Here is a 922,746-nt window from a genome sequence, read left to right as displayed (position 1 = left end):
CGCACTTGCCGTTGGACACCGACACCCGCATCGCGACCGCCGTCGCGCGAGGGGCGGGGACGAGTCTGCACGCCCGCCTCGGGCAGGAGTGGTTGGTCGCGCCGGCCATCGCCTACGGCGCCAGCGGCGAGCACCAAAGTTTCTCCGGAACGATCTCCATCGGCACCGATGCCCTGACAATGCTGCTGGTCGAGTACGGCAGGTCGGCTGCGTCCTGGGTCCAGCGTCTGGTGTTCGTCAACGGCCACGGCGGCAATGTCAGCGCGCTGCACACCGCGGCCGCGCAGTTGCGTGCCGAAGGCCGCGACGCCTCGTGGTGCCCGTGCATCGCCGTCGGTGGTGACGCCCACGCCGGCCACACCGAAACATCGGTGTTGCTGCATATCTCGCCGGGCGATGTGCGGACCGACCGGTGGCTCGCCGGCAACCGGTCGCCGCTGCCCGAACTACTGCCGTCGATGCGCCGCGGCGGAGTCGAGGCGGTCAGCCCCGTCGGCGTGCTGGGCGACCCGACCACCGCGACCGCGGCCGAGGGCAAGCGCATCTTCTCCGAGATGGTCGACGACTGTGTGCGTCGCGTCGGCCGGTGGTCACCCGACCCCGGCGGGATGCTGACATGAGTCAGCCCCGATTGCCGGACGGATTCGCCGTCCAGGTCGATCGCCGTGTCCGAGTGCTCGGCGATGGCTCTGCCCTGCTCGGGGGCTCGCCGACCCGGCTGCTCAAGTTGGCTCCCGCGGCCCAGGGCATGCTGTCGGACGGCCGACTGAAGGTACGCGACGACATCAGCGCTCAATTGGCCCGCACCCTGCTGGACGCCACGGTGGCGCATCCACGGCCGGCCGGCGGCCCGTCCCACCGCGACGTGACTGTGGTAATCCCGGTGCGGGACAACATTTCTGGTGTACGGCGCTTGCTCAGTCAACTGCGCGGACTGCGGGTCATCGTGGTGGACGACGGTTCGGCGTTCCCCGTCACGCCGGACGACCTGGCCGGCGCGCATTGCGACATCGAGGTGCTCCGGCACACCCGCAGCAAGGGCCCGGCGGCGGCGCGCAACACCGGCCTGGCGGCCTGCACCACCGCATTCGTCGCCTTCCTGGACTCCGACGTCTCGCCGCGCCGGGGCTGGCTCGAGGCCCTGCTCGGCCATTTCTGCGACCCCACCGTCGCCCTGGTCGCCCCGCGCATCATCGGCCTGGCGCACAGCGAGAACCTGGTGGCCCGCTATGAGGCGGTGCACTCGTCACTGGACCTCGGACAGCGCGAGGCGCCGGTGTTACCCCACAGCACGGTGTCCTACGTGCCCAGCGCGGCGATCATCTGCCGACGCTCGGCCATCACGGAAGTCGGCGGGTTCGACGAGAGCATGCAGTCCGGCGAGGACGTCGACCTGTGCTGGCGGTTGATCGAGGCCGGTGCTCGCCTGCGTTACGAGCCGATCGCGCTGGTCGCTCACGACCACCGCATTCAATTGCGAGACTGGCTGGCGCGCAAGGCATTCTACGGTGGTTCGGCGGCTCCGCTATCGGTGCGCCATCCGGACAAGACGGCCCCGGTGGTGATCTCAGGCTGGGCGCTGATGGCCTGGATACTCATGGCCGTCGGGACCAGCCTGTCCCAGCTGGCCTCGATCGTGGTCGCGCTGCTGACCGGTCGCCGGATCGCCAAGGCCATGCGCGGGGCCGAGACCTCGCTCGGCGACGTTGCGGTGATAGCGACCCGCGGCTTGTGGTCGGCGGCCTTGCAACTGGCCTCGGCGCTGTGCCGGCACTACTGGCCGCTGGCATTGCTCGCGGCTCTCACCTCGCGCCACTGCAGACGGGTCCTGGTGGTCGCGGCCGTCATGGACGGCGTGGTGGACTGGCTGCGCCGCCGGGACGGCAGCGGCGATGATGCGGAGCCGATCGGGCTGCTGACCTATCTGTTGCTCAAGCGCGTGGACGACCTGGCCTACGGCCTCGGTCTGTGGTGGGGCGTGCTGCGCGAGCGCAACCTTCGTGCACTCAAACCGCAGATCCGGACCTAGCCCCGCCTTGACCGCAGCCGCCTCGCACAGCGATGTGCTGATCGTTGGCGCCGGCAGTGCTGGATCGGTTGTCGCCGAACGCCTTTCCGCTGATCCCAGCCGCACGGTGACGGTCATCGAGGCGGGCCCCGACCCGTCCGAACCGGGCTTGCTGGCCCAGACCGCCAATGGTTTGCAGCTGCCGATCGGGGCCGGCAGCCCGCTGGTCCAGCGATACGAGACCCAGCTCACCGATCGGCCGGTTCGCCTGGCGCCTATCGTGCGGGGGGCGGCCGTCGGCGGCTCGGGTGCAATCAACGGCGGTTACTTCTGCCGCGGTCTGCCGCGAGATTTCGACCGGACCGCGATTGACGGCTGGGCCTGGTCCGACGTCGTCGACCACTTCCGCGCCATCGAGACCGACCTTGATTTCACCGGTCCCGCACACGGCGACAAAGGGCCCATCCGCGTCCGCCGTACTCGTGAAATGACAGGTGTCACAGAGGCTTTCGTATCCGCCGCGCAGCGGGCCGGGTTCGGATGGATCGCCGACCTCAACGACTGCGGGCCCCGGCCGGTTTCGGGTGTGGGAGCTGTCCCGCTCAACATCGTCGACGGTGTGCGCATCGGATCGGGTGCCGGATATCTGATCCCGGCCCTGCAGCGACCAAACCTGACGTTGCTGGCGCGCACCCAGGCCATGGAATTGCGTTTCGATGGGGCCTGCGCGGTGGGTGTCGACGCGCTCGGTCCGCAGGGCCCGATCAGCCTCAGTGCCGATCGAATCGTGTTGTGCAGCGGTGCAATTCAATCAGCTCATCTGCTCATGCTGTCCGGGGTCGGCGACGAGGCAATGTTGCGGGCTGCGGGCGTGCCGGTGGTGGCGCCCCTTCCGGTCGGCAGGTATTGCAGCGATCACCCCGAATGGGTGTTGCCGACCAACTGGACGGTCGCCACCGGACGGCCGGTGCTCGAGGTGGTGCTCAGCACCGACGACATCGAGATCAGGCCATACACCGGCGGCTTCGTCGCGATGACCGGCGACGGCACCCCGGGGCATCCCGACTGGCCGCACATCGGGGTGGCACTGATGCAGCCGCGAGCGCGGGGGCGCATCACCCTGCTCTCGCCGGATCCCGGTGTGCCGCCGCGCATTGAGCACCACTACGACAGTGAACCTGACGATGTCGCTGCGTTGCGCCGGGGCAGCGAACTGGCTCGCGAACTCGCTGGTGCGGCGACACATGTCGGGTCACCGCAGTGGGCGACGTCGCAACACCTGTGTGCCAGTGCCCCGATGGGCGTCGACGGCGACCCCCGGGCCGTCGTCGATCATCGGTGCCGGGTGCGCGGGATCGAGAACTTGTGGGTGATCGACGGCTCCATTCTGCCGAACATCACCAGCCGCGGACCGCATGCGACGATCGTGATGCTCGGCCATCGCGCCGCGCAATTCGTTGGCTGAGCGGTTTTTTCGGTCCGCTATCCGCGACCGGAGCGTATCCGGCGGATAAGGCGCAGCTGCTCGCCGTCACGGCCGGGAGCCCACAGCCCGATCAAAATCGCTGCCACGCCGACGATCACGGCCATCGCGATCGTGGAAGCATGCATGGCCGTCAGGAATGCGGCCTTGCTGACCTCGGCGAGCTTGGCGCCTTGCGGTCCCAGCTTGCCGGCCACCTCGACCGCCTTGGCCAGCGAGTCGGTGGCCGGGCCGCGGACGGCCGCGGGGAAGGCCGCCAACATCGGGGTAAGTTGGTGAGAATACTGGCCGGCCAGCACCGAACCGGCCACGGCGATGCCCAGCGCCCCACCCATCTCGCGTGAGGTGTCGTTGACGGCCGAAGCGACTCCCTGCTTTTCGTCTGGGACGGCGCCCATGATCGCTGAAGTGGTTGGTGCCGTGCATATTCCGATGCCGGTGGCGAGAATCAGTGTGGGCCAGGTGAAGTCGGCATAGGTCGAGTGCAGGCCCAGGCTGCAGACGCAGCCAAAGCCGATCGCCATCAGCAGCGTGCCGATGAACAGCACGAGTCGCAGGCCTAGTTTCGGGACATACCAGAACGACAGCGCCGAGAAGATGCCCAAGGGCACCATGAACGGGGCGAAGGCGATCGCGGTCTTCAACGGCGAGTAGCCCATGATCTGCTGGACGTACTGCATGCCGATATAAAAGAAGCCGAATGTGGCGCCGAACAGGATCACGATCGTGGCCACCCCGGTGGCGAAAAAGGGATCGCCAAACAGCCGTACGTCGAGAAGCGGGAATCTCCTACGCAATTCGACGACACCGAACACCGCCGCGATCACCACGCCAGCGGCAATGCCGCCCCAGACCAGGGGATCGCTCCAGCCCCGATCGGGTGCTTCCAGAATCGCGGCCACCGCGATCGCGACGGCCGCACCGATCAGCATCGCGCCGAGCGAATCGATTCGGGGAGCGGTCTTGTCGCGCGAGGGCGCGACGGTGCACGCCAAGACGAAGATCACCAGGCCCGCGATGCTCAGTGACCAGAAGATCGCGTGCCAATCCCAAAAGCGAAGCAGCAGGCCAGAACCGATCAGCCCGAACACACCGCCGGAGCCGGCGGTGCCGGCCCAGATGCCGACGGCCTTCATCCGCTCGTCTTTCGGATAGGCCACGGTCAGCAGCGACAGCGTCGCGGGCATCACGAACGCGGCGCCGATCCCCGCGATCGCGCGTCCCACGATGATCTGCACGGGGTCGTGCAATAGCGCCGGGGCCGCGGAGCCGAGCGCGAAAATCAGCAACCCGATGAGCAGCGCCCCCCGCCGGCCGTAGCGGTCGCCGAGCGCGCCGGCGGGCAGCAGCAGGCAGGCCAGCGCGACGGTGTACCCATCGACGATCCAGTTCAGTTGCGACTGCGTTGCCGAGGTGGCCACCGCGAGGTCGCCGAGTGCGGTGTTCAGCGCCGTCATCGATGCGACCACCAGCGCCACGCCCATGCAAGCCACGGCCAGCGTCCAAGCTCGCGCTCTGGGGCTATCGCCGATGCTCACCTGATCAGTACGCTGGTCAGGCTGAACGAGAATATCGACCATAAGAGGCGCCTCCTTTGGGCGGCGTACAAGATTTGAGACCAATGGTCTTGTAGGTAGACCGATAGTCTCGTTTCCAAACCGGGAGGTGGGTCACAATCGCCGAGGCGAGTACGGATCCGCGGCCGGCGCGCTCACGGGCGCGTTTGCTGGAAGCGGCCGCCACGCTGCTGCGTGCTGGGGGTCCCAGTGCGGTGACCGTCGATGCGGTCACGCGTACCGCCAACGTTGCGAGGGCGACCCTGTATCGCCACTTCCCGAGCGGAAATGACCTGCTGGCAGCGGCGTTCAACAGCCTGATCCCGCCGTCGCCGACACCGCCGGCCGAGGGCACGCTGCGCGATCGGCTGGTCGCGCTGGTGCTGGAGCAGGCCGAGAATGTGGCCCAGGCGCCTGCTCTTATGACGGCGATGTCCTGGTTGTCGCTGGGCCGCGATCTGGACGGCTTGCCCGAACCACGTCATGCCCGCTCTGCGGACAGCACCTCGATCACCACACTGCGCGAACGCATTGCCCAGCAGTACGCGGCCCCATTCGACGAGCTGTTCGACAGCCCGGAAGCGGCCGAATTGGGCGAAGTAGACCGATCCCGGGCCATCGCCCTGCTGATCGGGCCGGTGGTGCTGGGTCGGTTGTCCACCCTGCCGGACTTCGACTACCGGGAGTGTGCGCTCGCGGCCGTCGACGGGTTTTTGCACGTGCAGCGCGCCCAGGGCAGGGCTGCCGCGGCGACGATCGAATCGGCGGGTGCCTGAGGGGCCTGAAGTGGCGCGCTGACCAGTGCAAACACGGTCGCGCAAAACCGTGCCGCCGGTGTTTGCGGTAGTGGGTCAGTTTGAAAAGGTCAGTTTGAATGTTGACGCTTGAAAGACGCTCCCGTCGCCGAAGTGTTGGTGGGCCACGCGCGGTAACGAAAGCAATTCGTCCGTGTTGCAACACTCCGAAAATCGACACACTGGCCGCTTCTGCGACCATTAAGCTGCGGCGTATGGCGAAGACCGGGACGGGGCGCGTCTACGGTGTCCGATTCATCCCACCGGCGCAAATGGGCCTCTTCGGGAGCCCGACTGAGGCGTTGATCGCGAGACTGAGTCCCGGCAACCGAGTCACCCGTCGTGGTCGGGACTGGATTATCGGCCGCACGCAAACCGACGGTGGCGTGCTATCGGGGCGCCTCGGATTCGTGGCGGACGGTGCCGTAACTGAGGTTTGGGACGAAGGGGCGAAGGATTTTAGGGATGAAACCACCCAGCGAGGAGTAACTACGACGTTCGCCGTCAATATTGATCGGCTAACCGCTTTCATACAAGAGCGCACCCACATACCTATAAATTCTGCTATTACGGCTCTAGAGGAGATATTAAATGAGGGCCGCACTCAAAAAGATCTCCGCTGGTCTATTGAGAGCCGAAAGGGCACGCAGAGCCTACAGCGCTGGCTAGAGACTGTTGATAAGGTAACCGCAGTGCGCCTTACGGTTAGAAAGCCCAATCCGAGATGGCAAGACGCAAGGAATCTCCAAAAGATTATGGAGAACGCTGAGGCCGAGATCGCCAATATTGAACTTGAGAACCAGAATGGCATCGACATTAATTCTGACTTCATATCTGAAACCCAGAGTCATATTGATCGAGGTTACGGTGACGGCCGGTATGAGGGCGTTAGGACCGATGACGACGGCACCCACAAAACATCCTTCAGCACTCGCGTCGGTACCGAGGAGTTACATGATGAGGCACCGACAACTGAGTCCGGCGAGGTCGACGAGAGCGTCCTGAGGTCACGCCTAGCGGACGAGACCCAAAGCGAGGAGACTGGGGATGATGGTTGATCCGATCCCCGACCAGTATCCGCAACCAAACTGGCGAAAGACAGCCTGGTATAACGCCGTAGCCACGTCAGTTGGTTCTATCGTTCTGTCATGGGATTTTTGGCTGGGAATTATAGTAGGTACTGCAATAGCTGCGGGACCCACGTATAGTCCGCGTGTTGCCGATGCAACAGCCGCCATTCTAGGTGGGGTATCAGCCGTCGCGGCGACTCTAACATCCCTCGTCTTAATGGCAATGACGATTTTGGTGGGCGTCTTCGGTCCCGCCTACGTCAGGCTATTGAACCAATTACCTAGAGGATTACGGGGGGCTATTCGACCTTATCTAATTGTAATTGTGGTGTCAGTCTTCACTAGCTTGGCCGCACTGGCCCTTTGCATACTTTGGCCGCTAGTGTTAAAGCTCCCTCATGGAGCCGTCTGGGCACTTACTGCCGTGCCTTTTATCGGATTTGCATATGCCCTATTCGGCTGCGTGCAGGTCGTGGAACAACTAATTTCTCACGTCGAGAATAACAACAAAGCCAATCAACTTTCTGAGGCCAGAAATGCCGCCGAAAGAAAACGCGCGGCGGGCTGAGCTTGAGTCAGCCTTAGTCCAAAAGTCCCGCGATGTCGCGGCAGGTCCAGACCTGATTGGCAACTCCTGCGGCCATCGCAGGAGTCGTCTTACGGCCGTCGTTGGCCTTGGTGAGGGTTTGGTGGGGCCGCGCGAAGTTGTAGTACATGTAGTGCAAAGACACCGCATGGGCTAGGTTTTCTACTTTTTTGCTGAAGCCGTTGGATAGGCGGGTGAATCGGCGCATGCCCATTCGCATGGTGAGGTTTTGGCGCTCCACGTACGACGTGGAGACCTTATCCATGTCGGGATTGCCGTTGACCCTCCGAATGTCGATCCCGGTGCAGATGGCGGGGCTGTAGCGGCGTTCGTTGAACTCGGTGTCGGGGGACTCGTAGATCTTGTGCAGCTGCGCGTAGTCGATGTCCCCATGAAACGTCTTTTCCACCGCGTTCACGTACAGCCGTAGACCGTCGGTGGTGAGCTGCACGCGGTTGGAGAGCCGAGAAGCCAAATCCCGTATGAACACTTCAGCATCTTCGGCGGTGCGCTCACCCACCAACCAGGAGGGGACAAGTTTGGTGTCGGCGCAGATCGCCGTCCACGTCCACACGTCCCCGTAACCGAACTCCCCCTGGTGCTCATCGGGAATGTTCTTCTGCTTGCTGTAACAGAAGGACCAGATCTCGTCGGCCTGAATTGTGGTGCAGGGCAAGTCAAATAGCGCTGCGGCCTGGTATTCGCCGCAGGCACCGCCCAGCTCCACCAACAGTTTCGTGACGGTGTTCTTCGCGGCGCCGGTCACCCGCACCGTGGCGCGGATACTCATGCCCTCACACAAGCAGGACACGATCTGTGCCCGCTTGTCGGTGGAGAGCCGGTTAACCATACTGACCATTATGCTTGACCGATACCTGCAGCACAATAGATAACCTGCATATACTGCAGGTTATCTGTGAACCTGCATCACCTGCATGATATTGTGAAACCTGCACCCCCTGCGGGAAGCGGTTCCGCCAGCTGGCTCACGGTGCGCTTGGAGGAAACATAATGGTCAGCGACCTGGACCGCGTTCTGGCAATCCACAAGTCTGTCGTGGAAGACGGCTACACCCGAGCTGGAACCCCTCGCTATCGCACCTACGCGGTCTCAACCCTGCGTGGGGGCGTCGGTAAGTCGACGTTGTCCTTCAACCTCGCTCACGAATTGGCCAAGAAGCGGTCGTTGCTAGTCGCCGACCTCTGCGCCCAGTGCAATATGACCGAGGCGCTAATGCGCGACGAAGAAGAGCCGCCCGTCAATATCGTTCACGCTCTGCAGCCGGTGCTATTGGGTCCAGCATTCGGGACACCCCCAGCCGACGTCTCTTACCGGGTATCGAAGTACTGCGACTCGTTCAAGGCGGTCAAGCCGACGTGGGTCATCCCCGGTTCACCCGAGATGTTCGCGTTCCCGTCAACGCTGTATCAGCAACTCCAGATCGCGAATGCCCAAAGCAACCCGAAGGCCGTCAGCGCGTTGCTCGACTCGCTGAAGGTCGTCTTAGAAGGGCAGGCGAACGAACTCGGGGTTGAGGGAATCCTTCTCGACACCAGTCCCTTCTACGCCGGGGGCACACACCTTGCTTGGTGTGCTGCCGACGCGGTCGTCATCCCGGTTCGGGTGGATGAACACTCAATTGCCTCACTTGAGTTGACCCTGGAGTTGCTGTCGAACCCCAAAAAGGATTTTGAGACCTGGAACCGACGTGCCGGAGGTCGTTCTGCACCCCGCGTGGCCGCCGTGGTGATGACGATGGTGGGCTCCAAGAGCCAGATGCAGTCCACCCCCGACCGGGCATCTCGCATGTACATCGAGCGCGCGCTCTCCGTTGCGAACCGATACCCGAAGCTATTCGATGGCGACCCGACCGAATCCTTCGTGGTCACCGACGACTTCGTATCATCAGGCCGTATCAGCGGGGCCAAGAGCATTCCAATTTCAGAACTCAAGATTGGGAAGTTCCACACTGTTGATGGGAAGCGTCTTCAGGTCAACGGGTCGGTGACCAGGTATCAGCGGGAGCTGACCTACTTGGCCAGCGTCATTTAGTCGACCACCTAGACCGAGCAGCCCTCCGGGCTATCTCTGAGCGCTGTTCCGCCGTCAGTTTCTTCGCTCTTGCCCTTCCGCCCTTCAGGCCCCCCTTACGGCCCAACGCAACCGCAGCCGGGTCTTTTTCGGCAGTGACGTCCTGCACGAGTCGTGCAATACCCGCGAGTGCTTTCGTCTTGTCTGGGTCGAGCCAGGACAGGGATGGCAGCTCAGCGCACAGGCCGACCCATTCGTTGTCTTCGGCCGACCACTCCACCCGATACGTATACCTATCGGGTGTCTGCTCGGTGGCATCGTTAACGATGGACGCGGCCAGTGAGTTAAGGTCGCGTGGACGCTTTCTTGACCGGTCAGGCATGCCAACCATCATCCCACCAGAGCAGCCCAACCGGTAAATTACATGCCGTCAAACTGACCCACTACCGTGTTTGCCCGAGATTTGGTCAAACCCGCGATCTAAGGCATACTGTTCGGGTTGCCTTGCGCCGGGCTTGTGCCTGGTTGGGCATACGACCAGCGCCCAAACGGGCGCGTCCGGTCCCATCCTTGAACGCGACTAATTGTGGCCGCGAACGAGGCTGCGTAAGGGTGACACACCCGACCGCGGGTGCCGGTGGACCACGACAGGTAAACAGCGGCGCAGTATCCGGCGTGACGCTCGATCGGCCCGACACGGGCCGAGTCGAACGAGCGCGCCGGGGGCACCAGGCCCGGAACCCGGGCCTCAACAGGAGTGAAGGTAGGAGAAGCGTGGCGGGACAGAAGATCCGCATCAGGCTTAAGGCCTACGACCATGAGGCTATTGACGCGTCGGCGCGCAAGATCGTCGAGACCGTCGTCCGTACAGGTGCCAGCGTCGTAGGTCCGGTGCCGCTGCCGACCGAGAAGAACGTGTATTGCGTCATCCGCTCTCCGCATAAGTACAAGGACTCGCGGGAGCACTTCGAGATGCGGACACACAAGCGGTTGATCGACATCCTCGATCCCACGCCGAAGACCGTTGACGCGTTGATGCGCATCGATCTTCCGGCCAGTGTCGACGTCAACATCCAGTAGGAGATCCAGAACTCATGGCAAGAAAAGGCATTCTGGGTACCAAGCTGGGCATGACGCAGGTGTTCGACGAGAACAACCGGATCGTGCCGGTGACTGTGGTCAAGGCTGGACCCAACGTGGTGACGCGTATCCGCACCCCGGAGACTGACGGCTACAGCGCCGTGCAGTTGGCCTACGGCGAGATCAGTCCGCGCAAGGTCAACAAGCCGGTGACCGGCCAGTACGCGGCCGCCGGTGTGAACCCTCGTCGTCACCTCGCCGAATTCCGGCTGGACAACCCCGACGCGGCCGCCGAATACGAGGTCGGCCAGGAGCTGACGGCCGAGATTTTCGCCGACGGCAGCTACGTCGACGTGACCGGTACCTCCAAGGGCAAGGGCTTCGCGGGCACCATGAAGCGCCACGGCTTCCGCGGCCAGGGCGCCAGCCACGGTGCTCAGGCAGTGCATCGCCGTCCCGGCTCGATCGGCGGCTGCGCCACTCCCGCGCGCGTGTTCAAGGGCACGCGGATGTCCGGCCGCATGGGTAGCGACCGGGTGACCGTGCAGAACCTGTTGGTGCACAAGGTCGATACCGAGAACGGCGTGCTGTTGATCAAGGGTGCGGTCCCCGGCCGCACCGGTGGACTCGTGGTGGTCCGCAGCGCGGTCAAACGAGGTGAAAAGTAATGGCAGTCAAGACATTAAAGATCGAGGTCAAGACACCGGACGGCAAGGTCGACGGCTCCGTCGAGCTGCCCGCCGAGTTGTTCGATGCGCCGGCCAACATCGCGTTGATGCACCAGGTGGTTACCGCGCAGCGCGCGGCGGCCCGGCAGGGAACGCACTCGACCAAGACTCGCGGTGAGGTCAGCGGCGGTGGCCGCAAGCCGTACCGGCAGAAGGGAACCGGACGCGCCCGGCAGGGTTCGACGCGGGCTCCCCAGTTCACCGGTGGTGGCGTCGTGCACGGCCCCCAGCCGCGCGACTACTCCCAGCGCACGCCCAAGAAGATGATCGCGGCCGCATTGCGCGGCGCGCTGTCCGACCGGGCACGCAACGGACGCATCCACGCGATCACCGAGCTGGTGTCGGGTCAGACCCCGTCCACCAAGAGCGCCAAGGCTTTTCTGGACACGCTGACCGATCGCAAGCAGGTGCTGGTCGTCATCGGCCGCAGCGACGCGGCCGGCGAGAAGAGCGTGCGCAACATCCCCGGTGTGCACATCCTGGCGCCCGACCAGCTCAACACCTATGACGTGTTGCGTTCGGACGACGTGGTGTTCAGCGTCGAGGCACTCAACGCCTACATCGCCGCGCACACCGGCGCCGGCACGGCTAGCACCGAGGAGGTTTCGGCCTGATGGCGACCGTGACTGACCCCCGCGACATCATCCTGGCTCCGGTCATCTCAGAGAAGTCCTACGGGCTGCTCGACAACAACGTGTACACCTTCGTGGTGCGCCCCGATTCGAACAAGACGCAGATCAAGATCGCCGTCGAGAAGATCTTTTCCGTCAAGGTCGAATCGGTGAACACGGCGAATCGGCAGGGTAAGCGCAAGCGCACCCGGAGCGGATTCGGCAAGCGCAAAGGCACCAAGCGCGCGATCGTCACGTTGGCGCCGGGTAGCAAGCCAATCGACCTTTTCGGAGCACCGGCCTAGCCGGGCGCGAGAGAGAGATTTGATCAGACATGGCAATTCGTAAGTACAAGCCGACGACCCCGGGTCGTCGCGGCTCGAGCGTCTCCGACTTCGCCGAGATCACTCGGTCGGAGCCGGAGAAGTCGCTGGTGCGCCCGTTGCACAGCAAGGGTGGGCGCAATGCCCACGGGCGCATCACTACTCGTCACCAGGGTGGTGGCCACAAGCGCGCCTACCGGGTGATCGACTTCCGCCGCAACGACAAAGACGGCGTCAACGCCAAGGTCGCGCACATCGAGTACGACCCCAACCGGACCGCCAACATCGCGCTGCTCCACTTCCTGGACGGCGAGAAGCGCTACATCGTTGCCCCGCTTGGGCTCTCGCAGGGTGATGTGGTGGAGTCGGGCGCCAACGCCGACATCAAGCCGGGCAACAACCTGCCGCTGCGCAACATCCCGGCCGGTACGTTGGTGCATGCCGTGGAGCTGCGACCGGGCGGTGGCGCCAAGCTCGCGCGCTCGGCCGGGTCGAGTATCCAGTTGCTCGGTAAAGAAGGCACCTACGCGTCGCTGCGTATGCCCAGCGGTGAAATCCGCCGCGTCGATGTCCGTTGCCGCGCCACGGTCGGCGAGGTCGGCAACGCCGAGCAGGCAAACATCAACTGGGGCAAGGCCGGTCGTATGCGGTGGAAGGGCAAGCGCCCGTCCGTCCGTGGTGTCGTGATGAACCCGGTGGACCACCCGCACGGCGGTGGTGAGGGTAAGACCTCTGGTGGCCGTCACCCGGTCAGCCCGTGGGGCAAGCCGGAGGGCCGCACCCGGCACCCGAACAAAGCGAGTAACAAGCTCATCGTCCGGCGCCGGCGCACCGGCAAGAAGCACGGTCGCTAGGAAGTCGAGGAATAGTAGATGCCACGCAGTCTGAAAAAGGGACCGTTCGTCGACGACCACCTGCTCAAGAAGGTGGACGTGCAGAACGAGAAGAACAGCAAGCAGGTCATCAAGACCTGGTCGCGTCGTTCGACGATCATTCCGGACTTCATCGGCCACACCTTTGCGGTGCACGACGGGCGCAAGCACGTCCCGGTCTTCGTCACCGAGGCGATGGTCGGGCACAAGCTCGGTGAGTTCGCCCCGACGCGCACCTTCAAGGGGCACATCAAGGACGACCGAAAGGCCAAACGGCGATGAGCGCCACCACTACTGAATTTCCGTCGGCGACGGCCGTAGCACGGTTTGTGCGGGTGTCGCCGACAAAGGCACGCCGGGTCATCGACCTGGTGCGTGGTAAGTCGGTGACCGACGCGCTGGACATCCTGCGCTGGGCCCCGCAGGCCGCGAGCGAGCCGGTCGCCAAGGTGATCGCCAGCGCGGCGGCCAACGCGCAGAACAACAATGGGCTTGACCCGGCGACCCTCGTAGTCGCCACCGTCTACGCGGACGGTGGTCCGACCGCCAAGCGCATTCGACCGCGCGCCCAGGGCCGCGCGTTCCGGATCCGCAAGCGCACCAGCCACATCACCGTCGTGGTGGAAAGCCGTCCGGCCAAGGACCAGCGGTCGGCCAAGTCGGCCAGGACACGTCGCGCCGAGGGTAGCAAGGCCGCCGCGAAAGCGCCGGCGAAGAAGGCCCCGGCAGCCAAGAAGGCTCCTGCCAAGACGGCCGCCAAAAAGGCGCCCGCCACAACGTCTGAGACTTCTGAAGCGAAGGGAGGCTCAGACTAGTGGGCCAGAAGATCAATCCGCATGGGTTCCGGCTGGGCATCACCACCGACTGGAAGTCGCGCTGGTACGCCGACAAGCAGTATGCCGACTACGTCAAGGAAGATGTCGCGATCCGGCGGCTGCTGTCCACCGGCCTCGAGCGCGCCGGGATCGCCGACGTTGAGATCGAGCGCACCCGGGATCGGGTTCGGGTCGACATCCACACCGCCCGTCCCGGCATCGTCATCGGGCGCCGCGGCACCGAGGCCGACCGGATCCGTGCGGACCTGGAGAAGCTGACCGGCAAGCAGGTCCAGCTCAACATTCTCGAGGTGAAAAACCCTGAGTCGCAAGCACAATTGGTGGCCCAGGGTGTCGCCGAGCAGTTGAGCAACCGCGTGGCGTTCCGCCGCGCGATGCGCAAGGCCATCCAGTCGGCGATGCGCCAGCCCAACGTCAAGGGCATTCGGGTGCAGTGCTCGGGCCGCCTCGGCGGCGCCGAGATGAGCCGCTCGGAGTTCTACCGTGAGGGCCGCGTGCCGCTGCACACCCTGCGTGCCGACATCGACTACGGCCTCTACGAGGCCAAGACCACCTTCGGCCGGATCGGTGTGAAGGTGTGGATTTACAAGGGCGACATCGTCGGCGGCAAGCGCGAATTGGCGGCCGCCGCGCCGGCGGGCGCCGAGCGTCCGCGTCGCGAGCGTCCGTCGGGCACCCGTCCGCGCCGCAGCGGCGCTTCGGGTACCACGGCAACCAGCACCGAGGCTGGACGGGCCGCGGGTGCCGAGGAAGCCGCCGCACCGCCGGCCGACGCTGCGCCCGCAGTGGAACCGCAGAGCACGGAGAGCTGAATCATGTTGATTCCCCGCAGAGTTAAACACCGTAAGCAGCACCACCCCCGCCAGCGTGGCATCGCCAGTGGCGGCACGGAGGTGAACTTCGGCGACTACGGGATCCAGGCCCTCGAGCACGCCTACGTCACCAACCGGCAGATCGAGTCCGCGCGTATCGCCATCAACCGGCACATCAAGCGTGGCGGCAAGGTGTGGATCAACGTCTTCCCGGACCGCCCGTTGACCAAGAAGCCCGCCGAAACCCGGATGGGTTCGGGTAAGGGCTCACCAGAGTGGTGGGTGGTCAACGTCAAGCCGGGTCGGGTGCTGTTCGAGCTGAGCTACCCCAACGAGCAGACCGCCCGCGAGGCGCTGACCCGGGCTATCCACAAGTTGCCGATCAAGGCACGCATCATCACCCGAGAGGATCAGTTCTGATGGCAGTGGGCATTTCGCCTGGCGAACTGCGTGAGCTCACCGACGAAGAGCTGACCGAACGCCTGCGCGAATCCAAAGAGGAGCTGTTCAACCTTCGGTTCCAGATGGCGACCGGACAGCTCAACAACAACCGTCGGCTGCGCACGGTGCGTCAGGAGATCGCGCGTGTATACACCGTCCTGCGGGAACGGGAACTCGGTTTGGCTTCCGGGCCAGACGGTAAGGAATTGTGATGACAGAAGCCAAGAAGGCAGCGCCGAAAGCCGCGCCCAAGGGTGACGCTGGGTCAAAGGACAAGGGCCCCAAGAACACTCCGGCCAATCCGAAGACGCGTGGTCGTCGCAAGACGCGCATCGGCTATGTGGTGAGCGACAAGATGGAAAAGACCATCGTGGTCGAGCTCGAAGACCGTATGCGTCACGCGCTGTACGGCAAGATCATCCGGACCACCAAGAAGGTCAAGGCGCACGACGAGGACAGCACGGCCGGGGTCGGCGACCGCGTCTCGCTGATGGAGACGCGGCCGATGTCGGCGACCAAGCGCTGGCGGCTCGTCGAGATCCTGGAGAAGGCGAAGTAAAAGCCAGGTAGTCACCAAGCAACGGCAAAACGCCCGAGACCCTACGGTCTCGGGCGTCTTGCTTTGCCGAGCTGGGGCACCGCCCGCTTGCGGGGGAGCCGCCACCGCGAAAAAAGATCGGAATTTTCGCAGTGGCGCTACGCTCGGCGCATGTCCCCTGAATTCAAAGGCAAGATCGAGCTGGATATCCGCGATTCCGAGCCGGACTGGGGTCCGTACGCGGCGCCGACCGCGCCGGAGAATGCGCCGAATGTCCTCTACCTGGTCTGGGACGACACCGGCATCGCAACCTGGGACTGCTTCGGCGGCTTAGTCGAGATGCCCGCGATGACGCGGATTGCCGAGCGCGGGATACGGCTGTCGCAGTTCCACACGACCGCACTGTGCTCGCCGACCAGGGCGTCGCTGTTGACCGGTCGCAACGCCACCACGGTGGGCATGGCCACCATCGAGGAATTCACCGACGGTTTCCCCAACTGCAACGGGCGCATTCCGGCCGACACCGCGCTGCTTTCCGAAGCGCTCAACGAACGCGGCTACAACACCTACTGCGTCGGCAAGTGGCACCTGACGCCACTCGAAGAATCCAGCATGGCCTCGACCAAACGGCACTGGCCGACCTCGCGTGGCTTCGAGAGGTTCTACGGATTCCTGGGCGGTGAGACCGACCAGTGGTACCCCGACCTGGTCTACGACAACCACCCGGTGAACCCGCCGGGCACACCCGAGGACGGCTACCACCTGTCAAAGGACCTCGCCGACAAGACCATCGAATTCATCCGTGACGCCAAGGTGATCGCGCCCGACAAGCCGTGGTTCAGCTACGTGTGCCCCGGCGCAGGGCACGCGCCGCACCACGTCTTCAAGGAGTGGGCCGACAAGTACGCCGGCACGTTCGACATGGGCTACGAGCGCTACCGCGAGATCGTGCTGGAAAAGCAGAAGGCGTTGGGGATCGTCCCGGCCGACACCGAATTGTCGCCCGTCAACCCGTATTTGGATGTCAAGGGACCGAACGGCGAACCCTGGCCGATGCAGGACACCGTGCGGCCGTGGGAGTCGCTCAACGACGAAGAGAAGAAGCTGTTTTCCCGGATGGCCGAGGTGTTCGCCGGCTTCCTGAGCTACACCGATGCGCAGATCGGCCGCATCCTGGACTATCTCGAGGAGTCCGGCCAGCTGGACGACACCATCATCGTGGTGATCTCCGACAACGGCGCCAGCGGTGAGGGCGGTCCCAACGGGTCGGTGAACGAGGGCAAGTTCTTCAACGGCTATATCGACACCGTCGAAGAGAGCATGAAGCTCTTCGACCACCTCGGCGGGCCGCAGACCTACAACCATTACCCGATCGGCTGGGCGATGGCCTTCAACACGCCCTACAAGCTGTACAAGCGCTACGCCTCGCACGAGGGTGGCATCGCTGACACCGCAATCGTCTCCTGGCCCAACGGGATTGCCGCACACGGCGAGGTCCGCGACACCTATGTCAACGTCGCCGACATCACCCCGACGGTGTATGACCTGCTGAACATGACCCCACCGGAAACCGTGAAGGGCATTCCGCAGAAGCCGCTTGACGGCGTGAGTTTCAAAGCGGCCCTTGCCGATTCAAATGCCAAGACCGGCAAGCAAACCCAGTTCTACACGATGCTCGGCACGCGCGGGATCTGGCATCAGGGCTGGTTCGCCAACACCGTGCACGCCGCCTCGCCGGCGGGCTGGTCGCATTTCGACACCGATCGCTGGGAACTCTTTCACATCGAGTCCGACCGCAGTCAGTGCCACGACCTGGCCGCCGAGCAGCCCGAGAAGCTCGAGGAGCTCAAGGCACTGTGGTTCTCCGAAGCCGCCAAGTACAACGGACTACCGCTGGGCGATCTCAACATGATGGAAACGCTGACCAGGTTCCGGCCCTATTTGGTCGGCGAACGGGAAAGCTACGTCTACTATCCCGATTGCGCTGACGTCGGGATCGGTGCCGCGGTCGAGATTCGCGGCCGCTCGTTCGCGTTGCTGGCCGACGTGACCGTGGATACCACGGGCGCCGAAGGCGTGCTGTACAAGCAGGGCGGTGCCCACGGTGGGTACGTGTTGTTCATCCAGGACGGACGCCTGCATTTCGTCTACAACTTCCTCGGCGAACGCCAGCAGCTGGTTTCGTCGTCGGCTGCGGTCCCGTTGGGCAGACACCTGTTCGGCGTTCGTTATTCGCTGAAGGGCACGGTGCCGGGCAGCCACACGCCGCTCGGTGACGTCACCCTCTATATCGACGACGACATGGTCGGCACGCTCGCCGATGTGACCAGCCACCCGGGGACGTTCGGGTTGGCGGGCGCAGGCATCACCGTCGGACGCAATGGCGGGTCCGGGGTGTCCAGCCGCTATAAAGCCCCGTTCACGTTCACCGGCGGGACCATCGCCAAAGTCACCGTCGACGTGTCCGGGCGCCCCTATGAAGACGTGGAATCCGAACTTGCGCTTGCCTTCTCGCGTGACTGAGCTCTGTGAACGCAACTCTGGCCCGCGGTAGCTTCGGCGCCGCGGGCCGACGCGGGGGAGATATTGTGCCGGACAATAGGCGCCGGAAAACCGCACCGAACTGCTAGCGTTTCGGGTTGGCTAGGAATTGTTGGTTCTACTGATGGTGGGGAGGCCCCATGACAACCGAAGCTCCGCCAGTGCCGCCGACGCCCGATTCGCGAGGACGACGCATCGCGATTGCCTTCGGGGTCATTGTGGCCGTCATCGTCATCTACGTCTTGTCCCTGATAGCCGTGCATCTGCTGGCCAAGTCGGCGCCCCCGCTGCCCGCCGTGGACTTCAGCAAAATCGAGGCCGACGACAGCGTTGTGTCGGTCCACATCGAGAAGCTGGACACCGTCGCCAACCGCCTGACGGTGAATGTCCTTGTATACCCTAAGGATTCGCTGTACGACAAGAACTTCGGCGTGCTGACCACCGACGCGGCCGTACGGTTGTATCCCGAGAACGACCTGGGCGACCTGCAGTACCCGGTGGGAAAGGCGCCGGCGCAGGTGAGCACCACCATCGAGGCACGTGGTGACCCGGGCAACTGGCCGTTCGACTCCTACAAGACGGATGTGCTCGCCGCCGATGTGTTCACCGGGTCCGGGCCGTCCAAGGAAAAGACGTTTGCGCGTGTCGAAATAACGGGAAAGTTGGACGGCTGGGACGCCAGTGCCACTCGGGTCCACGACCCGGAGGATGCCAACCCTGATTCTCTGGACAACGTGGTCATCACGTTGCACCGGTCCAAGGGGCCGCTGATCTTCGACCTCGGCATCATCCTGGTCCTTGTCGCCTTGCCCGCGCTGGCGTTGTGGGTGGCCATTCCCATGGCGTTGGGCAGGACATCGTTCGTCCCGCCGTTCATAACCTGGTACGGCGCAATGGTGTTCGCCATCGTCCCGCTGCGAAATATCCTGCCCGGCTCCCCGCCGCCTGGCTCGTGGATCGACCAGGCCGTGGTGCTGTGGGTGCTGATAGCGCTGGTGACAGCGATGGCCCTGTTCGTGTACGCCTGGTGGCGAAATCGGGATCGGAAATCGCCGAAAAAGACCTAACCTAGCCGGTCAACCCATTCGTTCCCGGCGTGGCGGTCATGGTGTCGATGGCGCCGAAGACTCGCGACTGGAAGTCCGGCGGCAACGGGATGTAGCCGTGCTTGTCGAGGTCAGCCTGGCCTGGGCCGACGGCTGCCTGAAGGAACGCCTTTACCGCCGGGCCGACGTCGGCGCTGGGGTATTTCGAGCAGACGATCTCGTAGGTGACCATGACAATGGGATAGACGTCGGGCTGGCTGGGGTTGTAGAACCCGGACAGGTCGAGCACGAGATCGTTGCCCTTGCCGATGATCTTGGCGTTGCTGATGGTCTTGCCGACCGTGTCGGCGCCAATGCGCACCGGGCGCAACGATTTACGGCTTGCCGACGTTTTGATCTGGGCGGCGAATAGGTTCTGCTGCAAGGCGAATGAGTATTCGTTGTAACTGATCGCGCCCTCGGTGTTCTTCACCTCGGCCGCGGTTCCCTGGTTGCCGTGAGCGCCCGTGCCCACGCCGCCGGCGAAGATCTTGCCGGTGCCCTTGTCCCATGCCCCGCCGGATGCGGCCTGCAAGTAGGCCTGGAAGTTTGCGCTGGTGCCGGACGGGTCCTCGCGGTAGACCACATGAATGTTCTCCGGCGGCATCGATGCGTTGAGCGCGGTGATGGCCGGGTCGTCCCAGCGCGTGATGCTGCCGTTGAAGATCCCGGCCAGCGTCGCCGCGTCGAGCACCAGGTTGTCGACGGCGTTGAGGTTGTAGGTGATGGCGATGGGCCCGAAGACCACGGGCAGATTCCAGGCGTCGTTTCCGCCGCATCGCTGCTTGGCGGCGGCGTATTGCTCATCGGTGAGCGGGATGTCCGATCCGGCGAAATCGGTCTTGCCGGCCAGGAAGTCGTTGACTCCGGCGCCGGAACCGTTGGGGGTGTAGGTGATGGATTGTTTTCCCTTGCACGCCTTGTTGAAGGCGGCGATGAACTCGGTCATCGCGTTGGCTTGGGCGCTCGAGCCGCTCGCGGTGATGGCTTGCTTTCCGCCGCAGTCCACTCTCGATCCGCTGGCATAGGCCAGGGTCGTGTGTGGCTTGCTGCATCCCGATAGCACCAGAGCGGCCGCTGTCAGCACGCTGATGGCGGCAGCAGCTCGATTGCGCTTCACGGTAATTGCCTCCTCGAAAACAACAGACGGTGGAAGGATGCGGCGTTTGTGATCGTCGTGCTCAGCGGCGGCCAGCTCAGCCCGGGCAGGCGATGCGGGGGTGCACTTACTCTCCGGCGGCGTAGCAATGGGGCATGTAGGGGTGCACGGCCACGAAGGCCATGATGGCGTCCGGCGTCGGCGGTGAGGTCGGTGTCGGGGCGCAAGTCACCCCGATTTCGCCACATGTCGACATTTACAGCTACCGAGGAGGCGCGCAAACAAACATCAGATGAACTGGAATTGACTCGTACCGTCGCATCGGCTCAAAGATTGCGGAAATGCTGATGTCACCGCACGATCTGCAGGGGTTCATTACGATCTGAATTCGTGGCGTTTCCGATTAGCTGGAATTGCCCAGCGAATGCTCGTCCGCCTTTCTTGTCCGCGACGGAGGTTGCACGATGACGGTTGAGACCCCGCCTACACACGCCGCCCCGCCGCCCAAAAAGCGATCAGGCTTGCTAGTCGGTATCGGCGTTCTCGTCGCTTTCATCGTCGTCTACGGCTTGTCGTTGTTCGGCTTTCATGTGCTGGGCGAGTCGGCGGCGCCCCTTAAGGCCCCGGATCTCAACGCGGCCGACGACACCGTTGTGCTGATACGCCTCGATGAGCTCAAGACCGTCGCCAATCGTCTTGCGGTGAAGGTGCTGGTGTACCCGAAGGAAGAGATGTGGGACTCGCGCCTGGACGTCTTGAAACAGGACACCGCGGTGCGTATGGATCCGCCGAACGACCTGGGGGACTTGGTCTATCCGGCGGGGAAGTCGCCCGCACAGGTGGCCACCACGGTCGACGCCCACGGTGACCCCGAGATCTGGCCCTTCGACTCCTACAAGACCGACACCCTCTCGGCCGACGTGCTCGTCGGGTCCGGCGACGACCGCAAATACAAACCCGCGCGCGTCGAGGTGGCCGGGAAATTGGAAGGCTGGGACGTCAGCGTTCAGCGGGTCGGCGAAGGCGGTCAAGAGGCGGGCGGCGGCGACAGCGTGATCATCACTCTGCACAGGTCCAAGGCCCCGCTGATCTTCGATCTGGGAATCTGCCTGGTCCTCTTCGCCCTGGCCGCCCTGGCGTTGGCGGTCGTCATTCCGATGGCGACCGGTAAGCGGAAGTTGGTGCCTCCGTTCGGCGGGTGGTTCGCCGCCCTGCTGTTCGCGGTCATCCCCATCCGCAACTTCCTGCCGGGGGCCCCACCGCCGGGTGCCTGGATCGACCAAGCGCTGGTGATCTGGGTGCTGATCGCCCTCGTCACGGCGATGGTGATGTACATGCGCGCGTGGTACAAGAAATCGGATTAGCGCGCGTCGGGTAAGTCGGGTCAAGGCGACCGGGTTCCCGACAGCGGGCGCGTCATACCCTGAAGTGGTGCTCACTGAGCTGATTGACCTGCCTAGTGGCTCATTCCGGATGGGCTCGACAAGCTTCTACCCGGAAGAGGCGCCGGTCCACACCGTGGCCGTGGGTTGTATTGCGGTGGAACGACATCCGGTGACCAACGCGCAGTTCGCCGAATTCGTTGCCGCCACAGGCTATGTCACGACCGCCGAGCAACCGATTGACCCTGCGCTGTATCCGGGAGTCGATCCCAGTGATCTGCGTGCCGGCGCTTTGGTCTTTCGCCCGACGCCGGGCCCGGTCGACCTGCGTGACTGGCGACAGTGGTGGGGTTGGGTGCCCGGCGCGAGTTGGCGTCATCCGTTCGGGCCGGACAGCGATGTCGCGGACAGGGGTGACCATCCCGTCGTGCAGGTCGCCTATCCCGACGCCGCGGCCTACGCGCGCTGGGCCGGGCGGCGATTGCCGACCGAGGCCGAATGGGAGTATGCCGCCCGGGGCGGCAGCGCGACGACGTATTCCTGGGGCGACGACGTCGCACCCGGCGGCCGGTTGATGGCCAACACGTGGCAGGGCAGGTTCCCGTACCGCAACGACGGCGCGCTCGGCTGGGTGGGCACGTCGCCGGTGGGGACGTTTCCGCCGAACGGTTTCGGGCTGCTCGACATGATCGGCAACGTGTGGGAGTGGACCGCCACCGAGTTCTCCGCCCATCACCGCCTCGACCAGCCACCGAAAGCCTGCTGCACACCGTCGGGGCCCGCCGATCCCGCCGTCAGACAGGCGTTGAAGGGCGGTTCGCACTTGTGCGCCCCGGAGTACTGCCACCGCTACCGTCCGGCCGCGCGTTCGCCCCAATCGCAGGACAGCGCGACTACCCACATCGGGTTTCGTTGCGTGGCGAGTCGGGAGCCGGATTAGCCATGCGACGACGCTTGCTGGTCGGTATGGACGCGGAACAGGCGTCCTGCGTGAACGCCGCCTGACCAGCAAGTGACGGAAGTCCCTCGACGGGGGTCGCGGCACCCGGTGTTCGCTAACATCTGACCCCGTGGCGCTTCGACAAGCTCGGTTCCCCCTGCGGTCCCGCGAAAGCGGATGATGACCACTGACACTTCGGAGCTACCGCCTCCGCCGCCGCCGGAGGAAGAGCCGCCGCCGCCGCCCCCGGAGGAGCCGGGGCCCACGACACGCTTCGGGCGCTTTCAGGCCGCTTTCAACCGCCGCAGAAAACGCATCTCGATCACGTTGGGTGTGGTCATCTTGGTGGCCGGCGCTTACGCCCTGTCCCTATTCGCCGTCCACTACCTGCAGAGATCCGCGGGGCCACTCCCGCCACTGGACTTGAGCGAAGGCAAGGGCAACTACACGATCGTTCAGCTGCGGCTCGATGAGCTGAAGACCACCGCAAACCGCCTCCAAGTGGATGTGCTGGTCTATCCGCCGGATTCGGTATACGACAACCGCTTCGACGTGTTGGCCAAAGACGTGGCGGTGCGCCTGTATCCCACCAGCGACCTCGGCGACCTGATATTCCCGATCGGAAAGGCGCCGGCGCAACTCCAAACCAAAATCGAGGCGCACGGCGACCCCGGTAACTGGCCATTCGACCAGTACAAAACCGAAAAAATCTCGGCCGATGCGTTCATCGGAGCCGGCGACGGTCGCAGAAAGTACCCGGGCCGCGTCGAGGTGACCGGAGCGATGGAAGGCTGGGACGTCGCCGTCTCCCGCGTTACCGACGCCGGTGAACCCGCGCCCGCGAGCGATGACGACGCCGGCCTAATCATCACCCTGAAGCGAGCCAAGGGTCCGCTGGTCTTCGACATCGCCATCATCATCGTCCTCATCGCCTTGCCGACTTTGGCGCTGCTGGTGGCCATTCCGATGGTGCTGGGCCGGAGGAAGTTCGTGCCCCCGTTCGGAACCTGGTATGCCGCGATGCTGTTTGCCGTCGTCCCGCTGCGAAATTTCCTGCCCGGTTCACCGCCGCCGGGCTCATGGATCGACCAAGCCGTCGTCCAGTGGGTGCTGATCGGGCTCGGGACGGCCATGACTTTGTACATCATCTCCTGGATCCGGCAAGGAGACTGACTTTCGCGGCAGCGATGTCATCGCCGTGTTAACACCGCGTAGCGGTGCTGTTTTATCCCAGGTCAGCAAACTCCGCCGTTGCTAGCATCTGGCTCCGTGACGCTGCACCGGGACCTGGCCACGTCGGGGGCATATGTGCCTGCCGAGACGGGTCCCGAATTGGACCTTGCCGGGGCGCTGGGGGCGCCGGCGGATCCGCCCACGGCGGCCCCGCCCGGTTTGCCACCGGCTCCGCCGGAACCCGAGCCGCAGGGTAAGCCGAAGCGTCGACGACACGTCGTGCTCGATGTCTGCATCGTGCTCGGCGTCGTCATGGCCTACTGCCTGTCGCTGCTCGGCTATCACCTGCTGGCCAGCGAGCCGCGCATGCCCGAACCCGAATTGAGCACCGCCGACGGCACCGTGGTGTTGGTGCGCCTCGAGCAGCTTCACACCGTGGCGAATCGCCTCGATGTGAAGGTGCTGGTGATGCCCGACGACTCGCTGCTCAACAAACGGCTCAACGTGTTGAGCACCGACACGTCGGTGCGGTTCTTCCCGCAGAACGACCTGGGAGATCTGCAATACCCGGTGGGGAAGTTGCCTGCGCAGGTGTCGACCACCATCGAAGCCCACGGCGACCCGGGCGACTGGCCGTTCGACTCCTACACGACCGACCTGATTCAGGCGGACGTCCTTGTTGGGTCGGGCGATAACCGTCAATACACATTCGGCCGGGTGGAAGTGACTGGGTCGCTGGAAGGCTGGGACGTCGAGCTCACTCGGGTTGCCCGCAACAAGAACGACCCCGATCGTCCCGACAACGTCATCATCACCCTGCACCGGGCCAGGGGTCCGCTGGTCTTCGACCTCGGCATCTGCCTGGTCCTGATTACGCTGCCGACGTTGGCGTTGTTCGTGGCCATTCAGATGCTGACGGGCCGCAGGCAGTTCCTGCCGCCGTTTGCCACCTGGTATGCCGCGATGCTGTTCGCCGTCGTGCCGCTGCGAAATATCCTTCCCGGCGCCCCGCCACCCGGTTCGTGGATCGACCAGGCCGTGGTGATCTGGGTGCTGATCGGGCTGGCCGCCGCGCTGGTCCTCTACATCATCGCGTGGTACCGAAACAGCAGCTGAGCGCGGCGGCGGTCGGCGTCAAAAGTTCAAGCCGGAGAACATGATTCGGCCCGGGTCGTACTTTTGCCGGACCGCGGTCAGCCGGGACAGGTTCGGTCCGAAGTACCGCGACGCCGGTTGGTTCGCCTCGATGTAGTTCACGTAACCACCAACCGAATACGGTTGCACCGCTTGGTGAGCGCTGGCGAGCCAGGTGGTCGCCGCGCCCACATCGCCCGTTTCGACGTACCACTGCACCAGCGCGGACTGCCGGCGCCACGGAAAGGCGGTGGCCCCCGGTGCCACAGTGGCAAGCGCGCCGTCCATGGCGTGCATGATCGCCAGCATGCGACCCGCGCCGCGAGGAAAAGCGTTGACCGCCGCCGCGATGCCCTGAGCCGCGCCCGCGTTGAAGGTTCCGAAGACATCCGATCCGCCGACATATCCGAGCGGCGACGGATTGAGATTGTTGACGGCCAGGTACCGCACCAGGTCCAGATAGTTCATCGTGTGGCTGTCGGTTCCGCTGGGTTGCATCCCGACGGCCGACGTGATGGCGTTCGCCACGCTGCCGCCCGACCCGGCCGGGCAGGTCGCCATGATGCGGCAGTGTGTTCCCATCGGTTCGGTCGTGCTGTCCGCGAGCGCCCAGCTGTTGCGGTCGGCGGTGCGCAGCCAGTTCTGCCAACCCATCAAGACCTGCGCGAAGGCCTGCTGCGGGTAGTTGAGGTTCACCACGTCGACGTCATGGGTCGGAAACGTCGCAAAGGTCAGCGAGGTGGTCACCCCGAAGTTGCCGCCACCGCCACCGCGCAGCCCCCAGAACAGGTCGGGGTTGTTGGCGGCGGACGCGGTGACCGCCTGGCCGTTGGGTAGCACCACCTGCGCCGACGTCAGTTGGTCGCAGAGCAGGCCCGCATGCCGCGACTGGGCGCCCAACCCGCCGCCCAGCGCGTGGCCTGCGGCCCCGACCGACGGGCAGGTTCCGGTCGGGATGCCACGGCCGGCCGCCGCCAGCTCCTGATGTATCGCATACAAAGGGGTCGCGGGCGTGACCGTGACCTGTCCGCTGGCGGCGTCGTATGTGACGCCCCCGGGCAACTGACGGAGGTCGATGACCATGGTTCCGTTCGCCGTGGACCCACCTATATAGGAGTGCCCCCCACTGCGCGGAGCGACCTTGAGGTTGTGCGCGGCGGCGAAGGCCATCGCCTTTTGCACGTCGGCCGCCGACGTCGGAGTGACGATCGCCGCCGGCGTCGAGCCGTTGTAGTTGGTGTTGAAGACCTGCTTGGCCGCCCCGAACTGCCCGTTGTCCGGCAGTATCACCTGCCCGCTGATGGCGGTGGAAAGTCCGCCCCAGCCCGAGGCAGGCGGATCGGCGGCGGCGCGCCCCGTCCCGAACACTGCCCCGGTGGCCAACGCGCCCGCGGCGGCGCGCAAGAACGCCTGCCGCGAGATACCTCCCGCCCGCTCCCGCGGTACCACCATGCCCGCATTGTGTGCCCATCTGGCGGCGGAATTCGCGGTGCCGCACGCCGTGTCGCGTAACGATTAGCCAACGACCGATCCGGCCTGGCCAAGGGGCGCGTCGGGGTAGTGAGGCCGGTTGAAATATTTTCACCAAACCGATCACCTCGGGCGTAGTGTCGAAGCATCACGAAGACGGCACCCCGCGGCAATGGAAGACCCGATCAGCACGAGAACCTGCGCCGCCGGGTGCCGTTTCTCATCGGCGAGCGAAGCGATGTCGCGGTTGGTCCACACGCAGTTGGAGACGCCGGCCGCCATTGCAGGGGTTGTTTCAAACTGACCCACTACCGGGGCCACTACCGGGGCCGACGCGAATTTGGCTCTGCGCAGGTCTTGACCTAGACTCTGGGGGTTGCCTTGGGCAGACCTCGGCCGGTATATGCACCACCATCGGCCCCGCGTGCTCTTCGGTGACAAAGACCGCGCACGTCAGGTTTTTTTGGTGGGTACTGCACGTAGCAGTGCGCAGCGAAGTGAGTCCTCCTGCCGTGCACACGTGAACCAGTTCAGGAGACCAGGTGATTCAGCAGGAATCGCGGCTGAAGGTTGCCGACAACACCGGTGCCAAGGAGATCTTGTGCATCCGGGTGCTCGGTGGTTCGTCGCGACGCTACGCCGGCATCGGTGATGTCATCGTCGCCACCGTCAAGGACGCCATCCCCGGTGGCAACGTCAAGCGTGGTGACGTCGTCAAGGCCGTGGTCGTGCGCACCGTCAAGGAGCGCAGGCGTCCCGACGGCAGCTACATCAAATTCGACGAAAACGCCGCGGTGATCATCAAGCCCGACAACGACCCGCGTGGGACCCGCATCTTCGGGCCGGTCGGGCGCGAACTGCGTGAGAAGCGATTCATGAAGATCATCTCGCTCGCCCCGGAGGTGTTGTAGGTGAAGGTCAAGAAGGACGACACCGTGCTGGTGATCGCCGGTAAGGACAAGGGCGCCAAAGGCAAAGTGCTGAAGGTGTACCCGGAGCGCAATCGCGTGCTGGTCCAGGGCGTCAACTCGATCAAGAAGCACACCGCCGCCTCGCAGAACCAGCGTGGGGCCCAGTCGGGCGGGATCGTCACTCAGGAAGCCCCGATCGACGCCTCCAACGTGATGGTGGTCGATTCGGACGGCAAGCCCACCCGAGTCGGCTACCGGCTCGATGAGGAGACCGGCAAGCGAGTCCGCGTCTCCAAGCGCAATGGCAAGGACATCTGATGAGTACTGCAGAGAAGGTTCAGCCGCGCCTTAAAGAGCGGTACCGCAACGAGATTCGGGATGCGCTGAACAACGAGTTCAGCTACGGCAACGTGATGCAGATCCCGACCGTGGTGAAGGTCGTGGTCAACATGGGTGTCGGCGACGCCGCCCGTGACGCCAAGCTGATCAACGGCGCCGTCAGCGACCTGGCGGCGATCACCGGGCAACGACCCGAGATCCGCAAGGCCCGCAAGTCCATCGCGCAGTTCAAGCTGCGTGAGGGCATGCCGATCGGCGCCCGGGTCACGCTGCGCGGCGACCGCATGTGGGAATTCCTCGACCGGCTGACTTCGATTGCGCTGCCACGTATTCGCGACTTCCGCGGGCTTTCGCCCAAGCAGTTCGATGGCGTCGGCAACTACACCTTCGGGCTGGCCGAGCAGTCGGTGTTCCACGAGATCGACGTGGACAAGATCGACCGGGTCCGTGGCATGGACATCAACGTCGTCACCTCGGCGACGAACGACGACGAAGGGCGAGCGCTGTTGCGGGCCCTTGGCTTTCCGTTCAAGGAGAACTGAGTAGATGGCGAAGAAGGCACTCGTTAACAAGGCCGCGCGCAAGCCCAAGTTCGCGGTGCGCGGCTACACCCGCTGCAACAGGTGCGGTCGTCCGCGCGCGGTGTTCCGCAAGTTCGGGCTGTGCAGGATCTGCCTGCGCGAGATGGCGCACGCGGGCGAGCTGCCCGGCGTGCAGAAGAGCAGTTGGTAACAGGCCCCAGGACATCACCCCTACCAGATAAAGGTGCGCGGCAGGCCTCCCAAGAGAAATTGGACCGGGGAACCACCGCGAGGAAGGTAACAGACCTGTCATGACAATGACGGACCCGATCGCAGACTTCTTGACACGTCTGCGCAACGCCAACTCGGCGTATCACGACGAGGTGAGCTTGCCTCACTCAAAACTGAAGGCCAACATCGCTGCGATCCTCAAGAGCGAGGGCTACATCAGCGACTTCCGGACCGAAGACGCTCGCGTCGGCAAGTCGCTGATCGTCCAGCTCAAGTACGGGCCGAGCCGGGAGCGCAGCATTGCCGGTCTGCGGCGCGTCTCCAAGCCCGGTTTGCGGGTGTACGCGAAGTCCACCGGCCTGCCGCGGGTTCTCGGCGGCCTGGGCGTCGCGATCATCTCGACCTCCTCGGGCCTGCTGACCGACCGTCAGGCCGCCAGGCAGGGCGTGGGCGGCGAAGTCCTCGCGTACGTGTGGTGAGGGGATAAGTCATGTCGCGTATTGGTAAGCAACCTGTTCCGATTCCGTCCGGAGTCGACGTAACGATCGACGGCCAGAATGTCTCCGTCAAGGGGCCCAAGGGCACCCTGGAGTTGACGGTCGCCGAGCCGATCACGTTGGCGCGCAACGAAGATGGCGCGATCGTGGTCAACCGTCCCAACGACGAGCGGCTGAACCGGTCGTTGCACGGGCTCTCGCGCACCCTGGTGTCCAACCTGGTCACCGGCGTGACGGAGGGCTACACCACCAAGATGGAGATCTTCGGCGTCGGTTACCGCGTGCAGCTCAAGGGTTCCAACCTGGAGTTCGCACTCGGGTACAGCCACCCCGTGCTGATCGAGGCGCCGGACGGCATCACGTTCGCGGTCCAGTCGCCGACGAAGTTCACCATCACGGGAATCGACAAGCAGAAGGTCGGCCAGATCTCGGCAAACATCCGCCGTCTGCGCCGCCCGGACCCGTACAAGGGCAAGGGCGTGCGCTACGAGGGTGAGCAGATCCGCCGCAAGGTCGGAAAGACAGGTAAGTAGTCATGGCGCAAGCAAAAGCTGACACCGCCGAGCGCAAGCCGGTGGGACAGAGCGTATCGGCAACCCGCCGGGTATCCCGGCTGCGCAGGCACGCACGGCTGCGCAAGAAGATCGCGGGCACCTCGCAGCGCCCGCGGCTGGTCGTGAACCGCTCGGCGCGGCACATCCACGTGCAGCTGGTCAACGACGAGAACGGCACCACGGTGGCCGCGGCGTCGTCGATCGAGGCCGACGTGCGTGGCCTGGATGGTGACAAGAAAGCCCACAGCGTGCGGGTCGGTCAATTGATCGCCGAGCGGGCCAAGGCCGCCGGCATCGACAGCGTGGTATTCGACCGCGGGGGATACACCTACGGCGGACGGATCGCGGCACTGGCCGACGCCGCCCGCGAGAACGGATTGAGTTTCTGATGGTTACTGGAAGGACCGCATAATGGCGGAGCAGTCGGCGGGGTCGCAGGGCGGCTCCGACAGTCGTGACAGCCGCGGTGACCGCGGCGGCGACCGCGATGGCCGCGGCCGGCGGGACGGCGGCGGAGGACGTGGCCGCGACCGCGACGGCGACAAGAGCAACTACCTAGAGCGCGTCGTTGCCATCAACCGCGTCTCCAAGGTGGTCAAGGGTGGTCGGCGATTCAGCTTCACCGCGCTGGTCATCGTCGGCGACGGCAACGGCATGGTCGGTGTCGGCTACGGCAAGGCCAAGGAAGTCCCCGCCGCGATCGCCAAGGGTGTCGAGGAGGCACGCAAGGGCTTCTTCCGCGTGCCGCTGATCGGTGGCACCATTACCCACCCGGTGCAGGGTGAGGCGGCCGCCGGTGTGGTGCTGTTGCGTCCGGCCAGCGCGGGTACCGGTGTGATCGCCGGTGGTGCGGCCCGCGCGGTGCTGGAATGCGCTGGCGTGCATGACATTCTGGCCAAATCGCTGGGCAGCGACAACGCGATCAACGTGGTGCATGCCACCGTCGCGGCGCTCAAGCTGCTGCAGCGACCCGAGGAAGTGGCGGCGCGACGCGGGCTGCCGATCGAGGATGTCGCCCCGGCCGGGATGCTCAAGGCGCGACGCGAGAGCGAAGCGCTGGCTGCTGCGGCGGCAAGAGAGGCGACAGCACAGTCATGAGCGATCTGAAGATCACCCAGGTGCGCAGCACGATCGGCGCTCGCTGGAAGCAGCGCGAGAGCCTACGCACCCTGGGATTGCGGCGGATTCGCCACTCGGTGATCCGTGCGGACAACCCACAGACCCGCGGCCTGATCGCTGTGGTGAGCCACCTCGTCGAGGTGGAGCCCGCCGAGGCGGCCGCTGGAGGTAAGACCAAATGACGATCAAACTGCACGACCTGAAGCCGGCCCCCGGTTCGAAGAAGGCGCGCACCCGCGTCGGTCGCGGTGAGGGCTCCAAGGGCAAGACCGCGGGCCGTGGCACCAAGGGCACCAAGGCGCGCAAGAACGTGCCGGTGACCTTCGAGGGTGGGCAGATGCCGATCCACATGCGGCTGCCCAAGCTCAAGGGATTCCGCAACCGGTTCCGTACCGAATACGAGGTCGTCAACGTCGGTGACATCAGCCGGCTGTTCCCGCAGGGCGGTGCCATCGGTGTCGACGAACTGGTCGCCAAGGGCGCGGTTCGGAAGAACTCGTTGGTCAAGGTCCTCGGCGATGGCGACCTGACCGTCAAGGTCGAGGTGTCCGCGCACAAGTTCAGCGGCAGCGCGCGCGAGAAGATCACCGCCGCCGGTGGTTCGGCTACCGAGCTGTCCTAGCGTAAGCAGAAGCAAAAGCCCCCGCGCGCATCGCGTGTCGGGGGCTTTTTGCGTCGTTTGGGTGCTAGCCCAGCTGCGGAATGACCTCTGCGGCAAGGCGTTCCATCTGCTCGCGGTTCTCGGGGACGTCGGTGCCGACGGGATTGAGCAGCAGCATCTCGGCGCCGGCGTCGATGACTTCGCGTAGCCCGCGGACGACATCGTCGGGCGTGCCCGACACCGGTACGGCCTCGATGCCGGGAATCACGTTGGCGTAGATGCGATGCAGCCCGTCGAGGACCCGTTCACGGGCGCGTGCCGCGTTGTCGTCGACCATCAGGTAGACGCGCTTTCCGATGGTGAAGTGTGTCGGGTCCTTCTGCTGTTTGTCGAGCTCGCGGCGCACGGTGGCGGCCGCCCCGGCGAAGTGCTCGGTGGTCGACGAGCCCGCGCCCAGGAACGAATCGCCGAGGCGCACCGCCCTGGCCAAGGCCTTCGGGGCCAGGCCGCCGAACCAGATCGGCGGGTGCGGTCGCTGCACCGGCTTCGGGTTGGAGCCCAAGCCGTCGACGTCCCGGTACCGGCCGTGGAACGTCACCGTGGGCTCGTCCGACCATGCCGCTTTCATCAGCTCGAGGCCCTCGGTGAAATACGAGATGAAGTGCTCTTTGTCCACCCCGAAGGCGGCGAATTGGCGACCACCGCCGCCGGGCGCCACACCGACGTCGAGCCGTCCATGGCTGATCCGGTCGACGGCGGTCACGGATTGGGCCAGCTGCAGCGGCTCGTGCAGCGATGTCACCAGCACCGCGACGCCGAGGCGCAGCCGCTTGGTGAAGGCGGCGCAGTAGGCCAGTAGCTCCAGCGGGGCCAGCAGCGGCGCCGTGCCGACGGACTGCTCGAGCAGCCAACCGCCCTCGAAGCCGAGCTCCTCGGCACGCTCTAGGTACGAGCGCAGACCGTCGCCGTCAAAATCGGTGTAATCGAACTGAGGGATCGCGATCGAAAACCTCACGCAACCACCCTACGGCGGCGAATCGGTACGCTGCACAGCATGTTCGCCTTTCTGCCTTCCCTTCCCGGTGTCGACGACATCCGCGCTCTGGCCGGTCGTGTCGATACCGTTCGCCACCACGGTGTGCCCGACGGCTGCGTGCTCGAATTCAGCCTGCGTTCGGTGCCGCCCGAGACGACGGGCTTTGACCCGCTGGCGATCATCACCGGGGGTGGCCGTCCGTTGGCGCTGCGCCAGGCGGTCGCCGCATTGCATCGCGCCGCCGACGACCCGCGGGTTGCCGGGCTGATCGCGCGCGTCCAGATGCAGGCGTCGCCGGCCGCGGCGGTTCAGGAACTCCGCGAGGCGATCGCGGCCTTCACCGCCGTCAAGCCGTCGCTGGCCTGGGCCGAGACCTACCCGGGCACGCTGTCCTACTACCTGGCTTCGGCGTTCGGTGAGGTCTGGATGCAGCCCGCCGGAAGTGTCGGGCTGGTCGGATTCGCCAGCAACGCCACCTTCCTGCGCGGCGCGCTCGACAAGGCGGGGATCGAAGCGCAATTCGTGGCGCGAGGCGAATACAAGTCAGCGGCAAACCTATTCACCGAGGATGGCTTCACCGACTCCCACCGGGAGGCGGTGACCCGGATGTTGGAAAGCCTGCAAGCACAGGTATGGCAATCGATCGCGGAGTCCCGCGACATCGACCCCGCTGCGCTCGATGGGCTGGCGGATAAGGCGCCGCTGTTGCGCGATGAGGCGGTCGCGTCCGGACTGGTCGACCGGATCGGCTTCCGCGACGAAGCCCACGCGCGGATCGCGGAAATGGTCGGTGTGGAAGATGTTTCAGACGACTCCGAGGACACGCCGCCGCGGCTCAATCTGACGCGGTACGCGGGCGCGTCGCGGCCGCGCCTGGCGCCGCCCGTGCCGTCGCTTCCCGGCCGCAAACCCAAGCCCACGCTGGCTGTCGTCACCGTCGAAGGGCCCATCGTCAACGGCCGGGGCGGGCCACAGTTCCCGCCGTTGGGAAACTCGTCGGCCGGCGGTGACACGATCGCCGCGGCGCTGCGGGAGGCCGCCGCTGACGATGCAGTGTCCGCCATCGTGCTGCGCATCGAGAGCCCCGGCGGTTCGGTCACCGCGTCGGAGACCATCTGGCGCGAGGTGGTCCGCGCCCGTGACCGCGGCAAACCGGTGGTGGCTTCGATGGGTTCGGTCGCCGCCTCGGGCGGCTACTACGTCGCGATGGCAGCGGACGCGATCGTGGCCAACGCGGCCACCATCACCGGTTCGATCGGTGTCATCACCGGGAAGCTGGTGGTGCGGGATCTGAAGGAGCGGCTGGGTGTCGCGTCAGATACCGTGCGCACCAACGTCAACGCCGACGCCTGGTCGATCGACGCGCCGTTCACGCCGCAGCAGCGTGCCGACCGTGAGGCCGAAGCGGATCTCATCTACGACGACTTCGTCCAACGCGTCGCGCAGGGCCGCAACCTGACCGCCGAGGCGGTGGATGCCGTTGCGCGAGGCCGGATCTGGACCGGCGCCGACGCCCTGGAGCGTGGTCTGGTCGATGAACTCGGCGGCCTGCGTGCCGCAGTGCGCCGCGCCAAAGTGCTGGCCGGCCTGGACGAGGGCACCGAGGTGAGCATCGTCAGCTTCCCGGGCTCCTCACTGCTGGACATGGTGCGTCCGCGTGGGTCGTCGCAACCGGCTGCCGCGTCGATGCCGGACGCGCTTGGCGCCCTGCTCGGCCGCTCGGTCGCCGCGATGCTGAACAACGTCGAGCAGACACTCAGCGGTGTCAGCGCGCTGTGGCTGGGGGAGTTCCGCTTCTAGCCTGTGGCGACCCTCCCCCGCAAGCGGGAGGTACCCCCATTCGCCCGGCTACGCCGCGCTTGCGATCGCCACTAGCCGGTGAGCCGGCCGCTGATGAAGATGATCTCGCCGAGCGGGTCGTCACGTTCCGGGGCGGGCGGATCGATGCCGTTGCGCTCGAACAACTCTGTTCGCGTCACGCCTTCGGCGTGCCATCCCGTGTTCCGGAGATAGTCGACGACGTGGTTGCGCTCGCCGGCGTACACCAGTGATGCCATGTCGATGTCCACGCCGTGGTCGCGGAAGGAACTGGACATCTCCCGTACCCGGTCGGCGTCGAAATCGATGATGCCGGGCACGAATTCGGTGGCGATCGTGCTGCCAGGGGCGCTCAACGCGGTGATGTTGTCGAACAGCCGGTCTTGAGCTTCGGCCGGCAGGTAGATCAGCAGGCCTTCGGCCAACCACGCCGTCGGAGCCGCCGTGTCCAGGCCGGCGCCGCGTAGCGCCGTCGGCCAGTCCGCGCGCAGATCGATGGGGATGGTGCGCCGGGCGGCGATGGGCTCGGCGCCTATGCCGGCCAGTGTGCTGGTCTTGAACTCGATCACCTGCGGCTGGTCGATCTCGTAGACCACCGTCCCGGCGGGCCACGGCAACCGGTAGGCCCGCGAGTCCAATCCCGACGCGAGGATCACCACTTGACGGACGCCCGTGCCGGTGGCGTCGGTCAGGTAGTCATCGAAATACTTCGTGCGCACCGCCATGCCGTCGGTCATTGCTTGCAGCCGCGCCGGAGTGGCGTTCTCGATCCCGTCGAAATCGATCTCGCCGTCCATCATCTTGATGAAGAAATCCACCCCGACAGCGCGCACCAGCGGCTCGGCGAACGGATCGCTGATCAGCCCCCGCGGATCCTTGGTCGCCATAGCCCGCCCGGCCGCGACCATGGTTGCGGTCGCGCCCACGCTGGACGCCAGATCCCAGTCATCGTCGTGCGAGCGTGCCACCACCACACCCTATCGAAGGGTGGCCTCCACGTAACTCATGTCGCCGAAGGCGCCCGCGAACTCGTCCTCGGGGAACTCAAACCCGTTGCGGGCATATAGCTCCCTGGCGGGATGGGCCGTGACCTCCCAGCCGTGGGTGCCGAGATAGTCGACGACGACGCTGCGCTCGCCCTGATAGAACAGCTCGGACGCGTCGAGGTTGAAACCGAAGCTGCGCCACCGCTCGGTGATGCGTTGCAACCGCTCGTCGGTGAAGGCATTCGGGTCGGGCACGTGTTCGGTGGCCAGCCGGCTACCCGGCGCGGACAGCGCGGCGATGTGGTCGAACAGCCGGTCCTGAGCCTCGGGCGGCAGGTAGGGCAGCAGCCCTTCGGCACTCCACGCGGTCGGCTGCGTGGGGTCGAATCCGCCCTCGCGTAGCGCGGCGGGCCAGTCGTCGCGCAGGTCGATGGCGATCGTTCGGCGCTGGGCGGTCGGGATGGCGCCGAGGTCGGCCAGGGTGTCGGTCTTGAACGCGATCACCTCGGGTTGGTCGATCTCGTAGACCACCGTGCCGGCCGGCCACTGCAGTCGGTAGGCCCTGGTGTCGAGTCCGGAGGCCAGGATGACCGCCTGACGGACACCGTCTTTGCCAGCGCCGGTGAAGAAGTCGTCGAAGAACCGCGTCCGCACCGTCATCTGGTGAATCCGCGTGGTGCGGTTCATCAGCGCGTCGTCCTCGAAATTCACCTCGCCGTCGATGATCCGGACGAAGATGTCCAATCCCACCGCCCGCACCAGTGGATCGGCCCACGGATCGTCGAGTAAGGCATCGGGGCCCTGCGAGGCCACCGCGCGGGAGGCGGCGACCATGGTGGCCGTCGCTCCCACACTGTGCGCCAATCCCCAGCTGTCGCCGTCGGTTCGTCCCGTCGTCATGCGCCTAGCTCCTATTTCGCGTCGGTGTCCAGAGTGCCGCTGCTGTACAGCATCTCACCCATGCGCAGGTCGTCGTCGGTCAGCGGCGCAAGTCCGTTGGCCTCGAACAACTCTCGAATGCTGACGTCGTCCATCTGCCAACCGCGGTCGCTCAGGTAGGGCGACGCCTCGTTGCGGTCACCCAAGTACACCAGCCCCGCCATATCGAGGTCGAAGCCGTGGGCACGCCAGCGCTCGGCGATGGTCTGCATGCGTTCGGCGAGCAGTTCCTCGTCGCCGGGCTCGGGGTTGGGCGCGCTTTCGGTGGCGATCCGGCTACCCGGGGCGCTGAGTTCGGTGATGGTGTCCAGCAGCCGGTCCTGCGCGTCCGGGGGCAGGTAGCCGAGTAGGCCCTCGGCGCTCCACGAGGTCGGCTGGTTCGGATCGAATCCGGCGGTGCGCAGTGCGGTGGGCCAGTCGTCGCGCAGGTCGACGGCCACCACGCGCCGATCGGCGGTGGGAGCGGCGCCGAGCTCGGCCAGCGTGCGGGTCTTGAATTCGATGACCTGCGGCTGGTCCACCTCGTAGACGACGGTCCCGGCCGGCCAGGCCAACCGGTAAGCGCGGGCATCCAGTCCCGACGCCAGAATCACGGCCTGCTTGATGCCGGCCTGCGCCGCCGCCAGGAAGAATTCGTCGAAGAACTTGGTACGCACGGCCATGTTGTCGGCCATGCGGGACATGGCGCCGGCAGACCCCGTCGCGCCATCGTGCACGTCGTTGAGTTCGCTGGTGTCGATTTCCCCGCTGGCCAACCGGCTGAGCAGGTCGACGCCGACCGCCCGGACCAACGGTTCGGCGTATTGGTCGTTGATCAACGGGCGATCCGCGCGGGACGCGACGGCGCGGGCGGCCGCGACCATGGTGGCGGTCACCCCGACGCTGGATGCCAGGTCCCAGGTGTCGCCCTCGTAGCGGGTTGAGCTGGTGGTAGTCATTTCGGTTCCCCCAAATCGGAAGTAGTTAGTACAGCTTAGCTAATACTTAGCCAATATAACAAGCTTCCACCACAGTACGCTTCCGCGAATTCGCGCCAACCTTGTCAAACGGCATACGCGGCCTCGGGTAAACGGGTGCTGATGAAGGGTTCTTCCGGGCGGGGTTGGGGCCGCGCTCCGCTGAGGAGTCAGGCCGTCAAAGCGCCCGGGGACCCGGTGATGGGCAAGTCAATCGGGGTGATGACGCCGGGCTTCGCGTCGCAGAGGAACGGTATGGCGTTGACCGCGGCGACGGCGGTGCTGGCCATCAACACGGTCATGATGTCCTGTCCGGGTTCGCCGAATCGGATCGTCGCGTCGACACGCGGTTCGCCTTCGATCACCACGCTGAAACCCTTCGGGTCGGTCCACTGCGGGTCGAGTGCGTCGTCGCTCATGGTCCAGCAGATGGCCAACTCGATCACGGGGCGGCCGCTGCGGTGACCGCGGTAGGTGCGGCGCTGGCCTCCGACGGTTCCAGCGGCGTAATCGACCCAGCCCAGATTCACGTCCTGGGTCAGCACGGCGGACTCGACAAACGCATCCTTGGAGTCGAGCTCGGTCCCCAGCATGGTGGCGATCATGTCCAGCGTCTCGAAGTAGCCGAGGCCGTATCGTTGTGTCTCCGGGTCGATTTGCGTGATCCGCTGGCGGGGCGGCTTGCCGAATCCGAGCACCTTCCACACGTCCTGCACGGGGTAGGTGGTGCAGTCCAGCGTTTCGACGAGCTTGACGCTGCGCACCTGTGAGCACGCGCCGGTGAGGAAGCCCGCGGCGACGTTGGCGAAGCCGGGCTCGAATCCGGTCCCCAGAAAGGTCGCGCCGCCCTCTCGTCCGGCCGCCTCGAGCGCCGCGAGCTCGGCCGGATGGTGGCTGCCGGTCACGAAGTCTCCGGTGGTGACCACGTTGATGCCGCTGCGCAGCAACCGCTCCACCAAGTCGAAATCGATGGCGCGCGGCATGTAGTTCACGCAGTCCGGCGCCAGTTCGATCAGCGCGTCGACGTCGTCCGTCGCGGCGACCCCGATCGGGGCCCGGCCGACCAGCGCCCCCGCGTCCTGCCCCACCTTGTCGGGCCCGAAGGCGTGGACGCCCACCACGTCGAAGACGTCGCGGTCGAGCAGGATGCCGAGCGCCTTCTTGCCGATGTTGCCGGTTGACCACTGCACCACGCGGTAGCGCTCCACGCGCCTCACCACCTTCCGGCTGCCCCGAGGTTTGACAGTGTACGACGAACGCTGTTTGAATCAGAACTCTGTTCGAATTCGACTGTCGTTCGAAACGTGAGGTATCCGGTGGAGAAAATGGCCAGTGCGCCAGTGCTGCGATACGGGGCGCTGGACCGGGCGCATCTGACGAAGCATCTGCTGCAACTGGCCACGCGGGTGGGCGTTAGCCGGGTGACGATGCGTGAGTTGGCCGCCGAGGCGGGCACGGCGGCCTCGTCGGTGTATTACCACGTCCGGGACAAGCGCGAACTGCTCGATCTGCTCATCGAATCGGTGCTCGCGCAGATCGAGGTGCCGCAAGAGGGCGGCTGGGAAGCGCGCCTGGTCGAGCTCTACATGAACGCATGGAAGGTTCTGGTGGCAGTGCCGGGCATCGCGGTACTGCTGCAAGAACATCCGCACACCTTTGCGGCCACGGAGATGGATCGCGCCACCCGGGGCATCCTGCGCGAATCCGGTTTGCGGAAGCAGCATTTCGATGCGGCCCATGCCACGCTCTACATCCATCTGCTGGGTTCGGTGCAGCTCGCGCACAATCTCCACGCCGGCGCAGCCGCGCACCGGCCCAGCGACACGACATTCGCGTACGGGCTGCGCTTGATCCTGGCGGGGCTGTTGCAGGAGATCGGGGAAGAATCTTGACCGACACGACGATCGACCTCGCCGAGCCGGCGATGTGGGCATCGCGGTTTCCCGACGACTTGTTCGCCGAGCTGCGGTCCCGCACGCCGGTATTCCACCAGCGGCTCACCGATGAGGTGAAATCCGTTGTGGGACGGGAATTCTGGGTGTGCACCAAGCATGAGGACGTCGCGCGGGTGCACCGCGACTACGAGACGTTCACGGCGACCCGCGGGCCGTTGATTCAGGACGTGCCGCTGTTCGACGTCTATCCCGCGATCGTCAGTCTGGACCCGCCGGATCACACGGTGCGCCGCAGGCTCATCACGCGGGCGTTCACGCCGCGCGCGGTGGCCAAGCTCGAAGACGGGATCCGTGACCGGGCCAAGACGATGGCCGCGGCCCTGCTGGAATCCGGCGGTGGTGAATTCGTTGACCTGGCAGCGGGATTGCCGATCTCGGTGATCGGCGACATCGTCGGGATCCCCGAGGCGGACCGGCCGCACGTGTTCGGGCTGATCGAGAAGGTGCTGAAAACCGCGGGCGCGCAGATGTCGCTGCCCGAAGGAGACGACGTGATGCCGTTCCTGGAGTTGTTTGCCTACGCCAGCTCGCTGACCGCCGAGAAACGCGAACACCCCGTCGACGACATCTGGAGCGCGCTGTGCACCGCGGAGATCACCGAAGAGTCGGGGGAGAGCTACCTGCTGCCGTCCAACGAGCTCGAGATCTTCTTCTTCATTCTCGGGCTGGCAGGTGCAGATACGACGCGAAATGCGTTGTGCGACGGCATCCGTGCCTTCGTCGCCAATCCGGATCAGATCGCCGCATATCGGTCCGGCCCGGACGCGCGGCGCACGGCGGTCGAAGAGGTGATCCGCTACTCGACGCCCATCATGTTCTGGGTGCGCGGGGCGACCAAAGACGTGACGCTGGGCGGTGAGCTGATCCCGGCGGGAGCGCGCGTCGTAACCATGCTGCGCTCGGCCAATCGCGACGAGGACGTCTTCGCCGACCCCTTCCGGTTCGACATCCGCCGCGACCCCAACCCGCACCAGTCGTTCGGCGGGGGAGGCGCCCACCACTGCCTGGGCGCCATGCTGGCACGCGCTGAGGTCCGGGCCGCGCTCGACGAGATCTTGCTGAACACCAAGACCATTGAGATCGGCGAGCCGACGATGACGCTGCCCCACCTGGGCAACAACATGACCGTCTACGATTCGCTGCCGGTCAGTCTCGACTAGAGGCGCTCGAGGCCCAACCAGTCGTCGACGTCGAAGCAGTCGGCGCTGGCGCGAATCGACGCCCCGCCGTGGCCGGGATAGTGCGCGGGAATGACGGCGGCCTTGGCTTGTGCGGCCTCGCCGAAGATCCGGCGGCGGGTGACCGCGGCGGCATCGGCGTCCACGTCGAAGGCGCACGGCTCTGCGGGTCGCCGCAGCTGCAGTGGGCTGTGGGTGAGATCGCCGACGAAGACCGCCGGCTCACCCGCGTCCAGCCATAGCACCGAGGAACCCGGCGTGTGCCCGGCGGCGGGCCGAAGCCGCAGCGAGTCACTGATCTGATAGTCGTCCGACCATCCGACGAGCTGCCCGGCTTCCTCGACCGGAGCGACGCTGTCGGCGAACACCAACTGGTCGCCGCGCTGTTGGGCCGCTTCCTCCTCGGTCCGCGGCTCTTGCGATGCGGCCGGTCCGCCAGGATGAAAGTAGCGGTAGTCGGCGGAGGGCAGCACGTACCGTGCGTTGGGAAACGTCGGGACCCAGGCGTCGCCGCGCAGCATGGTGTTCCAGCCGACGTGGTCGGAGTGGACGTGGGTGTTGACCACCACGTCCACGGCGTTGCGGTCGACCCCCGCCGACCGCAACGCGTCGAGGTACCCGGTGTTCAAGTGATCCAGCGCCGGCATGTGTGGCCGATCTCGGTCGTTGCCGACGCCGGTGTCGACGACGACTGTCAGGCCGTCGACCTCGACGACCCAGCTCTGGACCGCGATGCGCCACTCGTCGGTGTCGGGGTTGAAGAAGTCCGGCACCAGCAGGTCGGCGTTGTCGTGCCACCCCGACGCGGGGGTGCGGGGAAAGAACTTGGTTCCAAGGCTGAATTGGAACTCGACGACGCGCGCCACACTCGCGCGACCTAGCGCAACCCTGTCCATCACTACATGGGGTTCGCGCGCAGATAGCCGTACACGCCGGCGAAATTCCGGTTCACGTCCTCGGGAATGGGCACTGGGCCACCGAGAGCCCTTGCCCCCCAGACGATTTGGGCGGTGCGCTCGACCAGCGCGGTGATGTGCAAGACCTTGTCGGGCCGTGACCCGACCGCGACCAGGCCATGGTTGGCGATCAGGGCGGCGCCCCGGCCCTCCAGTGCCTTGACCGCGTTGGCGCCGACGTCGGGCGTGCCGGACGCCGCGTAGTCGGCGCACCGGATGTCGCCACCGCAGTAGACCGCGAACTCGTCGATGCAGGCCGGGATGGGCTGGTGCGAGATGGCGAACATGGTCGCCCACACGGGGTGACTGTGGATGACGCTGCCGATGTCGTCGAATGCGGAAAAGCAGGCCAGGTGCAGCTGCATCTCCGACGACGGGTGCCTGCCGTCTTTGGCCTGCAGCACCGCACCTTCCGGGTCGACCAACACGAGGTCGTCGAGTTCCATGTCGGCGTAGTCGACCGACGATGGCGTGATGACGATGTTGCCGTCGGAACGCCGCGCCGAGAGGTTGCCCGCGGTCCCCTCGACGAGGCCGCGGCGCAGCATTTCCTTGGCGGCGCCCAGCACCGCGGTCTCCGGGTCGGGGACGGATTTCACGGACGTCATGGGGCCAGCACCTCCGGGTTGACGATATGGGCGGGTGTGTTGCCGGATAGCAACGCTTCCAGATCGTCGGCGACCATCTGAGCCTGCCGCGCCTCAGTGTCCCAGGTAGCCCCCCCGATATGCGGAGTCAGGACGACATTGGGCATACCCACCAGCGGGTGATCGGTCGGCAGCCATTCGCCGACGAAGTGGTCCAGGCCGGCCGCGGCCACCTTGCCGGAGCGCAGGGCGTCGACGAGCGCGTCGGTGTCGTGTAGCTGCGCGCGGGCGGTATTGAGGAAGACCGCGCCGTCGCGCATGGCCGCGAACTGCTTGGCGCCGATCATCCCCGCGGTGTCCCCGGTGACCGGTGCGTGCAGGGAGACGACGTCGGCCTCGGCCAGCAGCTCGTCGAGGCTGTGCTCGGCCTCGTCGTGGTACGGGTCGTAGGCGATGACCCGCAGGCCCAGTCCGGTCAGCCGCCACCGCAGCGCGCGACCGACGGCGCCCAGGCCCACCAGACCGGCGGTGCGTCCGGCGATCTCGGCACCGCGGAACCGCTGATACGGAATGCTGCCGTCACGAAACATGTTGCCGCTGCGCACATCCGAGTCCGCGGTTACCAGATGACGGGTGACCGCCAACAGCAGGGCGACGGCCATCTCGGCCACCGCATCGGCGTTGCGGCCCGGTGTGTTCAGCACCGGAATGCCGGCCTCGGTGGCTCCGGCGATGTCGACGTTGTTCGGGTCGCCGCGGGTCGACGCGATCGCGCGCAGGCCCAGATCGAACACCGGCGCCCGCACCGCATCGCTTTCCACCACGACGACGTCGGCGGCTTCGGCGCTGATCCGTTCGGCCAACTGCTCGGCGCTGTAGATCCGCAGCGGACTCTGGTCGATCCAGGGGTCGTAGACGACGTCGGCCAACTCCCGGAGTTTGGCGAACCCGGGTCCGCGCAAGGGGGCTGTCACCAGGGCGCGCGGTCTTGAGGTCACGACCCTCAATGCTGGCGTACGGTGACGCCCGTGTCACGTAGCGACGTCACAATCGGCATCGACATCGGCACCACCGCGGTCAAAGCGGTAGTCGCGGCCGAGGACGGGCGCGTGGCCGCACGGGTCCGGATTCCCCACCAGCTGCGGGTGCCCACCCCCAACCGGTTGGAACATGACGCCGACCAGGCGTGGCGGCGAGGTCCGCTGACGGCCCTGCACCAGCTGGCTCCCGGGCCCGAGGTTCGCGCGGTGGCGGTATCGGCAATGGTCCCGTCGCTGACCGCCGTCGACGCGGGTGGCAACGTCGTCACGCCGGGGCTGCTGTACGGCGACGAGCGCGGGCGGGTGGCCGGCAATCAACCGTTTCCCGCGCTGGGTGAGGCAGCCGAGTTCCTGCGCTGGACCGCCGCCGAGGCGCCCGGGGCCGCCGGATACTGGCCGGCACCGGCGGTCGCCAATCACGCTCTGGCGGGGGAGGCGGTGATCGACATCGCCACGGCCGCCACGTCGTATCCCCTCTTCGACGGGACCGGCTGGAACGCCGAGCAGTGCGCCGGCCACGGCGCGGCCGTCGCGCAGATGCCGCGGGTGGAAACCATCGGGGCGGTCGCCGGGCAGGTGCACCAATCCGACGCGGCGCTGGCGACCGGGGCGATCGACGCGCTGTGCGAGCAGATGGTGGCGGGGGCCGACCGCGACGGCGACGTCCTGGTGATGTGCGGCACCACCCTGATCGTGTGGACCACCATCGCCGAGGCGCGACAGGTTCCCGGCCTCTGGACGATCCCACACACGACGGCAGGCAAGAGTCAGATCGGCGGCGCCAGCAACGCCGGCGGCCTGTTCCTCGGCTGGGTGGACCGCGTGATCGGGCCGGGCGACCCAGCGGCGGTCGATCCGCGCCGGGTACCCGTCTGGTCGCCCTACATTCGCGGGGAGCGCACCCCGTTTCACGACCCCGACCGCCGGGCCGCGCTGGACGGTCTTGACCTCACCCACGACGCCGCCTCGCTGCGGCGGGCCGCCTACGAAGCGTCCGGCTTCGTGGTCCGTCAGCTCATCGAACTTAGCGGCACTCCGGTGACGCGCATCGTGGCCACCGGCGGCGGCACCCGGCTACGGCCGTGGATGCAGGCCATCGCCGACGCGACGGGCCGGCCGGTCCAGGTGTCGGCGGTCGCCGAGGGTGCCGCGCTGGGCGCGGCGTTTCTGGCCCGAATGGCGGCGGGCCTGGAGACGACGATCGATGACGCGGCGCGCTGGGCCCGTACCGAATGCATCGTCGATCCCGACCCCACCTGGGCGGGCGCGGTCGACGACCGGTACCGGCGCTTTCTCGAGCTGGGACGGCGGTGATCCGGGCCAGCCGGCGCACTTGGCCGCTTCGCGTTCTAGTCTTGTGCAATGACTGACCACGACCGCAAAGCTGCCCGCAGAGAGATCGCAGATGCCCTGCTGAAAGCTCTCGAACGCCGGCATGAAGTACTCGACCTCATCGTGGAGGCCGACAACGGGCCCGCCGCGGTTGAGGCGATCGGCGGTTTGCTCGGCACGTCGCACGTGGGCGCCGAAGCGGTGCTGGGTCTCTCCTTCGATCTGCTCACCAAGGATTCGCGACGGAAAATCCAGGCTGAGCTCGAAGACTTGAACAAGCAGCTCAGCTTCACTCTTGGCGAGCGGCCCGCGAGTTCGGGCGACAGCCTGGAGCTCCGGGCGTTTTCCGCCGAGGAAGACCGCGACATCTTCGCCGTCCGCACTCAGGACATGGGTGCCGCCGGCGACGGATCCGGTGGCCCGGCAGGCAATCTCGACGACGAGATCCGGTCCGCGCTGGGACGCGTCGACGACGAAGAGGCCGCGTGGTTTGTGGCGATCGACTCGGGCCAGAAGGTCGGGATGGTGTTCGGCGAACTGGACCGCGGCGAGGTGCAGGTGCGCATCTGGATCCACCCCGACCACCGCAAACGGGGCTATGGCACCGCCGCGCTGCGCAAGTCGCGCTCGGAGATGGCGTGGTGTTTCCCTGCCGCGCCGTTGGTGGTCCGGACGCCGGCGGCCAAACCCAGCTGAGCGCTACCGCAGGACGGCAATCACCGAGACGTGGTTCTCCAGCGCCTTGAGGCCTTCGCCCGGCGGCACGGGTAAGCCGGCCTTGGCGAACTGGTCGGCCCGGGTACGCGCCGTGATCTCCCAGCCGGCCGCGCTCAGGTAGTCGGCAGCCGGCGTGCGTTCACCGTGATAGACGAGCGCGGACACGTCGGTGTCGAAGCCGAATTGCCCCCAGCGCTTGGCCATCGCCTTCGCGCGTTTCTCGAGCAGGGGCATGCCGTCGCGGTGGTATTCGGTGGCCAGCCGGCTACCCGGTGCGCTCAGCGTCGTGATGGCGTCGAACAATCGGTCCTGCGCCTCGGGAGGCAGGTACATCAGCAGGCCTTCGGCACTCCACGCCGCGGGCTTCGTCTCGTCAAAACCGGCTTGCCGCAACGCGTTTAGCCAGTCGTCGCGCAGATCAACCGCAACGGTCCGGCGCTCCGCGGTGGGTTGGGCGCCCAAGTTCGACAACGCGGTGGTCTTGAACTCGATGACCGCCGGTTGGTCGACTTCGTAGACGACGGTGCCCTGCGGCCAGGCCAGCCGGTAGGGGCGCGAGTCCAGGCCGGAGGCCAGGATCACCACCTGGCGGATACCGGCCGCGGTGGCGTCGGTGAAGAAGTCGTCGAAATACCGGGTGCGTACGGCCATCATGTTGACCATCCGCTGCAGGTTGAATTCCACGTCGGGGTCCGCGTCGGGGTCGAGACCGCCGCTCTCGTCGGTGATTTCGCCGTCGAGCACCTTGATGAAGAAATCGGCACCCACCGCACGAACCAGCGGGTCGGCGAACGGATCGTCGATCAGGGCGCCTGCTTGCTTGCCGGCCAGGGCCCGGCAGGCCGCGACCCAGGTCGCGGTCGCCCCCACGCTCGAGGCCAGATCCCAAGTGTCTTGGTCGGTACGTGTCATGCCCATACTCCTACGCTAACGTCGCGGTTAGGTATTTGATGTCGCCGAAGGCGACCATGGATGGTTCGGTAGGGAACTCAAAACCATTGTGCGCGTACATCTCTGGTGTGCCGCGCACCGTGGTTTGCCAACCTCGGTCTCCGAGGTAGGCCGCTACGTCGTTGCGCTCGCCGGTGTAGACGAGATCGGACCAGTTGAGATTCAGTCCCATCCGGCGCCAGCGTTCGCTCATCTCGCGACCCCGCTTTTCGACGCGGTCGCGCATGTCGGGGACATAGCCGGTGCCGATGCGGCTGCCGGGAGCCGATAGCGCGGTGATGTTGTCGAACAGCCGGTCCTGGGCGTCCGGAGGCAGGTAGCCGAGCAGCCCTTCGGCGATCCAGGCCGTCGGCTGCGTCGAGTCGAATCCATTGCCGCGCAACGCACCAACCCAGTCGTCGCGCAGATCAATCGCGACCGGCCGCCGATCAACGGTCGGGGCCGCGCCGAGGTCGGCCAGCGTGCGGGTCTTGAACTCGATCACCTGCGGCTGGTCGATCTCGTAGAGCACGGTTCCGGCCGGCCAGGGTAGCCGGTAGGCGCGGGTGTCCAGACCCGACGCCAGGATGACACCCTGGCGCACACCGGCTTCGACGGCCTCGAGGAAGAATGTGTCGAAGAATCGGGTGCGCACGGCCATGCCTTCGCTGAGCCGTTGCGGCGTGAAGGCAGGATCGTCGTCGGACACCTCGACCTCGCCGTTCATCATCCGGATGAACGCATCGACGCCGACAGCGTTGACCAACGGCTCGGCGAACGGGTCGTCGATCAACGGGTTCGGGCCCTTGGACGCCATCGCCCGGCGGGCCGCGACAGCGGTAGCGGTGGCGCCGACGCTGGACGCCAAATCCCAGCTGTCGCCGTCACATCGCTTGGTATCGATGTTTCCCTCGGTCATGGCAGCATTCCTATCCAAGCTTTGCGGACACGGCGACGATGTTGCGCAGCTGGGCCAGCGAATCGTCGTCGGGGAAGACGCGGCCGTATTCGCCGAACAGTTCGCGGCGCGGCCGGGTGTGCACCTGCCAGCCGCGACCGGTCAGGTAGTCGACGACATTGCTGCGATCGCCGTCGAAGAACAGCCCGGACAGGTCGATGTCGCAGCCGATGTTCGACCATCGGTCGTTGAACTGCTTCGCGCGTTCCGACATCGTGGTGTCGGACTCGGGGTGGTATTCGGTGGCCAATTGGCTCCCGGTGGCGGACAGCTCGGTGATGTTGTCGAAGAGCCGGTCCTGCGCCTCGGGCGGCAGGTACATCAGCAGGCCTTCGGCACTCCACGCGGTGGGTTGGGTGACGTCAAATCCGCTGCTGCGCAACGCCGCCGGCCAGTCCTCCCGCAGATCGATGCTGACGGTGCGCCGTTCGGCGGCCGGGGCAGCGCCCAGGCTCGACATCGTGGAGGTCTTGAACTCGATGACTTGTGGCTGATCGACTTCGTACACCACGCTGCCGTTGGGCCAGGACAGCCGGTAGGCGCGCGCGTCGAGGCCGGCGGCCAGAATCACCGATTGGCGCACACCGTCGCGGGCCGCGTTGAGGAAGAAGTCGTCGAAGAAGCGGGTGCGTACCGCGATCGAATCGGTCTCGAGCTGCAAGTCGCGTTCGCCACCGTCGGGCGTTTCGGATGCGGCGATTTCGCCGTCGACCACGCGGCGGAAGAACTCCAGCCCGACCGCCCGTACCAAGGGCGCGGCGAAGGGGTCGTTGATGATCGGATTGGCGTCGTTGCTGGCGACCGCGCGGGCGGCGGCGACCATGGTGGCGGTGGCGCCGACGCTGGAGGCCAGATCCCAACTGTCCTGGTCAGTGCGTGTCATAGTGCTCCTCGATGAGTTCGGCCGAAACATAGATGACCTCGCCGAAGGGATGCGTCGTCGTCGTTGAGCGGCAGCAACCCGTGGGCGCCCAGTTTTTCGATACTTAGCAAATGCAACGAGCGATCAGAACTCTACGCCGTGTGGCTATGGACTCGCTGTGTGTTTTCTCCGCCGATTCAAAGGGCCTGGATGACGGCCCTTATAAGGACTTACCCGGGCCAGCTGTTAGTCTCGTACACGATTTGACGCGCGACGCCGTTCGTCCTGGCCTGCGGGAGTTGGGCGCGTGACGCAGGATGACCCACGGTTGCGCAGGAGGAAGAGTGCTTTCGGCTTTCATCTCATCGCTGCGGACAGCTGATCTGAGACGGAAGATCCTTTTCACGCTCGGCATCATCGTGCTGTACCGGCTCGGTGCCGCTTTGCCGTCCCCGGGCGTGAACTTCCCGAATGTTCAGCAGTGCATCAAAGAGGCCAGCGGCGGCGAGGCCGGCCAGATCTACTCGCTGATCAACCTGTTCTCCGGTGGCGCTCTGCTCAAGCTCACGGTGTTCGCCGTCGGGGTGATGCCCTACATCACCGCCAGCATCATCGTGCAGTTGCTCACCGTGGTCATTCCACGCTTCGAGGAGTTGCGCAAGGAGGGCCAGTCAGGCCAGGCCAAGATGACGCAGTACACGCGTTATCTGGCCATTGCCCTGGCGGTCCTGCAGGCCACCAGCATCGTGGCGCTGGCGGCCAACGGCGGGTTGCTACAGGGCTGCTCGCTGGAGATCATCGCCGACCAGAGCATCTTCACCCTTGTCGTCATCGTCCTGGTGATGACCTCCGGTGCGGCGCTGGTCATGTGGATGGGTGAGTTGATCACCGAACGCGGCATCGGCAACGGGATGTCCCTGCTGATCTTCGTGGGCATCGCTGCGCGCATTCCGTCCGAAGGAAAATCCATCCTGGACAGCCGCGGTGGCATCGTCTTCGCGGCGGTCTGCCTGGCCGCGCTAGCCATCATCGTCGGCGTGGTCTTCGTCGAGCAGGGCCAGCGGCGTATCCCCGTGCAATACGCCAAGCGCATGGTGGGTCGCCGCATGTACGGCGGAACCTCCACGTATCTGCCGCTAAAGGTCAACCAGGCCGGTGTTATCCCCGTCATTTTCGCCTCGTCGCTGATCTACATTCCGCACCTGATCACCCAGCTGGTGCGCAGCGGCAGCGGCGGCGTGGGCAACAGCTGGTGGGACAAGTTCGTCGGGAGCTATTTGTCGGACCCGAGCGATCCCGTCTACATCGGCATCTACTTCGGGCTGATCATCTTCTTCACGTACTTCTACGTGTCGATCACGTTCAATCCCGACGAGCGTGCCGACGAAATGAAGAAATTCGGCGGCTTTATTCCCGGCATTCGGCCCGGAAAACCGACCGCCGACTATCTGCGTTACGTGCTCAGCAGAATCACGTTGCCGGGCTCGATCTACCTGGGTGCGATTTCCGTGTTGCCCAACCTGTTCCTGCAGATCGGCAACGGTGGAGCGGTCCAGAACTTGCCATTTGGCGGTACTGCGGTTCTGATCATGATTGGCGTCGGTTTGGATACCGTCAAACAGATCGAGAGCCAGCTGATGCAGCGCAACTACGAAGGGTTCCTCAAGTGAGAGTCGTATTGCTGGGACCGCCCGGAGCGGGCAAGGGCACGCAGGCCGAAAAGCTCGAAGAAAAGCTGGACATCCCGCAGATCTCCACCGGCGACCTATTCCGGAGCAACATCGGCGAGGGCACAGAATTGGGCCTGGAGGCCAAGCGCTACCTGGATGCCGGCGACCTGGTTCCCGCGGAGCTGACCAATCAGCTCGTCGACGACCGCTTGAACGACGCTGACGTGGCCGAGGGCTTCATCCTGGACGGATATCCGCGCTCGGTCGAGCAGGCCAAGGCGCTGGACGCCATGCTGGAGCGCCGCGGGCTGCGGCTTGACGCGGTGCTGGAGTTTCGGGTGTCCGAAGACGAGTTGTTCGCACGGCTCAAGGGACGCGGTCGTGCCGACGACACCGACGACGTCATCCGCAACCGGATGAAGGTTTACCGCGAGGAGACCGCACCCCTGCTGGAGTACTACCGCGACGAGTTGAAGACGGTCGACGCGGTGGGCTCGCTGGACGAGGTGTTCTCCCGCGCGCTGCACGCACTGGGCAAGTAACCATGCGCCCCCTGGCGCGGCTGCGGAGTCGCCGAGTCGTGCCGCAGCGCAGCGCTGCAGAACTCGACGCCATGGCCGCGGCCGGCGCCGTCGTCGCCAGTGCGCTGCAAGCGGTTCACGCCGCCGCGGTCGCCGGCACCTCTACCCTGAGCCTCGACCACATCGCCGAGTCGGTGATCCGCGAGGCCGGCGCGACGCCGTCGTTCCTGGGCTACCACGGTTATCCGGCGTCGATCTGCGCTTCCGTGAACGAGCGGGTCGTGCACGGCATCCCTTCCGCCGCAGAGATTCTCGCGCCCGGCGACCTGGTCTCCATTGACTGCGGCGCGGTGCTGGACGGCTGGCACGGTGACGCGGCGATCACGTTCGGGGTCGACGCGCTGGATCCGGCGGACGACGCGCTGTGCGCGGCGACCAGGGAATCGCTGGAGGCCGGCATCGCGGCAATGATCCCGGGTAATCGGCTGACCGACGTCGCGCACGCCATCGAGACGGGTACGCGCGCGGCCGAGGTCCGCTACGGGCGCGCGTTCGGAATCGTGCAGGGTTACGGGGGACACGGCATCGGCCGGCACATGCACATGGACCCGTTTTTGCCGAACGAGGGCTCCCCGGGCCGGGGCCCGCTGCTGGCCCCCGGGTCGGTGCTGGCCATCGAACCGATGCTGACACTCGGCAGGGGTAAAACGGTGGTCCTCGACGACGAGTGGACGGTCACCACCACTGACGGGTCGCGCGCGGCACACTGGGAGCACACCGTCGCGGTCACCGAATCCGGGCCGCGCATCCTGACGGTCAATTAACGCTTGAACTAAACACCTACTCGACTCGTTTCAGTAGACGGGAGGTGATCGAGTGGCTCGTGTTGCCGACGCCGCGGCTAGCGAAGCCGCTCTGATGAAGGCGCTCTACGACGAACATGCCGCGGTGCTGTGGCGCTACGCGCTGCGGTTGACCGGCGATGCCAGTCATGCCGAGGACGTCGTCCAGGAGACCTTGCTGCGCGCATGGCAGCACCCGGAGGTCATCGGAGACACCGAGCGCTCGGCGCGCGCGTGGCTGTTCACCGTCGCCCGCAACATGATCATCGACGATCGGCGCAGCGCGCGGTACCGGAATGTGGTGGCCTCGACTGACGAGGCGGGCACACCCGAGCAGGCCACGCCCGACGAGGTCAATTCGGCGCTGGACAAGTTGTTGATCGCCGATGCGATGACGCAGCTGTCGGCCGAACATCGGGCCGTGGTCGAGCGGGCCTACTACCGAGGGTGGACCACCGCGCAAACTGCCGTCGACCTCGGGATCGCCGAGGGAACCGTGAAGTCGCGATTACACTACGCCGTGCGCGCCTTGCGGCTCACTCTGCAGGAACTTGGGGTTACCCGATGACGGCCAAGCACCCATCCGGGTGCCTATCGGGTCCGAATGCTTGAAGGGTGAATGGAGATGGATGAAATGAGGACGCTACGAGGCGCTGGGCCGCCCGGCGACAACGAGGCTTTTGGTCTGATCATGGGAGATAACCACCGCTACGCGATGTGGGATGCCGCATACGTACTGGGGTCGTTGTCGGCCAGCGACCGCCGCGAGTTCGAGCTGCACCTTTCCGGATGCCCGCAATGCCGGGAGGCCGTCGCTGAGCTCAGTGGCGTGCCGGCCCTGCTGTCGCAGCTTGACCGCGAAGAAGTGGCGGCGATCGACCGGTCCGCCGGCACCGCCGGGTCGCTGCCGGAAGCCCCGGCGATGTCACCGGAGTTGTTGCCGACGCTGTTGGCGAAGGTGGCCTGGCGCCGGCGCCGCACCCGCATCGTCACCTGGGTGGCATCGTCGGCCGCGGCCGTGGTGCTCGCGGTCGGCGTGTTCGTCGGTGTGCAGGGCTATTTTTCGCCGCCCGCCCAGCAGGTCACCGCGACCGCTCAACCGATGTCACAGGTGGGCACCACGCTGCTCACCTCGGACGTGGCGCTGTCCAGCCAGCACTGGGGAACGTCGATCAACCTCAAGTGTGTCTGCTTGGCTCCGCTGAACGCGCACCACGACACGCTGGCGATGGTGGTCGTGGGCCGCGACGGCAGCCAAACCCGGCTCGCGACGTGGGTGGCCGAGCCCGGCCACACCGCAACACCCGCTGGGAGCATCTCGACGCCGGTCGACCAGATTGCCGCAGTACAGGTGGTCGCCGCGGACACGGGTCAGGTGCTGCTGCAGCGTTCGCTGTAAGCAGCTTTCACTCGCCGCGTAGCCAGCTGTGGAATCGATGGTCCGGGTCGTAGCTCGACCGCACTTTGTCCAGACGCGCCATGTTCGCATCCGTGGTGAACGGAGCCGGTCGCCGGCACAGGTTCTCGTCGGCGAGCGAGATGCCGGTCGAAAGGTGTGACATCGCAGCCATATTGGACCCGGCCCAGTCGCGGTACCGTTCATCGTCGGCCGGATCCCGCCAGGCCGTGTACAGGGCCAGATAGATCTCGTCCTCCAGGCCGTAGACCAAGTCCGCGCGATGTGCGGATGGCTTCCAGCCGGTGAGAATGAACTGCGATGGATGCGGGGGCATCGTTTTGACGATTTCGCGGATTCCCGGCAGCAGTTCGTCGGCGGACGCCGAGGTGAACATGTTGTCGACGACATAGCGGTAGCCCTGCGGGTAGTTGCCCATCACGGCGGCATACCAATTGGCCAAAGTCGTTGGGGCATAGGGCAGGCTGGTGATCGCCCGATCGACCACCGGGCAGCTGCCCAGGGCGGCAAGGGCTTTCGCCGCTTCTTCCTCCGAATCGGCGAACACTGGTGAGGCCACGGTGATGACCGGATCCTCGATCCCCGCCGCCGGTACGCCACGGGTGGTGACCAATTGCAGCTCGACCCGGTCGTCGATCTCGGGACCGATTGCGCGCGCCCAGCTGAACACCTCGTCGGCCACCTCGATCGGGTACATGTACAGGCACATGCCCAACGCCCTGGGGCGCTGGTAAATTCGCACGGTGAACGACGTGACCACGCCGAAGAACCCCGGTCCCGAGCCACGCGCTGCCCAGTACAGATCGGGGTGGTTGTCGGCGTCGCAGTAGACGCGTTCACCGTCGGCGGTGACGACGTCCAGCCCGAGCACGCTCTCACATGCCGGTCCGACCGCGTTGCTGTTCCAGCCGTAGCCGCCTTGCAGTAGATAGCCGCCGAGTCGAATCCCTTCGCAGTGGCCGGCCGGGAAGAAGAGCCCTTGTGCGTCCAGCTCGAGCGCGAAATCGCTGGCACACTTGCCCGGACCGACGTGCGCGATCATCCGATCCGTGTCCACCTCGCAGTGATCGAGGCGGCCGACGTCGAGCAGCAGTCCACCGTCGCGCAGATGACTGGCCGTCCAACTGCGCCCGCCTGAACACACCCCGACATGATGGCCGTTGTCCCGCGCATAGCCGATGGCCGCGACAATCTCGGCGGTGTCGACGGCTTGCATGATCGTATCGGGAAAGCGTTGCGGCACAAGGCCGTTCCACACTGTGCTGCGGCGGGCCGCTTCGTATCCGTCCGCACCGCGGACGAAGATCCGTTCGGTTGGCAGTAAAACCATTGATCTCCCCAGACTTTCGTTGCGTCGGTGCTTAACCGGATGCCTTCTCGCCGATGTGGGCCACCACGGCTGCGTGACCGGTGACCGAGGCGGCCTCCAGGTAGGCCGCGACCTCGCGCGCTAACGGCTTGGCGTGCAGCCGGATTGCTCGCAGCGGGCCATTGGGCGGGATGCCGTACCCGAGCGCAAACATCCCGTCGGCGACCTGCGAAGCGAAGCCACCGCGTGGATTGCCCTGCTGATCAAGCACTCCCAGGTGGCCTACCAGGCCGTCGAGGTCCGTGCTGAATCCGGTAGCGGCGATGATCGCATCGGGTGTGACGGACGCGCCGTCGGCGAGGATCACGTGGTTGGAGTCGACGGCTTCCACCGCGGCGACCACCTCGATGCGCCCGGCCCGCACGGCGTCGACCAGCTCGTCGGCCAGAGTGGGGATGCGGCCGCGCTGTTCCACCGACGCCTTCAAGCCCAGTGGCGGCCGGTCAAAGCCGTAGCCCGACAGGTCACCCCAGAGCAACCTGTTGAGGCGCGCGATGACCGGATCGACGGCGCGCGCCGGGACCCGCGCGAACATCTCCAGAAATATGTCCGACGGGAACCCGCCCATCGCTCGCCGAACCAGGTGCGGCGGCGTGCGGACCGCCAGCCAGACCTTGCGCGCGCCGTTGTCGGCCAGCGCCACCGCGATGTCGGCGGCCGAGTTGCCCGCGCCGACCACCAGGACGTCGCGGCCCCGGAAGGGCCAGGCATTGCTGAAGTCGCCGGAGTGGACCAGCTCCCCGGTGAAGTGATCCACGCCCGGCCAGGCAGGGATCGTGGGCGTGGCATACCTCCCGGTCGCCAGAACGATGGCCCGTGCCCTGACTTCGCCCGACGACGTGTCCAGGCGCCACCCGTCCCCGGTACGGTCGACGCGGTTGACCTCGCAGCCAAGCCGCAGCGTGATGTTCTGTCGCCGCACGTAGCTGTCGAAGTAGCGGACCATGTCTTCCTTGGTGGGCCAGCGGCCGGCGCCCAGTGGAATCCGTTGTCCGGGGAGATGCGACAAGAAGCCGCTCGTGTTCAGGCGGAAATCGTCGTAGCGAGTCCGCCACGCAACCGCGGGTACCTCGGCCCGGTCGATGACAAGAGTCGGGATCCGGTGGCCGTGTTCGAGCTCGCGCGCCACAGACAGGCCCGACGGACCCGCCCCGATGATCGCAACGTCGGGGCGGACGGGCAGGGTGCCGACAACGGGCTGGAAATCGCTCAATTCAGGCGGTGACTTTCTGTGCACGGGTCCAGCCGGTAACACGATTCATCCCCGCGTGTGGTTCACCCGATCGGCGATTTGGCTTCGGTGAACCCAACGCGGTTGCCGTCCGTGTACCTGATATTGCGACCGATCGGCTCTGTTACGGCCCGAGGTGGGGGACACATCCTCTTGCGGGGTGAGCTGGCAAACAGAATTAGGTGAGTACATGCCTGGGAAGCACCGGGTGGTCGACCATATCGTCGGGCACCTCGCAGCGGTGGGAGTCGACCACATATTCGGCGTCGACGGTGCCAACATCGAGGACATTTACGATGCCGCATATTTCCGGTCGGACATCACCGCCGTATTGGCCAAGCACGAATTCTCCGCCGCCACCATGGCCGACGGGTACAGCCGCGGTGGAGCCGGCCTGGGAGTGGTCGCGGCGACATCGGGTGGCGGCGCCCTGAATCTTGTTCCCGGCCTGGGGGAGTCGTTCACCAGCCGGGTGCCGGTGCTGGCCCTGGTGGGCCAGCCAGCCACCACGATGGATGGCCGCGGCAGCTTTCAGGACACCAGCGGCCGCAATGGCTCACTGAACGCCGAGGCGCTGTTCGCGGAAGTGTCGGTGTTCTGCCGTCGGGTGCTGAACCCCGCCGACATCGTCTCGGCATTGGCCGATGCGATCGCGGCGGCCCAGGCCGGCGGCCCCGCGGTATTGTTGCTGCCCAAGGACATTCAGCAGTCCGAGCTGACCACCGACGGCTGTACGGACGGTATCGAACGTAAGCGATTCGTCGGCAATCCGCATCCGATAGCCCGTGCGCTGCAACGAGCCGTGGGCCCGGTGACGATCATCGCGGGCGAGCAGGTGGCCCGCGACGATGCGCGCGCCGAGCTGGCGTCGCTGCGTGCGGTCCTGCGCGCGCGGGTGGCATGTGTGCCCGACGCCAAGGATGCTGCCGGCACACCGGGTTTCGGCTCGTCGTCGTCGCTCGGGGTCACCGGCATCATGGGTCACCCGAGTGTGGTGGACGCGGTGGCGGACAGCGCGGTCTGCCTGGTGGTGGGCACGCGACTAGCGGTCACCGCGCGCGGCGGCCTCGATGATGCGCTGGCCGCGGTGCAGACGATCTCGATCGGGTCCGCGCCGCCGTATCTCGCCTGCACGCACGTGCACACCGAGGATCTTCGGGCGTCGCTGCGCATGCTGACCAGTGCGCTGACCGCGCATCCGCTCCCGACCGGCATCACGGTGCCCGACTCGCTCGCGCAAACCCCGCTGAAGCCACCGGCGTTCACCGGGCCGGGCGTGCGCTATCGCGACGCCATCACGGCGCTCGACGCGATACTGCCTCCCGGCGTCGACGTCGTCGTCGACGCCGGCAATACCGGCGCGGCAGCGATCCATCAGCTGCCGGTGCGGCGCGGGGGCCGTTTCCTGGTCGCGCTCGGGATGGGTGGCATGGGGTACAGCTTCGGCGCCGGCATCGGAATGGCGTTCGCCCGCGCCAAGGACCGTGGACCGCGTCGGCGCGTCGTGGTAATCGCCGGCGACGGCGCGTTCTTCATGCACGGCATGGAAGTTCACACCGCCGTGCAGTACCGGCTCCCGGTGACGTTCGTGCTGTTCAATAACAACGCCCACGCCATGTGTGTGACCCGCGAGCAGTTGTACTACGACGATCGATACAGCTACAACCGCTTTGCGCCGAGCCGGCTCGGCGCCGGCCTGGCGGCGATGTTTCCCGGGCTGGAATCCGTCGACGTCACCGACGCCGGCGGCCTGGCCGCCGCTTTGCGCGCGTCGCTGGAAGTCGAGGGTCCGTCGGTGCTCAGTATCGAGTGTGATGCCGACGAAATCCCGCCATTTGCACCATTTTTGAGCATTCTGTCAACACATGAAGCCGTCAATCAAGAGATCACAACCTCGGAGGAGAACCACTACCATGTCGCTGCCAGCGCTTGACGATATCCACGGCCATACCGGCACCACCAAGCCGATCGATGGAGTGGTGCGTATCGAGACCGCGCCACTGGAAGAGACCGCGCCGATGTTCATGGCGAAGATGCGGTCGGTGTACCCGCACGACGAAGTCTACGGAAATTACTGCACGGTCAACGATTACGTGGACTGCCCGCCGGACGAATTGTTCGAATATCTAGCCGACACCCGAAGCCTCGAGGAGTGGACCTACACGCTGCGCGGCTTCACGCCCACCGACGAGCCCGGGCTCTGGCTGGCCTACGACCGGCTGCTTCTCGACACCGAGATCTACACCCGCACGGTCGCCAACGCCGAGGCTCGTACCATCGATTACCACTGCGCCTGGGACCAGGGCAAGCACCTGTGGATGATCTATCTGATGCGGGTCCTCGACGCGCAGGTGATGTTGAACAAGCCGGGTTCTGTTGTGCTGTGGACTAATTGCCGTCATCCGTTCTACGACCAGAACCCGTACCCGGAGGCCGGACCGGCGGAGCGCACCGGGTGGGTCGGCGACTTCTGGGACCTCTTCGGCGCCGGTCATGCGCTGGAGCTCAACAACCTCAAGACGATCGCCGAATACCGGCATCGCAACGGCCTGCCCGTCAAGCCGGATTGGATGAAGTGACGTCATGCTGAGCCAAATCAGTCTGGTCGACGTGTCGACCTACCTTCCCGGCGAGCCGATCGGCGCGGAGTATTACGCAGACTCCGCCGGATCCGACGAGCTGCGGGACAACCTGATGTTCCGCGCGCCCAAGTTCCGCCACCATGTCGGGCCCGACGAAACCGCGACCGACATGGTCGAGCGGGCCGCGCAGGGGCTGATCGAACGGCATGGCCGCGAGGCCGTCGAAAACGTGGACGTGTTGATCACCCACGCCCAGATGCCGGACATGCCGTTCTACGGCGGTGGCGGCAGCATCGCCCACCGCTTGGGCATGCGCCCGTCCTGGGTGCTGGACCTGCACAACGGCGGATGTGCGGCATTTGTGCTGGCGCTCAACGTCGCTCGTAAACTACTGACCTCGGGTGAGGGAAGCACCGCGCTGATCGCGATCGCGCAGAACGCCGCGGGCCAGATCTTCGATCAACCGGGAGTACGCCGCAAGGCGCAGGCCGCGATCCCCGGCGACGGCGCCGCCGTGGGCCTGGTCACGCTCGCAGACCGATCACCGGTGCTCGATATCGAATGCCGCACCTACGGCGAATACGCGGGCGACATGACGCTGGCCGTCGACCCACCCCGCAAGTGGTGGCAGCCCGGGCCCGGGGAGGGCTCCATCGGCTTCACCGAGACCAAGATCGCCAAGGTGCTGGCCCGGGGCAACCGCCAGGTGCCCGAAGTGGCACTCGCGGTCTGCGACCGGATCGGCTTGGCCTCCAAGGACATTGACCTGCTGGTCACCAATCAGCCGAACCGGGTGTTCCTGCGCAACTGGCGCGAGGCGCTCGACGTTCCGCAGGAACGCCATCGCGACACCTATGAGGACTGCGGCAACCTGTTCGGCGCCGGTATCCCGATCAACCTGGACCGCGCGATCTGCGAGGGCCAGGTCAAGACCGGCGATGTCGTGATGATGGCGGCCTTCGCGCATGCCGGTGATTTCGCCGGCGCGGCAGCATTCCGCTGGGGAGGACGGGGCTGATGACCGAGGTCGCGCACGCCAGTTCGGCCACCGACGAGGTTCTCGGGTCGTTGCCGCAGGCAGTCGATCCCTTCGCCTTGTCGCTCAATGAGAACCCCTACCCACCGCTGCCGGGGGTGCGGGCAGCCTTGATCCGAGCCATCGACGCGGCCAACCGCTATCCGGAGTTTCTGCCCGGCAGGCTGCGACGGCTGGTGGCGGCCCGCGCCGGGGTCGATGAGGAACAGGTCGTGCTCGGCCTGGGGGCGTCCGGCGTCGTGATGCAGGTGCTGCATGCGTTGACGCGACCCGGCGAACGGATCGTGCTGAGCCGTCCCACATTCGACGGCTACCCGATCTTCGCCGAGATGGCCAGGCTGAGTCCGGTCACCGTCCCGCTCGACGCGTTCGGCCGGCACGACTTCGCGGCGATGGCCGAGGCCGCCGCTGATGCGAGCGTCGTCGTGCTGTGCCGCCCGCACAACCCGACGGGTACGTTCGAGGCCCTCACGGATGTCGAGCGGTTCCTCACGCAGGTGCCCCACGACACCGTCGTCGTGCTCGACGAGGCCTACATCGAGTTCGTCGCCCCCGTGCATCGCAACGAAGGCGCCGAGCTGATCCGCCGTTTTCCGAACGTCGTCGTGGTGCGGACCTTCTCCAAGGCGTATGGCCTGGCGGGGCTGCGCATCGGATACGGGTTCGCGGCACCGGAGCTGGCCGAGCGGATATGGACCATGCAGTTGCCGTTCGGCATGAGCGACAGCAGCGCGGTGGCGGTCGCCGCCTCGTATGACGCGGAAAATCAGCTCCAGCAACGCATTCGGCACATCACGGGGGAGCGCAGCTACCTGCGCCGGCGCCTGCGGGTGATGGGTGTGGCCACCTTGGACTCGCACGCGAATTTCGTGTATCTCCCGGCGGCCGGTCGGCCCTGGTGCGAGGTCTTCGCCGACACTGGGCCGCAGGTGCGCCACTACCCCGACGGCGGTGCGCGGATCACGATCGGCAGCCGCGCGTCGACGCGAGCGGTCATAGCGGCAGTGGCAAAATCACGCCGCTGACCCACTCGTGCCGCCGGTGCGGTATGAAAAGGGCGTGGCTGCCTCTGGAAAACCCGACCCGATCGCCGCGGCGCGGACCAATTGGGAGCGTGCCGGGTGGGGCGATGTATCGCAGGGCATGGTCGCGGTGACGTCGGTGATGCGGGCACATCAGATCCTGCTGGGCCGAGTCGAGACCGCGCTACGCCCCTACGACTTGAGTTTTTCCCGCTTCGAGTTGCTGCGGCTGCTGGCGTTCAGCCGCAGCGGTGCGTTGCCGATCACCAAGGCCTCCGACCGGCTGCAGGTGCACGTCACCAGCGTCACGCACGCGATTCGGCGGCTGGAGGCCGACGGCCTCGTTCAGCGGGTGCCGCACCCCACCGATGGACGTACGACGCTGGTGCAGATCACCGACCTCGGCCGGTCCACCGTCGAGGACGCCACCGTGACCCTCAACGAGCAGGTATTCGCCGATATCGGGATGGGCGCGGGCGAAGCGCGGGCCTTGGTGTCGTCCATTGACACCTTGCGGCGCAACGCCGGCGACTTCTGAGGGCTCCGGCAAAATATGCAAACGCTCCGGATGCCAACTGCATCGGCCCCCGTTCAGCCGCGCAGCGCCTCGATCACCGCGCTGAAGTCCAAGGCGCCGTGCTCGGCGGCGAACTTGGCGTAGATCTCGGCGGCATGCGTGCCCAGCGGTGCGGACGAGCCGGTCGAGTTCACCGCATCCATCGCCAGGCCGAGGTCCTTGTTCATCAGCGCGGTCGCAAAGCCCGGCTTGAAGTCGTTGTTGGCCGGCGACGTCGGAACCGGGCCCGGCACAGGGCAATTGGTGTGTACCGCCCAGCAATTGCCGGTCGCCCCGGTAATGACGTCGAACAGCGACTGCGCCGACAGCCCGAGTTTTTCGGCGAGCACGAACGCCTCACCGACCGCGATCTGCTGGACCGCGAGCACCATGTTGTTGCACACCTTGGCGGCTTGCCCGGCCCCCGCCGCGCCACAGTGAATGATCTTGCCCGCCATAGGTTCTAGCACCGGCCGTGCGCGCTCCACCGCGTCGTCGTCGCCGCCGACCATGAACGCGAGTGTCCCTGCCACCGCGCCCTTCACCCCGCCGGAGACCGGGGCGTCCAGCTGCGAAACACCATGCGACTGCGCCAGCGCGTGCACCTCGCGGGCGTCGTCGACCGAGATCGTCGAGCTGTCGATGAACAGCGCACCCGCGATCGCGGCAGGCAACACCTCGGCGTAGCAGCGTCTGACGATGTCGCCGTTCGGCAGCATCGTGATGACCACATCGGCCTTGGCGACGGCATCGGGGGCCGTGTCGAAAACCTCGATGCCGCTGGACTCCGCGGCCGCCACCGCGGCGGGCACCGGGTCGAACCCGCGCACGCTGTGGCCGGCGGTGACCAGGTTCGCCGACATGGGGCCGCCCATGTTGCCCAATCCCAGGAACGCAATCTGGGTCATCTGTGAGCCCTTTCTACACGCTGGCTTGAGCAGCCCTGAGCCGCGCGGCCTCGGCGCGGCCGATGACCACCCGCATGATTTCGTTGGTGCCTTCCAGAATTCGATGCACCCGCAGGTCGCGGACGATCTTTTCCAGACCATACTCGCGCAGATAGCCGTAGCCGCCGTGCAACTGCAGGGCCTTATCGGCCACGTCGAAGCAGGTGTCGGTGACGTAGCGTTTGGCCATCGCGCACAGCTCGACCTTGTCGGGGTGGTCGGCGTCCAGGGCACTCGCCGCGCGCCACAACATCATTCGCGAGGTTTCCAGCCCGGTGGCCATGTCGGCCAGCGTGAACCGGATGGTCGGCTCGTCGAGCAGCGACGAGCCGAATGCGTGGCGCTCCCGCACGTAGGATCCGGCCTTGTCGAAGGCGGACTGCGCGCCGCCGAGCGAGCACGCCGCGATGTTGAGCCGACCGCCGTTGAGGCCCTTCATCGCGATGCCAAAGCCGGCGCCTTCGCCGTCCGCGCCGCCCAGCATCGCGTCGGCGGGCACCCGCACGCCCTCCAGGATCACCTGCGCGGTGGGTTGGGCATGCCAGCCCATCTTCTCCTCGGGCACACCGAAACTCAGACCCTGCGTGCCCTTTTCGACGATGAACGCCGAGATGCCGCGGGGGCCGTCACCACCGGTGCGCGCCATCACCACGTAGACGTCGGAGGCTCCCGCACCGGAGATGAACTGCTTGACCCCATCCAGGACGTAGTCCGAGCCGTGCTTGACCGCGCGGGTGCTCAAGGCGCCCGCGTCGGATCCGGCGTTCGGCTCGGTCAGGCAGTAGCTGGCGATGACATCCATCGGCGCCAGCCGCGGAATCCAGGCCTTGCGTTGTTCGTCGGTGCCGAAGGTGTCGATCATCCATGCGCACATGTTGTGGATGGACAGGAATGCGGCGGTCGTGGGGTCGGCAATGGCCAACTGTTCAAAAATCCGGACCCCGTCCAGCCGGCGCAGCCCGCTGCCGCCGACGTCGTCGCGGCAATAGATCGCCGCCATGCCGAGTTCGGCGGCCTCGCGCAACACGTCGGTCGGAAAGTGGTGGGCCGCTTCCCATTCCAGCGCATACGGGGCTATCCGTTTGGCCGCGAAGGCGGCTGCCGTCTCGGTGATGACCCGTTCGTCGTCGTTCAGGGCAAACAATTCCATTAAGCCGCCGACCTAATCCATCGTCGGGATGACGAATTCGGCGCCCTCTTTGATGCCGGACGGCCACCGCGACGTCACGGTCTTGGTCTTGGTGTAGAACATGATCGACGACGGACCGTGCTGGTTGAGGTCGCCGAAGCCGGACCGCTTCCAGCCGCCGAAGGTGTGATAGGCCACCGGGACCGGGATCGGCACGTTGACGCCGACCATGCCGACCTGCACCCGCGACACGAAGTCGCGGGCGGCGTCGCCGTCGCGGGTGAAAACCGCTACGCCGTTGCCGTATTCGTGCTCGGAAGGCAGCCGCAACGCCTCTTCGTAGTCGTGTGCCCGCACGATGCACAACACCGGCCCGAATATCTCGTCGGTGTAGATCGACATGTCGGTGGTCACATGATCGAACAGGGTCGGCCCGATGAAGAAGCCGCCCTCCAGGCTCGCGTCGCCGTAGGCCAGGTCATCGCTGCGGCGCTCGCGGCCGTCGATCACGATCTCGGCGCCCGCCGCGACACCCTGATCGATGTAGTTGCGCACCCGGGCCACGGCGGCCTCGGTGACCAAGGGGCCGTAGTCGGCCTTGGGGTCCAGGCTGTGTCCCACTCGCAGGTTGTTGATCCGCTCAATCAGCCTGGCGCGCAACCGGTCCGCGGTTTGCTCACCGACGGGTACCGCGACGCTGATCGCCATGCAGCGCTCGCCGGCGCTGCCGTACCCGGCCCCGATCAGCGCGTCGACGGCCTGGTCGAGATCCGCGTCGGGCATCACGATCATGTGGTTTTTGGCGCCGCCGAAGCACTGCGACCGTTTGCCGTGGGCCGCGGCCGTCTCATAGATGTACTGGGCGATGTCGGAGCTGCCGACGAAACCGACGGCCTGGATGTCGGGGTGGTGCAGGATCGCGTCGACGGCTTCCTTGTCGCCGTGCACGACCTGGAAAACGCCCGGCGGCAGACCGGCCTCGAGGAAGAGTTCGGCCAGCCGCACCGGAACGGACGGGTCGCGCTCACTTGGCTTCAGCACGAACGCATTTCCACAGGCCAGCGCGGGCCCGGCCTTCCACAGCGGGATCATCGCCGGGAAGTTGAACGGGGTGATGCCTGCGACCACACCTAGCGGCTGCCGCAGCGAGTAGACGTCGATGCCCGGGCCGGCGCCCTCGCTGTACTCACCCTTGAGCAGATGCGGGATGCCGAGGCAGAACTCGATCACCTCGATGCCGCGTTGGATGTCGCCGCGCGCGTCGGGCACGGTCTTGCCGTGCTCGATCGACAGCAGCTCGGCCAGCTCGTCGCTGTTGTCGTTGACCAGCTCGATGAATCGCATCAACACGCGGGCGCGGCGCTGCGGATTCCACGCGGCCCAGCCCTTTTGCGCCTCGACGGCCGAGGCCACCGCCGCGTCGACGTCGGCCGACGAGGCCATCGCGACCTTCGCCTGCACCTCACCGGTGCTGGGGTTGAAGACGTCCGCGGTACGGCTGGACTGGCCGGTGGTGCGCTTCCCGTCGATGAAGTGCGGGATCTGTGTGGTCATGGGGGTCCTCGAGGGCGCGAAAAATGAGCGGCTTGGTTACTTGCATATCCTAGTAACCGGGTCGCGACGTTCGCAAGGTGGGTGTCGCGGCAGCCGATGGCCCCAATCGCGGGGGCCCGATGTCAACTGGCGGTAGGTCGCAACGGCGGCATCACGTAGGCGGTGGTGTCGGATTCGCAGGTTGGCTCCGGTGCGCCCCGGTAGCGGATCTGGTTGCCCCCGGCCCGTTTCGCCTCGTACATCGCGGCATCGGCGGCGGCGACCAGGAGTTCGATCATCGGCCGGGCGTATTGCTCGTCGCCTCTTGTCAGGTGCATGCCGGCAACACCGATGCTGGCGGTCACCGTCCAGGGGGTCGCGGCAACGGCCGCGAGCATCTTCTCGGCGGTCTCGCGGACACTAGCGGCGTCGCCCACCTCGGCGATCAGGAACTCCTCGCCGCCAACGCGTGCGACAACCGAGTTGACTCGGCTGGCCCGGCGCAGGTTGTCGGCCACCGAGATCAGGATCTGATCCCCAACCGCGTGGCCGTGTTCGTCGTTGAGCTTCTTGAAGCCGTCCAGATCGAGCATGACCACGGCGAACGGCACGGGCCGGTCGGCGCCGCCCGGAATCGCGGCCACCGCCGAGCGGTAGAAGCCACGCCGGTTATGCAACCCGGTAAGCGGATCGGTGTGCGACATCATGGCGTCGAGCGTCAGCAGGCGCAGCAGCACGTGGCCGGCGAACGGGACCGCAAGCACCGCGATCGCCACGCCGAGCGCATGACCGGACGCCAGCGCGGGGTCGCCCGCCAGCCCCACTCGCACCGCCGAAAACACCATCGTGAAGGTGGCGTTGAGCATGGTCAGCAGCAGCAGTCGGCTGGAGTGAAACAGCGCCACGTACCCGGCCACCGGAGCGAACGTCGTGCAGGCGAACAGTCCGGTGACCGGAGTGCCCGCGACCACGCAGGCGATTGTCACACCAAGATTGCAGCCCAGGACGAACAACTCTGATTGGGTGTGGGTAGGCCAACGGATCAGCCACAGCGTCGCCATCGCCGCGCACAGCACGGTGATCGTGATAGCGCCGATGGTCCCCACCCGCCCGTGCGGTCCCGACGGGCTCCACAGCATCAGGATCGGCACCACGGCGAACACGCCGGTGATCGACGCGATCATCGACCGGGCGAACGGTTGAAGTCCACGCCCCGCAAGGTATTCCGACAACCACAGGTACTGGTCGGGTTGCTGCCACGACTGCCGGGCCCACGCCACGGTGCCTCCGGACAAAGTCATATGCGCTGATCACGCACCAACCGATAGCGATCCACGCATCGGGGCCGCCGCATACCAAAGCGCATACTATAACGGGCTCGACAACTCGGCGAACGCACCGATCTCGTCGGTACTTCGCCGCTTTTTACGGCCGAGTTTCTTCGCGCTCGTCGAGGATTAGCCTGTAGCCGGTATGCACAGCATCGAGGCCGACTACCTGGTCGTCGGCGCGGGTGCCATGGGAATGGCGTTCGTCGACACGCTGGTGTCCGAGACACCGGCGAGCGTGGTGCTGGTCGACCGCAATCACCAGCCCGGCGGCCACTGGACCACCGCCTACCCCTTCGTCCGGCTGCATCAGCCCTCCGCCTTCTACGGCGTCAACTCGCTGAGCCTGGGCAGCGACGCGATCGACCAAGTCGGCTACAACGTGGGGCTCTACGAGTTGGCGACCGGCGCGGAGGTCTGCGCCTACTACGACCGCGTCATGCGTCAGCGGCTGCTGCCGACCGGGCGGGTCAGCTATTTCCCGATGAGCGAATACGTGGGTGCGGGCCGCTTCGCCACGCTGGCGGGCACCGAGTACACCGTGACGGCGCGCCGCGTCGTCGACGCCACCTACATGCGGGTGACGGTTCCTTCGATGCGCCCGCCGCCCTACCGGGTCGCGCCCGGCATCGGCTGCATCACACCCAACGACCTGCCACGCGCGGCCGCACCCGACCGCTACGTCATTGTCGGGGCCGGCAAGACCGGCATCGACACCTGCCTGTGGCTGCTGGGCCACGGAGTCTCCCCGGACCGGCTGACCTGGGTCGTGCCCCGCGACTCCTGGCTGCTGGATCGCGCAACGATTCAGCCGGGAGCGGTGTTCGCCGACCGCGTCAGAGCCACCTTTGCCGCACAACTGCGGGCCGTCAGGGACGCGCAGTCGGTCGACGATCTGTTCGCGCGCCTGGAAGAAGCCGGTGCCCTGCTGCGGATCAATCCGGCGATCCGCCCCACCATGTACCGCTGCGCGACGGTCACCCGCCTCGAACTCGAGCAGCTGCGCCGCATCAGCGACGTGGTGCGCATGGGCCACTTGCTGGGTATCGAAGCCGACCAGATGGTCCTCGACGGCGGTGCGGTGGCGATCCACGGCACCGCGCTGTTTGTCGACTGCACCGCCGATGGTGCCGAAAAGTTGCCCGCTACAAGCATTTTCGATGGCGAACGCATCACGCTGCAAAGCGTGCGGGGGTGCCAGCAGATCTTCAGCGCCGCCCTGATCGCCCACGTCGAAACGGCGTACCCGGACGACGCGGCGAAGAATCGGCTCTGTGTGCCGTTGCCGCACCCCGACACCGACGTGGACTGGTTGCGCCTTGCGCTGGCCGACTACCGCAATCAGCTGCGCTTTCTCGACGACCCCGAGCTGACGGCGTGGCTGTCCTCGGTGCGTCTGGATGTCTTCAGCCATCTGCTGGCGCCGGTATCGGCGAAACCCCGGGTGCAAGAACGGATACTGGGCATCACCAAAAAAGCGCTCGCGGCAACTGCCGCAAAACTCGACGAGATGATGCCCGATGAAGCCTTCCTCGCCGCACCCTGACGCCACGTGTAACCCCGGCTCCTATTAATCGGCGAGGGAGGCACGTGATCGCACGCAACGAACCCGGCAACCCGCGACCCCTGCGCGCGGTGCCTAACAGTGGAGATGAGCACGGCTACACCGACTGGGAAGCGGTGTATGAGGATAACGCTGCCTGGGTATACCGCACGCTGTTCGCGCGCGTCGGCAATCAGGCAGACGCCGAAGATCTCACCGCCGAGGTCTTCCTCGCCGCGCTGCGCCCGCTGCGCCTGACGGCGAGCGTGGGCGAGGTGCGGGCATACCTTCGGGCCACGGCACGAACAGTGCTGGCCGCGCATTGGCGCGAGACCTTGGGCCGGGAGATAACCTCGATCGACGACGACATCGAACAACCACCGGAGAGCGAGGAAGCGATCAGCACCGCGCCCCAGCGTGTCGCCCACGTCCTCGACACTCTGCCCGACCGCTATCGACAAATACTGGAATTGCGTTTCCTGCAAGGTAATTCGATCAAGGAGTCGGCTGCCGAACTTGGGATAAGCGTCGCCAACGCCAAGGTGCTACAGCATCGCGCGCTGCGATTGGCGGCGCAGGTCAACGATGGGGGCCAGTCATGAACGCGCGAGGATTGCGCCGCTACGTCGACGATCTGCTCCGGGGTCGCCGCCCCAAGGCGTTTGCGCCCGACGATTTCGAGGCCGCACAGATCCGCACCGCGATCGAGCTGCGCGCCGCCGGGCAGGGGGCCGAAGCCCCGCGCGAAGAATTTCTCGACGACCTGCACCGGCGTCTAGCCGAACAAATGGGCGGCGCACCGCGAAAGCCGGTGGCAGCGCCCAACGCCACCCGCCGCCAGGTCATCGTCGGCACCTCGGCAGCAGCGGCGGCCGCCGTCACCGCGGTGTCCATCGATAGAGCGGTGACGGGAAGTCAGACCGACGCGCCGGCGGTCGCAGGGGAGCTTAAGCCCAACGAGGGCAGCTGGCAGCGTGTCGCGGCGAGCTCGCAGGTCCCGGACGGTCTGATGCATCCCTTCGACCTGGGGTCGGTCAGCGGATTCGTCCGCCGCATCGACGGCAAACCCCAGGCCGTGTCCGGGGTGTGTACCCATCAAGGCTGCCGGCTGTGGTTTGACGCACCCGACGACAGGTTGCGGTGCCCGTGCCACTCGACTTCGTTCGCGCCCACCGGCGAGGTGATCACGCATCAATTGCCGATCGCACCGAAGCCGTTGCCCAGCTTGATGGTTCGAGAGGTCAACGGCGTAATCGAGGTGTTCGCCCCGCCGCGCCCCGACCAGCCGGCCTAGGACGTGTAACCCACCCCGCTATCTCTTGGCATGACTATCGCCATGCTTCGACGATCTCTAGTTGCGTTGTTGGCCGCGGGTGCGCTCGGGCTCGCGGGGTGTTCGAGTCCGCGGCCCTCGGCAACACATCCCTCGGTAACCTTCGGGCCCGACACCACGACGCCGTCGGGGACCGCAACTGCGGCACCGGTGAGCGGCAACCTCATCACCATCGACGGCTTCGCGTTCGCCCCCGCCACGGTGACCGTCAGCGCCGGCAGCACGGTCACCTGGACCAACCGCGACGAGGAACCCCACACGGTGGTGGCGAACGACGGTTCATTCCACTCGCCCGGAATGGGGACCGGGGCCACCTTCTCGCACACCTTTTCCGCCGCAGGGACATTCGACTATGTCTGCTCGATTCACCCGATGATGCACGGCACCGTGGTGGTGACGGGATGAATAGCGCCAGCGACAATGCAGAACGAAGTGATGAGGAGTGGCGCTCATGAACAATGAGCCCGGCGGGATGAGTCGCCGGCAGCTGATCCGGCACACGGCCTGGTTCGGCGCGGCGGTCGGATTCGCCGTGGCCGGCGGCGAGGTCATTTCACATGTCGCCGACGCCGCGGCGGCCAACAAGGCTGTCGGCCGGCCCACGCTGCGCTTCGCTCAGGTCAGCGACAGCCACATCGGCTTCACCGGCGCCCCCAACCCGGACGTCTCCGGCACGTTCAGCCATGCGATCGATCAGATCAACAACTTGGGCTACACACCGGATTTCGTCATCCACACCGGCGACCTCACCCACCTGTCCACCCCCGAACAATTCGATCAGGTCAAGCAGATGATGACCGGATTGAAGACGCCACACGTGTTCACCGTGCCTGGTGAGCACGACTCGGTCGACGACGGCGGGCAGAAGTACCGAAAGGTCTTCGGCGCCGGGTCCGTTGGTGACGGGTGGTACAGCTTCGACATCGCCGGGGTGCACGTGATCGCCCTGGTGAATACGCTGAACCTGCACAAGCTCGGACATCTCGGCGTCGACCAGCTCGAGTTCGTCAAGAAGGACGTGGCGGGGCTGTCCAGCGATACCCCCATCATCGTCTTCAGCCACATCCCGTTGTTCGCGATGTATCCGGACTGGGGCTGGGGCACCGACGACGCCGTCGAAGCCCTTGGCTACCTGCGTCGGTTCGCGTCCGTCACGTGTATCAACGGGCATGTGCACCAACTGTTTTCCAAGACCGAAGGCAACGTCTCCTTCTACAGCGGGACGACCACCGCCTACCCGCTGCCCCATCCCGGCGACGGGCCCGCGCCCAAGCCGGTCACCCTGCCGGCTGGCAAGCTCCACGACGCGCTCGGCATCCGCGAGGTCAGCTACACCAAAGGCCAGGCCGCGCTGGCATTGAAAGAACAGAGGCTGCAATGACTTTGACGAACATCTTGGTACGGGCCGGGTTCGCCGTGTCGCTGATCGTCAGCGCCGGCAGCCATGCCTATCTGTATATCCACGGCTACCAACACATCCCGAGTATCGGCACTTCCTTCCTGATTCAGGCCAGTGCCTCGTTCGCGTTGGCGCTGCTGATCGCGCTGGGCGGTCCCGACTGGCTTCGCTGGGCGGCCGCCGCGATCGCCGGCGGTTCCCTGGTCGCCTTTGTCGCGTCGAGGACCGTCGGAATCTTCGGCTTTTCCGAAACAGGTTGGCAACCTTCGCCGTATGCGGCGCTCAGCGTAGGCGCTGAAATGCTGACCGTGCTGCTGTGGGCAGGCCTAGTCGCCAACGCCAGACGTATCAAACGAGGGCCGTCGTATGAGACGAGACTTCAGCGCGATCGCATGCTTCTCGACCAGGAACCAGCTCAGCGCGGCCAGCGGCAGGGTGGCTAGTGCCGCAACGGGAAAGAACACCAACGGATGCAGAACGCCCAGCCCACACACGATCAGCAACTGCTGCATCGGAAACGCGTAGATGTAGACGCCGTAGGACAGATCGGTGCGCAATCTGAGCCGCTTGTCGTGGAGGAGGGCACCCGACACCAGGATGGCATATGCCAGCGGAATGGCCGCGAACACACGGTAATTCGGCGACCAGTTGGCGGCCAGCACGATGACCGCGCTCACCGCGACCAGCGACCACCGAGCCGGAATCACGTGTTGGTACTGATGCAGTAGCGCTCCAGCCAGAAACATCACCGCAAAGCGCGCACCGATCGCAGCGGGAGTCCACAGTTGGGTGAAGCCATGCCACGGCGTGACCAACACCGAGCAGGCCAGCATCAGCACCATCAGGGTGGGAAGAAGCCACCGGCGACGCAGCAGGCCGGCGACGCCGAAACCGGCAACGGCGATGTAGCAGAGCAACTCAGGGATGAGGGTCCAGATCGAACCGTTCCACGCGCCAGGAAACGGGACGCCGCGTGGTGTTCCGTCGATACCCGAGTAGAGAACGTTCAATAGGGCGTTGTTCAGCACATACTGGATCGGCTTGCCGGACGTCAGCAGATGGCTGACCGAACCGCCCTGAACCGCGACGCTGATCGGAGCGATGACAAACGCGGTGACCGCCACGCAGACCCACAGCCCGGGAAAGATCCGAAGCCCACGGGCCACGAAGTAGTCACGCAGCCGTGGGTTCTTGAGCCAACTCGAGGTGATGAGGAATCCCGAGATCGCGAAGAACCCGTCGACGAACACCTGGCTGAGGAATTGGTAGCCCGCCGCGAAGGGCACGTGGCGCCCGGTCAGCGGGAAGGAATGCCACAGGATGACTCCCGTTGCCAGCACCAATCGCCAGGCGTTCAGTGCGTTGTTTCGGGGGTCGAACGCGTGTCCGAGTTTCATCTGACCCTGTCTGTCGGCCCCGCCGCGCCCTCCTAGCGTTGGTGCGCGTTCACGAAGCGTTTTCATGGCGGAGGCAAAAAGGCACGCTAGCAAGTGATGCCCGGAAGCCGGACGGCAGTGGGGTCAGCTAACTCCGGAAGCGTCCCGATCATCCTTCGGGTCAGCCAGTCCCGGCGCCATGATGATGATCTTCGGATCAGACGACTCCGACGACCCTTCGATCGCCGCCGGCTGTGTTGCTGCCGACGGTTTTCGCAGGAGACGAGCCTTCAAAGACAGGGCGGGCTTCTCCACCAGGAACCAGCTCAATGCGGCCAGCGGCAGGGTGGCGATCGTCGCAACGGGAAAGAACGCAAGCGGTGTCAAAGCGCCGACCCCGCAAACGATCAGCAACTGCTGCGTCGGGAATGCGTAGATGTATACGCCGTAGGACAGATCGGTCCGCAACCTCAAGCGCTTGTTGTGGACCAGCGAACCCGACACGATGATGGCGTACGCCAGCGGAATGGCCCCGATGACGCGGTAGTCGGGCATCAGGCTGGCCCCAGCCACGATGGCCAGGCTCACCGCAACGAGTGACCAGCGAGCCGGAATCACGTCGCGGAACTGGTTCAGCAGGGCACCAGCGACGAACATCATGGCGAAGCGCGCGACAGCCTGCTGGATCGTCCATGCCCCGGGGAATGTCATGGGCGGTAACAGCGCCGCCGAAACCGCCGCCAGCACCATCAACGTGGGAAGAAACCAGCGCCGAGTGAGGAGTCCGGCGAGGCCGAAACCCGCAACAGCGATGTAGCAGAACATCTCCCATATCAGGGTCCACAGAGAGATGTTCCAGGCGCCCGGAGAGGGAACGCCGGTCGGTGTTCCGCCAACGTCGGGCTTGAGTATCAGCAGCGCACTGTTCATCAGGACGTACTCGAAAGGCGCCTTGGATGACAGCAGCTTGGTAGCCGAGCCACCCTGAATCGCCACGCTGAGCGGAGCGATGACAAACGCGGTCACCACCAGGCAGGCGTAGAAGCCGGGGAAGATGCGCAGGGCCCGAGCCGCGGAGTAGTCACGGACGCGTGGATGGCGAATCCAGCTTGCGGTGACGAGGAATCCGGAGACCGCAAAAAACCCGTCGACTCCGAGGGAGAAAAGAAGCTGGCGGACCGGTTCGTACGACACGGAACGGCCGGTGAGCGGGAAGGAGTGCCACAGAATCACCTCGGCCGCCAGGGCCAACCGCCAGGCATTCAGCGCGTTGTTGCGCGGATCGAACACGTCTCCGAGTTTCATCGACGGCCACCTGTCGTTCAGACTGCGCTGTCGCGCCATCCTAACTTCGGTGAACCCTCACGAACAGACTTCGGCCGAATGTGCTGGCTTACCGCGGAACACAGACGCCGGCCACGCCGGCTCAGCCGACTCCAGAAGCATCACGATCGTCTTCCGCCGGGTTGGCGGTCGTCACCGGCTCCGGTGTTGCTGCAGCCTTCCGGACGAAACGGGCTTTCAGCGACATGGCGTGCTTCTCGATCAAAAACCAGCTCAGTGCCGCCAACGGCAGGGTGGCCAACGCTGAAAGGGGAAAGAACACAAACGGATTCAGGTGGGCAAGCCCGCAGATCACCAGCAGCTGCTGAGTCGGAAACGCGTAAATGTATGCGCCGTAGGACAGGTCATTCCGCAACGTCAACCGCTTGTGGTGGACCAGGGCACCCGACACGATGACGGCGTATGCCAGTGGAATGGCACCGACAATGCGGTAATCCGGCAGCAGGCCGGACGCTGCCACGATGACCACGCTCACCGCGACGAGTGACCATCGAGCGGGGATCACATTGATGAACTGATGCGCCAGCGCTCCCGCCAGAAACATGATGGCGAAGCGTGAAGCGGCCTGCGCGGGTGTGATCGTCTCGGGGCTGGGAGGTGGCAATTGCGCCGCCCAGTACACCGCCAGCACCATCAAGATGGGAAGAAGCCATTGGCGGCGGAGAAGTCCGACGACGCCGAGACCGGCAACGAGGATGTAGCAGAACACTTCCCAGATCAGGGTCCACAGCGAACCATTCCAGTAGCCGGGAAACGGAACCCCTTGGGGCGTTCCGCCGATGTCGGGCTGCAAGATCATCACCGCGATGTTCTTCAAGACGAACTGGGCCGACGGGCCCGAAAGTATCAGCTTGGACGCTTGGCCACCCTGAATCGCCACACCGATGGGGGCCATGACAAACGCGGTGACGATCAGGCAGATGTAGAACCCAGGCAGGATGCGCAGAGCTCGAGCGGTGCAATATTGTCGCAGTCGCGGATGGCGAAGCCAACTCGCGGTGATGAGAAATCCCGAGATCGCAAAGAACGCGTCCACCCCGGCTTCGCCAATGAGCTGGTGCGCCGGCGCGAACGATATGTTGCGGCCGGTAAGCGGGAACGAATGCCAGAGGATTACCTCGGCCGCCAGCGCCAATCGCCATGCGTTCAGCGCGTTGTTGCGCGGATCGAATACCTGCCCGAGTTTCATCGGCCCCCTGCCTGTCGTCGACGCGCCGCGCTGTCGGGCCATCGTAGCGTCAGAGCACACGTCGGACGGGCGGTTTGTGCGAGCGCGCAGGGCCGGCGCCGCGGCTCTAGGGGCAGGTCACGTCGATCGTGAAGGGCTTTTGGGCCTGCTTCTTTCCCATGTTGTCGGTGCCGTTGGCAACCCCGGTGATGTGGTAGGTGTTGCCGTTCTTCGTTGCGCTGGCGTTCTCGCCCGGCACGCCCTCATTGAAGTTGTAGTTCAGGCCATTGACGTCGCCAAGCCCGACGAGATGGACAACCGAAGCGTCTTGCTCAAGAGCGGCGATGACCCCAATGAATGGCTGTCCGATGGCGATGGAGAACTTGCCGTCTTTCGAATTGCAGTCCACCGGATCTGTGACGGGCATCTGCTGGCCGTCGAGCGTAACCTTCGCCGGCGGGGTGGCCGGTGCCGGTGCGGCCGGCGGGGTGGCGGCGCCCGGGCTGCCGCTTGCACTTGACGGCGCTGCCGAACTGGACGACGTAGGCGCGGGTGTTTTGGTGCCGCTCGAGCAGCCCGCCACACTCGCGATCGCGGTGGCAGCGGCGACGGCGATCAACAGCTCACGGTTCAACCGATATCTCCTTTGTTCGCGCTGAGCCCGTTGACGAAGGCCTGGGACTCCTCCCACGTGGGCAGCAGGCCCGACGCGCGTACTTCGTCGAAGCTGGGGGCCGCCGCGTCGCGGTCTGACAAGCTGGGCGCGGCGCCGTCGACCAGCGGCCACTCGATGGCCAGTGCCGGGTCCGTCGCGCAGATGGTGTGTTCGCGCTGCGGGTCGTATTCCGCTGAGCAGAGGTACATCACCGTCGAATTATCTTGCAGCGCAAGAAATCCGTGACCCAAGCCTTCGGAGATGTAGATCGTACGGCGGTCGGAGTCGTCGAGCAGGACGGAGTCCCACTGGCCGAATGTTGGTGAGCCCAACCGAATGTCGACAACGACATCGAAGACCGCACCTCGCACGCAGGTCACATACTTGGCCTGGCTCGGCGGTACCTGAGCGAAGTGCAGGCCACGCAGCACCCCGGCCGACGACACCGAGCAGTTGGCTTGCCGCACGTCGAGCCGATGGCCCGCAAAGGAGCTGAAGCCGCGGTCGGTCAGCCATTCGAAAAACATTCCGCGGGAATCGCCATGGACCGTGGGGGTGATTTCCCAGGCACCGGGGATGGCAAGTTCGCGAACCTTCATCTCACTGACCACGTTCCTCGTAGCGGGCCTCAGCCGCGTCCTTCAAAGGACGCCACCAGGATTCGTTGGCACGATACCAGTCGATGGTTTCGCGCAAACCCTCGTCGAAGTCGGTGTGCTTTGGGGCCCAGCATAATTCGTCGTAGAGCAGCGACGGGTCGATGGCGTACCGCAAATCGTGTCCGACGCGGTCGGTGACGTGGTCGAAGTCGTCGGGGTCGCGACCCATCATCTTCAACACCGTGCGCAGCACGGTCAGGTTGTCGCGTTCGCCCTCGGCACTGATCAAGTAGGTTTGCCCGATCTCGCCCTTGTCCAGGATTCGCCACACCGCACTGTTGTGATCGTCGACGTGAATCCAGTCGCGCACGTTGGCGCCACTGCCATACAGCTTGGGGCGCCGGCCGGTCAGCACGTTGGTGATCTGGCGGGGGATGAACTTCTCGATGTGCTGATACGGCCCGTAGTTGTTGGAGCAATTGGAGATGGTCGCGCGCACTCCGTAGGACCGCACCCAGGCCCGGACCAGCATGTCGGAAGCCGCCTTGGTCGCGGAGTACGGGCTCGACGGGTTGTAGGGCGTCGACTCGGTGAACCGCTGCGGATCACCGAGCTCCAGGTCGCCGTAGACCTCGTCGGTCGAGATGTGGTGCAGCCGCACGCCGCGGCGCCGCACGGCTTCCAGGATGGTGTACGTCCCAACCACGTTGGTGTGCAGAAACGGCCCGGGGTCGTTCAGCGCGTTGTCCACGTGACTTTCGGCGGCGAAATGCACCACCGCGTCCGACTCGGCTACCAGCTGAGCAACCAGGTCCACATCGGCGATGTCGCCTTCGACCAGCCGGATGGCGGTGTCGACACCGGCCAGCGATTCGCGCCGCCCCGCGTAGGTCAGGGCATCGAGCACCGTCACGGAAACGTCGGGACGCTCCCGCACGGTGCTGTGGACGAAATTGGCGCCGATGAATCCGGCGCCGCCGGTGACCAGCAGACGCATGCGTCAAACCCTAACCGAGCCGAGCGGTCAGCTTGAGGGAGTTAGCCCTAGTGGACCCGCCAGTTCGCTCAGCGTAGGCAACAGCGTGTCTTCGTCATAGCCGCCGAGCACCTGGATCGCCACGTGGTCCGCGCCGGCCTGGATGTGTTCGTCCAATCGTTTGGCGATGTCTTCGGCGGTGCCGTAGGCGACCACCGCGTCGATCAGCTTGTCGCTGCCGGGCGTGCGCACGTCGTCTTCGGTGAACCCCAGCCGCAGCCAGTTGTTCACGTAGTTACTCAAGCCCAGGTAGTGCTGGACGACGCCGCGGCCGGCTTCGCGCGCCTTCGCGCGGTCGGTGGTGAGCACCACCTTGTGTTCGGGCGCCAGGAACACCGAGTTGCCCACCTGTTCGCGCGCCTTGGCGGTGTGTTCCGGAGTGGTCAGATACGGATGGGCGCCCGCACTGCGTTCGGCCGACAGCGCCAGCACCTTGGGTCCCAGCGCCGCGAGCACCCGCCTGCTGGTCGGCACCAGCGCGGCATCGAGCTCGTCGAGGTAGTCGACCAGTGCGGTGTACGGCTTGACGTACTCCTGGGTGTGTTCCGGGTGGCCCACTCCGATACCGAGCAAAAACCTTCCGGGATAAGCGCTTTCGATGCGCTGAAAGGATTCGGCGACGGGCGCTGCCGCTGCCGACCAGATGTTGACGATCCCGGTGGCCAGTTGCAGTGAGTTGGTCTGCGCCAGGGCGGGCTCCACCCAGGCCAGCTCGGCGTCGGGCGATCCGCCGACCCAGGCCGCACGGTAGCCGAGCGATTCGATCTTCGCGGCCAGCTCCGGTGCGATGGAACGAGTGGCCAGCCACGCGCCATAGCGGCCCAGGTCGGGCTTGAGTGAAACTGCGTCGGTCATCCAGATCCCCCCTACGCGGTTGCTTACGAGCGGTTCAGTCCAAGCGGCCCCGCGAGTTCAGCCAGCGCCGAGACCAGGTTTTCATCTTTGGTCAGGACCTGCACGGGTACATGGTCGGCCCCGGCGGCGACGTGCTCGTTCAGCCGTGCGGCGATCTGGTCCACCGTGCCATAGGCCACCACCGCGTCGATCAGGCGGTCGCTGCCCGGTCGGACCACTTCGTCCTCACCGAAGCCCAGCCGCTTCCAGCTGTTGCGGTAATTGGCCAGGTTGAAATAGATGTCGAGCGCCCGGCGGCCCACCTCGCGGGCCTGCGCGGCGTCGGTAGTGAGCACCACCTTGTGCTCGGGCGCCAGGAATGCCGACGGGCTCATCAGCTCGCGGGCACGGGCGGTGTGCTCGGGTGTGGTGAGGTACGGGTGCGCTCCGGCGCTGCGCTGCGCGGAAAGCTCCAGCACCCGCGGGCCCAGCGCCGCCACCACGCGCCGGTTGGCGGGCACGCCCAATTCGTCGAGCTGGTCCAGGTACTCCACCAGCGCGTCGTACGGCTTGCGGTATTCGCTGATCGCCTCGCGATGCCCGACGCCGATACCCAGCAGGAAGCGGCCCGGGTAGGCCTTGTCGATTCGGTGGAACGACTCGGCCACCGGCTTGGCCGCGGCCGTCCAAATGTTCACGATGCCGGTGGCCACCTGCAATGTGCTCGTCGCCTCCAGGATGGGCTCCACCCAGGCCAGCTCGGCGGGCGGGGAGCCGCCCACCCAGACGGCTCCGTAGCCCAGGGACTCAATTTCTTTGGCTTGCTGGGGCGTGACGCCCCGTCCGAACGATCCGAACCGGCCGAGATTGGGTTTGCTTGACGCGGAGTCGGTCATGACGTCTCCAACCGGTCGGGTGGTGTCGCTATTCCGCGGCGGCGGCATCCTCGTCCGCGTCGATGTCGACGGCGGTGACGTCGACGACGGGCGGCTCCAGCGGCAGCAGCACGATGAACCGGGTGTCGCCGGGCACCGACTCGACCCGGATGTCGCCGCGATGCTTCTTGACGACGATGTTGAACGCCAGATCAAGCCCCAGTCCGGTGCCTTCGCCGAACGGTTTGGTGGTGAAGAACGGCTCGAAGATGTGCTCACGGATGTCCGCGGGGATTCCCGGCCCGGTGTCGCAGATCTCGACGCGGGCCATGTTGTCGCCGTAGCGGCAGGTGCGCACGGTCAGCGTGCCGCCTTTATCGCGCATCGCGGCGAGGGCGTTGTCGATGATGTTCGTCCACACTTGGTTGAGATCGGCTGGATAGCAGGGGATTTCGGGAAGGGATCGGTCGAAGTCCTTCACCAGGGTGATGGCGGGAGTGTCCTTGTCGGCGTCCTTGTTGCCGTCCTTGGTCAACCGGTCGGCGAACATCACCAGCGTGCTGTGCAGCAGGTCGTGCACGTTGGCGACCTGGAACGGGGCCCGGTCCATCTGCGAATACTGCTTGGCGTCGGCGACCAGGGCCGAAATCCGTTTGCTCGCTTCCAGAATCTGATTTATCAGCAGCTCGCTTTCGATGGTGTAGTCGATCCATCGGATCGCCTGCTCCAACGAGCCCGCCGCGAGCTCTTCGCTGACCGCGGAAATCCGCTCCAGCCAGTCGGTGTCGATGCCACCCTCGACGAACGTCGGCGCGATGTCCCACCCGCCGTCGATGCCGTGGTCGTCCAGCCAGTCGCCGACGGCGTCCTCGCGATCGGAGGTCTCGAGCGCGCTCAGGTGCAGCGACGCCGATTTGGCGACCTGCTCGGCGACCCGCTCCTGCAGCCGCACCAGGGCGCTCAACACCTCCGGTGTGATGGTGCCGTCGGCCAGCATCGCCAGCTTGTGGCGCATGCCGGCGACCCGGCCGCGCAAATCGGCCGCAGCCCGGGAGATGGCCGCCGCGGGATTGTTCAGCTGATGGGTCAGCCCGGCCGATAGCCGGCCCAGCGCCAGCAGTTTCTCCCGGTTGTCGATGATGCGGCGCGTCCGGTCGGTGCCGACGGCGATGCCGTCGAGCAGGTGGACGGCCATCGGGAACTGGTCGCGCATGAACTGGGCGAACACCGGCGCGTCCATCACAAAGAACCGCGACGGCTTGGTCACGTGGACCGACGCGTCGTAGCTCTTCTGGTTTCCGCCGGTGAACGCGCGCCACGCCCCGCAATACACGCCGCGCTGCGAGGTGCGGTTGGTTTCGATGTCCTGACCGCCGGAGAGCTTCGACATCATCAGCTCACCGTCGATGAGGACGTAGAAGCACGTCGCGGGTTCGCCTTCGACGCAGATCGGACCGGGTTCGTACTGCTGGATATGCCCGTTCGTGCAGAGCACCGCCAGCTGCTCGTCGCTGAGCGCCTCGAACAAAAACAGGCTGCGCAGCTCGTCGGGTTCACATGGGGTGGTGGCGGTCATGGCCCTTCCTAGCTCTCGGCCAGATACCGGTGAACCAGCATCACGGCCATCGATCCTTCACCGACGGCGGCGGCGACGCGTTTGGCCGACTCCGACCGAACGTCGCCGGTGGCGAACACGCCCGGTACGCTGGTCTCCAGGTGGTGGGGCGGGCGGTCCAGCGTCCAGCCGCACACGTTGCGCAGGTCCGGCCCGGTGAGGATGAAGCCGTGGGCGTCGCGGGCGAGCACCCCGTCCAGCCACTCGGTGCGCGGTGCGGCCCCGATGAAGATGAACATCCGGGCGCAGGTCACTTCCTCGGTGTCGCCGGTCCGGTTGTTGACCAGGGTCAGCTTCTCCAGGTGCCCATCTCCGGTCGCCCGCCGCACTTCGGTGCAGGTACGCACGGTGATCTTCGGGTTCTGCTCGATCTGCTGGATCAGGTAGTACGACATCGACGCTTCCAGCGAGGGACCCCGCACGACGATGGTCACCGAGTTGGCTTCGCGGGACAGATACATCGCGGCCTGGCCGGCCGAATTGGCCCCGCCGACCACGTAGACCTCTTCGTCTTTGCAGTCCGACGCGACGGAGACCGCGGCCCCGTAATAGACGCCGCAACCGGTCAGCTCGTGACACCCGTCGGCTTCGAGGTTTCGGTAGGCGACACCGGTGGCCAAGATGACCGCGTGCGCGTCGATGGAGCCGCCGTCGGCGAACCGTATGGTGCGCTTGGATCCGTTGATTTCCAGCGCGGTCGCCGCGCGGGCCGTGATCAGCTCGGCGCCGAACTTCTCGGCCTGCCTGCGCGCACGCTCGGCCAGCTGCCCGCCCGACACCCCGTCGGGAAAGCCCAGGTAGTTCTCGATCCGTGAGCTCTGGCCGGCCTGCCCGCCGGTCGCGGTGCGCTCGATGAGCACCGTGCGCAGCCCCTCGGAGGCGCCGTAGACGGCGGCGGCCAGGCCCGCGGGGCCGCCACCGATGACGATCAGGTCGTAGAACTCCTGCGACGGCGTGCTGGCCAGGCCCAGCTTGTCGGCCAGCTGGGCGTCGGTGGGTTCGATCAGGGGATCGCCCTGCTCGGTGATGACGATCGGTAGCCGTCTGCCGTCCTCGCCCGCGGCCTGCAGCAGCTGCTCACCGGCCGGCTCGTCGGCCATGAACCAGGTGTAGTAGAGGCCGTTGCGGGCCAGGAAGTCGCGGACCTGCCAGGACCGCGCCGACCAGCGGTGCCCGATCACCTTGGTGTGCGGGATGGCGTGCTGGGGCGCCGCCCGCCAGGCTTCCAGCAGCGCATCGACGACGGGGTAGAGCTTTTCCTCCGGCGGATCCCACGGCTTGAGCAGGTAGTGATCGAGGTCGACGACGTTGATCGCGTCGATCGCGGCGTGGGTGTCGGCGTAGGCCGTCAGCAGGACCCGCCGCGCCGCCGGATAGAGGTCCATCGCCTGCTCGAGGAACTCGATGCCCGTCATCTGCGGCATCCGGTAGTCGGCGATCAGGGTCGCGACCGCTTCGCCCCGCAGCTTGAGCTGCTTGAGGGTCTCCAGGGCCTCGGGACCCGATTCCGCGCGCACGATGCGGTGGTCCTCGCCGTAGTGGCGCCGCAGGTCCCGGGCCACCGCGCGCGACACCGCGGGATCGTCGTCAACGGTCATCATCACGGGTTTGCGCGACTGCGCATCGGGACGTGTCATCGGCGTCAAGTATGCGCTTGTCAGAAGCCGTATGGTGGGTCGAGGTGGCGGCCTCGGTTCCTCTGCAAGCGATTTTGGCCAGGGCCCTCCGACCAGGTATCGTTGACCAACGGTGCGTTATCCGCGCCGGCTTTCGCGTGCCCTGTCCCTAGGAATTTCCTGTCACCGGCTCACGTTTCAAGGTCGGTGTGAATGGTGCGCCGATCCGGGCGCGATTGGGATCGAAACTAAACGACGAGGATTTGACGAGAAGCATGGCCAAGAAGGACGGCGCCATCGAGGTCGAGGGCCGCGTGGTCGAGCCCCTGCCCAATGCGATGTTCCGCATTGAGCTGGAGAACGGCCACAAGGTGCTTGCCCACATCAGCGGCAAGATGCGGCAGCACTACATCCGCATCCTGCCCGAGGACCGGGTGGTGGTGGAGTTGTCTCCCTACGACCTGTCCCGGGGCCGCATTGTGTACCGCTATAAGTAACGACAAGCCCGAACCATAAACCTACGAGTAGACAGAACAGGATCGAGACAGCCGTGAAGGTGAACCCGAGCGTCAAGCCAATCTGCGACAAGTGCAGGGTGATCCGTCGGCATGGGCGGGTCATGGTGATCTGCTCCGATCCACGCCACAAGCAGCGCCAGGGCTAACAGTCCCGGTCGGTTCGACACAACTGAATGCAGACCTCCCAGCACCAATGAGCGGATAGGCCGTTCATCCACGCCCGGACGGAGGCCGGGCCCCGGCAATACGCCGGGAACGGACTGGGAAAAGACCTCCGCATGAGATAAGAGGAAACGCCACCTATGGCACGACTAGTAGGCGTCGATCTGCCGCGCGATAAGCGCATGGAGATCGCGCTCACGTACATCTTCGGGGTCGGACGCACCCGTTCCAACGAGATCCTGGCAGCTACGGGCATCGACAAGGACCTGCGCACCAAGGACCTGACCGACGACCAGCTGACCCACCTGCGCGATTACATCGAAGCCAACCTCAAGATCGAGGGTGACCTGCGCCGTGAGGTGCAGGCCGACATCCGCCGCAAGATCGAGATCGGCTGCTACCAGGGCCTGCGGCACCGCCGCGGCCTGCCGGTGCGTGGCCAGCGCACAAAGACCAACGCGCGTACCCGCAAGGGCCCCAAGCGCACCATCGCAGGCAAGAAGAAGGCCAGGTAACTCATGCCACCCGCCAAGAAGGCAGCATCCGCTGCCCCCAAGAAGGGGCAGAAGACCCGTCGCCGGGAAAAGAAGAACATCCCGCACGGTGCCGCGCACATCAAGAGCACGTTCAACAACACGATCGTGACGATCACCGACCCGCAGGGCAACGTCATCGCCTGGGCGTCGTCGGGTCACGTCGGCTTCAAGGGCTCGCGCAAGTCGACGCCGTTCGCCGCGCAGCTGGCTGCCGAGAACGCCGCACGCAAGGCCCAGGAGCACGGCGTGCGCAAGGTCGACGTGTTCGTGAAGGGCCCGGGCTCGGGCCGCGAGACCGCGATCCGGTCGCTGCAGGCCGCAGGCCTGGAGGTCGGCGCGATCTCTGACGTCACCCCGCAGCCGCACAACGGCTGCCGTCCGCCCAAGCGCAGAAGGGTCTAGGTAGGAAGAAATGGCTCGTTACACCGGACCCATGACGCGCAAGTCGCGTCGGCTGCGCACCGACCTCGTCGGTGGCGACCAGGCTTTCGAAAAGCGCCCTTACCCGCCCGGCCAGCACGGCCGCGCGCGGATCAAGGAGAGCGAATACCTGATGCAGCTGCAGGAGAAGCAGAAGGCCCGCTTCACCTACGGCGTCATGGAAAAGCAGTTCCGCCGCTACTACGAAGAGGCAGTGCGCCAACCCGGCAAGACCGGTGAGGAGCTGCTGCGCATCCTGGAAAGCCGGCTCGACAATGTCGTGTACCGCGCTGGGTTGGCACGCACCCGCCGGATGGCTCGCCAGTTGGTCAGCCACGGGCACTTCAGCGTCAACGGCGTGCACGTCGATGTCCCCAGCTACCGGGTGTCGCAGTACGACATCATCGACGTGCGGGACGGCTCGCTGAACACGGTGCCGTTCCAGATCGCGCGCGAGACGTCGGGCGACCGCCCGCTGCCGGGCTGGATTCAGGTGGTCGGGGAGCGGCAGCGCATCCTGATCCACCAACTGCCCGAGCGAGCGCAGATCGACGTGCCGCTCACCGAGCAGCTGATCGTCGAGTACTACTCGAAGTAAAGACTTCCGGGCCGGCATCCGCCGGAACGGAACACTTAACGGCATCAAATAGCGGGTGCCGAGAAGGAGATAGAGAAACACCATGCTGATCTCTCAGCGACCCACACTGTCCGAGGAAATCCTTACCGACAGCCGGTCCCAGTTCGTCATCGAACCGCTGGAGCCCGGATTCGGTTACACCCTGGGTAATTCGCTGCGGCGCACGCTGCTGTCGTCGATCCCCGGCGCGGCCGTCACCAGCATTCGCATCGATGGCGTGCTGCACGAGTTCACCACCGTGCCCGGCGTCAAAGAAGATGTCACCGCGATCATCTTGAACCTCAAGGGTCTGGTCGTGTCGTCCGAAGAGGACGAGCCGGTCACCATGTACCTGCGCAAGCAGGGTCCGGGCGAGGTCACCGCGGGCGACATCGTGCCGCCGGCCGGTGTCACCGTGCACAACCCCGGCATGCACATCGCGACGCTGAACGACAAGGGCAAGCTCGAGGTCGAGCTGGTCGTCGAGCGCGGCCGTGGCTACGTGCCTGCCGTGCAGAACCGGGCCTCGGGTGCCGAAATCGGCCGTATCCCAGTCGATTCCATCTACTCGCCGGTGCTGAAGGTCACCTACAAGGTGGACGCGACCCGTGTCGAGCAGCGCACCGACTTCGACAAGCTGATCCTGGACGTGGAGACCAAGAGCTCGATCGGCCCGCGCGACGCGCTGGCATCGGCCGGCAAGACCCTGGTCGAATTGTTCGGTCTGGCACGCGAACTCAACGTCGAGGCCGAAGGCATCGAGATCGGGCCGTCGCCCGCCGAGGCCGACCACATCGCGTCGTTCGCACTGCCGATCGACGATCTGGATCTGACCGTGCGGTCCTACAACTGCCTCAAGCGCGAGGGTGTGCACACCGTCGGCGAGCTGGTCAGCCGCACCGAGTCCGACCTGCTCGACATCCGCAACTTCGGCCAGAAGTCGATCGACGAGGTCAAGGTCAAGCTCCACCAGCTGGGTCTGTCGCTCAAGGACAGCCCGCCGAGCTTCGACCCGTCCGAGGTCGCGGGCTACGACGTCGCCACCGGCACCTGGTCCACCGAGGGCGCCTACGACGACGCCGACTACGCCGAAACCGAACAGCTCTAACCGAATTCCGTCCCGGTCCTACCTGATACGGGGACCGGCCCCATTGAGGAGAAGTCGCAATGCCCAAGCCCACCAAGGGCCCTCGCCTCGGCGGGTCGTCTTCGCATCAGAAGGCTCTTCTGGCCAACCTGGCCACGTCGCTGTTCGAGCACGACCGGATCAAGACGACCGAGCCGAAGGCGCGCGCGCTGCGGCCCTACGCGGAGAAGCTGATCACGCACGCGAAAAAGGGCACGCTGCACAACCGTCGAGAGGTTCTGAAGAAGATCCGCGACAAGGACGTCGTGCACAAGCTGTTCGAGGAGATCGGGCCGTTCTTCGCCGACCGCGAGGGCGGATACACCCGCATCATCAAGGTCGAGGCGCGTAAGGGCGACAACGCCCCCATGGCCGTGATCGAGCTGGTGCAGGAAAAGACGGTGACGTCGGAGGCCGAGCGGGCTCGCCGGGTCAAGGCTTCGAAGAAGGCGCCCGAGAAGGCAGAGGCACCCGCGGCGGCCGAAGAGGCCGCGCCCGAGGAAGCCGAAGCCGAAGAGGCCACGACCGAGGAGGCCGTGGCCGAAGAGCCCACCGCCACCGAGGAAGTCGAGGCCGAGGAGCCCAAGGCTGAGGCCGCCGACGAGGGTGACGACGCCACCGAGAAGTAGCGAAGACGTCCGTCTTAGGCTCGATATTGCTTACGACGGAACCGATTTCGCGGGCTGGGCAACTCAGGCCGGGCAGCGCACTGTCGCCGGCGTCATCGATGACGCGCTGACGACGGTCTTTCGCACGCCGGTACGGCTATGGGCGGCCGGGCGCACCGACACGGGAGTGCATGCCACCGGGCAGGTCGCCCACGTCGATGTGCCCGCCGCCGCCTTGCCGAATGCCTACCCGCGCTCGCCGCGGCCCGGTGAGCCGGAATTCCTGCCGCTGGTGCGCCGGCTTGGCCGGTTTCTGCCCGCCGACGTCCGGGTGGTCGATATCCGCCGCGCCCCAGCGGATTTCGATGCGCGGTTTTCGGCGCTGCGCCGTCATTACGAGTACCGATTGTCGACGGCGCCCTACGGGGTCGAGCCGCAGCGGGCGCGCTACATCGCCGCCTGGCCGCGGGATCTGGACGTCGACGCGATACGCGCCGCGTCACGAGAGCTGTTGGGATTGAACGACTTCGCCGCGTTCTGCCGTCACCGTGACGGCGCCACCACCATCCGGGATCTGCAGCGGCTGGACTGGTCACGCGAGGGCGATCTGATTACCGCCCACGTCACCGCCGACGCGTTCTGCTGGCAGATGGTGCGATCACTGGTCGGGGCGCTGCTGGCGGTGGGGGAGCAGCGGCGCAGCCCAAAGTGGTGTCGCGAATTACTCACGGCGACAGGACGTTCCAGCGATTTTGCGGCCGCACCCGCGCACGGCTTGACGTTGGTCGGGGTGGACTATCCACCCGACGACGAACTTGCCGCGCGGATTGTGATCACCCGGGATTTGCGGACGCGCGACTAGAGCCTGCTGGCGGCGAAGGTGGCCGCCTGCTCCACCAGCCCGGAGCTCAGGTACGAGGGCTGCAGGTGCGAGGGCCAGGCTCATCCGCTCGAACAGATCGGGTCACCGGGGGCGCACTGGTCGATCGTCTTGCCGGCGAAGGCGGGACTGAATTCGGGCACCGGCCCCAGGACGCGCCGGGTGCCGTTCCCGAACAGTGCGACCGCAGCGACGTGTTGGTCGGCGCCCGGCGGCAGCGGATTGTTGAAGCCGAATCCGGGATTGGCCAGCGCGACCACCAGGTCGGCCGAGATAGCGCCCAGCGAATAGCCGCCGAGCACCTCCCGGGTGTTCGGGCAATGCTTGGCCATGGATTGCACGTGGGCGCTCATGTCGCTGGCGCCCTTGGTCGGATCGACATCGGCGGGGTAGTCGACCCCATAGGCACCGACCGGCACTTGCACCTTGCTTTGCAGCGCCGAGACGAAGGCACTGCCGATATAGCCGACGCCCGGCGGTTCCTCCCGGCCGCGCGCGAAGACCACTTCGGCGGCCGGGCATGACGCCGACGCCGCCGGAATCGATGGCGTGGACAACGGAACGATTTCTAGTGTCGCGGCGAGCAGGATGGCAGCCGCGAAACCAAACGGTCGAACCCCCATCAACCGATAATAAAACGCTCCCGGAGCTGGTCAGCGGGTCGCTGCGGACGATCCTGGCAGGTCAGCGGGGCGTTGCGGGGAATGGGCGTTATCCGATTGATGCCCGCACGTCACTGAAGAGCCGCAACCAGCCCGGGTGCCGGGGTCGGGGTCGCGGCCGCCGCGGTCGGCGACACGGGCGTCGCGGGCGACGCCGGTACCGCAGGCGATCCGGGCGACGCCGGGCCGTGAATCGACGGGATCTGGTCGGGTGTCGTCACGCTGTTGCCCGGTGTCTGCGAGGCGTTGCCCGGCGTCTGCGGGCCGAACCCCTGAATCGGCGGCGTGTATCCGGGCACCTGCTGGCCGGAGCCGCCCATCAGCTTGGGAGCAACGAAGGCCGCGGCCTGGGTGGTGTACACGGGGACGTAGCCCTCGGTGTGCCCGCTCCACTCGTTGCCCTCGCCCGCGTGGCAGATCGGGTCGTTGGGGTTGCAATAGTCGGCGGCCTTGGATCCCAGCATGGCGCTCTGGGTGGGCAGCGACCCGCCGGCGCGGTCGGCCACGTCACCGAAGGTCACGACGGCGGCGATGTTGTTGGCGTACTGCGGCGGCAGCGTGCTGCCGAAGTTGATGCCGCCGATCGGGACGCCGGCGACGATGTCCATCACGGTCGCGCCCTGCGAGTAGCCGCCCAGCACGATCTTGGTGTTGGGGCACGTTTCCACGCTCTTCTTGACGCGGTCGATGGTGTCGTTGGCGCCGTCACCGCCGTGCAGCTGCAGCTTGCTGGCGGCGTAGTTCACCCCGTAGGGCAGGATGTTCAATCCGGTCTGCTGGCGCAGCGAGTCGACGAAGGAGTCGCCGACCTTGCCCAGGCCGGCCGGCTCGTTGGTGCCCCGGGCGAAGATCACTTCGGCGTCGGGGCAGTCGAAGGCGTGTGCGACCGGCGTGTTGACGAGTAGGCCGGCCCCGGTGACCAGCGCGGACGCGCCCAGGCCAACCCAGCGAGCGGCTGACCGCACGCTGCCCGCCCGAGGGGTAGGTACGCGGTGTGAAATCACGGGCCAATTTTACCCACTATCAGCGGGAACGAAACTTCTGAAGTTGTGGATGGGCGACCTTAGGTTGGCGTCGCTCGGCCTACCGTGAGCACGATCGGTTCGCGAATCGTGGAGGTGTCAATGTCGCGTCAGCCGACGACGTGGCTGCAGGTCAGCGGCTACCGATTCCTGCTGCGTCGCGTCGAATGTGCGTTGCTTCGGGGCGACACGTGCCCGTCGGGCCAGCCCCTGCGGGCGCGGACGGCGCCCCTGATGATCGGATGTGCGCTGGCCGCCATCGCAGTGGTTGGCAGTGCTTTGCTTGCTTTACTGCGGGGAGAAGCAGAGCTCGATCATGCGCAGATCGTGATGGGCAAACAAACCGGAGCGCTGTATGTGCGGGTCGGTGACACCTGGCATCCAGTGCTGAACCTGCCCTCGGCGCGATTGATCGCGGGGACATCGGCAAACCCCCAGCCCGTGCCAGAGTCCGCATTGAGCCGGACGAAACGCGGCCCGCTACTGGGTATTCCGGGTGCTCCGCAGTTCATCGGTCCGCTGTTGTCGGGCGACGACTCGGTTTGGACGATGTGCGACACGGGCGACGCTGCGGCTACGACCGTCATCGTCGGAGCCCTTGAACGAGCGTCGGTCCGTCGCCTGGCCGACGAGCAGGCCATCCTGGCGGCATCGGGCCCGGGTTCGCCGACGTACCTGCTCTATAACGGGCAACGGGCCGTCGTCGACCTGGCGGATCCCGCCGTAGTGCGCGCGCTGCGGCTCGAGGGACGCAGGCCGCAGGTCGTCTCCCCGCTATTGCTGAACGCCCTTCCGGAGGCCACGCCGATCACGACGCCACGAATTCGCGGGGCCGGCGACAAAGCAACCGTGTTGCCCGGAATTCCGGTCGGTAGCGTGCTGCGGATCGCGGGCGGCGATGGTGACGAGTATTACGCCGTTCTGGCCACCGGGTCCAGCGCATCGGCCGGGTCGCCGCGGACCTGTTGCGTTTCAGCGACGCGCACGGCACAGCCGGCATTGTCACGGTGGCGCCCGATGTCATCCGCGATACTGCGGTCGTCAACACGCTGCCCGTAGCGACCTTCCCCGCCCACGCTCCGACATCGCTGATCGCCGATGGTGCCCTGTGCGCGACGTGGGTCCCCGGGGCGTCCGGGTATTCCGGCGTCACGTTGCAGACCGGCGCCCTCCCGCCGGTGCCCGGTGGACGGGCGCCGGTGATGTTGTCGCAAGCCGACGGCCATGGTCCTGCGCTAGACGCGGTCTATCTGCCCCCGGGCAGGAGCGCCTACGTGCGGGCGGAAGGCCACGTCGGCGCGCGGTACCTCATTGTCGACACCGGGGTGCGGTTCGCGATTCATGACGACGACGCGGCGCGTGATCTCGGTCTGCCACCGGCGGTGACTGCGATCCCCTTGCCGCTCCTGGCGGCACTGCCGGCGGGACCCGAACTCAGCAAGGCAAACGCGTCAGTCGCCCGGGACACGGTCGCGACGGCTCGCTAGCCGAGGCTTGGCTGCGCCTACGAGCAGCACTGCCAGCAGAGCGACCACGCAGACAGCCGCGCCGCGCAGCGCAGTGTCGCGGCCGGGGGAGTCCGGCGGTCGTGGCGGCGGCGGCGCGGCGGGCGGAACTGGAACGTTCGGCGGCGTGGGGGTGTCAGCAGCTGGCATCGAGTCGGTGCTGACCGCGGCGAGGACATTCACTGCACCGTTGCCGACGAACGGATCCCATCCGCCGGGCGGGTGATGCGCGGTCGACTCGATGCGTTGCATGACCTGCCGCGCGGACAAGGCCGGGAACCGGGCCCGGATCAGCGCGGCGAGGCCGCTGACAATCGGTGCGGCGAAGCTGGTCCCAGACAACGGCGCCGATCCAAGCGACGTCATCCCTTCGCCGGTGGCGGCGACGTCCACCCACGGACCCGCGAGGGTGAATGCCGACCTCGCCCCGTCGGCGTTCACCGAACCGACAGTCAAGACGTAGTCGTCGTACCAGGCCGGGCTGACCGCTACTGAAGCGGTCTGCCAGGTCGCGTCCGCTCGCTGTGGCGGACACTGCCCCGCTCCGCCCGTGTTGCCGGCCGCCGCGACGATGACTGCGTTCTTCACGTCAACCGCATAGGCCAGCGCGGCACCAAGGGCTCGATCATCCGGTGCCGATGCCACCGGAACGCACGCAACCGACGAAATGTTGATCACCGATGCGCCCAGATCGGCGGCCGTCCGGACCGCTCTGGCCATCGTGTCGACATCACCCACCCCGGCACTCGACGTGCCGCCGGCGAGGCCGAATTTCGGGCTGGACTGGCGGATGCTGATCAGGGTGACGTCGGGCGCGACGCCGCTGAAGCCATCGGAATCCGGTGCAGCAGCGACGATTCCGGCCACCAGGGTGCCATGCGCGTCGCAATCCTGCGTGCCGTCGCCATTGAATACGTAGTCCCCGCCGGGTACCAGGGCCGGCAGTCTGCGATGTCGCGAAACACCGGTGTCGATGATCGCGACTCGTTGGCCCGCGCCGCGGGAGAGCTGCCACACCCGTGGCAGATCGAGATTGGCGAGCTGATTGCGACCCGTGCCCGAGTCGTCGGCCACCACAGCGCAGACATCGCGCTGCACGGTCGGCCGCGGGGGCGCGGGCAAGGCCGGCTTGGGCAGCCACCTGTCGTCGATCTCCGGTGGTGAAACCGCATGCGCCAGTGGGATTCCGAACTGGGACAACGCGGTAAGCGCCGATATCGCCAGCGCATGCGCCATGCGCGTCGCGGTCAACGCCATGTCGGATACAGGCCACGGACGGCGTCGTAGCAGCCGCACACCCAACAGGTCAGAGGCACCACCGCGACCAGTGCCACACACTCCAGCAGGTCGATGCTTCGCCGCATCAGGGGTGAAAGCGTCAGTGCAGGAACGACGAAGCCCAGCAGGGCCGCGAGAGCGACCGTCGTCGCGGTCGCCGCGGCGATCCAGGGTGCACGTTGCGGGGCACTGAGTGCCGCGAGGCCCAATGTTGTTCCAATGGTGACGACGCCACCGACAACGCAGGGCAGCGTTCGGCGATCGATGAAATTCGCGCGTAGCAACAAGACGACACCGGTCACGGCCGCAAAGGCGATGCCATCGAACTTCGGTGTTCCCGCCAGCGCGGTAACCATGGAACCCGCCGCCGCAGAGGCCGAGAAGGCCGCGAGCAGGCTCGTCAGCCACGCGTCGGCGCGCGTCGCTCGCGCTGCCCACGCGTCGGTGCGGGGCTCGAAGGTATCCAGTTCCGGTGCGGCTGGAAGTCTGGGAGCCAACCCGGCCAAGATGATCGACAGCCGCGCCGCTGCCCCCAGCAGGCCCAGTGATATCAGGGCGGTCACCGAGCTGATGGCCCGGGGTGGGGCGCCGGTCACGACGCCGGCCAGTGCAGCGAGAGCGACGAGCACGGCGAAGCATGCGAACGAGGTGAATATGACTGCGCCACAGCCGGATATACGCATCGCGAGTGTCGATGTGACGGCGGCCGCCATGGCGGCGAGTAGTAGATGAGGCCCACCGGGAGCGCCCGGCACCATGAGAAATGCTGCCAGCGAGGCGAATACCGTGGCGATCAGGCCCAGTGTCAGTCCGGCGCACGAATCGTGATAGGTGCGGTGTGCGAACGTCGCGAACATCAGCGCGACCAGGCCGGCCAGCCCGGCGATGCCTGCGGCAACATGCTGTGTGTTGTTGGGGACAAAGGAATCTCGAATCAGCGCCAAGCCGCCGATGACGGTCAGGCAGCCGGCGGCCAGCGCGCCGCTAAGCCGGGCGGCTTGACGAGCCCCGGTCCGACTTGGGGTTCGGGCATTCAGTGCCGCCGACACCGCGTCTGCCGGGTCGTCGTAACGGGCGACGGGTACCGGCGCCCGCCCGTGGCTGAGGATCAGCACGTCCCCATCTCGGATACCGTTCTGCGCTAACGTCATCGACCTGTGCAATGCGGATGTACCGGGGCGGGAAAGTTGATAACGCCTCGCAGTCAGATTATCGGGGCTCTGGGTGCCGCGGCTTTGTACCAGGTCAACAATGGGCGGCACCAGGGCGGCGACGGGTATCTGCGACGGGAGCGCCACATCGACGACGGCGCTGCCGGCATAAATCGAGACGCGGCGGAGTCCCGAATCGGATACAGGCAAAGTTGATCCCTTCAAGCTCGGGTTATCGGCACGCTAATGGCCCTTCGGTCCAGCGGTATTCGGCTGTCCACAGGTGAGTTGCTGGTGCGCCCGGCGCTACCTACCGTGATCAGCGGGTGGAGGGCAAGATGACTCAGGGAGACGTGCCTGCGGTGCGGCGGCCGCCTGCACGGGTGGCGGGTGCGGAGATCGCCGTGGCCGCACCGCCCGAGTTGGCGCCCTCGTCATCGCCGGGCTTGTTGGTGCGCCTGTTGCCGCTCGTCATGTCGGTCGCGACTCTGGGTATTACGGCGGTGGTCTTTTTCTCCGGGTCGGACGCGACTCGCAATCCCACGTTTCTGGTCTTCCCGTTGATGATGGTGGTCTCGATGGTGCTGACCGTGATGAGTGGACGCGGTCAGCGACGGGGGCGTGGTATCTACGACGATCGAGTCGACTATCTCGGGTACCTCAATCGCCTGCGTAAGACGGTGATGGAAACGGTTGCGGCGCAGCGTTCATCGCTCGAGTGGAGCCATTGTGAACCGGATACGTTGTGGACGCTGGTCGGCGGCCCGCGGACGTGGGAGCGGCGAGCCGCCGGCGCCGATTTTGGCCGCGCCCGCGTAGGCCGTGGGGCCCAACCGCTGGCGCGGCGTCTGGTGCCACCGGAGATCGTGGCCGCGGAGCGTTGTGACCCGGTCACTGTGGTGGCCATGCGTCGGTTCATTCGCACCCACGCCGCGATCGACGCTGTGCCGATCACGATCTGCCTACCTGAGATCGGGCTCGTGGTGATCGATGGCGAAGCGGATGTGGTGCGCGGGCTGCTGCGGGCCATGATCTGCCAGCTGGCGGTGCTGCACCCGCCGGATCAGCTGCTCATCGCCGGCGTGATCGGAGATCGCCGACAGGCCGATTGGGATTGGCTGAAATGGCTTCCACACAACCAACACCCGACTGCCACCGATTCCGTCGGGCCTGTGCGCATGGTGTATGGCAACCCGGTGCAGATGCACCGCGCGCTTGACGGTGCCGGTCTGCCATATCTGGTAGTGATTTCCGACGTCGACGAGGAGGTCGAATTCGACAGCGGGGTGGCGATTTCGCGCATGACAGTGCTGCGGGCCGGCGTCGGGGGCTCGCCCGTGACGCTCAGATATGGCGGTGAAACACAGCCGCTGGGGTGCCCGGACCACCTAGACACTCTTGACGCGCTGATATGTGCGCGCCGACTCGCCGCGCACCGCGTCAACGCGGCGAGTCCGTACCCGCACTCCGACGCGGGATGGGCAAGCCTGATCGGTGTCGAGGACATTGCACGGTTCGATCCAATCAAGTTGTGGGACAGCCTAGATCACGACAGTCGACTTCGCGTTCCCATCGGAACCAGTGACGTCGGCGCGCCGGTCGAACTGGATATCAAAGAGCCCGCTGAAGGCGGTATGGGGCCACACGGGCTCTGCGTAGGCGCCACCGGGTCGGGCAAGTCGGAGCTTTTGCGCACCGTGGCGTTGGGCATGATCGCGAGCAACTCCCCGGAAGTGCTCAACCTTCTTCTCATCGACTTCAAAGGCGGTGCGACATTTCTCGACTTGGCGCCCGCGCCGCACGTCGCGGCCGTCATCACTAACCTGGCCGAGGAAGCGCCGCTGGTTGCCCGGATGCGAGATGCGCTTGCCGGCGAGTTGAACCGTCGCCAACAGCTGCTGCGGACGGCAGGCTGCGTCAGCGTTGCGCGATACCAGCATGCGCGCCGGGCCGGAAAGCAATTGGCCGCCTTACCGACGTTGTTCATCATCGTCGATGAGTTCTCCGAATTGCTCAGCCAGCATCCCGATTTCGCGGACATGTTCGTGGCGATCGGTCGGCTCGGCCGCTCGCTGGGCATGCACCTGCTGTTGGCCAGCCAGCGGCTCGACGAGGGCAGGCTGAGAGGGCTGGAATCCCACCTGTCCTATCGGCTCTGTCTGAAGACCCTGTCCGCCAGCGAATCACGGACGGTGTTGGGCACCGCCGATGCCTTCGAGCTCCCCGGCACGCCGGGGGTGGGCTTTCTTCGGTCAGGCAGCGGCGAGCTAGTCCGCTTCCGGGCCGCATTTGCTTCCGAGCCGTTGCGGACCCATGCACCGACCGGTGCGGCGGCGCTCGGCGGGGCGCCACTGCCATGTGTGCAGCCGTTCACGGCTGGGGTCGTCGGACCGGTCACGGGACCCATCGACGTCGCGGGAGTGCCGGACCGAAGCGTCCTGCGAGCGGTCGTCGAAAGGCTGGCCGGGCAGGGGCCGGCTGCCTATCCGGTCTGGCTGCCGCCGCTCAGCGCAGCCCCGCCACTCGATCGCCTGCTGAGCGATACCGAGACCGCGCGGTCCGGCTTGACTGTGCCCCTCGGCGTCGTTGACCGTCCTTTCGAGCAATGCCGAACACCGTTAATCGTCGATTTATCCAGCGCTGCTGGCAATCTCGCTGTCGTGGGTGCGCCGCAAGCGGGCAAGTCGACGGCGCTGCGCACACTGATCACGGCGCTGGCTGCCACGCACGATCCAGGTCGCGTGCAGTTCTATTGCCTGGACTTCGGCGGTGGGACACTGGCGTCGATAGGCACCCTGCCACACGTCGGGGCCGTTGCGGGCCGTGCCGAGCCGCGACTTGTTGGTCGAATCGTCACTGAGCTCGAATCGATCGTGCGAACCCGCGAGGCTAGGTACCGTGATCACGGCGTCCATTCGATTGCACAGTATCGTCAGCTGCGCATCGACCGAACCGACGTTGCGGACGAGGATCCTTTCGGTGATGTCTTTCTCGTCATCGATGGCTGGGGAAGCCTCCGCCACGAGTTCGGCGAGCTCGAGGAATCGATTATATCCCTTGCTGCCCAAGGGCTTTCGTTCGGCGTTCACGTCGTCTTGTCGGCCTCGCGCTGGGCGGACATCAGGCCAGCGCTGAGGGACCAGATCGGCACGCGCATCGAATTGCGACTCGGCGACCCGACCGACTCTGAAGTTGACCGCAAACGGGCGCATGAAGTGCCGCACAACCGACCTGGGCGCGGACTGTCCCGCGACGGCCTGCACATGGTTCTTTCCCTACCCCTGGCGGGAGACGAGCCATGGCGCGATCACGGTGCCTTAGTTGCGCCTCCCATACCGTTGCTGTCCACGCATGTGGATCACGAGGCCGTCGTCCGCCAGGCGGGCACGGATTTGAGCGCTCAGATCCTGCTCGGTCTCGAAGAGCGCCGACTGCAGCCGCTCGCAGTGGATTTCGAGCGGGAGTCGCATCTGCTGATCCTCGGCGACAACGAGTGCGGAAAGACCGCAACGCTGCGCACTCTGTGCCGCGAGATCATGCGGACGAAGACCGCCGCGCAGGCTCAGCTGTTGGTAGTGGATTTTCGGCGCTCCCTGCTTGGGGTGGTCGAGTCGAAGCATCTGGGTGGCTACGCCATGTCGCCGGCCGGACTGGCAGTAGTGCTTCCGGATCTGCGAGAACTGCTGAACCGGAGGATGCCTCCTGTGGACGCGAGCCAGACACAGCTGCGCAGCAGGTCCTGGTGGTCGGGGCCGGATGTCTTTGTGGTCGTCGACGATTACGACTTAGTCGTCGCCCCGGCGGGCAACCCACTTGGCGTTCTGCTCGAATACCTGCCTTATGCAAGGGATCTGGGATTGCACCTCATCATTGCGCGACGTAGTGGTGGGGCGGCGCGCGCCTTGTTCGAGCCGCTGTTGGCGGGACTGCGTGACTTTGGTTGCCTGGGACTAATGATGAGCGGCCGGCCCGATGAGGGCGTGCTTATGGGCTCGGGCCGCCCGGCGCGGTTGCCGCCGGGACGTGGCGTTTTCCTCACTCGTACTGGTGAAGAGCAGCTGGTGCAGGTGGGATGGTGTCCGGATTCATGAGCGCTCATCGCGCGATTATCGAAGCCGGCCCCGGCGTGATTCGCCGAATATGCTGTAGCGCAGACGCAAACGCTGATCTCGACACCGAGATCCTTGACGCTGCTTTGGCTGGCGTCGATGACCCCGTGGCATTGGTCGGCGAGCGTCCGGTCGCCGTCGATTCGCTGTGGAGGGCTGCGCTGCGGTCGCTGGCCTGCGCGAGGCAGGGCGCGCTCATCGTCCATCCATCGTGGTGGTCGTCGTCGCGAGTCGGTGTCGTCACCGCGGGCGCGAAGGGCCTGTCTGGTGGGGTCTTAGTGCGGCCGCGATCGTGGCTGTTGGCGCACGCGTCCAAAGCCGATCGTGAGGTCATCGTGGTAGAGATCGCCGAGCGGTTGGTGGCGATCGTCGGTACCGAGATTGTTGCCATACCCCGCACGAAGGAACCACGTCACCTCGCCATGGAGATCGTCAGGGTAATCGACGAGATGTGTTCCGATGCAACGGCTGTCGTGCTGGTCGATGCGGCGGCCGCGATTCCCGGGGGCTCGGTGCTTGCGACCTTGATCGCCCGCGCGGTGCGCGATAGCGGGCAGTCCGTCATGGAAATCGATGAGCCCCGGCTGTCGCGGGTGGCGGTGTCGGCGCAGTCGACTCTGACCGAAGTTGGTGAGACGCAGCCGGCCGCCCCGCCGGGCCCGTCGCGAATCTGGAAGTTGAGGGGGTTGGCGGCCGCCGCTGTCGTCCTCGTGGCGGCAGTGCCGGTGGCAGTCGGAGTGGGTCACCCTAGTGTCGCACCCGCGACCGGCGTGCCGACGACATTTCTGGTGGAAGGGCGCGTGGCGCTGGCGGTCCCGGCGAACTGGACCGTTCAGCGGGTCTTGGCCGGGCCGGGATCGGCGCGAGTGCAAGTGACGTCACCGACCGACGCCGAGGCGGCCTTGCATGTCACGCAATCGCCGGTTGCTCCTGACGAGACGTTGAGCGCGACCGCTGAGCGGTTAAGGCGTGCGATCGGTTCCGAGCACGACGGTGTGTTTGTCGATTTCAACCCGTCCGGGTTCAGCGCAGGGCGGCCCGCGGTGACCTACCGGGAAGTCCGCGCCAACCATCAGGTGCGCTGGACGGTGATAGTCGATGGGCCAGTCCGGATCAGCGTCGGGTGTCAGAGCCGGCCCGGCGCCGGCGATGCGATTCGCACCGTGTGCGAGCAAGCGGTGCGGTCCGCCCACGCGATCGGATGAGGATCGGAAGAAATCGAACGGAACCAAATCGGCCGAGCCGCAGTCGTACTTGATATCAGCACGAAAGGAGATCGAGTGAGTACTCCAATGGGCGCGGACACACTGTCCACCGACTTTGACCTGATGCGCGCGGTCGCGGGCACGACCGACACGCGCAACGAGGAAATCCGGGCGATGTTGCAGGCGTTCATCGGCCGCATGAGTAGCGTGCCGTCGTCGGTGTGGGGTGGACTCGCGGCCGAGCGGTTCAAGGACGTGGTCGACCGCTGGAACGCCGAGTCGACGAGGCTCTACCACGTCCTGCATTCGATTGCCGAAACCATTCGGCACAACGAGGCCACGCTTCAGGAAGCCGGCCAGGTACACGCACACCAAATCGCCGCAGCTGGCGGGAACCTGTGATCGAGAGGTACTTCTGTGGACCCGGCGCTTTCATACAACTTCGGCGAAATCGAGAACTCCGTTCGACAAGAGATCCACACGACGTCGGCTCGTTTCAACGCCGCTCTAGACGAGCTGAGATCGCAAATTGCCCCGCTACAGCAGCTATGGACCCGCGAAGCGGCGGCCGCCTACCAGGTCGAACAGGTCAAGTGGCACCAGGCTGCGACAGCGCTGAACGAGATCCTGATTGACCTGGGAAACGCGGTGCGCGACGGCGCGGAAGAGGTAGCGAACGCCGATCGCCGTGCGGCAGGCATCTGGGCGCGGTAGCCACCAGATAACAAGCTCTGTGTTGGTCCCGACGGAAGGAGAGCCGCGGGACCAACACAGTTAATCTTGATGGACCTACAGGTTGGGATAGGAGGTGGCCCGCATGACAGTCGCACAAGACCGCGGCGCTTACGGCGAACCGCCCGCCAGGCTGCAGGCAGACCAATCGGCCGAGTTTCACGTAGCTGCCCCGCATCCTGGCGCCGTATTCGTCAAGGTCGTCGATGCCGATGGCTCAATCCACCTGCTGCCATGGGAGACCTTGGACGACGCCGAGAAGGCGATGTTGCGTGACGCTCGGCTACGCGAGGAAACCCTTGAGGCGTTGGATGCGTTTCAGTCTGGCGAAGGCGTTTCGTCTGACTGGTTGTTCGACAGCGACGAGTGAGTGGATCGCGACCTTCGCAGGTGACGTTAAGTCCCGGCGTGGACTCCTGGTGACGAATGGCTAGAGATCAACCGGCACTTGGGCGCGAAGTTCAAAAAGGTCAAGAAGGCCATTAAAAACATGCGTGACGTGGGTCCCGCATATCCCGGCTTTCATTACATGCGATGAAGCACCTGGCAGCTCACGACGGAAGGAAGATTTGGAATTCATACGTCGAGAGCCGGACGCCGAGCGCTTGGCGCATGTACTGGATTTACGACGACGACGGCGGAATCTACGTGCTGTCCATCGGGCCACATGATCATCACCCTGGCGGGGATTCCGGCTGACTCTTGGCCTGTGGAGTCAAACCCCGCTCACCACCACCCACGCACGCGTTTTGACCTGCGGGGATGAGCGTCGGTATGCTGCTCCGTTGGCGTGCGGTACGCCAGGGCTCGGGTCAATGTCGGTCGCCGAGATCACCCTCACCGCGAACGCCTGACCGGCACCCGGCTAGCACCGGGATCCAACCCGAGAGAAAGAAAAGGTAAGCGCTGTGCCCACCTATGCTCCCAAGGCGGGTGACACCACGAGGTCGTGGTACGTCATCGACGCCACGGACGTGGTGCTTGGCCGCCTTGCCGTTGCGGCAGCCACCCTGTTGCGCGGCAAGCACAAGCCGACGTTCGCTCCCAATGTCGATGGCGGGGATTACGTCATCGTCATCAATGCCGAGAAAGTTTCCCTCAGCGGCGACAAACTGCGGAACAAGCTCGCTTACAGGCACTCGGGCTATCCCGGCGGTCTGCACAGCCGGACGATCGGTGAGCTGCTGGAAAAGCACCCCACCCGCGTTGTCGAGAACGCGATCGTCGGCATGCTTCCGCACAACAAGCTGAGCCGTCAGATCCAGCGCAAGCTGCACATTTACGCAGGTCCGACGCACCCCCACAGCGCCCAGCAGCCCGTCCCGTTCGAGATCAAGCAGGTGGCCCAGTGACCGAAACAACCGAGGCAGCCGTCGAGGTTGCAGACGTCGAGACCGCAGACGTCGAGACCCCTGTCGTCGAGGTTGCCGACGTCGAGACCCCCGTCGAGGAGGCTCCGGCAGCCAAGCCCGCCGAGTCCTTCGTGTTCGAGCGGCCGATCCAGACCGTCGGCCGCCGCAAGGAGGCCGTGGTGCGGGTGCGCCTGGTGCCCGGCACCGGCAAGTTCGACCTCAACGGTCGCAGCCTGGAGGCCTACTTCCCGAACAAGGTGCACCAGCAGCTCATCAAGGCTGCGCTGGTCACCGTCGATCGGCTGGAAAGCTTCGACATCTTCGCGCTCCTGCACGGCGGCGGGCCCTCGGGCCAGGCCGGCGCGCTGCGCCTGGGCATCGCCCGGGCCCTGATCGTGGCCTTCCCGGACGACCGGCCCGCGCTGAAGAAGGCCGGCTTCCTCACCCGTGACCCGCGCGCCGTCGAGCGCAAGAAGTACGGCCTGAAGAAAGCCCGCAAGGCGCCTCAGTACAGCAAGCGCTGATCAACCATCACTTTCTGGCCGCGACCGCGCACTCTTCGGCGTGTCGTCGCACAAATGTGCGCGGTTGCGGTCACAAAGGAACGGGCATGGTTATGTCCGGAACCGCCAACTGTGAGAGGTTTGTTCGATGGGTCGACTATTCGGCACCGATGGTGTCCGCGGAGTCGCCAATCGCGAATTGACCGCTGAGCTGGCGTTGGCGCTTGGTTCCGCCGCGGCGCGCAGGCTCGCGGATGCCCGGAAACCGGGTCGACGGGTCGCCGTGATCGGCCGCGATCCGCGTGCCAGCGGCGAAATGCTGCAGGCCGCGGTGATCGCCGGGCTGACCAGTGAAGGCGTTGACGCGCTGCGCGTCGGCGTGCTGCCCACCCCGGCGGTGGCCTACCTGACCCGCGCCTACGACGCCGACTTCGGCGTGATGATCTCGGCGTCGCACAACCCGATGCCCGATAACGGCATCAAGATCTTCGGCCCGGGCGGCCACAAACTCGACGACGGCACCGAAGACCAGATCGAGGATCTGGTCGCGGCCGGCCCGGGGTTGCGCCCGGTGGGTGCCGAGATCGGCCGGGTGATCAACGCCGAGGATGCCGCCGAGCGCTACCTGCACCACGTGAGCAGGGCCGGCACGCTACGGCTGCACGGCCTGACCGTCGTCGTCGACTGCGCCCACGGCGCGGCCTTCTCGGCGGCGCCGCGCGCCTACCGCGCCGCCGGTGCGCAGGTCATCGAGATCAACGCCGAACCCAACGGCCTCAACATCAACGACAACTGCGGGTCCACCCACCTGGATTCGCTGCGCGCCGCGGTGCTCGCCCACGGCGCCGACCTCGGCCTGGCCCACGACGGGGACGCCGACCGCTGCCTGGCGCTGGACGCCACCGGCGAACTCGTCGACGGCGACGCGATCATGGTCGTACTCGCGCTCGCCATGCAAGAGGCCGGTGAGCTCAATTCCAACACGCTGGTGACCACGGTGATGAGCAACCTCGGGCTGCACCTGGCGATGCGCTCGGCTGGAGTTACGGTGCGCACCACCGGAGTTGGCGACCGCTACGTCCTCGAGGAGCTGCGTTCGGGCGACTACAGCCTGGGCGGCGAGCAGTCCGGCCACATCGTGCTGCCCGCGTTGGGCTCCACCGGCGACGGCATTGTCACCGGCCTGCGATTGATGACACGTATGGTGCAAACCGGATCGTCGTTGGCCGAGCTCGCCTCGACCATGCGGCCGATGCCGCAGGTGCTGATCAATGTCGAGGTCGCCGACAAGGCCACCGCCGCCGCCGCGCCCTCGGTGCGGACCGCCGTCGAGGCGGCCGAGGCCGAATTGGGCGATACCGGCCGAATCCTGTTGCGCCCCTCGGGAACTGAGCCGATGATTCGCGTCATGGTGGAGGCGCCCGAAGAAGACGTCGCGCAGCAGGTGGCCAATCAAGTCGCCGCGGTGGTCAGCGACCAGCGCTGATCGTCTTGCTGGAACCCCGGCGCCAGGTTCGGCGTCGGATTAGGCATGAGATTCGAAAGTCGAGCACGACACACCACCTCCGGCTCTACCGGGGTCGACGTCGCTGCAGTACACCGGGTTGCCGACCAGTTCAGCGCCGCAGCCGAACTCATCAACGCCGCGGTGGGCGATCACCTGGCGCGGCTGAGTTTCAGCGGCGCGAACGCGGGCCGGGCGTACACCGCGCGTGGTGACGCGTTACGCAACGAGCTGGAGCGGCTGGCAACGCTGTTGACTCAGTGGTCGCGGGCTTCGGTCGACATCGCCGACGCTCTTCGTGCCGGCGCCGACCGCTACGCCGATGCCGAGCTGTATGCCGCCGCACGGATCGCCTGACCGTGGCCGACCGGTTGGATGCGACCCAGCGGCTCGCCGAGGCCAGCGTTGCCGTCGAGCACACGCAGACCTACGTACGGGCGTGCCAGGCGCTCGGCTACGCGAACCCCGAATTGACTTCGCGCCCTTCGCAAATCCGCGAGTGGTTCGGCAGCGAAGACGGCCTTGACCTTCTGGCGCTGGACCGCGACTGTGCAGAGCTGCGGGCAGCGGGCGACGCGATCGCCGAGGGCCTGCGCATTCAACGGGCCCAAGCCACCCAGCTGGCAGCGGCCTGGACGGGGCCCGGCGGTGAGGCCGCGGACCGGTTTCTGCAGCGCCATTGTGATGCCGCGAACATGGTGGCCACCGAGGTGCGTGCCGCCGCCCAGCGGTGCGAGTCGCTGCGCGACAACCTGTGGTATCTGCTCGACGCGAAGGTCGCGACCACCATCGCCATCGACGACCGAACCCAGGCGAAGCGGGCGGTGTGGCTGGCCGCCGCGGCCGAGGCGACAAGCGGAACGGCGCCGGGTTCGACGGCCGAGCAGATCGTCGGCCAACAGGTAATGCCCTACGTGGACAACGATATTCGCAACGACTGGCTGGCGGTGATGCGTTCTTCGCAGGCCAATTTCGCGACGTCCTACGACATGGTCATCGACAGGATGGCAGCCGTGCCTGCCGTCCACTTCGAATCCCCGGGCGATCTTGGACCTGGCTTGCCACCACTGCCGGCGTCGCCGGAGGTGCCCGGTGCGTCGCCGGCGGGGGGGGGCAGCCAGGGCCCAAAACCCCCGCGGGGTCGGAGGGGGCGGGGGGGGCGGCGGCCCCCCCCTCCCGGGCCCCGGTGTGGGGCGGCGCGCGACAGGGCCGCGGAGGAAGCAACCCCCCCACCCACGCGCGCGGGCCCTGCCCGCAGCGCCGACTCCGGACGTGGGGTCCGCGCTCGGTGACGCCTCGGCCCTCCCCGCCGGCGCGGGAGGTCTCGGCGGTCTGGGGGACATGGGTGCCGGGTCGGGCCTGGGCGGACTGGGCGGGCTCGCCGGCCGCATTGTCGACGCGATGACCGGCCTGCTGGGTTCGGCGGCCGACGGGCGCAGCGATCCGGCGGGGCTCGACGATTCCTCGGATGGCAAGGATCCCTTCGATGACACCACAGCTGACGACGATCCCTTCCGCCCCGACGACGAGCACGATGACGATGGCACTGAAGATGTCCACGAAGGCGCTGACGATGCACAGGAGGCCCGACCGGTCGACGACCCCCCGCCTGCCGACGTACCGCCCCCCGTCGATGCCCCGACGCCGCCCGTCGACACGCCGCCACCGCCGGATGGGGCGGCGCTTGACGTGCCTGCTCCTGCCGCCGCGCCGGCCGGGGAACCCGCGCCACCGGTCAGCGGGTCAACGCCGTGTGAGATTGCCGCAGAACAGCTTCCGCAAGCAGGGCAGTGATGGGCTCAGGCGGGCCGCAGCGCCAGCACCTCCTCGACGAAGCGCAGGGCTTCGCCCGTGTCGGTCGCGGCAGGGCTTGCCAATAGCGTGGTCACCCCGGCCTCGGCGAAGGCGGCCAGGCGTTCGGCGACGAAACCACGCGGGCCGACGAGCGACATCGCGCGCACCAATTCGTCGGGCACCAAGTCGATCGCCTCACGCTTGTGGCCGGACAGGTACAGCTCCTGGATGCGGTCCGCGACCTCGCCGTAGCCGTAACGTGTCGCCAGGTTGTGATAGAAGTTGCGGCCCTTGGCGCCCATGCCGCCGATATAGAGCGCCAGCTGCGGCTTGACCCAGGCCAGCCGCTCCTCGACGTTGTCGCCGATGGCCACTGACGCGTGCACCATGATGTCCAGCGGCCCCAGCGCGGGATCCCGCTTGGCCTTACCGGCGGCCAGCGCCTCACCCCATACGGTGTGTGCCTTCTCGGGATGGAAGAAGACCGGCTGCCAGCCCTCGGCGATCTCGGCGGTGAGCTCGACGTTCTGTGGGCCCAGGGCCGCGATCGTAATCGGAATACGCTCGCGCACAGGATGATTGATGAGTTGCAGCGGCTTGCCCAGCCCTGTCCCACGCTCCGCGGGCAACGGCAGCTGATAGTACTTGCCGTCGTATTGCACCCGCTCCCGGCGCCACACCTTTCGGCAGATCTCCACGATCTCGCGGGTGCGACCGATCGGGGCGTCGAACGCGACGCCGTGGAATCCCTCCATCACCTGTGGCCCGGACGTGCCGATTCCGAGACGGAAGCGGCCGTCGGACACGAAGTCCAAACCCGCGGCGGTCATCGCCAGCAGCGACGGTGTGCGGATATAGATGGGGAACACCCCCGAGGCCAGCTCGACGGTGCTGGTCTTGGCTGCCAGATAGCCGAGCTGGCTGACGGCATCGAAGGAATACGCCTCGGCCACCACCGCGATGTCGATGCCGACCTTCTCGAGCTCGACGATGCGGTCCACGCCCTCTTTGAAGCCGCCCGAATAATCCAGAGCGATCCCGATTCTCATCCACGACAGATACCACGCCGACCAATGCGCTCCGCGGCTGGGCGCTAGTGGGCGCCGCCCGACGGAGTCGCCGGTTGGCCCAGGGATGCCGCCGCCATGATGTGGTCCCGCAACCATCGCGACGGGCGATCCCCGTCGAGGCGTCGGTGCCACCTCAATTCGACTGTCACCATGGGCAAGTCGAGCGGAATCTCGTGCCATCGCACCGGAACCTGACGATCGACCAGGTGTCGCGCGAGGACGCCCGGGACCAGGGCGATGACATCGTCTTCGAGCGCGAGCAGGGCGGCGACCGCGTGGGTGGAGACGACGGCGATGACCCGACGCGAGCGCCCCATCCGTTCCAGCGCATCGTCGATCAAGCTCGGAGCGCGGGCTCGCGCCGGGGCGATCTGCGGATAGCGGCAGAACTGCTCGACGGTCAGCCGGCGGGCGCGCCCCAATCGCGAGTGCGCGGACACCACCGCGACATACCGTTCGCTGTACAACGCCGCAACCTTGACATCGGGGGCGGGTGGCTCGGCCAGGCCGATGTCGAGGTCGATGGATCCGTTGCGCAGCGCGTCGGGATGGTCCGAGTCGTCGGGCACGAAGCGAAGACGGATGCCAGGGGCTTCGCCCGCGATGCGACCGATCAGCCGGGGCGCCAACACCGGAGCCAGGCCGTCGTTGATGCGCACCGTGAACGACCGCCGCCACGTGGGCGGTTCGCCCTCGGAGGTGTCCGTCAGAAGCTCGGCCGCGCCTTCCAGCAGTGCCCTGACCCGCCCCGCCGATCGCAGTGCGAACGGCGTCGGCACGAGTCCGCGCCCGGCCCGCACCATGATCGGGTCGTCCATCGCGCGGCGCAGCCGGCCGAGGGCCCGGCTGGTCGCGGGCACTGAAAGATGCAGGCGCTCAGCGGCTCCCGACACACTGCCGGTGTCCATCAACGCGTCGAAGACCCGCAGCAGGTTCAGATCGAGGTTGTCGCTCACCACACACCGCCCCACCAGAGTTGCATCTCGCGCAAAGTATATGTGCGGTTTTTGCAGTAGACATCAGTGGTCGCGCACGTTTAGCTCGTATCAATGACGCGCCTCGTCATGACGAGCGAAAGGAGCGACGATGCCCACCACACTTTTGGACACTTTCACCAAGCAGGTAATGCGGCGCACGACACCGTACTTCCCGCACCAGCTGGCATTCATGCTCGACAGTCCGGTCCACCGCGCGCTGTCGAATCCTCCGCGCGTCGCCGAGCAGCTTGACCTGACCGGGTCGGAATGTGTTCTGGAACTGGGACCCGGGCCGGGACTTTTCAGCGTCGAGATCGCTCGCCGGATTCCCGACGGCCGGCTCGAACAGTTCGACCTGCAACCCGAAATGCTCGACAAGGCCCGGCGCAAGCTTGAAGGCGCCGGATGCCGCAACGTAGGCTTTCACTCCGGCGAGGCAAGCGAAGGACTTCCCTTCGCCGACAACACCTTTGACCGGGCTTTCCTCTCCGCGGTGATCGGTGAGGTTCCGGACAAGGCGGCATGCCTGGCGTCGGTGCACCGCGTGCTCAAGCCCGGTGGACTACTGATATTCGCCGAGCGCTTCCCCGACCCCGACCGGCTCAGTGTCGCGGAGCTGCGTCGTCTCGCTGAGCCCGCTGGCTTCGAATTCCTTGATACACAAGGCAATATCTGGCAGGACGTCGTCCGGTTCACCCGGCGCTGACCGCTACTTCAGCAGCGCGACGATCTTGTCTTCCAACGCGATCGGTTCGGCCTCGGGGTCGGGCCGGTCGGTCTTGGGCAGATGCACGTCCGGATCGGCGAACTCCCGATAGGTCTTGTCGCCGCCGAGCGTGTAGAGCAGGTAGCCGGTCACCAGCGCCCGAACCGATCGCTGGGTGCGGCGATGCGGGCCGGGCAGCCCGATCGCCTGCGTGAGCCGCCGGCCCTCCACCAAGCCGCCCGGTTGGGCTTTGCTGACGATGCGGAGAGTGGCCGTCTGCCACGCTCGCGCCAGCGCCAGCGCGTTGGAATTCAGCGTCTTGGGATCGCCGGACGCGGTCAGGATCAACCCCGGCACCTTCAGCGTCGCGGCCGGCTGCTCGGCCGGGGGACTGGTGACGGCCGGAAACATCGAGACCGCCGCGGCCAGCCTGCTCGGCATGCCGGCCGCGGCGAACACGGCGGCCGAGGCCCCGAAACCGTGCCCGATCACGCCGAGCTTGGCGTGGTGCACGCTGATCTTGCCCGGCCCCAGCCGCACGCCCGCGACGATGTCCAGGGCGGTGCCCAGGTCGGAGGCCAGGGTGAGCACCGACGGCGCCAGGCCCCGCTCGGTGTCGGGGGCGCCGGCCACGATGCCCCACGACGCCAGATGCTCCAGCAGACCCGAATAGCGGGCGGAACCGGACAGCCAGTCGTGCCCGAACGCCACGCCGGGCAGATTCAGCCCGGCTTCGGGGGTGTAGACCACCCCCGGCAGCCCGGCAAAGGCCAGGTCACCCCGCAAAACCTTGTGCGGTCCACGGCGGCTGAGGGCGGCGACAAGTTTGCGGATGCGGGCCACCCGTCGACGTTAGCGCAACCCCTTCGGCCCCGGCCGTGTGCTCAGGGCGACAATTTGGGGCAAATCCCGCCCTGAGCGCACGCTCGGCGCCGTTTCAGCACGCCACCGGCATCGCGGGTCGTCAGGCCGCGGGTCCGGCTGCATTATTCTGGTCAGAATGTGCGGAATCGTCGGCTACGTCGGGCAGGCCCCTGCCTGCCGCGTCGTCGTGGACGCGCTGCGCCGGATGGAGTACCGCGGCTACGACTCGTCGGGCATCGCGCTGGTCGATGGGAGCGGCAGACTTACCGTATGTCGCCGCGCCGGCCGGCTGGACAACCTGGAGCGGGCGATCGCCGAGATGCCGCCGGGCTCGCTGGACGGCACCACCGGCGTCGGCCACACCCGCTGGGCCACCCACGGGCGCCCCACCGACCGCAACGCCCACCCGCATCGCGACGCCGCCGGCAAGATCGCGGTCGTCCACAACGGCATCATCGAGAACTACGTCGTCCTGCGTCACGAGCTGGAGCAGGCCGGCGTGGAGTTTGCCAGCGACACCGACACCGAGGTCGCCGTACACCTGGTCGCACAGGCGTACCGCCACGGCGAGACGGCCGGTGATTTCCCCGCGTCCGTGCTGTCCGTGCTGCGCCGGCTCGAGGGCCATTTCACGCTGGTGTTCGCCAATGCCGATGCCCCCGGCACCATCGTGGCCGCCCGCCGGTCGACCCCGCTGGTGGTCGGCATCGGTGACGGCGAGATGTTCGTCGCCTCCGATGTGGCCGCGTTCATCCCGCACACCCGCGAGGCCGTCGAACTCGGCCAGGATCAATGCGTGGTGCTCACCGCCGACAGCTACCGCATCACCGACTTCGACGGCAACGAAGACGTCGAATACCGCGAGTTCCATATTGATTGGGACCTGGCCGCCGCCGAGAAGGGTGGCTACGAGTACTTCATGCTCAAAGAGATCGCCGAGCAGCCCGCCGCGGTCGGCGATACCCTGCTCGGCCATTTCGTCGACGGCCGGATCGTGCTGGACGAACAGCGGTTGAGCGACCAGGAGCTGCGCGAGGTCGACAAGGTGTTCGTGGTCGCCTGCGGCACCGCATACCACTCCGGGCTGCTGGCGAAGTATGCGATCGAGCACTGGACGCGGCTTCCGGTAGAAGTGGAGCTCGCCAGCGAATTCCGCTACCGGGACCCGGTTTTGGACCGCAGCACGCTGGTGGTGGCGATCTCCCAGTCCGGTGAAACCGCGGACACCCTGGAAGCGGTACGGCACGCCAAGGCGCAAAAGGCCAAGGTCTTGGCGATCTGCAACACCAACGGCTCGCAGATCCCGCGCGAGTGCGACGCAGTGCTCTACACCCGCGCCGGGCCGGAGATCGGCGTGGCCTCGACCAAGACGTTCCTGGCCCAGATCACCGCCAACTACCTGGTCGGCCTTGCGCTGGCGCAGGCCCGCGGCACCAAGTACCCGGACGAGGTCGAGCGCGAATACCGTGAGCTGGAAGCGATGCCGGACCTGGTGGCCCGGGTGCTCGCGAACATCGAACCCGTGGCCGCCCTGGCTAATCGGTTCGCCAAATCCTCGACCGTGCTGTTCCTGGGCCGCCATGTCGGTTATCCCGTGGCGCTGGAGGGTGCGCTCAAGCTCAAGGAACTGGCCTACATGCACGCCGAGGGCTTCGCCGCCGGCGAACTCAAACACGGACCGATCGCATTGATCGAAGACGGTCTGCCGGTCATCGTCGTCATGCCGTCACCCAAGGGCTCGGCTACACTGCACGCGAAGCTGATGTCCAACATCCGTGAGATTCAGACTCGTGGCGCGGTGACCATCGTGATTGCTGAGGAGGGCGACGACACAGTGCGCCCCTATGCCGATCACTTGATCGAAATACCCTCGGTGTCAACGCTTTTGCAGCCTCTGCTGTCGACCATCCCGCTGCAGGTATTCGCGGCGTCGGTGGCGCAGGCGCGCGGTTACGACGTCGACAAGCCACGGAATCTGGCCAAGTCCGTCACCGTGGAGTAGCCCATGCGCATGAGGCTGGGAGTCTTTGGTCTTGTGCTTTTCATCGGTGCCTACGTCACTTCGATCGTCTTGTACGCGCAGAGCGGTATGGGTCACGCGCGTGAAATCAGCGGAATCGGCCCGAAATCGGCCGACTGGACTGAGGTGACTGTCGACGTCGAAGAAATTCAGTCGAAAAGCAGCCTGCTTCAGGCCAACCTCAACATCACACCCGCGCCGCAGATGTTGGATCCGCTAACCCATGCCCTCAAGGAAGACTTCACCCTGGTGGCCTCGTCGGTGTTGACGACCGGCAAGCGGACCTGGCGGAAGGGCACCGTGGTCGATGTCGTCCGCATCTCGGGGGCACTCGACGGCGACGTCGCTAATTGGCCCTTCGATCGCTACCACACGGGTCCGATCGATATCGCAGTATTTTCCGGCGCCGACCAGATAGCCCAACCGGTGACAATTACGTTGGTCGACCGGCTGCTCGGCTGGAAAATCCAGGTCAATCACCTCGGCACGGGTGAGCACAGTCCCTACCAGCTGATCTTGTACCGATCGCCCAGCACGGTGGCGTTCGGTGTGCTCATCCTCGGCGTATTCATCGCGCTGGCCGCCTTGGCCTTCTTCGTGGCGTTCCAGACGGTTCGCGGCCGGCGACGATTCCAGCCGCCGATGACGACGTGGTATGCGGCAATGCTGTTTGCGATCATGCCGCTGCGCACCGCGCTTCCCGACGCGCCGCCATCCGGATGCTGGATTGATGTGACGATCGTGCTCTGGGTGATCGTCGTGCTGGTGATCTCGATGGTGCTTTACATCTATTGCTGGTGGCTGCATCTGAAGCCCGAACCGGCCAAGCCGACCTGACACGTTTGCCGAACGAGCGCGGAGCGACGTCAAGCATGCGAAGGTGGACGCCGTGGCGGATGGACCGGTGGCGAGGCGGGTGCGCGGCATGGCGCTCGCGATCGTGCATTTTGTCAGCGGCGCGCCCCTGACCTACGGCTGGCTGCTCGTCCTGACGATCACCACGGTCGTCCAAAATGAACTTCCCGGGCGGCAATTGCACTCGATGCTGATGCACCGTTCCACCAACATTCACGAACTCGGCAGAGATCCACTCGACGTGCTGTTCTCCAGCCTGCTGTGGATCGACGGCCGGAGCCTGGAGCCGTACCTGCTGTTGTTCACGTTGTTTCTTGCGCCGGCCGAACACTGGCTTGGCCACTTGCGTTGGCTCACTGTGGGATTGACCGCCCACATTCTCGCCACCTATATCAGCGAAGGCATCCTCTACTTTGCGATCGAAAAACACGACGCATCGGAAAGGCTGGTTCATGCCCGCGATATCGGGGTCAGCTACTTCCTCGTCGGCCTGATGGCTGTGCTCACGTACCACATCGCGCGGCCGTGGCGCTGGGGCTATATCGGGGTACTGTTCGTCATCTTCGGGTTTCCGCTGATCACGATGGACCGTGTGGAGCTGAACTTCACCGCGATCGGTCACTTCGCCTCACTCCTCATCGGCCTCTGCTTCTACCCGATGGCCCAAGAACGTAAACGTCCACCGTGGAACCCGGCGAGGATCAAAGGCACTGTCCAGCGAGTTTTTTCCCGCCAGCGGGCAACCTGACACACGCCCTCCTGCGCGGGGCGAGGGTGTGGTCGAGGTCGCACCCAAAGCGCTGCTACCGTCGGAAGCAATCGACCGGACCACGCCACGTCGGCGTATTGGTCCACACACGGTTCTCACGCAGTGTCGCGGTACTCGGGATGTCGCTGCAGAGCATGGAGGGCTGAGGTAATGGGGCACCAGGTGCGCGAGCTCTACGGCGCGTCGCTGTCCCCTGACGCCACCGCGTTCGCTCACCTTGTCGAGGACGGCGGCTATCCCCGGGCGGTCCAGCGCTTCTTGCGAGGCTGGCGGGCCACCTCTTCGCGGGATGTGGAGCTTCCGGTCGAGGGTCCGGTCTCCCGCGTCATCCACTCCGCGGACGGTCAGTGGCTCGCGTGCGAGGTGGCGCTCGACGGGAGCGGATCGCGCAGCCAAATCTGGGTCGTCACCACCGATCCCGATGACCGCATGGCCCGGCGCATCGACCACGAAGAGGCCGGGACCGCCGAGCTCATCGCGTGGGACGGCACCCTGGTGGCGGCGATCCTGACCGGCGAGGACGGGGTGGGGCGGTCGTGCCTGATCGATCCGGCCGACGGCCGTCACACCGTGCTGGACCGCCGCTCCGGTGGCCGACTGGTCGACGCCTGGGCCGGGGCGGCGCTGATCAGGGTGGGGCCGCGCGGCTACCACGAAATGATCATGATGTTCGGACAGACCGAAATAGGTTTGCTCCCTTCAGATCCCGGCTCCACGACCGCCGAAGGCATCATCCTCGACGACCACCAGCCCCGACGCCTGCGCTTCGGGCTCACCGGTGAGCAGACCAAGCTGTACTACCCGGGGACCGGTGCCGACGGATACGTGCGGGCGCTGATCCGCAGCGACAACGGCTGTGAGTACGCCCGGCTGCTGGAAGTGACGGTCACGCTGGACGGCATCACGTATTTCGTGGTGGCCGAGCGCCCCGACTGTGAGCTCGCCGAGTTCGCCGTCAGTGACGACCTATCCACTGTCGCATTGCTGTGGAACCTGCAGGGGCGCAGTGAGTTACAGATTCTCGAGTACACCGATTACACGCTGTCCGAGCCGATTCCGCTGCCCGGGCCGGTCGCCAGCGAGCTGTCCATCAGTGCGGGCGGTTCGATGGTCGCGATGACCGTCGAGGGGCCAGACTTGCCGCGAACCGTGGAGTTGGTCGACCCGCGTGCGCGGGAATGGCAGCGCATCGACACCGAACGTGAGCAGGGTGCGGCGATCCCCGGCATCTTCGCCGAGTCGCTGACTATTACGGCGCGCGACGGGCTGAGCCTGAACGCCTGGCTGTACCGCCCGATCAACGCCGGCGCCTCGGCGGGCGCGGCCATTTTCCTGCACGGTGGTCCGGAAGGGCAGGCGCGGCCCGGATACAACGACATCTTCTCGCGGCTGGTCGAAGACGGGATCAGTGTGATCACGCCAAATGTCCGCGGCTCCGGGGGTTTTGGGCGAACATTCGTGCACGCCGACGACAAGGAAAAGCGGTTCGCCGCCATCGACGATGTCGCCGACTGTGCGCGCTTCCTGGTGGACAACGGCCTCGCCGAGCCGCATCGCATCGCATGCGCGGGCTGGTCGTACGGCGGCTACCTGACGCTGGCGTCCCTGACGTTTTATCCCGGTCTGTTCGCGGCGGGCATCAGCATCTGCGGGATGAGCGACCTGAGCACGTTCTACCGCAACACCGAACCCTGGATCGCCGACTCCGCGTATCCCGAATACGGGCATCCCATCGGCGACCGCGAACTGCTCGAGTCGTTGTCACCCCTGCTGCGGGCCCACGCGCTGGTAGCGCCTTTGTTGGTGGTGCATGGGGCCCACGACACCAATGTGCCGGTCAGCGAATCAGAACAAATCGTCGACGCACTACGCGAACTCGGTCGCGAGGTGCGCTATCTGCTGTTCGGCAACGACGGACACGGCATCATCAAGCGCGAGAACCGCGCCGTGCTGGCCGCGGCGATGAGCGAGTGGATGATCAGGGCGTTCGACGCCGCGGAAGGTCTCGGGCTCGATCGCGCCGCGTCTAGTTCCGGATAGCGGTGACGTAGTGCAGCGAGGCGAGTGTCGCCGTGCGGTCACCGGTGACGGCCGGCAACGAAAGACCATAGGCGCCAGCCAATTCCGGCACACTGGTGGCGGTCGTCGCCCAGCCGTGGGTGTCCAGATACTCGACCACGTCGTTGCGGTCACCGGCGTACCACAGGTCGGTCATCTCGATGTCGAAGCCGTGGTCTCGCCACTGGTCGGTGACCTCACGCATCCGATCGGCCATCGTCTGCACGGCGTCACCGGCGCCCTGCAAGTTCTCGGTGGCCAACTGACTTCCCGCCGGGCTTAGCGCAGAGATGTTGTCCAGCAACCGATCCTGAGCATCGGGCGGCAAGAACGGCAGTAGGCCCTCGGCGCTCCACGCGGTCGGCTGGGCGGGGTCATAGCCCGCGGCGCGCAGCGCGGCCGGCCAGTCGTGGCGAAGATCGACCGGGACGGCCCGCCGATCGGCGGTGGGGGCGGCGCCGAGTTCGGTCAGCGTCGAGGTTTTGAACTCGATGACCTTCGCCTGGTCGATCTCGAAGACCGTGGTTCCGGCGGGCCAGGGCAGTCGGTAGGCCCGCGCATCCAACCCCGAGGCCAAAATCACCGCCTGGCGGATGCCCGCGTCAGCCGCGGCCAGGAAGAACTCGTCGAAAAACCGGGTGCGCACGCCCATCATGGCGCCCATGCGCTGCATGCCGAAGTCGCCGTTGTCGTCGACATGCGCGGGATCCAGTTCGCCGCTGGCGAGACGGGTGAAGAAATTCACGCCGACCGCGCGGACCAACGGCTCGGCGAAGGGGTCGGAGATCAGGGGGTTGGGTCCCCGGCTGGCCAGCGCGCGCCCGACCGCTACGCCGGTCGCGGTCGCTCCCACGCTGTTGCTGAGGTCCCAGGTGTCATCGTCTGTGCGTGCCATGAAATCGAATCTACGGACGGCTCCTTAACGTGCGCTGTGCGTAATGACAGCCGGGCATGGAATCCTGACTGTGATGCGGCATTACTACTCCGTAGACGCGATCCGCGACGCCGAAGCGCCGCTACTGGCGAGCCTGCCCGACGGCGCGCTGATGAGAAGGGCGGCCTATGGGCTTGCCACCGAGATCATCGGCGAGCTGACTGCCCGCAGCGGCGGGGTCGCCGGCCGCCGGGTGTGTGCCGTTGTCGGCTCGGGCGACAACGGCGGCGACGCGTTGTGGGCGACCACGTTTGTGCGCCGTCGCGGCGCCGTGGCCGAGGCGATACTGCTCAACCCGGACCACACCCACCGCAAGGGTCTGGCGGCGTTCCGCAAGGCAGGCGGCCGCGTCGTCGAGCGTGTCTCGCCGGGCACCGATCTCGTCATCGACGGGGTGGTGGGCATCTCCGGCTCGGGTCCGCTGCGACCGGCGGCGGCCGAGGTGTTCGCGGCGGTCGATGATGCCGGCATCCCAGTGGTGGCCGTCGACACTCCCAGCGGCATCGACGTGGCCACCGGCGCCATCAGCGGCCCCGCCGTGCACGCCGCGCTGACCGTTACCTTCGGCGGGCTCAAGCCCGTGCATGCACTCGCCGACTGCGGCAACGTCAGGCTGATCGACATCGGCCTGGACCTGCCGGCGACGGACATGCTGGGCTTCGAGGCCGGCGACGTCGCGGCGCGCTGGCCGGTGCCCGGCCCGCATGACGACAAGTACACCCAGGGTGTCACCGGTGTGATGGCCGGTTCGTCGACGTATCCGGGTGCCGCCGTGCTGTGCACCGGGGCCGCGGTGGCGGCCACCTCCGGCATGGTTCGCTACGCCGGCAGCGCGCACAGCGAGGTCCTCGCGCGCTGGCCCGAGGTCATCGCGGCGCCGACCCCGGCCGCGGCCGGACGGGTGCAGGCCTGGGTGGTGGGCCCCGGGTTGGGCACCGACGACAAGGGTGCCGCTGCGCTGTGGTTCGCGCTCGGCACCGATCTGCCGGTATTGGTGGACGCCGACGGGCTGACCATCCTGGCGGCGCACCCCGACCTGGTGGCCAACCGCGCCGCCCCGACGCTGCTGACGCCGCACGCCGGTGAATTCACCCGGCTGGCCGGGCATCCGCCCGGGGACGACCGGGTCGGTGCCACCCGCAAGCTGGCCGACGCGCTCGGCGCGACCGTGCTGCTCAAGGGCAACGTCACCGTCATCGCCGACCCCGGCGGCCCCGTGTACCTGAACCCGGCCGGGCAGTCCTGGGCGGCCACGGCCGGATCCGGCGATGTGCTGTCCGGCATGATCGGCGCACTGCTGGCCGCGGGGCTCCCGGCGGCCGAGGCCGCCGCGGCCGGCGCCTTCGTGCACGCGCACGCGGCCGCGCTGTCGGCCGCCGACCCCGGCCCCGGCGAGGCGCCCACCTCCGCGTCGCGCATCGTCCCGCACATTCGAGCCGCCCTGGCCGCCCTGTAGCCCCAAGCCGTCCAACGAAAGGATCCATCGTGACCCTGAGCCATCCGTCCGTGCCCACTCACTCGATCGCGCCCGCCTACACCGGCCGCATGTTCACCACCCCGGTGCCCGCGCTGCGGCTGCCCGAGGAGTCGATGGACCCCGACGCCGCGTACCGCTTCATCCACGACGAGCTGATGCTGGACGGCAGTTCGCGGCTGAACCTCGCGACCTTCGTCACCACCTGGATGGATCCCCAGGCGGACAGGCTGATGGCCGAGACGTTCGACAAGAACATGATCGACAAGGACGAATATCCGTTGACCGCGGCCATCGAGCAGCGCTGCGTGTGCATGGTGGCCGATCTGTTCCACGCCGAGCACCTCAGCGACGCAGACCCGTCCAGCGCCATCGGGGCGTCCACCATCGGGTCCAGTGAGGCAGTCATGCTGGGCGGGCTCGCCCTGAAATGGCGCTGGCGCGCCAAGGTGGGCAAAGGCTGGGAAAAGCGCACCCCGAACCTGGTGATGGGCTCCAATGTCCAGGTCGTGTGGGAGAAGTTCTGTCGCTACTTCGATGTGGAACCGCGGTATTTGCCGATGGAGGAGGGGCGCTACGTCATCACTCCCGAGCAGGTCGTCGCCGCCGTCGACGAGGACACCATCGGCGTGGTGGGGATCCTGGGCACGACCTACACCGGTGAACTCGAACCCATCGCCGAGATCTGCGCCGCGCTGGACAAACTGGCAGCAGAGGGTGGCGTGGACGTTCCGGTGCATGTGGACGCCGCCAGCGGCGGCTTCGTGGTGCCGTTCCTGCACCCCGAACTCAAATGGGACTTCCGGCTGCCCCGGGTGGTGTCGATCAATGTCAGCGGGCACAAATACGGCCTGACCTACCCCGGTATTGGCTTCGTGGTGTGGCGCAGCAAGGAGTACCTGCCCGAGGACCTGGTCTTCCGGGTGAACTACCTGGGTGGTGACATGCCGACCTTCACGTTGAACTTCTCAAGGGCGGGCAACCAGGTGATCGGCCAGTACTACAACTTCCTGCGGCTGGGCCGTGAGGGCTACACGCAGGTCATGCAGAGTTTGTCGTCGACCGCCCGCTGGCTTGCTGAACAACTGCGCGAAGCCGACCACTGTGAGCTGATCTCGGACGGTTCGGCGATCCCCGTCGTCGCCTTCCGGCTCGCGCGTGGCCTGGGCTATACCGAGTTCGACGTCTCCCACGAGCTGCGTGGGTACGGCTGGCAAGTGCCGGCCTACACCATGCCCGACAACGCCACCAACGTCTCGGTGCTGCGCATCGTCGTGCGCGAAGGGCTCTCCGCCGACCTGGCCCGGGCCCTGCACGACGACGCCCGTAGCTCGCTGGCATCGCTGGACAAACTCAAGCCCGGCGGCCACTACAAGGCGGAGCACTTCGCGCACTAGGTGTCGCATCCGCCACTGTCGGGCGCTATCGGGGATGACCGTCGTGGTGCCCGCCTCCGAGCGACGATGTATGCGCCGCCCGCTTGACATTCGTCCCGGCTGTGGTGATTTGTCGCTCGGAGGCGGGCACACTGTGGGTTTCACGACGCCGGGGCGGGTGTGGCAGTTGGGGCACAAGGGGCACCGCTGAGGCTCGGCTCAGCGCCCGTTGGATCGGAATGCCGGAACGGTTCTGGGACAATGGCGGCCGTGCCCGTTACGCCAACATCCCTGACGCCCGGCGTCCTCGCCGAGGCCGTGGTGGACCTCGGCGCGATCGCCCACAACGTGCGGGTGCTTGCTGAGCACGCCGGTGCCGCACAGGTGATGGCGGTCGTCAAGGCCGACGGCTACGGCCACGGGGCCACCGAGGTCGCCCGTGCCGCCCTGGCCGCTGGGGCGGCCGAGTTGGGTGTCGCCACCGTCGCCGAGGCGCTGGCGCTGCGCGCCGACGGCATCACGGCGCCGGCGCTGGCCTGGCTGCATGCTCCCGGCACCGATTTCGGGCCGGCGCTGCTGGCCGACGTGGAGATCGCGGTGTCCTCGGTGCGCCAACTCGACGAGGTCCTGGACGCGGTGCACCGGACCGGCCGCACAGCGACAGTGACGCTCAAGGTCGATACGGGGCTGAACCGCAATGGCGTCCCCGCCGCGCAATACCCGGTGATGCTGACTGCGTTGCGCCAGGCCGTCGCCGAGAACGCCATCCGACTGCGAGGTCTGATGTCGCATCTGGTCTTCGCCGACCAGCCGGGCAATGCCATCAACGACGTTCAGGCCCAACGGTTTACCGACATGTTGACTCATGCGCGCGATCAGGGCGTGCGGTTCGAGATCGCCCACCTGTCGAATTCATCGGCGACGATGTCACGCCCCGACCTGGCCTTCGATATGGTCCGGCCCGGCATCGCGGTATACGGCCTGAGTCCCGTTCCCGAGCGCGGTGACATGGGACTGACACCGGCGATGACGGTGAAATGTGCTGTCGCGCTTTTGAAGTCGATTCGTGCCGGTGAGAGCGTCTCGTATGCGCACACCTGGACCGCCGAGCGCGATACCACCGTGGCGCTGATGCCGATCGGATACGCCGACGGCGTCTTCCGGTCACTGGGCGGGCGGCTGGACGTACTGATCAACGGCAGGCGGCGGCCCGGTGTCGGCCGGATCTGCATGGACCAATTTCTCGTCGACCTCGGTCCCGGGCAGATCGATGTGGCCGAAGGCGACGAGACGATCCTGTTCGGTCCGGGCACCCGGGGCGAACCCACCGCCCAGGACTGGGCCGACCTGATCGGCACCATCCACTACGAAGTGGTGACCAGTCCTCGGGGGCGTATCACCAGAACGTATCGCGAGGCCGAAACCGTTGATCGATAACAAGACTCGCAAGCGCCACTGGGGTAGGGCGTGGCTTGCGGGAGGGGCGGGGCTGACGGCGGTCGCCACCATCGTCGCGGCCTCGCTCCGCCGGTCCGTCACCCAGCGCGCCGTAGGAGTCGAAGACCCTTACGCCGACGAGGATTTCGAGCGGATGGACAGCGACCGGGCCTACGTGGTGACCACCCCCGACGGGGTGTCGTTGGCGGTGCGCGAATACGGCCCCTTGGACGCGCAGGTGACCGTGGTCTTCATCCATGGATTCTGCCTGCGTATGGGCGCCTTCTACTTTCAGCGCAAGCGGCTGGCCGAGAAGTGGGGACCGCGGGTGCGCATGGTCCTCTACGACCAGCGCGGGCACGGGCGATCCGGCGAAGCCTCACCCGAGACCTACACGCTGACGCAGCTGGGTCGGGACCTTCAGAGCGTGCTGATCCGGGTCGCGCCGCGCTCGGTGGTCGTGTTGGTCGGCCACTCGATGGGCGGCATGACGGTGTTGTCGCACGCCCGCCAGTTCCCCGAGCAGTACGGGCACCGGATCGTCGGTGCGGCCCTGATCTCGACGGCTGCCGAAGGGGTCACTCGCTCGCCGCTGGGTGAGATACTGAAAAACCCTGCGGTAGAAGCATTCCGATTCACCGCGCGCTCCGCGCCCAAACTGATGCACCGCGGCCGTAACGTGTCGCGGTCACTGATCGGCCCGGTGCTGCGGGCGGCGTCGTACAGCGATCTGCAGGTCAGCCGCAGCCTCGATGCCTTCTCGCAGCGCATGATGAACGGGACCCCGATCCCCACCCTGCTGGGCTTCTTAAACGCCTTGGAAGTGCACGACGAAACGGCCGGGCTGTGGACCCTGGTGAAGATCCCGACCTTGATCGCATGCGGTGACCACGACCTGATCACACCGGACGAATACTCGCGGAAGATGGCCGCATCGCTGCCGCTGTCGGAGTTGGTCATCGTCACCGGGGCCAGCCACCTGGCGCTGCTGGACAAGCCCGAAGCCATCAACGACGGGCTGGTCCGGCTGGTCCACCGGGCAGTGCCCGGCAAGATGGGTCTGGCGGCACGCCGGATTCGGGAACGGTTGCGCCGCCATGCCTGAGAGGTCGGGTACCGCGACCTGCGAGCGCGTCGAGGACACCGTCGCGCTGGGATCCACGCTGGCTCAGCAGCTGCGCGCCGGCGACGTGGTGGTGCTCTCCGGTCCTCTCGGCGCGGGAAAGACGGTGTTGGCCAAGGGAATTGCCGACGCCATGGACGTCGACGGACCGGTCACCTCGCCGACGTATGTGCTGGCCCGGGTGCATCCGCCGCGGCGGCCCGGCGCCCCAGCGATGATTCACGTCGACGTCTACCGGCTGTTGGACCACCGAGATGCCGATCTGCTGGGCGAGCTCGACTCGCTCGACCTCGAGACCGACCTCGAGGATGCGGTCGTGGTGGTGGAATGGGGCGAGGGCCTCGCCGAACGACTCTCCGAGCGCCACCTCGACATTCGCCTGGAGCGGGTCAGCCAGTCCGACGTGCGGATCGCGACCTGGAAGTGGAACTGCTCGTGAGTCTGATCCTCGCCCTCGACACCTCCACCCCGGCGGTGACCGCCGGGGTGGTCCGGCTGCCCGACCACACGATCCTGGCCGAACGGGTCACCGTCGACGCGCGGGCACACGCCGAACGGCTGACCCCGAACGTGTTGGCCGCGCTCGCCGATGCGGGGCTGACGATGGCCGACCTCGACGCTGTCGTCGTCGGCTGCGGTCCCGGCCCGTTCACCGGACTGCGCGCTGGCATGGCGACCGCCGCCGCTTACGGTCACGCGCTGGATATTCCGGTGCACGGGGTGTGCAGCCTGGACGCCATCGGTGTGCGAACGACGGGCGACACCCTGGTGGTCACCGACGCCCGCCGGCGCGAAATCTATTGGGCCCGATACCTTGACGGGGTCCGTACCGACGGCCCGGCGGTCGACGCGCCCGCCGACGTCGACCCCGGCACGGCGCGGGCGGTCGCCGGATCCCCCGAGCACGCGGCGTTGTTCGACCTGCCAATCCGAGAACCCGTCTACCCGACACCGGCCGGCCTGGTCGCCGCGGTACCCGACTGGTCGGCGCGTCCGCAGCCGTTGGTGGCGCTGTATCTGCGCCGGCCCGATGCCAAACCATTGGCGGCGCAACAATGACCGCCCCGGAGCCGGTCACCATTGGCGCACTGACATCCGGGGACGCCGAGCGATGTGCGGAGCTCGAGGCGCAGTTGTTCGACGGTGACGATCCGTGGCCGGCGGTGGCGTTTGAACGCGAATTGGCAAGTGCTCATAACCATTACGTGGGCGCGCGCACCGCGGAGAAGTTAGTGGGTTACGCCGGCATCTCCAGGCTGGGCCGTACACCGCCGTTTGAGTACGAGGTGCACACCATTGGCGTCGACCCGGCCTACCAGGGCCACGGCATCGGCCGCCGGCTGCTCGACGAGCTACTGGGATTCGCCGAAGGCGGTGTCGTGTACCTGGAGGTCCGCACCGATAACGAGGCGGCGATCGCCCTATATCGCAGTGTGGGTTTCGAGCAGATCGGCCTGCGCAAGCGGTACTACCGGGTCAGCGGTGCCGACGCCTACACGATGCGGCGGGCGGGGGCACCTCCCGCTTGCGGGGGAGCGCTATGACGAACATCCTGGCGATCGAAACATCCTGCGACGAAACGGGAGTCGGCATCGCGCGGCTTGACGCCGACGGCAGCGTGACGCTGCTGGCCGACGAGGTGGCCTCCAGCGTCGACGAGCATGTCCGGTTCGGTGGCGTGGTACCCGAAATCGCATCCCGCGCCCACCTGGAGGCGCTCGGTCCGGCGATGCGCCGCGCCCTGGCCGCCGCCGGCCTGGACCGGCCCGACATCGTCGCGGCCACCATCGGGCCCGGCCTGGCGGGCGCCTTGTTGGTGGGAGTTGCTGCGGCCAAAGCATATTCGGCCGCCTGGGGAGTTCCCTTCTATGCCGTCAACCACCTGGGCGGGCACCTGGCCGCCGACGTGTACGAACACGGTGCGCTGCCCGAGTGCGTGGCGCTGCTGGTATCCGGCGGGCATACCCACCTGCTGCATGTGCGTTCACTCGGCGAGCCGATCGTCGAGCTGGGCAGTACCGTCGACGACGCCGCGGGCGAGGCCTACGACAAGGTGGCCCGGCTGTTGGGGCTGGGCTATCCGGGCGGCAGGGTGCTCGACGAGCTGGCCCGCACCGGTGACCGCGAGGCCATCGCGTTCCCGCGCGGCATGACCGGGCCGGCCGACGACCCGTACGCGTTCAGCTTCTCCGGGCTCAAGACCGCCGTCGCCCGCTATGTGGAAAGCAACCCGGACGCCGCCCGCCTTGCCAAGGCCGATATCGCCGCGGGGTTCCAGGAAGCGGTCGCCGACGTGCTGACCAAGAAGGCGGTGCGTGCCGCGGCCGCCCTGGGTGTTTCGACGCTGCTGATCGCGGGGGGAGTGGCCGCCAACTCGCGACTGCGCGAGCTGGCGACCCAGCGTTGCGCCGACGCGGGGCTGACCGTGCGCATCCCCCGGCCGGGGCTGTGCACCGACAATGGGGGCATGATCGCGTCGTTTGCCGCGCACCTGGTTGCCGCCGGGGCGGTGCCCTCGCCGCTGGATGTGCCCAGCGACCCGGGCCTGCCCGTGGTAAAAGCCCAGGTGGGCTGAGCTCAGAGCGTAATTCTGAGGGAAGCAGCGGGGTGGTCTTGAGTGCTAGCACTCGCATGTATAGAGTGCTAGGTGGCAATCGGCCAAGCCCTGTGTCGGCTCCCGCGACGACGGCGCTCGGGCACGGTCGGATGCCGAATCATCTGATAATCGGGCGGTTCGGGGGAAGCCTCGGACCGGCCGCCAACTCCGGCCCGGGGGATACCCGGGCCCGATCCAAACAGTGGAGGCTCCAATCGTGGCGAAGGTGAAGATCAAGCCACTCGAGGACAAGATTCTCGTGCAGGCCAACGAGGCCGAGACCACGACCGCGTCCGGTCTGGTTATTCCTGACACCGCCAAGGAGAAGCCGCAAGAAGGCACTGTCGTCGCAGTCGGCCCCGGCCGCTGGGACGAGGATGGCGCTAAGCGGATCCCCGTCGACGTGTCCGAGGGTGACACCGTCATCTACAGCAAGTACGGCGGCACCGAGATCAAGTACAACGGCGAGGAGTACCTGATCCTGTCGGCACGCGACGTGCTGGCTGTCGTTTCCAAGTAAACAACCGTGTTCCGCCCCGGCGATCCCCGTGTGAAGACGCGGGTGATTTCCGGGGCGGCACGCGTTTTGCCCCACCTAAAGGAGCCTGATGAGCAAGTTGATTGAGTACGACGAAACCGCGCGTCGTGGCATCGAGGCGGGCGTGAACAAGCTCGCCGACGCGGTCCGGGTGACGCTGGGGCCGCGCGGCCGGCATGTGGTGCTGGCCAAAGCCTTCGGCGGACCGACCGTCACCAACGATGGCGTCACCGTCGCACGTGAGATCGACCTGGAAGACCCGTTCGAGAACCTGGGTGCCCAGCTGGTGAAGTCGGTCGCGACCAAGACCAACGACGTTGCCGGCGACGGCACCACCACCGCGACCGTACTGGCCCAGGCGCTGATCAAGAGCGGCCTGCGCCAGGTGGCTGCGGGCGCCAACCCCATTGCCTTGGGGGTCGGCATCAGCAGGGCCGCCGACGCCGTGTCCGAGGCGCTGCTGGCGGCGGCCATCCCGGTGAAGGGCAAGAAGGGCATTGCCCAGGTGGCCACGGTCTCCTCGCGTGACGAGGTGATCGGTGAGTTGGTCGGCGAAGCGATGTCCAAGGTAGGCACCGACGGCGTGGTCAGCGTCGAGGAATCCTCAACGATGAACACCGAGCTGGAGTTCACCGAGGGCGTCGGCTTCGACAAGGGTTTCCTGTCGGCGTATTTCGTGACGGATTTCGACTCCCAGGAAGCCGTGCTCGATGACCCGCTGATCCTGTTGCACCAGGAGAAGATCAGCTCGCTGCCCGACCTGCTGCCGATCCTCGAGAAGGTCGCCGAATCCGGCAAGCCGCTGCTGATCATCGCCGAGGACATCGAGGGCGAGGCGCTGGCCACGCTGGTGGTCAACTCCATCCGCAAGACGCTCAAGGCTGTCGCGGTCAAGTCGCCGTTCTTCGGCGACCGGCGTAAGGCCTTCCTCGAAGACCTGGCGATCGTGACGGGTGGCCAGGTGGTCAACCCCGACGCGGGCCTGGTGTTGCGCGAAGCCGGCCTCGATGTCTTGGGCTCGGCCCGTCGCGTGGTGGTCAGCAAGGACGACACCATCATCGTCGAGGGCGGCGGCAAGAAGGACGCGGTGGAAAAGCGCGTCAAGCAGCTGCGAGCCGAGATCGAGAACACCGACTCGGAGTGGGACCGCGAAAAACTGCAGGAGCGGGTGGCCAAGCTGGCCGGCGGCGTGGCCGTCATCAAGGTCGGGGCCGCCACCGAGACCGCGCTCAAGGAGCGCAAGGAAAGCGTCGAGGACGCCGTCGCGGCAGCCAAGGCGGCTGTCGAAGAGGGCATCGTCACGGGCGGCGGATCGGCACTCATCCAGGCCGGAAAGGTGTTGGAGAAGCTGCGTGAGTCGCTCAAGGGCGACGAGGCTACGGGCGTCGATGTGTTCGCCGACGCTCTCTCCGCGCCGCTGTACTGGATCGCTTCCAACGCCGGGCTCGACGGTGCGGTCGCGATCAGCAAGGTCCGTGAGCTGCCGTTAGGGCACGGATTGAACGCGGCCACGCTGAAGTACGGCGACTTGGTTGCCGAGGGTGTCATCGACCCGGTCAAGGTCACCCGGTCGGCGGTGGTAAACGCGGCGTCGGTGGCCCGGATGGTGCTCACCACCGAGACGGCGATCGTGGAAAAGCCCGCCGAGCAAGAGGACGACCACGGGCACGGACACCACCACCACTAGGTCAAGCGGTTACGAAACACCCCCGGCCGGATGGTCGGGGGTGTTCTCGTCAGCGGCTTGGTCTCAGTCCCGCTGGTACGACGCGTTTCGCAGGGCGGGTCGATTTAGACGGTTACGTCGCGGAGCCCGACGGCAAAGCGCACGCCCGAGCAGTTGTAGCACCCCACACACCCGATGCAGTTTGTGCAGCCGAAGCAACCCAGGCACGCGATACAACGCTTGCATAATGCACACGCCACACATGCGACACTCCCAGCGACCGCGAGTGACATTGCGGTGACGATACTTCCGGCGACGGCGGCGCTGCCGGCTGTGGCGATTGATCCTGCCACGGCGGTACTGGCGACTGTCGCGACCGAGCCAACCACGCCGGCACTGGCCACGGTTGCCGCCGATCCGGTCACCGCGGTGCTGGCCACGGTAGCCATCGACGCAGCTACCGCGGTGCTGGCAGTCGTGGCTTTGGAGACGACGATACTGTCGTCGGCGTCAAGGGATTTGACCATTTCGTTCACTTTCGGTCAGGGTGCGCCGGGTTTCTCGCCGTTGTCGACATCTGTACGGCGCCGTCGCGTGCTGAGGCCGTTACTCGTCAAGGCATGACACTAGCGTCGTCTTCGTCCGCGGATACTGACCTAAGACCCTTTGCTTGATGACCTTGTCCTGGTTCCGGCCGGCTTGTGCCGACGCGAGGATGGTGACGTGTCCATAGTCAAGGAGCCGACATGATCGATTACCAGTTGGACAAACCCCACTCGATCCTTCGGGTGCGGCCTGAATCATCGCTCGATAAAAGCGACTTCGCTGAACTTGCCAAAGTCGTCGACCCCGAGATCGAGGCAGGCGGTGCTCTCGCCGGCCTCATCATCGACGCGCCGCACTTTCCGGGGTGGGACAGCTTCGGGGCGCTGGTGACTCACATGAAGTTCGTGCGCGATCACCACAAGCATGTCAAGAAGATCGCGGTCGTAACCGACTCACACCTCGGCGATTTCGCCGAGCATCTGGGCTCACATTTCATCGCAGCAGACATCCGCCACTTTCCTGCCGGTCAGATCGAGCAGGCCCAAAACTGGATCATTGGCGACGAGTAGTGCGCCAACTGACAACTAAGTAGTGCCCAAAAGAAACACCCCCGCGAAGTTGCCGGGGGTGTTTCTTTTGGGAACGGTAGCGAACGCAAGAGTGGCCCTGGATCCGAGATACGTGCTGCCCGGAAGGCATCGATAGCCAACGCTTATCGACTCTTCGCAAACCCGTATTGGACGAGCGGTGGACCGGCCCGGCATGGTTGCAGCAGAGGAGCTTTCGGTCAGCAAGCCAGGAGAAGAGACTGTGGATTTCATTTTTCAGGATGAGGCCTTCAAGTTTGAGACGTTGCGTGCCGCTGGATTCGCCGGCGATGCCGGCGCAGACCTGGGCGAAGTGATTGTCACGACGGCTCAGATCCCTGAGGGTGACGAGGATGCGTGGACGGTGGCCTGGCGCTCAATCGCCGAACGTATCGCGCAAAGGGGCGAGGCCTCATTGGAGGTGGGGGACGGCGTCAGTGCGCGGGAGGCGTTCTTGAGGGCGTCGAGCTACTACCGATCGGCCGAGTTCTATCGGCGCAAAGACCCACTGAACGACCCTCAAGTGCTCGAGCTGTCGCGACTGTCCAAGGAATTCTTGGTCAAAGCGGGCGCTTTGATGGATGGCCCATTTGCCGAAGTGACCATTCCGTACCCGGACGGTGAGATGCCGGGCTACCTGTTCCTCGTCGACGACAGCGGGCAACCGCGGCCGACCGTGATCTACACCAACGGCTTCGATTCCACGCGCGAGGAGAGCTACTTCGTCATCGGTGCCGCAGCGCTACGGCGCGGCTACAACTTCCTCGCCTACGACGGACCCGGTCAGGGCGCGATGATCCGGGAGGCGAAGGTGCCCTACCGTCCGGATTGGGAAAATGTCCTTGGGCCAGTCGTCGACTACGCGATGACTGTTCCTGAAATCGATAACGACAAGATCGTCCATTTCGGCTACAGCCTCGGTGGTTATCTGGTGGCGCGGTATGCGGCCCATGACCATCGGTCGGCGGCGATCGTCTGCAACGACGGCATGACGACCTTCTATGCGTCTTACCCGCCGATTCCGGCGGACGTGCTGCGCCTCATTGAGGAGGAGCGCGACGACGAAGCGATTCCGTTACTCGAGGCCATGGCGAAGGACGACACCAACGCCCGCTGGGGATTGCAGAACGGAGTCTGGGTCAACGGGGTGGCAAACTTCGCGGAATACGTCCGCAGCACCGCCGACTACACGTTGACCGACAGCGACATTCACAAAATTCAGACGCCGGTCCTGCTGCTTGAGGGAGAAGACGACACGGTGTTTGCGGGCCAGGCCGCCCACGTCGCAGGCGAATTGCGGGCACCGCACGAACACGTCGTCATGCACAGTGCGGACGGTGCCGGTGCACACTGCCACGAAGGTGCGATGTATCTGCTACACCAGACGATCTTCAACTACCTGGCCAAGGCACTCGGCTGATCAGTCATCGCGATGGTCGTCGGCTGACTCTCGGTCGCGATCAACTCTCGATGCCGGCACTGCCCTCGAGCTTCGCGAGGAAGTGCTCGACCATCGCAAGCGTGTTCTGGTGGCCGGTCGAGACTCCGAGGGAGTCCTCCATCACCATCACCCGGGATACGGCCGCGATCACGACGCTCAACGCATTTCGGCCGTGAGGGCTGTGACGTCGGGGTCGCTGCTCACTTCCCACAGGGCGCGTAATGGCTTGGGCGAAGCCAGCGCTCGCGCGAACGCGTCCCGGCTGCGGGTGGTTGCCTGGCGGACGAGGGCCGACAACAGGTCGTCCATCGACGCGAAGTAGTAGTGCACCAGTTGCGCACCCACCACCTCGGATTTCTCGCCGCGTGCGGGCCTTCCGCGAGCCTCTTGGGGACTGTACAGTCGCTCAGCGGTGCTGTACAGGCGTTCAGCACCGCCTATACGATCGTCTAGAACCGTTGTCTGGAGGCGCGTGATTCCGCCAATCTGCCAGTGCGCGAACGTGATTGCGGGTCCACCGCCGGCCATGGCCGGCCATTCAACCAAGCAATAAACAGGAGGACGACGCAGTGACCGGACAATTGCGGGACATCAGGGAGTTCAGCGACGACCCGGATGCGTATCGGGACGAGCTGTACCGGCGGTGGACGGGCCTGCTGAGCTACCGCTACATCGGCCGGCGCCATTCGACGATGAATGTCGGCGAAGTAGACGACACGGTGACGATCCGTCGGGATATGCGCAACGAAGCGGGCGGAATCATGGTGGCGCCATTGGCGATTTCCTCACCTGAGGGATGCCAGACCGACCTTGTGGCCGTGCCGAACCCGGTGATCGCGTCGGTGCAGATCATCGATCCGGGCTACGACGTCAAGCGCATCGAAATCGTCGACTCGGGCAATGTGCACCAGGGCCGGATGATGGGCTATGGCCGGTGCAAGATCGTCGACGCCGACAACCCCGACCGGGTGATCGCTTTCAACGAGGGCCAGGGCGCGATCATCGGGACCCCGCCGGAAGGCCTTGACAGGATGGATGTTTCGGGGACCGATCTGATTATCGAGGACTCCCCGGAGCTGCCCCCCTTATGGGAAGCCTTCGGTGCATCCAAACGACCGGACGGCAGCTGGACGTTGCCCGCGCTGAGCGCCGAGCTGGCATCCCCGGACGCGGCTCTGCACATCGGCCCGCAGCACGTCGTCCTTGAAACCGCGGCGATCGACCTCGCCGCGGAGGCGACGGGAACCCGGAAGATACAGGTCGTGAGCTGGCACGTGATGTTCATGTCGCGGGGCAAGGTCGGCCCATTCCGGGTGGCGGGTACCGCCCACACGTCCGGATCGGGGAAGGTCGGCGTCCGGATGCTCCTGCACGACGAGGGCAATGGCGACAAGGCAGTCACGTCCGCCGCAGCGGTTTTCGACATCATCGGCTGAACCGACCTCGCCGGAATCGGCGACTCGCTCCACACCCGTTCACGGCGTTATGAAATCACCCCGGCTTCGCCAATAATCGCAGCTCAAGCGCCCATGGGCGTTTAGCATCGCGCCATGGACCGTATCTGGCAGTGGACGTGGGATCGGTACAGCGCGCGATACTCGTGGGCGGTTTTCGTCGTCGGGCTGCCCTTGATACTGACGACCTTCCTCTTCTGGTCGGTTCTGATCATGGCTGTACAGGGGGGCGGTCGGTACGTCGAGGCGGCCGCCGTTGCCGCCGTCGCCGCGCTGGCGTCGTGGTACGTGACGGTGCTTCCCGGTATCGGCCGCAGTCGCCTGGTGGAGCGGTGGGCGGCCGGTCGGGAGGTCGATCGGGCGAGCGCACTGGACGCCACCTACGCCTGGACCCGGGGATCGGTTGTCCGAGCGGTGGTGTTCAACGCCGTCTGGACCGCCCTGATGTCGATTGTTGTCGGCGCAATCGCCGGCGCGAGGGGGTCGCCACTGGTCCAGTACGGGGTCCTGGGCGCCCTGGTAGGAATGGCCGTCCAGGCAACCGGTGTGCACAGCATCGCGGAAGCAGGGGTGCGGCCGGCCAGAATCGCGATCGCCGGTGGCACGGCGATTGGGGATGACCTGCCCCGCTCTCGTCCGACCTTCGCAATGTGGTCGGGTGTGGCCCTAGTGGCGAGCTCGTTCCTCTTCGCTGTCGACGGCGCCATGGTGACCGCGGCCGTATTCCGTTGGACCCGTGCGGAACCGATGCTCTTTGCAGTGATCGGGTGCGCGTTGGCGGTGGGCTTCGGGATGCCCATGACCGTCGGTGCCGCGCTCGCACCATCGCTGCGGCCGATTCGCGATCTCGCCGAGGGCACCGAACGTGTCGCGGCCGGCGACTACAGCCGGCGCCTTCCGGTCGTCCAGGACGACGACCTCGGAGCCCTGGCGGCGTCGTTCAACCGGATGCAGGCGGGTTTGGCTGAGCGGCAACGACTTCAGGTCGCGTTCGGCAGCTACGTCGACCCGGGCCTGGCGGCACGCCTGATCGAGCAGGACGACCATGTCTTCACCGGCGAGCGCCGCGAGGTGACCGTGATGTTCGTCGACATCCGCGACTTCACCCCGTTCGCCGAATCCAACTCCGCCGAGGACACCGTCGCCCGGCTCAACGCTCTCTTCGAAATCGTGGTGCCCGCCGTCGTCGAGGCCGGCGGACATGTCAACAAGTTTCTCGGCGATGGCGCTCTTGCCGTGTTCGGCGCGCCCAACGACCTCGCCGATCATGCCGACGCGGCGGTGACCGCGGCGGTGTTGATTCAACGCCTCGTCGCCGAGCGGTTCTTCGGCGAGTTTCGGATCGGCATCGGGGTCAACACCGGCAAGGTGATCGCCGGCACCATCGGTGGGGGAGGCAAGCTCGAGTTCACCCTCATCGGCGACACCGTCAACGTCGCGGCCCGCGTCGAGCAACTCACCAAGACCACCGGTGACGCAATCCTGCTCACCCAGCAGACGGTCGACGCCCTGGAGTCCGGACTGCCCGGGCTCATCGACCGTGGATCGCATGCGCTGAAAGGTAAGTCCGCCGCCGTGCAGGTCTTCGGCCTCGACCCCGCGGTGGGTGCTACCGCATCGACGTGGTGATGTGCACCTCCGAGGTCAGCGTCTGATGAACGGGGCAACGATCGGCGATGTACCGCAGCCGTTGCCGCTGATCGTCATCGAGATCGCCGACGATTTCGAGGTCGCGATCGATATGGTCGATCCATCCCTTGGTGGTCTCGCAGTCGGCGCAGTCCTGAGCGTGAATCCGCGAGTGCCGCAACGTTACTCGAACCCGTTCCAGCGGCCAGCCTTTGCGGTCGGCATACATGCGCACGGTCATCGAGGTACACGCGCCGAGCGCAGCCAGTAGCAGATCGTAGGGGGTTGGCCCCGCGTCGTCGCCGATCGGCTTGGGCTCGTCGGCGACCAATTGGTGGCGCCCGGCGGTGATCTGTTGTGTATAGGTCCCGGATCCTGCTCCGGTCACGGTGACCGTGCCCTCCGGCGACGCCCCGTCCTGGTCGGTCTGCTGGTTTGTCATGCAGTTCTCCTTGGCGGTGTGCGGCCGTCGGTACCAGGCTATCGAGGGCTGACTGCCAAGCGATACCGTCGAAGACACCAACGATGGAGGTGCGCATGTCCGGGCAGATCCCGCTGGTCGACTATCTGGTGCTCAACGACGGTCAACCGCACTTGGTCGCGCGGGAATGCGTCAACTGCGCAGCCCGGTTCTTCGACCGACGTAACGCATGTGCCAACTGCTTTGCCACCGAATTCGCGACCGTCCCGATCGCGACCGAGGGCACGGTGCGCGCCTTCACCATCGTGACCTTCGCAGCACCCGGGATTCCGACGCCGTTCGTGGCGGCGGTGGTCGACTGCGACGGCACCCAGGTTCGCGCCAACCTGATCAACGTCGAACCCGATCCCCAGCACGTCTTCGACGGCATGGAGGTCCGTCTTGCCACCCAATCGATTGGCACCGACTCCGCGGGCACGGAGGCGGTCGGGTTCGGCTTCGAACCCGCCTCTGCAACGAAGGAGTCCTGATGAGCGCGAGTGACGAGGTCTGGATCCTCGGCATCCAGATGACCAAGTTCGGCAAGCATCCCGACCTCGACACGATCGACCTGGCCGCCGAGGCCGCCATGGGTGCGCTGTCGGACGCGGGCGTCACGATGGCGGACATCGGGGTGATCGCCGCGGGCAATCTGATGAACGCGAGTGCCGGTATCGGCCAACAACTTCAGAAGCAGATCGGCCAGACCGGCATCCCGGTGTACAACGTCGCGAATGCCTGCGCGACCGGTGCCACCGCGCTGCGCACCGCGATCATGGCCGTCAAGGCCGGTGAGGTGGACTACGGCCTGGCGGTTGGTGTCGAGAAGCTCGCGGGTGCCGGCCTCCTCGCGGGTGGGGCCAAGAAGAAGGACGCGGACACTTGGACACCGGCGGGCCGCTACGGTGCGGTCGCGGGCATCGACGGCAGGATAGGCACCGAGACGATGCCGGGCGTCTTCGCCCAGATCGGCGTCGAATACGGCCACAAGTACGGCGGCACCAGCTTCGAGTTGTTCGCCAAGATCAGCGAGAAAAATCATGCCCACTCCACGCTGAATCCCCTTGCGTCATACCAAAAACGATTCACCCTCGAGCAGATCATGAACGACGTCATGATCGCGTACCCGAACACGCGCCCGATGTGCTCGGCGAACTGCGATGGTGCCGCGGCCGCCGTCGTGTGCAGTGGCGAGACGCTGAAGTCGCTGTCGCTCGAGCAGCGCAGGCGAGCCGTGAAGGTGTCGGCGTCGGTCCTGACGACCGACCCCTACGAAGAAGGCTGCCAGGTGTTGCCGAACGTCAACACGCTCACCCGAAAGGCCGCCACCATCGCCTACGAGCAGGCGGGCATCGGACCGGCCGACCTCGATCTCGTCGAGTTGCACGATTGCTTCGCCACCGCCGAGTTGGTGCACTACGACAACTTGATGCTGTGCGAAGAGGGCGGCGCCGCGGACTTCTTCAACTCGGGTGCGACCTGGCGTGACGGCTCGACCCCGGTGAACGTCTCGGGCGGGCTGGAGTCCAAGGGCCATCCCATCGCGGCCACCGGCATCGCTAACGTGTGGGAGATCTGTCACCACCTCCGCGGCGAGGCGGGGGACCGCCAGATACAGGACGCGAAAGTTGGCCTGGCCCATGTCATCGGACTCGGTTCCGCGTGCGGCGTGCACGTCCTGGAGAAGTCGACGGCATAGGCTATCGCGGTAGTTCGTGGCATCACGTCCCGTGGGGGTGTTCTGTTGCGGCAGTTCAAGTTTGCGGGGTCACGCCCCGGGCTCAGTGCCCGGCGGAGGTGAGCTGGTGATCCGCCTCGAGCAGCATCCACCCGCTCAGCTGTATCGAGAGATCGCGGCTCTGGTTCGGCGGTGACGCGAGCGAAGAGCCCGCGAGCTGGGGAAAGGTTTCCAGACCTGCCGGCGCGGTGACCGGGCGGGTCCAATCCGCACCGAACAGCGGCAGCCCGTCCACCTCGGCGCGGTTGTCCCAGGCCGCCCGCGCGGAGGCGTGCACGAGCCGGGCGGCGGTGGTGTCACCCAGGGCCAGCGCGGTCTGAGCGAGATACCTGGCGAGGATGCCCATGAACAGCCCGGAGTCGTTCCCGGCGCCCCCGGCGATCACGCCCGCGTCGGCGAGCCTGTCGGCGGTACCGGCGACCAGCGCCGCCGCGCGGTCACGATGGCTCGAATCGTTTGTGCGCAGCGCCAATTCGGCCTCCAGCCCAATGGCCACGCCCTGACAGTAGGTCAGCAGGGAGTGGTCCACCCGCCCGCTGGGTTCGTGCACGCCGTCGAAGATGAGGCCGCTTTCGGTGTCGCGCAGCCGGGTGTTCAGGAAATCGGCGAGTCGTTCGGCGCGGGACAGCTTGCCCAGGCGCGCCATCGCGATGCCGGCCGGACCGATCGCGGAGGTGCTGTAGTAATCTTTGCCGATCTTCCAGGGCACCGCGCCGACGGCCGGGTTCCAGCCGTCGAGCAGGGCGGTCCGCAGCTTCGGAACGGCATCGTCGAACCGGACGCCGAGGAGCCTGTCGGCGCGTTCGAGCGCCAGCACCAGCCACGACATGTCGTCGCAGTAGCCGTTGGTCCAGCCGCTGAGATTGCGGGTGTGAATGCCGCGCGCGATGGCGCCGATCCGGTCGATGCGTTCGGGGGTGCGTGCGCGGTACGCGGCATCCACCGCGCAGTCCAGCAGGTGGGCCTGCCACCAGTAACACCAGCGCCCCAGCAACAAATGGTCGAACAGAGACGACGGCCAGTGCAGCGTGCCCAGTTGCATCCCCGACTGCCACCAGAGCGTGTGCACGTGCCGCTCCATGACCGCCCGCTCCGCCAGGTCCGCCCGCTCCCTGAGCGCCACCGGGCCGAGGGACGACTTTGCTGTCATCGCCACCGCCTGGGTCGGCTGGTTCACCGCGGCGAGCGCGATGGCGCCCGCGACCGCTGAAAACACACCGCGTCGGCTGATCCCCTTGTTCGGGCGATCCATCCGCTCGAGCTCCCCTTTGCTGAACAACGATCGCCGGCCGGAAACCGTACAGCTGGATTTTATTCCGACATCAACGAAATCCTAAAAAATCAGAAAACCGGGCGCGTCCTGCCGGACGTTGAGTCTGTGAACGACGACTCAAGAGAGAGGTCTGCCAACAGACGCCGAACCGGATGCCGAGAGGGATGCCGACTCAGACGACTGATCGCTCCGATGTCTCAAATGTGACCACATCTGAGACAAATACGCTGGAAACTCCCCACGTAGAGGCTCTAGAGGTCACAACGTCTCGTAAGTCCGTTGACCGAACCCCGTGAATTGGTGCACGACAAACGAGAGTCGTCGACGGGTACGGCGGTCAGCTTAGCGGTTGACTTTTCGTGACCGCCGACAGCCCGCAAGTCGTGGTGTCTCGAATCTAGAGAAATTGGGCGGCTCATGTCTCGTCTCGACGAAATGTTGATCCAGCCCGGACTACCCGTCGGGTGTTTGGAGTTCGGTCGCCGGCATCTGTTGGGTCGCCGCCCACGACGCTAGTAGCGCTAAGCCGTCGGCGGTCGGCGTGCCCGCGGCAGCGGTGTAGACGTTGAGGAGCAGATTGGGTTCGTCGGGCAGTTCCAGGGACTCGACGTCGAGTTCGAGTTGGCCCACGACCGGATGGTGCACCCGCTTGCGGCCGGACCGGTGCAGCCGCACGTCCTGAGATGCCCATCGCTGCCGGAATAGGTCACTGCACGTTGACAATTCGCCGACTAGGGCGATGAGCTTTTCGTCGTGCGGGTTGCGGCCCGCTTCCATGCGTAGCTTTGCGGCCACGTCACTGGCGATTCGGTCGTAGTCGACAAAGAAATCTTTGGCCGCCTCGGGAGCTAGATAGACGAACCGCGCTGTGTTCGCGGGCCGTCGCGGGTCGGCCAGCACCGGTGAGAACAGCGCGCGGGCGAGCTGATTCATGGCGAGCACGTCATAACGTCCGTTACAGATCCAGGCCGGCGCATCGGAGATGGCGTCGAGCACCTGCAGCAGTGTCGAGCGCACCGTTACGGCCGCCGGCTTGTGCCGGCGTGGATTGCTGGGCGCCCCGGATTGGCGTGCGAGATGAAACAGGTGATCGCGCTCCGCTTCGTCGAGTTGTAGGGCAGAGGCCAACGCCTCGAGCACGCCGTCGGAGGCGCCAGCGAGGCTGCCGCGCTCCATGCGCACGTAGTAGTCGACCGATACCCCTGCCAGTAGCGCTACCTCTTCACGACGCAGACCTTTGACCCGACGGTTGCGGCCGTAGGCGGTCAGGCCCGCCTGCTCAGGGGCGATGCGGGCGCGACGCGAGCTGAGAAAGTCCCGGATCTCGGTGCGTAGATCCATCGTTGCCATCCCCTCACCGTAGGCGCGTCGCGCTGGCAAAGGGGAGGTACTGCTGGTACCCCGACGACCAGCGTTGCCTGACCTCGCCGGTGTCCCCCATCAGCAGCCTGGGTCACCGGCTGGTGAGTGGTGAAGCTCCGCACCGATGCTAAGTACCCGATGCGGTCGTGGCGATGCCGCCGTCGACCGGGACGATGGCGCCCGTGAGGTAGGAACCAGCCCGGCTGGCCAGGAACACGGCGATACCCGCCATGTCGTCGTCGCGGCCGAGCCGGCGCAGAGGGGCCGACTCGGTGATCGCGTCGCGCATCGCATCGAGCGTGGATGCCATCATCTGCGACGGGAACACTCCCGGCGCTACCGCGTTCACCGTGACGTGCTGAGGGCCCAATTCTCTGGCAAGCACTCTGGTGAGTTGATGGAGTGCCGCTTTGCTGCTGGCGTACGAGTAGTTGGGCGACTGGGCGACGTGGATAGCGGCGATGCTGCCGATGTTAATGATCCGCGCGGGATCATCGGCTGTACCCGCTCTGCGGAGTGCGGGCAGCAGCGCCTGCACCAGCCAAAACGGCGACTTGAGGTTGAGGTCGATCACGGTGTCCCAGGCCTCCTCTGGGAACGTCGCCAGCGGCTCGCGCCACATCGCTCCCGCATTGTTAACCAGAATGTTCAAGCGTTCCGAGTTCAACGTCACGAGGTTGGCGAGGCGCTGACACTCGTCGTGCCTGGACAGGTCGGCGGGGATCGCCTGGACCTCACCGAATTTCGACAGCTGCTGCTGCGCCTCCGCGCACGCGTCCGTACTGCGTGAGCTGATGACGACGCGGGCGCCTGCCTGCAGAAGGCCGCGCGCTATCATCAGCCCGATGCCCCTGGTGCCACCAGTGACCAGCGCGCACTTTCCACTTAGATCGAAAAGGCCTGTGTGCGATGTGAATTGGTCGTTTGCCATCTTAACCAGATTGGCAGGCGCGTTGGACCCCCGGGAGACCCTGGCGATACAGGTACTGCGAGAGCCACCCTTGAATCCACACGGCCGAATCCCAGCCGAGGCGGGCGAAGGGAACGCCCCAAGCGGCCGCGACTTCCTCTAGTCGCCGCGTCCACTTTCGCGGACGCAACGCAGTCAACGGATGACCCCCGAATCGAACCTTCGTCTCATTCCTAGAAAGCGAGACATGCCGAATCTGCCCGCTCCCTGGCACTGTTCGCGCAGCTGGAACTGTCTCGTATCTTGTCTCGCACCGCGCGTCTCGAATCCCTGCTCCGGGCAGGGCGGTGAGACTGATCGCTTGAGTTCCCTTGTGATGTGGAGATTTCTGCCCGCGGAAGTCCAGCAGGCGGATGGTCTGCAAAGTTGACCATAAGAGCCGCCGCGGGTGGGTTGGCTCCGTCTGCTGCCTGATTCCAGGGTTAAGCTGCCCGCGTGAAGCGAGTCGCGGCGGTTGCCGCTCTGGGAGTGGCCGTGGCGGGCGTGCGACGTTATGCGGCCGCACGGGATGCCATGGCTGCCGTGGCGCCCGATCTTCGCAGTCCGCTGATGCCGTTCTTCCCCACTACGTGGCGCGCTTGGCAACTTCCGCTCTTCCGCCTGGCCGGGCGGGTTCGCACGCCGGCAGGACGCGGCGTCACGGTGACCGAGCGCCGCGTCGGGGAGCCCGTCGTTCGGGTGCTCATCACCACGCCGACCGAGGGCCAGGGGCCGCGAGCCGGTGTGCTGTGGATTCACGGCGGGGGCTTTATCATTGGTACACCGCAAATGGAGCAGTCCGGAACAGCCCGACTAGCAAGGGATCTCGGCGTCGTCACCGTCTCACCGGATTACCGGTTGGCGCCCGAATATCCGTTCCCGGCCGCGCTCGACGACTGCATGGCCACCCTGCGGTGGATGCGCGCCAACGCCGACGAGTTGGGCATCGACCCGGATCGCATTGCGGTCATGGGGGCCAGTGCCGGCGGTGGCCTGTCCGCTGCCGTCGCCCAGCGCAGCCACGATGAGGGAATTCCGTTGCGGGCGCAGGTCCTCGTCTATCCGATGCTCGATGACCGGACGGTGCTGCGTGAGGACCACGCCGGACGCGGCCGGTTCATGTGGACGCCCTCATCCAACCGGTTCGGCTGGACGTCTTACCTGGGCCACGCGCCCCGGAGATCGGATGCGCCGCAGTACTCGGCACCGGCTCGCCGGGACGATCTGACCGGCCTGCCCCCGGCGTGGATCGGGGTCGGCGAGCTGGACTTGTTCTACGACGAGGATGTCGACTACGCCGAGAGGCTGAAGGCGAGCGGGGTGCCGTGCACGCTCGTCACCGTTCCCGGGATGTATCACGGGGGGGACGTATCCGGGGAGAAATCATTGTTGCTGAAGGACTTTCACCCGAGCGCGCAGGCCCATTTGCGCACGTATATCTAGCGCTTCGCGATCAACGGTCGGTCGTAGGACGGGTCCGTCGCGTCGCGCTGGGTGGTCCGCATCCCGGCCTGCATCGCGATGATCTCCTCGGTGAGCTGTGAGTCGGCCTCGGTGATGAATTCCACGACGCATACGCGATCGGCGATTGCCCAGCGGCCGTCACGCCGCTCGAGGCGGTCCACGTAGCGGCCACCCGAAATCGTCATGTGGTTGGCCGGTTCGCGATCGGTTCCGACAAACAAGTAGTAGGTCTCGGCGTGGGCCACGTCGCCGTCGATGTCCACGCTGTGGTTGAGCAGGTAATGCTGATGACGGGTCTGGGTGCTGTGGTAGGCGAGTGCCCAGTCGATGAAATCGTCGACCACACCGACGAATCCGACGTGATCGTCGACGGCGCCGTCGTGATAGGCCGACCGCAGCAGCACGCGGTCGGCGCGATCTATGCCGCGCGCGTATCGCTGCATGCAGTCATAGATCTCAGCCCGGTCGGTGAGCCGCTGGATCTGCTCGCGTAATTCGGTGTCCACGTTCTCATCTCGTTGACGGCGATCGAACCTGGACTCTACGATGGAACAGATATTTGGTCAACCATGGTTCCCGGAGGTCGCGCGTGGCGAACGGCGCACCGGCTGATCGGCTAGCGGCCCTTGGCATGCTGGCGTCCGCGCTCGCCGGACGCCCCACGGCCGTCGCCGCGCAGCAACCGGATGCGCCGGTGTGGACCGATGGTCAGACGATATTCGTCGATCCGGCGCGCATCAGCCTGAAAGCCGTTGCCGTGCAAGCATCTTTGGTCGCGGCGGGCAGCCTGGACCCCGACATCGTGCGTCGCCTCGGCCGTCATCCCCGGGTGGCGCGGCGTTATCTGGCCGTCGAGGGGCATCGCGCACTGGTCAGCAACGCCGATGTGCTGCCGAGCGTCCTGGCCACGGTGGCCGATCCCGACATCGCCGCCCGCACTGACTCGCCCGCCGCGTCGTTGCGCCTGGCCTCCGGACCCTCGGCGATCGACGAGCCGCCGCCCGAATTCGGCGTCATCCGTGCCGGCAAGATCCTGGCCGCAATTGCCCAGGCCGCTCGACACGCAGACCAGGAGCAGTCCGCCCACATTCCCCGCAGTCGACGTGCACGGGAATTGGAAGAACTGGACGACGGCGAGGTTGACGACAGCGACGACCCCGACCTGTTCACCAGCCCCGTCGGTGGTGGCGGTTTCATCGGCAAATGGCTGAAGAAGATGCTGTCGTCGGCCCGCAAGACCGGTAGTGGAGGCGGGCCGCCCGGCGCCGACAGCCCAACACACCGAACCAATTCGTCGCGTCGCGGCGCGGGGGCCGTGCGATCGCTGGCCTCCGCATCCAGCGAGGAGGTCGACGCCCCGGCAGTCGACGGCTTTGTCTATCCGGAATGGGACGTCCGCCGCAGGGCCTATCGGCCGCATTGGTGCACCGTGCGTGAGGTCGAGCCGACGATCAAGCAAACAGCCACCCAGGGGATCGACGATGCCATCGGCCTGCGGCGGCCGCTGGCGCGGCTCGGGATGGCGCTGCATCGTCGCCACCGCCAGTCCCAGGGCGACGACATCGATATCGACGCCGCCGTGGAAGCCCACGTCGAGAGGCTGGCCGGGTCCGTACCGGACGAGGCGGTGTACATCGACAGCCTCCGGCGCAGGCGCGATCTGTCGGTGCTGCTGTTGTTGGACGTCTCGGGTTCGGCGGCGGAGCCCGGCACCCTGGGGCGCACCGTCCACGAGCAACAGCGTGCGGTGGTCGCCGACCTGACGGTTGCCCTGCACGATTTGGGGGACCGGGTGGCGCTCTACGCGTATTACTCGCAGGGCCGCGCCGCGGTGAACATGTTGCCGATCAAGCGGTTCGACGACCACGTGAACGCCCGCTTCATCCGGCGGCTCAACAGCTTGGAGCCCGGCGCCTACTCGCGGCTGGGTGCGGCGATCCGCCATGGCTCGGCGGTATTGGAGACACATGGCGGTACCTCACGACGGTTGATGGTGGTGCTGTCCGACGGGCTGGCCTACGACCACGGCTACGAGCGCGCCTACGGCGCCGCCGATGCCCGCCGCGCGTTGACCGAGGCCCGGCGCCGGGGGACGGGATGTGTGTGCCTGACCGTCGGCGCGGGCACCGACTTGGAGTCGCTGCGCCGAGTTTTCGGCAGCACAGCACACGCGACCGTGGCACACCCGGACCAACTCGCTGGCGTGATCGGGCCGTTGTTCCGTTCCGCGCTCCGCTCGGCTGAGGTGCGAAGACGGGTGTCCTGACGCCGCCGCGGACCTCGCCGGACGCTTGAAACAAATATCTGTTCCGGTTAGGCTCCACTGACCGCAGTGCCGCGGGGGAAGAGAAGGGTAGCGATGGCCGACGAGCCCATGCTCGCTGAGCAGAACGGCGCGATCCCGGTAGCGGAAACAGCCCGTCCCTTCTACCAAGCAGTGGGTAACGAGGAGGCCGTCTTCAAGGCGGCCCATCGGCAGGGCCTTTCCCTGCTGCTCAAGGGACCGACCGGCTGCGGCAAGACGCGCTTCGTCGAGGCGATGGCCCACGATCTGGGCCGACCGCTGATCACCGTCGCCTGCCACGACGACCTCACCACCGCGGACCTGGTCGGCCGGTATCTGCTGCGCGGCAGCGAGACGGTGTGGGTCGACGGCCCGCTCACCCGGGCGGTCCGGGAGGGCGCGATCTGCTATCTCGACGAGGTGGTGGAGGCGCGCCAGGACACGACGGTGGTGCTGCATCCTCTGGCAGACCATCGGCGGCAGCTGCCGATCGAACGGCTCGGAGTGACGCTGGACGCGGCCCCGGGATTCGGCCTAGTGGTGTCGTACAACCCCGGCTACCAAAGCGTGCTGAAGGACCTCAAGGACTCGACGCGCCAGCGCATGGTCGCCATCGAATTCGGCTTTCCGGCAACCGAAGTCGAAGAGAAGATCGTCGTCTACGAAGCCGGCGTGAATCCGGCCACGGCGGCCGAACTGGTCCGGCTCGCCCACGCGATCCGTCGCCTGGAAACCGGCGGGCTGCGTGAGGTCGCCTCCACCCGCGTGCTGATCGCCGCGGGCAGGCTCATCGTCGAGGGCCTGAGCATGCGCGAGGCGGCCAGGGCCGCGATCACCGGACCCCTCACCGACGACGGCGCGGTGGGGCGCAGCCTCAACGAGATGATCGACGTCTACCTGCCCGAGCTGGACGGGGCCCGATGATTGACGCCGCAAAGCACCCCGAGCTAGGGTCTGAACAAATATTAGGTCGACCGGCGGGCCACTGCGGCTAACTCGCGTTTCCCTTGGAGGTCAGATGTCCTACGAAAGCACCGCCGAGCCGATCAAGGTCGGCTACCTGATGGACTTCAGGTTGCCGCCCGGCTTTCCCGAAGATCTGTTCGCCTCTTTCACCCAGACTTTCGACCTCATTTTCGAAGAGGCGGTCGCGCAGGGCCTAATGGACCGTCCCGTGCAGATGGTCTATCGCGAAGTGGAGGGTCTGCCCAAGGGTTCGGTCAAGGCGGTGATCGACGCGTACGCAGAACTGGTCGACGAGGGCTGCCTCGTGGTGTTCGGTCCGAACATCACCGATAACTGCGTTCCGTTGCGTGAAGCGATCGAGGAGCGTTTCAAGGTTCCGGCGATCAGCGTGACCGGGACCGACGACTGGTTGGGGGAGTGGACCTTCGCATTCCCCCAGGGATCCATGACCGATGAGCCGATCTTCCTGGCCGATCTGATCGCCAAACGAGAACTCGCCGAGATCGGTGTGCTGGTCGAACAGAGCCTCATCGGTGAGAGCTACCTGAAGAACCTGCGAAGTGCCTGTCGGCGCAAGAACATTCGGATCGTGGCGGAAGTTGCCATCGCCCAGACGGCTCAGGACATCAACGCTGCAGTGCATACGCTGCACGAGGCAAAGGCCGAGGCGATTGTCCACCTGGGATTCGGATTCGGCATCGTCTTCATCAACCCGGCGCTCCAGTCCCTCGGCTGGGACCCGCCCCGCTTCACCACCACCGCATGGCAGAACGCATGGGTTAACCCCATCATGTGGAACGCGTTCATGGGCTGGACCGGTGTCGACCAGTACGACGAAGCGAATCAGATCGGGCAGGACTTCCTCGACACCTACGCGAAGAAGTACAACGGCAGTCGCCCCGAATTTTGCGTGACCGTCGTCAACCGCGACGTCGCCGCCACACTTGTGCGGGCATTCACCGACTCCCATCCACTTAGCCCGCGCGGCGTCAAAGAGGCGCTGGAGCGGGTCAAAATGTTGCCCGCCGCTTCCGGCGCCCCCGGTACCCGGGTGTCCTTCGGCAAATGGACCCGCCGCGCGTGGATGGGCGCGGGTTACTTGGTGGCCCGAACTCTGGATGCCGACGGCATCAACTCCCACCTGGTCGATCGATTCGGCGAGTGAGGCACACACCATGAGTACCGACCAATCGCTACCGGTAACCCACGACAGCACTCCGGAATCCGCGCCGCGCAGCGCAAAGCGCGGCTGGGGCGGCTGGGTCGCCGGGGCCGCCCTGGCGGCCTTCACCGTCTTCTTCATCGCGAACTGCCGTGTCGCCCTCGACCCGCGGGTCGCCAACCCCAATGTCCAGGGCCGGCCGCGCCCGGTGAAATTCCTCTTTGGGCTGGACTACATCACGTTCCTGCACATCTCGACCATCATCATGCTGCTGGTGCTGCTGGTGGTGTTCATCCGGGGCTGGCGACGCAATCCGGGCAGCCCGGTGATGCTGATGTTCCTGTGCACCACCCTGATCGTGTGGCAGGACCCGATCATGAACTGGTCCCCATTCGCCGTCTACAACCCCGATCTCATCCACTGGCCGGAGTCGTGGCCGCTGGTGTCGCTGTCACCAACCGTGGAGCCGTTCGTCGTATTCGGCTACGTCACTTTCTATTTCGGCCCTTACTTCCCGGCGATCGCGATCCTGCGCAAGCTGCAGGCCAGGCGCGGGCCGCAGGCGTTCGTCTCGCGACACCCGTTGTGGAGCCTGGGTCTGCTAACGCTGGTAATCGGGTTTATCTTTGACGCGTGGCTGGAGATCCAGCTTGTGCACGCCGGCATGTACATCTACTCGCAGGTGATTCCGTGGGGTTCGGTGTTCACCGGCAGCACCTTTCAGTTCCCGCTGATCTGGGAGTCGCTCTCGGTGACCTTCGTGATGATCCCGGCGGCGATACTCTGCTATCGCGACGACACCGGTAAATCGGTCGCGGAGAAGCTGACAGCGAAAGCCAGGATCATCCCGAGGCGGCCGGTGCTGGGCACCTTCCTGGTGATGTTCGCCATCATGAACGTGTCGTACTTCGCCTACGGCGCGTGGTTCTGGGCGATCAAAATGAGCCACGCGGCGACCTCCGTTGCCTGCCCGTGGCCCTATCCGGAGGCCAAAGTCTATGACCCGCAAGGGTTTTACGAGAAGGCGGGCGCCCAGGGGCCGTATTCCGTCGGCATCTGGTCGACCTGGGCGAGCGGTGAACCCAACGGACGGCCGCATGTCGAGCCGCCTCCGGAGGGTGTAGGCGCCTGCGCAACCCCGAGCCCGCATGGGTGAGCCCCGCAGCGTTGTCATCACCGGCGCGTCCCGCGGCCTCGGCTTCGCCTCGGCGGTTCGGCTCTACCGCGAGGGGTGGCGGGTGGTCGCGGCCATGCGCACTCCCGATAAGGCGATGCCGCTGCTGCGTGCGGCGGCCGGCTCCGCTGAGGACGACGGCCGGTTGGTCGGTGTTCAACTCGACCTGTTGGACTCGGCGTCAATCACCGCCGCCGCCAAGGCAATTGAAGACGCCGTGGGCGCGCCCTACGCACTGGTGCACAACGCTGGAATCTCCGCCGCCGGCATGGTGGAGGAGACCGACATGACCCTGTGGCAGAACATGTACACCACCAGCGTGTTGGGGCCGGTCGTACTCACCCAGGCGCTGCTGCCCGCGATGCGGGCCGCGGGCGAGGGGCGCATCGTGCTGGTGTCCAGCGCCGCCGGGGTGCGCGGTCAGCCGGCGACCGCGCCGTACTCGGCGGCAAAAGGCGCGTTGGAGCGCTGGGGCGAGTCGATGGCGTGCGAGATCGCGCCGTTCGGTCTCGGCGTCACCGTGTTGGTCGCGGGCATGTACGACACCGAGATCATCACCGACGCCGGTACCACCGACGATCGCGATTTCGCCGGCCCGTACGCCCGGCTGCACAACACCATGAACAGCCGCGGCCGGGCCGCGATGAAGTTGGCTCGGCCAGCCGAACGGTTCACCGGGGGATTGCTCAAGGCCCTGGACGACACCGGCTCGTTCCGGCGTCGAGGTGTGGGGCCGGATGCGTCGATGTTGTTGGTGTCCAACCGAATTCTTCCGGCCATCGGGATGCATCACATGTCCCGGATTATCTTGGGCATACCCAAGCAGGGATCGATGCGCGACGGGGCGTGGCCGCTGACACTTAACCAACGGGCGATGGTGTTGGTCGCGCGGATTCTGCCACAGCCGGTATTGCAACGCTTAGCATCGCTGGCGGCCAAGCGCCGCAAGGGAACTGACGGGGAGTAAGGGGTTAGACATGGAACAGCTTTTCGACGACCTGGAGGATTTCGGCGCCTTCGACGACGCGATCTCCGGCGACGTGCGTGATCCGTACACCGAGCTGGCCCGGCTGCGTCACGAAGAACCGGTGCAGCGCCTCGAGACCTCCGGAGCGCTTCCGCACGAGGAATCGCTGCCGATGTTCATCGTGTACCGGCACGAGGATGTCCAGCAGATGCTGCGCGACAACGAGACGTTCTCGTCGGCGGCCGTCATCGCTGCGTTCGGCCCGGTCCTCGGTGAAGGCGTGATGCTCGGCATGGACGAGCCCATCCACGGCCGCTTGCGTTCGCTGGTATCGAAGGCGTTCACGCAGAAGTCGTTGGCGCGCTGGCAGGACGAGTTGGTCGGACGGGTGGCGAACAGCCTGATCGACAAGTTCGCGCCCAATGGCAAGGCGGACCTGGTGAAGGAGTTCACCTTCGACTACCCGAGCCAGATCATTGCGGGCCTGCTGGGCCTGCCGCAGGAGGACTACCCGCAGTTCCAGCGCTGGTCGATCTCGCTGCTGAGCTGGTTGATGAACCCCGAACGCGGGCTTGCGGCCTCGGCCGCGCTGTGCGAATACTTCGCCCCGATCCTCGAGGCTCGCCGCGCCGAGCCGAAGGACGATCTGATCAGTGCGCTCGGTGCGGCCGAGATCGACGGGCAGAAGCTCGCGGACGAGGAGATCTTCTCGTTCCTGCGGCTGCTGCTGCCCGCCGGCGTGGAGACGACCTACCGGTCGCTGGGCAGCCTGCTGTTGGCGCTGTTGTCGGACCCGGCGCAATTGGCGGCTATCCGGGCCGATCGGTCGCTGCTTCCGCAGGCCATCGAGGAGGGCGTGCGCTGGGAGCCGCCGCTGCTGACGATCACCCGGGTGGCGACCCGCGACACCGAACTCGGTGGAGTGGCAATTCCGGCCGGCGCCACGGTGATGCCGATGCTGGGTTCGGCCAACCGGCAAGAGGATCGCTATCCCGATCCGAATACGTTCGACATCCACCGGGAGGCTAGGGCGAATCTCGGTTGGGGGCACGGCGTCCACGTGTGCCTCGGCATGCACCTGGCTCGCCTCGAAATGCGCACGGCCATAAACCTTCTGCTGGACCGGTTGCCCAATCTGCGGCTGGACCCCGACGGCGATGACCCGCACATCCGCGGACAGGTGTTCCGGTCGCCGACCTCGGTGCCGGTGCTGTTCGACCCGCAGTAACTCGGCGTCGCGGTCGGCGTCGCCGGAACAAACGTTAGGTGTTGTCGCTCGAAAACCTGGACAACATGGAACCGTTCATCGCCAATTGGTGGGGTACGGCAACCGCCGCGACCACCTAGGCGGAACGACGGATGCCGCGGGCGCGGCCGATGTCACCCTTGAGCAGCAGGTCGCGCTCGGATTCAGACAGTCCGCCCCAAACTCCGTAGGGCTCACCGACTTCGAGCGCATGGGAACGGCACGCCTCGATCACCGGGCAACGCCGGCACATCTCTTTGGCGCGCTGTTCACGCTGCATGCGGGCGCGGCCACGTTCGCCGTCTGGGTGAAAGAACATCGATGAGTCGACGCCGCGGCACAGTCCTTGCAACTGCCAGTTCCAGATGTCGGCGTTGGGACCAGGTAGCTGCTCAGGTTGTGGCATGGCTAGTTCCCTCTCTGCACGGCGCGCCCTAAGGTTTGCGTAGTGAGTGTGCATCCGATTTGGGGTGACGTCACCGATGACTACCCGTCATTGCTAGAACTTAAGTGCGACGGTGAATTTCAGTCAATAGGCGTTTAGACCGACAAAGTATGTACCGGCCGGAAGAGAATTAACTCCGCGTTCATCTGCTACGCATTTCGCGTACGAGAAGGGTGCTACCAGGCACTTGACCAAACTGAGATTTCCCAGCTCAGGACGTACGGGGTCGAGGGGGCCATTTTGTGCAGGGCCAGTGGTGATTAACATTTCAGTAACACGGACACTACGAACTGTTTACTACTATCAGTGTGATTGAAACTCGTCACACTTTTGAGATTGAGCGGACGCTGGCCGCCGCCGCGTTCGGAAACCAACCCGAAAGTTGGCCGCTACCGGGCGCGACGACCCGGAACCAGTTATGGCTGCGAGCCGTTGCCGCGGGCGGGCAGGGCCGTTACGGCAGCGCCTACCGTGACCTGGCCGAGCTGCGCCGCGGTGCGCGAGCCGGCCGGTTGCTCTCACTGGCCCACAGCACTCACGGATCGTTCCTGCGCCAACTCGGCTGGCACGCGCTGGCCCGGCGCTGGGACGGTCGTGCCCTGGCGCTGGCCGGCGCCGACCCCGAGGCCCGTGCCGATGCGCTGATCGGGCTGGCGGCCGACGCGCTGGGGGTCGGCCGCTTCGCCGCGGCGTCGACCTTGCTGGCCCGGGCGGACGCGGAGCTGGTGCGGGCAGACGCGGAGCCGGTCCCGGACCGGCTCCCGGTGCGCCGTCGGTGGGTCGGCGCGGAATTGGCCATGGCCACCGGAGACGGTCCCACGGCTGTCCGTCATGCCACCGAGGCGGTGCAGCTGGCCACGGCGATGGGTGTCGCCTCGGCGCGCCACGGCGTCAAGAGCGAGGTGGTGCTCGCCGCCGCGCTGTGCAGTGCGGGTCAGGTTGACCGCGCCCGGACAGTCGCCGAGGCCGCCCTGGACGCCACCGACCGCCACGGGCTGATTCCGCTTCGTTGGGCGCTGTCCTGCTTGCTGATCGATATCACTAGCGTCACGTTTTCAGCACGGAAGTTGTCCGAACTTCGCGATATCTCCGCAGGCCAGGTGCGGCGCGCCGGGGGAACGTGGCGTAACGCTTGAAACGGCCTCTGGCCGTTATTGTCATTGCGTGAGTTAGCCCGTGATGTGCCCGGTTCGTAACGTTGGAGATACCGCAGTCGATGACAATTCAAGCGGAACGTCTCGACGCTGTGGTTGCTGAGGCCGTAGCGGGAGACCGAAACGCACTACGGGAGGTGCTGGAAACCATCCGTCCGATTGTCGTGCGATATTGCCGAGCGCGTGTCGGCACAGTCGATCGGGGTGGCTTGTCGGCCGACGACGTGGCTCAGGAGGTGTGCTTGGCGACTCTGACGGCGCTGCCGCGCTACAAGGATCGCGGTCGTCCCTTTATGGCGTTCCTGTACGGCATCGCGGCGCACAAGGTGGCCGACGCCCATCGGGCCGCCGGTCGCGACCTTGCCTTCCCGGCCGAGTCGGTGCCCGAGCGCTGGTCGACCGACGCCGGCCCGGAGCAACGGGCCATCCAATCCGATTCGGCCAGCCGCATGAGCGAACTGCTCGAGATCCTGCCCGCCAAGCAGCGCGAGATCCTGATCCTGCGCGTGGTGGTCGGCCTGTCGGCCGAGGAGACCGCCGCCGCCGTCGGCGCAACCGCCGGAGCTGTTCGGGTTGCCCAGCACCGTGCCTTGTCACGGCTGAAGTCCGAGATCGTCGCGGCGGGTGACTATGCCTGACTTCACGCTCCCCGACGGGCCCGCTCTGGACGAGTTCGCCCGCACCGATCTGCTGCTCGACGCGCTGGGTCAACGCGAGCCAATCGACGTCGACGACCCCAGCGAGGACATGCTGGCCGGCCTGCTCGCCGACTGGCGCGACGACTTGCGCTGGCCACCGGCCAGCGCACTGGTGTCCCCGGAAGAAGCCGTCGCCGCGCTGCGCGCCGGACTCGAGGAGCGCCGCCACGGCCGTCGCGGCCTGGCGATGGTCGGATCGGTGGCAGCAACGCTGTTGGTGCTCAGCGGGTTTGGGGCCATGGTGGTGGAGGCGCGTCCGGGCGGGACGCTGTACGGCCTGCACGCGATGTTCTTCGACGAGCCGCGGGTCAACCAGAACCAGATCATGTTGTCCGCCAAGGCCGATTTGGCCAAGGTGCAGGAATTGATCGACCAGGGCCAGTGGAGCCAGGCGCAGAATCAGCTCAACGAAGTCAGCAGCTCGCTGCAGTCCATGGACGCAAGCACCGGCCGCAACGACCTGATGGACGAGGTGAACCTGCTGCACACCAAGGTTCAGTCGCGCAACCCGAACGCGACGCTGCCGGCTCCGGTCGCTACGCCTTCGGCGCCGGTCGCCTCACCGCCGGCGGCGCCACCCGCTCCGTCCGCGTTGCCTCCGAAAGCGGCCACACCCGCGCCGGCCAGCCCACCGGCAGCCGCGCCTACTCCGTCACCGACCAAGCACCACCATCACGGCCAGCCACCGCCGCCGACCGCACCGGGTCAGTGACGCCAGTGAAATCCGTCGGCGTCTGAGGTCGCCTCGTTGAGCGAGGCATCGGCGTATCCCCGGCAGTAATCCCACGTGACATAGGCGTCCGGCTCGGGATCGTAGGCAGGCTCGTGCGGGCGGACGGTGCCGTCGATCAGCAGTTGCAGCAGATTTGCCCGCAGCATGTCCCAGTCGTGATAGTGGTCCTGCTGGCACTCGTCGCAACACACCACAAGTCCGCGAATTCCCTTGTGCGCCAACAGAGCTTCGTAGACGGCAAGATCGGCCAGGTCGGCCTCGACTGCCATCCGCTCCTGTTGATCCAGGGGTTGTCCCGGCTCGACAGCTTCCAGCGCGGCCGACGGATCGCATGGGTCGTCGGCAAAGGGGTCGGGCGGCAAACCCGGCGGGAGGTGATCACGCACGCCCATAGCCTACGCAAGCGGGTCGTGATAACGCCAGCAGAGAAGTGCCGCGCCGCGCGGGAACGCGGCGCGCCACAAGCAAGCGGGCGTGCGCATTCGGCGAGCCGATAGGATGGGCTTCTCACTCCAAGCATTCGTATGGAGGGCTTCACCGATGTCGCGTGGCACGTCCCACTTAGAAGAAAGCTCCGACCTGGTCGGCAGCCCCTACATGCGCAACGCGCCCGTCTCCGGCCTGGTCGACGATCCGGTGCCGACCGGGGGCGACGACCCGCACAAGGTGGCCATGCTGGGGCTGACATTCGACGACGTGCTGCTGCTGCCGGCGGCGTCCGACGTGGTGCCCGCGACCGCGGACACCTCCAGCCAGCTCACCAAGAAGATCCGGCTCAAAGTGCCACTGGTCAGCTCGGCGATGGACACCGTCACCGAGTCGCGGATGGCGATCGCGATGGCCCGCGCGGGCGGCATGGGAGTGCTGCACCGCAACCTGCCGGTCGCCGAACAGGCCGGGCAGGTGGAGATGGTGAAGCGCTCCGAGGCGGGAATGGTCACCGACCCGGTCACCTGCCGCCCGGACAACACGTTGGCCCAGGTTGAAGCGCTGTGCGCCCGGTTCAGGATTTCCGGATTGCCGGTGGTCGACGAGGCCGGGGCGCTGGTCGGCATCATCACCAACCGCGATCTGCGCTTCGAGGTCGACCAGACCCGGCAGGTCGCCGAGGTGATGACCAAAGCCCCTCTGATCACCGCCCGCGAGGGTGTGTCCGCCGACGCCGCGCTGGGACTGCTGCGCCGCAACAAGATCGAGAAACTCCCCATCATCGACGGCCACGGCCGGCTGACCGGGCTGATCACCGTCAAAGACTTCGTCAAGACCGAGCAACACCCACTGGCCACCAAGGACAGCGACGGCCGGCTGCTGGTCGGCGCGGCCGTCGGCGTCGGCGGCGACGCCTGGGTGCGCGCGATGATGCTGGTCGACGCCGGGGCCGACGTGCTGATCGTGGACACCGCGCACGCGCACAACCGGCTGGTCCTCGACATGGTCGGCAAACTCAAAGCCGAGGTCGGCGACCGCGTCGAGGTGATCGGCGGCAACGTCGCCACCCGATCGGCCGCCGCGGCCCTGGTCGACGCCGGGGCCGACGCGGTCAAGGTCGGGGTGGGCCCGGGGTCGATCTGCACGACCCGGGTCGTCGCCGGTGTCGGCGCACCTCAGATCACGGCGATTCTGGAGGCCGTCGCGGTGTGTGCACCCGCGGGCGTGCCGGTGATCGCCGACGGGGGATTGCAGTACTCCGGCGACATCGCCAAGGCGCTGGCGGCCGGTGCGTCGACGGCCATGCTGGGCTCGTTGCTGGCCGGCACCGCCGAGGCGCCCGGCGACACGATCTTCGTCAACGGCAAGCAGTTCAAGAGCTACCGCGGCATGGGGTCGCTGGGCGCCATGGCGGGCCGGGCCGGGGCGAAGTCGTACTCCAAGGACCGCTACTTTGCCGACGACGCGCTCTCCGAGGACAAGTTGGTGCCCGAGGGCATCGAGGGCCGGGTCCCTTATCGCGGCCCGCTGTCGTCGGTGATCCACCAGCTGACCGGCGGCCTGCGCGCCGCCATGGGATACACCGGCTCGCCGACGATCGAGGTGTTGCAGCAGGCGCAGTTCGTCCGTATCACCGCGGCCGGGCTCAAAGAAAGCCATCCGCACGACGTCGCGATGACGGTCGAAGCGCCGAACTACTACGCCCGGTGAACAGCGAGCTGGCAATGGTCGAGATCGGGATGGGCAGAGTCGCCCGTCGTACCTTCGAACTGAGCGAGATCAGTATCGTGCCGTCCCGGCGCACCCGCTCGTCGCAGGACGTGTCGACGACCTGGCAGCTGGACGCCTACCGGTTCGAGATTCCGGTGGTGGCCCACCCGACGGACGCCCTGGTGTCGCCGGAGTTCGCGATCGAGCTGGGGCGGCTCGGCGGGCTGGGCGTGCTCAACGGCGAGGGGCTGATCGGCAGGCACGCCGACGTCGGGGCCAAGATCGCGCAGCTGCTCGAGGCCGCCGAAAAAGAGCCCGAACCCTCGGCGTCGATTCGCCTGCTGCAGGAGCTGCACGCCGCGCCGCTGAACCCCGACCTGCTGGGCGCCGCGGTCGCCCGCATCCGCGAGGCGGGGGTAACCACCGCGGTGCGGGTCAGCCCGCAAAACGCCCAGGCGCTCACACCGGTGCTGCTGCAGGCCGGCATCGACCTGCTGGTCATTCAGGGCACCATCGTCTCCGCTGAACGCGTGGACAGTCACGGCGAACCGCTGAACCTGAAGACCTTCATCTCCGAGCTCGACGTCCCGGTGGTCGCCGGCGGCGTGCTCGACCACCGCACCGCGCTACACCTGATGCGCACCGGTGCCGCCGGCGTCATCGTCGGCTACGGCTCCACCCGGGGCGTGACCACCAGCGACGAGGTGCTGGGCATCAGCGTGCCGATGGCCACCGCGATCGCCGACGCCGCCGCCGCGCGCCGCGAATACCTCGACGAGACCGGTGGCCGCTACGTGCACGTGCTGGCCGACGGTGACATCCACACGTCCGGCGAGCTGGCCAAGGCCATCGCCTGCGGCGCCGACGCGGTGGTGCTGGGCACGCCGCTGGCCGAAAGCGCCGAGGCGCTCGGTGACGGGTGGTTCTGGCCGACTGCGGCCGCGCACCCGTCGCTGCCTCGCGGTGCGCTGCTGCAGATCGCGGTCGGCGAACGCCCGCCGCTCGAGCAGATCCTCAACGGTCCGTCCGATGACCCGTTCGGCAGCCTCAACCTGGTCGGCGGTCTGCGCCGGTCGATGGCCAAGGCCGGGTACTGCGACCTCAAGGAATTCCAGAAGGTCGGCCTGACCGTCGGCAGCTGAGCTTCGCGCTCGAGGGCCACTGGCTTGTTACCGGCGAGTAAGGCCATACTGGTTCCATGCAGCCAGATTTCGACGTCCTGATTATCGGTTCGGGTTTCGGCGGCAGTGTCAGCGCGCTGCGCCTGACCGAAAAGGGTTACCGGGTAGGCGTATTGGAGGCCGGGCGCCGCTTCTCCGACGAGGACTTCGCGAAGACGTCGTGGGATCTGCGCAAGTTCCTGTGGGCGCCGCGGCTGGGCTGCTTCGGGATTCAGCGCATCCACCCGCTGCGCGATGTGCTGATCCTGGCCGGCGCCGGTGTGGGCGGTGGCTCACTGAACTATGCGAACACGCTGTACGTGCCGCCGGAGCCGTTCTTCAAAGACCCGCAGTGGTCGCATATCACCGACTGGCGTTCCGAGCTGATGCCGCACTACGAGCAGGCGAAGCGGATGCTCGGCGTCGTCACGAATCCGACCTTCACCGACGCGGACCGCATCATGAAGGAGGTCGCCGACGATATGGGCTGCGGCGACACCTTTGTGCCCACCCCGGTCGGCGTGTTCTTCGGCCCCGACGGCACCAAGGCGCCTGGCCAGACGGTGCCCGATCCGTACTTCGGCGGCGTCGGGCCCGAGCGCACCGGTTGCCTGGAGTGCGGCTCCTGTATGACCGGCTGCCGGTACGGCGCCAAGAACACGCTGCTGAAAAACTACCTGGGACTGGCGGAATCTGCTGGTGCACAAGTGATTCCGATGACAACGGTGAAGAGTTTCGAGCAGCGCCCCGATGGGTTATGGCAGGTGCGCACCGTGCGCACCGGCAGCTGGCTGCGTCGAGATCGGCGCACATTCACCGCGTCGTACGTGATCCTGGCCGCCGGCACCTGGGGGACCCAGCACCTGCTGTTCAAGATGCGGGACAAGGGCCGGCTGCCTCGCCTGTCGAAGCGGTTGGGCGTGCTGACGCGGACCAACTCCGAATCGATCGTGGGCGCCGGGCGATTGAAGGTCTCGCCGGACCTGGATCTGACGCATGGGGTGGCGATCACGTCGTCGATCCACCCGACGTCGGACACCCACATCGAGCCGTGCCGATACGGCAAGGGCTCCAACGCGATGGGGCTGCTGCAGACCTTGATGACCGACGGCCCCGGACCGCAGGGCACGGACGTGCCGCGGTGGAGGCAGTTACTGGACGCCGGCGGCGAGGACCCGGCCAAGATGCTGCGGCTGCTCAATCCGCGTCAGTGGAGCGAGCGCACGATGATCGCGCTGGTGATGCAGCACCTGGACAACTCGATCACCACCTTCACCAAGCGCGGCAAGTTGGGCATCCGCTGGTTCTCCAGCAAGCAGGGTCACGGCGAGCCGAACCCGAGCTGGATCCCGGTCGGTAACGAGGTCACCCGGCGCATCGCCGAGAAGATCGACGGTGTGGCCGGCGGGACCTGGGGTGAGTTGTTCAACATGCCGCTGACCGCGCACTTCCTCGGCGGTGCGGTGATCGGCGACAGCCCCGAGCGCGGGGTCATCGACCCGTATCACCGGGTGTACGGCTACCCGACGCTGTTGGTGGTGGACGGCGCGTCGATCTCGGCGAACCTGGGCGTCAACCCGTCGCTGTCCATCACCGCGCAGGCGGAGCGGGCGGCCTCGCTGTGGCCGAACAAGGGCGAGATCGACGAACGGCCGCTGCAGGGTGACACCTACCGGCGGCTGGCGCCGATCACGCCAGCGCACCCGGTGGTACCCCTCGATGCACCGGGTGCGCTGCGTTGGCTGCCGATCGATCCGGTCAGCTCCGCGAGTTGACCCCTCGTCAGCTCGCCAGCGCTTCCAGCGGCGCGCCGGACAGCACCCGGCTGCGTTCGCCGTGCACGTTGACCGGCACATCGCCCACCAGCGTGACGCGGCGCATCAGCCGCGGCTCGTTGTCGTAGTCGTCGACGGCCCGGTGCTGGGTCGCTCTGTTGTCCCAGATGGCGACGTCGCCGGCTGCCCAGTTCCAGCGAATGGTGTTCTCCGGCATGGTGATTCGGCGTTGCAGCAATTCGTGCAGCACGGCTGACTCGTGGCCGTCCAGGCCGACGAAGTTGCGCACGAAGTCGCCGAGGAGCAGGGTGTGTTCGCCGGTCTCCGGGTGCACCCGCACCACCGGGTGTTCGGTGCGGAAGTCCGGCTTCTCGAACACCTGCCGGAAGGCTGCCTCGGCGTCGGTCAACAAAGCCTGGGCTTCCGCGGTCACGTAGTCGTAGCGGTTGCTGTGCACCGCCCACAGGTTCTCGACCAGGGACTTGAGCGGCGCGGGCAGCTCGTCGTACGCCGCGACCGTCGAGGCCCACAGCGTCGAGCCGCCGTAGCTGGGCAGGATCACCGCACGAAGGATCGAGGCCGCCGGGTAGTTCGCGGCAAAGGTGACATCGGTGTGCCATCGGTTGGCCTTGCCGAATTCGGAGTTGATCGGCGTGATGACCGGTGCGTCCGGCATGGCCATCATGGTCGCCGGGTGGCCGACCGGGATGCCCAGCAGCCCGGCGAACGCCAGCTGCCCCGCGTCGTCGAGCTGATCCTGATCGCGGAAGAAGATCACCTTGTGGGTCAGCAACGCCTGGTGGATCTGCTCGATGGTGTCTGGGTTCAGGCCACCTCCGAGGCGCACTCCATCGATGCGGGCGCCGATGCGGCTGCCCAGCTTGGTGACGGTTACGGAGTCGGTCATTTTTGTATTCCTTTGCGTGAAAGCCGTGTAGTCAACTGACTACATCCGTTAGTGTAGACACATGACTACAGCTTCGGCAAGTGCCTCCCGCGGTTCGATTCCCACCGGGCGCGAAGAGGTGGTCGCGGCGATCCTGTCTGCCGCCACCGACCTCTTCGCGGAGCGCGGTCCGGCCGCGACGTCGATCCGCGACATCGCCGCTCGATCGAAGGTCAACCACGGGCTGGTCTTCCGGCATTTCGGCACCAAGGACCAGCTCGTCGGTGCGGTGCTGGAAAATCTGGGTACGAGCCTGACCGAACTGCTGAACTCTGGCGCTTCGTCGGACCTGGTCGATCAGGCGCTTGACCTGCAGATGCGGGTCATGGCCCGCACACTGCTCGACGGGTATCCGGCCGCGCAGCTGCAAAAGCGGTTCCCGAACATCGCGACCCTGATCGACTGGGTGCGACCGGTCCATGGCGACGACGTGAGTGCACGGATCGCGGTCGCCAACGGCCTTGCGCTGCAATTCGGGTGGCGGCTATTCGCGCCGATCCTGCGTTCGGCGACCGGGCTCGACGAACTGACCGACGACGAAATACGCGAGATCGTCCGCGCCGAAGTGGCGCGGATCCTCAATCCGGCTGATCCCGCGTAGGGGCTTAGCGGTGTGTCCCTGCGGCTAACGCCCGCCGGTGCATCGGCTCGCGACCTGGCGGCTGCGGCGGTGGCGGCAGCAGCGGCGTGCGTTTGCGCACCGCGATGGTCTTCGGCGCCTCGGTGCTCAGCTCCACGTTGTCGCCGGCGTGGCGGATCAGCAGCTTGCCGCCGGGCCCGTCGCGCACCGTGTAGGTGACGTCCGAGTGGTTGGCGTCCACGGTCACCCGGAAATCACGCCACCGCAGCCGGAATCGCAGTCGCGTAATGCCATCGGGCAGTTGAGGATCCAGCGACAGGATGCCCTCGTCGTCGCGCAGGCCGCCGAAGCCGTTGACGATCGCCATCCACGCGCCGGCCAGGGAGGCCATGTGCAGCCCGTCACGGGTGTTGCTGTGCAGATCGCGCAGGTCGATCAGCGCGGCCTCGTAGGCATAGTCGTGGGCCAGCTCCAGGTGCCCGACGTCGGCGCACATCACCGCCTGGGTGCAGGCAGACAGCGACGAGTCGCGCACCATGCGGCGCTCGTAGTAGTCGACGTTGCGGGCTTTCTGCTCGGGCGTGAACGCGTGACTTTGCCACTGCATCGCCAGCACCAGGTCGGCCTGCTTGATCACCTGCGTCGGGTACAGGCGGACGTAGGCCTCGTGCAACAGCAGCGGATATTTGTTGTTCTTCTCGAAATCCCACTCCGCGAACTTGGTGAAGCCTTCGCACTGCTGGTGCACGCCGAGTTCCTCGTCGTACGGGATGTTGACGGCGTCGGCGGCGTCACGCCACGCGGACGTCTCCTCGGAGGTGACGCCCATCGCGAGGGCCGACTCCGGGTGGCGGTTGCAGGCCTCGGCGGCGGTGATCAGGTTGTGCGCGGCCATCAGGTTCGTGAACACGTTGTCGCGGACGATCGCGGTGTATTCGTCGGGCCCGGTGATCCCCTCGATGTGCCAGACACCGTGGCGATCGTGGTGCCCCAGCGACATCCACAGCCGCGCGGTCTCGATCAGCACCGTGATGCCGACCTCTTCTTCGAGGGTGTGGTCGTCGGTGACGACGCGGTAGCGCTCGAAGGCCATCGCGATGTCGGCGTTGATGTGAAACGCCGCCGTGCCGGCCGGCCAATAGGCCGAACACTCCTGACCGCGGATCGTCCGCCACGGGAAGCTGGCGCCTTTGAGGCCGAGTTCGGCCGCCCGGTCCCTGGCCAGGTCGAGGGTCGACGCGCGCCAGCGCAGTGCGTCCGCGACCGCGTGCGGCAACGTGTAGGTGAGCACCGGCAGCACATAGCCCTCGGTGTCCCAGAAGGCGTGGCCGTCGTAGCCCGTTCCGGTCAGCCCTTTGCTGGGGATCGCCCGGCGCTCGGCGCGGGCGCTGGCCTGCACCAGGTGAAACAGCCCGAACCGCACCGCCTGCTGGGATTCCGAGTCGCCCTCGACCTCAACGTCGGCGTTCTCCCAGAAGTCGTCGAGGTATTCGCGCTGGGCCTTCAGCAGCCCCTCCCACCCGCTGTAGCGGGCGCTGTGCAGTGCTGCGGCGACCTGGTCGCGCAGCGAGGGCCGCGAGCGCTGGCTGGACCAGCCGTACGCGAGGTATTTGACGATGCGCAGCTTCTGCCCTGGGCGCAGCCCGCAGATGACGGTGGTCCTGGCCAGATCGGGACGCGCGTCGGTGCTGACCTCGACACGACCCGGCACCTCGACCTCGTGATCCATCCCCGCGGCCATCATCAGAGCGCTGGCCCTGGTCCGGTGCATGAGCACCGCACCCCGCTCCAGGGCTTCGTGCTCGACGGCCTCAAGCGGGTTGTCCAGGATGGCGGACACCCGCGGGTCGGCCGAGGTCTGTGGCTGGTCCTCGTTGGTGACCAACTCGGACTGCACGGTCACCCGGACGAACTCGCCGACCGCCTCCACGACGTACTCGATGGCGGCGACACTGCGATTGGCCAGCGACACCAGCCGGGTCGAAGTCACCTTGACTTCCTTGCCCACCGGCGAGCGCCAGTGCGCGATCCGCGTCAGGGTTCCGGCTCGCATGTCGAGACACCGCTCGTGGGAGACCAGGTTGCCGTACCGGACATCGAAGGGTTCGTCCTCGACGAACAGGCGAAAGATTTTGCCGTTGGTGACGTCGACGACGGTCTGACCGGCTTCGGGATACCCGTAGCCCGCCTCGGCGTAGGGCAGCGGCCGGATTTCGTAGAAGGAGTTCAGATAGGTGCCGGGCAGGCCGTGCGGCTCGCCCTCGTCGAGGTTGCCGCGCAATCCGATGTGCCCGTTGGACAACGCGAACAGCGATTCCGACTGGGCGATGAGGTTGAGGTCGAGCCGGGTCTCGCGGACCGCCCACGGTTCGACCGGGAAGGCTTCCTGCGTGATCATGCCTGCAGCAATTCGGCGAGATCGGTCACCACGACGTCGGCGCCGTGCTTGAGGAGATCTTCGGCCTGGCCCACCCGGTCGACACCCACCACATAGCCGAAGTTGCCGGCATGGCCTGCTGCCACACCCGACAGCGCGTCCTCGAACACGGCGGCCGCGTCGGGGGCGACGTCGAGCAGCTGCGCCCCCCGCAGGAACGAGTCGGGGGCGGGCTTGCCGGGTATGTGCTCTTCGCGCAGCGTGTTGCCGTCCACCCGCTGCTGGATGAACCGGTCCAGACCGGTGATCTTGAGTACCTCGGGGGTGTTGGCGCTGGCCGACACTACGGCAATACCCAGACCCGCCGCCGAGGCCGCCTCCAGGTAGCGTCGCGATCCGTCGAATACCTCGACGCCGTCTTTCTCAAGGACCTTCTGGAACATCTCGTTCTTGCGGTTGCCCAGGCCGTAGATGGTATCGGCGTCACCGGAATCGTCGGGACCACCTTCGGGCAGCTCGATTCCCCGGCTCTGCAGGAACGACCGCACCCCGTCTTCGCGTTTCTTGCCGTCCACGTACTTTCGGTAGTCCGCGGCGGCATCGAACGGGACGAACTTCTCGCCGCTGCGCGTCGCCCGTTCGGACAGGAAGGCGTCGAACGTCGCCTTCCAGGCCTTGGTATGCACGCTTGCGGTATCGGTGAGCACGCCGTCGAGGTCGAACAGGCAGGCGCGCACCTTCTCTGGCAGACCCAGCACAGCGGATCCTCACTTGTTGGAGTGGTCGGGCGTTACCACTTCACCATGCTTGCCGGTGTGCCGCCAGCGAACCGCGCGATGTTTAACTCGCCCGAGCGATCCCCTGGATAACCCGCAGTCGTCCGTCCGCCAGCGCCCCGGTCAGATTTTCGGCTTTGCGGCCGAAGTCGGTGACGAAGTTGTGCAGACCCAGCGGGTTAGGGGGCTGGGCGAGAATGACTTGCATGACCGCGGTCGCCTGCTCGGTGAGATCGTTCCAGTGTTCGATTGCGAATCCGGATGACTCGATAACGCCGCGCAACTCGTCGGGAGCGACCAGATGGCTGCGTGCGGGTTCGTCGGCCCAGGGCAGGGGATAGTCGAGTCGGCCAGACCCGCCAATTGTGATGTCCCACAAGGCAAGCCGCCCGCCGTCGACCAGCACCCGGCGCGACTCGCGGTACAGGCGCGTCTTGTCGGCGATGTTCATCTGCACATGCTGGCTGACGGCGATGTCGAAAACTCGGTCAGCGAAGGGGAGTTCGGTGACATCTGCCTGCTGAACGGAGATCCGGCCGTCCAAACCGACGAGTCGATTGAGCCAGCGGTGCGTCTCGCAATATTCGTCCGTCAGATCCACGGCGTTGACCGTGCACCCGAAGCGCTCCGCGATGTAGCGCGCGGTGCCGCCGATTCCGCTGCCTGCGTCGAGCACCGCGCTGTCACCGGCGATCTCGGCCAAGTCCACCAGCTGACTTGTGGCGATGCGGCCCATGGTGTGGAAGTCCTCCAGCAGCCCCAGATCCGCGGGTTCGAGGTGGTCGAGGTCCTTTCCGGCCGCGATCAAGGCCTGTTCGATGTTGCGCCGGGACAACCCGGTCGCGTATTGGTTCGCGATTGCGTTGTTCATGCGGGGATCCTCTCGATGTGTTCGGTCTGCCACTGCACGGATTGGCCCGAAAGCTGGGGATGCGCGGGCCGGGGATGTTGCTGGAGTCGGTCGAACCGATCCAGCCGGTGCATCGGTACCAGCCCGGTCAACGTGAAGTTCACGATTTGCCGGATGAAATTGACTGCGGTGCGCCGGGATTCGGGCCCGGTGACGTAGCGGCGCGCGATCGTCAGGAAGTCTTCGGGTTCGACACCCGCGACATCATGGACGTGCGTTGTCGGGCCACCTACTGCAAAGGTTCCCAGGGGATACTCGGGCAGGTAGTGGCGCAGACTGGATTCGAAATACAGGTCGGTGCCGAGTCGTTTGGCGTTGACCCGGATGGCGCGCATGAACATCCACGGGGGTATGTCGATGTGGCGCACGCGCCGGCCCAACGCCTCACCAAGCGCGTCCGCAATCTCGGGACCGGATAATAGCGCCGGTCCCGTCGGACGGTAGGCGCGACCGTCGTGACGGTGTGGGTCGAGCAGTGCGCCGACCGCCACCCGAGCGATGTCCTCATTGGAGGGCGGCGCATTTCGGCCCGACCCCGTCGGCGTCGGCATGATTCCCAGTTGGGCGGCCATTGGGACCAGCTGCAGATAATTGTCGGCGAAGTAGCCGGGATCGACCGCGACATGGGCGGTGTCGGGCAGCAGTTCGAAGAGCTTGTCGGTCAGCCAGGCGTGCCGCGTCATCAGCGACGGATGCTCGGGACTGGCCAGCCATTGTCCCAGCGCCACTACGGCTTCCACGCCTGAGCGCCGCGCCGCCACGGCAAATGCGACTGCACTGTCGAGGGCATGCGGGTGGTAAGGAGGGTTGAAGTACAGCCGGTCGACCCCGTCCATTGCAGCTTGAACCTGCTGGATGTCAAACATGTCGGCGACGACGATCTCGGCCCCTAGGCTCCGCAATCGTGCGCTGCGGGCGTCGTCGCGATGGACCATGGCCCTGATGGGCACGCCCCTTTCCAGCAGTTGGGCAGCGACCGCGCTCCCGATCTTGCCGGTGGCGCCGGTTACCAAAATGCGATTATTCATCGGGTTTCCCTTTCCAATAGCTCCCAGTTGATCTCCGAGACGTTTGCTTCGCGCCCCGCCCGGGCGGGCAGTAGCCAGGCGACGACGACCGCTGCGCCCAAGGCGATTGCGGCGCACACCAACGATCCGACTTGCAGGCCGTCGAGGAAGGCGCCATTGACGGCTTCGCGGACCGGGGGGACCCGTTCTGCCGGCAGATGCGCGATCACGCTGTGCGCCAATGCCATTGATCGCCCCATGGCCGCGTGAACATCCACGGGCAGGCTCGCCAGGCTGGCCGCCGAGCCGATACCGCTGCTGTACACCGATGCGAAGACGCTGCCCACGATCGCGACGCCCAGGGTGCCGCCGAATTCGCGCGTGGTGTCGTTGACGGCTGAGCCGATGCCGGCCTTGTCGGCGTCCAAGGATCCCATGATCGCTTCGGTGGCCGGCGCTATCGTCAGCCCGAGGCCGCCGCCGAGCAACAACATCTGCGTTGCGATCTGGCTATAGGGCGTGGCCGCATCCGCTGTGGAGGCCCACGCCAGGCCGGCCGCGAACACGGCCAGGCCGCCGGCGGCGACGGCGGTGGTGCCGACCCATTGCACGAGTCGGGGGCCGAGGATGCTGGCCAACGCGATCGAAATGGCGACCGGCAGTAATCGCACGCCGCTCTGAAATGCTGTGTAGTTCTTGATGAATTGGAAGTACTGGGTGATCACGAAAATAAATCCGAATAGCGTCAGAAAGCTCGCGGTCACTGCCAGGCTGCCGCCGGAGAACCTACGGTTGGCGAACACCGAGATGTCCAACATGGGATGGGTGCTGCGTCGCTCCCACAGCGCGAACCCGACGAGAACGACGGCGGCCAGGGTGAAGCCGGTCGTGGCCCGGGTGCTGGTCCAGCCCCACGAGGGCGCTTCGATGACGGTGTAGACCAGCGCAGTGATGCCGATCGCGGACAGGATGAAGCCGGGGACGTCGATCCGGGGGGCGGCGGGATCGCGGGAGGTGGGGACGAACAGGACCCCGCCGATGATGGCCACCATCGCGATCGGAATGTTCACCATGAAGATCGCGCCCCACCAGAAGTGTTCGAGCAACCAGCCACCGCTGATCGGTCCGACCGCCACGCCGACGCCGACCATTGCCGCCCATAGTCCGATCGCCTTGGCGCGGGGTATCGGTTCGGTGAAGATGTTGGTGATCAGCCCCAGCGTGGTCGGGAAGATCACCGCGGCGCCCACGCCCATGGCAGCACGTCCGGCGATGAGTGCATCCGCCGAATTCACTTGCGCCGCAACGCCCGAAGTGATGGCGAAGAGTGCCAGTCCAAGGCTGAGTGAGCCCCGCCTGCCGTACCGGTCGCTAAGGCTGCCGACCGACAGTAGCAGGCCGGACATGACCAGGGTGTAGGCGTCGACGATCCATTGCAGCTGCGCGGTGTCGGCATTCAGCTCGCGCGACAACGTAGGAAGGGCGACGTTGACGATGGTCGCATCGACACTGATGACGAAGACGCTGAGGCAGATGACGGCGAGCGCAGGAATCGGGTGATTGCGGAACACGGGGTCACGGGTACGCATAGACAAGACGCTAAAGCTAGTAGACAAATAAATCAAGTAACTGATGGAAAAACATGTCTGCTCTTGGTAAAGTGGTGTGATGCCGACCCGCCGGACCTACGACCAGAACTGCCCGATCGCGCGTGGGCTCGACGTTCTGGGTGAGCGGTGGACACTGCTGATCCTGCGCGAGCTGGTCGGTGGTTCCCGTCGCTACGGTGATCTGCGCGCCGAACTGCCCGGCATCGCAACCAATTTGCTCGCGCAACGACTCAAAGAGCTACAGGACGATGGGCTGGTCGATCGGGCCGACCTGCCCGCACCGATAGGGCGCACCGTCTACACGCTCAGCGACCTGGGCTGGCAGCGGGTGCTGCCCATCCTGCAGAACCTCGCCTGGTTCGGCGTCGACCGGCTCGATCCGATCGACGAAAGCTCGGTATCACCGTTGAACGGGTTTCTGGCCGGGATCCTGCTGGGTTTCGACCGGGTGAGTGCGACCGGGTTGGAGATGACCTGCCGGATCGAGATCGACGGCCGCCGTTTCGAGTTCGCGATTACCCAGGGTCGGCTCGGGCGTGCGAACAACCAACCTTCGGTAACGATTACCGCCAGCGCGGCAGATCTGGTCAACGCCCGCCTGGGGGCCACCGAAGCCAAGCGCAAGGCCGCCCTGCGTCGCATCCACTTCGACGGCGACCAGCGTGACATCGAGGCCCTGCGTGCGGTGTTTGGGCTCCACTAGACTCGGTGGCCGTGACCGAACCCGCTGACCTCGACCACTCCGGACCGGCTGACCGGCCAGTGTTGGTGGTCGACTTCGGTGCGCAGTATGCGCAGTTGATCGCCCGTCGCGTGCGAGAAGCCCGGGTGTTCTCCGAGGTGATCCCCCATACCGCCTCCGTCGAAGAGATCAAGGCCCGCGACCCGTTGGCGGTCGTGCTGTCCGGTGGCCCGGCCAGTGTCTACGCCGAAGGTGCCCCGCAACTGGATCCGGCGCTGTTCGACCTCGGCATCCCGGTGTTCGGCATCTGCTACGGGTTTCAGGCGATGGCTCAGGCGCTGGGCGGGACCGTCGCCCACACCGGCACCAGTGAGTACGGCCGAACTGAGCTGAAAGTCGTTGGCGGCGAGCTGCATTCGGGCTTGCCCGCGATCCAGCCGGTCTGGATGAGTCACGGCGACGCGGTGACCGCCGCGCCGGACGGATTCGAGGTGGTGGCCAGCAGCCCGGGTGCGGCGGTGGCCGGCTTCGAGAACCGTGAGCGACGGCTGGCCGGGGTGCAGTATCACCCGGAGGTGATGCACAGCCCGCACGGGCAGCAGGTGCTCAGCCGGTTTCTGCATGACTTCGCCGGGCTGGGTGCCGAGTGGACGCCCGCCAACATCGCCGAGGCGCTGGTCGAGCAGGTGCGTGCCCAGATCGGCGATGGCCATGCGATTTGCGGACTGTCCGGCGGCGTGGACTCCGCGGTGGCCGCGGCACTGGTGCAGCGGGCCATCGGCGACCGGCTGACGTGTGTGTTCGTCGACCACGGGCTGCTGCGCGCCGGCGAGCGGTCGCAGGTGCAGCGCGATTTCGTCGCCGCGACCGGCGCCAACCTGGTCACCGTCGACGCCGAGCAGACCTTCCTCGACGCTCTCTCGGGTGTGACCAACCCCGAGGGCAAGCGCAAGATCATCGGCCGCCAGTTCATCCGGGCCTTCGAGGGCGCGGTGCGAGACATCGTGGGCGAGGACGGGGTGGGCGTCGAATTCCTGGTGCAGGGCACGCTCTATCCCGACGTGGTGGAGTCCGGCGGGGGCAGCGGCACCGCGAACATCAAGAGCCACCACAACGTCGGCGGTCTGCCCGACGACCTGAAGTTCAAGCTCGTTGAGCCGCTGCGGCTGCTGTTCAAGGACGAGGTGCGTGCCGTCGGCCGGGAGTTGGGTCTTCCGGAGGACATCGTTGCGCGCCAACCGTTTCCGGGCCCGGGCCTGGGTATCCGGATCGTCGGCGAGGTCACCGCGAAGCGGCTGGACACGTTGCGGCGCGCCGACTCGATCGCGCGCGAGGAGCTGACGGCGGCGGGCCTGGACAACCAGATCTGGCAGTGCCCGGTGGTGTTGCTCGGCGAGGTCCGCTCGGTCGGTGTGCAGGGCGACAACCGCACCTACGGGCATCCGATCGTGCTGCGGCCGGTGTCCAGCGAGGACGCGATGACCGCCGACTGGACCCGGGTGCCCTACGACGTGCTCGAGCGCATCTCCACCCGGATCACCAACGAGGTGGCCGAGGTCAATCGGGTGGTGCTGGACATCACCAGCAAACCGCCCGGCACCATCGAGTGGGAGTAGCCCGGCGACTCTGCGGCCGGCGTAACGGCCGCGCGTAGTGACCAGGAAAATACTGCCCAAAAGGCACCACCAGCCCCAGCAGCACCGAGCGCATAAAGCCGCCTCTCACGTTGCTTGACGGTTGTCGGAGGGTGGGTGTTTACTCCACAACATATCGAACATACTTTCGAATAGAGGCTCATCATGACTGCGGCTTTTGCCTCCGATCAGCGCCAGGAAAACCGCGCTGAGCAGCTGGAATCGCTGCGCCGCAAGATGGATGCGATGTCGCAGAAGCCCGTCGCTCCCGCCGCGGACCTGCTGCCGGAATCGGAAGCCCAGCTGCCGGTCCCGCAGTGGCTGGCGGAAGCTCTGCCGGCTCCGCTGCCGCGGGGGACGGTGGCGGTGCTGGCCGGGGCCCGGTCGCTGCTGCTGGGCATGGTGGCCGCGGTGACGGCGGCCGGGGGCAACGTGGCAATCGTCGGCCAGCCGGATATCGGACTGTTGGCCGCAGTGGAGATGGGGGCGGATCTGAGCCGGCTCGCGGTGATACCGGATGCCGGGACCGATCCGGTGGAGGTGGCCGCGGTGCTCGTCGACGGCATGGACTTGGTGGTGCTGGGCCTGGGCGGGCGCCGGGTGCCGCCGACGCGGGCCCGGGCGGTGGTGGCGCGCGCCCGGCTGAAAGGTTGCACCGTGCTGGTCACCGATGGCGACTGGCAAGGGGTGCCGACCCGGCTGGAGGCCCGGGTCTGCGGCTACGAGATCACGGCAGGTAGCCGGGGTGCACCCGTCTGCGGATTCGGGCGAATCAGCGGGGTGCGGTTGCAGGTCAGCGGGGTGTGTGCGGGCCGACGGGTGGTTGCCCGGGCGCGAACGGGGTGAAGTCGGGTGGCGTCTTTCAGTACTGGTTCCCGGGTGCTGGCGATCTGGTGCATGGACTGGCCGGCGGTCGCGGCGGCCACGGCCGCGGGCCTGCCCGCGACGGCCCCGGTCGCGGTCACGCTGGCCAACCGGGTGATCGCCTGCTCGTCGGCGGCCCGGGCGGTCGGAGTGCGGCGGGGGTTGCGACGCCGGGAGGCGGCGGCCCGTTGCCCGCAACTGCATGTCACGACCGCCGACGCCGACCGTGACGCCCGCTTCTTCGAGGGCGTGATCGCGGCGGTGGACGATCTGGTGCCCCGCGCCGAGGTGCTGCGGCCTGGGCTCCTGGTGTTGCCGGTACGCGGGGTCGCCCGGTATTTCGGGTCGGAGACCGACGCCGCCGAGCGGCTGATCGACGCGGTGGCCGCGGCGGGCGCCGAGTGTCAGGTCGGGATTGCCGACCAGCTGTCCACCGCGGTCTTCGCTGCGCGTGCGGGCCGGGTCGTCCAGCCGGGCGGCGACGCACGGTTTCTATCGGTGCTGTCGATCCGGCAGCTTGCCACCGAGCCGAGTCTGTCCGGCCCTGGGCGAGAAGAACTGGCGGATCTGTTGTGGCGGATGGGGATTCGCACCATCGGACAGTTTGCCGCCCTCTCGGCGACCGACGTGGCCTCCAGGTTCGGCGCTGACGGGGTAGCCGCGCACCGCCTCGCCCGCGGCCAGCCCGAGCGGGGACCGTCCGGGCGAGAGCTGCCGCCGGAGCTCGAGGCCGTGCTGGATTGCGATCCGCCGATCGACCGGGTCGATGCCGCGGCATTCGCCGGGCGCTCACTGGCCGGCACATTGCACCAGATGCTGATGTCCACCGGAGTGGGCTGCACCCGGCTGGCTATCCACGCCGTCACCGCCAACGGCGAAGAGCGCAGCCGGGTATGGCGATGCGCCGAGCCCCTGACCGAGGAGGCCACCGCCGACCGGGTGCGCTGGCAACTGGATGGCTGGCTGAGCAATCGGACCAGCCAGGGTCGCCCCACCGCGCCGGTGACGTTGCTTCGGCTGCGGGCAGTGGAGGTGGTGTCCGCCGAGGCGTTACAACTGCCGCTATGGGGTGGCATGGGGGAGGAGGACAGGCTGCGGGCCCGCCGGGCGCTGGTGCGGGTGCAGGGCCTGCTCGGACCGGAGGCGGTGCAGGTGCCGGTGCTGTCCGGCGGTCGCGGGCCCGCCGAACGCATCACGCTGACCCCGTTGGGCGACGAGCCGGTGCCGCACGCCGATCCTGGTCAGCCCTGGCCCGGCCAGCTGCCCGAGCCGTCGCCGGCTGTGCTGCTCGACGATCCAGTGGAATTGCTTGACGCCCAAGGAAATCCGATACGAGTGACCAGCCGTGGAATGTTCTCCGCCGACCCGGCGCGACTGGTAGCCCGCGGTCGCGACGATCCGCTGCGCTGGTGGACCGGGCCTTGGCCCGTCGACGAGCGCTGGTGGGACCCGGGCCTCAGGAAGGGCCGCACCGCCCGCGCCCAGGTGCTGCTGGAAAGCGAGCGCGCATTGTTGCTGTGCTACCGGCAGCGGCGGTGGTATCTGGAAGGAAGCTACGAGTGATCGCCCAGTCGGCGTGCGAAGGGTCCGACCCGTTCGATGAACCGGTCGAAGAACGCCGCCGGATCGACGTCAATGCCGATGTGCGCATTGGGTTCTCGGTGCAGTGACCAGTCGGTGACGGTCATGCCGCGGGTCAGCGTGCCGGTCAGCTCGACCTCCACGGTCGCCGGGCGGGTCACGACGAGTCCTGGGTCCAGCGCGACCGCGGCGGCTAACGGGTCGTGCATGTGCGCCACATACCCATGGCCGTTGTCGTAGTAGCCCTCCAAGTAGAACCGCGTCGCGTCTTCGATCACCTGAATCAATGCATTGGACGCCGCCGACCGGGTGCCGCGCTCGTCATGCAGGCTCAGCACCGTTGTCGTCGACCCGGCGACCGCGGCCAGCTGGGTCAGGATTTCCGGCGTCAAAGCAACGGTGCGAGTCAGGTTCAAGCCGCACAGGATCGGAAGTTGCTGATGTTCATGCGTTTTCCCTGACCAAGCGGTGAGCACCTCGGCGGCCGCCTCGGGGTCGACGCTGATGTTCCATTCGGCTACCGGCGTGGTGTTGCCGCGGTGGTCGTAGGAGCCGCCCATGATCACCAACCGGCGCAACAGCGTTGGCAGGGCAGGCTCGGCGCGCAGGGCCAGTGCCAGATTGGTCAGCGGGCCGGTGGCCACGCCGATCAGCTCGCCCGGATAACGTTGCGCGGCTCGCACCCAGGCTGCTGCGGAGTCGTAGTCGGTAAGCCGGCGATCGCTCGGCGGCAGCTCGGCATACCCCATGCCCCGGGGGCCGTGCACCCTCGATGGGGCGCGCAACGGCCCGGTCAAGGTTTCCTCGGAACCCTTCGACACCGGGATGTCGGGGAATCCGCACAGTTCGAGCAGGCCCAGATTGTTCTCGCAAACCTGTTCTACCGCAACGTTTCCAGTGGTCGAGGCGATGCCAACCACGTCGGCCTCGGGGCTGGCCAGCAGGTACATCAGGGCCAGCGCATCGTCCACGCCGGTGTCGACGTCGACGAAGACGGGGTTCACCAGTGCACTCCGGGCACCAGTCGTACCAGCCGTTTGACGGGCCGTGGTGTGCGGATACCGCCGGTGACGGCACGGACAGGCCGCCTCGGCCGGCGCCCCGAGGCTGGCGGTGTCGAAGCCGGCGGCGTCGCGGCCGGTTCGGGCGAAATGCCTCGCGCAGCAGCCGAATCGGGATAACCGAGATACAGCTGATGCAGAATCCGCCGGGACAACTTCGGCGTGAAATGGTTACCGGCCTCAGCGAGTGTGCCCAACGGGGTATCGATGCGGGCCGGTTTTTCGACGAGCCCGCGCACCACCATCGCCGCCGCGCGCTCGGGGCTGATCGGCGGCACCGGGTTGAGTCGTTGCGAGGGCACAATCATCGGCGTCTTGACCAGTGGCATGTGGATGTTGGTGAACGTGATGTGGTCGGACAGCGTCTCGGCGGCGACCACTTCGGAGAACGCGTCCAGTGCCGCCTTGGTGGGCAGATACGAGCTGTATTGCGGATTGCGGGCCAGCACCCCGGCACTGGACACGTTGACGACGTGGCCGAACCGGCGCTCGCGCCAGTGCGGCAGCAGCGCCAGCACCATGCGCACCGCGCCGAAGTAGTTGACCGCCATCACCCGCTCATAGTCGTGCAGCCGGTCGGTGGAGTTGACCACCGAGCGGCGGATCGACCGGCCGGCGTTGTTCACCAGGTAATCGACATGGCCGAAGCGGCCAAGGATGTCCTTGATGGTGTGCTCCACCGAATCCGAATCGGTGACATCGCAGGTAAAGGCATACGCCTGGCCGCCGTTCGCGCGGATCTCGGCGACCAGCTGGTCGAGCGCGCCGCCGGTGCGGGCCAGCGCGAACACGGTCGCGCCGCGCTCGGCGATGGCGATCGCCGACGCGCGGCCGATGCCGCTGGACGCGCCGGTGATGATGACGTGCCGGTGCTGCAGCGGGCCCGAAGGATCGTCGCGACGAGCACGATCGGGGTCGAGGTGCTCGGCCCAGTACCGCCACAGCTTTGGCGCATAGTCGGCGAACTCCGGAACGGCCGCAATGCCGTTGTCCTGCAGTATCTTTCGCGTCTCATCGCTGATGAAGGTGGGGGCCAGCTCGACGAGGTCCAACACCTCGACGGGAATGCCCAGCTGAGTGACGGCCATGTTGCGCAGCACCTTGGCCCGCCCGCTGACCTTGAGCACCGGGGCGGCCATCGAGCGGGGCAGCGACCCGCGCGGCGCGGGCAGCCCGGCCTCCTTGGCGACGCCGCGGTAAATGCCGCGCAGCCCAATGCTTTTCGGCGCGGTCAGATGGAACGCCCGCCCGTCGCTGCCCTCGGCGTGCATCAGCGCGACGATCGCTTCGACAACGTAGTCGACCGGGACGATATTGGTGCGCCCGGTGTCGGGCAGCAGCATCGGGGTCAGCGACGGCAACACGGCCAGCTTGGCCAGCACGCCGAAGAAGTAGTACGGGCCATCGATCTTGTCCATCTCGCCGGTGCGCGAGTCGCCCACCACCACCGCCGGGCGGTAGATGCGGTGACGCAGCCCGGGCGTCGAGCGCACCAGTAACTCGGCTTCGAACTTGGTCTGGTGGTACGGCGTGGGCAGCTGCTGGCCGACATCGAAGTCGTCCTCGGTGTACTCGCCGGGGAAGTCGCCCGCCACGGCGATCGACGACACATGATGCATCGTGGCGTCCAGCCGCTGGGCCAGCGCGATGACGGCGCGGGTGCCTTCGACGTTGGCGGCCCGCTGTTCGGCCTCACCGACGGTGATGTCGTAGATCGCCGCGCAGTGCACCAAGTGGTCCACGTCGCCGAGCCCGGCGAGGGTCTCGTCGGTCAGGTCGTGGCCGGGCAGCTCACCGACCAGCGGCCTCGCGCGTTCACCCCACTCGGCGGCGAGCTGCTCGAAGCGCCCCAGCGACTGGCGGCGGACCAGGACCCACACCTCGGCGTCCGGCCGGGTCGCTAGCAGCTGAGAGACGACGCGGCGACCAATAAACCCGGTACCGCCGGTAACGACATAGCGCATTGCGCCATGGTATAGGTCAGCCGGCGAAGTTGCGGATCCCGTCCCATTCCTCCAGCGTCCAGCCGGTCATCGGGTTTCCGCTGATCACCACCCGGCCGGTGTTGGGCAGCGGATGGCTGCTCAACAGGCTGTCCTTGGCGTTCTTCGTGTTGAGCAACGTCCAGTATTCGATCGCGAATTTGTGCGAGAACAGCACCGGATTGCGGTTGCCGCTGTCGTATACCTTCTGGATGGCCGCGGTGAACTGGTCGTTGAATTGTTTGCCGGTGACTGACCCGGGGATGCTGTCCTGCAGGTCGCCGTTGAGCCAGTCGGCCGGCGCCACCAGATACGTCAATGGCGCCTGGGCGTCCGGCCTGCCATCGAACCAGCCCGCGCTGATCTCCTGGATGCCCTGCAGCACCTCTACGTGCTTGCCGAGTTCAGCGGCCAACGGAGCGGCGGTTTGCTGGGCGCGGACCATGGTGGAGGCGTAGATGCCGTCGTAGTCGCTGCGTCCAATGTGGTGCGCGAGGTCTTCGGCCTGCCCTTTGCCCTGCTGGCTCAGGCCGGGACCCGGCACCTCGGTGTTGATGATCCCGCTGGCGTTCGCCTCCGACTCCGCGTGCCGGATGAACGTCAGTGTGATGCTGCGCGCCTGCGGAGATCCGCCGCAGGCGCCGACGATCACCGTTGCGGCCAGCACCGCCGCTGCCTTCCAGGTCACGCTGCGCTTCCCCATGGCGATAGCCTGCCCTGCCGACGGCCTCGGGGGAAGGGCTTGCAATGGTTGGGGGGAGAAAAAGCTTCAATCTTGCAATCGAGAGGAGACTCGGATGGCGATTGACCCGAGTGCCGTCGGCGCGGTGACCGAGCCGATGTTGTTCGAATGGACCGATCGGGACACGCTGCTGTACGCGCTCGGTGTTGGTGCTGGCCTCGATGACCTGTCGTTTACCACCGAGAACAGCCACGACATCGATCAGCAGGTGTTGCCGACCTACGCGGTGATCTGCTGCCCGGCCTTCGGGGCGGCGGGCAAGATCGGAAAGTTCAACTGGGCCATGCTGTTACACGGCTCGCAAGGCATCCGTCTGCACGCGCCCCTGCCGCCCGCGGGCAAGCTCTCGGTGGTCACCGAGGTTACCGACATTCAGGACAAGGGTGAGGGCAAGAATGCGGTCGTCATGCTGCGCGGCCGCGGCACCGACCCGGAGTCGGGGACGTTGATCGCCGAGACCTCGACCACCTTCGTCGTCCGGGGTGCGGGCGGATTCGGCGGTCAGCCGGGCCAGCGGCCGATCGCGCCTGAGATCCCGGACCGCGAGCCCGACGCCCGGGTCGCGCTGCCCACCCGCGCGGATCAGGCGCTGATCTACCGGCTTTCCGGTGACCGCAACCCGCTGCACAGCGATCCCTGGTTCGCCAGGGAGCTGGCCGGATTCCCCAAGCCGATCCTGCACGGGCTGTGCAGCTACGGCGTCGCGGGCCGCGCCCTGGTCGCCGAACTGGGTAAGGGCCTGGCGGCCAACGTCACCTCGATCGATTCGCGTTTCAGTTCGCCGGTGTTCCCCGGCGAGACGTTGACCACGCTGATCTGGCGCACCGAGCTGGGCAAGGCGGTGTTCCGCACCGAGGCGGCCTCTGGCGCCGAAGGCGCTTCAGACGAGGCTGCCCGGGTGGTGCTCGACGACGGCGTGGTCGAGTACGTCGAGGGCTAGAGGGCCTGCGCGAGCCGGCGGGCCAGCCGGTCGGTGAACTCGGCGGCTCGCGCCGGGCTCTCCAGCGCGAACTGCGCCGCGGTGGCCCGGTCGCCATCGTCGTTGTGCCGCACCAGGATTGGGATGCCAGCAAGGTCGCCTTCGCGTACCGCGTCGAATGCGTCCTCGTCGGTGATGTCGTCGCCCAGATAGATCGGCACCAGCGACTCGGCTTTCGCCTGCTGAAGGTGGTCGATGACCCAGTGCAGCGTTTTCCCCTTGTCCCAGTCGATATCGGGGCGCAGCTCGATGACCTCGCGGCCGGTGGTCACCCGAAGCGCGTCGCGCTGCCCGGCCGCCCGAACCGCGGCGGCCACGTCACCGACGCGGTTGCGCGCGGCGTTGCGGTAGTGCACGGCGACGCCAAACCGCTTGTGCTCCACCACGACACCGGGGATCGACCCGAGCTGCTCGCGCAGCTGGGCGGCGGCTTGCTCGAGCACCGGTATGGCCGCCGCCGCGGCGTCGTTCTGGTGGTGTGTTCCGTCGGGTGCGGTCAGCTCGAAGCCGTGACTGCCTGCATACCAGATGCCGGGCAGCCCCACCCGCTTGCTCACATCGGCCAGGTCTCGGCCGGACAGCACCGCGACTGGGCACTGCGCGGCCAGCTGCCGCAGCGCCTCGTCCGCGCCCGCGACCAACCGCGCCGAGCCCGGATCGTTGACGATGTCGGACAGGGTGCCGTCGAAGTCGAAGAAGACGGCCGGCCGGCCGGCGGGCAGGCCGTCGTCGAGGGCCCGCAACGCATCCGGGAGCTGCGACATCCGTCGGTCCCCGGTGCGCACCGTGACCTCGCCGGGGTCGGCGACCACCGCGTCGGCGCCGAGGCGACGCAGTTCGTCGCCGCGTCCCGTGGAATCCACGCCGATGACCAACGCGAAGCCCGCCTCGCGTGCCGCCGTGACACCGGCCGCGTCGGTCGCGATGACCACGCTGCGGCCCGCCCGCGTCCCGAGGGCGTCGGCCGCCTCGATCAGGTCCTGGCGGTTGCCACTCGACGCGACGACGCCGACAAGCACACCCGCCTGCTGCAGGCGCGCGATCAGTGGTTGTGCCGAGTCCGCGTGCTCGAGCAGCACCGCGTCATGGCGGCGCGGATCAACGGTGTCCGGGTTGCCCACCACCCAACCCTCTCACGGTGAGCAACACCGCCGGGTGGGGTCAGTGCGCTTTCGCGGGCGCCGACGGGTGGGCGCGCGCAATGCCGCGGGCAGCCCGCTTGCGGCGGTCCTTGGTGAACAGCAGCACCGAGTCGTCGCTGAGCGCTACCAGCCGCGCCATCTCGCGCTGGATGCCGGCGGCGAGCAGCGAGAGTTCGGGTGCGGCGTCATAGTCGGTGGTGATGCCGAACACCAGCTCGTCGCCGTAGGTGAGCACCGCGACCCCGCTGGACAGCTGCGACGCCGTCGGTGGAATCGGCAGCAACCGCTTCACGGTCTTGCCCATCAGACCCAGCCGGGAGTGCGGCCCGGGCCCGTTGGTGGCCAGCGTGACGATGCCGGGTTGCGGAAGCCGACTCATCACTAGCTGAATTGCCTTAGCGCACAACATCACCGGTGGCAGGCTCGTCGCCAGGTCCAGGATCGCCGCGGACTGGCGTTGGTTGTCCTGGCGCGGACGGCTCAACCTGCTGTGCACGGTTCGCAGTCGCTGCACCGGATCGTCGTGTTCGACCGGGAGATACGGCAGCTTGACCGAGATTCGGTCGTCGGCTTTCTCCAGAATGCGCAGCGAACCCGCGTGCGGTTGTTCGCCACGGTGCAGCAACACATTCCGGAAGCCCTCGGTGATCACGGCGAGCGCGACGTCGTTGGTCGTCACCCCGAACTTGGCGCACACGTCCTCGACGGCGGCGCGGGGAACGCGCACCGCGTGGTAGCGCCGCATGGTCGCCGCGTCACCGGTCGACGACGGCCGCGCGACCGGCCACATGGCCGAAGCCACGGTGTTGGTGACCGTGCTGGCCACCGCTGAAGCACTCCGTAGCGTGTCGGCCCAACTCCGCTTCGGGGCTTCCGGCGATGAATCACGCTCATTACCAACGTGGTTGGCGAACATCTCGGCGTCGGAGTCGTCGCAGAGCCTGGCGAGCAGCTGGGCCGCGGAGGTGCCGTCGGCGAGGTGGTGGTGGATCTTCATCAGGATCGCCCACTGGTTGCCCTTCAGGCCCTCGATGATCCAGCACTCCCACAGCGGGCGGTCCAGCTGCAGGGGACGCTCCAGGGCTTGAGCGATGACCCCCGACAGCTCGGGGTCGTCACCCGGGCGGGGAATCGTCACCTGGCGTACATGGTGGTCCAGGTCGAATGCCGGGTCGTCGATCCATTGCTGGGCACCGTTGAGCGGGTGGGTCCGCATGACCTGGGCACACCGCGGTATCGATGAGATCCGTTCTGCTAGAAACCTTTTCAGGCGCTCAAAGTCTGGAGCGGCGCCGTCGACGACCGCCACCGCCCCGATCGCCAGGCCGGCCTGCCGATCGGAGTCTGTGTTGAGGAAGCCGGTATCCCGTGTCGTGTTCAGCTGTGCCACTGTTCGTCCCCGCCCGTATGTTGCCCCTGTACCAGTATCCGCTGCAGCCCCCCGCTGGCGATAGGTCTCGTGACGTTAAGAACCTGTTTAGAAGTTGACGAGCTCTTTAACAACATCTTTCACAGCCGCGCGCCAAATCGAACATACTTTCGATAGACTGTGGGGGTGGGTTTCAGCAACGAGCCGCGGAGTTGGGCGGAGATGGAGCGGCTGCTCGACGGTAAGCCGCGCCGTGCCGGCGCATCCGTTGCTGCTGCCGAACCGCCGCAAGACGTTCCCTGGTCGCGCAAGCGGGAAATCTACTCACCGCCGCAGACCGGCGCGAAGATCGGGTCGTCCGTCGCGTATGCCGAACTGCATGCGCATTCGGCGTACAGCTTCCTCGACGGGGCCAGTACACCCGAGGAGCTGGTCGAAGAGGCGGCCCGGCTGGATCTGCGCGCGCTGGCGCTGACCGACCACAACGGCCTGTATGGGGCGGTGCGGTTCGCCGAAGCGGCCGCCGAACTCGACGTGCGTACCGTGTTCGGCGCTGAGCTGTCGCTGGGATCGCAGGCCCGTACCGAGCAGCCGGATCCGCCGGGGCCGCATCTGCTGGTGCTGGCCCGCGGCCCGGAGGGCTACCGGCGGTTGTCGCGGCAGCCGGCCGCCCCGCACCTGGCCGGTGGCGAGAAGGGCAAGCCGCGCTTCGACCTCGACACGCTGACCGAGGCCGGGGGTGGCCATTGGCACGTCCTGACCGGATGCCGCAAAGGACATGTCCGCCAAGCCCTTTCCGATGGCGGCCCGGATGCCGCTCAGCGGGCGCTGGCCGATCTGGTGGACCGGTTCACCGCCGCCCGGGTCAGCATCGAGTTGACCCATCACGGTCATCCGCACGACGACGAGCGCAACGCCATGCTCGCCGCCCTCGCGCCGCGCTTCGGTGTCGGCGTCGTCGCCACCACCGGAGCGCACTTCGCCCACCCGTCGCGACGCCGGCTGGCCATGGCGATGGGCGCTATCCGGGCCCGCCAGTCGCTGGATTCGGCCGCGGGCTGGCTGGCCCCGCTGGGTGGCTCGCACCTGCGGTCCGGCGAGGAGATGGCCCGGCTGTTCGCGCAGCGGCCCGACGCCGTGACCGCGGCGGCCGAGCTCGGCGAGCAGTGTGCGTTCGGGCTGGCGCTCATCGCGCCACAGCTGCCGCCGTTCGACGTGCCCGACGGGCACACCGAGGACAGCTGGCTGCGGCAGCTGACGATGACGGGTGCGCGCGACCGCTACGGATCGGCCGGCGGCGCGCCACGGGCGTACGCCCAGATCGAGCACGAGCTGAAAACCATTGCTCAACTGAGGTTTCCGGGCTATTTCCTGGTGGTCCACGATATCGCCCGATTCTGCCGGGACAGCAACATCTTGTGCCAGGGCAGGGGATCGGCGGCCAACTCCGCGGTCTGCTATGCCCTGGGCGTCACCGCGGTCGATCCGGTGGCCAACGAGCTGTTGTTCGAGCGCTTCTTGTCGCCGGCGCGCGATGGCCCACCCGACATCGACATGGACATCGAATCGGACCAGCGCGAAAAAGTCATCCAGTATGTCTACGACAAGTACGGTCGCGACTATGCCGCCCAGGTCGCCAACGTCATCACCTATCGCGGCCGAATCGCGGTGCGCGACATGGCCCGCGCCCTGGGCTTCTCGCAGGGGCAGCAGGACGCGTGGAGCAAGCAGATCGGCCACTGGAACGGGCTTGGCCCCAACTCGAATGACCCGGCACCCGACATTGAGGGCATTCCCGAGCAGGTGATCGACCTGGCCACCCAGATCCGGAACCTGCCGCGGCACATGGGCATCCATTCCGGCGGCATGGTCATCTGCGACCGCCCGATCGCCGACGTGTGCCCGGTGGAATGGGCGCGCATGGAGAACCGCAGCGTCCTGCAATGGGACAAAGACGACTGCGCGGCAATCGGTTTGGTGAAGTTCGACCTGCTCGGGCTCGGCATGCTCTCGGCGCTGCACTATGCGATCGACCTGCTGGCCGAGCACAAGGGCATCGAGGTGGACCTGGCCAAGCTCGACCTCTCCGAGCCCGCGGTATACGAGATGCTGGCGCGCGCCGATTCTGTCGGCGTGTTCCAGGTGGAATCGCGGGCGCAGATGGCCACCCTGCCCAGGCTCAAGCCCCGGGTGTTCTACGACCTGGTGGTCGAGGTCGCGCTGATCCGTCCCGGGCCCATCCAGGGCGGATCGGTGCACCCTTACATCCGGCGGCGCAACGGTATCGACCCGGTCACCTACGACCACCCCTCGATGGAATCGGCGCTGCGAAAAACGCTGGGGGTGCCGCTTTTTCAGGAGCAGCTGATGCAGCTGGCGGTGGACTGCGCCGGCTTCTCTGCCGCCGAGGCCGATCAGTTGCGGCGTGCCATGGGATCCAAGCGCTCGACCGAACGGATGCGCCGGCTGCGCGGCCGGTTCTACGACGGCATGCGCGAACTGCACGGCGCCACCGACGAGGTGATCGACCGGACCTACGAGAAGCTGGAGGCCTTCGCCAATTTCGGCTTCCCGGAAAGCCATGCGCTGTCCTTCGCGTCGCTGGTGTTCTATTCGTCGTGGTTCAAGCTGCATCACCCGGCCGCGTTCTGCGCGGCGCTGTTGCGCGCCCAGCCGATGGGCTTCTATTCGCCGCAGTCGCTGGTGGCCGACGCGCGCAGGCACGGCGTGCTGGTGCACGGCCCGGACGTCAACGCCAGCCTGGCGCACGCCACGTTGGAGGATTCCGGAACCCAGGTCCGCCTGGGGCTCGGCGCTGTCCGGCATATCGGCGACGACCTCGCCGAGCGGCTGGTCGACGAGCGAAAAGCAAACGGCCCCTTCATATCCCTGCTTGATCTGACCACCCGGCTGCGACTGTCCGTGCCGCAGACCGAAGCCCTTGCGACGGCAGGCGCGCTGGGCTGCTTCGGCATGTCGCGGCGAGAGGGGCTGTGGGCGGCCGGGGCCGCGGCCACCCAACGACCGGACCGGCTCCCCGGCGTGGGGTCGTCGTCGCATATCCCGGCGCTGCCGGGAATGAGCGAGCTGGAGCTGGCCGCCGCCGACGTGTGGGCCACCGGCGTCTCCCCGGACAGCTATCCGACCCAGTTCCTGCGGGCCGACCTGGATGCGCTGGGGGTGGTGCCTGCGGGCGCGCTCGGATCGGTGCCCGACGGGGACCGGGTGCTGATCGCCGGGGCGGTGACCCATCGGCAGCGACCCGGCACGGCGCAGGGGGTGACGTTCGTCAACCTCGAGGACGAGACCGGAATGGTCAACGTGCTCTGCACGCCGGGAGTGTGGGCGCGACACCGGAAGCTGGCGAACACCGCGCCGGCGTTGTTGATTCGCGGGCAGCTGCAAAACGCCAGTGGCGCAATCACTGTCGTGGCCGAGCGGCTGGGCCGCATTTCCCTGGCCGTCGGCTCGAAGTCCCGCGACTTCCGCTGAGCGGGTGTTCTATGCGCCTGGCGTGGTCCAGACTTTGGTCGGGGTGATCGCCAACCGGGTGCTAAACGCGTCCATCGAGATCCCCTCGGCCGACTCCAATTCCTTGGCGAGCTCGCCGTACTTCGCCCAGTAGGGTTCGTCGTCCTTGCAATTCACGTCGGATGCGTCGACGGTCGCGGTCCCGCCGATGACGATGATGCCGCCGCCGTTGCCGTCCGAATCCAGGTTCAGGCTCACTGCGGGGTGCGCCTTGATGTGGGTGACCTTGGCGGCCTGCGGCATGGAGTACACCGTCAGCCTGGTGCCGTCGAAGTAGAACCAGACCAGCCGGGGCACCGGCTGTCCCGATTTGGCGACGGTGGTCAGCCACCCGAAGTTGTCCGTCTTGAGCCTGCTGGAAACCTCTTGTGTCAGTTCGATGCCCATAGCTGCGAATGTAGCCTCCATTCATGACCCTCAACCTGTCCGTCGACGAAGTTCTTTCCACCACCCGCTCGGTCCGCAAGCGCCTCGACTTCGACAAGCCGGTCGGCCGCGAGGTGTTGATGGAATGCCTCGATCTGGCGTTGCAGGCCCCCACCGGTTCCAACGCGCAGGGCTGGCAGTGGCTGTTCATCGAGGACGCCGACAAGAAGAAGGCCATCGCCGACATCTACCTCGAGCGCGCCCGGCCCTACCTCAGCACGCCGAAGCCCGCCTACCCCGACGGCGACACCCGCGGTGAGCGAATGCCCAAGGTCGTCGATTCGGCGATGTACCTCGCCGAGCACATGCACGAGGCGCCGGTGCTGTTGGTCCCCTGCATCGAAGGCCGCGAAGACAAGACGCCGTTGGGTGGGGTGTCGTTCTGGGCATCGCTGTTCCCGGCGGTGTGGAGCTTCTGCCTGGCGCTACGCGCCCGCGGACTGGGCTCCTGCTGGACGACGCTGCACCTGGTCAACGACGGCGAGCGCGCAGCCGCCGAGATCCTCGGCATTCCCTACGAGAAGTACAGCCAGGGCGGATTGTTCCCGATCGCCTACACCAAGGGCACGGACTTCAAGCCGGCCACGCGGCTGCCGGCCGAAAAGCTGACGCACTGGAACACCTGGTAGCGCCGAACTACACACCCTCTGGGTAGCCGTGCTGCCGCCAGGCCTCGTAGATCGCGATCGCCGCGGCGTTGGACAAATTCAGTGAGCGCCGGCCCGGCAGCATCGGGATGCGGACCTGCTCGGTGATGTGGGCGTCGGACAGGGTTTCCGCGTCCAGCCCATCGGGTTCCGGACCGAACATCAGCACGTCGCCGGCCTGGTAGGCGACGTCGGCGTACGACGTCGATGCGTGTGCGGTGAAGGCGATTACCCGCGCCGGAGCCAGGGCCTCCCACGCAGCCTGCAGCGACGCGTGGACGGTGACCGACGCCAGGTCGTGGTAGTCCAATCCCGCCCGTCGCAGCTTGGGTTCGGACAAATCGAAGCCCAACGGCTCAACGAGATGTAACTCCGCGCCGGTGGCCGCGGCCGTCCGGATGGCGTTGCCGGTATTGGGCGGAATGCGCGGCGACACGAACATCAGTTTGAACACAACGCGATAATGGTCGCATGGTCGAGCAGAGCATCTGGATGCGCAAGGTTGCCGCCGATCCGGGACATTCGGACTGGTACATCGAACGCTTCCGTGCCATGGCCCGCGCCGGCGACGACCTGGCCGGCGAGGCTCGCTTGGTGGACGCCATGGCGCCCCGCGGCGCGCGCATCCTCGATGCCGGCTGCGGCCCCGGCCGGTTGGGCGGATATCTGGCCACCGTCGGTCACCACGTGGTCGGTGTCGACGTCGACCCCGCGCTCATCGCCGCGGCCAGGCAGGACTATCCCGGCCCGCGGTGGCTGGTCGGCGACCTCGCCGAGCTGGACCTGCCCGCGCGCGGCATCGTCGAACCATTCGACGTCATCGTCTCCGCCGGCAACGTCATGGCGTTCCTGGCGCCGAGCACCCGGGGCATGGTGCTGAACCGGCTACGTGCCCATGTCGCTGACGACGGTCGAGTGGCGATCGGCTTCGGCGCCGGCCGCGACTATGGGTTCGCCGAGTTTCTCGGCAACGCGGCGGATGCGGGGTTCGCACCCGATCTGCTGCTCTCGACCTGGGATCTGCGACCGTTCGCCGACGACTCCGACTTCCTCGTCGCGATCCTTCGGCCGGCATAGCATCCTCAGGCAACTCTTCTGGTGACCAGGGCCGCGGGCTGTCATACTCGTCGGATTGCCAGGCAATGTACCGCGCGCCCGTCCGCGCCGCGCGGGGGGAAATAAAGCAGGAAGTTCCATGAGCGTCTCGTTTCTTTCAGCGCCTCTTTCAGCGCCGAGTTTGCGCGCAAGCGCGGGCTCGGTCAGATGACCATGTTCACCAGCCCGGCCGATCCGGCCGAGGCGCCCGCACCCCAATTTCATCCCAAGCGCCCGCCGGCCTGGTCGCTGAGCAACTGGCCGGTCCGCTGGAAAGTCCTCGCGATTGTGCTGGTGCCGCTGATTCTCGCGTCCATATTCGGTGGACTGCGGATCAACGGCGCAATGGCCAACTCCAGCGGTCTGCGGGTGGCCGCTGCCCGCGCCGACCTGCTGCCGGCGATCACCAAATACATGTCGGCGTTGGACGTGGCATTGCTGGCGGATTCCACCGGCCGCGACGTCGACGGGGCGAAGCAGAACTACGAGGCCCGCAAGGGTGAGCTGCAAAGGCGCCTGGACGACACCGACGTCATCCCCGACGTCCGCTCAGGAGTGAGTTCCGTGCTCGGGGGCGGCCAGGCGCTCCTGGACAAGGTGTCCGACAACAGCATTGGCGTGCGGGAGCGGGTGACGACATACGCCCCGCTGCTGCTGACGGCCGAGGATGTGATCAACGCGTCGGTACGCGTCGACGACGAGAAAATCCGCGCGCAGGCGCAGGGTTTGAGCAGGGCGGTCGGGGCCCGCGGGCAGATGACGATGCAGGAGATCCTGATCACCCGCGGCGCCGATCTCCCCGAGCCGCAGTTGCGCACCGCGATGATCACCCTGGCCGGCACCGAACCGTCGACCCTGTTCGGGATGAGCGAAGTGCTCGGCGTCGGCTCGACGGAAGCCAAGACGCTGCAGCAGCAAATGGTGACCCGGATGGCGATCATGTCCGATCCGGCCAGCGTGCTCGTCGACAACCCGGACCTGCTGCGCTCCATACAGACCACCGACGGGATCGCCGAACAGGTCATCGACAACGCCACGACGTCGGTGACCAAGTCGGTGCAGGCCCAGGCCACTGATCGGCGCGACGCCGCGGTGCTCGACGCCGTGCTGGTGCTGGGCGCCATCGTGATCGCTCTGGCCATCGTGTTGCTGGTGGCGCGGGCGCTGGTCGTGCCGCTGCGGGTGCTGCGCGACGGCGCGCTCAAGGTGGCCCACACCGACCTCGAGGAAGAGGTTGCCCGGGTCAAAGCCGGTGGCGCCGAACCGATTCCGGATCCGCTTCCGGTGTATACCACCGAGGAGATCGGTCAGGTCGCCCACGCGGTCGACGAGCTGCACAGCCAGGCCCTGCTGCTGGCCGGCGACGAGGCCCGGCTGCGGCTGCTGGTCAACGACATGTTCGAGACCATGTCGCGGCGCAGCAGATCGCTGGTCGACCAGCAGTTGTCGCTGATCGACGGGCTGGAGCGCAACGAGGAAGATCCCGAGCGGCTGGACAGCCTCTTCCGGCTGGATCACCTCGCCGCCCGGCTGCGCCGCAACAGTGCCAACCTGCTGGTGCTGGCGGGTGCACAGCTGGCGCGCGATCAGCGCCAGCCGGTGGGGTTGTCGACCGTGCTCAACGCAGCCGTCTCCGAGGTCGAGGATTACCGCCGGGTCGAGATCGGCGACCTGCCGGACTGCAGGCTGGTCGGTGCGGTGGCCGGCGGGGCCATCCACCTGTTCGCCGAGCTGATCGACAACGCCCTGCGCTATTCGCCGCCGACCACTCCCGTCCGCATCTCGGCCAGACGCGGCGGCGACGGTTCCATTGTGCTGCGGATCGCCGACTCCGGCCTGGGCATGAACGAGGCCGACCGGCGCATCGCCAACAAGCGGCTGCAGGACGGCGGCGAGATCAGCCCTGAAAACGCCCGCCACATGGGTCTTTTCGTGGTCGGCCGGATCGCCGCCCAGCACGGCATCCGGGTGGGGCTGCGCGCCGCGGCACCGGATGAAGCGGGCTCCGGTACGACCGCCGAGGTCTACCTGCCCACGTCGGTGCTCGAGGCTACGGACGCGGGGGCCCCGCAGCGCCGGGTCGGGGCGGTGTCGTCGCCGAGTGCCAAACTTGCCAGTGCGATCCCGGGACGCGAGGCGGGCGCGATCCCGACAGCCGAGGTCGCCGAACAGCGTGCGGCGCCGCAACCGGCGAACCGCAACGGATCGGGCGCGGCGGTGCCGCCGGTCACCTTGTTGCCGCGCCGCAATCCGGGTTCCAGCGGGATCGCCGCCGTTCCTGACGAGCCGGCCGCGCAACTGCCGAAGCGGCCCCGGCGTGAGCTGGCCACCCCCTGGTCGCAGGGCCAGAACAGGCCGGCCCCGAATGGCCCACCGCCGGCCCCTGCCCCCAAGGCCCCGTCGCCGGCTCTGAATCGCGCCCCGAAACCGGCGCCGCCACGGGCAGTGTCGGACACATCGGCATTCTTTGCCGCCAGGCCGCGCGCCGCCAAGCCCGCCAGCCCGGACGACGACGTCATCTACCGTCGGATGCTCACCGAAATGATGGGCGACCCGCACGACTTGGTGAACAGCCCCGACCTGGATTGGCAGTCGGTGTGGGATCGCGGTTGGTCGTTGGCCGCCGAGGCCGAGGACAAGCCCGTCGCGGCGCACACCGCCGACTTCGGTCTGCCGGTGCGCGCCCCGGGGGCCCGGCTGGTGCCGGGGACGGCCAGCGGAAGTGATTCCCCCGAACAGGCCCACCACGCCGCGGACGACGCGGCGGCCCTCGTAGCATCGAATGGGCGACCGCCACAGCACGCGGCTGGGACGCGCGATCCCGATGCGGTTCGCGAATCGTTCAGCAACCATTTCGGCGGCGTGCGCAGCGGACGCTCGCAGGCCCGCCACATCAAGCAAGGACCCGATCAGTAATGACTTCTCCCGGCAGCACACTGGACTGGCTGGTGACGAAGTTCGCCCGCGAGGTCCCCGGGGTCGCGCACGCATTGCTGGTGTCCGTCGACGGTCTGCCGATTGCCGCCAGCGAGCAGCTGCCACGGGAGCGGGCCGATCAGCTGGCCGCGGTGGCCTCCGGGCTGGCCAGCCTCGCGAGCGGCGCGGCGCAGCTGTTCGAGGGTGGGCAGGTGCTGCAGTCGGTGGTCGAGATGCAAAACGGCTATCTGCTGTTGATGCGGGTCGGCGATGGGTCGCATCTGGCCACCCTCGCGGTGCCGTCATGCGACATCGGTCAGATCGGCTACGAGATGGCCATCCTCGTCGAACGGGTGGGCGGCGTGGTGCAATCCTCCCGCCGCTCAGCATCCACTCGTTCGTGAGCCGCGATGGACGAACGCGAGCCCTGGCCGCCCTCCCGTGAAGCGAGCCTGGTGCGCCCGTACACCCTCACGGCCGGACGGACCGACACGGCCGTCGACATCCCGCTGGAAGCCCCGGTTCAGACGTTGCAGCCCGGGCTCGCCCATCGGTGGCCGGTCAACGATGCGAGAGGCAAGATCATCCGCCTGTGTGTCGAAAGCCCGTCGGTCGCCGAGATCTCGGCGCGCCTGGACCTGCCCGTCGGAGTCGCCCGCGTCCTCGTCGGCGATCTGGTGCTCTCGGGCTACCTTCGGGTGCATCGAACGTTGACCGAGCAGTCGACCCGTGATGAGCGCCACGAACTCATAGGAAGGACGCTGCGTGGCTTACGCGCACTCTGACGCGGGGCCCACCGCCTCGACGAAGATCGTCATCGCGGGCGGGTTCGGCGCCGGCAAAACCACGTTCGTCGGGGCGGTATCGGAGATCATGCCGCTGCGCACCGAGGAGATGGTCACCGACGCCTCGGCCGGCGTCGACATGCTCGAGGCCACGCCGCACAAGCGGACCACCACCGTCGCGATGGACTTCGGCCGCATCACCCTGGACAAGGACCTGGTGCTCTACCTGTTCGGTACGCCGGGGCAGCGCCGGTTCTGGTTCATGTGGGACGACCTGGTGCGCGGGGCCATCGGCGCGATCGTCCTGGTGGACTGCCGTCGGCTGCAGGACAGCTTCGCCGCCGTCGACTTCTTCGAGCACCGCAACCTGCCGTTCCTGGTCGCGGTGAACGAATTCGACGGTGCGCCAAGGTATCCCGTCGGCGCGGTGCGCGAAGCCCTCACCTTGCCCGCGCACATTCCGGTGATCAACGTCGACGCCAGGGACCGCCGCTCGGCGACCGACGCGCTGATCGCGGTGAGCGAATACGCGCTGCAGAGCCTGACGGCCTGACCGACGTTGCAGCCCTGGGTCGACTGTGAGTTCTCGGGCCGCGATTTCCGCGACGAGGACATGAGCCGGCTGGTCACCGAGCGGGCCGTATTCAGTGAATGCGATTTCAGCGGCGTCAACCTGGCCGAGTCCCGGCACAGCGGATCGGCGTTTCGTAACTGCAAGTTCGAACGAACACTCCTGTGGCACAGCACTTTTGCGCAGTGCAGCATGTTGGGTTCGGTGTTCGTCGGTTGCCGAATGCGCCCGATGACGTTCGACGAGGTCGACTTCACGCTTGCGGTGCTCGGCGGCAACGACCTGCGCGGCATCGACCTCAGCGGGTGCCGGCTGCGGGAGGCCAGCCTGGTGGAGACCGACCTGCGCAAGGCCGTGCTGCGCGGCGCCGACCTGTCCGGTGCGCGAACCACCGGAATCAAGCTGGATGACGCGGATCTGCGTGGGGCGAAGGTGGATTCGGCGTTGTGGCGTTCGGCCTCGCTGGCGGGCACCCGGGTGGACGTCGGTCAGGCCACGGCCTTCGCGTTGGCGTACGGCCTGCGCCTGGACAGCAGCCCGGACTAGGCCGTTGAGCGCTGCCGTTAGCGCTTGAGCCGGATGCGCCACCACACGATGCCGGTGTAGATGACCGACAGCGCGGCGAGCATGCCCATGTCCAGCAGCCACGCACTCTGCGTGTGGGCCCAATGGCTGTCCTTGGGGCCGACGGGCACCAGCATGCGCAGGTTGATCGTTGACGCCGACGCCGCATAGCCCCAGCGCGACGGCATCACCCAGGACAGTTGGTCGAGGAAGACGCGGCCGGTGACCGGGATGAGGCCGCCGGCAAGCACCAGCTGCAGCATCAGCGACACCACCAGCAGCGGCATGATCTGCTCGTTGGAGCGGGCCAGCGCCGACAGCACCATGCCGAGGATCGCCGAGGCCACACAGGTCGCTGCGACCGTGACGTAGAGCTCGAGGCTGGAGTTGCCGAGCAGCACCGCCGGCTGACTGGGCGCGCCCTTGCCGATCAGCACGATGCCCGTCGCAATCGCCGACTGAACGATCGCGAACGCGCAGAACACCGTGGTCTTGGCGCCCAGGTAGGCCCAGGTCGACAGGCCGACGGCCTGTTCTCGGCGGAAGATGGGCCGTTCGCCGATCAGATCGCGGATGGTCAGCGCGGTCCCCATGAAGACGGCGGCGATGGACAGCAGCGTCAGGATCTGCGCGGCTTCGTCCGGCGTCTCACTGCCCGGATCGGCCATGCCGAACCCGGCGTTGCCGGGCACGGTCAGCGACAGCGCACCCATGATGAACGGCAGCAGCGCCAGGAACGCGAAGTAGCCGCGGTCGGAGACGACGAGCCGCATCTGACGGCGTGCGATCGTGGAGAACTGGCGGCCCAGGTGGGTGTGCGCCGGGGCGCCCAGATCGCCGGGTATCTCGGCCTGCGCCGGTGGTGGGGGCTGCTTGTGGGCCAGGAAGCGGCGGTTGGCCTCGTCGGGGTCGGCGCCCACCTTGCCGAAGATCTCGGCCCAGTTGGTGGTCCCCATGACCTCGCCGATCTGATCGGGTGCGCCCAGGAAGGCCGTTTTCCCGCCGGGCGCCATCAGCAGCACCTGGTCGCAGACGTCGAGGTGGGTCAGCGAGTGCGTGACGACCAGAACGACGCGGCCGGCGTCGGCGAGCTGGCGCAGCATCGTCATGACTTGCAGGTCCAGCGCCGGGTCCAGGCCCGAGGTCGGCTCGTCGAGGATCAGCAGCGACGGTCCGGTGAGCAGCTCGAGGGCCACCGACGCGCGTTTGCGCTGCCCGCCGGAGAGTTTCTCCACCCGGGTGTTCGCGTGCTCGGTCAGGCCCAGCTCCTCGAGCACCTGGGCGACGACCTGCTCGCGGTCGGCCTTGCTGGTGTCCGGCGGCAGCCGCAGCTCGGCCGCGTAACCCAGCGCCTGGTTGACGGTCAGCTGGCGGTGCACGACGTCGTCCTGCGGGACCATCCCGATCCTGGTCCGCATCGTCGCGTACTCGGTGTGGATGTTGTGGCCCTCGAAGGTGACCGCTCCGCCGGTGGGCGTGGTGTATCCGGCGATCAGCCGCGACAGCGTGGACTTGCCGGCGCCGGACCCGCCGATGATGGCGGTCAGCGTGCCGGGCCGGGCGCTCATCGCGACCTTGTCGAGCAGCTTCTTGCCGGGGACGGCGAAGTCGACGTCGCGTACCTCGAGGCCGCCGGTGCGGGTGGCCACCACCTGGCGGCGCACCAGCGTGCCGGCGGTGAACACCAGGTCGACGTTGCCGATCGTGACCACGTCGCCGTCGGACAGCAGCGTGTTGTCCACCCGCTTGCCGTTGACGAAGGTCCCGTTGATGCTGCCGGCGTCGCGGAGCTCGGTGCCCTTGGCCGACGGAACCATGACCGCGTGGTGACGCGACGCCAGCACGTCGTGGATGACGATGTCGTTGTCGAGCTCGCGGCCGATGCGGGCTCGGGTGGTCGGGGCTTGCACCTGCATGGGCGCCGTGCCCGGGACCCCGGGCTTGCCGGCGCTCTGCGGGACCGCCTGCGTCTCGGCGCTGGGCCGGATGAGCGGGACCGCCGTGGTGCGCAACGCGTCGACGCCCTGCGGTGGTGGTGCGGGCGGCTGTCCGGCCGGCGGTGGGTGCCGGGGTGGCGGCGGTGGAGCGGCGCGGGGAGGCTGCTGCGGCGGACGCACCGGCTGCGGGGCCGGCGCGATCGTCGGGATCGCCACCGTCGGCCGTTGACCGACCGTGCCCTGATGGCGTCCGACATCGAAGATCAGCCGCGGCCCCTCGGGCGAGCCGACGTTGAGGCCCTGGCCGTCATGGATGTCGATCCCGGGCACCCGCTGGCCGTTGACGTAGATCCCGCTGTGAGTGTGGTTGTCGACCGCGATCCAGCGGCCGTGGTCGAAGCGCAGCAGCACGTGCGCGCGGGCGACAGCGGGGTGCGCGACGCGCACGTCGGCGTGCAGGTCGCTGCCGACGACCACGTCCTGGCCGGGTGCGAAGCTGGCCTGCTGACGGTTCGACCGAACCGTCAGCACCGGCTGCGCGGGACTGTTCATCGTCTCTTCAGCCGGATCTTCCACCACACGATGAAGCTGTAGACGACGCAGAGCACGCCGAGCATCGCCATGTCGAACAGCCATGCGCTCTTGGTGTGATTCCAGTGCTGATCTTTCGGGTCGGTCGGACCGGGTATCAGCCGGTGGGTGTCGATGGTCGACGCCGACGCCGCGAAGCCCCAGCGGGCCGGCGTGGCCCAGGACAGCTGGTCGAGCACGAGCCGGTTGGTCACCCAGATCATGCCGCCGGAGAACACCAGCTGGCTCATGATCGACACCACCAGCATCGGCATGATCTGGTCTTGCGATTGGGCCAACGCCGACAGCGCCATGCCGAGCAGCGCGGCGCCCACACACGTCGCGGCCACGGTGACGAACAGTTCGAAGTCGACGTTGCCCAGTATCACGGCCTTGGAGATCGGCTGGCCCCAGCCGACGATCGAGATGGCCGTCGCGATCGCCGCCTGGACGATCGCGAACACGGAGAACACCACGATCTTGGCGGCCATATAGGCCGCCGTCGACAGTCCGACCGCCTGTTCGCGGCGGAAGATGGGGCGTTCGCCAATGAGGTCGCGAATGGTCAGCGCGGTGCCCATGAAGACCGCGCCGACGTTGAGCATGACCAGAATCTGGTCGGGCTGGGCGGGGTTGTTGCCCAGCGGATCTGACATGCCGTACCCGCTGTTGCCGCGCACGGTCAGCGTCAGGATGCCGATGAGGAACGGCAGCAGCGCCAGAAACACCGTGTAGCCGCGATCGGAGATGACCAGCCGGATCTGGCGACGCGCGATCGTGGAGAACTGGCGGCGTACGTCGGCGTGTACCGGTTCGCCCAAGTCCGCGGCGGGGCTGTGTTCGGACGGTACCTGTGGCAGGTGCTGCTGGTTTTCCTCCCGGAAGCGGCGGTTGGCCTCGTCCGGGTCGGCGCCGACCTTGGCGAAGATGTCGGCCCAGTTGGTGGTGCCCATTGCCGCGCCGATCTGACTCGGCGGGCCCAGGAACGCCGTCTTGCCTCCTGGCGCCACCAGCAGCAGCTGATCGCAGATGTCGAGGTAGGACACCGAGTGCGTGACGACCAGGACCACGCGGCCCGCGTCGGCGAGCTGGCGCAGCATCATCATCACCTGACGGTCCAGCGCCGGGTCCAGGCCGGTGGTCGGCTCGTCGAGGATCAGCAGCGACGGTCCGGTGAGAAGTTCGAGGGCCACCGAGGCGCGCTTGCGCTGGCCGCCCGACAGCTTGTCGACGCGCGTGTCGGCGTGCTTGGTCAGCTCGAGTTCCTCGAGCACCTGGGCGACGATCTGCTCGCGGTCGGCCTTGCTGGTGTCGGGCGGTAGCCGCAGTTCGGCGGCGTAACCCAGCGCCTGGTTGACGGTCAGCTGGCGGTGCACGACGTCGTCCTGGGGGACCATCCCGATCCTGCTGCGCAACGACGCGTACTCGGTGTGGATGTTGTGGCCCTCGAAGGTCACCGAGCCGGACGTGGGGCTGGTGTATCCGGCGATCAGCCGGGACAGCGTGGTCTTACCCGCACCCGACCCGCCGATGATCGCGGTCAGCGTCCCGGGCCGCGCGGTCAGCGAGATGTGGTCGAGCAGTTGCTTTCCGCCTTCGACGGTGAAGCAGACCGAGTTCACCTCTAGCCCGCCGGTGCGCGTCGCCGCCTCGGTGCGGCGGATCAGCGTGCCATTGGTGAAGACCAGGTCGACGTTTCCGATGGTGACCACGTCGCCCTCGGTCAGCACCGCGGACCCGACCCGGACACCGTTGACGAAGGTTCCGTTGACGCTGTGCGCGTCGCGGATCTCGGTGCCCAGCTGTGTCTCGGTCAAAAATGCGTGATGGCGTGACGCCAGGACGTCCTGGATGACGATGTCGTTGTCGGTGGCGCGGCCGATCGTCTGGGCGCCTTTTGGTTTCTGCATCGCCCCGGACCGAGAAGGCAGCAGCGCCTGGAACATCTTGGTCGCCAGGTTTGACACCTCGGAGGGCTTGGCCTCCACGGGCGACATCTGCGTGTTCGGTGCCGCGTGCGTGGTTCCCACGGCCGGCCTGGGTGGCGGCGGCTGGAAGTTCGACGGCGCGCTGGGCGGATAGGCGGGCGGCCTGCCCCCGCCGCTGATGCTGGTGGGATACACCGGCTGTCCGGGTGGGCCCCCAGCCGGCGGCGGGGCGTTGCGGGCGGGCCCCCAGCCGGGCGGCGCCACCGGCACGGGCTGACCCGATGCCTGCGAGGCCGGCCATGCCGTTCCCGACGGCGCGGCCGCCACCGGGATGCCCATCGACTCGGTCTGCGGTGGCCGCCCGGCCATTCCCTGGTGGCGTCCGACCTCGAACGTCAGCAGCGGGCCGTCGGGATTGCCGATGTTGATGCTCTGGCCGTCGTGGATGTCCACGACCGGCACCTTGCGCCCGTTGGCGAAAGTCCCGTTGAGCGAACCGTTGTCGATCGCCAGCCACCTGCCCTGGTCGAACCGCAGCAACAGGTGAGCCCGGGAAATCAGCGGATGCGTGATGCGCATGTCGGCCCGGAGGTCGCGTCCGATCACCACGTCATGACCTGCTGCGAAGGTACGTTCCGACCCGTCATGGCGAACGGTGAGCGCCGGCGGGGCTGGTGCAGTCATTGCGACAACTCTAGCTCGTAGACGGCTCGCACTATTTGCAACTATTACGGCACGTCGGGTCGGCTACGCGACCGAGTCGGGCGCTCCCGTGACGACGCACCGGGTGCGGGTGTAGATGGTCGGCATACACCGATTGCAGTGTGTACACGCCGAATGCACGGTGCTGTCGGCAGCGATGCGATTGATCAGGTCGGGTTCGGCCAGCAGCGCCCGGGCCATCGCGACGAATTGGAAGCCCTCGGCCATCGCCAGATCCATCGTGTCCCGCTGGGTGATCCCGCCGAGCAGGATCAGCGGCATCGACAGCTCGGCGCGGAATAGCTTGGCATCGCGCAAAAGATAGGCCTCGCGGTAGGGATATTCGCGCAGGAACTTGGTGCCCGTCATCCGCATTCCCCAGCTCAGCGGCGGCTTGAAGGCACCGGCGAACTCCTTGAGCGGTGCGTCGCCGCGGAACAGATACATCGGGTTGACCAGCGAGCTGCCCGCGGTGAGTTCAATCGCGTCGAGTCCGCCGTCTTCCTCCAGCCACTTGGCGGTGATCAGTGACTCTTCGGTGCTGATGCCGGCGCGCACGCCGTCGGCCATGTTCAGCTTGGCGGTGACCGCGATGGGCGTGCCCTCTTTTTCGACGGCCCGGCGCACGGCCATCACCATGCCGCGGGCGAGCTTGGCCCGGTTCTCCAGCGATCCGCCGAATTCGTCGTCGCGCCTATTGATCAGCGGAGAGAGGAACGCACTCGCCAAATAGTTGTGGCCCAAATGGATTTCGACGGCGTCGAAGCCGGCTTCGATGGCCAGCCGGGCCGCGTTGACATGCCCGGCGATGACGTCGTCGATGTCGTCGCGGGTGGCCTTCCTGGCGAACCGCATTCCGATCGGGTTGAAAAACCGCACCGGCGCCAGGGCGGTGGCCTTGTTGGACTTGGCATTGGCCACCGGGCCGGCGTGGCCGATCTGCGCGCTGACCGCCGCGCCTTCGGCGTGGATGGCATCGGTGAGCTTGCGTAATCCCGGCACCGCCTCCGGACGCATCCAGAGTCCGTTGCCCTCGGTGCGGCCGCCGGGGGAGACCGCGCAGTAGGCGACGGTCGTCATGCCCACCCCGCCCGCGGCGGGCAGTCGGTGGTATTCGATCAGGTCGTCGGTCACCAACGCGTCGACCGTACGTGCTTCGAATGTCGCGGCCTTGATGATCCGGTTGCGCAAGGTGATCGGTCCCAGCTTGGCCGGGCTGAACACGTCGGGGGGACTGGGCTGGTCACCGGGCATGTGAGGAGCCTACTGGCGATCGCAAGCGCAGCGAAGCTGGGCGCGGCGGGTCGCCAGCATCGGCACTGGCGTGGACATGCCAGACTGGGAGACGTGGGCGCAATCACGCTGGACGGCAAGGCCACCCGCGACGAGATCTTCGTCGATCTGACGCAACGGGTGTCGGCACTGACCGCATCGGGCCGCACACCCGGGCTGGGCACCATCCTGGTCGGCGACGATCCGGGGTCGCAGGCCTATGTCCGCGGCAAGCACGCCGACTGCGCGAAGGTCGGCATCACGTCGATCCGGCGCGACCTGCCCGCCGACATCAGCGCGGCGACCCTCAACGAGACCATCGACGAGCTCAACGCCAATCCCGAGTGCACCGGCTACATCGTGCAGTTGCCACTGCCCAAGCACCTCGACGAGAACGCGGCGCTGCAGCGGGTCGACCCGGACAAGGACGCCGACGGGCTGCACCCGACCAACCTGGGCCGGCTGGTGCTCATGGACCCGGCCCCGCTGCCGTGCACGCCGCGCGGCATCGTCCACTTGTTGCGGCGCTACGACGTCGAGATCGCCGGGGCGCACGTCGTGATCATCGGCCGCGGCGTCACGGTCGGTCGCCCGTTGGGCCTGTTGCTGACCCGGCGCTCCGAGAACGCCACAGTAACGTTGTGCCACACCGGAACTCGTGATCTACCCGAGTTGACCCGGCAGGCCGACATCATCGTCGCCGGCGTGGGCGTGCCGCACCTGCTCACCGCCGACATGGTGCGGCCCGGTGCCGCGGTCATCGACGTCGGCGTCAGCCGGGTGGACGGCAAGCTCACCGGCGACGTGCATCCCGACGTGTGGGACGTCGCCGGCCACATCTCGCCGAACCCCGGTGGCGTCGGCCCGCTGACTCGGGCGTTCCTGCTGACCAACGTTGTTGAGCTGGCCGAAAAGCAGTGAGCCTGGCGCGAACCGCGGCGAAAGCCCAGTGGCCGATCCTGACTGTCGGGCTGATCTTCGCTGCGGCTTTCGTCTTGGTGGGAGCCAACTTCTGGCGTCGTGGGTCGCTCCTGATCGGCATCGGTGTGGGCGTGGCAGCGGCGTTGCGGTTGCTGCTACCCGAGGAGCGGGCCGGCCTTCTGGCCGTGCGTAGCAAGGGCATCGACTTCATGACCACCGCGGTGGTCGGCGCATCGATGGTCTACATCGCCTGGACCATCGACCCGCTGGGTACGGGCTAGATTCCCGGGCCGGTTATTTGCGGTAGTCCGGGCGCTGCGCCGCCTTGCATACCCGGCATGGCTCCGCGAGGCATCATGGTGGTGGCGCCGGGCATACCGGACATGTTGCCGCTGGTCAGGTTTGCCATCGCATCCGGGCAGTAGGACTGAATCGCGATCGTGGTGAACGTCCGAGCCATCGCCGGTGACATACCCCGCCGCCTGACGCTCATCACCGCCCCGGCGAAGCTGGCACCGGGCTGGGCGAGCATCGGGCAGATCGATTCACCCACGGCCATGGCGTTTCCAGGCTGGCCAAAGTCGATGCCGGCGTGGTTCAACGCGTCGATGAAGTTGTCGTCCGCGTTCGCGTCTGCCTCGGCCGGAGCGGCGAAGGCCGAGGCCACGGTGAGCAGTGCGGCGGCTGCCGCCAACAACCGAATGGTCAACGGTTGATGGCGGAACAGCCTGACCCAGCTTTGAGCACATGCGAGCGCTTTCATGACAGCTTCCCCCTCTGTCGCGGAGTGCTCTCAGCGCACTCAAATCCCTCTAGAAACCTTGGGCTATGGCTGTCACATTTACGACACGGTGGGATAAAGGTTTGCCACCTATGCGTTTCGTGGGCGCGACGCACCTGAGATATCGGTTATTAGTCCGCAACCGTTTCGAGCCGGTGCCCGATTAATCGTCGCCACACTGTGATCTGACACGTACCGCGGCGCAGAGATTTTCGGGTACGAAATGGGTCAGAATCCGGCGCATGACGACGAATCGCGGCCGTCCGTCCGAGCACGGGATTTCGCGCCAGACCTTTCTGCGCGGCGCCGTCGGTGTGTTGGCGACCGGGGCGATGTTCGGCACGAGTCGGGCATCCGCGGACCCGGCTGCGGCCACTGCCGGCTGGAACGGTTTGGCGTCGACCATCGGCGGAAGGGTCCTGTTGCCCGCCAGCGGCGCCCAGTTCTCTTCGGGCAAGCAAGTTTTCAACTCGCTCTACAACAACTCCACTCCAGCGGCGATAGTGACGGTCGCGTCGCAGGCCGACGTGCAAAAGGCGATCTCGTTCGCCACCGCCAACAACCTCAAGATCGCTCCGCGCGGCGGCGGGCACTCCTACATCGGGGCCTCGAGTGCCAACGGCACCATGGTGATCGATCTGCGCGGGCTGCCCGGCGCAGTCAATGTGGACGGCGGCAACGTCACGGTCACTCCAGCGACGAATCTGTATGCGGTACAACAAGCTTTAGCCGGCGCGGGCCGCGCGATCCCGACTGGCAGTTGCCCCACCGTCGGCATCGGGGGGCTGACACTGGGTGGTGGGATAGGGGCCGATTCCCGCCATGCAGGCCTGGCCTGCGATGCGCTGCAGTCGGCGACGGTCGTGTTGCCCAGCGGCGAGGTGGTCACCGCATCCGCGAATGATCATCCCGATCTTTTCTGGGCACTTCGCGGTGGCGGCGGTGGCAATTTCGGCGTGACGACCTCGATGACGTTCGGGACCTTCGCCACCGGCGACACTGACGTGGTGCGAATCAACTTCGCGCCGTCTTCGGCGGTTCAGGTGCTGATGGGCTGGCAGTCCTGGCTCAACGGCGCCGACCGAAACAGCTGGGCCATGGTCGATCTCGCCGTCGGCGCCGGTCAGCCCGACTGCCACATCCTGGCCACCTGCCCCGCCGGTAGCGCCGCGGGGGTAACGGACGCGATCAAGACCGCTGTCGGCCTGCAGCCCACCGCCGTGCAGAACAAGACGATGAACCGGATCGACCTGGTGACGTATCTGGCGGGTGGCAGCCCGACCGCATCGGCCCGCGGCTTCGTGGCAGGCTCGGATGTGATCTCGACGGTGAATTCCGCTGCCGCGCACGCCATTGCCACCGCAATCGGGCAGTGGCCGGCCAGCGGCGGCAAGGCGTCGCTGCTCGTGGATCCGTTGGGTGGTGCCGTGGCCGACGTCGCCCCCGCGGATTCGGCCTTTCCGTGGCGCACGCAGTCCGCGGTGCTGCAGTGGTATGTCGAGCCGGCCGCCAATCAAGTGACGGCCGCGACACAGTGGCTGAACTCGGCGCATCAAGCGGTACAACAATTTTCGTCCGGTGGATATGTCAACTACCTGGAGGCCAACGCGCCGGCATCCCGCTACTTCGGCTCGAATCTGACGCAGCTGACCAGCGTCCGGAAGAAGTACGATCCCAACCGGGTGATGTACTCCGGCCTGAACTTCTAGCCGCCGGCTGCCTCGACGGTGGCGCCCCGGCTTCGGCTTCGGACTCGGCTTCGGACTCGGCTTCAAAAAACTTGCGCCACAATAGTTTCAGCAGTAACAACACACCGATTTTTGTCGGTGGGTGCCCGTAGTTTTGCGGTATGAGTACCGGGGAGGTCGGGGACCGCGAGGCGATCACGGCGGCCGTCGATGCGCTCAACGCCGCGGTCGACACCGTGGTAGCACTGAATGTGGATGCGCTGACCACCCCGGAACACCTCGTCCTGTTGGAGAGTATCGAAGCAGTGCGCCGCCGCCTACCGGCCGCCGAGCACGCGTCGATCAATCACCTTGCCCGTCAGGCCACTCCAGAGGAACTGGGCGGCAGGCTCTCCCATGCACTGGCCGAGTGGATGCTGATCAGCCGCGCCGAGGCCGCCCGCCGGGTCCGGGAGGCGGCCGACTTAGGTGAGCGGCACGGGCTCACCGGTGAGCCGCTGCCGCCGATGATGGCGGCCACCGCCGCGGCCCAACGAGCCGGAGCACTGGGTGCCGGGCAGGTCGCCGTGATCCGACGGTTCTGCCACCAGTTGCCCGGCTGGGTGGATGTCGCCACTCGCGAGAGCGCCGAAACACAACTGGCCAAGCGGGGCAAGCAGTTTCGGCCCGAACAGCTGGCCGGGCTGGCCGATCGGCTCGCCGACTGCCTGAACCCGGACGGGATGTATACCGACGAGGACCGGGCGCGGCGGCGGGGCCTGACGCTGGGCAAGCAGGAGGCCGATGGCATGTCGGCGCTGCGCGGCTGGCTCACACCGGAGGCCCGCGCGACTGTGGAGGCGGTGCTGGCCAAACTCGCGGCGCCCGGCATGTGCAATCCGTACGACGACACGGCGTGTGTGGACGGCGCTCCCACCGAACAGGCCATCGAGCATGACACCCGCAGTGTCGCCCAGCGCCAGCACGACGGTCTCAACGCCGCTTTGCGTGCCACACTTGCCAGCGGAAAACTCAGACAGCACAACGGGTTACCGGCGTCGATCGTGGTCACCACCACCCTGGCTGACCTTGAAGCCGCAGCCGGGACCGCCCTCACCGGCGGCGGCACACCGTCTTGCCGATGAACGATGTAATCCGACTGGCTCGCCATGCTCACCACTACCTCGCCGTTTTCGACAACGGCAAGCCGTTGGCGCTGTATCACACCAAACGGCTCGCCTCATCCGGACAGCGAATTGTCCTGTACGCCAAGGATCGCGGTTGTTCGGCCCCTGGCTGTGGTGTCGGCGGATACTACTGCGAAGTTCACCATGTCACCGACTACGCACACTGCGGGACCACCGGCATCGACAACCTGACCTTCGCTTGCGGACCCCATCATCGACTGCTGCGGCCCGGCGGGTGGACCACGCGAAATCGCGCCAACGGCGACACCGAATGGATTCCGCCGCCGCACCTAGATCGGGGACAGCCGAGGAGCAATACGATGCATCATCCCGAAAAGTTGTTGCGCTACTTGGGCGAACCGGAAGACGGCGACTAACGCTCAGGCAGGCAATCCGGCCTTGATAGCCGCGTCTTGTTTCCGGGCGATATCGAGAACGAAGTCCGGTTTCAGCGGATCGTTGCCCGGGTTGAAGAACTCGATTTGAACAAAGGCCCTGCCCTCGCTGAACACCAGCCTCGCTCTTTGCTTGGAGCCGTCGGAGTTGGTCCCCGTTGCCATCACGCCGCCAGTGCCCACGTCGGCCGGAGTGGCCGTTCCTCCGACAAGTGTGAACCCCATCTGGGGGTTCGCAATATTCGGTGCGACCTGATCGTGCTCCTGTGCGGCCGCGGTGGCGTCCGGATAGACGTGGATCACGACGTCGATTTCACGAGTGGGGCCATTAACGTCGACAGAGGCGCTGGCAAACGTAGCGGTGACTCCCGCCGGGTTGTCACTCGGCTTCGACGACGCGAGAGTGAAGGTGTCGCCTGGCACGACGATGTCAGAGGGCTTGATCAGCAGGTTGCTGTAGTCCGAGGGCTGCGCGGCACCGCTGCTCGTGTCGGTGCCGATGTCGGTGCCGATGTCGATGCCGACGACGCGGGGGAGGTCGACGTCGATGACGACGTTGTCGACGTTGGGCTTGACGATTTGGTACTTGCGCACCCGGTAGCCGTCAAGCCAAATACCAGGATGCTCGCCCCCAGGCCGGTTGCCATCGTCGATGCCTTCACCATTGGCCCCTTTGCTGGGTGGTCGCGCTCTGTACGCGTCTGCGCACGATAGCGGACTGCGGAGCCCGTGGGAAATCAACCGCTCCGTTAGCCGTCCAGCGTCGCGCGGATGCAGACCGTGACGTACGGCATGGCCAGGCCGGTCGAATTCGCCAGCGCCGGATGGGTGGCCAGCAATTCGCGGACCTGATCCAGCGTTCTGGTGCGCACCTCGGCCGGCGACGTGATGCAGTAGCTGCGCGAGGCCACCAGGTCGATCAGTGCTTGCGGCGTCAGGTAATTGGTCCACTCGACTTGGTGGCGCTGCCGCTCGGCGAAAGGCGGCGGCAGCTCGACGTCGAAGCGTCGGCCGTCGCCGTCGCTGCCGATGATCTGGCCCAGTTCGCGGACCCAGCCCAGCCGCTCGTCGCGGGTGTTCCATACCAGGCCAAGTCGCCCACCGGGCCGCAGCACCCGGGCAACCTCGGGGATCGCCCTTTCGGGGTCCACCCAGTGCCAGGCCTGGGCGACCAGCACGGCGTCAACGCTGTTGTCCTCCAACGGAATCTCTTCGGCGGTGCCCAAGAGCGCACGGGTCTCGGGAAGTGAGGTGCGCAGCAGCTCGAGCATGTCGGGAATCGGGTCGACGGCCACCACGTCCAGGCCGCGTTCGACCAGACGGGTCGTCAGCTTTCCGGTGCCGGCACCTAGATCGAGCACCTTGCGGGCCCCTCTGGGCAGCAACCAGTCGATCGCTTCGGGCGGATACGACGGGCGGCCACGCTCATAGGCGGCCGCCGCCGAGCCGAACGATAAGGAGGCTTCGTCTTGCGAGCGGATCACCGTTGACACGCGCCTTCATCCTCGCCCGTCTCGGAGGCCAATTGCAGTGTCTTGCGGATCAACTCGCCCACCGCCCCGGTTTCCACCAGGAAGCCGTCATGCCCGCAGATGGAGTCGACGACCTGTAGCTCCGCGCAGCCCGGCAGCAGCTCGGCCAGCTCCTCTTGCAAGCGCAGCGGGTAGAGCCGGTCGGAGGTAATGCCGCCGACCACCGCCGGTACCGGGCAACCGCGCAGCGCCTTATGGATCCCGCCACGGCCACGGCCGACGTCGTGGCTGCTGAGTGTCTCGGTCAATGTGACGTAGCTGCCTGCGTCGAATCGGGCCACGATCTTGTCGCCCTGGTACTCCAAGTAGCTCTGCACCGCGTAACGACCGCCGCTGGCGGTGTTCTCGTCGCCCTGGCCGTCGTTGGCGAATCGGTTGTCCAGCTCGAGCTCGCCGCGGTAAGTCAGGTGGGCGAAGCGCCGCGCGATCGCGAGCCCGGCATCGGGCCGGCGCCCGGTGTCGTGATAGTCGCCGCCCTGCCAATCCGGGTCGGCCTTGATCGCGGCGATCTGGGTGGACTGGGTGCCGATCTGGTCTGCCGTGGCGCGGGCACCGACCGCCAGCAGCAGCCCGGCCCGAACCCGGTCGGGGTGGCCGACCATCCACTCCAACGCTCGTGCGCCGCCCATGGACCCACCAACGACAGCGGCGACCTGATTAATTCCCAGCGCCTGCAGCGCCGCGATGTCGGCCTGCACCTGATCCCGCACCGTGATCAGAGGAAACCTTGAGCCCCAAGGTTTTCCGTCCCGGGCGCGCGAGCTGGGGCCGGTGGAACCACGGCAACCGCCCAGCACATTGGTGGCCACCGCGCACCAGCGATTGGTGTCGATCGGCGCCCCCGGCCCGGCCACGCCGTCCCACCAGCCGGGTGTCGGATGCCCGGGACCGGCCGCCCCGGTGATGTGTGAATCGCCGGTAAGTGCATGCAATACCACCACCACGTTGTCGCGCGCGGGCGACAGCTCACCCCAGCGCTGTACGGCGATACAGACGTCGTCGATCACCGCGCCGCTCTCGGTGGTCAGCGAGCCGATGTCGACCAGGCCGATTTCGCCTTCGGCGGGCAGCGTTTGGGTGGGCACGTCGGAGATCGTCATGTTCAGGAACCTCAGAACGCCGCCACGCTATGCGGATCACCACTGAACTTGCGGGCCGCCGCGAAACCGAGCTCCAGGTCGCCCAGGATGTCGTCGATGCCCTCGATGCCGACGGCCAGCCGCACCAGACCCGGGCTGACACCGGTGGTCAGCTGCTCCTCGGGGGACAGCTGCGCGTGGGTGGTCGACGCCGGGTGGATCACCAGCGACCGCACGTCGCCGATGTTGGCGACGTGGCTGTGCAGTTGCAGCGCGTTCACGAACGCCTTGCCGGCCTCGACGCCGCCGGCCAGCTCGAACGCCAGTACGGCACCGGTTCCCTTGGGCGCCAGCTTCTTTGCCCGCTCGTGCCACGGCGAGCTGGGCAGCCCGGCGTAGTTGACCGACAGCACGCCGTCGTGGCCGGCCAGGAACTCCGCGACCCGCTGCGCATTGGCGACGTGACGCTCGATCCGCAGGCTCAGCGTCTCGAGGCCTTGGGCCACCAGGAACGCGTTGAACGGCGACGCCGCCGAGCCGTAGTCGCGTAGCAGTTGCACCCGCGCCTTGAGGGCATAGGCCGGCGGGCCCAGCTCGGCGAAGACCACGCCGTGGTAGCTGGGGTCGGGCGTGGTGAAGCCGGGGAAGCGGCCCTGTGTCCAGTCGAACGTGCCGCCGTCGACGATGACTCCGGCGATCGCGGCGCCGTGCCCACCCAGGTACTTGGTGGCCGAGTGCACCACGATGTCGGCGCCCTGCGTGAAGGGCTGGATCAGGTACGGCGTAGCGATGGTGTTGTCGACGATCAGCGGGACGCCGTTGGCGTGGGCGACGCCCGAGACTCCGGGGGTGTCCAGCACGTCGATCTGCGGGTTCGAGATGGTCTCGGCGAAAAACGCCTTGGTGTTCGGCCGGACCGCGGCCTGCCAGGAGTCCAGGTCGTCGGGGTCCTCGACAAAGCTCACCTCGATGCCGAGCTTCGGCAGCGAGTAGTGGAACAGGTTGTACGTACCGCCGTAGAGCCGCGGACTGGAAACAATGTGATCTCCGACACCCGCAAGATTCAGTATGGCGAATGTCTCAGCGGCTTGTCCCGAGCTCAGAAACAGTGCGGCCACGCCGCCTTCGAGCGCGGCGATGCGCTGTTCGACGACGTCGGTGGTCGGGTTCCCGATCCGGGTGTAGATGTTGCCCGGGACCTCGAGCCCGAAGAGGGCGGCGGCATGTGTGGTGTCGTCAAATGTGTACGAGGTGGTCTGGTAGATCGGCAGGGCGCGCGCGTTGGTCGCGGAGTCCGGTTGCTGGCCGGCATGCACCTGCTTGGTTTCGAATGACCAGTTCGCGGTCGGATCGGTGTCGTTTTCGGCTGGTGAATCGACGTTGTCAGAGGTCACGAGAGTGGCTTTCTGCTGGAGGAAGGGGGCACTGCGGTCTCGCCGCGAGTTAGCGGCGACACACGAGGGTGCCCGAAAGGGTGTGCAAAGGGAGTAGGTGATCGCGCATCACGTTTCCCTGTCTACTCAGGGGCCCGTCATGGCGGACCCGCGCTTGCCGGATAGCCGGTTGTGGCTACTCAACCTGGTCATCACCCGGGGCACCCCACCGCGGTTGGAGGGTTGCCGGCCAGCAAGCCGGGGCTTGATGCTGGCGCTCATGACCAATAAGAAGACTATCTTACTGTGCCGACCCGGTGCCAACGAACGTCGTTTACATGCAGGTCGACGCCTGCTCAAAGACCCTTGCTAACGTGGCAGCGAAGACCGCTTGAGCCCCCAATTTCTGACTTGCTGACGCCGGGAGAGCAACCGTGAGCGCCGAACAGCCGACTGTTATCTACACGCTGACCGACGAGGCGCCGCTGCTGGCGACGTACGCCTTCCTGCCGATCGTGCGCGCCTTCGCCGAGCCCGCGGGCATCGAGATCAAGACCAGTGACATCTCGGTGGCCGCCCGGATCCTCGCCGAGTTCCCCGAGGACCTGACCGACGAGCAGCGGGTGCCCGACAACCTGGCTGAACTGGGCAAGCTGACGAAGCTGGCCGACACCAACATCATCAAGCTGCCGAACGTCAGCGCCTCGGTGCCCCAGCTGATCGCCGCTGTCAAGGAACTGCAGGACAAGGGATTCAAGATTCCGGACTATCCGCAGAGTCCGAAGACCGACGCGGACAGGGAAATCCGCGACCGCTACGCCAAATGTCTCGGCAGCGCAGTCAACCCGGTACTGCGGCAAGGTAATTCGGACCGCCGCGCGCCCAACGCGGTAAAGGAGTACGCGCGCAAGCATCCCCACAGCATGAGCGAGTGGTCGCAGGCGTCGCGCACGCACGTCGCGACCATGAAGCACGGTGACTTCTACCACGGTGAGAAGTCGATGACGGTCGACCGCGCCCGCAACGTGAAGATGGAGCTGGAGACCAAGAGCGGCAAGACGATCGTGCTCAAGCCCATGGTGTCGCTGCGTGACGGCGACATCATCGACAGCATGTTCATGAGCCGCAAGGCCCTCTGCGAGTTCTACGAAGCAGAGATGCAGGACGCCTACGAGACGGGCGTGATGTTCTCGCTACACGTCAAGGCCACGATGATGAAGGTCTCCCACCCGATCGTCTTCGGGCATGCCGTCAAGATCTTCTACAAGGACGCCTTCGCCAAGCATCAGGAGCTGTTCGACGAGCTCGGCGTCAACGTGAACAACGGATTGGTCGATCTGTACACCAAGATCGAGTCGCTGCCGGCGTCGCTGCACGACGAGATCATCCGCGACCTGCACGCCTGCCACGAACACCGCCCCGAGCTGGCCATGGTCGATTCGGCCAAGGGCATCACCAACTTTCACTCGCCCAGCGACGTGATCGTGGATGCGTCGATGCCGGCGATGATCCGCGCCGGCGGCAAGATGTGGGGCGCCGACGGGCGGCAGAAGGACACCAAGGCCGTCAACCCCGAGTCGACGTTCTCCCGCATCTACCAAGAGATCATCAACTTCTGTAAGACGCACGGGCAATTCGATCCGACCACGATGGGCACAGTGCCCAACGTCGGCCTGATGGCCCAGCAGGCCGAAGAGTACGGCTCGCACGACAAGACGTTCGAGATCCCCGAGGACGGCGTCGCCAACATCGTCGATCTCGACACCGGGGAGGTCCTGCTGACGCAGAACGTCGAAGAGGGCGACATCTGGCGCATGCCCATCGTGCGGGACGAGCCGATCCGCGACTGGGTCAAGCTGGCGGTCACGCGGGCCCGCAACTCGGGCATGCCGGTGGTGTTCTGGCTGGACCAGGAGCGTCCGCACGAGAGCGAACTGCGCAAGAAGGTCAACACCTACCTCGCCGATCACGACACCGAGGGCCTCGACATCTCGATCATGTCGCAGGAGCGGGCCATGCGGCACACGATCGAGCGCGCGATGCGCGGCCAGGACACCATTGCCGCCACCGGCAACATCCTGCGGGACTACCTCACCGACCTGTTCCCGATCCTCGAGCTGGGCACCAGCGCCAAGATGCTGTCCATCGTGCCGTTGATGGCCGGCGGCGGAATGTACGAAACCGGCGCGGGCGGTTCGGCGCCCAAGCACGTCCACCAGCTCGTCGAGGAGAACCATCTGCGCTGGGATTCCCTCGGCGAATTCCTGGCCCTGGGTGCATGTTTCGAAGACCTCGGCATCAAAACCGATAACGAGCGCGCCAAGATTTTAGGCAAGACGCTGGACGCGGCGATCGGAAAGTTGTTGGACAACAACAAGAGCCCGTCGCGCAAGACCGGTGAACTCGATAACCGCGGCAGCCAGTTCTACCTGGCGCTGTACTGGGCCTCAGAACTCGCTACGCAAACCGAAGACGACGAGTTGCGCAAGCACTTTGCCGCGCTGGCCGATGCGCTGCGTGAGAACGAAGACACCATCGTGGCCGAACTCGCCGAGGTGCAGGGCGAAGCGGTCGACATCGGCGGCTACTATCAGCCGGACAGCGAGAAGACGACGGCGATCATGCGGCCGAGCAAGACGTTCAATGAGGCGCTAGCAGCTTCGGAAGGCTAGGCTTCGCAGGGACGCTGCAACAAGGAAGTCGGACGCCGATGTCCAACGAACCCAAGATCAAAGTCAAGGGCCCCGTGGTCGAGCTCGACGGCGACGAGATGACCCGCGTCATCTGGAAGCTGATCAAGGACATGTTGATCCTTCCGCACCTCGACATCCATTTGGACTATTACGACCTGGGCATCGAGCACCGCGACCGCACCGACGATCAGGTGACTTTCGACGCGGCCTATGCCATCAAGAAGCACGGCGTGGGCGTCAAGTGCGCGACGATCACCCCCGACGAGGCCCGTGTCCACGAGTTCAACCTGAAGAAGATGTGGCTCTCGCCGAACGGGACGATTCGAAACATCCTGGGCGGCACGATTTTCCGTGAGCCGATTGTCATCTCCAACGTCCCGCGGCTGGTTCCGGGCTGGACCAAGCCGATCGTGATCGGCCGTCACGCATTCGGTGACCAGTACCGGGCGACCAACTTCAAAGTCGACCAACCCGGCACCGTCGCAATAACTTTCACCCCCGCCGATGGCAGCGAGCCGATCGTGCACGAGATGGTGTCCATTCCCGAGCACGGTGGCGTCGTCATGGGGATGTACAACTTCAAGGATTCCATCCAGGACTTCGCGCGGGCCTCGTTCGCCTACGGCCTCAACGCCAAATGGCCGGTGTACCTGTCGACGAAGAACACCATCCTCAAGGCCTACGACGGCATGTTCAAGGACGAGTTCCAGCGCATCTACGACGAGGAGTTCAAGGAGCGCTTCGTTGCCGAAGGCCTGACCTACGAGCACCGGCTGATCGACGACATGGTGGCCGCCTGCCTGAAGTGGGAGGGCGGCTACGTGTGGGCCTGCAAGAACTACGACGGCGACGTGCAGTCGGACACCGTCGCGCAGGGCTACGGTTCGCTGGGGCTGATGACGTCGGTGCTGATGACGGCCGACGGCAAGACGGTCGAGGCCGAAGCCGCACACGGCACCGTCACCCGCCACTACCGGCAGTATCAGGCCGGCAAGCCGACTTCAACCAACCCGATCGCGTCGATCTTCGCCTGGACGCGAGGACTGCAGCATCGGGGCAAGCTGGACAACACACCCCAGGTCATCGAGTTCGCCCAGAAGCTGGAAGATGTCGTCATCGCCACGGTCGAGAGCGGCAAGATGACCAAGGACCTCGCCATATTGATCGGTCCGGATCAGCCGTGGCAGCAGAGCGAGGAATTCCTCGGCTCGATCGCCGAGAACCTGGACAAAGCGCTGGCGCAGGCCTGACTAGCCGGCGGATTGCTGCGGGCGCGAGTCCGTCCGGCTGCACTCGTCGATGAAGCCGGTGATCACCTCGGTGATGCGTTCCGGTGCCTCGAACATCGGTACGTGCCCCACGCCGTCGAGCTCGGTGACTCGGTGGCCTTCCGGCAGGTGGTGGGTGAAGTGTCGGCTGAACCTAGGCGCGGGGATGACCCGGTCCTTTCCGCAGACGACCAGATGCGCCGGAACAGCGTTGAGCGCGAGGTCGCGCAGGCCGTGCAGCAACAACGCCTTGACCAGGAGCTGGAAGTAGGCAGGGCAGTGCGCCACGTCGTCGATGATGCCGCTGAGTTTGCGCTCGCTGACCCCTTCCGGCGATGCGCTGAGCGCATAGGTGGCCAATGGGCGGCTGAACGGCAACTGCAGCACCCGCGGACCGAGTAGATAAGCGAACACCAGCAGCGGGATACCCAGCAGGAATTTGCCGATCACCTCGAACTTGGCCGGGCTCCATCGCGTCCATCCGCCGGCCGGGGCGATGCCGGTAACGCTGCGGGCCCGACCGCGCCGCTCGAGCTCGAAGGCGACCCAGCCGCCCAGCGAGTTGCCGACAATGTGGGCGGTTTTCCAGCCCAGCTCGTCCATTTGCCTCTCAACGTGGTCGGCCAGCACCGCGGAGCTGAGAAACCAGGTGCCGGCCGACGGCCCGCCGTTGTGACCGGCCATGGTCGGGGCGAACACCTCGTAACGGCCGGTGTCGGCCAGCTGCTGGGCGACGTCCTCCCAGACCGCCTGGGAGAGCAGGAACGGATGCAGCAGCAACACCGGCTCTCCGGAACCAAGGTGGATCGGCGCGCGAGTCATCATGTAGCCGACATTAAAGGTGGTACCGCCGGTACCGCAAGCAAGGGCGCGACGGGGGAACCGGGCGTGAAAAGATCGGGGCATCATGAGCACCGCTACCCGACCCAGCCGGATTTTCTCCGGCGTGCAGCCCACGTCTGACTCCCTTCATCTCGGTAACGCGCTGGGCGCCATCACCCAGTGGGTGGCTCTGCAAGACGACCATGACGCTTTTTTCTGCGTCGTCGACCTGCACGCCATCACCGTTGCGCAGGATCCCGAGGCGCTGCGACACCGGACGCTGGTGACGGCCGCGCAATACCTGGCGCTGGGCATCGATCCGAACCGCAGCACCGTGTTCGTGCAGAGCCACGTGGCCGCCCACACCCAGCTGGCGTGGGTGCTGGGTTGCTTCACCGGCTTCGGGCAGGCGTCGAGGATGACGCAGTTCAAGGACAAGTCGCAGCGCCAGGGGAGCGACTCCACCACCGTCGGGCTGTTCACCTATCCGGTGTTGCAGGCCGCCGACGTGCTGGCCTACGACACCGATCTGGTGCCCGTCGGCGAAGACCAGCGCCAGCATCTCGAGTTGGCCCGCGACATCGCCGAGCGCTTCAACGCCCGATTCCCGGACACCTTCGTGGTGCCCGACATGCTGATTCCCAAGGCCACCGCGAAGATCTACGACCTGCAGGACCCGACGTCGAAGATGAGCAAATCGGCGGCGACCGACGCCGGGCTGATCAACCTGCTCGACGCTCCGGCGGTGTCCGCCAAGAAGATTCGCTCGGCCGTCACCGACAGCGAGCGCGAGATCCGGTTTGACATCGAGGTCAAGCCGGGCGTCTCGAACCTGCTGACCATCCAGTCGGCGGTCACCGGGACCGACATCGACAAGCTCGTCGACGGCTACGCCGGACGCGGCTACGGGGACTTGAAGAAGGACACCGCCGAGGCCGTGGTCGAGTTCGTGACCCCCATCAAGGCCCGAGTGGACGAATTGACGGCCGATCTCAGCGAATTGGAGACTGTACTGGCCGCCGGAGCCGAGCGGGCGGACGAGGTGGCCGGGAAAACGGTCGCACGGGTCTACGATCGGCTGGGATTCCTTCCGCGACGGAGGTAGGGCGTTCATGACCGAGCCGGCCAAGCCAGGAATCTTTGCTCGGCTGCGTGCCCGGTTCGGCTGGCTCGACCATGTGGTGCGCGCGTACCAGCGCTTCGACGGTCGCAACGGCAGCTTCTTTGCCGCCGGTCTGACCTACTACACGATCTTCGCGCTATTCCCTTTGCTGATGGTCAGTTTCGCGGTGGTCGGATTCATGCTGTCCCGGGATCCCCCACTGCTGGGCACGATCGACAACCACATCCGGACCTCGGTGAGCGGCGCGCTGGGGCAGCAGTTGATCGACCTGATGAACTCGGCGATCAATGCCCGGGCGTCGATCGGAGCCATCGGTCTGGTGACCGCCGCCTGGGGAGGTCTCAGCTGGATGTCGCATCTGCGCGCCGCCATGACTGAGATGTGGTGGATGCAGCATCTGGATTCACCGGGTTTCGTGCGCAACAAGCTATCCGATTTGTTCGCGATGCTGGGAACGTTCGTGGTGATCGTGGCCACCCTCGCGCTGTCCGCGCTCGGCTCCGCCGCGCCGATGCGGGCGATACTGAGATGGCTTGGAATACCCGATTTTTCGGTGTTCGGCGTGGTGTTCCGCCTTATTTCGATAGTGGTGTCGCTGCTGGTGTCGTGGATGTTGTTCTCCTGGATGATCGGCAGGCTGCCGCGGCAGAAGGTCAACCTGGCCAGCTCGATGCGGGCCGGGTTGCTGGCGGCGATCGGCTTCGAGCTGTTCAAGCAGGTGGCGTCGATCTATTTGCGGGCGGTGCTGCGCAGTCCGGCGGGCGCCACCTTCGGGCCGGTGCTGGGCTTGATGGTGTTCTCCTACGTCACCGCCTACCTCGTGCTCTTCGCCGCCGCGTGGGCCGCGACCGCGTCCACCGATCCGCGCGACACGCCCGTCGCGCCGCCGGCGCCCGCGATCATCGCCCCGCGGGTTCAGGTGGACGAGGGACTCAGTACCCGTCAGACCCTGACCGCGATGGTCACGGGAGCCGTTGGCGCGCTGGCGTTTTCCCGGTTGGCGCGCCGGCGGCGCTAACGCCAGGTGCCCCGCTCCATGACGGCCCCGACCCGCAAATCCCGATCCAGCACAACCAAATTGGCGTCGTAGTCGGCGCGCAGCCGGCCGGCATGCCGCAGGCGCAGCGCCCGCGCCGGGGTTGCCGAGGTCATCTGCACGGCGGTGGCCAGCGACGCATCGGGGTCGGAGCCGAGCGCGACGAGATTGCGGAACAACGTGTCCATGGTGGCCGTGCTGCCGGCGATCGTCGACGCTCCGCGCACCCGCGCCACGCCGGACACCACGTCGATCCCCACGGTGCCGAGCTGGAAAGCCCCGTCCGCGCAGCCGGCCGCCGCGATGGCGTCGGTGATCGCCGCGACGCGGCCCGGCCCCGCGGCACGGATGACCGCCGCGACGACGGCGGGGTGGACGTGCACGCCGTCGGCGATGAGTTCGACGATGACGCCCGGGTCCTCGAGCAGTGCGAGTGCAGGGCCCGGCTCGCGGTGGTCCAGCGGCGCCATGGCGTTGAACAGATGGGTGCCGACCGTAGCGCCCAACGCCATCGCCCGCTTGGTCTGCTCGTAGGTCGCATCGGTATGCCCAATGGCGACAACGACATTCGCGTCGACAAACCGCCGAATCGCGTCGTCGCTGCCGGGCAGTTCGGGGGCCAGCGTGACCATGCGGATCGCGCCGTCGCCGGCGGTCAGGACGTCGTCGATCTCGGCGGGGTCGGGATCACGCATCAGGGTATGGTCGTGCGCACCGCAGCGGGCCCGGCTCAGCCACGGCCCCTCCAGGTGGATGCCCGCGATGCGGCCCCGCCTGGTCGCATCAGCGAGTGCCCGCACGCCGGCCAGCAGCTCCGCGGGAGCGGCGGTGACCAGACTGGCAAGCGTCGTGGTGGTGCCGTGGCGGAGGTGAAACGCCGCTGCCTCGCCGATCTGGCCGGCTTCCATGTACGAGGCACCGCCACCGCCGTGCACGTGCATGTCGATAAACCCAGGCACCACAACGCAATCCGGGAAATCGTTGTCGACCGGGCCGGGTGGCGCGCCGGGCCCGCAGTCGACGATGCGGCGGTGCGATGTCCGCAGCCACCCCGGCCGGCGGATCTGCCCGTCGAGAACCACGGGGCCCGCGCCGATCAGGGCCATCGACCGCCGGTCTCCCAGAAGAGCCTGATGTCTTCGAGCTGACGGCCCTTGGTCTCGGGCGCGTACCGGTAGACCACGACGAATGCCACCACCGCGAAGAGGCCGAATACCGCGAAAGCGCCTGCGCCGCCCAGGGAATGCAGAATCGTCAAGAAGACCGCGGCGACGATCGCGTTGGCGATCAGGTTGGCGGTGAGCATGGTGCTCGACCCGATGGACCGCAGCCGGGTCGGGAAACTCTCGCTGGCGTATACCCAACCCAGGGAGCCGAAACCCGCGGTATAGCCGAAGATGAAGAGCAGCACGCCGGCGAACCCGAGGACCGGGCCGCCGGGATCGCTGGCGAAAACGGCCATCAGCACGATGTCGGCGGCGATCATCATGGCGATGCCGGACAACAGGATTGGGCGCCGGCCAATGCGGTCGACGAGTCCCAGCGCGGTGCCCACCGCGGCCAAACCGGCGACCTGAACCAGCGCGGGCAGCCCCAGCAGCGCGAAATTGCCGGTGAAGCCCATTGCCTGAAATATTCGTGGGCTGTAGTAGATGATCGCGTTGATCCCGGTGATCTGGGCCAGGAAGCCCAGCGCGATCACAAAGCTGGTGGCGCGCGAATACGGCGGTCGCAGCATCTCGGAAAAGCCGCCGCTCCCTTCGTTCACTGCTTGGCCGATCTCGGCCAGCTCCGCGTCGGCGTTCGCGCCGGGCTCCACGCGCAGCAGGGCCCGGCGGGCGTCGTCGACCCTTTCCTTCAACAAATACCAGCGCGCCGTGTCGGGCAGCCCAATCAGCAACGGCAGCAGCAGTATTGCGGGCGCGGCGGCCAGCCCCAGCATCCACCGCCAGCTGTGGGTGCCGGCCAGCAGATAGCCCGTGAGGTAGCCAATGATGAGTCCGGTGACGATCGTCAGTTGATAGGTGGTCAGCAGCGCCCCGCGCGTCGCCGCCGGAGCCGATTCGGCCACGTAGACCGGGACGACCACCACCGTCACGCCGATGGTCAGACCCAGCAGGAATCGCGCCGTCAACAGCATCGGCAGCGAGACCGAGAGTGCGCCCAGCAGCGCGAAGACCGCGTAGCAGATGGCGATGAGCACCATGGACTTCTTGCGCCCGATCGCGTTCGCGAGTACGCCGGCGGCAAGTGCTCCGGCGATCTGACCGATCACGGCCATTGTCGTCAGCAGTTCTTGTTGGCTGGTCGAGAGTCCGAACTCCTCGGTGACGAACAGCTGCGCGCCGGCGATGATGGAAAGGTCATACCCATAGATGAGGCCGAGGCTCGCGCCAGTCAGCCCAACGCGAGATGACCCGCTCAGCTGACCGGTTGCAGTCATCCGGGTGAGTTTACGGTCGCGGTCCGGCGCTCTTGTCCCCCGATCGGGGGACACGCAATTCAACCTGCGGTGGCCGATCGGCGGATGTTATTAACTCGTCACCATCCATAGATTCTTTTGTTATGCCCGTCACGTTGCTGCCCACCATCGCACCGCAGCCAAACGTGTTCGGGCGCCTACTTTCCCAGGGCACCTTCTACAACGCGGGCATGCAACTCAGCAACGGCTCCGTGGTGCTGCCGTTCATCTGCGCACACCAGGGCCTCACTGTGGTGGCCGCGCTGCTGTTTCCGGCCTACAGCCTCGGCGATATCGTCGGCAATTCGCTGTCCCCGGTGGTGCTGCAGCGAGTGGGTCACCGCCCGCACCTGCTGCTGGCAGCGATAGCGGCGACCGTGGGCGCACTGATTCTGTGCGACGCGGTCATCCCCTGGAACAGCGGGCTTGTCGCGGCCGTGTTCCTGCTGACCTGCGGGGCAGTCGGGGTTCTCCTCGGGATTTCCGGCGTCGCCTACCCCGACATGATCTCCAGCAAGCTGTCCGCGGCGCGGCGCGGGGAGTTGCTCCTGTTCCAGGGCGCCATCGGTTCGGTGCTGGCCACGGTTGTCACGCTGTTCGTCGTGCCGGTGCTGGCCCACGGCAACGAGATGACGTATCGCCGCGACCTGCTGTGGCTGGGTGCGGTCGGGCTGATCGTCTCGGCCATCGCGGCGCTGTCCGTCGGCCCGGTGCGGTCCGCCTCGAAGACCGCGCGGATGTCGATGCGGGACACCTACCGGCAGGGGTTTGCGATCGCGCGCTCCCAGCCGTGGTTTCGCCGCTATGTGATCGCCTGCCTGTTATTCACTCCGGTCACCCTGGGCACCACGTTCTACGCCCTGCGCACCGCGCACCAGAGCCACAGCTTGCATGTGTTGGTGATCCTGTCGAGCGTCGGACTGGTTTTCGGGTCGCCGCTGTGGCGCAAGGTCTACCGCCGCTTCGGGGTGCGCGGCATGATGCTGGGCAGCGGCCTGCTCAGTGTTACCGCCGCGACCTTGACCCTGACGGCCGAATCGTCGGGCCAGTGGTACCACATCTGGGCATACGGCACGGTGTTCCTCCTGGCGACCGTGGCCGGCCAGGCCGTCTATGCCGCGGCGATTTCGTGGATCAGCGTGGTCGCCGACGAATCGCACCGTGGGACGTTGATCGCGTTCAGCTCGACGCTGGTCGCCGTCGAGGCCATGCTGCTGGCAGGAGTGCTCGGTGGCCTCGCTCAGAACCACGCCACGATCTGGCCGGATGTCTTTGTCTTGGTCCTGGCCATCGGCGCCACGTTGGCCTCGCTGGGCGCCCCCGCATCAGAGCCGACCGTCGGTGAGTCGCCTAGGGCTGTAACGATTCTGGCGACTTTTCGGCGGGTGTCAGCAGCAGGGCGCGCACCAGGCGTCGTGGCCCAGACGGCCTGAGCATCTGACTGGCCGGGCGGGGTCGTACCCGTTGCGGCCACCAGAACCAGCGCCCGAGCAGGGCGGCGATCGACGGCGTCATGAAGGCGCGCACGATCAGCGTGTCGAACAGCAGGCCCAACCCGATGGTGGTGCCGATCTGGCCGATGATCCGCAGATCGCTGAAGATGAAGAGGGACATGGTCACTGCGAACACCATGCCGGCGGCCGTCACCACCCCGCCGGTGCCAGCCATCGCGCGGATGATCCCGGTATTCAAACCGGCGCCGATTTCCTCCTTGAGCCGCGAGATCAGCAGCAGGTTGTAGTCCGATCCCACGGCCAAGAGCAGGATCACCGACATCGCCATCACCAGCCAGTACAAATCAACGCCGAGAATGTCCTGCCAGACGAGCACGGACAGCCCGAAGGAGGAGCCCAGCGAAACCAGCACCGTACCAACGATCACCGCGGCGGCAACCAGGCTTCGGGTCACGATCATCATGATGATCAGGATGAGACTGATCGCGGCGACGCCCGCGATCAGCAGGTCGTAGAGGGCGCCCTCCTGGATGTCGCGGTACGTCGACGCGGTGCCGCCCATGGAAATCGCGGCGCCCTGTAGCGGAGTTCCCTTGATCGCTTCCTTCGCCGCCTGCTGGATCGGCTCGACGTGAGCGATGCCCTCGGGCGTTGACGGCAGCCCGTCGAGGGCGATGATGAAGCGGGCCGCCTTGCCATCCGGAGACAGGAACATCTTCAATCCCCGCTTGAAATCCGGGTTCTCGAAAGCCGACTGCGGCAGATAGAACGAATCGTCAACCTGAGCTGCGTCGAAGACCCGGCCCATGGCGCCGGGGTCCTTGCTGTTCATCTCCTGCTCTTTATAGAAAGACAGAAGCGTGCCGTGCCAGACGACCATCATGTCGCGCATGATCGTCATCGTCGAAATCATCGGCAGCATTTGTGCGCGCATCTCCGGCAGGAGCCGGATGAGGACATCCAAATCCTTGACGAGATATTCCAATTTCTCGCTCAACTGGTCGATGCTGTCGAACGTGTCGAAGATCGACCGTATCGCCCAACAGGCGGGGATGTCGTAGCAATGTTTTTCCCAGTAGAAGTAGCCACGAACCGGCCGAAGGAAATCCGACAAGTCCGCAAGGTGATCCCTTATCGAGTCGGTGATATTCGACATGCCATGCGTGAGGTGATCCATGTCGACCGTGTTGTCGACGATTTCGCCCATCAGGTCGTACATGTGATGCATCGTGTCGATCGAGACATCCATGGCCCGCACCTGCACCAGCATGTCGTCCAAACGATCCTTCATGAATTCCATGTGTTCGGCATTCGAGATGCCTTGCATACTCATGATGAACGGAATCGACGTGTGCTTGATGGACGTTCCCAGCGGTCGGGTTATCGCCTTTACCTGTGCGATTCCGGGGGTGTGAAAGATCGCTTTGGCGACCTTGTCCAACACCAGCATGTCGACCGGAGTGCGCATGTCGTGGTCGGTCTCGAGCAACAGCACGTCGGGGTTCAACCGGGCCTGCGAAAAGTGCCGGGCCGCGGCCCTATCCCCGACATTGGACGGCATGCTCGCCGGCATGAATCTGCGCAGATCGTAAGTCGTGCGGTAGGTCGGCAAGGCCAACAGGCCGACGAACGCCACGACGCAGGTTGCCGCGAGCACCGGGCCGGGCCAGCGAACGATCGCGGTTCCGATCCGGCGCCACCGCCGGGTCGCCATCCTCCGCTTGGGTTCGAAGAGCCCGAAGAAGCTGGCGACGGTCAGCACGGCCGGCCCCAGCGTGAGCGCGGCGAGGACCGCGATCAACATGCCGGCCGCGCAGGGCGGGCCGAGCGAATTGAAGTACGGCAGCCGGGCAAAGCTGAGACACAACATGGCCCCGGCGATGGTCAGACCGGAGCCCAGAATCACATGGGCGGTGCCGTGAAACATGGCGAAGAATGCGCCTTCTCGATCCTTGCCCGCGTAGCGCGCCTCGTGGTACCGGCCGAGCATGAATATCGCATAGTCCGTGCTGGCGGCGATGGCCAGCAGCGTGAGCAGATTGACGGCGAAGGTCGAAAGGCCAAAGACGTTGTGGTAGGCCAGGAATGAGACGACGCCGCGAATTGCCCCCAGCTCAACCCCGACCATGACGAGGACGAGGAGCATGGTGACGACGGACCGGTAGATGAAGAGCAGCATCAGCGAGATCACCACGCCGGTAATCAGGGTGACCCTCGCGATGCTTTTGTCTCCCGCCTCGGATTCATCGGCGATCATTGCCGTCGAACCGGTTACGTAAGCTTTGATCCCGCTCGGCGCCGGCGTGGTGTCCACGATGTGCCGTACGGCGTAAACCGAGTTGTAGGCCGCGGTTTCGCTTTTGCCGGCGAGATACACCACGGCATACGCGGCCTTGTCGTCCGGGCTTTGCGATCCCGCCGCGGTCAGCGGATCGCTCCAGAAGTCCTGGATGTGCGCGACGTGCTGGGTATCGGCCGAAAGCCGCCGCACCAACTCGGCATAGAAGCGGTGGGCGTCTTCGCCGAGTGGTTTGTTGTCTTCGAGCACGATCGTGGCCGCGTTGTCGGAATCGAACTCCCTGAACACCTGACCCACGCGCCTGATCGCCTGGATCGACGCGCCGCCCGCGGGGCTCATGGAAACCGAGTGCGCCTTGCCGACCGCTTCCAGTTGCGGGATGCCGAGATTGAGGAGCGCGACGACCCCGAGCCATAGCAGGACAATCGGCACCGCAAACCGGCGAATCATTCTTGGCAATAACGGTGGACTGGAAGCCGGCGGGGCGTCTGCTTCGCTCATCCGCCCTGCACTTCGCAGAAGGTCAGGGCTTTCGGCCCGGTCTCGGATCTTTCGTCTTTGGTTGCGCCGTTCACGGCGATTCGGCAGCCGATCACGCCGCCGTCGCTCTGCGCCAAAAGGTTGACGGTGACCGAAGTCAGTGTCGTCGGCACCGTCTGCGACCACGGCAAGGGAACATTTTCCAAACGCTGCACGCGCGCGTCGGGATCCAAATAGGCGATCTTTGCGGTCGCGGCGGGGCCGAAGACCTCGTATGTCACCTTTTTCGGGTCGAACGGCGGAACGTCGCGATCGGCCTTGACCCTGACGGCGGGATGGCCGTGAACGCCGAACATGCTGTGGAGCCGATAAATACCGAACCCTGCGACGCTGGCTATGGCGATGACGGCTATCAGCAACCACATTCGTTTCACGACTCGGGTGACCGAAATCATCTCTACCCCCCGTGCGGTGTCACCGGGTCGCAATAGCAATGTGATGTTTCGCTGCGTTAGCGAGTTAATGCGTTAGCGAGTTAAACGGTACAGCCGATGCGCTAATGCATCAGGTTTTCCAGCTAATCGTTATATGGCGCGACGGTTCATTGAACGCGCGGCCAGGATCAAACTGAATACGACGATGGCGCCGATGATGCCCACGCCCACCCGAACCGGCAACGCCTCGGCCGACGGGATGAGTGGTGCGGCCTGGGCCCCGTTGCCCTGCCGGTCGGCGGCGCTGTCCTGCTTGGGCGCCAGCGACGGGTCGGGCGCGATCAGTGTGCCGACCTGAGTGCCCTGCGTGGTGCCGAAGCCGTAGTCCAGCAGGTGCGCCGCCTGTTCCCACGGCGCGATGGGCTGCCGGGTCCCGTGCATCAGCACGGCCACCAGCCGGCGTCCGTTGCGGTTGGCCGCGCCCACGAATGTCTGGCCGGCGTCGTCGGTGTAACCGGTCTTACCGCCCAGTGCCCCCGGATACCGGTAGAGCAGCTGATTGTCGTTTTCCAGTTGATAGCCGGGGTGGTCGCCGTGGCCGGGGAAGTCGAAGGTCCGGGTCGCGACGATGCCGGCGAAAGTCGGGTTCTGCCAGGCATATCGGTAGAACAGGCCGATGTCGTAGGCGGAGGTGCTCATGCCCGGCCCGTCGAGACCCGACGGTGTCGCCACCCGAGTGTCCTTGCCGCCCAGTTTGGCGGCGAGCACGTTGATCTTCTCGACGGCCTGCTGCATTCCGCCGAGCTGCATGGCCAGCGCGTGCGCCGCGTCGTTGCCGGAATGCATGAGTAGCCCGTGCAGGAGCTGGTTGACGGTGTAGGTCCCGCCGTCGTCCACGCCGACCTTGGTGCCCTCGGCGGCGGCGTCCTCGGCGGTTCCGACGACCGATTTGTTCAGCGGCAGGGCGTTGATGGATGCCATCGCGACGAGCACCTTGATGATGCTGGCGGGGCGGTGACGGCCGTGCGGGTCACGGGCGGCGATGACGGCGCCGCTGTCGAGATCGGCCACCACCCAGGCCTCGGCGGAGACGTCGCCCGGCACCGGCGGCGTGTCGGGCGCGGTGATGATGCCGCAGCCGGACAGCGCGTCGCCGCCCACCGGTTTCGCGGGCACGGCCAGCGGCATGGGCGGGTCGCCGGCCTGCGGGACCTCCGACGAGTCCACCGCGGGCGGAGTATTCACCTGATACGGGCAACCCGGGGCCCCCGCGTTCGGGCCGGGGCTGGGCTCGGCGGCCGCTCGGGGAATTCCGAGCGTAACCGGGGCCGCGGCCAAAAAAAGAGCCGCTGCCAGGCAGGATGCGGAACGTAGGGCGCTCATGTTGAGTGCAGACTAGGCGATTGGGCGGCTGATTTCCGGGAGCCGCGCTGTGACTGGTGGGGCACAAGTTACAAGTTCGGCTGCGCGCGCGGTGGCCGCCCCGACCCCCTACACTGGCGGCTATTCCAAAAAATGGGTTGTGGTCGAAGCTGCGCGGCTCCCGCGATGCTGCCGGTGGTGGCGGTCCGCGGTCGCTGGAACAACTGGTCAGACAGGCGGAAAAGGCGACGACGGTGAAGCGCGCCGGTACCGAGCAGGTGCTGGCCGAGCTCAAGTTGCACCGCGAGACCACGCCCGATCTCGAGTTGCAGTCCGCGCTCGCCTGGCTGTGCAACGCGTTGACCCGGCTGGCCAAGAACTCGTCCGCGGCGCACTCCCGCGAGGTGTTGATGGCGGCCGACGCCGTCAAGCGCGCCACCGGCTAGAGGGCGGCCACGTCGGCAGCTAGAGCCGCTCGGACTCCTTGGCGAGCACGTCGCGCAGGATCGATTCGATGGTGTCGAACTCGGCCTGACCGCTGATCAGCGGCGGCGCCAACTGGACGACGGAATCGCCGCGATCGTCGGTGCGGCAATACAACCCGGCCTCGAACAGCCCCGACGACACCCGGCCCAGCAGTCCGCTGCGCTCGGTGTCGGTGAAGGTCTGTTTGGTCACTCTGTCCTTGACCAGCTCGACGCCGTAGAAGTACCCCTCGCCGCGCACGTCGCCGACGATGGGCAGGTCGTACAGCTTCTCCAGGGTGGCGCGGAATTTCGGCGCGTTGGCCTTGACGTGGTCGTTGAGACCCTCGCGCTCGAAGATGTCCAGGTTGGCCAGCCCGACGGCGGCCGAAACCGGATGGCCGCCAAAGGTATACCCGTGCGGGAACATTGTGGCGCCGTCGTTGAATGGCTCGAACAGTTTCTCGCTGGCGATCATCGCGCCGATCGGTGAATAGCCCGACGTCATCCCCTTGGCGCAGGTGATCATGTCGGGCACGTAGCCGACGTCGTCACAGGCGAACATCGACCCGATGCGGCCGAACGCGCAGATCACCTCGTCGGAGACCAGTAGCACGTCGTAGGCGTCGCAGATCTCCCGAACCCGCTCGAAATAGCCTGGGGGAGCGGGGATGCTGCCGCCGGCGTTCTGCACCGGTTCCAGGAACACCGCGGCCACGGTCGAGGGGCCCTCGAACTCGATCGCCTCGGCAACCCGGTCGGCGGCCCACTGCCCGAAGGCCTTCGCGTCGGTTCCGAACGGCTCGGGGGCACGGTAGAAGTTGGTGTTGGGCACCCGGAAGCCGCCGGGCGTCACGGGTTCGAACGGCTCCTTGAACCGCGGCAGCCCGGTGATCGCCAGCGCGCCCTGAGTGGTCCCGTGGTAGGCGATCGCCCGCGAAATCACCTTGTGTTTCCCGGGTTTGCCGGTGAGCTTGAAGTACTGCTTGGCGACCTTCCACGCGGTCTCGACGGCCTCGGTGCCGCCGGTGGTGAAGAACACCCGGTTCAGATCGCCCGGGGCGTAATGCGCCAGGCGCTCGGCGAGCTCGATCGCGGTGGGGGTGGCGTATCCCCAGAGCGGGAAGAACGCCAACGTGCTCGCCTGCCGGGCCGCGACCTCGGCGAGCTCGGTACGGCCGTGGCCCACCTGCACGGTGAACAGCCCGGACAGCCCGTCCAGGTAGCTCTTGCCGCGGTCGTCGTAGATGGTGACACCCTCGCCGCGGGTGATGACCGGCGGCGTGAACTGCGGACCGTGCCGGGTGAAATGCAGCCACAGGTGTTCTGTCATGGTGTTTGCGAGCGTAACGCTAGTCTCAAGCCATGACCTCAACGCAGGTCACCGAATTCGAAGCGCTGCGGCCGCATCTGATGTCGGTTGCCTATCGGCTGACCGGCACGGTGGCCGATGCCGAAGACATCGTCCAGGAAGCCTGGCTGCGCTGGAACACCGCCGGGGACCGCGGGCCGATCGCCGACCTGCGCGCCTGGCTGACCACCGTGGTGAGCCGGCTGGGACTGGATCGGTTGCGGTCGGCGGCGCACCGCCGCGAGACCTACACCGGCAATTGGTTGCCCGAGCCGGTGGTGACCGCGTTCCCAGGCTCTCAAGGCACCGACCCGCTGTCGGCCGTGGTGGCCCGCGAGGACGCCCGGTTCGCGGCGATGGTGGTGCTGGAACGGCTGTCGCCCGACCAGCGGGTGGCGTTCGTGTTGCACGACGGATTCTCGGTGCCGTTCGCCGAAGTCGCCGAGGTGCTCGGCACCAATGAGACCGCCGCCCGGCAGCTGGCCTCGCGGGCGCGCAAGGCCGTGGCGGCCGAGCCGGCGCCGCAGCCCGACCCGTCACACAACGAGGTGGTCGGCAAGTTGATGGCCGCCATGGCGTCTGGCGACCTGGCCGCCGTGGTGGCGCTGCTGCATCCGGACGTGCGGTTGACCGGTGATGCGAACGGCAAGGCACCCACGGCAATCAACGTCATCAACGGGGCGGACAAGGTGGCGCGGTTCATGCTCGGCCTGGCCCAGCGCTACGGTCCGGCGATGTTCACCTCGTATCAGCTCGGGCTGGTCAACGGTGAACTCGGCGGCTACACCGCGGGCTTCCCCGCCAGCGATGGGCATCGGGAGATGATGCCGCGGATCATGGCGATGACCGTGCGCGACGGAAAGGTCTGTGCCCTATGGGATATCGCCAACCCCGACAAATTCACCGGTTCCCCGCTGAATAGCTGACGCCCGGTGGGCGGCGGCCCCTACGCGGTGGTCCACGGAATCCGGCACGTTTCACCGGAATTGAAGCCCTGCTCGGCGATGCCCAACGCGGTGTTCATCCGGGCCCGCATGTTCTCCAGCCCGATCTGATAGGTCAGCTCGAGCACTCCGGCATCGCCGAAGCGGGCTTTCAGGTCGGCCACCTGTTCGTCGGTGACGGTGTGCGGATCGGTGGTCATCGCGTCGGCGTAGGCGATGGCGGCGCGCTCGTCGTCGGTGAATGCCGTTGAGGTGGGGTAATTATCGATGTCCTGCAGCCGCTGGATGTCGAGGCCGTCGAGGCGCTGCAGCATGGCCCCGAAGTCGACACACCACGAGCAGCCGATCGCCCGCGCGGTCCAGAACACCGCGAGTTCGCGCACGCTGGCCGGCAGCGTCCGTGACGCCCGCTCGATCATGGTCTCGTGCACGGCGCTGGCGATCATCAGCCGGCGATGATGTGCGGCAACCGCGAACGGTTCGGGGACTTGGCCGTAGCGACGCTGGGCGATCCGATAGATCACCCGCGTCAGCAGGCCGGCGCGCTTCGGGGGCAGGGGCTCGATACGGGTTGTTGATGTCATACCCCTGAAGACGGGACAGGGCCTCCATACGTGACGACCCGGCTCCAAGAATCCGTTGAGAATCCGCCAAGGCCCGGGCGGAAGCCTCGGGTGCCGTGACCAATTACCTCGCTCTGACCGAACTGCCCCGACTCAACGACGTCGACCTCTGGTTCCAGACCCAGGTCTTGATCGCCGACTCGCGGGTAGACCAAATGCGGATCCGCGTCGCGGTCGAATCCGTGTTCGCCGCCCATCCGGGTCTAGGCACCATGTTCGAGCCGTTCTGCGAGAAGTGGATGACGCGGCCGGGGGGCGGCTGGGGCTGGGCGGTGGAGCCGCCGGGCGTATCGGTCCCGGATGTGATTTCGCGGCACCGGGCCAGCTTCGATATGAGCACCGGTCGCTTGTTCGCGGTGTCCCTGCTACCCGGTGACCCCGACCGGGTGGTGCTCACCGCCAGCTACCTGGGCGCCGACCCGGTGTCGTGGCGGGCCATCGTCGACGAGCTGACGACCGCGTACCAAGGCGGTGTGCTGACCCCGGCGATGTGAGCCGCCCGCCTAGCGCGAGAACATCAACGCGCGCTTGACTTCCTGGATCGCCTTGGTGACCTCGATGCCGCGCGGGCAGCCCTCGGTGCAGTTGAACGTGGTGCGGCAGCGCCACACGCCGTCGACCTCATTGAGGATGTCGAGGCGCTCGCCGGCGGCCTCGTCGCGGCTGTCGAAGATGAACCGGTGCGCGTTGACGATCGCCGCCGGACCGTAGTAACTGCCCTCATTCCAGAACACCGGGCAGCTGGTGGTGCAGCACGCGCACAGGATGCACTTGGTGGTGTCGTCGTAGCGGGCGCGGTCGGCCGGGCTCTGAATCCGTTCGCGCGTCGGGGGATTGCCGCTGGTGATCAGGTACGGCTTCACCGCCCGGTAGGCGTCGAAGAAGGGCTCCATGTTGACCACCAGGTCCTTCTCCACCGGCAGTCCGCGGATCGGTTCGACCGTGATGGTCAGCGCCTTGCCCGCCTTGCCCTTTGTCGGGGCCGGCAGCAGGTCGCGCATCAGTACCTTGCAGGCGAGCCGGTTGACCCCGTTGATGCGCATCGCGTCCGACCCGCACACACCGTGAGCGCACGATCGGCGGAAGGTGAGCGTGCCGTCGAGATAACCCTTGACGTAGATGAGCAGGTTGAGCAACCTGTCACTGGGCAGGCACGGTACCCGAAAGCTTTGCCAGCCACCGGTTTTCGCGTATGCATTGGGGTTATCCGGGTTGAACCGGGCGATCTTGAGGGTCACCATCACCGCGCCGTCGGGGATCGGCGGCAGTGGAGGATCCTGCGTCGCCCGTTCTGTCTCGACGGTCATCAGTATTTCCGCTCCTTGGGTTCGTACCGGGTCTGTACGACGGGCTTGAAGTCCAGATGGATGTCGCTGAGCAGATCGGTGCCCTGCTTGTAGGCCATGGTGTGGCGCATGTAGTTGACGTCGTCGCGATTCGGGTAGTCCTCGCGGGCGTGGCCACCGCGGGACTCCTTGCGGTTCAACGCGCCGACCACAGTGACTTCGGCCAGCTCCAGCAAGAAGCCCAGCTCGATCGCTTCCAGCAGGTCGCTGTTGAATCGCTTTCCCTTGTCGTGCACGGTGATTCGGGAATACCGCTCCTTGAGGGCGTGGATGTCGGTGAGCGCCTGCTTGAGCGTCTCCTCGGTGCGGAACACCGCGGCGTTGTTGTCCATCGTCTGCTGCAGCGCGCCACGAATGTCGGCGACGCGCTCGTTGCCGTTCTCGGAGAGGATGTCGCCCACCCAGCCGACCACCATCGCGGCGGGATCGGGCGGCATGTCGACGAAGTCATGGCCCCGGGCGTAGCTGGCCGCGGCGATGCCGGCCCGGCGGCCGAACACGTTGATGTCCAGCAGCGAGTTGGTGCCCAGCCGGTTGGCTCCATGCACCGACACGCACGCGCACTCCCCGGCCGCGTACAGGCCGGGCACGGTAGAAGTGTTGTCCCGCAACACTTGTCCGGTGACCGTGGTCGGGATGCCGCCCATCACGTAGTGACAGGTCGGGTAGACCGGGACCAGCTCTTTGACCGGGTCCACACCCAGGTAGGTGCGGGCGAACTCGGTGATGTCGGGCAGCTTGGCTTCCAGCACATCCGCGCCGAGGTGGCGCACGTCGATGTAGACGTAGTCCTTGTGCGGGCCGGCGCCGCGGCCTTCGAGCACCTCGAGCACCATCGAGCGGGCGACGATGTCGCGCGGGGCCAGGTCGACGATCGTCGGCGCGTAGCGCTCCATGAAGCGCTCGCCCTCGCCGTTGAGCAACCGGCCACCCTCGCCGCGCACCGCCTCGGAGATCAGGATGCCCAGGCCAGCCAGGCCGGTCGGATGGAATTGGTGAAACTCCATGTCCTCCAACGGAAGTCCCTTGCGGAAAACGATACCGATGCCGTCGCCGGTCAGCGTGTGGGCGTTGGAGGTGGTTTTGTACATCCGGCCCGAACCGCCGGTGGCGAGCACGATGGCCTTGGCGTGGAAGACGTGAATCTGGCCGGTGGCCAGCTCGTAGGCGACCACTCCGGTGGCGACCGGGCCGGTCGGCGTCTGGGTGAGCGCGAGGTCCAGCGCGTAGAACTCGTTGAAGAACTCCACGTCGTGCTTGACGCAGTTTTGGTAGAGCGTCTGCAGGATCATGTGCCCGGTGCGGTCGGCCGCGTAGCACGCCCGCCGGACCGGGGCCTTGCCGTGATCGCGGGTGTGGCCGCCGAAGCGGCGCTGGTCGATGCGGCCTTCCGGGGTGCGGTTGAACGGCATCCCCATCTTTTCCAGGTCGAGGACGGCGTCGATGGCCTCCTTGCACATGATCTCCACGGCGTCCTGGTCGGCGAGGTAGTCGCCGCCCTTGACGGTGTCGAAGGTGTGCCATTCCCAGTTGTCGTCTTCGACGTTGGCCAGCGCGGCGCACATGCCGCCCTGCGCGGCGCCGGTGTGGCTGCGGGTGGGGTAGAGCTTGGTCAACACCGCGGTACGAACCCGCGGGCCCGCTTCCACCGCTGCCCGCATCCCGGCGCCGCCGGCGCCGACGATCACGACGTCATATCGGTGTTGCTGGATCAACTCCGTCGCCTCCTGCGAATCAAGAAATGTTGGGGTCGAAGGTCACCAGCACGTAGGTGCCCAGCACCAGGGTGAAGCCCATCGACAGCAGCAGCAGGCTGTTGAGCCAGAACCGCGTGCTGTCCCTGCGGCTGTAGTCGTCGATGATGGTGCGCAGGCCGTTGCCGCCGTGCAATTGCGCCAGCCACAGCAGCGCCAAATCCCAGAATTGCCAGAACGGCGAGGCCCACCGCTGCGCGACGAAGTTGAAGTCGATGCGGTACACGCCGTTGTCCCACATCAGCATGATGAACAGGTGCCCTAACGCCAGGACCACCAGCGCGACACCGGAAAACCGCATGAACAGCCAGGCGAACTTCTCGAAATTGGGGATGCCGGCCCGGCGCCGCGGTGAACGAGGATTGTCCAGGCTGGCGGGGCGGTCGTGGAAGCGCTGTTTGACCGGGGCCGCCTCGCCTCTTTGGTTTCGGGAGCCGAGCTGAAGGTCGGGGCTGCTCATCGGAAGTGCTCCCACATGTGGATCCCGGTGACCACGCCGGCCGGGACGATGAGCAGCAGGAAGACCGTGCCGACAATCCAGAGCATCAGCCGCTGGTAACGGGGCCCCTGTGACCAGAAGTCGATGAGGATGATCCGGGTCCCGTTGAGCGCATGGAACAGCACCGCGGCCACCAGGCCGAACTCCATCAGGCCGACGAGCGGGGTCTTGTAGTCGCCCACCACCGCGTTGTAGGTCTGCGGGCTCACCCGCAACATCGCGGCGTCCAGCACGTGGACGAACAGGAAGAAGAAGATCGTCGCGCCGCTGATGCGGTGCAGCACCCACGCCCACATGCCGGGGTCGCCCCGATACAGGGTCCGAGGTGGCCGCCGTTTGTTTGCGGCTTTGCGCGCACCTGCCGCCGGATCCGCGGTTGTCGCCTGTGTACTCACCGGTTCTCACCGCCTTCGTGGAATCTAAAGCCGGGCAACCGAGCTTAGCCCCGCAACGGAGGAGACGGTAGGAGCCCAAATGCGATTCGCGCCGCCGACGTCGTGACAGAGTTAGGGGTGGCTTTATAAGGTCGGCCCATCGGCGATCGGGGTTGCGGTATGCCTGATATTGATTGGAATATGCTGCGGGACAAAGCAATACAAGCAGCATCGGGGGCGTATGCGCCGTATTCGCGCTTCCCGGTGGGTGCGGCCGCGCTGGTCGACGACGGCCGTGTCGTCGTCGGCTGCAATGTGGAGAATGTCTCATATGGCCTAGGTCTCTGTGCCGAGTGCGGTGTGGTCTGCGCCCTGCACACGAGCGGCGGCGGCCGGCTGGTGGCCCTGGTCTGCGTCGGTGGACGGGGGGCGGGGTTGATGCCGTGTGGACGGTGCCGTCAGGTGCTGCTCGAACACGGCGGCCCCGAGCTACTGATCGACCATCCCGACGGCCCGCGCCGCCTCGACGAACTACTGCCCGACGCGTTCAGCGCCGACGACCTTGCCCGGGAACGCCCTTGACCGACTTAGCATTCGACGCGCCGACGGTGATCAGGACCAAGCGCGACGGCGGCCGGCTCTCCGATGCCGCGATCGACTGGATCATCGCCGCCTACACCGACGGCCATGTTGCCGACGAGCAGATGTCGGCGTTGCTCATGGCGATCTTTCTGCGTGGCATGGACCGCGGCGAGATCGCCAGGTGGACCTCGGCGATGGTGGCTTCCGGCGAACGGATGGATTTCAGCGATCTGCGCTCGGGCGGCACGCCGTTGGTCACCGTGGACAAGCACTCCACCGGTGGGGTGGGAGACAAAACCACCCTGGTGCTGATCCCCGTCGTCGCCGCCTGCGGCGCCGCGGTGCCCAAGGCATCCGGCCGGGGGCTGGGGCACACCGGCGGCACTCTGGACAAGCTGGAGTGCATCCCGGGCTTCACCGTCGAGCTGTCCAACCAGCGAGTGCGCCAACAACTGTGCGACATCGGCGCGGCGATCTTCGCCGCCGGCCAGCTCGCGGCCGCGGACAAGAAGCTCTACGCGCTGCGCGACATCACCGCCACCGTCGAATCCCTGCCATTGATCGCCAGCTCGATCATGAGCAAGAAGCTGGCCGAGGGCATCGGTGCGCTGGTGCTCGACGTGAAGGTCGGCGCCGGGGCGCTGTTGGAGTCCGAGGCGAAGTGCCGCGAGCTGGCCCACACCATGGTCGAGTTGGGGACGGTGAGCGGGGTGCCCACCCGCGCGCTGCTGACGGACATGAACTGCCCCCTCGGCTCGGCCGTCGGCAACGCCCTCGAGGTTGCCGAGGCCCTGGACGTGCTGGGCGGCGGCGGGCCGCCCGATGTCGTGGAGCTGACGCTGGGGCTGGCCGGCGAGATGCTCGAACTGGCCGGGCTCGACGCCCGCGATCCCGCGCAGACCCTGCGCGACGGGTCCGCCATGGACCGATTCCGCCAGCTGGTCGCGGCGCAGGGCGGTGACTTGTCGGTACCGTTGCCGATCGGTGCGCACTCCGAGACCGTGACCGCGACCCGGGGCGGCACAATGGGCGATATCGACGCGATGGCAGTGGGGCTGGCAGGTTGGCGGCTCGGCGCGGGCAGGACCCGGCCGGGCGAAAAGGTCCAATGCGGCGCGGGCGTCCGAATACACCGACGTCCCGGCGAACCGGTCGCGCCCGGGCAGCCGTTGTTCACCCTCTACACAGACACCCCGGAACGCTTCGGGGCGGCGATGGCAGAGCTCGACGGCGGCTGGAGCGTCGCCGACGAGCCTCCGTCGCCGAGGCCGCTGATTATCGATCGGATCACAACATGACCGCCCCGCTGACCCTGCAGCAGATCAGGCAGGCTCCCAAGGCCCTGTTGCACGACCACCTGGACGGCGGTCTGCGGCCGTCCACCGTGCTCGACATCGCCGGTCAGGTCGGCTACGACGGCCTGCCCGCCACCGACGCCGACGAGCTGGCGACCTGGTTTCGCACCCGGTCGCACAGCGGCTCACTGGAGCGGTATCTGGAGCCGTTTTCGCACACCGTCGCGGTGATGCAGACACCCGATGCGCTCTATCGCGTCGGCTACGAGTGCGTGGAGGACCTGGCGGCCGATTCGGTGGTCTACGCCGAGGTGCGGTTCGCCCCCGAGCTGCATATCGATCGCGGGCTGTCGTTCGACGCCATCGTCGATGCCGTGCTGGAGGGCTTCGCCGCCGGCGAGAAGGCCGCGGCGGCCGCGGGCCGTCCCATCAAGGCGCGTCTGCTGGTCACCGCGATGCGGCACGCGGCGGTGTCGCGCAGGATCGCCGAGCTGGCAATTCGCTTCCGGGACAAGGGAGTCGTCGGTTTCGACATCGCGGGGGCCGAGGCGGGCAACCCGCCGACGCGGCACCTGGACGCATTCGAGTACATGCGAGACCACAACGCGCGCTTCACTATTCATGCGGGCGAGGCGTTTGGGCTGCCCTCCATCCACGAGGCGATCGCGTTCTGCGGCGCTGACCGTCTGGGCCATGGGGTGCGCATCGTCGACGACATCGAGGTGGTCGAAGGCCGCGGGGTCCGGCTGGGCAGGCTGGCATCCATCCTGCGCGACAAGCGAATTCCGTTGGAGCTGTGTCCCAGCTCCAACGTGCAGACCGGTGCGGTGAACAGCATCGCCGAGCACCCCTTCGACCTGCTGGCCAGGGCGCGCTTCCGGGTGACGGTCAACACCGACAACCGGTTGATGAGCGACACCTTTATGAGCCGCGAAATGCACCGACTGGTCGAGGCGTTCGGCTACGGATGGAGTGACCTCGAGCGGTTCACCATCAACGCGATGAAGTCGGCGTTCATCCCATTCGACGAGCGGCTGGCCATCATCGACGAGGTCATCAAGCCGCGCTACGCGGTATTGATCGGCTAGAAGGACGCGCCCCGCGAGCTGACTGTCGAGACTCAAACACGCAGGGCACCCGTCCCGACCTGTACGGGCCTATCGCAGACCCCCGACCGCGCGGTATTGCAGGTCTTGCACGTAGGGGGTTTCGGTGACGTCGGCATTGGACCGCGCGGTCGCGACCACGACGCCGTCGCGCTGCATTACGACCGAGAACGACCCGAGACTCAACGGGAAAATGCACATCCCTCGGCCGGCCGGGACAGTGCACGAATGGGTATCCGCCGCCGCTGTGATGACGACCTGCGACGGCGCCGTCGCAAACGCCACTACTTCGATGGTGTCGCAGGGCGGCACGCTGGTCGGTACCACGTGCATCAGCAGGGTTTCGGGGTACACCGGACAGGCGCTCACCGGTTGGTCTCGGTACGTGACAAACAGCGCGTCACGGACGATGGGGGGCGGTTGGCCGAACTTGAACCGAACGATGTCATAGGCATTCATGTCCAGGATGCGCCAACCGTGAGCCACCGACGGCGCCATGGCGGTCGATTCGGCGTAGTCGTTCCAAGTGATCAGCTGCACCCACTCGGCATGCTCCTGGTCTGCGAGCTGCCACGCCAGTCTGTTTGTCAAACCGTTGGCCGCTTCCTCGAAGGTTCCGCTTCGCGGCCGGCTGTCCTGGAAGGCCACCGGCTGCATCCACAGTTTTCCGAGTTGATGCACTCGCCGAATGACGTCCACTGCAGAACCGGCGCCGACGTGGTCAACCGTCATGGCATCTGGGTTCCGACCCCCCCACATGCTGAGTCCGTAGCTGAAGGGAGCGAATCTCTCCGGGTTGTCGGCCACGTTGAGAAACGTCGGCACGAAGGCGACTGCGACGTTGAACTTGTCGCGAAGAATGTCGAGAGCGCTCACCCACCACGCCGGCGGTTGCCGCTCAGCGGCGAAGGCACCCAGGACGACCCGGTCATCCGGGAGATGAAACGCGCCCGGCGCCCTCAGAAGCGGTGCGACATCGGCCGCGAAGTCTGCGGCGGACATCGCCCCCGAGGGTCCTGTGAAATCAGCCGTGATCAGAATCGCAAAATTTCCCACCGCCGCCGTGGCCTGCAGTATCCGATCAACGACATTGGACGCGGCGCGGGGGTCAATGACATCGACCGCGAATCCGTCGATACCCACACTTTTCGCTTGTCCGATCTCAGTTTCCAGATCCGCCAGCTGCCAATCGGGCCCATCGATATGGGCCCGGGGGAGCGGCCTATCCCTCAGAAATCCGCCGTACGCGGCGTGCGAACCGTTTTCGCCATGCACAGTGAGGTATTGGGTTGCGTAATAGTCTTGGTCCCCGTCTTTGTTGTCTATCGATATCGGCATGCTCGGCATGTAATGCGCGAAGACTTTGCCCGGGCTACTCGACACGACCATGTTGAATGGTAGATAGGGCGTGACAACTGTCGCCAGCATAGTGATTGGACGGGTGTAGAGCGGTGTCAATAGTGGACTCATGTTCGCGCCAAGAAACACCAGGGCCACCCAGGCGGTAAGATGCCGAATCGAAAAATGCGCAGTCACGTTTGTGGTTCCTTTATTAGGACCCTCACCTACGCAGCTACGCTCGCAATCCGCGCGTGGGCACACCCGAGCCGGCGGTTATCGAAGCTGAATCGCTGTAATAGAGCCGTCAAAACACTAAGCAGATAATTGCGGCCCCGTCTAGGGCCATTGGGCATCGGGACCCGGGGACAACTCGGGACCCGTGACAAAACGCTTGTGTCAGCCGGTGGTAGCGATCGCCGGTGAAAACATCAGGAAAGGTTTCCGGCTCAGTCGTTGATGTGTGTCGGCGGGTCGGCGAAGCCGAGGTCCCCGGGGTTCTGGCCAGGACCCATCGAATCGCAGCGCCTCTCGGGCGCCAGGAACGAACTGGCGCCGCTAGGTATCCAGTGGGTGAATGCCACGCAGCGTTGCCAGGTGCCGTCGGGCTGGACGGGTCCGTCGCACTTGCTCAGAACGGGTCCTCCGTACAAGCAGCCGGCGCCGGCCGGCGGCGCCGAGGTGATCAGCCCTGCGGCCATCAGCACGGCGGCCAGTCCTGCGACCACGCAGCGTTTCATCGTTGCCTCCCGTCGCAACGCGCCAGCCAGTACCAATGACGCTACCGCTTATGTGACCGGCTTTTGCCGCGTTTGCGGTGCTTAGTCGGAGCGCGAAGGCGCGCACCGCGATCCCGTCTGGTTCCGGTGCCGAAGTCGTTGTGCTCAAGCGCTTTCGCCGCTGTGTCGATTCCAGCGACCTAACTAAGGTTGCGTGGGGGGAGGCGCAACCGCTTTACCCGCCATGCAATCTTGAAGCTCCGGACTACCCGGGGCGAAATCGAAGCCGCAGTTGCACTCACGAACTTGCTGGGGTTTGGGGAGCGTATTGCAATAGTCGGTGCCAGCCGAGGCCGATGGTGCGCTCCACATGACACCAGCGGCCAACGTTGTCGCTGCAACGCCGACCGTGGCCCTCAAGACTCTCGTCTTCATGTTGGGATTCCTTATCTCTATCTCTCTGGAAGATCTCTCTGGAAGACGACGGCACTCTGTCGCTGCTGGTTACAGCAGGGCCGGCTTTGTGGCACTACGCTAACCCGCGCTGCCCGATTTTTCTCTCGCTCGGTGCCTCGGCAAAGCCATTTCAGGTGGGGCTTTGGCCTGCACGGTACGACCTAGCCGCCGAACAGCGGCGAATCGACGGCCAGCCCGATCGCCCGCACCGTGCTGGCCAAATGAGTCTGTACGGCATGTAGAACTCGTTGCTCATCGCCGTTGCACAGGGCTTCGGCGATCTCCCGGTGCTCGTCCATGATCGTCGTCGGCCGATGGGGATCGCGCAGCGCCGATTCGCCGATCATCCGCATCTGGCGGTCGCGCAATGTCGAGTAGAAACTCGACAAGATCGCGTTGCCCGATTCCTCGAGGGTGATGGCGTGGAAGGCGCGGTCGGACTCCAGAAATTCCCGCCAGTCGCCGGCGGCCGCCGCCTCGTGCTGCCGTCTCAGTTCACCGGAGAGACGCTCGAACACCACGGCGCAGGCGGGCCCACCGCGACCGACCACCTTGCCGACGGCGAACTGCTCCAGCACCAGTCGGGCCTCGATGACCGCGCGCACCTCGCCGGGCGAGACCGGGACCACCAGGGCGCCGCGCTGCGGGTACAGCCGCAGCAGCCCGTCGGCCTCCAGCCGCAGGAACGCTTCGCGCACCGGGGTGCGCGACATCCCCAGCGCCGCGGCGACGTCGCCCTCACTGATCAGCTCCCCGCCGGGGAATGCGCCGGTCAGCACCTGGGTCTTGACATAGTCGAGCGCACGGTCCTTGGCTGTAGCCGGTCGTGAGTTCTTTACCGCCACGTCACTCACCTCTGGTAGCTCAGTCGTATCTCAAGTGTGTCCATGACGCTACACCGGCGCACCCCACCTGCGGGATTGACACTTAGATACAAGATAGATACTATTTAAACACCAGATCCGCTCAGCCTGAGGAGATGCGATGTCCACCAACCTGGATCCGACGATTCCCGCCCCGATGACCAATGTGGCCGAGTACGGATTCGAGGGCCGATTCGTGGACTGGGCCGACGACGCCCGCTACTTCGAGTACTCGAAAGCCGCCAACCCGATCGGTTCGGGATTCGCGCCGCAGGTGCCGGTCACCCAGTTCGGCCCCGACGTCTACATGGACCAGCCGACCGGCGTGCTGCCGCTTGATCTGTCCGCAGACCTGGGCATCAAGTCCGGCCCGGCGACCAGCCCCGCGCTGTTGGCAAACTTCGTCCGGATCCGCGCCGGTGAGCAGATCGACACCGCCCCCAACGCCACCTCGCAGCTGTACTACGTGCTCTACGGGCGGGGCTTCGCCGCGGTCAACGGCCGGCTGGTGCAGTGGGAGAAGGGCGATTTCCTCACGCTGCCGGCCGGCGCCCGCTCGGTGTTCTACGCCGACGCCGAAGCCGCGATGTACTGGGTGCACGACGAGCCGCTGATGCGCTACCTCGGCGCCGAGGCCCGTGAGCCACGGTTTCGGGCCACCAAGTTCCGCCGCACGGATGCGGTCGCCAAATTGGAGGAGATCGCATCGCGCCCCGGCGCCAACGACAAGAGCAGGGTCAGCGTGCTGCTGGCCAACGAGAACCAGGAGCAGACGCTGACCATCACCCACGTCCTGTGGGCCATGTTCGGTGTGCTGCCCCCGAACCAGGAGCAGCGCCCACACCGGCACCAGTCGGTGGCCTTGGATTTGATCCTCGACGCGCCACCGAGCGGCTGTTATTCATTGCTGGGCACCCGCCTCGACGAGCGCGGCAACATCGTCGACCCGATCCGGGTGGACTGGCAGGCCGGCGGTGCCTTCACCACGCCTCCGGGCATGTGGCACGCCCACTTCAACGAGACCGATCAGCCCGCACACCTCATCCCGGTTCAGGACGCGGGGCTGCAGACCCATCTGCGCAGCCTCGACATCAAATTCACTGAGCGCCGCGATCTCGTCGCCGGCTAACGGGTGGCGACGGTCCATGCACCGCAAACGTTTGACGCATAGTGTGGCTGGTCATGAAGTTGCCCCTGCTGGGCCCGGTGTCGCTGACCGGCTTCCAGAACGCCTGGTTCTTTTTGTTCCTGCTGGTCGTGCTGCTGCTGATCGGTCTCTACGTGGTGCAGCAGTTCGCCCGGCGCAGGCGCGTGCTGCGGTTCGCCAACATGGAGGTGCTCGAGCGCGTCGCGCCGCGCAATCCCAGCAAGTGGCGCCACGTCCCGACGATCCTGCTTGCCACGTCGCTGGTGTTGCTGACCACGGCGATGGCCGGGCCGACAACCGACATCCGGATTCCGCTCAACCGCGCGGTGGTGATGCTGGTCATCGACATCTCGGAATCCATGGCCTCGACCGATGTCGCCCCGAACCGGCTGGCCGCCGCGCAGGAGGCGGGTAAGCAATTCGCCGACGAGCTGACGCCGGCGATCAACCTGGGGTTGGTCGCGTTCGCGGCCAACGCGACACTGCTGGTCGCCCCGACGACGAACCGCGCCGCGGTCAAAGCGGCGATCGACGGCCTGCAGCCGGCGCCGAAAACCGCGACCGGCGAAGGCATCTTCACCGCGCTGCAGGCGATCGCCACGGTCGGCGCGGTGATGGGCGGTGGCGACGGGCCCCCGCCGGCGCGCATCGTGCTGGAATCCGACGGCGCCGAAAACGTGCCGCTGGACCCCAACGCCCCGCAGGGGGCGTTCACCGCGGCCCGCGCGGCCAAGGCCGAGGGCGTGCAGATCTCGACGATCTCCTTCGGTACACCCGACGGCACCGTCGTGTATCAGGGCGCGACGATTCCGGTTCCGGTCGACGACCAGACCCTGCAGGAGATCTGCAAGATCACCGACGGCGAGGCGTTCCACGCCGACAGCCTGGAGTCGCTGAAAAACGTCTACGGCACGCTGCAGCGCCAGATCGGCTACGAAACCGTGAAGGGCGACGCGAGCCTGGCCTGGATGCTGCTTGGCGCGGTGGTGCTGTCCGGCGCCGTCTTGGCTGGTCTGTTCCTGAACCGCAGGCTGCCCGCCTGAGCGTTACGGCCCGCTGCTAGGTGGGCAGCCGCCGGTTGATCAACAGCGCCAGCCCCGCGGCGATCACGGCCGTGATCACGGCAAGGCGCAGCCACCCCGAACTGCCGGGCCCGGGCACCGTGCGATACCCGATCTCGTTCTGGATGGCGTCGTAATCCTTGTTGAGCTCGCCCAGGTTGGTCGCCGTGTAGGACTGCCCACCGGACAGCTTGGCGATGGTCCGCATCTGGTCCGTCGAGACCGGAACGTTGATGTGCGCCCCGTCCAGGACGATGCTGCCGCTCGGGGTGCCGAACGAGATCGTCGAGATGGGCACACCCTGATCCTTGGCCAGCCGCGAGGCCGTGTAGGCGCCGTCATGCGGATCGTTGGGATTCGTCGGCTTGTTCTCGCCGCCGTCGGACAGCAGCACGATGCGCGCGGGCGGCGGGGTGTCCCCACCCGTCAGCCCCGCGGCTTCGATCGCATGCAGCGCGGTGAAGATCGCTTCGCCGGTCGCCGTGCCGTCGGCGAAGTCCAGCTTGGTGAGGGCGTCGATGGTCGCCTGGTGCTGCGGGGTCGGCGGCACCAGCAGGTACGGCGTCCCGGCGAACCCGACGAGCCCCAGGTTGACGCCCGGCGTCAGTTGATTCGCAAACTGGCTGGCCGCCTGCTCGGCCGCCTTGAGCCGGTTGGGCTCGACGTCGGTGGCCCGCATGGAGTGCGACATGTCGATCACCAGCATGATGACGGCGCGATTGCGCGGGATGCGCATGTCGTGGGTCGGGGTGCCCAGCGCGATTGTCAACAGGGCCAGGCCGAGCACCGACACCGCGATCGGAATGTGCCGCCAGAACGGCTGCGGCACCTCTGCCTCGGTGAAGCGGCGCAGGCGGCCGCGGCGGCGCAGCTGGACGACGACGTAAAGGGCGAGCAGGGCCAGCGGGATCAACCCGAACAGCAACAAGCCCGGACGTTGGAACCCGTAGAGCGGGAGTGGGCCGATGCCGGGCAGCGACACTCGACTCACCTCTCCTTCTGGCCGCCCCTTGACCGCAGGCGGGTAGCCGCCAGTAAAGGGGAGTCTTGGTAGCCCGTCAAACTCTCCTGGACAGCGCGAGCCGCCGCGCTATTCGCGCCGCAGCCGTGAGTCCACGAACTGCTCCAGCTTCTCCCATTCGCGCACCGCGGCCGAATACGGCGCGGTGGGTTTGCCGACCGAGTCGGGCTCGAGGACGTAGGACACCAGCTTGCCCAGCGGCCGGCCCGGTTCGAGCGCCTTGTCGATCGTGCTCTCCTCCGAGTAGTCGCCGATGTCGCGGAGCAGCTCGACAGCGAGATCGAGTTGGTCGCGGTCCACCGCGTCCGGGCCTTCGGCGAAGTCGTCGGCCAGCCCGCTGAGCACGTAGATGTTCTCGTCGGTGATGTCGATGGCCAGGGAACCGTCGGTCGCGGCGGTACGGATGTCGTCGTAGGTGCTCAGGTCGGACAAGTCGTGGTCGTGCTCGTCGGCGAGGTAGCGCGCCAGCGAGCGCTCGGAGGTGAATACGCTGATCCGCCCGTTGCGGCCCAGGAAAATCGGCCGGTCGTCGAGGTAGCAGCGCAGCGTGTAGAACGTTCCGGAACTGCTCAGGATCCGGATCGGGTCGATGCCGACCGCCAGCCAGAAGTCCTCGTCGCCGCCCAGCACCACGGTGTCGCCGGGCGCGCGGGCCTCCTCTTCCTCCTCGTCGTCGGAGTCGTCTTCGTCCTCGTCTTCGTCCTCGTCCTCGTCTTCGTCCTCGTCGGAGTCGCTCTCGACGTCCCCGTCGGCCTCGTCTTCGGCGTCGTCGGAGTCCTCGGTCTCCTCGGCGGAGTCCGAGGCCTCGTCTTCGGGCTCTTCACGCTCTTCGGCCAGTTCGTCGGCGGCCTTGGCCGACGCGTCCTCGTCGACCTCGGGGGTGCTGATGATGTCATCGACCGCCTTGAGCACGTCGTCCCAGCTTCGGTTGATCACCTCGCCGATCGCATTCCAGCGTTTGCCACCGGCTCTTCCGGCGAACTGCGCGCTGCCGCCGGACACCGTGCCCAGGGTGGGGTTGCCGTTGAAGAACTTCGACACCGCAGGCAGCTCGCAGACGGATCCGATCGACGACACGATCGCCAGCACGCCCGCCAGCGCATTCACCGACTCCTCGGTCGGCTTCTCCGACGCCAACTCCTCGACGGCGACCAGATCGAACTCCTGGTCCGCGGTGGGCTTGAAGGTGTGCGCGTGGGCCGCGGTCAGATCCTGCCACGCCGGGTGGTCGACCAGATCGTTGTCGGAGCCGGAACGCACGAACGCGACCAGGTCCGCGATCGTCTCGAAGGCGTACAGGTCTTCGTCGCGGCCCAGGAACGCCTCCCATTCGTCGCCGGCATCACGCCAGCGCGGGGCCCACACCGTGTAGCGGTCACCGGCGGACAAGCTCAGGCGGATCGGCACGAGGTCAGCAGCCATGCGGCACAGAATAGCGACGACCGGCGCAGCTGCCGGGCCCGGCTATCGAACCTATGGTGCCCAGATGGTGGCGATCGGGGCAGCGTTGGCCGCATTGCCCGTCTTCGGAAGCCCGTACATCTGCTCGAGGGTGGACAGCACGCTGTAGTGGTTGATCTGCTCGGGGTAGGTTCCCGGCTGCACATGGGCGCCGTAGATCATGGTCGCGATCTGGTTGCGGCTGCTGTCGTCATCCTCGTCCCACGTCACGATCAGCAAACTGTTGTTGGCCACCGCCCAGTTGGCGTAGCCGGACATGTTGCGGCTCAGCCAGGCGTCGGCCTGCGCGATCGAACCGTCGTGCATGTTGTCGTCGTTGTTCGGAATGACGAACGAGACGGTCGGCAGGTTGGCGTAGTCGCCCATCGGAAAAGCGGAGAACGGAAGCGAATTCGCCGGCGGCACATTGGCGAAGTTGGCCCACGGCACGTGTTTGCGGGCGTACTTGCCCGCGCTGCACGCCGGTGAGCCGGCCGCGGGCAGGTCTTCGGCGTAACCGGCGAATGTGTATCCGGCAGAAAGCAATTCCGATCCCAGGTTGGGGGTGTTGCCGCCGTTGACGGGGCACGAGTCCCTGGTCACTCCGAGGGTGGTGCCCGCGAAGAGCGCGAGATAGTTCGGCTCGCTGGGGTGTGTCTCGGCGAACGACTGAGTCATGTTCGCGCCGTGGGTGGCCAGCGCGTTCATGAACGGTGCCGCGCTGTTGCCCAGGATGTTGCCCCGGTTCTCTTCCACCACGATCACCACGTGCGCGGGGCGGGGAAGCGCGGCGGCGGCAAGGTCCACCTGCGGAGTCAACGGGGTGGCAACCAGTGCGGTCAGGGCCGCCGCCCCGGCCAGCATCAGGGCCCGGTACACGCCGCTGATCAGCCTCCTCCGACTTCGAATTTCGTGGAACACGCGAGGGAGCCTATGAGCGGGCGCCGGGCGCCGACGGTAGGCGCGCAAGCGTGTCAGGCGGGCTTTAGCCAAAAGAACTCCGATTGTTATATACGCTCAAAATCCATGGATGTGCGTGTGATCGACCACCCGCTGGCCGTGTCGTTGCTGACCGTGTTGCGCGACAAACGCACCGACAACCCCTCGTTTAGGGCCGCACTGCGCGATCTGACACTGGTTCTGGTCTACGAGGCCACCCGGGATGCGGCCCGCGAGACATTTCCGATCCGCACCCCCCTGGCCGAGACGCTCGGCGTCCGGCTGGCCAAACCGCCACTGTTGGTCCCGGTGCTGCGGGCCGGCCTGGGCATGGTCGACCAAGCTCTTGCGCTGCTCCCGGAGGCCCAGGTCGGCTTCGTCGGCGTCGCGCGCGACGAAGAGAGTCACCTGCCCAGCGGATACCTGGCGTCATTACCCGACGACCTGAGCTCGACGCCGGTCCTGGTGTTAGACCCCATGCTCGCGACCGGTGGATCGATGAAGCACACCGTCGGCCTGCTGCACCAACACGGAGCGACCGAAATCACTGTGCTCTGCGCGGTGGCTGCGCCGGAAGGCATTGCGGCACTTGAGAAATCGGCGCCCAATGTCCGACTTTTCACCGTGGCGGTCGATGACGGGCTCAATGACATTGCTTATATCGTGCCGGGTCTCGGCGATGCGGGCGACCGCCAGTACGGTCCGCGCTAGCTCACCAGCGTTGCACCGCGGTGAACAATCTCGCACGCAACTCGTTAGCGCGGCGCCGAGCACGGTTCAGCCCCTGGCCAGCTGCGCACCGAATCTCCAAGTAGCACTTGACCTTCGGCTCGGTCCCGGAAGCCCGTACCACCACCCTGGCCAACGTGTCGTCGTCTCCTCCGGTGAAGATCAGCGCGTCGGCGATGTCGGTGACGGTCGCCGGGAATCCCACCAGCTCGCTCGGCGGCGCGGCCCGCAGAGCCCGCATGATCTCGGCGGCCTCGTCGGCGTTCCTGACCCGGCGCGACACCGCCGCAACGTCGTGTACGCCGTATCGGCGGGCGAGTTCGTTGAGCATGTCGGGCACCGACCGCCCCTGGTCTTTCAGCGCGGCCACCAGATCGCACATCAGTACCGCGGCGCTGATGCCGTCCTTGTCGCGCACCGCGATGGGATCGACGCAATAGCCGATCGCCTCCTCGTAGGCGTACACCAGCGTGCGGTTGGGCACGGTCGAATCGGCCCGCGCGAGCCACTTGAAACCGGTGAGGGTTTCGACGTGCACGGCTCCGTAATGCGCCGCGATCGCCGGGAGCATCCGGGAGGACGCCACGCTGCTGGCCACCACGGCGGCCTCCGGGTTTTTGCTTCGCGACAGAATGTAATCGCCCAGCAGCCAACCCGTTTCGTCGCCGGACAACATCCGCCATCCCGACGGGGTGGGGATGCCCACCGCACAGCGGTCGGCGTCGGGGTCCAGCGCGATCGCGACATCGGCCTCTATCTCGGCGGCCAGGGTGAGCAACTGGTCGGTGGCGCCGGGCTCTTCGGGGTTCGGCAGCGCGACGGTGGGGAAGTCGGGATCCGGCGCGAACTGGGCGCCGACGCTGTGCACGGCGCCGAAGCCGGCGATGCGCAGCGTCTCTTCGGCCACCGCGCCGCCGACCCCATGCAGCGGAGTCAGCGCGACCCGCACCGAGCCGGACGAAAGACGCACCTCGGCCGCCCGGTCGATGTAGTAGCCCACCAACCTGGCGTCGACGGGCTTGACGGGCTTGCGGGCGATCTGGTCAGCGAAAGGAGCTGCGGCCATTGCGGTTTCGACCTCATGGTCGGTGGGGGAGATGATCTGCATGCCGCCGTCGGCGTACACCTTGTAACCGTTGTCGGTGGCCGGATTGTGTGAGGCTGTGATCTGGATCCCGGCGGCGGCGCCGGTGTGGCGCACCGCGAACGCCACCACCGGCGTCGGCACCGGGCCGGGCAGCAGCGATACCGAAAAACCTTCGGCAGCAAGGATTTCTGCCGTCACCGTGGCGAAGACCGCCGAGCCGTGCCGGGCGTCGCGGCCGACGATCACCTGCGCACCGGCCAGGCCGCGGCCTTTGAGCACCTGGGCGACCGCCCAGGTGGCGCGCGACACCACCGCGACGTTCATCGCGTCCGGCCCGGCGCGCACCGGACCGCGCAACCCCGCCGTCCCGAAGGACAGTGGACGGGCGAACCGCGCCGCCAACTCGTCGGGCGTACACGCGGCCAGCTCGGCCGCGGTCCTCGGGTCCGGGTCGTGCGCTATCCAATCCTGTTGCCGCACACTAAATCCTTTCGACGACCGAGGACAGCAGGGCACCGATTCGGGCCGCTGACGTGGCTCCGGCGGCGACCACCTCGGCGTGGCTCAGCGGCTCCCCGGTGATCCCGGCGGCCAGATTCGTGACCAGCGATATGCCCAGCACCTCGGCGCCGGCCGCCCGGGCCGCGATCGTCTCGTGCACCGTCGACATGCCGACCAGATCGGCACCCAGCAAGCGCAGCATCCGGATCTCCGCAGGCGTCTCGTAGTGCGGGCCGGGCAGGCCCGCGTAGACGCCTTCGGCCAGCTCCGGATCGGCCTCGCGTGCCAGCCGCCGCAGCCTTGCGGCATAGGCGTCGGTCAGGTCGACGAACTGCGCGCCCACCAACGGTGAGCGTGCCGTGAGGTTCAGCTGGTCGCTGATCAGCACCGGCTGGCCGACGGCCAGGTCCGGCCGCAGCCCACCGGCCGCGTTGGTCAGCACGACAATGCGTGCGCCGGCCGCACAGGCCGTGCGCACGGGGTGCACGACGTGGCGCAGGTCGTGGCCTTCATAGGCGTGCACCCGGCCGACCAGCACCAGCACCAGATGTGCGCCGATGCGCATGGACAACAGCTCACCGGGATGGCCGACCGCACTCGGCGGTGCGAAGCCGGGCAGTTCGGCCTGCGGCAATGTGGCGGTCGGTGAGCCCAGCGCCGCGACGGCCGGTGACCATCCCGAACCGAGAACGATGGCGATGTCGTGCGTCTGGACCCCGGTTCGCTCACCGATGACCCGGGCCGCCTGGCGCGCGAGTTCGCCCGGATCGGGCAGGGGTTGGGACACAGAAGAGGAGCTTAGCTCCGCTATGTGTCAAGATCGGCCGCATGGGTTTTGCAAGGTGGCCGATTGTCGGCCCGGTCGTTGCATTGATGGCTTTGGTGACTGCGGTCGTTGGCGGCCCCGCGCCGACGGCGCGCGCCGACTGTCCCGCTGTCCAACTGATCTTCGCGCGCGGTACCAACGAGCCGCCCGGCTTGGGGGTCGTCGGGGATGCGCTGTTCGCCGCGCTGCAGCCCGCCCTGGGCGGGCGCAACCTCGACAACTACGCGGTGAACTATCCGGCCAGCTACAACTTCCTGCAGACGGGCGACGGCGCCAACGACGCTCGCGATCACATCGCGGCGATGGTCGACCAGTGCCCGGGCACCCAGCTGATCCTCGGCGGCTTCTCACAGGGCGCCGCCGCGGTCTCGATGCTGGCCGGGGTGCCGCCGCTGGGCAACACCGTCGGCGACTTCGGGTCTGCCCCGGCGCTGGACCCCGGCCTGGCGAGCAAGATCAGGGCCGTCGCGGTGTTCGGCAACCCCGGCAACCGGTTCAACACCCCGCTCTCGACGGCGGGGCAGTTCGCCGGGCGTGCCATCGACCTGTGCAGCCCCGGCGACCCGGTCTGCGTCGTCGGCGGACGGGACCGGGACGCGCACCACGACTACTCGGTGCCGCCCTACCCCGGGCAGGCGGCGGGATTCATCGCCGGACGGGTGTAGTCGTCGCCGTCGCGGTCATCCGCGGCGCCGGTCGGTGAGATACTGCGAGGATGCCCACACTCACCGCTTTGGACCGCGTCGAGGACGCGGTAAGGCGGCGTGGTGCCGATCTTGTCGAGTTGTCGCATGCCATCCACGCCGAGCCTGAGCTGGCCTTCGCCGAGCATCGCAGCTGCGCCAAGGCGCAGGCCCTGGTGGCCGAGCGCGGCTTCGAGATCACCGAGCACGCCGGCGGTCTGGACACCGCCTTCCGGGCCGACTTCGGCAGCGGACCGCTGGTGGTCGGGATCTGCGCCGAGTACGACGCGTTGCCCGAGATCGGGCACGCCTGCGGCCACAACATCATCGCCGCGTCCGCGGTCGGGACCGCGCTGGCGCTGGCGGAGGTGGCCGACGAGCAGGGCCTGACGGTGGCGCTGGTGGGCACCCCCGCCGAGGAGGCCGGTGGCGGTAAGGAACTGCTGCTGCGCGCCGGGGTGTTCGACGACATCGCGGCGGCGGTGATGGTGCACCCCGGGCCGACGGACATCGCCGCGGCCCGCTCACTGGCGTTGTCCGAAGCGGTCGTGCAATACCGCGGCAAGGAGTCCCACGCCGCCGTCGCGCCGTATCTGGGGATCAATGCCGCCGACGCCGTGACCGTCGCGCAGGTGGCCATCGGGCTGCTGCGCCAGCAACTGGCGCCGGGGCAGATGATGCACGGCATCGTCACCGTCGGCGGGCAGGCGGTCAATGTCATCCCCGGGCACGCGACGCTGCAGTACGCGATGCGGGCAATCGAATCGGATTCGCTGCGAGAGCTGGAGGGCAGGATGTACGCGTGCTTCGCCGCGGGTGCGCTGGCCACCGGCTGCGAGTACGAAATCGACGAGCCCGCACCGGCATACGCGGAGCTCAGGCCCGACCCGTGGCTGGCCGAGGTCTGCCGCAGCGAGATGCAGCGGCTCGGGCGACAGCCGGTGGGGCCCGAGGTCGAGGCCGGGCTGCCGATGGGCAGCACCGATATGGGCAACGTGACGCAGGTGCTGCCGGGGATCCATCCGATCATCGGGGTCGATGCCGGCGGGGCCACCGTCCACCAGCGCGGGTTCGCCGCGGCCGCCGCGAGTCCCAGCGGCGACCGCGCGGTGCTCGACGGCGCGATCATGCTGGCGCGCACGGTGGTCGGCCTCGCCTCGACGCCCGAGCAACGCGACCGGGTACTGGCCGCCTACGAACGGCGGGCCGGCGCATGAGCCTCGCCGCCCACGCCGACGCCTGGTTGGCCGCCCATTACGAAGATCTGGTCGACTGGCGCCGGCATATCCACCGCTACCCGGAGCTCGGCCGCCAGGAATACGCCACTACCCAGTTCGTCGCCGAGCGGTTGGCCGATGCCGGCCTGAACCCGAAGGTGCTGCCGGCCGGTACCGGGCTCACCTGTGATTTCGGGCCGGACGACGAGCCCAGGGTTGCGCTGCGGGCCGACATGGATGCGCTACCGATGGCCGAGCGGACCGGCGCACCCTACGCGTCGACAATGCCGAACGTTGCGCATGCCTGCGGGCATGACGCGCACACGGCGATCCTGCTGGGCACCGCGCTGACGTTGGCTTCGGTGCCCGAGCTGCCGGTCGGGGTGCGGTTGATCTTCCAGGCCGCGGAGGAACTGATGCCGGGCGGCGCGATCGACGCCATTGCCGCCGGGGCATTGACCGGTGTGTCGCGGATTTTCGCCATGCACTGCGACCCGCGGCTGGAGGTGGGCAAGGTCGCGGTCCGGCAAGGCCCCATCACGTCGGCGGCCGATCAGCTGGAGATCACGCTGTATTCGCCCGGCGGGCACACCTCGCGGCCGCACCTGACCGCCGACCTGGTCTACGGTCTGGGCACCCTGATCACCGGGCTGCCCGGCGTGCTGTCCCGCCGCATCGATCCGCGCAACAGCACCGTGCTGGTGTGGGGTGCGGTCAACGCCGGTGTGGCCCCCAACGCCATTCCGCAGACCGGTGTGCTGGCCGGGACCGTGCGCACCGCCAGCCGGCAGACCTGGATCTCCCTCGAGGAGATCATCCGCGGATCCGTGACCGGGCTGCTCTCACCGCTGGAGATCGAACACACGCTGCAATACCGGCGCGGCGTGCCGCCGGTGGTCAACGAAGAGGTCTCGACCCACATCCTCACCCACGCGATCGAGGCCGTCAGCCCCGATGCGCTGGCCGACACCCGGCAGTCCGGCGGCGGCGAGGACTTCTCCTGGTACCTGGAGGAGATTCCCGGCGCCATGGCGCGGTTGGGCGTGTGGTCGGGCCAGGGTCAGCAGCTGGACCTGCACCAGCCGACCTTCGACCTCGACGAACGGGCCCTGGCGGTCGGACTGCGCGTCATGGTCAACGTCATCGAGCAGTCGGCGCACGCGGCCCATCAGTCCTGAGCGGACGTCCCCGGGCCGATGTTACGGGCCGGGCGGGTCCGCAGGTCGTGGACGTAATCGGCTGGGGCGCCGGCGATTTCGGCGGCGTCCGCCATGACACCCAGATACCGCGCCGACGGCAGTCCGCCCTCCCAGGCGTCCAGCACGTACAGCCACGCCAGCACCGGATCGGTGTCGGTGTCCGACGACAGCCGCTGCACCCGGCATCTGATCTTTTTGTGGACGCCGAACTCCGAGCCCTCCCACTGATCCAGGTTCATCTCGTCGGCCGGCGTCATGTCGTAGAGCACGACGAACACCTTGGCCAGCGGGTCCTCGACGACGGTGGCCAGTGCCCCTTCCCAGCCGATGTCCTCGCCGCCGAAGGTCAGTCGCCACCCCGGCAACCAGCCGGTTCCCGCCATCGGCGAGTGGGGTGCACGCTGCATCATCTGGTCGGGATGCATGTTCGACCCGTAGGCAGCGTAGAGCGGCACGGGGAAAGCTTAAACGCCGGACGCGCACCCGACCCCCAGGCTGGCGCTCGCCGCGCTGCGCCGGGGGTCCGGCTCCCGCTAGGTTAGGGCTGTGGTGACCCGCATCGTGATCCTCGGTGGAGGCCCTGCCGGTTACGAAGCCGCCCTGGTGGCCGCCACCTCCCATCCCGACACGACCCGCGTGACCGTGATCGAGGCCGAAGGCGCCGGCGGCGCCGCTGTGCTGGACGACTGCGTGCCGTCCAAGACGTTCATCGCCTCGACCTGGCTGCGCACCGAACTGCGCCGGGCGCCGCGGCTGGGGTTCGATATCGACATCGACGACGCGAAGATCTCGCTGCCGCGGATCCATGCCCGGGTCAAGCTGTTGGCCACGCAGCAGTCCGCCGATATCGCCGCCCAGCTGCGCAGCGAGGGTGTGACGTTGGTCGCAGGGCGCGGCGAGCTGGTTGACTCCACTCCCGGCCTGGCGCATCACCGGGTGCGGGCGACCGCCGCCGACGGCAGCACCACCGAGTACGACGCCGACGTGGTGCTGATCGCCACCGGGGCCAGCCCGCGCATCCTGCCGTCGGCAAAGCCCGACGGTGAGCGCATCCTCACCTGGCGCCAGCTCTACGACCTCGAGGCGCTGCCCGAGCACCTCATCGTGGTGGGCTCCGGGGTCACCGGTGCGGAGTTCGTGCACGCCTACACCGAGCTGGGTGTGCCGGTGACCGTGGCGGCCAGCCGCGACCGGGTGCTGCCCTACGAGGATGCCGACGCCGCACTGGTCCTGGAAGAGGCGTTCGCCGAGCGCGGCGTCGAACTCGTGAAGAACGCCCGCGCCGAATCGGTCGTCCGCACCGACAGCGGAGTGCTGGTGACGATGACCGACGGCCGCACCGTCGAGGGCAGCCACGCCCTGATGACCATCGGATCGGTCCCCAACACCAGCGGCCTTGGCCTGGAACGCGTCGGGATCGAGCTGGGCCGCGGCAATTACCTGACCGTGGACCGGGTGTCGCGGACCTCGGTGCCCGGCATCTACGCCGCCGGCGACTGCACGGGTCTGCTTCCGCTGGCGTCGGTCGCGGCCATGCAGGGGCGGATCGCGATGTATCACGCGCTGGGCGAGGGGGTCAGCCCCATCCGGTTGCGCACCGTCGCCGCGACGGTGTTCACCCGGCCCGAGATCGCCGCCGTCGGAGTGCCGCAATCGATGATCGACGACGGCTCGGTGCCGGCCCGCACGGTCACGCTACCGCTGCGGACCAATGCCAGGGCCAAGATGTCGGGCCTGCGGCAGGGCTTCGTGAAGATGTTCTGCCGCAAATCAACCGGCGTGGTGATCGGCGGCGTAGTGGTGGCGCCGATCGCGTCCGAGCTGATCTTGCCGATCGCCGTCGCCGTGCAAAACCGCATCACCGTCAACGAGTTGGCGCAGACGCTGTCGGTCTATCCGTCGCTGTCCGGATCGATCACCGAGGCCGCTCGCCGCCTGATGGCGCACGACGATCTGGACTAGCGTTTCCCCTGTGAGGAGGTCCTGAGAGTGACTGATCCGATTTCCATCTTGGGCCCGGAACAACGCGCGGCGGCCTGGGAGCGACTCGGCACCGAGCAGTTCGACGTCGTCGTCATCGGCGGTGGTGTGGTGGGTTCCGGGTGCGCGCTGGATGCGGCCACCCGCGGCCTCAAGGTGGCGTTGGTCGAAGCTCGTGATCTCGCTTCGGGTACGTCGAGCCGCTCGTCGAAGATGTTCCACGGCGGGCTGCGTTACCTCGAGCAACTCGAATTCGGGCTGGTACGCGAGGCGCTGCACGAGCGTGAGCTTTCGCTGACCCGGCTGGCGCCCCATCTGGTCAAGCCGATGCCGTTCCTGTTTCCGCTCACCCATCGGTGGTGGGAGCGCCCTTACACCGCCGCGGGCATCTTCCTCTACGACAGCCTTGGCGGCGCGAAATCCGTTCCGGCGCAAAAGCATTTGACCCGCGCGGGCGCGCTGCGGCTGAGCCCCGGGCTGAAGCGCAGTTCGTTGATCGGCGGAATCCGCTACTACGACACCGTCGTTGACGACGCCAGGCACACCATGACGGTCGCGCGCACCGCGGCGCACTACGGCGCGGTGCTGCGCTGTTCCACCCAGGTGGTGGCGTTGCTGCGTGAGGGCGACCGGGTGATCGGCGTGCGGGTGCGTGACTCCGAGGACGGCTCGATCACCGAGGTCCGCGGCCACGTGGTGGTGAATGCGACCGGGGTCTGGACCGACGAAATCCAGGCATTGTCCAAGCAGCGCGGCCGGTTTCAGGTCCGCGCGTCAAAGGGCGTGCACGTCGTCGTGCCGCGCGACCGCATCGTCAGCGACGTCGCGATCATCCTGCGCACCGCGAAGTCGGTGATGTTCGTCATCCCGTGGGGCAGCCACTGGATCATCGGCACCACCGACACGGACTGGAATCTCGACCTGGCCCATCCCGCGGCCACCAAGGCCGACATCGACTACATCCTCACCACCGTCAACACCGTGCTGGCCACGCCGTTGACGCACGCCGACATCGACGGGGTGTACGCGGGGCTGCGGCCGCTGCTGGCCGGGGAGAGCGAGGAAACCTCGAAGCTGTCCCGGGAACACGCCGTCGCGGTGCCCGCGCCGGGTCTGGTCGCCATCGCCGGCGGGAAGTACACCACCTACCGGGTGATGGCCGCCGACGCGATCGACACCGCGGTGCAGTTCATCCCGGCCCGGGTCGCGCCGTCGATCACCGAGAAGGTGAGCCTGCTGGGCGCCGACGGCTACTTCGCGCTGATCAACCAGGTCGAGCACGTCGGCGAAATGGTCGGCCTGCACCCGTACCGGGTGCGCCATCTGCTGGACCGCTACGGGTCGCTGATGGACGACGTGCTGGCCCTGGCGGCCGACCGGCCCGAGCTGCTGACCCCGATCAAGGAGGCGCCGGGTTACCTGAAAGTCGAAGCCCTGTATGCCGTTTCCGCCGAGGGGGCGTTGCATCTGGAGGACATCCTGGCCCGGCGCATGCGGATCTCCATCGAGTATTCGCACCGCGGCGTCGACTGCGCCCGGGAGGTGGCCGAGGTCGTCGCTCCGGTGCTCGGCTGGACGGCCGAGGACGTCAGTCGAGAGGTCGCCAACTACACCGCGCGGGTGGAGGCCGAGATCCTGTCACAGGCTCAGCCCGACGACGTGTCGGCCGACGAGTTGCGCGCCAGCGCGCCCGAGGCGCGCGCCGAGATACTCGAGCCGGTACCGCTGACTTGAGCGGGAAATGAGACCCGCGCCGCTTCCGGTTCGCGACGGATTAGGGCCCGCCCGGGTGCGGCTACACGGCGGGCCGGTGCTGGCCGAGCTGACCGCCCGATTCGGCGAGCCGGCCCGGGCCAAGGTGCTGACCGGGGAAGTCGTCGACGCCGACGGCGTGGCGGTCGATGACGCGACGGTGCTGCCCGCCGGGTCCAGCGTGTATCTCTACCGCGATCTGCCGGAAGAAGTGCCCGTCCCGTTTGAAATCCCGGTGCTGCATCGAGACGCCGACATCGTGGTGGTCGACAAGCCGCATTTTCTTGCCACCATGCCGCGTGGGCGCCACGTCGCCCAGACCGCGCTGGTGCGGCTGCGCGTTCAACTGGACCTGCCCGAGCTCAGCCCGGCCCACCGGCTCGACCGGCTGACCGCGGGCGTGTTGCTGTTCACCACCCGACGCGAGCTGCGCGGCGCCTACCAGACGCTGTTCGCCCGGGGCGTGGTGCACAAGACCTACCTGGCGCGTGCCGCCGTCGACCCGGCGTGCGCGCTGCCGCGAGTGGTTCGCAGCCGCATCGTCAAGCGCCGCGGCCACCTGCAGGCCGTCAGCGAGCCCGGCGCGCCCAACGCCGAGACGTTGGTGGAACTAGTCTCCCCGGACGGCGTGTACCGGCTGACGCCAGGCACTGGGCGCACGCATCAACTACGGCTGCACATGGCATCGCTCGGTCTGCCGATTTACGGAGACCCGTTGTACCCCAGTGTGATTGACGTACCCGTCGACGACTTCAGCACTCCGCTGCAATTGCTCGCGCAGCGCATCGCGTTCGACGACCCGATCTCCGGGGCGCGTCGCGAGTTCGTCAGTTGCCGGCGGCTACCTCAGGAGTTCTGCGGCGGCGGCGACGGCTGATCCCCGGGAGACGGCGGCGGAGCCGTCGGCAGGGACCTGACGTCGGGCATGAACTGCGGGCAGTACGCCTTGATCGCCGCGCCGACGAAGAAGCCGGTGTCGTAGTCGGGCAGGCCACTGCTGTTCTCGACGTCTTGTTCCACGTTGGTCAAATTCATGCCCGTGTCGAGGTACTCGCAGACCTTGCGGCCCGCCGCGATCGCGGCCGGGGTGGACGTGTGGTTGATGTCGTCCTTCTTCAGCAGGGCCAAGAACTTGTCGTCGCTCGCGTCGGCGCGCGCGACTGGGGCGGTTGCGAGCAGGCCGAATAGGCCCGCGAGGGATATCACGCTGGCAGCGGCCAGCGACAGCACGGCGCCGTGCTTGTTGTGGATACGGGTACTAGTCATTCCGATACTCCCGTGAAACAAAATTGCGGCCGTTTAATGACATTAAAGTCCGCGCTGGACGTGACCAAAAGGTTAATTCTCGGGGGGATTTAATGAACGCCGAGATTGCTACTAACGCAACTTGACGCTGGGTTGTGCGAGCCGTCACTCTTGACCCGCCCTTCCCGTTGGATCCGAAAGCCCGATCGGTAATTTTGACGCCCATGCCGTACCGACGATGGCTATCGCTGGCCGTGCTGGCGGCGTGTCTGGCCGGCTGTGGCATGCGGCATGTATCGGCGGCCGCGCCTCGCGATCTGTCCGGGACGTTTCGTTCCGGGAGCATGAACCGGACCTACACGATGCATCTGCCACACGGCGATCCCGTCGGCCTGGTGCTCAGTTTGCACGGCGGCGGCGGCACCGGAAACGGACAGCGCGGGCTGACCGACTTCGACGCCGTCGCCGACGCTCACAACCTGCTGGTGGTCTATCCCGACGGCTACGACAAGAGCTGGGCCGACGGGCGCGGGGCGTCGCCGGCCGACCGCCACCACATCGACGATGTCGGCTTCCTGGCGGCACTGGCCGCCAAGCTGCAGAACGACTACAACATCGCCCCCGGACACGTCTTCGTCACCGGAATGTCCAACGGCGGGTTCATGTCCAACAGATTGGGCTGCGATCGCGCGGATGTGTTCTCAGCGATCGCGCCGGTGGCCGGCACCCTGGGTGTGGGCGTGGCGTGCAAGCCGTCGCGGCCGGTGTCGGTCTGGGAGGCGCACGGCACCGCCGATCCGCTGGTGCCGTACAAGGGTGGAGCCGTGCGCGGTCGCGGCGGCCTGAGCCATTCCATCTCGGCCACCGCCATGGTGGACATCTGGCGATCGGCCGATGGATGCCATGGCAACCCGACGTCACAGGTGCTGTCCAACGTCGGCGACGGCACCGTCGTGCATCGCTTCGATTCCACCGACTGCGCGGCGTCCACCGAAGTGGTTTTCTACCAGGTCGACAACGGCGGGCATACCTGGCCGGGTGGCAAGCAGTACCTGCCGAAGGCGATCATCGGGCCCACCACACGTGCGCTGGACGGCTCGGAAGCCATCGCACAGTTTTTCCTTGCGCACGCCCGCGACTAGGCTGCGGGGGAGATTTGAAATTGCGCCATCGAAGCGGAATGTTCCAGGGTATTTTTCGGCTAACTGAACGCAATGTGCCAAAAGTTTTCCCACGATCGCCAATGTGAGATGCCATGGATTTCATAGCATTGCCACCCGAGGTCACCTCGGCGCTGATCTACGCCGGACCGGGCGCGGGGTCTCTGGTCGAAGCTGCCGCTGCGTGGCAAGACCTCACCACCAACCTGGAAGACACCGCGGAGATTTATCGCTCGGTGCTGGCCTCGCTGGCCGGGTCCTGGCATGGTGCGTCCGCGTTGGCGATGGCTCAGGCCGCCGCGCCCTACGTGGTGTGGTTGAACACCACCGCGGTGCAGACCCAGCAGACGGCCGCCGCGGCCGAGGTCGCCGCCGCGGCATTCAGTTCCACCCAGGCATCCGTGGTTCATCCCTCGGTGGTGCTGGCCAACCGGACCCGGCTGATGCAGTTGTTGGCTACCAACGTGTTTGGGATCAACCTGCCCGCGATCGCCGAGACCGAGCAGGAATACCAGGCGATGTGGGCCAACAACTCGGCGGCGATGGTTCGCTACCAGGCGACCTCGCAACAGGCCACGACGCAGATGACGCAGTTCGCGTCGCCGTCGGCGACCACCAACCCGACGGGGACGGCCGCACAGACCAAGGCGGTGTCCAACGCCACCGGGTCCGCGACCACCAATGCGGTCTCCAACGCTCCGAATGCGTCCAGTAACGCACCCCTCGCCGCCGCCTCCAATCCGATCAACGTCGGTGTCGCGGACCCCACGACGGGTTACATCGGGTTGGCGAATCAGTACGCCAACCAGTTCATTTCGTCCGGGTTCCCGATCAACATGCTCAGCTATATTGCGCAGAACACCCAGGCTCAGGCGTTCCAGGGGTTGGGCGAGATCGGCAAGGGGCTGTCCGAGGGCGAAGCATCGCTAGGCGGTGCGGTGGCCAGGTTGGCCAGCACGGTCGGGGCGGCACCCGCGCCCACGGCGGCGCTGGGCAACGCACTCACAGTGGGCAAGTTGTCGGTGCCCCCCGCGGTGGTGGGGCTGTTGCCCGCGGCGCCGGCGCCGGCGGTACAACTCGCGTCGGCGGCATCGCCGCTGCCCGCGGCCCCCGCCGGGTTCCCCATGCTGCCGCCGCTGATGCCGCCGCCGGTGTCGCCGGGCAGCGGTTGGCGTAAACGCAAACCGAACCAGTACGACGACCTCGAGGTCGGCAAGGAGCTCAAGGGCTCGGTGGTACAACCGCCGCCGTCGGCGGGCTGAGCGGTCCGCTCAGCGCAGGTAGTTGCCTGTCAAGACTGCGGGCGCGTAGTTGCTGGACGGAAGATTGCGCCGGGCTTGGTTGGCGTGCAAGTCTTCCAGACCACGCTGGATTCCCAGATTCATCTGGTCCCAGACGGCGATGTCGCCGTCCAAACCCGGTTGCTCGCAGCTGCAGCTGAGGTTGCCGAAGACGCTGGGGTCGGCACTGGCGGGGCTTGCTGTACTCACCGCGGCGCCGCAGACGAGCGCGGCGGTGAAAAGTTTCGTGATAACTCTGCTCATGGTTGAGGACCGACTGTACGAGCAGGGATTGCAGATCGCGTTGCGCCACGATTAACGGCAGGTTACCCGCTGTTCCTGGGGCAGAACGCGGCGACGCTGACGCCGACCAAGTACCCGGCTTTATAGCTGTCCAGGTTGCTGTTCTGCATGACTTCCTGCGCGACGTCGGGCTTCTGTCTGCCGAGGTCAAGCTCGTCGCAGACCTGATGCCCGGCGACGATCGCCGATTGCGGCGAGTCGAAATTGATGCCGTGGGATTTCAGTGCCGCCAGGAATTTGTCGTCGACCGCGTCGGCGCGCGCGGTCCCAATTCCGGCCCCCGCCAGCCCCAGCAGCGCCACGACCAGGGCAAAGCCGTGGGCGAACGCGCTTCGTTGGGCCGTCATCTTGCGATCATCGCATGTCGGCAACCGTCGTGGTGAAAACCTTCGGGCATCCGAAAGCCCTGTTCACTCAGACTTGGCACGCCGGGCACCAGTACGCCACCCGCTCGGCGGTGTCGTCGTAGGCGATGCGGGTGCCGCAGCGACGGCAAGTCTGGCCGGCTCGTCCGTAGACCCACAGCTGCCGGCCCGCGCGGGTGTCGCCGGTGGTGCAGCGGTTCCAGCGAAACCGGTTGATCCACAACATGTCGCGGGCGCGCGAGACCAGGCGCCGCGGATCGCTGATCGCGCTCACCGGCGCGGTGGGCAGATGTCCAGTGACGAAACACAATTCATTGCAATAGACATTGCCGACCCCGGCCAGCACCCGTTGGTCCAACAGCGCCTCGGCGATGGGCCGGTCCGGCTGCGCGGCCAGATTCGCGGCGGCCGTATCGGCGTCCCAATCCGGGCCGAGCAGATCGGGACCCAGGTGCGCCACGGCATCGGCGTCATGACCGCGGTCGAGGATCTCCAGCACCCCAAGGTCGACCCCGACGGCGCGAATGGTGTCTGCTTCCAAGATGATTCGCGCGCGATGATCGACCGGTACCGGACGCTTGCCGACCCGCCAGCTGCCGTCCATTTTCAGATGGGAATGAATGCTGGCCCGCCCCACTCGCATGAACAAATGCTTTCCGCGGCTGAACACCTCGTCGACCGTCTGCCCGGTGAGGTCGACGGTGGCAAATTGCGGGACCCGGATATCGCAGCGGGTCAGGGTGAGCCCGGCGAGATGGTCGCGCAGCGTGGCGGCGGTGTGCCAGACGGTGTCGCCCTCAGGCATCGTTCACCGAAGCCGCATTCCGCGCGGAGTGCGCATAAAGCCGGCCTCGGACAACGCCGCGGTGACCGGACTCGGCCCACCGGCCGACGGCTGCAGGGCCGGCACCCCGTCGATGCGCTCGACCAGGATGGCGGCGACGCGTCCCGCCCCGACCAGGTCGGCCAGCGCCACGGCGGCGCTGTGCTGGGCCGCGGGGTCGTCGGTGAAGGTCAGCAACGACCGTCCACCCCGCTCGAGGAACCAGGCCAGTTCGCCGTCCACCAGCACGACGAGCGCGCCGGCCTTGCGGCCCGGGCGGGCGCCGGGGCTCTCGGCGCTGGAGGCCGGCCAGGACAAAGCCGCGCCGTAGGGGTTGGCCGGATCGGCGGCGGCCAGCACGACGGCGGAGTACTCGGGTCGCTCCGGATCTACCCCGTCGAGGTAGCTGCGCAGCCGGTCGACGGTGGATGCGACCGCGAACTGGGCGCCGCCCAACGACTCGACGAAGTAGCCCCGCTGACACCGGCCGGCCTCCTCGAAGGTGCTCAGCACCTTATAGAGGGTGGCGAAGCCGCCCGGCACGCCTTCGGAGCCCACCGCGCCCCTGGTCAGCACGCCGTGCCGGTTCAACAGCAGCTCGGCCTGGTAGTGGGCCCGCACGGTGGAATCCGGCTCTGGGGTAGGCAGGGCTGACCATCGCCCCGCCACGGTCGGGTCGACGCTGCGGTGCTGGGCGTGCGCGACGCTGTAGCGGCTCAGCCGCGGCGGCCGGCGTCCCCGGTGTGCCGGGGCGGAGCGCCTGCGGCTGCCGGTGCCGGCCAGGGCGGCACGCACCGGAGCGAACGTGTCTCCGGTGACCCAGCCGGCCCAGATCAGTTCCCACAGCGCGTCTTTGAGCCCGGCATCGGAGAGGTCACCGGGCGTCAGCTGGCGGAAGAAGTACCCGCCGCCGCCGGCCAGCGTGTCCAGGATCGCCCGATGCGTGTCGGTGAAATCGATCTCGGTGGGTGTGCCGAGCGTCAACGGCGCGGAATCGCTTGCGTGCAGCGCGATCCAGCCGTCGCTGCCCGAGATCGACCCGGCGCCCGACCAGGTGACCTCCCCGGTCGCCAGCAGCTCGTCGAGCATGGCGGGTGAATAGTCCCGGACCCGCGGCGAGAGCACCAGCGGTTCGAGGGCCGATGCCGGGATTCGTACGCCGGCCAGCTGATCGATGACCGACATCAGTCCGTCCAGCCCCGCGTGGCCGGACGAGATTCCGTGCCAGGCCGGCAGGAAGCGGCCGTAGGCGGCGGTGCTCACCGGCTCGACCTGAGCCCGCAGCGCCGCCAGCGAGCGGCGCCGCAGGATGCGCAGGACGTCCGCGTCGCACCACTGCTCGGCCCCGGGCCCGCCCGTCGTCTCGGCGACGAAATCGCCGCGCACCAGCCGGCCTCCTGAAGTTCCGGGGCCGGCCAATCGGCCCAGCACGTCGGCCGTCACCCGCAGGCCCAGGCCGAAACGGGTCGCGGCGTCGGCCGTCGTGAACGGCGTGCGCGTGCGGGCGTAGCGGCCCAGCAGCTCGCCCAGCGGGTCGGCGACCTGCTCGGTGTAGGCGGTCGGCACGCCCACCGGAACCGCTACCCCGACCCCGTCACGCAGCCGGCCGATGTCCTCGATGGCCACCCACCAGCTGCGCCCGGCGAACGACACGGTCAGCGCGCGCCTGGCGGCGCGCAGCCCTTCCAGCCAGCCGCCGACATCGGCGACAGCGGCCCGGGCCGCCACTTCCTCTTCGGTCAGCGGGCCCAGCAGCCGCAGCAGGTCGGCGACCGCCTCGGCGTCGCGCGCGGCCCGGTCGGCCGACAGGTGCTGCAGCTGGCGGCCGGTGGCGGCGATGACGTCCGGGTCGAGCAGCTCGCGCAGCTCGACCCGGCCGAGCAGTTCGGCCAGCAGCGTGCTGTCCAGCGACAGCGCGGCGGCGCGGCGTTCGGCCAGCGGTGTGTCGCCCTCGTACATGAACGCGCCGACATAGCCGAACAGCAGCGAGGCCGCGAAGGGGGACGGCCGGGTTGTCTCGGTCTCGAGCACCCGAATCCGGCGCGTGGCGATGCCGGACATCAGCTCGGCCAGGGCGGGGACGTCGTAGACGTCCTGCAGGCATTCGCGGATGGTCTCCAGCACCACAGGGAAATCGGGATACCTGCGGGCCACCTCCAGCAGCTGCGCGGCGCGCTGGCGCTGCTGCCACAGCGGCGAGCGACGGCCGGGCTGACGGCGGGGCAGCAGCAGCGCGCGGGCCGCGCACTCCCGGAATCGCGACGCGAACAGCGCCGAACCGCCCACTTCGGCGGTGACGATGGGGTCGATCTCGTCGGCCTCGAAGACGAACAACTCGGCGCCCGGCGGAGCGTCTTCCAGGGTGTCGGGCAGCCGCACCACGATGCCGTCGTCGGAGGCGGTCGGCTTCTCGTCGATTCCGTAGCGTTCGAGCAGTCGGCGACCCACCGCCAGCGCGAGCGGTCCGTGCACCCGCAGCCCATACGGCGAGTGCAGAATCACCCGCCAATCGCCGAGTTCGTCGCGGAACCGCTCCACCAACAGCGTGCTGTCGGTGGGTACCACCCCGGCCGTGGTTCGCTGCTCTTCGAGCAACCCCCACAGGTTGTCAACCGCATATGCGTCGAAACCCAAAGCCGCACAACGCTTGTCGAATGCGTCACGGTCAAGGCTGGACAGCTCCCCGGTGAACGCGCCCAGTGCGGCGCCCAGCTCGGCGGGACGGCCTGCGTCGTCGCCGCGCCAAAACGGCAGCCGGGCCGGCTGGCCGGGCGCGGGGATCACCAGCACCCGGTCGTGGGTGATCTCGGTGATTCGCCAACTGGTGGCACCCAGCGAGATCACGTCGCCGGGGCGCGATTCGTAGACCATCTCTTCGTCCAGTTCGCCTACCCGCGAGGGCTTTTCGGCCTCGGTGGCCAGGTACACGGTGAACTGCCCGCGGTCGGGGATGGCGCCGCCGGAGGTCACCGCCAGCCGTTGCGCGCCGGGCCGCGCGGTCAGCGTGCCTGCGTCACGGTCGTACACCAAACGTGGTCGCAACTCGGCGAATTCGGTGGACGGGTACTTGCCGCTCAGCAGATCCAGGGTGGCCTCGTAGACGCTGCGGGGCAGCGTCGCGAACGGGGCGGCTCGCCGCACGGTGTCGAACCATCGGTCGGCGTCGAGTGGCCCCAGCGCGGCCGCCGCCACGGTCTGCTGGGCCAGGATGTCGAGCGGGTTGGCCGGCACCCGCATCGTCTCGATCTGGCCGGCCAGCATGCGTTGCACCGTCACCGCGCAGCCGATCAGGTCGGTGCGGTGCTTGGGGAACAGCACGCCACGCGAGACCTCGCCGACCTGGTGGCCGGCCCGGCCGATGCGCTGCAGGCCGCTGGCCACCGACGGCGGCGCCTCGACCTGGATCACCAGATCGACGGCGCCCATGTCGATACCCAGTTCCAGGCTCGACGTCGCCACCACCGCCTTGAGCAGGCCGCGCTTGAGGTCCTCTTCGACCAGGGCGCGCTGCTCCTTGCTGACCGAACCGTGGTGGGCGCGCGCCAATACCGGATCGGCGCCCAGCGTCTGGCCGCTGCCCATGATGTGTGCCGGCGCCCCACCCGGCACCTGCGGGTTGGCGTCCAGCGACGTCGCGGTGCCGCAACGCTCGGCGTGAATCTCGTTGAGCCGTGCGGTCAGTCGCTCTGCCAGTCGTCGCGAATTGGCGAAAACGATTGTCGAGCCGTGCGCTTCGATCAGGTCGACCAGCCGCGCCTCGACGTCGGGCCAGATGCTGTTGTTCGCCAGGTTGGCCATATCGGGAACCGGCACTTGCACGCTGAGCTCAAAGGACTTGGCCGACTGCGGGGCCACGATGGTGGTCGGGGCCTGGCCGGACAGGAAGCGCGCCAGCTCCTCGGGCGGACGAACCGTCGCCGACAGCCCGATGCGCTGTGCGGGCCGGTCCCCGCGGAGCTCTTGTGACAGATCCTGGAGGCGCTCGAGCGACAGGGCCAGGTGCGCGCCGCGCTTGCCGCCGGCGATGGCGTGGATCTCGTCGACGATCACCGTCTGCACGCCGGTCAGGGTCTCGCGCGCGGCCGAGGTCAGCATCAGGAACAGCGATTCCGGGGTGGTGATCAGCACGTCGGGTGGATGGGCGATGAGCTGGCGGCGCTGCGCGGGCGGGGTGTCCCCGGAACGCACCCCGACGCTGATCTCGGGCGGCGGCAGGCCGCGGCGCTCGGCGATGCGGGTGAGCCCGGCCAGCGGGGTGCGCAGGTTGCGCTCGACGTCGACGGCCAGCGCCTTGAGCGGCGACACGTAGAGCACGCGGGTGCCGGCGGGACGGTCGGCGGTACGGGCCAGGCTGTCCAGCGCCCACAAGAAGGCGGCCAGCGTCTTGCCCGAACCGGTCGGCGCGATGACCAGCGTGTTGTTGCCGTCGGCGATCGCATCCCAGGCCGCGCCCTGCGCGGCGGTCGGCGCGGGGAAGGTGCTGGTGAACCACTCACGGGTGACCGCGCTGAACCGGCCCAGCGCGTCGCCGGACCCAGCGGGGGACTCGGCAGGTTTGCGGCTCACCTAGCCATGGTGCCAATAGCCACCGACACAATGTCGAGCAGCGTCGAGCGACGGCCGCCGGCTACTGCGGTTGGTGCCTTGCGGTCGCCATCGCGTGGGACAGTTCGGCCGGGATCTCGGGCATCCGGGTGATCGCGTCCAGCAGCGTGTGCGCGCACGCGTCGGCCATCCGCTCGGCGTTGGTGGTCGGGTCGATGATGCGCTGGCGGCACAGCTCGAAGGTGAACGCGATCCAGCCGTTGATGATGACCCGCAGGTCCCGCTCGACATCGGCTTCCAGCGCCTTCTGCCCGGGAACCTTGGCTACCACCTCGTTGATCCGCGTCATGATGAGCTCGAGCTGGCGGTTCTTGGCGTCGTCCTCGACCCCCAGCAGAACCGGGTCGGATCGGCCCAGGCCGACGTAGGCCGCCCAGGCGGCCTCCGGGTTCTGCTCGTGGTAGGCCATGTAGGCCAGCACGCCCATCCGCGCCTCTTCGAACATGGTCAGGCCGGTGACGGGCTCCTTGTTGGTGGCCTCGTAGAGGCGGTCGGCCTCGTCCTTGACCACCGCGGCGAAGAACGCGCGCTTGTCCGGGAAGTAGTGATACATCAGGGCGCGGGAGACCCCGGCCCGCTCGGCTATCTCGTCGATGCGGACCTCGTCGTAGGGTCGTTTCCCAAAGACCTCTGCCCCCAAAGCGAGCAGCTCGGCGCGTCGGTCCTCGGGAGACAGACGCCTTCTGGCTGTCGGCATGTGACAGATATTACTCACGTCGATTAAGACGAACGCCAGCCCGCGTTCATCCGAACTCCACGCCTTGGGCCAGTGGTAATTCGTTGGAATAATTGACGGTGTTGGTACTTCGGCGCATGTAGGCCTTCCATGCGTCCGAACCGGATTCCCGTCCGCCGCCGGTTTCCTTCTCGCCGCCGAACGCGCCACCGATCTCCGCGCCCGACGTGCCGATGTTCACATTGGCGATGCCGCAATCTGATTCGGCGAGGAAGCGCTCGGCCTCCCGCAGGTCGTTGGTGAAGATCGCCGACGAAAGTCCTTGTGGCACATCATTGTTGAGCGCGATCGCCTCGTCCAGGTCGTCGTAGGTCAGCACATACAGGATCGGCGCGAATGTTTCGGCCGCGACGATGTCGGTCTGTGTGGGCATCCGGACCACGGCGGGCGCCACATAGTAGGCGCCGGGATGGTCTGCGGCTCCGGGGTGTTGGCGGTCGCCGCCAGCCACCTCGCCGCCCTCGGCGCGCGCCTGCTCCAACGCGCCCACCATGTCCCGGTAAGCGGTCTCGTGAATGAGCGGCCCGATCAGCGTTCCCGGCGTCGAGGGGTCGCCAACCGGCAGTTGCCGGCACGCGGCGGCCACGCGCTGCGCGACCTCGTCGGCCACCGAGCGATGCACGATCAGCCGGCGCAGGCTGGTGCAGCGCTGACCCGCCGTGCCCGCCGCGGCGAACACGATGGCCCGCACCGCGAGGTCCAGGTCGGCCGACGGCGTCACGATCGCCGCGTTGTTGCCGCCCAGCTCCAGCAGCACCCGCCCGAAGCGCGCGGCGACGCGGGGACCGACCTGGCGGCCCATCCGCACCGAGCCGGTCGCGGACAACAGCTCGATCCGGGCGTCGTCGACCAGACGCTCGCCCAGGTCGCGGTCGCCCAGCACCAGGCCGCTCACCCCGGGCGGTGCGCCGACGTCGGCGGCGGCCCGCTCGATCAGCGCCTGGCAGGCCAGCGCCGTCAACGGCGTCAGCTCCGAGGGCTTCCACACCACGGTGTCGCCGCACACCAGTGCGATCGCGGTGTTCCACGCCCAGACCGCCACCGGGAAGTTGAACGCGGTGATCACTCCGACGACACCGAGCGGGTGCCAGGTCTCGAGGAGCCGATGCGCCGGGCGCTCCGACGCGATGGTCCGCCCGTAGAGCTGGCGGGACAGACCGACGGCGAACTGGCAGATGTCGATCATCTCCTGCACTTCGCCCAGCGCTTCGGAGGTGATCTTGCCGACCTCCACGGTGACCAGCGTCGCGAGGTCGGCCTTGTGCGCGGTGAGCAGCTCGCCGAGGCGCGCCACCAGCGCGCCGCGCACCGGGGCCGGAGTTTTACGCCACACCGAAAACGCCTGGGCGGCAAGGGCGATCGTGTGATCGGCTTGCTCGGGCGTGGCCTGCTCGACGGTGAACAGGACCTCGCCGGTGATCGGTGTGCTGGCGGGCAGTCCGTGCCCGCCCGGCTCGCCGAGGGCGGCGCCGGCCGTGTCGTTTGGGTGGATGGCCTTCAGCGCGTGACGTACCCGGGCGCGCAAGTCGTCGGTGTTCACCGCGATGCCTCCTCGGCGAGCGCTGCGTAGAGCGCGTAGGGGTCGTGAATATCGTGCCCGATCGCGCCGGCCAGCCATTGCGCGTCGTAACCGGAATCGTCGGCTCCATCCGAAGCTCGGGTATCACGATCCAGGTTGGACCGGAAAATACCCGCCGCCGACGCCGGCAGGAAGTCTTCGTAGACGATGGGCGCCGTGGGATCTCCGCCGCGGTAGTAGGCCAGCCCTTGGGCCGCCATCTCCTGGTCGGTCGACGGGAAGTAGTCGCCCCAATCGCGGGCCGGGTCATCGGATGCCATCGCGGCGTCGTAGCACTGGCGGCCGCGCGGGGTCAGCGCGACGCCGCGCGCCTCGACCTCACCGAAGCGCACCCGCAGGGTTCCCGAGCTCAGGCCGCCGTCCCTGCCGCGGAACAGGCAGGCCTCGTCGAGGGCGCGAAATGATGTCTGGCGCAACAGGACTGCGGGCCCATCGGTGCGGGGCGGGCCCTGGATGGCGTCGATCATGGTGATGCCGCGCTCGGCCATCCGCCGGTACAGCTCGTCGATGTCCAGGACGCGCGGCGTCAGGTGGTTGATGTGGGTGGAGCCGACCCCGGCGATGTCGGCGGCCACCGCCGACACGCGGGACAACTCGTCGTACCAGGATTTGTTGATCGGCTCGCGCGACAGCGCGAAGGCGGTCACAGCGGCCGCGACGAAAGCATGCGCCTCCTCGGCATCGCAGGCGCCTTCGGCGGCGATGATCCGGGCCCGGGCGAGCAGCGCGGGGTCGAACAGCTGGCGGCGCGCCAGGAAGGTCTGTACCCGGCTACTCAGATCGGGATTGAAGTAGCGCGGATCGCGGGTGGCCAGCATCGAGGTGAACACCCGAAAAGGGTTGCGCGCCAACTCGGTTGCGTCGACCGGGCGAAAGGCGGTCGACACCACGGGAATGGGGGAGCGCGCCGTTCGCAGGTCGTAGAAGCCGACCGGCAGCATGCCGAACGCGGCGAACAGGTCGGCGACGGCGGCCAACTCGGCCGGGCTGCCCACCCGGATGGCGCCGTGTCGTTCCGCGGTGACCCGCGCCACCGAGCCGAGGCGCTCGGCACCCGGATTGGCGGCCACGTAGTCGGAATTGACCTGCTGGGTTACCTCGACCAGCGTGCCGTAGGCGGGCACCTCGCCGGCATACATGGCCGACAGCCCGGCGGCGAATTGGGCACGCAGCTGCCAGGTGACCAGCCGCTTGGTCCGGCTCACGGTGCGGCCTGCCTGAGATAGTCTCCGCCCATGAGTGACGCGCTCGACGACATCGACCGGATCCTGGTGCGCCAGCTGGTCGCCGACGGGCGCGCGACGCTGGCCGAACTTGCGGCGAGCGCCGGGCTGTCGGTCTCGGCGGTCCAGTCAAGAGTGCGCCGGCTGGAGGCGCGCGGCGTGGTGTCGGGATATTCCGCGCGGGTCAAGCCCGAGGCGGTCGGGCACCTGTTGTCGGCGTTCGTGGCCATCACTCCTCTTGATCCCTCTCAGCCCGATGATGCGCCCACCCGTCTGGAACACATCGAGGAGATCGAGGCGTGCCACTCGGTGGCCGGCGAGGAAAGCTACGTCCTGCTGGTGCGTGTGGAGTCGGCCCGGGCGCTCGAAGACTTGCTGCAACGGATCCGGACAGCGGCCAACGTCCAGACCCGCAGTACCATCATCCTCAACACTTTTTACAGTGACAGGCAATACATACCATAATGTTTCCTGTGTTAACGTCATGATTCCGTAAAAACTACGGTATCGTGGACGGCATGACTGCTGTTCTGTCGGAAGTCCACGCGGTCCGTGAGGTGCTGTCCCGCAGCATGCTGGTCGACGGCTTCGACCTGGTGCTGGACCTGCCCAGGTCGAGCGGTTCGTATCTGGTCGACGCCCGGGACGGCCGGCGCTACCTCGATATGTTCACCTTCTTCGCCTCCTCGGCGCTGGGGATGAACCATCCGGCGCTCGCCGACGACGACGAATTCCGCGCCGAGCTCGTGGCCGCCGCGCTGAACAAGCCGAGCAACGCCGACGTCTACACCGTGGCGATGGCCGGCTTCGTCGAGACGTTCGCCCGCGTGCTGGGCGACCCCGAGCTGCCGCATCTGTTTTTCGTCGACGGCGGCGCACTGGGGGTGGAGAACGCGCTCAAGGTCGCCTTCGACTGGAAGAGTCGGCACAACGAGAAGCGCGGCATCGACCCCGAACTCGGCACCCGGGTGCTGCACCTGCGCGGCGCGTTCCATGGACGTAGCGGCTACACGCTGTCGCTGACCAACACCAAGCCGGTCACCGTGGCCCGCTTCCCGAAGTTCGACTGGCCGCGCATCGACGCGCCCTTCGTCCGGCCGGGCGCCGACGAGCGGGCCATGCAGGCGCTGGAAGCCGAGTCGTTGCGCCAGGCCCGCGCGGCATTCGAGGCGTATCCGAACGACATCGCCTGCTTCATCGCCGAGCCGATCCAGGGCGAGGGTGGCGACCGGCACTTCCGGCCGCAATTCTTCGCGGCGATGCGCGAGCTGTGCGACGAATACCACGCCCTGCTGATCTTCGACGAAGTGCAGACCGGCTGCGGATCGACCGGAACCGCTTGGGCCTACCAGCAATTGGGTGTGCAACCCGATGTAGTGGCGTTCGGCAAGAAGACACAGGTGTGCGGCGTGATGGCCGGCCGGCGGGTCGACGAGGTCGACGACAACGTTTTCGCCGTCTCGTCGCGGATCAACTCGACGTGGGGCGGCAACCTGACCGACATGGTGCGTGCGCGCCGCATTCTCGAGGTGATCGAGGCCGACGAACTGTTCGACCGCGCCGCCGAACACGGACACCACCTGCGCGCCCGGCTCGACGAGCTGGCCCAGGACTTCCCGGCGCGGGTGCTCGATCCGCGCGGGCGCGGGCTGATGTGTGCGTTCAGCCTGCCCACCAGCGCCGAGCGCGACGAGTTGATCGGCCGGCTGTGGCAGAGCGGCGTGATTGTGCTGCCCGCCGGGAACGAGGGCGTTCGGTTTCGTCCCGCGCTGACCGTTTCCCGCGCCGAAATCGACATCGCAATTTCTGCTGTCCGTTCCGCTTTGATGGCCGCGGCCTAGGGTATCCAATTGAAAATTCGATAACCGGTAACTAATGCGACGCAGCGAACGAAATGTTCAGTGCGGTCAATTAGCCGGAATATGAGGTTCACCGATGCCGAAAGCAGATGAGCGGTCGCGTGGCGACCACCTGGGCCAGGAAGACAGTGAGGTCCGCGCGGCCATCCGCTTTGCGATGCTCGCCGCGATCACGGGTGTGGGATTCATCATCGTGGCGGCGCTGTGGGTCAGCACGTGTCCCGGCACGGGCGTCGACACGGCGGCCTGCGGCACGCCGCAGCGGATATTGCTGGCGTTCGGCGGTCCACTGATCCTGCTGGCGGCCGGGCTTTGGGCGTTCGTGCGCACCTACCGCGTCTGGCGCGACGAGGGCACGTGGTGGGGATGGCATGGCGCGGGCTGGTTTTTGTTGACGCTCATGATCATGACCGTCTCCCTGGGCGTTGCGCCGATTGCCGGCCCGGCGCTTGGGCTGTGACGGGTCTGGCTAACGCGGTCGGACAGTTCTACCGTGGATGGTGACGATCTCCGTTAGGAGCAGCCATGGGAGACACCTACCACGACCCCGTCGACCATCTGCGAACCACGCGTCCACTCGCCGGCGAATCGCTGATCGACGTCCTGCACTGGCCCGGCTACCTCTTGGTGGTGGCGGGCGTGGTCGGAGTCTGCGCGAGCCTGGCGGCGTTCGGCAGCGGACATCAACACGAGGGCATGACCGCGGGCGTGACGGCGGTCGTGGTCACGGTGGCTGGCCTGGTGTGGCTGGCCGTTGAGCACCGGCGAATACGCGCAATCTTCGAGCGATGGTCCGCCGAGCATCCCGAAATACCGAGGCAGCGGCCGGCAAGTTAATTCGGGGGTTATCCACTTGGATCTGTGGGTATCAGGTCTAAACCATGGCCAGTGCTGTCGATATTCGCGCGTTAGCGTGCTGCGCTCATCATGGGAAACGGAATCACCTAGGGCCCGCAGTACCTAGCGACAACCAGAGCGACAGTATGATCAGCGAAATCCCGACAATCACCGCCACGCGCGGGAGCGCGCGCGTCCGGGTTGGGTTATGTCAGGTTCATGTCGGGCGCGGATTACTCGGCGGCGATCATGAGTAAACGGCTCGAAAGTAACGTCCGAGGCGCGCTCCAAAGCGAGGAGTAGTGTGAGTCAAACATTGCCGGGAGACCATATGACGGATGCCGGAGTGCCCGGTAATAATCACCAACGCGGGCATCGCGCTGTTGAATTGCACGTCGCTGCGCGGCTGGAGAATTTGGCAATGCTGCGCACGCTGGTCGGTGCGATCGGCACGTTCGAAGACTTGGATTTCGATGCCGTCGCGGACTTACGGCTCGCCGTGGACGAGGTGTGCACCCGGTTGATCCGGTCGGCTACCCCCGACGCGATGCTGGCCGTCGTGGTCGACCCGCGAGCGGACGTCTTGATCGTCGAGGCTTCCGCGGAATGCGAGACCCATGATGTGGTGGCGCCCGGCAGTTTCAGCTGGCATGTCCTGACGTCACTGGCCGACGATGTCCAGACCTTCCAGGATGGTCGCGACCCCAAGGAAACCGGCAGCCTCTTCGGCATCAGGCTGACGGCGCGACGGGCGGCAACCAGCAGGTGACAGCGCAAGCTGCCGGTGCTTCGAGTTCGCGCCCAAACGAATACGCCGACGTTCCGGCGATGTTCCGCGAGCTGGCCAGCGTCGACGGCCATTCGCCGGAGTTCCAGCGCCAGCGGGACAAGATCGTGGAGCGCTGCCTGCCGCTGGCCGATCACATCGCCCGCCGCTTCGAGGGCCGGGGCGAGCCGCGCGACGACCTGGTTCAGGTTGCGCGGGTCGGATTGGTCAACGCCGTGGCGCGCTTCGACGTCGACGCTGGATCGGACTTCGTGTCGTTCGCGGTGCCCACGATCATGGGCGAGGTCCGCAGGCACTTCCGCGACAACAGCTGGTCGGTCAAGGTTCCCCGGCGGCTCAAGGAACTGCATCTGCGGCTGGGCACCGCCACCGCCGAGCTGTCCCAGCGGCTGGGCCGGGCGCCCACGGCAACCGAACTCGCCGAAGAACTGGACATGGACCGCGCCGAAGTTGTCGAGGGTCTGGTGGCGGGCAGCTCCTACAACACCCTGTCCATCGACAGCGGTAGCGGCAGCGCCGAAGACGACGACGCCCGGGCGATCGCCGACACATTGGGCGATGTGGATGCCAGTCTGGATCGGATCGAGGACCGCGAGGCGTTACGTCCGTTGCTCGAAGGACTGCCCGAGCGGGAGCGAATGGTGTTGGTGCTCAGGTTCTTTGATTCGATGACACAGACGCAGATCGCCGACCGGGTCGGCATCTCGCAGATGCACGTGTCGCGGCTGCTGGCGAAGTCGCTAACGCGCCTGCGGGACCAGCTGGAGTAGCGGGCGCTGGTAGCCCTTGGCCCAGCCCGCCGCCTTGAGCAGCGGCTCGTCCAGCTCATCGGTGACCGGCAGAGTGCCGTCGGGGTCGCAGACCCGCAAGAGCCGCCACACCGCCGCGCTGGGCGCCATCGCCCAATGCACCTGGGCGAAAGAGCACGCCACATTGATTCGATGTAATGCCGAAAAGCCGGCAGTACCAATGAATTCCAGGCCGCGCAGGTCGAGGATCACCCGCTTGGTGCGGCTGACATTGCGCTGAACATAGCTGGCGAGCTGATCGGAGTTCGCGGCGTCGAGTTCACCGTCGGCGGTGATAACGGTGCCCGACGCGTGCCATTGCACGCTGAATTGGGCGGTGCGGCATTGCTGCCAAGATTGAGCCACAGACATTGCTTGTCTCCCTCACATCGAGGATTCGTGTCGTGGATGACGTCACATACCTAACGATGCTGAAAGTTCGGGAGTTCACTTTCGGCGGCGCAGACGTGATCCGGACGGCTGTGAACTCAACCTGTCTCGAACCCTACTCGTGCTCGGGCCGGGGCGACAGCGTTTGCTAGCTGATTCCCAGAAACGGGCAGCTATTTGATCTCGGCGAGCACGGTGCCCTGGGTGATGGCGGCGCCTGCTTCCACCGCGAGGCCGGTGATGGTGCCGTCCTTGTGCGCGGTGACCGGGTTCTCCATCTTCATCGCCTCCAGGACCACCACGAGGTCACCCGCGGCGACCTGCTGGCCTTCCTCGACCGCGACCTTGACCACGGTGCCCTGCATGGGCGCGGTGACCGCGTCACCGGACGCCGCTGCGCCGCCGTGCGAGCCACGCTGCCGCGGCTTGGGCTTCTTGCGGATGACGCCGGGAGCGTCGCCACCGCCGCCGCCCGAGAGCGCCAGATCGCCGGGCAGCGAAACCTCGACCCGGCGGCCGTCGACCTCGACGACCACCTTCTGCCGCGGCTGGGCATCCTGGTCGTCGAGGGGCTCACCGGCGGTGAAGGGCTCAACGGTGTTGTTCCACTCGGTCTCGATCCAGCGGGTGTGTACCGAGAAGCTGTCGCCGTCGCCGATGAAGGCGGGGTCGGACACCACGGCGCGGTGGAACGGGATGACCGTGGCCAGGCCTTCGATGTGGAATTCGTCCAGGGCCCGCCGGGAGCGCGCGAGCGCCTCCTCGCGGGTGGCGCCGTACACGATCAGCTTGGACAGCATCGAGTCGAACTGGCCGCCGATCACCGAACCGGCCTCGACACCGGAGTCCAGCCGGACGCCGGGTCCGGTGGGGATGTCATACCGGGTGACCGGACCGGGCGCCGGCAAAAAGCCGCGTCCGGCGTCCTCGCCGTTGATCCGGAACTCGATGGCGTGCCCCCGCGGTGTCGGGTCCTCGGTGAGGTCGAGCTTTTCGCCGTTGGCGATCTTGAACTGTTGCAGCACCAGGTCGATGCCGGCGGTCTCCTCGGTAACCGGGTGTTCGACCTGCAGACGCGTGTTGACCTCGAGGAAGGAGATCAGGCCGTCCTGGCCGACCAGGTATTCGACGGTGCCGGCCCCGTAGTAGTGGGCCTCCTTGCAGATGCGCTTGGCGGACTCGTGGATCTCCTTGCGCTGCGCGTCGGTCAGGAACGGCGCGGGCGCCTCCTCGACCAGCTTCTGGAAGCGGCGCTGCAGCGAGCAGTCACGGGTGCCGGCGACGATGACGTTGCCGTGCTGGTCGGCGATCACCTGGGCCTCGACGTGGCGCGGCTTGTCCAGGTAGCGCTCGACGAAGCATTCGCCGCGGCCGAACGCCGCGACCGCCTCGCGGGTGGCCGACTCGAACAGCTCGGGGATCTCCTCGAGGGTGCGGGCCACCTTCATGCCGCGGCCGCCGCCGCCGAACGCCGCCTTGATGGCGATCGGCACGCCGTACTCCTCGGCGAAGGCGACCACCTCGTCAGCGTCCTTGACCGGGTCGGGGGTGCCGGGCACCAGCGGCGCCTGCGCGCGGGCGGCGATGTGGCGGGCGGTGACCTTGTCGCCGAGGTCGCGGATGGACTGCGGGCTGGGCCCAATCCAGATCAGGTTGGCGTCGAGGACCGCCTGGGCGAAGTCGGCGTTCTCCGACAGGAAGCCGTAGCCGGGGTGGATGGCGTTGGCGCCGGACTTCGCGGCGGCGTCGAGGATCTTGCCGAAGTCCAGGTAGGACTCGGCGGAGGTCTGACCGCCCAGGGCGAACGCCTCGTCGGCCAACCGCACGTGTGGTGCGTCGGCGTCGGGCTCGGCGTACACCGCCACGCTGGACAGGCCCGCATCGCGGGCCGCCCGGATCACCCGGACGGCGATCTCGCCGCGGTTGGCGATGAGCACCTTGGCGATCCTTGAGCTGGCGTGACTGGCCACTGCGCCTCCTGTGGGAATCGACGTTCTCAATCTCAGAGATGTCTCTAAGAGAATTTCTTACAAGTCTTGTCGGGGGAAGTTTAGGCGGCGCGCCGAGAGCGCCGATACCCGGTCCCAGTCAACCCGTCTCGGGCACAGAAGGTTGACGAGTGACAACCGTAGCCGCGAGTTTCGCTCAGCTAACGGTCATGTGCGCCGGGCAACGCACATCAGGCTCAGTGCACCCGCTGGGGTGCTACTGCCGATACCTGAGAGCAGTTGGCCTATGCGAATCTGCATCGGCGGCCGGCCCATCTCGCCGTCCAGGGCTGCGGCGCCTACGCGATGACTGTGCGGATAAGTGCGCACCTCAAACCCCAGCGGTTCCAGCGTCTCGAGAAACCATTCCCTCGACACCCCGTCGCCGGGTTTGTGGTGCAGCTCGGTGCGAAGCGCCCATGTTCCCTCATCTCCGACGGCGCTATGGCCTCCTCTTTCCAACGCTCGGTAGATCGGTCGCCGCAATTCCCATAGTAATTTGCCGAAACCGCGGAAATTCCATGCAGAGCGCTGCGGATCATGGTCAGTGACCAGGTATCCGCCGGGTTTCACGAGGCGGGCGCCTTCCCTTAAAGCAGCGGTCATGTCGTCTATATGATGAAGGGATCCGTTGAGAACAACCAAGTCGGCAAAAGCGTTTCTGAATGGTAGGTCCTGTGCGTCAGCCAGAAGCGGCAGGTAGCCCTGAGTCTTGGCGATTCGCAGACTTCCCTCTGCGACATCGACCCCGATAAGAACGTCAGGTCTGGTGCCGACGCAGGCGAAGAGATTGCCTGGACCGCAACCGATATCAACGACGACGCGGTCGTCCCAGCTTCCGGCCGCCGCCAGCCAGCGGTCCCTCAGCTCCGGGTACCGGTGTACATGGCGAAGCCAGCTATCCGCCCATTTCGGGTGACCGAAATAGTACGCGTTGGCTTCTATCCCCGGTGAGGTTCTTGAAAGTCGTACGCGTGCAATCCCGTCGACCTCCTCTACCTCGATCTCATCCCTCAAGAAAGTTGTAATCGCCTCAACTTCGTTCAAGGATTTCGTCAACGCCCACCTCGGTTGCTGTCAATCACGGTGAAATCCTAGACGGTTGCTAGCGAACCCAGGTCACTGTTCAATTAAAATCAACGCGTGTCTTAAGCACAGCCAGGGGATTTCTTGTTGACTTCGCCGGCGCTCGATTCGTCCGCGGCTGATACCCGGTCCCTCTCAACCCGTCTCGCGCAAACGCCTCTTGATGCGGGCCAGCATCGCCGACATGCCGCGTAGCCGCAGCGGGCTGATCAAAGCGGCCAGACCGAGCTCGCTGTAGAAATCCTCGGGCACCGCCAGGATGTCGGCGGCGGATTGCTCGTCGAGGCCGGCGGCCAGGATCGAGGCGAAGCCGCGGGTGGTCGGCGCTTCGGCGGGCGCGCTGAAATACAACCGAACCCGGTTCGGGTCATGCGCGTCGACATGTAGAAACAGCGGCGACTGGCACTCGGGAACGGGCTCCATCGCCGCTTCGGCGAGGTCATCGGGCAGCGCAGGCAGGTCGTCGGCGAATTCCAGCAACAGCTTCAGCTTGTCCTGGCCCTGGACTTCGGCGAAGTCGGACACCACCTCGGCCAAGGGGGCGGGCAGGGTCATCAGGCCGGTACTGCTCCCGGGCTCTCGCCCGCGACGATGGGCACGCGCACGGTGTTGCCCCACTCGGTCCACGAACCGTCGTAGTTCCGCACGTCCGGCTTGCCGAGCAGGTGGGTGAGCACGAACCAGGTGTGGCTGGAGCGCTCGCCGATGCGGCAGTAGACCACGGTCTTGTCGTCGGGGCCTAGGAAGCTGTACAGCTCGTCGAGTTCCGCGCGGCTGCGGAATCGGCTGCTCTCGTCGACCGCCTTGCCCCACGGAATCGACCGAGCGGTGGGGATGTGGCCGGCGCGCAGCGCGCCCTCTTCGGGATAGTCGGGCATGTGGGTGCGCTTGCCGGTGTATTCGTCGGGCGAGCGGACGTCGATCAGCGGCTGACTGCCCAGGATGGCCAGCACGTCGTCCTTGAAGGCGCGGATCGGTGCGTCGTTGCGCGCGACAACGGGGTAGCCACTCGACGTCTTGGTCGGGACCTCGAGGGTGGTGTCGCGCCGTTCGGCAAGCCAGAGGTCGCGTCCACCGTTGAGCAGCCGCACGTCGGGGTGGCCGAACAACGTGAAGACCCACAGCGCATAGGCGGCCCACCAGTTGCTCTTGTCGCCGTAGATCACCACGGTGTCGTCGCGGGCAATGCCTTTGCGGTCCATCAGTTCGGCAAACTGTTCGCCGTTGATGTAGTCGCGCACCCTCGGGTCGTTGAGGTCGGTGTGCCAGTCGATCTTGACCGCGCCCGGAATATGGCCGACGTCGTAGAGCAAGACGTCTTCGTCGGACTCGACGATCACCAGGCCGGGTGAGCCCAGGTGGCCCGACAACCAGTCGGCGGTGACCAATCGTTCGGGGTGGGCGTAACCGGCGAGGGTGGGGCTGGGATCCGGGGGGAGCGGCACGGACCGAGCCTACCGTGAGGGCGCGAAGCGGTGCCCGCCGTGACTAGTGCTGCGCCCACAGTGCGTTGACGGATAGTCCGACGTCGCTCAGCAGTCGTCGCAGCAGCGGCAGGCTCAGTCCGACGACGTTCGAGGGATCGCCCTCGATCCCGTCGACGAACCAGCCGCCCAGCCCGTCCAGGGTGAATGCCCCGGCGACGTGCAGAGGCTCGCCGGTGGCAACGTAGGCTTGCAGATCCGCGTCCGTTGGCTTAGTGAAATGCACTGTGGTACAGGCTGATTCGACCCGCTGATGGGTGATTGCACCGTCGCGCAGGCGCTGCACGCAGTGCCCGGTGTGGAGCAGGCCCGAGCGGCCGCCCATCACGCGCCACTGGCCCGCCGCGGCGTCGGCCGATCCCGGTTTGCCGCACAGCCGGCCGTCGATTTCGAGCATCGAATCACAGCCAACGACAACGCAATCGGCCGCGACAGCGGGCTGCAGAACGCCTGCCACCTGCTCGGCCTTGGCCCGGGCCAGCGCGCACACCACCTCGCCCGTCGAAGCCAGCGGCCCCAGGCCGGCGATGAGCGCGTCCTCGTCGACGCCGGAGACCACGACCAGCGGATCGATACCGGCCCCGCGCAGCACCCTGCGGCGACCGGACGAGGCCGAACCCAGCACCAGCCGGGTCATCGGTGCATGTGTACGCGTTCCTGCAAGGTAATTCGCTGATAGTTGCTGATCGCGTAGCGCAGCCTGTCGACCGGAAGCCCCCAGCGGGTGCTCTCCTGTTGCGGGGCCGGGAGCGCAGCGCCGGCGCTGCCCAGAACGACGACCAGCGCGGCCAGCTCCGCGTCGGTGGGGCGCCCCTTGAGGATCTTGATGTGGGGCGCCTGCGGCTGCTGCGGCTCTTCGGTCGTGGGAGTTTCGTCGCTCATAGGGGTATGTTCCCGTGCTTCTTCGGCGGCAGATGCGAGATCTTGCGCTCCAGCAGCCGCAGCGCGGTGGCGATGTAGCCCCGGGTGTGCGACGGCGGGATCACCGCGTCGACGTAGCCGCGCTCGGCGGCGACGTACGGGTTGACGAGGGTGTCCTCGTACTCCTGCTGCAGCTGCAACCGCAGCTCGTCGACGTCCTTGCCCTCCTTGGCGGCCTCCTTGAGCTGCTGGCGGTAGACGAAGCCGACCGCACCGGAGGCGCCCATCACCGCGATCTGCGCGGTCGGCCAGGCGATGTTGACGTCGCAGCCCATGTCCTTGGAGCCCATGACGCAGTAGGCGCCGCCGTAGGCCTTGCGGGTGATGACCGTGATCTTCGGGACGGTGGCCTCGCCGTAGGCGAACAGCAGCTTGGCGCCGCGGCGGATGATGCCGTTGTATTCCTGGCCGGTGCCGGGCAGGAAGCCGGGCACGTCGACCAGCATGACGACCGGGATGTTGAAGCAGTCGCAGGTCCGCACGAAGCGGGCCGCCTTCTCCGAGGCGTTGATGTCCAGGCAGCCGGCGAACTGCGTGGGCTGGTTGGCCACGATCCCGACCGGCCGGCCGTCGATGCGGCCGAATCCGACGACGATGTTCTGCGCGTAACCCGCCTGGATCTCCAGGAATTCGTCGTCGTCGAGGATTCGGGTGATCACCTCGTGCATGTCGTACGGCTGGTTGGGCGAGTCCGGGATCAGGGTGTCCAGCTCGAGGTCCTCGTCGGTCAGGTTGTCCTCGATGGACCCTTCGGGCACCGGCTCGGCGTAACGCGGCGGATCGGTGAAGTTGTTGGGCGGCAGGTAGCCCAGCAGGTCGCGCACCCATTCGAAGGCGTCCTGCTCGCCGGACGCGACGTAGTGCAGGGTGCCCGACTTGGCCATGTGGGTATGGGCCCCGCCGAGTTCCTCCATGGTGACGTCCTCGCCGGTGACGGTCTTGATGACATCGGGTCCGGTGATGAACATCTGGCTGGTCTGGTCGACCATCACCACGAAGTCGGTCAGGGCGGGAGAGTACACGTGCCCACCCGCGGCGGCCCCCATGATCAGCGAGATCTGCGGGATGACGCCCGACGCCAGGATGTTGTTGCGAAAGATGCGGCTGTAGAGGCCCAGCGAGACGACACCCTCCTGGATCCGCGCGCCCGCCCCGTCGTTGATGCCGATCAGCGGGCGGCCGGTCTTGATCGCCAGCTCCTGGATCTTGACGATCTTCTCGCCGTACACCTCGCCCAGGCTGCCGCCGAAGACCGTGGCGTCCTGGCTGAAGATGCAGACGTCGCGGCCGTCGATGGTGCCGTAGCCGGTGATCACGCCGTCGCCGAGCGGGCGGTTGTTCTCCAGCCCGAAGTTGGAGCTGCGGTGCTTGGCCAGCGCGTCGAGCTCGACGAACGAATCGTCGTCCAGCAGCGCAAGAATGCGCTCGCGGGCGGTCAGCTTGCCCTTGGCATGCACCTTCTCGACGGCCTCTTCGCCCACCGGATGCAGCGCCTCTTCGCGGCGCTTGTGCAGCTCGGCCAGCTTGCCCGCGGTGGTGTGGATGTCGATGGTGTGCTCGGCGGCGGGCTCCGCGGTGTGGTCGGTAACGCTTGTCATGGGAGTCGATGTTACGGGCGCGGATAGTCTCAGTCGTCTATGGGCAGCCTTGGAGTCGACTTGGGTCCTTCAATTCAATGGAGCGAGGAGCACGACGTTCTCGTCGCGGGATCGGGCGGCGGCGGGGTCGCCGGTGCCTACACCGCGGCGCGCGAAGGCCTCGATGTGCTGTTGGTCGAGGCGACCGACAAATTCGGCGGCACGACCGCCTACTCCGGCGGGGGCGGGGTCTGGTTCCCCTGCAATCCCGTGCTGATCCGTGCGGGCTCCGACGACACCATCGAGGATGCGCTCACCTACTACCGCGCCGTCGTCGGAGACCGGACACCACGCGAACTGCAGGAGGCGTTCGTCCGGGGCGGCGCGCCGTTGATCGAGTACCTGGAGCAGGATCCGGACATCAAATTCGTGCCGCTGCCGTGGCCCGACTACTACGGCAAGGCGCCGAAGGCGCGCCTGGACGGTCAGCGCCACATCGCCGCGAAGCCGTTGAAGGTGGCCGCCGCTCCCGAACTGCGCGACGCGATCCGCGGGCCGCTGGACACCGATCGGCTCGGGGCCGACACGCCCGCCGATTACTACCTCGGGGGCCGCGCGCTGATCGCGCGATTCCTCAAGGCCATCGGGCAGTATCCGAACGCGTCACTACGGCGCGACACGGCGCTGGTCGAGCTGGTGCGCTCGGACGGCCCCGACAAGCGGGTGATCGGGGCGATCGTGGAGAGCGGGGGCGAGCGCCGCGCGATCCGCACCCGCCTGGGCGTGCTGCTGGCCGCCGGCGGCTTCGAAGGCAACGACGAGTTGCGCCGCGCGTACGGGGTGCCGGGAGTGGCGCGAGACACCATGGGCGGCCCGGGAAGTCGTGGTCTGGCGCTGCAGGCCGGCATCGCCGTGGGCGCGGACACCGACCTGCTGGATCAGGCCTGGTGGTCACCGGGCATGACCCATCCCGACGGCCGTTCCGCGTTTGCGCTGTGGTTCACCGGCGGCATCTTCGTCAATCAGAACGGGGAGCGGTTCGTCAACGAGTCACGGGCCTACGACCGGGCCGGTCGCGAGATCATCGCGCAGCTGCAGGACGGGTCAATGACGTTGCCGTACTGGATGATCTACGACGACAAGGAAGGTGAGGTGCCGCCCGTCAAGGCGGCCAACGTGTCGATCGTCGAGACCGAGAAGTACGTCGCCGCCGGCCTGTGGCACACCGCGGACACCCTCGAGGAACTGGCCGCCAAGATCGGGGTACCTCCGGCAAATCTGGTGGCAACGGTGTTGCGGTTCAACGGTTTTGCCGCCTGCGGTGGCGACGAGGATTTCGGCCGGGGCGACGAGGCCTTCGACCGGGCTTTCTCGGCGGGCGCCTCGCCGCTGGTGGCAATCGACTCGCCGCCGTATCACGCCGCGGCGTTCGGCCTGTCCGACCTGGGCACCAAGGGGGGCTTGCGCACCGACGCCGCGGCGCGGGTACTCGACACGGCCGGCAACCCCATCAGCGGGCTGTACGCGGCGGGCAACACGATGGCCGCGCCCAGCGGCACCGCGTATCCGGCCGGTGGCAATCCGATCGGGACCAGCATGCTGTTCAGCCACGTGGCCGTGCTGGACATGCGGGCCCGGCGAAGCTCCTAGGCCGGCCGGTGATGGACCGCGACGACCTCAGGACGCCACTGGACGCTGCCGCCCTGCGAGCCGAGTTGATCGGCACCGGACTGGGCTGGCGCCGGCTCGACATCGTCGAGCAAACCGGTTCCACCAACGCCGATTTGATGGCCCGCGCGGCCGCGGGAACCGACATCGCCGGGGCGGTGCTCATCGCCGAGCATCAGACCGCCGGTCGCGGCCGGCACGGCCGCACCTGGTCGGCCGCCCCGCGCGCGCAGATCACCATGTCGGTCGGGGTGAGTGTCGTCGACGTGCCGACCGAAGGCTGGGGCTGGTTGCCGCTGGCGACCGGTGTGGCGGTCGTCGACGCGCTGGCGCCACTGCTTGACGGCAGCGGGATCGAGGCCGGCCTCAAGTGGCCCAACGACGTGTTGGCCGGCCCGCCGGACGCCCCGGGCAAGCTGGCCGGCATTCTCGCCGAGGTGGTCCGCCCGTTTGTGGTAATTGGCTTGGGGCTCAACGTAACTCAAGCGCCCGACGGCGTCGGGGCGACCTCGCTGCTCGACCTCGGGGTCGCCGCCCCCGACCGCGGCCGGCTGGTGGTGCGGCTGCTGCGTGAACTCGGGGACCGCGTCGTCGCGTGGCGGGCGGCGCGCGGTGCGGACTGGCAGCTCGCGGCCGACTACCGGGCCCGCAGCCTGACCATCGGCAAACGCGTACGCGCGCAGCTGCCCGGGAACTCCGAAGTCGTCGGCATCGCAAGCGGTGTCGACGACCAGGGCAGGCTCTGCGTGGAGACCGACGGCGAAACCGTCGTGGTTTCGGCTGGTGACGTCGTTCATCTGCGCGGCTAAGGTCGCGACCATGAGTTATCCCGATAACGCCCTGGCGGCCGGCGAGCAGATCGTCATACACCGCCACCCACACTGGAAGCGCTTGATCTGGCCCGTCGTGGTGTTCATCTCAGCGACCGGCCTGGCGGCGTTCGGCTCCGGCTACCTCAACTCCACGCATTGGGAGCAGCTCGCCAAGAACATCATCTACGGCGTCATCTGGGGAATCTGGCTCGTGGTGATCGGCTGGCTGACGCTGTGGCCGTTGCTGACCTGGCTGACCACCCATTTCGTCGTCACCAACCGGCGGGTGATGTTTCGGCACGGCGTGCTGACCCGCAGCGGCATCGACATTCCGCTGGCGCGGATCAACAGCGTGGAATTCCGGGACAAGCTGACCGAGCGGATGTTTCGCACCGGGACGCTGATTATCGAGTCGGCGTCACAAGATCCGTTGGAGTTCTACAACATTCCGCGACTGCGCGAGGTGCACTCGCTGCTGTATCACGAAGTCTTCGACACCCTGGGTTCCGAGGAATCGCCGAGCTGACCCGACCGGCTGGCCCGGTTGCGCCAGGCGCGCAGCAGCGTGACGTTGCCGCGCTCGATCTCGTCTTCGAAGACTTCGGCGATTCCGCCGGCGGTAAGCGCGGATTCCAGCACCTCGTCCGCGACGGGTGCCAGCTGGTCGGGGAACACCCAGCGCCGGAACGCCCAGAACCGGAACGCCATCTGCAGCAGGTTGCCGATGACGTAGGCGGAAATGAAGTCAGCGACGTTCTCCACGGTCAGCGAGACCGTCGGGACCCGCAGTCCGAAGACATAGCTGGAGACCCACAGCGGCGCCATGCTCAGCAGCACGCCCACGCCGCTGAACGCGAAGAACAGCAGCGCCTCGTGGTGGCGTTCGCGGCCGCCCCGGTCGCGGAAGCTCCATTCCCGGTTCAGCACGTAGGACGCGATCACCGCGACGATTCCGGCGATTACCTTGGCCGTCACCGGCTTGGGCTCGAGAATCGTCAGCTTCAGCGTGTAGAAAATCGCCGAGTCAATAACGAAGGTAGTGCCGCCCACGATGGCGAATTTGATGAATTCGTGATGGCGTTGCGCATAGGGCTGAAAGATCCCGGGCAAACGCGCGATGGTGGCATCGGCGAAGGACACAAGACGTGAGTGTACGTTCGCACGCAAAAATGGCGCAAAATGGTACATAACAATTTTGTGTCGGTGCCTGGTCAACACACCTTTCGATGCGGGTTTTGGGGCGGCATTGTTCGCCGTGACACCATGATGGCCGTGCCGAGTACACCCAGCCCGCCGCCCGCAAGCGGGAGGTGCCCCCAGGTGGCGATGGTCGGCGGCGGCCAGCTCGCCCGGATGACGCATCAGGCCGCGATCGCGCTGGGTCAGAACCTGCGGGTGCTGGCCCTCGCCGACGACGAGCCGGCGGCCCAGGTCACCCCCAATGTGGTGATCGGTTCGCACACCGATCTGGAGGATTTGCGCCGGGTTGCGGCCGGGGCCGACGTGCTGACGTTCGACCACGAGCACGTCCCGACCGATCTGCTGGAGAAGCTGGTCGCCGAGGGGGTCAACGTGGCGCCGCCGCCGCAGGCGCTGGTGCACGCCCAGGACAAGCTGGTGATGCGGCGGCGGCTCGAGGAGCTGGGCGCCGCGGTGCCGCGCTATGCGGCCATCCAGAGCGCGGCCGACGTCGACGCCTTCGCGGCGCGGGTGGACGGACCGATCGTGGTCAAGGCCGCCCGCGGCGGCTACGACGGCAAGGGGGTGCAGCTCGCCCGCGACGTGGGCCACGCCCGCGAGATCGTCGAGGCCTATCTGGCCTCTCGGGTGCCGGTGCTGGTCGAGGAACGCGTGGCGCTGCGCCGCGAATTGTCGGCGCTGGTGGCGCGCTCGCCGTTCGGTCAGGGCGCGGCGTGGCCGGTGGTCGAGACGGTGCAGGCCGACGGGATCTGCGTGCAGGTGATCGCCCCGGCGCCCGAGCTGCCCCAGGAGTCCGCCGCCGCCGCACAGCAGCTGGCGCTGCGACTTGCCGCCGAACTCGGCGTGGTGGGTGTGCTCGCGGTCGAGTTGTTCGAGACCCGCGACGGCGCCCTGCTCGTCAACGAGCTCGCCATGCGGCCCCACAACTCCGGGCACTGGACCATGGACGGCGCCCGCACCAGCCAATTCGAACAGCATCTGCGTGCGGTGCTGGACTATCCGCTCGGCGGCACCGATGCCGTCGTGCCGGTGACCGTGATGGCCAACGTGCTGGGCGCCGCGCAGCAGCCCGCGATGACCCTGGACGAGCGGCTGCACCATCTCTACGCACGCATGCCCGACGCCCGGGTCCACCTGTACGGCAAGGGCGAGCGACCGGGGAGGAAAATTGGCCACGTCAACTTCCTCGGCACCTCCGCCGACCTGGAAAGCCCGGCGAAGCTGCGTGAACGCGCCGCGCTAGCGGCAGACTGGTTGGCACATGGGCAGTGGACGGACGGATGGGATCCACATGGCTGATACCCCCCGCGTCGGCGTGATCATGGGCAGCGACAGTGACTGGGCGGTGATGCAGGACGCCGCCGCCGCGCTGGCCGAATTCGACGTGCCGGCCGAGGTCCGGGTGGTCTCGGCGCATCGCACCCCGGGGGTGATGTTCGACTACGCCCGCGGCGCGGCCGATCGCGGCCTCGAGGTGATCATCGCCGGTGCCGGCGGCGCGGCCCACCTGCCCGGCATGGTCGCCGCGGCGACGCCGCTACCGGTGATCGGCGTACCGGTGCCACTGGGACGGCTGGACGGCCTGGACTCCCTGCTGTCGATCGTGCAGATGCCCGCGGGCGTGCCGGTGGCCACGGTCTCGATCGGCGGCGCACGCAACGCCGGCCTGCTGGCGGTGCGCATGCTCGGCTCGTCCGACCCGGCGCTGCGCGCCCGGATCGTCGCCTTCCAGGACGAGCTGGCCGAGACGGTGCGGGCCAAGGATGCGGCCCTGCAACAGCTCCAGGGTAAAGTTACCGGCGAGTAACAGAAGATTAGGAGGCTCGCGAGATGGCTGGATGGGCCGGAAACCCCACGTTTGATGTGTTCAAGCTGCCGGAGGAACACGACGAATTGCGCGCCGCGATTCGCGCGCTGGCGGAAAAGGAGATCGCCCCCCACGCGGCCGAAGTCGACGAGAAGTCGCGCTTCCCGCAGGAGGCGCTCGACGCGCTGAACGCGTCGGGCTTCAACGCGGTGCATGTGCCGGAGGAGTACGGCGGTCAGGGCGCCGACTCCGTCGCGGCGTGCATCGTCATCGAAGAGGTCGCGCGCGTGGACGCGTCGGCCTCGCTGATCCCCGCGGTGAACAAGCTGGGCACCATGGGCCTGATCCTGCGCGGCTCCGAGGAGTTGAAGAAGCAGGTCCTGCCGTCGATCGCCGACGGCACCGCGATGGCGTCCTACGCGCTGAGCGAGCGGGAAGCCGGCAGCGACGCGGCCGCGATGAAGACCCGGGCCAAGGCCGACGGCGACGGCTGGATTCTCAACGGCGCCAAGTGCTGGATCACCAACGGCGGCAAGTCGAGTTGGTACACCGTGATGGCGGTGACCGACCCCGACAAGGGCGCCAACGGCATCTCGTCGTTCATGGTGCACATCGACGACGAGGGCTTCACCGTCGGCCCGAAGGAGCGCAAGCTCGGGATCAAGGGTTCGCCCACCACCGAGCTGTACTTCGAGGACTGCCGCATCCCCGGCGACCGGATCATCGGTGAGCCCGGCACCGGCTTCAAAACCGCGCTGGCCACGCTGGACCACACCCGCCCGACGATCGGCGCCCAGGCCGTGGGCATCGCCCAGGGCGCGGTCGACGCCGCCATCGCCTACACCAAGGACCGCAAGCAGTTCGGCCAGGCGATCAGCGACTTCCAGGGTGTGCAGTTCATGCTGGCCGACATGGCGATGAAGGTGGAGGCGGCGCGCCTGATGGTCTACAGCGCGGCCGCCCGGGCCGAGCGCGGGGAAGGCAACCTCGGGTTCATCTCGGCCGCCTCCAAGTGTTTTGCCTCCGACGTCGCAATGGAGGTCACCACCGACGCCGTGCAGCTGTTCGGCGGCGCCGGCTACACCATCGACTTCCCCGTCGAGCGGATGATGCGTGACGCCAAGATCACCCAGATCTACGAGGGCACCAACCAGATTCAGCGTGTGGTGATGTCGCGGGCGCTGCTGCGCTGATCCGCGTTCCTTCGGCACCCGGTGGCAAAAAACACCTGCCCGCCGAATAAGATTGGCTGTTGCAACTAAGCTCACGCCAAACTCAAACCATTCGGGATGGTAGCGGGCATGCGTAGGGCTTCGATCGGCGCTGCGGCCAAGTGGTCGGAGCGCCGTCCACTGAGCAAAGCCCTTATCGCGCCCAGGGGGTGTTAAGTGAAGGACGTGGCTCTCCGCGGACGCCCGCTTGGAACCAACGCCAGTGCGTAGCCCGGTGACGTCGGTGGCCAACCGGCAGGCGTTGTCGCTGCTGCTGGTCGAGGACGACCGGGCCGACGCGGTCCTGGTGGAAGAGCTGATCGCCGAGGCGGTCGACGACATCCGCGTGGTGTGGGCGCAGTCGATAGCCCACGCCGAGCGCGAACTGTCCACCACAAGGCCCGACTGCGTGCTGTTGGACCTCAACCTGCCCGATGCCAGCGGCATGGACGCGCTGGACCGCATTGCGAAACACGATGTGACCGTCCCCATCGTCGTGCTGACCGGGCTCAACGACGAGTACTTCGGGGCGTCCGCGGTCGCGGCCGGTGCGCAGGATTACCTGGTCAAGGGCCGGGTCGAACCCGAGATGCTGCGGCGGGCGGTGCTGTACGCGATCGAGCGCAAGCGGGTCGAGCTCATTGCCGCTGACCTGCACACCAGCCAGCTCCGAGCACGCGAGAACGCGTTGCTCGAACGTGGCCTGCTGCCCTCGCCGCTGCTGCTGGACAACCCGGGCGTCGAGATCGTCGCCAGGTACCGGCCAAGCCGGGTCGACGCGCTGCTGTGCGGCGACTTCTACGACGTCGTGCAAACGCCGGACCGGGTGGTGCACGTTCTCAACGGTGACGTCGCGGGACACGGCCCCGACGAGGCGGCGTTGGGCGCGGCACTGCGGATCGCATGGCGCGCGCTCACTTTCGCCGGGGTGCGCGGCACCGAACTGATGCGTCAGCTCGAACGGATGCTGCGCGCGGAACGGACCGATACCGGGATCTTCGCGACCGTACTGAGCCTGGAGATCCCGGCGGACGGCCCGCGCATCACCGCGATCCGGGCCGGCCACCCCGGGATGTTGCGGCACCACGGTGCGGCGGTCGAATGGATCGAGCCGCCGGCCGGGCCTGCTCTGGGTCTGCGCGCCGACGACTGGCCGGTGTGCGAGCTGGAATTGCCGGTGGGACAAGGACTTCTGCTGCTCACCGACGGACTGTTCGAGGGATATTGTGGGCCCGGTAACGCGCGTCTGGGCGAGGACGGGCTGCTCGAACTGGCCCGTGCGCACGCGGATCTGGCCGGTCCGGAGTTCGTCGACGCGCTGATCGACGGCGCCGAGAAGCTCGCTCAGCCCCGCGGGGGACTCACCGACGACATCGCCGTGGTGCGCGTGGAACGGACCGCCACATGACCAACCACATGCATTCGCTGCGCCGCGCCAAGCTGACCGTGCGCGGCTGGCTGGCCCTGACGCTGTTCGGCATGGGCGTGCTGGTGCTGGCGGGCGCCCTGGTGGGCGCGGCGCTGCTGAATCGCACCGACGCGGAGTCGCGCAGTCTGAGCCAGCAGATTCAGCCGGCGCGGGTGGCCGCAACTCAATTGCAGGCGGCGTTGCGCGACCAGGAAACAGGCGTCCGCGGCTACCTCATCGCCGCCGACCGGCAGTTCCTCACGCCCTACTACGACGGGCAACAAGCCGAACATGCGGCGGCCGAAGACATCCGGCGGCTCGTCGGTGGGCGCCCGGAGCTGATCGCCGATCTGGATGCGATCGAGCGAGCGTCGTCGGCATGGCGGTCGACGTACGCCGAGCCGCTCATCGCGAGCGTGAGCCCCAACGCACCCGCCGTGGTGAGCGGCGAGATCGCCGATCGCGGCAAGGCTGAATTCGACCATCTGCGTGGGCTTTTCGACACGCAGAACGTGGATTTGGCCGCAGCGTCCGTGCACGCGAAGAACCAGGTCAACAACATCAACGGCTGGCGCGACCGGGTGCTCGGCTCGATCGTGCTGCTCTTCTTCGGCATGGCCATTCTGCTGGGCTTCCTGACGCGGGCCGCGATCACCGTTCCGCTGACGGCACTGGCCGCGTCCTGCCGCCGGATCACCGACGGCAACTTCGCCGAAACCATCTCAATTCCGCGTCGGCCCAGGGATATTCACGAAATGGCGATCGACGTGGAGAACATGCGCCAGCGGCTGGTGTCGTCGCTGGAGATCTCGCGGGCGGCCGAGGCGCGGCTGGACGCCCAGACCGTCGAGCTGAGCCGTTCCAACGCCGAACTCGAGCAGTTCGCCTATGTCGCTTCCCACGACCTGCAGGAGCCCCTGCGCAAGGTCGCGTCGTTCTGCCAGCTGCTGGAGAAGCGGTACGGCGATAAGCTCGACGAACGCGGCCTCGAGTACATCAATTTCGCGGTCGACGGCGCCAAACGCATGCAGGTGCTGATCAACGATTTGCTCAGTTTCTCCCGCGTGGGCCGGGTGAACAGCAAGCAGGCCGAGGTCGACCTGGACGCCACGCTGGATGCGGCCGTGGCCAATCTCGCTGCCGCGATCGAGGAGTCGGACGCCGAGGTGGTCCGGCCACCGCAACCGCTGCCCCGCGTCATCGGCGACTCCACCCTGTTGACGATGTTGTGGCAGAACCTGATCGGCAATGCCATCAAGTTCCGCCACGTCGATCGCTCGCCACGGATCGTCATCGACTGTCAACGCAGCAACGATGGTCACACATGGTTATTCACGTTGTCGGACAACGGAATCGGCATCGCCGAGGAGTTCACCGACAAGGTTTTCGTCATCTTTCAGCGCTTGCACGGTCGCGAGGTGTATCCCGGGACCGGCGTGGGACTGGCGCTGGTGAAGAAGATCATCGAGTACCACGACGGGTCCGTCCGGATCGACACCCGTTACACCGATGGAACCCGGTTCGAATTCACCCTGCCCATCGCTGTGCCGACCGACCACCAAGCCACCCTGGAAGGAGCCCATCAATGACACCAGCCGGCCGAGCGATCGAGATCCTGCTTGTCGAAGACGACCCCGGCGACGAGCTCATCACCCGGGAGGCATTGGAGCACAACAAGTTCCAGAACAGGCTGCATGTCGCGCACGACGGGGAGGAAGGCCTGGACTTCCTGTACCGCCGCAACGGGTTCGAGGACGCGCCACGGCCCGATCTCATCCTGCTCGACTTGAACCTGCCGAAATACGACGGCCGGCAGCTGCTGGAAAAGATCAAGTCCGACGCCGACCTCGCGCGCATCCCGGTCGTCGTGCTCACCACCTCCTCGGCCGAGGAGGACATCCTGCGCAGCTATAGGTTGCACGCGAACGCCTATGTCGCCAAGCCGGTCGATCTCGACCAATTCATCAGTGCGGTCCGGCAGATCGACGAATTCTTCCTTCAGGTCGTGCGGCTTCCCGGCGTCTGAAACACCGACGTGATCAGCCGCCCGGCGGCAATCAGCAGCAGCAGAAAGACGATCAGCAGGAACGCCGCGTCGTAGGACAAGTCCTGCGCCGACTTCGACGGCAGGTTGTAGAACGTCCAGATCGGATACGTCAGATAGCCGACCGGTGATCCGGTGAGTTGTCCCGTCGGCAGCGACGCCGACCAGCCCGCGGTGTAGAGCATCGGTGCCGTCTCGCTGACCGCCAGCGCCAGGGCCACCAGCATGCCGGTGACGATCCCGGGAAGCGCGGGCTTCAGGACGATCTTGCGCAGCGTCCAGTTGACCGGAAGCCCGAGTGCCTCCGCTCCTTCCCGGTAGGACGTCGGGACCTGATGCAGCGCCGACTCGGTGGCCTTGGTGATGTACGGAATGCTCATCACCGACAGCACCAATACCCCGGCCGCCAGTGAGAAGCCCCAGCCGAAGTCCACCACGAGTGCGAGGTAGCCGACATAGCCGAGCACGATGGCGGGGACACCGGCCAGCACCTCGTAGGCGCCCCGCAGAATCGATCGTGTTCTGCCCGTGGCGAATTCGGACAGATAAATCCCGGCCAGCACGCTCACGGTGCCGCCGACCAACAACACCCCGAGGCCGAGCACCACCGTCCCGACGATGGCGTTGCGGAGGCCGCCGCCGTTGCCCTGGCTGTCCTGCACCAGCACGCTGAAATGGAACACCGGCAGGGCGCGGCCGACCACGCCGATCAGCATCCACAGCGTCGGGATGATCACCACCGCCAGCCCGGCGAAGCAGCACACCCAGAACGCCACGTCGACCGTCCTGCGCCGGGCCGCGACCGACCACATGTCACACCCCTCGCCCGACGGGTAGGGCAACACCAGAGGCCCGGCGCACCAGCAGGCGGGCGGCCACATTGGTCGCCACGGTGATCACCAACAGCACCAGGCTCACTTCCGCCAGCGTCTTGACCGCGAAGTTCGACGAATCGGTCAACGCCGAATCCAGTTGCGACACCACGGTGGCGGCGATGGTGGTCATCGTCGAGTAGATATTGGTGGGCATCGCACCCAACTCCGCGCCAGAGACCATGGCGACGGCCATCGTCTCGCCCAGCGCACGCCCGAGCCCCAGCACCACGGCGCCGACGATGCCGCTGGACACCCACGGCAGGGTGACCCTGCGTGCGCACTCCCAATCCGACATCCCCAGCGCGGTCGCGCCCTCGCGGGGCAGCGAAGGCACCTGGCGGATCAGGTCGCGGCAGGTGCTGGCGATGATCGGGATGATCATCACCGCCAGCACCAGGCCGGACACCAGCATGCCCTCGCCGTTTCCCGTGTTGCCACGAAAGTAGTTGAGTACCGGCACGTTCGGCGCATTACGGGCGATGACCGGTGCGACGCGGTGGGCGATGATCGGCCCGAATGTCATTGCGCCCCAGAGCCCGACGACGACGCTCGGGATGCCGGCGAGCAATTCGAGCACCACCCCGACGGCCGAGGCGAGCCGTCGGGGCAACCGCTGCGCGATCACGAAGGCCGCGCCAACCGACACCGGCACCGCGACAATCAGCGCGATCGCCGAACTCGCCAGGGTGCCGACGATCAACGGCAGCGCCCCGTAGTCGGCGCCGATCGGATGTGCGACGCCGTGGCTGACCACCGTGTCGCCGTAGGTGTTGCCCGGATTCCACGCGGTGCCGGTGAAGAAGTGCGGCCCATTGACTTTGATCGCGCCCGCCGCTTCGATGAGCAGCACTCCCAACACGAACACCAGCACGAGCAGCGGGAGCACCGCGGCCACCGCGCCGGCCCACCGCACCAGGCGGGGCGAATAGCCGGTCACCGCTCAGCTGGCGATCTTGGCGATCTGGCTGTCGGACAGCTTCTCCACCGCGGCGGGCAGCGGCTGGAAGTGGAACTGGTCCAAGAACTGGCGGCCGCTGCCGTCGGCGACCGTCCAGTGCAGGAAGGCCTGAATCGTTTGCGCGACGGCGGGATCCTTCTGATTGCTGTACACGACCGCGTACTCGTAATTCACGATCGGGTATCCGTTGGCGGCGGGCCCGTTGATCAGCGAGATCACCTCGTCCGCCGGAGTCTGCGGGGCGAAGCTCGCGGCTTCGGCCTGCACGCTCTGGGCGTCGGGCAGCAGGTAATTGCCCGAGGCGTTGCCCAATTCGGCTTCGCCCAAGCCCTTCTGGGTGGCCTGGTCGAGGTAGCTGGTGCCGATGTAGGCGACGCAGCCGGGGGTTTGCGCACAGCCGGTGACCATGCCGCCGGCGCCGTTTTCGCCCAGTGCGCCGGACACCGCGGGGAAGTCGACGGTGGTGTTGTAGCCGGGCGAGCGGCCCCAGCCGTCGGGATCCTGCTTGGACAGATACTGGGTGAACACGAAGGTGTCGCCGGATCCGTCGGACCGGTGCAGCGGAACCACCGGTGTGGCAGGCAGATTCACCCCGGGGTTGAGCGCCGCGATCTGCGGGTCGTTCCAGGATTTGATGGTGCCCTGATACATCGCCGCCAACACTTTGCCGTTGAGCTTGAGGTGTTCGGTGACGCCGGGCAGGTTGTAGTTGACCTGTTCGGCGGAGATCGCCAGGGCGATGTTCATCAGGCCCTGGTGCGACGACAGGTCACCCGCGGACAGATAGGCACCGGAGGCGCCGATGTTGACCGCCCCCGCCGCGGCCTGGGAGATCCCGGCACCCGATCCGGTGCTTCCGGTGGTGATCGAGATGTTGGGATATTTCGCGTTGTACGCCGGAGCCCACAGGTTCATCAACGGATACAGCTCGGTGGCACCGGTTTCGGACAACGCGACCTTGGACGTCGCGGGCGACGTGGCCGGATTACCCGACGTGGTTCCGGTGCCCGTCGAACCGCCCGTCGAGGTCGACCCGCAGGCGGCCGCGGCCAGCAGCACCGGCACCGCGACGGTCAGCACTCGCAAACGAATCTTCATGGAGTATTACCTTTCTCGTCCCCCGAGTGGCCTGCGGTCGCCGAACAGCCCCGAAACGTACCGGGCGGTTTCGGGCTGTTGTGGTGAAAAGAACAACTGCTCGGTGGGCCCTTCCTCGACGAGCCTGCCGTCGAAGAACAAGGCGGTGCGGTCCCCGATCCGGGCGGCCTGGGCGAGATCGTGAGTCACCATGATCACCGTGAGTCGACCGGTAAGGGATCGGATGAGGTCTTCGATCTTCTCGGTGGTGGCCGGGTCCAGCGAGGAGGTGGGCTCGTCGAGCAGCAGCACCTCCGGATTCACCGCGAGGGCACGGGCCAGGCACAGCAACTGCTGCTGACCACCGGAGAGCCGGAACGGCGAATCGCCGAGCCGGTCCTTCACGGCATCCCATAGGCCCACCTCGACCAGCCGGGCCTCGGCCACGCCTTTGAGATGCTTGCGCGGCACCATCTTGTGGGCGCGCACACCGGCGACCACGTTGTCGACGATCGACATCGGAAACGGATTCGGGCGCTGGAACAGCATGCCGACCCTGCGCCGAAACTCCATCAGGTCGCCGCGGCTGAAGATGCTCTGTCCGCCCAACAACACGTCGCCCTGGTGGCGGTAGCCAAATACCTTGTCGTTCATGCGGTTCAGGGTGCGCAGGAAAGTAGTCTTGCCCGAGCCGGTCGGTCCCAGCAAGGTGGTCACCGTGCGCTCGGAAAAGTCCAGGCTCACGTCGCGCAGCACAGTGCTGTCGGCGAAGCTCAGGGTCAGGTTTAGCGCTCGCATGGCGAAAGCCGTTACGTCAGTAGTGGTCTGGTCGTCGAGCCGTTCTGGGGTGGTCAACACTCCATCAAGCTACGTCGCGAAACCCGGTTAATCGCCGCGCGCAGCCAACCTCTGGATATCTTCAAAGCGTCCGCTCACCCTGCGCCCATCTTCGGCGATCGGAGCCATTCTCTGATTTTCCTCAGAGGCGTCGCTCATCGTCCGCCCAGGTTTCCTGGCTTCGATACCAACGGGGGCTGGCGAGAGGAGTTCGGCGTGAAGCGCAACCGAGCCGGTGTCACCTTGAGTCTCGTGGCCGTCTGTGCCCTGGCGTTGTCGGCATGCGGCGGCAGCACCCACGCCTCGTCCTCAGGATCTGGCCCCGCGCCGTCGGCGGTGCAATGCGGCGGCAAGAAGCAGCTCAAGGGTAGCGGTGCCACCGCGCAAGAAAACGCGATGGAACAGTTCGTGTACGCCTACGTCCGGTCGTGCCCGGGATACACGCTGGACTACAACGCCAACGGCTCCGGTGCCGGGGTAACCGATTTCGCCAACAACGTCAGCGATCTCGCGGGGTCCGGCGATCCGCTCGACCCCACCAAGGGTCAGGTCGACCGTGCGACGCAGCGGTGCGGCTCGCCGGCGTGGGATCTGCCGACGGTCTTCGAGCCGATCGCGATCACCTACAACATCAGCGGCGTGAACACGCTGAAGCTCGACGCTCCCACGCTCGCAAGGCTTTTCAACGGTGCCATCAACAGGTGGGACGACCCGGCGATCAAGGCGCTCAACCCGGGCACCAATCTGCCGTCGGTGCCCATCCACGTCTTCTTCCGCAGTGACCAATCCGGCGACACTTCCAACTTCCAGCAATACCTCGTCGCCGCGTCGGGCGGCGCCTGGGGCAAGGGCGCCGGCCAGGCGTTCAACGGCGGCGTCGGCGACGGCGGCGTCGGGGACAACGGCACCTCGGCGGAAGTCCAGAACACCGACGGGTCGATCACCTACAACGAGTGGTCGTTCGGGGTGGGCCGCCAGCTGAGCATGGCCCAGATCATCACCCCGGCCGGCCCGGATGCGGTGGCTATCAGCACCGACTCGGTCAGCAAGACACTGGCCGGCGTCAGCTTCAAGGGTCAGGGCAACGACCTGGTGGTCGACACATCGTCGTTCTACAAGCCGACACAAGCCGGCGCGTATCCCATCGTGGAGCCGACCTACGAGATCGTCTGCTCGAAGTATCCCGATGCGGCGACCGGCACGGCCGTTAAAGCGTTCATGCAGGCCGCAATTGGGCCGGGCCAGGTCGGCTTGGACCAATACGGATCGATTCCGTTGCCCAGCTCCTTGCAATCGAAAATCGCCACCGCAGTCAATGCGATTTCGTAGTCGCCGAAGAGTTTTCGAAGGGAGCGTGGACGGTGAACGAAACCATGTCGCGAGTAGGAACCCGGTTCGGGCCGTATCAGTTGAAGCGGCTGTTGGGCAGTGGCGGAATGGGCGAGGTCTATCAGGCCGAGGACACGCGTAAGCACCGGGTCGTCGCACTGAAGCTCATCTCGCGAGAGTTCTCCACCGACGCCACATTTCGCGCTCGGATGCAGCGCGAGGCGGACACCGCGGGGCGGTTGACCGAACCACACATCGTGCCCATCCACGACTACGGTGACATCGACGGCCAGTTCTATGTCGAGATGCGGATGATCGACGGGACCTCGTTGCGCAGCCTGCTCACCAATTACGGCCCGCTGGCCCCGGCGCGAACGGTGGCCATCGTCGACCAGATCGCGGCCGCCCTGGACGCCGCGCACGCCAACGGCATCACCCACCGCGACGTCAAACCGGAGAACATCCTGCTGACCGACGACGACTTCGCCTATCTGCTGGATTTCGGCATCGCGCGTGCCGCCACCGACCCGGGCCTGACCCAGAGCGGAATCGCCATCGGGACCTACAACTACATGGCCCCGGAGCGGTTCACCGGCGATGAAGTGACCTACCGCTCCGATATCTACGCGCTGGCCTGCGTGCTGGGCGAATGTCTCACCGGCGCACCGCCTTACCGCGCCGACAGCGTCGAGCGGCTGATCGCCGCGCACCTGCTCGAGCCGGTGCCGCGGCCCAGCGAGCTGCGCCCGGGCCGCGTGCCGCGTGCGCTGGATCAGGTGATCGGCAAGGGCATGGCGAAAAATCCGGTCGACCGCTTTTTCACCGCAGGCGATCTGGCCGCGGCGGCCCACGAGGCGCTCACCGAACCCCACCAGTACCAGGAAGCCACGATCCTGCGGCAAGGCCAGGATGCGCGGATACTGAACGGCGACACCATGGTCCGGCCGTTGTTCTGGGAGGAAGACGGGGGCGGTTGGCGACGCACCGGGCCGCCGGTCCCGCCGGTGTCGCGCCCGCCGTCCGGCCCGCAATCGCTGGCGCCCCAACCGGATTTCGCGCGCACCGATGACCGCAAGCGCAGGCGGTGGCTGCTCACCGGCGCTGCCGTGCTGTTGGTGATCGCCGCCGTCGCTACCACCGGGTACCTGCAGACACGGCCGTCGGCGGCAGCCAAGCAGCCGACTTCGGGTCAAACAGTGTTGCCGTTCAACGGGATTGACTTCCGCCTGTCTCCGGGCGGGGTGGCGCTGGACAAGGCCGGCGATGTGTACGTCACCAGTGAGGGCATGTACGGCCGGGTGGTCGAGCTGCCGCCCGGGTCGAGCAGCCCGACGGTGCTGCCGTTCAGCGGGCTCTACCAGCCGCAGGGGCTTGCGGTGGATAGCGCGGGCACCGTCTACGTCGCCGATTTCAACAACCGGGTGGTGAAGCTGGCGGCCGGGTCGAGTGCCCAGGCCGTGCTGCCGTTCAGCGGCCTCAACTATCCCGAAGGTGTGGCTGTCGACGGGCAGGGCAGCGTGTATGTCGCCGATCGCGGCAACAGCCGGGTGGTGAAGCTGGCGGCCGGGTCGAGCACCCAGACCGTGCTGCCGTTCAGCGGGCTCAAGAATCCCGACGGTGTGGCGGTGGACCCGGCGGGCAACGTCTTCGTTACCGACACCGACAACGACCGGGGAGTGATGTTGCCGGCCGGGTCCAGCGCCCAGACCGTGCTCCCCTTCGGCAGCGTCTCGGCGCCGTGGGGCATCGCGGGCGACAACGCCGGCGACGTGTTCGTCACCGAACACGACGGCAATCAGGTGCTGAAGCTGCCGGCCGGGTCGAACACTCCCACGGCGCTGCCGCTGACCGGACTCAACACCCCCTTGGGGGTGACGGTGGATGCCGCCGGGAGCATCTATGTCGCCGACCGCGGCAACGACCGGACCGTGAAGCTGGCACCCTGAGATCTCCCGCTCAGGAAGCGGTTTCGCGCTCGGCGGCCAGGAGGTCGTTGTGCTCGCCCAGCGCGGGCGGGGGAGCGGGGACCACCGCGTCGAAGCTGCCGTAGGTCGCCGGCGTGCGGATCACCGTGACGGCATCGGTGCCACTGCCGACCTTCAGGGCGAGGTCGTTCTCCGCGAACAGCGGGGTATCGACGACCTGCTTCCAGTTGTAGGCAAGGGTTGCCATCAGGCCGCCCTCGTGCAGCAGCTCAACCCATTCGGCGGCGGTCTTGGCGGCCAGCGCCTTCTCGAGCTCCTCGGTCAGTTCGTGGTAGTTGAGGGCCCGCGCGCGCTGGTCGATGAACCGCTCGTCGGTCAGCATGTCGGGCCGGCCGATGATCTCGCACAGCTTTTTCCAGTGCTTGGGCACGTACGCGGACAGCACGAGGTATCCGTCGGAGGCCCTGAACGCGTCCGACGGTTGGGTGGCGAATCCAACTCCCTTGCGCTTCTTCGTGTTTGGTGCGGCATCAGTTTTCGGCTTGGGCGCCTCACTGGGCTTGTTCAGGTGAATCGTGAGCTGGCTGGCCTGCAAGCTGACCGCGACGTCATACATCGCGACCCGCACGACGTCGCCCTCGCCGTGGCGCTCGCGGTTGAGCAGTGCGGCCAACACGGCCTGGGCCAGCACATGGCCGCTGGCGGCGTCGACGAGCTGGAACGGAATGATCTGCGGTTTGCCGGTCGGGGTGGGCATCCCGCTGGTCATGCCCGACTCGGCCGCGACCATCAGGTCGACACCCGGCCTGCTGCCGTGCGGTCCGTTGCCGCCGTAGGCCGACAGCCGCGCGTAGATCAGCTTCGGGTTGCGCGCCCGCAGGACGTCGGGGCCCAGCCCCATCCGCTCCATGACCCCGGGCCGAAACCCTTCCAGCACAACGTCAGCGGTGTCGGCGAGTCGCAGGATCTGTTCCTTGATTTCGGGGTCGGTGAGGTCCGCCATCACCGACTTCTTGCCCCGGTTGTGCGGCAGAAACAGCGTGGCCAGCGGCGGGCGTCCGGGCAGGACGGCGGTGATGTGCCGGGCCGCCTCGCCGTTGGGTGCCTCGATCTTGATGACCTCGGCACCCAGGTCGGCCAGCACCTGGCCGGCCATCGGTCCGGCGATGTTCTGGGTGAAATCGAGTACCCGGAATCCGTCAGCTGGCTTGGCGGGCTTGCCATTTGGCGTGTCAGGCATAGGTGGGCCTTCCTTCAGTCTGCCTTGCGCAAAACCGCGGTGCAGTAGTAGTTCTTGCCGAACGGGGCTTCTTCGTCGCCGGGTTGCAGCGGTAGTCCATTGTCGGCCATCAGCTGGTTGAGTGGGGTGCGAACCGGCTGCCAGCCGCGGTCGGCCAAATAGGTTGCGGCGTCGTTGCGATCGCCCGGAAAGCCGAGATCGTCCAGTGCGACATCGAGCCCGGCGTCCTGCCACTTCCTGGTGGCCTCGTTCAAGGCGTCCCCGCTGGTCCCCGAATTGATGAACACCTCGGCGACCACTTGGCTGCCGTCGGCGGACAGTTCGGTGATCTTGTCCAGCAACCGATCCTGGGCCTCCGGAGGCAAAAACCCGAGCAGGCCCTCGGCGGCCCATGCCGCCGGCCGGCCGGTGTCGAAGCCCGCCCCGAGCAGCGCTGCCGGCCAATCGTCGCGCAGGTCGACGGGGACGGCCCGGACGTCGGCGGTGGGTTGGGCGCCGAGTGCGGTGATGGTGGCGGTCTTGAATTCGATGACCTGCGGCTGGTCTATCTCGAACACCGTCGTGCCCGGCGCCCAGGGCAGCCGGTAGCCGCGGGCGTCGAGCCCGGAGGCCAAGATCACCACCTGGCGGATGCCCGCGTCCGCCGCCGCGGCGAAGAAGGCGTCGATGTAGCGGGTGCGGGCGGCCAACATATCGGTCATCCGCCGCATGCCCCACGGGGCGCCCGGGACGTCGACCTGATCGGCGTCGAGTTCGCCGGCGGCCCATCGGGTGAAGAAGTCGACGCCGACGGCGCGCACCAGCGGCTCGGCGAACCGGTCATCGATCAGCGCGTCCCGGGTGGCCCGGGCCCGTCCGGCGGCCACCATCGTCGCGGTGGCTCCCACGCTGGTCGCCAGATCCCAGCTGTCGTTGTCGGTGCGCCCCATCCGTGGTCCCCTCTCTCGATCCGGTACTGGTTAGACACAGTAACGAGCGAATATTCGAGTGTCCGAGGCGGTGACCAAAGACCCCCGTGACGAGGGCGTTGCGCCCTTATCAATGAGTGCGACCCGGGGCAGCATCGGTGTGTGACGAACACTGTGCAGGCGGTGGCTAAGCCAATCAGACGCCTCGGATTGGAAGCCTGGTCGCTACTGCAGTTCGCGCGGTCCGGTGGGTTGCGGCTGGTCCGAGCCGGTCGAATGTTCGAGGTGCTCCGCGCACTCGAGCGCTACGGCCTGTTGGGGGCGGCGACGGCGATCACCGCCGCCCGAGACCACGACGGAGTGGCGCTGATCGACGAGCGCGGCGCGCTGAGTTTCGGCGATCTGGACATCCGGACCAACGCGTTGGCCAACGAATGGCGCCGGCGCGGGCTTGGTCCGGGTGCTCGTGTCGCGATCTTGGCCGCAAACCACCGGGGTTTCCTGGAAGCGGTCTACGGTGCCGCCAAATCCGGCGCCGGGGTCGTGCTGCTCAACACCGGTTTCGGCAGTGCGCAACTGGCCGACATGGTTGCTCGCGAAGGCGTCGACTTACTTGTTTACGACGACGAATACAGCACCACTGTCGCAGACGTCTGCCCGCGGTTGGGACGGTTTCGGGCCTGGACCCAGACACCCGGCCCTGACACACTCGACGCTCTGATCCAACATGGCGATACCTCCCCGCCGCCCAATTCCGGTGGCCGGCCCAAGATCGTCATTCTGACAAGCGGAACGACGGGAGTTCCGAAGGGCGCAGCGCGCTCGGAGCCGTACTCGCTGATACCGGTTGGGAGCCTGCTTGGGAAGGTGCCTTTTCGAGGCCGCGAAGTCACCGAATGCTGTGTGCCACTGTTTCATTCGTTGGGTTTTAGTCATGCGATGATGGCGATGGTGCTGGGCTCGACGTTGGTGCTACACCGCAAGTTCGATGCCGAGCAGACCTTGGCCAGCGTGGCCGCGCATCGGGCCAGTGCCATGATCGTCGTGCCGATCATGCTTCAGCGCATTCTGGATCTGGGTCCGGCAGCCCTCGCCGAGCACGACTTGTCGGCATTGCGCATCGTGTTCGTCGGCGGATCCCAGCTGGGCGCCGCAGTGGCCACGCGTGCGCTCGCAGCATTGGGGCCGATGGTCTACAACATGTACGGGTCCACCGAGGTCGCCTACGCCAGCATCGCGACGCCAGCCGATCTGACCGTCGAGCCGGGATGCGTCGGGGGAGTCGTGCCCGGGTCGGTCGTCAAAGTTTTCACCGAGGACCGGCATGAGGCTCCCCCGGGAATACCGGGAAGGATCTTCGTCGGCAACGTGCTGGCCTTCGAGGGATACACCGGTGGTGGCACCAAGGAATCGATTGAGGACCTGATGGCCACCGGCGACGTGGGCCATTTCGATCGGGCCGGCCGGCTGTTCATCGACGGGCGCGACGACGAAATGATCGTCTCCGGGGGCGAGAACGTGTTCCCGGGTGAGGTCGAAGAGGCACTCGCCCATCATCCGGACATTCGCGATGTTGCGGTCGTCGGCGTCAGCGACGAGGAGTTCGGTCAGCGGCTGCGAAGCTTTATCGTCGTGCGACCCGGCGCGTCGCTGACCGAGCATGACGTCAAGGAGTATGTCCGAAATCGGTTGGCCCGCTTCAAGATTCCGCGTGATGTGGTGTTCGTCGACGCGCTGCCCCGCAACGCGGGGGGCAAGGTGCTCAAACGGTTGCTGAAGAGCCAATCAATCCAAGACCAGGCGGGGGTGTGACATGGCCCGATCTCACCTCGGCACGATGACCGCGTCAAGTGCGCGGGGACCCGAAGCGCGCACCGTGACGGTGCCAGGTGGAAGCTGGCGCGCCGAACCCGCTACGGCGCCTTGGCCATCGGAAGGCACGGCCGTTCCGGCGACCACGACCAGCACACCACCGCTTGCCACCGTGAAAGTTGTGGTGGCGCCAGGATCCAGCCGCAGCCGGTAGACGAGCCAGCGCGAGGTGTGCTTCTCGACGCGCAATCCTGGTGCGCGGCCAATCCGACGCGGCGCTGGATGGCCGGTTGGTAGTTCGATCCCGATCATCCGGATAGGCCCAGAATTCGACCGGTGCGCGTGCACGCGGTGGATCAGCGGAAAGGCCTTGTGCGGCTGCAGGATCACGGTACCTGCGGGCACTCGCAGCCAGCCACGCGTCAGACGGGTTGCCAGCAGCCGCAGTTGGCTCAGCAGTGCGGTCGAACGTCCCAGAGATGTCCGGCTGCGCTGACGGCCTGGCTCTTGCGATCGGAACCGCCCGCCGGAGGTGATGACGTACACGGTGTCGCGGTCGTGTCGGTGAAACAAGGTCGCCGTGCCTGGATCGATGGTGACCTCGTAGACCCTGGCGCGGTCGGTGCGGAACTGTTCAACGTGATTCGGCTCGACCGAAACGTCGACCCACTCGATTCCGATCTCGCCGTTCTGATTCCCGTCGCACACCGTCGACACCTGCACCATCCGTGAGATTGCCAAGCCCGTGAAAGACCAAGTTACCGGGTTGAACACAGATCTATTACTGCCGAGTGTCGACGAGTCTGAGCATGCCGCAACGGCCCTACCATCGCCGAATGCAGACGATGACCTTGCTTGTCGAGCCGACTCCTACCCTGGTGCGCGACCCCGGATGGCGGCGCAGCGCCGACTGGGCGCGGCGGCTGGCGTGGATCAGCCTGACCGTCGTGCTCGTCGAAAGTGTTGTCGGCCTGTGGCAGGGCCTGGCGGTGGGATCGGTCGCGCTGACCGGGTGGGCGCTCGGCGGCGCGGCCGAGGCATTGGCCAGCGCGATGGTGGTGTGGCGCTTCAGTGGCACCCGGACGCTCTCCGCGACGGCCGAGCGACGCGCGCAACGCGGTGTGGCGCTGTCGTTTTGGTTGACCGCCCCCTACATCGCCGCCGAATCCGTCCGCGATCTCCTCGAGGGGCGCCATGCGCACGTCTCGGCGATCGGTATCTGGTTGACGGCCATTGGGTTGATGCTGATGCCGCTGCTGGGCTGGGCCAATCACCGGCTGGGCGCGACCCTGCACTCTGAGGCCACCGCCGGGGAGGGAACGCAGAACTACCTGTGCGCCCTACAGGCGGCCGGGGTGCTGACCGGGCTGACGATCACGGCCAGCTGGTCGGGTGGTTGGTGGGTCGACCCGGCGATCGGCCTGGCCATCGCCGGCCTCGCCGTCGCCGAGGGCATCCGGTCCTGGCGCGGCCAGCAGTGCTGCTGCTAAGGGATGGGCAGGTCCGGGCAGGCGAGTGCGTAGTCGATGTCCGGCGACACCCACACACTCCACTGCTCGGCGCTCATGTTCGCCGTCAACTTGGCGCATAGTGCTTCGGCGCCACCGCCGGGCGCCCTGCGGTGGACGGCATCCCAGAGCCGCACGGTGTGGTCCTGGCCGGCGCTGACCAGCCGCTGCCCGTCCGGGCTGAACGCCACCCCGTGCACCGCGTCGGTATGCCCGATCAGCACCTCGGCGGTCGGGCCGTCCCAGATGCGCACGGTGCCGTCGTAGCTGGAGCTGGCGACACGCGTGCCGTCGGGACTGAACGCCACACCGCACACCACGCTGGTGTGCCCGGTCAGCGGCGCGCCCAGCGGCCGCCCGGTGGCGGCATCGGCCAGCCGCACGGTCTGATCGCGGCTGCCACTGGCCACCCGGGCGCCGTCGGGGCTGAACACCACCACCCACACCGTGTCGGTGTGCTCGGTCAGGGGGGCGCCGGCGGGCTTGCCGCTGGCGGCGTCCCACAGCCGCACCGTCTTGTCACCCCCCGCACTGGCCAGCCGGTGTCCGTCGGGACTGAACGCCACGCCGTACACCACGCCGGTGTGCCCCCTGAGGGGCTCGTTGACCTGCTGCCCGGTGGCGACGTCCCAGATTCGTACCGTCCGGTCGTCGCCGGCGCTGGCCAGCCGGTGTCCGTCGGGACTGAACGCCACGGCGTAGATCACGCCGGTGTGCCCCGTCAGCGGTCTACCGATCGGCTCCCCGGTGGTCCCATCCCACAATCGCACCGTCTTGTCGCCGCCGCCGCTGGCCAGCAGCCGCCCGTCGGGGCTGTACGCCACACAATGAACCCTGGTGGTGTGGCCGGTGAGTGGCTCGCCGACCGGCCGGCCGGTAACCGCATCCCAGACGCGTACCGTCCTGTCGTCGGCGGCGGCGGCAAAGCGCTGCCCGTCGGGACGAAACGTCAAGCCGAGCAAGGGTTTACCAGCGTCCATGATCTTGAGGGTGCGGGGTCGCAATGCCAATGCGTGCGAGATGGCTTCGTCGTCGGGTTCGGATGAAATGGCCCGGGCCGCGAGCAGCTGCTGGAAGGCCCGCGCATCGCCACCCGGAATCGTCTGGGCCATCATCGCTTTCGCCTCGGCGACGAGCCGGCGCGCCACCAGGTCGCGAAAGCGTTGCCGTTCAGCCTGCAGCCTGCCGTCCTGGCGTTGCCGGGAGGCGGCGAGGTACTCGGTGGCGACGTCGAGCCGTTCGGCGAATCCTGGCTTTGCAGAGACTGTTTCGGCCACCGCGAGGCGTGCCCCCTCCAATAGCCAGGATTCGTCGCGACCGTTGCGCTCCCACGCCGCGGTCGCACGTTCGAGATCGGCTGCCACGAGCAGGCTTTGGCGTTCCTCCTGCAGCCATCCGACCAGTTGATCCCACTGGCGCAGCAAGCTTTCCAGGGCGACTTCGAGCACCACCTCGCTATGGCGCCGGTCGCGCACCAGCAGCCGCTTCTCCACGAAAGCATCGATCAGCTTTCGGCTTTCGGCGGGCAGCTCGGATTGCAGCGCCACCCGGCGCATGGGCCGGTCGTTGTCGGGGTTGATGGAGGCCAGCCACGGGATGAACGCCGAGCGCAGCAGTTCCAACGCGGCATCGGGATCGTGATAGCCCTCTTCGAGGATCTCCTCGATCTGGTTGTTCACCACGTTGGGCATGCCGCCCATGGACTCGTAGTCGTCCAGGGTGATTTCTTCTGCGGTGCCGTAATCGGTGTAGAGCCGCTGCAGGGTGAGCGCGAGCAGCGGCAGGGTGTCGGCGCCCGCGCCGGCCTCGGCGACAAGCCGGTCGATCAGATCGTCGGCGATGGCGAGTCGGTTGCCTGCCTCGGACGCGCGCGCGGCCGGTCCCTTGATCGCGGCCGGAAATTGGTGGTGTGGCATCGTTTTCAGCTCGTTGAACAGCTCGGTGCCGATGCCGTCAAGCGCGGGATGGTTCTGCATCGCCTCGTAGCGGTCGGTGCGGATCGTCGCGGCGACGATCAGCCCGACGTCGTTGGTGTTGATGCCGGCGATGACCGCTGTGAGCACGTCGAGAAAGCCGTCCGCTTCCTCGGCGGCCTGGGCGGAGGCGGATTCGGCGGAGAATAGTTCCTCCGCCTGATCCAACGGCAGCACCAAGGTCGGGGGCGCGGCGTTGCGGTGCGGGTTCCCGGTGACGATCTGCGCCTGCCGTTGCGCGGCGGCGGTGCGCACCGCGACCAACAACTCCTGGACCCGCTCGTGGTCTCGTTCTCGGCAGATCTTCTTGATCTCGCCCAGTGGCGGCGAATTCGGCAACTTCAGCGCCCGGCACGCCGAGTGGATGGCCGCGGCCAAACCGCGATCGCCGGTCATCGCATTGCGCGCCGGGCGCACGGTCCCCAGCACGACAAAGTTGCGGTCGTCGCGCTGCAGGCGGGGGATCAGGCCGGCCCGCAGGAAGGACGACTTACCGCTGCCCGACGGACCGAGCACCACGAACAGCGACTTCACGCCGGAGAACCGCATCTTGCGCAGCTCGTCGGTGCCGCGCATGATCGCCGCGTCCCGCCCGAAAAACACGCCGGCGTCGATGTCTTCGAACGGCTCCCAGCCGCGATACGGCGACCGCAATGGGTCGCTGTGCGGCGGCCAGACGAAGTTCTCCGGCCCGATTCCGGTCCCCTCGATCGCCTTTTTCAGCTGATCCAGCGCCGCGGCGTTGAAGAGCACCGGCGTGCCGGACGCCGTGATCTCGGTCTTCGGGCCGGGCGCGAACAGATCGCAGCGCTGCCACTCCGCGGTGATGTCGGAGTCGCCGGTGTCTTCGATCCGGGCGACCAGGATCTGTTTTCCCAACGTCTCCGCGGTGCGGTATTCCGTCTTGCACTCGGGCGAACTTCCCCAGGAGTGGGAGACCAGGCAGATCACCGCCTCGCAGCGCTGATTTGCCTGACGCAGCGCGTCCTTCCACCGCTGACCCGGCGCCAGCCCGGTGTCTTCGGCGATGTCGAGGAAGATCTCGTCGACCAGTTCGGGGCGCTGGTCGATCAACCACTGCCGCAACGCCCTCGCTTGCGCGTTGTCCTTGCTCGAATGGCTGAGGAATATCCGCGTCACGGGCTCATTGTGCAGGAGTTGATCAGTTGAGGCGATACCGGATCAGCCGGGAGCTGTTGGCTACCACCGCAACTGACGAGGCGTTATGCAGGATCGCGGCCAGCACGGGGGACAGCGCCCCGCCCGCGCCGATGAGCAGCCCGACGGCGTTGACCGCGATGGACATGCCGTAGTTCTCCCGGATGACGTCGACCGCCCTGGCGCCCAAGTCCCGGACGTCGAGCAGCCGATGCAGATCGTCGTTGGTCAGCGCCACATCGGCGGTCTCGACGGCGACATCGGTGCCGGCCAATCCCATCGCGATCCCGATGTCCGCGGCCGCCAGCGCCGGCGCGTCGTTGATGCCGTCGCCGACCATGCCGACGATGTAGCCCTCGCTTTGCAGCTCGCGCACCGCCGCGAGTTTGTCCTCCGGCATCACCTCGGCGCGCCACTCGTCGATCCCGAGTTCGGCGGCGACGACGCCGGCGATGTCCGGGTGGTCTCCGGTGAGCATGACGATCCGGCGAATTCCGTTGTCCCGCAACTGCGTGAGCACCTCGGCCGCCTCGGGCCGCACTTCGTCGCGCAGGCTGATCAGCCCCACCAGGGTGCCGTCCACCGCGAGCAGCAGCGGTGTCTCCGCCTGGCGCCGCAGCTTGTCGACCCACTCCTGCGCCTTCTTCGACACCTTGACCTTTTCGGCGCGCAGCAGGGACGGGCTGCCCAGCAACAGGGTGCGACCGTCGGCCCACGTCCGCATGCCCAACCCCACCAGCACCTCGCACTCCTCGTGCGGCGGGATGGTGATGTGCCGCTCCTCGGTCGACCGGATCACCGCCTCGGCCAGCGGGTGTCGCGAGTGGATCTCCGAACTGGCCGCATATGCCAGTACCTGCTCGGGCTCCCAATCCTTATGCATGGCAACGATATTCGTCACCACCGGGCGACCGACCGTCAGGGTTCCGGTCTTGTCGAACACGATCGCGTCGACCCGGCCCGCCTGCTCCAGGTGCGACCCGCCCTTGATCAGGATGCCGCGGCGAGCGCCGTTGCCGATCGCGGCGCTGATCGCGGTCGGGGTGGCCAGTCCCACCGCGCAGGGGCACGCGATCAGCAGCATGGTCATGGCGCGCCGCACGTCGCCGGTGATCGCCAGCGTGATCGCGGAGACGATGAACGAGGTGGGAACGAAACGGCGAGAGAAGTTTTCGCCGACCGTCTGGATCGGCGCGCGGTCGTGATGCGCCTCCTCGACCCGGGCGATGATGCGGCCGATGGTCGTCTGGTTGCCGACCGCCTCGGCGCGCACCACCAGGCGCCCGCGCTCCACCACCGAACCGGCGTGCACGTGCGCCCCGACCGTGATGCTGACCGGCAGATTCTCACCGGTGATCGCGGATTGGTTGACGATGGCCTCGCCGTCGACCACCAAGCCGTCGACCGGGATCGCGACGTGGTCGTGCACCACCACCTCGTCGCCGATCTCCACCGTGTCGATCGGCACCTGGATCTCGGTGCCGGCCTGCGGGCCGTCAGTCAGCCGGATCCAGGCCGTGTCCTGGTTGCCGCGCAGCAGTTCCGAGATGGCGCGCCGGGTCCGTCGCAACGTCAGATCCTGTAGGTACTCACCGATATTCAGCAGCCACAGCACGGTGAGCGCGACGACGTTCTCGCGCAGGATGAGGCTGGCCACCGTCGCGGCCGAGACCAGGGCATCGGTGCCGGCCTTGCCCGACCGCAGCGAGCGCAGCGCGCCGCGCAGAAACGGATAGCCGGTGAAGATGGTGGCGCCGGTCGCGACCATCCGGCCACTGGGGCCGAGCAGCGGCGGGCGTGCGAACACGTAGCGCCGCACCCCGAGCAGCGCCAGCGCCGCGCCGCCGATCACCATGCGCAGCACATCGGTGTTGCGGATCTCCGACGAATGCGGGGCGCGGGCGGGAATCAGCTCGGCGGCCACGTGTGCGGCGCCGCCGATCGCCGCCAGTACCTCGGCGCGATCGCATCGCCGGGGCGAATACCAGACGACGACGGATCCGGTGCGCGGGTAGGCGTGCACGGCGCGCACGCCGTCGCACTTGGCGACGGCCTCTTCGACCGCGACGGCGCGACGCGAGTCGCAGCGCACCCACCCGACCGACACCCGCATGCGTCCGGCCGCATCCGAAATCAGGTTCAGGGCAGAATCATCGGGCACATCGACGTCGGGGACCAGGGCGAGGGTCATGCCGGGCGATCAGTGTTCGTGGTCGTGCACGTCGGTGACGGCCGGGGTGGGGGCCTCCTCACCGATCCGCTCCCGGGCTTCGGCCATCACATCGGCGATCTTCAGCCTTGCCGACTCCGCGGCCTCCTCGGCCTTACGGGTTCCGCGCAGTCCGAGTTCGGCGCCCTTGACAGCGGTCTCGTGTAGCGGCGCCTTGGCCGCAGCCTTGCGCACCACCTCGTAGGCCGTCACGCCAACCAGGCCCGTGACTACCGTCGTCGCCGCCTTCGCCAACAACCCATACACCGCCATGGTGTGAAACCTTTCTCCCAGTTCGTCGGAGCGTCAACCCTTAATGGCAATCGTTATCATTAGGCCGGCGACCCCCGTGGTCGGAGCGCCAACCAACGCTGAGCCGACGTTAACATTGCTATATTGCGATATCAACATGGATTTCGCCTGCCCGCAATGGTGTCGGCCAGTCGGAGTAATGTCGAACGCATGTTCGAATCGAGGTCGGCGCGACCGCTCCCACCGGAGACGATCTCCCGGTTGGAGGAAGTGCTCGAGCGCTGGCGGCTGCGGGAGCCGACGGTGGAGTCCGCTGCGTGGATGGAGCAGATCGCCACGGCGGTACGGATCGAGAACCGGGCAGTGGCCGCCCAGTTGGTGGCGATCGGGCAGTTGTTCGCATACCGCTGCGCGTCGAGTTCCGCGACCGACGACTGGGCGGTCGACACGGAAGCGGCCGTGTCCGCTGAGGTGTCCGCGGGCTTGCGGATCAGTCACGGGTTGGCCGCCGACCGATTGCGCGTCGCCCGCGCGATGCGTGAACGGCTGCCCCAGACCGCCGAGGTTTTCGTCGCCGGAGACATTGATTACCACGCGTTTGCCACGATCGTGTCGCGCACGGATCTGATTGTCGACACCGATGCGTTGGCCCGGACCGATGAGTTGGTAGCGGTCAATGTGGTGCGCTGGCCTTCGCTGACGCGGGGTCGGCTGTCGGGCAAGATCGACGGCATCGTGGCCCACGTGGACGCCGATGCGGTGCGCCGGCGCAAGGAACGCCACGTGGATCGGGAGGTCTGGATCGGGTCCGACGCCGACGGGATTTCCCAGATCATGGGCAGCCTGTTCACCGTCGACGCCCACGCCCTGGACACCCGGCTGAACGCGCTGGCGGCCACGCCATGTGCCCACGACCCCCGCACCACCGAACAGCGCCGCGCCGATGCGCTGGGGGCCTTGGCCGCCGGCGCCGATCGGCTGGGCTGCCGCTGCGGGCGAGCTGATTGTGCAGCGGGCAAGCGGCCCGCGCCCTCGCCGGTCACCATTCACGTCATTGCTACCCAGGACACCCTCATCGGCGCCGCGACAGCACCGGCCTGCGAGATCCGCGCCGACGGGTTGATTACTGCCGAACTCGTTGCCGAACTGGCGAAATCGGCCAAACTGGTCCCGCTGACCCACCCCGGCTACGCCCCACCGGAGCAGGGCTACACCCCGTCGAAGGCGCTGGCCGACTTTGTGCGCGCCCGCGACCTGACCTGTCGCTGGCCTGGCTGCGATGTCCCCGCCTTCGACTGCGATATCGACCATACGATCCCGCACGCGCAGGGCGGAAAAACCCACGCGGCCAACCTCAAGTGCTATTGCCGCACGCATCATTTAACAAAGACTTTTTGGGGCTGGCGCGAGCAGCAACTAGCCGACGGCACGCTGATCCTGACCTCCCCGGCCGGACACACTTACGTCACCGTCCCCGGCAGCGCCCTGCTTTTCCCCAGCCTGTGCTACGCCGTGGGCGGCATGCCCGCGCCCGCAACCGACCCACCTCAGGATTACTGCGCTGAACGCAGCGCCATGATGCCCAAACGCCGCCGCACTCGCAGTCAAGACCGCGCCTACCGTGTAGCCGCCGAACGCCGGCGAAACCGCGAAGCGCCCCCCGCGCGCACCGGACCCGCCCCGCCCTCCGTTCTCTTAGAGGACCCGCCACCCTTTTAGAGGACCTGCGTGACCTTCTCGGTCTCGATGCGGCGTTGCAGCGCCGACGGATCGGGGTTGGCGACCTGCACCAGCGAGCCGCCGACGGACATGGCCGCCAGCAGGCCGTCGATCAATTCGTCGGGGCCGGGCCACGAAGCGGTCGATAGCACCCGATCGTTGGCCGTCAATCCCTTTGCCGCCGAGGACTTTTCGCAGTCGGCCAGTACGTGCTCCACCGATCGGCCGGCCAGCGCCGGACCGGGCTGTCGTTCGGCGATGATCTGGTCGCCGTGCACCCGCACCGCGGTGGCGTAGTCCGTCACACCGATCGGCAGGCCGGGCACGCCGCGGCCGAACGGATCCAGCGACAACACCGCCACCTCGCCGCCGGGTTCGACGACCGAGTCCGCCTCGTCGAGTCGCGCCGCGGTGCACAGCGCCATGTCGACGGGGCCGGCCGCGTCAAGCACGACCTCGGCGCCGATCCACCACACCCCGAACAGCACCGCCGCGGTCTGCCAGTGCGCCGGCAGCAGGATGCCCACCCGGCTGGCCGGGCCCGCGCCCAGCTCGTCGCGTAACAGGTTCCCGGTCTTGGCGGCCCAATTGGCCAGTGTCACCGCGGACAACTCGATGCGTTCGCCGGTGGCGTCGTCGTAGTAGGTGATGCGCGGGCCGACCGGGTCGGCACGCAGCATCGGATCCAGGATCGCCCCGGAAAGAGTGTGAGCCACGATGGAAGTTAGTTTATGCACTCCGGTTTGTCGGAGCCCGCGGTGAGGATCGGTGACGGCGCCGGGACATTCGGGTCGGCGGCAACGCTCGACCCGGCACTGGCCGCCCGGGCGGGCACGATCGACCCGGTGCCGGACAGGCCGGAGCCCGGCCCGGTGTAGTCGCTGGCCAGCACCACCCGCACCGTTCCCGGCGCCAGCGAGGTGTCCGGAACGACCGGCAACCCGCCCAGTTCCTTGGAGACTTCCTGGGCGCCGAGGTCATCGGACTTGGCGGCGCGCACCTGGCTGGTCTTCACGTGGGTGCCGTCGCTATTGCCGACGGGCCCGGGCGTGAATCCCTTGGCGCTCAACACCTCTGACACCGCAGCAGCCAGACCGTTGATGTCGGTGTCGTTGACCACGCTGGTGGTGGTCTTGGCGGGGGAGTAGGCCAGCTGCTCGGTCTTCCCCTCGGCCTGATCGTTGAGCAGGCCGCCGACCCAGTCCTGCACCTGATGCGGGTCCACCCGGACCACGCTCAGCATCCCGTCGTCGCTCCAGCCGGCGCCGTCGAGCACCGGAATGGTGGCGAAGGCGACCTTGCCGCCGGCCAGCTTGGACAGCTGCTGGACGAAATCCATGACGTCCCAACCTGAGGAGATCACCACCGAACGCTGGACGGCGGACTCCAGCCGCTTGAGTGTGGCAGGACTGGACAACGTCTTGCCGGAGATGATCCGGTGCGCCAACGACGCCATCACCACCTGCTGGCGGACCACCCGGTCCAGGTCGCCGCGGGGCAGGTCGTGGCGCTGGCGCACGAAGCTGAGCGCCTCCGGACCGTTGAGCTTTTGCTGTCCGGCCGGGAAGTCGGCACCCGACATCGGTTCGAACACCGGCTCTTTGAGGCAGACGTCGACGCCGCCGAGCGCGTCGGTGATCAGGGAGAAACCGAGCAGCCCGATCTCGGCGTAATGGTCGACGGTGACGCCGGTGAGGTCGGCGACGGTCTTGATCAGGGCATCGCGGCCGGCCTCGGTGCCCTGGGCCGCCGCGTCCTCGGCGGAATCGCCGGCCTTGACCAAGCTGGTCCGCTTGGCCTCGCGGGTCTGGCCGTAGACGCCGTTGATTTTGGTCTTGCCCAGGCCGGGCGCCGCGACGTAGGAATCCCGCGGGATCGAGATCGCGGTCGCCGACTTTCCGTTGTTCGGTATCCGGACCAGGATGATGGTGTCGGTATTGGTCGCTTCCTCGTCGCCTGCCTTGAGGGTGGCCAGTTCCTCGGGCGTCAGCGGGTTGCCGTGCGCGTCGGTGCGGCTGTCGACACCGACCAGCAGGATGTCGATCGCGCCGTCGTCGCCGCCCTTGCCCAGCGAGGCGGCGGACATGTGGAAGATGCCGTCCTCGAATCCTCGGACGTTGCGCCATGCCATGCCGGTGCCGAAAACGACGACCACAGCGAGCACAGTGGCAACCACACGAACCACACGTTGCACAGGCATCACACTAGGTTACTTGCGAATCAGCCGCTTCTCGGGTAGCCGGCGGCGGCGTGCCTGGGGCATGCCAGACTCGAACCATGTCGGGCAGGATCGTGATCACCGGAGCAGGCGGGCAGCTCGGGAGCTGTTTGGCAGCGCAAGCCACTGATCAGGGGCGTGACGTACTGGCGCTGACGTCGTCGCAGTGGAACATCACCGATCCGGCCGCGGCCGAATCGATCGTCAAAAGTGGCGATGTGGTGATCAACTGCGCCGCGTACACCAACGTCGACGGCGCCGAAAGCGACGAAGAGGCCGCCTACGCGGTCAACGCCGCGGGCCCCGAACACATCGCGCGCTCCTGCGCCCGCGCCGGCGCCCAGCTGCTGCACGTCTCCACCGACTACGTGTTCGACGCGCAACCCGGTGCCGCACCGCATCCCTTCGAACCCAGCGATCCCACCACCCCCGTGGGCGTCTACGGCCACAGCAAGCGCGCCGGCGAAGAGGCAGTGCTGGCCGCGCTGCCGGACGCCGGCCAGGGCATCGTGGTGCGCACCGCCTGGGTCTACACCGGCGGCACCGGCAAGGACTTCGTCGCCGTGATGCAGCGGCTGGCCGCGGGCGAGAACCCGGTGGACGTGGTCGACGACCAGACCGGCTCGCCGACCTACGTCGCCGATCTGGCCGCCGCGCTGCTGCAGATCGCCGACGACCGGGTGCCCGGCCCCATCCTGCACGCCGCCAATGAGGGTGCGGTCTCCCGATTCGAGCAAGCCCGTGCCGTGTTCGAAGAATGCGGTGCCGACCCGGCGCGGGTGCGGCCGGTCAGCAGCGCACACAATCCGCGGCCCGCGCCGCGGCCGAGCTACTCCGCGTTGTCCAGCCGGGAGTCGGCGGCGGCGGGCATGACACCGCTGAGGCCATGGCGTGCTGCGCTTGTCGCCGCCCTAGCCGCATCTGGCCGGGTTGCTTCACCCGATCGACCGATACCCTCTTCGCGTGGCTGACGTTCTGCCGGTCGTGACGGTGACGTTCTCGCCGGGACCTCACCTAGAGCGTTTCCTGGCCTCGCTGTCGCTGGCCACCGAGCGCCCGGTCAGTGTTCTATTGGCGGATAACGGATCTACCGACGGCACCCCGCAGGAAGCCCTGGAGCGCTATTCCAACGTGCGGCTTTTCGACACCGGGGCCAACCTCGGCTACGGCACCGCGGTGAATCGGGCGGTGCGTCATCTCTGTGACAGCGGGGGAGTCGACGACTGGTTGATCGTGGCCAACCCCGACGTGCAGTGGGGCCCCGGCAGCATCGACGCGCTGCTGGAGGCCGCCGCCAGGTGGCCGCACGCGGGGGCGCTGGGCCCACTGATCCGCGACCCCGACGGGTCGGTCTATCCGTCAGCGCGTCACCTGCCCAGCCTGGTCCGCGGTGGCATGCATGCGGTGGTCGGACCGTTCTGGAAGCGCAATCCCTGGACGGCCGCCTATCGCCAGGAGCGGGTCGAACCCAGCGAACGCCCGGTCGGCTGGTTGTCCGGATCGTGTCTGCTGTTGCGCCGGTCGGCCTTCGATCAAGTGGGCGGATTCGACGAGCGCTACTTCATGTATATGGAAGACGTCGACCTCGGCGACCGGCTCGGCAAGGCGGGCTGGCTGTCGGTCTACGTCCCGACGGCCGAAGTCCTGCACCACCGGGGGCACTCCACCGGGAACGATCCGGAAAGCCACCTGGCCGCCCATCACAGGAGCACGTACATTTTTCTCGCCGATCGCAATGCCGGATTGTGGCGAGCTCCGCTGCGCTGGACGCTGCGGGGATCGCTGGCGGTGCGTTCGGCGCTGATGGTGCGCAATGCGCGGCGCAAACGTTTGGGCAAGTTCGCAGAAGGGCGGCGCTGAGTTGGCAACTCCCCCAGTCGATGCGGTGATCCTGGTCGGCGGCAAGGGCACCCGGTTGCGGCCGTTGACGCTGTCGGCGCCCAAGCCGATGCTGCCGACCGCCGGGGTGCCCTTCCTCACCCACCTCCTGTCGCGGATTGCCGCGGCCGGCATCGAGCACGTGATCCTGTCCACGTCGTATCAGGCCGCGGTGTTCGAGGCGGAGTTCGGCGACGGGTCGCAGCTGGGTCTGGACATCGAGTACGTCACCGAGCAGGAGCCGCTGGGCACCGGCGGCGGTATCGCCAACGTCTCCGACCAGCTGCGCCACGACACCGTCATGGTGTTCAACGGCGATGTGCTGTCCGGCGCCGACCTGGGCCAGCTGCTGGAATTCCACCACGCCAAGCAGGCCGACGTGACCCTGCACCTGGTGCGCGTCGGTGACCCCCGCGCGTTCGGCTGCGTGCCCACCGAGGACGGTCGGGTCACCGCGTTTCTGGAGAAGACCGAGGATCCGCCCACCGACCAGATCAACGCCGGCGCTTATGTCTTCGAGCGCAAGATCATCGACAGGATTCCGCGGGGCCGCGCGGTGTCGGTGGAGCGCGAGGTATTCCCGGCGCTGCTGGCCGACGACGGCGTCAAGGTCTGCGGCTACGTCGACGCCACGTACTGGCGCGACATGGGCACACCCGAGGACTTCGTCCGCGGCTCGGCCGACCTGGTGCGCGGCATCGCGCCGTCGCCGGCCCTGGGTGGGCACCGCGGCGAGCAGCTGGTGCACGACAGCGCGGCGGTATCGCCCGGTGCGCTGTTGATCGGTGGCACCGTGGTCGGGCGTGGTGCCGAGATCGGGCCGGGTGTCCGGCTGGACGGCGCGGTGATCTTCGACGGCGTCAAGATCGAGGCCGGCAGCGTGATCGAGCGCTCCATCATCGGGTTCGGTGTCCGGATCGGGCCGCGGGCGCTGATTCGCGACGGCGTGATCGGCGACGGCGCCGACATCGGAGCGCGCTGCGAGCTGCTGCGCGGCGCGCGGGTATGGCCCGGCGTCTCGATTCCCGACGGCGGCATCCGCTACTCGTCCGACGTTTAAGTCCCCGGCAAGCGGCTGGGGGCACCTCCCGCTTGCGGGGGAGTGCCCCCAGCTCAGCCCATCGCGAGGGCCCGGGCGACCAGGTGGACCAGCCCGTGGTCGGCGCCGTCGGGCAACGCGTCGGCCGGCCACCATCGCAGATCCTCCGACTCGTCGCTGATGGCGATCTGCGCGCCCGGCGGGGCGTGCGCGACGAATTGCATGTCGAGATGACGGGTCGGCACGCCCAGCGAGCAGGTGACCGGATGGACGTGCACCGCAGCGAGTTCGGGCGCCAGGCGCAGACCGTGAATGCCGGACTCCTCGGTGGCTTCGCGCAAGGCCGCGGCCGCGACGTCGGGGTCGTCGTCGTCGCAATGCCCGCCCAGCTGCACCCAGCGGCGGAACCGGCGATGCAATGTCAGCAGCACCCGGGTACCGCCGGCGTCGAGCACCAGCGCCGAGGCGGTGACGTGGCCCGGCACGCAGTCGCGGGCGCAGGAGTCGTCGCGTCCGTGCACGAAGGCCAGCACCGCGTGGCGCAACGAGTCCTGCGCCGGGTCGGGTGCCGTCCAGTCGGTGAGCGTCGTGAGCACCGAGTCCCGGACGCTCATCGGGATCCGCGCCTGGTCCGGCGGCCGCGCAGCGTTACCCACGCGGCCCGGCACTGCGCCACGACGTCGGGCGAGAAGCCCAGCCCCTCGATCAGCACCTGACGGTCGACGAGGTCGAGGGCCTTCTCGATTTCGTTGGCCTTCAACAGCAAATCGACGTTGCAGGCGAGTTCGGCGCCGGCATGCCTCGGTGGGGGAATGGGCAGCTGCTCGGCTTCCCGCGGTTCCAGCTCCAAGATGCCCCCACCATAGCTGCGGCCCATGATCTCGGTGAAGGCGAACGTCGCGCTGTTGTGGAACACCGCGGCCAGCGCGCTCGGATCGATGTCGTGGCGCAGCCGGACTCGGTGCACGGTGTCGGTGCTGGTGGCCGCGGCCGCGTTGACGGTCAGCCGGGGTGCGAGGTGAATCTGGCGCAGCAGAAACAGGTTTGGTATCCACAGCGACGGCGTGCTCCACCACGGCTTTCTGATGGAGCACTTGTAGCCGCGGTGCACTCCCGCGGCCGCACCGGCGTCGATGTGTGCGAGCAGTGCGGGGTCCGTCGGCTCCGGCGGCGCGTCGAGCAGCCAGGTTCGCTGCCCGGCCGCGAGATCGCTTGTGCGACAGTCGATGTCGTAGATCAGACCGCACAGTTGATTACTGCGCGAGACGAGCGGGACGCAGTGTTGCCGCAGCCCGAGTTCGCGGGCCTGGGCGTCGGTGAAGGTGAAGAAGCTGTTGCGGCCCGTCACGATGCCGACGTCGACGTCGGCGATCGCCCCGAGCCGGGTCAGGGCGCCGGATGCCTTGAGGCCGCGCAGCAGCTCGATCGACGAGGGATCCAGGAAGTACTTGGTCCACTTCTCGTTCTCGTGCAGCAGCGCGGGCGCCGACTCGACGTCGAGATCCGCGGCCGCCAGCGCGCCGGCGTCGGTGAGGTGGACGGTGCGAATCCGCGCCGGGCCCGCACCGACCACGCCGCAGAACAACACGACCTCCTGCAGGATGCCGTCGAAGACCAACCGCTCGAACGTGACGAGGGTGATCTCGCGGAATCGGGCGAGCAGATAGTCACGCAGCTGTGCGGCGTAGCCGACTTGCAGCAATTCGGCGGGCAGCACCAGGCCCACTCGGCCGCCGTCGCGCACCAGCATCGTGCTCGCGACGACGAAAGGGACCCAGGCGTTGGTCAACTTGCTGGGCCGCAGCCCCGCGCGCCGCATCAGCTCCAGCGCCGGCTCGCGCTGCTCGGCTGCCCAGTTGCCGAAGCGGATGTAGGGCGGGTTGCCCGCGACCCCGTCCCAGCACGCGGCCTCGGTACGGCCCAGCCAGGTGAACAGGTTCTCGGCGTCGACCGGTGCGAACTGCCTGGCAATGTCGGCTTCGCGCGCCGCCAGCTCCACGCCGCGGATCTGAGAACTCAGGGCGGCCAGCTCGCGCAGGATCCGGCCGTCGCCGCAGGACGGCTCGACGATGCGGGGTCCGGCCCGGCGAACCCAGTCGGCCAGGAATCGGGCCACCGGCGCCGGGGTGTAATAGCCGCCGCGCGCCTTGTCCGCCGACGCCGCAGCCTTGCCCGCGAACGTCTTCACCGGCCTGATTATCCCCCTCGCCGGGCGGCTCACTTGCGGATCAGCAAATCCCCGGCATCGGCGGGGTCGCGGAGGCCGGGCGGGCCCGATTCTGCGGAGGCGTAGCCGATGGCGATGGCGCCCAACGGCTCCCAATCGGCCGGCAGGTCGAGCTCGGCGCGGACCAGATCGGCGGCAAAGATCGTCGAGCCGATCCAGCAGCTGCCCACGCCCCGCACGGCCAGTCCGACCAGCAGCGCCTGAACGGCCGCCCCGACGGCGACGGTGAACATGGTGTGCTCGGCCTCGGTGCGCGCGGCGTCGGGATAACTGTGTGCGCCGTCGAGGACCAGCATCGGGATGACGACCTCGGGTGCGTCGTAGAGGATCTGGCCGCGCGCCACCCGGCGTTCCACCGAGTCGGCCGTGCGGCCGTCACCGGCGAGGTCGGAACGCCACTGCTCTTTCATGCGATCCAGCAGCCGGGTCCGGGTGGCCCGCGTCTGCAGCCACACGAACCGCACCGGCCGGGTGTGGTGCGGGGCGGGTGCGGTGAGGGCCTCGGCGATGGCGCCCTCGATCAGCTCGGGCGCCACCGGCTCGTCGCTGAATCGGCGTACCGATCGGCGCAACAGCTGGGCTTGGCGGCGGCCCATCTCGATGGCCTCGGCGGTGCCGAGCCAGAACAGGTCCTCGGTGCCCGGGCGCAGAAGTTGCCGGGCCGTCGTGCCGTCGTCGACGACGGCAAGCCCGCGCACCACGGCCACCGGCATCGCGGTGAGTTTGCCCTTGACCAGATCGGCGGCCGCGGCGACCTCGTCGGCGACCGCGATCTCGGTGACCACCAACTCGTTGCCGTGCGCGTCGATGGCACCCGAATAGCCATGCAGCACAGCAAGACCGGCCGAGCCGACCGCGGCATCGATCTGGCCGTTGCGCCAGGCCCGGCCCATGGTGTCGGTGATGACGACGGCGACCTCGACGCCGAGGCGCTCGCGCAGCGCGGTGCGCAACGCCGCAGCGCTGCCGTCAGGATCGACGGGCAGCAGCGCCAATTCGGTCCGGCCGACGTTGGAGCCGTCGACACCGGCGGCGGCCTGCACCAGCCCGATCCGGTTCTCGGTGATCAAGGTCCGGCCCTTGCGGGCCAGCACCCGCACCGCCTCGTCGTCGACCAGCTTGCGGCGCAGCTCGTCGCGTTCCTCGGGATCCTCCGGCGCCGCCACCAGCCGGCCCTCGCATTTACTCACCACCTTGCTGGTGACGACCACGACGTCGCCGTCGCGCAGCCAGGGCAACGCCGCGGCAAGGGCGGCTCCCAGATCGTCGCCGGGCCGGAATTCGGGAAGCCCGGCGACGGGCAGGATCTCGATCCGCGCGGCCGCGCCGTGCTCAGTCACGGGGTCACGCCCGCAATCTCCAGACCGGCACGCACCATTTCGGCCGTCGCCTTCGGGTCGGTCATCAACAGCGGGACCGAGCGCACCGCCACCCCGTCGATGTCGGCGTGATCGCCCTCGTGCACCAGCCAGCCATCCAATATCCCGGTGCCCCGCCGCGCTCCGAAATGCCTGCCGACCGCCTCGGCGGTGGACTCGACGCCCACCACCTTGAGGCATTCATCGGCCATGCCACGCAACGGCTTTCCACCGATGATCGGTGAGTAGCCGATGACCGGCGCATCCGCCGAGCGCAGCGCGCCGCGAATGCCGGGCACGGCCAGGATGGCGCCGACGCTGACGATCGGGTTGGACGGTGCCAGGAAGATGACATCGGCGTCGGCGATGGCCGCAACGGCTTCGGTTGCCGCGCTGGCCTTTTCGGCACCGACGAAGGCGAAGCTGTGCGTCGGCACCTGGGCCCGGTAGCGCACCCACCACTCCTGGAAGTGGATCGCCCGACGGCTGTCGTCGGCCGGATCGGTGATCACCACATGTGTTTCGCAGCGGTCGTCGCTGGCCGGCACCAACCGTGCGCCCGGTTGCCAACGGTCACACAGCGCGGTGGTGATCTGCGACAGCGGGTAGCCCGCGTGCAGCATCTGGGTGCGCACCAGGTGGGTGCCGAGGTCGCGGTCGCCGAGCTGGAACCAGTCGGGTTGTACGCCGTAGCGCGCCAATTCTTCTTTGGCATGCCAGGTTTCGTCGCGGTGGCCCCAACCCCGTTCTGGATCGACTCCTCCACCTAAGGTATACATGCAGGTGTCCAAATCCGGGCAGACGCGTAGCCCGTGGATCCACGCATCGTCGCCAATGTTGACGACGGCAGTCAGCTGATGATCGGCGTCTGCATCTGTCCGGGCGTTGAACTGCCCGAGGCCGAACAACTCCTGGACCCCCAGCAGGAAGCGGGCGCCGCCGACCCCACCGACCAAAACGGTGACCTTCACATCGCCTGACAGTACCGGCCCACGACACTGCAACTGCGGGGCCCTTTTTGACCACGGAAGTGAGGAGATTTGCGGAGCTGTGATCGACACGCCGAAAGCCCGTTACAACGGAAACGCCGAAAAATGGTCACGAGATGATATGGAAATGCCCCATAGCGCTTGACCCGGCTGGTCAACCCGTGTCTAATCACATCAGTGTCATTTCCCGGTTAGCCGGCCGGTTCCGGTGTCGCAGACCGAGATTCGATCACTTGTTCGAATTGTCGGTTACATCAGAACAGTGGGCAGTACTCACTCTCTCAAACTCAAGCTGAGGAGGCGGACGAAGCATGTCTTATGAGCACCTTCGGGGCGTTATGACAAGCACACCGCACACCATTATTGGTTCCGCGCCGGCGCCAATTGCCCGGCCGCACTTGACGGTGGTTCCTGATGCGCCAGTCGCATTCGAACCCGAACCGTTACCTGAGGTCGAGGTCACTCCCGACCAATGGCAGGACCGTGCGCTCTGCGCGCAAACGGATCCCGAGGCCTTCTTCCCGGAGAAGGGCGGGTCCACTCGCGAGGCCAAGAAGATCTGCCTGGGCTGCGAGGTACGTCATGAGTGCCTCGACTACGCCTTGGCGCACGACGAGCGCTTCGGCATTTGGGGCGGGCTTTCCGAACGGGAACGCCGTCGCCTCAAACGCGGCATCATCTGATCTGCCAAGCCCGTCTTGGGCTATTCGTCGTCGATCGTCGGGTCGATGACCGAGGGCTCGACGTCCAGGTAGATGGCGACCTGAGCCACCAGGATCTCGTGCAACAACTCGCCGAGTTCGACTGTGTCTTTCGCCCGTCGCTCGATGGGCTTGCGGAACAACACAATTCGGGCCCGAGTGGCGTTTCCGCGGACGTCCACGCCGGCCGGCATCAAACGGGCCAGCGCGATGGGACCGTCGGCGACGACCTCCGGGGGCCACTGCACACTGTCGGGGTCCTTGGCGGCGATGCGGGGGATCTCGTCGACCGCCACGTCGAGTTCGGAGACCCGGCTTTGCCAGCGCCGCTCGATGGGTTCGTAGGCCTCGAGCACCGCCATGTCGAAGCGCTCGGCCCGGCTGCGCCATCCCGGAACCGTCGGAGGCAACAACGGGCCGCGCATGTCGCGGCCGCGCCGGGCCGCGCGGTGCGACGCCGAGCGGCCACCGGACTGGCCACCGGGCCAGCCGCTGCCCGGGGAGCTGCGCGAATCGGCCACGCGCCGATGGTAACGGTTGAACATCGTGGGATGATCGGTTGCGCGTGTCCGGCGCTTCGGCGGCGTTTCCGCAAGATAACCTTTCGCTCGTGAACGTTCCCCGTCGCTGCTGCCGGCCCGGGTGTCCGCATTACGCCGTAGCGACCTTGACGTTCGTCTACTCGGACTCGACGGCAGTCGTAGGTCCACTCGCCACGGTGCGGGAGCCGCATTCGTGGGACCTTTGTGTCAACCACGCCGGCCGAATCACCGCACCGCGCGGGTGGGAACTCGTGCGCCACGCCGGCCCCCTGAATTCTGAGCCGACCAATCCCGATGAAGACGACCTGGTCGCGCTGGCCGACGCCGTGCGCGAGGGCGGCTCGGGCAATGGCGGCGGCGTGCCGTATCGCGGCGGAACGGGCACCCCGCTGAACGGGTTTGCTGACCCGCACATCCACCACACCGGGCCGCACGCGACGGCGCCGAGCAGCGAGCTGTTTGCGCCGCCCCCGGCGCAACGGTCCGGACGCCGCCGCGGGCATCTTCGGGTGCTGCCCGATCCCTCCGAGTAGCGGCTGAGTAGCGGCCGGGCCCGGTTGGGCAAACTGTCTGGCTCCCTGGATCCACCGGGCCGATAGGCTGACGTCGGAGAGGCAAGAATCCATGGCGTCAGGAGTATCCAGCATGTCCCGGTCCGCCGAGGCCGTCCACCGAGTCATCAAGGCGTATGACGTGCGTGGGCTGGTTGGCGACGAGATCGACGAGTCGTTCGTCGCCGACGTCGGGGCCGCCTTCGCGAAGCTGATGCGCGCCGAGGGTGCGCGATCGGTGGTGATCGGCTACGACATGCGGGACAGTTCGCCGACGCTCGCCGCCGCCTTCGCGGCCGGGGTGACCGCTCAGGGCCTCGACGTGGTGCGCATCGGGCTGGCGTCCACCGATCAGCTGTACTTCGCCGCGGGGCTGCTGGACTGCCCGGGCGCGATGTTCACCGCAAGCCACAACCCCGCGGCCTACAACGGCATCAAGTTGTGCCGGGCCGGGGCCAAACCCGTCGGCGCCGACACGGGGCTGAAGGTGATCAGCGACGACCTGATCGCCGGGGTCGCTTCGTATGACGGGCCGGCGGGCAGCGTCAGCGACCGCGACGTGCTGGGCGACTACGGCGAGTTCCTGCGGTCGCTGGTGTCGACCTCCGGACTGCGTCCGCTGCGGGTTGCCGTCGACGCGGGCAACGGCATGGCCGGTCACACCGCGCCTGCCGTGCTCGGTCCCATCGGCGCGGTCACGTTATTGCCGTTGTACTTCGAGCTCGACGGCTCGTTTCCCAATCACGAGGCCAACCCGCTGGACCCGGAAAACCTCGTGGATCTGCAAGCCTTTGTGCTCGAGACCGGCGCCGATATCGGCCTGGCTTTCGACGGTGACGCCGACCGGTGCTTCGTGGTCGACGAACGCGGATTGCCGGTCTCGCCGTCGACGGTCACCAGCCTGGTGGCGGCTCGCGAACTCGGCCGCGAAATCGGCGCCACCGTCATCTACAACGTGATCACGTCTCGGGCGGTGCCCGAACTGGTTGTCGAGCGCGGCGGTACGCCGCTGCGCTCGCGGGTCGGGCACTCCTATATCAAGGCGCTGATGGCCGACACCGGTGCGATCTTCGGTGGCGAACATTCCGCGCACTATTACTTCCGCGACTTCTGGGGAGCCGATTCCGGCATGCTGGCCGCCCTGCATGTCCTGGCCGCGCTCGGCGAGCAGGAGCGGCCGCTGTCTGAGCTGACCGCGGACTACCAACGCTACGAATCGTCCGGCGAGATCAACTTCACGGTGGCTGACGCCTCGGAGTGTGTGGACGCGGTGCTGAAGTCGTTCGGCAGCCGCATCCACTCCATCGATCACCTGGACGGCGTCACGGTCGATTTGGGCGATGGCAGCTGGTTCAACCTGCGCAGCTCCAACACCGAGCCGCTGCTGCGGCTCAACGCCGAGGGGCGCACCACCGAGGACGTGGACGCGGTGGTGGCCCAGGTCAGTGCCGAGATCTCCGCTGCGGCAACGCCCGAAGGGGCCGTTTCGTGAACACCACCCGGGCGATCGACCTGGAAGACACCGACGGCCTGCTCGCCGCCGATCGCGACGGCCTGCTGCGGGCCGCGTCGTCGGCCGGGGCGCAGGTGCGCGCCATCGCCGCCGCCGTCGACGAGGGCGCACTGGATTCGGTGCGCACCGATGGCCGCGCCCGCAGCGTGATCTGGGTGGCGGGCCGGGGGACCGCCGAGACGGCCGGGGCCATGCTGGCCGCGACCCTGGGCAGCTCGGCGTCGGCGCCGATCGCGGTGGTCAGCGAGGCGCCGCCGTGGGTGGGTCCGCTCGACGTGGTGATCGTCGCGGCCGACGACCCGGGCGATCCCGCCGTCGTCGGAGCCGCCGCGACCGGGGTGCGCCGCGGCGCACGGGTCGTCGTCGTCGCGCCGTTCGAGGGACCGCTGCGTGACACCACGGCCGGACGTGTCGCGGTGCTGGCGCCGCGACTGTGGGTCCCCGACGACTTCGGGTTGTGCCGCTACCTGGCCGCCGGCCTGGCCATCGTGGCGGCCGTGGACCCGAGGCTGAGTATCGACCTGGCGGCGCTGGCCGACGAGCTGGACGAAGAGGCGCTGCGCAACAGCGCCGGCCGCGACCTGTTCACCAACCCGGCCAAGTCGATTGCCGAACGCCTGTCCGACCACCGGGTGGCGCTCACCGGCGACTGCGCCGCGACGCTGGCGGTGGCGCGGCACGGCAGTTCGATCCTGTTGCGGATCGCCCATCAGGTGGTGGCCGCCACCGGGCTGGCGGATGCGGTGGTGGCGCTGCGCTCGCCGTCCGGGTTCGGCTCATCGTCGGTCGATCCTCTCTTTCACGACGAGGAGATCGACGGGCCGCTGCCCGACCGGCTGCGGGTGCTGGCGCTCACCCTGACCGGCGACCGCACGGTCGCGGCCGCGCGGGTGGCCGGGCTGGACGACGTTTATCTCGTCACCGCCGAGGATGTACCGGACGCGCTCACCGCACCCGGCGACGGCTCTACCGCGCCGCGCACGCCGACCGGTGCGGCGCCCGCCGAACAGCAACTGGCAGTATTGGCCGTTCGGCTGGAGATGGCCGCCGTTTACTTGCGACTGGTGCGGGGATAGATAGTCAAGTGGAACTGCTTCGCGGAGCCTTGCGGACCTACGCCTGGGGATCGCGTACCACAATCGCCGAATTCACCGGGCGTCCGGTGCCGGCCGCCCACCCCGAGGCCGAACTCTGGTTCGGCGCACACCCGGCAGACCCCGCCTGGCTGGAAACCGAGCACGGCGAAACCTCACTGCTGCAGGCAGTGACCGACGACCCGGAGGGCCAGCTCGGCTCGGTGTCGCGCGCCCGGTTCGGCGATGTGCTGCCGTTCCTGGTCAAGGTGCTGGCCGCCGACGAGCCACTGTCGCTGCAGGCCCACCCCAGTGCCGCCCAGGCCGTCGAGGGCTACCTGCGCGAGGAGAAGCTGGGCATTCCGGTCAACTCGCCGGTGCGCAACTACCGCGACACGTCGCACAAGCCCGAATTGCTGGTGGCACTGCAGACTTTCGAGGCGTTGGCCGGATTTCGTCAGGCGTCGCGCACCACGGAATTGCTTCGGGCGCTGGCGGTTTCGGACCTCGACCCCTTCATCGAACTGCTCAGCGACCAGTCCGACGCCGACGGGCTGCGTGCGCTGTTCACCACCTGGATCACCGCCCCGCAACCCGACATCGACGTGCTGGTGTCCGCCGTGATCGACGGCGCCATCCAGTACGTCAGTTCCGGCGCAACGGAATTCGTGGCGGAGGCCAAGACAGTACTGGAGCTCGGCGAGCGCTATCCCGGCGACGCCGGTGTGCTGGCGGCGTTGTTGCTCAACCGAATCACCTTGGCTCCAGGCGAGGCGATATTCCTGCCGGCTGGCAACCTGCACACCTATCTGCGTGGTTTCGCGGTTGAGGTTATGGCCAACTCCGACAACGTATTACGTGGCGGCCTGACGCCCAAGCACGTCGATGTGCCCGAGCTGTTGCGGGTGCTGGACTTCGCGCCCACCGCGGAATCCCAACTGCGGTCGCCGGTTCGCCACGAGGGGCTCGGCCTCATCTACGAGACCCCGGCCGACGAATTCGCGGTCGCGGTGCTGACCATCGACGGAGAGCATCTCGGGCATGAGGTCGACGCGCCGTCGAGTCATGAGGGGCCGCAGATCTTGTTGTGCACCGAGGGTTCGACGACGGTGCACGGCAAATCCGGGTCGCTGACGCTCGAGCACGGCATGGCCGCGTGGGTGCCCGCCGACGACGGCCCGATCCGGCTCCTCGCGCGTGAGCCCGTCAAGCTGTTCAGGGCGACCGTAGGGCTGTGACCGCGGCCCCGCGGCGCTCCCGGCGTTGGCGCAGCCACATCCGCATGTTGTGCGCGATGGCGCGGCCGATGATGCGCGGCGGCGGGACCATATACAGGCTGTCCAGCAGTGAGAAGCGCCGCAGAAACCATTCGGCCAGCACCGATTCGGATTCAGCGGCCCCGAGGAATTGGTCGAACAACGCCCCGGACGGTCGCCACCACCAGGGCATCTGCTCAGTGCGAGCGTGATGGAAGCTGGTGTCGCCGATGGCGTTCATCGTCCACACCGGAAAAGTGGTCTTGGCGGTGGCGCGGTTGACCTCGGCGACCACGTCGTCGGCGCCGGACCGCAGCGCGCGCCGCAGATGACCGGCCTGTAGCGCCGTCATCGTCATGCCTTGGCCGAACGTGGGGTTGAAGCTGACCACCGCGTCACCGAGCGGCAGGATCCCGGCCGGGAAGCTGTCTAGCTTGTCGTAGCGGCGCCACTTACTGGCGGGGAACGCGTGGAAGGCCGGTTCGCCGACGGGCTCGGCCTGCGCCAGCGCGTCGGCGAAATGCGACGGCAGGAGCTGGTCGGCGAGCGCGACCATGTCGCCAAAGGTCGTCGGCGGCTTGGCGTCGGCCACTCCGAAGGTGGTCAGCACCCAGGTGCCGTCCTCGTAACACAGCATGCCCAGCCCCAGCGACTGGTCGTGCGAGGCGCCCGCGACGACCACCCTCTCCTGGATCAGGCCGTCGGGGATGCGGAAGTAGTGCGTGGCGTAGTTGATGCCGATGTCCAGGGTTTGTTCGGTCGGGCGCGGATATCCCCACTGCGTCAACCAGACCGGGAGCCGGGTGCCGCGACCCGCCGCGTCGACAATGAAATCGGCGGAGACGAACTCCGGGTCACCGGGCGGGTCGGCGGGATCCAGCAACACACCGGTCACCCGCCGCCGCAGCGGGTCGAAAGCCGGTTCGGCGACGCTGCGCCGCTGGATCGCGACGTTGCCGATGGCCTGCACGCGTTTGCGGATCTGCCACTCCAAATGCGGCCGACTGGGCACGTACGCGGTGAACTCGTCGCGCAGGGTCTGTCCGGTCCCCAGCACATGGCCCGCGGCGCCGAGGTGGATGCAGTCCGGCCGATTCTCCAGGATCGGCACGCCCGCGGCCACCATGTCCTTGAGCAGGCCGGGAAAGAGCTCCTCGAATTCCATGGCTCCGCGGGCCATCAGCATGTGCAGGTGCCGGTCCTGGGGGACCGTCGCACGGTTCGCCGCGGTGCCGGGCAACTCGTCGCGCTCGTACACGCTGACCTGCGAATAGCTGTCCGAAAGCACCCGAGCGGCACACAAGCCGGCGATGCTGGCGCCGATGACAACGGCATGGCGACGAGAGTTTTCCTTGCCAGGCATGCGCGCAGAGTACCCAGTACTGTGCGGTCCAACGGGCTGCCAAACGGTTCATGAAGGGGCTGGGGATGGCCAATCGATGGCGCACGAAATCTGTTGAACAGTCCATCGACGACACCGATGAGCCGGAGACCCGGCTGCGCAAGGATTTGGCCTGGTGGGACCTTGTGGTGTTCGGTGTCGCGGTGGTGATCGGTGCCGGCATCTTCACGGTGACCGCGTCGACCACCGGCGATATCACGGGTCCCGCGATCTGGATCTCGTTCGTGATCGCCGCGGTCACCTGCGCGCTGGCCGCGCTGTGTTACGCGGAATTCGCCTCGACGCTGCCGGTCGCGGGCAGTGCCTACACCTTCTCCTACGCGACGTTCGGCGAATTCCTGGCCTGGATCATCGGCTGGAACCTGCTGCTCGAGTTGGCGATCGGTGCGGCCGTGGTGTCCAAGGGCTGGTCGAGCTACCTCGGCACGGTCTTCGGATTCGCCGGGGGGACAACGAAATTGGGACCGATCGACTTCGACTGGGGCGCGCTGCTGATCGTCTGGGTGGTGTCCACGCTGATCGCCTTCGGCACCAAGGTGTCGTCGAGATTTTCCGCGGTGATCACCGGCATCAAGGTGTCGGTGGTGATTCTGGTCGTGGTGGTAGGGGCGTTCTACATCAAACGCGCCAACTACTCGCCGTTCATCCCGAAGCCCGAGGTGGGTCGTGGCGTATCCGGCCTCAACCAGTCGGTGCTGTCGCTGCTGACCGGGGCGCACAGCAGCAGCTACGGCTGGTACGGCGTCCTGGCGGGCGCGTCGATCGTGTTCTTCGCTTTCATCGGGTTCGACATCGTGGCGACCATGGCGGAGGAGACCAAGCAACCGCAGCGCGACGTTCCGAAGGGGATTCTGGTGTCGTTGGCCATCGTGACCGTCCTGTACGTCGCGGTCTCGGTGGTGCTGTCCGGAATGGTGTCCTACACCCAGCTCAAGACCCTCCCCGGCGGGAAGCCGGCGAACCTGGCCACGGCGTTCGCCGCGAACGGGATCCATTGGGCCAGCCAGGTCATTGCGATCGGGGCGCTGGCCGGGCTGACCACCGTGGTGATGGTGCTGATGCTCGGGCAGTGCCGGGTGCTGTTCGCGATGGCGCGCGACGGGTTGTTGCCGCGGCAGCTGGCCAAGACCGGCGCCCGCGGCACGCCGATCCGGATCACCGTGCTGGTGGCGGCGGTGGTGGCCGCGACCGCCGCGGTGTTCCCGATCAACAAGCTCGAGGAAATGGTCAACGTGGGAACGCTGTTCGCCTTCGTCCTGGTGTCCGCCGGAGTCATCGTGTTGCGACGGACCCGTCCGGACCTGCCGCGTGGGTTCCGCGCCCCGTGGGTGCCTGCGCTTCCGATCGCCTCGATCGCCGCCTGTGTGTGGTTGATGATCAACCTCACCGCGCTGACCTGGGTGCGATTCGCCGTCTGGATCGTGGTCGGGACCCTGATCTACCTCGGCTACGGCTACCGGCACTCGAAGCAGGGCCAACGGGACGCGAGCCGGACGATCTAAACCAGCAACTTTACAAAAGTACATCTTTTGTCTAGACAGGAGACGCAAAGCTCGATATTGTCCAAAGCATGACCACATTCAGACCTGCCGTTGTCGGTGAAGAAGTCGTTGCTCCCGCCGCTTGGCGAGACAAGAAACGTCGCCTCTGGCTGATGGGGCTGATCGCCCCGACCGCGCTGTTCGTGATGCTGCCGTTGATCTGGGGGATGAACCAGCTGGGCTGGCACGCCGCTGCGCAGGTGCCGCTGTGGATCGGGCCGATCCTGCTCTACGTCCTGCTGCCGATTCTCGACCTGCGATTCGGGCCCGACGGGCAGAACCCGCCGGACGAGGTGATGGAGCGGCTGGAAAACGACAAGTACTACCGGTACTGCACCTACATCTACATTCCGTTCCAGTACCTGAGCGTGATCTTGGGCGCCTACCTGTTCACCGCCTCGAACCTGAACTGGCTCGGCTTCGAGGGCGGCCTGGGCTGGGCGGGAAAGCTCGGCCTGGCGCTGTCGGTCGGCGTGCTCGGCGGCGTCGGCATCAACACCGCGCACGAGATGGGGCACAAGAAGGATGCGCTGGAGCGGTGGCTGTCCAAGATCACCCTGGCGCAGACCTGCTACGGGCACTTCTACATCGAGCACAACCGCGGCCATCACGTCCGCGTCGCCACCCCGGAGGACCCGGCGTCGTCGCGGTTCGGTGAGACCTTCTGGGAGTTCTTGCCGCGCAGCGTGTTTGGCAGCCTGCGCTCGTCACTGCGGCTGGAGGCACAGCGCATCCGCAGGCAGGGCACCAGCCCGTGGAACCCCAAGACATATCTGTCCAACGACGTGCTCAACGCCTGGCTGATATCGGCGGTGTTCTGGGGTGTGCTGATCGCGGTGTTCGGGCCGGCCCTGATCCCGTTCGTCATCATCCAGGCCGTCTTCGGCTTCTCGCTCTTGGAGGCCGTCAACTACCTGGAGCACTACGGGCTGCTGAGGCAGCAGAACGCCAACGGCCGCTACGAGCGCTGCACGCCGGTGCACAGCTGGAACTCCGATCACGTAGTGACCAACCTGTTCCTCTACCACCTGCAGCGACACAGTGATCACCACGCCAACCCCACCCGGCGGTATCAGACGCTGCGCAGCATGGAAGGCGCGCCCAACCTGCCGAGTGGATACGCGTCGATGATCTCGCTGACCTACTTCCCGCCGCTGTGGCGCAAGGTGATGGACCACCGCGTGCTCGCCCACTACGACGGCGACATCACCCGGGTCAACCTGCAGCCACGGCTGCGCAGCAAGATGCTGGCCCGCTACGGAGCCGAACGGTGATGGCCGCCTACCACTGCCCGGTCTGCGACTACGTCTACGACGAAGCCAAAGGCGATGCCAGAGAAGGCTTTCCGGCCGGGACGCGGTGGGCCCAGATTCCCGAGGACTGGTGCTGCCCGGACTGCTCGGTGCGCGAGAAACTCGATTTCGAAATCCTAGGAGCGAACCGATGAATGACTTCAAGCTCTTCCAATGCGTGCAGTGCGGCTTCGAATACGACGAGGCCAAGGGCTGGCCGGAAGACGGCATCGACCCCGGCACCCGGTGGGACGACATCCCCGACGACTGGAGCTGCCCGGACTGCGGCGCGGCGAAATCCGACTTCGACATGGTGGAGATCGCACGGTCGTGATCAGCACCGATAACGTGGCGAAAGCGGCTATTCTCGCGCCTGTGGAGCGGATTCCTTATGCCGAGGCGTCGCGGGTCCTGCTCCGCGACTCGGTGCTGGACGCGATGCGCGAGCTGCTGCTGACTCGGGATTGGTCCGCCATCACGTTGTCCGACGTGGCCCGCGCGGCAGGCATCAGCCGGCAGACCATCTACAACGAGTTCGGCTCACGGCAAGGTCTGGCACAGGGTTACGCCCTGCGCCTGGCCGACCGCCTGGTGGACGCGATCCACGCCGCATTGGACGCCAACGTCGGCAACTTCTTTGAAGCCTTCCTGGCGGGCTTTCGGTCTTTTTTCGCCCAGTCGGCGTCGGACCCGCTGGTGATCTCGCTGCTCAGCGGCGTCGCCAAGCCCGACCTGCTGCAGCTCATCACCACCGACAGCGCGCCCATCATCACCCGCGCCTCGGCCCGGCTGAGCTTGGCATTGACCTCCACCTGGGTGGCCACCAGCGACGAGGACGCCGGAGTGCTGGCGCGCGCCATCGTGCGGCTGGCGCTGAGTTACGTATCGATGCCGCCGGAAGCCGATCACGACGTCGCGCGGGATCTGGCCCGGCTGATGACGCCCTTCGCGGAGCGTCACGGCGTCATCAACGTCCCCTGACCTGGCGAGCTTAAGGCCGCCTACTACAGTGGCGGAAGAGCGTACCCAAGCTAACTAAAGCTGGGTAGCCCGCTCAATTTGAGCCCCCATGAGCCGAAGAGGATTGATACACGCCATGACCACGACCGAAAAGGCGCTGACCCCCGACGTTGTTAACGGCATCGACTTCAAGGTCGCCGACCTGTCGCTGGCGGAATTCGGCCGCAAGGAACTCGACCTCGCCGAGTACGAGATGCCCGGCCTGATGTCGCTGCGCCGCGAGTACGCCGAAGTGCAACCGCTGAAGGGCGCCCGCATTTCGGGTTCGCTGCACATGACCGTGCAGACCGCGGTGCTGATCGAGACCCTGACCTCACTGGGCGCCGAGGTCCGCTGGGCGTCCTGCAACATCTTCTCCACCCAGGACCACGCGGCCGCGGCCGTCGTTGTCGGCAAGCACGGCACGCCGGAAAAGCCGCAGGGTGTCCCGGTGTTCGCCTGGAAGGGCGAGACGCTCGAGGAGTACTGGTGGGCGGCCGAGCAGATGCTGACCTGGCCCGGCGAACCGGCCAACATGATCCTCGACGACGGCGGTGACGCCACCATGATGGTGCTGCGCGGCGCGCAGTACGAGAAGGCCGGTGTGGTGCCGCCCGCCGAGGACGACGACTCCGCGGAGTGGAAAGTCTTCCTGAGCGTTCTGCGCACCCGCTTCGAGACCGACAAGACCAAGTGGACCAAGATCTCCGAGTCGGTCAAGGGCGTCACCGAGGAGACCACCACCGGCGTGCTGCGGCTCTACCAGTTCGCCGCGGCCGGCGACCTGGCCTTCCCGGCGATCAACGTCAACGACTCGGTCACCAAGTCGAAGTTCGACAACAAGTACGGCACCCGGCACTCGCTGATCGACGGCATCAACCGCGGCACCGACGCGCTGATCGGCGGCAAGAAGGTCCTGATCTGCGGCTACGGCGACGTCGGCAAGGGCTGCGCGGAGGCGGTGAAGGGCCAGGGGGCCCGGGTCGTCGTCACCGAGATCGACCCGATCAACGCGCTGCAGGCGCTGATGGAGGGCTTCGACGTCGTGACGGTCGAGCAGGCCATCGCCGACGCGGACATCGTCGTGACCTCGACCGGCAACAAGGACATCATCTCGCTCGAGCACATGAAGGCGATGAAGGACCACGCCATCCTGGGCAACATCGGCCACTTCGACAACGAGATCGACATGGCCGCGCTGGAGCGCTCCGGCGCGACAAAGCTCAACATCAAGCCGCAGGTCGACCTGTGGACCTTCGGCGATACCGGCAAGTCGATCATCGTGCTGTCCGAGGGCCGGCTGCTGAACCTGGGTAACGCCACCGGGCACCCCTCCTTCGTGATGAGCAACAGCTTCGCGAACCAGACCATCGCCCAGATCGAGCTGTGGACCAAAAACGACGAGTACGACAACGAGGTGTACCGGCTGCCCAAGCACCTCGACGAGAAGGTGGCCCGCATCCACGTCGAGGCGCTGGGGGGCACGCTCACCAAGCTGACCAAGGAGCAGGCCGAATACCTCGGCATCGACGTCGAGGGCCCGTACAAGCCGGACCACTACCGCTACTGATCCCCCACATGCGTGCCGAGCGCGGCGCGGGCTCGATAGGCTGGCGCCGTGCTGATCGCGATCGAAGGCGTCGACGGCGCCGGTAAGCGCACGTTGTCCGAGGGCCTGCGCAAGGCCTTCGAAGCCGCCGGGAAGTCGGTGGTCACGCTGGCCTTCCCGCGCTACGGGCAATCAGTGACCGCCGACGTCGCGGCCGAGGCGCTGCACGGCGAGCACGGGGATCTGTCGTCGTCGGTGTACGCGATGGCGATGCTCTTCGCGCTCGACCGGGCCGCGGCCGTCGGGGACATCGCGCGGCTCACCCGCGACCACGACGTCGTGATTCTCGATCGCTATGTCGCCTCCAACGCGGCCTACAGCGCCGCCCGCCTGCACCAGGGTGCGGCGGGGGAGGCAGCTGGCTGGGGGCGGGCCCTGGAATTCCAGCGGCTGGGGGTGCCCGCACCGGACTGGCAGATACTGCTGAACGTGACGGCCGAGCTCGCCGGGCAGCGGGCCCGCGACCGCGCCGAGACCGAGCCGGGGCGGGCGCGGGACAGCTACGAACGCGATGACGGACTGCAGCAGCGCACCGGCGCGGTGTACGCGGAGCTTGCCGCCGCGGGCTGGGGCGGGCAATGGTTGGTGGTCGACGCGGACGTCGATCCCGGCCGCCTAGCCGCCATTTTGACCTCCGAATAGGCCGCGAATAGGCCGCGAATAGCACAAATTTGTCACGATTTGGCCCTATCGAGTAAGAAACGCCCGTGTGGTGCGCCGGTTTTGTCCCGATCTGGTGACACCATGGTCCTCATGAGGCAAAGAATTTTGGTCGTGGACGACGATGCGTCGCTCGCGGAGATGCTGACCATCGTTCTTCGTGGGGAGGGCTTCGACACCGCGGTGATCGGTGACGGCACGCAGGCCCTGACCGCGGTGCGCGAACTGCGGCCCGACTTGGTGCTCCTGGACCTGATGCTGCCCGGCATGAATGGCATCGATGTCTGCCGGGTGCTGCGGTCGGACTCCGGCGTTCCCATCGTGATGCTGACCGCCAAGACCGACACCGTTGACGTGGTGCTGGGCCTGGAGTCGGGCGCCGACGACTACATCATGAAGCCGTTCAAGCCGAAGGAGCTGGTCGCGCGGGTGCGCGCGCGCCTGCGGCGCAATGACGACGAGCCCGCCGAGATGTTGTCCATCGCCGACGTCGAGATCGACGTCCCGGCGCACAAGGTCACCCGCAACGGCGAGCAGATCTCCCTGACACCGCTGGAGTTCGACCTTCTGGTCGCGCTGGCACGCAAACCACGCCAGGTGTTTACTCGAGATGTGCTGCTCGAACAGGTGTGGGGATACCGTCACCCAGCGGATACGCGCTTGGTGAATGTGCACGTCCAGCGTCTGCGGGCCAAGGTCGAGAAAGACCCTGAGAACCCGACCGTGGTTTTGACCGTTCGAGGAGTGGGATACAAGGCCGGACCTCCGTGATCTGGAGCCCGCGGCGACGCAGTCGAAGTCGCTGGGGGCGCTCGGGCCCCTTGCCACGGGGCATGGGAGCGCTGAGTCGCACCCTAAGCGTTCTCTGGCGCCGCTCGCTCCAACTGCGCGTCGTGGCGCTCACTCTCGGATTGTCCTTGGCAGTAATCTTGGCGCTCGGCTTCGTGCTGACCAGCCAGGTCACCAATCGCGTGCTTGACGTCAAGGTCAAGGCGGCCATCGAGCAGATCGACCGGGCGCGCACCACCGTCGGGGGGATCGTCAACGGTGAGGAAACGCGCTCGCTGGACAGCAGTCTCCAGCTGGCCCGCAACACATTGACCTCGAAAACCGACACGGCCTCGGGTGCCGGTCTTGCCGGCGCGTTCGACGCCGCGCTGATGGTGCCGGGCGACGGCCCGCGCGCCGCGACCACGGCCGGGCCCGTCGACCAGGTGCCAAATGCCTTGCGCGGCTTCGTCAAAGCCGGCCAGGCCGCCTACCAATACGGCACCGTGCATACCGACGGCTTCTCCGGTCCGGCGCTCATCGTCGGCACCCCGACCTCGTCGCAGGTGGCCAACCTGGAGCTGTACCTGATCTTCCCGCTGAAGAACGAGCAGGCCACCATCACGCTGGTGCGCGGCACGATGATCACCGGTGGCGCGGTGCTGCTCGTGCTGCTGGCCGGGATCGCATTGCTGGTATCCCGGCAGGTTGTCGTCCCGGTGCGGTCGGCGTCCCGGATCGCCGAACGCTTCGCCGAGGGCCACCTGTCCGAGCGGATGCCGGTGCGCGGCGAGGACGACATGGCCCGGCTGGCGGTGTCGTTCAACGACATGGCCGAGAGCTTGTCGCGCCAGATCACCCAGCTCGAGGAGTTCGGTAACCTGCAGCGCCGGTTCACCTCCGATGTCAGCCACGAACTTCGCACGCCGCTGACCACCGTGCGGATGGCCGCGGACTTGATCTACGACCACAGTTCCGAGCTCGACCCCGCGCTGCAGCGCTCGACCGAGCTGATGGTCAACGAGCTGGACCGCTTCGAGTCGCTGCTGAGCGACCTGCTGGAGATCTCGCGCCACGACGCCGGTGTGGCCGAATTGTCGGTTGAGGCAGTCGATTTGCGCACGACGGTGCAGAGCGCGCTGAGCAACGTGGGTCACCTGGCCGAAGACGCCGGCATCGAGCTGCGGGTGGACATGCCCGGCGAGGGAGTGATCGCCGAGGTTGATCCGCGCCGGGTGGAGCGCATCCTGCGCAACCTGATCGCCAACGCCATCGACCACGCCGAGCACAAGCCGGTCCGGATCCGGATGGGCGCCGACGAGGACACCGTCGCGGTGACCGTCCGCGACTACGGCGTTGGGCTGCGGCCCGGCGAGGAAAAGCTCGTGTTCAGCCGGTTCTGGCGCTCGGACCCGTCGCGGGTGCGGCGCTCCGGCGGCACCGGCCTGGGCCTGGCGATCAGCGTCGAGGACGCGCGACTGCACCAGGGACGGCTGGAGGCGTGGGGCGAACCCGGCGAGGGCGCCTGCTTCCGGCTGACCCTTCCGCTGATCCGCGGTCACAAAGTCACCACCAGCCCGTTGCCCATGAAGCCGGTTCCTCAGCCGGCCCAGCCGGTCGCGGAACCGCTTGAGCCGGAACGCAAAGAACGTCCGCGCAATCGCGAGCCGGCCGAGCGGAGCGGCTGATGCGCAGACTGCTCGCGGCGCTGCTGTCGTTGGCGGTGTTGTTGGTGGGCTGTGCCGGGGTGCCCAGCTCATCGGCACCGCAAGCCATTGGCACCGTCGACCGCCCCGCCCCGTCGAATCTGCCCAAGCCGACCCCGGGCATGGATCCCGACGTGCTGTTGCGCGAATTCCTCAAGGCCACAGCCGATCCCGCCAACCGGCACCTGGCGGCGCGGCAATTCCTCACGCAGTCGGCGTCCAACGCCTGGGACGACGCCGGTAGTTCGCTGCTCATCGACCATGTGGTATTCGTGGAAACCCGTGCAGCCGAACGTGTTTCGGCGACCATGCGAGCGGATATCCTGGGCTCGCTCTCCGACGTGGGGGTGTTCGAGACGGCCGAAGGCGTGCTGCCCGATCCGGGTCCCATCGAGCTGGTCAAGACGTCCGGCGGCTGGCGAATCGATCGGCTGCCCAACGGAGTCTTCTTGGACTGGCAGCAGTTTCAGGCCACCTACAAACGCAACACGCTGTATTTCGCCGATCCGACCGGTAAGACGGTGGTTCCCGACCCGCGTTATGTGGCGGTCGCCGATCACGATCAGCTGGCCACCGAGCTGGTGTCCAAGATGTTGGCCGGGCCGCGGCCTGAGATGGCGCACACGGTGCGTAACCTGCTCGCTCCGCCGCTGCGGCTGCGCGGCCCGGTGACGCGGGCCGACGGCGGCAAGAACGGGATCGGACGCGGCTATGGCGGTGCGCGCATCGATCTGGAGAAACTGTCCACCACCGATCCACATAGCCGGCAATTGCTTGCCGCACAGATCATTTGGACGCTGGCCAGATCCGACATCCGGGGTCCGTATGTGATCAACGCCGACGGGGCGCCGCTGGACGACAGGTTCGCCGACGGGTGGACCACCTCCGACGTTGCGGCGACCGACCCTGGCGTGGCCGACGGCGCGGGCGCGGGGCTGCATGCCCTGGTGAACGGGTCGCTGGTCGGCCTGGACGGGCAGCGAACGGCGTTGGTGCCCGGGGCATTTGGGCGGATGGGTGATCAGACCGGTGCCGCGCTGTCCCGCAGCGGGCGCCAGGTCGCATCCGTGGTGACGTTGCACCGCGGTGCACCGGACATGGCCGAGTCGCTCTGGATCGGCGATCTCGGGGGTGAGGCGGTTCAGTCCGCCGACGGTCACAGCTTGTCGCGTCCCAGCTGGTCGCTGGACGACGTGGTCTGGGTGGTCGTCGACGGCAACAACGTCCTGCGGGCGATTCAGGAACCGGCGTCCGGCCAACCCGCCCGCATTCCAGTGGACTCCGGCGCGGTGTCCGGCCGCTTCCCCGGGCCGATCACCGACCTGCAGTTGTCCCGGGACGGCACGCGTGCGGCCATGGTGATCGGTGGCGAGGTGATCCTGACCGGGGTGGAACAGACTCCGGGCGGGCAGTACGCGCTCACCTACCCCCGACGGTTGGGTTTCGGGCTGGGCAACACGGTGGTGTCGTTGTACTGGCGAACCGGCGACGACATCGCGGTGACCCGTAACGACACCACCCATCCGGTGTCGTACGTGAACCTGGACGGGGTGAACTCCGATGCGCCGGCCCACGGTCTGCAGATTCCGCTTACGGCCATTGCGGCCAGCCCGTCGACGGTCTACGTCGCCGCTCCGCAAGGGCTGCTGCAGTATTCGGCGGGTGCGGCGGAAAGCCAGCAGAGCTGGTCGGATGTGCCGGGCTTGATGACGGGCGGGGCGCTGCCGGTGTTGCCGGGCTGAGCGCCCAACAGTTCCTGTCACCCCCGCCCGCGAGACTGGCAGCGTGCTCGATCTGGTTCTCCCGCTGGAATGCGGCGGCTGCGGCGCGCCGGCGACTCGCTGGTGTGACGCCTGCGCCACGGAACTGGTTGTGCGGCCCGACGAGCCGCACCTGATCAGCCCGCGCATCGACCCGGGGGTGCCGGTGTTCGCGCTCGGCCGCTACGCGGGCGCCCGGCGTCAGGCGATCCTGGCGCTCAAGGAGCACGGTCGCGGCGACCTCGTCACGCCGCTGGCGGGTGCGCTGGCCACCGGGATGCACCGGCTGCTGAGCTGGGGCATGGTCGACACCCCACTGACCATCGTGCCCGCGCCCACCCGACGGCTCGCAGCGCGGCGACGCGGCGGCGACCCCGTCACCCGCATCGCAACGGTCGCCGTCGCGGGGCATCCGGACATCGGCGTGGTTCAGGCGCTGCGGATGAGAGCGCTGGCCCGCGACTCGGTCGGCCTGGGTAGCGCCGCCCGCGAACACAACATCGCGGGCCGGGTGGTGCTGCGGCGCCAGCGACCGCATACCGACGTCGTGATCGTCGACGACATCGTCACGACCGGGGCGACGGCACGCGAGTCGGCCCGAATGCTGCGCGCCGCCGGTCTGCGGGTGGCGGGGGTGTTGGCCGTCGCGGCCGCCTGAGCCGTCGCGAACCTCAGGGAAAGCCATGAAGTTGCGTAGAGGATGTGAAGAACTCGCAACGGGTCGACCAAATTGGTGGCACCGCGAGGCGAACACGAGCTAACGTCGAGAACAACCTTCAACGTCTCCAGTCGCGATTCCAGGTTGAGACGCATTACGCGGAGGAGGTGAGAATTCGACACCTTGCACCGGCGGGCTGCCTGCGGCGGCGACCACTCTTGCGAACCGTTCTCCAACCCCGTCGGCGCGTCTCGTAGAAAGCCGGCACGCAGGGCGCGTGTGACGTGAAGAAAAGGAACGAGTTGTCACGTATGTCAAGGCTAACCGTGGATTCCGATCAGATTCTGGAACAACCGCCCGTCGCAATCGATGCGCAGGAACCGACCGCCACCGCCGAGATCGTCTTCAAGGGCCGCAACGTCGAGATTCCGGATCACTTCCGCATCTACGTGTCGCAGAAACTCGCGCGCGCGGAGCGGTTCGACAGGACCATCTACTTGTTCGACGTCGAACTCAAGCACGAACGCAACCGTCGCCAACGTAAGTCCTGTCAGCGCGTCGAGATCACCGCGCGGGGCCGCGGGCCGGTAGTCCGCGGCGAAGCCTGCGCCGACAGCTTTTACGCCGCTCTCGAGTCCGCAGTGGTCAGGCTGGAAAGCCGGCTGCGGCGCGGCAAGGACCGCCGCAAAGTCCATTACGGCGAAAAGACCCCGGTCTCCCTGGCCGAGGCCACCGCGATCGCCCCGCCGCCGGAGAAGTCGTTCAACAACGCCGACACCGTCGAGCCCCATCAGCCCGACGACCCGGATTCGGCGGACAACGACCACGAGCCAGGACGGGTGGTGCGGACCAAGGAACACCAGGCGACACCGATGTCGGTGGACGACGCGCTCTACGAGATGGAGCTGGTCGGGCATGACTTCTTTTTGTTCTATGACAAGCACACCGAACGGCCGTCCGTCGTCTATCGAAGGCATGCCTACGATTACGGGCTGATCAGGCTCTCCTGACGCTCTCCTGACGCACTCCCGGCGATCGGGGGCCTTCACGGGGTTGTCACCTACCATGGGAGTCGCTTTATAGAAGAAGACTCCTACCAATTGGGGACATAGCTGTGCTGTCGAAGTTGCTGCGCCTTGGTGAAGGTCGCATGGTCAAGCGCCTCAGAAAAGTGGCGGACTATGTGAACACGTTGTCCGACGACGTCGAGAAACTCACCGACGCGGAACTGCGGGCCAAAACCGACGAGTTCCGCAAGCGCCTGGACGACGGCGAGGACCTTGACGATCTGCTGCCCGAGGCCTTCGCCGTGGCCCGCGAAGCGGCCTGGCGGGTGCTCGACCAGCGCCCCTTCGACGTCCAGGTGATGGGTGCCGCCGCCCTGCACCTGGGCAACGTCGCCGAGATGAAGACCGGTGAGGGTAAGACCCTGACCTGCGTGTTGCCCGCCTACCTCAACGCGCTGGCGGGTAAGGGCGTGCACGTCGTGACCGTCAACGACTACCTGGCCAAACGTGACAGCGAGTGGATGGGCCGCGTGCACCGCTTCCTCGGCCTGGAGGTCGGCGTCATCCTCGCGCAGATGACGCCCGAGCAGCGTCGCGTCGCCTACAACGCCGACGTCACCTACGGCACCAACAACGAGTTCGGCTTCGACTACCTGCGCGACAACATGGCCCACTCGCTCGATGACCTGGTCCAGCGCGGACACAACTTCGCCGTCGTCGACGAGGTCGACTCCATCCTGATCGACGAGGCCCGTACTCCGCTGATCATCTCCGGTCCCGCCGACGGCGCGTCCAACTGGTACCTCGAGTTCGCGCGCATCGCACCGCTGATGGAAAAAGACCTGCACTACGAGGTCGACCTGCGCAAGCGCACGGTCGGCGTGCACGAAAAGGGCGTGGAGTTCGTCGAAGATCAGCTGGGCATCGACAACCTCTACGAGGCCGCCAACTCGCCGCTGGTCAGCTACCTCAACAACGCGCTGAAGGCCAAAGAGCTGTTCAACCGCGACAAGGACTACATCGTCCGCGACGGCGAGGTGCTCATCGTCGATGAGTTCACCGGCCGTGTGCTGATCGGCCGCCGCTACAACGAGGGCATGCACCAGGCCATCGAGGCCAAGGAGCACGTCGAGATCAAGGCCGAGAACCAGACGCTGGCCACCATCACCCTGCAGAACTACTTTCGGCTCTACGACAAGCTCGCGGGCATGACCGGTACCGCCCAGACCGAGGCCGCCGAGCTGCACGAGATCTACAAGCTCGGTGTGGTGAGCATCCCCACCAACAAGGACATGATCCGCACCGACCAGTCCGACCTCATCTACAAGACCGAAGAGGCCAAGTACATCGCGGTCGTCGACGACGTCGCCGAACGTTACGAAAAGGGCCAGCCGGTCCTGATCGGTACCACCAGCGTCGAACGGTCGGAGTACCTGTCGCGCCAGTTCACCAAGCGCCGCATCCCGCACAACGTGCTCAACGCCAAGTACCACGAGCAAGAGGCGGCGATCATCGCCGAGGCGGGTCGGCGCGGCGGCGTCACCGTGGCGACCAACATGGCCGGCCGCGGGACCGACATCGTGTTGGGCGGCAACGTCGACTTCCTCACCGACCTGCGGCTGCGCGCCCGCGGCCTCGACCCGGTGGAGACCCCCGAAGAGTACGAAGCGGCCTGGCACGAGGAATTGCCGAAGGTCAAGGACGAGGCCGGCGCGGAGGCCACCGAGGTGATCGAGGCCGGCGGCCTCTACGTGCTGGGCACCGAACGGCACGAGTCGCGACGCATCGACAACCAGCTGCGCGGTCGTTCCGGCCGGCAGGGTGACCCCGGCGAGTCGCGCTTCTACCTATCGCTGGGCGACGAGCTGATGCGGCGGTTCAACGGCGCCGCGCTGGAGTCGCTGCTGACCCGGCTGAACCTGCCCGACGATGTGCCGATCGAGGCCAAGATGGTCACCCGGGCGATCAAGAGCGCCCAGACCCAGGTCGAGCAGCAGAACTTCGAGGTCCGTAAGAACGTCCTGAAATACGACGAGGTGATGAACCAGCAGCGCAAGGTGATCTATGCCGAGCGTCGCCGCATCCTCGAGGGCGAGGATCTGCAGAAGCAGGCCACCGACATGCTGACCGACGTCATCACCGCTTATGTCGACGGTGCCACCAGCGAGGGCTACGCCGAGGATTGGGATCTGGACGCGTTGTGGTCGGCGCTCAAGACGCTGTACCCGGTCGGGATCGACCACGAGTCGTTGACCCGGCAGGACGCGGACTCCGAGCGCGACGAGCTCACCCGCGAGGAATTGCTCGAAGCGCTGGTGAAAGACGCCGAAAACGCTTACGCCGCAAGGGAAGCTCAGCTCGAAGAGCTGGCGGGGGAAGGCGCGATGCGCCAGCTGGAGCGCAATGTACTGCTCAACGTCATCGACCGCAAATGGCGTGAGCACCTCTACGAGATGGACTACCTCAAGGAGGGCATCGGGCTGCGCGCGATGGCGCAGCGCGATCCGTTGGTCGAGTACCAGCGCGAGGGCTACGACATGTTCATGGCCATGCTCGAGGGCCTGAAGGAGGAGTCGGTCGGCTTCTTGTTCAACGTCAGCGTGGAGGCGGTGCCCACTCCCCAGGTGGCGCCGGTGCAGGCGCCCGAAGGGCTGGCCGAGTTCACGGCGGCGGCCGCCGCGGGTGCGCAGCAGGGCGAGGCGCCCACCGCCGTGCGCGAAGAGGCGCCAAGTACGTTGCGTGCCAAGGGCATTGACAACGATGCGCCGGCCCTGACGTATTCCGGTCCGTCCGAGGACGGCTCGGCGCAGTTGCAGCGCAACGGCGGCGGCGCGGACAAGACACCGGCCGGCGTACCCGCCGGTGGCAGCCGCCGCGAGCGCCGCGCGGCCGCACGCCAGCAGGGTCGGGGAGCCAAGCCGCCGAAATCGGTTAAACGGCGCTAACTTTCGACCAGCCCGGCGATCCTGTCCAGGGTGGCCCGCATGCCGTCCGCGGTCCGCTGTGGCATCGAGCCGCTGATGACCATCCGCTTGTTCTTCTCCTGCGACACGTCCCAGGTTTCGCGGACCAGCGTGCCGCCGTCGGTGGCCGCAAGTTCGTAACGCCAGACGCGGCCACCGACCAGACCGCCCAGCCCGTAGGTTTGCCAGGCGATGCGATGGTCCGGCTCGTACTCGATGACGGTGTTGGTGGTGCGGTAGGGGAGGAACAGCGTCTCCTTGCGGCCGCGCATGGCCATCCCGAATGTCGAACCCTTCTCGAGTGGGACCGACTTCTCGGTGGCGTGATTGACCGACTCCGAACCGTCGAAGCTGGCGTGTTTGCCCGCATCGGCCAAGAGCGCGAAAATCTGGTCCGCCGGCGCCTTGATGACCCGCTCGACGCTGAGGGTGTCTCCGTCCATGCGGCAACACTATCGCTGCGGTAGCCACGGTCAACCGATGTGCAGGGCAACCACCTGCCATCGGGCTCCGTTGCCTGCGTGCAGTTTCTCCACGCGACAGGCGATGGCGTGCATCCGGTCCCCGCGGCTGTAGCAGCCGAATATTTCGGCCGCCGTCTCGTGGTCGCGGTGTCCGACAGGCTGCAACCGCATCCGGCGCAGCACCGCGACGCCTTCGTGCGCGGCGGCCTGGACGCACCTTGCGCTTGTGGGGGAGCCGCTGACCGACAGCACGGCGTCGACCAGGCCGGCTACCAGCAGTGGTCGCAGCTGGCTTGCCGGGCGGCGGCGATCGATGACCTCGAGCACCCGTCGCAACGCGGCGTCGGCGAAGATCGCCGCTTGGCGCATCGGTGCGGACAACACCGGCACCGTCGCTGTCGGTCCGTCGACGCGTCGTCCGACGTAGGGCCGGCGCGGCGCTCGGGAATTCCGGCGTTGCGATATGGCCTGCGCTGCCTGTCGGCACGGGCCGACGTTTCGTGGCACATCCCGGGTCGGCGGCTCATACTCGACAACGGGCTCGACGGCGAATGCATCGCGGCCAGGTGGGCTCACGGCGGGGCTGACGGTCAATGCTCACTCTCCATGTAGTCGCGGGAAAACCGGTATTCGCTGGAAAACCGGACTGCTGGAGAGTGGCAGACGATTGATTCTGAATTGCCGGTCGTGATTGCACAATTCGCGCTCGCGCTTACCCACACAGTGCTTCGCCCGGTCACGACGATTACGGTGGTCCAGAACAGCGGAGGACCTGACGATCGACGAGGAGGCCAGGGCCGCAATGGTGACCCGGTTGTCCACATCGGACGCGGCGTTTTACGGTCTGGAGAACTCCGCCACCCCGATGTACGTCGGCTCGCTGTCGATCCTGCGCCGTCCTCGCAACGGCCTGAGCTACGAGACATTGCTTGCCACCGTCGAGCAGCGGCTTCCCCAGATACCGCGTTACCGGCAGAAGGTGCGCGGCATCGGGGTCGGTATCGCAAGGCCGGTCTGGATCGACGACAGCGACTTCGACATCACCTATCACGTGCGGCGCTCGGCGTTGCCGTCGCCGGGCAGCGACGAGCAGCTGCACGAGTTGATTGCCCGGCTGGCCGCACGGCCGCTGGACAAGACTCGGCCGCTGTGGGAGATGTACCTGGTCGAGGGCCTGGCCAAGAACCGTGTCGCCCTCTACACCAAATCGCACCAGGCGCTGATCAACGGGATGACCGCGCTGGAGATCGGCCACGTCATCGCCGACCGGACGCGGCATCCACCGCCGTTCCCCGAGGACATCTGGGTGCCGGAGCGCGACCCCGGCAACACCCGGTTGCTGCTAGGCGCGCTCACCGACTGGATGGTGGGGCCGGGCACCCAGCTGCAGGCCCTCGGCTCGGCGCTGGCCGGGGCGGCGACCAACGCCGGTGAGCTGCTCGACGTGGGTCGCCGGGTGCTCAACATCGCGCGCACCGCGGCGCGTGGTACCGCGCCCAGCAGCCCGCTCAACGCCAGGGTCTCGCGGCATCGGCGGTTCACCGTCGCCAGCGGCAGTCTCGCGGACTACCGCGCGGTACGCGCCCGCTATGAATGCGACATCAACGACGTGGTGCTGGCTGTGGTGGCCGGCGCGTTGAGCAACTGGCTGATGTCGCGTGGGGAGGGGGTGGCACAAAGTGCCACGGTCCGCGCGATGGCGCCGCTGTCGGTGTACGCCGAAGGCCAACACGACTCGACCGGTCCCGGTCAGATGATCAGTCAGGTGACGCCGTTCCTGGTTGACCTGCCGGTGGGGGAGGCGAACCCGGTCGTGCGGCTGTCGCAGATCGCGCACGCCACCGAATCGATCCCCGCGGCCGCGCGGCTGGTCGACGCCAGGACCATCGTCACGTTGTCGGGTTTTGCGCCACCTACCTTGCACGCCATGGGAATTCGGGTAGCCACCAGCTTCTCCGCGCGATTGTTCAACCTGTTGATCACCAACGCGCCGGGCGCTCAGTCACAGATGTACATCGCCGGCACCAAATTGCTGGAGACCTACGCCGTACCACCGCTGCTGCACAATCAGGCGCTGGCGATCAGCGTGACCTCCTATAACGGCATGCTGTATTTCGGCATCAACGCTGACCGCGATGCGATGAGCGACGTCGATCTGCTGCCCGCGCTGCTGGCCCAATCGCTCGAAGAACTGCTCGAAGCTTCTCGTTAACTTTCGCCGCGTCAAAAAGACTGCCTACGTATACCATTCGTTGTTGTGAGTACCCCCAGCAGCAACGGCGAGTCAACGAAGCCGAAGAAGAGCAAAACCAAACCGTCCGCAGGTAAGCTCTCGGCCGCGGTCTATGGAGCCGAATTATTCCGTTTGCAAACGGAATTCGTGAAATTGCAGGAGTGGGTGCGGGCCACCGGTGCCCGCCTGGTGGTGATCTTCGAGGGCCGCGACGCCGCAGGCAAGGGCGGTGCGATCAAACGGATCACCGAATACCTCAGCCCCCGCGTCGCCCAAATCGCCGCGTTGCCGGCGCCGAGCGATCGCGAACGCGGCCAGTGGTACTACCAGCGCTACATTCAGCATCTGCCCGCCAAGGGAGAGATCGTGCTGTTCGATCGGTCGTGGTACAACCGCGCGGGCGTCGAGAAGGTGATGGGATTCTGTACGCCGCAAGAGTATGTGCTGTTTTTGCGGCAGACGCCGATATTCGAGCAGATGCTGATCGACGACGGCATCCTGCTGCGCAAATACTGGTTCTCCGTCTCCGACAGCGAACAGCTCCGCAGATTCAGGTCGCGCCTGAAGGACCCTGTGCGGCAATGGAAGCTGAGCCCGATGGACATGGAATCGGTGTATCGGTGGGAGGACTATTCGCGCGCCAAGGACGAGATGATGGTGCACACCGATACCACTACCAGCCCGTGGTTTGTCGTGGAATCCGACCTCAAGAAGAACGCGCGGCTCAACATGATGGCCCATCTGCTGTCTTCCATCGACTACCACGAGGTCGAGCGGCCGAAAGTCAAGCTGCCGCGGCACCCGATCGTCAGTGGTAACTACCAGCGGCCACCGCGGGAGCTGTCGCACTACGTCGACGACTATGCGGCCACGTTGATCGGATGACGCAGGTCTACATCCCTGCCACTCTGGCGATGTTGCAGCAGCTCGTCACCGATGGCTCGTGGCTGCCGGTCAACGGGACCGCGTTCGCGGTGACGCCGACGTTGCGCGAGGCCTATGCCGAGGGCGATGACGACGAACTCGCCGACGTGGCGCTGCGCGAGGCGGCGCTGGCGTCGCTGCGGCTACTGGCGGCCCAGGCCGAAGAGGCAGACGACACGCCGCGGCCGCGACGCGCGGTGGTGTCCGCCGAGGTGGGCGACGTCGCCTTCCGTCCCGACCTGGACGATGCCGTGGTCAGGCTCGCCGCACCGGTGGCGATCGATCAGGTGATCGCCGCGTACGTCGACACCGCCGGCGCCGAGGAGGCGGTGGCGAAGGCGATCGAGGTCATCGATGCCGCTGACCTGGGCGACGAGGACGCCGACCTGGTTGTTGGCGACGCTCAGGACCACGACCTCGCCTGGTATGCGAACCAGGAGCTGCCCTTCCTGCTCGAGCTGCTGTAGGCGGCCCCGGCCCGCCGACGTACCGGCAAATGTGACGCAATCCGGGCCCTGGCCTCTGGATACGCGGCAGTAACCTACGGTACCGTAGCCTTGAGTGGGAGGGGCCGCCAATGGTCCCGAAATCGGGCGGAAGCTAAACGCCGCGTATGAGCAGGAGCTTCCAATGGGTAAGAAATACGAATCAATAACCGCGCACCTCGCCGAAACCAAGCGCCCCACAGTCGTCGGGGCGGACCGGCACCCCGGCTGGCACGCGCTGCGCAAGATAGCCGCACGCATCACCACGCCGCTGTTGCCGGACGACTACCTGCATCTGGCCAACCCGTTGTGGTCTGCGCGGGAATTGCGGGGCCGCATCGTGCGGGTTCGCCGCGAGACCGAAGACTCCGCGACCCTGGTGATCAAGCCGGGCTGGGGGTTCAGCTTCGATTACGAGCCGGGCCAGTACATCGGGATCGGGTTGCTGGTCGACGGACGCTGGCGCTGGCGGTCCTATTCGCTGACTTCGAGCCCCGTCGCACGGTCGGGCTCCGGTCCCGAGCGCACGGTGACCATCAGCGTCAAAGCGATGCCGGAGGGCTTCCTGTCCACTCACCTGGTGGACGGTGTCGAGCCGGGCACGATCGTGCGGCTGGCCGCCCCCCAGGGCAACTTCGTACTGCCCGACCCGGCGCCGCCGTCGATTCTGTTCCTCACCGCGGGATCGGGGATCACTCCGGTGATGTCGATGTTGCGAACGCTGGTGCGCCGCAACCAAATCGGTGACGTCATGCATGTGCATTCGGCGCCCACCGAAGCGGACATGATGTTCGGCGCGGAGTTGACCACATTGGCCTCCGTCCACGCCGGCTATCGGTTGCAGGTACGCGAGACCCGCGCGCAAGGCCGGCTCGACCTGGCCCGGCTCGACGACGAGGTGCCGGATTGGCGCGAACGCCAGACCTGGGCCTGCGGGCCAGAGGGCATGCTCACGCAGGCCGAACAGGTGTGGTCGTCGGCGGGAATCAACGATCGACTGCACCTCGAGCGCTTCGCGGTGAGCAAGGCCGCACCCGCGGGGGCCGGCGGCGCGGTCACCTTTGGCCGGAGCGGGCGGACGGTCACCGCCGATGCCGCGACGTCGCTGATGGACGCTGGCGAAGGTGCCGGGGTGCAGATGCCGTACGGGTGCCGGATGGGCATTTGCCAGTCGTGCGTCGTCCCGCTGGTGGCAGGCCACGTCCGTGACCTCCGAACGGGCCAGGAACACGAGCCCGGAACGAGGGTGCAGACCTGTGTGTCGGCCGCCTCGGGCGATTGCACCCTCGACATCTAAAGGCTACTCACAGGTAACCTACGGCGTCGTAGGTTACGATAGCGTAGGTATTGACCGGAGAACGACCGCATAGGGAGGACGACGATGGCAGTCACAGACGTCGACGTATTCACCCATCTGACGGACGCCGACATCGAGAGCCTGGGCGTTGAGCTGGATGCCATCCGCCAGGACATTGAAGACTCGCGTGGCGAGCGCGACTCTCGCTACATCCGTCGCACCATCGCAGCCCAGCGCGCACTGGAGGTGAGCGGCCGGCTGCTGCTGGCCGCCAGTTCGCGGCGATCGGCCTGGTGGGCTGGGACGGTGACATTGGGCGTGGCCAAGATCATCGAAAACATGGAGATCGGCCACAACGTCATGCACGGCCAGTGGGACTGGATGAACGACCCCGAGATTCACTCCTCGTCGTGGGAGTGGGACATGAGCGGGTCGTCCAAGCACTGGCGCTACACGCACAACTTCGTGCACCACAAGTACACCAACATCCTCGGGATGGACGACGATGTCGGCTACGGCATGCTGCGCGTCACCCGCGATCAGCGCTGGAAGAAATACAACCTCTTCAACGTGGTGTGGAACACGTTGCTGGCCCTTGGTTTTGAATGGGGTGTCGGCCTGCAGCACGTGGAAATCGGCAGGATGCTGAAGAAGCGGATGGATCAGGACGACGCCAGGGAGCGCACCGAAGAGTTCCTGGCCAAGGCCGGTCGTCAAGTGCTCAAGGATTATGTCGCGTTCCCGGCGCTGACCTCGCTGTCGCCGGGTGCGACCTACACGTCGACGTTGAAGGCCAACGCGGTGGCCAACGTGATCCGCAACGTGTGGGCCAACGCGGTGATCTTCTGCGGCCATTTCCCCGATGGCGCAGAGAAATTCACCAAGACCGACATGGTCGGCGAGACGAAGGGCGAGTGGTACCTGCGCCAGATGCTGGGCAGCGCCAACTTCGAAGGCGGCTGGCTGCTGCGGTTCATGAGCGGCAACCTGTGCCACCAGATTGAACATCACCTGTACCCCGACCTGCCGAGTAACCGGCTCCATGAGATCTCGGTGCGGGTGCGCGCATTGTGCGACAAGTACGACTTGCCTTACACCACAGGGCCATTCCTGGTGCAGTACGGCAAGACGTGGCGCACCATCGCCAAGCTCTCGGTGCCGAACAAGTACTTGCTCGACAACGCCGACAACGCGCCGGAGACCCGCAGCGAGCGGATGTTCGCCGAACTGGGAACCGATTTCGCCGGCACCGACCCGGCGACCGGGCGGCGGCGCGGGCTCAAGACCGCCATCGCCACGGTGCGTGGTTGGCGGCGACGCAAGAAAGCCGCGGCGGCGGCCGGGCGCACTGAGGGCGACCTCGCCGCGTAGCCGGTCTGAGTAGCGTTGCCGCGCTAAGGATTTTGGTGCGCGGGGGTGCTGCAGCCCCGGGTTAGGCTAACTCCCGGTGACGTCGAGGCGTCATCGAAGAGGCGTTTAGGTGACCTGTGACCGACGTTGGCGATTCGCTAGTTGCCGGTGCGCAGGTGTGATGAAATTTCAGCGACGATGGTCGCCAGCTCCTTTCGTCATGCCCGATTGCAGCGAGGAGATGATCCGCCATGCCAGGTTCGCTGAGGGTGGTCCACCAAGAACTCCTAGACCGAGCGAACAAGCTGGAGCAACCGCTCCCGGCCTGGCCAACCCAAAACCCCCAGCCGCCGTGCGCCCTTGGTCTGGTTCGGACGCCGGCCACAGATCTGGGCATCGCCGCTGACCAGATGCGGAAGATGCTTGGTTATGCGCAAGCGGGGTGGAAAACGCTGGCGGAGGCGCTGCGGAACGCTGCCTTTGCCTACGAGCTTGCGGACGAGGAGAGCGCGGCGGCCATTGGGAACGAAACGTCCGTGCCGCAGGCGGTCGTGCCCAGGCTCGCGAATGGGGACTTCGGACCCACAATGCTTGGCGACCGTCCCGTTCTCACCGAGCATCATGACCTGCCAGTCGAATTCGTGACTGTCGAACAAGCAGCGTTGGAACTCGAGCAAGGCGATCAGGGCGTGTCGTTGACTCGCTTTGCGAGAGAGTGGCAGGGGTACGAGTCCGCGTTGCGGAACGCCTGCGACCGGTTCGACCGATTTCGAGAATGGGAAGGCGACGACATTGTCGGCGCGTGCAAGAAGGTTGAGGACATTTTCGCCCTGCAGTCAGATTGGCTGACCAGCATGGCGCTAGTGTGCCGGCAGATTTCTCAACGGGCAGAGGGGATCGTGCGGGCGCATAAGGTGGCCGTCGACAAACATGTTCCCGGGGGGGATTTTAAGGCTGACGGTGTTATCCAATTCAAATACAAAACCTTTGTAGAATTGGATGCCTTCATGCAGGCGCATTGGAACGATCAGACGCGGCAGCAATGGTTTAAAAGGTTTTATACGGGCGTGACGAAGGATTCGGCGGAGATACTCGAGGCATACCGGCAATCTGTAGTCAGTGGGGGGCCGATACAGCCAACGGCGCCCCCGAACGTGGGGAAAGCCGCCGACGTGGTCCCCAAGCCGATGCCCCCGAAACCATTCGTACCGTCCCCCGACGACTACTGGCAGTGGGAGGAGGACGAGAGAAAGCGGAAAGAACAAGAGGAATTGGAAAAAAAGCAGGAAAAGAATTTGCGCCCCCCGCCGAGACCGCCAGACCCCAAGCCCGAACCCGAACCTGGTCCGACACCCGATGGCTCCGGAAGCGGAATGCCGATGATGCCGTCAATGCCGTCGATGCCGTCGATGCCGTCGACCCCCCAGGCGGGTGACCCACAGCTGGCCGATGCCCTGAAAGACCTGAAAGGCCAAGGAGCGCCGAAGCTGTCGAGCGGCGGGGGGGTCAAGCCGGCGTCATTCGGCGGGGCTGGTGTGCCGGGCGCGCCATTGCAGTCCTGGGGCGATGACGGCGCGACGGCTAAGGCCGCCGCGGCGGGCGCCGGATCCGGAAATCTGGGCCGTGGCGTCCCGGGCGTCGGCGGCGTGACGGGCGGCGGCATGGGTGGCGGCGGCCTTCCGGCCGGGGGTGCGAAGGATGCCGGTAAGGGCAAGCGCGTGCAGGGGGAAGAAGACGAGTCGCTCTACACCGAAGAGCGGGCGTGGACCGAGGGCGTCATTGGTTTGCGCAGCGCTAAGGACGTGCCCAAGCCGTAGACGGGTGAGATCCTCCAGGTAGGCTCGCCGACCCGATCGGCGCGTGCGGCGTTTTTTGAGGAGCAGGCGATGGGGTTGGCGCGGCCCACGGGTGATTATGCCGAGCAGATGCTCGCCCCGGAAGGGTGGCCCGAGGCCGGCGAGGACGCCAATTATGAGCGGGCCGAACGGTACATGCACGTGCTGCGACAGGTCGCCGACGTGTCCGACCACTGCCGCCGTGAGCAGCTCGACATTTTCGACGGCGGCGTTTGGACAGGTGGCGCCGCCACCGCCGCCGACCGCCAGTTGGGGACAGGCGTCGATGCGTTGACGGCGCTGTTAGAAGGTCTGGCGACCGTGATCACCTGGCACCGGCATATCGCCGGCTCGATTCTGCAAGCCAAATTCGACATCATCGACAACGTCGAGGCTGCTCACGAGCAAATCCACGCCGTGCAGAAAAATGCCAAGCTGACCGCCGACCAACGGGCCTCCGCGATCGCGGCGGTGGTTACCGCAACGCGGGGCGCAAATTCCGACGTCGTCGTCATGACCGCCGCACGGATCCTGGGAACTAAGGCATGGAAACCGCCAGACAGCGCGCTTCAGGACTTGCTGGACCAGAAGCTGCCACCTCCGGACGAATCCTCGCCTGTCCCAACGACTCCCGGAGATGACGTCCCGTCGGCGACCGATCCCGCGCAACCGGGGCCGAAGGTTCCGCCGCTTAGTGGACCTGCCGTCCCGCCGGTTGCTGCGCCGGAGGCTCCTAAGGGTGTATTGCCGTTGAATCCGGGGGTTCCTGCCTGGACGCCGGGCTCGCCTGTCGGCGTGCCCAGCCCGGCGGGGCCGGGCATGGGGACGAAAAGTCCGGCGACGCAGCGCAATTCGGCTGCTTCCACGCCATCGGAAGATTCGCGTGATGGCGACGCAGGCCCAGCTGCTCAGCCTTTGTCGGACGGGCACTCGCCGGGCGTTGGGGTGCAAGATGATTCACCTCGGGTGGCGCCCGCCAGTGCGACTGGCATGCCGGCGATGCCGATGGCGCCGCGCCCGGGCGCGCCGGGGCCCGGGGCCGTCGGCGCCCCGACCGTGCACCCCTGGCCCCCCGGCAAGGCGCCTGCGGACCCCCCGCTCACGGGGCGCCATCCCCGCGCGCAGCCCTACGGTCGGGCCCCCGCCGGGCGCCGCCCGCGTTCCCGCGCGGAGCGAGGCCGCCGCCCGCCGGGGCTCGACCGATCGGTCTCAACCAGGGGAAGGCGCTGCGGCAGCGGTGATTCCAGTGTCGCCTGCCAGGGCCGAACGCGACGCGATTGCCGAGGCCGCCAGGTCTGATGCCGCGCGCCGACGCGGTGCCGATCCGATGCAATCGGCGCGGCGCCTCGCGGCGGCGCTGAACGCGCCAGTCGACGACGAGGAGCCGGACCTCGGGTTCTTCTGGGTCACCGGACTGACCACCGACGGCGCGATCGTGGTGGCCAACAGCTATGGGTTGGCCTACATCCCGGATGGGGTGCAGTTGCCCGAACAGGTGCATATGGCCACGGCGGACAAGGCGATTTCTGCCGGCGAGCGGGCGAGCTGGGTCACCTACCCGGCACTGGCCGTGCAGGGGTGGGCGGTTCACCACAACGTCAAGTTGCGCGCGCTGATCGCTACTGCGGAGCAGCTGGCCGATTCCAATCCGGATGTGGCCAAGATTTTGCTGCAAGTCGATGACATCCCCGACAGCGGGGAGATGGTCGGCCGGTCTCGACTGGCGGTGGCGGATCCAGCGACCGCCGAGCGGCTGGCGCAGACCCCGGATGTGCATCTGCTCGCCGTGCTGCCGCCACCGCCGGCGGATGCCGCCCCGCCCGCTGATCAGCGCTTCAGACTGTGGCTGCCGGTGATGAAAACCATGGCCTACGACGATCCCCGTCGCCAGACGCCGCACCTGCAGGCTTTTCATGCCTACGTCGCTCACGCTCAGGAACTCGCCGGCAACGACGCTTACACGGCAGCCGACCCGGCTGCACAGCGCCGGGCCGTCGATGGCTGGCTGTACTGGAAACATCTCGCCGGTTTACACCAAGCCGCGCTGGCCGAAGTCTCGGTGGGGAAGGGCGCACCGATACGCGGCATGACTTAGGTGGTCGGGGCAGGTGGCAATGCCAGCTGCTCGCCACCGAATTGGGCGGCGTAGGCATTGACGGCTTCGACATAGGTTCGTTCCTGCGGCTTCTCCTGCACGAGAAGACGCGGAACTTCCGACTGAGTCTTGTTGCACATGTTGACACCGGCACACGACAGGGCGTCGAGCGTGGTGGCAAGCGTGTCGGTCGCCTTCTGCAGATTGGCCAACACCTTCGCGTTGTAGCAGCCGTACAACCGGGGAATGTTGACCAAGCGTGCGTCCGCTCGAATCTCGGCGGCCAGGGCCCCTGCCGCATCGGCGACCCGCTGAGAATCGCCCGACTGGACCGCCGTCAGGTACGTCGAGATCGTCGCCTTGAGCTGCTTTGCCATCCCGGTCGCGTACTGCTCCCGGTACGAGTCTGGCGACGCACCATTTTGACCGGACTGGCCCGCGCAGGTCTCATTGCCCGAAATCGTGGTGACCACGCCCGAGGATGACGAACCCGAGGGCGTCCCCGAGGAGCCGCACGCGGCAAGGACCATCGCAACACCCAACACAGCCACACCGCCGACCGCACGGCGCCTCGATGCGTGAGTCTGCGAACTCACTTCACTCAACGTCCCCCCTTACCTGCCTGGCGTAGGTTATCCGGCCGCGGGTGTGCTCGCAGCGCTTTGGCCAGTGAACGCTCGAGTTCCCTGGTCGGCGGGGTGCTTGTGTTGGAAGATGATCCGTGGGCTGGTAGTAGTCAGTGATGCGGTCACGACGATCGGGCCAGATCCGGCGCATCCGCGAATGGCTGTCGCTGTGCTCCGCGATCGCGTTGATCCCATGGACTGTCTACCTGGGACTGACCCTGCCGCAGAACTACAACGCGCAGCATTGGTGGTTGACCTGGGTCGGCTTCGATCTGTTGCTGGTGGCGTTAATGGTGGCGACCGCGGTGCTCGGCTTCATCCGTCACCACCTGCTGACGTTGTTTGCGTTCGCGACCGGCGTTCTGCTCGTGTGCGATGCCTGGTTCGACGTGCTGACCGCTAAGCGTGGCGACATCGTTGTGTCGGTATTGACCGCCGCACTGGGCGAGTTGCCGCTTGCCACGGTGCTGATCATCGGCTCCTTGCGCATCGCGCGTCTGCAGGTTTTCCCGTCCGCCCGGGTGTGGTGGCCGTTCCCCGAGCGCCGCCGGGTGGGCTGAGCGCCACACGGGTCAAGCGCAGGGAAGGCGTCCCATCGCCAATAGATCCAGCTGCCAGAAATTCTCAAATACGTTGCGTGCGTTGGACTCAACGTCGGCGAGTTCGGTACCCGATGCCCGGGCCACACGTCGGGTGATTTCTCGAATCGTCCGGCGTCCGTCGATAAGATGGGCGAACGGCAATTGCACTGCGCTCAGCGGCATCCTTGCGTGCGGCATCACGACGTCGCTGCCGGAGACGCCACACCCCGCTCGCATGGTGGGGATGTAGTCGAGGGCTTCCACTTTGTCGAAGTCGATGGCGTAGTTCTCGGTCGGGCGGTCGGGACGGCATGCCACGAAATAGTGGCATTTCGTCGAGGCCTGAAGGCGTTCCATCAACGACCATGTCTCGACGTGCGGCAGGGCCTTCAGGGCCCACGACAGCCTGTCGGGCAGCGCGAAACCTTGGTGCGGGTAATACCCCGACTTGAAAAACCATTCCTGAAACACGAGCCCCGACGACGCGATCAGGTCCAGGCATTCCTCGACCGAATAACTGCGCTGGCGCGCATGCAGAAACGTATCCACCACCCCGGCATCAGAATTCAAGTCCCAGGCGTACTTCACATAGCTCTTGACCGGGTGGTCCGCCGGTAGGACGGCGATGGTTTCCCTGATCGCCTGCGCCGACGAGATGTCTTGGCTCAGGCCCAATTCGCTGAATACGGAGGCCAGCAAGTCGACGCCGATGCGCCCGTACTTTCCGTAGACCATCGCGCTCACGACACCATCCCGGCGGAGGCATCCGGCCATTGCCGCCATTCCTTGACTCGGGTCGGTCAAGTGATGCAGCACTCCGGTCGATACGACGAGATCGAAGTCGAGTCCCAAGGTTGCGAGCTCTTCGATCGGGAGTAGTTGCAGTTCAAGGTTTTTCAGATCGTGCTTGTCTTTCAGGTACTGATGGTGGTCCAACGATGGTTGGCTGACGTCGGTGCCGACGACTTTGGCCGACGGGTTGGTGAAGGCAAAGCAGGCCGCCTGATTGGTGCCGCATCCGGCGACGAGAATGTCCATGTCCTGGTTGTATTCGCGATCGGGCCAGTAAATTCGATGGGCGTGCACTGGGTCGATCCAGGAGAAATTATTGGCGCTCCACTCGGCGAGATCGTCGATCGGCACCGGGTAGGCCCACCGATGATACTGACGCGCAACCACATCGTCACGTGGAGCCAACTGGGCCACCCCTCGCTCAGGCCGCTGAAAAAGCGGCGATTTCCGGCCATGCGGCCGGATCCTGCAGCAAGAAGAGGTGGCCGCTGTTCTCGTAGACGCGCAGTGTGGCGTCAGTGACCCTGTCATCGCGACCGACGCGTTCATAGTGCAGCGCGACCCCGTTAGCCGTCGGCATGAACGGGGACAATACCAGCGCGCCGCACCGCGTTCGGCGACGGTTTCGTGCTCCACGCAGGCTCTGCAGCATTTACCCTTGACGTCATGGGTGATGTTTGCGCGCAGGATTGCGAGTGCTGCGCGACAGCCAGCCAGCCCGGTCGCCACAACGCCGAGTGGGTAGCGGCCGCACGCTGGGCACGCCGCCTCGCCTGGTTCAGCCTGGTTTGGATGTGCGTGGAGGGCGCGGTCGGTCTGTGGCAGGGAATCGTCGCCGGATCAATCTCACTGATCGGCTGGGCACTCGGGAGTGCGGTCGAAGGCTTGGCGAGTGTGATTGTCGTGTGGCGGTTTACGGGTTCGCGCACGCTGTCGGAACATGCGGAGCGCCTGGCACAGCGTGGTGTCGCCATTTCCTTTTGGCTGATCGCTCCCTACATCGCTGTCGAATCGGTCCGTCACCTGCTTACCGCCAGGCAGCCCGAACCGGCGGTCGTCGGGATCTTGCTGACCGCTGCGGCGCTGTTGTTGATGCCGATACTGGGCAGGGCGAAGACGAGGCTGGGTGCGCGGCTCGGCTCGGCAGCCACCAAAGGTGAAGGGACACAGAACTATCTGTGCGCCGCCCAGTCCGCTGCTGTGCTGGTCACACTGGCCGTCATCGCTGTCTGGCCGGGCGGCTGGTGGCTGGATCCAGCGATCGGACTCGTCATCGCCGCCGTTGCGACCCGGGAAGGCTTTGAAGCCTGGCGCGGCCAGGAATGTGGTTGCTAGGCCGGGTTAGCTGCCAGGATGCGTGCATACGCCACATGGGAACGGACTTCTCGCGAAATGGCAGTGACGCCGTCGCGAGGTCGGTGAAGCGTTACCTGATCAAGGGCAGCAGGTCGGATCGAGCACGGTGCATAAGGCAGTGAGCGATTCGTGTCGCGGACGATGGTAAACATTCATGCCGCGTCGTTCGGACTCCACGAAGCCTGCCCGCCGCAACTGCGATAGGTGATGACTCACAGTCGACTCGCTCAGGCCAACCGCTTGCGCCAAGTCGCAATTGCAGACCTCACCCGCATCCGAGCTAAACAGCAACGAGACCAGCTTGACCCGTATCGGGTCGGCCAATGCCTTGAGCCGCAGTGCAATCTCCAAGGCTGCCTCGTCGGCGATGGGACCGGCAGCCACGGGCGAGCAACACACCGGGGCTGAGACATCCACCACGGGCAACGTCTTGGGCATGTTCACCATCTTGCCACAAAGCATTGACTTATATCGAAAAGGTGGCAACATCGAGGTCGTCGGAAGTTCGACATAAGTCGCAAAGGTTAGGAGGGCTCGTCTTGTCACGCGCTCAACTCGCGCTCAACGTGGACGACCTGGACGAGGCGATTGCGTTCTATTCGAAATTGTTCAACGCGCCGCCCGCGAAGGTCAGAGCAGGCTATGCGAATTTCGCGGTCGCCGATCCGCCACTGAAGCTCGTGCTCATCGAAAACCGCGGCCACGGAGGCACTCTCAATCACCTTGGCGTGGAGGTCGAGTCCAGCGAAGCAGTGCATGCCGAGATCGCCCGGCTCACTGATGAAGGCATGTTCACCGAAGAAGAAATCGGAACGACGTGTTGTTTCGCTACCCAGGACAAGGTGTGGGTGACCGCGCCTGGCGGCGAGCGCTGGGAGGTCTACGCAGTACTTGCCGATTCCGAAACATTTTCGTGAGGGAGGCGGTGCGGCAAGACGTACATCCGGTTGTCGTCGAGAAGCTTTCGGTTTTGGACCGGCTCCTGCCGGTCTGGATCGGCACTGCGATGGCTGCCGGATTGCTCCTGGGTCGCCTCATCCCCGGCATCGACGATGTGTTGAATCACGTTCAGCTGGACGGTATTTCGATACCCATCGCGGTTGGATTGCTCGTCATGATGTATCCGGTTCTGGCCAAGGTTCGCTACGACCGGATCGGCACCGTCACCGGGGATCGCAAGCTACTGCTGTCCTCGCTGTTGCTGAACTGGGTGCTCGGCCCCGCCGTCATGTTCGCCCTGGCCTGGCTGCTGCTGGCTGACCTACCCGAGTACCGCACCGGCCTGATCATTGTCGGCCTGGCGCGCTGCATCGCCATGGTCATCATCTGGAACGACCTCGCGTGCGGAGACCGCGAGGCCGCAGCGGTCCTGGTCGCCCTCAACTCGCTATTCCAGGTCGCCATGTTCGCCGTCCTGGGCTGGTTCTACCTGTCCGTATTGCCCGGCTGGCTCGGCCTCGAACGGACCACCATCCATACCTCGCCGTGGCAGATCGCCAAATCAGTACTGATCTTCCTTGGCATTCCCTTGCTCGCCGGCTATCTGTCGCGACGGCTCGGCGAGAAGGCCAAGGGGCGTGCTTGGTACGAGACGGCGTTCCTACCCAAGATCGGCCCTTGGGCACTCTACGGGTTGCTGTTCACCATCGTCATCCTCTTCGCTCTGCAGGGCGACCAGATCACGCATCGCCCCCTCGATGTCGTCCGCATTGCGCTGCCGCTGCTGGCCTACTTCGCCACCATGTGGACGGGCGGTTACCTACTTGGGTGGGCGCTAGGGCTCGGATACCCACGCACCACCACGCTGGCGTTCACCGCTGCCGGCAACAACTTCGAGCTTGCCATCGCCGTCGCTATCGCGACCTACGGCGCAACCTCGGGACAAGCACTCGCCGGTGTCGTCGGCCCGCTCATCGAAGTACCGGTACTCGTCGGCTTGGTCTATGTCTCCCTAGCCATCCGACGTCGAATCGCTTACGTGGCAACGTCTACCGGAGCAACCAATGACTAAACCTGCCGTGTTGTTCCTCTGTACCCACAACGCGGGTCGGTCACAGATGGCCATGGGGTTCTTCCGGCACCTGGCAGGGGAACGGGCCAACGTCTACTCGGGTGGCTCCGAACCCGCTGACCGAATTAACCCCGCAGCTGTCGCGGCGATGGTCGAGAAGGGCATCGACATCGCTGCCGAGCAACCCAAGCAGTGGACCATGGACATGCTCGAAACCGTCGACGTGGTGATCATGATGGGGTGCGGCGATTCCTGCCCGGTAGTGCCCGGACGCCGCTACGAGGACTGGGTTCTGCCCGATCCGGCGGGACAAACACTCGACGCGGTGCGACCGATCCGCGATGAAATCGAACGCCGGGTGCGAAATCTGTTGGACCGCTTAGGGGTTGAGACTGCTAACTCAGCCGCTCGATGATGGTGGCGTCGGCCATGCTGCCGCCCTCACACAGGCGCTGACGGGGGGGCTTGGCAGAAAGTGTTGTCGCCTGATCAGGTGGGTGTCTATACAGAAGAATGTCGAATCAAATGGTGGGGGATGTTGCCCGGCGCTGAGCCTGAGCGTCGTTGATCTGGACGAAGGTGTTTCTCATGCAGATGCTGGCCTACCTAGCTGCCGCGCTGGTCGCTGTGTGGGGCATAGCCCATGCTGTACCGACCAAAAAGGTGGTGGCCAGTTTCGCGCCGATCACGGCGCACAATCGCCGTATTCTCACCCAAGAGTGGCTGGCCGAGTCCTTGACGATGTGGGGTATGGCCGCCCTGGTGGTCGCGGTCACCGCGACTGCGGCTGACATCCAAGTCACCGCCATCGTCTATCGCGGCGTAGCCGCGTTACTTGTATGCCTCGCGGTGCTCACAATTTTCACGGGCGCTCGAACTCCGATTGTGTGGTTCAAGGTCTGTCCTGTGCTGCTCGCCACGTCTGCGGCTTTGCTCCTGGTGGCCAGCATCCCGGCGACGTAGCGTGCAAGCTAGACGACGGGATTGCGTGCTGCGGAGAACCTTTCAAGCTGCACAGGCGGTCCGCCCACGGGCGGTGGCGGTACCACACTGGCCACCCCGTCTATCACAGTCATGACGGTTGAGGTTCGCCGGTTGAAGTTCAGGGTGCCGTGCTGGAAGTTTTGCACGATCCACTCCGGTTCCTCGATCTCGGCGCTGGTCGGCAGGCCCAGCTCGCCGCGCTCGTAGCGCAGCGTGGCCCAGGCCTCGTAGATCCTGCCGGTGAGCGGCTGGGCGCCGGTGGCCGGTGACCAATAGATCGCGCCATTGGCGAAGACGACGTAGCGGATCGAATCACCACTGGGCGCTTCGGGTGACGTGGGTGCGCCGAGCCTGCCTGTCATGCCGCCCATCGCCTGCCAGCGGGCGTAGATGGCTCCGCCCTGCATCGACTCCGCCAAATCCTGTGCGTTGGGCACTTGCTTGAACCGGGCAGCGATATCGCGAATCCGCTCCATGAAGGCATACCCGGCGTTGCCCGGACAGGCGGTGTCGCCGACGTCACGATGGGCGAAGATGCTCGGCAAGGTCGGGGTGGCACCTTGCGGGAAACGCGTGTTGGGGCCGCCGGCGGAAGTCAGCACGACGGTGCCGTTGGGGTTGACCGTGTCCATCGCGAGCCGCCATCCCAGCAGCTGGCCGACCGCCCGCAACTGCTCGGGCGTGGGGGGCGCCTGGCTCAAATCGCCGATCATGCACACCGCCCAGGTGTCGGTGTTGAAACCGCCAGTGTGGATGCCCTCGACCGGTTTGGTGATCCCGCCGAACCTGCCTTCGAAAATCTGCCCGTACTTGTCAACCAACGCGTTGTAACCAATGTCGCCCCAGCCGTGTGTCAACGTGTGGCACTCGTAGATCGAGCGCACGATGGCCGCCGAGTCGGTCGGCGCATAGCCGTTGCCGGTCGCAGAGTGGTGCACGATCCCAGCCCTAATTCCGTTGCCGCAGCGCGGTATTCCACGCCGAATCGACTCATCGGCACCCCACCCGGCGCGGCTGATGATGTTGACCGGGTGGCCCGGCGCCACCGCCGATGCCGATAGGGCGGGGTCCGCGGGTGCGCGCGCCGGGCCAACGAGAACCTCCGCGGCCATCCCCAAACCGAGGACAATCGGCGCGGCCGCAGCGTATTTCAGCACAGCACGCCGGGAAGCCGGCGGCCTGCAGCCGCAGCGATATCGCACCGCGACACCGTAACGGGCGTCGGGTCGAACAAAGATTCGCCGCGCCGTTGCCGAAATGACTTTATCTCGTGCCCATTTCGAATTGCGCACCGGCGGGCACCGCGGCAGGCTGCGACTCCGCCTAGCCCAGCCGCTCGATGATGGTGGCGTTGGCCATGCTGCCGCCCGCGCACATCGTCTGCAGCGCATAGCGACTGCCGCGCTGTTCGAGAGCGTTGACCAAGCTGGTCATGATGCGGGCACCGCTGGCCTATTTCGACAGTCGACGTGGGCTTCCCTCTACCGTCGGCCTACTCGCACTGCTCGTCTCACAACTAAAGGTTTGAGAGTGATCGTTTCCTGTCTCAGAACATGCCCGCGATCTCCATGAGGGGTTGACCGGACCCCGCGATTTGGTCCACGATAAATGAGAGTCATTAAAAGATACGGCGCTGGCTTAGCGGGCCGCAAAGCCGGCTTTTTGACCCGCCTCTGCGGCAAGGCACAGCGTCCTCGATGTATAGAAAAGAAACTGAAACCTAGCTGCAGGCAGTTGACACGGGTAAAGACGTCAAAGCGCGTTGGTAATGAGCGGGCCCGCCACGCGATACTGGTCGGAAACCTCAGCGGGTCGTTGAGGCCGCGCCAACGAGAGGTCGACCAGCTCCAATGGCACCACGATCTGGCTCCTGGGTGCCCCAGACCCATCTTCAAGACACTGGAAATTCGATGTGTCGTGTTGACGTAAGAGGGCAGGGATGAGTTCACCGACCGGGACCGACGCTTTTCCGGTATTCGATGACGGCCAACTTGCGCGGTTGCGTGACTATGCTTCAGCGGCGCACGTCGAAGTCGGTCAGCTGTTGTTTGAAGCTGGCCAGGCCAGTTATGACCTGGTCGTTCTGGAGAGCGCCACCGTCGAAACCTTTCGCGAGGGCAGCGGCGAACACAGCGAAGCGATACTGGCGCGTCTGGGTCCAGGCCAGTTCTTAGGTGAGCTCAACTTGCTGACTGGACAGGCGACTTATTTGAGCACTCGGGTGGTCGAAGCAGGCGCGATACTTCAGATCAACCCTGCGCGATTCCGCGAGCTAATGGACCGCGACACCGAGCTGTCGGATTTTATTCTTCGCGCTCTGCTGGCCCGTCGTCAGCGCCTGCGCACCGGTGAGGCCGCACGCAGTGTGGAGCTCATTGGCAGCGCTTTTTCTGCGCCAACGATGACGTTGCGTACATGGCTGGCGCGCCTGCAGGTGCCACACACATTTACCGACACCGATACGGCCGAAGGTGCAGCGATTGCAGAGGCGCTCGCGATAACGGCCGATGATCTGCCGGTATTCCTTACGCCGAGAACGACTCTGCGGCGCGCTACGGCTCTGTCAGCGTCCCAAGAACTGGGTTTGGCCTATCAGCCCACGCCAGGTGGGCGGGGCGGAGTCATACGTGATTTGGTCATCGTCGGTGGTGGCCCTGCTGGATTGGCCGCGGCGGTCTACGGCGCGTCGGAGGGTTTAGATTCGCTGCTGCTGGAGGCAGTTGCAATTGGCGGTCAAGCCGCGGCTAGCTCTCGCATTGAGAATTACTTGGGGTTTACGTCCGGCATCAGCGGGGCTGAGCTAACCGGGCGCGCCACCATCCAGGCGCAAAAGTTCGGTGCCCAACTCAACAGCCCGAGCGCAGTGGTTGCGATTAATACCCGCGCCAACGGGCTCAGCGTGAAACTTTCCGACGGCAACGACGTAGCCGCCCGTGCGGTGATAATAGCGACGGGGGCGCGTTATCGCACCTTGCCGCTGCCCCGCTGGCAAGAATTCGAGGGCGCCGGAATTTACTATGCGGCAACGGAATTAGAGGTGCGGCTGGTTGCTCCACACCCGGTGGCAGTGGTTGGTGGGGCGAACTCGGCTGGTCAAGCCGCGCTCTTTTTAGCTGCAGCGGGCAGCATTGTCGAGCTGATCGTGCGCGGCGCGGACATACGCAAAGATATGTCCGCCTATCTCGCCGACCGCATCAGCGCCAACCCGCTGATCAACGTTCGCCTTCGCAGTGAAGTCAGCGCGCTGATCGGCGAGCAGCACCTCAGCGAGATCACTGTCAGCCAGAACGCCGGTGCAACGACCGAGACGCTGCCCTGCCGGGCGCTATTTAGCTTCATTGGCGCCGTACCCCCTACGGACTGGCTGGATGGAATCTATCTAGATGACCACGGATTCATCCCAACCGACGCTGGGTTACCAGAGGCCGCGCTGACCGCTACCTGGCCTCACCTGGGCCGACGCCCGCTGCCATTTGAGACCTCGGCGCCGGGCGTCTTCGCCGTCGGCGATGTGCGAGCGGGATCGATGAAACGCGTCGCTGCTGCTGTCGGCGAAGGCGCCAGCGCTGTGCGCTCGGTGCATCAAGTCCTAGCCACGCTGGGCCCGCGTGCCAAGCCATGACCGGAATCGCTGCAACGGCGAATTTCTGAACGTCTCATCCAAGGCAGCTGAATGACCGGACGCGAATCGTTTCAGCTGGGGCGCCGGGCAGACTGTGCGCCAACCCGTTTCGCAACCGAATCGTGCTCCAGCCGGCGTGACAGCTCATGAAAGAAGTCGAACGTGCTCGCACCGCTTGACTCGATTAGCTTGTCATGCATGGAAATGCGGCAGCTCGAGGCGTTTACGATAGTGGCCACCGAGCTGCACTTTGGGCGAGCCGCACAACGGCTCCACATGGGCCAGCCCACGCTCAGTGAGTTGGTGCAGCGGTTGGAGCGAGAGGTCGGTACCCCGCTGCTGACGCGCACCACAAGACGCGTCGCATTGACCGGTGCCGTGGCCTGAGATGACACCGGTACCGATCAGTCGCCGCCGCGCGCTCATACTGGGTGGGATCGGTGCCGTCGCGGCCACCGCAGTCGCGATTGACTCCGTGGCCAGCCATGCAGGCTCCGGGACGGAACGGTGGTCCCCGGCTGATACCGGCAATCAGCTGAATCAGCCGGCGATGGTGGACAGCAAAGACGGGCGCCTGGAGCTGGAGCTCATCGCTGCAGCCGGGGTCCGCCTGGCCGGTCGGGACACTCACGCGCTGGGTTTCAACGACAGCTCGCCGGGGCCGACGCTGCGGGTACGTCCAGGCGACGAGCTAGCCGTGCGCTTGACCAACCGTCTCGATAAACCGACCAATTTGCACACTCACGGGCTGCGAGTGTCCCCGCTGGGCAACAGCGACAACCCGTTCCTGCGCGTCGATCCAGGAACTTCATTCGACTATCTGATCCAGATTCCGCCGGATCATCCGGCCGGCACGTTTTGGTATCACCCGCACCATCACGGCATGGTCGCTGACCAAATCTTCGGCGGGTTGGTCGGTGCGCTATTGATCGACCCATCCCCGGGGCAAGCGCCTGCGCTCGATGTGACCGCCGACCACGTACTGATGGTCACCGACATCACCCTGGCTGATGATGGCACGGTTGCCGCACCCAGCGCGATGGATCGTGATCGTGGACGCGAAGGCGAGGTGGTGTTGATCAATGGCCAACATTGCCCGACCATCCCCGCTGACCCCGGTGGGATGCAGCGTTGGCGGTTCATCAACGGTTGCGTATCGCGGGTGCTGGCGATCCGTCTGCAGGGCCACCAACTGTTTCAGATCGCTCGTGACGGCACTTATTTGCCGGCTCCTGCGCCTAAAAACGAGGTGCTGCTTGGGCCCGGTAACCGCGTCGATGTCCTTGTGCGCCCCACCGCCCCCGGTCGCTACCAACTCAGTGCCCGCGCTTACCAACGCGGCAGCATGGGATCGATGACCATCACGAGTGGGTTCGCAGGGCTCGCCACGATGGACGTTTCCCAGATACCGGTCACTCAACCCCTCACGCCGCTGCCTGACGCGCTGCCGGTCGAAACGCCAACCATGGGGGCAGTGACCGCTCAGCGTCAAACTATCTTCGCCATGACCACTGGTGCGGATGCGGGTGCGATGGGCGGTGGGATGGACGGCGCCAACGACGCGGGGGCCACAGTTTTCACCATCGACGGCCGCACTTTTGACTCTGCGCGCGACGACCAGACCGTCGCGCTGGGGGCCATCGAGGAATGGACCGTCATCAACACCACCCCTATGGCACACCCGTTTCATCTGCATGTATGGCCGTTCACCGTCTTGGCGAGCAGCGATGGGACCTCGCCGATCGGCACACCTCAAGACGTTGTCTTGGTCCCGCCCCAGGGCTGGGTGCGGCTGCGAATCCCATTCACCACCTTTCCCGGCCGCAGCGTCTACCACTGCCACGTACTCGACCACGAAGATTTAGGCATGATGGCCACAGTCAACGTCCATCCCTAAAACGCGCAGCACCTTGATCGGCACCGCCGCTATCTAGGGTGCGCCCGTCGGTGGTGGAGTCGCATTGGAAGTCCACCGCCCACACGCGATTGGGCGCATCGACAATTAGGCCAGGCGGCGCGGTCGAACTGCCGCGGCGCTTTCGCCGTCGACGCTGCGGTACACGTAGTCCCTCATCGCGCCAAAGCCGTTGAACCTTTTTGTGATTCACGATCCAGCCCTCACGACGGGCATCGTGATAAGCGGGCCGGAACCCCCGGCGGGGGTGATCCTTGGCATAGGCACGCAGCCAGTCCCGCAGCGCGGCGTCGGGGTCCTCAGATGTCATCGAGGTGGGCTCGTGGCGTTGAGTGCCGCGTGTTGCCCGGACACCAGCAGCCGCGCGGGCTACCATTTCGCGTTCGAGGATTGCGGATCGTTCTTGAACTGATCCCTCATGGGAGGCAGGGCAAGACCGGCCACGGCCCTGCAAAGAAATCGACCGATGTGTCTGTCTCGTTACGAAAGAACTGAGACGATGCTCGTCCGATTCGGGGCTAGCACTAGAGCGAGAGCCCCCGAACGTGATAAGGCCCGGGCTCTATTTCCCGACCTAGCCCAGCCGCCCGATGATGGTGGCGTTGGCCATGCCGGCGCCCGCGCACATGATGCGATCGGGGTCTCTCGTCATGGGTGTGTGACCAGATACGTTTCGTTGTCCAACTCGGCAGTGAGTTCTTCGACATTGAAGGGCCGGTCGAGTCGTTCGCGCAATTCCTTAGGGTCAATGAGGAGCGTGATTTCGGCGGTTTGTCGGGCGAAGAGTCGCCCGATGTACGGGTAGATGCGGCGCATGATCGCCCGTTCTGCGGATGAGCAGCGCGACGCGCAGTACCCGACGTGGCCGATCTCGTCGGTAAGGATTTCGCTGTAGAGCAATTCGATGCGCTCGGAGACTTCGGGTTCGTCGGCGAATAATTTCATGCCGACGCGGCGCAGCTCGTCGAACATGATGCACCCAGCCATTTCCGATGCTCCGACGAACGTGAAGTTGAGCCGGTCGGGGAGAAAGACTGCGGTCTTGACGAACTGTCGCATCACGAAGGGCGGCGGAACCACTTGGAACGTCAGGTCGAACACTTCGAGCGCATAGGCGAGCAATCGGGTGTGGTAGTGCTCTTCGAGTTCGAGGTACACGTTCTCGGGTGGCACGTTCTCGTCGCTGTTGAGCCCGTAGGTTTCACCTAGTCCGACACCAAAGCGTTCTGCTTGATTCAGCTTCGCGGTGGCGAGCAGGAACAGCATCTTCTGGTCTAGGCCGGGTTCGGGACGCCGGCGACGTAGGTTGCGCAGGAATTTTGTTCGGTCGGCGGGATGGGCTGATCGGACAGGATTGGCTTCGATCGTCTGGAAGAACTCTTCGCGGTTGGCTAATCTTCGGTTGAGCAGGTCGGCCTCGCCATCTCGTCTAGCCAAGAACTCCCGGTAGCCTTCGATGCTTGTGCGGTTCATGGCTTCTCCATTCCTTTGACAATCGTGATCACGTAGCGATGTAGCAGTTCGGCGTCGTGTGCTCCGGTTGCCAGCAACGCGAATAGCCCGGTGAGAAAGAAGGTCGCGAGTTCCGCAGGATCAGCATCCGCGCGGACTCGGCCTCCGTCTTGCGCCTGGCCAATCACGCCGATGAGAAACTCCGCAAGCGGGTGCTGCGCCAACTCGTCTTCGACCGGACGCGATGAGGAGAAATGCAGACCAAGCATGTCGCGGAAAGTCAATGTCCCTAAGCGGATTTCAGCGCCAAGGACCTGAGACACCAGCCGAGATAGCACTGTCACCAAATCGCCCCGGGCGTGCCCGAGTTCGCTGATGATCCTGGTCTCCTCGATGCGCTCTAGCTCCACGAGGACGTGCTCTTTCGTCGGGAAATGGAAATAGAACGTCCCTCGCACTACGCGCGCGGCAGCGGCAATCGCACTAACGTCTGCTGCGGCCAATCCGCGCTGTGCGATCTCCGCCAATGCGGCGTCGAACAGCCGTGCCCGGGTTTCAAGTCGTCGGACCTCGCGGACGCTCCCGACTGGTGATTCAGCCATTTCGAGAGGTCTGCGTTGACTTCATGAACGCACGGTACGGCAACCTGCTGACGGCCGTCAATGACGGCTGTCAACGACTCGATCCCGCGCCCTGGCGCGCAACGCGGGAATCGGCTCTGCACCCGAGCAAGGCGCGGCCGGTGAGGCGTTCAACGCCTTGCTCAACGGAGTGAGATAATTGTTCTTTGACTCGAAGCCGATCGGCTCGCACAGATTAGGAGGCCACGACCCGGTATGAACGTCGGTGCTGGGAAGTGGTCGACAGTCTGGGCAGCCTTGCTGTCCGCCGCCGCGCTGCTTTCCGCAGCGCCAGCATCAGCAGATCAAACCGATGATGCGTTCGTCGCGGCTCTGGTAAAGCGCGGGATCGTCATTCATGACCGCAACAACGCGATTGCGATGGCTCACGCGGCGTGCGACGCATTCGATGAAAGCGAAAACTCAAACCGTCTGGCCATGCGGGTGATGAACGAAACCGATCTCTCGCTGAAACAATCCGGCTACTTCGTCGGCGTTTCCGTGGCCGCTTACTGCCCGCAGTACAAAGGGCATACCGACGATTCGCTGAACTGGCTGAACCCGGGCACGGTCCCGCAAATGTGAGCGTAAAGACCGGCAATTCAGGGGTGGGCGCTACAAGGGACGAGGGCGCTAATGTCTTCGCCTTGAAGGAGTTTCACGGTCAGCGATACGTCGAAGTAATCCGTCCAGCGGGTGATCTTCCCATCGTCGCCGACTACGAAGGTACCCATCACTGGGACTGCCGGCTTGCTGCCGTCCGGTGCCTGGATGTAGTCGAGGCGCTCGGTCAGCACCACTGGTCCGTCGCTGGCCATGTTCACGATTTCAAAGGCGTAGGCGTCGGGGAACATTGCGAACTGCGCCGCCATGTTCTCAACAATGGCATTCACGCCGTCGGACGCTGGCATGCCGACATTCTGATAGACAGCGTTGTCGGCAATCAGCGGTCGCAGCGCCTCTGCGTCGCGTCCCGCCATCAGTGCGCAGAACCTACGGACGACATCAACAGGTGCAGACATATCGCGGAACCTCCACGTCAGGCTGAATGAATGGGTATCACCTACAGAGTGTATGTGACATTCGGACTGTATGTGACCTACGCCCTGTGTGCAATAGGCTGGCGCAGTGGCGCTTGATGATGAGCCCCTAGACACGAAAGCGCGCCGGGCTGCGCAGGCAGAAGCCACTCGTGCTGCGCTCGTTGCTGCCGCGCGACGGCTGTTTGTCGAAAAGGGCTATCACCGCACGGGCACCGAAGAAGTAGTTGCAGAGGCTGGCGTCGGCACCCGTGGTGCGCTCTATCACCACTTCGCGGATAAGCAGGCGCTATTCGAAGCGGCGTTCCTCGCGGTCGAAGAGGACCTGGTCATCGAAGCCGCAAAAAACCTTGCCGACCCTGCGGACGGCGCGCTAAACCAATTGCGGCAGGGCCTAATTGGCTTTCTGGATGCGTCGCTCACTCCTCATGTTCAGCGGATATTGCTTATCGACGGGCCAGCCGTCCTCGGTTGGGTCAAGTGGCGTGAATTGGAAAGCCGCTACGGACTTGGAGCCATTCGCGCCATGCTTGAACGTGCCATCGACGAAGGCGACCTTGCGGCGAATCAGCCCACTGACGCTTTGGCGCACCTCCTACTCGCCGCTGCCGACGAAGCCGCCCTCTTCATCGCAAACGCACCCGATCAACTTGTAGCGCGCGATCAAGGAGTGCGGGCGCTGAACGCCCTGCTCGACGGGCTTCGAGTCAAATAGTGCGATCAACGATCAACAGAACACCCCCACGCATCAAGGCGCGGGGGCTCTGTGTTCCTGTGTTGACTCTTACTAGCCCAAACGCTCGATGATGGTGGCGTTGGCCATGCCGCCGCCCTCACACATCGTCTGCAGGGCGTAGCGTCCGCCGCGCTGCTCTAACGCGTTGACCATGGTGGTCATGATGCGGGCACCGCTGGCACCAAGCGGGTGGCCGATAGCGATGGCCCCACCGTTGACATTGGTCTTGGTCAGGTCGGCGCCCGTGTCATGAGCCCAGGCCAGCACCACGGGGGCGAACGCCTCGTTCACCTCGAACAGGTCGATGTCGGCGAGCGTCAAACCGGAACGCTGCAACACTTTTTCGGTGGCCGGAATGACCCCGGTCAGCATGTACAGCGGGTCGGAGCCCACGACGGTCGTGGTGTGAATCCGCGCCAGCGGGCGCAGGCCCAGCTTCTTGGCGGTCTCGCTGGTGGTGATCAGCACCGCCGCGCTGCCGTCCGACAGCGGCGACGAGTTACCCGGCGTGATCTCCCAATTGATCTGGGGGAAGCGCTCTTTGGCCGCTTCGCTGTAGAAGGCCGGCTGTAATGCGGCCAGCGTCTCGACCGTGGTGGCGGGCCGGATGATCTCGTCGGTTTCCAGTCCGGCGATCGGGATCAGCTCGTTGTCGAACAGCCCGTCCTTGGTGGCGCGGGCGGCCTTGTTGTGGCTCTCGGCGGAGAACTCGTCGAGCTGGGTGCGGGTGAAGCCCCACTTGGCGGCGATCAACTCGGCGCTGATCCCCTGAGGCACCAGGCCGTCGGGGTAGCGCAGGGTCATGTCCTGGCCCATCGGGTTGCTACCCGGCTGCACCTGGCTGCCCATCGGGACCCGGCTCATCGACTCGACCCCGCCGGCGATCACGAGGTCGTACGCACCGGCCAGCACGCCTTGGGCGGCGAAGCTGATGGCCTGCTGGCTGCTGCCGCATTGCCGGTCGATGGCGACGCCGGGGACGGACTCGGGGAATCCCGCGCCCAGCAGCGCGTTGCGGGCGATGTTGGCGGCCTGGTCGTTGACCTGGGTCACCGCGCCGGCAATCACGTCGTCGACCTGCGCCGGGTCCACACCGGTGCGTGCCACCAGTTCGCGGAGGCTGTGCGCCAGCAAGTCGGCCGGCAGCACGTCGTGCAGCGCCCCGCTGGCCTTGCCCTTGCCGATCGGGGTGCGCACTGCGCCGACGATGACGGCGTCGCGGCCTTGGTAACTGGTCATGGCTCCTCCTCGAGTCCACTCCTGAGCTAACACTGGGTAGTCCTAGCTATACCCAGGTAAACATCTAGGTATATTGAAAGCAACCCAGACGGGGAGGTGATTTAGATGACATTTCTGCAAGGCGCGCTGGTCGACCGCGACAAATGGTCCGCGGTCGGTGAGTGTGCGATCGAAAAGACCATGGCGGCCGTCGGCACCAAATCCGCAATGCTGATCATGCGCGAGGCCTACTACGGCACCACCCGGTTCGACGACTTCGCCCGCCGGGTGGGCATCACCAAGGCGGCCACCTCGGCGCGACTGACCGAACTGGTCGACCTCGGCCTGCTGACCCGGCGACCCTACCGCGAACCCGGGCAGCGCAGCCGCGACGAATATGTGCTTACCGACGCGGGCATCGACTTCATGCCCGTGGTCTGGGCGATGTTCGAGTGGGGGAGACGCCATCTGCCCGGCCGCAACCGGCTACGCCTCACACATCAGGGCTGCGGCGCCGAGGCGACCGTCGAAATCCGTTGCGCCGAAGGGCACCTCGTGCCGCCCGATGAACTCGGTGTGCGGCTGGCTAAGTCTCCCTGAGCGCCGCAAGTAGCCGCCGGGCCGCGGCGACGCGACCAGCGCCAGGCCCGGTCAGCGCGTCCAGCGCGCACCCGGGGTCGGCCGGCGGACCCATGTGCCCGCAGCCACGCGGGCAGTCCTTCGCGGCCTCGGCCAGATCGGCGAAGGCCGCGAGTACGTCGTCGGGCTGAATGTGGGCCAACCCGAACGAGCGAATGCCCGGGGTGTCGATCACCCAGCCGGAACCCGGCAGCGAGTCGCCCAGCGGCCCGCCTAGTGGCAAAGCCACCGACTGTGTCGAGGTGTGCCGCCCCCTACCGATGCTGTCGACCACGCCGACGGCCCGATCAGCCTCGGGCACAAGACGATTCACCAACGTTGACTTGCCGACACCGGAATGCCCGAGTAGCACGGTGATCTTGCCGGGCAGCAACTCGGCCACCGCGAGCAGGGGATCGTCGACACCCGCGGCCACCACCGTCAGGTCCAGATCCACAAACTGCTCGGCGAACGGCTCCGGCGGTGCCAGGTCCGTCTTGGTCAGGCACAGAATCGGCGTCAGGCCGCCCGCGTAGGCGGCGATCAGCGTCCGGTCGACCAGGCCGGTGCGCGGCGGCGGATCGGCGAGCGCCACCACGATCAGCAATTGGTCGGCGTTGGCGACCACCACCCGTTCGGTGGGGTCGGTGTCATCGGCGGTGCGCCGCAACACCGTTCGTCGCGGACCTCGGCGCACGATGCGGGCCAGGGTGTCGTGGCGACCGGACAGATCGCCGACGATGTCGACATCGTCGCCGACGACGATCGGCGTGCGGCCCAGCTCGCGGGCTCGCATGGCGGTGACGCGGCGATCGGGGCGGCCCCCTAGGACGCACCCCCAACGGCCGCGGTCGACACTGACCACCATGGCGGACTCCGCATCGGCGTGTTGCGGACGCGTCTTGGTCCGGGGCCGCGTCCCTTTACCGGACCGGACTTTGACGTCGGATTCGTCGTAGTCGCCCGGCCTCAAACGCTGGACTCCAGCATGCCCGCCCACAGCTGCGGGAATTCCGGCAGCGTCTTGCTGGTGGCGCCGATGTCGTCGACCTCGACACCGTCGACGCGCAGCCCGATGATGGCCCCGGCCATCGCCATCCGGTGGTCGGCGTACGCGCGCCAGACGCCGGCGCGCAACGGCGTCGCGATGATCACCAGACCGTCGGGCGTCTCCTGGCAGTCGCCGCCCAGGCGGTTGATCTCGGCGCTCAGCGCGGCCAGTCGATCGGTCTCGTGGCCGCGCAGGTGGGCGATGCCGGACAGGCGCGACACGGATCCCGTCGTCGCCAGCGCCGCCAGCGCCGCCACCGACGGCGTGAGCTCACCGACATCGCGCAGGTCGACGTCAAAGCCGCCGTAATCCGCGGAGCCGCGCACCTCAAGAGATGAAGCATCCTGTGTGACAACGGCGTTCAGCTTGCCCAGCACGCTCAGGATGTCTTCGGAGGGTTGCACACTCGTCGTCGGCCAACCGGTGATGCGGACGGCCCCGCCGGTGACCACTGCGGCCGCCAGGAAGGGCACCGCGTTGGTCAGATCGGGTTCTACATCCCAGTGCCGGGCCTCGACCTTGCCGGCCCGCACCTGCCAACGGTTGGGCACCGAATCGTCGACGTCGACGCCGGCCTGCCGCAGCATCTCCACCGTCATCGCGATGTGCGGCGCCGACGGCACCGTCGAACCGGTGTGTTGCACGGTCAGCCCATCGGTGAACGACGCACCGCACAGCAGCAGGCCCGAGACGAACTGCGACGACGCCGACGCGTCGATGGACACGGTGCCGCCGGCGAGCGACCCCTTGCCGTGGACCCGGAAGGGCAGACCCGTGCCGTCGATGACCACGCCCAGGTCGCGCAGCGCGTCCAGCAGCGGCGCGATCGGCCGGGCCCGGGCTTGCTCGTCGCCGTCGAACGCGACCACCGATTCGGCCAGCGCCGCGAGCGGCGGCACAAAACGCAACACCGTTCCAGCCAGACCGGTGTCCACCGTTGCGTCGGCATCCGGCGCGATCCCACCGCTGACCGTCAGGTCGGACCCGGCTCCATCGACGCGTAGGCCCAGGGTGCGCAGCGCTCCGATCATCAAATCGGTGTCCCGGCTGCGCAGCGCGCCACGGATCGTCGAGGTGCCACTGCCCTGTGCGGCCGCCAGCGCGGCCAGCACCAGCGTCCGGTTGGTCTGCGACTTCGAGCCAGGAACGGACACGGTCGCGTGCACCGGTTGCGATGTCCTTGGGGCCGCCCACGTACTCACCCGTCCATCATTGCCTGTCGCCGTCTTCTGCCACCATGGGAGATATGTGTGGACGGTTTGCGGTGACGACCGATCCGGCCCTGCTGGCCCAGAAGATCAAGGCGATCGACGAGGCCACCGAGGCCGCTCCCAATGCCGGGGCCCCCAACTACAACGTGGCCCCGACCACGACAGTCGCGACCGTGGTCAGTCGGCATTCCGACCCGGACGACGAGCCGACCAGGCGGGTGCGGCTCATGCGTTGGGGTTTGATCCCGCCGTGGGTCAAGCCCGGTCCCGACGGCGCGCCGGACAACAAGGGTCCGCTGCTGATCAACGCCCGGGCCGACAAGGTGGCCACCTCGCCGGCGTTTCGCGGCTCGGCCAGGAACAAGCGGTGCCTGGTGCCGATGGACGGCTGGTATGAATGGCGGCCCAACGCCGACGGCGCGGCGGGGAAGAAGACCGCCAAGACCCCGTTCTTCATGCACCGCGGCGACGGCGACACGCTGTTCATGGCCGGGCTGTGGTCGGTGTGGAAGCCGAGTAAGGATGCCGACCCGCTGCTCAGCTGCACGATCATCACCACCGATGCCGTGGGAGAGCTGGCCGAGATCCACGACCGGATGCCGCTGATTTTGGCCGAGCCCGACTGGGACTCCTGGCTGAATCCCGATGCCGCACTCGATGCCGAGCTGTTGGCCCGCGCGCCGGATGTGCGTGACGTCGAGATTCGTGAGATCTCCACGCTCGTCAACAGTGTGCGCAACAATGGGCCCGAGCTGCTTGAGCCCGCCAAACCAGAGCCGGAGCAGATCACGCTGCTATAGCGCGTCTCCGTCGCCATCAAGCAGCAGTTCCTCGGGGTGGTGGAAGGCATTGGTGCGTGGTTGGCCCCGGTCCAAGTGCGGGGGCGGGATCCATTCGGTATCACCGTTGGCGCGCTTTCGGGTGGTCCAGCCGGTTGGTCTCAGCATTCGGTGGTGGGGGCCGCAGGCGAAGGTGAGATCGTCGACGTCGGTGGTGTGGCAGTGCGCATAGTCGGTGACATGGTGCACTTCGCAGTAGAACCCGGGCAGGTTGCATCCGGGTGCCGAGCAGCCGCGGTCCTTGGCGTACAAGACAATTCGTTGGCCGGGTGAAGCCAGGCGTTTGGTGTGATGCAGCGCCACGGCTTTGCCCTTGTCGAAAACGGCCAAGTAGTGGTGCGCGTGGCGAGCCAGGCGGATGACATCGCTGATCGGCAGGCGCGTGCCCCCGCCGGTGACTCCACTTCCGGCTGCTGCCTCCAGGTCTTCCAACGAGGTGGTGACGATGATCGAAGCCGGTAGCCCGTTGTGCTGGCCCAGCTCGCCTGAGGCGAGCACGGCGCGGAGGGCGGCGTTGAGGCCGTCGTGCTGGCGCTGGGCGGAGCTGCGGGAATCACGGTCGATGGCGTCCTGGGTGGGCGCGCCGTCCACGCACGGGGTGTCGTCGGTGGGGTTGCACATGCCGGGCGCGGCCAGCTTGGCCCACACCGCTTCAAGGGTGGCGCGTAGCTCGGGCGTGATCCAACCGCGTAGCGCCGACATCCCGTTGGTTTCTTGGTTGCCCAGGGTCAATCCGCGTCGGCGGGCGCGGTCGTCGTCGGTGTAGCTGCCGTCGGGGTTGAGGCAGTCGGTGAGTCGGTTGGCCAGCTGCGCGAGTTGGTCAGGCCGATACTGCGAGCCCAGCCGGGCGAGTTGGGCTTCGGCGTGCTCGCGGGTGTCGAGGTCGATGAAACCCGGCAGCTGATGGCAGAAGCGGCGGATGACGGAAACGTGCCCGGCGCCTAGGCGGCCCGCGCGCTGTGCTGCTGCGGTGGCCGGCAGCATCGGCGGTAGGGGCTCGCCCGTGAGCCCGCAACGTTCGCCGAGATCGCTGGCCTCGCGGACTCGCCGGGCGGCTTCAGCGCGCGTGATGAGGGTCCATTCGGCCACCGCATGCGACAGTGTGCCGCCGAGTTCCTCGGGCGTGGCTTCGCGGGCGAGCTTGTTGATCAGTGCATGTTCGCCCGTGGGTAACCGCCGCCGCGCCCGTTCGTAGCGTTGCAACAACGGCAAGAGCTCGGGCGTGGTCAACATCTCGATATCGAATCCGACCACAGTGTCCACCGCGGCATCGAAGGCATCGAAAGCCGCCACCAATGCCTCCCGATCGGGAACTGCGGCTGAACTCATACCGCCAAGCTATCCGCACCCACCGACAAAAAGCCGCGCTCAGAAGCTACTGAAACCACAGTGACACAAGTGATTTCGGGTGGGAGAGTTGCGCGCCGCCAGCAGTGACACAGGTGAATTCAGGCTGCACCGCGAGCCACGAAATCCGGTGTTTGTCTACGAACGACAACCCAGCGCAATTTTTTGTCACATCGCGACGGCGGCACGGCAACCGCGGAGACTTAGCATGCGTATGTGACTGGCTCGTACACGTACACCTTCGAAGACATCCAGCATCGCCCGGTCGCGGTGGTCGGCGCCGGGACCCTGGGGCGCCGGATCGCCCTGATGTTCGCCACCCGCGGTGGACCGGTGCGAATCTATGCCCGGCGGCCCGAGCAACTGGCCGAGGCGAGCGATTATGTCTCCCAAACCCTTCCGCGGGTCCTCGAGCAGCGCGGCTCCGGTCAGGCCGGCGTCGTGACCGGTGTTGCGACACTCGAAGAAGCGCTCGACGACGCCTGGCTCGTCGTTGAATCCGTCCCGGAACGGCTCGACATCAAGATTCCGCTGTGGGGACAGATCGACCACTTGGCGCAGCCGGGCACCATCTTCGCGACCAACTCGTCGTCGTACCCGTCACGGTTGATGGCCGAAAACGTCAGCGACAAAAGCCGTTTGTGCAACATGCATTTCTACATGCCACCGGAGCTCAACGCGATCGACCTGATGTCCGACGGTGAAACCGACCGGGGCCTGCTCGACACCCTGCTGAGGGTGCTGCCCGAATTCGGCGTGCATCCCTTCGAAGCGCGCAAGGAATGCACCGGCTTCATCTTCAACCGGATCTGGGCCGCCATCAAGCGTGAGGCGCTGGCCGTCGTCGCCGAGGGCGTGGCCCGTCCCGAGGATGTCGACGGGATGTTCACGATCAACTTGGGTGTGCCGGCCGGCCCATTTCGAATGATGGACCTTGTCGGCCTCGACGTGGTGCTCGACATTGAGAACCACTACGCGGCCGAGTTCCCGCACCTACCGGAAAACGTACGAGAGTTGTTGCAGGCCTATGTCGATGCCGGCAAGCTCGGCATCAAAACCGGCGAGGGTTTCTATTCGTACTAGTTGCTCAGAACGAGCTTCCAGTTGCCGTTGACGTTGCGATCCGGGACGCACCAGAAGTTGTTCCAGTTTCCCGGTGTGGAGGCTCTGACGCCCGGGCCCGCGTCCTGGCAGGCCTGGCGAGTCTGGTAGTTGCCCTCGGTCTGAATCGTGTCGGCGTTGCTGACGCCAACTCCGGTCGTCATTAACCCCGCGAAAGCCAACAGGCCAGCGGCGAGAGATCGCTTCATGTGCATCCAATCCTCAAAGTGATCCAGCGTCGGCAATAAGGGTAGGTGCAGTCGCGCAGCTACACCGGCGTTTTCGTCGGACGCTTAAGTTCGCTGAGCTTGCAGCGACACCGCGGTGGCGACGGCCTCCAGCAAACGGGCGAGTTGCCCGGCGTCGTTGATGGTGCGGTCGCCGCCGATCAGCCGCGTGAACACGCCCGCGATGAAGGTGGTCACCGCCGTCGTCTGGGCGTCGAGCAGGGCGGGGTCGTCGGTGCCCGGCTGCAGGTGGGCGGTGGCCTCGTGGGTCATGGTGTTGATCCGGGCGCCGAAGGCCTGCGAAGTCGCAGCGAGATCGGGGTCGCGCACCGCCGCCAGCAACAACTCGTGGCGCGCGCGGTTCAGCATCAGCCCGGTTCCGTCGGCCTGCATCATGACGAGCTCGGCCAGATGCGCGAACGGCGACAGGGGATCCCGCGGCTCGTCGATCACCGACTGAAGATTGGTGACGTCGATCTCGGCGATGCGCGTGCCGACACCGCGCAGCAGGGCCGCGCGGGTGCGGTAGTAGTACGACGTCGTGCCCTCGGGCACCCTCGCGCAACGATCCACCCGTCCGTGCGTCAGACCGCGGGATCCGTGTTCGGCCAGCACCTGGATGGCGGCGTCGCACAGTTCGCGCCGGCGTTCGTCGCCGTTGCGTTTCCGGGTGACGTTTCGGGCAGTCATGATCAGCGGAGGACGGTTCCGCCGTCGATGTTGAGGACCTGACCGTTGATCCAGGCGCCCTCGTCGGAGAGCAGGAAGGCGACCAGCGAGGCGATGTCAGCGGGGTAGCCGACGCGCTGTCCGCGGATGCGTTTCAGCGCGCCCGCCTCCAGCTCGGGCCACTGGGGGACCGCGCGGATGGCATCGGTCGCGGTAAAGCCCGGCGCCACGGCGTTGCAGCGGATGCCCTCCTTGCCCCATCTCGAGGCGACATGCCGGGTCAGTGCGCCGATTCCGGCCTTCGCGGTGGCATAAGCCGGCCGCGCGGGCTCGCCCTGGAACGCCGCCGCCGAGGACATGTTGACGATCACCCCGCCGCCGCGAGCGAGCATTTTCGGGATGGCGTATTTCATGGCGGCCACGTAACCGCGCAGGTTGACCGCCATCACCCGGTCCCACACGTCGAAGTCGATATCGACCACGTCGGTGTCGGCTCGGATCGTGCTCATGTCGGCCCCGACGTTGAACATCAGGTCGATGCCGTCGAAAGTCGTTGCGGCGGTATCGATCAGGGCAGAAACCGACGCGGGCTCGGCCAGGTCGAAGACGACGTGCGTCGCCGTGCCCCCGCCCGCGGTGATCCGCGCAGCCGTTTGCGCTGCGGCGTCGGCGGCGACGTCGCCGATGACGACACGGCAGCCCTCGTCGCCGAGGCGCGCCGCCGTCGCGGCACCGATCCCGGTGGCGCCGCCCACCACGAGGGCAACCTTGTCTCTCAGACCCTGCAATCCCATGGTTATTGACTTTACCTCTAGAACTGTAGAGGATCCCCAGTCATGGCTGGCATTCATCGGGAGCGTCCCGGAGCCGCCGACCTGGCGGCGGCGACCGACACGTCGGCGATACCGCTGGGCAATCACATCTGGATGTCGCCCGGCGTCTCCAACTCCTACGCGGTCGCGACCGACGAGGGGCGGGTCATCGTCAACAGCGGGCTGGTCTTCGAAGGCCCGCTGCACCGGAACGCTTTTGCCGAGGTGGCCGGCCCGACGCGGGCCATCCTCGTCACGCAGGGGCATGCCGATCATTGGGGCGGGGTCAACTCGCTGCGCGACGCCGACACCGAGATCGTGATGCACCGCAACTACCGATACTGGCGAGACGACAACGAACGACTCATGGGCTATCGCGTGCCCAAGACATCGTTTGCCTTCCAGAAGTTCTCCGACGCGGTGCTCGAGCATTTCAAGACGATCGATCCCGCGACCATCGACTTCTCCTTCCCCGAACCGACCACGACATTCGATCACGGCCACGAGCTGACGGTCGGCGGACGCACCTTCGAGCTGGCCTGGACGCCGGGCGGTGAGACCACCGACGCCGTCGTGGTGTGGCTGCCCGAGGATCGAATCCTGTTCAGCGGTAACCTGTTCGGACCGTTATTCGGCCACGTTCCGAATTTGATGACCATCCGCGGTGACCGCTATCGCGACCCGATTCTCTACATCGAGTCGCTCAACACCGTGCTGGCCTACGGTCCGCGGGAACTGATCACCGGCCACTTCGCGCCCATCGAGGGCGCCGACCGCATCGCCGAGGAAGTCACCGCGATGCGCGACGCCATGCAGGCCGTGCACGAGCGCACCGTCGAGCTGATGAATTCCGGCGTCGATGTCTACACGGCGATGCGTGAGGTCACCGTGCCCCAGCATCTCGACGTCGGCGAGGGCTACGGCCAGACCTCGTGGAATGTGCGAGCGATCTGGGAGATGTACGCGGGCTGGTTTCAGCACCGCTCCACCACCGAGTTATACGGTGTTGCAGCCGATTCCGTCGTGTCCGACGTGGTCAGCGCCGCCGGGGCCGATGCGCTGGTCGAGGCGGCGCGAGCTCGCCTGGATGCCGGGCAGCCCGTGCAGGCGCTGCACCTGACCGACCTCGTCCTGGCCGCCGAACCCCAGCATTGCGCGGCGCGTGCGACGGCCGCCGACGCCCACGAGGCGCTGCTCGCCGACACCGGCAACTTCTGGAAAAGGGCCTGGCTCAACAAATCAATCAACGAATTGAGGGCGCACGAATGAACTCCGTCAGTTTTGACTTCGCCGGCGCCAACGTGCTGGTGACCGGCGGCACCAGCGGTATCGGTCACGGCATCGCCACCGCGTTCGCCAAGGCCGGCGCCGCGGTCACGGTGACCGGCACCCGTGGATCAACCGCCGATTACTCCGACGTCGAACTCGGCGCGTTCTCCTACCGGCAGTGCCAGATCCAAGATCCCGAATCCGTCGACGCGCTGGCGGGCTCGCTCGGCGAACTCGACATCTTGGTCAACAACGCGGGCGGCCCGTATCCCGCGGGCGACGAATACGACCCTGACGGCTACGTCGCGTCGGTGACGCAGAACATGTTGGGCCCCATGCGGTTAACCATGCGCTGCCATGAGCGGCTGGCAGCCAGCCAGGCCCCCGGCGGCGCGAGTGTGGTCACCGTTGTCTCGATGTCCGCGTTCCGCTCGGCGATCTTCGTCCCCGGGTACGGCTCGTCGAAGATGGGGCTGCTCTCGCTGACGATGAACCTCTCCCGACGATGGGCCAACGACGGAATCCGGGTCAACGCCATCGCGCCCGGGCTGATCGACACCCGAATGACGCACCCGGCCATGGGAATTCCCGAGGTGATGGACGTCGAGATCGGCTTCCACACCCCGTTGGGCAGACCAGGGACACCGCAGGACTGCGCGGGCGCGGCGCTGTTCTTGTGTACCGAAGCCGCCTCGTACATCACCGGCGCCACCATCGCCGTCGACGGCGGATACCTGACGGTCTAGGTGCCTGACATGAGCGAATTCGACGGCGCGCCAACCGCGGACGACATCTTCAAGCTGGCCGCCCAGCGCACCGGGGTGAGCGAGATCGACTCCGACTCGTGGCGCGACGGGCTGACGCTCATGCTCGACGAGCTCAACAATTCGCCGGTGTTTACCGCGTTCGGTCGCGAACGTGTGCTGGGCGACGCCACCGACGCGCTGGGGCGGCGCATGCAGGTGCATGCCTACATTCAGGCTCACCCCGAGGTGCTCGACGCGCCCGTCGAGCGGCCGCTGATCGTGCTCGGCATGCCGCGCACCGGGACCACGGTGATCAGCTACCTACTCGACCAGGACCCGGCACGCCGATCGCTGCTGCACTGGCAGTGCGTGGACCCGATACCGCCGGCCACCACCGAGACGCTGCGCACCGATCCGCGTTGCCTGGCCCTGCTCGAGGAGCAGCGCAAGATCGTGGACATGGTCAAGCAGGCGAAAATGCCGCTGCCGCACTGGGAAGACGCCGACGGCCCGACCGAGGACATGTTCATCCACAACCAGGACTTCAAGGGCCTGTCCTGGGACTCTTTCCTCCCGACGGATCGCTACGCGCGCTGGCTCTTCGACGAGACCGACTTGAGCAGCACCTACGAATACCAGAAGCGTTATCTGCAAGTCCTGCAATCGAAAGCGCCCGGCACCTGGAGCCTGAAGATGCCGTCGCATTCGGTACACATCGAAGCGCTGCTGAAGGTGTTCCCCGATGCGCGATTGATCTGGGCGCACCGCGACCCGTACAAGGCGACGGGCTCGCTGTGCAACCTGTGGCGGCTGCCGCAAAGCCTGGTGATGAACACCGAGATGCTGGACCAGACGGAAATGGGTAACGCCGCGATGTGGCAGATGAGCTACCACGTCGACCGGCCACTGCGCGCCCGCGACCGCATCGGGGACGACCGCTTCTTCCACATGTACTACCACGAGATGATGCGCGACCCGATGGACGTGATGCACCGCATCTACGAATGGACCGACGAGCCGCTGACTGCCGAAACCGAAGGGCGCATGCGCAATTGGCTCGCCGAGCATCCGCAGGATCTGTTCGCGCTCAACACCTACCGGCTCGACGAATACGGTCTTTCGGTCGAAAAACTCAAGCCGGTGTTCGCCGAATACCTCGATACCTTCGCCATCGAATTGGAGGGCACGCCGTGAAAGCCTCCATGAAAGCAGCCACAGTCACCGGCCCGGGCAAGGCCGAAGTCCTGGATGCCGACCGCCCGCAGGCCGGTCCCCGCGACGTGCTCGTCCGGATGCGCGCGTGTGGCATCTGCGGCTCCGACGCGTTCTACATCACCATCGGCGGCGTCCCGCCACGCCAAGGGCACACGCCGCTCGGTCACGAACCCGCGGGTGAAGTCGTCGAGGTCGGCGCGAACGTCGCCGGCATCGCCGTGGGCGATCACGTCGTCATCAATCCCATGGCCGCCCCCAGCGGCATCATCGGCAACGGGGGAGCCGCCGGGGCCCTCGCCGACTACCTGCTGATCGAAAACGCGGTTAGGGGAACAAGTCTCGAGGTCATTCCCGATTACGTCCCGTGGGAGGTCGCCGCACTCAACGAGCCGATGGCCGTCGCACGCCACGGGGCGAACCAGTGCAGGCCCACACCGTCGGACAAGGTCGCCATTTTCGGTGCGGGCCCGATCGGGCTGGGCGCGACGCTGGCCTTCAAATCCCTTGGTGTCAAACATGTCGTGGTCATCGATCTCATCTCCTCCCGCCTGGACAAGGCGCTGAAAATCGGGGCGGATGCCGTCATCAACTCCGCCGATGAGGATGTCGTCAAGCGGCTGGTCGACCTGCACGGCGAGGGGGAGTCGAGGTTTGGCGGCAAGGCCGGCACCGACATCTACCTGGACGCCGCCGGAGTGCCTGCCGTCATCAACACCGCGCTCGCCGCCGCGCAGCGGGGCGCCACCCTCGGAATCGTCGGGGTGCACAAGGAGCCGGTGCCCGTCGAGTTCATCAACGTGATGAGCCACGAGATCACCATCGTCGGCAGCATGGGCTACCCCGACGAAATCTTCCAGGTGACTGCCGATCTCGTCGCGAACTGGGAGAAATACGCGCTGATCGTCAGCCATACCATCGGATTCGACAACATCGGCGAAGCGCTCGACCTCGCCAGCACGCCGGGTGCCGCCGACAAGGTCGTGGTGACCTTCTAACCGCGCTAACCGCGCGCGAGGTGAGCGAGCGCGAGATTGGCGGCGTTGGCGCCGCACATGCCGTGCGCGCCCGGACCGGGCGGGGTGGCCGCCGAGCAGATGTACATGCCGGCCACGCCAATGGTGTACGGCGACAGCGTGATTCGGGGTCCGAACGTGAGCTGGCGGATGTCCTTGGCCCCGGTCATGATGTCGCCGCCGACATAGTTCGCGTTGTAGGTGGCCATCTGCGTCGTCGAACGAACGGCGTGGCCGACGATGCGGTCCCGGAAGCCGGGCGCGAAGCGCTCGATCTGGGCGGTGATCGCCTCGGTCGCGTCGCCGGCGTAGCCGTTGGGGACGTGCGCGTAGCTCCACACCGGATGCGTAGTGCCCACCGACCGTTGCGGGTCGGCCAGATACTGCTGACCCACCAACACGAACGGGCGCTCCGGCATGCGGCCGGCGTGGACGTCCCGCTCGGTCGCGGCAAGCTCGGAGAAGGTCCCGGCCACATGCACGGTGCCGGCACGATGCGCGTCCGGGTTCGTCCACGGCACACCGCCCTCTACGGCGAAGTCGACCTTGAACGCGCCGGGACCACGCCGGAACCTGGTGAAGGCACGAGAAACCCGGCGCGGCAGACGATCACCGAGGATCCCGGCAACCGCGCTCGGCGCCAGATCGAACATCGTGACGTCCGCGGGCGGCAGCTGCGATGCACTCTGCACCCGCACGCCGGTCTCGACCTTGCCGCCCAGGTCGGTCAGCAGCGTGACCATGGCGTCGGCGATCGCCTGCGAACCACCCGCGGCCACCGGCCAACCGTGCCGATGTCCCGCGGCGATGATGCCCATCCCGATCGCCGACGTCATCGGGTAGTGCAGCGGCCGGAAGGCATGGGCCGCAACACCTCCGAACAACGCCCGGCCCTGCTCGGTGCGGAACACGCGGGCGAAAGTCGACGCGGGAAGCACTGTGGGAGCACCGAACCGGGCCAGCTTGAGCGGATGATGTGGTAGCCGCAGTAGTGGCCCCATGATGTCCTCGCTGAGCGTGTCGAACTCGGACGCCGGGTAGCCGAATGCCAGCCCCCACCGTGCTCCATCGCGACCGAGGCCGGCGGCGGTCTGCTCCACCGAGCGGTGCAGCACCCCGGCACTGCCGTCGTCGAGGGGGTGCACGCAATCGATTTCCGGCCACCGCCAGGACAATCCGTACCGCTGCAGGTCGAAGTGCCGCATGAACTGCGAGCCGACGGCCATCGGGTGAATCGCCGAGCAGTGGTCGTGGAGCAGCCCCGGCAGGATCGCTTCGCTGCTGCGGGTGCCACCGCCGATGTGGTCTGCGGCCTCGACCACAGTGACCTGCACGCCGTTGGCGGCCAGCGAGATGGCGGCAGCGAGCCCGTTGGGCCCGCTGCCCACCACGACTGCGGTACTCATGCCAGCGCTCCGTACTTGTTACCGCCGCGCAGCGACCAGATCACGCTAGTGGGGATGGGGCCGTTGGGGAGCCAGGGCTGTTCGGACACCGCATCGGCCACCTTCCAGGTACCGCGCTCGGTCACCCCGAGCGCAGCGTCGATCAACTGGTAATGCTGAACACCGCTGCCAAAGGCCTCCGACTCCACCCAGGCGATGACGCACTCGCCCGGCTCGAACGCTGCTTGACGTTGCACGGCGCGGATCAAGTCTTCATTGTGCAGGTGTCCGTCGCCGAAGTTGAATCCGATCAGTGAGTTGCACACGAACTCACCTTCTCGCACGGTGCGGGTGTCGATGTCGGGCAGGTGGCTGATCAGCAGCGAGAACAGGCCACGGCCCTGGCTGTGCATGCTGCGCCACGCGATGGTCTTCTGCAGGGTGATCTCGGCCCAGGTGGGCTCGTAGCCGGCCGCGACGAACTGGTCGATCTGGTTGGACGCGGTGCGGGTGACCCGATCGAGCTTCCGCTCGGCGCCGGGGGCGAACGTCCACACCGCCGAGGCCCAGTTGCCGGCGTATTGCCGCATCGAGGGCAGGAACGAGACCTTGTCGGGTCGCAGGTTGCCCAGGATCGGGTAGAACAGCAGCCCCGCGGCGATCACCAGGGCCAGCCAGGGCGGCGTCATGTTCCACGGGGCGTATCCGTTCCAGTTCGGGAAGCCCAGAAACAGGAAGACCGTGGTGTAGGCGAAGACGACGTTCCATTCCAGGGGCACCGCCAGCGGGAAGGTCGAGATGATGAACAGGTGGAAGCCCACCATCAGCAGCACCGCGGCCAACGTCACCCACTTGTTCGTCGACAAGAGCAGGATCAGCGGGGCAGCGATCTCGACCGTGGTGCCGTTGACGTGTGCCATGAAGTCCGCCAGTCGAGAAGGCCGCATGTCCCGTCCGAAGTCGCGGTAGTGAGCCCGGCGCACCCATTTGGGGGCGAATATCGTATTGCTGACCATCGGCGGAATGACGTTGGAGAAGTGCTTGCCGAACTTCGAGAAGCCCGCGCCCACCCAGACGACCACGATCAGCATCTTCAGCGCAATGATCATGTTGGCGAACGGCAGCACGGCGAAGAAGAAAAGCGCCGGCACGTACTGCTCGCCGCGAGCACCCAGGAAGATGGTCTTGTCCCGCAGGCCGATCAGCGTCAGCAGAGCGATCGGGGCGATCAGCAGGACGGGGTTCACCAGACCAGACATGTTGTACGGCAACGCTTTCGACAGCGATTCGCTGTGCGCGCCCGGCGACAGCAGGGCCATGGCCAAGCTCGCCAGCAGCGCCAGATAGACGCCGACGTCGAACCAGGTGCGGCGGTCACCCGCCGTGCCCGGCACCCACTTCCATGGCCGCAGCCGGATGGTGCCCGGTCGGGCCCAGAACAGGATGCCCCCGGTCATCGGCTTGACCTTGCCGGCCAACGGGCCCCAGGAGCCGGCCACGCCGATGGTCTCGAGGAGCACGGTCCACAGGATGACCTTCTGATAGACGATCGGTTGGTTCCACCATTCGTTCACATGCCAGAAGGCGGGCAGCCCCGATGTCGCTGTCGCAACGGTGATGCCGCCGATCGCGAAGAACACGACCAGCTTCACGATGTAAATGGCGTGAATCATCTTCGGTGAGCCGAAGCCGCTTTCGGCCCAATCGATGGCGAGGATCCGCATTCGTTCCATCAGTGGCTTCGTCAGGAAGGTATCCGGATCGACATCGGGGAGATACGGCTTGGTGAACCCCATGGTCTTGGCTCCTTTGGCATTTTGCTGAGGTCGGTCGAGAGCTGGCGACAACATTAGGAATCGCGCCCGAGACAACACAGTGGTCAATCGACAAAGCCGCTGGCCGGAGTTATCGCCAGAAGACAACTCGGGCGTCTAACGTCATTGAGATGAAGAAATCGCACCTCGACGCCGATGTCGAGGTAAGCGGTTGCGTCGCCGAGGTCGCCAAACGATTGCACGATCGGTTGGCCGAGGTGTCGGGCGCGCTTCTGCGTTCGCTGCAGGATCAAATCCCCGAGCTGCGCGGTGACGCAGCACTTTTGGCGTTACTCGGGACCAGCGTCGAAGGCAATGTGGACACGATCCTGCACGCGCTGCGCTACGACATCGCGGTCGAGCGGGTTGAGGCCCCCACAGCGGCACTGGAGTACGCCCGCCGGCTGGCGCAGCACGGGGTGCCGGTCAACGCCTTGGTCCGCGCCTACCGGCTCGGTCAGCGGCAAATGAACGAGCTGGTGTTCGCCGAGTTGCGGAGGGTCGAGATCCCGGAGTCGCTGCGGGTAGCGGTGATCGAGGCCATCACCGGCACGATGTTCGAATACATCGACTGGATGTCGCAGCAGGTCGTGACCGTCTACGAAGACGAACGCGAGCGATGGCTGGAGAACCAGAACAGTCTTCGCGCCCTGCGGGTGCGTGAGATCCTGGCCGCGAACAAGGCCACCGATGTCGATGCGGCGACAACGGCGATCCGCTACCCGTTGCGATGGCACCACCTTGGTCTGGTCATGTGGTATCCGCATCTCGGTCCCGAAGGTGACGAACTCCCCCGGCTGCAAAGGTTTCTCCGGGATTTGGCCGAAGCCGTCGACGCTTCCGCGAGCCCGCTGTTCGTGGCCGCCGATCAAAGCTGCGCCTGGGCGTGGTTGCCGTATCGCACGTCGGTGACCGACGCGACCGCGAGAGTTCGGCGGTTCACCCAGAAGCGACCCGATTCGCCGAGCGTGGCGATCGGGACCGTGGCACCCGGCGTCGATGGTTTTCGTCGCTCGCATCGCCGGGCCGAGGAAGCCCGTGGTGTTGCGATCGTGAGCCAGCAAGCGAATTCGTCTGCGGCAACGGTGATTGCCGCGGACGATCCGGGGTTATCCGTGGTGGCGCGTTTGGGTGGCGATGTGGCCGCCACCCGCGATTGGGTGGCCGTCGTGCTGGGCGACCTGGCCAGCGATAACGAGAGCGACGCTCGGCTGCGCGACACGCTGCGGGTGTATTTGGCGTGTGGCTGCGGCTACAAGTTGGCGGCCGAAGAACTCAACCTGCATTTCAATTCCGTGAAGTATCGAGTCGGTCGGGCGGTCGCCCGGCGGGGCCGGGAGATCGCCGCCGATCGGCTCGACGTCGAACTGGCACTGCTCGCCTGCCACTGGTACGGAACCGCGGTTCTGCAGCCCAGCGCAGGTCAGGCAGCCGCGGGGGCGGCCAGGCGGTCCGGCTGAATCGTCGGTCGCCAGTCTCGGATGACGTGCACGGCGTGAATGATCGCCGGGATGAGCACCGGGGTCAGCACGATGAGCAGATAGGTCATGATCACCATCATCGAATCGAACATAGTTGCACCTGCTTTGAGTCGGGTTTATCTGCGGCACTTGATGATTCGAGTCTTCGACAATCGATTCATCAGGTTCGCCGCAAAAACTACCGGCGCAATGTCGCGGTGGTCATGTCCGGAACCGACCAAGTCCTGCCGCGAGCTTGTCTTCGGGAGACAAACCGTCGCTAGGGACCGGCGTTTGGGGCGCGTATCAGGCTAATTCCACCCGCATTGTTCGAAATTCCCGTCTGCGATGCGCAATTGTGTCGCTGCGGACATTCTCTCTCCACCGATGCTGGCTAATGATATTGAGATGACTAATCGCGAGGAGACCGTTTTCGAAGGTCCACTGCAGCAGCTTGCCCGCAGCGCATGGCAACTGCTCCTTCTCATCGGCATCCTGGCCGTCGGGCTGGGTGTCGCGGTACTGGCCTGGCCAGGCAAGACGCTGGCGGTGGCGGGTGTCCTGTTCGGCATCTACCTGGTGGTGTCCGGGGTCGGATACGTGTTTGCCGCTTTCGGCACGCACGCGGGCGTCGCCATGCGAGTGCTGACATTCATCGGCGGCATCATCTCGGTGGTGCTCGGGTTTTTCTGCTTCCGCGACGAACTCGAGTCGATCATGCTGTTGGGGATATGGATCGGCATCAGCTGGTTGTTCCGCGGGTTTACCCTGCTGGGGGCCGCACTGTCGTTCGATCACCTGCCCGCTCGCGGCTGGCAGGCGTTTTCCGGGGTGATCATCGTGATCGGCGGCGCGGTACTGATCACGTCCCCGCTGGGCTCGATCGCCGTCCTGGCCCTGGTCGCCGGCTGCTGGCTGATCGCGATCGGCGTCGTCGACGTCATCACGGCCTTCCAGGTTCGCAACCGGGCCAAGGCGTCGGCTTAGGGCAGGCGCCGCTCGACTTCGAAAGCCAGGCAGAGCTCGGCGATGTCCTGGGGCCGCGACAGTGAGCGGCCGGTCAACTCCTCAACACGGTGCAGCCGATGGCGCACCGTGTTGGGGTGACAGAAGATCTTCGCCGCGGACTCGTTGGCGGAACCACCCGCCTCTACCCAGGCCCGGAAGGTATCGAGCAGAACGATGCGTTCCTCGGCCGGCAGCGTGTCCAGTGGCCCGAACACCGACGACCTGATCTTCGCCATGGCCTCGGGGGCGCTGACCGCGGCGACGGCAAGGGGTGTCTCGTCGAAGACGGCGACGAGTGCGTCGCCCAGGGGCTTGCCCGTCACCGCCAGCCTGGCGCATCGCAGCGCGTCGCTGGTTTCCGCCAGTTCCTGAAATGGCGGACTGATACCAACTCTGGCTGCGGCGGCGTGGCCGAGCACGTCGACAAGCGTGCCGAGGCTGTCGTGTGTCGCGGAGACTTTCAGATGGACGATGCCGACCTGTAGGTCGGGCAGCAGCCGCCAGGCCGAGCGGATGTCACGCGCGGACAGCTTGCTTTCGATTGTGGGGAGCCCGAGCTTTCCGATCGCGGGTAGCTCCGCAGCCACGACGACGTAGGGCCCCGAGGTGGGTAGCCGCAGCAGATCAGCTGCCTCCCAAAGGCTTTGGCTATCAGTGATTCGGTGGGATAGCAGCGCTTCCACCAACGCCGAACGCTCCTCTTCCCGCTCGACGATCTGCGCCGTCAATTGCTGACGATAGGCGGCGCTCATCGCCTGGGTGAAGGTTTCCTGCGCGAGGAATACCTGTGCGGTGGCGTCCAGTATCGAGTCGGTGGGAATCGCGGCGGCCCTCGCCGCGGCGATGGTCTGCTCCCACATGAATCGGAAGCCGATCCGGTAGGCGGTCATCACCGCGGGCAGCGGCACACCGGCCAGGGCGCGTGTGGTGCCGGTGTGCTCGGCAGGCGACACGTCGACGTCGGCATTGCCGGCGAGCGAATCGAAAATGAAGGTCACATTCGCCACGCAACTTTCGGCGACTTGTTCCCTGGTGACGACGGCGCCGTCGCGATAGGCATCGATCTGCCGGCAGAGCAGGTCAGCCATCGCTTCGCCCAACTTCGGGGCGCGCGCCAGCATCAGCTTCCCCAGTTCGGCGACGTGGGGATCAGCTGCGACGCCACGCCGGACGCCGTCGGTTCTCGATGCCACGCTCATGAAGAAACCCTATTCCTGAAATTGCCTGGTGTGGGCGTTCACACCGAAACAGTCTTTGCGTTGTTTTCCGCGACATTGTGGGACGCCGGGGGCAGGAATGACGATAGAAGCAGCAGAAAAAAGGCATTTCCGAAAGGCCCGCCCATGACCGCCCTGAGCGCCAATCTTGTTGCATCAAAAGAACGCAATCCCGATCACGTAGCGCTGCGCTGCGACGGTTTGCAATTCAGCTTCGCCGAGCTGCACGACGCGGCCGCCCGGGTGGCGACGCTGCTGGAGCAGGCCGGCATCGAGCCGGGCGATCGGGTGGGGATCATGTTGCCCAACACACCGGCGTTCGCCATCGCCTACTACGGCATCATGTACCGCGGCGCCGTGGCGGTTCCGATGAACCCGCTGCTCAAGTCCCGCGAGGTGTCCTTCTACCTGTCCAACAGCGGCGCCAGGGCGTTGTTCGCGGCACCGGCCTTCGCCGACGAGGCCACCGCGGGCGCCGCCGACGCCAGGGCGCGCTGCTGGCTCGTCGACGATGCACGGCTGATGAAGATGATCGCCGGCCTGCCCGCCCAGGATTCCCCGGTAGACCGCGACGACGACGACGTCGCGGTCATCCTGCACACGTCGGGCACCACCGGAAAACCCAAGGGCGCCATGCTCACTCACGCAAATCTGGGCCGCAACGCCGAGGTGGCCGTCCGCACCCTCGTCGAGACCGGACCCGACGACGTCGTGATGGGCTGCCTGCCGTTGTTCCACGTCTTCGGCTTGACCTGCGGGCTCAACGGGGCCGTCCTCGCGGGCGCGACGTTGACGCTCATCGCGCGGTTCGATCCGCGCAAGGCTCTCGAGGTGATCGAGCGCGACGGCGTCACCGTGTTCGAAGGCGTGCCGACGATGTACTCGGCGCTGCTCAGCGTGGCGGACCAGGCCGCTCCCGACGCGACACGAAGCTTGCGGACCTGCGTGTCCGGCGGCGCGGCGCTGCCGGTACAGGTCCTCACCGATTTCGAAAAGGCGTTCGGCTGCGCCGTTCTCGAGGGCTATGGGCTCTCCGAGAGTTCTCCGGCGGCCGCGTTCAACCATCCGCATCGGCCGCGTAAGGCGGGTTCGATCGGCACGCCGATCGAGGGTGTCGAGATGCGGGTGGTCGACCTGGACGGGGTTGAGGTCCCGCAGGGTGCTGCCGGTGAAATCCAGATCCGCGGCCACAACGTGATGAAGGGCTACTGGAACCTGCCCGACGCGACGGCGGCCACGATCACGCCGGACGGCTGGCTGGCCACCGGAGACGTCGGCCGCGTCGACGAGGACGGCTACTTCTACATCGTCGACCGCACCAAGGACCTGATCATTCGCGGCGGGTACAACGTGTATCCCCGCGAGATCGAGGAGGTGCTCTACGAGCACCCGGCGGTGGCCGAGGCCGCCGTCATCGGCATCCCGCACGACGCGCTCGGCGAGGAAGTCGGTGCCGCAGTCGCGCTGAAGAAGGGCGCCGCCGTCACCGCCGACGAGCTACGCGATTACCTCAAGGCCCGGGTAGCCGCCTACAAGTATCCGCGCCTGGTCTGGTTGGTCGATGCGCTGCCCAAGGGGCCGACCGGCAAACTGCTGAAGCGCGAAATCACCGTTCCCACAAGCGAAAGCACACGATGACCATGGCCAAGGCCTTGAACTCCGCCAACACCGTGGCCAAAGCCGACGAGCTGGCCGCGCCGCTCGACCTGCTGCTGACCAGCGCCACCAAGCCGTTCGCCAGCCGAATGATGCCGAACGCCACGTGGGCTCGCTTCGGCGCTGGCCTCGCCCAGCATCCCGGTGCCGTGGCCGGCCGGGCCGGCACGTTCACGCGCGAGCTCGGCGACATCGCCCTTGGCAAGTCGCACCGGGTCCCGGCGCGCGCGGACAAGCGGTTCTCCGATCCCGCGTGGCAGGAGAATCCGTTGCTGCACCGAATCATGCAGGCGTATCTGGCCGGCACCGAGGCCGCCGAAGGGTTGCTCGCCGACGCCGGGCTGGATTGGCGCGACGGCGAGAAGATGCGGTTCGTGATGGACAACGTCGTCGAGGGGTTGGCGCCGTCCAACAATCCGTTGATCAGTCCGCTCGGGTGGAAGGCGCTGATCGACACCGGCGGACTGAGCGCGGTGCGCGGGGCCAAAGCCTTTGCCCGGGATATGCTTTCGAAGCCGCGTGTGCCGGCGATGGTCGAGCCCGACGCATTCACGGTGGGGGAGACGGTCGCTATCACCAAAGGTGCGGTGGTGCTGCAGACGTCGATGTTCGAACTGATTCAGTATGTGCCGCAGACACCCAAGGTGCAGACCGTTCCGCTGATCATGGTGCCGCCGGTGATCAACAAGTACTACATCATGGACATCGCCCCCGGGCGCAGCATGATCGAGTACTTCGTGCAGCAGGGTCAGCAGGTGTTCGCAATTTCCTGGCGCAACCCGCAGGCGCGGCATCGTGATTGGGGGTTCGACGCCTACGGCGGTGCGATCGTGGAGGCGATGGACGCGGTTGAGAAAATCACCGGGACCGATAGCACTCATCTGTTGGCCACCTGCTCGGGCGGCATCCTCGCCGCGATGACCGCGGCCCATTTGGCCGAGATCGGCGAGGGCGATCGAATCGCGGGGCTCGCCCTGGCGGTCACCGTGCTGGACGAGACCCGGGCCGGCTTTGCGGCGGCGGCGATGAGCGACCGTGCGGCGCAGGCGGCGATACGTGTCTCGGGCCGCAAGGGCTACCTGGACGGACGCGACATGGCGGAGATGTTCGCCTGGCTGCGGCCCACCGACCTGGTGTGGCGGTATGTGGTGAACAACTATGTGCAGGGCCGCAAGCCGGCGCCGTTCGACGTGCTGTTCTGGAACGCCGACACCACTCGGATGGCCGCCGCCCTGCACCGCGACATGGTGCTACTGGGGCTGAACAACGAGTTGATCACTCCAGGCGCGGTCAGCATGCTGGGCAGCCCCGTCGATCTGGGCAAGATCACCTCCGACGCCTATGTGATCGGCGGGGTCGCCGACCACATTTCCCCGTGGCAGGCCACCTATCGCAGCGCGCGACTGCTCGGCAGCAAGGACAATCGCTACGTGCTGTCCACCAGCGGGCACATTGCCGCACTGGTGAACCCGCCCGGAAACCCCAAGGCGTCGTACCGGACTGGGCCGGTGGACGCGGAGACCCCCGAACAGTGGCTCGATTCGGCGGAGAAATCCGCCGACTCCTGGTGGCCGGACTACGTGGCGTGGCTCGCCGAGCGCAGCGGCCCCGAGGTCGACGCCCCGAAAACCCTTGGCTCCGAAGACCTGCCGCCGCTCGGCCCGGCGCCGGGCAGTTACGTGATGGAGAAGTGAGCGATGATGCGTCGCACGGTCGCAGCGATTAAACCGGTGAGCGCGGTCGGCGAAGTACGCTACATCACGACGGGTGGTCAGCGGATCCGCGTGAACGTCCGGGAGGGAGTTGGCGTGCCGCTGGTGCTCTGCAACGGCATCGGGGCCAGCCTGGAAGTGCTTGATCCGCTGGTAGAAAACCTGAAGTGCCCAGTCATCAGGTTCGACGTCCCCGGCACCGGAGGATCGCCCACATCCATTGCCCCCTATGGGTTTCCGTACCTCGCCTGGGTCCTCGGCCGCGCATTGTCGAAACTGGGAATCGGTGTGGTGGACGTGCTCGGGCTGTCCTGGGGTGGCGCCCTGGCCCAGCAGTTCGCCTTCCAAAATCCGCGCCGATGCCGGCGCCTGGTGCTGGTGGCGACGGGTACCGGCGCGCTGATGGTGCCTGCGCATCCGCGGGTGCTGGCGAAAATGCTTACCCCGCATAGATTCTCGGACCCGGACTATGCCGCGTCCATTGCCGGCGAGCTCTACGGTGGCACCGTCCGGTCCCACGGCGAAGACGTCGCGCGGCTGTTCGTGCGGCAGTTGCACGCCGGGTCGAAGATGGGCTACCTGCACCAATTGCTCGCCGGTGCAATCTGGACCAGCCTGTTCGCGCTGCCCGCGGTGCGTCAGCAGACGTTGATCGTGGCGGGCACGGATGATCCGATCATCCCGGTGATCAACGCGCGCATCATGAATGCGTTGCTGCCTCATTCGCGGCTACATCTGCATTCGGGTGGACATATCGACCTCGTGCACAACGCCGACGGGCTGGCCCCCGTCATCGAGGGGTTCCTGACCGAGCCCGGGGAAAGGCCATGAGCAACGGCGATATTCACGGTATCGACACGTTGGATTTCTGACGAAGGCGTCTTGCACCGAGCTGTTCGGCGGCAACGAAATCCTGTTGGCGCACAACGTCGGTTGTTTCGTCGCCGACGCCGCGGCGATCTACTCCTTTGCTGGAGGTGGGATCGGTGGACGGGCGTCGACGGTGTCTGCGCTGATCGTCGGGGTGGCGGACGGGTTCCAGGCGCCTTGTGTACGGTCGATCCAGTTCGCTGAGGCGCTCACGAATGTGTCGGTTAGGCTGTAGGGACGGCGCTACGTTGATCGAACTCGAACGCCCGCCGCGAAAATAATAAATCTCACTCAAGAAGGTTGTGCTTTGTCCTCAACGGGGAGCAAGAACTCTGGCCTGGAGCCACATTTCGAGGACGTGCAGGCGCATTACGACCTGTCCGACGACTTTTTCGCGCTTTTCCTGGATCCGACGCGCACCTACAGTTGCGCCTATTTCGAGCGCGACGACATGACGCTCGAAGAGGCGCAATACGCCAAGGTCGACCTGTCGCTGGGCAAGCTCGGGCTCGAACCAGGCATGACGTTGCTCGACGTCGGCTGCGGTTGGGGCACCACGATTGTGCGCGCGATCGAGCGCTACGACGTGAACGTCGTCGGCCTGACCCTGAGCCGCAATCAGCAGGCGCACGTCCAGCAACGCCTGGACCAGCATCCGTCCGAGCGGACCAAGCGGGTGCTGCTGCAGGGCTGGGAGCAGTTCGACGAAAAAGTTGACCGCATCGTGTCGATCGGCGCCTTCGAGCACTTCGGGCGCGACCGGTACAGCGACTTCTTCAAGATGGCTTACGAGGCGCTTCCCGCCGACGGCGTGATGCTGCTGCACAGCATCATCCGGCCCAGCGATGATGAGTTTGCCGAGCGCGGACTGCCCATCACCATGACCAAGCTGCGGTTCATGAAGTTCATCTTGGACGAGATCTTCCCCGGCGGAGACCTGCCCAGCGCGAAGACCGTTGAAGAACATGCGCAAGGCGGTGGTTTCGCCGTCAAGCGTGTGCAGCAGCTGCGCTTGCACTACGCGCGCACCCTCGACAACTGGTCGGCGGCGCTCGAGGCGCACCGCGATGAGGCCATCGCGATTCAATCCGAAGAGGTTTACGACCGGTACATGAAGTACCTGACGGGCTGCGCCGAACTCTTCCGCGAGGGCTACACGGACGTCGCGCAGTTCACCCTCGCCAAGGGCTGACTACGGGCCGGCGTAGCCCGGCGGGTTGACGCCCTCCACCCAGAAGTCTTCGCCGAGTTGGGAACCCGGTATGCAGTCGTATACCGACAGGTCGGTGACGCCGGAGTCGACCAGCACGTCCTCGCACAGCAAGCTGTTGCCGGTGAACTCGCGGGCGGGCTTGTTGAGGACGACGTAAGCCGCGTCGGAATAGATCTCCGGCTTGCGGGCCCGCCCCATCGCCTCGTCGCCGCCGAGCAGGTTCTGCACCGCGGCGGTGGCCACCAGCGTGCGCGGCCACAAGGTGTTGGAGGCGATGCCCTCGTCGCGCATCTCTTCGGCGATCCCCAGCGCACACAACGTCATACCGAACTTCGCCATCATGTAGGCCGTCGGCTTGAGCCACTTGCTGTCCAGCAGCACCGGTGGCGACAACGTCAGGACGTGCGGGTTCTCCCGGCCCTTCATGTGTGCCAGGCACGCCCGCGACACGGCATACGTGCCGCGCACCTGGATGCCGTTCATCAAGTCGAACCGTTTCATCGGCACCTCGGCGATGGATCCCAGGTTGATCGCCGACGCATTGTTGACGCAGATGTCGATGCCGCCGAATTGTTCGACCGCCTTGGCCACCGCCGACTCGACGGAATCCGGGTCGCGGACGTCCCCGACGATCGGCAGCGCCTGGCCGCCCGCTTCCTCGAGTTCCTTGGCGGCGGTGTACACCGTGCCCGGCAGCTTCGGGTGCGGCTCGGCCGTCTTGGCGATCAGGGCAATGTTGGCCCCGTCTTGCGCAGCGCGTTTGGCGATAGCCAGGCCAATGCCGCGACTGGCACCCGAGATGAACATGGTCTTTCCTTTGAGAGACATGGCGCCACACTAACGCCCGGCTCGAACCGCCGGAAATAGCAGGTCGGCTCGTGCTGTTGATTCAGTCGTCTCTGATGCGGTGTGAGCGGACCCGGGCAAAGCCCGTCGGTCCCAGCCTCTAGATTGGGAGGAGGGAGTCGGGTGTCAACGGCGACGATCCTGTTGGACAAAGAGCGGGTAGATCGCTTCTTTGGGAGTGCGATGTTGCCAATGGTGCTGACCGGCGACACCGCCACAGAAGGGACCGGGTTAATCGAGATGGCTGACATCGACGGGGTGACCGGTTCAGACGGCGCCGACCTCGAGGCGCCCGCGGCTGAGTTGCCGAAGGAGAGCGACGCGGAGCTGACCGCGCGGTTCGAGCGCGATGCGATTCCCCTGCTAGATCAGCTTTATGGCGGCGCGCTGCGGATGACGCGCAATCCCGCCGATGCCGAGGACCTGCTGCAGGAAACCATGGTGAAGGCCTACGCGGGTTTTCGCTCATTCCGGGCCGGCACCAACCTCAAGGCGTGGCTGTACCGGATCTTGACCAACACCTACATCAACAGCTACCGGAAGAAGCAGCGCCAACCTGCGGAATACCCGACGGAAGCAATCACCGACTGGCAGCTTGCGGCCAACGCTGAGCACTCGTCGACCGGGCTGCGTTCGGCTGAGGTCGAGGCACTCGAGGCGCTGCCGGACACCGAAATCAAGGCCGCCCTGCAGGCGCTGCCCGAAGAGTTCCGGATGGCGGTCTACTACGCCGATGTCGAGGGTTTCCCGTACAAGGAGATCGCCGAGATCATGGACACGCCGATCGGGACGGTAATGTCTCGGCTGCACCGCGGCCGCCGGCAGCTGCGTGCACTGTTGGAAGGCGTGGCCAAGGACCGCGGCTTCATCAGAGGCGAGCAGGCGCAGGAGGAGGTGTCGTCATGAGCGAGCTTTCGCCCGATGACCCCTCGACGGGTGCCGAACCACTCACGAAGGCCGAGTGTGCCGAACTGATCGCCGAGGTATGGACGCTGCTCGACGGTGAATGCACCCCCGAGACGCGGCAAAAGCTCAAGCAGCACCTCGACGAATGCCCACCTTGTCTGCGGATCTTCGGGATCGAGGAGCAGTTCAAGGCCCTGATAGCCACCAAGTGCAGCGGCGACAGGGCGCCCGAGGGTCTGCGGGAGCGGCTGCAGCTCGAGATTCGCCGCACCACCATCATCCGCGACGTGCAGTAAAAGGGCCCCGCGCGAGCGGGGCTACCAGCGACTAGGCGTTGGGCCGCTTGCCGTGGTTGGCCTTGTTGTACTTGCGGTCACGCTTCTTCCGGCCACGCTTGGCCATATGAGGTTCCTCCGTCGTTCGTCATGATCCGGGCGTAAGCGCCCGTCGTTGCCGTCAATTCTCTCATGTCTTCCACGGCGCGTTTCACATGCCGCTGGCCGCTGTCGGTTCTCCTGTTGTGGTTCGATATACATGAGCCTGACGAAAAGCCTGGACCAGCAGCCAGCATGCGATGTGGTCGAAACGAGTGGGGTGAAGATGGCCGAGGATGTCCGAGCCGAGATTGTGGCCAGCGTGCTCGAAGTCGTTGTCAATGAGGGCGACGAGGTCGGCAAGGGCGACATCGTGGTGCTGCTGGAGTCCATGAAGATGGAAATCCCCGTCCTGGCCGAGGTCGGCGGCACCGTGAGCAAAGTGAGCGTCGCGGTCGGCGACGTCATCCAGGCCGGCGACCTCATCGCCGTCATCAGCTAGCCGTCAGACGGTTCGGACCTCCCGCCGGGGGACAACGCGGAAGTGATTGATGTCCACTCTCGGTGACCTTCTTGCCGAACACACGATGCTGCCGGGCAACGCGGTGGACCATCTGCATGCGGTGGTCGGGGAGTGGCAGCTGCTGGCAGATCTGTCCTTTGCCGACTACCTGATGTGGGTCTGCCGCGACGACAACGTGCTGGTGTGTGTGGCGCAATGCCGCCCGACCACCGCGCCCACGGTTTTGCAGACCGACTCGGTGGGCAGTGTCGTGGCCGCCGACCGGCTGGCACTGGTCGCCGAGACCTTCGCTACCGGCACCGCGCAGCGCGAAAGCGCTGGCAGCCAAGAACATTCGTGGCAACTGCCCGGGCCGCATGTGGCGGCCTCCCCGGTCCGTTATGGCGACCAGGTGGTGGCGGTGCTCACCCAGCACCAGACCACGCTGGCGGCTCACGAGCACTCAGGTCACCTGGAGACCGCCTACCGGGCGTGCGCCAGCGACCTCGTCCACATGTTGTCCGAGGGCACCTTTCCCGACGTGCGCGATGTGGCCATGTCGCGCTCCACGCCACGGGTGGGCGACGGTTTCATCCGCCTCGACGTCGACGGTGTGGTCGTCTACGCCAGCCCCAATGCGCTGTCCGCCTACCACCGCATGGGCCTGACCAGCGAGCTGGAGGGCCACAACCTCGTCGACATCACGCGGCCGCTGATCTCCGACTCCTTCGAGGCCCAGGAGGTGGCCGAGCACATCCAGGACCTGCTGGCGGGCGGCAAGAGCATGCGGATGGAGGTCGATGCCGGCGGGGCCACGGTGCTGCTTCGGACGTTGCCGCTGGTGGTCAACGGCTCCAGCGCGGGGGCGGCGATCCTGATCCGCGACGTGACCGAGGTGAAGCGGCGCGACCGAGCCCTGATGTCCAAGGACGCCACCATCCGGGAGATCCACCACCGGGTGAAGAACAACCTGCAAACGGTCGCGGCACTGCTGCGCCTGCAGGCGCGCCGCACCGCCAACGCCGAAGGTCGCGAAGCGCTGACCGAATCGGTGCGCCGGGTGTCGTCGATCGCCCTGGTCCACGACGCCTTGTCGATGTCGGTGGACGAGCAGGTCAATCTCGACGAGGTCATCGACCGGATCGTGCCGATCATGAACGATGTGGCCTCGGTCGATAGACCGATCCGGATCAACCGGGTCGGCGATCTTGGGGTGCTCGACTCCGATCGCGCGACGGCACTGGTCATGGTGATCACCGAGCTCGTGCAGAACGCGATCGAGCATGCGTTTGATCCGGCCGCCCGTGAAGGGTCGGTCACCATTCGCGCCGAGCGTTCGGCGCGCTGGCTCGACGTCGTGGTGCACGACGACGGGCGTGGACTGCCCGAGGGATTCAGTCTGGAGAAATCCGACAGCCTGGGTCTGCAGATCGTGCGGACGCTGGTGGCGGCGGAGCTCGACGGCACGCTGGGCATGCGGGAGGCGCCCCGCGGCGGCACTGACGTGGTGCTACGTGTGCCGATCGGCCGTCGGGCCCGGTTGCTGCTCTAACACCGGACGTAACAGTGCGGCCCCGACGATTGTCGGGGCCGCACTGTTACGGAGGCTGGGGTCAGACTCCGCTGCGAGCCTTTGTCCGGGCGTTGCGACGCTTCAATGCACGCCGCTCGTCTTCACTCATGCCGCCCCAGACGCCCGAGTCCTGTCCGGTATTCAGAGCCCAGCCAAGGCACTCCGTGGTCACCGCACACCGATTGCAGACCAGTTTCGCGTCAGCGATCTGCGCAAGCGCGGGCCCACTATTCCCCACCGGGAAGAACAGCTCCGGGTCCTCGTCGCGACACACCGCCCTGTGGCGCCAATCCATAAGTCCTTACTCCTCACTATGTGCGCAGCATCGCGCACTGGCGTTTTTTCTTCGGCTCTTTAACGCTTGCACGAGTAAGGGTCGTCAGTACCCTTACGAATTTCCTGCATGCAACCTTTCGATCGTTTCACAGGCTCAACAGATGTCAATAGCGTGCGTTAGCTCGTGTGCTATCTCACTTTGATCAACCCGTAGCCGAGCCCTCATACCGTTGTACTACACTCGCGGGCTACTTTCGACCGAAAATTTTGTGCGATAGGTCGCTCGTATTTTAATTTTCGCAGTTCAGAGAGTTTTTTGCTGGGGTGGGGCCGCTACCGCAAGCGCATTGCGAACAGAACGGAACGTCATGGTTTCGCGCAGGCCGAGGTATTCCCCGTCGAACTGAGTCGCCACCGGTGCCCCGGGCGAGGAGATCCGCAGGCAGGCCGCGTCGTCGTCCCGGATCAGCTGCTTGGCTTGCGGATTCGGCCGCTTCGAAAGGATCTGGCTCAGCAGGCGCAGCGTCGGAATCGTCTTCATGCCGGTGACGGCGAACACTCCAAGGCCCGACTCGAAGCTGCAGCCGGGGTTGGTCACCATCGGCCGGTTGTCGCTGTAGGTCCAGGGCCGGGTGTTGGACACCCAGGCGAAGTGCACGCCGGGGATAGGCTCGCTGCCGGGCAGCTCCAGGATCAGCGACGGTTCGCGCCGGGCGAAGCCGATCGTGATGGGAATGGCCACCCGCCAATAGCGCAGCGGGTTGACCTTCACACCCTTGTTGCGCAGCGCTTCGACTCCCGCCACCACCTCCGCGTCGACGCCCATGCCCGCGTTGATCACGGCCCAATGCTCGCCGCAGTCGATCAGGCTGATGCGCCGCCAGGCCTGGTGACGGCGGTAGTCGTCGATCAATTGGATGAGCTGGTTGGTGGCCGCGACCGGATCCCGCGAGATGCCCAGCGCCCTCGCGAGCACGTTGGCCGAGCCGCCGGGCACTACCGCGACCGCGGGGATGTTTCCCGGCGGCGGCGCCGAACCGGGGTGGCCCAGCAGGCCGTTGACCACCCCGCTCACTGTGCCGTCACCGCCGTGCACGACGACGAGGTCCACCCCGTTCGCGGCGGCCGCCTGCCCGAGTTCGTGACCGTGGCCGCGATGGTTGGTGTGTTCGACGGTGAGGTCAAGGCGGCTCTTGAGGGCATGTGCCAGAAGGTCGCGCCCCGCCGGTGTGGTCGACGTGGCCGTTGGGTTCACGATCAGCACCGCGCGCATGATGCACGAGCTTATGCGGGGCGCCTAAGCCTCCGCTGTGGGGGAACCGCCGGGTTCGCGGGCAAGCGTGGGCTCCTGACTACGCTGACGCTGTGACACTGCCCGCCCCATCCACCGTGCGCGGCGCGGGATTGATCGTCGCGGTGCAGGGTGCCGCCGCGCTGGTGATGGCCGCGGTGCTGGTGGTGCGGGCGATCGCCGGGGCCGACCAGCACGTGGTCAACGGCCTGGGCACGGCGGTCTGGTTCGTCGTGGTCGGCGGCGTAGTACTGGCCGCCGGACGCGCGCTGACTCTCGGAAAGCGCTGGGGCCGCGGACTGGCCGTGTTCGCTCAGCTGCTGCTGCTACCGGTGGCCTGGTACCTCACGACGGGTTCGCACCGGCCGGTCTTCGGGATTCCGCTGGGCGCCGTGGCGCTGACGGTGTTGATCCTGCTGTTCAGCCCCGCGGCCCTGCGCTGGGCCGGCGGCGATCAGCGCGGTCCGGCCAGCTCGGCCAACGGCGGGCCGGACAGCCGGTAGGTGGTCCACTCCCGTTGCGGCTGCGCGCCGACGCCGTCGTAGAGCGCGATGGCTTTGGAGTTCCAGTTCAACACCGCCCACGACAACCGCGTGTAGCCGCCGTCGACGCATTCGGCTGCCAGCTCCGCCAGCAGTGCGCGGGCCAGGCCGCGACGGCGAAACCTGTTCCGTACGAACAAGTCTTCGAGGTAGATGCCCGCGACACCGTCCCAGGTGGAAAAGCTGAGAAACCACAACGCCATCGCCGCGATCTCGCCGTCAACCTCGGCGACGTGTCCGAATATTGTCGGAGAATCGGCGAAAAGCGCTGTCAGGATTTGCTTTTCGGTGACAGTGCATTGTTCGGGCGCACGTTCGAATTCGGCCAGCCCGTGAATCATGTCGGTGATATCCGCGGCGTCTTCGGGTCTGGCGCGGCGGATGTTCATTGCTGCACCCCCAGCGCATTCAGAATGGTCGTGAATTTCGTTGTCGTTTCGTCGACTTCGTCGTCGGGATCGGATTCGGCGACGATGCCGCCACCGGCGTGCGCCAGGGCGGTGCGACGATCCGCCGACAGCTGTGCACAGCGGATGGACACGACCCAGCGGCCATCGCCGTTGGCGTCGCACCAGCCCACCGCCCCGGCGTAGAAACCGCGGTCGCCTTCCAGTTCGGCGATGAGCTCGGACGCGGCCTCGGCCGGCACCCCCCCGACCGCTGGGGTGGGATGCAGGGCCAACGCCAGATCGATTGCAGTAGTTGATGTTTCGCGCAGTCTACCGCTGATCGGTGTGCAAAGATGCCAGACCGCGGCGGTGCGGCTCAGTTGTGGCTCGGCCGCAATGGTCAGGTCGTCGCACAGCGGTTCCAGGGCGGCCCGCATGGCGTCGATCACCAGCTGATGCTCGTGGCGGTCCTTGGCCGAGGCGGCCAATGCGGCCCCGTTGGCGGTATCGAGTTCGGGGTCGACGGCGCGCGGGGCCGAACCGGCGAACGGCTGGCAGATCACGCGGTCGCCGGAGCGTGCGACCAGAAGCTCAGGGCTGGCGCCGATCAGGGCCGCACCCGCATAGTCGTCGCCCGCGGCGGTCAGGTCGACGAGATACCCGTAGGCGGCCGGATCCGCCGCGACGAGCCGCCGCAGTACGACGCGGGCGTCCAGCGCGGCATCGGCGGACAATCGCAACGCGCGGGCCAGCACCACTTTGCTCAGCGTGGTGCCGGGTGATCTGAGTTGGTCGCGGGCCCGGCTGATTCGGGTGCGGTAATCGGCCAGTGGCGGGACGGCGGCCGTGATGCGCACCGTCGGCAGCGGGCCCGTCGGCCAGTCGGGCAGCGCGTCGGGGCGCTGCACCGCGCCGGGCACCAGCAGGGCTGCGGGTTTATCCAGATCGAAAGGCAACGCGCCCAAGACAATTGGAGCCGAACCCGAGCGCAGTGCGGCCTGCGCCGCGCGCACGTCGCAGTAGCGAGCCTGCACCCCGTCGGCGATCAGAGTGCCGGCAGCGCCGCTCAGCGCAAACGGCGGTTCGGCGATGGTCACCCGGGTGTCATCGCCTGCGGAAGGCCGGTCAATCCGAGTGCAGCGAGCTGTCGCACGCCATGCTCGAACCCGCATACGGCGATCGAGCCGGCGAGCATCCAGAAGCGGCTGCCCTCGACGAGCGGCAGCTCGACCCAGCGCGTAATGATCGAGCGGGAAAAGTGGCTATGGCCCACGAATATCACGTCGCGCGAGGCCACGTGCTCTAACGCCAGTGCGACCGCCCGATCGGCGCGATCGCTGACTTGCGCCACACTCTCGCCCCCGGGGCAGCCGTGGGTCCAGACCAGCCAGTCAGGAACCGATTCCTGGATCTGCGGGGTCGTCAATCCCTCGTAGGAACCGTAATCCCACTCAGCAAGCAGTGGAGATACCTCATCGACGCTCAGCCCGGCCAACTTGGCTGTGGTCAGGGCACGAATTCGCGGGCTGCTCATCACCAGCGGGTCGGTGAGTGCCAGTTCACGCAGTACATGCCCGGCCAGCTCGGCCTGAAGCCGACCCGTATCGGTCAGTTCGATGTCGGTGCGGCCGGTGTGCTGGCCCGATTTCGACCACTCGGTCTCGCCATGGCGCAGAAGTACCAGTCGGTGTTTGTGCAAGCCCATGCCCGGTGATTCTGCCCGAGACTCGCCTGCCCGTCGCCCTTACTCCCCGCGGGGAACGTGCCAGGATGGCAAGTGTGAGCAAGTTCCGGGTACTGGCGGTGGCCAACCAGAAGGGCGGCGTCGCCAAGACCACGACGGTCGCCTCGCTGGGCGCGGCGATGGCGGAAAGCGGCAAGCGAGTGCTGCTGGTCGATCTCGATCCGCAGGGTTGTTTGACCTTTTCGCTTGGCCACGACCCGGACAAGCTGCCGGTGTCGGTGCACGAGGTGCTGCTCGGCGACATCGAGCCGAACGCCGCGCTGATCACCACCGTCGAGGGAATGACGTTGCTGCCGGCCAACATTGACCTGGCGGGCGCTGAGGCAATGCTGCTGATGCGGGCCGGCCGCGAGTATGCGCTCAAACGCGCGCTGGCCAAGGTGGCCGATCAGTTCGACGTGGCCATCCTCGACTGCCCGCCGTCGCTGGGTGTGCTGACCCTCAACGGGCTGACGGCTGCCGACGAAGTCATCGTGCCGCTGCAGTGCGAGACGCTGGCGCACCGGGGCGTGGGCCAATTCCTGCGCACGGTCTCCGATGTCCAGCAGATCACCAACCCGGATCTGCGGCTGCTGGGCGCATTGCCGACGCTGTACGACGCCCGCACCACCCACACCCGCGATGTGCTCGTCGACGTTGCCGACCGCTACGGTCTGCCGGTGCTCGCCCCGCCGATCCCTCGCACGGTGCGCTTCGCCGAGGCCAGCGCTTCGGGTTCGTCGGTCCTGGCCGGGCGAAAGAACAAGGGCGCGGTCGCCTACTCCCAGCTGGCCCAGGCGTTGCTCAAGCATTGGAAGTCGGGCAAGCCGCTGCCGACGTACACCGTCGAGGCCTGACCGCCCGCTTTTTTCAGCCCAGCGCCACCACGGTGTCGCCCCGCTGCTCGAACACCCGCGAACCCGAAACGGCGGGAACCACCGGCTCGGTGCTGGGCGCTCGATTGACCGAGATGTAGCGCTCGTTGGCGCCGTTGACCGGGTCGTAGACCCCAATCGCCCCGGTCACCGGAATGAGCAGCTTGCCCGCCATCATCACGCCGGGTCCCAGCGGGGCCGTCGTCTCGCCGGCGGCGATGGTGTAGCGCAGCGTGAGGCTGCTCGCGTCGAAGACCAGCACCGAATCACCGGTCCACCAGGTCACCAGGTTGCCCGCCTGCGACACGACCGCCGAACCGGACGGCGGCTTGGGCAGCAGCGTGCTCGACACCGTGGTGCCGGTCTCGTCGATCACGTCGACCCGGGGCTGCGGCAGCGGCACGTACACGGCGGTGGTGTTCTCCCGCACCACTAGCACGCGGGCGCCCGAATTCGCTGCGACCCCTGGCTCGGACACCGCGTGTTGTTGGGGCTCGTCGTCTTCCTTGCCCGGGCGCAACAGCACCAGCTTCAGATCGTCGGTGTTGCCGCAGCTTTCCAGCACCGAAACCGTCGACGAGCTGGCCGCCGCGGAGATGAGCCGGCATCCCGAGTGCAGTCCGCGCGACGACGGTTTCACCCGGGCGTCGGTTTCGCCGTAGGCCAGCATCCGGACCATGTCCGAGCGCCACAGCTCCAGGCGTGTGTCGCCGACCGACAACACCGTGGTGCCGTCGGAGGAGAGACGCACCCGCGGGTCCGCGTAGCTGCTGCGAGCGGGCCCGCGCCGGCCGGTGGATCCGTCGATGGTGCTGACCTGGCCGCAGCCGCGGTCGTCCTTGTACACCGCGACGGCGTAGTGATAGAGCCAGGACAGCCCGCACAGGTCGGTGTCGCGGGCGTAGCTCCAGCGCGTCTGGCCCGTACCCGGGTCGCGGCCGTCCACCTCGCGGCCGATGCCGGTGGCGATCGTCCCGAGCACCACGACCGGCGCCCTGCTGGCCGGGCTGGCGGCCGTCCACAATTGCCTGAGGCTCGCCGGCACCTCCCGGGCCGGAGCCGGGTTGGGCGCCGGCACCGCGGCGGGGCGGCTGATGGTGGCCCGGGCGTCGCTCGTCCACCAGATCAGTGACGCCGCTGCGGCGACGACAAGAGCGATCGCCGCGGCGGCCACCAGGTCACCCCTGGTACGGCGTTCGGGCTTGACCATGCGCCAGCGTGGACTCAGTTGGAAGGCGCGGAGGCGGCGGTGCTCTCAGTCGGCTTGCGGCGACGGCGGCGACGCCGGTTGGTCGCGCCGTTGGTGGCCCCGTTAGTGGCCCCGTTGTTGGTCGGAGCACCCGGGCCCGCGTCGGTGGCGGCTTCACCGTTGGTGCCCGCGGGCGCGGCGCCTGCGGGGTGTCCGGAGACGGGCTGGCCGCCGCGCGTACGCCGCCGGTTGCCGGAGCGGTTACGCGCCGGCTTCTGGCCATCGGAGGAGCTCCTGCTCTCGTTCTCGCGGCGCTTCACCGGCGACTTACGTGCCGCGCCGACCGTGCCGGTTGCCTCGGGCGGGATGCCCAGCTCGGCGTACAGGTGCGGGGAGTTTGAGTACGTCTCGACCGGATCGGGGTTGTTCAGGCCAAGCGCCTTGTCGATCATCGTCCAGCGGGGCAGCTCGTCCCAGTCGACCAGGGTGACCGCGATGCCGGTCTTGCCGGCACGGCCGGTGCGGCCAATGCGGTGCACATAGGCCTGCTCGTCCTCGGGGATCTGGTAGTTGATGACGTGGGTGATGTCGTCGATGTCGATGCCGCGGGCGGCGACGTCGGTGGCCACCAGCACGTCGACCTCGCCGCTGCGGAACGCCTTGAGCGCCTTCTCTCGGGCGATCTGACCCAGGTCGCCGTGCACGGCGCCCACCTTGAAGCCGCGCTCGGCGAGCTCGTCGGCGACCTTCTGGGCGGTGCGCTTGGTGCGGGTGAAGATCATCGTCGCGCCGCGGCCCTCGGCCTGCAGCACGCGGGTGACCATTTCGACCTTGTCCAGCGCGTGGGCGCGGAAGGCGAACTGCTCGGTCGTGTCGTGCGTGGCGGACGATTGCGGGGCCTCGGCGCGGATGTGCGTCGGCTGATTCATGAAGGTCCGGGCCAACGTGATGATGGGGCCCGGCATGGTCGCTGAGAAGAGCATCGCCTGACGCTCGACGGGGATCTGGCGCAGGATGCGCTCGATGTCCGGCAAGAAGCCCAGGTCGAGCATCTCGTCGGCCTCGTCGAGCACCAGCACCGAAAGCCCGCCCAGTTGCAGGTGACCCTGCTGCGACAGGTCCAGCAGCCGGCCGGGTGTGCCCACCACGACATCGGCGCCGGTCTGCAGCGCCTCGATCTGCGGCTCGTAGGCCCGTCCGCCGTAAATGGAGACCACGGCCAACGGCCGCGTGCGGCCTTCCGCTGTTCCAGCGGTCAGGTATTTGGCGGCGGTGGCCAGGTCCTCGGTGACCTGCAGGCACAGCTCACGGGTGGGCACCACGATCAGGGCCCGCGGTGCGCCGGTGAGCGGTCGCGCGTCGGCGTCGGTGGTGATGCGCTGCAGCAGCGGCACGCCGAACCCGAAGGTCTTGCCCATGCCGGTGCGGGCCTGGCCGATCACGTCGTCGCCGGCCAGCGCCAGCGGCAGGGTCAGTTCTTGGATGGCAAACGGATGCTCGATGCCCTTTTCGGTCAGTGCGCGGACTATTTCGTCGCGGACTCCGAGGTCGGCAAATGTCGTTTGGGGGATGGTTTCAGTCGCGCTTGTCAGTTCGGTCATATGGGAGTGGGGTGCCTTTCGGTGACGGTATTCGGGTGTATGACGGTGTTCTCTGTCACGGTCACGCGCGCACTGAGTGCCGACTCCGAATACGTCGCCGAGTCGCAGGCCCCAAGTCTTTTGGTGGGCCCGCTGTGCACGCACATTTCGCTGATAGCGGCGGCGGTAGCAGAAATACAGCCACTATCTATCTGCATGATAGCTGGTCGACAGCTGAGGCCCATCTTCTTCCAGGTGCGCCGACTAGAGTGATGCCCATGACTTCGGCCTCCTCCGCGGACCGGGTGGACGACTCACCAGCCTCACGCCTGACGGCGGACCATCCGGGTGTCAACGAGCTGTTCGCGGTGCTCGCCTACGGCGAGGTAGCCGCGTTCTACCGGCTGACCGACGAGGCGCGGATGGCCCCTGACCTGCGGGGACGGATCTCGATGGCGAGTATGGCCGCCGCCGAGATGCAGCACTACGAGGTGCTGCACGACGCGTTGGAAAAGCGTGGCGTCGACGTGGTCTCGGCCATGTCGAGATACGTGTCGACGCTGGAGAACTACCACCGGCTCACCATGCCGAGCACCTGGCTCGAAGCGTTGGTGAAGACCTATGTCGGTGACGCGCTGGCCGCCGATCTGTATCTCGAGATCGCCGACGGGCTGCCCGACGAGATCGCCGATGTGGTGCGGGCGGCGCTGTCGGAGACCGGGCACTCGCAGTTCGTCGTCGCCGAGGTGCGCGCCGCGGTGACCTCGAGCGGCAAACAGCGCAGCCGGTTGGCGCTGTGGTCGCGCCGGCTGTTCGGCGAGGCGATCACCCAGGCCCAATATCTGCTGGCCGACCACGACGAACTGGTCGATCTGGTGGTGTCGGGGGCCGGCGGGCTGGGCCCGCTGAGCGCGTTCTTCGACAGATTGCAGCAGACACACGACCGCAGGATGCGCGAACTCGGCCTCAGCTGACTGGTTGCGCCGCTGGTCTCAGCGGGTGCAGGTCGCCATCGTCGTGTTGTTGGTCGACGCCACGACCACCTGGCCCTGGGCGTTGACGACCGAGCAGTTCAGATGGCTGTAGATGCTGGTCGCGATCACGGATTGGGTCGTGACGCCCGGGTTGAGCACCACTTCCTTGGTCCAGGGCAGCGCGACGTTGAACTCCGTCTTCGGGTAGCCCTGGGCGTCGGTGTAGACGACGGTCACGAAATCCATCAGCTGCTTGGTCCCGGCCACGCTGTAGATGACCGTGCTCGGATTCAGTGCCGCCGTCGGCGGTAGGGCGGCGGGCGGCAGCGCTGTCGGCGGCAATGCCAGGGGCGGCGCGGCCCTGGGCGGCAGGTAGGTGGGCAGCGGCGCGGGGGTGATCATTCCCGGCGGCGCGGCGCCGGGTGTCAGCGTGGTGACCGTCTCGGGCGGCAGCTGCGGTGCAGGTGAGGTACCAGGAGCCGGGCTGGTCGACGCGCGGGGCGCGCTGGTGGTCGCGGGCGCGGAGGTCACCGGCCGGGGTCCCACTGTGGCTTTCGTCGACGCGCTGTCGCCGGAGTTGATGACCACGGCGGTGGCGACGGCGCCGACGGCGATGACGGCGCCGATGACCGCGGCGACCGGACGCCAGCGGGGGTCGGTCGGCCAGGCGAGTTCGCCGTAGCCGTCGTCGTACTCGGCTCCGTCGTAGTCGTCGTCGGGGTAGTCCTCGTCGTAGCCGCGGACTAGGCCGTCGAGATCGTGAAGTGTGTTACTGATGGTGCCGATGCTACGGATGCGAAAGCTGCGGATCGGGGCGCGCGCGACCATGTTGACCCAGCTGGGAGCGAATCGTTACCGACCGACAACCTGGGTTTCGCTTAACGCGAAGCCCGCGGGGCCCAGCTGCGTCAGCCGGGGCCGCACGCGTCCACTAGCCTGCTGCTGACGCGTCTGGAACGAAACACGAATGGAAGGGGCCCCGGTGGAGGTCAAGATCGGTATCACGGACAGCCCACGCGAGCTGGCCTTTTCCAGCGCGCAGACGCCCGGTGAGGTCGAAGAACTCGTGTCCGCCGCGCTGGGGGGAAGCTCGAATCTGCTCAGCCTGAACGACGACAAGGGCCGTCGCTTCCTGGTCAACACGGCCAAGATCGCCTATGTCGAGATCGGCGTCGCCGACGGCCGCCGGGTGGGCTTCGGCATCGGCGCGGGCGCGGACGCCAAGGCTGGCGGTAAAGGCGCTAAGGGCGAGTAAGCGGCACGTGTGACAGCCCGCCCCAGGCGAATGCGACGGTGCCGTCGACGGCGTCCGACTTGGAAATCGGACGATCGGAGTCCAGCCAGTACCTGGCGCAGTCGACGCTGATGCCGACCAGCCCGACCGCGATCATCCGGGCGCGGTGGGGGTCCAACCCGGAGTCCGCGCTGATCAGGTCGAATACCGCGTCGATGCACGATTCGGTGGCGACCCGTACCTGCGCGGCGACCTCGGGCTCGGTGACGTAGTCGTTCTCGAAGATCAGCCGGTAGCCCTGGCTGTCGTGCTCGATGAAGTCGAAGAACGCCTGGACCGCGGCGTGCAACCGCCGCCGGTTGTCGGTGGTGGTGCGCAGCGCCTTCTGCACACCGGAGACCAGGTTCTCGACGTGCCGGTTGAGCACCGCCAGATACAGTTCTAGCTTGCTCGAAAAGTGTTGGTAAAGAACGGGTTTGCTAACCCCGGCGCGTTCGGCGATCTCGTCCATGCCGGCGGCGTGGTAGCCATGGTCGACGAAGACGTCGCTGGCCACGATGAGCAACTGGCCACGGCGCTCGTCGCGGGGCAGCCGATTGCCCCGCCGGTTCGCGTTCGCCATGCCGTCGGCCGGCCGACCACCGGCACGCCGGGGCGCTGCCTTGGCGACATCGCTCATCGAGTCCTCATCTATTCGTGGCGACTGACCGCCGATCCCGTCGGAGTAAGCCGCGCTCGTCGCAACGACATTACTACCCGCCATGTGTTCGCGACCGGCATCGGCGTCGCTGGCGAAAAGGGTGTCGTGCGCTGCACGCTCGGGCGCGCCAGGGGCGCCCGCACTGCGAGCTGTGCAATCCTGGGGCAATGACGTCCGACGGACCCGTGCGCGGCACCGGACGAGCTCCCGCCCTGCACGACCAGTGGCGAGAACCACTTCGGGCCCTGCGCGACCCGATCGCCCGCGACGCCGGACGGGTCCGGGCCGACCGGGACCGGCCGCGGCAATGGCGCAAGCAGACATGGCTGGGCCGGTTCATCTCCACCTATGGCTGGCGTGCCTACGCGTTGCCCGTGCTGGTGGCCCTCACTTCGGTGGTGCTCTATCAGACGGTGACCGGCACCAGCACGACGAAACCGGCCGCAAGCCAGCCCATTCAGGGCCCGCCGGTGATCGGTGCGGTGGGCACGTCGATCCTCGACGCACCGCCTCGCGGGCTTGCCACGTTCGACGCCAATCTGCCGGCCGGGACGCTGCCCGACGGCGGTCCCTTCACCGAAGCTGGCGACAAGACCTGGCATGTCGTGCCGGGTACCACGCCGCAGGTCGGTCGGGGTACCGCGAAGGTGTTTCACTACACCGTCGAGGTGGAAAACGGCCTGGACCCCTCGATGTTCGGCGGCGACAACGCATTCGCCTCGATGGTCGACCAGACGTTGGCCAATCCCAAGGGCTGGACCCACAATCCGCAATTCGCCTTCGTCCGGATCGACGACGGCAAGCCCGACTTCCGTATCTCGCTGGTGTCCCCGGTGACGGTGCGCGAGGGGTGTGGCTATGAATTCCGGCTGGAAACCTCCTGCTACAACCCGGTATTCGGCCCGGACAAGCAGGCGCGGGTGATCATCAACGAGGCACGCTGGGTGCGCGGAGCCATGCCCTTCCAAGGCGACGTCGGGTCGTACCGGCAGTACGCGATCAACCACGAGGTCGGCCACGCCATCGGCTATGTGCGCCACGAGCCGTGCGACCAGCAGGATGGCCTGGCGCCGGTGATGATGCAACAGACCTTCTCCACCTCCAACGACGACGCCGCCAAATTCGACCCCGCGGACGTCAAGGCCGACGGCAAAACGTGCCGGTTCAACCCCTGGCCGTATCCGATCGCCTGAACCTGCGTTGAGCTGATCGCCACTAAACCGGACAATTGCGGTGATGGAAGTCCACGACGCGTCAGACCTCGGATCGCGGTTGCCGCCGCTCGTCGAGCCGGCCGCCGAGCTGACGCGCGATGAGGTGGCCCGCTACAGCCGGCACCTGGTCATCCCGGACCTCGGGGTAGACGGGCAGAAGCGGCTGAAGAACGCCCGGGTGCTGGTGATCGGCGCCGGCGGGCTGGGCGCGCCGACACTGCTGTACCTGGCCGCGGCCGGCGTCGGCACCATCGGCATCGTCGACTTCGACATCGTCGACGAGTCGAACCTGCAGCGCCAGATCATCCACGGCACCGCGGACGTCGGACGGTCCAAGGCGCAGTCCGCGCGCGACTCGATCGTCGCGATCAACCCGCTGGTCGAGGTGCGACTGCACGAGTTCCGGCTGGACGCGGGCAATGCCGTCGCGCTGTTCGGGCACTACGACCTGATCGTCGACGGCACCGACAATTTCGCCACCCGGTATCTGGTCAACGACGCTGCCGTGCTGGCGGGCAAGCCGTATGTCTGGGGGTCGATCTACCGGTTCGAGGGCCAGGTCTCGGTGTTCTGGGACGACGCGCCCGGCGGCCGCGGGCTGAACTACCGCGACCTGTACCCGGAGCCACCGCCACCGGGCGCGGTCCCGTCCTGCGCCGAAGGCGGCGTGCTCGGCATCGTCTGCGCGTCCATCGCGTCGGTGATGGGAACCGAGGTGATCAAACTGATCACCGGCATCGGTGAATCACTGCTGGGCCGGCTGATGATCTACGACGCGCTCGCGATGAGCTACCGCACGATCACCGTCCGCAAGGACAGATCCGCGCCCGAGATCGCCGGGCTTGTCGACTACGAGGAGTTCTGCGGCGCGGTGTCCGGGGACGTCGCCGGCGGTTCCACGATCACCCCGCGGGAGTTGCGCGCGTTGCTGGACTCCGGCAGGAAGCTGGCCCTGATCGACGTGCGCGAGCCGGTGGAGTGGGACATCAACCACATCGACGGCGCCCAGCTGATCCCGCAGTCGTCGATCAACTCGGGCGAGGGGCTGGCAAAGCTTCCGCACGACCGCACGGCGGTGCTGTACTGCAAGACGGGGGTGCGTTCGGCCGAGGCGCTGGCCGCGCTGAAGAAGGCCGGATTCTCCGATGTTGTGCACTTGCAGGGCGGAATCGTCGCGTGGGCCCAACAGATGCAACCCGACATGGTGATGTACTAACCCGATACCCCCGGTGGGCTCCACTACGCTAACCCGTGTGAGTGTCGAGCCGCCGCCGGAGCACGTGCTAGCGGCGTTCGGTTTGGCCGGGGTGAAACCCGTCTTGCTGGGCGCCAGCTGGGAAGGTGGTTGGCGATGCGGCGAAGTCGTTTTGTCGACCGTCGCCGACCATGCCCGTGCTGCGTGGTCGGCGCGAGTACGCGAGACGTTGTTCGTCGACGGGGTGCGGCTGGCTCGTCCGGTCCGCTCGACCGACGGGCGCTATGTGGTCTCCGGCTGGCGGGCGGACACGTTTGTCGCCGGGACGCCGGAACCCCGCCACGATGAGGTCGTCTCGGCGGCGGTGCGGCTGCACGAGGCCACCGGCAAACTGGAACGCCCGCGATTCCTGACCCAGGGGCCCACGACGCCGTGGTCGGACGTCGATGTGTTCATCGCCGCCGACCGGTCCGCGTGGGAAGAGCGGCCGCTGGCATCGGTGCCGCCGGGCGCACGGACCGCCCCGCCGCCGGCGGACGGTCAGCGATCCGTCGAGCTGATCAACCAGCTGGCCACGTTGCGCAAGCCAACCAAGAGCCCCAACCAGCTGGTGCACGGAGATCTTTACGGCACAGTGCTTTTCATCGGCACCGCCGCGCCGGGGATCACCGACATCACGCCCTACTGGCGGCCCGCCTCGTGGGCCGCCGGCGTGGTCGTCGTCGACGCGCTGTCCTGGGGAGAGGCCGACGACGGGCTCATCGAACGGTGGAACGCGCTGCCGGAATGGCCGCAGATGTTGTTGCGCGCGTTGATGTTTCGCTTAGCTGTGCATGCGCTGCACCCGCGCTCGACCGCCGACGCATTCCCGGGGCTGGCGCGCACCGCGGCCTTGGTTCGGCTGGTCCTCTAGGTCTTTGGTGTCGGGTCTTTGGTGTCGGGTCTTTGGTGTCGCCGACATCGACGCCACCGTGACGACACGCCGAAACGGCCGTCGATAACGTCGATTTCGGTGCAGGCCGGCGCGCTCACTGAGGAAACTCGTAGCGAACCTCGCTCAGCGCGATCCTGCCGTCGACGGCCAGCACACCCTCGGCGCGCAACAGTTCCAGTTGCCGGGTGGTCAAATGGCGCGCCGGGCGCCCGGATGCGGTGATCACCCGGTGCCAGGGCAGGTCCGAGGAGTCGGTGCGCATGATCCATCCGACGATCCGCGGGCTGGAAAGCCCTGCGACAGCGGCGATGTCGCCGTAGGTGGAGACTCGGCCCGACGGGATGGCCGCCACCAGCGAGCGCACCCGTTCTACCTGCTGCTCGGTCACCTGCGCCACGGTCAGCCCACCTTCAGCTGCTTGCGGATCAGCGCGGCGACCTCGGTAGGCATTGCCGCCGGCACCATGTGGTTGCACTCGAAACTCAAGAACTCGAAATCGGCGCCCAGTCGTTGCTGCAACCCGGCGACGAGGTGGTCGCTGACGTAGGGCGGCGACGTCCACGCGGCGCGCACCAGGGTGGTGGGCGTCCCCGCCGGGGGCAGCACGGTGGCGCGGGCCAGCTCACTCCAATAGGACATCATCGCCGGCACGCTGAGGCGCCAGCCGTACCGCCCGCTCGGCAGCTCGACCAAGTGCTCGTCGAGTTCGGCGTCGAGCACGGCGGGATCCACGTCCGCCCACGAGCCCGTCGCCTTTTCCGCGCGGGCCTCCGCGGGATCGGGATAGTCGGGGGAGGACAACATTCCGTTGGCGATGTCGCGCATCCACCCGCCATCCAGGCCGATCGCCGGGTCGAGCAACAGCAGCCCCGCCACCCGGTCGGGCCGTGCCGCGGCCAGATGCATGGCCACCCCGCCCCCGAACGAGTGGCCGACGACCAGCACCGGCGCCTCGGCCTCGTCGTCGAGCAATGCGCCCAGCGCCGCGACATTGGCGTCGATGGTCCACGGCGCGGCCCACGACGACCTGCCGTGGCCGAGCAGATCGGGCGCGGCGATGGTGATTTCGGGCAGATAGTCGGCCAGCTGCTGCCAACGCTGGCCGTGGCCGGTCAGTCCGTGCAGAGCGAGCATCCGCACCGGGCCGGGCGGACCGTAGCGGTGGACGTTCAGGTCGATGCTCACGCGTCGATGATGCCAGGGCGGGCCGACGTCACGCCTCCGCGCCGGATTTGTCAGACCCTCGTGATTGCATGCCCCCATGTCGTACACCTGGGGCACCGAGGCAGATGCGCTTCTGCTGCCGGGCGTCCGCGGCGTGGTGCGCATCCTTGGCGGTCCCGGTACCGGAAAGAGCAGCCTATTGGTCGACGCCGCCGTCGCACAGATCACCGGCGGTATAGATCCGAAATCGGTTCTGCTGCTTACCGGTTCGGGCCGGATTCCGACTCGGGCGCGCAGTGCCCTGACGACGGCGTTGCTGCGATCGCAGGCCTGCGACGCCTGCCCGGCCGCTGTGCGCGAGCCGTTGGTGCGCACCGTGCACAGCTACGCGTATGCGGTGTTGCGGCGGGCCGGCGAGCGCGCCGGCGATGCACCGCCGCGGCTGGTCACCAGCGCCGAACAGGACGCCATCATCCGGGAGCTGCTGGCCGGTGATCTCGAAGACGGGCCCGCTGCGGCGGTCGCGTGGCCGAAACATCTCCTGCCGGCCCTGACCACCGCGGGGTTCGCCGCCGAACTGCGAAACTTGTTGGCGCGCTGCGCCGAACGCGGTGTGGACGCCCAGGAGCTGGAGCGGCTGGGCCGTCGCTCGCGCCGGCCGGAGTGGACCGCCGCCGGTCAATTCGCGCGCCAGTACGAGCAGGTGATGCTGCTGAGGGCCGCGGTGGGCACGGCGGCGCCGCAGGCGACCACGCCCGCGCTGGGTGCCGCCGAACTCGTGGGTGCGGCGTTGGAGGCGTTCGCGGTCGATCCCGAACTGCTGGCCGCCGAGCGTGCCCGCGTGCGGGTGTTGTTGATCGACGACGCTCAGCAACTCGACCCGCAGGCGGCCCGGCTGGTCCGGGTGCTGGCCGCGGGCGCCGAACTCGCGCTGGTCGCCGGTGACCCCAACCAGGCGGTGTTCGGGTTCCGCGGCGGCGAGCCCGCCGGGTTGTTGGATGGCGATTCACCGTCGGTGACGTTGACGGCGTCGCACCGGTGCGCGCCCGCGGTGGCCCGCGCCGTCAGCGGCATCGCGCGCCGCCTGCCCGGCGCTAACAGCGGTAGACACGTCGACGGCACCGGCGCCGACGAGGGATCGGTGACGGTGCGCCGGGCCGCGTCGGCGCACGCCGAGGCCGCGATGATCGCCGACACGCTACGCCGTGCCCACCTCGTCGACGGCGTGCCGTGGTCGCAGATGGCGGTCATCGTCCGGTCCGTGCCGCGGGCGGGGGCCCGGCTGCCCCGGGTGTTGGCGGCCGCCGGGGTCCCGGTCGCCGTTCCCGCCGTCAGCGGTCCGCTGGTCGAGGAGCCCGCGGCGCGGGCGTTGCTGACGGTTCTGGCGGCGACCGCCGACGGGCTCGACCGCGACCAGGCGCTGGCGCTGCTGACCGGGCCCATCGGCCGCCTCGACCCGGTCTCGCTGCGACAGCTGCGCCGGACGCTGCTGCGCGCCAAACCCGTTGACGCGCCAGACGATTTCGGTGCCCTGCTGGTGGCGGCCGTGTCGCGGGGCACGCCGGGTGCGCAGTTTCGCCCGCTGCAGCGAGTGCAAGCGGTCCTGGGCGCGGCAGCCCGCTGCCACGTCGAGGGCCAGGATCCCCGCTACACCCTGTGGGCGGCGTGGCAGCGGTCCGGCCTACAGCGCCGCTGGCTCACCGCGATCGAGCGCGGCGGCCCCGCGGGCGTCCAGGCCGCCCGCGACCTCGAGGCGGTCACCGCGCTGTTCGACATCACCGATCACTACGTGTCGCGCACGCAGGGCGCGTCGCTGCGCGGACTCGTCGAACACGTCGCGGCCCTGCAGCTGCCGGGCGTCAACCGCGGTCCGGCGTCGACGGCAGACCAAGTCCAGGTGATCAGTGCCCACGCCGCCCTGGGCCACGAATGGGATCTGGTGGTCATCGCAGGCTTGCAGGATGGGTTGTGGCCCAACATGATTCCGCGCGGGGGTGTACTGGGCACCCAGCGACTGCTCGACGTGCTCGACGGCGTAGCCAAGGACGCCTCGGTGCGCGCGCCGCTGCTGGCCGAGGAGCGCAGGCTGCTGATCGCGGCGATGGGCCGGGCCCGGCGCCGGCTGCTGGTGACCGCGATCGACAGCGACACCGGCGGCCCTGGGCTGGAGGCCGCATTGCCGTCGCCGTTCTTCGACGAGATCGCGCAGTGGGCCGACACCGATCCCGATCTCGAAGGAGCGCAGCCGGTTTCAGCACCTCGAGTGCTGTCGTCGGCGGCGCTGGTCGGGCGGTTGCGCGGTGTCGTCTGCGCCCCGGACGGCGCGGTGGACGAGGTCGCCCGCCGCCACGCCGCAACACAATTGGCGCGGTTGGCCGATGCGGGTGTGCCGGGCGCCAACCCCGAAGCGTGGCACGGTCTGATCCCGGTCAGCACCAGCGACCCGCTCTGCGGCGGCGACGATCCGGTCACCTTGACGCCGTCGACCCTGCAGACCCTCAACGACTGCCCGCTGCGCTGGCTGATCGAACGGCACGGCGGGACCAACCCCCGAGATCTGCGTTCGACCCTTGGCTCGTTGTTGCACGCGCTGATCGCCGAGTCGGCCAGAAGCGAAGCCCAGCTGCTGGCCGAGCTGGACCGCGCCTGGGAACACCTGCCGTTCGACGCGCGCTGGCATGCCGCCAACGAACACGCCCGGCACCGCGCCATGGTCGAGGCGTTCGTCGATTGGCGCGCCCAGACCCGCGCCCAACTGACCGAGGTCGGGGTGGAAGTCGGGGTCGACGGTGTCCTGGCAACGTCGCGGGAGGACGGCGGCGAGGTCCGGCTGCGCGGCCGGGTCGACCGGCTGGAACGGGATGGGGCCGGGCGGCTGGTGATCGTCGACGTCAAGACCGGCAAAACCCCGGTCAGCAAGGACGACGCCCAGCAACACGCGCAGCTGGCGATGTATCAACTGGCGGTGGCCGAAGGCATGATCGACGCCGCCTCGCCCGGGGCGGAGCCCGGTGGCGCGCGGCTGGTGTACATCGGCAAGACCGGGGCAGCGGGCGTCACCGAACGCGAGCAGGATCCGTTGACACCGGCCGCCCGCGACGAATGGCGCGACGCCGTCCGGCGCGCGGCCGACGCGACGACCGGGCCGCAGTTCATCGCCCGTCGCAATGACGGTTGCACGCACTGCCCGATCCGGCCGTCCTGCCCGGCCCATGCCGACGGGGCCGCACGGTGACTCCGCGCTACAGCCCCACCGAATTAGCCCGTGCGCTGGGTGTTTTCCCGCCCACCGACGAGCAGGCCGCCGTCATTGCCGCGCCGCCGGGGCCGCTGGTCGTGATCGCCGGAGCCGGAGCGGGCAAAACCGAGACGATGGCCGCGCGGGTGGTGTGGCTCGTCGCCAACGGATACGCCGATCCCGGGCAGGTGCTGGGTTTGACCTTCACCCGCAAGGCCGCCGGCCAGCTGCTGCGCCGGGTTCGGTCCCGGCTGGCCCGGCTGGCCGGCATCGGGTTGGGCGGCGCCGCGGCCCCCGAACCGGGCGCCGAAACTGCAGGCGCCCCGGTGGTCAGCACCTACCACGCCTTTGCCGGGTCGTTGCTGCGGGACTACGGGCTGCTGTTGCCGGTCGAGCCGGACACCCGACTGCTCAGCGAAACCGAGTTGTGGCAGTTGGCCTTCGACGTAGTCAATCGGTACGACGGACAGCTGTGCACCGAGAAGAACCCGGCCGCGATCACCTCGATGCTGCTGCGATTGTGGGGCCAGCTCGCCGAGCACCTGGTGGACACCGGCCAGCTCCGCGACACCCACGTGGAGCTGGAGCGGCTGGTGCATACCCTGCCGGCGGGTCCCTACCAGCGCGATCGCGGCCCCAGCCAGTGGCTGCAGCGACTGCTGGCCGCCCAGACCGAGCGTACCGAGCTGGTGCCGCTGCTCGACGCGCTCAATCAGCGGATGCACGCGCTCAAAGTCATGGACTTCGGTATGCAAATGGCTTCTGCGGCAAGGCTTGCGGAGACCTTCCCGCAAGTGGGACAGGACCTGCGGGGCCGCTACCGGGTGGTGCTGCTCGACGAGTACCAGGACACCGGCCATGCCCAGCGAGTCGCCTTGTCGGCACTGTTCGGTGGTGGCGTCGATGACGGGTTGGCGCTGACGGCCGTCGGAGATCCGATTCAGTCGATCTACGGCTGGCGCGGCGCCTCGGCCACGAACCTGCCGCGGTTCACCACGGACTTCCCCCGATCCGACGGCACTCCCGCGCCGGTCCTGGAGCTGCGCACCAGCTGGCGCAATCCGCCGCGCACCCTGCACGTAGCCAACGCGATCTCCGCCGAGGCGCGGCGGCGCTCCGTCACGGTGCACGCGTTGCGCCCGCGCCCGGATGCCCCGCCCGGCACCGTCCGCTGTGCGTTACTCGTGGATGCGCGCGCCGAGCGTGAGTGGATCGCCGATCACCTGCACGGGCATTACCAGCGGGCCCGCGCCGAGGGGGTCAGTCCGCCCACCGCCGCGGTGCTGGTGCGCCGCAACGCCGATGCCGCACCCATCGCCGATGCGCTGCGCGCCCGCGGTATCCCGGTCGAGGTCGTCGGTCTGGCCGGCCTGCTGTCGATCCCCGAGGTCGCCGACGTCGTGGCCATGCTGCGCCTGGTCGCCGACCCGACGGCAGGTGCCGCGGCGATGCGGGTGCTGACCGGTCCACGCTGGCGCCTCGGTGGGCGCGATATCGCCGCCCTGTGGCAGCGCGCGGTGGCCCTTGCCGGCCGGCAACGCCGCGACGAAGCGCCCTCGCCCGAGTCGATCGCGATAGCCGCAGGTCCGGATGCTGATACCGCGTGTCTGGCCGACGCGATCAGCGATCCCGGTTCGGCCGCCGCGTATTCGGTTGCGGGATATGGGCGGATCACCGCGTTGGCCGCCGAGATCAGTGCACTGCGCGGCCATCTCGGCCACGCCCTGCCCGACCTGGTGGCCGAGGTGCGTCGCGTGCTGGGCGTCGACTGTGAAGCCCGGGCCGCAGCGGGGGTCTCCGCGGGCTGGGGCGGCGCCGAGCACCTCGACGCCTTCGCCGACGTGGCCGCCGGCTACGCCGAACGAACAACGGCCGCGGCCAGTGCGATGGACGTACCCGCGGCGGCCTCGGTGCTGGGGCTGCTGGCCTACCTGGATGCTGCCGACGCCGTCGAGAGCGGTTTGCCGCCGGCCACGTTGACCGTCGCCCGGGATCGGGTCCAGGTGCTCACCGTGCATTCCGCGAAAGGCCTGGAGTGGGAGGTGGTGGCGGTCGCGCATCTGTCGGGCGGGGTGTTCCCGTCCACCGCGTCGCGCAGCAGCTGGCTCAGCGACGCCGCCGAACTGCCGCCGCTGCTGCGCGGCGACCGGTCCTCGGCAGGCTCCCTCGGTGTCCCGGTGCTGGACACCTCGGATGTCACCAACCGAAAGCAGCTGTCGGACAAGATCGCCGAGCATCGCCGCCAGCTCGAGCAGCGCCGTATCGACGAGGAACGCCGGCTGCTGTACGTGGGAATAACCCGGGCCGAGGACACGCTGCTGGTGTCCGGCCATCACTGGGGCGCCACCGGGATCAAGCCGCGGGGGCCGTCGGATTTCCTCTGTGAACTCAAAGGCATCATCGACCGGTCGACCGCCGCCGGTGATCCCTGCGGGGTGGTGGAGCAGTGGGCGTCCACGCCCGCTGACGGCGAGCGAAACCCACTGCGCGACAACATTATCGAGGCAGTATGGCCAGCGGATCCGCTGTCGACACGGCGCGGCGATGTCGAACGCGGGGCAGCGCTGGTGGCCCAGGCGATGACGGACCACCGGATGACGGACCACCGGATGACGGACCAGGCGATGACGGACCAGGCGATGACGGCCGGCACGGACGGCGCCGACACCGACGTCGAGGGCTGGGCCGCCGATGTCGACGCCTTGCTGGCCGAGCGCGCGCGGTCGGCCCAGCCGGTCGCCCGCGCTTTGCCCAGCCAGTTGTCCGTCAGCGGCCTGGTGGATCTGGCGCGCGACCCGGCGGGCGCGGCGCAGCGGTTGATGCATCGGCTGCCAGCCCGTCCCGACCCACACGCGTTGCTGGGCAACGCTTTTCACGAGTGGGTTCAGCAGTTCTACGGGACGGAGTGGCTGTTCGACCTCAGCGACCTGCCCGGCGCGGTGGATTCGGATGTCGGCGACACCCGGGAATTGGCCGCGCTGCAGGAGGCATTCACCGCATCGCGATGGGCCGCCCGCACACCCGTCGCCGTCGAGGTGCCCTTCGAGATGCCCATCGGCGACACCGTGGTGCGGGGCCGCATCGACGCGGTGTTCGCCGACCCCGACGGGGGCGCCACCGTGGTGGACTGGAAAACCGGTGAGCCTCCGCACGGGCCGGAAGCAATGCGGCAGGCCGCCGTCCAGCTCGCCGTCTACCGGTTGGCGTGGTCCGCCTTGACCGGGTGTCCGCACTCGTCGGTGCGTACCGCCTTCCACTACGTGCGAACCGGGACCACCGTCATCCCCGAGGAACTGCCCGACGCCACCGAGTTGGCCGGGCTGTTGGCCCGCTCGGACGATGGCCGCGATGTCGCCGTCTGATGCGCCTAGGGCCGTTGATCGTGGTTACATGTGAGGCGTGCGGTGCGTTGAGCCGATGACGGGTGACTGTGCCCAAGGGTAGGTTGCGGCAACTCCGGGGCCTCGACGAGACGTTGGCCGCACAGCCGGGCCACCTGCTGGTCGGGGTGCTGCGCATCCCCGAAAACCTCGGCAGCCCCATCCGCGTCGTCGCGCGCCGGTTCACCATCGCGCTGCTCCTGTTGTTCGCCGCCACGCTCGTTGTGTACCTGGACCGCAACGGCTACCGCGACGTGCGGGGCGAGCGGCTGACCTTCCTGGACTGCCTTTACTTCTCGGCGGTGTCGTTGTCGACGACCGGCTACGGCGACATCACCCCGTACACCGAGGCCGCGCGCCTGGTGAACACCGTGATCTTCACCCCGCTGCGGATCGCGTTCCTGGTGGTGTTGGTCGGCACGACGCTCGAGCTGCTCTCCGAGCGATCCCGGCAGGGGTGGAAGATCCAGCGTTGGAGGAACAAAGTGCGTAACCACACCATCGTGATCGGCTACGGCACCAAGGGGAAAAGAGCTGTCGAGGCCAGGGTCAGCGATGAGGCCGCCGTGGGCGAGATCGTCGTCGTCGACACCGATCGAGGCGCCCTCGAGCACGCCGCGACGGCCGGACTGGTTACCGTGCATGGCGACGCCACCAAGTCTGACGTACTGCGACTGGCCGGCGCCCAGCACGCCTCGTCGATCATCGTCGCCACGAACCGCGACGACACCGCCGTCCTGGTGACGTTGACGGCGCGCGAGCTCGCCCCCAAGGCCAGGATCGTGGCGTCCATCCGTGAGGCCGAGAATTCGCATCTGCTGCAGCAATCGGGTGCGGATTCGGTGGTCGTTTCCTCGGAGACCGCCGGGCGGTTGCTCGGCCTGGCGACCACCACTCCCACTGTCGTGGAGATGATCGAGGACCTGCTGACTCCGGACGAGGGTCTGGCCATCGCCGAGCGCGAGGTGGAGCAGTCCGAAGTCGGTGGTTCCCCGCGGCACCTGCGCGACATCGTGCTGGGCGTGGTGCGTGACGGCCGGCTGCTGCGCATCGGTGCACCCGAGGTGGATGCCATCGAGGCGACCGATCGGCTGCTCTACATCCGAAACGCGGGACACTAGTGGACTTTCGACTGCAGAGCGTTCCGCTGCTTTCTCGTGTCGGTGCCGACCGCGCCGATCAGCTGCGCACCGACGTCGACGCAGCCACCACCGGCTGGGCGGATGCGGCTCTGCTGCGGGTGGATTCGCGCAACCAGGTGTTGGTCGCCGACGGTCGAGTGGTGCTCGGCGCCGCGGCCGATCACGCCGAGAAGCCGCCACCGGACGCGGTATTCCTGGGTCGCATCGAGGGCGGGCAGCATGTGTGGGCCATCCGCGGAGCGCTGCAAGCGCCCGACGATCCGGACGCGCGGGCCGAGGTGGTCAACCTGCGCAGCCTGGGCCCCATCTTCGACGACACCAGCAGTCAACTCATGTCTTCGGCTGTGGCGCTGTTGAATTGGCATGACAGCGCCCGGTTCAGCGCGGTCGACGGGTCGCCGACGAAATCCGCCAGGGCGGGCTGGTCGCGAGTCAACCCGGTCACGGGTCACGAGGAGTTTCCGCGCATCGACCCGGCGGTGATCTGTCTGGTCCACGACGGCGGCGACCGTGCGGTGCTGGCGCGTCAAGCGGTGTGGCCCGAGCGGATGTTCTCGCTGCTGGCCGGATTCGTCGAAGCCGGTGAGTCTTTCGAAGTGTGTGTCGTCCGCGAAATCCGCGAGGAGATCGGGTTGACCGTGCGAGACGTTCGCTATCTGGGCAGCCAGCCGTGGCCGTTTCCGCGCTCGCTGATGGTCGGCTTCCACGCCCTTGGCGATCCGGATGAGGAGTTCGCGTTCAACGACGGCGAAATCGCCGAGGCGTCGTGGTTCACCCGCGCCGAAGTGCGCGCGGCGCTGGATGCCGGCGATTGGTCGAGCTCGGCGGAGTCGAAACTGCTTCTGCCCGGGTCGATTTCGATCGCCCGGGTGATCATCGAATCCTGGGCGGCGGCCGGCTGAGGCGCTACTTGATGCGATCGGTGATCGTCTGCAAGATGGTGTCGGCGATCTGGTTCGATGCTTCAAGACCCAGCACGCCGACCGAGACGAGTACCGCGGCTTTTGCGCGGTAGAGGTGGCACCACTGAAGGTCGGTGATCCGCAAGGTTGCGGAATCCGGCTTGTCCAGCGTGAACTCGTAGTTCGGATTGTGCAACGCAACACAGGCTTGTAGCGACGACTCCAGCTTATGGAATGCGGCCTGGGCCTTGTCCGAGCTCGGGTAGCGGGCAACTGCCTGGCTGACTTCGTTAACCATCGAGTTTCCGCCTGGATCTATGTCATCGGTAACCCCCTTGTAGCCCGCGCTGCGAAAGTCTGACCAGCCACCACCGAACGTGAGGTCGTTGTATCCCACCGCACGGCACGGCTCAGGCGCGGCCGGGTCCGCGGGTGGCGGCTTATGCAAGTGCGCTTCTATGTGTGGCGCGAAATCTTCGGCCGCGGCGATTCGCCGGACATCTTCGACGCTGACGATCATGTCATCGAGGCGTTGGGCATGGACCACGTTCGACTTGTTGGTGTATGTATAGGAGCACGCCGACATCAACACCGCGCAGCAGACGACCGCGGCGGATCGCAGACTCGATGCCATATCTCGTATCGTAGAGCGGTTAAGACGCTTTGCTGCGCACTAACTTTCGGCGGCGTGGTTAGCCGGTGACCTCGGCCAGTTTGGCTTTCACCTCGGCCGCACTCGGATTGGTCAACGTCGAGCCGTCGGAGAACTTCACCGTGGGAACCGTCCGGTTGCCACCGTTTGCCTTGCTGACGAAATCCGCCGCCGCAGCGTCGTGTTCGATGTCGACCGCCTCGTAGGCGATCCCGTTGGATTTGAGCACCGTCATGAGCCGGTGGCAGTAACCACACCAGGACGTCGTGTACACGGTGATCGGAGCATTGGCCATAGTCGCTAAACGTAGTCGAGCAACGACGCATTCCACGCTGCGGGTGCCCGCCCGCGTGGCGGGGAGGGCCGCGACACGCTCGGCAAGCCGACGCGCCCGGGTTTGTCGGTGAGCGCTGCCAAGATGGACGCCATGCCGATGGTCGCCGACCCGTTGACCGCCGGACTGGACGACGAGCAGCTCGAAGCCGTGCTCGCTGCGCGCGGACCGGTCTGCGTGCTGGCCGGCGCTGGCACGGGCAAGACGCGCACCATCACACACCGCATTGCCCACCTCGTCGCCAGTGGTCATGTCGCGGCGGGCCAGGTGCTGGCGGTCACCTTTACCCAGCGCGCGGCGGGCGAGATGCGCTCGCGGCTGCGCCTGCTCGACGCCACTGTGCAAGCGGGCGTCGGCGCGGTGCAGGCCCTCACCTTCCACGCGGCAGCGCACCGACAGCTGCGCTATTTCTGGCCGCGGGTGGTCGGGGAGACCGGGTGGCAGCTGTTGGACAGCAAGTTCGCCGTCGTGGCCCGGGCGGCCAGCCGGACCAGGCTCAACGTCGGCACCGACGACGTGCGCGACCTGGCCGGCGAAATCGAATGGGCCAAGGCATCGTTGATCAGCCCCGAGCAGTACCCGAGCGCGGTGGCCGCCGCCGGCCGCGACATCCCGATGGACGCCGCGAAGATCGCCGACATCTACACGGCCTACGAGGCACTCAAGGTCCGCGACGAATCGGTCACGCTGCTCGACTTCGATGACCTGCTGCTGCACACCGCGGCCGCGATCGAAAACGACGCCGCGGTGGCCGAGGAGTTCCGGGATCGCTACCGCTGCTTCGTCGTCGACGAGTACCAAGACGTCACCCCGCTGCAGCAGCGGGTGCTCTCGGCGTGGCTGGGCGATCGAGACGACCTGACCGTCGTCGGCGACGCCAACCAGACCATCTACTCGTTCACCGGCGCCTCGCCTCGGTTCCTGCTCGACTTCTCCCGGCAATTCCCCGACGCAACGGTGGTGCGTCTGGAGCGCGACTACCGGTCCACCCCGCAGGTGGTGTCACTGGCCAACCAGGTGATCGCCGCGGCGCGTGGCCGGGTCGCCGGCAGCAAGCTGCAGCTGTCGGGCCAGCGCGCGCCCGGTCCGGCGCCGTCGTTCCATGAGCATCCCGACGAAACGGCCGAGGCCGCCGCGGTCGCGAAGGCGATCGCGCGGCTCATCGAATCCGGCACCGCGCCATCGGAAATCGCGGTGCTCTACCGCGTCAACGCGCAGTCCGAAATCTACGAAGAAGCGTTGACCGAGGCGGGCATCGCCTATCAGGTCCGCGGCGGCGAGGGTTTCTTCAATCGCCAAGAAATCAAGCAGGCATTGCTGGCCCTGCAGCGCGCCGCCGAACGCGGTGCCGAGGGCCCGTTGCCCGAGCTGGTTCGGGAAATCCTGGAGCCCCTCGGGTTGACGGCCTCCGAACCCGTCGGCACCCGGGCGCGGGAGCGCTGGGAGGCATTGACCGCGCTGGCCGGGTTGGTCGACGACGAAGTGGCGCAACGTCCGCAGCTGGACTTTCTAGGACTGGTCACCGAGCTGCGAAACCGAGCCGACGCCCGCCATCCACCCGTGGTGCAGGGCGTTACGCTGGCCTCACTGCACGCCGCCAAAGGACTTGAGTGGGACGCGGTGTTCCTGGTCGGATTGGCCGACGGCACGCTCCCCATCTCGCACGCCCTGGCGCACGGCGCCGAGAGCGAGCCCGTCGAAGAGGAGCGTCGACTGCTCTACGTCGGAATCACAAGGGCCCGAATGCATTTGGCGCTCAGCTGGGCGCTGTCGCGGAGTCCTGGCGGACGGCAGAGCCGCAAGCCGTCGCGATTCCTCAACGGCATCGCACCGCAGACGCGCGCCGACCCGGCGCCGACCAAAGCCCGCCGCGGCCGGGGCGCCAAGACGCGGTGCCGGATCTGCAACCACGATCTGACGACTCCGGCGGCGATCATGCTTGGACGGTGTGAGACGTGCTCGGCCGACATCGACGAGGGGTTGTTGACCCGGCTCAAGGCCTGGCGGCTCGACGTCGCCAAGGAGCAGAAGGTGCCTGCCTATGTCGTCTTCACCGACAACACCCTGATCGCGATCGCCGAGCTGCTTCCCGACGACGAGGCGGCCCTGATCGCGATCCCGGGCATCGGTGCCCGCAAGCTCGAGCAGTACGGCCCCGATGTGTTGGACCTGGTTCGCGCGCGCTGACGGCAAACGCGCAGGTCAGAAAATCGTTTGTCTCCACCTGGGGCTACCCTTTACTCTCGAAGTATCCATTTGGCGTGCCGGCGGGAGCTGGCGTGCGCAGGCGTGAGGAGGTGGCCGCGATGATCGACACCGTCTTTGGTGTACGCGTGGCCGGCACGGTGCTGACCGTGGCAACCGCCCATGCCGCCCACGCCGCCGTGCCGGCGGCCGCGCGTAAGCATCGCGCCGCCGCCGCGACTGACGCGTCCGTGGATTGGGGTCTCACCTAACTACCCCGCTACACCACATGGCCACGGACCCGAAGTCACAAGGATCCGTGGCCACAGTTTTTGGGTCTTCAGTTTTTCGAAGCCCGCTACCTGGTCCGGATCACCGCAGAAGGACACCCAACCAGGAAGCAGGTGCGCAGTTCATGTCGGCATCGACAGTCCCTAGACAGACGCGGCCGGTGTTGCCGTGCCACGTCGGCGATCCCAACCTGTGGTTCGCCGAGACCCCCGCCGACCTGGAACGGGCCAAGGCCCTCTGCGCGAGCTGCCCGGTCCGTCGGCGCTGCCTGGCCGACGCGCTCGAACGCGCCGAACCCTGGGGCGTGTGGGGCGGCGAGATCATCGAGCAGGGCTCGGTGTTGGCCTACAAACGCCCGCGCGGACGGCCCCGCAAGGACGGGATAGCCGCCTGATGGGACTAAGCCGCCTGACGGGATAGCCACCTGATGGGACTAAAGAGCCGCGGCGTCGGGCTCGGCGAATCCGGGGACGAGTTCTTCGGACAGCCTCTTGATCGGCACATGCGCGTCGAGCTGGCAGAGGATCGCGGCCACCGACATGATCACCCGCATCGGGATCACCAGCTTGGGTGGTAGGTCCATCTGCCGGGCCGTCCTGATCTGCGACACCGATTTGTCGATCTCCACAGTGCTCAGCTTCTGCAGCCACTTACGGGTGTAGTGGAAGACATCGACCTCGATCGGCTCGACGTACTGGCGCAGCATCTCGTCGATGTCGCGCACGGACACCTGCCCGCCCTTCTGGATGAACCCGGCCTTCTCCATCGTCGGCAGCAGCAGGTCGTAGTTCTTGTCGCGGGCCAGCCGAATCATCATCCCGAGCTCGGTCGGCAAACCACCGGGCAGCGGCGCCACGGCCCCGAAGTCGATGACGCCCATCTTGTCGTCGGGCATCAACATGAAGTTGCCGGGATGGGCGTCACCGTGCAGCATCTGCAACCGCTGCGGCGCGTCGAAGGTGAGCTCGAGGAGCCGGGTGCCGATCAGGTCGCGTTGGTCGGGGGTGCCATCGCGGATGATCTCGGCCATCGGCACGCCCTCGATCCACTCCTGGATCACCACCTTGGGCGCGCTGGCAACGACCTTGGGCACGGTGAAGTGGGGGTGGTCGCGATACGCCTTGGCGAACGCACGCTGGTTGTCGGCCTCTAGCCGGTAATCGAGCTCCATCTCGGTGCGCTCGATCAGCTCGTCGACCACGCCTTCGACGTCGGCGCCCGGTGAGAGCTGCTTGAACACCCCGACCAGCCGCTGCATGGTCTTGAGGTCGGCGCGCAGGGCCTCGTCGGCTCCCGGGTACTGGATCTTGACGGCCACTTCGCGGCCGTCCGACCAGATCGCCTTGTGCACCTGGCCGATGCTGGCCGAGGCCACCGGGGTGTCGTCGAAAGAGGTGAAGCGGCCGCGCCACTTGGTGCCCAGCTGCGCGTCGAGCACCCGGTGCACCTTCTCGGCGGCCAGCGGCGGGGCGTCCTTCTGCAGTTTGGTCAGCGCGTCGCGGTAGGGCTCGCCGAACTCGTCGGGAATCGCGGCTTCCATCACCGACAGGGCCTGGCCGACCTTCATCGCGCCGCCCTTGAGCTCGCCCAGCACGGTGAACAGCTGGTTGGCCGCCTTCTCCAGCAGCTCAGCCTGCACTTCGTCCTTTGACTTGCCGGTCAGCCGCTTGCCGAAGCCCAACGCTGCCCGGCCGGCGAAGCCGACCGGAATGCTGGCCAGCTTGGCGTTGCGCGCTGCCCGCCCCCGTTTGATGTCTGACACAACCCCCATCATCCACGACCGGTGGTCAGTCGCGGGATTGATCTGGGTAACAGTGGACCTCAGCAGGAGCACGACGGGTGCCTCGTCCACTGCCGGGCGACGATGGTGCCACTCCTGAGGTCGAACTCCAGAGTGGCGTTGAGTGCCTGCGGCGGCCCGGGATCGGGCACCTCCTGTTGACCGCGCACCGCGGCGATGACCCGGTTGATCTGGCTGAGCGCCAATGCCGCGGTCGCCAGCACGGTGGCCCGGTCGGCCACGCCGACGGTCTCGCGCAGCTGGGCGGCGATGGCAGGCCACGCGGCATCGCGGTCGCTGCGATGTAGATCCGCACAACCCAGGCACGAGGTCACTCCTGGTATGACGAGTGGCCCGACTAGTCCGGTGCCGTCGCGTACCCGCACGGCCAGATGCGGGACGCCCTGGCTGTGCAGGTCGCGGACCAGGCGCGGGTCGGCGATGAGGTAGTCGGCCAGCACCACCAAATCCACGCCGCCGCGGGAGATCGCGGCGTGCGGTTGGCTGCTGTGTGCGATGCGGGCCCCCGAGCAGCGCAGCGACTCGACGAGCAGGTCCGACAGCGGGCCGCGGCCGTGCACCCGAATCGAGGCCGCCCGGCCGCCGGCTTGGCGGCGGCCGCGTGTCGCGACGCCCGCGCTGACCAGCCGGGCGACGAGGTGCGTCAGGCCGTCGGCGTCGCGCAAGCCGCGATCGATGGCTTGTCGCTGCAGTTCGCCGATCGCCATCGGTGATCGCATCGACCGCAACAGCGTGGCCAACTCCGTTGCGGGCAGGCCGCCCGGTGGACGGACCAGCACGGCCCGGCGTGGATCCCAGCCCACTTGCACCGCGCCGTCGGGCCGCAGCAGCACCGGCAGCGCCGGGTCCAGCGCATATAGGGACGGCGTGGGCTGCGCCATCCCAGCACTGTGCCACGGCCGTCACGCAGGGTGATTCAGCTGTCCACAGGGCCGACAGCACCTTCGCGGGGCCCGCCATCGGCGTCGCGCTCGAACTCGGCGATCCCGCTGGTGTCGCCGCCGATGACGCGGTCGATGGACGCGGCCGGATCGTCGAGATCCTCCGAATCGGGCAGTAGGTCAGGGTCCTGCCACATCGCATCGCGGGCATCGACACCGGCCTGGGTCACGCCGTTCTCGGCGATTGCACCGGGTGCCGGAACGCCGTCGAGGATCATGAGCCCGGACGTTGCCGTCAACCTTGAACTGGCCGTGACCGTCAGTGTTATTCAGCCGGTGCGGGCGCCGGTGCGGGCGGCGGTGGACACGGCCGTGCGTAACGCCATGCCATGATCGTTCCTATTGGCGCGTGCGTATTTACTGGTCCGAACGTGTATCCACAGGGCCAGTTGCGCGTTTCGCCGGGATCGTTCGGGTCCGGATCGGCGTGCGCGATTCCCGCACCGAACGCGAGGGCCACTAGCGCCGATCCTGCAGCGATGATCGGTCGTTTGCGCATTGCCTTCACCTCGATCTTTCGTCGGCGGCCAGCATCGCGTTCCTGGCCTGGTGCATCGGGCCGATGCGATCGACCTTTGCGCGCGATTACCCACGCTGCCCGTCGACTTTGCAACGATGCCGTGAACAGCGCGCAAATTATGTTGTGAGCGCTAGCGTTTCGTTGTTCGAGCCGACCGCGACGGCGGCAGCTTGCTGGGCCGGGGGTGAGGATGTCACGGCGTTGGGATTCCCGGTTGCGGTTGCAATCTCACGGATCGGACGGCTGCTTCCTGCTGTCCGCCGGATGCGATCGACGCGTGCCGGGCGTCACTTGACCGGCAGCGCCGGGTCCAGCATATACAGGGACGTGGCCGGCAGGAGTCCTGACGGTGCCACGCCTCGTGGGTCGGCCTGTGCGGTTATCCACAGAACCGCCGAAACCTCGGCCGGCCCTGCCGCGAGGTTGCGGCAGAGCGCTCTTCCCGCAGCACCGCAGATTGTTCACTGGTGGTTCTGGCGGACTCAGGGACAATGAGGCCACGACCGCTTTCGCGGGCTGGTAAAGAGAGGATTCACCATGGCTGAGCAGAGGCAGCTGGCCGAGCTGCATGACATCGCTGCCAAGGAGCTAATACAGCTCATCGAGCTGGTCCTCCACGCCGGCCCTGACGACGATCACGCAAAGCTCGAGGCTGCCAAGCGTTATATTTCGGCGATCTCCGACTACGGCCTGACCCGCAGCGAGCACGACGATGCGTCCCGCCATGATCCCGAGGGGCTGCTATGAGCGCACACAATCTGGCTGCGCAGGCTGATGTCGTGGGTCATTCCCGCTATTTTTACGCAGGCATCGGGTAAGCCCCGACGGCTGGACGCCGCCCTGTTAGTCGGCGGCGTAAGCGAATCCCTCTCGCTCTCAAGCCTCAAGGGATGTGACGTTCTAGGCGTAGCAGCACGGCGCGTGGATAACCCCGGCGAACCGGCGGCTGCCGTTCCCTGCGGCCGAGGTGCAGACCTGCGATAGTGTTCCCGGGCTCGTCGATGTCGTGGTTGTGGGGTCGTCCGACAGACAGCGGAAAGCTAGCAGGGAGGGTCGATGAAAACTCGTGTGGGTCTTGCCGTGCCGGTAATGCTGTTCGCAGCAGCGTGCGGGTCGACCTCGACGAGTGGTTCGTCCAGCCCGGGGGGCATCGCGACCGAGCCGGCGACGTCCGCCGTGACGCTGTCGGAGACCGGTTCCAACAATCTCTTCCCGATGATGGAGGTGTGGGCGCGCACCTACGAGCTGAATCACCCGAACGTGACAATCAATACCCAGAGCGCCCTATCCGGGGTCGGGGTCGCCAGGGCCGCCGACGGCACGGTGAATATCGGCGCCTCCGGCGCCTACCTGTCCGACGCTGATACGGCCGCACATCCGGGCCTGATGAACATCGCGATGGCCATTTCCTCGGTGCGGGTGGACTACAACCTGCCTGGTCTCACCGACCATCTCAAGCTCAACGGCAAGGTGCTGGCAGCCATGTACCAGGGATCCGTCAAAGCCTGGAACGACCCGCAAATCACGGCCCTCAACCCGGGCATAGACCTGCCGGCCACCCCGGTGATCCCGCTGCACCGTTCCGACGGTCCGAGCAGTGACACCTTCGAGTTCACCCAATATCTGTCCAGGCAAGACCCTGACGGGTGGGGCAAGGCGCCCGGCTTTGGCACCCGAGTCGACTTTCCCGCGACTCAGGGCGCCGTCGGGGTGAGCGGCGTCGCGGGCCAGGCCGGCATGTTGGGCGGCTGTGCGCATTCCCTGGGCTGCGTCGCCTATATCGGTACCCGCTTCAACGACGACGCGGCGCAGCAGGGACTGGGCGAAGCCCAGTTGTGCAACGCCGCCGGCAATTACGAGCTGCCCGACGCCCAAAGCGTTGATGCCGCGGCCGCGGGCTTGGCCACGCAAACCCCTGCGAATGAGGCGATTTCGCTGGTCAACAGTCCTGCCGCTGACGGGTACCCGATCATCAACTACGAGTACGCGATCGTCTACAGCAAGCAGAAGGATCCAGCGACGGCACAGACGATGCAGGCCTTTCTGCACTGGGCGGTGAACGGCGGGAGCACCGCACGGTTCATGCAGAAGCCGCACATCTTCGTCCGGCCGCTGCCGAAGGCGGTGTCGGTGTTGTCCGACGCTCAGATCGCCAAGATCACCAACTAGCCAAGGAGTGACCCTTTGGTGGACGAGCCGGTGCGCGGCGGCCGCGGCCGACCGTTCGGCCGCAGCAAGGCGATCAGGCTCGCTGCGCTCGCGCCACCCGCGGTCGCTCTCGTCGTCATCGCCGGGTGTCAGTCGCACCAGTCCGCGCCGTCGTCCCCGCCCCCGGCCGCACCGACGCAGACTCAGCTGCCGTTCCCCGGCCTGATAGGTCCCAAAGGGCTGGCGGTCGATGCCGCCGGCGACGTCTACGTCACCGACAGCAGCACCAATCCGGTGATCAAGCTGCCGGCGGGATCGGATGCCGCGGTCAAGTTGCCCTTCATCGGCCTGAAGGATCCCGTGGGGGTCGCGGTGGACTCCGCCGGCGACGTCTACATCACCGACAACAAGGCCAACAAGGTGGTCGAATTGCCGGCTGGGTCGAACGCCCAGGTAGAGCTGCCGTTTCCCGGCCTGAAGATGCCGTTTGGCATAGCGGTGGACGGCGCCGGCAACCTCTACGTGGCCGACTACAGTCCACGGGTGCTCGAACTGCCGCCCGGGTCGAACACTCCGGTCGCGCTGCCGTTCGTCGGCCTGAAGGATCCCGTGGGGGTCACCGTGGACGCCGCGGGCAACGTCTACGTCACCGACTGCGACGTCAGCGACAACACCAACAACCGGGTGCTCAAACTGTCTGCCGGGTCGGGTACCCAGGTCGAGCTGCCGTTCACCGGCCTGAAAAACCCCAAGGATGTGGCGGTGGACTCCGCCGGCAATGTCTACGTCGCCGATGGGGACATCATCGTCGGCGGCGGCGCCAGGGCGGTGTTCAAACTTCCGGTCGGCTCGAATACCCCGGTTGAGCTGCCGTTCGTCGGCCTGAAGGATCCCCTGGGAGTGGCGGTGGACTCCGCGGGCGACGTCTACGTGACCGACAACAGCAACGGCCGGGTGCTCAAGCTTCCGGCGAAGTAGCGGTTTCTTTGATGGGAACCTCCTGTCACCGCCCGGCTCTTATCCCTCACAGCGTCCCTTCGCCCGCGATACTGATGCCCTGGCGGTGTTTCATTGTTGCGAGCCAGAGGAGTGATGGTTGGTGGACGAGCCGACGTGCACCGGCAACACCGGTTGCTGTTCGGGCGCTACGTGCTGAGCCGGGTGCTGGGTCGCCGAGAGACGACTCTCGCCGCGCTTGCACCGATTGCTGCCGCCCTCACCGTCATCGCCGGGTGTCATGCGTCGCCACAGGCGGCGTCATCAGCGTCGCCATCGCAGGTCGAGCTCCCCTTCCGCGGCCTGGTCGGTCCCAAAGGGTTGGCGGTGGACGCTGCTGGCGACGTCTACGTCATCAACGACGGCAGTAGTCGGTTGCTCAAATTGCCTGCGGGGTCGGACGTCTCGGTCGGGGTTCCGCTTACCGGCCTGAAAGATCCGTTGGGGTTGGCGGTGGGCACCGGCGGCAACGTCTATGTGTCGGACAACAGCGATAATCGGGTGTACGAACTGCCGGCCGGGGCGAACACCCCGATCGAGCTGCCGTTCACCGGCCTGAAACTGCCCTTCGGCATGGCGGTGGACGCCGCCGGCGACGTCTACGTCACCGACTACACGCCCCGGGTACTGAAATTGCCGGCCGGGTCGAACACCCCGGTGGAGCTGCCGTTCACCGGCCTCAAAGATCCCCTGGGGACGGCGGTGAACGCCAACGGAGACGTCTACGTCACCGACTGCGACGTCCCGGACGGTAGGGACAGCCGGGTGCTCAAGCTGCCTGCCGGGTCCGCTGCCGCGGTCGAGCTGCCCTTCAATGGGCTGAGTTGTCCCAAGGGGGTAGTGGTGGACTCCGCCGGCGATGTCTACGTCGCCGACGTTGGCGGCAGCGTCGGTCGGGTATTCAAATTGCCGGCCGGTTCGAATACTCCGGTTGAGCTGTCCTTCCCGGGCCTGAAAACTCCGCTGGGGATAGCCGTGGACGCCGCCGGCAATGTCTACGTCACCGACAACACCAATAACCGGGTGCTCAAACTGCCGGCGAAATAGCGGCCCGGTCGGCTAGGCAGAGCCGTCTGAGCCCGGGTCTTCCTGCTCGAGGCGGGCGATGGCCTCGTCGATCCCGCTGGTGTCGCCGCCGATGATGCGGTCGATGAAGGAGGCCGGCTCGTCGAGGTCGTCGGCGCCGGGCAGCAGATCCGGGTGCTGCCAGACGGCATCGCGGGCGTCGACACCGGCGGCGTCGGTCAGCCGCTGCCACAGATCGGCGGCTTCGCGCAGCTTGCGCGGCCGCAGCTCCAGCCCGACCAGCGTCGCGAAGGTCTGCTCCGCGGGGCCGCCGCTGGCGCGGCGCCTGCGCAGCGTCTCGCTGAGCGCGGCCGCGCCCGGTATCCGGTCGCCCAGGGCCTCGTTGACCACGACCTGCACCCAGCCTTCGATCAATGCCAGGAATGTCTCGAGCCGTTCCAGCGCCTGGGTCTGCGCCGGGGTGGCCTGAGGCTCGAATACACCTTGCCCGAGCAGGTTTTCGATGGCCGCCGGATCCGACAGCGTCGCCGGGTTGAAGTCGCGTGCCAGCTCCTCGATCCCACTCATGTCGATCTTCATGCCGCTGGCGTAGGCCTCGACGGCGCCCAGTAGCTGACTGGACAGCCACGGGACGTGGCTGAACAGCCGGTGGTGGGCCGCCTCACGGGCGGCCAGGAAAGTCAGGATTTCGCTGCGCGGCTGCTCGAGTCCGGTCGCGAAGGATTCGACCGCGTCCGGCATCAGCGCGGCCACCCCCTTGGGCCCCAGCGGCAGGCCGATGTCGGTCGAGGTCAGCACCTCGCGGGACAACCGCCCCAGCGCCTGGCCGAGCTGCGAGCCGAACGCCATGCCGCCCATCTGCGACATCATCGCCAGCAGCGGGCCCGCCATGCCCTTGGCCTCTTCGGGCAGCGACGACGCCCACACTGTCGAAATCTGCTGGGCCATCGGATCGCACAGCCGTTTCCAGGTCTCCAGGGTGTTGTCGACCCAGTCGCTGGGGGTCCAGCCCACCGCCCTGGTGGTGCCCGCAGGCAGCGCGGTGACGCCGTCCAACCAGGTGTCGGCCAGGTGAACGGCATCGCCGATCGCCGAAGTCGTCGTGGCTGGCACCGGAGCGACGAAACCGATCGAGCTGGACGCGACTTGGCGGGCCAGTTCGTAGTTGACCGGTCCCGACGCTGAGCCGCCGGCCGTCGTCGTACCCGCGTTGCTGAACATCTGCCCGAGCTGAGTGAAGATCTGCCCCAGGTCGCCCACGCCGAAATTCCCGCCCATGCCGAACGGATTTGACGCGCCCGAGCCGGACTCGGGATCTTCCCCGTGCTTGTCGCGGTCAGGGCCATCTCCCGAGGAGAAGCCGAAAGGCAGGTCAGACATACCCTCAACGGTACCGACCGGGGGAACAGAAAGCGCGATCCCGCCCCATGCTTGTAGCTGAACGAGACGGAATTGCGTCCGTCTAGTGTAAGCGGCGTGAACAGGCGGATTCTGACCTTGATGGTCGCGCTGGTGCCGATCCTGGTCTTCGGCGTGCTGCTCGCGGTGGTGACGGTGCCGTTTGTATCGCTGGGTCCCGGCCCGACTTTCGACACGCTCGGTGAGGTCGACGGTAAGGAGGTCGTCGCGATCGCAGGCACCCAAACTCATCCGACCACAGGGCATCTCAACATGACGACGGTGTCCCAACGCGACGATCTGACGCTGGGTGAAGCGCTGACGTTGTGGCTGTCAGGACAGGAACAGCTGGTTCCGCGCGACCTCATCTACCCTCCGGGCAAGTCGCGTGACGACGTCGACAAGTCCAACAACGCCGACTTCAAACAGTCCGAGGACAGCGCCGCGTACGCCGCCCTGGGATACCTGAACTACGCGCCCGCGGTGACCGTCGCGACGGTCACCGACCCCGGACCGTCGGCAGGCCAGCTGAAGCCGGGCGACGCCATCGACGCGGTCAATGGCACCCCGACCAGCAATGTCGAGCAGTTCACCGGATTGCTGAAAAACACCAAGCCCGGCCAGGTGGTGACGATCGACTTCCGCCGCAAGAACGAGCCGGCCGGCGTCGCACAGATCACGCTGGGCACCAACAAGGATCGCGACTACGGCTTCATGGGGGTCGCGGTGCTCGACGCGCCCTGGGCGCCGTTCGTCGTGGACTTCAACCTCGCCAATGTCGGCGGGCCCTCGGCCGGACTGATGTTCAGCCTGGCCGTCGTCGACAAGCTCACCACCGGCGGCCTGGCCGGGTCGATGTTCATCGCGGGAACAGGCACCATCTCGTCCGACGGCAAGGTGGGACAGATCGGCGGCATCACCCACAAGATGGTCGCCGCCCACGCCGCCGGTGCCACGGTGTTCCTGGTACCCGCCAAGAACTGCTATGAGGCAAACTCGGACAACCCGTCCGGTTTGCGGCTGGTGAAGGTCGAGACGCTCAGCCAGGCGGTGGACGCGTTGCACGCGGTCACCGCCGGCGGCCAGCCACCAAGCTGCTAGCCCGCCTTTCGGCGTGCTGCGATGCGTACAGTTGTGACCGTCCAGGAAAATCTGCGAGGAGCGTAGCCAGTGGGGATGCGGCCCACCGCAAGAATGCCGAAGCTGACTCGTCGCAGCCGGATTCTCATCTTGATCGCACTGGGTGTGATCGCTTTGCTGCTCGCCGGACCGCGAATGGTCGACGCCTACGTCGACTGGCTCTGGTTCGGCGAGCTCGGTTACCGCTCGGTGTTCACCACCGTGCTGGTCACCCGGATCGTGGTGTTCCTGGTCGCCGGTGTGCTGGTCGGCGGCATCGTGTTCGCCGGCCTGGCGCTGGCCTATCGCACTCGTCCGGTGTTCGTCCCGAGCAACGACAACGATCCCGTGGCGCGGTATCGCAGTGTCGTGGTGTCGCGGCTGCGCACGGTGGGCGTCGGGATCCCCGCGGCGATCGGCCTGCTGTCCGGCGTCGTCGCCCAGAGCTACTGGGTTCGCATCCAGCTGTTCTTGCATGGCGGCGACTTCGGGATCAAAGATCCGCAGTTCGGCAAAGACCTCGGCTTCTACGCCTTCGAGCTGCCCTTCTACCGGCTGGTGCTCAGCTACGTCTTCGTCGCGGTGTTCCTGGCCTTTGTGGCGAACGTGTTGTCGCACTACATCTTCGGCGGTATCCGGCTGTCCGGCCGCACCGGCGCGCTGAGCCGCTCGGCCCGCGTTCAGCTGGTGAGCCTGCTCGGCACGCTGGTGCTGCTCAAGGCCGCTGCTTACTGGCTGGACCGCTACGAGCTGCTCTCGCACACCCGCGGCGGCAAGCCGTTCACCGGCGCCGGGTACACCGACATCAACGCGGTGCTGCCGGCGAAGCTGATTCTGGTGGCGATCGCGGTGATCTGCGCTGCCGCGGTGTTTTCCGCGGTCGCGTTGCGGGACTTGAGGATCCCCGCCATCGGGCTGGTGCTGCTGCTGCTGTCCTCGCTGATCGTGGGCGCCGGCTGGCCGTTGGTCGTCGAGCAGATCAGCGTGCGCCCCAATGCGGCGCAAAAGGAAAGCGAGTACATCAGCCGAAGCATCACCGCGACCCGGCAGGCCTACGGCCTGACGTCGGATGTGGTGACCTATCGCAACTACACCGGCGACGGGCAGGCCACCGCCCAGCAGGTCGCGGCCGACCGCGCGACCACTTCCAACATCCGGTTGCTCGACCCCACGATCATCAGCCCGGCGTTCACCCAGTTTCAGCAGGGCAAGAACTTCTACTACTTTCCCGACCAGCTCTCCATCGACCGTTACGTCGACCACAACGGCGCGTTGCGCGACTACGTCGTCGCGGCCCGTGAACTCAACCCGGACCGGCTGATCGACAACCAGCGCGACTGGATCAACCGCCACACCGTCTACACCCACGGCAACGGATTCATTGCCTCGCCGGCCAATACCGTGCGCGGCATCGCCAACGACCCCACCCAGAACGGTGGCTACCCGGAGTTTCTGGCCAACGTCGTCGGGGCCAATGGCAGCGTGGTCTCCGACGGGCCTGCGCCGCTGGACCAGCCGCGCATCTACTACGGCCCCGTCATCTCCAATACCTCCGCCGACTACGCGATCGTCGGAAAGAACGGCGCCGACCGTGAATACGACTACGAGACCAACACCGAGACCAAGAACTACACCTACACCGGGTCCGGGGGAGTCTCGGTCGGCGACTGGTTATCCCGCAGCGTGTTCGCGGCCAAGTTTGCTGAGCGAAACTTCCTGTTTTCTAACGTGATTGGCTCCAACAGCAAAATTCTGTTCAACCGTGATCCGGCGGCGCGGGTGGAGGCGGTGGCGCCGTGGCTGACGACCGACAGCTCGGTCTACCCGGCGATCGTCAACAAGCGGTTGGTTTGGATCGTCGACGGCTACACCACATTGGACAACTACCCGTATTCGGAGCTCACGTCGTTGGAATCGGCGACTGCCGACTCCACCGAGGTGGCGTTCAATCACCTGGGGCCCGACAAGCAGGTCTCCTACATCCGCAACTCGGTGAAGGCCACCGTCGACGCCTACGACGGCACCGTGTCGCTGTACGCGCAGGACGAATCAGATCCGGTGCTGAAGGCCTGGATGTCGGTGTTCCCGGGGACGGTCAAGCCCAAGAGTGACATCACCCCCGAACTCGCCGACCACCTGCGGTATCCGGAGGATCTGTTCAAGGTGCAGCGGATGCTGCTGGCCAAGTATCACGTCAACGACCCGGTGACCTTCTTCTCCACCTCCGATTTCTGGGATGTGCCGCTGGACCCGAATCCGACCGCCAGCAGCTACCAGCCGCCTTATTACATCGTCGCGAAAAATATTGCTAAACAAGATAATTCGTCGTCATACCAATTGACTAGCGCGATGAACAGGTTCAAGCGCGATTATCTGGCGGCCTACATCAGCGCCAGCTCTGACCCCTCGACCTACGGCAGGATCACCGTTTTGACCATCCCGGGCCAGGTCAATGGTCCGAAGCTGGCCAACAACGCGATCACCACCGATCCGGCGGTCTCCCAGGACCTCGGCGTGATCGGCCGGGACAACCAAAACCGTATCCGCTGGGGCAATTTGCTCACGCTGCCGGTGGCCCAGGGCGGCCTGCTCTACGTCGAACCCGTCTATGCCTCCCCGGGCGCCAGCGACGCCGCATCGTCGTACCCGCGGTTGATCCGGGTGGCGATGATGTACAACGACAAGATCGGGTACGGCCCCACCGTGGGTGATGCGCTGACCGGATTGTTCGGGCCCGGCGCGGGCGCGGCCGCAACGGGGATAGTTCCCACCGATGCCGGTGCGCCGCAGACCCCGCCCGCCAGCCCGCCCACGCCGGCGTCCGGGCCGCCCGGATCACCGCCGCCGACGGCCCTGCCGCCGGCTCCGGACGGTTCGGTGACATTGTCCCCGGCTAAAGCCGCTGCGCTGCAAGATATTCAGGCTGCGCTCGGCGCAGCTAAGGATGCGCAGAAGAAGGGTGACTTCGCCGGCTACGGTGCCGCGCTGCAGCGACTCGACGACGCGATCACCAAGTACAACAACGCCAAGTAGCTCAGGCGTACGCCGTCCGGAACCGATCCCGATAGGCCTTCGGGCTGATGCCCAGGTGGTTGACGAACACGCGTCTCAGCGTTTCGGCGCTGCCGAAGCCGGCCATGCCCGCAGTCTCGCCTACGGTCCGGCCGGATTCGAGTGCACCACGGGCGCAGTCGATTCGAACCAGCTCGACGTAGCGCGCCGGACTCATCCCCAGCTCGGACTGAAACAGCCGGGTCAGCTGACGTGTGCTCAAAGATGCCCGCGCCGCAAGGATTTTCACACTGTGGTTCGCGGCTGGATCGGCCGCGACCGCCTCGGTGGCCGCGCGCAGCGGCGACTGCGGCGGTGGATCGGCTTCGAGCAACACCGAGAATTGCGACTGACCCCCTGCGCGTCTGAGGTAGACGACCAACCACCGGGCCACATCGCGGACCAGCGTTGTCCCGTAATCCATTTCGACCAACGCCAGTGCCAGGTCGATGCCCGACGACACCCCGGCGGAGGTGAAGACATCGCCGTCGCGGACGAAGATGGCGTCCGGCTCCACCGCGATATCCGGGAAGGCCCGGGCGAACAACCGGGCATCGTGCCAGTGCGTGGTCGCGCGCCTGCCGCGCAGCAACCCGGCCTGCGCGAGGACGAACGATCCCGTACAGATGGACGCCATCCGCCGGGTCCGTGCCGAAATCGATCGGACGGCCTCGACGAGCGCGGGCTCAACCGCCCGCCTCGGGAGGTCGTCGCTGCCGGCCACCAGCACGGTATCGGCGGCATCAATGGACGAGATGCTGTCGGTGACGCCCAATCGCGTCCCGATCGAGGTTGTCACGTCACACCCATCCACCGACGCGATCTTGAGCTGGTAGTCGGCGCCGAACCGGTTCGCTTCGGCGAAGACTTCACCCGCTCCCGCGACGTCTAACAACGTCACCCCGTCGAAGACTACGATTACCACCACCCGCGAACGCGCTCCGGCTTCAGTCACAGAGTCATTGTGTCGCTTTCTGTGGAAATGACGGCTCAAACGACCAGGGTCGGATTGCCTACGCCTCGGCAAACTAATAGCAACCCCGCACAACCGAGGAGGCGACATCATGACCAGTCAGTCCGTCGGCACCATCGCCGACATCGAAATCCCCGACACACCACTGGTTCGTGCCATCACCGAATACATCCGCGACGCCGAAGACGACCTGCTGTTCGACCATTCCCGCCGGGTGTTCCTGTTCGGCGCGCTGCAGGGCCGTCGCCGTGGCCTGCAGCCGGATCTCGAACTGCTCTACGCCGCGGCGATGTTCCACGACCTGGGCCTCACCGAGCGCTACGGCACCTCGCAACTGCGCTTCGAGGTGGACAGCGCCAACGCGGCGCGGGAGTTCCTGCTGGAGCGTGGTGTCGATCAGGCCGACGCGAACAAGGTGTGGCTGGGCATCGCTTTGCACACCACTCCCGGCGTTCCCGAATTCCTGGAGCCCGAAATCGCTTTGGTGACAGCGGGTGTCGAGACCGACGTGCTCGGCATCGGCCGCGACGACCTGTCGGCCGAGGCCCTCGCGGCGGTCACCGCCGCCCACCCGCGCCCCGACTTCAAAAACCGGATCCTTGCCGCGTTCAACGACGGTATGAAGCACCGGCCGCACAGCACCTTTGGCACCGTCAACGCCGACGTACTGCAGCACTTCGACCCGGAATTCGTTCGCGACAACTTCGTCGAGATCATCCGCACCAACACCTGGCCCGAATAGCGTTCGCCGCCAGGCAAATCCACTATCCAAGGGAGTTCAACATGACAATCTCATTGTCCGCCAACCGTCGTGACGCCGACGAAGTCGCGATGTTTCACCGTCCAGCCGGCTTCTTCGAGGACTTACAAACCGTCCTCGTCGACCTGATCGAGTTACACCTGCAAGCCAAGCAAGCGCATTGGAACGTCGTCGGGATGAATTTCCGCGACCTGCATTTGCAGCTCGACAGCATCGTCGACACCGCGCGTGAGGCCAGTGACACGATCGCCGAACGAATGCGTGCGCTGGATGCCGTTCCCGACGGGCGCTCGGACACCGTCGTTGCGGCAACAACCGTTCCCGCCCTGCCGGCAGGATTGATCGGCGTGAGGCAGATGGTCCAGATGATCACCAACCGGATCTACGCGGTGGTTGGCACCATGCGGACGGTGCACGATGGAATCGACGCCGCCGATCCGTCGACCGCCGATCTGCTGCACGGGATCATTGATGCCCTGGAAAAAGGGGCTGGCTGCTCAAATCGGAGAACGGCGCCGCCTAGGCCGTGCCATGCGACCCTCCACGGGCTAAGGAGGGACGTCAGATGACCGGCATCGGGGTTCGGGGTGGTGCAAGCCCGGCGAGGGCGATTCTGTGGCCCTCCCGGGCTTTGTGGCGGTGTTCAAGCCGCTACGGACTCAACCCCAACTTCGCACTGAACCGGCGCTTGCACGCCGCTGACTGGGCGATTTGGTCGCGCTGACACCGGTTCGGTAACCTGGCATTCACCGACGCGGGGTGGAGCAGCTCGGTAGCTCGCTGGGCTCATAACCCAGAGGTCGCAGGTTCGAATCCTGTCCCCGCTACTAGCGGGAATGGCCCTCGGAGGAGACTCCGGGGGCCATTTCTATCCGAGATGGACACGTGTTTGGACACATCAGGCGTACTAAATATCTAGGAGTCGTCTTCGTCCGCCGGATGCTGTCCGTCGCCGATAAGGAATGCGGCCGCCCGCTCTGCGGCGTCGCGGTCATCGTTTCGCAGAACATGCGCATAGGTCTGCAGGAAGAATCCAACGTTGGCGTTTCCGATCCGCTCCCCCATCGGATCCGCTCCAATCTCACCCATGAAGTCGCTCATTTCGCCGCCGAACACGAACTGTCCGACGTCTGGATGGACGACGATGGGCATTGCGGCGCAGCATCCGCCGACCAAGAAACCGAAGCCGCCGAACTCGCCGGCGCCCTATTGATTCCCGCCGACACGCGATTGCCGGCGGCAGCGTCGAGGCGCTCGCCGCGCAATACCAGGTCAGCACCGCCATGGCCAGGTGGCGTATCGGCGTCTCCGGCGGCCCGACGATCGCAAAGCGATCACGCAACAAGCCCCGGCGCTGAACCATGCGTGGCCAGGTACTCGGTCGAACGTCATGGGCCGTGCTCTTCCACGGCAACATCTAAGACTCCGGCCCGAGCCAATCTCACCGCAGTCACCGAACCACCTTGCCCGGCTAATGCCTACCCGGGCAACTGCGGACGCAGCAGGCTGACTCGTGTCTGAAACGGGAGTTCCTCAGACACTAGGTAGTGCGTTTGCAACTTGGCGGGTTGGCCACGGATTTGGACACGGAACACAGTGAAAGCGGTGGGAACGAGCGGGACGGGGCGAGATGGCTTAGATGACTGATCGTCGCTGAGCTGCAGCCATGGGAACGAGCGCATCGGAGGAGACTCCGGGGGCAATTTCTGTCCGAGATGGCCATGTCTCTGCCAAGGGCACCAGCACGAGCGGGAAGGTGTCGTTCACCGCGACCGGAATCTATGTCCGGGTGGGGTTCGAGCACTTCGATGGTTTCGGCACTTTGGCGACGCCGGCGGACGAGCTCAAGAAGAAACTCGCGAAAGAAAGTGGTCGCGGTTGACATCAGTGTTGACGTTCCAGCACCGATGGGTAGTACCGGGAGGAAGCGTCTAGACGCACACCCGGCCGCCATTATTTTACGGATAATGCAGATTATCCATAAAATGTGCCGGAATCTGCTGGCGGACAGCATGATTGACCCAGTTGGAGCGTCACAATGACGTATTGACGCTTACTGTGTGTGCACCGCCGGTGCCGCCGGGCCACCTTGGATACCCGTGACTGCGAATCCCCCCCGCGGGAGAGGTGCTCACGTCGCGAATAATCACAGGAAGGTACTCACGTTAGATGTCGTTGAAATCGACTGCGGGTCAATTGATTAGAGTAGTAGCGCGTTAGTACCGTCGTCGAACAATGATCGAGTCGGTGCACCTACCTATTCAAAGCCGAGCTGCCAGAAGCGAACCCTATGTCGCGCATGAGTGGGTCTAGCCTCATTGTTTGTGGTGCGGCGCGTGGGCCTCAGGTTGGCCCTTGGTCTGCACCGCAACGATTGGCGGACATGTGATATGCCCATGGGGATGCTCGCGTCGCCCGTAATCACGGCGGCGCCTTGAGCTTTCGGCCCTGAGCCAAGCACGCTGTGGGCCTGCTGGCGAGACGGTTGCGAGTCCCCGGCGATCAGCGCGGTGACGTTTGTGTCGGGCTAACCCGGTATCCGGCGAGGTGTCCGAGCGCCATGTCGAGGGCCAGCTCGACGGGGCGAGCGCTGCGGTTGATCTGGGCCATGAGGAGTCCGCCCTGCAGTGCGCTCATCATCGTCAACGCGAGCTCGTCCGGGTCGGCTTCTGCGACGAGTTCGCCGTTGTCGCGCATGACGGTGAAACCCGCAGATAGGTAGGACTGCCATTCAGCGAAGGACTGCGCGAGCTCGAGCCGCGCAGATTCTGATCGCTCGGCGAGTTCGCCCACGAACGAACCCAGTGGACAGCCTCCGACACCTTGTGTCACGCGGGTCACGGTCACGACTTGACCGCACCAGCGCTCCAACCCGTCCCATGTCGTGACGCCGCTTAGGCTCGGCTCCTGCTGGCTGATGATGCGGTCGAGCTCGGCCTTGATCACTTCGGTGATGAGCGCGTCTTTGTCGGCGAAGTAGTGATAAAGCTGCGACTTGCTCGTGCCGCTGGCAGTCATGACGGCGTCCAAGCTCGTCCCGGCGACCCCGCGCTCCCGTAACAATGTGATGGCTTCATCGACGATGCGGGCTTTGGTTACCGTTCCGCGGGGCGTGTGCCGGGCGGTCGGTCGACCATCCTGTGACGTCACTGGCGGAGGCTATCCGAATTGGGGTTGTCAGTCCACTTCTCAACCAGCATGCTCCTGAGTAGTCAACGAGCCACCGTGGAAGGACCCCGTTGTCGCGACTCAACTACCGCCTGCCGTTCGCTGCGGTCGGCGCCGATGCCAACGCCGATCGGCATCATTCGCCGCTGACGGGCCTCGTCGTGCACCAGCTGGGACGGAGCATCGCGCCGGGTACTCGAGCGGGTCCATTCGGTCTATTCCCGACGACCGGGTCGGTCTCATCAGGGATCTGACAGGAGCAACCACACGCGCGGTCGAACACCGAGCGGCATCTCGCTCCGTCGAGACTGCGGCACAAAGCATTACGTGATGACGCAACTCGTCAGGCAGTTGCCAGCAATCAAGACGAGCTGACCCTAGCAACGACACCTGCTTACCCTCCGGATCGGGCCCGGACACCCGATGGCGACCGGCGTCGAATGCACCGCGGGCCTCCACTTTGGCCGGGCTACCAATCCACCCCCCACATCTCGACGACGGAGGTGAGCGACTTCATGTCTGTCCCGCAGCAGCCGCGGCATGACACGCTCTTCGAGCCGACGTCCATCGGAGATGTCGCGCTCGGTAATCGCGTCGCCTTGGCGCCGATGTCCCGGGTGAGCGCGTATCCGCATCTCCCAAGGCAAGGTCTCCGACAACCATCATCGGTGGGCTGGCGGCGAGGACGACGCGGCCGCCATCTTCACCGCGCTGTCCGGCACCGGCATCGACTACATCCACACCACCGAATACCGTGCTCTGGCACCGGCTTTCGGCGACGCCGGCCCAACGCTGGCCAAGCTTGCCAAACAATACAGCGGGCTATCGGTCATCGCCAACGGCCACCTGGACGAACCCCGCGACGCCGCCATCCTCATCGACTCCGGCACCGCCGATGTCGTCGCCCTGGCCAAACCCGCGCTGGCCAACCGGGACTGGCCACGCCGCGTGCGAACGGACCAACCACTCGCCCCCGACCTGCCCGCCGCCCTGCTAGGGCCCGTCGCGACCGTCAAAGACTGGGAGCTCGCCGAGACCCCCACCGCTTTTCGCCAGGCGCGTTCAGGAAACCCCTACGCCGATGCCTAAACGCGTCGAGGGACGCTCAGAGGCCCTAGTGCTTGCGTATCAAAGAACGCGGCCTCGGACGTGTTCCGGGATCGACACTCGCCCAATGGAAGGCCGCCGATATAGACAGAATTGACGACGGAGAACATCACGATGCACTGGAGGAAACTCCAGCCTAAATTGCGCCATTTTCGCCCACCCGCGAAATATGGATTCTTCGTACTCGCCCGATATGCGTGTTAATGCTGCGACCATTCTATAGACCATTCGTAAATGTCGGCTGGACTTCTGCTCAGGAGGCGTAATTGACGCTAGTGATGTATCCTCGAAATTCGTTTGGAACGACCACATCGCTGTACCGAAATCTTCGAGAGAGGGCATACCCGCATGGCTGAGTTCGCATTATGTGTTGAACTGAAGGCTAAACCTGGGAAGGAACTGGAAGTCGAGGAGTTTCTCAAGAAGGAGGCCGGGCTGGCAAGTGGGGAGCCCGGAACACTCACGTGGTGCGCCGCCAAAGACGAAGGGGAGGCCGGGACGTACATGATCTTCGACACCTTCACCGATGAATCAGCCCGCGAAGACCATCTGGCCGGCGAGGCCGCACAAGAGCTCGTAGACAAAGCGGAGGACCTCTTCTCCGTGGCGCCCAAGGTGCACCGTCTTCACGTGGTCGCCGAGAAATAGAGCCTTGGGCGGCACCTCGTTGCGAGACGAATACCTCGAGTCGCGAGCAGGCTCAGCCTCGATCGGTCGCGTCGACGAACGCCGTCCCAGGATCTCCCCGAGGCACCGTTGACAACACCATCGACGACGGCGCGGCGATGGTGGTGCATCCTGCGCGTTCGTCCTCGACGGCGACGGCGTCATCCGCGATGCGAAGGCCGACCCTCACTATCGCCGTCGTCCTGAGTTTCAGACGTATTCGACATTACGCAGACGGTCATCAGAGAACACACCGACGGCCGCGTGCTTAATCAGCCTCATGGAAGGCAAATGATGGGTTTACATAACGGCTCGCTCCCAGGGCGGCTCATGCACGGAGATGGCCATGAATAACGTCGCTATCTTCTGGCTGCAGCTTGCGTGCAGTTGCGCCGTTTGCCTCGTCCTGACGAAGTTCTACGTGTGGCCGTCATTGGCCACGCCTTCCCGCAATTCCGCCCTAATCGGTCTGCTCTTCGTGCATGTATTTCGCTACGTAGGCATGACGCTGTTGGTTCCGGGTATGATCGACCCGAAGCTGCCCCGAGAATTCCTCCTCAGCGCAGCCTACGGCGATCTCTTAGCTGCCGCATTGTCCCTAGCCGCCATCATTTCTCTGCGGAGCAGCTGGCGTGTTGCAGTTCCTCTAGCATGGGTGGCTAACACCTGGGGATTCGCCGACCTACTCAACGGATTGCGCAGCGTCGTACAGTTGAATGTGCCGACATTCAACCTGAGCACGATCTGGTATATCTACACTTTTTACGCTCCCGTGGTCCTCATCTCACACTTGCTGATCTTTTGGATCTTGATCAAACGCAGGTCGTGGACCAAATGATTTCTCGTACTCGACGCGTCACGATTTGCCGTGCGCCAGTCCAGATCGCCGCGTTGGCAAGCGTGTTATGTCCGAGTGTCAAACCTTGACCGCCGTTGAATCCGTGGCGTGCTCCGCTGGGTGGTGCCCGGTGGTCGACCATATTGCATATTGAAAGTGAGATGAAGAGTGCCGAGTCGCGTCAAGCCCCTATCGATGTTCCTGGGAGTCCTGATGTTCATGTTCGGATTCCTGAAGTTCTTTCAGCCAATCCGTGGATGGTTCGATGTCCAGATCGAACAGAGTCATCTACCCCGCGTGGCGGTTCCCTTCGGCAAGGTCAGCGAAGTCATCACTGGCGTTCTCTTCTTGCTGCCATGGCTTCGAAGATCGTTACCGGACAAGAGTCGACAGCAAATCTTGCTGCTCGCCTGTGTGATGCTCTTCGCTCAAATGGCCGTGGCAATCTATGTCCACCTGCAGCCCGGTGTGCCGGCTCGCGTACTGCCCCTCGGTATCAAACCGCCGGTCATCCCCATCGCGGTCCTGCTCCTCGATCTGCTCGCCGCTTTCCACGTGTCGAAAGAGCTACGAGCTGGACAGGCGTAGCGAGAGGAGCCTCGTTTCCCTGGGCGGTGTCGACGGGTGGATGTTGGGGCGGTGAGCGCTTGCACCCCGAGAGATCTTGCGGCGTCGTCGTGAGCAATTGAGCGGAAGGATATTCAACGAGATGCGCAGCGACATTGTGGCGGGGGCTCGCTTTCCTGATTACCGGCTAACTGACCACACCGCAACCAAACGGACGTTGTCCGAACTTCAGGGAATCGACCCCATGATCGTCATGCTGAGCCGCGGAGGTTTCTGCCCCAAGGATCGACGCCAGGCTGAGGGACTAATCCAACTCCACCGGGAAATGGAGGTGGGCTACTGCCGGCTTGTCACCATCAGTACCGACAACCTCACGGAAACGAACGAATACCGGAGCGGGGTCGGCGCACACTGGCCCTTCCTCTCCGACGCGGGCCGCGTCGTCCAAAAGGACCTCGATATCGCTGAATACACGGACCCTCTGCATAATCCGATGATCCCTCACATCATCGTTCTCGAACCAGGCCTCATCATCCACAAGATCTATAACGGATACTGGTTCTTCGGGCGGCCGACCATGGAAGACTTACGGCAGGATCTGCGCGCCGTCTCCAAGAAGTGCAGGCCGGATTGGGACATCTCGAAGCCCGAAATGAAGCAGGCCTGGCAGGACGGCCGCAAGGAGCTGTTCTACCCATACGGCAAGACATACGTCCAAACGCTGCACGAGCAGGATTGATGTGACCGCCGAACGCACGACGCGTGACGGCGGGAAAGCGCTGGGGGAGAAGACCTTCGGCGCAACGCACTGATGAAGCCACGCACCTTCAACTGAAGGGCTGGATAGCGGGCGCCGTCTGAACTCATCTCACCAGAGATCAGCGGTAACGCAACCATAACGAAGGAGACAACAGCCGCGATGGAAAATCACACAAGGTCCAACGATCGCGACCTGGCCGGCTCGGGGAGTCGGGACACGCCCAACCCCACGATCGTGCTGGCGCACGGGGCTCTCGAGGACTCGTCACTCTGGACCCATGGAGTGATCCAGCAACTGCAGCGCGACGACTACCCGCTCAAAGTGTTCTCCAACCCGTTGCGGGGCGTGGCGCACGACGCCGCCTACCTGCGGAGCGTGTTGGCCACGATTGAGGGGCCCGTGATCCTCGTGTCCCACGCCTACGGTGGAGCCGTCATCACCCAGGCCGGGGACGATCCCAAGGTGAAAGCCCTTGTCTACGCGGGCTCCCCGATGCCCGCGGTCGGGGAATCTTCATCAGAGTGTCTCGAACGGTTTCCTGGCGGTGACTTCGCCTCATCGGTTGATCTGGTTCCGTACACCTTGCCCGACGGAACCAGCGGCACGAATGTCCTCTGCCAAGCAGACAAGTACCGCAGCCTCCTCGCCGCCGATGTATCTGAGAGCGTGGTCGCCCTGATGATCGCCACCCAGCGACCCATCGCAAAGGCGGCCCTCGACGAGCCGCTGACTTCGGCTGCATGGACGAGCAAGCCGAGCTGGCAGGTCAGGCCCCTGCAGGATGCCGCCATCCCCGTGGATGAATACATCTTCGAATCCGATCGTGCTCATTCACATGTCACAGAGGTGAACTCATCGCACGCCGTGCCCGTCTCCAACCCAGACGTCGTGGCCGATGTGATCAAACAGGCTGCCCGCGCGACAGCGACATGACGAGGGACCCCATCCGGTGGCGTCTCAAAACCAGCCTTGGCAGCGCACCAGCGCCAAGTGATTGCGGGAGGCCGGAGTCAAGCGGTTTACAGCCCGGATGTGCCGGCAATGGCGGCGCGAGCGAAACAAAGGACCGTGATTTGAGGTCTCGGCACGTCGACATCAATGGTGTCCGGTTGCTTGTCAACGAGGCTGGTCATGAAGGTGGCCCGGCGGTGATCCTGGCGCATGGTTTTCCCACACTTGGATATTGCTGGCGCCACATCCTGCCGGTGTTGGCTGAGGCGGGCTACCACGTGTTGGCACCGGATCAGCGCGGCTACGGTGGTTCATCTCGCCCCGAGGCGATCAAGGATTACGACATCGAGGCACTGACCGGCGACTTGGTCGGACTACTCGAGACGACCGAATTGCGGTTTAGCACAAGGCGAGAAGCACTGTCAGCAGACCGAATTCGAGGACTCCCAGTAGGGCGGCGAACGCCCCGGTGGCGGCTTGACTGCTGCCGTCGCGGGAGCTAAACCATGCGATGGCGACAACAACCAGCACGCATAGTGGCTCGAAAACCCAGTAGGTAGTGCGCTTGCCACCTGGTGGGTTGGCCACGGATTTGGACACGGAACACGGTGAAAGCGATGGGAACAAGCGGGACGGGGCGAGATGGGCTAGACGACTGAACGTCGCTGACCTGCAGCTATGAGAACGGGCGCATCGGAGGAGACTGCAACCGGCTAGCTCATAACCCAGAGGTCGCAGGTTCGAATCCTGTCCCCGCTACTAGCGAGACGGCCCCCGGACACACTCCGGGGGCCGGTTTCATGCCGCTACCATCCCATCGATCCCGGTACTCCCTTGAAGGGTCCGACGATCCAGCTAGTGATCCAGCCGCCATAGAAGCCGCCGGGCTGCGGAACAACTTGCTCGCCGTTGACGGTGCAGCGGTCAACCAGGGCGGCCATCACCGCTACCGCCTCGACGATCTGCTCGAAACCAGGCGAGGGGTGAAGGTAGCTCCACGCGGCCTTCGGGGAGACTCGTGCGTCGGTGACCAGGTCGTAGTAGGTCGCCTGGCCCTTCCATTCACACCATGAGGAGCCCGAGGTCTCACGAAGCACCCCATCTGCGAAGGCCTCGCGGGGTAGGTAATACGTCGGCGGATGGCTGGTCTCCAGCACGCGCCACGCATGGTCGGTGGACGCGATGCGCTTGCCGCCCAGCTCCACGGTGATCGAGCCCAGGAACGGCTCTAAGCGTGGCGGGCGGGGGTAGTCCCACACCGACTCCTGCCCGACGCCAGGAGTGATGGGCTTTGGCCTCGTCGTCACGGTGACCTTCTCGGAATCATGTCCACAGAGTACGAAAGCCTCGCGGGCTCAAGGTTGACTACGCGGTCGCGGGAAGTTCCACGGAACACAGCACACCTCGGAAGACCGTCGGTCAAACTTGTGTCTATGGCCTACCTCAAGCCCCCCTGGTTCACCGCCAAGATCTTCAACCCGATTGCGATGGCCACCGGGATCAGCAATGTCGAGACGCTTACCCTGACCACCCGCAGCACTAAGAAAGCCCAGAAGATCCCCGTGGTCACGGTCGAGGTCGACGCGGTCAGGTATCTGGTGTCGACCCGCGGCGAATCCCAGTGGGTGAAGAACGTGCGGGCCAACCCCCAGGTGAGCATCGCGACGAAGGCCGGCACGGTCGACTACGTCGCCGCCGAGACGCCCGTGCAGGACCGGCCGACGATCCTGGACGCGTACAAGGTAAAGGCCGGAAAGGTGGTCGAGGGCTACTTCGAGAAACTGCCCGACCCTGCCGACCACCCGGTATTCGCGCTGCACCCCGCATAGTCGCGGACTCCGGGGGCACTTTTACTGCCCGTCAGCCGCGCACGCAAGGTCGCGTAGAATTTGAGCTTCATGCGCGGAGGCAGAGCGGACGACATCCGTCCACCGACCGCCACCCGGACCCAACCTTTTGAGGGATTTAGATGCATGTCGCTCTTTTCACGGATCTTCATCCTGCGACCTTCGGCGGGGCGCAGATATCGGTGGCCACTCAGCGTCGCGCCCTAGAGCAGCTCGGACACCAGGTCACGGTGTTCACCGCGCCGCTCGCGAACACACCCGATCCCGACCCGTGCGTGGTCGAGCTGAAAGCGGTACCCGTGATCGCTCGGCTCGCGCAGATCTTGGGCAGGTACGACGACTACGTTTTCGTTTGGCCGTCCCGGGCCAATCGCAGGCTGATCGATGAGGCATTCGAGTCGCGGGAGCCCATCGACATCGTGCATACCCAGGGCGACTTGGGTGTGGCGATCGCGGGCATGGAAGCCGCTCGCCGGCACGGCATTCCGGTGGTGCAGACCAAACACACGCGCTACGACGCGTACTTCGAGCAGGCGGCCTCCGCACCGCTGTTCCTCGCGACGATCGTCAGCCGGATGCAAAAGCGGCACTTTGCAACCGAATTCACCTTCAAGCGGGCGGAGGAAAGCACCGTCGCACGGCTGGCGTGGCGTTTCATGGTGGCGCACGCGCAAGCCGTCGACCACCAGATCATTCCGACCAGGCACTTCGCACAGTCGTTGGCCGACAGAGGGGTCAATCGCCCAATATCGGTCATTTCCAACGGCATTGACGACGGTGCTATCGATCGGGCTACCAGGACCGCGACAAGCGCACGGTGCGACAACGAGCCGCTTCGACTGATCTGGTGTGGCCGACTTTCGGCGGAAAAGCGCGTCCTCGAGGCAATTGAGGCTGTTTCGCGGGTCGATCACTGCACGCTGGACATCTATGGCGAGGGCGTTTTGGAGCCCGCCATCAGAAAGGCCATCGACGCCTCCGGTCTTTCCCGCCGGGTCCGGTTACGTGGTCGGGTCGATCACGAAGACTGTCTGCGGGCCATGAGATCAAGCGGCGCTTTACTGTTCACGTCATACGGTTTCGACACCCAGGGCCTGGTGCTGCTGGAGGCTGCCGCGATGTCGTTGCCCACGATTTATTGCGATCCCGCACTGGGTGAGACGGTTCCCGAAGGTGGCGGAATTCTCGCCGCCGACCCGTCCCCGGCCGCGCTCGCCGCGGCGATCCGATTGGTCAGCGAGGATAGGGACAAGCTGAACAAGGTGAGGGACATCGTGACCGCTCATCGCGACATCCCGCGCCAATCCGTGCAAACCGAGAAGCTCGTCGCGATCTACAGCAGCTTGGTTGATCGGGTTCCCGTCTAAGACCAATTCAGCCTTGGCAGGCACGGTCGGTGGCGCGCTGTCGTTGGGCGGCTTGCACAATCGCCGACGCGGCCAGGAACGCGGGTTTGTCACGGTCGCTGGTTTTGACGGGCAGGTTGGCCGCGCACCGCAGCACCATCAGGGCAAGCCCGCTGTGGGTCGCGTACGAGATGATCAATAGGTTTGCGCAGGCTTGCGTGCCGTTGATGGTCATCACGTGTTGGCGTTTGTGTTCCCAACCCGGCCAGTTGAAGTCGGGGGGTCGTTGTAGCGGAGACCAGTTGACGTTGATGGACTCGATGTCCCCGAGCACGGGGGTCAGGACCGAGATGAGATGCGGCAATTCGTTGGTCATGCGGTCTGCGCGGGGCCACCACGCGCCGTCGATTTCTTGTCCGAGCTCGCGAGCCACCGAGAGCCGTAGCGGATTAGTCGAGCCCAGCCGGCTCACGAAAGGTACCACTGGGTGCACCCGATTGTCGCTGTCGCCGCATACGCCACAGGGCATTTCCTTCACGGTTGGCATCGTCTGTGCCGCGGGCGCGGAGCAGAAAGAGGAATCTGATTGCCTGTGGGGGTCTTGCGCGTAACGTTGCAGTGGACCGCCGCTGACAACAAACGGCTCACCACCGACGTTACGCCACCAGCATCGCGTTTCGATGATTGCCCCGCGGTGGCCCCCCTTGTTCTGGCTTAGGGATGCGGGTTTGCCAGGTAGGGTGATGGCAACAACCGGGGAAGCATGGTGTGACATGGGCATCCAAGACTGGACCGACGCAAGTCAGATCCATCCTTCGAAAATCCGGGTTGGTGACGTGATCGGCACGCTGCGTCCAACCCAATTGCGTCTGACCGTCAAGATGATCAGTGGGCCGCAAACGACTCCACGGCGGTGGACGTTCTTTGGTCGCGACGATAGCGGGCAGCAGCACACGAGCACGTTCGGTGAGGACGAGATGGTGCGGCGCTACGCCAAAGCATCGTGACCGCGTCCTAACGGCACGCGCAGCCCGCGAACCCGCCGGGGGTCTCTCCGAAATACCAAGAGCCGAGCCAAGATTCGCAGACGGCTCATGCCTTGGATCGAAAGACCAACCACCTCATGGCGGAGTACATGTACACCGCTTCGCAAAGAGCCCCGGCCATGCGTGCCAGTTGGTATTGCACTCCCAGGGCGGCCAACCCGCTGCAGATCCCGAGGATGAACGCCAGGTAGTTGACGATCACCACCACCACATAGATCGCGAGCTGAGGCCCGACCGGCGCGTGGGACTGAAAGTTGAACGTGCGATTGAGGACGTAGCTCAGCGCGAAGGCGCACGCGTAGGCGGCCGTGACCGCGATCGGCACGGGAAGGCCCAGACCGCTGCGCAGCCCGGTGAGGATCGTCAGATCGACGCCGAAGGTGAAGCCGTTGATCAAACAGAAGCCCAGAAATGTGGGTGCGACGACTGATTTGAGCCCAAACGGAAGCCGGGCAACGGCCGCTTCACACCACCTGTGAAAACGGTCGGCCGGGCGTAACTGGCTTGCCTCCACTTCGCCGTGCACATGGGCACGCTCCCACGACCAGGTATCCGGGATATGACCGGGGGGCAACCGCTTGGCAGACGGAAAGGCGACGGCGTCAACGTGCCGCAGGCCTCGCCCAGCCGTCGTCTTCGGCGAATTTCGACCGCGATCCGGCCGCGTATGCCAAAGTGTCCAGTGAACGAAGCATCTGCTCGTTAGCAACGATTCGGTCCGGACAGGAACGTAATCCTCACCGAGGGGTCAACAAATGAAGAACAAGGCGCGGTTGACGGGCTCCGTCGCTGCCGTTCTGGGTGGTTTCTGTGTGGTTGCCGCCCCGCTTGCGAATGCCGACATCTCCGATGACGCCTACCTGCACGCGCTTACGTCGAACGGCATCACCTGGCAAAATGGCTCGGATTCCACCATGATCGCGGTGGGCCACGCGGTGTGCCAGGACTGGGCCGGAGGCAACACGCTCGACCAAACCGTCAGCGATGTGCGCAAGGCGCTCGGGTTGAGTGACGGTGGCACCGGGACGGTGATCGGAGCGGCGACGGCGGCGTACTGCCCGCAGTACCAGAGCAAACTTCCGACGTAATCCGGAGTTAACACTCGCGACTAGCTGCTGGGGATGCGGCTGAGGCGGCAGGCGATCGAATCGAACAACGTGGCCACCAGGTCGACGACGTCATGGCGTGACAGCGCCGATTCGCCGTTCAACCACGTGAGCAGATAGGCGTCGGCGGCCGCGACGACGCCGAGTCCGAGCATCTGCCTGTCCCGGTCGCTGACGTCCGGCGTCGCGGGCAGCAGGTCGGCGACGAGCTGCGCGAGTCGGGATAGGCCCGATTGGCGATGGCTTCCCGAAATCGGGCCTGCGCTGACGACTTCGCGCAGCTTGATGCGAGCGCGCCCCGGATTGCCCTCTAGCGAGCGGCTGATCCACTCCATCATCGCGCGGGCCCCTTCGGTCCCGCCCTGCACGGCGGCGACGGCGGCGTGGCTGCCCGCGAGTTCTTCTTCGATGAGCTGGTCGTAGACCGCGGCCAGCAGCGAGTCCAGATCGGGGAAGCTTTCCCCGAAGTACCGGTCGCGCAAGCCGGACTGGCGCAACACCGCTCGGATCGACGTGCCGGCGTAACCGTGCTCGCCGAACAGCTCCAGGCCGGCGTCGATCAACCGCGCACGGCGTTCGGCGACACGTTCGTCCGCCGTCTTGCCGTCGTAATCCCTCATCGCGCACCTTCTTCGGTGGCACGAGGTGTCGGCACCACCATGGCGTCAAATGCTAGATCAGCCGACGCCCCGCAGCATTTCTAACGTGGGCGCATTCACGTGCGAATAGCCGTGGTCGCAGCTGCGAGACCTGTTCGGCGACTTGGAAGTCGGTGCCATCCCACGGCGGGTTGCTGACGGCCTGGTCGACGGCGGGTGTGCTCGGACCGGTCACTGTGAATGCGATCGCCGATCGCCGCATCGCCGCATCGCCGCCGGAATCGTGGGCCCAGTCCTGTTGCTGATCGCGCTGCTGTGCAATGAGCTGATCCGAACCTCAGGCTCAGCGAATTCTGTTGTCGCAGTGTTTTATACACCAATTCCGGCGTCTGCGAATGCCAGCCAGCAGCGCCGATGAGCGATCACTCGAACCACGTCAGGCCGTCCCGTGGCATGTTGCTCGGCGTCGCAAGCTGGTCGTGGGTGAGCATACCGCTGCTGTAGGGCGGTGACGAGCTGCTCGCGAAGATTCCCGCTTTGTTCGCGAATTAACGGGAATAGGTCGACATGGCCGCGACGTTGCGCCGGCCATGACTGCCTTCAACGAGCCCGATCGTCAAGAGTTCCTCGCAGCGCTACACGTCGGCGTGTTGTCCGTGGCGGCCGACGACGGCCGGCCCCCGGCCAGCGTCCCGATCTGGTACGACTATGTCCCCGGCCAGAACATCCGGGTCAACACGGGCGCGTCGTCCCGCAAGGCCAAGCTCATCAAGCAGGCCGGCGTGGTGACGTTGGTGGTCCAGCGCGAGGAGCCGCCGTACCAATACGTGGTCGTCGAGGGCACCGTCGTCCAGACCACGCAACCCACGCCGCTCGAGGTGCGCGAGGAGATCGCCATCCGTTACCTGGGTGACGAAGGCGGCCGCGCGTTCGTCCAAGCTCTCGCGGGTCAGGAAAGCGTGCTTTTCACCGTCCGGCCCGACCGCTGGATCACCGCCGACTTCTCAGGCGAGGTCTAAGCTTTCGGATTCGCTCACCGCGCCACACGCTGATGCGCGGTGAGAAGTAAGTGGTCGAACTCTGACTGCGAGGTCATCAGGCCCGGGCCGGCGCCGCGGAAGTCTGTGCAGATCCGTTCGGCCAGCGGTCGCAGTTTGATGTTGTGTTCCTGGGAGAGCCATCTGAGCAGATCAAAGGCCGGGCCATCGTCGATGCCGTAGACGAGCATCAACATGCCCTTGGCCTGGTCGATGCTGGAGCGCTGCTCGGCAATCTCGGCGATCCTGGCGGTGACGAAGTCTTCCCGGTCCTGGTCGGACGGTGTCGACACGTCGACATAGAATCCGTGCGTCCCGATGATGTCGCCCTGCTCGTTGTGTAAAAGATCCCCGACCACGACGACGTGGTGCACCTGCCCGGCTGTGTCGATGATGCGATGCCGATTGCTGAATGCCCTGCGGCTGTCCAGGATTTGATCGATGGCCGCCGCGACTCGGCCACGATCTTCGGGGTGCTTGTGTTGCAGGACGAGTTCGGTGGTCGGCGTGACGGTGCCCGGCTCGTATCCGTGCAGCCGCTCCACCTGTTCGGACCACTCCCACCGCTGGTCGGCGAAGTAGAAGCGGAACCAGCCCGCCCGCTGCGGGACGCCGCCCGCCAGGGCTTGCTCAACGTCGGCCGATTGGCCATTGAGGTCCCAATTCATCTCGGACGTAATCTCCTCGGGTTCAACTCACCGGCGCGACGTGGAAAGGGGGCACACCGACGAACTGGATACGTAGGGGATGCGAATACTCGCGAACGGGCGCTGCCTGTTCAACGCCGAGGCCAGCTCCAAATATGTCATATCGGTGCTGGTACAACCCAATCTCCCGAGAATTCATCAATCAGTATTCGGAGCGAACTTTGCGGTGGATGGCGGCGGTCGCATAGCGGTCGCGGCCGCCGCCCCACCCAGCTGGTCAGGCGTTGACCACCTCCCGCTGCGCGGTGCGGTCGTCGATCGCGGTGTGTCGGTCGCCGCGGCCCACCGAGATCTTGCGCGGCTTTGCCTTTTCGGCTACCGGAATGCGCAGGCTCAGGACGCCTTCGCTATACCTGGCCTCGATTTTCTCGGTATCGAGGTTCTCGCCGAGCACCAGCTGGCGGCTGAAGACCCCGCGCGGTCGCTCGGTGGCCAGCATTTCGCGGTTGGGGTCGACGCCCGGCCGCTCGGCGCGCACGGTCACCACGTTGCGCTCGATGTCGATGTCCAGCGAGTCCGCGTTGATGCCGGGAAGGTCGAACTCGACCACGAATTCTTCGCCCTCGCGCCAGGCGTCCATCGGCATCACTGCGGGCCGGGCCGCGGTTCCAAGTACCTGCTGGGCGAATCGGTCCAGCTCCCGGAACGGGTCGGTACGCATCAGCATGGCAGTCACCTCTCACTCCAATCTGTCGTCGGCTGAAGTATTTTATCTATGCCAATCGGCATAGATTTTGTATAACATTGTCGACACTCCAGCGCAAGCGTGATAAATAGTTTTTCTGTGGGATCAAGTGAAGAGGTCGCAGATGGTTGATCTTCCGGATGACACCGGTGCGCCGTCGTCGAACCACGGCGTGTACGGGATCTCGGTGGCCGCCGAGCTTTCCGGCATCGCGGTGCAGTCGCTACGCCTCTACGAACGACAAGGCTTAGTCACCCCGGGTAGGAGCGACGGGGGGACGCGCCGCTACAGCGCCGACGATTTGGTCCGCCTGCGCCGGATCAGCGCGCTGGTCGATGCGGGTGTGAACCTGGCCGGCATCGCCCGCATCCTGAGCCTCGAGGATGACAATGCCGAATTGTCCGAGGCGAATACCGATTTGCGTACCGCCAACCGCTCGCTGCGTGGCGCGCGGAAATCCGCGCGGTCGAAGAAGGCGAAGAACCCGCGGAACCCGAGCGTGCAATAGGGTCGAGGCGCCGGTTCAGCGTTCGTCGTTGAAGTACGAGTCGCCGTCCTCCGGCGTACCGTCGATCTGGCCTCGTGCGCGACCATGCTGATTCGGGTCGATGCGGTCGAGGTCGTCGTCGCTGAGAAGCTCGAGTGCGCCGCCCTCGTCCGAGTCGTGTGCCTCTCTGGACGGTCGGGAGTCGGGCGGATCGTCCGGAGTCTCGGCTGCGAGTTTCTCGTCGAGGGACTCGTGGTCGTCTGCCTCGATCCATTCGTCCGGCGGATCAACAACCTCGTCGCCGTCGTCGTTGCGTACCTCGTCGGAATCCAGGCTCTCCGACGGGTCCAGCATGTCGTCGTTGATGTCGCTATCCACCACGGCCGATTGCCCGGCGCGAGACAGGGCTAAACGGCATCGGCCTGTTTTCGGCATCGGGAGTAAGCGGACATCATGTGGGCACCGGCGCGGGCCGACGTTCGGCGATCAGCCGTTCACCGAGGCCGTAATCGTCGTCCGCGTTGTAGGTGAGGACGCCGACAGCAACGTCACCCGACTCGTACCAGACGGTGAATCCGTCGCGATGCTGGACCATCCGGCTGCGCTCATAGCCGTCGCCCCAGGCGTGGTACTTCAGCGTCGCGTCACCGATGGAAGTCCAAAATCCAGGTACGCCAGACCATTTCGTGGGTGATGCGGCCGCGCACGATCCGGCTATCGAACCTTGATCGACGGCATCCTGCCAGTGTTCGATCACTAGATGGCGTCCGGCGACCTCGTGTCGCGCCAACGCGACGTCGCCCGCGGCGTACACGTCGGGTGCCGAGGTGGCCATGCCGGAGTCGACGACAATGCGGGAATCACGCACAGCAAGGCCAGCCTCGGCGGCGATGCGGCTCTGCGGCGTGACCCCGGTGGCGGCGAGCACCAGGTCGGAATCGATAGTGACGCCGTCGTCCAGGCGCACACCCACATCGTTGATTTCTTCTACTGTTACTCCGCCGACGTGGCGGGCACCCGCCTCGCTCACCAGATCACGAAGCCGTTTGGCGGCGTCAGTGCCGAGTCGCTTTTCTTGCGGAAGCGGTTCGGGGGCAACGAGAGTCACTGGCACGCCGCGTAGCGCCAATGAAGCGGCTGCCTCACAACCGATGAAGCCGGATCCGATGACAACGGCGGACGCGGCGTTGATCGACGCGTTGCGCAGCGCGGCTGCATCGGCCAGCGAGCGCAGCAGCAGCGCGCGCTCCCCGCCTGGGAACGTTGGGGCAGTGGGCGCTGCACCGCAAGCCAGGATCACGGTGTCGAACGCGTGGCGCTCTTCGCCGGCGTAGACGGCACGCCCGGCCAGGTCCAACCGGTCCACGGCCGCACCACAGGTGATCTCGATCGCCCGGTCATCGAACCACTGGACCTGGTGTAGGGCGACGTCGTCGGCCTGGCCACGCAGGTATTCCTTGCTCAATGGCGGTCGTGCATAGGGTAAGTCGGCGTCGGCGGTCAGGATCCGCACAGGTGTGTCGGCGTCGTGTTCGCGGAAGGACTCCGCCGCTGCCACCCCAGCTGGTCCGCTGCCTACGATGATTACTCCTGGTTTGGCCACCAAAAGGTGGTACCCGCCCGCGCTGAGCGCAACCGCCGTCGGTTTCGGCGTCCGGCAGTCGGGTACCAGCCAACTGTCCTGCGAAGCTAGGAGTGGCCATGAAAGCTGTCACCTGGCACGGCAAGCGCGACGTGCGCGTGGAGTCGGTGCCCGACCCGAAGATCGAGCAACCCACCGATGCCATCGTCGAAATCACCTCGACCAACATCTGCGGGTCCGATCTGCATCTTTACGAGGTTCTCGGCGCGTTCATGAAACCCGGGGACATCCTCGGCCACGAACCGATGGGCATTGTCCGGGAGGTCGGAACCCAGACAGGCGACCTCCGGGTCGGCGATCGCGTCGTCATCCCGTTCCAAATCTCCTGCGGCAGCTGCCACATGTGCCACAAGCAACTTTTCACGCAGTGCGAAACGACCCAGGTGCGCGACCAGGGAATGGGAGCCGCCCTGTTCGGCTACTCGGAGCTCTACGGCGAGGTCCCCGGTGGGCAAGCCGAGCTGCTGCGTGTCCCGCAGGCCCAGTTCACCCATATCAAAGTTCCTGTCGGGCCACCGGATTCACGGTTTGTCTACCTCTCCGATGTGCTGCCGACGGCCTGGCAGTCGGTGGTATACGCAGACATCCCCGACGGTGGATCGGTGGCCGTACTCGGCTTGGGTCCCATCGGCGACATGGCTGCTCGCATTGCCGATCACCTCGGCTACCGGGTAATCGCCGTCGATTTGGTGCCCGAACGCCTGGCCCGCGCCGCAAAGCGCGGCATCCACACCATCGATCTTGGGCACCTTGATTCCTCTGTTGGTGATGCAATCCGGGACCTGACCGATGGCCGGGGTGCCGACTCGGTGATCGATGCTGTGGGCATGGAGGCCCACGGTTCCCCGGTTGCTCGAGTCGCCCAGCAGGTCACCGGAGTACTGCCGGACGCTCTGGCAAAGCGGTTGATGCAAACCGCCGGCGTGGACAGGTTGAGTGCGCTGTACTCCGCCATCGACGTCGTGCGGCGCGGCGGCACCATCTCGCTGATCGGAGTCTACGGCGGGATGGCCGACCCCCTGCCGATGCTCACCCTGTTCGATAAGCAAGTCACCCTGCGGATGGGGCAGGCCAATGTGAAGAGATGGGTCGACGACATCATGCCGCTGCTGATCGACGACGACCCGCTGGGCGTCGATGAGTTCGCCACCCATGTGCTGCCGCTCGACGCGGCCCCGCATGCGTACGAGATCTTCCAGAAAAAGCAGGATGGCGCCGTCAAGGTCATACTCCAGCCCGGACTGGCCGCCGGCGCCCGTTGACGTTCGCAATATGTTGTCCGGCAGGATATTTCACCTGCTTGTTTGACCTGTGTTTGAGTAGGGTATCAAGCAGCCCATGACGACAGTAGACGCGACTAGAGCAGACGCGTCTGCTCCCACACCCACCGGCGAATTGTGGCCGGGCAAGCCTTATCCACTGGGCGCCACCTACGACGGCGCGGGCACCAACTTCGCGCTGTTCAGCGAGGTGGCCGAACGCGTCGAATTATGTTTGTTCGACGCCGATGGCGCCGAGACGCGGATCACGCTGCCGGAGGTCGACTACTTCGTCTGGCACGGTTACATCCCGAGTATCGAACCCGGCCAGCGCTACGGCTATCGCGTCCATGGCCCATACGAGCCCGAAAACGGACTGCGGTGCAACCCGAACAAGTTACTGCTGGACCCGTATTCGAAGGCCATCGACGGCATCTTCGACTGGAACCAGTCGCTGTTCAGCTACACGTTCGGTGACCCCGACAGCCGCAACGACGACGACTCCGCGGCCAGCATGCCCAAGTCGGTGGTGATCAATCCGTATTTCGACTGGGGCAACGATCGGCCGCCGGAACATGAATACGCCGACACCGTCATCTACGAGGCGCATGTCAAGGGTCTGACCGAGACCCACCCGGACATTCCCGAACAGATCCGCGGCACCTACGCCGCCGTGGCACACCCGGTGATGATTGAGCACCTGAAGAGCATCGGCGTCAACGCGATCGAGCTGATGCCGGTGCATCACTTCGCCAACGACTCCACCTTGGTCGAGCGCGGTCTGTCGAATTATTGGGGCTACAACACGATTTCGTTTTTCGCGCCCGACCCCAAGTACTCCAACGCGTCCTCGGCGGGCGGCCAGGTGCAGGAGTTCAAGGCGATGGTGCGCGCCCTGCACGAGGCCGACATCGAGGTGATCCTCGATGTCGTCTACAACCACACCGCCGAGGGCAACCACCTGGGCCCGACCCTGTCGATGCGCGGCATCGACAACCCGGCGTACTACCGGTTGGTCGACGACGACAAGCAGTACTACATGGACTACACCGGCACCGGCAATAGCCTCAACGTCGGGCACCCGCACGCGCTGCAGCTGATCATGGATTCGTTGCGCTACTGGGTGACCGAAATGCACGTGGACGGGTTCCGGTTCGACCTGGCCTCAACCCTGGCCCGGGAGTTCTACGACGTGGACCGGCTGGCGGCGTTTTTCGAACTCGTGCAACAGGATCCGACCGTCAGCCAGGTCAAGCTCATCGCCGAACCATGGGACGTCGGGCCCGGCGGCTACCAGGTGGGTGGGTTTCCGCCGCAGTGGACGGAGTGGAACGGAAAGTACCGCGACACCGTTCGCGACTTCTGGCGGGGCGAGCCAGCAACGCTCGACGAGTTCGCCTATCGACTGACCGGATCGGCCGACCTCTACGAGCACACCGGGCGCCGGCCGGTGGCGTCGATCAACTTCGTCATCGCCCACGACGGATTCACCCTGCGCGATCTGGTCTCCTACAACGAGAAGCACAACGAGGCCAACGGCGAAGACGGCAATGACGGAGAGAGCCACAACCGGTCGTGGAACTGTGGCGCCGAGGGGCCGACCGACGACGTCGGCATCAACGAACTGCGTGCCCGTCAGGAGCGCAACTTCCTCACCACGCTGCTGCTGTCTCAGGGTGTCCCGATGATTTGCCACGGCGACGAGCTCGGCCGCACCCAGAACGGCAATAACAACGGATACTGCCAGGACAACGAACTCACCTGGATCGACTGGGCCAATGCCGATACCGGACTGCTGGAGTTCACCCGCACGGTGTCCGCACTGCGGGCCGCGCACCCCGTGTTTCGCCGGCGGCGATTCTTCTCCGGCAAGCCGGTGGGCCGCCGCGGCGAAGGCGGCCTGCCCGACATCGCCTGGTTCGCCCCCGACGGCGACGAAATGGCCGATGAGGACTGGGGTGCAGGCTTCGCGAAATCGGTCGCGGTGTTCCTGAACGGACACGGCATCCCCGGCCGCGACGCGCGGGGGCAGCGGGTCCTCGACGACTCGTTCCTGCTGTGTTTCAACGCCCATTACGAGCCTCTCGAATTCGTCTTGCCACCAAGCGAATTCGGCGATAGATGGCAAGTTGTGGTGCACACCGGGGCGGGGGACGAGCAACCGTCCGACGACTTGGACGCGGCCGCCAAACTCACCGTCGACGCGCACACCGCCGTGGTGCTGCGAGCCGTCTCCGCCGACGAAAACTCGACGATGAACTGACCGGCCGTTACGCGTCCGCTCCCTGCTAGATACGCTGTGCCTGCGACCGGCGCTTTACAGGAGAGGGCGGATATGTCACGGACAGTGGTGGTTGGCGCATCGAGTGGCCTCGGGCGCTGCATTGGAATCGGGCTTGCCCAACGTGGCGATCAGGTTGCGCTACTGGCGCGCCGGCGTGAGCGCCTCGAGACTGCCGCGAAGGAGGCGGGGCCCGACGCTGTGGCCGTCGAGTGCGACATCACCGACGAGGCGTCGTGTCGATCGGCCATCGACAACGCCGTTGAGGCGCTGGGCGGCATCGACAACGTGGTGTTTACGCCCGCCATCAGCCCGCTGGTGCGCCTGGTCGACACCGATGCCGAAACGTGGCGCCGCATCTTCGATACCAATGTCATCGGGGCGTCGCTCGTGACGGCGGCGGCGATACCGCACCTGACCACGTCGGCGGGCAAGGCGGTCTACCTGTCCTCCGACGCGGGTCCCTACGGCCCGTCCTGGCAGGGTCTGGGCGCCTACGGGGTCAGCAAGGCCGCTCTCGAGCGACTGGTCGACGCCTGGCGCGCCGAACACCCCGACATCGGCTTCACCAACCTCATCGTGGGGGAGTGCGCAGGTGGTGAAGGCGAGGCAGCTACCGGCATGAACGCCGGTTGGGATATGGATCTCGCCATGCAGGCCGTCCCGGTGTGGGTGTCGGATCGCTGCATGCCGGGCAAGCTGATGCCCATCGAAGACCTGATTTCAGTGGTGCACACGATCCTGAGCACCAACTCATCGACCTCGATGCCGGTCGTGATCGCCAGGGGCGCCCCCGCCGGCACCCCGGCCCTAGCCCCTGCTTCAGTGACGCCCTAGCTTTTCCAAGGCCAAGTCGCGAAGGAACCGTCCGGTCGAAACGGGCCGGAAGGCCAGGGCCGCCTCGGTGAGTGCGTCGCGAGACTCGGTAGGAAGCTCGATGTCGGCGGCGGCGGCGTTGAACTCGAGCTGTTCGACGCTGGACGCGCCGGGAATGGCGACCACGCCGGGCAGGCTGATCAGCCAGGCCAGGGCTACCTGCGCCGGTTTGGCGTCGACTTCCTTGGCGACGTCGCGCAGCGTTTGCAGTAGCGGCTCGATGCGACGCAGATTTTCGGTGCCGAACAGCGCGTTCACCGCGCGAATGCCGCCGGGACGGTTGCCCACGCCGTACTTGCCGCCCAACAACCCCTGCTCCAGCGGGCTCCAGGCGATCACGATGCGCTTCTCCCGCTCGGCGAACGGGACCATGTCCTTGAGCGCCCGCGGGAAGGCGAGCGAGAAATGGACCTGGTTGCTGATCACCGGCCGGCCGAGCGCCGCGTCGGCCTTTTGCCAGCGCTCCAGCGAGTAGTTGGAGACACCAGCGGCGCCGATGGCGCCGCTGTCGAGGAGGTCGCGCATGCCCGGCATGCTCACCGAATCGGGGACCAGCGGATTGGACTGGTGGATCTGGTAGAGCGGGATGCGGTCCAACTGCAGCCGCCGCGCGCTCGCGCGTTCGCGCTGCTTGATTACCGCGGGGAACGGGGCGACGGGGAAAATCTTGCTGGCAACGGCGACCTCGGCGCGCTCGTCGCCTAACGCCTCGCCGAGGATCCGCTCGCTTTTGCCCAGCCCGTACACCTCGGCGGTGTCGAAGAACGTCACTCCCAACGCGCGGGCACGTTGCACGATGTCACGGGCGGGGCCGGAGGCGTAATCGTCGCCGTAACCCCATTCGCGCGAGCCGAACTGCCAGGTGCCCAATCCGATTCGGCTGACCCGGCCCACTCCGTCGACGTCTAGATATTTCATACCGTCACCGTAGTCGCCCGGCGGCGGTGGACGCCTAGTCGGGGATCTTGTTGAGGATGTAGTTGGCGATGCTGACGGCCGTTTGTCGTGGAGCACTGGCGTCGGTTGTGCCGAGGTTGGACACGATCAGGTCGACGACGACGTTGGCTTTGGCCGCGACCGCCCGAACGAAACGCAGCTTGAGCCCCTTGGGCTCCAGATCCATTGTGGTGATGCCGTTTCCGGCGTCGGCGGGAGCACTCAACGATAATGAGTACGATCGTCCGCCAGGACCGGTCAGTGTCACTGGTGCGCTGCTGCATTGGCGCCAGCCGTCCACCAGCTTGGTCAGTTGCGATTGGGCGGAGGCCGGATCGCGAAACGCGGTGGCCGCCTGGGTCACTTGGCTCGACTTGAGCAGGGTGCGGGTGTCGGAGAATTCCTCGGCGCGGTACCGCAGGATGGCGCTGACGGTGTAGGCCTCCGGGGCCCCGGGCGCGATGCTTCCCCAGCATTCCGGACGGTCGATCGACGCGTCCTGGTCGGACTTGCTGGGGCGGTCCCAGGTTTGGCCGGCCTCCATGTTCTGGTCACCGGTGAGATTCTTGAGGGCGTCCAGATTGGGCAGGATTCTGATGATGTTGTCCGGTGCCAGCGTGGGTGGCGGTGGGGTCTCACTGGTGGTGACGGGGGCGGTGGTCGCCGGTGCCGCCGTGTGGTTCTTGGTGGCGCCAGGCACGGTTGCCCACCCGGCCAGCGCGACGACGGTGAGCCCGATGAACGCGTACGACAGGGTCAACCCGATCAGGGCGCGGTTGCGGCCGAGTTCACCGGTGCGCTGGATACGGGCGAGTCCCAGCTGACCCAGAATCGCACCGACGGGGGCGAACACGAACGCGAACACCAGTGACAACGTCGCGAGTGTGCAGACAGGCGGGCGGTACTGCGGTGGCGGTGGCGGCGGCACGAACATCGGCGGCCCGCTCGGAGGACCCATCGGATGCCCCGATGGCGGACCCATCGGTGGTCCGGCCAGCGGCTCCGGATACGGGACTCGGCCAAGCGGGTCGTAGCTGAACGGGTTGTTCCAGAACGGATCTTGAGGGTTGGTCAACGGGCGCCCTCCTTCGCCTGCGATCCTGTTCGCGACTGTAGTTCACCGGAGCGCACCGGCGTCGCGAGACCGCGCGGAAAAGAGATCAGGCGCGACGCCAGCCGAGTTTCGCGGTGCGGAACTGGCCACTGCTCGGTAGGGGCACGGGAGGGCTGAACGCTAGCCGCTCGCCGTGCAGGCCGGGCCTTGCGGCACTGGATTGCGCCAATCCAGTTTGGCAGCAGGCTGACTTCGACGTAGTGGGCGATCAGCCCTCGTCGACCACGGTGCAGGGCCCGCCATACGACATATGCTTTGATACGACTGCAGCGTCCACGCTCCAATCAGGTTGGTGCGCAACATAATTACTTCCGTTGTAGTCATCAGGCCAATGTCGTTTCTGCGGCTTCGGCGCTGGCGGTCAGGTTGGCGATGGCCGCGTCGAACGGCCGGGGGGCTTGCCGCCGTGAAACAGTCGTGAGCCTTTGATCTGCGCGACGTTTGGCGATCGTGGTGAGGGGTAGCCGCTCCAAAGCGCGTGAAGCAGCCCCGCGCGTTAACCCACGACTTAGGGGAGGACACCAATGGCTCAAACCATCACGTCGCCCACCGATGTGGTCGACTTCTTGACGGCCCAGCACGAGCAGATCAAGTCGATGTTCACCAAGACGCTTGCCGCGTCTGGAAAGGCCCGTGAGGAAGCCTTCGTCGATCTTCGTCGATTGCTTGCCGTGCACGAAACGGTCGAAGAAGAGATCGTTCACCCGCGGGCCAAGCGAAAGATCGCCAACGGCGCGGCCGTTGTCGGGCAGCGGCTTGAAGAAGAGCACGAGGCCAAGACGATGTTGCAGAAGTTGGAGAAGCTGGACGTGGACAGCGCAGAGTTCACCCAGCTGCTCACCGAACTCCGTGACGCGGTGCTCGAGCACGCCCAGCACGAGGAGAACGACGAGTTCGCCCGGCTTGGACAGGAATTGAGCGAGCACGAGCTCGAAAGCATGGGCCGCGCCGCCAAGCTTGCTGCGGCGATCGCTCCCACCCGGCCGCACGCCGGGGTGGAATCGCAGGTGGCCAACCTTGTCGCAGGCCCGTTCGCGGCGATGCTGGACCGCGCTCGCGACGCCATCGTCGGCAAGGGCTGAGTCGCAAGGCGTTTCAGGACCGCAGCAGGACCAGCCCGGGGCATCATGTCCCGGGCTGGTCTGCTCTACGGCCGCGCAAGCGGGTACAACGCCGCGACGGCGGTGGGGAGGACGGGCAGAATGCCGTCGAATCCGCACGCAGCGACGTAGCGTGCGACGGTCGGCGAACGGCTGACAAGGCGCACGGCGACACCTCGCTCCCGACACCGTCGCGCTTCGTCGGCCAGGACGTGAAAGGCGCAACAGCCCAGGAAGTCAAAGTCGTTGACATCGATGACTAATGCCCCAGGTGGTTCGGCGGCTGCTGCGGCCTCGCCGATCAGCTGACGCCAGATATCCTCATTGAACGCATCGACCTCGCCGGCCGCGTTGATGATCACCGCCGAGTCGCTGCGCTGAGCGATCGCTTTCAATCCGCTTCGCGGAGCGCCGAGTTCAGCGATCAGCGCCGCACTCAATGTCACGCGAGTCGTGAACGGTTCCGCTACGTCCGCGCTCACGTCAAAGCCCCCGCATCGCCAGTCGACTCTTGGTGCGGCAGGAACTCCCGGCCGCAACGGCACCGCGAGGGGGTACCGGCACCACTGGCAGGTACCCGCGATATTCATTGCTATTCGTTCTGAATGCCCGCGGCGTCCAACTCTTCGCTGTCAGCGAGTGTCACCATGGTCAGCCAGGTGTCGACATCAGGACCCAGCACAACGGCGTGGTCGGGAGCCAGCAGCCCGCCGCCGGAAAGCGCAGCCAACGCGGGTTCCGCGGCGCGCACGCCGCGACTGTCGGCCTGAACGGCGAGCAGCCTCGACACCAGGTCGGGCAACCGAATGACGTCCGGACCCGTGATGGTGCGTGGCGCGCGGCTCTGGCCCAGGGCCGCTTCGACGAGTACGTCGGCGACGGTGTCGGCCGCAATGGGCTGGATCAACCAGTCCTGGGCCACCACAACGCCGTCGTCGAAGTTGACCGCTGCGGGGTTGGTCGCGAACTCATACCAATGGGTGGATCTCACGATGGTGGCCGGCACCCGGCTTTCGAGCACGAGTTCCTCGGCTGCCCGTTTTGCCTCAAAGTACGGAAACCCGTCGAACGCCGGATCGTCAATGCCGGCAATTGTTGATATCACCAACCGCTGGATCTCTTGCGAGGCGCACGCTCCGACCAGGTTGCGATAGGCGCTGCCCAACACGTCCGCTATGTCCGCGTCGCCGTCGGCCGGGAGTGGGTTGGACACGTCGATGACGACATCAACCCCGGCCAAAGCTCCATCCAGGCCCTGCCCGGTGACCAGGTCCACGCCGCTGGCGCGCGAGATCTCGACGACTCCGACCTCGCGCCCCTTCAACCTGGCAGTGACGCGCGATCCGGCCGTCCCGGTGGCTCCAACGACAGCGATCGAGGTCATGCGATCACCTGCTCTCCGAAAAGCGACGGGGTCAGGGACGGTACCCACGAAAGGGCGATCCAAACCGATCAGCGTGCGCAAATCGCCGCGGGTGATTGTGCACACGGGGGAAGCGTTTGGCCAGGCGGAATTGTCGTGCCGCGCGACGGGGCGTTTAGCCGGCGCTGCGAAGGGAAAGCCTTCCTGTTGCGGACGAATTATCAATGTGGACGGCAAGGTGTCAGCAATCGGGCTGGCCGTCTGGTGGGGATGTGAAATACCTTGCTTCCCAACCCTTGTCGTTCACAGACCGTTCAGATATGAGCCGGTTGATCCCGGTCCGCACCAAGAGCGCGAGCTCAACCACACCACGAGGGAGGATCGAACTATGGGCGATCACAAGAGCGGCGCAGAAGAAGCCATCAAGGGCGTCGTCGAGGACGTCAAGGGCAAGGTCAAAGAAGTTGGCGGAACCTTGGCCGGTCGCGACGACGTAGTCGAAGAGGGCAAGGCCCAGCAAGACAAGGCCGAAGCTCAGCGCGACGCCGCCAAGAAGGAAGCCGAAGCGGAAGCCGCGCGCGGTGGCGCCGAAGCTGCCGAAGCGCGCCAGAAGTCGCATCAGTAGATCGATTGGCGTCGATGGGGCCGGGCTCAATCCCCGGCCCCACGGCGTGTCTATGGGATCGACGCAGGTCTACGAGTAAAAACCCGACGCATCGCCGTAAATAGTTCGTCACGACTTCTGAGCTGCTAGTTTCAAAGCGCTGTGCCGGGCTATAACTGTGAAGATGTCTTAGCGTGCGTGTGGTGAGCGAGGTTAGGCGATGGGTCTGGGCGATCGAGTAGTTTCGCGCATCGTCGGTTTCTTTCGCGCCGGCTATCCCGACTGGGCACCCAAGACCGGTTACATCCCGCTGTTAGCCCTGCTGCCGCGGCGAGTGTCCGACGACGAGATCGCATCCATCGCGGCCAAACTCCTGCTGCGTGATCGCCGGCCTATCGACAACGCCGACATCGGGGTGGAGATCAGCCGAGCCACTTCCCAACTGCCCTCGCTCAACGACGTCGAGCGGGTCCAGCAGCGGCTGGCTGCGGCCGGCTGGTCGGATAAACCGCCCCGCGTGTAGCGGTTGGCGGACCAGCGTCATTCATCCGGCCCCCGGCACCTCTTCGCGAGCTGCCACCGAGCGGCCGTCCCCTGTGACGAACACTTCGATGACGACGTCGCGGTCCCGGTAACAGCTTAGGCCGGTCAGGCCAGGTGTGCACGCGATCACATCGTGCGCCTCGTCGCCGCTGAGCAGGTAGTCGGAGACTGGGTGACGCCAGTGTGCGGCAACGATATTCGCGTTCGGCTCTAGTCGGGCGCACTCGCGGCGCAGCACCTGTGCCAAGGTGAACGCGTCCAAGTAATAGGCGACTTCGCTGAGCACCAGCAGATCGAAGGGCCCCGGCGGCCATTCCGCGTCCAGGGATGACCGGGTCAGCGTCACCCGGTCCCGACAGCCGGCCTCTCGCAGCCGCGTATCCGCGCTACGCACCGCCGCATCGACCACGTCCACCGCGGTCACGTGATCGCAACGCTGAGCCAACAGCGCGGTGAGAGTCCCGATCGAACAGCCGGGCTCGAAAGCATGCCGGTAGCGGCGATTGGGCAGCGTCGCCAGCGTGATGGCGTACTTGCGCTGCTCGTACCACCGCGTCGAGAGCTGCCACGGATCGTCAGCTTCGGCATACATCTGGTCGAAGTAGGCGTCGGGCAATCGCGTGTTCACAGAAACACCACCTCGCCCACGGCGAAGAGTCGCGGCAGCACAAACGCGGGCAACACGGGCCCGGCGCCGCCCGGCTCGAACTGGCTGTGAAAGCATCGCGCGGCTTGCTTTTTGCGACCAATCGACCATTCGGACAGCAGCATCGCACGCGCGCGATCCCACGGCACCGCCGAATCTGATGGGCCGGCCCAGTGCCACATCCAAATCGGATACTCCAGCAGAGTGGCCCCTGTCCGCGCGCACGCTGTCGCCGCTGCACGCCCGACTGCTTCGTGATCGGGATGTCCGTCGCCCCGCCAGGTGGCAGCACACCACGGCCGGGTCCCGGCAGTATCGAGGATCCAGGCGAGCACATCGCCGAGCCTGTTCTCGTAATCGGCCAGCTGGCCGTCGGGCAGGCCCAGTGACATCGGCGCGGTAACGCCCAAAATGCTTGTCGCGTCGCGTAGCTCATGCTTACGGGTGGCCGCTAATCGAGTTTGTTCCGACGGCGTCGCACCGGGTTGGGCGGCGCTGCCGTCGCTGACCGATACCACCTGCACGTCGACACCCGACGCCACCAGTTGGGCGATCGTCGCGCCAAGGCCGAGAGTTTCGTCGTCGGGGTGGGCGGCGACCACGACCAGGCCCGGACACTTGCTCACATCCAGCGACGGCAATGGTTCCCGATTGAGGCCTGCAAGCCACACCGGTGCCGGGGTGCCGGCATGGGTCAGCGGCTTGGCCGCAAACCTGGCGCAGTTGCCGGTCGGCGCGGTGTGCACGTCAGGCCTCACGCCGGTGCCCGGCCAGCCGGCCCAGCGCGGCCAGGTCTCGCTCGGCGTGGCTTTGTCGTATGTAGATGGACAGGTCGGCCACCCGTTGCGCGTGACGCCCGTCCTGGCACAACGGGCCGGGCCCCAGGGCACGCCCGGTGCGGGTGATGGCTTCATCGGCGGCGTGTTCGACGATCGCGCGGGCGCGGCGCGCAAGTAGTTGAGCGGTGTTGGCCCGGTCGAACGGATCGGCGTCGACCTGGGCGGCCGCGGTAGTCAGCATGGCTTCGCCGGCTGCGAGTGCGGCATCCACCGCCCCAAGATGGGCCAACGAGTATGCGTCGGCGGATTCACTTCGGGCACAACGGTATAGCGGGTCAGCGACCCTGCGGGCACCGCCGAGCCAGCATGCGGCCACACCGATTGCACCATGCCAGAATCCGGGCCGATTCAGGTAATCACCGGGGTCTCCTACGGCGACGGCCTGGGCGTTGGTGAACTGCACCGGCCGGGTGTCGCTGCTCGCCATGCCCGCGTTCCACCATGTGCTGGGCAAGGCCTTGATCGCGTGGTCGACGAGAGCCACCGCGAACAGGCCGCGTGTCCCGTCTGCGAGCCGGGCGGTCACCAGTGCATGCGTGCAGAATCCCGCACCAGAGCACCACACCTTGGTGCCACTGAGGGTGAACGCGCCCCCGCCGGCGTCGGTGGCAGTCACCACCGCCTCGGGGGACTCCGCGGCCCATACCCCCCACAGCTGGCCGGAATCGGGTGGCTTGCCACCCAACTCGTGAAGTATCGCGACGGCGTCGACGTGGGCCTCGGCGATCCGGGCCGCCACGATGTCGTCCTCGGCCAGCAGCGCCAGCCGTTCCCAGCGTTCCTCGGTACGTCCCGATCCGGGCAGCGGCAATTCGAGCCGTCCTGAATCAAGCCAGTGCTGTACCAAACCCGCCGTCACACGCAATCACCCGCCGCCGATCTCCCCAGCTCGCTGAGGTAATGAGCGAACCCGTTCGGTGCGCGACCCTCGGTCCGCGCCGAAGTGAGGACAGACAATTCGGTGTCCCGGTGAATGCGATAGCCGGCGGCTTCGAATCGCTCGACGAGGTCGACATCCTCGCCGGTGGCCAGCGCACGAAAACCCCCGACCCGCCAATACGCGCGGGCGCTGAAGCCCATGTTCGCGCCGTGGATGTGTGGGTGTTCGCCGTCGTTGTCCGGTGTGTCCGCTTCGTATGCCTGCACGTAACGGTTGGCGACATCGGCGGGCTGCAGGCGCCAATGGGCAACCCGGACCACGCCCAGCACCATGTCCGCGCCGAGCTCCAGTTGGTGGATCAGCCAGCCCGGGTCGACGCGACTGTCCGCATCGGTGGTGGCGTACCAGCACTCCTCGTCATCGCGGCACAGCGAGCGTCCATAGCCGAAGCCGACCGCGCGCGCGGCACCCACGTTGTGCGCGTCGACGCTGACGAAGTGCACATCGGGCCCGTAGCGGCCGGCCAAATCCGCGCTGTCGTCGTCGCTGGAGTCGAGGACGACAACCACCGAGACGGGAATCGGCGCACATAGGCCGGCCGTCAGCACGGCGCGCAAACAGGCAGGAAGATCGGCTTTTTCGTTGTGGGCTGGCACCACAACAACGGCTCGGTCGTAGACGCGAAGCGCAGGCGCTGACATATCTGGCGATTGCCCATTTAGCCGCTACTTAAACAGGCGACAAAATGGTTTGGGCCGGAACACGGAACGCGCTTTGCCCTCACCGTCGGGCTGCCGAAAGGCGGGCGCGGCTCAGTGATTGCGCAGTCTGGCGACCAGTTTGTCTTTGGTCAGGCCTGAATACCCTGACATGCCAAGCTCTTTGGCCCGCTTCTTCAGCTCCGGCACCGTCCAGTCCTGGTAAGACCCCGACTTTCCGCCCTTGCGGCCCACCGCCGACTTGCCGCGCGCTGCGGCGGCATTGGAGATCCGCGCTGCCTTTTCCTCGGAGTTCCCCTGCTTGCGCAGGTCGCGGTACATCTTCTCGTCCTTGATTGACGGGTTCGGCATGACGGCACCCCTCCTGTACACGATGGAACGTCTTTGCCCTGAATGCCCCGCGTAACGACGCTCAAACCCTCATGCGGTTTTGGCCAGCACTGGCGAGCCGGATGTTCTCTCGCCCTTGGCTAGTCGACGAATCAGGGTGCGGGTGGCTTTATCCAATATCTCCTGCGCGGCGTCCGGCTGGCGGGCGCGCTCAGCCCTCGGTACGGCGGCGGCGATGGTCAGGCCCTGCTGGTAGCCAGTGACAACGCGCGGATCCACATAGGAGCCACGCGCCACCGCCGGAGTATTGCCCAGCTCCGCAGACACCTCCTTCATGACCGACGCCGCAACACGTTTGGCTACTCGCTCCGATACTGCGGGGTCGGCATCGGCGAACGCCGCTGCGGCCAATACGGTGCCATGCCAGGTCCGCAGGTCTTTGACGGTGTAGTCGTCGCCGACCAGTTCCTTGAACCGGATATTGAGGTCGTCGGCGTGCACATCCACCCACCCGGATGCGGTGCGGCATACCAAAAGTCGCTCGCTGCGCTCGGTGCGGCGCATCAGCGACCGCACGGCACGGACCACCTCGGCGTCCTCGATGTCCAGGGTCCGCTGCACCCCGCTCTTTCCGGGGTAGTCGAATTCGACCGCGTCCCGGTGTACCGTCACGTGCTCACACAGCAGGGTGGAGATTCCGTAGGACTCGTGTTCCTCGGCGTATTGCTCACCGCCCGCGCGGAAATAGCCCCGATCGAGCAGACGCAGCGCCAGCGCCAGCACCCGATCACGCGACAGTCCCCGATGCGCGAGGTCGGCAGCGATCTTGGCGCGGAAATAGGGCAATCGCGTAGACATTTCCAGGACGCGGTCAAACTTCTCCTCGGCGCGCTCCTGCTGCCATGACGAGTGGTAGAGGTACTGGCGGCGTCCGGCAGCGTCGGTGCCCACGGCCTGAATGTGGTCGTTGGCGTGCGGCGAGATCCACACTTTCTTCCAGGCCGGCGGGATCACCAGGTCCTTGATCCGCTGCAAGGTTTCGGGATCCTTCAGCGGCCGGCCCGCGGCGCCGTAATAGGTGAAACCTTTGCCCCGGCGCTTGCGTGCGATCCCGGGTGTGGTGAGCACACTGCGACGCAGCCGCATTTCCGCCTCCAGTTGTGTTGGCTGACGGAAAATTACCCGCGGACCGGGCCATTCACACGGGATATTTTTCACCGACGATGCAAAACGACCCGCCACGGCGTTGTGGCGGGTCGCTGCCGGGGGGAATCAGCCGGCCATGAACTCGTGGAAGGCGGACTCCAGATTCCCCGGCAATGCCGACACGTTGCACTGCCGCTCGGGCGCAGTCGGCGCCATATCCTGCCGGTTTTGTCCTAGCTGGATCCGTTGTCAGCAAATTTTCCTCAGACGCTCGAACTGGGCTCTGCCTGCGAATCCTTCGGCAATCGCAAAGATGGGCGGGATTGCCGTCGCCCTGGCGCAGTCGGCGCCGCGATTAGCATGGTGATAGGCCACCCGCCGCTACTGCCGAGCAGGAGTTCTCATGGTTGAGATCCACTTGGAACGGACGATCGCTGCACCTGTGGACCAGGTCTTCGATTGGCTTGCCGACCCGGTCAACCTCGCGAAGGCTCCATTGGCCCTCAAGGGGAGCTGGGCGAAGGGCTCGTCGGGCCCGGCAGCGGGCGCGGCGCGCGAGGTCATCGGGGCCGGCACGTATTTTCGCGAAGAGATTCCGACCTACGATCGCCCGCATAGCTACTCGTACCTCATCGTCCGGTCCGTCCCGCCGTTCCGGCACGAGGGCGGCACGCTGACGTTCACCGCCGTGGATGGTGGCACGCACGTCGATTGGCTGACCAACTACACCCACCCGGCGTGGGCGGGCGGCAGAGCCCTCGAGGCGGTCAGTCGCCGACTGCTCCGCTCCAGCTTCACTGCGATTCTTGATGCGTGCGCGAAAGAGCTTGCGGGCCAACACTAATGGTGTGGGGCGACCGAGCCGGCCAACAGTACTCCGGCGACGATCGCGACAACGATGAGCACCAAGGCGCCCGCTGGCCATACCCACATGACACGTTTGCGCGCTGCCGCGACCGCGGTGCCCACGATCGCGATGACCGCCGCGACCCCGACGCCACCCCAGCTGACGACGTAGGCCCAGGTAATGCTCGCGGTGTCGCAGTTGTCCGGCCCGCAGGGGTCGGTGGCCATCGCGAAGAACAACGAGACCCAAAGGGACGCAGATGCCGCTGCCGCGGCGAGCACCAGCAGCACGACGGTGGCAATGATGTCAGCGGTCGAACGCTGCTGCTGCGCCGGGAGGTGCGGGTGCTGGGGTGCCGTCATATCTCAACTATGCCCGGCGGAATCCCTCTCTAATCGTCGCGCGGTGCGGCCCCAGTCATCATCGCGACCTGTGCACGACGCAGCACGGTGACGCTTCCGTCGGGCAGTCCCAGGATGCGGTCGACGGCAATGCCGTGCAGCTTGAACCGTTTGGTCAGGACATCGACCGCCCGGGCCCTGGCCGATTCGTCGGGCGCATCGAAGATCTGCACGACGTTCGTGTTGACGCGGGCGGCCAGCCCCAAGATCATGTCGGCGACCCCAGCGGGGTCGAAGGTGTCGAAGACCCCCTCGTGTACTCCCTCGGATATCACCCGCGTGAGCAACGGCCGCGTGAGATCTTCGCTGGCCGAAACGATTCGCCCGTACAGGTGTGCGTTCTCAGGCCGCAGCAGCGAGACCATTGCCCCCAACTGCTCAGGGGTGCCTTCGCTCATCTTGACGTCGAAGCCCGCCCGCAGCAGTGCATTGAGCCGGCGCAGCGCATTGCCACGACAGCTGGCCACAGCGTCCTCGACGGCGGCGAATTGGGTGCGCGCGCTACGTTCGGCCAGGGCGCTGATCAATGCGTCTTTCGATGGAAACCAATGGTAGAAAGCGCCTTTGGAGACACCGGCATCCGCGATCAGATCGTTGAGACTGACATTTTCGTACCCGTGCTGCACGAACAGCGCCGCGGCCCGGTCCAGCGTTTCGGCCCGGCGAACGTCAGGGTGCTTAACGACCCGCGGCATCCGGTTGGTCCTGACCCGCGGGCTTGGCGATCCAGCCCACGTAGCTCAAGTACAGACCGACCACAGCCAACACCGCAAAGATGATGCGCACCAATGGAATAGCATTCTGCTCCAGGGCGCTGCCAGCGGAATCGTAGACATCGGGGATGGCCAGGATGAATATGCCGCGGATCGCGAGAAACCAGCCCAGCAGCGACACCAGGACGGCGGCCGGGCTTCGCCAATACTGATGGAAGGCAATGATGACGCTGCCCCACATCAGCAAAATGGCGCCAAGCACCCACTGCCACATCGGATCACCGCTGAACTCGTGCAGCAGAACCGGCATCTGAGACGAGGCGCGCACCGCGATGATCGACGGCACGATGGTGAAGAACGGCCCGAACGCGCGGGCGAACATCCGGGTACGAATCTGCGACGTGTCTGTCTGGCTCATGGCTACCTCCGCGAGTGTCATCGAGGCAACGGTATACCGACCAGTGGTCGGTATACAAGACCATTGGTCGGTATGGCTCACTTGGATCCGCCGCGACTTTTCCACGGCGAGGATCACTGAACGCGCGGCACTCGGTGCATCAGTTGGTCGGCGGCGTATCGGCCGCTGGCCAGGGCGCCGGTGACGGTAGACGGATTGTTGATACCGACCGCCTCGCCGGCGAGATAGAGGCGGTCGGTGACGGGTTCCTGCAGTCGGAGCCGATCGTTGGGCCCAGAGCCCGGAGCGTGGAACGAATAGGTACCACGCGCAAAGGGATCGGTGCTCCACGCCGAGGTCCGCACCTCCACCGCGGCTATGTCGGTGCCGAAGAGCTGGCGGGCGATGGGCATCGCGGCGTTGATGACGTCGTTTGGCGGCATCGATTCGACCGCGCGGCCGAAGTCACCGGCGTTGAAGGCCACCGCGATGGGTCCGGCGGCCGTCGGTGCGCTGAACCACTGGGCCCACGGGCCCGGCTTTTCGCCGATGAATTGGTAGAAGGCGCTGCCCACCTTCCACCCTTGCCGGTTGAAGCGGAAGTAGCTCTTGGACAGCACGCCGAAGCCCAGCGCAGAGATCGCGTGGGCGTGCCCTTCGGGCAGCGGCGGGTCGAAGGCGATCGTCCCCGATTTCAGCACGCCCAGGGGAACGGTGACGATCGCCGCGGGTCCTTCGAACGACTGGTTTCCGACCCGCACGACGACCGAGTTTTCCTGCTGGGCTATCGCGGTCACCGGCGATTTGAGCAGGACCTGCAGCCCGTTGGCGAGTAGCTTCGGCAGGGCGTCGTAGCCATTGGTTATGACGTCCTGGTCGCCGGTGGCGTAATCGCCCTTGTCGAATGTCTTGGCGGACAGCTGGTCTGCGGTGGCGGCGTACTCGTCCTCGATTTCCATGGCGACGTAGAAATTCAGCTGGACGCGTTCTTTGTGGGAAAGCTGTTCGCGGCCCGCCGCGGCGTCGAGCGCGGCCGCGAGAGTGCCCCCCGCGGCCTGGCCGCACGCCTGTTCGACGAACTTCTGCCAGGTGTCTTTGTCGTAATTGAGCGGCTGCAGGTTGGGGTCCACCGCGAGCTTGGCCCAACCGTCGTAGTCCGTCGGCACGAGCTGGGCCCCGGCGTTGCGCGCCAGTTCCATGATCGGATCGTTAGTCGTGCCGTGGATCCAGGAGGCGCCCATCTCGATCGGGACGCCCCAGTCGCGGGTGGTGTACACGCGGCCGCCGATGCGATCGCGGGCTTCGATGACCCGTACCGGCCAGCCCGCGTCGGTCAGGCTGCGCGCGGCCGCCAGGCCCGCGACCCCGGCGCCGACGACGAGCACCGACTTGGTGTCCGCCGGCGATGACGGGGCTGGCGGCGGTGGTGTCGCGTTCGGTTGACCCGGCCCGCAGGCAACCGTCGGCCCGCCGCCGACCACGCCGGCCGTCGCGAGGAGAAACTCCCGGCGGGACAGCGGAGACATGGCTGTCAGCGTCTCACATCGGCGCCGCGCCAACCCATCGTTTGAGCCTGCCCAGCAAACATTTTGTGTGGTTTGCCGTCGTCCCGATCGGCTCGGGGCGTGTTCAGCGGATTTACCGGGTTTTGCCTCTACTTCGGGATACGATTCCCCTGCATCCGGGGGTGCGGCAATGGGGCCGTGTTCGAAGGGGGAGCGGCGATGAGTGCTCGGCGATCGACACGCGTATTCCAAAGGCCGCCGGCGTTACCTCCGAGCCGCGCCCTGACCGTCCGCGCGGTCGACGGCACCCCGTTGCACGCGGAGGTATTCGGCCCCCCCGACGGCTATCCCATTGTGCTGACGCACGGCATCACGTGCGCGGTCCGAGCCTGGGCCTACCAGATCGCCGAGCTGGCCGGCGAATACCGGGTGATCGCGTTCGACCATCGCGGCCACGGCCGAAGCGGCGTTCCGCGGTGCCGCGGCTTCAGTCTCAAACTGCTTGCGGCTGACCTTAATTCGGTACTGGAGGCCACGCTGGCGCCGCACGAGCGGGCGGTGCTGGCCGGCCACTCGATGGGCGGCATCGCCATCGCCGCGTGGTCGGCGCGCTACCGCCACAAGGTCACCCGGCGTGCGGATGCCGTCGCGCTGATCAACACCGCCACCGGGGACCTGGTGCGTGAGGTGAAACTGCTGTCACTGCCCGCCGTCTTGGCGCCGGCGCGAGTCCTGGCTGGGCGCGGCCTGATCAGCACCTTTGGCGGCTTACCGATCCCGAATGTCGCGTGGGCGGCCAGCCGCCCGCTGGTCGCGATGCTGGCCGTCGGAAGGGGCGCCGACCCGAGCGCGGCGGCCCTCATCGCCGAGCTGTTCGCCCAGACACCCCCGGCGGGGCGGGGAGGTTGCGCGAAGATGCTGGTCGCTGCGTTGGGTTCGCGTCATCTCGACCTGGCCGGCCTGACGGTGCCCACGCTGGTCATCGGTAGCGAAGACGATCGGCTGACCCCGATCGGTCAATCCCGCAGGATCGCGCGGACGGCCCCCAACGTCGTCGGCCTTGTCGAGCTGCCCGGCGGCCACTGCTCGATGCTGGAACAGCACCGCGCGGTGAACCGTGAGCTGCGCGCGCTCGTCGAAACCGTGACCCACGACGCCCGGGTGGCGAGGATCAGCTCATAGCAAGGCACTGACCGCGGCGGCGGCCCGTTGGCCGGAGCGCACGGCGCCATCGAGAAATCCGGTCCACTCGTCGGCGGTCTCGGTGCCGGCCCAGTGAATCGGCCCGACCGGCTCGCGTAACCACGACCCGAATCGTGTCCAGGAGCCTGGTGGCACCGCCGCGGTCGGGCCGCCGGGCGCGAAAGCCTCTGTGCCCCAACGCTGATCGACATAGTCGAGAGGTTCCAGCGCCTCGTCGCCGAACAGCGCGGCGAAGCAACGCAACGCATCGCGGCGGCGCTGATCGCCGGGTAGCGAGTCGAATGCGCGGGCGTCGACGAAGCCCATCAGGATGCCCGGCCCGTCTGCGTGCGGGCTGACGTCGAACGTGATGAAGACCGGCCCCTGGTCGGACAGCGCCTGGCCCGAGAATCCGTTGGCCCGCCAGAACGGCGTCGAATAGGCCGCGTAGGCCTTGCTGAGCCGGCCCTGCGGCCAATGCCCGGCGAGCTGTTGGTATTCCACCGGCAGTGGGGGCGCGAACTCGATGGACGCACGATGTGCCGGCGGAATCGCGACGATGACGAACCCGGCGTCGGCCTGGCCCCGATCGGAGATGACCGTGACGCCCGTCGCGTGCCGGTCGATGCGACGGACCGGCGCGTTCAGCACGACCCGCGCGCCCAACTCGGCCGCCGCCGCCTTGGCGATCTGTTGGGTGCCGCCCGGAAAATGATCCTGCTGAGCACCGTTTTCGACGTCGAGCAGCCGGTCCATGCCGCCGGCGGCGTGCGTGTAGCGCGCGGCGTGCAGCATCGACACGTCGTCCAGTTCGCAGCCCCAGGTGACCCTGGCCATGATCGTCATCAGGTCGCGTGACGAGGCGCTGGCGCGCACCGAGCGCAACCAGCCACCGAGCGACAGGCTGTCGAGCTCGCGGGCGCGCCGCGCGTCGCAGGGTGACGTCACCGGGACTGCGCGCGCGATTCGGTCGAATTGCCAACGTAACCGGCCGATATCGAGCAGCCCGGTCAGCGACAGCTTGGGAATGGTGCCGGTGTAGGACCGCGTCCGGCCGCGCCAGCGGATCACGTTCTTGCCGTCGTCGTGCGTCGGAGTGGTCGCGATCCCAAGTTCGGCCGCCAGCGCCAAAACGGCGTCTTGCGTCGGCCCGACGAAGGTACCGCCCAGGTCCACGGGCAATCCGGCGACGCTGCCGGTGAACGAGCGCCCGCCGACGCGGTCGCGGCCCTCAAAGACCAGCACGTCATGTCCCTGTCGGGTCAGCTCCCGGGCGGCCACCAGACCGGCAAAGCCGGCACCGACCACGACGACGTCGACAACTCGCGGCGCATTCGGCATGTCCTCGGTCAACCCCAACATGTGTTGGCATCACGGCGATGGCAAACATACGCGCACGGCGACGCCCTGGCTATTCTGCGAACACGTGACTATTACCGAGTCGGCCTCGGGCGCCGACACGAGGCCACAGCTGCGAACCGTCGCTTTGGGCAGCATGATCGGCACCACGATTGAGTGGTACGACTTCTATCTCTATGCGACCGCGTCGGCGCTCGTGTTCAAACCACTGTTCTTTCCCCACATCTCGTCGACCGCGGGCACGCTGGCCTCGTTCGCCACCTATGCCGCCGGGTTCGGAGCCCGGCCCATCGGCGCGATTGTCTCGGGACATTTCGGGGACCGGCTGGGACGCAAGGCGGTTTTGGTGACCGCCCTACTGGTGATGGGCCTCGTCACGACCGCGATCGGAGTGCTGCCAACGTATGCCGAGGCGGGGCTGCTCGCCCCGGCGCTGCTGGCCTTTCTACGGGTGCTCCAAGGTCTTGCTGTGGGCGCCGAGTGGGGCGGTGCGGCCGTGTTGTCGGTGGAGCATGCACCGCCCGGACGCCGCGGGTTGTTCGGCAGCTTCACCCAGCTCGGCTCCCCGGCCGGCATGCTGCTGGCGACCTCGGTCTTCTTTCTGACCCGCAAGCTCACCGGCGCGACAGCCTTCCTGGCATTCGGATGGCGAATCCCTTTCCTGCTCAGCGTCGTTCTGGTCGCCATCGGATTGGTTGTCCGGCTGCGGCTCGCCGACGCCGCGGTCTTCGCAAGCTTGCGCCAACGTGACGAGCTGGCGCGGCTGCCGGTGCTGGAGGTGCTGCGCAGCCAGCCACGTAATGTGCTGATAACCACCGGATTACGGTTGTCGCAGATCGGGCTGTTCGTGTTGCTGACCACGTATTCGCTGACCTACCTTCAGGAATCATTCGGCAAGGGCGGCGGCGTGGGTTTGATCGCAGTGTTGATATCGTCGGCGCTCGGATTGGTCAGCACCCCGGCTTGGGCGCTGTTGTCCGATCGCATTGGGCGGCGGCCGCCGTATCTGTTCGGCGCGCTGGCCGGGGTGGCGGCCCTGGCGTTGTTCTTCGTAGCCGCCGGAACCGGGTCGGCGATCGCGGTCGTTGCTTCGATTGTGTTCGGCATCAACGTCGTTCACGACGCCATGTACGGCCCGCAGGCCGCGTGGTTCGCTGAACTTTTCGATACCCGGGTGCGCTACAGTGGCTCGTCGCTGGGTTACCAGATCGGCGCCGTGCTCTCCGGAGGATTCGCGCCCTTGATCGCCGCGGCACTGTTGGCCGTCGGTGGCGGAAAGCCGTGGCTGATCGTGGCGTATTTCGCTGTGCTGTCCGTGATTACGGTCGCGGCGGCCCTGGCGGCGCCGGACACCCGCGGGCAGCTTGGGGGAGCGCATGACTAGGAGGATCTTTCTCAACGCCTTCGACATGGCCTGCGTGGGACATCAGTCGGCGGGGTTGTGGCGGCATCCGGACGATCAGGGCTATCGGTATCGCGAGCTGGGGTATTGGACCGAGCTGGCCGGCATCCTCGAGGCCGGCGGTTTCGATGCGCTGTTCCTCGCCGATGTGCTCGGCGTCTACGACGTGTACGGCGCCTCGCGGGATGCGGCGGTGCTCGATGCCGCACAGTTTCCGGTCAACGATCCGACCGCGGCCATTTCGGCGATGGCTGCGGTGACCGAGACCCTCGGGTTCGGCGTCACGCTGTCGCTGACCTACGAGCAGCCCTACGCGTTGGCGCGCAGGCTTTCGACCTTGGACCACCTCACTGGTGGACGGGTGGCGTGGAACATCGTCACGTCGTATCTGGACAGTGCCGCACGCAATCTCGGCCTGGACGCCCAGATTCCGCATGACCAGCGCTACGAGATCGCCGACGAATACCTCGAAGTCTGCTACAAGCTGTGGGAGGCATCGTGGGAGCCCGGCGCGGTGGTGCGGGATCGGGAGCGGGGAGTGTTCACCGATCCCGCCAAGGTGCACGACATCGAGCACAAAGGACGCTATTTCTCGGTTCCCGGCCCGTTCCTGTGCGAACCGTCGCCGCAACGCACGCCGGTCCTGTTCCAGGCCGGCGCCTCACCGCGGGGTGTGCGGTTCGCGGCTGCCCACGCCGAGGCGGTGTTCGTGTCCGGCCCGACGCCGCAGATCGTGGCCGGCCCGGTGCGGGCGCTGCGCGCGGCCGCCGCCGAGCTGGGCCGAGATCCGCGTTCCATCAAGGTATTTACGATGGTGACCCCGATCGTTGCCGAGACGCATGACGCCGCCGTCGCCAAGCGTGATGAATACCGGCAGTTCGTCAGTACCCCGGGGGCGTTGGCGTTATTCGGCGGCTGGACCGGGGTCGACCTGGCCGAGCTAGACCCCGGCGAACCGCTGCGGTACGTCGAGACCGATGCCAACCGGTCCGCGCTGGCCTCGTTCACCACCGCGGCGCCCGAACGTGCTTGGACGGTAAGGGAATTGGCCGAGGAAATCGGTATCGGTGGCCGCGGCCCGGTGCTCACCGGATCGCCCACCGAAGTCGCCGACGAACTCGAGCACTGGGTCGACGAGGCCGACGTAGACGGCTTCAACCTGGCCTATGTCACCACCCCGGGCACGTTCGTCGACTTTGCCCGCCACGTCGTGCCCGAGCTGCGCCGACGTGGCCGGGTGCCAGAAGCCTTGCCGCGGGCCACACTTCGTGAACGACTCGGCGCCTCCGGGCCGCTACTACCGGCCGATCATCCCGGTGCCGGGTATCGAGAACGGTTACGGCGCAACGGTTAACCAGTCGGCGAACCCGGACGGGTCGTGGCGACCCAGCGCGCCGTGCTCGTAAAGCCCCCAGCCTTCGACGGGATCGCCGTCGCCGTCACGGCACACCGCGCGGCCGACGTGGTCGATCACGCCGAAGCCGGATCGGCCGATGATGCCGGGGTCGGTCATGTCGTATGTCAGGCGTTCGGCGAACTTTTCACCCTTCCAGGTGCCGTGTATCCAATCGGAGTCGCCGCCGTAGCCGCCGCCGACGTGGATGGGGACCGGGAGTTTGGACTCGACGTCGAAGTGAACCGGGGTGCCGTCGGGGGTGGTCGCGTCGATCGTCGCGCCGGTCGGGATGCGGGTGCCGGAGCGGTAGTGGATCTTGACCCGCGGCCAGCCGAGCTGCTCGACGCGGCCGTCGCGCCATATCCGTGTGCAGTCGTTGAGCGAGCGGAAACCGTTGGGCTCCTCCTGAATGATCAGCACGATCGCGAAGTCCTCGAACGCCATCGGCACGTAGAGCCACCACATGCCCTCAAAGGGCGGGTCGGCGGGCCGGCCCGCCGGCTCGGCCTCCCCGATCGGCCGGATGCCCCACGATCGGTCGCGGCTGCCGAGCCAGGTGGCGGGGTCGACCGCGATGTCCTCGCCGTCGATGGCGATGTGTCCGCTCCAGCTGCCGAGTTGCGCGAAACGCTGCGCGTCCAACGTGACCCGGTTGCCGGCCCGCAGGATGTGCCGCTGTTCCTGGACGACCGGAAACAGCCCTTCCCAGGTGAGATCGGCTGCGACGCCTTCGGTTTCGTCGAGGATCAAGCGCAGTTTGTGCAGTGGCTCGACGACCTCGATCCGGTAGCCGTTGACGTGCTGGTTGAGCCGGTCGTGATCGATCGCGTCCGAAACGTGCACCGCCGTCTGCGTGTCCCCGCGCCTGATCAGGAAGAATGCGTCCTTGACCCCCAGGTTGGGGTAGTAGCCGATCCCGCTGATCACGAAGATGCTTCCGGTGCGGTCGTGAGCGTTGTAGTAGGAACGATCGTAGAAGTTGCGGTCCGAGGAACCCGGCCAGGCGATCGGCTGCGGAATCTGATGTACCGGATACTCGTCGAGCGGTCCGAGCATTATTGATCCTCTCCGATAAGACGTTTCAACAACCCGGCGTGGTAGAACAGCGACTCCACATCGTCAGGCTTCTCGATTTCGCCGAAGTGCACCCGCCGGGCACCGGTGCGCATGAAGACACACGCCCACATGACGCCGGAGTAGACGTAGAACCAGTTCAGGTCGCCCACGTCGACACCGGTGAGCCGCTGATAGGTTGCGCGCACGTCTTCCTCGCGCATCACCTCGGGCAGGCCCGGCAGCCCGGCGAGTTTGGTGAGTTCCTCGAAAACCATGTGCGCGTGAATCATCCACGCCACGTCGAGCTCACGCGGCCCCAGTGCCACCATCTCCCAGTCCAGCACCGCGATCGGCCGGAAGTCGCGATACAACACGTTGCCCACCCGGGAGTCGCCCCACAGCAGCACCGGTTCGCGCGCGGCGATCTCGGTTGGCCAGTTGTCGTTCAGCCACTGGAATGTTCGTTCCAGCAGCGGCGATGGGCCGATGTCGGGCACCGCGAAGTCGTACCAGGACCGCACCCAGTTGAAGTGCTTGTGCAGCGCGGTGTCTCCGTCTTGGCCCTCGGTCAGGAACCCGAATGTCTTCTCCGCATTGGGAATCGAATGCAGCTTGGCCAGCACTTCGACGGTGCTGTCCTGCAGTTCGCGCTGACGTTCGACGGGCGCGTCGGCGAACCAGTTGTTGCCGAAGGTGTAGGGCATGACGTCGGGCGGTACCACGCCGTCGACGTAGTCCATGACGAAAAACGGTGTGCCCAAGACATCGCCGGTGGGTTCGAGCCAGCGCACCGGCGGGACCGGGACGTCGGTGATTTCGCCGACCTTCTTGATCACCTCGAATTGGTGGTCGAGGCGATAGGTCGGGAAGACCTGCACGTCTTCGGGGGCCGGCGCGACCCGCGTCACGAGCTTCTGCTCGACGGGTGCCCCGTCTTCTTGCCAGCGGGCGGTCAAGATGATGGTCTCCGACGACATGCCCGTCGAGTCGACGCCGCTTTCGACGGTGACTTCGGGCGTGGCGCCGTCGGGCAGCACGGTCGACAGCCATTTCGACATCACCGCGGGCAGGGTCGTGACGTCTCGGCTGGAGCGCTGCAGGTGGTCGACGTTGTCGACGGCGGGTTCAGGGGCCACGGGGGCCTCCATTCTTTGAGACTTATGCGTGGCAATTACGATACGGTAGGTAGCGTTATGAAAGCAGACCCGTCCGACCTTGACAAGGGCCCCGGTGCCGGCCGCCCCAGGGACCCGCGCATCGACTCGGCCATCCTATCGGCGACCGCGGAACTGCTTGTGGAAATCGGCTATTCCAGCCTGAGCCTGGCGGCGGTTGCCGAACGGGCCGGCACCACGAAGTCCGCGCTGTACCGGCGCTGGTCGAGCAAGGCCGAATTGGTGCACGAAGCGGCGTTTCCCACCGCGCCGAGCGCGCTGCAGGCCCCGGCCGGCGACATCGCCAATGATCTGCGGATGATGATCGCGGCCGCGCGCGATGTCTTCACGACGCCGGTGGTGCGGGCGGCGTTGCCGGGTCTGGTCGCGGATATGAACGCCGATCCCGATCTCAACGCCCGGGTGATGGCGCGCTTCACCGACCTGTTCACCGCGGTCCAGGTGCGACTGCGTGAAGCGGTCGATCGGGGTGAGGCGCATCCTGATGTGGACCCGGACCGCCTGATCGAGTTGATTGGGGGAGCGACGATGCTTCGAATGCTGCTACGGCCTACCGAAGAGCTGGATGACGCGTGGGTGGACCAGACCACCGCCATCATCGTGCACGGGGTGACGCGGTGACGCTACGACTCGCGGGCCGGGCCGCCATCGTCACCGGCGGTAGCCGCGGTCTGGGCCGGGCCATCGCGCTCGCACTCGCCGCCGAGGGCGCGGCGGTGGCCGTTGCCGGCCGGACCGAGCAGGTGTGGGATGACCGGTTGCCCGGGACCATCGGTGAGACCGTCGCCGACATCGAGGCGGCGGGCGGGCGCGCGGTCGCCGTCCGCGCCGATCTGACCGACCGCGACGACATTGCCGGGTTGGTGAGCGAGGCTCGAGAAGCGCTGGGGCCCATCACAATTCTGATCAACAACGCGGCCTTCACCGCGCCCGGGCGCCCGCCGGTACCGGGTGCGCAGGAGCGCGCAAAGCCAGCCAAGGGTCCATCGGGAGCCGCCAAACCCGGCTGGCCCGGCTTCGTCAGCATCCCGCTGCACGCCTATCGGCGACACTTCGAGATCGCGGTGTTCGCGGCCTACGAGCTGATGCAACTGGTGTGTCCGGACATGATCGAGGCGGGCGCCGGGTCCATCGTCAACATCACGTCGGTGGCGTCCCGGATACCCGGCGACGGTCCCTACCCGGACCGCGGCGGCGGCGTGCTGCCCGGCTACGGCGGATCCAAGGCGGCGCTCGAGCATCTGACGCAATGTGCGGCGTTCGATCTGGCCGGCCACCACGTCGCCGTCAATGCGCTGTCGCCGTCCAAGCCCATCATGACGCCGGGCCTGTCCTACTACGCGACCGACTTCGGCGACACCGCCTCGGAAGACGAATTCGCCCGGGCGGCAGTGCAGCTGGCGCTGGTGGATCCAAACGTGGTCACCGGCCGCACGATCGGCCACAGCGAGGTGCTCGACGGCAGCTTCCGGCCGTTCACGCCGGCCTAGCAATTCGCGCGCCCGGCGTGCAAGTATGAAACAAGCCTGTGCCGCAACAGCCAACAGGTAACCCGTTGAGTGGTGTACCAAATGCCCGACAAGCCGACGGGCCGCATTGTGGCCCTCATCGTGCTGTTGATCGTCGTCGCAACCGCCTTGCGCGGATATCTGCCGGCTCGCGACCGGGTGGCGCACGCCGAGACGGGCAGTAGCCGCGCGGCCCTGGTGTTCGTCGTTGTTGCCCTGAGTGCGACGCTGACGTTGCTCGCGGTCGCCGTCATCGCGCGATTACGAGATCCGCGCACGGCAGCACCAAAGAACACGGATCTCTCCGACATGCTCGGCACCGGCAAGGGCCGGCCCAGTTGGCGGGTGCTGTTGATTGGGCTCGGCGTGATCATCGCGTGGCTACTGATCGCGATGCTGCTGGCCCGATTCGCGCTGCCGCACAACGCCACTGGATCTCAAGGCGCGGCGGATACCGGCGCCGCCCCGCCACCGCACGGCACCGCCCCGCCGCCGCAACCGCGGCGTCCGCGAGACAACGACGACATGTACGGAATCCTGCTGGCCAGTGCGATCCCGACCATGCTGCTGATCATCGCGGCGGCGCTCATCAATTCCCGGCGGCGCTGGCGCGGCACAACATTGGCAGCCCTCACCGGCGATGATGCGGAATCCGCTGCGCCGGTAAGGCGCTCGGATTCTCTGGCCCGCGCAGCCGAACTCGGATTGGCCGAGATGACCGACTTCAATCGCGAACCGCGCGAGGCGATCATCGCCTGCTACGCGGCGATGGAACGCGAGCTGGCGAATGTTCCAGGGGCCGTACCCCAAGAGTTCGACACTCCGACCGAGGTGCTGGCCCGCGCCGTCGAAAGCCATGCGCTGCAAGCCGATAACGCCGTTCAGTTGGTGAACCTGTTCGAAGAGGCGCGGTTCAGCCCGCACGTGATGAGCGAGGGACATCGCGCGCTGGCGGTAGAAGTGCTTGGGCTTGTCCTCGCCGAGCTGCGGAGTCCGGTATGACAAGGCTGATCGCCCTGGGAGTTTTCCTCATCATCGGGGTCGAGCTGCTGGTGTTGATCGTGCACGATCGACGGTTCGTGGTGGCCGCGTCGGGTCTCGCCCTGGCGTTGGTGTTGCTCAACATCCGGCGCATCCTGGGAGACGACAGACAGGCCGAAGACGAGCTGGCCCCCGACGATGCGGGAAATTTGTTGCGTCGCTGGCTTGCCACCACCGAGACGACGATTCGGTGGTCGGAGTCCACCCGGGCGGACTGGGACCGGCATCTGCGCCCGATGCTCGCGCGTCGATACGAAATCGCGACCGGCCAAAGTCAAGCCAAGGATCCGGTGGCATTTAACGCATGCGGCCACATGCTGTTCGGGGCCGAACTATGGGAGTGGGTGAATCCCAACAACATTAGGCGTATCAGGGACGGTCAGCCCGGTCCCGGGCGTGCGGCATTCGAAGAGATCCTACGAAAGTTGGAGCAGGTATGACGAGCGGAGCGACGATGCCGGCTGCGACGACCACCGCGCATTGCGAGGCCGTGCTCGACGAAATCGAACACGTGGTCGTGGGAAAGCGCGCGGCCCTCACGCTCATCCTCACCGCGGTGCTCGCGCGCGGCCACGTCCTCATCGAGGATCTCCCCGGCTTGGGCAAGACGCTGATCGCGAGATCGTTTGCCGCCGCGCTGGGACTTCGATTCACCCGCGTCCAGTTCACCCCGGACCTGCTGCCGGCCGACCTGCTCGGCTCGACGATCTACGACATGCAATCGGGTCGTTTCGCATTCCGTAGCGGGCCCATCTTCACCAACCTGCTGCTCGCCGATGAGATCAACCGCACCCCGCCCAAGACGCAGGCGGCGCTGCTCGAGGCGATGGCCGAAGGCCAAGTCAGCATCGACGGCGAAACCCACAAGCTACCCGCGCCCTTCGTCGTTCTGGCGACCGACAATCCGATCGAGTACGAGGGCACCTACCCGCTGCCGGAGGCGCAGCTGGACCGGTTCGCGATCCGGCTGGAACTGCGCTATCTCTCCGAGAGCGACGAGACCTCGATGCTGCGCCGGCGTCTAGAGCGCGGTTCGGCAGAGCCGACCGTCAATCAAGTGGTCGACGCTCACGATCTACTGGCCATGCGCGAATCGGTCGAGCAGGTGACGGTGCACGAAGATGTGCTGCACTATGTGGTGTCGCTGGCCACCGCTACCCGGCGTCATCCCCAGGTCGCGGTCGGCGCCAGCCCGCGCGCCGAGCTCGATTTGGTTCAGCTCGCGCGTGCCCGCGCGTTGCTGCTTGGACGCGACTATGTGATCCCCGAAGACGTCAAGGCGCTCGCGATCCCCGCGGTCTCACACCGGATCACCCTGCGACCGGAGATGTGGGTGCGCAAGATTCAGGGCGCTGACGTCGTCGGAGAACTGTTGCGGCGCTTGCCGGTGCCGCGAACAAGCGGGGGACACGGGGAAACCCAATGAGCGCGCCGTGATTGACGACATCGACTTCCGCTGGCGCGCATCGAAACTGACGCGAGCCGTCGCGACCTGCGCCGGAGTTGCGCTGGCCGTCGCCGTGATCGGCGCGCGCTGGGAGCTCATCGCGTTCGTGGCGCCGCTGCTCGGGGTGCTCTGCTCGATCAGCTGGCAGCGCCCGGTGCCCACCATCCACGTGCACGCCGAGCCCGCATCGCAGCGCTGCTTCGAAGACGAGCAGGCCCGGCTGCGCGTGTGGGCAACGGAGGAGCGGGGACCCGGTTCGGCCTCGGCGGTCGAACTCACGGTTCCCGCCATCGAGGGCATGCGCCTCGAAGTCCGCGAAGCGGATTCGCGGCACGCGAAAACGGTTGCGGCATCGGCACAACGCTGGGGCCGCTACTTCATCCAGGTCCGGGTCGACGTGATTGCCCGCGGTGGTCTGCTGGCGGGCACCGCCACCGTCGACGCCGCCGAGGTCATCGTGTTTCCGCTGACACCCCCGCAAACCACGCCGATCCCGCAGACCGAGCTGCTCGATCGCCTCGGCGCGCACCTGACCCGGCATACCGGTCCGGGTGTCGAGTACGCCGACATTCGCCCGTTCGTGCCCGGTGACCAACTGCGAGCGGTCAATTGGCCGGTGAGCGCCCGTCGCGGGCAGTTGCACGTGACACAGCGGCTGACCGACCGAGCGGCGGACGTGGTGGTTCTCATCGACGCCTACCGGCAGCCGGCGGGCCCGGCGACCGAGGCCACCGCGCGCGTGGTGCGCGGCGCGGCTCAGGTGGTGCAGACCGCATTACGTCACGGTGACCGCGCCGGCATCGTCGCGCTGGGCGACAACCACCCCCGCTGGCTCGGTGCCGACATCGGTCAGCGCCAGTTCTATCGTGTGCTCGACACCGTGCTCGGTGCCGGCGACCGATTCGAAAACACAACGGGCACACTGGCGCCGCGCGCGGCCGTCCCCACCGGCGCCATTGTGATCGCCTTCTCCACATTGCTCGACACCGAGTTCGCCCTGGCGCTGATCAACTTGCGCAAACGCGGTCACGTCGTGGTGGCCGTCGACATCCTCGATCGCCTCCCATTCGAAGGGGAGAAGGATCCTCTGGTCGAACGGCTTTGGGTGCTGCAGCGCGCCGGCATGTATCGCGATATGGCCACCATCGGTGTCGACATCGTCTCCTGGGACGCCGGTCGCGGCCTCGAGCAATCCATGGATCTGGTGCCCAACCGCCGGCATCGGGTGCGGGCACGGATGAGGGGGTAGCCATGCGATCCATCGCCGGTATTCAATTGTTGGCAACAATATTCGGGCTGCTGATGGCCGGATCGGCGGCCGTCGGCACGCACGGGCAGGCGGTTGCCGCAGCCGGACTGGCCGCCACCGCGGTGGGCGCGGGGATCGTGTTGCGGCCCGCCGCAACGGCTGCCGTGCTGTTGACGGTAGCCACGATCGTGCTGGGCGCCACGCCGCATCCGCTCGCCGCCGTGTCCGGATTGTCTGCTGCGGCCTACCTGGTGTGCCGCCACGCGGTCGGGCCGCGCGCGGTGGCCGTCGCGGGAAGCTGGCCGACAATCGTTGCCGCCCTGGGATTTAGCTTCGTCGGGCTGGTCGCGACGTCGTTTCCGGTGCAGGTGCCGTGGCTGCCGCTGGTGGCGCCGCTGGGCGTGCTGGCGATCTACGTCGTGGCGACGCGCCCGTTCTTGAACTAGTGCAGCAGCTGGGCGGCGTGGTCGGCCAGGTCGAGCAGCGGTTGCGGGAAGATCCCCAGCGCCACGGTAGCGGCGGCGCACACCGCGATGGCGATCTTGCTCAAGATGCCCGGCTCGATCACCTGCGGGGTGTTCCCGGTCGGCTCGTTGAAGAACATCGACACGATCACCCGCACGTAGAAGTAGGCGGCGATCCCGCTCGCGATCACACCGATGATCACCAGGGGCACCGCACCGCCCTGGGCGGCGGCCTTGAACACCGTGAGCTTGCTGATGAAGCCACTGGTCAAGGGGATGCCGGCGAAGGCCAGCAAAAACATCGAAAGCATCACGCCGACAATGGGAGAGCGCTGCCCGAGCCCGGCCCAATGGGACACGTCGGCATCCTCGACGCCGTCACTGTTGCGGATCAGACCGACGATCGCGAACGCTCCGACCGTGCTGAAGCTGTAGGCGACGAGATAGAACAAGGTAGCGGCGAGACCCGCCGGGTTGTCGGCGATCACACCGGTGAGGATGAAACCGACGTGCGCGACCGACGAGTAGGCCAGCATCCGCTTGACATCGCTCTGGTTCACCGCGGTGATGGTGCCGACCGCCATGGTCAGGATCGAAATCGCCCACAGCACCGGGCGCCACTGATCGTGCAGCGGGGGCAGCGCGACGTAGACCACGCGGAGCAGCGCTCCGAACGCCGCGACCTTGGTGGCTGCCGCCATAAACCCGGTGATCGGTGTGGGCGCACCCTGGTACACGTCGGGAATCCAGGAGTGGAAGGGGACCGCGCCGACCTTGAACAACAGGCCGACCGAGAGCAGCGCCACACCGACCAACGCCATCGAGCTATCGCCATGGGCCGCAAGTGCATCCCGGATGCCGGGCAGCAGCAGCGTGCCGGTCGCGCCGTAGATCAGGGCGACGCCGTAGAGGAAGAACGCCGAGGAGAAGGCGCCCAGCAGGAAGTACTTCATCGCCGATTCCTGTGACTGCAGTCGCCGATGACGGGCCAGGCCGCACATCAGGTACAGCGGCAGCGACAGCACTTCCAGTGCCACGAACATCGTCAACAGGTCGTTGGATGCCGGGAACACCATCATCCCGCCGACCGACAGCAGCGCCAGCGGGAACAGCTCCGTCTGGGCCGCTCCGGCCCGCTCGGCCTCGCGCTCGGCTCCGCTGTCGGGGACCGCGGACGCCTGCGGCGTAAAGGAATCCAGCCCCGCAGCTCCCGCCGCGACGGCTATCTTGCTGTCCGTCGTGGCATGCGTGCGTTCGGCCATGAAGATGACTGCCAGCACGGCGACCAACACCACGGTGCCCTGCAGATACAGGGCCGGCCGGTCAATGGCCACGGCGCCCAACACCGCGCTGCGGCCTGAGGCGGGAAGCGAGCGGCTCACTGCGATGACCGCGACGAATGCCGCGATCAAACCACCGAGCGAGAGCGTCACCTGCGTGACGTAGCGAATTCGCCTGGGCACGAAGGCTTCGACCAGCACGCCCACGACAGCGACGGAAAAGACGATGAGCATGGGGCACAGCAGGAAGTACTCGATGCTGGGGGTGGGGAGCGTCATCGGTGGGCTCCTTCGGCTGTCCGGGGTATGCCGGCACCCGGCGGCACGGTCGGCGCGGGATCATGCTGGCCGATGGTGATCATGGTGTGGTCGACGGCGGGGTTGATGATGTCGAGCACCGGCTTGGGGTAGACCCCGAGAACGAAGAGCAGCGCGATCAACGGCGCGACGACAATCAGTTCGCGCGCCTTCAGATCGCTGATGCGATCGTTGCCTTCGGCCACCGGGCCCGTCATCACCCGCTGGTACAGCCACAGCATGTAAATCGCCGCGAGGACCAACGCGGTCGACCCGAATGCGGCGGCCAGCCAGTACCGGTTGAAAGTGCCCACCAGAACCAGGAATTCGCTGACGAAGGGCGCGAGGCCGGGCAGTGACAGGGTGGCCATGGAGGACACCAGGAACGTGCCGGCCAGGACGGGAGCCACCTTCTGGACACCGCCGAAGTCCGCGATCAACCGGCTGCCGCGCCGTGTCACCAGGAATCCCGCGATCAGGAATACCGCCGCGGTGGACAGGCCGTGGTTGAGCATGTAGAGCGTCGAGCCGCTCTGTCCCTGGCTGGTCATGACGAAGATGCCCGCGATGATGAACCCGAAGTGGGAGATCGACGTGTAGGCGATCAGGCGCATCATGTCCTTTTGGCCGATCGCGACGACCGCGCCGTAGATCACCCCGACGATGGCCAACGTCACGATGAACGGACGGAAATACGTTGACGGATCAGGAAACAGCTGCAGGCAGTAGCGCAGCATGCCGAAGGTGCCCACCTTGTCCATCACCGCGGTGATCAGGACAGCGGTCGCCGGGGTGGCCTCGACGCAGGCATCGGGCAGCCAGCGGTGCAACGGCCAGAGCGGCGCCTTGACGGCGAACGCGAACATGAAGCCCAAGAACAGCGCCTTGAACACCGCGGGGTCCACGCCGGCAAAGCGGCCCGAGGAGATGCCCGTCACGATCTCCCGGAAGTCGAAGGTGCCCGAACCGTGCTGTGCGGTCACCACATAGAGCCCGATTACCGCGGCCAGCATGATCAGGCCGCCGAACAGGTTGTACAGCAAGAACTTCACCGCGGCGCGTGACCTGTTGGCGCCCTTGCCGAAACCGCCGATGAGGAAGTACATCGGGATGAGCATTGCCTCGAAGAACACGTAGAACAGCAACACGTCGAGGGCGACCACCGAGATCAGCACCATCGACTCGATGGCCAGTGTCAGCGCGACGTAGGCGTGCACGCCCCGGGCGCCTTGGCCGCCGTCGTTCCAGCCTGCGATCAGCAGCAGCGGGATGAGGATCGCGGTCAGCAGCACCAGCACAACGGCGATGCCGTCGACGCCCAGGTTGTACCCGGCGCCGAAAGCCGGTATCCAGGGATGGTTTTCGAGGAATTGGTAGGGCGCCCCGCCGGTCTTGAAGCCGGCCGCGATGACGAGCGCCACGGCCAGTGTCGCGACGCTGACGATCACGCCGGTCCACTTGGCGACCTGACGCAGGCTGGGGGGCAGCAGGATGATCAGCACCGAACCCGCCAGCGGCACCAGCCACAGCACGCTCAGCCAGGGCACGTTCGAGGTCACCACGTCCGCACCGCCAGGATCGCCGCGACAACCAGTGCCGCGCCCGCCAGCATCGAGAGCGCATACGAGCGGGCGTAGCCGGTTTGCAACCCCCGCAGGCGGTTCGAGAGCCGGCCCACCCCCGCGGCCAGCGCGTTGACCGAGCCGTCGACTCCCGCGTCGTCGAATTCGACCAGCGCTTCGGTCAATTGCGCGCCAGGGCGCATGAAAACCTCCTCGTTGAAGGCGTCGCCGTAGAGGTCTCTGCGCCCGGCCGTCGTCAGCGCCGAGACGGCTGCGGGGGCCACCCTTGGGATTTCCGCCTTGCCGCCATACATCCGATAGGCCACCACCACGCCGACCGCGACAACGGCCAAGGCCACGCCGGAGACCGCCAACGGCGGCAGCGCGGGATGGCTTTCCTCGTGTGCGCCGACGACGGGCTCGAGCCAGTTCTTCAGGGTGCCGCCGACGGCGAACAGGCCACCGGAGAACACCGAGCCGAACGCCAGCACGATCAGCGGGCCCGTCATCAGCGCCGGCGCCTCGTGCGGATGAGTGCCCGGGGCCCAACGCTTTTCGCCGAAGAAGGTCATCAGCATCACCCGCGTCATGTAGAACGCGGTGACGCCGGCACCCAGCAGTGCGGCGCCGCCCGTCACGTAACCCTGGACGCCGCCGCTGCCCAGGGCGGCCTCGATGATGGCGTCCTTGGAGAAGTAGCCCGCGAACGGGAACACGCCGATGATGGCGAAATACCCCAACCCGAAGGTGACGAAAGTGATCGGCAGCGCCTTGCGCAGGCCGCCGTAGCGGCGCATGTCCTGTTCTTCGTGCATCGCGTGAATGATCGAGCCCGAACCGAGGAACAGTCCGGCCTTGAAGAAGCCGTGGGTGAGCAGGTGCATGATCGCGAAGGCGTAGCCGGCCGGGCCGAGCCCGGCGGCCAGCACCATGTAGCCGATCTGGCTCATCGTCGACGCCGCCAGCGCGCGTTTGATGTCGTCCTTGGCGCAGCCGATGTACGCGCCGAACAGGAGCGTGACAGTACCGACGATGACCACGGCCAGCTGGGCGTGCGGCGCCAGGTTGTACAGCGGGTTGGACCGCACGATCAGGTACACACCTGCGGTCACCATGGTGGCGGCGTGGATCAGCGCGGACACCGGGGTGGGGCCCTCCATGGCGTCACCCAACCAGGCCTGTAGCGGAACCTGGGCGGACTTGGCGCAGGCTCCCAGCAGCAGCAGTAGCCCCATCGCCGTCAGGGCGCCGTGCGAGGCGGACGGTGCGCCGGCGAACACGCCTGCATACGAAAGGGTTCCGAACGTGCTGAACATCAAGAACATGCCCAGCGCCAGGCCGGCGTCGCCGACGCGGTTCATCACGAACGCCTTCTTGGCGGCGGTGGCCGCCGACGGCTTGTGGTACCAGAACCCGATCAGCAGGTAGGACGCCAGGCCGACGCCTTCCCAGCCGACGTAGAGCAGCAGGAAGTTATCGGCGATGACGAGCAACAGCATCGAGGCCAAGAACAGGTTGAGGTAGCCGAAAAACCGGCGCCGGTCCGTGTCCTCGGCCATGTAAGCGACCGAGTAGATGTGGATCAGCGACCCGACACCGGTGATCAGCAGCACGAAGCTGATGGACAGCTGGTCGATCTGCAACCCGAAGTCGACCTGGAACGAATTGACTGGAATCCAGGTGAACAGCTTCTGGTGGATGGCACGGTCGTCGCCGGGCCGCGCGAGCAGATCGGCGAGCAGTGTCGAGCCCACCGCGAACGCCCCAAGGGCCGCGAGGGTGCCCAGCCAGTGGCCCCACGGGTCGGTCCGCCGGCCGCCGAAGAGCAGGATGGCGGCTCCTGCCAGTGGCAGTGCCACAAGCAGCCAGGTGTAATGAGTCATCGTGGCGTACTCAGCCTTTGAGTAGGTTCGCGTCGTCGACGGACGCCGATTTACGGGCTCGGAAAATCGTCATGATGATGGCCAGGCCGATGACGACCTCGCAGGCGGCCACCACCATCGTGAAGAAAGCGATCATCTGGCCGTCCAGGTGGCCGTGCATGCGCGCGAACGTGACGAACGCCAGGTTGACCGCGTTGAGCATCAGCTCGACGCACATGAACATCACGATGGCGTTGCGGCGCAGCAGCACGCCTGAGGCTCCGATGGTGAAGAGCAATGCCGAAAGATAAAGGTAGTTGGCCGGATTCATGAGGTGCCGCCTCGAACAATCGCGGGGTCGGTTTCGGGGGAGGGAATCGCTTTGCCGTCGGCGTCGCGCATGCGCAGGATGCGGGAGACCGACAATTCCGAGTACGAGCCGTCTGGGAGCAGCGCCGCCACGTCGACCGCGTTGTGGCGTGCGTAGATACCCGGGTTGGGCATCGGGGTGGGATGTCCACCGGGCAGGAAGCGCTCCTGGGAGAGTTCGCGTTGCGTCTTGCGGCGCTCGAACCGTTCCCGGTGCGCCAGGATCATCGCCCCGACCGCCGCGGTGATCAGCAGGGCGCTGGTGAGCTCGAAGGCCCACAGGTAGCGCGAAAAGATCAGTGCCGCCAGGCCTTCGACGTTTCCTTCGGCGTTGGCGGTGGTCAACCCGGCGAAGCCGCCGGTCGACACGTTGCCGATGGCGGCGATCAGCAGAACGCCGAACCCGAGGCCGCTGATCAACGCGGCCACGCGCTGTCCGCGCAGCGTTTCCTTCAGCGATTCCGCGGAGTCGACGCCGATCAGCATCAGCACGAACAAGAACAGCATCATGACGGCGCCGGTGTAGACCACGACCTGAACCACACCCAAAAACAGTGCGTCCTGGACCATGTAGAACACCGCAAGGATGATCATCGTCATCGCCAGGAACAGCGCCGAGTACACGGCGTTGACGGCCAGCACCACCCCGAGGGCGCCGACCACCGCAAGCACGCCCAGCACCCAGAACGTCACCGCTTCACCGGTCGAAGTGCGAACGATGGCTTCGCTCGCCACATTGGTGGCGAGCCAGTGGCCCGTTGCAGCGGTCACCGGGTCTCCCCGGCAATTTGTCCCTGCCGCAGGCCATCTGCGGTCACGTTGCCCTGGTAGTAGTCCCTATCGGTGGCGCCTTCGGCCCTCGGGTGCGGCGGCGCGAGCATATTTTGCAGCAGCGGCGCCAGCAGCCGGTCCTTTTCGTAGATCAGGTCGGCCCGGTTGTCGTCGGCCATCTCGTAGTCGTTGGTCATCGTCAACGCCCGGGTGGGACAGGCCTCGATGCACAGGCCGCAGCCGATGCAGCGCAGATAGTTGATCTGATAGACCCGGCCGTAGCGTTCGCCCGGGGAAAACCTTGCCTCGTCGGTGTTGTCGGCGCCCTCGACATAGATCGCGTCGGCCGGGCAGGCCCAGGCGCACAACTCGCAGCCGATGCACTTCTCCAGCCCGTCCGGATACCGGTTGAGTTGATGCCGTCCGTGGTAGCGCGGTTTCACCGGGCCGGGCTTTTCCGGATATCCCTCGGTGATGTTCTTTTTGAACATCGACCCGAACGTCACACCGAATCCTGCGACCCCGTCCAGGAATTTACCCATGCGCGTTCTCCTTACTGGCGCCGACCGGCTGCGCACGAGTCAGCGCCTTCGGCAGCGGCGGTGTGGGGAATACCGGCTCAATGCTCGTCAGGCCGGGGCTTTCCTTGCGCTGCTTGCGGAGCTGTCGCTCCAGTGCGCGAATACTGGGCGCGGCGAACGGTTTTCGCAACAGCGCCACGATTGCCACGGCAAAGACGAGGCTGCTGACGACCAGAATCGGGGTCCAGTGTGCGTAACCCTGGTTACGCGCCGTGCGGATGACACCGGCGATCAACACCCACACCAGCGATGCCGGGATCAGCAATTTCCAGCCCAGCGCCATGAACTGGTCGTAGCGCAGCCGTGGCAGGCTGGCGCGCAGCCAGAAGTAGATGAACAGGAAGGTCCACATCTTGGCGGTGAACCAGAGCAGCGGCCACCAGCCGTGGTTGGCCCCTTCCCACATGTTCAGCGGCCACGGGGCATGCCACCCGCCGAAGAACATCGTCGAGGCCAGTGACGAAACCGTGAACATGTTGACGTACTCGGCGAGCATGAACATCGCGAACTTCAGCGAGGAGTACTCGGTGTGGAATCCGGCGACCAGCTCACCCTCGGCCTCGGGCAAGTCGAACGGCGCCCGGTTGGTCTCGCCGACCATCGAGATGAGGTAGATCACGAATGACGGCGCCAGCAGGAACACGTACCAGACCCGGTCCTGCGCGGCGATGATCTCGGAGGTCGACATCGTGCCGGCGTAGAGGAATACCGCCGCGAACGACAGCCCCATCGCGACCTCGTAGGAGATGACCTGGGCCGTCGACCGCACGCCGCCCAGCAGCGGGTAGGTCGATCCCGACGCCCAACCGCCCAGCACGATTCCGTACACCCCGATCGCCGACAGCCCCAGGATGAACAGCACCGCGACCGGCAGATCGGTCAGCTGCAGGGGCGTGCGGTGTCCGAACACCGAGACCTCGGGGCCGAACGGGATGAACGCGAATGCGGTGAACGCCGGAATGACCGAAAAGACCGGCGCCGCAAAGTAAACGAACTTGTCGACGCCGCCGGGCGTGATGCTCTCCTTGAGGGCCAGCTTGATTCCGTCGGCCAGGCTCTGCAGGACGCCCCACGGACCCGCCCGGTTGGGGCCGGGCCGCAGCTGCATCCAGCCGAGAATCTTGCGTTCGAGCAGGATCGCGACCAGCACGTTCAGCATGAGGAACACAAAGATGGCGAGCGCCTTGCCCAGCACCAGCCACCAGGGGTCGTGTCCGAAGGCGCTCATTTGCCCACTCCGATCTTCACGACGCTGCCCGTTGTCACGCCCAGCTGACGCTGCACCGCCGATCCCGGCGAGTTCAGCGGAAGCCACACCACCCGATCGGGGATGTCAGTGATGACCAGCGGCAAGGTGATTGAGCCTTTGGATGTGCTGACGGTGACGGTGTCGCCGTCAGCGGCCCCGATCTCGGTCGCCGTATCGGCCGACAGCCGTGCGACGACCGGATGTGCGGTTCCGGCCAGATGCGGTTCGCCGTCTTGCAAGCGGCCGTTGTCGAGCAGCATCCGCCACCCGGCCAACACCGCCTCTCCCGCGCCGGGCTGGGCGGGCTCGGTGGCCGCGACCGTGGGGGCCGGCGCGTAATCGCCGTCCCAGATTCCCAGAGCCGACATTTCCTCGCGGGCCGGTTGGACGCTGCCCATCCCGAGATAGACACCCATTTCGTCGGCCAGCGCGTCGAGCACCAGGTGATCCGACTGGCTTGCCTGTTGGGTGCTGCCGTGCAACGCCGGCTCGAATGGCCGGAACCGGCCCTCCCAGTTGATGAATGCGCCCGCCTTCTGCGTGGTGGGCGCAACGGGGAACACCACGTCGGCGCGCTCGGTGACCTCGCTGTGCCTCAGCTCCAGGCTGATCACGAAGTTGGCGGCATCCAGTGCGGCCAGCACCACATCCGGGTCGGCGAAGTCGGCGGGTTCGATCCCGCCGACCAGCAGGGCGCCCAGCGTCCCGTCGGTGGCGGCGGCCAGAATGCCGTCGACGTCACGGCCGGGCGTGGTCGGCAGCTCGTCAACGCTCCAGCCCGCGGCGACCTGCGCGCGCGCCGCATCGTCGGCGACCGGACGCCCGCCGGGCAGCAGCCCTGGCAGCGCACCGGCTTCCAGTGCACCCCGCTCCCCGGCGCGGCGCGGCACCCAGGCCAGCCGGGCTCCGGTGGCGTCGGCAAGCCGGGCCGCGGCGGACAAGCCGCCCGGCACCGTGGCCAGTCGTTCACCCACCATGATCACTGCGCCAGGTGCCGACAGCAGATCGGCGACCTCGCCGGTGGCCAATCCGTCCAGCGTGGACGGCTCGGCACCGGGAGCGGTCTGGATCAACCGGCCGAACATCTTGCCCAGCGCGCGGGTGGCGAACGGAGCGATCGAGTACACCGGGACGTTCTTCTTGCGGGCCGCCTTGCGCAGCCGCAGGAAGACGATCGGTGCCTCTTCTTCGGGTTCGAAGCCGACCAGCAGTACCACCGGCGCGGATTCCAGGTCGGAATAGCTGACGGTCAGCGGCTTGCCCGCGACGCGGGCCGCCAGGAAGTCGGCTTCCTCGACCGAGTGCGGTCGGGCGCGAAAGTCAATGTCGTTGGTGTCCAACACAATTCGGGCAAATTTAGAGTAGGCGTAGGCGTCTTCCCAGGTGACTCGGCCGCCGACCAGCACCCCGGTTCGTCCGCGGGCCTTCTCGAGGCCCGCAATCGCGATGGCGATCGCGTGCGACCACGACGCGGGAGCCAGCTCGCCATCGGCGTCCCGGATCAGGGGAGTGGTGATCACGTCGGGCTGGGTCGTGTACCGGAAAGCCCACCGGCCCTTGTCGCAGTTCCACTCTTCGTTGACTTCGGGGTCGTCACCGGCGAGCCGGCGCAGCACCTTGCCACGACGGTGGTCGGTGCGCTCGGCGCATCCACCCGCGCAGTGCTCGCAGACGCTGGGGCTGGAGACCAAGTCGAATGGGCGGGCCCGGAAGCGGTACGCGGACCCGGTCAGCGCACCCACCGGGCAGATCTGCACGGTGTTGCCGGAGAAGTAGGACTCGAACGGCTCGTTGGCGTAAATCCCGACCTGCTGCAGGGCGCCCCGCTCTTGCATGTCGATAAACGGGTCACCGGCGATCTGCTCGGAGAACCGCGTGCAGCGGGCGCACAAGATGCAGCGCTCCCGGTCGAGCAGCACCTGCGAGGAGATGTTGATCGGCTTGGCGAAGGTGCGTTTGACGTCTTCGAAGCGAGAGTCGGTGCGGCCGTTGGACATTGCCTGGTTTTGCAGTGGGCATTCGCCGCCCTTGTCGCACATCGGGCAGTCCAGCGGATGGTTGATCAGCAGCAGCTCCATCACGCCGTGCTGGGCCTTGTCGGCGGCCTCCGAGGTGAGTTGGGTGCGCACCACCATGTCGTCGGTCGCGACGGTGGTACACGACGCCAGTGGTTTGCGCTGCCCCTCGACCTCGACCAGGCACTGCCGGCATGCGCCGACCGGATCCAGCAGCGGGTGGTCGCAGAACCGCGGGATCTGGATGCCCATCAATTCGGCTGCGCGAATCACCAGAGTTCCCTTGGGGACGCTGATTTCGGCTCCGTCGATCGTCAGGGTCACCATGTCCGGCGGACGTACCTCGTCGCCGGCTTCGGTCTTGGCCGCACTCGTCATGGGGCTGTCGTCCCTTTCACGCTGTCGCGCTCGCTGGTCAACATGGAGTCTTTGGGGTCGAAGGGGCATCCGCCTCCCTCGACGTGGGCAACGTACTCGTCGCGGAAGTGTTGGATCGACGACATCACCGGGCTGGCAGCACCATCGCCCAACGCGCAGAAGGACTTTCCGAGGATGGCGTCGGAGATGTCCAACAGCTTGTCGAGATCTTCGGCGGTGCCCTTGCCGGTTTCCAGGCGCTCGTAGATCTGGCTGAGCCAGAAGGTGCCCTCTCGGCAAGGCGTGCACTTGCCGCACGATTCGTGTCGGTAGAAGTCGGTCCAGCGCTGCACCGCCCGCACCACGCACGTGGTCTCGTCGAAGATTTCCAGTGCCTTGGTGCCGAGCATCGATCCGGCCGCGCCCACACCCTCGTAGTCCAGCGGTACGTCGAGGTGCTCGTCGGTCAGCAGCGGCGTCGACGAGCCGCCGGGCGTCCAGAACTTGAGCCGGTGCCCCGCGCGCACGCCGCCGGCGTAGCTGAGCAACTCGCGCAGCGTGATCCCCAGCGGGGCCTCGTATTGGCCCGGGTTGGTGACGTGCCCGGACAGCGAATACAGCGTGAAGCCAGGCGATTTCTCGTTGCCCATGGACCGGAACCACTCGACGCCGTTGAGAATGATCGACGGCACGCTGGCGATGGTCTCGACGTTGTTGATCACCGTGGGGCAGCCATACAGGCCGGCCACCGCGGGGAACGGTGGCCGCAGCCGCGGCTGGCCGCGCCGTCCCTCCAGGGAATCGAGCAGCGCGGTTTCCTCACCGCAGATGTAGGCACCCGCGCCGGCGTGCACCACCAGTTCCAGGTCGAAGCCGGAGCCCCCGATGTCGTGGCCCAAAAAGCCTGCGGCATAAGCCTCGGCGACCGCGTTTTGCAGCCGGCGCAGCACCGGAACCACCTCGCCGCGCACGTAGATGAAGGCGTGGCTGGCGCGGATCGCGTAGGCGGCGATGATGACGCCCTCGACGAGCACGTGCGGTGTCGCCAGCATCAGCGGAATATCTTTGCAAGTACCGGGTTCCGACTCGTCGGCGTTGACGACCAGGTAATGCGGCTTGGCGGCAGGGCCGGTGTCGCCCTGCGGAATGAACGACCATTTCGTGCCGGTCGAGAAGCCCGCGCCGCCGCGGCCGCGCAGGCCCGAATCCTTCACGGTTCCAATCACCGCATCGGGATCCATCTTCAGAGCCTTCTGCAGGGCCTTGTAGCCGTCGTGGCGCTGATAGGTTTCCAGCGTCCACGATTGCGGGTCATCCCAATAGCTGCTGATGACCGGGGTCAGCGGTGTGGCCGCAGAGGTTGTCATGATCGGCTCTCCGGCTCGGATTCCGGAACAGCCGGGGCCTGCATCCCTTGCTCTTTGGCCACCCGCAGACCTGCCAGCGTGGCTGCGCCGGCGCCACCTTGACCCTCGTCCGGGCGCTCGTCGGGCAGTCCGGCCAGGATGCGTGAGGTCTGGCGGAAGGTGCACAGCGGCGCCCCGCGAGTGGGGGCCTTGGGCTCACCCGAGCGCAGCGAGTCGACGAGTTCGCGTGCAGATTCCGATGTTTGGTTGTCGTAGAACTCCCAGTTGACCATCACCACCGGTGCGAAGTCGCAGGCGGCGTTGCACTCGATGTGCTGCAGGGTGACGGTGCCGTCGCCGGTGGTCTGGTCGTTGCCGATGCCCAGATGTTCTTTGAGGTCGGCGAAGATCGCGTCGCCGCCCATCACGGCGCACAGCGTGTTGGTGCAGACTCCGACCAGGTATTCGCCGGTGGGGCCGCGACGGTACATGGTGTAGAAGCTGCCCACCGCCGACACCTCGGCGCCGGTCAGCCCCAACTGCTCGCTGCAGAATTCCAGGCCAGCGGGCGTCAGGTAGGAGTCCTCGGACTGCACCAGGTGCAGCAAGGGCAATAGTGCCGAGCGCTTATTGGGGTAACGGGCGATGATCTCCTTGGCGTCGACCTCCAGCCGTGCTCGCACATCCGGCGGATAGGCCTGCGGCGCACCGTCAACCACGAACTGGTTGGGTTCTTCCGGCGGCGGACCGAGCCTGATGAACACCCGCTCCCCGCTGCTGCCCGTCATCGGTCCACCCCGCCCATGACGGGGTCGATGCTGGCGACCGCGGTGATCAGGTCGGCCACCATTCCGCCTTCGGACATCGCGGCAACCGCCTGCAGGTTGGTGAAGGAAGGATCCCGGTAGTGCACCCGATACGGGCGGGTGCCGCCGTCGCTGACCATGTGGACGCCAAGCTCGCCGCGCGGCGACTCGACCGCCGCGTAGACCTGGCCCGCCGGAACCCGGATGCCCTCGGTCACCAACTTGAAGTGATGGATCAGGGCTTCCATCGAACCGCTCATGATCTTGGCGATGTGGTCCGGGGAGTTACCCATGCCGTCCGGACCCACCTTCAAATCCGCGGGCCAGGCGATCTTGCGGTCCTCGACCATGGTCGGGCCGGGCTGCAACTTGTCCAGGCACTGCTCGATGATCTTCACCGACTCCCACATCTCTTTGACGCGAATGATGTAGCGCCCGTAGGCATCGCAACCGTCATCGGTGATGACGTCAAACTCGTAGTTCTCGTATCCGCAGTAGGGTTCGCTCTTGCGCAGGTCGTGCGGCAGCCCGGTGGAGCGCAGGATCGGGCCGGTGATGCCCAGCGCCATGCATCCCGCCAGGTCCAGGTAGCCGACGTCCTCGGTGCGGGCCTTCCAGATGGCGTTCTCGTTGAGCAGATCGCCCATCTCGCGCAGCGCCACCCGCAACTTCTTGAGGGCCTCGGAGATCTCGGTTTTCGCGTCGGGTGGCAGATCCTGCGCGACGCCGCCGGGCCGGATGTAGGCGCTGTTCATCCGCAACCCGGTAATGGATTCGAACAGGGTGAGGATGATTTCGCGCCCTTTGAAGCCGGTGAACATCGGGGTCATGGCGCCGAGCTCCATGCCGCCGGTCGCCAGCGCAACCAGATGCGACGAAATCCGGTTGAGCTCCATCATCAACACGCGAATGACGTTGACGCGCTCCGGTATTTCGTCGGTGATGCCGAGCAGCTTCTCCACGCCCAGGCAGTACACGGTCTCGTTGAAAAACGGTGACAGGTAATCCATCCGGGTCACGAAGGTGACGCCCTGAGTCCAGTAGCGATACTCGAGGTTCTTCTCGATCCCGGTGTGCAGGTAGCCGATCGCGCAGCGGGCCTCGGTTACCGTTTCGCCCTCGATTTCGAGGATCAACCGCAACACGCCGTGGGTGGACGGGTGCTGAGGGCCCATGTTGACGACGATGCGTTCGCCGGGATCCGCGTCCCGGGCCGCTTCGACGATCTGTTCCCAGTCCTGGCCCCCGGCGACCACCACGGTCTCTTTGGTTGTGCTCATTAGTTGTAGCCCCTCCGCTCATCGGGCGGAGGTATCTGCGCGCCCTTGTATTCGACCGGGATGCCGCCGAGTGGGTAGTCCTTGCGTTGCGGATGCCCCTGCCAATCGTCGGGCATCTCGATTCGGGTCAGCGACGGATGGCCGTCGAAGATGATCCCGAAGAAGTCGTATGTCTCCCGCTCGTGCCAGTCGTTGGTCGGGTAGATGTCGTACAGCGAGGGGATATGCGGATCACCGTCTGGCGCAGACACTTCCAGCCGCAGTCTGCGGTTATGGGTGATCGACTGCAGTGGGTAGACGGCGTGCAACTCCCGGCCGGTCTCATGCGGGTAGTGCACACCGTTGACGCCCAGGCACAGCTCGAAGCGCAATTCCGGTTCGTCACGCAGGCGTTGGGCCACCTGCGGCAGCAGCTCCCGGCGGACGTGCAGGGTGAGTTCGTTGCGGTCGACGACGACTTTCTCTATCGCATCATCGAATTCGATATCGGCGCCGTTGAGTGCCTCGGCCAGGTCGTCGGCGATGGCGTCGAAGTAGCCGCCGTATGGCCGGGGGCTGCTCCCCGGCAGCGTCACCTCGCGCACCAGCCGGCCGTATCCGGAGGTGTCACCGGTGCCGGTGACACCGAACATGCCGTGGCGCACGTTGATCACTTCGCGCCCGCTAGCGAGAGGTGCTCCCACGTCGGCGTCAGATGGCGATCCCCCGACCTCGCTGGCCGCCCCCTTCGGGTCGTGGTCAGGCGAGCTCATCGCAACAGTCCACGTAATTCGATGGTGGGCTTGACGCCCAGGGCAGCCTGCTCGGCTTCGGTGACGGCCTCTTCGCGGTTGACGCCGAGGGGCATTTCTTGAATCTTCTCGTGCAGCTTGAGGATTGCGTGCAACAGCATCTCCGGGCGCGGTGGGCAGCCGGGCAGGTAGATGTCGACGGGAACGACGTGGTCGACGCCCTGCACGATCGCATAGTTGTTGAACATGCCACCCGACGAGGCACATACGCCCATGGCCAGCACCCACTTTGGCTCGGCCATCTGGTCGTAGATCTGGCGCAACACCGGAGCCATCTTCTGGCTGACCCGCCCGGCCACGATCATCAGGTCGGCCTGTCGCGGCGTCGCCGAGAATCGCTCCATGCCGAACCGGGCGATGTCGAAGCGCGGCCCCGCGGTGGCCATCATCTCGATTGCGCAGCAAGCCAGCCCGAACGTCGCCGGCCACAGCGAGTTCTTGCGGACATAGCCGGCGATCTTCTCGACAGTCCCCAGCAGGATGCCACCGGGTAACTGTTCTTCTATGCCCACGTCTTACCTCAATCCCACGTCAGGCCGCCGCGGCGCCACACATAGGCGTAGGCCACGAATACCGTGAGCATGAATATGACCATTTCGACCAGGGCGAACGTCCCCAGTGCGTCGTAGCTGACCGCCCAGGGATACAAGAACACGATTTCGATGTCGAAGACGATAAATAGCATTGCGGTCAGGTAATACTTCACCGGAAACCGCTGCCCTGGCGTCCCGTGCGGGCCGCCCACCGGCGTCGCGGTGGGTTCGATCCCACACTCGTAGGCCTCGAGCTTCGACTTGTTGTAGCGCGTCGGGCCGGCGAGGCTCGCGATGGCGACCGAGCCCACGCCAAAGGCGGCGGCGATCGCCCCTAGCACCAAGATGGGTATGTAGACGTTCAACTCGCTCCATGATCCGTCGTACGAGCCGCCTGCGGCGGCCAGGCGGTAACCGGGCTGCTGTGACGGGCTGGGTCTGACGTCCGGCACAGTGATGTTCAACATAGCGTCGTAGAGTCCGGCGCGCTTGCCCGGGGTGGACATTCGTGACGTGTCCGTAATCACGCTTGTCGCGAGCAAAGGAAATTTGCGCGACGGCACTGCCACAGCGACCAATAGGGGGGTGTCGTCGCAGGCATACCGGCGACCGCGATGCGCCGGGCAGGTGTCGCCGAGCCGGCGGTGGCCTTAGCTGTTCGTCCTGATCACAGCCGTTTTCTGAGTGCGGTTACCCGCCGCGCGAAGTGCCGATCGGCTCAGCGAACGGGAGCCCGCAACAGGCCAAGCACGGTCTTGCCCAGCACGATGGGATCCAGGGGATGGGGCACCGCGGCCTCGGCACGCGACCAGTTGGCCAACCATGCATCGTCGCGGCGCCCGGTGAGCACGACCAGCGGTGGGCAGGTCTGCAGTTCGTCCTTGAGTTGTTTGGCGATGCCCATGCCGCCGGTCGGGCTGGCCTCGCCGTCCAGGATGGCGAGGTCGATGCCGCCCTCATCCATCGTGCGGACCACCATCGGGCCTGTCGCCACCTCGACGTAGCTCAATTCGGGCAGATCGGGGGCCAGCTGCTTGCCCAGCGCCCGCTTCACGCGTTCACGGGTTTGGACGTTGCTGCTGTAGACGAGGATCCGCAGGGTGATGGTGGAAGCGGGCACGGTGCAGATCGTACTGGGTCGCGCCGGTTTTACTGAGGTGACCGGGCAAACACAAGTTTCGCCGACGCGGTCGCTGCCGAGCCGATCATGCCGAACTTGTTCCAGCCCAAGTCGAACTGGGCTCGGTCCACCTTGGTTTCCCCGGCGATCTGGATCGATCCGTCGTCGAGTTCGGTGATTACCGCGGTCAGCGGCAGCGGTGCGGTGACGCCCTTGATGGTGAAGTTGACCCGAAGATCGGCAGAGGGGCCTTCGGTGGGGTGCACCGCCGTCACGACGACGTTGATCTCTCCGAAGCGCTCGACGTCGAAGAAGTCGGCCGAGCACAGGTGCTGGTCGCGACGGCCGATGCCGGTGCTCAGCGACGCGGTCTTGATGTCGAGCCGGCCGAAGACCGCGCCCTTACCGGTGAGCTGCCCGTCGCCGTCGAAATCGGTGAAGTGGCCCTTGACGGTGAGCAGGCCCCACATGTTCCTGATCTTGAAGCCGACCGTCGAGCGATCCGCGACGACGTTCCATACGCCGGCCAGGCCAGCATCATTCAGCAGTGTTTCCAAAGTCGTCATCATCCACCTCCGTTGTCCTGGTTCGAGCTAATCCAGCAGCGGCGCAATGCGCGCTGGGTCGAAGTATTCGTCGATCCGGTTGATCAGGCCGTTGGCGTCCACCCTGATCACGATGCAGACGCGCAGTGAGATCGATTGGCCGGCATGGCCGGTGGCGTGCAGAACGTGTTGCTGGACAAAGCCGCTGATCGATCCGCCGTCGAACAGCTGGCGATCGAGAATCTCGTAGTGGCGCTCGGTCGTGACAGAGACGAACCAATCGATAACCCGCAGCGCGCGCGCCTTGTTGTCGTCCCGGCGCGCGCCCGGCCGCCACACCGCGATGTCGTCGCTCCACAGTTGGTCGACCGCCTGCACGTCGCCCTTCTCAATTGCCGAAAACAGGTGATCGGCCACGTCGACGATCACCTCGGCACTAGCAGCAGTCATGGGGACACTCCTGTTCGGCTATTCGATGTCGTATCCGGGATGGGCAACGGCGAGCCGATTTCGCACCAGGGTGCGCAGGCAGGCCGTGACGTCGGCGGCGCGTTCGTCCAGCTCGCCGGCCCGGATGGCGGCGGCGAGCTGTTCCTCATCGGGAAAACCCAAGCCGGCCAGCGCGGCACGGGATTCTGCCTCGCTCTCGTCGAGCAGTTCGCGCTCGACGATGCGCAATGCGTTGGCGGCTACTCGGGAGTGGAAGTTGACCTGTCCGCTGGTCGCGGCCCGGACGTCGGTTTCCAGGAATTCGGCGACCGCGGCCACCAGTTCGGCTGCCAGCGGGCGGCCATAAGCGCCGATCATGGTCGGATCTCCTCGAGCAGGTTGAGGATGTCCCATTCCGTTTCGCACACGCGGCGACCGATCGTCGCCAGTTCGACCGAGCGGGATTGACCGGTCAAATGGCGCTCCGCCTGGTAGCGGCAGATGACCCCCCAGCGCAGCGTGGCCAGCACCAGCCACCAGTGCAGCGCCATCCGGTCAACGGTAGTCCCGCTGGCCTGCTCATAGTCGCGCACGAAGCTCTCGATGCTGCCGAGGCCGCCGGCGCCGAGGCTGGCCGGAGCGCCGAAACGCCAGGCCCTGATGCAGAACCAGGCCAGATCCTCGTACGCCTGCCCGACGTGCACCAGCTCCCAATCCAGTACGGCGGCAAGCTCGGATCCGTCGACGATGAGGTTTCCCATCCGGAAGTCGCCGTGCACCAAAACGGTTGACGAATGCTCGGGCCGGTTCGCGGCCAGCCAGCGAAAGCCCCACTCGAACGTGGCCGTGGTGTCGGCCATGATGTCGAGCCGTTCGCGCCATTCGACGAGCTGGTCCTGCTGCGTCAGCCCCGGGCCGCGCTCGTGGTCGATGTCGGCGCGGTGGATCGCGGCCAGCGCGTCCGCGCATTGCCGGAGCAGGCGTCCCCGTCCCGCCTGTCCGTCGGCACCGTCGAAGTGGCGCTGAATGCGCCGCACGATGGTCTCGCCCTTGATCTCATCGCAAACCAGGAACGGATTCCCCAGTGCGGCAGGCGAATCGTCGGCAACCAGAATGTGCGGGACCGGTGCACCGGCGGCGGCAGCGGCCGCCTGCGCCCAGGCTTCGAGCTCCATGCCGGCGTGCACGTCGTCCGGCGGGCCGGTGCGCAGGATCAGCGCACGGCGCTGCCCGCCGGTGACGGCGTCGAAGGCCCACGTCGTTCTGCTGGCACCACCGGTCAACGCCCGCAGGTTCTCGACCGAGGTGCCTGCGCCCAGGGGCCTGCCCAGCACCGCGGCCAGCCTGCTGGTCAGTTCTGCGGCGTCGACCATCATTGCTTGCCGAATTTGAACAGCCGCTGTGCCACCCGGCGAATCTGGATCTCCTCGGCGCCCTCGGTGATCCGGTAGCGGCGGTGATGGCGGTAGATGTGCTCGAACTGTTCATGACGGCTGTAGCCCAGTCCACCGAAGATCTGCATGGCACGATCGGCGGCGTCACACACCAGGCGGTTGGCCCGGTAATTCGCCATCGACACCTTGTCGGAGACCTCCATGTGATGGTCGCGGTCCAAATGCCATGCGGCGTAGGCCACCAGCAGCCGCACCATCTGGGCTTCGGTCTGCAGCTCGGCCAGCGGCCATTGCACGGCCTGGTTGACCGACAGCGGCTTGCCGAACACCTTCCGGTTACCCGCGTACTCGGCGGCGCGGTCGATGCAGTATTGCGCGGCGCCCAGGCTGCTGGCCGCTTGCCGAATCCTGTTCTCGTGCAGAAAGGTTTGCGCGACTTCCAGGCCGCGGTCCACTTCGCCGAGCACCGCGTCGGAGGGCACCCGGACGTCGGTCAATTCGACTTCGCCGTGGTCGGTGGGCATGTTGAACGTCCACCAGTAGTAGGGGACGTTGAATCCTGGCGTGTCGGTGGGAACCAGGAACGCCGTGATGCCACGGGCCGAACCGGCTTCACCCGACGTGCGGGCGAAGATCAGGTCGTGGGTGGCTCGGTGCACGCCGGTGTTAAACCGCTTGGAGCCGTTGATGACCCACTCGTCACCGTCGGCCTTGGCGTGGCTCTCCAGCCAGGTCGCATCCGATCCGTGCTGCGGCTCGGTCAGGCCGAACGCCATCGAACGCTCGCCGGTGATCAACGCTTCCGACCAGAGGCGGCGTTGCTCGTCGGTGCCGAAGCGCTCCATCATGATCACTTGCGGGAAGTTGCCGACGATCGACGACTCGTTCTGTAGGTCGTTGTGCAGGCCAAGGCCCTTGTGTGCCAGATGTTCCCGGACGACCGCCATGTCGACGTTGCTGCCGTCGCGCCCGCCCAGCGACCCGGGCAAGCCGTAGCGTAGCCAGCCCGCCTTGTCTGCTCGCCTGCGCATCTCGGCGAGCAGCTCCTCCCATTCCTGGGTCGGGATGCCGTCGTTGTCCCAGTCGGTGCGAGCATGCTCACGGCGCTGATCGAAATACTGCATGTTTTCACGTTCCAGCGGCTTGATCTCGGCCTCGATGAACGCATCCATGTCGGCCAGGATTCTCTGAAGGTGTTCTGGCAGAGTGAAATCCACGCTGATCTCCTAAAGTCTCTCGTTACGCGCCGTATAGGGTTTTCTTCCAGACCGTCGACAAGGTTGCGATGGCGTCCTCGTCACTGATTTTCATGCCCAGCCCCGCTTGGGCGGAAGGCCCCGACGAGGCGGCAAACACGGTGGTGAAATTCTCGAACAGCAGGGCGATGGCCGCCGCCGTGTGCTGCGGGTTGAGCTCCGCCCCGTACCCCTGCTCCTGGGCGCGGCGCACCGATGCGGCCACGATATCCATGCCGAATCGCCGAAACTCGTTCTGGACGGCCGCAAACCGTTGCTGTGTGGCGGCCAGCTGCGAGACGGCGATCATGATGCCGATGTTCTGCTTGAAGATGTTCCAGTAGCCGGTGACCACGGCATCAAAAAAGTTGTCGTCGTCGGTGGGGGCACCGCCGGCTTGCGGGGGAGAGTCCGGCAAGTGCAGGCTCAGCCCGGACGGCGCGACGACGTCGTGCAGGAAGGATTCAGCCAGCACGGCCAGCAGGTCTTCCTTGTCGGCGAAGTACCGGTAGAACACCGCCGGCGATTTCCCGGCTGCCGAGGTGATATCGGCCAGCGTGGTTCCGTGGAAACCCCGCTCGGCAAATAGCTTTCGGGCTGCTTCTTCGATGGCCTGCCTGGTCTGGCGGCCCTTCGCGGTCAGCAGCTCGTTCGGCATCAGACCCGGATTCGGTCGCCGGCACGCAGCAGCGCACTTGGCAAGTCATGGCCGACAAGGGATTTCGCGACACCTGCGGCCGTGATGGCGGCCTGCAGATCGACGTCGACGTCGATGTCGCTGTCGCGCAGCAGATACACCAAATCCTCGGTGGCGATGTTGCCGGTCGCCCCCGGTGCGAACGGGCAGCCCCCAAGCCCGCCGACCGAGGCGTCCAGCCGGGTGACTCCGGAGCTGACCGCCGCGTAGGCACTGGCCAGCCCGGCGCCCCGGGTATTGTGGAAATGGCCGCCCAGCGGTATGTCGCCGATCACCGGAAGCACCTGCGCGATAAGGGAACTCACCCGGACGGGTGTGACGGTGCCGATGGTGTCGGCGATCGAGAGCCGGTCAGTCCCGCGCTCAACAGCGGCGGTCACGATCTCGAGCACCCGCCTGGGCGGGGTAGGCCCTTCGAAGGGCGAGTCCCAGGCGGTGGCGACCACGACTTCGACGGTGACGCCGCTATCGTGGGCGATGGCGACGATCTCCCCGATCTGATCGGTGGCCTGCTTGCTGGTCCGCCCGACATTGGCGACGCTGAACGTGTCGTCGGCGGCGATCACGTACTCGATCGACCGCAGGCCCGCAGCGGCGGCGCGCTTGGCGCCGTTGGGGCTGGCAACCAGAGCGGAGAACTCGATGTCGGGGTAGTTGTGCAGCTCCGCGGCCAGCTCGGCGGCGTCGGCCATCGACGGCACCTTGGAGGGCGATACGAATGCGGTGGCCTCGACCTCGCGGACCCCGGTCGCGGCCACCGCGGCGAGCAGTTCCAGCTTGGCCGACAACGGGATTGGTGTTTCGATCTGCAGCCCGTCACGCAGCGACACTTCGCGAATATCGACGTGGACGTTCATAGCACCTCCCCGGCCCGCAGCTCCTCGAGCTCGTCGGCGCTCTTGCCCAGCAGCCCGATGTAGACGTCGTCGTTGTGTTGGCCTGGACGTGCCGAGCCGGCCGTGCGGACACCTCCCGGCGATTCCGACAGCACCGGGACGACGCCCGGCCCCAGGACGGGGCGCCCGATCCGTTCGTCGTAGTGCTCGACAAGCATGCCGCGCGCCCGTAGCTGCGGATCCTTGACCACCTCGGCGACCGTGTTGATCGGACCCGCGATCACGCCTGCGGCACTGAGTGTTTCGACGATCTCATCGGGCTGGCGTTCGGCGGCCCACGCTCCGATGATCTTGTCGAGTTCGTCTTGGTTGCGGCCGCGGGCGGCGTGCGTCGCGAAGCGATCGTCTCCGGCCAGCTCGGGGCGGCCCATCGCGGTGCACAGCCGGGCGAACACAGTGTCCTGGTTGGCGGCGATCACCACCCAGGAGCCGTCGGCGCTAGGGTAGATGTTCGATGGCGCGATGCCCTCCAGCCGAGTGCCCGACGGGCCGCGCACCACGCCGCCCACATCGTAGTCCGGAATGGTGGATTCCTGCACGGCCAAACATGATTCGGTCAGCGCGACGTCGACCACCTGCCCGTGTCCGGTGACGCTGCGGCGGTACAGGGCGGCCAACGCGCCCTGGGCGCCGAACATGCCGGCCAGGCTGTCGCCCAGAGAGAGCGCCAGCCGGGGCGGCGGGCCGCCGGGAAATCCGTTGAGGTGCCGCAGCCCGCTGGCGGCCTCGGCCACCGAGGCGTAGCCCGCCTTGTGTGCTTCGGGCCCGGTCTGGCCGTAGCCGGAGACCCGGACCAGGATGATGCGCGGGTTGCGCTCACTGAGCACGTCGTAGCCCAGGTCCCATTTCTCCAGGGTGCCCGGACGAAAGTTCTCCACGACGATGTCGGATTTCTCGACGAGTTCGAGGAACAGTTCGCGGCCACGTGGCTTGCGCAGGTCGAGTGTGACGGCTCTTTTGTTGCGTGCGTGCACCGTCCAGAAGACGTGGTGTCCGTCGACTTCGGCCTGACCCCAGGTGCGCAACGGGTCGGGGGCGCCCGGTGGTTCCACTTTGACGACGTCGGCGCCCATGTCGCCGAGTAGCCGACCGGCGAATGGCCCGGCGATCAAGGTGCCCAGCTCGAGCACTCGGATGCCGTCCAGCGGTCCGGCCGGTTGGGTCATTCGGCGCCTGCGAAATCGTGTCGAACCAGCCAGTCGGTCACGATATCGACGGCTTCGCGCAGCTTGTCGCGTTGGTCGGGACCCGCGTAATAGTGTGTGGCGCCGTGGATTTCGTGGATCTCCTTGTCGGGGTGCCCGATCGCCTCGAAAAGCCGGCGGGTGTGGCTGGGAGTGCACGCATCGTCGGCCAGGTTGCCGATCACCAGCGCCGGAACCGCGATGTCGCGCCCGCAGTCCACCCCGTCGCCGTGGGCGTCGTCGTAGCTCCACTGCGAGAGCCAGCCGCGCAGGGTGGAGAAGCGGGCCAGCCCGACCGGGCCGTTGTTCACCACCTGGGGGTCGCCCAGGTAGCAGGTTCCGGGCTTGCGTTCGTTCGCGTCGACGGTCGGGTCCAGCCAGCGTGGGTCCGCCATGGTTCCGTGCACGACGAACCCGAATTCGTCCTGCGGGCGACCCTGCGCTTTCAGTTCAGCCAATTTTTCTCTCACCCACGCGGTGATGCGGCGGTTGCGGTCAATCTGAGCCTGACGGTACCGCTCCAGGAATTCCTGGCTGTAGGGCGGTTGGTTGGGGTTGTCGGGGTTGTACAGGTCGAGCTCGGGATCGCGCTTGGTGGGGTCGGATTCGTCGAGGATCGAAGCGTCCATCCATTCGGTCAGCGTCCCGTGCCTGCTGATGTGCGCGGCGAGCAACATGATGCCGTCGGCCGCGGGGAGTTCGAGCTTGGTCAGGTCGGGGCCGTCGCCCGAAGGGCTGCTCGTGATGGTCGCGTGCTGGGCCTGCTGCTGGTACAGCACCGAGAGCGAGCCGCCACCGCTCCACCCGGCCAGCACCACCTTCTGGTAGCCCAACCGGTTCTTGGCGTCTTTGATGCACTCGCCGAGGTCTTCGACCACCTTCTCCATCAGCAACGCCGAGTCAGTGCCGCGAAATCGACTGTTGCAGTAGATGACATGGTGGCCGGCCCAGGCCAGTCCGTTCATCATCGGCAAGTACGCGCCACCGCCGATCGGGTGCATGAACACCAGCACGGTGTCCGACGGCTTGTCTTTGGGCTTGAGCAGATAGCTTTCCAGCACGGTGATCTCGGCCAGTCCGCCGTAAACGTCCCTGACGTCGGAAGTGTTCTGGAAGGCAACAAGATAGGGAATGCGGTCGTATTCGTGCTTCACGGCTTGTTTCATCAGTGTTGTCCTAGGTCGTGCGCCAGCACCTCGGGCGAGGGTGTCAGGCGGCGGCGGGTGTCGACGGCCATGACCTGCCAATCGACGCGCGAATGCTCGTCGAATTTGCGGCGTGCTCGTTCGCGAGCCTTTTCCGGCGCGCCGTGGTGAACTCCTTGCGGCGCATGGGAGATCAGGCCCGGCGGCATCGGGATGCCGTAGAGCGAGCCGCCGTGGAAGAAGGCGATCTCGTCGTAGTCGACGTTGCGGTGATACCAGGGCGTGCGCTCGGTGCCGGGCACGCCTTCGGCGGGCTTGGGCAAGAAGTTCATCACGTAGACGCCGGTGGCCTGCATGAACAAATGCACGGTCGGCGGCAGATGGACGCTGTCGGAGGTGATCACGTTGTAGTCGGCGATGTTGAAGGTGAACGGGAAGTTGTCGCCGCGCCAGCCTTCGACGTCGATCGGATTATGTTGGTAGAAAAGCGCTGTTTGCCCGCTTTCCTCGATCGGCCGGTGGACCAGCCGGACCTCGTACTCGTCGCGGCCGTCGTCGTCGATCGGGACCGGCTCCGGGATGGTGGCCTGCGAGGGGTCGAACGGGAAGTGCCGGCCCAGCGCGCCCGGTGCAGGGACACGGAACTCGTCGTTGGCCTCGATCATCAGCAACGTGGTGTCGCGCTCCGGCACCTGGCGCCAGGTGCACGCCTTGGGGATGTAGACCCAGTCGCCGCCCCGGTACTGCAGTGGGCCGAATTCGGTCTCCAGCAGTCCCGTGCCGTCGTGGACGAAGCAGAGCAGGTCGCCGTCGACGTGCCGGGCGTAATACGGCATCGGTTCACGACGACGGCTCAACAGAATGCGGCAGTCGTCGTTGCTGAACATCAGCAGCGGCCCGCCGTTGGCGTCGGTGGCATCGCTGGGCTTCAGCTCGCTGGACAGCACGTCGACGGGGCGCAGCGGGCCGACCGATCGATAGGCGGTGGGGTCGTGGCGGCGGTAGACATTGGCCGTCCGCCCGGTGAAACCGCCGCGGCCCAGCTCGTCGTCCTTGAGGCCGTCGAGATCGGCGTGCAGGCGATGCGGCGTCTTGCCTTTTCGCAGGTGGATGAAGGATTCCATGGATCACTCCTGGGCTCCGATGAGTACAGAACTGAAAGTGACATTACTTTTTGTTTTGCTGGTGCACAAGGGCATCGAGGCGCGGTGTCGCCCTCGCTCAGTCCCCTCTGGCTCAGATGTCTCCGCCTGGATGGACAACCCGTGTGCCCGCCTCGTAGCGACAATTTGCGTTCAGCCGATGCGGGCTGCGGACGCCGACAGGTCAGTTGTCGCTCGGAGGTGGGCAAACCGCCACCCCCTCCGCCGCTGGGGCGCGTGTGGTGGATGCGACATGATGCGCCGGGTTCAGCGGACGCGCAACACTACTTTGCCCTTGGCGGTGCGGTTCTCCATCGATGCGACGGCCGCGGCGGCTTCATCCAGCGGGTAGACATCCGGGTCCGGGGGAGCCAGTCGACCGGAGCTGAGCAACTCTTCGACCGCGGCCCACTGCTCGTTCAGCGCCCCGGGGTGCGTCCCGGCCCAGGCTCCCCAGCCGACACCGACGACGTCAATGTTGTTGAGCAGCAACCGGTTTACCTTCACGGTGGGAATCTCACCGCCGGTGAAGCCGATCACCAGCAGCCGTCCCCCCGCAACAAGCGACCGCAGCGAATCGGTGAACCGGTCGCCGCCGACCGGGTCGACGACGATGTCGACGCCACGCCCGTCGGTCAACTCCTTCACCGCATCCTTGAAGCCCTCGGCCAACACCACGTCGGTCGCGCCCGCCGAGGTGGCGATCTCGGCCTTCTCCTCGGTGCTGACCACCGCGATGGTGCGCGACGCCCCGAGCACCGGCGCCAGCCGCAACGCCGACGTTCCTATACCGCCGGCCGCGCCATGGACCAGCACCGTCTCGCCCTGCTGCAGCCGGCCGCGCACGGTCAGTGCGAAGTACACCGTGAGGTCGTTGAACAGCAGGCCCGCGCCCGCCTCGAAGCTCACGTTGTCCGGCAGCTTGAATACGCGGTCGGGTTGCAGGACCGCGACCTCGGCCATGCCGCCGGTCAGCATCGTCAGCCCGACCACGCGGTCGCCGGACCGCACGTGCGCCCCCTCGGGCGCCGAGCGGACAACGCCGGCGATCTCGGCGCCGAGCACAAACGGCGGATTCGGCCGGTATTGGTAGAGGCCGCGGGTGAGCAACGCGTCCGGGAATGCCGCACCAGCCGCGTGCACCTCGACCACCACACCGTCGCCGGTGGGTTCGTCGACCTCGGCCAATTCGACCGAATCCGGACCGTCAAGCCGAGTCACACGTATCGCGCGCATGGTCGAAGAGCCTACTGTCGGCTCAGAATCCGCCGGCGACCCGCACCACTGCCCGGCCGGAGAACTTCCCGTCGCGCACCTGGTCTAGCACGTCGACGACGTTCTTGACGTCGACGTCGCTGGTGACCGCGTCCAGATGCCGCGGCCGCAACGAGTCGCCCAACCATGCCCACAGCTCGCGGCGCGGGCCGATCGGCATCAACACCGAATCCATGCCCAACAGCGAGACGCCGCGCAGGATGAACGGCATCACGGTGGTGTGTAGTGCCGGACCCCCGGTCAGGCCGCTGGCGGCCACCGCCCCGCCGTAGTCGATGGTGCTCAGGACGTCGGCCAGCGTCGCGCCGCCCACGCAGTCCACCGCTCCGGCCCAGCGGGCCTTGGCCAGGGGGCGGGGTTTGGCGTCGGGATCGGCGGGAAGTCGGCCGATAACCTCTTTGGCGCCAAGCTCTTTCAGCAGTCCGGCCGCCGTGTCCTTACCGGTGGAGGCGACCACGTGGTAGCCGGCGGCCGCCAGCAGGTCCACGCTGACCGAACCGACGCCACCGGAGGCTCCGGTCACGACGATGGGCCCGGCGTCGGGAGCGATGCCCCAGTCGATCAGCGCCCGCACGCTCATCGCGGCGGTGAAGCCGGCGGTTCCGATGGCCGCGCCGTCGCGCGGGCTCAGCGCACCGAGCTTCACCACCTGATCGGCGGGCAGCCGCGCGTACTCGGCGTAGCCGCCGTGGTGGCCGGTGCCGATCAGATATCCGTGAGCCAGTACTTTGTCGCCGACGCCGAAATCGGGCGACTGCGACTCGACGACTTCGCCGGTCAGGTCGATGCCGGGGACGATGGGATAGTTGCGCACCACGCCGCCGTTCGGCGTCACGGCCAACGCATCCTTGTAGTTGACGCTCGAGTACAACACCCGGATCGTCACCTCGCCGGGCGGCAGGTCGGACGGGCTCAGGGTCTCGACCGACGTGGTGATCCGGTCACCATCTTGACGAGCTACCAGCGCTTGAAAAGTGTCCATGGCACGACGCTAGCCTTGGTCGATGCAGAGCTTTCCGCTTGGTCGCTTTTCGGTCTCCCGTATCGGCTTTGGCGCCATTCAACTTCCGGGTCCCGGCGCCTTCGGGCCGCCACGCGATCGCGATGCGGCGCTGGCCGTGTTGCGCAGGGCGGTCGAACTCGGTGTCAACCACATCGACACCGCTCAGTTCTACGGGCCTGATGTGTCCAACGAACTGATCCGCGAGGCCCTGCATCCGTATCCAGCAGACCTGGCGTTGGTCAGCAAGATCGGGGCTCAACGCGACGACGCGGGCGGCTGGCTGCCCCTGGACCTCGCGGACTACCGCAAGGACATCGAGGCTAATCTGCACGCACTCGACGTCGATCAGCTCGCGGCGGTGAACCTGCGGCTGATGGGCAACGATGGCCCAGACGAGCGCTTCGATGAGCAGCTGTCGATCATGATCGCCGCGCGCGACGAGGGATTGATCGGCGGGATCGGGCTGAGCAACATCACCCGCGAGCATCTGCTGCATGCCTTGCAGCGCACCGAGATCGCTTGCGTGCAAAACGCTTTCAGTCTCGTCGACCGGGCGGCCGCACCCGTGCTGCAGGAGTGCGCGGCGCGCGGTATCCCGTTTGTCCCGTTCTTCAGCATCAGATCGCCGTTCGCGCCGCCCGATCAAGTGGTGGGGCAAGAAGCGGTACGCCGGGCCGCCGAGCGGCTCGGGCGCACGCCCGCACAGATCGCGTTGGCGTGGACGCTGAGCGTGGCGCCCAACGTGCTGATCATTCCGGGTACTTCGTCGGTGGAGCATCTCGAGGAGAACTTGGCTGTGGACTCCATCGAGTTCGACGACGAAACCCGCGAGCGGTTAGACGCAGTCGCTACTTGAGTTCCGACGAGGACAGGCCCAGCAGTCGGCGGGCGACCACGAGCTGCTGGATCTGCTGAGTGCCCTCGAAAATGTCCATGATCTTTGAGTCGCGGGCCCACTTCTCCAGCAGGTTCTGCTCGGAATAGCCTGCGGTGCCTGCCAATTCGACAGACTTCAGGGTGACGTCGGTGCCAACGCGGCCGGCCTTGGCTTTGGCCATGGACGCTTCTTTGGAGTTGGGGATCTTGTTGTCGGCCTGCCACGCCGCCCGCAAGGTCAGCTGGTAGCTGGACTCCCAGTCGGCCTCCATGCGCAGGAACTCGGCCGCGGCCGCGCTCTGGGCGTGCGCGGGCTGGTCGTAGTTGATCTCGACGCCGGCGCTGCTCAGGATCTTGCGCAGCTCTTCCAACGCGGCCCGGGCGATACCGATGGCCATGCCCGCCACGACCGGCCGGGTGTTGTCGAAGGTCTCCATCACTCCGGAGAAGCCTTGGCCCGACTCGATTTCGGGTTTACCGAGCAGGTTGTCCTTCGGTATCCGGGCATTGTCGAACCGGATGACTGCGGTGTCGGAGCCCTTGATGCCGAGCTTGTTCTCCAGCCGCTCGACGGTGACACCCGGATGTTCGCGCGGCACGATGAACGACTTGATCGCCGCGCGGCCCTGCGATTTGTCCAGCGTCGCCCACACCACGATGTGCGTGGCCCGCGAACCCGCGGTGACGAAAATCTTTTCGCCGTTGATCACGTACTCGTCGCCCTCAAGCTTGGCGGTCGTGGACACCGCCGCCGAGTCGGAGCCGAAGCCCGGTTCGGTGATGGCCATTGCGGCCCACACCCGGCCCAACCGCTGCAGCTGCTCGTCGGTGGCCACACCGGAGATCGCCGCATTGCCCAGGCCCTGATAGGGAATCGACAGCATCATTGCGGCGTCACCCCAGCAGGCCTCCAGCGTTTGCAGCACCGCGGCCATGTTGGCGCCGTTGCGGTTTTCTTCCTTGTTTTCGCTGCTACGGAAGGCCTCGGCGCCCGCAAGGCCCAGGGCGTTGGACTCGGCCGCGCCCGAAAACAGATTGGACAGCGTGTCGAGCTCCACCGGGTAGGCGTGCTCCTTGAGGTCGTACTTGCGCGCGATCGGCCGCATCATCTCCGCAGCGGCCTGGTGCGCCTTGTCGATCACGCCTTGCATTTTGCGGGGCAGTTCCAGATTGATTGCCATGATTGATCTTTCGCTAGATGAAGACCTAGATGACGACAACGCCCTCGGCGACGCCGATGGCCCGCAGGTCGCGGTACCAGCGTTCGACGGGGTGTTCCTTGGTGTAGCCGTGGCCGCCGAGCAGTTGCACGCCGTCCAGGCCGATCTGCATGCCCTTGTCGGTGCCGAGCCGCTTGGCCAGGGCCGCTTCGCGGGTAAAGGTGAGGCCCTGTTCGGCGCGCGCCGCGCCGCGCCAGGTGATCAGCCGCAGCCCGTCCAACTCGATGGCGATGTTGGCGCACATGAACGCGACGGCTTGCCGGCGTGCGATCGGCTCGCCGAATGCCTGGCGCTCCTTCACATACGGGATGACGTAGTCGAGCACCGCGTGCGAGGTCCCGACGGCCAGTGCGGCCCAGCCCAGCCGGGCCAGTCCGATGGCCTCGGAGTAGTCGTCGTCGGTGGCTTCGTCCTCGCCCAGCCGGGCGCTCACCGGCACTGACACCCCGGAAAGCTCGACCTGGCCAAGGGCCGCGGCGCGGATCCCCATGCTCGGATCCGCTTTGACGGTAAGGCCTTTGGCGGAGGATTCGACGATGAACAGCGCCGGCTTGGCGTTCAGTTGCGCGCCGACGATAAACAGCTCGGCATCGGCCGCCGCCGGCACCAACGACTTGACGCCGTCGAGCCGGTATCCACTGGGGGTGCGAACGGCGGTGGTTTTCAGGCGGGTGGGATCGAACAGCGGCTGCGGTTCGGCGATCGCCACACAGGCCTGCGGAACCTTTTCTCCGGCAAACTCTTTCAGATAGGTAGCCTGCTGATCGGCGCTCCCCCAGTGGGTGAGCGCGGCGGCCACGCCACCGGGCGCCAGAATCGGCAATGCCAGACCCATGTCGCCGTAGGCCAACGCCTCGGCCACCAACACATTGGTCACGCTGGAGCGGTGTGCGGCGATGCCGTCGAAGTCCTCGGGAATGTTGATCGCGGTAATGCCCAATTCGGCGGCCTTAGCGATCAGATCCGACGGGTAGGTCGCCGCCTCGTCCGCGCCTGCGGCCACGGGCCGCAGCACCTCCTCGGCGAACTCCTCGAGCGTTTCGACGATCATCTTCTGTTCGTCGTCGGGCCGCAGGTCGTAAAAGTCCTTGCCACTGGACTTGAGCCGGGTCGGCCCGCTTCGCACGTTCTGCACCCGCTTGAACTGTCTGGAGGTGGCTCCGGCAGCGGAGAAAATCGTCTTCGTGCCATAGCGCAGGCCCCGGTTAAGCGGATCGCGCAGGCCGTATTTGTCCAGAAACTCCTGGCCGACGATCGGAGTGAGCAGGGCCAGAGTGATGTCGATTCCCGTGCGTTTGTGCGGTTGCAGCCCGACGCCGGTCTTGCGGCCGCGTCGCTTTACGCGTGACCGGGAAGTCTTGGAAGTCTTTTGTGAACCGGAAAGAGTGTCGGTCATTTTCTCAGCAGCCTCGGTCGTTGGGGCGATGCGAATAGAGGCTATCTTACTCCGGAGTAAGATAGCTAGTGATTGCCTTGTTAGCTAATTCACAACGATTCCGCGCGCAGGCTCCTGAGCACCGTTTCCTGCAGCAAGCCGTTCGTCGCCACCGCGCTGCCGCGGTGCGGACCGGCAATGCCGTCCAGCCCGGTGAATGCCCCGCCCGCCTCGCGGACCACGATGTCGAGCGCTGCCAGATCCCAGACCGACACCTCCGGTTCGGCGGCGATATCCACCGCCCCCTCGGCAAGCAGGCAATACGAGAAAAAGTCGCCGTAGGCGCGCACCCGCCACACCGCGTCGGTCAGGGCGATGAACCGGTCGCGCAGGCCGCGGTCCGCCCACCCGGACAAGCTGGAGAAGGAGAGACTGGCCGAATCCAGCTGTGCCACTGAGGAAACCGACAGCCGACGCGGCGGGCCGTTGTCGGCGACGGCGAAGGCGCCCTCGCCGTGGGCCGCCCACCACCGACGTTGCAGCGCCGGCGCGCTGACCACACCTACGACCGGAACACCGTGGTCGAGGAGTGCAATCAAGCTGGCCCACACCGGCACCCCGCGCACGAAGTTCTTGGTGCCGTCGATCGGGTCGATGATCCACTGGCGCCCGGTGAAGCTGGTGGTTCCGCCGAACTCCTCGCCGACGACGCTGTCGTCAGGGCGATGCTGCGCGAGCGTGTCCCGCAGGTCGGCTTCGACCGCACGATCGGCGTCGGTCACCGGAGTCAGGTCCGGTTTGGTCTCGATGCGCAGGTCCAGCGCGCCGAATCGGTCGCGAGTGAGCGCGTCCGCGCGGTCGGCCAGTCGCAGCGCCAACGTCAGATCGTCCTGACTCATGCCAGCAGTCCTACCACGGCTCTAACCTGAACGAGTGTGGGAATTCGGTCTTCTGCTCCTGCTGGTAGCGGTACTGGGGGTTTTTCTTGCCCAACGGTTCGTCCCGCGCGGCCCGCGCGGCGAGCTGCTCGGCGGCACCCTGTTGGTGACCGGGGTCAGCCCGCGCCCGGACGTCGGCGGCGAGCAATACGTGACCATCGCCGGTTTCATCAGCGGCCCCACCGTCGATGAGCACCCTGTCTATGCGCGGTTGGCAGTCGACGTCGAGCATTGGCCGTCCACGGGCGAGACCTTCCCGGTGGTGTACTCGCCGAAGAATCCGGACAACTGGAAGTTCACCCCGCGAGAACCGCCTGCGGGCTAACGGCTTCTGTCATCCGGCGTACGGGGGGCGTGGCATCATTTTCGGCCGGACGCCGTAGCGGGGGACGACGAGCGTGGCTCGCGAGGCCGGCCGCACCCCGGGGAGGCCGGGCAGGCCCGATCCGGATCCGGCCGTTACGTCACTCTCTGTCAAGGCGGACAATCCGATACTCGATGCCGTCGTGCCGGGACTTCCCGATGGTGTGGTCCAGCTCGCCGGCACGGACATCGAGCCGATCGAACCGGCGCGGCCCACCGCGACGGTCGCGGTGCCAAGATTCGCGGCGCCGCCGACGCTGGCCGCGACACCTTGGAGCGCCACGGTGGGCGGGGCGACCTCGGCTTCGGCGGCTGAAGCGGGGATCATGCCCAAAGTGCTCTCCACCCCGATGATGTCCTGGGGAAAGGATTCGAGGTTCGCCAAGTTGTCCGTTGAAGCAAAGAAGGCTACGGCGCCGTCAAGAAAGGTGGAGTCGCTGGCGGGCGCCGAGTCCAACGTGTCCGTCGCTGACGCGGAAGCGGCCTGCGACAAGGGATTTGATGCGCTGGAGTTGTTGACGGCCTGGGTAACGGCAGCCTGCTGAGCGTTCACGCCCTCCGGATTGGTGTTCTGGCGCGCGGACGAAAATCCAGTGAACTGGGTGGCTTCCGCCGAGCTGGCCGCGTAGCCGGTCATCGCGGTGACGTCCTGGGCCCAATACTCGGCGTACTGCGCTTCGGTGGCCGCGATCGCGGCGGTGTTCTGGCCGAAGAAATTCGTCGCTATCAGTGCGGTCAGCTGTGTGCGATTGGCGGCGACCGCGGCCGGCGGCACCGTCATCGCGTGCGCCAGTTCGTATGCCGCCGCCGCGAGCCGGGCCCGCACGGCCGTCTGCATGGCCCGCTCGGCGGTCGTGTGCAGCCAGCTCATATAGGGCGTGGCGGTGGCCACCATCGCCTCCGCGGTCGGCCCGCGCCACTGCAGGCTGGTCAAACTCCATAACACCGATTCGTATACCTCGGCCACGGTGCCCAAGTCGGCAGACAGCGAATCCCAGCTTCCCGCAGCCGTCAACAGCGCGCCCGATCCCGGGCCGCTGTACATGCGCGCAGAGTTGATCTCTGGCGGCAGAAACACGAAATCCATTGGGCTACATATCTTTAATTGGTATGTGGCGAACCGCGACGGTGCGGCCCGAGGAAGGCGGGCGGCCCGGCTCGGTCACCCGCGGACTGGCGTCGTGTCAGCCGGCCGCCGGCGGGCGGGGGATCACCGTGGGCCGCATACCGTAGCGAGGCGTGGCACCCGCGGCTTTCGAGGCTGCGCTCGCCGGCATCCCGGGGTAGCCCGGATAGCCGGACGCAGCTGCCTCCTCGGTACCTGGAATCGTGGTCATGCCAAGCGGTTCGAATGCCGTGATGTGATTGGTTACCGGCGCGGACCAGCTCGCCGGAACCGACATCGGTCCGACCTTGCCGGCGCTGGTAAGGGTGGCGGAAATGTCGCCCAGGCCCGCGCCGGCGACGCCCGACGCGGCAAGTCCGGGGGCCGAAGCGAGCGCCGGGGCGATCGCGGCCGGAGCGGCCGCCGCCGCGCCGAGGCCAGGCAGAAGCCCCAAGTTGTTCTCGGCTCCGATGATCCCGGTGGCGAACGCCTCGAGGTTGTACGTGGAGTTGATGGCACCGAACGAGGCCACGATGCCGTCCAGCGCGGTGAAGTCGTCCGGGACGATGGGGTTGCTCGGTAGCGTCTGGGAACCCCCGACCGTCGACAGTGCCTGTGCGACGGGGGTTGTGCTACTGGCGTTGTTGACGGCTTGGTTGACGGCGTTGTTCTGGGTGGCCTGCGCATTCGTGGTGGTGGTCTGGTTGGGGGCATTGAACGAGGGCAATTGGGTTGTGGCCGCCGACGAGCTGCCCGCATAAACCGACATCGCCACCGAGTCTTGGGCCCAGTAGTCGGAGTACTGCGCTTCGGTGGCCGCGATCGCCGCGGTGTTCTGGCCCACGATATTTGTCGCTATCAGCCTGGCGAGCCGGGTGCGGTTGGCGGTGACGGCGGTCGGGGGCACAGTCATCGCGTAGGCGCGCTCGTACGCGGCCGCGGCCGCCCGGGCTTGCCTGGCGGTCTGCTTTGTCTGCTCGGCGGCCGCTTGTAGCCAGCGCGTATAGCGCGCGGCGGTTGCGGTCATTGCCTCAGACGCGGCACCGCGCCATCCGAAGCCGGTGAGTTGTGAAAGCGTCGACTCATAGCCCTCGGCGGTGGTGCTCAACTCGGCCGACAGTGAGTCCCAGCTGCCCGCGGCAGCCAGCATCGCCCCCGAGCCGGGGCCGGTGTACATCCGAGCGGAGTTGACCTCCGGCGGCAAAAAGGCGTAGTCCATTGTGTTGCTTCTCTCTGATGGGGCGACGTGATAGGCGGCGGGGTAAGCGTGACGCGCGTGCGGCGGATGGGGATCCAGGGCTAAAAGTCTTGTGAGTCAGCTACATTGGCGCCCGCGGCGCTGCGGGAACACGACCGGGTCGTCGGTGGGGCGCGCACACCGCTCACTTCGGGCCGCCTTCGGTAGTGGAATGCAATAAAACTCGCAAGCCACGGGCCGGGGCACCGCGCTTTTGAGTGAATACCTGGGGTAGGCCTAGTTAATTTCAGACGTCAGAGAACTGCCACTTATGCGACGTCCGTTGGTCGTTCACGCCACCCGGGTGCGGCCATCATCCGGCCGCGGGCGGGCGAAAGGTCAGCCGTGGCTGATGTGAAGCAGCTTTTCCAGGCTCGCTAGTTTGACGCGGGGCCGTCCGTGCGGCTCGCCGGCCGCTCGCTCGTGGCGATCGATGATCTCCCAGTGCGCGGAGGTAACCAGCTTCGGTTGGCGTGCGGCCAGCCACTCGGCCAGTTTCTGGGCATGGTCGTTGTCGAACTCGGCCAATTCGCCGGCGCCGGTCAGGTCTTTGATCAGGGTGTCGACGGTGTCCTGCGAATCCCTCTTATTGGTGCCGATCACCCCGGTCGGCCCGCGCTTGATCCACCCGACGACATATTCGTTGCGGCTGCCGTCGACCCGACCGTCGGTGTTGGGAATGGTGGCGCTCTTGTCGTCGAACGGCAGCCCCGGGGTGGGCATGCCCCGATAGCCGACCGACCGCACCACCAGTTGCACCGGGAGCTCTTCGCGTTCGCCGGTGTCCTTGGCCGACACCCGGCCGCTCTCGTCGGTGATTAACTCGTTGCGGCCGAGCACGATTCGCTCCACCCTGTCCTCGCCCTTGATCTCGATCGGAGACGTCAAAAACCGGAACACCATCCGACGGTGTCCAGGGCGGGGTTCGCGGCTCGCGTAGTCGCGCAGCACCTTGATGTTCTGCTTGGTGGTTTTGCCCGCCGCCTCGGCATCCTCGTCGCTGATGCCCTCCAGCGCGGCGGGGTCGACGATGACATCGACGCCTTCGAGGTCGGCGAGCTCGCGTAGCTCCAGCGTGGTGAACGCGGTCTGCAGCGGCCCGCGCCGACCGAGGATCACGACTTCTTCCACACCGCGCGGGCGCAGCGTTTCCAACGCATGATCGGCGATATCGGTGAGTGCGAGTACTTCGGGGTCGGTAATCAGAATGCGGGCGACGTCGAGTGCGACGTTCCCATTGCCGATGACCACGGCCCGGGCGCCCGACAAATCGGGTGATATCTGCGCGAAATTGGGGTGCGCGTTGTACCAGCCGACGAAATCGACGGCGGCGACACTGCCCGGCAGATCCTCTCCGGGAATGTTCAATGCGCGATCGGACTGCGCACCGACGGCGTAAATGACCGCGTCGTAGTGCTCGGCGAGCTCGGCGGTCTCGACATGTTCGCCGACCACCACGTTGCCGAAAAAGCGGAACCGCGGATCCTGAGAGGTTTTCTCGAATTGCTTGCTGATCGATTTGATCTTGGGGTGATCGGGCGCGACGCCGGAGCGCACCAGGCCCCACGGCGTCGGCAGCATCTCGATCATGTCGACGGCCACATCGATGTCGTCGGAGGCGTCGGCTGCTTTGAGCAAAGATGCCGCCGCGAAGAAGCCCGAGGGTCCGGAGCCAACGATCGCGACATGGAATGGACGCATACCCCAGCCTTCTGGTCATGCCCGGCTGCGACGCGAATAGCTGAGAATCGGGCTGGGCGTCGCAGTGGCGGGCGCACATAATGGTGACTCGATGCTAATCGCAGAACCCAATGATGTGGCCGAAGTTCCGCCGCTCGCCACCTGAGCACTCGGCCCGGGCCAGGCCGCCGGTAACGTGGTCGGCTGTGGAACCCGACCGTCAAGCCGATATCGCAGCCCTCGACTCCACCCTGACCACGGTGGAGCGAGTGCTCGATGTGGACGGTCTGCGCAGCCGGATCGAGAAGCTCGAGCGCGAGGCCTCCGATCCCAAATTGTGGGACGACCAGACCAACGCGCAGCGCGTGACGAGTCAGTTGTCCCACGCCCAGGGCGAACTGCGTCGCGTCGAAGAACTGCGGCAGCGGCTCGATGACCTGCCGGTGTTGTACGAGCTGGCGGCGGAGGAGGGTTCCGCCGATGCGTTGGCCGAGGCCGACGTCGAGCTCAAGGCGCTGCGCGCCGACATCGAGGCCGCCGAGGTGCGCACCCTGCTGTCGGGGGAGTACGACGAGCGCGAGGCGCTGGTCACGATCCGGTCCGGCGCTGGCGGGGTGGACGCGGCCGACTGGGCCGAGATGCTGATGCGGATGTATATCCGCTGGGCCGAGCAACACAAGTACGGGGTCGAAGTGTTCGACACCTCTTATGCCGAAGAAGCCGGGATCAAGAGCGCGACGTTCGCCGTGCACGCGCCGTATGCGTACGGCACGTTGTCCGTCGAGCAGGGCACTCATCGCCTGGTCCGGATCAGCCCGTTCGACAACCAGAGTCGACGCCAGACGTCGTTCGCCGAAGTCGAGGTGCTGCCCGTGGTGGAGACCACCGACCACATCGACATTCCGGAAGGCGATGTGCGCGTCGACGTCTACCGTTCCAGCGGTCCGGGTGGCCAGTCGGTGAACACCACTGACTCGGCGGTTCGTCTAACCCACATACCAACGGGTATCGTCGTGACTTGCCAGAACGAGAAGTCGCAATTGCAGAACAAAGTTTCGGCGATGCGAGTACTTCAGGCAAAATTGTTGGAGCGCAAGCGTTTAGAAGAGCGTGCTGAGCTGGACGCCCTGAAAGGTGAGGGCGGCAGCTCCTGGGGAAACCAGATGCGTTCCTACGTACTGCAGCCGTATCAGATGGTCAAGGATTTGCGAACCGAGTACGAGGTGGGCAATCCGGCGGCCGTGCTGGACGGAGACATCGACGGATTTCTGGAAGCGGGAATCCGGTGGCGCAATCGAAAAGATGACGACTAACACAACTTTTTTCGCAATCTCGGCGACGCAACGCTGGCACGATTTCTGGCGCGGCGCCATCGGTGGCTGGATCCTCGACCAGGGTCTGCATATCGTCATGATCTTCATCGGGGCGGTGCTGGCGGTCCGCTTCGTCACCTGGATCGCCCAGCAGATCACCCGGCAGCTCGACGTCGGCTTCGCCGAAAGCGATGCGCTGGTGCGTTCGGAGGCGACCAAACACCGTCAGGCGGTGGCCTCGGTGATCCAGTGGGTGTCGATCGTCATCATCGCGATCTGGGGCGTCGTCGAGATCGCCGACGTGCTGCAGTTCTCCATGGGCGGCCTGATCGCGCCCGCCACCGTGGTGGGCGCGGCGCTGGGTTTCGGCGCCCAGCAGCTGGTCAAGGACCTGCTCTCGGGATTTTTCGTCATCGTCGAGAAGCAGTACGGCTTCGGTGACCTGGTCGAGTTGACGGTCAGCGGCATCAACGCCCCGGCACGCGGCACGGTAGAGAATGTGACGCTGCGGGTGACCCGGCTGCGCTCGTCGGACGGCGAGTTGTTCACCATCCCCAACGGCCAGATCGTCAAGACGGTCAACCTGTCCAAGGACTGGGCGCGTGCCGTGATCGATATCCCGGTCTCGACCAGCACCGACTTGAACCGGGTCAATGAGGTCTTGCACGAGGTGTGCGACCACGCCCTGGACAACCCACTGCTGGGCGAGCTGCTGCTGGATGCGCCCACCCTGATGGGGGTGGAAAGCATCGAGGTCGACACCGTGACCCTGCGCATGGTGGCCCGCACGCTGCCCGGCAAGCAGTTCGAGGCGGGTCGGCAGTTGCGCGTGCTGGTCATGCGGGCACTCGGCCGCGCCGGCATCGTTACCGCGGCCGACGCGAAGGTGAACCTCGTCGAGGACGACGCCGTTCCCGCAGCTCAAGCCGCTGAGGAGGCTCACAAGATCGCGCGTGAGTCGGTGCGGCGATGAAGCTGACGCTCAACGTCCTGGAGAAACGCAGCGACGATAAGGACAACGGCTGGCCAGGCCACGTGTTCGGCGGTCGGATCCGCACGTCGACCCTGCTATTGATCGTGGCGTTCCTCGCGGTCTGGTGGGTCTATGACACCTATCGCCCCGAACCGCCGCCCAAACCGGCCGCTCCGCAAATAGTGCCGCCGGGGTTTGTGCCCGACCCCAACTACACGTGGGTGCCGCGCAGTCGCGTGCAGGAGCCGCCGACGGCGACGTACACGCCCACACCGAGCACGACGGTGCCGCCGCCGCCCACGAGCACTGTGCCGACGACCACGCCCCCAACGACCACACCGCCGTTCCAGCTGCCTCAGCTGCCGTGTCTGCTGCCGGCGCCCTTCTGCCCGCCGACTTCGAGTGCGACCCCGTCACCCTCCGAGCTACCGCAGCCCAGGCCGGGTCCGTAGCCCGCATCTGCGCCGCCCCGCCGGTTGATCACAGCGGCCCCGCGATTTTCACCGCTACACTGGCGTGCCGTGATGATCACCCTCGACCATGTCAGCAAGAAGTACAAAGCGGCGGCGCGTCCGGCGCTGGACGACATCAACGTCAAAATCGACAAGGGTGAATTCGTGTTCCTGATTGGGCCGTCGGGCTCAGGCAAATCGACGTTCATGCGGCTGCTGTTGGCCGCCGAGACGCCGACCAGCGGCGACGTGCGGGTCTCGAAATTTCATGTCAACAAACTGCCGGGCCGCCACGTGCCGAAACTGCGTCAGGTGCTCGGCTGCGTGTTCCAGGACTTTCGGCTGCTCCAGCAAAAGACGGTGTTCGAGAACGTCGCCTTCGCCCTGGAGGTGATCGGCAAGCGCAGCGAACAGATCAACCGGGTGGTGCCCGAGGTGCTCGAGACGGTCGGACTGTCCGGCAAGGCCAACCGGCTGCCCGACGAGCTGTCCGGTGGTGAGCAGCAGCGTGTTGCCATCGCGCGGGCGTTCGTCAACCGGCCGCTGGTGCTGCTGGCCGACGAGCCCACCGGCAACCTGGACCCGGATACCAGTAACGACATCATGGATTTGTTGGAGCGGATCAACCGCACCGGCACGACCGTCGTGATGGCCACGCACGACCACCACATCGTCGACTCGATGCGGCAGCGGGTCGTTGAGCTGTCGTTGGGCAGACTGGTTCGCGACGAACAGCGGGGCGTCTACGGGATGGACCGCTAGTGCGCTTTGGCTTCCTGCTGAGCGAGGTCCTCACCGGTCTTCGGCGCAATGTCACCATGACCGTTGCGATGATCCTGACGACCGCGATCTCGATCGGTCTGTTCGGTGGTGGTCTGCTGGTGGTGCGGCTGGCCGACAACTCCCGCGCCATCTATCTGGATCGCGTCGAGACCCAGGTCTTTCTCACCGAAGACGTCTCGGCCAACGACCCGGGCTGTAACACCAATCCGTGCAAGGCGCTTCGGGAAAAGATCGAAGGGCGCGAGGACGTCAAATCGGTTCGCTTCCTGAACAGGCAGGACGCTTACGAGGACGCCATCCGAAAGTTCCCGCAGTACAAGGACGTTGCCGGAAAAGATTCCTTCCCAGCTTCGTTCATCGTCAAGCTCAATAATCCCGAGCAGCACAAGGATTTTGACATGGCGATGCAGGGCCAGCCAGGTGTCCTCTCCGTGCTGAACCAAAAGGATCTGATCGATCGGTTGTTCGCCGTCCTGGACGGCTTGAGCAAAGTCGCGTTCGCAGTCGCGCTGGTCCAGGCTGTCGGGGCAATCCTGTTGATCGCCAACATGGTTCAGGTCGCGGCGTTTACCAGGCGCACGGAAATCGGAATCATGCGACTGGTCGGAGCGAGTCGCTGGTATACCCAGCTGCCGTTCCTGGTCGAAGCGATGTTCGCCGCGGGCGTCGGCGTCGGCATCGCCATCCTCGGACTGCTCGCGGTGCGCGCATTGTTCCTGGACAACGCGTTAAACCAGTTCTACCAAGCGAACCTGATCGCCCGGGTCGACTACGCCGACATTCTCTACATCTCCCCGTGGCTGCTGCTGCTCGGTGTGTCGATGGCGGGGTTGACGTCTTACGCGACTTTGCGGCTGTACGTGCGGCGCTAGCTGTGGCCAAAAATTCCAGCCAGGGCAAGTCTGCTGGCAGCAAGGGCGAAAGCAAGAAGATCATTGCGAGCAATCGCAAGGCCCGGCACGACTACGCGATTATCGAGTTGTTCGAGGCCGGAGTGGCGTTGTTGGGCACCGAGGTGAAGAGCCTGCGCGAGGGGCACGCCTCGTTGACCGACGCGTTCGCAACCGTCGACGACGGCGAAGTGTGGTTGCGCAATTTGCACATTCCGGAGTATCAGCACGGCAGCTGGACAAACCACGAGCCTCGTCGCACCCGAAAGTTGTTGCTGCACCGGCAACAGATCGACCGGCTGGTCGGAAAAATCCGTGACGGCAACCTCACCCTGGTACCGCTGTCGTTGTACTTCTCGGGGGGGAAGGTGAAGGTCGAGCTTGCGCTGGCACGAGGCAAGCAAGCGCACGACAAACGCCAGGACTTGGCCCGCCGGGATGCCCAGCGCGAAGTTGTTCGCGAGCTGGGCCGTCGAGCGAAGGGCATGATCTGACCGCCCGCCGGGTGGTTCCGGTATCGCGGTGATCGGCCTACGATCCGAGCATGGCCGATCGTCCTGTCACCCAGCTCGACAAGACTGAAGTGCTCACAGGTCTCTTTGCCGTGTGGGACGACATCGAAGCGCTGCTACGTGATGCGCCCGAGGCCCAGTGGAAGGCGTTGACGCCACTGCCCGGGTGGAACGTGCAGGCCGTGGTCTCGCACATCATCGGCACCGAGTCGTTCCTGGAGGGTGTCGCCGCGCCCGAACCCGACACCGACGTGAAGGCGTTCGATTACGTGCGCAACGACATCGGCGCGATGAACGAGTGCTGGGTGCGGCATTTCAGTGCCGAACCCGGCAGCGCCGTCCTCGAGCAGTACCGCGCCGTGACCGACGGACGCCGCAAGGTCCTGCAAGACATGTCCGTCGAGGACTGGGACGCCCAGACGCTGACGCCCGCGGGCCCCGAGAGTTACGGACGGTTCATGCGAATCCGGGTCTTCGACTGCTGGATGCACGAGCAAGACATCCGTCTGGCGTTGCAGCGGCCGTCATCCGACGACGACCTCGCAGGGGCCGCGTCGCAGCTATCGCTCGACGAAATCGCGGCCACCATGGGCTTTGTCGTCGGCAAACTGGCCAAGGCGCCCGACGGGTCACGCGTGCACTTCGACCTGACCGGTCCGCTGGCTCGCAGCATCCGGGTCAACGTCGACGGTCGGGCGCAGTTGGTCGACGACTTCGGTGGACAGGATGCGACGGCGACAATCCGGATGGACGCCCTGCAGTTCACCAGGCTGGCCGGCGGGCGGCCGATGTGCCCGGCCCGCGCGCAGGATGTCGAACTCAGCGGTGACAAGGACCTGGCCACCCGGATCGTCGAGCGCCTGAACTTCGTGATCTGACCGCAGCCTTCCCCCGGAAGATAATTTCGTCGTCGGTCGTTGATGAGGCCGTACAATGGAGTGTCCTGCCGAATTCGGTGGGGGTGCGAGGGGCTGAAAGGTTTCGACTTCGCGCATCGAATCAAGGGAAGCGTGCCGGTGCAGGCAAGAGACCACCGTAAGCGTCGCTGCAACCATATAAGCGCCGATTCACATCAGCGCGACTACGCACTCGCTGCCTAAGCGACTGCGTGTCTGTCAGACCGGGAGCGCCCTCGGCCCGGACCCTGGCATCGTCTAGAGGGACCCACCCACGGGTTCGGTCGCGGGACTCGTGGGGACATCAAACAGCGACTGGGATCGTCATCCTGGCGAGTTCGTGTGACCAGGAGATCCGAGTAGAGACATAGCGAACTGCGCACGGAGAAGCCTTGAGGGAATGCCGTAGGACCCGGGTTCGATTCCCGGCAGCTCCACCGAGAAGATGCTGGTCAGAGCCACAAGCTCTGGCCAGTTTTCTTTTTCGTCAACACTCATGGCCCTGCTGTCCCGGGTTGGTGCGCGCGCCTCCGACCCGGGCAATACCAGGATGGCCGGACTCTGTCGTACGAGATAGCCGGCGTCAGCCGACGATCGCGGGCATAGAGTCCCACCCTCGCACAGTCGACGTGCGCGAGCGGCGGGCGTTATCAAGGTCGACCTGCCATTCTGGGAATCGCTTGAGTACCTCTTCCAGTGCCACCCGGCCCTCCAGTCGGGCCAGCGGGGCTCCCACGCAGAAGTGGGCTCCGCGGCCGAATGTCAGGTGCGCGCCGGGCCTTCGGTGGATATCAAAGCGATCGGGATCCTCGAACTGGCGCTCGTCGCGATTGGCAGAGGCCAGCATCATGAGCAGTGCGCTGCCGGCCGGTACCGTTTGGTCCTGGAACGACACATCTTCGGTTGCGACGTACCGGGCGACATGTGGACCAGGTGGCTCGAAGCGCAGGAGTTCTTCGATTGCGACGGGGATCAGGGAGTGATCGTTGACGAGTTCCTTGCGTTGATCGGGATGCTCGGCCAACACTTTGCCCATCCATCCGAACAATCGACCCGTGGTTTCCACGCCAGCGCCTGCGACGACCGTCAGAAATATCAACAGTTCCTGTTTGGTCAACCGACGCGTCTTCCCGGTCTCGTCCTCGAACTCGACGTTGAGTAGCTCTGTAATCAGATCGTCGGATGGATTCTTCTCGCGCCAGGCGACGTACTCGGTGAACATGTCGCCGTCGAAGTAGTGATCTTTGTCCACCGACAGGGGTTTGCCTGGTTCATTCCGCAGGACGCGATGTGCCTCGGCGCGCACCGATGGTTGTTCGGAGTCGGGGATGCCGGCGAGCATGCCTATCGTTCGCATCGGGAGTTCGCGCCCCAGATCGATGACGAAGTCGAAGCTCTGCCTGTCGGTCAGCGGATCGAGGCAGGTTTCACAGAATGCGCGCACTTTGTCTTCAAGTGCCCGCATCTTCTTCGGCACGAAGGCTCGCGATACCAACGCACGATGGATGGTGTGCAAAGGAGGGTCCTCATTGATGAAAACCCCAGGAGGCATTACCGGATCGGTCTTGACCACCTCAAGGATGTCGCCTTTGGCTGAGCTAAGCCTATTCGTATCTTTAAGGGCAGCCTCGACATCGGCATAACGGCTCACTCCCCAGAAGTCATGGCGCTCGTTGTGATACAGCGGTGCGTTGTCCCGTAGTCGTCGGTAGATCGGATAGGGATCGAGATCAATCTCGACATCCCACGGGTCGTAATAAAGCTGCTCGCTCAACATCCCTCCTCATCCGCCACTGTACGACCATATAGCATCTGCTGTACGCTCGTACAGTCCACACGAACGGAGGAATGGTCAGGTGAGCGATCGGTTCTCTCTCGAAGGTCGGGTTGCGGTAATCACAGGCGGTGGCACCGGAATTGGGCGAGGTTCGGCACTGGTGCTCGCCGAGCATGGAGCCGATGTCGTGCTGGCTGGTCGTCGTCCCGATCCCCTCGAATCGACGGCCAAAGAGGCGCAAGCTCTTGGGAGGCGAGCAATCGCGGTGTCCACCGACGTCACCACTGCCGAAGCATGTCAGGGACTTATCGATGCAACGCTGCAGGAGTTTGGCCGCATTGACATCCTGGTGAATTGTGCGGGCGGCGCGGAGACCAAGTCCATATTGAAGTGGCCGGACGACGACTTCGAACGCACACTCGCCCTCAACTTCGGTGCCGTCTGGTACCTCTCCCGCGCGGCGGCCACGCCGATGATCAAGCAAGGCAAGGGCGCCATCGTGAACATCTCGTCTGGAGCGAGCCTGTTGGGCATGCCGCACGCCGCCCCGTACGGTGCGGCGAAGGCGGCCGTCAACAACTTAACTGGGTCGATGGCGGGCGCCTGGGCTCGTAAAGGTATTCGCGTCAATGCGATTGCCGTGGGAGCCGTACGTGCAGCGACGTTGACGGACGACGCGGCCCGCTATGGGCTCGACCCCGAGGCGATCGCCATGACAAACGGCTTGGGGCGCCTGGGCGAGCCAGATGAAATCGGATATGGGGTGCTGTTCTTCGCGTCCGATGCGTCGAGTTTCTGTTCGGGTCAAACGCTTTACATGCACGGCGCGCCTGGGCCTGCTGGCATTTGAACACCAGCATAACGACTACGTTCTGACGCCGCGCGGGTCGCGGCTTCGTTCCCTTCGGCTCCGTCCATCATCTACCAGCGGGCGGGTGCCGGGCTCCCGATCGTCAGCGGCCGTTCGTAGGACAAGTCCTGGCGATCGCGGGTGCCGACTAGGTAACCCTTCTCCTTAAAGAATTTCGACTGCAACACGCGGGCATCGGCTAGAAACATTCCCTCCACAGTTGACCGGCGAACGACTATGCGCCACTGGCCGTCTCGACGTTCCAACCGATCCAAGTAGCGGCCCGTAATGAATTGCGCGCTGCCACCATCGGGACCGATGAGGACGACGATAACGTAGCTTTCGGCATGCGCAGTGTCGCCGTCGATCTCGATCGATTGCGTGGTGATGTTGTGGGTGTGCACGATCGAAGTCTCGGCGTGAGTCTTGTTGGCCCAGTCTCCGTAGTCCGGTCCCGAGTTGACGGCAAAGCCGTGCTCGTCGATGCCGTCTTCATAGTATGCCGCGCTGATGAGGTCCGCGTCGTGGCGATCGCAACCCCGCGCGTGTCGTGCGATGCAGTCGTGAATCGCGGTGCGATCAAGTAAGTACTGGACGTCGCGCCGCAGAATGCTGAGGTCGGTGTCGGCAGTCATGCGTCTCCTGAGTCGTCGGGCGCCGCGGCCGCTAAGCCCCGGCAGCGGCGCATGGCTGTGAGACTATACGAGTGTACAGCGGTTGGCGAGTGTGAGAATAGTTTCAACTGGAAGTGAGGTGACCATGGCGGCAGCGCCCCGTCGCGTCGGCGCGGAAACGTCCAAGACTCGCGATTTGCTTCTCGATTCCGTAGAGCAGCTGATGCTGGAGGAGGGTTACGCCAGCGTGAGCTACCGGGCGTTGGCCACCAAGGCCGGGGTGACACCAAGCCTCGTGCAGTACTACTTCCCGTCCCTTGACGACATCTTCCTCGGCGCTATCCAGCGTTACTCCGGACGCAACCTCGCAGTGTTGGCCAAGGCGCTTGAAGCCCGCTCTGACGATCCGCTGCATGCGCTGTGGGACTTCAGCTGGGACGAAGCAAGCGGCGCCCTCATGACCGAGTTCTTAGCGCTGGGCAACCACCGTAAGTCGATTCGGTCCGCCATCGCCGATGTCACGAACCAGGTGCGGGCGATTGAAGTCGAGGCTCTTGCGAGAAAGTTCGGCAAAGGGGCGCGCCTCGATGGTGGTCTTTCGCTGGGGGCGGCGGCTCTGCTGGTGACGGGTATCCCGAAGTTCCTGAATCTCGAGGAGGGGGTTGGAGTCGATGGCGCGCACCACGAAGTGGTCAAGGCGATCGAGAAGCATCTCGACTCCATCGAGACCCGATCAACGCGCCGCGGGCGGAGGCCATCGCGATCGCGTCAGTGAGGTCTGACGGCTCGTCATCCTGGACGAGGAGCCCACGGCGCCTAAGCGTTCGGTGGCCTGTGACATCGGAGTTCGCGTATTCACGTGCTATTCGCCGTCCTTGAATGTGCTATACAGTCGTACAAAGACGGTGCAGTACGAATGTATAGCAGGAGGACTCCGTGAGTACGGCGAATCGGGTAGCGGTGGTCACCGGCGGGGGATCCGGCATTGGGCAGGCGATCGCAACCCAGCTCGGTCGAGACGGTCGGCGGGTCGCCGTCCTTGACCTCAATGGCGAAGCCGCAGACAAGGTGGCCAGCGCGCTACAAGCTGATGGTGGCACCGCCCACGGCGTTCGGGTCGATGTTTCCGATCCGGACGCCGTCGCTCGAGCCTTTGAGACGGTGCGACAGACTTTCGGCCCCGTAGAGATCCTCGTCACCAGTGCCGCCATCGCCGGGTTCACCCGTTTCGACAAGATCACATTCGAGGAATGGAATCGCTACCTGGCAGTGAATCTGACAGGCACATTTCTTTGCTTACAAGAAGCGCTTTCCGATATGGCGGCGGCCAAATGGGGCCGGATCGTGACCATCTCGTCCGCCGCGGGGCAGCAGGGTGCGGTCGGCCAAGGCCACTACTCGGCCACTAAGGGCGGCGTCATCGCACTCACCAAAACGGTTGCCCGCGAGTACGCATCACGGGGGATCAGCATCAACACCGTGCCGCCGTTCGTCATCGATTCGCCAATGTTGCGCGAGCAGCAGCTTGCCAAGAAACTGCCGCCCGCCGAGGTCTTGAGGAAGGCCATCCCGGCAGGACGGCTCGGAACGGGCGAGGATGTCGCGGCGTTGTGTGCGTTCTTGTGTTCAGACGCAGCCGGTTACGTCGCCGGCCAAGTCATCGGCGTCAACGGCGGGGCAGTTCTGTAGATTGCGTGGCCGATCGGGCTTGTGTCGGGGTGTGCAGAACGAGGAGAACAATTGGTGTCGAACACGAACCGGATCGCAGTCGTGACCGGCGCCAGCAGAGGAGCCGGCGCAGGTATCGCAAGCGCTCTGGGTAGCCACGGGTACACCGTGTACCTCACCGGTCGCACCGAAAGGTCCGGGGAGTCCGTACTTGCCGGCACCATCCAAGAAACCGCTGAAAAAGTGAATGCTATGGGCGGCAAGGGCATTGCAGTCCGCGTCGATCACGCCGACGACGAACAGGTGAAGGACTTCTTCGAACGGGTGGGTCGCGAACACGGCAAGATCGACGTACTGGTCAACAATGCCGCGATCATCCGTGACGAGATGATGGCACGGACGAAGTTCTGGGAAGAGCCCCTCAACGTCATCGACACACTCGCCGTCGGATTACGAAGCAGCTACGTTGCCACAGTATTCGCTGCGCCCCTGATGCTGCCGCAGCGCAGGGGTCTCGTCGTTTTCACGTCCTCCTCGGGAGCGGTCCATTATGCCTTCGGTCCCGCATATGGGGTCCCCAAAGCGGGCACCGACAAAATGGCCGCGGACATGGCGGTGGACTTCAAAGGGACTGGGATCGCAGCCGTGTCGATCTGGATGGGGTCATTGCTAACTCAGCGGGTGCGGGAGATCGTGGCAACGAGTCCCGGGAAACTCGGGCACATCGTTGATACCGCCGAGACTCCGGAATTCACCGGCCATGTCATCGCTGGGCTTTACGAAGATCCCGAACTTGCGGGCCTGAGTGGGCAGGTGCTGATCGGTGCGGAGCTAGCCGTCAAGTACGGGATCAAAGACGAGGGAGAGCGCCAGCCGCCATCGTACCGCGATCTGCACGGTGTTCATCCGCACCCGCAGTTCCCGTACGTCATGAGGTGAATCCAGGTTGATGGTGACGCAGAGAAGACAGAGAGTCGACATCCGCCTTGGGCGGCTGCGACTGCGGCCACGAAGCCTATGGGCCGGCAACTCGCGAGCGCCGGTGACGGCTCTTGACGCCGTCAAGACTCGAAAGCGAAACCGCACGTGACGAGCGGGAAAGAACTGGAACGAGACGTAACTAATCGGCAGTTCAGAAGGCAAATCGCCTGGTAGGGCATCGGTTTCGATTCCCGGCGGCTTCACCGAGAAGATGCTGGTCAGAACGAATAATTTAGCTCGATATCGAGCCTGCCTCGCCGTCGAGCCCAGTCAGTGCATTGCTGATGAACTATTGCCTCTAGCAAGGGGTTTCGGCCTTGCTCGGTGGCCGATTCGGTGATTTAAATCTTGGTAGGCGGGCGCAGCGTCGAGTTGTCAGCCTCAAGGGGTTAGTGGTTGGGGTCTGTCCACTCATCCTCTGGGGTCTCACCGAGCCAGTCTTGATGGGCATGCGGGGGTGGGATTACGTGGGGGCCGATGGGCGGAGGATTACGTGGGGGCCGATGGGCGGACCTCCTCCGAACCCCTCACCCCAACCCGCTTTGGGTGGTGGTGGCTCGGCCGCCGGCGGCGGCGCGGGAGCGGCGGGTGCAGGAGCGGGGGCAGCGCCTGGCGGTGGACCAATGCTGCCCGAGCGAGGGGGCGCTGATGCCTCCCTGTGCGTCGGGAGCCCGTCAATCCCGACGTTGTCCCACTGGCTATTCCATGCTGTATGCGGGTTGTAGTCCCAATGCGGGTAGTGGAAGCGGTCTTGACCGGGGTCGTACCGCCACTCGCCTCCGTTCTTGTCGTACAGGCTCTGGCCGCCCTTAGCCTGGACGGTGGGCTTACTAGCTGGTCCGGTAGTCAGGGGCCCATCGACGGGTGGGTGAACACCTTCGGGCGGCAGACCTGGACCTGCGGGCTGCCCTTGTGGATATCCAGGTGGCGGTGGCTGCCATGGCGTCGGGTCCAGCGGGCGCGGCACGGTGTAATCGGCTTGCTGGATGCCATTATGCGGCGCGGTCTGGGGTCTTTCAGTGAAGCTGACTGCGCTAAGGGGCGCGGCGGAGCTAGTGATTCTGGCTGCGATCTCTTTGTCGTGAACAGCCAATTGGGCAGCGCGTTCCTGAATGCGGGCGGCGAACGTCTGCGCTTGGGCCTGGGCTGCGAGAGTGCCTCGCCGCGGTGTTACCGAAAGGTCTTCGCCCACCTCGTATCCGGCGGCACGGGCGTCGTCTACCGCATCCAGCACACTCCGCTTGGTGGAATAGAGAGTCTCAGCGGCCCGGCGCGCTATCGCTGAGGACTCATGAAGGACATCAGCCAGGCCCCGCACTTTCACGAGATCAGCGAAAGCTCTTTCCTGAGCTGCCTCCGCAGCAGAGCCTTCCCACACTGTCCCGCCGGGCGACACGGAAGTCCGATGAATCGAGGTGAATGAGGACTCCCAATGCTCGGCGGCAGCTGTCCAGTCCCTGGCTGCATTTTCTAGATGCGTGACATCCCAAGCTTGGACTTCCGACAAGCTCGGTACTCCCACACCGCCGACGCCCGGCACAGGTCACACCCGGGATACCGCGGCACCGATAGCGGCGGCTTGCCGCGCACCAACAGCGTCGGTGGCCGCAAACTCAGAGCCCGCCGCAGCGGATTTGACGGCCGTTGACTGCGCTCGTCGAGATAAGACGATGATCGCACCATCGAGGGCCGCATAGACGGTACCGACGGCGCCGGACGTCGCCTGGATTGCTGGTCCCATACTTGGTGGTGGAGTTGTCGCGACCAAACTCGCGGCCACCGCGTCACAATGCGCTGCCAGCGCCTGCAGCCCGGCATTGTTGACGTGGAGTGCATCTGCCACCTGTTGAAGTCTAAAGCGCGCGACGAACACGCGCCGCAGGTTGCACGCTTCAGGCGACGGGTGGGAACGCGGCTTCGGGAGGTAGCAAGTCCAATGGGTACTCGTTCTGCGAGAGGACGAGCGTGTCTGCTGGCTTGGAGATATCCACATAGTGGTGACCCGAGCCGGGGTGAACCTGCATCTCGGTCAATAGCTCCATGATTTCCGCGGCAAGGGCGGAGTCAAGCCGCCAAACAACGGTACCCACGCCGAATTCGATATCGGCCGTGCCTGCCTGGATGAGGAACTGGTGAACTGTTGCACCATGGTCCAGGTGCGCCGATCCGTGCTGTGCTGCCTGCTTTACCGCGGCCAGGACTTCGTCCACCCCGGCGCTGTCCATGGCCAACAACACCGCATCATCGCCGAAGTTCAACTTTTCGACCAATTCGGCATGGATGAGGCTCATATCCTCAGTATCTCTCCTCTGGGCGACGGGCTCAGATTGCTCTAACTGATGGCCCGCGGTGACATGCCTGGGCCAGGATCTCAGCGCGCACCTGTGGTTGGCGCAAAGTGCGGCGCGGCGAGCGCTCGTCGGCCTAAGGTCGGTGCGTGGCCCTCGCCGCAATTCGCAGGGTGGCACGCAACCCGCAATTACGCATGCTGATGGCGGCCTGCACGGCCTATTACATCGGTGCGTTTTCGTATTTCGTCCTGCTCATCACCTTCGCCTTCGCGGCAGGAGGTGCTGCCGCCGTCGGTGCTGCGACCCTGCTGGCAGCGCTGCCGGCGGGGTTGGTCGGGTTGCTGGCTGCACCGCTGACCACGAGCGCGCATCCGCAGCTGCATCTGGCGATCGGGATCGGGTGTCGTGGCCTGGCTATGGTCGCGATCATTGTCGCGGTGCTCAGCGGGGCGCCGGTCAGTGTCGTGTTGGTGCTCGTGACCGTGGACTCCGTTGCGTCGGCAGCTGTGCGGCCGCTGCATGGCGCACTGGTGATCCGGCTTTCCGGTACCGCTGCCGAGGGGGCCGCCGGAAATGCCGTGACCAGCTCACTCGTCAGCGCCATTGCGCTGGCCGGACCGGCGCTGGCAGGACTGGCCTTCGAGTTTTTGGGCGTCGCCTGGGCGTTCGCCCTGCCGGCGACCGTCTTCGCTGCCGGTGTGGTCGCGGCGCTGCTGATCCGAATGCCGCGCGCCGACGATTTCCGAACGCGTGCCCCTGCGCCCGGCAGGTCGGCGCGATCGCAGGTTAGGTTGCTGGGGGCCGGGTTTCGCGGGATCATCGCAAGCCGCCCGGCCTCCGCGGCCACCGTGCTGTTCGCCGTCAACGTCATCGTGCTGGGCGTCTGGTATGTCGCCTGTGCATCGGTGGCAGACGACCGGTTGCATCTCGGCGCGGACGGCGTCGCGACGATCATGACAGTTGACGCCGCCGGTGGACTCCTGGGCGCGCTGGCGACGCTGTCGATCGTCGGGCGGCGCGGCCTGGCCCGCGTGCTGTGCGGTGCGCTGCTCGGCTTGGCTGTCGTCTTCGCCTCGCTAGGAGCGACCACCTCGTCCGCGGTTGGCCTGGCGGCAGCCGCCGGCCTGGGTGCCGCCGGTGCCGTCGCCTACGCCATCGCGCCCACACTTGTGCAGCGAAGCGTCGCCCGCGCCACGATGGTGCCGGCGGTAGCCACTTTGCAGGGCCTCTACCCGGTTGGCATAGCCGCCGGCGCCATCATCGCACCGTTGCTCATCGGTCCGTTTGGGGTGCCCGCAACCCTGGGCATCGTTGGCGGTGCTGCGGGACTGATTTCGCTGCTAGCGTGGCCGAGGCTCCGCCACGCCGACGAGCTAAGCTCCGACGAGGCCGCCAAGCTGGGAGTGATTCGGGCCACCACGATGCTGGCCCCGCTGCCGGCGCTGGCACTCGAACAACTCGCTCGCGCCGCGACGCGCCTGACGCTGCCGGCGGGGTGCGAGGTCATTCGGCAGGGCGACCGCGGGGACCGTTTCTACATGATTGCCGCCGGCGTGGCCGACGTCGCCGTCGACGGTCGCCGGACAGCCACGCTAGGTCCCGGCGGGTCGTTCGGGGAGATCGCCTTGCTGGACGATGTGCCACGCTCCTCCACCGTGACAGCGCGCGAGGATCTCGACCTGATCGCCGTCGAACGTGCCGAGTTTCTCTCCGCTCTCTCCGACGACAGCGCATCGGGCGGTCGCCTCGGCCAGATTGCCCGCACCCGCATGGCTACCTTGCCGGTAGCTGAGCGCCTCGTGGAGTTGAACCGTGACACCACGCTGAGCAGCCGAGCCGCGTGCGAGCTACTGGCGCCGCAGCCCCCGATGGCCGCCATGCGGGCCGAGGAGTTGCGTCAGCTTGCCGACAGCGCGCGAGTGCTGGTGGCCGCCGATGGAGCGGTCATTATCCGCGAGGGCGATTACGGCGACACCTACTATGTGATTCTCGATGGCGCTGCGCAGGTATACGAGGGCGACCTCATGATCCGTGAACTGCGGCCCGGCGACGGCTTCGGCGAGTTGGCGATCCTACGTGACGTCCCGCGCACTGCCACCGTACGAGCTTTGGGCAGCACGACGCTGTTAGCCGTCGATCGAGAGGCGTTTCAGCGTGCGGGTCAAACGGGTTAGCCGTGCTGGCCAGGGAAAGCGCCGCCGCACGGTCGCCTCAGCCGCGCACCTGCCTGGGTCAACAGCGGGTCGTCAAAGACAAGGCATTCCACCGGATTTCGGTGCCGCTGCCGCGCCCCGCCAAAGCGACCGCGGAGGGATCCGCTAACAATTCCGACACTCGGGCACACGTAGATTAGGGTCACTGATTGCGGATGGGACCAGACTCGAGGGACGTAAACCGATGGAAATACTTGTCACCGGGGGAGCGGGCTTCCAGGGAAGTCATCTCACCGACTCGCTGCTCGCCAGTGGGCATTCGGTGACTATCCTGAATACGTCTTCGAAGAGTGCGACTCGAAACATGCAGGGTTTTCGTTCGCACGAGCGGGTGGCTTTCATCTCCGGCTCGGTGACCGACGGAGAAACCGTCCATCGCGCAGTGCGAGATCATCATGTCGTTTTTCATCTAGCCGCGAATATCAATGTTGACCAGTCGCTGGGTGACCCAGAGAGCTTTCTTGAGACCAACGTTATGGGTACGTATCGTGTTCTCGAAGCCGTGCGGCGTTACAAGAACCGGCTGATATACGCGTCGACTTGCGAAGTGTACGGTGACGGACACAATCTTAAGGATGGCGAACTACTTGACGAACGAGCTGAGCTGAAACCGAATAGTCCGTACGGGGCCTCCAAGGCGGCGGCGGACCGCTTGTGCTACTCGTATTACCGTTCGTTTGATCTCGATATCACCATCGTTCGTCCGTTCAACATCTTCGGTGTGCGCCAGAAAACCGGGCGTTTTGGCGCGCTGATTCCGCGGCTTGTCCGTCAGGCCATTAACGGCGAAAACCTCACGATCTTCGGCGGCGGTACCGCCACTCGGGATTATCTGTACGTCAGCGACATCGTGAATGCATACAACCTTGTATTAAAAGACTCGACCCTGCGCGGGCGGGCAGTCAATTTCGCAAGCGGCAAGAATACACGGGTGAAAGACATCGTCGAGTACATCGCGAGCACGTTTGATGCCAAAATAGAGCATCGCGATGCCCGCCCGGGAGAGGTCGCCCGTTTTCCTGCTGATATTTCTCTAGCGAAAAGCATCGGCTTCGAGCCCGAAGTCGACATTTGGGAAGGGATCGACCGCTACATCCAATGGGCAAAAAAACAGCCTCAATACGCGTATGAACAGGACGGTTTCAGCGGCATGTCGTCACCCAAGGGGCACAGCGTTTGCTGAAACAGGATACCGGCGACGGGCTACCATGTCGCGTTCTGCCGGACACCACCTGTTCTGCATCTCGTCGTCTCTGGTAAAGCGCCCTCTACTACGGTAAATCGGAGTTAGGCTCTTCCCCGGTGGCATTCCACAGGCCTCCGCCGGAGTGGCCCGGGACTACCCGGCCGGAAGGACAATCACTCGTTCAATGGTGACCGCAAGACGCCGACTGGCGGTCTAGACGTGTGCGGGCTGGGTAAGGCGTCGACGCTCGGGCTCGATGGTGAGTTTTTGGCGAGGGTGCGCGGGCAGGTCGACGCGTGGAGTGCACATGGCGCCCTGGCGGAGCTGGTCGCGCTGTTCGGCGGAGAACTTCCGCGCGGAGCGGGCCTGCAGGCCCGCCTGGCGCTCCTGGACGAGTTCAGCGAGGTTTGGGATTCCCGGGGGCGGGCTCGAGCGCTGAGCGGGGAACCGGTGCAGTGCCAGGATGCTGGCGGTGGCGCGCGGTGGCTGATTCCACATGCAGACCTGCCTGCCGGGCAGCTGGAAACGATCACCGAGTTGGCGCGGCAGCTGGGCCTTACGACTGAATCAAGGCCCCGGGGAACAGCATTCGACCACATCCTGGTGATCGGCACCGGTCGCTACTCCAACCTGCTACGGGCCCGCTGGGCACGGGAGTTAACCGCGGGCCGTCAAATCGGTCACATCGTGCTGGCTGCCGCATCGCGGCAGCTGCTGCGCTCCGAGGACGACGCCGTTGCTTTCTGCGCGCCGGGCGCGCGCACCGAATTCGAGCTGCTGGCCGCCGCGGCGGCCGATGCGTTTGGGCTGGATACCCGCCAAGCGGCGCGGCACGCTCGCGAGCGGGTCGACAACCCCCAGCGGGATCAGATGGTGTGGCGTTTCGACGCCGACAGCAATAACCTCGGCGTGCCGGTCACACTGCTGGAGGCGCCGTCACCGGATCCGGACAACCGACGCGCCACGTCCGCGGACACCTTCACTTTCACTGCACGCACGCTGGGTATGCACGGATCGACGTGTCTGCTGGTGACCGGTCAGCCGTTCGTGCCCTACCAGAACTTTGATGCGCTGCGAACTCTGGCGCTGCCCTTCGGTATTGACGTGGAAACGGTGGGCTTCGGTATCGACCGATACGACGGGCTGGCTGAGTTGGACCTGCAGCATCCCGCCAAGCTGCTGCAAGAGGTCCGATCGACGATCCGAGCCGCCCGGACCTTGCTGGAGCGGGTCGAGGCCTGCGAACGGATGGTTGGCGCGCAGCACTGACATCGCGCTGATAGCGGGTTACTCGTCGGTGGTGATGGTGCATGGCGTGGCCGGCGGGTAGCTGCCTGATACCGCGCGCAGCCGCCCCGGCGGCGGCCACGGCCGCAACCCCATGTTGCCCAGATAGCGCAGCGGATTGACGTGTGCGCGCCCAACCCGCGTCTCGAAATGCAGGTAACCGTCTTTCGATTGGTCTTCCGCGCCGAGGCTGCCGATCCGGGTTCCCGCACTTACTCGATCACCGACTGCGATTTGTCTGGCGTCACCCGGCCGAAACACGTAGCGGATTTCGGTATCGCCGTTCGAGATGATCACCGAATAAAGGTGGTCGACATCGCTTGCGCAGCAGACAGTTCCGGATATGACGGCGTAGATCGGGCTGCCAGGGTCAGCGGCGAAGTCGACGCCGGGATGGAAACCGTCCGCGCGGGGCCCGTATCCGCGGCCAATCACCCGTGGCTCGGCCTCGATCGGCAGCCGTGCCCGAGGCTCGATCCGGTCGAAGTCGCCGCGCACCCGCCGCTGGTAGTCCGCTTTGAGGAGGCTGACCTCGTCGAGTGCGTAGCCGAACAACAGGGATCGATCATAGGCCACACCGAAGTTGTGCCGAAAATCCGGATCGAGCCGCATGTAGTGCGCGACTCGCGAGATCCGCTCCTCTAGCGTCGACCAGCCGTTGTGCGTCAAGCGGATTCCGTCCAGCTGCCCTATCCGACCGTGATCGGTGATGTTGGCCGGCCAATGCGAATTGTGCATCAACTTCGCTCCCGCATACAGACCCGGGTACCAACGCCAAAACGGCCCGCGCAGCGCCTCGGCGGTGCCCATCACCGGCACCATGTCCGGGTATTCTGGATCATCCCAGCGGGAAACCATCGGACACATCAGCGCCGCCACGTCGTCCGGTGTGCGCATAAGCACCTCACGGATGTCGACGTCGATCTGGAAAATCCAGTCGGCGTCGACCATCACGATCCAGTCCGGGCGACAGAAATCAGCCATCCGGTACAGCAGCTCCAGCCCGGTGGACTCGGGGATCAACCAGGGTGTCGACGGCAGATCTGCCCGGGCGCGAACAACATTGGTGACCGCGGCGTGGTTCGCCAGAATCGCAGGAGTGTCGTCGGTGCTGCGGTCGTCGATCGCGTAGATCTCGTCGCTGAAGGTGGCCAGCGAGTCCAAGGTATCAGCCAACGTCTCTCCGGCATTGTGTGCGCGCGTTACCGCCAGAATCCGCATCCTGCTGTCCACTAAGTCGCGAGAACCGAAGTGTAGTAACTGGGCTTGTCGAAAGGAGCGACGTAATTGCCAGGCATCGCGGGCAGGTCGTGATCGGCCAGCAGCTGCGCGGCCGTGGTCCCCACCGATCGCCACCCGTGGTTGTCGAGGTAATCAGAAACCTCGCTGCGGGCCCCGGAATAGTTCAGCGCCCAGATGTCTAAATGGAATCCATGGTCGCGCCAGGTGCGGGTAGCACTGCGGATAATCTCTTCGACCCGCCCGGAGTCCAGGTCCGAGGCCCCCACGAAGGTCTCCACGGCCATCCGGCTTGCCGGCGCGCTGAGATCGGTGACGTTGTCCAGCAAGCGATCCTGGGCTTCCGGGGGCAGATAACCGAACAGTCCTTCGGCGATCCAGGCGGTCGGTAGCGCAGGCTCGAATCCGCCACGCAGCAGCGCGACCGGCCAGTCGTGACGCAGGTCGGCCGGCACCATCCGCAGATGCGCCGTCGGTTCGGCACCCAGCTGTGCCAACGTTTCGGCCTTGAACCGCAGCACGTACGGCTGATCGATCTCATACACCGTCATGCCTGGCGGCCACGGCAGTCGGTAACCGCGCGCGTCGAGCCCGGACGCCAGGATTACCGCCTGCCGAATCCCGGTGGCTGTCGCGTCCGCGAAGAACTGATCGAAGTAGCGAGTGCGGGCCACCAACTCGGTGGTCATTCGCTGTAGACCCCAGGCTGCTTCGGGCTCGTCGACGTCGGATGCGGACAGCTCTCCGGTGGCCCATCTGATAAGGAATTCGATACCCACCGCGCGGACCAACGGCTCGGCGAACCGGTCCTCGATCAACCGCTCGGCCGAATTGGTAGCCCTCGCGCGGCCCGCGGCCACCAGCGTCGCGGTCGCGCCCACATGGCTGGCCAGATCCCAGCTATCGTCGTCTCTACGCATCCCAATCCTCCTTTCTAGACGCGACGCCGACTCACCCAACTCGCGGCGACCTCCTGGCCGTTCTTGCCCTCCGCAACCAGCTCGTCCGCCCGGCGCAACCTGCGCACAGGTCCCCTCAAGGTTCACCACATCGAACGCATACGCACGGGTGAATAGTTTCACTCAACACGCCCTCCTGCCAATCGAATCCAGTCGAATATCAGCGGCGCATCGAAGACGGCCAAGCGCCGCATCCCTTCGCCGAGGAACCGGCCAGGGGTCATCTCGGCCTTGAACGGGTGGCGGCACCCTACTGTCGGCGATGAAGCGCAGGCGCTGCGTATGTGTTGCGGCGGTCGATGATCGACCGCACAACTGTCTCGGCGACCGTCACCGAGCTCAGTGTGTCATTGCACCCCATCGATACCATTGCCATACGGTCCACCGCGCGGCTGATCACGCCGCGGCCGGTCGGTCAGGCTGCCGCTTATGAAGATCGTGTCGTCGTCGTCTGGAGCGAGCACATTGAGGCCGCTGCGCCGGAACAGTTCTGCCAGCGGCACGCCTTCGAGCTGCCAGCCCTTGGCGCCGAGGTAGTCGAGGACGTGGTTGCGTTGGCCGGTGTAGACCAACGAAGCCAAGTCGACGTCGACGCCATGGTCGCGGAACGGGTTGGATATGGTCCGCGCTCGCTCGGCGCTGAAATCCACGATACTGGTTACGAATTCGGTGGCTACCATGCTCCCGGGGGCGCTGAGTGCCGTGATGTAGTCGAACAGCCGATCCTGGGCTTCCGGCCTTAGATAAATCAGTAACCCCTCGGCCAGCCACGCCGTCGGTGCTGCCGAGTCAAGCCCGGCGGCTTGCAGTGCCGTCAGCCAATCTGCGCGCAAGTCGATGGGCACGGCGCGCCGAGTGGCGGAGGGTTCGGCGCCCAGGTCGGCCAAGGTCGTCGTCTTGAACTCCACCACTTGTGGTTGGTCGATCTCGTAAACCACCGTCCCGGTTGGCCACGGCAGACGGTAGGCCCGGGCGTCCAACCCGCACGCGAGGATCGCCACTTGCCGAATCCCGCCGTCGGTGGCGTTGAGGACGTAGTCGTCAAAGTACTTCGTGCGAACCGCATTTCCGTCGACCATCGCCTGCGCCACGGTCGGTGAGACGTCCGCGATCGCTGACATGTCGAGTTCACCGTCCATCAACTTGGTGAAGAAATCCAGCCCCACCGCACGGACCAGAGGTTCGGCGAACGGATCGTTGATCAAACCGCGCGGATCCCTGGTGGCCATCGCGCGCCCGGCCGCGACAATGGTCGCGGTGACGCCGACGCTAGACGCCAGATCCCAGCTGTCGTCGTCGGTGCGGGGCATTAGCCCACCCTAGTCGCGACCGTGGCATCGGAGGCCACCTGCCCAAACCGAGGCAGCTGAGGGCGCACTACCGCGACATCGGTCGCACAGTCACCACTCAGAGCGACCGCGATAGCCATACCTGCGAGCAGCTTGACACTCGCGCCTTAGTGGGATCGCTGGTGGCTGAATAGCTTTCGCATTCCACCCGTGGTGACGCTGCCGGTGGCCCGACCTATGACCTGTTAATCGGCTCGTCGTTCCCTACCAAGCACTGGCAGCAGAAGACGCCGATTCGCTCGGTTGTCTCCCTGCTGAATTCATTGGTGCTGTGCTATTGGCGTCGGAAAAGGCGCCCGTGGTGGCTACAGAACCAGGCGATGTTGCCGTCCGGTCCGCGGACGAAGTTGGATCGACTGCCGGTGGGCTTGTTTTCGGGTCCGAGGTCAAGCCCATAGTCGGGCCGGTAGAAGGCGAGGCCCAGTTTGGCGCTATTTTGGCCATTCGGGTCGGCATCGCCGGCGCCCATGCTGCCAGCGAGCTGGCCGTCCCTTGCCCGGAGTTCGATGACTGTCCGCTCGAGGCTGCCGTTTTGGGAGACTTGTTCGGCGATGTACCGGCCCTCGTAGGGCGCCAGGTCGACGGCGTCAAGGCGTTGCGGTGTGGCAGGCAAGTTGGTGACCCCGGCGAATCTGCGCAACGCCCAGTCGCACGCGAAAAGGTCGTTGATCAAATGAAATCCGCCATCAGAGTTGGTGAGGACGGTCATGGCGAAGTTGCGATCGGGCACTATGAAGAAACCAGAGCGTTGCCCCTTCCAGGTGCCGCCGTGCTCAACGATGGTCACATTCTCCGCGGAGGGGCGCAGCATCCACGTCACGCCCATCCCGGTCAACTCGACCCAAAGTGTTCCGCCCGCACCCGGATTCGAGCGCATTGCGTCCAGCGAGTGTCGGCTTAGAATCTGCTCGCCGTTAGGCGACCTGCCGTCGCCGAGGTGGAACTGTGCGTAGCGCAGCTGATCTCGCGCTGTGGACATCAACCCCCCGGTGGGGTTGCAGCTGCGTGGGAATGCCCAAAAGTCGGTATTGACAATGGGTTTGGCGTCGAGCACGTTGTGCGATGCCGCCACATTCAGACCGATTATTTGGTCGGAAAAGTAGCGGGTGTGAGCCAGCTGCAGCGGGTCAAGCACCAGCTTATGCACCGCAGACTCGTAGGTTGTTCCGGCGACAAGCTCGATGATGCGGCCCGCCACCACGAGACCTGAATTGTTGTACGCAAACGCGGTTCCCGGAGGAGTCAGCTGCGGTAAACGGGTCATCGAGTTGACGTAGCGCGCCACCGCGTCATCGCCGCGCCCAAAGTCCTGCCCATTGCGACCATCCCAGCCTGCAGTGTGGTTGAGCAGTTGGCGCACGGTCACCGTGGCGCTGACTGACTCGTCGGCCACCGCGAAGTCGGGGACGTAGAGGCGCACAGGTGAGTCTAGGTCCACCTTGCCTTGCTCGACCAGCCGCATCATCACCGTACCTGTGAAAGTCTTTGTGGTCGAACCGATTCGGAAGACGGTGTCGCCGTCGACAGGCAACGGATGGTCGGCATTGGTGACCCCGTAGCCCTTGACGTATTCTTGGCCGCCGGCGCAGATAGCAACCGCGACGCCCGGAATCGCATAGGCCTTCATGCCCGCGTTGATCTTGGCATCGAGTTGGTCGAACGCTACGCCAAGGTCTGTGCGGTTAACAGTTTCAACCACTGCAGCGGCGATTTCGTGCGGCAATCGATATAGCGCACGCACGCATGGGGTTACAGCTGCACGACCATGGCGCGTCGGCGCCTGTCACGTCAGGCCGTACCATCTGCGGATCTGCTCGCTGCTGTCCGCGAAGTCGGCGTTGTCCCGCACGAACTCCTTCAGCGGTACCGTCCACATGACTGTCAATATAGCTGGACTTACATAACCATCGCGAAGCCCTCAGAGTACGGTCGCTGACTGTGATGGTGGTCAGCATCGGTTTCGATTCCCGGCAGCTCCACCCAGAAGATGCTGCTCAGAGCCACAAGCTCTGAGCCAGGTTTCTTTTTCGTCGGCTGTGGCTGACTATCTTTCAGCAGAGTTCAATCTGATAGGGGCTGTGGATAAAGGAGTGCACATGATCTATCGGCTTGCTAACGGGGTGCTCGTCGCCTTGGCGGTGGCGATCATCGTCCCCGCCCAGGGCCATGCCGATCCGCCGACGAAGTGTTTGACCAACACCCCCAAAGGCAAGCAGGTCTATGTGCCCTGCGATCTACTCAACGCCGGCGCCAACTTCCCGCCAGGGCAGCGCTGTCCTCCACCGCTCGAGCAGTACCCGAAAGATGTGGCGGACTGGTGTGGCGAAGGCCCAGGCCTTGCGAGTCCCACGCCCGCGAGTCCTACGAGCCCGACAAGTTCTGCGACCTTGACGAGCCCTGCCAGCCCAACAGGTCCTAAGAGCCCCGGGAGCCCAACGAGTCCTACGAGCCCGACGAGTCCGACCACCCCGACGAGTCCGACGAGTCCTGCGAGCCCGAACAGTAGTTCGTGAGCTTTGACGCCGTCAAGACCCGAAACCGAATCCGCAGGTAATGAGTCGTAGCGAACGGAACCAAAATGGAACGAACCGGCAGTTCAGAAGCGAAACTATCTGGTAGAGAATCGATTTCGATTCCCGGCAGCTCCACTAAGAACAAACTGGCCAGAGCTCTGAGCCCTGGCCAGTTTGTTCTTATCAGTATCGGTCCGAGACAGGCGAGGGTCGTTCCAACACATAAATGTCCTGCGCGAGTGCGGATTTCGCCGTCATGGCGATGTGCTGTGCATCGATGGTCCCGTTCTATCCCTGCTCAGTGCAGGAGAAGATCTTTCCATGATTTGTTCGTTTTGTTGGGGAGATCAGTTTGGTTGTACAGCTTGCCATCTGGGCCGAAGTAATTCCCCGTGCGTGGGTTGTAGACGGTAAAGCCGACAGATGGCCCCCCAGCGGCATTGGTGTGCAGCACACTTGGAGCTGTTTTGGGCACCGGCTGGTCTGGGTCTGGCATGTCAAGGGGCATGGGCGGCTCGGGCAGAGCTGGGAGAGGTGGTTGTGGCGCTGCAGGCATGGGTGGTGGGGATGTTCCTCGTGGGGGGCCGAAGATGTTGTCGCCGCCGAGGTTGGTCCGTTGGTCTGGTGGGATCCCCTGGGAGAGGAGGTTGGGGTCGATGGGGTTAGGGCCCAGGATGTGTTGGCGCATCGCTAGCGGCTCGAATGGCTTGTCGCTGTCACATATTTGAACGGTGGGGGCGCGTTTGCCCGGATGCCCCATACAGGGATAGTTACGGGCGCCGCGGACCGTGCTGGGTGAGTCTTGGGGCAGTTTGCAATACAGCCCGTCGGGGGTATCGATGGCGGTGGTGTCAGCGGGTGATCGCCACTGCGAGGGCGGTAGGAAGCCCACCGTGCACGGGTTGGGATCACCGACGGTGGCTGCGAATTCGCCGCCGGTAGGGATCCCGGTTGCGTTGTTGCGTGGTAGTGCGGCCTGGATCGAGGAGACAAACGGGGGCAGGAGAATCAGTACTTGCTCGATAGATGGGTTGTAGGTGATGCCGATTTGGCCGATGGTGGTGAGGTTGGCCAGCAGTATCGGCAGGGTCGGTTTGATCTGGTTCAGCAGGCGCGAGACTTCGTTGGCTGCTTCGGGTCCGCGTTGCAGCAGGGTGCGGAGTTGGGCGTCGTTCTGAGCGAGCTGGTCGGTGATCCCGGCCAGGCTTCGCGTCCAGGTGCGGATTGACTGTTGGGTGTCGGCTTGAGAATCCAGCAGTGGGGCGCTGTTGTTGATCAGGGTTTGCAGGCGTCCGGCGACGTCGTTGAAGTCGTGGGACAGCGTCGAAGATGAGTCGACGAACGACCCAAAGTCATAGCCGGCGCCGCGGAATCCTTTGGAGGTTTCGTTGAGCAGTGCGTTGAGTTTGTCTTTGGGGATACTGGTGAGCAGTGCGCTGACTTGGTCGAGTACGGGTCCGACGGCCTGTGGTACGGAGGTGTCGCGCATGGCGATGACTGAGCCGTCGTGAAGATAGGGTGGTGCGTCAGTGCGGGGGACGAGGTCGACGTACTGTTCGCCGATGGCGGAGATGCTGCGTACTTCGGCTTCAAGGTTGGCCGGTATTTTCGTTGAGCTGTCCAGAGTGAGGATGGCCTGGGTGTGGGTGTCGATGCCGTCGGTGAGGTCGATGGCGGTCACTTTGCCGACCTGGACGCCGCGGTAGGTGACGTTGGCGAAGCGGTACAGGCCGCCGGAGTTGGGTAGTTCGACCATGACGGCCATCCGCCCAAGACCCAAAACCGTGGGTAGCTGCATATAAACGACGGCCATGACGATGACGCCGATGATCGACAGCGTTGCGAAGATGGTTAGCTGCACACGGACAAAGCGGGTGAGCATCAACGCTCTCCTGGTGGCGGCGCCGACGTCGGGTCTGTCGGCGGAAAGGATGTCGCTCCCGGCAGTGGTGGCCAGGCGCCATTGGGCGGCGGAGGCGGTTGGTTTGCCGGTGGCTCGGGTCCGGTGGGGCCAGCCGCCGGTGGCGCTGGCATCGGCTGTTGCGGCGGGGGGTCTATGGGTGCGCGCAACGGGTCGTAGGTGTAGTTGAGATACGACGGTTCCCCGGGCGCGGGGGTCAGGTTGGCGGTGATGTCTTCCCATCGGGTGCCGCGCAATAGGGTGCGTTTAAGTCGCGGAATGGTGAGGTCGATGACGGCGTAGAGGTTGAGGTAGTCGCCGCGCACGCCGCGGTCAATGAGGCTCTGCCCCAAGGGGAAGACGGGCAGATAGGCCAGAATGGCGCCCAGTTTGGATCCGACGTCGGCGAGTGCGCGCAACGTGGGTTCTAAGTTTTTCAGGTCGGTGACCAGATCGGCTTGGCTGGCGTTGATCAGGCGGGTGGTGATGTCGCTGAAGGCGTGTAGTTTGGTCAGCGCTGCGGTTAGGCGGGGGCGTTCGCGGATGAGCACATCGAGTGCAGGTGGGATGTCGTGTAACGCGTCGGCGATGGTGATGTTTTGCGCGGCGAGGGTGGCGGTGAGGCGGTCAAGCCCGTCGATGGTCGCGGTGATCTCGTCGTGCTGACGGTCAACGACACCGAGGAAGGTGTCCAAGCGGGTGAGCGCATCGCGGATTTGGCTTTCCCGCCCGTGGAGGGCGTCATTGACGCTGTGGATGATGTCTCCGATTTGCGCGACTCCGCCGGAATTGATCAGCAGCGACAGTGCAGAGAGGGTTTGCTCGGTCGACGGGTAGGTCGATGTGCGGTTCAACGGGATCGTGGCGCCCGGTGCCAGCCGCCCGGTGGGAGACTGACCCGACGGCGGGTCTAGCGCGAGGTGCATCGAGCCGAGCAGGCTGGTCTGGCCCACGGTGGCCACGGCGTTGGCGGGTACGGCCACATCAGATTTGACCGATACCTCGACTTCGGCATGCCAGTTGCGCATTTTCATGGCACCGACGGCACCGACGACGACGTCGTTAATGAGCACCGGCGAATTGGACTCGAGCGTGCCGACATTAGCGAGTTCCACGTGGTAGATGGCAGCGTGTGGTCCCCGGCCCACGGCGCCGGGCAGCGGCAGCGAGTTCACCCCTTCAAATGCGCAGCCGTTCGCGGTTAACGCAACAGCGCAACCGACGATCAGCGCTCGGCGAGCGACCCGACTGGGGATCACGGCGACGTCCCGTCGGGCGAGGGCGGTGCGCCCGTGGGCACCTCGCCTTGGCCAGATGGCAGCAACATCTCGGGCAACGTGGTCGGTTGAACCCAAACCGCGCTCGGCGGGCTGAGGGCCGCGCCAGGCGCCGCTCCCGGAGGCGGCCCGTTCGCCCCGGGTGTGTCGCCGGGCAGCCCGGCGTAAGCCGATACCGCTGGTGGCAACTCGGGCGGAGTGGGGGCGGGTCCTGAGCCACCCGGGGCCAGTGCAGGGTCGGCGTAGACGATGTTTTCGGGCTTAGCGGCTGGGGACAGGTACGGATTGATGGGCACGGGCATCCCGTTGAGGCTGATTTGCCGAAGGACAGGGCCGAGGTAGAGGCCGCACAGTTTGCCCGATTCGGTTGCGGTGACGTTTTCGACGGCGCCGATCGCACCACAGACCAGATTCATGGGGTTGGCGAACGGACTCAACACGAACGTTCCCCACACATCGCCGGTGTCGGGGTTGTAGATGTTGTAGGCGTTGGCGATCGAATTGGGGGCGACGTGCAGCACGTTTTCGAGATCGATGCGGTGATCGACGAGGTTTTGGGTGACATTCGCCAGCCGCTGAACCTGTTCGGCGGTCTGGTTGCGGCTACCGGCGATGAAGCGTTGGACGTCGCTGATAGTGGTGGACAGGTCGGTTAACGCGGCGTCGAGGTCGGAGCGGTTTTCGTCGAGGACGCTGGTCAGGGTGGCGAATCGGTTTTGAAACTCCACGATTTGGGTGTTGCTGTCGCGTAGTGCGCTGACGAAGGTCTCCAGGTTGGCGATGATCGCGACGATGTCTGCGCCGCCGCCGGCCAATATCCGCGCGGCCTTAGACAGCTCTGCCAGTGTTTGGCGCAGTTTGTCGCCGTTGCCGGCCAACGCGTCCGCGGTGGTGTCGATGAACCGAGACACAGAAGTACTCGACGTTTGGCCCTGCGGTCCGAGATCGCTGGCCAGCCGCATCAATTGGTCTTTGACCTGATCCCATTCCACGGGCACCGCAGTGCGCTCGAGCGGGATGACCGCGCCGTCGCTCATCGTGGGTCCGCTTCCGGATTCATAGGAGGGCGTGAGTTCGACATACCGCGCGGCGACGAGGTTTTGTGCGGCGATTACCGCCTTGGCCTGTGCAGGGATCGCAACATCGTGATCCACAGACAGTGTCATCCGGGTTTTGGTGCCCGCGGGTTGGATGCTGTCGATATGTCCGATGGTCACGCCTGAAACTTCGACGTTGTCGCCGGGGTAGATCCCAATGGCTTTGGTGAAGTAGGCGGTGATTGTCGTAGGCCGTAGCAGCGTGTTTCCTAGCAGCACCCCGACACCGGCGATGAGAACGACGGCCAGGACAATCGCTGTTGCCAGCATCAGCGATCTGTATCGGCGCGGTAGTAGATCGATTCGGTTCATCGGCTTCCGCCCGGGATTCCGTTGTAGGGGAAGGGGATTTCGGCGCGGGGTCCGGCGTGGTCGGGTGGCTGCCCGGCATTGGTGCCACGCCGGAAACCGAAATAGTAGTCAAAGAGGGGTTGTGTTATTTGGCCAACCAGCAGGTTGGGCACAAACGCGCTGTAGTAGAAGCCGTTCGAGACGGTTTCGCCCTGGGTGATTTGGTATTTCGCTAACCCCGGCAGCGCTTTCGCGATGTTGTCGCGGTTCTTTTCGAGCACCGCGGTCACCGAGTTAAGTCTGTCCAGGGTGGGCGCCAGTTGCTTTTCGTTGTCGGCGATCAGCCTCGAGACCTGTTGAGACAGTGCAGAAAGGTTGGCCAGCAGGTCGACGATGACCTGCCGGCGTTGGGACAGCACACCGATGAGATCGTTGGCATCTAAGATCAGGGTGTTGAGCTGGTCACTGCGCTTTGCCAAGACATCGGTGACTTGCCCGGTGTGCGTGAGCAATTCGGCCAGGTCGGTATCACGCCTGTTCAGTGATTGAGACAACCGGGTCAGTGCGTCGAAGGTCGGGCCTAGTTGTGGGGTGATCTGATTCAGCGTGGCCGACAACGTATCCAGCGACTGGTTGAGGGCTTGGGTGTCGGTGCCCGCAGTGTTGGTGGTCAGGTCACCCACGGCCTCGGTCAGTGAGTACGGCGAGGCCGTGCGCGACACCGGGATGATGCTGGTGGGTCGCAGCACGGTCGCCCCGGCTGATTCCAAGGTGAGTGTCCTTTGGCCCAACAACGACCCGGTGCGGATGTGGGCGGTGGTCTGTGAGCCCAGCACAACGTTGCTGTCCACACTGAAGGTAACCAGGGCCTTGCCGTTGTCCAATGAAACGTCGGACACCGAGCCGACTTTGACGCCAGATACCTTGACGGGGTTGCCTGTCAGCAATCCTCCGGCGTGGGCGAACAGCGCCTTATAACGCACGGTAGTCGCCCAATTCGAGAAGGTTTCGGGACTCAACCCGACCGCGATAACCAGAATGATCAGCACGACACCGATAAATCCCGACTTAATTAGTTGCGTGCCACGATATTTGAGCATCAGGACTCGGCGCACCTGCCGGTCTCTTGCTGGACCCACGGGGCCACCACGGTGCGGCCTTGCAGATCGGTGGCACGTATCGATATTCCGCAGACGTAGTAGTTGATAAAGCTGCCGTAGGCGCCGAGGCGAATCAGCTTGCGGTAGTTTTCGGGTGCTCTTGCTAGTGAGGCGCCAAGTCGGTCTTTGTCGTGGTCGAGCACCGGGGCGATGCGGTTGAGCTGGTCGATGGTGCCTTTGAGCGGGGGCCGCCCGTGGGTAAGTAGGTCGGTGATGGCGGCGGTGCCGTTGTCGAGCGCTTGGATCGCTGAGCTGATCGGGTCGCGGTCGGCCGACAGGCCGTGGATAAGCCGTTGGAGCCGGTCGATAGTGCCCGCGAATTGTTGGCCGTCTTTGGATAACGTCGCGGCGACGGTGTTCAGGTTGTCGATGAGGCGATCGACGGCGTCGCCGTGGTCGGCCACCGCCGTGGCAAACGATGATGTTTTCGACAGGATCGATTGCAGAGTTCCGCCTTGCCCTTGGAACACCTGGATCAGAGATGCACTCAAGGCGTTGACGTCTTGAGGGTTAAGGCCGTGGATGACGGGTTTGAGCCCACCCAGCAGCAGATCCAGATCCAGCGCTGGGGCGGTGTGATCGACAGGGATCTGGGCACCAGCAGTCAGCACTGTGGTCGATCCTGGCCCGTCGATCAACTCGAGATACCGATCGCCGACCAAATTGAGATAGCGCACAGCGGCTTTGGTTCCGGTGGTCAGCACCACGTCGCGGTCAGTGTTGAAACTGACGATCACATTTTTGTCGGGTTGTAGCGCGACTTTCGACACGCTGCCCACACGGATGCCCGAAACCCGCACGGAGTCACCTGGTTTGATACTGGAGGCGTCGCTGAACACCGCCGAATAGTCGCTGCTCGCGCCGGTCCGAAACTGCCCGAACACCATAACCAGCGCAGCCATCAAGGCAGTCATCACGACAGCGAACAGGCCGAACTTGACAAATGGGCCCGTGATACGGCTCATCCTGGTTGGCCGATCTGTGAGGAGTTGCGCGGTGGGCCATCGATGGGCCCGTAGAGCATCTGCTTGAGCCAATCGGAGTTAAGTAGGATGCCCTGGTTGCCGTATTTCCAGGGGTTAGCCCCCACGTCGGCGACGACAAACTTGGGTCGCCCCTGAAACGGCAGATCGGGCAGGCCGATATCGGCGCAGTGCGAGTCCCCCTTGGCCGCCACCTTCGGCAGGTCTGACGGGTAGCGGTAGCGCTCGACGCCCAGCCCGAAGTTCAGGGAGGCGATCACCCCCGGAAGAGGCGATGGAGCAGAGTCCATGATGGGCTCCATGCCCGCAATGCCACAGTAAATACTGTCGTGGTGACGGCTGAGCACATCGGTGGTCGGCACAAATGCGTGCAGCACGTCGGTGAGAGGTTGGCTATTGGTTCCGACGACGTCGGCGCCAATGTCGCCCAATCCGGCAGCGCTGATCAGGATCGCATCGAGCTGCTGCTGTTGGCTGACGATGGTGTTACTCAGTGTGGTGGTGTTACGGGTCACGGTGAGCAGGTCGGTCGCGGCGTCGGCGTAGATGTTGACCACCGTCGGTGCGATCTGCAAGTCGCGTTCGAGGGTTGGCAGGCTTGGCTCGAGGCGTCGTAAGAGGGCGTCGAGGTCGGAGAACGCGTCGCCGATCTTATGGCCCCGGCCATTGAGGGTCATCGCGATCGCGTCCAGGGTGGCGTTGAGCTTTCCTGGTTCGATGGCCGATAGCACCGAGGTGAGTTGCTGGAATAGCGTGTTGAATTCCACGGTCACCCGCGAGGCATCAAGCACCTGGCCGGCTTGGAGCCGCTGTGTGGCGGGCTGGGCGGGCATGCGCAACTCGACGAACTTGTTGCCGAACACGGTCGTGGAGGCGATCGCGACGCCGACATTGGCTGGGATGCGGCGCAGTTGGTTGGGATCGATCGCCAAGTGCAGTGCGGCCTGCGCGTTGGGGCGTTCTTCGATGGAGGCCACGCTGCCCACTTGCACCCCAAGCAATTTCACCTTGGCCTGGGGATTCATCACCAGTCCCGCGCGCGGCGATAAAACGGTTATCGAAACAGTTTGGGTGAAATCACCGCGAAACATCATGGTGCAGACCACGATCACACCGGCAACCATGCCCACCGTGATCAGCCCGGCAAGCGTTCGCATCGCCGACTGCCCCACGAGAAGCCTCACCGCACTACCCCCCATCTCGGGTTCCTCCTTGCGTCGCACCGCGGCAGACGCTCTTCTCGCCGGCCGCTGTGCTTCCGCCAGACCCGACCTCTATGTTGTTGCAGCCCAACAGCTTTTTGATGCGGTTGACTGATCGAAGCCCTTGTCCTGGTGGTGATGATGGACCGCCTTTGGTGTGTGTTACTTCGGGATCAGCGGACCTATCGGTGCGGTGCCCGTCGCGGTGACGAGCAGTTCGGCAAGCTCAGCTGGCCGGCTTAGGAACGGCGAATGGGAGGCGTCGATTGTCAATGGTTCAACACCAAGGCGTGTGGCTACGACATCGGACAGCCACCGTGGCTTAGAGCGGTCTTGCAGACAGCGGATGTAACTGCGGGGCAGATCGGCCGCCCAAAACCGTGGAACCGATACCGGCGCGGTGGTGGTGTCGCCGAAGCGTTCCGGGCACAGCCGCTCAAATGCCCACCGGGCAGTTTTCTCGTCACAGTCGTGGTAGAAGTACTTCCACGCGCCCTCGAACGTTGCAAAACGCATCGAGCCGTCTTCGGCAAAATCCAAGTAGGTCAGCATCTCTCCGACGTCGGCGTCAAAGGAGCCGTCTTCGGAGTCACGCATCGCCATTGCTTCGGGGTACGTGCGTCCTTCCCGAGGCAGCGCGGCCGCTAGGTAAATGATGTGAGCGAGTAGGTCGGTGGCGGCGTCGGCGGCCAGGGTGATATCGAAACCGCCGCCGGAGTGTCCGACCAAGACGTCTCCTGGCTGCAGAACGGCGACGATGGCGTCGCGGCGGTTGGCAAGCGTGGACTCCTCGTCCAAGCGAGCACCGTGGCCGGGGATGTCGACGGCCACCGCGTCGTGGCCGAGCTGATTCAGCTCGGGGATGGTGCGCTGCCAGCACCACGCAGCGTGAAAGCCGCCGTGGACGAGAACGAAACGCATAGGGCATTCCTTTCGCGACAAGGGCATCCAGGCGGGCTCGCGGGCGGCGGTCGATAGCTCAAGCCGGTGTCGCACTAAACCACCGATGCCACCTTCGATCGATAGTCAGCTTTGTCTGAACCGCAGCGGAATTCGTCGATGCCTGCCCCGGCCGCAGGTGCGAAAACAGCTAGCGAAGATGCCCAAATCTGACGGGTGCACCGCCTGATTCCGGCTGTGTGCCACTCGACTCATGAGTCGTCACGGTAACACGGTTTCTACGGATGTAGAAGAAAAAATCTACTTCTGTAGAAAAATTCTCGACAGCACTTTCGCCCGTCATAGTGCAATGGCTCGCTTCGAGCCTGAGCAGTCAGACCTGGTCGGCGTGCACGTGATGAGACGCCGCGATACCGGCGACCAACGCATGCAGCAGTCGGGTCAGTTCCTCGGCGCTGTCGACGGGGCGCGGCCCCAGCACCTGGCGCACCATCACACCGTTTATGAACGTCGTGACTGCGCGGGCCTGTTGCTCGACCAGCTCGCGGTCGATGAAGCCGTCGGGTTGCACCTGCGTGACCGCCTGTTCGCTCAAAGCCACAAAACCCGCAATAGCGTCGTCAAAAGCCGCTCGCAGCACCGCATCTCGGTGCGCATGCAAAGCCAGTTCATAGCGCGCGCGGGACCGATTCAGAGCCGGCCCGGCCGCCGACCGCATAACCATTTCAGCCAGTAACGACAGCGTCGTTGCGGCGGCTGGCTCTGACGACGGCTGCGTCGTCACTGCCTCGAAGTCGGCGACATCCAGTTCCGCCACTCGTTCGGCCGTTGCGCGCAGCAACGCCGAGCGGGTCGGAAAATATGACGACGTCGTGCCGTCCGGCAGTCCCGCGCGTCGTTCCACCTTGCGGTGTGTCAGGCCCCTAGCGCCCTCCTGGGCAAGGACCTCAACGGCGGCATCGCACAAAACGCGGCGCCGCTCTTCGGCATTAAGTCTCCGCTTCATAGCAACGCGGGCAGTCTAACCCAACGCAAACGCCGCAGAGAGGCATAACCTTGACCCGGCCGCGCCTGCCGTGACGGACACCGGGAAGAGCCAACCAACAAAAGATCGCGCGAAGCTTGGCTGAACCAATCCCCAGGAAGCCGCGAGGGTTTGAAGCGGAGCCCAACCCGAGCACTTCGGTTTCCGGCATCGGAGCTCTACGCACTTGGCGCACATAGGCGTCTAACGACTAACAACCAATCCACAAAACCTCCATCGCAGCGTAGCCTGGGTCCCCACACAATCTTGATGCTCCAAAAAGTCTGTTGAGGAGAAGACCATGGGCGGACTTCGTGCGATGTCTGGCGCGGCGGCAGCGGTGTCAGTTGTCGCAGGCTTCGGCACCGTGGCTTCAGCCCACGGAGCTACCTACGGGATCGAGCTCAACGGCAGCTACCACGTAACCTCGAACGGCAACTGGGCACAAACTAACGAAAGATACAGCGGCGAGAAGACTGTAATCCAAACCTGGACAATCACTTCCAGCTGCGAGGACCCTCTCAAGTGCACCGGCCAAGTCAACAGCGATCAAGGCTGGTCGGCACCATTACGGTTCGTTGACGATCACTGGATCGCTGGCCGGGAGATCAACAACTGGGAGCCGTGCTCCGACGGAGCCGCAGCCGTCGGCCACCAGAAGTTCCTATTTTGGGGTGTCGGCGCAGACGGCATGCAAGATGCCACCAACACCACTCTGTTGGCCGGTATCGACGAAACTGTTGGCCCGAGCGGTGCGTGCGGCATCAATAAACCGCTTGTCATCAAAATGCCGATGCGGCTGGAACGAGTCTGATCGGCGCAACGGTCAAGCCGGTGCCACAAGTCGTGTCACAGATCGACCTTGACGAATTGTATTCTGTCACAGCACAATGCGAGCGCAACGGGAGGCGACCCATGAAGACAATGCCGGCTGCAAACGCCAAGATTTCTGGCGACTGCAGGTCGGTTGCCGATCCCGTTGACACGCGCGTTCAGCGCGAACGGGCCGCGCGAAGGCAACTAACGCCACCTACAGACCAGCCAACGAACTGTCGCGCATCCCGGTTGCGTCGGACTATGAGCGCCGTGGTGGCGTGCGCGCCGCTTATTTGCGGCTTTTGTCTGGCCCCGCCGACGCTAGCGCGAGCAGACATGAACTTCGGCAACTACAACCTCAATATTCCTGACCGTTACGACTTCCATACCTGGATCTGGGCCATTACCAAGTGCTCTGGGACCTGCATCCGGGTAAGCGCCATCGCGCAACCCGTCGCGCGGGCATTCAAATACAGCGCAGATGCGGCCTCGGTGAACGGCCATTACACGATGGCGGTCGATACTCCGGACGGATTACGTTGCGGCAACGTCTATTATGGTCAAACCGTTGCGACGCACGACGTATATGATTGGGATGCAACAACATTGGCGGGCACGCTGAACTCTACCTTTGGCGTCGGGTGTGACGGAAATTCTGGCACGCTGAGCTATCCATTCACATTAACGCGGCTGTGAGAATCTCGCCGCATCTGGCGACCGGGTTTCTCCGTCAGTACAGGATTTGGACCCAGCCGGTCGTCATCGGCACCAACCGGATCTGCGCGAAAATTCCGGTAGTGATCAAGTGCCGAAGAGAAGCACTGGCGGCGGCACGTCGCCGATGACGCCGGACGCCACGCGTGCGGTTGTCGGCCACCCACCTCACGACATCGGCCCGCGTGTAGCGAATCCCGGCACGCACTCCCAAAGCTCGACGGTTGCCGTCCAGTCCCTGGCTGGGTTTTCTGGGTGAGTGACATCCCAGGCTTGGATTTCCGACAACACTGGCTACCATCTGCCTACAGTCACAGGCATGGAGTGCTCATGATCTTTCGCCTTGTTATCGGGGTGCTCGCCACCTTGGCAGTGGCGATCATCGTCCCTGCCCAGGGCCATGCCGATCCGCCGACGAAGTGTTTGACCAACACTCCCAAAGGCAAGCAGGTCTATGTACCCTGCGACCTACTCAACGCCGGCGCCAACTTCCCGCCAGGGCAGCGGTGTCCTCCACCGATCGAGCAGTACCCGAAAGATGTGGCGGACTGGTGTGGCGACGGCCCAGGCCTTGCGAGTACCACGCCCGCGAGTCCTACGAGCCCGACAAGTTCTGCGAGCCCCGTGAACCCAACGAGTACTGCGACCTCGACGACTCCTACGGGTGCGACGACTCCTACAACCCCGACGACTCCTAGAACCCCGACGAGTCCGACGAGTCCTGCGAGCCCGGGCAGTAGATCGTGAGCATTGACGCCGTCAAAACCCGAAAATATAACCGTAGGTAGCGAGCGGGATGAGCCGGAACAAGATGGAACGAACCGGCTGGTCAGAGCCCAAAATGCCTGATAGAGCGTCGGTTTCGATTCTCAGCAGCTCCACAAACAGTGGACTGAGCCCGGGGCCCGCGACGTAGTAACCGACCCTCGCCTACGGGGTGGCCCTAGGCTCGGACGGACAGGGGCAGTTGTGTCCACGTCCTCAGGCCCGACGCCTGATTACCAGGGCAGGTTCGAATACCGCACACCCTGCCTGGCGCAACGCAATACACGATGGACTGAATACTCGGCATGATGCCGACCCTGAGATTGAGCTGAAAGGGAATAACGCGATGCCTGACAACCCGACAGGGTCCGCACCCAAGCCGCTGACCCACGATCCCGAGTCCTACGAAAACCTCTACCGCGGCAAGCCCGCCTTCGCGGGCGCACCTGCCCCCAAGGCCATCCCGTGGGACGTCCATCAGGCCCAACCGCGCCTGATGGAACTCGAAGCCCTCGGTGCAATCAAAGGACACGTGCTCGACGTCGGCTGCGGTCTGGGTGACAACGCGATCTACCTCGCCAGCCGCGGCCACCCCGTGACCGGCCTCGACAGCTCCCCGACTGGCATCGAGCAGGCCCGCGGCCGCGCCGCCGATGCCGGCGTACAGGTGCGCTTCGACGTCGCCGACGCGACCGAACTGGCCGGCTATGAAAGCCAATTCGACACAGTCGTCGACAGCGCCCTCTACCACTGCCTCGACCACGGGGGGCGGAAAGCTTATGCGGCAGCCGTGTACCGCGCGACCAAGCCGGGTGCGCGGCTATTCATCTACTGCTTCTCCGGCGACAGCATCAACGGTGTCACCGCCCCGATGGACGCCGTGCAGGCATCCGAGATCCGTGACACCCTCCCCAGCGCGGGCTGGCGAATCGACTTCCTCGGCCCGACCGCTTTCCTGGGCAACGCCTCGGGCTTCAGCGGAAGCTTCGGCACGCTCCCCGACGCGGTCCTGGCCCAGATGCCAACTGAACTCGCACAACGGATGCATCACATGGCAGAACGAATGGCCGTCATCCTGCCCCTCATCGACGACGGCCGCATCCACCTGCCCTGTCACGTCGTCCACGCCACCCGGATGGACTGACCAAATCAGTCCGATCGCCGAACTGGTCTGGTGACCACACTCAGCATGGCCCCGTGAACACACCCGATCGGGTTGTTAGACGAGGCCGTAGATGTCCAGGAGTCGAAATCGTGTCGCATCGAGACGCTGGCCCAGAGTCGAAGCCACTTCCTTCACCAGCTCGTAGCCCAGCTCGTGATCCTCTTCGCACTTTCCCCGCAGGCACTTGCCATCCAGCGCGATCAGTCGGGTCATCTCTACCGCGCGCGCGTCGAAGCGAAAGCGATAGGGGGGTATCAACCAAGACCACCCAAGCATGTCGCCGCGACCCAGAGTCTCAATCGTCAAGCTGCCGTGACCGGGAGCAACGACTTCGAGCGCGACTCTTCCTTCGCGAATGAGATAGAAGACATCGGCTTCTCTGCCTTCTTGAAAGATGAACTCGCCGGCGTTGAAGCGGACGTTCGACGCACAGCCGACTATCAGTTGATGACAACGCGGGTCCATCCGGCCAAAGAATGGATGCTGAGCCAGAATGCCTTCGAGAGTCTTCATTGCGTCTTCCTTTCCGGGTACGCAGCTCCAGGTTAGGCGCAGGCCAGGTGTTGTCGAACTCGGTGATCCAGCCGGTGCACCGCCGCGTGATGGCGAGACGTTCAGGGGGATGGGGATCCGTACAAGCCCGGACCCGTGATGCGCAGTTGCTCCAGGAATGAGCGAGCGGACACATACGCGGCCTCGATCAACGCGGCGGTGTGCGTGAAGTCAAGTGGCGACAAGAGTCTGGGCGCGGGCCCGGGTAAATAGATGACCGGGATCCGGGCGGCGATCGCCGGAGCTTCGAGCACTGACTGTGCGCGCATCGCGACCATCGCCGTGTAGAGCAGAATGTCGGCAATGGTGCCAGTCGAGCCCGGCAGTTGGCCTGGAAAGTTGCAGTCGAGCACCACCAAAGAGCGTGCCCCCATCTCGACCGCTTGGCGCATCGGGACGTTAGCCACCAGACCGCCGTCGTAGAGCTGGCGGCCGTCGAGGTCGACAGCTGGGAAGATGCCCGGGATCGCGGCGCTGGCCAGCAGAGCGGATAGCAGCGGACCGCTGCGCACAACGTGAGGCCGAGCGGTGGCGATGTCCGTCGTGACAGCGGCGAACGGCAGCTTCAGATCGGCGAATGTTGTTGCCTGACCGACAAAGTCGGCTATCACCGCGGCAAGTCCGGTGTTGGGGAACAGGTACGTCTTGACCCTCTGCAGCAGCAAGGCTTGGGCCAGCAGACCGCCCGGGAACACCTGATCTCGCGTCATTCGTGCCCACACGTGCGAGAGCCGGTTCACCGCGCCCTTCGGGTCCGCGGCGATGACCGCGCCGTTGAGCGATCCAACCGAGGTTCCGGCTACCAGATCGGGAATGACGTCGCACTCGCTGAGCGCCTGGAGCATGCCCACTTGGATCGCGCCAAGGCTGGCCCCTCCGCCAAGCACGTACCCAACTGGTTTGGGTAGCTCGTCCAGGCCGAGCGCCGGACCGTTCATTCACTCAGGCTAAAGCACCTATTCACGACCACTAGGCCGATCACAACGACGGCGCGCTTCCTCGTCGGCCAGCGCACCCTGGACGAGACGCTCTTGGAGACCAACACGCCCAGTTGTTATTCGATTTCAGTGGGGGGCCCTGGGCGCCGCCGCTTGTCTTCATACATGGCGGCGTCGGCCCGTCTCAGCAAATCGTGCGGATCTTCGGGCTTTGTCGCCTGTGCCACTCCAATCGCCGCGCTGATGGTCAGCCGGAGGTCTGGGCTGATGGCAATGGGCTCGATCAGCGACCGACGGATCCGGTCAGCCACCAACGCGGCGCCCTCGGCAGCTGTCCCCGGCAGCAGTACGACGAACTCGTCACCGCCGAGCCTGACCGCGGGTGGGTCCCCTGGATCGGGCCGCGTCACGACATCACCCCTGATGCGGGTTAGCTCGGCAATGCGCCGCGCAACCTCGCGCAGCACGCAGTCGCCCGCTTCGTGCCCGTACTCGTCGTTGACTGCCTTGAAGTGGTCGAGATCGATGAAGATGGCGGTCACCGGATTAGTGGGCGTCGCTCGTGTGAGCATGGGTGCCATCACGCTGCTCAGGTGGCGGCGGTTCGGTAGCCCAGTCAGTGAGTCGTACAGGCCGAGGTACGCAAGTTTGGCCTGGGCTCGGCTCAGCTGAGCCGATTCGACGTCATATGCCAGCAGTTGCGCCGCCTGCAGGTCGGCGTCTGTCCAAGGTGCGCTCGAGCCGCTGACTTGCTCCAGCCAGGTATCGAACGACTTCCTCGGATTGATCAATCCAGTGGATTCAGCGCGCGGATCGCCCAGCCAGTGGAGCTGCTGCGGACGGTCTCGCCGGAACCAGACCACGAAGTCATCCGGCGCGCCGAGCGCGACGAACAAGCAGCCAGCTGCACCGAGAGAGTCAGCTGTCGATTGCCGCAAGCGGTCGGTCGCCCAGGGCGCGCCGGAGGATCGGCTGGCGCGGATTTCGCCCGCAAGTCTGCGCACGGCCTCCTCGGATGGCGCTGCGCCAATTGACCGGTATTGGCCGTCCGCAGATGCCGCCGCGCCGTCTGCCTGGCAGAGCTCCAGCAGTTCGCCGGAAGCTGACGTGAGTCCCTCGGCAATAGCGGGCGCGCTCTGCATCGCTGCCCTGAGTCGGGTCCGGATGGATTCGCGGCTGGCCGCGTCGTTCAGTCTGGAGATCTGGTCAGCTGCAGCGACTTGGAGTTTTGCCTGCAGGACCAGCAGTTCACATGACCTACGCTTCGAGCGGGCGAGCCATCGGGGCGTTTCAGATGTGCATGAGACGAGCCTGGTCAGCCGGCCTCCCTCGACCATGGCGAACGACACGCTGGCTGCGGTCTTCATGTTGTGCATGTATTCGAGGTGGAAGGGGGAAACGCTGCGCAGCGCAGCGCGGCTGAGGTCAAGACTCGTCCCGGCCATGCGCGGCGCCGCAATCACCACAACGTCGCCCTCGTCGACGTCGGGGATGTAGCGCGACGGTTTGCGGGTGTAAAGCTGGCGGGCTTGGGGCGGAATGTCGGTCGCCGGAAAATGATGCCCGAGGTATTGGACCAGTCCGGGAAGGCGATCCTCCGCGACGATCTCTCCGTGCTCGTCTTCATGGAACCGGTAGACCATCGCGCGGTCGAATCCGGTCAGTGCACGCAATGCGCTCGTAACGGCCGCCTCAACTTCGGCCACGCTCCTCGCCTCGCCGATCGCCTGTGAGGCATAGAGAACGGGGACGAGATTGGCTTGGTCGTCCCCGTGTGCCCTCTCGATCTCGATGACGATTTGCCCGTCGACTTGATGCAGAATCAGATCGACCTTGCCGTCGAATCCACCGGCCAGACGCATTCCATACAGATCGGGCGACGAAGGCCGATAGCCCGTCTGCTCGATCGCCTGCTCAAGCCGCTGGTGTTCATCGGGGGCGAAGATGCCCATCACCGGCGAATCGAAAAGCCGATCCGGCTCCGCGCCGATCAACTCAAGTGTGTTGGCGCTTGCGTACGTGATGCGGCGATCTTGCAGATCGGCGGCAACCAGCGCGCCATGGGCTTGTATTCGGCCGGACAGGTGCAGCTGCTCGCTCGCGCAATCGGACAGCGCCTGTGCGGTGCGGTCGCGAAGGGGCAGTGAAGGGCGCGGTACTCCTGCCCGAGGCGAACCAACCCCGGGACCGTGCTCCTTTGCAGGGTCCACTCTCGAAGGATAGGGGTCGTGTCTACCGGCGGTGCACAAAGACTCGGACGTCCGTACGTCCGGTGCTCGAGCTGGCGGCGCGCGAACAGGCGGCTCGGCGGGACCGTGAAGGGCACTGAACCACAACGGCCGCCGTCAGGACTGTCGCGCCACGATCACCGGGATCTTGGCCCGGTTGACCACTGCCGCCCCGACCGATCCCAGCAACCTGCCACTGAACCAGCCGCAGCCGTGGCTGCCGACCACGATCAGTTGCGCTCGTTCGGAGGCGTCGATTAGACAACGTGCCGGATCACCAATTTCGATTCTGCGACGGACCCCGACGTCGGGATAGCGTTCGTGCCAACCTGCAAGCCGTTCGGCGAGCGTCTCCTCCTCCTCGGATAGCTGAGCGTCCCATTTGGAGTTTTGGTGCGATCCCGTGGAGCCGTAAACCCGGGGATCAGTCCAGGCGTGCAAAGCCATGAGGCGGACTCCTCGTCGAGAGGCCTCCTCAAACGCAATGGCAGTCGCCGCTTCCGATGCCGGTGAGCCGTCGATGCCCACCAGCACCGGCGCCCGTGCAGCATCGCCGATGATGGCTTCGTCGTCGCGGATCACGGCGACCGGGCAATGCGCATGGTGAACCAATGCCGAACTCACCGAGCCCAGGATGCTGCGGGCCAACTTGCCGCCATGTCCCCCGTAGCCGACCGCGACCATATCCACCTCTGCGGAGAGGCCGACGAGCGTCGGGACAGTGGCCGAATGAAACACCTTGCTATCGATCTGCACTGGAACGCACTCACCGGTGCTCTCCTCGGCGACCTTGATCGCCGACTCGATGCAATCGTGTGCCCGGTGTCCCTGCGATTGCCTCAAGTCGGACAGCGCGGCGACCTCCAACCACTCCGGTAAGGGGGCGTCGACGACATGGACGAGAGTAAGCGGCACCTTCCGCAGCGCTGCGTCACGGGCCGCCCACCGGACGGCACTCAGTGCCGCTGCTGAGCCATCAACGCCTACCAAGATCGCGCCACGTGGTGGTTGCCACATTTCAGTTCTTTTCTGATCGGCTAGTTATCCACTGGCAGGATCGCCCAGGGGGGCCGTGACGGTCAGGGTCGAAGAGATGCAAGCCGAAGGACCAAAGGCACCGATTGAAGCGACTGACGCGGCGTCAACACCTTTCGCTGCATCGCAGGTATGCCGCTCCTCGCGGATGACCTTCCGAGCCGGATGAGTAGAGGCGTCCCGGGTAGCCTGAGGACATTCATATCCAAGGCGAGGTCGGCGGCCCGATCCGAGTGGCTGTACTGGCGCCGATCGCGTGGAGGACACCACCTCGTCACTACGGGCCGTGGGAGCAGTTCGCCTCCTTGCTCACCGAGGGGCTGGTGGCTGCGGGCCATCACGTCACGCTGTTCGCCACCGCAGACTCGATCACCACGGCCACCCTGTGCGCCACCGCGCTGTGTGGGTGGTCTGAAGACACGACGATCGACGCCAAGGTCGCAGAGTGCTTGCACATCGCGTCGGTGTTCGAGCGCGCCGGGGAGTTCGACGTCATTCACAACGGGTTCGACTTCCTGCCGCTCACGTACAGCGAATTGGTGGCCACACCGGTGGTCACCACGATCCACGGGTTCTCGTCGGACCGGATCATTCCCGTCTACGAGCGCTATGACGGCACAGGCGCCTACGTGTCGATCAGCGACGCCGATCGACACCCAAATCTGCACTATGCCGCCACCATTCACCATGGCATCGATGTCGACGGGTTCGCGATGCATCCGAGTCCCGGCGAGCATCTGCTGTTCTTCGGGCGGATCCACCCCGACAAGGGCACCGCCGACGCGATCGAGGTCGCCCGCCGGTGTGGCCGTCGCCTCGACATCGCCGGGATCGTCCAGGACGAGGGGTATTTCCGCAACGAGGTCGCGCCGCACATCGACGGCAAGCACGTCCGCTACCTCGGCCCCGTTGATACCTCTGCGCGCGCTGAGGTACTGGGCGGAGCGTACGCGCTGCTGCACCTGATCGACTTTGACGAGCCGTTCGGCTACAGCGTCGTTGAGGCGATGGCGTGTGGCACGCCGGTCATCGCCAACTCGAGAGGCTCGATGGGCGAGCTGATCGCGCACAGGGTCACCGGCTTTCTCGTCGACGACATCGATTCGGCGGTGGCCGCGGTCGCTGCAGCGGGCGATCTGGATCGACGCAGGATCGCCGAACGAGCGGCCGACCGCTTCACGGTCGCCACCATGATCGACAAGTACGTGAAGGTCTACCGCGACGTCATTGCGAATCGGAAATGAAGGTGCGGCGCGATCCAGCGTGGTGGAAGTCTGCGGTCGTCTACCAGATCTATCCGCGCAGTTTCGCCGACTCGAGCGGCGACGGGATCGGTGACCTGGCCGGCATCCTCGGGAGGCTCGACTATTTACGGTCGCTCGGCGTCGATGTGATCTGGTTGTCGCCGATCTACCGTTCGCCTCAGGCCGACAACGGCTACGACATCAGTGATTACCGCGATATCGATCCGCTGTTCGGCACCCTGGCCGAGTTCGACGCACTACTCGCCAGGGTGCACGAACTCGGCATGAAACTGGTGATGGACCTGGTGGTCAACCACACCTCGGACGAGCACCCGTGGTTCGTCGAGTCGCGTTCTTCGCGCGTCAGCCCGAAGCGGGATTGGTACATCTGGCGCGACGCTCGTGACGGTGCGGAGCCGAACAACTGGGGCTCGTTCTTCTCCGGGCCGGCATGGCAGTGGGATCCCGCCACCGGCCAGTACTACCTGCATCTGTTCGACCGCAAGCAGCCAGACCTGAACTGGGAAAACCCGCAGGTACGAAAAGCTGTGCAGGACATCATGGTTTGGTGGCTCGACCGCGGCGTCGACGGCTTCCGGATGGACGTCATCAATTTCATTTCCAAGACCGAAGGCCTGCCCGACGCACCGGCGATCCCGGGACACCCGTTCGTCATCGCGTTCGAGGGGTTCGTAGACGGACCGCACGTGCATGACTACCTCGCCGAGCTGACCCGCGAAGTCTTCGAAGGCCGCCAGGGCGACTTCATCACCATCGGGGAAATGCCGGGCGTGACGCCCGAACAGGCGCGGCTCTACACCGATCCGGCTCGGGGAGAGCTGAACATGGTCTTTCAGTTCGAGCACGTGTCCGTCGATCACAGCCTGACGAACAAATTCGACTACCGCGGACTTGACCTGGTCGTCCTGAAGTGGTCGCTCCATCGTTGGCAGGCGGCGTTGGCGGACACCGGTTGGAACAGCCTCTACTGGAACAACCACGACCAGCCCCGCGTCGTGTCCCGGTTCGGTGACGACGCCCCGGACTACTGGGCGGCTTCGGCTAAGGCGCTAGCAACGATTCTGCACGGCATGCGCGGCACCCCGTTCGTCTATCAGGGCGAGGAACTCGGAATGACGAACTACCCGTTCCGAAATGCGCAGGAGCACAAGGATCTTGAGGCTGTGAACTACTACAACGAAGTAGTCGAATCGGGCGGCGATCAGAGGGCGGCGTTGGCCGGGCTGGCCAGGGTCAGTCGTGACAACGCCCGCACGCCCATGCAATGGGACGCGGGACCGAACGCCGGCTTCACCTCCGCCGACCCGTGGCTGCCGGTCAACCCGAACTACACCTGGCTCAATGCCGTAGCCCAGCTCGACGCAGCGGATTCGGTTTTCGCGCACTACCAAGCGCTCATTCGTCTCCGTCACGAATCGGCCATCTTGGTCGACGGCGATTTCACCCCGCTGATGGCGGAAGACCCGCAGATCTGGGCGTACACCCGAACCACCCCTGACAGGAAACTCCTGGTGATCGCCAACTGTGGACGCGGTCCGCGGACCGTCGAGATCGGCCCAGAATGGATCGGGGCCGATCTGCTGCTCGGCAACCTCCCCGGCACCCCAGCCACGTCGACGTCAACGTCTCTGGACCTGGCCGGCTGGGACGCGCGCATCTACTCGGGCCGCGCCGGCGTCCACCCGGTCCGCTGAACGGCGGCGGTCGTTACCGTCTGAACCGGTGGCGCGACAGTAAATGTCAAGGGGCTAGTGGCAAGTCAGGTCTTTTCGCGTTCCAAGTTGCCAAGGGCACACATCGCGCTGAGCATTGTTCGGAGACACACCGGCCAGGTGCCGACGTTGTGACCAGTGCCATCGACGGAGGCTCGTCATCGCGACATACTTCGGGCATGCGAAACACGGCTCCTCCGAAACCATTTTCCCGATTTAGGACGGACATGCCATGAGCTCAGCCGAATACGGCGCGGTCGGGGTGCAAAATCGGACTCGCACCCTTTTCGGCCAGGTCATGTGGTTGGTCGCCGCCACCGCAGGCCTATTCGCGGCCGGCGCCTACCTGGGCCGCAACCTTGGCAATGGCCTGGCGTTCGTGTTCTTCATCCTGGCGTTCGCCTGCCTGATCGGCATGCGGTTCGCCGTCCGCAGCTCCGCGGGCCTGAGCATGGCACTGCTGTTGGGTGTGGGCCTGCTGATGGGGCTAGGGATGTCGCCGACGCTGGTCTACTACGCCGAGGCGGACCCCCAGGCGCTGTGGGAGGCAGGCGGTGCGACGGCCCTGTTCATCGCCGGCTGCGGCGCCTTCGGTTACGCCACCCGCACCGACCTGTCCGGCATCGCCCGTGTCGGCTTCTGGGCGCTACTTGCGCTCATCGGATTCGGGGTCGTGTTGATCTTCGTCCACATTCCGGGCGGGGCGGTCATCTATTCGATCCTTGGGCTTGTCGTTTTCGCAGGTCTCACCATGGTCGACTTCCAGCGGCTCCGCCGATCCACCGATATGGACTCGGCACCGCTGATCGCCGCATCGATCTTCCTGGATGCGCTCAACGTCTTCTCGTTCTTCCTGCAGCTGTTTGGAGGCAGGGGCCGGGACTGAAAAACCCCACTCACCAGATCAGCGACGCGACCGGCGATGCTCGACTTCCGATGTCCGCCGCGAACGCAAAACGGTTTGGTTATGCGGATGGCCGTTGAAGTTCCAGATGGTTTCGCAGTGTGCTCCCGGTGTACTCGGTACGAAATCGTTCTCGGCGCTGCAGGATCGGCACGACGTGGTCGACAAACGCCGTTAACTCGTAGGGCAATGTCGATCCCATAATGGTGAATCCATCTACCGCGCCCGCGTCTTGCCAAGCGATCACGTGATCGGCGAGTTGCTCGGGAGTTCCGATGAAGTGAGTCTGCCCCGCGCCTCCGCTCACCCGTTGGGCCACCTCACGCAACGGAGCGTCGGGCTGTGCCCGCGCGGCCGCAAAGAGTTGATCTGCCCGAGTCGACGGTGATTGCTCAGCCCACAGATGAGCGGGCAGCGGAACGTCCGGGTCGTAGGCATCGGGGTCGAGCCCGGCGGTGTAAAGCGCGTTTTGCCAACGGAATTCGGGACTGGTCAGTTCTTCCAGCTGTCGTGCTCGGGCGTGCGCTTCGGCCTCGGTGCCACCCAAGGTCACCATCAACGCCGGCAGGACCAGTAACTGCTCGGGGTCACGGCCCGAGGCGGCGGCCCGTGCGTGGAGATCAGCCCGGAAGGAAACCGCCGCTTCTAACGAGGGTGGTCCGGAAAAGGACATCTCGGCGTATCGCGCGGCGAGCTCGATGCCTGCCCCGGACTGTCCTGCCAGGACCAGCACTGGATGGCCTTGCGGGGAGCGTGGAAATGGCTGTACTCCTTCGACGTCGTAGTGCTCGCCGTGGAAGCGAGGTGCGTGCAGCTTGCTGCGGTCTGCCCACACCCCACGTTCGCGGTCACCGATGATGGCGTCGTCGTCCCAGCTGTCCCACACCCGCGTCACGACTTCGACGAATTCGTGTGCGCGTGCGTAGCGGTCGGCGTGATCGGGATGGACGGGTTCACCGAAGTTGGCTGCCGCCAGCGGCGTGACGGTGGTGACGATGTTCCAGCCGGCGCGGCCGCCGCTGAGGTGATCCAGTGTCGCGAATCGACGGGCGAGCTCCCATGGTTTGTTGTAAGTAGTCGAGCCGGTGCCGATCAGTCCGATGTGGTCGGTGACGGCGGCCAGAGCTGAGAGCACCGAGATCGGATCGAACTGGGTCTGCGGCAGGTACGTGGCGCGGTACTCGGCGATCGCGATGTTGTCGGCCAGGAAGATCGAGTCGAACAAACCGCGTTCGGCGGTGCGCGCGATGTCGGTGTAGTACGAGAGGCTTAGGACGTTGCGTACGTCGTCATTGACCACACGCCAGGCCGATTCGTGGTAACCGTTGGGCCAAATGAACGCGTTGAAGTGCAGTGTCTTTGCGCTCATGGGACTGGCTCCTTCTCTGGGTGCTCGCAGGAGAGCGCCTCGGCGGCCATCGGTGTCCGTGGGAGCGGCTGCGCCGCGCTCATGCAGCCCGGTGCCCGCGGGCTCATCGCGTAGGGGATGCGCGACGTCATGTATGCCACAACCCCCGGCCCTGCCGGGGAATTTCGTTTCGAGCACAATTCCCATTGCCGTGGATGGTGGTAAGGGCCGCGCCACGGCCGCGGCCGCGCACAAGCCCCGTACGCTTTCACGGTGAACGCGATCGACCCGGACAAGCTCAATACGTGCCTTCAGGTGCTGGCCGACGTGGAGTCTTTGCCGCCCGAACACCCCGACGCCGTTGCCGTGCGTCGGGCCACCGCGGGCATATTCAAGTCGGTGAGGAAAGCCCGCCGCAACGCCAAGCGCGACGCGGTGGCGGCCGCCGACCGCGCCGTCATTGCCACCACGGCAACGGGCGCCCCCGGACGCATCGACGACGAAACCGCGGGCCTGCCGCTGGTGTCCAACGCGGTTGGGGCCAGCGCGGGCACGCTGCTTCGCTCGCGGGCCTGCTACGTCTGCAAGAAGCACCACACGGTCGTCGACGCGTTCTACCACCAACTTTGTCCGGAGTGCGCTGCGCTCAACCACGCCAAGCGCGACGCCCGCACCGACCTCACCGGAAGGAGCGCCCTGCTCACCGGCGGCCGCGCCAAGATCGGCATGTACATCGCGTTGCGACTGCTCCGCGACGGCGCCCACACCACGATCACCACCCGATTTCCGAACGACGCCGTGCGCCGGTTCGCCGCGATGCCCGACAGCGCCGACTGGCTGCACCGGCTACGCATCGTCGGGATCGACCTGCGTGACCCGGCTCAGGTCGTCGCGCTCGCGGACACCGTCGCCGCATGCGGCCCGCTGGACATTTTGATCAACAACGCCGCCCAGACGGTGCGCCGGGCCCCCGGCTCTTATGCTGCGCTCGTCGAGGGGGAGCGCACCCCGCCGCCGGAACTTGTCGACGTGGTCACCTTCGACCACGTCAGCGACGCCCATCCTGCGGCGCTTGCCGGCAGCCTCGCCGAACACCAGGCTCCGCACGCGGTGACCGAATTGGCCCTCGTCGCCCGTAGCGCGTCTCCAGACCGGATGGCCGCCGGCACCGCTATCGATGCGGGTGGGCTGCTGCCCGATACGGCGTCAACCAACAGCTGGACGCAACGCGTGCACGAGATCGACGCGATGGAACTGCTCGAGGTTCAACTCTGCAACCAGACGGCACCGTTCATTCTGGTGAGCCGGCTGCGTCCGGCGATGGCCGCTTCACCGTCACGGCGGAAGTATGTCGTGAACGTTTCGGCAATGGAGGGTCAGTTCAGCCGCGCGTACAAGGGGCCGGGGCATCCGCACACCAACATGGCGAAGGCCGCGCTGAACATGCTCACCCGCACCAGCGCCGCCGAAATGCTCGAGCAGGACGGCATCCTCATGACCGCCGTCGACACGGGCTGGATCACCGACGAGCGTCCACACCCGACTAAGCTGCGCCTCGCCGACGAGGGTTTCCATGCCCCGCTCGACCTTGTCGACGGCGCCGCCCGCGTGTACGACCCGATCGTCCGGGGGGAGTTGGGCGAAGACCTGCACGGCTGCTTCCTGAAGGACTACTCGCCGAGCAACTGGTAGCCACTACGAACCGTGGTGCGGTGGTGCCTCATCGCGGAGCCAGTCGTCGTTCGATGCCTGCCGCATCAGATCCTCGTCGCCGAACCTGTCCAAGTCCTCGGGTGTGACGTGCGCCCGCGGCGTTTTCGACGCGGCCACGGGCGACGGCGTCGGCGCGGCCGGGGGGACCGACTTGTGAATCTGGGCTGCCGAGACATCGCGATACGACGGCAACTCGAAATCGGTGAGGGTGTAGACGTCTTTGCGATCCCGCACCCGCTCCAGCCAGTAACTCTGATCGGTCGCCGACGTGCAGGCGTAGATCTTCATGTACGTCGCCGCGAAGGGGAACAAGATGCCATTGCCGACGGCCTGCCAGATGGCCGCGGCCACGCCCGGGGTTTGAAAGCCTCGGTAATCGTCCATCGCGATCACGCCACGTTCGGCTGCGTGAGCCACGGCGAGGCTGATGTCCTTGGCGACGCACTGGTAGTTGTGACAACCGTCGATGTGGATGAAGCGCAGCACTCGGTCTCCGAGGTCGAGCTCTGACGATTCGCAGACTTCGAGGATTGGCCGGCGGGTGTGGAAACGATCCCAGTTGGCCAGGAACTGCTCCTGCTCCAGACCCGAGTAATCCTGGCGCGAGATCTGAGAGATGTCGGCGTGATCCATGACCCCGCCGAACAAATCGCAGATCACGAATTCTTCGTCGTCGCGCAGGCTGTAACCCATCAGGATTGCTGATTTACCTTGATACGCACCGATCTCCAGCAGGTCGCCCTTGATGTCCTCGGCCAGCTGGCTTGCCAGCAGATCGCTGAAGAGATCGACATCGGCCCCGAAGAACCAGCCGTCGACCTGGTCCATTTCTTCGGTGTAGAGGATCCAGGGATCGGTCATGACGCGCTCCTGCGCATGGACTCACGTTTTGCGGGCGAGGGGCTTTGGTCGCAGCGTATCAATCAGCCGAGGCGCCCTAGGCGGACGGCCTCTTCCAGGTAATCGGCGGCAGCGGCAGCGCTTTCGGCGGGTGTGGCCATCTGGGCGGCGACCTCGCGGGTTCGGGCAATGCAGCGCGGAGTCAGGATGGCGCGCAGATCCTCGAGCAGCGTGTCCTGCGTCGCCTCGAAGAAGGGCCGCCCACGGCCGACTTCCAGTTGGGTGACCGCACCCGCCCACAACGGCTGATCGACCGAGACGGACATCGCCAACGTCGGGACTCCGGCCCGGATGCCCGCGAACGTGGTGCCCGGGCCCCCGTGGTGGACGACGGCGCGGCACGCAGGGAAGACGGCGGTGTGGTTCACGGAGCCCACCACCTTGACGTGCTCGAAGTGCGGGACGTTGGTGAAATCACTTGAGCCACTGCACATTAACGCCCGCTCGCCTAATTGTGCGCATACCTCGCTGATGATCGTGAGCGTGTCAGCGGCATTGGGGAGTCGCACGCTGCTGCCAAAGCCGAAGTAGATCGGCGGCGTTCCCGCAGCAATCCATGACGTGACGTCGTCGTCGGCCTCCGCCGGCAACTCGAGCGTCAGCCCGCCAACAAAAGGTCGTCGGAGGTCGTGTTCCGCCCATTTAGCTGCCAAATCGGGAAAGAAAAGTTCGTCGTAGGCCTGGATCTCGAGCGGCGGGCGCGCCGAGGGCCCCGGTTCCTCCGGCAGCCCCAGCGTCCGTCGCTGGGCTTCTTCAACCTCTTTGGTGACCTGCCAATCGTTACCACCGGGCTCGAGCGGGAAGATGTGTAGCGCGGCCATCGGAATGTCGTAGTACTCAGCAACATTAGCGGCCAGACCCTGCTCGGATGCGTCCGTCAGCAGCAGGTCGGCTCCCTCTGTCAGCCACGCCAGCGACTTACCCAACTCCGGCAAGAGCTCGGTCAGGTGCTTCAACGTTGCATACGCCGCCATCATCGGATGCGGCGTCTTCCCATAGACGCGTTCGATACTCGCGTTCTGCTCTACGTGGTCCGGGCCGTGCGGGACCGCCGGCAGCCCCGCCAACTCGATGAAGCCGAGAAAGTTAGGCGGCACCGCCATGCATACCTGGTGGCCCCGGCGCTGCAGCTCCCGACCGATGGCGGCACATGGCTCGACATCGCCGCGACTTCCCAAGCTTGCTAGCAGGAATTTCACCGCCGGAATCCAACTCCTGGCGGCATCTGAGTTCGGCGAGCGGAACTGGCGCCATTAAAAATCACGGCGCACCCCTTGGGAGCTACATCCGATGATGTCTCTGAAATATTCGATCGTCCGCAAGAGGCCCTCTTCGAAAGGGACTCGTGGCTGCCAGCCCAGCCTGGACTCCGCCAGGCCGATGTCTGGCTTGCGTTTCCTGGGGTCGTCGGGCGGCAGTGGCTTAAAGACGTTCACCGATCCGGATCCGATGATTTCCTTGATAATGCGTGCGGTTTCGAGGACGGTGAATTCGGCGGGATTGCCCAGGTTGACGGGGCCAGTGAACGAGGGTTCGCTCGCGGCCATCTTCACGAGCCCGTCGACGAGGTCGTCGACATAACAGAAGGACCGGGTCTGGCTGCCGTCCCCGAAGACGGTGATCGGTTCTCCGCGCAGCGCCTGGACGGTGAACGAGGAGATGATTCGGCCGTCCTCCAAATCCATCCTCGGACCGTAGGTATTGAAGATGCGGACGACCTTGATTCGCACGCCGTAGCGACGGGCGTACTCGAGCATCAGCGTCTCAGCAACCCGTTTGCCTTCCTCGTAGCAGCCCCGCGCGCCGAAGCAGTTGGCATTGCCCCAGTAGCTCTCGACCTGGGGATGGATCGTTGGATCCCCGTAGACCTCGCTGGTGGAGGCCTGCAGAATGATCGCCTCGTTCTCACGCGCGAGTTCCAGGAGGTTCCTGGTCCCGACGTAGTTGGTCTCCAGGGTGAACAGGGGATCCCGCTGGTAGGCCCGCGGCGAGGCCGGGCACGCCATGTTGAAGATGATGTCCAGCGGACCCGTCACGACCGCGTCTGCCGGCCGGGTGATGTCATGCTCGACGAAAGTGAAGCCCGGATCGCCCTCGAGGTGCTCGATGTTCTGACGCCTGCCGGTATAAAAGTTGTCGAGTCCGAGAACCTCGATGCCGTCGCGGCGAAGACGGTCGCAAAGGTGGGATCCCAAGACCCCGGCGGCGCCCGCCACGAGGGCTCTCACTATGTTCCTTCTCCTTAGTTCCGAGCCCGCGCCGTAGTGCTCAAGCCCGGCCCGCAGGCGCTTAGGATCATAGGTGTTCCGGCCATCGAACACGACCTGGCCTCGAATGCCCCGACTCTTGCACAATGCCTCGACTCTTGCACAGGGGCCGTTGGCTGTGCACGACGCGCTTCACCTGTTGCGGGTCGATGCGTCACTGGTCACGATGTGAGGAGCGTGGCGCGTGCAGACCTCGCCGTGGGCCACCGTGGTGGTCGCTTCGTTCCTGGCGCCGTTGATCGCGAGTCGCTAACGTAACCCGTTGTTCTACAAGCATCTGGCGGCGGCGGAGATAGCGGATAATGAGCGAAACACTGATTCGCAGCGACCAGGGCCCGGTGCGCGTCCTCACGCTGAACCGTCCTGAGGCGCGAAACGCGTTGAGCCGCAATCTTATTCGGGCTTTGTACACGGCGCTCAAGGAGTCCGATGCCGACGAGTCCGTGCGGGCGGTCGTCCTCACGGGGGCTGACCCGGCCTTCTGCGCGGGAGTCGATCTGAAGGAAGCCGCGCGCGATGGAATGGACTATTTTGCTGAGTTCAAGACCAACAGCTGCATTGCCGCGGCCGCCGAGATGCGCACCCCGATCCTCGGCGCGATCAACGGAGCGACTTTCACGGGAGGTCTCGAGCTAGCCCTTGGCTGCGACTTTCTCGTCGCCTCAGAACGTGCGGTCTTCGCCGACACCCACGCCCGGGTCGGCATCTTGCCCGGTGGCGGGATGACGGCTCGCCTGCCCCAGGTGGTCGGCGCCTCGATGGCGCGGCGCCTGTCCATGACCGGTGAGGTGGTCGACGCGGCCAGGGCCGAACGCATTGGGCTGGTCACCGAAGTGGTCGCGCATGACCAGCTGCTTAGCCGAACCGTCGCGCTGGCCGCCCAGATTTGTGAAGTGCCGGGTCCGACCATGCTGGGGCTCAAGGAAATCTACGTACGTGGCACGTCTGCTGTCATCGCCCCGGCCTTAGCCGCCGAGGGTGAGATCGCCGGATCGCAGAAACGCGATTTCGTCGGCCTTGGTGAGCGCTTCGGCGACGTGTCGGCGCGCAACCGAAGCCAGATCGGTGGGAAGTCAGCCCAGTGAGCCGTCGATCAGCATGGCCCGCAAGGCTTTTCGGTTGAGCTTGCCACTGGGCAGGGTGGGTATCTGGTCGCTGGTCGCGATCGCCCAGCGCGTCGGAACCTTATACGCAGACAATTGATTTCGTGCTCGTGCAGCCAGGGAGGACACGTCGATCGTCGCCCCCGCGGCGACGACGACGGCGCATACCTGCTCGCCCCGCTCCGGGTCATCGATCCCGACGACGACACACTGGGCGACGTCATCGAATTCCTCGACGACTGCCTCGACCTCGAGCGGGGAGACATTGGCGCCCGCGGATTTGATGAGTTCACTGGTCCGTCCGACATAAAACAATCGCGGGTCATTTTCTTTGCGATAGACGCGGTCGTCGGTGTGGTACCAGCCGTCGGCGTCGAAGGTTTCCCAACGTTCGCGTTTGTTGTAGCCGGCCATTGCGCCGATCCCTCGGACGAGGAGCTCGCCGGTGTCTCCCGTGGCGACCGCGGCCCCGCCTTCGTCGACGATGGCGATGTCGGTGAAGGCGAAGCCACCCGCGGTCTCAGACATGGTGCGGTGTATCGGGAATCCGTCGGGGACGTCGATCATGGCAAGGTCCAGCGGACCGTCGCGCAGGAGCGGTGCGCTGCTGAGGTCACGATCGGCGAAGGAGGGGTGCTCCCGCAGGCGCTGGGTGAAGGCGGGCCATCCCACGATCCCGGTGGCGCGCTCCTGTTCGACGAGATCCAGCGCGGTGCCGGCGTCGAGACGAGGCAGGACCAGAAGCGTGACGGGTTCATGCAGCGCCCCCGTAACGGCGAGCAATCCGCCGATCCAGAAGAAGGGCATCGCGCAGAGGATCCTGGCCGGGGACGCTGACCCGGTGATCGCCCGTATGGCGGTTGGCCATGTCGAGGTCTGCCGGACGACGGTGCCATGGGTGTGCAGCACGCCTTTGGGATCAGCGGTGGATCCCGAGGTGTGCACCATGATGGCCAGATCGGCGGGGGACACCTCATCCTCGACCGCGGCCAGCACATCGTCGGGGACGCCCGCGGCCGTATCCCCGTCCCAGCGTGTCGCCCATTCCCGGTCGGCTTCGCCGGTGAGCACGACACGGCGCAGATACGGCGCGGCGGGCAATGCCAAGTGGCCGGCTTGCTGAACAGGTAGTTCTGGCAGTGCGGCTTCGAATCTTTCGGCGACGTCTTTGCCCAATACCTGGCTGGCGGCAACTAACAGCCCAATGTCTGCCAGCCGCAATACTTTTGCGATCTCGGCTGGCGTGTACATCGTGCTCATGGGGACGGCCAGGGCGCCGATCCGCGACACAGCGAGCCACCACGTGATCCACTCCACGCCATTGGTGAAGAACAGCCCGACGCGGCTGCCCTTGCCGACGCCTTCTTGGAGTAACCAGCGTGCGATGTGCGCCGAACGCTGCTCCGCCTGCTCGTATGTGACTCGGTCGGTTGGTGTGACCACGTAGGTTTCCTGGCCGAACAGGCGGACGCTCTGCGCGAGCAGGGCCGGAATCGTGAGCGGTCGGGGTTGGGTCACACCCAGGTCCTATCACCAAACAGTCCCGGGATGTGAAGCGGCCCCGGACGTACGCTCATGCTGTGATTCCGCCGGAGATACTCCGCAGCTTGCCCTTGGTCGACGAGATCCTCGGGTCTCACCGCCAGCACTGTCACGGTGACGATGAGGGCTACGACGCCTACAAAGCGCACGCGTACCGCGTCGTGAATTTCGCTCGCGCCCTGGCTCCAGACGGACCTCAACGCGACGACAAGCTCGCGATTGCCGCAGCGTTTCATGACCTGGCGGCGTTCGACACGCTGGACTACCTGGTGCCTTCGATCGAGGCGCAGGACGCCTGGCTGCAGGAGACCGGCCGGGAGAACTGGTCCGACGAGCTGGCGTTGATGGTCGCCGAGCATCATCGGCTCTCCAGATACCGGCAGACCCGAGCACACGCACCGCTGGTGGAGGCCTTTCGGCGGGCCGACCTCGTCGACGTCAGCCAGGGTCGGATCCGATTCGGTATCCCGAGGTCCTACGTGACGGAAGTGCGCGCTGCTTTTGACGCCAGCGTTTTCTTCAAGCGGGTGGTCCCATCGGGGGCGCTACGGGCGGTCCGCAAGTTCCAGCTGCCTGGCTTCCTGCTTCCCCGCAACGCGCTGGTCCGCTCCGGTCATGAAGGCATCGACCGCTGAGGCCTTGTTTGTGGCCGGCACGCCTTTCAGGCCGTGTGACGAAATACGTTGTACTACAACGTAACGACCCGCCACGGCGCCGTGGCGGGTCGCTTCGGGCAGAATCAGCCGGCCATGAACTGGTGGTAAGCGGATTCCAGATTCGGTGGCAGTGCGGCCACGTTGCATTGGCGTTCGGTGTCGCCGATCGGCGCCAGAATGCCGCGCAGGTCGTAGTACTCGTTCGGATGCGCGGTGAAGTAGCCGCGCAGGCTGGACGCGGCCTGCGGAGCAGGCTGGCCATAGGCGGCCATGACCACCTGGTTGGCATCGGGATGCCCCGCGAGGTACTGCTCTGCCGAGCCGGTCACCGAGGAAACAGTGGTGTTCACCCCGGCGGGACTGCAGTCAGGTGCTGCCGCCGCCAACGGCGCAGCGGCGATCCCCATCGCCATTCCCCCGAGCAGACACCCGGCGCTGATTCCGACTATCTGCCGGCGCGCGACGATACTGCTGATTTTCATGATTAGCGTTGTCCTTCGAATTGATCTGGACTGATTGCCGGGAACACTGCTCGTCCCAGAATCCAACGTAGCGGAAAGAAGAGACGGTGGCGTTCTCCCGCAACGAACGCGAACCTGGCATCGCCACTTGGGCGCGAGCAACTTCCACCACAGCGGGGCCATGTGTAACGCGGACAACAAAAAAAGTCCGACATTTGCTGAGAATTCTTAGGAAGACGAAGCTCCTCTTAAGAAATCGTGAACGCGATCGTGATGAATCCGTGACCTGCTAACGGCACGAGTCGATGGCGCGACGGAAGCCTGTGGCCATCTGCTTCCGTCGACTGGTTTCCGATGATTAGTCGCGTTGCCGGCTGAATCCTGGGTAATCGGATCGCATGGACCCTTCCAACCCGGCCCTCAGGCACGACCTTGCTGTGCGCATGGCTGAGCTCGCACGCATGATTGCCGCGCCTCGCACTCTCGAGCAAATACTCAACGACGTGACCGCGACGGCGGTGGAGCTCATACCAGGCGCCGACGTTTCGGGAATTCTGCTTGTGAAAAAGGGCGGAGATTTTGAGTCCTTGGCAGATACCTCAGGCTTGGCTTCAGAGCTCGACAAGCTGCAGCACGACTTCGGGGAAGGACCCTGCGCCGAGGCCGCTCTTCAGGAAACGGTTGTGCGGAGTGACGATCTCCGTACGGAGTCGCGCTGGCCACGGTATGCACCTGCGGCTGTGAAGCTCGGCGTGCTCAGTGGCCTGTCTTTCAAGCTGTACACCGCAGACCGCACGGCGGGCGCGCTGAACTTGTTTTCATTCAGCGCTGGCGTCTGGGACACCGATGCCGAGACCACTGGCGCAGTTCTTGCCGCCCATGGTGCTGCAGCGATTTTGGCAAGGCGCCACGGCGAGCAGATGCAAGCGGCGTTATCGACCAGAGACCGGATTGGTCAAGCCAAAGGCATCATCATGGAACGCTACGGCGTCGATGATGTGCGCGCCTTCGAGATGCTGCGGTCGCTGTCCCAAGAGAGTCAAACTAAGCTCGCCGGCGTTGCCCAACGCGTTATCGAAACCTGCGGCGACAGCAACTGAAAACTTCAGCGGCGCAGGTGGTTCATCAACTGTCCCCACGTAAGACCCGACAGCGACGCACGTTGCCGCGACAACCGCCTCGGCCGAACGTTTCGGCGACCTCGCGCTGAGGCGACGTGAACAACTGGGCCAGTGATTCATAGGTTCGACACAGCGGTTCCATAGCCTGCCGCGCAACGATGTCAGTGGGGATGCGGATTGCTGGCCTTAAGGGGGAATAGTGACTCACCACACCGCTGCCGCGGCGCAACCCGAATCTACGGGCGCGACCGCGGTTATCGGCGAGCTGAGCGACACCCGTGCCCAGGGCGCCGCGCCTAGTCTCGTGAAGCCACGGCTACGCGGATGGATCCACCAATACTGCGCCGTCGTGGCTGCCATTGCGGGTACGGCACTGGTCGCCGTTTCTTGGGCAGAGGCATCCAAACGGGCCGGGCACTCGACGCTGACGTACGCCCTGACGGTGATAGCGATGTTCACGGTCAGTGCTGTTTACCATCGCGTCGACTGGAAGTCGGCGACCGCCAGGCAATGGATGAGGCGGCTCGATCACGCGATGATCTTCCTACTCATCGCCGGCAGCTACACACCGATCGCCAGGCTGGGCTTATCGCACACGACGGCGTATGTGGTGATGGAGATCGTGTGGGCCGGCGCGGCGGCTGGGATTGCGTTGACGCTGTTTTGGCCGACGGCGCCGCGCTGGGTCGGCGTGCCGCTCTATCTGTTGCTGGGCTGGGTGGCCGTCTGGTTCGGCAAGACGATTGTGCACCACGCCGGCTGGGCGCCGACCATACTGCTCGTCGTGGGCGGCGTGCTCTACAGCGTCGGCGCGGTGTTTTACGCCCTGCGTTGGCCCGACCCGTGGCCGAAGACATTCGGCTATCACGAGATATTCCACGCTTGCACCGCGGTCGCGGCACTTTGTCACTACATCGCCATCTGGTTCGTCGTCTTCTCCGGCTAGCCAGGTGGAAATTCGTTGGCGCTGCCAGCACTATTCGATCGCGTCGGGGACTTGCTGTTCGGCGATCTTGCCTAAGCGCCACATGCATTCGCGGTTTCGGGGAGCCACGCCGAGCAACTGCACGCTGTCGGGTACCCAGCGCAGAGGGCGGCTCACCACAATCTCGGTCATCGCGACGCGGCATCCGCCGTCGGGAAGGTCGCTCAGCCGCAACGTAATTCGAGCCTGTGCTGCTGGCCGGATTTTTGCCATTAGAACCAGCTCCTCACCGGGGATGCTGTGTTCTACCACCGTCTCGTCGTCGATCACCGCCGGCCAGGTGCCGATGGAGTGCAGAATGCGGGTGCCTGGCGCGGGCCAGTTCGAATCCACTGCGCGGATTCGGCTGTTGCCCACCACCCAGCCTGAGTATGTCCAGCCGTTGGCCAGTACGTCCCATACGCGTTGCCGGCTGGCGGCGATGTCTCGGGTCACGGTCATGGATATGTCCTTCCTTTCGCAGACGTGTCTGCGGCTCGCGGTGCCGATGCGGTGAGGGGTAAGCGTCGCTGGGACTATCGCGAAAGTGCCTCACGCACAACAATATTTACGAGCACGAATGCGCGGTCAAATCGCGGGTGGCCGGTCCTTCCAGCAGCGTGCCGTCCGGCGCGAACCGCGAACCGTGCAGCGGGCACTCCCACGACAGATCGGCGTCGTTCCAATTCACGATCCCCCCGAGATGGGGGCACACCGGCGAGACACGATGCTCCGTGCCATCGACCCGCGATCTTGCTTCCAGATGCCAGGGCGGTCCGCTCACCACGCCGCTCTCGTCCTGGTTGAGACTACGACGGCTCGTGCGTGCCGCCGGGGTAACCCAGCCCTTGGCCAAGTTAAAGCCGACCTCGATGTTGGAACGCAGCGCGGTTCGCAGCCCCGACAGTTCGTGTGGGCTCCAGCTATCGAATGCACTGGACCAGTCCATCCGGCCGCCCAGTATCCGGCTCGACAGCGCCAGTGCTGCGGCCGCGCCGTTGGTCATACCCCATTTGTTGAAACCCGTTGCGACGAAGATGGAGTCATTACTCGGCAAGATGGGACCTACATAGGGCAAATCATCGATCGGTGTGTAGTCCTGTGCCGACCAAAAATGAGTCTGCACGGCGCCCGGGTAATGAATACGCGCCCACGACAACAATTCCTCCAGCGCTTCGGAGGGTCTCTTTTCGCGACCAACGGTGTGGCCCGCCCCGCCCACGATCAGCCGCTCTCCATCCTGGACCGGCGCGTAACGCACTGAACGCGTGGGGGAGTCGGTGGAAATCATCATCGGCCGGGTGATATCGCCTGGGACCTTGAACGCGAAACAGTAAGACCGGCTGGGCTTTACGCGCGCGAAAAAGCCGCCGCGGTCCAGTATCGGAATCCCAGTGGCGAGCACCAACTGCGCGGCCTCGATCTGGACTTCTTGCTGTGCGGCATCGTTGACTTGGATGCGTAGGCGGTTTCCGTGGCCGGATACCCGTCGCACCCGAGTGTGTTCCACTAATCGTCCACCGCGGCCAATTAATTCGAGAGCCAACGCGTCAAGGAACGACATCGGATCGAACTGCGCCTGGTCGGCGAGCCGCACGCCACCGTGATACGGGAACGGCACTTTGGCATCGTCTTCCCACTCCGCGGGCAGACCGACCGCCTGGCACGCTTTTAGTTCGGCCCGCGCGGACGCGATGCCTTTGGCGGACTGAGCGTAAGTATAGGCATCCTCGCGCTGCACTGCGACGCCGCGCGCCTCGCAGTGGTCGAGAATCCAACTCTGACCTTCATGGTTGCCGTCCACGTACGCGCGGGCCACGCCGTTGCCGTGCTTGGACAGGATCTTCGACAGATGGCTGCCCTGCAGCAAGCTGATCTTGGCAGTGGTATTTCCAGTGGCGCAGGCACCCACCGTGCGTGCTTCCAACACCAGCACGTCTCTACCGGCACGCGCCAGCAGCACCGCGGTCATCAGCCCAGTGATGCCCGCACCCACGACGACGGCATCGGCGGACCGGGCGCTGTCGTCGAGCTGGCTTGCAGCCCAGGGCTTTTCGACTCGTTCGGTAAGCCATAAGGACGTCATTGTTGGCTGATACCCCTCGGTGCGTTCGGGAAACGACTGCTCTCTTGGATGCGTGACGGCGCTGCCGATAACGGCGACAAAACCATCAGCCTGCGGGAGGTACAGCCGAGGCCATCACGAGAGCGGCTCGATCCCACACCCGATGCAATCCCAACCCGGCTGCCAACGCGGCGGTAAATACGGTGTCCACCGTATCGGCGGTCTCGATCCCCGGATCCGCGACGGTGATGCCCGCCGAGTCCAGGATTGCGACACCATCGCCCCACGCGGCGATGACCTTGCAGTGCCGGAACGCTTCCTGGAGCAAAACAACCAGCTTGATATCGGTGGTCGCTGCCGTCCCATCGGCTACGACGAGCGCGTCGAACTCGATCGACCGCGCCGTCAGTAGCGTCCGGTCCACCGTGACGCTGCGGCGACCAGCCTTCAAAACGCCGCCGCACGGGGCGATCACCAGTGCGGTGACGCCAAGCCCGGCGACCGATTTCACCAGCTTCGACACCCCGGCGAGGTCGGAGCCCGTGTCGGCGATGATGCCGATCTTGCGTCCATCGATTCGTCCCGGCTCGGCCAAGATCTGCACAAGTGCCGGCGAAATCATGACGTGCTCGGCGGGCTTGCCTTTCGGAGCCGCCAAACCCAGGCCCGCGGCCACCTGCTCGCACAGATCGGTGTCGACATTGGCCAGAACCCGCAATTCGCGCTTTTTGATGTCCTGCTCGTAGACCTTGCCTAGTTCGAAGGTGAAAGCCTCCACCACGTGGGCTTGTTCGATCGGGCTCAGGCTGCGGTAGAACATCGTCGCCTGGGAGAAGTGGTCGTCGAAGGAGGCCGGTTGGGCTCGCGTCGCGGGGCCGTCGATCACCCGCGGCGTTTGCACATAGCCGCCGTCCTTCTCGCCGGCCAGCAGTGGCTCGTCATCGTCGATGCTGTTGGGGTGGTAGGCGGCGGTGCCCGTGTGGATGGCGGTCTGATGCATCCCGTCGCGCAGCATGTCATTGACCGGGCAGTGTGGCCGGTTTATCGGCAGCTGCGCAAAGTTCGGGCCGCCGAGCCGGGTGATCTGGGTGTCCAGATAGGAGAACAACCGGGCTTGCATGAGGGGGTCGTTGGTGGGTTCGATACCCGGCACCAGGTTGCCGGTGTGGAAGGCGACTTGTTCGGTTTCGGCAAAGTAGTTGGTGGGGTTGCGATTTAGCGTCATCTTTCCGATCAGCTGCACTTGGGCCAGCTCCTCGGGGACCAATTTGGTCGGGTCGAGCAGGTCGATGCCTTCGAAGGCATCGCTGCCATCATCGGGCAGCACCTGGATGCCGAGTTCATACTCGAGGAAGGCGCCAGCCTCGATGCCGTCGGCCATGTCGCGGCGGTGAAAGTCTGGGTCGCACCCGGCGGCGATCTGCGCCTCTTCCCACACCAAGGAATGCACTCCGGCGACCGGCTTCCAGTGGAACTTCACCAGGCTGGTTTTGCCGGCGGCATTGACGAGCCGGAAGGTATGTACTCCGAACCCTTCCATGGTCCGGTAAGACCGTGGGATGCCCCGATCGCTCATGTTCCACAACACGTGGTGAGTGGCCTCGGTATGCAGCGACACGAAGTCCCAGAACGTGTCATGCGCGGATTGTGCCTGTGGGATTTCGCGATCCGGTTGCGGCTTGGCGGCGTGGATGATGTCGGGAAACTTGATGCCGTCCTGGATGAAGAAAACGGGCATGTTATTGCCTACGAGATCGAAGGTGCCTTCCTCGGTGTAGAACTTCACCGCAAACCCTCGGGTGTCACGGACCGTGTCGGCCGAACCGCGCGAACCTAGCACGGTTGAAAAGCGGGTAAAGACATCGGTTTTCGTGCCCTTCTTGCCGAGGAATCCGGCTTTGGTGACCGACTTCGCGGTGCCATAGGACTCGAACACACCGTGTGCCGCCGCACCGCGGGCGTGCACGACGCGCTCCGGGATGCGCTCGTGATCGAAGTGTGTGATCTTCTCCCGCAGATGAAAGTCCTCTAACAGAGTCGGACCGCGGTCCCCGGCCTTGAGGGAGTGATCGGTATCGGGCAGCCGCAAGCCCTGCGCGGTGGTCAGGTACTTACCGGACTGGGACCGCGGATCGATATCAGGCGTCTGGCCGTTAGTGACACCGGTCGGGCTGGTGAGCTTGGGACTGGACTGGTCGGGTTTACGTGGGGCAGGCATACGTTCTCCAAGTGAAGTGGGCGTTGGAAAGGAGAGAATCGGTAGCCGCGCTGTCGGACATCCGAAAATTTCTGCGTCGATTGGTGACTACCCGGAAATTGGGAACGCAACCAGGGGACGCGACTCAGCCTCACGGGCCTGCCTGCCGCGGCTCGATTAGTCGGATTCGCGGATTCTGTTCGCAGCTCGGGAAACGGGTACTCCGCGATTACGGAACCCATTCCGTCGACCGATTGGCAGAGGCGTCAGATGACCGGAGTTAAGAACGACCTCATCACTGAGGGGCAAGACGCGGAGGTGGAGCGCGATCTGGTCGCTCAACCTCACCAACTCGAGGGCCCGGTCGCCGAGGCGGAAACCATCGCCGCCGAAATGAGCTCCGATGAACAGCCCCTCGGTCAGCTGGGGCGCCGCTTCGATCGGCGATCCCCGTTTTTCGTCGGAATGGCAGCGGCGGCCGGTGTCGCGGTTACCTACGGGGCGGTGCATGTCCTGGAATCCATGTCCTCGATACTCGTCCTGATCGGCGTGGCATTCTTTCTCGCGCTGGGTCTTGAGCCGGCCGCCTCCTGGTTTGTCAACCACAATCTGCCGCGGTGGGCGGCGACCACGCTGGTGTTCACCATCTTTCTCGCGCTGTTGGGCGCCTTCGTTGGTGCGGCAATCCCCCCGCTCGCCCAACAGGCCGGTGAGCTGATACACGAAGCGCCGCACTATATTCAGCAGGCCCAAGACCACTCCTCGGCGGTCGGCAGAGTCAACGATCGCTTCCATCTGCAGCAGCGGATTACCGACGCCGTCAACGGCTCGGGCGGGTCCATCCTCAACGACCTGGTCAGTGCGGGAACCGCCGTCTTCGAAGCGATTGCCGACATTCTCGTAGTCGCGGTGTTGACGGTGTACTTCCTGGTGGACATGCCCCGCATCCGCACGACGCTGTACCGGCTGGTGCCGCACAGCCGGCGGCCCCGCGCCATCCTCATCGGCGATGAGGTCTTCGCGAAGGTGGGCGCCTACGTCCTTGGCAACGTATTGATCTCGATCATCGCCGGGATTGCCACCTTCATTTGGCTGATGGCCTTCTCAGTTCCGTACCCGCTGCTGCTGGGTATCTTCGTGGCTGTCTTCGACTTGATCCCCGTCGTCGGGTCGACCATCGCCGGTGTTGTCGTCGCCGCCGTCGCGCTCACCGTGTCGCTTCCGGTATGTGTTGGGACGGCCGCGTTCTTCGTGATTTTCCGGCTTGCCGAGGACTACCTCTTGGTGCCAAAGATCATCGGGCGAGCGGTGCAGGTGTCGGCACTCATTACCGTAGTGGCCGCCTTGATCGGCGGCACGCTGTTGGGGATTGTCGGAGCTCTCGTTGCCATCCCGATCGCAGCGGCTCTACAGCTCCTGGCTCAGGAAATCCTCTTCCCTCGACTCGACAAGCTGTAGGGGCAGCAGCCACCGTGAATGGTCGTCGGCCAGTCGCCGACTCTGGCTACGATGCGGCCAGGTCTTGTGCGGCAACCATTTTCAGCGCTCGGCGCTCGGAGATGCGGTGGGTAACGCGTCGGCAGAAGCGCGGAAAACTAGTCTTCGACCGACCTGATAGCCTCGACGCGAGGCGTTATGACAACCGATTACATTTTTTGAGAGACCGTGACCGGATACACGCCCGACATCCTCGCCGAGGGGCTGGACGTCATCTTCTGCGGCATCAATCCGGCGGTCACCGCCGCTGCCGACGGGCACAATTTCTCGCACCGCAACAACCGATTCTGGTCGGTGCTGCACCTCGCCGGCTTCACCGACAGGCAATTGCGACCTGAAGACGAACAGCAGCTGTTGCAATTTGGCTGTGGAATCACCGCGGTGGTGGCGCGGCCTACTCGCCAGGCACGCGAGATCACGGCCCAAGAGTTTCGGAGAGCGCGACCAAGCTTCGAAGCAAAAATTCTTAAGTATCGTCCTCAGGCGACGGCCTTCCTCGGCAAGCTTGCCCTCTCGGCGATGACCAGCAGTCACCACATAGATTGGGGCCCACAGCCATTCGCATTCGCCGGAACCGAAGCATGGGTGCTTCCCAACCCGAGCGGTCTCAACAGAAGCTTCACGCGGGACGCGCTGGTCAGCGCGTACTCCCAGTTGCGATTGGCTTTGACCGACCGCAAACGGTAGGGCGTACGTGAACGAGGGTTCGCTCGGCGCCGTCCCATGGCTGCCGTGTCACTGGCGGCAGGACGGCGCGCACGTGTGCGTGTGCGGCGATCGTCAGACTTCGGTTTCTTCCTGCGCCCATCGCGGCAGGCGCCGCAGTGGCGACCGCGCCGCCGCCAATGCGGCGGAACGCCCACCGTTGATCGCGGTCAGCGGTGGGGGCTGACCCTTGCGCAGCGTCGCGATCAGCTCGCGGTACGGCCCGATCAGGTAGACGGTGTCGCCTGCTTGCAATTGGGAGTTGCGCCGGGGCCTGAGGCTGACCGGCCCTTCCGGTCGCGTGACCGCGATGACGCGGGTTTGGGTGGTCAAGTCCACCATGCGCCGCCCATCCAGCTCGCTGCCCGCCGCGACGAGCATGGCGCCGACCATGAAGGAGCGCTGCCCAACCCAAAACGTCCCCAGCACTTGCAAACCCATTGCGGCGCCGATGAACCAGGGGGCCGCCAGGTCGACGATCGACCGGACGTTTTCGAAACCGAACCGCTGGTGGATCGCAGTCCCCAAAGCGCGGCCCTGCACGCGCATGACGATCGGCGTCTTCGTGTCGGATCCCAGGAGCTCGAGCAGCACGATGCCGGTCTCGATGTTCTCCATGTCGTTGTCGGTCACCACCGCAATGCCGCGGGCGGAGTCGACGCGCGCCGATTCCAGGGTCTGGCGCATTGTCGAGTCTCCGAAAACTACCGGCACGTCGAGTTCGGCCACGGTCGGCAGGTAGCGGTTGTTCTCGTCGTCCTCGATGACCACGACGTCGTATCCGTGGGCGGCCAGGTCACTTATCACGCGCATGCCGACTGAACCCAGTCCGATGACGACCACGTGCCCTCGCATACGGCGTGCCCGTCGGAGTCCGGCCGTTTGCACGAATCGGCGCGACAGCAGCAGGTCCGCAAGGAACGCGACCACGAGCGCGGTGATGATCACGCCGGTGAACATCAACCCGATGACGAACAGTCGCAGGAATGTGGACTGTTGGCCGAAGGGGGTTTCGCCGAACCCGACGGTCGTGATCGTCTCGGAGGTGAAGTACAAGGCGTCGAGCCACGACATCGGCGGATTCTGGTAGGCGAAGCGCACCACGGTTGCCGAGCCGATCGTGAGGAACGCCGCCAGGGCCAACGAGGGAAGGAGCATCGGATTCACGTCGTCACGCATGGCGCGCAAGGCATCGATGGCGCGCCGCACCCGCGACTGACTGGAGCGCGTGGCTGTCCGGGGCGGCACCTTGATCCCACGGGCCTCCAATTCGTCCTTCACCCCGATCATCGAGGTGAAGTCGCCGGCGTAGACCTTCAGATCACGTCCCGGACACGCCACCACCTCCCCGGGGTTAGGTGACTTTTTGCCATGCACCACTGCCACCGGGGCCAGGTCGGCGTAGATCTCGCGCAGCGTTCCGTCGTAGGGCGCGGGGGCACCCCAGACAACGAATTCGGTTCCGGCCGAGTCGAACTGGTGCGCGTTGCGCGACAGTACCGCCTCGACGAGGGAAGGGGCCGCGAGGTCGGCGACGTCCAGTATCGCGCCGGGGCCGTTAACGACGGCCACCGCTTCACGCAGCACGTCGTTGCCCAGACGCGCCACCACGCGCACGTCCGGGCTGTATTGCCGTGCCAGTAAGGCAATTTCGAGATTAACCGCGTCGTTGGGCCCGGCACAGACGACGGCGCGCGCGCGGTGTACCCCGGCGCCGAGGAGGTCGGCGGCGGTATTGATGTGGATTATCCGCGCGCCGGCCCCCCTGAGTTCCTCGGCGATCGTCTTCGTCAGAGCATCATCGCCGCTGACGATGATCTCGCGATGCATGATCTCGCGCATGTGGCGGGAACCGAGCCCTTTCCTGCGCTCGTCAACAACGTCGATCGCGAATCGATGACATCGTCTTGACTATTCGGCTGTCGTTTTTGCGTTGTGCGGCATGACTACTCCCACGTCGGCTGGCGTCTGTGTGCACTCGTTCACATCTGGTTCATATGACTATCGGCCACTATGCCGGATTGCGCCACCGGAGCGGCTCGGATTATGCAAGTCAACATCGATGTGCCGCAAGCGGAGTCGGGGACAACGAACTCGTCGAAGCCGCTCTTTATGGCGCGCAACAGATTCGACTTGAGTCCGTCACGCGGACGAAATAGTTGAGGCGTAGAAAAAACCGTCGCGCTGCTGATGCCCATGTGAAATGTGATGATACTGGCGAGGTCTGCCGTGCGTGGTGGTGGCGCGGCGAGCGTGAGTTGTCAGTGATGTCGGCCCGGGTGCGGGATCGGCATGGTTTGCTGGCGCCGCCAGTATCCCAGCAAAGGAGCGACCTGTGTCCGAGAATTCGCCCGACGATATCTTTAAACTCGTCAAGGATGAGGACATCGAATACGTTGACGTCCGCTTCTGTGATTTGCCAGGCGTCATGCAGCACTTCACAATTCCGGTTTACGCCTTCGATCAGACCGTGTTCGAGGAAGGCTTGGCTTTCGACGGCTCCTCGATTCGCGGCTTCCAGTCGATCCACGAGTCTGACATGTTGCTGCTTCCCGACCCGGAGACCGCGACCATCGACCCGTTCCGTCAAGCCAAGACGCTGAACGTGAATTTCTTCGTGCACGACCCGTTCACCCTCGAGTTGTATTCGCGCGACCCGCGCAACGTGGCACGCAAGGCGGAGAACTACCTGGTCAGCTCTGGCATTGCGGACACCGCCTACTTCGGTCCAGAGGCCGAGTTCTACATCTTCGACTCGGTGAAGTTCGACACGACCATCAACGGCTCGTTCTATAAGGTCGACGCGACATCCGGGTGGTGGAATACCGGGGAAGATTTCGAGCCCGACGGTCGCCCCAACCGCGGCTACAAGGTCCGGCCCAAGGGTGGGTACTTTCCGGTCGCCCCGACCGACCATTACGTCGACCTGCGCGACCGGATTCTCACCAACCTGACCAACGCCGGCTTTTTGCTGGAGAAGGGCCACAGCGAAGTGGGCAGCGGCGGTCAGACCGAGATCAACTACAAATTCAACACGCTGCTGCACGCCGCCGACGACCTACAGATGTACAAGTACATCGTCAAGCAGACCGCATGGCAGGACGGCAAGACCGTCACGTTCATGCCCAAGCCGCTGTTCGGCGACAACGGATCCGGTATGCACTGTCACCAGTCGCTGTGGAAGGACGGCATTCCGCTGATGTACGACGCGGAGGGGTATGCCGGCCTTTCGGACATCGCGCGTCACTACATCGGCGGCTTGCTGTACCACGCGCCATCGCTGCTGGCGTTCACCAACCCCACGGTGAACTCCTATAAGCGGCTGGTCCCCGGCTACGAAGCGCCGATCAACCTGGTCTACAGCCAGCGCAACCGTTCAGCCTGCGTGCGTATCCCGATCACCGGCAGCAATCCTGCGGCCAAGCGGCTGGAGTTCCGTAGTCCCGATTCGTCGGGCAACCCGTACCTGGCGTTCTCGGCCATGATGATGGCCGGTCTGGACGGCATCAAGAACAAGATCGAGCCGCCTCCCCCGGTCGACAAGGACCTCTACGAACTGCCGCCGGAAGAGGCCGCGGAGATCGTGCAGGCTCCGACGTCGCTGTCCGCGGTCATCGACCGCCTGGAGGAGGACAGCGAATACCTCACCGAGGGTGGTGTATTTACCCCCGACCTGATCCAAGCCTGGATCAACTACAAACGCGACTTCGAGATCGCGCCGTTCAACCTCCGAGTCACCCCGTACGAGTTTGCCCTCTACTACGACGTGTAAAGCCGGGCCGGCCCGGGTATTTGCTGATCGCGCGGCGATAAGACTGCGTCCGGCGCGTCGCGATGGGGCTAGGTAGGGTCAACGAGGTGTGTGGAGCCGCAGGCGAGGTGCGTCTCGACGGTCGAGCCCCCGATGTGGCGGCGGTATCGGCCATGGCTCAGGCCATGGCGCCGCGGGGGCCGGACGGGGCGGGCGTGTGGTCGCAAGGCCGGGTTGCCCTGGGTCATCGGCGCCTCAAGATCATTGACCTGACCGAAGCCGGGGCGCAGCCGATGGTCGACTCCGACCTGGGCCTGGCGATCGCCTGGAACGGATGTATCTACAACTACCAGCAACTGCGCCGCGAGCTGGAGGACCACGGTTACCGGTTTTTCTCGCATAGCGACAGTGAGGTGCTGGTCAAGGCCTACCACCGCTGGGGCGACGACTTCGTCAGCCATCTCAAGGGCATGTTCGCGTTCGCCATCACCGAGCGCGACAGCGGCCGGGTGTTGCTCGGACGGGACCGACTGGGTATCAAGCCGCTGTATCTGACCGAGGACAGCCACCGGGTCCGGTTCGCCTCGACGCTGCCGGCCTTGCTGGCGGGCGGCGGGGTCGACACCCGCATCGACCCGGTCGCACTGCACCACTACATGACCTTCCACTCGGTGGTGCCGGCGCCGCTGACGATCCTGCGTGGTGTGCGCAAGGTGCCGCCGGCGTCGCTGATCGCCTTCGAACCCGACGGGCAGCGCACCACCACGACCTACTGGGAACCCGACTTCACCCGCCACGACGACCGCGCCGACTGGTCCGAACAAGACTGGGAAGACGCCGTGCTTTCCTCGCTGCGCACCGCGGTCGAGCGTCGCCTGGTCGCCGACGTCCCGGTCGGCTGCCTGCTCTCCGGCGGCGTGGACTCCAGCCTGATCGTCGGCTTGCTCGCCGAGGCCGGCCAGCACGGGCTGTCGACCTTCTCCATCGGCTTCGAGTCCGTCGGTGGCGTCCAGGGCGACGAATTCCGCTACTCGGACATCGTGGCCGAGCGGTTCGGCACCGATCATCACCAGATCCGCATCGGAACCGACCGCATGCTGCCCGCGCTCGACGGGGCGATCGGCGCGATGAGCGAGCCAATGGTCAGCCATGACTGTGTGGCCTTTTATCTGCTCAGCCAGGAAGTGGCCAAGCACGTCAAGGTGGTGCAGTCGGGTCAGGGCGCCGACGAGGTGTTCGCCGGTTATCACTGGTACCCCCCGATGGGTTCGCCGGACGCCGCCAGCATCGACGGATCGCTCGCGGCATACCGGGCCGCCTTCTTCGACCGTGACGTCGCAGGACTCGAAGCGATGTTGGCGCGAGGCAACGTCGCACCGGGTGACCCCAGCGAGCGTTTCGTCAGCGAGCACTTCGCGCAAGCCAACGCCGACACCGGCATCGACCGTGCGCTGCGACTCGATACGACGGTGATGTTGGTGGACGACCCGGTAAAGCGGGTGGACAACATGACGATGGCCTGGGGGCTGGAGGGGCGCGTGCCGTTCCTCGACCACGAGTTGGTCGAGCTGGCAGCGACCTGCCCACCGGAGCTCAAGATCGCGCACGACGGCAAGGGCGTCCTCAAACAGGCTGCGCGACAGGTGATTCCGTCGGAGGTCATCGATCGGCCCAAGGGCTACTTCCCAGTTCCGGCGCTGACCCATCTCGAGGGGCCGTACCTCGACATGGTTCGTGACGCGTTGTATGCCCCGGTCGCCAAAGAGCGTGGGTTGTTCGACTCCGGGGCTGTCGATGCCCTGCTGGCCGACCCCAACGGCAGGCTAACCCCGTTGCGCGGCAACGAACTCTGGCAGATCGCGCTACTCGAGCTTTGGCTACAGCGGCATGGGGTGGCAGGGCCAGCGGCATGACCGCCATCGACCCAGCAGAAGACCACCCCGAGGCGATCACCCTCGGCCTGCATGACGCCTCGCCGCCGCACATGGTGGACGCGATGGCGAAGGATGTGAAGCTCGAATTAGGTTGGGGTCGGCTCATTTTCGGGCAGACCTTCGCCGATCCCGCCACGTTGGCCGAGGTGCTGCGGGGGGAAGAGCCCGGACGGCGCGACATCTGCATCTATGCCCGCGAGTCGCATGTGGTGATCGCCGGCGCGCCGACCGAGCTGTTCATCGACCCCAGCCACACGTATCGACTGCGCTTCACCAGTGAGTCAACCGACGAAGGCGCGGCCGCACCGCCGGCCGGCGTGACGGTGCGCACGCTGGAAGACCCGAGCGATGCGGACGCCATGAACCGCGTCTATGTGCGCTGCGGGATGGTCCCGGCGCCGCTCGAGACGATCTGGGACAACCATCTGCACGCGGAGGCGGTGACCTACCTGGTTGCGGTGCGCGACGAGGACGGTGCCGTGGTCGGCACCGTGACCGGCGTCGACCATGAGTTGCTGTTCTCCGACCCGGAGCACGGATCGAGCCTCTGGGCCCTAGCGGTCGACCCCGCCGCGGCCGTGCCAGGCGTCGGCGTTGCGCTGTCCCGGGCGCTGGCTGAGCACTTTCGGACCCTGGGTCGCGCCTATCTGGACCTGTCCGTCGCCCACGACAACGCCGCCGCGATCGGCCTCTACGAGAAGCTGGGCTTCCGCCGTGTTCCGGTGCTTGCGATCAAACGGAAGAACGCGATCAACGAGCCGTTGTTCAGTTCGCCGCCGGAGACGGTCGACGACCTCAATCCCTACGCAAGGATCATCGCCGATGAGGCGCTGCGCCGCGGAATCTGGGTCGAGGTCCTCGACGCCGAGACGGGTGAGATGCGGCTGTCCCACGGCGGTCGCAGCGTGCTGACCCGCGAATCGCTGTCCGAGTTCACCTCCGCCATCGCCATGTGCCGGTGCGACGACAAGCGCCTGACGCGCCGGCTCGTCGCCGAGGCCGGCATCACCGTGCCTCGAGCCCGCTTGGCCACCTTCGACGAAGCCGACTACGACTTCCTGCGCGAAGTCGGCGAGGTCGTCGTCAAACCGACGCGGGGAGAACAGGGCAAAGGCATCACCGTCGGCATCACCGCCGACAGCGGTCCCGACGAGCTCGCCGCGGCTCTGGCTCGTGCCCGAGAGCAACATCCAGAGGTGCTCATCGAGCAGCGTATGCCCGGCAGCGACCTGCGCTTGGTGGTGATCGATGGCCGGGTGGTTGCCGCCGCGCTTCGGCTGCCGCCAGAGGTGATCGGCACCGGCGATCACACCGTCCGGGAATTGATCGCGGCCGCAAGCCGGCGACGTGCCGCGGCAACGGGTGGTGAGTCCCGCATTCCCCTCGACGACCTGACCGAGGCGACGGTGGCCGAGGCCGGATGGTCGCTGGACGACGTGCTGCCGGAGGGAACCCGGCTGTGCGTTCGTCACACCGCCAACCTGCACCAGGGCGGAACCATCAACGACGTCACTTCGCAAGTGAGCCAAGAACTTTGCCGGGTCGCGGTCACGGCGGCCGACGCGATCGGTATCCCGGTGACCGGTATCGACCTTCTGGTGCCCGACGTCGCCGGCACCGACTACGCCTTCATCGAAGCCAACGAGCGACCGGGACTGGCCAACCACGAGCCGCAACCCACGGCAACGGCTTTCATCGACTATCTCTTCCCTGGCCGACCCGGCCAGCCACCGGCCTGGAGCCCCGAGGAATCCCCGCGCTCGACCGAAGGCTAGGGATGGAGCAGTGCTCGCCTGAGTCGCCACTGCCCGTCGTTTAGACCGGCTCTGGGGTCAGTGTGGGGGCAAGCGGACCACTTCGACGAAGAAGCTGTCGATTTGGCGGATTGCCTTGAAGAACTGATCGAGGTTGACGGGCTTGGTGATGTAGGCGTTGGCGTGTAGCGAGTAGCTGTGCAGGATGTCTTCTTCCAGCCCCGATGATGTGAGGACGACGACGGGAATCGAGCCCAGCTCGGAATCATTTTTGATCTGCTCGAGCAGTTGGCGCCCGTCGTACTTGGGCAGATTGAGATCCAACAAGATGAGGTCCGGTCTTGGCGCATCGGCGAATTCGCCGCGCTGGTACAGGAAGTCCAGACCCTCCTGGCCGTCGTGAGCCACATGGAGCCTGTTGCGAATCTTGTTCTGCTCGAAGGCTTCTCGCGCGATCAGTTCGTCGCCGGCGTCATCCTCGACTAGCAGGACATCGATCGGTGTCTTCCCGTCCATCACTGCTGCAGCTCTCCTTCTGCTCGACGACAGAGTGCGGTTCCGGAGGTTGCTCAACTAAGCACCGCCGAGCTACGCACGTGGCTGGACGTAGAACCCGAACCCTAACCGTAGGGGCACGCGTCCGCCCACGAGACCCCTTTCGAGATATCTGGATTGGAAGCCTCGGCTGCGGGGTATTTCAGCCTTGATCGGCCAACTAGACAGGTGCGCAATAAGGAGAAGTTGGTGTGATTGCTTCGGGAATCATTGTCACGTTGATCGGATATTTTTCTGGGCTCGACGTTGTGAAAGCGTTCGGCGGTCTGCTGTTCATCGTGATGTGGGGCGCCTCGTCGATGTTTCGGCCGCCGGCGGTAGCCTTTGCGGCCGCTCGTGCGGATTCCGACGCTCGTCGCGTCGCCGCTAAGGCGGTGGCGGCGGGCCGTCCGGCGGCGGAACGGGGCCAGGCGGCGGCGCGTCCGGCGGAGGTGGCGCGTCCGGCGGAGGTGGCGGGTACCACGGTGGATTCGGCTGAACTCTCCCGGGCGGCGGTGCATCCCTGCAGTCCGGCACGAACATAATTGTTCCGCCCACCATCGTCCAGGTGACGCCGCACGCCAGCGGCACCGCGGAGGGCGCATCGGCGGTCGCGATCAGGGTCGCCGTCACCGAGATGACGATCGTGGGACCAATCAGACGCGAGAAGAACTTCAACGCGACCCCTGCTTTCCTGGGAAGCTGATTCACCAGTCTTAGATAAGCCAAGACTAGGCGCAACTCGACCAAATCCCCGGGGTCGACGGTGTGCTGACCTGCCCGGAGCCTTAGCCTGTGTTGCTATGCCGGTGGCTGTGCGGGCGGTGTCTGCGATATTCGCGCTGGTGCTGCTCGGGTTGGCCGGCGTTCACGCCGCGGGCAGAACGCCTGCCGAACCGCTGCTCTGGGCTATCGGCGGAAAGACGGTAGGTTGGGACAACTATCGCCGCCTGGATCGGTTGCCGTATCTGAGCTCAGGCATCCAGACCGAGCAGGTGTCGAGTTTTGACCGCAGCGGCGGTGATTACGACATCTCTCAAGGTAACCAGAACGGCAGCGGTGGGTGCTTGGCGTCCGGGGGTGCCGGCTGCGTCATCGCCGAGGATCGCGGTGCGGGCGAAGTCGATTCGATCTGGTTCACCCGCGATGGCGGAAATGTCAGTGCGCTCGGGGCAATTCGCATCGAGCTGGATGGCAAGACGGTGGTCGACGCGCGGCTGCAATCGGTGGTTGATGGTGCGCTGGGGGCGCCATTCGTCTGGCCGCTGGTGGCGAACGCGGCGCAATCGCCGGGGGGCGTCTACATCAAAGTGCCTATGCCGTACCGAGAGTCGATGCGGATCAGCATCGCGACGAATCTGCAGTACTACCACGTCGGCTATCGTCAGTTCTCCACCGCCGACGGTGTCGCCACCTTTTCGCCCGCGGATCCCGCACTCGACGTGATCGCGACCCTGCGCGCCGGGGGCACCGCCGATCCCAAACCGGCGGAACCCGCTGCGGTGCATAATAATCGGACCGTCCAGGTTCCCGCAGGCGCTGCGACGGCGATCGCGGAATCCGTTGGCCCCGGCATGATCTCGGCGTTGCATCTGCAGCTGCCCGCACCGGCGGACCAACAGCTGGCCGGGCTGCGGCTGCAGATCGAATTCGACGGCCAGACGACGGTCGACTCGCCGCTTGGCGAGTTCTTCGGCGCCGGGCTGGGCGCCGAAAGTGTGCGATCGCTGATGTTTGCCACGAGCCCGCAGCCCGACGGATCTGTCGCGTTATCTGCCTGGTGGCCAATGCCTTTCGCCGACACGGCCCGCGTCTGGCTGGTCAATGCGACCGGCGATCCCGTCTCGGGGATCGGCAGCGACGTCGTGACCACCCCCGACCCGCAATGGGCGCCCGCGCTGGCCGGCGGCCGCGCCGGATACTTCACCGCACGCTCGCACGCCGGCCCCACCGTTCCCGGTCAGGATTGGTCATTCGCCGACGAACGGGGCCACGGAAAATTCGTCGGCGTCAGCCACACCGTTCGAGGTGCCCGGACGAAAACGGCGTTCAGCGACGGCGCCCCGTACTTTCTCGAAGGAGCTGAACGCGGCTACACCGACGGTTCCGCGTCGCCGCAGTGGTATGGCACCGGTACCGAGGACTTCTACGAGGGCGGCTGGTATTTCAAGGACGGCACCCGTTTCAGTGATCCGATGAACGGCCATCCCGATCAACGGGTCGCCGCCGGCGGATGCGCCGACTACTGCGTGGCGCTGTATCGGCTGACGCTTGCGGAGTCCATCAACTACCACTCCGCGCTCCGCTTCAGCATCGAGCACGGTAAACGCAACATGGTCCAACCCGATTACAGCTCAACGGCATTCCTCTACACGCAACCGAACGCCACCGCTACCTCCAGCGACGACATCAACGCCAGCGATCCGGTCAGCCGGCTGGTCCACGGCTACACGGACGACGCCGCCACCGACCAACTGCTCATCAGCCAATACGAGGGCACCGACGACCTGCGCACCATCGCCGGGCTGGTCCGTACCACCGCATCCGCGATCACATTCCACGTCCAAGTCGACCCCGACAACCACGGAGTCCTGCTGCGTCGCACCTCTGATCAAGCGGCCGGCTATCAATCGGCCGATGTGACGATCGACGGCGTGCCGGCCCGGACCTGGCTTCAACCGCGTAGCAACAACATTCATCGCTGGCTCGACGACACCTACCTCGTGCCGGAGACCCTGACCGCCGGCAAAGCGCTCATCACGGTGACGCTGACACCCACACCCGATTCCCCGCCTTGGACCGCCAGTCGCTATCACGTCGACAGCGTGACGGCGTTGTCGGATCGATGAACGCCCGCCTCAGAACCCGGCGACCAGGGCGTTGTTTTGCGGGCAATACGAGTGCACAGAGATGGCCACGTAGGCATTGGCGTTGTCACTGAGCGCGGGGTTGCTAGCGCGAAACGCGTCGGCGATCTGCTGCACCGAGACACCCCGCCCGAGGTCCGTACATACCATCTTGCCGTTGTAGATGGCGGCCTCGGGATTGGCGAACGAGATGCCGCGGTCGTTGAGGGCCTGGACATACTTGTTGTCCTGATCCGGCGTGGATGCGATGGACGGCGGGGCAGCCGAACTCGTCGTCGACGCGCCTTGCTTCGGAAGTGCGGCCGGTGGCTGCGCCGCGGACTTGGACGCGGTCGGCGTGGCGTTACCCGCCGATTGGTCGTTGCCGCTGAACATCCAACTCGCTAGGACGATCGCGCCTGCCAGCACCACACCGGCCGCCACCAGCGCGCCGGCCCTGCCCCAGGTGGAGAGCCAGGACTGCCTGGTTGCGGCCGGCTCGCCCCTGGTGCTGGTGTCCTCATTGCCGGACCAGGCGAGATCAACCGCATCGGTGGGCATGGAATTGGGCACAGCCGCGGTCTTGTCGATGTCCTGCGCGAGGGTCTCATCGCCACCTTGGACCGGCTCGGACATGAGGGCCATGGTAGCCATTGCCTGGATTAGCTCCTAGGCTGCGGCCATGCCGATCGACCGTGCCGCGCTCGTCGCGGGCAGCATCCGACTCGCCTCAGGCGTTCATTTCCTTGCCGATCCTCTCGGTGCGAACCGGCTGTGGGGCGACCCGGAGCCGCCGACGCCGACCGCGCGGTTGTTGTTGCGGTCGATGGGCTATCGCGACGCCTTGATCGGTGGGCTGCTCGCTGGGGCAGCCCTGCGCGGCAAGAACACTCGCGGCTGGTTCCTGGCGTCCGGCGGTGCCGATGCGGCCGACCTGCTCGGTGGGCTGAGTGTGCACAGTGAGCTGCGCCGCTCGCAACAACTCATCGGCCTGGGTGGTGCGGTGGTCGGCATCGGCGTGGGGCTGTGGGGCGCGGCGCGGCGCACAACTAAAGAGACGTCAGATTAGCGGCGCACGGTATTTCGAGTGCTCTCGTGGCCTTGATGCCTTGCGGGCTAAGATCGCCAAACTGGGCTAAATCTCAAGTGCCGCAGAATGTTTGGTAGTTGCCGAAGTCTTCAGGTGCGGGCTGCGCGTAGCGCTCGAACCCGGGCCGTTTGTCGTACGGGGCGGTGACGGCGTCCAGCAGCTGTTCGACCGGCGTCAGATCGCCCGCCGTCGCCGCGGTCAGGGCCTCCTCGACCAGGTGGTTGCGCGGAATGTAGATCGGGTTGGCGCGATCCATCGATGCGGCGTCCGGGCCCAATGCTCGCCAGGTCGACAGCCAGGTGTCGAAGCCGGCGAGGTCGGCGAACAGACCGCGCGCGGGTTCGGCGTCGCCTCGGGCCGCATCGCCGAGGTGACGGAAGAACGAGGTGTAGTCGACGTGGCTTTCCTTGAGCAAGCGCAGCAACTCATCGAACAACGGTGTGAGGATCTCCCCGTGCAGGTCCGCGGGGAGCCCGAGCTTGGCGCGCATGCCGGACGACCAGGTGGCGTCGTACACAGCTGCGAAAGCCCCGAACGACGCCTCTGCGAGCGCGATGCCCTCGTCGACGTCGTCGGCGAGCAAGGGGAGCAGTGTTTCGGCGAACCGGGCCAGGTTCCACCCGGCGATGGCTGGCTGGTTGCCGTAGGCGTATCGGCCCCAGGAGTCGATCGAACTGAAAACGGTGTCGGGGTCGTAGGCCTCCATGAAAGCGCATGGTCCGTAGTCGATGGTTTCGCCGGAGATCGTCATGTTGTCGGTGTTCATCACGCCGTGCACGAACCCGATCAGCATCCATCGGGCGATCAGGGATGCCTGAGCGGCGACCACCGCTTCGAACAGCGCGAGGTAGGGACGTTCGGCCTTCGCAGCGCTGGGGTAGTGGCGGGCGATCGCATGGTCGGCGAGGCGTCGTATCAGGTCGACGTCGCCGGTCAGCGCGGCGAATTGGAAGCTCCCGACCCGCAGGTGACTGCCGGCGACGCGGACGAGCACAGCGCCGGGCAGCTGCGTTTCCCGGTGGATCGGGCGCCCGGTACTGACCACTGCCAAGGAGCGCGTCGTCGGAACGCTCAGGGCGTGCATCGCCTCGCTGACGAGGTATTCGCGCATCATCGCCCCCACCCCGGCCAGGCCGTCGCCGCCGCGTGCGAACGGAGTCTGGCCCGATCCCTTGAGGTGGAGGTCGCGGATATACCCCCGGTCGTCGACGAGCTCGCCGAGCAGCAACGCGCGCCCGTCGCCCAACCGGGGCACGAGGCCGCCGAACTGATGCCCGGCGTAGGCCTGGGCCACCGGGGTCGCTCCGGCTGGCACCAGAGTGCCCACCAGAAATCGCAGTCCGTTGGGGCTGCGCAGCCAATCCGAGTCCAGGCCGAGCCCGGCGGCAAGCGTTTCGTTCAGGACGAGCAGCCGCGGGTCGGGAGGCGTCCGAGCTTGCCAGGGGATACCCATCTCGGGCAGTTCGCGGGCGAAGCGGTCGTCTAGGACGACACTGATCTCGGGTGCGACACTCACGTCCTCCAGAGTACGGAGATTCGGCGGCTAGCCGGTGACGTGGCGGATGGCGTCGCGAGCTCGGTCGAGCATCGACGCGAACGGCCCTACCACGAAGTTCAGTTTCGCCGATTCCACCCCGGCATGCGGATGGGTCGGCGCGATGGCCTGAGCGGCTCGCACCGCTGTGGCCAACCGCTTGAGATCGTTGATGTCGAGTCCCTTTTCCAGATAAGGGAATTCGTCGATCTCCTCGCTCTCGGCGTGGTCGAGGACCGCCTCTCGCAGCGTGGTGAGCTGGTCGATGAACTGCTCTGAGGTGATGTCGAGCTTCTCGATGTCCGACAGCAACGCCTTGGCGTCGTGTTCTTCCTTCAGGCGTGCGTCGACGATTGCGTCGCCGGCGTCGGCCTTGCTCCGCGCCAGGGGATGTACCAGCATTTCCTCGGCCGTCTCGTGGACGGCCAGCAGTTGGCGCAACGCCGCGAACGGCTCCTCGCGTGCTTCGGGGTCCGACGCCAGCAGCACTTGGTCGAACATGTCCTCGATCAGGTTGTGCTGTGCCTTGAGGAACGCGATGACTTCGTCAGGCGATTCGATAATCATCTCGGTCACGGCGATACCTCCGGATTAGGGCCGTCAATCGGTACGGGCATGGGCTGTGCGCCGTTTTCAGGGAGGTACCCAGGCCGGGCACGGGTAAACGCGTCAGTGCGCTGATCAGCTGCCGTTTGTGGCCATGAGACGATCTCCCGGTGCGATTGGGCTTGCATGCGCTGGGCATCGGTACCGGCGCCGACCGGGCGGTGATCGACGCTGTCGCGTCGGCGGCGGATCGCTGCGATTTCGCCACCCTCTGGGCGGGCGAACACGTCGTCATGGTGGACCGTTCCGCTTCGCGCTATCCCTATTCCGACGACGGCACCATCGCCGTGCCGGCCGGGGCCGACTGGCTCGACCCGATGATCGCGCTGGCCTTCGCCGCGGCCGCGTCGTCGCGGATCGGTGTGGCGACCGGCGCGTTGTTGCTGCCCGAACACAATCCGGTGGTGGTGGCCAAGCAGGCCGCGAGCCTGGACCGGTTGAGCGACGGGCGGCTGACACTGGGAGTCGGCGTCGGATGGTCCAGGGAGGAATTCGACGCGCTCGCAGTGCCTTTCGAGCATCGAGCCGCGCGTACCGCCGAATACGCCAGAGCCATGCGCACCCTGTGGCGCGATGACATTGCGTCGTTCGCGGGGGAGTTCGTCGGATTTGACTCGATCCGGGTCAACCCCAAGCCGGTCCGCGATCGTCGCATCCCGATTGTGTTGGGGGGCAACAGCGATGCGGCGCTGCGCCGGGTGGCGACCTGGGCCGACGGTTGGTACGGCTTCAACCTGGACGGCGTTCCTGCGGTGCGCGAGCGACTTGGCAAGCTGGATGAGCTATGCACCGGTTTGAATCGTGATCGCAGTGAGCTGCGACTGGCCGTCGCGCTGCGAAGTCCGCGTGCACAGGATTTTGATGAGCTCGCGGCATTGGGGGTTGACGAATTGGTGTTGGTCGAATCCCCACCGGGAAGCCCGGAGGCGGCGAGCGAATGGGTTACGGCGTTGGCTGTGCAGTGGCTGAAAGGACGCAGATAGTGGCACCGACAGGGGTAGGCTCGCCCGTCGAGATGCATGATCCCGAAGTTATCCTGCCCCGGCGACTAACCGAGACCAGCGCCGAGGTCCGCGACGTCCCGCCACCGCCGGTACCGGAATTGCCGGCGCCGTATGGTCTGCGGCTCGCCGACCCCGACGCCGACTCGGAGATGCTCTCCGAGTGGATGAACCGGCCGCATTTGGCCGAATCGTGGGAGTATGCCTGGCCGGCGGAACGGTGGCGTCGCTACCTGCGCGCCCAACTCGAAAGCGATTTTTCCCGACCGTTCGTGGCCAGCCTGGACGGGGTGGACCACGGGTACGTCGAAATATACCGCGCAGCAAGGGATTCCATCGCGGCGAGATACGATTTCGACCCGCATGATCTGGGCCTTCATGTCGCGGTTGCCGATCTGGAATACCTGAGGCAAGGGCACGTCCGGTATCTGCTGCCCTACTTGGTAGGCGGCATGCTCACCCTTGATCCGCGCTGTCGGCGCATCATGTTCGATCCTGACCATCGCAACACCTTGGCGCGCAAGTTTTGTGAGAGCGGCGGCTGCACCTTCCTCGGCGAGCATGACATGTCGAATCGGCGGATGGCCCTCTATGTGTTGCCGCGCACTCCCGACGACCTGCCGCGACTGCGCGACGTCGGTCAGTAGTCGTGTTCGGCGAGGTTGATGTCGCCGAGCCGTTGTGTCTCGTCGAGTGACAGGGCGGCCGGCACCATCTCACTGGTCACCAGCCCGTGGTGGTCTGTCAGCTCGTCGACGATATCGAAACTGCGCGCAATCGAATCCGGCGTGTCGACGATGATGGTTGTCACCGGGACACCGCGCGAGACCTGAAATAGCTTGTCCCCGTGTGGTTTATGGTCTCCGTGAAATCCCCAGATGCCGCGCAGCACCGTCGCCCCTCGGGCGGTCTCCGATTGCAGCAGCCGCTGGATCAGCGCCCGGTGGATCGGCAGCCGGTCGTGCCGGGTGGCCTCGTTGGTATAGACCATCAGCTTTTGCCACAGGGTGCGTCCCTGCGCATCGGTCGTCGGTAGTTGCTGGGGACGCCCGAAGAGCTCACCGTCGCGTTTACACAGGCGCACTCGTTCGACCGTCAGCAGCGGGTTGGGTGTCAGGGCAGCCAATTCCGTTGCGGCGGCGGTGACTTGCGCCGTGGAGCCGACGGCGATGATCATCACCGGGACATTGACGTTGCGGCCGAAAAACTTTGCCCGATAGCGCTCACCGTGTGCCGTGCCGTCCACGCCGAGAAGCACGATGGCGCCGGCAAATCCGAGCTCGTGCAGAAGCTGGCATATCGCATAGTGCGCGACTTTCCCCGCGATGCGTTCTTGGCGGCCCACATAGACGGTGAGCTTGGCGGCGTCCCCGTTGTGGCTGTCGAAGTTGTCGAACGCGCTGCTTCCCCCGTGCCGGGTGACCAGCCGTGCCCGCTCCAGCGTCACCAAGCCGCTACCGGTCATCGCGCCCACCTCGCCGACCAGTGAACGGATCTTCGGCTCGACGTCGACCGCGGCGATCGCCACCGCCGGGTCCTCCGACAGGCTGAGCGAGACATCGGTGCGTAGCTCGTGGCTCAGGCCAAAGCTGGCGATGCCGCGCAGCATGACGCTGGTTGCGACGTCTGTCGAGCCGAACAGATCGAACATTGTGTCGGCGAGAAACCGCGCTTCGTTGCCGACGGCGCGTTGGCGTTCGCCGAAGTAGGCGGTCAACTTCAAGCACGGTTGGTTCATAGCTGCTCCGCAAGCCATTGTCCGAGCAACGCCGCGGCCAGACCGAGCACGACGGACACGACGATGTTGGCGATCTCCGCCCAGGCCCTGCGCTCCTCGCCCAGCCGATGGCTTTCCAGCATCCAGGTGGAAAAGGTGGTGTACGCGCCGACGAACGCGGTGCCGGTCAGCAGCGCCGCATCCTTGCTCAACGCCAGCCCGCCGAGGAACCCCAGCAGGGCGGCACCGCTGACATTGACCGTCAAAGTGCCGATCGGAAACGGCCGCCCCACTCGGCGGGTCACCGTGCGATCCACGACGAAGCGTGTCACCGAGCCGATACCGCCGATGAGCACGACGCCCAGCCATACCAAGACGACGGTCATGAGCGCACTCGTGCCCGGCGGACCAACGCGGTGGCCAGATGAACGGCCAGCAACCCCAGCACGATGCTGGTCAGGGCGTAGCCCGCGGCCAGGGTCCAGTGGCCGTGCTCGATCATCTTCAGCGTCTCGACTTGCATCGTAGAGAAAGTGGTTAATCCGCCGCAGAATCCGGTGCCGAGCAGTGGGCGCCGATAGCTCGACAACGGCAACCGCTCCAGCAGTCGGGTGGTGAAGTAGCCCACGAGAAATGCCCCCATGATATTGACGGTGAACGTCGCCCATGGCCAGCTCGCGGCGTCGGAAGGGACGAAGGTTGCCAAGGCCGCCCGGGCCAGCGCACCCAGCGATCCGCCGGCGAAAATCGCGCCGTACTCGCGATAGTCGTGTTGGGCCACCGCTCGATTCCCTCCGCTGTGCGAGTGCTGCGTTTAGCAGCGTAGAGGCAAGACTTACCGGCGGGTGAACGCGGGAAGTACCCGCGAAGTCCGGGCAGCGCAGGACCTCGGACACGGGCAGAATCAGTAGCCATGGCCCACCCGCGCGCCGGTCAGCCGGCTCTGCCCGAAGACCTCGTCGATCTGCCCCACCTGATCACCGCCTACTACTCGATCGAGCCCGATCCAAACGACGTCGCTCAACAAGTGGCGTTCGGTACCTCGGGTCATCGTGGCTCGGCGCTGAACGGCGCGTTCAACGAAGCCCACATCTTGGCGATCACCCAGGCCATCGTCGAATACCGTGCCGCGCAGGGGACCACGGGGCCATTGTTCATCGGCCGCGACACGCATGGCCTGTCCGAGCCGGCGTGGGTGTCGGCACTCGAGGTGCTGGCCGCGAACGACGTCGTCGCCATCATCGACTCGGCGGACCGGTACACCCCGACGCCCGGAATCAGCCACGCCATCCTCAAGTACAACCGCGGCCGCAACGAGGCGCTGGCCGACGGGATCGTCGTGACGCCGTCGCACAACCCGCCGGCCGATGGTGGTTTCAAGTACAACCCGCCCAACGGCGGCCCAGCCGATACCGATGCGACCAACGCAATTGCCAAGCGCGCCAACGAGATTCTGCGCGACGGCGGAGCGGACGTGAAGCGGATCCCGTTCGCCCGCGCGGTGCAGACCGCCGAACGCCACGACTACCTGGACAGCTATATCGACGACCTGCCGAACGTGGTCGATCTCGACGTTATTCGCAAGGCAGGCATACGAATCGGAGCCGATCCGCTCGGCGGTGCCAGCGTGGACTACTGGACCGCGATCGGCGAGCGCCACGATCTGCAGCTGACCGTGGTCAATCCCCTGGTCGACGCGACGTGGCGATTCATGACGCTCGACCATGACGGCACGATCCGGATGGACTGCAGCTCACCGAACGCGATGGCCTCGCTGATCGCCAACCGCGACGTCTACCAGATCGCCACCGGCAACGACGCCGACTCGGACCGGCACGGCATCGTCACTCCCGATGCGGGTCTGATGAATCCGAACCACTATCTGGCCGCGGCCATCGACTACCTCTATACCCATCGGCCGTCGTGGCCGGCCGGCATCGCTGTCGGCAAGACCGCGGTCAGTTCGTCGATCATCGACCGCGTGGTCGCCGGCATCGACCGCGAGCTCGTCGAGGTGCCGGTCGGGTTCAAGTGGTTCGTCGACGGCCTGATCGGCGGGACCATCGGCTTCGGCGGTGAGGAGTCGGCGGGGGCGTCGTTCCTGCGGCGCGATGGATCGGTGTGGACCACCGACAAGGACGGCATCATCCTGGCGCTGCTGGCTTCGGAGATCTTGGCCGTCACCGGCAGCACACCGTCCCAGCGGTATCAGGAGCTGGCCGACAAGTACGGCACTCCGTACTACGCGCGGGTCGACGAACCCGCCGACCGCGAGCAGAAAGCGCGGCTGTCCAAGCTGTCGGCCGACGAGGTGACGGCGACGGAGCTGGCGGGGGAGCCGATCATCGCCAAGCTGACGGCCGCGCCCGGCAATGGCGCCCCGCTGGGCGGATTGAAGGTGACGACGGCCAACGCGTGGTTTGCTGCGCGGCCCTCGGGCACCGAGGACGTCTACAAAATCTATGCGGAATCTTTCAACGGTCCCGAGCATTTGGCCGAGGTGCAAGTAACTGCGCGTGAGGTAGTTAATAAAGTCATCGGGTGACCTTTTCCCTCCGACTTGCCCGTCCGGGGGGACGCGGGTTCCAATCTGAACGGCTGCCGCGCGAAGTATGGATCTTCAGCTGGGCGAATATGATGGTCGCCCTGGGCTACGGTGTCGTTTCGCCGGCGATGCCGACCTTTGCACGCACCTTTGGGGTCGGTATCGAGGCGGTGACTTTTCTGGTCACCGTTTTTTCGTTGAGCCGGCTGTGTTTTGCACCGGCCAGCGGCCTACTGGTGCAGCGGCTGGGTGAGCGACGTATCTACATCGGCGGTTTGCTGATTGTCGGATTGGCTACGGCCGCGTGTGCGTTCTCCCAGACCTATTGGCAATTGTTGCTGTTCCGGATCATCAGCGGCATCGGCTCGACCATGTTTTATGTGTCGGCCATGGGACTGATGATTCACATCAGCCCGGTCGACGCTCGCGGACGGGTCGCGGGTTTGTTCACCACGTCGTTCATGGTCGGCGCCGTGGGCGGTCCGGCGGTGGGCGGCCTGGCGGCCGGTCTGGGACTGACCGCTCCGTTCATCGTCTACGGCGCCGCAATGCTGGGCGTCGCAGTGGTGCTGTTCTACAGCACGCGGCATTCAGACCTTGTCGCGCCCTCGGCGCCGGCTCGATCGACGGTGACCATGCGAGCGGCCCTGCGGTCCCGTGCTTATCTCTCGGCACTGCTCTCCAATTTTGCGACCGGTTGGTCGGCGTTTGGGCTGCGTGTCGCGCTGATCCCGCTGTTTGTCTCCGACGTGATGCACCGCGGTGTGGGCGTTTCCGGTGTGGTGCTCGCCGCGTTCGCTGCCGGCAACGCAGTGGCCGTCATTCCCAGTGGATACCTGTCCGACCGCATGGGGCGCCGAACGCTGTTGATCGTCGGTCTGACGGCGACCGGTGTGGCAACCGTCTTCCTCGCTGCCGTGTCGTCCTTGCCGGCATTCCTGGCCGCGGCGGGGGTCGTCGGACTGGCGACGGGAATCTACATGTCGCCGATGCAGGCCGCGGTCGCCGACATCCTTGGTCGTGAGGCCCGGGCCGGCGGCCCGGTGGCGGCGGTGCAGATGATGTCCGATCTGGGTGGCATCGTCGGCTCTATCACGGTCGGCTGGGCCGCAGCGCATTTGAGCTACGGGTGGAGCTTCGCCGCCAGCGGGATCATCCTGCTGATTGCCGCCGTCGCCTGGGTGCTGTCGCCCGAGACTCGGCCGGCGCTCGATCCGGGCTCGGAGCCATTGCCGTCGCAGGCCGACGTCGAGCTGGCCTGAACAGCGGTTTTGAAGGACAGTTGCCGGTGGTGTAGCTTCGATTGGCACAACTTCTCGGGGCTATGGCGCAGTTGGTAGCGCACCACACTGGCAGTGTGGGGGTCAGGGGTTCGAATCCCCTTAGCTCCACCCATTTCACCAGCTAGTTCGAAATTCTTGCGGCCTGCAACGAGCGGTCGAACGTCCATCTGACGACAGTTCTGACGACAAATGGCGTTCGAACGGTGGCGCCACACTCGAACAGTCAGGGTTTGACGACACTGCATCCGTCGGTGCTCTGATAGCCAGCGAGGCATACCGGGTTTCCTGGGGGGTGCCCAACTGGTGCCCAGAGCGTTACGACCACGGGTGGAGATCGACGCAGACGACGCCCTCCGGCGCTGCTAGTCGTCAGCGAGCAGACGGAGAACAGCCTTGCTGCCGTTCTCGATGATGTGATCGCTGAGGGGGCGCGGAAAGCCTCGCCGCTCCAGGAAGAGCTGCAGTGAGCCCTCGCCGATCACGGTGGCGGCCCTGCGCCACGCAGTGATCATGTCCAGCATGTCGGGCGTGTTTCCGCGCTGCGCGAGCTTCTGCGCCCAATCCGCCAGCCCTTCAAGCAACTGCACATCAGAGACCTGCACGACACCGGGCGCGTACACCTGCACCCCAGCATCTTTGAACGCCTGGCGCCCTCGGTTGACTATGTCGAACTGTGTCAGCAGCGCGCTCGGAATACCGGCGTCGGGCACGACGACCAAAGGGGCGAATGTCGTCTTCCTGTCGACCTTCTCTTTGCCCCAGCCGCCGTGCTTCTTAGCACCTACCATCCCTGCGATCACTACGAAAGAATGCGTGTTGGGAACGTCTCAGTCCTCGACTACTCGTAGGAGACCACGATGAACAACGACCAGATCACCGCTCTGGTCACCGGCGCCAACCGGGGACTCGGTAAGCATTTCGCAGCCCAACTCATCGAGCGGGGAGCGAAGGTCTACGCCGCCGCGCGGCGACCCGAAACGATCGACGTGTCCGGCGTCGAACCCATCCAACTGGACATCACCGACCCGGCCTCAGTGCGCCGCGCCGCGGACGTGGCCAGCGATGTTACCGTGCTCGTCAACAATGCGGGCACCGCGACGCGCGCGTCAGTGCTGTCCGGGGCGTTCGAGGACATCCGGCTGGAGATGGAGACGCACTACTTCGGCACGCTGAATGTCATCCGCACCTTCGCCCCGATCATCGAAGGCAACGGCGGAGGAGCGATACTCAACATGCTGTCGGTGTTGTCCTGGCTGCATGATCCGACCTCCGGCGCCTATTCGGCAGCCAAGGCGGCCGAGTGGGCGATGACCGATGCAATCAGGCAGGAACTGGCGCCGCGCGGCATCCACGTCACCGCCGTGCATGTCGGCTACATAGACACCGACATGGCCGCCTTCGCGCCAGCAGATCAAAAGACCGATCCCGCGGTCGTCGCCCGACTCGCGCTGGACGGCTTGCACGCCGGCGAGCCGGAGATCCTCGTCGACGACCTGACACGCGCGACGAAGGCGCACCTATCCGGCGGCTGACCTTGCTTCCCTCAGCGCGGGGCGGTCCTGGGTGTCACGACGATGTCACAGGGGCGAAAGCACCTGAAACCCGCTGAGACTCGGCGACGCGGTATCACCGGCTCGCCGCCGTACTCGCGGATCGCTCTCCAACCTCTTTTGATCCGGGGTGGTCCTCGGCGCGGCCGCCCTGATCGGACTCTTCTACCTTGTTCGAGCCATCGCGCGGGACAACCGCAAACGCGGAGACGCGCGCGCCCGCCAATACGCCGAGATTGCGGCCCGCGCCGATCAACAACACCAGTGGGGGTCATGCGAGGCGACGAGCCGGGCATCTACGGCCCCGAAGGCGCGAAACCCATGCACGACAGTCAGTCAGGGGAGTGCCCGTCGCCACAACATAGGAGCTGGTATCGAGACGGCGCCATGATGACTTCAACGATGTCTACCCAAAGGTGGCCATCGTTGGGCGGGTCTACATGGCCGGCGTAGCCCGCGCCTGGGGCGGCGAGCGCGACCCCGACCACGAGGCCGAGACCGCGCGAGCTCTGTTCGAGCAACAGCAGGCGAACCGGTGTACCGTACGCGCAGGGAGCCCTTCGACTCATGCGATCGCAGCTCGCCGACGTCTCACCATTCCCGTCGCTGACGGATTCAGAAGAGCCGAGATCGATGTCCCATCATTTCGACACCCCGACGGGTCGCGAAGACCCCCGTCTGAATCTCTGCGATTTCTATCTTTTCGCCGGCGACCCCGGAAAGACGACCGTGATGGCGATGACGGTCAACCCGGCGGCCACCGCGGACACGTGTGCCCCTTTTCGCGATGAGGCTCTCTACGTGTTTCGCTTCGACACAGACAGTGACACCCATGAGGAGGTGTCCTTCAAACTCAAGTTCGCTGAGGTGGTGCACAGCGCAGCCCCCGCGGGCGGACACGCACAGACCTTCGAGCTGCGCCTCGCCACCGGCGCCGACGCAGCTCAGGGTGGATCTGGCGAGTTGATCGCGTCGGGAACGACCGGCGTCACAGTCGCCGGCGAGAGCGGGGTGCGCGTCTTCGCCGGAGTGGTGAATGATGTGTTCGGCGCTAATGCGGGCCTCAACGACTTCAGGGATGCCTTTGCGGCCGGCGTCTACAAACCCGAGGCTTTCGCCAATCACGTCAACGTCTTCCGGGATCGGACCGTCGCTGGCATCGTCGTCGAGGCGCCCAACGAGTTGATCAGCAGTACGACCAGGGTGCAGGCCTGGGCCACGGTGTCGCTGTGCGGCCACGCCCCTGGGCAGCAGGTGGCCCGCTGGGGCCTGCCGATGTTCACCCACCTCCACCTCAACGACGACGAGTTGAGCGAGGCGTTCAACTCGACCGCCCCGTCCGGGGACAATTCGCGGTTCGTCGCGCGCACCATCGACACCGTCACCAAATACGTCACACTCGCCGGCACTTCCGCTGATCCGGCCGCCTACGCGCGCCGCGTGGCCGACCTGTTCGGATCGATAACCCTGCCCTACGAGCTGGGCACGCCCGCATCCTTCGACTACACCGGAATGAACGGGCGCGGGCTGATGGACAACGTGCTGGACAACGTGCTGTCGGTGTTGACCAACTCCCCGCTGGGCGCCGGTGTCGCGCCCGATCCAGCGCAGATCACGGCCGAATTTCCTTACTTCAGCTGTCCGTGACACCGCTGAGCTGCTCCCAGGGGACCTCATCCAGGAAGGTTTGCAGCGCTTGACGACATGGCCGCTGCCCTGCCGGAGCATCTGGCCGATAGCGCCCCGGGTCAGCCAGAAGAATCGGGTGCGCTTGCCGTTGGAGTCAGCCGTCGCCGCAGCGGCGCAGCACATCTCGTGTTCGTCGTTCCAGTACGGACCCACCGAGCGCATCCGCAACTCCCTGCCGAAGGGCAGGTTTGGCGCCCGTTGCGTTGAGATCATTCATCCGGCGTGCGCTGCTCAGTCACCGGGGCACGCGCTCAGGGCGCCGACCCGTTGGCGATCCAGCGCTGGAAGACGGCGACGTGCTCCGGCGGCCACGCCCCGTCGCAGGGCATGGTGCCGTCGCGGAGGCGCTCGAGGATCGCGTCCTGGTGCGCCTGGACGTCGCTGTGGGACCAGAGGTCGAAGGCTTTGAGCATAGAGTCGCGGTCCTTTTCGCGGAACATAGGATGGACATCGCGCTCGAAGCTCGGCCCTGTGGGTGAGTCCGGCTGGCCGGTCATGGGCTTCTCCCGCCGTTGTGACAGTGTGACGCTTCCCTCTTCGGCAACTGTATCGGCCAGAGCATCCCCGGGCCACGTGGCGCCATACTTGCCCACTCCGCAATTAGCTGGAGGCGTCACAGATCACGTCTGAATCCTGTTCAAAGTTAAATTAACCCACCACCACGCCGTGCAGTTGCATTCCACCGTGTGTGGCGCCGATTCGTGAACGAACGCTCCGAATGTTCTTTCTGGATGGGTCGTAACCAGCGGAACGGTCCCTTCTCTTGGCGTTTCGAACGTCGGTTACCTGCGCACCGCACATGGATTGGTATCGATCACGCCGCGTGGCGGCCGCCAGCGTCGGCAGGCCGCCGCAGGTAAATCAAGAACGAAGTGATGCGATGCCTCAAGCGCTACATCGCCCGCGAAGTCTTCCACGCTCTGCAGCCGAGAGCGACCACCAAAACCACTGCCTCAACATGCATCTGGTATCGAGACCATCTGGGCGAACGCCCGACCGAAGAGGTGCCCCGGCCAGGGCGGCGAAGCGATCAGGCCCCACCGATCAATAACCGCGCCTCTGCGGGGCCGACGACGAGATCGTGAAGGTCCCCACCCACCTCGAGTCGACCTGACTGTTCGATCCCGCCGACCTTCACCGGTTCGAAGCCGGCCGTTCGGATCAACCGCTCCACTTCCTCGCCAGCACGGTCGTCGTCGGTCGCGTAGAACAGGACCGCCGGCTCCGGTGACCGGTTGCTAGAGGACTCGAACAGATCGGCCGACAGGGTTCCAAACGCCATAGCCAGGCGCGCCCCCGCCGGCAACCACCCGGCTACAACCTCGCCAGAGGATTGCCCTTTCGGCAGGAGATGTATGAGGTTACCTTGTGCGTCGGTGGCGAGCGGGTTGCTCGGAACGACCACGAGCTTGTCGGATAGCGGGTCGGCGATCTCGTCGATGACGCCCTTCAGAGCAGTGAAGCGCAGCGCGAGGACGACGGCATCGGCGCCCTGCAACGCGTCGCGGTTGTCGGCGGCGGCGACGGCAGCTCGACCGATCTGTGCAGCCAGAGTTCGTGCCGACTCGTTGTTGGCGCTTGAGAGCCGCAGGGTCTCGCCGCCTGAGGCGAGCTGGTGGGCGATGACCGATCCGAGCCCTCCAGTGCCGATGATCGCACTGGTCATCACCGAAGCCTCCCAATCGTCATGGTATTAAACAACGGCGGCCCGAAGCATCGCGGGCCCGAGCGGTCTCGCAGCGCCTCGCTAAGACGGGGGGCTCGGGGGACTGGCCACCGTCGAGGTGAGGGATTTCGACGGTGGTCTCGGCACTCACTGGAGCTCCTCGGCGGCCATACTTGTTGGCCAGCGAGCGACGTTGTATCCGGCTTCGCTGTACGCGCGACCAGACGTGCGCCGATGCGATGCGCCCGTTATCACGACGACTTTGCTGTTTACCGCTTCTACCCGTACTTGAAGCCAGGTTTGCTTTGGCCGACTTCGATGATGTAGCCGTCTGGATCGCGGATGTAGCATCGCGTCTCGCCGTACTTGTCTAGGGGCTCCGAGAGAAACGTTGCGCCTCGACTCTTCCACAACTTGTAGCACGCCTGAATGTCCGCAACGCGGATATTCATGAAGCTACTGAGATGATTGGGATCGGGAGGCGGGCTAAGCGTTACCGTCGGTTTATCCGGTGTGGGACCGCCGCCAACGTTGAGAATGAGCCACGTGTTGGCGATTTTGACGTACGGAGGTGCGTCTCCGTCGCCCATGCTCACAATGTCTCCATCGAAGACCGTTTTGTAGAATTCGGCGGATCGCTTGAGGTCGGCCACGGTGAGAAAGACCGCGACCGTAAACCCCTCCACAGGTGGCATCTGATAGTTCTGCTGCTCGACTTGTACTTCGTCCATCGATCTCTCCAATTGGAGTTAGGCCCCCTGCAGGTGGTGTGGTAGAGCATCATCCATTGTCCTACCTTCCGGGCATCTCCGCAGCATCCTGCAATGCTTTCAGCAGCAGCAAAACCTCGGCTTCCGGCCCCACGAATGCGTGGGTGACGTCGTCGTACGGTGCCATTGTGTCCCCTTTGCAGTGTGTTATCGTTCCGCCCTCGGTTGCCGCTGGTCGGCGCGGCGGCGCAGCTCGGCCTGACGCGGCAGTGACGACACTTTTGATGACAACGGTGACGACAGTTCCTGCGCCAGCGACGTCGCCTACACAACCATTTGTGGCCAGTCATCCCTGTCCACGGTTCCTGCCTGCTCCTGGCAGTGTGGGGGTCAGGGGTTCGAATCCCCTTAGCTCCACCAAAACGGTTGCTTTCAAACCCGTGCCCAAAAATCTGCTGCTCTTGAGATTTCCTCGCTAACCGCTCGGGCGTCAGTCCTCGCCTGGCCCCAGGACCGCGGCACCGTACCGCTGACAGGCGAGCAGGGCGAGTTCGACGTTTCGCTTGTCGTCGATCGGACGCCCGCGTCTGGCGACCGCTCGCTCGAGGTGGTATTTCACAGCTCGGAGAGCCATGTTGAGTTCCTCTGCGACCTTGTAGGGCCGACCGAAATACAGAAACAGCCGCAATATCTGCCGCAGGCGAGCGTCATCGTCGGTCCCCGACGCCAACGGGCCAAGGACGTCCGCCACCCATCCGCGTATTTCCTCGACATCCACGTCCAGCAGTGCCGCTGCAAAGACTTCGGCATCCGTCGCCGCGACCACAACATGTGACTGACCAGTGCGCGAATGCGCGGCTTCGCGTGCGCGTTGCGCTTGGCGATGAGACCGGCGGAATCCTTCGACACCGCAACCCATTGCCCCGATCGCGATGTTGGGTGCGTCCGTCCGCGAGCGCACCAATTCGTGGATTTTCATGACGGTGTCACCGGGCACCGAACGGTACGGCAACCAAACCCACGAGGCAGCCGGATCGGTACTGGCCAAAAGTGGGCTTGCCGCGGTCTCGGCGGCCGCAGCTAACGCGCGGACGAACTCCCCTAGGCTCGCCAGCTGGTCGTGTCCGATCTCCCCGCCGGGATACCACACGATGAGTGCAAGGTGCTGCCAGTTCAGCGGATAGGCGATGGCCGTGGAAACGGCCTCGACGTCAAACGATCTGGCGTCGTCGAGCACCTCTCGAATCTGCATTCCGCGCGTGATGCGCTGCGCCTTCAGCAACAGCTCGTGCTCGCGCTGGTAGGCCGCGAGGACCTGCATTGATACCACGTCGACGTACTTCGCCATCGTCCTGGCGAGCGTCTCGATAACGGCCGCCTTGGTCGCCGACTCCATGCCGGAGGCCTCCAGCTCGGCGAACATCACCTGGCTTAACCGGCGCTGCCCCAGCCGGTGACCGCGCATCATCGCGGTCAGCGGAACATCGCGGCGGGCCAGGGCTCTGGCGTACTCGATATGTGTCGCCGGCGCGGTGATTTTTGCGACGTCGATGTCCTGAAGCAGCGCACGGAAGACCGTCCGGAAGTGGTCCCGCATCGCAACACGCATCAACTGGCTCAACCCGTCATCGCGGGGGAGCTCCGGAATGTCGTCTTGGGCCGCAGTACACAGGGCGTCACTGATCGCGGCGGCCTGCTCATCGAGTCGGGTAATGATCCCCGCGATGTCGCTATCCACGGCAACCTCGCCGCCGATGTGTGTTGGCCACTAGTTGACGGTAGATCGCTAGTGCGTCTAACCGAAGCCAAATCGCCGGTGACGTCGATTCCGGCTCTGCGGCCCTTTCAGGGCATCAAATTGTCGATCGCCGAATTTCGGTACTGACTCTCCGTCGGAAGCGCTGAAGGCGTTCCGCCGGGGTCATCCTCTCCTGAGATCGGGAAACGATGGGGGATCGCTGTTCCGGCGAGCGGCCTGGATGGCCGAAGCGGCTAGGGGTTCTGCGGGCCCGGAGCGGAACGTTGCGGATCGGGCGCTGGACTCGGTTGACGGCGCGGTGGCGGCGGACGTGGTGGGTTAATAGGCCCGCAGTTCAGGCCCGGGACGCAGCCGCCGCCACCGGCGGAATGCACCCGTAGGGCGCCGCCGTCGTCGGTGGTATCCCCGGGCGAGGAACTCGCCGGAGGTGCGGTGAACGCCCGATTCATCCCTGCGGTCGACGTACTTACAGCGCCTACACCCCCTACCAACAGCGCAAACACCGCGGTGCCGCCGCACATTGCGGCGACCGTCCTGGTTTTGAGGTTGGTCATGTTCTCCTAGTTTAGCTGCCGGTTTAACCAGCGGCCGCGGCGTGCGCAGAGAGAAACACACTGGTAACGGGCCGCTGTGTGCGGCTACGCCTGGGCCCCTCGACCGGAGAATGGCAGCGCTGATATGCCGACCCCCGACCACAGCGGTCCCCCGACGGAGGAGGTGTCGGCAGAGCTAAGCCGGTCAATCCATCGGCCCACGCCCATGACTCATCTGATCAATCAGCAAGTGTATTTCTTGCCGCGCCGCTGGCTTACGAATGATCTGCCTTACGAATGATGTTGGTAATCGGCGAATTACACGGACGTGCGAGTTGCGGCAATTATGGATTGATGAGATCCATTTCTGCACAACGGAATAGCGAATAGGCGGCGCCGTAGACCTGGCCGCAATCGAAGTGGAACCAGGCGGGTTGGTCTCTACTCGCGCGGAACGACTGAGCCGCTCAGCTGAGTGCATCGCTCGTTTGCGAAGTGTTGCCTCAGCGCAGGCGCCCTCTCGTTGCTGAAGCGCGCCCGACAAGCGCCTCGTCGACCTCAGTGCACCACGACCACGCCTTTCGGCCGGTGAGGGTGTAGCGTCATGGGTGTTGGTACTCCCAGCCCATCCGGAATGGCTCAGCTTCTGACGCTGATTTGCCTGAGCATCCGCTCACGCCGGACACTTGGTTAGTTTTTACCGTTGAGTCGGGATAATTTTGAATGTTCCATCGTTGTTTCAGCCGTTGATTGCTCCCTTTGGGATGCAACACTTTTCGTATGTACCGAGCTTTGGCATCCTCGGTACCTACTCGCCGACACCATGCGGTCTGGCGACGTTTAGCGCGGCCCTGGCAGGCGCGCTGACAGCCAGAGGCGCCGGCGTCAGCGTCGTGCGCATCGCCGACGGCGACGTCTCCGAGGAGCCCAACGTCGTCGGCGAGCTGGTCAACGGCTCGGCTTCGTCCGTAGAGGCAACCTCCGAGCTCCTCAATCAGAGCGACGTCGCCGTCATCCAGCACGAGTACGGCATCTATGGCGGTCCTGACGGAGACGAAGTCGTCCAGATCATGGCCGGATTGCGCGTCCCGTCGATCGTCGTCGTGCACACGGTTCTCAAACATCCGACACCACACCAACTTTCGGTGCTCGAATCGGTGATGGCGGTGGCCGATCAGGTGATCGTGATGTCGGAGGTGGCCCGCCAACGCCTGTGCGCGGTCTTCGCCGTCGACAGCAACAAGGTCACCACCATCCCGCACGGCGCGGCACTCCCCGGCACCAACGGCGTGCAGCATCCCGACCGGCCGACGATCTTGACATGGGGCCTGCTGGGACCGGGCAAGGGTATCGAACGGGTCATCGACGCCATGGCTTCGCTCGAGAGCCTGCCCAACCCGCCGCGGTACGTCATCGCTGGCCGCACCCACCCCAAGGTGCTCGCGGCACAGGGGGAAAGGTATCGCGAAGCCCTTGTCGCGCAGGCGAAACGCCTCGGCATCGCCGATTCGGTGTCCTTCGACGCCGTGTACCGCACCCCCGAACAGCTCACCGCGCTCATCCAGACGGCTACCGTCGTCGTCCTGCCCTACGACTCGAAGGACCAGGTCACCTCCGGTGTGCTGGTCGACTCTCTTGCGAGTGGCCGCCCGATCGTCGCCACCGCTTTCCCCCACGCGGTCGAACTCCTCGGCAGCGGCGCGGGCATCGTCGTCGCTCACGACGATCCCGACGCACTGGTCGCGGCGCTGCACCAGCTGTTGACCGATCCGCACGTCGCCGACTCCATGGCCACCGAAGCCCGCGGGCTAGCCCCGACGATCGCCTGGCCCGTCGTCGCCAACGCCTACATCGGCGTCGCGCAACGGCTGCTGGTCACCCAATCGGCACTGGCGTGACCGGCGCCCCGCCCACCCCGGTGTTCGCCCACCTGTTGCGAATGACGGACCATCGCGCCACCTTCGAGCACGCCTGCATGCCCGCGCCCCGCCGTGAGCACGGGTATTGCACCGACGACATGGCCAGGGTGCTCGTCGTCACCACCCGCGAGCCCGACGCACCGGGTGCCGTTAAGGGCCTCGCCCGCAAGGCCATCCAGTTCTTGAACGACGCGCAGTCCTACAACGGCCCCTGCCGCAACCGGATGGATCAGGCCGGACATTGGACCGACCAGCCCACCACGGACGACCACTGGGGCCGCTGCATGTGGGGGCTCGGGACCGCCGCCGCCCACAGCGGCGTCAGCCTGGTCCGGCGACTGGCCGTGATTCAGTTCGAACGCGCAGCCAAGTCCAGGTCGCCGTGGCCGCGGGCGATGGCGTTCGCCGCCGTCGGCGCCGCCGAACTCCTCAGCTTGGAGCCCGGTAATTCCGCGGCCCTGCGACTCCTCACCGACTACGCGGCCACTGTCGCGAGACCCGAGACCAACTCGGACTGGCCGTGGCCCGAGGCACGGCTCACCTACGCGAATGCGATTCTCCCCGAGGCGATGATCGCTGCCGGCGTCGCGCTGGAGGACCTGGACCTGAAACAGCGTGGCCTGGACCTGTTGGAGTGGCTGCTCGACTACGAAACGATTGACGGCCACCTGTCGCCCACTCCCGTTGGCGGCCGGGGACCGCAGGACAGCCGGCCCGCCTTCGACCAGCAGCCGATCGAGGTGGCCACCCTCGCCGACGCCTGCGCTCGCGCCGCAGCTGCCGATCCGCGGGCGCTCTGGCCGGATGGGATTCGGTCGGCCGTCGCCTGGTTCCAGGGTGCCAACGACTCCGGGTTGCTGATGTGGGATGCGGAGACCGGTGGTGGTTTCGACGGGTTGCTTGCTGAGAGCGTCAACCTCAACCAGGGCGCCGAATCGACCCTCGCGGTGATCGCCACTCTGCAACACGCGCAGCGCTTTTCGATGGTCCCACAATGACTTTGATGCGCACCGGGCTCGTGACCCGCGACCCTCACCGGGTCACGCCCGATCCGGCGCGAGTGATCACCCGGCTCTTCGTGCCCGGCCAGGAGGGCTTCGAGCTGCAGGAGTCCCGAGCGGGAGTGGTGCTCAATCGCATCCTCGCCCTGACCGAGGACGAGGTTCGGTCGTCCCTGGACGACGTGGTCATCCGCTTCGACGGACGCCACCGTGACCTCGTGGGCACGTTCCGTTGGCACGCCAACGAACTCGCCGACCGCCTGGATGCCGGCGTACACCTCTCCGATGCGCGAATGCTGTTGCTGGGAGCGACCTTTACCAGCGAGTACGCCATCGAGGGGGCGGCGCTGTGCAACCCCAGCATGGTGGCCCACCCTGACCAGGCCGGCACGGCTGCGGGCAGCCTGCGATTCGTGATGAGCGTGCGAGGGATCGGGGAAGGACACCGCTCGTCCATCGGGTTCCGCACCGGTGTCGTCGACGCCGCGGGTCGGGCCACGATCGACGAGCCGCCCCCCTTCGCCACCACCGGAACCGTGTCGGGCGCGCTGCTCGACGCCGCGGTGTTCCGCGGCGAACTCGGCCGCATCGGCAATGCCGGCGAGGCCGCCGACTACGTCTTCAATGCGCTCGGCGACTACTTCACGCGATCCGACCTCGACGAGCGACTCGACGATCTCCGGGCCCACGTGAGCACCCGCGCACACGGGGAGAGCACGGTCGCCCTCATCCGCGCGACCGCCACGCGGTTTTATGCCATCGAGTTCCCTTGCGACACATCGGTTTCCGAGCGCGTGCTATGGCCGTCGATGGAGGCCGAGCATGCCGGCATGGAGGACGCCCGGTTCGTCCGCTTCGTTGACGACGACGGCTCGGTCACCTATTACGCCACCTACACGGCCTATAGCGGATCCCACATCAGCCAACAACTGCTCGAGACCAAGGACTTCCAGTCCTTCACCTCCGGGCCGCTCGTCGGGGAGGCAGCGGCCAACAAGGGTTTGGCATTATTCCCCCGACGAATAGACGGCCGCTATGCGGCCATGTCGCGATCGGACCGCGAGACCAACTCCGTCGCCTTCGCCGACCATCTGGCGGTCTGGACGAGCGCATCGCCCTGCCAGCAGCCGACCGAGGCATGGGAAGCGCTGCAACTCGGAAATTGCGGCCCGCCAATCGAAACCGACGCAGGGTGGCTGGTGCTCACCCACGGCGTCGGCCCCATGCGCACCTATAGCATCGGCGCTATTCTGCTTGACCTCGACGATCCGACCCAGGTGCTGGGCCGGCTACGACGCCCACTGCTCAGCCCAGCCCATGACGAACAGAACGGTTATGTGCCCAACGTCGTCTACTCCTGCGGCGCGCTCGTTCACGCCGACACCCTGGTGGTCCCCTACGGAATCGCCGACGGCGCCATCGGCATCGCTACCGTGCCACTTCCGCAGTTGCTGGCCACGATCGTTCAACAACCAGATCGCCCGAGATGAGGTCAGCATCAGCATGATGAGAAGGTCCAGCGGCAGATCGCCTAATCCCCTCGGCGAGTACGTCCTGCACATGGGGGCGGGATTCGTCGCCAAGGAACGTCCGCATGTGCTGCAGGCGTTGGCGACGCTCGAGCCGCACCTGGGTCGGTGGGACCCGTATGACATCAGCCTGGAAGTCTCGTTGCAGGACCGCGGCCGTAAGGAGCAGCGTGTCACGTTGCGGACGACCTTGCCTGGTCTCCCGGCGCTGGTGGCGGTCGCCGACAACCGCGACATCACCCGCGCCCTTCTCGAGGCCAAGCATGAGTTGATCCGGCAGCTCGAACACCAGAAGGCGGCACGCGAACCCATGCACAATCGCAAGCTGGGGCACGATACGATCCGCCATCCAGGCAGCTCGGCACAGGGGCATCGCATCCCGCCTGCAAGTTAGTCGCGGGTGTCGCCTGCTCCGTGCACGTCACGCCTCGCGATTGGAATCGCGTGACGCAACAACGGACCTAACTGAGAACGCGACCCGGCGACCAACACCACCGTCGTCACCGTCCGTGCCGGGACTGGTCCACTGCACCTGAGCGGTACCGGACACATGCAGTGTTGCGCCCGTCGCGAAATCGATGAACAACAGGGCGGCCTCGTCATCGACCATCAGGTTGCCGAAGCTATTGAACATGTTGTTGCCCGGATAATCCGGCCACCAGATCCGGTCGCCGGAGTCAACCCGAACGAATCCGGCCGGACCACCGCGGTGAGACGCATCGCTGCCCCGGGTGGGATGCGTCGTGCCCAGAAAGAAGGTATCGGACTGCGCAATCATCGCCTGATCAGCTGCAGTCAAAGTCGTTGCGCGCCTTCGGCTGGAAGAGGGTGCGGCGATCGCGGCAGTGTTCACATCGCGGCGGTGGATGTACTGGGGGCAGTTCCCGTACGCCTGGTCGACGCGCACCGTCATAGTCCCGGAGTCGGTCTCAACGAGAACGCCGTTGACCCGCATTCTGCGCCGGGTGGCGAAGTCAATGGCGATCAACCCAATCTGCTGGCCGATCGCGATCTGGTGCAGGGGATCGCCGCGGCGGGGAGCGGCCGCAATCTGCAAGGTGTCGCCGGCCCCCCGCAGGAACCCCGGCTGCGCGGACAACGGGGAGACCCATAGGACTCTGTCTCGATCACGCCCGCTGAACGCGGCAAACCGCTGCGATGCCAGGAATTGGGCAGCACCCCCAGACAAGCCGGTCGCATCGAGCATCGTCTCGAGGCGTTTTGCCTCAGCTTCGACGCCGGCTCGGCGTTGCGTGGCGACCTCACCCTCGTGAAAACCCATTGCGGTCACGTCGACGTCAACGCTGCGGGGCCTCCGGCGCTTCCCCGACGCCCGTTAGCCCAGCTAAGCCAAGATATTTGGAGTGCAACCGGGAAGTCTAGGTGGCTTGCAGAGCGCACTACCGATAGGTATACAGTATGAGTAATTAGTGATCCGCGAAGAAAGGCCCGGCCGATGACCGTCGCCGATGACAGCGTCGTGAGCACGCACGACCAGTCAGCGACCCCGGTCCAGACCGAGCCCGCAGTCCTGTACGAGGCTCATGATTCCGGCGTCGCGGTCGTGACCTTCAATCGTCCCGAGCGCATGAACGCATGGGGCAACCCCATGGGCACGGAGTTCTATCGGTGTGTCGAAGCGGCCGAGGCGGACCCCGGTGTGCGGGTCATCGTCGTCACCGGCAAGGGTCGCGCGTTCTGCGCCGGCGCCGACATGGGCGGTATGCAAGCCCTTTCGGCGGACACCGCGGCATCGGGAGAGCGGACCGACTTCAGCGCGCTGGTAGCCGAGAAGCATCCATACTTCCTGACCCAGTTGACCAAGCCGGTAATCGCCGCGATCAACGGCGCGATCGCCGGCATCGGGCTGTCGCAGGCGCTGATGGCCGACATCCGTTTTGCCGCAGCCGGCGCCAAGTTCACGACGTCGTTCGCTCGCCGCGGACTGGTCGCCGAGTACGGGATATCCTGGATCCTCCCGCGCTTGGTCGGCTGGAGCGTCGCTGTCGAGCTATTGCTCTCTGGGAGAACCTTTTTCGCCGAGGAAGCCGCCGAACTTGGCCTGGTCACCGAGGTGGTTGCGGGCGAGCAGTTGATGGATCGCGTGCTCGCTTACGCCGAGGACATCGCCCGCAATTGCTCGCCGAGTTCCCTGGCCGTGATGAAGCATCAGCTCTACGCCGACGCCGGCATGGGCATCGTGGAGACCAGTCAGAAGGCCGAGAAGCTGATGCACGACTCCATGCAGCGCAATGACTTCATCGAGGGCATCACCGCGTTCTTTGAGAAGCGGTCGCCCAATTTTCCGCCATTGATCGCCCAGAGTGCCTGAGAGCACAATCGCCAAAGGATTGAGCGGGACCCGAGAGGACACATGATGACAACGCTGGATTACCGTGCGATTGACGTCGACAACCACTATTACGAGCCCCTTGATTCATTCACGCGGCACCTGCCCAAAGAGTTCAAACGCCGCGGCGTGCAAATGGTGCAAGACGGCAAGCGCACGTGGGCGTTGATGGGGGAGCAGGTCAATCACTTCATCCCGAACCCGACCTTCGATCCGATTATCGAGCCGGGATGTCTGGATCTGTTGTTCCGCGGCGTGATCCCCGAAGGTGTGGACCCGGCGTCGTTGATGAAGGTCGATCGGCTGGCCAACCATCCCGAGTATCAAAACCGCGCTGCGCGCATCGAGATCATGGATGCGCAAAACCTCGAGACCGTGTTCATGTTGCCGACTTTCGCCTGTGGTGTCGAAGAGGCGTTGAAACACGACATCGAAGCGACGATGGTTTCGGTGCACGCGTTTAACTTGTGGCTCGATGAGGACTGGGGTTTCGACCGTCCCGACGGCCGGATCCTGGCGGCACCGATCATCTCGCTGGCCGACCCGGACAAGGCCGTCGAGGAAGTCGAATTCGTTCTGGGACGGGGCGCCAGGATGGTCTTGGTGCGGCCGGCCCCTGTTCCCGGCGTGCTGAAGCCACGCTCGTTGGGGGACCCCCTGCACGATCCGGTGTGGGCGCGGCTGGCCGAAGCCGGTGTTCCGGTCGGCTTCCACCTCAGCGACAGCGGCTACGGGGCCGTCGTGGCGCTGTGGGGCGGCAACCCCAAGTTCGAAGGGTTCGGCAAGAAGGACCCGCTCGACCAAGTGCTTACCGATGACCGGGCCATTCACGACACTTTCGCCTCGTTGATCGTGCATCAGGTGTTCACCCGGCATCCCAAGTTGAAGGCCGTAAGTATCGAGAACGGTTCGTATTTCGTGTACCGCTTGATCAAGCGGTTGAAGAAAGCGGCGAATTCTGCGCCTTACCACTTCAAGGAAGATCCGGTCGAGCAGCTCAGGAATCACGTGTGGATCGCGCCTTACTACGAGGACGACGTCTCATTGCTCGCCGACACCATCGGTGTGGACAAAATCCTGTTCGGATCGGACTGGCCGCACGGCGAAGGTCTCGAGGATCCGATGACTTTCGTCAACGATATCCCTCAATTCCCCGAATTCAGCCCAGAAGATGTCCGAAAGGTCATGCGTGACAACGCCCTTGAGCTGCTCGGGGCGAATATCACTGCCACGGCCTAGGGAATGTCGGCATACGCATGACCGCAGCCACGGTGGTGTTCGATCCGTTCTCGCAAGACTTTTTCACCGACCCCTATGATATTTACCGCCGGATGCGCGCGGAAGCGCCCGTCTACTACAGCGAGCACTACGACTTCTACGCCCTGACGCGGCACGAGGATGTTGCCGCCGCGTTCAAGGACCACGAGGCATATTCGTCGGCGTACGGTGTAGACCTCGCCCAGGTGCGCAAAGGGGTTGTCACCGAGCACGGTTCGATCATCGCCATGGATCCGCCGGTACACCGCCGGATGCGCAGCTTGCTGAATAAGGTCTTCACACCTCGCGCGATTCAAGCGCATCGCGGGCTGGTGACGAGCCTGATCGAGAAGCACCTGTCGGCCGTCGACCCCTCGGGCTTCGATTTCGTTCAGGATTTCTCTGCCCCCTTCCCCGTCGACGTGATGACGACAATGCAGGGCGTACCCGAGGCCGATCATCAACAGATTCGCCTCTGGATCGACGAATTTCTGCACCGGGACGCCGGCGAGGTCGAGATGAGTGAGGAAGGACAGAAGGCCGCTATCGACATGGCCATCTACTACTTTCGGCTCGTCAAACAGCGACGCAACGACTTGGGCGATGATCTGCTCAGCCAGCTCATTCAAGCCGAAATGGAACGCGACAACGGCGAGATGACTCCCCTCGACAACCTCGAGATTACGGAATTCGCAATTCTTTTGGGGGGAGCCGGGGCTGAGACCGTGACCAAGTTGTTGGGCAGCGCCGCAGTCGTTTTCGCCAAGTATCCAGACCAATGGCAAAAGCTGCTCGATGATCGGAGCAAGATCCCAGCCGCGGTGGAAGAACTGCTCCGGTACGAGGCCCCGGCCCAGTACAACGTCAGGTGCTCGCTGCGCGAAATCACCTTGCACGGTGTCACCATCCCGGCGGGACGGCCAGTGTTCCTGGTCGGGGGTTCGGCGAACCGTGACCCGCAGGCCTGGACTGATCCAGATCGCTTCGACGTCGACCGCGACCGCGCGCAATCGCAAAACCTGGGCTTGGGATACGGAATTCACAGTTGCCTGGGCGCCGCACTGGCGCGGATGGAAACCGCTATCGCCCTGGACAAAATGCTCGACTTCATGCCGCGCTACGAAGTGGATTGGCGCGGTTGTAAGCGGGTGAACATGCAGAACGTCGCGGGTTGGAGCCACGTCCCGGTCCGAGTGTTGAGTTAAGGCATGGTCGGCGAGCTGAAGATCGACCGGGGCATCCCCAGCCAACTCGATCGTGTCGCCGACGTAGCGCGCGCTCATGAGAGCGCAGGCTATGACGGCTGTTGGACGGGTGAAATCAACCACGACCCGTTCCTGCCGTTACTTCTGGCTGCCGAACACACGAACTCGATCGCTCTGGGCACCAGCATCGCCGTGGCGTTCGCGCGCAATCCGATGATCGTGGCCAATCTCGGTTGGGACCTACAGGGCTTCTCCGATGGTCGATTCATCCTTGGCCTGGGGACTCAGATCCGCAGCCACATCGAGAAGCGTTTCAGCATGCCATGGAGTCACCCGGTACGGCGGATGGCGGAATTCGTTGCCGCGCTGAAGGAGATCTGGAGCAGCTGGTCCACCGGTGGCCGCCTCACGTTCGACGGTGAGTTCTACACCCACAAGCTGATGACGCCGATGTTCACTCCTGAACCCATGGCACAACCCGCCCCGCGGATCTTCATCGCCGCGGTGGGCGAGGCGATGACACAGATGTGCGCCGAGGTCGGCGATGGACTGCTTGCGCACGCCTTCACCACTCGCCGCTACCTCGACGAGGTGACAACTCCCGCAGTCTTGCGAGGTCTGGCACGTAGCGGCCGGGACCGGGCGAACTTCGAGGTGTCCAGCCCCGTCTTCATCGTCACCGGGCGCGACGGGGACGAAATGGCCGCTGCCACTGCGTCGTTCCGCAAGCAAATAGCGTTCTACGCCTCCACGCCCGACTATCGGAGGGTGCTCGAACTGCACGGCTGGGGTGATCTGCAACCACAATTGCGCGCGCTGTCATTAGCCGGTAAATGGGACGCGATGGCCGATCTGATCGATGACGACATCCTCAGGGAGTTCGCCGTCGTCGCACCGATCGAGCGGGTCGGTCACGCCCTCGCGAAACGCTGCAGTGGGGTGATCGACCGCGTGCTGCCCGGGTTCCCCAACGCGACGCCCGAACCTGTGATCGCCGAGGTGCTCGCCGAGGTCCGTCGATCGCACTGATCGGGACGACCCGCCTACATCGCTACTGCGCGTCGTTGAGTGCAGTGAGATCCGGAATTGCGAACTCGGCGACCACATCTGGTCCGTAGACGGTTTCGGCGATGGGTGCCATGCTCGGCATCACCGGGATGTTCAGGCCGCCGTCGGCGCCGAACACCTGACCGGTGATCCACGCCGCTTCGTCGCCGGCAAGAAAGGTCACGACATTGCCGATATCTTGCGGCGTGCCGGGCCGACTCAGCGGCGTAGCGCGATGGTAGGTCCGGTCAAGGCGCCCCGGGGTGACAAGGGAGACGATTTCGGTCGCGATGTAGCCCGGCTGCACGCCGTTGACCCGAATATTGTGCGGGGCGAGTTCGATTGCGGCACTGCGGGTCAGCATGTCCACCGCGGCCTTGGATGTCACGTAGGCCGTCAGCCAGGGCTGCACCTTGGTCGCCGACGTCGAGGAGATCGTGACGATCGAACCTCCGCCATGACCGCGCATGATCAGTCCGGCGTGCTTGATGCACAGCGCCGTTCCGATCACATTCAGGCGCAGCACGTAGTCCCACGCTTCCGATCCCAGTTGCATGATGGCGCCGGGAAACCCGCTGCCGGCGTTGGCCACCAGCACATCGAGATTGCGACCGTCAGCGGCCACCTCGATCGCCCGTTCGACCTGGTTTTCGTCGGTCACGTCGCAGACGACCAGCGCGGCCCTGTCAGCGGAAGCGTCGAGCCGCTTGAGGGCATCCTGTAGTACGTCTTCTCGTCGGCCGGCGATCGTGACATGCGCGCCCGCCGCGAGTAGGCGCTGCGCGCAGCCGAATCCGATGCCGGTGCCGCCACCGGTCACCAGGGCTCGTCGTCCATCGAGATTGGTCATGGCAAATCGGCTCCTCAGCCTCGTTGTTCTCTTGCGACATCGAAGGTTTCGCGATAGGAGGCGAATCGCTCGTCCAATACGGCGCGATCGAGCCCGAAGTCCTCGGCGGTGTACCGGTGGACACCGTAATGATGTTGCGGCTGTGTCCCGATGAGTTCTGCCATCGCCGCCTCGACCTGTGGGCGCAAAGCACGGCCCAGTTGTTCGTAGACGGTACGCACCATCGCCAGCGGGTCGCGGACCAAGTCCGGATAGGCCACATGGATCATGGACGACGGTCCGTGTCCCTGATGATACGCCGTCAGGCCACCTGCGCAGTGAGCGATGAATTCGGTTGTGACGTCGCCGATCACGGTGCGATCGGTGCCGTCGCTCGTTTTCTCATTGAGATATGCGATGAGGCTGGCCGTCGACGCAGTGCACACGGCCGGATCCCGGTGGGTGACGATGAGCGTCGCGTCCGGATACGTTTTTTTGAGCTCCTCGAGGGCGTAGCCGTGTTGTGGCCCCTTGAGATTCCAGCGCCCGGGCACTTTGGACTGCAGCAGCTGCAGCATGCGCTGGTGGAAGGCATACGCCGGAGAAGGATCGGCGGACATGATCCACCGGAAATAGCTGGGTACGAAATAGACGGTCGCAAACACGGTGCTGTTGAACGCATGCGCGAGCAGCGTGTTGCATTCCACCGGCGCGTCGGGCGGATCGTGGTGGATGGCCTTGAAGCCAGGGAGCACCACATCGCTCACGGCGTCCATCTCGACGGCGGTGCGATAGCGCGGATCGGTTGCGTAGGTGGCCGATTCGGGGGGTGGTACCGACTCGAGGGCTTCCCATCGCAGCAGGGACCGCAGGCCGTCGTCCTTGCCGAGCAGGTGGCTGAGCAGCGTGGTCCCTGAACGCGACATGCCGACGATCACGATCGGTGCCTCGACCCGCTCGTCGGCCACCTCGGGATGAGCGGCCCGCCACGCCTCGACCCGTAGACGATTGGTCAGTGTGGAGATCAAAAACGACTCGGCCATCACCGATCCGAGCTCCGACAACCGGGCTTCGTGATTCAGGCTGTCCACCAACTGCGTGAGCCCGCTCCGAAACGAGGGGTCGCCGTAGTCGTCGGTTCCCGTTGTGTCAGCGGCACGCTCGAGCAGGGCATCGACTTCGAACATCCGTGAGGCCTCCTCGCCTCCAATTTTCAGATTGATTATTAAAATTCGTATGGTTAAAGTCAATCTGTGATGGCAGTAGCCCCGCACCGCGCGCCACGGGCGCCCGGCCGGAGCCGACGAGGGCGGCCGGCGCGGGTCGATGCTGACGCAATCGCGGACGCGGTACTACAGATCGGTGTCGACGAGGCCACCATGGATCGCGTTGCCGAGCGACTGGGCTTGAGCGTTCCCGGCCTCTATCACCATGTGCGGGGTCGAGATGACTTGCTACGCCTCGCCGCGCAGCGGGCCATGAGCCGCAGCAAGCCACCCGTGCACGCCGGCGAACATTGGAGCGACTGGCTTGTGGTGAACGCTCGCTATATCCGTGGGGCCTTCGCCTCGCAGCCGGCGCTTCTCGAGCAGTTCGTTGCCGGGTCGATTGATGACGACACGCAACTCGCGTTCGTCGATGAGGCGCTGAACGTGCTGTGTCAGCAGGGCTTCACGCCGGAACAAGCACTCAGCGCCTGGGCCGCCGCCACGGACATGGCGTTGGGCAGCGGCATTGAGCAGGTTCGCGAACGACGCAAGACCGCCGACGGGCGTGGCTGGCCGGCGCTCATCCTCGCCGCATCTGGCCGGCGTGCCGCATCGACATTCGCGGTTCTTCCCGCGGTTGCCGCACGCGATCCCTACAGCGACGAGGCCTTCGAGGAACGGCTAGCGCTGCTGGTGTCGGGGATAGCCGCGCGGTACGGGTTCGACCTCGGCGACGGATGACGGAGGCGCCGTGACGGATTGGGACGGTCGACTCGAAGAAGCGTCGACCGCGTGGAGTTCCTGGTGTCGCGCCGTCGAATCCGCCGGAATCGACGCCCTTTCCAAGACCATCACCAGCGACGAGATCGACCTCGCCGAGGGGCTCCGTCACCTGGCCCGGATGGCGCGGCTGACGCTGTTCAGCGCCACCGAGAACCGCAGCACCTCGAATCCTTACTTCTGGCCGGCGCTGGACCCGCATCTCAAAATGGGCGGCGACAACCCACAGGGTCTGTATCTATCCGCGCCGGTCAACGGAACCGATACCTTCCGGATCAGCGGCACCTGCGGTTCGGCGCGGTGGGTCTCCTGCATCCTGGGCCGCTCGCCCGAGGGCGTCCAGGCAGGATTGACACCCTTCGGCAACGCCATCTTTCGACCCGACATCGTCGCCGGCCCCGACGACACGTTCGAAATCTTCGTCGCCCCCGAACGGCCGCAGGGGGCCGTCAACTGGGTCGAGAGCGACCAGTGGACGGTATCCGTTCTGCTCCGACAGTTTTTCGGCACGCCCGACGATGTCCACCCGATGGAGCGGCTCGAGATCGAGAATGTCAGCTCGGGGAGTCAGACGACCGTTCCGCTGCGGACCGACGACATTGCCGGGCAGCTGGCTCGGGCCGCGGCAACGTTCTCGATCCTCGTTCCGTTGATGCAGTCCGAAATGATCGAAAAGGCCTCTGCCAAGAACTATTTCGTGACCGACATCGGTGACCCCACGTCCATCAGTGGGGGAGTGCCCGGAGGCAACGCGGTGACCGCAAGGTGGGCGCTGGAACCCGATGAGGCGCTCGTCGTCGAGGTGACACCACCGACACCGTGCGGCTACTGGGACGTACAGGTGGGCAACGGGTGGTATGAATCCTTCGACTATCGCAACGTCTTCAGCGGCTTTACTTGTGACAACGCTCATGTGAACGATGACGGCTCGGTCGCCATCGTTGTCGCGGAGCGGGATCCGGGCACGGCCAACTGGCTCGAAACTGCGCATCACCGGGAGGGCCACATGGCGATCCGCTGGCAACTGTCCGAGGGCCATCTCCCGATTCCGCACTGCACTGTCGTGCGGGTCACCGAGGTGGCCGAGCGCTGGGCCCTGCCGCCCGTGTCGCCGGAGCAGCGAGCGCTAGAGAGGCGAAAGCTTGTGCAGTCCTTCGATGCCCGCTTCGGACAACGACGTGTCAGTCAAGGAGAACCAGGTGAACCCCGCCCATAACCTCGAACTCACGGTCGGGCCATGCTCGTTTCCGGCCCGCAGCGCGGGCCCGTCCGATGGGCCACTCGTCCTCTTGCTGCACGGATTCCCGCAGTCCTCGTGGGAATGGCGCGACCAGATCGACGCGCTGGCGTCGGCCGGATATCGCGCGGTAGCGCCGGAACAGCGTGGCTACTCACCCAGAGCGCGTCCGGACAGGATCGAGGACTACTCCATCGACCTGCTCGTCGCGGACGCCATAGGCATGGCGGATGAACTGGGCGCCAACACCTTTCATCTGGTCGGCCATGACTGGGGTGCCATCGTCGCGTGGCATCTGGCGGCTGCCCACCCGGAGCGGCTCGAGACCCTGACGATTGTCTCGGTGCCCCACCCGTCGGCATGGGCCGCTGCCTTCGCGGACCCTACGAGCGACCAGCCTCAACGCTCGGCCTACCTGCCGGAGATGAAAAGGCTTGGCTCCGAAGAGAATATGGGTGAGGAATTCCTACGGTTCGCCTTCGATAACAGCGGTCTCGCCGGGTTCGACACCGCGCCACACATTGAGGTGCTGGGGAGCAGGGAGGCCATGCGGGCCGCCCTGAACTGGTATCGGGCCTACGACTTCACCACCATGGGGCTGCCCGACATCACCGTGCCGACGCTGTTCGTGTGGTCACCGGAGGACGTTGCGATCGCACGCGAAGGAGCCGAATTGACCGCTCGCCACGTCGACGCCCCCTATCGGTTTGAAGTCATCGACGGTATCGGCCATTGGATTCCCGAGCTGGCCGCTGCGGAATTCTCCACGATGCTCCTCGAGCACCTCGCCGCCCACGCGACCGAGTCGGCCGTCTCGTGAAGCCGCAGGCAGTCGACACCGTCGAGCAGATCGACGCGAAGTGGTTGACCGCGGCGCTGCAGCACCACGGGATCGACGCGACGGTGCGCGACGTGACCGCCGAGCCGGTCGGTACCGGGCAGATGGGTTCGTGCTTCCGGTTGGCGATCGACTACGCAGCCGGTGACGGGCCCCAACGCCTGATCGTCAAACTCCCGGCCGCCGATCCCAACAGCAGGGCGGCCGGATCGCTGGGGTATCGCTGCGAAACCAATTTCTATCGGGAGTTCGCGCATCGCATCAAAGCACGTGTCCCGCAATGCTTCCTCAGCGTCTCCGACGATGCCAACAACGGCTTCACCTTGCTGCTGGAGGACCTCGCCCCCGCGCAAGCGGGCGATCAGATCGCCGGCTGCTCGATCGTAGAGGCGCGCGCCGCCGCCATCAACGTCGCCGGATTGCACGCGCGGACGTGGAACTCTCCGCCAGTCCGCGAGCTCACCTGGGCGATCCCGGACCTGACCGCGATGCCGGAATTCACCGGCGAGCTACTGGCCAACGCCACCAAGCAATTTCTCGAGCGCTACGCCGTGGACCCGGATACGGCGACGGTGTTGCAGCGCTACTCCGATGAGTTCATCGCGTGGACGTCCGGTGGACGAGAGCCCTACTCACTACTGCACGGCGACTACCGCCTGGATAACCTGCTGTTCTCCGCGCCGGACGCGGCCGATCCGGTGATAGCGGTGGACTGGCAGGTCGTCTCGTCCGGACTGCCTTTGCGCGACGTCACCCTGCTCGTCGCCACCGGGCTCTCGACCCCAGATCGACGTGCTGGCGAACGCGGCATCGTCGACGCCTACCATCACCGACTGGTCGAACTCGGCGTCACCGGCTACGACAGTGAAACCTGTTGGGAAGACTACCGATACGCGCTTTTTCAAGCTCCTTTTGTCACCGTCCTCGGGGCCCTGGTCGCGCAGCCCACCGAGCGCGGCGATCGGATGTTCACCGTCATGGCGGAGCGATCCGCGGCCGCCATCACCGACCTCGACGCGTTCTCGTTGCTGCCCACATGATTACGAGGGAGGCGCCCTGATGCGCGCCGCACTACTCACCGACGACCACGTGTTCGAGGTCGTCGAGATCGCCGACCCGGACCCACAGCCCGACGAACTCGTCCTGCGGGTCCGCGCGTGCGGAATCTGCGGTTCAGACCTCAAGGCCCACACGTTCCTCCCCGCGGGCTCGGTGCTGGGCCACGAGTTCACCGGAGAAGTCGTGGCCGTCGGGAGCGCGGTCCGTGACAGCTGGCGAGAAGGCCAACACGTCGCGTCGCTGCCCCTGATCGCCTGCGGGCAATGCCGGTGGTGCCTCGCCGACGAGCCCGCGCACTGCGAACGGGTCGACTTACTGGGCGTGGGCGCCTCGCCGGGCGCCTTCGCGGAGTACGTCCGAGTCGGTGCCGCACAGACGGTGGCCCTCGATGCGGATATCGGCCAGCTGGGTGCCTTGGTGGAGCCGCTCGCGGTCGGCCTGCACACCGCCGCAATGGGCGGCGTCAAGGCCGGCGACAACGTATTGGTCATCGGCGGCGGGAATGTTGGCTTGGCCGTGACCGTTTGGGCGCACCGCCTGGGTGCCCGGCAAGTGGTGGTCAGCGATCCTGTCGCGGCGCGCCGAGAGGGCGCAGCCTCCTTCGGTGCCACCGGGTCCCACGACCCTGACAACGATCCGCCACCGCGAGACTTCGACGTCGTCTTCGAATGCGTGGGCGCCCCCGGGCTGGTGCAAACCGCCATCGACGCGGCAGTCACCCGTGGCCGCGTGGTGATTGCCGGTGTGTGCGTATCGGCCGACTCGATCCTGCCGGTGACCGCGCTGGTCAAGGAGGTCGAGATGCGCTTCGCCATGTACTACCGCGGCGACGAGTTCGCCGCCGCGGCAAGGTTGTTGGAGTCGGGTGGCATCAACGCCGACGCGTTTGTGTCCGGGCAGGTCACCCTCGACGGCATTACCGACGCCTTCTCGCGCCTGCTGACCCAGGCCGGCGACCGGAAGATTCTGGTGGTGCCATGACCGAAGGTTCGCCCCGCGCTGCAGAACTCGACGGCGGCGCAGTCGCCACACTCTGACCCCAAGGAGAAACGGTGCTCAGTCCATTCGACGACTACCCGATCCACCCGTCGGCCGATCCGATCGCGACCCCGGCGACCGGCGACCCCAACCACTACGACCGGTACTGGTTCAACGGCCACCAGCGTGACGGCGGCTTCTACTTCGGCGCCGCCATGGGCCACTACCCAGTGCGCGGCATCATCGACGCGGCCTTCAGCTTGGTGAAAGACGGAGTCGAGCACTCCATCTTCGCCTCCGGCGCGATGCCGCTGGACCGGGCCACCACCGTCGGCCCGATCCGCATCGAGGTGACCGAGCCGATGCGCACCATCCGCTTCGTCGTCGAGCCGAACGAACACGACATCAGTTGCGACTTGACCTTTCGCGCCACCACGGTCGCCATCGAAGAACCCCGACAGCAGCGTCGGAGCCCGGAAGGCATCCTGCTCACCGACCACACCCGCCTCACGCAGTGGGGCAGCTGGGAGGGCGCCGTCGTCGTGGACGGTAACGAGCTACGCATCGACCCCGGCGAGGTGTCCGGCACCCGCGACCGGTCCTGGGGGGTGCGACCCGTGGGGGAGCAGCTGCAGGTGCAGCGTCAGCCGATGCCGTTTCAGGTCTTCTGGCTCTGGGCGCCACTGCATTTCGGAGATCGCTTCACGCACCTGGCTCTGCATGAGTACGAGGACGGTCGCCGCTGGCTTGAGAGCGCACTCATCCTCGACCCGATCCCGGCGGGCGCGTCGCCCTACGGCAAGGAGGGCGTGCGCGAGTGCCACGACATCGACTACGAACTCGAGTGGGAACCCGGACGGCGAGAAATCAAGCGGGCGCGGCTGGCATTTCATGACCCGGTCGAGGGCAAGACGCTGGTCGAGATCGAGAAGGTCCTCACCTTCCGCATGCGTGGCATCGGCTACTGGCATCCTCACTGGGGCCACGGGTCCTTCCACGGACCACTCGAAACCGGCCGCGAATCAATACGTTTGGATGACTTTGATCCGATCGACTTCTCCTCCATCCATATCCAGAACCTCGTCCTCGCCAAGATGGGTGATCGCCGCGGGGTCGGCGTCGTCGAGCAGATCCACCTCGGTCCCCATCAACCCACCGGGCTGACGGGATTCCTCGATGGCCACCCAGGCGGGATTGGCCAAGGGTCGACCCCTTTTACAGTGAGCCGATGACGACAAAGGTGTCCGCAGATGGGATCGCGATTCCGGCTGAGGTAAGTGAGCTGACCGCGGCGTGGTTCAGCCAGGCGCTGGACCGTGATGTCAGCGCGGTTGAGGTGATCGACGCCCACTCGGGCACCACCGGTCGGGCGCGGGTCCGACTGACGTCCGGCGGCGAGCTGCCCGACACGTTGTTCGTCAAGCTGCAGCCGTTCAGCGAAGATCAGCGGAAGCTGATTCGACAGGTCGGGCTGGGCGTGGCCGAGGCTCGCGTGTATGCGAACGTCGGCGGCGAGCTACCCGTGCGAGTGCCGCACGTCTGGTACAGCGCGTACGAACCGGCCGACGGCGCGTTCGTGATGGTGCTCGAAGACTTGGCAGCCTCGGGTTGTCGGTTCCCCGCCACTGCAGACGAAGACATCTTGCAGGTGGCCCATTCCGCTGTGGAGGAACTTTCGACGTTGCACGCGGCGTATCAGGGCCGCAAGCTGCCGTGGTTGCGCACCGCCGAGGGGATGCGGGCCAAGCCGGCCGATCCTCAGGTCGAGGCGCGCCGTTCGATGTTCATCAGGATGGCGCTCGAGCAGTTCGGCGCCGAAATGCCGCTCGTGTTCACGCGTTTGGCGGAGTTTTACATCGCACACCTCACCGACGTCGCGGCTCTTTTCGGCGAGGGAGAGCGCACGCTGATCCACGGCGACAGTCACATCGGCAATCTGTTCGTCGACGGCGGTCGCACCGGTTTCTATGACTGGGCCGTTGCCGGCCGCGGTCCGGGGATGAGGGACTTCGCCTACTTCATGTGCAACTCGATACCCACCGATGTGCGCCGCGCTCACGAGGACGACCTGCTCGGCCGTTATCGACGCACGTTCGAGTCGCATGGTCACACGTTGGACGAGGGCGTCGCGCGCGAACAGTACCGGCTGTTTTCGGTGTACTCGTGGATTGCCGCCACCTCGACTGCCGCAATGGGATCCACGTGGCAGCCCATCGAGATCGCGCGGCCCGCCATGATCCGCGCCACCGAGGCGGTCGAGGACCTCGATGCGGTGGGGCTGCTCGAGGCGCGCCTCGGCGTCCGCGGTTGACTTTTTTGAGATAGTCATCACTATCTTAAAGACATGAGTGCGGTGACCCCGGCCAGAATCGGTTTGCTCGTCGACTATCTCGACGAGCACGGCGGATACGACGACAACATCCTCGACGCGTTGCGCCTTGTCTTCGACGAGTACGCCGAGCAGGGCATCTTCGAGCGGCCGGTTGAGTTCGTCGTACGTGCCGTACAGGGCCTGCCCAACGGATCGTTTCGGGCGGTCCGCGATGCGTTCCACGAACTGCTCGACCAGGACGTGCTCGTCATCTTCGGGCCCTGGGTATCGGAAAATGGTGTGGCCCTGCGCCGCTACGTGGAGGACGCCGCCGAGGTCGCCTGCATCACGATGGGCGCCAGCGAAACCATGCTCGGGGAGTGGGTTTTCGGGCTCCCCGCCGGGTCGATGGAGGAGGAGCCGATCATCATGGCGACGGTGGCGGCGCTCGACGGTTGCCGCACGGTGGGCATCGCGTTCGAAGACTCGCTGATCGGCACCGAATACCTGCGGACCACGCGGGCGGCATGCGCCGACGTCGGTCTACGCATCACCGGCGAGGTCCCCATCCCGCAGGTTGAGTCCGACAAACGCGCCGCCATCGCCGCGTTGGCCGTCGACAAGCCGGACGGAATTCTGCACGTCGGTTTCGGCCTCGGCATCCCGGGGATGAACGACGCGCTGAGCGAAATCGGTTGGATGCCATCGCGTTACACCACAACCGCGTTCGAATTCGCTGCGACCAGCGAGTGGTGGCGCCACCAACTCGCCGGCTGGATCGGCCTCGATCAGTACGACGAACGCAACCAGACCGGCAAAGAATTCCTCGACCGGTTCGAGGCGCGCTACGGCCGCCGCCCCGAATACTTCTGGCCGCTCTACTGCTACGACGTCGGCCGGATCATGGCGATTGCACTGGCCGATGCCCGGCCGCTGTCAGGGCCGGGTGTCAAAGGGGCCCTGGAGAAGATCAAGATGCTGCCCGCGGCGTCCGGAGCGCCTGGCACCCGGCTGTGGTTCGGCAAGTTCATCCGCCATGGGTGGATGGGCAGCGAGTTCCTGGTGGCGCGTCGCGTCCTGCCCGACGGCAGCCGCAGCGTGCTGCACGGAACCATCGAGGGCCTCATCGAATCACCGCAACTGCCATGACGATTCGGGTCATCCAGTGGGCGACGGGACCGGTCGGTGGCGCCGCTCTGCAAGCCATCATCGACAGCCCCGACCTGAACCTTGCCGGGGTGTACGTGTTCACCGAATCGAAGGTGGGTGTCGACGCGGGCACACTGGTCGGCCGCCCGCCCACCGGTGTGCTCGCGACCAACGACCGCGCGGCGATCCTCGCCCTGGACGCCGATGTGGTGATCCACGCCGCCAGTAAGGCTTTCCCCAATAACACCAACACCGACGACATCGTCGCGCTGCTCGAATCGGGTAAGAGCGTCATCACCATCACCTCCTATAGTCACCTGCCCACCTACGGCGCTGACGTGCACGCCCGCATCAACAACGCCTGCGCCGCGGGCGGCAGCCGATTCCACGCGGCCGGCGAGCACCCCGGCTTCATGTTCGAGCGGCTGGCCGCCACCGTCACCGGGCTGTCGGGGCGCGTGGACCGGATCACGGTGCAGGAGTTCGTCGACTGCCGGGCCATATCGGAACGCCAGATGCTGGTCGACCTGATGGGGATGGGTAAGCCGCCGGAGGAACTCAGCGTCGACTCGCGGGTCTTCCGCGGGCTGTCGTCGCAATACGAACAATCCCTGGCCGCCACCGCGGACGTTCTCGGGCTGACCATCGACGAGATCAGACCGAGCATCCACACCGCGACATCCGACCACGACATCGAGGTTGCCTGCGGAGTCCTGCCGGCCGGCACTGTCGTCGGCCAGATCATGTCGTGGACGGCGTACCGAAAGGGAGTCGGCGTCCTAGTCGCCGAGGAGTACTGGACCGCCACCGGCGACATCGCGGAGCGGGACCTCTCGGAAGACAGCCAATCCCTGGTGCGGGTGATCGTCGAGGGTTACCCGTTGCTGCGCGTGGAACTCAAGTTCGACAATGCCGCGGTCGAGGGCCTACCAGGCGTCGTCAGCGGCCAGGCCGCGGTCGCGATGACGGCGATCCGCGCCATTCCCTACGTACTCGAGTCGCCCCCAGGGGTTGTCATCCCCGCCGTGTTCGGCGCGTATCAATTTCCCGAGGCGCGCTAGCCGAGGGCGCGTTCGATATCGGCGAGCAGGTCGTCGGTGTCCTCGATGCCGCAGGAGATGCGCGCGAAACCGTCCGCGACGGCATCGCCCCAGCGGGCCCGGCGATCGACCGAAGTGTGGACGCTGCCGAAGCTGGTCGCGGCGATGAGCAGCTCGCTGCGCCGCACGAGCGCGTGCACGGCCGTGGCATCGGCCAATTCGGCGGACACCAGCGCGCCGAATCTGCGCATCTGCGCCGCCGCCACGGGATGGGCGGGATCGTCGGCCAGCCCGGGGTAGCGCACCGCGCGCACGCCCGGATGGCTCTGCAGCATCGTCGCCAGGGCCTGCGCGTTGTGGCATTGGCGTTCGAAGCGCAGTCCGGCGCTGGCCACGCTGCGTAGCAGCAACCACGCCTCGAATGCGCCCAGGATTGCGCCCGCGAGCAGCCGTTGACGGTCTACGGCGGCGATGAGATCGGGCCGGTTCGCGGCGACGTATCCGGCGAGCAGGTCGCTGTGACCGGACAGTCCCTTGGTGGCGCTGGCCACCACCAGGTCGGCCCCCAGCGACAGCGGCTGCTGGCCCAGCGGTGTGGCGGTCGTGTTGTCCACGATCAGGCGCGCACCCCGACCCCGACACGCCGTCGCCAAAGCCCGCAGATCGACAACGTCCAGTTTCGGGTTGGTGGGAGTTTCGGCCAGGACCACGTCGGCGCCGGCGGCGGCATCGATGATCTGCGAGCTGGTCGCCTCGATCACGGTAACCCCAACGGGCACAAGGTATTCGGCCGCATAGCGGCGCACCTGATAGTAGCCGTCGGCCGGCAGCACCAACACCATCCCGGGTTTGGTCGACACGTTCAGCGCGGCGGTGATGGCGGCCATTCCCGAGCCGAACGCCAACGCGCCGCTCGCGCCCTCCAGTTCGGCGAGCGCCGATTCCAGCCGCCGCCAGGTGGGATTGGAGGCGCGACCGTAGGTATCCAAGTCCGCGTCGTCGTCCGACAAATGGTAGGTGGCGGCCGGCACCGCAGGCGGCGACACGGGCTGTCCCGGAATGGCCTGCGCACTTACAGCTTTGAGGCTGCGGGTGGAATCGCCGTAATTGTGACTGCTCATCACTAAGGATTATGGACGGGTACGCGTTGGCCGGGGGCCAGACCCACGGTCGGCCTCGTTACGCTCCGAGAATGACAACGGTCAGCAAGGCGCGATCGCTATGGCTTGTCACCGTGGCGTACATCATTGCCACCGCGGTGGCAGCGGCGTGGCTGGCATGGGGCCCGCGCACCGGACAGCTCTGGCTCGACACCCTGATCGCCGACGTGCTGGCGACCCTGGTGGTTTTCGTTTTCAGCCGGGCCTACCGCAACTCCAGTTTCTACGACGCGTATTGGAGCGTCGTTCCGCCGCTGCTGCTGTTCTACTGGTGGAGCCAGGCCGCACCCGCGGTCGATGTGTTGCGGTGCTCGCTGCTGGCCATCGTGGTGGTGCTGTGGGCGATCCGATTGACCGCGAACTGGGTGTATGCCTTCCCGGGCCTACACCATGAGGACTGGCGCTACCCGATGTTCAAGCAGCGGGCCGGACGCTGGGAGATTCTGGCCGACCTTTCGGCCATCCACCTCATCCCGACGCTGCAGGTCTTCCTGGCCATGGTTCCGGCGTACGTGGCGGTGACCCGACCCGGGCCGGGGTTGGTGTGGCTCAGCTGGGTCGGCTTCGCAGTGGGCTTGGCCGCCGTGGCGCTGGAATTCGTCGCCGACCTGCAGATGCACCGTTTTGTGGCCGAGCGACGCGCGGGTGCTGCGATGGACCGGGGCCTGTGGAGCTGGTCGCGCCACCCCAACTATTTCGGTGAGTTCAGCTTCTGGGTCGCGGTCGCGTTGTTCGGCATCGCGGCGGCGCCGGGGGACTGGTGGTGGCTGCTCCTGGGAGCGGTGGCGATGCTGGCGATGCTCGTCGGTGCGAGCATCCCGATGATGGAGGAGCGGAGCCTGCAACGCCGCCCGTCGTATCAAGACGTCGTGGACCGGGTGTCGCGATTCGTGCCGCGTCCACCACGAAAAGCCAAGGTGTAGTGCGCAATTAGTTGTAGGCCCGATCCCGTCCCACCCGCTTACAGGCCGCAGAGGGTCAACAAAGCAGATTCATAGAGTAGCTATATACCTTCTGTCTTACAGAAGAACGAATGACTCGCTGTCTTACAGAAGAACGAATGACTCGGATCAGAATCTCAAGTGGGGGGAACGCCATGATGCTGAAGAGGATTGTCGGTACGGGTGCAATCGCTGGTGCGCTTGGTCTTTCGGCCATCGGACTGGCCACTGCGGCCAGCGCGGCTCCGGCGCCGCAGACCATTCCGGGGCCGGCCCAGCATGTGCAGCTGGACGATTGGCACGGCGATGGCTGGCACGGCGGCGGCCACGGCTGGGGCGAACCTGGCTGGCGTGGCCCCGGCTGGGGCGGCCCCGGACTCTACGGCCCTCCGCCGCCGCCTCCTCCGTGCGCCTTCGGCGTCTGCATCTAGCCGACCTATGTTGCACCGGAACTGATTCCGACAGTCGCCTTGCCGATTAGACCGGCAAGGCGACTGTCGTTTGGGACGAGCTGTGCTGCCGGGCGGGGTGACGTGATTGCCATCGCATACGCTGCACCCAGCTACGTGCGAAAGGTCACTCCATGCGTATCAGCCTGATAACCAATCTCAACAACACGACGCCCCTCGAGTCGGCCATCCGCGATCTGTCTGAAGCGCGCGAGGGAGGATTCGCGCGGCTGTGGATGACGCAGATGCCCTTCGACGTCGACCTGCTGACTGTGCTGGCCGCCGCGTTGCGTGAAGTCCCGGATATCGAAGTTGCCAGCGGAGTGGTGCCCATCCAAAACCAGCACCCGACCCTACTCGCGCAACGGGCGTTGACACTCAACATCATTGGCGGCGGACGGTTCACCTTGGGCATCGGGGTCACCCACCGGGCCGTGACCGAGGGTATGTGGGGTATCTCCTGGGATCGGTCGGTGAAACGACTGTCCGAGTACCTCGACGGCTTGCTGCCGCTGCTCGCCCACGAACCGGCCGACGCGCCCGGCGAGCTCGTCACGACCAGGGGAGCACTGCAGATCCCGGATGCCCCGACGCCCCAGGTGTACGTCGCCGCGTTGGGGCCGCAGATGCTGCGAGTCGCGGGCCGGCGCACCGCGGGAACCATCACCTGGATGACGGGCCCCAAGACGCTGCGCGAACACGTCGGACCCACCCTGCGCGGCGCGGCCGTCGACGCGGGACGCGCCGACGGATCGGTTGCGGTGGCCGCCGCACTGCCGGTCAGCGTCACCGACGATGTTGCCAACATTCGATCGCTGGCCGCCGAGCAATTCGCGATGTACGGCCATCTCCCGTCGTACCGGGCGATGCTTGATCGAGAAGGCTTCGCCGGCCCGGAGGATGCCGCATTGATCGGCGACGAGTCCACCGTCTCCGCCCACCTCGATGACCTCCGCGACGCGGGGGTGGACGAGTTCGTCGCCATCCCGTTCGACCCTTCGCCCGAGGGAGTGCAGAGGACCCGAGCGTGCCTTCGGGCTTGGGCGTCTTGACGGGATCGCGCCCGTGACTCCCTGCGCCCACACCGCCGCCATCCTCGAAGACCTGCCGACGGTGCGGGGATGGCAAGAAGATCTCTACCGCGACCTTCACGAGCATCCGGAACTGTCGAATCAAGAACGTCGGACGGCCGCGATCGTGACTGAGCGTTTGCGGGACTGGGGCTACGAGGTACACAGCGCGGTCGGCGGCACCGGCGTCGTGGGAGTGCTGCGGAACGGGGACGGCCCCACCGTCTTGCTGCGTGCGGACATGGACGCGCTGCCGGTCAAGGAGGCGACGGGGTTGCCTTACGCCAGCAAAGCCCGTTCGACCGACGACGCCGGCAACGAGGTCCCCGTCGCGCATGCGTGCGGACACGACGCCCACGTCACGTGTCTACTCGGTGCCGCGGCGCTGTTGGCGCAACACACCGGGCAGTGGGCCGGCGCTATCGTCGCCGTATTCCAGCCGGCCGAGGAGCTGGGGCGGGGAGCTGCTCAGATGGTCGAAGACGGCCTGGCACAACTGATTCCACCGGTCGACGTCGCGCTGGCACAGCACGTGGGCCCGGGTCCGGCGGGTTTCGTCGGGACCCGTAGCGGCCCCATCCTCGCGTCGGCAGACAGCTTGCGGGTGACCGTCTACGGGCGGGGCTCACACGGCTCCATGCCGCAGCACAGCATCGACCCGGTGGTGCTCGCCGCGATGATCGTGCTGCGGCTGCAGACGATCGTCTCGCGTGAAGTCGACCCCACCCAGACTGCGGTGGTGACGGTCGGCAGCGTCCGCGCCGGATCCAAGAGCAATGTGATCGGTGACCACGCGGTCCTGGAGATCAATGTCCGCACCTATGACGACGCGGTTCGGAAAACCGTCTTGGCCGCGATCCGGCGCATCGTGGTCGCCGAGTGCCAGGCCTCCGGGTGTCCACGTGACCCCGATATCGAGCACTACGACGAGTTTTCGGCGACCATCAACGACGACACAAGTACCGGCCGCGTCGCCGAGGCCTTCACCGAATATTTCGGCAACCAGTTCGCTGAGATTCCGCCCGTCACCGCGAGCGAAGACTTTGGTGACATCCCCGCGGCCCTGGGCGCGCCCGGCACCTACTGGTTCATCGGCTGCGTGGATGCCGAGCAGTTCTGGCGTGCCTTCGCCGCGGGCCGGATGAGCGAGGACATCCCGGTCAACCACGCCCCGAATTTCGCGCCTGTCGTCCAGCCGACCCTCGACATAGGGACACAGGCGCTCGTCGTGGCGGCTCTCGCCTGGCTGCGGCCCGCATCATAGATCCACGCCTTCCGGCCTGGGCGCCGTGTTGAGCCAGTACGGTGGGGATCGATGCTCGTTAATCGACGGCGGCCTCGATGGTGGTGGAGCTGCGCTCGCTGCTTGATGCACTGAAGGTGGATTCGGTTGTCTTCGTGGGACATTCGTCCGGAGGGCCCCCAAGACCCAAGGCGCGAAGGGGAATATCGCGGAAATGGCCAAGGGTTTCGCGGCCGCGATGCCCAAAGCCCGTTTCGTGGGTGTGCCCAACACCAGCCATGTCCCGCATCTGGAATCGCCGGCCGCGTTCAACTCAGCGGTTCTCGAGTTTTTGCGTTAGACGCCCTGTCGCTGCGGCAGCGGGCGGGGCCGCACCAGGGTCGGCCACCAGAACCACGGCCCCAGGATGCGGATGATGCACGGCACAACGAAAGAACGCACGATCAGCGTGTCGAGGAGCAAGCCGATGCACACAGTCGAACCCACCTGGCCGATGGTGCGCAGATCGCTGGTGAGCATCGCCAGCATGGTGAAGGCGAACACCAGACCCGCGGACGTCACAACACCGCCCGTACTGCCCAGCGCGCGGATCAGACCGGTGTGAATTCCGGCGTGAAGCTCCTCTTTGACACGGAGAATCAACAGTAGGTTGTAGTCCGAACCCACCGCCACCAGGATGATGAACGTGAGCGGCAATATCAACCAGTACAGGGGCAGGCCGATCAGGTGTTGCCAGACGAGTATGGAGAGCCCGAACGCTCCGGCGTAGGAGAAGGCCACCGTGAGGGGGATGACCAAGGCGGCCATCAGGCTTCTCGTGAGGAACAACATGATCAAGAAGATCAGCACGAAGGCGGCGATCGCCACGATAAGCAGATCGGACATCGCGTATTCCTTGATGTCCTTATTGGTTGATCCCGAACCGCCGATATAAACTCGCGCGCCGGCCAGCGAGGTCTCTTTGAGCGCCGCGGTTATGGCTGTGGGGAACTGTTCGACATGCTGCACGCCTTCCGGGCCATTGGCGTCCCCAGTGTGGGTGACGATGAACCGGGCAGCCTTGCCGTCCGGCGACATCAGGAGCTTCATTCCCGTCTTGACGTCTTCGTTGTCGAAACCTTCGTGCGGGATATAGAAGAAGTCATCGCTGCGGGATTGGTCGAAGTCGAGCCCCACATTGACCGAATCGAAGAATGTCTGGTCGGTCTGGGTGGATTGCAGCGACGACTGGCCGTAGGTGCTGACCAAAAGGCCAGCTAAAGCCTCCGAGTCGTCGGCCGTGAGTTTTAGCTGCGCGATGATTTGCGGGAAAGCCTTGTCTACCTCAGTGAGGGAGATCCTGGCGTACTTGATGTCTTCGGCCAGGTGGTCGATCTGGTCGAGTCCGTCGAACAGTGATCTGAAAGACCAGCAGATGGGGATGTCGAAACAGTGCTTCTCCCAATAGAAATAGCTCTTGATCGGACGGAAGAAATCGTCGACGTTCGAGATTTCTTCATTGATCGCGTTGCTGACCCTTTCCAGGTCCTCCACCGTGAGCACCGTCTTGTGCAGCTCGTCGGACACTTTTTGGAAAAAGCCGATCTCTTTGCGCAAGACCTCGACGGTGTGCATCGTGATCTGTGCCTGCTGGTCGGTATTAGCGTTTTGCTGCTGGTTGAACGGGAGTTGTTGACCTTGAGCGCTGCCCTGCGTGGTGAATAGGTACGGAATTGTGGCATGTTCCAGAGCTCGGCCCATGGGCCTGGTGATGCTTTGCACCATCGCGACGCCGGGAAGGCGCTCGAGGGCCTTGGCGGCCCGGTCTAGCGAGATGAAGTCAGCGGAGTTTCGCAGATCATGATCCGACTCGATCATCAGCATCTCCGAGAACAGCTTGCTCTTCGGGAAGTGCCGGTCCGCCGCCTGGAAACCCTGGTTGGCCAAGCCACTGCGCGGCTGGTACTCGCGATCGTCGTAGTTCTGCCGGTAGGTCGGGACGAAGATCCCCCCGAGCACGACGGCGGCGGCACTGGCCACGAGGATCGGCACCGGCCACCGAACCACGCTCGTTCCGATCCGCCGATACAGATGCGCCTTGGCCTTGCTTTTCGGGTCGAAAAGCCCGAAAAGCGTGCCCACGGTCAAGAAGGCCGGGCCGAGCGTCAGCGCCGCCGCGATGGTGAACAGCATGCTGATGGCGACGGCGGGCCCCATGGTGTGGAAGTAATTGAGTCGCGCGAAAGTCAAGCAGTAACACGCTCCCGCGATCGTCAGCCCCGAGCCGAGGATGACCGGCGTGACACTTTTATAGGCGGTGTAAAACGCCTCCTCCCTGCCTTCGCCGTCGTGTCTTGCCTCGTGATAGCGACCCATCAAGAAGATGCCGTAATCCGTTCCCGCTCCCAGGGTCAGCGCGACGACGATGTTCACGGCGAATGACGAGAGCTCGATGTACCCGAGATGCCCGAGGGTTGCGATAACCCCCTTCGCGACCAGCATCTCGAACAGAACTCCGGCCAAGGGCACAAACAGGGTGACGATGGATCGGTATACCAGCAGCAACATCCCGATGATGAGGAAGATCGTCACGATCGTGATGTCGTTCAAGCTTGAATTCGCAATCGCAACCGTGTCCGACGCGAGCGGGGCCGCACCGCTGACGTAGACCTTGAGCCCGGGCGGCGGCGTGTCCTTGGCGACGATATCCCGAACGGCAGCAACGGACTGGTTGGCTTGCATTTGGCCGATATCGCCTGCGAGACGCAACAGCACGTACGTGCACTTGCCGTCGAGGCTCTGCGCCCCTGCCGCGGTGATCGGTTTCCCCCACAGATCGATGGCGGATTGCACGTGCTTGGTGTCGTGCAAGAGCCGGCGCATCAACTCGTCGTAGAACTTATGGTCCTCGTCACCCAGCGGCCTGTTGGCTTCCAGCACAACCATGGCCAAGCTGGTCGAATTAGACTCCTGGAATTTCGAACCGATGGCCAGCAACGCCCGCTGCGACGGCGCGTAGTGCGGGACCACCGGCCCCGCGAGCTCTTCTGCGACCCTCTCTACCTGCGGCATGAAGGTGTTCGTCGACACGGCAAGAAGTGCCCAGAACGCGATGATGGGTATTGCGAAGGCGCGGACCATTCTGGGGATGAAGGGTCGTTTCACCCGATTCTCCGTCTGGTGCTCGCTCATGCGGACTTCACCAGACAAAAGACGTGTGCGTCCTGATGATCATCGGTTTGTTCGGCGCGGACGACGCCGTTCACCTTCAGCCGGCAGCCGACTTGACCACCATGAACCTGCGCCGAGATGCTGCCGGACACCACGGTGAGCGTGGTCGACTCCGTGTGCGACCACGGCAAGTCCGTGAGGTTGACCTGATGCGGATGCCCGTCGACGTCCACCCAGACGAGCATTCCCCCTTGCCCGGCGGAGCCGAACAACTCATACGTGAGCCGTTTGATACTGAACTCAGGAGGTGCCGCCGGCTCATTGACGGTGATGACAGGCTCGGGATTGGAAAACTCGTGCACCTTCCACATGGCCACCGCCCCCACGCTGACCGCAACGACGGCAACCAAAGGCATCCAGACTCGCGCCAAGACGGTCCTGCCGACTGAACGAGGACTCATTCGATCACCTTTCGAAATCCGCCCGGACCTCGTATTTCATTCCCCGCCGCTCCTTGGCATACAACAGCCAGCAGACGCTGATGTACCTAATCGATAATGGATATGAGCGTGCAATGACACTATCGGCAGTGCGGCCGGAACGCGACCGCGAAGACTTGCGGGCGCACCCAAGTACCGGTGACTCCACCCGATGCCCTACTGCCACCTCAGGACAATTTCTGTAGACGCTTTTTCATCCTGATGCTGCGGAGAATCTGCGTCGTGAAGTTCATGGAGGCCAACATGGGGAAAACCCCGAGAAATGTCCGCTCTGACGGCGTTGCTCCGTGCAAGTGGTAGAGACTGCCAAACACATAAAAGCATCCCACGCAGAACAAAGCGCCGGGAATGGAGAACGTCAGCACGGAGCTACGAATGGCAACAATTTGCTTCGCATAATCCAACTCTTCAGCCGATAGTGGTTCGCGTTTGCGCGCTTTTCGCAAAACCGTTTTGGCGCTCCCGATTTCATCGCTAATCGGAGTCGCCGGCCGGCGCTCCAACCGTCTGACGTAAAAGGTGGCAATAACAGCCAGCATGATGGCCAGTGCAAGAAAAAGTATTGTCAGGAACGCGTATAAGCTCAAACTCAATGTCACTAGCCCCGTCCTTCGCTCAGCCGTGGTCGCTATCGAAGACTACCGCGCGGCCCTGGTGCTTGCTAGGTCGTAACGTACGGCACCGTGCACTATGCCGCAGCGCAAGCCTGCATGCGAAGATCGACGTGGATAACCGACCGAAGGAGATCGGCATGTCACGTTCGCCGGGTGAGCTCGTCACGCAATTCTGTGCGCTGTGGTCGACACCGGACGCTGCCACGATCGTGAAGTATCTGGCCGAAGATGCTGTCTACCAAAATATTCCGATGGAGCCCGTCCAGGGCCGCGAGGCGATCCGCACGTTCATCGAAGGTTTCTTCGCGACCCTCGACGGAATCGACTTCGTCGTGCATCGGCAAGTCAGCGATGGAAATCTGGTCTTCAACGAGCGGACCGACATCATGCGCACCAAAACCGGCAAGACGGTCGAGCTCCCGGTCACCGGTGTATTCGAGGTCGCGGACGACAAGATCAAAGCCTGGCGGGACTACTTCGACATGAACACTTTGACGCAGGCCTTCGGTTAGCCGAATACCTTGTGCGAGAACGCAATCAGTGTGTGACAGCCTTCCGCCGGCTGGACATTTCGCTGCTTTGGCTCTACCCGGCCCATTTCATCTCACCGGGGTGGCGACGCACCCGGTGGTTGCGGCTGCGACGAGGGGTTGCTCGACGAGATCCTTCCGGGCTGCGGCCGAGGGCAGTCCGGCTGAAACCACGTCACGCCCCCAACCCGCGTCCACGTGATCCCGCAGTTCACCGGCACCACAGCGGGTCGATCGGTGCCAGCGAGGAGAGTCGCCATCATCCCGATAGCCAACATCGGGCGAATGAGAGCCGAGACGAACGCTGACGTGATCCCGGCCGGGAATCGGCGGCTCATCGGTCGAGTGTGAGTTGCCGCGCGAGCGGCCGCAACTCGAAGAGGCCGGGGCGAGCGACCCAGTTCGCGAAAATAGCTGAGGGAGGCGAAGTTTCGGGCTTCGTGCCGACTGGTCGCAGCACGCGGGCCGCCGCGTTCTAGTCTCAGAAAATTACGGACGGAATTTGTGCAACCAGGAGACGGGGATGGGACTGCTCGACGATAAGACCGCCGTCGTCACCGGCGGCAATTCCGGCATCGGGTTGGCCACCGCCCAGAGATTCATCGAGGAAGGCGTCGAGCGAGTGTTCATCACCGGCCGGCGACAGGCCGAACTCGGCTCCGCCGTGGAAAAACTGGGCTCGCGTGCCGTCGCGGTGCGCGGCGATGTCGGTGAACCCCGTGATCTGGATCGGCTGTACGCCGACGTCGGTGCCGCGGGCAAGGGCCTGGACATCGTGGTGGCCAACGCCGGTTTCACCCGGGTCGCGCGACTGGGCGAGATCACCGACGATGACCTCGACGCGGTGCTGACCACCAACGTCAAAGGTGTGGTGTACACGGTGCAAAAGGCGCTGCCGCTGCTCAACGACGGAGCCTCGATCATCCTGGTTGGGTCCACCACCGCCGACCGCGGCCGCACCGGCCTGAGCATCTATGCCGCCAGTAAGGCTGCCGTGCGTTCGCTGGCGCGCACCTGGGCCAACGAACTGGCCGATCGCAGGACCCGGGTCAACGTGATCGTCGCCGGGTCCACCGTCACCCCTGGCAGCAATACCTTGGCCGCCCAAACCAATCCGGACGTCTCCATCGAGGAGTTCCGCGCCGACCGCGTGGCCACCATCCCCCTGGGGCGTTTCGCCGATCCGGTGGAGATCGCCAACGCCGCCGTGTTCCTCGCCAGCGGTCTGTCCAGCTTCATCACCGGATCGACCGTGACCCCTGACGGGGGATTCAATCAAGTGTGACGCCGCAACTCTAGGAGGCCCCAGTGAGCGACCATGAAGTAAAGATGATCATTTTGTCGACCGACGATCTCGAGGAATCGATCCGCTTTTACAGCGAAACGTTGGGCATGGCACTGAAGTTTCGCGACGGAGCCCACTTCGCGGCCCTCGACGGCGGCCCGATCACCGTCGCGTTGGCAACCGCGGTGGACCATCCGATCCCGGGGCAGGTAGTGGTCGGCATCAAGACCGCCGACGTCGACGCCGCGGCCAGGGCTGTCGAAGCCAGTGGTGGAGGCATTGTGAAGGGCCCGTACGACGACGCCCACGAACGCCGTGCCGTCGTGTACGACAACAAGGGCAACGGCCTGGTCTTCTACAAGTCGCTGTCCCGGTAGACATCCGGCTTTAGGCGACGTATCCGCGGGGCAACACCGAGAAGTCGACGCACGCCGCGGCCAATATGTCTCCGAACTCCGGCGCGACTGGCGCCCGGAGCTTTAGCTGGGCACCCGCCGACGGTGTTTTCTGGACATTGACGTTGTAGTCGAAGAGCAGTTGCATGGCCTCGGAGTCGATGTCGTGCCAGCCGGTGTGAACCGTCATCAGCGTGAGCACGCCGAGCTCGTCGCCGGCGGGCGAGAGTATCCGATGATGCCAGGCTTTATCTGCCTTGAATCCGGTGTGCGGCTGGATGGCTGCCAGGATGGTGCCGCCGCCGGTTTCCAGCCGTGCGGCACCGTCGGCCGGCACGATTTTTCCAATCGGCGAGTTCTGCCGGGTGACCGTCGTCGTCCCCGCCACGGCGATCTGGAGCTCGTCACCCGCTGCGCCGGACAGGGTGTAGTCGCTCTTGCCGCCGTTCTTGAACCCGAACAGTACGGCCGCGCCGCTCTTTTGCTGGGCGCGCCCCAATTCGGTGCCGTCGGGACCGGTGAGCTCGACCCGCAATGCGTTGGACGCTGATTTCTTTACTCGCGCGGCGACGACAGTGGCGTTTCCAATAATCGGCATGCCGAGATGGTAGGTCGCGCGCGTCAGGGGAGCCTCCTTGCCAACATGAATTGCCGCGTGTTCTGTTTAGGCGGTGAACACCCGGCAAAGCCCGTTTCGGGCCGATCTGCTGCAGGGGAAGGTGGCTCTGGTCACCGGCGGTGCTACCGGGCTCGGCCTGGAGGTCGCTCGAGTGCTGGGCAGTCATGGTGCTCGCGTCGCGATCTGCTCCCGAAAGGAGCCCAATCTGCAAGCGGCCGTCGCAGAGCTGCGCGACGAGGGGATCCAGGCCAGCTACGGCGTCTGCGACGTCCGCCGCCACGACGAGGTGACGGCAGTCCTCGAGCAGGTGGTGCAGACCCACGGGCGACTCGACATCGTCGTCAACAACGCCGCCGGTAACTTTCCGGTACCGATCAGTGATCTAAGCCCTAACGGTTTCAAAGCCGTCGTCGACATCGACCTTCTTGGGACGTTCAACGTGTCGAAGGCGGCGTATGAGCTGTGGCTGGGTGATCACGGTGGCTCAATCGTCAACATCACCGCGGCGATCCAGTATCGCGGTATGGCCTTGCAGGCGCACGTGGTTTCGGCCAAGGCCGGCATCGATGCGTTTACCCGGGCCTGTGCGATCGAGTGGGGACCGAACGAGGTTCGGGTGAATGTCGTTGCGCCAGGCGCGATGTCGGGAACCGAGGGTGTCAAGCGAATCGCCGGCGATGACCAGCATCGCACGATCCGAAACCCGTTGCGCCGTCCCGGCTCGACCACCGAAGTCGCCGAAGCGGTGCTCTTCCTGGCCAGCGATGCGGCGTCCTACGTGACGGGGGCTGTACTTGTTGTCGATGGCGGTAGTTGGTTGACTGCCAGCGGAATACCGGACTTGCCGGGCTATCGCTGACGCCGATTAGGTATTTTGCCCCGATTCGGATTATTCTTGCGCGCGGCTCATCGTCGACTCAGGAAAAACTGATGCCTATTCAGCCCACACTGCGACGGGCACAATCGCCCCGCAGCGGCCGTACTCAACGCTTCGCTCAGCGCATGACCTTCCCCAGGGTCGGTCAGTGCTTCGACATCGAACTCACGCGCGAGACCGATGGGTGGTTCATTCGGATTCCCGAGATCGGCGCGGTCGCCCACGCCGGGCGCCGGTCGACCATCGAGTTGGTGGCGCGGGAATGCATCGCTACCCGCACCGGCATCCCGATGGGTTACATCAGCGTCTTCGTCGCAAAAGAAACCCCCTAGCACCACTGCGACGCTACCGGGGTCTCCTTAGCCGAAGGGCTCAGACCTTCACCGTCAGCGGCCAGACGTTCCAGATGTCGTCGCAGTACTCCGCGATGGCGCGATCCGAGGAGAACTTGCCGCTGCGCGCGGTGTTCAGGATCGACATCTTGGTCCACGATTCGCCGTCCAGCCACGCGGCGCTCACCCGGTCCTGGCACTCGACATACGAGGTGTAGTCGGCGCACACCAGGAAGGGGTCGTCGTAGCGCAGGTTGTCGACCAGCGGCTTGAACACCTCGGTGTCGCCGTGCGAGAACGTGCCGTCGGCAATCAGATCCAGGACCGCGCGCAGCTCGTCGTTGCCGTCGATGTAGTCGGCGGGGCGGTATCCCTTGGCCTTGACCGCCTCGACCTCGGACTCGGTGAGGCCGAACACGAAGAAGTTCTCGTCCCCAACCTCTTCGCGCATCTCGACATTCGCCCCGTCCAGCGTGCCGATCGTCAAGGCGCCGTTGATCATGAACTTCATGTTTCCGGTGCCCGATGCTTCCTTGCCCGCGGTGGAGATCTGCTCGGACAGGTTGGCGGCCGGGTAGATCATGTGCGCGTTCTTGACGCTGAAGTTCGGTACGAACGCCACTTTCAGGGATTTGTTGACTTCTGGGTCAGCGTTGACCGTCTCGCCGACGGCGTTGATCAACTTGATGATCCGCTTGGCCATGAAGTACCCGGGGGCGGCCTTACCGCCAAAGATGAAGGCCCGCGGCGGAATCGACAGCCCCGGGTTCTGCTTCAGCCGGTGGTAGAGCGCGACGATGTGCAGCACGTTGAGGTGCTGGCGCTTGTACTCGTGGATCCGCTTGACCTGAACGTCGAACAGCCAGTTCGGGTTTAGATCGATGCCCGTCTCCTGCTTGATGTACCGGGCGAGACGCGCCTTGTTGTTGCGCTTCACGTCGCGCCATTGCTGACGGAAGGCGCCGTCCTCGACGAACGGCTCCAGCCCGCGCAGGCGCCCCATGTCGGTCAGCCAGCCCTCGCCGATCGTGCGGTCCAGCAGCTCACGGAGCCCGGGGTTGGCCAGCGCCAGGAAGCGGCGCGGGGTGACTCCGTTCGTCTTGTTACTGAACCGCTCCGGCCACATCTCGTAGAAGTCTTTGAGCACACTGGCTTTCAGCAGATCCGAGTGCAGCGCGGCGACGCCGTTCACGGCGTGGCTGCCGACGGTCGCCAGGTGCGCCATGCGGACCTTCTTGCCGCCGTCCTCGCCGATCAACGACATCCGGCGGATGCGGGCCTCGTCGCCGGGGAACTTCGCACGCACCTCGTCGAGGAAGCGGCGGTTGATCTCGTAGATGATCTCGAGGTGGCGGGGCAATGACTCGCCGAACATCTCCAGCGGCCAGGTCTCCAGCGCCTCCGGCAACAGTGTGTGGTTGGTGTAGCCGAACGTCGCGACGGTAATCTCCCAGGCATCTTCCCAGTCCAGGTCCCGCTCGTCGACCAGCAATCGCATCAGCTCGGCCACCGCAATCGAGGGGTGGGTGTCGTTGAGCTGCACCGCAAATCGCTCGGCGAGCTCGCCGACGCCGGCATCGGCGAGGTCGTCCATGATGTGCAGGATGTGCTGCAGTGAGCAGGACACAAAGAAGTACTGCTGCAGCAGGCGCAGCCGCTTGCCGGCCTCCGGCTCGTCATTGGGGTAGAGGACCTTGGTGACGGTTTCCGAGGTCACCTCGTCCTCGACGGCCTTGTAGTAGTCGCCGGTGTTGAAGGCTTCCAGCGCGAACGATTCGACAGCTCGCGCGCTCCACAACGTCAGCACGTTGCAGGTGTTGACGCCGTAACCCTGGATGGGGGTGTCGTAGGCGACGCCCTTCAGCAGTCGCCCGGCCACCCACCTGACCCGGTCGTTGCCTGTCTCGTCGGTGTAGTGCTCGGCATAGCCGCCCCACTTCACCAGGTAGTTGACGTCGGGTTTGGCTATCTCCCAAGGGTTTCCGTTGACCAGCCAGTTGTCGGTCTTCTCGATCTGCCAGCCGTCCTGGATCTGCTGGTTGAAGATGCCGAATTCGTACCGGATGCCGTAGCCGATCGCCGGACGCTCGAGGGTGGCAAGCGAGTCCAGGTAGCACGCGGCGAGCCTGCCGAGGCCGCCGTTGCCCAGTCCGGGTTCCGGTTCGCAAGCAAGCACCTCATCAAGGCTCTGGCCCATCGCGGCCAAGGCGGACTTCGCCGCGCCCTCCAGGCCCAGGTTCAGCAGGTTGTTGCCCAGCTGTGGACCCATCAGGAATTCGGCCGACAGGTAGCAGGTCACCTTGCGGCCGAGGTCCAGCGACGTCTGTGTCGACGCAACCCGGCGGTCCTGCATGCGGTCGCGCACGGCCAGCGCCAGGGCGCGGTAGTAGTGCTCGGGCCGCAGGGCCGCAGCCGGGCGGCCGACCGAGTAGCGCAGGTGATCGGTGATCGCGCGCTGCAGCGCGGGGGCACCCATCCCAGTGCGAGAGTGCTCGGCCAGGTCGGCCGGTCGGGGACTAGTGGGGGACGTTCCGTCGGAGGTCTTGTGTTCGACATCGGTCATCGTGAGTCCTACTCCCTAGAGTTGATGGCAGTATCGCACCGATATGCCGGCGGCGCGCAGGTCGCCAGTCTGGCAGCGATGCCTGCACACCAGGCGCGCAATCGACGTCCGTTAGGTGAACGCAGGCCCACGCACTCGCGACGAAATGGCGTTGCCGCCGAGGTGGTCGGGGCTCAGCGCTTCCTCTTCGCGGCGATGCGTGCGTGCGTCTCGGTCAACGGGACGACGTGCCCCTCGGCGCACTGCACATGGGACACGACCGGCGCCCCGCACCCATCACCGTGGACGAGTTCTAGCCGTTTGGAAGTTCCCTGCATTTCCCGCCCGAACTCGATCAGGCTCACCAGAACGGGGAAGAGCGCCCGCCCGCGTTCGGTGAGCACGTACTCATAGCGGGTGCGTTGCCCGGGCGGCCGGTATGGCTGCTTGGTCATGATCCCGGCGTCGACGAATTGCTTGAGGCGTTTGGCGGCAATCTGCTCGGTGACGCCGGCGCGGCGCGCGAGATCTTCGAATCGACGCGCACCCCAGAATGCCTCGCGCAGCAGGACCAGAGCCGAGTGCGTCCCGATGAGCGTGAGGGCGTGCTCGATGGGGCAGAAGTCGCTGATATCCAGGCTGTCCCTGTCGGCGAGCCTACCGGCGAGCGTCATCACGTCAGATGAGGCGTCCATACGTGCAGCATACGCCCTGGCTTGACTGCAAGCCAGCCAGCTATCTGGCTTGACTTTTATTTAGTCAGATGTGAAGGTGTAAGTATGACCACTGAGCCGCAGTCGAATTCGCCCGCCGAATCCTCGGCGCTACTGATCACCGGAGCCGCAGGCAAAACGGGTGGGCATGCGGCCCGGCTGCTGCTCGAGCGGGGACACCGCGTGCGGGCATTGGTGCACCGCTTCGACGATCGAGCCGCTGCGCTGCGCGACCGCGGCGCTGAGGTTGTCGTCGGCGACCTCAATGACATCGATGATGTACGCGAGGCCGCCACAGATGTGCGCGCGGCATACTTCGTGTACCCCATTGAGCCTGGATTGCTGGAGGCGACAACCACTTTCGCCCAGGCCGCGACCGAGACCGGTGTTGCATGGGTGGTCAACATGTCGCAGATCTCGGCGCGGCGGGGCGCGGCAAGCGACGCCGCCCGGATCCACTGGCTCGGTGAACGCGTACTGGATTGGTCGCCGGTTAACGCAATACACCTGCGGCCAACGTTTTTCGCCGAATGGTTCACCATCTTCGGGGCCGGGATCCGCAGCGAGGGGGTGCTGCGGTTGCCGTTCGGCGATGGGCGCCACGCCCCGATCACGGCGGAAGACCAGGGTCGCGTCATCGCCGCCATCCTGGAGCATCCCGAGGAGCACGCCGGACAGATCTATCCGTTGTTCGGTGCCGTCGAGATGAACCACTACGAGATCGCCGAAGAAATCTCTCGGGCGCTGGGCCGGCCGGTCCGATACGAGCCGGTCGATATTCCGTCCTGGGTGGAAGGCATACAGGCTCAGGGCGTTTCGCCGTTCCGGGCGCAGCACTTGAGCCACGTGGCCGTCGACTATCGCAACGGAGTCTTCGCCGGCATGAATGACGTCGTCGAACGGGTCGGTGGTAAGAAGCCGACCACCGTCGAGGAATTCATCACGGCGAACAGTTCGGCATTCGACGTAGGGCGCTAAAGGGCGCCGAAGTGCGGGTAACCGTCACGCCGCAGGCTTGGTGACCGTCATCTGGTCGTCGCTGGTGTTCCAGGATTTCATGAAGGTGTCGATTGCTACCTGCTCGTTTTTGCCGTCTTCGCTGCCGGGGTCGTTGAGGTGCACGACGCCCTTCCTGGTGTCGACACCCGTCACCACGACGGCGTGGTTGGACTCGGCGTTGCCGTCGGAATCTTTGTCCTCGACGGGATCGCCCCAGATGAGTTCGGCGTTGACGGCGGCGATCACCTTGCGGCCTTTGGCCAGGTCCTGTTCGAGTGCCTTGATGCCGGTGGGCTCGCCGGTCGTATCGACGCTGTCTTTATCGGTGCTCACGGAGTCGATCTTGTAGTGCTTGAGCAAGGTCACCTCGTCGTCGAATGAGGTGCCTTCGCCGTGATGGCGCTTTCCCGGCTTGGCATAGATCGGTCCCGAGTGAACAGCGCTGGGAGTCGTTTGGGCCAATTTGACGATCGCGTGTTCGGAGGGTTGGTCACCGGTGATTTCTCCGACGACGTCGGCGACCGACATTTCCACGCAGTCGTCGTCGTATGACTGGTAACGCCAGTACTCCGCCGCCGCTTTCGGGTCGCCGTAGAGGGCGCCCTCACTGATGGGCGGGTCGGGCGCACCGGGGGCGGCCTGGGCTGGACCAATCCCGAATCCCAGCGCAGCCGCGCCGGCCAGCACCATGATCCCTGCGGTCCGGGCCAGCGCCGCGATACGGATGCCGATCATGTGATGTCCTTTTCAAGAGCCTGCGAGTGACTACTGAGAAAAGACTCTCCTGGCTGCCTCTGCGAATTCTTGGAAGATTCTCTCCGACTCTTTGACGTCTCGCAGTGGATTGTGGCCGTCAATTGCATCGGTAGTAGGTGGCTTACCTACGCCGCCGGCCCCAGCATTAGGCCGTTTGGCCCTATGCCGCCAGTGGTGCTGCTGGCCAAAATGGGCCGGTGGTGATTCTTGACAACCGACGACAGGTGCCAGAGATAATGGGCATTCCTAGCCGTCGCTTGGCGCGGGTCCCGCGCAGCTCGTGAAAGGCATTATGCTGCCTATGATTTCGCGGATTGTACTGGGGCGCTGCTCTGCTCGTGCCATTGGTGCCGTCAATTCACACAGGGGCACGGTTGGGAGAACAGGAATGGCACGAATGAGGAGAGCGGTGTGACCATACGTTGGTTCCGTGGACTCGGGCTGGCCGGTGCCATGGTGATGGCCGCGATGGCGTTCGCGGGCACGGCGCTGGCCGCCGCGCCCCCGATGCCGGGCATCGAGGTCGATGATGAAAGCGGCAGGTGCACAGCAGGTTTCGCGACGCAAGGCAACGACGACAGCTACTACCTCTTGACCAGTGGACACTGCGACGCGCACGACGGTTCAGTATGGACGTACGAGCAGGACGTCCCGCTCGGAAAAATCACCGCCAGCGAGAACGATGGCGATAACAAGGACGCCGCAATCATCCGCCTTGACCCGAGCGTCGGTGTACCGGTCGGAGACGTCGGCGGCAAGTACCCGGTCCGGGATGTGTTGAGCCTGTCCCAGATTCGGGTAGGCATGCCCTTCTGCAAGCTCGGTGCGGTCAGCGGTGAGACCTGTGGGTCCATCAAAGCCATTGAGGGCGGTGTGGTCGAAGCCAGCGTGTACAGCCTGCATGGCGACAGTGGGAGTCCCGGTTTCGTGAAGAACGACGACGGCACCGTGAGTGCCGTCGGCATCTTGATGTCTTCACCGGAGGGTGACGACCATACGACGTACTTCACCCTCGTGCAGCCGTTGCTCGGCAGGTGGGGCTTGCGAATTCTCCCCTGAAGTACGCCGATGGAACCTAGTGCGCGCCGGAGAGATTCAACGTCACTACACCGATGATGATCAGCGCGACACCCGCCACCTTCGAGACCGTTAGGGGCGAGCCGAGAAACAGTACGGCGATGAGCACGATGGCGGCCGTGCCGATCGCCGACCACAATGCGTACGCAACGTCGGTCTGCATACCGCGCGAGATCGACCAGGCCAAGAGCGCAAAAGAAACGCCGTAGTTGACCAGGCAGATGACCGTCGGCCACGGTCGGCTGAACCCTTCGGTGCTCTTGAGCAGGCTGGTCGCGATCACCTCCGTGAAAATCGCGCCGAGCAGGAGCAAGTACGCCAAGACGCCTCCTTGGTAGCGGCCGTAACGTTGTGATGTGACGCAGAACCTTAATCATCGCTTGTCCGGCTACCAGCCGGCCGTGCTGAGCTTGTTCCGGTCGGTCTACGGCTTCGTGTTCGCCGGATGGGGCGCGATGATCCTATTCGGATGGCCCGTCCATCCCGCGCACCCCGTCGAACCCGGCGCATGGCCGGCCTGGTATGCCGGCCTGATCGAATTCGTCGCGGGGCTGCTGATCGCCCTCGGATTGTTCACTCGGCCAGCCGCATTCATCGCGTCCGGCGAAATGGCGGTCGCCTATTTCTGGATACACCAGCCGCGTTCGCTGTGGCCGATCGGCGACCCACCGAACGGGAATGGCGGAAGTTTGGCGATTCTGTTCTGCTTCGCGTTCTTCTTGTTGATTTTCGCGGGCGGGGGCAGCTATTCGCTCGACGCCCTGCGGCGGTCCATCCGACGCTGACCGGATCAATCACCCCACCTGTGCGAGGCCAATAGTTCTAAAAGGGTGGGACCACCGGTCCGCCGTTCGCGCAGCAACTCGCGCGGCATCGAGTACGGCGGTGCCGCGTCGGGGCTGCGCTGGGCGTGCGTGACGATCGCTTCCACCAATGTGGTGGCCATCGACAGTCGGGGGTAGCGGGAGTGAATCGCGGTCGCAACCCGCTCCTCGATGAAGTCGGCGTCGCGGCCGAAATCGGCACTCACACCGCTGCGAACGAGATGGCACAGCGCTCCACGCCGCTCGGCAATGCCGCCGGACGTGTGCAGGGCGATGGCCTCCCAAACCCCGTCCACCACGTCGCGGACACAGCCGTGTTCGGTCAGCAGTGCGGCCGCGAGATCGGCACCTTCGACCTCAAACCGCGACTTACCGGACGCCGCGGTGCCGACGCCCAGGTCGTGTAGGACGCATCCGAGGAACAACGCCTCGCTGTCGTAGTCGGAGCCGGGGCGGATGCCGTCGCGCGCGGCCAGCAGCTCGGCGAAGAAATAGCTGCGCACGCTGTGATTGAAGACCGATGGCGACTCGGTGGTTTGCGCTAGCCGGATCGCGGCCTGCGCGACGGAGGTCTCGATGAGATCTGGAACGAGCGTCATGGCACTCACGCTAAGGGCGGTTACGCCATATCTGGGAGCGGCCAAAATGCCGCAATTCCCACAATTCAGGCCATGGTCGTCCGCGGGGCGCGGGGGGCGGTGACCGCTGCTTCGGGCCGATTGATGATAATGACATTCTCTAGTTTGGAGAGGACGTTTCCGCCTGGCGGACGGTCGGAGGAGGTCGACGATGAGCGCTGACGGACGGTGTGACGGGATGGTGGCGCTGGTCACCGGAAGTAGCCGGGGACTGGGCAAGGCGATCGCCGCCCGATTGGCAGCGCACGGCGCTACCGTGGCGCTGACCGCCCGCACGATGGACCCCGATCCCAAATACCAAGGCTCGCTGAACCAGACCCGCGACGATATCGTCGCCGCTGGCGGTAAAGCGGTGGCGATTCAGGCAGATCTGTCCCAGGCCGAGGAACGCGAGAGGCTGTTCGCCGAGATCGTCGCGTCCGTCGGGGCGCCGGACATCTTGGTGAACAACGCAGCGGTCACCTTCTTGCGGCCCCTCGACGGGTTTCCGGACCGGCGGGCCCGGCTGATGCTAGAGATGCACGTCCTTGGACCATTGCATCTGAGCCAGCTGGCGATTCCGGCGATGCGGGAGCGTGGACGAGGCTGGATCCTCAACCTGACCTCGGTGGGCGGCGACTTGCCGCCCGGGCCGCCGTTCTCCGAATTCGACCGGACCGCGGGCTTCGGCATCTACGGAACGGCGAAGGCCGCGCTCAATAGGCTGACGAAAAGCCTTGCCGCCGAACTGTACGACGACGGGATCGCCGTCAACGCCGCCGCTCCCTCCAATCCGGTGGCCACCCCAGGAGCGGGCACCCTCGACCTCGCGAAGACCGACACCGAGGACATCGAACTGATTACCGAAACCGCGTTCCGGCTGTGTACCGGGGACCCGAAGACCCTCACCGGACGCATCGCGCATACCCAGCCGTTCCTCGCCGAGGTCGGCTGGTCGAAACCGGTCGGCTGAATGACGGAGCTGGCCATCGACGAACTACGCCGGCGACTGGCCGGCGCCGACGTTGTCGACGTCGCCACGCTCGCCGGGGGTGCGTCCAGCCTGACGTTTCGCGGCTCGCGAGGCGGTGACTCCGTCGTGATCAAGGTGGCGCCGCCCGGCGTCGAGCCGGTCGCGCATCGCGACGTGCTGCGTCAGGCTCGCATCCTCAAAGCGCTTGCCGCAACACCGGTTCCGGTCCCGACGGTGGTGTGGGAGGACTGCGGTGACCCTCCTGACGTCCCGCCGTTGTTCGTGATGTCGCACCTCGACGGCGAATGCGTAGAGCCGCTTTTCGACGGCTGCGTGCCGACTCCCGACGTCGTCGAACGGTACCGCAACGCGTCTCGGGCCATGGCGGCCCTGCACAAGCTGTCGCCCGTCGACCTCGGCCTGGGAGACGAGCCGATCATCGATTCAATTGCCGAAGTCCAACGCTGGTGTGAAACCTTGCGAACCGTCGACCCTGCGTTGGTGCCGGCCTGGCCCGAGGTGCGGGATGCGTTACTGCGTTCGGCACCAACTGCCATGGGGCCCAGCGTGGTGCACGGCGATTTCCGCCTGGGCAACCTGCTGGCCGTCGGCGCCCGCGTCAACGCGGTCATCGATTGGGAGATCTGGTCAATCGGTGATCCCCGTATCGATGCGGGCTGGTTCCTGATCAATTCCGATCCCGACACCTATCGGCGCATCCCCGAGTCGGACGGCATGGCGCCGCCGGTTGCCGAGCTCGCCAAGATATACCAGCAGGAGCTGGGTTTCGAGGTTGCCGACTTAGCCTGGTTCGCCGCATTAGCGTGCTTCAAGTCGGCCGCGACATGGTCGCTGATCGTCAAGCACAACCGCCGAAGGCGTTCTCCACAAGCAGAATTGGAGGCCATGGTGCCCACCCTGCCGCGGCTGCTGGAGCGGGCCCGCTCGATGGTGGGCTAGGGCGCATAGGTCACATCTGCCGCGCGGGCCGCTGTGCCGGCGGGCACACGCTGTGCCCGCCTCCGAGCGACAACGTGATCTACCGCCCGAGTTGTCATTCAGAGGTGCGCATCGAGAGTATGTCTGGAGGCAGCGGCCTGTATGGCAAGTCTGGCGAATGTTGGTCAGTCAGATCACAATTGCCCGGACCCCGCGGACGAACGTCTTGAGATGACGTCGCGCGGTGGCCGGCCAGTCGCCGTCATGCGGCAACGGCGTGGCGATCAGCGTTCCGCAGACCGCCACATCAAGTGCGGTGACATCGGCGTGCACCGACCCGTGCTGCTGGCCTTCGGTCAGAAAGTCCGTAATTGCTTCCAGGATACCGCGTTTGGCATCGAGCGCAGCATCATCGGAAAGCGGCTCGGCTCCGCGCAACGGCAAGGCCACCAGCTGATCCGCCAGCTCCAGGCATTCCTCCAGGTATGCCTCGACGGCGTCCGCGCCGGTCAGCCCGTCCGACTTGATTCGGGCCAGGGCCGCCAGCAGCAGGTCATAGCCGCGGCGTTGCAACTCCTCGAGCAGTGCCGCGCGGTCGGGGAATCCGCGGTAGAAGGTGCCCACCCCGACGCCGGCGGCTTCCGCGATCTCGGTCAGCGGAACGTTGTGTCCCCGGTGCGCTATCAGTTCTGCCGCGGTGCGCAGGATTTTCTCGCGATTTTCGATCGCATCCCGGCGCACCGCGCGGGATCGGGTTCGGGGGACAGCCGCGGGCACGGCGTCAGCGGTCCCCACGCGCATCCGACTTGACGCGACGCGGCAGTGGGGGAATGCTGACCATAAGCGGAAGATTACTTCCGCTATAGCGGGAAAGCAATCGAGGGCTCCAGGAGGCATCGTGAGTGACGACGAATTCAACCGTCGCAATATCGAAGAATTCCGTGCCAACCACGGCCGGCTGGGCGGACAGTTCGAGGGCGCTCCGGTCCTGTTGCTGCACAGTAAGGGAGCGCGCAGCGGCGAGGAACGCGTCAATCCGATGATGTATCTGCCCGACGGCGACCGGTACCTGGTATTCGCGTCGGCCGCGGGCGCCGACCGCAACCCGGCCTGGTACCACAATCTGGTGGCGCATCCCGATGCCCGCATCGAAGTGGGTGATGACGACATCGCAGTCGATGCCGTCGAGCTGCACGGCGCCGAACGCGACGCCAAGTACGCGATCCAGGCCGAACGCTATCCGGGCTTTGCCGAATACGAGCGCAAGACCACTCGCCGGATCCCCGTTCTCGCACTGATTCCCACGCAGGCATAGTCGTGGACGACGTCGTTGCGGGCCTGCGGGCAGAGTTGAGCGCAGTTGTACATGAACCCGGCGACGACGAATACGCCCGTGCGACAAGCCCAGACAACTCGAGCTATCCCCAGCGGCCGTGCGCCGTCGTGCGACCGGCATCGGCCGAACAGGTTGCGCACGTGGTCCAGATCGCGTGGCAATGCGGCGCGCCCGTCGTCGTCCAAGCCACCGGCCACGGCGCGGGCAGGCCGGTAACCGACGACCAGGTGCTGCTGGACACCTCGGCGCTCACCGACGTTTCCGTCAACGTAAGCCGGCGGACCGCCCAGGTCGGTGCGGGTGCGATGTGGCCGGCCGTCCAGGAGGCGGCGCACATCCACGGCCTGCTCGGCCTGAGTGGGACGTCGCCGACAGTCGGCGTCGCCGGATACACCTTCGGCGGCGGTGTGGGCTGGTTCGTCCGCAAGCACGGGCTGGCGTCGGGAACACTGCGCGCGGTGGATTACATCGACGGCGCCGGCCAGCTGCGCCGGGCCTGCGACGATGCCACCGATCCGCTCGATCGTGAGGCTCTTTTGGCGTTCCGCGGGGGTGCGCCCGTCGGTATCGCCACGTCGATCGAGATCGAGCTGTTCCGCGTCCCCGAGTTATGGACCGGCTCCCTGCTGTGGCCGCAAAGCGCGCAGGCTGCGGTCATCGCGGGGTGGGTATCGGCTCTGGAAGTGGTGAGCGAATCGGTGACCAGTTCGCTCTCGCTGTTGCAGCTGCCCGCCAAAGGACCCTTCCCCGCCGAATTGCTCGGCGCCACCGTCGTCCACCTTTCCTACGCGTCGCCGGACGGGGCGGCGCACCTCGACGTCGTGCGAAACGCGGTGCGCGACGCGGCAATACCGGTCGTCGACACCACCGGGCCGGGGGATCTGCAGTCGTTGTCGGCGATCCATCTCGATCCGCCCGCCGCCGTACCCGCGCGGGGCACCGGTCGCTGGTTGGGAGGCGAGGCGACCGATTTCGTGGGGTCGATGTTCGACGCCGCACGGGTCGGCCAGCCCGGCGGCTTGAGCATGGTTGAGTTGCGCCACACCGATTGTGCGGATTACGGCCCCGCCGGCGCGCTGACCACGGTGCCCGCGCCATTCCTGCTGCACGCGGTCGGTGCGGCCCCGGACGACGACGCGAGACGCCGGATCGACACCGTCTTGGGTGATGTCGAAGACGCGGGCCGAGTCGCCGACATCGGCCGTGCCGCAACATCATTCCGGGAAGGGCAACCCGACGCCGGCGACGCGTGGGAATCGTCCGAGCAGGCGCGACTACGGGCGGTCAGGGCCGCGCTGGATCCGGAGCGCGTCTTCAAATTTCAGCGTCACCCGGTCTTCTAGCCGCGCGGGATGCCCGCCAGCTTGTCGGCGAACTTCGCCTCCGCGGCCGCGCGCAACCGCAGCAGGTGTTCGGACGGAAAAAGATCGGGCGACGGGGCGCGGTCCTTGAGCAGCTGCCGGGCCAGCGTCACCTTGTGCACTTCCGTCGGGCCGTCGGCCAGGCCGAGCACGAACGACTCCACCAGGTACTGCACGAACGGCATCTCATGCGTGGTGCCCAGCGATCCGTGTAGCTGCAGCGCCCGCGACGACACGTCGTGCAGCACCTTCTGCATCATCGCCTTGACCGCCGAGATATCGGCGCGCACCGCCTGGTAATCGTTGAATTGATCGATCTTCCAAGCGGTTTGGAGGGTCAGCAGTCGAAACGCCTCGATCTCCATCCACGAGTCGGCGACCATCTCCTGGACGAGTTGCTTGTTGGCCAGCACCTCGCCCTGGGTGTAGCGCGACACCGCCCGCTCACAAATCATGTCGAAGATGCGGCGGACCAGCCCGACGGTGCGCATGGCGTGGTGAATGCGCCCGCCACCCAGCCGGGTTTGAGCGACGACGAATGCGCCACCGCGCGGGCCGAGCATGTGATCGGCTGGCACACGCACGTTCTCGTAACGGACATAGCCCTCACGCCCGCCGCCCAACGGTTGATACCCCAGCCCCACGTCGCGTAGCACGTTGATGCCGGGGGTGTCGCCGGGAACGACGAACATCGAATAGCGCTGATAAGGCGGCGCGTCGGGATCGGTCATCGCCATCACGATGATGAACGACGCCATCGACGCGAACGAGGAAAACCACTTCTCGCCGTTGATGATCCAGTGGTCACCGTCGGGAACCGCAGTGGTGCGAAAGACTTTCGGGTCGGCGCCGCCCTGCGGTTCGGTCATGGAGAAGCAGGAGATGATGCGGTTGTCCAGCAGTGGCTCGAGGTAGCGGGTCTTGAGCTCGGGCGTGCCGTAGTGCGCGAGGATTTCGCTGTTGCCGGAGTCGGGTGCCTGCGAGCCGAAGACGATTGGCGCGCACTCCGAACGGCCCAGAATCTCGTTGAGCAGCGCGAGTTTCATCTGGCCATAGCCGGGTCCGCCCAGGTGTGGTCCCAGGTGGGTGGCCCAGAGTCCGCGCTGCTTGACGATCTCCTGCAGCGGGGGGATCAGAGCTTGGCGGACCGGATCGCCCAGATCATGGGATTCGTTGATAATCAGATCGATCGGCTCGCATTCGCTGCGCACGAACTCTTCGACCCATTCGAGCTGCTGCGCCCATTGCGGGTCGGTGGAGAAATCCCATGACATCTATCGTCGCCTCTCTGTCGCGATCACTGTGAGCTGCTTTGCGCCACTACACCGGCGTCGGCGAGTTGGGCGATGGTGTCAACGTCCAACCCGAGTTCGGCCAGCAGCGCCCGGGTATGGTCACCGGGCAACGACGGCGATGACGGCGCAGCAGGCACGGTCCGCGAAAAGCGCGGTGCCGGAGCCGGTTGGGTGATGCCGTCAAGCTCGAGAAAGGTCTCCCTGGCTACCAGGTGGGGATGCCGCGGCGCCTCGGCGAGTGAAAGCACCGGCGTCGCACAGCATCCCGGGGAATCCAAAATCTGCTCCCACTCGCCGCGAGACTTCTCGCCGAAGCGTGCGGCCAGCGTGGCGCGGTGGTCGGCCCATGCGGCCGGCTCGTCGTCGTCGTGAGGCACGTTGACACCGAGGCGCGCACAGAGCTCCGCGTAGAACTTGGGCTCCATCGCGCCGACGGCGATGTGGCCGCCGTCGGCGGTCGCGTACACGCCGTAGAAGTGCGCGGCGCCGTCGAGCAGGTTGTCGTGGCGGCGGTCGCGCCACGTACCCTCGGGCACCATCCCGAAGTACGGCGCCAACAAGGTTGCCACGCCGTCGACCATCGCGACGTCGAGCACCTGCCCTTCACCCGACGCGCGAGCCTCGAGGATCGCGCTGAGCAGCCCGACGGCCAACAGCATTCCGCCGCCGCCATAGTCGCCGACCAGATTCAGTGGCGGTATTGGTGATTCGGCCGTCCCGATGCCGTGCAGGGCACCGGCGATCGCGATGTAGTTGATGTCGTGGCCGGCGTGTCCGGCCATCGGGCCGTCCTGCCCATAGCCGGTCATGCGGGCGTAGACCAGACGGGGATTGCGCTGCCGCAGCGCGTCGGGGCCGATGCCCAGCCGTTCGGCGACGCCGGGCCGGTAGACGTCGACGAAGGCGTCGGCTCCGTCGGCCAACCGCAGCACCAGGTCCCTGCCGCGGGAATCCTTCACGTCGGCGGCAAGGGAACGCTGGCTGCGGCGAACCGAGTAGTCAATGGGCAGCGGTCCGTCGACTCCCGTCACGGCGTCGACGCGGACGACGTCTGCGCCTAAGTCTCCCAACAACATTCCGCAAAACGGTGCGGGCCCCAGCCCGCCCATCATGACGATGCGTACGCCGTGTAACGGACCGCTCACTGGGTCTGTCCCGGAGACCACTTTTGGCGGCGTGTCGCCGCTTCGTCACTGGCGTGCGAGATCACCTGGTTGCGGTTCTCCAGCTCCAGCGCCGACGACAGGCTCGCCGCATCGGTGTTGACCTGTAGCGCACGCTTGGTCAACTGCACGCCCAGCGGGGACAGGTCGGCGATCAGCGACGCCAACTCCACCGCGCGGTCAGTCAACGCCTCCGGTTCGACGACCTCGCTGACCAGGCCGCGCCGATCGGCCTCGGCGGCAGACACCGTGCGGCCGCTGAGCATCCAGTCGGCAGCGACACTGGTCCCGACGATGCGCGGCAGGTGATAGCTCATGCCCATCTCCGCGCCCGACAGCCCGAGCAGGATGGCGGCGTTGCCGAATGATGCTGCCGTTGAACAAATCCGGATGTCGCTGGCCAGGCACAAGGCGAATCCCGCACCGACGCACGGACCATTGACGGCGGCGATGACCGGCTGCGGCAGCGCGCGGACGGCCTCGGTCAAGGCGGCCATCTTCTCCTGAAACCGCATCCGGTCCAGCGCGGGCGCACTGGCGTCCAGCATTCCGGGACCGAAGTCGCGCATGTCGATACCGGCACAGAAGCCGCGCCCGGCGCCGGTGAGCACGATGGCGTGCACGCCACGGTCCACGCTCAAATCGGCCAGAGTCTCGCGCAATTCGGTCTGCATGGCCTCGTTGATGGCGTTCAGCCGTTCCGGGCGGTTGAGGCGCACAACGGCGATGCCGTCGCGCGGCCGGTCTACTTCCAGCGTCCCCGCCATGCTCAGGCTCGCTCGATGATCGTCGCGGTGCCCATGCCGCCGCCGGTACACATGGTCACCAGTCCCGTTGTCAGATCGCGGCGTTCGAGCTCGTCGAGGACGGTGCCGATGAGCATGGCGCCGGTGGCGCCGATCGGATGGCCCAGCGCGATCGCGCCACCGTTGACGTTGACCAGATGCGGATCAATGTCGAGATCGCGGATCGTCTTCAGCGGCACGGCGGCGAAGGCCTCGTTAATCTCCCACAGATCAATGTCTTTCACGCTCATGCCGGCACGCTCGAGACAGCGCTGCGCCGCGGGTCCCGGTGCGGTGAGCATGATGATCGGCTCGCTGCCGATGGCCGCGGCGGCCCGGATCTGCGCGCGTGGTTTGACTCCGTTGCTGTGCATCCAGGCCGACGAGGCGACAGCCACTGCGGCGGCGCCGTCGACGACTCCCGATGAGTTGCCGGCGTGGTGGACGTGATCGATGTGGTCGACGCCGGGATACCGCCGCAGGCAGATCTCGTCGTAGGTCAGCGATTCGCCGTCGGCGCGCGCGGCGCCCATCGCGGCGAACGCTGGTTTGAGCCGGGCCAACGCCTCGGCGGAGGTTCCGGGGCGGGGGTGCTCGTCGCGGGCGAACGCGCCGTTGGCGGTGGCCACCTCGACCAGCGAGCGATCGAACCTTCCCTCTTCGATGGCGGCGGCGGCGCGGCGCTGGCTCTGCGCCGCGTAGGCGTCGACGACTTCGCGGCTGAATCCCTCTAGCGTGGCGATCAGATCGGCCGAAATGCCTTGGGGCACGGTTGGATAGCGCGCCCGGAAATCCGCGTTGTTGCCGTCGATCGTCGGCACGCCTGCGGTGACGTCCCACCGGGACATCGACTCGACGCCGCCCGCGATCATCAGATCGTCACTGCCGGCGGCGATCGACGACGCGGCTACGGTGACGGCCTGCTGACCGGAGCCGCAGAAGCGGTTCAATGTCATCCCGGGAACGGTCTCGGGCCAGCCGGCCAGCAACACCGACAGACGCGCGATGTCGTCGCCGTGGTCGCCGGACAGAATGCCGTTGCCGGCGATCACGTCATCGACGCCGGCCGGGTCGAAACCAACGCGCTCGGCCAGCGCGCTCAGGCATGCCGCGAACAGGGTCTGCGGATGAACGTCGTGCAATCCACCGTCGGGGCGGCCGCGCCCCCGGGGGGTGCGTACGGCATCCAGAATCCAGGCGTCGATGTCGGACTCCGATCGTTGTGCTAGTTCCCCCGGACCGTCACCGATCGTAATGCCTCTCTCGTTGCAGGAGAATACCCTTCTCCTACAGAGCGAAGCCGTTCTCGTAGCCGGCGGCGTCTCGACGTCAGTTGTCGAAGTTGGTGCCGGTGGTGAGCTTTTCCCATGTTGAGATTTCGCTGGCCCGCGCTTCGTTGACGTATCGGTACAGGGCAAGGGCATCGGGGCCGAGCAGCAGGAATGCGGGTGGTACTGGTGATTCGACGGCCTCGATGATGGCGTGGGCCGCCTTTGCTGGGTCGCCGGCCTGGTTGCCGTGCATGGTGTCGTTCTCCTTGCGGCGTTTCCCGGCGGTCTCGGCGTAGTCGTCGATGACTGTCGCCGACTCGATCAAAGAGCGGCCGGCGAAGTCGGTGCGAAACGCGCCCGGCTCGACGACCGTCACGGAGATGCCCAGCGGGGCGAGCTCGCCGCGCAGCGAGCCGCTCATGCCCTCGACGGCTGCCTTGGCCGCGGAGTAATAGCCGGATCCCACCGGGGTCACCGTGGCGCCGATCGACGAGATGTTCACGATCGCGCCGCTGCGGCGGGCCCGCATGCCGGGCAGCACGGCCTTGATCATCGCGACCGTGCCGAAGAAATGCGTGTCGAACAGGGTGCGGACCTCGGCGGCGTCGCCTTCTTCGACCGCGGCGCGATAGCCGTATCCGGCGTTGTTGACCAGGACGTCGACGCCGCCGAACCGATCGCCGGCCGCATGCACGGTCGCGGCAATCTGCTCGGGCTTGGTGACGTCGAGGGCCGCCGGCAACACCCGCTCCGGTGCCCGGTTGGCTAGTTCGCTGACCTTCGCGACGTCGCGCGCGGTGACGACGGCATTGTGTCCGTCTCCGACGACGGCCTCGGCCAGCGCGCGGCCGAGTCCGGTGGAGCAACCGGTGATAAGCCAGGTGGACATCGGTGTCCTTCTTTCTCCGCGCGGCCCGCGGTGCATCCGGATCGTATGTCGCCTTAGACGGTCAGCGCGCGGGCGAAGGCCGTGTTATCAGCGGGCGGTGGCGCAGCGCTGAAGCTGGAAGGTCCGTACGAACCCGCCGGGCTGGGTCGTGAGCGTCACCTCGACCGCGCCGCTGGGCGCGACGACGTAACGCTCCTCGACGTCGGGCCCGTCCTTCCACCGGCCAACCGGCTGGTGCCCGAGGTCACCGCGATCGCGCAGCGCCGGGTCGAAGGGGAACAAGACCGGATCGTAGGGCGTCACGTCCCCGTCCGGGCGGCCGTTGACGAGGCGGCTGCACTCCACGAAGCGGAAATGTCCGATGTTGTGCGCCGCCCGGTACGTGCGCCGGACGACCAGCGGGGTACGACCGTCGGCGGGGAGAGAGGCGTCCTTGCACACGATCGGATCGAAGACGACGCCGGCGCCCGCTTCCGCCTCACGGAACACCCCGAAATGGCGCGAAAAGCGTTCGGACAACTCGAAATCTGCCTCCGAGTCGAGGAAGACGGCCAGGCCGATCGCCGTGGCGGCGAACGGCAATGGCGAGCGCTTCACCCGCTTGTCACCGAAGGTGCTGCGCAGCATCCTTGCGACGAGCGGAAAACCGCCGGCCCCGCCCACCACATAGATCCCCGCCACCTCCGACCACGCCACGTCCCTGCCGTCTCGGGCCGGGTCGTGCAGGATGCGATCAAGCAGCTCCATGGTGGGGTCGACCAGTGGCGCGCACACCGAATACACCTCGTCGACGCCGCACGCGAACGGCGGCCGGTCTACCGGCGACATATCCACCAGGAAGCGGCGCGTCTGCGGCCCGACGGCTTCCTTGCGGGCGGCGACCTCCTCCTTGAGTAGGTCGCGCGCGGCGGTGTCCATCTCCGTCGGCTGCGATCCGGCGAGCACGAGCCGCAGGATCGCCTCGTCGAAATCGTCGCCGCCCAGGCGCTGGATGCCCTCGCTGATGACGACTTCGTTCGCGTGTCCGGTCATCTTGAGCAGCGAGGCGTCGAAGGTGCCGCCGCCAAGGTCGTAGATGAGGACGTATTCGCGTTTGGCGGTGATGGTGGAGCGATATCGGTGGGCGTATTCGAGGCTGGCCGCCGAAGGCTCGTTCAGCAGCGCCACGACATGAAAACCCGCTGCTACAAAGGCATCCAGCGTCAACAGCCGCTGCGCGCTCGATGCGTTGGCCGGCACGCTGATCGCCGCCTCGATCGGTTCGGTCGGCGTGAGCGAGCCGTTGGAGCGATGGTGCAGATCGTTTTTCAGCTGCGCCAGAAAGCCGGTGAGTAGGTCGGTGAGTCGATAGTCGCGACCGGCGAGGTTCACCTCGGTCTGCGGCCCGGCCTCGTTGAGGAGACGTTTGATCGATCGCAGCACCGACCATCCCGGTTCGTGGCGGACGGCGGCGGCGTCCACGCCGAATCGCAACTCCCCGGCGGTATTCGCGGCAACCAGCGACGGCCATGCGTCCACGCCGTCGAACGAGACGACCGGGTAGTTACCCCGGTCGACCAATGCGACGACAGTGTGTGTGGTGCCGAAGTCGATACCGACTCTCATTCCGCATAATCCTAGGACGGTGCAGGGGACTTCGGCGCGACCAGTTTGTCCGGCGTGCCGTCCCATTGCCGTTGCACCTCGCGCTCAGCGGCGGTGGAAATCAGGCCCGACGGCGCGAACCGTTTCGACGGCACCGGGTCGTCCTCGGTCAGGGGCGGTCTGCCGTCACCGCGAATTGCCCTGAGCACGACCACAATTGCGACGATGACGACGATGATGACGATGAGCGCGAAGAGAATCGACAGGGTGCCCTGGATGAAGGTGTTCCTGATGACGTCGTCGAGCTGGTCGGGGTTCTTCGCCGAACCGAACGCCGTCTTGCCGGCGTTTTTCGCCGCCAGGTACCGCGAGTGTTGCGTCCAGTAGCCGACGGCCGGGTCCGCGGAGAAGATCTTCTGCCACGATGCGGTCAACGTGACGGCCAGGTCCCACAGCAACGGGATTCCCGGAATCCACGTCCACTTCAGCAGACCCTTCTTGATGACGACCACGGTGATGACGGTCAGCGCGATCGCCGCGAGCAGCTGGTTGGCGATACCGAACAACGGGAAGAGCGTGTTGATGCCGCCCAGCGGATCGGTCACACCCATCAGCAGGATGCTGCCCCACGCCGCGGCCACGACCAGGCTGCACATCCAGACTCCCGGCCGCCAGCTGGGGTTGCGCAGCTTGGTCAGCTGGCCACCCAGATTGCCCAGCGCGTCGGAGAGCATGAAGCGGGCGACGCGGGTGCCCGCATCGACGGCAGTCAGGATGAACAGCGCCTCGAACATGATCGCGAAGTGGTACCAGAACGCCTTGAGGCCGGCGCCGCCAAAGACCTGGTTCAGCACCTCGGACATGCCGACGGCCAGGGTTGGGGCACCGCCGGTGCGCGACACGATCGATTTTTCGCCCACCCCTGCGGCGGCCGCAGTGAGCTGTTCGGCGGTGGCGGGTGCGCCGGACAGGCCGAGTCCATTGACGTAGTGCGCGGCGGTGGCGGCGGTGCCGCCGGTCTGGGTGGCCGGGGCGTTGAGGGCGAAGTACAGGTGCTGGTCGAGGATGCACGCACTGATCAGTGCCATGACGGCGACGAACGACTCGGTGAGCATGCCGCCGTAGCCGATGAAGCGCATCTGGCTCTCCTTCTCCAGCAGCTTCGGCGTCGTGCCCGACGAAATCAGCGCGTGGAAACCGGACAGCGCGCCGCACGCAATGGTGATGAACAGGAACGGGAACAGCGAGCCGGCGAACGCCGGCCCGTCGCCGCGGGAGGCGAACCGCGAGACCGCGGGCGCCTGCATGACGGGGTGCGCGATGCAGATGCCCACCGCCAGCAACGCGATGGCGCCGACCTTCATGAAAGTCGACAAATAGTCGCGCGGGGCCAGCAGCAACCACACGGGAAGCACCGAAGCCACGAAGCCGTAGATGATGATCAACCACGACACCGTCACCGCGGACAAGTTCAACCAGGAAGTGCCCCAAGATGTTTCGCCAACCCAATTGCCGGAGGCGACGGCGAGCATGAGCAGCACGAAGCCGATGATCGACACCTCCGACACCCGCCCGGGACGCAGGAACCGCAGGTAGCAGCCCATGAACAGGGCGATCGGAATGGTCATGGCGATGGAGAACACGCCCCAGGGGCTCTGGGCCAGTCCGCGGACCACCACCAGCGCCAGCACCGCGATGATGATCACCATGATGACGAAGGCGCCGAGCAGCGCGGCGGCGCCGCCGGTGACGCCCAGCTCGTCGCGGGCCATCTGGCCCAACGAGCGGCCCCGCCGCCGGGTGGAGATCCACAACACCAGGTAGTCCTGCACGGCGCCGGCGAATACCGCGCCGACGATGATCCAGATGCTGCAGGGCAGGTAGCCCATCTGGGCGGCCAACACCGGGCCGACGAGCGGCCCCGCCCCGGCGATGGCGGCGAAGTGATGGCCGAACAGCACGCGCCGGTCGGTGGGCACGTAGTCGCTGCCGTCCTCGAACACCTCGGCCGGAGTGGCGTGATCGTCGCGCGGGCGAACGATCTTCATCTCGATCAACCGGGCATAGAAACGGAAACCGATGATGTAGGTGCAGATCGCCGCGACCACGAACCAGACCGCGTTCACCGACTCACCGCGAGCGAATGCGATGGCCGCCCAGGCGACGGCACCGATCACGGCGATGACCCCGAATCCGATCTTGTGCCGGATGGTGATGGGGGAGCGGTCGATGATCGCGACGGGCGGCAGGTCGTCGTCGGTGCGGATGTAGCTGACGTCTTTGTCGTGCACAGTCACGGTCAAACCCTATGACGACGAGCAGCCGGTTGCCCGGGTTAATCAGTAGAGCGCACGCACGTTGTCGATGGTGTCCGCTTCTGCCGGGCTCTTGTCGTCGCGGTAACGCAGCACCCGCGCGAAACGCAAGGCCACGCCGCCGGGATACCGCGACGATTTCTGCACGCCGTCGAGCGCCACCTCGACGACCTGCTCGGGTCGTAGTTCGACAACGTGGCCGTCGGTGCCGTCCACGGCAAGCTCGGTGAACCGCGCCGTCTGCCACGCCAGCATGGCATCGGTCATGCCCTTGAAAGTCTTTCCCACCATGACGAATTCGCCGGTGGACGGATCACGGGCACCCAGATGAATATTGGACAGCTTGCCGCGACGACGCCCCGACCCCCACTCGACGGCGAGCACCACCAGGTCGAGGGTGTGCACCGGCTTGATCTTCAGCCAGGACGCTCCGCGACGGCCTGCGAGGTAGGGCGCGGCGGGCGCCTTGGCCATGACTCCTTCGTGACCGGCGGCCAGCGTCGCCTTCAGGAATTCCGCGGCGGCCGCGGCGTCGGATGTGACCAGCCGGTCGACGCGTTGGGCGGCCGGCACCAACGCGTCCAGGGCAGCCAACCGGTCGGCGGTGTCAGCGTCGAGCAAGTCGACGCCATCGCAGTGCAGGATGTCGAAGAAGAACACCGAAAGAGGCTGGGCCGCAAGTGCTGCCGCGACATCGACCGATCGCCCGAATCGTGACGCGGTGACCTGAAATCGCTGCGGCCGGTTGTCGGGCCGCAGCGCGATCGCCTCACCGTCGGCGATCAGCGTGCGCACCGGCAACGCCAAGGTCGCCTCCACCACCTCGGGCAGCCGGGCGGTGACGTCGTCAAGGCTTCGGGTGTAGACCGTGACTTCGTCGCCGTCGCGGTGGATTTGCACCCGCGCGCCGTCCAGCTTCGCTTCGAAAATCGCTGTGCCGCCGTGACGTTCGAGCGCGTCCGCCACACTCGTCGCGGTCTGCGCCAGCATCGGGCCGACGGGCCGGCCCACCCGCAGCGTGAACGCCTGCAGCGCTACCGCTCCATCGGAAAGGCCGGCCGTCAAACTAGCTACAGCGACCGCAGGCAGATCCCCGCCCAGCATCGCGGCGCGCTGCACCGCGGCCGCCGGGATGCCCGCGGCCTTGGCCACGGCGTCGGTCATGATCCCGGCCAACGCGCCTTGCCGCAGTTCGCCACTGAGGAGCCCAAGCAGAAACGTCTGCTCGGTCTCGGTTGCCGACGCGAACAGCCCGGCGACGAGTTCGGCGCGCCGCGCGGCAGACCCCTTGCCCGCTACCGCGCCGATTTCGGCGAAGGTGGCGTCGACGCCGGTGACGGTCAGGGTCGGCTGCTGCGCCGGCGGTGGGCGGGAGCGCAGCGACGCCCAGCCCACGCCGATCTGGCGTTGCCGCAGTTCACCGGAGAGCCACGACACGATGATCGCGACCGAATCGGCATCGGGTGCGGCCCGGCGAAGCAGGTCGGCGATGTGGGCGACTTTGGTCAGGCGCGACGAGGTGCCGCCGACATCAAGCGACGTGCTTGCCACGTCGAGAAGGAGCACGAAGTCAGCTTGGCATGACTCGGCGACAACCCCTGGAAACGGGCACGCTAGCGTGCCTACGTAACGTTACAGATCACAAAGAATCTGACAAGGAGGGCTCGGATGGAGATTAGCGGGAAAAAGGTCGTCGTCATCGGCGGCGCGTCGGGGATGGGTCGTGCTAGCGCCGAACTTCTGCACGAGCGCGGCGCGGATGTCGCGGTGCTCGACCGGGAAGGCTCCGACGGCAAAGAGGTCGCGGAGGGCATCGGTGGCAAGTTCTACCCGGTCGACGTCACCGACTTCGCTGGCACCGAGGAGACGTTGCAGGCCGCGGTCGACGACCTTGGCGGGCTGCATGTCGTCATCACTACCGCGGGTGGCGGAATCGCCAAGCGGACCATGACCAAGACCGGTCCGCACGACCTGGAGTCCTTCCAGTCCGTGATCGATCTCAACCTCATTGCCAGCTTCAATATCAGCCGGCTCGCCGCGGCGCACATGAGCAAGAACGAACCCGAGGACGAGGAGCGTGGCGTCATCATCAACACCGCGTCCATCGCGGCCTTCGAGGGCCAGATCGGGCAGGTCGCCTACACCGCTGCGAAGGCGGGCATCGCGGGCATGTGCCTGACCATGGCGCGCGACCTGGGATCGCTGGGCATCCGGGTGCTGGCGATTGCGCCCAGCCTGTTCGCCACCGGGTTGACCAAGGGCATTCCGGACGAGTTCGCGTCGGCATTGACCAAGGACGCCGCGTTCCCCAAGCGCCTGGGTCGGCCCGAGGAGTACGCCAAGCTGGCTGCGGCCATCATCGACAACCCGATGCTCAACGGCCAATGCCTGCGACTCGACGCCGGACAGCGGTTCGCGCCGAAGTAGACACCCCGCCGGGGCGCTTCTCGCATTAAGTACACTCATTAGGCAGCCGCCCCGTTCCCCCTCGGAACGGGGCAGGCTAACCAATCCGGCACAGGGTTGGTAGCGCTGCGAGGAGGCCGGCATGGGTATCGCACTGACCGACGATCACCGTGAGCTCGCCGACGTTGCCCGCGGCTTCCTGACTTCGCAGAAGGCTCGATGGGCCGCGCGATCGCTGCTGGACGCGACGGACGAGGCCCGGCCCGGCTTCTGGCAGGGCATCGTCGAACTCGGCTGGCTCGGCTTGCACGTCGATGAGGAATACGGTGGGTCCGGCTTCGGATTGCCCGAACTCGTCGTGGTGATCGAAGAGCTCGGTCGCGCGGTGGCCCCCGGACCCTTCGTCCCGACGGTGATCGCCTCGGCGATCATCGCCAAAGATGGCTCGGGCGAGCAGAAGTCGCGACTGCTGCCCGGCCTGATCGACGGGACCCTCACCGCGGGCATCGGGCTGGACGGCCAGGTGGTCCTCGCCGACGGGGTGGCCAACGGAGAGGCCGGAATCGTGCTGGGCGCCGGGCTCGCCGAGCTGCTGGTGATCGCCGTGGGTGACGACGTGCTGCTGCTGGAACGCGGCCGATCCGGTGTCTCGGTCGAGGTGCCCGGGAATCTCGACCCGACGCGGCGTTCCGGGCGCGTTCGCCTGGACAACGTGAGCGTCGGTCCCGACGACATCGTGGCTGGGGCGCGGGAATCGGCGCTGGCCCGGGCACGGACGGTGCTGGCCGCCGAGGCCGTCGGCGGTGCCACCGACTGCGTCGAGGCCGCCGTCGACTACGCCAAGGTACGGCAGCAATTCGGCCGCACCATCGCCACTTTCCAGGCTGTGAAGCATCATTGCGCCAACATGCTGGTGGCCTCGGAGTCTGCGACGGCCGCGGTGTGGGACGCCTCACGCGCGGAATCCGAGGACGAATCGCAGTTCCGCCTGGCCGCCGCAGTGGCTGCGGCGCATGCGTTTCCCGCATACGCACGCAATGCCGAGCTCAACATTCAGGTGCACGGCGGCATCGGCTTCACCTGGGAGCACGACGCGCATCTGCATCTGCGCCGGTCGCTGGTGACCTCGGCGCTGTTCGGCGGCGACGCACCGGCCGCCGACGTCTTCGACCGCACCGCGTCGGGCGGCTTTCGGGAGAACAGCCTGGACCTGCCGCCAGAGGCCGAGGAATTGCGCACCCGGATCCACGCCGACGCCGCCGAGATCGCCGCCCTGGACAAGCAGGCGCAGCGCGAGAAGCTGATCGAGACCGGCTATGTGATGCCGCACTGGCCCAAACCATGGGGCCGCGCGGCCGACGCGGTGGAACAACTCGTGATCGAGGAGGAGTTCCGCGCGGCCGGCATCAAGCGCCCCGACTACGGAATCACCGGATGGGTGATTCTGACGCTGATCCAGCATGGAACACCATGGCAGATCGAAAGATTCGTGGAGAAGGCGCTGCGCAAGGACGAGATCTGGTGCCAGCTGTTCTCCGAGCCCGAGGCCGGCTCGGATGCGGCGTCCATCAGGACTCGCGCCACCAGGGTCGACGGTGGCTGGACGATCAACGGGCAGAAGGTGTGGACCAGCGGGGCCCACTACTGCGCGCGCGGGCTGGCCACCGTGCGCACCGATCCTGAGGCGTCCAAGCACGGCGGCATCACCACGGTGATCGTCGACATGAAGGCGCCCGAGGTCGAGGTGCGGCCACTGCGCCAGATCACCGGCGACTCGGACTTCAACGAAGTCTTTTTCAACGATCTGTTTGTGCCTGACGAAGACGTCGTCGGCGCACCCAACACCGGATGGACCGTCGCTCGTGCGACGCTCGGCAACGAGCGTGTCAGCATCGGCGGCAGCGGCTCCTTCTACGAGGGCCTGGCGGACGCCCTGATCGACCTCGTCAAGAAGCGGCCAGATCAGTTGGCGGGAGCCAAGATTCGCGTCGGAAACTATCTCGCCGATGACCATGCGCTGCGGCTGCTGAACCTGCGTCGCGCCGCCCGCAGCGTCGAAGGGGCGGGCCCGGGCCCGGAAGGCAACGTCACCAAACTCAAGTTGGCCGAACACATGGTGGACGGGGCGGCGATCTCGGCGGCCTTGCTGGGGCCGGAGGTCGCGCTCACCGAGGGGCCCGGCGCGTTGGCGGGCCGGATGATCATGGGTGCCCGTGGCATGTCGATCGCCGGTGGCACCTCGGAGGTCACCCGCAATCAGATCGCCGAGCGCATCCTCGGCATGCCCCGCGACCCGCTGATCAACTAACTTGCCGTCACGCCGGGCGCGGGACGGCCGCCATCCGTGATTGGCCGATCCAGCCCGGTACGGCCCGGCGCGCGTCCGCGCCGCCCGTGATCGTCACGGCGCCGTTGAGCATGGCGCGCGACCACGAGATGTCTCCCCGCCACAATTCGATCAGCGTGCGCAGGCTGGTCTCGACCGTCGCGGCCACGTCGTAACCCGGGTCGAAATCGCAGACGTCCGAAGCTCCTTCGGAGACCATGAGCCACCAGCGAGACGCCTTCGCGGCTACTCCGCTCAGCGTGAAGGCCACGACCGTGCGTGTCCGCGGCCACGCGTCGATGGGAATCGAACGATGGATATCCCACATCAGCAGATGCGGGTCGAGGTCGTCGTCGCCGATCTCGGGCATCCAGCGAACTCCCCACTGACCCAGCGCTTCCACCACTGGCGCGAGCTCCCGGCCGCAGGGCGTCAGCGCATACGAGGAGCGCCCGTCGACGTCGGTGCGCTCGATAACACCGGCCCGGCTCAACGATTTCAATCGCTTCGACAACAACGCCGGCGACATCTTCGGCACCCCGCGGCGCAGGTCGTTGAAGTGCGCGCTGCCCGCCAGCAACTCGCGTACGACCAGCAGCGTCCAGCGCTCGTCGAGCAGTTCCATCGCCTTTGCCACCGGACAAAACTGGCCATACTTCGACTTCTCGGGCATCACGACAGTCCTTTCACTGTGTCCAGTAGACGCTCTCAACAGGGGAAGTGGCTAGTACAGATTGTGAACTGCGGTCGATTCAGATCTGCCACTGGAATCGGTACAGCAGCGAACCAACGATGGTGGGAAATGACCAGAAAGGGACGACATCATGACCGCAGCAACTGAAACCGGGCGCGCCTACGAAGGCACGCATCGCGCGCTATGGGCGTTGGGGGACTACGGCACCGTTGCGGCCGAGCTGGTGGCACCGCTCGGGCCGGCGCTGGTGCGGGCGTGCGGAATCGACGCGGGCGAGCGGGTGCTCGACGTGGCGGCCGGGACCGGCAATGCGGCGCTACCGGCCGCGCTGCGCGGCGCCGAGGTAGTGGCCAGCGACCTATGCCCGGACCTGCTCGCACGCGGCGAGGCGATCGCCCGGGCCCGCGGTATCAACCTGCGGTGGCTGGAAGCCAATGCCGAGGCATTGCCCTGTCGCAGTGGCGAATTCGACGCCGTGCTTTCGTGCGTCGGCGTGATGTTCGTGCCGCATCACCAGCCCGTGGCCGACGAGCTGGTCCGAGTCTGCCGGCCCGGCGGTGTGATCGGGCTGCTCAACTGGACACCGGAGGGCTTCATCGGTCAGATGTTCGCGACGATGAAGCCCTACGTGCCGACGCCGCCGGGTGCCCAGCCCGCGACGCTGTGGGGCAGCGCCGACCATGTGCGGACCTTGCTGGGGGATCGGATCACCGAGTTCACCGCCGAGCGCGCGGCGTTGCGGATCGACCACTTCGCCGATGGTGCGGCTTTCCGTGACTTCTTCAAAGCGAATTACGGGCCGACAATCGCCGCCTACCGGGGTATCGCCGAGGACGCCGCTCGGGTCGAGGCGTTGGACTCGCAGCTGGCCGAACTCGGCGACCGCCACCTGGCCGGGTCGTCGACGATGGAGTGGGAATACCTGCTGGTGACTGCGCGCAAGCGCTGATCAGTTGCTGGCCGGTGCGAACAGCGGTGCCCCGCCGGCGCCCTTGTCCGGCCGGATATCGACGGCCATCCCGCAGGTCACCGAATCGGGTTCGCAGTCAACGATATTGGCCGCCACGCGCAGGCCACTTTGTTCGGCGAGCTCGACGATGGCGATCACGTAGGGAACCGGGATTTCCGGGTTATAGGGATGGTGGTTGACCGTGTAGGTGAACACGGTGCCACGTCCGGAGACCGGCCGGGCGACCAGCCGGCCGCCGCAGGTGCGGCATTCGCCGGCCGCGGGATGCACCCAACGATCGCAATCGTCGCAATACTCGACGAGCAGCGGCGACGTCGACTCGGCTGGCACGACGAATACAGTACACTCTATTCGTCCTTGAGTGCGACGGTCTACGGGCGGTGCAGATGACGTATTTCGAAAAAGACGCGATCTTGTCGGGCGTCGGTATCTCGCGGATCGGCCGACGCACCGGCATACCGGGCCGCGACCTCACCATGGAGGCCGTGCGGGCTGCCATCTCCGACGCCGGCCTGATGCCCACCGACGTCGATGGCATCGCGACCCTGGGTGACACCCCCGCCGCGGAGGTCAACGCCGAACTTCAGATCGAAGCGGCCGATTGCGGTTCCGGCTTCGGCACCGGTGGACTGCTGAGCCCGGTGATGTCGGCCTGCCGCGCGGTCTCCGAGGGGCGCGCTCATCACGTGGTGGTCTATCGGACGATTCAGATGCTCGGGGGCACCGTGCCGGTCAAGCAGGAAGAGGACGCGCCCGCCCCGCCGCTTGCCCGGATGTTCGAGACTCCCGAAGGCGAAGCGAAGCCTGCCGTCGGGGCCATGGACGACGTCAACGATCTGGTTGCGGCCCAAGCCTATTCGGCGGCGAACTGGCTAGCGCTGAATTGTCGTCGGCATATGGAGCTGTATGGAACAACCAAGGAGCAGTTGGGCTGGCTCGCCCTCAACGGCCGGCGTAACGCCGCGCTGAATCCCCTTGCGGTGTACCGGGAACCGATGACCATGGCCGATTACCTGGGCGCGCGCCTGGTGTCGACGCCGTTCGGGTTGCTGGACTGCGATGTGCCCATCGACGGTTCGATCGCCGTCGTGGTGTCGCATGCGGACTACGGCCCCGACTGCCCGCACCGCGCCGTCCGGGTGGAGGCGATCGGTGGATCCGACGGCGCCGGCGGCTGGTTCCACCGCGACGACTACCCGAAGATGGCGATGTCGGATGCCACGGCGCAGATGTGGTCGCGCACCGAGTTGAAGCCCGCCGACCTCGGCGTCGCCGAATTGTACGACGGCTTCACCTATCTCACCCTGGCCTGGCTGGAAGCCCTGGGGATCTGCGGCGACGGCGAGGCCGGGCCGTTCGTCGAGGGCGGCGTGCGGATCGCCCGCGACGGTGTGCTGCCGCTGAATACCTATGGGGGGCAGCTATCGGCGGGTCGCATGCACGGCTACTGGGCGCTGCACGAGGGATGTTTGCAGCTGCGCGGCGACGCGGGGGAGCGGCAGGTGTTACAGCGACCCGAGGTTGGCGTGGTCTCCGTCGGCGGTGGTCCGGTCGCGGGATGCATGCTGCTCACGTGTTGAGACGGGCCTGATCGAGTCCGGCATGAGTACCGACCCGGACGGCGGGCGCGCGACGAAACTCGCTTCCACGATTGCCCGCGATATCGAAGCCGACATCGTCCGGCGCGGCTGGCCCATCGGGGCATCGCTTGGCTCCGAACGCTTTCTGCAGCAACACTTTTCCGTGAGCCGGTCGGTGCTGCGAGAAGCCGTTCGCCTGGTCGAGCACCATCAGGTGGCCCGGATGCGGCGTGGCCCCAACGGTGGGTTGCTGATCTGCGAGCCGAACGCGGGCCCGGCGACCCGGGCCATTGTCATCTATCTCGAGTACCTGGGCACGACGCTTTCCGACCTGCTCAACGCGCGCCTGGTGCTCGAGCCCCTGGCGGCATCCCTGGCGGCCGAACGAATCGACGAATCCGGCATCGACCGGCTACGAGCCGTGCTGCGCGCCGAGGAGCAGTGGAGGCCCGGACTACCGGCGCCGCGCGACGACTTCCACATCGCGCTCGCGGAGCAATCGAAAAACCCTGTCCTGCAAATATTTATCGACGTGTTAATGCGGCTCACCACTCGGTACGCCCTGCAATCGCGAACCGACTCGCCCCGCGAGGCCGTCGAGGCGCTCGACTACATGCACATCGACCATTCCGAGATGGTTGCCGCCGTGACGGCGGGCGATTCCGCGCGGGCCAAGACGCTGTCCGAGCGGCATGTGGAAGCGGTGACGGCTTGGCTGCAGGACCATCACCCCGGTGCCGAGCCGCGGGGCGGCAGCCGGGCCGGTCCGGCGAGCCGCGCCGCACGCGCGTCGGCCAGCCAGGTCCGATCTCCGGGCAAGTTGGCTGAGGTACTGGCGGCCAATATCGGCGACGAGATCGCCGCCCGCGGTTGGCAGATCGGCTCGATCTTCGGAACCGAGACGGCCTTGTTAGAGCGCTATCGGGTGAGCCGCGCGGTGTTACGCGAAGCGGTGCGGCTGCTCGAATACCATTCGATCGCGCAGATGCGCCGCGGGCCAGGAGGTGGGCTGGTCGTCACGGAACCGCACGCGCAAGCCAGCATCGATACGATCGCGCTCTACCTCCAGTACCGCAGGCCGAGCCGCGACGACCTGCGCAGCGTCCGGGACGCCATCGAGATCGACAACGTCGCCAAAGTGGTCATGCGTCGCGCCGATTCTGATGTGACGGCGTTCGTCGAAACCCAGCGAGTCGCGCGAGACGAACGCCCCCGTACCGCCGACGATGTGCGTAAGGCCACAATCGAGGAATTTCGGTTCCACTTCGGACTGGCGCAGCTGGCCGGCAACGCACTGCTGGATCTGTTCTTGCGGATCATCGTCGAGTTGTTCCGGCGCCATTGGACCAGTACCGAGCAGGCGCTTCCCACCTGGGACGACGCCGTCGCCGTCGAGCATGCCCACCTTCGAATTCTCGAGGCGATATCCATCGGTGACGACAGTTTGGCGCGCTACCGCGTCCGTCGTCACCTCGATGCCGCGGCTTCGTGGTGGTTGTAGGCCGCAGCCTGGTCGAGCGAGGCCGGTTTGTGACGTGTCAACTGCGTAGCGAACGCCCGTGCGGGGTACTGGGGTAACTGGGGGGACACGGATTTACGTAGTGCGGATGGGCAGTTCCGGCAGGGGCTGGCGGGGAGTTGGCATTGGTGACGGACAGCAAGGGCGAGCGAATGGTCAGGGGCACGGGAAACGAGCATCAAGGCTTCGTTCATTCCGCGCTCCTCTACCACTCACAGCGGGAGTTCCTCGATTCTGTGGTCGCCTTCGTCGACGACGGTCTATCGATGGACGAGGCGGTGCTGGTCGCGGTGCCGGGCGAGAATCTGGAGTTGCTGCGCGGCTCGCTAGTCGGTGCCGGCGGCGGATTGCCGGCCGGGCTGCAGCTGGCGGACAGCGCTGACGTGGCTCGCAACCCGACCCGGTTCCTGGCGCTGGAAGGCTCGTTCGCTGAAGAACACCCGGACCGACGGGTGCGGATCGTCAGCCAAGTCGTTTGGCCCGGCCGTACCGCGGCAGAAATTCCGGCGTGCTTGCAACACGAAGCGCTGCTCAACGGGGTTTTCGCGGGCCGTCAGCTAACGGCGTTGTGTCTCTACGATGCGGGCAGGCTGGAAGACGACGTGCTGGCCGGTGCGCGTGCGACCCATCCTCTCGTGTGGAAATGCGGCGCGTTGCAGCCCAGCGACGAGTACGCGCCGGACGACATTCTGGCGAACTGCAACCAGCCGCTGCCCGTCAATCCGGGTGCGGTCACCTACACGGTCAGGCAATCCACCGACCTGCGTCCGGCCCGCTCATTCGCAGTCAACTACGGCGACTGGGTCGGACTGTCCCAGGACGGCATCGACGATCTGCAATTGATCGCCACCGAGCTGGCCACCAACAGCCTGATGTACACCGACGGCGCGTGCCGGCTGGCCTTCTGGCGGCACGACGAGCATCTGGTGTGTGAAGCGCGCGACAGCGGGCGCTTGGATGATCCACTGGTGGGACGGCTGGACCCGGGCCCGACCGGCCCGGCCAGCCGCGGGTTGTTTCTGGTCAATGCGATATCGGACCTGGTGCGGACCCATACAGCGACCACCGGAACGACGATCCAGGCCTATCTGCGGCTCAATCCCTCGCCGGGTCAGAACGGATAACACAGGTTCGACGATGACGATGTCCAGCGATGCGATTTAGCGTGTCAGGGGAGCGTGGCGGGGGGGATGACGCCACCGACAGCGCCGCCACCGGCTGCGCCGGCGCCGGCACCGGTGCCGGTGACGCCAGCGCCGGCAGCGCCGCCGAGTCCGGCGGTACTGGCAACGACCGTACATCCCGTCGGTAGTGTCACGAAGGCGAGCGCTACGGCCGCCGTTATCAGTACCTTCTTGGTCCGTGCGTTCACAGAACGTGCCTTTCGCCTATGAGTCTGTGCACTGGTGCGCAACTAATACTCGTTGCTGCACTTGTGTACAGCTATTTCGCTCAAGCCAGGCTGAACCGCACGAGAAGCACGAGTGAATGAGGCCGAAAACGCGGGCGAATTGTCGATCATCTGGATCCCTACGCCCATCACCGGGGCCAATGGATTGAGCTGAGGCGTCGACCCGCCTGCTGTTGTGGGTTAGCTGTTGCGGGTAGAAGGGAGCCGACGCTCGCGACGGCGACGGCGACGTTATGGCCGCTACGGCAGCGTCGGAAGAATGCCGCCCGCGCCCGCAACCGAGCCGGCGGGGACACCGCCTCGGCCCATGCCGCCGGCGCTTCCAGCAGCACCGCCGGCACCGCCGGCGCTGCCAGCACCGGCCATCGGGCCGACGGCTCCGCCGCCGATGATGCCGGGGACGGCCTCAAAACCGCATCCCGCCGGCAGCATCACCGTGATGGACGCTGCGAACAGCGTGATCAGTACCTTCTTGCTCCGTGCGTTCATGGGACGCGTCTTTCGTCGGCGATCCTATTGAACTAGTGTGCATCGGCTGCGCGCCGGCTGGAAGAACCCCACGCGAAGCAAAATTGAATGAGCCCGAAAGCTCGGTCAAATTGGCTATCGCGGATGACGCGCTGCGGGCACCGGACTGCCGAGAAATTTGCGCTAAACCGCGCGCAGTTGCCGGGTTCGAGCGGGTGAAACCGGTTAAGTGACGCGGTAGTGCGATAACCGCATTACTTTCCCGCTGCGGACGCGGCGGCTGCAGCGGCCGCAGCGGGAACGCCGGCAGCTGGGGCAGTTCCGGCCCCCGTGCCGATGGCAGCACCGCCAATGAGGCCGGGGACGGCCTCAAAACCACATCCCGCCGGCAGGAACGCGGCGATTAACGCTGCGCCCGTCGTCGCCAATACCTTCTTGCTCCGTGCGTTCATCGGCCCTACCTTTCGCCGGTGAGCTATTGGACTCGTGTACGACTATTACGTTCAAGCCCGATTGAACCGGACCCGAAGCGAAATTGAATGAGTCCAAACATGCCGACGAATTGTCCATCTCCTCGAGCAGATATCCGTCGGGATCTCCTCACCGAAATCTGTCGCCCGGCGCGATCGATGAATCGACGAGTCCGTCTGCATTTCACGGTGATTCGAGGCGGGTGGGCGATGCCTGTGGCGAGGCCAAGGCCGCCGGCCCGTCGTCTGCTCGACGGAATAACGAAAAGCAGTTGGCCCGCCGGGAACGAGAGTCCCGGCGGGCCAACTGCTGTTGCCCGATTAGAGGCCGAGTGCGCCCGTGATCCCACCGACGAGGCCACCGGTACTGCCGCCAAGACCGCCGGTACCGATGCCCGCACCACCACCGCCGCCAGCAGCGGTCGCACAACCGGTCGGTAGCAGCACCATCGCGGTAATTCCGGCGGCGGCTGCGACAGTCTTAAGGGTTTTCGGCCCGAACTTCCCCTTCATGATCGTCCTCTATTCATCGGCGGATGCTAGGCGTCGTTGCTACTAGCACGCGTCGAATAGCCGCTATTCGACGAAAGCAAACAGGACGTAACGAGGCTTCGGATACGGGATACCGGCGGCGCCTCCCAAAGGAATTTGCACTCGGGGCGCGGGGCGTCTAGTGTCGGCGATCATGCGTCTTCTGAGTGCCGTAGTAGCCAGTACCCGCAGCGGGGTCTGATCCCAGACCGACCCCCCGCTGTGGGTCGGAAGCTACTACCGTCGGTCGCTCCCTCTGAGCAGAGAAGACCGATACCGTGCCTCTATCCCAAACTCTTTCCGGGCCTCGCTCGATGTGCGCGCTGGACTCCAGTCGCGTCCCCGCGCGCGAGTACGGGGCCAACGCGTGGTTCGCAGCTCACTTCGGCGTTTCGTTGCCCCGCGGTCTGCGTGAGCGCGCCGAGGCCATGTCCTGGGCCAGCTTCGTCGCGACGTACGGTCACGGCCCCGGCCCCCTGCGGCTGGGCCATTGGCAGTGCACCGATCCCGAGCCGTCCGCGCGGCGCCTCGGCCCGCAGGCCAGCAATTTCCGGGCCGTGATCGCCGTCGGCGATCGCATCAGCACCTCGACCGCGGCCGCCAGCGGACCCGTCGCTGCGCTCACCGCGATGCTGCACGAGCGTGGGATCACCTTGGAGACAGTGAAGTTCCACCAAATGCGCTCGGGCGATTCCGTCGCCACCTTCATCTGCGGCACCAACGGCATCCGTACCGAGTGGGCCATGGGCTTGGGTGACGACCCGACGCAGTCGGCGCTGCGCGCGCTGATCGCGTGCGCTAACCGGCTAGAAGGCGAGCAAAAGGCCGCCTAGCCGGCGCGAAATCACAGTGGGCGCAGCACAATCGGCATGCCGTCCTTCGGCACCGGCATGCCGCCATAGTCCCACTCGCACTTGTAGCCTGGGCGGGGCGGCTCGAGCCGATACTTGCGCAGCAACCGGTGCAGGATCGTCTTGATCTCCAGCTGCCCGAACACCATCCCGATGCACTTGTGGGCGCCCCCGCCGAACGGTGTGAACGCGTAGCGGTGTCGCTTGTGCTCATTGCGCGGCTCGGTGAATCGTTCCGGGTCGAATTTCATTGGGTCCGTCCACAATTCGGGTAGCCGGTGATTCATTCCCGGGTAGGCGATGACGTTGGTGCCCTTGGGGATGTAGTAGCCCAGCAGGTCGGTGTCGCGCACCGTCTGCCGCATGGCCCACTGCACCGGCGTCACCAGCCGGATCGACTCGTTCATCACCAGATCCAGCGATTCCAGCTTCTCCAGCGCGTCGATGTCGAGCGGGCCGTCGCCAAGGCGGTCGGATTCCTCGCGGCAACGCTGCTGCCACTCGGGGTGGCCGGCCAGGTTGTAGGCCATGGTCGTCACCGTCGACGTCGAGGTGTCGTGGGCGGCCATCATCAGGAAGATCATGTGGTTGACGATGTCTTCGTCGGAGAACGTGTTGCCGTCCTCGTCCTCGGTCTGGCACAACACCGACAGCAGGTCGGTGCCCGGGTTGGCGCGTTGTTCCTGGACCCGCTCGCGGAAGTAGTTCTCCAGCAGTTCGCGCGCCTTGAGGCCCCGCCACCAGGTAAACGGCGGCACCGGGGTGCGAATGATCGCGTTGCCGGCGCGGGTGGTGATGGCGAACGCGTTATTGACCTTGGTCACCAGGTCGTGGTCGGTGCCCGGCTCGTGGCCCATGAACACCATCGAGGCGATGTCGAGCGTCAGCTCCTTCATCGCGGGGTAGAGCAGGAAGCGCGCGTCGTTGGGCACCCAGTCGTTGGCGATCGTCTTCGAGACCACCTGGTCCATCTGCTCGACGTAGCTGACCAGCCGGGACCGGACGAAGGCCTCTTGCATGATCCGCCGGTGGAACATGTGTTCTTCGAAGTCCAGCAGCATCAGGCCGCGGTGGAAGAACGGCCCGATCACCGGGACCCAGCCCTGCTGCGAGTAGTCCTTGTTGCGGTTGGAGTAGACGACCTGCGCGGCGTCCGGGCCCAGCGCGGCGATGCCGGGGAGTACCGGTGAATCGCCGAACACCACAGGGCCTTTGGTCTCGTACAGGAATTTCACATAGTCGGGGCCACCGCGCATCATTTCGATGATGTGCCCGATGACCGGCAGCCCCGCGTCACCCACGGCCGTTTTCAGTCCGCTGCCCGGCGGCGGGTCAGCGAGCTTGCGCTCCGGGAATTGGTGATTCAGCAGCTTGCGTTCCACCACGCCCATGCCAGGAAAATTGTTGAACGACGGCGTGAACCGGCGCCGCGCCTGGTCGAGCAGGTAGTGCGGGGTGCTGATGGTCGCGACCATTGACGCTCCTTTGCGCTGCTTGCGGACCCCGGCCAGGTGACCGCTGTCACTAAATTATTCATCCTTGGTCACGAACTTGACGGCTGTCAAGTTTGCTTTTCCTGTGGCGTGGTGCAAGGTCGGGGTGTGAGTAGCGAGGCCGTGAATCCTGGACCGGGCGAGCCGGCCACCAGGCGGCGCGGTGACAAACATCGACAAGCCATCATGACGGCGGTGCGTGAGCTGCTGGAGGAAAAACCGTTCGGCGAGCTGTCGGTCAGCTCGATCAGCCAGCGCGCCGGCGTCGCCCGATCGGGCTTCTACTTCTATTTCGACTCGAAGTACGCGGTGCTGGCGCAGATCATGGCCGAGGCCACCGAAGAGCTCGAAGAGCTCACGCAATACTTCGCCCCCCGGCAGCCCGGCGAGTCACCGGAACAGTTCGCCAAGCGCATGGTGCGCAGTGCCGCCGCGGTATACGTGCACAACGACCCGGTGATGACGGCCTGCAACGCCGCCCGCCATACCGACGCCGAGATCCGCGACATCCTCGGACAGCAGTTCGAGGTGGTGTTGCGCGATATCGTCGGCGTCGTCGAGGCGGAACTGGCGGCCGGAACCGCGAACCCGATCAGCGACGACATCCCGACACTGGTCCGGACCCTGATTGGGACCACTTCCCTGATGCTGACCGGCGACCCGATCTTCGTCGGTGACGTCGACGACCTGGACCGACGCGTCCGTCTTCTCGAGCAGTTGTGGCTGAGCGCGCTATGGGGTGGCGGCGGCTAGCGGTCACTGGCTGTTACCGCCGGTATCGTCAACGCCATGGGGCAGAGGGCAGCCTGGCAGTACTTCGCGGGGAAGCGGTGCTTTGTCACCGGTGCGGCCAGCGGCATCGGCCGCGCCACCGCATTGCGGCTCGCGGCATACGGCGCCGAGTTGTTTTTGACGGACCGCGACGCGGACGGCTTGGCGCAGACGGTGGCCGACGCCCGCGCGCTGGGCGTGCACGTGGCCGAGCACCGCGTGCTCGATATCGCCGACTATGACCAGGTCGCGGCCTTTGCCGCGGATATCCACGCGAGGCACCCCAGCATGGACGTCGTGATGAATATCGCCGGGGTGTCGGCGTGGGGAACCGTCGACCGACTGAGCCACGAGCAGTGGAGCAAGGTGATCGCAATCAACCTGATGGGGCCCATCCACGTTATCGAGACGTTCGTCCCGCCGATGATGGCCGCCGGTCGTGGTGGGCGGTTGGTCAATGTGTCGTCGGCGGCCGGACTGGTCGGGCTGCCCTGGCATGCGGCATACAGCGCCAGTAAATACGGATTACGCGGCCTTTCCGAGGTGCTGCGCTTCGACCTGGCCCGGCACCGCATCGGGGTGTCGGTGGTGGTGCCGGGCGCGGTGGAGACGCCGCTGGTCAAGACGATCGAGATCGCCGGCGTCGACCGCGAGGATCCCACGGTGAGCCGCTGGGTGGACCGCTTCGGGCATCATGCCGTATCGCCCGAAACGGCGGCCGACAAGATTTTGGCGGGGGTGCACAAGAATCGGTATTTGATCTACACCTCGCAGGACATCCGGGCGCTGTATGCGTTCAAACGGCTGGCGTGGTGGCCCTACAGCGTGGTGATGCGCCAGGTGAACGTGATATTCACGCGCGCACTGCGGCCCAGCCCGGCACCGCTACTGCGGCATGGCCAATTCGAGTCGCACCCCGAGTAGCCGCACCGGGCGGTCGAGGTCGAACAGGATCAGGACGCGCAGGGCGGCGGCGACGATGACGTCGGGATCGGTGGTGGGTGCCGCCAGCTTGCGGATTTTGGTGCGGGTATGAAACGTCGCGGTGCGCACGGTCACCGCCACCCGGGTGACGATTCGAGCCGACGCCACCACATCGTCGAGCGCTCGTGTCGCCAATTCCGTTACGGCCGAGTCCATTTCGGACCGATCGGTGAGGTCGCGCGGGAAGGTGACGACGTGGCTGCGCGAGCGGGGAATCCACGGCTCGGCGCTGACGTTCTCGTCGCCGCCTCCCTTGGCGAGCAGCAGCAGCCACAGGCCGGTGCGCGGGCCGAACGCGGACGTGAGTAGCTCCGCATCGCTATGGGCAAGCTCTCGCACGGTGGTGATGCTTAGGGCGGCAAGCTTTTTCGTCGTCTTGGGGCCCACTCCCCATAAGGCATCGACCGGACGGTCGGCCATCACGTCCATCCAGTTCGCGTCGGTGAGGACGAAGATGCCCGCTGGTTTGGCGAAGCCCGTGGCCACCTTGGCGCGCTGCTTGTTGTCGCTGATGCCGATCGAACAGGACAGCCCGGTTTCGGAGAGGACGACGGCGCGGATCTGTTCGGCGACGTCGATCGGATCGGCCTCTGTCACAGCGACATACGCTTCGTCCCAGCCCCACACCTCGACGGGATATCCCACATCCCGCAACAACCCCATGACCCGATCGGATGCCGCGTCGTAGGCCGCCGGGTCCGACGGCAGGAAGGTGGCGCCGGGGCAGCGTCGGGCAGCGGTGCGCAACGGCATGCCCGCGTGCACCCCGAACTCGCGGGCTTCATACGACGCGCACGTGACGACCTTGCGCGGTTCGGTGGGATCGCCGCTGCCGCCGACGATCACCGGCAATCCGGCTAGCTCCGGGTGGCGCTGCAGTTCGACCGAGGCCAGGAACTGGTCGAGGTCGACGTGCAGGACCCAACGCGATGTCGGCATAGGCGGCCGTCGATCACCGTCCACACAGCTTGCGCGCCAGGCTTTCCCACGCATCGCCCAGGCTCTCGAGGGTGTGGCCGCCGAAGTCGAGTTGATGCTCGACGTAGTCGACGTCGAGCAGGGCCAGCAGCGCGTCGGTCTGAACGTCGAGATCTCCGGTGGTTTTTGCGGCCGCCAACAGCACCCGCACATGGGTGCGCTGTACCGCGGCCGCCCCGACATGACGGGTCTGCGGATCGCCCTTGGCCGCCGACAGCAGCGCGTGGTGGTGATGGACGAAGCACAGCCGCTCCCGGCCGAAGGCCACCAACCGATCCATCGGCGGCGCCTCGGGACCCAGCGGCGGCGGCCCGAACAGGAAGGCCTGCTGACTGGCCCGTTCGTCCTCGTCGAGCAGCACCATCATCAGGCCGGCCCGGCTGCCGAAGCGGCGGAACACCGTGCCCTTGCCGACGCCGGCCTCCGCCGCGATGGCGTCCATGGTGACGGCGTCCGCGCCGCGCTTGTCGACCAGGTTGCGGGCCGCCTCTAACAACAGCGCTCGGTTGCGGGCGGCGTCGCCGCGTTCGTGCGGGAGCTCCTGTGCAGCAGAAACGGGCAACTCGCCCAACCGCTCGACTCCGCTCACCGTTGCACTGTAGCGCGGCGGGAATAAAACGGACTACAGTCCGTTTGTAGCGTGCAAGGATGTAGACCAGTAAGCGAAGGGACGGAACAGTGGCAGAGATCAAAGTATTGGCGTTGGTGGGGAGCCTGCGCGCGGCGTCGCTCAACCGCAATATTGCCGAGCTGGCGGTAGACGTGGCTCCGGACGGCGTCGCCGTGACCGTCTTCGAGGGCCTGGCGGACGTGCCGTTCTATAACGAGGAAATCGACGACGTCATGAACACCGACGCCCCGCCGCTGGCCGCGGTGAATGCGCTGCGTGCCGCGGCGGCCGAGGCGGACGCTGCCCTGGTGGTCACCCCGGAATACAACGGCAGCTACCCGGCCGTCATCAAGAACGCGATCGACTGGCTCTCCCGCCCGTTCGGCGACGGCGCCCTGAAGGGCAAGCCGTTGGCGGTGATCGGCGGATCGTTCGGCCAGTACGGCGGGGTGTGGGCACACGACGACACCCGCAAGTCCTTCGGGATCGCCGGCGCCCAGGTGGTCGAGACGATCAAGCTCTCGGTGCCGTTCCGGGCCCTGGAAGGCAAGGCGCCCGCCGAGCACGCCGAACTGGTCGAGAATGTGCGTGACGTCGTCGGCAAGCTCGTCGCCGAAGTCAGCTGAATTTAGCCGTATCCGACAAGCCGTGTGCCGGGCGACCAGCACGGTTGGGCCAACTACATAGTCAAAGCCGCCAGCCGCTGCTGGCGGCTTTGCTAGTGAGGGCTCGTGACGGTCGCGGACGGGGCGATGTCAGTGCCCGGTGGTAAACCAATGCGCATGATTCGCCGCGACGCGACTTGTGACGTGCGACACGCCGTATGGATGTCCACGTCGGGCCTTACGACCAGGGAATTTCAGAATTGTTATTCAGAACATCTTGTATCTCGAGTTCTTGTCGGCCACTAGGTGTAGTGTTTCGAAGGCCGACAGATCCCAGGATCACCAAGCTGACCGGGCCTTGGTGGACCTTCCCGAAATGGCTGGAACACGTCGAAGCGAGACTTCGAGCCGACAGCCGCTCCACGGGAATCACGGGGCTTGGCGGAGCGCTGAATGTAGCGCAGACGTACTACCCCAAGCAGTTGCCAGTCCAAAGATCAGTCCATCCGCGAAGGAGCGGCATTCTATGAGCATCACCGTGTACACCAAGCCGGCGTGTGTCCAGTGCAGCGCGACTTACAAAGCTCTGGACAAACAGGGTCTCGCCTATGACTCGATCGACATCAGCCTGGACTCCGAGGCGCGGGACTACGTGATGGCGCTGGGCTATCTCCAGGCCCCCGTGGTGGTGGCTGGGAACGACCATTGGTCGGGCTTCCGTCCCGACCGCATCAAGGCACTCGCAGGAGCGGCGCTCAGCGCCTAGCGGGTAGACGACGAGTAAGGAGGTTGCGGTGCAGTCGCGCAACCTGGTCTATTTCTCTTCGGTGTCGGAGAACACCCACCGCTTCGTGCAGAAGCTGGGTGTTCCCGCCACGCGGATACCGCTACACGGGCGCATCGAGGTCGACGAACCGTATGTCTTGATACTGCCCACCTACGGCGGCGGCCGGGCAACCCCGGACATCAACAACGGTGGCTACGTCCCCAAACAGGTCATCGCCTTTTTGAACAACGAGCACAACCGTGCGTTGATCCGCGGCGTCATCGCCGCGGGCAACAACAACTTCGGCACGGAGTTCGCCTACGCGGGCAATGTCGTGTCCCGCAAATGCGGCGTGCCATATCTCTATCGCTTTGAACTCATGGGAACACCCGACGACGTGGAAGCCGTCCGCGCGGGACTGGCTGACTTTTGGAAGGACGAGACGTGCCACCTACCGTCACAGCTGCAGAGCCTGTAACCACCGGAGCCCACGCGTTGCCGGGGGAGACGGACTATCACGCGCTCAACGCGATGCTGAATCTGTATGACGCGGACGGCAAGATCCAGTTCGACAAGGACGTCCAGGCCGCGCACCAGTACTTCCTGGAGCACGTCAACCAGAACACGGTGTTCTTCCACAATCAGGACGAGAAGCTCGACTACCTGATCAAGGAGAACTACTACGAGCGTGAGGTGCTCGACCAGTACTCGCGCAACTTCGTCAAGACGCTGCTCGACCGGGCCTACGCCAAGAAGTTTCGCTTCCCGACGTTCCTTGGCGCGTTCAAGTACTACACCTCGTACACGCTGAAGACTTTCGACGGCAAGCGTTACCTGGAGCGGTTCGAGGATCGTGTCGTGATGGTGGCGCTGACGCTGGCCTCCGGTGACACCACGCTGGCCGAGAAGCTGGTCGATGAGATCATCGACGGCCGGTTCCAGCCGGCTACGCCGACATTCCTCAACTCGGGCAAGAAGCAGCGCGGCGAACCGGTGAGCTGCTTCTTGCTGCGCATCGAGGACAACATGGAGTCGATCGGGCGATCGATCAACTCCGCGCTGCAGCTGTCGAAGCGCGGCGGGGGAGTTGCCTTGCTGCTGAGCAACATTCGTGAGCACGGCGCGCCCATCAAGAACATCGAAAACCAGTCGTCGGGCGTCATCCCGATCATGAAGCTGCTCGAGGACTCGTTCTCCTACGCCAACCAGCTGGGGGCGCGCCAAGGTGCCGGCGCGGTGTACCTGCAGGCGCACCACCCCGACATCTACCGCTTCCTGGACACCAAGCGCGAGAACGCCGACGAGAAGATCCGGATCAAGACGCTGAGCCTGGGCGTGGTGATCCCCGACATCACCTTCGAGCTGGCCAAGAACAACGAGGACATGTACCTGTTCTCGCCGTACGACGTCGAGCGGGTCTACGGCGTTCCGTTCGCCGACATCTCGATCACCGAGAAGTACTACGAGATGGTCGACGACGCGCGCATCCGCAAGACGAAGATCAAGGCGCGCGAGTTCTTCCAGACACTGGCCGAGCTGCAGTTCGAGTCCGGCTATCCGTACATCATGTTCGAGGACACGGTGAACCGGGCCAACCCGATCGAGGGCAAGATCACCCATTCGAACCTGTGCTCGGAGATCCTGCAGGTGTCCACGCCGTCGTTGTTCAACGACGACTTGTCGTATGCCAAAGTGGGCAAAGACATTTCGTGCAACCTGGGTTCGCTGAACATCGCCAAGACGATGGACTCGCCGGACTTCGCCCAGACGATCGAGGTGGCGATCCGCGCGCTGACCTCGGTCAGCGACCAAACCCACATCACCTCGGTGCCCTCGATTGAGCAGGGCAACAACGATTCTCACGCGATCGGGCTCGGGCAGATGAACCTGCACGGCTACCTCGCTCGCGAGCGCATCTTATACGGCTCTGAAGAAGGTATCGACTTCACCAACATCTACTTCTATACGGTGCTGTATCACGCACTGCGGGCCTCCAACCGCATCGCAATCGAACGCGGTTCGCACTTCAAAGGTTTCGAGCGCTCCAAGTACGCGTCGGGTGAGTTCTTCGACAAGTACACCGAGCAGGTGTGGGAACCGGCGACCGCGCGGGTGCGGGAACTGTTCGTCGAGGCCGACATTCGCATCCCGAACCAGGACGACTGGAAGCGGCTGAAGGAATCGGTGCAGGCGCACGGCATCTACAACCAGAACCTGCAGGCGGTGCCGCCGACCGGGTCGATCTCCTACATCAACCACTCGACCAGCTCGATCCACCCGGTGGCGAGCAAGATCGAGATCCGCAAGGAAGGCAAGATCGGCCGCGTCTACTACCCGGCGCCGTACCTGACCAACGACAACCTGGAGTACTACCAGGATGCTTACGAAATCGGCTACGAGAAGATCATCGACACCTACGCGGCGGCCACCCAGCACGTCGACCAGGGGCTCTCGCTGACGCTGTTCTTCAAGGACACCGCCACCACCCGTGACGTCAACAAGGCGCAGATCTACGCCTGGCGTAAGGGAATCAAGACGCTCTATTACATCCGGCTCCGGCAGATGGCGCTGGAAGGCACCGAAGTCGAGGGCTGCGTCTCCTGCATGCTGTAGACCGCAGTTAGGCGATCGGCGCACCGCCGATGAACTCCAGCGCGGCGTCGATGGCAGGGCGATGTCGCAGGATGCGGTAGTGCGCCAGGCGTCCTAGCCCGCGGGTGGTCACCAGGTTGGCGCCGGGCCAGACGTCGACGATGCGCTCGCTGGTTTCGTATGGGCTGTCGGGGTCGTCGGGGTCGTGCACCAACAGCAGAGGCAGGTGACCGGTGCGGGCGGCCACCACGGGTAGGTCGGTGTCGTACAACGGGACGCCGAGCCGCCGGTCGAGGCGGCGGTGCAAACCACGACGAATTCGCGGCCCGAAGCCGTGCCGGTCCGCGAACATGTCCAGATACAGCGAGAAGTCGCCCATCGGTGCCAGAAAAACCAAGCGTTCCGCGGGTGCGCCCGCCGCGGCCGCGAGTGCTGCGGCCTTGGCGCCCAGGGAGTGCGCCACGACGGCACGCGCCGGCCCGTGGGCGCGGACGACGGCCTCGACTGCTTTGGCGCATTCAACGACGGTGGTCCGCCCCCGCGCGAGCGCGCCGCGGTCGGAGTCGTTGTGGCTGGGCAGGTCGAACGCGATGACTTTATGCCCGGTTGCGACCAGCGGTTTGACGAAGACCCCGAGATGCGCGCGGCAACCACCCCAGCCATGCACCAGGTACACCGGCGGTCCCTCGCCCCACGATTCGCCCTGAACCCGGTGCCCCTCCCACGTGGCCTCGAGCGGTTCGCCTGCCGGGACGCCGGGGGGCATGCGCAGGCTCGAGTTCATGTCGGGCGGTGTGCACCAGACTTCGAGGGCCCACCTGGATCCGATCGCGGGCGCGAAGCGCTCCAGCAGTCCGAAGGCCCGCCGCACCTTCGGAGGGACCGGCGCTTCGATGCCGGAACCTTCGATCTGCTGGGTCGGTTCGTCCACGCGAGCCATCAATAAGTCCATCCCTCCATGTCGTCGTCGCCGAGCGTAACGTCAGAACGACACATGTCCTGTTCGAACACCCCGTCTGCCCAGGTCAGCGACGGCAGCGCGGTAAGGTGCTTGATGTGGTGAGAATTCCTCGGCCCCACCCCAGCGTCAAACCCGGGGCAAAGGTCGACGCGCGCAGTGAACGCTGGCGTGAACACCGCAAGAAGGTGCGCGCCGAGATCGTCGAGGCCGCCTTCCGGGCGATAGACCGCCTGGGACCCGAGCTCAGCGTGCGAGAAATCGCCGAAGAGGCCGGCACCGCCAAGCCCAAGATCTACCGGCATTTCCACGACAAGTCCGATCTATTCGAGGCGATCGGGGAGCACCTGCGCGACATGCTGTGGGGCGCGATCTTCCCGTCGATCAACTTGGCCACCGACTCGGCCCGCGAGGTGATCCACCGCAGCGTCGAGGAGTACGTCACCCTCGTCGACAAACACCCCAACGTGCTGCGGGTTTTCATCCAAGCGCGGTCCGGCTCGCCTACCGAGGCGACGCTGCGGACGCTGAACGAGGGTCGCGAGATCACGCTGGCGATGGCCGACATGTTCGACAACGAGCTGCACGACATGAAGCTCGACCACGCGGCGGTTGAACTGGCCGCACACGCCGCCTTCGGCTCGGCCGCCTCGGCCACCGAATGGTGGTTGGGCCCCGACTCCGACAGCCCGCGGCGCATGCCGCGTGAGCAGTTTGTCGAGCACCTGACCACGATCATGATGGGCGTCATCGTCGGCACCGCCGAGGCGCTTGGCCTGCGGGTTAACCCCGATAAGCCGATTCACGACGTGCTGCCGAGCAACCCGGCCGCGAGCTGAGCGGGCGCGACGTTGACATCGCCGCGGCCATCGATAACACTCGTCGTATCCGATACCCGGGGTACTGGGTATTCACGTCAGCCCGCTGCGGGCGGGGTCAGATGCCCCGGCCGACGCTCGAGCTGAGACAGGCCCGATAGGAAGACCGATCCACCGTGACCGATGCCGCAACGCACATCGAGCCGACCGCCACACACGAGCCGGTGCACACCCGCGCCATCATCATCGGGACGGGATTCTCCGGTCTGGGTATGGCGATCAAGCTGCAGCAGCAGGGTGTCGACTTCGTCATCCTGGAGAAGGCCGGCGACATCGGTGGCACCTGGCGCGACAACAGCTATCCCGGGTGCGCCTGCGACATCCCGTCGCACCTCTACTCGTTTTCCTTTGAGCCCAAGCCCGACTGGAAGAACCCGTTCTCCTATCAGCCCGAGATCTGGGACTACCTCAAAGGCGTCACCGAGAAGTACGGGTTGCGCCGCTACGTCGAATTCGACTCACTGGTGGATCGGGGCCACTGGGACGAGGACGAGCACCGCTGGCACGTATTCACTACCGATGGAAGGGAATTCATCGGGCAGTTCCTGATCTCGGGTGCGGGCGCGCTGCACATTCCGTCCATCCCCGACATCGAGGGCCGCGACGAATTCCACGGTCCCGCTTTCCATTCCGCCCAGTGGGATCACAGCGTCGACCTCACCGGCAAGCGGGTGGCCATGATCGGCACCGGCGCCAGCGCGATCCAGATCGTGCCCGAGATCGTCGGGCAGGTCGGCGAACTTCAGCTTTACCAACGCACTCCCCCGTGGGTGGTGCCGCGGTCCAACCCCGACCTGCCCGTGGCGCTGCGCCGGGCCATGGCGACCGTGCCCGGGTTGCGCGCGCTCGTGCGCCTGGCGATCTACTGGGGGCAGGAGTCGCTGGCTATCGGCATGACCAAGCGACCGAACCTGCTGAAATTCATTGAGGCGTACTGCAAATACAACATCCGTCGCTCAGTGAAGGACCGCGAGCTGCGCCGTAAGCTGATCCCGAACTACCGCATAGGGTGCAAGCGAATCCTGAACTCCTCCACCTATTACCGTGCGGTCGCCGACCCGAAGACCGAACTGGTCACCGAACACATCGCACGGATCACCCGCGACGGGATAGTCACCGCCGACGGAAAAGAACGTCCCGTCGATGTGATCGTGTACGGCACCGGTTTTCACGTCACCGACTCCTACACCTACGTCCAGATCAAGGGGCGTAACGGCGAGGACCTGGTCGACCGCTGGAACCGTGAAGGCATCGGCGCGCATCGCGGGATCACCGTCGCGAACATGCCCAACCTGTTCTTTCTCTTGGGCCCCAACACCGGATTGGGCCACAACTCCGTGGTGTTCATGATCGAATCCCAAATCCACTACATCGCCGACGCGATCAAAAAGTGCGACAAGATGGGCGCCCAGGCGCTGGCCCCGACGCGCGCCGCGCAGGACAAGTTCAACGACGATCTGCAACGCAGGCTGGGCCCGTCGGTGTGGAACACCGGTGGTTGCAGCAGTTGGTATCTCGACGAACACGGCAAGAACACCGTGCTCTGGGGCGGCTACACGTGGGAGTACTGGCGGCAAACCCGCTCGGTCAGATCCGACGAATACGAATTCTTCGGGGTGGGCGCCGGCTCAGGCGCCAACCGCCGCCCGGCGGCCTTGCGCGGCTGAGCTTTTCGCAAAGGACCGCAGATTCAGGCGAACGATGCGGTCCAGGACACGGTCGGAGACGACGCGGCTGATTCGCAGCAGAATCGCGGCATCGCGTCCGATGGTGTAGCGAGTGCGGGGACGGGAAGTGGTCGCGGCCTTGGCGATCACCTTTGCGGCGTGTTCGGCCGAAACGCCTGTCTCGCCGAACGATCGGGCTTGTGCCGTGACGGCCCCGGCCAGGTCGTCGTAACGTGCGAGCTGGGCTGCGGTCATGTTCGCCATGAGTCCCTCGGCAGTGGCGATTCCACGCTCTGCCATCTTGGTTTTGACCGCGCCGGGTTCGACGACGACGACCTTGATCCCGACATCGCTGACCTCGCGGCGCAGCGCATCGCTGACCGCCTCCAGCGCGAACTTCGAACCGGCATACGCGCCATACGTCGGCAAGACCACCTTGCCGCCGACGGAACTGATGTTCACGACGGTGCCCGAGCTGATCAGTAGGGCCGGCAACAGCGCCTGAGTCATCGCGATGTGACCGAACAGGTTGACCTCAAACTGCCTGCGCCACTCGGCTATTGGCAGTGTCTCGACGGGCGCATTGATCGCGATCCCGGCGTTGTTGATGAGCGCGCGCAGGGGACGACGCAGCGGATCACCCGCGACGCGCTCGGCGATCGCGGCCACGTCGGATTCCACGGTGATGTCGAGGATGCGCGGTTCTAGCCCATCTGGACCGTCGGCCACCAGCGCGTCGGCGTCGGCTTGGCGGCGCACGCCGGCAAGCACGTGAAAACCCTTGCGGGCCAGTTCTCGAGCCGTGGCCGCGCCCATTCCCGTCGAAGCGCCGGTGACGACAATCAGCTCTTTGCCGTCGGCGCGATTCGAAGAATTCATGGCGGCTCCATCGGTTGTCGTGGCTGAGTTGACGCTGTCAACTGAAACTAAGCCGTTGGGTTGACGTTGTCAACTCGGATGTCGGGCTTATGCTCTGCGGATGGCGAGTCGATCGGAGAGTGCTGCGGCGACGCGGCGTTCGCTGATCGAGGCGGCGGGGGCGTTGCTCGACCTCGGCGGAGTCGAGGCGGTGACGCTGCGCGAGGTGGGGGCTCGCAGTGGGGTCTCGCGCTCCGCGGCGTACCGCCACTTCGCCGACAAGGAGTCGCTGCTCGCGGTCGTGGCCACAAATGCGTTGAGCGAGTTGGGTGATGCACTCGAGGTGTTGGTCAATAGCGACGATTCGCCCGAGGAATCCCTGCGCTCCGGTCTGCTCTCGCTCATCGATATCGGCCGCAGCCGGCCGCACCTGTACCGGCTCATGTTCATCCCACCGGCGGGTGATCCGACCGCGGCGATGCGGGTGGCCGAACGCGCGCAGTATCTGTTCCTCAAGATCGTGGGTCGCATCACGGGTCCGGAGCAGGCTCGCCGTTACGGTGCGCTCCTCTTGACCAGCGCCCACGGGATCACGGGCTTGGACTTGAGCGGCCACATGGATTTGGACAAGTGGCACACCAGCGCCGAGGAACTTGTCGACACGCTGATTTCGGTGTTGCCCAAAGCCAAGTGACTACTCGCCCGACGCCGCCCTGAGCAGCTCGACGAAGGCCCGCGCGGCCGCGTCCACCCCGGCCTCGTCGTCGGTCGCGACGAGATCCAACAGCAGGCCACGGGTGACGGCCAGCCCGAGCCGCGCCATCGCGCCGTCGTAGGGGACGCCGGCCGCAGCTGCCTCGACCTGGTGCAGCCAGCCGTCGACGGCGCCGGGAACCATTTGCGTGAAGGGCTTTTCGCCTTGTGCCGCGCGCGAGTAGCACTCGAAGAACAGGCGTTCCAGCTGGCGCAGTTCGGGGCGACGCAGGTCGGCCCACATGGCGGCGAAGCCTTCGGCGGGATCGGTCGGTAAGCCACCGACGAGGGCCATCTGGCGGCGTTCGGCCTCCTCGACGACCGCGATCAGTAGGTCGTCTCGAGAACCGAAGTGGTGCAACAACATCCGGTGGCTGGTGCCGGCCGCGGCGGCGACGTCACGCAGGGAGCGGTCGCCGATGCCGCCCGCGGCGAACTCGTCGAAGAGCGCCTCGAGCAGTTCGCGGCGCCGCGCCAGGTCAGGCGTGCGGGCCATTGGCGCGGCTGAGCTCCTCAGAACGGCCCTTGAGGCCCTTGGCCTCCATCGCGAGGAAGCGCCTGGTCTTCTTGACCATCAGCCACCCGACCGGTGCGCCGAGGAAGCCGCGCTGGTCGAGTTCCTGGCGCACCAACGTGCCGCCGCCGGGTCGGGCGGTCACGAAGTGGCGGGCGACGACGTTCACGCCGGGGGATCGTTGCACCCAGGTCCAGGACGTACCCGGCTCGATCTCGGTGACCTGCCAGACCAGCTTCTGCATGCCGGGCTGTTTGATCGCGAACCGCCTGCCGACGGCCAGGGCGGAGCCGTCCTGCCCGGCCAGCGACGTCACCGAGTCGGTCCACTCGGGCCAGTGCTCGACATCGCTGAAGACATCCCATACCAGCTGCGGCGGCGCCTCGATCTCGATGCTGTCTTCCGTAAACATGTACCAAATGGTACATGAAACGGCGTGCCTTGCAAGTAGGCGTTGCCCCCGTGCTTATGCCTGCACGCGTGCGTTGAGGTGTTTGAGGGCGGCTTCGGCGCCGTTCCACCCGGGGATGCCGGTCACTCCGGGCCCGGGGTGGGTGCACTGGCCGCAGAGGTAGAGCCCGTCGACCGGCGTGGCGAACTTGTCGGCGCCCTCCACGACGCGGCCGGTCCACAGCTGGTTGGGTTGCAACAGGCCGTGCGAGTAGTCGCCCGCGTGCGCGCTGAAGGTGCTGCCGAAGTAGCGGTTGGAGAAGACCACACGGTTGGTGACGGAGTCGGCGAACCCGGGCGCGAACGTGTCGAAGATGCGCACACAGGTGTCGGCGTATTGCTCCTTCCAGCTTCGGTTTTCGTCGGCGTCGAGTCCGGTGGGGAAGTACGGCGTGAAAATTGTTGCGCTGTGCTTGCCTTCGGGTGCCAGCGACGAGTCGACCATGCTGGGGATGTACAAATAGGTGGGTGGAGCGTCGGGCAGCTGACCCTTGCGGTATTGCTCCCAGGCGTCGCTGATGTACTCCGCCGACGGCGCGTACGCGACGGTGGGACACCATTGGCCGTTGTCCTGCATGTACGGCTGTAGCCGTTCGATCCATTGCGGCGCTTGGTCAATGGTCAAGTGCGCCTGGATGTATCCCAGGTTGAAGTTGATCTCCTTGATCTTGCGGATGTAGTCGGGCGGAAAGTTCTGCGCGCCGGCCAGATTCACGAAAGTGGTGAAAGGGTCGAGGGACGACAGTACGGCGTCGGCGGAAATCGTTGTGCCATCCCGTAATTCGACACCGGTGGCGCGCCCGTCGGTGACCAGGATCTGCTTGACGTGCTGCTTCATCTGGACCTCGGCGCCCAGCGATTCGGCGCGCCGGCACAGCGCGGTGCTCAGTGAGCCAATGCCACCGCGCGGCATGATGTATTCGACGTTGCCGCCGCCGATCAGGTAGTGATAGAGCGTCGATGCGTTCGAGCCCGGTGTCCACGGGCCGCCGTCGAAGGCGTCGATGGACATCGCGGCCAACGAGCCCTGAATGCAGCGGCCCTGGTCGGGCGCCAGGAAACGGCGCACCGTGTCCATCGTGCTGCCGTACCACATCTGAGCGAAGTCGTGCCGGGCCTCGGGCGTGGGCTGGGAGGCGATGACCTCGATGATGTCCAGCGGTGGGCCGAACGCGGAGTCGACGAAATATGGCGCGAAGCGCCCGATGTGGGCGAAGAGGCCGCCGAGGCCGGCGGCGACGTCGGGTCCGTGGTCCTCGAGCAAATGACGCCCCATGCGCTCGAGGTCGTTGTACATCACGAACGGGGTGTCTTCGGCGTCGCCGAAGGTGCAGGTCGACGTCCACTGATTCATCAGTTCGAAGCCCCACTTGGTGAGCTCCAGGCGCTCGGTCATCTCCTGGCGCCAGATCAGCACCGCCCAGGCGCCGACGCTGTGCTTGTATCCGTCGAAGAGTTCCCGGGTCGCGGCCATGCCCCCGAGGAAGTGCGCGCGCTCCAACACGAGCACTTTCGCCCCGCCCTTGGCCAGGACATTCGCGGCGACCAGACCGTTGTGACCTGCTCCGATGACAATTGCGTCGTAGTCCGCCATGGCGACTCCTGAAGGTAGTGATCTCCCGACTGAAGGCACGATGTCATATCTGACATATTTGCGTCAATGATGACATTTGGTGTGTGCTGTCCTGGTGGAAACTCGAAGCCAGCGCACACGTCAGGCGCTGCAGCACGCGGCGATGAAGCGGTTTGTCGCCGACGGCGTGCACCAAACCAGCGTCGCCGACATCGCCGCCGACGTCGGCGTCACCGAGCGAACGTTCTACCGGCACTTCCCGTCCAAGCACGCGGTGATCTTCGCGGATTACGACATCGGCTTCGAGTGGTTCGCGCGCGCGCTGGCGCTACGTCCGCACGGCGAATCCATCACGGCGTCGGTGCGAAAAGCCGTGGACGCCTTCCCTTTTGACTTTGCGATGGTTCGCGAAGCGGCGACCATCCGGTCGCGCGATCTCGACCAGGGCATCATCACCAGCCACATTCGGCGGATGCGCGATCAGGTGGCCGACGAAATCCAGCGCTTCATCCATGAAAGGTCCAAGCCGACCGACGATGACGATGGTGCCATGATCGCCGACATCGCGGCACACAGCTTGGCCACCGCGGTATTCGTCTCGCTGGAAACCTGGATGGGCAAAGGCGGAGAAGACATCGACGAACTGAGCCGTCTCACCGACATCGCGCTGAGCGCGCTGGAGGACGGCCTCACCGCGACGCTGCGCCACGCCGGCCTGGATTGACGCCGGACGGTGACGACACGCAAACACAAGTACTTGTGTTGCCGCGGCATGTCGGACCCCAGGGGTAGTGTCTGGAGCCTGAACGGCAAACACGCCGTCAGCCTATTTTTGCCTGTGAAGTGGGGTTCTCCATGAAGCTGATTGACCGGACCTCGGCCATCAACTGGAACCGGGTCCAAGACGACAAGGACGCCGAGGTGTGGGACCGGCTGACCGGCAACTTCTGGTTGCCCGAGAAGGTCCCGGTCTCCAACGACATTCCGTCGTGGGGCACGCTGACCGCCAATGAGAAGCAGCTGACCATGCGGGTCTTTACGGGCCTGACCATGCTGGACACCATCCAGGGCACGGTCGGCGCGGTGAGCCTGATCCCCGACGCGCTGACGCCGCACGAACAGGCTGTCTACACCAACATCGCCTTCATGGAGTCGGTGCACGCCAAGAGCTACAGCTCGATCTTCTCCACGCTGTGCTCGACGGCCGAGATCGACGACGCGTTCCGCTGGTCGGAGGAGAACCTCAACCTGCAGCGCAAGGCCGAGATCGTGCTGCAGTACTACCGCGGCGACGAACCGCTCAAGCGCAAGGTCGCCTCCACTCTGCTGGAAAGCTTCCTCTTCTACTCCGGCTTCTACCTGCCGATGTACTGGTCGAGCCGGGCCAAGCTCACCAACACCGCGGACATGATCCGGCTGATCATCCGCGACGAAGCCGTGCACGGCTACTACATCGGCTACAAATTCCAACGCGGCCTGGCGCTGGTCGACGAGACCAAGCGCGCCGAGCTCAAGGACTACACCTACGAACTGCTCTTCGAGCTCTACGACAACGAGGTCGAATACACCCAGGACCTCTACGACGAGGTCGGGCTGACCGAGGACGTCAAGAAGTTCCTGCGCTACAACGCCAACAAGGCCCTGATGAACCTCGGCTACGAGGCGCTGTTCCCGCGCGACGAGACCGACGTCAACCCGGCGATCCTGTCCGCGTTGTCGCCCAACGCCGACGAGAACCACGACTTCTTCTCCGGGTCGGGCTCGTCGTATGTGATCGGCAAGGCCGTCAACACCGAAGACGAGGACTGGGACTTCTAAAAGTCGGCATGATAGGTAGCCATGCTGCAGTGGAACGAGCAGAACCGCGCGGTCGGCGACAGGCATGAATTCCAGGTCTTCTACGACCCCGGCTCAACGGGAAGTCGAGACCAGCCGTGGCTTCTGGTGATTCGGGAGGTCGGGGATGACGGCGTGCATACGCATGTCGTAAACGAGTCTTACTCGACGGCCGACGATGCGAAGGAAGCCGCTGAGCACTGGAAAGGGCCGCCCCTTAAGTGACGGCCCGACGACTACGGTAGACGCCGGTTGTGGCGATTCGACGTGGACTTCTCAACGTCGCGGTTGTCTCCTCGGGTAGCCGTTCCTGCGAAATCTGTTTTACTGCAGGCTAGTTGAGGCTGTCCAGGCATTGTCGTCGGAAGCGCACTTCGCTTGAAACCCAGCGCCGGGCAGGATGCGGGTATGCAGATCCAGGGAAAGTGCCGGGTGTGGGATGAGCAATGACGAGCGCGTGGGCGCCGCAGACTTCCGTCGCGCATTGGCGCTGATTCAGCACGGCGAGCGCGGCGACGAAGCAGGCATGCGCGTCATCGTCGACGACGAAGTCATCCCGGCCGACCGGCTTCCGCAACTGATCCGCGCCACCGTGTCGATCCTCTGGCAACTGGTGGCACAGCTGTGCGAACCGGACGAAGTCGCGGAGATCGGCGAAACCCTGGCCCAGGCGTCTGCCGCCGACGAGTTCGACCTCGATCTGGACAACCGGCTGGTGGCGCGGATGGCGATGGCACAGCATGCCGAAGATCCCAGCGCCGAGTATGAGGTTCTCCGCGACGCTGCCACGGCGCCCGACGGTCTCGTCCGCCTTGCGCTCACCGCCGCCGGTGTCGTCTCCGCGATGCTGCCCCAGTTGCGCACAGATATTGGCCGGCAGTTACTCAACAACTTGGCGATGCAGGCACTACGCGAGGAAAGCAGCTGAACTCATCAGCAAGCCAAAATCCATGGCCTCCACACTATTTGACAGATGCGCAACAGCGCGGTTCCAAGGCGTCTGCTGCGCGAGCCAACGGTTCGATTAAAGTCGGTGCGCTGCAACATATTTCGCAAATCTTGCCGAACCGGCGAGAGCTGACTGCCTCCGCGTCGACGCTGATGTGAATTACCCCGCACTTCGAATTCCGTTATTCCCGGGTTCTTCCGGGGTACAAGCACGGAACCGGGCCGGGGGCTAGCTGAGGGGCGTCCCCGGCCCGGCCTACCAGCCGAACTAAACAGTTTGTGCCGCAGCGCATCTTGTCCACGAAAATGATCACGAAACGAAGATTCCGTCGTGGCGTACCAGCTTTGCCGTAGCTGCGAGCAGCACCGCGACTGGGCGGCGCCTGGTCGGCGCCGAAATTCGTGCCGAGATTAGTGCGCCGCGTCGACGGTCCAGCCGATCGACTCCAGCCGTTTCCGCACCCGATTCAGATCTTCTGCGGAGGGCGCTTCGGTGGTGAGGCGCGTGATGGCAGCGCTGATGTCGTCGCCGTCAATGTGCAGGTCTCCGCTGGCCGCTAATTGTGTGGCAACCGCCTTGACTTCATCGTTGGTCAACCGGTGATGGAGCAACGCCAGCAGCGGGTAGCAGTCGGTCGGCGGCACTCCCAGCGGATAGCCTGCCCGGATAAATCCCAGGATCTTGGACACGACGTCGTTCAGACTCATTCTGACACCCCTCAATCAGTGCGGCCGACGAAGCATGCTCAATCTAGCAACGCTCGCGCGGCCGTGGGGATCCGTTCTGAGCCGCATCGACGCGGGTAAGGCCAGGGATTTCAAGCGGCAGATGTTCGGGTCATGAACGGCATATGAATAGTGGCTATGGTCCGAAGCCAGGGCGGTGCCTGTGCCATGACACTGATGGGGTGTCGGAACATGACTCTCATAAGCACGCGAAATTTCTCCGTTCGGTGATCCGCTGGCTCGATGTCGGGTATCCGCAAGGCGTTCCGGGGTCGGACCAGGTGCCGCTCTTCGCTTTGCTGTCAAGCACACCTCTAACGACCGAGCAGCTTCACGAGGTGGTGGCCAACCTCAAGAAGTCGCATCCAAATCCGGACGACCCGATCAACAAGGGCGAGATCTCCGAATTCATCTCCAAGGTCACCCATTACGACGCCGGCCGGGACAACATCATCCGGGTGGCGTCGACGCTGGCCGCCGCCGGCTGGCCGCTGGCCGGGATCAGTGTCAGCGCGGTTGCGCCCGATGACGAGCACGCCGCGGCAGCCGAAGACATCGCCTGCCGGCACGACGTGGCGGAGGGCGTCTCACAAAGTTGAGATGTCGATGACGAAGCGGTAGCGCACGTCGCTGGCGAGCACCCGCTCGTAGGCCTCGTTGACGTAATCCGCTGCGATGACCTCGATTTCGGGGGTCACGTCATGCTCGGCGCAGAAGTCCAGCATCTCCTGGGTCTCGGCGATGCCGCCGATGTTGGACCCGGACAGGCTGCGCCGCGACAGGGCCAGCGGGAACGCACCCACCTGCATGGGGTGCTCGGGAATGCCCAGCTCGACGAGGGTGCCGTCGACGTCGAGCAGGCTCAGGTAGTCGTTGAGGTTCAGGTTCGCCGAGACGGTGTTCAGGATCAGGTCGAAGCTGTTGCGCAGCTTCTTGAAGGTGTCCCGGTCGGACGTCGCGTAGTAATGGCTGGCGCCCAGGCGCAGCCCGTCCTCCATTTTCTTCAGCGACTGCGACAGCACGGTCACCTCGGCGCCCAGTGCGGCACCCAGCTTGACTCCCACATGTCCTAGCCCGCCCAGGCCGATGATGGCCAGCCGGGTGTCCTCGCCGGCCTTCCAGTGCCGCAGCGGCGAGAACAGCGTGATGCCGGCGCACAGCAGCGGCGCGGCTTTGTCCAGCGGCAGCGAGTCGGGGATGCGCACGACGAAGTTCTCGTCGACGACGACGGCCTGGCTGTAGCCACCCTGCGTGGGCGTGCCGTCCTTGTCGATGGAGTTGTAGGTGAAGGTCGCACCCGGCTTGCAGTACTGCTCGAGCCCGGCCTTACAACTGCTGCACTGGCCGCAGGAGTTCACCATGCAGCCAACACCGACGTGGTCGCCCACTTTGTATTTGGTTACGGCGGAACCGATTTCGGAGACCACGCCGGCGATCTCATGACCAGGGACCACGGGGTAGTTCGGGACGCCCCACTCCGCCTTGACGGTGTGGATGTCCGAGTGGCAGATCCCGGCGAACTTGATGTCGATCGCCACGTCGTGCGGGCCGGGGTCGCGACGGGTGATGGTGGTCTTGGTCAGTGGTTCGGTTGCCGAAGTGGCGGCATACGCCGAAACGGTGCTCATAAAGGGTCCCTCTTCGATTTCAATTGCGTCGCATAGAAGCTTAGCTAGGGTAAAGTTCCCAGGCCACTAAGTGGGATGACGTTCACATATCACCCTATGGCCATGTGTGCGTATGGGCAGCCCGGGGATCAGTTGATTGCCGCGTTGACCAGGCGCAGGTCGTCCACGATGCCGCGGGCCGCGATAACGCCCTCGCCCGTCTGCCAAATCTCGTCGTTGACGACATAAACCCGGTTGTCGCGGTTGGCGGACAGCTTGCGCCACGGGTCGCTGTCGAACAGGGTCGCGGCGCGGTCCGCAGCGGCCGGGGTTGTGCAGGAGACGTAGACGGCGTCGGCGTCGGCCGCCGAGAAGTCCGGCGCCTTCGCCAGGTCGGCGTCGGTGATGCCGACCTCGATGTATGCCTTGTCGGTGAACCGCTGCGCGGCGGGCCGGTCCACGCCGACCGCGGCGAGCACGCTGGCCGGAAAGTTGTTCGCCCCGAAGATCCGCATGGTGGTGGCGGTGAGCTGGACGATCGAGGCCTGGAAGTGCGCGGCATCGTGCGCTGCGCCGATCTGGGTGGCCCGCTGGGTGAATCCGTTGATCAACCCGTCGACGGCCGGGCCGCGCGCCGTGGCGGCACCGAGACCACGCAGGTTGTCCTCCCACGCCGCGCCCGGTGCCCCGGTGAACACCGTCGGGGCGATCTTCGCGAGTTGCGGATACAGCTTGGGCGTCAGCCCCTGCGAGCCGAGGATGAGATCCGGGTGGGCCGCCGCGATCGCCTTCAGATCGGGGTTGCTGCGGGTACCGGCACCCGGCAGGCCGTGCACGGCCGCGCCCAGATACGCGGGCTGACTCGAGGCGCCGTCGGGCAGCGCGGCGGCCACGATCCGCGACTGCAGGCCCAGCGCGCACAGGCCGTCGAGCTGGTCACCGGAGAGCACCACGATGCGCTGCGGCTCGGCGGATACCGCGACCACCTCGGGGGCGACTCCCGCCGCGTTGTGGACTAGGCGGGTCGACGGCCCCGAATCGGCCGCGGCCGCGTCGTGCGCGCACGACGCGTCGGGCACGCGGTCGTTGCCCAGCACCCCGGCACCGGCGATTTGGGTGGTGGGCGTGATCAGCGATCGTCCCGAGGATCCCTGCGGGCTGGGGTGCGGCGACCCGCAACCGCTGCACGCCACCGCCAGCGCGGCGGCAGTCGCCAGGAGCCGGTTGGGTGGCTTGGATCGGAGTCGCCTGCCGCCGGATCGCACGCCTGAGACGCTAACATCTGGCCAGCTGGGGGCCGGTCCACCGACCCGGCCTGGCGCCACAGTTGAGGCATTTACGACAGTTTGTAGGACCAGGCCTGCCAGCGACCTGTCCGGGGGCTAAGATTTCAGTCGATACTCGGTTCTGGGTCCTGTCCGATGCGCGATGTTTGGAGGAGCTGTTGACAGCCGAAGCGCCCCCGCTGGGAGAACTCGAGGCGATTCGCCCGTACCCGGCCCGGACGGGTCCCAAAGGGAACCTGATCTACAAGCTGATCACCACCACCGATCACAAGCTGATCGGCATCATGTACTGCGTCGCCTGCTTCGCGTTCTTTTTGATCGGTGGGCTGCTGGCGCTGCTGATGCGCACCGAGCTGGCCGCGCCGGGTCTGCAGTTCTTGTCGAATGAGCAGTACAACCAGCTGTTCACCATGCACGGCACGATCATGCTGCTGTTCTACGCGACGCCGATCGTATTCGGCTTCGCGAACCTGGTCTTGCCGCTGCAGATCGGCGCGCCCGACGTTGCGTTCCCGCGGCTGAACGCGTTCTCGTTCTGGTTGTTCCTGTTCGGCGCGTTGATTGCGACCGCCGGTTTCATCACGCCCGGTGGCGCGGCGGACTTCGGCTGGACCGCCTACACGCCGTTGACCGACGCCATCCACTCTCCGGGCGTCGGCGGCGACCTGTGGATCATGGGTATCGCGGTTGGCGGGCTCGGCACCATCCTGGGCGCGGTCAACATGATCACCACCGTGGTCTGCATGCGTGCGCCCGGGATGACGATGTTCCGGATGCCCATCTTCACCTGGAACATTCTGGTGACGTCCATCCTGGTGCTCATCGCCTTCCCGCTACTCACCGCGGCGCTGTTCGGGCTGGCCGCCGACCGGCACCTGGGCGCCCACGTCTACGACCCGGCCAACGGCGGAGTTCTGTTGTGGCAGCACCTGTTCTGGTTCTTCGGTCACCCCGAGGTGTACATCATTGCGCTGCCGTTCTTCGGGATCGTCTCGGAGATCTTCCCGGTGTTCTCCCGCAAGCCGATCTTCGGCTACACCACGCTGGTGTACGCGACGCTGTCGATCGCCGCGCTGTCGGTAGCGGTGTGGGCGCACCACATGTTCGCCACCGGAGCCGTCCTGCTGCCGTTCTTTTCGTTCATGACGTATTTGATCGCGGTGCCCACCGGGATCAAATTCTTCAACTGGATCGGCACCATGTGGAAGGGCCAGTTGACCTTTGAGACGCCGATGCTGTTCTCGGTCGGCTTCTTGGTCACGTTCCTGCTGGGCGGATTGACCGGTGTGCTGCTGGCCAGCCCGCCGCTGGACTTCCACGTCACCGACAGCTACTTCGTCGTCGCGCACTTCCACTACGTGCTGTTCGGCACCATCGTGTTCGCCACCTACGCCGGTATCTACTTCTGGTTCCCCAAGATGACCGGCAGGCTGCTGGACGAACGCCTGGGCAAGCTGCATTTCTGGCTGACGTTCATCGGTTTCCACACCACGTTCCTTGTGCAGCACTGGCTGGGCGACGAGGGCATGCCACGCCGCTACGCGGACTACCTGCCCACCGACGGGTTCCAGGGCCTGAACATCGTTTCGACGGTCGGGGCGTTCATCCTGGCCGCGTCGATGTTCCCGTTCGTCTGGAACATCTTCAAGAGCTGGCGCTACGGCGAGGTCGTGACCGTGGACGACCCGTGGGGCTACGGCAACTCGCTGGAATGGGCGACGAGTTGCCCGCCGCCGCGGCACAACTTCACCGAGCTGCCCCGCATCCGCTCCGAGCGTCCCGCGTTCGAACTCCACTACCCGCACATGGTGGAGCGAATGCGCGCCGAATCTCACGTCGGTCGGGCCCACGGTCACGAGGGCAAAGACATCACCCGGCTCGACGACGTCAACGTCCGCAGCTGATGACCCATCACGGGGGCAGTCTCGGGTGAATACACCACCCAAGGTGTCGGTGCTGATCACCGTCACCGGAGTGGATCAGCCTGGTGTGACGTCGGCGCTGTTTGAGTCACTGTCCGGGCACGGAATCGAGTTGCTCAATGTCGAGCAGGTGGTCATCCGGGGTCGGCTGACACTGGGTGTCCTGCTGTGTTGTCCAACCGACGTCGCCGAAAGCATCGTGCTGGGCGACGAGGTCGAGAACGCGATCCACGCGGTGGGCCTGGACGTCACCATCGAGCGCAGCGAGGACGTCCCGATCATCCGGGAACCCTCGACCCACACCATTTACGTGCTGGGCCGCCCGATCACCGCGGGCGCTTTCGGCGCGGTGGCCCAGCAGCTGGCGTCGCTCGGCGTCAACATCGACCTCATCCGTGGCGTCTCCGACTATCCGGTGACCGGCCTGGAGCTGCGGGTCTCGGTGCCGCCGGGCGGCGACGGCCCGCTGCGCACCGCCCTGAACCGGGTGTCCTCCGACCGGGGCGTCGACATCGCGGTCGAGGCCTACAGCCTGGAACGGCGCGCCAAGCGCCTGGTTGTGTTCGATGTCGACTCGACGCTGGTGCAGGGGGAGGTCATCGAGATGCTGGCCGCCCGCGCGGGCGCTGAGGGCGCCGTCGCGGCGATCACCGACGCCGCGATGCGCGGTGAGCTGGATTTCGCGGAGTCGCTGCACCGGCGGGTCGCCACCCTGGCCGGTCTGCCCGCCAGCGTGATCGACGAGGTCGCGGACCAGCTGGAGTTGATGCCCGGTGCCCGGACCACGCTACGGACGTTGCGCCGCTTGGGTTTTCGCTGCGGCGTGGTCTCCGGTGGCTTCCGCAAGATCATCGACCCGCTTGCCCACGATCTGATGCTGGACTTCGTGGCGGCCAACGAGCTGGAGATCGTCGACGGCAAACTCACCGGCCGGGTCGTTGGGCCGATCATCGACCGGCCCGGCAAGGCCAAGGCGTTGCGAGACTTCGCGGCGCAGGCCGGCGTGCCGATGGAACAGACCGTCGCGGTCGGCGACGGCGCCAACGACATCGACATGCTGGCCGCGGCGGGCCTGGGCATCGCGTTCAACGCCAAGCCCGCGTTGCGTGCGGTCGCCGACGCGTCGTTGAGCAGCCCATATTTGGACACAGTGCTGTTCCTGCTCGGGGTGACCCGCGGTGAGATCGAAGCCGCGGACGCGGGCGACCTCGGCGTGCAGCGCGTCGACATTCCTTAGGAGTGAGCAGTGGCCGCACCGACCCGACGGCTGTCGCCGCGTCGCGGTACGGCACGATAATCGCGTGTCCGAAATCGGCCCCGAAACTGGTTGGGAACCCGGACCTGTAGACGACGACGCGGAGGCCGATCCCGATCTGCTGATCGACTTCCGCAATGTGTCGCTGCGCCGCGACGGCCGCAATCTGGTCGGACCGCTGGACTGGGCCGTCGAACTCGACGAACGATGGGTGATCATCGGCCCCAACGGCGCGGGTAAGACGTCGCTGCTGCGGGTCGCCGCCGCGGTCGAACACCCGTCGTCGGGCGTGGCGTTTGTGCTCGGCGAGCGGCTGGGTCGCATCGACGTGTCCGAGTTGCGGTCGCGGATCGGGTTCAGCTCGTCGGCGTTGGCGCAGCGGGTGCCCAGTGACGAAGTGGTGCGCGACCTCGTCGTCTCGGCGGCGTACGCGGTGCTGGGCCGGTGGCGGGAGCGCTACGAGGACGTCGACTATCAGCGGGTGACCGACATGCTGGAGAGCCTGGGCGCCGAGCACCTCGTCGACCGCACCTACGGGACGCTGTCCGAAGGTGAGCGCAAGCGGGTGCTGATAGCGCGTGCGCTGATGACCGACCCGGAACTGCTGCTGCTCGACGAGCCCGCCGCCGGCCTGGACCTGGGTGGTCGCGAGGAATTGGTGGCACGGCTGACCGACCTGGCCGCCGACCCGGATGCGCCGGCGATCGTGTTGGTCACCCACCATGTCGAGGAGATACCTCCCGGCTACACCCACTGCCTGCTCCTCGCTGAGGGCCGGGCGGTCGCGGCGGGGTTGCTGCCCGACGTGCTGACCGCCGAGAACCTGTCGGCCGCGTTCGGCCAGTCGATCGCCCTGGAAGAAGCCGACGGGCGTTACTTCGCGCGGCGCGTCCGCGCCCGCGCCGCTCATCGGAGGCTCGAATGACTGCACCCGAAGAACCGTTGGTGGCCAGGCCCGCGGCCACCGTGATGCTGGTCCGCGACACACGCCAGGGCTCGGAAGCTGGGTTAGCGGTCTTCCTGATGCGCCGGCACGCGCAGATGGAGTTCGCCGCGGGCACGGTGGTGTTTCCCGGCGGCGGCGTCGACGACCGCGACCGCAACGCCGATATCGCGTGGGCCGGGCCGTCACCGCAGTGGTGGGCGCAGCGGTTCGGCATCGAGCCCGGGCTGGCCGAGGCGCTGGTCTGCGCCGCCGCCCGCGAGACCTTCGAGGAATCGGGAGTGCTGTTCGCCGGGCCGGCCGGCGATCCGGACGGCATCGTCGGCGACGCCTCGGTGTACCGCGACGCTCGCCACGCGCTGGCCGAAAGGTCGCTGTCGTTCGCCGACTTTCTGCGCACGGAGAACCTGGTGCTGCGATCCGACCTGCTGCGGCCGTGGGCCAACTGGGTCACCCCCGAAGCGGAGCGCACCCGCCGCTACGACACCTATTTCTTCGTGGGTGCCCTTCCCGAGGGTCAGCGCGCCGACGGCGAGAACACCGAATCCGACCTCGCGGGGTGGACGACGCCGCGGGCCGCGATCGACGAATTCGAGGCCGGGCGCCTGTTTTTGCTGCCGCCGACCTGGACTCAGCTGGACTCGCTGGCCGGCCGTACCGTCGCCGAGGTGTTGGCCGTCGAGCGCCAGATCGTCACGGTGCAGCCGCATCTGGAGATCCAGGGCGACAACTGGATCTTCGAGTTCTTCGACTCCGACCGCTACCACCGCGCCCGGGAAGCGGGCGGCCTGGGATGGCGGCATTGAGCGAGTTCGTCCATGTCGTGGTCAGCGACGGCTCGCAAGACGCCGGTCTGGCCGTGCTGCTGCTGTCGCGGCCACCCACCAACACGATGACCCGGCAGGTCTACCGCGAGATCGCGGCGGCGGCCGCGGAGATGGGCGCGCGTGACGACGTCGCCGCGGTGATCCTGTTCGGCGGCCACGAAATCTTCTCCGCCGGCGACGACATGCCCGAGCTGCAGACCCTGAGCGGGCCGGAGGCCGACGTCGCGGCCCGCGTCCGTGCCCAGGCCGTCGACGCCGTCGCAGCGATCCCGAAGCCGACCGTCGCCGCGATCACCGGATACGCGTTGGGCGCCGGCCTCACTCTGGCGCTGGCCGCCGACTGGCGGATCAGCGGTGACAACGTCAAGTTCGGGGCGACCGAGATCCTGTCCGACCACGTCCCCGGCGGATTGGCCCGGTTGACCCGGATCGCGGGGGAGAGCAGGGCCAAGGAACTCGTCTTCAGCGGCCGGTTCTTCGACGCCGAGGAAGCCAAGACGCTGGGCCTGATCGACGAGATGGTGGCCCCCGACAACGTCTACGACACGGCGGCGGCGTGGGCGCGGCGCTTCCTCGACGGCCCGCGGGAGGCGATTTCCGCCGCCAAGGCCGGTATCAATGCCGTGTTCGAGGGCGGCGTCGGCCCAGCCAATTGGCGTTTCTGATCGACGGTGGTTCGGTATCTCAGATGCGGTCTATTTCGAGACGAGTTGGGCAAAGTAGATTCTGCTCAAAGCACAGAATCGCGGGCCAGCAATCGACGTCGCGGCAGGCTGCGTCCATGGTCTAGATCACTGGCCGTCCCTCACGATGAGACGCAGGCCGGCGTCGATGGCATCGAGATTTAGGAGATCTTGGTGGCGGGTATACCAGGCACCAGTGTTGAGATCCTGCTGTAGGTGCTCGAGTCCAGGGTTAAGGTCCTCCGCGCGAAGCTGTGCAAGGCCCGAGATGCAACCACGCACAACGGGATCGAGATAGGCGGTCGGCCGACGCCAGTAGGCCGGGCCGAAGCCGTCCAAGCAATCGTGCGGGATGAGAATTTTCTCGACTCGGTCTGCCCCGATGATCTCCACCACCTGCTCGACAGACAATTCGGAAGCGGCCGAGGTGCTGGCGGCAACTGGGAAATACTCCCGCCAAAGCCAAAACTTACTGTGAATAGCCGGTTCATAGGTGAAGAGGACGACCCTCCGAGCGATGCGAACAAGTTCGCGCAACCCGGCGACGGGATCGGACCAGTGATGAATCGTCAGGATCGCCATCGCAGCGTCGAAGCTCTGGTCGGAAAACGGTAGGCGTTCAGCTGTTGCCCGGATACAGGGCGCGGCGTTCGGGGACCGCTGCCTGACCATTTCTGCTGATGGCTCGACAGCGAGGACGGAGCGATCACTGGGCTCATACGAACCGGTGCCAGCACCGACATTCACCAGGCTCCGACAATCGTGGAGAGCAGCCACGAGCCTGGCCTCAATTCGAGGATCGGGTTTGCGAAAGCGCGCGTAACCCAGACCGATCCGGTCATAAGACGGCATCAGTAACCAACCGTTTGCGCGCGAGGTTGGCCACGCACCCAGTCTGCACCGAGGCAGCGTTTGACGGAGATGGTTGCCTTCACATTGGGTGGCGCAGAGACGGAGCTTGAGGCTCGCATACAGCCCTCAATCCCATGACATTGCCGAAAACATGAACAGCCCCCAACTAAATCCTGCACCATAGCTATCTTCGCCCCATTGGAATTCGTATTCTTCGTATGCCGGAAGAAGTTCATCAAACAGCGACCATTTGCGGCCGCCGTTCATTGGGCCGAATCGCTCGGCGAACTCGGTAACGTCCATGCTCCAGATGGGCAGCCCGATGGGGGATTCAACGTCGGCTAACTCGCGGCTGTTGTGCCAATAACGCGCCGACTCAAGCGGTCCGTCCTCACTAGCGATCGCCTTAAAATAAAAACCTGGCCACAACACGCTCGTGTATTCAAGCGATGTAGCTGCCGGGTCCGCGCCCATCAGCTTCTTCGTGTTTTGAAAGTAGGATGCCTCGCCGCCAAGAATAAGGGCTAGCCGATCGTGCACACGTTGCGCTTCGTCAACTGACAGTCCATGTTCAGCTAATTTGGCTTCCAGTTCAGCTTCCTTATGCGACATCTTGACTCTCAGCTTCATCGTCATTAGCAGGCACGCTTCGAATTCGAGTATTGCGGGAATCCGGAATGCATTCATCATTTTCCATTCAGCTACCAAGGTGGGGCAAAAACTGGTGAAGGTCGCCTCGCCTGGATCTGCGAGAGGGACGGCACCCCCGCTCCACCGACCCCCGGCACTGGTCACACCTGGGATATCGAGGTACCGATAGCGCCGAGTTGTTGTGCACCGGCAGTGTCGGTCATCGCAAACTCAGCACCCGCCACAGCAGATTTGACTGCGCTTGTTTGCGCTCGTCCGGCTAACACAGTGATGGTTGCATCGACGGCGGCATGAGCAGCACCAACGGCGCCAGAAGTCGCTTGGATAGGTAGCCCAACACGGGGCAGCGGAGCCGCCGCCACCAACTCCGCCGACACCATCTCGCAATGCGCCGCCAGCACCTGAAGCCCCGCACTACTGACCCGAAGGACATCGGCCACGTCGCCAAGTTTAGGCCGACGGAGCCGATTGGCACTTCACCCTGCTCTGCGGGGGATCCTCCTCATCGCCGGGGGCAGACACCGTTAATTCGCCAGGCGATTAGGCTGCCCTGCATGACCGACGCAACTCAGGCCGCCCACGTCACGGCCGAGCAGGTCGAAGCCGCAAGGCACGACACCAAGCTCGCCCAGGTGCTCTACCACGACTGGGAAGCCGAGACCTACGACGAAAAGTGGTCGATCTCCTACGACCAGCGCTGCGTGGACTACGCCCGCGGCCGCTTCGACGCCGCCGTGCCCGACGAGGTCTTGCGCGAATTGCCGTATGACCGTGCTCTCGAATTGGGTTGTGGCACAGGGTTTTTCCTACTCAACCTGATCCAGGCCGGCGTCGCGCGGCGCGGTTCGGTCACCGACCTGTCGCCCGGCATGGTCAAGGTCGCCACCCGCAACGGGCAATCGCTGGGCCTGGACATCGACGGCCGCGTCGCCGACGCCGAGGGCATTCCGTACGACGACAACACCTTCGACCTGGTGGTCGGCCACGCCGTGCTGCATCACATTCCCGACGTGGAGCTCTCGCTGCGCGAGGTGATCCGGGTGCTGCGGCCCGGCGGCCGCTTCGTATTCGCCGGCGAGCCGACCAATGTCGGCGAGGTCTACGCCCGCAGCTTGTCGACGCTGACCTGGCGCGTCGCCACCAACGTCACCAAGCTGCCCGGCCTGGGCAACTGGCGGCGCCCGCAGGTCGAGCTCGACGAGTCCTCGCGCGTCGCGGCGCTGGAGGCGATCGTCGACCTGCACACGTTTGCCCCCGAGGACCTGGAGCGCATGGCCACCAACGCCGGTGCGGCTCAGGTGCAAACGGCCAGTGAGGAATTCACCGCCGCGATGTTCGGCTGGCCGGTGCGCACGTTCGAGGCGTCGGTGCCGCCCGGGCGGCTGGGCTGGGGCTGGGCGAAATTCGCGTTCAACGGCTGGAAGACGCTCAGCTGGATCGACGCCAACATCTGGCGGCATCTGGCCCCGAAGGGCTGGTTCTACAACGTGATGGTCACCGGGGTTAAGCCCTCCTGAGCCAGGGCCTGCGCTTCAGCTCCGACGACGTCGATTATCTGCGGTCGGAATCGGGTGGCGCAGCACTGGCGGCGGTCGCCGAATTCGCGTTGACCGACGGCAGTCGGATCGCCGATACCACCGCGGTGCGGGCGAGGTTCGGCGCCCGGGCGCCGGTCCTGATGGAGACGACACTGCTGCGCCGCCGGGCTGTCGACAAGCTGGGCGAGTTGGGTCCGGTGTCGGATTGGCTGTTCACCGACGAGGCGCTGCAGCAGGCGACCGCGGCGCCGGTGGCGTTGCACCGGGCCGGGCGTCTGGCCGCGGCCGGCGCTGTGGTCCACGATGCGACGTGTTCGGTCGGCACCGAATTGGCCGCGCTGCACGGCTCGGGCGTTCGGGCGCTGGGCAGTGATATCGACCCGGTGCGGCTGGCGATGGCGCGCCACAACGTGGGGTCGCGTGTCGACCTGTGCCGCGCGGACGCGTTGCGTCCGGTGACCCGCGACACGGTCGTCGTTGTCGACCCGGCACGTCGGCGGGGCGGTCGGCGCCAGTTCTCCCCGGAGGATTATCAGCCGGGCCTTGGCGCGCTCTTCGATACCTATCGGGGCCGCGATCTGGTCGTAAAGTGTGCTCCCGGAATAGATTTCGAGCAAGTCGGGCGGCTGGGCTTCGAGGGCGAGATCGAGGTGACGTCCTACCGCGGCTCGGTCCGCGAGGCGTGCCTGTGGTCGGCGGGGTTGGCCGAGCCGGGGGTGCGCCGCCGGGCCAGTGTGCTGGATCGCGGCGAACAGCTCACCGACGCCGAGCCGGACGACTGCCCGGTGGCCCCGGTCGGGCGATGGATCGTCGACCCCGACGGCGCCGTGGTCCGGTCCGGGCTGGTGCGCCACTACGGCGCCCGGCACGGCCTGTGGCAACTCGATCCCGACATCGCCTACCTGTCCGGCGACGAGCTGCCGCCGGAGGTCCGCGGCTTCGAGGTGCTCGAGCAGCTCGACTTCGACGAGCGCCGGCTCCGCCGCGCCCTCGCGGCGGCCGATTGCGGGGCGGTGGAGATCCTGGTCCGCGGTGTGTCCGTCGACCCCGACGCGCTCCGGCGACGGCTTCGGTTGGCCGGTGGCCGGTCCCTGTCGGTGGTGATCACTCGCCTCGGCACCGGGCCGGCCGGCCGGGCGATCGCATACGTCTGCCGGGCCTCGCGCTAGTTCCCGGTAGTCTGTCGACGGTCACTTTCCGGGGGACCTCGCCTGTTGTCGTCGACGAGGACAATTCGAGTCATGCGTTATCTGTTAGCGATCGCGGTGCTGGCCATCACGGTCCTGTTCGGCTGGCCGGCGGCCGCCGCGCCGCCGTCGTGCGCCAGCGTGGGCGCCACCGTCGACGGGCCGCTGTGTCATCTGCACGCGGCTGGGCCGATGTACACGCTCGACATGACGTTCCCCGCGGACTATCCCGACGAACAGCCGCTGATCGATTACGTCACGCAGAACCGCGACGGCTTCATCAACGTCGCACAGGCCTCCGGGCCCCGCGATCACCCGTATCAGATGGAAGCCACCACGGAGCAGCAGTTTTCCGGGCAGCCGCCGCACAACACCCGCAGCGTGGTGCTCAAGTTTTTTCAGGATGTCGGCGGATCCCGCACGTCCACCTGGTACAAGGCGTTCAACTACAACCTCGGCAGCAAGCAGCCCATCACCTTCGACACCCTGTTCGCCCCGGGCACCAGCCCGCTGGACGCCATCTTCCCGCTGGTCCAGCGCGACCTGGCCCGGCAGAACGCGATGGGCGCCGCGATATTGCCGTCGAACGGGCTCGACCCGTCGCATTACCAGAACTTCGCCATCACCGACGATCAGCTGATCTTCTACTTTGCGCCGGGGGAGATGCTGCCGGCCTTCGCCGGTCCCTGCCAAGCCCAGGTTGCCCGCAACGCCATCCCGCCGCTCGCGATTTAGCCGGATCGGCCGGGGCTCAGGCGGGCTTGAAGCTGTACACCTGGCCGTCGCTGGTGGCGGCGACGACCCGACGGTCCGTCCCCACCGACACGCCGACGGGGTATCCGGTGGCCGCGGGCAGCGGATAGCTGTTCACCGTGTGGCCGTTGCCGGGATCGAAGACCAGCAGTGACATGCCGGGGGCATCGCCGCTGGCCGGGCCGCTGGCCACGGTGTAGCCGACCCCGGAGCCGGCCAGGCTCGACGACGATAGCGGGGTGACGTCGTCGCGGCGCCAGACCTGGTCGGCGTGATCGCCGGCGTCCTTGAAGGCCGCCAGCCGTGTGTCAGGGCCGCCGCCCGAGACGACGAGCCCCTGCGGGGTGATCGCGGGCGGGGTTTGGGCCAAAAATCCCAGCGGCACCGACCATTTCGGCTTCCCGTCGGCGGCGGCCAGGGCCCATAACCGTTGGTCGCGGCCGTTGACGTAGATGGTCGACCCGTCGGCGGACAACACCGGGCTGCCGATCACGCCGGCGGCCACGGCGTCGCTGGTCCACTCCCGACCGATCAGGGGCGTCTGCCCGGGGTGGTACTTCAGCCCCACCAGCCCCGCCGCCGGCGCGCCAGGCTGCCAGACGCCGAGCACCACCATCGAGCTGGCCGCCGAAAAGGCCGGGGCACCGGCTACCGGGCAGCCCTGGCGGGCCGGTGTGCAATCGGCCAGGCCGCGCGTCGCGTCCGTCGGGTCGATGCCGTCCACCAGGTCCAGGGGGGTGTTGACCACCTCGCCCCGGTGAGCGTCGAAGACCAGCACCTGCCCCAGGTGGGTGGTGACCAGCAGCTGGCCATTACCCAGAAACCGCGGGGTGGACGGCATGCCGATCACCGGCTGGCGCCACCGAGTCCACTGCGTCACCGGGAAGGAGATAAATGCCCCCGGCTGGCCGACATAAAGGTTGTCGAAGCCGTCGAACAGGGGACTGGCGAAGCCGCCGCCCTGGGCCAGCCGCACACACCAGCGTTGCCGGCCGTTGTCGTCGTTCTCCCACTCCATGAGTGAGCAGCCCCCGGGGGTCTGCGCATTGACGGCGAGATAACTGCGCGCGCTGAGCGCCGGGGCGGCGGCCAGGCTGCCTTTGACGGACCGCGTCCACTGCAGCGACAGCTTGGTGGCGCCGGACGTCGTGGTGTAGCTGCTGTTGGCCGCGTCGGCGTACTGCGCCGACCAGCCCTGCGACGCCGACGCGTCCACCCAGGAGTCGGTGTTGCCGCAGCCGCCGAGCCCGGCCGTCAGCGCGACCGCCAGCGGCGCGGCTGACCAACGACGGAGCTGTCGGGCACGCACCTTGGTTTTCCAAATCCTTTCGCCACGCGGCTCGCTCGGCGACGGGCCCAGCCACTCGGCAGGGGCAGCGATCGAGTACAGGTGAGGGTAACCCGTGGCGGCTCGCACGCCGCGGATTGCCTTGGCTGCGTTCGATTGCCTTCCCCGCGGCCCGCTGTTTCGGCGCGCATCGCCGGTTGGCTAGGCTTTCCGGCCATGACGTCGATGTGGGGTGCGCCGGTCCACCGCCGCTGGCGTGGATCGAATCTGCGGGACCCACGCCAAGCCAAGTTCCTGACTCTGGCCTCGCTGCGGTGGGTGCTGAAAAACCGTGCCTACACCCCGTGGTATCTGGTGCGTTACTGGCGGCTGCTGAAGTTCAAGCTGGCCAACCCGCACATCATCACTCGCGGAATGGTGTTCATCGGCAAGGGCGTCGAGATCCACGCGACACCCGCGCTGGCGCAGCTCGAAATCGGCCGGTGGGTGCATATCGGCGACAAGAACACCATCCGCGCGCACGAGGGCTCGCTGCGGTTCGGCGACAAAGTGGTGCTGGGCCGCGACAACGTCATCAACGCCTACCTGGACATCGAACTCGGCGACTCGGTGCTGATGGCCGACTGGTGCTACGTCTGCGATTTCGACCACCGGATGGACGACATCAACCTGCCGATCAAGGATCAGGGCATCATCAAATCCCCGATCCGGATCGGGCCGGACACGTGGGTCGGGGTGAAGGTGACGGTGCTGCGCGGCACGTCGATCGGGCGGGGCTGCGTGCTGGGATCGCACGCGGTGGTTCGCGGGGACATCCCCGACTATTCGATCGCCGTCGGGGCGCCGGCGAAGGTGGTCAAGAATCGCCAACTCTCCTGGGAGAGTTCGGCCGCCCAGCGCGCTGAGCTGGCCGCGGCCCTGGCCGATATCGAACGCAAGAAGGCGGCCCGCTGACATCCGGGCCCGCGGACGTCAGGTCGCCGCGCCCCGGCTGGGATGTGGCGACCTCGATCGTGCTGCTGGTGCTCGCCGTCGTCGGCTGCGCCGTGGCCGGCGGCATGGAATTCATGCTGCTCGCCTTCACCGATTACTGCCCGGCGCCGCGATGCAACGCGGACCGGGCCGCGACGTTCGTGATGGTGTCGGTGGCGGCCGCGGCCGCGCTGACCCTGGTCGGCTCCGTGCTGACGATCGTCTGGCTGCTTCGCCGGCGGTCAGCGTGGCCGTTGGCCACCGCGACGTTGGTCCTGTCGGTCGTGGCCGAGCTGGTCGGAGCGGTGGGTTACTTTGCGGCCGTTGGTCATTGATCGTTGTGGTTGCCGAACTACGACGGTTGGTTGTCCAGCAGGATGTCGAAGCTGACATCGCCGGCGTCGACATTGGTGACCGTCACGGTCGCCCCGTAGGTCTTGCCGGCCGTGTTGACCTGACACCGTAGGGTCGCGCCCTCCACACCCTTCAAGTTGTCAGGGCAGGTCACCGAATCGGGCGTGACCCCGAGCAACGGCGTCACTTTGTTGCTGATGACGCCGGCAACCTTGTCTTTGTCGACCGTCTCCACCATGTCGTACTTGACCGAGGTGCCGCTGACGCTGGTCACGGTGACGTTGACGTTGTAGGTCTGGTTCTTGGCGTTCATCGTGCAGTTCAATTGCGCGCCGACTTTTGCCAGCAGGTTGTCGGGACAACTCACCGAGTCGGGCTTGTTGCCGGCGCCGTCGGTCAGTTTGGCGCTGATGTCGTTGGCTATCTGGGCCTTGTCGATCTTCTGCACCATGTCGAACTTGACGTCGCTGCCGTTGACGCTGGTGACGGTGACGTTGACCGCGTAGCTCTGGCCGTTGGATTTCATCGTGCAGTCCAACTGTGCCCCCACCTTGGCGGCCAGGTCGTTCGGGCACGTCACCGACTCGGGCTTGAGACCAGCGGGGTCGGTCATCTTGGCGCTGATCTGGCTGGCGACATCGTCCTTGCTCACCGCGTTCGATTTCGAGCCGACCGAACATGAGCAGGCGCCCGCGGTGGCCATCAGCCCCACGGCGGCGCCGGAAACGAGCGTTGTCCGAAGGGCCGAGCGAATCACAAGCGCCTCCTGGCGTATTGCCGACTGTGAATCGGCTGATAATTACATGCCAAACAGCTTCGGGTAAAGGCAGTTGCGGAAAATTCCGCAACGTGACGTTTATTTGCTGATCTATTTGCTGGCCGGCGCCCCCGGCACCGCGGGGCGTTACAGGGCCTGGTAGCGACGCAGCGCTTCGGCGCGCTCGGCTCCGTGGTCGACGATCGCCGACGGGTATGCCGGCGGCCGCTTCTCACCGCTGCTGTGCACGTCGTCGGCGTCGCGCAACTCAGGCACCCAGCGCCGGATGTAGTCGCCCGACGGATCGAACTTCTTGCCCTGGGTCATCGGGTTGAACACCCGGAAATACGGCGCGGCGTCGGTACCGCACCCCGCGCACCACTGCCACCCGTGCTGGTTGTTGGCGATGTCGCCGTCGACGAGTTGATCGAGGAACCAGCCCGCGCCCCATTGCCAGGGCAAGTGCAGATCCTTGACCAGAAACGAGGCGGCGATCATGCGCACCCGGTTGTGCATGAAGCCGGTCTCGCGAAGTTGACGCATCCCGGCATCGACGATGGGAAAGCCGGTTTCGCCGGCTTTCCAGGACTCGAAACGGCGTGTGGCTTCGGCCCCGGTGTCGGTCTCGATGGCGTCGAAGTCGCTGTTCCAGTTGTGCCAGGCGCTGGCCGGCCAGTGGTGCAGCACATCGGCGTAGAAGTCACGAAACGCCAGCTCCCGCAAGTACGCCTGTGCCGCTTCGGTGCGCAGGTTGAGTCCGGCGACCATCGTGCGGGGATGAATGGTGCCGAACTTCAGGTGCGCCGACATCCGGCTGGTGCCTGGCAGATCGGGTCTATTGCGATCCTCGTCGTAGTTGTGTAAACCGTTGTCGAGGAAAGACTTCCATTGCTTCAACGCCGCGTCCTCCCCGGCGGCGAGTTCGAGTGCCTGGCCGGGGTCTGGGATCTTGCACGGCTTCAGGCTCAACTCAGCCGGATCGAGCCAATGCGCCGAGTCGGCGCTCGACCGGGCCGGCTCGCGCCAGGCCGTCTCGCGCCACGCGCGCAGAAACGGGGTGAACACTTTGTACGCGGAGCCGTCCTTTTTCGTCACGCGACCGGGTGACACCAGATACGGCGACCCCGTCGCCACCAGCGGGACCGAACCCAGCGCCGCCCGGACCCGCTCGTCGCGCCGCCGACCGAACGGCGCGAAATCCTCCGAGATATGCACCGAAGAGGCGTCGATCTCCTTGGCGATCAAGGGGATTTGATCCTCGGGCCGGCCGCGGACCACCAGCAGCCGACCGCCCAGGTCGTCGTCCAGTCGGCGCAGAGCGTCGCCCAGGAACTGGAGGCGGCGGCGTCCGGATGACTTCTCCAGGCGCGGATCGAGCACAAAGCAGGCCAGCACGTCTCGATCAGCGGCGGCGGCAGCCAGCGCCGGGTGATCGCCCAACCGCAGATCGCGCCGAAACCACAACAGCGCCGGCATTATTGGATGCCGCGGTTGAGCCGCCAGATATGAGTGGACAAGACGGTGGCGAAGGCACCCCACAGCGGGTAGGCCGACAACGCCAGGCCGGCACGTGGGTCGGCCTGGGCGGCGCGGCGGGCGAGATCCGCACTGCTGGCCGTGAGCACGGCCGCGCCAAGTGCGGATGCGCCGAGCTTGTGATACCGGAAGAACAGCCAACTCCATCCCGCGTTGAGCAACAGGTTGACCCCCAGCGCGGTGGCGTAGTTACGCGCCTTGTCATCGTGGCCCGTCGAGCGATACCCGTCGATGGCCGATGCCGAGGTCGCCGCGATGTCCGCGTACAGCGCGGTCCAGGCGAGGGGAAAGACGGCACGGGGCGGCTGGTACGCCGGTTTCCGAACCCTCGAATACCAGCTTTCGGCACGACCCGGGCTGGCGATGCTTCCGGTCCCCGCCGCTGTAGCGACGGCAAGGGTCGTGGCGATTAGCGTTGACTTCTTCATCGTGGGCTCCTTGGTCGGCTGAACTGGTCGCTGTTCCCATACCACTATGACAGGAACTTCAATCACTTAAACATTCAGCAAGTTAACAAAATGTCGTCGACCGCGTATGCTGGGCTTCTGATGAATCCGCATCGGGGGGCAGCCGAGCGAATGCGGCTCGAAGCGCTGATCGCGGCCGACGCGCGGGCTCTTACCGCTGAATCCGAGCAGCTGGGTCGCGTCTTTGCCGTGGCACATCAGCTGCGGCCCAGCGACTTTCGCGCCCTGCTGCACATTCTGGTCGCCGAAAGTTCCGGTGCACCCCTGACGTCGGGGGAGTTGCGTCACAAGATGGGCCTGTCCGCGGCTGCGATCACTTACCTGGTCGAGCGCATGATCGGGTCCGGCCACATCAGGCGAGAGTCCGATCCCGACGATCGGCGCAAGGTCATCTTGCGATACCAAGAGCAGGATCCCGACATGGCGGGCATTTTCTTTGCTCCGTTGGCCGCACACACGCACACCGCCATGATGGACCTGCCCGACGCTGAGTTGACCGCCGCGCACCGGGTTCTCACCGCGCTGGTCGACGGGATGCGGCGCTTTCACAACGAAGTACAAGTATCCGGTACCGACGTGGGTACCGCCTAACATGTGAACGTCAAGGAGGTGCGGATGACAGCCGACCGCGGGGAGTTGACCACGCGCAAACGGCGGCACATCGACGTCTGCCTCGACGGCGACGTCGGCTACCAGAACCTGACGACGGGCCTGGAACATCACAGCCTTCCCTACAACGCGCTGACCCAGACCAACCTCGATGACATCGATCTTTCCGCCGAATTCTTCGGCGGGCGACTGCGGGCGCCGGTGCTGGTGGGCGCGATGACCGGCGGTGCCGAGTTGTCGGGCACCATCAACCGCAACCTGGCCACCGCCGCACAACGGCTCGGCATCGGAATGATGCTTGGGTCGCAGCGGGTCATGCTCGACAGCGTGCTGGGTGAGCGGGCCGCGCCCAGCTTCGCCGTGCGCGATGTGGCGCCCGACGTGTTGCTTTTCGGCAATATCGGCCTGGCGCAACTGACTAAGGACGCGGTGCCCGACATCGTCGCGGCCCTCGACCGCGTCGCAGCGGATGCGCTTGCCGTGCATACCAATCCGCTGCAGGAGGCGGTCCAGCGGGGCGGTGACACCGACTGCGCGGGATCGCTGGACCGGCTGCACGACCTGGCCGGCCTGCTGGGCTACCCGGTGCTGCTGAAGGAGGTCGGCCACGGCCTCGGTGCCACGGCGGTCGCCCAACTGCTGCGGTTGACCGGTGAGCCGCCGGTGGCCGGTCTCGATGTCGCGGGCGCAGGCGGGACGTCGTGGTCGCGGGTGGAACAACTGGTCCGGTACGGCGAAGTGCGCCACCCGGATCTGGCCGACTGGGGGATACCCACCGCGCAGGCGATCACCGAGGTGCGGGCTGCGCTGCCGGAGATCCCGCTGGTCGCGTCCGGCGGCATCCGCACCGGGATGGACGCGGCCAAAGCGCTGGCCCTGGGCGCCGACGTGGTGGCCGTCGCCCGGCCGCTGTTGCCCGCGGCGATCGAATCCGCGGATGCGGCGACGGACTGGCTGCAACGATTCATCGATGAACTTCGAATCTGCCTGCACGGCTGCGGGACTTCCGATCTGCGCGCCCTGCGCGATGTCGGCACGACGGCGAGCTAGGGACCGGGACGCATGGCGGTCATCCTGGCTTACGGGTCACCGGCGTTGGGGCACCTGTATCCGATGGCCGCGCTGTTGCGTGAACTCGCCGGGCGGGGACACCGAATTCACCTGCGCACTTTGGCTGCCGAAGTGGACGCCATGCGAGCGATCGGCATTCAGGCCGAGGCCGTCGACCCGCGAATCGAGGCCATCGCCGGCCATGATCAGCTGGAGCGCAACGCTTTCGGTGTTCTGAAGGCAACCATCGACGTGCTGTGCCGGCGTGCGGTGCTCGAGGTCGACGATCTGCGCCTGGCCATGACCAGCGTGGCACCCGACGTGGTTATCGTGGACGCCAACTGCTGGGGGGCCATGTCGACGGCGGAGGCGAGTCATGTTGGCTGGCTTGTATTTTCGCCGTTCACGCCCTACCTGAGGTCGCGTGCGGCGCCGCCGTTCGGGCCCGGTCTGCGGCCGTTGCCCGGCCTTGCCGGGACCGTGCGCGATGCGCAGGTTCGCCCGCTCGTGAGCTTTCTGTTCGATCGCCGGATCGTGCCGCGGGTCAACGACCTTCGCGCCAAACTCGGTGTGCCGACGGTCAAGTCGGTGGACGCGCTGATGCGCCGCGCGCCGCTGTTGTTGGCGGTCGGCGGCGAGCCGTTTGAATATCCGCACCCGGACTGGGGCGACTCGGTGCATTTCATCGGTGCGTGCGATTTCGAGCCGACGCCGTCGGAAGTGCCTGGCTGGCTCGCCGCCATCGACCGGCCCATCGTGCTGGTCAGTACCTCGTCGATCCCGCAGGCCGATGCCAGGCTGGGCCGTATCGCCTTGCAGGCCTTGGCGACTGAGCCGGTGCACGTCGTCGCGACGTTCCCGGCGGGCGTTCCCCGGCTGGCGCCGGCGCTCAACGCCACGGTGTGCCGGTTCGTCAACCACGGTGCGGTTCTTGACCGCGCGATCTGCGCCATCACCCATGGCGGCATGGGCACCACCGTGAAGGCCCTGAATCGTGGTGTGCCGGTGTGCGCGGTGCCGTTCGCCCGCGATCAAGCCGAAGTCGCGCGCCGGGTCGAGGTGAGCCGCTCCGGCACCCGTCTGCCGTCCCGACGATTGACCGCGGTCCGCCTGCGTGCCGCGGTGCGCGACACCGCGGCGATGGCCGACGGCGCACGGCGGGTAGCCGCGGGCTTCGCCGCGACGGGCGGTGTGGCACGCGGGGCGGACCTGATCGAGCAGCGCCTGCTGCCCGGGGCGTTACCGCGCGGATTCCTGCCTTCGGGCCGGGGTGGCGCCGCGGCCGACGCCGGCTGACCGTTCGGCGGGCTGGGGGCCAAGCTCAACCTCGAACGTTGCCATCGCATCGATCATCGCGGTGAAAACCCGGTGCGCGGCGTCCAGGTCGGCGTCGCTGAGGTCCACCATGGCCGCGCTCAGGTGGGCCCCGAGGGGCTTGAAGAAGGAGTGCGCCAAGGACATACCGCGCTCCTCGTAGCGCAGCAGCCACTTCCGCCGGTCTTGCGGATCGGGCTCCCGGCGTATGTGGCCCGCCTCGATCATTCGGTCGACGAGGTAGGTGATCGCCGCGGGCGACACATCCATGCGCTGTCGCAGCTGGGCCAGGGTCAGCGGCGAACCCGCGGTCTCGCTGACCATGATGTGCAGCAACGCGTGGAAGTCGTTACTGCTCACTTCGTTCAGTCGCGCATAATGCCGGCCCACGCGGTCGGACCGCGCCGTGATCGCGCGTACGTCGGCCGACAACCGCTTTTCCAGCGCAACACGATCCAGCGATGGGTCATCTGCGCACTGCTTGGTCACTTGCGGGCATCCTTCGTTAGATACACCAGGGTATCCGCACACTTCGCAAAAGGCTCAACACACCCCGTCGCGCGTCACAGCAAACGAAGACGGGGCGAATGATCGTCATGAACCGCCATCACGCCCGGGACGGCGTCGCAGCGCGCTCGGCTTGTGGACCGCGTCCGCGCCCGTCGTGTCCGGTGTGGTGCTGTCGCGCCAGCACGGCCCACGACATCGCGGCGGCGACGAAGGCAAGCGTTTGCGCGACACCGGTCCGGCCGGCGGGATAGAGAGTCCCCGCGACGTAGCGGTCGACGAAGCCCGCGCTGGGCAGCGGCCGCATGTTCGCCCTCTCGCGAGCCCAATCTTCCAGCACCGTCAGCGGACAGGGCACGGGCAGAGTCACGACCACCGCGCCCCAGCCCACGCTTGCCAGATGCAGCCAGATGGTCCGTCGCCACCGCAACGCCAGAAAGCCGCCGCTGGGCAGGTAGAGCAGGTAGGCCCAGTGCGCGCCCACGGCGAAGCCCACCACGCCGAAATACGCTTTTCTCATGGCTGGTTCGGGCTTGCGTCGCTAACAGATGCTGTGATGGCTCCATGCTAGCCACCGGTGCGCAGTCGGTAGCGGCGTTCGGCATAGGCCAGGTCGTCGCGCCACAGCCGGGTCGCGGCATAGCGCATCAGCGGTGTGATCAGCCGGCCCGCGCGCAGCGCGTTGGCGAATCCGGGCCGGGGTGACGACGCGATGGTGGCCTCGATGACGTCGACGCGCGGGCGCCCGTCGGGGCCGGGACCCGTTGGTGTGGCATGGGTTTCGACGATGCTCCCGGTTCCTTCACCCTCGATGATGCGCATCACCACGGTGCGTGCGTCTGGAGTGGTGAATTCGGCGATCACCGGCACGCCGAAGCGCCCCATCCGGAATGTCACCGAGACGAGGAAGCGGTCGTCTTCTGCTGTCGGGGTGGTCAGGACCTCGAGCCGGGTGAATGAATACGGGTGAAACCATGCGCCGTGCCAGGGGTCGAGCCGGTTGGCGACGATGTCGGACGGTTCGCACGTGCCCGCCACTCGCGCGACCGCGGTCAGACTGCCGCCGTCGGGTCGTGGCGACAGCACCGGCGCGTCGAATGGCGCCTCGCCGCCGACGGAATCGAGTCGCACCCACGCCAGCACCCCGTCGTCATGGCTGGGAAATGGCTTCCAGCGCAGGTCGCATCTTTGGCCGTCGAAAGCCAGCCCGTGCCAGCGGCAGTACAAGATGCCGTCGCTCACCACCCCGGTGGCCAGATCGGCACCCAGGTGCGGGCAGCCCGCGGGGCCAACCCGCAACCGGCTGTGCGGGTCTCGCCAGGCGACCAGCTCGGCACCGGCCACGCGTGCGCCGTACGCGCGACCCGCCCGCACGTCGCGGCTTGGCGCGAATACATACCAGTTTCCGGTCGGCCGCTTCTGGGAGCGATCCAGCGCGGCGTCGATCAGGCCCGGCTGGGCGTCGCGGTAGGTCGGTTCCTGCTTCGCCCATGCGACGCGGGGAATCATCCCGATGGGGGCGTCCTTTGGCCAGTGGTCGCGCAGTCGGTCGCCGATGCTCATGGCGCGCCCCGCCCTTGACGCTCGGCCATCCAGCGCAGCAGCGCCGACCGGCCGCGGGTCGGAACGGTGTAGAGCTCATGGCCGGCAATTCCCCACGAACTGAGCAGCTGGTTCGCGGCCGACCAGCCGGTGGTCGCGGCCCGCTCCATCAGGGCCACCGGCAGGTCCACGCGGATACCGTCTCCGGCCAGGACCAGCCCGGGCTGTGGCGTGGCCACCGCCGGCCGCTGAGAGTAGGTGCCCGGCGCGAACAGCGGGCAGTCGCTGCGACGCAGCACGCGCTGGTGGACCACACGCGCTGCGGCGGTCTCGCCGTACAACTTGTGCAGCTGCCCGATCGCAACCTCGTCGGGGAGCTCAGAAGTCATTGCATACGAATGCAATTCGACCACAGAGCCGCGGTTCGCGCCTGCCCACGCGGCGGCCTCGCGTTCGTAGCGTTCGAGCACACTGATGTTGTCGAGCGGCTCATGGCCCGCGGTGCCGAGGAACGCCGACCGGTTCGAGTCGACGGGGGAGTCCAGCCACAGCCGATGGACCACGAACGACGGCGCGGTGCGCAACTGGCTGATCCGCTCGCGCCACCGTTCATCGCCGAGATCCGGCGACGCGGCCACCACTTGCTGCAGACCGCCCACGTCGAGCGCCAACACCACGGCGTCCGCGTCCAGCTGATCACCCGAATCGGTATGGACGCGAAACGCTTTCGCATCTCCCGGACAGACGCGGCGCACCTGAGCGCCGAGGTGCACCCGAACACCCCGGTCGCTCAAGTACTGCCGGATCGGATTCCACAGCGCCACATCGAAATTCGCGGTGGCGACGTCGAAGATCAGGCCCTCGCTGGAGCCGAGGAAATAGATATGGAACATGGTGGCCAGCTCGGCGGCGGACAACTGCGCCGGTTCGGCGAAAAAGCTCCGGGAGAACACTTCGAACGCGAGGTGACGCGCCGACTCCGGGAAATTGATGCTCTTCAAGAAGGTGTCGGCATCGATGTGGTCGAGCCGGCGGTAGATGTCCGGCACCGATACCGCCGCCAGGGGTGCGGCCGCACGGGCATCGATGCGAGCCAGATCGCTGAGCCGAAACGTCGGGCTGCGCAACGCGAATGCCAGCGCGTTCCACGGCGGGGTGCGCGGCAATCCGCGGAAGCTGTCGCGGCGGCCCGCGCCGTCGAGCAGCGGGTAGTCCTCGACGGGCGCGAGCATGCGCAGCTGTGGATCGGCGCGGCGCAACAGGTTTCGCAGGTTGTAGTACTGGCGGAAGAAGGCGTGGAACCCGCGGTTCATCGCCAGCTCGGCGCCGTCGGAGTATTCGGTCCAGCCGCCGACCCGGCCGCCCAGATACTCCTCGCGCTCGACGACGTCCACGTCGATCCCGCGTTCGGCGAGCCCGGTCGCCGCGGTCAGGCCGGCGATTCCGCCGCCGACGACCACGACGCGCGGCCGCCATGACAGCGAGCCGGTGTCGGGCAACCCCGGCGGTGCCGGATGGACATGGCGGTGGCGGTCGATCATCGCAGCGCCTCCCCCTGGAATAGATGGACGACGTTGCGTTCCCAGCCGGGCACGGTTTCGCTTCGCACACCGGCGAATCCGGCCTCGCGCATGCGGCGCCGAAATTGTGCCGCCCCGTCGAAGGCCAGGACGCTGCGCCACAGGTGCCGGTACAGCGTGGTGTCGCGGGTGCGCCACCAGCCGGCCGGGATGATGATGCCCCAGCACACCGCATGCCAGGTCAATGTCGCCGCGGACGAGTCGCGCACCGAGTACTCATGGACCGCCAGCGTGCCGCCGGGTCGCAGCAGGTCGCGAAAGGCCCGCAGTTGGCGGTCCGGGTCCGCGAGGTTGCGCAGCAGATACGCCGACAGAATCGCGTCGAACGGGCCGGTGATCCCGTGTTCGGCCAGGTCTTCGACCCGGGCGTGGACGAAACGCACCGAGGACGGCCACGACTTCGCTTGTGCGGCATCGAGCATCCCGCGCGAGGCGTCCACCGCGACGATCTCGGCGTCGGGCGCCGCCGCGAGCAGCGCGGCCGTCGAGGCGCCGGTGCCGCAGCCCGCGTCGAGCAGCCGCATTCCCCTGCCCTTCTGGGGCAGGCTCATTCGCTGCGCCGACAGGGCGAGGTTGGCGTGATAGGCGGGGTTGGCGCCGACCAGCCGGTCGTAAGCCGTTGCGCCGACGTCGAAGGCGTCGGGCACCGCGGCGCGAGGCAGACCTGATCTATCCATGTCGGCTCGCATGCTGACGTTCCCACAGCAGCAACACGGCGGTCACCAGCGCGAACCCGAACAAGAAGTCCTCGATGGGAATGTCCAGCGGAAACCTGATGCCGCTTGTCTGTGGTTCGTTGTAGATCACGATCGGCGCGCTGCGTTTGGTCAGCCAGCCGTCGACCGGTATCTGGAATCCGAGGACGATCACCATCGACAGCCAGTAGGCGGGGCGCCGGAACAGCCCGGTGTGCAGCAGCGCGAACTCCAGCGCGCACACTGCCAGCACCGCCACGATGGCCGGCAGGGTGTAGCCCAGGCCCGTCATCGCCGCTTGGCCCGTTCGAGGATGGCGGTCACCGCGTTGTAGGTCAGCAAGGCGCACAACGGAATAACCACGAAGAACAGCACCTCTTCCAGGGGCACCCGGAAGGGCAGATGGGCGCCGATGATGTAGCCGTCGTTGTACGTCCACACGCCTGCGGCGATGGCCACCGCGTCCCAGACGAGGAACACCAGCGCGACGGGAACTATCGCGCGCACCAGCCGCCGCGGTTGGCGGTAGACGCCGGCGCCGAACATTTCCAGGGGCGCGGTGATGGCCACGCACAAGCCCAGCACGATCAGGTATTCCCAGCGGTCGCTCACGCCGCACCGGCCCTTCGACGCTCGGACCGTCCCATCCGTGCCCACCACGCCCGCAGCAGCGCCCCGCCGGCGACCTGGATGCGTCGCGTAGTGCCGACGGTCGCCCGCTGGGCGAACACCGCGAAATCGCAGTCTTCGATGCGATCCAGAATCTCGGAATACAGGGTCAACGCGGTGGCCACACAAGGCCGCGAACGCGGCGCCAGCAGGCCGATGCCGTCGGCGGCGAATCGGTAGATGTCCCTGGTGATCTCGTGCTGGGCCGCCAGGGCGTCGCGCACCCGCGCGTCGGTACGGCGGTGAATGTGACACCAGGTCATCAGGTCCCGGTCGACGCCGTGCGCGGCGAGTTCGTCGGCGGGCAGATAGATCCTGTCGCGGCTCAGATCCTCGTCTACGTCGCGCAGAAAATTGGTGAGCTGAAAGGCGCGCCCCAGCGCCGCGGCGTACGGGGCGGCCTCGTCGACGGTGCCGACCGTTCCCAGGATTGGAAGCATCTGCAGCCCAATGACTTCCGCCGAGCCACGCATGTAGCGGTTGAGCGCCGCGCGGTCGGGATAGTCGGTGACGCTCAGGTCCATGCGCATGGAGGCCAGAAAGTCCTCGAACAAATCCGTGGGAATCCGGTAGCGACGCACCGTGTCGTCGACCGCGGCAAGGACGGGCTCGTCGCGGTCGCCGCCGGCGAAGAAGCGGTCAGACAACTCCTGCAGCCGCTGCGCCCGCGCACGAGTGTCGAGGGCCGGATTGAACTCGTCGAGGATGTCGTCGGCATGACGGGCGAAGCCGTACAGCGCGTGCACCGCCGGGCGCTGGTCGGGGGCCAGCAGCCGGGTCGCCAGGAAATAGGTGCGGCCGTGTTCGGCGGCGATCTGCCGGCACTGTCGATAGGCCGCCCGCAGGCGGGCATCGTCGATGCCCGCGGCGTCCAACTCTGCGCGGATCATCGGGCCTTCAGATCCAGGGTCGTGGTTGACCGGTCGATGGCGCCCGTGATGCGGTCGGCCGCCAGGCGCCCGGAGATGAGCGTGGTGGGCACCCCCACACCCGGCAGTGTCGACGACCCGGCCAGCACCGCGTTCGCGATACCGCGCACGGTATTGGCCGGCCGGAACGGCCCGGTCTGGGCGAAGGTGTGTGCCAGCGCGAACGGGGTGCCCGCCGTCATGTCCTGGCGGGCCCAATCGGCCGGGGTGTCGACGTGCAGCAGCTGGGCGCCGTCGCGCAGGCCGGGGAACAACCGTTGCCGCACAAGGTCGATCAGTGATTCCGCGTAGGCGTCGCCGGTGCGCTCCCAATCGATGTCACCGCGACTCAGGTTCGGCGCCGGCGCCAGCACGTAGAGCAGGTCGCGCCCGGCGGGTGCCAACATCGGGTCACTCGCCGTCGGGCGGGTGACCAGCAGCGAGGGGTCCGTCATGACCCGGCCGTCGCGGATGATGTCGGTGAACGTCTGATCCCACGCGCCGCCGAACAGGATGGTGTGGTGCACGCTGTTCGCTGGCACGGCGGCCGAGCCCACGTGCACGACCACCGCCGAGGGCGCCGGGCGCAGCGGGAGCAGCCGCCGCGGGCTGCGGCCCAGCAGCCGGTAGGTCTGCGGCAGCTCAGTGGTCAGAACTACTGCGTCACAAGCGATTCGGCCATCGCGGTCGGTGTGCACGGCGGTGATCCGCTCGCCGGTGCGCTCCAGCGCTGTGACCGTCGACCCGTAGCAGAACCGTACTCCGGCGTCGGCGGCCGCCGCGGCCAGTGCATCCGGCAGCGCGCGTACCCCGCCGCGGGGAAAGAACACGCCGGCGACGGTGTCCATGTAGGCGATCACCGCGTAGACCGCCAGCGCGTGTTGCGGTGCGACGCCGGCGTAGAGCGACTGGAAAGTGAACACCCGCCGCAACCGCGGATCGCTGATGTGCCGGTTGACCATCGTGTCCCACCGACGGAATCCGCCCAGCATCGTCAGCTTGGCCAGCTGACCGTTGAGCAGCGACAGCGGAGAGTCGAAGTTCGAGGCGATGAACCCGGCGAATTCGGTGTGGTAGAGCTGGGTCAGCCACTCGCGCAGCCGCAGGTAGCCCTCCTCGGACTCCCGCCCCGCGAAATCGCGCACCGCGGCCGCCATCCGGTCGGCGTCCGTGTGCACGTCGATGGCGCTGCCGTCGTTGAACATCGCCCGGTAGGCCGGATCGAGCGGCAGCAATTCGATTCTCTCGGAAAGGGTTTCACCGACGGCCGCGAACGCCTCGTCGATGATGTCCGGCATCGTCAGCACCGTCGGCCCGGTGTCGATCCGGTAGCCGTCGATATCCTGGCGGCCCGCACGTCCGCCCGGCCACGGATTGCGCTCCACCACCGTGACGCTGCGACCCCGGCCGGCCAGCTGCAAAGCGGCGGAAAGCCCCGCGAATCCGGCGCCGACCACGACGACGTGATCGGTGCGCCCGGGCACGGTTCGGATGCTCATGCCGCCCGCTGGGTGCACAGGTCGGCCATGCCCATCAGCGCGGCGGCGAGTGAATGATCGAACTGGGCACGGTCCAATGCGTTTTGCGCCCGCTCGACACGGTCGGCGATGAGTTCTTCGATCCACTGCACCGCCCCGGTGGCCGCGATCATGTTCCGCCAGTGCTCCAGCGCGGCGTCGTCGAGCCAGGCGCCGATCATCAGCTGGCGCATCTGGCGCCGCGTCGAGGCATCGGCCAACTGATGCGCGGCCACCACGACGCTGGTTGCCTTGCGTTCGACCAGATCGCCGCTGTTGGGTTTGCCGGTCGCGGTGGGTGATCCGAAGATGCCGAGGATGTCGTCGCGCAGCTGGAACGCTTCACCGATGGCGCAACCGTAGTCGCCGAGCGCGGCGAGCACGGGCTCGTCGCAGCCGGCCATCGCGGCCCCGATCTCGAGGGGGCGGCGCACGGTGTAGTTGCCCGACTTGCGCCGCGCCACCTCGAGCACGTCCTCCACCGTGGGGAGATCGCGGACGTCGATCGCCAGATCGGCGAATTGGCCCACCGCGAGTTCGGTGCGCATGGCGTCGTAGCGCGGCCACGCCTGGGCCAGCTGATGGCGCTGCAAGCCGCTGTCGCGCAGCATCTGCTCGGCCCAGATCAGGCACAGATCGCCGAGCAGCACGGCGGCCGACTCGCCGAAGCGTCGCGACGAGCCGGACAGACCGCGGTGGCGGTGCCAGCTGGCGAATTGGACATGTGCGGCGGGGCGTCCGCGGCGGGATGGCGAATCGTCCATCACGTCGTCTTGCAGTAACGCGAAAGCGTGCAGCAGCTCCAGGCTGGCACCTGCCGACAGGGCGGCGTCGCTGGCCGGCGCGCCGCACAGCCAGCCGAGGTACATGAACGTCGAGCGCAGGCATTTGCCGCCGTTGACGAACTCCGTCAAGATGTCACCGGCCACGTCCACACCGCAGGCGCCCAACTCGTCGGCGCACCGGTGGGTGACGAATGCGGCCACGCGTGTGAGCACCTCTTGGCGCACAACCGTTTTCCACGTGTCGAACTGGCCGACAGGGGGCGACGCCCACGGGGTACCGGCACCCTCGGTGCGGCGTAGCGGGGGGAATGCATGCACGGCTGCCACCGACACCTCCCCGGCTAGGTCGGTCAGCCGCTGGCTTGAACGGCTCGGATTCACGCGTGGTACCCCTTTGACGATAAACGAAAAACCGGACAGTGGCGGTAAACGAGCGCTCAATTCAATTACTGAAACATTAACTTACTGAATGATCTCACCGTACGCCACTCCTGCCGCCTCGGCCAGAAATGGGCGCCCCGTGGGCTGAGGCGCCTAGTACATGTGTAAAAGAGCAGCGGGGCAGCCGAATTCGCCGCGGCGCATGCCGACCGTGGCGAAAATCAGCGAGTGCGACCGAGCAGGTGACGCAGGGCCTGATCGAGATGGGGCTGACGAAAAGTGTGGCCCAGCGCGTTGAGCTTGTCCGGAATCACCCGCTGGTTGGCACACGCCAGCTCTCGGGCGCCCTGCTCGCCGAGCAACAGCCGCGGCCCCAGCGACGGTACCGGCAACACCGCGGGCCTGCGCACCACGTGGGCGAGGGTACGGGTGTATTCGATGTTGCGGACCGGTTGCGGGGCAACGGCATTCACCGGGCCGGACAACGCGGTGTCCCACAGCGCACGGTGATACACATCGACCAGGTCGTCGATGCCTATCCAGGACAGCCACTGGTGACCACTGCCCAGGCGACCGCCCAGCCCGGCGCTGAACAACGGCCGCATCAGCTTCAACGTGCCGCCGAGAGGCGATTGCACGATGCCGGTGCGTACCCGAACCACCCGCACCCCGGCCTGCTCGGCCGGGGTGGTCGAGTCCTCCCAGTCCGCGACGAGGTCGGCCAGAAACCCGTCGCCGCGCTCGCTGTGCTCGGTGAGGGTGTCGTCGCCGCGGTCGTACCCGTAGTAGCCGATCGCCGAGGCCGAGATCAGCACGGCGGGCCTGGTTTCTGCGTGGGCGAGGAGTTCGGCTAGTCGCTGGGTGGGTCCAATGCGGCTGTCGCGGATGGCATTTCGGTGCTGCTCGGTGAACCGGCCGGCGATCGAGGCGCCGGCCAGGTGGATGACCGCGTCGACGCCTTCCAGCAGGGCCGGGTCGGGGTCGTCGACGTCCCATTGGCGCTCGTCGGCGCTGCGGGCTGCGCCGCGGACCAGTCGGATGACGCGATGGCCGCCGGTGCTTAAAAATGCGGTCAGGGCTGCGCCGACCATGCCCGAGGAGCCGGTGACGGCGACGGTCGACGGCCCTAGGCCGTGCTCGGCGGCCAGCCGGTGTGAGGCCAGGTCGTCGGCCAATTGGCGGTGCCGGTAGACGAACATGGGGCGCAGCGCCGCACCCGGCACCGGCGTCTCAACCCGATCGGTGACCCGGGTCCGGCCCTCGCCGAGGTCGTCGAAGTCGTGCGTGTGACGCCAGCGCACCGCCAGCCGCGCCGGCAGCGAGGCCAGCCCGTCGCTGTCGATGGCGTCGACGAAACGGTGGGGTGGATCGTAGGAATCGGCCTGGTGTTGGGCCACCCAGCGCAGGCCGGCAGGCAGCCCGAGCTCGGCACGCCCGTCCTTCAGGGATGCGGCTTCGGCGATCACCCGCAGCGGCGACCACGGCGGCGACAGCCGGTAGATCGCCCCCGGTCTGGCGTGCCAGGCGAATACCTCGTCGCGCGGCGTGTCCACCACGCTGGAAAATATGATCCCCATCCCACGACGCTACCGGTGTGCGGCGCGGCTGCCGAGCGCTAGCGGCCGGGCAGGGCGTGTTCGACGATGGGCAGCCGTGGTTGCGGCTGGCGCTCGCCGCGCTTGGCAGCCAGATACACCTGTGCGGTCTCCTTGGCCACCGTCTGCCAATCGAAGTCGGAGGTGAGCCGCTGGCGGGCGGCCTTCGCGCGACGCTGGGCGGCCTCGGGATCGTCGAGCACGCTGCGTACCGCGTTGGCGAGCCCGGCCACGTCGCGCGGCGCGCACGACACCCCGGTCTTCCCGTCGATCACCGCTTCGCCCAAGCCGCCGATGTTCGATGTGACCAGCGGTGTGCCGGCCGCGGCGGCTTCGAGCGCGGCGAGGCCGAAGGGCTCGTAGTGGCTGGGCAGCACCGCGGCGTCGGCGCGATGCAGCAGCGCCAGCAGATCCGCGTGGTCGCAATGTCCGGCGAATCGAGTTGCTTTGAGCACCTTGTGTTTACGGGCCTGGTCGACCAGCCAATCCTGCTGGGTACCTTCGCCGGCGATGGTCAGTGTGGTGCCGGGATGGGTGCGGCGGATCCGCGGCAGCGCGGCGATGGCGTCGTGCACGCCCTTCTCGTATTCCAGCCGCCCGACGAAGAGCAGCTCGGCCGGTCCGGTGCGCGGGCGGCGCGCCGCGAACGGCCAGCGTGCCGCGTCGATTCCGTTGCGGATCACCGTGATTGCGGCCAGGCCCGGGCCGAACAGTTCGGTGATCTCGTCGCCCATCGACGCCGAACAGGTAATCAGCGAATCGGATTCGCGCACCAGCCACGACTCGACGGCGTGCACCTGACGACTGATCGCGCCGGACACCCAGCCGGAATGCCGCCCGGCCTCGGTGGCGTGCACCGTGGAAATCATTGGCACGTCATAGAATTGGGCAAGCGTCACCGCGGGATGCGCAACCAGCCAGTCGTGCGCATGCACGACATCGGGACGCCATGGTCGTCCGCTGCCCGGCTTCTTCAAGTCGAGCCCGGCGCGGATCATCGCGTGGCCCATCGCCAGCGTCCAGGCCATCATGTCGGTGCCGAAGCTGAATTCGTGCGGGTCCTGCGCGGCCGCGATCACCCGCACACCCTCGCTGATGTCGTCGGCGGTCGGGTGCGTGCTGGGGTCGGTGCCCGACGGGCGCCGCGAGAGCACCACGACTTCGTGACCGGCCGCGGCCAGCGCGGTCGCCAGGTGATGCACGTGCCGGCCCAGCCCGCCGATCACCACCGGCGGGTACTCCCACGACAGCATCAGGATCCTCATCGGGGCAGCCTTCGCGCATCCAGCGCGCCGAACAGGCCGTCGGCGCGGTTCCACCCGTCGGCCAGGCGCTGCGCGGTGTCGCGCCGGCCCGACGCCAGCGCCCCCGCGATCTCGCGGGTGGCATGCGCATGCACGTGGGCGCGATAGCGGGCGTAGTCAGCGGCAGAGTCCTTGCTCACCATGAACGGCCAATCGCTGGACACGGTCAGCAGGGTCTCGCGCAGGATCTGATCGGCGACGCGATCCCGTGGGGTGGGCCCGTCCGAGTTCTGCGACAGCGCTTTGTCGATGGTGGTCAGCGCGGTGTCGACCACTTCGGTGTTGAGCTGGACCAGGTCGGCGACCTGCTCGCCGGCCCACACCTGCCAGTCCTTGCCCGACCCCCAGGAGCTGGGCGGCAGCGCGACCGGGTCGCCGACGAAGCCGTCGGCCAGCGCGTCGCTGAGCGTGCCCACCCGCACCCCGGCGGCGGGCAGGGCGCGGAGCACCCGAGCCAGCCAGGTCGGTCCCTCGTACCACCAATGGCCGAACAGCTCGGTGTCGAATGCGGCCACCACGTGGGCCGGGCGCCCGATGCGCTCGGACTCGCTCGTCAGCCGGTTGCGGACCACCTCGACGAAGTCCGCGACATGAACGTCGATCGCGCGGTCGGCGCGCTCGGGGTCGTACGGCGCCTTGGCCTCCGACGAGACGTTGCGGCCGGTGACCCGCGCCGGCTTGAGGCCGGTCAGGTGGTCGTAGGTGTGGAAATCGCGGTACGCGGCGTGCCCGGGGTAGCCCGATTTCGGCGACCACACCCGGTAACTGACCTGCAGGTCGCGTCCGAAGGCGACGACGTCGGTGTCGCCGACCGGCCGGCCCAGCGCCGTGTCGCCGTGCAGGGACGGGCCGTCGACCATGAAATGGGTAATGCCGGCGGCGGCGTAGTCGTGTTCCATGCCGGGCGCATAGGCGCACTCGGGCGCCCAGATGCCGGTGGGGCTGTGCCCTTTTCGCGGCCCCAGCCGCGACTCGGCGTCGGCCAGGCCTTCGCGCAGCGCGAACTCGCGCAGCCGTGGCGCCAGCAGCGGCTGGAACGGGTGGGCCAGCGGTCCGCCCAGCAACTCGATGGTGTCCGCGTCGATCAGGCCGCGCAGCAGCGGGCTGCCGCCATGACGCCACAGGGTGGCAAATTCGTCAAGCGCCTCGTCCGCTTCCCTGCATTCGCGAAAACCCAACTCACGCAATGCTTCTGGCGTGCAGGATAGGTAGTCCGCCGACTTCGACTGGTAGCCGGATCGCACGCTGGCGGCCTCGGCGGCCCGCAGCCGCCAATTCGCCAGCCAGTGGTGCATGCCGTCGAGGCAGTACGGGTCGTCGAGCTGAGCGTTGACCACCGGGGTCACGCCCAGGGTGAGCAGCCGGTGCCGGTCCTCGTCGGCCAGGTTGCGCAACACCCGCATCAGCGGCAGGTATGCCGCCGCCCAGGACTGGTAGAGCCATTCCTCGCCGACCGGCCAGCGGCCGTGATGGGCCAGCCACGGCAGGTGGGTGTGCAAGACCAGCGTGAACAGTCCGGGCACCCGGCTTGCCGAACCGGTCACGGTCGCACCGCGATGGCGACGAGGTCCAGGCTGTCGTCGATGTCGCGGCCGTCACCGGTGCCGACCACGTCGAAGTCGTCAGTGGTGACCGCGGCGACGTCGGCCGCCAGCTGCGCGGGCCACGGCGCGTCGGCGATCGCCCGTGCGATCTGCGCGTCGATGATGGAGCCGCCGTGACGGGCGTCCATCTCCCGCAGCCGCGGGCCGTGGAACAGCCCGCTGACCGACACCTCGGCGAAACCGGCGTCGACCAGCAGCGCGGCCAGCTCGGCGGCGTTGAGCTCACGGGTGTGGAACGGATTGATCGGGGTGTCGCGGCCCGGTGAGAAGGTGATCCGGTTCGGGGTGGACACCATCAGCACGCCCGACGGGCGCAGCACCCGGGCGCACTCGGCGACGAATTGCGCCTGGTCCCAGAGGTGCTCGATCACCTGGAAGTTCACCACGACGTCCATCGACGCGGTGGGCAGCGGCAGCTCGGCCAGGTTGGCCTGCATCACCTCGACCCGGGAGTAGCGGTGGCGGACGTGGGCCACCGTGGCCGCGTCGTAGTCGACCGCCACCACCCGGCGGGCCACATCGGCGATCAGGTCGGCGCCGTAACCTTCGCCACATCCGGCCTCGAGCACGTCGCGGCCCACACACTGCTTAGCCAGTCGTTGGTAGACGACCTGATGGCGGCGAAACCAGTAGTTCTCGATGTCCAGATCGGGGATGGTGCGCTCGCCCGTCAGCGTCAACACCGCTGGTTTAGCTGGTGAGACCTCCGGCAACGTGTCGCCGGGGCGGTGCTGGGGGACGTCAGGGACGAATGTGCTCATTGCATAGGGAGGCTAACGCGAAGTGTCTGATTCGCGAACCGTGTCGCGGGTAGCCCCCGCTCGCAGGGGGTGACATGCCTCAAATACCTGCAGTACGACCCGCTATGGTGTGAGAGCAGACCGCACAAAGTTACCGAGCAGTAACACAAATGTGCGTTGCGAAACACGTATCCAGGTAGCGCAGCCGAGTGCTGCGACACCCCGTCGAGGAGGACGAACCACACTCATGACGAACATCGTGGTCCTGATCAAGCAGGTCCCGGACACCTGGTCAGAGCGCAAGCTAACCGACGGCGACTGGACGCTCGACCGGGAAGCCGCCGACGCGGTGCTCGACGAGATCAACGAGCGCGCGGTCGAAGAGGCCCTGCAGATCCGTGAGCGGGAAGGTGGCGAAGGGTCGGTGACCGTGTTGACCGCCGGGCCCGAGCGCGCCACCGAGGCCATCCGCAAGGCCCTGTCGATGGGCGCCGACAAGGCGGTTCACCTCAAGGACGAGGGCATGCACGGATCCTGCGTTGTGCAAACTGCATGGGCGCTGGCCCGTGCGCTGGGCACCATCGAGGGCACCGAGCTGGTCATCGCGGGCAACGAATCCACCGACGGCTCCGGCGGCGCGGTGCCGGCCATCATCGCCGAGTACCTCGGCCTGCCGCAGCTCACCCACCTGCGCAAGTTGTCCCTCGAGGACGGCAAGGTCACCGGCGAGCGCGAGACCGACGACGGCTTGTTCACCCTCGAGGCCACCCTGCCCGCGGTGGTCAGCGTCACCGAGAAGATCAACGAACCTCGCTTTCCCTCCTTCAAGGGCATCATGGCCGCCAAGAAGAAAGAGGTGACGGTGCTGACCCTGGCCGACATCGGGGTCGAGGCCGACGAGGTCGGGCTGAAAAACGCCGGGTCGACGGTGCTGTCGTCGACGCCGAAGCCGCCCAAGACCGCGGGCGAGAAGGTCACCGACGAGGGCGAGGGTGGCACCCAGGCGGCGCAATACCTGGTCGCCCAGAAGATCATCTAACGAGCGCCCCATCCATTCAGACAGTCCCACATCACGAGAAGAGCGACAGAACCATGGCTGAAGTATTGCTGCTCGTCGAGCACGCCGAAGGCGCCCTCAAGAAGGTCACCTCCGAACTGATCACCGCGGCCCGCGCGCTGGGCGAGCCGGCCGCGGTCGTGGTCGGTGCACCCGGCACGGCCGCACCGCTGATCGACGGGCTGAAGGAAGCGGGCGCCGCGAAGATCTACGTCGCGGAGTCCGACGACGCCGAAAAATACCTGATCACGCCGGTGGTCGACGTGCTGGCCTCGCTGGTCGAGTCCAACTCGCCCGCCGCAGTGCTGCTATCCGCCAACGCCGACGGCAAGGAGGTCGCGGGCCGGCTCGCAGCCCGGATCGGCTCTGGCCTGCTGGTCGACGTGGTCGAGGTCAAAGAGGGCAATAAGGCGGTGCACTCCATCTTCGGTGGCGCGTTCACCGTCGAGGCGCAGGTCAACGGCGACACGCCCGTGATCACCGTGCGCGGCGGTGCCATCGAAGCCGAGCCGCAGGCAGGCGCTGGTGAGCAGGTCACCGTGGAGGTTCCGGCTCCCGCCGAGAACGCCACCAAGATCACCTCTCGCGAGCCTGCCGTCGCCGGCGACCGCCCGGAGCTGACCGAGGCCACCATTGTGGTCTCGGGTGGCCGCGGTGTGGGCAGCGCGGAGAACTTCAACGTGGTCGAGGCCCTGGCCGACTCGCTGGGCGCGGCCGTCGGCGCATCGCGTGCCGCCGTCGACTCCGGCTACTACCCGGGCCAGTTCCAGGTGGGCCAGACGGGAAAGACGGTGTCGCCGCAGCTCTACATCGCGCTGGGCATTTCGGGCGCCATTCAGCACCGCGCCGGCATGCAGACGTCCAAGACCATCGTCGCGGTCAACAAGGACGAAGAGGCACCCATCTTCGAGATCGCCGACTATGGCGTGGTGGGCGACCTGTTCAAGGTCGCTCCGCAGCTGACCGACGCGGTCAAGGCCCGCAAGGGCTGATCTTCGCTCGACGCAAAGCCCCCGCGCGCACGCCGCGTCGGGGGCTTTTGCTGCCCGTTAGAGCGAGCGCGCCGCCATGTCGTCGATCCGGCGCAGCGCGAGCGCGCACACCGTCAGATAAGGCGCTGCCCACCAGGGCAACGCAATGGTTGCCCGACTGCCGTTGCCCAGCGGCTCGACTCGGTGGCGGGTGGCCGGGACACCGGCAACCCGCCAGGCCCACTGGCGCCCTGAATCGAATTCGGTGACCTCGAACGGCACCGCGACGAGCAACGACGTCTGAACGGTGCCGGTCGCGTGCAGCCCCAGTCCGCTGTGCGGCTGGTCCAGGGTGGCGCTGCGGATCGTCGGGCCCCATTGCGGCCAGGCCTGGAGATCGACCAACAGTCCCCACACCGCCGCTGGCGGTGCGGCGATCGTGCGGTCGACGGTGAGCATCAGGCCGTTCAGCACGCCAACGGCCTACCCCGTGCCGTCTTCGCCCAATCCGACCGCTTGCCCTCGCTCGCTGGTGGAACGCCCTTGGCTGTGATACAGGTCGCACTTGCGCCGGTAGAGGAGCTTTTCGAGACATTTAGTCATCTCGCGTGCACCGACACGTTACAGCTTTGATGCCGTTTGGCTCATCGCTTACGCGACGTTGTTGACATGGGCATTGCTTCTGTCTTGATACCGAGCGACAGGGCAGCGGGGGCGGCTACCAGCTCTTCTGCTTCTCCGAGCTACTCCCTGTTGTTGTCCACCGACCCCGGCCTCATCGAAGCGGCGCAGCGACTGCGATACGACGTGTTCACCAGTACGCCCGGTTTCGCACTGCCGGCGGCGGCGGGCGACCGCGATGTCGACCGGTTCGATGAATACTGCGATCACCTGCTGGTCCGCGACGACGACACCGACGAATTGGTGGGGTGCTACCGGATGCTGGCGCCCGCGGGTGCGATCGCGGCCGGAGGGCTTTACACCGCAACGGAATTCGACATTCGCGCGTTCGACCCGCTGCGGCCGTCGCTGGTCGAGATGGGTCGCGCCGTGGTGCGCGACGGTCACCGCAACGGCGGCGTGGTGCTGCTGATGTGGGCGGGGATCCTCGCCTACCTGGACCGCTACGGCTACGACTACGTGACCGGCTGCGTCTCGGTGCCGATCGGCGACGAGGCCGACGGTGACGCCCCCGGCAGCCAGCTGCGCGGCGTGCGGGACTTCATCCTGGCCCGGCACGCGGTCGCGCCCGAGTACCGGGTGAACCCGTACCGGCCGGTGATGGTCGACGGCAAGGGCATCGACGACATCGAGCCCCCATCGCGGCCCGCGGTGCCCGCGCTCATGCGCGGCTACCTGCGGCTGGGCGCGAAGGTCTGCGGTGAGCCCGCGCACGATCCGGACTTCGGTGTCGGCGACTTCTGCGTCCTGCTGGACAAACAGCACGCGGATACCCGATATCTGAGACGACTTCGGTCGGTGTCGGCGGCGACGGAGATGGCAGGCGGCGCCCAGTGAACACCACGTCGTGCGCCCCCGCAGCCACCGCCCACGCTTGGCAGCCGCGCACGACGTGCGACAGCGGCTGTGTCGGTATCGGCGACGTCGCCCGCTCCCGGCTGCGGGTGGCGTTGCGGATCGCGCTGCGTGTCTCCTTGGCACTGCTCCTGCTACCGGGGCTGCCGCTGCTGGCGGTGCCGCTGCCGGGGCAGACGCAGGTGCAGCGCCTGTACTGCCGGTTGGTGCTGCGCTGCTTCGGAGTCCGCATCACGGTGTCGGGTAGCCCGATCCGCAACCTGCGCGGCGTCCTGGTGGTCAGCCCGCACATCTCCTGGCTGGACGTCTTCACCATCGGCTCGGTGCTGCCCGGGTCATTCGTGGCGCGCGCCGACATGTTCAGCGGCTTCGCCACCGGAATCGTGGCCCGCATCTTGAAGGTCATCCCCATCGAACGATCCAGCTTGCGACAGCTGCCCGTGGTGGTGGACACCGTCGCACGCCGGCTGCGCGAAGGCCAGACCGTCGTCGCCTTCCCGGAGGGCACCACCTGGTGCGGCCGCCACGGTCCCGGGGCGGTGACCGGCGCGGCCGCCCGCACGCATCGCGGGTCCGGCAATTTCTATCCGGCGATGTTCCAGGCCGCGATCGACGCCAACCGCCCGGTGCAGCCGGTCCGGCTGACCTACCACCACGTCGACGGCAGCCTCTCGACGACACCGGCCTTCGTCGGCGACGACCCACTGCCGCGGTCGGTGGGCCGGCTGCTCACCCAGCGGCGGACGCTGGCCCGGGTCCACGTCGAATCCCTGCAGCTCCCGACGGCGAACCGGCGCGACCTGGCCCGCCGCTGCCAGTCGGCGGTCGGCGTGGGCACCCTGCAGCACCGGAAGCGGCGCCGGAGCCGGCGAGGCGTGCTGGTGGCGTCCTAGGTCTCGGGGGGCCTCAACCTGCCGGTATCCTGAACGGCGTCATGGTCTACCTGGATCACGCTGCCACCACGCCGATGCACCCGGCCGCCATCGAATCGATGACGGCCGCCCTGGGCACCGTCGGCAACGCCTCGTCGCTGCACACCAGCGGGCGCGCGGCGCGTCGGCAGATCGAGGAATCCCGCGAGCTGATCGCAGAGAAGCTGAGCGCACGCCCGTCCGAGGTGATCTTCCCCGCGGGCGGCACCGAAAGCGACACCCTGGCCGTAAAGGGCATCTCCGGGGCCCGCCGCGACGCCGAGCCGCGTCACCGCCGCATCGTCACCAGCGAGGTGGAACACCACGCGGTGCTGGACTCGGTGCAGTGGCTGGTCGAACATGAAGGCGCCCAAGTGACTTGGCTGCCCACCGCCTCCGACGGGTCGGTGTCGGCCGCGGCGCTGCGCGAGGTGCTGACCCGCCACGACGACGTCGCGCTGGTTTCGGTGATGTGGGCCAACAACGAGGTGGGCACCGTCATGCCGACCGGCGAACTCGCCGCTGTCGCAGCCGAATTCGGTGTTCCCATGCACAGCGATGCCGTGCAGGCGGTGGGTCAGCTGCCCGTCGACTTCACCGCCAGCGGGCTGTCGGCGATGAGCGTGACCGCGCACAAGTTCGGCGGCCCGCAAGCGGTGGGTGCCTTGCTGCTGCGCCGCGACGTCAGCTGTGTGCCGCTGTTGCACGGCGGCGGGCAGGAACGCGACATCCGTTCCGGCACTGCCGATGTCGCGGGCGCGGTCGGAATGGCGACGGCGGCCCGCCTTGCGGTGGACAACCTGGAGGCCAACACCATTCGGCTGCGCGCGCTGCGCGATCGCCTGGTCTCCGGGGTGCTGGCCGAGGTCGACGATGTGGCATTCAATGGTGCCCACGATCCGCTGCGGCTTCCGGGCAACGCACACTTCAGTTTTCGCGGCTGCGAGGGCGATGCGCTGTTGATGTTGTTGGACGCCAACGGAATTGAGTGTTCAACCGGATCGGCATGCACAGCCGGGGTGCCGCAGGCCTCGCACGTGCTGCTGGCGATGGGCGCCGACGCCGCGACGGCCCGCGGATCGTTGCGGTTGTCGTTGGGGCACACCAGCGTTGACGCCGACGTCGATGCCGTGCTGCGGGTTCTTCCGGCCGCGGTCGATCGCGCCCGCCGGGCCGCCCTGGCTTCCGCGGGGGCTTCCGGGTGAGAGTTCTGGCTGCGATGAGCGGTGGCGTCGATTCTTCGGTCGCCGCCGCCCGGATGGTCGACGCCGGGCACGATGTCGTCGGCGTCCACCTGGCGCTGTCGACCGCCCCCGGCACGCTGCGCACCGGCTCGCGCGGCTGCTGCTCCAAGGAGGATGCCTCCGATGCCCGGCGCGTCGCGGATGTGCTCGGAATCCCGTTCTACGTATGGGATTTCGCGGAGCGGTTCGCCGAGGACGTCATCGACGACTTCGTCTCGTCCTATGAGCGGGGCGAAACCCCCAACCCCTGCGTGCGCTGCAATCAGCGCATCAAGTTCTCGGCGCTGTCGGCGCGAGCTCTGGCATTGGGCTTCGACACCGTCGCCACCGGGCACTACGCCCGGCTGTCCGGTGGACGGCTGCGCCGCGCTGTCGATCCGGACAAGGACCAGTCCTATGTGCTGGCCGTGCTGACTTCCGACCAGCTGCGCCACGCCACATTCCCCATCGGTGACACGCGCAAGTCGCAGATCCGCGCCGAGGCGGCGGAGCGGGGCCTGGCCGTCGCCGAGAAACCCGACAGCCACGACATCTGCTTCATCCCGTCCGGGAACACCCGAGCCTTCCTGGGCGAGCGCATCGGGGTGCGCAGCGGCACCGTGGTCAACGCCGACGGCGCGGTGCTGGCCACCCACGACGGGGTGCACGGATTCACCATCGGACAGCGCAAAGGTCTCGGCATCGCCGGGCCAGGGCCGGACGGACGCCCCCGCTACGTGACCGCGATCGACGCCGGTACCGGGACCGTTCAGGTGGGCGATGCCGCCGACCTCGACGTGCATACGCTGGTAGGACGGGCGCCGGTGTTCACCGCCGGATCCACGCCGGCGGGCCCGATCGAATGCGCTGTTCAGGTGCGCGCCCACGGGGAGACGGCCGACGCGGTGGCCGAACTGATCGGCAACGAGCTGGTGGTGCGGTTGCGCGCCCCGATACGGGGCGTGGCCCGCGGCCAGACGCTGGTGCTGTACCGCCCCGACGCCGCTGACGGCGACGAGGTGCTCGGCAGCGCCACCATCGCCGCCACCTCACGCTGATTTCCGCAGCTCAGTGGCCATAACGGGGCCTCTTCAAGAATGCTTTGAGGATCCGACAAGCACCGTCTCCGAGTATTTCCTTGACGCAAAAAGTAGAGGGACAAGAACCTCAGCGGAAAGGAACGAATGAAGATGACCACGCACAACGCCGCAGTCCGCGCAGTGACTCCCAGCGACACCAACACCAACACCAACGGCATCGCCATCGCAGCGTTTGTCCTCAGCCTCATGGGCATGTACGCCAGCCCGCTGCTGAGCGCCGCCCTCGCCCTCATCGCGTTGTTCCAGGTCCGCCGCCGCGACCAGAACGGATTCGGGCTGGCGATCGCCGCCATCGCGGTCTCCGCGGCCGTCACGGCCCTGCACGTCGCGATGTGGATCCACTGCGGTCACGCCAACTTCGAGATGCTGACCACGTCGCACTGGTGACAACCGCAACTTCCGCCAAGTCGCGCAGCCGCCTGGAGCCCCGAGACGGGCCAGGCGGCTGTTGCGCATCGATCGTCGGTCGCCGTGGGGCCTGGGGTCTACTTCGGCATGTTGGCGACGATATTGGTCATTACGATGTCGGAGACCGACTGCGGAAAGCCGCAGAAGGTGACCTCGAGCAAGGCCAGCGACACCACCCGGTAATCGCGGCCGCAGCCGCCGGGCCCCAGGTGCAGCGAAGAGGAGTCGGCCTTCCAGTCGCCGACGAACAGCTCGCCGGCCGAACCGCCCGCGCAGTTGCCGACGGTGGAGACCAAGGCCGAAAAGGCGTGCCGCGCCGTGTCGACATCCCGGTAGGCCGCTGCGCCCTCGGAGATCAACGCACCGTCGGGCGGGTCCTGATACGTGGTCTTGTGGAACCGCGCGATGTCGGGACCGAATGTCGTGGTCTCGGAGTAGATGAACCGGCAGGCCAGCGGCGTGGTCTCGGCGAGGGTGTCGACATCCACCGGGTTGTTGCCGTCCATCGACGGAATGATCGTCAGGTGCTCGCCGGCGCCGGTGATCGCGCGCATCCGGGATTGGTCCAGCAGGATGGTGTCGACGTTCACGCCATTGACATCGCGGGCGCCGCCGGCGAAGGCCGGCATCGCGTTGCCGCCCACCACCCGGGTGCAGGCCGCCACCACTAGCAGCGCGCCACACAACAGCAGCGGCCCCGTCACTTTCGCGCTCTGCCCCACCGAAATTTACCTTTCCGGAATTTCCTAGCGTAGCCGCGCGCGGCCGCCCGTACACCCCTGGTAGTGCGTGCGCCGTGTGACGTCGAATACGGTTGCCGGATGAGTGTTTTCGCTGGTGCGTTTGCGAAGGCCAGCGGACTCGGCTCCTGGCCCGGGACCTCGGCTCGGCAGGCCGCCGAGGTTGTCGTCGGCGAATTGGCCGACGCGATGGCCCATATCGTCGAATTGCCCGCCAGGGGAGTGGGGGCGGACCTGCTCGGGCGGGCCGGCGCGCTGCTGATCGACGTGGCCATCGACACGGTGCCCCGCGGGTATCGCATCGTCGCGCGACCCGGCGCGGTGACCCGCAGGGCCGTCAGCCTTCTCGACGAGGACATGGACGCGCTCGAAGAGGCGTGGGAGACGGCCGGCCTGCGCGGCGGCGGACGGGTGGTCAAGGTGCAGGCGCCCGGCCCGATCACCCTGGCAGCCGGGGTTGAGCTGCCCAACGGTCACCGGGCGATCACCGACCCCGGCGCCCTGCGCGACCTGGCGGCGTCGCTGGGCGAAGGTGTTGCGACGCACCGCGCGTCGCTGGCCCGGCGCCTGGATACCCCGGTGGTCGTGCAGTTCGATGAGCCGTCGCTGCCCGCGGCGCTGGCCGGACAGCTGGCCGGGGTAACGGCACTGAGCCCGGTCGCCGCGCTCGACGAGGTGGTCGCCGGCCCGTTGCTCGACACCTGCGCCGCGGCGACGGGCGCCGACGTGCTGCTGCACAGCTGTGCCGCGGGACTGCCATGGAATATGTTGCAGCGCAGCACTATTCAAGCGATTTCGGTGGACGTCTCAACGCTGCTGGCGACGGACCTGGACGGCATCGCGGCGTTCGTCGAATCGGGTCGCACCGTTGTGCTCGGTGTGGTCCCCGCGACCGCACCGGCCAAGCGGCCGTCGGCCGAAGAGGTGGCCGCGGCGGTCGTCGCGGTGACCGATCGGCTCGGGTTCGGCCGCTCGGTGCTGCGCGATCGCATCGGCGTCACCCCGGCGTGCGGCTTGGCCACGGCGACGCCGCAATGGGCCCGCACCGCGATCGAGCTTGCCCGCAAGGCCGCGGCCGCCTTCGCGGAGGACCCGGACGCCATCTAGCGCCCGTGTCGGCCCGCTTCGATAGCCTGCGAGGGTGAGTTCGCCCGACGATGATCCCGTCCCCGCCGACGTGCGCAGGCAATGGCGCGAACTCGCCGACGAGGTGCGCGAACACCAGTTCCGCTACTACGTGCGCGACGCTCCGATCATCTCCGACGCGGACTTCGACGTCCTGGTGCGGCAGTTGGCCGCGCTCGAAGACCAGTACCCCGAGTTACGCACACCGGATTCGCCGACCCAACTCGTCGGCGGCGCCGGCTTCGCCACCGACTTCACCTCGGCCGAGCACCTCGAGCGGATGCTGTCGTTGGACAACGTCTTCAGCACCGAGGAATTCGACCTGTGGGCGGCGCGGGTGAAGGCCGAGGTCGGCAACGACGGTTCTCAAGACGTGCCGTATCTGTGTGAGCTCAAGATCGACGGTGTCGCCCTGGCTTTGGTCTACCGTGCCGGCCGGCTGGTGCGTGCGGCCACCCGCGGCGACGGCCGCACCGGTGAGGACGTCACCCTCAACGCCCGCACCATCGACGACGTCCCCGAAAAGCTTGCCGCCGCAGAGGGTTACCCGATACCCGATGTCCTCGAGGTGCGCGGCGAGGTCTTCTTCCGGCTCGCCGATTTCGAAGCCCTCAACGCCGCACTGGTGGAAGACGGCAAGACGCCGTTCGCCAATCCCCGTAACAGCGCGGCGGGCTCACTGCGGCAAAAGGATCCGGCGGTCACCGCCCGCCGCAAGCTTCGCATGATCTGCCACGGGGTGGGGCACACGGAAGGATTTCGGCCGGCCTCCCTGCATGACGCCTACCTGGCGCTGGGGGCCTGGGGGCTGCCGGTCTCCGAACACACCGCCCGGGTGGAAAACGTGGCCGGCGCGCTGGATCGCATCGCCTACTGGGGTGAACACCGCCACGACGTGGACCACGAAATCGACGGCGTCGTGGTCAAAGTCGACGATGTGTCGCTGCAGCGCCGGCTCGGGTCGACGTCGCGGGCGCCGCGCTGGGCGATCGCGTACAAGTACCCGCCCCAGGAGGTGCAGACCAAGCTGCTCGACATCCGGGTCAACGTCGGCCGGACCGGACGCGTGACCCCGTTCGCGTTCATGACGCCGGTGCAGGTGTCCGGGTCGACGGTGGGGTTGGCCACCTTGCACAACGCCGCCGAGGTCAAGCGCAAGGGCGTGCTGATCGGCGACACCGTGGTCATCCGCAAGGCCGGCGACGTGATTCCCGAAGTGCTCGGTCCGGTCGCCGACCTGCGCGACGGCTCCGAGCGCGAATTCGTCATGCCCACCCACTGTCCCGAGTGCGGCACCGAGTTGGCCCCGGCCAAGGAGGGCGACGCCGACATTCGCTGTCCCAATTCGCGATCCTGCCCGGCGCAGTTGCGGGAGCGGGTGTTTCACGTCGCCGGTCGCGGCGCGTTCGACATCGAGGCGCTGGGGTACGAGGCCGCCATCGCGCTGCTGGCGGCCGGCGTGATCTCCGACGAGGGCGACCTGTTCTCGCTCACCGAGGACGACCTGTTGCGCACCGAGTTGTTCACCACCAAGAGCGGCGCGGTGTCGGCCAACGGCAAACGGCTGCTAGCCAACCTCGACAAGGCCAAGTCGCAGCCGCTATGGCGCGTGCTGGTGGCGTTGTCGATCCGGCACGTGGGCCCGACGGCGGCCCGCGCGCTGGCAACCGAATTCGGCAGCCTGGACGCGATCACCGCGGCGTCGACCGAGCAGCTGGCCGCCGTCGAGGGCGTCGGGCCGACCATCGCCGCGGCGGTCACCGAGTGGTTCACCGTCGACTGGCATCGCGCGATCGTCGATAAGTGGCGTGCCGCAGGGGTGCGGATGGCCGACGAGCGCGACGCCAACACGCCGCGCACCCTGGAAGGGCTGACCATTGTCGTCACCGGTTCGCTGACCGGCTTTTCCCGCGACGAGGCGAAGGAGGCGATCCTGGCACGCGGCGGCAAGGCCGCCGGTTCGGTGTCCAAGAAGACCGCCTATGTCGTCGCCGGTGACGCGCCGGGCTCCAAATACGACAAGGCGGTCGAGTTGGGGGTCCCGATCCTCGACGAGGCCGGGTTTCGCCGACTGCTCGACGAGGGGCCCGCCGCCGAGAACACTGACGATTAACAGCGCAGTACTGGTCCGTACTGCCCTGGTGGATCTATGGTGGGCGCTATGTCTCAAACGGCCGACCGATGCGCACAGGCATCACCGTGGTCGCCGCGCGAGTCCGAGATCCTGGCGGAGACCCTGCGGCTCTTGCAAGAACACGGCTATGACCAGTTGACGATCGACGCGGTGGCCGCTGCCGCGCGGGCCAGCAAGGCCACGGTGTACCGGCGCTGGCCGTCGAAGGCCGAGCTGGTGTTGGCCGCCTTCATCGAAGGCGTCCGGCTGGTGGCGATCGCACCGAATACCGGGACCCTGCGCGGTGATCTGATTAATCTCGGCGAGGTCTGCGGCGAGCACGGACGCCAGCACGCCAGCACCATTCGCGCGGTGATGGTCGAGGTGTCGCGCCACCCCGCCCTCAACGACGCGCTGCAGGAGCAATTCCTCAAGCAACGCAAGGCCGTGATGCAGGACGTGATGCAACAGGCCGTCGACCGTGGCGAGATCACCGAAGACGCCATCGCCGACGAACTGTGGGACCTGCTGCCCGGGTATCTGATTTTCCGGTCCATCATTCCCGAACGGCCGCCCACCCGTCGCACCGTGCAACTTCTGGTCGACCAGTTCCTGATCCCCGGTTTGACCCGCGACCGTGACTAACGCATCGCTTGTAGAGTACGGTCCAGTACCGTACTGTCATAGCTGGCGCTCAGGTTCGGGCGGTGGAGCGTTGGTCGGGCCCGATCGCTGATCGAGTTGGCTGGTGATCGAAAGATTAACGGGTGGAAGGGATTTCACTTGTGACCCTCGTCAAACGAGGATGGATGGTTCTCGTGGCGGTGCTTGTCGTCGCGATCACCGGATTCGCGATCTATCGCCTGCATGGCATCTTCGGCTCGCACAACAACGTGTCGGCCAACAGCGACCCGGCCAACGAGATCGTCCCGTTCAATCCCAAGGTCGTCGTGCTCGAGGTCTTCGGCGCACCGGGCGCGGTGGCCACCATCAACTATCTTGATGTCAATGCCCAGCCGCAGCAGGTTAAAAACGCCACGCTGCCTTGGTCTTTCACCATCACCTCGACCGAGCCCGCCGTGGTCGCCAACGTCGTGGCGCAGGGCAACGGGGACACCCTTGGCTGCCGCATCACCATCAACGGTGTGGTCAAAGACGAACGCACCGTCCACAAAGTCGACGCCTACACCTTCTGCTTGGACAAATCCGGATGAGCGCCCCCTCGAGCCAAGACGAACCGAAGCGACCCTTCGTGCCGCACACCATCCGCAGGCTTGCGCTGCCGATCCTGCTGTTCTGGGTGGCGCTGGCCGCCATCACGAACATCGCGGTGCCGCAGCTGGAAGAGGTGGGCAAGACCCACAACGTCGCGCTGAACTCGCCAGATGCCCCGTCGCTCAAGGCAATTAAGCGCATCGGTCAGGTATTCCACGAGTTCGACACCGACAGCTCGGCCATGGTCGTGCTCGAGGGCGACAAGCCACTCGGCGACGACGCCCACCGGTTCTACGACACCATGGTCCGCAAGCTCGAGCAGGACAAGAAGCATGTCCAGCACGTCCAGGACTTCTGGGGCGACACCCTGACCGCGGCCGGATCGCAGAGCAGTGACGGCAAGGCCGCCTACGTTCAGGTCTTTCTCTCGGGCAACCAGGGCTCGGCGCAAGCCAACGAGGCCGTCGGCGCGGTTCGCAACATCGTCGAGCAGATAAAACCGCCACCGGGCGTCAAGGCGTACGTCACCGGCGCCGCGCCGCTCATCTCCGATCAGTTCGACGTCGGCAGCAAGGGGACCGCGAAGGTCACTGCGATCACCGTCGGGATGATCGCGCTGATGTTGTTCTTCGTGTACCGCTCGGTGCTCACCACGTTGCTCGTCCTGGGGACAGTGCTCCTCGAAATGTCCGCCGCGCGAGGCCTTGTCGCGTTCCTCGGGAACTCGGGGATCATCGGGCTGTCGACCTACGCGACGAACATCCTGACGCTGCTGGTGATCGCCGCCGGAACGGACTACGCGATCTTTTTCGTCGGCCGCTATCAGGAGGCCCGCGGGGCCGGTGAAGATCGCGAAAAGGCTTTCTACACCATGTATCACGGCACCACCCATATCGTGTTGGGTTCGGGGCTCACCGTTGCCGGTGCCGTGGCGTGTCTGAGCTTTACCCGGCTGCCCTACTTCCAAAGCCTGGGCATCCCGGCCGCGCTGGGGGTGCTGGTGGCGCTGTGCGCCGCACTCACCCTGGGGCCGGCCATCCTCACGCTGGGCGCGATGGCGGGCATCTTCGACCCCAAGCGGGCGATGAGGACGCGCGGATGGCGGCGGATCGGCACCGCCATCGTGCGCTGGCCCGGCCCCGTCCTCGCGGGTGCAGCTGCGCTCGCCCTGGTCGGCCTGGTCGCGCTGCCCGGCTACAAGACCAGCTACGACACTCGCCCTTACATGCCCGCCAGCGCGCCGGCCAACGTGGGTTATACCGAAGCCGAGAAACACTTCTCGCGCGCGCGCCTCGAGCCCGAATTGCTGATGGTGGAATCCGATCACGACATGCGCAACCCCGCCGACATGCTCATCGTGGACAAGGTGGCCAAAGCCATTTTCCATGTGCCCGGCATCGCGCAAGTGCAGACCATCACCAGGCCGCTGGGCACTCCGCTGGTGCATAGCTCGCTCGCGTTTGTGGTCAGCAATCAAGGCGCCGCTCAGCAGCAAAACCTGACCTACCAACGGGATCGGGCCGACGACGCCCTCAAGCAGGCCAACGAACTGTCGAAGACGATCGACATTTTGAAGCAGCAGTACATCCTGCAGCAGCAACTGGCCGACGCCACCCACAGTGAGACGCAAAACTTTCACGAGACGATCTCCACGATCCAGGACCTGCGCGACAAGCTCGCGAACCTCGATGACTTCCTGCGGCCGCTGCGCAGCTATTTCTATTGGGAGAAGCACTGTTACGACATTCCCGCCTGCTATGCGCTGCGGTCCTCGTTCGAGGCCCTCGACACCACAGACCAGCTGAGCTCGAAATTCGAAGACCTCGTCGCGACGCTGGACAGACTCGACGCGCTGCAACCAAAACTGGTGGCACTCATACCGCCCCAGATCCAAAGCCAGCAGACCAATCGCGACCTGACCCTGGCCAACTACGCCACCTTGTCCGGCATCTATGCGCAGACCGCCGCCGCGATCGACAACGCGACGGCGCTGGGGAAGGCCTTCGACGCGGCCAAGAACGACGACACCTTCTACCTGCCGCCCGAGGTTTTCGACAACCCCGACTTCAAGCGGGGACTGAAACTGTTCATGTCGCCCGACGGCAAGGCCGTGCGGATGATCGTCACACATGAGGGCGACCCCGCTACCCCCGAAGACATTGCGCACATCGATCCGATCGCCAGGGCCGCGCACGAGGCGTTGAAGGGTACGCCCCTGGCCGACGCCCAGGTCTATATCGGCGGGACGGCTGCCACCTACAAGGACATCCAGGACGGCGCCAAGTACGACCTGATGATCGTGGCGTTCGCCGCGCTGAGCCTCATCCTGCTGATCATGATGATCATCACCCGCAGCCTGATCGCCGCGCTCGTCATCGTGGGTACCGTGGCCGTGTCACTGGGCGCCTCGTTCGGGCTGTCAGTGCTGGTGTGGCAGTACCTGTTTGGCATTCAGCTGTACTGGGTGGTGCTGGCGCTGGCCGTCATCCTGTTGCTGGCCGTCGGATCCGACTACAACCTGCTGCTGATCTCGCGATTCAAGGAGGAAATCCACGCCGGCCTGAAGACCGGGGTCATCCGCGCGATGGCCGGGTCGGGTTCGGTGGTCACCTCGGCCGGCATCGTTTTCGCGGTCACTATGTGCGCCTTCGTGTTCAGCGGTTTCCAAGTGCTCGGCCAGATCGGCACCACCATCGGCCTTGGGCTGCTGTTCGACACGCTGATCGTGCGGTCGTTCATGACGCCTTCTGTCGCAACGCTGCTCGGGCGCTGGTTCTGGTGGCCGCAGCGGGTTCGCCCGCGCCCTGCCAGCACCATGCTTCGCCCCTACGGACCGCGAGCGGCGGTGCGCCAGTTGTTGCTGTGGGAAGACGACGACCCGGCGGTGGCGTCGGGATCGCGACCGAAGTAACCGGCACGCTGGGCGCCGGGGGAGCAGGTGCGGACTCGGTGGTGCCGGCAACGGCGCGGCGTCAGCGCAGCATGGTGGCGACGATGCCGGCCAGGTAGCCCAGCCGGGCCACCTCCGAGGGCCGGAACTCCGGGCCCGGACGGCCCAGCACCACGGCGGTGTGCGCGTCGCCCAGGGGTGCGGCGACCATCGTGATGTCCATGTCGCGCCAGGGTTGCGGCACCCAATCGGCGGAGCCGTCGAGGGCCGTCGCGTGCTCGATCGGCAGCCATGGCGCCGATGCCGCCCGGGTTTCCGGTGAGCCGGGACTGGCAGCAAGCCGGAGCAGCTCGGAGTCGTTGTCGCGCAAGACCGTGCACCAGCTCACCCGCAGCACCCTGGGCGCCTCGTCCACCAACACCTGCAGCTTGGCGTCGCGGTCGACGGCGGCGGCGACATGGTCGAGAAGTTCCAGCTCGCGGTGGGCCTCCAGCAGCCCGGTGTGCGGACGGACGCTGTCCACCCGAACCCCGGGGAGGGACTCGGCCGCCGTGATCAAGGTGTCCGGCATCGCCCCCACGGGCAGCTCGATCACCAGGTCGTCGATCGCGTGGCCCCTGCTGCGTTCCACCACATCCAGCGACAGGATGTCGGCGCCCACCGAGCCGAGGGCCACCGCCAGCGATCCCAGGCTTCCCGGGCGGTCAACCAGCTCGATCCGCAACAGATACGACGGCACGCGCTCACTTTCGCACAGCGTTGCTCCCACGGCATTTCCGGCGGACGTGGGCCGATAGCCCGCCGCCGAGTGTGGGGCCAGCCGCGCGTCGGCCGGCGAAGGTGAAGCCAGCCGCACACTCGCGGCTGGGTAGGCTTTTCGCTCGTGCCCCAGATCTCCCGCGATGAGGTAGCCCACCTGGCCCGGCTGGCCCGGCTGGCGCTGACCGATACCGAACTGGACAGCTTCGCCGGTCAACTCGACGCGATCCTGACCCACGTCAGCCAGATTCAGGCGGTCGACGTCACCGGCGTCGAACCGACCGACAACCCCCTCAAAGACGTCAACGTGACCCGCCCGGACGAGACGACGCCGTGCCTGACCCAGCAGGAGGCGCTGGCCGGGGCGCCAGCAGCCGTCGACGGCCGGTTCGCCGTCCCGCAGATCCTTGGGGAGAGCCAGTGACGGACATCATCCGATCCGATGCCGCGACGCTGGCCGCCCAGGTCGCGGCCAAGGAGCTGTCGTCGGTCGAGATCACCCAGGCTCATCTGGACCAGATCGAGGCCACCGACGACCGCTACCACGCCTTTTTGCACGTCGCGGCCGATAAAGCGCTGGCGACGGCGGCGGCCGTCGACAAGGCGCTGGCCGCCGGCGAGCGGCCGCCCTCGGCTCTGGCCGGGGTGCCGCTGGCGCTCAAAGACGTGTTCACCACCATCGACATGCCGACCACCTGCGCGTCCAAAATCCTGGAGGGCTGGCAGTCGCCGTACGACGCGACCGTCACCGCGCGCCTGCGTGCGGCCGGCATCCCGATCCTGGGCAAGACCAACATGGACGAGTTCGCGATGGGCTCGTCCACCGAGAACTCCGCCTACGGCCCGACGCGCAACCCGTGGAACGTGGACCGGGTGCCGGGCGGCTCCGGCGGCGGCAGCGCGGCGGCGCTGGCCGCGTTTCAGGCGCCGTTGGCCATCGGGTCCGACACCGGCGGCTCCATCCGCCAGCCGGCGGCGCTGACCGCGACCGTCGGCGTCAAACCCACCTACGGCACGGTGTCCCGTTACGGGCTGGTGGCCTGCGCGTCGTCGCTGGATCAGGGCGGCCCGTGCGCGCGCACCGTGCTGGACACCGCGCTGCTGCACCAGGTGATCGCCGGGCACGACGCCCGCGACTCCACCTCGGTGGACGCCGCGGTGCCCGACGTTGTCGGCGCCGCCAAGGCGGGCGCGACCGGTGACCTGAAGGGAGTGCGCGTCGGCGTGGTCCGGCAACTGCGCGGCGACGGCTATCAGCCCGGGGTGCTGTCCTCGTTCGAGGCCGCGGTCGCGCAGCTGACCGAGCTGGGCGCCGAGGTCAGCGAAGTCGACTGCCCACATTTCGATCACGCGCTTCCTGCCTACTACCTGATCCTGCCGTCGGAGGTGTCGAGCAACCTGGCTCGCTTCGACGCCATGCGCTACGGGCTGCGTGTCGGCGACGACGGCACGCACAGCGCCGAGGAAGTGATGGCACTGACCCGCGCCGCCGGATTCGGTCCAGAAGTCAAGCGGCGCATCATGATTGGCGCGTATGCGCTTTCGGCGGGGTATTACGACGCCTACTACAACCAGGCGCAGAAGGTCCGCACGCTGATCGCCCGCGATCTCGACACGGCATACCAATCCGTCGATGTCCTGGTGTCGCCGGCCACGCCGACCACCGCGTTCGCCTTGGGGGAGAAGGTGGACGATCCGCTGGCCATGTACCTGTTCGACCTGTGCACGCTGCCGCTGAACCTGGCCGGCCACTGCGGCATGTCGGTGCCCTCGGGGCTGTCGCCGGATGACGGGCTGCCGGTGGGGTTGCAGATCATGGCGCCCGCGCTGGCCGATGATCGGCTCTACCGCGTTGGTGCCGCTTACGAGGCCGCTCGCGGACCGCTGCCGTCGGCCATCTGAGGCTCTTCGCGCCTTGGGGCGCCCGCCAACCCCGTCACGAGGCAAGATAAACAGATGCGGATCGGAATTCTCACGGGCGGCGGCGACTGTCCCGGCCTCAATGCGGTGATTCGGGCAGTAGTGCGCACCTGCGACTCCCGGTACGGCTCGTCGGTCGTTGGATTCCAGGACGGGTGGCGCGGATTGCTGGAGAACCGCCGCATGCAGCTTGCCAACGACGACCGCAACGACCGGTTGCTGGCCAAGGGCGGAACCGTGCTGGGGACCGCCCGTGTGCACCCCGACAAGCTGCGCGCCGGACTGGATCAGATCAAGCAGACGCTGGACGACAACGGCATCGATGTCCTCATCCCCATCGGCGGCGAAGGCACGCTGACGGCAGCGCACTGGCTGTCTGAGGAAAACGTTCCGGTGGTGGGGGTACCAAAAACGATCGACAACGACATCGATTGCACCGACGTGACTTTCGGGCACGACACCGCGCTGACGGTCGCCACCGACGCCATCGACCGGCTGCACAGCACCGCCGAATCCCATCAACGGGTGATGCTGGTGGAGGTGATGGGCAGACACGCCGGATGGATTGCGCTGAACGCCGGGCTCGCCTCTGGAGCGCACATGACGCTGATTCCCGAGCAGCCCTTCGACATCGACGAGGTGTGCCGCTTGGTCAAACGGCGCTTCCAACGTGGAGACTCGCACTTCATCTGCGTGGTCGCTGAGGGCGCCAAGCCCGTACCTGGCTCAATCGCGTTGCGCGAAGGCGGAATTGACGAGTTCGGCCATGAGCGGTTCACCGGCGTGGCCGCGCAGCTGGCCATCGACGTGGAGAAGCGAATCAACAAAGAGGTCCGCGTGACGGTGCTTGGGCACGTCCAGCGCGGCGGCACCCCGACGGCCTACGACCGGGTGCTGGCCACCCGGTTCGGGATCAACGCCGCCGACGCCGCGCACGCGGGCGAATACGGTCAGATGGTGTCGCTGCGCGGGCAGGAGATCGGGCGGGTGTCGCTGGCCGATGCGACGCGTCACCTCAAGCTCGTTCCGGACAACCGCTACGACGACGCCGCCGCGTTCTTCGGCTGACGGTTGTTCGCCGGCTCTGCCGCCCGCTTCGGCCCGCGCTGCCGCTCTCGCAGTCACCATTAGGATCGACCGCATGAGTGTTGCTGCTAGCGCCGATCTCATGGACTACGACGACGTCCTCGCGCGCTTTGATCCGGTATTGGGGCTCGAGGTCCACGTCGAGCTGTCCACCGCGACCAAGATGTTCTGCGGTTGCTCGACCACATTCGGCGCCGAGCCCAACACCCAGGTGTGCCCGGTCTGCCTGGGGCTGCCCGGTTCGCTGCCGGTGCTCAACCGGGTCGCTGTCGAGTCGGCGATCCGCATCGGACTCGCGCTGAACTGCGAGATCGTGCCCTGGTGCCGCTTCGCCCGGAAAAACTACTTCTACCCGGACATGCCGAAGAACTACCAGATTTCGCAGTACGACGAGCCCATCGCCATCAACGGCTATCTCGAAGCGCCACTCGAAGACGGCACCACCTGGCGGGTCGAGATCGAGCGCGCCCACATGGAGGAAGACACCGGCAAGCTCACCCACATCGGCAGTGAGACGGGCCGCATCCACGGCGCGACCACCTCGCTGATCGACTACAACCGCGCCGGTGTGCCCCTGATCGAAATCGTCACCAAACCCATCGTGGGGGCCGGAGCGCAGGCGCCGCAGATCGCCCGGGCCTATGTGACGGCGTTGCGGGATCTGTTGCGTGCCTTGGACGTATCCGACGTCCGAATGGACCAGGGGTCGATGCGCTGCGACGCCAACGTATCGCTGAAGCCAACGGGCACAACCGAATTCGGCACCAGGACGGAAACCAAGAACGTCAACTCGCTCAAGAGCGTCGAGGTTGCGGTGCGCTACGAAATGCAGCGCCAGGCCGCCGTTCTGGCATCCGGTGGGCAGATCATCCAGGAAACCAGGCACTTTCAGGAGGTTGGCGGCTACACCAGCCCGGGACGGGCCAAGGAGACCGCGCAGGACTATCGCTATTTCCCCGAGCCCGACCTGGAGCCCGTCGCACCCAGCCGCGAGCTGGTCGAGCAACTGCGCCAGACCATTCCCGAGCTACCGTGGTTGAGCCGCAAGCGGATTCAGGACGAATGGGGAATTTCCGACGAGGTGATGCGAGATCTCGTCAACGCGGGAGCCGTCGATTTGGTGATCGCGACCGTCAAGCACGGCGCGACCAGCGAGCAGGCCCGCGCCTGGTGGGGAAACTTCTTAATGCAGAAGGCCAACGAGGCGAACATCGCACTCGACGAGCTGGCCATCACCCCGGCTCAGGTCGCCGCCGTGGTGGCGTTGGTCGACGACGGCAAGCTGTCCAACAAGCTGGCCCGCCAGGTCGTCGAAGGTGTGCTGGCCGGGGAGGGTGAGCCCGAGCAGGTGATGACGGCTCGCGGTCTGGCGCTGGTGCGTGACGACTCGGCGACGCAGGCCGCCGTCGACGAGGCACTGGCGGCCAATCCCGATGTGGCGGAAAAGATTCGCGGCGGCAAGGTTGCCGCTGCCGGTGCGATCGTCGGTGCGGTGATGAAAGCCACGCGCGGACAAGCCGATGCGGCCCGGGTCCGTGAGCTGGTGCTGGCCGCCTGCGGCCAGGCTTGAGACCTGTCAGGTCTTATCGTCGCTGCTGCGCGGGAAGCCGCCGCCCTGCGGGAACAGCGGGAATACCACGTCGTCGAGCTTCTCGGCATCGCCGGCGGTTTTGTTGACGGTGCCCGCCCAGATGTTTCCGTCGGGCGACATCCGCAGCGCCCACGCGTGGGCGTGCGTGTCCTTGCGGACGACCTCGGGTTCACCGGTCACGGCACCCGTCTGCGGCGCGATCCGGATCGCCACCGTCATTTTGGTGTTGATCAGATTGACCATGATGGTCCCGTCCATCGCCGCGCATCCGGCCACGCCCGGCTTGTCCGGCCAGGTCCACACCGTGGACACCTGCGAGGTCTTGGTGATGCGCTGCAGCCGGTCTGCGGTGGGGGTGCGGTCGGCGACGTACATCGAGCCGTCGACGGGATCGGTGCACAGGCCGCCGCCGGAGCCGACGCCGGACAGCGCCGTCGTCGGTGGCGCCTGCCCGACAGTGGTCGGCTGCTCGATGCGTAACACCTTGCCGGCCAGCGATCTGGGATCGGCGGCCATTGCCGGATTGCCCGCATCGCCGGTGAGCACCACCAGCGTCGTGGGGCTGGTGAACATCAATGCGCCGGTGTTCCCGTTGGCGCCCTTGGGGATTCCGGTCAAGATGTCCTTCGGGATGTCGCCGTCGGCCACCCTGATGACCCGGTTGTCGGTGGGCGTGCTGATGTAGGCGTACATCAGGCGGTCCTGCGTGTAGGTGGGCGACAGCACGATGTCCATCAAGCCGCCGTCCCCGGACGGGTCGACCGGGATGACCGTTTTGACCTTCGGCTCGGCGTTAACCGAGATCTCCTTGACGGCCCCGGTGGTGCGTTCGGCGACCAATGCGGTTTTGCTGTCGGGGCCCATGATGAGACCGCTGGTGCTCTCCAGGCAGCCCTGCATGACCCCGGGTGCCGGGCACTGCTTGGGGAAGGGCGTGGGCGGCAGCGGCGGCGGCGGGGGAGGCGTCGAGCTGGGCTGCGGCTTGAGTTCGGGGTTGGTGGTGAAGGGCGCAGATGCTGCGTCGTTGAACCGCGCGCAACCGGTCGACACCAGGATCAGCGCGCACAGCCCAGCAAGCCCGCACCGAACCGAGCGCCGCAATCGCATGTCCGACAGGCTACGGACATTGCCGGCTTCGACGCCAACAAGCCGCCACAGACGTGCCCTTGTCCGGGTTCGGAAGTCGGCTGACCCATCCCCTTTGCGGGCTTCTCCCAGACACCGGAAAGACACCGAAAAGCCATCGGGACGACCATTTGGGGCCGATCTGGGCGGGTTTGGCGCGTCGACGACCGATTTTCGGGCGAAAGCGCCGCTCAAATCCCCGATCTGGGCCCAAAAGCCCTTACCCTGACACCCGTGACCAGTCAACCGAATGACGCACATTGGCAGCGGCCTGGCGACGCGCCGGAGCCGGCCCCCGGACGTCCCGCGGCAGCACGCTTGGTCGACCCCGAAGACGACCTGACACCCGTCGGCTACCCGGGCGATTTCGGCAGAACCACCGTCATCCCGTATCAGGATCCCCATCTGGTGAGTGGCCACGGCGGGTCGACGTACGACGTCCTCGATCGGCAGGAGCCGTTGCCGTACGTTCAGCCGCAGCCGGCACCCCGGCACCTGGCGGCCGAGCCGGCCGAGATCGAGCCGCACGACGACCACGACCCCCACGACGCCATCGGGCGGCGCGGCACCCAGAATCTGGGTTTGCTGGTGTTGCGAGTCGGGCTGGGCGTGGTGCTGGGCGCGCACGGGTTGCAGAAGCTGTTCGGCTGGTGGGGCGGCCAGGGATTGGGCGCCTTCAAGAACTCACTGTCCGACGCGGGCTACCAGCACGCCGACATCCTGTCCTATGTGAGCGCCGGCGGGGAGATCGCCGCGGGTGTGCTGCTGGTGCTGGGACTGTTCACCCCGGTGGCCGCCGCGGGCGCGTTGGCGTTCCTGATCAACGAGCTGCTGGTCAGCATCGCGGGGCGGCCACACACCTTCGCCTACTTCTTGCCGCAGGGGCACGAATACCAGATCACGCTGATCGTTCTGGCCGTCGCGATCATCCTGGCCGGCCCCGGCCGGTACGGGCTGGACGCCAACAGGGGCTGGTCACATCGACCGTTCATCGGATCGTTCGTGGCCCTGCTCGCCGGGATCGCCGCGGGCATCGCGGTGTGGGTGCTGCTCAACGGGGTCAACCCGATCGCCTGAAGATTGCCCGCCGCTCAGCGGTACGGGTTGGGCACCCGTCCGTTGCTGACGGCCGCCAACTGCGGCAGCGTCGCAAAAGTGACCGCGGGCAGTCGCAGTTCTGCCCCGCTCTTGAGCCGGGCACGCGCCCAAGAGCCCCGGTGGAAGCGCAGCCCGTCGATGTCTTCCCAGCGCACCGTCCGGCTGCCCCATAGCTTGCGCACCGTCACGCCCTGATCGTCGGCCACCGTCCGGAGCCGGACGATCATCGCCGACAACAGCACCGGAATGACAAGCAACGGAGCCGAAAGCGGCCAGGCCAGCACCGGTATCAGCAACCCCAATGTCAGGAATCCCACGGCCAGATGCGCCATCGGGGAAACCTTGATGATCAGGGGCGAACCGTCGGGTGTTGGGTCAGACGAACCAGGGGCCACCCGAGCATCATTTCACCAACGCCCTGGCCGCCGGCGCGGCGATCGGCGCTCCCGGGACCGGATTTGACGGTTGACCTGTGCGAAGGCTACCGTCGAGCGTTATGGATACCGCCGGAAAGCCCGGACTGCTCGTAGTAATTAGTCAGCGCGTTGGTGGCTGACTAAGTCTTCAGCATTTGAAGCGATCCAGCACCAACGCGCAACCCTCGTACAGCAGCTGAGCTGACGGGGGTTTTTTCTTGCGCAGCAGCCCAAAGTTCCACCGGCGAACAAGGATCAAGAGGATCAGGACACAGTGAGCGCACCTACCAGGCCACAGACGGGGTCGCAGGATGCGGCCAAGATCGCAACGGACGCGTCGAAGCCCGCCGCGACCGCCCCGGCGACCAAACCGAAACATGTTGGGCCCGAACAACTTACCGGCGCACAGTCGGTGATCCGGTCATTGGAGGAACTCGACGTCGAGATCATCTTCGGAATTCCGGGCGGCGCCGTGCTGCCGGTCTACGACCCGCTGTTCGACTCGAAGAAGCTGCGCCACGTGCTCGTCCGCCACGAGCAGGGCGCCGGTCACGCCGCAAGCGGTTACGCGCACGCCACCGGCAAGGTCGGGGTCTGCATGGCGACGTCGGGTCCCGGCGCCACCAACCTGGTGACTCCGCTGGCCGACGCGCAGATGGACTCAATCCCGGTGGTCGCCATCACCGGGCAGGTCGGGCGCAGCCTGATCGGGACCGACGCCTTCCAGGAGGCCGACATCTCCGGCATCACGATGCCGATCACCAAGCACAACTTCCTGGTCCGCTCCGGCGACGAAATCCCGCGGGTGCTGGCCGAGGCCTTCCACATCGCGTCCTCCGGACGGCCCGGCGCGGTGCTCGTCGACATCCCCAAGGATGTGCTGCAGGGGCAGTGCACGTTCAGCTGGCCGCCGCGGATGGAACTGCCCGGCTACAAGCCGAACACCAAGCCGCACAGCCGGCAGATCCGCGAAGCCGCCAAGCTGATCGCGCAGGCCAACAAGCCGGTGCTGTACGTCGGCGGCGGTGTCATCCGCGGCGAGGCGACCGCAGAGCTGCGCGAGCTGGCCGAGCTGACCGGTATCCCGGTGGTGACCACGCTGATGGCGCGCGGCGCCTTCCCGGACAGCCATCGGCAGAACATGGGCATGCCCGGTATGCACGGCACCGTGGCCGCGGTGGCGGCACTGCAGCGCAGCGACCTGCTGATCGCGCTGGGCACCCGTTTCGACGATCGCGTGACGGGTCAGCTGGACTCGTTCGCGCCCGAGGCCAAAGTCATCCATGCCGATATCGACCCGGCGGAGATCGGCAAGAATCGGCATGCCGACGTGCCGATCGTCGGCGACGTCAAAGCCGTCATCACCGAGCTGATCGCGATGCTGCGCCACTACGGCACCCCGGGCAATATCGACATGACCGCCTGGTGGGCATACCTCGACGAGGTGCAGTCCACCTTTCCGCTGAGCTACGGGCCGCAGAGCGACGGCAGCCTGGGCCCGGAATACGTCATCGAAAAGTTGGGCAAGATCGCCGGCCCCGACGCCGTTTACGTTGCCGGCGTCGGCCAGCACCAGATGTGGGCGGCGCAGTTCATCTCCTACGAGAAGCCGCGCACGTGGCTCAACTCCGGCGGGCTGGGCACCATGGGCTTCGCCGTCCCGGCGGCCATGGGCGCCAAGATCGCCTGGCCCGAGGCCGAGGTCTGGGCGATCGACGGCGACGGCTGCTTCCAGATGACCAACCAGGAGCTGGCCACCTGCGCGATCGAGGGCATTCCGATCAAGGTCGCGCTGATCAACAACGGCAACCTGGGCATGGTGCGGCAGTGGCAGACCCTGTTCTACGGGGAGCGTTACTCGCAGACCGACCTGGCCACGCACTCACACCGCATCCCGGACTTCGTCAAGCTGGCCGAGGCCTTGGGCTGCGTCGGATTGCGTTGCGAGCGTGAAGAAGACGTCGAAGACGTGATCAACCAGGCCCGCGCCATCAACGACCGTCCGGTGGTGATCGACTTCATCGTCGGCGCCGACGCGCAGGTGTGGCCGATGGTGGCCGCGGGCACCAGTAACGACGAGATCCAGGCCGCCCGCGGCATCCGGCCGTTGTTCGATGACCCGAGCGAAGGGCACGCGTAATGCGCGCCGACGACGATGCAGTGGGGGCACCCCCAGCCGCGGAGCGGCGAGGGGGACGTGGCGATGAGGAGGAGTGGCGCAGATGACGGGATCGCCTAAATCACATACCTTGTCGGTGCTCGTCGAAGACAAACCCGGCGCGCTCGCCCGGGTGGCGGCGCTGTTCTCGCGCCGGGGCTTCAACATCGAATCGCTGGCGGTGGGCGCGACCGAGCAGAAGGACATGTCGCGGATGACCATCGTGGTCTCCGCCGAGGAGACTCCGCTCGAGCAGGTCACCAAGCAGCTCAACAAGCTGGTCAACGTCATCAAGATCATCGAGCAGAACGACGACAACTCGGTGGCCCGCGAGTTGGCGCTGATCAAAGTCGGCGCCGACGCGGGTACCCGCAGTCAGGTGATCGAGGCAGTAAACCTGTTCCGCGCCAAGGTGGTTGATGTATCACCGGAAGCGCTGACCATCGAGGCCACCGGCGACCGCGGCAAGATCGAAGCCTTTCTGCGGGTGCTGGAGCCGTTCGGTATTCGCGAAATCGTGCAATCGGGACTGGTTTCGCTGTCCCGCGGTTCGCGCAGTATCGGGACCGCTAAGTAACACACAAGGAGATATTCAACAGTGGCATTAGAAATGTTCTATGACGACGACGCAGATTTGTCGATCATCCAGGGCCGCAAGGTCGGCGTCATTGGATACGGCAGTCAAGGGCACGCGCACTCGCTGAGCCTGCGCGACTCAGGCGTGCAGGTGAAGGTGGGCCTCAAGGAGGGCTCGAAGTCGCGGCCCAAGGTCGAAGAGCAGGGTCTGGATGTGGACACACCCGCCGAGGTGGCCAAGTGGGCCGACGTCATCATGCTGTTGGCGCCCGACACCGCGCAGGCCGACATCTTCAAGAACGAGATCGAGCCCAACCTGAAGCCCGGCGACGCTTTGTTTTTCGGTCACGGCCTCAACATCCACTTCGACCTGATCAAGCCGCCGGGTGATGTGACCGTCGCGATGGTCGCCCCGAAGGGCCCCGGCCATCTGGTGCGCCGCCAGTTCGTCGACGGCAAGGGCGTGCCCGCCCTCATTGCCGTCGACCAGGACCCCACCGGCCAGGGCGAGGCGCTGGCGCTGTCCTACGCCAAGGCCATCGGCGGCACCCGGGCCGGTGTCATCAAGACCACCTTCAAGGACGAAACCGAAACCGACCTGTTCGGTGAGCAGGCCGTATTGTGTGGTGGCACAGAGGAATTGGTGAAGACCGGTTTCGATGTGATGGTCGAGGCGGGCTACCCGCCGGAGATGGCCTACTTCGAGGTGCTGCACGAGCTCAAGCTGATCGTCGACCTGATGTACGAGGGCGGCATCGCCCGGATGAACTACTCGGTGTCCGATACCGCGGAGTTCGGCGGCTACCTGTCCGGCCCACGCGTCATCGACGCCGGCACCAAGGATCGGATGCGGGACATCCTGCGCGACATCCAGAGCGGCGAGTTCACCAAGAAACTGGTCGCCAACGTCGAGGGCGGCAACAAGCAACTCGAACAGCTGCGCAAGGAGAACGCCGAGCATCCCATCGAGATCGTCGGCAAGCGACTGCGCGACCTGATGAGCTGGGTCGACCGCCCGATCACTGAGACGGCCTAACTTCGGGCGCCACGGCGCGCCGCTGGGCCGGCCGCTGCGCCGCTGGGCGCCACGGCGCGCCGCTGGGCCGCTGCGCCGGCCGCTGCGCCGAGATCGACGTTAGCGCGGTAACTTTCGGCGTGTCGCCACGCTAACGTCGATCTCGGTGGCGGGTTGCTCGGGCAAGCGCCCGAGCAACCCGGTCGATGATGTCCTGCGGTCGGTGTTCGGCGACGACGCGAATCACCACCCAGCCACGGTCTTCCATCGCCGCGATCCGGTCGATATCCCTGACGAATTGGCGGCGATCGGCTCGGTGTTGGTCGCCGTCGTACTCCACTGCGACCAGGTGGTCCTCCCAGCCCATATCGAGCACACCGATAAGTCGCCAGTTACGGTGAACCGGTATCTGTGTGGTTGGTGTCGGAAATCCGGCGTCGACCAGAAGCAGCCGCAGCCAGCTTTCCTTCGGCGATGCTGCGCCGCCGTCGACCAACGGCAGCACATCGGTGAGCCGTCGTAGGCCGCGCGCACCCCGGTATCTTTTTGCCAGCAACAAGACGTCTTCCGCCGAGAACGGAGCCGCACGTGCGAGCGCGTCGAGGCGCGCCAACGCTTGATCTCGCGGCAGGTGACGGCCGAGATCGAAGGCGGTGCGCGGCGGAGTGGTCACCGGAAGCGTGATCGCGCGACGTGTGACGTGGGTGACCTCGTCGGAGGCCAATGTCTCATTGCGCACGATCAATCCGCGTTGTGGCCGAGCGCTTTTCGCGACCAGCTCGATGGGTGTCTCCGCGTCGACCCATTGGGCCCCGTGTAGCGCCGACGCCGCCGCACCCGCCACCACCCCACACCTGCGCGACCATAGCCACGCACCCAGCGTGTAATCGTCAATCGTCGGGTTGGACCACGTTGGCAGGTAGACATCGCGGAAGATCGACCTATGCCAACGCCGTAGCTGATGCTCGGTGAGCGCGCCGGCCGCGACCGCTTCGCTGCCAATGAAGACTTCCGCCATGCGTCGATCGTGGACACAGGCACCGACAGGTGCGCCGAAATCGACGTGAGCTCGGCGAGGTGCGGCGTGTTGTCACGCTTACGTCAATGTCGCGGCCAAGAACTCGCGCTACGACGTCAGGCGCCCGGCGACCGACACCACGCGCTGGGCCAGATGGTCCAGCGCATTGTCGATGGGTTCCTCGAACTCGTTGATGTTGTCGTGCGTGGCTACCAGGCTGACCCCGTAGGGGTTGCCGTCGACGAACTTGCATGGATCGGTGTATCCCGGTGGGACGAGGATCCCGCCGAAGTGGATCAGTGTGAAGTACAGCGAGACCAGCGTGGTCTCCTGGCCACCGTGCAGGGTGTTGGACGACGTGTAGCCCGCGTAAACCTTGTCGGCGAGCTTGCCTTCGGCCCACAGCCCGCCGAGGGAATCGAGGAATGTGCGCAATTGTGCCGCCGGAGAACCGAATCGGGTGGGCGAGCCGAAGATCACCGCGTCGGCCCAGACGATGTCGTCGCCGGTGGCGGCGGGAAGATCCTTGGTGGCTTCATAATTCGCCGTCCAGGCCGGGTTGTGTGCGAACGACTCAGGGTCCTGCGTTTCGGCGACGTGGCGCACCCGAACCTCGGCGCCCGCGGCCTCGGCCGCCGCGGCGACCCGGCTGGCCATTGTGGTGCCGTGACCCGTGGCCGAGTAGTAGATGATCGCGAGTTTCGTCACGCGGTCAGCTTAGGCCGCAAGTCAGGCATGCTGAAGATGCCGAACTCGCGACGCAACATCGAGCGCGCGGCGTAGTAACCGGCCATGCCGTGCACGCCGCCCCCGGGCGGGGTGGCCGCCGAACACAGATACACCTTGGGAATCGGGGTGCGCCAGGGATCCAGGCGCGGGGTAGGGCCGGCGATCGCGCGCCACGCGTTGTTGCCGCCCACCCCGATGTCGCCGCCGACATAGTTGGCGTTGTGGTCCGCCAAGCGCGCGGCGGGCACCGCTCGGGCCGCGACCACGACGTCGCGGAAGCCGGGGGCGAAATGCTCGACAACTCCGGTCACGGCTTCGGTCGCATCGAGGTCCGAACCCGACGGCACGTGCGCGTAGGTCCAGAAGGGGCGCCGGCCCGCGGCGTCGATGCGTCCGGTGTCGGCCAGGTGCGGCAAGGCGGCCAACACCATCGGCCACTGCGCGTGGCGCCCGGCCGCGATGTCCGCCTCGGCCCGGGCCATCTGCTCGCGGGTGCCGCCCAGATGCAACGTCGGCGCCTCCCGCAGGCGGGGATCCGACCACGGAATGTCCTCGCTCAGCACGAAATCGACCTTCGCGACTCCGGGTCCAAAATGGTAGCGGCGCAACGCTTTTGCGTAGCGCACCGGCAGCGTGTTGCGGTAGATGCCCAGCAGCGCTGTCGGCGCGGTGTCGAATACGACGACGCCGCCGGGCCGCCCGGGCGGAGTAGTGACTTCGACGCCGGCGGTCAGCTCACCGCCGTGGTTGCGCAGGTCTTCGATCAGCGCATCGGTGATCGACTGACTGCCACCCACCGGAATCGGCCACCCCACCGAATGGGCCAGGGTCGCCAACATCAACCCGGCCGCGCCCGCCGTCAACGAGGGCATTCGCGAGAGCACATGGGCGGCAACGCCGGTGAACAGCGCGCGGGCGTCGTCTCCGTTTAGTAAGCCGGCCAGCGAGCCCCAAGCCGGGGTGCCCTGCGCCAGTATCCGCAGCCCCAGGCGCACCGCCGACGGCAGGGACGAAGGCACCGAGCGCTTGTCGCCGAGCAGCAGGCCCACCACCTCGCGCCAGTCGGCGACCAACGGGCCGAGCAGCCGCCGCCAGGACGCACCGTCGGCCAACTCCGCGCAGGTGCGCTCGAGGTCGCGGTAGGCGATCACCGCCGGACGGTCCTGCAGCGGATTCGCGTAGGCGATGTCGGGGACCACCAGATCCACGCCGCGCGCCCGCAGGTCGAACTCCGCGAAGAAGGGCGACGCCAGCGCCAGCGGGTGGACCGCCGAGCAAATGTCGTGTTCGACTCCGGGAAATTCTGGGTCGGCGGCGGTGCGGGCACCGCCGCCGAACGTGGGCTGGGCCTCGACGACCTGCACTTTGAGTCCCGCGCGGGCGCATATGACGGCCGCGGTCAACCCGTTGGGTCCGCTGCCGACGACGGTGACATCCATGGCTTTATTACAGCCGAGACAGCGGCCGATAGGCTGGCCGCGTGAACTTGCCTGTTGTGTTAATCGCCGACAAACTCGCTGAATCAACCGTGGCAGCCCTGGGAGACCAGGTCGAGGTGCGCTGGGTAGACGGTCCGGACCGGGAGAAGCTGCTGGCCGCGGTGCCCGACGCCGACGCGCTGCTGGTTCGTTCGGCCACCACCGTCGACGCGGAGGTGCTGGCCGCCGCCCCCAAACTCAAGATCGTCGCCCGCGCCGGAGTGGGCCTGGACAACGTCGATGTCGACGCCGCGACCGAACGCGGTGTGTTGGTGGTCAACGCGCCGACGTCGAACATCCACAGCGCCGCCGAACACGCACTGGCGCTGCTGCTCGCGGCGTCCCGGCAGATCCCGGCGGCTGACGCCACGTTGCGCGAACACACCTGGAAGCGCTCGAAGTTCTCGGGCACCGAAATCTTCGGTAAGACGGTCGGCATCGTGGGTCTGGGCCGCATCGGCCAGTTGGTCGCGTCACGCATCGAGGCCTTCGGCACCCACGTCGTCGCCTACGACCCGTATGTGTCGCCGGCCCGCGCCGCGCAGCTCGGCATCGAACTGCTGCCCCTGGATGAACTGCTGGCCCGGGCCGACTTCATCTCGGTGCACCTGCCGAAGACCCCCGAGACGGCAGGCCTGATCGACAAGGAAGCGCTGGCCAAGACCAAGCCGGGCGTCATCATCGTCAACGCCGCCCGCGGCGGCCTGGTGAACGAGGCGGCCCTGGCCGACGCGATCAGCAGCGGTCATGTGCGCGCGGCCGGTCTCGACGTGTACTCCACCGAACCATGCACGGACAGCCCGCTTTTCGAGCTGCCGCAGGTGGTGGTGACGCCGCACCTGGGAGCATCCACCGAGGAGGCTCAGGATCGGGCCGGCACCGACGTGGCCGAGAGTGTGCGGCTAGCGCTGGCGGGGGAGTTCGTGCCCGACGCGGTCAACGTCGGCGGCGGCGTGGTCAACGAGGAGGTGGCGCCGTGGCTGGATCTGGCACGCAAGCTCGGTGTGCTGGCCGCCGCGCTGTCCGACGGCGCGCCGACCTCGTTGTCGGTGCAGGTGCGCGGCGAACTGGCTTCCGAAGACGTTGAAGTGCTGAAGCTTTCGGCTCTGCGCGGTCTCTTCTCGGCCGTCATCGAGGATCCGGTCACGTTCGTCAACGCGCCGGCGCTGGCCGCCGAGCGTGGCGTGACCGCCGAAATCAGCACGGCCTCGGAAAGTCCCAACCACCGCAGCGTCCTCGACGTGCGGCTGGCCGGCCACGACGGCTCCCGCGTCAACGTCGCCGGCACCCTGTCGGGACCGCAGCTGGTCGAGAAGATCGTCCAGATCAACGGACGCAACTTCGACCTGCGCGCGACGGGCACCAACCTGGTGATCAACTATCACGACCAGCCCGGCGCCCTGGGCAAGATCGGCACCTTGCTGGGTGCGGCCGGGGTGAACATCCAAGCCGCACAACTCTCCGAGGACGCCGAGGGGCCGAGCGCGACGATCCTGCTGCGGCTCGACCGCGACGTGCCCGGTGACGTCCGATCCGAGATCGCGACCGCGGTAGGCGCCAACAAGCTTGAGGTGGTTGATCTTTCGTGAAACTCGCGGTGATCGGCGGCGACGGGATCGGACCCGAGGTGGTCGCCGAGGCGGTCAACGTCCTCGACGCCGTCCTGCCCGGTGTGCAGAAGAACGAATACGATCTGGGCGCGCGGCGCTACCACGCAACCGGTGAGCTGCTGCCGGACTCGGTGCTCGCCGAGCTGCGTGGGCACGACGCCATCCTGCTCGGGGCGATCGGCGACCCGTCGGTGCCCAGCGGTGTGCTGGAGCGAGGGCTGTTGTTGCGCTTGCGCTTTGAGCTCGACCATCATGTCAACCTGCGGCCGGCCCGACTCTACAAAGGGGTCACCAGCCCGCTGGCGGGGGACCCGAAGATCGACTTCGTCGTGGTGCGTGAGGGGACCGAGGGGCCCTACACCGGCAACGGCGGTGCGATCCGCACCGGCACGGTGCACGAGGTGGCCACCGAGGTAAGCGTCAACACCGCGTTCGGGGTGCGCCGCGTGGTCAAGGACGCCTTCGAGCGGGCCCGGCAGCGGCGCAAGCACCTGACGCTGCTGCACAAGACCAATGTGCTGAATTTCGCGGGCAGGCTGTGGTCGCGGATCGTGGCCGAGGTCGGCGAGGAATACCCGGACGTCGAGGTGGTGTATCAGCACGCCGACTCGGCGACCATCTTCATGGTCACCGACCCGGGTCGCTTCGACGTGATCGTCACCGACAACCTGTTCGGCGACATCGTCACCGACCTGGCCGCGGCGGTGTGCGGTGGAATTGGCTTGGCCGCCAGTGGAAATATCGATGCCACCCGGACCAATCCCTCGATGTTCGAGCCGGTGCACGGCAGTGCACCCGACATCGCCGGCCAGGGCATCGCCGATCCGACCGCGGCCATCATCTCGGTGGCATTGCTGCTGGCCCATCTCGGTGAGGTGGATGCCGCCGCCCGGGTGGATCGTGCGGTCGAGAGTTATCTGGCCTCTCGTGGGAGCGAACAGCTTGCCACCACCGCCGTTGGCGAACGGATTGCAGCCGCGCTCTAGTTTCCAATCCGGGGGGCAGCAATCGGATCGGCACCAACGGCACCGCTAGCAGCGGGAAGAGTCCGCATAGTGCCCACGCCGGCGGATACCTTGCCGCACTGATCAATACACCGAACAGAGGGGGACCGGCGGCGGCCATGAGTCGCTGGGCGGTGTTCTGGATGCCCAGGGCCCGCCCGCTCCAGAACGGCCCGGCGAATTCGGTGATAGCGGTGGCCTCCAGCCCGTTGTCGAGTACCGCGATCACCGAGACGATGATCATCAGCGGCACTTCGTAATGCGAACCCCGGTGGTCGGCATAGGCCAGCAGGAAGAGCGTCAACGCGGCGGCGGCGGCGATCATCGCGACGGGCCGCATCCGCGAGCCGATCCGATCTGACCAGCGCCCGACCATAATTCGGCCCAGCGCTCCCAACAACTGCGAGACCGTCATCGCGGCGCCTGCCGACGCAATCGACCAGCCGTCGTTTCTGATCAGCCAGACGAGCATGAAGGTGACAGTCACGGTCTGCGGCATCATCAGCAGCGCGGACACCGCGTGGATTCGCCACAACACCCAGGATCTGCGATAGGGACTTGCCAATTCCTCGGTGGTGGCCGTCCGCAGGGGTTTGCGCGGTGAGTCGACGACGGCGACGATGCTGAGCAGCGCGGCCGCCGTGCACGCGAAGGCGGGAAACATCAGTCCGGCACGGGGACTGTGCTCGGCCAGCTCGGGAATCGCCAAGGCGCCCAAGGCGATTCCCAGTGGCTGGGCCGTCTGGCGAATTCCCATCGCCAGGCCACGCTGCTGCGGCGGGAACCAGCCCGAGACCAGCCGGCCGCCGGCGCTGTTACACCCGGCCGCGGCCATCCCGCCGAGGAACAGGAACACGCCGACCCACACCAGCGAATGCACCGACGCCGCAGCGTAGGCCGCGACCGCGGTGAGCGCCGAGCCCGCCGCCAGCACGATCCGCTCGCCGGCCCGGTCGAGCACATAGCCCCATCCCACCAGCGTGACGACCATGCCCCAGCTGGGCATCGACGACAACAGGCTGGCTTCGGTCAGCGGGGTTTGGCGTTCGGCTTCCAGCGCGGGGATCAAAAAGGCCACACCGTTGATGAACAGGAAGGAAGTGGACGTCACGATCAGCGATACGACCATGATCGACCAGCGTGCCCCGGGGCCGAGTTGACCCGCGGCCTCCACTTCCGTGGCCATCCCTCATGCTAATGACACCACCAGCATCGTCCATCGCCCGAGGGTGCTGATCGATTCGGTCGGCATCACTGAGTCATTCGGAACAAGCCGGTGAGCGGAATGGTGCTGGGTCAAACCAGCTGGCCAGCCCTGCCGCGTCGGCCGCTGTCGCCCGTCACTCGGCGGATGGTGACGGCCCGCAGCGCCCGGCTGCGCCGCGCTCGCGACCGTCACTCGGCGGATGGTGACGGCCCGCAGCGCCCGGCTGCGCCGCGCTCGCGACCGTCACTAGGCTCAGATGAATGCGCCTTGGTCGAATAGCCAGTCCGGATGGTGTCTCGTTCGTCAGCGTCGAGGGAGAACTCGATGATCCCAGCGCGATGGTGGCCCGGGAAATCGCCGAGCACCCCTTCGGCACCCCGACCTTCACCGGTCGCTCGTGGCCGGTCGCCGATGTCCGGCTGCTGGCCCCCATGCTGGCCGGCAAGGTGGTCTGCGTCGGGAAGAACTACGCCGACCATATCGCCGAGATGAGTAAGTTCTCGACGGGCCCGGTCGCGGAGGATCCCATCATCTTCCTCAAGCCGAACACCGCCATCATCGGACCGAATGTGCCAATTCGCTTGCCCGCCAACGCATCACCCGTCCATTACGAGGGGGAGCTGGCGGCGGTGATCGGACGGCCGTGCAAGGACGTGTCGGCGGCCCAGGCCGCGGACAACATCCTCGGCTACACCATCGCCAATGACGTATCGGCGCGCGATCAGCAGAAGGCCGACGGCCAGTGGACGCGGGCCAAAGGCCATGACACCTTCTGCCCGGTCGGCCCGTGGGTGGTGACCGACGTCGACCCGGCCGATCTGGCGTTGCGCACCGAGGTCAACGGCGAGGTCAAGCAGGACAGCCGCACCTCGCTGATGATCCACGACGTCGGCGCCATCGTGGAGTGGGTCTCGGCGGTGATGACTCTGCTGCCCGGCGATCTCATCCTCACCGGAACACCGGCGGGTGTCGGTCCCATCGAGGACGGCGACACCGTCTCGGTCAGCATCGAAGGAATCGGCACCCTGAGCAATCCCGTGGTCCGCAAAGGAAAGTCGTGACCGCCCCAGTCACGAAAGCGGGAACGGTCCGGGTCCGGTTCTGCCCGTCGCCCACTGGCACACCGCATGTCGGGATGGTCCGCACGGCGCTGTTCAACTGGGCCTACGCCCGGCACACGGGCGGCACCTTCGTCTTCCGCATCGAGGACACCGACTCCCAACGCGACACCGAGGAAAGCTATCTGGCGCTGCTGGACGCGCTGCGCTGGCTGGGCCTCGATTGGGACGAGGGGCCCGAGGTCGGCGGACCCTTTGGCCCCTACCGCCAGTCGCACCGCCTCGACACCTACCGCCACGTGGTGGCGCAGCTACTCGAGGCGGGCGAGGCCTACTACGCCTTTTCGACACCGGAGGAGGTCGAGGCGCGTCACGTGGCCGCGGGCCGCAACCCCAAACTTGGCTACGACAACTTCGACCGGGAGCTGACCGACGCGCAGCGCGCGACATACCTCGCCGAAGGCCACAACCCGGTGGTGCGGCTACGGATGCCCGACGAAGACCTCAGCTGGGACGACCTGGTGCGCGGGACCACCACCTTCGCGGCGGGCACCATGCCCGATTTCGCGCTGACCCGGGCGAACGGAGAACCGTTGTACACCTTGGTCAACCCGGTCGATGACGCCTTGATGAAGATCACCCATGTGCTGCGCGGCGAAGACCTGTTGCCGTCGACGCCGCGCCAGCTGGCGCTGTATCAGGCCCTGATCCGCATCGGGGTAGCCGAGAGCATCCCGGAGTTCGCCCACCTGCCAACGGTATTGGGTGAGGGCACCAAGAAGCTGTCCAAGCGCGACCCGCAGTCGAATCTGTTCGCGCATCGCGACCGGGGTTTCATCCCCGAAGGCCTGCTGAATTATCTCGCGTTGCTGGGCTGGGCGATCGCCGACGATCACGATCTGTTCAGCCTCGACGAGATGGTGGCGGCATTCGACGTCGTCGACGTCAACTCCAACCCCGCCCGCTTCGATCAGAAGAAGGCCGACGCCCTCAACGCCGAACACATCCGGCTGCTCGATGTGGCGGACTTCACCGGCCGGCTGCGCGACTACTTCGCCGCGCACGGCCACGACACCACACTCGACGACGCCGGATTCGCCACTGCCGCCGCGTTGGTCCAGACCCGCATCGTCGTGCTCGGCGACGCGTGGGACCTATTGAAGTTCCTCAACGACGACGAATATGCGATCGACCCCAAAGCCGCGGCCAAGGAACTCGGTGCAGACGCGGGCGCCGTGCTGGACGCCGCCCTGGCGTCCCTGGGCGGCGTCGCGGACTGGACGACGGCAGGTATCGAGGAGGCGCTGAAAGCCGCGCTCATCGACGGCCTGACGCTCAAACCGCGCAAAGCGTTCGGCCCGATCCGCGTCGCCGCCACCGGGACAACGATCAGCCCGCCGCTCTTCGAGTCACTGGAGCTGCTGGGCCGCGACCGCAGCCTGGCGCGGTTGCGGGCCGCGCGGGAGGGCGCCGTCTAAATCTTTGGTAGTCTGCACAGCGGTTTGCAAAGGCCGACAACGGCTGGCAGCGGCGGACTCGGGCGCGACGAATTGCCCGCAGAACACGCTCTGAGCAGCGGTTTTAGGCAGCCAATGGGGTATGGTGTAATTGGCAACACAGCTGATTCTGGTTCAGCCATTCTAGGTTCGAGTCCTGGTACCCCAGCAAAGTTCGCCCATAGCAAGCGATTAGGTGGCCCCCGCCGCGTGAGCTATGCTGGCTGCTCGGATCGGTTCAGGCCCCGTCGTCTAGCGGCCTAGGACGCCGCCCTCTCACGGCGGTAGCGTGGGTTCGAATCCCATCGGGGCTACACATTACTGACCGGTCCCCAGCACGGCCGGGGCGGTTGATCCGCCCACCGGCATCGGCGGCATTCCAAGCTTGCGGTGATCCCACGAGCGGGTGCGACTCGAAACGATGCGCACGCAGACCCGCTTGTTCATCATCTGCTCGACGAAGGGCAACATGTCGTCGGTGTAGGGCCCGGTGTAGCGCTCCCACACACTGACCCCAACCCGATGCGACACGTCGGGGTCGTCGACGATCTCGGCGACGCCCTCGAAGGACACCCCGCGCAGTGTGTCGTAGGTGTCGCCATCCTCGATCAGGAAGGTGACCCGCGGATCGCGGGTCAGGTTCACGGCCTTCTGCGACTTGGCTTTGGTCTCGATCCAGATCTCGCCGTCGACGACGGCGTACCACATGGCGGTCAAGTGCGGCTGGCCGTCGCGTCCGATGGTGGCCATTGTTCCGGTGCGGCTCTTGACGACGAAGTCGGCGATCTCGTCCTCGGTCATGACGATGCTCGCGCGCTGATTGGTTCCCATCGCGTCAGTTTGTCAGGTCCATGTGCGATGAGCGTGCACCGGTGGTGTTGAGCGTGCGCGCACGGCGAGAAATTCGCGATTCTCCCGCCCGGGACGCACGCGCAACGCCGCCGGTGCACACTCGACGCCGGCGAGATGGCTTACAGCCGGCGGGTTATTGCCTCGGACGCCGAGAGTAGGTCGGCGGCCCAGCGCGCTCCGGGACGGCGGCCGATGCGGTCGACGGGCCCCGATACCGAGATCGCGGCGATCACCACACCACGACCGTCGCGCACCGGCGCCGACACGCTCGCGACCCCGGGCTCGCGCTCGGCGACGCTTTGCGCCCACCCCCGCCGGCGCACCTCGGCCAGCGTCCGGTCGGTGAATTTCGCGCCCGGCAGCACCGCCTTCTGGGTGGCAGCGTCGCTATGGGCCAGTAGGACTTTGGCCCCCGACCCCGCCGTCATCGGCAACCGCGCCCCGACCGGAACCGTATCGCGAAGCCCCGCAGACGGTTCCAGTGCGGCCACACAGACCCGCGAGGTGCCCTCGCGGCGGTATAGCTGCACGCTCTCGCCGGTGCTCTCACGCAGCTGGGGGAGCACCGCAGCCCCGGCGGCGAGCAGCGGATCGTTGACGCGCGCCGCGAGTTCGGTGACCGCGGGTCCAAGCCGCCAGCGGCCCTCCTCGTCGCGGCCCAGCATCCGGTGTACTTCCAGGGCGGCGGCCAGCCGGTACGCGGTTGCCCTCGGAAAACCGGTCCGCTCGCACAGTTCGGCTAATCCGCATGGCGATTCCGCGACCGTGTGCAGCACCTCCATGGCTTTGTCGAGCACGCCGATGCCGCTATGCTGTCTCATAAAGAGATACTAGCGTCTCGCATCATGAGATCACAGTCTGGACTGATCGGCGAGCCGCGAACGAGTTGAATCGAGGCGATTCGAGATGGCGAAGACAGCCGAGAGGCCGCGCACGCTGGCCGAGAAGGTTTGGGACGACCACGTTGTGGTCTCCGGTGAGGGCAGCGCACCCGACTTGATCTACATCGACCTGCACCTGGTGCATGAGGTCACCAGCCCGCAGGCGTTCGACGGCTTACGGCTGGCCGGGCGGCCGGTGCGCAGGACCGACCTGACCCTGGCCACTGAGGACCACAACGTGCCGACCGTCGACATCGACAAGCCGATCGCCGACCCGGTGTCACGCATCCAAGTCGAAACGCTGCGGCACAACTGCGCCGAATTCGGGGTCGGGCTGTATCCGATGGGCGACATCGAGCAGGGCATCGTTCACGTCGTCGGTCCGCAGTTGGGTCTCACTCAGCCGGGGATGACGATCGTGTGCGGCGACAGTCACACGTCGACGCACGGCGCATTCGGCGCCATCGCAATGGGAATCGGCACCTCGGAGGTCGAGCATGTGCTCGCCACCCAGACGCTGCCGTTGCGGCCGTTCAAAACCATGGCGGTCAATGTCGACGGGCAATTGCCCGACGGCGTGACGGCCAAGGACATCATCCTGGCGCTGATCGCCAAGATCGGCACCGGCGGCGGCCAGGGTCATGTCATCGAATACCGGGGCAGCGCCATCAAATCGTTGTCGATGGAGGGCCGGATGACGGTCTGCAATATGAGCATCGAAGCCGGCGCGCGGGCCGGCATGGTGGCGCCGGACGAGACCACGTTCGAGTATTTGCGCGGTCGCCCGCACGCGCCCACGGGCGCGCAATGGGATGCGGCACTCGGGTACTGGCAGCAGCTGCGCACCGACGACGGCGCCGTCTTCGACACCGAAGTCTTTCTCGACGCGGCCTCGCTGAGCCCGTTCGTCACCTGGGGCACTAACCCCGGCCAGGGCGTGCCGCTGGCCGCCGCGGTGCCCGATCCCGAAATGATGACCGACGACGACGAACGACAGGCCGCCGAGAAAGCGTTGGCGTACATGGACCTTCGACCCGGCACGCCGATGCGCGATCTGGCCGTCGATGCGGTGTTCGTCGGGTCTTGTACCAACGGTCGTATCGAAGATCTGCGGGTGGTGGCCGAGATCTTGCGCGGTCGCACGGTGGCCCAAGGGGTTCGGATGCTGGTCGTGCCCGGCTCGATGCGGGTGCGCGCGCAGGCCGAGGCCGAAGGGCTCGGTGAGATTTTCATCACCGCGGGTGCCGAATGGCGGCAGGCCGGCTGCTCGATGTGCCTGGGGATGAACCCCGATCAGCTTGCGCCGGGGGAACGTTGCGCCGCGACGTCCAACCGCAACTTCGAAGGGCGGCAGGGCAAAGGCGGCCGCACGCACCTGGTCTCACCAGCCGTCGCCGCGGCAACTGCGGTGCGCGGCACTCTGTCTTCCCCGGCCGACTTGAACTGAAACTCCCTAACTAAGGACGAACATGGAAGCCTTTCACACCCACACCGGCATTGGCGTGCCGCTGCGTCGTTCCAATGTCGATACCGATCAGATCATCCCCGCGGTGTATTTGAAGCGGGTCACCCGAACCGGTTTCGAGGATGGTTTGTTTGCGACGTGGCGCTCGGATCCCTCATTCGTGCTGAATCTCAGCCCCTTTGACCGGGGCTCGGTTCTGGTCGCCGGACCCGACTTCGGCACCGGATCGTCACGCGAGCATGCGGTCTGGGCGCTGATGGACTACGGGTTCCGGGTAGTCATCTCGTCTCGTTTTGGTGACATTTTCCGGGGGAACGCGGGCAAGGCGGGTCTGCTGGCGGCCGAAGTCAGCCAAGAAGGTGTGGAACTCCTTTGGAAGCTCATCGAGCAGAGTCCAGGACTGGAAATCACTGCCAATCTTCAAGATCGAAATGTCACCGCCGGAACGACGGTGTTGCCGTTCAAGATTGACGATCACACCGCCTGGCGACTTCTCGAAGGACTCGACGATATAGCCCTTACGCTGCGGAAACTCCGCGAGATCGAAACTTTTGAGACCACGCGGCCGCGGTGGAAACCGCGAACTCTGCCCACCCAGTGACGGGTCGATAGGGGCGGCAATTTCGCTCCCGGCGGTTTAGGTAGCTCGTCTTATTTTGCGGCCGCCCCACCGATCAAGGGCGGCAACCGGATTGCCGAATTTCCAATCAGCGTGTCGTGAAATTGCGCGTGGCTCTTGGCAATTTGCTGGGTAAGGGTTTACCGTGTTCGCTAGTCGGTTCCCAAAATGGGACCACTGGCTTCGGAGGGTTTGGATGAACAAAGCAGAGCTCATAGATGTGCTCACACAGAAATTGGGCTCGGACCGTCGACAGGCGACCGCCGCCGTCGAGAATGTTGTCGACACCATCGTGCGCGCTGTGCACAAGGGCGACAGCGTGACCATCACCGGGTTCGGTGTGTTCGAACAGCGGCGCCGCGCAGCGCGTGTGGCCCGTAACCCGCGTACCGGTGAGACGGTGAAGGTAAAGCCGACGTCCGTCCCCGCGTTCCGCCCGGGTGCTCAATTCAAAGCGGTTGTCGCTGGCGCACAGCGCCTCCCGTCGGAAGGACCCGCCGTGAAGCGTGGTGTTGTTGCAGCAGGCGCAGCCAAGAAGGTTGCGAAGAAGGCTCCGGCCAAGAAGGCTCCGGTCAAGAAGGCCGCGACCAAGGCCCCCGCCAAGAAGGCCGCGACCAAGGCTCCCGCCAAGAAGGCCGTGACCAAGGCTCCCGCCAAGAAGGCCGCGACGAAGGCTCCGGTCAAGAAAGCGGTCAAGGCCGTGAAGAAGGTTGTGGCCAAGGCTCCCGTGCGCAAGGCGGCGACCAAGGCTCCTGTCAAGAAGGCCGTCAAGAAGGCCCCCGCCAAGAAGGCGCCGGCCAAGCGCGGTCGCAAGTAAGGCAGTACGAGTCCACACGCGAATACCCTTCGGAAGCAGCGTTGCTCCCGAAGGGTTTTCGTGTGCTAGGCCCGCACGTTGGCGGCCAGCGCGCCGCCGACGTGGTCAGCCGCCAGCAGGCGGCCCCCCGATAAGGACAGCACCCAGGTGCTGCCCTTGTGGTTGCGGGATTTGTCCGGGCGCACCCCATCGCGGTCGCACCACCACGCGATGAGGTCCGGAATCACCTTGCCCTGCGAGCAGATCACCGGGGTGCCGTTGTCATGGGTGGCGATGTCCAGGGCCCGGTGTCGAGCACGCTTGGCGTTCTTGGCGTAGGACTCCTCGGTGAGGGCGGGCTCGTTGTGAATGGTGACGCCGAGTTCTTCGGCGAGCGGTTCGACGGTCTGGTGACAGCGGAGCCGGTCGGCCGCGTACACATCGGTTGCGCCGAAGGCCATTAGCTGTGGCACCAGGGCTTCGGCCTGGGCGCGACCCTTCTTGTCCAGCGGCCGTTTGGTGTCATCGCCTTTGAAGCGTGATTTGCGACCGGCGGTACCGTGCCGGACCACCAATACGGTGTGCGTGTCAGCTGGGTGTTTCGTGAAGCGGCGCAACACTTTTCGATCTTGTGCGTAGTCGAGCTTCTTCATCGCGGCGGCGACGGGCAACCAGAGGAGCTCGTCGACTTCCTTGCCCGGTGTGAACTCCCCACCGAGGCTGCGCGCCGCCCAGTAGTACACCTTTTTGACGCCCTGGTCGATTGGGTAGCTGACGGTGTCGAGCCGCCTGGCCAGGATGCAGTGTTGTCCGGTCTCCTCCAGCACTTCGCGTACCGCGGCCACCGGTGCCGTTTCGCCGGGATCCACCTTGCCCTTGGGCAGCGACCAATCGTCGTACCGCGGGCGGTGGATGACAGCGACTTCGAGTTCCGGATCTGCCGAATCAGCACTGCCTGGTTGCCACAACACCGCGCCTGCGGCGTAGACGATCCGGCTTCCCGACACCTCACTCCTGCAGGTCAATTGGGCCTGGGTCGTTCCGGGCCGTGGGCGCGACGTGGAAAGTTACCACACCGCGTCAGCTACCGCGGTGGCGCTCCATCAGAGATTCCTGATGATCGCGCACGGTGTGGCCATCCCGTGGCGACGCGATCCACTGCCCGTCGGACCCGAGTTCCCAGCATCGCGTCGAGGGATCGAGCGCGGACTCGAACAGGCCGTGCAGGTATGCGGTCAGCTTGGGATCCTTGACCTGAACCAGCGCCTCTACGCGCCGGTCGAGGTTGCGGTGCATCATGTCGGCGCTGCCGATCCAGAACTCGTTGATGTTGTTGAAGTGCATGATCCGCGAGTGCTCCAGGTATCGGCCGAGGATCGAGCGGACGGTGATGTTCTCCGAGAAGCCTTCGACGCCCGGACGTAGCGCGCAGATACCGCGTACCACGATCTCGACCTGGACACCGGCCTGCGACGCGCGGTACAGCGCATCGAGGACCTGCTCGTCGACCAGAGCGTTCATCTTCATCCGGATCCGCCCGCCACCGTGTTCGCGGTGGGCGGCGATCTCGCGGTCCACGCGTTCGATGATGCCGCTGCGAATGCTGTGCGGGGCCACCAGAAGATTGCGGTAGGAGACCTTGCGCGAATATCCGGTCAGCGAATTGAACAAGTCCGTCAGGTCGGCGCCGATGTCGGGAGATGCCGTGAGCAGACCGACGTCCTCGTAAAGGCGTGCGGTCTTTCCGTTGTAGTTGCCAGTCCCGATGTGGCAATACCGCCGAATGGTTGAGCCTTCGCGCCGCACCACCAAGCAGGTCTTGCAGTGTGTCTTGAGCCCGACGTATCCGTAGACCACGTGCACGCCCGCTTGCTCAAGCGTTCGTGCCCAACGGATGTTGGCCTGCTCGTCGAAGCGCGCCTTGATCTCCACCATTGCCACGACCTGTTTCCCAGCCTCGGCGGCGGCGATCAGCGCCCGAACGATCGGCGAGTCACCGGATGTCCGGTACAGCGTCTGCTTGATCGCCAGCACGTTGGGGTCGGCCGCAGCCTGCTCGATGAACCGCTGCACGCTGGTCGAAAACGATTCGTACGGATGATGAAGCAACACATCGCCTTCGCGCAGTGTCGCGAAAATGCTCTTGGGTGTTTCGCGGTCGGCGAAGGCGGGATTGGTGGCCGGAACGAATGTCCAATCCTTGAGTGCCGGCCGGTCGATGCCGTAGATCTGCCACAACGACGACAGGTCGAGCAGCCCCGGCACCTCGATGACGTCGCTGGGATTCACGTCGAGCTCGCGCAGCAGCAGCTCCAGCATGCTCTCGGTCATGTCGTCGGCGATCTCGAGCCGCACCGGCGAACCGAACCGCCTGCGCGCCAACTCCCGCTCCATCGCTTGCAGCAGGTCCTCGTCGCGGTCCTCTTCGACCTCGTAGTCGGCGTTGCGGGTAATCCGGAACGCGTGGTGCTCGACGATTTCCATGCCCGGGAACAGCGCCGGAAGGAAGGCCGCGATCAGCTCTTCGGTTGGCAGATAGCGGATTACGGCGCCCTCCGCATCGACGGGGCCGTCGAGTTCGACGAAGCGACTGACGTTGTCGGGCACCTTGACCCGGGCGAAGTGCGTGGCGCCGTCCTCGGGCTGGCGCACCGTGACCGCCAGGTTCAGGCTCAACCCGCTCACAAACGGGAACGGGTGAGCCGGGTCGACGGCAAGCGGTGTCAGGACGGGGAAGACCTGTTCGTTGAAATAGGTCGATAGTTGGTCGCGCTCAGCCTGATCCAGGTCCGCCCACGTGACGATGTAGATGCCCTCGGCGGCCAGTGCGGGTCGCACCGAATCGAGGAATTCGCGGGCGTGCCGGGTCGCGATGCGCTGCGTCTGCTCACCGATGCGGGCCAGTTGTTCGCGCGGCGTCAGACCGTCTGCAGAGCGGACCGACAATCCCATCTCGTCGCGGCGCTTCAGGCCGGCGACGCGGACCATGTAGAACTCGTCGAGGTTGGAGGCGAAGATCGCCAGGAACTTGGCGCGCTCCAGCAATGGCAAGGAGGTATCGGCGGCCAGCGCCAGCACGCGCGAGTTGAAGTCCAGCCAGCTCAGTTCCCGGTTGAGGTAACGGTCTTCGGGCAGGGCGTCCTGGATCGCGGAGGGGGTCGCGGCGGGTGGCGCAGCTAGGGCCGAGTCGCCGTGTTGCCATACGGATTCTCCCACGCGTGCTTCAGCTTCGATTTCGGTCACCCTGAGATCATTGCTTATCACCGGCTGCGCTGCTAGCGACTGGGGGAGATCAATTCGCCGTTGGTATCGCGTTCATCCCGCAGACAGATTTGCTGATGGGGAGATTTCAGCTAACGCGGTGCGATAGCGCGCGCCGTCGCGGCCCCGACTCCGAGGCGGCGGGCGGCCGCCAGGTCGGCCGGAGTGTCGACATCACAACGCAGCCCCGGCCACGCACCGGTCAGCTCGATCGCACCCGAACGACGGTGCCGCGCGGCCGAATCCACGCCGAACTCCGGATCCAGCGCGGTGCCGAACGCACACAGCGCGGCGGTTCCCGTCGCCAGCCGGTCGGCGACGAAGCTGCGTTCGTGCTGGCGTGCCGCGGCGATTGCCTCGGCCAGCTCCTGTGTCTGCAAAGCGGGCAAATCACCTTGCAGGACAACGGTATTGGGGAATGACTCGCCAACCATGCGCTCGGCGACGGCAATAGCGTTGTTCAGTGGGTCGGCATGCCCCTCGGGCGTCGGATCGGCGAGCACGCCGGCTCCAAGACCGGCCGCCGCGGCTGCCGCGTCGTCGTCGGGAGTGATGACGGTGATCGAGCCCACCGCCGCAACGCCCGACGCGGCGGTCAGCGTGTCGACCAACATGGCGAGGACCACTTTCTCCCGGGTCCGGGCCGAGAACACCGGGGCCAGTCTGGTCTTCGCGGCGGCGAGCCGTTTGACCGCGATGATCAAGGCCACGTCACCTGCACCGTCGTCCGCCCCGTCGGTGCGTGTGCCGCTCATGAGGCCATCCTGCCAGCGCCGGGTGGGGCCGAGCTGTTCTAGGGTGTAGCGGCCGACGACAGAGCGGAGTAGACGATGGCCAGCGCAGCACCCACGGTTGCGGTGATGGGCGCCGGTGCCTGGGGCACCGCGCTGGCCAAGGTGTTCGTCGACGCCGGGGGACCGGAAGCACACGTCACGCTCTGGGCCCGGCGCTCTGACGTCGCCGAACAGATCAACACCACCCGGTACAACCCGGCCTACCTGCCCGGCACCCTGCTGCCGCCGGGCATTCGCGCCACCGCCGACGCCGGCGAGGCGCTGGCCGGTGCGACGTCGGTGCTGCTGGCCGTCCCGGCCCAGACCATGCGGGCCAACCTCGAGCACTGGACTCCCCTGATCGCGGACGGCGCAACGCTGGTCAGCACCGCCAAGGGCATCGAACTGGGCACCCTGATGCGGATGAGCCAGGTCATTGTGCAGGTGACCGGCGTCGACCCCACCCAGGTCGCGGTCATCTCGGGACCGAACCTGGCCAGCGAGATCGCCGAGTGCCAGCCCGCCGCCACCGTCGTCGCCTGCACCGACTCGGGCCGTGCGGTCGCCCTGCAACGGATGCTCAACAGCGGGTACTTCCGTCCGTACACCAATAGCGACGTGGTCGGCACCGAGGTGGGCGGGGCCTGCAAGAACGTCATCGCGCTGGCCTGCGGGATGGCGGCCGGCGTCGGCCTCGGCGAAAACACCGCGGCCGCGATCATCACCCGCGGCCTGGCGGAGATCATGCGGCTGGGGATCGCGCTCGGCGCCAAAGGCGCGACGCTGGCCGGGCTGGCCGGTGTGGGTGACCTGGTGGCCACCTGCACATCGCCGCGTTCGCGCAATCGCTCGATGGGCGAACACCTGGGCCGCGGCGTCACGGTGGAGTCGGCGTTGCAGGGTAAGGAAGGGCACGTCGTCGAGGGCGTGACGTCGAGCGAATCGGTGCTGGCGCTGGCCTCCAGCTATGACGTCGAGATGCCGCTCACCGAAGCGGTGCACCGGGTCTGTCACCGTGGGCTTTCGGTCGACGAGGCGATGGCCTTGTTGCTGGGCCGCAGCACCAAACCCGAGTAGTAAAACCCCAGCTAGAAGCGTCGACCCGGTCCGACGGCCCCGCAACCGGTAGCCTCTGAAGGTTGTGAGCGCCAACGAGACGCCGGCCCGGCAACCCGGGTCACCCGGTGACCGCGTGCGGGTTGCCGTCGTCTTCGGCGGGCGCAGCAACGAACACGCCATCTCGTGTGTGTCCGCCGGAAGCATCCTGCGCAACCTCGACCCGCAGCGGTTCGAGGTGGTCGCGATCGGCATCACCCCCGACGGCGGCTGGGTGCTCACCGACGGCGACCCGGACGCGCTGGCGATCACCGACCGGCAGTTACCCCAGGTGACCGCCAGTTCGGGAACCGAACTCGCGCTGCCGGCCGATCCGCGGCGCGGCGGCCAGTTGGTGTCCCTGAACCCCGGCGCCGGTGAGGTCCTGGCCTCGGTCGACGTGGTATTTCCCGTACTGCACGGTCCCTACGGCGAGGACGGCACGATTCAGGGACTGCTCGAATTGGCCGGCGTGCCCTATGTGGGGGCCGGCGTGTTGGCCAGTGCCGCCGGTATGGATAAGGAATTCACCAAAAAGCTACTCGTCGCCGAGGGCCTTCCGGTCGGCAAGCACACGGTGTTGCGGCCCTCGTCGGCGACGTTGCATCCCGAGGAGCGCGAGCGACTGGGTCTGCCGGTGTTCGTCAAGCCCGCCCGGGGCGGCTCGTCGATCGGCGTCAGCCGCGTCACGAGCTGGGACCGGCTGCCCGACGCCGTCGAGAACGCGCGGCGCCATGATCCGAAGGTGATCATCGAGGCGGCGATCAGCGGTCGCGAGCTGGAATGCGGAGTGCTCGAATTGCCGGACGGCACAGTCGAAGCCAGCACCCTGGGCGAGATCCGGGTCGCCGGCGTGCGGGGGCGCGAGGACTCGTTCTACGACTTCGCGACCAAATATCTGGACGAGGCAGCCGAATTGGACGTGCCGGCCAAGGTCGACGACGAAATCGCGCACACCGTCCGGCAGTTGGCGATCCGGGCATTCAAAGCCATTGACTGCCAGGGCCTGGCCCGGGTCGATTTCTTCCTCACCGAGGACGGGCCGGTGATCAACGAAATCAACACGATGCCCGGGTTCACCACGATCTCGATGTACCCGAGGATGTGGGCGGCCAGCGGCGTCGACTATCCCGCGCTGCTGGCGACCATGGTCGAGACGGCCCTGGCTCGTGGCGTGGGCCTGCGCTAGCGCGGCGGCCCCGGGTCGATCGGCGCCGCCGCGATGGTGTGATCGATCACCTCGGAGAGCTGCTGGATCGGCGTCGGGCCCGATCCCGGCGGCAGGGTAAGCGCCAGATAGACCGGCCGGTCCACGGTGTACCAGGTCGAGCGGCCCGCGTCGCCGGTGGATTGTTGGGCCCCAACCTGAAACCACTGCACCCGATCGACGACTTGGATCGGGGCGCCCACCACGAAGTCGGACGGTCGCTCGAGCCCGCAACGCAAAACCACCGGCTCGCTGTCCGGCCCGGCGCGCCACGCGCCCGTACCCGCGGGCGCCGGCTGCGCGAGGGGCGCACGCTCGTAGTCCCCGAGCCGCTGCGGCAGCGCGGCCATCAACGCCCGGCAGGCGGGATCGGCGGCCTGCGGCGCCGCGACGTCGGGAATGGCCACCGGGTGGGGCGGCGCGTGGCGAGTGGCCGCGATCACCAGCACCACCCCGATCGCCACCACGGCCAGGGCGATCGCCGCGATCATCACGCCCCGCGGCGGCCCGCCCACCTCAGTATCCGAACTGGCCATCACCGTCCCCTGAAATACACTGGCGCGGTCTGCTCGCGCGGGCAGGAACCCAACTTACCGGCCGTCAGGCGCTGGAGGAGGTGGCGTGGGAAAAGGCGCATCCGGGGAGTCACCCACGCTGCGGCAGGTCGGTGAGTTCGCCGTCATCGATCGCCTGGTGCGCGGGCGCAGCCAGCCCGCCGCGGTGCTGCTCGGCCCCGGTGACGACGCCGCAGTGGTATCCACCGGCGACGGACGGACCGTGGTGTCGACCGACATGCTGGTGCAGGACCGGCATTTCCGGCTGGACTGGTCGACTCCGCACGACGTCGGCCGCAAGGCGATCGCCCAGAACGCCGCCGACATCGAGGCGATGGGCGCGCGGGTCTCGGCTTTCGTCGTCGGCTTCGGCGCGCCCCCCGACACGCCGGTGGCCCAGATCGACGCGCTGGCCGACGGAATGTGGGACGAGGCAGGCCGCATCGGCGCCGGCATCGCCGGAGGCGACCTGGTCAGCTGCCCGCAGTGGGTGGTATCGGTGACAGTCCTGGGCGAGCTGGACGGGCGACCACCCGTGCTGCGGTCGGGAGCGAAGCCCGGCTCGGTCCTTGCTATCGCGGGGGAGCTGGGCCGTTCAGCCGCGGGATATTCGTTGCTGGACAAGGAAATCAATGGGTTCATCGACCTGCGGCGCCGTCATGTGGTGCCGCAGCCGCCCTACGGCGCGGGCGCGCTGGCCGCGGCCGCGGGCGCGCAGGCGATGATCGATGTCTCCGACGGCCTGGTCGCCGATCTGCGTCATGTCGCCGAGGCATCCGGCGTGGGAATCGATCTGTCCACCGCGGGGCTGGCCGTCGACCACGACGCGCTGGCGGCGGCCGCCAGCGCAACGGGCGCCGACGCGTGGTCGTGGGTGCTGGGCGGGGGCGAAGACCATGCCCTGGCGGCGTGTTTCGCCGGCGCGGTGCCGGACGGGTGGCGGGTGATCGGCCGCGTGCTCGACGGCCCGCCCCGGGTGCTCGTCGACGGCGCGCAGTGGCAGGGATACGCGGGCTGGGAATCGTTCGGAAGCTGAGGTGGCTTAAGGTAACTCACGTGACAGCGCGTCCATTGGGGGAACTCGTCGAGCAGGGGTGGGCGACCGCGCTGGAGCCGGTTGCCGACCAGGTCGCCCAGATGGGGCAGTTTCTGCGAGACGAGATCGCGGCCGGGCGCAAGTACCTGCCCGCCGGGCCAAACGTTTTGCGCGCCTTCACCTTTCCGTTCGACGACGTGCGTGTGCTGATCGTCGGCCAGGATCCTTACCCGACACCGGGACACGCTGTGGGCCTGAGTTTTTCGGTGGCTCCCGAGGTGCGTCCGTTGCCCCGCAGCCTGGCCAACATCTTCGATGAATATGCGGCCGACCTGGGCTATCCGCCGCCCTCGTGTGGCGACCTGACTCCGTGGGCCCAGCGCGGCGTGCTGCTGTTGAACAGGGTGCTCACGGTCCGCCCGAGCAACCCGGCGTCACATCGGGGCAAGGGCTGGGAAGCGGTCACCGAGTGCGCAATTCGCGCGCTGGTCGCGCGGTCGCAGCCGATGGTGGCGATTCTGTGGGGCCGCGACGCCTCGACGCTCAAACCGATGCTGGCCGAGGGTGACTGCGTGGCGATCGAGTCGCCGCACCCCTCACCGCTGTCCGCGTCCCGCGGGTTCTTCGGTTCGCGTCCGTTCAGCCGGGCCAACGAGATACTCGCCGGGGTGGGCGCCGAGCCCATCGATTGGCGGCTGCCCTGAGCGAGATGACCGCCCTGCGGGCACACCGCCGGGGCGGGCCCGAGGTGCTGGTCGTCGAACGGGCGCCGGTGCCGGTGCCCGCGGCCGGCGAAGTCCTCGTCGAAGTCCACGCCGCGGCCATCACGTTCGACGAGTTGACCTGGGACGAGACCTGGACCCGCGACGGAATCAGTCGCACTCCAATGATCCCGTCGCATGAGGTATCCGGCGTGGTAGCCGAATTAGGTTCGGGTGTAACGGATTTCACACCAGGCGACGACGTCTATGGATTGATCCCGTTCGACCGCGACGGCGCCGCGGCCGATTTCGTCGCGGTGCCCGCGCCCGACGTGGCCGCCAAGCCGTCGACGGTGTCGCATGCCGGTGCCGCCACGCTGCCGCTGGCCGGGCTGACAGCCCTGCAGGCATTGGTCGACCACGCCGCGGTGCAACGCGGTGAGTCGGTGCTGATCCACGGCGGGGCCGGGGGAGTCGGCGCGCTCGCCGTCCAATTGGCGGTGATGCTCGGGGCGCGGGTCACCGCGACCGTGCGCAGCGACGCCGCCGAGCTGCTGCGGTCCTTTGGCGCCGAGCGGATCGTCGACGTTCGCACCGAGGCGTTCGACGCGGGCGGCGCCGCTTACGACGTCGTCATCTACACGGTCGGCGGGCCGACGCTGGACAGGTCTTTCGGGGTATTGCGCCGCGGCGGGCGCCTGGTCACGCTGTCGGCGCTACCACCGCCCGGCAAGGCCGACGAATACGGCGTCACGGCGGTGTTCTTCATCGTCACAGCCGACCGTGCTCAGCTCGCCGAGCTCGCGGCGCTCGTCGACGGTAAGCGGCTAAGGGTGGAAATTGCCCAGACGTTTCCGCTCGGCCGGGGCCGAGAAGCTTTCGAAAGCGGTCGCAGGAGTGGCCCGAGCCCGGGCCGGCGTCCGGGAAAGACGGTCCTGATTGTCCGCTAGCCGCGGACGACCTTGCCGGCTTTGATGCAGGACGCGCACACGTTGACGCGCTTCTTGTTGCCGCCCGGACGGTTCACGACGTGCACCGTCTGAACGTTGGGATCCCAGCGGCGGCTGGTGCGGCGGTGAGAGTGCGACACCGACTTACCGAAGCCGGGGCCTTTCCCGCAGATATCGCACACAGCGGCCATGGTTCAAACTCCTCAAATGTTCTTGGGGTCCGGCGCGCGGGGGCCGAGACAGCCCAGGTGGGCCTGGGCCGTCCCAGGATACCGACTGTTGTGGGCAACCACCAAAACACGCCGATCCTGCCGGCCCGGCAAGGGGGCGATCTCAGGTCAGTGAGCAGCCGCCCACGCTGAACACCAAGGCGTCGACAGCCCCGATGCCGATCACGGCCCAGAGCGGCACCCGGCCGGTGCCGCGGGCGGCGATCACTGCGAGCGGGACGGAGGCGCCCAGCCCGGCCAGCGCGACCCACGGGCGGCTTGAGACCAGCAATAGCAGCACGGACGGCAACGGCAACAGCACCAGCACGACGCCGCGCATGGTCCCGACGCCCCAGCGTGCGGCCACCTGCTGCGCCAGGCCGTTGACGCCGGTGGCAAGGTCCCCGGCGATGCCGGGCAGCACGATGGCGAAGTGGCCTACCACGCCGAGCAGCGCCGCCCCTGCCATCGCGTACCACGCCGCCATGGGGTGACCCGGCAGCGTGCTCGCCGCGTACGTGGGTAACAGGCCGAATGCGGGGACGAGGATGAGGGCATCGGCCAGCGTCGACTTCAGGGCGAGGTTGTAGGCCCAGTTTGCGCCGATGATCACCGCCAGGACGATCGCGGTTGCCACGCCGATGGCCAGCGACATCGCCAGCGCGGCCAGCAGCGCCGCGAAGGCCGCGATCCACGCCGCCCGCACGCTGATGGCACCGGCGGCAACCGGCTTGTGCGTCCGGCCCGCGGCGGCGTCCTTGGGCGCGCCCGAGGCGTCGTTGGACCAGCCGACCGAGAGCTGGCCGGCCAGCATGGCGGGTCCGGTCAGTACGGGCCCTATGCCATGCGGTGCCGCCTGCGCAGCCAGGGCGGTGGTCAGGGCCGTGATGGCCAGCACCGGCACCGGATGACTGGCCAGGATCAGTGCTCGCGCGCGGCTCCAGACGGTGCCCGCTCTCAAGGTGCGGACCATATTCATCGGTCCCCTCTCAGCTGCGCGCCAATGCGGCCGCAGAAACTGTGAATCAGCGCGAGATAGACCATCGAAATCGTAGTGAATTTCGTGCAGAAAGGTCGTAAAAAGGGGGATTCTCTGCGAGGCGTCAACCCCGCCGAACGGGTTGCCCCGTGGGGCGGCGTCGTTCCCACCGCAGCAGACCTTCGGGCCGAACTCACCAAGCTCAACAGGGACGCCTGTCATGCTGGTTTCATTCACCCGAGATGGGGCGCAGCTTGAATAACGAGGAGTCCTACAACCGAGTCGTCTCCAGCGACGACGAGCAGCTCATTCTGGTGGACAGTGATGACCGCGAGATCGGCCACCTGGCCAAGGCCGACGCGCACCTTGGCAGCGGAACGCTGCACCGCGCGTTCTCGGTGTTCGTGTTCAGTCCGGCCGGCGAACTACTCGTGCAGCAGCGCGCGGAGAGCAAACGCCTGTGGCCGGGTTACTGGTCGAATACCTGCTGCTCGCATCCACGCTTGGGAGAGACGATGGACGGCGCCGTCCACCGTCGCTTGCAGGAGGAGCTCGGCCTGAGCGCAGAGCTGGAATTCCTATTCAAGTTTCAATACCAGTCTCAGTACGACTCACAAGGCGCCGAGCACGAGCTGTGCTGGGTCTACGCCGGGCACAGTGCCGAGCGACCGCGCGCGAACGTCCATGAGATCGCGGCCTGGCGCTATGTCACCCCGCAGGCACTGTGCGCCGAGATTGCTTGCGCGCCAGAGACTTTCACGCCCTGGTTCAAGCTCGAATGGGAGCGCCTCTTGCGCGATCATCCCCAGGCTCTGGGTGGGCCGGACCCGGGGTAGCTGGCCGGTTCCGGACAAGCGCCGCGGCGCTGTGGGATCCGAGCAAAGCCCTCAGAAACCCCCGGTCGGGGTGATACCCCGGTCACGAACGGCGTCGAGGCAGCCCTGCCGGTAGACGGCAGCGTCGTCGAAGCTGTAGCCCTTGCCGATCTTGTCCGCCTTCAGGCTGTCGCTGCATGCCATGACCGGTAGCTCGCCCTGCTGCTTTATCAAGCGCGTGACCGTGCCGCCTTGGCCGGCGTCGTAGCCCCGTTGGTAGGCCGGAAAGGGCTTGTTATCGCCGTGTCCACAACCGACGAGGCTTGTCGCCGCGACAGCCGCGACAGCACCGGCGCAGCTCAAGCGTCCGCGCGTAACCCCCCGAAAAATCGGCATGAAAAATGTGTACAACCGTTAGCTGGGGACTTCCTGGGAGCAGCCGCACGATCAACTGCTGAGCCGCGGCTGTCCTGCCCGCTGGCTAGGCTCAATGGGTCGGCCGGTGCGGAGGAGGTAGGTGACGGTGCGTGTGCTGGACGCCTCGGCCCTGCGGGATTGGGCGCACACCGCCGTCAGCGACCTGATCACCCACATCGACGAAATCAACCGCCTGAACGTCTTCCCGGTCGCCGACTCCGATACCGGGGCGAACATGCTGTTCACCATGCGTTCCGCGCTGGCCGAGGCCAACGCGGGAGTCGGGGCGGACGGCGGCTCCGGCTGCGTCGCGCGGGTGGCGTCCGCGCTGTCCGCCGGGGCGCTCAACGGGGCCCGCGGCAATTCCGGCGTGATCCTGTCCCAGATCCTGCACGGCATCGCCGACGTCACCGCGACCGCGGCCGCCAAAGCCGGCGGGGAGTTGCCGCAGATGGACGCCGCGCTGCTGGGGGCCGCCCTGCGGCGCGGCGTCGAGCTGGTCATCACCTCGATGGGCGGGCAAGAGGTCCCGGGGACCATCGTCTCGGTCCTGCGGGCCGCCGCCGATGGCGTTGAGGACTGCGCCGCCGACGGGCTGGCCGCCGCGATCACCGCCGGGGGCGACGCGGCCGTGATCGCGCTGGAAAAGACCACCGAGCAGCTCGATGTGCTCGCCGATGCCGGTGCGGTCGACGCGGGCGGTCGCGGCCTGCTGGTGCTGCTCGACGCGCTGCGCTCGACGGTCACCGGCCAGACGCCCGACCGCACGGTCTACGAACTCTCCCCGCGCACCCATCCGGCCGAGGCCGTCGCCGAGCGGCCGCCTCCCCAGTTCGAGGTGATGTACCTGCTTGACGGCTGCGATGCCGCCTCGGCGGATCTGCTGCGAGTTCGGCTCGAGGCGCTGGGCGAATCGGTGGCCATCGCCGCCGCGCCGTCCGGCAGCTACTCCGTGCATGTGCATGCCGACGACGCCGGTGCCGCCGTCGAAGCGGGGCTGATGGCCGGACAACCGAGCCGGATCGTGATCTCGGCCTTGAATTCCGGCACTGCCGGACTGCCCGCCGGAAGCTGGACCCGGGAACGGGCCGTGCTGGCCGTCGTCGACGGGGACGGCGCCGCCCAGTTGTTCGCCGGCGAGGGCGCCTGCGTGTTGCGACCGCACGCCCCGGCGCATGACCCGTCCTCCGGCATCAGCGCGCACCGGCTGGTGCGGGCCATCGTCGACACCGGCGCCGCCCAGGTGATGGTGATGCCCAACGGCTACGTGGCGGCCGAGGAGTTGGTGGCCGGCTGCACCGCGGCCATCGGCTGGGGAATCGACGTGGTGCCGATACCGACGGAGTCGATGGTGCAGGGGCTGGCGGCGCTGGCCGTGCACGAACCGGGCGCCCACGCCGTCGACGACGGCTACACCATGGCCCGCGCCGCCGGCGCAGCCCGGCATGGATCGGTGCGCATTGCCACCGAGAGCGCACTGACCTGGGCCGGTCGCTGTCAGCCGGGCGACGGCCTGGGCATCGCGGGTGACGAGGTGCTGATCGTGGCCGCCGACGCGGCCGCCGCGGCGATCGGGCTGATCGATCTGCTGGTGGCATCCGGCGGCGATCTGGTGACGGTGCTGATCGGTGCCGACGTCCTGGCCGACGCCTCGGACATTTCAGCCACCGCGGTCAGCGACATCCTGGGTGAGCACGTGCACGACAATCATCCGGGGACCGAGCTGGTGATCTACCTGACCGGCCATCGCGGTGACGCGCTGCTGATCGGGGTCGAGTAGCCGTGGTGTCGCTGTCCGACCGGCTGGACCTCATCGTCGGCGCCAAGGCGGCCGAGCTACTCGACGACCTCTTCGGCATCCAGACCGTCGACGACCTGCTGCGCCACTACCCGCGCAGTTATACCGAGGGCGCCACAAAATGGGATGCCGACGATGAGCGGCCCGACGAGGGCCAGCACATCACCCTCGTCGACACCATCACCGATACGCACTCGTTTCCGATGAAGAAGAACCCGAGGCGCAAATGCCTGCGCATCACCGTGGGCTCCGGTCGCAGCAAGGTGACCGCGACGTTCTTCAACGCGGACTACCTCAGCAAGGACCTCACCAAGGACACGCGGGTGATGCTCTCCGGCGAAGTCGGATACTTCAAGAACGTCATGCAGCTGACGCACCCGGACTTTCTCATCCTCGACTCGCCGGGCGGACGCAACCGCGGCAGCAAGTCGCTCAAAACCATCGCCGACACCTCGCAGGCCGTCAGCGGTGAGGTGTTGATGTCGGCGTTCGAACGCCGCTTCTTCCCGATCTATCCGGCCAGCACCAAACTGCAGAGCTGGGACATCTTCGCCTGCGTGCGCCAAGTGCTCGACGTCCTCGACCCGGTCACCGACCCGCTGCCCGACGAACTCCTCGCCGACCGCGACCTGATGTCCGAAGACGAGGCACTGCGCGCCATTCATCTGGCCGAGGACGAGACGGTGCGTCGTCGCGCGCGCGAGCGATTGACCTTCGACGAAGCCGTCGGCCTGCAATGGGCACTGGTATCTCGTCGGCACGGCGAGTTGTCGCAATCGGGTCCGCCTGCGCCGCGGCGGCCCGACGGGCTGGCCGCGGAACTGTTGCGGCGCTTGCCATTCGATCTGACCGCGGGGCAGCGCGAGACACTCGACGTGCTCGCCGAAGGGCTCGCGGCAAATCGCCCGATGAACCGGCTGCTGCAAGGTGAGGTCGGCTCGGGCAAGACGATCGTAGCGGTCCTGGCGATGCTGCAGATGGTCGACGCGGGCTACCAGTGCGCGCTATTGGCGCCGACGGAAGTCCTTGCCGCACAACATCTGCGGTCCATCTGCGACGTGCTCGGTCCGTTGGCGATGGCCGGTCAGCTGGGCGGGGCCGACGACGCTACCCGGGCGGTGCTGCTCACCGGCTCGATGTCGGCGGCGCAGAAGAAGCAAGTTCGCGCCGAGATTGTCAGCGGTCAGGTCGGCATCGTCATCGGCACGCACGCGCTGCTGCAAGACTCGGTGGAATTCGCCAACCTGGGCATGGTCGTGGTCGACGAGCAGCACCGATTCGGTGTAGAGCAACGAGATCAGTTGCGCGCCAAGGCCCCTGCCGGGATCACCCCGCATCTGCTGGTGATGACGGCGACGCCGATTCCCCGCACTGTCGCGTTGACCGTCTACGGTGACCTGGAAACCTCGACGCTGCGCGAGCTGCCGCGCGGACGCCAGCCGATCACCACCAACGTCATCTTCGTACGCGACAAGCCCGCCTGGCTGGACCGCGCCTGGGAGCGCATCGTGGAGGAGGTTTCGGCCGGCCGGCAAGCCTATGTGGTCGCGCCCCGTATCGATGACAGCGACGAGGCGCCCACGGGCGAGGAGGCCGCGCGACCGACCGAGACCGCCGTCGGGCTCTTCGAAAGGCTGCGCTCCGATGAGCTGGCGACGTTGCGGCTGGGGCTCATGCATGGGCGGTTGACCGCCGACGAGAAGGACGCCGCGATGACCGCTTTTCGCAGCGGCGACACCGATGTGCTGGTGTGCACCACCGTCATTGAGGTCGGGGTCGACGTCCCCAACGGCACGGTCATGCTGGTGATGGACGCCGACCGATTCGGCATCAGCCAGCTGCATCAGCTGCGCGGCCGGATCGGTCGCGGCGAGCATGCGAGCTTGTGCCTGCTCGCCAGCTGGAGCTCGCCGGGATCGCCTGCCGGCCGGCGGCTGACCGCCGTCGCGGGGACGCTGGACGGTTTCGCCCTTTCCGAGCTGGATCTCAAAGAGCGCCGCGAAGGAGATGTGCTGGGCCGCAACCAGTCCGGTAAGGCAATCACCCTGCGGCTACTGTCGCTGGCCGATCACCTGGTATTCATCGAGGCCGCCCGGGAGTTCTGCACCGAGGCGTACTCGGATGCGGGTCTGCACCCCGGATTGGCGTTATTGGCGGCACGATTCACCAACACCGACCGCATCGAATACCTGGACAAGTCGTGACGTGCCACCGACGATGCAGTGGGGGCACCGCCAGCCGCGCGGCGGCAAGGGGGACGAAGCGGTGAGGAGGAGTGGCACACCTGTGAACCGCAAAGTCCTGCTGTGGTTGTCGGCGGCGGCCGTGCTCACGGTGCTGGTCGCCTACCAGACGCTGGGATCGACGGCGGCCAAGCGGGCCGAAGTCAGGGCTCGCGCCGACGTGCCCACGGTGCAACCCGGCGCCGACGTGCTGGCCGGTATCACGGTGCTGCCGCTGCGAATTCGCCGCTACGACTACCACCGATCGGCCTATGGGGATGCGTGGGACGACGACAACGACGCCCCGGGCGGACACAACGGGTGCGACACCCGCGACGACATCCTGAACCGCGATCTGGTCGACAAGACGTTTGTGTCGATCAAGCGCTGCCCGAACGCGGTGGCCACCGGAACCCTGCATGACCCGTACACCAACACCACCATCGTCTTCCAGCGCGGCGCCAAGGTCGGCGAAGCCGTGCAGATCGACCACATCGTCCCGCTCGCCTACGCATGGGATATGGGGGCGTACGGCTGGACGGTTCCCGAGCGGATGCGATTCGCCAACGATCCTGCCAACCTGCTGGCCGTCGAGGGTCAGGCCAACCAGGACAAGGGCGATTCACCGCCGGCTTTGTGGATGCCACCCAACAGGGCATTCGATTGTCAGTACGCCATGCAGTTCATCGCCGTGCTGCGCGGATATCAGCTGCCGGTAGAGCAGGCGTCGGCCGGTGCACTGCGGCAGGCGGCGGCCACCTGCCCGGCGGGCTAGGTGCCCTCGTAGGTATCGGGGTCGGGGCGTAACCGGGTGCCGTCGTTGAGTGCGTTGATCGCGTCCATGTGATCGGCGGCCAACTCGAAGTCGAACACGTCCAGGTTGCCGGCGATGTGCTCGGCCGAGGCCGACCGGAAGATCACCGCGTTGCCGAGTTGCAGGTTCCACCGCAGCAGCACCTGCGATGGCGTCTTGCCGTATTCGCCGGCGACCGAGGTCACCGTCGGGTTGTCGTTCAATCTGCCCAGCGCCAGCGGCGTGTAGGACTGCGTCACGACATTGTGCTGCGCGTTCGTCTTGCGCATCTCGGTCTGGTTGAGCAGCGGATGCAGCTCGATCTGATTGACCGCCGGCGTCGTGAAAACCAGGTCGATGACCATCGACAGGTGCTCCTCGGTGAAGTTGGAGACACCGATCGAGCGGGCGAGCCCCTCGCGATGAAGCTGAAGAAGGCCGCCGAAGGAGTCCACGTAATTGCCCAGCGACGCGGCCGGCCAGTGAATCAGATAGAGGTCGACGTAGTCCAGGCCGAGCCGCTCTAAGCTGGCGGCGCAGGCACCCTGGGAACTCGTCAAGCCCTGGTCGGCAGTGGCCAGCTTGGTGGTGACGAACAACTCGGCGCGCGGAATTCCGGAGGCGGCGATAGCGCGGCCGACCGCGGCCTCGTTGCCATACGCCGCGGCTGTGTCGATCAGCCGGCAGCCGATCTCCAGCGCCGACGAGACGGCGCGCTCGGTCTCGTCTTCCGACAAATCCGCGACGCCGAGGCCAAGCACCGGCATCGTGTTTTCGTCATTGAGAGTTATCGAGGGTACGGCGGAGCCCGATTCGCCAGTCACCGTGATTCACCTGCCTGTGTAAGTGAAAGTGCGCGGATTCGGACCAAGCCGGGTGCCATCGTCGAGTGAGGCGATCGCCGCCATCTGATCGGCGCTGAGTTCGAAATCGAACACGTCGAAGTTGCTCGCAATCCTGGTGGGGTTCACTGACTTGGGGATCACGATATTACCGAGCTGTAGATGCCACCGGAGCAGCACCTGGGCCGGTGTCCGCCCAGAGTCCTTCGCGACGCGGGCAACCGTGGGGTGATCCAGTAGCGCGCCGCGCCCCAGCGGCGCCCATGCCTCGGTCGCGATGCCGCGTTGTGCGTGCACCTCGCGCAGCTCCGTCTGGGGGAATAGCGGGTGCAGCTCGATCTGGTTGACGGCCGGAACGATGCCGGTGGCGTCGACGAGCACCGTGAGATGTTCGGGCTCGAAATTGCTGACGCCGATCGACCGGATCCGGCCCTGATCGCGCAGGTGGGCAAAGGCTTTGAAGGTGTCGACGAACTTGCCGAGGTCGGGCTGCGGCCAGTGGATCAAGTAGAGGTCCAGGTAGTCGAACCCGAGCCGGTTCATGCTGGCATCGAATGCCGTCAGCGTGCTGTCGTACCCCTGGTCCGGGTTGGCCAGCTTGGTCACCACGTAAAGTTGTTCGCGCGGCACGTCGGACTCGGCAACCGCACGCCCGGTTTCCCGTTCATTGCGGTAGGCCGCGGCGGTGTCGATATGCCGGTACCCGGCGCGCAGCGCGGCACTCACCGCCTGCTGGGTGTCCGCCGGCGCGACCTTGAAGACTCCGAGTCCGACGGCGGGAATCGAATTGCCGTCGTTCAGGGTGACTAAGGGGGCTGCCATGACACAGAGTCTGCCAGGCGCGCCGCGCCTGCAGCGCGGGGCGAAACGCCCGCCGCCGCGCTGGGCTGGGCTCGTCCACGGCGCGGTCACCAACGTCGGCGTCAAGGTCATTCCGTGGATCCCGGCGCCGGCAAAGCGGGCGTTGTTCCGTGGTCGTTCGGTGATCATCGACGGCAACACCCTGGACCCCACGCTGCAACTGATGCTCTCGGGTCTGCGGCTCGCCGACATCGACGGCCTGGCCGTCGACGGCGACGTGGCGGCGTCGCGCGCGCAGATGCGCAACAACCTGGTGAAATTTCCCGGCCCGCAGATCCACGTCGGGGTCAACAACCTCACGCTGCCGGGGCCGGCCGGACCGATCGCGGCGCGCCACTACCGCCCGCTCGGTGGCGAGGCCACCGACGTGCTGGTCTTCTTTCACGGCGGCGGCTGGGTGCTCGGCGACCTGGACACCACCGACACGCTGTGCCGCTTGACCTGCCGGGACGCCGGCATCCAAGTGTTGTCGATCGGCTATCGGCTGGCTCCCGAGCATCCGGCGCCGGCCGCGGTCGAGGATGCCTACGCGGCGTTCAAGTGGGCCTGCGAGCACGCCGGTGAACTCGGCGCCACGCCAGGGCGCGTCGCCGTCGGCGGTGACAGCGCCGGCGGCAACCTGGCTGCCGTCGTCTCCCAGCTGGCGCGCGACGACGGTGGCCCTGCGCCCGTGCTGCAGTGGCTGATCTATCCGCGGACGGACTTCACTGCGCAGACCCGATCGCTGAGCCTATTCGCGCAGGGTTTCCTGTTGACCAAGCACGACATCGACTGGTTCAACGCGCTGTATCTGGGGGGCACGGGCATCGACCCGGCAGACCCGCGGGTGTCGCCGCTGCTGGCCGATTCCCTGTCCGGGCTGGCGCCCGCGTTGATCGCGGTCGCGGGCTTTGACCCGCTGCGCGACGAGGGCCAGAACTACGCGGCGGCGCTGCAGGCCGCCGGGACGGCGGTGGACCTGCGGACGATGGGTTCGCTGACGCATGGTTTCGCCAACCTGTTCCAGCTCGGCGGCGGCAGCCTCACCGCGACAAGTGATCTGATTTCGGCGTTGCGCGCCCACCTGAGCCGGGCCTGATCTACCGGCTCGGCGCCGCCGGTAATCTGATCCTGTGGCCGACAAACCTAAACGACCCGCGCGATTCGACCTGAAGTCCACGGGCGGTAAGTCCGGCGGCCGACTTGTCCAGATCGGCGGCACCGCGTTCGTCGTGATCTTCGCGGTCGCGCTGGTCTTCTACATCGTGACCCAGCATCACGACAAGAAGTCCGGCGCCGCCGGTCAGGGCGACACGGTGCGGGTGACGTCGAGCAAGCTCGTCACCGCGCCCGGCACCAGCAACCCCAAGGCCGTCGTCGCGTTCTACGAGGATTTCCTGTGCCCGGCATGCGGCAATTTCGAGCGCACCTTCGGGCCGACGGTGTCCAAGCTGATCGACGCCGGCGCCATCGCGGCCGACTACTCGATGGTGTCGATCCTCGACAGCGCCAAGAGCCAGAACTACTCATCACGGGCGGGCGCGGCGGCCCTGTGCGTCGCCGACGAGTCCAACGACGCGTTCCGCCGCTTCCACACCGCGCTGTTCTCCACCGGCATCCAGCCCGACGAACGGGGCACCAGTTTCCCCGACAACGCGAAATTGATAGAGATCGCCCGCCAGGCCGGCGTCGTGGGCAAGGTCCCGGACTGCGTCAACAGCGGGAAGTACCTCTCCAAGGTCACCGGCGAGGCCGCGGCCGCGGGCATCACCGCAACCCCGACGATCAAGATCAACGGCGAAAACTATGACCCGTCGACGCCCGACGCGTTGGTCGCCAAGATCAAAAGCATCGTCGGCGATGTACCAGGAATCGACACCGCTGTCGCTCCCGCGGCTTCGTGACGGTCGCGGTGTCAGTGCCACCCGGTGACGCGCGGGTACCCGCGCCGAGCGCGTGGTGGCTGCTGATCGCCGGTGTAATCGGGCTTGTCTCATCGGCGACGCTGACGGTGGAGAAGATCGATCTCTTGGCCAACCCGTCGTACGTGCCGTCCTGCAATATCAATCCGATCCTGTCGTGCGGCTCGGTGATGGTCACACCGCAGGCGTCGGCGTTCGGCTTCCCCAACCCGCTGCTGGGTATCGCGGGTTTCACCGTGGTCGTCGTGGCCGGCGTGCTGGCGGTCGCGAAAGTGTCTTTGCCCCAATGGTTTTGGATTGGTTTGGCGGTCGGGATCCTGAGCGGCGCGGTGTTGGTGCATTGGCTGATCTTTCAGAGCCTGTACCGGATCGGTGCGCTGTGCCCCTATTGCATGGTGGTGTGGGCGGTCACCGTCACCCTGCTGGTGGTGGTGTTGTCGATCGTGCTCCGCGGATCGCTGGACGACTCGGGCGCGCTGGTCCGGGTGCTTTTTCAATGGCGATGGTCGATCGTGGCGTTGTGGTTTACCACCGTGTTTCTGCTGATCATGGTGCGGTTCTGGGACTACTGGTCGACGCTTCTTTAGAGGTGAGGAGTCAATAGTGATCTCCAAAGTGCTGGTGGCCAATCGCGGCGAGATCGCGATTCGCGCCTTCCGCGCGGCCTACGAACTCGGAGTCGGTACGGTGGCCGTCTACGCCTACGAGGACCGCAATTCACAGCATCGGCTCAAGGCCGACGAGTCCTATCAGATCGGCGATGTGGGCCACCCGGTGCGGGCCTACCTGTCGGTCGACGAGATCGTCGAGACGGCGCGCCGGGCCGGCGCCGATGCGGTGTACCCCGGCTACGGCTTCTTGTCGGAGAACCCGGATCTGGCCGCGGCCTGCGCGGCGGCGGGCATCAAGTTCGTCGGCCCCAGCGCCGAAGTCCTTGAGCTGACCGGAAATAAGTCTCGGGCGATCGCGGCGGCCCGGGAAGCCGGGCTGCCGGTGCTTACCTCGTCGGCACCGTCGTCGTCGGTTGACGAGCTGGTGGCGGCCGCGGCCGACATGCGATTCCCCTTGTTCGTCAAGGCGGTTGCGGGCGGTGGGGGACGAGGCATGCGCCGCGTCAGCGATATCGGCGCGCTGCCCGAGGCGATTGAATCCGCCAGCCGCGAAGCTGAATCAGCATTCGGCGACCCGACGGTGTATCTCGAGCAGGCGGTGATCAAACCGCGCCACATCGAGGTGCAGATCCTGGCCGACACCACCGGCGAGGTGATCCATCTCTACGAACGCGACTGCAGTGTGCAGCGTCGCCATCAGAAGGTCATCGAGCTGGCGCCCGCGCCGAACCTGGATCCCGAACTGCGGGAAAGGATTTGCGCCGACGCGGTCGCGTTCGCCCGACACATCAACTACAGCTGCGCCGGCACGGTCGAGTTCCTGCTGGACGAAAGCGGGCACTACGTCTTCATCGAGATGAATCCGCGGATTCAGGTGGAGCACACCGTGACCGAGGAGATCACCGACGTCGACCTGGTCTCCAGCCAGCTGCGCATCGCGTCCGGCGAGACGCTGGACGACCTGGGCCTGCACCAGCAGGACGTCCGGCCGCACGGCGCCGCGCTGCAGTGCCGGATCACCACCGAGGATCCGGCCAACGGGTTCCGGCCCGACACCGGCCGGATCAGCGCGTACCGCAGCCCCGGCGGCGCCGGCATCCGGCTGGACGGCAGCACCAACCTGGGCGCCGAGATCAGCGCGCATTTCGATTCCATGCTGGTCAAGCTGACCTGCCGGGGCCGCGACTTCCACACGGCGGTCAACCGGGCGCGCCGGGCCATCGCCGAATTCCGGATTCGCGGGGTATCGACGAATATCCCCTTCCTGCAAGCGGTTCTGGAAGATCCGGACTTCCAGGCCGGCCGGGTTACCACGTCCTTCATCGACGAACGCCCACAGCTGCTGACCGCCCGCGCGTCGGCCGACCGCGGCACCAAGATCCTCACGTATCTGGCCGACGTCACCGTCAATCAGCAACACGGCACCCGGGTGTCGACGGTGTACCCGCATGACAAGCTGCCCGAGGTCGATCTCGAGGCCGCGCCGCCGGCCGGATCCAAGCAGCGACTCGTCGAGTTGGGGCCCGAGGGTTTCGCGCGCTGGCTGCGCGAGTCGCCGGCGGTCGGCGTCACCGACACCACTTTTCGCGATGCCCATCAGTCTTTGCTGGCCACCCGGGTGCGTACCAGCGGATTAGGCATGGTGGCACCGTATTTGGCCCGGACGACGCCGCAGCTGTTATCGGTGGAGTGCTGGGGTGGCGCGACGTACGACGTGGCGCTGCGGTTCCTCAAGGAAGATCCGTGGGAGCGGCTGGCCACGCTGCGCGAGGCGATGCCCAACATCTGTTTGCAGATGCTGCTGCGTGGCCGCAACACCGTCGGCTATACGCCCTACCCGGAGCTGGTGACGTCGGCGTTCGTGGACGAGGCGACCGCCACCGGCATCGACATCTTCCGCATCTTCGACGCGCTCAACAACCTCGAGTCGATGCGCCCGGCGATCGACGCCGTGCGCGAAACAGGTTCTGCGATAGCAGAAGTCGCGATGTGCTACACCGGCGACCTGTCCGATCCCGGGGAGCGGCTTTACACGCTGGACTACTACTTGAAGCTGGCCGAGCAGATTGTGGACGCCGGCGCCCACGTGCTGGCCATCAAGGACATGGCCGGGCTGTTGCGGCCACCGGCCGCGCACACGTTGGTGTCGGCGTTGCGCAGTCGGTTCGACCTGCCCGTGCACGTGCACACCCACGACACACCGGGCGGCCAGCTGGCCAGCTACGTCGCGGCATGGCGGGCGGGTGCCGACGCCGTCGACGGAGCGGCCGCGCCACTGGCGGGCACCACCAGCCAGCCCGCGCTGAGTTCGATCGTCGCCGCCGCTGCGCACACCGAATACGACACCGGCCTGTCGCTGCAGGCCGTATGCGCGCTGGAGCCGTACTGGGAAGCGTTGCGAAAGGTGTACGCGCCCTTCGAGTCCGGGTTGCCGGGCCCGACCGGGCGGGTGTACCACCACGAAATCCCGGGCGGCCAATTGTCGAACCTGCGGCAGCAGGCGATTGCGCTGGGGTTGGGTGATCGATTCGAAGAGATCGAAGAGGCCTACGCCGGTGCGGACCGGGTGCTGGGGCGGCTGATCAAAGTCACGCCGTCGTCGAAGGTCGTCGGCGATCTGGCGCTCGCGCTGGTCGGTGCCGGGGTAAGCGCCGACGAATTCGCCTCTGACCCAGCACGATTCGACATTCCCGATTCGGTGCTCGGATTCCTGCGCGGCGAGCTGGGTGATCCGGCCGGCGGATGGCCCGAACCATTGCGCAGCAAGGCGTTGGAGGGCCGCGCGCCCGCCAAGCCCATCCAGGAACTGACCGCCGAGGACGAGGCTGCGCTGGCCCTGAACGGCGCCAAGCGCCAGGCCACCCTGAACCGTTTGTTATTCCCCGGCCCCACAAAGGAATTCGAAGAGCACCGGGAAATCTACGGCGACACCTCACATCTTTCGGCCAACCAGTTCTTCTACGGTCTGCGGCAGGGCGAAGAGCACAGCGTCGAGCTGGAACGCGGGGTCGACCTGTTGATCGGGCTCGAGGCCATCTCCGAACCGGACGAGCGCGGCATGCGAACGGTGATGTGCATCCTCAACGGTCAGCTGCGGCCGGTGCTGGTGCGCGACCGCAGCATTGCCAGCGCGGTGCCGACGGCGGAGAAGGCCGATCGCGGCAATCCCGATCACATCGCCGCGCCGTTCGACGGGGTGGTCACGGTCGGGGTGTCCGAGGGCGACCAGGTCAGCGCCGGTCAGACCATCGCCACCATCGAGGCGATGAAAATGGAGGCCCCGATCACCGCACCCAAAGACGCCACCGTGGCGCGGGTCGCGTTGTCGAGCGCCGCGCAGGTGGAGGGCGGAGATCTGCTGGTGGTGCTCAGCTGACCCGCATCATCGGTGGCGTCGCCGGCGGGCGGCGCATCGCGGTCCCGCCGCGCGGGACCAGGCCGACCACCGATCGGGTGCGCGAATCGTTGTTCAACATCGTGACCGCCCGGCTGGATCTCGCCGGCCTGGCGGTGCTGGACCTGTACGCCGGTTCGGGTGCGCTGGGTCTGGAGGCGCTGTCGCGCGGCGCGACGTCGGCGCTGTTCGTCGAGTCCGATCAGCGCACAGCAGCCGTCATCGCGCGCAACATCGAAGCCCTTGGTCTGCCCGGCGCGACGGTGCGCCGGGGCGTGGTGGCGGCGGTGGTGGCGGGCGGCACGCAGGCGCCCGTCGACCTGGTGCTGGCCGATCCGCCCTACGAGGTCGAGACCGCCGAGGTCCACGTCGTGGTGGACGCGCTGGTGACCCATGGCTGGGTGCGCGAAGGCACCGTCGCGGTGATCGAGCGCCCGGCCGCCGGTGTCGCGCTGACCTGGCCGGCAGGCTGGACGGCGTGGCCGCAGCGAACATACGGCGACACCCGCCTGGAGCTGGCCCAATTCGGCTGAGGCGCCCTGCTAACTTGATCGCTTATGAGCGGCGCGGTTTGCCCGGGATCGTTTGACCCGGTGACGTTGGGTCACATCGATGTCTTCGAACGCGCCGCGGGGCAGTTCGACGAGGTGGTGGTGGCGATCCTGGTCAACCCCGCCAAGAAGGGCATGTTCGACCTCGACGAGCGGATCGCGATGATCGAGGAGGCGACGGCCCACCTGCCCAACCTGCGGGTCGAGGCGGGGCAGGGCCTGGTGGTCGATTTCGTCACGTCGCGGGGGATGACCGCAATCGTCAAGGGTTTGCGCACCGACACCGACTTCGAATACGAGCTGCAGATGGCGCAAATGAATAAGCACATCGCCAACGTCGACACCTTCTTCGTGGCGACGGCACCGCAGTATTCGTTCGTGTCGTCGTCGTTGGCCAAAGAAGTCGCGACGATGGGCGGTGACGTGTCGGAGCTGCTGCCGGAATCGGTGAACCGCCGGTTGCGCGGGAAGCTGGCGGACAATAGCTGACATTGGCGGCTGAGCCCTAGAGCCCGTAACCGAGGTTTTTACCCGCACAATGGCCGTTCGTGAGAAACTCATGCTGGATTTCGTCAGCTAAGGCAGTCGGCCTTCTAGGCAATACCCATCAAAACTGACGATTGAAGGGGATTGGCATTGAGTGAGCGACCAACCGCGGCATTGGAGCCTCGGATCGAGGCGGAGGTGAGTCCGGCTTTGGGTGGCTGGCGCCCGGCCACCGCGCCTGCCGCGTTCGCGGCCGAAGACATCGCTCACGTCCTTCAATTCGTCCGCCACCCGGTGCACGTGGTCCGCGAGGACACTTCCGGGCAACTGGGTCTGGCGATGGGCGGCGAGTTGGTCAGTGCCGGCGGCTCCGACATATCGCTGATGGGAACGCTGCCCCCGATGTACCCGGAGTGGTTGGGCGGCCGTGAGTTCTGCGAGGCCCATGGGATCCGCTTTCCCTATGTCACCGGCGCCATGGCCAACGGAATCGCGACACCCGAGCTGGTGGTGGCGATGGCGGACGCCGGCATGCTGGGCTTCTTCGGCGCGGGCGGCCTCTCGTATGGCCAAGTGGAACGAGGGCTGGCCGACATCCAGGAGCGACTGGCGGGCAGAACCGGAGTCGCGTGGGGCGCGAACCTGATCCACTCACCCAACGAGGTGTCGCTCGAAGCGCGGGTCGCCGAGCTCTTCATCGCGCGGGGCGTCCGGATCGTCGAGGCGTCCGCCTTCATGAAGCTCACCCCCGCGGTCGTTCACTACGCCCTCTCGGGCTTGTCGACCGATCCGGCCGGCACCATCGTCCGCAGGAACAACGTCGTGGCGAAGATCTCGCGCCCCGAGGTCGCTCGCATGTTCATGGAGCCCGCGCCGGCCGCGCTGGTGTCGGCGCTCCAGGCAGCCGGGAAGCTCACCGCGCGCGAAGCCGAGCTGGCGCGATACGTGCCGGTGGCGGAGGACATCACCGTCGAGGCCGACAGCGGCGGGCACACCGACAACCGGCCACTGTCTGCACTCTTGTCGGAAATCGTCTTGCTGCGCGACAACCTGGCTCAACAGCACAACCTCGGCCGCCGCGTCCGCGTGGGCGCCGGCGGAGGCGTCAGCACGCCGCAGTCCGTCGCCGGTGCGTTCGCGATGGGGGCCGCGTACGTGGTGACCGGCTCGGTCAATCAATCGTGTGTGGAGTCCGGTCTTTCCGCCCAGGCCCGGGGCATGCTCGCGAAGGCCGGCGTGGCCGATGTGATGATGGCGCCCGCGTCCGACATGTTCGAAATGGGTGTCAACCTGCAGGTCCTCAAGCGTGGCTCGATGTTCGGTCCACGGGCGAAGAAGCTCTACGAGTGGTACGCCGCTAGCCCCAATCTGGCCACCGTCGTGGCCGAACACGGACCTGAGCTGGAAAAGATTCTCGGCCTGAGTGTCGACGAGGTCTGGGCTGAGACCGAGCGGTACTGGGCGGATCGTGATCCGGCCGTACTCGAACTTGCCAGCCGCGACCCGAAGTATCAGATCGCGCTGCTGTTCCGCTGGTACCTCGGCAAATCAAGCCGGTGGGCAATCGACGGCGACCCGGGCCGCGTCCTGGACTACCAGATCTGGTGCGGCCCTTCCATGGGAGCCTTCAACAGCTGGGTGGCCGGGAGCTATCTGGAACCGTTGGAACAGCGCAGCGCCGACCAGGTGGCGCTCAATCTGCTGGAAGGTGCCGCCCACATCACCCGGGCGCAGCAGGCCCGCGCCTGCGGAGTACCCGTCCCGGCGAGCGCGTTCCGCTACATTCCGCGACCGTTGTCTCTATAAGAAGTCGAGGCTTTTCATCCAAAGCACTTTGCTTACCTCGCCGAGTCGAAAATTGCGGCGTGTCGGCCTGCCGCTTTGTGCCGAATAAGTCTAGAATTTGCGCCCCGGGCATCGCGATTGGAACCCGCAAAGCGTCATGGGCGACCCTCAATCTTCGGCACCATCCGTGGCGTCGACGAAATTGAGTGCGTGCCCGCCCGCCGTGGCGGTATCTGCGCTAGATGACGCCGTACGAGCAGGGATCCGATGCTCAAAGGAACCCGTTGCCACTGTTGTGCACCGATGCTTTGCATTTCATGTCGGGCAGGAAAAGCAATTTGATTAATCAGTGATGCATTCCTCACACTGACAACATCAGTCAGCATTTCTTATGCGTATTAGCGCGCTGAATTGCGTTGTTGATGTGCAGTGCCAAACGGCATGGCGAAATATATCATCGCGAGGGCACACGATTAATTATGTGGCCGCGAGGCGCAAACGGTCGACGACGACAACGGCTGTGGTGGGGGCCGGTCGCCGCCCGAAGGGATCGGCGGCGAAGGCGCTGAGCAGACGCTTAGGGTGTTGCGCTGGCCTTTGCACGGCGGCGCCGTCTCGCATAAGCGCGAACTGCGCAAATGCACCCGCATCGCTCGGAACCAACGACGACCAACCGTGAAACGCTACGGATCGGAGGTTAACTGTAACGAACAAATTCAGGTGTATTGACAATTCGTCAGTACGCCAGCCGCCGTTCTGATAACGTCCCGGGCGAGCTCTACTTACCCGTCTGAGCTGGTCAACGAAGTAAAACTCGATGGTCAGTATTCGGCACGGAGCAGGTTGACAGCGGTGCTGTCCGTGGAAGCAATGCAAAGGTGGTCATGGAGTCGAAACACCCTGCTGTTGCCGTCGTCGGCGTGAGCGCTCTGTTTCCGGGGTCACCGGAGGCGGAGCGCTTCTGGCGCAACATCGTCGATGGCGTCGACCTCTTCTCCGAAGTTCCCGCGTCGCACTGGCGCGTTGAGGACTACTACGACCCGGCCCCGAATACGCCGGACAAGGTGTACGTCACCCGCGGCGGATTCTTGCCCGAGGTCGACTTCTCACCGATCGACTTCGGGATCCCACCGAACGTCGTGCCGGCGACCGATACCGCCCAGCTGCTTGCGTTGCGGGTCGCGCAGCAAGTGCTGGAGGACGCCGCGGGTGGCGATTTTTCTGACATGGATCGCGAACGGGTCAGCGTCGTCATCGGCTCGTCGGGCGGCACCGAATTGCTCACCTACATGGCGGGCCGCCTGCATCGACCGGTTTGGGAGCGCGGGCTTCGCGCCGCCGGTCTTTCCGAAACTGAGGTCACGGCATTCAGTGAGCACGTGACGTCTGGCTACACGCCCTGGCAGGAGAACACCTTCCCCGGACTCCTCGGCAACGTCATCGCCGGGCGCATCGCCAACCGCTTCGATCTCGGCGGGACGAACTGCGTCATCGACGCGGCGTGCGCGAGCTCGCTGGCCGCCCTCGAGGTTGGCCTGCACGAGTTGTATCTCGGTGAATCGGACATGGTCATCGCCGGGGGCGTCGATGCCTTCAACGACATCTTCATGTTCATGTGCTTCGCGAAGGTCACCGCGCTGTCGCCCAGTGGCGACTGCCGTCCATTCTCCGACCGGTCAGACGGGACGATGCTGGGCGAGGGGCTGGCGATGTTCGCCCTCAAGCGCCTCGACGATGCCGAGCGCGATGGTGACCAGATCTACGCGGTGATCCGCGGCATCGGCACGTCCTCGGACGGCCGGGCAAAGAGCATCTACGCGCCGAGTCCGGCCGGGCAGGCCAAAGCGCTTCGCCGCGCGTATTCCGCCGCGGGCTACGGCCCGGAAACGGTTGGACTCGTCGAGGCGCACGGCACCGGCACCAAGGCCGGCGATGCCGCTGAATTCGCGGCGCTGCGGGAGGTCTTCGCGGCATCAGGGCGCGCGGACCAGCAGTGGTGTGCCCTTGGTTCGGTGAAGTCCCAAGTCGGGCACACCAAAGGCGCGGCGGGCGCGTGCGGTCTCTTCAAGGCCGTGATGGCGCTTCATCACAAGGTGTTGCCGCCGACCATCAAAATCGATCAACCCAACCCCGCCCTCGATCTGGAGAATTCGCCGTTCCACCTACCGGCGCAAACCAAGCCGTGGCTCGCCGACAAGGGGGTGCCGAGGCGCGCGTCCGTCAGCTCGTTCGGCTTCGGTGGCACCAACTTCCACGTCACCGTCGAGGAGTACACGGGCAGCGGAAAGCGTGCGTCGCGATTCCGCTCGTGGGATTCCGAGCTGGTGGTGCTTGGCGCGCAATCGGCCGCGGCGCTTTCCGAAGAGGCCACCCGTCTGTCGGAGTCGCTGGTCGACAGCCCCGACATGCTCAGCTACCTCGCACGGAGCACACAATCCGGGTACGACGCCGCGCAGCCGCACCGGCTTGCGCTCGTCGCCGACAGCGTTTCGAACCTGCGCGCAATGCTCGGTGAAGCCTCGGCAAAGCTCCAAACACCCGATGTCGCATCATCGTTCAGCTCGCCGAAGGGCTACTACTATTCGGCGCAACAAGGCGGGCCCGTCGCCCTGCTGTTTCCCGGACAGGGCAGCCAGTACGTCGGCATGGGCGCTGACGTCCCGCAGCTCTATGAGCCGGCGTTGTCGCCGTGGGAGGTTGCCCGCGCGCAGGATCTGAACGCCGATCGCGACCTGCACCAGGTGGTCTGGCCGAAGACCGAGTTCACCGACGAGGCTCGCGCCCGCCAGGCGGCCGAGCTGACCAAGACCGAGTGGGCACAGCCGGGTATTGGTGCACACAGCTTGAGTCTGTTGTCGGTGATCCGCGCCCTTGGCATTGCCCCCGTCGCCGTCGGTGGTCACAGCTTCGGCGAGGTCACCGCGCTGTGCGCTGCGGGCGTTTTCGACGAAGAGGTTGCCCTATTGATTGCTCGCGCACGTGGTGCGCTGATGGCCCAAGCGGCGGCCAGCAGTGACGGGGCGATGTGCGCGGTGACGGCACCTGCAGATCAGGTCAGCAAGCTGATCGACGAGTGGGGGCTTTCGGTGGTCGTCGCCAACCACAACGCTCCCAACCAGGTTGTGCTGTCGGGCGATAGTGCATCCATAGACGATGCGGCACAACGCTTTAGCGCGGCGGGTATGAACGCGCGTCGCCTCGATGTCGCGACCGCTTTTCATTCCGAGATTGTCAGCTCGGCGGCGGGTCCGTTTGCCTCGTTCCTCGCCGGCATCCCCTTTGCCGTGCCACAGGTACCCGTCTACGCCAACGCGACGGCTCAGCCCTACACCGCCGACGCAGAAGAACTGCGGACCACGCTGGCCAACCAGATCGCGCAGCCAGTGCGATTCGTCGAACAGATTCAGGCGATGTGGCAGGCCGGAGCACGGACCTTCGTCGAGGTGGGACCCGGCACTGTGCTGACGAATCTCGTCGGCAAGTGTCTTGCCGGCCAGGAGCACTCCGCGGTTTCCCTGGATGCCAAGGGCAGGAACGGTATTCGATCGCTGTGGATGGGGCTCGCCCAACTCGCGGCCGCGGGCGTCCCGATGAACTTCGACGGACTTTGGTCGCAGTACCGCGTCGGCGATGACCCGCGTACTCGTAAGCAGCCAAAGATGACGCTGAAGATCAATGGATCCAACTATGGCCGCCCGCAGCGCAGCGATGAGCCCCTGCCGCGGCCGACCCCTCTCGAAACTTCCTCTAGCTCCGGTAACCCCCTCAACGGACACACAACCGAATCGGAGTCCAAATTGACCCAATCCGAATCAATCGCACCCGTGGCACACGGGAACGGCACGGCACCCGCGGCCACTCCGGCGGTATCCGTGCCGGCCGTCCTCAACGGCAACGGCAACGGCCACGGCCACGGTGCTCATGTCACCCTGGCGGCTACTTCGTCTCCTGCCGCGCAGGCTATCGGCGCTGACGTGATGGCCCAGATGGTCGCGGCGGTAGGAACCCTGCAGTACGCCGTCGACAATCTGCACAGTCTTTTGCAGAATCTGACGTCTCAGGCCGCTGTCGCAGCACCGCCGGCAGCACCGCCAGTCGTTCCCAACGGCAGGCCGGCGATGCCCGCGGCTCCGGTTGTTCCGCCGGCGGCCAATGGCAGGGCGGCGATGCCGGCGGCTCCGGTTGTTCCGCCGGCGGCCAATGGCAGGGCGACGATGCCCGCGGCTCCGGTTGTTCCGCCCGCCGCCAATGGCAGGCCGGCGATGCCGGTGGCTCCGGCGGTGGTGCCGGTGGCGTCGAATGGTCATGTGGCTGTGGCGGTTCCGGTTGCGCCGGCTGCTGCGGTGGCTGGGTCTGCGGAGTTGGTTGCGCAGATGTTGGATGTGGTGGCGGATAAGACGGGTTATCCCGTGGAGATGCTTGATTTGTCGATGGCGTTGGAAGCGGATTTGGGGATTGACTCGATTAAGCGGGTTGAGATCTTGTCTGCGGTGCAGGAGCGGATTCCTGCGTTGCCTGAGGTGGAGACGGCGACGATGGCGGCGTTGGCGACGTTGCAGGAGATCATTGATTATTTGCAGTCGCTGATGGGTCCGGTCGCGGTGAATGGTGTTGTGGCTCCGGCGGTGGTGCCGGTGGCGTCGAATGGTCATGTGGCTGTGGCGGTTCCGGTTGCGCCGGCTGCTGCGGTGGCTCCGGTGGCGGTGGCTGGGTCTGCGGAGTTGGTTGCGCAGATGTTGGATGTGGTGGCGGATAAGACGGGTTATCCCGTGGAGATGCTTGATTTGTCGATGGCGTTGGAAGCGGATTTGGGGATTGACTCGATTAAGCGGGTTGAGATCTTGTCTGCGGTGCAGGAGCGGATTCCTGCGTTGCCTGAGGTGGAGACGGCGACGATGGCGGCGTTGGCGACGTTGCAGGAGATCATCGATTACCTGCAGTCGCTGATCACCCCGGCCGCCGTCGACGGCACACCGCCGATGCCAGCACCACCCCCGCCGGCCGCTGCCAACGGCACTCCGGTAGGTGACCGCCTCCCTTTTGAGTTAGCCGGAGCAGCGACCGCCCGCTACGCGGTGCACGCGGTCTCTGCTCCGGCGAGCGGGATGGGGATGCCGGGCCTGCACGGCGGCGCGAACGTCGAGATTGTCGCAACACAGGACGCCGTCGCGGATGCCTTGGCCGAATCCCTTGGCAGGTATGGCATTAACGCCACGGTTGTGCCCGCCCCCCGCGTCGATGCCGGGGCGGTGACCCCCCTCGCAGCTCTGAAAAAAACAGCTACCCGCCACGACACGCTGGCTATCAACCGGGCGGTCTTCGCAGACGCGCAACGCATCGCGGCGAAATTCGCCGAACGCGGCGGTGTCTTCGTCACCGTGCAGGACACCGGCGGCACCTTCGGTCTGCTCACCGAGCCCGGCCCCCGCGCCTGGGCCGGCGGAGTCGGCGCCCTGGCCAAAACCGCCGCGCAAGAATGGCCGGCCGCACACGTCAAAGCGATCGACATCGCAATCGGGCAGCAGTCGCCGACCACCGTCGCCGAACAGCTCGCCCACGAGATACTGGCCGGCGGAGCCGAACTCGAAGTCGGTCTGGGCACCCCCCACGGCCGGGTCACGGTCGCCGCAGACCCGAGCCCGGTGAAAAAGCACACCCGGCGCATCGATCATCGCGACGTGATCGTGGTGTCGGGCGGAGGCCGCGGCGTCACCGCCGCTTCGGTCATTGCGCTGGCCGAGGCGACGCGGGCCAGCTTCGTGTTGATCGGGCGCACCGAACTCAGTGAGGAACCGGCCGCGGCGCACGGGCTGACAACCGACGCCGAGCTCAAGCGGGCCCTGCTCACCAGTGCCGCGGCGCAAGGCGTCAAGCCGACTCCCAAGCAGTTGGAACAACAGGTGCAGCGCATCCTGGCAGATCGCGAGGTACGTGCGACCCTTACCGCGCTGATCGACGCCGGCTCGCACGTTCGCTACGCGGCAGCCGACGTCCGTGATGCCTCTCAACTCGGTGCGCTACTCGACGGCGTGCGAGCCGATTTGGGGCCCATCACCGGGTTGGTACACGGTGCCGGTGTGCTGGCCGACGCACCCCTGCACAAGAAGACGCTGGATGGATTCGACCGTGTCTTCGAGACAAAGGTCGGCGGTCTGTGTGCGCTGCTGGACGCCACGGCCAACGATGCGCTGAAGGTCGTCTGCCTGTTCTCCTCGGTGGCCGCGCGCAGCGGCAACGTCGGTCAGAGCGACTACGCGATGGCCAACGAGATACTCAACAAGGTCGCCCTGGCCGAGCAAGCTCGCCGCGGCCCGTCCTGCCTCGTTCGTGCATTGGGCTGGGGGCCATGGGATTCCGGCATGGTCACCCCCGGCCTCAAGGCGATGTTCGAGTCCCGAGGCATCTCGTTGATCCCGATTGCGGACGGCGCGCAAGCTTTCGTCTCGGACGTCCTGGACGGGGAGACCGGGAGTTCCGAGGTGACTCTCGGAGACGGTGTATTAGCAGGCGTGCCAACACATCCGATGCCCGCCGAGGGCCGGACAGCAAGCGTGGTCGCCCACGCGTCACTACAGCCGTACCTGGTTGATCACCGGATTCAGGGCAACGTTGTGCTGCCGGTTGTGCAAGCGTGCGAGTGGTTCGTGCGGATAGCCGAAGCATGCCGGCCCGGCCAACACGTCGAGCGCCTTCTCGATCTCAAGGTGCTTCGTGGCGTCACGTTGACCGGCTTCGACCAACAGGGTGACCCATTGCTGGTGCGTTGCACACCGGTCCAGGAGGCGCCGAATCGATTGACATGCACGTTGTCCGATGGTTCGGGATCGGCCGCCTACTACTCCGCGACCGTCGAAATGCGTTCGGGCCCAACCGCCGCGCCGACACTGGCGACAGCTGCGCTCGGCGGTCGCCTGCTCGACCGCGACGCCTGCTACAGCACCGACGCGCTGTTCCATGGCCCCGCGTTCCAGGTCCTCGACAGCGTCGACTGCCAGGAGTCGGGCGCGACGGCATCCCTGTACGGCCTGACAACGGCAGGCTGGCCTGGCGACGGCTGGGCTACGGATCCGGCTGCCCTCGACGGCTGCCTCCAAGCGGCATTGGTCTGGAGCTTCGTCCGACTCGGTCGCACCGTGCTGCCGCTGAAGGTGGGCGAGGTTGTCCGTTATCGCGCCGGCGCGCTGGGCGGCGGGCTGCGGTGCGTACTTTCGAATGGCGACGCCAAGAACAGCCGAGCCGTCTGCGACCTCGACCTTGTCGACGCGGATGATCTCGTGGTTGTCAGCTTCAAACGGCTTGAGTTGTACCCCTACGGCAGCTGATCGAACGATGCCGCGGAGTCGTCGTGACGTTTGAGCCGATTGCGATCGTCGGTCAGGGCTGTGTCCTCCCCGGTGGTCTGAGCCCCGACGAGTTGTGGAAAACGGTCCACGAGGGGCGTGATGTGCTCGGCTCACCGCGGCCGGATTATTGGGGCGTCTCCACGGCGCAGATGCTGCGCGAACAGAAGAACGCGCCCTACTTCGACCACACGTGGTCCGATCGCGGCGGGTATGTGAGCGGCTTCGACGACGTTTTCGATCGCCGTGGTTTCCTGCTCGGCGCCGACGAACTCGACGGGCTGGATCCGCTCTTCCTCTGGGGCATCGAGGCGGCCCGGCAAGCTGTGCACAGCGCGGGCTGGCGCGCCGGCGAAGTCCCCGGCTCGGCCGGGGTGGTCCTGGGTAACCTCAGCTATCCGACAAAGACGATGACGGATCTAGCTGAAAAGGTTTGGCGCGGAAGCGAACACAGCATCGATTGGCGTAATCGCTTCATGTCCGGGCTTCCGGCGCATCTCATCGCAAATGGGCTGGGCTTGACCGCAGGCGCGACGGCCCTCGATGCTGCCTGCGCCTCGTCGCTGTATGCGATCAAGCTGGCCTGTGACCGGCTGCACGACCACACCGCGGATGTGATGCTGGCGGGCGGCGTCAATGGCGCAAGCAACTTGCTGCTGCACGTGGGCTTCAGTGCGCTACAGGCACTCAGTGCTTCGGGCAGATCGCGACCCTTCCACCGCAGCGCGGACGGATTGGTCCCCGCCGAAGGCGCGGCCATCCTGGTGCTCAGGAGGCTGGAAGACGCCATCGCCGAAGGCAACACGATCTTGGGCGTCATCCGGGGGGTGGGCCTCAGCAACGATGGCCGGGGACGTGGTCTGCTCGTGCCGTCCCAGGAGGGTCAAGAGCGCGCGATGCGGCTGGCTTACGAGATGGCGGAGCTTGAACCGCAAGATATCTCGCTCATCGAGTGCCACGCCACCGGGACCTCACGCGGCGACCTGACCGAACTGATGAGCATGACCGAAATCTTCGGCGGCATGGCGAACGTGCCCATCGGATCACTGAAATCCAACCTGGGGCACTCCATCACGGCCTCCGGTGCCGCGGGAGCGATCAAGGTGCTCGCGGCGATGCGGGCGCGGGTTCGCCCCCCCACACTGCACGTTGACGACCCGCTGCCGTTCATCGCGGACTCGCCATTCCGCCTGCTCACCGAGCCGGAACCCTGGACATGCGTGGGGCCGCGGCGCGCGGCGATCAACAACTTCGGTTTCGGTGGCAACAACGCGCACCTGCTCCTCGAAGAATGGATCGAGCCGGCCGACGACGGCAACACCCGTCCGAGGTGGCCGGCGACCAGACCCCAGGCCGACGAGGACATCGCGATCGTCGGACTGAGCCTGTTGGTGGGCGACGGACACGAAACCGCTTCGGTTGCAGAGCATCTACAGGCATGCCAGCCGATCCCCAGCGGCGAGGGGAGTGGCAACCTCAGGGCACGGATGGCCGAGGTCTGCCTCGATCTCACTCAAACACGTTTTCCCCCAAGCGATCTCAAGCAGACTCAGCCCCAGCAACTCGCCCTGTTGGGGGCTGCCCTCAATATCGAAGAGTTGATCAAGGGACTGCCGCCCGACCGAACCAGTGTCATTGTCGGGATGGGATGCGATCCCGAGGTGGCACGATTCGGGGTGCGCTGGCGGCTGGCCGACGAGATCGACGACCCCGATCAGCTGGCGACCGCGCGAGATGGTGTCGTGCAGGGATGGACCGCCGCGGGTGTCGTCGGCGCCATGCCGAACATCGTGGCCAATCGCCTGAACAGCCAATTCGACCTGCGCGGGCCGAGTTTCACGGTGTCGAGGGAAGAACTGTCCGGCACCACGGCTTTGGAGCTGGCCGCACGCGAACTGCGGCGAGGCGAAATCGACGCGGCGGTTGTGGGCGCGGTGGACCTCAATTGCGAATCGGTACACGAAGCGGCGGCGCACGCGTTGCTCGGGTCGGCCGAGCGGATACCTGGCGATGCCGCCGTCGTGGTCGTGCTCAAACGCGCGAGCGACGCCCGTCGTGAGGGCGATACGGTTCTGGCCGTCCTACCGGCGGATCAACAACCACACGGTGAGTGTCTTCACTTGGGCACCGCGCCCGGGGCATTGAACCTCTCGCCGCAACTCGGCCACGCCCATGCCGCGTCGGGACTGCTGCACGTGGCCGCGGGAGTGCTGTACGGCTTCCTCGGCGTATGGCCGGACGGCACGCCCTGGACCTCTGAAAAGCGATCGGCCGTAATCGCCTTGCGCGCCCTGGCCGGCCAGGAACAGGAAATCGTGCTGGTGCCTGCCGGCCCCAACCACCAAGGCGCCGAAGGGCTCAGTGCCCGGTTCCCCCAAGGCTCCCGATCCCCGACGGGGAAGTCCACGCGACTGCTGTTCCCCGCTCACCTGCCCGAAGTGCGGCTACCGATTCGTGCCGAGCAATCGGCATCCTCTGCAGAATTAGCTCCGGCTCTCGCCGGTGCGACCAATAGCGGCAATCCGCTGCCCGTGCCGGCCTTCTCCGGCGCAGCGGGGCTGCGGACCACCACCCCTCGACTGGAGCAGCTGATGGCAACGTATCTCCCGGTTCCGCCGGCTCTGCCCAAAGCCGAAGAGGCATTGGCGCGCGAGCCGCTGGGCGCGGTCCTGGCCGCGCAGACGCCACCCGAGCCGCTCTCGATCACTTCTGATTTCGACGTGCAGATGACCCGCGTGAGTACCATCGGCGGAAACGGCCACCACGGCTCCGCCGTCATCGCACCGCAGGACGACTGGCTAAATGGCGCTGACGACTTTCTGACGGAAAAACCAGCGCGGCCCGCCGTTGAACCGAAAGGGTTGTCCCGGAACGTTACCGACAGCGCGCCCGGTGCAGGCGCGTGCAGGGCGATCCAGCCGATCCGTCCCGCCGACAAGGTGGTGCCTGCGCCGACGGCCAAGCGCGCGCCGGTGGGTCTGACGCTCGACAAGGACGGTCTGCGGGTGCATTCTTCCGGCAGGATCTCCGAGATCTACGGTCCGGCATTCGCGGTGCAAGACGACTACCGTCGCCAGGTTCGGATGCCCGAACCTCCCCTGCTGCTGGCGGATCGCCTGTTGGGTATCGACGCGGAACCGGCGACGAACGGCACCGGAACACTGTGGACCGAAACCGATGTCACGGCCGACGCCTGGTGGATTCACCAGGGCCGGATGCCGGCCGGCATCATGATCGAGAGCGGCCAGGCCGATCTCATGCTCATCTCCTGGATGGGTGCGGACTTCGCCAACAAGAGCGACCGGGTGTATCGGCTCTTGGGCTGCGAGGTGACCTACCTGGGCGGCCTGCCCGAAATCGGCGATACGCTGCGGTTCGACATCCACGTGGACGGACACGCCCGTCAGGGCGATATCCGCATGTTCTTCTTCCACTACGACTGCACGATCGACGGCGTCGAGCGCATGTCGATGCGCAACGGCCAGGCCGGGTTCTTCTCCGACGAGGAGCTGGCGGCCTCGGGCGGCATCCTGTGGCGCCCCGAGGACGAGACGGTCAGCGGCCCAATGGAATCGACACCGGCGCAGACGTCGCGCACCTCGTTGCAGCGTGCCGATCTGGATGCGTTGGCGGCCGGCGAGATTTGGCATACGTTCGGCCCCGGTTTCGAGCGCGCCGCCAGCCACACCAGAACGCCGTCCATCTCCAGCGGCGACATGCTGTTCATTGACGAAGTCACCCACCTGGATTTCTCCGGCGGTCCGTGGGGACGAGGTTATCTGCGCGCCGTCGAGCACATCGGTCCCGAAAAATGGTATTTCGCAGGACATTTCAAGAACGACCCGTGTATGCCCGGCACGCTCATGTTCGAGGGCACCATGCAGACCATGGCGATCTACATGACAGCGCTCGGCATGACGCTGGAGTGCGACGGGTGGCGCTTCGAACCGGTACCGTTCGAGACGTACAAGTTGCGCTGCCGTGGGCAGGTCACGCCGCAATCGCGCGAGCTCGTCTACGAGGTGTTCGTGCGCGAGGTGGTCGCCGGACCCGAGCCCATGCTCTTCGCCGATCTGCTCTGCACGGTCGACGGCCTGCCCGCCTTCCACTGCCCCCGGATGGGGTTGAAACTGTCACCCGGTTGGCCGATGGATCTGGGCGCGAAAGAGCTTGCGGGATACTCCGAACCCAAGCCGGTCTCCGAGGTCGCGGGATTCCGGTTCGACTATCAGGCGATGCTCGCCAGCGCCGTTGCCAAACCGTCCATGGCGTTTGGTCCTCTGTTCGAGAAGTTCGACTCGCATCGGAAGGTGGCGCGGCTGCCCGGTCCGCCCTATCACTTCATGTCGCGGGTCACCGACCTGGTCGGCCAGACCGGTGTGGTCAAGTCCGGCGCGGAAGTTGTCGTCGAGTACGACGTCCCCAGCGACGCTTGGTATTTCGTCGCGAACGCCGAGGCGACGATGCCCAACGCGGTCCTGATGGAGGTCGCGCTGCAGCCCTGTGGTTGGCTGGCCGCCTACGTCGGCTGTCCACTGAATTCTGAAGCGGACCTCTACTTCCGCAACCTGGACGGAACGGGGACCCAACACCGGGAGGTCACCCCGGCGACCGGGACGTTGCGCACCAAGGTTTCGCTGAAGAGCATCGCGCAGGCGGCCGGAACCATCATCGTGAGCTTCGACGGCGAGATCCACGCCGACGACGGACTCGTCTACACCTTCGATACGGTGTTCGGCTACTTCCGCCGCGAGGCGTTACAGAACCAGGTGGGGCTCCCGGTCAGCGACGAGCAGCGTCGCGCGCTGGACCTCGCGTCCGACGGGCCGCCCGTCGACCTGAACACCCGCCCGGCCGAATTCTTCGGCCCGGGAGCGCGTTTGGCCGACCCGATGTTGTTGATGGTCGACCGGGTGACGGGCCGTTGGCCCGCCGGCGGCGAGGCCGGGCTCGGCCGGTGGCGCGCCGTCAAGGATGTCGACCCCGCCGAGTGGTACTTCAAGGCGCACTTTTATCAAGACCCGGTGCAGCCAGGGTCGTTGGGCATCGAGATGCTGCTGCAACTCCTGCAGTTCGGAATGCTGGATCTAGGGCTGGGCAGGGAAGCGGGACCATCGGCGCGGTTTGAGCCGGTGGCGCTGCATGACTCGATCACGTGGCGGTACCGAGGCCAGATCGTGCCGACCAACAAGCAGATCACGGCGCAGGTGGAGATCACCCGCGTGGCGCGTGACGACGACGGCATCCTGGCCGTGGCCGAAGCGTCCCTATGGGTCGACGGAAAGCGGATCTACAGCGCGAGCAACCTGGGTATGCGCATTGTGTGCTACGCGCAGGACACTGGATCCTTGGCGGGCAGCGGCTCGTCGGCCACGCCCTTGGCCGTCCCGGCCACGCCCCTGGCCGTCCCGGCCGCGCCCCTGGCGGCTCCGCCCGTGGCTACGACGGTGGAGACCACGATCGATCCCGCCCGGGACAGCTGGATCAACGATCATTGCCCGACGTATGTAATCCCCTCTCTGCCGATGATGTCGGTGCTGGACCTGCTCGCCCAGGCGGCCGGCGAGGCCGCGGGCACCAACGTCGTCGAGGTCACCGATCTGCGGGTAGCCCGGTGGATCGTCGTCGATTCGCCGAAGCAGCTGCGGGTGACCGTCGAGCCGGTTGCGCCAGGACGCTTCGCGGGCCGGGTCGAGGCGTGGCGTGACGCACCCAATCCGGTGCTGTCGCGCTGGGAGACGCACGCGGAGGCCGTCATCGTCACTGCGGACCACTACCCGGGCGAACCGGAAACGCCCGCCCCGCTGAAAGACGCCGTGCCCTTCGCCACTCCGTACGACGGCTCGGTGTTTCACGGGCCGGCGTTCGCCACCCTGATGGACGGTGCCCGGATCGGGCGCAACGGCGCATCCGGGACGCTCGCCGTCGACCGGTGCGGGGTTCCCGTGAGCCGGCTGCACCCGGGACTTCTCGACGGCGCGCTGCACGTCGTTCCGCACGCCGCGATGAGCGTATGGACCACGGACGGTACGGCTGTCGAGTCCTATGCCGACGCCGCGGACCCGGCGGTCGCGTTCCCGCGCCGCGTGGCCTGGGCCCGGTTCTACAGCGACACCCCGGTCGAGGCAACGGTGGACGTGGAAGCCCGATTTGTCGGGTTCGACGACGCCGATCCCCGGATGCCGATCATCGATCTATGGCTCAGCGCGGCGGGCAGGCCGTGGGCGCACATCCGTCTCGTCGAAATGCTGCTGTCCAAGGGGCCCCTCGCCCAGGTCGGCGGGCCCAAGCGTCGCGCGTTCTTGGGCGAGCGACGGGCGGTGCCTCAGATGTCGTTGAGCGATCGGCTCGGCCGCGGGGTGGTCACGCTTGATTCGGCGCGGGCGGCAACGCTGGACTGGTTCAAAGGCACCCTGCAGGCCGTGTATCGCACTGATAGCCAAGGGGATTCGCTGCTTGTCGACATCGCGACCAAGGAGGCTGTCGCGGACGCGGCCGACAATGCGATACACCCGTCGCAGGTGCAGATCGTCGACGGTCAGGTCACGGCGCTGCCGCTGGAGCGACTCTCGATCGAGGTCGAGCGACCCCACAAGGGCGTGTGCCGGGCCACCGCGTCGTTGCAGACCGACTGGCAGCCGGTGCGCAGCTGCTGGACCGACCGGTTGGGCATGGCGCCCGGCGGCTTCGGGGATCTGCTGCACTGGGCGCTGCTGTCGCGCTATGTCAGACACGTCATCGTCGCGGATCCACTGGCGACGGCGGCAATTCACGGGCGCCCGGTACTGCTGCTGGCCAACCATCAGGTGCAGGTCGAGTCGCTGCTGGGCACGACGATCGCGTCCTGGCTGACCGGCACACAGGTCATGCCGATCGCCCATGCCAAGCATGCAAATCGATGGATCGGCCAGCTTTTGCGGCTGCTCGACGCCTTGGCCGGAAGGGACCTGGGCAACATCCGCTACTTCGATCAGCAAAACCCGCAGCAGTTCTTCACCCTGGTCGACAAGATCAAGAGCGACGTCGCCACCCGCGGCAGGTCAACGCTGGTGCATGCCGACGGAACTCGATACCTCCACTCGGGTCAGCGTGTCGAGAGGCTCACCTCCACGCTGCTGGACATGGCGATCGACGTGTCGCTGCCGATCGTGCCGCTGTACTTCGCGGGAGGCTTGCCGGAAGAACCGGTGGACCGCAAGCTCGAAGTGCCGTATCGGCATGCCGCGCAAGACTATATCTTCGGCCGGCCGATCATGCCCGAGGAGCTGGCCGCCTGGCCGTACGCGCAGCGTCGGCGGCGCGTGATCGACGCCATCAACGCCCTGGCGCCATTCAGCGACGCTGCGCATGAGCCGAACGATGCCGTCGAGCAACGGATTTTCGCTGCAGCTCCCGGGGCGTCCCCCCTGGAGTCGATATGGGCGTGCATCGAAGACGCGCTGGACGGGATCGGCGTGAACTGGCGGGACGCGATCAGCGGTGACCAGTGGGCGGCGGCTCGATCATTCGATGCCGCCACCACGGCTACTGGCAGTCCATAGTCCAGTGCCGTAGCGGTCGTCAGTCGCAATCATGACCGCGATGCTGGTGACCGTCCGTCGACTCAGGGGAGCCGCCCATCATGCGCACCATCGGCATGCCTCCGGACGTGACGAACCGGACGACCAGCAAGGCCGCGATGACGAGGAAGACGATATTGAGCCAGGTGGTGTAGTTCCACGAGATCGACGCCTGCATGACCGCGGCATTGCGCTGAGTCGGAACCAGATTCGTTGCGCCAAAAAGCAATTCGATGAGGTACCCGGCGGTGACCATCGCGGCGTAGAAGGTCCCGAGCAGCGTGAGCATCATCCGGGTGCCGTAGTACTTACGGTAGATATTCAGGATCGGCAGGATCAGCAGGTCGGCGTAGATGAATGCGATCACGCCGCCAAAGCTGATGCCTCCGTTCCACAGCACCGCCGCCAGTGGCACGTTGCCGATGGAGCAGACGAAGGAGACGATCGCGACGATGGGCCCGACGATCGGCCCCCACAGCGCCGAGAGGCCGGGGTGGTCAGTCAAAAAGAAACCTCGCCAGAACGTTTCGGGGACCCACGCCGCGATGGCACCGGCGATCAACAGCCCCAGCACCAGGTCGCGCAGGATGGCCAGCCACTCCATCACGAACACGTGCGAAACCGACGTGAAGCCCTCCCCGGAAAACAGTCGCTGCCAGAACGAGCCCTCGCGTTTGATGGACATGTCCATCGCGGCGTGCCCTTCCATCGAACCGGCGATGCCCTGCTCGGCCTGCTCGCGGGCGGCGTCGACCAGGCGGGACCGCACGAACAACCGGAACAACGTGGCCAGCACCACGATCATCAGCGGGCCGCCGACGAACTCCGCGGCGGTGAACTGCCAGCCCATCAGCAGGGCCAAGATGATGCCCAACTCGACGACGAGGTTGGTGGAGCCGATCTCGAAGGCCATGGCGGCGGTGAAGTTGGCCCCCTTGCGGAACAACGACCGGGCCAAGGCGACCGCGGCATACGAACACGACGACGATGCCGCCCCGAGACCGGCGGCCACCGCCAGGGTGCGCGGTCGGTCGTCGCCGAGCAGGGCCACGACCGTCGAGCGTCGCACCACCGCCTGGACGATCGCCGACAGGGCGAAGCCCAGAATCAGCGCCCAAAGGATTTCCCAGGTCATGGACCCGGCCAGCGCCAGGGCATGTTCGATCGCTGCCAGCATGTTGCCGATCACGGTGGCCCTGCCTCCATCTGCTCGAAGTCGATCATCACGCATTCGCGACGATTCCGCCCGCGAAGCCGTGGGCGAGCCCACCCCAGGCCTCGGGGCCGTCGCGAAACCACATCGATCGTGAGGCGTGCTAATTACTTGTTGGACCAGCGTCCCAGTCGTCGCGCGATAATGGCTGGTCAAGAGATTGCCGATTCGCCAACGGGGGCGCAAGAGAACGTGTAGGTTCGGCGAAGTGGAGGTGGTCATGACACCGGGCGCTAGCTCATGCCAGCCGAGCGCCCGCAGAGCGATGCACCCCATGCCGGAAAAGCGCAGGCGAGCTGGCTCGGTGCTGCTCCGCACCGCGGCAGGCCGCCTCGAACGAGGGCCCGCGATAGACACCCGCGTCGGCCTTGAAGCCTTTGTATATGGGGTGGTGTTGCCAACTTAAACGTTCGTACCGGTAGCGGCACGGGGCGGTGGCTGCACGAAGGCCAAGCTGCTGTATCCCTCGGGGGACGGGATGCGCACCAATAATTTGTAGAAATCGGAAGGGTAGCGTGATGTCCGTACTTGAGTCCTCCATTCCTGCGGTGCTCGGCGAGAATGCTCGCCGGCAGCCCAGCGACACGGCGTTCACATTCATCGATTACGACGTGGATCCGAAAGGGTTCGCCGAAAGCTTGACCTGGGCGCAGCTGCACCGTCGTGCGGCAACGGTTGCTGACGAACTCCGACGCTGTGGGTCAACCGGCGATCGCGTGGCCATATTGGCGCCGCAGAGCCTGGACTACCTCGTTGCGTTTTTCGGCGCGTTGCAAGCCGGCTTCATCGCGGTTCCGCTGTCGGTCCCGCAATTCGGCGCCCACGATGACCGCATCTCGTCGGCACTGCAGGATTGCACACCTGCCGCCATTATCACGACCTCCGCCGCCGTTGATGGGGTCATCAAATACGCCGAGTCGTACGGAACTTCGGCCGCACCGGCGGTCATTGAAATCGACTCACTCGACTTCTATTCGACAGGCGAATTCAGCCCGGTCGAATACGAGCATCCCAAGGAAGCGTATCTGCAGTACACCTCGGGGTCGACCGGCCAGCCGGCCGGCGTCGTGCTCACCCACGAGAACGTGGTGGCCAATTGCCACCAGCTGGAGTCGGGCCTGTTCGATATTTCGGGGCCACCGGAATCGCTGGTGTCGTGGTTGCCCTTCTATCACGACATGGGGCTCATCCAGGGGATCTGTTTCCCCACGGTGTGGGCACGTCCCGCGGTGTTGACGAGCCCGATCGCATTTCTGGTCGAGCCCGCCCGGTGGATGAGGCTGCTCGCGAGCAACCCCAGGCCGTTCTCCGGCGGGCCCAATTTCGCCTTCGACCTGGCGGTGCGCAGAATATCGGACGACGACATGGCTGGGCTTGACCTCGGCCAGGTGGTCGGACTGGCCAACGGCAGCGAACGGGTCCAGCCGGCATCGATCGCCCGCTTCATGGACAAATTCTCGCGATACAACCTGCCCGCCACGGCCGTGCGGCCGTCCTACGGACTCGCCGAGGCGACGCTGTACGTGGCGAGCGCGAAGACGGGGCAGGCGCCCACGTCCGTGCGCTTCCAGTACGAGCAACTGTCGGGCGGTCGGGCGACGCCATGCACCGAGGAGGAGGGCGGCAGCGACCTCATCGGCTACGGCGCACTGAAGTCACCGCTGGTGCGGATCGTCGACCCCGAAACCAGGACCGAGACGCAAGCGGGGGTCATCGGCGAGATCTGGGCCCACGGCGACAACATCGGCACGGGATATTGGCGGAATCCGGAACGGACCAAGCGCACCTTCGGTGCAAAGTTGGTCACTCCCACCCCGGGGACACCCGAAGGCCCCTGGATGAGGACGGGTGACCTGGGGTTCCTGCACGACGGCGAATTGTTCATCATGGGCCGCCTCAAGGATCTGCTGATCGTGGACGGACGCAATCACTACCCCGACGACATCGAGGCGACGATCACGCAGATCACCAAGGGCCGGGTGGCGGCGATCTCGGTTGCCGACGACACCAGCGAGCAGCTTGTCGCGATCGCGGAGGTGAAGAACCGGGGCGGATCCGACGAGGAGAGCTTGGCGGGTCTGCGCTCGATCAAGCGGAACGTCACGGCCGCGATCTCGAGCGCGCACGGTGTGCGCATCGCCGACCTTGTTCTCGTGGCACCGGGTTCGCTGCCGATCACGACGAGCGGCAAGGTCCGGCGGTCAACGTGTGCCGAAAGCTACCGCCGGGAGGAGTTTGAGCGCTTGGATGTCTCGGCGTGACGACGGCAGTTCCCGATGAAGCGGGGCTGCGGCGCTGGTTGATCGAGTATCTGGTTACCGAGATCGGTTGTGAGCGCGACGACGTCGACTCCGACGCGGCGTTCAACGACTTGGGAGTGGGCTCGCGTGACGCGGTCGTACTCTCAGGGGAATTGGCCTCGGTCGCCGGCCGGGCGGTGTCGCCGCTGGATTTTTGGCAGCACCCCACGATCAACGAATTGGTCAAATTCCTCACCACACCCGAGTCGGAATCCGCGGCTGAAGGGATCCCGGCCGAGCGCGGTTGGGTAGACGAGCCGATCGCTGTGATCGGGTTGGGCTGTCGTTTTCCCGGCGACATTTCCGGGCCGGAAACGTTCTGGCGCTTCCTCTGTGAGGGTCGTTCATCGATAGCCGAGGTGCCCGCCGGTCGATGGCAGCCGTATGACGACGGTTCGCCGGAGATCGCGACGGCGTTGGCCGCCACCACTCGGTGGGGTTCGGTGTTGACCGACGTCGACGGTTTCGACGCGGAATTCTTCGAGATCTCACCACACGAAGCGACCGCGATGGACCCGCAGCAGCGCTTGTTGCTGGAGGTGGCCTGGGAAGCGTTGGAGCACGCCGGAATTCCTGCCGAATCCCTGCGGCGTTCGCAGACCGGGGTTTTCGCCGGAGCGTGTGCGACCGACTACGGATACCTGGCGGGCACGGATCTGAGTCGCGTCGACGCCTGGAGCAACATCGGTGGCGCGCTGAGCATCATCGCCAATCGGCTCTCGTACTTCCTGGATCTTCGCGGCCCCTCCGTGGCGGTGGACACGGCCTGTTCGTCGTCGCTGGTGGCCGTACACCTGGCAGCCCAGAGCCTGCGGGCGGGGGACTGCGACCTGGCCATCGCAGCGGGAGTGAACCTGTTGTTGTCGCCGGCCATCTTTCGCAGCTTCGACGGAGCCGAGGCCTTGTCGCCGACGGGTCAGTGCAGGTCCTTCGACGCGGACGCGGATGGGTTCGTCCGCGGCGAGGGTTGCGGGGCGGTGGTGCTCAAGCGGGTGAGCGACGCCGTACGCGACGGGGATCGTGTGCTCGCGGTGATACGGGGATCGGCGGTCAACCAGGACGGCCGCTCGAACGGGCTGATGGCACCGAACCCGGCCGCACAGATGGCGGTGCTGCGCGCGGCGTGCGCCAACGCGGGCGTCGCGCCGCATCAGGTGGACTATGTCGAGACCCACGGAACCGGAACGCTGTTGGGCGACCCCATCGAGGCCCGTGCGCTGGGTACGGTGCTGGGTCGCGGACGCCCCGAAGACGTTCCGCTGCTCATCGGCGCCGTCAAATCGAACATGGGCCATCTCGAGGGGGCCGCCGGGATCGCGGGTCTGATCAAGGCGGTGCTGGCGGTACACCGCGGGCACATCCCGCCGAACCTGAACTTCGCGACTCCGAACCCGCATATTCCGTTCCAGGACATGCGCCTCAAAGTCGTTGCGGAACAAACTGATTGGCCGGAAACCGGGCTTCCGCGGCGGGCGGGAGTGTCGTCGTTCGGCTTCGGCGGCACCAACGCTCATGTCGTGATCGAACAGGCCCCCGCGATGGATCCCGTTGCTTCCCAGCCGGACCCGGCGGTGAGCACACTGGTGGTCTCGGGCAAGACGACCGAACGAGTGGCGTCCTGGGCGTCGGCGCTGGCCGAGTGGATGGACGGCGACGGCGCGGACGTGGCGCTCGCCGAGGTCGCGCATACGCTCAATCACCACCGGCCGCGGCACGCACTGTTCGGCACGGTGTGCGCGCGCGATCGCAAGCAGGCGATAGCCGGCCTGCGGGCGTTGGCGGAGGACAAGCCGGCCGATGGAGTGGTTGCCCCACACGAGGGAACATCGCGTCCCGGCATCGTCTTTGTGTACTCGGGTCAGGGCTCGCAGTGGGCGGGGATGGGACGGCAGTTGCTGGCCGATGAGCCGGTGTTCGCCGAGGCGGTCGCCAAGCTGGAGCCGATATTCGTTGCGCAGACTGGTTTTTCGCTACAGCGGGTACTGGCCGAGGGCCAGGCGGTGACCGGCATCGAGCGGATTCAGCCGGTGCTGGTAGGTGTGCAGTTGGCGCTGACCACGTTGTGGCGCTCCTATGGCGTCGAGCCGGACGCGGTGATCGGGCATTCGATGGGCGAGGTCACCGCCGCGGTGGTGGCCGGGGCCTTGAGCGTCACCGACGGGCTGCGGGTGATCGCCACGCGGTCGCGGTTGATGGCGCGGCTGGCCGGGCAGGGCGCCATGGCGCTGCTGGAATCCGACGCCGCGGCTACCGAGAAGCTGCTGGCCGACTATCCGCAGGTGAGCATCGCCGTGTACTCCTCGCCGAGCCAGACGGTGATCGCCGGCCCGCCCGACCAGGTCGACGCGGTGATGGCGGTCGTGGCCGCCGACGACCGGCTGGCCCGGCGCATCGAGGTCGACGTGGCCTCCCATCACCGGATCGTCGAGCCGATCCTGCCCGAATTACGTTCTGAGCTAGCAGATTTGGCCCCGGATGAGCCGGCCATTCCGGTGATCAGCACGACCTGCGACCCCGACGGCGATGCGCCGGTGTTCGACGCCGACCACTGGGCGGCCAACCTGCGCAACCCGGTTCGCTTCAGCCAGGCGGTCGCCACGGCCGGGGCCAAGCACGCCACCTTCATCGAAGTCAGCCCGCACCCGCTACTCATCCACGCCATCAACGACGCCCTCGGCGCCAGCGACGATCACCACATCGTCAGCTCGCTGCAGCGCGATGCCGACGACACATGGATGTTCCACTCCAACCTCAACGCCAGTCACACCACCGATCGGCCGCAAACCCCGCACCCGCCCGAGCCGCACCCGTCGCTGCCCACCGCGCCGTGGCACCATACCCACCACTGGATCGGCGCCGTCGCGCATCGTCCGCGGCTGGCCGGCGACGGCGAGGGATCCGCGGCAGCGGGGGGCCGCACCGTCTTGGTGCACCCGCTGCTGGGTGTGCACGTGCGGCTGCCGGAGGAGCCGGAGCGCCACGTGTGGGCGGGCGAAGTCGGTACCACTGCCCACCCATGGCTCACCGACCATCAGGTTCACGCGGTGCCGGCGTTCCCCGGTGCCGCCTACTGCGAAATGGCGCTGGCCGCGGCGCGCGCGACGCTCGGCGAGGCGTCGGAGGTCTGTGACCTTCGCTTCGAACAGATGTTGTTGCTCGACGACGAGACCCCGCTGAACTCCGACGCGTTGGTCCAGGCGCCCGGCGTCGCCGCCTTCGAGGTGCAAACCAACCACGAGGGGGAGCGGGCGCGACGGGCGTCGGCGACCCTGCGTGCCCTCGGCGAGATCATCCAGCCGCCCGCGCACGACGTCGCCGCCCTGCTCGCCGCGCACCCTCATCGGGTGGACGGTGATGAGCTGCGGCAGTGGTTCGACGACCGGGGTGTGCACTTCGGCTCGGCGTTCGCCGGGCTGACCGCCGCGCGCACCGTCGACAGAAAAGACGGCACCATTCTGGCGGAAGTGGAACTGCCGCAATCGATTCGCGCACAGCAGACCGGCTATGGCGCGCATCCGGCGCTGCTGGATGCATGCTTTCAATCCGCAGCCGCCCATGCGCGCAGCCGTGATGTGGGCAACGGCGGCATGCTGTTGCCGTTGGGCGTGCGCCGCATACGCAGCTTCGGTCCGCTGCAGACCGCTCGCTACTGCCTGAGCCGGGTGACCGAAACACACCCGACCGGGATGGAAACCGATCTCGACGTATTCGACGAGAACGGGGCGGTGCTGCTGACCGTGCGTGGACTGCGGGTCGGCAGCGACGTCACCGAAAGTGGTGCCCGCCAACGGTTAATGGCCGAGCGCCTGCTGACGATCGACTGGCAGCAGCGCGAACTGCCCGCAGCGGCGGGTGGTGAGGCCGGGACGTGGCTGCTGCTCGTCACCTCCGATGCCGACGATCTCTTGCCGGCCGAATTGGCCGATGCGCTGAAAACTGAAGGCGCGCAATGTAAAACCGTGCGCTGGCAACAACACGACGCCGAGCAGCTGGGCCGCGAGCTGGCTGACGTCGGCGGCGTGGTGGTCCTGACCGGACCGGCGGCAGCCGGCAACGACGAGCAGTGTGCGAGCCGCGGCCGCGAGCAGGTTCGACAACTGGTGCGGATCGCGCGCCAGGTGACGGAATGCCGCGACGAGCCGCCTCGCCTGTATGTGGTGACCCGCAACACGCAGACGGTGTTGCCCGATGACCGGCCCAGTCTGGACCAGGCGGGACTGCGCGGGCTGATGCGGGTGATCGCCGCCGAACACACCCGGATGCGGGCCAGCCAGATCGACCTGGATGCGGGTACGGACGCCGCACAGGTGGCCCGCCAGCTGCTCGCGGGTTCGGGCGAAGACGAGACCGCTTGGCGCGGCGGACAGTGGTACACGGCCCGGCTGCGCCCGGCCCCGTTGCGTCCGGACGAGCGGCGTACCGCCCCGGCCGACCCTCGGCACGAGGGCATGCGTCTGGAGATCAGCACCCCCGGTGACCTGCAAGGGCTGGAGCTCGTCGCGTTCGACCGCACCCCGCCGGGGCCGGGGCAGATCGAGGTGGCGGTGAGCGCCTCCAGTCTCAACTTCGCCGACGTGCTGATCGCCATGGGCCGATTCCCCAGCGTCGACGGGCGGCAACCGCGGCTGGGTATGGATTTCGCGGGCGTGGTGAGCGCGGTCGGGCCTGGCGTCACCGATCACCAGGTCGGCGACCGCGTCGGCGGTGTGTCCGAGAATGGTTGTTGGGCAACATTTGTCACCTGTGACGCCAACCTTGCCGTCACGCTTCCGTCCGGCTTGGACGCCGAGCAGGCCGCCGCGGCGACAACCGCGTACGCCACCGCCTGGTACGGCCTGCAGGACATGGCCAGGATCAAGCCCGGGGAGCGCGTGCTGATCCACTCGGCGACCGGTGGCGTCGGACGGGCCGCGATGGCGATAGCCCGGTTGGCGGGGGCGGAGATCTTCGCGACGGCGGGCAGCCCGCAGCGGCGTGCACTCCTGCACGACATGGGCGTCGAGCACGTCTATGACTCGCGCAGCACCGCATTCGCCGAGGAGATCCGCCGCGACACCGACGGGTACGGCGTCGACGTCGTGCTCAACTCCGTCACCGGCGCCGCCCAACGCGCCGGCTTCGAACTGCTGGCGATCGGTGGCCGGTTCGTGGAGATCGGCAAGCGTGATGTCTACGGGGACACCCGCCTGGGCCTGTACCCATTCCGCCGCAACCTCACTTTCCACTATCTCGACCTGGCGCTGATGGCCGCCAGTCATCCGCAGCAGGTAGGCGAGCTGCTGCGCACGGTGTACCGGCTCGTCGGCGACGGTGAGTTGCCCCCGCTCGAGCGCACCGTCTACCCACTTGCCGAGGCGGCCACGGCAATTCGGGTGATGGGCGCGGCCGAGCACACCGGCAAACTCCTCCTGTCCGTTCCGCACGAGGGACACAACACGGTGGTGGTCCCGCCGGAGGTGGCCAAGATCTTCCGCGACGACGGTGCCTACATCATCACCGGCGGCCTGGGCGGGCTCGGGCTGTTCCTGGCCAACCAGATGGGCAAGGCGGGTTGCGGCCGGATCGTGCTCACCGCCCGGTCCGCCCCGACTTCCAAGGCACAGCAAGCCGTTTCGCGAATCCGTGCCAGCGGGGTCGACGTCGTCGTGGAGTGCGGCAACATGGCCGAGGCCGACACCGCGGCCCGCGTGGTGGCCTCGGCGAAGGCCACCGGACTTCGGTTGCGTGGGGTGCTGCATGCCGCGGCGGTGGTCGAGGACGCCACACTGGCCAACATCACCGACGAGCTGATCGACCGCGACTGGGCGCCAAAGGTTTACGGCGCGTGGAACCTGCACAACGCGACGCTCGACGAGCCGCTGGACTGGTTCTGCTGTTTCTCGTCGGCGGCCGCGTTGCTCGGCTCACCCGGTCAGGGCGCATACGCGGCGGCCAACAGCTGGGTGGACGGACTCACGCACTGGCGGCGCAGCCTCGGTCTGCCGGCACTTGCCATCGCGTGGGGGGCATGGGGCGAGGTCGGGCGCGCCACACACCTGGCGGAGGGCGGCCGCACCACGATGATCGCTCCCGACGAGGGTGCGGCGGCGTTCGAGGAACTCTTGCGCTTCGACCGTGGCTACACGGGCTACGTCCCGACCACCGGAATGCCGTGGCTGGCCGAATTGGTTGCGCACAGCCCGTTCGCCGAAGCCTTCCAGAACGCCCGGGGCGAGCGGGCCGACGCCAGCACCCTGCGCAACGAACTTCGGACACTATCGCAGGACGAATGGCCCACCCGGCTTCGGCGTCTGATCACCGAGCAGACCGGCCTGATCCTGCGCCGGGCGGTCGATCCCGACCGCCCGTTCGTCGAGCACGGACTGGACTCACTGGGCAATCTGGAGCTGCGGACCCGCATCGAAGCCGAGACCGGCATCCGGATCACGCCCAAAGCCATTGCCACCCACAACACGGCCCACGCTTTGAGCCTGCACCTGGCCGAGACGCTGGTGGCCGATGAGGGCCGGTCGACGGCGACCGGATAGGTACCGGGTTCAGCCCAGCCGGGTCGTCCGCACCGACACCCCGGCGGCGGCGAGCCTCGCCAGCAGCGGATCGCCCATTGCCGCAGCGGGAGTGAGCACTCCCCGTAACCCGGAGAGCCGGTCGCGATCGAGTGCCAGCGCCAGACCGCTTTCGCCGAGCAGTACCGACGTGCCCTGGTAGGCATCGCAGTTCTGCCCGAAGGTCGCCAGGTAGCGGGCGCCGGTCGTGGTGGTGCTGTAGGTCTCGACGGTGTAGTAACCACGTTTTCGCGCCGCAACGCCGGGTCCGGCGCCCGGCTTGGGCGTGATGAGTTCCACGAGTCGTCGAGGCAACCGGCGGAAGTATCGATTGCCCAGGCCGTTGGCGGCCCCCAGGGACGCCGTCACAATCGCGGATGCTACCGGTGCCGCGAACGAGCGGCCCAGGCTCAACGCCTCCGCATAGCGGAACCGCCTACCGTACGACCAGTCTTGTAATGCGTTGCTACGTCGGACTATTCGGGCGTTGTAGGGGCCCATGACAAATCCACCGACCCAGAAGCCGTCGAGTTCGGGTGCGACGTTGCGCCCTCGACGCCACCCGAAGTCGCGCTGCCGCCCGAGTTCCGGTTCGGCTTCTCGGTCGGTGGTGAACGTGTAGGGGTCGTTGATGATCCTGCGGGCCTGCGCATCACCCGATGCGGTGCGCATCGTTCCGAGTAGCGACGCGACCGTGCCACCGGATGCCCCGAGCTGGTTGAACGAGCGCAGCACCAACGTCGTGTCGGTGAGTTCTCCGGTGCCGTCCTGCACCGCTCGGCGGTACAGCTGGTAAGCGTTGAGATCCGAAGGGACCGAATCAAATCCGCACGAGACGACGATCCTCGCGCCGGTATCGACGGCCTGTTTGTGGTACAGGTCGATGCTGTCCCGGACGAACATCAGCTCACCGGTCAGATCGGCATAGTCGGTTCCGGCCGTGGCGCAGGCCGCCACCAGGGGCAGACCATATTGTGCGTAGGGTCCCACGGTCGTCACCACCACCTGGGTCCGCTCGGCCACCGCCGCCAGCGTCGACGGCTGGGATGCGTCGGCGACGAGCAGCGGCCAGTCCTGTGCGGCCGGGCCCAGCGCCTGCCGCACGGCCCGCAGCCGTCCGGTGTCGCGACCGGCCAGCGCGATGCGTGCCTGCGCACCTTGGCGCGCGAGGTATTCGGCGGTCAGCCGGCCGGAATAGCCGGTGGCGCCGTACAACACGATGTCGAACTCACGCTCGGTGTTCACGCGTCACTCCGTGAACCAGCTGTCTTCGGCGGGCGCTTCGCACAGCAGGGAATGGATTCCCTCGAGGGACTTCTCGGGTGCGGGCAGGTTCGAGTGGTGTTCGATCACCAGTTGGCCGGCGAACGTCACGCACGTGTAGAGATCGATCGGGGCGCGGGGCGCGAAGTAAAACTCGCCACAGACGTCGCTGAGCTGAAGGCCCTCCGGTGTGCGCAGGCCGGGGATCCAACCGACGTCGGTGCACATCACGAACGGGGGGAGCCCCGGCAGCGACCCTTCGTATTGCAATTGGAAGTGCAGCGACGATTGCTGGATCAGGCCTTCGGACAGGTCGGACCGAAACGCGTCAACCACGCCGCGGGCCAGGTCGACGAGTTCGGTCTCAGGCCCAATCTCGGCCAGGTAGCTCGCCAACCCCAGTGGCAGTGTGCTTTCCGTCGCGCCGACCGGGGGCGTCAGGTGATAGCGCAGGTCGACCGGGTAGAAGTAGGGAATCGGAATGTGCGGCGTGTTGCGCAGTTCCCACTCGGCCAGCAGGATGGCCGCGGCCACCAGGGAGTTGAGGCTGACCTCGTTGGCGCGCCCCAGCTCAACCAGGTCCGATGTCTCCTGCTCGGTGAGCCGGATGCCGGCCACTGGAATGGCTTGAATCTCATCGGGATTCGACGGCAGGATCGGCTTCGCCGGCGCGGGCAAGTCGTAAGCGAACGCCGCCGGGAAAAGCCGTTCGAGGCCGGAACGCTCTTGCTTGGCCACGCCACGCTGTTCGAGCAACGACTCGAGTGGCTCGGGCGCGGGCTGTGCCGCCACCGGCCCGGTATCGCCGGTGGTCACCACGTCCGTATAGAGGGAGAGCAGCTCTTCGAAGAGACCGAACACATGGTGCCCGTCGGCCAGGGAGTGGTGCGCGAACAGCGTCAGTTCGCTTTGTTCGCTGCCGACTTTCAGCCGAAGATTCAGCAGGGATTGGCCCTGGTCCAGGCGCATACCCGAGATCGCAGACTCCGAGGTGTTCTCGTCGACGATCCACATCCCCGGGTGCATGGTGTCTTCGGCGACTATGTGGTGCCGGCCGTCGTCGGCCTTCTCGAGGTGGCCGGCGAAGATCGGATGCGACTGCAGGAGCGCATCGAAGGCGTCCGCCATCGCGTCGATGTCGACGTCGCCGATGACCTTGAGGGTCAACCCGAAATAGGTCTCATTGGCCGCGAACACTTCTTCGCTGTGAGCGAGCTTGCGGATCACCGATCCGGAAAACACTGCTGATCCTCCCCTTATCTGCGCGTGCTGGCCTGTCGATAGCCCCGGAGGGTCGGTGCTATGCACACCGCGGTGATGCCGCCGACCCATAGCAGCGTGGCGATCATCGGCCCGCGCACCGGGCCGCCGAGCGACAGTCCGCGCATCGCGTCGATCGCGTAGCTGATCGGCTGGTGCGCGACCACCGGCCGTACCCACTTCGGAAATTGGTCCAGGGGCAAGAACCCGGTCGAGAAGAGGACGGCCAGCAGGTGCACGAGCGTAATCGCCTCGAGGAGAAAGTTTCTCGACGCATACCAGGCAATCGTGGTGATGAGGGTCGCGAAGGCGAGTCCGAAGAGCACCGGAACGGCCAGCCACGCCAAGGTCGCAAGCACGCCCTGCTGGAAGCGGAAACCAAGGATCATGCCCGCGGCCACCACGACCACCGTCGTGATCATGGTCCGAACAATCTCGGCGGCGATCCGCGAACAGATTCCCGACGCACGGTGCACGGGCACCACCCACAGCCGGCGCAGCAGTCCGTCGTCACGCTCCCCGATGAGGCCGATCGCACCGACCGCCGATCCGTTGATCGCGGCGGCCAGCGCGTTCATCGGGACGGTACCGTACAGGGCGCTGTGCCCGGTGATCTGCGAAATTGCGTGGCCCAGAACAATATTCAACGTGATCAAGAAAAGGACGGGTAACGCCGTCACCATGATCACGGTGGTGAGGTCGCGCGCCCACTTCAGCAGTATCCGCCGCGTCTGCACCAATGTTTGCGGAAGCAGCACCCGCGCGGAATTCTCGTGGACGCGGCGGTCCGCACTGCGCGGCGCGGTCTCCTCGTAGACCAGAGTCATCATGCCCGCCTTGACAAAATGAGTGCGGCCGCCGGTATCAGGACCGCGGTCAATCCGGATAACCACGCCAGCGTCGGCGCCACATCCGACCAGCTAACCGCCGCGTTGAACGGCGCGGTGTCGCCGGCCAGGGCGTGCATGGTCTTGACGAACTCGGAGATCGGCTGGTTGCGGACGAACGCCTGAACCCAGTGCGGAAACTGCTCCACCGGTTGAACACCGACGGACAGCAGTCCGAAGATCAACGGCGGCAGGGTCAGCACGGGAGCCATGGCCTCGGGATTGCGGCTCCCGGTGCCGATCAGGTCGGCAAGGAAGGACAGCACCGCTCCGATCACGAGCACCAGCACGCAAAAGGCAACGGTGTCGACGGCCGAGCCGCGAAAGCGAAACCCGATGACGTGACCGCTGATGACGGCCACCGTCAGCGCAACCGTGCACCGGTATACCGCGGCCGAAATGCGTGCGGCCACCGGCGTAAACGGCGCGATCGGCATGGACCTGAACCGTCGGTTGATGCCCTGGACCGAGTCCGTCGCCGCGCGAAATGCGGTCGACATCGCGGCGAACGTGATGGCTTCCAGGGCGATCAACGGCATCAGGTACTGCGCGTAGCTGCTGGAGACGCCCCTGGTGGCAGTGCCCATGATCTCGTGCAACGGGATGTAGAAGCCGGCCGTGAACACCACCGAGGCCGCGATGGTGACGACGACCTCACCGTTGCGCAGGGTCGGGGCGATGAAGCGGTTGGTGAGCACCCACCACTGAGTGCGCATCGACGGGTGGGGTCGCGCGACGCCCGGGGCGGTCAACTGACCACCTCGGCGACCGGCGTACGCGGCTGGGGTGAATCGTCTGTCAGCGCAAGGAATACGTCGTCCAACGACGGGCGCCGCAGAGCAATGTCGGCGACGGCGATGTTGGCCGCGGCGAGCCGCCCGACTGCCTCGAGCAGCGTGTTGGCGCCATCCGGGGCCGGCAGGGTGATCCGATCGGATTCGGGCGTCAGGGCGGCCCGGTTCTTCTCCGGCAGCAGCGAGCCGAGCGTCTCGGCGATCGCCGGCAGATCGTGCAGATCCCGCGGAACGATCTCGCAGAAGCTGCCGCCCGTGCGCGCCTTGAGCTGGTCGGCCGTTCCCTCGGCGATGACCCGCCCATGGTCGATGACGACGATCCGGTCGGCCAGCGCGTCGGCTTCCTCGAGGTACTGCGTGGTCAGCAGCGTGGCGATGCCGCGGCCCTTGAAATTGCTGACCAGATCCCAAATGCTCTGCCGGCTACGGGGATCCAGGCCCGTGGTCGGCTCGTCCAGGAAGACCACTTGGGGCGGTACCACCAAACCGCAGGCGATGTCGATGCGTCGACGCATCCCACCCGAGTACGTCTTCACGCGCCGATTCGCGGCATACACCAGATCGAATTCTTCGATGAGTTCGTCGGCGCGCTGGCGCGCGGCCGATTTTTTCAAGCCGAACAGGCGACCGAACATGAAGAGGTTTTCCAGGCCGGTCAGGGTTTCGTCGATCGCCACCTGCTGGCCGGTGAGCATGATGGAACGACGCACGCCGGCCGGCTCGGACACGACGTCATAGCCGGCCACCACCGCGCGGCCCCGATCCGGGCGGCTCAGGGTCGACAGGATGTCCACGAGCGTGGTCTTGCCCGCCCCGTTGGGCCCGAGCAGGCCCAGCACCTCACCGCGACCGACTTCGAAGCTGACCTCGTGCAGGGCGACAAAGTCCCCGAACGCCTTGTGCACCTTGTCCACGACGATAGCCTTGTCAAAGGTGTTCTGTGCCTTGCTCATCGAGCGTCCCCTCAGCTCGCGTCAAACGACGACAAGTCCACCAGAGCCAGTTCCACGGGTTCCGAGTCCGTGTCCCCGTGGTCGGGGATGGCGTCGATCGCTTCGTTGACCAGTGCACGCAGCGCCGCGGGGAATCGCTGCGCGAGCGCGTCCGCGCGGGCGCTCGACACGCGGCGGGCGTCGTACCACCAGTCGAGATGCAGCACCCCGGAGTACCGGTACACGCGAAGCTCGATGGCATGGCCCAGGCCCGGAATCGCCTCGCGCACCCCCATTGCCGCGTCGGAGTCGAGCTGGACCGGTGCGTCAACGCTGGGCGATTGGGGGATCATGCCGATGTACCGCAGGTGGATGTCCGAGGCCTCGAGTGCGCCCAGCAGCCGCGCGGTCGGCGCGTAGACGTAGCGCAGCAGTCCGTAACCCACCCCGTAGTGCGGAACGGATGTGGCGGTGTCGTGTACCGCGGACAGCAGGTCGGTTAACGCGCCGTCCTGCGCGCACTGCAGCGCGGCCGGGTAGATCGTGGTGAACCGGCCGACGGTTCTGCGCAGATCGACGTCCGGCCGAAGCACCGAACGTCCGGCGCCCTCGAGGTCGACCGACACCACGCCCTCGCCGACGGTGCCGGCGATCGTTCGGCTCAACGCCGCGAGCAGGAGTTCTTCCATCGACACGCTGAGCTTCCGGCGGGTTTCGTCGAGTTCGGCCGTCTCCTCGACGGCCAGCGCCGACGGTAGCCGCACCAAGTCGCTGGCACGGGGTTGGCCGGTGACGTGGTGGTCGCCCAGCCGCAGCGTCGCCTTGCTCGAGTTCTGCAGCCAGTAGTCGCAGGTGTCCAGCACCGCCGGATGGGTGGCCAGCGTCCCGGACCGCAGCGACCAATCGCGCCATTTGGCGCTGGTCGGGGACAGCAGGATCTCTTCGCCCGCAAGTCGTTGGGTGAAGGCGGTGAAGAGGTCGAGGAGCAGGATTTCGCGCGAGGCATTGTCCGCGATGATCTCGTGGGCGGACAGGACCAGGTACGAACCATGTTGGCCGCCAGCGAGATACGTCGCGGTGAACGACGCGGTCAGGTCGTCCTGGGCGACCAGCTCGGCGACCACGTCCAGTACCGCCGCCCGCTGCGCCGCCGGGTCGGCGACCACGTCGTCGGGAAGTGTTCGCGACGACAGGCGCTCGAATTCCTGCGGTGCGCTGATGTGCTGCTCCCACGTTCCCGCACGGTCGACGAATTGGAGTCGCAATGCGTCGTGGTGGTTCGTCAACGCGGTGAGCACGGCGCGGACGTCCTCGATGGTGACGCCGGCCGCGAGCCGGAAGATCAGTGGGACGCGCCAGCGACCGGTCTCGCTGATGCCGTGTTCGAAGAAGCCGGCGATGTTCGCGGGCACCGGCAAATGCGCCTCGGCGCTGGGTGGTTCGGTCAGCCCTGCGCCGGTGAACTCGGCGTCGAGGGCGGCGGCCAGGCCGGCCACGGTCGGGTGTTCGTACAAATGCTGGGGGGTGACCGTCAGGCCGGCGTTGTTGGCACTGGTCGAGATGCCGATCGCGATGAGGGAATCACCGCCCATTTCAAAGAAATTGGCGTTGCGGTCCAGCGTCGCGACGCCCAGGCACTGCGTCCAGATGCGATGCAGCGTCGCCTCGGTCGCGGACTGGCCATCGACTGGCGCGTCGGGGACCGCCTCGCCGTTGGTGGTCAAGCCGCTGAGCCCGGTGGGTGCCTCGGTCCACACGGTGGGCCTGACGTCGATCCAATGCCGTTCGCGCGCAAAGGGATAGCCGGGCAGGGTGACGAGCTGGGGCGCTGACCCGGTCAGCGGTGTCCAGTCCACCGCCACGTCGGCCGCCCACAGTTGGCCGAGCCCGAGCAGGAAGGCGTCCCGGTCATCGGTGTTCTGCACCGGGTGACGCATGAGCCGCACGCCGCGGTGCGTGCCCGACCACTTCGGGTGCCGGATCGCCGAGCCGGTCAGGCTGCCGCCCGGGCCCACCTCGACCAGCACCCGGTGCTGATCGCTCAGCATCACGTCGAGCTCGTCGGCGAACCTGACCGTGGAGCGGATCTGACGAGCCCAGGTCGCCGGGTCGGTGGCCTGCTCGGCGGTCATCCAGGTTCCGGTGATGTTGGACAGCAGCGGCGTGTGCGGTTCGTGCAGCTGCAGACCCGACAGGAACTGCTCGAATTCGGGCAGCACGGGATCCATTGCGCTGGAATGGAATGCGTGTGCGGTGCGGACCCGTCGGGCCGGGATGCCGTGCTCGCGAAGACGTGCGGTGAATGCCCGGATCGCGTCGGGTGACCCGGCGACCACGCAGTTGCCCGGGTCGTTGACCGCGGACAGGTCGACGTCGGCGGACAGGTGCTCGGCGATGTCGTCGGGGCTGAGCGCCACCGCGACCATGGCGCCCGGCGCCGAGGCATGCATCAGGCTGGCGCGCTTGGCCACCACCTTGATCGCCGTGGGCAGGTCGAACACCCCGGCCAGTGTGGCGGCCGCGTATTCGCCGATGCTGTGTCCGGCCATCGCCCCGGCGCGCACGCCGTAGCTTTCGACCAGCTTGCCCAACGCGTATTCCACTGCGAACAGCGAAGGTTGGGCCCGATCGGTGCGTTCCAGGTTGTTCTCTTCGCCCGTGGCTTCTTTCGATCCGAGGCCGAAGACCAGGGCGTGCAAGTCGATACCGAGCTCCTCGCGAAAGCCCGCCGCGCAGGCGTCGAAGTGCTGGGCGAAGACCGGCTCGGTGTCGTAGAGCCCGCGCGCCATCCCGGGGTGCTGGGCACCCTGCCCGGGAAACAGGAACACCACCCGGTCGGGGTTGTCGGCGTGGTCGGTACCGCCGGCGGATGCGCCGGTAAAGACGTTGTCGTGCTCCGCGGCTCGCAGCACGGAGATCGCGTGCCGGCGGTCGTGCACCGCGACGGCGGCCCGCACGTTGTGCGTGCGGCGGCGGGCCAGGGTCGCGGCGACGTCGCCCAGATCGGCGGCGTCGGGGCTGTCCAGCGCCGCGGCCAGCTCGGAGCGTGCCTCGTCAAGTGCCGCAGCGGTTTTCGCCGATAGCAGCAGCACCTGGGGGCCGGGCTGCTCGGCCCGGGCCGGCACCGGCGGCGCCTCCTCCACGACGACGTGTGCGTTGGTGCCGCCCACCCCGAACGAGCTCACCCCGGCCCGGCGTACGCCGTCGGATTCCCACGGGCCGTATTCGGTCTGCACGACGAACGGGGTCTCGTCGAGATGCAGTTCCGGGTTCGGGCTCGTGTAATGCAGAGTCGCGGGAATCGCCTTGTTCTTCAGGCACAGAATCGTCTTGATCAGGCCGGCGACGCCGGACGCAACTTCCAGATGCCCGATGTTCGACTTGACCGCTCCGAGCGCACACGGCCCGGGCCGGGGTGTCGAGGACACGGCGAACGCGGTCCGCAGGGCCTTGATCTCGATGGGATCGCCCAGCGGGGTGGCGGTTCCGTGCGTCTCGATGTAGCTGACGGTCGACGAATCGATGTCGGCCACCGCATGTGCCTCGGCGATGCAGTCCGCCTGTGCGGCCGGATTGGGCGCCGCATAACCCATTTTCCTGGATCCGTCGTTGTTGATCGCCGAACCGCGGATGACGGCGTGGATCCGGTCGCCGGCATCGACGGCGGCCTGCAGCGGTTTGAGGACCACTATGCCCACGCCGCTGCCGAAGACCGTGCCGTCGCATCGCACGTCGAACGGCCGGCATTTGCCCATGGCCGACACCATCGACCCGGGCTCGTGCCAGTAGCCCACGCGATGCGGAACCCGCAGTGACACACCGCCGGCCAGCGCGACGTCGCACTCCCCGCTGAGCAGGCTCAGGCAGGCCATGTGCACCGCGACCAGTGAGGACGAGCACGCGGTCTGGATCGTCAGGCTCGGACCGCGCAGGTCGAACTGGTGCGAGACGCGTGTCGAGAGGTAGTCCTTGTCGTTCTGCATCGACAGCCCGACCGTCTCGAAGTTCAGCCCCTGGCCCACGGCGACATGCGGATCCTGGTGCGACATCAGGTTGTGCAGCAGGTACGCGCTCGACGAGGTGGTTCCGTACACGCCGATCGACCCGTCGAAGTCGGCCGGGTCGCAGCCCGCGTCTTCCAGTGCGTGCCAAGCGGTTTGCAGGAACAGCCGGTGCTGCGGGTCCATGGTCCGGGCGGCTTGCGGTGGGAAACCGAAGAATTCGGCGTCGAATTCGTCGATACCTTCCAGCAGCGGCGCACGCCGCACATAGGACGGGTTCGACAGTGTTTTCTCGCCGACTCCGGCCGCACCAAGGTCCTGTTCGGACAGCGTGACGATCGATTCCTTGCCCTGGCGCAGGTTGTCCCAGAACTCGGCCAGCGAGTTGGCGCCAGGGAACCGGCCGGCCATGCCGACCACCGCAATCGCATTGTCGGGCAACGCGGTTGGGTCCACAGCTCCGTTTGAGGGTGCTGTCACGGTACTATCCTCGCTTTCGCCGCTGTGCGGCTTGTTGGCGCGCCGCGGCGCGCTGCTGTGCCCGGTCGCGAACGCCATCTTCGGCCTGGGGTGTCTGTGATTGCCCGCCGAGCCCGAGTTGGCGAACCAGTTCGGCCGTCAAGTCCTGTAGCGACGCGCCTTGCAGCAGCAGCGTCACCGGCGGTTCGGCTCCGAAATCCGCGCGGGTGGTGTTGCGAATACGCACCGCCATCAGCGAATCCATGCCCAGCTCGATCAGTGGCACGGTCGGGTCGACGGCCGATCGGTCGGAGTAGCCCATGACCGCGGCGATGCGGGAGCGCAGTCGCTCTGTCATCACCGCTTGCGCCTCGTGGGGATCCAGGCCGGCCAGTGCTTCGGGACCGGCCCAATCGCCGCCGTCACCCGCTGCGTCGAGTTCGGCGACCACGTTGGTGAAATAGCCCAGGTTGCGGATCTCGGGGAAGACGATCAGCGCCCGGTCTGGACGCAGCCGCGCAACGCCGGTATGGCCACGATCGGTGGCCAGCAATGGTTCCAGCGCCGCGGCGCCCTCGGCCGGGGTGATGGAATCCAGGGCACCGCCGGTCAGGGCGCGGGCCAGCCCGACCTCGGCCCACGGTCCCCAGTTGATCACCGTCGCCGGCAGGCCCGAGGCGCGGCGCCAGTCGACGAGGGCGTCGAGCCACGCGCTCGCGCACGCGTATGAGGTCTGGCCCGGGCCGCCCAGCAGTGACGCGGTGGAGGAAAAGCCGAGCCACCAGTCCAATTCGCAACCGAGGCTTGCCTGGTGCATCCGCAGGGCCCCGATGACCTTGGGCGCCCACACCCTTTCCACGCTGTCCTTGCTCATCGAGAAGATCAGGCTGTCGTCGAGTACCGCGGCCGCGTGCAGGATGCCACGCAGGTTCGAACCGGCGGCCGCGACCAGTTTGTCGGCCACCCCCTGATCGGCCACATCGCCTGCGACCACCACGATCTCGGTCTTACGCTCCAGTTCGGCCAGCACGGCGCGCTGCTCGTCCGACGGCTCGCTGCGCCCGTTGAGGACGACGCGGCCGGCGCCGCTGTCCGCCAGCCATCGCGCGACCACCAGGCCCAGGCCGCCCAGGCCGCCCGTGATGATGTAGGAAGCTCCCGAGCGGACGGCTTCGCGGGTGGGCTCCTCGAGGGTCGCCCGTGCCAGCCGCTCGACGTAGCGCTGCCCGCCCCGCCAGGCGACGACGTCGTCGATCGAGTCGGAAACCGTCACCTGCAGTTCGGCATTCAGCGCTGTCAGCGGCTCGGCAGTGGCGTCCAGGTCGAGCAGCGTGGTGCGCAGCTCGGGATGCTCGTAGGCCAGCACCCGCACCAAACCCTTGAGCGCACCGATCCCCGGCCGGCCGGGCTCGTCGCCTACCGCGAGACCGCCGCGGCTGACCAGCCACAGCCTCGGCGATTGGCCATGCCAGCCGCCGATGATGGCGCGGACGACGGTGGAGACCGCCCAGACCGATTCGCGCGCCCGGACGATGCCCGCGTCGGTGACGTCCGGGTCGGCGGTGACGAAGACGACGACGCCGACCGGCGGATGCTCGGGATCGCCGGTGGCTTCGTCGAGGGCGGCGAGCATGGCGGACTCGTCGGTGAGGTCGGCGGTGATCACCCGGCGCGCCGCCGACCGCCACCCCGCGATGAATTGGTCTGCCTCGGGCGTCTGCTGATCGGTGAGCACGAGCCAACTGCCTGGGGCTTCGGTCTGCGCGGGGCTCACCGGAACGGGTATCCAGTTGGTGTCGAAAACCTTCTGCGACAATGGAAGTGGCACACTGCGCCGTTCGACGCGGCGCACATAGATGTCGTTGATCTCGGCGGTGACCGTCCCGGTGTCGTCGGTCAGGACGACTCGGCCGAGCTTGCCCGCGCCGGCTTCGTCGAGGCCGGACAGCTGCGCCCGGCAACGCGCGCGCCGACCGGGGTCGCCGTACACCCGCACCGACTCGAATGACACTGGCAGATAACTGGCTTCGGCGGACCCGGCGAGTTCATCGTCGGGGATGGCTGCGGCCAGGCTCTGCAGGGCTGCGTCCAGCATGACCGGGTGCAGCCGGAACCCGGGGTACCGCGGCGCCTCGTCGGGCAGGGTGATGTCGGTTTCGACGGAGCCGCCGGGCAGCCGGCGGATCGCGGTCAGGGCCGCGAACGCGGGACCGTGGTATTGACCGGCCTGACGCAGCGCGGTGTACAGGTCCGCCGGGTTGATCGCCGTCTCGCCGCCGCCCGCGGGTGCGGGGCGATCGGGGGAGGTGTCCGGTGTGCGGACTTCGGCGCTGGCCGTGGCGTGCCGGGACCAGTCGCGACCCGAAGAGCGGGAATAGATTTCGATCCGGGTCTTGTCGTCGGCACCGCGAGTCAATTGCGTCGTCAACTGGGTGTGCTCGTTCAGGGTGAGCATCTGCTCGACCTCGAGCTGGTTGATCGACAGCGCCTCCGCGGGTACGCCCAGCGCTTCGCTGGCCGCGGCCAGGGCGATTTCAGCGAACCCTGCGCCGGGCATGGTGGGCTGACCGAAGACCTTGTGGTCGGCCAGCCATGGCGACACCGCGGTGCCGACGTCGGCCTGCCAGACGTGGTCGCGGCTGGACGGGACTTCGATGTGCACACCGAGCAGCGGGTGGCCGGCGACGGCGTTCGATATCCCCGACCGGTCGGCGACCCAGAATTGGGTGTGCTGCCAAGGGGTTACCGGGATGTCGGCCAGTCGGCCGTCGGTGGCGATCGGGTGGCCCGCGGCGGCGAGCTGGGCGTGGAAGGTGACGGTATCGTCGGTGTCGCGCAGCAGGGTGCCGATGGCGTGCGCGTTGGACTCGCCCAGGGTGTCGTTGATGGAGTGGGTGAGCAGCGGGTGCGGGCTGATCTCGATGAAGGTGTGGTGATCGGCGCCCGCGGCGCTGACGGCTTGGTGGAAGCGCACCGGGTTGCGCAGGTTGGCGGCCCAGTACTCGGCGTCCAGCACCGGCGCGGCATCCTCGCTCGCGGTGCTGATCATCGGGATGGTCGACGGCTTGGGCGCCAAATCGGTGAGCGCCGAACGCAATTGCGGCAGTATCGGGTCGATGATCGGGTGATGGGAGGCCACGTCGACCTCGATGCGGCGGGCCAGCAGGTTGCGCGCCGTCAGCGCTGCGATGACCGCGTCCACCTGGTCGGGCGGGCCGGCGATCACCGATTGGGTCGGCGAGGCATGCACGGCCAGCGTGACCTGTGGGTACTCGGAGATCAACGCCTCGACGGCGGGCGCGTCGAGTTCGAGTAGGGCCATCGCGCCCTGGCCGGACAACTGCGCCATCAGCTTGGAACGGATGGCGATGATGCGCAGCCCCTCGGCGGGGGTCAGCGCGCCGGACACCACCGCTGCCGACACTTCGCCCATGGAGTGACCGATGACCGCGTCGGGGGAGATGCCGTGATGGCGCCACAGCGCGGTCAGCGCCAGCTGAATGGCCACCAGCAGTGGCTGAATCTTGTCGATGCCGGTGACCGGGCTGCCGTCGGCGAGCGTTTGCCGCAGCGAAAAACCGGTTTGGGCAACGAATTCGGGCTCCAGCTCGTCGATGGCGGCGGCGAAGGCCGGTTCATCGGCCAGCAGCTTGCGGCCCATGCCTGCCCATTGCGCTCCCTGACCCGAGTAGACGAACACCGTGCCGGGCCCGCGGCCGCCCTCGGCGCCTGCCACGACACCGGGTGCCGGTGTGCCGGTGGCCAGCGCGCGCAGTCCGGCGACCGCGTCGGTGCGGTCACGGGCGACGACGGCGCCCGACCAGCTGTGTTGGGCGCGGCGATGATTGAGGGTGTGCGCCACATCGGCCAGCGGGGCCGCCGCACCGGGGCCGGCGATCCAGTCGGCCAGGCTTGCGGCGGTCGCCGCCAGGCGCTCCGGTGTCTTGCCCGACACCACCAACGTTGACACCACCGGCGCGGCGGACGGCGGTGCCGTGGATGCCGGCGGCTGCTCGATCACGACGTGCGCGTTGGTGCCGCTGAGGCCGAACGACGACACGGCGGCACGACGGATGCCGTCGCCGGGGAACGCGGTGCGCTCGGTCGGCACGAACAGGCGGGTCGACGAAGCGTCGATCGCCGGGTTCCACCGGTGGAAGTGCAGGTTGGGCGGAATGTATCCGCGATTCACCGAAAGCACGGCCTTGATGAATCCGGTGACGCCGGCCGAGGCTTCCAGGTGTCCGATGTTGGTCTTGACCGAACCCAGCGCGCAGCGGCCGTCGCCGCCGCCATAGGTCGCCGCGAGCGCCTCGAATTCGATCGGGTCGCCCAAAATCGTTCCTGTGCCGTGGGTTTCGACATAGTTCACGCTGTCTGCCGTGGCGTCGGCCATCCGCAGCGCGGTGGTGATCACGTCGCGTTGTGCGGCCGCGTTCGGGGCGGTCATGCCGTTGGACCGGCCATCGGAGTTGATGGCCGAACCGCGGACCACGCCCAGGACGCGATCGCCGGCGGCCAGTGCGTCGGCCAACCGCTTGAGCACCACCACGCCGCAGCCCTCGCCGCGCACGAATCCGTCGGCCAGTGCGTCGAAGGTCTTGCATCGACCGGTCGGTGACAGGGCCGACCACTTGGACAAGGCGATGCTGGTGAACGGCGACAGCGACAGGTGCACCCCGCCGGCAAGTGCCACATCGCTTTCCCGCAGCCGCAGGTTTTGACAGGCCAAGTGGATGGCCACCAACGACGACGAGCATGCGGTGTCCACGGCGACCGCCGGGCCGCGGAGCCCCAGCAGGTAAGAGATTCGCCCCACCGCGGCGCTGTGCGGGTTCCCGGTGCTCATGTAGGCGTCGATCTCGGCGTTGCGTTCGAGGTTGAGGATCGTGTAGTCCCACGCCGACACGCCCATGATCGCCGCGGTTCGGCTGCCGTTCAACGAATCCGGCGCCACGCCTGCATGTTCGAGCGCTTCCCAGGCGACCTCGAGCAGGATTCGCTGCTGGGGGTCCATCGCGACCGCTTCGCGCGGGGTGATGCCGAAGAAGTCGGCGTCGAACCCGGCGACGTCGTCGAGAAAGCCCCCCCACTTGGTCGTCATCCGCCCCGGCGCCTGAGGATCGGGGTCGTAGTAGGCGTCCCCGTCCCACCGATCGGGCGGTACCTCGCCGACGGCGTCACGGCCATCGAGCAGCAGCTGCCAAAAGCTTTCGGGCCCCGTCACATTCCCGGGCAACCGGCAGCCGATCCCGATTACGGCGATGGGTTCGGCAACCTCGGTGGGGAAGGCCGTGCCCGCGCGAACCAGCTCACGCGCGAGTACCTCGCGCGCCTTGGGTGACATCTGCGCCGCGCGTTCGGCAAGACTTGTCATTACTCACTGCCCCCAGTTGCCGTCTCTAGCTCGCTCGCCGCAACGAGGTCGGACAACAATTCCATTTCCTCGTCGGAGAGCTCGCTCTCCGCGTCCGGCGCCTCTGCGGCCTCGGAAAACGTTGTGTAGCCAAGACGCTCGCACATGGCGCCGGCAAGATCGTGGATCGTCGGGTAGGCCCAGACCAGGGCAGCCGGCAACGTGGTGCCCAGGCTCGCCTCCAGCCTGTTCCGCAATTCGAGGCCCATCAGGGAGTCCAGACCAAGTGACTCCATGGGCCGATCGTGGTCGATGGGCTCGGTTGACCGCAGCACCGCCCGGATTTCGTCGGCGATCGCGGCGGCCAGGCGGCCCGGGCGCTCGGCGGGTTCGCTGGCATCCAGTTCCGCCCGGATCGCGCCGCCGCCGCGCCGCTCGAGCTTCGACGAGTCATGCAACTTCGCGAACAACGACGAACCACCCGCGGCGGGGAAGGACTGGAACCACTGCCGGGCGTCGAGGTGTATCACGCCGGTACGGGCCCGGTCGGCCGACAGCAGCCGCTGCATCGCCGCGAGCCCCTCCTCGACGGTGATGAGCGAGACGCCGAGATCGGCGAAGAACTGGGCGCGGCCCACCCCGGCCCATGGGCCCCAGTTGATTCCGACGGCGGGCAGTCCCTGCGAGCGGCGGTAGGCGACCAGTCCGTCGACCCAGGAGTTCGCCGCCGCGTAGGTGCCCTGGCCGGGCGTGCCCAGCAGCGAGGACGCCGACGAGAACGTCAGCCACCAATCGACATCCAATCCGGCGGTGGCCTGGTGCAGCCGCCAGCTGCCGGTGACCTTGGGGGTGAACACCCGTCGTGTCGCGGAATCGGAGATGTTCAGCACGATTTCGTCGTCGAGGACCATGGCGCTGTGCAGCACCCCGGCCACCCGGAAGCCGGCGTCTGCGACCGCTTGCACAAGCCGGTCGGCCGTGCCGGGTTCGGCGATGTCGCCGCTGACCACCTCGATGCGGGTGCCCGCGGCGACCATGTCCGCGATCGCCGCCTGGACTTCGGCGCTGGGGGCCGAACGACCGTTCAGCACAACCAATCCCGCGCCGTTGGCCGCCAGCCACTGCGCGACGACGAAGCCGAGGCCGCCCATGCCGCCGACGATGATGTAACCGCCGTCGCGGCTCACCAGTGGCTGCGGCGGCGTTGCCGCTATCGCGTCGACGCTGCCGTGGGCGGGTATTGAGACGGCGATCTTGCCGGTGTGCCGGCCGGACGCCATCAGCGCGAAGGCGTCGGCCGCGTCGGCGAGGGTGAACGTGGTGACGGGCAGTACCTGCAGTGTGCCGTCGGCGACGTGGCCCAGGATGCGGCCGAGCATCTCGCTGTACTTTGCCGGGTGCAGCTTGAGATTCAGGTCGAGGTCCACGACGGAGAAGGACGCGCTTTTCGTCAGCGCGGCCAATCCCAGGCTGGCATTGGCGTAGACGTCCTTCTTGCCCAGCTCGATGAACCGCCCGCCGGGAGCGAGGATCTGCACGCCTCGCTGAATCGCTTCGTCGGGAAGCGAATTGAGGATGACGTCGACGCCGTAGCCGTCGGTGATGTCGAGAATCTCGTCGGCGAAGTCCACGGTCCTCGAGTTGCCGACGTATTCGACACCCAGCCCGGCGAGCATGTCGCGCTTGGCTTCCGAGCCGGCCGTGGTGTAAATCCGGGCGCCGATCATCCTGGCGATCGCGAGCGCCGCCATCCCGACACCGCCGGTCGCGGAATGGATGAGTACCCGTTCGCCGTGGGCCAGCCGCCCGACCTCGCACAGCGAGTGCCACGCGGTCAGGTAGGCGATGCCGAAGGCGGCCGCTTCGGGATCCGGCAACGAGTCGGGGATCGGGGTGACGAGGTCGGCCAGCGTCGTCAGATGCGAGCCGAACGCCCCCGGGCCGATGGCGATGACGCGCTGTCCGACCCGGACCGAGTCGACGCCGGCGCCGACGGCGGTCACGACGCCCGCACACTCGCCGCCGATCACCGGCGGCGCACCATCCAGCGTGGGATAGATGCCCATCGCCTTGAGCACGTCGCTGAAGTTGAGGCCCGCCGCGCCGACGCGAACCTCGACCTCGTGGGCCCTCGGTGGGATCCGCTTGACCGCATGCAATCTCAGCGCGTCCAGGCGTCCGGGTTCGTCGATCTGCAGCCGCACCGCACCGCCGGCGTCCAGATCGACGACGGTGTTTCGGGCTTCTCCGGCGAGCTCGCCGGTCGGCGTGGTGGGCGCGGGCACCAGCCTGCCCAGGTAGCGCTGGCCGCCGCGCAGGGCGACCTCGTCGGCGTCGGAGCCCGCAAGCAACTCCTGGGTCAGGGCGGCAAGGGATTCGGTGCCGTCCGCGTCGACATCGACGACGGTGGTCTTCAGTTCCGGATGTTCGAAGACCAATACCCGCGCGATGCCGCGAAGTTCCGTCTGCGCCAACGTGACTCGATCACCGGCGTCGACCTGTTGCGCGCCGCGGGTGACGATCCACAACCGCGGGCTGTTGCGGGCGCCCATGCGTGTCACCGTCTTGGTGATATCCGCGATCAGCAGGGTGCGCGCCATTGCCAGGTCCAGCTGCGTTGCCTCGGGCAGTGCGGCATCGACGGCCTGCGGCGGGCAGAGCACCACGATGCCGTCCCATGGCTTGCGGGTGATCGCCTCGCGCAGTTTCGCCGTGTCGGTCGGCGACACCACATCGATGTCGGCGACGCCGTCGTTCAGCGACGATTGCAGCCCCGGGAGCAGCGCATCGTCAGTACCCGCGTCGCCGATGAGCAACAAGCCGCCGAGGTTTGCGGCCGGTTTGTCCAGCGCTGCGGGCTCCCACTCGGCCGCGTACACATTGCTGTTGAGTTCGCTTGCGCTACTTACTGATCCGAGCACCGCCATCTCGACTTCGTCGATGACGAGCAACGGTCGGCCGTCCCGGTCGGTCAGCACGACGTGGCCTCGCAGGCGATCCGGCCGGTCGGTGGCGGCGAGGCTCGCTATCGAACGAACACCGTCGGACACATTGCCGTAGACGTGGATGCCCGCGAAACGTATTGGCAGCACCAGGGTTTGGCGCGCGCTCTGGCCGCCGGCCAGGTCGGTCGCGGCCCGGGTGGCACCGAGCGCCTGCACCGCGATATCCATCATCACCGGATGCAGTACAAAGCTGCGGGAACCCGCCTTGGCGGACGAGGGAAGCCGCACCTCGGCACGGGCCGCACCGGATTGTCCGACGGCCAGCGCAGTGATGCCTCGGAACGCCGGTCCGTGTTGTTGTCCGGCGGCACGCAGCCGCTGATACAGGTCGTCGGGGTCGACATCCGCCGAGCCTTCATCGGGAAGATCGACCACGGGTGGTGCCAACCGGTCGCCCGCCTCGCGGGCCACCGTGGCGGTGGCGTGCTTGATCCAGCCCGACGAGGCGCTGTGGGTGCGCATTTCGATCTGGCAGTTCTGTTCGTTGCCGGTGAGCGTGGTGACCAGAACCGTGCCGTCGGTTACCTGCAGAACCTGGTGCAGGCTGAGCTCGCGGATCATCCACGGCCGGTGCGCTGCGCCCTCTGCTTCCGCGAACGCCTCCGTGGCCGCCGCCAGCGCGACATCGGCGTAGGCAGCCCCGGGTAGTACGCAGAGGTCGTCGATCACGTGATCGCCCAGCCACAGCAGATCGGGGCTGAGCTCGCTTTCCCAGACCCGGGTGCCGTTGGTGGGGTCGGTGACACCAAAGCCGAGCAGCGGGTGGGTGTTTGGCGCGTGGTGTGTCGTGCTGCTGGCGGAGATCCAGTGGTCGGTGTGCTGCCACGGGGTCGTCGGCAGCACCGGGTGGGGTCCGCAGATGTGCGGAGTCTCGGGTGGACGGGCGGTGTGGGTGGCGTTGCGGTTGGTGTGGAAGGTCAGGGTGTCGTGTGCATCGCGCTGCAGGGTTCCGACGCTGACGAAGCCGGGACTGTCGCTCGCCGTGAGGGTTTCGCTGATGGCGTGGGTCAATAGCGGGTGCGCACTGATCTCGACGAAGGTGGGGCGGCCCAGGCCGCTGAAGGCATGAGCGATCGCCTGTTGGAAACGCACCGGGTTGCGCATGTTGGTGGCCCAGTGTTCCGCGTCGAAGACCGGGTGGGCGTCGAGGTCCGCGTAGGTGGTGGAGATGATCGGGATGGTCGGCGGTCGCGGGGTGAGATCGGCCAGTTCCGCGCGCATCAGGGGCTGCAGCGGGTCCATGGCCGGATTGTGCGGGGCCACTTCGATATTGACGCGGCCGGCGAAGTAGCCCTGGGCACGCACCTTCTCGACAACCTCGTCGATCGTCGGCGTGGGTCCGGCGACGACGGTCTGGCGTGGTGAGGCGTAGATCGCCAGGGTGACCTGCGGGTAATCCGCGATCAGCGCCTCGGTGGCCGCGGCGTCGAGCTCGAGCATCGCCATGGTGCCCTGCCCCGACAACGGGGCCATCAGCCGTGACCGCGTCGCGGTCACCCGCAGGCCCTCGGCGGGTGTCAGGGCGCCGGCCACCACCGCGGCCGCCACCTCTCCCATCGAGTGGCCTATCACCAGATCGGGGGTCAACCCGTAGGCGCGCCAGAGTGCGGTCAGCGCCAGCTGCATGCCGATGAGGCCCAGCTGGATCTGCTCGATGCCGACCAATTCCTTGCCGCCGGCGATCACGTCGTGCAGCGAAAACCCAGCCTCCGCAACGAATACCGGCTCGAGTTCGGCGATCGCCGCGGCGAATGCGGGCTCGTCGGCCAGCAGCTGACGTCCCATTCCGGGCCACTGAGATCCCCGGCCCGAGTAGACGAACACCGTCCCCGGTCCTACCGCGCTCTCGGGGCAGCCCACCACACCCGGCGTTGGATCCCCGGCGGCCAGACCGCGCAATCCCGCCACCGCCTGGTCGCGGTCGACGGCGGCCACCGTGGCGAACTGAGGCTGCTGGGCCCGGTGATGGTTGAGCGTGTGCGCCACATCGGCCAGCGGCACCGCGGCGCCGGGGCCCTCCATCCAGTCGGCCAGTACCGAGGCCGTCGCCGCCACCCGCTGCGCCGTCTTACCCGTGACCACCAGGGTCGTCACCGCCGGAGCGGGATCCCGTTGCGGTGCGGGCGCGGCTTGCGGCGCCTGCTCGATCACCACATGCGCGTTGGTCCCGCTGACGCCGAACGACGATACCCCGGCCCGGCGTGGCTGCTCGGTGGCCGGCCAGTCCATGTCCTCGGTCGCGATGGCCAGCCGCGAAACGCCTTCGCTGGCATGGGGAGTGAGCTCGGTGAAATTGAGGTTGCGCGGAATGCGGCCATGTTCGACGGCCAGCACGGTCTTCATGAAACCGGCGATTCCGGCCGCCGCCTCGAGGTGACCCAGGTTGGTCTTGACCGCTCCGAGCACCAGCGGTGCCCGACCCTCCCGGTCGCCGAAAACCTTGCTCAGCGAGTCGAGTTCGATGGGATCGCCCAGCGGTGTGCCCGTTCCGTGTGCCTCGATGTAGTCGATGTCAGCCGGCGTCAACTTGGCCGTCGACAGCGCCTGGCGAAGCAGCGCCTGCTGCGCCGGGCCGTTGGGCACCGTCACCCCGCTGCTCGCGCCGTCCTGGTTGACCGCCGACCCGCGCACCACGGCGAGGATGCGGTTGCCGTCTCGTTGGGCGTCGGACAACCGCTTGAGCACCACCACGCCGGCGCCTTCACTGCGCACGTAGCCGTCGGCGCCCGCGTCGAAGGACTTGCACTGCCCCTCCGGCGACAGCATTCCCCACCGCGAGCACGCGATGCTGGCCCCCGGGCTCAGCAGCAGGTTGGTCCCACCGACGAGCGCGGTGTCGCTTTCGCGCCAGCGCAGGCTCTGGCAGGCCAGGTGGATGGCGACCAGCGACGACGAGCACGCCGTGTCCAGCACCACCGCCGGGCCCCGGGCGCCGAGCAGATACGCCGTGCGCCCCGCGGCGAAGTTCGCCGAGTTTCCGGTCAGCACATAGGCGTCCAGCTCTTCGGGTCGCGCCCCGGCGGACAGCGTCAGCATGTAGTCATAGGCGGTGACCCCGACGAACACCGACGTCTGGGTGCCGTGGATGGCCTGTGGCGGAATTCCCGCGTCTTCCAAGGCTTCCCAGGCAACTTCGAGGAACAGGCGCTGTTGCGGGTCCATCGCGGCCGCCTCGCGCGGGGGGATGGCGAAGAACTCCGCATCGAACTCCTGCGGTTTCCAGCCCGAAAGAAAGCCTCCTTCACGATTGCAGATCGTTCCTGCAACGGTGTGATCCTCGGTGAACAGGGCGTCGGCATCCCACCGTTCGGGGGGAACCCGCACGATCCCACTTCGCCCCTCGCGCAACAACTCCCAGAACTGCTCGGGGCTCTGGACTCCGCCGGGCAGCCGGCACCCCATGCCGACCACCGCGATCGGTTCGGTGCTGGCCTTCTCGGCGATCTCCAGCCGCGCGGTGAGATCGTCGATTTTGTGCAGCGCCTCGGTGATGATCGCCCGGCGATCCGGTGTGGCTGCTGTCATTAAGAGCCTCGTAGCCTTTCGGAAAGTTCTGCCAGCAACTCGTCCTCGTCCAGCTCGTCATAGGCGTCGGCGGTCGGTTCGTCGGTTGCTTCGAGCTCGGGCAGCACGCTGGCCAGATGGTCGCTCAGGCTGTACACGGTGGGGTAGTCGAAAATCACCGATACGGGCAGCGCCTCGCCCAGGTCGTCAGACAGCGCCCGCCGCAGCATCGCGCTCATCAGCGAGTCCATCCCGAGTTGGAAGAACCCGGTCGAGGGATCGAGTGACTCGCCCGGGCGCAGGCCCATGGCCTTCGCGGCCAGCTTGGCGACCTGGTCGAACAACATGGTGTGGCGGCGCTCGGGCTGGCACGCGCGCAACGCGATGCGGAATTCGCTTTCCGGCATGGTCGTCTCGCCCGGTGCCGGCAGCAGGTCGTCGACGATGTGCAGCGACCCGCGGGCCCGGTAGGCATCCGCAAGCAGCGACCAATCCGCTTGCACCACAACGGAATGCACACCGGCGGCGGGGCTCATCACATACGGCAGCGCGCCGATCGCAACCTCGTCTTCCATCGGCAGCAGCCCCGACCCCACACTGACCTGACTGGACTCGTCGGTGTCGGCCAGCGACTTCCACAATCCCCAGTTGATGGTGGTGGCGGGCAACCCCATCACCCGGCGCGCATACGCCAGCGCGTCCAGATACCCACTGGTGGCGGTGTAGTGGGCCAGCCAGCGTGAGCCGATCAGACCGGAGATCGACGAGAACAAGACGAAGTGTTGCAACGACGCCGCCGGTGTCGTCAATGACAGCCGGTGCAGCAGCTCGGCGGCGTCGAGCTTGGGCGCGAACATCGCCCGGACGTCCTCGTCGGTCATCTCGCTGAGCGAGACCGGCTGGCCGGCAAAGGCGGCCAAGTAGATTCCCTGCAGCGGTGGCAGGTCGCTGCCGAACCGGTCGAACAGCGCCCCCATCGCGGCTTCGTCGGTGGCGTCGGCGGCCACCGTGACGAGGTTGGTCCCCACTGCGGCAAGGCTTTGCGTCAGTTCGTGCAGGCGTGAGCCTGGATTCCGCGACACCGCGACGACGGTCTTGGCGCCCATGCGAGCGAGCTGGCTGATCAGGTGCGGTCCGATGTTTCCGGTCGCCCCGATGACCAGCTGGCTGGTGTTGGCGTCCAGCGTGACCGGCGATTCCGACGGCAGGTTTCGCGGCCGCAGCCGGGCCACGTGGCGGGTGCCGCGCCGGTAGACGACCTGGTCCTCGCCCGTGGCGCTACCGACTTCCTGGAGTAGCTGCCTGGTCACCACCTGGGCCGGCACTGAAGCATCGAAATCGAGAATGCCGCCCCAGATTTCGGGGTGTTCGAGGGCAAGTGTGCGACCCAGACCCCACAGCAGCCCGTGGGCGGGGTTGGCGCGATCGCCGTCGAAGACGGGCTGGGCGTTTCGGGTGATCAGCACCAACTTCGCCGACGAGTTCCCGGCGGCGAGCACCGCGGCGAGCCGGCGCACCTGGTCGAACAGCCGATAGGACGACGCGACGTCGAACGAATCATTGGCAGGCGCGAACAACACGTGCTCGGCATCGCCGACCGATTCGGCCAATTCCACCGGGTCGGCATCCGCGTCCACGGTTTCCGCGGACAGCTGGGTCGCGATGTCGGGATCGCCGATCACCAGCCAGCGGCTCGCGGTCGCTGCTTCCGGCTTCGTGTCCAGGGGCGCGGCCGGCCACGACAGCTGATATGACCAGTCGGCGAGCGGGCCTGCCGGGGCGGTGCCCGACGCAGAACCATTGTGCTGCAAGGATTCTGGCGCGTGCCACCCGATCGCCCCGTTGCCTATCCAGTGCCGGGTGTGATGCCACGGAGTGGTGGGGATCTGGATATGCGGCTCGGGAGGATGCGGCGTCTGCGGCGGGTTGGCGGTGTGCACCGTGTTCAGGCTGGTGCGGAAGGAGATGGTGTCGTCGGTATTGCGCTGCAGGGTGCCGACGTTCGTGTACCTGCTGCCGTGCTGGGCGCTGTGCAGGGTCTCGCCGATGGCCTGGGTCAGCAGCGGGTGCGCGCTGATCTCGATGAACGTGTGGTGGTCGGTTCCGGCGGCGGCGATGGCCTGCTGGAAGTGCACCGGGTTGCGCATGTTGGTGGCCCAGTGTCCGGCGTCGAACACCGGATGGCGGTTTGGATCGGCGTAGGTGGTGGAGATGATCGGAATGGTCGGCGTGTGCGGAACCAGATCGGCCAACTCCGCCCGCATCGCCGGCTGCAGCGCGTCCATCGCTGGATTGTGCGGGGCCACTTCGATATTGACCCGGCTGGCGAACCGGTTGTGGCTACGCGCCCTGGCGATCAGCTGGTCGATTTGCTCCGTGGGTCCGGAGATCACGGTTTGCCGCGGCGAGTTGTAGATGCCCAGCGTCACCTGCGGGTACTCGGCGATCAGCGTCTCGGTCGCGGCCACATCCAGCCCCAGCAGCGCCATCCCGCCCTGTCCGGACAGCGGTGCCATCAACCGCGAGCGGGTAGCGGTCACCCGCAATCCCTCGGCGGGCGTGAGTGCCCCGGCCACCACCGCGGCGGCCACCTCGCCCATCGAGTGTCCGATCACCACGTCGGGCTGCACGCCGTAGGAGCGCCACAGCGCGGTCAGCGTCAGCTGCATCCCGATCAGGCCGAGCTGGATCTGCTCGATGCCGACTAGTTCCTTGCCGTTGGCCAGCACATCGTGCAGCGAGAATCCTGCCTGCTCGACGAACACCGGCTCCAGGTCGGCGACCGCCTCGGCGAACGCCGGTTCGTCGGCCAGCAATTGGCGACCCATACCGGCCCACTGTGAACCGCGGCCCGAGTAGACGAATACCGTGCCCGACCCTGCCTCGTCGCTCTCCTGCGGGCCCACTACGCCGGGGGCGTGCTGGCCGGCGGCCAGGGCGCGTAATCCGGCCACCGCCTGGGCGCGCTCACGGGCGACCACCGTGCCGAACTTCGATTGCCGGGCACGGTGATGGTTGAGCGTGTGCGCCACGTCGGGCAGGGCCACCTCGGCCCCGGCGCCTTCCATCCATTCGGCGAGCGCCGACGCCGTCGCGGCCACCCGTCGCGGTGTCCTGCCCGCCACCACCAAGGTCGACACATCCGGATCGGGGGTGACTCGCGGCGGCGGGATCACTTCCTGACCCTGCTCGAGCACCACATGCGCGTTGGTGCCGCCGAATCCGAACGAGGAAACTCCGGCCCGGCGCGGATGCCGCGTCTGCGGCCAGTCAATGTGTGTGTCAACGACCTTCATTCGCAAGTCGTCAAAAGGAATGTGTGGGTTCGGGCTTTCGAAGCGCTGATTCGGCGGAATCTGGCCGCGCTGCAACGCCAGCACCGCCTTGATGAAGCCCGCGATCCCGGCTGCCGCCTCGGTGTGGCCGATGTTCGTCTTGAGTGCGCCGATCAGCAGCGGGGAATCCTCGGAACGTCCGCGACCCAGCACCGTGCCAAGGGCGCGGGCTTCGATCGGATCGCCCAGCAGCGTTCCGGTGCCGTGGGTTTCGACGTAGTCGACCTCGTTCGGCTGCATCCCGGCGTTGGCGTAGGCGGCGCGTAGCACCGCCATTTGCGCCGCCGGGTTGGGGGCCATCAGTCCGTTGGAGCGGCCGTCCTGATTGATTGCCGAGCCGCAGATCACCGCGAGCACCCGGTCGCCGTCGCGCTGCGCGTCCGTCAACCGTTTGAGTACCACCACCCCGGCGCCCTCACCGCGCACAAAGCCGTCGGCCGCCGCATCGAACGCGCGGCACCTACCGGTCGGCGACAACGCGCCGGCTTGGTCGAAACCGCGAAATACCGCCGGGGACAACAACACGTTCACCCCGGCCGCGATGGCCAGGTGCGAGTCCTGGGTGCGAAGGCTTTGGCAGGCCAGGTGAATGGCCACCAACGACGACGAACAGGCGGTATCCACCGCCACCGACGGGCCGCGCAGGTCAAGGAAATACGAGAGGCGATTGGCGATGATGCTCATCGCGCCGCCCGTGTTGTTCCAGGCGTCCACCTGGGCGATGTCGCCGGCCCCAAGGAAGCCGTATTCGGTCCCGCATGACCCGGCGAAGACTCCGGTCTGCGACCGACGCAGCGAGTTCGGCGGAATTCCGGCGTGCTCCAGGGCTTCCCAGGCGACTTCCAGCAGCAGACGCTGCTGCGGGTCCATCTTGGCTGCCTCGCTTGCGGCGATCTCGAAAAACTCCGCATCGAAGGCGTCGATGTCAGACAGATACGAGCCCCAGCGCGTGGTGCGTGCCAATGCCGCCGCGGCCTCTGGCGAGCCGTTTTCGAACGGCAGCCACCGTTCGGCCGGCACCTCGCCGATCGAGCAACCGCGATCAACCAGGAACTGCCACAACGCGTCCGGACTCGAGATTCCACCGGGGAAGCGACATCCCATCCCGATGACGGCGATGGGCTCGTCGAGCGAGCTATGTGCCGGGCGATTGAGCGCGGCGGCCGCGTCCTGGTCGGGAGCGGGCGCGGTCAGGTAAGCGGCCAGCGCGTTGATGGTCGGGTGTTCCCAGAACTCGATCGGGGATACCGGCCTGCCCAGCAACTGCGATAACTCGCCGGACAACACGACGGACTCGCGGGAGCTCACGCCGAGATCGGCCAGCGACAGGTCTGGGTCAACCTCGTCCGGCGTGCGGCCGATGTTCGTCACCAGATAGTCGACCAGCCAGTGCCGAAGGTCGGCCTCGCTCTGGATGCCTGACGTCATGGCGCTACGCCCAGCCGGGTGGACGTCACCGGACCAGCAAACTCCACCAGGGCTTGGTCAAGGTGCATCCACGCGAATGCCACCGCCTCGAAGCGGTGGTCTGCAGGCTGCTTTAGCAAACAGGGAACAGTAGAGGGGCTCACCCGCAATGCTTTACCTTCCCGTTTGGCGGTCGGCGCTATGTGCGCGCGCCTAGTTGCCGCCCCACGAGCGGCTTTAGCAGGCCCTGTCGGAGCCCCCCGGCACAAGGCAGCTGCTAGTTGGAAACGTCGGCGCACAAGAGCCGGATGGCCGTGAGCCGCGACGATTGCCACCCCGACCACCCGTCTCTAAAAAGCAACGTATGCAATCTTCGGCGGGCACGTGAGGGTATTTACGAAATCCACAGAATTTGTAAGCCATCCAACTCGTGGAGTCGTGGCATATGTCGGCTGCTGGGACCCACGCCGCGCATCACTGCAGGTCAACGGCCTGGGGGACAAAAGTGATATTTGGTGCTAGTGGTGCGGTGCTGGCGGGTGATAGCAGAGTGAAACTAGCTGGGCGGAGGGCGAAGCCCGACCGTTCTGGGACCAGCGCACCATTTTCGCGCGGACGGTCGACACCCGTCGGGAAGCGGTCTCGCCGGGGGCGCCGCATGCCGCCCTGCGGGCAGGGGATCACCGGGGACCGGACGCCGCCGCGGAAAATCGGATCATCCGATGCGCGTCCGGTCAGCTAACTTCCGCGGCATCGATCGAGGGTCGTTTCCTCGATTTCCTTCACCAGTTCTGGCAAATTGCTGTTGAGGTAGAAATGGTCCCCCGGGAACACCCGGATGGAGAACTCTTCGGTGGTGCGGTCGGACCAGGCCAGCATGTTCTCTTCGGCGACGATGATGTCGTTGTCCCCGACGTACCCGTGGATCGGGCATCCCACCGTCACTTCGGGTGGGCGGTCGTAACCCGCAATCGCCCGCACGCTTTGCAAGGTGGGCAGGATGCTCTGGGCGAATGCGTCATTTGCCAGATGCTCGGGATTCGTGTCAGTGACCTGGGCGACCAAGTTCAATATGTCGTTGTCCGATCCTTGCAATTCCTTGTATCGGATATGACCCGGCGCCGCGCAGGACGATACGAAAAGCGCGGCAATGGGAAATCCGGCCGATTGGAATCTCAGCGCCACTTCGAAGGCCACCAACCCGCCCATGCTGTGACCGAAAAACGCCACCTGACCTCCGGCTTTGGCTGAGGGTGCCATCATGGCAAAGATTTCTTCGGCCAGCTCGGGAATGCTGTCGAGCTCTGTCAGACCGCGATCGCGACGGCCGGGGTATTGCACGGCAATCCGCTTGATATCCGTGGAGAACGCCTTGGCAAAGGGGACATAAAAGGTCGCGGCCCCACCGGCGTGCGGAAATATATAGAGCGTCGGCGGACTTGCGTTGCGGTTATCTCTGTCGATAGTCGCGTTCACCGGCTCAGGGTATCGCGATGGGTTGGCTCGATCGGCCGATGCCACGGGGATGCCACGGGTGGCGGCATCGGCTCGCGGTCTGACCGGCCGGGGCCTGCGGCGATGCAGAAGTCCTGGAAGAATGAGCGATTGTGCCGCGATTTGCCGCCGCGTGTCAGTCAAAGCCCGACACACCGGCGTCGCCACCGCTGTCACAGACGTAACACCAGGCACACTGGTAACTACAGGATCTTTTTAAGATGCCAGGAGGGTATGGCCGTGTACCGAGTCTTTGAGGCGCTGGACGAATTGGGCGCCATTGTCGAGGAAGCCCGCGGTGTGCCCATGACTGCCGGCTGTGTGGTGCCTCGCGGTGACGTGCTGGAACTGATCGACGACATCAAGGATGCGATCCCGGGCGAACTGGATGACGCCCAGGACGTCCTGGATGCGCGCGATTCGATGCTGCATGACGCCAAGACGCACGCCGAATCCATGGTGTCCTCGGCGACGACCGAGTCGGAGTCGATGCTCAACCACTCCCGTGCCGAGGCCGATCGGCTGCTTTCGGACGCGAAGGCACAGGCCGACCGGATGGTGAACGAGGCCCGCCAGCACAGCGAGCGCATGGTCGCCGACGCCCGCGAGGAGTCGATTCGCATCGCGACCGCGGCCAAGCGCGAGTACGAGGCCAGCGTCGGCCGCGCTCAGGCCGAGGCCGACCGGCTGATCGAAAACGGCAACATCGCCTACGAGAAGGCCGTGCAAGAGGGCATCAAGGAGCAGCAGCGCCTGGTGTCGCAGAACGAGGTGGTGCAGGCGGCCAACGCCGAATCCACACGTCTTATCGACACCGCGCACGCCGAGTCGGACCGGTTGCGTGGGGAATGCGACATCTACGTCGACAACAAACTCGCCGAGTTCGAGGAGTTCCTCAACGGCACGCTGCGTTCGGTGGGCCGCGGTCGCCATCAACTCCGGACGGCCGCAGGCACGCACGACTACGCCACGCGCTGACGCTGGGTAGCCGTGCGCTGATCCACGGCGCCGTGGCTTTGGCTGACCGGCGCCGTAATATTTCTTCTATGGCGCGGCAACACAGCAGCACAGCGCAGCACCGCTCGGCCTCCCCGATGTCCATCGACGTCACCCGGCTCGGGCGGCGTCCGGGTTCGATGGTGACCCTGCGCAACACCGTGGCCAGCCCTGCGCGCATCGGACTGGACATGATCGCGATCGCGCAGGGTGCTCCGTTGGATCTCGACCTGCGGGTCGAATCGGTATCGGAAGGCGTGCTGGTCACCGGAACGGTGGCCGGGCCCACCGTGGGTGAATGCGTCCGTTGCCTGGCTCCGGTCGACGGCCACGTTCAGGTGGCGTTGACCGAGCTGTTCGCCTACCCGGACAGCGCAACCGAGGCGACCACCGAGGAAGACGAAGTCGGTCGGGTGGTCGACGACAGGATCGACCTCGAGCAGTCCGTCATCGACGCCGTGGGACTCGAGCTCCCGTTCGCGCCGGTGTGCCGGCCGGATTGCCCCGGACTCTGCCCGCAGTGCGGTGTGGTGCTGGCCGACGAGCCAGGTCATCAGCATGCTGCCATCGATCCGCGGTGGGCGAAGTTGGCTGGCATGCTGCCTGCCGAGCCCGACGAACCCCGGGGTGATCAGTGACGTCACGACAAGCCCTGCTCGACGCTCTCGGTGTCGACCTGCCCGAGGAGCTGCTACAGCTGGCGGTGACCCATCGCAGCTATGCCTACGAGAACGGCGGGCTGCCGACCAACGAGCGTTTGGAGTTTCTCGGTGACGCCGTCCTCGGCCTCACCGTCACCGACGAGCTGTACCACCGCCACCCCGACCGTTCGGAGGGTGACCTGGCCAAACTGCGCGCCAGCGTCGTCAATACGCAGGCGCTGGCCGAAGTCGCGCGCGGCCTGTGTGAAGGCGGCCTCGGGGTTCACCTGCTATTGGGACGAGGCGAGGCGAACACCGGCGGGGCCGACAAGTCGAGCATCCTCGCCGACGGCATGGAATCGCTGCTGGGCGCGGTCTCAATTGAGCGCGGCATCGCGGGGTCGCGCGAGGTGATCCTGCGGTTGTTCGGCGGCCTGTTGGACGCCTCACCCTCGCTGGGGGCCGGGCTGGACGGGAAGACCGGCCTGCAGGCGCTGGCCGCCGCGCGCGGCCTGGGTGCGCCGTCCTGCGTCGTCACCTCCACCGGTCCCGACCATGACAAGGAATTCACCGCGATCGTGGTCGTGATGCAAACCGAGTACGGCTCGGGTGTGGGGCGCTCCAAGAAGGAGGCCGAGCAGAAGGCGGCCGCCGCGACCTGGAAGACGCTGGAAGCGCGCGAAGTGCTGGACACCGCGGGGAAAACGTCCGTCTAGATGCCCGAACTGCCCGAAGTCGAGGTGGTGCGCCGCGGCTTGCAGGCCCACGTAGTGGGCAAGACGATCACCGCGGTGCGGGTGCACCACCCCCGCGCGGTGCGCCGCCACGAGGCGGGGCCCGCCGACCTCACGGCGCAGCTGCTGGACGCCCGGATCATCGGGACCGACCGGCGCGGTAAGTACCTATGGCTGCTGCTCGACGGGGATGCGGCGCTGGTGGTTCACCTGGGCATGAGCGGGCAGATGCTGCTGGGTGAAGTGCCGCGCGCCGACCACGTTCGCATCTCCGCGCTGCTCGACGACGGAACCGTGCTCAGCTTCGCCGACCAGCGGACGTTCGGAGGATGGATGCTTGCCGACCTCGTCGACGTGGACGGCAGCGTGGTTCCGGAGCCGGTGGCCCATCTCGCGCGTGACCCGCTTGACCCCCGCTACGACGTCGATGCCGTGGTGAAAGTGTTGCGCGGCAAACATTCTGAGATCAAGCGCCAGCTGCTTGATCAGCAGGTGGTGTCGGGCATCGGCAACATCTATGCCGACGAGGCGCTGTGGCGGGCCAAGGTCAACGGCTTTCGTGTCGCGGCCACGCTGAGCCGCCGCCAGCTGACCGCAGTTCTGGACGCCGCCGCCGACGTGATGCGCGATGCCCTGGCCAAGGGCGGGACCTCGTTCGACTCGCTGTATGTGAACGTCAACGGCGAGTCCGGCTACTTCGACCGGTCCCTGGACGCCTACGGCCGCGAGGGTGAAAGCTGCCGGCGGTGTGGCGCGGTGATTCGCCGTGAGAAGTTCATGAACCGCTCGTCGTTCTACTGCCCGAAATGTCAGCCGCGCCCGCGTAGCGCTTAAGACTCGTTAAGAAAGGTGAGGTTATCCTCACTCGGCGCGGTTATCCTTGGCCTGATGAATCTCCCGCGCTCGCGCAGCGACCCAGCGGGTTCGCCGACCGTGCTGGCCCAGCTGGCACCGGGGGAGCGGGCCAGGATCGTGGGCATGATGCCGGAGGCATCGGCGGTGTTGGCGGGGCGGCTTCGGCAGCTGGGTTTTCGGCCTGCGTCCGAGGTCGAGGTCATTCGGCGGGCCCCGTTGGGTGACCCGACCATCTACCGCGTTCAGGACACCGAGCTGTGCCTACGCCGGCGCGAGGCGCGGTTGATCGAGATCGAACCGCGGAGCCACGCGTGACGGCCTGCCACGACGACGGCGGCGGCGCGGTCGCAGTCGCGGGCATGGCGCGCATCGCGCTGGTAGGCAGTCCCAACGCGGGCAAGACGTCGATCTTCAACCACCTGACCGGACTGCGCGCCAAGATTGCCAACTATCCCGGCGTTACCGTCGGGCTCAGCGTCGGCGTCGCCAAGGCCGGCGACGTCGAGGTCGCCGTGCAGGATCTGCCCGGCACCTACAGCCTCGACCCGATCAGCCCGGACGAGCAGGTGGTGGCCGACCTGCTGGCCGGCGAGATCGGCGATGCCGGCGGGCCCGACGCGATCGTATTGGTGGCAGACGCCACCACGCTGCACCGGTCCATCCTGCTGGTGGCCCAGGTGCTGCGGCTCGACCTGCCCTGCCTGCTGGCGCTGAGCATGACCGACGAATTGACCGCACGCGGCGGCGGCATCGACGTCGATGCCCTGTCGACGGCGCTGGGCATCCCGGTTGTCGCGGTGGTCGCCAACCGTGGCGTCGGCATCGACACCATGCGCGGCGAACTTGCCTCCTTCGATCGATGGCAACGGCCCCCGATCCTGCCGCCGTCTGACAACGACGCCGTCGGGGCCTGGGGTCGCTCGGTGCTGGATGCGGCCGGTTATGTTGCGCCACAACCGGATCGGCGCACGCGGGGTATCGACGCGGTGGTGCTGCACCCGCTGTGGGGCACCGCCATCTTCTTCACGGTGATGTTCTGCTTCTTTCAGGTCGTCTTCACCGTCGCGGCGCCGCTGCAGGAATGGGTGGGTCGGGGGCTGGGCTGGCTGGGCGGAGCGGTCAGCGATCACGTCGGCAACTACGTCGTACGCGGCCTGCTCGGCCAGGGGCTGATCGGCGGCGTCGGAACGGTGCTGCAGTTCATCCCGCAGATTGTGTTGCTGTTCTTGCTGATTGCCCTGCTGGAGAACGTCGGCTACATGTCGCGGGCCGCGTTTCTGATGGACCGGGTGATGGCGGCGACGGGATTGGAAGGCCGCGCCTTCGTGGCGATGCTGTCGTCGTTCGCCTGTGCGATTCCGGGGATCATGGCCACCCGGACGTTGCCGTCGTCGCGCGACAGAATCGCCACCATCATCACCGCGCCCTTGATGACCTGCTCGGCCCGGCTTCCGGTGTTCACCCTGCTGGTTGGGCTGCTGGTGTCGCCGCAGACGCGTTGGGGCGGCCTGAGCGCGCAGGGTGTCGCGATGTTCGCGCTGTATCTGGGCGGCGGTACCTCGGCGCTGATCGCCGCGTCGGTGTTCAAGTCGACCATCCTGCGCAGCGACCTGCTGCCGTTCACGATGGAGCTGCCCCCGTACCGCTTCCCGTCGCCGAAAAGCGTGCTCATCACGATGTGGGATTCGGCAAAGGTGTTCTTACGCAAGGCCGGAACCATCATCCTGGGCACATCTTTGGTGCTGTGGGTGTTGCTCAATCTGCCCGCGCGCGCGGCGGAGACCGCGCACATGTCCACGACGGATGCCACGGCCTTCGTGATGGACCACAGCTACGCCGCCGATGTCGGAAAGGCGATCGGGCCCGTGTTCGCACCCCTCGGTTTCGATTGGCACATCAACGTCGCCCTGCTCGGATCGTTTTCGGCGCGCGAAGTTTTCGTGTCCACCCTCGGCCAGGTGTCGGCGGCGACGAGCCCCGACGATCCGCATGAAGCACTGGTCAGCATGGCCGACGACGAGGGTCGTCGGGTGTTCACCGCGCCGACCGTCATCGCGCTGATGGTGTATTTCGTCTTTGCGCTGCAATGCATGTCGACCGTCGCGGTGATGCGCCGGGAAACCAACTCATGGCGGTGGCCGGCGTTCGCGTGGTGCTACATGTTCGTCCTGGCCTGGGCGATGGCGTTCGCCGCCCGGTCAATCGCAGTCGGCTTGGGCGCATGATTCCGATCCACGCCACGGCCACCGCGATTCCCGCGCAGCTGCGCTGGGTGGTTCCAGCCGATCGGCTGCCGCCGCGCGGCACTGTCCGGCGCGCCCCGGGCAGGCTGGGTGCCCTGCTGGACAGCGGGGTGATCGATGAGCTGGTGGTGGGCGCCACCGACATCCTGATCACGATTAGTGCGGCAGGCAGTTGGCGTGAACTGGGCGACGAGATTCGTGCCGCGCTCGGCGAGGCGCTGCTGAATCCGGAAGGCTGGGCCGTCGACGCATCGTCTGCTTCGGCGTTGGAAACTGTTGCCGCAGAACTGCTTGCCGGGCCGGTTGGTGCACTGGCCGCCTCGCACGGCGGGTCGATTGAGCTGGTCTCGGTGGACGGCCCCCACGTGACGGTGCGGATGTCGGGAGCCTGCGATGGATGTCCGGCCGCGACCTCCACGCTGCGCGACGTGTTCGAGCGCGAACTGCGACGGGTCGACCCGTCGGTTGTCGTCTCCTGCCAAAACGATTCGGCGGCAATATCTCTGGGTAAGAAGTTGTTGTCGCTGATAGTTCGGTGAGCACAGGAGCGCAGATGACGGAATTGTGGGTCGAACGCACCGGGACACGCCGCTACAGCGGCTACAGCTCGCGAGGCGCGCAGGTCTTGGTCGGCTCCGAGGATGTCGAAGGCGTGTTCACCCCCGGCGAGTTGATGAAGATCGCGCTGGCCGCATGCAGCGGAATGTCCAGCGATCAGCCGTTGGCCCGCCGGCTCGGGGATGACTACAAAGCGGTGATCAGGGTGTCCGGAGACGCCGACCGCGACCAGGAACGCTATCCGCTGCTGCAGGAGACCCTTGAGCTCGACCTGTCCGGCCTGTCCGAGGAGGAAAAGCAACGGCTGCTGGCGGTCGTCGACCGGGCAATCGACCTGGTCTGCACCGTGGGGCGCACGTTGAAGTCCGGCACCGAGGTCAATTTCGAGGTCGCCTCGGAGGCCAGAAATGTCGGATCCTGACGCCCGGCTGACCGCTTGGGTGCACGGCAACGTCCAGGGCGTGGGATTCCGTTGGTGGACTCGCTGTCGGGCGCTGGAGCTGGGCCTGACGGGCTACGCGGCCAACCAGGACGACGGCCGGGTGCGGGTGGTCGCGCAAGGGCCGCGCCAGGCGGGCGAAAAGCTGCTGCATCTGCTGGAAGGTGGCGCCGCGTGGCCGTCGCGGCCGGGCCGCGTCGACAAGGTCGTCGCCGATTGGTCACCCTCGCAGGAGCGGTTCGAGGGTTTCGTCGAGCGCTGACGGTGAGCCTGGCGAGTCACACCAGCCACATGGGCACCGCCAAGACTCGGCATGATCCAAGTGTGAACGTGATATCGCCCGCGCTATCGCATTTCGACGCGCAACGTCGACCTTCCCGCAGTGACTGATGTGACCACTGTGGCCAATGCGTCGGGCCGGTTACATCCAGGCATATTTCGGACGTTGCGACACCCCGCGGTGCCGTGGGACCGGGCGATTTCAGCGGTAGTCTGGCTCGCCGTGTACCTCAAGAGTCTGACGCTGAAGGGCTTCAAGTCCTTCGCCTCGCCGACGACTCTTCGTTTCGAGCCGGGCATCACCGCGGTCGTCGGCCCCAACGGCTCGGGCAAGTCCAACGTGGTCGATGCCCTGGCGTGGGTGATGGGGGAGCAGGGAGCCAAAACCCTGCGCGGCGGAAAGATGGAAGACGTCATCTTCGCGGGCACGTCGTCGCGAGCCCCCCTGGGGCGGGCCGAGGTCACCGTCACCATCGACAATTCCGACAACGCGCTGCCGATCGAGTACTCCGAGGTGTCGATCACCCGGCGGATGTTCCGCGACGGCGCCAGCGAATACGAAATCAACGGCAGCAGTTGCCGTTTGATGGACGTGCAGGAGCTGCTGAGCGACTCGGGCATCGGCCGCGAGATGCATGTGATCGTCGGGCAGGGCAAGCTCGACGAGATCCTGCAGTCGCGCCCGGAAGATCGCCGCGCGTTCATCGAAGAGGCCGCGGGCGTGCTCAAGCACCGCAAGCGGAAAGAAAAGGCACTCCGCAAACTCGACGCGATGCAAGCGAACCTGGCCCGGCTCACCGACCTGACCACCGAGCTGCGACGCCAACTCAAACCGTTGGGCCGCCAGGCCGAGGTGGCCCGCCGCGCTCAGACGATCCAGGCCGACCTGCGCGACGCCCGATTGCGGTTGGCCGCCGACGACCTGGTCAACCGGCACACCGAGCGGGACGCGATCTTCGAGGCCGAGGCCGCGATGCGGCGCGAGCACGACGAGGCCGCCGCCCGCCTGGCGGTGGCGGCCGAGGAGCTGACCACCCACGAGAGCGCGCTGGCCGAGCTGTCGGTGCGCGCCGAGAGCGTCCAGCACACCTGGTTCGGGTTGTCGGCGCTGGCCGAACGGGTCGGCGCCACCGTGCGCATCGCCGGCGAACGTGCTCAGTACCTCGACATCGAGCCCGTGTCGACCGGCGACACCGATCCCGACGCGCTGGAAGCCGAGGCCGAGCAGGTGGCGGTCGCCGAGCAACAGCTGTTCGCCGAGCTTGCCGAGGCGCGCACCCGGCTGGACGCCGCGCGTGCGGAGTTGGCCAACCGCGAGCGTGCAGCCGCCGAGGCCGACCGCGCGCACATGGCCGCCGTCCGGGCCGAGGCGGACCGGCGGGAAGGCCTGGCCCGGCTGGCCGGTCAGGTCGAGACGATGCGGGCGCGTGTCGAATCGATCGACGACAGCGTTGCGCGGCTGTCCGAGCGCATCGAAGAAGGAGCCGCCCGGGTGGAGCAGACCCGGGCGGAGTTCGAAACCGTGCAGGGCCGCGTCGGCGAGCTGGACCAGGGCGAGGTCGGCCTCGACGAACATCACGAGCGCACCGTCGCGGCGATGCGGCTGGCCGACGCTCGCGTCGCCGAACTGCAGGGCGCCGAGCGAGAAGCCGAGCGCCGGGTGGCGTCGCTGCGGGCCCGCATCGATGCGCTCTCGGTAAGCCTGGAGCGCAAGGACGGCGCGGCATGGCTTACCCAAAATCACAGCGGCCCAGGTCTTTTCGGGACAATCGCCAACCTGGTCAAGGTCCGGCGGGGATATGAGGCGGCGTTGGCGGCGGTACTCGGTTCGGCGGCCGACGCGCTGGCCGCCGAAAGTTTCAGCGCGGCCCGCTCGGCGGTCGCGGCGCTCAAGCAGGCCGACGGCGGCCGCGCCGCGCTGGTGTTGGGCGACTGGCCGGCCGGCCAACCGGCTCCGCTCGACGGGCTGCCCGTCGGTGCGCTGTGGGCGCTCGACCTGGTCGAGGCCCCGCAGCGGCTGCGCGGCGCCATGGTCGCCATGCTGTCCGGCGTTGCGGTGGTCGACGATCTGGGCCAGGCGCTGGACCTGGTGGCGTCGCGCCCGCGGCTGCGCGCGGTCACCCTCGATGGCGACGTGGTGGGCGCCGGCTGGGTCAGCGGCGGATCCGACCGCAAGGTGTCCACGCTGGAGTTGATCTCCGAGATCGACAAGGCGAGCAGCGAGCTGGCCGCCGCGGAGACGCAGGTGGCCGAGTTGACGGCGGCGCTGGCCGGCGCGCTGGCCGAGCAGTCGTCGCGTCAGGACTCGGCCGAGCAGGCGTTGGCCGCGCTCAACGAATCCGACACCACGATCTCGGCGATGTATGAGCAGCTGGGCCGGCTCGGGCAGGAATCCCGGGGCGCCGAGGACGAGTGGACCAGGTTGGTGCGGCAGCGCCAGGAGCTGGAAGCCGGGCGCGCCCAGACCCTCGAAGAGGTCACCGAGCTCGAAACCCGGCTGCGCAACGCGCAGGAGACCGAGCAGGTGGGCGGGGGTGAGCCCAGCCACGCGGAGGTGCGTCAGCGCATCGCCGCGGAGGCCGATGCCGCCCGCGGCGTCGAAGTCGAGGCGCGGCTGTCGGTGCGCACCGCCGAGGAACGGGCCAACGCGGTGCGGGGCCGGGCCGATTCGTTGCGCCGCGCGGCCGCCGCCGAACGCGAGGCGCGGCTGCGTGCCCAGCAGGCGCACGCCGCCCGGCTGCGGGCGGCGGCGGTGGCCGCCGCGGTGGCCGACGCGGGGCGATCGCTTGCGGCGCGGTTGGGCGGCGTCGTGGCGGCGGCGTCGCAGATCCGCGACGAGCTCGCCGCCGAACGTCAGGAGCGGACGGCCGCGATGGCGGGCGTGCGCGGCGAAGTGAACACGCTCAACGCCCGGGTGGCGGCGCTCACCGATTCGCTGCACCGCGACGAGGTGGCCAACGCCCAGGTGGCCATGCGCATCGAGCAGCTCGAGCAGATGGTGCTCGAGCAGTTCGGAATGGCGCCCCCGGACCTGATCGCCGAGTACGGACCGCAGGTGGGGCTGCCGCCCACCGAGCTCGAGATGGCCGAATTCGAGCAGGCCCGCGAGCGCGGCGAGCAGGTGACCATGCCCGCCCCGATGCCGTATGACCGGCCGACCCAGGAACGCCGCGCCAAGCGGGCCGAACGCGAGTTGGCCGAATTGGGCAGGGTCAATCCGCTGGCCCTGGAAGAGTTTGCTGCGCTCGAGGAACGCTACAACTTCCTGTCCACCCAACTCGAGGATGTCAAGGGCGCCCGTCAGGATCTGCTGGGCGTCGTCGCCGAGGTCGACGCTCGCATCCTGCAGGTGTTCGCCGACGCCTTCGCCGATGTGGAGCGCGAATTCCGCGAGGTGTTCACGGTCCTGTTCCCCGGCGGTGAGGGCCGGCTGCGGCTCACCAACCCCGAGGACATGCTGACCACCGGCATCGAGGTGGAGGCCCGCCCGCCGGGCAAGAAGGTCACCCGGTTGTCTTTGCTGTCGGGCGGTGAGAAAGCGCTGACCGCGGTGGCGATGTTGGTGGCGATCTTCCGTGCCCGCCCGTCGCCGTTCTACATCATGGACGAGGTCGAGGCCGCGCTCGACGACACCAACCTGCGCCGCCTGATCAGCCTGTTCGAGCTGCTGCGGGCCCGCTCACAACTCCTGATCATCACGCACCAGAAGCCGACCATGGAGGTCGCCGACGCGCTGTACGGCGTGACCATGCAGGGCGACGGCATCACCGCGGTGATCTCCCAGCGCATGCGCGGCCAGCAGGTCGAGCAGCTCGTCGGCAATCCGTCCTAGCCGTCCTGCGCTTCAACCCCGCGGCTCGGGCCGTTGCTGTGCCCCTGAAAGAATGTCGACGTGTCGCAAGGTCTTTGGATCGCCATCGCCGTCTTAGGCGTTATAGCCGCCCTGGTTCTCATCGCCGCGCTGGTCGTGGGCCTGCGGCGGTACCGCCGCAGGCCCACGACCAGCGCGGCGATGAGAACCAGGGCGGCTATAACGCCTAAGACGGCGATGGCGATCCAAAGACCTTGCGACACGTCGACATTCTTTCAGGGGCACAGCAACGGCCCGAGCCGCGGGGTTGAAGCGCAGGACGGCTAGGACGGATTGCCGACGAGCTGCTCGACCTGCTGGCCGCGCATGCGCTGGGAGATCACCGCGGTGATGCCGTCGCCCTGCATGGTCACGCCGTACAGCGCGTCGGCGACCTCCATGGTCGGCTTCTGGTGCGTGATGATCAGGAGTTGTGAGCGGGCCCGCAGCAGCTCGAACAGGCTGATCAGGCGGCGCAGGTTGGTGTCGTCGAGCGCGGCCTCGACCTCGTCCATGATGTAGAACGGCGACGGGCGGGCACGGAAGATCGCCACCAACATCGCCACCGCGGTCAGCGCTTTCTCACCGCCCGACAGCAAAGACAACCGGGTGACCTTCTTGCCCGGCGGGCGGGCCTCCACCTCGATGCCGGTGGTCAGCATGTCCTCGGGGTTGGTGAGCCGCAGCCGGCCCTCACCGCCGGGGAACAGGACCGTGAACACCTCGCGGAATTCGCGCTCCACATCGGCGAAGGCGTCGGCGAACACCTGCAGGATGCGAGCGTCGACCTCGGCGACGACGCCCAGCAGATCCTGACGGGCGCCCTTGACATCCTCGAGTTGGGTGGACAGGAAGTTGTAGCGTTCCTCGAGCGCAGCAAACTCTTCCAGGGCCAGCGGATTGACCCTGCCCAATTCGGCCAACTCGCGTTCGGCCCGCTTGGCGCGGCGTTCCTGGGTCGGCCGGTCATACGGCATCGGGGCGGGCATGGTCACCTGCTCGCCGCGCTCGCGGGCCTGCTCGAATTCGGCCATCTCGAGCTCGGTGGGCGGCAGCCCCACCTGCGGTCCGTACTCGGCGATCAGGTCCGGGGGCGCCATTCCGAACTGCTCGAGCACCATCTGCTCGAGCTGCTCGATGCGCATGGCCACCTGGGCGTTGGCCACCTCGTCGCGGTGCAGCGAATCGGTGAGCGCCGCCACCCGGGCGTTGAGCGTGTTCACTTCGCCGCGCACGCCCGCCATCGCGGCCGTCCGCTCCTGACGTTCGGCGGCGAGCTCGTCGCGGATCTGCGACGCCGCCGCCACGACGCCGCCCAACCGCGCCGCAAGCGATCGCCCCGCGTCGGCCACCGCGGCGGCCACCGCCGCCGCCCGCAGCCGGGCGGCGTGCGCCTGCTGGGCACGCAGCCGCGCCTCGCGTTCGGCGGCGGCCGCGCGGCGCAACGAATCGGCCCGGCCCCGCACCGCGTTGGCCCGTTCCTCGGCGGTGCGCACCGACAGCCGCGCCTCGACTTCGACGCCGCGGGCGGCATCGGCCTCCGCGGCGATGCGCTGACGCACCTCCGCGTGGCTGGGCTCACCCCCGCCCACCTGCTCGGTCTCCTGCGCGTTGCGCAGCCGGGTTTCGAGCTCGGTGACCTCTTCGAGGGTCTGGGCGCGCCCGGCTTCCAGCTCCTGGCGCTGCCGCACCAACCTGGTCCACTCGTCCTCGGCGCCCCGGGATTCCTGCCCGAGCCGGCCCAGCTGCTCATACATCGCCGAGATCGTGGTGTCGGATTCGTTGAGCGCGGCCAACGCCTGCTCGGCCGAGTCCTGACGCGACGACTGCTCGGCCAGCGCGCCGGCCAGCGCCGCCGTCAACTCGGCCACCTGCGTCTCCGCGGCGGCCAGCTCGCTGCTCGCCTTGTCGATCTCGGAGATCAACTCCAGCGTGGACACCTTGCGGTCGGATCCGCCGCTGACCCAGCCGGCGCCCACCACGTCGCCATCGAGGGTGACCGCGCGCAGCCGCGGGCGCGACGCCACCAGGTCCAGCGCCTGGCCCAGATCGTCGACCACCGCAACGCCGGACAGCATGGCGACCATGGCGCCGCGCAGCCGCTGCGGGGCCTCGACCAGGTCGAGCGCCCACAGCGCACCGACGGGCAGCCCGTCGAGCGGAGCCGGTTGGCCGGCCGGCCAGTCGCCCAACACCAGCGCGGCGCGGCCGCCGTCGGCCTGCTTGAGCGCCGCGACCGCCGAGCGGGCCGCGCTGAAACTTTCGGCGGCCAGCGCGTCGGCCGCCGAACCGAGTACCGCCGCCAACGCCGCCTCATATCCCCGCCGGACCTTGACCAGGTTGGCGATTGTCCCGAAAAGACCTGGGCCGCTGTGATTTTGGGTAAGCCATGCCGCGCCGTCCTTGCGCTCCAGGCTTACCGAGAGCGCATCGATGCGGGCCCGCAGCGACGCCACCCGGCGCTCGGCTTCTCGCTCGGCGCCCTGCAGTTCGGCGACGCGAGCGTCGGCCAGCCGCATCGCCGCGACGGTGCGCTCGTGATGTTCGTCGAGGCCGACCTCGCCCTGGTCCAGCTCGCCGACGCGGCCCTGCACGGTTTCGAACTCCGCCCGGGTCTGCTCCACCCGGGCGGCTCCTTCTTCGATGCGCTCGGACAGCCGCGCAACGCTGTCGTCGATCGATTCGACACGCGCCCGCATCGTCTCGACCTGACCGGCCAGCCGGGCCAGGCCTTCCCGCCGGTCCGCCTCGGCCCGGACGGCGGCCATGTGCGCGCGGTCGGCCTCGGCGGCTGCACGCTCGCGGTTGGCCAACTCCGCACGCGCGGCGTCCAGCCGGGTGCGCGCCTCGGCAAGCTCGGCGAACAGCTGTTGCTCGGCGACCGCCACCTGCTCGGCCTCGGCTTCCAGCGCGTCGGGATCGGTGTCGCCGGTCGACACGGGCTCGATGTCGAGGTACTGAGCACGTTCGCCGGCGATGCGCACGGTGGCGCCGACCCGTTCGGCCAGCGCCGACAACCCGAACCAGGTGTGCTGGACGCTCTCGGCGCGCACCGACAGCTCGGCCAGCGCGCTCTCGTGGGTGGTCAGCTCCTCGGCCGCCACCGCCAGGCGGGCGGCGGCCTCGTCGTGCTCGCGCCGCATCGCGGCCTCGGCCTCGAAGATCGCGTCCCGCTCGGTGTGCCGGTTGACCAGGTCGTCGGCGGCCAACCGCAATCGGGCGTCGCGCAGGTCGGCCTGGATCGTCTGAGCGCGGCGGGCCACCTCGGCCTGGCGGCCCAACGGTTTGAGTTGGCGTCGCAGCTCGGTGGTCAGGTCGGTGAGCCGGGCCAGGTTCGCTTGCATCGCGTCGAGTTTGCGGAGTGCCTTTTCTTTCCGCTTGCGGTGCTTGAGCACGCCCGCGGCCTCTTCGATGAACGCGCGGCGATCTTCCGGGCGCGACTGCAGGATCTCGTCGAGCTTGCCCTGCCCGACGATCACATGCATCTCGCGGCCGATGCCCGAGTCGCTCAGCAGCTCCTGCACGTCCATCAAACGGCAACTGCTGCCGTTGATTTCGTATTCGCTGGCGCCGTCGCGGAACATCCGCCGGGTGATCGACACCTCGGAGTACTCGATCGGCAGCGCGTTGTCGGAATTGTCGATGGTGACGGTGACCTCGGCCCGCCCCAGGGGGGCTCGCGACGACGTGCCCGCGAAGATGACGTCTTCCATCTTTCCGCCGCGCAGGGTTTTGGCTCCCTGCTCCCCCATCACCCACGCCAGGGCATCGACCACGTTGGACTTGCCCGAGCCGTTGGGGCCGACGACCGCGGTGATGCCCGGCTCGAAACGAAGAGTCGTCGGCGAGGCGAAGGACTTGAAGCCCTTCAGCGTCAGACTCTTGAGGTACACGGCGAGCCAGACTACCGCTGAAATCGCCCGGTCCCACGGCACCGCGGGGTGTCGCAACGTCCGAAATATGCCTGGATGTAACCGGCCCGACGCATTGGCCACAGTGGTCACATCAGTCACTGCGGGAAGGTCGACGTTGCGCGTCGAAATGCGATAGCGCGGGCGATATCACGTTCACACTTGGATCATGCCGAGTCTTGGCGGTGCCCATGTGGCTGGTGTGACTCGCCAGGCTCACCGTCAGCGCTCGACGAAACCCTCGAACCGCTCCTGCGAGGGTGACCAATCGGCGACGACCTTGTCGACGCGGCCCGGCCGCGACGGCCACGCGGCGCCACCTTCCAGCAGATGCAGCAGCTTTTCGCCCGCCTGGCGCGGCCCTTGCGCGACCACCCGCACCCGGCCGTCGTCCTGGTTGGCCGCGTAGCCCGTCAGGCCCAGCTCCAGCGCCCGACAGCGAGTCCACCAACGGAATCCCACGCCCTGGACGTTGCCGTGCACCCAAGCGGTCAGCCGGGCGTCAGGATCCGACATTTCTGGCCTCCGAGGCGACCTCGAAATTGACCTCGGTGCCGGACTTCAACGTGCGCCCCACGGTGCAGACCAGGTCGATTGCCCGGTCGACGACCGCCAGCAGCCGTTGCTTTTCCTCCTCGGACAGGCCGGACAGGTCGAGCTCAAGGGTCTCCTGCAGCAGCGGATAGCGTTCCTGGTCGCGGTCGGCGTCTCCGGACACCCTGATCACCGCTTTGTAGTCATCCCCGAGCCGGCGGGCCAACGGCTGATCGCTGGACATTCCGCTGCATGCGGCCAGCGCGATCTTCATCAACTCGCCGGGGGTGAACACGCCTTCGACATCCTCGGAGCCGACCAAGACCTGCGCGCCTCGCGAGCTGTAGCCGCTGTAGCGGCGTGTCCCGGTGCGTTCGACCCACAATTCCGTCATCTGCGCTCCTGTGCTCACCGAACTATCAGCGACAACAACTTCTTACCCAGAGATATTGCCGCCGAATCGTTTTGGCAGGAGACGACAACCGACGGGTCGACCCGTCGCAGTTCGCGCTCGAACACGTCGCGCAGCGTGGAGGTCGCGGCCGGACATCCATCGCAGGCTCCCGACATCCGCACCGTCACGTGGGGGCCGTCCACCGAGACCAGCTCAATCGACCCGCCGTGCGAGGCGGCCAGTGCACCAACCGGCCCGGCAAGCAGTTCTGCGGCAACAGTTTCCAACGCCGAAGCAGACGATGCGTCGACGGCCCAGCCTTCCGGATTCAGCAGCGCCTCGCCGAGCGCGGCACGAATCTCGTCGCCCAGTTCACGCCAACTGCCTGCCGCACTAATCGTGATCAGGATGTCGGTGGCGCCCACCACCAGCTCATCGATCACCCCGCTGTCCAGCAGGGCACCCAGCCTGCCCGGGGCGCGCCGGACAGTGCCGCGCGGCGGCAGCCGATCGGCTGGAACCACCCAGCGCAGCTGCGCGGGAATCGCGGTGGCCGTGGCGTGGATCGGAATCATGCGCCCAAGCCGACTGCGATTGACCGGGCGGCGAACGCCATCGCCCAGGCCAGGACGAACATGTAGCACCACGCGAACGCCGGCCACCGCCATGAGTTGGTTTCCCGGCGCATCACCGCGACGGTCGACATGCATTGCAGCGCAAAGACGAAATACACCATCAGCGCGATGACGGTCGGCGCGGTGAACACCCGACGACCCTCGTCGTCGGCCATGCTGACCAGTGCTTCATGCGGATCGTCGGGGCTCGTCGCCGCCGACACCTGGCCGAGGGTGGACACGAAAACTTCGCGCGCCGAAAACGATCCGAGCAGGGCGACGTTGATGTGCCAATCGAAACCGAGGGGTGCGAACACGGGCCCGATCGCCTTTCCGACATCGGCGGCGTAGCTGTGGTCCATCACGAAGGCCGTGGCATCCGTCGTGGACATGTGCGCGGTCTCCGCCGCGCGCGCGGGCAGATTGAGCAACACCCACAGCACCAAAGATGTGCCCAGGATGATGGTTCCGGCCTTGCGTAAGAACACCTTTGCCGAATCCCACATCGTGATGAGCACGCTTTTCGGCGACGGGAAGCGGTACGGGGGCAGCTCCATCGTGAACGGCAGCAGGTCGCTGCGCAGGATGGTCGACTTGAACACCGACGCGGCGATCAGCGCCGAGGTACCGCCGCCCAGATACAGCGCGAACATCGCGACACCCTGCGCGCTCAGGCCGCCCCAACGCGTCTGCGGCGACACCAGCAGCCCAACCAGCAGGGTGAACACCGGAAGCCGGGCCGAGCAGGTCATCAAGGGCGCGGTGATGATGGTGGCGATTCTGTCGCGCGACGACGGCAACGTCCGGGTGGCCATGATCCCCGGAATCGCACAGGCGAACGACGACAGCATCGCCACGAAGGCGCGGCCTTCCAATCCCGTCGCCGCCATCACCCGGTCCATCAGAAACGCGGCCCGCGACATGTAGCCGACGTTCTCCAGCAGGGCAATCAGCAAGAACAGCAACACAATCTGCGGGATGAACTGCAGCACCGTTCCGACGCCGCCGATCAGCCCCTGGCCGAGCAGGCCGCGTACGACGTAGTTGCCGACGTGATCGCTGACCGCTCCGCCCAGCCAGCCCAGCCCCCGACCCACCCATTCCTGCAGCGGCGCCGCGACGGTGAAGACGACCTGAAAGAAGCAGAACATCACCGTGAAGAAGATGGCGGTGCCCCACAGCGGGTGCAGCACCACCGCGTCGATACCCCGCGTGCGCCGATCCGGTTGTGGCGCAACATAACCGGCCGCATCCAGCACCGAGCGACCCCAGGCCCCGACGGCGTCGTTGTCAGACGGCGGCAGGATCGGGGGCCGTTGCCATCGATCGAAGGAGGCAAGTTCGCCGCGCATGGTGTCGATGCCGACGCCACGGTTGGCGACCACCGCGACAACCGGGATGCCCAGCGCCGTCGACAGGGCATCGACGTCGATGCCGCCGCCGCGTGCGGTCAATTCGTCGGTCATGCTCAGCGCCAGCAGGCAGGGCAGGTCGAGCCGCAGCACCTGGGCCACCAGCAGGATGGACCGGTGCAGCGTGGTGGCGTCTGCCACCAATACGATCGCGTCGGGCCCGCCGGCATCGCCGATCTCGCCGGCCAGCAGGTCGGCCACCACCTGCTCGTCCGGGCTGATCGGGTCGAGGCTGTAGGTGCCGGGCAGATCCTGCACGGCGACCTCGACGTCGCCGGCCTTGGCGACGCCGACGCTGAGCCCGACGGTAACGCCGGGATAGTTGGCAATCTTGGCGCGCAGTCCGGTCAGGTGGTTGAAGATCGACGTCTTGCCCGCGTTGGGACTGCCTACCAGCGCGATGCGCGCCATGCCCGCGACTGCGACCGCGCCGCCGCCGTCGTCGTGGCAGGCCGTCACGCGTGGCTCCGCGGTTCGATCTCGATCAACCGCGCCTCGCGCCGGCGTAGGCACAGCTCGGTGTCCTGAACGCGGTAGATGGTCGGGTCACCCAACGGGGCCCGCCGAATGACCTCGACCTCGGACGCAGGCCGAAAACCCAGCTGCCGAAGCCGCCCCGCCAACACCGCCGATGCCTCCGGCATCATGCCCACGATCCTGGCCCGCTCCCCCGGTGCCAGCTGGGCCAGCACGGTCGGCGAACCCGCTGGGTCGCTGCGCGAGCGCGGGAGATTCATCAGGCCAAGGATAACCGCGCCGAGTGAGGATAACCTCACCTTTCTTAACGAGTCTTAAGCGCTACGCGGGCGCGGCTGACATTTCGGGCAGTAGAACGACGAGCGGTTCATGAACTTCTCACGGCGAATCACCGCGCCACACCGCCGGCAGCTTTCACCCTCGCGGCCGTAGGCGTCCAGGGACCGGTCGAAGTAGCCGGACTCGCCGTTGACGTTCACATACAGCGAGTCGAACGAGGTCCCGCCCTTGGCCAGGGCATCGCGCATCACGTCGGCGGCGGCGTCCAGAACTGCGGTCAGCTGGCGGCGGCTCAGCGTGGCCGCGACACGAAAGCCGTTGACCTTGGCCCGCCACAGCGCCTCGTCGGCATAGATGTTGCCGATGCCCGACACCACCTGCTGATCAAGCAGCTGGCGCTTGATCTCAGAATGTTTGCCGCGCAACACTTTCACCACGGCATCGACGTCGTAGCGGGGGTCAAGCGGGTCACGCGCGAGATGGGCCACCGGCTCCGGAACCACGCTGCCGTCCACGTCGACGAGGTCGGCAAGCATCCATCCTCCGAACGTCCGCTGGTCGGCGAAGCTGAGCACGGTTCCGTCGTCGAGCAGCGCGGAGATGCGAACGTGGTCGGCGCGCGGCACTTCACCCAGCAGCATCTGCCCGCTCATGCCCAGGTGAACCACCAGCGCCGCATCCCCGTCGAGCAGCAGCCATAGGTACTTACCGCGCCGGTCGGTCCCGATGATCCGGGCGTCCAGCAGCTGCGCCGTGAGGTCGGCGGGCCCCGCCTCGTGGCGGCGCACCGCGCGGGGGTGGTGCACCCGCACCGCGGTGATCGTCTTGCCCACTACGTGGGCCTGCAAGCCGCGGCGCACCACCTCGACTTCGGGCAGTTCGGGCATCTAGACGGACGTTTTCCCCGCGGTGTCCAGCACTTCGCGCGCTTCCAGCGTCTTCCAGGTCGCGGCGGCCGCCTTCTGCTCGGCCTCCTTCTTGGAGCGCCCCACACCCGAGCCGTACTCGGTTTGCATCACGACCACGATCGCGGTGAATTCCTTGTCATGGTCGGGACCGGTGGAGGTGACGACGTAGGACGGCGCACCCAGGCCGCGCGCGGCGGTCAGCTCCTGCAGGCTGGTCTTCCAGTCCAGCCCGGCCCCCAGCGTGGGTGCGGCGTCCAACAGTCCGCCGAACAACCGCAGGATCACCTCGCGCGACACCGTGATGCCGTGCTCAATGTAGATCGCGCCCAGCAGCGATTCCATGCCGTCGGCGAGGATGCTCGACTTGTCGGCCCCGCCGGTGTTCGCCTCGCCTCGTCCCAATAGCAGGTGAACCCCGAGGCCGCCTTCACACAGGCCGCGCGCGACTTCGGCCAGCGCCTGCGTATTGACGACGCTGGCGCGCAGTTTGGCCAGGTCACCCTCCGAACGGTCGGGGTGGCGGTGGTACAGCTCGTCGGTGACGGTGAGGCCGAGGACGGCGTCACCGAGAAACTCCAAACGCTCGTTGGTCGGCAGCCCGCCGTTCTCGTAGGCATAGCTGCGATGGGTCACCGCCAGCTGTAGCAGCTCCTCGGGCAGGTCGACACCGAGAGCGTCGAGCAGGGCTTGTCGTGACGTCACTGATCACCCCGGGGTTCGTCGGGCTCGGCAGGCAGCATGCCAGCCAACTTCGCCCACCGCGGATCGATGGCAGCATGCTGATGACCTGGCTCGTCGGCCAGCACCACACCGCACTGCGGGCAGAGTCCGGGGCAATCCGGCCGGCACACCGGCGCGAACGGGAGCTCGAGTCCCACGGCGTCGATGACGGACTGCTCGAGGTCGATCCTGTCGTCGACCACCCGACCGACTTCGTCTTCCTCGGTGGTCGCCTCGGTTGCGCTGTCCGGGTAGGCGAACAGCTCGGTCAACGCCACCTGAACGTGGCCGTCGACCGGAGCCAGGCAACGGACGCATTCACCCACGGTGGGCCCGGCCACCGTTCCGGTGACCAGCACGCCTTCCGATACCGATTCGACCCGCAGGTCGAGATCCAACGGAGCACCCTGCGCAATCGCGATCATGTCCAGTCCGATGCGCGCAGGGCTGGCCACGGTGTTGCGCAGGGTCACCATCGAACCCGGACGCCGCCCGAGCCGGGTGACGTCGATGGACATCGGGGAGGCCGAGCGGTGCTGCGCTGTGCTGCTGTGTTGCCGCGCCATAGAAGAAATATTACGGCGCCGGTCAGCCAAAGCCACGGCGCCGTGGATCAGCGCACGGCTACCCAGCGTCAGCGCGTGGCGTAGTCGTGCGTGCCTGCGGCCGTCCGGAGTTGATGGCGACCGCGGCCCACCGAACGCAGCGTGCCGTTGAGGAACTCCTCGAACTCGGCGAGTTTGTTGTCGACGTAGATGTCGCATTCCCCACGCAACCGGTCCGACTCGGCGTGCGCGGTGTCGATAAGACGTGTGGATTCGGCGTTGGCCGCCTGCACCACCTCGTTCTGCGACACCAGGCGCTGCTGCTCCTTGATGCCCTCTTGCACGGCCTTCTCGTAGGCGATGTTGCCGTTTTCGATCAGCCGGTCGGCCTCGGCCTGAGCGCGGCCGACGCTGGCCTCGTACTCGCGCTTGGCCGCGGTCGCGATGCGAATCGACTCCTCGCGGGCGTCGGCGACCATGCGCTCGCTGTGCTGGCGGGCCTCGTTCACCATCCGGTCGGCCTGTGCCTTCGCGTCCGAAAGCAGCCGATCGGCCTCGGCACGGGAGTGGTTGAGCATCGACTCCGACTCGGTCGTCGCCGAGGACACCATGGATTCGGCGTGCGTCTTGGCGTCATGCAGCATCGAATCGCGCGCATCCAGGACGTCCTGGGCGTCATCCAGTTCGCCCGGGATCGCATCCTTGATGTCGTCGATCAGTTCCAGCACGTCACCGCGAGGCACCACACAGCCGGCAGTCATGGGCACACCGCGGGCTTCCTCGACAATGGCGCCCAATTCGTCCAGCGCCTCAAAGACTCGGTACACGGCCATACCCTCCTGGCATCTTAAAAAGATCCTGTAGTTACCAGTGTGCCTGGTGTTACGTCTGTGACAGCGGTGGCGACGCCGGTGTGTCGGGCTTTGACTGACACGCGGCGGCAAATCGCGGCACAATCGCTCATTCTTCCAGGACTTCTGCATCGCCGCAGGCCCCGGCCGGTCAGACCGCGAGCCGATGCCGCCACCCGTGGCATCCCCGTGGCATCGGCCGATCGAGCCAACCCATCGCGATACCCTGAGCCGGTGAACGCGACTATCGACAGAGATAACCGCAACGCAAGTCCGCCGACGCTCTATATATTTCCGCACGCCGGTGGGGCCGCGACCTTTTATGTCCCCTTTGCCAAGGCGTTCTCCACGGATATCAAGCGGATTGCCGTGCAATACCCCGGCCGTCGCGATCGCGGTCTGACAGAGCTCGACAGCATTCCCGAGCTGGCCGAAGAAATCTTTGCCATGATGGCACCCTCAGCCAAAGCCGGAGGTCAGGTGGCGTTTTTCGGTCACAGCATGGGCGGGTTGGTGGCCTTCGAAGTGGCGCTGAGATTCCAATCGGCCGGATTTCCCATTGCCGCGCTTTTCGTATCGTCCTGCGCGGCGCCGGGTCATATCCGATACAAGGAATTGCAAGGATCGGACAACGACATATTGAACTTGGTCGCCCAGGTCACTGACACGAATCCCGAGCATCTGGCAAATGACGCATTCGCCCAGAGCATCCTGCCCACCTTGCAAAGCGTGCGGGCGATTGCGGGTTACGACCGCCCACCCGAAGTGACGGTGGGATGCCCGATCCACGGGTACGTCGGGGACAACGACATCATCGTCGCCGAAGAGAACATGCTGGCCTGGTCCGACCGCACCACCGAAGAGTTCTCCATCCGGGTGTTCCCGGGGGACCATTTCTACCTCAACAGCAATTTGCCAGAACTGGTGAAGGAAATCGAGGAAACGACCCTCGATCGATGCCGCGGAAGTTAGCTGACCGGACGCGCATCGGATGATCCGATTTTCCGCGGCGGCGTCCGGTCCCCGGTGATCCCCTGCCCGCAGGGCGGCATGCGGCGCCCCCGGCGAGACCGCTTCCCGACGGGTGTCGACCGTCCGCGCGAAAATGGTGCGCTGGTCCCAGAACGGTCGGGCTTCGCCCTCCGCCCAGCTAGTTTCACTCTGCTATCACCCGCCAGCACCGCACCACTAGCACCAAATATCACTTTTGTCCCCCAGGCCGTTGACCTGCAGTGATGCGCGGCGTGGGTCCCAGCAGCCGACATATGCCACGACTCCACGAGTTGGATGGCTTACAAATTCTGTGGATTTCGTAAATACCCTCACGTGCCCGCCGAAGATTGCATACGTTGCTTTTTAGAGACGGGTGGTCGGGGTGGCAATCGTCGCGGCTCACGGCCATCCGGCTCTTGTGCGCCGACGTTTCCAACTAGCAGCTGCCTTGTGCCGGGGGGCTCCGACAGGGCCTGCTAAAGCCGCTCGTGGGGCGGCAACTAGGCGCGCGCACATAGCGCCGACCGCCAAACGGGAAGGTAAAGCATTGCGGGTGAGCCCCTCTACTGTTCCCTGTTTGCTAAAGCAGCCTGCAGACCACCGCTTCGAGGCGGTGGCATTCGCGTGGATGCACCTTGACCAAGCCCTGGTGGAGTTTGCTGGTCCGGTGACGTCCACCCGGCTGGGCGTAGCGCCATGACGTCAGGCATCCAGAGCGAGGCCGACCTTCGGCACTGGCTGGTCGACTATCTGGTGACGAACATCGGCCGCACGCCGGACGAGGTTGACCCAGACCTGTCGCTGGCCGATCTCGGCGTGAGCTCCCGCGAGTCCGTCGTGTTGTCCGGCGAGTTATCGCAGTTGCTGGGCAGGCCGGTATCCCCGATCGAGTTCTGGGAACACCCGACCATCAACGCGCTGGCCGCTTACCTGACCGCGCCCGCTCCCGACCAGGACGCGGCCGCCGCGCTCAATCGCCCGGCACATAGCTCGCTCGACGAGCCCATCGCCGTCATCGGGATGGGATGTCGCTTCCCCGGTGGAATCTCGAGTCCGGACGCGTTGTGGCAGTTCCTGGTTGATCGCGGTTGCTCGATCGGCGAGGTGCCGGCCGAACGGTGGCTGCCGTTCGAAAACGGCTCGCCAGAGGCCGCGGCGGCATTGGCACGCACCACGCGCTGGGGCTCGTATCTGTCTGACATCGACGCCTTCGATGCGGAGTTTTTCGAGATCGCCGCAAGCGAGGCAGCCAAGATGGACCCGCAGCAGCGTCTGCTGCTGGAAGTCGCCTGGGAAGCCCTGGAGCACGCCGGAATTCCGCCGAACTCGCTGCGTCGGTCGCAGACCGGAGTCTTCGCCGGGTCATGCGGGACCGAATACGGCTTCCTTGGGGCCGGCGACATCGCCCAGGTGGACGCCTGGAACAACACGGGCGGCGCGATGAGCATCATCGCCAATCGCCTCTCGTATTTCCTTGACCTGCGCGGCCCGTCGGTGGCGGTGGATACCGCCTGTTCGTCGTCGTTGGTGGCCATTCACCTGGCCTGCCAAAGCCTTCGCACCCAGGACTCGCACCTGGCCATCGCGGCCGGGGTGAACGTGTTGTTGTCCCCGGCGGTATTTCGCGGTTTCGACCAAGCCGGCGCGTTGTCGCCGACCGGTAGGTGCCGCGCGTTCGATGCGGCGGCCGACGGCTTTGTGCGCGGTGAGGGCGCCGGGGTGGTGGTACTCAAACGGTTGACGGACGCGCAGCGCGACGGCGACCGGGTGCTCGCGGTGATCTGCGGCTCGGCAATCAATCAGGACGGCCGCTCCAACGGACTGATGGCCCCCAACCCGGCGGCGCAAATGGCGGTGCTACGCGCCGCCTACGCCAACGCCGGGATGCAGCCGAACGAGGTCGACTACGTCGAAACCCACGGCACCGGAACGCTGCTGGGCGATCCGATCGAAGCCCGCGCCCTTGGCACGGTGCTGGGTCGCGGACGTTCCGAGGATTCCCCGCTGCTGATCGGCGCACTCAAGACGAACATCGGCCACACCGAGGCGGCAGCCGGGATCGCGGGCTTCATCAAGGCGGTGCTGGCGTTGCAGCGCGGCCAGATTCCGCCGAATCAGCGCTTCGAAAGCCCGAACCCACACATTCCTTTTGACGACTTGCGAATGAAGGTCGTTGACACACACATTGACTGGCCGCAGACGCGGCATCCGCGCCGGGCCGGAGTTTCCTCGTTCGGATTCGGCGGCACCAACGCGCATGTGGTGCTCGAGCAGGGTCAGGAAGTGATCCCGCCGCCGCGAGTCACCCCCGATCCGGATGTGTCGACCTTGGTGGTGGCGGGCAGGACACCGCGACGGGTGGCCGCGACGGCGTCGGCGCTCGCCGAATGGATGGAAGGCGCCGGGGCCGAGGTGGCCCTGCCCGACGTGGCGCACACGCTCAACCATCACCGTGCCCGGCAATCGAAGTTCGGCACGGTGGTCGCCCGTGAGCGCGCCCAGGCGGTGGCCGGATTACGCGCCCTGGCCGCCGGCCAGCACGCCCCCGGCGTAGTGGGCCCGCAGGAGAGCGACGAGGCAGGGTCGGGCACGGTATTCGTCTACTCGGGCCGCGGTTCACAGTGGGCCGGTATGGGTCGCCAATTGCTGGCCGACGAACCGGCGTTCGCCGAGGCGGTCGCCGACCTGGAGCCGGTGTTCGTCGAGCAGGCAGGATTCTCGCTGCACGATGTGCTGGCCAACGGCAAGGAACTAGTCGGCATCGAGCAGATCCAGCTCGGCCTGATCGGGATGCAGCTGACGCTGACCGCGCTGTGGCGCTCCTACGGCGTGCAGCCCGACGTGGTGATCGGACACTCGATGGGCGAGGTGGCCGCCGCGGTGGTGGCCGGGGCACTCACGCCCGCCGAGGGATTGCGGGTGACCGCTACCCGCTCGCGGTTGATGGCACCGCTGTCCGGACAGGGCGGGATGGCGCTGCTGGGGCTGGATGTGGCCGCGACCGAGACGCTGATCGCCGAGTACCCGCAGGTGACGCTGGGCATCTACAACTCGCCGCGGCAAACCGTGATCTCCGGACCCACGGAGCAAATCGACCAGCTGATCGCCAGGGCGCGTAGCCACAACCGGTTCGCCAGCCGGGTCAATATCGAAGTGGCCCCGCACAATCCAGCGATGGACGCGCTGCAGCCGGCGATGCGGGCGGAGTTGGCCGATCTGGTTCCGCACACGCCGACCATTCCGATCATCTCCACCACCTACGCCGATCCAAACCGCCATCCGGTGTTCGACGCCGGACACTGGGCCACCAACATGCGCAACCCGGTGCACTTCCAGCAGGCCATCGCCGCCGCCGGAACCGACCACCACACGTTCATCGAGATCAGCGCGCACCCGCTGCTGACCCAGGCCATCGGCGAGACCCTGCACAGCGCCCAGCACGGCAGCAGGTACACGAACGTCGGCACCCTGCAGCGCAATACCGACGACACCATCTCCTTCCGCACCAGCCTGAACACGGTGCACACCGCCAACCCGCCGCAGACGCCGCATCCTCCCGAGCCGCATATCCAGATCCCCACCACTCCGTGGCATCACACCCGGCACTGGATAGGCAACGGGGCGATCGGGTGGCACGCGCCAGAATCCTTGCAGCACAATGGTTCTGCGTCGGGCACCGCCCCGGCAGGCCCGCTCGCCGACTGGTCATATCAGCTGTCGTGGCCGGCCGCGCCCCTGGACACGAAGCCGGAAGCAGCGACCGCGAGCCGCTGGCTGGTGATCGGCGATCCCGACATCGCGACCCAGCTGTCCGCGGAAACCGTGGACGCGGATGCCGACCCGGTGGAATTGGCCGAATCGGTCGGCGATGCCGAGCACGTGTTGTTCGCGCCTGCCAATGATTCGTTCGACGTCGCGTCGTCCTATCGGCTGTTCGACCAGGTGCGCCGGCTCGCCGCGGTGCTCGCCGCCGGGAACTCGTCGGCGAAGTTGGTGCTGATCACCCGAAACGCCCAGCCCGTCTTCGACGGCGATCGCGCCAACCCCGCCCACGGGCTGCTGTGGGGTCTGGGTCGCACACTTGCCCTCGAACACCCCGAAATCTGGGGCGGCATTCTCGATTTCGATGCTTCAGTGCCGGCCCAGGTGGTGACCAGGCAGCTACTCCAGGAAGTCGGTAGCGCCACGGGCGAGGACCAGGTCGTCTACCGGCGCGGCACCCGCCACGTGGCCCGGCTGCGGCCGCGAAACCTGCCGTCGGAATCGCCGGTCACGCTGGACGCCAACACCAGCCAGCTGGTCATCGGGGCGACCGGAAACATCGGACCGCACCTGATCAGCCAGCTCGCTCGCATGGGCGCCAAGACCGTCGTCGCGGTGTCGCGGAATCCAGGCTCACGCCTGCACGAACTGACGCAAAGCCTTGCCGCAGTGGGGACCAACCTCGTCACGGTGGCCGCCGACGCCACCGACGAAGCCGCGATGGGGGCGCTGTTCGACCGGTTCGGCAGCGACCTGCCACCGCTGCAGGGAATCTACTTGGCCGCCTTTGCCGGCCAGCCGGTCTCGCTCAGCGAGATGACCGACGAGGACGTCCGGGCGATGTTCGCGCCCAAGCTCGACGCCGCCGAGCTGCTGCACCGGCTGTCATTGACGACACCGGCGGCGTCGTTGCAACACTTCGTCTTGTTCTCGTCGATCTCCGGTCTGATCGGCTCACGCTGGCTGGCCCACTACACCGCCACCAGTGGGTATCTGGACGCGCTGGCGTATGCGCGCCGGGTGATGGGGTTGCCCGCCACCACCATCAACTGGGGATTGTGGAAGTCGCTGGCCGACACCGACGAGTCCAGTCAGGTCAGTGTGGGGTCGGGGCTGCTGCCGATGGAAGACGAGGTTGCGATCGGCGCGCTGCCGTATGTGATGAGCCCCGCCGCCGGTGTGCATTCCGTTGTGGTGCAAGCGGATTGGTCGCTGCTTGCGGATGCCTACCGGGCCCGCGGGTCGCTGCACATCGTCGACGACCTGCTGCCGGCACCGGGCGAGACGACCATGCCGGAAAGCGAATTCCGCATCGCGTTGCGCGCGTGCCAGCCCGAGCGCCGCCACACCATGTTGTTCGACCAGGTCGCCAAGCTGGCCGCGAAGGCCATGGGCCTGCGCCCGGGCGAGTCACTCGATCCCTCGACCGGGTTCTTCCAACTCGGGATGGACTCGCTGATGAGCGCGATGCTGCGGCGGGCGCTGTCTGACGACCTGGGCGAGGCGCTGCCCGTATCGGTGATTTTCGACTACCCCACCGTGTACAGCCTGAGCGACCATCTGGCCAGCGTGCTGCCCGAGCTCGAAGCAACCGACGAACCGACCGCCGACGCCTATGACGAGCTGGACGAGGACGAGTTGCTGGCAGAACTTTCCGAAAGGCTACGAGGCTCTTAATGACAGCAGCCACACCGGATCGCCGGGCGATCATCACCGAGGCGCTGCACAAAATCGACGATCTCACCGCGCGGCTGGAGATCGCCGAGAAGGCCAGCACCGAACCGATCGCGGTGGTCGGCATGGGGTGCCGGCTGCCCGGCGGAGTCCAGAGCCCCGAGCAGTTCTGGGAGTTGTTGCGCGAGGGGCGAAGTGGGATCGTGCGGGTTCCCCCCGAACGGTGGGATGCCGACGCCCTGTTCACCGAGGATCACACCGTTGCAGGAACGATCTGCAATCGTGAAGGAGGCTTTCTTTCGGGCTGGAAACCGCAGGAGTTCGATGCGGAGTTCTTCGCCATCCCCCCGCGCGAGGCGGCCGCGATGGACCCGCAACAGCGCCTGTTCCTCGAAGTTGCCTGGGAAGCCTTGGAAGACGCGGGAATTCCGCCACAGGCCATCCACGGCACCCAGACGTCGGTGTTCGTCGGGGTCACCGCCTATGACTACATGCTGACGCTGTCCGCCGGGGCGCGACCCGAAGAGCTGGACGCCTATGTGCTGACCGGAAACTCGGCGAACTTCGCCGCGGGGCGCACGGCGTATCTGCTCGGCGCCCGGGGCCCGGCGGTGGTGCTGGACACGGCGTGCTCGTCGTCGCTGGTCGCCATCCACCTGGCCTGCCAGAGCCTGCGCTGGCGCGAAAGCGACACCGCGCTCGTCGGTGGGACCAACCTGCTGCTGAGCCCGGGGGCCAGCATCGCGTGCTCGCGGTGGGGAATGCTGTCGCCGGAGGGGCAGTGCAAGTCCTTCGACGCGGGCGCCGACGGCTACGTGCGCAGTGAAGGCGCCGGCGTGGTGGTGCTCAAGCGGTTGTCCGACGCCCAACGAGACGGCAACCGCATCCTCGCCGTGGTGCGCGGGTCGGCGGTCAACCAGGACGGCGCGAGCAGCGGGGTGACGGTGCCCAACGGCCCGGCGCAGCAGGCGCTGCTTCGCCAGGCGCTGTCGACGGCCAAGTTGACGCCGGCTGACATCGACTACATCGAGGCACACGGAACGGGCACACCGCTGGGCGATCCCATCGAACTCGACTCGCTGAGCAAGGTTTTCGGCGACCGGGAGGGTCGGGCACCGCTGGTGCTCGGAGCGGTCAAGACCAACCTGGGTCACCTCGAGGCGGCGGCCGGAATCGCCGGTTTCATGAAGACCGTGCTGGCCGTCGAACATGGCCGCATTCCGCGCAACCTCAATTTCACCGAGCTCACTCCCCATGCCAGCGAAGGCGTTTCGCGGCTGGCCATCGCGACCGAGGACATGGACTGGCCGGCCACCGAGCAGCCACGCCGGGCCGGGGTATCGTCGTTCGGCGTCAGCGGGACCAACGCGCATGTGGTGATCGAGCAGGCGCCGCAAGCCGCGCCCGCACCGCAACGGGATCCCGCTCCGGCGGTGACGACCCTGGTGGTCACGGGTAAGACGGCGCAGCGGGTGGCGGCGACGGCCTCGGTACTGGCCGACTGGATGGAGGGCCCCGGCGCCGCGGTGCCGCTGGCCGATGTGGCGCACACGCTCAACCATCACCGGGCCCAGCAGCCTCAGTTCGCCACGGTGGCCGCCGTCGACCGCGACCAGGCGGTGGCGGGATTGCGCGGTCTGGCCGCCGGGGATCCAACGCCGGGTGTGGTGGGCTGCCCCGAGAGCGCGGTAGGACCGGGGACGGTGTTCGTCTACTCGGGCCGGGGATCTCAGTGGCCCGGAATGGGACGTCAGCTGCTGGCCGACGAGCCCGCATTCGCCGCGGCGATCGCCGAACTCGAGCCGGTATTCGTTGCGGAGGCTGGGTTTTCGCTGCACGACGTGATCGCCGGCGGCAAGGAATTGGTCGGCATCGAGCAGATCCAGCTGGGCCTCATCGGCATGCAGCTGGCGCTGACCGCACTCTGGCGCGCCTACGGGTTGACCCCCGATCTGGTGATAGGCCACTCGATGGGAGAGGTGGCGGCCGCGGTGGTGGCCGGCGCCCTGACACCCGCCGAGGGCCTGCGGGTGACCGCGACGCGGTCACGGCTGATGGCCCCGTTGTCGGGGCAGGGCACCATGGCGATGCTCGAGCTCGACGCCGCGGCCACCGAGGCGCTGATCGCGGATTACCCGCAGGTCACCCTGGCGATCTACGCCTCACCACGCCAGACCGTCGTCGCCGGACCCACGCCGACGATCGACGAGGTTGTCGAGAAGGTGCGTGCCCAGGGCTACTTCGCCGGCCGCGTCAATATCGAAGTGGCCCCGCACAATCCGGCCATGGACCCGCTGCAGCCCCTGATGCGCGCGGAACTGGCCGATCTCACCCCGCGACCGCCGACCATCCCGATCATCTCCACCACCTACGCGGACCTCGACGCCCACCCGGTCTTCGACGCGGAACACTGGGCCACCAACATGCGCAACCCGGTGCGTTTCCAACAGGCGATCGCTCATGCCTTCAGCGGCCTGGGCCGCCCCACCTTCGTCGAGATCAGTGCGCACCCGCTATTGACCCACGCCATCAGCGAAACCCTCACGGCGAGCGACAGTCCCGGCTTCGTCAGCGTCGGAACCCTGCAGCGCGATGCACACGACACCCTGACCTTCCACACCAACCGCAACGCCACCCACACCGCCCGTCCACCCGAGACTCCGCACATCTGCGGACCCCACCCGGTGCTGCCGACGACCCCGTGGCAGCACACCGACCACTGGATCTCCGCCAGCAGCACGACACACCACGCGCCAAACACCCACCCGCTGCTCGGCTTTGGTGTCACCGACCCCACCAACGGCACCCGGGTCTGGGAAAGCGAGCTCAGCCCCGATCTGCTGTGGCTGGGCGATCACGTGATCGACGACCTCTGCGTACTACCCGGGGCTGCCTACGCCGATGTCGCGCTGGCGGCGGCCACGGAGGCGTTCGCGGAAGCAGAGGGCGCAGCGCACCGGCCGTGGATGATCCGCGAGCTCAGCCTGCACCAGGTTCTGCAGGTAACCGACGGCACGGTTCTGGTCACCACGCTCACCGGCAACGAACAGAACTGCCAGATCGAAATGCGCACCCACAGCGCCTCGTCGGGCTGGATCAAGCACGCCACCGCCACGGTGGCCCGCGAGGCGGGCGACCGGTTGGCACCACCCGTGGTCGATCTTCCCGATGAAGGCTCGGCGGATGTCGACCCCGACGACCTGTATCAGCGGCTGCGTGCCGCCGGACAACAACACGGACCGGCGTTCCGAGGCATCACTGCGCTGGCCGTCGGACAATCCGGTGCGGCCCGTGCCGAGGTGCGGCTTCCCTCGTCCGCCAAGGCGGGTTCCCGCAGCTTTGTACTGCATCCGGTGATGATGGATATCGCGGTGCAGGCGCTCGGTGCCACCCGGGCCGCGACCGACCTGGCCGGCGGCCAGAGCGCGCGCCAAACCCTGGTGCTGCCAATACGTTTCGCGGGCATCCACGTCTACGGCAATGTGTCCGACGGTGTTCGTTCGATAGCGAGCCTCGCCGCCACCGACCGGCCGGATCGCCTGCGAGGCCACGTCGTGCTGACCGACCGGGACGGCCGACCGTTGCTCGTCATCGACGAAGTCGAGATGGCGGTGCTCGGATCAGTAAGTAGCGCAAGCGAACTCAACAGCAATGTGTACGCGGCCGAGTGGGAGCCCGCAGCGCTGGACAAACCGGCCGCAAACCTCGGCGGCTTGTTGCTCATCGGCGACGCGGGTACTGACGATGCGCTGCTCCCGGGGCTGCAATCGTCGCTGAACGACGGCGTCGCCGACATCGATGTGGTGTCGCCGACCGACACGGCGAAACTGCGCGAGGCGATCACCCGCAAGCCATGGGACGGCATCGTGGTGCTCTGCCCGCCGCAGGCCGTCGATGCCGCACTGCCCGAGGCAACGCAGCTGGACCTGGCAATGGCGCGCACCCTGCTGATCGCGGATATCACCAAGACGGTGACACGCATGGGCGCCCGCAACAGCCCGCGGTTGTGGATCGTCACCCGCGGCGCGCAACAGGTCGACGCCGGTGATCGAGTCACGTTGGCGCAGACGGAACTTCGCGGCATCGCGCGGGTATTGGTCTTCGAACATCCGGAACTGAAGACCACCGTCGTCGATGTCGACGCGGACGGCACCGAATCCCTTGCCGCCCTGACCCAGGAGTTGCTTGCGGGCTCCGACGCCGACGAGGTCGCCCTGCGCGGCGGCCAGCGCTACCTGGGCAGGCTGGTGCCCGCGCCCACCACGCCGACCGGCGAGCTCGCCGGAGAAGCCCGAAACACCGTCGTCGATCTGGACGCCGGCGGTGCGGTGCGGCTGCAGATCGACGAACCCGGACGCCTGGACGCGCTGAGATTGCATGCGGTCAAGCGGATCCCACCGAGGGCCCACGAGGTCGAGGTTCGCGTCGGCGCGGCGGGCCTCAACTTCAGCGACGTGCTCAAGGCGATGGGCATCTATCCCACGCTGGATGGTGCGCCGCCGGTGATCGGCGGCGAGTGTGCGGGCGTCGTGACCGCCGTCGGCGCCGGCGTCGACTCGGTCCGGGTCGGACAGCGCGTCATCGCCATCGGCCCGGGGGCGTTCGGCTCGCATCTGACGACGCTGGCCGACCTCGTCACCCCGATCCCCGACTCGTTGCCGGATCCCGAAGCGGCCGCCTTCGGCATCGCCTACCTGACCGCGTGGCACTCGCTGTGCGAGGTCGGGCGGCTGGCCCACGGCGAACGGGTACTCATCCATTCCGCGACCGGCGGTGTCGGGATGGCGGCGCTCGCGATCGCCAGGATGATCGGCGCCCGGATTTACACCACGGCCGGCTCGGAAGCCAAGCGCGACATGCTCGCCGGGCTGGGTGTCGAATACGTCGGCAACTCGAGGACCGTGGACTTCGCCGACGAGATTCTCGACATCACCGACGGCTACGGCGTCGACGTCATCCTCAATTCGCTTCCCGACGAAGCGATTCAGCGAGGCGTGCAGATCCTCGCTCCCGGCGGGCGGTTCATCGAGCTGGGCAAGAAGGACGTCTACGCCAATGCCAGCCTGGGATTGGCCGCGCTGACGAAAAGCGCGTCCTTCTCCGTCGTGGACCTCGACCTGAATCTCAAGCTGCACCCGGCAAAGTACAGCGAGATGCTCGGCCGCATCCTGGGCCACGTCGCCGACGGCACACTGCAGGTACTGCCCGTCACCACGTTCACCCTCGCCGACGCGGCCGACGCCTTCGCGCTGATGGCGTCCGGCCGGCACACCGGCAAGATCGCCGTCTCAATACCCGCCCACGGCAGCGTCGACGCGATAGCGGCAACGCCGCCGCAGCCACTGGTGAGCCGCGACGGCGGTTACATCATCGTCGGCGGCATGGGCGGCCTCGGCTTCGTCGTCGCGCAGTGGCTGGCGGCCAACGGCGCGGGATTGGTTGTGCTGAACGGTCGTTCGGCCCCCAGCGCCGAAGTCCAGGCGGCGATCGCGGACATGGTCGCCGCGGGCACCCGCATCGAGGTGGTCAGCGGCGACATCGCCGAACCCGGCACGGCCGACCGGCTTGTGCAAGCGGTCGCAGACGCCGGCTTCCGGGTGGCCGGGGTGCTGCACAGCGCCATGGTCCTCGACGACGAAATCGTGCTGAACATCTCCGATTCCGCGACACGACGGGTGTTCACCCCCAAGGTCACCGGCAGCTGGCGGCTGCACCAGGCCACCGCCGGATTGGATGTCGATTGGTGGCTGACGTTCTCGTCGGCGTCCTCGCTGCTGGGCACGCCCGGCCAGGGCACCTACGCGGCGGCGAACTCCTGGGTCGACGGACTGGTCGCCTACCGCCGCTCGCAGGGACTGCCCGCCGTCGGAATCAACTGGGGCCCATGGGCCGGGGTGGGCCGCGCCCAGTTCTTCGCCGATCTCGGCGTCTCGCTCATCACCGTCGAGGAGGGGCTCGCGGCGATGCAGCGGCTGCTGTCGGCCGACCGGGCCCGTACCGGCGTGATACACCTCGACGCCCGGCAGTGGTTCCAGTCCTTCCCCGCCGCGGGTGGTTCGTCGTTGTTCGCGAAGTTGCATGACTCGTCGAAGCTCGAGCGGCGCGGCGGCGGCGCGATCCGGGCGGAACTGGATGCCAGCGAACCCGCCGAGCGCCCGGGCCGCCTGGCCGCCGCGATCGCCGACGAAATCCGGGCGGTGCTGCGGTCAACCGAGCCCATCGACCACGATCGGCCCATGGAGTCACTTGGTCTGGACTCCCTGATGGGCCTCGAATTGCGGAACAGGCTGGAGGCGAGCCTGGGCACCACGTTGCCGGCTGCCCTGGTCTGGGCCTACCCGACGATCCACGATCTTGCCGGCGCCATGTGCGAGCGTCTTGGCTACACAACGTTTTCCGAGGCCGCAGAGGCGCCGGACGCGGAGAGCGAGCTCTCCGACGAGGAAATGGAATTGTTGTCCGACCTCGTTGCGGCGAGCGAGCTAGAGACGGCAACTGGGGGCAGTGAGTAATGACAAGTCTTGCCGAACGCGCGGCGCAGATGTCACCCAAGGCGCGCGAGGTACTCGCGCGTGAGCTGGTTCGCGCGGGCACGGCCTTCCCCACCGAGGTTGCCGAACCCATCGCCGTAATCGGGATCGGCTGCCGGTTGCCCGGGAATGTGACGGGGCCCGAAAGCTTTTGGCAGCTGCTGCTCGATGGCCGTGACGCCGTCGGCGAGGTACCGCCCGATCGGTGGGACGGGGACGCCTACTACGACCCCGATCCTCAGGCGCCGGGGCGGATGACGACCAAGTGGGGGGGCTTTCTCGACGACGTCGCCGGGTTCGACGCCGACTTCTTCGGCATCACCCCGCGCGAAGCGGTCGCGATGGACCCCCAGCAGCGAATCCTGCTCGAGGTCGCCTGGGAAGCGCTCGAACATGCAGGCGTGGCGCCGGATTCGTTGAACGGCAGCCGAACCGCGGCGATCATGGGCGTGTCGGCGTGGGACTACACGATCCTCAACCTCGAACGCAACGCCGAGATCGACGCCTACATGAGCACCGGGAACCCGCACAGCGCCGCGGTGGGGCGAATCTCTTACCTGCTGGGGCTCCGCGGCCCGGCGGTCGCCGTGGACACCGCATGCTCGTCGTCGTTGGTGGCCATCCACTTGGCCTGTCAAAACCTGCGGCTGCGGGAAAGCGATGTGGCACTTGCCGGCGGGGTGCACCTGTCGCTGTCGCCGTTCACCAGCATCGCCTTGTCCAAGTGGTCGGCCCTGTCACCGACCGGTCGATGCAAGACCTTCGACGCACTGGCCGACGGATTCGTGCGCGGCGAGGGCTGCGGCGTGGTGGTGCTCAAGCGGTTGGCCGACGCACTGGCCGCCGGCGATCGCGTCCTGGGCGTGGTCCGCGGTTCGGCCATCAACTCCGATGGCCGGTCCAACGGCATGACCGCCCCGAACGCGGCCGCACAACGCGACGTGATCACCACCGCGCTGCGGATGGCCGACGCCACGGCAGACAGCGTGAACTATGTCGAAACCCACGGCACAGGAACGATTTTGGGCGACCCGATCGAATTCGAGGCGCTCGCGGCGACCTATGGCGGCGGCGACGGCCGCTGCGCGCTGGGTTCGGTCAAGACCAACATCGGACACCTGGAAGCCTCGGCCGGCGTCACCGGATTCATCAAGGCCGTGCTTTCGGTGAATCGCGGATACATTCCGCCCAACCTGCACTTCCACCGGTGGAACCCGGCGATCGACGCTTCGTCGACCCGCCTGTTCGTGCCGACCGAGCGCACCGCGTTCCCCGGCGACGGCATCCGTCGTGCCGCCGTGTCGTCGTTCGGCCTCAGCGGCACCAACGCGCACGTCGTGATCGAGCAGCCGCCGGCATCCACGGCACCGCCGTCCGCCGCGCCGGTGGTGTCAACGTTGGTGGTGTCGGGCAAGACACCGGAGCGCCTGGCGGCGACCGCCGCAAGCCTGGCCGACTGGATCGCCGGCCCCGGTGCGGCGGCCCCGCTGGCCGATGTGGCGCACACCCTCAATCATCGCCGCGCCCAACACAGCTGGTCGGGCGCCGTCGTCGCCCGTGACCGCACCGACGCGGTCGCCGGACTGCGCGCGCTGGCCACCGGCACACCGGCACCCGGTGTCGTGGCAGGCGCCGAGGGCGGCCGCGGGCCCGGCACGGTGTTCGTCTACTCGGGTCAGGGAGCGCAATGGGCAGGCATGGGCCGCAAGCTGCTGGCCGATGAACCGGCCTTCGCCGCCGCCATCGACGAGCTGGAGCCCGAATTCGTTGCCCAAACCGGTTTTTCGCTGCGGCAAACGCTCGCCGACGGCAGCCCGGTCACCGGCATCGACAAGATTCAGCCACTGCTGGTGGCCATTCAGCTGGCGCTGACCGCGCTGTGGCGCCATCACGGCATCTCCCCCGACGCGGTCATCGGTCACTCCATGGGCGAAGTGTCGGCAGCGGTGGTGTCCGGCGCGCTGACCCCCGCCGAGGGGCTGCGCATCATCGCCATCCGTTCCAAGCTGATGGCGCAGTTGTCCGGCCAGGGCGCGATGGCCCTACTCGAACTCGACGCGCCCGCCGTCGAGGCGTTGATCTCCGAGTACCCACAGGTCACGCTGGCCGTGCATGCCTCGCCGACCCAATCGGTGATCGCCGGCCCGCCCGACCAGGTGGACGCGGTCATCGCAGCGCTGACGGCGCGCAACCTGCTGGCCCGCCGCATCGAGGTCGACGTGGCCTCCCATCACCCGATCATCGACCCGATACTGCCGCAATTGCGTTCGGCGCTCACCGATTTGGCGCCCAAGCCGTCGACCATCCCGATGATCAGCACCGCGAGCGAGGATGCCGCGCCGGTGCTGGACGCCGAGTACTGGGCCGCCAACCTGCGCAACCCGGTGCGCTTCCACCAAGCCGTCAGCGCCGCGGGCGCCGATCACCACACCTTCATCGAGATCAGCCCGCACCCGCTGCTCACCCACTCCATCAACGACACCCTGGGCGAGTCCAACGCGCACGCCATCGGCACCCTGCTGCGCGACACCGACGATACCGTCACCTTCCACGCCCAGCTCGCCGCCGCGGGCCACCCGATCGCCACCGACGGCCGACTGGCCGACATCCCGGTAACCCCTTGGCAGCACACCCAATTCTGGGTCGCCGACCGGTCGGGGATATCGAACGCCGTCGCCGGCCACCCGCTGCTCGGTGTGCACATCGAAGTCCCGTCCAGCCGCGACCACGTCTGGCAGGCCGACGTCGGCACCGCGGTGTCGCCATGGCTGGCCGACCACAAGGTCTTCGGTCAGCCCACCATGCCCGGCGCAGGGTTCGCTGAAATCGCCCTGGCCGCGGCCAGCGAAGCGCTGGGCGTACCCGCGGAGGCGCTGTCGATCAACCAGCTCGAGGTCGAGCAGATGCTCACCCTGAACGAGCACACCCAGTTGACGACGCAATTGACTCGCGGTGCCGACGACAAGACCCGGATCGAAATCTATTCCCGCTCTTCGGGTCGCGACTGGTCCCGGCACGCCACGGCCAGCGCCGAAGTCCGCACACCGGACACCTCCCCCGATCGCCCCGCACCCGCGGGCGGCGGCGAGACGGCGATCAACCCGGCGGACCTGTACACCGCGCTGCGTCAGGCCGGTCAATACCACGGTCCCGCGTTCGCGGCCCTGACCGCGATCCGCCGGCTGCCCGGCGGCTCCGTCGAAACCGACATCACCCTGCCCGACGAGGCGCCGCGGTACCCCGGGTTCCGGCTGCACCCGGTCATGCTGGACGCAGCCCTGCAGAGCCTGGCCGCAGCCATCCCCGACGATGAACTCGCCGGGTCCGCCGAAGCCAGTTATCTGCCAGTGTCATTCGAGTCGGTGCGGGTGTACGGCGACCCCGGTCGGCGCGCGCGTTGCCGGGCGCAGCTGTCCGGCCTCGACGAAGCCGGCGCGGGCAAGCTCGGCCGAGTCGTCCTGACCGACGACACCGGGACGGTCACCGCCGAGATCAACGACATCTATGTGCGCCGCGTCGAACGGCGCAGTGTGCCACTTCCATTGTCGCAGAAGGTTTTCGACACCAACTGGATACCCGTTCCGGTGAGCCCCGCGCAGACCGAAGCCCCAGGCAGTTGGCTCGTGCTCACCGATCAGCAGACGCCCGAGGCAGACCAATTCATCGCGGGGTGGCGGTCGGCGGCGCGCCGGGTGATCACCGCCGACCTCACCGACGAGTCCGCCATGCTCGCCGCCCTCGACGAAGCCACCGGCGATCCCGAGCATCCGCCGGTCGGCGTCGTCGTCTTCGTCACCGCCGACCCGGACGTCACCGACGCGGGCATCGTCCGGGCGCGCGAATCGGTCTGGGCGGTCTCCACCGTCGTCCGCGCCATCATCGGCGGCTGGCATGGCCAATCGCCGAGGCTGTGGCTGGTCAGCCGCGGCGGTCTCGCGGTAGGCGACGAGCCCGGCCGGCCGGGGATCGGTGCGCTCAAGGGTTTGGTGCGGGTGCTGGCCTACGAGCATCCCGAGCTGCGCACCACGCTGCTCGACCTGGACGCCACTGCCGAGCCGCTGACAGCGCTGAATGCCGAACTGCAGGTGACGGTTTCCGACTCGATCGACGACGTCGTCGCCTGGCGGGGCGGGCAGCGCTACGTCGAGCGGCTGGCACGGGCGACCCTCGAGGAGCCCACCCGCGAAGCCGTCCGCTCGGGAGCTTCCTACATCATCACGGGCGGCCTGGGCGGCCTGGGCCTGGTGGTCGCGCGATGGCTGGCGGACAGCGGCGCCGGCCGCGTCGTCCTCAACGGGCGCAGCGAGCCGTCGGACGAGCAGCGCGCCGTGCTGGCCGAACTGGAGCGTAAGACCGAGATCGTGGTGGTCGCAGGCGATGTGGCCGATCAGGGGGTGGCCGACAAACTGGTCGCGGCCGCCGGTTCGAACCTGCGTGGCATCCTGCACGCGGCCGCGGTACTCGACGACAGCCTGATCTTCTCGATGAGCAAGGACAGCGTGGAAAGGGTGTGGGCGCCCAAGGTCATCGGGGCCCTGCGGATGCACCAGGCAAGCCTCGGTTGCGAATTGGACTGGTGGCTCGGCTTTTCCTCCACCGCGTCACTGCTGGGCGGCCCGGGCCAGACCTCATACGCGTGCGCGAGCGCGTGGCTCGACGCCCTCGTCGACTGGCGCCGCGCCTCGGGCCTGCCGGCGACGGTGATCAACTGGGGACCGTGGGCCGAGGTCGGGCTGGCCCGCGCCCTGACCGGCGGTGCCCTGGATTCCATCACCCCGGCCGAGGGCGCCGCGGCGCTGGAACCATTGCTGGCCACCGATCGTGGCCATACCGGCGTTGCGCGGCTGCGTCCAGACCGGGCGCTGATCGTCTTCCCCGAGATCCGCAACCTGGGCTATTTCACCAACGTGGTCGCCGAACTCGACGCAGCGGGTGACGGCGGCGATTGGGCCGGTCCCGAAGCACTGGCCGGCCTGGATCCCCACGAGGCGCAAGCGGTGATGACAGAGCGACTGCGCTCCCGCATCGCCGCGGTCATGGGCTACTCCGACCGATCGGCCGTCGACCCGACCGTGCCACTGATCGAGCTGGGCATGGATTCGCTGATGGCGGTGCGTATTCGCAACACCACCCGCGCGGATTTCGGAGCCGAACCGCCGGTGACGCTGCTGCTGCAAGGCGCGTCGCTACAGGACTTGACGGCCGAACTGGTTCGCCAACTCGGGCTCGGCGGGCAATCACAGACACCCCAGGCCGAAGATGGCGTTCGCGACCGGGCACAGCAGCGCGCCGCGGCGCGCCAACAAGCCGCACAGCGGCGAAAGCGAGGATAGTACCGTGACAGCACCCTCAAACGGAGCTGTGGACCCAACCGCGTTGCCCGACAATGCGATTGCGGTGGTCGGCATGGCCGGCCGGTTCCCTGGCGCCAACTCGCTGGCCGAGTTCTGGGACAACCTGCGCCAGGGCAAGGAATCGATCGTCACGCTGTCCGAACAGGACCTTGGTGCGGCCGGAGTCGGCGAGAAAACACTGTCGAACCCGTCCTATGTGCGGCGTGCGCCGCTGCTGGAAGGTATCGACGAATTCGACGCCGAATTCTTCGGTTTCCCACCGCAAGCCGCCCGGACCATGGACCCGCAGCACCGGCTGTTCCTGCAAACCGCTTGGCACGCACTGGAAGACGCGGGCTGCGACCCGGCCGACTTCGACGGGTCGATCGGCGTGTACGGAACCACCTCGTCGAGCGCGTACCTGCTGCACAACCTGATGTCGCACCAGGATCCGCATGTCGCCGTGGGCCAGGGGCTGAACTTCGAGACGGTCGGGCTGTCGATGCAGAACGACAAGGACTACCTCTCGACACGCGTCTCGCACCAGTTCGACCTGCGCGGTCCGAGCCTGACGATCCAGACCGCGTGCTCGTCCTCACTGGTCGCGGTGCACATGGCCTGCCTGAGCCTGCTCAGCGGGGAGTGCGACGTCGCGCTGGCCGGCGGTGTGTCACTGCGGGTTCCGCATCGCGTGGGCTACTGGCACGAGCCCGGGTCGATGGTGTCGGCCATGGGCAAATGCCGGCCGTTCGACGTGCGATGCGACGGCACGGTCTTCGGCAGCGGCGTGGGCATAGTGGTCCTCAAACCGCTGCAGGCCGCCGTCGATGCCGGCGACCGGATCCACGCCGTCATCCGCGGTTCGGCGATCAACAACGACGGATCCAGGAAAATGGGTTATGCGGCGCCCAATCCGGCCGCACAGGCGGACTGCATCGCCGAGGCACATGCGGTGGCCGACATCGATTCGTCGACCGTCAGCTACATCGAGACGCACGGAACCGCCACCCCGCTGGGCGATCCCATCGAGATCAAGGCCCTGCGGACCGCGTTCGCCGTGTCCTCGACACCCCGGCCCGGGCCGTGTGCGCTCGGAGCGGTCAAGTCGAACATCGGGCATCTGGAAGTTGCGTCCGGCGTCGCCGGCCTGATCAAGACGATTCTGTGCCTGAAGAACAAGGCGATTCCCGCGACTCTGCATTACACGAGCCCGAACCCGGAACTGCATCTCGACGAGACCCCGTTCGTCGTGCAGACCGAATACGGCCCGTGGGAATCCGACGGCGTACGCCGGGCCGGGGTGAGCTCGTTCGGGGTGGGCGGCACCAACGCACACGTCGTCGTGGAGGAGGCGCCGCCGGTGCCGGCCCGGGCCGAGCAGCCCGGCCCCCAGGTGCTGCTGCTATCGGCGAAAACCGCTGCGGCACTTGACGAGGCACGCTCCGAGCTGGCCGCGGCGCTGGACAGCCCCGACGCCGCCGATCTGGGCGACGTCGCCGCGACCCTGGCCCGCCGCCGCACGCACAACGTGCGGGCCGCCGTCGCGGTGCACGACCGCCGGCACGCGATCTCCGTGCTGCGAGCCGCGGAGCACGACAACGTCTTTACCGGCGCATCCGCCGGCGGTACCGACCACGCCGACAACCCCGACCGGGTGGTGTTCCTGTTTCCCGGGCAGGGTGCCCAGCACCCCGGGATGGCGCGCGGGCTCTACGACACCGAGCCGGTCTTCGCCCAGCACTTCGACGCCTGCGCGGCGGGCTTTCGCGAGGAGCTCGGTATCGACTTGCACGCCCTGGTCTTCGGCCTCGGATCGAAAGAAGCCACGGGCGAAGAGAACAACCTGGAACGCACCGATCGGGCCCAACCTTCGCTGTTCGCAGTGGAATACGCGTTGGGCAAGCTGGTCGAAAGCTACGGCGTGCGCGCCGGGGCGATGGCCGGACACAGCATCGGCGAATACGCGGCCGCCACACTGGCCGGGGTGTTCGACCTGCCCACGGCGATCAAGGTGGTGGCCAAGCGCGCCAGCCTGATGCATGCCTCGGCGCCGGGCGCCATGGTCGCGGTGGCGCTCAGCCCCGACGACATCGCCGAGCACCTGTCCGCCGACGTCGACCTGTCCGCGGTCAACGACCCGGGCAACTGCGTGGTCGCCGGGTCACCCGACGCGATCCGGGCATTCACCGCACGTCTTCGCGAGCACGGCATCCCGGCCCGACGGGTCCGCACCGCACACGCATTCCATTCCAGCGCAATGGATCCCGTGCTGCCCGAATTCGAGCAGTTCCTGTCGGGTCTGCAGCTGCACGAACCGCACACGCCGCTGCTGTCCAACATCACCGGAACCTGGATGACCGCCGAGCAGGCCACCGACCCGGCGACCTGGGCTCGTCAGATCCGCTCCACGGTCAGGTTCGCCGACGAGCTCGACGTGATGCTGAGCGATCAGCACCGGGTGCTGGTCGAGGTGGGCCCGGGCGGCAGCCTGACCGGCTCGGCGATCCGGCACCCGAAGTGGTCGGGCACGCACCGCGGCGTGCGGCTCATGCGTCACCCGGTGCAGAACACCGATGACCGGGACGCCTTCCTGCTCGGGCTCGGCCAACTGTGGGCGGCCGACGTGGCGGTGGACTGGACACCGCTGACCGGGTCAGCGCCCCAGCTCGTCACCCTGCCCGGCTATCCCTTTGCGCGCGAACGGCATTGGATCGACGTCAGGCCCACCGTGTGGACCGAGGCACCCACCGGGCTCAGCGGCTTGACCACCAACGGCGAGGCGGTCCCCGACGCGCCAGTCGATGGCCAGTCCGCGACCGAGGCGACGCTGCATCGCATCTGGACGCAGTGCCTGGGCGTCGCGACGCTGGACCGCAACGCCAATTTCTTTGAAATGGGCGGTGATTCCCTCATCGCGATCGGCATCTCGACCAGTGCCAACAACGCCGGCCTGACGGTCACCCCCCAGCATTTGTACGAACACCCGACCGTGGCCGGCCTGGCCGCCGCCCTCGACGCCGAGTTCACCGGCGCAGGGCTGACCGAACCACCCAGCGCCGAGGCGCATTTGCCGGTGCCCGCGAACATCGCCGGCTTCTTCGAACACGGCATCAGCGAGACCGGTCGCTGGCGCGTCCCACTGATCTTCCGGCTCGCGGCCGGCGTCACCATCGAGGACGTCCGCGCCGTGCTCACCGCGTTGACGAACCACCACGACGCATTGCGACTCCAATTCGTCGACCGTGCGGGAACGTGGGAGCAGCACATCAGCGCACCGCAGGAATTCGAGCGCCTGTCGTCGCGAACACTTCCCGACGACGTGGTCGCCGACCCGGCGGCGCAGCGGGCGGCGGTACTGGACGTGGTCGCCGAGCTGGTCGCCCAGGACGACCTGACCGCGTCGTTCACCGCGACGTATCTCGCTGGCGGCCAACATGGTTCGTACCTGGTCCTGTCCGCCCACGAGATCATCGCGGACAATGCCTCGCGCGAAATCCTGCTCCTCGACCTCTTCACCGCCTTCACCCAACGACTTGCGGGCGAAGAGATCCTGCTGTCCCCGACCAGCGCCAAATGGCGCGATTGGTCGCTGCGGTCCGGGACGCTGGCCACCCATCCGGCGGTGCTGGACACCTGCGACTACTGGCTGCAGAACTCGAGCAAGGCGACGCTGCGGCTGGGCGACCACCACGTCACCGGCCAACCCCGTGCCAGCGACTTGGTGCGGCTACCGTCGGCGCTGGCCGTCGAGGAGACGGCCGAACTCGACGAAACCCGCCGGAAGCTCAGCGTGTCGATGGAAGAACTCCTGCTCGCGGCGTTGAGCCGAACGATCGCCGGCACCGTCGGCGAGGGCGTGGTGTCGGTCGACCTCGAGGGCGCCGGACGTTCGGTGCTTCGGCCGGACGTCGATCTGCGCAGAACCGTCGGCCGGTTCACCACGATCTACCCGGCCGCGCTGCAGTGCGCGCAGGACGGCGCGTTAACCGACCTGCTGTCCGCGGTACACGACACCGCCACATCCGTTCCGCACTACGGGGTGGGTTACGGACTGCTGCGCTACGTCTACGCGCCGACCGCGCGGCTGCTGGGCGCACTCGAGGCCTCGGACATCCACCTGCGGTACATCGGCATGATCCCCCAATCGCCCAGCGTTGACGCACCGGTCCAGCTCGACTCCGACGCGGCAATGGGGGTGCGCGAGGCGATTCCGGGCCTGGGCCATGCCATCGAGCTTCGCGTGTACCGGTACTCCGGGGTGCTGCATCTCGACTGGTGGTACGACGCCCGCCGCGTGTCGAGCGCCCGCGCGGACGCGCTCGCGCAGCGATTCCCCGCGGCGCTGCGTGCACTGGTCAACGAAGCGATCGACGCCATCCCCGACCACGGGGACACGGACTCGGAACCCGTGGAACTGGCTCTGGTGGACTTGTCGTCGTTTGACGCGAGCTGAGGGGACGCTCGATGAGCAAGGCACAGAACACCTTTGACAAGGCTATCGTCGTGGACAAGGTGCACAAGGCGTTCGGGGACTTTGTCGCCCTGCACGAGGTCAGCTTCGAAGTCGGTCGCGGTGAGGTGCTGGGCCTGCTCGGGCCCAACGGGGCGGGCAAGACCACGCTCGTGGACATCCTGTCGACCCTGAGCCGCCCGGATCGGGGCCGCGCGGTGGTGGCCGGCTATGACGTCGTGTCCGAGCCGGCCGGCGTGCGTCGTTCCATCATGCTCACCGGCCAGCAGGTGGCGATCGACGAAACCCTGACCGGCCTGGAAAACCTCTTCATGTTCGGTCGCCTGTTCGGCTTGAAAAAATCGGCCGCGCGCCAGCGCGCCGACGAACTCATCGAAGAATTCGATCTGGTGTATGCCGCGAATCGGCGCGTGAAGACGTACTCGGGTGGGATGCGTCGACGCATCGACATCGCCTGCGGTTTGGTGGTACCGCCCCAAGTGGTCTTCCTGGACGAGCCGACCACGGGCCTGGATCCCCGTAGCCGGCAGAGCATTTGGGATCTGGTCAGCAATTTCAAGGGCCGCGGCATCGCCACGCTGCTGACCACGCAGTACCTCGAGGAAGCCGACGCGCTGGCCGACCGGATCGTCGTCATCGACCATGGGCGGGTCATCGCCGAGGGAACGGCCGACCAGCTCAAGGCGCGCACGGGCGGCAGCTTCTGCGAGATCGTTCCGCGGGATCTGCACGATCTGCCGGCGATCGCCGAGACGCTCGGCTCGCTGCTGCCGGAGAAGAACCGGGCCGCCCTGACGCCCGAATCCGATCGGATCACCCTGCCGGCCCCGGATGGCGCCAACACGCTGCTCGAGGCAGTCGGGCGGCTCGCCGCGGCCAACATCGCCGTCGCCGACATTGCTCTGCGGCGCCCGTCGTTGGACGACGTATTCCTTGCGCTGACAGACGATTCACCCCAGCCGCGTACGCCGGTCGCCGAGGTGGTCAGTTGACCGCCCCGGGCGTCGCGCGACCCCACCCGTCGATGCGCACTCAGTGGTGGGTGCTCACCAACCGCTTCATCGCCCCGACCCTGCGCAACGGTGAGGTCGTCGTCACCATCGCGGCCTCGGTGGTGTTCACGGCCGGCTTCTACATCCCGTTGCACGAGATCATGGGCACTGCCACCAGGGGCGTCTCCAGCAGCTACGCGCAGTACCTGATGCCGTTGATCGCCCTGGAAGCCATCACGTTCGCCGCGATGTCGACCGCATTTCGCGCGGCGACGGACTCGGTCCAGGGCATCAACCGACGGTTCAGGTCCATGCCGATCGCGCCGTTTACGCCGGTGGCCGCACGCATTTCGGCCGCGGTATACCGGTGCACGGTTGCGCTGACGGTGGCCGTCATCAGCGGTCACGTCATCGGGTTTCGCTTTCGCGGCTCGGCCGTCGACACCGTTGCCTTTTGCGTGCTGGTGCTCGTGATCGGAGCGGTGCTGTCCTTCCTTGCCGACCTGATCGGCACCGGGAGCCGCAATCCCGAGGCCATGGCTCCCGTGCTGACCCTGCCGCCGTTGATCTTCGGACTGCTGTCCGTCGGTGTTCAACCGGTGGAGCAGTTTCCGCACTGGGTTCAGGCGTTCGTCCGCAACCAGCCGATCTCCGAGTTCGTCAAGACCATGCACGCCCTGGCCGGCGACACCGCGCCGTTCAACGCGGCGGTTAGCTGGTCGGATGTGGCGCCGACGCTGGCGTGGTTATCCGGATTGACCGCGGTCCTGATACCGGCGGCCGCACTCATTTTGTCAAGGCGGGCATGATGACTCTGGTCTACGAGGAGACCGCGCCGCGCAGTGCGGACCGCCGCGTCCACGAGAATTCCGCGCGGGTGCTGCTTCCGCAAACATTGGTGCAGACGCGGCGGATACTGCTGAAGTGGGCGCGCGACCTCACCACCGTGATCATGGTGACGGCGTTACCCGTCCTTTTCTTGATCACGTTGAATATTGTTCTGGGCCACGCAATTTCGCAGATCACCGGGCACAGCGCCCTGTACGGTACCGTCCCGATGAACGCGCTGGCCGCCGCGATCAACGGATCGGCGGTCGGTGCGATCGGCCTCATCGGGGAGCGTGACGACGGACTGCTGCGCCGGCTGTGGGTGGTGCCCGTGCACCGTGCGTCGGGAATCTGTTCGCGGATCGCCGCCGAGATTGTTCGGACCATGATCACGACGGTGGTCGTGGTGGCCGCGGGCATGATCCTTGGTTTCCGCTTCCAGCAGGGCGTGCTTGCGACCTTGGCGTGGCTGGCCGTTCCGGTGCTCTTCGGACTCGCCTTCGCGACCCTCATCACCACGATTGCCTGGTATGCGTCGAGAAACTTTCTCCTCGAGGCGATTACGCTCGTGCACCTGCTGGCCGTCCTCTTCTCGACCGGGTTCTTGCCCCTGGACCAATTTCCGAAGTGGGTACGGCCGGTGGTCGCGCACCAGCCGATCAGCTACGCGATCGACGCGATGCGCGGACTGTCGCTCGGCGGCCCGGTGCGCGGGCCGATGATCGCCACGCTGCTATGGGTCGGCGGCATCACCGCGGTGTGCATAGCACCGACCCTCCGGGGCTATCGACAGGCCAGCACGCGCAGATAAGGGGAGGATCAGCAGTGTTTTCCGGATCGGTGATCCGCAAGCTCGCTCACAGCGAAGAAGTGTTCGCGGCCAATGAGACCTATTTCGGGTTGACCCTCAAGGTCATCGGCGACGTCGACATCGACGCGATGGCGGACGCCTTCGATGCGCTCCTGCAGTCGCATCCGATCTTCGCCGGCCACCTCGAGAAGGCCGACGACGGCCGGCACCACATAGTCGCCGAAGACACCATGCACCCGGGGATGTGGATCGTCGACGAGAACACCTCGGAGTCTGCGATCTCGGGTATGCGCCTGGACCAGGGCCAATCCCTGCTGAATCTTCGGCTGAAAGTCGGCAGCGAACAAAGCGAACTGACGCTGTTCGCGCACCACTCCCTGGCCGACGGGCACCATGTGTTCGGTCTCTTCGAAGAGCTGCTCTCCCTCTATACGGACGTGGTGACCACCGGCGATACCGGGCCGGTGGCGGCACAGCCCGCGCCCGAGCCACTCGAGTCGTTGCTCGAACAGCGTGGCGTGGCCAAGCAAGAGCGTTCCGGCCTCGAACGGCTTTTCCCGGCGGCGTTCGCTTACGACTTGCCCGCGCCGGCGAAGCCGATCCTGCCGTCGAATCCCGATGAGATTCAAGCCATTCCAGTGGCCGGCATCCGGCTCACCGAGCAGGAGACATCGGACCTGGTTGAGCTGGGGCGCGCCAACGAGGTCAGCCTCAACTCCCTGGTGGCCGCGGCCATCCTGCTGGCCGAGTGGGAACTGCGCAACACGCCGCACATTCCGATTCCCTACTTCTACCCGGTCGACCTGCGCTATCACCTGACGCCCCCGGTCGGCGCGACGGAAAGCACACTGCCACTGGGGTTGGCGAGCTACCTGGCCGAGATTGGGCCTGAGACCGAACTCGTCGACCTGGCCCGCGGCGTGGTTGACGCGTTTCGGTCCGACCTGTCCGAAGGCCTGATCCAGCAATCGTCGCTGCACTTCCAATTGCAATACGAAGGGTCGCTGCCGGGGCTCCCCCCGTTCGTGATGTGCACCGACGTCGGTTGGATCCCCGGCCTGCGCACACCGGAGGGCCTTCAGCTCAGCGACGTCTGTGGCGAGTTTTACTTCGCGCCCCGCGCCCCGATCGATCTCTACACGTGCGTGACGTTCGCCGGCCAACTGGTGATCGAACACCACTCGAACCTGCCCGCACCCGAGAAGTCCCTCGAGGGAATCCATTCCCTGCTGTGCGAAGCGCCCGCCGAAGACAGCTGGTTCACGGAGTGACGCGTGAACACCGAGCGTGAGTTCGACATCGTGTTGTACGGCGCCACCGGCTATTCCGGCCGGCTGACCGCCGAATACCTCGCGCGCCAAGGTGCGCAGGCACGCATCGCGCTGGCCGGTCGCGACACCGGACGGCTGCGGGCCGTGCGGCAGGCGCTGGGCCCGGCCGCACAGGACTGGCCGCTGCTCGTCGCCGACGCATCCCAGCCGTCGACGCTGGCGGCGGTGGCCGAGCGGACCCAGGTGGTGGTGACGACCGTGGGACCCTACGCACAATATGGTCTGCCCCTGGTGGCGGCCTGCGCCACGGCCGGAACCGACTATGCCGATCTGACCGGTGAGCTGATGTTCGTCCGGGACAGCATCGACCTGTACCACAAACAGGCCGTCGATACCGGCGCGAGGATCGTCGTCTCGTGCGGATTTGATTCGGTCCCTTCGGATCTCAACGCTTACCAGCTGTACCGCCGAGCGGTGCAGGACGGCACCGGAGAACTCACCGACACGACGTTGGTGCTGCGCTCGTTCAACCAGCTCGGGGCATCCGGTGGCACGGTCGCGTCGCTACTCGGAACGATGCGCACCGCATCGGGTGATGCGCAGGCCCGCAGGATCATCAACGACCCCTACACGTTCACCACCGACCGAGAAGCCGAACCGGAACTCGGGCGGCAGCGCGACTTCGGGTGGCGTCGAGGGCGCAACGTCGCACCCGAACTCGACGGCTTCTGGGTCGGTGGATTTGTCATGGGCCCCTACAACGCCCGAATAGTCCGACGTAGCAACGCATTACAAGACTGGTCGTACGGTAGGCGGTTCCGCTATGCGGAGGCGTTGAGCCTGGGCCGCTCGTTCGCGGCACCGGTAGCATCCGCGATTGTGACGGCGTCCCTGGGGGCCGCCAACGGCCTGGGCAATCGATACTTCCGCCGGTTGCCTCGACGACTCGTGGAACTCATCACGCCCAAGCCGGGCGCCGGACCCGGCGTTGCGGCGCGAAAACGTGGTTACTACACCGTCGAGACCTACAGCACCACCACGACCGGCGCCCGCTACCTGGCGACCTTCGGGCAGAACTGCGATGCCTACCAGGGCACGTCGGTACTGCTCGGCGAAAGCGGTCTGGCGCTGGCACTCGATCGCGACCGGCTCTCCGGGTTACGGGGAGTGCTCACTCCCGCTGCGGCAATGGGCGATCCGCTGCTGGCGAGGCTCGCCGCCGCCGGGGTGTCGGTGCGGACGACCCGGCTGGGCTGAACCCGGTACCTATCCGGTCGCCGTCGACCGGCCCTCATCGGCCACCAGCGTCTCGGCCAGGTGCAGGCTCAAAGCGTGGGCCGTGTTGTGGGTGGCAATGGCTTTGGGCGTGATCCGGATGCCGGTCTCGGCTTCGATGCGGGTCCGCAGCTCCAGATTGCCCAGTGAGTCCAGTCCGTGCTCGACGAACGGGCGGTCGGGATCGACCGCCCGGCGCAGGATCAGGCCGGTCTGCTCGGTGATCAGACGCCGAAGCCGGGTGGGCCATTCGTCCTGCGATAGTGTCCGAAGTTCGTTGCGCAGGGTGCTGGCGTCGGCCCGCTCGCCCCGGGCGTTCTGGAAGGCTTCGGCGAACGGGCTGTGCGCAACCAATTCGGCCAGCCACGGCATTCCGGTGGTCGGGACGTAGCCCGTGTAGCCACGGTCGAAGCGCAAGAGTTCCTCGAACGCCGCCGCACCCTCGTCGGGAGCGATCATCGTGGTGCGGCCGCCCTCCGCCAGGTGTGTGGCGCGCCCGACCTCGCCCCATGCCCCCCACGCGATGGCAAGTGCCGGCAGACCGAGGCTGCGCCGCCAGTGCGTGAGTCCGTCCACCCAGCTGTTGGCCGCCGCGTATGCGCCCTGACCGGGTGAGCCGAGCAACGCGGCCGCCGACGAGAAACAGCAGAACCAGTCCAGCGGCTCGTCGAGCGTCGCGTTGTGCAGGTTCCACGCGCCGTAAACCTTTGGCGCCCAGTCGCGGTCGATCAGCTCGTCGGTGATGTTGGCCAGTGTGGCGTCCTCGACCACCGCCGCGGCATGCAGCACCCCACGCAACCGAAGTCCGGTGGCCTTCGCCGAGGCCACCACGCGGGCCGCGGTGTCGGCCTCGGCCATGTTGCCGCACTCCACGACGACGTCGACCCCGCTGGCACGGATTCGCGAAACGGCTTGCTGTGCCTTGGAAGTCGGGGCGGACCGGGCGGTGAGCACGATCCGGCCGCAACCCGCCTTGCCCATCTGGTTGGCCAGGAACAGCCCGAGCCCGCCCAGGCCGCCGGTGATGATGTAGGCACCGTCGTCGCGGAAGATCTTGGCCACCTCCGGCGGGACCACCACCGTGTTGTGTCCCTCGTGCGGAACGGACAGGAGGAGTTTGCCGGTGTGCTCGGCCGCGCCCATCACCCGAATTGCCGTGGCCGCCTCGGCAAGTGGGTAGACGGTGCGCTCGAGCGGGGGCAACTCACCGTCGCCGACGAGCCGGTACACCGTGCGCAGCAGCTCGCCTACCTGCTGCGGATGACTGGCGGCCATCAGCGCCAGGTCGAGATAGTGGAAAGTGAGGTTGCGGCGGAATGGGTACAGGCCCAGGCGGGTGTCCCCGTAGACATCACGCTTGCCGATCTCCACGAACCGGCCACCGATCGCCAGCAGTTCGAAGCCGGCGCGTTGGGCGGCGCCGGTGACGGAGTTGAGCACGACGTCGACGCCGTACCCGTCGGTGTCGCGGCGGATCTCCTCGGCGAATGCGGTGCTGCGCGAGTCATAGACGTGCTCGACGCCCATGTCGTGCAGGAGTGCACGCCGCTGCGGGCTGCCCGCCGTCGCGAAGATCTCCGCCCCCGCCAACCGGGCTATCGCCATCGCGGCCCGTCCGACGCCACCGGTCGCCGAGTGGATCAGCACGCGCTCCCCGGGCTTGATCCTGGCCATGTCCTGCAGGCCGTACCAGGCGGTGGCGTACGCGGTTGTCGCCGCGGCGGCCTGCTCGGCGTCCAAGCCGGACGGAAGCGTGACGGCAAGGTTGGCGTCACAGGTGACAAATGTTGCCCAACAACCATTCTCGGACACACCGCCGACGCGGTCGCCGACCTGGTGATCGGTGACGCCAGGCCCGACCGCGCTCACCACGCCCGCGAAATCCATACCCAGCCGCGGTTGCCGCCCGTCGACGCTGGGGAATCGGCCCATGGCGATCAGCACGTCGGCGAAGTTGAGACTGGAGGCGCTCACCGCCACCTCGATCTGCCCCGGCCCCGGCGGGGTGCGGTCGAACGCGACGAGCTCCAGCCCTTGCAGGTCACCGGGGGTGCTGATCTCCAGACGCATGCCCTCGTGCCGAGGGTCGGCCGGGGCGGTACGCCGCTCGTCCGGACGCAACGGGGCCGGGCGCAGCCGGGCCGTGTACCACTGTCCGCCGCGCCAAGCGGTCTCGTCTTCGCCCGAACCCGCGAGCAGCTGGCGGGCCACCTGTGCGGCGTCCGTACCCGCATCCAGGTCGATCTGGCTGGCCCGCATCCGGGTGTGTTCGGCGGCGATCACCCGCATCAGCCCGCGCAGTCCCGCCTGGTCCAGACTGGGCCGGTCATCGGGCAACACCGTCTGCGTGTTGCGGGTCACCACATACAGGCGAGGCGGCTCGTCGCGGCATTCCGTCACCTGGCGCGCGATCCGCACCAGTTGTCGAACCTGCTCGCGGCCGCGGCTCGCACACTGCTCGTCGTTGCCGGCTGCCGCCGGTCCGGTCAGGACCACCACGCCGCCGACGTCAGCCAGCTCGCGGCCCAGCTGCTCGGCGTCGTGTTGTTGCCAGCGCACGGTTTTACATTGCGCGCCTTCAGTTTTCAGCGCATCGGCCAATTCGGCCGGCAAGAGATCGTCGGCATCGGAGGTGACGAGCAGCAGCCACGTCCCGGCCTCACCACCCGCCGCTGCGGGCAGTTCGCGCTGCTGCCAGTCGATCGTCAGCAGGCGCTCGGCCATTAACCGTTGGCGGGCACCACTTTCGGTGACGTCGCTGCCGACCCGCAGTCCACGCACGGTCAGCAGCACCGCCCCGTTCTCGTCGAATACGTCGAGATCGGTTTCCATCCCGGTCGGGTGTGTTTCGGTCACCCGGCTCAGGCAGTAGCGAGCGGTCTGCAGCGGACCGAAGCTGCGTATGCGGCGCACGCCCAACGGCAACAGCATGCCGCCGTTGCCCACATCACGGCTGCGCGCATGGGCGGCTGCGGATTGAAAGCATGCATCCAGCAGCGCCGGATGCGCGCCATAGCCGGTCTGCTGTGCGCGAATCGATTGCGGCAGTTCCACTTCCGCCAGAATGGTGCCGTCTTTTCTGTCGACGGTGCGCGCGGCGGTCAGCCCGGCGAACGCCGAGCCGAAGTGCACACCCCGGTCGTCGAACCACTGCCGCAGCTCATCACCGTCCACCCGATGAGGGTGCGCGGCGAGCAGGGCGGCGACGTCGTGCGCGGGCGGCTGGATGATCTCGCCGAGGGCACGCAGGGTCGCCGACGCCCGTCGCGCCCGCTCCCCCTCGTGGTTGGTTTGCACCTCGAAGGCGGCGACGCCGGGCGCCTGGACCAACGCGTCGGAGTTCAGCGGGGTCTCGTCGTCGAGCAACAACATCTGTTCGAAGCGAAGGTCACAGACCTCCGACGCCTCGCCGAGCGTCGCGCGCGCCGCGGCCAGCGCCATTTCGCAGTAGGCGGCACCGGGGAACGCCGGCACCGCGTGAACCTGATGGTCGGTGAGCCATGGGTGGGCAGTGGTACCGACTTCGCCCGCCCACACGTGGCGCTCCGGCTCCTCCGGCAGCCGCACGTGCACACCCAGCAGCGGGTGCACCAAGACGGTGCGGCCCCCCGCTGCCGCGGATCCCTCGCCGTCGCCGGCCAGCCGCGGACGATGCGCGACGGCGCCGATCCAGTGGTGGGTATGGTGCCACGGCGCGGTGGGCAGCGACGGGTGCGGCTCGGGCGGGTGCGGGGTTTGCGGCCGATCGGTGGTGTGACTGGCGTTGAGGTTGGAGTGGAACATCCATGTGTCGTCGGCATCGCGCTGCAGCGAGCTGACGATGTGGTGATCGTCGCTGGCGCCGAGGGCGTCGTTGATGGCGTGGATGAGTAGCGGGTGCGGGCTGACTTCGATGAAGGTGGCGTGCTTGGCCCCGGCCGTGGCGACCGCCTGGCTGAAGCGAACCGGGTTGCGCAGGTTGGCCGCCCAGTGGTCGGCGTCGAACACCGGCGCATCGCCGTCGGGGTCGCAGGTCGTGCTGATCACCGGAATGGCCGGCTCATCCGGGGCCAAATCTGCTAGCTCAGAACGTAATTCGGGCAGGATCGGCTCGACGATCCGGTGATGGGAGGCCACGTCGACCTCGATGCGCCGGGCCAGCCGGTCGTCGGCGGCCACGACCGCCATCACCGCGTCGACCTGGTCGGGCGGGCCGGCGATCACCGTCTGGCTCGGCGAGGAGTACACGGCGATGCTCACCTGCGGATAGTCGGCCAGCAGCTTCTCGGTAGCCGCGGCGTCGGATTCCAGCAGCGCCATGGCGCCCTGCCCGGCCAGCCGCGCCATCAACCGCGACCGCGTGGCGATCACCCGCAGCCCGTCGGTGACGCTCAAGGCCCCGGCCACCACCGCGGCGGTGACCTCGCCCATCGAATGCCCGATCACCGCGTCCGGCTCGACGCCATAGGAGCGCCACAACGTGGTCAGCGCCAACTGCACACCTACCAGCACCGGCTGAATCCGCTCGATGCCGGTCACCGCCTGGCCCTCGGCCAGTACCCGCTGTAGCGAAAAACCAGTCTGCGCAACGAATATCGGCTCCAGCTTGGCGACCGCCTCGGCGAACACCGGCTCATCGGCCAGCAACTGCCGTCCCATCCCCGCCCACTGCGAGCCCTGACCCGAGTACACAAAGACGATGCCGGGACGCGATGTTCCCTCGTGTGGGGCAACCACTCCATCGGCCGGCTTGTCCTCCGCCAACGCCCGCAGGCCGGCTATCGCCTGCTTGCGATCGCGCGCGCACACCGTGCCGAACAGTGCGTGCCGCGGCCGGTGGTGATTGAGCGTATGCGCGACCTCGGCGAGCGCCACGTCCGCGCCGTCGCCGTCCATCCACTCGGCCAGCGCCGACGCCCAGGACGCCACTCGTTCGGTCGTCTTGCCCGAGACCACCAGTGTGCTCACCGCCGGGTCCGGCTGGGAAGCAACGGGATCCATCGCGGGGGCCTGTTCGATCACGACATGAGCGTTGGTGCCGCCGAAGCCGAACGACGACACTCCCGCCCGCCGCGGAAGCCCGGTTTCCGGCCAATCAGTTTGTTCCGCAACGACTTTGAGGCGCATGTCCTGGAACGGAATATGCGGGTTCGGAGTCGCGAAGTTCAGGTTCGGCGGGATGTGCCCGCGGTGTACCGCCAGCACCGCCTTGATCAGACCCGCGATCCCGGCGGCCCCCTCGAGATGGCCCATGTTCGATTTGACGGCGCCGATGAGCAGCGGAACGTCTTCGGGGCGTCCGCGACCCAGCACCGTACCCAGCGCACGGGCCTCGATGGGGTCGCCCAACAGCGTTCCGGTTCCGTGGGTCTCGACATAGTCCACCTGATGCGGCGCGACGCCCGCGTTGGCGCACGCCGCGCGCAGCACCGCCATCTGTGCGGCCGGGTTCGGTGCCATCAGCCCGTTCGAGCGGCCGTCCTGGTTGACCGCCGATCCCCGTATCACCGCGAGCACACGATCCCCGTCGCGTACGGCGTCGCTCACCCGCTTGAGCACCACCGCCCCGCAACCCTCGCCGCGGACGAACCCATCCGCGTCCGCGTCGAAGGACCTGCACTGACCCGTCGGCGACAAGGCCTCGGCTCCGTCGAAGCTGCGAAAGATGGCCGGCGACAACAACAGGTTCACTCCCGCTGCGATGGCCAGGTCGCAGTCCCCCGCCCGCAGGCTCTGGGCTGCCAGGTGTACGGCCACCAGCGACGACGAACAGGCCGTGTCCACCGCCACGGAGGGGCCGCGAAGATCCAGGAAGTACGAGAGCCGATTGGCGATGATGCTCAGCGCGCCACCGATGTTGCTCCAGGCGTCGACGCGACTCAGATCCGTGCCCGCCAGGTATCCGTAGTCGGTCGCACACGCTCCGGCGAAAACCCCGGTCTGCGAACGCCGCAGGGATTCGGCAGGAATTCCGGCGTGCTCCAACGCTTCCCAGGCCACCTCCAGCAACAAGCGCTGCTGCGGGTCCATCGCGGTCGCTTCGTGTGGTGAGATCTCGAAGAATTCCGCGTCGAAACCGTCGACGTCGGTCAACACCGAACCCCACCGAGTGGTGGCGGCCAACGCCGTCGCGATCTCCGGCGAACCGTCGTCATACGGCTGCCATCGACCGGCGGGCACCTCGGCTATCGATGAACGACCCTCACAGAGGAAGCGCCAGAACGTTTCCGGCCCGGAAATGTCGCCGGGAAAACGACAGCCCAACCCGATCACAGCGATCGGCTCGTCTACCCAACCGCGCTCGGCCGGGATCCCTTCAGCCGCGGATTCCGACTCGGGTGTGGTGAGGAATTTGACCAATTCGTTGATCGTGGGGTGCTGCCAAAAATCCAGCGGCGACACCGCCCGGCCGGCGACCGAGGCCAATTCCCCTGAGAGTACGACCGCGTCACGCGAGCCCACTCCCAAGTCGTTGAACGCCGCGTCGGAGTCGACGTCGTCGCGCTCACAACCGATCTCGGTAACCAGATACTCGATCAACCAGCGCCGCAGCCCCGCTTCATCGGGAACTGCCGTCGTCACGCCGAGACATCCAAGCGCTCAAACTCCTCCCGGCGGTAGCTTTCGGCACACGTTGACCGCCGGACCTTGCCGCTCGTCGTGATCGGCAGCGAACCCGGTGCCACGAGAACAAGGTCGGCGATGCGCACACCGTGCGCGCTCGAGATCGCGGCCGTGACGTTCCGCTTGATCGAGCGCAGACCCGCCAAGCTCTCCTCGTCGGATCCGCCCCGGTTCTTCACCTCCGCGATCGCGACAAGCTGCTCGCTGGTGTCGTCGGCAACCGAGATCGCCGCCACCCGGCCCTTGGTGATCTGCGTGATCGTCGCCTCGATGTCGTCGGGGTAGTGATTGCGTCCGTCCACGATCAGCAGATCCTTGAGGCGGCCCATGATGAACAATTCGCCGTCGTGCAGGAACCCCAGGTCACCCGTCCTCATCCAGGGGCCTTCGGGTGTCCCCGGGGTGGGAGTGACCAACTTTGCACCGAAGGTGCGCTTGGTCCGTTCCGGATTCCGCCAATATCCCGTGCCGATGTTGTCGCCGTGGGCCCAGATCTCGCCGATGACCCCCGCTTGCGTCTCGGTCCTGGTTTCGGGGTCGACGATCCGCACCAGCGGTGACTTCAGTGCGCCGTAGCCGATGAGGTCGCTGCCGCCCTCCTCCTCGGTGCATGGCGTCGCCCGACCGCCCGACAGTTGCTCGTACTGGAAGCGCACGGACGTGGGCGCCTGCCCCGTCTTCGCGCTCGCCACGTACAGCGTCGCCTCGGCGAGTCCGTAGGACGGCCGCACGGCCGTGGCGGGCAGGTTGTATCGCGAGAATTTGTCCATGAAGCGGGCGATCGATGCCGGCTGGACCCGTTCGCTGCCGTTGGCCAGTCCGACCACCTGGCCGAGGTCAAGCCCAGCCATGTCGTCGTCCGATATTCTGCGCACCGCCAGGTCGAAGGCGAAATTGGGCCCGCCGGAGAACGGCCTGGGGTTGCTCGCGAGCAGCCTCATCCACCGGGCGGGCTCGACCAGAAATGCGATCGGGCTCGTCAACACCGCGGGACGTGCCCACACCGTGGGGAAACAGATCCCCTGGATGAGCCCCATGTCGTGATAGAAGGGCAACCACGACACCAGCGATTCCGGTGGCCCCGAAATATCGAACAGGCCCGACTCCAGCTGGTGGCAATTGGCCACCACGTTCTCGTGGGTGAGCACGACGCCGGCCGGCTGGCCGGTCGACCCCGAGGTGTACTGCAGATACGCTTCCTTGGGATGCTCGTATTCGACCGGGCTGAATTCGCCTGTCGAATAGAAGTCGAGTGAGTCGATTTCAATGACCGCCGGTGCGGCCGAAGTTCCGTACGACTCGGCGTATTTGATGACCCCATCAACGGCGGCGGAGGTCGTGATAATGGCGGCAGGTGTGCAATCCTGCAGTGCCGACGAGATGCGGTCATCGTGGGCGCCGAATTGCGGGACCGACAGCGGAACCGCGATGAAGCCGGCTTGCAACGCGCCGAAAAACGCAACGAGGTAGTCCAGGCTCTGCGGCGCCAATATGGCCACGCGATCGCCGGTTGACCCACAGCGTCGGAGTTCGTCAGCAACCGTTGCCGCACGACGGTGCAGCTGCGCCCAGGTCAAGCTTTCGGCGAACCCTTTCGGATCCACGTCGTAATCGATGAATGTGAACGCCGTGTCGCTGGGCTGCCGGCGAGCATTCTCGCCGAGCACCGCAGGAATGGAGGACTCAAGTACGGACATCACGCTACCCTTCCGATTTCTACAAATTATTGGTGCGCATCCCGTCCCCCGAGGGATACAGCAGCTTGGCCTTCGTGCAGCCACCGCCCCGTGCCGCTACCGGTACGAACGTTTAAGTTGGCAACACCACCCCATATACAAAGGCTTCAAGGCCGACGCGGGTGTCTATCGCGGGCCCTCGTTCGAGGCGGCCTGCCGCGGTGCGGAGCAGCACCGAGCCAGCTCGCCTGCGCTTTTCCGGCATGGGGTGCATCGCTCTGCGGGCGCTCGGCTGGCATGAGCTAGCGCCCGGTGTCATGACCACCTCCACTTCGCCGAACCTACACGTTCTCTTGCGCCCCCGTTGGCGAATCGGCAATCTCTTGACCAGCCATTATCGCGCGACGACTGGGACGCTGGTCCAACAAGTAATTAGCACGCCTCACGATCGATGTGGTTTCGCGACGGCCCCGAGGCCTGGGGTGGGCTCGCCCACGGCTTCGCGGGCGGAATCGTCGCGAATGCGTGATGATCGACTTCGAGCAGATGGAGGCAGGGCCACCGTGATCGGCAACATGCTGGCAGCGATCGAACATGCCCTGGCGCTGGCCGGGTCCATGACCTGGGAAATCCTTTGGGCGCTGATTCTGGGCTTCGCCCTGTCGGCGATCGTCCAGGCGGTGGTGCGACGCTCGACGGTCGTGGCCCTGCTCGGCGACGACCGACCGCGCACCCTGGCGGTGGCCGCCGGTCTCGGGGCGGCATCGTCGTCGTGTTCGTATGCCGCGGTCGCCTTGGCCCGGTCGTTGTTCCGCAAGGGGGCCAACTTCACCGCCGCCATGGCCTTCGAGATCGGCTCCACCAACCTCGTCGTCGAGTTGGGCATCATCTTGGCCCTGCTGATGGGCTGGCAGTTCACCGCCGCGGAGTTCGTCGGCGGCCCGCTGATGATCGTGGTGCTGGCCACGTTGTTCCGGTTGTTCGTGCGGTCCCGCCTGGTCGACGCCGCCCGCGAGCAGGCCGAGCAGGGCATCGCCGGTTCGATGGAAGGGCACGCCGCGATGGACATGTCCATCAAACGCGAGGGCTCGTTCTGGCAGCGACTGTTTTCCGGGGAGGGCTTCACGTCGGTTTCGCACGTGTTCGTGATGGAGTGGCTGGCCATCCTGCGCGACCTGGTGCTGGGGCTGTTGATCGCCGGTGCCATCGCGGCGTGGGTCCCCGAAACGTTCTGGCGAGGTTTCTTTTTGACTGACCACCCCGGCCTCTCGGCGCTGTGGGGGCCGATCGTCGGGCCCATCGTCGCGATCGTCTCCTTCGTCTGCTCCATCGGCAACGTGCCACTGGCGGCGGTGCTGTGGAACGGAGGCATCAGCTTTGGCGGCGTGATCGCATTCATCTACGCCGACCTGCTGATCCTGCCGATCCTGAATATCTACCGTAAGTACTACGGCACCCGGATGATGCTCACGCTGCTCGGGACCTTCTACGCCGCGATGGTCACCGCCGGGTACCTCATCGAATTGCTTTTTGGCGCAACGAATCTGGTTCCGACTCAGCGCAATGCCGCGGTCATGCAGGCGTCGATCTCGTGGAACTACACCACCTGGCTCAATATCGTCTTCCTCGTCATCGCGGCCTTGCTGGTCGTCCGGTTCGTCACGTCCGGAGGCATGCCGATGGTGCGCATGATGGGCGGCTCCCCTGAGTCGACGGACGGTCACCAGCATCGCGGTCATGATTGCGACTGACGACCGCTACGGCACTGGACTATGGACTGCCAGTAGCCGTGGTGGCGGCATCGAATGATCGAGCCGCCGCCCACTGGTCACCGCTGATCGCGTCCCGCCAGTTCACGCCGATCCCGTCCAGCGCGTCTTCGATGCACGCCCATATCGACTCCAGGGGGGACGCCCCGGGAGCTGCAGCGAAAATCCGTTGCTCGACGGCATCGTTCGGCTCATGCGCAGCGTCGCTGAATGGCGCCAGGGCGTTGATGGCGTCGATCACGCGCCGCCGACGCTGCGCGTACGGCCAGGCGGCCAGCTCCTCGGGCATGATCGGCCGGCCGAAGATATAGTCTTGCGCGGCATGCCGATACGGCACTTCGAGCTTGCGGTCCACCGGTTCTTCCGGCAAGCCTCCCGCGAAGTACAGCGGCACGATCGGCAGCGACACGTCGATCGCCATGTCCAGCAGCGTGGAGGTGAGCCTCTCGACACGCTGACCCGAGTGGAGGTATCGAGTTCCGTCGGCATGCACCAGCGTTGACCTGCCGCGGGTGGCGACGTCGCTCTTGATCTTGTCGACCAGGGTGAAGAACTGCTGCGGGTTTTGCTGATCGAAGTAGCGGATGTTGCCCAGGTCCCTTCCGGCCAAGGCGTCGAGCAGCCGCAAAAGCTGGCCGATCCATCGATTTGCATGCTTGGCATGGGCGATCGGCATGACCTGTGTGCCGGTCAGCCAGGACGCGATCGTCGTGCCCAGCAGCGACTCGACCTGCACCTGATGGTTGGCCAGCAGCAGTACCGGGCGCCCGTGAATTGCCGCCGTCGCCAGTGGATCCGCGACGATGACGTGTCTGACATAGCGCGACAGCAGCGCCCAGTGCAGCAGATCCCCGAAGCCGCCGGGCGCCATGCCCAACCGGTCGGTCCAGCAGCTGCGCACCGGCTGCCAGTCGGTCTGCAACGACGCGGTGGCCCGGCACACGCCCTTGTGGGGTCGCTCGACCTCGATCGAGAGTCGCTCCAGCGGCAGCGCCGTGACCTGACCGTCGACGATCTGCACCTGCGACGGGTGTATCGCATTGTCGGCCGCGTCCGCGACAGCCTCCTTGGTCGCGATGTCGACAAGCAGCGAATCCCCTTGGCTATCAGTGCGATACACGGCCTGCAGGGTGCCTTTGAACCAGTCCAGCGTTGCCGCCCGCGCCGAATCAAGCGTGACCACCCCGCGGCCGAGCCGATCGCTCAACGACATCTGAGGCACCGCCCGTCGCTCGCCCAAGAACGCGCGACGCTTGGGCCCGCCGACCTGGGCGAGGGGCCCCTTGGACAGCAGCATTTCGACGAGACGGATGTGCGCCCACGGCCTGCCCGCCGCGCTGAGCCATAGATCGATGATCGGCATCCGGGGATCGGCGTCGTCGAACCCGACAAATCGGGCTTCCACGTCCACCGTTGCCTCGACCGGGGTGTCGCTGTAGAACCGGGCCCAGGCCACGCGGCGCGGGAACGCGACCGCCGGGTCCGCGGCGTCGGCATAGGACTCGACAGCCGTACCGTCCGTGGTCCATACGCTCATCGCGGCGTGCGGAACGACGTGCAGCGCGCCGTCGAGAAGTCCCGGGTGCAGCCGGCTCACGGGAACCCCGCACCGGTCGACGGCGAGCGTCCCGGATGCGCCGTTGCGCCCGATCCGGGCACCGTCCATCAGGGTGGCGAACGCCGGCCCGTGAAACACCGAGCCGTCGTACGGAGTGGCGAAGGGCACGGCGTCTTTCAGCGGGGCGGGCGTTTCCGGTTCGCCCGGGTAGTGGTCCGCAGTGACGATGACGGCCTCCGCGTGCGTCTCCCAGCGCGACAGCACCGGATTGGGTGCGTCACGCCACGCCTCGACCCGGCCCGCGAAGCGTCCTGGCGCAACCGGCTCGACGGTCACCCGCAGCTGCTTCGGCGAATCGACGACGATCCACCGGGCTACCCGCAGATCGGTGACCTCGACGACGTTGGTGCCCGCGGCCTCGCCGGCCGCCTGGGCGAGCAGGTCCAGCACCGACATCATCGGCAGAGAGGGGATTACATACGTCGGGCAATGATCGTTGATCCAGCTGTCCCGGGCGGGATCGATCGTGGTCTCCACCGTCGTAGCCACGGGCGGAGCCGCCAGGGGCGCGGCCGGGACGGCCAGGGGCGTGGCCGGGACGGCCAAGGGCGTGGCCGACGAGCCGCTGCCCGCCAAGGATCCAGTGTCCTGCGCGTAGCACACAATGCGCATACCCAGGTTGCTCGCGCTGTAGATCCGCTTTCCGTCGACCCATAGGGACGCTTCGGCCACGGCCAGGATGCCGTCGTCGTCACGCGCCACGCGGGTGATCTCCACCTGCGCCGTGATCTGCTTGTTGGTCGGCACGATCTGGCCTCGGTACCGCCACGTGATCGAGTCATGCAGCGCCACCGGCTCAAACCGCGCCGATGGTCCCGCTTCCCTGCCCAGCCCTAGATCCAGCATTCCGAACTGCAGGAGTTGCAGCAGCATCTCGATGCCCAACGACCCTGGCTGCACCGGGTCTTGATAAAAGTGCGCCTTGAAGTACCACTCGGCGGGGTCGACATCCTTGACGGCGCGCCACCGGCCGAGCCCGGCCTCGCCGCCGGCGGGCCAACGGCCCGTCACCCGGTCGACCATCAACAACATCGGGTCGGCCAAACGCGCTCCCGGGCCGAAGAATTCGGCCGGGCGGGTGTTCAGGTCGACGGGCGGCCCGTCGGACGCGAGGTCCAGCGCGCGACGCTGCTCGTCGCTGACCGGGAGCCCCACCTGGTTCTGTAACGCCTCGCGGCGGAAGTAGCCGAACACCGTATCGAAGGTGTAGACGAGTCCGTCGTCGGCGTGGATCTCGCCGTCGAAGCTCACGATGATGGTTCCGGCCGCCTGCGCGATGCTCTTCAGCGAAACCTTGGTGCGCAACGTCCCGGTCGCCGGGGTGACCTCCCGGTGTTGGGTCCCCGTTCCGTCCAGGTTGCGGAAGTAGAGGTCCGCTTCAGAATTCAGTGGACAGCCGACGTAGGCGGCCAGCCAACCACAGGGCTGCAGCGCGACCTCCATCAGGACCGCGTTGGGCATCGTCGCCTCGGCGTTCGCGACGAAATACCAAGCGTCGCTGGGGACGTCGTACTCGACGACAACTTCCGCGCCGGACTTGACCACACCGGTCTGGCCGACCAGGTCGGTGACCCGCGACATGAAGTGATAGGGCGGACCGGGCAGCCGCGCCACCTTCCGATGCGAGTCGAACTTCTCGAACAGAGGACCAAACGCCATGGACGGTTTGGCAACGGCGCTGGCGAGCATCGCCTGATAGTCGAACCGGAATCCCGCGACCTCGGAGACCGGCTTGGGTTCGGAGTATCCCGCAAGCTCTTTCGCGCCCAGATCCATCGGCCAACCGGGTGACAGTTTCAACCCCATCCGGGGGCAGTGGAAGGCGGGCAGGCCGTCGACCGTGCAGAGCAGATCGGCGAAGAGCATGGGCTCGGGTCCGGCGACCACCTCGCGCACGAACACCTCGTAGACGAGCTCGCGCGATTGCGGCGTGACCTGCCCACGGCAGCGCAACTTGTACGTCTCGAACGGTACCGGTTCGAAGCGCCACCCGTCGCACTCCAGCGTCATGCCGAGCGCTGTCATGTAGATCGCCATGGTCTGCATGGTGCCCTCGAACATGAGCGTGCCGGGCATACACGGGTCGTTCTTGAAATGTCCTGCGAAATACCATTTTTCGGGACCGATGTGCTCGACGGCGCGCAGATAACCTCGTCCCCACGGACCGCCGGAGAAATCCAGGTGGGTGACTTCGTCAATGAACAGCATGTCGCCGCTGGAGATGGACGGCGTTCTGGTGTGGCTGGCGGCGCGCTCGAAACCGGGGCCGAACGTATGCCAAATCTCGCCGGCCGCCAACGCATCCAGATCGGCACGCTGCAACGAGGTGCGCGACGTCTGCGCCGGTGTCGATTCCATTGGGCCGCTGACCGTCTCGTCCTCGGGGCGCCACAGGATGCCGCCCGAGGCCGCCAGCTCCTCGTCGGAGAAGAACCCGGCCTGGCCGTTGCGCATCGACATGCGCTCGACGCCGTCGATCGTGCAGTCGTAGTGGAAGAAGAACATGCGGATATCGCCCTGACGGGCGTGTCCGTCCACGTGGATGTCGAACCGCAGCGTATCGCCGATTTCGGGCAGGCCGCCCAGGTAGGTCACCTCGCAGCCCAAGAGCCGATACACCCGGTCGCTCTTGTTGGCGAAGTCCGCACCCATCCAGGAGATGAGCATGAGATCGGCCTGGCCGCTCTCGATCATGATGCCGGCCGGCATCCGGCCCTGGTGAATCCACCAGGCGTCGGCCGTGACATCGGTTTCGGTCCACAGTGTTCCGGTGCCGTTCGTCGCCGGTTCCGCGTCGATACCCAACAGGCGATCCGCCAGCAGCAGGGGAGGTTCGGGCATCCGAACCTGGCGACGGTAGTCGTCTTGCACCGCGAATGCCGGACCGTAGATCTCGGAGATCCTGCCGGAAGAATGCACCCGCAGACCGTCCTTGTCGAGCGTCAGACCCACCGGCGCGCGCTTGGCCGTCGGCGCAGGCACCACCTTGTCGGCGGGACGGATCGGCTGGATCGCCCTGCACGCGCCTGCACCGGGCGCGCTGTCGGTAACGTTCCGGGACAACCCTTTCGGTTCAACGGCGGGCCGCGCTGGTTTTTCCGTCAGAAAGTCGTCAGCGCCATTTAGCCAGTCGTCCTGCGGTGCGATGACGGCGGAGCCGTGGTGGCCGTTTCCGCCGATGGTACTCACGCGGGTCATCTGCACGTCGAAATCAGAAGTGATCGAGAGCGGCTCGGGTGGCGTCTGCGCGGCCAGGACCGCGCCCAGCGGCTCGCGCGCCAATGCCTCTTCGGCTTTGGGCAGAGCCGGCGGAACCGGGAGATACGTTGCCATCAGCTGCTCCAGTCGAGGGGTGGTGGTCCGCAGCCCCGCTGCGCCGGAGAAGGCCGGCACGGGCAGCGGATTGCCGCTATTGGTCGCACCGGCGAGAGCCGGAGCTAATTCTGCAGAGGATGCCGATTGCTCGGCACGAATCGGTAGCCGCACTTCGGGCAGGTGAGCGGGGAACAGCAGTCGCGTGGACTTCCCCGTCGGGGATCGGGAGCCTTGGGGGAACCGGGCACTGAGCCCTTCGGCGCCTTGGTGGTTGGGGCCGGCAGGCACCAGCACGATTTCCTGTTCCTGGCCGGCCAGGGCGCGCAAGGCGATTACGGCCGATCGCTTTTCAGAGGTCCAGGGCGTGCCGTCCGGCCATACGCCGAGGAAGCCGTACAGCACTCCCGCGGCCACGTGCAGCAGTCCCGACGCGGCATGGGCGTGGCCGAGTTGCGGCGAGAGGTTCAATGCCCCGGGCGCGGTGCCCAAGTGAAGACACTCACCGTGTGGTTGTTGATCCGCCGGTAGGACGGCCAGAACCGTATCGCCCTCACGACGGGCGTCGCTCGCGCGTTTGAGCACGACCACGACGGCGGCATCGCCAGGTATCCGCTCGGCCGACCCGAGCAACGCGTGCGCCGCCGCTTCGTGTACCGATTCGCAATTGAGGTCCACCGCGCCCACAACCGCCGCGTCGATTTCGCCTCGCCGCAGTTCGCGTGCGGCCAGCTCCAAAGCCGTGGTGCCGGACAGTTCTTCCCTCGACACCGTGAAACTCGGCCCGCGCAGGTCGAATTGGCTGTTCAGGCGATTGGCCACGATGTTCGGCATGGCGCCGACGACACCCGCGGCGGTCCATCCCTGCACGACACCATCTCGCGCGGTCGCCAGCTGATCGGGGTCGTCGATCTCGTCGGCCAGCCGCCAGCGCACCCCGAATCGTGCCACCTCGGGATCGCATCCCATCCCGACAATGACACTGGTTCGGTCGGGCGGCAGTCCCTTGATCAACTCTTCGATATTGAGGGCAGCCCCCAACAGGGCGAGTTGCTGGGGCTGAGTCTGCTTGAGATCGCTTGGGGGAAAACGTGTTTGAGTGAGATCGAGGCAGACCTCGGCCATCCGTGCCCTGAGGTTGCCACTCCCCTCGCCGCTGGGGATCGGCTGGCATGCCTGTAGATGCTCTGCAACCGAAGCGGTTTCGTGTCCGTCGCCCACCAACAGGCTCAGTCCGACGATCGCGATGTCCTCGTCGGCCTGGGGTCTGGTCGCCGGCCACCTCGGACGGGTGTTGCCGTCGTCGGCCGGCTCGATCCATTCTTCGAGGAGCAGGTGCGCGTTGTTGCCACCGAAACCGAAGTTGTTGATCGCCGCGCGCCGCGGCCCCACGCATGTCCAGGGTTCCGGCTCGGTGAGCAGGCGGAATGGCGAGTCCGCGATGAACGGCAGCGGGTCGTCAACGTGCAGTGTGGGGGGGCGAACCCGCGCCCGCATCGCCGCGAGCACCTTGATCGCTCCCGCGGCACCGGAGGCCGTGATGGAGTGCCCCAGGTTGGATTTCAGTGATCCGATGGGCACGTTCGCCATGCCGCCGAAGATTTCGGTCATGCTCATCAGTTCGGTCAGGTCGCCGCGTGAGGTCCCGGTGGCGTGGCACTCGATGAGCGAGATATCTTGCGGTTCAAGCTCCGCCATCTCGTAAGCCAGCCGCATCGCGCGCTCTTGACCCTCCTGGGACGGCACGAGCAGACCACGTCCCCGGCCATCGTTGCTGAGGCCCACCCCCCGGATGACGCCCAAGATCGTGTTGCCTTCGGCGATGGCGTCTTCCAGCCTCCTGAGCACCAGGATGGCCGCGCCTTCGGCGGGGACCAATCCGTCCGCGCTGCGGTGGAAGGGTCGCGATCTGCCCGAAGCACTGAGTGCCTGTAGCGCACTGAAGCCCACGTGCAGCAGCAAGTTGCTTGCGCCATTGACGCCGCCCGCCAGCATCACATCCGCGGTGTGGTCGTGCAGCCGGTCACAGGCCAGCTTGATCGCATACAGCGACGAGGCGCAGGCAGCATCGAGGGCCGTCGCGCCTGCGGTCAAGCCCAGCCCATTTGCGATGAGATGCGCCGGAAGCCCGGACATGAAGCGATTACGCCAATCGATGCTGTGTTCGCTTCCGCGCCAAACCTTTTCAGCTAGATCCGTCATCGTCTTTGTCGGATAGCTGAGGTTACCCAGGACCACCCCGGCCGAGCCGGGGACTTCGCCGGCGCGCCAGCCCGCGCTGTGCACAGCTTGCCGGGCCGCCTCGATGCCCCAGAGGAAGAGCGGATCCAGCCCGTCGAGTTCGTCGGCGCCGAGCAGGAAACCACGGCGATCGAAAACGTCGTCGAAGCCGCTCACATACCCGCCGCGATCGGACCACGTGTGGTCGAAGTAGGGCGCGTTCTTCTGTTCGCGCAGCATCTGCGCCGTGGAGACGCCCCAATAATCCGGCCGCGGTGAGCCGAGCACATCACGCCCCTCGTGGACCGTTTTCCACAACTCGTCGGGGCTCAGACCACCGGGGAGGACACAGCCCTGACCGACGATCGCAATCGGCTCAAACGTCACGACGACTCCGCGGCATCGTTCGATCAGCTGCCGTAGGGGTACAACTCAAGCCGTTTGAAGCTGACAACCACGAGATCATCCGCGTCGACAAGGTCGAGGTCGCAGACGGCTCGGCTGTTCTTGGCGTCGCCATTCGAAAGTACGCACCGCAGCCCGCCGCCCAGCGCGCCGGCGCGATAACGGACAACCTCGCCCACCTTCAGCGGCAGCACGGTGCGACCGAGTCGGACGAAGCTCCAGACCAATGCCGCTTGGAGGCAGCCGTCGAGGGCAGCCGGATCCGTAGCCCAGCCGTCGCCAGGCCAGCCTGCCGTTGTCAGGCCGTACAGGGATGCCGTCGCGCCCGACTCCTGGCAGTCGACGCTGTCGAGGACCTGGAACGCGGGGCCATGGAACAGCGCGTCGGTGCTGTAGCAGGCGTCGCGGTCGAGCAGGCGACCGCCGAGCGCAGCTGTCGCCAGTGTCGGCGCGGCGGTTGGGCCCGAACGCATTTCGACGGTCGCGGAGTAGTAGGCGGCCGATCCCGAACCATCGGACAACGTGCATGTCAATCGATTCGGCGCCTCCTGGACCGGTGTGCAACGCACCAGCAATGGGTCACCCTGTTGGTCGAAGCCGGTCAACGTGACGCCACGAAGCACCTTGAGATCGAGAAGGCGCTCGACGTGTTGGCCGGGCCGGCATGCTTCGGCTATCCGCACGAACCACTCGCACGCTTGCACAACCGGCAGCACAACGTTGCCCTGAATCCGGTGATCAACCAGGTACGGCTGTAGTGACGCGTGGGCGACCACGCTTGCTGTCCGGCCCTCGGCGGGCATCGGATGTGTTGGCACGCCTGCTAATACACCGTCTCCGAGAGTCACCTCGGAACTCCCGGTCTCCCCGTCCAGGACGTCCGAGACGAAAGCTTGCGCGCCGTCCGCAATCGGGATCAACGAGATGCCTCGGGACTCGAACATCGCCTTGAGGCCGGGGGTGACCATGCCGGAATCCCATGGCCCCCAGCCCAATGCACGAACGAGGCAGGACGGGCCGCGGCGAGCTTGCTCGGCCAGGGCGACCTTGTTGAGTATCTCGTTGGCCATCGCGTAGTCGCTCTGACCGACGTTGCCGCTGCGCGCGGCCACCGAGGAGAACAGGCAGACGACCTTCAGCGCATCGTTGGCCGTGGCGTCCAGCAGCGCACACAGACCGCCGACCTTTGTCTCGAAGACACGGTCGAATCCATCCAGCGTCTTCTTGTGCAGGGGTGCGTCGGCCAGCACACCGGCACCGTGTACCAACCCGGTGATGGGCCCCAAATCGGCTCGCACGCCGTCGAGTAGCGCACCGAGTTGAGAGGCATCACGGACGTCGGCTGCCGCGTAGCGAACGTGCGAGCCGGCGTCGATCAGCGCGGTAAGGGTCGCACGTACCTCGCGATCTGCCAGGATGCGCTGCACCTGTTGTTCCAACTGCTTGGGAGTCGGCTTGACGCCTTGCGCCGCGGCACTGGTGAGCAGGGCCCGCTTGAGCTCGGCGTCGGTTGTCAGCCCGTGCGCCGCGGCCGGTTCCTCACTGAGTTCGGTGCGCCCGATCAACACGAAGCTGGCCCGCGTCGCCTCGGCCAGCGCAATGACCGAAGCGGCGGTGACGCCGCGGCCTCCGCCCGACACCACGATCACGTCGCGATGATCGATGCGCCGGGTGTGCTTTTTCACCGGGCTCGGGTCTGCGGCGACCGTGACCCGGCCGTGGGGGGTGCCCAGACCGACTTCGAGTTCGGCTCCGCCGGCCAGTATCTCGTGGGCGAGCTGTTCGGCGACGGTGGTCGGCGACTGCTGCCCGATTGCGATGTCGATCGCTTTGACGTGTGCGGCCGGCCATTCTTGCGCGGCGGTTTTGGCCAGGGCGCCGACTCCGCCGGCCCAGGCGCGGGGGCCGGGCTCGGTGAGCAGACCGAAGGTGCCGCCGGTGTCCTGCACGGTGACGAAGACACCGCCGCGTTCGGCGAATTTCGCCGCGATGCGTTGCGCGTCTGCGAAGACCGCCCGGTTGATAGCCAGCGTGTCGTGGCGGGTAGCTGTTTTCTGCAGAGCTGCGAGGTGGATCACCGCCTCGGCATCGACGCGGGGCGCGGGCACAACCGTGGCGTTAATGCCATACCTGCCAAGGGATTCGGCCAAGGCATCCGCGACGGCGTCCTGTGTTGCGACAATCTCGACGTTCGCGCCGCCGTGCAGGCCCGGCATCCCCATCCCGCTCGCCGGAGCAGAGACCGCGTGCACCGCGTAGCGGGCGGTCGCTGCTCCGGCTAACTCAAAAGGGAGGCGGTCACCTACCGGAGTGCCGTTGGCAGCGGCCGGCGGGGGTGGTGCTGGCATCGGCGGTGTGCCGTCGACGGCGGCCGGGGTGATCAGCGACTGCAGGTAATCGATGATCTCCTGCAACGTCGCCAACGCCGCCATCGTCGCCGTCTCTACCTCAGGCAACGCAGGAATCCGCTCCTGCACCGCAGACAAGATCTCAACCCGCTTAATCGAGTCAATCCCCAAATCCGCTTCCAACGCCATCGACAAATCAAGCATCTCCACGGGATAACCCGTCT

Annotated in this window: 821 protein-coding genes, 4 tRNA genes, 1 other RNA gene, 14 pseudogenes and 1 riboswitch (1 of these 841 only partly in view); of the genes and pseudogenes, 463 read left to right on the top strand and 377 right to left on the bottom strand. The window is 66.3% G+C overall.

All coding sequences use genetic code 11. The features are described 5' to 3' along the window. The 3 genes in view from mftE to mftG are tightly spaced (at most 7 nt apart) and all read left to right on the top strand, a layout consistent with a single transcriptional unit that may run on beyond the window. Positions 1 to 620: the 3' portion of a mycofactocin biosynthesis peptidyl-dipeptidase MftE gene (gene mftE / locus MNAB215_RS04215; RefSeq protein ID WP_077077587.1), read on the top strand. It extends 124 nt beyond the left edge of the window; the window shows 620 of its 744 coding nt (coding positions 125-744); the start codon falls outside the window, past its left edge; the stop codon is at positions 618 to 620. Next, entirely contained in the window at positions 617 to 2,029 is a 1,413-nt protein-coding gene (mftF, locus tag MNAB215_RS04210) for a mycofactocin biosynthesis glycosyltransferase MftF (RefSeq protein ID WP_077077586.1), read from the top strand. Before mftE ends, mftF begins: the two co-directional genes overlap by 4 nt. 7 nt (positions 2,030 to 2,036) lie before the next feature. After that, the gene (mftG, locus tag MNAB215_RS04205; RefSeq protein ID WP_077077584.1) at positions 2,037 to 3,473 is read left to right on the top strand and encodes a mycofactocin dehydrogenase MftG; all 1,437 of its coding nucleotides are present in this window, start codon (positions 2,037 to 2,039) and stop codon (positions 3,471 to 3,473) included. 17 nt (positions 3,474 to 3,490) lie between these two features. On the opposite strand, the gene MNAB215_RS04200 is transcribed toward mftG, so the two are convergent. Next, positions 3,491 to 5,029, bottom strand: coding sequence for an MFS transporter (locus MNAB215_RS04200; protein ID WP_245830125.1), 1,539 nt, complete (start codon positions 5,027 to 5,029; stop codon positions 3,491 to 3,493). Positions 5,030 to 5,214: 185 nt separating this feature from the next. On the opposite strand from MNAB215_RS04200, the gene MNAB215_RS04195 reads away from it, so the two are divergent. From MNAB215_RS04195 to MNAB215_RS29390, 3 genes are all read left to right on the top strand, one after another. Next, the gene (locus tag MNAB215_RS04195) at positions 5,215 to 5,823 is read left to right on the top strand and encodes a TetR/AcrR family transcriptional regulator (protein WP_077077581.1); all 609 of its coding nucleotides are present in this window, start codon (positions 5,215 to 5,217) and stop codon (positions 5,821 to 5,823) included. Positions 5,824 to 6,056: 233 nt separating this feature from the next. Further along, complete coding sequence (locus tag MNAB215_RS04190) at positions 6,057 to 6,899, top strand: DUF4747 family protein (protein WP_077077579.1); 843 nt, start codon at positions 6,057 to 6,059, stop codon at positions 6,897 to 6,899. Beyond that, complete coding sequence (locus tag MNAB215_RS29390; protein ID WP_131829081.1) at positions 6,889 to 7,479, top strand: hypothetical protein; 591 nt, start codon at positions 6,889 to 6,891, stop codon at positions 7,477 to 7,479. Before MNAB215_RS04190 ends, MNAB215_RS29390 begins: the two co-directional genes overlap by 11 nt. Before the next feature lie 13 nt (positions 7,480 to 7,492). Here the strand turns inward: MNAB215_RS29390 and MNAB215_RS04185 are convergent, their stop codons facing one another. Then, on the bottom strand, positions 7,493 to 8,347 hold the full coding sequence (locus MNAB215_RS04185; protein WP_217348903.1) for an IS1 family transposase: 855 nt from the start codon (positions 8,345 to 8,347) through the stop codon (positions 7,493 to 7,495). Positions 8,348 to 8,508: 161 nt separating this feature from the next. On the opposite strand from MNAB215_RS04185, the gene MNAB215_RS04180 reads away from it, so the two are divergent. The 14 genes from MNAB215_RS04180 (at position 8,509) to MNAB215_RS04105 (ending at position 19,377) form a co-directional block, all read left to right on the top strand. Further along, positions 8,509 to 9,549, top strand: coding sequence for a ParA family protein (locus MNAB215_RS04180; RefSeq protein WP_077077575.1), 1,041 nt, complete (start codon positions 8,509 to 8,511; stop codon positions 9,547 to 9,549). A gap of 753 nt (positions 9,550 to 10,302) precedes the next feature. Further along, the gene (gene rpsJ / locus MNAB215_RS04165; protein ID WP_003873519.1) at positions 10,303 to 10,608 is read left to right on the top strand and encodes a 30S ribosomal protein S10; all 306 of its coding nucleotides are present in this window, start codon (positions 10,303 to 10,305) and stop codon (positions 10,606 to 10,608) included. A gap of 14 nt (positions 10,609 to 10,622) precedes the next feature. Further along, complete coding sequence (gene rplC / locus MNAB215_RS04160; protein ID WP_077077574.1) at positions 10,623 to 11,276, top strand: 50S ribosomal protein L3; 654 nt, start codon at positions 10,623 to 10,625, stop codon at positions 11,274 to 11,276. Beyond that, positions 11,276 to 11,950, top strand: coding sequence for a 50S ribosomal protein L4 (rplD, locus tag MNAB215_RS04155; protein ID WP_077077573.1), 675 nt, complete (start codon positions 11,276 to 11,278; stop codon positions 11,948 to 11,950). Before rplC ends, rplD begins: the two co-directional genes overlap by 1 nt. Next, positions 11,950 to 12,252: a 50S ribosomal protein L23 gene (rplW, locus tag MNAB215_RS04150; RefSeq protein ID WP_077077572.1), complete on the top strand. Its 303-nt coding sequence runs from the start codon at positions 11,950 to 11,952 to the stop codon at positions 12,250 to 12,252. Before rplD ends, rplW begins: the two co-directional genes overlap by 1 nt. Before the next feature lie 29 nt (positions 12,253 to 12,281). Beyond that, the gene (gene rplB / locus MNAB215_RS04145) at positions 12,282 to 13,124 is read left to right on the top strand and encodes a 50S ribosomal protein L2 (RefSeq protein ID WP_077077571.1); all 843 of its coding nucleotides are present in this window, start codon (positions 12,282 to 12,284) and stop codon (positions 13,122 to 13,124) included. 18 nt (positions 13,125 to 13,142) lie between these two features. After that, on the top strand, positions 13,143 to 13,424 hold the full coding sequence (gene rpsS, locus MNAB215_RS04140) for a 30S ribosomal protein S19 (RefSeq protein WP_025738376.1): 282 nt from the start codon (positions 13,143 to 13,145) through the stop codon (positions 13,422 to 13,424). Next, positions 13,421 to 13,957: a 50S ribosomal protein L22 gene (gene rplV / locus MNAB215_RS04135; protein ID WP_077077570.1), complete on the top strand. Its 537-nt coding sequence runs from the start codon at positions 13,421 to 13,423 to the stop codon at positions 13,955 to 13,957. Before rpsS ends, rplV begins: the two co-directional genes overlap by 4 nt. Then, positions 13,957 to 14,790, top strand: coding sequence for a 30S ribosomal protein S3 (gene rpsC / locus MNAB215_RS04130; protein ID WP_077077569.1), 834 nt, complete (start codon positions 13,957 to 13,959; stop codon positions 14,788 to 14,790). The genes rplV and rpsC overlap by 1 nt, the downstream gene beginning before the upstream one ends. A 3-nt stretch (positions 14,791 to 14,793) precedes the next feature. After that, positions 14,794 to 15,210, top strand: coding sequence for a 50S ribosomal protein L16 (rplP, locus tag MNAB215_RS04125; RefSeq protein ID WP_077077568.1), 417 nt, complete (start codon positions 14,794 to 14,796; stop codon positions 15,208 to 15,210). Continuing rightward, complete coding sequence (gene rpmC, locus MNAB215_RS04120; RefSeq protein WP_077077567.1) at positions 15,210 to 15,443, top strand: 50S ribosomal protein L29; 234 nt, start codon at positions 15,210 to 15,212, stop codon at positions 15,441 to 15,443. Before rplP ends, rpmC begins: the two co-directional genes overlap by 1 nt. After that, positions 15,443 to 15,790: a 30S ribosomal protein S17 gene (gene rpsQ / locus MNAB215_RS04115; protein ID WP_077077566.1), complete on the top strand. Its 348-nt coding sequence runs from the start codon at positions 15,443 to 15,445 to the stop codon at positions 15,788 to 15,790. The genes rpmC and rpsQ overlap by 1 nt, the downstream gene beginning before the upstream one ends. A gap of 150 nt (positions 15,791 to 15,940) precedes the next feature. Continuing rightward, positions 15,941 to 18,292: an arylsulfatase gene (locus MNAB215_RS04110; RefSeq protein ID WP_077077565.1), complete on the top strand. Its 2,352-nt coding sequence runs from the start codon at positions 15,941 to 15,943 to the stop codon at positions 18,290 to 18,292. Between the two features lie 158 nt (positions 18,293 to 18,450). Continuing rightward, the gene (locus MNAB215_RS04105) at positions 18,451 to 19,377 is read left to right on the top strand and encodes a DUF4436 domain-containing protein (RefSeq protein WP_077077564.1); all 927 of its coding nucleotides are present in this window, start codon (positions 18,451 to 18,453) and stop codon (positions 19,375 to 19,377) included. 1 nt (position 19,378) lies between these two features. Here the strand turns inward: MNAB215_RS04105 and pstS (MNAB215_RS04100) are convergent, their stop codons facing one another. Continuing rightward, on the bottom strand, positions 19,379 to 20,515 hold the full coding sequence (gene pstS, locus MNAB215_RS04100; protein ID WP_077077563.1) for a phosphate ABC transporter substrate-binding protein PstS: 1,137 nt from the start codon (positions 20,513 to 20,515) through the stop codon (positions 19,379 to 19,381). A 443-nt stretch (positions 20,516 to 20,958) separates the two neighbouring features. On the opposite strand from pstS (MNAB215_RS04100), the gene MNAB215_RS04095 reads away from it, so the two are divergent. The 4 genes from MNAB215_RS04095 to MNAB215_RS04080 all read left to right on the top strand — a co-directional run bounded on the left by MNAB215_RS04095 (position 20,959) and on the right by MNAB215_RS04080 (position 25,105). After that, positions 20,959 to 21,858, top strand: a complete 900-nt coding sequence (locus MNAB215_RS04095; RefSeq protein WP_077077562.1) for a DUF4436 domain-containing protein — start codon at positions 20,959 to 20,961, stop codon at positions 21,856 to 21,858. A 67-nt stretch (positions 21,859 to 21,925) separates the two neighbouring features. Continuing rightward, complete coding sequence (locus MNAB215_RS04090) at positions 21,926 to 22,816, top strand: formylglycine-generating enzyme family protein (protein WP_077078408.1); 891 nt, start codon at positions 21,926 to 21,928, stop codon at positions 22,814 to 22,816. A gap of 180 nt (positions 22,817 to 22,996) precedes the next feature. After that, positions 22,997 to 23,989 carry a DUF4436 domain-containing protein gene (locus tag MNAB215_RS04085; protein ID WP_083746052.1) on the top strand — a complete coding sequence of 331 codons (993 nt, stop codon included), beginning with the start codon at positions 22,997 to 22,999 and terminating at the stop codon, positions 23,987 to 23,989. Between the two features lie 177 nt (positions 23,990 to 24,166). After that, on the top strand, positions 24,167 to 25,105 hold the full coding sequence (locus tag MNAB215_RS04080; RefSeq protein WP_425436423.1) for a DUF4436 domain-containing protein: 939 nt from the start codon (positions 24,167 to 24,169) through the stop codon (positions 25,103 to 25,105). 18 nt (positions 25,106 to 25,123) lie between these two features. On the opposite strand, the gene MNAB215_RS04075 is transcribed toward MNAB215_RS04080, so the two are convergent. Then, positions 25,124 to 26,575: an FAD-dependent oxidoreductase gene (locus MNAB215_RS04075; protein ID WP_077077561.1), complete on the bottom strand. Its 1,452-nt coding sequence runs from the start codon at positions 26,573 to 26,575 to the stop codon at positions 25,124 to 25,126. 560 nt (positions 26,576 to 27,135) lie between these two features. Between MNAB215_RS04075 and rplN the strand changes: the two genes are divergently transcribed. The 10 genes from rplN to rplO all read left to right on the top strand — a co-directional run bounded on the left by rplN (position 27,136) and on the right by rplO (position 31,387). Then, entirely contained in the window at positions 27,136 to 27,504 is a 369-nt protein-coding gene (gene rplN, locus MNAB215_RS04070; RefSeq protein WP_003403649.1) for a 50S ribosomal protein L14, read from the top strand. Beyond that, complete coding sequence (rplX, locus tag MNAB215_RS04065; protein ID WP_077077560.1) at positions 27,505 to 27,822, top strand: 50S ribosomal protein L24; 318 nt, start codon at positions 27,505 to 27,507, stop codon at positions 27,820 to 27,822. It begins immediately after the preceding gene. Further along, the gene (rplE, locus tag MNAB215_RS04060; protein ID WP_077077559.1) at positions 27,822 to 28,385 is read left to right on the top strand and encodes a 50S ribosomal protein L5; all 564 of its coding nucleotides are present in this window, start codon (positions 27,822 to 27,824) and stop codon (positions 28,383 to 28,385) included. Before rplX ends, rplE begins: the two co-directional genes overlap by 1 nt. 4 nt (positions 28,386 to 28,389) lie before the next feature. Beyond that, the gene (locus MNAB215_RS04055) at positions 28,390 to 28,575 is read left to right on the top strand and encodes a type Z 30S ribosomal protein S14 (protein WP_007167851.1); all 186 of its coding nucleotides are present in this window, start codon (positions 28,390 to 28,392) and stop codon (positions 28,573 to 28,575) included. 100 nt (positions 28,576 to 28,675) lie between these two features. After that, complete coding sequence (gene rpsH, locus MNAB215_RS04050; RefSeq protein ID WP_077077558.1) at positions 28,676 to 29,074, top strand: 30S ribosomal protein S8; 399 nt, start codon at positions 28,676 to 28,678, stop codon at positions 29,072 to 29,074. Positions 29,075 to 29,085: 11 nt separating this feature from the next. Continuing rightward, positions 29,086 to 29,625, top strand: coding sequence for a 50S ribosomal protein L6 (gene rplF / locus MNAB215_RS04045; protein WP_077077557.1), 540 nt, complete (start codon positions 29,086 to 29,088; stop codon positions 29,623 to 29,625). A gap of 41 nt (positions 29,626 to 29,666) precedes the next feature. Continuing rightward, positions 29,667 to 30,035: a 50S ribosomal protein L18 gene (rplR, locus tag MNAB215_RS04040; protein ID WP_077078405.1), complete on the top strand. Its 369-nt coding sequence runs from the start codon at positions 29,667 to 29,669 to the stop codon at positions 30,033 to 30,035. A gap of 22 nt (positions 30,036 to 30,057) precedes the next feature. Next, a complete protein-coding gene (gene rpsE / locus MNAB215_RS04035; RefSeq protein WP_077077556.1) occupies positions 30,058 to 30,744 on the top strand; it encodes a 30S ribosomal protein S5 in 687 nt (228 codons plus the stop codon). After that, the gene (rpmD, locus tag MNAB215_RS04030) at positions 30,741 to 30,947 is read left to right on the top strand and encodes a 50S ribosomal protein L30 (protein WP_077077555.1); all 207 of its coding nucleotides are present in this window, start codon (positions 30,741 to 30,743) and stop codon (positions 30,945 to 30,947) included. The genes rpsE and rpmD overlap by 4 nt, the downstream gene beginning before the upstream one ends. Then, positions 30,944 to 31,387 (top strand): 50S ribosomal protein L15, encoded by a 444-nt coding sequence (gene rplO / locus MNAB215_RS04025; protein ID WP_077077554.1) that lies wholly within the window; start codon positions 30,944 to 30,946, stop codon positions 31,385 to 31,387. Before rpmD ends, rplO begins: the two co-directional genes overlap by 4 nt. A gap of 64 nt (positions 31,388 to 31,451) precedes the next feature. On the opposite strand, the gene MNAB215_RS04020 is transcribed toward rplO, so the two are convergent. Next, positions 31,452 to 32,381, bottom strand: coding sequence for an LLM class flavin-dependent oxidoreductase (locus MNAB215_RS04020; RefSeq protein ID WP_077077553.1), 930 nt, complete (start codon positions 32,379 to 32,381; stop codon positions 31,452 to 31,454). 39 nt (positions 32,382 to 32,420) lie between these two features. On the opposite strand from MNAB215_RS04020, the gene sppA reads away from it, so the two are divergent. Beyond that, on the top strand, positions 32,421 to 34,202 hold the full coding sequence (gene sppA, locus MNAB215_RS04015; RefSeq protein WP_077077552.1) for a signal peptide peptidase SppA: 1,782 nt from the start codon (positions 32,421 to 32,423) through the stop codon (positions 34,200 to 34,202). A gap of 71 nt (positions 34,203 to 34,273) precedes the next feature. On the opposite strand, the gene MNAB215_RS04010 is transcribed toward sppA, so the two are convergent. The 4 genes from MNAB215_RS04010 to MNAB215_RS03995 form a co-directional block, all read right to left on the bottom strand. Beyond that, on the bottom strand, positions 34,274 to 35,188 hold the full coding sequence (locus MNAB215_RS04010) for a class I SAM-dependent methyltransferase (RefSeq protein ID WP_077078404.1): 915 nt from the start codon (positions 35,186 to 35,188) through the stop codon (positions 34,274 to 34,276). Between the two features lie 9 nt (positions 35,189 to 35,197). Further along, positions 35,198 to 36,106 carry a class I SAM-dependent methyltransferase gene (locus MNAB215_RS04005; RefSeq protein WP_077077551.1) on the bottom strand — a complete coding sequence of 303 codons (909 nt, stop codon included), beginning with the start codon at positions 36,104 to 36,106 and terminating at the stop codon, positions 35,198 to 35,200. Positions 36,107 to 36,117: 11 nt separating this feature from the next. After that, positions 36,118 to 37,083, bottom strand: coding sequence for a class I SAM-dependent methyltransferase (locus MNAB215_RS04000; protein WP_077077550.1), 966 nt, complete (start codon positions 37,081 to 37,083; stop codon positions 36,118 to 36,120). 188 nt (positions 37,084 to 37,271) lie between these two features. Next, positions 37,272 to 38,309, bottom strand: a complete 1,038-nt coding sequence (locus tag MNAB215_RS03995) for an NAD(P)H-dependent amine dehydrogenase family protein (RefSeq protein WP_108637529.1) — start codon at positions 38,307 to 38,309, stop codon at positions 37,272 to 37,274. A 117-nt stretch (positions 38,310 to 38,426) separates the two neighbouring features. On the opposite strand from MNAB215_RS03995, the gene MNAB215_RS03990 reads away from it, so the two are divergent. Both MNAB215_RS03990 and MNAB215_RS03985 read left to right on the top strand, forming a co-directional pair. Then, positions 38,427 to 38,993: a TetR/AcrR family transcriptional regulator gene (locus MNAB215_RS03990; RefSeq protein WP_077077548.1), complete on the top strand. Its 567-nt coding sequence runs from the start codon at positions 38,427 to 38,429 to the stop codon at positions 38,991 to 38,993. Next, complete coding sequence (locus MNAB215_RS03985) at positions 38,930 to 40,216, top strand: cytochrome P450 (RefSeq protein WP_425436422.1); 1,287 nt, start codon at positions 38,930 to 38,932, stop codon at positions 40,214 to 40,216. Before MNAB215_RS03990 ends, MNAB215_RS03985 begins: the two co-directional genes overlap by 64 nt. On the opposite strand, the gene MNAB215_RS03980 is transcribed toward MNAB215_RS03985, so the two are convergent. Genes MNAB215_RS03980 through MNAB215_RS03970 form a run of 3 tightly spaced genes read right to left on the bottom strand, consistent with a single transcriptional unit; the run spans position 40,213 to position 42,775 of the window. Continuing rightward, entirely contained in the window at positions 40,213 to 41,130 is a 918-nt protein-coding gene (locus MNAB215_RS03980; protein WP_083745996.1) for an MBL fold metallo-hydrolase, read from the bottom strand. The genes MNAB215_RS03985 and MNAB215_RS03980 overlap by 4 nt on opposite strands. A 2-nt stretch (positions 41,131 to 41,132) precedes the next feature. Continuing rightward, entirely contained in the window at positions 41,133 to 41,798 is a 666-nt protein-coding gene (locus MNAB215_RS03975; protein ID WP_165691524.1) for an L-fuculose-phosphate aldolase, read from the bottom strand. Next, complete coding sequence (locus MNAB215_RS03970) at positions 41,795 to 42,775, bottom strand: NAD(P)-dependent oxidoreductase (protein ID WP_077077546.1); 981 nt, start codon at positions 42,773 to 42,775, stop codon at positions 41,795 to 41,797. Before MNAB215_RS03970 ends, MNAB215_RS03975 begins: the two co-directional genes overlap by 4 nt. A gap of 30 nt (positions 42,776 to 42,805) precedes the next feature. On the opposite strand from MNAB215_RS03970, the gene MNAB215_RS03965 reads away from it, so the two are divergent. Continuing rightward, positions 42,806 to 44,131: a xylulokinase gene (locus MNAB215_RS03965; protein WP_077077545.1), complete on the top strand. Its 1,326-nt coding sequence runs from the start codon at positions 42,806 to 42,808 to the stop codon at positions 44,129 to 44,131. Positions 44,132 to 44,179: 48 nt separating this feature from the next. Next, positions 44,180 to 44,845, top strand: a complete 666-nt coding sequence (locus tag MNAB215_RS03960) for a GNAT family N-acetyltransferase (protein WP_077077544.1) — start codon at positions 44,180 to 44,182, stop codon at positions 44,843 to 44,845. 3 nt (positions 44,846 to 44,848) lie between these two features. On the opposite strand, the gene MNAB215_RS03955 is transcribed toward MNAB215_RS03960, so the two are convergent. The 3 genes from MNAB215_RS03955 to MNAB215_RS03945 are packed head-to-tail and all read right to left on the bottom strand — an operon-like array spanning position 44,849 to position 47,637. Further along, a complete protein-coding gene (locus tag MNAB215_RS03955; RefSeq protein WP_077078401.1) occupies positions 44,849 to 45,778 on the bottom strand; it encodes a class I SAM-dependent methyltransferase in 930 nt (309 codons plus the stop codon). Between the two features lie 10 nt (positions 45,779 to 45,788). Then, positions 45,789 to 46,715: a class I SAM-dependent methyltransferase gene (locus tag MNAB215_RS03950; RefSeq protein WP_077077543.1), complete on the bottom strand. Its 927-nt coding sequence runs from the start codon at positions 46,713 to 46,715 to the stop codon at positions 45,789 to 45,791. Positions 46,716 to 46,725: 10 nt separating this feature from the next. Then, a complete protein-coding gene (locus tag MNAB215_RS03945; protein ID WP_077077542.1) occupies positions 46,726 to 47,637 on the bottom strand; it encodes a class I SAM-dependent methyltransferase in 912 nt (303 codons plus the stop codon). A 323-nt stretch (positions 47,638 to 47,960) separates the two neighbouring features. Here MNAB215_RS03945 and secY point away from each other — a divergent pair, with 323 nt between their 5' ends. From secY to MNAB215_RS03920, 5 genes are read left to right on the top strand one after another with little or no spacing between them, the layout of a single operon-like run. Next, complete coding sequence (secY, locus tag MNAB215_RS03940) at positions 47,961 to 49,286, top strand: preprotein translocase subunit SecY (RefSeq protein ID WP_077077541.1); 1,326 nt, start codon at positions 47,961 to 47,963, stop codon at positions 49,284 to 49,286. Next, positions 49,283 to 49,828, top strand: a complete 546-nt coding sequence (locus MNAB215_RS03935; protein WP_077077540.1) for an adenylate kinase — start codon at positions 49,283 to 49,285, stop codon at positions 49,826 to 49,828. The genes secY and MNAB215_RS03935 overlap by 4 nt, the downstream gene beginning before the upstream one ends. Positions 49,829 to 49,830: 2 nt before the next feature. Continuing rightward, entirely contained in the window at positions 49,831 to 50,631 is an 801-nt protein-coding gene (map, locus tag MNAB215_RS03930) for a type I methionyl aminopeptidase (RefSeq protein ID WP_077077539.1), read from the top strand. A 52-nt stretch (positions 50,632 to 50,683) separates the two neighbouring features. Next, on the top strand, positions 50,684 to 51,217 hold the full coding sequence (locus MNAB215_RS03925) for a sigma-70 family RNA polymerase sigma factor (protein WP_077077538.1): 534 nt from the start codon (positions 50,684 to 50,686) through the stop codon (positions 51,215 to 51,217). A gap of 57 nt (positions 51,218 to 51,274) precedes the next feature. After that, complete coding sequence (locus MNAB215_RS03920) at positions 51,275 to 52,048, top strand: anti-sigma factor family protein (protein ID WP_077078400.1); 774 nt, start codon at positions 51,275 to 51,277, stop codon at positions 52,046 to 52,048. Positions 52,049 to 52,055: 7 nt separating this feature from the next. Here the strand turns inward: MNAB215_RS03920 and MNAB215_RS03915 are convergent, their stop codons facing one another. Then, a complete protein-coding gene (locus tag MNAB215_RS03915) occupies positions 52,056 to 53,396 on the bottom strand; it encodes an FAD-binding oxidoreductase (protein ID WP_077077537.1) in 1,341 nt (446 codons plus the stop codon). A 31-nt stretch (positions 53,397 to 53,427) separates the two neighbouring features. Further along, positions 53,428 to 54,648, bottom strand: a complete 1,221-nt coding sequence (locus MNAB215_RS03910) for a flavin-containing monooxygenase (protein ID WP_245830124.1) — start codon at positions 54,646 to 54,648, stop codon at positions 53,428 to 53,430. Between the two features lie 208 nt (positions 54,649 to 54,856). Here MNAB215_RS03910 and MNAB215_RS03905 point away from each other — a divergent pair, with 208 nt between their 5' ends. From MNAB215_RS03905 to MNAB215_RS03885, 5 genes are read left to right on the top strand one after another with little or no spacing between them, the layout of a single operon-like run. After that, the gene (locus MNAB215_RS03905) at positions 54,857 to 56,599 is read left to right on the top strand and encodes a thiamine pyrophosphate-binding protein (protein ID WP_077077536.1); all 1,743 of its coding nucleotides are present in this window, start codon (positions 54,857 to 54,859) and stop codon (positions 56,597 to 56,599) included. Next, on the top strand, positions 56,580 to 57,245 hold the full coding sequence (locus MNAB215_RS03900; protein WP_077077535.1) for an SRPBCC family protein: 666 nt from the start codon (positions 56,580 to 56,582) through the stop codon (positions 57,243 to 57,245). The genes MNAB215_RS03905 and MNAB215_RS03900 overlap by 20 nt, the downstream gene beginning before the upstream one ends. Positions 57,246 to 57,249: 4 nt before the next feature. Beyond that, on the top strand, positions 57,250 to 58,266 hold the full coding sequence (locus MNAB215_RS03895) for a 3-oxoacyl-ACP synthase III family protein (RefSeq protein ID WP_077077534.1): 1,017 nt from the start codon (positions 57,250 to 57,252) through the stop codon (positions 58,264 to 58,266). Continuing rightward, on the top strand, positions 58,266 to 59,309 hold the full coding sequence (locus MNAB215_RS03890) for a pyridoxal phosphate-dependent aminotransferase (protein ID WP_077077533.1): 1,044 nt from the start codon (positions 58,266 to 58,268) through the stop codon (positions 59,307 to 59,309). The genes MNAB215_RS03895 and MNAB215_RS03890 overlap by 1 nt, the downstream gene beginning before the upstream one ends. A 34-nt stretch (positions 59,310 to 59,343) precedes the next feature. Next, complete coding sequence (locus MNAB215_RS03885) at positions 59,344 to 59,844, top strand: MarR family transcriptional regulator (protein ID WP_077078398.1); 501 nt, start codon at positions 59,344 to 59,346, stop codon at positions 59,842 to 59,844. Positions 59,845 to 59,897: 53 nt separating this feature from the next. Here MNAB215_RS03885 and mmsB read toward each other — a convergent pair whose 3' ends face one another. From mmsB to MNAB215_RS03865, 4 genes are all read right to left on the bottom strand, one after another. After that, on the bottom strand, positions 59,898 to 60,770 hold the full coding sequence (mmsB, locus tag MNAB215_RS03880; protein ID WP_077077532.1) for a 3-hydroxyisobutyrate dehydrogenase: 873 nt from the start codon (positions 60,768 to 60,770) through the stop codon (positions 59,898 to 59,900). Between the two features lie 13 nt (positions 60,771 to 60,783). Then, a complete protein-coding gene (locus MNAB215_RS03875) occupies positions 60,784 to 61,953 on the bottom strand; it encodes an acyl-CoA dehydrogenase family protein (protein ID WP_077078397.1) in 1,170 nt (389 codons plus the stop codon). Positions 61,954 to 61,971: 18 nt separating this feature from the next. Continuing rightward, entirely contained in the window at positions 61,972 to 63,492 is a 1,521-nt protein-coding gene (locus MNAB215_RS03870) for a CoA-acylating methylmalonate-semialdehyde dehydrogenase (RefSeq protein ID WP_077077531.1), read from the bottom strand. Between the two features lie 122 nt (positions 63,493 to 63,614). Then, a complete protein-coding gene (locus MNAB215_RS03865) occupies positions 63,615 to 64,772 on the bottom strand; it encodes a GGDEF domain-containing protein (protein ID WP_077077530.1) in 1,158 nt (385 codons plus the stop codon). A 172-nt stretch (positions 64,773 to 64,944) separates the two neighbouring features. On the opposite strand from MNAB215_RS03865, the gene MNAB215_RS03860 reads away from it, so the two are divergent. From MNAB215_RS03860 to MNAB215_RS03835, 6 genes are read left to right on the top strand one after another with little or no spacing between them, the layout of a single operon-like run. Continuing rightward, positions 64,945 to 66,345 (top strand): NAD(P)-binding protein, encoded by a 1,401-nt coding sequence (locus tag MNAB215_RS03860; RefSeq protein WP_077077529.1) that lies wholly within the window; start codon positions 64,945 to 64,947, stop codon positions 66,343 to 66,345. Between the two features lie 44 nt (positions 66,346 to 66,389). Beyond that, complete coding sequence (locus tag MNAB215_RS03855; protein WP_077077528.1) at positions 66,390 to 66,944, top strand: RNA polymerase sigma factor; 555 nt, start codon at positions 66,390 to 66,392, stop codon at positions 66,942 to 66,944. Continuing rightward, positions 66,941 to 67,636, top strand: coding sequence for a Rieske (2Fe-2S) protein (locus tag MNAB215_RS03850; RefSeq protein ID WP_077077527.1), 696 nt, complete (start codon positions 66,941 to 66,943; stop codon positions 67,634 to 67,636). The genes MNAB215_RS03855 and MNAB215_RS03850 overlap by 4 nt, the downstream gene beginning before the upstream one ends. A gap of 42 nt (positions 67,637 to 67,678) precedes the next feature. Next, the gene (locus MNAB215_RS03845) at positions 67,679 to 68,080 is read left to right on the top strand and encodes a cupredoxin domain-containing protein (protein ID WP_425436391.1); all 402 of its coding nucleotides are present in this window, start codon (positions 67,679 to 67,681) and stop codon (positions 68,078 to 68,080) included. Positions 68,081 to 68,126: 46 nt separating this feature from the next. After that, positions 68,127 to 69,056 carry a metallophosphoesterase family protein gene (locus tag MNAB215_RS03840; protein ID WP_077077525.1) on the top strand — a complete coding sequence of 310 codons (930 nt, stop codon included), beginning with the start codon at positions 68,127 to 68,129 and terminating at the stop codon, positions 69,054 to 69,056. Then, positions 69,053 to 69,517: a hypothetical protein gene (locus MNAB215_RS03835; protein ID WP_245830123.1), complete on the top strand. Its 465-nt coding sequence runs from the start codon at positions 69,053 to 69,055 to the stop codon at positions 69,515 to 69,517. The genes MNAB215_RS03840 and MNAB215_RS03835 overlap by 4 nt, the downstream gene beginning before the upstream one ends. On the opposite strand, the gene MNAB215_RS03830 is transcribed toward MNAB215_RS03835, so the two are convergent. From MNAB215_RS03830 to MNAB215_RS03785, 10 genes are all read right to left on the bottom strand, one after another. After that, on the bottom strand, positions 69,401 to 70,471 hold the full coding sequence (locus MNAB215_RS03830) for an acyltransferase family protein (RefSeq protein WP_077077523.1): 1,071 nt from the start codon (positions 70,469 to 70,471) through the stop codon (positions 69,401 to 69,403). The two genes, MNAB215_RS03835 and MNAB215_RS03830, sit on opposite strands and share 117 nt — an antisense overlap. A 123-nt stretch (positions 70,472 to 70,594) precedes the next feature. Beyond that, the gene (locus MNAB215_RS03825; protein ID WP_077078396.1) at positions 70,595 to 71,755 is read right to left on the bottom strand and encodes an acyltransferase family protein; all 1,161 of its coding nucleotides are present in this window, start codon (positions 71,753 to 71,755) and stop codon (positions 70,595 to 70,597) included. Between the two features lie 121 nt (positions 71,756 to 71,876). Next, positions 71,877 to 72,983, bottom strand: coding sequence for an acyltransferase family protein (locus MNAB215_RS03820; RefSeq protein ID WP_077077522.1), 1,107 nt, complete (start codon positions 72,981 to 72,983; stop codon positions 71,877 to 71,879). Between the two features lie 106 nt (positions 72,984 to 73,089). After that, complete coding sequence (locus MNAB215_RS03815; protein WP_077077521.1) at positions 73,090 to 73,596, bottom strand: lipoprotein LpqH; 507 nt, start codon at positions 73,594 to 73,596, stop codon at positions 73,090 to 73,092. Continuing rightward, entirely contained in the window at positions 73,593 to 74,216 is a 624-nt protein-coding gene (rfbC, locus tag MNAB215_RS03810; RefSeq protein WP_077078395.1) for a dTDP-4-dehydrorhamnose 3,5-epimerase, read from the bottom strand. The genes MNAB215_RS03815 and rfbC overlap by 4 nt, the downstream gene beginning before the upstream one ends. A 1-nt stretch (position 74,217) precedes the next feature. Continuing rightward, on the bottom strand, positions 74,218 to 75,213 hold the full coding sequence (rfbB, locus tag MNAB215_RS03805; RefSeq protein WP_077077520.1) for a dTDP-glucose 4,6-dehydratase: 996 nt from the start codon (positions 75,211 to 75,213) through the stop codon (positions 74,218 to 74,220). Between the two features lie 27 nt (positions 75,214 to 75,240). Then, positions 75,241 to 76,107 carry an LLM class F420-dependent oxidoreductase gene (locus tag MNAB215_RS03800; protein WP_077077519.1) on the bottom strand — a complete coding sequence of 289 codons (867 nt, stop codon included), beginning with the start codon at positions 76,105 to 76,107 and terminating at the stop codon, positions 75,241 to 75,243. A 23-nt stretch (positions 76,108 to 76,130) separates the two neighbouring features. Further along, a complete protein-coding gene (locus MNAB215_RS03795) occupies positions 76,131 to 76,982 on the bottom strand; it encodes an LLM class F420-dependent oxidoreductase (RefSeq protein ID WP_077078394.1) in 852 nt (283 codons plus the stop codon). A gap of 28 nt (positions 76,983 to 77,010) precedes the next feature. Beyond that, positions 77,011 to 78,537: an ATP-binding protein gene (locus tag MNAB215_RS03790; RefSeq protein WP_077077518.1), complete on the bottom strand. Its 1,527-nt coding sequence runs from the start codon at positions 78,535 to 78,537 to the stop codon at positions 77,011 to 77,013. An 8-nt stretch (positions 78,538 to 78,545) separates the two neighbouring features. Continuing rightward, positions 78,546 to 80,213, bottom strand: a complete 1,668-nt coding sequence (locus tag MNAB215_RS03785; RefSeq protein WP_077077517.1) for an NAD(P)/FAD-dependent oxidoreductase — start codon at positions 80,211 to 80,213, stop codon at positions 78,546 to 78,548. A 254-nt stretch (positions 80,214 to 80,467) separates the two neighbouring features. Here MNAB215_RS03785 and infA point away from each other — a divergent pair, with 254 nt between their 5' ends. The 8 genes from infA to truA all read left to right on the top strand — a co-directional run bounded on the left by infA (position 80,468) and on the right by truA (position 85,040). After that, positions 80,468 to 80,689: a translation initiation factor IF-1 gene (gene infA, locus MNAB215_RS03780; RefSeq protein WP_003418601.1), complete on the top strand. Its 222-nt coding sequence runs from the start codon at positions 80,468 to 80,470 to the stop codon at positions 80,687 to 80,689. Between the two features lie 53 nt (positions 80,690 to 80,742). Next, entirely contained in the window at positions 80,743 to 80,856 is a 114-nt protein-coding gene (rpmJ, locus tag MNAB215_RS03775) for a 50S ribosomal protein L36 (protein WP_003879483.1), read from the top strand. A gap of 156 nt (positions 80,857 to 81,012) precedes the next feature. Beyond that, positions 81,013 to 81,387 (top strand): 30S ribosomal protein S13, encoded by a 375-nt coding sequence (rpsM, locus tag MNAB215_RS03770; protein ID WP_077077516.1) that lies wholly within the window; start codon positions 81,013 to 81,015, stop codon positions 81,385 to 81,387. 3 nt (positions 81,388 to 81,390) lie between these two features. Then, on the top strand, positions 81,391 to 81,810 hold the full coding sequence (rpsK, locus tag MNAB215_RS03765) for a 30S ribosomal protein S11 (RefSeq protein ID WP_077077515.1): 420 nt from the start codon (positions 81,391 to 81,393) through the stop codon (positions 81,808 to 81,810). Positions 81,811 to 81,820: 10 nt separating this feature from the next. Continuing rightward, complete coding sequence (gene rpsD / locus MNAB215_RS03760; protein ID WP_077077514.1) at positions 81,821 to 82,426, top strand: 30S ribosomal protein S4; 606 nt, start codon at positions 81,821 to 81,823, stop codon at positions 82,424 to 82,426. Positions 82,427 to 82,508: 82 nt separating this feature from the next. After that, entirely contained in the window at positions 82,509 to 83,552 is a 1,044-nt protein-coding gene (locus MNAB215_RS03755) for a DNA-directed RNA polymerase subunit alpha (protein ID WP_077077513.1), read from the top strand. Positions 83,553 to 83,611: 59 nt separating this feature from the next. Then, positions 83,612 to 84,199 carry a 50S ribosomal protein L17 gene (gene rplQ, locus MNAB215_RS03750; RefSeq protein WP_077077512.1) on the top strand — a complete coding sequence of 196 codons (588 nt, stop codon included), beginning with the start codon at positions 83,612 to 83,614 and terminating at the stop codon, positions 84,197 to 84,199. Next, positions 84,177 to 85,040 (top strand): tRNA pseudouridine(38-40) synthase TruA, encoded by an 864-nt coding sequence (gene truA / locus MNAB215_RS03745; RefSeq protein ID WP_165691523.1) that lies wholly within the window; start codon positions 84,177 to 84,179, stop codon positions 85,038 to 85,040. The genes rplQ and truA overlap by 23 nt, the downstream gene beginning before the upstream one ends. On the opposite strand, the pseudogene MNAB215_RS03740 reads toward truA, so the two are convergent. Together MNAB215_RS03740 and MNAB215_RS03735 are read right to left on the bottom strand one after the other, a co-directional pair. Continuing rightward, positions 85,037 to 85,681 (bottom strand): annotated as a pseudogene (locus tag MNAB215_RS03740) (cutinase family protein). The gene truA and the pseudogene MNAB215_RS03740 overlap by 4 nt on opposite strands. 110 nt (positions 85,682 to 85,791) lie before the next feature. Continuing rightward, positions 85,792 to 86,685, bottom strand: a complete 894-nt coding sequence (locus MNAB215_RS03735; RefSeq protein ID WP_077077510.1) for a cutinase family protein — start codon at positions 86,683 to 86,685, stop codon at positions 85,792 to 85,794. Between the two features lie 159 nt (positions 86,686 to 86,844). Here MNAB215_RS03735 and eccB point away from each other — a divergent pair. Continuing rightward, positions 86,845 to 88,229, top strand: a pseudogene (gene eccB / locus MNAB215_RS03730) (type VII secretion protein EccB). Here the strand turns inward: eccB and mycP are convergent. Beyond that, a complete protein-coding gene (gene mycP / locus MNAB215_RS03725) occupies positions 88,194 to 89,504 on the bottom strand; it encodes a type VII secretion-associated serine protease mycosin (protein WP_077077509.1) in 1,311 nt (436 codons plus the stop codon). The pseudogene eccB and the gene mycP overlap by 36 nt on opposite strands. Next, complete coding sequence (gene eccD / locus MNAB215_RS03720) at positions 89,495 to 90,886, bottom strand: type VII secretion integral membrane protein EccD (protein ID WP_077077508.1); 1,392 nt, start codon at positions 90,884 to 90,886, stop codon at positions 89,495 to 89,497. The genes mycP and eccD overlap by 10 nt, the downstream gene beginning before the upstream one ends. A 128-nt stretch (positions 90,887 to 91,014) precedes the next feature. Between eccD and eccCa the strand changes: the two genes are divergently transcribed. The 11 genes from eccCa to MNAB215_RS30005 all read left to right on the top strand — a co-directional run bounded on the left by eccCa (position 91,015) and on the right by MNAB215_RS30005 (position 101,875). Further along, positions 91,015 to 94,767, top strand: a complete 3,753-nt coding sequence (gene eccCa / locus MNAB215_RS03715; protein ID WP_077078393.1) for a type VII secretion protein EccCa — start codon at positions 91,015 to 91,017, stop codon at positions 94,765 to 94,767. After that, entirely contained in the window at positions 94,764 to 95,990 is a 1,227-nt protein-coding gene (locus MNAB215_RS03710; RefSeq protein WP_077078392.1) for a type VII secretion-associated protein, read from the top strand. The genes eccCa and MNAB215_RS03710 overlap by 4 nt, the downstream gene beginning before the upstream one ends. A gap of 75 nt (positions 95,991 to 96,065) precedes the next feature. Beyond that, positions 96,066 to 96,392 (top strand): WXG100 family type VII secretion target, encoded by a 327-nt coding sequence (locus MNAB215_RS03705; protein ID WP_108637528.1) that lies wholly within the window; start codon positions 96,066 to 96,068, stop codon positions 96,390 to 96,392. A 15-nt stretch (positions 96,393 to 96,407) separates the two neighbouring features. Continuing rightward, a complete protein-coding gene (locus MNAB215_RS03700; RefSeq protein ID WP_077077506.1) occupies positions 96,408 to 96,704 on the top strand; it encodes a WXG100 family type VII secretion target in 297 nt (98 codons plus the stop codon). A gap of 103 nt (positions 96,705 to 96,807) precedes the next feature. Next, the gene (locus MNAB215_RS03695; RefSeq protein WP_131829080.1) at positions 96,808 to 97,092 is read left to right on the top strand and encodes a hypothetical protein; all 285 of its coding nucleotides are present in this window, start codon (positions 96,808 to 96,810) and stop codon (positions 97,090 to 97,092) included. Between the two features lie 538 nt (positions 97,093 to 97,630). Next, complete coding sequence (rplM, locus tag MNAB215_RS03690) at positions 97,631 to 98,074, top strand: 50S ribosomal protein L13 (RefSeq protein WP_077077504.1); 444 nt, start codon at positions 97,631 to 97,633, stop codon at positions 98,072 to 98,074. A 131-nt stretch (positions 98,075 to 98,205) separates the two neighbouring features. Then, complete coding sequence (rpsI, locus tag MNAB215_RS03685; protein ID WP_425436421.1) at positions 98,206 to 98,598, top strand: 30S ribosomal protein S9; 393 nt, start codon at positions 98,206 to 98,208, stop codon at positions 98,596 to 98,598. A 127-nt stretch (positions 98,599 to 98,725) separates the two neighbouring features. After that, complete coding sequence (gene glmM / locus MNAB215_RS03680; protein WP_077077502.1) at positions 98,726 to 100,063, top strand: phosphoglucosamine mutase; 1,338 nt, start codon at positions 98,726 to 98,728, stop codon at positions 100,061 to 100,063. A 45-nt stretch (positions 100,064 to 100,108) separates the two neighbouring features. Further along, positions 100,109 to 100,438 (top strand): DUF7162 family protein, encoded by a 330-nt coding sequence (locus tag MNAB215_RS03675; RefSeq protein ID WP_077077501.1) that lies wholly within the window; start codon positions 100,109 to 100,111, stop codon positions 100,436 to 100,438. Positions 100,439 to 100,440: 2 nt separating this feature from the next. After that, complete coding sequence (locus MNAB215_RS29925) at positions 100,441 to 101,373, top strand: hypothetical protein (protein ID WP_077077500.1); 933 nt, start codon at positions 100,441 to 100,443, stop codon at positions 101,371 to 101,373. Next, complete coding sequence (locus MNAB215_RS30005) at positions 101,354 to 101,875, top strand: hypothetical protein (protein WP_108637527.1); 522 nt, start codon at positions 101,354 to 101,356, stop codon at positions 101,873 to 101,875. Before MNAB215_RS29925 ends, MNAB215_RS30005 begins: the two co-directional genes overlap by 20 nt. Before the next feature lie 5 nt (positions 101,876 to 101,880). Here MNAB215_RS30005 and MNAB215_RS03660 read toward each other — a convergent pair whose 3' ends face one another. Beyond that, complete coding sequence (locus MNAB215_RS03660; RefSeq protein ID WP_077077499.1) at positions 101,881 to 102,924, bottom strand: LLM class F420-dependent oxidoreductase; 1,044 nt, start codon at positions 102,922 to 102,924, stop codon at positions 101,881 to 101,883. 44 nt (positions 102,925 to 102,968) lie between these two features. Further along, entirely contained in the window at positions 102,969 to 103,901 is a 933-nt protein-coding gene (locus MNAB215_RS03655; RefSeq protein ID WP_077077498.1) for a LysR family transcriptional regulator, read from the bottom strand. Positions 103,902 to 104,046: 145 nt separating this feature from the next. Here MNAB215_RS03655 and MNAB215_RS03650 point away from each other — a divergent pair, with 145 nt between their 5' ends. Next, positions 104,047 to 104,628 (top strand): class I SAM-dependent methyltransferase, encoded by a 582-nt coding sequence (locus MNAB215_RS03650; protein ID WP_077078390.1) that lies wholly within the window; start codon positions 104,047 to 104,049, stop codon positions 104,626 to 104,628. Positions 104,629 to 104,631: 3 nt separating this feature from the next. Here the strand turns inward: MNAB215_RS03650 and MNAB215_RS03645 are convergent, their stop codons facing one another. Further along, entirely contained in the window at positions 104,632 to 105,471 is an 840-nt protein-coding gene (locus MNAB215_RS03645; RefSeq protein WP_077077497.1) for a dienelactone hydrolase family protein, read from the bottom strand. Between the two features lie 157 nt (positions 105,472 to 105,628). On the opposite strand from MNAB215_RS03645, the gene glmS reads away from it, so the two are divergent. The 4 genes from glmS (at position 105,629) to MNAB215_RS03625 (ending at position 111,176) form a co-directional block, all read left to right on the top strand. Continuing rightward, positions 105,629 to 107,494 (top strand): glutamine--fructose-6-phosphate transaminase (isomerizing), encoded by a 1,866-nt coding sequence (glmS, locus tag MNAB215_RS03640; protein ID WP_077077496.1) that lies wholly within the window; start codon positions 105,629 to 105,631, stop codon positions 107,492 to 107,494. A 9-nt stretch (positions 107,495 to 107,503) separates the two neighbouring features. Next, positions 107,504 to 108,349, top strand: coding sequence for a DUF4436 family protein (locus MNAB215_RS03635; RefSeq protein WP_077077495.1), 846 nt, complete (start codon positions 107,504 to 107,506; stop codon positions 108,347 to 108,349). A gap of 52 nt (positions 108,350 to 108,401) precedes the next feature. Beyond that, positions 108,402 to 109,115: a rhomboid-like protein gene (locus tag MNAB215_RS03630; RefSeq protein ID WP_108637564.1), complete on the top strand. Its 714-nt coding sequence runs from the start codon at positions 108,402 to 108,404 to the stop codon at positions 109,113 to 109,115. Between the two features lie 171 nt (positions 109,116 to 109,286). Next, positions 109,287 to 111,176 (top strand): alpha/beta hydrolase family protein, encoded by a 1,890-nt coding sequence (locus MNAB215_RS03625; protein WP_077077494.1) that lies wholly within the window; start codon positions 109,287 to 109,289, stop codon positions 111,174 to 111,176. Here MNAB215_RS03625 and MNAB215_RS03620 read toward each other — a convergent pair. Continuing rightward, positions 111,163 to 112,089 carry a class I SAM-dependent methyltransferase gene (locus MNAB215_RS03620; RefSeq protein WP_077077493.1) on the bottom strand — a complete coding sequence of 309 codons (927 nt, stop codon included), beginning with the start codon at positions 112,087 to 112,089 and terminating at the stop codon, positions 111,163 to 111,165. The two genes, MNAB215_RS03625 and MNAB215_RS03620, sit on opposite strands and share 14 nt — an antisense overlap. 73 nt (positions 112,090 to 112,162) lie before the next feature. Here MNAB215_RS03620 and MNAB215_RS03615 point away from each other — a divergent pair, with 73 nt between their 5' ends. The 13 genes from MNAB215_RS03615 (at position 112,163) to MNAB215_RS03555 (ending at position 124,891) form a co-directional block, all read left to right on the top strand. Next, positions 112,163 to 113,584, top strand: a complete 1,422-nt coding sequence (locus tag MNAB215_RS03615; protein ID WP_077078388.1) for an NAD(P)H-hydrate dehydratase — start codon at positions 112,163 to 112,165, stop codon at positions 113,582 to 113,584. A gap of 29 nt (positions 113,585 to 113,613) precedes the next feature. Continuing rightward, positions 113,614 to 114,999: a glutamate decarboxylase gene (gene gad / locus MNAB215_RS03610; protein WP_077077492.1), complete on the top strand. Its 1,386-nt coding sequence runs from the start codon at positions 113,614 to 113,616 to the stop codon at positions 114,997 to 114,999. Positions 115,000 to 115,248: 249 nt separating this feature from the next. Then, positions 115,249 to 116,415: an alanine racemase gene (alr, locus tag MNAB215_RS03605; protein WP_217348902.1), complete on the top strand. Its 1,167-nt coding sequence runs from the start codon at positions 115,249 to 115,251 to the stop codon at positions 116,413 to 116,415. A 52-nt stretch (positions 116,416 to 116,467) separates the two neighbouring features. Further along, complete coding sequence (locus MNAB215_RS03600) at positions 116,468 to 117,520, top strand: alpha/beta fold hydrolase (protein ID WP_083746050.1); 1,053 nt, start codon at positions 116,468 to 116,470, stop codon at positions 117,518 to 117,520. Further along, positions 117,513 to 117,977: a tRNA (adenosine(37)-N6)-threonylcarbamoyltransferase complex ATPase subunit type 1 TsaE gene (tsaE, locus tag MNAB215_RS03595; protein ID WP_077077489.1), complete on the top strand. Its 465-nt coding sequence runs from the start codon at positions 117,513 to 117,515 to the stop codon at positions 117,975 to 117,977. Before MNAB215_RS03600 ends, tsaE begins: the two co-directional genes overlap by 8 nt. Continuing rightward, complete coding sequence (tsaB, locus tag MNAB215_RS03590) at positions 117,974 to 118,597, top strand: tRNA (adenosine(37)-N6)-threonylcarbamoyltransferase complex dimerization subunit type 1 TsaB (RefSeq protein WP_077078387.1); 624 nt, start codon at positions 117,974 to 117,976, stop codon at positions 118,595 to 118,597. Before tsaE ends, tsaB begins: the two co-directional genes overlap by 4 nt. After that, positions 118,594 to 119,082: a ribosomal protein S18-alanine N-acetyltransferase gene (rimI, locus tag MNAB215_RS03585; RefSeq protein WP_077077488.1), complete on the top strand. Its 489-nt coding sequence runs from the start codon at positions 118,594 to 118,596 to the stop codon at positions 119,080 to 119,082. Before tsaB ends, rimI begins: the two co-directional genes overlap by 4 nt. Further along, a complete protein-coding gene (tsaD, locus tag MNAB215_RS03580; RefSeq protein WP_077077487.1) occupies positions 119,079 to 120,113 on the top strand; it encodes a tRNA (adenosine(37)-N6)-threonylcarbamoyltransferase complex transferase subunit TsaD in 1,035 nt (344 codons plus the stop codon). The genes rimI and tsaD overlap by 4 nt, the downstream gene beginning before the upstream one ends. A gap of 238 nt (positions 120,114 to 120,351) precedes the next feature. After that, positions 120,352 to 120,654 (top strand): co-chaperone GroES, encoded by a 303-nt coding sequence (groES, locus tag MNAB215_RS03575; protein ID WP_077078386.1) that lies wholly within the window; start codon positions 120,352 to 120,354, stop codon positions 120,652 to 120,654. A gap of 88 nt (positions 120,655 to 120,742) precedes the next feature. Further along, a complete protein-coding gene (gene groL / locus MNAB215_RS03570; protein ID WP_077077486.1) occupies positions 120,743 to 122,359 on the top strand; it encodes a chaperonin GroEL in 1,617 nt (538 codons plus the stop codon). Positions 122,360 to 122,635: 276 nt separating this feature from the next. Beyond that, positions 122,636 to 122,962 carry a hypothetical protein gene (locus tag MNAB215_RS29610; protein WP_165691522.1) on the top strand — a complete coding sequence of 109 codons (327 nt, stop codon included), beginning with the start codon at positions 122,636 to 122,638 and terminating at the stop codon, positions 122,960 to 122,962. Between the two features lie 122 nt (positions 122,963 to 123,084). Next, positions 123,085 to 123,453 carry a SpoIIAA family protein gene (locus tag MNAB215_RS03560; RefSeq protein WP_077077485.1) on the top strand — a complete coding sequence of 123 codons (369 nt, stop codon included), beginning with the start codon at positions 123,085 to 123,087 and terminating at the stop codon, positions 123,451 to 123,453. 241 nt (positions 123,454 to 123,694) lie between these two features. After that, positions 123,695 to 124,891: an alpha/beta hydrolase family protein gene (locus MNAB215_RS03555; RefSeq protein WP_077078384.1), complete on the top strand. Its 1,197-nt coding sequence runs from the start codon at positions 123,695 to 123,697 to the stop codon at positions 124,889 to 124,891. A gap of 40 nt (positions 124,892 to 124,931) precedes the next feature. Here the strand turns inward: MNAB215_RS03555 and MNAB215_RS30460 are convergent, their stop codons facing one another. Beyond that, a complete protein-coding gene (locus MNAB215_RS30460; protein WP_281253274.1) occupies positions 124,932 to 125,063 on the bottom strand; it encodes a hypothetical protein in 132 nt (43 codons plus the stop codon). Between the two features lie 5 nt (positions 125,064 to 125,068). Next, positions 125,069 to 125,257, bottom strand: coding sequence for a hypothetical protein (locus MNAB215_RS29385; RefSeq protein WP_217348901.1), 189 nt, complete (start codon positions 125,255 to 125,257; stop codon positions 125,069 to 125,071). 224 nt (positions 125,258 to 125,481) lie between these two features. Here MNAB215_RS29385 and MNAB215_RS03545 point away from each other — a divergent pair, with 224 nt between their 5' ends. Beyond that, positions 125,482 to 126,348, top strand: a complete 867-nt coding sequence (locus MNAB215_RS03545) for a hypothetical protein (protein ID WP_077077483.1) — start codon at positions 125,482 to 125,484, stop codon at positions 126,346 to 126,348. Between the two features lie 114 nt (positions 126,349 to 126,462). Then, positions 126,463 to 127,995: an adenylate/guanylate cyclase domain-containing protein gene (locus MNAB215_RS03540; RefSeq protein WP_077077482.1), complete on the top strand. Its 1,533-nt coding sequence runs from the start codon at positions 126,463 to 126,465 to the stop codon at positions 127,993 to 127,995. On the opposite strand, the gene MNAB215_RS03535 is transcribed toward MNAB215_RS03540, so the two are convergent. Then, the gene (locus MNAB215_RS03535) at positions 127,976 to 128,437 is read right to left on the bottom strand and encodes an OsmC family protein (protein WP_077077481.1); all 462 of its coding nucleotides are present in this window, start codon (positions 128,435 to 128,437) and stop codon (positions 127,976 to 127,978) included. The genes MNAB215_RS03540 and MNAB215_RS03535 overlap by 20 nt on opposite strands. Before the next feature lie 95 nt (positions 128,438 to 128,532). Here MNAB215_RS03535 and MNAB215_RS03530 point away from each other — a divergent pair, with 95 nt between their 5' ends. Both MNAB215_RS03530 and MNAB215_RS03525 read left to right on the top strand, forming a co-directional pair. Then, positions 128,533 to 128,946, top strand: a complete 414-nt coding sequence (locus MNAB215_RS03530; RefSeq protein WP_077078383.1) for a Zn-ribbon domain-containing OB-fold protein — start codon at positions 128,533 to 128,535, stop codon at positions 128,944 to 128,946. Then, complete coding sequence (locus MNAB215_RS03525; RefSeq protein ID WP_077077480.1) at positions 128,946 to 130,154, top strand: thiolase family protein; 1,209 nt, start codon at positions 128,946 to 128,948, stop codon at positions 130,152 to 130,154. The genes MNAB215_RS03530 and MNAB215_RS03525 overlap by 1 nt, the downstream gene beginning before the upstream one ends. 82 nt (positions 130,155 to 130,236) lie before the next feature. Here the strand turns inward: MNAB215_RS03525 and MNAB215_RS03520 are convergent, their stop codons facing one another. The 3 genes from MNAB215_RS03520 to MNAB215_RS03510 form a co-directional block, all read right to left on the bottom strand. Continuing rightward, positions 130,237 to 131,445 carry a glycoside hydrolase family 76 protein gene (locus MNAB215_RS03520; RefSeq protein ID WP_083745993.1) on the bottom strand — a complete coding sequence of 403 codons (1,209 nt, stop codon included), beginning with the start codon at positions 131,443 to 131,445 and terminating at the stop codon, positions 130,237 to 130,239. 474 nt (positions 131,446 to 131,919) lie between these two features. Continuing rightward, entirely contained in the window at positions 131,920 to 132,816 is an 897-nt protein-coding gene (locus MNAB215_RS03515) for a helix-turn-helix transcriptional regulator (RefSeq protein ID WP_077077479.1), read from the bottom strand. Positions 132,817 to 132,955: 139 nt separating this feature from the next. Then, positions 132,956 to 133,759, bottom strand: coding sequence for an SDR family oxidoreductase (locus MNAB215_RS03510; protein ID WP_077077478.1), 804 nt, complete (start codon positions 133,757 to 133,759; stop codon positions 132,956 to 132,958). Between the two features lie 474 nt (positions 133,760 to 134,233). Here MNAB215_RS03510 and MNAB215_RS03505 point away from each other — a divergent pair, with 474 nt between their 5' ends. After that, the gene (locus tag MNAB215_RS03505; RefSeq protein ID WP_077077477.1) at positions 134,234 to 135,220 is read left to right on the top strand and encodes an alpha/beta hydrolase; all 987 of its coding nucleotides are present in this window, start codon (positions 134,234 to 134,236) and stop codon (positions 135,218 to 135,220) included. Here the strand turns inward: MNAB215_RS03505 and MNAB215_RS03500 are convergent. Next, a complete protein-coding gene (locus MNAB215_RS03500) occupies positions 135,217 to 135,747 on the bottom strand; it encodes a nuclear transport factor 2 family protein (RefSeq protein WP_077077476.1) in 531 nt (176 codons plus the stop codon). The two genes, MNAB215_RS03505 and MNAB215_RS03500, sit on opposite strands and share 4 nt — an antisense overlap. Positions 135,748 to 135,872: 125 nt before the next feature. Between MNAB215_RS03500 and MNAB215_RS03495 the strand changes: the two genes are divergently transcribed. From MNAB215_RS03495 to MNAB215_RS03470, 6 genes are all read left to right on the top strand, one after another. After that, positions 135,873 to 137,507: a nitric oxide reductase activation protein NorD gene (locus tag MNAB215_RS03495; RefSeq protein ID WP_108637525.1), complete on the top strand. Its 1,635-nt coding sequence runs from the start codon at positions 135,873 to 135,875 to the stop codon at positions 137,505 to 137,507. Positions 137,508 to 137,600: 93 nt separating this feature from the next. Further along, positions 137,601 to 138,449 carry a CbbQ/NirQ/NorQ/GpvN family protein gene (locus MNAB215_RS03490; RefSeq protein ID WP_077077474.1) on the top strand — a complete coding sequence of 283 codons (849 nt, stop codon included), beginning with the start codon at positions 137,601 to 137,603 and terminating at the stop codon, positions 138,447 to 138,449. Between the two features lie 94 nt (positions 138,450 to 138,543). Next, positions 138,544 to 139,656: an ABC transporter substrate-binding protein gene (locus tag MNAB215_RS03485; protein ID WP_077077473.1), complete on the top strand. Its 1,113-nt coding sequence runs from the start codon at positions 138,544 to 138,546 to the stop codon at positions 139,654 to 139,656. Positions 139,657 to 139,666: 10 nt separating this feature from the next. Then, the gene (locus MNAB215_RS03480) at positions 139,667 to 140,809 is read left to right on the top strand and encodes a spirocyclase AveC family protein (RefSeq protein ID WP_077077472.1); all 1,143 of its coding nucleotides are present in this window, start codon (positions 139,667 to 139,669) and stop codon (positions 140,807 to 140,809) included. Continuing rightward, on the top strand, positions 140,802 to 141,794 hold the full coding sequence (locus MNAB215_RS03475; protein WP_077077471.1) for an SDR family NAD(P)-dependent oxidoreductase: 993 nt from the start codon (positions 140,802 to 140,804) through the stop codon (positions 141,792 to 141,794). The genes MNAB215_RS03480 and MNAB215_RS03475 overlap by 8 nt, the downstream gene beginning before the upstream one ends. A gap of 10 nt (positions 141,795 to 141,804) precedes the next feature. Then, the gene (locus tag MNAB215_RS03470) at positions 141,805 to 143,022 is read left to right on the top strand and encodes a cytochrome P450 (RefSeq protein ID WP_077077470.1); all 1,218 of its coding nucleotides are present in this window, start codon (positions 141,805 to 141,807) and stop codon (positions 143,020 to 143,022) included. A 115-nt stretch (positions 143,023 to 143,137) separates the two neighbouring features. Here MNAB215_RS03470 and whiB3 read toward each other — a convergent pair whose 3' ends face one another. Beyond that, positions 143,138 to 143,446 (bottom strand): redox-responsive transcriptional regulator WhiB3, encoded by a 309-nt coding sequence (whiB3, locus tag MNAB215_RS03465; protein ID WP_077077469.1) that lies wholly within the window; start codon positions 143,444 to 143,446, stop codon positions 143,138 to 143,140. 347 nt (positions 143,447 to 143,793) lie between these two features. On the opposite strand from whiB3, the gene MNAB215_RS03460 reads away from it, so the two are divergent. The 3 genes from MNAB215_RS03460 (at position 143,794) to MNAB215_RS03450 (ending at position 146,049) form a co-directional block, all read left to right on the top strand. Further along, positions 143,794 to 144,621, top strand: coding sequence for a hypothetical protein (locus tag MNAB215_RS03460; RefSeq protein WP_077077468.1), 828 nt, complete (start codon positions 143,794 to 143,796; stop codon positions 144,619 to 144,621). A gap of 80 nt (positions 144,622 to 144,701) precedes the next feature. Continuing rightward, the gene (locus tag MNAB215_RS03455; RefSeq protein WP_077077467.1) at positions 144,702 to 145,277 is read left to right on the top strand and encodes a sigma-70 family RNA polymerase sigma factor; all 576 of its coding nucleotides are present in this window, start codon (positions 144,702 to 144,704) and stop codon (positions 145,275 to 145,277) included. After that, on the top strand, positions 145,270 to 146,049 hold the full coding sequence (locus MNAB215_RS03450; protein ID WP_077077466.1) for an anti-sigma-D factor RsdA: 780 nt from the start codon (positions 145,270 to 145,272) through the stop codon (positions 146,047 to 146,049). Before MNAB215_RS03455 ends, MNAB215_RS03450 begins: the two co-directional genes overlap by 8 nt. Here the strand turns inward: MNAB215_RS03450 and MNAB215_RS03445 are convergent. Then, entirely contained in the window at positions 146,043 to 146,456 is a 414-nt protein-coding gene (locus MNAB215_RS03445) for a DUF5319 domain-containing protein (protein ID WP_077078381.1), read from the bottom strand. The two genes, MNAB215_RS03450 and MNAB215_RS03445, sit on opposite strands and share 7 nt — an antisense overlap. Before the next feature lie 154 nt (positions 146,457 to 146,610). Between MNAB215_RS03445 and guaB the strand changes: the two genes are divergently transcribed. The 3 genes from guaB to MNAB215_RS03430 are packed head-to-tail and all read left to right on the top strand — an operon-like array spanning position 146,611 to position 151,144. Next, positions 146,611 to 148,209, top strand: a complete 1,599-nt coding sequence (gene guaB / locus MNAB215_RS03440) for an IMP dehydrogenase (protein ID WP_077077465.1) — start codon at positions 146,611 to 146,613, stop codon at positions 148,207 to 148,209. A 14-nt stretch (positions 148,210 to 148,223) separates the two neighbouring features. Further along, positions 148,224 to 149,351 (top strand): GuaB3 family IMP dehydrogenase-related protein, encoded by a 1,128-nt coding sequence (locus MNAB215_RS03435; RefSeq protein ID WP_077078380.1) that lies wholly within the window; start codon positions 148,224 to 148,226, stop codon positions 149,349 to 149,351. Between the two features lie 56 nt (positions 149,352 to 149,407). After that, positions 149,408 to 151,144 carry a GMC family oxidoreductase gene (locus MNAB215_RS03430; protein WP_077077464.1) on the top strand — a complete coding sequence of 579 codons (1,737 nt, stop codon included), beginning with the start codon at positions 149,408 to 149,410 and terminating at the stop codon, positions 151,142 to 151,144. A 7-nt stretch (positions 151,145 to 151,151) separates the two neighbouring features. Here the strand turns inward: MNAB215_RS03430 and MNAB215_RS03425 are convergent, their stop codons facing one another. Next, on the bottom strand, positions 151,152 to 152,051 hold the full coding sequence (locus MNAB215_RS03425; RefSeq protein ID WP_077077463.1) for a TauD/TfdA dioxygenase family protein: 900 nt from the start codon (positions 152,049 to 152,051) through the stop codon (positions 151,152 to 151,154). 61 nt (positions 152,052 to 152,112) lie between these two features. On the opposite strand from MNAB215_RS03425, the gene MNAB215_RS03420 reads away from it, so the two are divergent. After that, complete coding sequence (locus MNAB215_RS03420) at positions 152,113 to 152,691, top strand: TetR family transcriptional regulator (RefSeq protein WP_077077462.1); 579 nt, start codon at positions 152,113 to 152,115, stop codon at positions 152,689 to 152,691. 4 nt (positions 152,692 to 152,695) lie between these two features. Here MNAB215_RS03420 and MNAB215_RS03415 read toward each other — a convergent pair whose 3' ends face one another. The 5 genes from MNAB215_RS03415 to MNAB215_RS03395 form a co-directional block, all read right to left on the bottom strand. Continuing rightward, positions 152,696 to 155,068 (bottom strand): glycoside hydrolase family 65 protein, encoded by a 2,373-nt coding sequence (locus MNAB215_RS03415; protein ID WP_077077461.1) that lies wholly within the window; start codon positions 155,066 to 155,068, stop codon positions 152,696 to 152,698. Further along, the gene (locus MNAB215_RS03410; protein WP_077077460.1) at positions 155,065 to 155,805 is read right to left on the bottom strand and encodes a beta-phosphoglucomutase family hydrolase; all 741 of its coding nucleotides are present in this window, start codon (positions 155,803 to 155,805) and stop codon (positions 155,065 to 155,067) included. Before MNAB215_RS03410 ends, MNAB215_RS03415 begins: the two co-directional genes overlap by 4 nt. Positions 155,806 to 155,887: 82 nt before the next feature. Further along, positions 155,888 to 156,694, bottom strand: a complete 807-nt coding sequence (locus MNAB215_RS03405) for a class I SAM-dependent methyltransferase (protein ID WP_077077459.1) — start codon at positions 156,692 to 156,694, stop codon at positions 155,888 to 155,890. Further along, the gene (locus tag MNAB215_RS03400) at positions 156,691 to 157,761 is read right to left on the bottom strand and encodes an NmrA family NAD(P)-binding protein (protein ID WP_077077458.1); all 1,071 of its coding nucleotides are present in this window, start codon (positions 157,759 to 157,761) and stop codon (positions 156,691 to 156,693) included. Before MNAB215_RS03400 ends, MNAB215_RS03405 begins: the two co-directional genes overlap by 4 nt. After that, complete coding sequence (locus MNAB215_RS03395) at positions 157,758 to 159,329, bottom strand: MFS transporter (protein ID WP_077077457.1); 1,572 nt, start codon at positions 159,327 to 159,329, stop codon at positions 157,758 to 157,760. Before MNAB215_RS03395 ends, MNAB215_RS03400 begins: the two co-directional genes overlap by 4 nt. A gap of 79 nt (positions 159,330 to 159,408) precedes the next feature. Between MNAB215_RS03395 and MNAB215_RS03390 the strand changes: the two genes are divergently transcribed. The 4 genes from MNAB215_RS03390 to MNAB215_RS03375 all read left to right on the top strand — a co-directional run bounded on the left by MNAB215_RS03390 (position 159,409) and on the right by MNAB215_RS03375 (position 164,093). Further along, entirely contained in the window at positions 159,409 to 160,053 is a 645-nt protein-coding gene (locus MNAB215_RS03390) for a winged helix-turn-helix transcriptional regulator (RefSeq protein WP_077077456.1), read from the top strand. 11 nt (positions 160,054 to 160,064) lie between these two features. Then, positions 160,065 to 161,648, top strand: a complete 1,584-nt coding sequence (gene guaA, locus MNAB215_RS03385) for a glutamine-hydrolyzing GMP synthase (RefSeq protein WP_077078378.1) — start codon at positions 160,065 to 160,067, stop codon at positions 161,646 to 161,648. Positions 161,649 to 161,831: 183 nt separating this feature from the next. Beyond that, positions 161,832 to 162,512, top strand: coding sequence for a hypothetical protein (locus tag MNAB215_RS03380; RefSeq protein ID WP_077077455.1), 681 nt, complete (start codon positions 161,832 to 161,834; stop codon positions 162,510 to 162,512). Positions 162,513 to 162,563: 51 nt separating this feature from the next. Beyond that, positions 162,564 to 164,093 carry a DNA polymerase Y family protein gene (locus tag MNAB215_RS03375; RefSeq protein ID WP_077078379.1) on the top strand — a complete coding sequence of 510 codons (1,530 nt, stop codon included), beginning with the start codon at positions 162,564 to 162,566 and terminating at the stop codon, positions 164,091 to 164,093. On the opposite strand, the gene MNAB215_RS03370 is transcribed toward MNAB215_RS03375, so the two are convergent. From MNAB215_RS03370 to MNAB215_RS03360, 3 genes are read right to left on the bottom strand one after another with little or no spacing between them, the layout of a single operon-like run. Further along, complete coding sequence (locus MNAB215_RS03370) at positions 164,084 to 165,115, bottom strand: nucleoside hydrolase (protein WP_077077454.1); 1,032 nt, start codon at positions 165,113 to 165,115, stop codon at positions 164,084 to 164,086. The genes MNAB215_RS03375 and MNAB215_RS03370 overlap by 10 nt on opposite strands. After that, positions 165,112 to 167,136, bottom strand: coding sequence for an SDR family oxidoreductase (locus MNAB215_RS03365; RefSeq protein WP_077077453.1), 2,025 nt, complete (start codon positions 167,134 to 167,136; stop codon positions 165,112 to 165,114). The genes MNAB215_RS03370 and MNAB215_RS03365 overlap by 4 nt, the downstream gene beginning before the upstream one ends. A gap of 16 nt (positions 167,137 to 167,152) precedes the next feature. Continuing rightward, a complete protein-coding gene (locus MNAB215_RS03360) occupies positions 167,153 to 167,857 on the bottom strand; it encodes a histidine phosphatase family protein (protein ID WP_077077452.1) in 705 nt (234 codons plus the stop codon). 94 nt (positions 167,858 to 167,951) lie between these two features. On the opposite strand from MNAB215_RS03360, the gene MNAB215_RS03355 reads away from it, so the two are divergent. After that, entirely contained in the window at positions 167,952 to 168,836 is an 885-nt protein-coding gene (locus tag MNAB215_RS03355; protein WP_077077451.1) for a MaoC family dehydratase, read from the top strand. Here the strand turns inward: MNAB215_RS03355 and otsB are convergent. Next, complete coding sequence (otsB, locus tag MNAB215_RS03350; protein ID WP_245830119.1) at positions 168,833 to 169,999, bottom strand: trehalose-phosphatase; 1,167 nt, start codon at positions 169,997 to 169,999, stop codon at positions 168,833 to 168,835. The two genes, MNAB215_RS03355 and otsB, sit on opposite strands and share 4 nt — an antisense overlap. A gap of 37 nt (positions 170,000 to 170,036) precedes the next feature. Next, the gene (locus MNAB215_RS03345; protein WP_077077449.1) at positions 170,037 to 171,407 is read right to left on the bottom strand and encodes a wax ester/triacylglycerol synthase family O-acyltransferase; all 1,371 of its coding nucleotides are present in this window, start codon (positions 171,405 to 171,407) and stop codon (positions 170,037 to 170,039) included. 165 nt (positions 171,408 to 171,572) lie between these two features. Here MNAB215_RS03345 and MNAB215_RS03340 point away from each other — a divergent pair, with 165 nt between their 5' ends. Continuing rightward, positions 171,573 to 174,878 (top strand): error-prone DNA polymerase, encoded by a 3,306-nt coding sequence (locus MNAB215_RS03340; protein ID WP_077077448.1) that lies wholly within the window; start codon positions 171,573 to 171,575, stop codon positions 174,876 to 174,878. Positions 174,879 to 174,887: 9 nt separating this feature from the next. Here the strand turns inward: MNAB215_RS03340 and MNAB215_RS03335 are convergent, their stop codons facing one another. Then, positions 174,888 to 175,304 carry a TIGR03667 family PPOX class F420-dependent oxidoreductase gene (locus tag MNAB215_RS03335; RefSeq protein WP_077077447.1) on the bottom strand — a complete coding sequence of 139 codons (417 nt, stop codon included), beginning with the start codon at positions 175,302 to 175,304 and terminating at the stop codon, positions 174,888 to 174,890. A gap of 23 nt (positions 175,305 to 175,327) precedes the next feature. On the opposite strand from MNAB215_RS03335, the gene MNAB215_RS03330 reads away from it, so the two are divergent. Then, entirely contained in the window at positions 175,328 to 175,972 is a 645-nt protein-coding gene (locus MNAB215_RS03330) for a nitroreductase family protein (RefSeq protein WP_077077446.1), read from the top strand. A gap of 7 nt (positions 175,973 to 175,979) precedes the next feature. On the opposite strand, the gene MNAB215_RS03325 is transcribed toward MNAB215_RS03330, so the two are convergent. Beyond that, positions 175,980 to 176,444 (bottom strand): tRNA (cytidine(34)-2'-O)-methyltransferase, encoded by a 465-nt coding sequence (locus MNAB215_RS03325; RefSeq protein ID WP_077077445.1) that lies wholly within the window; start codon positions 176,442 to 176,444, stop codon positions 175,980 to 175,982. A gap of 17 nt (positions 176,445 to 176,461) precedes the next feature. Between MNAB215_RS03325 and MNAB215_RS03320 the strand changes: the two genes are divergently transcribed. The 6 genes from MNAB215_RS03320 to MNAB215_RS03295 all read left to right on the top strand — a co-directional run bounded on the left by MNAB215_RS03320 (position 176,462) and on the right by MNAB215_RS03295 (position 181,903). After that, positions 176,462 to 177,067: a class I SAM-dependent methyltransferase gene (locus tag MNAB215_RS03320; protein WP_077077444.1), complete on the top strand. Its 606-nt coding sequence runs from the start codon at positions 176,462 to 176,464 to the stop codon at positions 177,065 to 177,067. A gap of 186 nt (positions 177,068 to 177,253) precedes the next feature. Next, positions 177,254 to 180,001: an ATP-binding protein gene (locus MNAB215_RS03315; RefSeq protein ID WP_077077443.1), complete on the top strand. Its 2,748-nt coding sequence runs from the start codon at positions 177,254 to 177,256 to the stop codon at positions 179,999 to 180,001. Further along, positions 180,001 to 180,405 (top strand): serine protease inhibitor, encoded by a 405-nt coding sequence (locus tag MNAB215_RS03310; protein ID WP_077077442.1) that lies wholly within the window; start codon positions 180,001 to 180,003, stop codon positions 180,403 to 180,405. Before MNAB215_RS03315 ends, MNAB215_RS03310 begins: the two co-directional genes overlap by 1 nt. 6 nt (positions 180,406 to 180,411) lie before the next feature. Beyond that, a complete protein-coding gene (locus MNAB215_RS03305; protein WP_077077441.1) occupies positions 180,412 to 180,786 on the top strand; it encodes a DUF742 domain-containing protein in 375 nt (124 codons plus the stop codon). Beyond that, positions 180,767 to 181,339, top strand: coding sequence for a GTP-binding protein (locus tag MNAB215_RS03300; RefSeq protein WP_077077440.1), 573 nt, complete (start codon positions 180,767 to 180,769; stop codon positions 181,337 to 181,339). The genes MNAB215_RS03305 and MNAB215_RS03300 overlap by 20 nt, the downstream gene beginning before the upstream one ends. Positions 181,340 to 181,345: 6 nt before the next feature. Continuing rightward, a complete protein-coding gene (locus MNAB215_RS03295; protein ID WP_077077439.1) occupies positions 181,346 to 181,903 on the top strand; it encodes a pentapeptide repeat-containing protein in 558 nt (185 codons plus the stop codon). A 17-nt stretch (positions 181,904 to 181,920) separates the two neighbouring features. Here the strand turns inward: MNAB215_RS03295 and MNAB215_RS03290 are convergent, their stop codons facing one another. The 3 genes from MNAB215_RS03290 to MNAB215_RS03280 all read right to left on the bottom strand — a co-directional run bounded on the left by MNAB215_RS03290 (position 181,921) and on the right by MNAB215_RS03280 (position 188,312). Next, positions 181,921 to 184,410 (bottom strand): ATP-binding cassette domain-containing protein, encoded by a 2,490-nt coding sequence (locus MNAB215_RS03290; RefSeq protein WP_077077438.1) that lies wholly within the window; start codon positions 184,408 to 184,410, stop codon positions 181,921 to 181,923. Continuing rightward, positions 184,407 to 187,040: an ATP-binding cassette domain-containing protein gene (locus tag MNAB215_RS03285; RefSeq protein WP_077077437.1), complete on the bottom strand. Its 2,634-nt coding sequence runs from the start codon at positions 187,038 to 187,040 to the stop codon at positions 184,407 to 184,409. The genes MNAB215_RS03290 and MNAB215_RS03285 overlap by 4 nt, the downstream gene beginning before the upstream one ends. 63 nt (positions 187,041 to 187,103) lie before the next feature. Then, positions 187,104 to 188,312: an NADH:flavin oxidoreductase gene (locus MNAB215_RS03280; protein ID WP_077077436.1), complete on the bottom strand. Its 1,209-nt coding sequence runs from the start codon at positions 188,310 to 188,312 to the stop codon at positions 187,104 to 187,106. 93 nt (positions 188,313 to 188,405) lie between these two features. Between MNAB215_RS03280 and MNAB215_RS03275 the strand changes: the two genes are divergently transcribed. Together MNAB215_RS03275 and MNAB215_RS03270 are read left to right on the top strand one after the other, a co-directional pair. Further along, positions 188,406 to 189,251 (top strand): bifunctional methylenetetrahydrofolate dehydrogenase/methenyltetrahydrofolate cyclohydrolase, encoded by an 846-nt coding sequence (locus MNAB215_RS03275; RefSeq protein ID WP_077077435.1) that lies wholly within the window; start codon positions 188,406 to 188,408, stop codon positions 189,249 to 189,251. After that, positions 189,248 to 189,532: a DUF3017 domain-containing protein gene (locus MNAB215_RS03270; RefSeq protein WP_108637522.1), complete on the top strand. Its 285-nt coding sequence runs from the start codon at positions 189,248 to 189,250 to the stop codon at positions 189,530 to 189,532. Before MNAB215_RS03275 ends, MNAB215_RS03270 begins: the two co-directional genes overlap by 4 nt. Here the strand turns inward: MNAB215_RS03270 and MNAB215_RS03265 are convergent. Next, entirely contained in the window at positions 189,529 to 190,014 is a 486-nt protein-coding gene (locus tag MNAB215_RS03265; RefSeq protein WP_077077434.1) for a DUF732 domain-containing protein, read from the bottom strand. The genes MNAB215_RS03270 and MNAB215_RS03265 overlap by 4 nt on opposite strands. Positions 190,015 to 190,274: 260 nt before the next feature. Here MNAB215_RS03265 and MNAB215_RS03260 point away from each other — a divergent pair, with 260 nt between their 5' ends. Together MNAB215_RS03260 and MNAB215_RS03255 are read left to right on the top strand one after the other, a co-directional pair. Then, on the top strand, positions 190,275 to 191,741 hold the full coding sequence (locus MNAB215_RS03260) for an FAD-dependent oxidoreductase (RefSeq protein WP_077077433.1): 1,467 nt from the start codon (positions 190,275 to 190,277) through the stop codon (positions 191,739 to 191,741). Positions 191,742 to 191,881: 140 nt separating this feature from the next. Then, positions 191,882 to 193,263, top strand: a pseudogene (locus MNAB215_RS03255) (HNH endonuclease signature motif containing protein). Positions 193,264 to 193,266: 3 nt separating this feature from the next. On the opposite strand, the gene MNAB215_RS03250 reads toward MNAB215_RS03255, so the two are convergent. The 4 genes from MNAB215_RS03250 to MNAB215_RS03235 all read right to left on the bottom strand — a co-directional run bounded on the left by MNAB215_RS03250 (position 193,267) and on the right by MNAB215_RS03235 (position 197,286). Next, complete coding sequence (locus MNAB215_RS03250; protein WP_083745991.1) at positions 193,267 to 193,875, bottom strand: hypothetical protein; 609 nt, start codon at positions 193,873 to 193,875, stop codon at positions 193,267 to 193,269. A gap of 155 nt (positions 193,876 to 194,030) precedes the next feature. Beyond that, a complete protein-coding gene (locus MNAB215_RS03245; RefSeq protein WP_077078376.1) occupies positions 194,031 to 194,765 on the bottom strand; it encodes a class I SAM-dependent methyltransferase in 735 nt (244 codons plus the stop codon). Then, complete coding sequence (gene metX, locus MNAB215_RS03240) at positions 194,762 to 195,913, bottom strand: homoserine O-acetyltransferase MetX (protein WP_077077432.1); 1,152 nt, start codon at positions 195,911 to 195,913, stop codon at positions 194,762 to 194,764. The genes MNAB215_RS03245 and metX overlap by 4 nt, the downstream gene beginning before the upstream one ends. Before the next feature lie 11 nt (positions 195,914 to 195,924). Beyond that, on the bottom strand, positions 195,925 to 197,286 hold the full coding sequence (locus tag MNAB215_RS03235) for a bifunctional o-acetylhomoserine/o-acetylserine sulfhydrylase (RefSeq protein WP_077077431.1): 1,362 nt from the start codon (positions 197,284 to 197,286) through the stop codon (positions 195,925 to 195,927). 145 nt (positions 197,287 to 197,431) lie between these two features. After that, positions 197,432 to 197,551: riboswitch (SAM riboswitch) on the bottom strand. A 148-nt stretch (positions 197,552 to 197,699) separates the two neighbouring features. Here MNAB215_RS03235 and MNAB215_RS03230 point away from each other — a divergent pair. Next, positions 197,700 to 199,937 carry an NADP-dependent isocitrate dehydrogenase gene (locus MNAB215_RS03230; RefSeq protein WP_077077430.1) on the top strand — a complete coding sequence of 746 codons (2,238 nt, stop codon included), beginning with the start codon at positions 197,700 to 197,702 and terminating at the stop codon, positions 199,935 to 199,937. A gap of 38 nt (positions 199,938 to 199,975) precedes the next feature. Beyond that, entirely contained in the window at positions 199,976 to 201,208 is a 1,233-nt protein-coding gene (locus tag MNAB215_RS03225) for an NADP-dependent isocitrate dehydrogenase (protein WP_077077429.1), read from the top strand. Here MNAB215_RS03225 and MNAB215_RS03220 read toward each other — a convergent pair whose 3' ends face one another. After that, a complete protein-coding gene (locus MNAB215_RS03220; RefSeq protein WP_165691521.1) occupies positions 201,209 to 202,051 on the bottom strand; it encodes an alpha/beta fold hydrolase in 843 nt (280 codons plus the stop codon). It lies immediately after the preceding gene. Positions 202,052 to 202,133: 82 nt separating this feature from the next. Between MNAB215_RS03220 and trpS the strand changes: the two genes are divergently transcribed. Both trpS and yhjD read left to right on the top strand, forming a co-directional pair. Further along, positions 202,134 to 203,153: a tryptophan--tRNA ligase gene (trpS, locus tag MNAB215_RS03215; protein ID WP_077077428.1), complete on the top strand. Its 1,020-nt coding sequence runs from the start codon at positions 202,134 to 202,136 to the stop codon at positions 203,151 to 203,153. A gap of 7 nt (positions 203,154 to 203,160) precedes the next feature. Beyond that, positions 203,161 to 204,189: an inner membrane protein YhjD gene (gene yhjD, locus MNAB215_RS03210; protein WP_077077427.1), complete on the top strand. Its 1,029-nt coding sequence runs from the start codon at positions 203,161 to 203,163 to the stop codon at positions 204,187 to 204,189. Here yhjD and nagA read toward each other — a convergent pair. Both nagA and MNAB215_RS03200 read right to left on the bottom strand, forming a co-directional pair. Next, positions 204,186 to 205,313, bottom strand: coding sequence for an N-acetylglucosamine-6-phosphate deacetylase (gene nagA, locus MNAB215_RS03205; protein ID WP_077077426.1), 1,128 nt, complete (start codon positions 205,311 to 205,313; stop codon positions 204,186 to 204,188). The genes yhjD and nagA overlap by 4 nt on opposite strands. Beyond that, positions 205,304 to 206,650 (bottom strand): sugar porter family MFS transporter, encoded by a 1,347-nt coding sequence (locus MNAB215_RS03200; RefSeq protein WP_077077425.1) that lies wholly within the window; start codon positions 206,648 to 206,650, stop codon positions 205,304 to 205,306. The genes nagA and MNAB215_RS03200 overlap by 10 nt, the downstream gene beginning before the upstream one ends. A 122-nt stretch (positions 206,651 to 206,772) precedes the next feature. Between MNAB215_RS03200 and MNAB215_RS03195 the strand changes: the two genes are divergently transcribed. Continuing rightward, the gene (locus MNAB215_RS03195; RefSeq protein ID WP_077077424.1) at positions 206,773 to 208,101 is read left to right on the top strand and encodes an MFS transporter; all 1,329 of its coding nucleotides are present in this window, start codon (positions 206,773 to 206,775) and stop codon (positions 208,099 to 208,101) included. Here MNAB215_RS03195 and MNAB215_RS03190 read toward each other — a convergent pair. From MNAB215_RS03190 to dacB1, 3 genes are all read right to left on the bottom strand, one after another. Continuing rightward, positions 208,019 to 210,922, bottom strand: a complete 2,904-nt coding sequence (locus tag MNAB215_RS03190; RefSeq protein WP_077077423.1) for an MMPL/RND family transporter — start codon at positions 210,920 to 210,922, stop codon at positions 208,019 to 208,021. The genes MNAB215_RS03195 and MNAB215_RS03190 overlap by 83 nt on opposite strands. Continuing rightward, on the bottom strand, positions 210,919 to 211,356 hold the full coding sequence (locus tag MNAB215_RS03185) for an MmpS family transport accessory protein (protein ID WP_077077422.1): 438 nt from the start codon (positions 211,354 to 211,356) through the stop codon (positions 210,919 to 210,921). The genes MNAB215_RS03190 and MNAB215_RS03185 overlap by 4 nt, the downstream gene beginning before the upstream one ends. A 129-nt stretch (positions 211,357 to 211,485) precedes the next feature. Then, complete coding sequence (dacB1, locus tag MNAB215_RS03180) at positions 211,486 to 212,718, bottom strand: D-alanyl-D-alanine carboxypeptidase DacB1 (RefSeq protein WP_077077421.1); 1,233 nt, start codon at positions 212,716 to 212,718, stop codon at positions 211,486 to 211,488. Between the two features lie 233 nt (positions 212,719 to 212,951). Between dacB1 and MNAB215_RS03175 the strand changes: the two genes are divergently transcribed. Beyond that, a complete protein-coding gene (locus tag MNAB215_RS03175; protein ID WP_245830118.1) occupies positions 212,952 to 213,143 on the top strand; it encodes a hypothetical protein in 192 nt (63 codons plus the stop codon). A gap of 19 nt (positions 213,144 to 213,162) precedes the next feature. Here MNAB215_RS03175 and MNAB215_RS03170 read toward each other — a convergent pair whose 3' ends face one another. Continuing rightward, positions 213,163 to 214,494 carry an aspartate aminotransferase family protein gene (locus MNAB215_RS03170; RefSeq protein ID WP_083745989.1) on the bottom strand — a complete coding sequence of 444 codons (1,332 nt, stop codon included), beginning with the start codon at positions 214,492 to 214,494 and terminating at the stop codon, positions 213,163 to 213,165. Positions 214,495 to 214,526: 32 nt separating this feature from the next. Here MNAB215_RS03170 and MNAB215_RS03165 point away from each other — a divergent pair, with 32 nt between their 5' ends. Next, a complete protein-coding gene (locus tag MNAB215_RS03165) occupies positions 214,527 to 215,438 on the top strand; it encodes a sigma-70 family RNA polymerase sigma factor (protein WP_077077418.1) in 912 nt (303 codons plus the stop codon). 20 nt (positions 215,439 to 215,458) lie between these two features. Here MNAB215_RS03165 and MNAB215_RS03160 read toward each other — a convergent pair. Next, positions 215,459 to 216,040, bottom strand: a pseudogene (locus MNAB215_RS03160) (carboxymuconolactone decarboxylase family protein); the annotation flags it as partial. Positions 216,041 to 216,135: 95 nt separating this feature from the next. On the opposite strand from MNAB215_RS03160, the gene MNAB215_RS03155 reads away from it, so the two are divergent. Then, positions 216,136 to 216,573: a condensation domain-containing protein gene (locus MNAB215_RS03155; protein WP_245830117.1), complete on the top strand. Its 438-nt coding sequence runs from the start codon at positions 216,136 to 216,138 to the stop codon at positions 216,571 to 216,573. A 9-nt stretch (positions 216,574 to 216,582) separates the two neighbouring features. Here MNAB215_RS03155 and MNAB215_RS03150 read toward each other — a convergent pair whose 3' ends face one another. Genes MNAB215_RS03150 through sdhC form a run of 4 tightly spaced genes read right to left on the bottom strand, consistent with a single transcriptional unit; the run spans position 216,583 to position 219,974 of the window. Next, a complete protein-coding gene (locus MNAB215_RS03150) occupies positions 216,583 to 217,386 on the bottom strand; it encodes a succinate dehydrogenase iron-sulfur subunit (RefSeq protein ID WP_077077416.1) in 804 nt (267 codons plus the stop codon). Beyond that, positions 217,386 to 219,140: a succinate dehydrogenase flavoprotein subunit gene (gene sdhA, locus MNAB215_RS03145; protein WP_077077415.1), complete on the bottom strand. Its 1,755-nt coding sequence runs from the start codon at positions 219,138 to 219,140 to the stop codon at positions 217,386 to 217,388. Before sdhA ends, MNAB215_RS03150 begins: the two co-directional genes overlap by 1 nt. A 19-nt stretch (positions 219,141 to 219,159) precedes the next feature. Beyond that, positions 219,160 to 219,639 (bottom strand): succinate dehydrogenase hydrophobic membrane anchor subunit, encoded by a 480-nt coding sequence (locus MNAB215_RS03140; RefSeq protein WP_077077414.1) that lies wholly within the window; start codon positions 219,637 to 219,639, stop codon positions 219,160 to 219,162. Next, positions 219,636 to 219,974, bottom strand: a complete 339-nt coding sequence (gene sdhC, locus MNAB215_RS03135; protein WP_245830180.1) for a succinate dehydrogenase, cytochrome b556 subunit — start codon at positions 219,972 to 219,974, stop codon at positions 219,636 to 219,638. The genes MNAB215_RS03140 and sdhC overlap by 4 nt, the downstream gene beginning before the upstream one ends. 258 nt (positions 219,975 to 220,232) lie before the next feature. Here sdhC and MNAB215_RS03130 point away from each other — a divergent pair, with 258 nt between their 5' ends. The 3 genes from MNAB215_RS03130 to MNAB215_RS03120 are packed head-to-tail and all read left to right on the top strand — an operon-like array spanning position 220,233 to position 223,017. Beyond that, positions 220,233 to 220,634 (top strand): cytidine deaminase, encoded by a 402-nt coding sequence (locus tag MNAB215_RS03130; protein ID WP_077077412.1) that lies wholly within the window; start codon positions 220,233 to 220,235, stop codon positions 220,632 to 220,634. Continuing rightward, on the top strand, positions 220,631 to 221,932 hold the full coding sequence (locus MNAB215_RS03125) for a thymidine phosphorylase (RefSeq protein ID WP_077077411.1): 1,302 nt from the start codon (positions 220,631 to 220,633) through the stop codon (positions 221,930 to 221,932). Before MNAB215_RS03130 ends, MNAB215_RS03125 begins: the two co-directional genes overlap by 4 nt. Further along, on the top strand, positions 221,929 to 223,017 hold the full coding sequence (locus MNAB215_RS03120; protein WP_077077410.1) for an adenosine deaminase: 1,089 nt from the start codon (positions 221,929 to 221,931) through the stop codon (positions 223,015 to 223,017). The genes MNAB215_RS03125 and MNAB215_RS03120 overlap by 4 nt, the downstream gene beginning before the upstream one ends. Positions 223,018 to 223,086: 69 nt before the next feature. Here the strand turns inward: MNAB215_RS03120 and MNAB215_RS03115 are convergent, their stop codons facing one another. The 3 genes from MNAB215_RS03115 to MNAB215_RS03105 form a co-directional block, all read right to left on the bottom strand. Then, the gene (locus MNAB215_RS03115; protein WP_165691520.1) at positions 223,087 to 224,424 is read right to left on the bottom strand and encodes an endo-1,3-alpha-glucanase family glycosylhydrolase; all 1,338 of its coding nucleotides are present in this window, start codon (positions 224,422 to 224,424) and stop codon (positions 223,087 to 223,089) included. 398 nt (positions 224,425 to 224,822) lie between these two features. Further along, positions 224,823 to 225,113 (bottom strand): CDGP domain-containing protein, encoded by a 291-nt coding sequence (locus MNAB215_RS03110; protein ID WP_077077408.1) that lies wholly within the window; start codon positions 225,111 to 225,113, stop codon positions 224,823 to 224,825. 596 nt (positions 225,114 to 225,709) lie between these two features. Continuing rightward, entirely contained in the window at positions 225,710 to 226,393 is a 684-nt protein-coding gene (locus tag MNAB215_RS03105) for a GntR family transcriptional regulator (protein WP_077078373.1), read from the bottom strand. A 139-nt stretch (positions 226,394 to 226,532) separates the two neighbouring features. On the opposite strand from MNAB215_RS03105, the gene MNAB215_RS03100 reads away from it, so the two are divergent. Together MNAB215_RS03100 and MNAB215_RS03095 are read left to right on the top strand one after the other, a co-directional pair. Continuing rightward, positions 226,533 to 227,540: a cupin domain-containing protein gene (locus MNAB215_RS03100; RefSeq protein ID WP_077077407.1), complete on the top strand. Its 1,008-nt coding sequence runs from the start codon at positions 226,533 to 226,535 to the stop codon at positions 227,538 to 227,540. Positions 227,541 to 227,593: 53 nt separating this feature from the next. Continuing rightward, complete coding sequence (locus MNAB215_RS03095) at positions 227,594 to 228,601, top strand: VWA domain-containing protein (RefSeq protein WP_077078372.1); 1,008 nt, start codon at positions 227,594 to 227,596, stop codon at positions 228,599 to 228,601. Positions 228,602 to 228,617: 16 nt separating this feature from the next. Here the strand turns inward: MNAB215_RS03095 and MNAB215_RS03090 are convergent, their stop codons facing one another. The 3 genes from MNAB215_RS03090 to MNAB215_RS03080 form a co-directional block, all read right to left on the bottom strand. Then, entirely contained in the window at positions 228,618 to 229,601 is a 984-nt protein-coding gene (locus MNAB215_RS03090) for a VWA domain-containing protein (protein WP_077077406.1), read from the bottom strand. A 108-nt stretch (positions 229,602 to 229,709) separates the two neighbouring features. Further along, positions 229,710 to 231,062 carry a protein export chaperone SatS gene (gene satS / locus MNAB215_RS03085; RefSeq protein ID WP_077077405.1) on the bottom strand — a complete coding sequence of 451 codons (1,353 nt, stop codon included), beginning with the start codon at positions 231,060 to 231,062 and terminating at the stop codon, positions 229,710 to 229,712. A gap of 51 nt (positions 231,063 to 231,113) precedes the next feature. Further along, entirely contained in the window at positions 231,114 to 231,944 is an 831-nt protein-coding gene (locus MNAB215_RS03080; protein WP_077078371.1) for an alkaline phosphatase family protein, read from the bottom strand. Between the two features lie 162 nt (positions 231,945 to 232,106). Between MNAB215_RS03080 and upp the strand changes: the two genes are divergently transcribed. Continuing rightward, positions 232,107 to 232,730, top strand: coding sequence for a uracil phosphoribosyltransferase (upp, locus tag MNAB215_RS03075; RefSeq protein ID WP_077077404.1), 624 nt, complete (start codon positions 232,107 to 232,109; stop codon positions 232,728 to 232,730). Between the two features lies 1 nt (position 232,731). Here upp and MNAB215_RS03070 read toward each other — a convergent pair whose 3' ends face one another. Next, on the bottom strand, positions 232,732 to 234,315 hold the full coding sequence (locus tag MNAB215_RS03070; RefSeq protein ID WP_077077403.1) for a phospho-sugar mutase: 1,584 nt from the start codon (positions 234,313 to 234,315) through the stop codon (positions 232,732 to 232,734). A 1-nt stretch (position 234,316) separates the two neighbouring features. After that, the gene (locus MNAB215_RS03065) at positions 234,317 to 235,123 is read right to left on the bottom strand and encodes a purine-nucleoside phosphorylase (RefSeq protein WP_077077402.1); all 807 of its coding nucleotides are present in this window, start codon (positions 235,121 to 235,123) and stop codon (positions 234,317 to 234,319) included. Positions 235,124 to 235,209: 86 nt separating this feature from the next. On the opposite strand from MNAB215_RS03065, the gene MNAB215_RS03060 reads away from it, so the two are divergent. From MNAB215_RS03060 to MNAB215_RS03050, 3 genes are read left to right on the top strand one after another with little or no spacing between them, the layout of a single operon-like run. Continuing rightward, the gene (locus MNAB215_RS03060; protein ID WP_425436420.1) at positions 235,210 to 235,827 is read left to right on the top strand and encodes a cutinase family protein; all 618 of its coding nucleotides are present in this window, start codon (positions 235,210 to 235,212) and stop codon (positions 235,825 to 235,827) included. 50 nt (positions 235,828 to 235,877) lie between these two features. After that, entirely contained in the window at positions 235,878 to 237,062 is a 1,185-nt protein-coding gene (locus tag MNAB215_RS03055; protein WP_077077401.1) for a M20 family metallopeptidase, read from the top strand. Further along, the gene (locus MNAB215_RS03050; RefSeq protein ID WP_077077400.1) at positions 237,059 to 238,240 is read left to right on the top strand and encodes a M20 family metallopeptidase; all 1,182 of its coding nucleotides are present in this window, start codon (positions 237,059 to 237,061) and stop codon (positions 238,238 to 238,240) included. Before MNAB215_RS03055 ends, MNAB215_RS03050 begins: the two co-directional genes overlap by 4 nt. On the opposite strand, the gene MNAB215_RS03045 is transcribed toward MNAB215_RS03050, so the two are convergent. After that, positions 238,231 to 238,716 (bottom strand): gamma-glutamylcyclotransferase family protein, encoded by a 486-nt coding sequence (locus MNAB215_RS03045; protein WP_077077399.1) that lies wholly within the window; start codon positions 238,714 to 238,716, stop codon positions 238,231 to 238,233. The two genes, MNAB215_RS03050 and MNAB215_RS03045, sit on opposite strands and share 10 nt — an antisense overlap. 91 nt (positions 238,717 to 238,807) lie before the next feature. Between MNAB215_RS03045 and MNAB215_RS03040 the strand changes: the two genes are divergently transcribed. The 3 genes from MNAB215_RS03040 to MNAB215_RS03030 are packed head-to-tail and all read left to right on the top strand — an operon-like array spanning position 238,808 to position 242,870. Beyond that, complete coding sequence (locus MNAB215_RS03040; protein WP_077077398.1) at positions 238,808 to 240,223, top strand: NAD(P)H-quinone dehydrogenase; 1,416 nt, start codon at positions 238,808 to 238,810, stop codon at positions 240,221 to 240,223. A gap of 27 nt (positions 240,224 to 240,250) precedes the next feature. Then, entirely contained in the window at positions 240,251 to 241,975 is a 1,725-nt protein-coding gene (locus MNAB215_RS03035; protein ID WP_245830116.1) for a glycerol-3-phosphate dehydrogenase/oxidase, read from the top strand. A 7-nt stretch (positions 241,976 to 241,982) separates the two neighbouring features. Next, positions 241,983 to 242,870, top strand: coding sequence for a pseudouridine synthase (locus tag MNAB215_RS03030; RefSeq protein ID WP_077077397.1), 888 nt, complete (start codon positions 241,983 to 241,985; stop codon positions 242,868 to 242,870). Here the strand turns inward: MNAB215_RS03030 and MNAB215_RS03025 are convergent. Continuing rightward, complete coding sequence (locus MNAB215_RS03025) at positions 242,840 to 243,259, bottom strand: DUF732 domain-containing protein (RefSeq protein ID WP_077077396.1); 420 nt, start codon at positions 243,257 to 243,259, stop codon at positions 242,840 to 242,842. The two genes, MNAB215_RS03030 and MNAB215_RS03025, sit on opposite strands and share 31 nt — an antisense overlap. A 203-nt stretch (positions 243,260 to 243,462) precedes the next feature. Here MNAB215_RS03025 and MNAB215_RS03020 point away from each other — a divergent pair, with 203 nt between their 5' ends. Both MNAB215_RS03020 and MNAB215_RS03015 read left to right on the top strand, forming a co-directional pair. Beyond that, complete coding sequence (locus MNAB215_RS03020) at positions 243,463 to 244,380, top strand: extracellular catalytic domain type 1 short-chain-length polyhydroxyalkanoate depolymerase (protein WP_077077395.1); 918 nt, start codon at positions 243,463 to 243,465, stop codon at positions 244,378 to 244,380. A 113-nt stretch (positions 244,381 to 244,493) separates the two neighbouring features. Next, a complete protein-coding gene (locus tag MNAB215_RS03015; RefSeq protein ID WP_077077394.1) occupies positions 244,494 to 245,660 on the top strand; it encodes a PPE family protein in 1,167 nt (388 codons plus the stop codon). A 9-nt stretch (positions 245,661 to 245,669) separates the two neighbouring features. Here MNAB215_RS03015 and MNAB215_RS29380 read toward each other — a convergent pair whose 3' ends face one another. The 7 genes from MNAB215_RS29380 to hglS all read right to left on the bottom strand — a co-directional run bounded on the left by MNAB215_RS29380 (position 245,670) and on the right by hglS (position 255,294). Beyond that, positions 245,670 to 245,942 carry a hypothetical protein gene (locus MNAB215_RS29380; RefSeq protein WP_131829077.1) on the bottom strand — a complete coding sequence of 91 codons (273 nt, stop codon included), beginning with the start codon at positions 245,940 to 245,942 and terminating at the stop codon, positions 245,670 to 245,672. 62 nt (positions 245,943 to 246,004) lie between these two features. Beyond that, a complete protein-coding gene (locus tag MNAB215_RS03010) occupies positions 246,005 to 246,328 on the bottom strand; it encodes a DUF732 domain-containing protein (RefSeq protein ID WP_077077393.1) in 324 nt (107 codons plus the stop codon). 67 nt (positions 246,329 to 246,395) lie between these two features. Continuing rightward, positions 246,396 to 247,151 (bottom strand): endonuclease VIII Nei2, encoded by a 756-nt coding sequence (gene nei2, locus MNAB215_RS03005; protein ID WP_077077392.1) that lies wholly within the window; start codon positions 247,149 to 247,151, stop codon positions 246,396 to 246,398. 3 nt (positions 247,152 to 247,154) lie between these two features. Beyond that, positions 247,155 to 251,735 (bottom strand): ATP-dependent helicase, encoded by a 4,581-nt coding sequence (locus tag MNAB215_RS03000; RefSeq protein WP_077077391.1) that lies wholly within the window; start codon positions 251,733 to 251,735, stop codon positions 247,155 to 247,157. Between the two features lie 61 nt (positions 251,736 to 251,796). Beyond that, positions 251,797 to 252,471, bottom strand: a complete 675-nt coding sequence (locus tag MNAB215_RS02995; protein ID WP_077077390.1) for a TetR/AcrR family transcriptional regulator — start codon at positions 252,469 to 252,471, stop codon at positions 251,797 to 251,799. Positions 252,472 to 252,517: 46 nt separating this feature from the next. Continuing rightward, on the bottom strand, positions 252,518 to 254,050 hold the full coding sequence (gene amaB / locus MNAB215_RS02990; RefSeq protein ID WP_425436389.1) for an L-piperidine-6-carboxylate dehydrogenase: 1,533 nt from the start codon (positions 254,048 to 254,050) through the stop codon (positions 252,518 to 252,520). Then, complete coding sequence (gene hglS / locus MNAB215_RS02985; protein WP_077077389.1) at positions 254,047 to 255,294, bottom strand: 2-oxoadipate dioxygenase/decarboxylase; 1,248 nt, start codon at positions 255,292 to 255,294, stop codon at positions 254,047 to 254,049. The genes amaB and hglS overlap by 4 nt, the downstream gene beginning before the upstream one ends. Before the next feature lie 30 nt (positions 255,295 to 255,324). Here hglS and MNAB215_RS02980 point away from each other — a divergent pair, with 30 nt between their 5' ends. The 6 genes from MNAB215_RS02980 (at position 255,325) to MNAB215_RS02955 (ending at position 259,565) form a co-directional block, all read left to right on the top strand. Beyond that, the gene (locus tag MNAB215_RS02980) at positions 255,325 to 255,777 is read left to right on the top strand and encodes an Lrp/AsnC family transcriptional regulator (RefSeq protein WP_077077388.1); all 453 of its coding nucleotides are present in this window, start codon (positions 255,325 to 255,327) and stop codon (positions 255,775 to 255,777) included. Between the two features lie 53 nt (positions 255,778 to 255,830). Next, positions 255,831 to 257,153, top strand: coding sequence for an L-lysine 6-transaminase (lat, locus tag MNAB215_RS02975; RefSeq protein ID WP_077078367.1), 1,323 nt, complete (start codon positions 255,831 to 255,833; stop codon positions 257,151 to 257,153). 94 nt (positions 257,154 to 257,247) lie between these two features. After that, positions 257,248 to 257,631, top strand: coding sequence for a hypothetical protein (locus MNAB215_RS02970; RefSeq protein WP_077077387.1), 384 nt, complete (start codon positions 257,248 to 257,250; stop codon positions 257,629 to 257,631). 65 nt (positions 257,632 to 257,696) lie between these two features. After that, the gene (usfY, locus tag MNAB215_RS02965; protein WP_077077386.1) at positions 257,697 to 258,008 is read left to right on the top strand and encodes a protein UsfY; all 312 of its coding nucleotides are present in this window, start codon (positions 257,697 to 257,699) and stop codon (positions 258,006 to 258,008) included. Positions 258,009 to 258,339: 331 nt separating this feature from the next. Beyond that, on the top strand, positions 258,340 to 258,777 hold the full coding sequence (locus tag MNAB215_RS02960) for an ATP-binding protein (RefSeq protein ID WP_077077385.1): 438 nt from the start codon (positions 258,340 to 258,342) through the stop codon (positions 258,775 to 258,777). Next, entirely contained in the window at positions 258,774 to 259,565 is a 792-nt protein-coding gene (locus tag MNAB215_RS02955; RefSeq protein ID WP_077077384.1) for an RNA polymerase sigma factor SigF, read from the top strand. The genes MNAB215_RS02960 and MNAB215_RS02955 overlap by 4 nt, the downstream gene beginning before the upstream one ends. Here MNAB215_RS02955 and MNAB215_RS02950 read toward each other — a convergent pair. From MNAB215_RS02950 to MNAB215_RS02915, 8 genes are all read right to left on the bottom strand, one after another. Continuing rightward, positions 259,536 to 259,955: an STAS domain-containing protein gene (locus tag MNAB215_RS02950; RefSeq protein ID WP_077077383.1), complete on the bottom strand. Its 420-nt coding sequence runs from the start codon at positions 259,953 to 259,955 to the stop codon at positions 259,536 to 259,538. The genes MNAB215_RS02955 and MNAB215_RS02950 overlap by 30 nt on opposite strands. A 191-nt stretch (positions 259,956 to 260,146) precedes the next feature. Continuing rightward, complete coding sequence (locus MNAB215_RS02945; RefSeq protein ID WP_077077382.1) at positions 260,147 to 261,943, bottom strand: acetyl/propionyl/methylcrotonyl-CoA carboxylase subunit alpha; 1,797 nt, start codon at positions 261,941 to 261,943, stop codon at positions 260,147 to 260,149. 186 nt (positions 261,944 to 262,129) lie between these two features. Further along, on the bottom strand, positions 262,130 to 263,020 hold the full coding sequence (locus tag MNAB215_RS02940) for a class I SAM-dependent methyltransferase (RefSeq protein WP_077077381.1): 891 nt from the start codon (positions 263,018 to 263,020) through the stop codon (positions 262,130 to 262,132). Positions 263,021 to 263,182: 162 nt separating this feature from the next. Then, positions 263,183 to 263,602, bottom strand: coding sequence for a SufE family protein (locus MNAB215_RS02935; protein ID WP_077077380.1), 420 nt, complete (start codon positions 263,600 to 263,602; stop codon positions 263,183 to 263,185). Beyond that, positions 263,602 to 264,492 carry a sulfurtransferase gene (locus MNAB215_RS02930; RefSeq protein WP_077077379.1) on the bottom strand — a complete coding sequence of 297 codons (891 nt, stop codon included), beginning with the start codon at positions 264,490 to 264,492 and terminating at the stop codon, positions 263,602 to 263,604. The genes MNAB215_RS02935 and MNAB215_RS02930 overlap by 1 nt, the downstream gene beginning before the upstream one ends. A 43-nt stretch (positions 264,493 to 264,535) precedes the next feature. Continuing rightward, on the bottom strand, positions 264,536 to 265,168 hold the full coding sequence (locus tag MNAB215_RS02925) for a Maf family protein (RefSeq protein ID WP_077077378.1): 633 nt from the start codon (positions 265,166 to 265,168) through the stop codon (positions 264,536 to 264,538). After that, positions 265,165 to 265,413: an acyl-CoA carboxylase subunit epsilon gene (locus tag MNAB215_RS02920; protein WP_077077377.1), complete on the bottom strand. Its 249-nt coding sequence runs from the start codon at positions 265,411 to 265,413 to the stop codon at positions 265,165 to 265,167. The genes MNAB215_RS02925 and MNAB215_RS02920 overlap by 4 nt, the downstream gene beginning before the upstream one ends. After that, positions 265,410 to 267,050, bottom strand: coding sequence for an acyl-CoA carboxylase subunit beta (locus tag MNAB215_RS02915; protein ID WP_077077376.1), 1,641 nt, complete (start codon positions 267,048 to 267,050; stop codon positions 265,410 to 265,412). The genes MNAB215_RS02920 and MNAB215_RS02915 overlap by 4 nt, the downstream gene beginning before the upstream one ends. Before the next feature lie 39 nt (positions 267,051 to 267,089). Between MNAB215_RS02915 and MNAB215_RS02910 the strand changes: the two genes are divergently transcribed. Genes MNAB215_RS02910 through MNAB215_RS02900 form a run of 3 tightly spaced genes read left to right on the top strand, consistent with a single transcriptional unit; the run spans position 267,090 to position 270,035 of the window. Then, entirely contained in the window at positions 267,090 to 268,679 is a 1,590-nt protein-coding gene (locus MNAB215_RS02910; RefSeq protein ID WP_077077375.1) for an FAD-binding protein, read from the top strand. An 8-nt stretch (positions 268,680 to 268,687) separates the two neighbouring features. Next, a complete protein-coding gene (locus tag MNAB215_RS02905; RefSeq protein WP_077077374.1) occupies positions 268,688 to 269,506 on the top strand; it encodes a biotin--[acetyl-CoA-carboxylase] ligase in 819 nt (272 codons plus the stop codon). A gap of 10 nt (positions 269,507 to 269,516) precedes the next feature. Next, the gene (locus MNAB215_RS02900; protein ID WP_077078366.1) at positions 269,517 to 270,035 is read left to right on the top strand and encodes a PH domain-containing protein; all 519 of its coding nucleotides are present in this window, start codon (positions 269,517 to 269,519) and stop codon (positions 270,033 to 270,035) included. Here the strand turns inward: MNAB215_RS02900 and MNAB215_RS02895 are convergent. After that, complete coding sequence (locus tag MNAB215_RS02895) at positions 269,990 to 270,649, bottom strand: GtrA family protein (RefSeq protein WP_077077373.1); 660 nt, start codon at positions 270,647 to 270,649, stop codon at positions 269,990 to 269,992. The genes MNAB215_RS02900 and MNAB215_RS02895 overlap by 46 nt on opposite strands. A 123-nt stretch (positions 270,650 to 270,772) precedes the next feature. Here MNAB215_RS02895 and MNAB215_RS02890 point away from each other — a divergent pair, with 123 nt between their 5' ends. From MNAB215_RS02890 to MNAB215_RS02865, 6 genes are all read left to right on the top strand, one after another. Then, positions 270,773 to 272,008 (top strand): 5-(carboxyamino)imidazole ribonucleotide synthase, encoded by a 1,236-nt coding sequence (locus MNAB215_RS02890; RefSeq protein WP_077077372.1) that lies wholly within the window; start codon positions 270,773 to 270,775, stop codon positions 272,006 to 272,008. Next, positions 272,001 to 272,516, top strand: coding sequence for a 5-(carboxyamino)imidazole ribonucleotide mutase (gene purE / locus MNAB215_RS02885; RefSeq protein WP_077077371.1), 516 nt, complete (start codon positions 272,001 to 272,003; stop codon positions 272,514 to 272,516). Before MNAB215_RS02890 ends, purE begins: the two co-directional genes overlap by 8 nt. 23 nt (positions 272,517 to 272,539) lie before the next feature. After that, complete coding sequence (locus tag MNAB215_RS02880; RefSeq protein ID WP_077077370.1) at positions 272,540 to 273,709, top strand: acyl-CoA dehydrogenase; 1,170 nt, start codon at positions 272,540 to 272,542, stop codon at positions 273,707 to 273,709. A 280-nt stretch (positions 273,710 to 273,989) separates the two neighbouring features. Beyond that, complete coding sequence (locus MNAB215_RS02875) at positions 273,990 to 275,135, top strand: PP2C family protein-serine/threonine phosphatase (protein WP_174604552.1); 1,146 nt, start codon at positions 273,990 to 273,992, stop codon at positions 275,133 to 275,135. Beyond that, positions 275,132 to 276,724: a sensor histidine kinase gene (locus MNAB215_RS02870; protein ID WP_077077368.1), complete on the top strand. Its 1,593-nt coding sequence runs from the start codon at positions 275,132 to 275,134 to the stop codon at positions 276,722 to 276,724. The genes MNAB215_RS02875 and MNAB215_RS02870 overlap by 4 nt, the downstream gene beginning before the upstream one ends. Further along, positions 276,721 to 277,161, top strand: a complete 441-nt coding sequence (locus MNAB215_RS02865; RefSeq protein WP_077077367.1) for a response regulator — start codon at positions 276,721 to 276,723, stop codon at positions 277,159 to 277,161. Before MNAB215_RS02870 ends, MNAB215_RS02865 begins: the two co-directional genes overlap by 4 nt. On the opposite strand, the gene MNAB215_RS02860 is transcribed toward MNAB215_RS02865, so the two are convergent. Genes MNAB215_RS02860 through MNAB215_RS02845 form a run of 4 tightly spaced genes read right to left on the bottom strand, consistent with a single transcriptional unit; the run spans position 277,134 to position 280,887 of the window. After that, the gene (locus MNAB215_RS02860; RefSeq protein ID WP_077077366.1) at positions 277,134 to 277,991 is read right to left on the bottom strand and encodes a PstA family ABC transporter permease; all 858 of its coding nucleotides are present in this window, start codon (positions 277,989 to 277,991) and stop codon (positions 277,134 to 277,136) included. The genes MNAB215_RS02865 and MNAB215_RS02860 overlap by 28 nt on opposite strands. A gap of 1 nt (position 277,992) precedes the next feature. Next, positions 277,993 to 278,991 (bottom strand): phosphate ABC transporter permease subunit PstC, encoded by a 999-nt coding sequence (pstC, locus tag MNAB215_RS02855; RefSeq protein ID WP_077077365.1) that lies wholly within the window; start codon positions 278,989 to 278,991, stop codon positions 277,993 to 277,995. Positions 278,992 to 278,994: 3 nt separating this feature from the next. After that, positions 278,995 to 280,110, bottom strand: coding sequence for a phosphate ABC transporter substrate-binding protein PstS (gene pstS / locus MNAB215_RS02850; protein ID WP_077077364.1), 1,116 nt, complete (start codon positions 280,108 to 280,110; stop codon positions 278,995 to 278,997). A 6-nt stretch (positions 280,111 to 280,116) separates the two neighbouring features. Beyond that, complete coding sequence (locus MNAB215_RS02845) at positions 280,117 to 280,887, bottom strand: ATP-binding cassette domain-containing protein (RefSeq protein WP_077078365.1); 771 nt, start codon at positions 280,885 to 280,887, stop codon at positions 280,117 to 280,119. A gap of 255 nt (positions 280,888 to 281,142) precedes the next feature. Here MNAB215_RS02845 and pstS (MNAB215_RS02840) point away from each other — a divergent pair, with 255 nt between their 5' ends. Beyond that, a complete protein-coding gene (gene pstS, locus MNAB215_RS02840; RefSeq protein ID WP_077077363.1) occupies positions 281,143 to 282,255 on the top strand; it encodes a phosphate ABC transporter substrate-binding protein PstS in 1,113 nt (370 codons plus the stop codon). 44 nt (positions 282,256 to 282,299) lie between these two features. Beyond that, entirely contained in the window at positions 282,300 to 284,201 is a 1,902-nt protein-coding gene (locus tag MNAB215_RS02835) for a serine/threonine-protein kinase PknD (protein ID WP_077078364.1), read from the top strand. 10 nt (positions 284,202 to 284,211) lie between these two features. Here MNAB215_RS02835 and MNAB215_RS02830 read toward each other — a convergent pair whose 3' ends face one another. Further along, positions 284,212 to 285,420, bottom strand: coding sequence for a CoA transferase (locus MNAB215_RS02830; RefSeq protein WP_077077362.1), 1,209 nt, complete (start codon positions 285,418 to 285,420; stop codon positions 284,212 to 284,214). Positions 285,421 to 285,434: 14 nt separating this feature from the next. Beyond that, positions 285,435 to 286,349, bottom strand: coding sequence for a class I SAM-dependent methyltransferase (locus MNAB215_RS02825; RefSeq protein ID WP_077077361.1), 915 nt, complete (start codon positions 286,347 to 286,349; stop codon positions 285,435 to 285,437). A gap of 141 nt (positions 286,350 to 286,490) precedes the next feature. Between MNAB215_RS02825 and MNAB215_RS02820 the strand changes: the two genes are divergently transcribed. Then, positions 286,491 to 288,140: an AMP-binding protein gene (locus MNAB215_RS02820; protein WP_245830114.1), complete on the top strand. Its 1,650-nt coding sequence runs from the start codon at positions 286,491 to 286,493 to the stop codon at positions 288,138 to 288,140. 12 nt (positions 288,141 to 288,152) lie between these two features. Here the strand turns inward: MNAB215_RS02820 and MNAB215_RS02815 are convergent, their stop codons facing one another. Beyond that, the gene (locus MNAB215_RS02815; protein WP_131829076.1) at positions 288,153 to 288,848 is read right to left on the bottom strand and encodes a cupin domain-containing protein; all 696 of its coding nucleotides are present in this window, start codon (positions 288,846 to 288,848) and stop codon (positions 288,153 to 288,155) included. A gap of 137 nt (positions 288,849 to 288,985) precedes the next feature. Between MNAB215_RS02815 and MNAB215_RS02810 the strand changes: the two genes are divergently transcribed. Next, entirely contained in the window at positions 288,986 to 289,630 is a 645-nt protein-coding gene (locus MNAB215_RS02810; RefSeq protein ID WP_108637562.1) for a cation diffusion facilitator family transporter, read from the top strand. Here the strand turns inward: MNAB215_RS02810 and MNAB215_RS02805 are convergent. From MNAB215_RS02805 to MNAB215_RS02795, 3 genes are read right to left on the bottom strand one after another with little or no spacing between them, the layout of a single operon-like run. Further along, the gene (locus MNAB215_RS02805) at positions 289,627 to 292,761 is read right to left on the bottom strand and encodes an nSTAND1 domain-containing NTPase (protein WP_077077358.1); all 3,135 of its coding nucleotides are present in this window, start codon (positions 292,759 to 292,761) and stop codon (positions 289,627 to 289,629) included. The genes MNAB215_RS02810 and MNAB215_RS02805 overlap by 4 nt on opposite strands. Before the next feature lie 22 nt (positions 292,762 to 292,783). Beyond that, positions 292,784 to 294,970 (bottom strand): manganese-exporting P-type ATPase CtpC, encoded by a 2,187-nt coding sequence (gene ctpC, locus MNAB215_RS02800; protein ID WP_077077357.1) that lies wholly within the window; start codon positions 294,968 to 294,970, stop codon positions 292,784 to 292,786. A gap of 9 nt (positions 294,971 to 294,979) precedes the next feature. Continuing rightward, positions 294,980 to 295,261: a DUF1490 family protein gene (locus tag MNAB215_RS02795; RefSeq protein WP_077077356.1), complete on the bottom strand. Its 282-nt coding sequence runs from the start codon at positions 295,259 to 295,261 to the stop codon at positions 294,980 to 294,982. Between the two features lie 189 nt (positions 295,262 to 295,450). Between MNAB215_RS02795 and MNAB215_RS02790 the strand changes: the two genes are divergently transcribed. Continuing rightward, positions 295,451 to 296,959 carry an HNH endonuclease signature motif containing protein gene (locus MNAB215_RS02790; RefSeq protein ID WP_077078362.1) on the top strand — a complete coding sequence of 503 codons (1,509 nt, stop codon included), beginning with the start codon at positions 295,451 to 295,453 and terminating at the stop codon, positions 296,957 to 296,959. Here the strand turns inward: MNAB215_RS02790 and MNAB215_RS02785 are convergent. Together MNAB215_RS02785 and MNAB215_RS02780 are read right to left on the bottom strand one after the other, a co-directional pair. Then, positions 296,956 to 297,639: a TIGR03089 family protein gene (locus MNAB215_RS02785; protein WP_077077355.1), complete on the bottom strand. Its 684-nt coding sequence runs from the start codon at positions 297,637 to 297,639 to the stop codon at positions 296,956 to 296,958. The two genes, MNAB215_RS02790 and MNAB215_RS02785, sit on opposite strands and share 4 nt — an antisense overlap. Before the next feature lie 44 nt (positions 297,640 to 297,683). Next, positions 297,684 to 299,162 carry an LCP family protein gene (locus MNAB215_RS02780; RefSeq protein ID WP_425436388.1) on the bottom strand — a complete coding sequence of 493 codons (1,479 nt, stop codon included), beginning with the start codon at positions 299,160 to 299,162 and terminating at the stop codon, positions 297,684 to 297,686. Positions 299,163 to 299,236: 74 nt separating this feature from the next. Here MNAB215_RS02780 and rfbD point away from each other — a divergent pair, with 74 nt between their 5' ends. Genes rfbD through manB form a run of 3 tightly spaced genes read left to right on the top strand, consistent with a single transcriptional unit; the run spans position 299,237 to position 302,115 of the window. Beyond that, positions 299,237 to 300,148: a dTDP-4-dehydrorhamnose reductase gene (gene rfbD, locus MNAB215_RS02775; protein WP_077077353.1), complete on the top strand. Its 912-nt coding sequence runs from the start codon at positions 299,237 to 299,239 to the stop codon at positions 300,146 to 300,148. Next, positions 300,141 to 301,037, top strand: a complete 897-nt coding sequence (locus tag MNAB215_RS02770) for a glycosyltransferase family 2 protein (protein WP_077077352.1) — start codon at positions 300,141 to 300,143, stop codon at positions 301,035 to 301,037. Before rfbD ends, MNAB215_RS02770 begins: the two co-directional genes overlap by 8 nt. A 1-nt stretch (position 301,038) precedes the next feature. Further along, complete coding sequence (gene manB, locus MNAB215_RS02765; protein ID WP_077078361.1) at positions 301,039 to 302,115, top strand: mannose-1-phosphate guanylyltransferase; 1,077 nt, start codon at positions 301,039 to 301,041, stop codon at positions 302,113 to 302,115. Between the two features lie 53 nt (positions 302,116 to 302,168). Here the strand turns inward: manB and MNAB215_RS02760 are convergent, their stop codons facing one another. Genes MNAB215_RS02760 through cofD form a run of 4 tightly spaced genes read right to left on the bottom strand, consistent with a single transcriptional unit; the run spans position 302,169 to position 306,650 of the window. Further along, on the bottom strand, positions 302,169 to 302,708 hold the full coding sequence (locus MNAB215_RS02760; protein WP_077078360.1) for an NUDIX hydrolase: 540 nt from the start codon (positions 302,706 to 302,708) through the stop codon (positions 302,169 to 302,171). After that, positions 302,705 to 304,315: a class I SAM-dependent methyltransferase gene (locus MNAB215_RS02755; protein WP_245830112.1), complete on the bottom strand. Its 1,611-nt coding sequence runs from the start codon at positions 304,313 to 304,315 to the stop codon at positions 302,705 to 302,707. The genes MNAB215_RS02760 and MNAB215_RS02755 overlap by 4 nt, the downstream gene beginning before the upstream one ends. Then, positions 304,312 to 305,661, bottom strand: coding sequence for a coenzyme F420-0:L-glutamate ligase (locus MNAB215_RS02750; RefSeq protein ID WP_077077350.1), 1,350 nt, complete (start codon positions 305,659 to 305,661; stop codon positions 304,312 to 304,314). The genes MNAB215_RS02755 and MNAB215_RS02750 overlap by 4 nt, the downstream gene beginning before the upstream one ends. Beyond that, positions 305,658 to 306,650 (bottom strand): 2-phospho-L-lactate transferase, encoded by a 993-nt coding sequence (cofD, locus tag MNAB215_RS02745; protein WP_077077349.1) that lies wholly within the window; start codon positions 306,648 to 306,650, stop codon positions 305,658 to 305,660. Before cofD ends, MNAB215_RS02750 begins: the two co-directional genes overlap by 4 nt. 356 nt (positions 306,651 to 307,006) lie before the next feature. Here cofD and MNAB215_RS02740 point away from each other — a divergent pair, with 356 nt between their 5' ends. Then, positions 307,007 to 307,351, top strand: coding sequence for a WhiB family transcriptional regulator (locus tag MNAB215_RS02740; protein ID WP_077077348.1), 345 nt, complete (start codon positions 307,007 to 307,009; stop codon positions 307,349 to 307,351). 20 nt (positions 307,352 to 307,371) lie between these two features. Here the strand turns inward: MNAB215_RS02740 and MNAB215_RS02735 are convergent, their stop codons facing one another. Beyond that, entirely contained in the window at positions 307,372 to 307,794 is a 423-nt protein-coding gene (locus MNAB215_RS02735; RefSeq protein WP_077078359.1) for a metallopeptidase family protein, read from the bottom strand. Positions 307,795 to 307,979: 185 nt separating this feature from the next. Between MNAB215_RS02735 and MNAB215_RS02730 the strand changes: the two genes are divergently transcribed. The 4 genes from MNAB215_RS02730 to manA all read left to right on the top strand — a co-directional run bounded on the left by MNAB215_RS02730 (position 307,980) and on the right by manA (position 312,286). Further along, positions 307,980 to 308,444: a DUF3499 domain-containing protein gene (locus MNAB215_RS02730; protein WP_217348900.1), complete on the top strand. Its 465-nt coding sequence runs from the start codon at positions 307,980 to 307,982 to the stop codon at positions 308,442 to 308,444. A 112-nt stretch (positions 308,445 to 308,556) separates the two neighbouring features. Continuing rightward, on the top strand, positions 308,557 to 309,954 hold the full coding sequence (locus MNAB215_RS02725) for a phosphomannomutase/phosphoglucomutase (protein WP_077077346.1): 1,398 nt from the start codon (positions 308,557 to 308,559) through the stop codon (positions 309,952 to 309,954). Beyond that, positions 309,951 to 311,051, top strand: coding sequence for a TobH protein (locus MNAB215_RS02720; RefSeq protein WP_077077345.1), 1,101 nt, complete (start codon positions 309,951 to 309,953; stop codon positions 311,049 to 311,051). Before MNAB215_RS02725 ends, MNAB215_RS02720 begins: the two co-directional genes overlap by 4 nt. A gap of 8 nt (positions 311,052 to 311,059) precedes the next feature. Then, complete coding sequence (gene manA, locus MNAB215_RS02715; protein WP_077077344.1) at positions 311,060 to 312,286, top strand: mannose-6-phosphate isomerase, class I; 1,227 nt, start codon at positions 311,060 to 311,062, stop codon at positions 312,284 to 312,286. Here the strand turns inward: manA and MNAB215_RS02710 are convergent. Next, entirely contained in the window at positions 312,264 to 313,667 is a 1,404-nt protein-coding gene (locus tag MNAB215_RS02710) for an FAD-dependent oxidoreductase (protein ID WP_077077343.1), read from the bottom strand. The genes manA and MNAB215_RS02710 overlap by 23 nt on opposite strands. A 65-nt stretch (positions 313,668 to 313,732) precedes the next feature. On the opposite strand from MNAB215_RS02710, the gene MNAB215_RS02705 reads away from it, so the two are divergent. The 13 genes from MNAB215_RS02705 (at position 313,733) to secA (ending at position 328,651) form a co-directional block, all read left to right on the top strand. Beyond that, positions 313,733 to 315,208 (top strand): APC family permease, encoded by a 1,476-nt coding sequence (locus MNAB215_RS02705; protein WP_077078358.1) that lies wholly within the window; start codon positions 313,733 to 313,735, stop codon positions 315,206 to 315,208. A 68-nt stretch (positions 315,209 to 315,276) separates the two neighbouring features. Next, the gene (locus MNAB215_RS02700; RefSeq protein WP_077077342.1) at positions 315,277 to 316,521 is read left to right on the top strand and encodes an alkane 1-monooxygenase; all 1,245 of its coding nucleotides are present in this window, start codon (positions 315,277 to 315,279) and stop codon (positions 316,519 to 316,521) included. Further along, positions 316,521 to 316,694 (top strand): rubredoxin, encoded by a 174-nt coding sequence (locus MNAB215_RS02695; RefSeq protein ID WP_077077341.1) that lies wholly within the window; start codon positions 316,521 to 316,523, stop codon positions 316,692 to 316,694. The genes MNAB215_RS02700 and MNAB215_RS02695 overlap by 1 nt, the downstream gene beginning before the upstream one ends. After that, positions 316,691 to 316,873, top strand: coding sequence for a rubredoxin (locus MNAB215_RS02690; RefSeq protein ID WP_077077340.1), 183 nt, complete (start codon positions 316,691 to 316,693; stop codon positions 316,871 to 316,873). Before MNAB215_RS02695 ends, MNAB215_RS02690 begins: the two co-directional genes overlap by 4 nt. A gap of 41 nt (positions 316,874 to 316,914) precedes the next feature. Further along, positions 316,915 to 317,520: a TetR family transcriptional regulator AlkX gene (gene alkX, locus MNAB215_RS02685; protein ID WP_077078357.1), complete on the top strand. Its 606-nt coding sequence runs from the start codon at positions 316,915 to 316,917 to the stop codon at positions 317,518 to 317,520. 115 nt (positions 317,521 to 317,635) lie between these two features. Next, complete coding sequence (gene ahcY / locus MNAB215_RS02680; protein WP_077077339.1) at positions 317,636 to 319,108, top strand: adenosylhomocysteinase; 1,473 nt, start codon at positions 317,636 to 317,638, stop codon at positions 319,106 to 319,108. 48 nt (positions 319,109 to 319,156) lie between these two features. Then, positions 319,157 to 319,789 carry a dTMP kinase gene (locus tag MNAB215_RS02675; protein ID WP_077077338.1) on the top strand — a complete coding sequence of 211 codons (633 nt, stop codon included), beginning with the start codon at positions 319,157 to 319,159 and terminating at the stop codon, positions 319,787 to 319,789. Positions 319,790 to 319,891: 102 nt separating this feature from the next. Then, a complete protein-coding gene (gene mtrA, locus MNAB215_RS02670; protein WP_077077337.1) occupies positions 319,892 to 320,578 on the top strand; it encodes a two-component system response regulator MtrA in 687 nt (228 codons plus the stop codon). Continuing rightward, positions 320,575 to 322,263 (top strand): MtrAB system histidine kinase MtrB, encoded by a 1,689-nt coding sequence (mtrB, locus tag MNAB215_RS02665; protein WP_077077336.1) that lies wholly within the window; start codon positions 320,575 to 320,577, stop codon positions 322,261 to 322,263. The genes mtrA and mtrB overlap by 4 nt, the downstream gene beginning before the upstream one ends. After that, positions 322,263 to 324,023: an MtrAB system accessory lipoprotein LpqB gene (gene lpqB, locus MNAB215_RS02660; RefSeq protein WP_077077335.1), complete on the top strand. Its 1,761-nt coding sequence runs from the start codon at positions 322,263 to 322,265 to the stop codon at positions 324,021 to 324,023. The genes mtrB and lpqB overlap by 1 nt, the downstream gene beginning before the upstream one ends. 43 nt (positions 324,024 to 324,066) lie before the next feature. Continuing rightward, a complete protein-coding gene (locus tag MNAB215_RS02655) occupies positions 324,067 to 324,699 on the top strand; it encodes a ComF family protein (RefSeq protein ID WP_077077334.1) in 633 nt (210 codons plus the stop codon). 326 nt (positions 324,700 to 325,025) lie between these two features. Beyond that, positions 325,026 to 325,709: a ribosome hibernation-promoting factor, HPF/YfiA family gene (gene hpf / locus MNAB215_RS02650; protein WP_425436419.1), complete on the top strand. Its 684-nt coding sequence runs from the start codon at positions 325,026 to 325,028 to the stop codon at positions 325,707 to 325,709. Positions 325,710 to 325,813: 104 nt separating this feature from the next. Further along, complete coding sequence (secA, locus tag MNAB215_RS02645) at positions 325,814 to 328,651, top strand: preprotein translocase subunit SecA (protein ID WP_077077332.1); 2,838 nt, start codon at positions 325,814 to 325,816, stop codon at positions 328,649 to 328,651. Here secA and MNAB215_RS02640 read toward each other — a convergent pair. Together MNAB215_RS02640 and MNAB215_RS02635 are read right to left on the bottom strand one after the other, a co-directional pair. Beyond that, positions 328,648 to 329,112, bottom strand: coding sequence for an SRPBCC family protein (locus MNAB215_RS02640; RefSeq protein ID WP_077077331.1), 465 nt, complete (start codon positions 329,110 to 329,112; stop codon positions 328,648 to 328,650). The genes secA and MNAB215_RS02640 overlap by 4 nt on opposite strands. 30 nt (positions 329,113 to 329,142) lie before the next feature. Continuing rightward, positions 329,143 to 329,727 carry an Rv3235 family protein gene (locus tag MNAB215_RS02635; RefSeq protein ID WP_077077330.1) on the bottom strand — a complete coding sequence of 195 codons (585 nt, stop codon included), beginning with the start codon at positions 329,725 to 329,727 and terminating at the stop codon, positions 329,143 to 329,145. A gap of 208 nt (positions 329,728 to 329,935) precedes the next feature. Between MNAB215_RS02635 and MNAB215_RS30000 the strand changes: the two genes are divergently transcribed. The 8 genes from MNAB215_RS30000 to MNAB215_RS02595 all read left to right on the top strand — a co-directional run bounded on the left by MNAB215_RS30000 (position 329,936) and on the right by MNAB215_RS02595 (position 339,352). Beyond that, on the top strand, positions 329,936 to 331,345 hold the full coding sequence (locus tag MNAB215_RS30000) for a WS/DGAT/MGAT family O-acyltransferase (protein ID WP_077077329.1): 1,410 nt from the start codon (positions 329,936 to 329,938) through the stop codon (positions 331,343 to 331,345). 45 nt (positions 331,346 to 331,390) lie between these two features. Next, complete coding sequence (gene ppk2, locus MNAB215_RS02625; protein WP_077077328.1) at positions 331,391 to 332,251, top strand: polyphosphate kinase 2; 861 nt, start codon at positions 331,391 to 331,393, stop codon at positions 332,249 to 332,251. Next, complete coding sequence (locus tag MNAB215_RS02620; RefSeq protein ID WP_077077327.1) at positions 332,248 to 332,757, top strand: DUF6912 family protein; 510 nt, start codon at positions 332,248 to 332,250, stop codon at positions 332,755 to 332,757. Before ppk2 ends, MNAB215_RS02620 begins: the two co-directional genes overlap by 4 nt. 163 nt (positions 332,758 to 332,920) lie before the next feature. Then, positions 332,921 to 334,072 carry a ferredoxin reductase gene (locus tag MNAB215_RS02615; protein WP_077077326.1) on the top strand — a complete coding sequence of 384 codons (1,152 nt, stop codon included), beginning with the start codon at positions 332,921 to 332,923 and terminating at the stop codon, positions 334,070 to 334,072. An 84-nt stretch (positions 334,073 to 334,156) separates the two neighbouring features. Then, positions 334,157 to 335,443 carry a fatty acid desaturase family protein gene (locus MNAB215_RS02610; protein ID WP_077077325.1) on the top strand — a complete coding sequence of 429 codons (1,287 nt, stop codon included), beginning with the start codon at positions 334,157 to 334,159 and terminating at the stop codon, positions 335,441 to 335,443. A 230-nt stretch (positions 335,444 to 335,673) separates the two neighbouring features. Then, complete coding sequence (locus MNAB215_RS30455) at positions 335,674 to 337,239, top strand: PPE domain-containing protein (RefSeq protein ID WP_077077324.1); 1,566 nt, start codon at positions 335,674 to 335,676, stop codon at positions 337,237 to 337,239. A 69-nt stretch (positions 337,240 to 337,308) separates the two neighbouring features. Next, entirely contained in the window at positions 337,309 to 338,556 is a 1,248-nt protein-coding gene (locus MNAB215_RS02600; protein ID WP_083745986.1) for a hypothetical protein, read from the top strand. 28 nt (positions 338,557 to 338,584) lie between these two features. After that, the gene (locus tag MNAB215_RS02595; RefSeq protein WP_165691519.1) at positions 338,585 to 339,352 is read left to right on the top strand and encodes a hypothetical protein; all 768 of its coding nucleotides are present in this window, start codon (positions 338,585 to 338,587) and stop codon (positions 339,350 to 339,352) included. Here MNAB215_RS02595 and MNAB215_RS02590 read toward each other — a convergent pair. Then, on the bottom strand, positions 339,349 to 339,903 hold the full coding sequence (locus tag MNAB215_RS02590) for a hypothetical protein (protein ID WP_131829075.1): 555 nt from the start codon (positions 339,901 to 339,903) through the stop codon (positions 339,349 to 339,351). The genes MNAB215_RS02595 and MNAB215_RS02590 overlap by 4 nt on opposite strands. A gap of 191 nt (positions 339,904 to 340,094) precedes the next feature. Between MNAB215_RS02590 and MNAB215_RS02585 the strand changes: the two genes are divergently transcribed. Then, positions 340,095 to 340,538: a hypothetical protein gene (locus tag MNAB215_RS02585; protein WP_108637517.1), complete on the top strand. Its 444-nt coding sequence runs from the start codon at positions 340,095 to 340,097 to the stop codon at positions 340,536 to 340,538. A 12-nt stretch (positions 340,539 to 340,550) separates the two neighbouring features. Here MNAB215_RS02585 and MNAB215_RS02580 read toward each other — a convergent pair whose 3' ends face one another. Then, the gene (locus MNAB215_RS02580) at positions 340,551 to 341,900 is read right to left on the bottom strand and encodes a class I SAM-dependent methyltransferase (protein ID WP_245830111.1); all 1,350 of its coding nucleotides are present in this window, start codon (positions 341,898 to 341,900) and stop codon (positions 340,551 to 340,553) included. A 117-nt stretch (positions 341,901 to 342,017) separates the two neighbouring features. Between MNAB215_RS02580 and MNAB215_RS02575 the strand changes: the two genes are divergently transcribed. Next, positions 342,018 to 342,686 (top strand): cation efflux transmembrane domain-containing protein, encoded by a 669-nt coding sequence (locus tag MNAB215_RS02575; protein WP_077077322.1) that lies wholly within the window; start codon positions 342,018 to 342,020, stop codon positions 342,684 to 342,686. A gap of 99 nt (positions 342,687 to 342,785) precedes the next feature. Here the strand turns inward: MNAB215_RS02575 and MNAB215_RS02570 are convergent, their stop codons facing one another. Continuing rightward, positions 342,786 to 343,145 carry an Rv2640c family ArsR-like transcriptional regulator gene (locus MNAB215_RS02570; protein ID WP_077078355.1) on the bottom strand — a complete coding sequence of 120 codons (360 nt, stop codon included), beginning with the start codon at positions 343,143 to 343,145 and terminating at the stop codon, positions 342,786 to 342,788. Between the two features lie 101 nt (positions 343,146 to 343,246). On the opposite strand from MNAB215_RS02570, the gene MNAB215_RS02565 reads away from it, so the two are divergent. The 3 genes and pseudogenes from MNAB215_RS02565 to MNAB215_RS02550 all read left to right on the top strand — a co-directional run bounded on the left by MNAB215_RS02565 (position 343,247) and on the right by MNAB215_RS02550 (position 345,681). Continuing rightward, on the top strand, positions 343,247 to 343,624 hold the full coding sequence (locus MNAB215_RS02565; RefSeq protein WP_077077321.1) for an ArsI/CadI family heavy metal resistance metalloenzyme: 378 nt from the start codon (positions 343,247 to 343,249) through the stop codon (positions 343,622 to 343,624). Further along, positions 343,621 to 345,133: pseudogene (gene arsB / locus MNAB215_RS02560) on the top strand (ACR3 family arsenite efflux transporter). Before MNAB215_RS02565 ends, arsB begins: the two are co-directional and overlap by 4 nt. A 173-nt stretch (positions 345,134 to 345,306) precedes the next feature. Then, the gene (locus MNAB215_RS02550; RefSeq protein ID WP_131829074.1) at positions 345,307 to 345,681 is read left to right on the top strand and encodes a hypothetical protein; all 375 of its coding nucleotides are present in this window, start codon (positions 345,307 to 345,309) and stop codon (positions 345,679 to 345,681) included. 8 nt (positions 345,682 to 345,689) lie between these two features. Here MNAB215_RS02550 and MNAB215_RS02545 read toward each other — a convergent pair. Both MNAB215_RS02545 and MNAB215_RS02540 read right to left on the bottom strand, forming a co-directional pair. Continuing rightward, positions 345,690 to 346,877: pseudogene (locus MNAB215_RS02545) on the bottom strand (N-acetylmuramoyl-L-alanine amidase); the annotation flags it as partial. Between the two features lie 148 nt (positions 346,878 to 347,025). Continuing rightward, positions 347,026 to 347,154 (bottom strand): annotated as a pseudogene (locus tag MNAB215_RS02540) (steroid 3-ketoacyl-CoA thiolase); the annotation flags it as partial. 487 nt (positions 347,155 to 347,641) lie between these two features. On the opposite strand from MNAB215_RS02540, the gene MNAB215_RS02535 reads away from it, so the two are divergent. The 3 genes and pseudogenes from MNAB215_RS02535 to MNAB215_RS02525 all read left to right on the top strand — a co-directional run bounded on the left by MNAB215_RS02535 (position 347,642) and on the right by MNAB215_RS02525 (position 351,221). Continuing rightward, entirely contained in the window at positions 347,642 to 349,324 is a 1,683-nt protein-coding gene (locus MNAB215_RS02535) for an FAD-dependent oxidoreductase (RefSeq protein WP_077077316.1), read from the top strand. A gap of 198 nt (positions 349,325 to 349,522) precedes the next feature. Beyond that, a pseudogene (locus MNAB215_RS02530) lies at positions 349,523 to 349,702 on the top strand (LysR family transcriptional regulator); the annotation flags it as partial. Positions 349,703 to 349,712: 10 nt separating this feature from the next. Further along, entirely contained in the window at positions 349,713 to 351,221 is a 1,509-nt protein-coding gene (locus tag MNAB215_RS02525; RefSeq protein ID WP_077077314.1) for a multicopper oxidase family protein, read from the top strand. Between the two features lie 34 nt (positions 351,222 to 351,255). Here the strand turns inward: MNAB215_RS02525 and MNAB215_RS02520 are convergent. The 3 genes and pseudogenes from MNAB215_RS02520 to MNAB215_RS02510 all read right to left on the bottom strand — a co-directional run. Next, a pseudogene (locus tag MNAB215_RS02520) lies at positions 351,256 to 351,654 on the bottom strand (IS3 family transposase); the annotation flags it as partial. 233 nt (positions 351,655 to 351,887) lie between these two features. After that, complete coding sequence (locus tag MNAB215_RS02515; RefSeq protein ID WP_077077313.1) at positions 351,888 to 352,712, bottom strand: hypothetical protein; 825 nt, start codon at positions 352,710 to 352,712, stop codon at positions 351,888 to 351,890. Then, positions 352,709 to 353,293 carry a TetR/AcrR family transcriptional regulator gene (locus tag MNAB215_RS02510; protein WP_077077312.1) on the bottom strand — a complete coding sequence of 195 codons (585 nt, stop codon included), beginning with the start codon at positions 353,291 to 353,293 and terminating at the stop codon, positions 352,709 to 352,711. The genes MNAB215_RS02515 and MNAB215_RS02510 overlap by 4 nt, the downstream gene beginning before the upstream one ends. A gap of 234 nt (positions 353,294 to 353,527) precedes the next feature. On the opposite strand from MNAB215_RS02510, the gene MNAB215_RS02505 reads away from it, so the two are divergent. Next, positions 353,528 to 353,896, top strand: a complete 369-nt coding sequence (locus MNAB215_RS02505; protein ID WP_077077311.1) for a DUF732 domain-containing protein — start codon at positions 353,528 to 353,530, stop codon at positions 353,894 to 353,896. A 17-nt stretch (positions 353,897 to 353,913) separates the two neighbouring features. Here the strand turns inward: MNAB215_RS02505 and MNAB215_RS02500 are convergent, their stop codons facing one another. Continuing rightward, positions 353,914 to 354,333 carry a limonene-1,2-epoxide hydrolase family protein gene (locus MNAB215_RS02500; protein ID WP_077077310.1) on the bottom strand — a complete coding sequence of 140 codons (420 nt, stop codon included), beginning with the start codon at positions 354,331 to 354,333 and terminating at the stop codon, positions 353,914 to 353,916. 106 nt (positions 354,334 to 354,439) lie between these two features. Here MNAB215_RS02500 and MNAB215_RS02495 point away from each other — a divergent pair, with 106 nt between their 5' ends. Then, entirely contained in the window at positions 354,440 to 355,066 is a 627-nt protein-coding gene (locus MNAB215_RS02495; protein WP_077077309.1) for a TetR/AcrR family transcriptional regulator, read from the top strand. 72 nt (positions 355,067 to 355,138) lie between these two features. Here the strand turns inward: MNAB215_RS02495 and MNAB215_RS02490 are convergent, their stop codons facing one another. Further along, positions 355,139 to 356,326, bottom strand: a complete 1,188-nt coding sequence (locus tag MNAB215_RS02490) for a thiolase family protein (RefSeq protein WP_077077308.1) — start codon at positions 356,324 to 356,326, stop codon at positions 355,139 to 355,141. Positions 356,327 to 356,431: 105 nt separating this feature from the next. On the opposite strand from MNAB215_RS02490, the gene MNAB215_RS02485 reads away from it, so the two are divergent. Beyond that, on the top strand, positions 356,432 to 356,905 hold the full coding sequence (locus MNAB215_RS02485) for a winged helix-turn-helix transcriptional regulator (protein ID WP_077077307.1): 474 nt from the start codon (positions 356,432 to 356,434) through the stop codon (positions 356,903 to 356,905). On the opposite strand, the gene rsgA is transcribed toward MNAB215_RS02485, so the two are convergent. Then, positions 356,892 to 357,896, bottom strand: a complete 1,005-nt coding sequence (gene rsgA / locus MNAB215_RS02480; RefSeq protein ID WP_077077306.1) for a ribosome small subunit-dependent GTPase A — start codon at positions 357,894 to 357,896, stop codon at positions 356,892 to 356,894. The genes MNAB215_RS02485 and rsgA overlap by 14 nt on opposite strands. After that, positions 357,893 to 359,176: a 3-phosphoshikimate 1-carboxyvinyltransferase gene (gene aroA / locus MNAB215_RS02475; protein ID WP_077077305.1), complete on the bottom strand. Its 1,284-nt coding sequence runs from the start codon at positions 359,174 to 359,176 to the stop codon at positions 357,893 to 357,895. Before aroA ends, rsgA begins: the two co-directional genes overlap by 4 nt. Positions 359,177 to 359,220: 44 nt before the next feature. On the opposite strand from aroA, the gene MNAB215_RS02470 reads away from it, so the two are divergent. Next, positions 359,221 to 359,985: an SOS response-associated peptidase gene (locus MNAB215_RS02470; RefSeq protein ID WP_077077304.1), complete on the top strand. Its 765-nt coding sequence runs from the start codon at positions 359,221 to 359,223 to the stop codon at positions 359,983 to 359,985. On the opposite strand, the gene MNAB215_RS02465 is transcribed toward MNAB215_RS02470, so the two are convergent. Continuing rightward, the gene (locus tag MNAB215_RS02465; RefSeq protein WP_077077303.1) at positions 359,980 to 361,353 is read right to left on the bottom strand and encodes an HNH endonuclease signature motif containing protein; all 1,374 of its coding nucleotides are present in this window, start codon (positions 361,351 to 361,353) and stop codon (positions 359,980 to 359,982) included. The two genes, MNAB215_RS02470 and MNAB215_RS02465, sit on opposite strands and share 6 nt — an antisense overlap. 234 nt (positions 361,354 to 361,587) lie before the next feature. On the opposite strand from MNAB215_RS02465, the gene MNAB215_RS02460 reads away from it, so the two are divergent. Continuing rightward, a complete protein-coding gene (locus tag MNAB215_RS02460) occupies positions 361,588 to 362,454 on the top strand; it encodes a 3-hydroxyacyl-CoA dehydrogenase family protein (protein ID WP_077077302.1) in 867 nt (288 codons plus the stop codon). On the opposite strand, the gene MNAB215_RS02455 is transcribed toward MNAB215_RS02460, so the two are convergent. The 3 genes from MNAB215_RS02455 to MNAB215_RS02445 all read right to left on the bottom strand — a co-directional run bounded on the left by MNAB215_RS02455 (position 362,451) and on the right by MNAB215_RS02445 (position 364,162). Beyond that, entirely contained in the window at positions 362,451 to 362,687 is a 237-nt protein-coding gene (locus MNAB215_RS02455; RefSeq protein WP_077077301.1) for a hypothetical protein, read from the bottom strand. The genes MNAB215_RS02460 and MNAB215_RS02455 overlap by 4 nt on opposite strands. Before the next feature lie 78 nt (positions 362,688 to 362,765). Further along, the gene (locus MNAB215_RS02450) at positions 362,766 to 363,389 is read right to left on the bottom strand and encodes a TetR/AcrR family transcriptional regulator (protein ID WP_077077300.1); all 624 of its coding nucleotides are present in this window, start codon (positions 363,387 to 363,389) and stop codon (positions 362,766 to 362,768) included. A 2-nt stretch (positions 363,390 to 363,391) separates the two neighbouring features. Then, the gene (locus MNAB215_RS02445; protein WP_077077299.1) at positions 363,392 to 364,162 is read right to left on the bottom strand and encodes an SDR family NAD(P)-dependent oxidoreductase; all 771 of its coding nucleotides are present in this window, start codon (positions 364,160 to 364,162) and stop codon (positions 363,392 to 363,394) included. Positions 364,163 to 364,204: 42 nt separating this feature from the next. Between MNAB215_RS02445 and MNAB215_RS02440 the strand changes: the two genes are divergently transcribed. From MNAB215_RS02440 to MNAB215_RS02425, 4 genes are read left to right on the top strand one after another with little or no spacing between them, the layout of a single operon-like run. Then, positions 364,205 to 365,449 (top strand): alkyl sulfatase dimerization domain-containing protein, encoded by a 1,245-nt coding sequence (locus MNAB215_RS02440; RefSeq protein ID WP_077077298.1) that lies wholly within the window; start codon positions 364,205 to 364,207, stop codon positions 365,447 to 365,449. Continuing rightward, a complete protein-coding gene (locus MNAB215_RS02435) occupies positions 365,446 to 366,195 on the top strand; it encodes an SDR family NAD(P)-dependent oxidoreductase (RefSeq protein WP_077077297.1) in 750 nt (249 codons plus the stop codon). Before MNAB215_RS02440 ends, MNAB215_RS02435 begins: the two co-directional genes overlap by 4 nt. Before the next feature lie 9 nt (positions 366,196 to 366,204). Continuing rightward, positions 366,205 to 367,389 carry a sulfotransferase family protein gene (locus tag MNAB215_RS02430; RefSeq protein ID WP_077077296.1) on the top strand — a complete coding sequence of 395 codons (1,185 nt, stop codon included), beginning with the start codon at positions 366,205 to 366,207 and terminating at the stop codon, positions 367,387 to 367,389. Positions 367,390 to 367,397: 8 nt separating this feature from the next. Beyond that, the gene (locus MNAB215_RS02425; RefSeq protein WP_077077295.1) at positions 367,398 to 368,405 is read left to right on the top strand and encodes a zinc-dependent alcohol dehydrogenase; all 1,008 of its coding nucleotides are present in this window, start codon (positions 367,398 to 367,400) and stop codon (positions 368,403 to 368,405) included. 5 nt (positions 368,406 to 368,410) lie between these two features. Here MNAB215_RS02425 and MNAB215_RS02420 read toward each other — a convergent pair whose 3' ends face one another. After that, entirely contained in the window at positions 368,411 to 369,829 is a 1,419-nt protein-coding gene (locus MNAB215_RS02420; RefSeq protein WP_077077294.1) for a phytoene desaturase family protein, read from the bottom strand. Beyond that, on the bottom strand, positions 369,826 to 371,604 hold the full coding sequence (locus MNAB215_RS02415; protein ID WP_077078354.1) for a DUF3556 domain-containing protein: 1,779 nt from the start codon (positions 371,602 to 371,604) through the stop codon (positions 369,826 to 369,828). The genes MNAB215_RS02420 and MNAB215_RS02415 overlap by 4 nt, the downstream gene beginning before the upstream one ends. A 149-nt stretch (positions 371,605 to 371,753) precedes the next feature. Between MNAB215_RS02415 and MNAB215_RS02410 the strand changes: the two genes are divergently transcribed. Further along, positions 371,754 to 373,082, top strand: coding sequence for a PucR family transcriptional regulator (locus MNAB215_RS02410; protein WP_077077293.1), 1,329 nt, complete (start codon positions 371,754 to 371,756; stop codon positions 373,080 to 373,082). On the opposite strand, the gene MNAB215_RS29605 is transcribed toward MNAB215_RS02410, so the two are convergent. Next, on the bottom strand, positions 373,046 to 373,195 hold the full coding sequence (locus MNAB215_RS29605) for a hypothetical protein (RefSeq protein ID WP_165691517.1): 150 nt from the start codon (positions 373,193 to 373,195) through the stop codon (positions 373,046 to 373,048). The two genes, MNAB215_RS02410 and MNAB215_RS29605, sit on opposite strands and share 37 nt — an antisense overlap. Positions 373,196 to 373,490: 295 nt before the next feature. Between MNAB215_RS29605 and MNAB215_RS02405 the strand changes: the two genes are divergently transcribed. Further along, positions 373,491 to 374,069 (top strand): HdeD family acid-resistance protein, encoded by a 579-nt coding sequence (locus tag MNAB215_RS02405; protein WP_077077292.1) that lies wholly within the window; start codon positions 373,491 to 373,493, stop codon positions 374,067 to 374,069. On the opposite strand, the gene MNAB215_RS02400 is transcribed toward MNAB215_RS02405, so the two are convergent. Then, a complete protein-coding gene (locus MNAB215_RS02400) occupies positions 374,066 to 375,289 on the bottom strand; it encodes a PucR family transcriptional regulator (protein WP_077077291.1) in 1,224 nt (407 codons plus the stop codon). The genes MNAB215_RS02405 and MNAB215_RS02400 overlap by 4 nt on opposite strands. A gap of 144 nt (positions 375,290 to 375,433) precedes the next feature. Here MNAB215_RS02400 and MNAB215_RS02395 point away from each other — a divergent pair, with 144 nt between their 5' ends. The 4 genes from MNAB215_RS02395 to MNAB215_RS02375 all read left to right on the top strand — a co-directional run bounded on the left by MNAB215_RS02395 (position 375,434) and on the right by MNAB215_RS02375 (position 380,737). Continuing rightward, positions 375,434 to 376,945 carry a long-chain-fatty-acid--CoA ligase gene (locus MNAB215_RS02395; protein ID WP_077077290.1) on the top strand — a complete coding sequence of 504 codons (1,512 nt, stop codon included), beginning with the start codon at positions 375,434 to 375,436 and terminating at the stop codon, positions 376,943 to 376,945. Positions 376,946 to 376,947: 2 nt separating this feature from the next. After that, positions 376,948 to 378,657, top strand: coding sequence for a PHA/PHB synthase family protein (locus MNAB215_RS02390; protein ID WP_077078353.1), 1,710 nt, complete (start codon positions 376,948 to 376,950; stop codon positions 378,655 to 378,657). A gap of 3 nt (positions 378,658 to 378,660) precedes the next feature. Next, the gene (locus MNAB215_RS02385; protein ID WP_245830109.1) at positions 378,661 to 379,506 is read left to right on the top strand and encodes an alpha/beta fold hydrolase; all 846 of its coding nucleotides are present in this window, start codon (positions 378,661 to 378,663) and stop codon (positions 379,504 to 379,506) included. 346 nt (positions 379,507 to 379,852) lie between these two features. Further along, the gene (locus MNAB215_RS02375) at positions 379,853 to 380,737 is read left to right on the top strand and encodes a cyclopropane mycolic acid synthase family methyltransferase (protein ID WP_077077287.1); all 885 of its coding nucleotides are present in this window, start codon (positions 379,853 to 379,855) and stop codon (positions 380,735 to 380,737) included. Here the strand turns inward: MNAB215_RS02375 and MNAB215_RS02370 are convergent, their stop codons facing one another. After that, on the bottom strand, positions 380,738 to 381,586 hold the full coding sequence (locus MNAB215_RS02370; RefSeq protein ID WP_077077286.1) for an SDR family oxidoreductase: 849 nt from the start codon (positions 381,584 to 381,586) through the stop codon (positions 380,738 to 380,740). Between the two features lie 258 nt (positions 381,587 to 381,844). Between MNAB215_RS02370 and MNAB215_RS02365 the strand changes: the two genes are divergently transcribed. Together MNAB215_RS02365 and rsrA are read left to right on the top strand one after the other, a co-directional pair. Continuing rightward, on the top strand, positions 381,845 to 382,510 hold the full coding sequence (locus tag MNAB215_RS02365; protein ID WP_165691541.1) for a sigma-70 family RNA polymerase sigma factor: 666 nt from the start codon (positions 381,845 to 381,847) through the stop codon (positions 382,508 to 382,510). After that, the gene (rsrA, locus tag MNAB215_RS02360) at positions 382,507 to 382,806 is read left to right on the top strand and encodes a mycothiol system anti-sigma-R factor (RefSeq protein WP_077077284.1); all 300 of its coding nucleotides are present in this window, start codon (positions 382,507 to 382,509) and stop codon (positions 382,804 to 382,806) included. The genes MNAB215_RS02365 and rsrA overlap by 4 nt, the downstream gene beginning before the upstream one ends. 31 nt (positions 382,807 to 382,837) lie before the next feature. Here the strand turns inward: rsrA and MNAB215_RS30730 are convergent, their stop codons facing one another. Beyond that, complete coding sequence (locus tag MNAB215_RS30730) at positions 382,838 to 382,912, bottom strand: 50S ribosomal protein bL37 (RefSeq protein ID WP_108637559.1); 75 nt, start codon at positions 382,910 to 382,912, stop codon at positions 382,838 to 382,840. Positions 382,913 to 383,110: 198 nt separating this feature from the next. Between MNAB215_RS30730 and MNAB215_RS02350 the strand changes: the two genes are divergently transcribed. After that, entirely contained in the window at positions 383,111 to 383,326 is a 216-nt protein-coding gene (locus MNAB215_RS02350) for a biotin/lipoyl-binding carrier protein (RefSeq protein ID WP_077078352.1), read from the top strand. A gap of 49 nt (positions 383,327 to 383,375) precedes the next feature. Further along, a complete protein-coding gene (locus MNAB215_RS02345) occupies positions 383,376 to 384,878 on the top strand; it encodes a sensor histidine kinase (RefSeq protein WP_077077283.1) in 1,503 nt (500 codons plus the stop codon). Positions 384,879 to 384,939: 61 nt separating this feature from the next. On the opposite strand, the gene whiB1 is transcribed toward MNAB215_RS02345, so the two are convergent. Next, positions 384,940 to 385,194: a transcriptional regulator WhiB1 gene (gene whiB1, locus MNAB215_RS02340; RefSeq protein ID WP_077077282.1), complete on the bottom strand. Its 255-nt coding sequence runs from the start codon at positions 385,192 to 385,194 to the stop codon at positions 384,940 to 384,942. A 285-nt stretch (positions 385,195 to 385,479) separates the two neighbouring features. After that, positions 385,480 to 386,448, bottom strand: a complete 969-nt coding sequence (locus tag MNAB215_RS02335; RefSeq protein ID WP_077077281.1) for a diacylglycerol/lipid kinase family protein — start codon at positions 386,446 to 386,448, stop codon at positions 385,480 to 385,482. 92 nt (positions 386,449 to 386,540) lie between these two features. Here MNAB215_RS02335 and MNAB215_RS02330 point away from each other — a divergent pair, with 92 nt between their 5' ends. Next, positions 386,541 to 386,969 (top strand): hypothetical protein, encoded by a 429-nt coding sequence (locus MNAB215_RS02330; RefSeq protein ID WP_077077280.1) that lies wholly within the window; start codon positions 386,541 to 386,543, stop codon positions 386,967 to 386,969. On the opposite strand, the gene MNAB215_RS02325 is transcribed toward MNAB215_RS02330, so the two are convergent. From MNAB215_RS02325 to MNAB215_RS02315, 3 genes are read right to left on the bottom strand one after another with little or no spacing between them, the layout of a single operon-like run. Further along, complete coding sequence (locus tag MNAB215_RS02325) at positions 386,921 to 387,397, bottom strand: GNAT family N-acetyltransferase (protein ID WP_077077279.1); 477 nt, start codon at positions 387,395 to 387,397, stop codon at positions 386,921 to 386,923. The two genes, MNAB215_RS02330 and MNAB215_RS02325, sit on opposite strands and share 49 nt — an antisense overlap. After that, a complete protein-coding gene (locus MNAB215_RS02320; RefSeq protein WP_077077278.1) occupies positions 387,394 to 388,494 on the bottom strand; it encodes an isochorismate synthase in 1,101 nt (366 codons plus the stop codon). Before MNAB215_RS02320 ends, MNAB215_RS02325 begins: the two co-directional genes overlap by 4 nt. Then, positions 388,491 to 389,102: an acid phosphatase gene (locus MNAB215_RS02315; RefSeq protein ID WP_077077277.1), complete on the bottom strand. Its 612-nt coding sequence runs from the start codon at positions 389,100 to 389,102 to the stop codon at positions 388,491 to 388,493. The genes MNAB215_RS02320 and MNAB215_RS02315 overlap by 4 nt, the downstream gene beginning before the upstream one ends. Positions 389,103 to 389,176: 74 nt before the next feature. On the opposite strand from MNAB215_RS02315, the gene MNAB215_RS02310 reads away from it, so the two are divergent. Then, positions 389,177 to 389,977, top strand: a complete 801-nt coding sequence (locus tag MNAB215_RS02310; RefSeq protein ID WP_108637558.1) for a ParA family protein — start codon at positions 389,177 to 389,179, stop codon at positions 389,975 to 389,977. Positions 389,978 to 389,990: 13 nt separating this feature from the next. Here MNAB215_RS02310 and MNAB215_RS02305 read toward each other — a convergent pair whose 3' ends face one another. After that, positions 389,991 to 391,205: an Rv3212 family protein gene (locus MNAB215_RS02305; RefSeq protein ID WP_077077275.1), complete on the bottom strand. Its 1,215-nt coding sequence runs from the start codon at positions 391,203 to 391,205 to the stop codon at positions 389,991 to 389,993. 14 nt (positions 391,206 to 391,219) lie between these two features. Further along, on the bottom strand, positions 391,220 to 392,785 hold the full coding sequence (locus MNAB215_RS02300) for a DEAD/DEAH box helicase (protein WP_077077274.1): 1,566 nt from the start codon (positions 392,783 to 392,785) through the stop codon (positions 391,220 to 391,222). A 257-nt stretch (positions 392,786 to 393,042) separates the two neighbouring features. Between MNAB215_RS02300 and MNAB215_RS02290 the strand changes: the two genes are divergently transcribed. Continuing rightward, positions 393,043 to 393,738, top strand: coding sequence for a ferritin-like fold-containing protein (locus tag MNAB215_RS02290; protein WP_077078351.1), 696 nt, complete (start codon positions 393,043 to 393,045; stop codon positions 393,736 to 393,738). An 18-nt stretch (positions 393,739 to 393,756) separates the two neighbouring features. Here MNAB215_RS02290 and MNAB215_RS02285 read toward each other — a convergent pair whose 3' ends face one another. Then, positions 393,757 to 394,515 (bottom strand): MmpS family transport accessory protein, encoded by a 759-nt coding sequence (locus MNAB215_RS02285; protein ID WP_165691540.1) that lies wholly within the window; start codon positions 394,513 to 394,515, stop codon positions 393,757 to 393,759. A gap of 205 nt (positions 394,516 to 394,720) precedes the next feature. Between MNAB215_RS02285 and MNAB215_RS02280 the strand changes: the two genes are divergently transcribed. Continuing rightward, entirely contained in the window at positions 394,721 to 394,993 is a 273-nt protein-coding gene (locus MNAB215_RS02280; RefSeq protein ID WP_077078350.1) for a DUF3107 domain-containing protein, read from the top strand. On the opposite strand, the gene fasR is transcribed toward MNAB215_RS02280, so the two are convergent. Further along, positions 394,980 to 395,651, bottom strand: coding sequence for an HTH-type transcriptional activator FasR (fasR, locus tag MNAB215_RS02275; RefSeq protein ID WP_077077271.1), 672 nt, complete (start codon positions 395,649 to 395,651; stop codon positions 394,980 to 394,982). The two genes, MNAB215_RS02280 and fasR, sit on opposite strands and share 14 nt — an antisense overlap. Positions 395,652 to 395,839: 188 nt before the next feature. Between fasR and MNAB215_RS02270 the strand changes: the two genes are divergently transcribed. Genes MNAB215_RS02270 through MNAB215_RS02260 form a run of 3 tightly spaced genes read left to right on the top strand, consistent with a single transcriptional unit; the run spans position 395,840 to position 398,994 of the window. Then, positions 395,840 to 396,865, top strand: coding sequence for a DUF3152 domain-containing protein (locus MNAB215_RS02270; protein WP_083745981.1), 1,026 nt, complete (start codon positions 395,840 to 395,842; stop codon positions 396,863 to 396,865). A gap of 43 nt (positions 396,866 to 396,908) precedes the next feature. Further along, a complete protein-coding gene (gene moeZ / locus MNAB215_RS02265; RefSeq protein WP_077077270.1) occupies positions 396,909 to 398,102 on the top strand; it encodes an adenylyltransferase/sulfurtransferase MoeZ in 1,194 nt (397 codons plus the stop codon). Between the two features lie 37 nt (positions 398,103 to 398,139). Beyond that, positions 398,140 to 398,994 (top strand): TIGR02569 family protein, encoded by an 855-nt coding sequence (locus MNAB215_RS02260; protein ID WP_077077269.1) that lies wholly within the window; start codon positions 398,140 to 398,142, stop codon positions 398,992 to 398,994. A gap of 115 nt (positions 398,995 to 399,109) precedes the next feature. Here the strand turns inward: MNAB215_RS02260 and MNAB215_RS02255 are convergent, their stop codons facing one another. Both MNAB215_RS02255 and MNAB215_RS02250 read right to left on the bottom strand, forming a co-directional pair. Next, positions 399,110 to 399,412 carry an MGMT family protein gene (locus MNAB215_RS02255; RefSeq protein WP_077077268.1) on the bottom strand — a complete coding sequence of 101 codons (303 nt, stop codon included), beginning with the start codon at positions 399,410 to 399,412 and terminating at the stop codon, positions 399,110 to 399,112. Positions 399,413 to 399,414: 2 nt separating this feature from the next. Further along, positions 399,415 to 400,149: an alpha/beta hydrolase gene (locus tag MNAB215_RS02250; protein WP_425436418.1), complete on the bottom strand. Its 735-nt coding sequence runs from the start codon at positions 400,147 to 400,149 to the stop codon at positions 399,415 to 399,417. A gap of 127 nt (positions 400,150 to 400,276) precedes the next feature. Here MNAB215_RS02250 and MNAB215_RS02245 point away from each other — a divergent pair, with 127 nt between their 5' ends. From MNAB215_RS02245 to nudC, 4 genes are all read left to right on the top strand, one after another. Further along, on the top strand, positions 400,277 to 403,414 hold the full coding sequence (locus MNAB215_RS02245; protein WP_077077266.1) for an ATP-dependent helicase: 3,138 nt from the start codon (positions 400,277 to 400,279) through the stop codon (positions 403,412 to 403,414). Continuing rightward, on the top strand, positions 403,381 to 406,779 hold the full coding sequence (locus tag MNAB215_RS02240; RefSeq protein WP_425436417.1) for an ATP-dependent helicase: 3,399 nt from the start codon (positions 403,381 to 403,383) through the stop codon (positions 406,777 to 406,779). The genes MNAB215_RS02245 and MNAB215_RS02240 overlap by 34 nt, the downstream gene beginning before the upstream one ends. 68 nt (positions 406,780 to 406,847) lie before the next feature. After that, complete coding sequence (locus MNAB215_RS02235; protein WP_077077265.1) at positions 406,848 to 407,918, top strand: potassium channel family protein; 1,071 nt, start codon at positions 406,848 to 406,850, stop codon at positions 407,916 to 407,918. Further along, positions 407,918 to 408,841, top strand: coding sequence for an NAD(+) diphosphatase (gene nudC / locus MNAB215_RS02230; protein ID WP_077077264.1), 924 nt, complete (start codon positions 407,918 to 407,920; stop codon positions 408,839 to 408,841). Before MNAB215_RS02235 ends, nudC begins: the two co-directional genes overlap by 1 nt. Before the next feature lie 4 nt (positions 408,842 to 408,845). Here nudC and MNAB215_RS02225 read toward each other — a convergent pair whose 3' ends face one another. Both MNAB215_RS02225 and mrx1 read right to left on the bottom strand, forming a co-directional pair. Next, positions 408,846 to 409,475, bottom strand: a complete 630-nt coding sequence (locus MNAB215_RS02225) for a sensor domain-containing protein (protein ID WP_077077263.1) — start codon at positions 409,473 to 409,475, stop codon at positions 408,846 to 408,848. Between the two features lie 58 nt (positions 409,476 to 409,533). Then, a complete protein-coding gene (gene mrx1, locus MNAB215_RS02220) occupies positions 409,534 to 409,788 on the bottom strand; it encodes a mycoredoxin Mrx1 (protein ID WP_077077262.1) in 255 nt (84 codons plus the stop codon). 132 nt (positions 409,789 to 409,920) lie between these two features. On the opposite strand from mrx1, the gene MNAB215_RS02215 reads away from it, so the two are divergent. The 3 genes from MNAB215_RS02215 (at position 409,921) to MNAB215_RS02210 (ending at position 412,696) form a co-directional block, all read left to right on the top strand. Next, positions 409,921 to 412,014, top strand: coding sequence for an ATP-dependent DNA helicase UvrD2 (locus tag MNAB215_RS02215; protein ID WP_165691538.1), 2,094 nt, complete (start codon positions 409,921 to 409,923; stop codon positions 412,012 to 412,014). A 74-nt stretch (positions 412,015 to 412,088) separates the two neighbouring features. Then, on the top strand, positions 412,089 to 412,283 hold the full coding sequence (locus tag MNAB215_RS29375) for a hypothetical protein (protein ID WP_131829073.1): 195 nt from the start codon (positions 412,089 to 412,091) through the stop codon (positions 412,281 to 412,283). A gap of 143 nt (positions 412,284 to 412,426) precedes the next feature. Further along, entirely contained in the window at positions 412,427 to 412,696 is a 270-nt protein-coding gene (locus MNAB215_RS02210) for a WhiB family transcriptional regulator (RefSeq protein ID WP_077077260.1), read from the top strand. A 39-nt stretch (positions 412,697 to 412,735) separates the two neighbouring features. Here MNAB215_RS02210 and MNAB215_RS02205 read toward each other — a convergent pair whose 3' ends face one another. The 3 genes and pseudogenes from MNAB215_RS02205 to MNAB215_RS02195 all read right to left on the bottom strand — a co-directional run. Beyond that, on the bottom strand, positions 412,736 to 414,076 hold the full coding sequence (locus tag MNAB215_RS02205) for a macrolide-binding ATPase MABP-1 (RefSeq protein WP_077078347.1): 1,341 nt from the start codon (positions 414,074 to 414,076) through the stop codon (positions 412,736 to 412,738). Between the two features lie 47 nt (positions 414,077 to 414,123). Next, entirely contained in the window at positions 414,124 to 414,984 is an 861-nt protein-coding gene (locus MNAB215_RS02200) for a cyclodehydratase (RefSeq protein WP_077077259.1), read from the bottom strand. 35 nt (positions 414,985 to 415,019) lie between these two features. Beyond that, a pseudogene (locus tag MNAB215_RS02195) lies at positions 415,020 to 415,235 on the bottom strand (zinc-dependent metalloprotease); the annotation flags it as partial. Between the two features lie 866 nt (positions 415,236 to 416,101). Here MNAB215_RS02195 and MNAB215_RS02190 point away from each other — a divergent pair. The 4 genes from MNAB215_RS02190 to MNAB215_RS02175 all read left to right on the top strand — a co-directional run bounded on the left by MNAB215_RS02190 (position 416,102) and on the right by MNAB215_RS02175 (position 419,755). After that, positions 416,102 to 416,311: a hypothetical protein gene (locus MNAB215_RS02190; RefSeq protein ID WP_077077258.1), complete on the top strand. Its 210-nt coding sequence runs from the start codon at positions 416,102 to 416,104 to the stop codon at positions 416,309 to 416,311. 309 nt (positions 416,312 to 416,620) lie between these two features. Next, the gene (gene pstS / locus MNAB215_RS02185) at positions 416,621 to 417,733 is read left to right on the top strand and encodes a phosphate ABC transporter substrate-binding protein PstS (protein WP_077077257.1); all 1,113 of its coding nucleotides are present in this window, start codon (positions 416,621 to 416,623) and stop codon (positions 417,731 to 417,733) included. Positions 417,734 to 417,751: 18 nt separating this feature from the next. Further along, positions 417,752 to 418,690 (top strand): NHL repeat-containing protein, encoded by a 939-nt coding sequence (locus MNAB215_RS02180; protein WP_077077256.1) that lies wholly within the window; start codon positions 417,752 to 417,754, stop codon positions 418,688 to 418,690. A gap of 114 nt (positions 418,691 to 418,804) precedes the next feature. Next, entirely contained in the window at positions 418,805 to 419,755 is a 951-nt protein-coding gene (locus MNAB215_RS02175) for an NHL repeat-containing protein (RefSeq protein ID WP_077077255.1), read from the top strand. Between the two features lie 12 nt (positions 419,756 to 419,767). Here MNAB215_RS02175 and MNAB215_RS02170 read toward each other — a convergent pair whose 3' ends face one another. Beyond that, positions 419,768 to 421,114 (bottom strand): zinc-dependent metalloprotease, encoded by a 1,347-nt coding sequence (locus MNAB215_RS02170; RefSeq protein ID WP_077077254.1) that lies wholly within the window; start codon positions 421,112 to 421,114, stop codon positions 419,768 to 419,770. Between the two features lie 96 nt (positions 421,115 to 421,210). On the opposite strand from MNAB215_RS02170, the gene MNAB215_RS02165 reads away from it, so the two are divergent. Beyond that, a complete protein-coding gene (locus MNAB215_RS02165; RefSeq protein ID WP_077077253.1) occupies positions 421,211 to 422,233 on the top strand; it encodes a YlbL family protein in 1,023 nt (340 codons plus the stop codon). A gap of 69 nt (positions 422,234 to 422,302) precedes the next feature. Further along, positions 422,303 to 425,284 carry a UPF0182 family protein gene (locus tag MNAB215_RS02160; RefSeq protein WP_077077252.1) on the top strand — a complete coding sequence of 994 codons (2,982 nt, stop codon included), beginning with the start codon at positions 422,303 to 422,305 and terminating at the stop codon, positions 425,282 to 425,284. A gap of 1 nt (position 425,285) precedes the next feature. On the opposite strand, the gene MNAB215_RS02155 is transcribed toward MNAB215_RS02160, so the two are convergent. Further along, on the bottom strand, positions 425,286 to 426,230 hold the full coding sequence (locus MNAB215_RS02155; protein WP_077077251.1) for a GlxA family transcriptional regulator: 945 nt from the start codon (positions 426,228 to 426,230) through the stop codon (positions 425,286 to 425,288). A 133-nt stretch (positions 426,231 to 426,363) separates the two neighbouring features. On the opposite strand from MNAB215_RS02155, the gene MNAB215_RS02150 reads away from it, so the two are divergent. From MNAB215_RS02150 to MNAB215_RS02140, 3 genes and pseudogenes are all read left to right on the top strand, one after another. Beyond that, positions 426,364 to 427,017, top strand: coding sequence for an HD domain-containing protein (locus MNAB215_RS02150; protein WP_245830176.1), 654 nt, complete (start codon positions 426,364 to 426,366; stop codon positions 427,015 to 427,017). Between the two features lie 41 nt (positions 427,018 to 427,058). After that, positions 427,059 to 427,558 (top strand): annotated as a pseudogene (locus tag MNAB215_RS02145) (Dps family protein). Positions 427,559 to 427,788: 230 nt separating this feature from the next. Then, positions 427,789 to 427,862 (top strand) — tRNA-Met (locus MNAB215_RS02140). A gap of 88 nt (positions 427,863 to 427,950) precedes the next feature. Here the strand turns inward: MNAB215_RS02140 and MNAB215_RS30105 are convergent. Next, positions 427,951 to 428,187, bottom strand: coding sequence for a hypothetical protein (locus tag MNAB215_RS30105; RefSeq protein WP_077077249.1), 237 nt, complete (start codon positions 428,185 to 428,187; stop codon positions 427,951 to 427,953). Between the two features lie 514 nt (positions 428,188 to 428,701). Between MNAB215_RS30105 and MNAB215_RS29370 the strand changes: the two genes are divergently transcribed. After that, positions 428,702 to 428,917 carry a hypothetical protein gene (locus MNAB215_RS29370; protein ID WP_131829072.1) on the top strand — a complete coding sequence of 72 codons (216 nt, stop codon included), beginning with the start codon at positions 428,702 to 428,704 and terminating at the stop codon, positions 428,915 to 428,917. A 620-nt stretch (positions 428,918 to 429,537) separates the two neighbouring features. Here MNAB215_RS29370 and MNAB215_RS02130 read toward each other — a convergent pair. Next, positions 429,538 to 430,185: a TetR/AcrR family transcriptional regulator gene (locus MNAB215_RS02130; protein ID WP_077077248.1), complete on the bottom strand. Its 648-nt coding sequence runs from the start codon at positions 430,183 to 430,185 to the stop codon at positions 429,538 to 429,540. Positions 430,186 to 430,830: 645 nt separating this feature from the next. On the opposite strand from MNAB215_RS02130, the gene MNAB215_RS30450 reads away from it, so the two are divergent. Both MNAB215_RS30450 and MNAB215_RS02115 read left to right on the top strand, forming a co-directional pair. Further along, positions 430,831 to 431,292, top strand: coding sequence for an oxidoreductase (locus tag MNAB215_RS30450; protein ID WP_108637515.1), 462 nt, complete (start codon positions 430,831 to 430,833; stop codon positions 431,290 to 431,292). A 366-nt stretch (positions 431,293 to 431,658) separates the two neighbouring features. Further along, on the top strand, positions 431,659 to 431,958 hold the full coding sequence (locus MNAB215_RS02115; RefSeq protein ID WP_077077246.1) for a putative quinol monooxygenase: 300 nt from the start codon (positions 431,659 to 431,661) through the stop codon (positions 431,956 to 431,958). Positions 431,959 to 432,010: 52 nt separating this feature from the next. Here the strand turns inward: MNAB215_RS02115 and MNAB215_RS29600 are convergent, their stop codons facing one another. After that, entirely contained in the window at positions 432,011 to 432,166 is a 156-nt protein-coding gene (locus MNAB215_RS29600; RefSeq protein WP_165691515.1) for a hypothetical protein, read from the bottom strand. Positions 432,167 to 432,322: 156 nt separating this feature from the next. On the opposite strand from MNAB215_RS29600, the gene MNAB215_RS02110 reads away from it, so the two are divergent. The 5 genes and pseudogenes from MNAB215_RS02110 to MNAB215_RS30090 form a co-directional block, all read left to right on the top strand. Then, a complete protein-coding gene (locus MNAB215_RS02110) occupies positions 432,323 to 432,814 on the top strand; it encodes a hypothetical protein (RefSeq protein WP_077078346.1) in 492 nt (163 codons plus the stop codon). A gap of 213 nt (positions 432,815 to 433,027) precedes the next feature. Further along, positions 433,028 to 433,402, top strand: coding sequence for a hypothetical protein (locus MNAB215_RS02105; RefSeq protein WP_217348899.1), 375 nt, complete (start codon positions 433,028 to 433,030; stop codon positions 433,400 to 433,402). A 121-nt stretch (positions 433,403 to 433,523) separates the two neighbouring features. After that, positions 433,524 to 434,120 (top strand): redoxin domain-containing protein, encoded by a 597-nt coding sequence (locus MNAB215_RS02100; protein ID WP_083745978.1) that lies wholly within the window; start codon positions 433,524 to 433,526, stop codon positions 434,118 to 434,120. Between the two features lie 180 nt (positions 434,121 to 434,300). After that, positions 434,301 to 435,074: an alpha/beta fold hydrolase gene (locus MNAB215_RS02095; RefSeq protein WP_077077244.1), complete on the top strand. Its 774-nt coding sequence runs from the start codon at positions 434,301 to 434,303 to the stop codon at positions 435,072 to 435,074. A gap of 140 nt (positions 435,075 to 435,214) precedes the next feature. Next, positions 435,215 to 435,475: pseudogene (locus MNAB215_RS30090) on the top strand (alpha/beta fold hydrolase); the annotation flags it as partial. A gap of 16 nt (positions 435,476 to 435,491) precedes the next feature. On the opposite strand, the gene MNAB215_RS30085 reads toward MNAB215_RS30090, so the two are convergent. Together MNAB215_RS30085 and MNAB215_RS02085 are read right to left on the bottom strand one after the other, a co-directional pair. Next, a complete protein-coding gene (locus MNAB215_RS30085) occupies positions 435,492 to 435,692 on the bottom strand; it encodes a hypothetical protein (protein ID WP_245830219.1) in 201 nt (66 codons plus the stop codon). 206 nt (positions 435,693 to 435,898) lie between these two features. After that, positions 435,899 to 436,399 (bottom strand): DUF427 domain-containing protein, encoded by a 501-nt coding sequence (locus MNAB215_RS02085; protein WP_077077243.1) that lies wholly within the window; start codon positions 436,397 to 436,399, stop codon positions 435,899 to 435,901. Positions 436,400 to 436,525: 126 nt separating this feature from the next. Here MNAB215_RS02085 and MNAB215_RS02080 point away from each other — a divergent pair, with 126 nt between their 5' ends. Next, positions 436,526 to 436,921, top strand: a complete 396-nt coding sequence (locus MNAB215_RS02080; RefSeq protein ID WP_077077242.1) for a nitroreductase/quinone reductase family protein — start codon at positions 436,526 to 436,528, stop codon at positions 436,919 to 436,921. A 140-nt stretch (positions 436,922 to 437,061) separates the two neighbouring features. Further along, the gene (locus tag MNAB215_RS02075; RefSeq protein WP_077077241.1) at positions 437,062 to 438,306 is read left to right on the top strand and encodes a glycosyltransferase; all 1,245 of its coding nucleotides are present in this window, start codon (positions 437,062 to 437,064) and stop codon (positions 438,304 to 438,306) included. A 7-nt stretch (positions 438,307 to 438,313) separates the two neighbouring features. On the opposite strand, the gene MNAB215_RS02070 is transcribed toward MNAB215_RS02075, so the two are convergent. After that, positions 438,314 to 438,757, bottom strand: a complete 444-nt coding sequence (locus tag MNAB215_RS02070; RefSeq protein WP_245830106.1) for a DUF5994 family protein — start codon at positions 438,755 to 438,757, stop codon at positions 438,314 to 438,316. Between the two features lie 301 nt (positions 438,758 to 439,058). Between MNAB215_RS02070 and MNAB215_RS02065 the strand changes: the two genes are divergently transcribed. Further along, positions 439,059 to 439,292 carry a hypothetical protein gene (locus MNAB215_RS02065; RefSeq protein ID WP_077077240.1) on the top strand — a complete coding sequence of 78 codons (234 nt, stop codon included), beginning with the start codon at positions 439,059 to 439,061 and terminating at the stop codon, positions 439,290 to 439,292. Between the two features lie 85 nt (positions 439,293 to 439,377). On the opposite strand, the gene MNAB215_RS02060 is transcribed toward MNAB215_RS02065, so the two are convergent. Further along, the gene (locus MNAB215_RS02060) at positions 439,378 to 439,857 is read right to left on the bottom strand and encodes a GtrA family protein (RefSeq protein WP_083745976.1); all 480 of its coding nucleotides are present in this window, start codon (positions 439,855 to 439,857) and stop codon (positions 439,378 to 439,380) included. A 229-nt stretch (positions 439,858 to 440,086) separates the two neighbouring features. On the opposite strand from MNAB215_RS02060, the gene MNAB215_RS02055 reads away from it, so the two are divergent. Beyond that, positions 440,087 to 440,419 (top strand): DUF732 domain-containing protein, encoded by a 333-nt coding sequence (locus MNAB215_RS02055; RefSeq protein ID WP_077077239.1) that lies wholly within the window; start codon positions 440,087 to 440,089, stop codon positions 440,417 to 440,419. A 20-nt stretch (positions 440,420 to 440,439) separates the two neighbouring features. Here the strand turns inward: MNAB215_RS02055 and MNAB215_RS02050 are convergent, their stop codons facing one another. Then, positions 440,440 to 441,057, bottom strand: coding sequence for a TetR/AcrR family transcriptional regulator (locus MNAB215_RS02050; protein WP_077077238.1), 618 nt, complete (start codon positions 441,055 to 441,057; stop codon positions 440,440 to 440,442). A gap of 569 nt (positions 441,058 to 441,626) precedes the next feature. Here MNAB215_RS02050 and MNAB215_RS02045 point away from each other — a divergent pair. Next, complete coding sequence (locus tag MNAB215_RS02045; RefSeq protein ID WP_077077236.1) at positions 441,627 to 442,055, top strand: pyridoxamine 5'-phosphate oxidase family protein; 429 nt, start codon at positions 441,627 to 441,629, stop codon at positions 442,053 to 442,055. A 14-nt stretch (positions 442,056 to 442,069) separates the two neighbouring features. On the opposite strand, the gene MNAB215_RS02040 is transcribed toward MNAB215_RS02045, so the two are convergent. Both MNAB215_RS02040 and MNAB215_RS02035 read right to left on the bottom strand, forming a co-directional pair. After that, the gene (locus MNAB215_RS02040) at positions 442,070 to 442,741 is read right to left on the bottom strand and encodes a PAS and ANTAR domain-containing protein (protein ID WP_077077235.1); all 672 of its coding nucleotides are present in this window, start codon (positions 442,739 to 442,741) and stop codon (positions 442,070 to 442,072) included. Between the two features lie 256 nt (positions 442,742 to 442,997). Beyond that, entirely contained in the window at positions 442,998 to 443,447 is a 450-nt protein-coding gene (locus tag MNAB215_RS02035) for an Hsp20/alpha crystallin family protein (protein ID WP_077077234.1), read from the bottom strand. A 142-nt stretch (positions 443,448 to 443,589) separates the two neighbouring features. Here MNAB215_RS02035 and MNAB215_RS02030 point away from each other — a divergent pair, with 142 nt between their 5' ends. Next, positions 443,590 to 443,973, top strand: a complete 384-nt coding sequence (locus MNAB215_RS02030) for a MerR family transcriptional regulator (RefSeq protein WP_077077233.1) — start codon at positions 443,590 to 443,592, stop codon at positions 443,971 to 443,973. Positions 443,974 to 443,988: 15 nt separating this feature from the next. Here the strand turns inward: MNAB215_RS02030 and MNAB215_RS02025 are convergent, their stop codons facing one another. Together MNAB215_RS02025 and MNAB215_RS02020 are read right to left on the bottom strand one after the other, a co-directional pair. Beyond that, complete coding sequence (locus MNAB215_RS02025) at positions 443,989 to 444,306, bottom strand: hypothetical protein (protein WP_077078342.1); 318 nt, start codon at positions 444,304 to 444,306, stop codon at positions 443,989 to 443,991. Between the two features lie 97 nt (positions 444,307 to 444,403). After that, positions 444,404 to 445,555 carry an NAD(P)/FAD-dependent oxidoreductase gene (locus MNAB215_RS02020; RefSeq protein ID WP_077077232.1) on the bottom strand — a complete coding sequence of 384 codons (1,152 nt, stop codon included), beginning with the start codon at positions 445,553 to 445,555 and terminating at the stop codon, positions 444,404 to 444,406. Positions 445,556 to 445,653: 98 nt separating this feature from the next. On the opposite strand from MNAB215_RS02020, the gene MNAB215_RS02015 reads away from it, so the two are divergent. The 3 genes from MNAB215_RS02015 to MNAB215_RS02005 all read left to right on the top strand — a co-directional run bounded on the left by MNAB215_RS02015 (position 445,654) and on the right by MNAB215_RS02005 (position 449,971). Beyond that, a complete protein-coding gene (locus MNAB215_RS02015) occupies positions 445,654 to 446,856 on the top strand; it encodes a zinc-dependent alcohol dehydrogenase (protein WP_077077231.1) in 1,203 nt (400 codons plus the stop codon). Between the two features lie 76 nt (positions 446,857 to 446,932). Beyond that, on the top strand, positions 446,933 to 449,116 hold the full coding sequence (glgX, locus tag MNAB215_RS02010; RefSeq protein WP_077077230.1) for a glycogen debranching protein GlgX: 2,184 nt from the start codon (positions 446,933 to 446,935) through the stop codon (positions 449,114 to 449,116). Between the two features lie 84 nt (positions 449,117 to 449,200). After that, positions 449,201 to 449,971, top strand: a complete 771-nt coding sequence (locus MNAB215_RS02005; protein WP_083745975.1) for an SDR family oxidoreductase — start codon at positions 449,201 to 449,203, stop codon at positions 449,969 to 449,971. Here the strand turns inward: MNAB215_RS02005 and MNAB215_RS02000 are convergent. Beyond that, complete coding sequence (locus tag MNAB215_RS02000; RefSeq protein WP_077077228.1) at positions 449,957 to 450,928, bottom strand: aldo/keto reductase; 972 nt, start codon at positions 450,926 to 450,928, stop codon at positions 449,957 to 449,959. The genes MNAB215_RS02005 and MNAB215_RS02000 overlap by 15 nt on opposite strands. Before the next feature lie 34 nt (positions 450,929 to 450,962). Then, entirely contained in the window at positions 450,963 to 452,021 is a 1,059-nt protein-coding gene (locus MNAB215_RS01995) for a sensor domain-containing protein (protein ID WP_077077227.1), read from the bottom strand. Between the two features lie 563 nt (positions 452,022 to 452,584). Here MNAB215_RS01995 and MNAB215_RS01990 point away from each other — a divergent pair. Next, positions 452,585 to 453,142, top strand: a complete 558-nt coding sequence (locus tag MNAB215_RS01990) for a hemerythrin domain-containing protein (RefSeq protein ID WP_077077226.1) — start codon at positions 452,585 to 452,587, stop codon at positions 453,140 to 453,142. A 65-nt stretch (positions 453,143 to 453,207) separates the two neighbouring features. Here the strand turns inward: MNAB215_RS01990 and MNAB215_RS01985 are convergent, their stop codons facing one another. After that, positions 453,208 to 453,642, bottom strand: a complete 435-nt coding sequence (locus MNAB215_RS01985; protein ID WP_077077225.1) for an anti-sigma factor antagonist — start codon at positions 453,640 to 453,642, stop codon at positions 453,208 to 453,210. 110 nt (positions 453,643 to 453,752) lie between these two features. After that, positions 453,753 to 454,544 (bottom strand): SDR family oxidoreductase, encoded by a 792-nt coding sequence (locus MNAB215_RS01980; protein WP_077077224.1) that lies wholly within the window; start codon positions 454,542 to 454,544, stop codon positions 453,753 to 453,755. 367 nt (positions 454,545 to 454,911) lie between these two features. Between MNAB215_RS01980 and mbp1 the strand changes: the two genes are divergently transcribed. Then, the gene (gene mbp1 / locus MNAB215_RS01975) at positions 454,912 to 455,148 is read left to right on the top strand and encodes a microaggregate-binding protein 1 (protein ID WP_077077223.1); all 237 of its coding nucleotides are present in this window, start codon (positions 454,912 to 454,914) and stop codon (positions 455,146 to 455,148) included. A gap of 199 nt (positions 455,149 to 455,347) precedes the next feature. Beyond that, positions 455,348 to 455,650, top strand: coding sequence for a DUF3349 domain-containing protein (locus tag MNAB215_RS01970; protein ID WP_077077222.1), 303 nt, complete (start codon positions 455,348 to 455,350; stop codon positions 455,648 to 455,650). Positions 455,651 to 455,671: 21 nt separating this feature from the next. Here MNAB215_RS01970 and MNAB215_RS01965 read toward each other — a convergent pair whose 3' ends face one another. From MNAB215_RS01965 to MNAB215_RS01940, 6 genes are all read right to left on the bottom strand, one after another. Beyond that, positions 455,672 to 456,298 carry an SAM-dependent methyltransferase gene (locus MNAB215_RS01965; RefSeq protein WP_245830104.1) on the bottom strand — a complete coding sequence of 209 codons (627 nt, stop codon included), beginning with the start codon at positions 456,296 to 456,298 and terminating at the stop codon, positions 455,672 to 455,674. Then, positions 456,295 to 457,062 carry a PIG-L deacetylase family protein gene (locus tag MNAB215_RS01960; RefSeq protein WP_077077221.1) on the bottom strand — a complete coding sequence of 256 codons (768 nt, stop codon included), beginning with the start codon at positions 457,060 to 457,062 and terminating at the stop codon, positions 456,295 to 456,297. Before MNAB215_RS01960 ends, MNAB215_RS01965 begins: the two co-directional genes overlap by 4 nt. A 1-nt stretch (position 457,063) precedes the next feature. After that, complete coding sequence (locus MNAB215_RS01955; protein WP_077077220.1) at positions 457,064 to 458,014, bottom strand: acyl-CoA dehydrogenase family protein; 951 nt, start codon at positions 458,012 to 458,014, stop codon at positions 457,064 to 457,066. Then, the gene (locus tag MNAB215_RS01950; protein WP_077077219.1) at positions 458,011 to 458,736 is read right to left on the bottom strand and encodes a glycosyltransferase family 2 protein; all 726 of its coding nucleotides are present in this window, start codon (positions 458,734 to 458,736) and stop codon (positions 458,011 to 458,013) included. The genes MNAB215_RS01955 and MNAB215_RS01950 overlap by 4 nt, the downstream gene beginning before the upstream one ends. Positions 458,737 to 458,847: 111 nt before the next feature. Further along, positions 458,848 to 459,105, bottom strand: a complete 258-nt coding sequence (locus tag MNAB215_RS01945; protein ID WP_077077218.1) for a DUF7218 family protein — start codon at positions 459,103 to 459,105, stop codon at positions 458,848 to 458,850. Positions 459,106 to 459,174: 69 nt separating this feature from the next. Next, positions 459,175 to 460,230: a DNA topoisomerase IB gene (locus MNAB215_RS01940; protein ID WP_077077217.1), complete on the bottom strand. Its 1,056-nt coding sequence runs from the start codon at positions 460,228 to 460,230 to the stop codon at positions 459,175 to 459,177. Between the two features lie 403 nt (positions 460,231 to 460,633). On the opposite strand from MNAB215_RS01940, the gene MNAB215_RS01930 reads away from it, so the two are divergent. After that, complete coding sequence (locus MNAB215_RS01930; protein WP_077077216.1) at positions 460,634 to 461,074, top strand: SRPBCC family protein; 441 nt, start codon at positions 460,634 to 460,636, stop codon at positions 461,072 to 461,074. On the opposite strand, the gene MNAB215_RS01925 is transcribed toward MNAB215_RS01930, so the two are convergent. The 4 genes from MNAB215_RS01925 to MNAB215_RS01910 form a co-directional block, all read right to left on the bottom strand. Beyond that, on the bottom strand, positions 461,071 to 461,439 hold the full coding sequence (locus tag MNAB215_RS01925) for a hypothetical protein (RefSeq protein ID WP_077077215.1): 369 nt from the start codon (positions 461,437 to 461,439) through the stop codon (positions 461,071 to 461,073). The two genes, MNAB215_RS01930 and MNAB215_RS01925, sit on opposite strands and share 4 nt — an antisense overlap. Positions 461,440 to 461,468: 29 nt before the next feature. Next, the gene (locus MNAB215_RS01920; protein WP_077077214.1) at positions 461,469 to 462,173 is read right to left on the bottom strand and encodes a TetR/AcrR family transcriptional regulator; all 705 of its coding nucleotides are present in this window, start codon (positions 462,171 to 462,173) and stop codon (positions 461,469 to 461,471) included. Continuing rightward, positions 462,157 to 462,609, bottom strand: coding sequence for a hypothetical protein (locus MNAB215_RS01915; protein WP_077077213.1), 453 nt, complete (start codon positions 462,607 to 462,609; stop codon positions 462,157 to 462,159). Before MNAB215_RS01915 ends, MNAB215_RS01920 begins: the two co-directional genes overlap by 17 nt. A 113-nt stretch (positions 462,610 to 462,722) precedes the next feature. After that, the gene (locus MNAB215_RS01910; RefSeq protein ID WP_077077212.1) at positions 462,723 to 464,114 is read right to left on the bottom strand and encodes a flavin monoamine oxidase family protein; all 1,392 of its coding nucleotides are present in this window, start codon (positions 464,112 to 464,114) and stop codon (positions 462,723 to 462,725) included. A 198-nt stretch (positions 464,115 to 464,312) separates the two neighbouring features. Between MNAB215_RS01910 and MNAB215_RS01905 the strand changes: the two genes are divergently transcribed. Then, entirely contained in the window at positions 464,313 to 465,275 is a 963-nt protein-coding gene (locus tag MNAB215_RS01905) for an alpha/beta fold hydrolase (RefSeq protein WP_077077211.1), read from the top strand. On the opposite strand, the gene MNAB215_RS01900 is transcribed toward MNAB215_RS01905, so the two are convergent. Then, a complete protein-coding gene (locus MNAB215_RS01900) occupies positions 465,270 to 466,616 on the bottom strand; it encodes a flavin monoamine oxidase family protein (RefSeq protein ID WP_077078340.1) in 1,347 nt (448 codons plus the stop codon). The two genes, MNAB215_RS01905 and MNAB215_RS01900, sit on opposite strands and share 6 nt — an antisense overlap. Positions 466,617 to 466,770: 154 nt before the next feature. On the opposite strand from MNAB215_RS01900, the gene MNAB215_RS01895 reads away from it, so the two are divergent. Both MNAB215_RS01895 and MNAB215_RS01890 read left to right on the top strand, forming a co-directional pair. Next, a complete protein-coding gene (locus MNAB215_RS01895; protein ID WP_083746046.1) occupies positions 466,771 to 468,018 on the top strand; it encodes an MFS transporter in 1,248 nt (415 codons plus the stop codon). Beyond that, entirely contained in the window at positions 468,011 to 469,390 is a 1,380-nt protein-coding gene (locus MNAB215_RS01890) for an LLM class flavin-dependent oxidoreductase (RefSeq protein ID WP_077077210.1), read from the top strand. Before MNAB215_RS01895 ends, MNAB215_RS01890 begins: the two co-directional genes overlap by 8 nt. Here MNAB215_RS01890 and MNAB215_RS01885 read toward each other — a convergent pair. Both MNAB215_RS01885 and MNAB215_RS01880 read right to left on the bottom strand, forming a co-directional pair. Further along, positions 469,373 to 470,488 carry an Rv3169 family protein gene (locus tag MNAB215_RS01885; protein WP_077077209.1) on the bottom strand — a complete coding sequence of 372 codons (1,116 nt, stop codon included), beginning with the start codon at positions 470,486 to 470,488 and terminating at the stop codon, positions 469,373 to 469,375. The two genes, MNAB215_RS01890 and MNAB215_RS01885, sit on opposite strands and share 18 nt — an antisense overlap. After that, positions 470,488 to 471,624 carry a phosphotransferase family protein gene (locus tag MNAB215_RS01880; RefSeq protein ID WP_077078338.1) on the bottom strand — a complete coding sequence of 379 codons (1,137 nt, stop codon included), beginning with the start codon at positions 471,622 to 471,624 and terminating at the stop codon, positions 470,488 to 470,490. The genes MNAB215_RS01885 and MNAB215_RS01880 overlap by 1 nt, the downstream gene beginning before the upstream one ends. Before the next feature lie 57 nt (positions 471,625 to 471,681). On the opposite strand from MNAB215_RS01880, the gene MNAB215_RS01875 reads away from it, so the two are divergent. The 7 genes from MNAB215_RS01875 to MNAB215_RS01845 all read left to right on the top strand — a co-directional run bounded on the left by MNAB215_RS01875 (position 471,682) and on the right by MNAB215_RS01845 (position 477,354). Further along, positions 471,682 to 472,284 carry a TetR/AcrR family transcriptional regulator gene (locus MNAB215_RS01875; protein ID WP_077077208.1) on the top strand — a complete coding sequence of 201 codons (603 nt, stop codon included), beginning with the start codon at positions 471,682 to 471,684 and terminating at the stop codon, positions 472,282 to 472,284. Further along, positions 472,281 to 473,153, top strand: a complete 873-nt coding sequence (locus MNAB215_RS01870) for an SDR family NAD(P)-dependent oxidoreductase (protein WP_077077207.1) — start codon at positions 472,281 to 472,283, stop codon at positions 473,151 to 473,153. The genes MNAB215_RS01875 and MNAB215_RS01870 overlap by 4 nt, the downstream gene beginning before the upstream one ends. An 81-nt stretch (positions 473,154 to 473,234) precedes the next feature. Further along, entirely contained in the window at positions 473,235 to 474,173 is a 939-nt protein-coding gene (locus MNAB215_RS01865) for a DUF4129 domain-containing protein (RefSeq protein ID WP_077077206.1), read from the top strand. After that, entirely contained in the window at positions 474,170 to 474,652 is a 483-nt protein-coding gene (locus tag MNAB215_RS01860; protein ID WP_077077205.1) for a hypothetical protein, read from the top strand. Before MNAB215_RS01865 ends, MNAB215_RS01860 begins: the two co-directional genes overlap by 4 nt. A 14-nt stretch (positions 474,653 to 474,666) precedes the next feature. After that, on the top strand, positions 474,667 to 475,638 hold the full coding sequence (locus MNAB215_RS01855; protein ID WP_108637554.1) for an AAA family ATPase: 972 nt from the start codon (positions 474,667 to 474,669) through the stop codon (positions 475,636 to 475,638). A 7-nt stretch (positions 475,639 to 475,645) separates the two neighbouring features. Further along, on the top strand, positions 475,646 to 476,908 hold the full coding sequence (locus MNAB215_RS01850; RefSeq protein WP_077077203.1) for a DUF58 domain-containing protein: 1,263 nt from the start codon (positions 475,646 to 475,648) through the stop codon (positions 476,906 to 476,908). 2 nt (positions 476,909 to 476,910) lie between these two features. Next, on the top strand, positions 476,911 to 477,354 hold the full coding sequence (locus tag MNAB215_RS01845; RefSeq protein ID WP_077077202.1) for a hypothetical protein: 444 nt from the start codon (positions 476,911 to 476,913) through the stop codon (positions 477,352 to 477,354). Here MNAB215_RS01845 and nuoN read toward each other — a convergent pair. From nuoN to MNAB215_RS01710, 27 genes are all read right to left on the bottom strand, one after another. Beyond that, entirely contained in the window at positions 477,351 to 478,931 is a 1,581-nt protein-coding gene (gene nuoN, locus MNAB215_RS01840; RefSeq protein WP_077077201.1) for an NADH-quinone oxidoreductase subunit NuoN, read from the bottom strand. The two genes, MNAB215_RS01845 and nuoN, sit on opposite strands and share 4 nt — an antisense overlap. Next, the gene (locus tag MNAB215_RS01835; protein WP_077078337.1) at positions 478,928 to 480,508 is read right to left on the bottom strand and encodes an NADH-quinone oxidoreductase subunit M; all 1,581 of its coding nucleotides are present in this window, start codon (positions 480,506 to 480,508) and stop codon (positions 478,928 to 478,930) included. The genes nuoN and MNAB215_RS01835 overlap by 4 nt, the downstream gene beginning before the upstream one ends. Then, on the bottom strand, positions 480,505 to 482,394 hold the full coding sequence (nuoL, locus tag MNAB215_RS01830; protein WP_077077200.1) for an NADH-quinone oxidoreductase subunit L: 1,890 nt from the start codon (positions 482,392 to 482,394) through the stop codon (positions 480,505 to 480,507). The genes MNAB215_RS01835 and nuoL overlap by 4 nt, the downstream gene beginning before the upstream one ends. A gap of 10 nt (positions 482,395 to 482,404) precedes the next feature. Then, a complete protein-coding gene (gene nuoK, locus MNAB215_RS01825) occupies positions 482,405 to 482,704 on the bottom strand; it encodes an NADH-quinone oxidoreductase subunit NuoK (protein WP_025735676.1) in 300 nt (99 codons plus the stop codon). Beyond that, positions 482,701 to 483,513: an NADH-quinone oxidoreductase subunit J gene (locus MNAB215_RS01820; RefSeq protein ID WP_077077199.1), complete on the bottom strand. Its 813-nt coding sequence runs from the start codon at positions 483,511 to 483,513 to the stop codon at positions 482,701 to 482,703. Before MNAB215_RS01820 ends, nuoK begins: the two co-directional genes overlap by 4 nt. Beyond that, positions 483,510 to 484,055 (bottom strand): NADH-quinone oxidoreductase subunit NuoI, encoded by a 546-nt coding sequence (gene nuoI / locus MNAB215_RS01815; RefSeq protein WP_077077198.1) that lies wholly within the window; start codon positions 484,053 to 484,055, stop codon positions 483,510 to 483,512. The genes MNAB215_RS01820 and nuoI overlap by 4 nt, the downstream gene beginning before the upstream one ends. Next, the gene (gene nuoH, locus MNAB215_RS01810) at positions 484,048 to 485,322 is read right to left on the bottom strand and encodes an NADH-quinone oxidoreductase subunit NuoH (protein ID WP_077077197.1); all 1,275 of its coding nucleotides are present in this window, start codon (positions 485,320 to 485,322) and stop codon (positions 484,048 to 484,050) included. The genes nuoI and nuoH overlap by 8 nt, the downstream gene beginning before the upstream one ends. Next, positions 485,319 to 487,736: an NADH-quinone oxidoreductase subunit G gene (locus tag MNAB215_RS01805; protein ID WP_077077196.1), complete on the bottom strand. Its 2,418-nt coding sequence runs from the start codon at positions 487,734 to 487,736 to the stop codon at positions 485,319 to 485,321. Before MNAB215_RS01805 ends, nuoH begins: the two co-directional genes overlap by 4 nt. After that, the gene (gene nuoF / locus MNAB215_RS01800; RefSeq protein ID WP_077077195.1) at positions 487,733 to 489,082 is read right to left on the bottom strand and encodes an NADH-quinone oxidoreductase subunit NuoF; all 1,350 of its coding nucleotides are present in this window, start codon (positions 489,080 to 489,082) and stop codon (positions 487,733 to 487,735) included. The genes MNAB215_RS01805 and nuoF overlap by 4 nt, the downstream gene beginning before the upstream one ends. Continuing rightward, entirely contained in the window at positions 489,079 to 489,849 is a 771-nt protein-coding gene (gene nuoE, locus MNAB215_RS01795; RefSeq protein ID WP_077077194.1) for an NADH-quinone oxidoreductase subunit NuoE, read from the bottom strand. The genes nuoF and nuoE overlap by 4 nt, the downstream gene beginning before the upstream one ends. After that, positions 489,846 to 491,147 carry an NADH dehydrogenase (quinone) subunit D gene (gene nuoD / locus MNAB215_RS01790; RefSeq protein ID WP_077077193.1) on the bottom strand — a complete coding sequence of 434 codons (1,302 nt, stop codon included), beginning with the start codon at positions 491,145 to 491,147 and terminating at the stop codon, positions 489,846 to 489,848. The genes nuoE and nuoD overlap by 4 nt, the downstream gene beginning before the upstream one ends. After that, positions 491,147 to 491,899 carry an NADH-quinone oxidoreductase subunit C gene (locus tag MNAB215_RS01785; protein ID WP_077077192.1) on the bottom strand — a complete coding sequence of 251 codons (753 nt, stop codon included), beginning with the start codon at positions 491,897 to 491,899 and terminating at the stop codon, positions 491,147 to 491,149. Before MNAB215_RS01785 ends, nuoD begins: the two co-directional genes overlap by 1 nt. After that, the gene (locus tag MNAB215_RS01780) at positions 491,896 to 492,450 is read right to left on the bottom strand and encodes a NuoB/complex I 20 kDa subunit family protein (RefSeq protein ID WP_077077191.1); all 555 of its coding nucleotides are present in this window, start codon (positions 492,448 to 492,450) and stop codon (positions 491,896 to 491,898) included. The genes MNAB215_RS01785 and MNAB215_RS01780 overlap by 4 nt, the downstream gene beginning before the upstream one ends. A gap of 8 nt (positions 492,451 to 492,458) precedes the next feature. Next, complete coding sequence (locus tag MNAB215_RS01775) at positions 492,459 to 492,836, bottom strand: NADH-quinone oxidoreductase subunit A (protein WP_077078336.1); 378 nt, start codon at positions 492,834 to 492,836, stop codon at positions 492,459 to 492,461. 353 nt (positions 492,837 to 493,189) lie between these two features. Continuing rightward, the gene (locus MNAB215_RS01770; protein ID WP_077077190.1) at positions 493,190 to 493,591 is read right to left on the bottom strand and encodes an Rv3143 family two-component system response regulator; all 402 of its coding nucleotides are present in this window, start codon (positions 493,589 to 493,591) and stop codon (positions 493,190 to 493,192) included. Between the two features lie 29 nt (positions 493,592 to 493,620). Further along, entirely contained in the window at positions 493,621 to 494,157 is a 537-nt protein-coding gene (locus tag MNAB215_RS01765) for a YceI family protein (RefSeq protein WP_077078335.1), read from the bottom strand. A 27-nt stretch (positions 494,158 to 494,184) separates the two neighbouring features. Continuing rightward, a complete protein-coding gene (locus MNAB215_RS01760) occupies positions 494,185 to 494,586 on the bottom strand; it encodes a nuclear transport factor 2 family protein (RefSeq protein WP_077077189.1) in 402 nt (133 codons plus the stop codon). 18 nt (positions 494,587 to 494,604) lie between these two features. Beyond that, positions 494,605 to 494,943: a DUF6285 domain-containing protein gene (locus MNAB215_RS01755; RefSeq protein ID WP_077077188.1), complete on the bottom strand. Its 339-nt coding sequence runs from the start codon at positions 494,941 to 494,943 to the stop codon at positions 494,605 to 494,607. Further along, positions 494,940 to 495,941: a phosphotransferase family protein gene (locus tag MNAB215_RS01750; protein ID WP_077077187.1), complete on the bottom strand. Its 1,002-nt coding sequence runs from the start codon at positions 495,939 to 495,941 to the stop codon at positions 494,940 to 494,942. Before MNAB215_RS01750 ends, MNAB215_RS01755 begins: the two co-directional genes overlap by 4 nt. Further along, the gene (locus MNAB215_RS01745) at positions 495,938 to 497,176 is read right to left on the bottom strand and encodes an acyl-CoA dehydrogenase family protein (protein WP_077077186.1); all 1,239 of its coding nucleotides are present in this window, start codon (positions 497,174 to 497,176) and stop codon (positions 495,938 to 495,940) included. Before MNAB215_RS01745 ends, MNAB215_RS01750 begins: the two co-directional genes overlap by 4 nt. A 22-nt stretch (positions 497,177 to 497,198) precedes the next feature. Further along, positions 497,199 to 497,852, bottom strand: coding sequence for a TetR/AcrR family transcriptional regulator (locus MNAB215_RS01740; protein WP_077077185.1), 654 nt, complete (start codon positions 497,850 to 497,852; stop codon positions 497,199 to 497,201). Next, a complete protein-coding gene (locus MNAB215_RS01735) occupies positions 497,852 to 498,748 on the bottom strand; it encodes a hydroxymethylglutaryl-CoA lyase (RefSeq protein ID WP_077077184.1) in 897 nt (298 codons plus the stop codon). The genes MNAB215_RS01740 and MNAB215_RS01735 overlap by 1 nt, the downstream gene beginning before the upstream one ends. After that, positions 498,745 to 499,953 carry a CaiB/BaiF CoA transferase family protein gene (locus MNAB215_RS01730; protein ID WP_077077183.1) on the bottom strand — a complete coding sequence of 403 codons (1,209 nt, stop codon included), beginning with the start codon at positions 499,951 to 499,953 and terminating at the stop codon, positions 498,745 to 498,747. Before MNAB215_RS01730 ends, MNAB215_RS01735 begins: the two co-directional genes overlap by 4 nt. Next, positions 499,950 to 501,125, bottom strand: coding sequence for an alpha/beta hydrolase family protein (locus MNAB215_RS01725; RefSeq protein ID WP_425436416.1), 1,176 nt, complete (start codon positions 501,123 to 501,125; stop codon positions 499,950 to 499,952). The genes MNAB215_RS01730 and MNAB215_RS01725 overlap by 4 nt, the downstream gene beginning before the upstream one ends. 11 nt (positions 501,126 to 501,136) lie before the next feature. Then, complete coding sequence (locus MNAB215_RS01720; protein WP_077077181.1) at positions 501,137 to 502,240, bottom strand: homogentisate 1,2-dioxygenase; 1,104 nt, start codon at positions 502,238 to 502,240, stop codon at positions 501,137 to 501,139. 285 nt (positions 502,241 to 502,525) lie between these two features. After that, a complete protein-coding gene (locus MNAB215_RS01715) occupies positions 502,526 to 503,494 on the bottom strand; it encodes an NADPH:quinone oxidoreductase family protein (RefSeq protein ID WP_077077180.1) in 969 nt (322 codons plus the stop codon). A gap of 22 nt (positions 503,495 to 503,516) precedes the next feature. After that, complete coding sequence (locus MNAB215_RS01710; protein WP_077077179.1) at positions 503,517 to 504,515, bottom strand: acrylyl-CoA reductase family protein; 999 nt, start codon at positions 504,513 to 504,515, stop codon at positions 503,517 to 503,519. A gap of 22 nt (positions 504,516 to 504,537) precedes the next feature. On the opposite strand from MNAB215_RS01710, the gene MNAB215_RS01705 reads away from it, so the two are divergent. Beyond that, positions 504,538 to 505,392, top strand: a complete 855-nt coding sequence (locus MNAB215_RS01705; RefSeq protein WP_077077178.1) for an oxidoreductase — start codon at positions 504,538 to 504,540, stop codon at positions 505,390 to 505,392. Here the strand turns inward: MNAB215_RS01705 and MNAB215_RS01700 are convergent. The 3 genes from MNAB215_RS01700 to hisN form a co-directional block, all read right to left on the bottom strand. Beyond that, entirely contained in the window at positions 505,385 to 506,593 is a 1,209-nt protein-coding gene (locus tag MNAB215_RS01700; RefSeq protein ID WP_077077177.1) for an acyl-CoA dehydrogenase family protein, read from the bottom strand. The genes MNAB215_RS01705 and MNAB215_RS01700 overlap by 8 nt on opposite strands. 25 nt (positions 506,594 to 506,618) lie before the next feature. Beyond that, on the bottom strand, positions 506,619 to 508,028 hold the full coding sequence (locus MNAB215_RS01695) for an acyl-CoA dehydrogenase family protein (protein WP_077077176.1): 1,410 nt from the start codon (positions 508,026 to 508,028) through the stop codon (positions 506,619 to 506,621). An 89-nt stretch (positions 508,029 to 508,117) separates the two neighbouring features. After that, the gene (hisN, locus tag MNAB215_RS01690) at positions 508,118 to 508,906 is read right to left on the bottom strand and encodes a histidinol-phosphatase (RefSeq protein WP_077077175.1); all 789 of its coding nucleotides are present in this window, start codon (positions 508,904 to 508,906) and stop codon (positions 508,118 to 508,120) included. A gap of 34 nt (positions 508,907 to 508,940) precedes the next feature. Between hisN and MNAB215_RS01685 the strand changes: the two genes are divergently transcribed. After that, positions 508,941 to 509,270, top strand: coding sequence for a hypothetical protein (locus MNAB215_RS01685; RefSeq protein WP_077077174.1), 330 nt, complete (start codon positions 508,941 to 508,943; stop codon positions 509,268 to 509,270). A gap of 9 nt (positions 509,271 to 509,279) precedes the next feature. Here the strand turns inward: MNAB215_RS01685 and MNAB215_RS01680 are convergent, their stop codons facing one another. The 3 genes from MNAB215_RS01680 to MNAB215_RS01670 all read right to left on the bottom strand — a co-directional run bounded on the left by MNAB215_RS01680 (position 509,280) and on the right by MNAB215_RS01670 (position 513,351). Then, complete coding sequence (locus MNAB215_RS01680) at positions 509,280 to 510,395, bottom strand: PPE family protein (RefSeq protein WP_077077173.1); 1,116 nt, start codon at positions 510,393 to 510,395, stop codon at positions 509,280 to 509,282. Positions 510,396 to 510,492: 97 nt separating this feature from the next. After that, positions 510,493 to 511,632, bottom strand: a complete 1,140-nt coding sequence (locus tag MNAB215_RS01675; protein WP_077077172.1) for a PPE family protein — start codon at positions 511,630 to 511,632, stop codon at positions 510,493 to 510,495. 357 nt (positions 511,633 to 511,989) lie between these two features. Continuing rightward, complete coding sequence (locus MNAB215_RS01670) at positions 511,990 to 513,351, bottom strand: FAD-dependent oxidoreductase (RefSeq protein WP_077077171.1); 1,362 nt, start codon at positions 513,349 to 513,351, stop codon at positions 511,990 to 511,992. A gap of 185 nt (positions 513,352 to 513,536) precedes the next feature. Between MNAB215_RS01670 and prfB the strand changes: the two genes are divergently transcribed. From prfB to ssrA, 8 genes are all read left to right on the top strand, one after another. Continuing rightward, positions 513,537 to 514,643: a peptide chain release factor 2 gene (prfB, locus tag MNAB215_RS01665; RefSeq protein ID WP_077077170.1), complete on the top strand. Its 1,107-nt coding sequence runs from the start codon at positions 513,537 to 513,539 to the stop codon at positions 514,641 to 514,643. Further along, complete coding sequence (locus MNAB215_RS01660) at positions 514,633 to 515,616, top strand: mechanosensitive ion channel family protein (protein ID WP_077077169.1); 984 nt, start codon at positions 514,633 to 514,635, stop codon at positions 515,614 to 515,616. Before prfB ends, MNAB215_RS01660 begins: the two co-directional genes overlap by 11 nt. Beyond that, positions 515,613 to 516,068, top strand: a complete 456-nt coding sequence (locus MNAB215_RS01655) for an Rv3103c family proline-rich protein (protein ID WP_077077168.1) — start codon at positions 515,613 to 515,615, stop codon at positions 516,066 to 516,068. Before MNAB215_RS01660 ends, MNAB215_RS01655 begins: the two co-directional genes overlap by 4 nt. A 72-nt stretch (positions 516,069 to 516,140) precedes the next feature. Beyond that, entirely contained in the window at positions 516,141 to 516,830 is a 690-nt protein-coding gene (gene ftsE / locus MNAB215_RS01650) for a cell division ATP-binding protein FtsE (RefSeq protein WP_077077167.1), read from the top strand. After that, complete coding sequence (gene ftsX, locus MNAB215_RS01645) at positions 516,830 to 517,723, top strand: permease-like cell division protein FtsX (protein ID WP_077077166.1); 894 nt, start codon at positions 516,830 to 516,832, stop codon at positions 517,721 to 517,723. The genes ftsE and ftsX overlap by 1 nt, the downstream gene beginning before the upstream one ends. Before the next feature lie 2 nt (positions 517,724 to 517,725). Further along, a complete protein-coding gene (smpB, locus tag MNAB215_RS01640) occupies positions 517,726 to 518,235 on the top strand; it encodes an SsrA-binding protein SmpB (RefSeq protein ID WP_077077165.1) in 510 nt (169 codons plus the stop codon). Positions 518,236 to 518,285: 50 nt separating this feature from the next. After that, a complete protein-coding gene (locus tag MNAB215_RS01635; RefSeq protein ID WP_077077164.1) occupies positions 518,286 to 519,131 on the top strand; it encodes a maleylpyruvate isomerase family mycothiol-dependent enzyme in 846 nt (281 codons plus the stop codon). 89 nt (positions 519,132 to 519,220) lie between these two features. Continuing rightward, positions 519,221 to 519,589, top strand: a transfer-messenger RNA (tmRNA) gene (gene ssrA / locus MNAB215_RS01630). Between the two features lie 143 nt (positions 519,590 to 519,732). On the opposite strand, the gene MNAB215_RS01625 is transcribed toward ssrA, so the two are convergent. After that, positions 519,733 to 520,923 (bottom strand): cytochrome P450, encoded by a 1,191-nt coding sequence (locus MNAB215_RS01625; RefSeq protein ID WP_245830103.1) that lies wholly within the window; start codon positions 520,921 to 520,923, stop codon positions 519,733 to 519,735. An 82-nt stretch (positions 520,924 to 521,005) separates the two neighbouring features. Between MNAB215_RS01625 and MNAB215_RS01620 the strand changes: the two genes are divergently transcribed. Beyond that, positions 521,006 to 521,776, top strand: coding sequence for an SDR family NAD(P)-dependent oxidoreductase (locus MNAB215_RS01620; RefSeq protein ID WP_077077162.1), 771 nt, complete (start codon positions 521,006 to 521,008; stop codon positions 521,774 to 521,776). Positions 521,777 to 521,847: 71 nt separating this feature from the next. Here MNAB215_RS01620 and MNAB215_RS01615 read toward each other — a convergent pair whose 3' ends face one another. Continuing rightward, the gene (locus MNAB215_RS01615; RefSeq protein ID WP_077077161.1) at positions 521,848 to 522,411 is read right to left on the bottom strand and encodes a nuclear transport factor 2 family protein; all 564 of its coding nucleotides are present in this window, start codon (positions 522,409 to 522,411) and stop codon (positions 521,848 to 521,850) included. Positions 522,412 to 522,535: 124 nt separating this feature from the next. Between MNAB215_RS01615 and MNAB215_RS01610 the strand changes: the two genes are divergently transcribed. From MNAB215_RS01610 to MNAB215_RS01600, 3 genes are all read left to right on the top strand, one after another. Continuing rightward, positions 522,536 to 523,165, top strand: coding sequence for a TetR/AcrR family transcriptional regulator (locus MNAB215_RS01610; RefSeq protein ID WP_077078334.1), 630 nt, complete (start codon positions 522,536 to 522,538; stop codon positions 523,163 to 523,165). Between the two features lie 185 nt (positions 523,166 to 523,350). Beyond that, the gene (locus MNAB215_RS01605) at positions 523,351 to 524,079 is read left to right on the top strand and encodes an SDR family NAD(P)-dependent oxidoreductase (RefSeq protein WP_083745972.1); all 729 of its coding nucleotides are present in this window, start codon (positions 523,351 to 523,353) and stop codon (positions 524,077 to 524,079) included. Positions 524,080 to 524,133: 54 nt separating this feature from the next. Beyond that, positions 524,134 to 524,997, top strand: coding sequence for an SDR family NAD(P)-dependent oxidoreductase (locus MNAB215_RS01600; RefSeq protein ID WP_077077159.1), 864 nt, complete (start codon positions 524,134 to 524,136; stop codon positions 524,995 to 524,997). 1,585 nt (positions 524,998 to 526,582) lie between these two features. Here the strand turns inward: MNAB215_RS01600 and MNAB215_RS29365 are convergent. Both MNAB215_RS29365 and MNAB215_RS01590 read right to left on the bottom strand, forming a co-directional pair. Then, a complete protein-coding gene (locus tag MNAB215_RS29365; RefSeq protein ID WP_131829071.1) occupies positions 526,583 to 526,882 on the bottom strand; it encodes a hypothetical protein in 300 nt (99 codons plus the stop codon). Between the two features lie 49 nt (positions 526,883 to 526,931). Next, the gene (locus MNAB215_RS01590; RefSeq protein WP_077077157.1) at positions 526,932 to 527,330 is read right to left on the bottom strand and encodes a hypothetical protein; all 399 of its coding nucleotides are present in this window, start codon (positions 527,328 to 527,330) and stop codon (positions 526,932 to 526,934) included. A gap of 146 nt (positions 527,331 to 527,476) precedes the next feature. On the opposite strand from MNAB215_RS01590, the gene MNAB215_RS01585 reads away from it, so the two are divergent. The 3 genes from MNAB215_RS01585 (at position 527,477) to MNAB215_RS01575 (ending at position 531,998) form a co-directional block, all read left to right on the top strand. Beyond that, positions 527,477 to 529,504, top strand: a complete 2,028-nt coding sequence (locus tag MNAB215_RS01585; protein WP_077077156.1) for a cyclic nucleotide-binding domain-containing protein — start codon at positions 527,477 to 527,479, stop codon at positions 529,502 to 529,504. Between the two features lie 223 nt (positions 529,505 to 529,727). Further along, positions 529,728 to 530,726 (top strand): NAD-dependent epimerase/dehydratase family protein, encoded by a 999-nt coding sequence (locus MNAB215_RS01580; RefSeq protein WP_077077155.1) that lies wholly within the window; start codon positions 529,728 to 529,730, stop codon positions 530,724 to 530,726. A gap of 222 nt (positions 530,727 to 530,948) precedes the next feature. Continuing rightward, the gene (locus MNAB215_RS01575) at positions 530,949 to 531,998 is read left to right on the top strand and encodes a hypothetical protein (protein ID WP_108637513.1); all 1,050 of its coding nucleotides are present in this window, start codon (positions 530,949 to 530,951) and stop codon (positions 531,996 to 531,998) included. An 18-nt stretch (positions 531,999 to 532,016) separates the two neighbouring features. Here MNAB215_RS01575 and MNAB215_RS01570 read toward each other — a convergent pair whose 3' ends face one another. The 12 genes from MNAB215_RS01570 to MNAB215_RS01510 form a co-directional block, all read right to left on the bottom strand. Continuing rightward, positions 532,017 to 533,237, bottom strand: coding sequence for a peptidoglycan DD-metalloendopeptidase family protein (locus tag MNAB215_RS01570; protein ID WP_077078332.1), 1,221 nt, complete (start codon positions 533,235 to 533,237; stop codon positions 532,017 to 532,019). 11 nt (positions 533,238 to 533,248) lie between these two features. After that, positions 533,249 to 534,175 carry a class I SAM-dependent methyltransferase gene (locus tag MNAB215_RS01565; protein WP_077077154.1) on the bottom strand — a complete coding sequence of 309 codons (927 nt, stop codon included), beginning with the start codon at positions 534,173 to 534,175 and terminating at the stop codon, positions 533,249 to 533,251. 386 nt (positions 534,176 to 534,561) lie between these two features. After that, the gene (locus MNAB215_RS01560; RefSeq protein ID WP_083745971.1) at positions 534,562 to 535,524 is read right to left on the bottom strand and encodes a class I SAM-dependent methyltransferase; all 963 of its coding nucleotides are present in this window, start codon (positions 535,522 to 535,524) and stop codon (positions 534,562 to 534,564) included. Between the two features lie 313 nt (positions 535,525 to 535,837). Next, on the bottom strand, positions 535,838 to 537,304 hold the full coding sequence (locus MNAB215_RS01555) for a serine hydrolase domain-containing protein (RefSeq protein ID WP_077077153.1): 1,467 nt from the start codon (positions 537,302 to 537,304) through the stop codon (positions 535,838 to 535,840). Between the two features lie 1,070 nt (positions 537,305 to 538,374). Continuing rightward, positions 538,375 to 539,958, bottom strand: coding sequence for an MCE family protein (locus tag MNAB215_RS01545; protein WP_077077152.1), 1,584 nt, complete (start codon positions 539,956 to 539,958; stop codon positions 538,375 to 538,377). Further along, positions 539,958 to 541,235, bottom strand: a complete 1,278-nt coding sequence (locus MNAB215_RS01540) for an MCE family protein (RefSeq protein ID WP_083745969.1) — start codon at positions 541,233 to 541,235, stop codon at positions 539,958 to 539,960. Before MNAB215_RS01540 ends, MNAB215_RS01545 begins: the two co-directional genes overlap by 1 nt. Further along, positions 541,232 to 542,620: an MCE family protein gene (locus MNAB215_RS01535; protein WP_077077151.1), complete on the bottom strand. Its 1,389-nt coding sequence runs from the start codon at positions 542,618 to 542,620 to the stop codon at positions 541,232 to 541,234. The genes MNAB215_RS01540 and MNAB215_RS01535 overlap by 4 nt, the downstream gene beginning before the upstream one ends. 38 nt (positions 542,621 to 542,658) lie before the next feature. Then, complete coding sequence (locus MNAB215_RS01530; protein ID WP_077077150.1) at positions 542,659 to 543,741, bottom strand: MCE family protein; 1,083 nt, start codon at positions 543,739 to 543,741, stop codon at positions 542,659 to 542,661. Beyond that, entirely contained in the window at positions 543,741 to 544,766 is a 1,026-nt protein-coding gene (locus MNAB215_RS01525; protein ID WP_077077149.1) for an MCE family protein, read from the bottom strand. The genes MNAB215_RS01530 and MNAB215_RS01525 overlap by 1 nt, the downstream gene beginning before the upstream one ends. After that, a complete protein-coding gene (locus MNAB215_RS01520) occupies positions 544,763 to 545,968 on the bottom strand; it encodes an MCE family protein (RefSeq protein ID WP_245830102.1) in 1,206 nt (401 codons plus the stop codon). The genes MNAB215_RS01525 and MNAB215_RS01520 overlap by 4 nt, the downstream gene beginning before the upstream one ends. A gap of 180 nt (positions 545,969 to 546,148) precedes the next feature. Next, positions 546,149 to 546,907 carry an alpha/beta fold hydrolase gene (locus MNAB215_RS01515; RefSeq protein ID WP_077077148.1) on the bottom strand — a complete coding sequence of 253 codons (759 nt, stop codon included), beginning with the start codon at positions 546,905 to 546,907 and terminating at the stop codon, positions 546,149 to 546,151. 352 nt (positions 546,908 to 547,259) lie between these two features. Further along, entirely contained in the window at positions 547,260 to 547,892 is a 633-nt protein-coding gene (locus tag MNAB215_RS01510) for a TetR/AcrR family transcriptional regulator (protein ID WP_077077147.1), read from the bottom strand. Positions 547,893 to 548,211: 319 nt separating this feature from the next. On the opposite strand from MNAB215_RS01510, the gene MNAB215_RS01505 reads away from it, so the two are divergent. From MNAB215_RS01505 to MNAB215_RS01490, 4 genes are all read left to right on the top strand, one after another. Then, positions 548,212 to 548,724: an Rv2253/PknI dimerization domain-containing protein gene (locus MNAB215_RS01505; RefSeq protein WP_245830101.1), complete on the top strand. Its 513-nt coding sequence runs from the start codon at positions 548,212 to 548,214 to the stop codon at positions 548,722 to 548,724. A gap of 338 nt (positions 548,725 to 549,062) precedes the next feature. Beyond that, a complete protein-coding gene (locus MNAB215_RS01500) occupies positions 549,063 to 549,422 on the top strand; it encodes a hypothetical protein (protein ID WP_083745967.1) in 360 nt (119 codons plus the stop codon). Positions 549,423 to 549,991: 569 nt separating this feature from the next. Next, positions 549,992 to 550,138, top strand: a complete 147-nt coding sequence (locus MNAB215_RS29595; protein ID WP_165691514.1) for a hypothetical protein — start codon at positions 549,992 to 549,994, stop codon at positions 550,136 to 550,138. 413 nt (positions 550,139 to 550,551) lie between these two features. Continuing rightward, positions 550,552 to 551,349, top strand: a complete 798-nt coding sequence (locus MNAB215_RS01490) for an SAM-dependent methyltransferase (protein ID WP_077077143.1) — start codon at positions 550,552 to 550,554, stop codon at positions 551,347 to 551,349. Between the two features lie 75 nt (positions 551,350 to 551,424). Here the strand turns inward: MNAB215_RS01490 and MNAB215_RS01485 are convergent, their stop codons facing one another. The 4 genes from MNAB215_RS01485 to MNAB215_RS01470 all read right to left on the bottom strand — a co-directional run bounded on the left by MNAB215_RS01485 (position 551,425) and on the right by MNAB215_RS01470 (position 556,105). Next, the gene (locus MNAB215_RS01485) at positions 551,425 to 551,883 is read right to left on the bottom strand and encodes a cyclic nucleotide-binding domain-containing protein (RefSeq protein WP_077077142.1); all 459 of its coding nucleotides are present in this window, start codon (positions 551,881 to 551,883) and stop codon (positions 551,425 to 551,427) included. A 101-nt stretch (positions 551,884 to 551,984) separates the two neighbouring features. Then, a complete protein-coding gene (locus MNAB215_RS01480; RefSeq protein WP_077077141.1) occupies positions 551,985 to 552,860 on the bottom strand; it encodes a patatin-like phospholipase family protein in 876 nt (291 codons plus the stop codon). A gap of 116 nt (positions 552,861 to 552,976) precedes the next feature. Then, positions 552,977 to 555,070, bottom strand: coding sequence for a sensor domain-containing diguanylate cyclase (locus tag MNAB215_RS01475; protein WP_077077140.1), 2,094 nt, complete (start codon positions 555,068 to 555,070; stop codon positions 552,977 to 552,979). Between the two features lie 135 nt (positions 555,071 to 555,205). Next, the gene (locus MNAB215_RS01470) at positions 555,206 to 556,105 is read right to left on the bottom strand and encodes a universal stress protein (protein WP_077077139.1); all 900 of its coding nucleotides are present in this window, start codon (positions 556,103 to 556,105) and stop codon (positions 555,206 to 555,208) included. A gap of 251 nt (positions 556,106 to 556,356) precedes the next feature. Here MNAB215_RS01470 and MNAB215_RS01465 point away from each other — a divergent pair, with 251 nt between their 5' ends. The 3 genes from MNAB215_RS01465 (at position 556,357) to MNAB215_RS01455 (ending at position 559,986) form a co-directional block, all read left to right on the top strand. Then, on the top strand, positions 556,357 to 557,367 hold the full coding sequence (locus MNAB215_RS01465) for a glycosyltransferase family 4 protein (RefSeq protein WP_217348898.1): 1,011 nt from the start codon (positions 556,357 to 556,359) through the stop codon (positions 557,365 to 557,367). Between the two features lie 2 nt (positions 557,368 to 557,369). Next, positions 557,370 to 559,082, top strand: a complete 1,713-nt coding sequence (locus MNAB215_RS01460) for a glycoside hydrolase family 13 protein (RefSeq protein ID WP_217348897.1) — start codon at positions 557,370 to 557,372, stop codon at positions 559,080 to 559,082. A 250-nt stretch (positions 559,083 to 559,332) separates the two neighbouring features. After that, the gene (locus MNAB215_RS01455) at positions 559,333 to 559,986 is read left to right on the top strand and encodes a Bax inhibitor-1/YccA family protein (RefSeq protein WP_077077136.1); all 654 of its coding nucleotides are present in this window, start codon (positions 559,333 to 559,335) and stop codon (positions 559,984 to 559,986) included. A 79-nt stretch (positions 559,987 to 560,065) separates the two neighbouring features. Here MNAB215_RS01455 and MNAB215_RS01450 read toward each other — a convergent pair whose 3' ends face one another. Continuing rightward, a complete protein-coding gene (locus MNAB215_RS01450; protein ID WP_077077135.1) occupies positions 560,066 to 561,373 on the bottom strand; it encodes an LLM class flavin-dependent oxidoreductase in 1,308 nt (435 codons plus the stop codon). A 252-nt stretch (positions 561,374 to 561,625) separates the two neighbouring features. Between MNAB215_RS01450 and MNAB215_RS01445 the strand changes: the two genes are divergently transcribed. Continuing rightward, entirely contained in the window at positions 561,626 to 563,044 is a 1,419-nt protein-coding gene (locus MNAB215_RS01445) for an SDR family oxidoreductase (RefSeq protein ID WP_077077134.1), read from the top strand. A 3-nt stretch (positions 563,045 to 563,047) separates the two neighbouring features. Here the strand turns inward: MNAB215_RS01445 and MNAB215_RS01440 are convergent, their stop codons facing one another. The 3 genes from MNAB215_RS01440 to MNAB215_RS01430 form a co-directional block, all read right to left on the bottom strand. Beyond that, positions 563,048 to 563,926, bottom strand: coding sequence for a class I SAM-dependent methyltransferase (locus MNAB215_RS01440; RefSeq protein WP_245830100.1), 879 nt, complete (start codon positions 563,924 to 563,926; stop codon positions 563,048 to 563,050). A 62-nt stretch (positions 563,927 to 563,988) separates the two neighbouring features. Beyond that, the gene (locus MNAB215_RS01435) at positions 563,989 to 565,164 is read right to left on the bottom strand and encodes a glycosyltransferase (RefSeq protein ID WP_077077133.1); all 1,176 of its coding nucleotides are present in this window, start codon (positions 565,162 to 565,164) and stop codon (positions 563,989 to 563,991) included. Positions 565,165 to 565,218: 54 nt separating this feature from the next. Continuing rightward, positions 565,219 to 566,193, bottom strand: coding sequence for a UDP-glucuronic acid decarboxylase family protein (locus MNAB215_RS01430; protein ID WP_077077132.1), 975 nt, complete (start codon positions 566,191 to 566,193; stop codon positions 565,219 to 565,221). 341 nt (positions 566,194 to 566,534) lie between these two features. Here MNAB215_RS01430 and MNAB215_RS01425 point away from each other — a divergent pair, with 341 nt between their 5' ends. Beyond that, entirely contained in the window at positions 566,535 to 567,317 is a 783-nt protein-coding gene (locus MNAB215_RS01425) for an enoyl-CoA hydratase (protein WP_077077131.1), read from the top strand. Here the strand turns inward: MNAB215_RS01425 and MNAB215_RS01420 are convergent. Further along, the gene (locus MNAB215_RS01420) at positions 567,306 to 568,853 is read right to left on the bottom strand and encodes a class I adenylate-forming enzyme family protein (protein WP_083745964.1); all 1,548 of its coding nucleotides are present in this window, start codon (positions 568,851 to 568,853) and stop codon (positions 567,306 to 567,308) included. The two genes, MNAB215_RS01425 and MNAB215_RS01420, sit on opposite strands and share 12 nt — an antisense overlap. A 62-nt stretch (positions 568,854 to 568,915) precedes the next feature. Here MNAB215_RS01420 and MNAB215_RS01415 point away from each other — a divergent pair, with 62 nt between their 5' ends. Then, positions 568,916 to 569,512, top strand: a complete 597-nt coding sequence (locus MNAB215_RS01415; protein ID WP_077077129.1) for an HD domain-containing protein — start codon at positions 568,916 to 568,918, stop codon at positions 569,510 to 569,512. 104 nt (positions 569,513 to 569,616) lie between these two features. On the opposite strand, the gene MNAB215_RS01410 is transcribed toward MNAB215_RS01415, so the two are convergent. After that, the gene (locus tag MNAB215_RS01410) at positions 569,617 to 570,015 is read right to left on the bottom strand and encodes a heme-binding protein (RefSeq protein ID WP_077077128.1); all 399 of its coding nucleotides are present in this window, start codon (positions 570,013 to 570,015) and stop codon (positions 569,617 to 569,619) included. A gap of 377 nt (positions 570,016 to 570,392) precedes the next feature. On the opposite strand from MNAB215_RS01410, the gene MNAB215_RS01405 reads away from it, so the two are divergent. Further along, a complete protein-coding gene (locus MNAB215_RS01405) occupies positions 570,393 to 571,094 on the top strand; it encodes a GAF and ANTAR domain-containing protein (protein WP_077077127.1) in 702 nt (233 codons plus the stop codon). 220 nt (positions 571,095 to 571,314) lie between these two features. Then, positions 571,315 to 572,061: a PAQR family membrane homeostasis protein TrhA gene (gene trhA / locus MNAB215_RS01400; RefSeq protein ID WP_083745963.1), complete on the top strand. Its 747-nt coding sequence runs from the start codon at positions 571,315 to 571,317 to the stop codon at positions 572,059 to 572,061. 30 nt (positions 572,062 to 572,091) lie between these two features. Here the strand turns inward: trhA and MNAB215_RS01395 are convergent, their stop codons facing one another. The 3 genes from MNAB215_RS01395 to MNAB215_RS01385 all read right to left on the bottom strand — a co-directional run bounded on the left by MNAB215_RS01395 (position 572,092) and on the right by MNAB215_RS01385 (position 576,362). Further along, the gene (locus tag MNAB215_RS01395) at positions 572,092 to 572,541 is read right to left on the bottom strand and encodes an SRPBCC family protein (RefSeq protein WP_077077126.1); all 450 of its coding nucleotides are present in this window, start codon (positions 572,539 to 572,541) and stop codon (positions 572,092 to 572,094) included. Between the two features lie 106 nt (positions 572,542 to 572,647). Further along, positions 572,648 to 574,165: an FAD-dependent oxidoreductase gene (locus tag MNAB215_RS01390; protein ID WP_077077125.1), complete on the bottom strand. Its 1,518-nt coding sequence runs from the start codon at positions 574,163 to 574,165 to the stop codon at positions 572,648 to 572,650. An 85-nt stretch (positions 574,166 to 574,250) separates the two neighbouring features. After that, positions 574,251 to 576,362 carry a catalase gene (locus tag MNAB215_RS01385; RefSeq protein ID WP_077077124.1) on the bottom strand — a complete coding sequence of 704 codons (2,112 nt, stop codon included), beginning with the start codon at positions 576,360 to 576,362 and terminating at the stop codon, positions 574,251 to 574,253. Between the two features lie 249 nt (positions 576,363 to 576,611). On the opposite strand from MNAB215_RS01385, the gene MNAB215_RS01380 reads away from it, so the two are divergent. Together MNAB215_RS01380 and mug are read left to right on the top strand one after the other, a co-directional pair. Then, on the top strand, positions 576,612 to 577,799 hold the full coding sequence (locus MNAB215_RS01380; RefSeq protein WP_077077123.1) for an AI-2E family transporter: 1,188 nt from the start codon (positions 576,612 to 576,614) through the stop codon (positions 577,797 to 577,799). A gap of 207 nt (positions 577,800 to 578,006) precedes the next feature. Next, positions 578,007 to 578,525, top strand: a complete 519-nt coding sequence (gene mug / locus MNAB215_RS01375) for a G/U mismatch-specific DNA glycosylase (RefSeq protein WP_077077122.1) — start codon at positions 578,007 to 578,009, stop codon at positions 578,523 to 578,525. Between the two features lie 93 nt (positions 578,526 to 578,618). Here the strand turns inward: mug and MNAB215_RS01370 are convergent, their stop codons facing one another. Next, a complete protein-coding gene (locus tag MNAB215_RS01370) occupies positions 578,619 to 580,373 on the bottom strand; it encodes an NAD-binding protein (protein WP_077078328.1) in 1,755 nt (584 codons plus the stop codon). A gap of 505 nt (positions 580,374 to 580,878) precedes the next feature. On the opposite strand from MNAB215_RS01370, the gene glnA reads away from it, so the two are divergent. The 3 genes from glnA to ngg all read left to right on the top strand — a co-directional run bounded on the left by glnA (position 580,879) and on the right by ngg (position 586,003). Next, entirely contained in the window at positions 580,879 to 582,315 is a 1,437-nt protein-coding gene (gene glnA, locus MNAB215_RS01365; RefSeq protein WP_077077121.1) for a type I glutamate--ammonia ligase, read from the top strand. A gap of 86 nt (positions 582,316 to 582,401) precedes the next feature. Then, positions 582,402 to 584,207: an N-acetylglutaminylglutamine amidotransferase gene (locus tag MNAB215_RS01360; RefSeq protein WP_077077120.1), complete on the top strand. Its 1,806-nt coding sequence runs from the start codon at positions 582,402 to 582,404 to the stop codon at positions 584,205 to 584,207. Continuing rightward, positions 584,204 to 586,003, top strand: a complete 1,800-nt coding sequence (ngg, locus tag MNAB215_RS01355) for an N-acetylglutaminylglutamine synthetase (protein WP_077077119.1) — start codon at positions 584,204 to 584,206, stop codon at positions 586,001 to 586,003. Before MNAB215_RS01360 ends, ngg begins: the two co-directional genes overlap by 4 nt. Positions 586,004 to 586,060: 57 nt before the next feature. Here the strand turns inward: ngg and MNAB215_RS01350 are convergent, their stop codons facing one another. Further along, positions 586,061 to 586,498, bottom strand: coding sequence for a response regulator (locus MNAB215_RS01350; RefSeq protein ID WP_077077118.1), 438 nt, complete (start codon positions 586,496 to 586,498; stop codon positions 586,061 to 586,063). Positions 586,499 to 586,728: 230 nt separating this feature from the next. Here MNAB215_RS01350 and MNAB215_RS29360 point away from each other — a divergent pair, with 230 nt between their 5' ends. The 3 genes from MNAB215_RS29360 (at position 586,729) to MNAB215_RS01340 (ending at position 589,365) form a co-directional block, all read left to right on the top strand. Continuing rightward, a complete protein-coding gene (locus MNAB215_RS29360; protein WP_077077117.1) occupies positions 586,729 to 587,061 on the top strand; it encodes a hypothetical protein in 333 nt (110 codons plus the stop codon). A 23-nt stretch (positions 587,062 to 587,084) separates the two neighbouring features. After that, entirely contained in the window at positions 587,085 to 587,222 is a 138-nt protein-coding gene (locus MNAB215_RS29590; RefSeq protein WP_165691512.1) for a hypothetical protein, read from the top strand. A 127-nt stretch (positions 587,223 to 587,349) separates the two neighbouring features. Further along, positions 587,350 to 589,365 carry a glycoside hydrolase family 172 protein gene (locus MNAB215_RS01340; protein WP_077078327.1) on the top strand — a complete coding sequence of 672 codons (2,016 nt, stop codon included), beginning with the start codon at positions 587,350 to 587,352 and terminating at the stop codon, positions 589,363 to 589,365. A gap of 9 nt (positions 589,366 to 589,374) precedes the next feature. Here MNAB215_RS01340 and MNAB215_RS01335 read toward each other — a convergent pair whose 3' ends face one another. Beyond that, on the bottom strand, positions 589,375 to 589,998 hold the full coding sequence (locus MNAB215_RS01335; RefSeq protein WP_245830098.1) for a DUF732 domain-containing protein: 624 nt from the start codon (positions 589,996 to 589,998) through the stop codon (positions 589,375 to 589,377). A gap of 46 nt (positions 589,999 to 590,044) precedes the next feature. Here MNAB215_RS01335 and MNAB215_RS01330 point away from each other — a divergent pair, with 46 nt between their 5' ends. Continuing rightward, complete coding sequence (locus tag MNAB215_RS01330; RefSeq protein WP_077077116.1) at positions 590,045 to 590,431, top strand: DUF4267 domain-containing protein; 387 nt, start codon at positions 590,045 to 590,047, stop codon at positions 590,429 to 590,431. Positions 590,432 to 590,504: 73 nt separating this feature from the next. Here MNAB215_RS01330 and MNAB215_RS01325 read toward each other — a convergent pair whose 3' ends face one another. Further along, entirely contained in the window at positions 590,505 to 591,968 is a 1,464-nt protein-coding gene (locus tag MNAB215_RS01325) for a protein adenylyltransferase SelO (protein ID WP_077077115.1), read from the bottom strand. A 27-nt stretch (positions 591,969 to 591,995) separates the two neighbouring features. Beyond that, complete coding sequence (locus MNAB215_RS01320) at positions 591,996 to 592,553, bottom strand: hemerythrin domain-containing protein (protein ID WP_425436415.1); 558 nt, start codon at positions 592,551 to 592,553, stop codon at positions 591,996 to 591,998. Between the two features lie 149 nt (positions 592,554 to 592,702). On the opposite strand from MNAB215_RS01320, the gene MNAB215_RS01315 reads away from it, so the two are divergent. After that, complete coding sequence (locus tag MNAB215_RS01315) at positions 592,703 to 593,575, top strand: TIGR03619 family F420-dependent LLM class oxidoreductase (protein ID WP_077077113.1); 873 nt, start codon at positions 592,703 to 592,705, stop codon at positions 593,573 to 593,575. A 32-nt stretch (positions 593,576 to 593,607) separates the two neighbouring features. Beyond that, positions 593,608 to 594,240 (top strand): GNAT family N-acetyltransferase, encoded by a 633-nt coding sequence (locus MNAB215_RS01310; RefSeq protein ID WP_077077112.1) that lies wholly within the window; start codon positions 593,608 to 593,610, stop codon positions 594,238 to 594,240. On the opposite strand, the gene MNAB215_RS01305 is transcribed toward MNAB215_RS01310, so the two are convergent. The 3 genes from MNAB215_RS01305 to crcB (MNAB215_RS01295) are packed head-to-tail and all read right to left on the bottom strand — an operon-like array spanning position 594,234 to position 596,091. Further along, entirely contained in the window at positions 594,234 to 595,331 is a 1,098-nt protein-coding gene (locus MNAB215_RS01305; RefSeq protein ID WP_077077111.1) for a DUF190 domain-containing protein, read from the bottom strand. The two genes, MNAB215_RS01310 and MNAB215_RS01305, sit on opposite strands and share 7 nt — an antisense overlap. Next, positions 595,328 to 595,696, bottom strand: a complete 369-nt coding sequence (gene crcB / locus MNAB215_RS01300) for a fluoride efflux transporter CrcB (RefSeq protein WP_077077110.1) — start codon at positions 595,694 to 595,696, stop codon at positions 595,328 to 595,330. Before crcB (MNAB215_RS01300) ends, MNAB215_RS01305 begins: the two co-directional genes overlap by 4 nt. Continuing rightward, positions 595,693 to 596,091, bottom strand: coding sequence for a fluoride efflux transporter CrcB (crcB, locus tag MNAB215_RS01295; protein ID WP_077077109.1), 399 nt, complete (start codon positions 596,089 to 596,091; stop codon positions 595,693 to 595,695). Before crcB (MNAB215_RS01295) ends, crcB (MNAB215_RS01300) begins: the two co-directional genes overlap by 4 nt. A gap of 132 nt (positions 596,092 to 596,223) precedes the next feature. Here crcB (MNAB215_RS01295) and pgm point away from each other — a divergent pair, with 132 nt between their 5' ends. The 3 genes from pgm (at position 596,224) to MNAB215_RS01280 (ending at position 599,246) form a co-directional block, all read left to right on the top strand. Continuing rightward, positions 596,224 to 597,855: a phosphoglucomutase (alpha-D-glucose-1,6-bisphosphate-dependent) gene (gene pgm, locus MNAB215_RS01290; RefSeq protein ID WP_077077108.1), complete on the top strand. Its 1,632-nt coding sequence runs from the start codon at positions 596,224 to 596,226 to the stop codon at positions 597,853 to 597,855. Between the two features lie 92 nt (positions 597,856 to 597,947). Beyond that, positions 597,948 to 599,117 (top strand): MFS transporter, encoded by a 1,170-nt coding sequence (locus MNAB215_RS01285; RefSeq protein ID WP_083746045.1) that lies wholly within the window; start codon positions 597,948 to 597,950, stop codon positions 599,115 to 599,117. A gap of 56 nt (positions 599,118 to 599,173) precedes the next feature. Beyond that, positions 599,174 to 599,246, top strand: a tRNA-Ala gene (locus MNAB215_RS01280). Between the two features lie 254 nt (positions 599,247 to 599,500). Here MNAB215_RS01280 and MNAB215_RS01275 read toward each other — a convergent pair. Beyond that, positions 599,501 to 599,938: a hypothetical protein gene (locus tag MNAB215_RS01275; protein ID WP_077077106.1), complete on the bottom strand. Its 438-nt coding sequence runs from the start codon at positions 599,936 to 599,938 to the stop codon at positions 599,501 to 599,503. 57 nt (positions 599,939 to 599,995) lie between these two features. Between MNAB215_RS01275 and MNAB215_RS01270 the strand changes: the two genes are divergently transcribed. Beyond that, positions 599,996 to 600,670: an SDR family oxidoreductase gene (locus MNAB215_RS01270; RefSeq protein ID WP_077077105.1), complete on the top strand. Its 675-nt coding sequence runs from the start codon at positions 599,996 to 599,998 to the stop codon at positions 600,668 to 600,670. Between the two features lie 585 nt (positions 600,671 to 601,255). Continuing rightward, positions 601,256 to 602,335, top strand: a complete 1,080-nt coding sequence (locus tag MNAB215_RS01265; RefSeq protein WP_077077104.1) for a DUF4331 family protein — start codon at positions 601,256 to 601,258, stop codon at positions 602,333 to 602,335. Positions 602,336 to 602,628: 293 nt separating this feature from the next. Here MNAB215_RS01265 and MNAB215_RS01260 read toward each other — a convergent pair whose 3' ends face one another. The 5 genes from MNAB215_RS01260 to MNAB215_RS29355 form a co-directional block, all read right to left on the bottom strand. Then, positions 602,629 to 602,790 (bottom strand): hypothetical protein, encoded by a 162-nt coding sequence (locus tag MNAB215_RS01260; protein ID WP_217348896.1) that lies wholly within the window; start codon positions 602,788 to 602,790, stop codon positions 602,629 to 602,631. 617 nt (positions 602,791 to 603,407) lie between these two features. Further along, positions 603,408 to 604,043 carry an NADPH-dependent F420 reductase gene (locus tag MNAB215_RS01250; protein WP_077077103.1) on the bottom strand — a complete coding sequence of 212 codons (636 nt, stop codon included), beginning with the start codon at positions 604,041 to 604,043 and terminating at the stop codon, positions 603,408 to 603,410. A 278-nt stretch (positions 604,044 to 604,321) separates the two neighbouring features. After that, positions 604,322 to 604,774: a VOC family protein gene (locus tag MNAB215_RS01245; protein ID WP_077077102.1), complete on the bottom strand. Its 453-nt coding sequence runs from the start codon at positions 604,772 to 604,774 to the stop codon at positions 604,322 to 604,324. A 469-nt stretch (positions 604,775 to 605,243) separates the two neighbouring features. Then, complete coding sequence (locus tag MNAB215_RS01240; protein ID WP_083745961.1) at positions 605,244 to 606,491, bottom strand: RsbRD N-terminal domain-containing protein; 1,248 nt, start codon at positions 606,489 to 606,491, stop codon at positions 605,244 to 605,246. A 254-nt stretch (positions 606,492 to 606,745) separates the two neighbouring features. After that, positions 606,746 to 607,066, bottom strand: coding sequence for a hypothetical protein (locus MNAB215_RS29355; protein ID WP_131829069.1), 321 nt, complete (start codon positions 607,064 to 607,066; stop codon positions 606,746 to 606,748). 743 nt (positions 607,067 to 607,809) lie between these two features. Between MNAB215_RS29355 and MNAB215_RS01235 the strand changes: the two genes are divergently transcribed. Genes MNAB215_RS01235 through MNAB215_RS30080 form a run of 4 tightly spaced genes read left to right on the top strand, consistent with a single transcriptional unit; the run spans position 607,810 to position 611,888 of the window. After that, positions 607,810 to 608,943 carry a glycosyltransferase gene (locus MNAB215_RS01235; RefSeq protein ID WP_077077100.1) on the top strand — a complete coding sequence of 378 codons (1,134 nt, stop codon included), beginning with the start codon at positions 607,810 to 607,812 and terminating at the stop codon, positions 608,941 to 608,943. Then, complete coding sequence (locus MNAB215_RS01230) at positions 608,940 to 609,962, top strand: glycosyltransferase (RefSeq protein ID WP_077077099.1); 1,023 nt, start codon at positions 608,940 to 608,942, stop codon at positions 609,960 to 609,962. Before MNAB215_RS01235 ends, MNAB215_RS01230 begins: the two co-directional genes overlap by 4 nt. Further along, complete coding sequence (locus tag MNAB215_RS01225; protein ID WP_077077098.1) at positions 609,959 to 611,455, top strand: glycoside hydrolase family 130 protein; 1,497 nt, start codon at positions 609,959 to 609,961, stop codon at positions 611,453 to 611,455. The genes MNAB215_RS01230 and MNAB215_RS01225 overlap by 4 nt, the downstream gene beginning before the upstream one ends. A gap of 16 nt (positions 611,456 to 611,471) precedes the next feature. Further along, positions 611,472 to 611,888 carry a hypothetical protein gene (locus tag MNAB215_RS30080; RefSeq protein ID WP_245830096.1) on the top strand — a complete coding sequence of 139 codons (417 nt, stop codon included), beginning with the start codon at positions 611,472 to 611,474 and terminating at the stop codon, positions 611,886 to 611,888. Between the two features lie 27 nt (positions 611,889 to 611,915). On the opposite strand, the gene MNAB215_RS01215 is transcribed toward MNAB215_RS30080, so the two are convergent. Further along, positions 611,916 to 612,776 (bottom strand): pyridoxamine 5'-phosphate oxidase family protein, encoded by an 861-nt coding sequence (locus tag MNAB215_RS01215; protein ID WP_245830095.1) that lies wholly within the window; start codon positions 612,774 to 612,776, stop codon positions 611,916 to 611,918. A gap of 174 nt (positions 612,777 to 612,950) precedes the next feature. Between MNAB215_RS01215 and MNAB215_RS01210 the strand changes: the two genes are divergently transcribed. Genes MNAB215_RS01210 through MNAB215_RS01195 form a run of 4 tightly spaced genes read left to right on the top strand, consistent with a single transcriptional unit; the run spans position 612,951 to position 617,335 of the window. After that, positions 612,951 to 613,826: an enoyl-CoA hydratase gene (locus tag MNAB215_RS01210; RefSeq protein WP_077077096.1), complete on the top strand. Its 876-nt coding sequence runs from the start codon at positions 612,951 to 612,953 to the stop codon at positions 613,824 to 613,826. 42 nt (positions 613,827 to 613,868) lie between these two features. Continuing rightward, complete coding sequence (locus tag MNAB215_RS01205; RefSeq protein WP_425436386.1) at positions 613,869 to 615,083, top strand: amidohydrolase family protein; 1,215 nt, start codon at positions 613,869 to 613,871, stop codon at positions 615,081 to 615,083. Positions 615,084 to 615,100: 17 nt separating this feature from the next. Beyond that, a complete protein-coding gene (locus MNAB215_RS01200; RefSeq protein WP_077077095.1) occupies positions 615,101 to 616,306 on the top strand; it encodes a cytochrome P450 in 1,206 nt (401 codons plus the stop codon). 3 nt (positions 616,307 to 616,309) lie between these two features. Next, a complete protein-coding gene (locus tag MNAB215_RS01195; protein ID WP_077077094.1) occupies positions 616,310 to 617,335 on the top strand; it encodes an LLM class F420-dependent oxidoreductase in 1,026 nt (341 codons plus the stop codon). Between the two features lie 22 nt (positions 617,336 to 617,357). On the opposite strand, the gene MNAB215_RS01190 is transcribed toward MNAB215_RS01195, so the two are convergent. Beyond that, a complete protein-coding gene (locus tag MNAB215_RS01190) occupies positions 617,358 to 618,203 on the bottom strand; it encodes an SDR family NAD(P)-dependent oxidoreductase (protein ID WP_077077093.1) in 846 nt (281 codons plus the stop codon). Positions 618,204 to 618,217: 14 nt separating this feature from the next. Next, positions 618,218 to 619,369: a sulfotransferase family protein gene (locus MNAB215_RS01185; protein ID WP_077077092.1), complete on the bottom strand. Its 1,152-nt coding sequence runs from the start codon at positions 619,367 to 619,369 to the stop codon at positions 618,218 to 618,220. A 69-nt stretch (positions 619,370 to 619,438) separates the two neighbouring features. Here MNAB215_RS01185 and MNAB215_RS01180 point away from each other — a divergent pair, with 69 nt between their 5' ends. The 9 genes from MNAB215_RS01180 to MNAB215_RS01140 all read left to right on the top strand — a co-directional run bounded on the left by MNAB215_RS01180 (position 619,439) and on the right by MNAB215_RS01140 (position 628,803). Further along, the gene (locus MNAB215_RS01180; RefSeq protein WP_077077091.1) at positions 619,439 to 620,131 is read left to right on the top strand and encodes a TetR/AcrR family transcriptional regulator C-terminal domain-containing protein; all 693 of its coding nucleotides are present in this window, start codon (positions 619,439 to 619,441) and stop codon (positions 620,129 to 620,131) included. Positions 620,132 to 620,141: 10 nt separating this feature from the next. After that, positions 620,142 to 621,386 (top strand): DUF1214 domain-containing protein, encoded by a 1,245-nt coding sequence (locus MNAB215_RS01175; RefSeq protein WP_077077090.1) that lies wholly within the window; start codon positions 620,142 to 620,144, stop codon positions 621,384 to 621,386. Then, positions 621,370 to 622,227, top strand: a complete 858-nt coding sequence (locus tag MNAB215_RS01170; RefSeq protein ID WP_217348895.1) for an alpha/beta fold hydrolase — start codon at positions 621,370 to 621,372, stop codon at positions 622,225 to 622,227. Before MNAB215_RS01175 ends, MNAB215_RS01170 begins: the two co-directional genes overlap by 17 nt. Further along, complete coding sequence (locus MNAB215_RS01165; protein WP_077077088.1) at positions 622,224 to 623,285, top strand: phosphotransferase; 1,062 nt, start codon at positions 622,224 to 622,226, stop codon at positions 623,283 to 623,285. Before MNAB215_RS01170 ends, MNAB215_RS01165 begins: the two co-directional genes overlap by 4 nt. A gap of 19 nt (positions 623,286 to 623,304) precedes the next feature. After that, entirely contained in the window at positions 623,305 to 624,285 is a 981-nt protein-coding gene (locus MNAB215_RS01160; protein WP_077077087.1) for a zinc-dependent alcohol dehydrogenase, read from the top strand. Between the two features lie 71 nt (positions 624,286 to 624,356). Next, entirely contained in the window at positions 624,357 to 625,514 is a 1,158-nt protein-coding gene (locus tag MNAB215_RS01155; RefSeq protein ID WP_077077086.1) for an Rv3169 family protein, read from the top strand. Next, entirely contained in the window at positions 625,511 to 626,593 is a 1,083-nt protein-coding gene (locus MNAB215_RS01150; protein WP_077077085.1) for a phosphotransferase family protein, read from the top strand. The genes MNAB215_RS01155 and MNAB215_RS01150 overlap by 4 nt, the downstream gene beginning before the upstream one ends. Before the next feature lie 33 nt (positions 626,594 to 626,626). After that, positions 626,627 to 627,742 carry an ABC transporter substrate-binding protein gene (locus tag MNAB215_RS01145; protein ID WP_077077084.1) on the top strand — a complete coding sequence of 372 codons (1,116 nt, stop codon included), beginning with the start codon at positions 626,627 to 626,629 and terminating at the stop codon, positions 627,740 to 627,742. Then, on the top strand, positions 627,739 to 628,803 hold the full coding sequence (locus tag MNAB215_RS01140; RefSeq protein ID WP_245830094.1) for an NAD(P)H-dependent amine dehydrogenase family protein: 1,065 nt from the start codon (positions 627,739 to 627,741) through the stop codon (positions 628,801 to 628,803). Before MNAB215_RS01145 ends, MNAB215_RS01140 begins: the two co-directional genes overlap by 4 nt. Here the strand turns inward: MNAB215_RS01140 and MNAB215_RS01135 are convergent. Next, positions 628,800 to 629,903: a cystathionine gamma-lyase gene (locus MNAB215_RS01135; RefSeq protein WP_077077083.1), complete on the bottom strand. Its 1,104-nt coding sequence runs from the start codon at positions 629,901 to 629,903 to the stop codon at positions 628,800 to 628,802. The genes MNAB215_RS01140 and MNAB215_RS01135 overlap by 4 nt on opposite strands. A gap of 71 nt (positions 629,904 to 629,974) precedes the next feature. Between MNAB215_RS01135 and MNAB215_RS01130 the strand changes: the two genes are divergently transcribed. From MNAB215_RS01130 to MNAB215_RS29995, 5 genes are all read left to right on the top strand, one after another. Next, positions 629,975 to 630,865 carry a DUF1295 domain-containing protein gene (locus MNAB215_RS01130; protein WP_165691511.1) on the top strand — a complete coding sequence of 297 codons (891 nt, stop codon included), beginning with the start codon at positions 629,975 to 629,977 and terminating at the stop codon, positions 630,863 to 630,865. A 176-nt stretch (positions 630,866 to 631,041) separates the two neighbouring features. Then, on the top strand, positions 631,042 to 631,314 hold the full coding sequence (locus tag MNAB215_RS01125) for a hypothetical protein (RefSeq protein WP_083746044.1): 273 nt from the start codon (positions 631,042 to 631,044) through the stop codon (positions 631,312 to 631,314). A 152-nt stretch (positions 631,315 to 631,466) separates the two neighbouring features. Further along, positions 631,467 to 632,384 carry a TIGR03564 family F420-dependent LLM class oxidoreductase gene (locus MNAB215_RS01120; protein WP_077077081.1) on the top strand — a complete coding sequence of 306 codons (918 nt, stop codon included), beginning with the start codon at positions 631,467 to 631,469 and terminating at the stop codon, positions 632,382 to 632,384. A 4-nt stretch (positions 632,385 to 632,388) separates the two neighbouring features. Beyond that, positions 632,389 to 633,666, top strand: coding sequence for an amidohydrolase (locus tag MNAB215_RS01115; RefSeq protein ID WP_077078320.1), 1,278 nt, complete (start codon positions 632,389 to 632,391; stop codon positions 633,664 to 633,666). A gap of 193 nt (positions 633,667 to 633,859) precedes the next feature. Further along, complete coding sequence (locus MNAB215_RS29995) at positions 633,860 to 633,985, top strand: alpha/beta fold hydrolase (RefSeq protein WP_217348894.1); 126 nt, start codon at positions 633,860 to 633,862, stop codon at positions 633,983 to 633,985. On the opposite strand, the gene MNAB215_RS01110 is transcribed toward MNAB215_RS29995, so the two are convergent. The 3 genes from MNAB215_RS01110 to MNAB215_RS01100 all read right to left on the bottom strand — a co-directional run bounded on the left by MNAB215_RS01110 (position 633,982) and on the right by MNAB215_RS01100 (position 637,888). Then, the gene (locus MNAB215_RS01110; protein ID WP_077077080.1) at positions 633,982 to 636,816 is read right to left on the bottom strand and encodes an MMPL/RND family transporter; all 2,835 of its coding nucleotides are present in this window, start codon (positions 636,814 to 636,816) and stop codon (positions 633,982 to 633,984) included. The two genes, MNAB215_RS29995 and MNAB215_RS01110, sit on opposite strands and share 4 nt — an antisense overlap. Next, positions 636,813 to 637,256 (bottom strand): MmpS family transport accessory protein, encoded by a 444-nt coding sequence (locus MNAB215_RS01105; RefSeq protein WP_077077079.1) that lies wholly within the window; start codon positions 637,254 to 637,256, stop codon positions 636,813 to 636,815. The genes MNAB215_RS01110 and MNAB215_RS01105 overlap by 4 nt, the downstream gene beginning before the upstream one ends. A 206-nt stretch (positions 637,257 to 637,462) precedes the next feature. Then, the gene (locus MNAB215_RS01100; protein ID WP_077078319.1) at positions 637,463 to 637,888 is read right to left on the bottom strand and encodes a hypothetical protein; all 426 of its coding nucleotides are present in this window, start codon (positions 637,886 to 637,888) and stop codon (positions 637,463 to 637,465) included. Between the two features lie 158 nt (positions 637,889 to 638,046). On the opposite strand from MNAB215_RS01100, the gene MNAB215_RS01095 reads away from it, so the two are divergent. The 3 genes from MNAB215_RS01095 (at position 638,047) to MNAB215_RS01085 (ending at position 640,101) form a co-directional block, all read left to right on the top strand. Beyond that, positions 638,047 to 638,421 carry a limonene-1,2-epoxide hydrolase family protein gene (locus tag MNAB215_RS01095; RefSeq protein WP_077078318.1) on the top strand — a complete coding sequence of 125 codons (375 nt, stop codon included), beginning with the start codon at positions 638,047 to 638,049 and terminating at the stop codon, positions 638,419 to 638,421. Between the two features lie 541 nt (positions 638,422 to 638,962). Continuing rightward, positions 638,963 to 639,724 carry an SDR family NAD(P)-dependent oxidoreductase gene (locus tag MNAB215_RS01090; protein ID WP_077077078.1) on the top strand — a complete coding sequence of 254 codons (762 nt, stop codon included), beginning with the start codon at positions 638,963 to 638,965 and terminating at the stop codon, positions 639,722 to 639,724. A gap of 23 nt (positions 639,725 to 639,747) precedes the next feature. Beyond that, positions 639,748 to 640,101, top strand: a complete 354-nt coding sequence (locus MNAB215_RS01085) for a VOC family protein (protein ID WP_077077077.1) — start codon at positions 639,748 to 639,750, stop codon at positions 640,099 to 640,101. Between the two features lie 10 nt (positions 640,102 to 640,111). On the opposite strand, the gene MNAB215_RS01080 is transcribed toward MNAB215_RS01085, so the two are convergent. Further along, positions 640,112 to 640,717 carry a hypothetical protein gene (locus tag MNAB215_RS01080; RefSeq protein WP_131829068.1) on the bottom strand — a complete coding sequence of 202 codons (606 nt, stop codon included), beginning with the start codon at positions 640,715 to 640,717 and terminating at the stop codon, positions 640,112 to 640,114. A 73-nt stretch (positions 640,718 to 640,790) separates the two neighbouring features. Between MNAB215_RS01080 and MNAB215_RS01075 the strand changes: the two genes are divergently transcribed. Beyond that, positions 640,791 to 641,597 carry an SDR family oxidoreductase gene (locus tag MNAB215_RS01075; protein ID WP_077077075.1) on the top strand — a complete coding sequence of 269 codons (807 nt, stop codon included), beginning with the start codon at positions 640,791 to 640,793 and terminating at the stop codon, positions 641,595 to 641,597. Positions 641,598 to 641,740: 143 nt separating this feature from the next. Then, positions 641,741 to 641,947 (top strand): long chain fatty acid-CoA synthetase Faa4p, encoded by a 207-nt coding sequence (locus tag MNAB215_RS01070; RefSeq protein WP_077077074.1) that lies wholly within the window; start codon positions 641,741 to 641,743, stop codon positions 641,945 to 641,947. Positions 641,948 to 641,987: 40 nt separating this feature from the next. Here the strand turns inward: MNAB215_RS01070 and MNAB215_RS01065 are convergent, their stop codons facing one another. Next, entirely contained in the window at positions 641,988 to 644,423 is a 2,436-nt protein-coding gene (locus MNAB215_RS01065; protein ID WP_077078317.1) for a glycogen/starch/alpha-glucan phosphorylase, read from the bottom strand. Between the two features lie 260 nt (positions 644,424 to 644,683). Then, the gene (locus tag MNAB215_RS01060) at positions 644,684 to 645,184 is read right to left on the bottom strand and encodes a winged helix-turn-helix transcriptional regulator (protein WP_245830092.1); all 501 of its coding nucleotides are present in this window, start codon (positions 645,182 to 645,184) and stop codon (positions 644,684 to 644,686) included. Between the two features lie 84 nt (positions 645,185 to 645,268). Between MNAB215_RS01060 and MNAB215_RS01055 the strand changes: the two genes are divergently transcribed. Further along, entirely contained in the window at positions 645,269 to 646,180 is a 912-nt protein-coding gene (locus MNAB215_RS01055; RefSeq protein WP_077077073.1) for an NmrA family NAD(P)-binding protein, read from the top strand. A 24-nt stretch (positions 646,181 to 646,204) separates the two neighbouring features. Here MNAB215_RS01055 and MNAB215_RS01050 read toward each other — a convergent pair whose 3' ends face one another. After that, a complete protein-coding gene (locus MNAB215_RS01050; RefSeq protein ID WP_077077072.1) occupies positions 646,205 to 646,936 on the bottom strand; it encodes a cysteine peptidase family C39 domain-containing protein in 732 nt (243 codons plus the stop codon). 432 nt (positions 646,937 to 647,368) lie between these two features. Between MNAB215_RS01050 and MNAB215_RS01045 the strand changes: the two genes are divergently transcribed. Next, on the top strand, positions 647,369 to 648,016 hold the full coding sequence (locus MNAB215_RS01045; protein ID WP_077077071.1) for a S1 family peptidase: 648 nt from the start codon (positions 647,369 to 647,371) through the stop codon (positions 648,014 to 648,016). Positions 648,017 to 648,032: 16 nt separating this feature from the next. Here MNAB215_RS01045 and MNAB215_RS01040 read toward each other — a convergent pair whose 3' ends face one another. Continuing rightward, the gene (locus MNAB215_RS01040) at positions 648,033 to 648,356 is read right to left on the bottom strand and encodes a DMT family transporter (protein WP_077077070.1); all 324 of its coding nucleotides are present in this window, start codon (positions 648,354 to 648,356) and stop codon (positions 648,033 to 648,035) included. A gap of 34 nt (positions 648,357 to 648,390) precedes the next feature. On the opposite strand from MNAB215_RS01040, the gene MNAB215_RS01035 reads away from it, so the two are divergent. After that, the gene (locus MNAB215_RS01035; RefSeq protein ID WP_077077069.1) at positions 648,391 to 648,819 is read left to right on the top strand and encodes a DoxX family protein; all 429 of its coding nucleotides are present in this window, start codon (positions 648,391 to 648,393) and stop codon (positions 648,817 to 648,819) included. A 5-nt stretch (positions 648,820 to 648,824) separates the two neighbouring features. On the opposite strand, the gene MNAB215_RS01030 is transcribed toward MNAB215_RS01035, so the two are convergent. Beyond that, the gene (locus tag MNAB215_RS01030) at positions 648,825 to 649,457 is read right to left on the bottom strand and encodes an HD domain-containing protein (protein WP_077078315.1); all 633 of its coding nucleotides are present in this window, start codon (positions 649,455 to 649,457) and stop codon (positions 648,825 to 648,827) included. Positions 649,458 to 649,647: 190 nt separating this feature from the next. On the opposite strand from MNAB215_RS01030, the gene MNAB215_RS01025 reads away from it, so the two are divergent. Both MNAB215_RS01025 and MNAB215_RS01020 read left to right on the top strand, forming a co-directional pair. Beyond that, entirely contained in the window at positions 649,648 to 650,448 is an 801-nt protein-coding gene (locus MNAB215_RS01025) for an SDR family NAD(P)-dependent oxidoreductase (RefSeq protein WP_077077068.1), read from the top strand. Then, positions 650,449 to 651,408 (top strand): phosphotransferase family protein, encoded by a 960-nt coding sequence (locus MNAB215_RS01020; protein ID WP_077077067.1) that lies wholly within the window; start codon positions 650,449 to 650,451, stop codon positions 651,406 to 651,408. It begins immediately after the preceding gene. A gap of 168 nt (positions 651,409 to 651,576) precedes the next feature. Here MNAB215_RS01020 and MNAB215_RS01015 read toward each other — a convergent pair whose 3' ends face one another. Beyond that, positions 651,577 to 652,182 (bottom strand): TetR/AcrR family transcriptional regulator, encoded by a 606-nt coding sequence (locus tag MNAB215_RS01015; RefSeq protein ID WP_165691510.1) that lies wholly within the window; start codon positions 652,180 to 652,182, stop codon positions 651,577 to 651,579. A 103-nt stretch (positions 652,183 to 652,285) separates the two neighbouring features. Here MNAB215_RS01015 and MNAB215_RS01010 point away from each other — a divergent pair, with 103 nt between their 5' ends. Both MNAB215_RS01010 and MNAB215_RS01005 read left to right on the top strand, forming a co-directional pair. Further along, a complete protein-coding gene (locus MNAB215_RS01010) occupies positions 652,286 to 652,702 on the top strand; it encodes a nitroreductase family deazaflavin-dependent oxidoreductase (RefSeq protein ID WP_077077065.1) in 417 nt (138 codons plus the stop codon). 2 nt (positions 652,703 to 652,704) lie between these two features. After that, the gene (locus tag MNAB215_RS01005) at positions 652,705 to 654,066 is read left to right on the top strand and encodes an FAD-binding oxidoreductase (RefSeq protein ID WP_165691509.1); all 1,362 of its coding nucleotides are present in this window, start codon (positions 652,705 to 652,707) and stop codon (positions 654,064 to 654,066) included. Here MNAB215_RS01005 and MNAB215_RS01000 read toward each other — a convergent pair. The 8 genes from MNAB215_RS01000 to MNAB215_RS00965 all read right to left on the bottom strand — a co-directional run bounded on the left by MNAB215_RS01000 (position 654,063) and on the right by MNAB215_RS00965 (position 664,952). After that, positions 654,063 to 655,358: an acyl-CoA dehydrogenase family protein gene (locus MNAB215_RS01000; RefSeq protein WP_077077064.1), complete on the bottom strand. Its 1,296-nt coding sequence runs from the start codon at positions 655,356 to 655,358 to the stop codon at positions 654,063 to 654,065. The genes MNAB215_RS01005 and MNAB215_RS01000 overlap by 4 nt on opposite strands. Positions 655,359 to 655,381: 23 nt before the next feature. After that, positions 655,382 to 656,524 (bottom strand): CaiB/BaiF CoA transferase family protein, encoded by a 1,143-nt coding sequence (locus MNAB215_RS00995; protein WP_077077063.1) that lies wholly within the window; start codon positions 656,522 to 656,524, stop codon positions 655,382 to 655,384. After that, on the bottom strand, positions 656,521 to 657,309 hold the full coding sequence (locus MNAB215_RS00990) for an enoyl-CoA hydratase/isomerase family protein (RefSeq protein WP_077077062.1): 789 nt from the start codon (positions 657,307 to 657,309) through the stop codon (positions 656,521 to 656,523). Before MNAB215_RS00990 ends, MNAB215_RS00995 begins: the two co-directional genes overlap by 4 nt. 2 nt (positions 657,310 to 657,311) lie before the next feature. Further along, positions 657,312 to 658,517: an acetyl-CoA C-acetyltransferase gene (locus MNAB215_RS00985; RefSeq protein WP_217348914.1), complete on the bottom strand. Its 1,206-nt coding sequence runs from the start codon at positions 658,515 to 658,517 to the stop codon at positions 657,312 to 657,314. Between the two features lie 139 nt (positions 658,518 to 658,656). Next, on the bottom strand, positions 658,657 to 659,487 hold the full coding sequence (locus tag MNAB215_RS00980) for an oxidoreductase (RefSeq protein ID WP_077077061.1): 831 nt from the start codon (positions 659,485 to 659,487) through the stop codon (positions 658,657 to 658,659). Between the two features lie 87 nt (positions 659,488 to 659,574). Beyond that, the gene (locus tag MNAB215_RS00975; RefSeq protein ID WP_077077060.1) at positions 659,575 to 661,092 is read right to left on the bottom strand and encodes an Hsp70 family protein; all 1,518 of its coding nucleotides are present in this window, start codon (positions 661,090 to 661,092) and stop codon (positions 659,575 to 659,577) included. An 11-nt stretch (positions 661,093 to 661,103) separates the two neighbouring features. Further along, a complete protein-coding gene (locus tag MNAB215_RS00970) occupies positions 661,104 to 663,374 on the bottom strand; it encodes a carbon starvation CstA family protein (RefSeq protein WP_077077059.1) in 2,271 nt (756 codons plus the stop codon). A gap of 36 nt (positions 663,375 to 663,410) precedes the next feature. Beyond that, a complete protein-coding gene (locus tag MNAB215_RS00965) occupies positions 663,411 to 664,952 on the bottom strand; it encodes an ATP-dependent DNA ligase (protein ID WP_077077058.1) in 1,542 nt (513 codons plus the stop codon). 102 nt (positions 664,953 to 665,054) lie between these two features. On the opposite strand from MNAB215_RS00965, the gene MNAB215_RS00960 reads away from it, so the two are divergent. Continuing rightward, entirely contained in the window at positions 665,055 to 665,813 is a 759-nt protein-coding gene (locus tag MNAB215_RS00960; protein WP_077077057.1) for an SDR family NAD(P)-dependent oxidoreductase, read from the top strand. Positions 665,814 to 665,934: 121 nt separating this feature from the next. Then, the gene (locus MNAB215_RS00955) at positions 665,935 to 668,100 is read left to right on the top strand and encodes an acyl-CoA dehydrogenase family protein (protein ID WP_077077056.1); all 2,166 of its coding nucleotides are present in this window, start codon (positions 665,935 to 665,937) and stop codon (positions 668,098 to 668,100) included. Positions 668,101 to 668,107: 7 nt separating this feature from the next. On the opposite strand, the gene MNAB215_RS00950 is transcribed toward MNAB215_RS00955, so the two are convergent. Next, positions 668,108 to 668,791 carry a winged helix-turn-helix transcriptional regulator gene (locus MNAB215_RS00950; RefSeq protein WP_077077055.1) on the bottom strand — a complete coding sequence of 228 codons (684 nt, stop codon included), beginning with the start codon at positions 668,789 to 668,791 and terminating at the stop codon, positions 668,108 to 668,110. A gap of 151 nt (positions 668,792 to 668,942) precedes the next feature. Here MNAB215_RS00950 and MNAB215_RS00945 point away from each other — a divergent pair, with 151 nt between their 5' ends. Continuing rightward, positions 668,943 to 669,761, top strand: a complete 819-nt coding sequence (locus MNAB215_RS00945; protein ID WP_077077054.1) for a class I SAM-dependent methyltransferase — start codon at positions 668,943 to 668,945, stop codon at positions 669,759 to 669,761. Here the strand turns inward: MNAB215_RS00945 and MNAB215_RS00940 are convergent, their stop codons facing one another. Next, positions 669,762 to 670,112: a Zn-ribbon domain-containing OB-fold protein gene (locus MNAB215_RS00940; protein ID WP_077077053.1), complete on the bottom strand. Its 351-nt coding sequence runs from the start codon at positions 670,110 to 670,112 to the stop codon at positions 669,762 to 669,764. Between the two features lie 56 nt (positions 670,113 to 670,168). Here MNAB215_RS00940 and MNAB215_RS00935 point away from each other — a divergent pair, with 56 nt between their 5' ends. From MNAB215_RS00935 to MNAB215_RS00925, 3 genes are all read left to right on the top strand, one after another. After that, on the top strand, positions 670,169 to 671,362 hold the full coding sequence (locus tag MNAB215_RS00935) for a thiolase family protein (RefSeq protein WP_077077052.1): 1,194 nt from the start codon (positions 670,169 to 670,171) through the stop codon (positions 671,360 to 671,362). 22 nt (positions 671,363 to 671,384) lie between these two features. Continuing rightward, positions 671,385 to 672,863 (top strand): FadR/GntR family transcriptional regulator, encoded by a 1,479-nt coding sequence (locus tag MNAB215_RS00930; protein ID WP_077077051.1) that lies wholly within the window; start codon positions 671,385 to 671,387, stop codon positions 672,861 to 672,863. A 170-nt stretch (positions 672,864 to 673,033) separates the two neighbouring features. Beyond that, complete coding sequence (locus MNAB215_RS00925; RefSeq protein ID WP_077078312.1) at positions 673,034 to 674,005, top strand: sensor histidine kinase; 972 nt, start codon at positions 673,034 to 673,036, stop codon at positions 674,003 to 674,005. Between the two features lie 44 nt (positions 674,006 to 674,049). On the opposite strand, the gene MNAB215_RS29350 is transcribed toward MNAB215_RS00925, so the two are convergent. The 4 genes from MNAB215_RS29350 to MNAB215_RS00910 all read right to left on the bottom strand — a co-directional run bounded on the left by MNAB215_RS29350 (position 674,050) and on the right by MNAB215_RS00910 (position 675,743). Further along, on the bottom strand, positions 674,050 to 674,253 hold the full coding sequence (locus tag MNAB215_RS29350; RefSeq protein ID WP_131829067.1) for a prenyltransferase: 204 nt from the start codon (positions 674,251 to 674,253) through the stop codon (positions 674,050 to 674,052). A 279-nt stretch (positions 674,254 to 674,532) separates the two neighbouring features. Next, entirely contained in the window at positions 674,533 to 674,781 is a 249-nt protein-coding gene (locus tag MNAB215_RS29585; protein ID WP_077077050.1) for a hypothetical protein, read from the bottom strand. A gap of 233 nt (positions 674,782 to 675,014) precedes the next feature. Continuing rightward, entirely contained in the window at positions 675,015 to 675,212 is a 198-nt protein-coding gene (locus tag MNAB215_RS29345) for a hypothetical protein (RefSeq protein WP_131829066.1), read from the bottom strand. A gap of 339 nt (positions 675,213 to 675,551) precedes the next feature. Beyond that, the gene (locus MNAB215_RS00910; protein WP_077077049.1) at positions 675,552 to 675,743 is read right to left on the bottom strand and encodes a hypothetical protein; all 192 of its coding nucleotides are present in this window, start codon (positions 675,741 to 675,743) and stop codon (positions 675,552 to 675,554) included. A 332-nt stretch (positions 675,744 to 676,075) separates the two neighbouring features. Between MNAB215_RS00910 and MNAB215_RS00905 the strand changes: the two genes are divergently transcribed. Continuing rightward, entirely contained in the window at positions 676,076 to 676,594 is a 519-nt protein-coding gene (locus MNAB215_RS00905) for a 2-isopropylmalate synthase (protein ID WP_077077048.1), read from the top strand. A gap of 11 nt (positions 676,595 to 676,605) precedes the next feature. Here MNAB215_RS00905 and MNAB215_RS00900 read toward each other — a convergent pair whose 3' ends face one another. Then, entirely contained in the window at positions 676,606 to 678,087 is a 1,482-nt protein-coding gene (locus MNAB215_RS00900) for a cytochrome P450 (RefSeq protein ID WP_077077047.1), read from the bottom strand. 204 nt (positions 678,088 to 678,291) lie between these two features. Here MNAB215_RS00900 and MNAB215_RS00895 point away from each other — a divergent pair, with 204 nt between their 5' ends. Both MNAB215_RS00895 and MNAB215_RS00890 read left to right on the top strand, forming a co-directional pair. Then, positions 678,292 to 678,858: a TetR/AcrR family transcriptional regulator gene (locus MNAB215_RS00895; RefSeq protein ID WP_108637505.1), complete on the top strand. Its 567-nt coding sequence runs from the start codon at positions 678,292 to 678,294 to the stop codon at positions 678,856 to 678,858. 36 nt (positions 678,859 to 678,894) lie between these two features. After that, positions 678,895 to 679,800: an SDR family oxidoreductase gene (locus MNAB215_RS00890; protein ID WP_077077045.1), complete on the top strand. Its 906-nt coding sequence runs from the start codon at positions 678,895 to 678,897 to the stop codon at positions 679,798 to 679,800. On the opposite strand, the gene MNAB215_RS00885 is transcribed toward MNAB215_RS00890, so the two are convergent. Both MNAB215_RS00885 and MNAB215_RS00880 read right to left on the bottom strand, forming a co-directional pair. After that, positions 679,762 to 680,799 (bottom strand): DNA polymerase IV, encoded by a 1,038-nt coding sequence (locus MNAB215_RS00885; RefSeq protein WP_077077044.1) that lies wholly within the window; start codon positions 680,797 to 680,799, stop codon positions 679,762 to 679,764. The genes MNAB215_RS00890 and MNAB215_RS00885 overlap by 39 nt on opposite strands. A 13-nt stretch (positions 680,800 to 680,812) precedes the next feature. Further along, the gene (locus tag MNAB215_RS00880) at positions 680,813 to 681,427 is read right to left on the bottom strand and encodes a TetR/AcrR family transcriptional regulator (RefSeq protein WP_077077043.1); all 615 of its coding nucleotides are present in this window, start codon (positions 681,425 to 681,427) and stop codon (positions 680,813 to 680,815) included. Between the two features lie 89 nt (positions 681,428 to 681,516). Between MNAB215_RS00880 and MNAB215_RS00875 the strand changes: the two genes are divergently transcribed. The 4 genes from MNAB215_RS00875 (at position 681,517) to nrdE (ending at position 685,432) form a co-directional block, all read left to right on the top strand. Next, positions 681,517 to 682,074: an NAD(P)H-dependent oxidoreductase gene (locus tag MNAB215_RS00875; protein ID WP_217348892.1), complete on the top strand. Its 558-nt coding sequence runs from the start codon at positions 681,517 to 681,519 to the stop codon at positions 682,072 to 682,074. 505 nt (positions 682,075 to 682,579) lie between these two features. Continuing rightward, a complete protein-coding gene (locus tag MNAB215_RS00865; RefSeq protein ID WP_077077042.1) occupies positions 682,580 to 682,819 on the top strand; it encodes a redoxin NrdH in 240 nt (79 codons plus the stop codon). A 28-nt stretch (positions 682,820 to 682,847) separates the two neighbouring features. After that, positions 682,848 to 683,297, top strand: a complete 450-nt coding sequence (nrdI, locus tag MNAB215_RS00860) for a class Ib ribonucleoside-diphosphate reductase assembly flavoprotein NrdI (RefSeq protein WP_077077041.1) — start codon at positions 682,848 to 682,850, stop codon at positions 683,295 to 683,297. Beyond that, positions 683,264 to 685,432 (top strand): class 1b ribonucleoside-diphosphate reductase subunit alpha, encoded by a 2,169-nt coding sequence (gene nrdE / locus MNAB215_RS00855; protein ID WP_077077040.1) that lies wholly within the window; start codon positions 683,264 to 683,266, stop codon positions 685,430 to 685,432. Before nrdI ends, nrdE begins: the two co-directional genes overlap by 34 nt. Before the next feature lie 7 nt (positions 685,433 to 685,439). Here nrdE and MNAB215_RS00850 read toward each other — a convergent pair whose 3' ends face one another. Beyond that, a complete protein-coding gene (locus tag MNAB215_RS00850) occupies positions 685,440 to 686,351 on the bottom strand; it encodes an alpha/beta fold hydrolase (protein WP_245830090.1) in 912 nt (303 codons plus the stop codon). Between the two features lie 116 nt (positions 686,352 to 686,467). On the opposite strand from MNAB215_RS00850, the gene MNAB215_RS00845 reads away from it, so the two are divergent. Together MNAB215_RS00845 and MNAB215_RS00840 are read left to right on the top strand one after the other, a co-directional pair. Beyond that, entirely contained in the window at positions 686,468 to 687,208 is a 741-nt protein-coding gene (locus MNAB215_RS00845; RefSeq protein WP_077078310.1) for a TetR/AcrR family transcriptional regulator, read from the top strand. A gap of 155 nt (positions 687,209 to 687,363) precedes the next feature. Beyond that, the gene (locus MNAB215_RS00840) at positions 687,364 to 688,914 is read left to right on the top strand and encodes a flavin-containing monooxygenase (RefSeq protein WP_077077038.1); all 1,551 of its coding nucleotides are present in this window, start codon (positions 687,364 to 687,366) and stop codon (positions 688,912 to 688,914) included. Here the strand turns inward: MNAB215_RS00840 and MNAB215_RS00835 are convergent. Next, positions 688,876 to 689,793, bottom strand: a complete 918-nt coding sequence (locus MNAB215_RS00835) for an SDR family oxidoreductase (RefSeq protein ID WP_077077037.1) — start codon at positions 689,791 to 689,793, stop codon at positions 688,876 to 688,878. The two genes, MNAB215_RS00840 and MNAB215_RS00835, sit on opposite strands and share 39 nt — an antisense overlap. Before the next feature lie 100 nt (positions 689,794 to 689,893). On the opposite strand from MNAB215_RS00835, the gene MNAB215_RS00830 reads away from it, so the two are divergent. Next, positions 689,894 to 690,466, top strand: coding sequence for a TetR/AcrR family transcriptional regulator (locus tag MNAB215_RS00830; protein WP_077077036.1), 573 nt, complete (start codon positions 689,894 to 689,896; stop codon positions 690,464 to 690,466). Here MNAB215_RS00830 and MNAB215_RS00825 read toward each other — a convergent pair whose 3' ends face one another. From MNAB215_RS00825 to MNAB215_RS00815, 3 genes are read right to left on the bottom strand one after another with little or no spacing between them, the layout of a single operon-like run. Beyond that, positions 690,467 to 691,021, bottom strand: a complete 555-nt coding sequence (locus MNAB215_RS00825) for a TetR/AcrR family transcriptional regulator (protein ID WP_077077035.1) — start codon at positions 691,019 to 691,021, stop codon at positions 690,467 to 690,469. Beyond that, positions 691,005 to 691,451: an SRPBCC family protein gene (locus MNAB215_RS00820; protein ID WP_077077034.1), complete on the bottom strand. Its 447-nt coding sequence runs from the start codon at positions 691,449 to 691,451 to the stop codon at positions 691,005 to 691,007. The genes MNAB215_RS00825 and MNAB215_RS00820 overlap by 17 nt, the downstream gene beginning before the upstream one ends. A gap of 54 nt (positions 691,452 to 691,505) precedes the next feature. After that, positions 691,506 to 693,083 carry a phytoene desaturase family protein gene (locus MNAB215_RS00815; RefSeq protein ID WP_077077033.1) on the bottom strand — a complete coding sequence of 526 codons (1,578 nt, stop codon included), beginning with the start codon at positions 693,081 to 693,083 and terminating at the stop codon, positions 691,506 to 691,508. A 94-nt stretch (positions 693,084 to 693,177) separates the two neighbouring features. Between MNAB215_RS00815 and MNAB215_RS00810 the strand changes: the two genes are divergently transcribed. From MNAB215_RS00810 to MNAB215_RS00795, 4 genes are all read left to right on the top strand, one after another. After that, positions 693,178 to 693,786 (top strand): TetR/AcrR family transcriptional regulator, encoded by a 609-nt coding sequence (locus tag MNAB215_RS00810; RefSeq protein ID WP_083745956.1) that lies wholly within the window; start codon positions 693,178 to 693,180, stop codon positions 693,784 to 693,786. A gap of 131 nt (positions 693,787 to 693,917) precedes the next feature. Next, entirely contained in the window at positions 693,918 to 694,880 is a 963-nt protein-coding gene (gene nrdF / locus MNAB215_RS00805; protein ID WP_077077031.1) for a class 1b ribonucleoside-diphosphate reductase subunit beta, read from the top strand. Positions 694,881 to 694,901: 21 nt separating this feature from the next. Continuing rightward, on the top strand, positions 694,902 to 695,123 hold the full coding sequence (locus tag MNAB215_RS00800; RefSeq protein ID WP_077077030.1) for a hypothetical protein: 222 nt from the start codon (positions 694,902 to 694,904) through the stop codon (positions 695,121 to 695,123). A 259-nt stretch (positions 695,124 to 695,382) separates the two neighbouring features. Then, the gene (locus MNAB215_RS00795) at positions 695,383 to 695,826 is read left to right on the top strand and encodes a hypothetical protein (protein ID WP_131829065.1); all 444 of its coding nucleotides are present in this window, start codon (positions 695,383 to 695,385) and stop codon (positions 695,824 to 695,826) included. Positions 695,827 to 696,257: 431 nt separating this feature from the next. Here the strand turns inward: MNAB215_RS00795 and MNAB215_RS00790 are convergent, their stop codons facing one another. Then, positions 696,258 to 696,548: a DUF3349 domain-containing protein gene (locus tag MNAB215_RS00790; RefSeq protein ID WP_077078309.1), complete on the bottom strand. Its 291-nt coding sequence runs from the start codon at positions 696,546 to 696,548 to the stop codon at positions 696,258 to 696,260. Between the two features lie 206 nt (positions 696,549 to 696,754). Here MNAB215_RS00790 and MNAB215_RS00785 point away from each other — a divergent pair, with 206 nt between their 5' ends. Beyond that, positions 696,755 to 697,171 (top strand): DUF3349 domain-containing protein, encoded by a 417-nt coding sequence (locus MNAB215_RS00785; RefSeq protein ID WP_077077028.1) that lies wholly within the window; start codon positions 696,755 to 696,757, stop codon positions 697,169 to 697,171. Here MNAB215_RS00785 and MNAB215_RS00780 read toward each other — a convergent pair. Continuing rightward, a complete protein-coding gene (locus MNAB215_RS00780; protein WP_077077027.1) occupies positions 697,160 to 698,200 on the bottom strand; it encodes an NAD(P)-dependent alcohol dehydrogenase in 1,041 nt (346 codons plus the stop codon). The two genes, MNAB215_RS00785 and MNAB215_RS00780, sit on opposite strands and share 12 nt — an antisense overlap. Positions 698,201 to 698,328: 128 nt before the next feature. Next, positions 698,329 to 699,396 carry an iron-siderophore ABC transporter substrate-binding protein gene (locus MNAB215_RS00775; RefSeq protein ID WP_108637552.1) on the bottom strand — a complete coding sequence of 356 codons (1,068 nt, stop codon included), beginning with the start codon at positions 699,394 to 699,396 and terminating at the stop codon, positions 698,329 to 698,331. 227 nt (positions 699,397 to 699,623) lie between these two features. Here MNAB215_RS00775 and ctaD point away from each other — a divergent pair, with 227 nt between their 5' ends. The 5 genes and pseudogenes from ctaD to MNAB215_RS00750 form a co-directional block, all read left to right on the top strand. Continuing rightward, entirely contained in the window at positions 699,624 to 701,369 is a 1,746-nt protein-coding gene (gene ctaD / locus MNAB215_RS00770; protein ID WP_077078308.1) for an aa3-type cytochrome oxidase subunit I, read from the top strand. A gap of 25 nt (positions 701,370 to 701,394) precedes the next feature. Beyond that, on the top strand, positions 701,395 to 702,624 hold the full coding sequence (gene serB / locus MNAB215_RS00765; RefSeq protein WP_077077025.1) for a phosphoserine phosphatase SerB: 1,230 nt from the start codon (positions 701,395 to 701,397) through the stop codon (positions 702,622 to 702,624). A 64-nt stretch (positions 702,625 to 702,688) separates the two neighbouring features. Beyond that, complete coding sequence (locus MNAB215_RS00760; protein WP_425436385.1) at positions 702,689 to 703,567, top strand: ABC transporter ATP-binding protein; 879 nt, start codon at positions 702,689 to 702,691, stop codon at positions 703,565 to 703,567. Further along, positions 703,564 to 704,391 (top strand): NUDIX hydrolase, encoded by an 828-nt coding sequence (locus tag MNAB215_RS00755; RefSeq protein ID WP_077077024.1) that lies wholly within the window; start codon positions 703,564 to 703,566, stop codon positions 704,389 to 704,391. Before MNAB215_RS00760 ends, MNAB215_RS00755 begins: the two co-directional genes overlap by 4 nt. Beyond that, positions 704,388 to 705,044: pseudogene (locus MNAB215_RS00750) on the top strand (enoyl-CoA hydratase); the annotation flags it as partial. The gene MNAB215_RS00755 and the pseudogene MNAB215_RS00750, both read left to right, overlap by 4 nt. A gap of 159 nt (positions 705,045 to 705,203) precedes the next feature. Here the strand turns inward: MNAB215_RS00750 and MNAB215_RS00745 are convergent. The 3 genes from MNAB215_RS00745 to MNAB215_RS29340 form a co-directional block, all read right to left on the bottom strand. Then, positions 705,204 to 705,947, bottom strand: a complete 744-nt coding sequence (locus MNAB215_RS00745) for a class I SAM-dependent methyltransferase (RefSeq protein ID WP_077077023.1) — start codon at positions 705,945 to 705,947, stop codon at positions 705,204 to 705,206. 126 nt (positions 705,948 to 706,073) lie between these two features. Beyond that, entirely contained in the window at positions 706,074 to 706,583 is a 510-nt protein-coding gene (locus MNAB215_RS00740; protein WP_245830089.1) for a hypothetical protein, read from the bottom strand. 155 nt (positions 706,584 to 706,738) lie between these two features. After that, on the bottom strand, positions 706,739 to 707,038 hold the full coding sequence (locus MNAB215_RS29340; RefSeq protein WP_131829064.1) for a hypothetical protein: 300 nt from the start codon (positions 707,036 to 707,038) through the stop codon (positions 706,739 to 706,741). A gap of 114 nt (positions 707,039 to 707,152) precedes the next feature. Between MNAB215_RS29340 and MNAB215_RS00735 the strand changes: the two genes are divergently transcribed. From MNAB215_RS00735 to MNAB215_RS00725, 3 genes are all read left to right on the top strand, one after another. Beyond that, a complete protein-coding gene (locus MNAB215_RS00735) occupies positions 707,153 to 708,115 on the top strand; it encodes a class I SAM-dependent methyltransferase (protein WP_077077022.1) in 963 nt (320 codons plus the stop codon). Between the two features lie 8 nt (positions 708,116 to 708,123). Next, positions 708,124 to 709,305, top strand: a complete 1,182-nt coding sequence (locus MNAB215_RS00730; RefSeq protein WP_083745953.1) for a THUMP-like domain-containing protein — start codon at positions 708,124 to 708,126, stop codon at positions 709,303 to 709,305. Between the two features lie 72 nt (positions 709,306 to 709,377). Continuing rightward, positions 709,378 to 710,058: an esterase gene (locus MNAB215_RS00725; protein WP_077077021.1), complete on the top strand. Its 681-nt coding sequence runs from the start codon at positions 709,378 to 709,380 to the stop codon at positions 710,056 to 710,058. Between the two features lie 16 nt (positions 710,059 to 710,074). Here the strand turns inward: MNAB215_RS00725 and MNAB215_RS00720 are convergent, their stop codons facing one another. Continuing rightward, the gene (locus MNAB215_RS00720) at positions 710,075 to 711,385 is read right to left on the bottom strand and encodes an outer membrane protein assembly factor BamB family protein (protein WP_217348891.1); all 1,311 of its coding nucleotides are present in this window, start codon (positions 711,383 to 711,385) and stop codon (positions 710,075 to 710,077) included. Between the two features lie 195 nt (positions 711,386 to 711,580). On the opposite strand from MNAB215_RS00720, the gene MNAB215_RS00715 reads away from it, so the two are divergent. Together MNAB215_RS00715 and MNAB215_RS00710 are read left to right on the top strand one after the other, a co-directional pair. Beyond that, positions 711,581 to 712,318 carry an acyltransferase gene (locus MNAB215_RS00715; RefSeq protein ID WP_077077020.1) on the top strand — a complete coding sequence of 246 codons (738 nt, stop codon included), beginning with the start codon at positions 711,581 to 711,583 and terminating at the stop codon, positions 712,316 to 712,318. 44 nt (positions 712,319 to 712,362) lie between these two features. Further along, positions 712,363 to 712,671, top strand: a complete 309-nt coding sequence (locus MNAB215_RS00710) for a hypothetical protein (protein ID WP_083745952.1) — start codon at positions 712,363 to 712,365, stop codon at positions 712,669 to 712,671. A gap of 17 nt (positions 712,672 to 712,688) precedes the next feature. Here the strand turns inward: MNAB215_RS00710 and MNAB215_RS00705 are convergent, their stop codons facing one another. The 3 genes from MNAB215_RS00705 to MNAB215_RS00695 form a co-directional block, all read right to left on the bottom strand. Next, positions 712,689 to 713,393 carry a DUF4333 domain-containing protein gene (locus tag MNAB215_RS00705; RefSeq protein WP_077078303.1) on the bottom strand — a complete coding sequence of 235 codons (705 nt, stop codon included), beginning with the start codon at positions 713,391 to 713,393 and terminating at the stop codon, positions 712,689 to 712,691. Between the two features lie 201 nt (positions 713,394 to 713,594). Then, positions 713,595 to 714,923: a cryptochrome/photolyase family protein gene (locus MNAB215_RS00700; RefSeq protein ID WP_077077018.1), complete on the bottom strand. Its 1,329-nt coding sequence runs from the start codon at positions 714,921 to 714,923 to the stop codon at positions 713,595 to 713,597. Next, a complete protein-coding gene (locus MNAB215_RS00695) occupies positions 714,923 to 715,411 on the bottom strand; it encodes a TspO/MBR family protein (RefSeq protein WP_077077017.1) in 489 nt (162 codons plus the stop codon). The genes MNAB215_RS00700 and MNAB215_RS00695 overlap by 1 nt, the downstream gene beginning before the upstream one ends. 120 nt (positions 715,412 to 715,531) lie before the next feature. On the opposite strand from MNAB215_RS00695, the gene MNAB215_RS00690 reads away from it, so the two are divergent. The 3 genes from MNAB215_RS00690 to MNAB215_RS00680 are packed head-to-tail and all read left to right on the top strand — an operon-like array spanning position 715,532 to position 718,405. Continuing rightward, positions 715,532 to 716,041 carry a MarR family winged helix-turn-helix transcriptional regulator gene (locus MNAB215_RS00690; protein ID WP_077077016.1) on the top strand — a complete coding sequence of 170 codons (510 nt, stop codon included), beginning with the start codon at positions 715,532 to 715,534 and terminating at the stop codon, positions 716,039 to 716,041. 24 nt (positions 716,042 to 716,065) lie between these two features. Beyond that, positions 716,066 to 717,109 carry a type 2 isopentenyl-diphosphate Delta-isomerase gene (gene fni, locus MNAB215_RS00685; protein WP_077078302.1) on the top strand — a complete coding sequence of 348 codons (1,044 nt, stop codon included), beginning with the start codon at positions 716,066 to 716,068 and terminating at the stop codon, positions 717,107 to 717,109. A gap of 12 nt (positions 717,110 to 717,121) precedes the next feature. After that, positions 717,122 to 718,405 (top strand): glycosyltransferase, encoded by a 1,284-nt coding sequence (locus MNAB215_RS00680; RefSeq protein WP_077077015.1) that lies wholly within the window; start codon positions 717,122 to 717,124, stop codon positions 718,403 to 718,405. On the opposite strand, the gene MNAB215_RS00675 is transcribed toward MNAB215_RS00680, so the two are convergent. The 14 genes from MNAB215_RS00675 to MNAB215_RS00610 all read right to left on the bottom strand — a co-directional run bounded on the left by MNAB215_RS00675 (position 718,349) and on the right by MNAB215_RS00610 (position 732,271). After that, positions 718,349 to 718,912, bottom strand: coding sequence for a MarR family winged helix-turn-helix transcriptional regulator (locus MNAB215_RS00675; protein WP_077077014.1), 564 nt, complete (start codon positions 718,910 to 718,912; stop codon positions 718,349 to 718,351). The genes MNAB215_RS00680 and MNAB215_RS00675 overlap by 57 nt on opposite strands. Before the next feature lie 118 nt (positions 718,913 to 719,030). Continuing rightward, on the bottom strand, positions 719,031 to 719,450 hold the full coding sequence (locus tag MNAB215_RS00670) for a DUF2784 domain-containing protein (protein WP_077077013.1): 420 nt from the start codon (positions 719,448 to 719,450) through the stop codon (positions 719,031 to 719,033). Positions 719,451 to 719,497: 47 nt separating this feature from the next. Further along, positions 719,498 to 720,493 carry a DUF5914 domain-containing protein gene (locus MNAB215_RS00665; protein WP_077077012.1) on the bottom strand — a complete coding sequence of 332 codons (996 nt, stop codon included), beginning with the start codon at positions 720,491 to 720,493 and terminating at the stop codon, positions 719,498 to 719,500. Continuing rightward, positions 720,490 to 722,013, bottom strand: a complete 1,524-nt coding sequence (locus MNAB215_RS00660; protein WP_077077011.1) for an FAD-dependent oxidoreductase — start codon at positions 722,011 to 722,013, stop codon at positions 720,490 to 720,492. The genes MNAB215_RS00665 and MNAB215_RS00660 overlap by 4 nt, the downstream gene beginning before the upstream one ends. Beyond that, a complete protein-coding gene (locus MNAB215_RS00655) occupies positions 722,010 to 722,729 on the bottom strand; it encodes a class I SAM-dependent methyltransferase (protein ID WP_425436384.1) in 720 nt (239 codons plus the stop codon). The genes MNAB215_RS00660 and MNAB215_RS00655 overlap by 4 nt, the downstream gene beginning before the upstream one ends. Beyond that, positions 722,722 to 723,039, bottom strand: a complete 318-nt coding sequence (locus MNAB215_RS00650) for a lycopene cyclase domain-containing protein (RefSeq protein ID WP_077077009.1) — start codon at positions 723,037 to 723,039, stop codon at positions 722,722 to 722,724. The genes MNAB215_RS00655 and MNAB215_RS00650 overlap by 8 nt, the downstream gene beginning before the upstream one ends. Continuing rightward, positions 723,036 to 723,359: a lycopene cyclase domain-containing protein gene (locus MNAB215_RS00645; RefSeq protein WP_077077008.1), complete on the bottom strand. Its 324-nt coding sequence runs from the start codon at positions 723,357 to 723,359 to the stop codon at positions 723,036 to 723,038. The genes MNAB215_RS00650 and MNAB215_RS00645 overlap by 4 nt, the downstream gene beginning before the upstream one ends. After that, positions 723,356 to 724,306, bottom strand: coding sequence for a phytoene/squalene synthase family protein (locus tag MNAB215_RS00640; RefSeq protein WP_077077007.1), 951 nt, complete (start codon positions 724,304 to 724,306; stop codon positions 723,356 to 723,358). The genes MNAB215_RS00645 and MNAB215_RS00640 overlap by 4 nt, the downstream gene beginning before the upstream one ends. Further along, positions 724,303 to 725,823 (bottom strand): phytoene desaturase family protein, encoded by a 1,521-nt coding sequence (gene crtI / locus MNAB215_RS00635; RefSeq protein ID WP_077077006.1) that lies wholly within the window; start codon positions 725,821 to 725,823, stop codon positions 724,303 to 724,305. The genes MNAB215_RS00640 and crtI overlap by 4 nt, the downstream gene beginning before the upstream one ends. After that, a complete protein-coding gene (locus tag MNAB215_RS00630) occupies positions 725,820 to 726,851 on the bottom strand; it encodes a polyprenyl synthetase family protein (protein WP_077078301.1) in 1,032 nt (343 codons plus the stop codon). The genes crtI and MNAB215_RS00630 overlap by 4 nt, the downstream gene beginning before the upstream one ends. Before the next feature lie 377 nt (positions 726,852 to 727,228). Then, on the bottom strand, positions 727,229 to 728,584 hold the full coding sequence (locus MNAB215_RS00625) for a TIGR01777 family oxidoreductase (RefSeq protein WP_077077005.1): 1,356 nt from the start codon (positions 728,582 to 728,584) through the stop codon (positions 727,229 to 727,231). Positions 728,585 to 728,622: 38 nt separating this feature from the next. Further along, positions 728,623 to 729,867, bottom strand: a complete 1,245-nt coding sequence (locus MNAB215_RS00620; protein WP_077077004.1) for a glycosyltransferase family 4 protein — start codon at positions 729,865 to 729,867, stop codon at positions 728,623 to 728,625. Beyond that, positions 729,864 to 731,450, bottom strand: a complete 1,587-nt coding sequence (locus MNAB215_RS00615) for a 1,4-alpha-glucan branching protein domain-containing protein (protein WP_077077003.1) — start codon at positions 731,448 to 731,450, stop codon at positions 729,864 to 729,866. The genes MNAB215_RS00620 and MNAB215_RS00615 overlap by 4 nt, the downstream gene beginning before the upstream one ends. Continuing rightward, positions 731,447 to 732,271: a class I SAM-dependent methyltransferase gene (locus tag MNAB215_RS00610; protein ID WP_077077002.1), complete on the bottom strand. Its 825-nt coding sequence runs from the start codon at positions 732,269 to 732,271 to the stop codon at positions 731,447 to 731,449. The genes MNAB215_RS00615 and MNAB215_RS00610 overlap by 4 nt, the downstream gene beginning before the upstream one ends. A 226-nt stretch (positions 732,272 to 732,497) precedes the next feature. Here MNAB215_RS00610 and MNAB215_RS00605 point away from each other — a divergent pair, with 226 nt between their 5' ends. Then, the gene (locus tag MNAB215_RS00605; protein WP_077077001.1) at positions 732,498 to 733,289 is read left to right on the top strand and encodes an electron transfer flavoprotein subunit beta/FixA family protein; all 792 of its coding nucleotides are present in this window, start codon (positions 732,498 to 732,500) and stop codon (positions 733,287 to 733,289) included. 53 nt (positions 733,290 to 733,342) lie between these two features. Further along, positions 733,343 to 734,299, top strand: coding sequence for an electron transfer flavoprotein subunit alpha/FixB family protein (locus MNAB215_RS00600; protein ID WP_077077000.1), 957 nt, complete (start codon positions 733,343 to 733,345; stop codon positions 734,297 to 734,299). Between the two features lie 57 nt (positions 734,300 to 734,356). Here MNAB215_RS00600 and MNAB215_RS00595 read toward each other — a convergent pair whose 3' ends face one another. Continuing rightward, entirely contained in the window at positions 734,357 to 734,752 is a 396-nt protein-coding gene (locus tag MNAB215_RS00595; protein ID WP_342743160.1) for an SRPBCC family protein, read from the bottom strand. A gap of 195 nt (positions 734,753 to 734,947) precedes the next feature. Here MNAB215_RS00595 and MNAB215_RS00590 point away from each other — a divergent pair, with 195 nt between their 5' ends. From MNAB215_RS00590 to MNAB215_RS00570, 5 genes are all read left to right on the top strand, one after another. Further along, positions 734,948 to 735,796, top strand: a complete 849-nt coding sequence (locus MNAB215_RS00590) for a GNAT family N-acetyltransferase (protein ID WP_077076999.1) — start codon at positions 734,948 to 734,950, stop codon at positions 735,794 to 735,796. Next, on the top strand, positions 735,793 to 736,707 hold the full coding sequence (locus MNAB215_RS00585) for a lysophospholipid acyltransferase family protein (RefSeq protein ID WP_077076998.1): 915 nt from the start codon (positions 735,793 to 735,795) through the stop codon (positions 736,705 to 736,707). Before MNAB215_RS00590 ends, MNAB215_RS00585 begins: the two co-directional genes overlap by 4 nt. 41 nt (positions 736,708 to 736,748) lie before the next feature. Continuing rightward, complete coding sequence (locus tag MNAB215_RS00580) at positions 736,749 to 737,930, top strand: cysteine desulfurase family protein (protein ID WP_077076997.1); 1,182 nt, start codon at positions 736,749 to 736,751, stop codon at positions 737,928 to 737,930. Continuing rightward, positions 737,927 to 739,006 carry a tRNA 2-thiouridine(34) synthase MnmA gene (mnmA, locus tag MNAB215_RS00575; protein WP_077076996.1) on the top strand — a complete coding sequence of 360 codons (1,080 nt, stop codon included), beginning with the start codon at positions 737,927 to 737,929 and terminating at the stop codon, positions 739,004 to 739,006. Before MNAB215_RS00580 ends, mnmA begins: the two co-directional genes overlap by 4 nt. Before the next feature lie 132 nt (positions 739,007 to 739,138). Beyond that, a complete protein-coding gene (locus MNAB215_RS00570; protein ID WP_077076995.1) occupies positions 739,139 to 739,435 on the top strand; it encodes a hypothetical protein in 297 nt (98 codons plus the stop codon). Between the two features lie 98 nt (positions 739,436 to 739,533). On the opposite strand, the gene MNAB215_RS00565 is transcribed toward MNAB215_RS00570, so the two are convergent. Then, a complete protein-coding gene (locus MNAB215_RS00565; RefSeq protein WP_245830087.1) occupies positions 739,534 to 740,178 on the bottom strand; it encodes a sensor domain-containing protein in 645 nt (214 codons plus the stop codon). Between the two features lie 99 nt (positions 740,179 to 740,277). Here MNAB215_RS00565 and MNAB215_RS00560 point away from each other — a divergent pair, with 99 nt between their 5' ends. The 5 genes from MNAB215_RS00560 to MNAB215_RS00540 all read left to right on the top strand — a co-directional run bounded on the left by MNAB215_RS00560 (position 740,278) and on the right by MNAB215_RS00540 (position 747,560). Next, positions 740,278 to 741,303, top strand: coding sequence for a uroporphyrinogen decarboxylase/cobalamine-independent methonine synthase family protein (locus MNAB215_RS00560; protein WP_077076994.1), 1,026 nt, complete (start codon positions 740,278 to 740,280; stop codon positions 741,301 to 741,303). Between the two features lie 34 nt (positions 741,304 to 741,337). Beyond that, a complete protein-coding gene (gene ligA, locus MNAB215_RS00555) occupies positions 741,338 to 743,434 on the top strand; it encodes an NAD-dependent DNA ligase LigA (RefSeq protein ID WP_077076993.1) in 2,097 nt (698 codons plus the stop codon). A 36-nt stretch (positions 743,435 to 743,470) separates the two neighbouring features. Then, positions 743,471 to 744,079 (top strand): TetR/AcrR family transcriptional regulator, encoded by a 609-nt coding sequence (locus MNAB215_RS00550; protein WP_108637504.1) that lies wholly within the window; start codon positions 743,471 to 743,473, stop codon positions 744,077 to 744,079. A gap of 164 nt (positions 744,080 to 744,243) precedes the next feature. Next, positions 744,244 to 744,648 carry an MmpS family transport accessory protein gene (locus MNAB215_RS00545; protein ID WP_077078298.1) on the top strand — a complete coding sequence of 135 codons (405 nt, stop codon included), beginning with the start codon at positions 744,244 to 744,246 and terminating at the stop codon, positions 744,646 to 744,648. Beyond that, positions 744,645 to 747,560 carry an MMPL/RND family transporter gene (locus MNAB215_RS00540; protein ID WP_077076991.1) on the top strand — a complete coding sequence of 972 codons (2,916 nt, stop codon included), beginning with the start codon at positions 744,645 to 744,647 and terminating at the stop codon, positions 747,558 to 747,560. Before MNAB215_RS00545 ends, MNAB215_RS00540 begins: the two co-directional genes overlap by 4 nt. A gap of 61 nt (positions 747,561 to 747,621) precedes the next feature. On the opposite strand, the gene MNAB215_RS00535 is transcribed toward MNAB215_RS00540, so the two are convergent. Next, positions 747,622 to 748,278 carry an ACT domain-containing protein gene (locus MNAB215_RS00535; protein WP_077078297.1) on the bottom strand — a complete coding sequence of 219 codons (657 nt, stop codon included), beginning with the start codon at positions 748,276 to 748,278 and terminating at the stop codon, positions 747,622 to 747,624. A gap of 144 nt (positions 748,279 to 748,422) precedes the next feature. Between MNAB215_RS00535 and gatC the strand changes: the two genes are divergently transcribed. From gatC to gatB, 4 genes are all read left to right on the top strand, one after another. Further along, positions 748,423 to 748,722: an Asp-tRNA(Asn)/Glu-tRNA(Gln) amidotransferase subunit GatC gene (gene gatC / locus MNAB215_RS00530; protein ID WP_077076990.1), complete on the top strand. Its 300-nt coding sequence runs from the start codon at positions 748,423 to 748,425 to the stop codon at positions 748,720 to 748,722. Next, entirely contained in the window at positions 748,719 to 750,200 is a 1,482-nt protein-coding gene (gatA, locus tag MNAB215_RS00525) for an Asp-tRNA(Asn)/Glu-tRNA(Gln) amidotransferase subunit GatA (RefSeq protein ID WP_077076989.1), read from the top strand. Before gatC ends, gatA begins: the two co-directional genes overlap by 4 nt. 54 nt (positions 750,201 to 750,254) lie before the next feature. Next, positions 750,255 to 751,286 carry an ATP-dependent 6-phosphofructokinase gene (locus tag MNAB215_RS00520; RefSeq protein ID WP_077076988.1) on the top strand — a complete coding sequence of 344 codons (1,032 nt, stop codon included), beginning with the start codon at positions 750,255 to 750,257 and terminating at the stop codon, positions 751,284 to 751,286. A gap of 73 nt (positions 751,287 to 751,359) precedes the next feature. Then, positions 751,360 to 752,874 (top strand): Asp-tRNA(Asn)/Glu-tRNA(Gln) amidotransferase subunit GatB, encoded by a 1,515-nt coding sequence (gene gatB, locus MNAB215_RS00515; protein WP_077076987.1) that lies wholly within the window; start codon positions 751,360 to 751,362, stop codon positions 752,872 to 752,874. 6 nt (positions 752,875 to 752,880) lie between these two features. Here the strand turns inward: gatB and MNAB215_RS00510 are convergent, their stop codons facing one another. Beyond that, positions 752,881 to 754,002, bottom strand: a complete 1,122-nt coding sequence (locus tag MNAB215_RS00510) for a PQQ-dependent sugar dehydrogenase (protein ID WP_077076986.1) — start codon at positions 754,000 to 754,002, stop codon at positions 752,881 to 752,883. 252 nt (positions 754,003 to 754,254) lie between these two features. Between MNAB215_RS00510 and MNAB215_RS00505 the strand changes: the two genes are divergently transcribed. Further along, entirely contained in the window at positions 754,255 to 755,097 is an 843-nt protein-coding gene (locus MNAB215_RS00505; RefSeq protein ID WP_077076985.1) for a DoxX family protein, read from the top strand. A gap of 14 nt (positions 755,098 to 755,111) precedes the next feature. On the opposite strand, the gene MNAB215_RS00500 is transcribed toward MNAB215_RS00505, so the two are convergent. Then, positions 755,112 to 755,450 (bottom strand): PH domain-containing protein, encoded by a 339-nt coding sequence (locus MNAB215_RS00500; RefSeq protein WP_077076984.1) that lies wholly within the window; start codon positions 755,448 to 755,450, stop codon positions 755,112 to 755,114. Positions 755,451 to 755,856: 406 nt separating this feature from the next. Here MNAB215_RS00500 and MNAB215_RS00490 point away from each other — a divergent pair, with 406 nt between their 5' ends. The 3 genes from MNAB215_RS00490 (at position 755,857) to ilvC (ending at position 759,304) form a co-directional block, all read left to right on the top strand. Further along, complete coding sequence (locus MNAB215_RS00490) at positions 755,857 to 757,674, top strand: acetolactate synthase large subunit (RefSeq protein ID WP_245830172.1); 1,818 nt, start codon at positions 755,857 to 755,859, stop codon at positions 757,672 to 757,674. Positions 757,675 to 757,756: 82 nt separating this feature from the next. Next, positions 757,757 to 758,269 (top strand): acetolactate synthase small subunit, encoded by a 513-nt coding sequence (ilvN, locus tag MNAB215_RS00485; RefSeq protein WP_077078296.1) that lies wholly within the window; start codon positions 757,757 to 757,759, stop codon positions 758,267 to 758,269. 33 nt (positions 758,270 to 758,302) lie between these two features. Next, positions 758,303 to 759,304: a ketol-acid reductoisomerase gene (gene ilvC, locus MNAB215_RS00480; RefSeq protein WP_108637502.1), complete on the top strand. Its 1,002-nt coding sequence runs from the start codon at positions 758,303 to 758,305 to the stop codon at positions 759,302 to 759,304. A gap of 130 nt (positions 759,305 to 759,434) precedes the next feature. Here ilvC and MNAB215_RS00475 read toward each other — a convergent pair whose 3' ends face one another. From MNAB215_RS00475 to MNAB215_RS00465, 3 genes are all read right to left on the bottom strand, one after another. Next, positions 759,435 to 760,301 (bottom strand): endonuclease domain-containing protein, encoded by an 867-nt coding sequence (locus tag MNAB215_RS00475; RefSeq protein ID WP_077076981.1) that lies wholly within the window; start codon positions 760,299 to 760,301, stop codon positions 759,435 to 759,437. Positions 760,302 to 760,409: 108 nt separating this feature from the next. After that, positions 760,410 to 761,009 (bottom strand): NAD(P)H:quinone oxidoreductase, encoded by a 600-nt coding sequence (wrbA, locus tag MNAB215_RS00470; protein WP_077076980.1) that lies wholly within the window; start codon positions 761,007 to 761,009, stop codon positions 760,410 to 760,412. Continuing rightward, complete coding sequence (locus MNAB215_RS00465; protein WP_077076979.1) at positions 761,006 to 762,469, bottom strand: phytoene desaturase family protein; 1,464 nt, start codon at positions 762,467 to 762,469, stop codon at positions 761,006 to 761,008. The genes wrbA and MNAB215_RS00465 overlap by 4 nt, the downstream gene beginning before the upstream one ends. A 41-nt stretch (positions 762,470 to 762,510) precedes the next feature. Here MNAB215_RS00465 and serA point away from each other — a divergent pair, with 41 nt between their 5' ends. Both serA and MNAB215_RS00455 read left to right on the top strand, forming a co-directional pair. Continuing rightward, positions 762,511 to 764,097: a phosphoglycerate dehydrogenase gene (gene serA / locus MNAB215_RS00460; protein ID WP_077076978.1), complete on the top strand. Its 1,587-nt coding sequence runs from the start codon at positions 762,511 to 762,513 to the stop codon at positions 764,095 to 764,097. Continuing rightward, on the top strand, positions 764,094 to 765,104 hold the full coding sequence (locus tag MNAB215_RS00455; protein ID WP_077076977.1) for a 3-isopropylmalate dehydrogenase: 1,011 nt from the start codon (positions 764,094 to 764,096) through the stop codon (positions 765,102 to 765,104). Before serA ends, MNAB215_RS00455 begins: the two co-directional genes overlap by 4 nt. A gap of 133 nt (positions 765,105 to 765,237) precedes the next feature. Here MNAB215_RS00455 and MNAB215_RS00450 read toward each other — a convergent pair. Then, positions 765,238 to 766,251: pseudogene (locus MNAB215_RS00450) on the bottom strand (MFS transporter); the annotation flags it as partial. A gap of 338 nt (positions 766,252 to 766,589) precedes the next feature. Here MNAB215_RS00450 and MNAB215_RS00445 point away from each other — a divergent pair. The 4 genes from MNAB215_RS00445 to MNAB215_RS00430 all read left to right on the top strand — a co-directional run bounded on the left by MNAB215_RS00445 (position 766,590) and on the right by MNAB215_RS00430 (position 769,197). After that, positions 766,590 to 767,390 (top strand): fumarylacetoacetate hydrolase family protein, encoded by an 801-nt coding sequence (locus MNAB215_RS00445; RefSeq protein ID WP_077076975.1) that lies wholly within the window; start codon positions 766,590 to 766,592, stop codon positions 767,388 to 767,390. After that, positions 767,387 to 768,865, top strand: coding sequence for a glutamate--tRNA ligase (gene gltX / locus MNAB215_RS00440; RefSeq protein WP_077076974.1), 1,479 nt, complete (start codon positions 767,387 to 767,389; stop codon positions 768,863 to 768,865). The genes MNAB215_RS00445 and gltX overlap by 4 nt, the downstream gene beginning before the upstream one ends. Before the next feature lie 115 nt (positions 768,866 to 768,980). Then, positions 768,981 to 769,052 (top strand) — tRNA-Gln (locus tag MNAB215_RS00435). A gap of 72 nt (positions 769,053 to 769,124) precedes the next feature. Beyond that, positions 769,125 to 769,197: transfer RNA gene (locus MNAB215_RS00430), tRNA-Glu, on the top strand. A gap of 4 nt (positions 769,198 to 769,201) precedes the next feature. Here the strand turns inward: MNAB215_RS00430 and MNAB215_RS00425 are convergent. Both MNAB215_RS00425 and MNAB215_RS00420 read right to left on the bottom strand, forming a co-directional pair. Then, on the bottom strand, positions 769,202 to 769,714 hold the full coding sequence (locus tag MNAB215_RS00425) for a PPOX class F420-dependent oxidoreductase (protein ID WP_077076973.1): 513 nt from the start codon (positions 769,712 to 769,714) through the stop codon (positions 769,202 to 769,204). 140 nt (positions 769,715 to 769,854) lie between these two features. Then, entirely contained in the window at positions 769,855 to 770,556 is a 702-nt protein-coding gene (locus MNAB215_RS00420) for an IclR family transcriptional regulator (protein WP_077076972.1), read from the bottom strand. Positions 770,557 to 770,641: 85 nt separating this feature from the next. Here MNAB215_RS00420 and leuC point away from each other — a divergent pair, with 85 nt between their 5' ends. The 3 genes from leuC (at position 770,642) to MNAB215_RS00405 (ending at position 773,517) form a co-directional block, all read left to right on the top strand. Continuing rightward, a complete protein-coding gene (leuC, locus tag MNAB215_RS00415) occupies positions 770,642 to 772,063 on the top strand; it encodes a 3-isopropylmalate dehydratase large subunit (RefSeq protein ID WP_077076971.1) in 1,422 nt (473 codons plus the stop codon). A 22-nt stretch (positions 772,064 to 772,085) separates the two neighbouring features. Beyond that, positions 772,086 to 772,682, top strand: coding sequence for a 3-isopropylmalate dehydratase small subunit (gene leuD, locus MNAB215_RS00410; RefSeq protein WP_077076970.1), 597 nt, complete (start codon positions 772,086 to 772,088; stop codon positions 772,680 to 772,682). A gap of 214 nt (positions 772,683 to 772,896) precedes the next feature. After that, complete coding sequence (locus tag MNAB215_RS00405) at positions 772,897 to 773,517, top strand: HU family DNA-binding protein (protein ID WP_077076969.1); 621 nt, start codon at positions 772,897 to 772,899, stop codon at positions 773,515 to 773,517. 65 nt (positions 773,518 to 773,582) lie between these two features. Here MNAB215_RS00405 and mutT1 read toward each other — a convergent pair whose 3' ends face one another. From mutT1 to cofC, 3 genes are all read right to left on the bottom strand, one after another. After that, a complete protein-coding gene (mutT1, locus tag MNAB215_RS00400) occupies positions 773,583 to 774,503 on the bottom strand; it encodes an 8-oxo-(d)GTP phosphatase MutT1 (protein ID WP_245830086.1) in 921 nt (306 codons plus the stop codon). A 73-nt stretch (positions 774,504 to 774,576) separates the two neighbouring features. Then, positions 774,577 to 776,760 carry an RNA degradosome polyphosphate kinase gene (locus MNAB215_RS00395; protein ID WP_077076967.1) on the bottom strand — a complete coding sequence of 728 codons (2,184 nt, stop codon included), beginning with the start codon at positions 776,758 to 776,760 and terminating at the stop codon, positions 774,577 to 774,579. An 89-nt stretch (positions 776,761 to 776,849) separates the two neighbouring features. Beyond that, positions 776,850 to 777,512, bottom strand: a complete 663-nt coding sequence (gene cofC, locus MNAB215_RS00390) for a 2-phospho-L-lactate guanylyltransferase (RefSeq protein ID WP_077076966.1) — start codon at positions 777,510 to 777,512, stop codon at positions 776,850 to 776,852. A 75-nt stretch (positions 777,513 to 777,587) separates the two neighbouring features. Here cofC and MNAB215_RS00385 point away from each other — a divergent pair, with 75 nt between their 5' ends. Together MNAB215_RS00385 and MNAB215_RS00380 are read left to right on the top strand one after the other, a co-directional pair. Beyond that, complete coding sequence (locus MNAB215_RS00385) at positions 777,588 to 778,607, top strand: NAD(P)H-dependent glycerol-3-phosphate dehydrogenase (protein ID WP_077076965.1); 1,020 nt, start codon at positions 777,588 to 777,590, stop codon at positions 778,605 to 778,607. A 64-nt stretch (positions 778,608 to 778,671) separates the two neighbouring features. Further along, positions 778,672 to 779,814: a D-alanine--D-alanine ligase family protein gene (locus tag MNAB215_RS00380; RefSeq protein WP_077076964.1), complete on the top strand. Its 1,143-nt coding sequence runs from the start codon at positions 778,672 to 778,674 to the stop codon at positions 779,812 to 779,814. Here MNAB215_RS00380 and MNAB215_RS00375 read toward each other — a convergent pair. Beyond that, entirely contained in the window at positions 779,811 to 780,368 is a 558-nt protein-coding gene (locus MNAB215_RS00375) for a DUF3515 domain-containing protein (RefSeq protein WP_077076963.1), read from the bottom strand. The two genes, MNAB215_RS00380 and MNAB215_RS00375, sit on opposite strands and share 4 nt — an antisense overlap. A gap of 85 nt (positions 780,369 to 780,453) precedes the next feature. On the opposite strand from MNAB215_RS00375, the gene MNAB215_RS00370 reads away from it, so the two are divergent. From MNAB215_RS00370 to MNAB215_RS00360, 3 genes are read left to right on the top strand one after another with little or no spacing between them, the layout of a single operon-like run. Next, positions 780,454 to 781,422, top strand: a complete 969-nt coding sequence (locus MNAB215_RS00370) for a thiamine-phosphate kinase (protein ID WP_077076962.1) — start codon at positions 780,454 to 780,456, stop codon at positions 781,420 to 781,422. Positions 781,423 to 781,442: 20 nt separating this feature from the next. Beyond that, a complete protein-coding gene (locus tag MNAB215_RS00365) occupies positions 781,443 to 782,126 on the top strand; it encodes a uracil-DNA glycosylase (RefSeq protein ID WP_077076961.1) in 684 nt (227 codons plus the stop codon). 5 nt (positions 782,127 to 782,131) lie between these two features. After that, entirely contained in the window at positions 782,132 to 783,073 is a 942-nt protein-coding gene (locus MNAB215_RS00360) for an NADP-dependent oxidoreductase (protein WP_077076960.1), read from the top strand. Here MNAB215_RS00360 and rpmB read toward each other — a convergent pair. Next, complete coding sequence (gene rpmB, locus MNAB215_RS00355) at positions 783,070 to 783,264, bottom strand: 50S ribosomal protein L28 (RefSeq protein ID WP_077076959.1); 195 nt, start codon at positions 783,262 to 783,264, stop codon at positions 783,070 to 783,072. The genes MNAB215_RS00360 and rpmB overlap by 4 nt on opposite strands. A gap of 142 nt (positions 783,265 to 783,406) precedes the next feature. After that, the gene (locus MNAB215_RS00350; protein ID WP_245830085.1) at positions 783,407 to 784,243 is read right to left on the bottom strand and encodes a UbiA family prenyltransferase; all 837 of its coding nucleotides are present in this window, start codon (positions 784,241 to 784,243) and stop codon (positions 783,407 to 783,409) included. A 260-nt stretch (positions 784,244 to 784,503) separates the two neighbouring features. On the opposite strand from MNAB215_RS00350, the gene idi reads away from it, so the two are divergent. Beyond that, complete coding sequence (gene idi / locus MNAB215_RS00345) at positions 784,504 to 785,097, top strand: isopentenyl-diphosphate Delta-isomerase (protein ID WP_077076958.1); 594 nt, start codon at positions 784,504 to 784,506, stop codon at positions 785,095 to 785,097. A 51-nt stretch (positions 785,098 to 785,148) separates the two neighbouring features. On the opposite strand, the gene MNAB215_RS00340 is transcribed toward idi, so the two are convergent. Next, positions 785,149 to 785,472, bottom strand: coding sequence for a hypothetical protein (locus MNAB215_RS00340; protein ID WP_131829063.1), 324 nt, complete (start codon positions 785,470 to 785,472; stop codon positions 785,149 to 785,151). A gap of 136 nt (positions 785,473 to 785,608) precedes the next feature. Here MNAB215_RS00340 and MNAB215_RS00335 point away from each other — a divergent pair, with 136 nt between their 5' ends. From MNAB215_RS00335 to MNAB215_RS00325, 3 genes are all read left to right on the top strand, one after another. Then, complete coding sequence (locus tag MNAB215_RS00335; RefSeq protein ID WP_083746040.1) at positions 785,609 to 787,273, top strand: DAK2 domain-containing protein; 1,665 nt, start codon at positions 785,609 to 785,611, stop codon at positions 787,271 to 787,273. Positions 787,274 to 787,275: 2 nt separating this feature from the next. After that, positions 787,276 to 789,495, top strand: a complete 2,220-nt coding sequence (gene recG, locus MNAB215_RS00330) for an ATP-dependent DNA helicase RecG (RefSeq protein WP_077076955.1) — start codon at positions 787,276 to 787,278, stop codon at positions 789,493 to 789,495. A gap of 82 nt (positions 789,496 to 789,577) precedes the next feature. Beyond that, positions 789,578 to 790,288: an HNH endonuclease family protein gene (locus MNAB215_RS00325; protein WP_077076954.1), complete on the top strand. Its 711-nt coding sequence runs from the start codon at positions 789,578 to 789,580 to the stop codon at positions 790,286 to 790,288. Here the strand turns inward: MNAB215_RS00325 and MNAB215_RS00320 are convergent. Further along, on the bottom strand, positions 790,285 to 791,130 hold the full coding sequence (locus tag MNAB215_RS00320; RefSeq protein WP_165691508.1) for an aldo/keto reductase: 846 nt from the start codon (positions 791,128 to 791,130) through the stop codon (positions 790,285 to 790,287). The two genes, MNAB215_RS00325 and MNAB215_RS00320, sit on opposite strands and share 4 nt — an antisense overlap. Positions 791,131 to 791,136: 6 nt before the next feature. Further along, complete coding sequence (locus MNAB215_RS00315) at positions 791,137 to 791,970, bottom strand: aldo/keto reductase (RefSeq protein WP_077076952.1); 834 nt, start codon at positions 791,968 to 791,970, stop codon at positions 791,137 to 791,139. Here MNAB215_RS00315 and MNAB215_RS00310 point away from each other — a divergent pair. The 9 genes from MNAB215_RS00310 to MNAB215_RS00270 all read left to right on the top strand — a co-directional run bounded on the left by MNAB215_RS00310 (position 791,969) and on the right by MNAB215_RS00270 (position 815,618). Then, positions 791,969 to 793,087 carry an alpha/beta hydrolase gene (locus tag MNAB215_RS00310; RefSeq protein ID WP_077076951.1) on the top strand — a complete coding sequence of 373 codons (1,119 nt, stop codon included), beginning with the start codon at positions 791,969 to 791,971 and terminating at the stop codon, positions 793,085 to 793,087. The two genes, MNAB215_RS00315 and MNAB215_RS00310, sit on opposite strands and share 2 nt — an antisense overlap. A gap of 34 nt (positions 793,088 to 793,121) precedes the next feature. Then, positions 793,122 to 793,892: a DsbA family protein gene (locus MNAB215_RS00305; RefSeq protein ID WP_077076950.1), complete on the top strand. Its 771-nt coding sequence runs from the start codon at positions 793,122 to 793,124 to the stop codon at positions 793,890 to 793,892. 8 nt (positions 793,893 to 793,900) lie between these two features. Continuing rightward, positions 793,901 to 794,497, top strand: a complete 597-nt coding sequence (locus MNAB215_RS00300; protein WP_245830084.1) for a vitamin K epoxide reductase family protein — start codon at positions 793,901 to 793,903, stop codon at positions 794,495 to 794,497. Between the two features lie 16 nt (positions 794,498 to 794,513). Next, positions 794,514 to 797,897 carry a pyruvate carboxylase gene (locus MNAB215_RS00295; protein WP_077076948.1) on the top strand — a complete coding sequence of 1,128 codons (3,384 nt, stop codon included), beginning with the start codon at positions 794,514 to 794,516 and terminating at the stop codon, positions 797,895 to 797,897. Further along, positions 797,894 to 798,448 (top strand): 16S rRNA (guanine(966)-N(2))-methyltransferase RsmD, encoded by a 555-nt coding sequence (rsmD, locus tag MNAB215_RS00290; RefSeq protein WP_077078294.1) that lies wholly within the window; start codon positions 797,894 to 797,896, stop codon positions 798,446 to 798,448. Before MNAB215_RS00295 ends, rsmD begins: the two co-directional genes overlap by 4 nt. 24 nt (positions 798,449 to 798,472) lie before the next feature. After that, positions 798,473 to 798,955: a pantetheine-phosphate adenylyltransferase gene (gene coaD / locus MNAB215_RS00285; RefSeq protein WP_077076947.1), complete on the top strand. Its 483-nt coding sequence runs from the start codon at positions 798,473 to 798,475 to the stop codon at positions 798,953 to 798,955. A 147-nt stretch (positions 798,956 to 799,102) separates the two neighbouring features. Further along, positions 799,103 to 800,758 (top strand): PfaD family polyunsaturated fatty acid/polyketide biosynthesis protein, encoded by a 1,656-nt coding sequence (locus tag MNAB215_RS00280; protein ID WP_245830083.1) that lies wholly within the window; start codon positions 799,103 to 799,105, stop codon positions 800,756 to 800,758. 863 nt (positions 800,759 to 801,621) lie between these two features. Beyond that, complete coding sequence (locus MNAB215_RS00275; protein WP_131829062.1) at positions 801,622 to 808,059, top strand: type I polyketide synthase; 6,438 nt, start codon at positions 801,622 to 801,624, stop codon at positions 808,057 to 808,059. A 23-nt stretch (positions 808,060 to 808,082) separates the two neighbouring features. Next, positions 808,083 to 815,618: a beta-ketoacyl synthase N-terminal-like domain-containing protein gene (locus MNAB215_RS00270; RefSeq protein ID WP_077076928.1), complete on the top strand. Its 7,536-nt coding sequence runs from the start codon at positions 808,083 to 808,085 to the stop codon at positions 815,616 to 815,618. Between the two features lie 19 nt (positions 815,619 to 815,637). On the opposite strand, the gene MNAB215_RS00265 is transcribed toward MNAB215_RS00270, so the two are convergent. After that, positions 815,638 to 816,813, bottom strand: coding sequence for a permease (locus MNAB215_RS00265; RefSeq protein WP_077078285.1), 1,176 nt, complete (start codon positions 816,811 to 816,813; stop codon positions 815,638 to 815,640). 554 nt (positions 816,814 to 817,367) lie between these two features. Here MNAB215_RS00265 and MNAB215_RS00260 point away from each other — a divergent pair. Further along, on the top strand, positions 817,368 to 819,110 hold the full coding sequence (locus tag MNAB215_RS00260) for an AMP-binding protein (protein WP_077076929.1): 1,743 nt from the start codon (positions 817,368 to 817,370) through the stop codon (positions 819,108 to 819,110). Then, positions 819,107 to 825,676, top strand: a complete 6,570-nt coding sequence (pks2, locus tag MNAB215_RS00255) for a sulfolipid-1 biosynthesis phthioceranic/hydroxyphthioceranic acid synthase (RefSeq protein WP_083745948.1) — start codon at positions 819,107 to 819,109, stop codon at positions 825,674 to 825,676. The genes MNAB215_RS00260 and pks2 (MNAB215_RS00255) overlap by 4 nt, the downstream gene beginning before the upstream one ends. 9 nt (positions 825,677 to 825,685) lie before the next feature. Here the strand turns inward: pks2 (MNAB215_RS00255) and MNAB215_RS00250 are convergent, their stop codons facing one another. From MNAB215_RS00250 to MNAB215_RS00205, 10 genes are all read right to left on the bottom strand, one after another. Beyond that, complete coding sequence (locus tag MNAB215_RS00250; RefSeq protein WP_077076930.1) at positions 825,686 to 826,939, bottom strand: saccharopine dehydrogenase family protein; 1,254 nt, start codon at positions 826,937 to 826,939, stop codon at positions 825,686 to 825,688. A 3-nt stretch (positions 826,940 to 826,942) separates the two neighbouring features. Next, positions 826,943 to 828,199 carry a phthiocerol/phthiodiolone dimycocerosyl transferase family protein gene (locus MNAB215_RS00245; RefSeq protein WP_077076931.1) on the bottom strand — a complete coding sequence of 419 codons (1,257 nt, stop codon included), beginning with the start codon at positions 828,197 to 828,199 and terminating at the stop codon, positions 826,943 to 826,945. A 14-nt stretch (positions 828,200 to 828,213) separates the two neighbouring features. Continuing rightward, positions 828,214 to 829,047, bottom strand: a complete 834-nt coding sequence (locus MNAB215_RS00240; protein WP_077076932.1) for an ABC transporter permease — start codon at positions 829,045 to 829,047, stop codon at positions 828,214 to 828,216. Beyond that, positions 829,044 to 829,820, bottom strand: coding sequence for an ABC transporter permease (locus tag MNAB215_RS00235; protein WP_077076933.1), 777 nt, complete (start codon positions 829,818 to 829,820; stop codon positions 829,044 to 829,046). Before MNAB215_RS00235 ends, MNAB215_RS00240 begins: the two co-directional genes overlap by 4 nt. Before the next feature lie 32 nt (positions 829,821 to 829,852). Then, on the bottom strand, positions 829,853 to 830,851 hold the full coding sequence (locus tag MNAB215_RS00230; protein ID WP_077076934.1) for an ATP-binding cassette domain-containing protein: 999 nt from the start codon (positions 830,849 to 830,851) through the stop codon (positions 829,853 to 829,855). A gap of 11 nt (positions 830,852 to 830,862) precedes the next feature. Then, positions 830,863 to 835,311, bottom strand: a complete 4,449-nt coding sequence (locus MNAB215_RS00225; RefSeq protein WP_281253270.1) for a type I polyketide synthase — start codon at positions 835,309 to 835,311, stop codon at positions 830,863 to 830,865. 4 nt (positions 835,312 to 835,315) lie between these two features. Beyond that, positions 835,316 to 840,667: a type I polyketide synthase gene (locus MNAB215_RS00220; protein WP_077076935.1), complete on the bottom strand. Its 5,352-nt coding sequence runs from the start codon at positions 840,665 to 840,667 to the stop codon at positions 835,316 to 835,318. Then, complete coding sequence (locus MNAB215_RS00215; protein ID WP_077076936.1) at positions 840,667 to 847,176, bottom strand: type I polyketide synthase; 6,510 nt, start codon at positions 847,174 to 847,176, stop codon at positions 840,667 to 840,669. Before MNAB215_RS00215 ends, MNAB215_RS00220 begins: the two co-directional genes overlap by 1 nt. Next, complete coding sequence (locus tag MNAB215_RS00210) at positions 847,176 to 851,918, bottom strand: SDR family NAD(P)-dependent oxidoreductase (protein WP_077076937.1); 4,743 nt, start codon at positions 851,916 to 851,918, stop codon at positions 847,176 to 847,178. The genes MNAB215_RS00215 and MNAB215_RS00210 overlap by 1 nt, the downstream gene beginning before the upstream one ends. 717 nt (positions 851,919 to 852,635) lie before the next feature. Then, complete coding sequence (locus MNAB215_RS00205) at positions 852,636 to 853,373, bottom strand: thioesterase II family protein (RefSeq protein WP_077076938.1); 738 nt, start codon at positions 853,371 to 853,373, stop codon at positions 852,636 to 852,638. A gap of 258 nt (positions 853,374 to 853,631) precedes the next feature. Between MNAB215_RS00205 and sepIVA (MNAB215_RS00200) the strand changes: the two genes are divergently transcribed. The 10 genes from sepIVA (MNAB215_RS00200) (at position 853,632) to smc (MNAB215_RS00155) (ending at position 863,968) form a co-directional block, all read left to right on the top strand. Further along, positions 853,632 to 854,369 carry a cell division protein SepIVA gene (gene sepIVA / locus MNAB215_RS00200; protein WP_077078288.1) on the top strand — a complete coding sequence of 246 codons (738 nt, stop codon included), beginning with the start codon at positions 853,632 to 853,634 and terminating at the stop codon, positions 854,367 to 854,369. A 68-nt stretch (positions 854,370 to 854,437) separates the two neighbouring features. After that, complete coding sequence (locus MNAB215_RS00195) at positions 854,438 to 855,025, top strand: YceD family protein (protein WP_425436383.1); 588 nt, start codon at positions 854,438 to 854,440, stop codon at positions 855,023 to 855,025. Further along, positions 855,022 to 855,744 (top strand): ribonuclease III, encoded by a 723-nt coding sequence (gene rnc / locus MNAB215_RS00190; protein ID WP_077076945.1) that lies wholly within the window; start codon positions 855,022 to 855,024, stop codon positions 855,742 to 855,744. The genes MNAB215_RS00195 and rnc (MNAB215_RS00190) overlap by 4 nt, the downstream gene beginning before the upstream one ends. Continuing rightward, positions 855,745 to 856,596: a DNA-formamidopyrimidine glycosylase gene (mutM, locus tag MNAB215_RS00185; RefSeq protein ID WP_077076940.1), complete on the top strand. Its 852-nt coding sequence runs from the start codon at positions 855,745 to 855,747 to the stop codon at positions 856,594 to 856,596. A gap of 54 nt (positions 856,597 to 856,650) precedes the next feature. Further along, complete coding sequence (locus MNAB215_RS00180) at positions 856,651 to 856,932, top strand: FeoA family protein (protein WP_108637501.1); 282 nt, start codon at positions 856,651 to 856,653, stop codon at positions 856,930 to 856,932. Positions 856,933 to 856,976: 44 nt separating this feature from the next. After that, positions 856,977 to 858,842, top strand: coding sequence for a ferrous iron transporter B (gene feoB / locus MNAB215_RS00175; protein WP_077078290.1), 1,866 nt, complete (start codon positions 856,977 to 856,979; stop codon positions 858,840 to 858,842). Beyond that, the gene (locus MNAB215_RS00170; RefSeq protein ID WP_077076941.1) at positions 858,839 to 859,399 is read left to right on the top strand and encodes a NifU family protein; all 561 of its coding nucleotides are present in this window, start codon (positions 858,839 to 858,841) and stop codon (positions 859,397 to 859,399) included. The genes feoB (MNAB215_RS00175) and MNAB215_RS00170 overlap by 4 nt, the downstream gene beginning before the upstream one ends. Before the next feature lie 14 nt (positions 859,400 to 859,413). Continuing rightward, complete coding sequence (locus tag MNAB215_RS00165; RefSeq protein ID WP_077076942.1) at positions 859,414 to 859,839, top strand: OsmC family protein; 426 nt, start codon at positions 859,414 to 859,416, stop codon at positions 859,837 to 859,839. Beyond that, positions 859,826 to 860,119, top strand: coding sequence for an acylphosphatase (locus MNAB215_RS00160; RefSeq protein ID WP_077076943.1), 294 nt, complete (start codon positions 859,826 to 859,828; stop codon positions 860,117 to 860,119). The genes MNAB215_RS00165 and MNAB215_RS00160 overlap by 14 nt, the downstream gene beginning before the upstream one ends. Positions 860,120 to 860,359: 240 nt before the next feature. After that, on the top strand, positions 860,360 to 863,968 hold the full coding sequence (gene smc, locus MNAB215_RS00155; RefSeq protein WP_077078292.1) for a chromosome segregation protein SMC: 3,609 nt from the start codon (positions 860,360 to 860,362) through the stop codon (positions 863,966 to 863,968). Between the two features lie 302 nt (positions 863,969 to 864,270). Here smc (MNAB215_RS00155) and smc (MNAB215_RS00145) read toward each other — a convergent pair whose 3' ends face one another. From smc (MNAB215_RS00145) to sepIVA (MNAB215_RS00100), 10 genes are all read right to left on the bottom strand, one after another. Next, positions 864,271 to 867,879 carry a chromosome segregation protein SMC gene (gene smc, locus MNAB215_RS00145; protein WP_077078292.1) on the bottom strand — a complete coding sequence of 1,203 codons (3,609 nt, stop codon included), beginning with the start codon at positions 867,877 to 867,879 and terminating at the stop codon, positions 864,271 to 864,273. Positions 867,880 to 868,119: 240 nt separating this feature from the next. Beyond that, positions 868,120 to 868,413: an acylphosphatase gene (locus MNAB215_RS00140; RefSeq protein ID WP_077076943.1), complete on the bottom strand. Its 294-nt coding sequence runs from the start codon at positions 868,411 to 868,413 to the stop codon at positions 868,120 to 868,122. Beyond that, complete coding sequence (locus MNAB215_RS00135) at positions 868,400 to 868,825, bottom strand: OsmC family protein (protein ID WP_077076942.1); 426 nt, start codon at positions 868,823 to 868,825, stop codon at positions 868,400 to 868,402. The genes MNAB215_RS00140 and MNAB215_RS00135 overlap by 14 nt, the downstream gene beginning before the upstream one ends. A gap of 14 nt (positions 868,826 to 868,839) precedes the next feature. Further along, a complete protein-coding gene (locus MNAB215_RS00130; RefSeq protein ID WP_077076941.1) occupies positions 868,840 to 869,400 on the bottom strand; it encodes a NifU family protein in 561 nt (186 codons plus the stop codon). Then, positions 869,397 to 871,262 carry a ferrous iron transporter B gene (feoB, locus tag MNAB215_RS00125; protein WP_077078290.1) on the bottom strand — a complete coding sequence of 622 codons (1,866 nt, stop codon included), beginning with the start codon at positions 871,260 to 871,262 and terminating at the stop codon, positions 869,397 to 869,399. The genes MNAB215_RS00130 and feoB (MNAB215_RS00125) overlap by 4 nt, the downstream gene beginning before the upstream one ends. 44 nt (positions 871,263 to 871,306) lie before the next feature. Further along, positions 871,307 to 871,588: a FeoA family protein gene (locus MNAB215_RS00120; protein ID WP_108637501.1), complete on the bottom strand. Its 282-nt coding sequence runs from the start codon at positions 871,586 to 871,588 to the stop codon at positions 871,307 to 871,309. 54 nt (positions 871,589 to 871,642) lie between these two features. Beyond that, positions 871,643 to 872,494, bottom strand: coding sequence for a DNA-formamidopyrimidine glycosylase (gene mutM / locus MNAB215_RS00115; protein WP_077076940.1), 852 nt, complete (start codon positions 872,492 to 872,494; stop codon positions 871,643 to 871,645). Beyond that, positions 872,495 to 873,217 carry a ribonuclease III gene (gene rnc, locus MNAB215_RS00110; RefSeq protein ID WP_077076939.1) on the bottom strand — a complete coding sequence of 241 codons (723 nt, stop codon included), beginning with the start codon at positions 873,215 to 873,217 and terminating at the stop codon, positions 872,495 to 872,497. Beyond that, entirely contained in the window at positions 873,214 to 873,801 is a 588-nt protein-coding gene (locus MNAB215_RS00105) for a YceD family protein (RefSeq protein ID WP_425436383.1), read from the bottom strand. Before MNAB215_RS00105 ends, rnc (MNAB215_RS00110) begins: the two co-directional genes overlap by 4 nt. A gap of 68 nt (positions 873,802 to 873,869) precedes the next feature. Next, complete coding sequence (sepIVA, locus tag MNAB215_RS00100; RefSeq protein WP_077078288.1) at positions 873,870 to 874,607, bottom strand: cell division protein SepIVA; 738 nt, start codon at positions 874,605 to 874,607, stop codon at positions 873,870 to 873,872. 258 nt (positions 874,608 to 874,865) lie between these two features. Here sepIVA (MNAB215_RS00100) and MNAB215_RS00095 point away from each other — a divergent pair, with 258 nt between their 5' ends. The 10 genes from MNAB215_RS00095 to MNAB215_RS00050 all read left to right on the top strand — a co-directional run bounded on the left by MNAB215_RS00095 (position 874,866) and on the right by MNAB215_RS00050 (position 902,553). Beyond that, entirely contained in the window at positions 874,866 to 875,603 is a 738-nt protein-coding gene (locus MNAB215_RS00095) for a thioesterase II family protein (protein WP_077076938.1), read from the top strand. 717 nt (positions 875,604 to 876,320) lie between these two features. After that, on the top strand, positions 876,321 to 881,063 hold the full coding sequence (locus tag MNAB215_RS00090) for an SDR family NAD(P)-dependent oxidoreductase (protein WP_077076937.1): 4,743 nt from the start codon (positions 876,321 to 876,323) through the stop codon (positions 881,061 to 881,063). Continuing rightward, positions 881,063 to 887,572, top strand: a complete 6,510-nt coding sequence (locus MNAB215_RS00085) for a type I polyketide synthase (protein ID WP_077076936.1) — start codon at positions 881,063 to 881,065, stop codon at positions 887,570 to 887,572. The genes MNAB215_RS00090 and MNAB215_RS00085 overlap by 1 nt, the downstream gene beginning before the upstream one ends. Next, positions 887,572 to 892,923, top strand: a complete 5,352-nt coding sequence (locus MNAB215_RS00080; RefSeq protein WP_077076935.1) for a type I polyketide synthase — start codon at positions 887,572 to 887,574, stop codon at positions 892,921 to 892,923. Before MNAB215_RS00085 ends, MNAB215_RS00080 begins: the two co-directional genes overlap by 1 nt. Before the next feature lie 4 nt (positions 892,924 to 892,927). After that, positions 892,928 to 897,376 carry a type I polyketide synthase gene (locus MNAB215_RS00075; protein ID WP_281253270.1) on the top strand — a complete coding sequence of 1,483 codons (4,449 nt, stop codon included), beginning with the start codon at positions 892,928 to 892,930 and terminating at the stop codon, positions 897,374 to 897,376. 11 nt (positions 897,377 to 897,387) lie between these two features. Beyond that, entirely contained in the window at positions 897,388 to 898,386 is a 999-nt protein-coding gene (locus MNAB215_RS00070; protein ID WP_077076934.1) for an ATP-binding cassette domain-containing protein, read from the top strand. A gap of 32 nt (positions 898,387 to 898,418) precedes the next feature. Further along, positions 898,419 to 899,195: an ABC transporter permease gene (locus MNAB215_RS00065; protein WP_077076933.1), complete on the top strand. Its 777-nt coding sequence runs from the start codon at positions 898,419 to 898,421 to the stop codon at positions 899,193 to 899,195. Then, the gene (locus MNAB215_RS00060; RefSeq protein ID WP_077076932.1) at positions 899,192 to 900,025 is read left to right on the top strand and encodes an ABC transporter permease; all 834 of its coding nucleotides are present in this window, start codon (positions 899,192 to 899,194) and stop codon (positions 900,023 to 900,025) included. The genes MNAB215_RS00065 and MNAB215_RS00060 overlap by 4 nt, the downstream gene beginning before the upstream one ends. A 14-nt stretch (positions 900,026 to 900,039) precedes the next feature. Beyond that, positions 900,040 to 901,296, top strand: a complete 1,257-nt coding sequence (locus MNAB215_RS00055; protein WP_077076931.1) for a phthiocerol/phthiodiolone dimycocerosyl transferase family protein — start codon at positions 900,040 to 900,042, stop codon at positions 901,294 to 901,296. Positions 901,297 to 901,299: 3 nt separating this feature from the next. Next, the gene (locus tag MNAB215_RS00050; RefSeq protein ID WP_077076930.1) at positions 901,300 to 902,553 is read left to right on the top strand and encodes a saccharopine dehydrogenase family protein; all 1,254 of its coding nucleotides are present in this window, start codon (positions 901,300 to 901,302) and stop codon (positions 902,551 to 902,553) included. A gap of 9 nt (positions 902,554 to 902,562) precedes the next feature. Here MNAB215_RS00050 and pks2 (MNAB215_RS00045) read toward each other — a convergent pair whose 3' ends face one another. Together pks2 (MNAB215_RS00045) and MNAB215_RS00040 are read right to left on the bottom strand one after the other, a co-directional pair. Then, positions 902,563 to 909,132: a sulfolipid-1 biosynthesis phthioceranic/hydroxyphthioceranic acid synthase gene (gene pks2, locus MNAB215_RS00045; RefSeq protein ID WP_083745948.1), complete on the bottom strand. Its 6,570-nt coding sequence runs from the start codon at positions 909,130 to 909,132 to the stop codon at positions 902,563 to 902,565. Continuing rightward, positions 909,129 to 910,871 carry an AMP-binding protein gene (locus tag MNAB215_RS00040; protein WP_077076929.1) on the bottom strand — a complete coding sequence of 581 codons (1,743 nt, stop codon included), beginning with the start codon at positions 910,869 to 910,871 and terminating at the stop codon, positions 909,129 to 909,131. Before MNAB215_RS00040 ends, pks2 (MNAB215_RS00045) begins: the two co-directional genes overlap by 4 nt. A gap of 554 nt (positions 910,872 to 911,425) precedes the next feature. Here MNAB215_RS00040 and MNAB215_RS00035 point away from each other — a divergent pair. Then, positions 911,426 to 912,601, top strand: coding sequence for a permease (locus MNAB215_RS00035; protein ID WP_077078285.1), 1,176 nt, complete (start codon positions 911,426 to 911,428; stop codon positions 912,599 to 912,601). Positions 912,602 to 912,620: 19 nt separating this feature from the next. On the opposite strand, the gene MNAB215_RS00030 is transcribed toward MNAB215_RS00035, so the two are convergent. Both MNAB215_RS00030 and MNAB215_RS00025 read right to left on the bottom strand, forming a co-directional pair. Beyond that, positions 912,621 to 920,156, bottom strand: coding sequence for a beta-ketoacyl synthase N-terminal-like domain-containing protein (locus tag MNAB215_RS00030; protein ID WP_077076928.1), 7,536 nt, complete (start codon positions 920,154 to 920,156; stop codon positions 912,621 to 912,623). A 23-nt stretch (positions 920,157 to 920,179) separates the two neighbouring features. Next, positions 920,180 to 922,746 (bottom strand): SDR family NAD(P)-dependent oxidoreductase (locus MNAB215_RS00025; RefSeq protein WP_131829061.1); only part of this gene is annotated, 2,567 nt, incomplete at its 5' end.

The organism is Mycobacterium numidiamassiliense, from assembly GCF_900157365.1.
Classification (GTDB): domain Bacteria; phylum Actinomycetota; class Actinomycetes; order Mycobacteriales; family Mycobacteriaceae; genus Mycobacterium; species Mycobacterium numidiamassiliense.
The sequence above is the reverse complement of the archived record's forward strand: the minus strand, read 5'-3'. Positions and strand labels throughout refer to the sequence as shown.

Excerpts from the sequence above, each read along its gene's own strand:
- mftF (WP_077077586.1), top strand. The coding sequence starts at position 617 with ATGAGTCAGCCCCGATTGCCGGACGGATTCGCCGTCCAGGTCGATCGC.
- MNAB215_RS04190 (WP_077077579.1), top strand. The coding sequence starts at position 6,057 with ATGGCGAAGACCGGGACGGGGCGCGTCTACGGTGTCCGATTCATCCCA.
- MNAB215_RS29390 (WP_131829081.1), top strand. The coding sequence starts at position 6,889 with ATGATGGTTGATCCGATCCCCGACCAGTATCCGCAACCAAACTGGCGA.
- MNAB215_RS04185 (WP_217348903.1), bottom strand. The coding sequence starts at position 8,347 with ATGGTTAACCGGCTCTCCACCGACAAGCGGGCACAGATCGTGTCCTGC.
- MNAB215_RS04180 (WP_077077575.1), top strand. The coding sequence starts at position 8,509 with ATGGTCAGCGACCTGGACCGCGTTCTGGCAATCCACAAGTCTGTCGTG.
- rplC (WP_077077574.1), top strand. The coding sequence starts at position 10,623 with ATGGCAAGAAAAGGCATTCTGGGTACCAAGCTGGGCATGACGCAGGTG.
- rplD (WP_077077573.1), top strand. The coding sequence starts at position 11,276 with ATGGCAGTCAAGACATTAAAGATCGAGGTCAAGACACCGGACGGCAAG.
- rplW (WP_077077572.1), top strand. The coding sequence starts at position 11,950 with ATGGCGACCGTGACTGACCCCCGCGACATCATCCTGGCTCCGGTCATC.
- rplB (WP_077077571.1), top strand. The coding sequence starts at position 12,282 with ATGGCAATTCGTAAGTACAAGCCGACGACCCCGGGTCGTCGCGGCTCG.
- rpsS (WP_025738376.1), top strand. The coding sequence starts at position 13,143 with ATGCCACGCAGTCTGAAAAAGGGACCGTTCGTCGACGACCACCTGCTC.
- rplV (WP_077077570.1), top strand. The coding sequence starts at position 13,421 with ATGAGCGCCACCACTACTGAATTTCCGTCGGCGACGGCCGTAGCACGG.
- rplP (WP_077077568.1), top strand. The coding sequence starts at position 14,794 with ATGTTGATTCCCCGCAGAGTTAAACACCGTAAGCAGCACCACCCCCGC.
- rpmC (WP_077077567.1), top strand. The coding sequence starts at position 15,210 with ATGGCAGTGGGCATTTCGCCTGGCGAACTGCGTGAGCTCACCGACGAA.
- rpsQ (WP_077077566.1), top strand. The coding sequence starts at position 15,443 with ATGACAGAAGCCAAGAAGGCAGCGCCGAAAGCCGCGCCCAAGGGTGAC.
- MNAB215_RS04110 (WP_077077565.1), top strand. The coding sequence starts at position 15,941 with ATGTCCCCTGAATTCAAAGGCAAGATCGAGCTGGATATCCGCGATTCC.
- MNAB215_RS04105 (WP_077077564.1), top strand. The coding sequence starts at position 18,451 with ATGACAACCGAAGCTCCGCCAGTGCCGCCGACGCCCGATTCGCGAGGA.
- MNAB215_RS04095 (WP_077077562.1), top strand. The coding sequence starts at position 20,959 with ATGACGGTTGAGACCCCGCCTACACACGCCGCCCCGCCGCCCAAAAAG.
- MNAB215_RS04085 (WP_083746052.1), top strand. The coding sequence starts at position 22,997 with ATGACCACTGACACTTCGGAGCTACCGCCTCCGCCGCCGCCGGAGGAA.
- MNAB215_RS04075 (WP_077077561.1), bottom strand. The coding sequence starts at position 26,575 with ATGGTGGTACCGCGGGAGCGGGCGGGAGGTATCTCGCGGCAGGCGTTC.
- rplE (WP_077077559.1), top strand. The coding sequence starts at position 27,822 with ATGAGTACTGCAGAGAAGGTTCAGCCGCGCCTTAAAGAGCGGTACCGC.
- MNAB215_RS04055 (WP_007167851.1), top strand. The coding sequence starts at position 28,390 with ATGGCGAAGAAGGCACTCGTTAACAAGGCCGCGCGCAAGCCCAAGTTC.
- rpsH (WP_077077558.1), top strand. The coding sequence starts at position 28,676 with ATGACAATGACGGACCCGATCGCAGACTTCTTGACACGTCTGCGCAAC.
- rplF (WP_077077557.1), top strand. The coding sequence starts at position 29,086 with ATGTCGCGTATTGGTAAGCAACCTGTTCCGATTCCGTCCGGAGTCGAC.
- rpsE (WP_077077556.1), top strand. The coding sequence starts at position 30,058 with ATGGCGGAGCAGTCGGCGGGGTCGCAGGGCGGCTCCGACAGTCGTGAC.
- rpmD (WP_077077555.1), top strand. The coding sequence starts at position 30,741 with ATGAGCGATCTGAAGATCACCCAGGTGCGCAGCACGATCGGCGCTCGC.
- rplO (WP_077077554.1), top strand. The coding sequence starts at position 30,944 with ATGACGATCAAACTGCACGACCTGAAGCCGGCCCCCGGTTCGAAGAAG.
- sppA (WP_077077552.1), top strand. The coding sequence starts at position 32,421 with ATGTTCGCCTTTCTGCCTTCCCTTCCCGGTGTCGACGACATCCGCGCT.
- MNAB215_RS04005 (WP_077077551.1), bottom strand. The coding sequence starts at position 36,106 with ATGACGACGGGACGAACCGACGGCGACAGCTGGGGATTGGCGCACAGT.
- MNAB215_RS04000 (WP_077077550.1), bottom strand. The coding sequence starts at position 37,083 with ATGACTACCACCAGCTCAACCCGCTACGAGGGCGACACCTGGGACCTG.
- MNAB215_RS03990 (WP_077077548.1), top strand. The coding sequence starts at position 38,427 with ATGGCCAGTGCGCCAGTGCTGCGATACGGGGCGCTGGACCGGGCGCAT.
- MNAB215_RS03980 (WP_083745996.1), bottom strand. The coding sequence starts at position 41,130 with ATGGACAGGGTTGCGCTAGGTCGCGCGAGTGTGGCGCGCGTCGTCGAG.
- MNAB215_RS03975 (WP_165691524.1), bottom strand. The coding sequence starts at position 41,798 with ATGACGTCCGTGAAATCCGTCCCCGACCCGGAGACCGCGGTGCTGGGC.
- MNAB215_RS03960 (WP_077077544.1), top strand. The coding sequence starts at position 44,180 with ATGACTGACCACGACCGCAAAGCTGCCCGCAGAGAGATCGCAGATGCC.
- MNAB215_RS03955 (WP_077078401.1), bottom strand. The coding sequence starts at position 45,778 with ATGACACGTACCGACCAAGACACTTGGGATCTGGCCTCGAGCGTGGGG.
- MNAB215_RS03950 (WP_077077543.1), bottom strand. The coding sequence starts at position 46,715 with ATGACCGAGGGAAACATCGATACCAAGCGATGTGACGGCGACAGCTGG.
- MNAB215_RS03945 (WP_077077542.1), bottom strand. The coding sequence starts at position 47,637 with ATGACACGCACTGACCAGGACAGTTGGGATCTGGCCTCCAGCGTCGGC.
- map (WP_077077539.1), top strand. The coding sequence starts at position 49,831 with ATGCGCCCCCTGGCGCGGCTGCGGAGTCGCCGAGTCGTGCCGCAGCGC.
- MNAB215_RS03920 (WP_077078400.1), top strand. The coding sequence starts at position 51,275 with ATGGATGAAATGAGGACGCTACGAGGCGCTGGGCCGCCCGGCGACAAC.
- MNAB215_RS03915 (WP_077077537.1), bottom strand. The coding sequence starts at position 53,396 with ATGGTTTTACTGCCAACCGAACGGATCTTCGTCCGCGGTGCGGACGGA.
- MNAB215_RS03905 (WP_077077536.1), top strand. The coding sequence starts at position 54,857 with ATGCCTGGGAAGCACCGGGTGGTCGACCATATCGTCGGGCACCTCGCA.
- MNAB215_RS03900 (WP_077077535.1), top strand. The coding sequence starts at position 56,580 with ATGTCGCTGCCAGCGCTTGACGATATCCACGGCCATACCGGCACCACC.
- MNAB215_RS03895 (WP_077077534.1), top strand. The coding sequence starts at position 57,250 with ATGCTGAGCCAAATCAGTCTGGTCGACGTGTCGACCTACCTTCCCGGC.
- MNAB215_RS03890 (WP_077077533.1), top strand. The coding sequence starts at position 58,266 with ATGACCGAGGTCGCGCACGCCAGTTCGGCCACCGACGAGGTTCTCGGG.
- mmsB (WP_077077532.1), bottom strand. The coding sequence starts at position 60,770 with ATGACCCAGATTGCGTTCCTGGGATTGGGCAACATGGGCGGCCCCATG.
- MNAB215_RS03870 (WP_077077531.1), bottom strand. The coding sequence starts at position 63,492 with ATGACCACACAGATCCCGCACTTCATCGACGGGAAGCGCACCACCGGC.
- MNAB215_RS03865 (WP_077077530.1), bottom strand. The coding sequence starts at position 64,772 with ATGACTTTGTCCGGAGGCACCGTGGCGTGGGCCCGGCAGTCGTGGCAG.
- MNAB215_RS03860 (WP_077077529.1), top strand. The coding sequence starts at position 64,945 with ATGCACAGCATCGAGGCCGACTACCTGGTCGTCGGCGCGGGTGCCATG.
- MNAB215_RS03850 (WP_077077527.1), top strand. The coding sequence starts at position 66,941 with ATGAACGCGCGAGGATTGCGCCGCTACGTCGACGATCTGCTCCGGGGT.
- MNAB215_RS03845 (WP_425436391.1), top strand. The coding sequence starts at position 67,679 with ATGCTTCGACGATCTCTAGTTGCGTTGTTGGCCGCGGGTGCGCTCGGG.
- MNAB215_RS03840 (WP_077077525.1), top strand. The coding sequence starts at position 68,127 with ATGAACAATGAGCCCGGCGGGATGAGTCGCCGGCAGCTGATCCGGCAC.
- MNAB215_RS03835 (WP_245830123.1), top strand. The coding sequence starts at position 69,053 with ATGACTTTGACGAACATCTTGGTACGGGCCGGGTTCGCCGTGTCGCTG.
- MNAB215_RS03830 (WP_077077523.1), bottom strand. The coding sequence starts at position 70,471 with ATGAAACTCGGACACGCGTTCGACCCCCGAAACAACGCACTGAACGCC.
- MNAB215_RS03825 (WP_077078396.1), bottom strand. The coding sequence starts at position 71,755 with ATGAAACTCGGAGACGTGTTCGATCCGCGCAACAACGCGCTGAATGCC.
- MNAB215_RS03820 (WP_077077522.1), bottom strand. The coding sequence starts at position 72,983 with ATGAAACTCGGGCAGGTATTCGATCCGCGCAACAACGCGCTGAACGCA.
- rfbC (WP_077078395.1), bottom strand. The coding sequence starts at position 74,216 with ATGAAGGTTCGCGAACTTGCCATCCCCGGTGCCTGGGAAATCACCCCC.
- rfbB (WP_077077520.1), bottom strand. The coding sequence starts at position 75,213 with ATGCGTCTGCTGGTCACCGGCGGCGCCGGATTCATCGGCGCCAATTTC.
- MNAB215_RS03800 (WP_077077519.1), bottom strand. The coding sequence starts at position 76,107 with ATGACCGACGCAGTTTCACTCAAGCCCGACCTGGGCCGCTATGGCGCG.
- MNAB215_RS03795 (WP_077078394.1), bottom strand. The coding sequence starts at position 76,982 with ATGACCGACTCCGCGTCAAGCAAACCCAATCTCGGCCGGTTCGGATCG.
- MNAB215_RS03790 (WP_077077518.1), bottom strand. The coding sequence starts at position 78,537 with ATGACCGCCACCACCCCATGTGAACCCGACGAGCTGCGCAGCCTGTTT.
- MNAB215_RS03785 (WP_077077517.1), bottom strand. The coding sequence starts at position 80,213 with ATGACACGTCCCGATGCGCAGTCGCGCAAACCCGTGATGATGACCGTT.
- infA (WP_003418601.1), top strand. The coding sequence starts at position 80,468 with ATGGCCAAGAAGGACGGCGCCATCGAGGTCGAGGGCCGCGTGGTCGAG.
- rpsM (WP_077077516.1), top strand. The coding sequence starts at position 81,013 with ATGGCACGACTAGTAGGCGTCGATCTGCCGCGCGATAAGCGCATGGAG.
- rpsK (WP_077077515.1), top strand. The coding sequence starts at position 81,391 with ATGCCACCCGCCAAGAAGGCAGCATCCGCTGCCCCCAAGAAGGGGCAG.
- rpsD (WP_077077514.1), top strand. The coding sequence starts at position 81,821 with ATGGCTCGTTACACCGGACCCATGACGCGCAAGTCGCGTCGGCTGCGC.
- MNAB215_RS03755 (WP_077077513.1), top strand. The coding sequence starts at position 82,509 with ATGCTGATCTCTCAGCGACCCACACTGTCCGAGGAAATCCTTACCGAC.
- rplQ (WP_077077512.1), top strand. The coding sequence starts at position 83,612 with ATGCCCAAGCCCACCAAGGGCCCTCGCCTCGGCGGGTCGTCTTCGCAT.
- mycP (WP_077077509.1), bottom strand. The coding sequence starts at position 89,504 with ATGGCGTTGACCGCGACGCGCATGGCGCATGCGCTGGCGATATCGGCG.
- eccCa (WP_077078393.1), top strand. The coding sequence starts at position 91,015 with ATGACTCAGGGAGACGTGCCTGCGGTGCGGCGGCCGCCTGCACGGGTG.
- MNAB215_RS03710 (WP_077078392.1), top strand. The coding sequence starts at position 94,764 with ATGAGCGCTCATCGCGCGATTATCGAAGCCGGCCCCGGCGTGATTCGC.
- MNAB215_RS03695 (WP_131829080.1), top strand. The coding sequence starts at position 96,808 with ATGACAGTCGCACAAGACCGCGGCGCTTACGGCGAACCGCCCGCCAGG.
- glmM (WP_077077502.1), top strand. The coding sequence starts at position 98,726 with ATGGGTCGACTATTCGGCACCGATGGTGTCCGCGGAGTCGCCAATCGC.
- MNAB215_RS03675 (WP_077077501.1), top strand. The coding sequence starts at position 100,109 with ATGAGATTCGAAAGTCGAGCACGACACACCACCTCCGGCTCTACCGGG.
- MNAB215_RS03660 (WP_077077499.1), bottom strand. The coding sequence starts at position 102,924 with ATGAGAATCGGGATCGCTCTGGATTATTCGGGCGGCTTCAAAGAGGGC.
- glmS (WP_077077496.1), top strand. The coding sequence starts at position 105,629 with ATGTGCGGAATCGTCGGCTACGTCGGGCAGGCCCCTGCCTGCCGCGTC.
- MNAB215_RS03635 (WP_077077495.1), top strand. The coding sequence starts at position 107,504 with ATGAGGCTGGGAGTCTTTGGTCTTGTGCTTTTCATCGGTGCCTACGTC.
- MNAB215_RS03625 (WP_077077494.1), top strand. The coding sequence starts at position 109,287 with ATGGGGCACCAGGTGCGCGAGCTCTACGGCGCGTCGCTGTCCCCTGAC.
- MNAB215_RS03620 (WP_077077493.1), bottom strand. The coding sequence starts at position 112,089 with ATGGCACGCACAGACGATGACACCTGGGACCTCAGCAACAGCGTGGGA.
- MNAB215_RS03615 (WP_077078388.1), top strand. The coding sequence starts at position 112,163 with ATGCGGCATTACTACTCCGTAGACGCGATCCGCGACGCCGAAGCGCCG.
- tsaE (WP_077077489.1), top strand. The coding sequence starts at position 117,513 with ATGCCTGAGAGGTCGGGTACCGCGACCTGCGAGCGCGTCGAGGACACC.
- rimI (WP_077077488.1), top strand. The coding sequence starts at position 118,594 with ATGACCGCCCCGGAGCCGGTCACCATTGGCGCACTGACATCCGGGGAC.
- tsaD (WP_077077487.1), top strand. The coding sequence starts at position 119,079 with ATGACGAACATCCTGGCGATCGAAACATCCTGCGACGAAACGGGAGTC.
- groL (WP_077077486.1), top strand. The coding sequence starts at position 120,743 with ATGAGCAAGTTGATTGAGTACGACGAAACCGCGCGTCGTGGCATCGAG.
- MNAB215_RS03560 (WP_077077485.1), top strand. The coding sequence starts at position 123,085 with ATGATCGATTACCAGTTGGACAAACCCCACTCGATCCTTCGGGTGCGG.
- MNAB215_RS03540 (WP_077077482.1), top strand. The coding sequence starts at position 126,463 with ATGGACCGTATCTGGCAGTGGACGTGGGATCGGTACAGCGCGCGATAC.
- MNAB215_RS03535 (WP_077077481.1), bottom strand. The coding sequence starts at position 128,437 with ATGACAAACCAGCAGACCGACCAGGACGGGGCGTCGCCGGAGGGCACG.
- MNAB215_RS03530 (WP_077078383.1), top strand. The coding sequence starts at position 128,533 with ATGTCCGGGCAGATCCCGCTGGTCGACTATCTGGTGCTCAACGACGGT.
- MNAB215_RS03525 (WP_077077480.1), top strand. The coding sequence starts at position 128,946 with ATGAGCGCGAGTGACGAGGTCTGGATCCTCGGCATCCAGATGACCAAG.
- MNAB215_RS03520 (WP_083745993.1), bottom strand. The coding sequence starts at position 131,445 with ATGGATCGCCCGAACAAGGGGATCAGCCGACGCGGTGTGTTTTCAGCG.
- MNAB215_RS03515 (WP_077077479.1), bottom strand. The coding sequence starts at position 132,816 with ATGGCAACGATGGATCTACGCACCGAGATCCGGGACTTTCTCAGCTCG.
- MNAB215_RS03510 (WP_077077478.1), bottom strand. The coding sequence starts at position 133,759 with ATGGCAAACGACCAATTCACATCGCACACAGGCCTTTTCGATCTAAGT.
- MNAB215_RS03495 (WP_108637525.1), top strand. The coding sequence starts at position 135,873 with ATGCTGGCGTCCGCGCTCGCCGGACGCCCCACGGCCGTCGCCGCGCAG.
- MNAB215_RS03490 (WP_077077474.1), top strand. The coding sequence starts at position 137,601 with ATGGCCGACGAGCCCATGCTCGCTGAGCAGAACGGCGCGATCCCGGTA.
- MNAB215_RS03485 (WP_077077473.1), top strand. The coding sequence starts at position 138,544 with ATGTCCTACGAAAGCACCGCCGAGCCGATCAAGGTCGGCTACCTGATG.
- MNAB215_RS03480 (WP_077077472.1), top strand. The coding sequence starts at position 139,667 with ATGAGTACCGACCAATCGCTACCGGTAACCCACGACAGCACTCCGGAA.
- MNAB215_RS03475 (WP_077077471.1), top strand. The coding sequence starts at position 140,802 with ATGGGTGAGCCCCGCAGCGTTGTCATCACCGGCGCGTCCCGCGGCCTC.
- MNAB215_RS03470 (WP_077077470.1), top strand. The coding sequence starts at position 141,805 with ATGGAACAGCTTTTCGACGACCTGGAGGATTTCGGCGCCTTCGACGAC.
- whiB3 (WP_077077469.1), bottom strand. The coding sequence starts at position 143,446 with ATGCCACAACCTGAGCAGCTACCTGGTCCCAACGCCGACATCTGGAAC.
- MNAB215_RS03455 (WP_077077467.1), top strand. The coding sequence starts at position 144,702 with ATGACAATTCAAGCGGAACGTCTCGACGCTGTGGTTGCTGAGGCCGTA.
- MNAB215_RS03450 (WP_077077466.1), top strand. The coding sequence starts at position 145,270 with ATGCCTGACTTCACGCTCCCCGACGGGCCCGCTCTGGACGAGTTCGCC.
- guaB (WP_077077465.1), top strand. The coding sequence starts at position 146,611 with ATGTCGCGTGGCACGTCCCACTTAGAAGAAAGCTCCGACCTGGTCGGC.
- MNAB215_RS03435 (WP_077078380.1), top strand. The coding sequence starts at position 148,224 with ATGGTCGAGATCGGGATGGGCAGAGTCGCCCGTCGTACCTTCGAACTG.
- MNAB215_RS03430 (WP_077077464.1), top strand. The coding sequence starts at position 149,408 with ATGCAGCCAGATTTCGACGTCCTGATTATCGGTTCGGGTTTCGGCGGC.
- MNAB215_RS03425 (WP_077077463.1), bottom strand. The coding sequence starts at position 152,051 with ATGACCGACTCCGTAACCGTCACCAAGCTGGGCAGCCGCATCGGCGCC.
- MNAB215_RS03420 (WP_077077462.1), top strand. The coding sequence starts at position 152,113 with ATGACTACAGCTTCGGCAAGTGCCTCCCGCGGTTCGATTCCCACCGGG.
- MNAB215_RS03415 (WP_077077461.1), bottom strand. The coding sequence starts at position 155,068 with ATGATCACGCAGGAAGCCTTCCCGGTCGAACCGTGGGCGGTCCGCGAG.
- MNAB215_RS03405 (WP_077077459.1), bottom strand. The coding sequence starts at position 156,694 with ATGAACAACGCAATCGCGAACCAATACGCGACCGGGTTGTCCCGGCGC.
- MNAB215_RS03400 (WP_077077458.1), bottom strand. The coding sequence starts at position 157,761 with ATGAATAATCGCATTTTGGTAACCGGCGCCACCGGCAAGATCGGGAGC.
- MNAB215_RS03395 (WP_077077457.1), bottom strand. The coding sequence starts at position 159,329 with ATGCGTACCCGTGACCCCGTGTTCCGCAATCACCCGATTCCTGCGCTC.
- MNAB215_RS03390 (WP_077077456.1), top strand. The coding sequence starts at position 159,409 with ATGCCGACCCGCCGGACCTACGACCAGAACTGCCCGATCGCGCGTGGG.
- MNAB215_RS03380 (WP_077077455.1), top strand. The coding sequence starts at position 161,832 with ATGACTGCGGCTTTTGCCTCCGATCAGCGCCAGGAAAACCGCGCTGAG.
- MNAB215_RS03375 (WP_077078379.1), top strand. The coding sequence starts at position 162,564 with ATGGACTGGCCGGCGGTCGCGGCGGCCACGGCCGCGGGCCTGCCCGCG.
- MNAB215_RS03365 (WP_077077453.1), bottom strand. The coding sequence starts at position 167,136 with ATGCGCTATGTCGTTACCGGCGGTACCGGGTTTATTGGTCGCCGCGTC.
- MNAB215_RS03360 (WP_077077452.1), bottom strand. The coding sequence starts at position 167,857 with ATGGGGAAGCGCAGCGTGACCTGGAAGGCAGCGGCGGTGCTGGCCGCA.
- MNAB215_RS03355 (WP_077077451.1), top strand. The coding sequence starts at position 167,952 with ATGGCGATTGACCCGAGTGCCGTCGGCGCGGTGACCGAGCCGATGTTG.
- MNAB215_RS03335 (WP_077077447.1), bottom strand. The coding sequence starts at position 175,304 with ATGGGCATCGAACTGACACAAGAGGTTTCCAGCAGGCTCAAGACGGAC.
- MNAB215_RS03330 (WP_077077446.1), top strand. The coding sequence starts at position 175,328 with ATGACCCTCAACCTGTCCGTCGACGAAGTTCTTTCCACCACCCGCTCG.
- MNAB215_RS03320 (WP_077077444.1), top strand. The coding sequence starts at position 176,462 with ATGGTCGAGCAGAGCATCTGGATGCGCAAGGTTGCCGCCGATCCGGGA.
- MNAB215_RS03315 (WP_077077443.1), top strand. The coding sequence starts at position 177,254 with ATGACCATGTTCACCAGCCCGGCCGATCCGGCCGAGGCGCCCGCACCC.
- MNAB215_RS03310 (WP_077077442.1), top strand. The coding sequence starts at position 180,001 with ATGACTTCTCCCGGCAGCACACTGGACTGGCTGGTGACGAAGTTCGCC.
- MNAB215_RS03305 (WP_077077441.1), top strand. The coding sequence starts at position 180,412 with ATGGACGAACGCGAGCCCTGGCCGCCCTCCCGTGAAGCGAGCCTGGTG.
- MNAB215_RS03290 (WP_077077438.1), bottom strand. The coding sequence starts at position 184,410 with ATGAACAGTCCCGCGCAGCCGGTGCTGACGGTTCGGTCGAACCGTCAG.
- MNAB215_RS03285 (WP_077077437.1), bottom strand. The coding sequence starts at position 187,040 with ATGACTGCACCAGCCCCGCCGGCGCTCACCGTTCGCCATGACGGGTCG.
- MNAB215_RS03280 (WP_077077436.1), bottom strand. The coding sequence starts at position 188,312 with ATGCCCGGTGACCAGCCCAGTCCCCCCGACGTGTTCAGCCCGGCCAAG.
- MNAB215_RS03265 (WP_077077434.1), bottom strand. The coding sequence starts at position 190,014 with ATGAAAGCGCTCGCATGTGCTCAAAGCTGGGTCAGGCTGTTCCGCCAT.
- MNAB215_RS03260 (WP_077077433.1), top strand. The coding sequence starts at position 190,275 with ATGACGACGAATCGCGGCCGTCCGTCCGAGCACGGGATTTCGCGCCAG.
- metX (WP_077077432.1), bottom strand. The coding sequence starts at position 195,913 with ATGACGATCTCCGACGTGCCCACCCAAACGCTGCCCGCCGAAGGCGAA.
- MNAB215_RS03225 (WP_077077429.1), top strand. The coding sequence starts at position 199,976 with ATGTCCAACGAACCCAAGATCAAAGTCAAGGGCCCCGTGGTCGAGCTC.
- MNAB215_RS03220 (WP_165691521.1), bottom strand. The coding sequence starts at position 202,051 with ATGATGACTCGCGCGCCGATCCACCTTGGTTCCGGAGAGCCGGTGTTG.
- trpS (WP_077077428.1), top strand. The coding sequence starts at position 202,134 with ATGAGCACCGCTACCCGACCCAGCCGGATTTTCTCCGGCGTGCAGCCC.
- yhjD (WP_077077427.1), top strand. The coding sequence starts at position 203,161 with ATGACCGAGCCGGCCAAGCCAGGAATCTTTGCTCGGCTGCGTGCCCGG.
- nagA (WP_077077426.1), bottom strand. The coding sequence starts at position 205,313 with ATGGCCCTGATCGGCGCGGGCCCCGTGGTTCTCGACGGGCAGATCCGC.
- MNAB215_RS03200 (WP_077077425.1), bottom strand. The coding sequence starts at position 206,650 with ATGACTGCAACCGGTCAGCTGAGCGGGTCATCTCGCGTTGGGCTGACT.
- MNAB215_RS03195 (WP_077077424.1), top strand. The coding sequence starts at position 206,773 with ATGCCCGTCACGTTGCTGCCCACCATCGCACCGCAGCCAAACGTGTTC.
- MNAB215_RS03190 (WP_077077423.1), bottom strand. The coding sequence starts at position 210,922 with ATGAGCGAAGCAGACGCCCCGCCGGCTTCCAGTCCACCGTTATTGCCA.
- MNAB215_RS03185 (WP_077077422.1), bottom strand. The coding sequence starts at position 211,356 with ATGATTTCGGTCACCCGAGTCGTGAAACGAATGTGGTTGCTGATAGCC.
- dacB1 (WP_077077421.1), bottom strand. The coding sequence starts at position 212,718 with ATGAGCGCCCTACGTTCCGCATCCTGCCTGGCAGCGGCTCTTTTTTTG.
- MNAB215_RS03170 (WP_083745989.1), bottom strand. The coding sequence starts at position 214,494 with ATGACAGAACACCTGTGGCTGCATTTCACCCGGCACGGTCCGCAGTTC.
- MNAB215_RS03165 (WP_077077418.1), top strand. The coding sequence starts at position 214,527 with ATGACCTCAACGCAGGTCACCGAATTCGAAGCGCTGCGGCCGCATCTG.
- MNAB215_RS03150 (WP_077077416.1), bottom strand. The coding sequence starts at position 217,386 with ATGACCGTCGAGACAGAACGGGCGACGCAGGATCCTCCACTGCCGCCG.
- MNAB215_RS03140 (WP_077077414.1), bottom strand. The coding sequence starts at position 219,639 with ATGAGCAGCCCCGACCTTCAGCTCGGCTCCCGAAACCAAAGAGGCGAG.
- sdhC (WP_245830180.1), bottom strand. The coding sequence starts at position 219,974 with ATGTGGGCGTGGGTGCTGCACCGCATCAGCGGCGCGACGATCTTCTTC.
- MNAB215_RS03130 (WP_077077412.1), top strand. The coding sequence starts at position 220,233 with ATGCCTGATATTGATTGGAATATGCTGCGGGACAAAGCAATACAAGCA.
- MNAB215_RS03120 (WP_077077410.1), top strand. The coding sequence starts at position 221,929 with ATGACCGCCCCGCTGACCCTGCAGCAGATCAGGCAGGCTCCCAAGGCC.
- MNAB215_RS03115 (WP_165691520.1), bottom strand. The coding sequence starts at position 224,424 with ATGGTCGTGTCGAGTAGCCCGGGCAAAGTCTTCGCGCATTACATGCCG.
- MNAB215_RS03110 (WP_077077408.1), bottom strand. The coding sequence starts at position 225,113 with ATGAAACGCTGCGTGGTCGCAGGACTGGCCGCCGTGCTGATGGCCGCA.
- MNAB215_RS03100 (WP_077077407.1), top strand. The coding sequence starts at position 226,533 with ATGTCCACCAACCTGGATCCGACGATTCCCGCCCCGATGACCAATGTG.
- MNAB215_RS03095 (WP_077078372.1), top strand. The coding sequence starts at position 227,594 with ATGAAGTTGCCCCTGCTGGGCCCGGTGTCGCTGACCGGCTTCCAGAAC.
- satS (WP_077077405.1), bottom strand. The coding sequence starts at position 231,062 with ATGGCTGCTGACCTCGTGCCGATCCGCCTGAGCTTGTCCGCCGGTGAC.
- MNAB215_RS03080 (WP_077078371.1), bottom strand. The coding sequence starts at position 231,944 with ATGCTGGCCGGGGCGGCGGCCCTGACCGCACTGGTTGCCACCCCGTTG.
- upp (WP_077077404.1), top strand. The coding sequence starts at position 232,107 with ATGGATGTGCGTGTGATCGACCACCCGCTGGCCGTGTCGTTGCTGACC.
- MNAB215_RS03060 (WP_425436420.1), top strand. The coding sequence starts at position 235,210 with ATGGCTTTGGTGACTGCGGTCGTTGGCGGCCCCGCGCCGACGGCGCGC.
- MNAB215_RS03055 (WP_077077401.1), top strand. The coding sequence starts at position 235,878 with ATGCCCACACTCACCGCTTTGGACCGCGTCGAGGACGCGGTAAGGCGG.
- MNAB215_RS03050 (WP_077077400.1), top strand. The coding sequence starts at position 237,059 with ATGAGCCTCGCCGCCCACGCCGACGCCTGGTTGGCCGCCCATTACGAA.
- MNAB215_RS03030 (WP_077077397.1), top strand. The coding sequence starts at position 241,983 with ATGAGACCCGCGCCGCTTCCGGTTCGCGACGGATTAGGGCCCGCCCGG.
- MNAB215_RS03025 (WP_077077396.1), bottom strand. The coding sequence starts at position 243,259 with ATGACTAGTACCCGTATCCACAACAAGCACGGCGCCGTGCTGTCGCTG.
- MNAB215_RS03020 (WP_077077395.1), top strand. The coding sequence starts at position 243,463 with ATGCCGTACCGACGATGGCTATCGCTGGCCGTGCTGGCGGCGTGTCTG.
- MNAB215_RS03015 (WP_077077394.1), top strand. The coding sequence starts at position 244,494 with ATGGATTTCATAGCATTGCCACCCGAGGTCACCTCGGCGCTGATCTAC.
- MNAB215_RS29380 (WP_131829077.1), bottom strand. The coding sequence starts at position 245,942 with ATGAGCAGAGTTATCACGAAACTTTTCACCGCCGCGCTCGTCTGCGGC.
- MNAB215_RS03010 (WP_077077393.1), bottom strand. The coding sequence starts at position 246,328 with ATGACGGCCCAACGAAGCGCGTTCGCCCACGGCTTTGCCCTGGTCGTG.
- nei2 (WP_077077392.1), bottom strand. The coding sequence starts at position 247,151 with ATGCCTGAGGGCGACACCGTCTGGCACACCGCCGCCACGCTGCGCGAC.
- MNAB215_RS02995 (WP_077077390.1), bottom strand. The coding sequence starts at position 252,471 with ATGCCGACAGCCAGAAGGCGTCTGTCTCCCGAGGACCGACGCGCCGAG.
- MNAB215_RS02980 (WP_077077388.1), top strand. The coding sequence starts at position 255,325 with ATGAGTGACGCGCTCGACGACATCGACCGGATCCTGGTGCGCCAGCTG.
- lat (WP_077078367.1), top strand. The coding sequence starts at position 255,831 with ATGACTGCTGTTCTGTCGGAAGTCCACGCGGTCCGTGAGGTGCTGTCC.
- MNAB215_RS02970 (WP_077077387.1), top strand. The coding sequence starts at position 257,248 with ATGCCGAAAGCAGATGAGCGGTCGCGTGGCGACCACCTGGGCCAGGAA.
- usfY (WP_077077386.1), top strand. The coding sequence starts at position 257,697 with ATGGGAGACACCTACCACGACCCCGTCGACCATCTGCGAACCACGCGT.
- MNAB215_RS02960 (WP_077077385.1), top strand. The coding sequence starts at position 258,340 with ATGACGGATGCCGGAGTGCCCGGTAATAATCACCAACGCGGGCATCGC.
- MNAB215_RS02950 (WP_077077383.1), bottom strand. The coding sequence starts at position 259,955 with ATGTCTGTGGCTCAATCTTGGCAGCAATGCCGCACCGCCCAATTCAGC.
- MNAB215_RS02935 (WP_077077380.1), bottom strand. The coding sequence starts at position 263,602 with ATGACCCTGCCCGCCCCCTTGGCCGAGGTGGTGTCCGACTTCGCCGAA.
- MNAB215_RS02925 (WP_077077378.1), bottom strand. The coding sequence starts at position 265,168 with ATGACCCGGCTGGTGCTGGGTTCGGCCTCGTCCGGTCGCCGCAGGGTG.
- MNAB215_RS02920 (WP_077077377.1), bottom strand. The coding sequence starts at position 265,413 with ATGAGCGACGAAACTCCCACGACCGAAGAGCCGCAGCAGCCGCAGGCG.
- MNAB215_RS02915 (WP_077077376.1), bottom strand. The coding sequence starts at position 267,050 with ATGACAAGCGTTACCGACCACACCGCGGAGCCCGCCGCCGAGCACACC.
- MNAB215_RS02910 (WP_077077375.1), top strand. The coding sequence starts at position 267,090 with ATGGGCAGCCTTGGAGTCGACTTGGGTCCTTCAATTCAATGGAGCGAG.
- MNAB215_RS02900 (WP_077078366.1), top strand. The coding sequence starts at position 269,517 with ATGAGTTATCCCGATAACGCCCTGGCGGCCGGCGAGCAGATCGTCATA.
- MNAB215_RS02890 (WP_077077372.1), top strand. The coding sequence starts at position 270,773 with ATGATGGCCGTGCCGAGTACACCCAGCCCGCCGCCCGCAAGCGGGAGG.
- purE (WP_077077371.1), top strand. The coding sequence starts at position 272,001 with ATGGCTGATACCCCCCGCGTCGGCGTGATCATGGGCAGCGACAGTGAC.
- MNAB215_RS02880 (WP_077077370.1), top strand. The coding sequence starts at position 272,540 with ATGGCTGGATGGGCCGGAAACCCCACGTTTGATGTGTTCAAGCTGCCG.
- MNAB215_RS02870 (WP_077077368.1), top strand. The coding sequence starts at position 275,132 with ATGACCAACCACATGCATTCGCTGCGCCGCGCCAAGCTGACCGTGCGC.
- MNAB215_RS02865 (WP_077077367.1), top strand. The coding sequence starts at position 276,721 with ATGACACCAGCCGGCCGAGCGATCGAGATCCTGCTTGTCGAAGACGAC.
- MNAB215_RS02860 (WP_077077366.1), bottom strand. The coding sequence starts at position 277,991 with ATGTGGTCGGTCGCGGCCCGGCGCAGGACGGTCGACGTGGCGTTCTGG.
- pstS (WP_077077364.1), bottom strand. The coding sequence starts at position 280,110 with ATGAAGATTCGTTTGCGAGTGCTGACCGTCGCGGTGCCGGTGCTGCTG.
- MNAB215_RS02845 (WP_077078365.1), bottom strand. The coding sequence starts at position 280,887 with ATGCGAGCGCTAAACCTGACCCTGAGCTTCGCCGACAGCACTGTGCTG.
- MNAB215_RS02835 (WP_077078364.1), top strand. The coding sequence starts at position 282,300 with ATGTCGCGAGTAGGAACCCGGTTCGGGCCGTATCAGTTGAAGCGGCTG.
- MNAB215_RS02830 (WP_077077362.1), bottom strand. The coding sequence starts at position 285,420 with ATGCCTGACACGCCAAATGGCAAGCCCGCCAAGCCAGCTGACGGATTC.
- MNAB215_RS02825 (WP_077077361.1), bottom strand. The coding sequence starts at position 286,349 with ATGGGGCGCACCGACAACGACAGCTGGGATCTGGCGACCAGCGTGGGA.
- MNAB215_RS02810 (WP_108637562.1), top strand. The coding sequence starts at position 288,986 with ATGACCTTGCTTGTCGAGCCGACTCCTACCCTGGTGCGCGACCCCGGA.
- ctpC (WP_077077357.1), bottom strand. The coding sequence starts at position 294,970 with ATGACCCTCGCCCTGGTCCCCGACGTCGATGTGCCCGATGATTCTGCC.
- MNAB215_RS02795 (WP_077077356.1), bottom strand. The coding sequence starts at position 295,261 with ATGGCGGTGTATGGGTTGTTGGCGAAGGCGGCGACGACGGTAGTCACG.
- MNAB215_RS02790 (WP_077078362.1), top strand. The coding sequence starts at position 295,451 with ATGTTCGAATCGAGGTCGGCGCGACCGCTCCCACCGGAGACGATCTCC.
- MNAB215_RS02785 (WP_077077355.1), bottom strand. The coding sequence starts at position 297,639 with ATGCTGCGTGCCGACCCGGTCGGCCCGCGCATCACCTACTACGACGAC.
- rfbD (WP_077077353.1), top strand. The coding sequence starts at position 299,237 with ATGTCGGGCAGGATCGTGATCACCGGAGCAGGCGGGCAGCTCGGGAGC.
- MNAB215_RS02760 (WP_077078360.1), bottom strand. The coding sequence starts at position 302,708 with ATGAGCGTCCGGGACTCGGTGCTCACGACGCTCACCGACTGGACGGCA.
- MNAB215_RS02740 (WP_077077348.1), top strand. The coding sequence starts at position 307,007 with ATGACAAGCACACCGCACACCATTATTGGTTCCGCGCCGGCGCCAATT.
- MNAB215_RS02735 (WP_077078359.1), bottom strand. The coding sequence starts at position 307,794 with ATGCGCGGCCCGTTGTTGCCTCCGACGGTTCCGGGATGGCGCAGCCGG.
- MNAB215_RS02725 (WP_077077346.1), top strand. The coding sequence starts at position 308,557 with ATGTCCCGGTCCGCCGAGGCCGTCCACCGAGTCATCAAGGCGTATGAC.
- MNAB215_RS02710 (WP_077077343.1), bottom strand. The coding sequence starts at position 313,667 with ATGCCTGGCAAGGAAAACTCTCGTCGCCATGCCGTTGTCATCGGCGCC.
- MNAB215_RS02705 (WP_077078358.1), top strand. The coding sequence starts at position 313,733 with ATGGCCAATCGATGGCGCACGAAATCTGTTGAACAGTCCATCGACGAC.
- MNAB215_RS02700 (WP_077077342.1), top strand. The coding sequence starts at position 315,277 with ATGACCACATTCAGACCTGCCGTTGTCGGTGAAGAAGTCGTTGCTCCC.
- MNAB215_RS02695 (WP_077077341.1), top strand. The coding sequence starts at position 316,521 with ATGGCCGCCTACCACTGCCCGGTCTGCGACTACGTCTACGACGAAGCC.
- MNAB215_RS02690 (WP_077077340.1), top strand. The coding sequence starts at position 316,691 with ATGAATGACTTCAAGCTCTTCCAATGCGTGCAGTGCGGCTTCGAATAC.
- ahcY (WP_077077339.1), top strand. The coding sequence starts at position 317,636 with ATGACCACGACCGAAAAGGCGCTGACCCCCGACGTTGTTAACGGCATC.
- mtrA (WP_077077337.1), top strand. The coding sequence starts at position 319,892 with ATGGTCCTCATGAGGCAAAGAATTTTGGTCGTGGACGACGATGCGTCG.
- lpqB (WP_077077335.1), top strand. The coding sequence starts at position 322,263 with ATGCGCAGACTGCTCGCGGCGCTGCTGTCGTTGGCGGTGTTGTTGGTG.
- MNAB215_RS02640 (WP_077077331.1), bottom strand. The coding sequence starts at position 329,112 with ATGGACGGAGACACCCTCAGCGTCGAGCGGGTCATCAAGGCGCCGGCG.
- MNAB215_RS30000 (WP_077077329.1), top strand. The coding sequence starts at position 329,936 with ATGGTGACCCGGTTGTCCACATCGGACGCGGCGTTTTACGGTCTGGAG.
- MNAB215_RS02620 (WP_077077327.1), top strand. The coding sequence starts at position 332,248 with ATGACGCAGGTCTACATCCCTGCCACTCTGGCGATGTTGCAGCAGCTC.
- MNAB215_RS02615 (WP_077077326.1), top strand. The coding sequence starts at position 332,921 with ATGGGTAAGAAATACGAATCAATAACCGCGCACCTCGCCGAAACCAAG.
- MNAB215_RS02610 (WP_077077325.1), top strand. The coding sequence starts at position 334,157 with ATGGCAGTCACAGACGTCGACGTATTCACCCATCTGACGGACGCCGAC.
- MNAB215_RS30455 (WP_077077324.1), top strand. The coding sequence starts at position 335,674 with ATGCCAGGTTCGCTGAGGGTGGTCCACCAAGAACTCCTAGACCGAGCG.
- MNAB215_RS02600 (WP_083745986.1), top strand. The coding sequence starts at position 337,309 with ATGGGGTTGGCGCGGCCCACGGGTGATTATGCCGAGCAGATGCTCGCC.
- MNAB215_RS02595 (WP_165691519.1), top strand. The coding sequence starts at position 338,585 with ATGCAATCGGCGCGGCGCCTCGCGGCGGCGCTGAACGCGCCAGTCGAC.
- MNAB215_RS02585 (WP_108637517.1), top strand. The coding sequence starts at position 340,095 with ATGCGGTCACGACGATCGGGCCAGATCCGGCGCATCCGCGAATGGCTG.
- MNAB215_RS02580 (WP_245830111.1), bottom strand. The coding sequence starts at position 341,900 with ATGAACGCGTCGGTCGCGATGACAGGGTCACTGACGCCACACTGCGCG.
- MNAB215_RS02575 (WP_077077322.1), top strand. The coding sequence starts at position 342,018 with ATGGGTGATGTTTGCGCGCAGGATTGCGAGTGCTGCGCGACAGCCAGC.
- MNAB215_RS02570 (WP_077078355.1), bottom strand. The coding sequence starts at position 343,145 with ATGCCCAAGACGTTGCCCGTGGTGGATGTCTCAGCCCCGGTGTGTTGC.
- MNAB215_RS02550 (WP_131829074.1), top strand. The coding sequence starts at position 345,307 with ATGCAGATGCTGGCCTACCTAGCTGCCGCGCTGGTCGCTGTGTGGGGC.
- MNAB215_RS02535 (WP_077077316.1), top strand. The coding sequence starts at position 347,642 with ATGAGTTCACCGACCGGGACCGACGCTTTTCCGGTATTCGATGACGGC.
- MNAB215_RS02525 (WP_077077314.1), top strand. The coding sequence starts at position 349,713 with ATGACACCGGTACCGATCAGTCGCCGCCGCGCGCTCATACTGGGTGGG.
- MNAB215_RS02515 (WP_077077313.1), bottom strand. The coding sequence starts at position 352,712 with ATGAACCGCACAAGCATCGAAGGCTACCGGGAGTTCTTGGCTAGACGA.
- MNAB215_RS02510 (WP_077077312.1), bottom strand. The coding sequence starts at position 353,293 with ATGGCTGAATCACCAGTCGGGAGCGTCCGCGAGGTCCGACGACTTGAA.
- MNAB215_RS02505 (WP_077077311.1), top strand. The coding sequence starts at position 353,528 with ATGAACGTCGGTGCTGGGAAGTGGTCGACAGTCTGGGCAGCCTTGCTG.
- MNAB215_RS02500 (WP_077077310.1), bottom strand. The coding sequence starts at position 354,333 with ATGTCTGCACCTGTTGATGTCGTCCGTAGGTTCTGCGCACTGATGGCG.
- MNAB215_RS02490 (WP_077077308.1), bottom strand. The coding sequence starts at position 356,326 with ATGACCAGTTACCAAGGCCGCGACGCCGTCATCGTCGGCGCAGTGCGC.
- MNAB215_RS02485 (WP_077077307.1), top strand. The coding sequence starts at position 356,432 with ATGACATTTCTGCAAGGCGCGCTGGTCGACCGCGACAAATGGTCCGCG.
- MNAB215_RS02470 (WP_077077304.1), top strand. The coding sequence starts at position 359,221 with ATGTGTGGACGGTTTGCGGTGACGACCGATCCGGCCCTGCTGGCCCAG.
- MNAB215_RS02465 (WP_077077303.1), bottom strand. The coding sequence starts at position 361,353 with ATGAGTTCAGCCGCAGTTCCCGATCGGGAGGCATTGGTGGCGGCTTTC.
- MNAB215_RS02455 (WP_077077301.1), bottom strand. The coding sequence starts at position 362,687 with ATGCACATGAAGCGATCTCTCGCCGCTGGCCTGTTGGCTTTCGCGGGG.
- MNAB215_RS02450 (WP_077077300.1), bottom strand. The coding sequence starts at position 363,389 with ATGACTGCCCGAAACGTCACCCGGAAACGCAACGGCGACGAACGCCGG.
- MNAB215_RS02445 (WP_077077299.1), bottom strand. The coding sequence starts at position 364,162 with ATGGGATTGCAGGGTCTGAGAGACAAGGTTGCCCTCGTGGTGGGCGGC.
- MNAB215_RS02440 (WP_077077298.1), top strand. The coding sequence starts at position 364,205 with ATGGCTGGCATTCATCGGGAGCGTCCCGGAGCCGCCGACCTGGCGGCG.
- MNAB215_RS02435 (WP_077077297.1), top strand. The coding sequence starts at position 365,446 with ATGAACTCCGTCAGTTTTGACTTCGCCGGCGCCAACGTGCTGGTGACC.
- MNAB215_RS02430 (WP_077077296.1), top strand. The coding sequence starts at position 366,205 with ATGAGCGAATTCGACGGCGCGCCAACCGCGGACGACATCTTCAAGCTG.
- MNAB215_RS02425 (WP_077077295.1), top strand. The coding sequence starts at position 367,398 with ATGAAAGCAGCCACAGTCACCGGCCCGGGCAAGGCCGAAGTCCTGGAT.
- MNAB215_RS02420 (WP_077077294.1), bottom strand. The coding sequence starts at position 369,829 with ATGAGTACCGCAGTCGTGGTGGGCAGCGGGCCCAACGGGCTCGCTGCC.
- MNAB215_RS02415 (WP_077078354.1), bottom strand. The coding sequence starts at position 371,604 with ATGGGGTTCACCAAGCCGTATCTCCCCGATGTCGATCCGGATACCTTC.
- MNAB215_RS02410 (WP_077077293.1), top strand. The coding sequence starts at position 371,754 with ATGAAGAAATCGCACCTCGACGCCGATGTCGAGGTAAGCGGTTGCGTC.
- MNAB215_RS29605 (WP_165691517.1), bottom strand. The coding sequence starts at position 373,195 with ATGTTCGATTCGATGATGGTGATCATGACCTATCTGCTCATCGTGCTG.
- MNAB215_RS02405 (WP_077077292.1), top strand. The coding sequence starts at position 373,491 with ATGACTAATCGCGAGGAGACCGTTTTCGAAGGTCCACTGCAGCAGCTT.
- MNAB215_RS02400 (WP_077077291.1), bottom strand. The coding sequence starts at position 375,289 with ATGAGCGTGGCATCGAGAACCGACGGCGTCCGGCGTGGCGTCGCAGCT.
- MNAB215_RS02395 (WP_077077290.1), top strand. The coding sequence starts at position 375,434 with ATGACCGCCCTGAGCGCCAATCTTGTTGCATCAAAAGAACGCAATCCC.
- MNAB215_RS02390 (WP_077078353.1), top strand. The coding sequence starts at position 376,948 with ATGGCCAAGGCCTTGAACTCCGCCAACACCGTGGCCAAAGCCGACGAG.
- MNAB215_RS02385 (WP_245830109.1), top strand. The coding sequence starts at position 378,661 with ATGATGCGTCGCACGGTCGCAGCGATTAAACCGGTGAGCGCGGTCGGC.
- MNAB215_RS02370 (WP_077077286.1), bottom strand. The coding sequence starts at position 381,586 with ATGTCTCTCAAAGGAAAGACCATGTTCATCTCGGGTGCCAGTCGCGGC.
- MNAB215_RS02365 (WP_165691541.1), top strand. The coding sequence starts at position 381,845 with ATGGCTGACATCGACGGGGTGACCGGTTCAGACGGCGCCGACCTCGAG.
- rsrA (WP_077077284.1), top strand. The coding sequence starts at position 382,507 with ATGAGCGAGCTTTCGCCCGATGACCCCTCGACGGGTGCCGAACCACTC.
- MNAB215_RS02350 (WP_077078352.1), top strand. The coding sequence starts at position 383,111 with ATGGCCGAGGATGTCCGAGCCGAGATTGTGGCCAGCGTGCTCGAAGTC.
- MNAB215_RS02345 (WP_077077283.1), top strand. The coding sequence starts at position 383,376 with ATGTCCACTCTCGGTGACCTTCTTGCCGAACACACGATGCTGCCGGGC.
- whiB1 (WP_077077282.1), bottom strand. The coding sequence starts at position 385,194 with ATGGATTGGCGCCACAGGGCGGTGTGTCGCGACGAGGACCCGGAGCTG.
- MNAB215_RS02335 (WP_077077281.1), bottom strand. The coding sequence starts at position 386,448 with ATGCGCGCGGTGCTGATCGTGAACCCAACGGCCACGTCGACCACACCG.
- MNAB215_RS02325 (WP_077077279.1), bottom strand. The coding sequence starts at position 387,397 with ATGAACATCCGCCGCGCCAGACCCGAAGACGCCGCGGATATCACCGAC.
- MNAB215_RS02315 (WP_077077277.1), bottom strand. The coding sequence starts at position 389,102 with ATGGGCTTGCACAAACACCGACTGGTACTTCTGCGCCATGGCGAGACC.
- MNAB215_RS02305 (WP_077077275.1), bottom strand. The coding sequence starts at position 391,205 with ATGGTCAAGCCCGAACGCCGTACCAGGGGTGACCTGGTGGCCGCCGCG.
- MNAB215_RS02300 (WP_077077274.1), bottom strand. The coding sequence starts at position 392,785 with ATGACCGAACTGACAAGCGCGACTGAAACCATCCCCCAAACGACATTT.
- MNAB215_RS02290 (WP_077078351.1), top strand. The coding sequence starts at position 393,043 with ATGACTTCGGCCTCCTCCGCGGACCGGGTGGACGACTCACCAGCCTCA.
- fasR (WP_077077271.1), bottom strand. The coding sequence starts at position 395,651 with ATGAGCGATGTCGCCAAGGCAGCGCCCCGGCGTGCCGGTGGTCGGCCG.
- MNAB215_RS02270 (WP_083745981.1), top strand. The coding sequence starts at position 395,840 with ATGACGTCCGACGGACCCGTGCGCGGCACCGGACGAGCTCCCGCCCTG.
- moeZ (WP_077077270.1), top strand. The coding sequence starts at position 396,909 with ATGGAAGTCCACGACGCGTCAGACCTCGGATCGCGGTTGCCGCCGCTC.
- MNAB215_RS02250 (WP_425436418.1), bottom strand. The coding sequence starts at position 400,149 with ATGCTCGCTCTGCACGGACTGACCGGCCACGGCCAGCGTTGGCAGCAG.
- MNAB215_RS02245 (WP_077077266.1), top strand. The coding sequence starts at position 400,277 with ATGTCGTACACCTGGGGCACCGAGGCAGATGCGCTTCTGCTGCCGGGC.
- MNAB215_RS02225 (WP_077077263.1), bottom strand. The coding sequence starts at position 409,475 with ATGGCATCGAGTCTGCGATCCGCCGCGGTCGTCTGCTGCGCGGTGTTG.
- mrx1 (WP_077077262.1), bottom strand. The coding sequence starts at position 409,788 with ATGGCCAATGCTCCGATCACCGTGTACACGACGTCCTGGTGTGGTTAC.
- MNAB215_RS02215 (WP_165691538.1), top strand. The coding sequence starts at position 409,921 with ATGCCGATGGTCGCCGACCCGTTGACCGCCGGACTGGACGACGAGCAG.
- MNAB215_RS02210 (WP_077077260.1), top strand. The coding sequence starts at position 412,427 with ATGTCGGCATCGACAGTCCCTAGACAGACGCGGCCGGTGTTGCCGTGC.
- MNAB215_RS02205 (WP_077078347.1), bottom strand. The coding sequence starts at position 414,076 with ATGATGGGGGTTGTGTCAGACATCAAACGGGGGCGGGCAGCGCGCAAC.
- MNAB215_RS02200 (WP_077077259.1), bottom strand. The coding sequence starts at position 414,984 with ATGGCGCAGCCCACGCCGTCCCTATATGCGCTGGACCCGGCGCTGCCG.
- MNAB215_RS02190 (WP_077077258.1), top strand. The coding sequence starts at position 416,102 with ATGGCTGAGCAGAGGCAGCTGGCCGAGCTGCATGACATCGCTGCCAAG.
- pstS (WP_077077257.1), top strand. The coding sequence starts at position 416,621 with ATGAAAACTCGTGTGGGTCTTGCCGTGCCGGTAATGCTGTTCGCAGCA.
- MNAB215_RS02175 (WP_077077255.1), top strand. The coding sequence starts at position 418,805 with ATGGTTGGTGGACGAGCCGACGTGCACCGGCAACACCGGTTGCTGTTC.
- MNAB215_RS02170 (WP_077077254.1), bottom strand. The coding sequence starts at position 421,114 with ATGTCTGACCTGCCTTTCGGCTTCTCCTCGGGAGATGGCCCTGACCGC.
- MNAB215_RS30105 (WP_077077249.1), bottom strand. The coding sequence starts at position 428,187 with ATGCCCATCGTCGTCCATCCAGACGTCGGACAGTTCGTGTTCGGCGGC.
- MNAB215_RS29370 (WP_131829072.1), top strand. The coding sequence starts at position 428,702 with ATGGGAACGAGCGCATCGGAGGAGACTCCGGGGGCAATTTCTGTCCGA.
- MNAB215_RS02115 (WP_077077246.1), top strand. The coding sequence starts at position 431,659 with ATGGCTGAGTTCGCATTATGTGTTGAACTGAAGGCTAAACCTGGGAAG.
- MNAB215_RS02110 (WP_077078346.1), top strand. The coding sequence starts at position 432,323 with ATGAATAACGTCGCTATCTTCTGGCTGCAGCTTGCGTGCAGTTGCGCC.
- MNAB215_RS02105 (WP_217348899.1), top strand. The coding sequence starts at position 433,028 with ATGTTCATGTTCGGATTCCTGAAGTTCTTTCAGCCAATCCGTGGATGG.
- MNAB215_RS02100 (WP_083745978.1), top strand. The coding sequence starts at position 433,524 with ATGCGCAGCGACATTGTGGCGGGGGCTCGCTTTCCTGATTACCGGCTA.
- MNAB215_RS02095 (WP_077077244.1), top strand. The coding sequence starts at position 434,301 with ATGGAAAATCACACAAGGTCCAACGATCGCGACCTGGCCGGCTCGGGG.
- MNAB215_RS02080 (WP_077077242.1), top strand. The coding sequence starts at position 436,526 with ATGGCCTACCTCAAGCCCCCCTGGTTCACCGCCAAGATCTTCAACCCG.
- MNAB215_RS02075 (WP_077077241.1), top strand. The coding sequence starts at position 437,062 with ATGCATGTCGCTCTTTTCACGGATCTTCATCCTGCGACCTTCGGCGGG.
- MNAB215_RS02065 (WP_077077240.1), top strand. The coding sequence starts at position 439,059 with ATGGGCATCCAAGACTGGACCGACGCAAGTCAGATCCATCCTTCGAAA.
- MNAB215_RS02055 (WP_077077239.1), top strand. The coding sequence starts at position 440,087 with ATGAAGAACAAGGCGCGGTTGACGGGCTCCGTCGCTGCCGTTCTGGGT.
- MNAB215_RS02050 (WP_077077238.1), bottom strand. The coding sequence starts at position 441,057 with ATGAGGGATTACGACGGCAAGACGGCGGACGAACGTGTCGCCGAACGC.
- MNAB215_RS02045 (WP_077077236.1), top strand. The coding sequence starts at position 441,627 with ATGACTGCCTTCAACGAGCCCGATCGTCAAGAGTTCCTCGCAGCGCTA.
- MNAB215_RS02040 (WP_077077235.1), bottom strand. The coding sequence starts at position 442,741 with ATGAATTGGGACCTCAATGGCCAATCGGCCGACGTTGAGCAAGCCCTG.
- MNAB215_RS02035 (WP_077077234.1), bottom strand. The coding sequence starts at position 443,447 with ATGCTGATGCGTACCGACCCGTTCCGGGAGCTGGACCGATTCGCCCAG.
- MNAB215_RS02030 (WP_077077233.1), top strand. The coding sequence starts at position 443,590 with ATGGTTGATCTTCCGGATGACACCGGTGCGCCGTCGTCGAACCACGGC.
- MNAB215_RS02025 (WP_077078342.1), bottom strand. The coding sequence starts at position 444,306 with ATGCTGGACCCGTCGGAGAGCCTGGATTCCGACGAGGTACGCAACGAC.
- MNAB215_RS02015 (WP_077077231.1), top strand. The coding sequence starts at position 445,654 with ATGAAAGCTGTCACCTGGCACGGCAAGCGCGACGTGCGCGTGGAGTCG.
- glgX (WP_077077230.1), top strand. The coding sequence starts at position 446,933 with ATGACGACAGTAGACGCGACTAGAGCAGACGCGTCTGCTCCCACACCC.
- MNAB215_RS02000 (WP_077077228.1), bottom strand. The coding sequence starts at position 450,928 with ATGAAATATCTAGACGTCGACGGAGTGGGCCGGGTCAGCCGAATCGGA.
- MNAB215_RS01990 (WP_077077226.1), top strand. The coding sequence starts at position 452,585 with ATGGCTCAAACCATCACGTCGCCCACCGATGTGGTCGACTTCTTGACG.
- MNAB215_RS01980 (WP_077077224.1), bottom strand. The coding sequence starts at position 454,544 with ATGACCTCGATCGCTGTCGTTGGAGCCACCGGGACGGCCGGATCGCGC.
- mbp1 (WP_077077223.1), top strand. The coding sequence starts at position 454,912 with ATGGGCGATCACAAGAGCGGCGCAGAAGAAGCCATCAAGGGCGTCGTC.
- MNAB215_RS01970 (WP_077077222.1), top strand. The coding sequence starts at position 455,348 with ATGGGTCTGGGCGATCGAGTAGTTTCGCGCATCGTCGGTTTCTTTCGC.
- MNAB215_RS01950 (WP_077077219.1), bottom strand. The coding sequence starts at position 458,736 with ATGTCAGCGCCTGCGCTTCGCGTCTACGACCGAGCCGTTGTTGTGGTG.
- MNAB215_RS01945 (WP_077077218.1), bottom strand. The coding sequence starts at position 459,105 with ATGCCGAACCCGTCAATCAAGGACGAGAAGATGTACCGCGACCTGCGC.
- MNAB215_RS01940 (WP_077077217.1), bottom strand. The coding sequence starts at position 460,230 with ATGCGGCTGCGTCGCAGTGTGCTCACCACACCCGGGATCGCACGCAAG.
- MNAB215_RS01930 (WP_077077216.1), top strand. The coding sequence starts at position 460,634 with ATGGTTGAGATCCACTTGGAACGGACGATCGCTGCACCTGTGGACCAG.
- MNAB215_RS01925 (WP_077077215.1), bottom strand. The coding sequence starts at position 461,439 with ATGACGGCACCCCAGCACCCGCACCTCCCGGCGCAGCAGCAGCGTTCG.
- MNAB215_RS01920 (WP_077077214.1), bottom strand. The coding sequence starts at position 462,173 with ATGCCGCGGGTCGTTAAGCACCCTGACGTTCGCCGGGCCGAAACGCTG.
- MNAB215_RS01915 (WP_077077213.1), bottom strand. The coding sequence starts at position 462,609 with ATGAGCCAGACAGACACGTCGCAGATTCGTACCCGGATGTTCGCCCGC.
- MNAB215_RS01910 (WP_077077212.1), bottom strand. The coding sequence starts at position 464,114 with ATGTCTCCGCTGTCCCGCCGGGAGTTTCTCCTCGCGACGGCCGGCGTG.
- MNAB215_RS01905 (WP_077077211.1), top strand. The coding sequence starts at position 464,313 with ATGAGTGCTCGGCGATCGACACGCGTATTCCAAAGGCCGCCGGCGTTA.
- MNAB215_RS01900 (WP_077078340.1), bottom strand. The coding sequence starts at position 466,616 with ATGCCGAATGCGCCGCGAGTTGTCGACGTCGTCGTGGTCGGTGCCGGC.
- MNAB215_RS01895 (WP_083746046.1), top strand. The coding sequence starts at position 466,771 with ATGATCGGCACCACGATTGAGTGGTACGACTTCTATCTCTATGCGACC.
- MNAB215_RS01890 (WP_077077210.1), top strand. The coding sequence starts at position 468,011 with ATGACTAGGAGGATCTTTCTCAACGCCTTCGACATGGCCTGCGTGGGA.
- MNAB215_RS01885 (WP_077077209.1), bottom strand. The coding sequence starts at position 470,488 with ATGCTCGGACCGCTCGACGAGTATCCGGTACATCAGATTCCGCAGCCG.
- MNAB215_RS01875 (WP_077077208.1), top strand. The coding sequence starts at position 471,682 with ATGAAAGCAGACCCGTCCGACCTTGACAAGGGCCCCGGTGCCGGCCGC.
- MNAB215_RS01865 (WP_077077206.1), top strand. The coding sequence starts at position 473,235 with ATGCCCGACAAGCCGACGGGCCGCATTGTGGCCCTCATCGTGCTGTTG.
- MNAB215_RS01860 (WP_077077205.1), top strand. The coding sequence starts at position 474,170 with ATGACAAGGCTGATCGCCCTGGGAGTTTTCCTCATCATCGGGGTCGAG.
- MNAB215_RS01855 (WP_108637554.1), top strand. The coding sequence starts at position 474,667 with ATGCCGGCTGCGACGACCACCGCGCATTGCGAGGCCGTGCTCGACGAA.
- MNAB215_RS01845 (WP_077077202.1), top strand. The coding sequence starts at position 476,911 with ATGCGATCCATCGCCGGTATTCAATTGTTGGCAACAATATTCGGGCTG.
- nuoN (WP_077077201.1), bottom strand. The coding sequence starts at position 478,931 with ATGACGCTCCCCACCCCCAGCATCGAGTACTTCCTGCTGTGCCCCATG.
- nuoL (WP_077077200.1), bottom strand. The coding sequence starts at position 482,394 with ATGACTCATTACACCTGGCTGCTTGTGGCACTGCCACTGGCAGGAGCC.
- nuoK (WP_025735676.1), bottom strand. The coding sequence starts at position 482,704 with ATGAATCCGGCCAACTACCTTTATCTTTCGGCATTGCTCTTCACCATC.
- nuoI (WP_077077198.1), bottom strand. The coding sequence starts at position 484,055 with ATGGGTAAATTCCTGGACGGGGTCGCAGGATTCGGTGTGACGTTCGGG.
- nuoH (WP_077077197.1), bottom strand. The coding sequence starts at position 485,322 with ATGAGCGCCTTCGGACACGACCCCTGGTGGCTGGTGCTGGGCAAGGCG.
- MNAB215_RS01805 (WP_077077196.1), bottom strand. The coding sequence starts at position 487,736 with ATGACGAGTGCGGCCAAGACCGAAGCCGGCGACGAGGTACGTCCGCCG.
- nuoF (WP_077077195.1), bottom strand. The coding sequence starts at position 489,082 with ATGACAACCTCTGCGGCCACACCGCTGACCCCGGTCATCAGCAGCTAT.
- nuoE (WP_077077194.1), bottom strand. The coding sequence starts at position 489,849 with ATGACGGGCAGCAGCGGGGAGCGGGTGTTCATCAGGCTCGGTCCGCCG.
- nuoD (WP_077077193.1), bottom strand. The coding sequence starts at position 491,147 with ATGAGCACAACCAAAGAGACCGTGGTGGTCGCCGGGGGCCAGGACTGG.
- MNAB215_RS01785 (WP_077077192.1), bottom strand. The coding sequence starts at position 491,899 with ATGAGCTCGCCTGACCACGACCCGAAGGGGGCGGCCAGCGAGGTCGGG.
- MNAB215_RS01765 (WP_077078335.1), bottom strand. The coding sequence starts at position 494,157 with ATGACGACTTTGGAAACACTGCTGAATGATGCTGGCCTGGCCGGCGTA.
- MNAB215_RS01760 (WP_077077189.1), bottom strand. The coding sequence starts at position 494,586 with ATGACTGCTGCTAGTGCCGAGGTGATCGTCGACGTGGCCGATCACCTG.
- MNAB215_RS01755 (WP_077077188.1), bottom strand. The coding sequence starts at position 494,943 with ATGATCGGCGCTTATGGCCGCCCGCTGGCAGCCGAACTGGTGGCCGCG.
- MNAB215_RS01750 (WP_077077187.1), bottom strand. The coding sequence starts at position 495,941 with ATGATGGTCGACGCCGCAGAACTGACCAGCAGGCTGGCCGCGGTGCTG.
- MNAB215_RS01740 (WP_077077185.1), bottom strand. The coding sequence starts at position 497,852 with ATGCCGAACGAGCTGCTGACCGCGAAGGGCCGCCAGACCAGGCAGGCC.
- MNAB215_RS01735 (WP_077077184.1), bottom strand. The coding sequence starts at position 498,748 with ATGAACGTCCACGTCGATATTCGCGAAGTGTCGCTGCGTGACGGGCTG.
- MNAB215_RS01730 (WP_077077183.1), bottom strand. The coding sequence starts at position 499,953 with ATGACCCAACCGGCCGGACCGCTGGACGGCATCCGAGTGCTCGAGCTG.
- MNAB215_RS01720 (WP_077077181.1), bottom strand. The coding sequence starts at position 502,240 with ATGGAATCCTTCATCCACCTGCGAAAAGGCAAGACGCCGCATCGCCTG.
- MNAB215_RS01715 (WP_077077180.1), bottom strand. The coding sequence starts at position 503,494 with ATGCGCGCGATACGTGTGACTCGGCTTGACGGTCCGGATTCGGTCGAA.
- MNAB215_RS01710 (WP_077077179.1), bottom strand. The coding sequence starts at position 504,515 with ATGGACACTTTTCAAGCGCTGGTAGCTCGTCAAGATGGTGACCGGATC.
- MNAB215_RS01705 (WP_077077178.1), top strand. The coding sequence starts at position 504,538 with ATGCAGAGCTTTCCGCTTGGTCGCTTTTCGGTCTCCCGTATCGGCTTT.
- MNAB215_RS01700 (WP_077077177.1), bottom strand. The coding sequence starts at position 506,593 with ATGGCAATCAATCTGGAACTGCCCCGCAAAATGCAAGGCGTGATCGAC.
- MNAB215_RS01695 (WP_077077176.1), bottom strand. The coding sequence starts at position 508,028 with ATGACCGACACTCTTTCCGGTTCACAAAAGACTTCCAAGACTTCCCGG.
- hisN (WP_077077175.1), bottom strand. The coding sequence starts at position 508,906 with ATGAGTCAGGACGATCTGACGTTGGCGCTGCGACTGGCCGACCGCGCG.
- MNAB215_RS01680 (WP_077077173.1), bottom strand. The coding sequence starts at position 510,395 with ATGGATTTCGTGTTTCTGCCGCCAGAGATCAACTCTGCGCGCATGTAC.
- MNAB215_RS01675 (WP_077077172.1), bottom strand. The coding sequence starts at position 511,632 with ATGGACTACGCCTTTTTGCCGCCGGAGGTCAACTCCGCTCGGATGTAC.
- MNAB215_RS01670 (WP_077077171.1), bottom strand. The coding sequence starts at position 513,351 with ATGCGTCCATTCCATGTCGCGATCGTTGGCTCCGGACCCTCGGGCTTC.
- MNAB215_RS01660 (WP_077077169.1), top strand. The coding sequence starts at position 514,633 with ATGACGACTAACACAACTTTTTTCGCAATCTCGGCGACGCAACGCTGG.
- MNAB215_RS01655 (WP_077077168.1), top strand. The coding sequence starts at position 515,613 with ATGAAGCTGACGCTCAACGTCCTGGAGAAACGCAGCGACGATAAGGAC.
- ftsE (WP_077077167.1), top strand. The coding sequence starts at position 516,141 with ATGATCACCCTCGACCATGTCAGCAAGAAGTACAAAGCGGCGGCGCGT.
- MNAB215_RS01635 (WP_077077164.1), top strand. The coding sequence starts at position 518,286 with ATGGCCGATCGTCCTGTCACCCAGCTCGACAAGACTGAAGTGCTCACA.
- MNAB215_RS01615 (WP_077077161.1), bottom strand. The coding sequence starts at position 522,411 with ATGACTGCCGACACCGACCTCAGCATTCTGCGGCGCGACGTCCAGTAC.
- MNAB215_RS01610 (WP_077078334.1), top strand. The coding sequence starts at position 522,536 with ATGGCGGCAGCGCCCCGTCGCGTCGGCGCGGAAACGTCCAAGACTCGC.
- MNAB215_RS01590 (WP_077077157.1), bottom strand. The coding sequence starts at position 527,330 with ATGAGCCTCATCCATGCCGAATTGGTCGAAAAGTTGAACTTCGGCGAT.
- MNAB215_RS01580 (WP_077077155.1), top strand. The coding sequence starts at position 529,728 with ATGGAAATACTTGTCACCGGGGGAGCGGGCTTCCAGGGAAGTCATCTC.
- MNAB215_RS01570 (WP_077078332.1), bottom strand. The coding sequence starts at position 533,237 with ATGCGGATTCTGGCGGTAACGCGCGCACACAATGCCGGAGAGACGTTG.
- MNAB215_RS01565 (WP_077077154.1), bottom strand. The coding sequence starts at position 534,175 with ATGCGTAGAGACGACGATAGCTGGGATCTGGCCAGCCATGTGGGCGCG.
- MNAB215_RS01560 (WP_083745971.1), bottom strand. The coding sequence starts at position 535,524 with ATGCCCCGCACCGACGACGACAGCTGGGATCTGGCGTCTAGCGTCGGC.
- MNAB215_RS01545 (WP_077077152.1), bottom strand. The coding sequence starts at position 539,958 with ATGCTCACCCGCTTTGTCCGTGTGCAGCTAACCATCTTCGCAACGCTG.
- MNAB215_RS01535 (WP_077077151.1), bottom strand. The coding sequence starts at position 542,620 with ATGCTGGCAACAGCGATTGTCCTGGCCGTCGTTCTCATCGCCGGTGTC.
- MNAB215_RS01530 (WP_077077150.1), bottom strand. The coding sequence starts at position 543,741 with ATGCTCAAATATCGTGGCACGCAACTAATTAAGTCGGGATTTATCGGT.
- MNAB215_RS01525 (WP_077077149.1), bottom strand. The coding sequence starts at position 544,766 with ATGAGCCGTATCACGGGCCCATTTGTCAAGTTCGGCCTGTTCGCTGTC.
- MNAB215_RS01515 (WP_077077148.1), bottom strand. The coding sequence starts at position 546,907 with ATGCGTTTCGTTCTCGTCCACGGCGGCTTTCACGCTGCGTGGTGCTGG.
- MNAB215_RS01510 (WP_077077147.1), bottom strand. The coding sequence starts at position 547,892 with ATGAAGCGGAGACTTAATGCCGAAGAGCGGCGCCGCGTTTTGTGCGAT.
- MNAB215_RS01505 (WP_245830101.1), top strand. The coding sequence starts at position 548,212 with ATGGGCGGACTTCGTGCGATGTCTGGCGCGGCGGCAGCGGTGTCAGTT.
- MNAB215_RS01500 (WP_083745967.1), top strand. The coding sequence starts at position 549,063 with ATGAACTTCGGCAACTACAACCTCAATATTCCTGACCGTTACGACTTC.
- MNAB215_RS01490 (WP_077077143.1), top strand. The coding sequence starts at position 550,552 with ATGCCTGACAACCCGACAGGGTCCGCACCCAAGCCGCTGACCCACGAT.
- MNAB215_RS01485 (WP_077077142.1), bottom strand. The coding sequence starts at position 551,883 with ATGAAGACTCTCGAAGGCATTCTGGCTCAGCATCCATTCTTTGGCCGG.
- MNAB215_RS01480 (WP_077077141.1), bottom strand. The coding sequence starts at position 552,860 with ATGAACGGTCCGGCGCTCGGCCTGGACGAGCTACCCAAACCAGTTGGG.
- MNAB215_RS01470 (WP_077077139.1), bottom strand. The coding sequence starts at position 556,105 with ATGTGGCAACCACCACGTGGCGCGATCTTGGTAGGCGTTGATGGCTCA.
- MNAB215_RS01455 (WP_077077136.1), top strand. The coding sequence starts at position 559,333 with ATGAGCTCAGCCGAATACGGCGCGGTCGGGGTGCAAAATCGGACTCGC.
- MNAB215_RS01450 (WP_077077135.1), bottom strand. The coding sequence starts at position 561,373 with ATGAGCGCAAAGACACTGCACTTCAACGCGTTCATTTGGCCCAACGGT.
- MNAB215_RS01440 (WP_245830100.1), bottom strand. The coding sequence starts at position 563,926 with ATGACCGATCCCTGGATCCTCTACACCGAAGAAATGGACCAGGTCGAC.
- MNAB215_RS01425 (WP_077077131.1), top strand. The coding sequence starts at position 566,535 with ATGAGCGAAACACTGATTCGCAGCGACCAGGGCCCGGTGCGCGTCCTC.
- MNAB215_RS01410 (WP_077077128.1), bottom strand. The coding sequence starts at position 570,015 with ATGAAAATCAGCAGTATCGTCGCGCGCCGGCAGATAGTCGGAATCAGC.
- MNAB215_RS01405 (WP_077077127.1), top strand. The coding sequence starts at position 570,393 with ATGGACCCTTCCAACCCGGCCCTCAGGCACGACCTTGCTGTGCGCATG.
- MNAB215_RS01395 (WP_077077126.1), bottom strand. The coding sequence starts at position 572,541 with ATGACCGTGACCCGAGACATCGCCGCCAGCCGGCAACGCGTATGGGAC.
- MNAB215_RS01390 (WP_077077125.1), bottom strand. The coding sequence starts at position 574,165 with ATGACGTCCTTATGGCTTACCGAACGAGTCGAAAAGCCCTGGGCTGCA.
- MNAB215_RS01385 (WP_077077124.1), bottom strand. The coding sequence starts at position 576,362 with ATGCCTGCCCCACGTAAACCCGACCAGTCCAGTCCCAAGCTCACCAGC.
- MNAB215_RS01380 (WP_077077123.1), top strand. The coding sequence starts at position 576,612 with ATGACCGGAGTTAAGAACGACCTCATCACTGAGGGGCAAGACGCGGAG.
- MNAB215_RS01370 (WP_077078328.1), bottom strand. The coding sequence starts at position 580,373 with ATGCATCGCGAGATCATCGTCAGCGGCGATGATGCTCTGACGAAGACG.
- ngg (WP_077077119.1), top strand. The coding sequence starts at position 584,204 with ATGACCGCCATCGACCCAGCAGAAGACCACCCCGAGGCGATCACCCTC.
- MNAB215_RS01350 (WP_077077118.1), bottom strand. The coding sequence starts at position 586,498 with ATGGACGGGAAGACACCGATCGATGTCCTGCTAGTCGAGGATGACGCC.
- MNAB215_RS01335 (WP_245830098.1), bottom strand. The coding sequence starts at position 589,998 with ATGTCCGAGCCGGTCCAAGGTGGCGATGAGACCCTCGCGCAGGACATC.
- MNAB215_RS01330 (WP_077077116.1), top strand. The coding sequence starts at position 590,045 with ATGCCGATCGACCGTGCCGCGCTCGTCGCGGGCAGCATCCGACTCGCC.
- MNAB215_RS01320 (WP_425436415.1), bottom strand. The coding sequence starts at position 592,553 with ATGATTATCGAATCGCCTGACGAAGTCATCGCGTTCCTCAAGGCACAG.
- MNAB215_RS01310 (WP_077077112.1), top strand. The coding sequence starts at position 593,608 with ATGCATGATCCCGAAGTTATCCTGCCCCGGCGACTAACCGAGACCAGC.
- MNAB215_RS01305 (WP_077077111.1), bottom strand. The coding sequence starts at position 595,331 with ATGAACCAACCGTGCTTGAAGTTGACCGCCTACTTCGGCGAACGCCAA.
- crcB (WP_077077110.1), bottom strand. The coding sequence starts at position 595,696 with ATGACCGTCGTCTTGGTATGGCTGGGCGTCGTGCTCATCGGCGGTATC.
- pgm (WP_077077108.1), top strand. The coding sequence starts at position 596,224 with ATGGCCCACCCGCGCGCCGGTCAGCCGGCTCTGCCCGAAGACCTCGTC.
- MNAB215_RS01285 (WP_083746045.1), top strand. The coding sequence starts at position 597,948 with ATGGTCGCCCTGGGCTACGGTGTCGTTTCGCCGGCGATGCCGACCTTT.
- MNAB215_RS01270 (WP_077077105.1), top strand. The coding sequence starts at position 599,996 with ATGAACAACGACCAGATCACCGCTCTGGTCACCGGCGCCAACCGGGGA.
- MNAB215_RS01265 (WP_077077104.1), top strand. The coding sequence starts at position 601,256 with ATGCGATCGCAGCTCGCCGACGTCTCACCATTCCCGTCGCTGACGGAT.
- MNAB215_RS01260 (WP_217348896.1), bottom strand. The coding sequence starts at position 602,790 with ATGCTCAAAGCCTTCGACCTCTGGTCCCACAGCGACGTCCAGGCGCAC.
- MNAB215_RS01250 (WP_077077103.1), bottom strand. The coding sequence starts at position 604,043 with ATGACCAGTGCGATCATCGGCACTGGAGGGCTCGGATCGGTCATCGCC.
- MNAB215_RS01245 (WP_077077102.1), bottom strand. The coding sequence starts at position 604,774 with ATGGACGAAGTACAAGTCGAGCAGCAGAACTATCAGATGCCACCTGTG.
- MNAB215_RS29355 (WP_131829069.1), bottom strand. The coding sequence starts at position 607,066 with ATGACCAACCTCAAAACCAGGACGGTCGCCGCAATGTGCGGCGGCACC.
- MNAB215_RS01235 (WP_077077100.1), top strand. The coding sequence starts at position 607,810 with ATGCAACACTTTTCGTATGTACCGAGCTTTGGCATCCTCGGTACCTAC.
- MNAB215_RS01225 (WP_077077098.1), top strand. The coding sequence starts at position 609,959 with ATGACTTTGATGCGCACCGGGCTCGTGACCCGCGACCCTCACCGGGTC.
- MNAB215_RS30080 (WP_245830096.1), top strand. The coding sequence starts at position 611,472 with ATGAGAAGGTCCAGCGGCAGATCGCCTAATCCCCTCGGCGAGTACGTC.
- MNAB215_RS01215 (WP_245830095.1), bottom strand. The coding sequence starts at position 612,776 with ATGGGTTTTCACGAGGGTGAGGTCGCCACGCAACGCCGAGCCGGCGTC.
- MNAB215_RS01210 (WP_077077096.1), top strand. The coding sequence starts at position 612,951 with ATGACCGTCGCCGATGACAGCGTCGTGAGCACGCACGACCAGTCAGCG.
- MNAB215_RS01205 (WP_425436386.1), top strand. The coding sequence starts at position 613,869 with ATGATGACAACGCTGGATTACCGTGCGATTGACGTCGACAACCACTAT.
- MNAB215_RS01200 (WP_077077095.1), top strand. The coding sequence starts at position 615,101 with ATGACCGCAGCCACGGTGGTGTTCGATCCGTTCTCGCAAGACTTTTTC.
- MNAB215_RS01195 (WP_077077094.1), top strand. The coding sequence starts at position 616,310 with ATGGTCGGCGAGCTGAAGATCGACCGGGGCATCCCCAGCCAACTCGAT.
- MNAB215_RS01190 (WP_077077093.1), bottom strand. The coding sequence starts at position 618,203 with ATGACCAATCTCGATGGACGACGAGCCCTGGTGACCGGTGGCGGCACC.
- MNAB215_RS01185 (WP_077077092.1), bottom strand. The coding sequence starts at position 619,369 with ATGTTCGAAGTCGATGCCCTGCTCGAGCGTGCCGCTGACACAACGGGA.
- MNAB215_RS01180 (WP_077077091.1), top strand. The coding sequence starts at position 619,439 with ATGGCAGTAGCCCCGCACCGCGCGCCACGGGCGCCCGGCCGGAGCCGA.
- MNAB215_RS01160 (WP_077077087.1), top strand. The coding sequence starts at position 623,305 with ATGCGCGCCGCACTACTCACCGACGACCACGTGTTCGAGGTCGTCGAG.
- MNAB215_RS01150 (WP_077077085.1), top strand. The coding sequence starts at position 625,511 with ATGACGACAAAGGTGTCCGCAGATGGGATCGCGATTCCGGCTGAGGTA.
- MNAB215_RS01145 (WP_077077084.1), top strand. The coding sequence starts at position 626,627 with ATGAGTGCGGTGACCCCGGCCAGAATCGGTTTGCTCGTCGACTATCTC.
- MNAB215_RS01140 (WP_245830094.1), top strand. The coding sequence starts at position 627,739 with ATGACGATTCGGGTCATCCAGTGGGCGACGGGACCGGTCGGTGGCGCC.
- MNAB215_RS01135 (WP_077077083.1), bottom strand. The coding sequence starts at position 629,903 with ATGAGCAGTCACAATTACGGCGATTCCACCCGCAGCCTCAAAGCTGTA.
- MNAB215_RS01130 (WP_165691511.1), top strand. The coding sequence starts at position 629,975 with ATGACAACGGTCAGCAAGGCGCGATCGCTATGGCTTGTCACCGTGGCG.
- MNAB215_RS01125 (WP_083746044.1), top strand. The coding sequence starts at position 631,042 with ATGCTGAAGAGGATTGTCGGTACGGGTGCAATCGCTGGTGCGCTTGGT.
- MNAB215_RS01120 (WP_077077081.1), top strand. The coding sequence starts at position 631,467 with ATGCGTATCAGCCTGATAACCAATCTCAACAACACGACGCCCCTCGAG.
- MNAB215_RS29995 (WP_217348894.1), top strand. The coding sequence starts at position 633,860 with ATGGCCAAGGGTTTCGCGGCCGCGATGCCCAAAGCCCGTTTCGTGGGT.
- MNAB215_RS01110 (WP_077077080.1), bottom strand. The coding sequence starts at position 636,816 with ATGAGCGAGCACCAGACGGAGAATCGGGTGAAACGACCCTTCATCCCC.
- MNAB215_RS01105 (WP_077077079.1), bottom strand. The coding sequence starts at position 637,256 with ATGAGTCCTCGTTCAGTCGGCAGGACCGTCTTGGCGCGAGTCTGGATG.
- MNAB215_RS01095 (WP_077078318.1), top strand. The coding sequence starts at position 638,047 with ATGTCACGTTCGCCGGGTGAGCTCGTCACGCAATTCTGTGCGCTGTGG.
- MNAB215_RS01090 (WP_077077078.1), top strand. The coding sequence starts at position 638,963 with ATGGGACTGCTCGACGATAAGACCGCCGTCGTCACCGGCGGCAATTCC.
- MNAB215_RS01080 (WP_131829068.1), bottom strand. The coding sequence starts at position 640,717 with ATGCCGATTATTGGAAACGCCACTGTCGTCGCCGCGCGAGTAAAGAAA.
- MNAB215_RS01070 (WP_077077074.1), top strand. The coding sequence starts at position 641,741 with ATGACCTTCCCCAGGGTCGGTCAGTGCTTCGACATCGAACTCACGCGC.
- MNAB215_RS01065 (WP_077078317.1), bottom strand. The coding sequence starts at position 644,423 with ATGGGTGCCCCCGCGCTGCAGCGCGCGATCACCGATCACCTGCGCTAC.
- MNAB215_RS01060 (WP_245830092.1), bottom strand. The coding sequence starts at position 645,184 with ATGGACGCCTCATCTGACGTGATGACGCTCGCCGGTAGGCTCGCCGAC.
- MNAB215_RS01055 (WP_077077073.1), top strand. The coding sequence starts at position 645,269 with ATGACCACTGAGCCGCAGTCGAATTCGCCCGCCGAATCCTCGGCGCTA.
- MNAB215_RS01050 (WP_077077072.1), bottom strand. The coding sequence starts at position 646,936 with ATGATCGGCATCCGTATCGCGGCGCTGGCCCGGACCGCAGGGATCATG.
- MNAB215_RS01030 (WP_077078315.1), bottom strand. The coding sequence starts at position 649,457 with ATGACGCTCGTTCCAGATCTCATCGAGACCTCCGTCGCGCAGGCCGCG.
- MNAB215_RS01025 (WP_077077068.1), top strand. The coding sequence starts at position 649,648 with ATGAGCGCTGACGGACGGTGTGACGGGATGGTGGCGCTGGTCACCGGA.
- MNAB215_RS01020 (WP_077077067.1), top strand. The coding sequence starts at position 650,449 with ATGACGGAGCTGGCCATCGACGAACTACGCCGGCGACTGGCCGGCGCC.
- MNAB215_RS01000 (WP_077077064.1), bottom strand. The coding sequence starts at position 655,358 with ATGTCATGGGATTTCTCCACCGACCCGCAATGGGCGCAGCAGCTCGAA.
- MNAB215_RS00990 (WP_077077062.1), bottom strand. The coding sequence starts at position 657,309 with ATGGCGGGGACGCTGGAAGTAGACCGGCCGCGCGACGGCATCGCCGTT.
- MNAB215_RS00980 (WP_077077061.1), bottom strand. The coding sequence starts at position 659,487 with ATGTCCACCTGGCTTATCACCGGTTGCTCCACCGGACTCGGCCGCGCG.
- MNAB215_RS00975 (WP_077077060.1), bottom strand. The coding sequence starts at position 661,092 with ATGAGAGTCGGTATCGACTTCGGCACCACACACACTGTCGTCGCATTG.
- MNAB215_RS00960 (WP_077077057.1), top strand. The coding sequence starts at position 665,055 with ATGGAGATTAGCGGGAAAAAGGTCGTCGTCATCGGCGGCGCGTCGGGG.
- MNAB215_RS00955 (WP_077077056.1), top strand. The coding sequence starts at position 665,935 with ATGGGTATCGCACTGACCGACGATCACCGTGAGCTCGCCGACGTTGCC.
- MNAB215_RS00950 (WP_077077055.1), bottom strand. The coding sequence starts at position 668,791 with ATGCCCGAGAAGTCGAAGTATGGCCAGTTTTGTCCGGTGGCAAAGGCG.
- MNAB215_RS00945 (WP_077077054.1), top strand. The coding sequence starts at position 668,943 with ATGACCGCAGCAACTGAAACCGGGCGCGCCTACGAAGGCACGCATCGC.
- MNAB215_RS00935 (WP_077077052.1), top strand. The coding sequence starts at position 670,169 with ATGACGTATTTCGAAAAAGACGCGATCTTGTCGGGCGTCGGTATCTCG.
- MNAB215_RS00930 (WP_077077051.1), top strand. The coding sequence starts at position 671,385 with ATGAGTACCGACCCGGACGGCGGGCGCGCGACGAAACTCGCTTCCACG.
- MNAB215_RS00925 (WP_077078312.1), top strand. The coding sequence starts at position 673,034 with ATGGTCAGGGGCACGGGAAACGAGCATCAAGGCTTCGTTCATTCCGCG.
- MNAB215_RS29585 (WP_077077050.1), bottom strand. The coding sequence starts at position 674,781 with ATGAACGCACGGAGCAAGAAGGTACTGATCACGCTGTTCGCAGCGTCC.
- MNAB215_RS29345 (WP_131829066.1), bottom strand. The coding sequence starts at position 675,212 with ATGAACGCACGGAGCAAGAAGGTATTGGCGACGACGGGCGCAGCGTTA.
- MNAB215_RS00910 (WP_077077049.1), bottom strand. The coding sequence starts at position 675,743 with ATGAAGGGGAAGTTCGGGCCGAAAACCCTTAAGACTGTCGCAGCCGCC.
- MNAB215_RS00905 (WP_077077048.1), top strand. The coding sequence starts at position 676,076 with ATGTGCGCGCTGGACTCCAGTCGCGTCCCCGCGCGCGAGTACGGGGCC.
- MNAB215_RS00900 (WP_077077047.1), bottom strand. The coding sequence starts at position 678,087 with ATGGTCGCGACCATCAGCACCCCGCACTACCTGCTCGACCAGGCGCGG.
- MNAB215_RS00895 (WP_108637505.1), top strand. The coding sequence starts at position 678,292 with ATGACGGCGGTGCGTGAGCTGCTGGAGGAAAAACCGTTCGGCGAGCTG.
- MNAB215_RS00890 (WP_077077045.1), top strand. The coding sequence starts at position 678,895 with ATGGGGCAGAGGGCAGCCTGGCAGTACTTCGCGGGGAAGCGGTGCTTT.
- MNAB215_RS00885 (WP_077077044.1), bottom strand. The coding sequence starts at position 680,799 with ATGCCGACATCGCGTTGGGTCCTGCACGTCGACCTCGACCAGTTCCTG.
- MNAB215_RS00865 (WP_077077042.1), top strand. The coding sequence starts at position 682,580 with ATGAGCATCACCGTGTACACCAAGCCGGCGTGTGTCCAGTGCAGCGCG.
- MNAB215_RS00850 (WP_245830090.1), bottom strand. The coding sequence starts at position 686,351 with ATGGCTCGCGTGGACGAACCGACCCAGCAGATCGAAGGTTCCGGCATC.
- MNAB215_RS00835 (WP_077077037.1), bottom strand. The coding sequence starts at position 689,793 with ATGAATTCTTCGAATCGCGCCGACGGCAAAGAGCTGATTGTCGTCACC.
- MNAB215_RS00830 (WP_077077036.1), top strand. The coding sequence starts at position 689,894 with ATGGCGAGTCGATCGGAGAGTGCTGCGGCGACGCGGCGTTCGCTGATC.
- MNAB215_RS00825 (WP_077077035.1), bottom strand. The coding sequence starts at position 691,021 with ATGGCCCGCACGCCTGACCTGGCGCGGCGCCGCGAACTGCTCGAGGCG.
- MNAB215_RS00820 (WP_077077034.1), bottom strand. The coding sequence starts at position 691,451 with ATGTTTACGGAAGACAGCATCGAGATCGAGGCGCCGCCGCAGCTGGTA.
- MNAB215_RS00815 (WP_077077033.1), bottom strand. The coding sequence starts at position 693,083 with ATGGCGGACTACGACGCAATTGTCATCGGAGCAGGTCACAACGGTCTG.
- nrdF (WP_077077031.1), top strand. The coding sequence starts at position 693,918 with ATGAAGCTGATTGACCGGACCTCGGCCATCAACTGGAACCGGGTCCAA.
- MNAB215_RS00800 (WP_077077030.1), top strand. The coding sequence starts at position 694,902 with ATGCTGCAGTGGAACGAGCAGAACCGCGCGGTCGGCGACAGGCATGAA.
- MNAB215_RS00780 (WP_077077027.1), bottom strand. The coding sequence starts at position 698,200 with ATGAGCACCGTTTCGGCGTATGCCGCCACTTCGGCAACCGAACCACTG.
- MNAB215_RS00755 (WP_077077024.1), top strand. The coding sequence starts at position 703,564 with ATGACTGCACCCGAAGAACCGTTGGTGGCCAGGCCCGCGGCCACCGTG.
- MNAB215_RS00745 (WP_077077023.1), bottom strand. The coding sequence starts at position 705,947 with ATGCCGTCTTATGACCGGATCGGTCTGGGTTACGCGCGCTTTCGCAAA.
- MNAB215_RS00740 (WP_245830089.1), bottom strand. The coding sequence starts at position 706,583 with ATGACGATGAAGCTGAGAGTCAAGATGTCGCATAAGGAAGCTGAACTG.
- MNAB215_RS00735 (WP_077077022.1), top strand. The coding sequence starts at position 707,153 with ATGACCGACGCAACTCAGGCCGCCCACGTCACGGCCGAGCAGGTCGAA.
- MNAB215_RS00725 (WP_077077021.1), top strand. The coding sequence starts at position 709,378 with ATGCGTTATCTGTTAGCGATCGCGGTGCTGGCCATCACGGTCCTGTTC.
- MNAB215_RS00715 (WP_077077020.1), top strand. The coding sequence starts at position 711,581 with ATGACGTCGATGTGGGGTGCGCCGGTCCACCGCCGCTGGCGTGGATCG.
- MNAB215_RS00705 (WP_077078303.1), bottom strand. The coding sequence starts at position 713,393 with ATGGCCACCGCGGGCGCCTGCTCATGTTCGGTCGGCTCGAAATCGAAC.
- MNAB215_RS00700 (WP_077077018.1), bottom strand. The coding sequence starts at position 714,923 with ATGCCGGCGCTGTTGTGGTTTCGGCGCGATCTGCGGTTGGGCGATCAC.
- MNAB215_RS00695 (WP_077077017.1), bottom strand. The coding sequence starts at position 715,411 with ATGAAGAAGTCAACGCTAATCGCCACGACCCTTGCCGTCGCTACAGCG.
- MNAB215_RS00690 (WP_077077016.1), top strand. The coding sequence starts at position 715,532 with ATGAATCCGCATCGGGGGGCAGCCGAGCGAATGCGGCTCGAAGCGCTG.
- fni (WP_077078302.1), top strand. The coding sequence starts at position 716,066 with ATGACAGCCGACCGCGGGGAGTTGACCACGCGCAAACGGCGGCACATC.
- MNAB215_RS00680 (WP_077077015.1), top strand. The coding sequence starts at position 717,122 with ATGGCGGTCATCCTGGCTTACGGGTCACCGGCGTTGGGGCACCTGTAT.
- MNAB215_RS00670 (WP_077077013.1), bottom strand. The coding sequence starts at position 719,450 with ATGAGAAAAGCGTATTTCGGCGTGGTGGGCTTCGCCGTGGGCGCGCAC.
- MNAB215_RS00665 (WP_077077012.1), bottom strand. The coding sequence starts at position 720,493 with ATGAGCATCGGCGACCGACTGCGCGACCACTGGCCAAAGGACGCCCCC.
- MNAB215_RS00660 (WP_077077011.1), bottom strand. The coding sequence starts at position 722,013 with ATGATCGACCGCCACCGCCATGTCCATCCGGCACCGCCGGGGTTGCCC.
- MNAB215_RS00655 (WP_425436384.1), bottom strand. The coding sequence starts at position 722,729 with ATGGATAGATCAGGTCTGCCTCGCGCCGCGGTGCCCGACGCCTTCGAC.
- MNAB215_RS00650 (WP_077077009.1), bottom strand. The coding sequence starts at position 723,039 with ATGACGGGCCTGGGCTACACCCTGCCGGCCATCGTGGCGGTGCTGGCA.
- MNAB215_RS00640 (WP_077077007.1), bottom strand. The coding sequence starts at position 724,306 with ATGATCCGCGCAGAGTTGGACGCCGCGGGCATCGACGATGCCCGCCTG.
- crtI (WP_077077006.1), bottom strand. The coding sequence starts at position 725,823 with ATGAGCATCCGAACCGTGCCCGGGCGCACCGATCACGTCGTCGTGGTC.
- MNAB215_RS00625 (WP_077077005.1), bottom strand. The coding sequence starts at position 728,584 with ATGGGGATCATATTTTCCAGCGTGGTGGACACGCCGCGCGACGAGGTA.
- MNAB215_RS00620 (WP_077077004.1), bottom strand. The coding sequence starts at position 729,867 with ATGAGGATCCTGATGCTGTCGTGGGAGTACCCGCCGGTGGTGATCGGC.
- MNAB215_RS00610 (WP_077077002.1), bottom strand. The coding sequence starts at position 732,271 with ATGAGCACATTCGTCCCTGACGTCCCCCAGCACCGCCCCGGCGACACG.
- MNAB215_RS00605 (WP_077077001.1), top strand. The coding sequence starts at position 732,498 with ATGACGAACATCGTGGTCCTGATCAAGCAGGTCCCGGACACCTGGTCA.
- MNAB215_RS00600 (WP_077077000.1), top strand. The coding sequence starts at position 733,343 with ATGGCTGAAGTATTGCTGCTCGTCGAGCACGCCGAAGGCGCCCTCAAG.
- MNAB215_RS00590 (WP_077076999.1), top strand. The coding sequence starts at position 734,948 with ATGGGCATTGCTTCTGTCTTGATACCGAGCGACAGGGCAGCGGGGGCG.
- MNAB215_RS00580 (WP_077076997.1), top strand. The coding sequence starts at position 736,749 with ATGGTCTACCTGGATCACGCTGCCACCACGCCGATGCACCCGGCCGCC.
- MNAB215_RS00570 (WP_077076995.1), top strand. The coding sequence starts at position 739,139 with ATGACCACGCACAACGCCGCAGTCCGCGCAGTGACTCCCAGCGACACC.
- MNAB215_RS00560 (WP_077076994.1), top strand. The coding sequence starts at position 740,278 with ATGAGTGTTTTCGCTGGTGCGTTTGCGAAGGCCAGCGGACTCGGCTCC.
- MNAB215_RS00550 (WP_108637504.1), top strand. The coding sequence starts at position 743,471 with ATGGTGGGCGCTATGTCTCAAACGGCCGACCGATGCGCACAGGCATCA.
- MNAB215_RS00545 (WP_077078298.1), top strand. The coding sequence starts at position 744,244 with ATGGTTCTCGTGGCGGTGCTTGTCGTCGCGATCACCGGATTCGCGATC.
- MNAB215_RS00540 (WP_077076991.1), top strand. The coding sequence starts at position 744,645 with ATGAGCGCCCCCTCGAGCCAAGACGAACCGAAGCGACCCTTCGTGCCG.
- MNAB215_RS00520 (WP_077076988.1), top strand. The coding sequence starts at position 750,255 with ATGCGGATCGGAATTCTCACGGGCGGCGGCGACTGTCCCGGCCTCAAT.
- gatB (WP_077076987.1), top strand. The coding sequence starts at position 751,360 with ATGAGTGTTGCTGCTAGCGCCGATCTCATGGACTACGACGACGTCCTC.
- MNAB215_RS00510 (WP_077076986.1), bottom strand. The coding sequence starts at position 754,002 with ATGCGATTGCGGCGCTCGGTTCGGTGCGGGCTTGCTGGGCTGTGCGCG.
- MNAB215_RS00500 (WP_077076984.1), bottom strand. The coding sequence starts at position 755,450 with ATGGCGCATCTGGCCGTGGGATTCCTGACATTGGGGTTGCTGATACCG.
- ilvN (WP_077078296.1), top strand. The coding sequence starts at position 757,757 with ATGACGGGATCGCCTAAATCACATACCTTGTCGGTGCTCGTCGAAGAC.
- ilvC (WP_108637502.1), top strand. The coding sequence starts at position 758,303 with ATGTTCTATGACGACGACGCAGATTTGTCGATCATCCAGGGCCGCAAG.
- MNAB215_RS00475 (WP_077076981.1), bottom strand. The coding sequence starts at position 760,301 with ATGGCGGAAGTCTTCATTGGCAGCGAAGCGGTCGCGGCCGGCGCGCTC.
- MNAB215_RS00465 (WP_077076979.1), bottom strand. The coding sequence starts at position 762,469 with ATGGATGTCACCGTCGTCGGCAGCGGACCCAACGGGTTGACCGCGGCC.
- MNAB215_RS00445 (WP_077076975.1), top strand. The coding sequence starts at position 766,590 with ATGCGCCTTGGTCGAATAGCCAGTCCGGATGGTGTCTCGTTCGTCAGC.
- MNAB215_RS00425 (WP_077076973.1), bottom strand. The coding sequence starts at position 769,714 with ATGGGAACCAATCAGCGCGCGAGCATCGTCATGACCGAGGACGAGATC.
- MNAB215_RS00420 (WP_077076972.1), bottom strand. The coding sequence starts at position 770,556 with ATGAGACAGCATAGCGGCATCGGCGTGCTCGACAAAGCCATGGAGGTG.
- leuC (WP_077076971.1), top strand. The coding sequence starts at position 770,642 with ATGGCGAAGACAGCCGAGAGGCCGCGCACGCTGGCCGAGAAGGTTTGG.
- leuD (WP_077076970.1), top strand. The coding sequence starts at position 772,086 with ATGGAAGCCTTTCACACCCACACCGGCATTGGCGTGCCGCTGCGTCGT.
- MNAB215_RS00405 (WP_077076969.1), top strand. The coding sequence starts at position 772,897 with ATGAACAAAGCAGAGCTCATAGATGTGCTCACACAGAAATTGGGCTCG.
- cofC (WP_077076966.1), bottom strand. The coding sequence starts at position 777,512 with ATGAGCGGCACACGCACCGACGGGGCGGACGACGGTGCAGGTGACGTG.
- MNAB215_RS00385 (WP_077076965.1), top strand. The coding sequence starts at position 777,588 with ATGGCCAGCGCAGCACCCACGGTTGCGGTGATGGGCGCCGGTGCCTGG.
- MNAB215_RS00375 (WP_077076963.1), bottom strand. The coding sequence starts at position 780,368 with ATGGCCAGTTCGGATACTGAGGTGGGCGGGCCGCCGCGGGGCGTGATG.
- MNAB215_RS00360 (WP_077076960.1), top strand. The coding sequence starts at position 782,132 with ATGACCGCCCTGCGGGCACACCGCCGGGGCGGGCCCGAGGTGCTGGTC.
- rpmB (WP_077076959.1), bottom strand. The coding sequence starts at position 783,264 with ATGGCCGCTGTGTGCGATATCTGCGGGAAAGGCCCCGGCTTCGGTAAG.
- idi (WP_077076958.1), top strand. The coding sequence starts at position 784,504 with ATGGGGCGCAGCTTGAATAACGAGGAGTCCTACAACCGAGTCGTCTCC.
- MNAB215_RS00340 (WP_131829063.1), bottom strand. The coding sequence starts at position 785,472 with ATGCCGATTTTTCGGGGGGTTACGCGCGGACGCTTGAGCTGCGCCGGT.
- MNAB215_RS00310 (WP_077076951.1), top strand. The coding sequence starts at position 791,969 with ATGACACAGAGTCTGCCAGGCGCGCCGCGCCTGCAGCGCGGGGCGAAA.
- MNAB215_RS00315 (WP_077076952.1), bottom strand. The coding sequence starts at position 791,970 with ATGGCAGCCCCCTTAGTCACCCTGAACGACGGCAATTCGATTCCCGCC.
- coaD (WP_077076947.1), top strand. The coding sequence starts at position 798,473 with ATGAGCGGCGCGGTTTGCCCGGGATCGTTTGACCCGGTGACGTTGGGT.
- MNAB215_RS00275 (WP_131829062.1), top strand. The coding sequence starts at position 801,622 with ATGGAGTCGAAACACCCTGCTGTTGCCGTCGTCGGCGTGAGCGCTCTG.
- MNAB215_RS00265 (WP_077078285.1), bottom strand. The coding sequence starts at position 816,813 with ATGCTGGCAGCGATCGAACATGCCCTGGCGCTGGCCGGGTCCATGACC.
- MNAB215_RS00260 (WP_077076929.1), top strand. The coding sequence starts at position 817,368 with ATGTCCGTACTTGAGTCCTCCATTCCTGCGGTGCTCGGCGAGAATGCT.
- MNAB215_RS00240 (WP_077076932.1), bottom strand. The coding sequence starts at position 829,047 with ATGATGACTCTGGTCTACGAGGAGACCGCGCCGCGCAGTGCGGACCGC.
- MNAB215_RS00235 (WP_077076933.1), bottom strand. The coding sequence starts at position 829,820 with ATGCGCACTCAGTGGTGGGTGCTCACCAACCGCTTCATCGCCCCGACC.
- MNAB215_RS00230 (WP_077076934.1), bottom strand. The coding sequence starts at position 830,851 with ATGAGCAAGGCACAGAACACCTTTGACAAGGCTATCGTCGTGGACAAG.
- MNAB215_RS00220 (WP_077076935.1), bottom strand. The coding sequence starts at position 840,667 with ATGACAAGTCTTGCCGAACGCGCGGCGCAGATGTCACCCAAGGCGCGC.
- MNAB215_RS00215 (WP_077076936.1), bottom strand. The coding sequence starts at position 847,176 with ATGACAGCAGCCACACCGGATCGCCGGGCGATCATCACCGAGGCGCTG.
- MNAB215_RS00210 (WP_077076937.1), bottom strand. The coding sequence starts at position 851,918 with ATGACGTCAGGCATCCAGAGCGAGGCCGACCTTCGGCACTGGCTGGTC.
- MNAB215_RS00195 (WP_425436383.1), top strand. The coding sequence starts at position 854,438 with ATGGCGCGGCAACACAGCAGCACAGCGCAGCACCGCTCGGCCTCCCCG.
- mutM (WP_077076940.1), top strand. The coding sequence starts at position 855,745 with ATGCCCGAACTGCCCGAAGTCGAGGTGGTGCGCCGCGGCTTGCAGGCC.
- MNAB215_RS00180 (WP_108637501.1), top strand. The coding sequence starts at position 856,651 with ATGAATCTCCCGCGCTCGCGCAGCGACCCAGCGGGTTCGCCGACCGTG.
- feoB (WP_077078290.1), top strand. The coding sequence starts at position 856,977 with ATGGCGCGCATCGCGCTGGTAGGCAGTCCCAACGCGGGCAAGACGTCG.
- MNAB215_RS00170 (WP_077076941.1), top strand. The coding sequence starts at position 858,839 with ATGATTCCGATCCACGCCACGGCCACCGCGATTCCCGCGCAGCTGCGC.
- MNAB215_RS00165 (WP_077076942.1), top strand. The coding sequence starts at position 859,414 with ATGACGGAATTGTGGGTCGAACGCACCGGGACACGCCGCTACAGCGGC.
- MNAB215_RS00160 (WP_077076943.1), top strand. The coding sequence starts at position 859,826 with ATGTCGGATCCTGACGCCCGGCTGACCGCTTGGGTGCACGGCAACGTC.
- MNAB215_RS00140 (WP_077076943.1), bottom strand. The coding sequence starts at position 868,413 with ATGTCGGATCCTGACGCCCGGCTGACCGCTTGGGTGCACGGCAACGTC.
- MNAB215_RS00135 (WP_077076942.1), bottom strand. The coding sequence starts at position 868,825 with ATGACGGAATTGTGGGTCGAACGCACCGGGACACGCCGCTACAGCGGC.
- MNAB215_RS00130 (WP_077076941.1), bottom strand. The coding sequence starts at position 869,400 with ATGATTCCGATCCACGCCACGGCCACCGCGATTCCCGCGCAGCTGCGC.
- feoB (WP_077078290.1), bottom strand. The coding sequence starts at position 871,262 with ATGGCGCGCATCGCGCTGGTAGGCAGTCCCAACGCGGGCAAGACGTCG.
- MNAB215_RS00120 (WP_108637501.1), bottom strand. The coding sequence starts at position 871,588 with ATGAATCTCCCGCGCTCGCGCAGCGACCCAGCGGGTTCGCCGACCGTG.
- mutM (WP_077076940.1), bottom strand. The coding sequence starts at position 872,494 with ATGCCCGAACTGCCCGAAGTCGAGGTGGTGCGCCGCGGCTTGCAGGCC.
- MNAB215_RS00105 (WP_425436383.1), bottom strand. The coding sequence starts at position 873,801 with ATGGCGCGGCAACACAGCAGCACAGCGCAGCACCGCTCGGCCTCCCCG.
- MNAB215_RS00090 (WP_077076937.1), top strand. The coding sequence starts at position 876,321 with ATGACGTCAGGCATCCAGAGCGAGGCCGACCTTCGGCACTGGCTGGTC.
- MNAB215_RS00085 (WP_077076936.1), top strand. The coding sequence starts at position 881,063 with ATGACAGCAGCCACACCGGATCGCCGGGCGATCATCACCGAGGCGCTG.
- MNAB215_RS00080 (WP_077076935.1), top strand. The coding sequence starts at position 887,572 with ATGACAAGTCTTGCCGAACGCGCGGCGCAGATGTCACCCAAGGCGCGC.
- MNAB215_RS00070 (WP_077076934.1), top strand. The coding sequence starts at position 897,388 with ATGAGCAAGGCACAGAACACCTTTGACAAGGCTATCGTCGTGGACAAG.
- MNAB215_RS00065 (WP_077076933.1), top strand. The coding sequence starts at position 898,419 with ATGCGCACTCAGTGGTGGGTGCTCACCAACCGCTTCATCGCCCCGACC.
- MNAB215_RS00060 (WP_077076932.1), top strand. The coding sequence starts at position 899,192 with ATGATGACTCTGGTCTACGAGGAGACCGCGCCGCGCAGTGCGGACCGC.
- MNAB215_RS00040 (WP_077076929.1), bottom strand. The coding sequence starts at position 910,871 with ATGTCCGTACTTGAGTCCTCCATTCCTGCGGTGCTCGGCGAGAATGCT.
- MNAB215_RS00035 (WP_077078285.1), top strand. The coding sequence starts at position 911,426 with ATGCTGGCAGCGATCGAACATGCCCTGGCGCTGGCCGGGTCCATGACC.